Annotated in this window: 889 protein-coding genes, 19 tRNA genes, 6 rRNA genes, 2 other RNA genes, 23 pseudogenes and 3 riboswitches (2 of these 942 running past the window's edge); of the genes and pseudogenes, 471 read left to right on the top strand and 468 right to left on the bottom strand. The window is 49.8% G+C overall.

Features of this window, described 5'->3' with window-relative positions:
• Both msbA and glyS read left to right on the top strand, forming a co-directional pair.
• Positions 1-1094: the 3' portion of a lipid A export permease/ATP-binding protein MsbA gene (msbA, locus tag GJV52_RS07310; RefSeq protein ID WP_100564071.1), read on the top strand. It extends 757 nt beyond the left edge of the window; 1094 of the gene's 1851 nt are visible here — the last part of the coding sequence; its start codon lies off the left edge, out of view; it ends in the stop codon at positions 1092-1094.
• A gap of 166 nt (positions 1095-1260) precedes the next feature.
• Entirely contained in the window at positions 1261-3318 is a 2058-nt protein-coding gene (gene glyS, locus GJV52_RS07305; RefSeq protein WP_100564069.1) for a glycine--tRNA ligase subunit beta, read from the top strand.
• Positions 3319-3389: 71 nt separating this feature from the next.
• Here glyS and GJV52_RS07300 read toward each other — a convergent pair whose 3' ends face one another.
• Positions 3390-4115, bottom strand: a complete 726-nt coding sequence (locus tag GJV52_RS07300) for a 16S rRNA (uracil(1498)-N(3))-methyltransferase (protein ID WP_100564067.1) — start codon at positions 4113-4115, stop codon at positions 3390-3392.
• 144 nt (positions 4116-4259) lie between these two features.
• Here GJV52_RS07300 and GJV52_RS07295 point away from each other — a divergent pair, with 144 nt between their 5' ends.
• From GJV52_RS07295 to GJV52_RS07280, 4 genes are all read left to right on the top strand, one after another.
• The gene (locus tag GJV52_RS07295) at positions 4260-5051 is read left to right on the top strand and encodes an inositol monophosphatase family protein (protein ID WP_095502053.1); all 792 of its coding nucleotides are present in this window, start codon (positions 4260-4262) and stop codon (positions 5049-5051) included.
• A gap of 405 nt (positions 5052-5456) precedes the next feature.
• The gene (locus GJV52_RS07290) at positions 5457-5897 is read left to right on the top strand and encodes a universal stress protein (protein ID WP_095502054.1); all 441 of its coding nucleotides are present in this window, start codon (positions 5457-5459) and stop codon (positions 5895-5897) included.
• Positions 5898-6126: 229 nt separating this feature from the next.
• Positions 6127-6561, top strand: a complete 435-nt coding sequence (locus tag GJV52_RS07285) for a universal stress protein (RefSeq protein ID WP_095502055.1) — start codon at positions 6127-6129, stop codon at positions 6559-6561.
• A 174-nt stretch (positions 6562-6735) separates the two neighbouring features.
• Complete coding sequence (locus GJV52_RS07280; RefSeq protein WP_100564065.1) at positions 6736-8304, top strand: AbgT family transporter; 1569 nt, start codon at positions 6736-6738, stop codon at positions 8302-8304.
• A gap of 87 nt (positions 8305-8391) precedes the next feature.
• Here GJV52_RS07280 and GJV52_RS07275 read toward each other — a convergent pair whose 3' ends face one another.
• Positions 8392-9537 carry a 5-methyltetrahydropteroyltriglutamate--homocysteine S-methyltransferase gene (locus tag GJV52_RS07275; protein ID WP_095502057.1) on the bottom strand — a complete coding sequence of 382 codons (1146 nt, stop codon included), beginning with the start codon at positions 9535-9537 and terminating at the stop codon, positions 8392-8394.
• A gap of 269 nt (positions 9538-9806) precedes the next feature.
• Here GJV52_RS07275 and parC point away from each other — a divergent pair, with 269 nt between their 5' ends.
• From parC to GJV52_RS07255, 4 genes are all read left to right on the top strand, one after another.
• Positions 9807-12140: a DNA topoisomerase IV subunit A gene (parC, locus tag GJV52_RS07270; protein WP_100564063.1), complete on the top strand. Its 2334-nt coding sequence runs from the start codon at positions 9807-9809 to the stop codon at positions 12138-12140.
• A 174-nt stretch (positions 12141-12314) separates the two neighbouring features.
• Positions 12315-13895 (top strand): ATP-binding protein, encoded by a 1581-nt coding sequence (locus GJV52_RS07265; RefSeq protein ID WP_100564061.1) that lies wholly within the window; start codon positions 12315-12317, stop codon positions 13893-13895.
• Positions 13888-15519, top strand: coding sequence for a sigma-54-dependent transcriptional regulator (locus GJV52_RS07260; protein WP_100564059.1), 1632 nt, complete (start codon positions 13888-13890; stop codon positions 15517-15519). The genes GJV52_RS07265 and GJV52_RS07260 overlap by 8 nt, the downstream gene beginning before the upstream one ends.
• Before the next feature lie 100 nt (positions 15520-15619).
• The gene (locus tag GJV52_RS07255) at positions 15620-16372 is read left to right on the top strand and encodes a class I SAM-dependent methyltransferase (RefSeq protein ID WP_095502281.1); all 753 of its coding nucleotides are present in this window, start codon (positions 15620-15622) and stop codon (positions 16370-16372) included.
• Positions 16373-16411: 39 nt separating this feature from the next.
• Here the strand turns inward: GJV52_RS07255 and ptsP are convergent, their stop codons facing one another.
• The 4 genes from ptsP to GJV52_RS07235 form a co-directional block, all read right to left on the bottom strand.
• The gene (gene ptsP / locus GJV52_RS07250; protein ID WP_100564057.1) at positions 16412-18163 is read right to left on the bottom strand and encodes a phosphoenolpyruvate--protein phosphotransferase; all 1752 of its coding nucleotides are present in this window, start codon (positions 18161-18163) and stop codon (positions 16412-16414) included.
• Position 18164: 1 nt separating this feature from the next.
• Positions 18165-18434: an HPr family phosphocarrier protein gene (locus GJV52_RS07245; protein ID WP_095502279.1), complete on the bottom strand. Its 270-nt coding sequence runs from the start codon at positions 18432-18434 to the stop codon at positions 18165-18167.
• Between the two features lie 102 nt (positions 18435-18536).
• A complete protein-coding gene (locus GJV52_RS07240; protein WP_095502278.1) occupies positions 18537-18977 on the bottom strand; it encodes a PTS sugar transporter subunit IIA in 441 nt (146 codons plus the stop codon).
• A gap of 295 nt (positions 18978-19272) precedes the next feature.
• Complete coding sequence (locus GJV52_RS07235) at positions 19273-20415, bottom strand: RNA-guided endonuclease InsQ/TnpB family protein (RefSeq protein ID WP_095503172.1); 1143 nt, start codon at positions 20413-20415, stop codon at positions 19273-19275.
• Positions 20416-20459: 44 nt separating this feature from the next.
• On the opposite strand from GJV52_RS07235, the gene tnpA (GJV52_RS07230) reads away from it, so the two are divergent.
• Complete coding sequence (gene tnpA, locus GJV52_RS07230; RefSeq protein WP_095503171.1) at positions 20460-20876, top strand: IS200/IS605 family transposase; 417 nt, start codon at positions 20460-20462, stop codon at positions 20874-20876.
• A gap of 69 nt (positions 20877-20945) precedes the next feature.
• Here tnpA (GJV52_RS07230) and GJV52_RS07225 read toward each other — a convergent pair whose 3' ends face one another.
• On the bottom strand, positions 20946-21503 hold the full coding sequence (locus tag GJV52_RS07225) for a hypoxanthine-guanine phosphoribosyltransferase (protein ID WP_100564456.1): 558 nt from the start codon (positions 21501-21503) through the stop codon (positions 20946-20948).
• 309 nt (positions 21504-21812) lie between these two features.
• Between GJV52_RS07225 and GJV52_RS07220 the strand changes: the two genes are divergently transcribed.
• From GJV52_RS07220 to fabF, 3 genes are all read left to right on the top strand, one after another.
• A complete protein-coding gene (locus GJV52_RS07220; RefSeq protein ID WP_100564454.1) occupies positions 21813-23852 on the top strand; it encodes a prolyl oligopeptidase family serine peptidase in 2040 nt (679 codons plus the stop codon).
• 256 nt (positions 23853-24108) lie between these two features.
• Positions 24109-24345: an acyl carrier protein gene (acpP, locus tag GJV52_RS07215; protein ID WP_047759914.1), complete on the top strand. Its 237-nt coding sequence runs from the start codon at positions 24109-24111 to the stop codon at positions 24343-24345.
• 164 nt (positions 24346-24509) lie between these two features.
• Positions 24510-25757, top strand: coding sequence for a beta-ketoacyl-ACP synthase II (gene fabF / locus GJV52_RS07210; RefSeq protein ID WP_100564451.1), 1248 nt, complete (start codon positions 24510-24512; stop codon positions 25755-25757).
• A 98-nt stretch (positions 25758-25855) separates the two neighbouring features.
• On the opposite strand, the gene GJV52_RS07205 is transcribed toward fabF, so the two are convergent.
• The 5 genes from GJV52_RS07205 to GJV52_RS07185 all read right to left on the bottom strand — a co-directional run bounded on the left by GJV52_RS07205 (position 25856) and on the right by GJV52_RS07185 (position 30146).
• Positions 25856-26371 (bottom strand): DUF2478 domain-containing protein, encoded by a 516-nt coding sequence (locus GJV52_RS07205; protein ID WP_157798130.1) that lies wholly within the window; start codon positions 26369-26371, stop codon positions 25856-25858.
• A 322-nt stretch (positions 26372-26693) separates the two neighbouring features.
• Positions 26694-27044, bottom strand: a complete 351-nt coding sequence (locus GJV52_RS07200; protein ID WP_229437006.1) for a murein L,D-transpeptidase — start codon at positions 27042-27044, stop codon at positions 26694-26696.
• A gap of 89 nt (positions 27045-27133) precedes the next feature.
• Positions 27134-27646: an outer membrane protein assembly factor BamE gene (locus GJV52_RS07195; protein ID WP_095502270.1), complete on the bottom strand. Its 513-nt coding sequence runs from the start codon at positions 27644-27646 to the stop codon at positions 27134-27136.
• Between the two features lie 451 nt (positions 27647-28097).
• Complete coding sequence (locus tag GJV52_RS07190) at positions 28098-29366, bottom strand: OmpA family protein (protein WP_100564445.1); 1269 nt, start codon at positions 29364-29366, stop codon at positions 28098-28100.
• Between the two features lie 147 nt (positions 29367-29513).
• Positions 29514-30146, bottom strand: coding sequence for an MBL fold metallo-hydrolase (locus GJV52_RS07185; protein WP_100564443.1), 633 nt, complete (start codon positions 30144-30146; stop codon positions 29514-29516).
• A 100-nt stretch (positions 30147-30246) separates the two neighbouring features.
• Between GJV52_RS07185 and GJV52_RS07180 the strand changes: the two genes are divergently transcribed.
• A complete protein-coding gene (locus tag GJV52_RS07180) occupies positions 30247-31062 on the top strand; it encodes a DNA ligase (protein WP_100564441.1) in 816 nt (271 codons plus the stop codon).
• Positions 31063-31635: 573 nt separating this feature from the next.
• Here GJV52_RS07180 and GJV52_RS07175 read toward each other — a convergent pair.
• From GJV52_RS07175 to GJV52_RS07165, 3 genes are all read right to left on the bottom strand, one after another.
• Positions 31636-32010: a helix-turn-helix domain-containing protein gene (locus tag GJV52_RS07175; protein ID WP_154143250.1), complete on the bottom strand. Its 375-nt coding sequence runs from the start codon at positions 32008-32010 to the stop codon at positions 31636-31638.
• Positions 32007-32219, bottom strand: a complete 213-nt coding sequence (locus GJV52_RS07170) for a type II toxin-antitoxin system HigB family toxin (protein ID WP_154212931.1) — start codon at positions 32217-32219, stop codon at positions 32007-32009. The genes GJV52_RS07175 and GJV52_RS07170 overlap by 4 nt, the downstream gene beginning before the upstream one ends.
• 103 nt (positions 32220-32322) lie before the next feature.
• Positions 32323-33465: an RNA-guided endonuclease InsQ/TnpB family protein gene (locus tag GJV52_RS07165; RefSeq protein WP_095503172.1), complete on the bottom strand. Its 1143-nt coding sequence runs from the start codon at positions 33463-33465 to the stop codon at positions 32323-32325.
• A 44-nt stretch (positions 33466-33509) separates the two neighbouring features.
• Between GJV52_RS07165 and tnpA (GJV52_RS07160) the strand changes: the two genes are divergently transcribed.
• Positions 33510-33926, top strand: a complete 417-nt coding sequence (gene tnpA / locus GJV52_RS07160; protein ID WP_095503171.1) for an IS200/IS605 family transposase — start codon at positions 33510-33512, stop codon at positions 33924-33926.
• Between the two features lie 216 nt (positions 33927-34142).
• Here tnpA (GJV52_RS07160) and GJV52_RS07155 read toward each other — a convergent pair whose 3' ends face one another.
• The 9 genes from GJV52_RS07155 to tnpA (GJV52_RS07115) form a co-directional block, all read right to left on the bottom strand.
• On the bottom strand, positions 34143-35234 hold the full coding sequence (locus GJV52_RS07155) for a DUF7146 domain-containing protein (RefSeq protein WP_100564593.1): 1092 nt from the start codon (positions 35232-35234) through the stop codon (positions 34143-34145).
• Positions 35231-35413 carry a hypothetical protein gene (locus tag GJV52_RS07150; protein ID WP_095502264.1) on the bottom strand — a complete coding sequence of 61 codons (183 nt, stop codon included), beginning with the start codon at positions 35411-35413 and terminating at the stop codon, positions 35231-35233. The genes GJV52_RS07155 and GJV52_RS07150 overlap by 4 nt, the downstream gene beginning before the upstream one ends.
• 143 nt (positions 35414-35556) lie before the next feature.
• Positions 35557-35766 (bottom strand): hypothetical protein, encoded by a 210-nt coding sequence (locus GJV52_RS07145; RefSeq protein WP_100564595.1) that lies wholly within the window; start codon positions 35764-35766, stop codon positions 35557-35559.
• Between the two features lie 2 nt (positions 35767-35768).
• A complete protein-coding gene (locus tag GJV52_RS07140) occupies positions 35769-35978 on the bottom strand; it encodes a hypothetical protein (RefSeq protein ID WP_100564597.1) in 210 nt (69 codons plus the stop codon).
• A 669-nt stretch (positions 35979-36647) separates the two neighbouring features.
• The gene (locus tag GJV52_RS07135) at positions 36648-37214 is read right to left on the bottom strand and encodes a phage antirepressor N-terminal domain-containing protein (RefSeq protein ID WP_100564599.1); all 567 of its coding nucleotides are present in this window, start codon (positions 37212-37214) and stop codon (positions 36648-36650) included.
• Positions 37211-37519, bottom strand: a complete 309-nt coding sequence (locus GJV52_RS07130) for a helix-turn-helix domain-containing protein (RefSeq protein WP_100564602.1) — start codon at positions 37517-37519, stop codon at positions 37211-37213. The genes GJV52_RS07135 and GJV52_RS07130 overlap by 4 nt, the downstream gene beginning before the upstream one ends.
• Before the next feature lie 10 nt (positions 37520-37529).
• The gene (locus tag GJV52_RS07125) at positions 37530-37742 is read right to left on the bottom strand and encodes a helix-turn-helix transcriptional regulator (RefSeq protein ID WP_100564604.1); all 213 of its coding nucleotides are present in this window, start codon (positions 37740-37742) and stop codon (positions 37530-37532) included.
• Between the two features lie 145 nt (positions 37743-37887).
• Positions 37888-38313, bottom strand: a complete 426-nt coding sequence (locus GJV52_RS07120) for a hypothetical protein (RefSeq protein ID WP_100564606.1) — start codon at positions 38311-38313, stop codon at positions 37888-37890.
• Between the two features lie 54 nt (positions 38314-38367).
• Entirely contained in the window at positions 38368-38784 is a 417-nt protein-coding gene (tnpA, locus tag GJV52_RS07115; RefSeq protein WP_095503171.1) for an IS200/IS605 family transposase, read from the bottom strand.
• Between the two features lie 44 nt (positions 38785-38828).
• Here tnpA (GJV52_RS07115) and GJV52_RS07110 point away from each other — a divergent pair, with 44 nt between their 5' ends.
• A complete protein-coding gene (locus tag GJV52_RS07110) occupies positions 38829-39971 on the top strand; it encodes an RNA-guided endonuclease InsQ/TnpB family protein (RefSeq protein ID WP_095503172.1) in 1143 nt (380 codons plus the stop codon).
• Between the two features lie 139 nt (positions 39972-40110).
• Here GJV52_RS07110 and GJV52_RS07105 read toward each other — a convergent pair whose 3' ends face one another.
• The 7 genes from GJV52_RS07105 to tpiA form a co-directional block, all read right to left on the bottom strand.
• On the bottom strand, positions 40111-40722 hold the full coding sequence (locus GJV52_RS07105; RefSeq protein ID WP_100564488.1) for a hypothetical protein: 612 nt from the start codon (positions 40720-40722) through the stop codon (positions 40111-40113).
• 117 nt (positions 40723-40839) lie between these two features.
• On the bottom strand, positions 40840-41262 hold the full coding sequence (locus tag GJV52_RS07100; protein WP_095502258.1) for a type II toxin-antitoxin system VapC family toxin: 423 nt from the start codon (positions 41260-41262) through the stop codon (positions 40840-40842).
• Position 41263: 1 nt separating this feature from the next.
• Positions 41264-41533, bottom strand: a complete 270-nt coding sequence (locus tag GJV52_RS07095) for a type II toxin-antitoxin system Phd/YefM family antitoxin (protein WP_095502257.1) — start codon at positions 41531-41533, stop codon at positions 41264-41266.
• 816 nt (positions 41534-42349) lie between these two features.
• Positions 42350-43573 (bottom strand): tyrosine-type recombinase/integrase, encoded by a 1224-nt coding sequence (locus GJV52_RS07090; RefSeq protein WP_100564490.1) that lies wholly within the window; start codon positions 43571-43573, stop codon positions 42350-42352.
• A gap of 290 nt (positions 43574-43863) precedes the next feature.
• A tRNA-Leu gene (locus tag GJV52_RS07085) sits at positions 43864-43949 on the bottom strand.
• 20 nt (positions 43950-43969) lie between these two features.
• Entirely contained in the window at positions 43970-44338 is a 369-nt protein-coding gene (gene secG, locus GJV52_RS07080; RefSeq protein ID WP_095502255.1) for a preprotein translocase subunit SecG, read from the bottom strand.
• Between the two features lie 6 nt (positions 44339-44344).
• On the bottom strand, positions 44345-45118 hold the full coding sequence (gene tpiA, locus GJV52_RS07075) for a triose-phosphate isomerase (RefSeq protein ID WP_100564492.1): 774 nt from the start codon (positions 45116-45118) through the stop codon (positions 44345-44347).
• A 150-nt stretch (positions 45119-45268) separates the two neighbouring features.
• On the opposite strand from tpiA, the gene GJV52_RS07070 reads away from it, so the two are divergent.
• From GJV52_RS07070 to moaA, 4 genes are all read left to right on the top strand, one after another.
• A complete protein-coding gene (locus GJV52_RS07070) occupies positions 45269-45760 on the top strand; it encodes a GAF domain-containing protein (RefSeq protein WP_100564494.1) in 492 nt (163 codons plus the stop codon).
• 82 nt (positions 45761-45842) lie between these two features.
• Positions 45843-46499, top strand: coding sequence for a protein-L-isoaspartate O-methyltransferase family protein (locus GJV52_RS07065; protein ID WP_100564496.1), 657 nt, complete (start codon positions 45843-45845; stop codon positions 46497-46499).
• A 128-nt stretch (positions 46500-46627) separates the two neighbouring features.
• Positions 46628-46954, top strand: a complete 327-nt coding sequence (locus GJV52_RS07060) for a rhodanese-like domain-containing protein (protein WP_100564498.1) — start codon at positions 46628-46630, stop codon at positions 46952-46954.
• 134 nt (positions 46955-47088) lie between these two features.
• Positions 47089-48063, top strand: a complete 975-nt coding sequence (gene moaA, locus GJV52_RS07055) for a GTP 3',8-cyclase MoaA (RefSeq protein ID WP_100564500.1) — start codon at positions 47089-47091, stop codon at positions 48061-48063.
• A gap of 81 nt (positions 48064-48144) precedes the next feature.
• Here moaA and dnaJ read toward each other — a convergent pair whose 3' ends face one another.
• Positions 48145-49287 (bottom strand): molecular chaperone DnaJ, encoded by a 1143-nt coding sequence (dnaJ, locus tag GJV52_RS07050; protein WP_095502249.1) that lies wholly within the window; start codon positions 49285-49287, stop codon positions 48145-48147.
• A gap of 534 nt (positions 49288-49821) precedes the next feature.
• On the opposite strand from dnaJ, the gene GJV52_RS07045 reads away from it, so the two are divergent.
• The 8 genes from GJV52_RS07045 (at position 49822) to GJV52_RS07010 (ending at position 61229) form a co-directional block, all read left to right on the top strand.
• Positions 49822-50781, top strand: a complete 960-nt coding sequence (locus GJV52_RS07045; protein WP_154143172.1) for an IS30 family transposase — start codon at positions 49822-49824, stop codon at positions 50779-50781.
• A gap of 183 nt (positions 50782-50964) precedes the next feature.
• A complete protein-coding gene (leuS, locus tag GJV52_RS07040) occupies positions 50965-53595 on the top strand; it encodes a leucine--tRNA ligase (RefSeq protein ID WP_100564246.1) in 2631 nt (876 codons plus the stop codon).
• A 122-nt stretch (positions 53596-53717) separates the two neighbouring features.
• On the top strand, positions 53718-56027 hold the full coding sequence (locus GJV52_RS07035; RefSeq protein WP_100564245.1) for a Tex family protein: 2310 nt from the start codon (positions 53718-53720) through the stop codon (positions 56025-56027).
• Positions 56028-56128: 101 nt separating this feature from the next.
• Positions 56129-57145 carry a DNA cytosine methyltransferase gene (locus GJV52_RS07030; protein WP_229436928.1) on the top strand — a complete coding sequence of 339 codons (1017 nt, stop codon included), beginning with the start codon at positions 56129-56131 and terminating at the stop codon, positions 57143-57145.
• On the top strand, positions 57142-58584 hold the full coding sequence (locus GJV52_RS07025) for a protein NO VEIN domain-containing protein (protein WP_095502245.1): 1443 nt from the start codon (positions 57142-57144) through the stop codon (positions 58582-58584). The genes GJV52_RS07030 and GJV52_RS07025 overlap by 4 nt, the downstream gene beginning before the upstream one ends.
• A complete protein-coding gene (dcm, locus tag GJV52_RS07020; protein ID WP_198511413.1) occupies positions 58572-59525 on the top strand; it encodes a DNA cytosine methyltransferase in 954 nt (317 codons plus the stop codon). The genes GJV52_RS07025 and dcm (GJV52_RS07020) overlap by 13 nt, the downstream gene beginning before the upstream one ends.
• A 29-nt stretch (positions 59526-59554) precedes the next feature.
• Positions 59555-60571, top strand: a complete 1017-nt coding sequence (locus tag GJV52_RS07015; protein ID WP_095502243.1) for a virulence RhuM family protein — start codon at positions 59555-59557, stop codon at positions 60569-60571.
• A 55-nt stretch (positions 60572-60626) separates the two neighbouring features.
• Positions 60627-61229, top strand: a complete 603-nt coding sequence (locus tag GJV52_RS07010; RefSeq protein ID WP_095502242.1) for a uracil-DNA glycosylase family protein — start codon at positions 60627-60629, stop codon at positions 61227-61229.
• 76 nt (positions 61230-61305) lie between these two features.
• Here GJV52_RS07010 and GJV52_RS07005 read toward each other — a convergent pair whose 3' ends face one another.
• Genes GJV52_RS07005 through GJV52_RS06995 form a run of 3 tightly spaced genes read right to left on the bottom strand, consistent with a single transcriptional unit; the run spans position 61306 to position 64246 of the window.
• The gene (locus tag GJV52_RS07005; protein ID WP_229436926.1) at positions 61306-62313 is read right to left on the bottom strand and encodes an ArsA family ATPase; all 1008 of its coding nucleotides are present in this window, start codon (positions 62311-62313) and stop codon (positions 61306-61308) included.
• Positions 62313-62576: a cory-CC-star protein gene (locus tag GJV52_RS07000; protein WP_095502758.1), complete on the bottom strand. Its 264-nt coding sequence runs from the start codon at positions 62574-62576 to the stop codon at positions 62313-62315. Before GJV52_RS07000 ends, GJV52_RS07005 begins: the two co-directional genes overlap by 1 nt.
• A complete protein-coding gene (locus GJV52_RS06995) occupies positions 62576-64246 on the bottom strand; it encodes a carbon starvation CstA family protein (RefSeq protein WP_095502757.1) in 1671 nt (556 codons plus the stop codon). Before GJV52_RS06995 ends, GJV52_RS07000 begins: the two co-directional genes overlap by 1 nt.
• A gap of 434 nt (positions 64247-64680) precedes the next feature.
• Between GJV52_RS06995 and gltS the strand changes: the two genes are divergently transcribed.
• The gene (gltS, locus tag GJV52_RS06990) at positions 64681-65901 is read left to right on the top strand and encodes a sodium/glutamate symporter (RefSeq protein WP_095502756.1); all 1221 of its coding nucleotides are present in this window, start codon (positions 64681-64683) and stop codon (positions 65899-65901) included.
• A 134-nt stretch (positions 65902-66035) separates the two neighbouring features.
• Positions 66036-67070, top strand: coding sequence for a lysozyme inhibitor LprI family protein (locus GJV52_RS06985; RefSeq protein ID WP_095502755.1), 1035 nt, complete (start codon positions 66036-66038; stop codon positions 67068-67070).
• A 105-nt stretch (positions 67071-67175) separates the two neighbouring features.
• Here GJV52_RS06985 and GJV52_RS06980 read toward each other — a convergent pair whose 3' ends face one another.
• The 5 genes from GJV52_RS06980 to GJV52_RS06960 form a co-directional block, all read right to left on the bottom strand.
• On the bottom strand, positions 67176-67826 hold the full coding sequence (locus GJV52_RS06980) for an ABC transporter ATP-binding protein (protein WP_100564243.1): 651 nt from the start codon (positions 67824-67826) through the stop codon (positions 67176-67178).
• Entirely contained in the window at positions 67823-68620 is a 798-nt protein-coding gene (locus tag GJV52_RS06975) for an ABC transporter permease (RefSeq protein WP_100564242.1), read from the bottom strand. Before GJV52_RS06975 ends, GJV52_RS06980 begins: the two co-directional genes overlap by 4 nt.
• On the bottom strand, positions 68620-69783 hold the full coding sequence (ctrB, locus tag GJV52_RS06970) for a capsule polysaccharide export protein CtrB (RefSeq protein ID WP_095502495.1): 1164 nt from the start codon (positions 69781-69783) through the stop codon (positions 68620-68622). The genes GJV52_RS06975 and ctrB overlap by 1 nt, the downstream gene beginning before the upstream one ends.
• A 14-nt stretch (positions 69784-69797) precedes the next feature.
• Positions 69798-70973 (bottom strand): capsule polysaccharide export outer membrane protein CtrA, encoded by a 1176-nt coding sequence (ctrA, locus tag GJV52_RS06965; protein ID WP_100564241.1) that lies wholly within the window; start codon positions 70971-70973, stop codon positions 69798-69800.
• A gap of 92 nt (positions 70974-71065) precedes the next feature.
• Positions 71066-71817 (bottom strand): IS5 family transposase gene (locus GJV52_RS06960; protein ID WP_195690028.1). Its coding sequence is split into 2 segments (ribosomal slippage): positions 71066-71598 and positions 71598-71817, totalling 753 coding nucleotides; the frame shifts between segments, so codons are not numbered across the junction.
• Between the two features lie 127 nt (positions 71818-71944).
• On the opposite strand from GJV52_RS06960, the gene neuC reads away from it, so the two are divergent.
• The 4 genes from neuC to GJV52_RS06940 all read left to right on the top strand — a co-directional run bounded on the left by neuC (position 71945) and on the right by GJV52_RS06940 (position 76386).
• Entirely contained in the window at positions 71945-73078 is a 1134-nt protein-coding gene (gene neuC / locus GJV52_RS06955) for a UDP-N-acetylglucosamine 2-epimerase (RefSeq protein ID WP_100564579.1), read from the top strand.
• 3 nt (positions 73079-73081) lie between these two features.
• Complete coding sequence (neuA, locus tag GJV52_RS06950; protein ID WP_100564581.1) at positions 73082-73768, top strand: N-acylneuraminate cytidylyltransferase; 687 nt, start codon at positions 73082-73084, stop codon at positions 73766-73768.
• Positions 73769-74818 carry a polysialic acid capsule biosynthesis protein SiaC gene (siaC, locus tag GJV52_RS06945; protein WP_100564583.1) on the top strand — a complete coding sequence of 350 codons (1050 nt, stop codon included), beginning with the start codon at positions 73769-73771 and terminating at the stop codon, positions 74816-74818.
• Positions 74819-74898: 80 nt separating this feature from the next.
• Positions 74899-76386 (top strand): alpha-2,8-polysialyltransferase family protein, encoded by a 1488-nt coding sequence (locus tag GJV52_RS06940; protein ID WP_100564585.1) that lies wholly within the window; start codon positions 74899-74901, stop codon positions 76384-76386.
• A gap of 509 nt (positions 76387-76895) precedes the next feature.
• Here the strand turns inward: GJV52_RS06940 and GJV52_RS06935 are convergent.
• Complete coding sequence (locus GJV52_RS06935; RefSeq protein WP_229439399.1) at positions 76896-77213, bottom strand: hypothetical protein; 318 nt, start codon at positions 77211-77213, stop codon at positions 76896-76898.
• A 91-nt stretch (positions 77214-77304) separates the two neighbouring features.
• Positions 77305-78447 carry an RNA-guided endonuclease InsQ/TnpB family protein gene (locus tag GJV52_RS06930; protein ID WP_095503172.1) on the bottom strand — a complete coding sequence of 381 codons (1143 nt, stop codon included), beginning with the start codon at positions 78445-78447 and terminating at the stop codon, positions 77305-77307.
• A gap of 44 nt (positions 78448-78491) precedes the next feature.
• Here GJV52_RS06930 and tnpA (GJV52_RS06925) point away from each other — a divergent pair, with 44 nt between their 5' ends.
• Positions 78492-78908, top strand: coding sequence for an IS200/IS605 family transposase (gene tnpA, locus GJV52_RS06925; protein ID WP_095503171.1), 417 nt, complete (start codon positions 78492-78494; stop codon positions 78906-78908).
• Positions 78909-78977: 69 nt separating this feature from the next.
• On the opposite strand, the gene GJV52_RS06920 is transcribed toward tnpA (GJV52_RS06925), so the two are convergent.
• Entirely contained in the window at positions 78978-79886 is a 909-nt protein-coding gene (locus GJV52_RS06920) for a DUF6716 putative glycosyltransferase (RefSeq protein ID WP_324253478.1), read from the bottom strand.
• A gap of 176 nt (positions 79887-80062) precedes the next feature.
• Here GJV52_RS06920 and galE point away from each other — a divergent pair, with 176 nt between their 5' ends.
• The 6 genes from galE to GJV52_RS06890 all read left to right on the top strand — a co-directional run bounded on the left by galE (position 80063) and on the right by GJV52_RS06890 (position 87347).
• Positions 80063-81082 (top strand): UDP-glucose 4-epimerase GalE, encoded by a 1020-nt coding sequence (gene galE / locus GJV52_RS06915; RefSeq protein ID WP_100564088.1) that lies wholly within the window; start codon positions 80063-80065, stop codon positions 81080-81082.
• Positions 81083-81178: 96 nt separating this feature from the next.
• Positions 81179-82240, top strand: a complete 1062-nt coding sequence (rffG, locus tag GJV52_RS06910) for a dTDP-glucose 4,6-dehydratase (RefSeq protein ID WP_100564091.1) — start codon at positions 81179-81181, stop codon at positions 82238-82240.
• Positions 82241-82304: 64 nt separating this feature from the next.
• On the top strand, positions 82305-83180 hold the full coding sequence (gene rfbA / locus GJV52_RS06905) for a glucose-1-phosphate thymidylyltransferase RfbA (protein WP_100564093.1): 876 nt from the start codon (positions 82305-82307) through the stop codon (positions 83178-83180).
• A 55-nt stretch (positions 83181-83235) separates the two neighbouring features.
• Positions 83236-83775: a dTDP-4-dehydrorhamnose 3,5-epimerase gene (gene rfbC / locus GJV52_RS06900; protein ID WP_100564095.1), complete on the top strand. Its 540-nt coding sequence runs from the start codon at positions 83236-83238 to the stop codon at positions 83773-83775.
• A 124-nt stretch (positions 83776-83899) separates the two neighbouring features.
• On the top strand, positions 83900-85948 hold the full coding sequence (locus GJV52_RS06895; protein WP_100564097.1) for a capsular polysaccharide biosynthesis protein: 2049 nt from the start codon (positions 83900-83902) through the stop codon (positions 85946-85948).
• A gap of 169 nt (positions 85949-86117) precedes the next feature.
• Positions 86118-87347, top strand: coding sequence for a capsule biosynthesis protein (locus GJV52_RS06890; protein WP_100564099.1), 1230 nt, complete (start codon positions 86118-86120; stop codon positions 87345-87347).
• An 81-nt stretch (positions 87348-87428) separates the two neighbouring features.
• Here the strand turns inward: GJV52_RS06890 and GJV52_RS06885 are convergent, their stop codons facing one another.
• Positions 87429-88133 carry a fumarylacetoacetate hydrolase family protein gene (locus GJV52_RS06885; RefSeq protein ID WP_100564101.1) on the bottom strand — a complete coding sequence of 235 codons (705 nt, stop codon included), beginning with the start codon at positions 88131-88133 and terminating at the stop codon, positions 87429-87431.
• Positions 88134-88364: 231 nt separating this feature from the next.
• Between GJV52_RS06885 and GJV52_RS06880 the strand changes: the two genes are divergently transcribed.
• Complete coding sequence (locus GJV52_RS06880) at positions 88365-89369, top strand: quinone-dependent dihydroorotate dehydrogenase (RefSeq protein WP_100564103.1); 1005 nt, start codon at positions 88365-88367, stop codon at positions 89367-89369.
• 68 nt (positions 89370-89437) lie between these two features.
• Here GJV52_RS06880 and GJV52_RS06875 read toward each other — a convergent pair whose 3' ends face one another.
• A complete protein-coding gene (locus GJV52_RS06875; RefSeq protein WP_100564105.1) occupies positions 89438-89986 on the bottom strand; it encodes a carboxymuconolactone decarboxylase family protein in 549 nt (182 codons plus the stop codon).
• 346 nt (positions 89987-90332) lie between these two features.
• Between GJV52_RS06875 and polA the strand changes: the two genes are divergently transcribed.
• Together polA and GJV52_RS06865 are read left to right on the top strand one after the other, a co-directional pair.
• Positions 90333-93128: a DNA polymerase I gene (polA, locus tag GJV52_RS06870; RefSeq protein ID WP_100564107.1), complete on the top strand. Its 2796-nt coding sequence runs from the start codon at positions 90333-90335 to the stop codon at positions 93126-93128.
• A 179-nt stretch (positions 93129-93307) separates the two neighbouring features.
• The gene (locus GJV52_RS06865; protein WP_100564109.1) at positions 93308-93544 is read left to right on the top strand and encodes a cytochrome-c oxidase; all 237 of its coding nucleotides are present in this window, start codon (positions 93308-93310) and stop codon (positions 93542-93544) included.
• A gap of 104 nt (positions 93545-93648) precedes the next feature.
• On the opposite strand, the gene GJV52_RS06860 is transcribed toward GJV52_RS06865, so the two are convergent.
• Entirely contained in the window at positions 93649-94038 is a 390-nt protein-coding gene (locus tag GJV52_RS06860) for an MliC family protein (protein WP_100564111.1), read from the bottom strand.
• A gap of 313 nt (positions 94039-94351) precedes the next feature.
• On the opposite strand from GJV52_RS06860, the gene GJV52_RS06855 reads away from it, so the two are divergent.
• Positions 94352-95305 carry a bile acid:sodium symporter family protein gene (locus GJV52_RS06855; protein WP_095502510.1) on the top strand — a complete coding sequence of 318 codons (954 nt, stop codon included), beginning with the start codon at positions 94352-94354 and terminating at the stop codon, positions 95303-95305.
• A gap of 194 nt (positions 95306-95499) precedes the next feature.
• Here the strand turns inward: GJV52_RS06855 and GJV52_RS06850 are convergent, their stop codons facing one another.
• The 4 genes from GJV52_RS06850 to trpB form a co-directional block, all read right to left on the bottom strand.
• Entirely contained in the window at positions 95500-96774 is a 1275-nt protein-coding gene (locus tag GJV52_RS06850; RefSeq protein ID WP_095502511.1) for an O-acetylhomoserine aminocarboxypropyltransferase/cysteine synthase family protein, read from the bottom strand.
• A 91-nt stretch (positions 96775-96865) separates the two neighbouring features.
• Entirely contained in the window at positions 96866-97672 is an 807-nt protein-coding gene (locus GJV52_RS06845) for a hypothetical protein (RefSeq protein WP_095502512.1), read from the bottom strand.
• Between the two features lie 70 nt (positions 97673-97742).
• Positions 97743-98471: a dienelactone hydrolase family protein gene (locus GJV52_RS06840; RefSeq protein ID WP_100564113.1), complete on the bottom strand. Its 729-nt coding sequence runs from the start codon at positions 98469-98471 to the stop codon at positions 97743-97745.
• Between the two features lie 91 nt (positions 98472-98562).
• Positions 98563-99768 carry a tryptophan synthase subunit beta gene (gene trpB, locus GJV52_RS06835; protein ID WP_095502514.1) on the bottom strand — a complete coding sequence of 402 codons (1206 nt, stop codon included), beginning with the start codon at positions 99766-99768 and terminating at the stop codon, positions 98563-98565.
• 238 nt (positions 99769-100006) lie between these two features.
• Between trpB and aldA the strand changes: the two genes are divergently transcribed.
• The gene (aldA, locus tag GJV52_RS06830) at positions 100007-101449 is read left to right on the top strand and encodes an aldehyde dehydrogenase (protein ID WP_095502515.1); all 1443 of its coding nucleotides are present in this window, start codon (positions 100007-100009) and stop codon (positions 101447-101449) included.
• Positions 101450-101519: 70 nt separating this feature from the next.
• Here the strand turns inward: aldA and GJV52_RS06825 are convergent.
• Positions 101520-103687: pseudogene (locus GJV52_RS06825) on the bottom strand (TonB-dependent siderophore receptor).
• A 156-nt stretch (positions 103688-103843) separates the two neighbouring features.
• On the opposite strand from GJV52_RS06825, the pseudogene GJV52_RS06820 reads away from it, so the two are divergent.
• Positions 103844-104521 (top strand): annotated as a pseudogene (locus tag GJV52_RS06820) (IS1595-like element ISNme3 family transposase).
• A gap of 381 nt (positions 104522-104902) precedes the next feature.
• Here GJV52_RS06820 and GJV52_RS06815 read toward each other — a convergent pair.
• Positions 104903-107857, bottom strand: a complete 2955-nt coding sequence (locus GJV52_RS06815) for an Rne/Rng family ribonuclease (RefSeq protein ID WP_100563852.1) — start codon at positions 107855-107857, stop codon at positions 104903-104905.
• A gap of 641 nt (positions 107858-108498) precedes the next feature.
• Here GJV52_RS06815 and GJV52_RS06810 point away from each other — a divergent pair.
• The 14 genes from GJV52_RS06810 to GJV52_RS06745 all read left to right on the top strand — a co-directional run bounded on the left by GJV52_RS06810 (position 108499) and on the right by GJV52_RS06745 (position 117641).
• Positions 108499-109488 carry an RluA family pseudouridine synthase gene (locus GJV52_RS06810; RefSeq protein WP_095503022.1) on the top strand — a complete coding sequence of 330 codons (990 nt, stop codon included), beginning with the start codon at positions 108499-108501 and terminating at the stop codon, positions 109486-109488.
• 30 nt (positions 109489-109518) lie between these two features.
• The gene (locus tag GJV52_RS06805; RefSeq protein ID WP_095503021.1) at positions 109519-110082 is read left to right on the top strand and encodes a hypothetical protein; all 564 of its coding nucleotides are present in this window, start codon (positions 109519-109521) and stop codon (positions 110080-110082) included.
• Positions 110079-110285: a hypothetical protein gene (locus GJV52_RS06800; RefSeq protein ID WP_100563854.1), complete on the top strand. Its 207-nt coding sequence runs from the start codon at positions 110079-110081 to the stop codon at positions 110283-110285. Before GJV52_RS06805 ends, GJV52_RS06800 begins: the two co-directional genes overlap by 4 nt.
• Before the next feature lie 102 nt (positions 110286-110387).
• Positions 110388-111041 carry an HAD-IA family hydrolase gene (locus tag GJV52_RS06795; protein WP_195690083.1) on the top strand — a complete coding sequence of 218 codons (654 nt, stop codon included), beginning with the start codon at positions 110388-110390 and terminating at the stop codon, positions 111039-111041.
• Between the two features lie 437 nt (positions 111042-111478).
• Positions 111479-112282: an ABC transporter ATP-binding protein gene (locus GJV52_RS06790; RefSeq protein ID WP_100563856.1), complete on the top strand. Its 804-nt coding sequence runs from the start codon at positions 111479-111481 to the stop codon at positions 112280-112282.
• A gap of 61 nt (positions 112283-112343) precedes the next feature.
• Positions 112344-112865, top strand: coding sequence for an RDD family protein (locus GJV52_RS06785; protein ID WP_157798121.1), 522 nt, complete (start codon positions 112344-112346; stop codon positions 112863-112865).
• A 63-nt stretch (positions 112866-112928) separates the two neighbouring features.
• Positions 112929-113705: a lipid asymmetry maintenance ABC transporter permease subunit MlaE gene (gene mlaE / locus GJV52_RS06780; protein WP_095503016.1), complete on the top strand. Its 777-nt coding sequence runs from the start codon at positions 112929-112931 to the stop codon at positions 113703-113705.
• 5 nt (positions 113706-113710) lie between these two features.
• On the top strand, positions 113711-114220 hold the full coding sequence (mlaD, locus tag GJV52_RS06775; protein WP_100563860.1) for an outer membrane lipid asymmetry maintenance protein MlaD: 510 nt from the start codon (positions 113711-113713) through the stop codon (positions 114218-114220).
• A 36-nt stretch (positions 114221-114256) separates the two neighbouring features.
• Positions 114257-114847, top strand: a complete 591-nt coding sequence (locus GJV52_RS06770; RefSeq protein ID WP_095503014.1) for an MlaC/ttg2D family ABC transporter substrate-binding protein — start codon at positions 114257-114259, stop codon at positions 114845-114847.
• 61 nt (positions 114848-114908) lie between these two features.
• The gene (locus GJV52_RS06765; RefSeq protein ID WP_095503013.1) at positions 114909-115187 is read left to right on the top strand and encodes an STAS domain-containing protein; all 279 of its coding nucleotides are present in this window, start codon (positions 114909-114911) and stop codon (positions 115185-115187) included.
• The gene (locus tag GJV52_RS06760; protein WP_100563862.1) at positions 115184-116020 is read left to right on the top strand and encodes an MlaA family lipoprotein; all 837 of its coding nucleotides are present in this window, start codon (positions 115184-115186) and stop codon (positions 116018-116020) included. The genes GJV52_RS06765 and GJV52_RS06760 overlap by 4 nt, the downstream gene beginning before the upstream one ends.
• Before the next feature lie 317 nt (positions 116021-116337).
• The gene (locus GJV52_RS06755; protein ID WP_095503011.1) at positions 116338-116700 is read left to right on the top strand and encodes a VacJ; all 363 of its coding nucleotides are present in this window, start codon (positions 116338-116340) and stop codon (positions 116698-116700) included.
• A gap of 69 nt (positions 116701-116769) precedes the next feature.
• Positions 116770-117156, top strand: coding sequence for an acyl-CoA thioesterase (locus GJV52_RS06750; RefSeq protein ID WP_095503010.1), 387 nt, complete (start codon positions 116770-116772; stop codon positions 117154-117156).
• Positions 117153-117641, top strand: a complete 489-nt coding sequence (locus tag GJV52_RS06745) for a peroxiredoxin family protein (protein WP_095503009.1) — start codon at positions 117153-117155, stop codon at positions 117639-117641. The genes GJV52_RS06750 and GJV52_RS06745 overlap by 4 nt, the downstream gene beginning before the upstream one ends.
• 211 nt (positions 117642-117852) lie before the next feature.
• Here GJV52_RS06745 and sodA read toward each other — a convergent pair whose 3' ends face one another.
• Positions 117853-118473: a superoxide dismutase [Mn] gene (gene sodA, locus GJV52_RS06740; protein ID WP_100563864.1), complete on the bottom strand. Its 621-nt coding sequence runs from the start codon at positions 118471-118473 to the stop codon at positions 117853-117855.
• A 237-nt stretch (positions 118474-118710) separates the two neighbouring features.
• Between sodA and obgE the strand changes: the two genes are divergently transcribed.
• From obgE to GJV52_RS06695, 8 genes are all read left to right on the top strand, one after another.
• Positions 118711-119865 carry a GTPase ObgE gene (gene obgE / locus GJV52_RS06735; protein WP_095503007.1) on the top strand — a complete coding sequence of 385 codons (1155 nt, stop codon included), beginning with the start codon at positions 118711-118713 and terminating at the stop codon, positions 119863-119865.
• A gap of 58 nt (positions 119866-119923) precedes the next feature.
• On the top strand, positions 119924-120871 hold the full coding sequence (dcm, locus tag GJV52_RS06730; protein WP_095503006.1) for a DNA cytosine methyltransferase: 948 nt from the start codon (positions 119924-119926) through the stop codon (positions 120869-120871).
• A complete protein-coding gene (locus GJV52_RS06725) occupies positions 120868-121917 on the top strand; it encodes a HaeII family restriction endonuclease (RefSeq protein WP_229436924.1) in 1050 nt (349 codons plus the stop codon). Before dcm (GJV52_RS06730) ends, GJV52_RS06725 begins: the two co-directional genes overlap by 4 nt.
• Before the next feature lie 9 nt (positions 121918-121926).
• Positions 121927-123330 (top strand): cysteine--tRNA ligase, encoded by a 1404-nt coding sequence (cysS, locus tag GJV52_RS06720; RefSeq protein WP_095503004.1) that lies wholly within the window; start codon positions 121927-121929, stop codon positions 123328-123330.
• Between the two features lie 499 nt (positions 123331-123829).
• A complete protein-coding gene (locus GJV52_RS06710; RefSeq protein WP_154143248.1) occupies positions 123830-123979 on the top strand; it encodes a hypothetical protein in 150 nt (49 codons plus the stop codon).
• The gene (locus GJV52_RS06705; protein WP_154212879.1) at positions 123976-125592 is read left to right on the top strand and encodes a tripartite tricarboxylate transporter permease; all 1617 of its coding nucleotides are present in this window, start codon (positions 123976-123978) and stop codon (positions 125590-125592) included. The genes GJV52_RS06710 and GJV52_RS06705 overlap by 4 nt, the downstream gene beginning before the upstream one ends.
• Positions 125593-125709: 117 nt before the next feature.
• Positions 125710-126753 (top strand): AbrB family transcriptional regulator, encoded by a 1044-nt coding sequence (locus GJV52_RS06700; protein ID WP_100563866.1) that lies wholly within the window; start codon positions 125710-125712, stop codon positions 126751-126753.
• Positions 126754-126881: 128 nt separating this feature from the next.
• Positions 126882-127409, top strand: a complete 528-nt coding sequence (locus GJV52_RS06695; protein ID WP_095503002.1) for a superoxide dismutase family protein — start codon at positions 126882-126884, stop codon at positions 127407-127409.
• A gap of 69 nt (positions 127410-127478) precedes the next feature.
• Here the strand turns inward: GJV52_RS06695 and GJV52_RS06690 are convergent, their stop codons facing one another.
• Complete coding sequence (locus GJV52_RS06690) at positions 127479-127991, bottom strand: acyltransferase (protein WP_095503001.1); 513 nt, start codon at positions 127989-127991, stop codon at positions 127479-127481.
• A 222-nt stretch (positions 127992-128213) separates the two neighbouring features.
• Between GJV52_RS06690 and rpmE the strand changes: the two genes are divergently transcribed.
• From rpmE to GJV52_RS13385, 5 genes are all read left to right on the top strand, one after another.
• Positions 128214-128429 carry a 50S ribosomal protein L31 gene (rpmE, locus tag GJV52_RS06685; protein WP_095503000.1) on the top strand — a complete coding sequence of 72 codons (216 nt, stop codon included), beginning with the start codon at positions 128214-128216 and terminating at the stop codon, positions 128427-128429.
• A gap of 175 nt (positions 128430-128604) precedes the next feature.
• On the top strand, positions 128605-130266 hold the full coding sequence (locus tag GJV52_RS06680; RefSeq protein WP_100563868.1) for a hypothetical protein: 1662 nt from the start codon (positions 128605-128607) through the stop codon (positions 130264-130266).
• A gap of 324 nt (positions 130267-130590) precedes the next feature.
• The gene (gene mnmG, locus GJV52_RS06675; RefSeq protein WP_100563873.1) at positions 130591-132486 is read left to right on the top strand and encodes a tRNA uridine-5-carboxymethylaminomethyl(34) synthesis enzyme MnmG; all 1896 of its coding nucleotides are present in this window, start codon (positions 130591-130593) and stop codon (positions 132484-132486) included.
• Positions 132487-132736: 250 nt separating this feature from the next.
• Entirely contained in the window at positions 132737-134236 is a 1500-nt protein-coding gene (locus GJV52_RS06670) for a SulP family inorganic anion transporter (protein ID WP_100563876.1), read from the top strand.
• 92 nt (positions 134237-134328) lie between these two features.
• Positions 134329-134460 (top strand): hypothetical protein, encoded by a 132-nt coding sequence (locus GJV52_RS13385; protein WP_255408361.1) that lies wholly within the window; start codon positions 134329-134331, stop codon positions 134458-134460.
• Between the two features lie 69 nt (positions 134461-134529).
• Here GJV52_RS13385 and GJV52_RS06665 read toward each other — a convergent pair whose 3' ends face one another.
• Positions 134530-136326: a Na/Pi cotransporter family protein gene (locus GJV52_RS06665; protein WP_100563878.1), complete on the bottom strand. Its 1797-nt coding sequence runs from the start codon at positions 136324-136326 to the stop codon at positions 134530-134532.
• Between the two features lie 163 nt (positions 136327-136489).
• Here GJV52_RS06665 and GJV52_RS06660 point away from each other — a divergent pair, with 163 nt between their 5' ends.
• Positions 136490-137449 (top strand): IS30 family transposase, encoded by a 960-nt coding sequence (locus tag GJV52_RS06660; protein ID WP_154143176.1) that lies wholly within the window; start codon positions 136490-136492, stop codon positions 137447-137449.
• A 98-nt stretch (positions 137450-137547) separates the two neighbouring features.
• Here GJV52_RS06660 and GJV52_RS06655 read toward each other — a convergent pair whose 3' ends face one another.
• Complete coding sequence (locus GJV52_RS06655; RefSeq protein ID WP_095502992.1) at positions 137548-138087, bottom strand: DUF924 family protein; 540 nt, start codon at positions 138085-138087, stop codon at positions 137548-137550.
• A 138-nt stretch (positions 138088-138225) separates the two neighbouring features.
• Here GJV52_RS06655 and GJV52_RS06650 point away from each other — a divergent pair, with 138 nt between their 5' ends.
• The 4 genes from GJV52_RS06650 to GJV52_RS06635 all read left to right on the top strand — a co-directional run bounded on the left by GJV52_RS06650 (position 138226) and on the right by GJV52_RS06635 (position 141298).
• Positions 138226-138873, top strand: a complete 648-nt coding sequence (locus GJV52_RS06650; RefSeq protein ID WP_095502991.1) for a hypothetical protein — start codon at positions 138226-138228, stop codon at positions 138871-138873.
• Positions 138874-139037: 164 nt separating this feature from the next.
• Positions 139038-139661 carry a 16S rRNA (guanine(527)-N(7))-methyltransferase RsmG gene (gene rsmG / locus GJV52_RS06645; RefSeq protein ID WP_095502994.1) on the top strand — a complete coding sequence of 208 codons (624 nt, stop codon included), beginning with the start codon at positions 139038-139040 and terminating at the stop codon, positions 139659-139661.
• 139 nt (positions 139662-139800) lie between these two features.
• On the top strand, positions 139801-140571 hold the full coding sequence (locus GJV52_RS06640; protein ID WP_095502990.1) for a ParA family protein: 771 nt from the start codon (positions 139801-139803) through the stop codon (positions 140569-140571).
• A gap of 124 nt (positions 140572-140695) precedes the next feature.
• The gene (locus GJV52_RS06635; RefSeq protein ID WP_095502989.1) at positions 140696-141298 is read left to right on the top strand and encodes a class I SAM-dependent methyltransferase; all 603 of its coding nucleotides are present in this window, start codon (positions 140696-140698) and stop codon (positions 141296-141298) included.
• A gap of 97 nt (positions 141299-141395) precedes the next feature.
• Here the strand turns inward: GJV52_RS06635 and rnhB are convergent, their stop codons facing one another.
• From rnhB to hrpA, 4 genes are all read right to left on the bottom strand, one after another.
• The gene (gene rnhB, locus GJV52_RS06630) at positions 141396-141986 is read right to left on the bottom strand and encodes a ribonuclease HII (RefSeq protein WP_095502988.1); all 591 of its coding nucleotides are present in this window, start codon (positions 141984-141986) and stop codon (positions 141396-141398) included.
• A gap of 310 nt (positions 141987-142296) precedes the next feature.
• The gene (locus tag GJV52_RS06625; protein ID WP_157798115.1) at positions 142297-143745 is read right to left on the bottom strand and encodes an MFS transporter; all 1449 of its coding nucleotides are present in this window, start codon (positions 143743-143745) and stop codon (positions 142297-142299) included.
• 424 nt (positions 143746-144169) lie between these two features.
• Entirely contained in the window at positions 144170-149221 is a 5052-nt protein-coding gene (locus GJV52_RS06620) for an ESPR-type extended signal peptide-containing protein (RefSeq protein ID WP_100563642.1), read from the bottom strand.
• A 445-nt stretch (positions 149222-149666) separates the two neighbouring features.
• On the bottom strand, positions 149667-153908 hold the full coding sequence (gene hrpA / locus GJV52_RS06615) for an ATP-dependent RNA helicase HrpA (RefSeq protein ID WP_154212878.1): 4242 nt from the start codon (positions 153906-153908) through the stop codon (positions 149667-149669).
• A 211-nt stretch (positions 153909-154119) separates the two neighbouring features.
• On the opposite strand from hrpA, the gene GJV52_RS06610 reads away from it, so the two are divergent.
• Positions 154120-154196, top strand: a tRNA-Met gene (locus tag GJV52_RS06610).
• A 149-nt stretch (positions 154197-154345) separates the two neighbouring features.
• Here the strand turns inward: GJV52_RS06610 and GJV52_RS06605 are convergent.
• The 6 genes from GJV52_RS06605 to nadD all read right to left on the bottom strand — a co-directional run bounded on the left by GJV52_RS06605 (position 154346) and on the right by nadD (position 158443).
• Entirely contained in the window at positions 154346-155281 is a 936-nt protein-coding gene (locus GJV52_RS06605) for a porin (RefSeq protein WP_229439512.1), read from the bottom strand.
• The gene (locus tag GJV52_RS13240; RefSeq protein WP_229439494.1) at positions 155254-155457 is read right to left on the bottom strand and encodes a hypothetical protein; all 204 of its coding nucleotides are present in this window, start codon (positions 155455-155457) and stop codon (positions 155254-155256) included. The genes GJV52_RS06605 and GJV52_RS13240 overlap by 28 nt, the downstream gene beginning before the upstream one ends.
• A gap of 627 nt (positions 155458-156084) precedes the next feature.
• Positions 156085-156594 carry a c-type cytochrome gene (locus GJV52_RS06600; RefSeq protein ID WP_100563640.1) on the bottom strand — a complete coding sequence of 170 codons (510 nt, stop codon included), beginning with the start codon at positions 156592-156594 and terminating at the stop codon, positions 156085-156087.
• 168 nt (positions 156595-156762) lie between these two features.
• On the bottom strand, positions 156763-157233 hold the full coding sequence (gene rlmH / locus GJV52_RS06595; protein WP_100563638.1) for a 23S rRNA (pseudouridine(1915)-N(3))-methyltransferase RlmH: 471 nt from the start codon (positions 157231-157233) through the stop codon (positions 156763-156765).
• 88 nt (positions 157234-157321) lie between these two features.
• Complete coding sequence (gene rsfS / locus GJV52_RS06590; RefSeq protein WP_095502547.1) at positions 157322-157708, bottom strand: ribosome silencing factor; 387 nt, start codon at positions 157706-157708, stop codon at positions 157322-157324.
• Between the two features lie 126 nt (positions 157709-157834).
• The gene (nadD, locus tag GJV52_RS06585) at positions 157835-158443 is read right to left on the bottom strand and encodes a nicotinate-nucleotide adenylyltransferase (RefSeq protein WP_095502546.1); all 609 of its coding nucleotides are present in this window, start codon (positions 158441-158443) and stop codon (positions 157835-157837) included.
• Positions 158444-158635: 192 nt separating this feature from the next.
• Between nadD and GJV52_RS06580 the strand changes: the two genes are divergently transcribed.
• Positions 158636-159517, top strand: coding sequence for an NUDIX hydrolase (locus tag GJV52_RS06580; protein ID WP_095502545.1), 882 nt, complete (start codon positions 158636-158638; stop codon positions 159515-159517).
• A gap of 236 nt (positions 159518-159753) precedes the next feature.
• Here GJV52_RS06580 and rplQ read toward each other — a convergent pair whose 3' ends face one another.
• The 60 genes from rplQ to def all read right to left on the bottom strand — a co-directional run bounded on the left by rplQ (position 159754) and on the right by def (position 207863).
• Positions 159754-160128 (bottom strand): 50S ribosomal protein L17, encoded by a 375-nt coding sequence (gene rplQ / locus GJV52_RS06575; RefSeq protein ID WP_095502544.1) that lies wholly within the window; start codon positions 160126-160128, stop codon positions 159754-159756.
• A gap of 24 nt (positions 160129-160152) precedes the next feature.
• Entirely contained in the window at positions 160153-161139 is a 987-nt protein-coding gene (locus GJV52_RS06570) for a DNA-directed RNA polymerase subunit alpha (protein ID WP_100563637.1), read from the bottom strand.
• Positions 161140-161164: 25 nt separating this feature from the next.
• Complete coding sequence (gene rpsD / locus GJV52_RS06565; protein WP_095502542.1) at positions 161165-161785, bottom strand: 30S ribosomal protein S4; 621 nt, start codon at positions 161783-161785, stop codon at positions 161165-161167.
• Between the two features lie 19 nt (positions 161786-161804).
• The gene (gene rpsK, locus GJV52_RS06560; protein ID WP_002216249.1) at positions 161805-162200 is read right to left on the bottom strand and encodes a 30S ribosomal protein S11; all 396 of its coding nucleotides are present in this window, start codon (positions 162198-162200) and stop codon (positions 161805-161807) included.
• Between the two features lie 19 nt (positions 162201-162219).
• Complete coding sequence (gene rpsM, locus GJV52_RS06555) at positions 162220-162582, bottom strand: 30S ribosomal protein S13 (RefSeq protein ID WP_095502541.1); 363 nt, start codon at positions 162580-162582, stop codon at positions 162220-162222.
• A gap of 65 nt (positions 162583-162647) precedes the next feature.
• The gene (gene rpmJ / locus GJV52_RS06550) at positions 162648-162761 is read right to left on the bottom strand and encodes a 50S ribosomal protein L36 (protein ID WP_003697674.1); all 114 of its coding nucleotides are present in this window, start codon (positions 162759-162761) and stop codon (positions 162648-162650) included.
• 19 nt (positions 162762-162780) lie between these two features.
• Positions 162781-162999 (bottom strand): translation initiation factor IF-1, encoded by a 219-nt coding sequence (gene infA, locus GJV52_RS06545; protein WP_003684714.1) that lies wholly within the window; start codon positions 162997-162999, stop codon positions 162781-162783.
• Positions 163000-163003: 4 nt separating this feature from the next.
• Positions 163004-164314, bottom strand: a complete 1311-nt coding sequence (secY, locus tag GJV52_RS06540; RefSeq protein WP_095502540.1) for a preprotein translocase subunit SecY — start codon at positions 164312-164314, stop codon at positions 163004-163006.
• A 13-nt stretch (positions 164315-164327) separates the two neighbouring features.
• The gene (gene rplO, locus GJV52_RS06535; RefSeq protein WP_095502539.1) at positions 164328-164762 is read right to left on the bottom strand and encodes a 50S ribosomal protein L15; all 435 of its coding nucleotides are present in this window, start codon (positions 164760-164762) and stop codon (positions 164328-164330) included.
• Position 164763: 1 nt separating this feature from the next.
• Positions 164764-164949, bottom strand: a complete 186-nt coding sequence (gene rpmD, locus GJV52_RS06530) for a 50S ribosomal protein L30 (RefSeq protein ID WP_003684808.1) — start codon at positions 164947-164949, stop codon at positions 164764-164766.
• Positions 164942-165460 (bottom strand): 30S ribosomal protein S5, encoded by a 519-nt coding sequence (rpsE, locus tag GJV52_RS06525; RefSeq protein WP_095502538.1) that lies wholly within the window; start codon positions 165458-165460, stop codon positions 164942-164944. The genes rpmD and rpsE overlap by 8 nt, the downstream gene beginning before the upstream one ends.
• A 17-nt stretch (positions 165461-165477) precedes the next feature.
• Entirely contained in the window at positions 165478-165831 is a 354-nt protein-coding gene (gene rplR / locus GJV52_RS06520) for a 50S ribosomal protein L18 (protein ID WP_095502537.1), read from the bottom strand.
• A 13-nt stretch (positions 165832-165844) separates the two neighbouring features.
• A complete protein-coding gene (gene rplF, locus GJV52_RS06515) occupies positions 165845-166378 on the bottom strand; it encodes a 50S ribosomal protein L6 (RefSeq protein ID WP_095502536.1) in 534 nt (177 codons plus the stop codon).
• Between the two features lie 13 nt (positions 166379-166391).
• Positions 166392-166784 carry a 30S ribosomal protein S8 gene (rpsH, locus tag GJV52_RS06510; RefSeq protein ID WP_066077332.1) on the bottom strand — a complete coding sequence of 131 codons (393 nt, stop codon included), beginning with the start codon at positions 166782-166784 and terminating at the stop codon, positions 166392-166394.
• A gap of 14 nt (positions 166785-166798) precedes the next feature.
• Positions 166799-167104, bottom strand: coding sequence for a 30S ribosomal protein S14 (gene rpsN, locus GJV52_RS06505; protein WP_095502535.1), 306 nt, complete (start codon positions 167102-167104; stop codon positions 166799-166801).
• A 2-nt stretch (positions 167105-167106) separates the two neighbouring features.
• A complete protein-coding gene (rplE, locus tag GJV52_RS06500) occupies positions 167107-167646 on the bottom strand; it encodes a 50S ribosomal protein L5 (protein WP_095502534.1) in 540 nt (179 codons plus the stop codon).
• Between the two features lie 9 nt (positions 167647-167655).
• Positions 167656-167979, bottom strand: a complete 324-nt coding sequence (rplX, locus tag GJV52_RS06495; RefSeq protein ID WP_095502533.1) for a 50S ribosomal protein L24 — start codon at positions 167977-167979, stop codon at positions 167656-167658.
• A gap of 12 nt (positions 167980-167991) precedes the next feature.
• A complete protein-coding gene (rplN, locus tag GJV52_RS06490) occupies positions 167992-168360 on the bottom strand; it encodes a 50S ribosomal protein L14 (RefSeq protein ID WP_002215434.1) in 369 nt (122 codons plus the stop codon).
• 224 nt (positions 168361-168584) lie between these two features.
• On the bottom strand, positions 168585-168848 hold the full coding sequence (gene rpsQ, locus GJV52_RS06485; RefSeq protein WP_095502532.1) for a 30S ribosomal protein S17: 264 nt from the start codon (positions 168846-168848) through the stop codon (positions 168585-168587).
• Entirely contained in the window at positions 168848-169039 is a 192-nt protein-coding gene (rpmC, locus tag GJV52_RS06480; RefSeq protein WP_019272314.1) for a 50S ribosomal protein L29, read from the bottom strand. The genes rpsQ and rpmC overlap by 1 nt, the downstream gene beginning before the upstream one ends.
• Positions 169039-169455, bottom strand: coding sequence for a 50S ribosomal protein L16 (gene rplP / locus GJV52_RS06475; RefSeq protein ID WP_095502531.1), 417 nt, complete (start codon positions 169453-169455; stop codon positions 169039-169041). Before rplP ends, rpmC begins: the two co-directional genes overlap by 1 nt.
• Entirely contained in the window at positions 169439-170134 is a 696-nt protein-coding gene (gene rpsC / locus GJV52_RS06470) for a 30S ribosomal protein S3 (protein WP_095502530.1), read from the bottom strand. Before rpsC ends, rplP begins: the two co-directional genes overlap by 17 nt.
• Before the next feature lie 9 nt (positions 170135-170143).
• On the bottom strand, positions 170144-170473 hold the full coding sequence (gene rplV / locus GJV52_RS06465) for a 50S ribosomal protein L22 (protein ID WP_003675877.1): 330 nt from the start codon (positions 170471-170473) through the stop codon (positions 170144-170146).
• 8 nt (positions 170474-170481) lie between these two features.
• Positions 170482-170760, bottom strand: coding sequence for a 30S ribosomal protein S19 (rpsS, locus tag GJV52_RS06460; RefSeq protein WP_002215422.1), 279 nt, complete (start codon positions 170758-170760; stop codon positions 170482-170484).
• Positions 170761-170765: 5 nt separating this feature from the next.
• Positions 170766-171599, bottom strand: coding sequence for a 50S ribosomal protein L2 (rplB, locus tag GJV52_RS06455; RefSeq protein WP_095502529.1), 834 nt, complete (start codon positions 171597-171599; stop codon positions 170766-170768).
• Positions 171600-171611: 12 nt separating this feature from the next.
• Positions 171612-171920, bottom strand: coding sequence for a 50S ribosomal protein L23 (gene rplW / locus GJV52_RS06450; protein ID WP_195690073.1), 309 nt, complete (start codon positions 171918-171920; stop codon positions 171612-171614).
• Positions 171917-172537: a 50S ribosomal protein L4 gene (gene rplD / locus GJV52_RS06445; protein WP_100563636.1), complete on the bottom strand. Its 621-nt coding sequence runs from the start codon at positions 172535-172537 to the stop codon at positions 171917-171919. The genes rplW and rplD overlap by 4 nt, the downstream gene beginning before the upstream one ends.
• Positions 172537-173181, bottom strand: a complete 645-nt coding sequence (gene rplC / locus GJV52_RS06440; RefSeq protein WP_100563634.1) for a 50S ribosomal protein L3 — start codon at positions 173179-173181, stop codon at positions 172537-172539. Before rplC ends, rplD begins: the two co-directional genes overlap by 1 nt.
• A 250-nt stretch (positions 173182-173431) precedes the next feature.
• The gene (gene rpsJ, locus GJV52_RS06435) at positions 173432-173743 is read right to left on the bottom strand and encodes a 30S ribosomal protein S10 (RefSeq protein WP_002642322.1); all 312 of its coding nucleotides are present in this window, start codon (positions 173741-173743) and stop codon (positions 173432-173434) included.
• 16 nt (positions 173744-173759) lie between these two features.
• Entirely contained in the window at positions 173760-174944 is a 1185-nt protein-coding gene (tuf, locus tag GJV52_RS06430; protein WP_095502524.1) for an elongation factor Tu, read from the bottom strand.
• Between the two features lie 98 nt (positions 174945-175042).
• Positions 175043-177148, bottom strand: a complete 2106-nt coding sequence (gene fusA / locus GJV52_RS06425; protein WP_095502523.1) for an elongation factor G — start codon at positions 177146-177148, stop codon at positions 175043-175045.
• A gap of 18 nt (positions 177149-177166) precedes the next feature.
• The gene (gene rpsG, locus GJV52_RS06420; RefSeq protein ID WP_049249334.1) at positions 177167-177637 is read right to left on the bottom strand and encodes a 30S ribosomal protein S7; all 471 of its coding nucleotides are present in this window, start codon (positions 177635-177637) and stop codon (positions 177167-177169) included.
• Between the two features lie 118 nt (positions 177638-177755).
• Positions 177756-178127, bottom strand: coding sequence for a 30S ribosomal protein S12 (gene rpsL / locus GJV52_RS06415; protein ID WP_002218431.1), 372 nt, complete (start codon positions 178125-178127; stop codon positions 177756-177758).
• Between the two features lie 185 nt (positions 178128-178312).
• The gene (locus GJV52_RS06410; RefSeq protein WP_100564280.1) at positions 178313-179737 is read right to left on the bottom strand and encodes a surface lipoprotein assembly modifier; all 1425 of its coding nucleotides are present in this window, start codon (positions 179735-179737) and stop codon (positions 178313-178315) included.
• 76 nt (positions 179738-179813) lie between these two features.
• A complete protein-coding gene (locus GJV52_RS06405; protein WP_095503801.1) occupies positions 179814-180668 on the bottom strand; it encodes a factor H binding protein domain-containing protein in 855 nt (284 codons plus the stop codon).
• A 431-nt stretch (positions 180669-181099) separates the two neighbouring features.
• Positions 181100-185275 carry a DNA-directed RNA polymerase subunit beta' gene (gene rpoC, locus GJV52_RS06400; protein ID WP_100564282.1) on the bottom strand — a complete coding sequence of 1392 codons (4176 nt, stop codon included), beginning with the start codon at positions 185273-185275 and terminating at the stop codon, positions 181100-181102.
• A gap of 162 nt (positions 185276-185437) precedes the next feature.
• A complete protein-coding gene (gene rpoB, locus GJV52_RS06395; RefSeq protein WP_100564284.1) occupies positions 185438-189616 on the bottom strand; it encodes a DNA-directed RNA polymerase subunit beta in 4179 nt (1392 codons plus the stop codon).
• A 202-nt stretch (positions 189617-189818) separates the two neighbouring features.
• Positions 189819-190190 carry a 50S ribosomal protein L7/L12 gene (gene rplL, locus GJV52_RS06390; protein ID WP_003677916.1) on the bottom strand — a complete coding sequence of 124 codons (372 nt, stop codon included), beginning with the start codon at positions 190188-190190 and terminating at the stop codon, positions 189819-189821.
• A gap of 57 nt (positions 190191-190247) precedes the next feature.
• Positions 190248-190748: a 50S ribosomal protein L10 gene (gene rplJ / locus GJV52_RS06385; protein WP_095502975.1), complete on the bottom strand. Its 501-nt coding sequence runs from the start codon at positions 190746-190748 to the stop codon at positions 190248-190250.
• A gap of 221 nt (positions 190749-190969) precedes the next feature.
• Entirely contained in the window at positions 190970-191665 is a 696-nt protein-coding gene (rplA, locus tag GJV52_RS06375) for a 50S ribosomal protein L1 (RefSeq protein ID WP_095502977.1), read from the bottom strand.
• On the bottom strand, positions 191665-192096 hold the full coding sequence (gene rplK / locus GJV52_RS06370; protein ID WP_095502978.1) for a 50S ribosomal protein L11: 432 nt from the start codon (positions 192094-192096) through the stop codon (positions 191665-191667). The genes rplA and rplK overlap by 1 nt, the downstream gene beginning before the upstream one ends.
• Before the next feature lie 104 nt (positions 192097-192200).
• Positions 192201-192734: a transcription termination/antitermination protein NusG gene (gene nusG, locus GJV52_RS06365; protein ID WP_095502979.1), complete on the bottom strand. Its 534-nt coding sequence runs from the start codon at positions 192732-192734 to the stop codon at positions 192201-192203.
• Between the two features lie 2 nt (positions 192735-192736).
• Complete coding sequence (gene secE, locus GJV52_RS06360; protein ID WP_095502981.1) at positions 192737-193009, bottom strand: preprotein translocase subunit SecE; 273 nt, start codon at positions 193007-193009, stop codon at positions 192737-192739.
• 144 nt (positions 193010-193153) lie between these two features.
• Positions 193154-193229: transfer RNA gene (locus GJV52_RS06355), tRNA-Trp, on the bottom strand.
• An 8-nt stretch (positions 193230-193237) separates the two neighbouring features.
• Positions 193238-194422: an elongation factor Tu gene (gene tuf, locus GJV52_RS06350; protein WP_095502524.1), complete on the bottom strand. Its 1185-nt coding sequence runs from the start codon at positions 194420-194422 to the stop codon at positions 193238-193240.
• Positions 194423-194476: 54 nt separating this feature from the next.
• Positions 194477-194551: transfer RNA gene (locus GJV52_RS06345), tRNA-Thr, on the bottom strand.
• A gap of 12 nt (positions 194552-194563) precedes the next feature.
• Positions 194564-194637: transfer RNA gene (locus GJV52_RS06340), tRNA-Gly, on the bottom strand.
• Positions 194638-194667: 30 nt separating this feature from the next.
• Positions 194668-194751: transfer RNA gene (locus tag GJV52_RS06335), tRNA-Tyr, on the bottom strand.
• A gap of 98 nt (positions 194752-194849) precedes the next feature.
• Positions 194850-195101: a YfhL family 4Fe-4S dicluster ferredoxin gene (locus tag GJV52_RS06330; protein ID WP_095501954.1), complete on the bottom strand. Its 252-nt coding sequence runs from the start codon at positions 195099-195101 to the stop codon at positions 194850-194852.
• A gap of 119 nt (positions 195102-195220) precedes the next feature.
• Positions 195221-195796 (bottom strand): 16S rRNA (guanine(966)-N(2))-methyltransferase RsmD, encoded by a 576-nt coding sequence (gene rsmD, locus GJV52_RS06325; protein ID WP_095501955.1) that lies wholly within the window; start codon positions 195794-195796, stop codon positions 195221-195223.
• A 136-nt stretch (positions 195797-195932) separates the two neighbouring features.
• Positions 195933-198254: a type I DNA topoisomerase gene (gene topA / locus GJV52_RS06320; RefSeq protein ID WP_100564327.1), complete on the bottom strand. Its 2322-nt coding sequence runs from the start codon at positions 198252-198254 to the stop codon at positions 195933-195935.
• A 63-nt stretch (positions 198255-198317) separates the two neighbouring features.
• Positions 198318-198773 (bottom strand): DUF494 family protein, encoded by a 456-nt coding sequence (locus GJV52_RS06315; protein ID WP_100564325.1) that lies wholly within the window; start codon positions 198771-198773, stop codon positions 198318-198320.
• A 16-nt stretch (positions 198774-198789) separates the two neighbouring features.
• On the bottom strand, positions 198790-199986 hold the full coding sequence (dprA, locus tag GJV52_RS06310; RefSeq protein ID WP_095501951.1) for a DNA-processing protein DprA: 1197 nt from the start codon (positions 199984-199986) through the stop codon (positions 198790-198792).
• A 169-nt stretch (positions 199987-200155) separates the two neighbouring features.
• Positions 200156-201436 carry a sigma-54-dependent transcriptional regulator gene (locus GJV52_RS06305; protein ID WP_095501950.1) on the bottom strand — a complete coding sequence of 427 codons (1281 nt, stop codon included), beginning with the start codon at positions 201434-201436 and terminating at the stop codon, positions 200156-200158.
• Positions 201423-203552 carry a sensor histidine kinase gene (locus tag GJV52_RS06300; RefSeq protein WP_100564323.1) on the bottom strand — a complete coding sequence of 710 codons (2130 nt, stop codon included), beginning with the start codon at positions 203550-203552 and terminating at the stop codon, positions 201423-201425. Before GJV52_RS06300 ends, GJV52_RS06305 begins: the two co-directional genes overlap by 14 nt.
• 3 nt (positions 203553-203555) lie before the next feature.
• On the bottom strand, positions 203556-204149 hold the full coding sequence (locus GJV52_RS06295) for a DUF4390 domain-containing protein (RefSeq protein WP_100564321.1): 594 nt from the start codon (positions 204147-204149) through the stop codon (positions 203556-203558).
• A complete protein-coding gene (gene rsmB / locus GJV52_RS06290) occupies positions 204115-205374 on the bottom strand; it encodes a 16S rRNA (cytosine(967)-C(5))-methyltransferase RsmB (RefSeq protein ID WP_095501947.1) in 1260 nt (419 codons plus the stop codon). The genes GJV52_RS06295 and rsmB overlap by 35 nt, the downstream gene beginning before the upstream one ends.
• A 101-nt stretch (positions 205375-205475) precedes the next feature.
• Positions 205476-206174 (bottom strand): GNAT family N-acetyltransferase, encoded by a 699-nt coding sequence (locus GJV52_RS06285; protein WP_095501946.1) that lies wholly within the window; start codon positions 206172-206174, stop codon positions 205476-205478.
• 85 nt (positions 206175-206259) lie between these two features.
• Positions 206260-207186 (bottom strand): methionyl-tRNA formyltransferase, encoded by a 927-nt coding sequence (gene fmt / locus GJV52_RS06280; RefSeq protein WP_100564319.1) that lies wholly within the window; start codon positions 207184-207186, stop codon positions 206260-206262.
• A 173-nt stretch (positions 207187-207359) separates the two neighbouring features.
• Entirely contained in the window at positions 207360-207863 is a 504-nt protein-coding gene (gene def / locus GJV52_RS06275) for a peptide deformylase (protein WP_095501944.1), read from the bottom strand.
• Positions 207864-208137: 274 nt separating this feature from the next.
• Between def and GJV52_RS06270 the strand changes: the two genes are divergently transcribed.
• Positions 208138-209409 carry a LysM peptidoglycan-binding domain-containing protein gene (locus GJV52_RS06270; protein ID WP_100564317.1) on the top strand — a complete coding sequence of 424 codons (1272 nt, stop codon included), beginning with the start codon at positions 208138-208140 and terminating at the stop codon, positions 209407-209409.
• Between the two features lie 118 nt (positions 209410-209527).
• Positions 209528-210487 carry an IS30 family transposase gene (locus GJV52_RS06265; protein ID WP_154212855.1) on the top strand — a complete coding sequence of 320 codons (960 nt, stop codon included), beginning with the start codon at positions 209528-209530 and terminating at the stop codon, positions 210485-210487.
• A gap of 70 nt (positions 210488-210557) precedes the next feature.
• Here the strand turns inward: GJV52_RS06265 and GJV52_RS06260 are convergent, their stop codons facing one another.
• From GJV52_RS06260 to pyrB, 4 genes are all read right to left on the bottom strand, one after another.
• Positions 210558-210983 carry a hypothetical protein gene (locus tag GJV52_RS06260; RefSeq protein WP_100564459.1) on the bottom strand — a complete coding sequence of 142 codons (426 nt, stop codon included), beginning with the start codon at positions 210981-210983 and terminating at the stop codon, positions 210558-210560.
• Between the two features lie 128 nt (positions 210984-211111).
• On the bottom strand, positions 211112-211759 hold the full coding sequence (locus GJV52_RS06255; protein WP_100564461.1) for a hypothetical protein: 648 nt from the start codon (positions 211757-211759) through the stop codon (positions 211112-211114).
• A gap of 155 nt (positions 211760-211914) precedes the next feature.
• The gene (gene pyrI / locus GJV52_RS06250) at positions 211915-212373 is read right to left on the bottom strand and encodes an aspartate carbamoyltransferase regulatory subunit (RefSeq protein WP_095502330.1); all 459 of its coding nucleotides are present in this window, start codon (positions 212371-212373) and stop codon (positions 211915-211917) included.
• A 10-nt stretch (positions 212374-212383) separates the two neighbouring features.
• Positions 212384-213304, bottom strand: a complete 921-nt coding sequence (gene pyrB / locus GJV52_RS06245; protein ID WP_095502331.1) for an aspartate carbamoyltransferase — start codon at positions 213302-213304, stop codon at positions 212384-212386.
• A 346-nt stretch (positions 213305-213650) separates the two neighbouring features.
• Here pyrB and GJV52_RS06240 point away from each other — a divergent pair, with 346 nt between their 5' ends.
• Complete coding sequence (locus GJV52_RS06240; protein ID WP_100564463.1) at positions 213651-213980, top strand: hypothetical protein; 330 nt, start codon at positions 213651-213653, stop codon at positions 213978-213980.
• Between the two features lie 38 nt (positions 213981-214018).
• Here GJV52_RS06240 and GJV52_RS06235 read toward each other — a convergent pair whose 3' ends face one another.
• Both GJV52_RS06235 and GJV52_RS06230 read right to left on the bottom strand, forming a co-directional pair.
• Entirely contained in the window at positions 214019-215323 is a 1305-nt protein-coding gene (locus GJV52_RS06235; RefSeq protein ID WP_100564465.1) for an ammonium transporter, read from the bottom strand.
• A 62-nt stretch (positions 215324-215385) separates the two neighbouring features.
• Positions 215386-215724: a P-II family nitrogen regulator gene (locus GJV52_RS06230; RefSeq protein WP_095502334.1), complete on the bottom strand. Its 339-nt coding sequence runs from the start codon at positions 215722-215724 to the stop codon at positions 215386-215388.
• 380 nt (positions 215725-216104) lie between these two features.
• On the opposite strand from GJV52_RS06230, the gene GJV52_RS06225 reads away from it, so the two are divergent.
• Together GJV52_RS06225 and GJV52_RS13085 are read left to right on the top strand one after the other, a co-directional pair.
• Complete coding sequence (locus GJV52_RS06225; protein ID WP_100564467.1) at positions 216105-216935, top strand: GNAT family N-acetyltransferase; 831 nt, start codon at positions 216105-216107, stop codon at positions 216933-216935.
• A 69-nt stretch (positions 216936-217004) separates the two neighbouring features.
• Positions 217005-217142: a hypothetical protein gene (locus GJV52_RS13085; RefSeq protein WP_195690072.1), complete on the top strand. Its 138-nt coding sequence runs from the start codon at positions 217005-217007 to the stop codon at positions 217140-217142.
• Between the two features lie 119 nt (positions 217143-217261).
• Here GJV52_RS13085 and GJV52_RS06220 read toward each other — a convergent pair whose 3' ends face one another.
• The gene (locus GJV52_RS06220) at positions 217262-218701 is read right to left on the bottom strand and encodes an OmpP1/FadL family transporter (RefSeq protein ID WP_195690071.1); all 1440 of its coding nucleotides are present in this window, start codon (positions 218699-218701) and stop codon (positions 217262-217264) included.
• 201 nt (positions 218702-218902) lie between these two features.
• On the bottom strand, positions 218903-220375 hold the full coding sequence (pyk, locus tag GJV52_RS06215) for a pyruvate kinase (protein ID WP_095502337.1): 1473 nt from the start codon (positions 220373-220375) through the stop codon (positions 218903-218905).
• 297 nt (positions 220376-220672) lie between these two features.
• Between pyk and GJV52_RS06210 the strand changes: the two genes are divergently transcribed.
• Positions 220673-221161 carry a hypothetical protein gene (locus tag GJV52_RS06210; protein WP_095502338.1) on the top strand — a complete coding sequence of 163 codons (489 nt, stop codon included), beginning with the start codon at positions 220673-220675 and terminating at the stop codon, positions 221159-221161.
• Between the two features lie 264 nt (positions 221162-221425).
• Entirely contained in the window at positions 221426-222103 is a 678-nt protein-coding gene (locus GJV52_RS06205; protein ID WP_095503842.1) for an IS1595-like element ISNme3 family transposase, read from the top strand.
• 126 nt (positions 222104-222229) lie between these two features.
• Here the strand turns inward: GJV52_RS06205 and GJV52_RS06200 are convergent, their stop codons facing one another.
• The 11 genes from GJV52_RS06200 to GJV52_RS06150 form a co-directional block, all read right to left on the bottom strand.
• Positions 222230-222517 (bottom strand): ComEA family DNA-binding protein, encoded by a 288-nt coding sequence (locus tag GJV52_RS06200; protein ID WP_095503827.1) that lies wholly within the window; start codon positions 222515-222517, stop codon positions 222230-222232.
• Positions 222518-222703: 186 nt separating this feature from the next.
• A 5S ribosomal RNA gene (gene rrf / locus GJV52_RS06195) occupies positions 222704-222817 on the bottom strand.
• Positions 222818-222937: 120 nt separating this feature from the next.
• Positions 222938-225829, bottom strand: a 23S ribosomal RNA gene (locus GJV52_RS06190).
• A gap of 424 nt (positions 225830-226253) precedes the next feature.
• Positions 226254-226329: transfer RNA gene (locus GJV52_RS06185), tRNA-Ala, on the bottom strand.
• An 11-nt stretch (positions 226330-226340) separates the two neighbouring features.
• Positions 226341-226417 (bottom strand) — tRNA-Ile (locus tag GJV52_RS06180).
• Positions 226418-226544: 127 nt separating this feature from the next.
• Positions 226545-228085, bottom strand: a 16S ribosomal RNA gene (locus tag GJV52_RS06175).
• A 541-nt stretch (positions 228086-228626) separates the two neighbouring features.
• On the bottom strand, positions 228627-229631 hold the full coding sequence (locus tag GJV52_RS06170) for an IS5 family transposase (protein ID WP_195690070.1): 1005 nt from the start codon (positions 229629-229631) through the stop codon (positions 228627-228629).
• 176 nt (positions 229632-229807) lie between these two features.
• Complete coding sequence (gene dksA, locus GJV52_RS06165; protein ID WP_095501921.1) at positions 229808-230224, bottom strand: RNA polymerase-binding protein DksA; 417 nt, start codon at positions 230222-230224, stop codon at positions 229808-229810.
• A gap of 221 nt (positions 230225-230445) precedes the next feature.
• Complete coding sequence (locus tag GJV52_RS06160; RefSeq protein ID WP_095501922.1) at positions 230446-231003, bottom strand: YggT family protein; 558 nt, start codon at positions 231001-231003, stop codon at positions 230446-230448.
• A gap of 4 nt (positions 231004-231007) precedes the next feature.
• Positions 231008-231805, bottom strand: coding sequence for a pyrroline-5-carboxylate reductase (gene proC, locus GJV52_RS06155; RefSeq protein WP_095501923.1), 798 nt, complete (start codon positions 231803-231805; stop codon positions 231008-231010).
• Positions 231806-231886: 81 nt separating this feature from the next.
• Positions 231887-232582: a YggS family pyridoxal phosphate-dependent enzyme gene (locus tag GJV52_RS06150; RefSeq protein ID WP_100562809.1), complete on the bottom strand. Its 696-nt coding sequence runs from the start codon at positions 232580-232582 to the stop codon at positions 231887-231889.
• Positions 232583-232695: 113 nt separating this feature from the next.
• On the opposite strand from GJV52_RS06150, the gene GJV52_RS06145 reads away from it, so the two are divergent.
• From GJV52_RS06145 to GJV52_RS06125, 5 genes are all read left to right on the top strand, one after another.
• On the top strand, positions 232696-233739 hold the full coding sequence (locus GJV52_RS06145) for a type IV pilus twitching motility protein PilT (RefSeq protein ID WP_100562807.1): 1044 nt from the start codon (positions 232696-232698) through the stop codon (positions 233737-233739).
• Positions 233740-233798: 59 nt separating this feature from the next.
• Positions 233799-235028 carry a PilT/PilU family type 4a pilus ATPase gene (locus GJV52_RS06140; RefSeq protein WP_100562805.1) on the top strand — a complete coding sequence of 410 codons (1230 nt, stop codon included), beginning with the start codon at positions 233799-233801 and terminating at the stop codon, positions 235026-235028.
• A gap of 280 nt (positions 235029-235308) precedes the next feature.
• A complete protein-coding gene (gene yccS / locus GJV52_RS06135) occupies positions 235309-237483 on the top strand; it encodes a YccS family putative transporter (RefSeq protein ID WP_100562816.1) in 2175 nt (724 codons plus the stop codon).
• 137 nt (positions 237484-237620) lie between these two features.
• Positions 237621-238511, top strand: coding sequence for an ABC transporter ATP-binding protein (locus GJV52_RS06130; RefSeq protein WP_100562803.1), 891 nt, complete (start codon positions 237621-237623; stop codon positions 238509-238511).
• Between the two features lie 108 nt (positions 238512-238619).
• Complete coding sequence (locus GJV52_RS06125) at positions 238620-239108, top strand: dihydrofolate reductase (protein ID WP_095502709.1); 489 nt, start codon at positions 238620-238622, stop codon at positions 239106-239108.
• A 147-nt stretch (positions 239109-239255) separates the two neighbouring features.
• Here the strand turns inward: GJV52_RS06125 and GJV52_RS06120 are convergent, their stop codons facing one another.
• Positions 239256-239543, bottom strand: a complete 288-nt coding sequence (locus GJV52_RS06120; protein WP_157798099.1) for a hypothetical protein — start codon at positions 239541-239543, stop codon at positions 239256-239258.
• A gap of 5 nt (positions 239544-239548) precedes the next feature.
• Between GJV52_RS06120 and GJV52_RS06115 the strand changes: the two genes are divergently transcribed.
• Positions 239549-240118, top strand: a complete 570-nt coding sequence (locus GJV52_RS06115; RefSeq protein WP_100562801.1) for an outer membrane protein — start codon at positions 239549-239551, stop codon at positions 240116-240118.
• 290 nt (positions 240119-240408) lie between these two features.
• Here GJV52_RS06115 and glgA read toward each other — a convergent pair whose 3' ends face one another.
• The 4 genes from glgA to GJV52_RS06095 form a co-directional block, all read right to left on the bottom strand.
• Positions 240409-241827 (bottom strand): glycogen synthase GlgA, encoded by a 1419-nt coding sequence (glgA, locus tag GJV52_RS06110; RefSeq protein ID WP_100562799.1) that lies wholly within the window; start codon positions 241825-241827, stop codon positions 240409-240411.
• Positions 241828-241908: 81 nt separating this feature from the next.
• Entirely contained in the window at positions 241909-243243 is a 1335-nt protein-coding gene (glgC, locus tag GJV52_RS06105; RefSeq protein ID WP_095502712.1) for a glucose-1-phosphate adenylyltransferase, read from the bottom strand.
• A gap of 303 nt (positions 243244-243546) precedes the next feature.
• Positions 243547-244419 (bottom strand): mechanosensitive ion channel family protein, encoded by an 873-nt coding sequence (locus GJV52_RS06100; protein WP_100562797.1) that lies wholly within the window; start codon positions 244417-244419, stop codon positions 243547-243549.
• Positions 244420-244461: 42 nt separating this feature from the next.
• On the bottom strand, positions 244462-245217 hold the full coding sequence (locus GJV52_RS06095; RefSeq protein WP_100562795.1) for an ABC transporter permease: 756 nt from the start codon (positions 245215-245217) through the stop codon (positions 244462-244464).
• Between the two features lie 210 nt (positions 245218-245427).
• On the opposite strand from GJV52_RS06095, the gene GJV52_RS06090 reads away from it, so the two are divergent.
• From GJV52_RS06090 to GJV52_RS06040, 11 genes are all read left to right on the top strand, one after another.
• A complete protein-coding gene (locus tag GJV52_RS06090) occupies positions 245428-246087 on the top strand; it encodes a pyrimidine 5'-nucleotidase (protein WP_100562793.1) in 660 nt (219 codons plus the stop codon).
• Between the two features lie 72 nt (positions 246088-246159).
• Positions 246160-246435 carry a spore cortex protein gene (locus GJV52_RS06085; protein ID WP_100562791.1) on the top strand — a complete coding sequence of 92 codons (276 nt, stop codon included), beginning with the start codon at positions 246160-246162 and terminating at the stop codon, positions 246433-246435.
• Positions 246436-246517: 82 nt separating this feature from the next.
• A complete protein-coding gene (gene glmU, locus GJV52_RS06080; protein ID WP_095502717.1) occupies positions 246518-247888 on the top strand; it encodes a bifunctional UDP-N-acetylglucosamine diphosphorylase/glucosamine-1-phosphate N-acetyltransferase GlmU in 1371 nt (456 codons plus the stop codon).
• A gap of 297 nt (positions 247889-248185) precedes the next feature.
• Positions 248186-248353, top strand: coding sequence for a hypothetical protein (locus tag GJV52_RS06075; protein WP_154212876.1), 168 nt, complete (start codon positions 248186-248188; stop codon positions 248351-248353).
• Positions 248354-248378: 25 nt separating this feature from the next.
• Complete coding sequence (locus GJV52_RS06070; RefSeq protein WP_100562789.1) at positions 248379-248894, top strand: hypothetical protein; 516 nt, start codon at positions 248379-248381, stop codon at positions 248892-248894.
• 154 nt (positions 248895-249048) lie between these two features.
• Complete coding sequence (glmS, locus tag GJV52_RS06065) at positions 249049-250887, top strand: glutamine--fructose-6-phosphate transaminase (isomerizing) (RefSeq protein WP_095502720.1); 1839 nt, start codon at positions 249049-249051, stop codon at positions 250885-250887.
• 159 nt (positions 250888-251046) lie between these two features.
• Positions 251047-251868: a TnsA endonuclease N-terminal domain-containing protein gene (locus GJV52_RS06060; protein WP_001029679.1), complete on the top strand. Its 822-nt coding sequence runs from the start codon at positions 251047-251049 to the stop codon at positions 251866-251868.
• On the top strand, positions 251855-253963 hold the full coding sequence (locus GJV52_RS06055) for a DDE-type integrase/transposase/recombinase (protein WP_000267723.1): 2109 nt from the start codon (positions 251855-251857) through the stop codon (positions 253961-253963). Before GJV52_RS06060 ends, GJV52_RS06055 begins: the two co-directional genes overlap by 14 nt.
• Positions 253960-255627, top strand: a complete 1668-nt coding sequence (locus tag GJV52_RS06050; RefSeq protein WP_001276994.1) for an AAA family ATPase — start codon at positions 253960-253962, stop codon at positions 255625-255627. Before GJV52_RS06055 ends, GJV52_RS06050 begins: the two co-directional genes overlap by 4 nt.
• 2 nt (positions 255628-255629) lie before the next feature.
• Positions 255630-257156, top strand: a complete 1527-nt coding sequence (locus tag GJV52_RS06045; RefSeq protein WP_100562787.1) for a TnsD family Tn7-like transposition protein — start codon at positions 255630-255632, stop codon at positions 257154-257156.
• A 30-nt stretch (positions 257157-257186) separates the two neighbouring features.
• On the top strand, positions 257187-258773 hold the full coding sequence (locus GJV52_RS06040) for a Tn7-like element transposition protein TnsE (protein WP_456152476.1): 1587 nt from the start codon (positions 257187-257189) through the stop codon (positions 258771-258773).
• 55 nt (positions 258774-258828) lie between these two features.
• Here the strand turns inward: GJV52_RS06040 and GJV52_RS13080 are convergent.
• The 9 genes and pseudogenes from GJV52_RS13080 to sat2 form a co-directional block, all read right to left on the bottom strand.
• Positions 258829-258981: pseudogene (locus tag GJV52_RS13080) on the bottom strand (IS256 family transposase); the annotation flags it as partial.
• A 22-nt stretch (positions 258982-259003) separates the two neighbouring features.
• Positions 259004-259381, bottom strand: coding sequence for a hypothetical protein (locus GJV52_RS06035; protein ID WP_001271300.1), 378 nt, complete (start codon positions 259379-259381; stop codon positions 259004-259006).
• 841 nt (positions 259382-260222) lie between these two features.
• Positions 260223-260720, bottom strand: coding sequence for a hypothetical protein (locus tag GJV52_RS06025; RefSeq protein ID WP_001444089.1), 498 nt, complete (start codon positions 260718-260720; stop codon positions 260223-260225).
• Between the two features lie 75 nt (positions 260721-260795).
• Complete coding sequence (locus GJV52_RS06020; protein ID WP_100562814.1) at positions 260796-261584, bottom strand: AadA family aminoglycoside 3''-O-nucleotidyltransferase; 789 nt, start codon at positions 261582-261584, stop codon at positions 260796-260798.
• 117 nt (positions 261585-261701) lie between these two features.
• A complete protein-coding gene (locus tag GJV52_RS06015) occupies positions 261702-262568 on the bottom strand; it encodes a PSE family carbenicillin-hydrolyzing class A beta-lactamase CARB-2 (protein WP_001931474.1) in 867 nt (288 codons plus the stop codon).
• A gap of 133 nt (positions 262569-262701) precedes the next feature.
• Complete coding sequence (locus GJV52_RS06010) at positions 262702-263328, bottom strand: LysE family translocator (protein ID WP_100562782.1); 627 nt, start codon at positions 263326-263328, stop codon at positions 262702-262704.
• Positions 263329-263410: 82 nt separating this feature from the next.
• Entirely contained in the window at positions 263411-264043 is a 633-nt protein-coding gene (locus GJV52_RS06005; RefSeq protein WP_012477387.1) for a type B-2 chloramphenicol O-acetyltransferase CatB2, read from the bottom strand.
• A gap of 94 nt (positions 264044-264137) precedes the next feature.
• The gene (gene aadB / locus GJV52_RS06000) at positions 264138-264671 is read right to left on the bottom strand and encodes an aminoglycoside nucleotidyltransferase ANT(2'')-Ia (RefSeq protein ID WP_154212875.1); all 534 of its coding nucleotides are present in this window, start codon (positions 264669-264671) and stop codon (positions 264138-264140) included.
• Between the two features lie 57 nt (positions 264672-264728).
• Positions 264729-265253, bottom strand: a complete 525-nt coding sequence (gene sat2, locus GJV52_RS05995) for a streptothricin N-acetyltransferase Sat2 (RefSeq protein ID WP_000704156.1) — start codon at positions 265251-265253, stop codon at positions 264729-264731.
• A 323-nt stretch (positions 265254-265576) separates the two neighbouring features.
• Between sat2 and intI2 the strand changes: the two are divergent.
• A pseudogene (gene intI2, locus GJV52_RS05990) lies at positions 265577-266554 on the top strand (class 2 integron integrase IntI2).
• A gap of 187 nt (positions 266555-266741) precedes the next feature.
• On the opposite strand, the gene GJV52_RS05985 reads toward intI2, so the two are convergent.
• The 7 genes from GJV52_RS05985 to GJV52_RS05955 all read right to left on the bottom strand — a co-directional run bounded on the left by GJV52_RS05985 (position 266742) and on the right by GJV52_RS05955 (position 272494).
• Positions 266742-266981 (bottom strand): BrxA family protein, encoded by a 240-nt coding sequence (locus GJV52_RS05985; RefSeq protein ID WP_001353740.1) that lies wholly within the window; start codon positions 266979-266981, stop codon positions 266742-266744.
• Between the two features lie 716 nt (positions 266982-267697).
• Positions 267698-268177: a DUF819 family protein gene (locus GJV52_RS05980; protein WP_229436920.1), complete on the bottom strand. Its 480-nt coding sequence runs from the start codon at positions 268175-268177 to the stop codon at positions 267698-267700.
• On the bottom strand, positions 268161-268607 hold the full coding sequence (locus GJV52_RS05975; RefSeq protein ID WP_100562780.1) for a M15 family metallopeptidase domain-containing protein: 447 nt from the start codon (positions 268605-268607) through the stop codon (positions 268161-268163). The genes GJV52_RS05980 and GJV52_RS05975 overlap by 17 nt, the downstream gene beginning before the upstream one ends.
• Before the next feature lie 144 nt (positions 268608-268751).
• A complete protein-coding gene (gene rarD / locus GJV52_RS05970) occupies positions 268752-269657 on the bottom strand; it encodes an EamA family transporter RarD (RefSeq protein ID WP_095502722.1) in 906 nt (301 codons plus the stop codon).
• A 262-nt stretch (positions 269658-269919) separates the two neighbouring features.
• Positions 269920-270186 (bottom strand): DUF3079 domain-containing protein, encoded by a 267-nt coding sequence (locus GJV52_RS05965; protein WP_100562778.1) that lies wholly within the window; start codon positions 270184-270186, stop codon positions 269920-269922.
• 176 nt (positions 270187-270362) lie between these two features.
• A complete protein-coding gene (gene ftsY, locus GJV52_RS05960; RefSeq protein ID WP_369832052.1) occupies positions 270363-271754 on the bottom strand; it encodes a signal recognition particle-docking protein FtsY in 1392 nt (463 codons plus the stop codon).
• A 512-nt stretch (positions 271755-272266) separates the two neighbouring features.
• Positions 272267-272494 carry a hypothetical protein gene (locus GJV52_RS05955; protein WP_095502725.1) on the bottom strand — a complete coding sequence of 76 codons (228 nt, stop codon included), beginning with the start codon at positions 272492-272494 and terminating at the stop codon, positions 272267-272269.
• Between the two features lie 435 nt (positions 272495-272929).
• Here GJV52_RS05955 and mltA point away from each other — a divergent pair, with 435 nt between their 5' ends.
• The 19 genes and pseudogenes from mltA (at position 272930) to GJV52_RS05855 (ending at position 293800) form a co-directional block, all read left to right on the top strand.
• Positions 272930-274255, top strand: a complete 1326-nt coding sequence (gene mltA / locus GJV52_RS05950) for a murein transglycosylase A (protein ID WP_095502743.1) — start codon at positions 272930-272932, stop codon at positions 274253-274255.
• Between the two features lie 240 nt (positions 274256-274495).
• Complete coding sequence (locus GJV52_RS05945; protein ID WP_407670418.1) at positions 274496-275653, top strand: JmjC domain-containing protein; 1158 nt, start codon at positions 274496-274498, stop codon at positions 275651-275653.
• A 241-nt stretch (positions 275654-275894) separates the two neighbouring features.
• Positions 275895-276092, top strand: coding sequence for a hypothetical protein (locus GJV52_RS05940; RefSeq protein WP_100562774.1), 198 nt, complete (start codon positions 275895-275897; stop codon positions 276090-276092).
• Positions 276093-276610: 518 nt separating this feature from the next.
• Positions 276611-276892 (top strand): hypothetical protein, encoded by a 282-nt coding sequence (locus GJV52_RS05935; protein ID WP_154143243.1) that lies wholly within the window; start codon positions 276611-276613, stop codon positions 276890-276892.
• Between the two features lie 58 nt (positions 276893-276950).
• Entirely contained in the window at positions 276951-277145 is a 195-nt protein-coding gene (locus GJV52_RS05930; protein ID WP_095502729.1) for a hypothetical protein, read from the top strand.
• Positions 277146-277229: 84 nt separating this feature from the next.
• Positions 277230-277646, top strand: coding sequence for a winged helix domain-containing protein (locus GJV52_RS05925; protein ID WP_095502730.1), 417 nt, complete (start codon positions 277230-277232; stop codon positions 277644-277646).
• Between the two features lie 620 nt (positions 277647-278266).
• Positions 278267-278443 carry a hypothetical protein gene (locus tag GJV52_RS05920; RefSeq protein ID WP_154143242.1) on the top strand — a complete coding sequence of 59 codons (177 nt, stop codon included), beginning with the start codon at positions 278267-278269 and terminating at the stop codon, positions 278441-278443.
• 418 nt (positions 278444-278861) lie between these two features.
• On the top strand, positions 278862-279248 hold the full coding sequence (locus tag GJV52_RS05915) for a hypothetical protein (RefSeq protein ID WP_095502733.1): 387 nt from the start codon (positions 278862-278864) through the stop codon (positions 279246-279248).
• 379 nt (positions 279249-279627) lie between these two features.
• Entirely contained in the window at positions 279628-279942 is a 315-nt protein-coding gene (locus GJV52_RS05910) for a hypothetical protein (RefSeq protein WP_154143241.1), read from the top strand.
• A gap of 338 nt (positions 279943-280280) precedes the next feature.
• A complete protein-coding gene (locus tag GJV52_RS05905) occupies positions 280281-280628 on the top strand; it encodes a hypothetical protein (RefSeq protein WP_154143240.1) in 348 nt (115 codons plus the stop codon).
• 693 nt (positions 280629-281321) lie between these two features.
• Positions 281322-281660, top strand: a complete 339-nt coding sequence (locus GJV52_RS05900) for a hypothetical protein (protein ID WP_095502738.1) — start codon at positions 281322-281324, stop codon at positions 281658-281660.
• A 437-nt stretch (positions 281661-282097) separates the two neighbouring features.
• On the top strand, positions 282098-283369 hold the full coding sequence (locus GJV52_RS05895) for an HlyD family secretion protein (RefSeq protein ID WP_100562770.1): 1272 nt from the start codon (positions 282098-282100) through the stop codon (positions 283367-283369).
• 419 nt (positions 283370-283788) lie between these two features.
• Positions 283789-284103 (top strand): hypothetical protein, encoded by a 315-nt coding sequence (locus GJV52_RS05890; RefSeq protein WP_100562768.1) that lies wholly within the window; start codon positions 283789-283791, stop codon positions 284101-284103.
• A 285-nt stretch (positions 284104-284388) separates the two neighbouring features.
• On the top strand, positions 284389-284721 hold the full coding sequence (locus GJV52_RS05885; protein ID WP_100562766.1) for a hypothetical protein: 333 nt from the start codon (positions 284389-284391) through the stop codon (positions 284719-284721).
• A 416-nt stretch (positions 284722-285137) separates the two neighbouring features.
• Entirely contained in the window at positions 285138-285449 is a 312-nt protein-coding gene (locus GJV52_RS05875) for a hypothetical protein (protein WP_100562762.1), read from the top strand.
• A 321-nt stretch (positions 285450-285770) separates the two neighbouring features.
• Positions 285771-287858 (top strand): annotated as a pseudogene (locus tag GJV52_RS05870) (peptidase domain-containing ABC transporter).
• Between the two features lie 212 nt (positions 287859-288070).
• Positions 288071-289324 carry a UDP-N-acetylglucosamine 1-carboxyvinyltransferase gene (gene murA, locus GJV52_RS05865; protein ID WP_095502647.1) on the top strand — a complete coding sequence of 418 codons (1254 nt, stop codon included), beginning with the start codon at positions 288071-288073 and terminating at the stop codon, positions 289322-289324.
• 132 nt (positions 289325-289456) lie between these two features.
• Positions 289457-292030, top strand: a complete 2574-nt coding sequence (gene mutS, locus GJV52_RS05860) for a DNA mismatch repair protein MutS (RefSeq protein ID WP_100562758.1) — start codon at positions 289457-289459, stop codon at positions 292028-292030.
• A 93-nt stretch (positions 292031-292123) separates the two neighbouring features.
• Positions 292124-293800, top strand: coding sequence for a purine-cytosine permease family protein (locus GJV52_RS05855; protein ID WP_095502645.1), 1677 nt, complete (start codon positions 292124-292126; stop codon positions 293798-293800).
• A gap of 194 nt (positions 293801-293994) precedes the next feature.
• Here the strand turns inward: GJV52_RS05855 and GJV52_RS05850 are convergent, their stop codons facing one another.
• From GJV52_RS05850 to lldD, 3 genes are all read right to left on the bottom strand, one after another.
• Complete coding sequence (locus tag GJV52_RS05850; protein WP_095502643.1) at positions 293995-294912, bottom strand: c-type cytochrome; 918 nt, start codon at positions 294910-294912, stop codon at positions 293995-293997.
• Entirely contained in the window at positions 294905-296260 is a 1356-nt protein-coding gene (locus tag GJV52_RS05845; protein WP_100562757.1) for a c-type cytochrome, read from the bottom strand. The genes GJV52_RS05850 and GJV52_RS05845 overlap by 8 nt, the downstream gene beginning before the upstream one ends.
• A gap of 278 nt (positions 296261-296538) precedes the next feature.
• The gene (gene lldD / locus GJV52_RS05840) at positions 296539-297726 is read right to left on the bottom strand and encodes an FMN-dependent L-lactate dehydrogenase LldD (protein ID WP_100562755.1); all 1188 of its coding nucleotides are present in this window, start codon (positions 297724-297726) and stop codon (positions 296539-296541) included.
• A gap of 470 nt (positions 297727-298196) precedes the next feature.
• On the opposite strand from lldD, the gene GJV52_RS05835 reads away from it, so the two are divergent.
• The 3 genes from GJV52_RS05835 (at position 298197) to GJV52_RS05825 (ending at position 300109) form a co-directional block, all read left to right on the top strand.
• Positions 298197-298730, top strand: a complete 534-nt coding sequence (locus GJV52_RS05835; RefSeq protein ID WP_100562753.1) for a phosphatase PAP2 family protein — start codon at positions 298197-298199, stop codon at positions 298728-298730.
• Between the two features lie 4 nt (positions 298731-298734).
• A complete protein-coding gene (locus tag GJV52_RS05830) occupies positions 298735-299751 on the top strand; it encodes a glycosyltransferase family protein (RefSeq protein WP_100562751.1) in 1017 nt (338 codons plus the stop codon).
• A 109-nt stretch (positions 299752-299860) separates the two neighbouring features.
• A complete protein-coding gene (locus GJV52_RS05825) occupies positions 299861-300109 on the top strand; it encodes a BolA family protein (RefSeq protein ID WP_095502638.1) in 249 nt (82 codons plus the stop codon).
• A gap of 236 nt (positions 300110-300345) precedes the next feature.
• On the opposite strand, the gene GJV52_RS05820 is transcribed toward GJV52_RS05825, so the two are convergent.
• The 7 genes and pseudogenes from GJV52_RS05820 to GJV52_RS05790 form a co-directional block, all read right to left on the bottom strand.
• Positions 300346-301221 carry an ATP-grasp domain-containing protein gene (locus GJV52_RS05820; protein ID WP_100562750.1) on the bottom strand — a complete coding sequence of 292 codons (876 nt, stop codon included), beginning with the start codon at positions 301219-301221 and terminating at the stop codon, positions 300346-300348.
• 54 nt (positions 301222-301275) lie between these two features.
• The gene (locus tag GJV52_RS05815; RefSeq protein WP_100562748.1) at positions 301276-301707 is read right to left on the bottom strand and encodes a pseudoazurin; all 432 of its coding nucleotides are present in this window, start codon (positions 301705-301707) and stop codon (positions 301276-301278) included.
• Between the two features lie 30 nt (positions 301708-301737).
• A complete protein-coding gene (locus tag GJV52_RS05810; protein WP_095503558.1) occupies positions 301738-302532 on the bottom strand; it encodes an ABC transporter ATP-binding protein in 795 nt (264 codons plus the stop codon).
• Between the two features lie 11 nt (positions 302533-302543).
• Entirely contained in the window at positions 302544-303767 is a 1224-nt protein-coding gene (locus GJV52_RS05805; protein ID WP_095503557.1) for an ABC transporter substrate-binding protein, read from the bottom strand.
• 61 nt (positions 303768-303828) lie between these two features.
• Positions 303829-304863, bottom strand: coding sequence for a FecCD family ABC transporter permease (locus tag GJV52_RS05800; protein ID WP_100562746.1), 1035 nt, complete (start codon positions 304861-304863; stop codon positions 303829-303831).
• Positions 304864-305048: 185 nt separating this feature from the next.
• Positions 305049-305168: pseudogene (locus GJV52_RS05795) on the bottom strand (ABC transporter substrate-binding protein); the annotation flags it as partial.
• 161 nt (positions 305169-305329) lie between these two features.
• Positions 305330-306472, bottom strand: coding sequence for an RNA-guided endonuclease InsQ/TnpB family protein (locus GJV52_RS05790; RefSeq protein WP_095503172.1), 1143 nt, complete (start codon positions 306470-306472; stop codon positions 305330-305332).
• Between the two features lie 44 nt (positions 306473-306516).
• Here GJV52_RS05790 and tnpA (GJV52_RS05785) point away from each other — a divergent pair, with 44 nt between their 5' ends.
• The gene (gene tnpA, locus GJV52_RS05785) at positions 306517-306933 is read left to right on the top strand and encodes an IS200/IS605 family transposase (RefSeq protein ID WP_095503171.1); all 417 of its coding nucleotides are present in this window, start codon (positions 306517-306519) and stop codon (positions 306931-306933) included.
• 178 nt (positions 306934-307111) lie between these two features.
• On the opposite strand, the gene metG is transcribed toward tnpA (GJV52_RS05785), so the two are convergent.
• The 4 genes from metG to GJV52_RS05765 form a co-directional block, all read right to left on the bottom strand.
• Positions 307112-309169 carry a methionine--tRNA ligase gene (gene metG, locus GJV52_RS05780; RefSeq protein WP_100564053.1) on the bottom strand — a complete coding sequence of 686 codons (2058 nt, stop codon included), beginning with the start codon at positions 309167-309169 and terminating at the stop codon, positions 307112-307114.
• Positions 309170-309277: 108 nt separating this feature from the next.
• Positions 309278-309538 carry a Kazal-type serine protease inhibitor family protein gene (locus GJV52_RS05775; protein WP_100564051.1) on the bottom strand — a complete coding sequence of 87 codons (261 nt, stop codon included), beginning with the start codon at positions 309536-309538 and terminating at the stop codon, positions 309278-309280.
• Between the two features lie 68 nt (positions 309539-309606).
• A complete protein-coding gene (gene mnmE / locus GJV52_RS05770; RefSeq protein ID WP_100564049.1) occupies positions 309607-310971 on the bottom strand; it encodes a tRNA uridine-5-carboxymethylaminomethyl(34) synthesis GTPase MnmE in 1365 nt (454 codons plus the stop codon).
• A 128-nt stretch (positions 310972-311099) separates the two neighbouring features.
• Positions 311100-311375, bottom strand: a complete 276-nt coding sequence (locus tag GJV52_RS05765) for a hypothetical protein (RefSeq protein ID WP_095502234.1) — start codon at positions 311373-311375, stop codon at positions 311100-311102.
• 251 nt (positions 311376-311626) lie between these two features.
• Here GJV52_RS05765 and GJV52_RS05760 point away from each other — a divergent pair, with 251 nt between their 5' ends.
• Genes GJV52_RS05760 through GJV52_RS05750 form a run of 3 tightly spaced genes read left to right on the top strand, consistent with a single transcriptional unit; the run spans position 311627 to position 313294 of the window.
• Positions 311627-312052: a CopD family protein gene (locus tag GJV52_RS05760; protein ID WP_095502233.1), complete on the top strand. Its 426-nt coding sequence runs from the start codon at positions 311627-311629 to the stop codon at positions 312050-312052.
• Positions 312053-312067: 15 nt separating this feature from the next.
• Positions 312068-312538 carry a CYTH domain-containing protein gene (locus GJV52_RS05755; protein ID WP_095502232.1) on the top strand — a complete coding sequence of 157 codons (471 nt, stop codon included), beginning with the start codon at positions 312068-312070 and terminating at the stop codon, positions 312536-312538.
• Entirely contained in the window at positions 312539-313294 is a 756-nt protein-coding gene (locus GJV52_RS05750; protein ID WP_100564047.1) for a hypothetical protein, read from the top strand.
• A 45-nt stretch (positions 313295-313339) separates the two neighbouring features.
• Here the strand turns inward: GJV52_RS05750 and GJV52_RS05745 are convergent, their stop codons facing one another.
• The 3 genes from GJV52_RS05745 to GJV52_RS05735 form a co-directional block, all read right to left on the bottom strand.
• The gene (locus tag GJV52_RS05745) at positions 313340-315103 is read right to left on the bottom strand and encodes an SLC13 family permease (RefSeq protein ID WP_100564045.1); all 1764 of its coding nucleotides are present in this window, start codon (positions 315101-315103) and stop codon (positions 313340-313342) included.
• Positions 315104-315436: 333 nt separating this feature from the next.
• Positions 315437-316738, bottom strand: a complete 1302-nt coding sequence (locus GJV52_RS05740; RefSeq protein WP_100564043.1) for a M16 family metallopeptidase — start codon at positions 316736-316738, stop codon at positions 315437-315439.
• 49 nt (positions 316739-316787) lie between these two features.
• The gene (locus tag GJV52_RS05735; RefSeq protein ID WP_100564041.1) at positions 316788-318104 is read right to left on the bottom strand and encodes a M16 family metallopeptidase; all 1317 of its coding nucleotides are present in this window, start codon (positions 318102-318104) and stop codon (positions 316788-316790) included.
• A gap of 179 nt (positions 318105-318283) precedes the next feature.
• Between GJV52_RS05735 and GJV52_RS05730 the strand changes: the two genes are divergently transcribed.
• Positions 318284-319462 carry a phosphoglycerate kinase gene (locus GJV52_RS05730; RefSeq protein ID WP_095502227.1) on the top strand — a complete coding sequence of 393 codons (1179 nt, stop codon included), beginning with the start codon at positions 318284-318286 and terminating at the stop codon, positions 319460-319462.
• Positions 319463-319771: 309 nt separating this feature from the next.
• On the opposite strand, the gene GJV52_RS05725 is transcribed toward GJV52_RS05730, so the two are convergent.
• The 5 genes from GJV52_RS05725 to arsC all read right to left on the bottom strand — a co-directional run bounded on the left by GJV52_RS05725 (position 319772) and on the right by arsC (position 323334).
• Positions 319772-320233: a GNAT family N-acetyltransferase gene (locus GJV52_RS05725; protein WP_095502226.1), complete on the bottom strand. Its 462-nt coding sequence runs from the start codon at positions 320231-320233 to the stop codon at positions 319772-319774.
• An 86-nt stretch (positions 320234-320319) separates the two neighbouring features.
• Positions 320320-320658: a hypothetical protein gene (locus GJV52_RS05720; protein ID WP_100564039.1), complete on the bottom strand. Its 339-nt coding sequence runs from the start codon at positions 320656-320658 to the stop codon at positions 320320-320322.
• 118 nt (positions 320659-320776) lie between these two features.
• Positions 320777-322171, bottom strand: a complete 1395-nt coding sequence (gene gltX, locus GJV52_RS05715) for a glutamate--tRNA ligase (protein ID WP_095502224.1) — start codon at positions 322169-322171, stop codon at positions 320777-320779.
• A gap of 117 nt (positions 322172-322288) precedes the next feature.
• Positions 322289-322948 (bottom strand): YdcF family protein, encoded by a 660-nt coding sequence (locus tag GJV52_RS05710; protein ID WP_095502223.1) that lies wholly within the window; start codon positions 322946-322948, stop codon positions 322289-322291.
• A 26-nt stretch (positions 322949-322974) separates the two neighbouring features.
• A complete protein-coding gene (arsC, locus tag GJV52_RS05705; RefSeq protein WP_095502222.1) occupies positions 322975-323334 on the bottom strand; it encodes an arsenate reductase (glutaredoxin) in 360 nt (119 codons plus the stop codon).
• A 189-nt stretch (positions 323335-323523) separates the two neighbouring features.
• On the opposite strand from arsC, the gene GJV52_RS05700 reads away from it, so the two are divergent.
• The 5 genes from GJV52_RS05700 to GJV52_RS05680 all read left to right on the top strand — a co-directional run bounded on the left by GJV52_RS05700 (position 323524) and on the right by GJV52_RS05680 (position 327060).
• The gene (locus tag GJV52_RS05700) at positions 323524-324003 is read left to right on the top strand and encodes a TlpA disulfide reductase family protein (RefSeq protein WP_100564055.1); all 480 of its coding nucleotides are present in this window, start codon (positions 323524-323526) and stop codon (positions 324001-324003) included.
• Between the two features lie 98 nt (positions 324004-324101).
• Positions 324102-324548: a hemerythrin domain-containing protein gene (locus tag GJV52_RS05695; RefSeq protein WP_100564037.1), complete on the top strand. Its 447-nt coding sequence runs from the start codon at positions 324102-324104 to the stop codon at positions 324546-324548.
• 335 nt (positions 324549-324883) lie between these two features.
• Entirely contained in the window at positions 324884-325534 is a 651-nt protein-coding gene (ftsE, locus tag GJV52_RS05690) for a cell division ATP-binding protein FtsE (protein ID WP_095502219.1), read from the top strand.
• Complete coding sequence (gene ftsX / locus GJV52_RS05685; RefSeq protein ID WP_095502218.1) at positions 325531-326448, top strand: permease-like cell division protein FtsX; 918 nt, start codon at positions 325531-325533, stop codon at positions 326446-326448. The genes ftsE and ftsX overlap by 4 nt, the downstream gene beginning before the upstream one ends.
• A 138-nt stretch (positions 326449-326586) precedes the next feature.
• The gene (locus tag GJV52_RS05680; RefSeq protein ID WP_095502217.1) at positions 326587-327060 is read left to right on the top strand and encodes a CinA family protein; all 474 of its coding nucleotides are present in this window, start codon (positions 326587-326589) and stop codon (positions 327058-327060) included.
• Between the two features lie 84 nt (positions 327061-327144).
• On the opposite strand, the gene GJV52_RS05675 is transcribed toward GJV52_RS05680, so the two are convergent.
• The 3 genes and pseudogenes from GJV52_RS05675 to GJV52_RS13225 all read right to left on the bottom strand — a co-directional run bounded on the left by GJV52_RS05675 (position 327145) and on the right by GJV52_RS13225 (position 328185).
• Positions 327145-327351: a hypothetical protein gene (locus GJV52_RS05675; protein WP_095502216.1), complete on the bottom strand. Its 207-nt coding sequence runs from the start codon at positions 327349-327351 to the stop codon at positions 327145-327147.
• 231 nt (positions 327352-327582) lie between these two features.
• The gene (locus GJV52_RS13230; RefSeq protein ID WP_095502215.1) at positions 327583-327909 is read right to left on the bottom strand and encodes an FKBP-type peptidyl-prolyl cis-trans isomerase; all 327 of its coding nucleotides are present in this window, start codon (positions 327907-327909) and stop codon (positions 327583-327585) included.
• A 40-nt stretch (positions 327910-327949) separates the two neighbouring features.
• A pseudogene (locus GJV52_RS13225) lies at positions 327950-328185 on the bottom strand (DUF2061 domain-containing protein).
• Between the two features lie 147 nt (positions 328186-328332).
• On the opposite strand from GJV52_RS13225, the gene GJV52_RS05665 reads away from it, so the two are divergent.
• Positions 328333-329283, top strand: a complete 951-nt coding sequence (locus tag GJV52_RS05665; protein WP_100564033.1) for a D-2-hydroxyacid dehydrogenase — start codon at positions 328333-328335, stop codon at positions 329281-329283.
• Positions 329284-329613: 330 nt separating this feature from the next.
• On the opposite strand, the gene gnd is transcribed toward GJV52_RS05665, so the two are convergent.
• Positions 329614-331062, bottom strand: a complete 1449-nt coding sequence (gene gnd, locus GJV52_RS05660) for a decarboxylating NADP(+)-dependent phosphogluconate dehydrogenase (RefSeq protein WP_095502212.1) — start codon at positions 331060-331062, stop codon at positions 329614-329616.
• Between the two features lie 456 nt (positions 331063-331518).
• On the opposite strand from gnd, the gene ggt reads away from it, so the two are divergent.
• Entirely contained in the window at positions 331519-333276 is a 1758-nt protein-coding gene (gene ggt, locus GJV52_RS05655) for a gamma-glutamyltransferase (protein WP_100564031.1), read from the top strand.
• A gap of 426 nt (positions 333277-333702) precedes the next feature.
• On the top strand, positions 333703-334044 hold the full coding sequence (locus GJV52_RS05650) for a hypothetical protein (RefSeq protein WP_100564029.1): 342 nt from the start codon (positions 333703-333705) through the stop codon (positions 334042-334044).
• Between the two features lie 6 nt (positions 334045-334050).
• Here GJV52_RS05650 and GJV52_RS05645 read toward each other — a convergent pair whose 3' ends face one another.
• The 13 genes from GJV52_RS05645 to GJV52_RS05585 form a co-directional block, all read right to left on the bottom strand.
• Positions 334051-334821: a DNA adenine methylase gene (locus GJV52_RS05645; RefSeq protein WP_100564027.1), complete on the bottom strand. Its 771-nt coding sequence runs from the start codon at positions 334819-334821 to the stop codon at positions 334051-334053.
• A 49-nt stretch (positions 334822-334870) separates the two neighbouring features.
• A complete protein-coding gene (locus GJV52_RS05640; protein ID WP_123796416.1) occupies positions 334871-334978 on the bottom strand; it encodes a Com family DNA-binding transcriptional regulator in 108 nt (35 codons plus the stop codon).
• Positions 334979-335113: 135 nt separating this feature from the next.
• Positions 335114-335572, bottom strand: a complete 459-nt coding sequence (locus GJV52_RS05635) for a hypothetical protein (RefSeq protein ID WP_100564025.1) — start codon at positions 335570-335572, stop codon at positions 335114-335116.
• The gene (locus GJV52_RS05630) at positions 335572-336177 is read right to left on the bottom strand and encodes a hypothetical protein (protein ID WP_154212873.1); all 606 of its coding nucleotides are present in this window, start codon (positions 336175-336177) and stop codon (positions 335572-335574) included. Before GJV52_RS05630 ends, GJV52_RS05635 begins: the two co-directional genes overlap by 1 nt.
• Entirely contained in the window at positions 336178-338229 is a 2052-nt protein-coding gene (locus GJV52_RS05625) for a pyocin knob domain-containing protein (protein WP_154212872.1), read from the bottom strand.
• A gap of 2 nt (positions 338230-338231) precedes the next feature.
• Complete coding sequence (locus GJV52_RS05620) at positions 338232-338807, bottom strand: phage tail protein (RefSeq protein ID WP_100563542.1); 576 nt, start codon at positions 338805-338807, stop codon at positions 338232-338234.
• A 2-nt stretch (positions 338808-338809) separates the two neighbouring features.
• Positions 338810-339949 carry a baseplate assembly protein gene (locus GJV52_RS05615; protein WP_100563540.1) on the bottom strand — a complete coding sequence of 380 codons (1140 nt, stop codon included), beginning with the start codon at positions 339947-339949 and terminating at the stop codon, positions 338810-338812.
• Positions 339940-340317: a GPW/gp25 family protein gene (locus GJV52_RS05610; RefSeq protein ID WP_100563538.1), complete on the bottom strand. Its 378-nt coding sequence runs from the start codon at positions 340315-340317 to the stop codon at positions 339940-339942. Before GJV52_RS05610 ends, GJV52_RS05615 begins: the two co-directional genes overlap by 10 nt.
• A gap of 78 nt (positions 340318-340395) precedes the next feature.
• Entirely contained in the window at positions 340396-340974 is a 579-nt protein-coding gene (locus tag GJV52_RS05605; protein ID WP_100563536.1) for a phage baseplate assembly protein V, read from the bottom strand.
• On the bottom strand, positions 340958-342058 hold the full coding sequence (locus GJV52_RS05600) for a phage late control D family protein (RefSeq protein ID WP_100563534.1): 1101 nt from the start codon (positions 342056-342058) through the stop codon (positions 340958-340960). The genes GJV52_RS05605 and GJV52_RS05600 overlap by 17 nt, the downstream gene beginning before the upstream one ends.
• A gap of 10 nt (positions 342059-342068) precedes the next feature.
• Positions 342069-342287 (bottom strand): tail protein X, encoded by a 219-nt coding sequence (locus GJV52_RS05595; RefSeq protein WP_049332801.1) that lies wholly within the window; start codon positions 342285-342287, stop codon positions 342069-342071.
• Complete coding sequence (locus tag GJV52_RS05590; RefSeq protein ID WP_100563532.1) at positions 342284-343180, bottom strand: phage tail protein; 897 nt, start codon at positions 343178-343180, stop codon at positions 342284-342286. The genes GJV52_RS05595 and GJV52_RS05590 overlap by 4 nt, the downstream gene beginning before the upstream one ends.
• Complete coding sequence (locus tag GJV52_RS05585) at positions 343180-345825, bottom strand: phage tail tape measure protein (protein ID WP_100563530.1); 2646 nt, start codon at positions 345823-345825, stop codon at positions 343180-343182. The genes GJV52_RS05590 and GJV52_RS05585 overlap by 1 nt, the downstream gene beginning before the upstream one ends.
• 40 nt (positions 345826-345865) lie before the next feature.
• On the opposite strand from GJV52_RS05585, the gene GJV52_RS05580 reads away from it, so the two are divergent.
• Positions 345866-346045, top strand: a complete 180-nt coding sequence (locus GJV52_RS05580) for a hypothetical protein (protein ID WP_100563528.1) — start codon at positions 345866-345868, stop codon at positions 346043-346045.
• A 13-nt stretch (positions 346046-346058) separates the two neighbouring features.
• Here the strand turns inward: GJV52_RS05580 and GJV52_RS05575 are convergent, their stop codons facing one another.
• The 25 genes from GJV52_RS05575 to GJV52_RS05455 all read right to left on the bottom strand — a co-directional run bounded on the left by GJV52_RS05575 (position 346059) and on the right by GJV52_RS05455 (position 360675).
• Entirely contained in the window at positions 346059-346202 is a 144-nt protein-coding gene (locus tag GJV52_RS05575) for a GpE family phage tail protein (RefSeq protein WP_100563526.1), read from the bottom strand.
• Positions 346203-346230: 28 nt separating this feature from the next.
• Positions 346231-346524: a phage tail assembly protein gene (locus tag GJV52_RS05570; RefSeq protein ID WP_100563524.1), complete on the bottom strand. Its 294-nt coding sequence runs from the start codon at positions 346522-346524 to the stop codon at positions 346231-346233.
• Between the two features lie 112 nt (positions 346525-346636).
• Positions 346637-347152 carry a phage major tail tube protein gene (locus tag GJV52_RS05565; RefSeq protein WP_100563522.1) on the bottom strand — a complete coding sequence of 172 codons (516 nt, stop codon included), beginning with the start codon at positions 347150-347152 and terminating at the stop codon, positions 346637-346639.
• 10 nt (positions 347153-347162) lie between these two features.
• Positions 347163-348554, bottom strand: coding sequence for a phage tail sheath family protein (locus GJV52_RS05560; protein ID WP_100563520.1), 1392 nt, complete (start codon positions 348552-348554; stop codon positions 347163-347165).
• Positions 348554-349057, bottom strand: a complete 504-nt coding sequence (locus tag GJV52_RS05555; RefSeq protein WP_100563518.1) for a Gp37 family protein — start codon at positions 349055-349057, stop codon at positions 348554-348556. The genes GJV52_RS05560 and GJV52_RS05555 overlap by 1 nt, the downstream gene beginning before the upstream one ends.
• A 1-nt stretch (position 349058) precedes the next feature.
• Positions 349059-349487 carry a gp436 family protein gene (locus GJV52_RS05550; protein WP_100563516.1) on the bottom strand — a complete coding sequence of 143 codons (429 nt, stop codon included), beginning with the start codon at positions 349485-349487 and terminating at the stop codon, positions 349059-349061.
• Positions 349487-349744 (bottom strand): hypothetical protein, encoded by a 258-nt coding sequence (locus tag GJV52_RS05545; protein WP_100563514.1) that lies wholly within the window; start codon positions 349742-349744, stop codon positions 349487-349489. The genes GJV52_RS05550 and GJV52_RS05545 overlap by 1 nt, the downstream gene beginning before the upstream one ends.
• 2 nt (positions 349745-349746) lie before the next feature.
• A complete protein-coding gene (locus GJV52_RS05540; protein WP_100563512.1) occupies positions 349747-350079 on the bottom strand; it encodes a capsid cement protein in 333 nt (110 codons plus the stop codon).
• A 58-nt stretch (positions 350080-350137) separates the two neighbouring features.
• Entirely contained in the window at positions 350138-351073 is a 936-nt protein-coding gene (locus GJV52_RS05535; RefSeq protein WP_100563510.1) for a major capsid protein, read from the bottom strand.
• A 41-nt stretch (positions 351074-351114) separates the two neighbouring features.
• Positions 351115-352248: a 2-oxoacid:acceptor oxidoreductase gene (locus tag GJV52_RS05530; protein ID WP_100563508.1), complete on the bottom strand. Its 1134-nt coding sequence runs from the start codon at positions 352246-352248 to the stop codon at positions 351115-351117.
• 277 nt (positions 352249-352525) lie between these two features.
• Positions 352526-352864, bottom strand: a complete 339-nt coding sequence (locus GJV52_RS05525) for a Mor transcription activator family protein (protein WP_100563506.1) — start codon at positions 352862-352864, stop codon at positions 352526-352528.
• Positions 352857-353333 carry a gp16 family protein gene (locus GJV52_RS05520; protein WP_100563504.1) on the bottom strand — a complete coding sequence of 159 codons (477 nt, stop codon included), beginning with the start codon at positions 353331-353333 and terminating at the stop codon, positions 352857-352859. Before GJV52_RS05520 ends, GJV52_RS05525 begins: the two co-directional genes overlap by 8 nt.
• Positions 353334-353508: 175 nt before the next feature.
• On the bottom strand, positions 353509-353799 hold the full coding sequence (locus tag GJV52_RS05515) for an HU family DNA-binding protein (protein ID WP_100563502.1): 291 nt from the start codon (positions 353797-353799) through the stop codon (positions 353509-353511).
• Positions 353800-353852: 53 nt separating this feature from the next.
• Complete coding sequence (locus tag GJV52_RS05510) at positions 353853-354458, bottom strand: DUF3164 family protein (protein ID WP_100563500.1); 606 nt, start codon at positions 354456-354458, stop codon at positions 353853-353855.
• Positions 354455-354919 (bottom strand): hypothetical protein, encoded by a 465-nt coding sequence (locus tag GJV52_RS05505; RefSeq protein ID WP_100563498.1) that lies wholly within the window; start codon positions 354917-354919, stop codon positions 354455-354457. The genes GJV52_RS05510 and GJV52_RS05505 overlap by 4 nt, the downstream gene beginning before the upstream one ends.
• On the bottom strand, positions 354903-355412 hold the full coding sequence (locus tag GJV52_RS05500) for a hypothetical protein (protein WP_100563496.1): 510 nt from the start codon (positions 355410-355412) through the stop codon (positions 354903-354905). The genes GJV52_RS05505 and GJV52_RS05500 overlap by 17 nt, the downstream gene beginning before the upstream one ends.
• Complete coding sequence (locus GJV52_RS05495) at positions 355409-355657, bottom strand: hypothetical protein (RefSeq protein WP_100563494.1); 249 nt, start codon at positions 355655-355657, stop codon at positions 355409-355411. The genes GJV52_RS05500 and GJV52_RS05495 overlap by 4 nt, the downstream gene beginning before the upstream one ends.
• Before the next feature lies 1 nt (position 355658).
• Complete coding sequence (locus tag GJV52_RS05490; protein WP_100563492.1) at positions 355659-355871, bottom strand: hypothetical protein; 213 nt, start codon at positions 355869-355871, stop codon at positions 355659-355661.
• Entirely contained in the window at positions 355868-356071 is a 204-nt protein-coding gene (locus GJV52_RS05485; protein WP_100563490.1) for a hypothetical protein, read from the bottom strand. The genes GJV52_RS05490 and GJV52_RS05485 overlap by 4 nt, the downstream gene beginning before the upstream one ends.
• A complete protein-coding gene (locus tag GJV52_RS05480; RefSeq protein WP_100563488.1) occupies positions 356071-357213 on the bottom strand; it encodes an ExeA family protein in 1143 nt (380 codons plus the stop codon). Before GJV52_RS05480 ends, GJV52_RS05485 begins: the two co-directional genes overlap by 1 nt.
• 40 nt (positions 357214-357253) lie before the next feature.
• Entirely contained in the window at positions 357254-359032 is a 1779-nt protein-coding gene (locus GJV52_RS05475; protein WP_100563486.1) for a DDE-type integrase/transposase/recombinase, read from the bottom strand.
• A complete protein-coding gene (locus tag GJV52_RS05470; RefSeq protein WP_100563484.1) occupies positions 359029-359889 on the bottom strand; it encodes a DUF3102 domain-containing protein in 861 nt (286 codons plus the stop codon). Before GJV52_RS05470 ends, GJV52_RS05475 begins: the two co-directional genes overlap by 4 nt.
• 44 nt (positions 359890-359933) lie before the next feature.
• Positions 359934-360221, bottom strand: a complete 288-nt coding sequence (locus tag GJV52_RS05465) for a DNA-binding protein (protein ID WP_369832057.1) — start codon at positions 360219-360221, stop codon at positions 359934-359936.
• A 3-nt stretch (positions 360222-360224) separates the two neighbouring features.
• Positions 360225-360458 carry a hypothetical protein gene (locus GJV52_RS05460; RefSeq protein WP_100563480.1) on the bottom strand — a complete coding sequence of 78 codons (234 nt, stop codon included), beginning with the start codon at positions 360456-360458 and terminating at the stop codon, positions 360225-360227.
• Complete coding sequence (locus tag GJV52_RS05455; protein WP_100563478.1) at positions 360448-360675, bottom strand: DNA-binding protein; 228 nt, start codon at positions 360673-360675, stop codon at positions 360448-360450. The genes GJV52_RS05460 and GJV52_RS05455 overlap by 11 nt, the downstream gene beginning before the upstream one ends.
• Positions 360676-360736: 61 nt before the next feature.
• On the opposite strand from GJV52_RS05455, the gene GJV52_RS05450 reads away from it, so the two are divergent.
• The 20 genes from GJV52_RS05450 to GJV52_RS05355 all read left to right on the top strand — a co-directional run bounded on the left by GJV52_RS05450 (position 360737) and on the right by GJV52_RS05355 (position 371145).
• Positions 360737-361087, top strand: a complete 351-nt coding sequence (locus GJV52_RS05450) for a hypothetical protein (RefSeq protein ID WP_157798114.1) — start codon at positions 360737-360739, stop codon at positions 361085-361087.
• A gap of 103 nt (positions 361088-361190) precedes the next feature.
• A complete protein-coding gene (locus GJV52_RS05445) occupies positions 361191-361562 on the top strand; it encodes a helix-turn-helix domain-containing protein (RefSeq protein ID WP_154212870.1) in 372 nt (123 codons plus the stop codon).
• Positions 361562-361825 carry a phage protein Gp27 family protein gene (locus GJV52_RS05440; protein WP_100563474.1) on the top strand — a complete coding sequence of 88 codons (264 nt, stop codon included), beginning with the start codon at positions 361562-361564 and terminating at the stop codon, positions 361823-361825. Before GJV52_RS05445 ends, GJV52_RS05440 begins: the two co-directional genes overlap by 1 nt.
• An 83-nt stretch (positions 361826-361908) precedes the next feature.
• The gene (locus GJV52_RS05435) at positions 361909-362523 is read left to right on the top strand and encodes a hypothetical protein (protein WP_100563472.1); all 615 of its coding nucleotides are present in this window, start codon (positions 361909-361911) and stop codon (positions 362521-362523) included.
• Positions 362524-362724: 201 nt separating this feature from the next.
• Positions 362725-363189, top strand: a complete 465-nt coding sequence (locus GJV52_RS05430; protein ID WP_154212869.1) for a hypothetical protein — start codon at positions 362725-362727, stop codon at positions 363187-363189.
• A gap of 233 nt (positions 363190-363422) precedes the next feature.
• The gene (locus tag GJV52_RS05425) at positions 363423-363641 is read left to right on the top strand and encodes a hypothetical protein (RefSeq protein WP_100563468.1); all 219 of its coding nucleotides are present in this window, start codon (positions 363423-363425) and stop codon (positions 363639-363641) included.
• Positions 363638-363793: a hypothetical protein gene (locus GJV52_RS05420; protein ID WP_154212868.1), complete on the top strand. Its 156-nt coding sequence runs from the start codon at positions 363638-363640 to the stop codon at positions 363791-363793. Before GJV52_RS05425 ends, GJV52_RS05420 begins: the two co-directional genes overlap by 4 nt.
• Positions 363794-363879: 86 nt before the next feature.
• Positions 363880-364377 carry a glycoside hydrolase family 108 protein gene (locus tag GJV52_RS05415; protein WP_100563466.1) on the top strand — a complete coding sequence of 166 codons (498 nt, stop codon included), beginning with the start codon at positions 363880-363882 and terminating at the stop codon, positions 364375-364377.
• A 9-nt stretch (positions 364378-364386) separates the two neighbouring features.
• Complete coding sequence (locus GJV52_RS05410) at positions 364387-364569, top strand: hypothetical protein (protein ID WP_100563464.1); 183 nt, start codon at positions 364387-364389, stop codon at positions 364567-364569.
• Complete coding sequence (locus tag GJV52_RS05405) at positions 364569-364823, top strand: hypothetical protein (RefSeq protein ID WP_095501649.1); 255 nt, start codon at positions 364569-364571, stop codon at positions 364821-364823. Before GJV52_RS05410 ends, GJV52_RS05405 begins: the two co-directional genes overlap by 1 nt.
• Positions 364807-365202, top strand: a complete 396-nt coding sequence (locus GJV52_RS05400) for a hypothetical protein (protein WP_100563462.1) — start codon at positions 364807-364809, stop codon at positions 365200-365202. The genes GJV52_RS05405 and GJV52_RS05400 overlap by 17 nt, the downstream gene beginning before the upstream one ends.
• A gap of 19 nt (positions 365203-365221) precedes the next feature.
• Positions 365222-365401, top strand: a complete 180-nt coding sequence (locus tag GJV52_RS05395; protein ID WP_195690081.1) for a hypothetical protein — start codon at positions 365222-365224, stop codon at positions 365399-365401.
• Positions 365394-365606, top strand: a complete 213-nt coding sequence (locus GJV52_RS05390) for a TraR/DksA family transcriptional regulator (protein WP_100563460.1) — start codon at positions 365394-365396, stop codon at positions 365604-365606. Before GJV52_RS05395 ends, GJV52_RS05390 begins: the two co-directional genes overlap by 8 nt.
• 2 nt (positions 365607-365608) lie before the next feature.
• Complete coding sequence (locus GJV52_RS05385; protein WP_100563458.1) at positions 365609-365929, top strand: hypothetical protein; 321 nt, start codon at positions 365609-365611, stop codon at positions 365927-365929.
• Positions 365926-366243 (top strand): hypothetical protein, encoded by a 318-nt coding sequence (locus tag GJV52_RS05380; protein ID WP_095501641.1) that lies wholly within the window; start codon positions 365926-365928, stop codon positions 366241-366243. The genes GJV52_RS05385 and GJV52_RS05380 overlap by 4 nt, the downstream gene beginning before the upstream one ends.
• A 2-nt stretch (positions 366244-366245) precedes the next feature.
• Entirely contained in the window at positions 366246-366791 is a 546-nt protein-coding gene (locus tag GJV52_RS05375; RefSeq protein ID WP_095501642.1) for a DUF3486 family protein, read from the top strand.
• Positions 366788-368302, top strand: a complete 1515-nt coding sequence (locus GJV52_RS05370) for a terminase large subunit domain-containing protein (protein ID WP_100563456.1) — start codon at positions 366788-366790, stop codon at positions 368300-368302. Before GJV52_RS05375 ends, GJV52_RS05370 begins: the two co-directional genes overlap by 4 nt.
• A gap of 22 nt (positions 368303-368324) precedes the next feature.
• A complete protein-coding gene (locus GJV52_RS05365) occupies positions 368325-369797 on the top strand; it encodes a DUF935 domain-containing protein (protein ID WP_095501644.1) in 1473 nt (490 codons plus the stop codon).
• Positions 369797-370702, top strand: a complete 906-nt coding sequence (locus tag GJV52_RS05360) for a phage head morphogenesis protein (protein WP_100563454.1) — start codon at positions 369797-369799, stop codon at positions 370700-370702. Before GJV52_RS05365 ends, GJV52_RS05360 begins: the two co-directional genes overlap by 1 nt.
• A 2-nt stretch (positions 370703-370704) precedes the next feature.
• Positions 370705-371145, top strand: a complete 441-nt coding sequence (locus GJV52_RS05355; protein ID WP_100563452.1) for a phage virion morphogenesis protein — start codon at positions 370705-370707, stop codon at positions 371143-371145.
• 398 nt (positions 371146-371543) lie between these two features.
• On the opposite strand, the gene lpxC is transcribed toward GJV52_RS05355, so the two are convergent.
• On the bottom strand, positions 371544-372461 hold the full coding sequence (gene lpxC / locus GJV52_RS05350) for a UDP-3-O-acyl-N-acetylglucosamine deacetylase (RefSeq protein WP_100563450.1): 918 nt from the start codon (positions 372459-372461) through the stop codon (positions 371544-371546).
• Positions 372462-372973: 512 nt separating this feature from the next.
• Between lpxC and gap (GJV52_RS05345) the strand changes: the two genes are divergently transcribed.
• From gap (GJV52_RS05345) to GJV52_RS13520, 4 genes are all read left to right on the top strand, one after another.
• Positions 372974-373978 (top strand): type I glyceraldehyde-3-phosphate dehydrogenase, encoded by a 1005-nt coding sequence (gene gap / locus GJV52_RS05345; RefSeq protein WP_100563448.1) that lies wholly within the window; start codon positions 372974-372976, stop codon positions 373976-373978.
• Between the two features lie 96 nt (positions 373979-374074).
• Positions 374075-374431 carry a helix-turn-helix domain-containing protein gene (locus GJV52_RS05340; RefSeq protein ID WP_095503833.1) on the top strand — a complete coding sequence of 119 codons (357 nt, stop codon included), beginning with the start codon at positions 374075-374077 and terminating at the stop codon, positions 374429-374431.
• A complete protein-coding gene (locus GJV52_RS05335; RefSeq protein ID WP_154212867.1) occupies positions 374335-374961 on the top strand; it encodes an IS3 family transposase in 627 nt (208 codons plus the stop codon). The genes GJV52_RS05340 and GJV52_RS05335 overlap by 97 nt, the downstream gene beginning before the upstream one ends.
• A 48-nt stretch (positions 374962-375009) precedes the next feature.
• Positions 375010-375195 (top strand): IS3 family transposase, encoded by a 186-nt coding sequence (locus GJV52_RS13520; RefSeq protein ID WP_154212866.1) that lies wholly within the window; start codon positions 375010-375012, stop codon positions 375193-375195.
• Here the strand turns inward: GJV52_RS13520 and GJV52_RS05325 are convergent.
• The 3 genes from GJV52_RS05325 to tsaA form a co-directional block, all read right to left on the bottom strand.
• Positions 375177-375928, bottom strand: a protein-coding gene (locus tag GJV52_RS05325) for an IS5-like element IS1301 family transposase (protein WP_096121706.1) whose coding sequence is annotated in 2 segments (ribosomal slippage) — positions 375177-375709 and positions 375709-375928 — 753 coding nt in all. Because the reading frame shifts where the segments join, the coding sequence is not laid out codon by codon here. The two genes, GJV52_RS13520 and GJV52_RS05325, sit on opposite strands and share 19 nt — an antisense overlap.
• A gap of 154 nt (positions 375929-376082) precedes the next feature.
• Positions 376083-376346 (bottom strand): hypothetical protein, encoded by a 264-nt coding sequence (locus GJV52_RS05320; protein ID WP_157798116.1) that lies wholly within the window; start codon positions 376344-376346, stop codon positions 376083-376085.
• A 4-nt stretch (positions 376347-376350) separates the two neighbouring features.
• Positions 376351-377031 (bottom strand): tRNA (N6-threonylcarbamoyladenosine(37)-N6)-methyltransferase TrmO, encoded by a 681-nt coding sequence (tsaA, locus tag GJV52_RS05315; RefSeq protein WP_095503620.1) that lies wholly within the window; start codon positions 377029-377031, stop codon positions 376351-376353.
• Positions 377032-377240: 209 nt separating this feature from the next.
• On the opposite strand from tsaA, the gene waaC reads away from it, so the two are divergent.
• The 6 genes from waaC (at position 377241) to GJV52_RS05285 (ending at position 382774) form a co-directional block, all read left to right on the top strand.
• On the top strand, positions 377241-378221 hold the full coding sequence (waaC, locus tag GJV52_RS05310; protein WP_100563716.1) for a lipopolysaccharide heptosyltransferase I: 981 nt from the start codon (positions 377241-377243) through the stop codon (positions 378219-378221).
• Between the two features lie 84 nt (positions 378222-378305).
• The gene (locus tag GJV52_RS05305) at positions 378306-379055 is read left to right on the top strand and encodes an electron transfer flavoprotein subunit beta/FixA family protein (RefSeq protein ID WP_100563714.1); all 750 of its coding nucleotides are present in this window, start codon (positions 378306-378308) and stop codon (positions 379053-379055) included.
• A 12-nt stretch (positions 379056-379067) separates the two neighbouring features.
• Positions 379068-380003, top strand: coding sequence for an electron transfer flavoprotein subunit alpha/FixB family protein (locus tag GJV52_RS05300; protein ID WP_095503623.1), 936 nt, complete (start codon positions 379068-379070; stop codon positions 380001-380003).
• A gap of 71 nt (positions 380004-380074) precedes the next feature.
• Complete coding sequence (locus GJV52_RS05295; RefSeq protein WP_100563727.1) at positions 380075-380683, top strand: IMPACT family protein; 609 nt, start codon at positions 380075-380077, stop codon at positions 380681-380683.
• 175 nt (positions 380684-380858) lie between these two features.
• Entirely contained in the window at positions 380859-382130 is a 1272-nt protein-coding gene (purD, locus tag GJV52_RS05290) for a phosphoribosylamine--glycine ligase (protein WP_095503624.1), read from the top strand.
• Between the two features lie 71 nt (positions 382131-382201).
• The gene (locus GJV52_RS05285; protein ID WP_095503625.1) at positions 382202-382774 is read left to right on the top strand and encodes an L-threonylcarbamoyladenylate synthase; all 573 of its coding nucleotides are present in this window, start codon (positions 382202-382204) and stop codon (positions 382772-382774) included.
• A gap of 89 nt (positions 382775-382863) precedes the next feature.
• On the opposite strand, the gene GJV52_RS05280 is transcribed toward GJV52_RS05285, so the two are convergent.
• Positions 382864-383301: a surface-adhesin E family protein gene (locus GJV52_RS05280; protein ID WP_100563712.1), complete on the bottom strand. Its 438-nt coding sequence runs from the start codon at positions 383299-383301 to the stop codon at positions 382864-382866.
• A 168-nt stretch (positions 383302-383469) separates the two neighbouring features.
• On the opposite strand from GJV52_RS05280, the pseudogene recQ reads away from it, so the two are divergent.
• From recQ to GJV52_RS05220, 13 genes and pseudogenes are all read left to right on the top strand, one after another.
• Positions 383470-385261, top strand: a pseudogene (gene recQ / locus GJV52_RS05275) (DNA helicase RecQ); the annotation flags it as partial.
• Positions 385262-385275: 14 nt separating this feature from the next.
• Entirely contained in the window at positions 385276-385788 is a 513-nt protein-coding gene (locus GJV52_RS13515; RefSeq protein ID WP_369832063.1) for an HRDC domain-containing protein, read from the top strand.
• Between the two features lie 290 nt (positions 385789-386078).
• On the top strand, positions 386079-386498 hold the full coding sequence (locus GJV52_RS05270) for an HvfX family Cu-binding RiPP maturation protein (protein ID WP_100563708.1): 420 nt from the start codon (positions 386079-386081) through the stop codon (positions 386496-386498).
• A 101-nt stretch (positions 386499-386599) separates the two neighbouring features.
• The gene (locus tag GJV52_RS05265) at positions 386600-386878 is read left to right on the top strand and encodes an HvfA family oxazolone/thioamide-modified RiPP metallophore (RefSeq protein WP_195690080.1); all 279 of its coding nucleotides are present in this window, start codon (positions 386600-386602) and stop codon (positions 386876-386878) included.
• A 184-nt stretch (positions 386879-387062) separates the two neighbouring features.
• On the top strand, positions 387063-387902 hold the full coding sequence (locus GJV52_RS05260) for an HvfB family MNIO-type RiPP peptide maturase (RefSeq protein ID WP_100563704.1): 840 nt from the start codon (positions 387063-387065) through the stop codon (positions 387900-387902).
• Entirely contained in the window at positions 387895-388590 is a 696-nt protein-coding gene (locus tag GJV52_RS05255) for an HvfC family RiPP maturation protein (RefSeq protein WP_100563702.1), read from the top strand. Before GJV52_RS05260 ends, GJV52_RS05255 begins: the two co-directional genes overlap by 8 nt.
• A complete protein-coding gene (locus tag GJV52_RS05250; protein WP_100563700.1) occupies positions 388587-389165 on the top strand; it encodes a sigma-70 family RNA polymerase sigma factor in 579 nt (192 codons plus the stop codon). The genes GJV52_RS05255 and GJV52_RS05250 overlap by 4 nt, the downstream gene beginning before the upstream one ends.
• Positions 389166-389169: 4 nt before the next feature.
• Positions 389170-389358 carry an anti-sigma factor family protein gene (locus GJV52_RS05245; RefSeq protein ID WP_100563698.1) on the top strand — a complete coding sequence of 63 codons (189 nt, stop codon included), beginning with the start codon at positions 389170-389172 and terminating at the stop codon, positions 389356-389358.
• Positions 389359-389518: 160 nt separating this feature from the next.
• The gene (gene dinG / locus GJV52_RS05240; protein WP_100563696.1) at positions 389519-391678 is read left to right on the top strand and encodes an ATP-dependent DNA helicase DinG; all 2160 of its coding nucleotides are present in this window, start codon (positions 389519-389521) and stop codon (positions 391676-391678) included.
• Between the two features lie 92 nt (positions 391679-391770).
• Entirely contained in the window at positions 391771-391947 is a 177-nt protein-coding gene (locus GJV52_RS05235) for a hypothetical protein (protein ID WP_154212865.1), read from the top strand.
• On the top strand, positions 391932-394643 hold the full coding sequence (locus GJV52_RS05230; protein ID WP_154212864.1) for a class I SAM-dependent DNA methyltransferase: 2712 nt from the start codon (positions 391932-391934) through the stop codon (positions 394641-394643). The genes GJV52_RS05235 and GJV52_RS05230 overlap by 16 nt, the downstream gene beginning before the upstream one ends.
• Positions 394644-394724: 81 nt before the next feature.
• Positions 394725-396872 (top strand): DEAD/DEAH box helicase, encoded by a 2148-nt coding sequence (locus GJV52_RS05225; RefSeq protein ID WP_195690068.1) that lies wholly within the window; start codon positions 394725-394727, stop codon positions 396870-396872.
• Positions 396872-398119 carry a GIY-YIG nuclease family protein gene (locus GJV52_RS05220; protein ID WP_095501792.1) on the top strand — a complete coding sequence of 416 codons (1248 nt, stop codon included), beginning with the start codon at positions 396872-396874 and terminating at the stop codon, positions 398117-398119. Before GJV52_RS05225 ends, GJV52_RS05220 begins: the two co-directional genes overlap by 1 nt.
• A 64-nt stretch (positions 398120-398183) precedes the next feature.
• Here the strand turns inward: GJV52_RS05220 and GJV52_RS05215 are convergent, their stop codons facing one another.
• Both GJV52_RS05215 and bioH read right to left on the bottom strand, forming a co-directional pair.
• Complete coding sequence (locus GJV52_RS05215) at positions 398184-398972, bottom strand: class I SAM-dependent methyltransferase (RefSeq protein ID WP_100563692.1); 789 nt, start codon at positions 398970-398972, stop codon at positions 398184-398186.
• Position 398973: 1 nt separating this feature from the next.
• On the bottom strand, positions 398974-399717 hold the full coding sequence (gene bioH, locus GJV52_RS05210) for a pimeloyl-ACP methyl ester esterase BioH (RefSeq protein WP_095502826.1): 744 nt from the start codon (positions 399715-399717) through the stop codon (positions 398974-398976).
• Between bioH and GJV52_RS05205 the strand changes: the two genes are divergently transcribed.
• The 4 genes from GJV52_RS05205 to GJV52_RS05190 all read left to right on the top strand — a co-directional run bounded on the left by GJV52_RS05205 (position 399716) and on the right by GJV52_RS05190 (position 402349).
• Positions 399716-400441, top strand: coding sequence for a ComF family protein (locus tag GJV52_RS05205; protein WP_095502827.1), 726 nt, complete (start codon positions 399716-399718; stop codon positions 400439-400441). The two genes, bioH and GJV52_RS05205, sit on opposite strands and share 2 nt — an antisense overlap.
• A 64-nt stretch (positions 400442-400505) precedes the next feature.
• Positions 400506-400970, top strand: coding sequence for a tRNA (uridine(34)/cytosine(34)/5-carboxymethylaminomethyluridine(34)-2'-O)-methyltransferase TrmL (trmL, locus tag GJV52_RS05200; protein WP_095502828.1), 465 nt, complete (start codon positions 400506-400508; stop codon positions 400968-400970).
• A gap of 93 nt (positions 400971-401063) precedes the next feature.
• A complete protein-coding gene (locus GJV52_RS05195; protein WP_229436918.1) occupies positions 401064-401912 on the top strand; it encodes a septal ring lytic transglycosylase RlpA family protein in 849 nt (282 codons plus the stop codon).
• 50 nt (positions 401913-401962) lie between these two features.
• Entirely contained in the window at positions 401963-402349 is a 387-nt protein-coding gene (locus GJV52_RS05190) for a hypothetical protein (protein WP_095502830.1), read from the top strand.
• 76 nt (positions 402350-402425) lie between these two features.
• Here GJV52_RS05190 and GJV52_RS05185 read toward each other — a convergent pair whose 3' ends face one another.
• Positions 402426-403139: a hypothetical protein gene (locus GJV52_RS05185; protein ID WP_095502831.1), complete on the bottom strand. Its 714-nt coding sequence runs from the start codon at positions 403137-403139 to the stop codon at positions 402426-402428.
• A 403-nt stretch (positions 403140-403542) separates the two neighbouring features.
• Here GJV52_RS05185 and ruvA point away from each other — a divergent pair, with 403 nt between their 5' ends.
• From ruvA to purB, 7 genes are all read left to right on the top strand, one after another.
• Positions 403543-404127: a Holliday junction branch migration protein RuvA gene (gene ruvA, locus GJV52_RS05180; protein ID WP_095502832.1), complete on the top strand. Its 585-nt coding sequence runs from the start codon at positions 403543-403545 to the stop codon at positions 404125-404127.
• Between the two features lie 68 nt (positions 404128-404195).
• The gene (locus GJV52_RS05175; RefSeq protein ID WP_095502833.1) at positions 404196-404432 is read left to right on the top strand and encodes a methionine-binding protein; all 237 of its coding nucleotides are present in this window, start codon (positions 404196-404198) and stop codon (positions 404430-404432) included.
• A gap of 166 nt (positions 404433-404598) precedes the next feature.
• Positions 404599-406455, top strand: coding sequence for an ABC transporter ATP-binding protein (locus GJV52_RS05170; protein ID WP_100563722.1), 1857 nt, complete (start codon positions 404599-404601; stop codon positions 406453-406455).
• 127 nt (positions 406456-406582) lie between these two features.
• Complete coding sequence (locus GJV52_RS05165) at positions 406583-407491, top strand: patatin-like phospholipase family protein (protein ID WP_095502834.1); 909 nt, start codon at positions 406583-406585, stop codon at positions 407489-407491.
• 120 nt (positions 407492-407611) lie between these two features.
• A complete protein-coding gene (gene prfB / locus GJV52_RS05160; protein ID WP_100563690.1) occupies positions 407612-408715 on the top strand; it encodes a peptide chain release factor 2 in 1104 nt (367 codons plus the stop codon).
• 51 nt (positions 408716-408766) lie between these two features.
• Complete coding sequence (locus tag GJV52_RS05155; RefSeq protein ID WP_229439489.1) at positions 408767-409369, top strand: YdcF family protein; 603 nt, start codon at positions 408767-408769, stop codon at positions 409367-409369.
• 227 nt (positions 409370-409596) lie between these two features.
• Positions 409597-410967, top strand: coding sequence for an adenylosuccinate lyase (gene purB, locus GJV52_RS05150; protein WP_095502837.1), 1371 nt, complete (start codon positions 409597-409599; stop codon positions 410965-410967).
• A gap of 71 nt (positions 410968-411038) precedes the next feature.
• On the opposite strand, the gene GJV52_RS05145 is transcribed toward purB, so the two are convergent.
• Complete coding sequence (locus GJV52_RS05145) at positions 411039-412124, bottom strand: AOC03_06830 family ribosome hibernation factor (RefSeq protein ID WP_100563688.1); 1086 nt, start codon at positions 412122-412124, stop codon at positions 411039-411041.
• A gap of 245 nt (positions 412125-412369) precedes the next feature.
• Here GJV52_RS05145 and GJV52_RS05140 point away from each other — a divergent pair, with 245 nt between their 5' ends.
• The 5 genes from GJV52_RS05140 (at position 412370) to rnpB (ending at position 415929) form a co-directional block, all read left to right on the top strand.
• Positions 412370-413047 (top strand): IS1595-like element ISNme3 family transposase, encoded by a 678-nt coding sequence (locus tag GJV52_RS05140; RefSeq protein ID WP_095503842.1) that lies wholly within the window; start codon positions 412370-412372, stop codon positions 413045-413047.
• A gap of 273 nt (positions 413048-413320) precedes the next feature.
• Positions 413321-414187, top strand: a complete 867-nt coding sequence (gene rsgA, locus GJV52_RS05135; RefSeq protein ID WP_095502839.1) for a ribosome small subunit-dependent GTPase A — start codon at positions 413321-413323, stop codon at positions 414185-414187.
• Positions 414188-414290: 103 nt separating this feature from the next.
• The gene (locus tag GJV52_RS05130; RefSeq protein WP_095503528.1) at positions 414291-414518 is read left to right on the top strand and encodes an exodeoxyribonuclease VII small subunit; all 228 of its coding nucleotides are present in this window, start codon (positions 414291-414293) and stop codon (positions 414516-414518) included.
• Complete coding sequence (locus GJV52_RS05125) at positions 414502-415398, top strand: polyprenyl synthetase family protein (protein ID WP_100564423.1); 897 nt, start codon at positions 414502-414504, stop codon at positions 415396-415398. Before GJV52_RS05130 ends, GJV52_RS05125 begins: the two co-directional genes overlap by 17 nt.
• A gap of 86 nt (positions 415399-415484) precedes the next feature.
• Positions 415485-415929: RNase P RNA component class A (gene rnpB, locus GJV52_RS05120), an RNA gene on the top strand.
• A 74-nt stretch (positions 415930-416003) separates the two neighbouring features.
• On the opposite strand, the gene sstT is transcribed toward rnpB, so the two are convergent.
• Positions 416004-417224 carry a serine/threonine transporter SstT gene (gene sstT / locus GJV52_RS05115; protein WP_095503526.1) on the bottom strand — a complete coding sequence of 407 codons (1221 nt, stop codon included), beginning with the start codon at positions 417222-417224 and terminating at the stop codon, positions 416004-416006.
• A 349-nt stretch (positions 417225-417573) separates the two neighbouring features.
• Here sstT and GJV52_RS05110 point away from each other — a divergent pair, with 349 nt between their 5' ends.
• From GJV52_RS05110 to GJV52_RS05095, 4 genes are all read left to right on the top strand, one after another.
• Positions 417574-419424 carry an autotransporter assembly complex protein TamA gene (locus GJV52_RS05110; protein WP_095503525.1) on the top strand — a complete coding sequence of 617 codons (1851 nt, stop codon included), beginning with the start codon at positions 417574-417576 and terminating at the stop codon, positions 419422-419424.
• A 133-nt stretch (positions 419425-419557) separates the two neighbouring features.
• Entirely contained in the window at positions 419558-423736 is a 4179-nt protein-coding gene (locus GJV52_RS05105; protein WP_100564421.1) for a translocation/assembly module TamB domain-containing protein, read from the top strand.
• A 77-nt stretch (positions 423737-423813) separates the two neighbouring features.
• Positions 423814-424704, top strand: a complete 891-nt coding sequence (locus GJV52_RS05100; RefSeq protein ID WP_100564419.1) for a homocysteine S-methyltransferase family protein — start codon at positions 423814-423816, stop codon at positions 424702-424704.
• 68 nt (positions 424705-424772) lie between these two features.
• Positions 424773-424943: a hypothetical protein gene (locus GJV52_RS05095; protein ID WP_154143231.1), complete on the top strand. Its 171-nt coding sequence runs from the start codon at positions 424773-424775 to the stop codon at positions 424941-424943.
• Positions 424944-425264: 321 nt separating this feature from the next.
• On the opposite strand, the gene GJV52_RS05090 is transcribed toward GJV52_RS05095, so the two are convergent.
• The 3 genes from GJV52_RS05090 to GJV52_RS05080 all read right to left on the bottom strand — a co-directional run bounded on the left by GJV52_RS05090 (position 425265) and on the right by GJV52_RS05080 (position 427998).
• Positions 425265-426016 (bottom strand): IS5-like element IS1301 family transposase gene (locus GJV52_RS05090; RefSeq protein ID WP_096121706.1). Its coding sequence is split into 2 segments (ribosomal slippage): positions 425265-425797 and positions 425797-426016, totalling 753 coding nucleotides; the frame shifts between segments, so codons are not numbered across the junction.
• 157 nt (positions 426017-426173) lie between these two features.
• Complete coding sequence (locus GJV52_RS05085; RefSeq protein WP_195690065.1) at positions 426174-427178, bottom strand: IS5 family transposase; 1005 nt, start codon at positions 427176-427178, stop codon at positions 426174-426176.
• Between the two features lie 190 nt (positions 427179-427368).
• The gene (locus GJV52_RS05080) at positions 427369-427998 is read right to left on the bottom strand and encodes a tellurite resistance TerB family protein (RefSeq protein ID WP_100562876.1); all 630 of its coding nucleotides are present in this window, start codon (positions 427996-427998) and stop codon (positions 427369-427371) included.
• A 221-nt stretch (positions 427999-428219) separates the two neighbouring features.
• Here GJV52_RS05080 and GJV52_RS05075 point away from each other — a divergent pair, with 221 nt between their 5' ends.
• Positions 428220-429629, top strand: a complete 1410-nt coding sequence (locus GJV52_RS05075) for a basic amino acid/polyamine antiporter (RefSeq protein WP_100562874.1) — start codon at positions 428220-428222, stop codon at positions 429627-429629.
• 106 nt (positions 429630-429735) lie between these two features.
• On the opposite strand, the gene GJV52_RS05070 is transcribed toward GJV52_RS05075, so the two are convergent.
• Positions 429736-431598 (bottom strand): ribonuclease catalytic domain-containing protein, encoded by a 1863-nt coding sequence (locus tag GJV52_RS05070; RefSeq protein ID WP_100562872.1) that lies wholly within the window; start codon positions 431596-431598, stop codon positions 429736-429738.
• 160 nt (positions 431599-431758) lie between these two features.
• Between GJV52_RS05070 and GJV52_RS05065 the strand changes: the two genes are divergently transcribed.
• Both GJV52_RS05065 and GJV52_RS05060 read left to right on the top strand, forming a co-directional pair.
• The gene (locus tag GJV52_RS05065; protein ID WP_095503520.1) at positions 431759-432049 is read left to right on the top strand and encodes a nucleotidyltransferase family protein; all 291 of its coding nucleotides are present in this window, start codon (positions 431759-431761) and stop codon (positions 432047-432049) included.
• On the top strand, positions 432046-432414 hold the full coding sequence (locus GJV52_RS05060; protein WP_100562870.1) for a HepT-like ribonuclease domain-containing protein: 369 nt from the start codon (positions 432046-432048) through the stop codon (positions 432412-432414). Before GJV52_RS05065 ends, GJV52_RS05060 begins: the two co-directional genes overlap by 4 nt.
• A gap of 79 nt (positions 432415-432493) precedes the next feature.
• Here GJV52_RS05060 and truC read toward each other — a convergent pair whose 3' ends face one another.
• Positions 432494-433198 carry a tRNA pseudouridine(65) synthase TruC gene (truC, locus tag GJV52_RS05055; RefSeq protein ID WP_095503518.1) on the bottom strand — a complete coding sequence of 235 codons (705 nt, stop codon included), beginning with the start codon at positions 433196-433198 and terminating at the stop codon, positions 432494-432496.
• A gap of 129 nt (positions 433199-433327) precedes the next feature.
• Entirely contained in the window at positions 433328-433690 is a 363-nt protein-coding gene (locus GJV52_RS05050) for a PAS domain-containing protein (protein WP_095503517.1), read from the bottom strand.
• A gap of 190 nt (positions 433691-433880) precedes the next feature.
• Between GJV52_RS05050 and GJV52_RS05045 the strand changes: the two genes are divergently transcribed.
• Positions 433881-434612: an LOG family protein gene (locus tag GJV52_RS05045; protein ID WP_100562867.1), complete on the top strand. Its 732-nt coding sequence runs from the start codon at positions 433881-433883 to the stop codon at positions 434610-434612.
• A 246-nt stretch (positions 434613-434858) separates the two neighbouring features.
• Here GJV52_RS05045 and GJV52_RS05040 read toward each other — a convergent pair whose 3' ends face one another.
• Complete coding sequence (locus GJV52_RS05040; RefSeq protein ID WP_154143230.1) at positions 434859-435020, bottom strand: hypothetical protein; 162 nt, start codon at positions 435018-435020, stop codon at positions 434859-434861.
• A gap of 20 nt (positions 435021-435040) precedes the next feature.
• Here GJV52_RS05040 and GJV52_RS05035 point away from each other — a divergent pair, with 20 nt between their 5' ends.
• The 23 genes from GJV52_RS05035 (at position 435041) to waaA (ending at position 458283) form a co-directional block, all read left to right on the top strand.
• Complete coding sequence (locus GJV52_RS05035; protein ID WP_095503515.1) at positions 435041-435397, top strand: NADH-quinone oxidoreductase subunit A; 357 nt, start codon at positions 435041-435043, stop codon at positions 435395-435397.
• Positions 435388-435867, top strand: coding sequence for a NuoB/complex I 20 kDa subunit family protein (locus tag GJV52_RS05030; RefSeq protein ID WP_066075530.1), 480 nt, complete (start codon positions 435388-435390; stop codon positions 435865-435867). The genes GJV52_RS05035 and GJV52_RS05030 overlap by 10 nt, the downstream gene beginning before the upstream one ends.
• Positions 435868-435876: 9 nt before the next feature.
• Positions 435877-436467, top strand: a complete 591-nt coding sequence (locus tag GJV52_RS05025; RefSeq protein WP_100562865.1) for an NADH-quinone oxidoreductase subunit C — start codon at positions 435877-435879, stop codon at positions 436465-436467.
• Positions 436460-437719, top strand: a complete 1260-nt coding sequence (gene nuoD, locus GJV52_RS05020) for an NADH dehydrogenase (quinone) subunit D (RefSeq protein ID WP_095503513.1) — start codon at positions 436460-436462, stop codon at positions 437717-437719. The genes GJV52_RS05025 and nuoD overlap by 8 nt, the downstream gene beginning before the upstream one ends.
• Positions 437719-438195 (top strand): NADH-quinone oxidoreductase subunit NuoE, encoded by a 477-nt coding sequence (gene nuoE, locus GJV52_RS05015; RefSeq protein ID WP_100562863.1) that lies wholly within the window; start codon positions 437719-437721, stop codon positions 438193-438195. The genes nuoD and nuoE overlap by 1 nt, the downstream gene beginning before the upstream one ends.
• Before the next feature lie 79 nt (positions 438196-438274).
• Positions 438275-438844 (top strand): Nmad2 family putative nucleotide modification protein, encoded by a 570-nt coding sequence (locus tag GJV52_RS05010; protein WP_100562861.1) that lies wholly within the window; start codon positions 438275-438277, stop codon positions 438842-438844.
• A 148-nt stretch (positions 438845-438992) separates the two neighbouring features.
• On the top strand, positions 438993-440288 hold the full coding sequence (nuoF, locus tag GJV52_RS05005) for an NADH-quinone oxidoreductase subunit NuoF (protein ID WP_100562859.1): 1296 nt from the start codon (positions 438993-438995) through the stop codon (positions 440286-440288).
• Positions 440289-440592: 304 nt separating this feature from the next.
• Entirely contained in the window at positions 440593-442854 is a 2262-nt protein-coding gene (gene nuoG / locus GJV52_RS05000; protein WP_100562856.1) for an NADH-quinone oxidoreductase subunit NuoG, read from the top strand.
• Positions 442855-442856: 2 nt separating this feature from the next.
• Entirely contained in the window at positions 442857-443933 is a 1077-nt protein-coding gene (nuoH, locus tag GJV52_RS04995; RefSeq protein WP_095503509.1) for an NADH-quinone oxidoreductase subunit NuoH, read from the top strand.
• A 69-nt stretch (positions 443934-444002) separates the two neighbouring features.
• Positions 444003-444296, top strand: coding sequence for a YqcI/YcgG family protein (locus tag GJV52_RS13380; protein WP_100562854.1), 294 nt, complete (start codon positions 444003-444005; stop codon positions 444294-444296).
• The gene (locus tag GJV52_RS13375) at positions 444281-444757 is read left to right on the top strand and encodes a YqcI/YcgG family protein (protein WP_157798102.1); all 477 of its coding nucleotides are present in this window, start codon (positions 444281-444283) and stop codon (positions 444755-444757) included. Before GJV52_RS13380 ends, GJV52_RS13375 begins: the two co-directional genes overlap by 16 nt.
• 2 nt (positions 444758-444759) lie before the next feature.
• Entirely contained in the window at positions 444760-445374 is a 615-nt protein-coding gene (locus GJV52_RS04980; RefSeq protein ID WP_095503507.1) for a LysE family translocator, read from the top strand.
• Positions 445375-445431: 57 nt separating this feature from the next.
• On the top strand, positions 445432-445911 hold the full coding sequence (gene nuoI / locus GJV52_RS04975) for an NADH-quinone oxidoreductase subunit NuoI (RefSeq protein WP_095503506.1): 480 nt from the start codon (positions 445432-445434) through the stop codon (positions 445909-445911).
• Between the two features lie 11 nt (positions 445912-445922).
• Positions 445923-446588 carry an NADH-quinone oxidoreductase subunit J gene (locus GJV52_RS04970; protein WP_100562846.1) on the top strand — a complete coding sequence of 222 codons (666 nt, stop codon included), beginning with the start codon at positions 445923-445925 and terminating at the stop codon, positions 446586-446588.
• Entirely contained in the window at positions 446585-446890 is a 306-nt protein-coding gene (gene nuoK / locus GJV52_RS04965) for an NADH-quinone oxidoreductase subunit NuoK (RefSeq protein ID WP_095503504.1), read from the top strand. Before GJV52_RS04970 ends, nuoK begins: the two co-directional genes overlap by 4 nt.
• 107 nt (positions 446891-446997) lie before the next feature.
• Positions 446998-449022, top strand: a complete 2025-nt coding sequence (gene nuoL / locus GJV52_RS04960) for an NADH-quinone oxidoreductase subunit L (protein ID WP_100562844.1) — start codon at positions 446998-447000, stop codon at positions 449020-449022.
• Positions 449023-449092: 70 nt separating this feature from the next.
• Complete coding sequence (locus tag GJV52_RS04955) at positions 449093-450592, top strand: NADH-quinone oxidoreductase subunit M (protein WP_095503501.1); 1500 nt, start codon at positions 449093-449095, stop codon at positions 450590-450592.
• A 9-nt stretch (positions 450593-450601) separates the two neighbouring features.
• Positions 450602-452044: an NADH-quinone oxidoreductase subunit NuoN gene (gene nuoN / locus GJV52_RS04950; RefSeq protein ID WP_095503500.1), complete on the top strand. Its 1443-nt coding sequence runs from the start codon at positions 450602-450604 to the stop codon at positions 452042-452044.
• Positions 452045-452399: 355 nt separating this feature from the next.
• Positions 452400-452699, top strand: a complete 300-nt coding sequence (locus tag GJV52_RS04945; protein ID WP_095503499.1) for a DUF2818 family protein — start codon at positions 452400-452402, stop codon at positions 452697-452699.
• Between the two features lie 181 nt (positions 452700-452880).
• The gene (gene proB / locus GJV52_RS04940) at positions 452881-454005 is read left to right on the top strand and encodes a glutamate 5-kinase (RefSeq protein WP_100562842.1); all 1125 of its coding nucleotides are present in this window, start codon (positions 452881-452883) and stop codon (positions 454003-454005) included.
• Between the two features lie 135 nt (positions 454006-454140).
• Positions 454141-455427 carry an FAD-binding domain-containing protein gene (locus tag GJV52_RS04935; protein ID WP_095503079.1) on the top strand — a complete coding sequence of 429 codons (1287 nt, stop codon included), beginning with the start codon at positions 454141-454143 and terminating at the stop codon, positions 455425-455427.
• A gap of 180 nt (positions 455428-455607) precedes the next feature.
• Complete coding sequence (locus GJV52_RS04930; protein WP_100562880.1) at positions 455608-456750, top strand: FUSC family protein; 1143 nt, start codon at positions 455608-455610, stop codon at positions 456748-456750.
• Between the two features lie 207 nt (positions 456751-456957).
• Positions 456958-458283: a lipid IV(A) 3-deoxy-D-manno-octulosonic acid transferase gene (waaA, locus tag GJV52_RS04925; protein WP_095503078.1), complete on the top strand. Its 1326-nt coding sequence runs from the start codon at positions 456958-456960 to the stop codon at positions 458281-458283.
• 76 nt (positions 458284-458359) lie between these two features.
• Here the strand turns inward: waaA and GJV52_RS04920 are convergent.
• Positions 458360-458567: pseudogene (locus GJV52_RS04920) on the bottom strand (glycine zipper 2TM domain-containing protein).
• A gap of 190 nt (positions 458568-458757) precedes the next feature.
• On the opposite strand from GJV52_RS04920, the gene GJV52_RS04915 reads away from it, so the two are divergent.
• Positions 458758-459207: a CopD family copper resistance protein gene (locus GJV52_RS04915; RefSeq protein WP_095503076.1), complete on the top strand. Its 450-nt coding sequence runs from the start codon at positions 458758-458760 to the stop codon at positions 459205-459207.
• 211 nt (positions 459208-459418) lie between these two features.
• Here the strand turns inward: GJV52_RS04915 and GJV52_RS04910 are convergent, their stop codons facing one another.
• A complete protein-coding gene (locus GJV52_RS04910) occupies positions 459419-459742 on the bottom strand; it encodes a hypothetical protein (RefSeq protein ID WP_100562840.1) in 324 nt (107 codons plus the stop codon).
• Positions 459743-459907: 165 nt separating this feature from the next.
• Between GJV52_RS04910 and GJV52_RS04905 the strand changes: the two genes are divergently transcribed.
• From GJV52_RS04905 to GJV52_RS04895, 3 genes are all read left to right on the top strand, one after another.
• Positions 459908-459983: transfer RNA gene (locus GJV52_RS04905), tRNA-Lys, on the top strand.
• A gap of 181 nt (positions 459984-460164) precedes the next feature.
• Positions 460165-461676: a lysine--tRNA ligase gene (gene lysS, locus GJV52_RS04900; RefSeq protein ID WP_095503082.1), complete on the top strand. Its 1512-nt coding sequence runs from the start codon at positions 460165-460167 to the stop codon at positions 461674-461676.
• Between the two features lie 211 nt (positions 461677-461887).
• Entirely contained in the window at positions 461888-463303 is a 1416-nt protein-coding gene (locus GJV52_RS04895) for an alanine/glycine:cation symporter family protein (protein WP_095503073.1), read from the top strand.
• Between the two features lie 216 nt (positions 463304-463519).
• Here the strand turns inward: GJV52_RS04895 and GJV52_RS04890 are convergent, their stop codons facing one another.
• Genes GJV52_RS04890 through minC form a run of 4 tightly spaced genes read right to left on the bottom strand, consistent with a single transcriptional unit; the run spans position 463520 to position 466284 of the window.
• Positions 463520-464440, bottom strand: a complete 921-nt coding sequence (locus GJV52_RS04890; protein WP_095503072.1) for a hydrogen peroxide-inducible genes activator — start codon at positions 464438-464440, stop codon at positions 463520-463522.
• On the bottom strand, positions 464437-464712 hold the full coding sequence (gene minE, locus GJV52_RS04885; RefSeq protein WP_095503071.1) for a cell division topological specificity factor MinE: 276 nt from the start codon (positions 464710-464712) through the stop codon (positions 464437-464439). Before minE ends, GJV52_RS04890 begins: the two co-directional genes overlap by 4 nt.
• Positions 464713-464715: 3 nt before the next feature.
• Positions 464716-465531 carry a septum site-determining protein MinD gene (gene minD, locus GJV52_RS04880; protein WP_095503070.1) on the bottom strand — a complete coding sequence of 272 codons (816 nt, stop codon included), beginning with the start codon at positions 465529-465531 and terminating at the stop codon, positions 464716-464718.
• Between the two features lie 42 nt (positions 465532-465573).
• On the bottom strand, positions 465574-466284 hold the full coding sequence (gene minC, locus GJV52_RS04875) for a septum site-determining protein MinC (RefSeq protein WP_095503069.1): 711 nt from the start codon (positions 466282-466284) through the stop codon (positions 465574-465576).
• A gap of 81 nt (positions 466285-466365) precedes the next feature.
• Between minC and GJV52_RS04870 the strand changes: the two genes are divergently transcribed.
• The gene (locus GJV52_RS04870; RefSeq protein ID WP_100562838.1) at positions 466366-467223 is read left to right on the top strand and encodes a Rossmann-like and DUF2520 domain-containing protein; all 858 of its coding nucleotides are present in this window, start codon (positions 466366-466368) and stop codon (positions 467221-467223) included.
• A 111-nt stretch (positions 467224-467334) separates the two neighbouring features.
• On the opposite strand, the gene GJV52_RS04865 is transcribed toward GJV52_RS04870, so the two are convergent.
• The 3 genes from GJV52_RS04865 to GJV52_RS04855 form a co-directional block, all read right to left on the bottom strand.
• On the bottom strand, positions 467335-467958 hold the full coding sequence (locus tag GJV52_RS04865; RefSeq protein WP_100562836.1) for a Spy/CpxP family protein refolding chaperone: 624 nt from the start codon (positions 467956-467958) through the stop codon (positions 467335-467337).
• Between the two features lie 410 nt (positions 467959-468368).
• Positions 468369-469841 (bottom strand): malate:quinone oxidoreductase, encoded by a 1473-nt coding sequence (locus GJV52_RS04860; RefSeq protein WP_100562834.1) that lies wholly within the window; start codon positions 469839-469841, stop codon positions 468369-468371.
• 298 nt (positions 469842-470139) lie between these two features.
• A complete protein-coding gene (locus GJV52_RS04855; RefSeq protein WP_095503065.1) occupies positions 470140-470382 on the bottom strand; it encodes a TM2 domain-containing protein in 243 nt (80 codons plus the stop codon).
• A 217-nt stretch (positions 470383-470599) separates the two neighbouring features.
• On the opposite strand from GJV52_RS04855, the pseudogene GJV52_RS04850 reads away from it, so the two are divergent.
• A pseudogene (locus tag GJV52_RS04850) lies at positions 470600-471390 on the top strand (formate/nitrite transporter family protein).
• Positions 471391-471460: 70 nt separating this feature from the next.
• On the opposite strand, the gene GJV52_RS04845 reads toward GJV52_RS04850, so the two are convergent.
• On the bottom strand, positions 471461-472042 hold the full coding sequence (locus tag GJV52_RS04845) for a 5-formyltetrahydrofolate cyclo-ligase (protein ID WP_229439487.1): 582 nt from the start codon (positions 472040-472042) through the stop codon (positions 471461-471463).
• A 73-nt stretch (positions 472043-472115) separates the two neighbouring features.
• Between GJV52_RS04845 and GJV52_RS04840 the strand changes: the two genes are divergently transcribed.
• The 4 genes from GJV52_RS04840 (at position 472116) to pyrH (ending at position 475316) form a co-directional block, all read left to right on the top strand.
• Positions 472116-472361, top strand: a complete 246-nt coding sequence (locus tag GJV52_RS04840) for a hypothetical protein (RefSeq protein WP_095503063.1) — start codon at positions 472116-472118, stop codon at positions 472359-472361.
• A 219-nt stretch (positions 472362-472580) separates the two neighbouring features.
• Positions 472581-473306, top strand: coding sequence for a 30S ribosomal protein S2 (gene rpsB / locus GJV52_RS04835; protein ID WP_095503062.1), 726 nt, complete (start codon positions 472581-472583; stop codon positions 473304-473306).
• Between the two features lie 126 nt (positions 473307-473432).
• The gene (gene tsf, locus GJV52_RS04830) at positions 473433-474287 is read left to right on the top strand and encodes a translation elongation factor Ts (RefSeq protein ID WP_100562830.1); all 855 of its coding nucleotides are present in this window, start codon (positions 473433-473435) and stop codon (positions 474285-474287) included.
• Positions 474288-474596: 309 nt separating this feature from the next.
• Positions 474597-475316: a UMP kinase gene (gene pyrH, locus GJV52_RS04825; RefSeq protein ID WP_095503060.1), complete on the top strand. Its 720-nt coding sequence runs from the start codon at positions 474597-474599 to the stop codon at positions 475314-475316.
• An 83-nt stretch (positions 475317-475399) separates the two neighbouring features.
• Here the strand turns inward: pyrH and GJV52_RS04820 are convergent, their stop codons facing one another.
• Positions 475400-475879: a DUF2846 domain-containing protein gene (locus GJV52_RS04820; protein ID WP_095503059.1), complete on the bottom strand. Its 480-nt coding sequence runs from the start codon at positions 475877-475879 to the stop codon at positions 475400-475402.
• A gap of 334 nt (positions 475880-476213) precedes the next feature.
• On the opposite strand from GJV52_RS04820, the gene frr reads away from it, so the two are divergent.
• The 12 genes from frr (at position 476214) to lpxB (ending at position 488708) form a co-directional block, all read left to right on the top strand.
• Positions 476214-476771, top strand: a complete 558-nt coding sequence (gene frr, locus GJV52_RS04815) for a ribosome recycling factor (protein ID WP_095503058.1) — start codon at positions 476214-476216, stop codon at positions 476769-476771.
• 74 nt (positions 476772-476845) lie between these two features.
• A complete protein-coding gene (locus GJV52_RS04810) occupies positions 476846-477592 on the top strand; it encodes an isoprenyl transferase (RefSeq protein WP_095503057.1) in 747 nt (248 codons plus the stop codon).
• Positions 477593-477596: 4 nt separating this feature from the next.
• Positions 477597-478394, top strand: a complete 798-nt coding sequence (locus tag GJV52_RS04805) for a phosphatidate cytidylyltransferase (protein ID WP_095503056.1) — start codon at positions 477597-477599, stop codon at positions 478392-478394.
• A gap of 117 nt (positions 478395-478511) precedes the next feature.
• Complete coding sequence (gene ispC / locus GJV52_RS04800; protein ID WP_100562828.1) at positions 478512-479696, top strand: 1-deoxy-D-xylulose-5-phosphate reductoisomerase; 1185 nt, start codon at positions 478512-478514, stop codon at positions 479694-479696.
• Positions 479697-479760: 64 nt separating this feature from the next.
• Entirely contained in the window at positions 479761-481101 is a 1341-nt protein-coding gene (gene rseP, locus GJV52_RS04795) for an RIP metalloprotease RseP (RefSeq protein WP_100562826.1), read from the top strand.
• 4 nt (positions 481102-481105) lie between these two features.
• Entirely contained in the window at positions 481106-483481 is a 2376-nt protein-coding gene (gene bamA, locus GJV52_RS04790; RefSeq protein ID WP_095503053.1) for an outer membrane protein assembly factor BamA, read from the top strand.
• A gap of 70 nt (positions 483482-483551) precedes the next feature.
• Positions 483552-484064 carry an OmpH family outer membrane protein gene (locus GJV52_RS04785; RefSeq protein ID WP_095503052.1) on the top strand — a complete coding sequence of 171 codons (513 nt, stop codon included), beginning with the start codon at positions 483552-483554 and terminating at the stop codon, positions 484062-484064.
• A 163-nt stretch (positions 484065-484227) separates the two neighbouring features.
• Positions 484228-485286 carry a UDP-3-O-(3-hydroxymyristoyl)glucosamine N-acyltransferase gene (gene lpxD, locus GJV52_RS04780; RefSeq protein WP_095503051.1) on the top strand — a complete coding sequence of 353 codons (1059 nt, stop codon included), beginning with the start codon at positions 484228-484230 and terminating at the stop codon, positions 485284-485286.
• Between the two features lie 10 nt (positions 485287-485296).
• Positions 485297-485746 (top strand): 3-hydroxyacyl-ACP dehydratase FabZ, encoded by a 450-nt coding sequence (fabZ, locus tag GJV52_RS04775; RefSeq protein WP_095503050.1) that lies wholly within the window; start codon positions 485297-485299, stop codon positions 485744-485746.
• An 82-nt stretch (positions 485747-485828) separates the two neighbouring features.
• Positions 485829-486605, top strand: a complete 777-nt coding sequence (gene lpxA / locus GJV52_RS04770; protein WP_095503049.1) for an acyl-ACP--UDP-N-acetylglucosamine O-acyltransferase — start codon at positions 485829-485831, stop codon at positions 486603-486605.
• 59 nt (positions 486606-486664) lie between these two features.
• Positions 486665-487429, top strand: coding sequence for a DpnI domain-containing protein (locus tag GJV52_RS04765; RefSeq protein WP_095503048.1), 765 nt, complete (start codon positions 486665-486667; stop codon positions 487427-487429).
• Positions 487430-487556: 127 nt separating this feature from the next.
• On the top strand, positions 487557-488708 hold the full coding sequence (lpxB, locus tag GJV52_RS04760) for a lipid-A-disaccharide synthase (protein ID WP_100562824.1): 1152 nt from the start codon (positions 487557-487559) through the stop codon (positions 488706-488708).
• Between the two features lie 91 nt (positions 488709-488799).
• On the opposite strand, the gene GJV52_RS04755 is transcribed toward lpxB, so the two are convergent.
• The 10 genes from GJV52_RS04755 to pyrE all read right to left on the bottom strand — a co-directional run bounded on the left by GJV52_RS04755 (position 488800) and on the right by pyrE (position 497258).
• Complete coding sequence (locus tag GJV52_RS04755; RefSeq protein ID WP_095503046.1) at positions 488800-490479, bottom strand: cation acetate symporter; 1680 nt, start codon at positions 490477-490479, stop codon at positions 488800-488802.
• A complete protein-coding gene (locus tag GJV52_RS04750; RefSeq protein ID WP_095503045.1) occupies positions 490476-490895 on the bottom strand; it encodes a DUF485 domain-containing protein in 420 nt (139 codons plus the stop codon). The genes GJV52_RS04755 and GJV52_RS04750 overlap by 4 nt, the downstream gene beginning before the upstream one ends.
• A 450-nt stretch (positions 490896-491345) precedes the next feature.
• Complete coding sequence (coaD, locus tag GJV52_RS04745) at positions 491346-491858, bottom strand: pantetheine-phosphate adenylyltransferase (RefSeq protein WP_154143228.1); 513 nt, start codon at positions 491856-491858, stop codon at positions 491346-491348.
• Between the two features lie 164 nt (positions 491859-492022).
• Complete coding sequence (locus GJV52_RS04740; protein ID WP_095503043.1) at positions 492023-492712, bottom strand: Bax inhibitor-1 family protein; 690 nt, start codon at positions 492710-492712, stop codon at positions 492023-492025.
• A gap of 93 nt (positions 492713-492805) precedes the next feature.
• Positions 492806-493711, bottom strand: coding sequence for a 1,4-dihydroxy-2-naphthoate octaprenyltransferase (gene menA / locus GJV52_RS04735; protein ID WP_095503042.1), 906 nt, complete (start codon positions 493709-493711; stop codon positions 492806-492808).
• 77 nt (positions 493712-493788) lie between these two features.
• Positions 493789-494064, bottom strand: coding sequence for an oxidative damage protection protein (locus GJV52_RS04730; protein WP_095503041.1), 276 nt, complete (start codon positions 494062-494064; stop codon positions 493789-493791).
• Positions 494065-494200: 136 nt separating this feature from the next.
• The gene (locus GJV52_RS04725; RefSeq protein WP_095503040.1) at positions 494201-494443 is read right to left on the bottom strand and encodes a hypothetical protein; all 243 of its coding nucleotides are present in this window, start codon (positions 494441-494443) and stop codon (positions 494201-494203) included.
• 230 nt (positions 494444-494673) lie between these two features.
• A complete protein-coding gene (gene argA / locus GJV52_RS04720) occupies positions 494674-495978 on the bottom strand; it encodes an amino-acid N-acetyltransferase (protein ID WP_100562822.1) in 1305 nt (434 codons plus the stop codon).
• Between the two features lie 7 nt (positions 495979-495985).
• A complete protein-coding gene (locus GJV52_RS04715) occupies positions 495986-496390 on the bottom strand; it encodes an MJ0042-type zinc finger domain-containing protein (RefSeq protein WP_100562820.1) in 405 nt (134 codons plus the stop codon).
• A 226-nt stretch (positions 496391-496616) separates the two neighbouring features.
• Complete coding sequence (gene pyrE / locus GJV52_RS04710) at positions 496617-497258, bottom strand: orotate phosphoribosyltransferase (protein ID WP_095502915.1); 642 nt, start codon at positions 497256-497258, stop codon at positions 496617-496619.
• Positions 497259-497658: 400 nt separating this feature from the next.
• Between pyrE and GJV52_RS04705 the strand changes: the two genes are divergently transcribed.
• The 3 genes from GJV52_RS04705 (at position 497659) to GJV52_RS04695 (ending at position 501537) form a co-directional block, all read left to right on the top strand.
• The gene (locus tag GJV52_RS04705) at positions 497659-500028 is read left to right on the top strand and encodes a TonB-dependent receptor plug domain-containing protein (protein ID WP_157798100.1); all 2370 of its coding nucleotides are present in this window, start codon (positions 497659-497661) and stop codon (positions 500026-500028) included.
• Between the two features lie 176 nt (positions 500029-500204).
• A complete protein-coding gene (locus tag GJV52_RS04700; RefSeq protein WP_100562878.1) occupies positions 500205-500981 on the top strand; it encodes an exodeoxyribonuclease III in 777 nt (258 codons plus the stop codon).
• 25 nt (positions 500982-501006) lie between these two features.
• Positions 501007-501537 (top strand): alpha/beta hydrolase, encoded by a 531-nt coding sequence (locus tag GJV52_RS04695; protein WP_095502919.1) that lies wholly within the window; start codon positions 501007-501009, stop codon positions 501535-501537.
• Between the two features lie 271 nt (positions 501538-501808).
• On the opposite strand, the gene tnpA (GJV52_RS04690) is transcribed toward GJV52_RS04695, so the two are convergent.
• Positions 501809-502225, bottom strand: a complete 417-nt coding sequence (tnpA, locus tag GJV52_RS04690) for an IS200/IS605 family transposase (protein WP_095503171.1) — start codon at positions 502223-502225, stop codon at positions 501809-501811.
• A gap of 44 nt (positions 502226-502269) precedes the next feature.
• Between tnpA (GJV52_RS04690) and GJV52_RS04685 the strand changes: the two genes are divergently transcribed.
• Both GJV52_RS04685 and GJV52_RS04680 read left to right on the top strand, forming a co-directional pair.
• Positions 502270-503412 carry an RNA-guided endonuclease InsQ/TnpB family protein gene (locus tag GJV52_RS04685; protein ID WP_095503172.1) on the top strand — a complete coding sequence of 381 codons (1143 nt, stop codon included), beginning with the start codon at positions 502270-502272 and terminating at the stop codon, positions 503410-503412.
• A 237-nt stretch (positions 503413-503649) separates the two neighbouring features.
• Entirely contained in the window at positions 503650-504033 is a 384-nt protein-coding gene (locus GJV52_RS04680; RefSeq protein WP_100564640.1) for an ACP-like domain-containing protein, read from the top strand.
• A gap of 57 nt (positions 504034-504090) precedes the next feature.
• Here the strand turns inward: GJV52_RS04680 and GJV52_RS04675 are convergent, their stop codons facing one another.
• Positions 504091-505050, bottom strand: a complete 960-nt coding sequence (locus tag GJV52_RS04675; RefSeq protein ID WP_154143172.1) for an IS30 family transposase — start codon at positions 505048-505050, stop codon at positions 504091-504093.
• A 336-nt stretch (positions 505051-505386) separates the two neighbouring features.
• On the bottom strand, positions 505387-506469 hold the full coding sequence (locus tag GJV52_RS04670; RefSeq protein ID WP_100564632.1) for an endonuclease/exonuclease/phosphatase family protein: 1083 nt from the start codon (positions 506467-506469) through the stop codon (positions 505387-505389).
• A 398-nt stretch (positions 506470-506867) separates the two neighbouring features.
• On the opposite strand from GJV52_RS04670, the gene GJV52_RS04665 reads away from it, so the two are divergent.
• Positions 506868-507872 carry an IS5 family transposase gene (locus GJV52_RS04665; RefSeq protein ID WP_195690065.1) on the top strand — a complete coding sequence of 335 codons (1005 nt, stop codon included), beginning with the start codon at positions 506868-506870 and terminating at the stop codon, positions 507870-507872.
• Between the two features lie 182 nt (positions 507873-508054).
• Here GJV52_RS04665 and GJV52_RS04660 read toward each other — a convergent pair whose 3' ends face one another.
• Positions 508055-508969: a peptidylprolyl isomerase gene (locus tag GJV52_RS04660; protein ID WP_095502518.1), complete on the bottom strand. Its 915-nt coding sequence runs from the start codon at positions 508967-508969 to the stop codon at positions 508055-508057.
• Positions 508966-511443 carry an LPS-assembly protein LptD gene (locus GJV52_RS04655; protein ID WP_100563657.1) on the bottom strand — a complete coding sequence of 826 codons (2478 nt, stop codon included), beginning with the start codon at positions 511441-511443 and terminating at the stop codon, positions 508966-508968. Before GJV52_RS04655 ends, GJV52_RS04660 begins: the two co-directional genes overlap by 4 nt.
• 70 nt (positions 511444-511513) lie before the next feature.
• Here GJV52_RS04655 and amgK point away from each other — a divergent pair, with 70 nt between their 5' ends.
• The 3 genes from amgK (at position 511514) to GJV52_RS04640 (ending at position 516916) form a co-directional block, all read left to right on the top strand.
• Complete coding sequence (gene amgK / locus GJV52_RS04650) at positions 511514-512518, top strand: N-acetylmuramate/N-acetylglucosamine kinase AmgK (RefSeq protein ID WP_100563659.1); 1005 nt, start codon at positions 511514-511516, stop codon at positions 512516-512518.
• A 188-nt stretch (positions 512519-512706) separates the two neighbouring features.
• On the top strand, positions 512707-513678 hold the full coding sequence (locus tag GJV52_RS04645) for a glycosyltransferase (RefSeq protein WP_100563661.1): 972 nt from the start codon (positions 512707-512709) through the stop codon (positions 513676-513678).
• Between the two features lie 136 nt (positions 513679-513814).
• Positions 513815-516916: an efflux RND transporter permease subunit gene (locus GJV52_RS04640; protein WP_100563663.1), complete on the top strand. Its 3102-nt coding sequence runs from the start codon at positions 513815-513817 to the stop codon at positions 516914-516916.
• Between the two features lie 287 nt (positions 516917-517203).
• Here the strand turns inward: GJV52_RS04640 and GJV52_RS04635 are convergent, their stop codons facing one another.
• On the bottom strand, positions 517204-517911 hold the full coding sequence (locus tag GJV52_RS04635; protein WP_100563665.1) for a thiol:disulfide interchange protein DsbA/DsbL: 708 nt from the start codon (positions 517909-517911) through the stop codon (positions 517204-517206).
• 289 nt (positions 517912-518200) lie between these two features.
• Here GJV52_RS04635 and murJ point away from each other — a divergent pair, with 289 nt between their 5' ends.
• On the top strand, positions 518201-519739 hold the full coding sequence (gene murJ / locus GJV52_RS04630) for a murein biosynthesis integral membrane protein MurJ (RefSeq protein WP_095501737.1): 1539 nt from the start codon (positions 518201-518203) through the stop codon (positions 519737-519739).
• 281 nt (positions 519740-520020) lie between these two features.
• On the opposite strand, the gene GJV52_RS04625 is transcribed toward murJ, so the two are convergent.
• The 6 genes from GJV52_RS04625 to GJV52_RS04600 form a co-directional block, all read right to left on the bottom strand.
• On the bottom strand, positions 520021-520320 hold the full coding sequence (locus GJV52_RS04625; protein ID WP_095501734.1) for a monooxygenase: 300 nt from the start codon (positions 520318-520320) through the stop codon (positions 520021-520023).
• A gap of 65 nt (positions 520321-520385) precedes the next feature.
• Complete coding sequence (gene trpC / locus GJV52_RS04620) at positions 520386-521168, bottom strand: indole-3-glycerol phosphate synthase TrpC (RefSeq protein ID WP_100563667.1); 783 nt, start codon at positions 521166-521168, stop codon at positions 520386-520388.
• Between the two features lie 65 nt (positions 521169-521233).
• Positions 521234-521839 carry a trimeric intracellular cation channel family protein gene (locus GJV52_RS04615; protein ID WP_095501732.1) on the bottom strand — a complete coding sequence of 202 codons (606 nt, stop codon included), beginning with the start codon at positions 521837-521839 and terminating at the stop codon, positions 521234-521236.
• 198 nt (positions 521840-522037) lie between these two features.
• Complete coding sequence (locus tag GJV52_RS04610) at positions 522038-523027, bottom strand: YheT family hydrolase (RefSeq protein ID WP_095501731.1); 990 nt, start codon at positions 523025-523027, stop codon at positions 522038-522040.
• The gene (locus tag GJV52_RS04605; RefSeq protein WP_095501730.1) at positions 523024-523665 is read right to left on the bottom strand and encodes a phosphatase PAP2 family protein; all 642 of its coding nucleotides are present in this window, start codon (positions 523663-523665) and stop codon (positions 523024-523026) included. The genes GJV52_RS04610 and GJV52_RS04605 overlap by 4 nt, the downstream gene beginning before the upstream one ends.
• Before the next feature lie 492 nt (positions 523666-524157).
• The gene (locus GJV52_RS04600; protein WP_095501736.1) at positions 524158-524955 is read right to left on the bottom strand and encodes a competence/damage-inducible protein A; all 798 of its coding nucleotides are present in this window, start codon (positions 524953-524955) and stop codon (positions 524158-524160) included.
• 177 nt (positions 524956-525132) lie between these two features.
• Between GJV52_RS04600 and argG the strand changes: the two genes are divergently transcribed.
• The gene (argG, locus tag GJV52_RS04595) at positions 525133-526476 is read left to right on the top strand and encodes an argininosuccinate synthase (RefSeq protein WP_095501729.1); all 1344 of its coding nucleotides are present in this window, start codon (positions 525133-525135) and stop codon (positions 526474-526476) included.
• An 81-nt stretch (positions 526477-526557) separates the two neighbouring features.
• Here the strand turns inward: argG and rsmI are convergent, their stop codons facing one another.
• A complete protein-coding gene (gene rsmI, locus GJV52_RS04590; protein WP_100563669.1) occupies positions 526558-527436 on the bottom strand; it encodes a 16S rRNA (cytidine(1402)-2'-O)-methyltransferase in 879 nt (292 codons plus the stop codon).
• A 66-nt stretch (positions 527437-527502) separates the two neighbouring features.
• Here rsmI and GJV52_RS04585 point away from each other — a divergent pair, with 66 nt between their 5' ends.
• From GJV52_RS04585 to GJV52_RS04550, 8 genes and pseudogenes are all read left to right on the top strand, one after another.
• On the top strand, positions 527503-527850 hold the full coding sequence (locus GJV52_RS04585) for a YraN family protein (protein ID WP_100563671.1): 348 nt from the start codon (positions 527503-527505) through the stop codon (positions 527848-527850).
• An 8-nt stretch (positions 527851-527858) separates the two neighbouring features.
• Positions 527859-528452, top strand: a complete 594-nt coding sequence (locus tag GJV52_RS04580) for a phosphoheptose isomerase (RefSeq protein WP_100563673.1) — start codon at positions 527859-527861, stop codon at positions 528450-528452.
• Positions 528453-528522: 70 nt separating this feature from the next.
• The gene (locus tag GJV52_RS04575; protein WP_095501725.1) at positions 528523-529122 is read left to right on the top strand and encodes a BON domain-containing protein; all 600 of its coding nucleotides are present in this window, start codon (positions 528523-528525) and stop codon (positions 529120-529122) included.
• Positions 529123-529201: 79 nt separating this feature from the next.
• A complete protein-coding gene (locus GJV52_RS04570; protein ID WP_154212863.1) occupies positions 529202-529777 on the top strand; it encodes a hypothetical protein in 576 nt (191 codons plus the stop codon).
• A 107-nt stretch (positions 529778-529884) separates the two neighbouring features.
• Entirely contained in the window at positions 529885-530664 is a 780-nt protein-coding gene (map, locus tag GJV52_RS04565; protein WP_229437000.1) for a type I methionyl aminopeptidase, read from the top strand.
• Positions 530665-530964: 300 nt separating this feature from the next.
• Positions 530965-531258 (top strand): annotated as a pseudogene (locus GJV52_RS04560) (helix-turn-helix domain-containing protein).
• Positions 531259-531449: 191 nt separating this feature from the next.
• The gene (locus GJV52_RS04555; protein ID WP_100563677.1) at positions 531450-534281 is read left to right on the top strand and encodes a valine--tRNA ligase; all 2832 of its coding nucleotides are present in this window, start codon (positions 531450-531452) and stop codon (positions 534279-534281) included.
• A gap of 106 nt (positions 534282-534387) precedes the next feature.
• Positions 534388-534582, top strand: a complete 195-nt coding sequence (locus tag GJV52_RS04550) for a hypothetical protein (protein WP_095501720.1) — start codon at positions 534388-534390, stop codon at positions 534580-534582.
• A gap of 57 nt (positions 534583-534639) precedes the next feature.
• Here GJV52_RS04550 and GJV52_RS04545 read toward each other — a convergent pair whose 3' ends face one another.
• Together GJV52_RS04545 and zupT are read right to left on the bottom strand one after the other, a co-directional pair.
• Positions 534640-535989 carry an MFS transporter gene (locus GJV52_RS04545; protein ID WP_100563679.1) on the bottom strand — a complete coding sequence of 450 codons (1350 nt, stop codon included), beginning with the start codon at positions 535987-535989 and terminating at the stop codon, positions 534640-534642.
• 227 nt (positions 535990-536216) lie between these two features.
• A pseudogene (gene zupT / locus GJV52_RS04540) lies at positions 536217-537024 on the bottom strand (zinc transporter ZupT).
• A 251-nt stretch (positions 537025-537275) separates the two neighbouring features.
• On the opposite strand from zupT, the gene pdxA reads away from it, so the two are divergent.
• Together pdxA and GJV52_RS04530 are read left to right on the top strand one after the other, a co-directional pair.
• The gene (pdxA, locus tag GJV52_RS04535; protein WP_095501718.1) at positions 537276-538274 is read left to right on the top strand and encodes a 4-hydroxythreonine-4-phosphate dehydrogenase PdxA; all 999 of its coding nucleotides are present in this window, start codon (positions 537276-537278) and stop codon (positions 538272-538274) included.
• Between the two features lie 95 nt (positions 538275-538369).
• Entirely contained in the window at positions 538370-539371 is a 1002-nt protein-coding gene (locus GJV52_RS04530; RefSeq protein ID WP_154212862.1) for a S49 family peptidase, read from the top strand.
• A gap of 258 nt (positions 539372-539629) precedes the next feature.
• On the opposite strand, the gene GJV52_RS04525 is transcribed toward GJV52_RS04530, so the two are convergent.
• Positions 539630-540526 (bottom strand): LysR family transcriptional regulator, encoded by an 897-nt coding sequence (locus GJV52_RS04525; protein ID WP_100563681.1) that lies wholly within the window; start codon positions 540524-540526, stop codon positions 539630-539632.
• Positions 540527-540630: 104 nt separating this feature from the next.
• On the opposite strand from GJV52_RS04525, the gene GJV52_RS04520 reads away from it, so the two are divergent.
• Positions 540631-541029, top strand: a complete 399-nt coding sequence (locus GJV52_RS04520) for a DoxX family protein (RefSeq protein ID WP_095501715.1) — start codon at positions 540631-540633, stop codon at positions 541027-541029.
• A gap of 15 nt (positions 541030-541044) precedes the next feature.
• Complete coding sequence (locus GJV52_RS04515; protein WP_095501714.1) at positions 541045-541650, top strand: nitroreductase family protein; 606 nt, start codon at positions 541045-541047, stop codon at positions 541648-541650.
• 288 nt (positions 541651-541938) lie between these two features.
• Here GJV52_RS04515 and ffh read toward each other — a convergent pair whose 3' ends face one another.
• Positions 541939-543309: a signal recognition particle protein gene (gene ffh, locus GJV52_RS04510; RefSeq protein ID WP_100563686.1), complete on the bottom strand. Its 1371-nt coding sequence runs from the start codon at positions 543307-543309 to the stop codon at positions 541939-541941.
• A gap of 118 nt (positions 543310-543427) precedes the next feature.
• On the opposite strand from ffh, the gene GJV52_RS04505 reads away from it, so the two are divergent.
• The 9 genes from GJV52_RS04505 (at position 543428) to GJV52_RS04465 (ending at position 552618) form a co-directional block, all read left to right on the top strand.
• A complete protein-coding gene (locus GJV52_RS04505; protein ID WP_095501711.1) occupies positions 543428-544234 on the top strand; it encodes a cytochrome C assembly family protein in 807 nt (268 codons plus the stop codon).
• A gap of 693 nt (positions 544235-544927) precedes the next feature.
• Positions 544928-546468 (top strand): 16S ribosomal RNA (locus GJV52_RS04500).
• Positions 546469-546595: 127 nt separating this feature from the next.
• Positions 546596-546672, top strand: a tRNA-Ile gene (locus GJV52_RS04495).
• 11 nt (positions 546673-546683) lie between these two features.
• Positions 546684-546759 (top strand) — tRNA-Ala (locus GJV52_RS04490).
• A 424-nt stretch (positions 546760-547183) separates the two neighbouring features.
• A 23S ribosomal RNA gene (locus GJV52_RS04485) occupies positions 547184-550075 on the top strand.
• Between the two features lie 120 nt (positions 550076-550195).
• Positions 550196-550309 (top strand): 5S ribosomal RNA (gene rrf, locus GJV52_RS04480).
• Positions 550310-550661: 352 nt separating this feature from the next.
• Positions 550662-551234, top strand: coding sequence for a TMEM165/GDT1 family protein (locus GJV52_RS04475; protein ID WP_100564367.1), 573 nt, complete (start codon positions 550662-550664; stop codon positions 551232-551234).
• Positions 551235-551246: 12 nt separating this feature from the next.
• Positions 551247-551885: a TIGR01621 family pseudouridine synthase gene (locus GJV52_RS04470; RefSeq protein WP_100564365.1), complete on the top strand. Its 639-nt coding sequence runs from the start codon at positions 551247-551249 to the stop codon at positions 551883-551885.
• Between the two features lie 73 nt (positions 551886-551958).
• Positions 551959-552618 carry a hypothetical protein gene (locus GJV52_RS04465; RefSeq protein WP_095501761.1) on the top strand — a complete coding sequence of 220 codons (660 nt, stop codon included), beginning with the start codon at positions 551959-551961 and terminating at the stop codon, positions 552616-552618.
• Positions 552619-552681: 63 nt separating this feature from the next.
• On the opposite strand, the gene ubiG is transcribed toward GJV52_RS04465, so the two are convergent.
• The 6 genes and pseudogenes from ubiG to GJV52_RS04440 form a co-directional block, all read right to left on the bottom strand.
• Positions 552682-553398, bottom strand: coding sequence for a bifunctional 2-polyprenyl-6-hydroxyphenol methylase/3-demethylubiquinol 3-O-methyltransferase UbiG (gene ubiG, locus GJV52_RS04460; RefSeq protein WP_095501762.1), 717 nt, complete (start codon positions 553396-553398; stop codon positions 552682-552684).
• Positions 553399-553484: 86 nt separating this feature from the next.
• Complete coding sequence (locus GJV52_RS04455) at positions 553485-553766, bottom strand: GIY-YIG nuclease family protein (protein WP_100564363.1); 282 nt, start codon at positions 553764-553766, stop codon at positions 553485-553487.
• Between the two features lie 75 nt (positions 553767-553841).
• Positions 553842-554306 (bottom strand): PNPOx family protein, encoded by a 465-nt coding sequence (locus GJV52_RS04450; RefSeq protein WP_100564361.1) that lies wholly within the window; start codon positions 554304-554306, stop codon positions 553842-553844.
• 8 nt (positions 554307-554314) lie between these two features.
• Positions 554315-554443 carry a hypothetical protein gene (locus GJV52_RS13370; protein WP_255408778.1) on the bottom strand — a complete coding sequence of 43 codons (129 nt, stop codon included), beginning with the start codon at positions 554441-554443 and terminating at the stop codon, positions 554315-554317.
• A complete protein-coding gene (locus GJV52_RS04445; protein WP_100564359.1) occupies positions 554433-555155 on the bottom strand; it encodes a DUF554 domain-containing protein in 723 nt (240 codons plus the stop codon). Before GJV52_RS04445 ends, GJV52_RS13370 begins: the two co-directional genes overlap by 11 nt.
• 123 nt (positions 555156-555278) lie before the next feature.
• Positions 555279-555904 (bottom strand): annotated as a pseudogene (locus GJV52_RS04440) (UbiX family flavin prenyltransferase).
• Positions 555905-556002: 98 nt separating this feature from the next.
• Here GJV52_RS04440 and GJV52_RS04435 point away from each other — a divergent pair.
• The 10 genes from GJV52_RS04435 to GJV52_RS04390 all read left to right on the top strand — a co-directional run bounded on the left by GJV52_RS04435 (position 556003) and on the right by GJV52_RS04390 (position 564173).
• Positions 556003-556863, top strand: a complete 861-nt coding sequence (locus GJV52_RS04435; protein WP_100564355.1) for a ParB/RepB/Spo0J family partition protein — start codon at positions 556003-556005, stop codon at positions 556861-556863.
• A 379-nt stretch (positions 556864-557242) separates the two neighbouring features.
• Entirely contained in the window at positions 557243-557596 is a 354-nt protein-coding gene (locus GJV52_RS04430) for an ATP synthase subunit I (protein ID WP_095501767.1), read from the top strand.
• Positions 557586-558452: a F0F1 ATP synthase subunit A gene (gene atpB / locus GJV52_RS04425; RefSeq protein WP_095501768.1), complete on the top strand. Its 867-nt coding sequence runs from the start codon at positions 557586-557588 to the stop codon at positions 558450-558452. Before GJV52_RS04430 ends, atpB begins: the two co-directional genes overlap by 11 nt.
• Before the next feature lie 80 nt (positions 558453-558532).
• Positions 558533-558766, top strand: a complete 234-nt coding sequence (gene atpE / locus GJV52_RS04420) for a F0F1 ATP synthase subunit C (RefSeq protein WP_004284425.1) — start codon at positions 558533-558535, stop codon at positions 558764-558766.
• 70 nt (positions 558767-558836) lie between these two features.
• Positions 558837-559307 (top strand): F0F1 ATP synthase subunit B, encoded by a 471-nt coding sequence (locus GJV52_RS04415; protein ID WP_095501769.1) that lies wholly within the window; start codon positions 558837-558839, stop codon positions 559305-559307.
• 4 nt (positions 559308-559311) lie between these two features.
• Positions 559312-559845 carry a F0F1 ATP synthase subunit delta gene (locus tag GJV52_RS04410; protein ID WP_100564353.1) on the top strand — a complete coding sequence of 178 codons (534 nt, stop codon included), beginning with the start codon at positions 559312-559314 and terminating at the stop codon, positions 559843-559845.
• A 10-nt stretch (positions 559846-559855) separates the two neighbouring features.
• On the top strand, positions 559856-561403 hold the full coding sequence (gene atpA, locus GJV52_RS04405; RefSeq protein ID WP_100564351.1) for a F0F1 ATP synthase subunit alpha: 1548 nt from the start codon (positions 559856-559858) through the stop codon (positions 561401-561403).
• 25 nt (positions 561404-561428) lie between these two features.
• Positions 561429-562304: a F0F1 ATP synthase subunit gamma gene (atpG, locus tag GJV52_RS04400; protein WP_095501772.1), complete on the top strand. Its 876-nt coding sequence runs from the start codon at positions 561429-561431 to the stop codon at positions 562302-562304.
• Positions 562305-562339: 35 nt separating this feature from the next.
• The gene (atpD, locus tag GJV52_RS04395) at positions 562340-563737 is read left to right on the top strand and encodes a F0F1 ATP synthase subunit beta (RefSeq protein ID WP_095501773.1); all 1398 of its coding nucleotides are present in this window, start codon (positions 562340-562342) and stop codon (positions 563735-563737) included.
• A 10-nt stretch (positions 563738-563747) separates the two neighbouring features.
• Positions 563748-564173, top strand: coding sequence for a F0F1 ATP synthase subunit epsilon (locus GJV52_RS04390; protein WP_095501774.1), 426 nt, complete (start codon positions 563748-563750; stop codon positions 564171-564173).
• 335 nt (positions 564174-564508) lie between these two features.
• Here GJV52_RS04390 and GJV52_RS04385 read toward each other — a convergent pair whose 3' ends face one another.
• The 3 genes from GJV52_RS04385 to ppk1 form a co-directional block, all read right to left on the bottom strand.
• Positions 564509-565291 (bottom strand): IS3 family transposase, encoded by a 783-nt coding sequence (locus tag GJV52_RS04385; RefSeq protein WP_229439506.1) that lies wholly within the window; start codon positions 565289-565291, stop codon positions 564509-564511.
• Between the two features lie 14 nt (positions 565292-565305).
• Positions 565306-565662 (bottom strand): helix-turn-helix domain-containing protein, encoded by a 357-nt coding sequence (locus GJV52_RS04380; RefSeq protein WP_095503833.1) that lies wholly within the window; start codon positions 565660-565662, stop codon positions 565306-565308.
• A gap of 98 nt (positions 565663-565760) precedes the next feature.
• Positions 565761-567821, bottom strand: coding sequence for a polyphosphate kinase 1 (gene ppk1, locus GJV52_RS04375; RefSeq protein ID WP_100563784.1), 2061 nt, complete (start codon positions 567819-567821; stop codon positions 565761-565763).
• A 340-nt stretch (positions 567822-568161) separates the two neighbouring features.
• Between ppk1 and GJV52_RS04370 the strand changes: the two genes are divergently transcribed.
• The 3 genes from GJV52_RS04370 to mscL all read left to right on the top strand — a co-directional run bounded on the left by GJV52_RS04370 (position 568162) and on the right by mscL (position 570954).
• Positions 568162-569373, top strand: a complete 1212-nt coding sequence (locus GJV52_RS04370; protein ID WP_095501930.1) for an MFS transporter — start codon at positions 568162-568164, stop codon at positions 569371-569373.
• Between the two features lie 133 nt (positions 569374-569506).
• The gene (fabI, locus tag GJV52_RS04365) at positions 569507-570292 is read left to right on the top strand and encodes an enoyl-ACP reductase FabI (RefSeq protein ID WP_095501931.1); all 786 of its coding nucleotides are present in this window, start codon (positions 569507-569509) and stop codon (positions 570290-570292) included.
• A gap of 215 nt (positions 570293-570507) precedes the next feature.
• Complete coding sequence (gene mscL / locus GJV52_RS04360) at positions 570508-570954, top strand: large conductance mechanosensitive channel protein MscL (protein WP_100563785.1); 447 nt, start codon at positions 570508-570510, stop codon at positions 570952-570954.
• A 66-nt stretch (positions 570955-571020) separates the two neighbouring features.
• Here mscL and hslO read toward each other — a convergent pair whose 3' ends face one another.
• Complete coding sequence (hslO, locus tag GJV52_RS04355; protein WP_100563786.1) at positions 571021-571935, bottom strand: Hsp33 family molecular chaperone HslO; 915 nt, start codon at positions 571933-571935, stop codon at positions 571021-571023.
• Between the two features lie 110 nt (positions 571936-572045).
• Entirely contained in the window at positions 572046-573692 is a 1647-nt protein-coding gene (locus tag GJV52_RS04350) for an ABC1 kinase family protein (protein ID WP_100563804.1), read from the bottom strand.
• A 312-nt stretch (positions 573693-574004) separates the two neighbouring features.
• Between GJV52_RS04350 and GJV52_RS04345 the strand changes: the two genes are divergently transcribed.
• From GJV52_RS04345 to argJ, 6 genes and pseudogenes are all read left to right on the top strand, one after another.
• Positions 574005-574616: a C40 family peptidase gene (locus GJV52_RS04345; RefSeq protein ID WP_095501934.1), complete on the top strand. Its 612-nt coding sequence runs from the start codon at positions 574005-574007 to the stop codon at positions 574614-574616.
• Between the two features lie 19 nt (positions 574617-574635).
• The gene (locus GJV52_RS04340; protein WP_095501935.1) at positions 574636-574848 is read left to right on the top strand and encodes a hypothetical protein; all 213 of its coding nucleotides are present in this window, start codon (positions 574636-574638) and stop codon (positions 574846-574848) included.
• A gap of 87 nt (positions 574849-574935) precedes the next feature.
• Positions 574936-575082, top strand: a pseudogene (locus GJV52_RS13510) (lipoprotein signal peptidase).
• 250 nt (positions 575083-575332) lie between these two features.
• Positions 575333-575677 (top strand): CidA/LrgA family protein, encoded by a 345-nt coding sequence (locus GJV52_RS04335; RefSeq protein WP_095503029.1) that lies wholly within the window; start codon positions 575333-575335, stop codon positions 575675-575677.
• On the top strand, positions 575677-576369 hold the full coding sequence (locus GJV52_RS04330; protein ID WP_095503030.1) for an LrgB family protein: 693 nt from the start codon (positions 575677-575679) through the stop codon (positions 576367-576369). The genes GJV52_RS04335 and GJV52_RS04330 overlap by 1 nt, the downstream gene beginning before the upstream one ends.
• A 121-nt stretch (positions 576370-576490) precedes the next feature.
• The gene (argJ, locus tag GJV52_RS04325; protein ID WP_100563787.1) at positions 576491-577711 is read left to right on the top strand and encodes a bifunctional glutamate N-acetyltransferase/amino-acid acetyltransferase ArgJ; all 1221 of its coding nucleotides are present in this window, start codon (positions 576491-576493) and stop codon (positions 577709-577711) included.
• A 55-nt stretch (positions 577712-577766) separates the two neighbouring features.
• Here the strand turns inward: argJ and prfH are convergent, their stop codons facing one another.
• Together prfH and GJV52_RS04315 are read right to left on the bottom strand one after the other, a co-directional pair.
• Complete coding sequence (prfH, locus tag GJV52_RS04320) at positions 577767-578378, bottom strand: peptide chain release factor H (RefSeq protein ID WP_095503027.1); 612 nt, start codon at positions 578376-578378, stop codon at positions 577767-577769.
• 36 nt (positions 578379-578414) lie between these two features.
• The gene (locus GJV52_RS04315; protein ID WP_095503026.1) at positions 578415-579119 is read right to left on the bottom strand and encodes a hypothetical protein; all 705 of its coding nucleotides are present in this window, start codon (positions 579117-579119) and stop codon (positions 578415-578417) included.
• 75 nt (positions 579120-579194) lie between these two features.
• Here GJV52_RS04315 and GJV52_RS13205 point away from each other — a divergent pair, with 75 nt between their 5' ends.
• Positions 579195-579362: a hypothetical protein gene (locus GJV52_RS13205; protein ID WP_229436911.1), complete on the top strand. Its 168-nt coding sequence runs from the start codon at positions 579195-579197 to the stop codon at positions 579360-579362.
• A 396-nt stretch (positions 579363-579758) separates the two neighbouring features.
• Here the strand turns inward: GJV52_RS13205 and GJV52_RS04305 are convergent, their stop codons facing one another.
• Both GJV52_RS04305 and GJV52_RS04300 read right to left on the bottom strand, forming a co-directional pair.
• Positions 579759-580076, bottom strand: a complete 318-nt coding sequence (locus GJV52_RS04305) for a DMT family transporter (RefSeq protein ID WP_095503025.1) — start codon at positions 580074-580076, stop codon at positions 579759-579761.
• A gap of 2 nt (positions 580077-580078) precedes the next feature.
• The gene (locus GJV52_RS04300; RefSeq protein WP_100563788.1) at positions 580079-580504 is read right to left on the bottom strand and encodes a MarR family winged helix-turn-helix transcriptional regulator; all 426 of its coding nucleotides are present in this window, start codon (positions 580502-580504) and stop codon (positions 580079-580081) included.
• A 258-nt stretch (positions 580505-580762) separates the two neighbouring features.
• Between GJV52_RS04300 and GJV52_RS04295 the strand changes: the two genes are divergently transcribed.
• Positions 580763-582136 carry a chloride channel protein gene (locus GJV52_RS04295; RefSeq protein ID WP_100563789.1) on the top strand — a complete coding sequence of 458 codons (1374 nt, stop codon included), beginning with the start codon at positions 580763-580765 and terminating at the stop codon, positions 582134-582136.
• 461 nt (positions 582137-582597) lie between these two features.
• On the opposite strand, the gene GJV52_RS04290 is transcribed toward GJV52_RS04295, so the two are convergent.
• From GJV52_RS04290 to GJV52_RS04265, 6 genes are all read right to left on the bottom strand, one after another.
• On the bottom strand, positions 582598-583215 hold the full coding sequence (locus GJV52_RS04290) for an NAD(P)H-binding protein (protein ID WP_095501757.1): 618 nt from the start codon (positions 583213-583215) through the stop codon (positions 582598-582600).
• A 24-nt stretch (positions 583216-583239) separates the two neighbouring features.
• On the bottom strand, positions 583240-585054 hold the full coding sequence (gene hutW / locus GJV52_RS04285; RefSeq protein ID WP_100563790.1) for a heme anaerobic degradation radical SAM methyltransferase ChuW/HutW: 1815 nt from the start codon (positions 585052-585054) through the stop codon (positions 583240-583242).
• A gap of 239 nt (positions 585055-585293) precedes the next feature.
• Positions 585294-585506 (bottom strand): hypothetical protein, encoded by a 213-nt coding sequence (locus GJV52_RS04280; protein ID WP_095501755.1) that lies wholly within the window; start codon positions 585504-585506, stop codon positions 585294-585296.
• A gap of 56 nt (positions 585507-585562) precedes the next feature.
• The gene (locus GJV52_RS04275; RefSeq protein ID WP_195690067.1) at positions 585563-586837 is read right to left on the bottom strand and encodes an AmpG family muropeptide MFS transporter; all 1275 of its coding nucleotides are present in this window, start codon (positions 586835-586837) and stop codon (positions 585563-585565) included.
• A gap of 183 nt (positions 586838-587020) precedes the next feature.
• Positions 587021-587827: a 4-hydroxy-tetrahydrodipicolinate reductase gene (dapB, locus tag GJV52_RS04270; RefSeq protein ID WP_100563792.1), complete on the bottom strand. Its 807-nt coding sequence runs from the start codon at positions 587825-587827 to the stop codon at positions 587021-587023.
• 15 nt (positions 587828-587842) lie between these two features.
• A complete protein-coding gene (locus GJV52_RS04265; RefSeq protein WP_100563794.1) occupies positions 587843-588241 on the bottom strand; it encodes an outer membrane protein assembly factor BamE in 399 nt (132 codons plus the stop codon).
• A gap of 218 nt (positions 588242-588459) precedes the next feature.
• Here GJV52_RS04265 and fur point away from each other — a divergent pair, with 218 nt between their 5' ends.
• The 3 genes from fur to dapD all read left to right on the top strand — a co-directional run bounded on the left by fur (position 588460) and on the right by dapD (position 590827).
• Positions 588460-588903: a ferric iron uptake transcriptional regulator gene (gene fur, locus GJV52_RS04260; RefSeq protein ID WP_304528861.1), complete on the top strand. Its 444-nt coding sequence runs from the start codon at positions 588460-588462 to the stop codon at positions 588901-588903.
• A gap of 218 nt (positions 588904-589121) precedes the next feature.
• On the top strand, positions 589122-589844 hold the full coding sequence (gene aat / locus GJV52_RS04255; RefSeq protein WP_100563796.1) for a leucyl/phenylalanyl-tRNA--protein transferase: 723 nt from the start codon (positions 589122-589124) through the stop codon (positions 589842-589844).
• A 161-nt stretch (positions 589845-590005) separates the two neighbouring features.
• Positions 590006-590827, top strand: a complete 822-nt coding sequence (dapD, locus tag GJV52_RS04250; RefSeq protein ID WP_100563798.1) for a 2,3,4,5-tetrahydropyridine-2,6-dicarboxylate N-succinyltransferase — start codon at positions 590006-590008, stop codon at positions 590825-590827.
• A 287-nt stretch (positions 590828-591114) separates the two neighbouring features.
• On the opposite strand, the gene pgi is transcribed toward dapD, so the two are convergent.
• The gene (pgi, locus tag GJV52_RS04245; RefSeq protein WP_095501748.1) at positions 591115-592743 is read right to left on the bottom strand and encodes a glucose-6-phosphate isomerase; all 1629 of its coding nucleotides are present in this window, start codon (positions 592741-592743) and stop codon (positions 591115-591117) included.
• 419 nt (positions 592744-593162) lie between these two features.
• On the opposite strand from pgi, the gene GJV52_RS04240 reads away from it, so the two are divergent.
• Both GJV52_RS04240 and GJV52_RS04235 read left to right on the top strand, forming a co-directional pair.
• Positions 593163-594002 carry a LacI family DNA-binding transcriptional regulator gene (locus GJV52_RS04240; protein ID WP_229439485.1) on the top strand — a complete coding sequence of 280 codons (840 nt, stop codon included), beginning with the start codon at positions 593163-593165 and terminating at the stop codon, positions 594000-594002.
• Positions 593978-595069, top strand: a pseudogene (locus tag GJV52_RS04235) (MFS transporter); the annotation flags it as partial. The gene GJV52_RS04240 and the pseudogene GJV52_RS04235, both read left to right, overlap by 25 nt.
• 51 nt (positions 595070-595120) lie before the next feature.
• Here the strand turns inward: GJV52_RS04235 and GJV52_RS04230 are convergent.
• A complete protein-coding gene (locus tag GJV52_RS04230) occupies positions 595121-596923 on the bottom strand; it encodes a bifunctional chorismate-binding protein/class IV aminotransferase (protein WP_100563800.1) in 1803 nt (600 codons plus the stop codon).
• Positions 596924-597096: 173 nt separating this feature from the next.
• Between GJV52_RS04230 and ppk2 the strand changes: the two genes are divergently transcribed.
• On the top strand, positions 597097-598026 hold the full coding sequence (gene ppk2, locus GJV52_RS04225; protein WP_095501746.1) for a polyphosphate kinase 2: 930 nt from the start codon (positions 597097-597099) through the stop codon (positions 598024-598026).
• Between the two features lie 82 nt (positions 598027-598108).
• Here the strand turns inward: ppk2 and rmuC are convergent, their stop codons facing one another.
• Positions 598109-599593, bottom strand: a complete 1485-nt coding sequence (gene rmuC, locus GJV52_RS04220) for a DNA recombination protein RmuC (RefSeq protein WP_100563802.1) — start codon at positions 599591-599593, stop codon at positions 598109-598111.
• 246 nt (positions 599594-599839) lie between these two features.
• On the opposite strand from rmuC, the gene GJV52_RS04215 reads away from it, so the two are divergent.
• A protein-coding gene (locus GJV52_RS04215; protein WP_195690028.1) for an IS5 family transposase occupies positions 599840-600591 on the top strand; the annotation gives its coding sequence in 2 pieces (ribosomal slippage) (positions 599840-600059 and positions 600059-600591; 753 coding nt in all).
• A 47-nt stretch (positions 600592-600638) separates the two neighbouring features.
• Complete coding sequence (locus GJV52_RS04210) at positions 600639-601700, top strand: MBL fold metallo-hydrolase (protein ID WP_198511425.1); 1062 nt, start codon at positions 600639-600641, stop codon at positions 601698-601700.
• A 105-nt stretch (positions 601701-601805) separates the two neighbouring features.
• Here the strand turns inward: GJV52_RS04210 and GJV52_RS04205 are convergent, their stop codons facing one another.
• The 3 genes from GJV52_RS04205 to tsaB are packed head-to-tail and all read right to left on the bottom strand — an operon-like array spanning position 601806 to position 603743.
• Positions 601806-602600, bottom strand: a complete 795-nt coding sequence (locus tag GJV52_RS04205; protein ID WP_095502175.1) for a uracil-DNA glycosylase family protein — start codon at positions 602598-602600, stop codon at positions 601806-601808.
• A 28-nt stretch (positions 602601-602628) separates the two neighbouring features.
• Positions 602629-603069 carry a ribosomal protein S18-alanine N-acetyltransferase gene (gene rimI / locus GJV52_RS04200; protein ID WP_100564531.1) on the bottom strand — a complete coding sequence of 147 codons (441 nt, stop codon included), beginning with the start codon at positions 603067-603069 and terminating at the stop codon, positions 602629-602631.
• Positions 603066-603743, bottom strand: coding sequence for a tRNA (adenosine(37)-N6)-threonylcarbamoyltransferase complex dimerization subunit type 1 TsaB (gene tsaB / locus GJV52_RS04195; RefSeq protein ID WP_100564534.1), 678 nt, complete (start codon positions 603741-603743; stop codon positions 603066-603068). The genes rimI and tsaB overlap by 4 nt, the downstream gene beginning before the upstream one ends.
• 139 nt (positions 603744-603882) lie before the next feature.
• Here tsaB and gluQRS point away from each other — a divergent pair, with 139 nt between their 5' ends.
• The 5 genes and pseudogenes from gluQRS to GJV52_RS04170 all read left to right on the top strand — a co-directional run bounded on the left by gluQRS (position 603883) and on the right by GJV52_RS04170 (position 608330).
• Positions 603883-604770, top strand: a complete 888-nt coding sequence (gene gluQRS, locus GJV52_RS04190; RefSeq protein WP_100564537.1) for a tRNA glutamyl-Q(34) synthetase GluQRS — start codon at positions 603883-603885, stop codon at positions 604768-604770.
• Between the two features lie 274 nt (positions 604771-605044).
• Positions 605045-605365, top strand: coding sequence for a hypothetical protein (locus tag GJV52_RS04185; RefSeq protein ID WP_095502171.1), 321 nt, complete (start codon positions 605045-605047; stop codon positions 605363-605365).
• A 32-nt stretch (positions 605366-605397) separates the two neighbouring features.
• Positions 605398-606128, top strand: a pseudogene (locus GJV52_RS04180) (LytR/AlgR family response regulator transcription factor).
• A gap of 105 nt (positions 606129-606233) precedes the next feature.
• The gene (locus GJV52_RS04175; RefSeq protein WP_095502169.1) at positions 606234-606899 is read left to right on the top strand and encodes a histidine phosphatase family protein; all 666 of its coding nucleotides are present in this window, start codon (positions 606234-606236) and stop codon (positions 606897-606899) included.
• A gap of 477 nt (positions 606900-607376) precedes the next feature.
• Complete coding sequence (locus GJV52_RS04170) at positions 607377-608330, top strand: calcium-binding protein (RefSeq protein ID WP_100564540.1); 954 nt, start codon at positions 607377-607379, stop codon at positions 608328-608330.
• On the opposite strand, the gene GJV52_RS04165 is transcribed toward GJV52_RS04170, so the two are convergent.
• Positions 608312-609062 (bottom strand): IS5 family transposase gene (locus GJV52_RS04165; RefSeq protein ID WP_195690066.1). Its coding sequence is split into 2 segments (ribosomal slippage): positions 608312-608860 and positions 608862-609062, totalling 750 coding nucleotides; the frame shifts between segments, so codons are not numbered across the junction. The genes GJV52_RS04170 and GJV52_RS04165 overlap by 19 nt on opposite strands.
• A gap of 130 nt (positions 609063-609192) precedes the next feature.
• Between GJV52_RS04165 and GJV52_RS13200 the strand changes: the two genes are divergently transcribed.
• From GJV52_RS13200 to GJV52_RS04150, 3 genes are all read left to right on the top strand, one after another.
• The gene (locus tag GJV52_RS13200; RefSeq protein ID WP_229439481.1) at positions 609193-609678 is read left to right on the top strand and encodes a YadA C-terminal domain-containing protein; all 486 of its coding nucleotides are present in this window, start codon (positions 609193-609195) and stop codon (positions 609676-609678) included.
• A 55-nt stretch (positions 609679-609733) separates the two neighbouring features.
• On the top strand, positions 609734-610195 hold the full coding sequence (locus GJV52_RS04155) for an outer membrane protein assembly factor BamE (protein ID WP_100563349.1): 462 nt from the start codon (positions 609734-609736) through the stop codon (positions 610193-610195).
• 121 nt (positions 610196-610316) lie between these two features.
• Positions 610317-610392 (top strand) — tRNA-Lys (locus tag GJV52_RS04150).
• Positions 610393-610656: 264 nt separating this feature from the next.
• Here the strand turns inward: GJV52_RS04150 and apbC are convergent.
• Positions 610657-611736: an iron-sulfur cluster carrier protein ApbC gene (gene apbC, locus GJV52_RS04145; protein ID WP_100563347.1), complete on the bottom strand. Its 1080-nt coding sequence runs from the start codon at positions 611734-611736 to the stop codon at positions 610657-610659.
• Positions 611737-612134: 398 nt separating this feature from the next.
• On the opposite strand from apbC, the gene GJV52_RS04140 reads away from it, so the two are divergent.
• The gene (locus GJV52_RS04140; protein ID WP_095503741.1) at positions 612135-612293 is read left to right on the top strand and encodes a DUF1328 domain-containing protein; all 159 of its coding nucleotides are present in this window, start codon (positions 612135-612137) and stop codon (positions 612291-612293) included.
• Between the two features lie 124 nt (positions 612294-612417).
• On the opposite strand, the gene hpf is transcribed toward GJV52_RS04140, so the two are convergent.
• The 7 genes from hpf to GJV52_RS04105 all read right to left on the bottom strand — a co-directional run bounded on the left by hpf (position 612418) and on the right by GJV52_RS04105 (position 617842).
• Complete coding sequence (gene hpf / locus GJV52_RS04135) at positions 612418-612747, bottom strand: ribosome hibernation-promoting factor, HPF/YfiA family (RefSeq protein ID WP_100563345.1); 330 nt, start codon at positions 612745-612747, stop codon at positions 612418-612420.
• 57 nt (positions 612748-612804) lie between these two features.
• Positions 612805-614166, bottom strand: a complete 1362-nt coding sequence (rpoN, locus tag GJV52_RS04130) for an RNA polymerase factor sigma-54 (protein WP_100563343.1) — start codon at positions 614164-614166, stop codon at positions 612805-612807.
• A 174-nt stretch (positions 614167-614340) separates the two neighbouring features.
• Complete coding sequence (lptB, locus tag GJV52_RS04125) at positions 614341-615075, bottom strand: LPS export ABC transporter ATP-binding protein (protein WP_095502391.1); 735 nt, start codon at positions 615073-615075, stop codon at positions 614341-614343.
• Between the two features lie 82 nt (positions 615076-615157).
• Positions 615158-615682 carry a lipopolysaccharide transport periplasmic protein LptA gene (gene lptA / locus GJV52_RS04120; protein ID WP_095502392.1) on the bottom strand — a complete coding sequence of 175 codons (525 nt, stop codon included), beginning with the start codon at positions 615680-615682 and terminating at the stop codon, positions 615158-615160.
• Positions 615663-616244, bottom strand: a complete 582-nt coding sequence (gene lptC, locus GJV52_RS04115) for an LPS export ABC transporter periplasmic protein LptC (protein ID WP_095502393.1) — start codon at positions 616242-616244, stop codon at positions 615663-615665. The genes lptA and lptC overlap by 20 nt, the downstream gene beginning before the upstream one ends.
• A complete protein-coding gene (locus tag GJV52_RS04110) occupies positions 616241-616777 on the bottom strand; it encodes a KdsC family phosphatase (protein ID WP_095502394.1) in 537 nt (178 codons plus the stop codon). Before GJV52_RS04110 ends, lptC begins: the two co-directional genes overlap by 4 nt.
• A gap of 90 nt (positions 616778-616867) precedes the next feature.
• The gene (locus tag GJV52_RS04105; RefSeq protein ID WP_100563341.1) at positions 616868-617842 is read right to left on the bottom strand and encodes a KpsF/GutQ family sugar-phosphate isomerase; all 975 of its coding nucleotides are present in this window, start codon (positions 617840-617842) and stop codon (positions 616868-616870) included.
• A gap of 110 nt (positions 617843-617952) precedes the next feature.
• Between GJV52_RS04105 and tal the strand changes: the two genes are divergently transcribed.
• The gene (tal, locus tag GJV52_RS04100) at positions 617953-619008 is read left to right on the top strand and encodes a transaldolase (RefSeq protein ID WP_100563339.1); all 1056 of its coding nucleotides are present in this window, start codon (positions 617953-617955) and stop codon (positions 619006-619008) included.
• Between the two features lie 57 nt (positions 619009-619065).
• Here tal and GJV52_RS04095 read toward each other — a convergent pair whose 3' ends face one another.
• The 3 genes from GJV52_RS04095 to GJV52_RS04085 form a co-directional block, all read right to left on the bottom strand.
• Positions 619066-619779, bottom strand: coding sequence for a GntR family transcriptional regulator (locus GJV52_RS04095; RefSeq protein WP_095502397.1), 714 nt, complete (start codon positions 619777-619779; stop codon positions 619066-619068).
• A gap of 14 nt (positions 619780-619793) precedes the next feature.
• The gene (locus tag GJV52_RS04090; RefSeq protein ID WP_100563337.1) at positions 619794-620504 is read right to left on the bottom strand and encodes an alpha/beta fold hydrolase; all 711 of its coding nucleotides are present in this window, start codon (positions 620502-620504) and stop codon (positions 619794-619796) included.
• A 101-nt stretch (positions 620505-620605) separates the two neighbouring features.
• A complete protein-coding gene (locus GJV52_RS04085; RefSeq protein WP_324253500.1) occupies positions 620606-621916 on the bottom strand; it encodes an MFS transporter in 1311 nt (436 codons plus the stop codon).
• Positions 621917-622266: 350 nt separating this feature from the next.
• Here GJV52_RS04085 and GJV52_RS04080 point away from each other — a divergent pair, with 350 nt between their 5' ends.
• Positions 622267-623331 carry an aromatic ring-hydroxylating dioxygenase subunit alpha gene (locus GJV52_RS04080; protein WP_100563335.1) on the top strand — a complete coding sequence of 355 codons (1065 nt, stop codon included), beginning with the start codon at positions 622267-622269 and terminating at the stop codon, positions 623329-623331.
• Positions 623328-624275, top strand: coding sequence for a PDR/VanB family oxidoreductase (locus GJV52_RS04075; protein WP_095502401.1), 948 nt, complete (start codon positions 623328-623330; stop codon positions 624273-624275). Before GJV52_RS04080 ends, GJV52_RS04075 begins: the two co-directional genes overlap by 4 nt.
• Positions 624276-624506: 231 nt before the next feature.
• Here the strand turns inward: GJV52_RS04075 and GJV52_RS04070 are convergent, their stop codons facing one another.
• From GJV52_RS04070 to carA, 10 genes are all read right to left on the bottom strand, one after another.
• Positions 624507-628199 (bottom strand): DEAD/DEAH box helicase, encoded by a 3693-nt coding sequence (locus GJV52_RS04070; protein ID WP_100563334.1) that lies wholly within the window; start codon positions 628197-628199, stop codon positions 624507-624509.
• A gap of 111 nt (positions 628200-628310) precedes the next feature.
• Positions 628311-631445 carry a type I restriction endonuclease subunit R gene (locus GJV52_RS04065; protein WP_100563333.1) on the bottom strand — a complete coding sequence of 1045 codons (3135 nt, stop codon included), beginning with the start codon at positions 631443-631445 and terminating at the stop codon, positions 628311-628313.
• An 83-nt stretch (positions 631446-631528) separates the two neighbouring features.
• The gene (locus GJV52_RS04060; protein ID WP_229439479.1) at positions 631529-631948 is read right to left on the bottom strand and encodes a virulence RhuM family protein; all 420 of its coding nucleotides are present in this window, start codon (positions 631946-631948) and stop codon (positions 631529-631531) included.
• Between the two features lie 74 nt (positions 631949-632022).
• The gene (locus tag GJV52_RS04055) at positions 632023-633327 is read right to left on the bottom strand and encodes a restriction endonuclease subunit S (protein WP_100563332.1); all 1305 of its coding nucleotides are present in this window, start codon (positions 633325-633327) and stop codon (positions 632023-632025) included.
• Positions 633327-634328, bottom strand: coding sequence for a virulence RhuM family protein (locus tag GJV52_RS04050; RefSeq protein WP_100563331.1), 1002 nt, complete (start codon positions 634326-634328; stop codon positions 633327-633329). The genes GJV52_RS04055 and GJV52_RS04050 overlap by 1 nt, the downstream gene beginning before the upstream one ends.
• A 1-nt stretch (position 634329) precedes the next feature.
• Positions 634330-635874 carry a type I restriction-modification system subunit M gene (locus tag GJV52_RS04045; RefSeq protein ID WP_154143224.1) on the bottom strand — a complete coding sequence of 515 codons (1545 nt, stop codon included), beginning with the start codon at positions 635872-635874 and terminating at the stop codon, positions 634330-634332.
• Positions 635875-635994: 120 nt separating this feature from the next.
• On the bottom strand, positions 635995-639207 hold the full coding sequence (gene carB, locus GJV52_RS04040) for a carbamoyl-phosphate synthase large subunit (protein WP_100563330.1): 3213 nt from the start codon (positions 639205-639207) through the stop codon (positions 635995-635997).
• 163 nt (positions 639208-639370) lie between these two features.
• Positions 639371-639877 carry an isoprenylcysteine carboxyl methyltransferase family protein gene (locus GJV52_RS04035; RefSeq protein ID WP_095502409.1) on the bottom strand — a complete coding sequence of 169 codons (507 nt, stop codon included), beginning with the start codon at positions 639875-639877 and terminating at the stop codon, positions 639371-639373.
• Between the two features lie 102 nt (positions 639878-639979).
• Positions 639980-640993, bottom strand: coding sequence for a PTS transporter subunit IIC (locus tag GJV52_RS04030; protein ID WP_095502410.1), 1014 nt, complete (start codon positions 640991-640993; stop codon positions 639980-639982).
• Between the two features lie 167 nt (positions 640994-641160).
• Entirely contained in the window at positions 641161-642291 is a 1131-nt protein-coding gene (carA, locus tag GJV52_RS04025) for a glutamine-hydrolyzing carbamoyl-phosphate synthase small subunit (RefSeq protein WP_095502411.1), read from the bottom strand.
• A 362-nt stretch (positions 642292-642653) separates the two neighbouring features.
• On the opposite strand from carA, the gene pilC reads away from it, so the two are divergent.
• A complete protein-coding gene (gene pilC, locus GJV52_RS04020; RefSeq protein ID WP_100563329.1) occupies positions 642654-645914 on the top strand; it encodes a PilC family type IV pilus tip adhesin in 3261 nt (1086 codons plus the stop codon).
• Between the two features lie 105 nt (positions 645915-646019).
• Here pilC and folD read toward each other — a convergent pair whose 3' ends face one another.
• Positions 646020-646871: a bifunctional methylenetetrahydrofolate dehydrogenase/methenyltetrahydrofolate cyclohydrolase FolD gene (folD, locus tag GJV52_RS04015; protein WP_100563328.1), complete on the bottom strand. Its 852-nt coding sequence runs from the start codon at positions 646869-646871 to the stop codon at positions 646020-646022.
• 259 nt (positions 646872-647130) lie between these two features.
• Between folD and GJV52_RS04010 the strand changes: the two genes are divergently transcribed.
• From GJV52_RS04010 to tldD, 9 genes and pseudogenes are all read left to right on the top strand, one after another.
• Positions 647131-647208, top strand: a tRNA-Pro gene (locus GJV52_RS04010).
• A 28-nt stretch (positions 647209-647236) separates the two neighbouring features.
• A tRNA-Arg gene (locus tag GJV52_RS04005) sits at positions 647237-647313 on the top strand.
• A gap of 11 nt (positions 647314-647324) precedes the next feature.
• Positions 647325-647400, top strand: a tRNA-His gene (locus tag GJV52_RS04000).
• A 7-nt stretch (positions 647401-647407) separates the two neighbouring features.
• Positions 647408-647485, top strand: a tRNA-Pro gene (locus GJV52_RS03995).
• A 246-nt stretch (positions 647486-647731) separates the two neighbouring features.
• Positions 647732-648238, top strand: coding sequence for an adenylyltransferase/cytidyltransferase family protein (locus GJV52_RS03990; RefSeq protein ID WP_100563327.1), 507 nt, complete (start codon positions 647732-647734; stop codon positions 648236-648238).
• Positions 648235-649986 carry a bifunctional biotin--[acetyl-CoA-carboxylase] ligase/type III pantothenate kinase gene (locus GJV52_RS03985; protein ID WP_100563326.1) on the top strand — a complete coding sequence of 584 codons (1752 nt, stop codon included), beginning with the start codon at positions 648235-648237 and terminating at the stop codon, positions 649984-649986. The genes GJV52_RS03990 and GJV52_RS03985 overlap by 4 nt, the downstream gene beginning before the upstream one ends.
• Positions 649983-650864 (top strand): cell division protein, encoded by an 882-nt coding sequence (locus GJV52_RS03980; protein WP_095502062.1) that lies wholly within the window; start codon positions 649983-649985, stop codon positions 650862-650864. Before GJV52_RS03985 ends, GJV52_RS03980 begins: the two co-directional genes overlap by 4 nt.
• A 30-nt stretch (positions 650865-650894) precedes the next feature.
• Positions 650895-651017: pseudogene (locus tag GJV52_RS13505) on the top strand (signal peptidase); the annotation flags it as partial.
• 495 nt (positions 651018-651512) lie between these two features.
• Complete coding sequence (gene tldD, locus GJV52_RS03975; RefSeq protein ID WP_100563324.1) at positions 651513-652955, top strand: metalloprotease TldD; 1443 nt, start codon at positions 651513-651515, stop codon at positions 652953-652955.
• A 164-nt stretch (positions 652956-653119) separates the two neighbouring features.
• On the opposite strand, the gene GJV52_RS03970 is transcribed toward tldD, so the two are convergent.
• On the bottom strand, positions 653120-654124 hold the full coding sequence (locus tag GJV52_RS03970; protein ID WP_195690065.1) for an IS5 family transposase: 1005 nt from the start codon (positions 654122-654124) through the stop codon (positions 653120-653122).
• Positions 654125-654358: 234 nt separating this feature from the next.
• Here GJV52_RS03970 and GJV52_RS03965 point away from each other — a divergent pair, with 234 nt between their 5' ends.
• Positions 654359-654589 carry a hypothetical protein gene (locus GJV52_RS03965; RefSeq protein WP_095502060.1) on the top strand — a complete coding sequence of 77 codons (231 nt, stop codon included), beginning with the start codon at positions 654359-654361 and terminating at the stop codon, positions 654587-654589.
• A gap of 127 nt (positions 654590-654716) precedes the next feature.
• Here the strand turns inward: GJV52_RS03965 and GJV52_RS03960 are convergent, their stop codons facing one another.
• Positions 654717-655394: an IS1595-like element ISNme3 family transposase gene (locus GJV52_RS03960; protein ID WP_095503842.1), complete on the bottom strand. Its 678-nt coding sequence runs from the start codon at positions 655392-655394 to the stop codon at positions 654717-654719.
• Positions 655395-655569: 175 nt separating this feature from the next.
• On the opposite strand from GJV52_RS03960, the gene prmC reads away from it, so the two are divergent.
• The 4 genes from prmC to GJV52_RS03940 all read left to right on the top strand — a co-directional run bounded on the left by prmC (position 655570) and on the right by GJV52_RS03940 (position 658682).
• Positions 655570-656385, top strand: a complete 816-nt coding sequence (gene prmC / locus GJV52_RS03955; protein ID WP_095502423.1) for a peptide chain release factor N(5)-glutamine methyltransferase — start codon at positions 655570-655572, stop codon at positions 656383-656385.
• Between the two features lie 173 nt (positions 656386-656558).
• Complete coding sequence (locus tag GJV52_RS03950; protein WP_095502424.1) at positions 656559-656900, top strand: glycine zipper domain-containing protein; 342 nt, start codon at positions 656559-656561, stop codon at positions 656898-656900.
• Between the two features lie 181 nt (positions 656901-657081).
• On the top strand, positions 657082-658464 hold the full coding sequence (locus tag GJV52_RS03945) for a Na+/H+ antiporter family protein (protein ID WP_100564307.1): 1383 nt from the start codon (positions 657082-657084) through the stop codon (positions 658462-658464).
• Entirely contained in the window at positions 658464-658682 is a 219-nt protein-coding gene (locus GJV52_RS03940; protein ID WP_100564304.1) for a SlyX family protein, read from the top strand. Before GJV52_RS03945 ends, GJV52_RS03940 begins: the two co-directional genes overlap by 1 nt.
• Positions 658683-658767: 85 nt before the next feature.
• On the opposite strand, the gene lysA is transcribed toward GJV52_RS03940, so the two are convergent.
• The gene (gene lysA, locus GJV52_RS03935) at positions 658768-659988 is read right to left on the bottom strand and encodes a diaminopimelate decarboxylase (RefSeq protein ID WP_100564302.1); all 1221 of its coding nucleotides are present in this window, start codon (positions 659986-659988) and stop codon (positions 658768-658770) included.
• 6 nt (positions 659989-659994) lie between these two features.
• Positions 659995-660168, bottom strand: coding sequence for an LPS translocon maturation chaperone LptM (gene lptM, locus GJV52_RS03930; RefSeq protein WP_100564300.1), 174 nt, complete (start codon positions 660166-660168; stop codon positions 659995-659997).
• 70 nt (positions 660169-660238) lie between these two features.
• Here lptM and cyaY point away from each other — a divergent pair, with 70 nt between their 5' ends.
• Positions 660239-660562: an iron donor protein CyaY gene (gene cyaY, locus GJV52_RS03925; RefSeq protein ID WP_095502429.1), complete on the top strand. Its 324-nt coding sequence runs from the start codon at positions 660239-660241 to the stop codon at positions 660560-660562.
• 51 nt (positions 660563-660613) lie between these two features.
• Positions 660614-661120: an S-ribosylhomocysteine lyase gene (gene luxS, locus GJV52_RS03920; protein WP_095502430.1), complete on the top strand. Its 507-nt coding sequence runs from the start codon at positions 660614-660616 to the stop codon at positions 661118-661120.
• Positions 661121-661459: 339 nt separating this feature from the next.
• Here luxS and glnE read toward each other — a convergent pair whose 3' ends face one another.
• Positions 661460-664147, bottom strand: a complete 2688-nt coding sequence (glnE, locus tag GJV52_RS03915) for a bifunctional [glutamate--ammonia ligase]-adenylyl-L-tyrosine phosphorylase/[glutamate--ammonia-ligase] adenylyltransferase (protein WP_095502431.1) — start codon at positions 664145-664147, stop codon at positions 661460-661462.
• Between the two features lie 548 nt (positions 664148-664695).
• On the opposite strand from glnE, the gene GJV52_RS03910 reads away from it, so the two are divergent.
• The 4 genes from GJV52_RS03910 to GJV52_RS03895 are packed head-to-tail and all read left to right on the top strand — an operon-like array spanning position 664696 to position 667473.
• The gene (locus GJV52_RS03910; RefSeq protein ID WP_095502432.1) at positions 664696-665793 is read left to right on the top strand and encodes an FAD-dependent oxidoreductase; all 1098 of its coding nucleotides are present in this window, start codon (positions 664696-664698) and stop codon (positions 665791-665793) included.
• Positions 665794-665815: 22 nt separating this feature from the next.
• The gene (gene thiE / locus GJV52_RS03905; RefSeq protein ID WP_095502433.1) at positions 665816-666433 is read left to right on the top strand and encodes a thiamine phosphate synthase; all 618 of its coding nucleotides are present in this window, start codon (positions 665816-665818) and stop codon (positions 666431-666433) included.
• Between the two features lie 40 nt (positions 666434-666473).
• Positions 666474-666668 (top strand): sulfur carrier protein ThiS, encoded by a 195-nt coding sequence (thiS, locus tag GJV52_RS03900; protein WP_095502434.1) that lies wholly within the window; start codon positions 666474-666476, stop codon positions 666666-666668.
• 16 nt (positions 666669-666684) lie between these two features.
• Positions 666685-667473, top strand: a complete 789-nt coding sequence (locus GJV52_RS03895; RefSeq protein ID WP_100564298.1) for a thiazole synthase — start codon at positions 666685-666687, stop codon at positions 667471-667473.
• 269 nt (positions 667474-667742) lie between these two features.
• Here the strand turns inward: GJV52_RS03895 and GJV52_RS03890 are convergent, their stop codons facing one another.
• Positions 667743-668489, bottom strand: coding sequence for a HesA/MoeB/ThiF family protein (locus GJV52_RS03890; RefSeq protein WP_100564296.1), 747 nt, complete (start codon positions 668487-668489; stop codon positions 667743-667745).
• 119 nt (positions 668490-668608) lie between these two features.
• Complete coding sequence (gene moaC, locus GJV52_RS03885) at positions 668609-669109, bottom strand: cyclic pyranopterin monophosphate synthase MoaC (RefSeq protein WP_095502437.1); 501 nt, start codon at positions 669107-669109, stop codon at positions 668609-668611.
• 289 nt (positions 669110-669398) lie between these two features.
• On the opposite strand from moaC, the gene ppc reads away from it, so the two are divergent.
• Entirely contained in the window at positions 669399-672101 is a 2703-nt protein-coding gene (ppc, locus tag GJV52_RS03880; protein ID WP_100564294.1) for a phosphoenolpyruvate carboxylase, read from the top strand.
• Between the two features lie 126 nt (positions 672102-672227).
• Here the strand turns inward: ppc and GJV52_RS03875 are convergent, their stop codons facing one another.
• From GJV52_RS03875 to GJV52_RS03865, 3 genes are all read right to left on the bottom strand, one after another.
• Positions 672228-673187, bottom strand: coding sequence for an IS30 family transposase (locus GJV52_RS03875; RefSeq protein WP_154143172.1), 960 nt, complete (start codon positions 673185-673187; stop codon positions 672228-672230).
• A 96-nt stretch (positions 673188-673283) separates the two neighbouring features.
• A complete protein-coding gene (locus GJV52_RS03870) occupies positions 673284-675572 on the bottom strand; it encodes a TonB-dependent receptor (protein WP_100564624.1) in 2289 nt (762 codons plus the stop codon).
• Positions 675573-675661: 89 nt separating this feature from the next.
• Positions 675662-676468, bottom strand: coding sequence for an integrase core domain-containing protein (locus tag GJV52_RS03865; protein WP_154212858.1), 807 nt, complete (start codon positions 676466-676468; stop codon positions 675662-675664).
• Positions 676469-676521: 53 nt separating this feature from the next.
• Here GJV52_RS03865 and cls point away from each other — a divergent pair.
• Positions 676522-677556 (top strand): annotated as a pseudogene (cls, locus tag GJV52_RS03860) (cardiolipin synthase); the annotation flags it as partial.
• A 124-nt stretch (positions 677557-677680) separates the two neighbouring features.
• Here cls and GJV52_RS03855 read toward each other — a convergent pair.
• Positions 677681-679207, bottom strand: coding sequence for a surface lipoprotein assembly modifier (locus GJV52_RS03855; protein ID WP_100564529.1), 1527 nt, complete (start codon positions 679205-679207; stop codon positions 677681-677683).
• A gap of 154 nt (positions 679208-679361) precedes the next feature.
• On the opposite strand from GJV52_RS03855, the gene GJV52_RS03850 reads away from it, so the two are divergent.
• The 3 genes from GJV52_RS03850 to GJV52_RS03840 all read left to right on the top strand — a co-directional run bounded on the left by GJV52_RS03850 (position 679362) and on the right by GJV52_RS03840 (position 683526).
• Entirely contained in the window at positions 679362-680381 is a 1020-nt protein-coding gene (locus GJV52_RS03850; RefSeq protein WP_100564527.1) for a transferrin-binding protein-like solute binding protein, read from the top strand.
• 33 nt (positions 680382-680414) lie between these two features.
• Positions 680415-682832 carry a TonB-dependent hemoglobin/transferrin/lactoferrin family receptor gene (locus tag GJV52_RS03845; protein WP_100564525.1) on the top strand — a complete coding sequence of 806 codons (2418 nt, stop codon included), beginning with the start codon at positions 680415-680417 and terminating at the stop codon, positions 682830-682832.
• 76 nt (positions 682833-682908) lie between these two features.
• Entirely contained in the window at positions 682909-683526 is a 618-nt protein-coding gene (locus GJV52_RS03840) for a biliverdin-producing heme oxygenase (RefSeq protein WP_095502289.1), read from the top strand.
• A gap of 150 nt (positions 683527-683676) precedes the next feature.
• Here GJV52_RS03840 and GJV52_RS03835 read toward each other — a convergent pair.
• Together GJV52_RS03835 and tnpA (GJV52_RS03830) are read right to left on the bottom strand one after the other, a co-directional pair.
• Positions 683677-684240, bottom strand: a pseudogene (locus GJV52_RS03835) (transporter associated domain-containing protein); the annotation flags it as partial.
• A gap of 83 nt (positions 684241-684323) precedes the next feature.
• Positions 684324-684740 (bottom strand): IS200/IS605 family transposase, encoded by a 417-nt coding sequence (gene tnpA / locus GJV52_RS03830; protein ID WP_095503171.1) that lies wholly within the window; start codon positions 684738-684740, stop codon positions 684324-684326.
• Between the two features lie 44 nt (positions 684741-684784).
• Here tnpA (GJV52_RS03830) and GJV52_RS03825 point away from each other — a divergent pair, with 44 nt between their 5' ends.
• Positions 684785-685927 (top strand): RNA-guided endonuclease InsQ/TnpB family protein, encoded by a 1143-nt coding sequence (locus GJV52_RS03825; RefSeq protein WP_095503172.1) that lies wholly within the window; start codon positions 684785-684787, stop codon positions 685925-685927.
• Between the two features lie 161 nt (positions 685928-686088).
• Here GJV52_RS03825 and GJV52_RS03820 read toward each other — a convergent pair.
• The 3 genes and pseudogenes from GJV52_RS03820 to GJV52_RS03810 all read right to left on the bottom strand — a co-directional run.
• A pseudogene (locus tag GJV52_RS03820) lies at positions 686089-686820 on the bottom strand (CNNM domain-containing protein); the annotation flags it as partial.
• Between the two features lie 101 nt (positions 686821-686921).
• Positions 686922-687728: an integrase core domain-containing protein gene (locus GJV52_RS03815; RefSeq protein WP_154212829.1), complete on the bottom strand. Its 807-nt coding sequence runs from the start codon at positions 687726-687728 to the stop codon at positions 686922-686924.
• A gap of 183 nt (positions 687729-687911) precedes the next feature.
• Positions 687912-688220, bottom strand: coding sequence for a YfcZ/YiiS family protein (locus GJV52_RS03810; RefSeq protein WP_095502291.1), 309 nt, complete (start codon positions 688218-688220; stop codon positions 687912-687914).
• A gap of 305 nt (positions 688221-688525) precedes the next feature.
• Between GJV52_RS03810 and GJV52_RS03805 the strand changes: the two genes are divergently transcribed.
• Positions 688526-689209 carry a 2,3-diphosphoglycerate-dependent phosphoglycerate mutase gene (locus tag GJV52_RS03805; protein ID WP_095502292.1) on the top strand — a complete coding sequence of 228 codons (684 nt, stop codon included), beginning with the start codon at positions 688526-688528 and terminating at the stop codon, positions 689207-689209.
• 270 nt (positions 689210-689479) lie between these two features.
• Here GJV52_RS03805 and GJV52_RS03800 read toward each other — a convergent pair whose 3' ends face one another.
• The 4 genes from GJV52_RS03800 to GJV52_RS03785 all read right to left on the bottom strand — a co-directional run bounded on the left by GJV52_RS03800 (position 689480) and on the right by GJV52_RS03785 (position 694370).
• Positions 689480-690274, bottom strand: a complete 795-nt coding sequence (locus tag GJV52_RS03800) for a TIGR03915 family putative DNA repair protein (protein ID WP_095502293.1) — start codon at positions 690272-690274, stop codon at positions 689480-689482.
• A gap of 75 nt (positions 690275-690349) precedes the next feature.
• Positions 690350-691609: a putative DNA modification/repair radical SAM protein gene (locus tag GJV52_RS03795; RefSeq protein ID WP_100562592.1), complete on the bottom strand. Its 1260-nt coding sequence runs from the start codon at positions 691607-691609 to the stop codon at positions 690350-690352.
• A 134-nt stretch (positions 691610-691743) separates the two neighbouring features.
• Positions 691744-693201, bottom strand: coding sequence for a magnesium transporter (gene mgtE / locus GJV52_RS03790; RefSeq protein WP_100562590.1), 1458 nt, complete (start codon positions 693199-693201; stop codon positions 691744-691746).
• 239 nt (positions 693202-693440) lie between these two features.
• Entirely contained in the window at positions 693441-694370 is a 930-nt protein-coding gene (locus tag GJV52_RS03785; protein ID WP_095502296.1) for a LysR family transcriptional regulator, read from the bottom strand.
• A 186-nt stretch (positions 694371-694556) separates the two neighbouring features.
• Here GJV52_RS03785 and GJV52_RS03780 point away from each other — a divergent pair, with 186 nt between their 5' ends.
• The 6 genes from GJV52_RS03780 to GJV52_RS03755 all read left to right on the top strand — a co-directional run bounded on the left by GJV52_RS03780 (position 694557) and on the right by GJV52_RS03755 (position 699411).
• Positions 694557-695306 carry a Nif3-like dinuclear metal center hexameric protein gene (locus GJV52_RS03780; protein ID WP_095502297.1) on the top strand — a complete coding sequence of 250 codons (750 nt, stop codon included), beginning with the start codon at positions 694557-694559 and terminating at the stop codon, positions 695304-695306.
• A 124-nt stretch (positions 695307-695430) separates the two neighbouring features.
• Positions 695431-696012, top strand: a complete 582-nt coding sequence (gene petA, locus GJV52_RS03775) for a ubiquinol-cytochrome c reductase iron-sulfur subunit (RefSeq protein ID WP_095502298.1) — start codon at positions 695431-695433, stop codon at positions 696010-696012.
• Between the two features lie 18 nt (positions 696013-696030).
• Positions 696031-697380 carry a cytochrome b gene (locus tag GJV52_RS03770; RefSeq protein ID WP_095502299.1) on the top strand — a complete coding sequence of 450 codons (1350 nt, stop codon included), beginning with the start codon at positions 696031-696033 and terminating at the stop codon, positions 697378-697380.
• Positions 697381-697394: 14 nt separating this feature from the next.
• Positions 697395-698183 carry a cytochrome c1 gene (locus GJV52_RS03765; protein WP_195690064.1) on the top strand — a complete coding sequence of 263 codons (789 nt, stop codon included), beginning with the start codon at positions 697395-697397 and terminating at the stop codon, positions 698181-698183.
• Positions 698184-698375: 192 nt separating this feature from the next.
• Complete coding sequence (locus GJV52_RS03760) at positions 698376-698981, top strand: glutathione S-transferase N-terminal domain-containing protein (protein WP_100562588.1); 606 nt, start codon at positions 698376-698378, stop codon at positions 698979-698981.
• 22 nt (positions 698982-699003) lie between these two features.
• On the top strand, positions 699004-699411 hold the full coding sequence (locus GJV52_RS03755; protein ID WP_095502302.1) for a ClpXP protease specificity-enhancing factor: 408 nt from the start codon (positions 699004-699006) through the stop codon (positions 699409-699411).
• Between the two features lie 100 nt (positions 699412-699511).
• Here the strand turns inward: GJV52_RS03755 and asd are convergent, their stop codons facing one another.
• A complete protein-coding gene (gene asd, locus GJV52_RS03750; protein ID WP_100562586.1) occupies positions 699512-700624 on the bottom strand; it encodes an aspartate-semialdehyde dehydrogenase in 1113 nt (370 codons plus the stop codon).
• 151 nt (positions 700625-700775) lie between these two features.
• Between asd and GJV52_RS03745 the strand changes: the two genes are divergently transcribed.
• Positions 700776-701375 (top strand): RDD family protein, encoded by a 600-nt coding sequence (locus tag GJV52_RS03745; RefSeq protein WP_095502304.1) that lies wholly within the window; start codon positions 700776-700778, stop codon positions 701373-701375.
• A gap of 138 nt (positions 701376-701513) precedes the next feature.
• Here the strand turns inward: GJV52_RS03745 and GJV52_RS03740 are convergent.
• The 3 genes from GJV52_RS03740 to GJV52_RS03730 all read right to left on the bottom strand — a co-directional run bounded on the left by GJV52_RS03740 (position 701514) and on the right by GJV52_RS03730 (position 703021).
• Positions 701514-701589 (bottom strand) — tRNA-Ala (locus GJV52_RS03740).
• A gap of 42 nt (positions 701590-701631) precedes the next feature.
• Positions 701632-701708 (bottom strand) — tRNA-Met (locus GJV52_RS03735).
• Between the two features lie 161 nt (positions 701709-701869).
• Complete coding sequence (locus GJV52_RS03730) at positions 701870-703021, bottom strand: class I SAM-dependent methyltransferase (protein WP_100562584.1); 1152 nt, start codon at positions 703019-703021, stop codon at positions 701870-701872.
• A gap of 349 nt (positions 703022-703370) precedes the next feature.
• On the opposite strand from GJV52_RS03730, the gene mraZ reads away from it, so the two are divergent.
• The 18 genes from mraZ to ftsZ all read left to right on the top strand — a co-directional run bounded on the left by mraZ (position 703371) and on the right by ftsZ (position 722336).
• Positions 703371-703826, top strand: coding sequence for a division/cell wall cluster transcriptional repressor MraZ (gene mraZ / locus GJV52_RS03725; protein ID WP_095502306.1), 456 nt, complete (start codon positions 703371-703373; stop codon positions 703824-703826).
• Positions 703823-704782, top strand: coding sequence for a 16S rRNA (cytosine(1402)-N(4))-methyltransferase RsmH (gene rsmH, locus GJV52_RS03720; RefSeq protein ID WP_100562582.1), 960 nt, complete (start codon positions 703823-703825; stop codon positions 704780-704782). Before mraZ ends, rsmH begins: the two co-directional genes overlap by 4 nt.
• A gap of 53 nt (positions 704783-704835) precedes the next feature.
• Positions 704836-705099: a cell division protein FtsL gene (gene ftsL, locus GJV52_RS03715; RefSeq protein WP_095502308.1), complete on the top strand. Its 264-nt coding sequence runs from the start codon at positions 704836-704838 to the stop codon at positions 705097-705099.
• An 83-nt stretch (positions 705100-705182) separates the two neighbouring features.
• Complete coding sequence (locus GJV52_RS03710) at positions 705183-706934, top strand: peptidoglycan D,D-transpeptidase FtsI family protein (protein WP_100562579.1); 1752 nt, start codon at positions 705183-705185, stop codon at positions 706932-706934.
• 24 nt (positions 706935-706958) lie between these two features.
• The gene (locus GJV52_RS03705; protein WP_100562577.1) at positions 706959-708434 is read left to right on the top strand and encodes a UDP-N-acetylmuramoyl-L-alanyl-D-glutamate--2,6-diaminopimelate ligase; all 1476 of its coding nucleotides are present in this window, start codon (positions 706959-706961) and stop codon (positions 708432-708434) included.
• 17 nt (positions 708435-708451) lie between these two features.
• The gene (locus GJV52_RS03700) at positions 708452-708820 is read left to right on the top strand and encodes a beta/alpha barrel domain-containing protein (RefSeq protein WP_095502311.1); all 369 of its coding nucleotides are present in this window, start codon (positions 708452-708454) and stop codon (positions 708818-708820) included.
• Positions 708821-708869: 49 nt separating this feature from the next.
• On the top strand, positions 708870-709391 hold the full coding sequence (locus tag GJV52_RS03695; protein ID WP_100562575.1) for a M23 family metallopeptidase: 522 nt from the start codon (positions 708870-708872) through the stop codon (positions 709389-709391).
• A gap of 117 nt (positions 709392-709508) precedes the next feature.
• Positions 709509-710876 (top strand): UDP-N-acetylmuramoyl-tripeptide--D-alanyl-D-alanine ligase, encoded by a 1368-nt coding sequence (locus tag GJV52_RS03690; RefSeq protein ID WP_100562573.1) that lies wholly within the window; start codon positions 709509-709511, stop codon positions 710874-710876.
• A gap of 114 nt (positions 710877-710990) precedes the next feature.
• Positions 710991-712073 (top strand): phospho-N-acetylmuramoyl-pentapeptide-transferase, encoded by a 1083-nt coding sequence (mraY, locus tag GJV52_RS03685; RefSeq protein WP_100562571.1) that lies wholly within the window; start codon positions 710991-710993, stop codon positions 712071-712073.
• Positions 712074-712124: 51 nt separating this feature from the next.
• Positions 712125-712607: a group II truncated hemoglobin gene (locus tag GJV52_RS03680; protein WP_095502314.1), complete on the top strand. Its 483-nt coding sequence runs from the start codon at positions 712125-712127 to the stop codon at positions 712605-712607.
• Positions 712608-712642: 35 nt separating this feature from the next.
• Positions 712643-713980 (top strand): UDP-N-acetylmuramoyl-L-alanine--D-glutamate ligase, encoded by a 1338-nt coding sequence (gene murD / locus GJV52_RS03675; RefSeq protein WP_100562569.1) that lies wholly within the window; start codon positions 712643-712645, stop codon positions 713978-713980.
• A gap of 117 nt (positions 713981-714097) precedes the next feature.
• Positions 714098-715291: a putative lipid II flippase FtsW gene (gene ftsW, locus GJV52_RS03670; protein ID WP_095502328.1), complete on the top strand. Its 1194-nt coding sequence runs from the start codon at positions 714098-714100 to the stop codon at positions 715289-715291.
• Positions 715292-715296: 5 nt separating this feature from the next.
• Positions 715297-716364 carry an undecaprenyldiphospho-muramoylpentapeptide beta-N-acetylglucosaminyltransferase gene (murG, locus tag GJV52_RS03665; RefSeq protein WP_100562566.1) on the top strand — a complete coding sequence of 356 codons (1068 nt, stop codon included), beginning with the start codon at positions 715297-715299 and terminating at the stop codon, positions 716362-716364.
• A gap of 153 nt (positions 716365-716517) precedes the next feature.
• Entirely contained in the window at positions 716518-717924 is a 1407-nt protein-coding gene (gene murC, locus GJV52_RS03660) for a UDP-N-acetylmuramate--L-alanine ligase (protein ID WP_195690063.1), read from the top strand.
• 59 nt (positions 717925-717983) lie between these two features.
• Positions 717984-718895 (top strand): D-alanine--D-alanine ligase, encoded by a 912-nt coding sequence (locus GJV52_RS03655; RefSeq protein ID WP_100562562.1) that lies wholly within the window; start codon positions 717984-717986, stop codon positions 718893-718895.
• Positions 718885-719601 carry a cell division protein FtsQ/DivIB gene (locus GJV52_RS03650; RefSeq protein ID WP_100562560.1) on the top strand — a complete coding sequence of 239 codons (717 nt, stop codon included), beginning with the start codon at positions 718885-718887 and terminating at the stop codon, positions 719599-719601. Before GJV52_RS03655 ends, GJV52_RS03650 begins: the two co-directional genes overlap by 11 nt.
• A gap of 46 nt (positions 719602-719647) precedes the next feature.
• Positions 719648-720892 (top strand): cell division protein FtsA, encoded by a 1245-nt coding sequence (gene ftsA / locus GJV52_RS03645; protein WP_100562558.1) that lies wholly within the window; start codon positions 719648-719650, stop codon positions 720890-720892.
• 235 nt (positions 720893-721127) lie between these two features.
• Entirely contained in the window at positions 721128-722336 is a 1209-nt protein-coding gene (gene ftsZ, locus GJV52_RS03640) for a cell division protein FtsZ (protein ID WP_100562556.1), read from the top strand.
• 138 nt (positions 722337-722474) lie between these two features.
• Here ftsZ and murU read toward each other — a convergent pair whose 3' ends face one another.
• A complete protein-coding gene (gene murU, locus GJV52_RS03635; RefSeq protein WP_095502322.1) occupies positions 722475-723173 on the bottom strand; it encodes an N-acetylmuramate alpha-1-phosphate uridylyltransferase MurU in 699 nt (232 codons plus the stop codon).
• A gap of 218 nt (positions 723174-723391) precedes the next feature.
• Here murU and GJV52_RS03630 point away from each other — a divergent pair, with 218 nt between their 5' ends.
• Positions 723392-723871, top strand: coding sequence for an META domain-containing protein (locus tag GJV52_RS03630; RefSeq protein WP_095502323.1), 480 nt, complete (start codon positions 723392-723394; stop codon positions 723869-723871).
• Between the two features lie 51 nt (positions 723872-723922).
• On the opposite strand, the gene hpaC is transcribed toward GJV52_RS03630, so the two are convergent.
• The 10 genes from hpaC to GJV52_RS03580 form a co-directional block, all read right to left on the bottom strand.
• Entirely contained in the window at positions 723923-724423 is a 501-nt protein-coding gene (hpaC, locus tag GJV52_RS03625) for a 4-hydroxyphenylacetate 3-monooxygenase, reductase component (protein WP_095502324.1), read from the bottom strand.
• Between the two features lie 14 nt (positions 724424-724437).
• Complete coding sequence (gene hpaR, locus GJV52_RS03620) at positions 724438-724875, bottom strand: homoprotocatechuate degradation operon regulator HpaR (protein WP_095502325.1); 438 nt, start codon at positions 724873-724875, stop codon at positions 724438-724440.
• Between the two features lie 358 nt (positions 724876-725233).
• Positions 725234-725743 (bottom strand): protein disulfide oxidoreductase, encoded by a 510-nt coding sequence (locus tag GJV52_RS03615; RefSeq protein ID WP_095502329.1) that lies wholly within the window; start codon positions 725741-725743, stop codon positions 725234-725236.
• A gap of 71 nt (positions 725744-725814) precedes the next feature.
• Positions 725815-726060 carry a GlsB/YeaQ/YmgE family stress response membrane protein gene (locus GJV52_RS03610; protein ID WP_095502326.1) on the bottom strand — a complete coding sequence of 82 codons (246 nt, stop codon included), beginning with the start codon at positions 726058-726060 and terminating at the stop codon, positions 725815-725817.
• A 269-nt stretch (positions 726061-726329) separates the two neighbouring features.
• Complete coding sequence (gene rpsI, locus GJV52_RS03605; RefSeq protein ID WP_095502822.1) at positions 726330-726722, bottom strand: 30S ribosomal protein S9; 393 nt, start codon at positions 726720-726722, stop codon at positions 726330-726332.
• 9 nt (positions 726723-726731) lie between these two features.
• Complete coding sequence (gene rplM / locus GJV52_RS03600) at positions 726732-727163, bottom strand: 50S ribosomal protein L13 (RefSeq protein ID WP_095502821.1); 432 nt, start codon at positions 727161-727163, stop codon at positions 726732-726734.
• 196 nt (positions 727164-727359) lie between these two features.
• Positions 727360-727539: non-coding RNA, 6S RNA (ssrS, locus tag GJV52_RS03595), on the bottom strand.
• A gap of 5 nt (positions 727540-727544) precedes the next feature.
• The gene (locus GJV52_RS03590) at positions 727545-727847 is read right to left on the bottom strand and encodes a cell division protein ZapA (RefSeq protein ID WP_100562555.1); all 303 of its coding nucleotides are present in this window, start codon (positions 727845-727847) and stop codon (positions 727545-727547) included.
• Between the two features lie 9 nt (positions 727848-727856).
• Entirely contained in the window at positions 727857-728183 is a 327-nt protein-coding gene (locus GJV52_RS03585) for a hypothetical protein (protein WP_095502819.1), read from the bottom strand.
• 112 nt (positions 728184-728295) lie between these two features.
• A complete protein-coding gene (locus GJV52_RS03580) occupies positions 728296-729285 on the bottom strand; it encodes an NAD(P)H-dependent glycerol-3-phosphate dehydrogenase (RefSeq protein ID WP_100562553.1) in 990 nt (329 codons plus the stop codon).
• A gap of 337 nt (positions 729286-729622) precedes the next feature.
• Here GJV52_RS03580 and GJV52_RS03575 point away from each other — a divergent pair, with 337 nt between their 5' ends.
• A complete protein-coding gene (locus GJV52_RS03575; protein ID WP_095502817.1) occupies positions 729623-730804 on the top strand; it encodes a cytochrome-c peroxidase in 1182 nt (393 codons plus the stop codon).
• Between the two features lie 60 nt (positions 730805-730864).
• Here the strand turns inward: GJV52_RS03575 and GJV52_RS03570 are convergent, their stop codons facing one another.
• From GJV52_RS03570 to GJV52_RS03545, 6 genes are all read right to left on the bottom strand, one after another.
• Entirely contained in the window at positions 730865-731395 is a 531-nt protein-coding gene (locus GJV52_RS03570) for a lipocalin family protein (protein WP_157798097.1), read from the bottom strand.
• Between the two features lie 183 nt (positions 731396-731578).
• Entirely contained in the window at positions 731579-732274 is a 696-nt protein-coding gene (locus tag GJV52_RS03565; RefSeq protein ID WP_100562551.1) for a M48 family metallopeptidase, read from the bottom strand.
• 3 nt (positions 732275-732277) lie between these two features.
• Positions 732278-733012: a lysophospholipid acyltransferase family protein gene (locus tag GJV52_RS03560; protein WP_100562549.1), complete on the bottom strand. Its 735-nt coding sequence runs from the start codon at positions 733010-733012 to the stop codon at positions 732278-732280.
• A gap of 34 nt (positions 733013-733046) precedes the next feature.
• On the bottom strand, positions 733047-733622 hold the full coding sequence (gene gmhB / locus GJV52_RS03555) for a D-glycero-beta-D-manno-heptose 1,7-bisphosphate 7-phosphatase (protein ID WP_100562547.1): 576 nt from the start codon (positions 733620-733622) through the stop codon (positions 733047-733049).
• Positions 733623-733664: 42 nt separating this feature from the next.
• Positions 733665-734108 (bottom strand): DUF7832 domain-containing protein, encoded by a 444-nt coding sequence (locus GJV52_RS03550; protein WP_100562545.1) that lies wholly within the window; start codon positions 734106-734108, stop codon positions 733665-733667.
• Between the two features lie 123 nt (positions 734109-734231).
• On the bottom strand, positions 734232-735488 hold the full coding sequence (locus GJV52_RS03545; RefSeq protein ID WP_095502811.1) for a BaiN/RdsA family NAD(P)/FAD-dependent oxidoreductase: 1257 nt from the start codon (positions 735486-735488) through the stop codon (positions 734232-734234).
• 464 nt (positions 735489-735952) lie between these two features.
• On the opposite strand from GJV52_RS03545, the gene GJV52_RS03540 reads away from it, so the two are divergent.
• Positions 735953-737350 carry a TonB-dependent receptor gene (locus GJV52_RS03540; protein ID WP_100562543.1) on the top strand — a complete coding sequence of 466 codons (1398 nt, stop codon included), beginning with the start codon at positions 735953-735955 and terminating at the stop codon, positions 737348-737350.
• 137 nt (positions 737351-737487) lie between these two features.
• On the opposite strand, the gene GJV52_RS03535 is transcribed toward GJV52_RS03540, so the two are convergent.
• The 4 genes from GJV52_RS03535 to GJV52_RS03520 form a co-directional block, all read right to left on the bottom strand.
• Positions 737488-738729 carry an aromatic amino acid transporter gene (locus GJV52_RS03535; RefSeq protein ID WP_100562541.1) on the bottom strand — a complete coding sequence of 414 codons (1242 nt, stop codon included), beginning with the start codon at positions 738727-738729 and terminating at the stop codon, positions 737488-737490.
• Positions 738730-739035: 306 nt separating this feature from the next.
• Positions 739036-740103: an AI-2E family transporter gene (locus tag GJV52_RS03530; protein WP_198511384.1), complete on the bottom strand. Its 1068-nt coding sequence runs from the start codon at positions 740101-740103 to the stop codon at positions 739036-739038.
• Positions 740104-740229: 126 nt separating this feature from the next.
• Positions 740230-742281: a M3 family metallopeptidase gene (locus GJV52_RS03525; protein WP_100562539.1), complete on the bottom strand. Its 2052-nt coding sequence runs from the start codon at positions 742279-742281 to the stop codon at positions 740230-740232.
• Between the two features lie 321 nt (positions 742282-742602).
• Complete coding sequence (locus GJV52_RS03520) at positions 742603-743454, bottom strand: mechanosensitive ion channel family protein (protein ID WP_100562537.1); 852 nt, start codon at positions 743452-743454, stop codon at positions 742603-742605.
• Positions 743455-743677: 223 nt separating this feature from the next.
• On the opposite strand from GJV52_RS03520, the gene GJV52_RS03515 reads away from it, so the two are divergent.
• Complete coding sequence (locus GJV52_RS03515; RefSeq protein ID WP_095502823.1) at positions 743678-744013, top strand: hypothetical protein; 336 nt, start codon at positions 743678-743680, stop codon at positions 744011-744013.
• 120 nt (positions 744014-744133) lie between these two features.
• Here the strand turns inward: GJV52_RS03515 and GJV52_RS03510 are convergent, their stop codons facing one another.
• From GJV52_RS03510 to GJV52_RS03495, 4 genes are all read right to left on the bottom strand, one after another.
• The gene (locus tag GJV52_RS03510) at positions 744134-744541 is read right to left on the bottom strand and encodes an OsmC family protein (protein WP_100562535.1); all 408 of its coding nucleotides are present in this window, start codon (positions 744539-744541) and stop codon (positions 744134-744136) included.
• Between the two features lie 108 nt (positions 744542-744649).
• The gene (gene dcm / locus GJV52_RS03505; protein WP_095502189.1) at positions 744650-745906 is read right to left on the bottom strand and encodes a DNA (cytosine-5-)-methyltransferase; all 1257 of its coding nucleotides are present in this window, start codon (positions 745904-745906) and stop codon (positions 744650-744652) included.
• A gap of 74 nt (positions 745907-745980) precedes the next feature.
• Positions 745981-746709: a PmeII family type II restriction endonuclease gene (locus GJV52_RS03500; protein ID WP_100562533.1), complete on the bottom strand. Its 729-nt coding sequence runs from the start codon at positions 746707-746709 to the stop codon at positions 745981-745983.
• Positions 746710-746790: 81 nt separating this feature from the next.
• Positions 746791-748992, bottom strand: a complete 2202-nt coding sequence (locus GJV52_RS03495; RefSeq protein ID WP_095502182.1) for a UvrD-helicase domain-containing protein — start codon at positions 748990-748992, stop codon at positions 746791-746793.
• Between the two features lie 184 nt (positions 748993-749176).
• On the opposite strand from GJV52_RS03495, the gene GJV52_RS03490 reads away from it, so the two are divergent.
• The 3 genes and pseudogenes from GJV52_RS03490 to GJV52_RS03485 all read left to right on the top strand — a co-directional run bounded on the left by GJV52_RS03490 (position 749177) and on the right by GJV52_RS03485 (position 749628).
• The gene (locus tag GJV52_RS03490) at positions 749177-749365 is read left to right on the top strand and encodes a hypothetical protein (RefSeq protein WP_095502183.1); all 189 of its coding nucleotides are present in this window, start codon (positions 749177-749179) and stop codon (positions 749363-749365) included.
• Positions 749355-749420: pseudogene (locus GJV52_RS13500) on the top strand (hypothetical protein); the annotation flags it as partial. The gene GJV52_RS03490 and the pseudogene GJV52_RS13500, both read left to right, overlap by 11 nt.
• Before the next feature lie 19 nt (positions 749421-749439).
• Positions 749440-749628 (top strand): type II toxin-antitoxin system RelE/ParE family toxin, encoded by a 189-nt coding sequence (locus tag GJV52_RS03485; RefSeq protein WP_157798096.1) that lies wholly within the window; start codon positions 749440-749442, stop codon positions 749626-749628.
• A 59-nt stretch (positions 749629-749687) separates the two neighbouring features.
• On the opposite strand, the gene gap (GJV52_RS03480) is transcribed toward GJV52_RS03485, so the two are convergent.
• The 3 genes from gap (GJV52_RS03480) to GJV52_RS03470 form a co-directional block, all read right to left on the bottom strand.
• On the bottom strand, positions 749688-750719 hold the full coding sequence (gene gap / locus GJV52_RS03480; RefSeq protein WP_095502185.1) for a type I glyceraldehyde-3-phosphate dehydrogenase: 1032 nt from the start codon (positions 750717-750719) through the stop codon (positions 749688-749690).
• A gap of 366 nt (positions 750720-751085) precedes the next feature.
• Positions 751086-751415 (bottom strand): hypothetical protein, encoded by a 330-nt coding sequence (locus GJV52_RS03475; RefSeq protein WP_095502186.1) that lies wholly within the window; start codon positions 751413-751415, stop codon positions 751086-751088.
• Positions 751416-751478: 63 nt separating this feature from the next.
• Positions 751479-752366, bottom strand: a complete 888-nt coding sequence (locus GJV52_RS03470; protein WP_100562531.1) for an RnfABCDGE type electron transport complex subunit B — start codon at positions 752364-752366, stop codon at positions 751479-751481.
• 126 nt (positions 752367-752492) lie between these two features.
• Here GJV52_RS03470 and GJV52_RS03465 point away from each other — a divergent pair, with 126 nt between their 5' ends.
• Positions 752493-752957 (top strand): YchJ family protein, encoded by a 465-nt coding sequence (locus GJV52_RS03465; protein ID WP_095502188.1) that lies wholly within the window; start codon positions 752493-752495, stop codon positions 752955-752957.
• Between the two features lie 41 nt (positions 752958-752998).
• Here the strand turns inward: GJV52_RS03465 and GJV52_RS03460 are convergent, their stop codons facing one another.
• The 12 genes from GJV52_RS03460 to GJV52_RS03405 form a co-directional block, all read right to left on the bottom strand.
• The gene (locus GJV52_RS03460) at positions 752999-753268 is read right to left on the bottom strand and encodes a type II toxin-antitoxin system RelE family toxin (protein WP_100562529.1); all 270 of its coding nucleotides are present in this window, start codon (positions 753266-753268) and stop codon (positions 752999-753001) included.
• Positions 753258-753506 (bottom strand): type II toxin-antitoxin system Phd/YefM family antitoxin, encoded by a 249-nt coding sequence (locus GJV52_RS03455; protein WP_095501920.1) that lies wholly within the window; start codon positions 753504-753506, stop codon positions 753258-753260. The genes GJV52_RS03460 and GJV52_RS03455 overlap by 11 nt, the downstream gene beginning before the upstream one ends.
• 202 nt (positions 753507-753708) lie before the next feature.
• Positions 753709-754467 carry an iron ABC transporter ATP-binding protein gene (locus GJV52_RS03450; RefSeq protein ID WP_100562527.1) on the bottom strand — a complete coding sequence of 253 codons (759 nt, stop codon included), beginning with the start codon at positions 754465-754467 and terminating at the stop codon, positions 753709-753711.
• A 60-nt stretch (positions 754468-754527) separates the two neighbouring features.
• On the bottom strand, positions 754528-755502 hold the full coding sequence (locus GJV52_RS03445) for an iron chelate uptake ABC transporter family permease subunit (RefSeq protein ID WP_100562525.1): 975 nt from the start codon (positions 755500-755502) through the stop codon (positions 754528-754530).
• A 64-nt stretch (positions 755503-755566) separates the two neighbouring features.
• On the bottom strand, positions 755567-756208 hold the full coding sequence (gene bioD / locus GJV52_RS03440) for a dethiobiotin synthase (protein ID WP_195690078.1): 642 nt from the start codon (positions 756206-756208) through the stop codon (positions 755567-755569).
• A 65-nt stretch (positions 756209-756273) separates the two neighbouring features.
• Entirely contained in the window at positions 756274-757032 is a 759-nt protein-coding gene (bioC, locus tag GJV52_RS03435) for a malonyl-ACP O-methyltransferase BioC (RefSeq protein ID WP_095501916.1), read from the bottom strand.
• Complete coding sequence (locus GJV52_RS03430; RefSeq protein WP_095501915.1) at positions 757029-757673, bottom strand: DUF452 family protein; 645 nt, start codon at positions 757671-757673, stop codon at positions 757029-757031. The genes bioC and GJV52_RS03430 overlap by 4 nt, the downstream gene beginning before the upstream one ends.
• Positions 757674-757719: 46 nt before the next feature.
• Entirely contained in the window at positions 757720-758886 is a 1167-nt protein-coding gene (locus GJV52_RS03425) for an aminotransferase class I/II-fold pyridoxal phosphate-dependent enzyme (protein WP_095501914.1), read from the bottom strand.
• Positions 758873-760168: an adenosylmethionine--8-amino-7-oxononanoate transaminase gene (gene bioA / locus GJV52_RS03420; RefSeq protein WP_095501913.1), complete on the bottom strand. Its 1296-nt coding sequence runs from the start codon at positions 760166-760168 to the stop codon at positions 758873-758875. The genes GJV52_RS03425 and bioA overlap by 14 nt, the downstream gene beginning before the upstream one ends.
• Positions 760169-760203: 35 nt before the next feature.
• Positions 760204-761172: an ABC transporter permease gene (locus GJV52_RS03415; protein ID WP_100562523.1), complete on the bottom strand. Its 969-nt coding sequence runs from the start codon at positions 761170-761172 to the stop codon at positions 760204-760206.
• 162 nt (positions 761173-761334) lie between these two features.
• Entirely contained in the window at positions 761335-762333 is a 999-nt protein-coding gene (locus GJV52_RS03410) for a siderophore ABC transporter substrate-binding protein (protein WP_095501911.1), read from the bottom strand.
• Positions 762334-762539: 206 nt separating this feature from the next.
• Positions 762540-763244 carry a hypothetical protein gene (locus GJV52_RS03405; protein ID WP_095501910.1) on the bottom strand — a complete coding sequence of 235 codons (705 nt, stop codon included), beginning with the start codon at positions 763242-763244 and terminating at the stop codon, positions 762540-762542.
• 70 nt (positions 763245-763314) lie between these two features.
• On the opposite strand from GJV52_RS03405, the pseudogene GJV52_RS03400 reads away from it, so the two are divergent.
• Positions 763315-764655 (top strand): annotated as a pseudogene (locus GJV52_RS03400) (TonB-dependent receptor domain-containing protein); the annotation flags it as partial.
• A 95-nt stretch (positions 764656-764750) separates the two neighbouring features.
• Here the strand turns inward: GJV52_RS03400 and GJV52_RS03395 are convergent.
• Both GJV52_RS03395 and GJV52_RS03390 read right to left on the bottom strand, forming a co-directional pair.
• Positions 764751-765557: a siderophore-interacting protein gene (locus tag GJV52_RS03395; RefSeq protein ID WP_100562521.1), complete on the bottom strand. Its 807-nt coding sequence runs from the start codon at positions 765555-765557 to the stop codon at positions 764751-764753.
• A 66-nt stretch (positions 765558-765623) separates the two neighbouring features.
• Positions 765624-766562: an alpha/beta hydrolase gene (locus GJV52_RS03390; RefSeq protein WP_157798095.1), complete on the bottom strand. Its 939-nt coding sequence runs from the start codon at positions 766560-766562 to the stop codon at positions 765624-765626.
• A gap of 329 nt (positions 766563-766891) precedes the next feature.
• On the opposite strand from GJV52_RS03390, the gene groES reads away from it, so the two are divergent.
• Both groES and groL read left to right on the top strand, forming a co-directional pair.
• On the top strand, positions 766892-767179 hold the full coding sequence (gene groES / locus GJV52_RS03385) for a co-chaperone GroES (RefSeq protein WP_095501906.1): 288 nt from the start codon (positions 766892-766894) through the stop codon (positions 767177-767179).
• 72 nt (positions 767180-767251) lie between these two features.
• Complete coding sequence (gene groL / locus GJV52_RS03380) at positions 767252-768886, top strand: chaperonin GroEL (RefSeq protein WP_100562519.1); 1635 nt, start codon at positions 767252-767254, stop codon at positions 768884-768886.
• 125 nt (positions 768887-769011) lie between these two features.
• Here groL and GJV52_RS03375 read toward each other — a convergent pair whose 3' ends face one another.
• The gene (locus GJV52_RS03375; RefSeq protein WP_095501904.1) at positions 769012-769578 is read right to left on the bottom strand and encodes a hypothetical protein; all 567 of its coding nucleotides are present in this window, start codon (positions 769576-769578) and stop codon (positions 769012-769014) included.
• Between the two features lie 248 nt (positions 769579-769826).
• Here GJV52_RS03375 and GJV52_RS03370 point away from each other — a divergent pair.
• From GJV52_RS03370 to yacG, 6 genes are all read left to right on the top strand, one after another.
• Positions 769827-769902, top strand: a tRNA-Phe gene (locus tag GJV52_RS03370).
• A gap of 342 nt (positions 769903-770244) precedes the next feature.
• Positions 770245-771924 carry a type IV-A pilus assembly ATPase PilB gene (gene pilB / locus GJV52_RS03365; RefSeq protein WP_100562517.1) on the top strand — a complete coding sequence of 560 codons (1680 nt, stop codon included), beginning with the start codon at positions 770245-770247 and terminating at the stop codon, positions 771922-771924.
• Positions 771925-771998: 74 nt separating this feature from the next.
• On the top strand, positions 771999-773240 hold the full coding sequence (locus tag GJV52_RS03360; RefSeq protein ID WP_095501902.1) for a type II secretion system F family protein: 1242 nt from the start codon (positions 771999-772001) through the stop codon (positions 773238-773240).
• Position 773241: 1 nt separating this feature from the next.
• Positions 773242-774105 carry a prepilin peptidase gene (locus GJV52_RS03355; protein ID WP_095501901.1) on the top strand — a complete coding sequence of 288 codons (864 nt, stop codon included), beginning with the start codon at positions 773242-773244 and terminating at the stop codon, positions 774103-774105.
• A complete protein-coding gene (gene coaE, locus GJV52_RS03350; protein ID WP_100562515.1) occupies positions 774106-774714 on the top strand; it encodes a dephospho-CoA kinase in 609 nt (202 codons plus the stop codon). It abuts the gene before it with no gap.
• 2 nt (positions 774715-774716) lie between these two features.
• Complete coding sequence (yacG, locus tag GJV52_RS03345; RefSeq protein ID WP_095501899.1) at positions 774717-774902, top strand: DNA gyrase inhibitor YacG; 186 nt, start codon at positions 774717-774719, stop codon at positions 774900-774902.
• An 81-nt stretch (positions 774903-774983) separates the two neighbouring features.
• On the opposite strand, the gene ispH is transcribed toward yacG, so the two are convergent.
• The 6 genes from ispH to GJV52_RS03315 form a co-directional block, all read right to left on the bottom strand.
• Complete coding sequence (gene ispH, locus GJV52_RS03340) at positions 774984-775952, bottom strand: 4-hydroxy-3-methylbut-2-enyl diphosphate reductase (RefSeq protein WP_095501898.1); 969 nt, start codon at positions 775950-775952, stop codon at positions 774984-774986.
• 24 nt (positions 775953-775976) lie between these two features.
• Positions 775977-776477, bottom strand: a complete 501-nt coding sequence (gene lspA, locus GJV52_RS03335; RefSeq protein ID WP_095501897.1) for a signal peptidase II — start codon at positions 776475-776477, stop codon at positions 775977-775979.
• A 219-nt stretch (positions 776478-776696) separates the two neighbouring features.
• A complete protein-coding gene (gene ileS, locus GJV52_RS03330; protein WP_095501896.1) occupies positions 776697-779483 on the bottom strand; it encodes an isoleucine--tRNA ligase in 2787 nt (928 codons plus the stop codon).
• Positions 779484-780085: 602 nt separating this feature from the next.
• Positions 780086-781012, bottom strand: coding sequence for a bifunctional riboflavin kinase/FAD synthetase (ribF, locus tag GJV52_RS03325; RefSeq protein ID WP_100562513.1), 927 nt, complete (start codon positions 781010-781012; stop codon positions 780086-780088).
• A 168-nt stretch (positions 781013-781180) separates the two neighbouring features.
• Positions 781181-782098: a TraB/GumN family protein gene (locus GJV52_RS03320; RefSeq protein WP_100562511.1), complete on the bottom strand. Its 918-nt coding sequence runs from the start codon at positions 782096-782098 to the stop codon at positions 781181-781183.
• A gap of 236 nt (positions 782099-782334) precedes the next feature.
• Entirely contained in the window at positions 782335-782733 is a 399-nt protein-coding gene (locus GJV52_RS03315) for a hypothetical protein (protein WP_100562594.1), read from the bottom strand.
• A 177-nt stretch (positions 782734-782910) separates the two neighbouring features.
• On the opposite strand from GJV52_RS03315, the gene GJV52_RS03310 reads away from it, so the two are divergent.
• Both GJV52_RS03310 and GJV52_RS03305 read left to right on the top strand, forming a co-directional pair.
• Positions 782911-783798, top strand: coding sequence for a YoaK family protein (locus tag GJV52_RS03310; RefSeq protein WP_100562509.1), 888 nt, complete (start codon positions 782911-782913; stop codon positions 783796-783798).
• Positions 783799-784023: 225 nt separating this feature from the next.
• Positions 784024-784704 carry an OmpA family protein gene (locus tag GJV52_RS03305; RefSeq protein ID WP_095501855.1) on the top strand — a complete coding sequence of 227 codons (681 nt, stop codon included), beginning with the start codon at positions 784024-784026 and terminating at the stop codon, positions 784702-784704.
• A gap of 65 nt (positions 784705-784769) precedes the next feature.
• On the opposite strand, the gene GJV52_RS03300 is transcribed toward GJV52_RS03305, so the two are convergent.
• Positions 784770-785753 carry a hypothetical protein gene (locus GJV52_RS03300; RefSeq protein ID WP_100562507.1) on the bottom strand — a complete coding sequence of 328 codons (984 nt, stop codon included), beginning with the start codon at positions 785751-785753 and terminating at the stop codon, positions 784770-784772.
• A gap of 409 nt (positions 785754-786162) precedes the next feature.
• Here GJV52_RS03300 and GJV52_RS03295 point away from each other — a divergent pair, with 409 nt between their 5' ends.
• The 3 genes from GJV52_RS03295 (at position 786163) to rpmG (ending at position 788131) form a co-directional block, all read left to right on the top strand.
• Positions 786163-787410 (top strand): M23 family metallopeptidase, encoded by a 1248-nt coding sequence (locus GJV52_RS03295; RefSeq protein ID WP_095501867.1) that lies wholly within the window; start codon positions 786163-786165, stop codon positions 787408-787410.
• A gap of 299 nt (positions 787411-787709) precedes the next feature.
• A complete protein-coding gene (gene rpmB, locus GJV52_RS03290; protein ID WP_002216391.1) occupies positions 787710-787943 on the top strand; it encodes a 50S ribosomal protein L28 in 234 nt (77 codons plus the stop codon).
• Between the two features lie 32 nt (positions 787944-787975).
• Entirely contained in the window at positions 787976-788131 is a 156-nt protein-coding gene (gene rpmG, locus GJV52_RS03285; RefSeq protein WP_003684373.1) for a 50S ribosomal protein L33, read from the top strand.
• Between the two features lie 167 nt (positions 788132-788298).
• Here rpmG and GJV52_RS03280 read toward each other — a convergent pair whose 3' ends face one another.
• Positions 788299-789402 (bottom strand): anhydro-N-acetylmuramic acid kinase, encoded by a 1104-nt coding sequence (locus tag GJV52_RS03280; RefSeq protein ID WP_095501860.1) that lies wholly within the window; start codon positions 789400-789402, stop codon positions 788299-788301.
• 198 nt (positions 789403-789600) lie between these two features.
• Here GJV52_RS03280 and GJV52_RS03275 point away from each other — a divergent pair, with 198 nt between their 5' ends.
• Positions 789601-791175 (top strand): inorganic phosphate transporter, encoded by a 1575-nt coding sequence (locus GJV52_RS03275; RefSeq protein ID WP_100562505.1) that lies wholly within the window; start codon positions 789601-789603, stop codon positions 791173-791175.
• Positions 791176-791396: 221 nt separating this feature from the next.
• On the opposite strand, the gene GJV52_RS03270 is transcribed toward GJV52_RS03275, so the two are convergent.
• From GJV52_RS03270 to GJV52_RS03260, 3 genes are all read right to left on the bottom strand, one after another.
• Entirely contained in the window at positions 791397-792230 is an 834-nt protein-coding gene (locus GJV52_RS03270; protein WP_100562503.1) for a PHP domain-containing protein, read from the bottom strand.
• Between the two features lie 70 nt (positions 792231-792300).
• Positions 792301-792501: an oxidoreductase-like domain-containing protein gene (locus GJV52_RS03265; protein ID WP_100562501.1), complete on the bottom strand. Its 201-nt coding sequence runs from the start codon at positions 792499-792501 to the stop codon at positions 792301-792303.
• Positions 792479-792712: an RNA-binding S4 domain-containing protein gene (locus GJV52_RS03260; protein WP_095501864.1), complete on the bottom strand. Its 234-nt coding sequence runs from the start codon at positions 792710-792712 to the stop codon at positions 792479-792481. Before GJV52_RS03260 ends, GJV52_RS03265 begins: the two co-directional genes overlap by 23 nt.
• 135 nt (positions 792713-792847) lie before the next feature.
• Between GJV52_RS03260 and GJV52_RS03255 the strand changes: the two genes are divergently transcribed.
• The 8 genes from GJV52_RS03255 to GJV52_RS03220 all read left to right on the top strand — a co-directional run bounded on the left by GJV52_RS03255 (position 792848) and on the right by GJV52_RS03220 (position 799811).
• Positions 792848-793036 carry a YgaP family membrane protein gene (locus tag GJV52_RS03255; protein ID WP_100562499.1) on the top strand — a complete coding sequence of 63 codons (189 nt, stop codon included), beginning with the start codon at positions 792848-792850 and terminating at the stop codon, positions 793034-793036.
• Positions 793037-793066: 30 nt separating this feature from the next.
• Complete coding sequence (locus tag GJV52_RS03250; protein ID WP_095503757.1) at positions 793067-793603, top strand: rhodanese family protein; 537 nt, start codon at positions 793067-793069, stop codon at positions 793601-793603.
• Between the two features lie 54 nt (positions 793604-793657).
• The gene (locus tag GJV52_RS03245; protein WP_095503758.1) at positions 793658-793954 is read left to right on the top strand and encodes an ArsR/SmtB family transcription factor; all 297 of its coding nucleotides are present in this window, start codon (positions 793658-793660) and stop codon (positions 793952-793954) included.
• 104 nt (positions 793955-794058) lie between these two features.
• Complete coding sequence (dnaE, locus tag GJV52_RS03240) at positions 794059-797493, top strand: DNA polymerase III subunit alpha (protein ID WP_100562497.1); 3435 nt, start codon at positions 794059-794061, stop codon at positions 797491-797493.
• Positions 797494-797667: 174 nt separating this feature from the next.
• Positions 797668-798546 (top strand): transporter family protein, encoded by an 879-nt coding sequence (locus GJV52_RS03235; RefSeq protein ID WP_100562495.1) that lies wholly within the window; start codon positions 797668-797670, stop codon positions 798544-798546.
• Between the two features lie 40 nt (positions 798547-798586).
• Positions 798587-799090 carry a hypothetical protein gene (locus GJV52_RS03230; protein WP_095501598.1) on the top strand — a complete coding sequence of 168 codons (504 nt, stop codon included), beginning with the start codon at positions 798587-798589 and terminating at the stop codon, positions 799088-799090.
• Between the two features lie 58 nt (positions 799091-799148).
• Positions 799149-799427, top strand: coding sequence for a hypothetical protein (locus GJV52_RS03225; RefSeq protein ID WP_154143217.1), 279 nt, complete (start codon positions 799149-799151; stop codon positions 799425-799427).
• A 210-nt stretch (positions 799428-799637) separates the two neighbouring features.
• Positions 799638-799811, top strand: coding sequence for a hypothetical protein (locus GJV52_RS03220; protein ID WP_154143216.1), 174 nt, complete (start codon positions 799638-799640; stop codon positions 799809-799811).
• 89 nt (positions 799812-799900) lie between these two features.
• Here GJV52_RS03220 and tnpA (GJV52_RS03215) read toward each other — a convergent pair whose 3' ends face one another.
• Complete coding sequence (tnpA, locus tag GJV52_RS03215) at positions 799901-800317, bottom strand: IS200/IS605 family transposase (protein ID WP_095503171.1); 417 nt, start codon at positions 800315-800317, stop codon at positions 799901-799903.
• Between the two features lie 44 nt (positions 800318-800361).
• On the opposite strand from tnpA (GJV52_RS03215), the gene GJV52_RS03210 reads away from it, so the two are divergent.
• The 6 genes from GJV52_RS03210 to GJV52_RS03185 all read left to right on the top strand — a co-directional run bounded on the left by GJV52_RS03210 (position 800362) and on the right by GJV52_RS03185 (position 805517).
• Positions 800362-801504, top strand: coding sequence for an RNA-guided endonuclease InsQ/TnpB family protein (locus tag GJV52_RS03210; protein WP_095503172.1), 1143 nt, complete (start codon positions 800362-800364; stop codon positions 801502-801504).
• A gap of 95 nt (positions 801505-801599) precedes the next feature.
• Positions 801600-801950 carry a hypothetical protein gene (locus tag GJV52_RS03205; RefSeq protein WP_229439476.1) on the top strand — a complete coding sequence of 117 codons (351 nt, stop codon included), beginning with the start codon at positions 801600-801602 and terminating at the stop codon, positions 801948-801950.
• 166 nt (positions 801951-802116) lie between these two features.
• A complete protein-coding gene (locus tag GJV52_RS03200; protein WP_100563571.1) occupies positions 802117-802572 on the top strand; it encodes an RDD family protein in 456 nt (151 codons plus the stop codon).
• Positions 802573-802717: 145 nt separating this feature from the next.
• Complete coding sequence (locus tag GJV52_RS03195; RefSeq protein ID WP_095501603.1) at positions 802718-803356, top strand: C39 family peptidase; 639 nt, start codon at positions 802718-802720, stop codon at positions 803354-803356.
• A 237-nt stretch (positions 803357-803593) separates the two neighbouring features.
• Positions 803594-804979, top strand: a complete 1386-nt coding sequence (locus GJV52_RS03190; protein WP_100563570.1) for a GntP family permease — start codon at positions 803594-803596, stop codon at positions 804977-804979.
• 10 nt (positions 804980-804989) lie between these two features.
• On the top strand, positions 804990-805517 hold the full coding sequence (locus GJV52_RS03185) for a gluconokinase, GntK/IdnK-type (RefSeq protein ID WP_100563569.1): 528 nt from the start codon (positions 804990-804992) through the stop codon (positions 805515-805517).
• Between the two features lie 92 nt (positions 805518-805609).
• Here the strand turns inward: GJV52_RS03185 and dtd are convergent, their stop codons facing one another.
• The 5 genes from dtd to GJV52_RS03160 form a co-directional block, all read right to left on the bottom strand.
• Positions 805610-806071 carry a D-aminoacyl-tRNA deacylase gene (gene dtd, locus GJV52_RS03180; RefSeq protein WP_100563568.1) on the bottom strand — a complete coding sequence of 154 codons (462 nt, stop codon included), beginning with the start codon at positions 806069-806071 and terminating at the stop codon, positions 805610-805612.
• A 160-nt stretch (positions 806072-806231) separates the two neighbouring features.
• Positions 806232-806993, bottom strand: a complete 762-nt coding sequence (locus GJV52_RS03175) for a peptidyl-prolyl cis-trans isomerase (RefSeq protein WP_095501607.1) — start codon at positions 806991-806993, stop codon at positions 806232-806234.
• Between the two features lie 19 nt (positions 806994-807012).
• Positions 807013-807885 carry a peptidylprolyl isomerase gene (locus GJV52_RS03170; RefSeq protein WP_095501608.1) on the bottom strand — a complete coding sequence of 291 codons (873 nt, stop codon included), beginning with the start codon at positions 807883-807885 and terminating at the stop codon, positions 807013-807015.
• Positions 807886-807908: 23 nt separating this feature from the next.
• Positions 807909-808178, bottom strand: a complete 270-nt coding sequence (locus GJV52_RS03165) for a BolA family protein (protein ID WP_095501609.1) — start codon at positions 808176-808178, stop codon at positions 807909-807911.
• A gap of 2 nt (positions 808179-808180) precedes the next feature.
• On the bottom strand, positions 808181-808474 hold the full coding sequence (locus GJV52_RS03160) for a YciI family protein (protein ID WP_095501610.1): 294 nt from the start codon (positions 808472-808474) through the stop codon (positions 808181-808183).
• A 504-nt stretch (positions 808475-808978) separates the two neighbouring features.
• On the opposite strand from GJV52_RS03160, the gene GJV52_RS03155 reads away from it, so the two are divergent.
• The 3 genes from GJV52_RS03155 (at position 808979) to porB (ending at position 813743) form a co-directional block, all read left to right on the top strand.
• Complete coding sequence (locus GJV52_RS03155; protein WP_100563567.1) at positions 808979-811330, top strand: FimV/HubP family polar landmark protein; 2352 nt, start codon at positions 808979-808981, stop codon at positions 811328-811330.
• A gap of 104 nt (positions 811331-811434) precedes the next feature.
• The gene (gene truA, locus GJV52_RS03150; protein ID WP_100563566.1) at positions 811435-812235 is read left to right on the top strand and encodes a tRNA pseudouridine(38-40) synthase TruA; all 801 of its coding nucleotides are present in this window, start codon (positions 811435-811437) and stop codon (positions 812233-812235) included.
• Between the two features lie 365 nt (positions 812236-812600).
• Complete coding sequence (gene porB, locus GJV52_RS03145; RefSeq protein WP_100563565.1) at positions 812601-813743, top strand: trimeric porin PorB; 1143 nt, start codon at positions 812601-812603, stop codon at positions 813741-813743.
• Positions 813744-813886: 143 nt separating this feature from the next.
• Here the strand turns inward: porB and fba are convergent, their stop codons facing one another.
• Complete coding sequence (gene fba / locus GJV52_RS03140) at positions 813887-814951, bottom strand: class II fructose-bisphosphate aldolase (protein ID WP_095501614.1); 1065 nt, start codon at positions 814949-814951, stop codon at positions 813887-813889.
• A gap of 218 nt (positions 814952-815169) precedes the next feature.
• Here fba and GJV52_RS03135 point away from each other — a divergent pair, with 218 nt between their 5' ends.
• Both GJV52_RS03135 and xerC read left to right on the top strand, forming a co-directional pair.
• Positions 815170-815598 carry an acyl-CoA thioesterase gene (locus tag GJV52_RS03135; RefSeq protein WP_095501615.1) on the top strand — a complete coding sequence of 143 codons (429 nt, stop codon included), beginning with the start codon at positions 815170-815172 and terminating at the stop codon, positions 815596-815598.
• A gap of 2 nt (positions 815599-815600) precedes the next feature.
• Complete coding sequence (gene xerC, locus GJV52_RS03130; protein ID WP_100563564.1) at positions 815601-816503, top strand: tyrosine recombinase XerC; 903 nt, start codon at positions 815601-815603, stop codon at positions 816501-816503.
• 200 nt (positions 816504-816703) lie between these two features.
• On the opposite strand, the gene GJV52_RS03125 is transcribed toward xerC, so the two are convergent.
• A complete protein-coding gene (locus tag GJV52_RS03125; RefSeq protein WP_154212856.1) occupies positions 816704-817273 on the bottom strand; it encodes a hypothetical protein in 570 nt (189 codons plus the stop codon).
• 181 nt (positions 817274-817454) lie between these two features.
• On the opposite strand from GJV52_RS03125, the gene dxs reads away from it, so the two are divergent.
• On the top strand, positions 817455-819338 hold the full coding sequence (gene dxs, locus GJV52_RS03120; RefSeq protein WP_095501618.1) for a 1-deoxy-D-xylulose-5-phosphate synthase: 1884 nt from the start codon (positions 817455-817457) through the stop codon (positions 819336-819338).
• 301 nt (positions 819339-819639) lie between these two features.
• On the top strand, positions 819640-819774 hold the full coding sequence (locus GJV52_RS03115; RefSeq protein ID WP_095501619.1) for a DUF3149 domain-containing protein: 135 nt from the start codon (positions 819640-819642) through the stop codon (positions 819772-819774).
• An 83-nt stretch (positions 819775-819857) separates the two neighbouring features.
• Here the strand turns inward: GJV52_RS03115 and GJV52_RS03110 are convergent, their stop codons facing one another.
• Complete coding sequence (locus tag GJV52_RS03110) at positions 819858-820634, bottom strand: MOSC domain-containing protein (protein WP_095501620.1); 777 nt, start codon at positions 820632-820634, stop codon at positions 819858-819860.
• Positions 820635-820697: 63 nt separating this feature from the next.
• Positions 820698-822908, bottom strand: coding sequence for a RelA/SpoT family protein (locus GJV52_RS03105; RefSeq protein ID WP_095501621.1), 2211 nt, complete (start codon positions 822906-822908; stop codon positions 820698-820700).
• 182 nt (positions 822909-823090) lie between these two features.
• On the opposite strand from GJV52_RS03105, the gene GJV52_RS03100 reads away from it, so the two are divergent.
• The gene (locus GJV52_RS03100) at positions 823091-823741 is read left to right on the top strand and encodes a GrxB family glutaredoxin (RefSeq protein ID WP_095501622.1); all 651 of its coding nucleotides are present in this window, start codon (positions 823091-823093) and stop codon (positions 823739-823741) included.
• Between the two features lie 182 nt (positions 823742-823923).
• Here GJV52_RS03100 and GJV52_RS03095 read toward each other — a convergent pair whose 3' ends face one another.
• The gene (locus GJV52_RS03095; RefSeq protein ID WP_095501623.1) at positions 823924-824136 is read right to left on the bottom strand and encodes a hypothetical protein; all 213 of its coding nucleotides are present in this window, start codon (positions 824134-824136) and stop codon (positions 823924-823926) included.
• A 373-nt stretch (positions 824137-824509) separates the two neighbouring features.
• Here GJV52_RS03095 and GJV52_RS03090 point away from each other — a divergent pair, with 373 nt between their 5' ends.
• Positions 824510-825286: a FadR/GntR family transcriptional regulator gene (locus tag GJV52_RS03090; protein WP_095501624.1), complete on the top strand. Its 777-nt coding sequence runs from the start codon at positions 824510-824512 to the stop codon at positions 825284-825286.
• Positions 825287-825349: 63 nt separating this feature from the next.
• On the opposite strand, the gene GJV52_RS03085 is transcribed toward GJV52_RS03090, so the two are convergent.
• Positions 825350-825823 carry a YMGG-like glycine zipper-containing protein gene (locus tag GJV52_RS03085; RefSeq protein ID WP_095501625.1) on the bottom strand — a complete coding sequence of 158 codons (474 nt, stop codon included), beginning with the start codon at positions 825821-825823 and terminating at the stop codon, positions 825350-825352.
• A gap of 339 nt (positions 825824-826162) precedes the next feature.
• On the opposite strand from GJV52_RS03085, the gene GJV52_RS03080 reads away from it, so the two are divergent.
• A complete protein-coding gene (locus tag GJV52_RS03080; RefSeq protein WP_100563557.1) occupies positions 826163-827581 on the top strand; it encodes a DEAD/DEAH box helicase in 1419 nt (472 codons plus the stop codon).
• A gap of 304 nt (positions 827582-827885) precedes the next feature.
• Positions 827886-828803, top strand: a complete 918-nt coding sequence (locus GJV52_RS03075; protein WP_100563556.1) for a calcium-binding protein — start codon at positions 827886-827888, stop codon at positions 828801-828803.
• A 75-nt stretch (positions 828804-828878) separates the two neighbouring features.
• On the opposite strand, the gene GJV52_RS03070 is transcribed toward GJV52_RS03075, so the two are convergent.
• From GJV52_RS03070 to grpE, 3 genes are all read right to left on the bottom strand, one after another.
• Positions 828879-829169 (bottom strand): acid-shock protein, encoded by a 291-nt coding sequence (locus tag GJV52_RS03070; protein ID WP_100563555.1) that lies wholly within the window; start codon positions 829167-829169, stop codon positions 828879-828881.
• 311 nt (positions 829170-829480) lie between these two features.
• Positions 829481-831409 carry a molecular chaperone DnaK gene (gene dnaK, locus GJV52_RS03065; RefSeq protein WP_100563554.1) on the bottom strand — a complete coding sequence of 643 codons (1929 nt, stop codon included), beginning with the start codon at positions 831407-831409 and terminating at the stop codon, positions 829481-829483.
• A gap of 320 nt (positions 831410-831729) precedes the next feature.
• Positions 831730-832311 (bottom strand): nucleotide exchange factor GrpE, encoded by a 582-nt coding sequence (grpE, locus tag GJV52_RS03060; protein WP_100563552.1) that lies wholly within the window; start codon positions 832309-832311, stop codon positions 831730-831732.
• Positions 832312-832496: 185 nt separating this feature from the next.
• Here grpE and cysE point away from each other — a divergent pair, with 185 nt between their 5' ends.
• Positions 832497-833339: a serine O-acetyltransferase gene (gene cysE, locus GJV52_RS03055; RefSeq protein ID WP_100563550.1), complete on the top strand. Its 843-nt coding sequence runs from the start codon at positions 832497-832499 to the stop codon at positions 833337-833339.
• A gap of 60 nt (positions 833340-833399) precedes the next feature.
• On the opposite strand, the gene GJV52_RS03050 is transcribed toward cysE, so the two are convergent.
• Positions 833400-834278 carry a lysophospholipid acyltransferase family protein gene (locus GJV52_RS03050; protein ID WP_229436903.1) on the bottom strand — a complete coding sequence of 293 codons (879 nt, stop codon included), beginning with the start codon at positions 834276-834278 and terminating at the stop codon, positions 833400-833402.
• Between the two features lie 152 nt (positions 834279-834430).
• A riboswitch (SAM-I-IV-variant riboswitch) is annotated at positions 834431-834541 on the top strand.
• 171 nt (positions 834542-834712) lie between these two features.
• On the opposite strand from GJV52_RS03050, the gene metK reads away from it, so the two are divergent.
• From metK to GJV52_RS03015, 7 genes are all read left to right on the top strand, one after another.
• Positions 834713-835882: a methionine adenosyltransferase gene (metK, locus tag GJV52_RS03045; protein ID WP_095501632.1), complete on the top strand. Its 1170-nt coding sequence runs from the start codon at positions 834713-834715 to the stop codon at positions 835880-835882.
• A gap of 99 nt (positions 835883-835981) precedes the next feature.
• Positions 835982-836308, top strand: coding sequence for an accessory factor UbiK family protein (locus GJV52_RS03040; RefSeq protein ID WP_095501633.1), 327 nt, complete (start codon positions 835982-835984; stop codon positions 836306-836308).
• A 13-nt stretch (positions 836309-836321) separates the two neighbouring features.
• Complete coding sequence (locus tag GJV52_RS03035) at positions 836322-837818, top strand: YifB family Mg chelatase-like AAA ATPase (protein WP_095501634.1); 1497 nt, start codon at positions 836322-836324, stop codon at positions 837816-837818.
• A gap of 202 nt (positions 837819-838020) precedes the next feature.
• Positions 838021-839070, top strand: coding sequence for an SPOR domain-containing protein (locus GJV52_RS03030; protein ID WP_095501635.1), 1050 nt, complete (start codon positions 838021-838023; stop codon positions 839068-839070).
• A 3-nt stretch (positions 839071-839073) separates the two neighbouring features.
• Entirely contained in the window at positions 839074-839760 is a 687-nt protein-coding gene (locus tag GJV52_RS03025; protein WP_100563548.1) for a thiol:disulfide interchange protein DsbA/DsbL, read from the top strand.
• A gap of 158 nt (positions 839761-839918) precedes the next feature.
• Positions 839919-840878 carry an IS30 family transposase gene (locus GJV52_RS03020; protein ID WP_154212855.1) on the top strand — a complete coding sequence of 320 codons (960 nt, stop codon included), beginning with the start codon at positions 839919-839921 and terminating at the stop codon, positions 840876-840878.
• Between the two features lie 164 nt (positions 840879-841042).
• Positions 841043-841867: an undecaprenyl-diphosphate phosphatase gene (locus GJV52_RS03015; RefSeq protein WP_095501637.1), complete on the top strand. Its 825-nt coding sequence runs from the start codon at positions 841043-841045 to the stop codon at positions 841865-841867.
• Positions 841868-842029: 162 nt separating this feature from the next.
• On the opposite strand, the gene GJV52_RS03010 is transcribed toward GJV52_RS03015, so the two are convergent.
• From GJV52_RS03010 to ilvE, 4 genes are all read right to left on the bottom strand, one after another.
• Complete coding sequence (locus GJV52_RS03010; RefSeq protein ID WP_369832078.1) at positions 842030-842377, bottom strand: MliC family protein; 348 nt, start codon at positions 842375-842377, stop codon at positions 842030-842032.
• 12 nt (positions 842378-842389) lie between these two features.
• Entirely contained in the window at positions 842390-842587 is a 198-nt protein-coding gene (locus GJV52_RS03005) for a zinc-finger domain-containing protein (protein WP_095502199.1), read from the bottom strand.
• A 145-nt stretch (positions 842588-842732) separates the two neighbouring features.
• A complete protein-coding gene (locus GJV52_RS03000) occupies positions 842733-843692 on the bottom strand; it encodes an IS30 family transposase (protein WP_154143172.1) in 960 nt (319 codons plus the stop codon).
• A gap of 115 nt (positions 843693-843807) precedes the next feature.
• On the bottom strand, positions 843808-844806 hold the full coding sequence (gene ilvE / locus GJV52_RS02995) for a branched-chain-amino-acid transaminase (RefSeq protein WP_100564347.1): 999 nt from the start codon (positions 844804-844806) through the stop codon (positions 843808-843810).
• A 537-nt stretch (positions 844807-845343) separates the two neighbouring features.
• Here ilvE and GJV52_RS02990 point away from each other — a divergent pair.
• Complete coding sequence (locus GJV52_RS02990) at positions 845344-845679, top strand: LapA family protein (RefSeq protein WP_100564345.1); 336 nt, start codon at positions 845344-845346, stop codon at positions 845677-845679.
• Between the two features lie 8 nt (positions 845680-845687).
• The gene (lapB, locus tag GJV52_RS02985) at positions 845688-846857 is read left to right on the top strand and encodes a lipopolysaccharide assembly protein LapB (RefSeq protein WP_095503781.1); all 1170 of its coding nucleotides are present in this window, start codon (positions 845688-845690) and stop codon (positions 846855-846857) included.
• 63 nt (positions 846858-846920) lie between these two features.
• On the opposite strand, the gene GJV52_RS02980 is transcribed toward lapB, so the two are convergent.
• Complete coding sequence (locus GJV52_RS02980; RefSeq protein WP_100564343.1) at positions 846921-847715, bottom strand: thymidylate synthase; 795 nt, start codon at positions 847713-847715, stop codon at positions 846921-846923.
• A 419-nt stretch (positions 847716-848134) separates the two neighbouring features.
• Between GJV52_RS02980 and gdhA the strand changes: the two genes are divergently transcribed.
• The gene (gdhA, locus tag GJV52_RS02975) at positions 848135-849472 is read left to right on the top strand and encodes an NADP-specific glutamate dehydrogenase (RefSeq protein ID WP_100564349.1); all 1338 of its coding nucleotides are present in this window, start codon (positions 848135-848137) and stop codon (positions 849470-849472) included.
• A gap of 87 nt (positions 849473-849559) precedes the next feature.
• On the opposite strand, the gene GJV52_RS02970 is transcribed toward gdhA, so the two are convergent.
• Entirely contained in the window at positions 849560-850054 is a 495-nt protein-coding gene (locus GJV52_RS02970) for a DMP19 family protein (protein ID WP_095503783.1), read from the bottom strand.
• Between the two features lie 142 nt (positions 850055-850196).
• Between GJV52_RS02970 and GJV52_RS02965 the strand changes: the two genes are divergently transcribed.
• The gene (locus GJV52_RS02965; protein ID WP_100564341.1) at positions 850197-851666 is read left to right on the top strand and encodes a protein adenylyltransferase SelO; all 1470 of its coding nucleotides are present in this window, start codon (positions 850197-850199) and stop codon (positions 851664-851666) included.
• Positions 851667-851944: 278 nt separating this feature from the next.
• On the opposite strand, the gene smc is transcribed toward GJV52_RS02965, so the two are convergent.
• Positions 851945-855436 carry a chromosome segregation protein SMC gene (smc, locus tag GJV52_RS02960; RefSeq protein ID WP_100564339.1) on the bottom strand — a complete coding sequence of 1164 codons (3492 nt, stop codon included), beginning with the start codon at positions 855434-855436 and terminating at the stop codon, positions 851945-851947.
• 492 nt (positions 855437-855928) lie between these two features.
• Here smc and GJV52_RS02955 point away from each other — a divergent pair, with 492 nt between their 5' ends.
• Genes GJV52_RS02955 through GJV52_RS02945 form a run of 3 tightly spaced genes read left to right on the top strand, consistent with a single transcriptional unit; the run spans position 855929 to position 860183 of the window.
• Positions 855929-856825 carry an OmpA family protein gene (locus tag GJV52_RS02955; protein ID WP_095503786.1) on the top strand — a complete coding sequence of 299 codons (897 nt, stop codon included), beginning with the start codon at positions 855929-855931 and terminating at the stop codon, positions 856823-856825.
• A 22-nt stretch (positions 856826-856847) separates the two neighbouring features.
• Positions 856848-859331 carry an Ig-like domain-containing protein gene (locus GJV52_RS02950; protein WP_154212854.1) on the top strand — a complete coding sequence of 828 codons (2484 nt, stop codon included), beginning with the start codon at positions 856848-856850 and terminating at the stop codon, positions 859329-859331.
• A gap of 45 nt (positions 859332-859376) precedes the next feature.
• Positions 859377-860183, top strand: coding sequence for an integrase core domain-containing protein (locus GJV52_RS02945; RefSeq protein ID WP_154212853.1), 807 nt, complete (start codon positions 859377-859379; stop codon positions 860181-860183).
• A gap of 383 nt (positions 860184-860566) precedes the next feature.
• On the opposite strand, the gene GJV52_RS02940 is transcribed toward GJV52_RS02945, so the two are convergent.
• Positions 860567-861952 carry a PepSY-associated TM helix domain-containing protein gene (locus tag GJV52_RS02940; RefSeq protein ID WP_369832060.1) on the bottom strand — a complete coding sequence of 462 codons (1386 nt, stop codon included), beginning with the start codon at positions 861950-861952 and terminating at the stop codon, positions 860567-860569.
• A 311-nt stretch (positions 861953-862263) separates the two neighbouring features.
• Between GJV52_RS02940 and recC the strand changes: the two genes are divergently transcribed.
• The gene (gene recC / locus GJV52_RS02935; protein WP_154212852.1) at positions 862264-865491 is read left to right on the top strand and encodes an exodeoxyribonuclease V subunit gamma; all 3228 of its coding nucleotides are present in this window, start codon (positions 862264-862266) and stop codon (positions 865489-865491) included.
• A gap of 122 nt (positions 865492-865613) precedes the next feature.
• On the top strand, positions 865614-866612 hold the full coding sequence (gene dusB, locus GJV52_RS02930; protein WP_100564591.1) for a tRNA dihydrouridine synthase DusB: 999 nt from the start codon (positions 865614-865616) through the stop codon (positions 866610-866612).
• Between the two features lie 203 nt (positions 866613-866815).
• Here the strand turns inward: dusB and tnpA (GJV52_RS02925) are convergent, their stop codons facing one another.
• Positions 866816-867232, bottom strand: a complete 417-nt coding sequence (tnpA, locus tag GJV52_RS02925) for an IS200/IS605 family transposase (protein ID WP_095503171.1) — start codon at positions 867230-867232, stop codon at positions 866816-866818.
• A 44-nt stretch (positions 867233-867276) separates the two neighbouring features.
• On the opposite strand from tnpA (GJV52_RS02925), the gene GJV52_RS02920 reads away from it, so the two are divergent.
• From GJV52_RS02920 to purH, 5 genes are all read left to right on the top strand, one after another.
• The gene (locus GJV52_RS02920) at positions 867277-868419 is read left to right on the top strand and encodes an RNA-guided endonuclease InsQ/TnpB family protein (protein ID WP_095503172.1); all 1143 of its coding nucleotides are present in this window, start codon (positions 867277-867279) and stop codon (positions 868417-868419) included.
• A 355-nt stretch (positions 868420-868774) separates the two neighbouring features.
• On the top strand, positions 868775-869401 hold the full coding sequence (locus GJV52_RS02915) for a LysE family transporter (protein ID WP_100562383.1): 627 nt from the start codon (positions 868775-868777) through the stop codon (positions 869399-869401).
• A gap of 41 nt (positions 869402-869442) precedes the next feature.
• A complete protein-coding gene (locus GJV52_RS02910; protein ID WP_095501972.1) occupies positions 869443-869688 on the top strand; it encodes a Fis family transcriptional regulator in 246 nt (81 codons plus the stop codon).
• Between the two features lie 78 nt (positions 869689-869766).
• Positions 869767-870225 (top strand): GNAT family N-acetyltransferase, encoded by a 459-nt coding sequence (locus tag GJV52_RS02905; RefSeq protein WP_100562385.1) that lies wholly within the window; start codon positions 869767-869769, stop codon positions 870223-870225.
• Positions 870226-870427: 202 nt separating this feature from the next.
• Positions 870428-872008: a bifunctional phosphoribosylaminoimidazolecarboxamide formyltransferase/IMP cyclohydrolase gene (purH, locus tag GJV52_RS02900; protein WP_100562387.1), complete on the top strand. Its 1581-nt coding sequence runs from the start codon at positions 870428-870430 to the stop codon at positions 872006-872008.
• A 202-nt stretch (positions 872009-872210) separates the two neighbouring features.
• Here the strand turns inward: purH and GJV52_RS02895 are convergent, their stop codons facing one another.
• Positions 872211-873788, bottom strand: a complete 1578-nt coding sequence (locus GJV52_RS02895; protein ID WP_195690062.1) for an inorganic phosphate transporter — start codon at positions 873786-873788, stop codon at positions 872211-872213.
• A gap of 77 nt (positions 873789-873865) precedes the next feature.
• Here GJV52_RS02895 and GJV52_RS13075 point away from each other — a divergent pair, with 77 nt between their 5' ends.
• The 11 genes from GJV52_RS13075 (at position 873866) to pepN (ending at position 888896) form a co-directional block, all read left to right on the top strand.
• Entirely contained in the window at positions 873866-874081 is a 216-nt protein-coding gene (locus tag GJV52_RS13075; protein ID WP_100562389.1) for a hypothetical protein, read from the top strand.
• Positions 874082-874122: 41 nt separating this feature from the next.
• On the top strand, positions 874123-875388 hold the full coding sequence (locus GJV52_RS02885; RefSeq protein ID WP_095501978.1) for an Nramp family divalent metal transporter: 1266 nt from the start codon (positions 874123-874125) through the stop codon (positions 875386-875388).
• Positions 875389-875513: 125 nt separating this feature from the next.
• Complete coding sequence (locus tag GJV52_RS02880) at positions 875514-876305, top strand: acyl-CoA thioesterase (protein ID WP_095501968.1); 792 nt, start codon at positions 875514-875516, stop codon at positions 876303-876305.
• A gap of 312 nt (positions 876306-876617) precedes the next feature.
• Positions 876618-877445 (top strand): p-hydroxycinnamoyl CoA hydratase/lyase, encoded by an 828-nt coding sequence (locus tag GJV52_RS02875; RefSeq protein WP_095501967.1) that lies wholly within the window; start codon positions 876618-876620, stop codon positions 877443-877445.
• A gap of 218 nt (positions 877446-877663) precedes the next feature.
• Positions 877664-879112, top strand: a complete 1449-nt coding sequence (locus tag GJV52_RS02870) for an aldehyde dehydrogenase (RefSeq protein ID WP_100562392.1) — start codon at positions 877664-877666, stop codon at positions 879110-879112.
• An 83-nt stretch (positions 879113-879195) separates the two neighbouring features.
• On the top strand, positions 879196-881049 hold the full coding sequence (locus tag GJV52_RS02865) for a feruloyl-CoA synthase (protein WP_095503762.1): 1854 nt from the start codon (positions 879196-879198) through the stop codon (positions 881047-881049).
• Positions 881050-881140: 91 nt separating this feature from the next.
• Entirely contained in the window at positions 881141-882367 is a 1227-nt protein-coding gene (gene mhpT, locus GJV52_RS02860; RefSeq protein ID WP_100562394.1) for a 3-(3-hydroxy-phenyl)propionate transporter MhpT, read from the top strand.
• A 97-nt stretch (positions 882368-882464) separates the two neighbouring features.
• Positions 882465-882914 (top strand): MarR family winged helix-turn-helix transcriptional regulator, encoded by a 450-nt coding sequence (locus GJV52_RS02855; RefSeq protein WP_095503720.1) that lies wholly within the window; start codon positions 882465-882467, stop codon positions 882912-882914.
• A 78-nt stretch (positions 882915-882992) separates the two neighbouring features.
• Complete coding sequence (locus tag GJV52_RS02850) at positions 882993-885434, top strand: acyl-CoA dehydrogenase (RefSeq protein ID WP_100562396.1); 2442 nt, start codon at positions 882993-882995, stop codon at positions 885432-885434.
• A gap of 135 nt (positions 885435-885569) precedes the next feature.
• Entirely contained in the window at positions 885570-886025 is a 456-nt protein-coding gene (locus tag GJV52_RS02845; protein WP_095503718.1) for a chorismate--pyruvate lyase family protein, read from the top strand.
• A 180-nt stretch (positions 886026-886205) separates the two neighbouring features.
• Entirely contained in the window at positions 886206-888896 is a 2691-nt protein-coding gene (pepN, locus tag GJV52_RS02840; protein WP_100562398.1) for an aminopeptidase N, read from the top strand.
• Positions 888897-888956: 60 nt separating this feature from the next.
• On the opposite strand, the gene GJV52_RS02835 is transcribed toward pepN, so the two are convergent.
• The 3 genes from GJV52_RS02835 to GJV52_RS02825 are packed head-to-tail and all read right to left on the bottom strand — an operon-like array spanning position 888957 to position 890965.
• Entirely contained in the window at positions 888957-889541 is a 585-nt protein-coding gene (locus GJV52_RS02835; RefSeq protein WP_095503716.1) for an HD domain-containing protein, read from the bottom strand.
• Complete coding sequence (locus tag GJV52_RS02830) at positions 889525-890100, bottom strand: SIR2 family NAD-dependent protein deacylase (RefSeq protein ID WP_095503715.1); 576 nt, start codon at positions 890098-890100, stop codon at positions 889525-889527. The genes GJV52_RS02835 and GJV52_RS02830 overlap by 17 nt, the downstream gene beginning before the upstream one ends.
• Positions 890084-890965, bottom strand: coding sequence for an SIR2 family NAD-dependent protein deacylase (locus tag GJV52_RS02825; protein WP_100562400.1), 882 nt, complete (start codon positions 890963-890965; stop codon positions 890084-890086). Before GJV52_RS02825 ends, GJV52_RS02830 begins: the two co-directional genes overlap by 17 nt.
• 125 nt (positions 890966-891090) lie before the next feature.
• Here GJV52_RS02825 and GJV52_RS02820 point away from each other — a divergent pair, with 125 nt between their 5' ends.
• Positions 891091-891438, top strand: a complete 348-nt coding sequence (locus tag GJV52_RS02820) for a winged helix-turn-helix transcriptional regulator (protein ID WP_100562403.1) — start codon at positions 891091-891093, stop codon at positions 891436-891438.
• 82 nt (positions 891439-891520) lie between these two features.
• On the opposite strand, the gene GJV52_RS02815 is transcribed toward GJV52_RS02820, so the two are convergent.
• From GJV52_RS02815 to GJV52_RS02710, 22 genes are all read right to left on the bottom strand, one after another.
• Positions 891521-893539, bottom strand: a complete 2019-nt coding sequence (locus tag GJV52_RS02815) for a BCCT family transporter (protein ID WP_100562405.1) — start codon at positions 893537-893539, stop codon at positions 891521-891523.
• 404 nt (positions 893540-893943) lie between these two features.
• Entirely contained in the window at positions 893944-894309 is a 366-nt protein-coding gene (gene rplS / locus GJV52_RS02810) for a 50S ribosomal protein L19 (RefSeq protein WP_095503711.1), read from the bottom strand.
• A gap of 13 nt (positions 894310-894322) precedes the next feature.
• Positions 894323-895072, bottom strand: coding sequence for a tRNA (guanosine(37)-N1)-methyltransferase TrmD (trmD, locus tag GJV52_RS02805; protein WP_095503710.1), 750 nt, complete (start codon positions 895070-895072; stop codon positions 894323-894325).
• The gene (gene rimM / locus GJV52_RS02800) at positions 895072-895581 is read right to left on the bottom strand and encodes a ribosome maturation factor RimM (RefSeq protein ID WP_100562407.1); all 510 of its coding nucleotides are present in this window, start codon (positions 895579-895581) and stop codon (positions 895072-895074) included. Before rimM ends, trmD begins: the two co-directional genes overlap by 1 nt.
• Positions 895582-895597: 16 nt before the next feature.
• A complete protein-coding gene (gene rpsP / locus GJV52_RS02795) occupies positions 895598-895846 on the bottom strand; it encodes a 30S ribosomal protein S16 (protein WP_095503708.1) in 249 nt (82 codons plus the stop codon).
• A 77-nt stretch (positions 895847-895923) separates the two neighbouring features.
• Positions 895924-898359 carry a bifunctional acetate--CoA ligase family protein/GNAT family N-acetyltransferase gene (locus tag GJV52_RS02790; RefSeq protein ID WP_100562409.1) on the bottom strand — a complete coding sequence of 812 codons (2436 nt, stop codon included), beginning with the start codon at positions 898357-898359 and terminating at the stop codon, positions 895924-895926.
• An 83-nt stretch (positions 898360-898442) separates the two neighbouring features.
• Positions 898443-899855 carry a sensor histidine kinase gene (locus tag GJV52_RS02785; RefSeq protein ID WP_100562411.1) on the bottom strand — a complete coding sequence of 471 codons (1413 nt, stop codon included), beginning with the start codon at positions 899853-899855 and terminating at the stop codon, positions 898443-898445.
• A 12-nt stretch (positions 899856-899867) separates the two neighbouring features.
• On the bottom strand, positions 899868-900545 hold the full coding sequence (locus tag GJV52_RS02780; protein ID WP_100562413.1) for a response regulator transcription factor: 678 nt from the start codon (positions 900543-900545) through the stop codon (positions 899868-899870).
• Between the two features lie 213 nt (positions 900546-900758).
• The gene (locus GJV52_RS02775) at positions 900759-902594 is read right to left on the bottom strand and encodes a PglL family O-oligosaccharyltransferase (RefSeq protein ID WP_100562415.1); all 1836 of its coding nucleotides are present in this window, start codon (positions 902592-902594) and stop codon (positions 900759-900761) included.
• Positions 902594-902953 carry a DUF2069 domain-containing protein gene (locus tag GJV52_RS02770; RefSeq protein WP_095502886.1) on the bottom strand — a complete coding sequence of 120 codons (360 nt, stop codon included), beginning with the start codon at positions 902951-902953 and terminating at the stop codon, positions 902594-902596. Before GJV52_RS02770 ends, GJV52_RS02775 begins: the two co-directional genes overlap by 1 nt.
• Positions 902954-903269: 316 nt before the next feature.
• Positions 903270-904055 carry a twin-arginine translocase subunit TatC gene (tatC, locus tag GJV52_RS02765; protein ID WP_095502885.1) on the bottom strand — a complete coding sequence of 262 codons (786 nt, stop codon included), beginning with the start codon at positions 904053-904055 and terminating at the stop codon, positions 903270-903272.
• Between the two features lie 7 nt (positions 904056-904062).
• On the bottom strand, positions 904063-904746 hold the full coding sequence (gene tatB, locus GJV52_RS02760; RefSeq protein WP_095502884.1) for a Sec-independent protein translocase protein TatB: 684 nt from the start codon (positions 904744-904746) through the stop codon (positions 904063-904065).
• 3 nt (positions 904747-904749) lie between these two features.
• Positions 904750-904947, bottom strand: coding sequence for a Sec-independent protein translocase subunit TatA (gene tatA / locus GJV52_RS02755; protein ID WP_095502883.1), 198 nt, complete (start codon positions 904945-904947; stop codon positions 904750-904752).
• 49 nt (positions 904948-904996) lie between these two features.
• The gene (locus GJV52_RS02750) at positions 904997-905320 is read right to left on the bottom strand and encodes a histidine triad nucleotide-binding protein (RefSeq protein WP_100562417.1); all 324 of its coding nucleotides are present in this window, start codon (positions 905318-905320) and stop codon (positions 904997-904999) included.
• Between the two features lie 73 nt (positions 905321-905393).
• Positions 905394-905717 carry a phosphoribosyl-ATP diphosphatase gene (locus GJV52_RS02745; RefSeq protein ID WP_100562419.1) on the bottom strand — a complete coding sequence of 108 codons (324 nt, stop codon included), beginning with the start codon at positions 905715-905717 and terminating at the stop codon, positions 905394-905396.
• Between the two features lie 77 nt (positions 905718-905794).
• Positions 905795-906196: a phosphoribosyl-AMP cyclohydrolase gene (hisI, locus tag GJV52_RS02740; RefSeq protein ID WP_095502880.1), complete on the bottom strand. Its 402-nt coding sequence runs from the start codon at positions 906194-906196 to the stop codon at positions 905795-905797.
• Positions 906197-906268: 72 nt separating this feature from the next.
• Positions 906269-907033 carry a sulfite exporter TauE/SafE family protein gene (locus tag GJV52_RS02735; protein WP_154143211.1) on the bottom strand — a complete coding sequence of 255 codons (765 nt, stop codon included), beginning with the start codon at positions 907031-907033 and terminating at the stop codon, positions 906269-906271.
• Between the two features lie 108 nt (positions 907034-907141).
• The gene (gene hisF / locus GJV52_RS02730; protein WP_100562421.1) at positions 907142-907909 is read right to left on the bottom strand and encodes an imidazole glycerol phosphate synthase subunit HisF; all 768 of its coding nucleotides are present in this window, start codon (positions 907907-907909) and stop codon (positions 907142-907144) included.
• Between the two features lie 94 nt (positions 907910-908003).
• Positions 908004-908321 carry a multidrug transporter MatE gene (locus GJV52_RS02725; protein WP_095502878.1) on the bottom strand — a complete coding sequence of 106 codons (318 nt, stop codon included), beginning with the start codon at positions 908319-908321 and terminating at the stop codon, positions 908004-908006.
• Between the two features lie 127 nt (positions 908322-908448).
• A complete protein-coding gene (hisA, locus tag GJV52_RS02720; protein WP_100562423.1) occupies positions 908449-909186 on the bottom strand; it encodes a 1-(5-phosphoribosyl)-5-[(5-phosphoribosylamino)methylideneamino]imidazole-4-carboxamide isomerase in 738 nt (245 codons plus the stop codon).
• 143 nt (positions 909187-909329) lie between these two features.
• A complete protein-coding gene (hisH, locus tag GJV52_RS02715) occupies positions 909330-909974 on the bottom strand; it encodes an imidazole glycerol phosphate synthase subunit HisH (RefSeq protein ID WP_095502876.1) in 645 nt (214 codons plus the stop codon).
• Positions 909975-910227: 253 nt separating this feature from the next.
• Positions 910228-911121 (bottom strand): DMT family transporter, encoded by an 894-nt coding sequence (locus GJV52_RS02710; RefSeq protein WP_095502874.1) that lies wholly within the window; start codon positions 911119-911121, stop codon positions 910228-910230.
• A gap of 269 nt (positions 911122-911390) precedes the next feature.
• On the opposite strand from GJV52_RS02710, the gene GJV52_RS02705 reads away from it, so the two are divergent.
• A complete protein-coding gene (locus GJV52_RS02705; RefSeq protein WP_100562425.1) occupies positions 911391-912380 on the top strand; it encodes an LLM class flavin-dependent oxidoreductase in 990 nt (329 codons plus the stop codon).
• A gap of 68 nt (positions 912381-912448) precedes the next feature.
• Here the strand turns inward: GJV52_RS02705 and GJV52_RS02700 are convergent, their stop codons facing one another.
• The 4 genes from GJV52_RS02700 to GJV52_RS02685 all read right to left on the bottom strand — a co-directional run bounded on the left by GJV52_RS02700 (position 912449) and on the right by GJV52_RS02685 (position 915715).
• The gene (locus GJV52_RS02700) at positions 912449-913867 is read right to left on the bottom strand and encodes a sodium:proton antiporter (RefSeq protein ID WP_100562427.1); all 1419 of its coding nucleotides are present in this window, start codon (positions 913865-913867) and stop codon (positions 912449-912451) included.
• A 330-nt stretch (positions 913868-914197) separates the two neighbouring features.
• Positions 914198-914557, bottom strand: a complete 360-nt coding sequence (locus GJV52_RS02695) for a YbaN family protein (RefSeq protein ID WP_195690077.1) — start codon at positions 914555-914557, stop codon at positions 914198-914200.
• Entirely contained in the window at positions 914557-915138 is a 582-nt protein-coding gene (locus GJV52_RS02690) for a DUF1415 domain-containing protein (RefSeq protein WP_095502870.1), read from the bottom strand. Before GJV52_RS02690 ends, GJV52_RS02695 begins: the two co-directional genes overlap by 1 nt.
• Before the next feature lie 94 nt (positions 915139-915232).
• A complete protein-coding gene (locus tag GJV52_RS02685; protein WP_095502869.1) occupies positions 915233-915715 on the bottom strand; it encodes an Lrp/AsnC family transcriptional regulator in 483 nt (160 codons plus the stop codon).
• A 251-nt stretch (positions 915716-915966) separates the two neighbouring features.
• A riboswitch (glycine riboswitch) is annotated at positions 915967-916064 on the top strand.
• Positions 916065-916229: riboswitch (glycine riboswitch) on the top strand. It abuts the riboswitch before it with no gap.
• A 55-nt stretch (positions 916230-916284) separates the two neighbouring features.
• Between GJV52_RS02685 and gcvT the strand changes: the two genes are divergently transcribed.
• From gcvT to gcvP, 7 genes and pseudogenes are all read left to right on the top strand, one after another.
• Positions 916285-917385, top strand: a complete 1101-nt coding sequence (gene gcvT, locus GJV52_RS02680; RefSeq protein ID WP_095502868.1) for a glycine cleavage system aminomethyltransferase GcvT — start codon at positions 916285-916287, stop codon at positions 917383-917385.
• A 61-nt stretch (positions 917386-917446) separates the two neighbouring features.
• The gene (locus GJV52_RS13365; RefSeq protein WP_255408378.1) at positions 917447-917575 is read left to right on the top strand and encodes a hypothetical protein; all 129 of its coding nucleotides are present in this window, start codon (positions 917447-917449) and stop codon (positions 917573-917575) included.
• A gap of 39 nt (positions 917576-917614) precedes the next feature.
• Positions 917615-917998: a glycine cleavage system protein GcvH gene (gcvH, locus tag GJV52_RS02675; protein ID WP_100562429.1), complete on the top strand. Its 384-nt coding sequence runs from the start codon at positions 917615-917617 to the stop codon at positions 917996-917998.
• Positions 917999-918066: 68 nt separating this feature from the next.
• Positions 918067-918618 (top strand): DNA-3-methyladenine glycosylase I, encoded by a 552-nt coding sequence (locus GJV52_RS02670; protein WP_100562431.1) that lies wholly within the window; start codon positions 918067-918069, stop codon positions 918616-918618.
• Positions 918619-918759: 141 nt separating this feature from the next.
• A complete protein-coding gene (locus GJV52_RS02665; protein ID WP_198511382.1) occupies positions 918760-919932 on the top strand; it encodes an MFS transporter in 1173 nt (390 codons plus the stop codon).
• Positions 919933-919985: 53 nt separating this feature from the next.
• Positions 919986-921218, top strand: a pseudogene (locus GJV52_RS02660) (chloride channel protein).
• A gap of 96 nt (positions 921219-921314) precedes the next feature.
• Positions 921315-922746, top strand: partial view of an aminomethyl-transferring glycine dehydrogenase gene (gene gcvP / locus GJV52_RS02655; protein WP_100562433.1) — the 5' portion only. The gene runs 1418 nt beyond the window's last position; only the first 1432 of its 2850 coding nucleotides appear in the window; its start codon is at positions 921315-921317; its stop codon lies off the right edge, out of view.

Genomic DNA, 922746 nt, shown 5'->3' with positions numbered 1-922746 from the left:
TGTTCGGTGGCCAAAAACAGGCTTCAAGCCGCTTTGCTGATGTCAACCATACCATCGTACGCTTAGGCAAAAAAATCACCCAAGCTACTGCCGCCCGTTCGCCCTTTAGCGAACTCATTGCCTCATTTGCCCTAGCCGTGGTGATTTTCATCGCTTTATGGCAAAGCCAACAAGGCTACACCACCATCGGTGAATTTATGGCTTTTATTGTGGCTATGCTGCAAATGCTCTCGCCGATTAAAAACTTGGCCAACATCAGCATCCCCATGCAAACCATGTTTCTCGCCGCAGATAATGTCTGCCAGTTTTTAGATGAAAAACCCGAAAACGACACAGGCAAACACACCTTGTCTAATGTACAAGGCCGTCTGAAATTCGATCATATTGATGTACGCTACACCGAAGAAGGTCATAAAGCGCTTGACAATTTCAATCTTGACATCCACCCCGGTGAACGTGTTGCTTTCGTTGGCCGCTCCGGCAGCGGCAAGACGACTGCCATCAACCTACTACCACGTTTTGTCGAGCCAAGCTCAGGGGTAATCTATCTCGATGGCATCAATATTGCTGATGTGCAATTGACTAATCTGCGCAGCCAATTTGCACTTGTATCGCAAGATGTATTCCTGTTTGACGACACGCTATTGGAAAATGTTCGTTACAGCCGCCCCGAAGCCACAGAAGCGGAAGTCATGGCTGCACTCGAAGCCGCCAATCTGAAAGATTTGGTACACAACTCTCCACATGGCTTACATCAAACCATCGGCGCCAACGGCAGCCAACTTTCCGGCGGCCAACGACAACGCGTTTCCATCGCTCGCGCCATACTTAAAGATGCACCAATTCTGCTGCTGGACGAAGCCACCAGCGCATTGGATAACGAATCCGAACGCTTAGTACAACAAGCCTTAGAAAACCTGATGCACGGCCGAACCAGCATTATCGTTGCCCACCGCTTGAGCACGATTGAACAAGCCGACCGCATTATCGTCATGGATGACGGTAAAATTATTGAAGAAGGCAACCATGCGGAATTGTTGGCAAAACAAGGCTACTATGCCGCATTACAGCATATGCCACAAAATGCTGAATAACACTGCCCCTGTCCACTATGAAAACACAGAGTAAGCCATCGCCTTGCTCCGCTTAATTTCCCTTGTAACTTTGTGTATAATCAAGCCCATATTTTTACTGGGCAAACCCTATTTTCAGACGGTCTGTTTGAAGCGCCGTCGTTCAATTATTGATTGAAAGCATGCAATGACCCAAACCCTCTTAATCGAACTCTTAACCGAAGAATTGCCACCGAAAGCCCTGAATAATCTGGGCAACCATTTTGCCGCTTCCATTGCCGAAGGCTTGGAAAAAGCGCAACTGATTGACGGTGAAACCGCCGTAACCGCTTATGCTTCGCCGCGCCGTTTGGCTGTGCAGGTGAAAAACGTGAAGCCTGTTCAAGCTGATCAGCAGATTGTGAAAAAAGGCCCTGCCGTCACCAACGGCATGAAAGACGGTGCGCCGACCAAGGCTTTGGAAGGTTTTGCACGCGGTGCGGGGGCGAAAATTGAAGATTTGAAAGTGATTCACGACGGCAAGCAAGACGTGTTTGCCTATGAATTTACCCAAACCGGCCAGCCTTTGTCTTCCCTGCTCGACGACATCATCAATCAGGCGGTGAAAAAGCTGCCGATTCCGAAAGTGATGCGCTGGGGCAGCACCTTTACCTTTGTGCGTCCGGTGCACAGCCTGATTGTGCTACACGGTGCGGATGTAGTAAACGCAAGCGTTTTGGGCTTGCAAAGCAGCAACACCACTTTGGGCCACCGCTTCCTTTCAGACGGCGTGATCACCATTCAACAGGCCGACAGCTATGCCGAACAACTGCGTACCGAAGGCAAAGTGATTGCTTCGTTTGCCGAGCGTAAGGATGCAATTCAGACGGCATTGAACGAACAGGCAGGCCGTCTGAACGCCACCGTAGCGGCCGACGACAGCTTATTGGATGAAGTCACCGCATTGGTGGAATGGCCGGTGGTATTGGAAGCCGGTTTTGAAGAACATTTCTTGGCCGTGCCGCAGGAATGCTTGATTCTGACCATGCAGCAAAACCAAAAATACTTCCCACTGTTAGACGCTTCGGGCAAGCTGATGAACCGCTTCTTGTTGGTATCCAACCTTGAAGCTGCCGATCCGTCGCACATTATTTCCGGCAACGAGCGCGTATTGCGTGCGCGTTTGGCCGATGCCGAATTTTTCTATCAGCAAGACCAAAAAGCCACGCTGGAAAGCCGCCTGCCTAAGCTCTCGCAAGTGGTTTACCACAACAAACTGGGCAACCAAGCCGAGCGTATCGAGCGTTTAGCGGCCATCAGCCGCCACATCGCCGAAAGTTTGGGCACGGATGCTGCCGCTGCCGAACGCGCGACCCGCTTGTCGAAAGCCGACTTGGTTACCGAAATGGTGGGCGAGTTCCCTGAATTGCAAGGCACAATGGGCAAATACTATGCCCGCTTGGACGGCGAAAGCGAAGAAATCGCCAACGCCATCGAGCAACACTACCAGCCGCGTTTTGCCGGCGATGCGTTGCCGGAAGGCAAAGTCGCTACTGCCGCCGCATTAGCCAACAAGCTGGAAACTTTAGTTGGCATTTGGGGCATCGGCCTGATTCCGACCGGCGACAAAGACCCTTACGCCCTGCGCCGCTCGGCTTTAGGTATTTTGCGCATGGTGATGCAAAACGATTTGGACGTGAACGAGCTGGTTCAGACGGCCTTTGCCGTATTCCCGCAAGGTTTGCTCAATGCCGACACGCCGTCTGAAGTGGCCGAATTTATGCAGGCGCGTTTGGCGGTATTGTTGCAAAACGACTACCCGCAAGACATCGTGGCTGCCGTATTGGCGAAAAATCCAAGCCGCCTGAACGATGTGGAAGCCAAGCTGCAAGCGGTGGCCGCGTTTAAAGCGCTGCCGGAAGCTGCCGCGCTGGCCGCCGCCAACAAACGCGTACAAAATCTGCTGAAAAAAGCCGATGCCGAACTGGGCGCCGTCAACGAAAGCCTGTTGCAGCAAGACGAAGAAAAAGCCTTGTTTGCCGCTGCACGCGATTTGCAACCGAAAATTGCCGCCGCTGTTGCCCAAGGCGATTTTCAGACGGCCTTAACCGAATTAGCCGCCATCAAACCGCAAGTCGATGCCTTCTTCGACGGCGTGATGGTGATGGCCGACGATGCCGCTATCAAACAAAACCGCTTAAATCTGCTGAACCAATTGGCCGAACAAATGAATGCCGTGGCCGATATTGCTTTATTGAGCGAATAAGGTTTTAATGATTAAAACTAAAGGCCGTCTGAAACCATGAGTTTCAGACGGCCTTTTCTATTAATTCTCACCTACACAAAATCCCCCCACAGCGTCTGCATGGCTGCAATGGCCGCTAGAGAAGCGGTTTCGGTACGCAACACGCGTGGACCTAGGGTAACGGATTGAAAACCGGCGGCAAAGGCTTGCTCTTCTTCGGCAGCGCTCCAGCCGCCCTCAGGGCCGACCATAAAAATCAGGCCGTCTGAAGAGGGTTGGATTTGGTTTAGCTTTTGCGCGCGGTTTAAGCTTAATAATAATTTGGTTTTTTCAGACGGCATCTGCTGTAAAGCCTGACGATAAGAAATCAGTGGTAACACTTTTGGCACAATATTGCGGCCGCTTTGCTCGCAGGCGGAAATCACGATTTCCTGCCAGCGCTCAACTTTTTTATCGGCGCGCTCACCTTGTAGGCGCACGGTGGTGCGTTCGCTAATCACAGGTTGAATCTCGCTTACACCCAATTCCACGCTTTTTTGCAGGGTAAAATCCATGCGCTCGCCGCTGGAAACGGATTGGATTAAGGTAATATTGAGCGGCGATTCGTTGTCGGTATGTTCTTCACGCAAGACTTCGGCGCGGGCGCGGCGCTTTTCCAAATCAAGCAAGCGGGCAGGATAAGCATAACCGTTGCCGTTAAATAAAACAATCTCTTCTTCATGTTTCAAGCGCAACACATTCAGATGGCGCACAATATTATCAGGCAGGTCAAGGATTTGGCCTGAAGCAATCGAATCGGTAAGATAAAAACGGGGCATAGTTTTCAGGATTATTAACGTATATAATGTGTCAAACAGACCGAAGTGGCCAAGCTGCATTCGGGCAAACGCGATACCGGCATGGGTCACTTGGCCAACGCGGTACCGCTATTTTAAGCGACCTCTGCTATTTAAGGACAAAAATTGTTACACCGATTGCAAAAACTGGTTCGTCACGTCGCGCAAACGGAAGTGATGCCTCGTTTTCTCAACACGCCGGCCAGCCGAAAAGTTGACGGCTCCATGCTCAGCGAAGCCGATTTGGCAGCGCAAACCGCATTTGCTGCAGGCTTACCACTCATCATTGATTGCCCGATGATGGGCGAAGAAATGACCACTCAAGAGCAAATCCGTTTGTGGAAGGCGCACTCGGAAAGCGGCTTGTGGGTGGTCGATCCCATCGACGGCACCAATAATTTCATCAACGGCCTGCCGCATTTTGCCATTTCCGTGGCCTATATTCAAAACGGGCGCGCGCAATTGGGCGTGATTTATAATCCGGTTAGCGGAGAATGCTTTTATGCCGAACGCGGCAACGGTGCATTTTTAAACGGCACTCGTTTGCCCTTGCGCTTGGTAGAAAAAAACTTAAAAGAATCGATTGCCGGTGTGGAAATCAAATACCTGCGCTCGGGCAAACTCACCAGCCGCATGAGCACGCTCTCCCCAGTTGGCGCCAGCCGCAGCATGGGCTGCAGCACGATGGATTGGTGCTATCTGGCTTGCGGCCGCTATGATGTGTATGTGCACGGCGGGCAGAAATTGTGGGATTATGCTGCCGGTGCGCTGATTTTTGAAGAAGCAGGCGGCTGCTTGGATACTTTAGAAGGTGATGCGTTTTGGAGTGGCGAGCATGTATTCAAACGCTCGGTCATCGCCGCGCTTGAGCCAAATGTGTTCAATAAATGGCTAGCTTGGATACGCCAGAATCAATAAAGTCTTTTATCTAACTTTAATATTCGCTTAAATTAGACAATTTATTAAAATAATTTCACTTCTTAACAGTATTTAACACTCAGAATAGTAAAATTATTCGTGCTGACACACACTGCTCTTTTATCCCTTTTGGGCAGTGCAGCAAGTAAGACGTTTTCCCGCAATGTATTGGCCATTCATACTTCTCCCTTGGTATGAATGGTTTTTTTTGTCTGCTCTTTTTGCGCTGGCGTAGTCATCGTTCAAACTTGATGAAATTAAAATGATAAGTAATTGAAATCAATATAAACATGAAAATAAGTGTAAATACACTACGCCCCTATTGCTGCTCGGCACTATACTAAAAATGAAAACAGATAATAACAATGGCCCATAGTGTCTGACAACAAAAAAGGAGACAATATCATGTTACTCGAATACCGCAACGTTCTTGTCGCCATCGATGGTTCCCCACAAGCAGAAAAAGCCTTTCACAAAGCCGTGGCCATTGCCCTGCGTAACCATTCGCGCTTGGTAATTGCGCATATTCTCGATCAATCGCTGATGCAGCACACCACGCTGCTCACGCAAAACGTCTATGAGCAGCTTGAAACCGAAGCCAAAACCATGTTGAACGATTATGCCGAGCATGCACGTCAACAAGGTGTTGCCGAAGTGGATTTGGTTTTGCAAACCGGTAATCCAAAGCTGCTTTTATCGGAAGACATTCCACAGCGTGAAAACATCAACCTGATTGTTTTGGGCGCAACCGGCCTGAATGCTTTGGAGCGCATGTTGGTCGGCTCATCTTCTGAATATATTGTTCAAAATGCGCAAACCGATGTCTTGGTGGTGCGCACTGAATAATCCAAGCGATTATTCCGTTATCCGACTGCACCTGAATTCAGGTGTAGTTTGCATAATCAGCCGATGTTTTTCAGACGGCCTATCCAAAAAAACCGATTTTGCAGTAGAAATCGGCCGGAGTTTAGATTTAAATCAATGAGAGGCCGTCTGAATCTGATTATGATAAAAACAAGCTGAAGAAAAACACTTTGAGACATTTACCTTTTCACGTTTACCAAGGAGATGACGTATGAACGAATATAAAAACATTTTGGTCGGTATCGACGGTTCGCCACAAGCAGAAGCAGCCTTGAACAAAGCCACCGCCATCGCCCAACGCAACGGCGCACGCCTGACGATTGTTCACATCGTTGAAGAAATCAAATCCTACCGAGCGGCAGCATTTGACGACGGCACACAAATCAAGTTTCAGGATCAGGCGCAAGAATTGGTCAACGGCTGCGCCAAGCGCTGCGTGGAATCAGGCTGCACTGATGTGATTTGCATTGTTGAAAAAGGCAACCCGAAAGCCCTGCTCGCCGTTGATATTCCGGCGCGAGAGAAAGTGGACTTGATTGTGACCGGCGCCACCGGCTTGAACGCATTCGAGCGCTTGATGATTGGCTCGTGCGCCAGCTACATTATTGAACACGCCAAAGCCGATGTGTTGGTTGTACGCAATTAATTAATGGTCATATCAGGCCGTCTGAAACACTTACCGAATAAGCCCTTAGGTAAATGTGTTTCAGACGGCCTTTTCTTATGCCCGAAAAACGCGCATTAATAACTTCCTGATATTTAGCAATTTACGAAATTTCACATACAATAGCTGAAATATTGATTTCACAAAGGAGGATGTATGGCGCAAGCGAACAAACAAACGGGCATTAACCGTTTTCTCAACATCGTGGAGAGGCTGGGCAATATTCTGCCCAATCCGGTGGTGTTGTTTTTAGCCTTGATTATCGCGCTGCTGATTTTGTCGGCAGTGGGTGCGTATTTTGACGTGAGCGTGATTGACCCGCGCCCTGAAGGCACCAAAGGCCGCGCCGAAGACGGCATGATTCGTGTGATTAACCTGCTCAATGGCGAAGGCTTGGCCAAAATCGTCACCCATCTGGTGAGCAACTTCACCGGCTTCGCCCCTTTGGGCACGGCCTTGGTGGCCTTGCTCGGTGTGGGCGTAGCGGAAAAATCCGGCTTGATTTCCTCAGCCATGCGCGCCATCGTATTGAATGCGCCGAAACGCTTGGTGACCTTGGCAGTCGTGTTCGCGGGCGTGATGTCCAACATCGCAGCGGAACTGGGCTATGTGGTGATTATTCCTTTGGCTGCAATGGTGTTCTACTCGCTCGGCCGCCATCCTTTGGCCGGTATTGCCGCTGCATTTTCCGGCGTATCGGGCGGCTACAGCGCCAACTTGTTAATCGGCACGGTTGACCCAATTTTGTCGGGCATCACTCAATCTTCTGCGCAATTGATTGCACCGGATTATTTGGTCGGCGCGCAAGCCAACTGGTATTTTATGGCAGTCAGCACCTTCTTGGTGGCCGGTCTTGGTTTTCTGATTACCGATAAATTAATTGAGCCGCGCTTAGGCGCTTATGACAAATCCGAAGGTGACGGTAGTGCGGAAAGCATGAGCATTGAGCAACTGAACGCGCAAGAGAAAAAAGGTTTGTGGGCGGCTTTTGCCACGATTTTGGTGTTGCTCGGTTTGATTGCCGCCGCCAGTCTGCCCGAAGGCGCACCGCTGCGCAATCCGGAAACCGGTGATTTGATGAATTCGCCGTTGATGTCGGGCATTGTGGCGTTGATTTTCGTGTTCTTTGCCCTTTCCGGCTTGGCTTACGGCAAAGTCGCCGGCACCTTGAAAACCAGCTCCGACGTAGTGGACGGCATGGTCAGCTCCATGCGCTCGATGGCGATTTACCTGACCCTGATCTTCTTCGTGTCGCAATTCGTGGCTTATTTCGGCTGGAGCAACCTAGGCCCGATTCTGGCGGTGAAAGGCTCTGAATTCCTGAAAGAAATCGGCTTGGGCGGCGGCTTGCTGTTTGTCTTTTTCGTCATCATCTGCGGCATGATTAACCTGATGATTGCCTCGTCTTCGGCGCAATGGGCGGTCACCGCACCGATTTTCGTGCCGATGCTGATGTTGGCTGGCTACGCGCCGGAAATGATTCAGGCGGCCTACCGTATCGGCGACTCGGTGACCAACATTATCACGCCGATGATGCCTTTCTTCAGCCTGACCTTAGCCATCACCATCCGCTACAAAAAAGATGCGGGCGTGGGCACTTTGGTTTCGCTGATGCTGCCCTACTCGATTGTCTTTGCCATCGGCTGGATGATTTTGTTTTATGTATGGGTGTTCGTATTGGGCTGGCCGGTGGGTCCGGGCTCAGCAACGTATTACCAGCCTTAAGGTTTAGGTTTTTATAAGCAAGGCCGTCTGAACCCTTTACGTTCAGACGGCCTTTCCATATCTCAATCATCTTTCACGATACTAAGATTATTTGCTGCCCCACACTTCATCAACAATGCTGCGAATCAGTGCCAATTTTTTCCATTGGTCTTCTTCGGTCAATTCATTGCCTTCTTCGGTAGAAGCGAAACCGCATTGCGGGCTGAGGCACAATTGGTTGATGTCAACATATTGTGTGGCTTCCTTAATGCGCTCGATGATTTCTTCTTTGGCTTCCAGTTCGCCAGATTTTGAGGTAATCAAACCCAACACGACTTGCTGGTCTTTAATGAAGCGCAATGGTTTGAAATCGCCGGCGCGGTCGCTGTCGTATTCCAAGAAGAAGCCGTCAACGTTACAGCCGCCGAACAAGATTTCCGCTACCGGCTCATAACCGCCGCTGGAGAACCAAGTCGAACGGAAGTTACCACGGCAGATGTGCATGGTTACGGCCATGTCTTGCGGCAAAGCGGCGCGGATGTCGTTCAACACTTTCACATATTTACGCGCGATGTCGTCCAAATCCAAGCCTTGTGCTTCGTATTTGGCACGTTTTTCTTCCGAGCAGAATTCGCCCCAAGAAGTGTCGTCCAATTGCAAAATGCGGCAGCCTTCGGCATACAGCGCATTACCCGCATCGATGTAGGCTTGAGTGATGTCGGCAAACAACAATTCTTCGTTGTCTTGGTAACGCTCAATCAATTGCGGATTCGGCGTGCGCACGCAGGTAATCAGGTGCAGCATGCTTGGCGACGGAATGGTGAATTTCACCGGATAATCACCCGCTTCGGCTTTCAGGGCTTTGAAGTGGTTGATGAACGGATGCACTTTCGGGAATTCGATTTTGTCGGTGATTTTCAAGGTAATCGGGCGCATGTGCGCTTGAAATTGGGTGCTGTATTCTTCTGCTTCTACCAATTCCACGCCCAACAATTCAAACAGGAAATCCAAGTGCCACCATGTGCGGCGGAATTCGCCGTCGGTTACGTTTGGCAGGCCGACTGCTTTTTCTTTGGCCACCAATTGGCTCACTTCGGCGTGTTCCACTTGGTGTAATTCGTCGGTCGAACACTCGCCGCAGGCGCATTGGCTGCGGGCTTTTTTCAAGGCGTCAGGGCGTAAAAAGCTGCCGACGATGTCGAAACGGAAAGGGGCGCGGTCGCGTAAAGTCGCGTTTGGGAAAAGCGTGCTCATGATGATCCTTTTTAGGTAACGGTTTTATATCGTCGTTTAAAATAAAAATCATACTGCGTTGCCAGCGCCCTGATGTACTCGGTGTACACGGCGGTTGCTGTCGCCTTGTTTGATTTCTATTTTAAACGACTGTAATTAACGTTTGAGTATAACAGAATCTGCTAGGTTTCAGACGGCCTATCAAGTAAAGGCCTTTGCAAACTTCAGCAAGAAACACCGTTTTGCTTTACAATACGGCGCTTGAATTTCACTCTTATTTTAGCCGCACCATGAACGAGCAAATCCCTGTTTCCCCTATCCAATCCGACCATCTGATTCTCGGCCAATATGCCGAACGCGCGTATTTGGAATATGCCATGAGCGTGGTCAAAGGCCGCGCGCTGCCTGAAGTTTCAGACGGCCAGAAACCGGTGCAGCGTCGCATCCTTTATGCCATGCGCGACATGGGTCTGACCGCCGGCGCCAAACCGGTGAAATCGGCGCGTGTGGTCGGTGAGATTTTGGGTAAATACCACCCACACGGCGACAGTTCGGCGTATGGAGCGATGGTGCGCATGGCACAGGATTTCACGCTGCGTTATCCGTTGATTGACGGCATCGGCAACTTCGGCTCGCGCGACGGCGACGGTGCGGCGGCCATGCGTTACACCGAAGCGCGTTTGACGCCGATTGCGGAATTATTGTTAAGCGAAATCAATCAAGGCACGGTCGATTTCACTCCCAACTACGATGGCGCGTTTGACGAACCCATCCACCTGCCCGCCCGATTGCCGATGGTGTTGCTCAACGGTGCCAGCGGTATTGCCGTGGGCATGGCGACTGAAATTCCGTCGCACAATCTTACCGAAGTCACCAAAGCAGCGATTGCCCTGCTGAAGAAACCTTCGCTGGAAACCGCTGATTTGATGGATTACATCCCCGCACCCGACTTTGCCGGCGGCGGCCAAATCATCACCCCTGCCGCCGATTTACAGCAGATTTACGAAAGCGGCAAAGGCAGCGTACGCGTGCGTGCGCGTTATGAAATCGAAAAACTGGCGCGTGGCCAATGGCGGGCGATTGTGACCGAGTTGCCGCCCAATGCCAACGCCGCCAAAATTCTTGCCGAAATCGAAGAACAAACCAATCCGAAGCCGAAAGCCGGTAAAAAACAGCTCAACCAAGATCAGCTCAATACCAAAAAACTGATGCTGGATTTGATTGAAAAAGTGCGCGACGAATCCGACGGCGAGCATCCCGTGCGCTTGGTGTTCGAGCCGAAATCCAGCCGCATCGAGCCGGATGCGTTTATGAACACGCTGATGGCGCAAACTTCTTTGGAAGGCAATGTGTCGGTCAACTTGGTGATGATGGGCTTGGACAACCGCCCTGCACAAAAAAACCTGAAAACCATCTTGCAGGAATGGCTGAAATTCCGCGTAACAACCGTAACACGCCGTCTGAAATTCCGCCTGACCCAAGTGGAAAAGCGCCTGCACATTCTCGAAGGCCGTCTGAAAGTTTTCTTAAGCATTGACGAAGTGATTCGGGTGATTCGCGAATCAGACGAACCGAAAGCCGATTTGATGGCGGCATTTGATTTGAGCGAAATCCAAGCAGAAGACATTCTCGAAATCCGCCTGCGCCAACTTGCGCGCTTGGAAGGCTTCAAGCTGGAAAAAGAACTGGCCGAACTGCGCGAAGAAGAAGGCCGTCTGAAGAACCTGCTACTCGGCGATGAAAACGAAAAGAAAAAGCTCATCATTAAAGAGATGCAAGCTGATATGAAACAATTTGGCGACGAGCGACGCACCTTGGTCGAAGAAGCCGGCCGCGCCACGCTGACGCAAACCACCGCCGATGAGCCGGTGACGCTGATTTTGTCGAAAAAAGGCTGGATACGCAGCCGCGTCGGCCACAATTTGGATTTGGCGCAAACCACGTTCAAAGAAGGTGACGGTTTGAAGCAAACCTTGGAAAGCCGCACCGTATGGCCGGTAGTAGTGCTTGACTCACAAGGCCGTACCTACACCTTAGATGCCTCGGAAATCCCGGGCGGCCGCGGTGACGGTGTACCAGTGGCATCTTTGGTGGACGTGCAAAACGGCGCCGAAGTGGTCGCCATGCTCACCGGTTTGCCGGATCAGCATTATTTGTTGAGCAACAGCGGCGGCTACGGCTTTATTGCCAAACTCGGCGACATGGTCGGTCGTGTAAAAGCAGGCAAAGTGGTGATGAGCGTGGAATCGGCCGAAACGGTGTTGCCACCGGTATCGGTATATGCTTCGTCGCTGATTAATCCGGATTGCAAAGTGGTGGCGGTGGCCGAGTGCCAAACTTCGCTATGGGAAGAAAGCAAAGCGCTCGCCTTTACGCTCAACGAACTCAAAGTCATGGCCAAAGGCCGTGGCTTGCAGCTCATCAGCTTGGGCGAGAAAGAGCAATTGGCGCACATTGCCGTGGTTTCCGCGCCGGAAATCCACGCCGAGAGCGAAGGCAAACGCGGTGCTACCTATAAAGAACGCATTCAACTGGCCGACATCAGCGGCAAACGTGGCAAAAAAGGCAAGCCTCTGCCGCTTTCAGGCCGTCTGAAACAATTATTCGGTGCAGGTTCTTTATAATCCGAGCATGATTTAGCCGATGTCATCACACTTTATGCCAAATCGTGATATTCTTGGGTAATACGCGTTGTGCCTACAGGATTGGCACAGCAAGTTCGGCAGTCATACGACAGGCTGCCGAATCATTCATACTAATGATTAATAAAAATAACAGTATCTTAAGGTGTGCTGAACATGACAAAATTCAGTAATCAGGAATTAGACAACTTAAGCGAACGCCTCCCCGGGCTGATCAATGTGGCTCGGATTGTGATTGTGCTGTCGCTACTGGTTTTTCAAGTTTTGGGGACATACAGCGGCATCAATCTGGAAAACGTGGCATTCCCAACCATCGAATTTTACAGCTGGGCGGCGTTGTATTCTTTTTTGATTTTGCTGTCGGTATTCCGTCCGGATTGGCAATGGCAGTCGCTCGACTTACCGAATGCCAGCGCGGTGGTCGATATCTCCATGATGGTTATTTTGGTGTATATCGCCGGCGGAATTAATTCGGGTTTTGCCATTTTGGTGCTACCGTTTATTGCCACGTCTTGCTTGCTGAGTTATGGCCATTACCCCATGCTTTATGCCGGTTATGCCTCGCTTTTGTTTGTGATTTTGCTGTTTTTAGACGGTGGCATCCGCTTCTCACCGCTGGAATGGCAAAATCAAAGTGTCCTGAACTGTATCATATTGATTGGCGCCAGCTATCTGGTTGCCATGCTGACGGCGTTTGCCGCCAAATATCTTGAGCAGGCCACCGAATCGGCCAGCAAACACCAGCTTGCCTACCGCCGCATTAGCGGGCTGAACCGCTTGGTGTTAAACCGTGTGCAAGAAGCGGTAATTGTGATTGATGCCGGTCAGCGTGTTTGGCTGTTTAACAAACAAGCGAAAAATTATTTCCCGAGCCTGGCGGTGGATCAGCAGGAATTTGTGTTCGGCGAATTGGTATCGCGTTGGCAATACCAGCCCGACAAAGCCTTTGAAACCGACATTCACATTTTCCAACACGCCATGCACGTGCGCGCCGTGCCCCTGATTCAGGAGCAAACCGAATTGCTGATGCTGTATGCGCGCTCTTTGCGTGAAGTGGCGGCCGAAGCGATGTCGACCAAATTGACCTCATTGGGTCAGCTCACCGCCAATCTGGCGCACGAAATCCGCAACCCGATGTCGGCCATCCGCCATGCCAGCGATTTGCTGCAAGACAATGAAGACATCGATCCGGTGAAAGCCAAGCTCTACGGCATCATCGACAGCAACATCCAGCGCATCGACAAAATGCTGGAAGACATTTCCCTGCTCAACAAACGCGACAACATCAGCCGCGAGCCAATCCACCTGATGAAATTCTGGCTCGGCTTCAAGCAGGAATTTACCTTAAACAATCCCGCCGCCATCGGCTGCCTGCGCATGAACATGGAAGGTTCCAACTTAACTGTCTTGTCCGACCCCATGCATTTGCAGCAAATCATGTGGAACCTATGTAACAACGCTTGGCGCCACAGCCGTCAGGACGAAAACGCCATCACCGTGTTAATCCGTCCGAGCGGCCGCATGCACATTTCGATTGTGGTGGCAGACAACGGCAAAGGTGTCGCACCAGAAGTGCGCAACCATTTATTCGAGCCGTTTTACACCACTGAAAAACAAGGCACCGGTTTGGGTTTATACGTTGCCCGCGAATTGGCACATGCCAACTTGGGCCAACTGCACTATCACCCTGAAATGAACGGTTTTGAACTGATTTTACCGAAGGACAGCAATGAGTAAGCTGCAAGACCCCGTTTTAGTTGTCGATGACGAAGCCGACATCCGCGACCTGATGGAAATGACCCTGATGAAAATGGGGCTGCGTGTGGAGACCGCAGAAGGTGTCGAACAAGCCAAAGACAAACTCGACAACAACGATTATTCGCTGGTATTGACCGACATGCGTATGCCCGACGGTTCGGGTTTGGAAGTAGTGCAATACATCGACGAATTGATGCTTGACACGCCTGTGGCCGTGATTACCGCCTACGGAAATGCCGATCAGGCCGTTGAAGCCCTGAAAGCGGGTGCGTTCGATTATCTGCAAAAACCGATTACCCTGTCGCAACTGCGCTCGCTGGTGAAATCGGCGGTAACAGTGGCCGACAATGCCGAAGTACCGCCTGCACCGCAACCGGTTAAGCCTACCCCTGCACCAGTAACGGCCGCTTTAAACAAACCGTCGGCTGCCATGGTGGCACGCCAAACGCAACCTGCTGCCGCCAAACCGGCATCGCGCGATTTAAACAAACCGATTTCCGTGCCCGACAGTCTGCGTTCCATGAAAGAGCGCTTTTCCAGCGGCGAAACCACGCCATCGCAAGAAGCGCCGCAATTGGGTGGCGAAGCCGATATGCCACGCCTACTGGGTACCTCACCGCAAATGGTTGAAGTGCGCCATCTCATCCGCCGTCTCGCACGTAGTGAAGTGCCGGTGTACATTGCCGGTGAATCAGGCACCGGTAAAGAACAGGCCGCCCGCACCATCCACGAATTATCCGATCGTGCCGATAAGCCGTTTATCGCGGTGAACTGCGGTGCAATTCCGGAAAACCTGATGGAAAGCGAATTTTTCGGTTACAAAAAAGGCAGCTTTACCGGCGCCGAGCAAGACCGTTTGGGCTTTTTCCAACATGCCGACGGCGGCACGCTATTTCTCGACGAAGTGGCCGACCTGCCTTTGGCCATGCAGGTAAAACTCTTACGCGCCATTCAGGAAAAAGCCGTACGTCGCATTGGCGATGCCCGCGAAAGCTTTGTTGACGTGCGCATTGTTTGCGCCACCCACAAAAATCTTGAAGCGCTGGTCGAAAGCGGCGCGTTCCGCCAAGACTTGTATTACCGCTTAAACGTGGTGTCGCTGCACATGCCGCCATTGCGCGAAATGCGTGAAGACTTGGGCGCGCTGATTCTGTATTTGCTCTACAAACACCGCCACGGCAACCAAACCTACAAGCTCAGCGCCAAAGCGCAAGAAGCCCTGCTGCATTACAGCTACCCGGGCAATTTCCGCGAATTGGAAAACATTCTCGAGCGTGCCGTTGCCCTCACCGTCGGCACCGTCATCCAACTGGATGACCTGCAAATCCACAACACACCGGCCGATGATGAACCGCGCGGCCATCACAGTCTTTCTCTGCAAGACATCAGTGATTCTGTGTCGGAAGCGCCATTAAACCATGAACCCTTGCCGCCATTTGACCCGCGAACCATGCAGATTCAGGATTATCTTGACCAAATCGAGCGTGACATCATTCAAAAAGCTTTGGAGCAAACCCGCTACAACCGCACTCAAGCGGCCAAGCTATTGGGCATCAGCTTCCGTTCGATGCGCTACCGCATGGAGCGTTTGGACATCAACTAAATCATTCAGACGGCCTTGATGTTATAGGCCGTCTGAAATCTCTTCAGGCCGTCTGAAAAACATTCAGACGGCCTCTGTATGAAAAAGGCCGTCTGAACACATGACCTGCATTTACCTTGCCGAATCCGCCCAAACTTCCGCCAACGAGCTGGCACACACATTCGACCTGACCATTGCCTGCCAACTGCCCGACAGCAGCGAATACCTCTACGCCGATTCAGACGGCATCAGTCTTTGCCGCGCCGGAGAAAAAGGCCGCGTGCAAGTCGATTTTGTTGGTGGTGCCGCCCAATACCGCCGCACCAAAGGCGGTGGCGAACTCATCGCCAAAGCCGTCAACCACACCAGCAAACCCACCATCTGGGACGGCACTGGCGGCTTGGGGCGCGACAGCTTTGTGTTGGCTTCATTGGGCTTAACCGTACAGACCTTTGAACAACACCCCGCCGTTGCCTGCCTACTACACGACGGCCTCAACCGCGCCTTACAACACCCCGACACCGCAGAAATTGCCCGACGCATCACGCTGCATTTCGGCGATACAGCCACACTGATGCCACAATTAGCGCAACAAATCGGCCGCCCCGATGTGGTATATCTCGACCCGATGTATCCCGAGCGGCAAAAATCCGCAGCCGTTAAAAAAGAAATGGCCTACTTCCATGGCTTGGTCGGCACGGCGCAAGACGAAGCCGCCCTGCTCAACACCGCTCGCGCCATTGCTAAAAAACGCGTGGTGGTTAAACGCCCACGCTTAGGCGAGTTTCTCAACGGCGAAAAACCGGCTTATCAATATTCAGGCAAAAGCACGCGTTTTGATGCGTATGTGCCGAATTCTCCGACTCAAGAATAGTCATAAAACAGGCCGTCTGAAATTCAGACGGCCTGTTTTTTATTCCTCGTTCGGAATCTGATTCAATTTTTTCAACAACTTTTCCGACTTTTCCGGATCATCATTGCGCAGCAACTTGGCAATCGGATACTCAAGCTGATTGGTGTCGCTCTTCAAAATGATGTTTTTCACATCCAACAAATTATTGGTATTCATGGAAAAACGGCGCAAGCCCATGCCGAGCAGTACGCGGGTGAAAGTGGTGTCGCCGGCCATTTCGCCGCACACGGATACGCTTTTTTCCATGCGGTTGGCGGTGCGGATGACGTGCTGAATCATTTTCAACACCGCCGGATGGCTCGGCTGGTAAAGGTGGCTGACGGCATCATCACCCCGATCGACCGACAACACATATTGAATCAAGTCGTTGGTGCCGATGGAAATGAAATCGACCATTTTCAAAATGCTGCCGACAGTCATCGCAGCCGACGGGATTTCAATCATACAACCGATACCCACTTCGCCGAACGCTTCACCGCGCTCGGTCAATTGTTTCTGCGCAGTTTCCAAGTGAATCAGACATTGGCGCACTTCGGATAGCGAGGTCACCATCGGCCACATTATGCGCACGGGGCCGTGTTGGGCGGCGCGTAAGATGGCGCGCATTTGTGTACGGAACATCACCGGCTCAGCCAAACACAAGCGGATGCCGGTTAAGCCCAATGCGGGATTCAGGCTGCCGTTGGGCGTGGCGTTTTGTCCGAACCAGCGCGGATTTTTGTCCACACCCAAATCGACGGTGCGGATGGTTAAACTTTTACCTTTGAGCTTTTTCACAATCCCGCTGTACACTTCGTATTGCTCGTCTTCAGACGGCATATTTTCGCGGTTGAGATAGAGAAATTCGCTGCGGAACAAGCCCACGCCGTCGGCACCGATGTTGTGTAAGGCTCTGATGTCTTCGGCGGATTCAATATTGGCGAGCAATTCGATGTTGATGCCATCGGCGGTGGTGGCGGCGGTTTTCTTGAGTTTGTTCAGCTCGCGCTTGTGGCTGCGGTATTCGCGTTCCAAGCGGCGGTATTCGGCCAGCACCACATCATCGGGGTTAATCAGCAAAATACCGTTGATGCCGTCGACAATGACGATTTCGTTTTCGGTAATCAGCTTGCGGGCATTGTGCAGACCAATCACCGATGGAATATCCAAGCTTCGGCCTAAAATGGCGGTATGGCTGGTCGGACCGCCGGCATCGGTGACAAACGCGGTGATGTGTTGCTCTTTAAACAACACGGTATCGGCCGGCGACAAATCGTGCGCAATCAGAATGGTGTCTTCAAACGGATTATTGGCCAAATTCAATTCGTTGCTCTGGCCGACCAAATGATTGTGAATGCGCTGCACCACTTGCAGCATATCCTGCTTGCGCTCGCGCAGGTAGGCATCTTCGATTTCGTCAAACTGGGCGGCGAGTTTGTCGCTTTGCTGTTTCAACGCCCATTCGGCATTGATGTTTTGTGCGCGCAACAAATCGACCGGCTCGCGTGAAAGCGTCACGTCGGTGAGCAGCATCAAGTGCAGCGAGATGAACGCGCCCAACTCGGTCGGCGCGTTTTCAGGAATGGCGTTGCGCAGCTGTTCCAATTCTTTGCGCGTGGCTTTCACCGCCGCATCAAAACGCGCCACTTCGGCCTCGATGTTTTCCGGTTCGATATCATATTGCGGCACTTCGGTGCTGCCACGCGACACCAAGTGTGCATGGCCGATGGCGATGCCCTTGCCCGCCGCCACGCCGTATAGCACGATACTCATATCATTCGCCTTCGCCGAAGTAATCGTTAATCAACTCAACCAAGGCTTGCATGGCGGCGGCTTCGTCGCTACCGTCGACTTCGATTTCAATCACGCTGCCTTTAGCGGCGGCCAGCATCATTAAGCCCATGATGCTTTTGCCGTTGACGCGGCTGCCGTTTTTGCTGACCCAAACTTCGCTTTGAAAGCGTGATGCGGTTTGGGTGAATTTGCTCGACGCGCGCGCGTGTAAGCCCAATTTGTTGATGATTTCGATTTCTTGCTTGAGCATGGCTTTTCCTGTTTTTGTTTTTTATCTATACGCTTTCAGACGGCCTCAACCCATAGGCCGTCTGAAAAAATCTATTGATGCAGCGGGTCTGATGAATTCGTTTCAGACGGCCTCTGCCGCTTTTTTGCACATCAAATCATCCGGCGTGGCCGTAATCGCAAAAATACCGCGAATCGCCGCTTCTTTCACGGTTTCGGTAAACGCGGTCAGGTCGGTAGCAGCCGGTGCGTATTGCACGGCTTTAATCATCATCGGCGCATTCAGGCCGGTGAGAATTGCCGATTTGCCTTCGCGCACCATGCGGCGGGCGGCGTTGCACGGGGTGGCGCCAAAAATATCGGTCATAATCAACACGCCATCACAATCTTCCGGAAATTCCTGAATCATAGAAATGGCGCGGTTAATCACGTCGTCTTGGTCTTCGTTCGGCTCTGCGCCCAAAATATGCACGTTTTCAGGGCTGCCTTCGGGGAAAAAATGATGTGTCAGACCACGGTAGGCTTCGCCTATGGTTTCGTGGGTAATGATAAGTAAGCCAATCATTTGCGTTCCTGAAATAAGGTTTTTTATGGTGTCGAGATGGTTGCGAAAAATAGATAAACAAGACCGTCTGAACGTGTTTACAGTCGTTTTACCGCTTTTTTTCAGACGGCCTATTTATTAATCCTGCTTCAAAGCTTGACGTCCTTCCCTCCCTGAAGGGAGGGAATTCCTACGGCGATTTGTGAACGGCATTGAGCCATTCACAAATCGCTTCGGTGGGTTTCTGCTGCTGACCGCCTTACTGCACGGTTCACTTCACAGACGCTACGGGCACGTCCTGCCCTGAAACTTCATTTTACTTTTGCGCTGCCAAAATCTCTTGACCGCGCTTTAACACATTGATTGCACCCACAATATCCGCATTGTTTTGATAGCCACATTGCACACATTCAAAGTTTGCCTGTGTTTGACGGTTATCTTTGGCAGTATGTCCGCAAGCTGGGCAACAACGACTGGTATTTTGTGGCGGAACAGCCACCAAATGCCCACCGCGCCACAACAGCTTATAGTCCAACTGACGGCGAAACTCAAACCAAGACTGGTCTAAAATCGCACGGTTTAAGCTTGATTTGGCAGCAACGTTTTTTCCATGCTGCACGGCGTTGCCTTTAGCGGATTTGGACATATTCGCCACCTGCAAATCTTCCACATACACAATCGCGTGGTTTTGGCTGATTGCGCTGCTGATTTGGTGCAGGTAGTTTTTACGGATATTGCTGATTTTGTGGTGCAAACGGCTGATTTTTGCTTTCAGTTTCTGCCAGTTTTTGCTGAATTTGGTTTTGTGTTTGAACTGTTTTTGCAGTTTTGCTAGTTTGCCTTTCAACGTTTTGAATGCGTTGATTGGCTCAAAAAACTGACCATTGGACAATGTTGCAAATTTGGCAACACCCATATCAATCCCAGTTTCGCCACCGTTTGGCTGCGCGATTTCCTGCTCGGTTTCGGTTTGCATAGATACAAACCATTTACCGCATTTTTGCGATACGGTTACGTTTTTCAGGCTGCCTGAAACGTGTCGGCTGTTGCGATAGCGCACCCAACCGATTTTGGGCAAATAGATACGATTATTTTGCTGCTCCAATTTACAGCCTTGCGGAAAGCGGAAACTGTCTTTTTCGCCTTTGCGTTTGAATTTGGGGAAATCTGCGCGTTTGGCAAAGAAGTTTTTGAATGCGCTTTCCAAGTCTTTCAAACTTTGCTGCAAAACTTGGCTGTGGCAGTCTTTTAGCCAGTCTAATTCTCGTTTCCATTCAGGCAGCAAATTTGCGATTTTGGTGTAGCTAAATTTGAACGAATTATCTTGTTGATATTGTTCGTTTTGATACGCCAAAGCACGATTGAATACGAAACGCGAACAACCGCAAAATTGTTTCATTTTGCGGATTTGCTCGCCGTTTGGCATCAGTTCAAATTTGAATGTTTTGAGTATTAACATGATTTCATGGATAATGGAATTTTTAGCAATTTTACACTTGGTCTATGGAAAAAGAAACTGATTTAAGACGTGGTCGGCACGTTGTTTTTAATCTTCATGTACATTTGGTATTTGTCGCAAAATATCGCCGAAAAGTGTTCACAAAAGAAATTTTGGACGATATGCGCGGTATTTTTGAGAGCGTCTGCACCGATTTTGAAGCGCAACTGGTGGAATTTGACGGCGAAGATGACCATGTTCATTTACTTGTGAACTATCCGCCCAAAGTGTCTATTTCAAAACTGGTGAACAGCTTGAAAGGTGTATCTAGCCGCATGATTAGACAGAAAAATTATCCAAGCATCAAACAAAAATTATGGGGCGGTGCGTTGTGGTCGCCGTCTTATTTTGCAGGTAGCTGTGGTGGTGCGCCGATTACGATTATTCGGCAGTATATTGAACAGCAGAAAACGCCTGATTAACTGAATATCAACGGTTTTAGGACTGCTACGCAGTCCGCGCCTTATATCTCCGCCGTGAACGGCGAAGTTTTACGGCGCAGCCTGATAAATTTCGCCCAAATTGCGCCAGCAACCGGCCGCATCCATGCCGTAGCCGAACACATAGCGGTTGGGCACATCCAAACCGACGTAATCGCCTTGGGTCGGCTTTTCTTTGTCGATGAGTTTATTGGCAAACACCGCCGCACGACAACTTGCCGCACCCATTTCCAACAGCTTTTCCTGAATCGCGTGCATGGTGTGGCCTTCGTCGAGAATGTCGTCCAACACCACCACATGGCGGCCGCGGATTTGCTCGGCATCGGGCATGCGTTTCCAATTGAAATTACCGCCCTGCAATTTGTCGCCGTAGCGCGAAACGTGCACATAATCAAAATCCAGCGGAAAGCGCAGCAGCGGCAGCAATTGTCCGGTAAACACCACCGCCCCGCCCATTACAGGCAGCAGCAGCGGATATTTGTCGCCCAAATCACGGGTGATGTCGTCGGCCACTTTTTGCAGCGCGGCTTGGCATTCTTCTTGGCTGAACAACAATTCGGCGTTGTCGAGCATGGTTTGGGTTTGATGGCGTTTGGTTTCGAGATCCATTTGTCTGTACCGCTGAAAATCTAAAATTCAATTATAACAGCACGGTTACAACGGCGGCTAAAATATCGCAGTGCACCATCACAATCAGACTGAGACCTTTGCAAAACCCCAGATTTGAGTACAGTTCAAAGTTATAGCAGCGCAGAAAGCGAAGATATATCACTTAGATAGGCAAGCTTTCGAGCAGCGCATAACGAAGAAATGTGCCAAAGATGGGGAGTTTGCAAAGGTCTCAAGGCTGTCTGAAACTTTTCCCCAACCCTTTGCGCTATAATATGCCCCTTTCCTTTTTCAGACGGCCTATCCGCCATGACGCAGCATTCCGACCCGTTCCAACATTTTGAAAACCTCGATTCCCCTGCTACGCAAAGTTTCGCCAATGAAGCACACCGCGAAACCCAAGCGCGTTTTATGGCAAACGATGCCACGCGTGCGCTTTCAGACGGCATTTTGGCGCAAATGCAGGACACGCGCCAAATTCCGTTTTGCCAAGAGCATCGCGCGCGCATGTACCATTTCCATCAAGACGCGGAATACCCGAAAGGCGTGTACCGCGTGTGCACCGCCGCGACCTACCGCTCGGGCTATCCGGAATGGGAAATCCTGTTTTCGGTGGCCGATTTCGATGAAATTTTGGGCGACGATGTGTACCTCGGCGGCGTGTCTCACTTGGCGGGAAAACCGAATCTGGCCTTGCTGACCTTGAGCCGCGCCGGTGGCGATGTCGCCTATACTTTGGAAATGGATTTGGCTACAGGCTCGCTGGTGGACGGCGGCTTTCACTTTCCGGCGGGCAAAAACCACATTTCATGGCGCGATGAACACAGCGTGTGGGTGTGCCCCGCGTGGGACGAGCGCCAGCTCACGCAAGCGGGCTATCCGCGCGAAGTGTGGCTGGTCGAGCGCGGACAAAGTTTTGAAGAAGGCACGCCGGTGTTCCAAATCGGGCACGACGGCATGATGGTCAATGCTTGGCGCTATCTCGACCCGCAAGGTTCACCGATTGATTTAATCGAAGCCTCACAAGGGTTTTACACCAAAACCTATTTGCAGGTTTCCGCGCAAGGCGAAGCCAAACCTTTGAATCTGCCGGAAGATTGCGATGTGGTCGGCTATTTGTCCGGCCATTTGATGCTGACCTTGCGCAAAGACTGGCACCGCGCCAACCAAAGCTATCCGAGCGGTAGTCTGTTGGCAGTGAAATTAAACAAAGGCGAACTGGGCGCGGCGCAATTATTGTTCGCACCCAATGACACGCAAGCCTTGGAAAGTGTGGAAACGACCAAGCGTTTTGTGGTGGCCAGCACTTTGGAAAACGTACAAGGCTGTCTGAAAGCATGGCGTTTTGCCAATGGCGCATGGCAGGAAGTCGAATTACCGCACCTGCCGATGGGCGCATTGGAAATGACTGACCAGCCGTGGGGCGGCGATGTGGTGTATTTGGCCGCCAGCGATTTCACCACGCCGCTGACCTTGTATGCACTGGATTTAAATGTGATGGAACTCACCGTCATGCGTCGCCAGCCGCAGCAATTTGCCGCCGATGGTATTGAAGTAAAGCAGTTTTGGACAAGCTCGGCAGACGGCACGCAGATTCCTTATTACCATGTCGGCAAACATGTTTCAGACGGCCTCAAACCGCATACGCCGACTTTGGTATATGTGTACGGCGGTTTTGGTGTGCCGGAATTGCCGCATTATTTGGGCAGCATCGGCAAATATTGGCTGGAACAAGGCCATGCGTTTGTATTGGCCAACGTGCGCGGCGGCGGCGAATTCGGCCCGCATTGGCACCAAGCTGCACAAGGTTTGCACAAACACAAAAGCACCGACGACTTGCTTGCCATTGTTGACGATTTAAGCCGCCGCGGTTTGACTTCACCCGAACACATCGCCCTGCAAGGCGGCAGCAACGGTGGCTTGGTAGTGGCTTCTGCTTTTGTGCGCCAGCCGGAAAGTTTCGGCGCAATGGTGTGCGAAATGCCGCTGACCGACATGCTGCGCTATCCTTTGTTATCGGCCGGGTCAAGCTGGACCGACGAATACGGCAACACGCAAAAATACGACATCTGCCACGAATACTGGCTGCAGCATTCACCCTACCACAACATTTCAGACGGCCACCGCTATCCGCCGGCATTAATCACCACCAGCTTGAGCGACGACCGCGTCCATCCTGCCCATGCGCTGAAGTTTTACGCCAAACTGCGCAACCACAGCCCGCAATCGTGGCTGTATTGTCCCGACAACGGTGGCCACACCGGCAACGGCACGCAACAAGATTCCGCCGACGAATTGGCCTGTATCCTGACGTTTTTAAACAGTTTTTTAGTAAAAAAGGCCGCCTGAACGGCAAAATCCCCATTCAGACGGCCTGTAAGCGGCGTTCTCATGTAAAATTTACCCGCTTAACTCCTTGATCACAAACAAAAACAAAATGCTGCTTGTAGGATAAAAACAGCCTATGATAATATGCAGCGTAATGAAAACTTTCCCTGAAAATGCAGAAAGTGCATTTTTAGATGGAAAACTCTAAACGAATTCGGTAAAATACATCCGATTTATTTTTTCAAACCCGCCGCAAGGCATATAAGGAACGACTAACATGTCAAATATCGAACAACAAGTTAAAAAAATTGTTGCTGAACAACTGGGCGTGAATGAAGCCGAAGTGAAAAACGAATCATCTTTCCAAGACGATTTGGGCGCAGACTCATTGGACACCGTTGAATTGGTAATGGCTTTGGAAGAAGCTTTCGGTTGCGAAATCCCTGACGAAGAAGCCGAAAAAATCACCACCGTACAATTGGCTATCGACTACATCACTGCCCATAACGGCTAATCCGTAGTCTCTCCAACACATCGGCCTCTGCTGCGATTCCGCATACAGGGGCTTTTACCTTATTAGATATGCTTAAAATTAGAGAAAAACTCTAATTTTCAGACGGCCCCACAGGCATTTTGCCCTACCGTCAACCAATCCCGATTAACGACAGCGAGATTATCATGAGTCAACGAAGAGTAGTCATCACAGGCCTCGGCCAAGTATCACCGGTCGGCAACGACGTCGCCACCGCATGGAGCAACCTGCTCGCAGGCAAAAGCGGCATCGGCATGATTACCCGCCTTGACGCTTCCGAAATCAACAGCCAAATCGCCGGCGAAGTGCGCGATTTCGACATCGGCGAATACATCAGCGCCAAAGAAGCCCGCCGCATGGATGCCTTTATCCACTACGGTTTGGCCGCTGCCCTGCAAGCCATTCAAGACGCCGGTTTGGACGATACCCCTGATTTGGACAAAGACCGCGTTGGCGTGATCATCGGTTCGGGCATCGGCGGTATGCCGAGCATCGAAGCCACCGGCATTGCCGTGCAAGAAGGCGGCGCGCGCAAAATCAACCCGTTCTTTATTCCAGGTTCGCTGATTAACCTGATTGCCGGCCATGTGACTATTTTAAAAGGCTACCGTGGCCCTTCATACGGCATGGTTTCGGCATGTACCACCGGTGCGCACTCTATCGGCGATGCAGCTCGTTTGATTAAATACGGCGATGCCGACGTGATGGTAGCAGGCGGCGCCGAAGGCTCTATCAATTTATTGAGTGTTGGCGGCTTTGCGGCCATGAAGGCTTTGTCGACCCGCAACGACGATCCTACCGCCGCTTCCCGCCCATGGGACAAAGGCCGCGACGGTTTCGTGATTGCCGAAGGTGCCGGTATTTTGGTGCTGGAAGAATTGGAACACGCCAAAAAACGTGGTGCGAAAATCTACGCTGAAATCGTCGGCTTCGGCATGAGCTCTGATGCCTACCACATCACCGCACCAAACGAAGAAGGCCCTGCACTGGCCGTAACCCGCGCCTTGAAAGATGCCGGTTTGAACCCGACTGACGTAAATTACGTCAACGCACACGGTACCTCAACCCCATTGGGCGATGCCAACGAAACCAAAGCACTAAAACTGGCTTTGGGCGAACATGCGAAAAATGTAGTGGTAAACTCCACCAAATCCATGACCGGCCACTTACTGGGCGCGGCCGGTGGCGTGGAAGCCATATACAGCATCATGGCGATTCACGATCAAAAATCGCCACCAACCATCAACTTAGAAGATCAAGACATCGAAGCAGGCTGCGATTTGGACTACTGCGCCAACGAAGCGCGCGACTTGAACATCAATGTTGCCATTTCCAACTCTTTCGGCTTCGGCGGCACCAACGGTACGCTGGTATTCAAAAAGTTTGAAGGCTGATTGATTTAATTAAAAAGGCCGTCTGAACCAATATTGTTCAGACGGCCTTTTTGTATGATTAACGCCCAAGGTTATCCACTAACAAATATAAGCACTAATCAATCTGCTTTATGGCTTTGAACGTGATGTTCTCCCCAAGCCAAAACCTCTTCCACGCTAGATAATTCTTCCCCCATGCCATCGGTAAACGCGCGCCAATCCGACAAGTATTTATCCTGCAACAACGAAATCACCGGAATCCCCTGCCCAATGGCTTGCGCATATTCCTCAATCAAACCGCTGTTTTCACTTTCGGCATGGCCAAATTTGTTAAACACCAAAATATCCGGCGGTGTTTGCAAAGCTTCGCGGATAACTTCCGAGGATGCCGCCAAGCCACGCGGATCAAGCAGGCAAGCATCGATGGTGCAGCCTTGATCATACATGATGGTATATACCCTGCTATCTGTTAAAGACTGCACACGTTCGCGCAATTTTTGGCCGTTCTCATCCAACGGATTCAACAAGCCCGCTACCCTTAAGCCTTGCTGCTGCCAATACTTTACCGCCTGCCACAAGGCCTGTAATTCATCGTTTCCCTCACCTTGATACATCAACACGGCAATCGGTTTCATGGTTTTCATCTCCGGTTATCAACGGATAAAAGCTTATGCCAACTCTGCGAGTGTGGCAAGCTTTTCTCGAGACAACCTGAGACCTTTGCAAAACCCCAGATTTGAGTGCAGTTCGAAGTGAGAGCAGCACAGAAAGCGCAGATATATCACTTAGATAGGCAAGCTTTCGAGCAGCGCATAACGAAGAAATGCGCCAAAAATGGAGATTTTGCAAAGGCCTCAACCTAAATACTCTTTCTAATATTCAGCCCCCCCATTCTTCTATCCCAAAATAAAAAAAGGATGTCGGTTTCCCAACATCCTTTTCAAACGGCCTATTCGCTTAAATCACTTCTAAAGTGAAATAATGACGCAATTTTTCATACACGTTGTCCGTAACGTTGATGCAACCATTGGTCATGACGCGATCGGCCACCAATGGCGAAGCAATGCGTTCCATGCGTCGCTCGGAAGGTTTACCCAACCAAACGCGATGTAAGGCAAACAAGAAATCGCGCTCTTCTTTAAAACCGATTACCTCTCCACCATAGCCCGATTTTTTCGTGGCCATGATGGTCATCGGGAACGTACCCTTAGGCGTGGTTTTACCGATGAGCACGGGATGACATTGTTTATCATCGGCAAAGCACAATTCGGCCTTTGCGGTATCCACAATGACCTTCTTACGCTTCATGTAATCACTGACGGCATCGGCGCTGGCAAACGTGTTCAAGCCCAATAATAAGGCCGTAGTTAACCAAAATTTTTTCAAATTCTATCCCATTACTGACGGATGCGTTGCGGCGTGGTCACTACTTCGCGGATAATCACTTGCGGCTCTGCTTTAGGGGCAGGCGGCGGACAGGCTGCATCTTCAGGGAATACAGGATTCCAGTGGAAGCTGCGGGCAAATTTGTTTTTATCATAGATCACTTTGTATTGACAAGTAGTGATGCCTTCTACACCTGAAGTGTTGTCAGGATCCACGCCTACACCTGGGGTATAGAAGTGGAACAGGTAATCCCACTCGCGCACGCCAACCATGCCTTCATCGTAATGAGGGCGACCCAAGATTTTGTAGATGTCGTCTTTGGTCAAACCTGGGCGCATTTGGTCTAATTCATCCCAAGTTGGGAAAGTGCCGCGGTCGTTATTGAAAGTCAGTGAATAAGGCTTAGGGAACACCGGATTGTCGGTGGTGCCTTCCGGTGTAATGTTGCTCTTGGTGGCACATGCTGCCAACAAGCTGGTTGCCAATAACGACAAACCGATTTTAACGATTTGATTTGTTTTCATAAGATAATCCTTTTTGATTTCCCGAACCGCCTTTTTTCAGACGGCCTTAATTGATTCCGGCACTACGCTGCTGCCGCTTACTTAAAAAAATGACATACGGCATTTTTCAATTCTAAATGACCAAAGTGCCATATTTCCAATATCGTCAGAAACTGACATTTATTGTCACTTTGTAACAATTTCATTCAACAATAACCTAAAATGCCAATAAGATTGTCATGACAGTATAGATATGATTGATGACATATCTTACTATTAGGTCTTGTTTTATTTAGAATTTCACTAAATGATTGAAAAACACCTTATTTCTGCTTAATATACCATGCAATTTTCATGCCATATTTTAAATAAATATTAAATAAGCATGATGCGTTACTATAATAAAGAGGCCGTCTGAACAATTTGCGTCCAGACGGCCTTTATTTAATTCACCAAATCATCACTGATTCGATTAACCTTCAACTTTCACTTCAACACGACGGCCTTCTTGCTCATTACCGACTGCGCCGGTGGTGTTTTCAGGTTTACGCAACTCAATATTCGCTGCGTCCACGCCTTGTGCTTCAAAGAAGGCTTGAACAGCTTGAGCACGTTGTTTAGACAATTCTTCATTGGCTGCAGCGTCACCCGTGCTGTCGGCAAAGCCGCTGATGACCAGTTTTTTGCCTTCTTTACCGGCAGCAATCACTTCTGCAACGATGGCATCTGCACCTTCGGCAATGTCATTTTTACCGGTCGCAAAGTAGAATTTGGCTACGCCATCTTCCACCAATACACGAGCCGCTGAATCTGCTTCTTGAACCACAGGATCAGTTGCCGAAGCCACGGCAGGTGTTGTGTCAGAAGCTACAGGCGCTGCCACTTCAGAGGCCGCCATTGGCTCAGCTACTTCAACCGGAGCAGACGCTTCTTCTACTGGAACAGCTACATCAGATGCAGCAGGGGCGCTTGCTTCAACCGGTGCAGGAGCTGGAGCAGGTTCTTGTTTGTTGCCACAGCTCTTGAAGGCAAACAATGCGGCCAACGCAGCCAGACCCAAGACAATCCATTTACCTGCGCCACCTTTTTTGGCTACTACAGGTGCGGCCGCTGCTGCAGAGGTATTCGCGGTAGAAGCTGTTGCCGCTGCGCCAGTTGCACCCAAACCGCTGATCGCATTAGTCAGGCCGCCGAACAAACCACTCAAGCTGCCAATACCCAATGCCGATAACATGTTCGGGCTCAATACGCGTGACAACCAGCCTTGTTGTTGGCCTAACAAGCCCAGCAATTGACCGCCGCTCAAATTGTCGCTTTGTGCTTTACCACGCAAAACAGACAATACCAAAGGCAATGCCAATGCCAACAATGAACCTGAAGATGCTTTAGAAATACCGCTTTCTGCTGCAATTTGGTCGGCTACATTTGGCGCATTACCACCCAATAAGTTAGGCAGCAATTGTTTGCCCAAATCAATCAGGCTGCTCGCACCGTTACCGGTAGTCACGTCGGCAACCGCAGTATTCAAACGCGCACCACCTGCACCAGTAATCAAATCCAACAAACCTGAAGCGTTGGCAGTATTGCCGCTCACATGTTTTACCAAGCCGGCAATAATCGCAGGCACAGCCAAACCGGCTGCTTGCGTGCTGTTTTCAGCAGACTCGCCGTTGGCTGTTAAAAATTGACCCAACACATTACCCCCTTGGCTTTGCAACAAGTTACCTAAATCTAAAGACATATCCATTTCCTTTATGTTTGTTGTAGAAACTCCGCATATTCGCGAATTAATAACCATACTACATGAGGCACTATTATTTACAACAGCGAATTTCATTAAATTAATGAGTTTTTACAGAGTACATCATAAAACATACTAAAGTTAGAATTAAAGGAACGGATTATGTTGTTTTTCATGTGAAATAGTCGTTAATCTGCCGTGTCCGGGGATAACTTGCGTTTCAGGCGGCAATACTAAAAGCTTACTATGGATATGATTGATTAAATCTTCATGATTACCTCTCGGGAAGTCTGTGCGACCGATTGTCTCGTAAAATAACACATCACCCGCAATCAGCAGATTTTCCGCAGCACAATAAAACACCACATGCCCCGGCGTATGACCGGGAATATGCAATACCGTAAATTCGTATCGGCCAACCGTCAGCATCTCGCCCTCATTCAGCCAACGGGTCGGCACTACCGCAGGCGAAACCGGAAAACCGAATTGCGCCGTGGTTTGAGGTAAAGATTGCAGCAGGAAATCATCTTTCTTATGCGGTCCAATCACCGGCACAGGGCATTTCTTCACAAACTCATCTACTCCGCCCGCATGATCCAAATGCCCGTGCGTAAGCCAGATTTCTTTTACCGTCAGCTTTTTTTCTGCAACCTGCTGCAACAAAAACGGTACATCGCCACCCACATCCGTCAAAACCGCTTCATGCGTTTCATCATCCCATAATAAAGTGCAATTCTGACGAAACGGCGTAACCGCCATAATCTCAACCTGTAAAGCCATGATTTGATTCCTTCCCAGACGCCCTACCTATTTTCAGACGGCCTGTTAGTGTAATAAAATATAGTTTCTTAGATTATTATAATAAATAGAAACAAACGTCATGAAACTCATCATACCCATTTTCGCCGCGTTTTTCATCTCAAGCCGATTGTTTGCCACCGATTTACTGCTGGCACAAGAATACAAAAAACAAAACATTCAAGGCTGGGCGATGAGCGAAAAACTCGACGGCGTACGCGCCTATTGGAATGGCAAACAACTCATCAGCCGCCAAGGCTACGCGTTCATACCGCCTGCCGATTATACCCGCCACTTCCCACCCTATCCGCTCGATGGCGAACTATTCAGCAAACGCGGCCAATTCGAGCAAATTTCCGCTGCCGTGCGATCCGCTTCAGGTGATTGGCAGAACATCAAACTGCATGTGTTTGATGTTCCTAAAGCCAGCGGCAATCTCTATCAGCGGCTTGATGTTGCCAAACAATGGCTGCAACTGCGCCCCACCGCGCCTATTACCGTGATTGAACAAATCCCCGTACAAAATGCCCAACACGCCCAAGATTTTCTCAAGCATATTGAAGCCCAAGGCGGCGAAGGCGTGATGTTGCGCAATCCTGAACAAAGCTACACCAGCGGACGCAGCAGCCAGCTTTTAAAACTCAAAAGCCAGCACGATGCTGAATGCATCGTAACCCGCCATTATGAAGGCAAAGGCAAAAACCAAGGCAGGCTCGGTGCCATCGGCTGCCGCAATCAATACGGTGAATTTCGCATCGGCAGCGGATTCAAAGATGCCGAACGCGACAATCCACCACCCATCGGCGCAACCGTTACCTACCGCTATCGCGGTTTTACACAAAAAGGCACACCGCGCTTTGCCACTTTTGTGCGCATTCGCGATGATCAGTTGAAGTAAATAAAAGGCCGTCTGAAAGATGACTGATTGTTGATCAACAAGTTTTCAGACGGCCTATTGGCTATTATTATCTAAACGTAAAAAAACCGCCTGAATTGACATCGGGGCTTGAATTGAATATCTATATCATTGTTTATTAAATTAAATTTAAAACTCAAAAATCAAAGCACCAACAAAAGCACCAACATTTTTACTGTGTCATGCGTTTTTCAGGTCGTTTTTGTTGGTCTTATCCTACACCGGCGGCGGGGCGAAAAACAAGGCGGCCTGAATTTCGTAACATATTAGCGGCCTGAATTTTCCGATATATGGGTGGGTGAATTTTTTGAGTCCATAAAAAAGGGGCTACCCTTCCCCGCTCAAAAAAAAACGTTATATAGTGCAAAAATGCCTTGTTACGCTTGTTACCTTGTTGTGGCTCGCTGAAAGCCTTGCTTGATAAGGGTTTGGCCGTAACAAGCTATCTGCTGAATGCTTGTTGTGCTTGTTACGTTTGCTTGTTACGGGGCATTTTTTCGGGGTCTGGGCAATAAAAAACACCAGCGGCGGGGCTGGTGTAGGGGTTCAGGCGGCCTATAAGGTGCCGCCTATCAGTAAATCGGCAGGAATTTTCAAACCATGATGCAGCTTTTTAATCATGGTCAAACTCAAAGGCCGTTTGCCGTTTAATACTTCGCTTACTTTGCTGGGGCTGCCAAGGTAGGCGGTCATGTCTTTGGGGGTCAGGCCGTTTTGTTCCATGCGGAATTTAATAATATCCAGCGGGGTAACTTCGTCGGTGTCGATATGAAAATGTTTGCGCTCATACGCTTCAATCAATGCCGCCAAGGCCTGCAATTCTAAATCGTCGTCTGATTCAGGTGCAGGGTCTAAATCCATCAAAGCGGATAGACGCGCCATGGCTTCTTCATGATCTTGATGGGTCTTGATAATTTTGATTTGGTTCATTTTGTAAAATCCTTTTTGCTATATTCCGCGTGCGTGCCAATCCATTCTATTTTTACAATGCCATTGATATAACGAACCTTAACGACAAGGCGGTAATGATTACCTCTGATATTAAATATAACGCGGTTGTCTGCTAAAAAATCAGCCGTTTGTTGACGTCCTTCCCTCCCTGAAGGGAGGGAATTCCTACGGCGATTTGTGAACGGCATTGAGCCATTCACAAATCGCTTCGGTGGGTTTCTGCTGCTGACCGCCTTACTGCACGGTTCACTTCACAGACGCTACGGGCACGTCCTGCCCTGAAACTTCATTTTACTTTTGCGCTGCCAAAATCTCTTGACCGCGCTTTAACACATTGATTGCACCCACAATATCCGCATTGTTTTGATAGCCACATTGCACACATTCAAAGTTTGCCTGTGTTTGACGGTTATCTTTGGCAGTATGTCCGCAAGCTGGGCAACAACGACTGGTATTTTGTGGCGGAACAGCCACCAAATGCCCACCGCGCCACAACAGCTTATAGTCCAACTGACGGCGAAACTCAAACCAAGACTGGTCTAAAATCGCACGGTTTAAGCTTGATTTGGCAGCAACGTTTTTTCCATGCTGCACGGCGTTGCCTTTAGCGGATTTGGACATATTCGCCACCTGCAAATCTTCCACATACACAATCGCGTGGTTTTGGCTGATTGCGCTGCTGATTTGGTGCAGGTAGTTTTTACGGATATTGCTGATTTTGTGGTGCAAACGGCTGATTTTTGCTTTCAGTTTCTGCCAGTTTTTGCTGAATTTGGTTTTGTGTTTGAACTGTTTTTGCAGTTTTGCTAGTTTGCCTTTCAACGTTTTGAATGCGTTGATTGGCTCAAAAAACTGACCATTGGACAATGTTGCAAATTTGGCAACACCCATATCAATCCCAGTTTCGCCACCGTTTGGCTGCGCGATTTCCTGCTCGGTTTCGGTTTGCATAGATACAAACCATTTACCGCATTTTTGCGATACGGTTACGTTTTTCAGGCTGCCTGAAACGTGTCGGCTGTTGCGATAGCGCACCCAACCGATTTTGGGCAAATAGATACGATTATTTTGCTGCTCCAATTTACAGCCTTGCGGAAAGCGGAAACTGTCTTTTTCGCCTTTGCGTTTGAATTTGGGGAAATCTGCGCGTTTGGCAAAGAAGTTTTTGAATGCGCTTTCCAAGTCTTTCAAACTTTGCTGCAAAACTTGGCTGTGGCAGTCTTTTAGCCAGTCTAATTCTCGTTTCCATTCAGGCAGCAAATTTGCGATTTTGGTGTAGCTAAATTTGAACGAATTATCTTGTTGATATTGTTCGTTTTGATACGCCAAAGCACGATTGAATACGAAACGCGAACAACCGCAAAATTGTTTCATTTTGCGGATTTGCTCGCCGTTTGGCATCAGTTCAAATTTGAATGTTTTGAGTATTAACATGATTTCATGGATAATGGAATTTTTAGCAATTTTACACTTGGTCTATGGAAAAAGAAACTGATTTAAGACGTGGTCGGCACGTTGTTTTTAATCTTCATGTACATTTGGTATTTGTCGCAAAATATCGCCGAAAAGTGTTCACAAAAGAAATTTTGGACGATATGCGCGGTATTTTTGAGAGCGTCTGCACCGATTTTGAAGCGCAACTGGTGGAATTTGACGGCGAAGATGACCATGTTCATTTACTTGTGAACTATCCGCCCAAAGTGTCTATTTCAAAACTGGTGAACAGCTTGAAAGGTGTATCTAGCCGCATGATTAGACAGAAAAATTATCCAAGCATCAAACAAAAATTATGGGGCGGTGCGTTGTGGTCGCCGTCTTATTTTGCAGGTAGCTGTGGTGGTGCGCCGATTACGATTATTCGGCAGTATATTGAACAGCAGAAAACGCCTGATTAACTGAATATCAACGGTTTTAGGACTGCTACGCAGTCCGCGCCTTATATCTCCGCCGTGAACGGCGAAGTTTTACGGCGCAGCCTGATAAAATCGGGTTTGCTGCCGGTATCGGCCTGCTTGTCTTTCTCTGCTATGGTTGTCATAATTCAATCTCCGTTAAATGCTTTATCTGTGGGCAAAGGCCGTCTGAACATTCAGGCGGCTTTTTCTTTGCCGTCAATCGTTGATGCCGCCAGCCGCTTCCGCTGCTTGAATGGCGTTCAATTCGTCTAGGGCATCGGTGTTGGGGGTGTCGCTTTTCCAAGTAAACACGTCTAAGCCTGCCTGTATTGCCCGCCGTGCCAGCTTGTCGGCTGCTTCCAATCCTGCGGGGTCATGGTCGGCATAAATGCCCAATGCCTGCAATTCAGACGGCCATTTGAATGATTTCAGGCCGCTGGTGCTTAAACAGGCTGATACCGGCCAGCCGGTTAATTCATGCGCGGCTAAGGCGGTTTCTATGCCTTCACACACCATCAGGGCATTGTTTACCGGCTGAAACAGTCTCACGGCATGGCCTGATAACCAACTCATGCCCTCAAATCTCACTTGCATTTTTTTCGCCGGTAATTGCGCCCCCGTTTCAGGGTGATGCAGATTCAATTTAGTGTAGCTCTGCGTATGGCCGCCGCTGTCGCCCTGCGGTTTGGTGTAGCAGCGTTTCAGGTAGGTAATGTGTAAGCCTGCAAGTGTGCCGTCTGCTTCGGTAATGGCGGCAACCATGGCGGGGAAGCGGCCTATTTCTTTCCAGCCGTCTGAACATTCCGCCCAATACGGCAAGGCGGCGTGATAACGCAATGCTTCGGGGTATGGCTCGGCCATGGTTAAGCCCCTGCCTTGCAGATACTCGCTAACAGGGTCGCCATCACTTACCGGTGCAGCTTGCTCCCATATCGCGGCCAGTTTGTTCAGGCGGTCTTTGGGCGGTGTTTTAGGGGGCTGGGGCGGTGCCACACGCGGCGCGGCGGTCGGCGTTTGCGCGGTCATACCCAATACACCAGCAACGGCTAACGCTGCTTCATGGAATGAATAGCCGAAATAGTGCATCAGCAAATCAAAGCCATCGCCTGCGCCGCTTTTGTAGTGGGTGCAGATAAAGCCGCCATTGCCGCCTTTATCGTCAAACCGGTATCGGTCAGTGCCGCCGCAAGCGGGGCATGGCTGGTGTTTGTTGGTTAGGCTTTCAGACGGCAAACCAAGCGCGGTTAAAATGCCGTGCCAGTTACCGGCGGCGCGTTGTCGGATTTCGTGATAATCAAGGCGGCTCATTGTGCTGCTCCTTTCGGTATCGGCTCATAAACAACGGCGGCCATCGGGTCGGCGGTATAGACTTGCTCCCATGCGGTGGCCTGCTCTGCTGCCATTGGTTCAGCGGTCGCGGGCTTATTACAGGCATAGGCGGTCATGACAACAGCGGCGGCCAATGCGGTGCTGATAGCGTATTTCATGATATTTGCTCACTTTCCGGCGGTGCTTTGCTTTTGCCATGACTGATATAAATCAATCACTTACTGAAACACACGCCAAATTGAAGGTGTAGTTTCCCCCTGCTGTAACGCATATCGGCAATAGCAAGGGCGGTTATTGGGGCTTAGTTTGGCGTGTGGCCGTCTGAAAGCTGCCAGCCGTAACGGCCGCAAAACAAACGCGCGGCCAGTAATGCGCTCTCACGCGTATCAGCAACGGCAATACGCTGCCAGCTCTGATTGTCGGGGCGCATGATTTCAACGGTGTAGCTGGTGTGTGGTTGGTCGGTATCCCATGTGTCGCGGTAAACACGATAAGCGGCGGTGTGATTCATGGTTACACCTCGCCCGAAACGATACGGCAAACACACCAGCGGCGGCCGGTCTGAATGATGTTGAAACGGTAATTGAGTTTACAGCGTTGCAGGCGGTCGATATGGCGGCCTGCTTCTGCCAAAGTGTCAAAACTACGGATTTTTTGAGAAATAATCGGGCGCGTGAATGCGCTGCGGATAGGCTTTGCGGCCTGTGTTTGATGATTCTGCATTTGAATGCTCTCTTTCGTATTAGCTTAATCAAGCCGCTGCAACTTCTCACGGTTGCGGGGCGGCAAGCAAAGGGCAAAGGGTGAGAAACTGGCAATACGAACCAGCAAGGCATAGCCTTACTTTGCCCCCGCTTACCATTGAAAGAGATAATGCAAGGGGAAACGCAAGCGTAAAAAATCCGCTTCTATCCTGTGAAGATTTGGGCGGCTGCTTGCCGTATTGTTCAGCTTCTCACGGCTGAATCTGCTATTGAACAGATGGCCGTATTATTGCCTGATTGCTTTCAGCTTCGCAAGCGGTAAACGCCTGCCAAAATTTAAAAGGCTGATTAAGCGGTATTTTTTGTTGATGGATAGCCGTCTGAATTTTCCAACATATAGGGCAACCTTCTCGCGCGCGCGCGCGCGTACTGCTCCGAAAATTCGTATTGCCTTTTGTGAATTTTTAGAGTCCATAAAAAAGACTGCTTCGCGCACGCGCGTACTTGGCGGAAAATTCAAATCAATATGCTTCTTTCAGTCCATAAACACGATTAAACAGAAAACAATTAGCAGAAAATGCCAATTATACACTTAATCGCATGAAAATATTTTCGGTTAGCACACAATCTAAGCTGTCGAACCGGTTCGGGGGCTAAATCCGCTTGGATTTTTACTACCCCCCCGCCCTTAATGCCGTCTGAATGCGTTGCGTATCGGATCTGCCCCTTTCTCTGCAAAATCCCAAATAAAGGGCAATTCGTGCTGTAAGGCCGTTAATTGCGCCTGATTGCGCTGCTTTTCTAATCGGCGGATATACAGGCTTTTCCCTGCTTGGCTGCCCCGCTGGAATGATTCCCGCTCTTCTGCTTCCAGCTCTGCCATTTGTTGGCGGATTTCTTCTTTACGGGCAATGCCGGTTGTCCAGTATTGCCATAAAGCCGCTTCGCTCTCTGCTTGGTAACGTTCGATTGTGGGGCGGATTTCGGCTTTCACTTTGCGCGGATTAATAGTTAACAGCCAAGCGGTCAGTTTTTCTAATGGTAGGCAAAGCATTTCACGTTCTTTGCCGTCTTGTGCAACTGTGGCGATTATCGCCACGGTTGAACTAAAGCGATTCTGTAACTTGGCCTGTTGGCTTTTCCAGTTCAATCCCATGCATTCCACAATCGGGCGCATAGGCACAAAAGGCTTGCCGTCTGAATCAATCAGGTTTAACGGCTGGTCGTAAAAAGGGATAGTGATTAACGCATTCATACCCCTACCCCTTTCTCTGCTGCCAGCGTGAAAATGCCATGCTTCACGGTCTTGCCGTGCTTGTTAACGTGTGGCTGCATGGTGCAGATGATTGGATAACCGGCTGCCCGCAATTCGCTGATACGCGCCGGAAAGCCCATAATGCCCATTTGCGCCGCCTGATAGTGGGTAATGCTGCGGCCGTTCTGCAAGATAGCTAGGATTTCGCCGCATTGTGATGTAGGGGAAAAGCGGTTATCATGGCGGGCGTGGTTAAGGCCGTCTGAAATGCCCTGTGTGTTTCGGGCGGTTTTATTTTGTTCCATAGCGTTCCCCTTATACTCGATTGTTGGCGGCCAAATTGCCGATATAGTCGCTGATTTCACTTTCCAGCCAAGCGGTGCTGTTTTCCCCTACTTTAATCGGACGGGGCAAGTCGGCGCGGTGATGGCGGCTTTTTGGGTTGTTCCAGTTCCACCATGTGGAAACAGAAACGCCAAACAGGGCGGCGCATTCTTTAGCGCGGATAAGTTTGTTATTCGATTGCATAATGCTTAACCTCATCGGGTTGTTTACGATAGGTGCATTGTGTAAAAAGCAAACAAATAAAAAAACGGAATTAGGATTTCGCTTAACCTAATTCCGTTTACTAGAAGCCTTACAAATAAAGGCTGAAAAGGTAGATTACCTTTAATTAGTTCTGTGGTTTTCGCCCTGTTGCTGCCCATTCAGGGCGGATAACCTGCGCTATTCTATTCGCCATGGTCGGAGTAATTTTGTCGTTTGAGTGACTAACTACCCATGCGGCAATATCTGCATTATCAGGGTGGGTATCTCTCTCAAGTGGGTTAGCATTACCCCAAAACTTCGTATAAGCTTTGTTGGCTAATTTTAAAGGCATTGGCTTTTCATTAAGATTTTTTTCTACTTGGATATTCTCTTGTATTTCAATATCTCCTTGTGTTTTTTCTCTAAGCTTTTTCTCTAAGATTGCTAAATTACTTGACATAATTCGAAGCTTACCAATATCAATCTCTAAGCTCCAATCTGTTCCTTCTAAAAATCCACGATCCGGATAGTAGCCATTTATCAGGCTGCGCCGTAAAACTTCGCCGTTCACGGCGGAGATATAAGGCGCGGACTGCGTAGCAGTCCTAAAACCGTTGATATTCAGTTAATCAGGCGTTTTCTGCTGTTCAATATACTGCCGAATAATCGTAATCGGCGCACCACCACAGCTACCTGCAAAATAAGACGGCGACCACAACGCACCGCCCCATAATTTTTGTTTGATGCTTGGATAATTTTTCTGTCTAATCATGCGGCTAGATACACCTTTCAAGCTGTTCACCAGTTTTGAAATAGACACTTTGGGCGGATAGTTCACAAGTAAATGAACATGGTCATCTTCGCCGTCAAATTCCACCAGTTGCGCTTCAAAATCGGTGCAGACGCTCTCAAAAATACCGCGCATATCGTCCAAAATTTCTTTTGTGAACACTTTTCGGCGATATTTTGCGACAAATACCAAATGTACATGAAGATTAAAAACAACGTGCCGACCACGTCTTAAATCAGTTTCTTTTTCCATAGACCAAGTGTAAAATTGCTAAAAATTCCATTATCCATGAAATCATGTTAATACTCAAAACATTCAAATTTGAACTGATGCCAAACGGCGAGCAAATCCGCAAAATGAAACAATTTTGCGGTTGTTCGCGTTTCGTATTCAATCGTGCTTTGGCGTATCAAAACGAACAATATCAACAAGATAATTCGTTCAAATTTAGCTACACCAAAATCGCAAATTTGCTGCCTGAATGGAAACGAGAATTAGACTGGCTAAAAGACTGCCACAGCCAAGTTTTGCAGCAAAGTTTGAAAGACTTGGAAAGCGCATTCAAAAACTTCTTTGCCAAACGCGCAGATTTCCCCAAATTCAAACGCAAAGGCGAAAAAGACAGTTTCCGCTTTCCGCAAGGCTGTAAATTGGAGCAGCAAAATAATCGTATCTATTTGCCCAAAATCGGTTGGGTGCGCTATCGCAACAGCCGACACGTTTCAGGCAGCCTGAAAAACGTAACCGTATCGCAAAAATGCGGTAAATGGTTTGTATCTATGCAAACCGAAACCGAGCAGGAAATCGCGCAGCCAAACGGTGGCGAAACTGGGATTGATATGGGTGTTGCCAAATTTGCAACATTGTCCAATGGTCAGTTTTTTGAGCCAATCAACGCATTCAAAACGTTGAAAGGCAAACTAGCAAAACTGCAAAAACAGTTCAAACACAAAACCAAATTCAGCAAAAACTGGCAGAAACTGAAAGCAAAAATCAGCCGTTTGCACCACAAAATCAGCAATATCCGTAAAAACTACCTGCACCAAATCAGCAGCGCAATCAGCCAAAACCACGCGATTGTGTATGTGGAAGATTTGCAGGTGGCGAATATGTCCAAATCCGCTAAAGGCAACGCCGTGCAGCATGGAAAAAACGTTGCTGCCAAATCAAGCTTAAACCGTGCGATTTTAGACCAGTCTTGGTTTGAGTTTCGCCGTCAGTTGGACTATAAGCTGTTGTGGCGCGGTGGGCATTTGGTGGCTGTTCCGCCACAAAATACCAGTCGTTGTTGCCCAGCTTGCGGACATACTGCCAAAGATAACCGTCAAACACAGGCAAACTTTGAATGTGTGCAATGTGGCTATCAAAACAATGCGGATATTGTGGGTGCAATCAATGTGTTAAAGCGCGGTCAAGAGATTTTGGCAGCGCAAAAGTAAAATGAAGTTTCAGGGCAGGACGTGCCCGTAGCGTCTGTGAAGTGAACCGTGCAGTAAGGCGGTCAGCAGCAGAAACCCACCGAAGCGATTTGTGAATGGCTCAATGCCGTTCACAAATCGCCGTAGGAATTCCCTCCCTTCAGGGAGGGAAGGACGTCAAAAAATCATATATGGCCGTTTCAGGTATAAATTGGTAAAACCAGCCATCGTTTTTAAAATTTTTAATGCCAGATAGCACACCATCAATTTTTTTATGGTGTCTTTGTGCATCAATTACATCCTGCACGGAATTGCATTGAACGGTTCTAACTCCTACTCTTAATTTGCCATTAATACTTTGTCTTGGTATTTTTAGCTCAAAATTATTGAAGCTTTTATGAATACCAAGATCTTCCAAGCCAACTAAAGCGGCGGAAATTTCGCCACCTGAATAATCTATTAGATGAGGGCAGGCAGTCAATTTTGCGCTACCGTAAATCTCTATCTCTTGCATTAAAATATTAGGAATTGGTGCAAATGGGGCAGAATATAATACCTTTTGAATGATAAGCGGTCTCCTTGTGTTATCGGGCAAGTAATACAACTCGGCCAAACTTCTTTTAAAAAAACGTATATTAGGAACTGGTACGCAATATTCTACTATTCCCAAAGCTCCATAGTGCGTTAAGTCTGCAATGGTATATACTGCTTTCAATTTTTGACTTAATACATGTGCTGCTTCTTCTAGTGTGTAATACTCTCTCCAAACCATCTCTACGCTCCCCTGCGCTCTTTCCCCATCAAAATCAAAACCACACCAGCAAGGCTAGGGAATGCCCTGTTTTCGCCGTTGGTAGCTAATCGCGGGCTAGGTGTGGCGGTAAACGTTTCAGACGGCCTCAAACGGATTTAATAGCTTCACGCCGCTATGCTCAAAATCTTTAGTATTGCGTGTAATCAAAATCAAGCCATACTGCTTAGCAGTTGCAGCTATCCAAGCATCATTTTCAGGGCTGCGATCAGGTATGTGCAGCTTGGCGCAAATGGCCGCGGTGGTTTCGTCTATCGGCAATATCCGCCCTGCGAGCAGTATGGCAACCATGCTGTCGAACCATACCCGTAATGCGCGGCCTTGCTGCGGGTCTTTGCGCTCCATGCCCAATATGCCGCGTTCAAGTTCCATCATGACAACGGCACTCGTATAGAAACTGCTGCTATCCTGCTCTGCTAGCCATGCGGTCAAGTTATGGTCGGCTTTGCCACTTTTCACTTTCCGCATTTCGCTGATAATGTTGGTATCCAGTAAATACACGTCAGCCCTCCATGCTCAAATCAACAGGCTTTCTTTGCGCTCTACTGCGTGCCGGTACTTCAAAATCAATACCTGATACATCGGGGCAATCCAAAGACAATAAAACGTCTAACGCGCTCTGTTTTCTGCCTGCCAGCTTTTGATAATCGGCATACGTTAAAAATACAAAAACGGGCTTGCTGCGATTAGTTACGATAACGGGGGCGGCTTGCGCTTCTCTTTGCGCTCTCCCTACATGTTGGTTAAATTCGCGGCTTGTCATGGTTTTCATTCCATTACTCCTTGTATTTAAATATTGATTTAATGTTACTACATTCTACTGTATTACATGTCGTTGTACAACATACGCAACAAAAAACCCCGCCGCATTGCAAACGGTCGGGGCTGTATTGTTCAGGCTGCATTCAGTTTTATACAAAATTATACATAGCATGGCTAATTATACAAATGCTGTATAACGTGCAAAAAAAAACACCAGCGGCGCGGCTGGTGTTTGTGTTTTCAGACGGCCAAACGGGTGCCGGTGAGGGTGTTGAATGATGTTGAATTTACCTTTTGGCCAAACACCCAATGAAAGACGGCCTGAAAATCTACCCTGTCGTAAATGGCTCAAATTTGCGATTTAACGGCATTTATCCCAAAAGGTATGCAAAGGTATTGCCAAGCCAAGAAATGCGCCCTGTGATGAAATTTACCGCCCTGCTGTCGATTTTCTAAATATCCAGCCATCACACCGGCAATTTAATCAGCAACCAAAGCGAGAAAACTAAAAATGTTCCCGCTGTTTTTCTCGCGCACGTATGGTGTTTTTCTCAAGGCAATAAAAAAACACCAGCCGATTAAGCTGGTGTGTTTTCAGACGGCCTTTACGGGCGTAACAAGCCCACAACAAGGGCGTAACAAGCTGCGAAAAATACAGTTTCGATATAACTATATTGATTTTTAATGTATTTTTATTAAGCGTAACAACGTAACAAGCGTAACAAGGTATTTTTCTCGCGCGTATAGGTTTTTTATTTGGGGCGTAAAAAACACCAGCGCGGGGCTGGTGTCGGTGTTGCGGCGGCATATGGCTGAAAGCGTGTTTTCAGACGGCCTTTTGCCCTGCTTCAATCAGGGCTAGGGCTTGATGATAGTGGCCGCGCAAAAAGTCGCTATACCATTGCATCATTTCGGTGCGCTCGGCCATATAGTCTGCGCGGTTGTAGGCTGCTCTGATTCGGTTACTCTCTTCGTGGGCAAGCTGCCGCTCGATAGCATCGGGATTATAGCCCTGCTCGTTCAATACGCTGCTGGCAAGGCTTCTAAATCCGTGTGGTGTGGCTATGCCTTTGTAGCCTAGGCGTTCGATGATGCGGGTTAGGGTGGCATCGGATATAAAGCCTGCTGCTTTGGTTCGACTGGGGAATAAGTAGGCCGTGTGGCCTGTTTGGCCGTGTAGCTCGTGCAGTAATTCCATTGCCCAATCTGAAAGCGGCACGCTGTGCAGGCGGTTCATTTTCATGCGTTCCGCCGGTATGTACCACACCTGATTTTCAAAATCGATTTCATGCCATTGCCCGCCGCGCAATTCGGTGCTTCGTAAAAACACCAGCATGGTAAGCAGCATGGCTATGCGGTTTTTATGGTCTATATCGGCTTGCAGCAATTTTTGATAAAAGGCGGTTAATTCTTCTCTTGGTAGGGCAGGCATATGCACGGTTTCTTTTTTCTCAAAATGGCCGCGCAATGGTGTTGCTGGGTTTCGGTCGGTTAATTCCAGCTTGGCGGCATGGTTATATACCGCGCCTATCCATTGCCGTATCTTTTCCGCGCTCGCGCTTGCCCCGCGCTGGTGTATTTTTTCAATCACGGCTTTTACGTCTGCTACTTTGATTTCATCAATCGGCCTGTTTCCGATATGCGGGAAAACGTCTTTTTCCATATCGGCCATGATGCGGGCGGCGTGGTTCTCTTTCCAGCGGTGTAGGTTTTCGGCGTGCCATTGCCGCGCCAAGTGTTCAAAGGTATTCAGCAAGGCGGCTTTGCGCGCTTGTTTGGCCTGTTGCTTGGCTTGGCTGGGATTGATGCCGTTTGCCAAGTCATTGCGTGCCTGTCTGTGCCGCTCCCGTGCTTCGGTAAGTGAAATATCAGGATATTTGCCAAGCCGTAAGGTTTGCTGCTTGCCATTGAAACGGTAGTTGTAAATAAAATACTTGGTGCCGCCGCGTGCCATTGGATTGATAACCAAAGCAAGGCCGCCCCCATCTGAAAGTGTCTGCTTCTTGTCGGTTGGCTTGGCGCGTTTGATTTGAAGGTCGTTTAAAGGCATGGTGTTGGTGCTTTTTCATGTTGTAGGCAAACTGGTAAAAACGTTTCCCTGCTTTGGTTTTGACTGAAAATGTTGGTGCTTTTTCGGGCATTCTGCCACACACCAACAAAAGCACCAACATTTTTAGGTTAATTTCATTGGATTGAATTAGACGGGATTAGACGGTTAAGCCAGGCGTTTCAGTCATGTTAAACGCGCGCAAAGCCTTTATTTACAAGCCTTTCGGTTATAGCATTAGACGGCAATAGACGTAAAAAAACCGCCTGAATTTCAGACGGTTTTCCTTTTGATGGTGCCGACATCGAGACTTGAACTCGAACGATCTAGGATCACTACCCCCTCAAGATAGCGTGTCTACCAATTCCACCATGTCGGCCGGTAATTCTTATTTTCTATTTACTGCTGCGCGGATGAGGCCGGAGCGGGGGCAGCAGGTGTGGTATTTGTGTTGCTTGGCGCAGGTGCGGTTTGCGCCGGTTGGCTTTGTTGCACGGTGCTAAAGTCTAAACCGTGACGCGTGGTGTTGGAATGGATATACACCATCGCCATGCAGGTGGCGAAAAACACGGTGGCTGCAATAGCAGTCGAGCGGGTCAGGAAGTTGGCATTACCGCCCGAACCGAATACGCCTTGTGCACTACCGCTGCCTGAGCCGAAAGTGGCGCCGGCATCCGCACCTTTACCGTGTTGGAGCAATACCAACACAATCACGGCCAATGCGGAAATGATGTTCACAATCCAAATAACGGTTTTAAAGGCTTCCATAATTCTCTACGATGCTTGCGCGGCGTCGATGATGGCGGTAAACGAGTCATAAGACAAGGATGCGCCGCCGACTAATGCGCCGTCTACATGTGGCACGGCGAAAATGTCTGCTGCGTTTTCAGCTTTCACGCTTCCGCCGTAAAGAATGCGGATTTTAACATCGTCGCCACACAAAGACAAGATTTGTTTGTAGATAAACGCGTGCATGTCGGCGATTTGCTCGACGGTAGCGACTTTGCCGGTGCCGATTGCCCAAACCGGCTCGTAGGCGACGGCGATGTTTTTGGTGTCCAAGCCTTGCAACACGGATAATTGATGCGCAATCACTTCCTGCTCTTGGCCGGCTTCGCGCTCTTCCAAGCTTTCGCCGACACATAATAATGGAATCAGGCCGACGTTTAATACGTTTTCCATTTTACGGCGTTGGATTTCGTTTTTCTCACCGAAATACAAGCTGCGCTCGGAGTGGCCGATTAATACGATGTCGGTGCCGATGTCGGCCAGCATTTCGGCAGATACTTCGCCGGTGTACGCGCCGTTATTCGGGAAGCGGCTCACGTCTTGGGCGCAGGTTAATATGCGGTTGTTCAACACAATCTGCATGGCGTTGTGCAGCTGCAACAGATACACGGTCGGTGCGGCCAAGCCGATTAATACGCGCTCGGCGGTCGGCATGATGCGGAAGCGGTGCATGAGTGCGTTGTTGTTTTGCAGGCGGCCGTTCATTTTCCAGTTGCCGATGACCCATTTTTGATCCCACATACCGATTTCGTGTTGCATGTTGCTTGCTCCGTCAGATTAAATCACTGTAACGAAGTGTAGTTCATATCGACATGATTAGCAATATTTCCTGTTCAGACGGCCTAGTTTCCTACCGGATAGCCAATTGGTCTATAATTCGTTTTTATTTTTTTCAGACGGCCTTTTTTCATGCATTCGCTTCATCTTTCCCACACCGACAAAACCGCGCGTTATCAAGAATTGCTGCCGCAGATTGAGAGCGTGATCAGCGGTGAAACCAATCTGATTGCCAACTTGGCCAATACTACCGCTATCTTAAAAGAAGCATTCGGCTGGTTTTGGGTTGGTTTTTATTTGGTGGAACAAGAACGCCAAGAATTGGTGTTGGCGCCATTCCAAGGCCCGTTGGCCTGCACGCGGATTCCTTACGGGCGTGGCGTGTGCGGACGGGCTTGGGCACGCGGCGAAACCATTGTGGTCGAAGACGTGAACCAACACCCCGACCACATCGCCTGCTCATCCTTATCTCAATCGGAAATCGTGGTGCCGCTGTTTGATTCAGACGGCCGCTGCTATGGCGTGCTGGATGTGGATGACGACAAGCTGGCGCAGTTTGACGACACCGATGCCCGCTATTTAAATGCATTAGCCGACATACTCAGCCGCCACTCCACGAAATAGGCCGTCTGAAATATGGCAAGGCGGCCAATTCGATTCTATAATAATGGCTCTTTCCCGATAACACCCGCCACGGAGCACAATCATGGACTTTGACAAAGCGCGTTTCAATATGGTCGAACAACAAATCCGCCCTTGGGACGTGTTGGATTTTAATGTGCTCGATGCCTTGATGGAGATTCCTCGCGAACGTTTCGTTGCCGCAAATCAACAAGGTTTGGCGTATTCCGACACCGAATTGCCGCTGCCCAACGGCCACAAGATGCCGGAGCCGAAAGTCGTGGCACGCTTGGCACAGGGTTTGAAATTAAGCAAGCAAGACAAAGTATTGGAAATCGGCACCGGCTCGGGCTATGCCACCGCATTGCTGGCAGAATTGGCCGGCGAAGTGGTTTCAGACGACCTCGATATTGAGCAGCAAAACCGCGCCAAAGCCATCTTAGACGATTTGGGCTATCAAAACATTTACTACGCGCAAAACGACGGCTTGGCCGAACACACCGAAGGCGCGCCATTTGATGCGATTTACATTGGCGGCAGCGTGCATGACGTGCCGGAAACCTTAAAAGCGCAATTGAAAGACGGCGGCCGTATGGTAGTCGTGGTCGGCGACAAACCGGTGCAACGCGCCCTGCTCGTTACCCGCAACGGCAACGAATTCAGCCAAAGCGTGTTGTTCGATACCCTCATCGCCCACCTCAGCGACAAAACCAACCAACCTTTCGGCGACTTTGATTTTTAAAGATTGCCACCATATTTAAATTCAGAGACTGCCGAATGATTGATATCGGCTCCGCTCCAAGAAAGGCCGTCTGAAACATTTCCTTTCAGACGGCCTGTTTTACTTTTATAAAAAACAAAGGCCGAATAATGATGATTCCGCAACTTTCCGTGATTGAATTCAAAAAATGGCAAGATGAAGGCCGCCAATTTCATTTGCTCGACGTGCGCACCGATGATGAAGTCGAAATCTGCGCCCTGCCCAACGCCATTCATATCCCGATGAACCTGATTCCGTTGCGCCACAATGAATTGCCCGACGACGGCCTGCCGATTGTGGTGTATTGCCACCACGGCATCCGCAGCCTGCACACCGCGCTTTATTTGGCCGATATGGGCTTTGAACCATTGTATAACCTGCAAGGCGGCATAGATGAATGGGCGTTGCAAGTAGATGCGAATGTCGCTCGTTATTAAAAACCTAAAGCGCAAAAGGTTATTTTGTTTTGCCATTTCGCCAAACACACGATAAGATTAAGCCCATAATTTTAAAGATAAAATTTTATCTAAACACGATCAAATAACTAAACCGAAATAACTAGAAATCCATCATGCTGACCGACCCATTCGGCCGTACCGTCGACTACTTACGGATATCCGTGACCGACCGCTGCGACCTGCGCTGCACTTATTGTCTGCCCAAAGGCTTTAAAGGTTTTTCCATTCCCAAAGAATGGCTGACCATTGAAGAACTCGGCCGCGTAGCCGCCGCGTTCGCCCGCCTCGGCACCAAACGCTTCCGCCTAACCGGCGGCGAACCCCTATTGCGCAAAGGTTTGGCTGATTTGGCCGCCGAAATCAACCGCCAGCCCGGTGTGGAAGACATTTCACTCACCACCAACGGCACCCAACTCGACAAACACGCCCACGCCCTGCGCCAAGCCGGTGTACGCCGCTTAAACATCAGCCTCGACAGCCTTCGCCGCGACTGCGTGACCAGCATCACCGGCAGCGACTGTCTGCCGCAAGTGCTTGATGGCATCAAAGCTGCCAAAGAAGCCGGCTTCGAACGCATCAAAATCAACATGGTGCCGCTCAAAGGCGTTAACGACATGGATTTGGATGAAATGGTCGCTTTCTGCATGGAACACGGCTTTATCCTGAATCTTATCGAAGCCATGCCGATGGGTACCACCGGCCAAGCACACGCCAAAGTCAGCTTGCAACCGGTATTGGAAGAATTGCGCCAAAAATTCGACTTAAGCCCGTTTGAAGGCAAAATCGGCGGCGGCCCCGCGCGCTACTGGCAAAGCGAAAACAACGGCTTCACCCTCGGCCTGATTACCCCGATGAGCCAACACTTCTGCGCCACCTGCAACCGCGTGCGCCTCTCAGCCACCGGCAACATCCACCTCTGCCTTGGCCAAGAAGACAAAGCGCCATTACGCGACCTGCTACGCGACAACTGCAGCGATGCCGAGCTCGACCAAGCCATTCGCGATGCGATTGCGATGAAGCCGGAAAAACACGAATTTGTGGAAAATCCGAAGAAAATTATTCGGGTGATGGCGTTGACTGGGGGGTAAGCGCTGACTTTGTTTAATCGATAAAAAGGCCGTCTGAAAATCTATTTTTCAGACGGCCTTTTATCATTTATCACTCAACAATCAATCAAACAAATCGCCCAATTTATCTAAAAACGATTTTTTGCGCGGGGTTTGGCTGCGGTCGAGTCCGGTAGAAATGCTTTCAAATTCTTCCAGCAATTCTTTTTGGCGGTCGGTCAGGTTCACCGGTGTTTCCACCACCACATGGCAGTACAAATCGCCGGTCGCACTGGAACGCAGTGATTTAATGCCTTTGCCTTTCACGCGCATGCGGCGGCCGTTTTGGGTTTCTTTCGGGATATTGAGTTTCACCTTGCCATCCAAAGTCGGCACTTCCACATCACCGCCCAACGCGGCCACGGCGAAGCTGATTGGCAGTTCACAATGCAAATCCAAGCCGTTGCGCTCGAAGATTTTGTGTTCTTTAACATGCACGTTGACGTACAAATCGCCGGCCGGTGCGCCGTGTTGACCCGGTTCGCCTTCGCCGCTCAAGCGGATGCGTTGGCCGTCGTCGATGCCCGCCGGAATATTGACTTCAACGGTTTTACTGGTTTTGGTGCGGCCTTCGCCACGGCATTTCACACAAGGATCTTTGATTTCTTTACCTGTGCCGTGACAGGTCGGACAGGTTTGCTGCATTTGGAAAATGGCTTGGCGGATGTGTACCGTGCCCGAGCCGTGGCAGGTCGAACAGGTGCTGGCCGATGTGCCCGGTTTGGCACCGCTGCCGTGACACACATCGCATTCTTCATAAGTCGGAATATTGATGCGTTTTTTCAAACCTTTGGCCGCCTCTTCCAAGGTAATTTCTACGCCAACCTGCAAATCCGCGCCTTGATAATTTGGCTGACGGCCGCCACCTGCGGCACCGCCGAACATTTGGCTGAAAATATCGCTGAAGTCAAAGCCTTGTGCACCGCCAAAGCCGCCACCGAATCCGCCGCCAAAACCACCTGCGCCGCCGCCCATGCCTTGCTCGAAAGCGGCATGGCCGTATTGGTCGTACATGGTGCGTTTTTCTTTGTCGGAAAGGGTGTCGTAGGCTTTTTGGATTTCTTTAAATTTCTCTTCCGCTTCTTTATTGTCGGGATTGCGGTCGGGATGGTATTTCATCGCCAATTTACGGTAGGCTTTTTTGATGTCGTCTTCGCTCGCGCTGCGGGCAACGCCGAGGGTTTCGTAAAAGTCTTGATTGCTCATGTTCGTAGTGGAATAGATTAGGTGTTAAAACTGGTGTGCAGATATGGGCAGTGACGGGAATCTCAAGGGGAAAAAGCGAAATAAAAGGCCGTCTGAAAAAAAGAATATTTTTTCAAATAACCTTCTTCATGAAATAATTATTTTTAGAGAAACCTGCCCTATCCGCTGGGCGCAGCCGAACGAAGCAGGATCTTGGCAGAATAAAAGGCTCGGTGTTTGAGCCGCCCTAAGCGGCGAGTTCGAGCCTGCTGCCAAAATCCTGCATAGTGAGGGAAGTTCGCCCTTACGGGCGAACCTGCAACCGCGGTCGCCTTTCTTTTGCCTACTTTTCTTTGGCGAAGCAAAGAAAACGAAGTTTCTGCGAAGCTAAAAGTAGGTGGCCACGCGGCCATGAAGCGCACATATTGAGATTCAGAAAACCAAAATAATCTAACTCTAAAAACCCTTACATTCGCCTAACAAGTGCAATTTCCAATAACAGAAAAGGCCAGTATGCGGTAGTATACTGCCTTTCCTGACAAGAAAGATTGCAATATGGCCTACACACAACTGACCTCACACCAAAGATACTACATTTCCAGACATTACCGCAACCTACCCCTAAACCAAATCGCACAGAACATCGGTTGTCATCCCGCCACCGTCAGTCGGGAAATCAGACGGCATTCCGTCAACGGAACCTACTGTTACCGAAAAGCACAACAGCAAAGCGAAGTTAAAAAGAAAAACAAAAAGCCAACCAAACTGACTACTGCCGTCAAACAGACTGTTAACAAACTGATTACCCAAAAATACAGCCCCGAACAAGTCTGCGGCTACCTGCTGAAACATCAACACATCAAACTGCACCACAGCACCCTTTACCGCTATCTCGCCAAAGACCGTCAAAACGGCGGCGACCTGTACACCCATCTGCGTATCGTTTCCAAACCCTACCGCAGAAAATACGGCAGCGGTGCATGGACAAAAGGCAGCGTACCGGACAGAACCGACATTGAACACAGACCTGCCATTGTCGATCAAAAAGAGCGGGTCGGCGATTTCGAGATGGACACCATTGTCGGTAAAGATCAAAAAAGCGGACTGGTGGTTGCTGTTGAAAGAAAAACCAAATTTGTCGTTATCCGCAAAATCAGCAATTTCAAAGCAGAAGATGTAGCCCGGGTAGTGATTCGGGCATTGAAGCCGTTTAAAGATATCATTCAAACGATTACTTTGGATAACGGTAAAGAGTTTTACCGACATAAAACCTTTGCCAAAGCCCTGGGTGCGGAAACTTACTTCTGCCGTCCATACCATTCTTGGGAAAAAGGCTTGGTGGAGAATACCAACGGGCTGATCAGACAATACTTCCCAAAGGGGACGGATTTTAGGAAACTGGGTGCTAAAAAGATTAAAGCGGTTGAGGAGGCCCTTAACCGCCGACCGAGAAAGACATTGGACTATGAGACACCGGGTGATCTGTTTTCAGCAGCCCTTGCCAATGGCATTTGAGCGTTGCACTTGAAATGCGAATGTAAGACCATCTGAAAATATTCCCCAGAAAATTTTCAGACGGCCTATTCATAATATCTATTCCCCATTCAAACAAGTTCCGCAAATTGCCGACAATCTGCCAGTAAACTGCTATAATCCCATGCTAATTTTTCACTTTTTTCAGCGTAAAGCAGACGAATCATGCAAGAACAATACCAACCGTCCGCCATCGAACCGGCGGCGCAAGCAAAATGGGACGAAGCCCGCATTTTCAATGTATCGGAAGATACGTCCAAACCGAAATACTATTGCCTGTCGATGTTCCCCTATCCGAGCGGCAAGCTGCACATGGGGCACGTGCGCAACTACACCATCGGCGACGTATTGAGCCGTTTCAAATTGCTCAACGGTTTCAACGTGATGCAGCCGATGGGTTGGGACGCGTTCGGCATGCCGGCGGAAAATGCGGCGATGAAAAACAACGTCGCCCCTGCCGCATGGACGTATGACAACATCGAATACATGAAAACCCAGCTCAAAAGCTTGGGTTTTGCCATCGACTGGGATCGCGAACTGGCCACCTGCACGCCGGAATACTACCGCTGGGAGCAATGGCTGTTTACCAAATTGTTTGAAAAAGGCATTGTTTACCGCAAAAACGGCACGGTCAACTGGGATCCGGTCGATCAAACCGTATTGGCCAACGAGCAAGTAATTGATGGTCGCGGCTGGCGTTCGGGCGCGGTGATTGAAAAGCGCGAAATCCCGATGTATTACTTCAAAATCACCGATTACGCCGAAGAATTGCTGGCCGATTTGGACAAACTCGACCACTGGCCGGAACAAGTCAAAACCATGCAGCGCAACTGGATCGGCAAATCACGCGGCATGACCGTGCGCTTCCCGGTGGCCGACAACAGCAAACAAGGTTTGGAAGGCGATTACGCCGATTATCTGCAAGTCTACACCACCCGCCCAGACACCTTGATGGGTGCGACTTATGTGGCTGTGGCCGCCGAGCATCCGCTGGCGACTGCCGCCGCTGCCGATGTGCCGCAACTGCAAGAATTCATTGCCGAATGCAAAGCCGGCTCGGTTGCCGAAGCCGACATGGCGACCATGGAAAAACGCGGCATGCCGACCGGCCGCTACGTCATCAATCCACTCAACGGCGAAGAATTGGAAGTATGGATTGCCAATTATGTGCTGTGGGGCTATGGCGACGGTGCGGTGATGGCCGTGCCTGCGCATGACGAACGTGATTTCGAGTTTGCCAACAAATACAGCCTGCCGATTAAACAAGTGATTGCCGTGGGCGAAAATGCGTTTGACGATACGACATGGCAAGAATGGTATGCCGACAAAGAAAACGGCGTATTAGTCAACAGCGGCGAATTCGACGGCTTAGGCTTTCAGACGGCCTTCGACAAAATCGGCGAGAAACTGCAAAGCCTGCAACTGGGCGAACCGAAAACCCAATACCGCCTGCGCGACTGGGGCATTTCACGCCAACGCTACTGGGGCTGTCCGATTCCGATTGTGCATTGCGAAAGCTGTGGCGATGTGCCGGTGCCGGCCGACCGATTGCCGGTTGTGCTGCCGGAAAACGTCGTGCCAGATGGCATGGGTTCGCCTTTGGCCAAAATGCCCGAATTCTACGAAACCACCTGTCCGCATTGCGGCGGTGCGGCCAAACGCGAAACCGACACCATGGATACCTTCATGGAATCGAGCTGGTATTTCTTCCGCTACATGTCGCCGCAGTTTTCAGACGGCATGGTCAGCACCGAAGCCGCGCAATACTGGGGCGCGGTTGACCAATACATCGGCGGCATCGAACACGCCATCTTGCATCTTTTGTACGCGCGTTTCTTCACCAAACTGATGCGCGACGAGAGCTTAGTGAATGTTGACGAACCATTCGAGCGCTTGCTGACCCAAGGCATGGTCGTGTGCGAAACCTATTTCCGCGAAGGCGCCAGCGGCAGCAAAGAGTGGATTAATCCGGCCGATGTCGAAGTGCAAACCGACGAAAAAGGCCGCCCTGTTTCTGCTACGCTGAAAACTGACGGCCTGCCGGTGCAAATCGCCGGCGTGGAAAAAATGTCGAAATCGAAAAACAACGGCGTTGACCCGCAAGCCCTGATTGAAGCCTACGGCGCCGACACCGCCCGCCTGTTTATGATGTTTGCCGCCCCGCCGGAGCAATCTTTGGAATGGAGCGACAGCGGCGTAGAAGGCGCGCACCGCTTCTTGCGCCGCCTGTGGCGCACCGTGTTCGACTTCCGCAAACAAGGTGATGCCGTGGCCGCATTCTCGGGCAATCAAGAAAACTTGAGCAAAGAGCTGAAAGAATTGCGCCACAAGCTGCACAGCACCATTGCCAAAGTCAGCGACGATTACGGCCGCCGCCAGCAGTTCAACACCGCCATCGCCGCCGTGATGGAATTGCTCAACCAGTTTGACAAAACCGACACCGGCAGCGAACAAGGCCGCGCCGTGGCGCAGGAAGTGCTCGAAGCCGTCGTGCGCCTGTTGTGGCCGATTGTGCCGCACATCTGCGAAAGCTTGTGGGCAGAGCTCAACAACACCCAACTGTGGGATGCCGCTTGGCCGCAAGTCGATGAAGCCGCTTTGGTGAAATCGGAAATCGAGATTATGGTTCAGGTCAACGGCAAACTGCGCGGCAAAATCACAGTGGCAGCCGATGCCCCGAAAGAGCAAATCGAAGCCGCCGCACTCGCCAGCGAAGGCGCGGTGAAATTCATGGACGGCAAAGCACCGAAAAAAGTGATTGTGGTGCCGGGTCGTTTGGTGAATATCGTCGTGTAAACATCATGGGGTAAAACCCGAATCCAAGAAGGCCGTCTGAACGATTTCAGACGGCCTTGCCGCTTGATATCCGCTATAATCAATCTTTTTTTCAGACGGCCTTTTGCCCCGACTTTCCAACCATGAACATCACCCAAATTCTCGCTCAAGAACTTTCCGCAACCGCCGCCCAAATCACCGCCACCGTCGCCATGCTCGACGAAGGCGCGACCGTGCCGTTTATCGCACGTTACCGCAAAGAAGCCACCGGCGGCTTGGACGACACGCAATTACGCACGCTGGCCGAGCGTCTGCAATACCTGCGCGAACTCGAAGCGCGTAAAGAAACCGTGTTAAAAAGCATTGAAGAACAAGGCAAACTTTCAGACGGCCTGCGCGAGCAAATCGAAGCCTGCGACAACAAAACCGCGCTGGAAGATTTATACCTGCCCTACAAACCCAAACGCCGCACCAAGGCGCAAATCGCCCGCGAGCAAGGTTTGCAGCCGCTGGCCGATGTATTGTTGAGCGAGCAGCCGCAAGATGTGGAAGCCGCCGCCGCGCCGTTTGTCAAAGACGACATCGCCGACACCAAAGCCGCACTCGACGGCGCACGCGCGATTTTGATGGAGCAATTCGCGGAAGATGCCGAACTCATCGGCCGTTTGCGTGAGAAATTGTGGCATGAAGCCGAAATCCACGCGCAAGTGATGGACGGTAAAGAAAACGAAGGCGAAAAATTCAAAGATTATTTCGACCACCGCGAAGCCGTACGCATCATGCCAAGCCACCGCGCGCTGGCCGTTTTGCGTGGCCGCAACGAAGGCGTGTTATCCATCGCGCTGAAATACCAGCCCGATGACACACCGATTACCCAAGCCTCTGAATACGAAGCATTAATTGCCCAACATTTCCACATTTCAGACGGCCACAAATGGCTGCGCGACACCGTGCGCCTGACATGGCGCGCCAAAATCTTCCTGTCGCTCGAATTGGAAGCCTTAGGCCGTCTGAAAGAAAACGCCGACAGCGATGCGATTACCGTTTTCGCCCGCAATCTCAAAGACTTGCTGCTCGCCGCCCCAGCTGGCCGTCTGACCACGCTCGGCCTCGACCCCGGCTACCGCAACGGCGTGAAATGCGCAGTCGTGAGCGACACGGGCAAGCTGTTGGACACCGTGATTGTATATTTACACCAAGAAAACAATATGTTGGCTACGCTTGCCGGTTTGATTAAAAAACACGGCGTGAAGCTGATTGCCATCGGCAACGGCACCGCCAGCCGCGAAACCGACAAGCTGGCGGGCGAATTGATAAAAGCCATGCCGGAAATGGGTTTGCATAAAATTGTCGTCTCCGAAGCCGGCGCGTCCATCTATTCCGCCAGCGAATTGGCCGCGCGCGAGTTCCCCGAATTGGATGTGAGCCTGCGCGGCGCCGTCTCCATCGCCCGCCGCCTGCAAGACCCGCTGGCCGAATTGGTGAAAATCGACCCGAAATCCATCGGCGTCGGCCAATACCAGCATGATGTCAACCAAAGCCAACTGGCCAAATCGCTCGATGCCGTGGTGGAAGACTGCGTGAATGCCGTGGGCGTGGACGTGAACACCGCTTCCGCCCCGCTGCTCGCCCGCATTTCCGGCCTGAACCAAACGCTTGCGCAAAACATCGTCGCCTACCGCGACGAACACGGCGCGTTCGACAGCCGCAAAAAACTCTTGAAAGTGCCACGCTTGGGCGAAAAAACCTTCGAGCAAGCCGCCGGCTTTTTGCGCATCAACGGCGGCAAAGAACCGCTCGATGCCAGCGCCGTGCACCCCGAAGCCTATCCGATTGTCGCCAAAATGCTCGATGATTTGCACATCAAAGCCGGCGATTTAATCGGCAACCGCGACAAAATCAAACAAATCAAACCAGCCGCTTACACCACCGAACAATTCGGTTTGCCCACCGTGCTCGACATTCTCGCCGAACTGGAAAAACCCGGCCGAGACCCGCGCGGCCAATTTCAGACGGCCTCATTTGCCGAGGGCGTAAATGAAATCAAAGATTTGCAAGTAGGCATGATTTTAGAAGGCGTGGTTTCCAACGTCGCCAACTTCGGCGCTTTCGTCGACATCGGCGTCCACCAAGACGGCCTCGTCCACATCTCTGCGCTCGCTAACAAATACGTTAGCGACCCGCGAGAAGTGGTGAAAGCCGGTGATGTGGTGAAAGTGAAAGTGCTGGAAGTGGACGAAAAACGCAAACGCATCGCCTTAACCATGCGCTTGGATGATGACGGCAGCGCAAGCAACAAACGCAGCGACAGGCCGTACCACGGGCAGGCTTCGCACTCTGAAAACCTATCGGGTAGCGGCAAAGCACGCACAAGCGGTAATCAACGCAATCCGCGTGAGAAAACCATCGGCAATACCGCGATGGCGGATGCGTTTGCGAAGTTGAAACGGTAAAATTTCAGATGGTCTGAAATTATTTAAACTTTTATTTTCTTTTTTCAATTTAAAAAATTTTTTCCTTTAATGTTATGGATAATATATATCAACCTACTGTTATGGATTTATTTTGTGGCTGTGGTGGTTTGTCATTGGGGTTTATTCAGGCAGGTTTTGATGTCAAGCTCGGAATAGACTATTGGCAAGACGCAATTAGCACCTACACACATACGCATTCCAATTCACAAGGCATTGTGGCAGATTTGTTTTTGGTTACACCCGAACAAATCTGCCAACAAACGAATATCAAAAAAGTCGATGTCATTATTGGTGGACCACCTTGTCAGGGTTTCTCTATTGCAGGAAAGCGCATGATTGATGATGAGCGAAATCAGCTTTATAAAGCATTTGTGGATTTTGTGCGTTTTTATCAGCCCAAAGCATTTTTAATGGAAAATGTGCCAAATATGATGTCAATGGGTAAAGGTCTAATTAAAAAACAAATTACAGAAGATTTTGAAAAACTGGGCTATACAGTAAATAGCCAAATTTTGCTGGCATCGGATTTTGGTGTACCACAAAATCGCAAACGTGCGTTTTTTGTGGGATTTAAAAATGGTACGACATTTCCATTTCCAGCACCAACTGTTCAACAATACGTTACCGCAAGACAAGCCATTTCAGATTTACCCGATTATTCAGTAATAGATGGTGATGCTTACCCACTTTCAGGCAGCAGTCCGTATCAAAATTTAATGCGTGAACACTCCATTGGTTTATTCAATCATCAAATTACTCAACATAATGATAAAACAAAGGAAATCATTGCACTTGTGCCTGATGGTGGCAATTACAAAAGCCTGCCTGAACATTTACGCCAGACCCGAAATGTAAATATTGCTTGGACACGTTTAAATAGTCAAAAGCCCAGTTTTACCATTGATACAGGACACAGACATCATTTCCATTATGAGTTCAATCGTGTACCCACAGTCAGGGAAAGTGCGCGTATTCAATCATTTCCAGATGATTTTGTTTTTTTAGGAACAAAAACAAGCCAGTATAAACAAGTGGGTAATGCCGTTCCCCCTATGCTGGCAAAAGCCCTAGCCTTACAAATTAAGGAATTTTTATGAGCCAAATTTATCAAATTCCCGATGAATATTTTTTCCGTTTACATCACGTTCGCCCACGTTTTAAAAGTAATGTAGAAGAAGTTTTGTTGTATGTTGCCAATTCCATTTCAGATTTGGACAGGCAGCCTGAAAAAGAATTTAACCAAAAGTTAAACGAAGTATTGAGAAATTTTGGTAAAAATCAAACGGCTGAACTTAAAACTATCAATAACTGGCGCACAGAAATTGCAGCCTTATTTGCCTTTATTCAAGAAACTGATACAGGAGAGCTATATTCAAGCAAAATGGCAAAAAGGCTGGCTGAAAACCAATATCTTGATGAGTTTTTTAATTATTTTTTATATTCGTTTCAATATCCAGCAGGACACAATAAAAGCCATGCCATTATTGAGCAAATCAACAAAGGTATTCGGTTTCAACCATGTCAATTTATTTTACAAATTTTTCAAGCTGCCAAAGAGCTGAGTGATAAACCTTTTAGCATGACTGCGGAAGAATTAACTCAATGCGCTTATTTTGATTTGCGTGTTACAGCTCAACACAACAAAACAGCTTATGATGTTGCTAAACAAATTATTGAAAATAGAGAAAATAAAATTGAGTACAATCATAAATATGAGCAATTAAAAAGAAAAGAAGGTGATTATCCATCAAAAGGCGATGTTTATCGTTATGCAGGTGATATATTAGATTACATGGTTTTAGCCAATTTATTAAAAACAAAAGGTACGGGGTATTATTACTATCTCAATGATGAAAATCAGGATTTAATTAACAGACATATTGAAAATACAAATTTTTTTGATAAGTATGATGTCTTTTATGGATTGACAGAAGTTGAAAATGCTCAAATTTCAATATTAGAAAAAGATTGGTTTGATTATGTTAATCAATTTGAAAATATTGTTGAATTTGCACCATCTTTGAATGAAACAGAAAAAGAAGACATCGGTGCATTGGTTCAAGAATACTACTCAAAAATTAAGGGGCAAGCTGCCGTACCCAATAAAATCTTTGGCGATTATGGTGAAACTTTGATTTTGGCACACGAATATTTACGTACACAAAACCAATCCAATCGCCAACATTTAATTAACAAAATTCCTACGCCGTTAGGAGTGGGCTATGATTTACAAAGCATTGAAATTGAAAAACACAAACGCTACATTGAAGTAAAAAGTACACGTTCTAAAAAAGCGATTAATAGTAACCGATTTAAATTAACGCCAAATGAATGGGACAGCGCAGAAACATTGGGTGACCGCTATTTTGTTTATTATTTGGTTATTAATGATAATGGAAGAAATATTTTTATCATTCAAAATCCTGTCCAAAAATTTCATGATAATTTAATTAAAGTAGACAGTAACTTCATGGTTGAATTTTTGCCACAAGCAGGGGAATGGCAAGCATTATTGGAGGTTCCATGTTTCAAGTAGCGTCTTTATTTTGTGGTTGTGGTGGTATGGACAAGGGTATTTTGGGGGGGTTTACTTATTTAAATCAAGAGTATGAAAAATTACCTTTTGAAATAGTGTATGCAGCTGATAACGACCCGTATGCCATTAAAATTTACAATGATAATTTTGAACATCAAGCTGAATTGAAAGATGTTCGTGATATTGTTGCTTGTGAATTACCTGACCATGATATTTTATTGGGTGGTTTCCCATGTCAATCTTTTTCTATTGTGGCACAAAATCCTCCACGTTTAGGCTACAAAGATGAAAAAGGCAAATTATTCTTTGAAATGGTTAAAGTGCTAAAAGAAAAACAACCACGTTTTTTTATTGCTGAAAATGTTAAAGGTCTTTTGTCTGCCAATAACAAGCAGGCTTTTCCCATGATTTTGCGTGAATTTGAACAGGCAGGCTATCACATTCATTATCAATTGTTGAATGCGTCCGATTATGGTATCCCACAAAAACGAGAACGTGTTTTTATGGTGGGCTTTCGTGAATTTGACGATTATTTTAAGTTTCAATTTCCAATTATGCTGCCTGAAAAAGTTCCTCTTAAATTGGCACTAGATGAACAAGCTAATTTTGATGAAAAATGGTTTTTTAGTGAAAAAGCAGTTGCCGGTATGCTACGTGTGCGTGAAAAAATGAATAAAGGTCGGGTACAAGATGTTGAACAGCCCTGTAATACGATTAGTGCACATTTAGCAAAAGTGAGCTTGAATGGTACAGACCCTGTTTTAATGATAAATGAACGTTATCGCCGTTTTACGCCACAAGAGGCTGCCAATATTCAATCATTTCCACAGGACTTCCAATTTGATGGGGTTTCTGATAATCGGCAATATCGGGCAATTGGTAATGCTGTCCCACCTGTTTTAATGTGGCATATTGCTAATGCTTTGAGGCAAAGTATTTAAAATTTGTCAGAATTATTTAAGGGAGCTTGATGCAAGAAAACGATTTAATCCTCTACACCACTTCAGACGGCCAAGCCCAATTTGTCTTGCGCGAATTGGGCGGGCAATTGTGGCTGACGCAGGCGGAAATCGCGGAGCTCTATCAAACGACCGTTTCCAATATCAATAAGCATATCAAAGCGATATTGGCTGAGGCTGAATTGGATGAAAGAGCAACTATTGAGTATTACTCAATAGTTCAAAACGAAGGCGGACGTGAAGTCAGTCGCCAAATCGCGCATTATTCCCTGCCCATGATTATCGCCGTCGGCTACCGTGTCCGTTCCACGCGTGGCACGCAGTTCCGCCAATGGGCAACGCGCACGTTGGGCGAATATCTGCAAAAAGGTTTTGCGATTGACGATGAACGCCTGAAAAATCCGCCTGTCGGCACGGTGGCTGCGCCCGATTATTTTGATGAATTGCTGGAACGCATACGCGATATTCGTGCGAGTGAGCGGCGTATGTATTTGCGTGTTCAGGAAATTTTTGCTTTGGCGGCGGATTATCAGTCCAGTATCAAAGAAACCAATCTGTTTTTTTCGCAAATGCAGAATAAACTGCATTTTGCCGTGAGCGGCAAAACGGCGGCGGAATTGATTTACGAACGAGCCGATGCCGATTTGCCGCAAATGGGTTTAACCCACACAGCCACGCCGCAGCGTGTTTATCAAAAAGATGTGAAGGTGGCGAAAAATTACCTGAATGAGCAGGAAATCAAAGAATTGAACCGCATTGTTACGATGTGGCTGGATTTTGCCGAAGACCAAGCGGCGCGTAAAAAGCAGGTGTTTTTGCGCGATTGGACGGAAAAGCTGGATCAGTTTTTGCAGTTTAATGATCGCGAAGTGTTGCAAGGTGCAGGCAAAATCAGCAAAAAACAGGCCGAAGCAAAAGCGTTGGCGGAATACGAACGCTTTCAGACGGCCGTGCGGGAGATTCGGGAGCAGCAGGGGGCGCATGATATTGCTGAACTGTTGGGCTATGAAAAATCGGTTAGCAAGTGAGCTTGAGGCCGTCTGAAACGTTTGAACATCATTGATTGGAACAAAAGATCGAAATATGGCTGAGCCTGTTATCGAAACCCACCCCTTACCTCCATTCACGCCACCTAATGCCAAACTCTTAATGCTCGGCTCGTTCCCGCCGCCGCGTGCGCGTTGGAAAATGGATTTTTATTATCCGAATTTCCAAAACGATATGTGGCGGATTTTCGGGCTGGTGTTTTTCGGCGAAGCGGATTATTTTGTGGAAAACGATGGCAAAAACAAACGTTTCCGTGAAACAGAGATTCGCGCGTTTTTGGCAGAGAAGGGCATTGCGGTGTATGACACAGCATATAAAGTGCGGCGTTTGCAGGGCAATGCTTCGGATAAGTTTTTACAGGTAGTCGAGCCGGTAGATTTGGCGGCTTTACTGGAAAAGATGCCTTTGTGCGATACCATCATGACCACAGGCGAATTGGCGACGGATACTTTGTTGTCTTTGATGCCGTCTGAAACACCAAAGCCGAAAATCGGGGCGCATGTGGAAACGTGTCTTGCACAACGGGCGCTGCGGTTGTATCGTCTGCCTTCGTCTTCGCGGGCGTATCCCTTGGCTTTGGAAAAGAAAGCGGCGGCTTATCGGACATTTTTTGCGGAACTGGGTTTGCTGTCAGACTGAGCAGCAATCATATTGAATAAAGAAAAGGCCGTCTGAAACAATATTGTTTCAGACGGCCTTTCGATTTTAATCGGTTTTATAAACGCTCTTCACTCATGCGCCCATTGCTACCAAATGCAGATAAGGCTTCCAGCCCGCGAACATCGTTTGATTGCAAGGCGTAATGATGCAGGTTGACTTGGCTGAAATCGCGGCGGATTTGTTGCAAGATGTCTTGCTGCCGCTGGTAGCGTTGCTGCCAGAAATCATTGTCGGCTTGCGATTGCGGCATGATTTGGTTGACGATGATGTGGCTGCACGGCAATTTAAAATGATGCAGTTGCGCCAATGCGCGGTGGGTTTCGGCCAGTGGCAGCATTTCGGGAGTCATCACCAAAATGATGGACGTATAAGCAGGGTCGGCGAGCAACTGGCCGGCATCGGCAAACAATTGGCGGCGCTTTTCCAAGGTTTCGAGGGCTTTGTCCCAGCGTTGGTTGCGCGATTCGCTCAGTAGGGTGTTTTCCCGCTGAGTTTTCTGCCAAAACGGTAAAGCGGCATCGCGCAGTTTTTGCTGCCGCCCTTGTTGTGACAACAAAGCATCCGTCCACGCGGCCATCATTTGCGGCAATTCGAGCAGACGCAGAGTGTGGCCGGTAGGGGCGGTATCGAACACAACGTGTTCATAGCCCATGATTTTGTGATGGGTGATGTATTTGCACAAGGCTTCGAGAATCGCGGCTTCTTCCGCACCGGGCGAGCTTTTGGCGGCTTCAATATGTTGGCGCATTTTCTCAACCAGCTCGGGCTTGGTGTAGCCCGCCAACAATTCGCTGACTTGGGCATAATGCTTGTCGGCAATTTGGTGTGGGTTGAGTTCCAGCGCTGCCAAATTGTCGGTCAACGGGCGGATGGTGCCCGAGAGCGTGTATTGCAGCACATCGCCCAAGCTGTGCGCGGGATCCGTGGAAACCAGCAGCACTTTTTTGCCGCTTTCTGCCAAGCGTGTGGCCAAAGCAGCGGCATGGGTGGTTTTGCCAACCCCGCCCTTGCCGCCGACAAATAAAAGCGGCGTTGCCGCCGCTTGTTGCAATAATGTATCCATTAACAGCATCCGAATCGATCTAAAGGTGAATGCGGCATGCCCATGCGCAAGTGCCAATCGTGGAATTCTTCCAGCAGCAGGGGTTGCAGCTCGAGCGTGTAAAACGTCATCGGATTAGGAATGCCGAGGCTTTCTGCGAAAATCATCAGCATAAACAAATCCTGTTCGTCACGATACGCCCGAGTGAGCGTTTGCCGATAAGGTGCATGGTAAAACTCTTGCAACCCTTCGGCAAACGCCTGCCATTTTTCATGCCAGCCCATTACGCGCCTTTGCGTTTAGGCCATTCGCGTTTGAGCACGGAAACACACTCCAGCGACACCAAAATCGAACAAATCAGAATCACCACATCCAATACGACCAGCAGCCAGTTGGATTGATCGTAGAAGGTTTTCAGCTGCAATACCAAGGCCAAGATGCTCATAATCAGCAGGAAGACCATTGGAATCAGCGTAAACCATACTTTACGGCCGGCTTTCATCAACACCACAGTCACCACCAGCAAAGTCAAACCTGCCATCAATTGGTTAGTGGTACCGAACAACGGCCAAATCAGCATACCACCATCGCCTTTTAAACCACCCGCACCGAATGACAACAGCGCACAAGTGCCGACAGCCAATAATGTCGCTACCCAACCTTTGCGGAAGGATTGGATTTGGTAAATGTCGCCCCACTCTTGGAAAATATAGCGCTGCAAACGAACACCTGTATCCATGGTGGTACCGGCAAACAAGGCGGCCATTACGGTCAGCATGGTAGCTGACAATTCAGGCGACAGGCCGATGCCTTCGTGCATAATCGCGGCACCACCATCGATAAACGCACCAATACCGCCTGCACCAAATTTGGTGTACACCGCTTCCCAGTCACCCAAAGTGGCGAAACCGGCAGTGGCGGCCAAAATCGCAGCCAAGGCCAACATGCCTTCACCCATTGCACCGAAGTAGCCGACAAAACGCACATCCGGTTCACGGTTGATTTGTTTGGAAGTGGTACCGCTCGATACCAAACCGTGGAAGCCTGAAATCGCGCCACACGCAATGGTCACAAACAGAAGCGGCATGATTGGCGGCGTACCGGCCGGTACGTTTTCATTCACGGCAGGTGCTACGACATCCGGGCTTACCAAGAAAATCGCGGCATACATCACAAACAAGCCGACAAACAATTGCAGGCCGTTGATGTAGTCACGCGGTTGCAACAGCATCCATACCGGCAGCAACGAAGCAATCGCTGCGTAAACAAACAGGAAAATAATCCATACCGCATTGGCCGGCAAACCGAACATGGTTTCCGGCAACACAATCGGGAACATCGGGCCTAAGTAAATCAAGGTGTACAAAGCCACCACACCGATAATCGATACCCACAACAGGTTCATTTTAAAGCGGTAGATACATTGTCCGATCACAAATGCCACCACCAATGCGCCCCACACCGGCAACACAGAAGAAGGCGTTTTAATCATCATGCCCGCAATCACTACGGCAAACACGGCGTTCACCATCAGCAACAGCAGGAAAATCACAATCATAAACAGGCTGCGGGTACGCGCGTTTACGGCCGAACCAGCAATGGTGCCGATGGATTGGCCTTTATTGCGCACACTTGCCCACACCGCTGCCATATCATGCACACCGGCCATGAAGATGGTGCCCAACACCACCCACACAAACGCCGGCAGCCAGCCCCAAAACACGGCAATCGCAGGGCCTACAATCGGCGCCGCACCGGCTACCGATGTAAAGTGGTGCCCCCACAAAACGTATTTATTGGTCGGCACATAGTCCACACCATCGTTAATTTCATGCGCTGGGGTGACGAAGTTATCATCCAGTTTGAAGATCTTTTGTGAAATAAATTTCGAATAGAGAAAATAACCGCAGGCCATTAAAGCCAAGCCTATAATCAAGAGTAAAGATGCACTCATACGTTGCTCCTTATTGATTTTGTAATTTTATGTAACCCATAGACTATATATCACAAACCTTAATAGCCTGCATACATAAATTTACCTAACGGTGGTGGTTTTAGATGTTTTTAGGCATATGTGAAACACTTTTCCTCCTCATTAAAATCATAATAATATTTCACTGCAATCATTTTCATCTAAGAGCAATAATCATGCTAATTTATTCGGTTTTCGACACTACGCCATGGATATGTTATTTCTAAACTCATAAACCATTTATATTAAACAATGGCCTTATTCACCATTCTTTTTTCAGACGGCCTAAACTAATTAAGCTTCCACAATGTAAATATGCGATTAAAATGGGCTTTGTTCTTTGACAAAATTTAACAGCTCCCCTAATATCGTCAATTATCTTTCATAAACCCCTTTTTTTATAGAGAGAAACTATTATGGAATGGGAATTTAACAGTTACTACACCCTGATTGCGGCAACCTTGGTGCTGCTCTTGGGCAAATTTTTGGTGAAGAAAATCCGCATTCTTCGTGATTTCAACATCCCAGAGCCGGTTGCCGGCGGCTTGATTGCTGCTTTGGTGCTGTTTGTTTTGCACCAAATGTACGGTGTCAGCTTCAAATTTGAAAAGCCTTTGCAAGATGCCTTCATGCTGATTTTCTTTGCATCTATCGGCTTGAGTGCAGACTTCTCACGCTTGAAAGCCGGTGGTTTGCCATTGGTGATTTTCACCGTAGTGGTTGGCTTGTACATTGTGGTACAAAACGCAGTGGGTGTTGGCTTGGCGACTGTATTGGGCTTGGATCCGCTGATTGGCTTAATGACCGGCTCGGTAACCTTGACCGGTGGCCACGGTACCGCCGGTGCATGGGGGCCGACTTTTGAGAAAGAATATGGTGTCATGGGCGCGACGACCTTGGGTATGGCCGCGGCCACATTCGGCTTGGTATTCGGCGGTTTGATTGGTGGGCCGGTAGCTCGCCGTCTGATTAACCGCCAAGGCCGCAAGCCGATTTCTGCTGAAGAAATCACAAACGAAAACACCAACGACAACAATGATGACATCTTTGAAAAAGCACACCGCCAACGCCTGATTACCGCAGACAATGCAGTGGAAACTCTGGCCATGTTCGCCGCGTGTTTGGCATTTGCTGAAATCATGGACAGCTACGACAAGCAGTATCTGATTGATTTGCCGAAATTCGTATGGTGTTTGTTCTTCGGTGTAATTCTGCGTAACGTCTTGACCGGCGCATTCAAAGTCAACATGTTCGACCGCGCGATTGATGTATTCGGTAATGCTTCGCTGTCCTTATTCTTGGCCATGGCGCTGTTGAACTTGAAGCTGTGGGAATTGACCGGCATGGCCGGCCCGGTGGCCATTATTTTGGCGGTTCAAGTGGTGGTGATGATTCTGTATGCAACTTTCGTAACTTATGTGGTGATGGGTCGTGACTATGATGCTGCTGTGTTGTCTGCCGGCCACTGTGGCTTTGGTATGGGCGCAACGCCAACTGCGGTTGCCAATATGCAATCGATTACCCAAACTTTCGGTTCATCACACAAAGCGTTCTTGATTGTACCGATGGTGGGCGCATTCTTTGTCGATATCGTCAATGTGATTATTTTGTCGGGCTTCTTAAACTTCCTCAAATAATCAGTTAATCAACGAAAAAGCACTTGTAACATCTTACTTGTTACAAGTGCTTTTGTTATTATGCCGTCTGAAACATCAAAAATGCGTATGGCTGCCTTTAGCTAATCCGGTCCATACCCGTTAAGGAGAATATTATGTATCGAAAACTGCTGGCTTTAACGCTTGCCACCGGTTTATTGGCCGCTTGCGGCGACAAGCCCAACAAGCAGGACACCACCGCTGAATTGGCCTGTACCGACCCTGCCGTAGTGCAAAATATCCGCAACAATCTTCAAGACATCATCAAACAAGAAGCGCGCGCATTTGCCCGCAACGACAGCCGCCAATTTGTCGATGCCGATAAAATCATTGCAGCAGGCTCCCTTCTCGACATCAACTTAGAAGATGCCCAAACCATACGCGAAGGCAACAAAACCCTGTGTAGTGCCGGTTTACGCATCATCATACCAACCGATATTGCTAACAGCGCCGCCGCCAACAGCCCGTTGATTTACGGCAGCACGAGCGTAGGCGAAATCATCGAACAAAAAATCATGGGCAGCCATCTCAGCTACTCAGGCAACAGCTTCACCACCACCATCCGCTACACACCAAACCAAACCGACGGCGTGAACCTGGAAGACAATGTCGTGACCGCAACTGCGCAGACCTTATCTGCCGCCCTGCTGCCCTACGGCGTCAAAAGCATTGTGATGATTGACGGCCAAGCAGTCAGCAAAGAAGAAGCCATCCGCCTGAGCGCAACCCAAACTTTCGACGAACCGCCGGAAGCCGACCCTGAAGATATTTTGGAAAATAATGCCGCCAGCCAATACGATGGCATCCCACAAGATTTAATCGGCTTGGATTCACACACCGAAATCATCAGCCCGACGATTGACACGCCTGCTCAAGGCTCATCATTCTCCATGGATGATTTAGAAACCGCACGCGCACAAAACCGCCAAGCCGAAGCCGAAATCAACAGCCTTTGGAACAGCATGGAACGTGGGGTGCAACAAGGCATTCTGGATGAGCAGCGCAGCTGGATTCAAAGTAAATCTCAAAACTGCCTGCGCGCTGCCGCACCAGCCGATAATCCGGCACAAGCCGAGTATCTGCAACTGCAATGCGACACCCGTATGACCCGCGAGCGCACCCAATACCTGCGCGGCTTTACTATTCACTAAATTCTAAAATCAACATAGGGCTTCTCTTTTCAGAAGCCCTGTCTTTAAACTATCCGACAAAATTGAAGGCCGTCTGAAATTTCAGACGGCCTTCACCATATAACATCATACCGAAGCATTATAATACTGATAAGCTTCATCCATATTGTCAAATTGATATAACTTTCCGGCTTCCAACACCATGGCATTATCGCAATATTGCTTCATCGCGCTATGGCTGTGTGACACCAGAATAATCGAACGGTCTTTGCGTTTTTCAAACAGCTCATATTTACATTTAGCTGCAAAACGTGAGTCGCCCACCGCAATCACTTCGTCAATCAGGTAACAGTCAAACTCCACCGCCAGCGACAAGGCAAAAGCCAAACGCGCTTTCATACCTGAAGAATAGCGTTTCACCGGCTCATACAAATATTGCCCCAGCTCCGAAAATTCTTCCGTAAACGCTTTCACATAATCGATATCGACATTATAAATCCGGCAGATAAAACGCAGATTATCCATCCCGGTCAGGCTTCCTTGGAAGGCACCGGAAAACGCCAGCGGCCAAGAAATACTCATGGTTCGCTTGATTTCGCCCGAGGTAGGCGGCTCGACACCACTAATCAAACGGATCAACGTCGATTTACCTGCACCGTTTCGACCCAAAATACCAACTTTCTCACCCTTTTGCAGCGAAAAATTGATATCGTCTAACACCGTCCGCATACCGCCGCGCATTTGATACTGCTTGGAAACATGTTCAACCGAAATCATTGTGGCTCGACCCCTTTACTGAATTTGCTGACCATCGCTAAGCCAAGCAACAACAATACCAGATTGCACAAAACGATATACCAAGGATTTTCATAGGTAATCACATCGCTGCCAAAATATCCGGCACGGAACATTTCTGTGCCATGCACCATCGGGATCATCAATGCATACTCTTGCACTTTCGGAGGCAAATTATGTACAAAAAAGAATGCACCCGATAACGGCATCATCACAAAGCTTAATGTTCCCCAAATCTTGCCAAATGGCTCAAAATTAGAGGCAATCGAACAAATTACCAAACCCAAACCAATCGCAAAAAAAGCCATCAAAAGCCAAGCCATCAGCATATAGAAAATATCCGCAGGCATTTCAATCCAACGAATCGCAATCAATACCGCCATAATCACAATCTGCGCAATGGTTGCACCAGCAATTTCCAAAATCATGCGCGCCAAGATGGTATCCAAAACTCTTACATTGCGGTGATAAAGCAAGCTGGCATTTGAAGAAATCGACCCAACTGCCCGTTTTGAGGCATTACGCCACATCATCAACATCGGATAGCCAGTAATCGCAAATGCGACAATATTCAAAGTTGAATATCGGTCTGCCCTTAAAAATTTCCACATCAAGACGATAACGAATGTCATCAGCAACGGCTCAACAAACAGCCATAAAAAGCCAATATTATTGCGACCGTAACGGGTAATAATCTCACGCATCAAAAGCGCACCGATTACACGCCTTTGAATGGCCAAAGATTCCAAAAATGATGTTTTATGCAAGGCTTTCATCAGTTTTTATGCTCACGAATGCTGGCCGTCAATAAACTCAAAATACCATAAACCATCAAACCGATAATCAGAGTCGCCACGATGTTGTATAAGCGCTTAGGTTCATATGCCAAATCCGGCAGGCTCGGTTGCGAGATCACTTCCAAATAAAGCTGCTGACGGTCTGCTTCAACCTTGGCACTTTCCAAAGAAGTCATGGCGGCTGCCAACTGCTGCTCTGCCAACTGGTTTTCCAAATACACACGCTGATATTCGGCCGCCTGATTAGACAACGAAGAATGCCCACCGCCCGAAATGGCACGTAACTGTTGATCAATTTCTTTACGCAAGCTCTGCTCACGCGCCTGCAAACCCGGAATCTGCGGATTCTCCGGAGTGACTGCTTTCACCTGATCCAGCTGGGTTTGAATCACAATCAATTCATCTTGCAGCTTGGAAACCAACCCCATTTGCACTTCCGATTGCGCTTTCAAATCAAAAACGCCATTGGCAATACGGTAATCAGTCAGATTCTGAGAGGCTTCCTTTACCCGCTCTGCCGCCGTTTTCACTACTTCTTCCGCATAACGCACCGTATCAGCACGTGCACGATCGTTCAGCTGGTTAATCAATGCTTCACCTTGCTTTAACAAAGCCTCATTGATTTTCTTAGATTCCAGCGCATCAAAGGAAGTTACATTCAACGTGGAAATACCCGAAACCGTATCAAAATTGATCATCACCTGATTTTTATAGTATTGATAAAAAGCCTCTTCCTCGCCACGGAACCCAAACCCATTAAAGCGGCTGAACGCATCACCTTTGGTTTCATAAAACTCACGCACCGGCAAGATTTTACGCAGTTCATCCAAAGACGAGCGCGAACGCATATACTCCCCAACCGTGTAAATATCATCTTGCGCACGGGCAAAACCTGTGCCCTGCAAAATGGCACCCAGGCCATTGAGAGAAGATTGGCTTTTAGGCGAGCGCACCACAAAGCTCGATTGCGACGTAAAACGATCGGAAGCGAAGAAGCCGAAATACACCAACGAAATTACCGTAGGGATAATCACCGTTACCCAAAATAAAGGGCTTAGCTTTTTAATCCAACTTTTCTTTTTCGGCTTTTTACGCTCGGCTTTGGTTTCAGTGGCAACTGCCACAGGAAGTTGCTCAGACATCTTAATTACTCACATTAATTAGTTAAATTATTAATACTGTTCGCGCCACTGGTAACCGGCGAGAACACAAACGACAAGAATTTCTGCACTTCAGCCAACGGCGCATTCGACACATACAATACATCTTTATTCTTCACAGGAAAGCGCTGCATAGAAAATAGCGAATGCGCATCAGCCATATTCACACGATATACCGTTGGAATCTCTGCCTCACTGCCATAACCTTGAGCAATCCATTTATCCTGACGTTCTGCCGGCAATTCCACCAATGGCGTATAGCGGAACACAAACACACCACGCGCATCAGAACGGCGATCTTGCAAACCGCCCATACGGCCAATGGCTTCAGAAAGCGATAAGCCTCTGGCTGAAAAACCGATTTCTTGTGTTCTCCCCACCGCACCCATAGACGTAAAGGTATAGGGATTGGTAATCATGGTAACCACATCACCGCGACGCAGCAAAATATTTTGTCGCGGATTTGCAACTAAATCTTCCAAAGCCACCGTGCGCACCACATTGCCACGTGTCAGCTGCACATTCGTATCCTGCACATTCGCCGTCGAACCACCTACCGCAGCCACCGCATCCAACACACGCTCACCAGCTGCCGTCAACGGCATACGCACACTATTGCCTGCACGAATCACCGATACATTTGCCGCATTATTTTGCACCAAACGCACCATCACTTGCGGCTGATTGGCCATTTTCTTCAGACGGCCTTTGATAATTTCCTGAACCTGACCCGGCGTTTTACCGACCACCGAAATATCGCCAACAAACGGCACAGAAACCGTACCACGTGCCGTGACCAACTGCTCTGGCAACTTGGTTTGATGCGCACTACCCGAGCCCATCGAAGAAAGACCACCGCCAAACAAAACAGCAGGCGGCGCTTCCCAAATCATAATATCCAATACATCACCGACATTCAGCGTACCGGCAGAAGCATAACCATCACCAAACTGAGTAAACGACTGATTCACCTGAGCCTTATACAGCGACTGTGCCACGGCATGGTTGACATCAATCAACTCCACTTCAGGAATTTGAACTTCAGACTGTTGCCCTAATGAGACAACTTTTTTCGCACTTGGGCCTGATGAAGGAATAGCAGAACATCCCACGATTAAGCTTCCACACAGTAACAATACTGCGTGACGAAAATAAAATTTCACTTTAAACACAAGCTAAATCCTAATATACTTATAAATGGCCTAATTATAGCACTTAATCGAAATAAATTTATGAGTACGTAGAGTATAATTAGGGCGTGTCCTCAATTTAACTTAGCATGAATAATAGAGCAAGCCAAGTAAAGCATCGATTTAAAATTACGAGCTAATTTCTCATAGCGAGTAGCAATACTACGAAACTGCTTTAATCGTGCAAATGCATTCTCGACTAAGTGGCGTAATTTATAAAGGTAGCTATCAAAATCAGGGTTAGTTTTCTTGGCATTTTTACGCTTTGGTATAATAGCTTTCATACCGTGTTCTATCGCTTTATCTCTGATTTCTTGCGAGTCATACCCTTTGTCAGCGATAAAATACTGGGCTTCTTGTATGACTTCTATCAAGTCGTTTGCAACTTGACTGTCGTGCACGTTACCCCCAGTGACTTTAAAATCGAGCGGATTTCCATGCGAGTCCACACATAGGTGTATTTTTGTCGTGTTTCCGCCACGGCTTTGTCCAATTGCTCTATCGAAACCACGCCGAGCTCCACTTGCATGTTGATGACACCGTACATAACTTCCGTCGATGAATACCCATTCTTTGTCAATTTCTTTTCGTAGATCAAAAAAAAATTCTGCCACAAGCCTTTTTTAGACCATCGGTTAAAGCGGTTATAAGCGGTTTTCCATGACCCTAGCTCAATAGGTATGTCTCGCCATGGTGCACCTGTTCTTAGCTTCCATAGTATGGCTTCCATCACGGTACGGTCGTTCTTCCATTGATGACAGCCGTGCGCTTTCATGGTTGTTTGTAATTGTTCCCATATGTTGTCAGTTATTGCGGTTCTCGCCATTGTTTGTGTTTGCCTATATTTCGTTGGAATATAGGGTTAAAATAGGGCTCTTTTGGGCTTATTCAAATTAGGGACACGCCCTAGTATTCTTCTTTCCAACTTCCTTATACTTATAGATTCTAAAATCATGAAAAGAATTCTTTGCATTACAGGTACCAGAGCCGACTTCGGCAAGCTAAAACCTTTATTAGCCTATATTGAAAATCACCCAGACCTTGAATTGCATTTGATTGTAACTGGTATGCATATGATGAAAACATATGGCAGAACCTACAAGGAAGTAACTCGAGAAAACTATCAACATACATATCTGTTTTCAAATCAAATCCAAGGTGAACCAATGGGTGCCGTTTTAGGCAATACCATTACGTTTATCTCTCGTCTATCTGATGAAATTGAACCTGATATGGTCATGATTCACGGCGACCGTTTAGAAGCACTAGCAGGCGCAACTGTAGGTGCATTAAGCAGCCGTTTAGTTTGCCACATCGAAGGAGGTGAATTATCAGGCACAGTAGATGATTCCATTCGTCATTCTATTAGCAAACTTTCCCATATCCACTTAGTAGCAAACGAACAAGCCGTCACACGATTAGTACAAATGGGAGAAAAAAGAAAACATATCCATATTATTGGTTCTCCTGATTTAGATGTTATGTCATGTTCCACTCTCCCATCCTTAAAAGAAGTCAAAGAATATTACGGTTTACCATACGAAAACTATGGTATCTCTATGTTTCATCCAGTGACTACAGAAGCACATTTAATGCCACAATATGCAGCTCAATATTTCAAAGCATTAGAATTAAGTGGCCAAAATATTATTAGCATCTACCCTAATAATGACACTGGCACTGAAAGTATTCTGCAAGAATTATTAAAATATCAATCTGATAAATTTATTGCATTTCCTTCCATTCGATTTGAATATTTTTTAGTCTTATTGAAACATGCTAAATTTATGGTCGGCAACTCAAGTGCAGGTATTAGAGAAGCTCCTCTCTACGGTGTCCCTTCAATTGATGTTGGTACACGCCAAAGTAACCGCCATATGGGAAAATCTATTATTCATACAGATTATGAAACTAAAAATATCTTTGATGCGATTCAACAAGCATGCAGTTTAGGCAAATTTGAAGCGGATGATACCTTTAATGGTGGAGATACTCGCACCAGCACAGAAAGATTTGCTGAAGTAATCAACAATCCTGAAACGTGGAATGTTTCTGCTCAAAAACGTTTTATCGACTTGAGTCTTTAAATTATGAAAAAACAAAATATTGCAGTTATACTTGCACGCCAAAACTCCAAAGGATTGCCATTAAAAAATCTCCGAAAACTTAATGGTACATCATTACTTGGTCATACAATTAATGCTGCTATATCATCGAAGTGTTTTGAGCGCATAATTGTTTCGACTGATGGTGAGTTAATTGCAGAAGAAGCTAAAAATTTCGGCGTGGAAGTCGTCCTACGTCCTGCAGAGCTGGCCTCCGATACAGCCAGCTCTATTTCAGGTGTAATACATGTTTTGGAAACAATTGGCAGCAATTCCGGCACCGTAACCCTATTACAACCGACAAGTCCATTACGCACAGGGACTCACATTCGTGAAGCTTTTTCTCTATTTGATGAGAAAATCAAAGGATCCATTGTCTCTGCATGCCCAATGGAGCATCATCCACTAAAAACCCTGCTTCAAATCAATAATGGCGAATATGCTCCCATGCGCCATTTAAGCGATTTGGAGCAGCCTCGCCAACAATTACCTCAGGCATTTAGGCCTAATGGTGCAATTTACATTAATGATACTGCTTCACTAATTGCAAATAATTGTTTTTTTATCGCCCCAACCAAACTTTATATTATGTCTCATCAAGACTCTATCGATATAGATACCGAGCTTGATTTACAACAGGCAGAAAACATTCTTAATCACAAGGAAAGCTAAATGCAAAGCAACAACGAATTTAAAATTGGTAATCGTTCAGTAGGTTATAACCACGAACCATTGATTATCTGTGAAATCGGCATTAATCATGAAGGCTCTTTACAAACAGCTTTTGAAATGGTTGATGCTGCCTATAATGCAGGTGCCGAAGTTGTTAAACATCAAACACACATCGTTGAAGACGAAATGTCTGATGAGGCCAAACAAGTCATTCCAGGCAATGCAGATGTCTCTATTTATGAAATTATGGAACGTTGCGCCCTGAATGAAGAAGATGAGATTAAATTAAAAGAATACGTAGAGAGTAAGGGTATGATTTTTATCAGTACTCCTTTCTCTCGTGCAGCTGCTTTACGATTACAACGTATGGATATTCCAGCATATAAAATCGGCTCTGGCGAATGTAATAACTACCCATTAATTAAACTGGTGGCCTCTTTTGGTAAGCCTATTATTCTCTCTACCGGCATGAATTCTATTGAAAGCATCAAAAAGTCGGTAGAAATTATTCGAGAAGCAGGGGTACCTTATGCTTTGCTTCACTGTACCAACATCTACCCAACCCCTTACGAAGATGTTCGATTGGGTGGTATGAACGATTTATCTGAAGCCTTTCCAGACGCAATCATTGGCCTGTCTGACCATACCTTAGATAACTATGCTTGCTTAGGAGCAGTAGCTTTAGGCGGTTCGATTTTAGAGCGTCACTTTACTGACCGCATGGATCGCCCAGGTCCGGATATTGTATGCTCTATGAATCCGGATACTTTTAAAGAGCTCAAGCAAGGCGCTCATGCTTTAAAATTGGCACGCGGCGGCAAAAAAGACACGATTATCGCGGGAGAAAAGCCAACTAAAGATTTCGCCTTTGCATCTGTCGTAGCAGATAAAGACATTAAAAAAGGAGAACTGTTGTCCGGAGATAACCTATGGGTTAAACGCCCAGGCAATGGAGACTTCAGCGTCAACGAATATGAAACATTATTTGGTAAGGTCGCTGCTTGCAATATTCGCAAAGGTGCTCAAATCAAAAAAACTGATATTGAATAATGCTTATTAACTTAGTTACTTTATTAACAGAGGATTGGCTATTACATATAGCTAATTCTCATTAATTTTTGAGAGATACAATGCTAAAGAAAATAAAAAAAGCTCTTTTTCAGCCTAAAAAGTTTTTTCAAGATTCAATGTGGTTGACAACATCTCCATTTTATCTTATCCCCCCACGTAACAATTTATTTGTCATATCTAATTTAGGTCAGCTTAACCAAGTCCAAAGCCTAATTAAAATACAAAAATTAACCAATAATTTACTAGTAATTTTATATACTTCTAAAAACTTAAAAATGCCTAAGTTAGTTCATCAATCAGCTAACAAGAATCTATTTGAATCTATTTATCTATTTGAGCTTCCTAGAAGCCCTAATAATATAACTCCTAAAAAATTACTTTATATTTATAGAAGTTACAAAAAAATCCTTAATATTATACAGCCTGCTCATCTCTATATGCTGTCTTTTACAGGCCACTACTCCTATCTGATTAGTATTGCAAAAAAAAAGAATATTACGACTCATTTAATTGATGAAGGGACTGGAACATATGCTCCTTTATTAGAATCATTTTCATATCATCCAACAAAATTAGAACGTTATTTGATTGGAAATAATCTTAATATTAAAGGATATATAGATCATTTTGACATATTGCATGTCCCCTTTCCTGAATATGCTAAAAAAATATTTAATGCAAAAAAATATAACCGGTTTTTTGCGCATGCTGGAGGAATAAGCATTAATAATAACATTGCAAACTTACAGAAAAAATATCAAATATCTAAAAATGACTATATTTTTGTTAGTCAACGCTACCCCATTTCAGATGATTTGTATTATAAGAGTATAGTAGAAATCTTAAACAGCATAAGTTTACAAATTAAAGGAAAGATATTTATTAAACTACACCCAAAAGAGATGGGCAACAACTATGTAATGTCTTTATTTCTAAATATGGTAGAAATAAACCCTCGGCTGGTAGTTATTAATGAACCTCCTTTTCTAATTGAGCCCCTAATATACTTAACAAATCCTAAAGGAATTATAGGCCTGGCCTCTAGTTCTTTAATTTATACACCATTACTCTCACCCTCAACCCAATGTCTTTCTATTGGAGAGTTAATTATTAACTTAATTCAAAAATATTCAATGGTGGAAAACACTGAAATGATCCAAGAACACTTAGAGATTATTAAGAAATTTAATTTTATTAATATACTAAATGATTTAAATGGGGTAATAAGTAACCCTCTCTTTAAAACAGAAGAAACATTTGAAACACTTCTTAAATCTGCAGAATTCGCATATAAATCTAAAAACTACTTTCAGGCTATTTTTTACTGGCAACTTGCCAGCAAAAACAATATTACCTTATTAGGGCATAAAGCATTATGGTACTACAATGCACTTTATAATGTAAAACAAATTTATAAGATGGAATATTCAGATATTTTTTATATCGATAATATCTCCGTAGACTTTCATAGTAAAGATAAATTGACATGGGAAAAAATTAAACATTATTACTATTCCGCCGACAATAGAATTGGTAGAGATAGATAAAAATACTATGACTTCTGATCTCCATACGTATGCTTGTTTTCAAAAAGCAGCATTAAGATAGATAAGTGAAGCTTGATGAGAGCCATTTTTGTGGTCATCGCCAAGGTACACGCGGAGAGTAATCGACAACAGAGCTGCTGTATTCTGGCTTTTAAAGCCCAGTAGTAAAGTTTATAAGGCTGCATTTCTCAATGTAAAACGCGATATTTTCACCCATTATTAGGGATAAGTAGCCAGTGGTTTACACTGGCTACTTTCATAGTTATGAAGTACTGGGTCTGAGTGAATTCAATTATTTCCGTATAAAACACAGTAGACATTTTACTAATCGGCAAAATTATATTAGAAGAATTGAGAACTACTGAAGTCAGGTAAGATACCATTTTGCACAAATTTAACGGCATCCCTAAAAAGCATTTTGGGTGGTATTTAAAGGAGTACAAAATGGTTTTAACTACAGTATGCTTAGAAATCTATAGCCTTACGCGCTTTATATTAAATCACCTTTCTCAACCATTTAGAATCATAAAAAACTTTTTAGGATCCCTAATTAACTTTTTAAATTTTCTTAAAAAAATAGTTTTAGTTGATTCTATACTATTCACCGCAGATAAATATTCTTGGTAATCATGTTGCAATGGCACAACCTGCTTTAATAGCTTATTAAACTCATCAGTTGTAATCACCTTTTTAGTAGCATAGCAATCAAGCCAATCCGGATCTGCTATTTTTGGGGAAGTGAAATCTATTTGATCAAATTGACGTCCTTCCCTCCCTGAAGGGAGGGAATTCCTACGGCGATTTGTGAACGGCATTGAGCCATTCACAAATCGCTTCGGTGGGTTTCTGCTGCTGACCGCCTTACTGCACGGTTCACTTCACAGACGCTACGGGCACGTCCTGCCCTGAAACTTCATTTTACTTTTGCGCTGCCAAAATCTCTTGACCGCGCTTTAACACATTGATTGCACCCACAATATCCGCATTGTTTTGATAGCCACATTGCACACATTCAAAGTTTGCCTGTGTTTGACGGTTATCTTTGGCAGTATGTCCGCAAGCTGGGCAACAACGACTGGTATTTTGTGGCGGAACAGCCACCAAATGCCCACCGCGCCACAACAGCTTATAGTCCAACTGACGGCGAAACTCAAACCAAGACTGGTCTAAAATCGCACGGTTTAAGCTTGATTTGGCAGCAACGTTTTTTCCATGCTGCACGGCGTTGCCTTTAGCGGATTTGGACATATTCGCCACCTGCAAATCTTCCACATACACAATCGCGTGGTTTTGGCTGATTGCGCTGCTGATTTGGTGCAGGTAGTTTTTACGGATATTGCTGATTTTGTGGTGCAAACGGCTGATTTTTGCTTTCAGTTTCTGCCAGTTTTTGCTGAATTTGGTTTTGTGTTTGAACTGTTTTTGCAGTTTTGCTAGTTTGCCTTTCAACGTTTTGAATGCGTTGATTGGCTCAAAAAACTGACCATTGGACAATGTTGCAAATTTGGCAACACCCATATCAATCCCAGTTTCGCCACCGTTTGGCTGCGCGATTTCCTGCTCGGTTTCGGTTTGCATAGATACAAACCATTTACCGCATTTTTGCGATACGGTTACGTTTTTCAGGCTGCCTGAAACGTGTCGGCTGTTGCGATAGCGCACCCAACCGATTTTGGGCAAATAGATACGATTATTTTGCTGCTCCAATTTACAGCCTTGCGGAAAGCGGAAACTGTCTTTTTCGCCTTTGCGTTTGAATTTGGGGAAATCTGCGCGTTTGGCAAAGAAGTTTTTGAATGCGCTTTCCAAGTCTTTCAAACTTTGCTGCAAAACTTGGCTGTGGCAGTCTTTTAGCCAGTCTAATTCTCGTTTCCATTCAGGCAGCAAATTTGCGATTTTGGTGTAGCTAAATTTGAACGAATTATCTTGTTGATATTGTTCGTTTTGATACGCCAAAGCACGATTGAATACGAAACGCGAACAACCGCAAAATTGTTTCATTTTGCGGATTTGCTCGCCGTTTGGCATCAGTTCAAATTTGAATGTTTTGAGTATTAACATGATTTCATGGATAATGGAATTTTTAGCAATTTTACACTTGGTCTATGGAAAAAGAAACTGATTTAAGACGTGGTCGGCACGTTGTTTTTAATCTTCATGTACATTTGGTATTTGTCGCAAAATATCGCCGAAAAGTGTTCACAAAAGAAATTTTGGACGATATGCGCGGTATTTTTGAGAGCGTCTGCACCGATTTTGAAGCGCAACTGGTGGAATTTGACGGCGAAGATGACCATGTTCATTTACTTGTGAACTATCCGCCCAAAGTGTCTATTTCAAAACTGGTGAACAGCTTGAAAGGTGTATCTAGCCGCATGATTAGACAGAAAAATTATCCAAGCATCAAACAAAAATTATGGGGCGGTGCGTTGTGGTCGCCGTCTTATTTTGCAGGTAGCTGTGGTGGTGCGCCGATTACGATTATTCGGCAGTATATTGAACAGCAGAAAACGCCTGATTAACTGAATATCAACGGTTTTAGGACTGCTACGCAGTCCGCGCCTTATATCTCCGCCGTGAACGGCGAAGTTTTACGGCGCAGCCTGATAAACTAAAACCCCACTACCTAAAAAATGCTGATTTGCATAGGATTTAGAAAAGCCTAAGTCTGCAACAACACCAACAGGGATACCCTTACATTCAGCTTCAAAAAGCATAGTAGATGAATAAGATAAACAATACCCCATTTCTTGGAAGGCTTGCGCGGTACTTTTTCGCTCTATTGTCAAATTACTCGGCAACTGAAACTGCTTTGCCAGCTCTATATACGAATGTTTATCCTGATGCACAGTAATATCTTTATCTGCAACCCTTAGCAAAATAGTAAATTCTTTCTCAGGGTATTTTTCAGCCAAGGCAATCAATTTTTTTAATGTATAAATTCTTTCTTCTTTTTTAAATGGGATTTTAACTTGGTCAATAAAGTAAATTTTCTCTCCATGACGACCTTTTGATGCGTGGCGAAAAATTGGATAACCATAAAGTATATTTTGACAACTTAATTTATATTGTTTCTTATATTCCTCTGCAATTCTAAAATCATGCTTATTATTATATAAAACAATATCAGCCCCCATACGAGATAGAATACTTGCCTGATCACCGAATACTACACCTGGAAACAAGGTAATAATCAATGGCCTTGAAGCAATATCTAATTGCGCATTCTGCTTAAAGAACCTTTTTAACAACCCATTTCCAACCGATAAAATTACTGCGTCATAATATTGATGCATATTCTTAATAAAGTAATCATCAATATGAAAAAAAATTGCTTGGTCTTTATCTATCCCTGATTCTAATAACTGTCGATTTGAAAGAATGTTTTCTCGACTTTTGTGGATATAAATATCAATTTGAGCATCTTTTATCTCTTTTGCAACAGCATAGCCCGAGTTAAGGAACGAGTCATAACTGGCAATTAGTAATACTTTTTTCACTATTTTCCCTTAATTCTACACCATATGAATAAAATTATAGTATTTTACCTTAGATATCAAATATACTTAACCAAAAAAATCTGAAGAAATCTACTGCTACTTCAGGGATAATTATTTCATTAAGATTTTACAACCATTATTATCAATCTATCAAAGTATTTTTAGTATTTTATTCTATGAAAAAAATTCTCGTTACCGGCGGCACCGGTTTTATCGGCTCGCATACCGCTGTTTCTTTGCTGAAAAGCGGCCATCAAGTCGTGATTTTGGATAACCTATGCAATTCCAGCATCAATATCCTGCCACGCTTGAAAACGATTACCGGCCAAGAGATTCCGTTTTATCAAGGCGATATCCGCGATCGTGAGATTTTGCGCCGTATTTTTGCGGAAAATCGGATTGATTCGGTGATTCATTTTGCCGGCTTGAAAGCGGTGGGTGAAAGTGTGGCCGAGCCGATGAAATATTATGATAATAATGTTTCCGGCAGCTTGGTGTTGGCGGAAGAAATGGCGCGTGCGGGCGTGTTTAGCATTGTGTTCAGTTCTTCGGCGACGGTTTATGGCGATCCGGGCAAAGTGCCTTATACCGAGGATATGCCACCGGGCGACACCACCAGCCCTTATGGCACATCGAAATCGATGGTGGAGCGCATTCTCACCGATATTCAAAAAGCCGACCCGCGCTGGAGCGTGATTTTACTGCGTTATTTCAATCCGATTGGCGCGCATGAAAGCGGTTTGATTGGCGAGCAGCCAAATGGCATCCCGAATAATCTGTTGCCTTATATCTGCCAAGTAGCGGCAGGTAAATTACCGCAATTAGCGGTATTCGGTGATGACTACCCTACTCCTGATGGCACGGGTATGCGCGACTATATTCATGTGATGGACTTGGCTGAAGGCCATGTCGCCGCTATGCAGGCAAAAAGCAATGTAGCAGGCACACATTTGTTGAACTTAGGTTCCGGCCGCGCTTCTTCAGTATTGGAAATCATCCGCGCATTTGAAGCGGCTTCGGGTTTAACCATTCCATTTGAAATCAAACCGCGCCGTGCCGGTGATTTGGCGTGTTTCTATGCCGACCCTTCCTACACGAAGGCGCAAATCGGCTGGCAAACCCAGCGTGATTTAACCCAAATGATGGAAGACTCATGGCGCTGGGTGAGTAATAATCCGAATGGTTATGATGATTAAGCCATTCAATTGAGAGGCCGTCTGAAGTTTCAGACGGCCTTTTGTTTGCTATTTATAGTAAAATTTACCTTATCATTTTAGCGATCAATATTCATCATGAAAAAAATCCTTGTCACCGGCGGTGCCGGTTTTATCGGTTCGGCGGTTGTACGCCATATCATCAACGATACGCAAGATGCGGTGGTGAATGTGGATAAGCTCACGTATGCGGGCAATTTGGAATCGCTGGAATCTTTGGCCAATCATCCGCGCTATGCGTTTGAGCAAGTCGATATTTGCGACCGCGCGGCACTGGATCGTGTGTTTGCCGAACACCAGCCGGATGCGGTGATGCACTTGGCAGCAGAAAGCCATGTTGACCGCAGTATTGATGGCCCAGCGGCATTTATTGAAACCAATATTGTCGGTACTTACACGCTTTTGGAAGCGGCGCGCGCGTATTGGCATGATATGCCGTCTGAAAAAAAAGCGGCTTTCCGTTTCCATCATATTTCGACTGATGAAGTGTATGGCGATTTGCACGGCACGGATGATTTGTTTACCGAAACCACGCCTTACGCCCCTTCCAGTCCTTATTCGGCTTCCAAAGCCTCCAGCGACCATTTGGTGCGCGCATGGCTGCGTACTTACGGCCTGCCGACCATTGTGACCAATTGTTCTAATAACTACGGCCCTTATCATTTTCCTGAAAAACTGATTCCACTGATGATTCTGAATGCGCTTGATGGCAAAGCGCTGCCGGTATACGGCGACGGTTTGCAGATTCGCGATTGGCTGTTTGTTGAAGATCATGCGCGTGCGCTGTATCAAGTGGTCACAGAAGGCGAAATCGGCGAAACTTACAACATTGGTGGCCACAATGAAAAAGCCAATATTGAAGTGGTGCGCACGATTTGCGCCCTGCTGGAAGAATTGGTGCCGAACAAACCGCAAGGCGTGGCGCGTTATGAAGATTTGATTACCTATGTCAAAGACCGCCCCGGCCACGATGTGCGCTATGCGATTGATGCCGCAAAAATCGGCCGTGAGTTGGGTTGGCAGCCGCAAGAAACTTTTGAAAGCGGCATCCGCAAAACAGTGGAATGGTATTTAAACAATCAAACTTGGTGGTCGCGTGTGTTAGACGGGAGCTACAACCGTGAGCGTTTGGGCAATTAAACAATAAGAATACGTTCAGACGGCATGAAGGCCGTCTGAAAAACTACACAAGGAAAGCAAACTGATGAAAGGCATTATTCTCGCAGGCGGCAGCGGCACACGCCTTTATCCAATTACCCGCGGCGTATCAAAGCAATTACTGCCGGTGTACAACAAACCGATGATTTATTATCCCTTATCGGTGTTGATGTTGGCCGGTATCCGCGATGTGTTGGTGATTACCACGCCGGAAGATAACGATGCTTTCCGCCGCTTACTGGGTGATGGCAGCGATTTCGGTATTCAAATTTCCTACGCCATCCAACCCAGCCCCGATGGTTTGGCGCAAGCCTTTTTAATTGGTGAAGAATTTATCGGCGGTGATTCGGTGTGTTTGGTGTTGGGCGACAATATTTTCTATGGCCAGCATTTCAGCCAATCCCTGAAAGAAGCCGCCGCTTCCGTGAAGACCAAAGGTGCTACCGTATTCGGCTACCAAGTGAAAGATCCCGAACGTTTCGGTGTGATTGAGTTTGATGAGAATTTCAAAGCCCTGTCGATTGAAGAAAAGCCGAAACAACCTAAATCCGATTGGGCGGTCACCGGTCTCTATTTCTACGATAATCGCGTGGTGGAGTTTGCCAAGCAAGTAAGGCCGTCTGAACGCGGCGAATTGGAAATTACCACCTTGAATCAAATGTATTTGGACGATGGTTCGCTCAATGTCCAATTGCTCGGTCGCGGTTTCGCATGGCTTGATACCGGCACACACGCCAGCCTGTTGGAAGCAGCCTCGTTTGTCGAAACCATTGAAAACATTCAAAACCTACAAGTCGCCTGTTTGGAAGAAATCGCATGGCGTAATGGCTGGTTGAGCAGCGAAGAAATCAGAAACTTGGCAAAGCCAATGTGTAAAAATGAATATGGCCAATATTTATTGCGCTTGGTTGGCAGAGATTAAGAGGTTGCTTTTACCAATTTTGAGGCCGTCTGAAACGCTTTTTTAGGAAAACATGATGAATATCATCGACACCCGTATTCCCGATGTCAAATTGCTCGAATCCAAAGTCTTCGGTGACGAGCGCGGTTTTTTTATGGAAACCTTCCGTGATGAATGGTTCCGCCAAAATGTGGCCGAACGCACTTTTGTGCAGGAAAACCACAGTAAATCCAGCCAAGGCGTGTTACGCGGTTTACATTATCAAACCGAAAATACACAAGGCAAGCTGGTGCGTGTGGTATCAGGCGAAGTCTTTGATGTTGCCGTGGATATGCGTCGTGATAGTCCTACTTTCGGCCACTGGGTCGGTGAGGTTTTATCGGCAGACAACAAACGCCAATTATGGGTGCCCGAAGGGTTTGCCCATGGATTTTATGTATTGAGCGATGAAGCGGAATTTGTCTATAAGTGCACCGACTATTACAACCCGAATGCGGAACATTCCCTGATTTGGAATGATGCTACAGTCGGAATTGACTGGCCTTTATCAGGCGAACCAAGCCTATCGGCCAAAGATTTGGCAGGTAAGGCACTCGCCGAAGCGGTCACATTCTAAACAACAATACCATGAATCAAGGCAGGGATGACACCCGCCTTTGTTTTTTCGGTAAAATAAGTATTCCAACTATTTTGTGGCTGATGAAGCCGCCTGACCCTTTCCGCTCTCCCAAGAAAATCCCATGGCAAAAAACGCTTACATTCCATCCCGCAGCATCCGTAAGATTCCTAATCTTGCGGACTTTCTGCCTGAGTACACCATCCAAAAAAGCAGCCAACAGGCGGAAACGGTCATCGGCTGGGGCTTACGCCCAACCACCCACCAAGCACGCGCGTTTGCACAATCACATGGCTTGCCGTTTGTGGCATTGGAAGACGGCTTTTTGCGCTCACTGGGCTTAGGCGTGGCCGGTTATCCACCGTTTGCACTGGTTTACGACGATATCGGCATCTATTACGACACAACCCGCCCATCGCGTTTGGAGCAGTTAGTTTTAGCCGCCGATATGCCGTCTGAAATGCTTGACCAAGCGCAGCAGGCGATTGATTTGATTTTGACGCACCGTTTGTCTAAATATAACCATGCACCGGATTTTTCAGACGGCCTCGTTCCAGACGGCAAAAACATTGTTTTGGTGATTGATCAAACCTTCGGCGATATGGCGATTCAATATGGCGGCGCAGATGAAGCCACATTCCGCCAAATGTTTCAGACGGCCTTAGCCGAAAATCCTGATGCGGAAATCTGGGTCAAAACCCATCCCGATGTATTGAGCGGCAAGAAGCAAGGTTATCTCACTGATTTGGCACAGCAGCCGCGTGTGCGTTTATTGGCCGAAGACATTAATCCGATTTCACTGCTGCAAGCTGTAGACAAAGTGTATTGCGTGACCTCGCAAATGGGCTTTGAAGCCTTGTTGTGCGGCAAGCCTTTGGTGACGTTTGGTTTGCCGTGGTATGCCGGCTGGGGTGTGAGCGATGACCACCATCCCAATATTACCAAGCTGATGGATGAAGGCCGTCGTGCGCCGCGTTCGCTGTTGCAGCTGTTTGCTGCGGCCTACCTGCAATACAGCCGCTACCTGAATCCGAATACGGGCAAGGCCGGTACGCTGTTTGATGTGATTGATTATCTGGCCGCCGCCCGCCGCTTGAATGAAAAGCTGCGTGGCGAGTTGTATTGTGTGGGCATGTCGCTGTGGAAACAGGCGGTGATGAAGCCGTTTTTCAATGTGCCTTCATGCCGTCTGAAATTTGTGAAATCGGTCAAAAAGCTGGAAAACATTGATTTTACAGCTGATGCACGTGTGCTGGCTTGGGGAAACGGCAAGCAGGCCGTGATTGATTTTGCCCAAAGCCGCGGTTTGCCGTTGCTGCGGATGGAAGACGGTTTTATCCGCTCGGTAGGTTTGGGGTCGAACTTGGTGCCGGCATTGTCTTTGGTCACCGACGATATGGGGATTTATTTCAATGCCGAAACACCGTCACGCTTGGAATATATCCTGCAAAACCAAGCTTTCAGCGAACAGGATTTTCAGACGGCCTCCATGCTGCAACATACCCTGACTGAACACCACATCAGCAAATACAATGTCGGCAATCAGGTGTTTACCCCACCCAACACCAGCCAAACCGTGATTCTGGTGCCGGGTCAGGTGGAAGGCGATGCCTCCATCCGACATGGTTCGCCTGAAATTTACCGCAATCTGGATTTGCTCCGCGCCGTACGCGAGAGCAACCCTAAAGCCTATATTATTTACAAACCGCATCCCGATGTAGTCAGCGGCAACCGAGTCGGCCACATCAGCGCGCAAGACATGACATGCTACGCCGATCAAACCGCCCCCGAAGCCGATATTCTTACCTGCCTGCAATACGCCGCTGAAGTACACACCATGACCTCGCTGACCGGATTTGAAGCTTTGTTGCGCGGCAAAAAAGTGGTGTGCTACGGGCTGCCGTTTTACGCAGGCTGGGGCTTGACCGAAGACCGTTTACCCATTGCCCGCCGTACACGCCGTTTGAAACTGTGGGAGCTTATCGCCGGCACCTTAATCTACTATCCGGGCTATGTCCACCCGGATACCCGCCGTATGATTGATGCCGCTACCGCCATCGACGTATTGAAAACGCAAAAAGCATTGCAAAAAAACAACAGCCGACTACATAAAAGCTGGTTAAGCAAGCAAATCGGTAAAATCAAACAATTATATCGATCTTTAGTCGGGTAAATGCCAACAGCGGCCACAGGCTATGCCATGTTGTTAACAACGGCGTGCTTTACCTGGCTGCTGATGCATCGTATCCTTATCAATCAGCTGCATAGCCATAAACAAAATGGAAACCTTACAACAACTCAACATTCCATTTTTATCCAGTTTCTATGTGTACACGACCCTAATGAACCATTTATTTAAAAGCTATCTTCATGAACTGGTGGCAACTGCCGAACGCATTTTGCTGCTGCAGGGGCCTGTTGGGGCTTTTTTTCAGCATTTTGCAACGTGGCTGACAGATACCCATGGAAAAACTGTTCACAAATTCAACTTTAATGCCGGTGATGAATACTTCTACCCCGAGACCATCGAGCATACCCATGCCTATCTGGGAAACTATCACGATTTCCCGGCTTATCTTGAGGCTTACATCAAAGAATACCGCATTCAGGCGGTGGTCTGCTTCGGTGATACCCGCCCTTATCACCTGCAGGCACGTCAGGTAAGCGAACAATACGGTGTGAATTTTTGGGCTTTTGAAGAAGGCTATTTCCGCCCTTTCTTTATTACCTTAGAAAAATCAGGTGTCAATGCTTTTTCTCCGCTACCGCGTACTGCCGGTTTTTTTAATGCGCAATTTCCTCTATTGGCCACCCAGGAATATCAAGATCCTGCCCCTGTACCCGGTGGCTTTAAGCCCATGGCACAAAATGCGGCCCGATACTATATTGAAGCCAACCGCCGCCGTAAAAAATACCCATACTATATACACCATCGTGCCTTAAATTTGGATCATTACGCCAAGCTATGGTCATTATCCACATTTAAACGGCTGTACTACTGGATTGAAGATGCCAACTTTGCCAAACAAATCGAGGCAGGGAAATTCGGTAAGTTTTTTGTGGTGCCGCTACAGGTCTTCAACGACAGTCAGGTGCGTATCCATTGCGACTTTTCAACGGTACGCAGCTTTTTATTGCATGTTCTTGCTTCATTTTCCATGCATGCGCCTGATGATGTGACGCTGATCATCAAGCATCATCCGATGGATCGCGGCTTTATTGATTATGGCCGGGTGATTAAGTGTTTTATCAAAAAGCATCCTCGATTGAAAGGGCGGATTATTTATGTCCATGATGTGCCGTTACCGGTTTTCCTGCGCCACGGCATCGGCATGGTGACCATCAACAGCACCAGCGGTTTATCCGCCTTGATTCATAATATGCCGGTTAAGGTATTGGGCAGGGCACACTACGACATCGACGGCATGACTTATCAAGGTAAACTGGCTGATTTTTGGAAAAACCCGACACCACCGGACAGCAGCTTATTTCATGCATACCGCATGTTTCACATCAACATGACCCAAATCAACGGCAGCTTTTACAGCCGCGTTAATTTTCCGGACATCTGACACCCGCCGAACCGATGCCACATGACCAAGGCCATCTGAACAATCATCTTTCAGACGGCCTGTTTTATTAAAACCCTACACTTACTTAATGCACACTGTAATGCTGGTCAATCCTTCAACTTTCGCGCGAATGGTATCGCCTTTCACCACCGCGCCCACACCTTCGGGCGTACCGGTGAAAATCAAATCGCCCGGTTGCAGGGTAAACAATTCCGATAATTTGGCAATCGTTTCCGCCACGCTCCATGTCAGGTGATTGATGTTGCTGCTTTGCTTGGTTTCACCGTTGACACTCAATTCAATTGCCGCATCAGACAACGCACCGGTTTCGCTGATGCGGTGCAATTCACCAATCGGCGCTGAAAAATCAAACGCTTTGCCGATTTCCCACGGGCGGCCGATTTCGCGCATTTGCGCCTGCAAGTCGCGGCGGGTCATGTCCAAGCCGACGGCGTAGCCAAAAATATGGCTTTCCGCATCTTCCGCACGGATATTTTGGCCACCCTTGCCGATGGCCACCACCAATTCCACTTCATAATGATAGTTTGATGTCAAACTCGGATACGGCAAATCGACCATTTCATTGGCCGCCACCGGCACGATGGATTGGCAGTCGTTCGGTTTGCAAAAGAAAAACGGCGGCTCGCGGTCGGGATCAGAACCCATCTCGCGCGCATGATCGGCATAATTGCGGCCGACACAATACACGCGGCGCACGGAATATTGGTCGCTGCTGCCGGCCACCGGCAAAGCGGCCGTCTGAACCGGCTCGAAAACGTATGACATGATTTCTCCTTTGTTTTTTATCAAGACAATTTGGCCGACAGTTTAGCAGATTCATTTAAGCTGATGTGCGTTTTCGCTTAAGCGTGGATTCATCAGGTCGCAGCCTTTAAAAACCTCAGATTTGGATACAAGAAGCTTGACCATTATCAGCTTACAAACTGTTTCAGACGGCCTAAGCCATTTTTTCAGGTAAAATACCGCCATTGTTTCCACTATTGAGAAAGCCTGCCCATGTATGCCCTCGCCCGCTCCGCCTTATTCAAACTCGATGCTGAAAAGGCTCACCACCTCACCCTCACAAGCCTGAAAAACCTACACAAAATCGGCCTGATTCCCTTTGCCAACAACCAAGGTAAAGCCACCAAACTGATGGGGCTGCACCTGCCCAATCCGATCGGCTTGGCGGCAGGCTTGGATAAAAACGGCGAATGCATTGATGCGTTCGGCGCACTCGGTTTCGGCTTTCTTGAAGTCGGTACCGTCACCCCCAAACCACAACCCGGCAACCCACAACCGCGCCTTTTCCGCGTGCCCGAACACCAAGGCATCATCAACCGCATGGGCTTCAACAACCACGGCATCGATGCCATGATTCGCAACATCGAAGCCAGCAGCTACAAAGGCATTTTGGGCATCAATATCGGTAAGAACGCCGTGACCCCGATTGAACATGCCGCCGATGATTACCTGATTTGTTTGGAAAAAGCCTACGCCCACGCCGATTACATCACCGTGAACATTTCTTCGCCGAACACCAAAAACCTGCGCGCCTTACAAGGCGGCGACGAATTGAGCGCATTGCTGGAAACCTTAAAAAACAAACAAGCGCACTTACACGCAGCACACGGTAAATATGTACCGCTGGCGGTGAAAATCGCCCCTGATTTGGACGAAGCGCAAATCGAAGACATCGTCCACGTGGTTAAAAACGTGCAAATGGACGGCATCATCGCCACCAACACCACCATCGACAAATCGTCATTAGGCAACCACGTCTTAGCGCAAGAACAAGGCGGCTTGAGCGGCTTGCCGGTGCGTGAGAAAAGCAACCAAGTGCTGAAATTATTGGCTGAACACATCGACGGTGCATTGCCGATTATCGGTGTCGGCGGCATCACATCAGGCCAAGATGCCGCCGAAAAAATCCGCTTGGGCGCGACCGCCGTGCAAGTGTACAGTGGCTTAATCTACCAAGGCCCTGCACTGGTGAAAGACTGCATCGCTGCGATTCGCTAAACACAATCATCCATAAACAAAGGCCATCTGAACGTTTCAGACGGCCTTTGTTTATTTTAAACCAATCATTAAGCGTATGCTTGCAATTCAGGGTTGATGTCAGATTGCGCCAAATTGTTGACATAGTTACACAAGGTCGCCAAAGCCACACCCATCACCACTTCAACCGCTTGCTGCTGGTTGTAACCGGCATCGAAGAAAGCTTGCAATTCGGCATCGGCTACCGCGCCTTTTTTCGCCATCACCGCTTGGGTAAACGCCGCCAATGCAGACAATTTCTCATCGTCAAATGCACCCGCATCCAAAGCGCGCGCGGCTTGGATAGACTGCTCGGACATCAGCTTTTTCAAGGTCGCCAATTTGGTGTGGCCGGCCACGCAGAAGCCGCATTCGTTGGTTTTGGCAGCGATGATTTGCACCACCTCCACTTCACCGGCGGTCAGACTGTTGGCGGCATTCATCTTGCCGACTTCTTGATAAAACGCCAAGGCTTCAGGGGCATTCGACAAAACGCCGATTAAATTCGGGATAAAGCCGTTGTTTTTCAAAACCGCTTCCATGCGTGGTTTCGCAGCTTCAGGAACGGTATCCAAATTGTGTACAGTCAAACGTGCCATGATGATTTCCTTTATCCATCAAATAAAAATAAACAAACCATGCTAGCCGATTCGTACAGATAGTAAAAGCACTAAAAGTTATTTGCTTAAAACCAAAAGCTATATTAACAGCAGATATATGATTTTATTCAAAATTAAATTACTATCATCACATTAGCTTATTTATTAACACGCCATCTGACACTATTTTCCAACATGGCATTAATTTATGGCGGTTATTTCATATACCTGCCAAACCACAGCCGCAATATATAAAGAACGCTGTCTTTTCCTTTATAATGTACTTTATTTTCTTAGATTTCAGACGGCCTGTTTCATCACGCGCCGTTGTTGCAAAGGCTTTATCATGTCATCAAACCAAACCCTGCTGTTAGTCGACGGCTCATCTTATCTCTACCGCGCCTACCACGCGATGGCACCGCTCACCGCCCCCGACGGCACACCCACCGGCGCGGTGTACGGCGTGTTAAACATGCTGCGCCGTCTGCGTGCCGACCATGTGCACGATTATTGCGCAGTAGTGTTTGATGCCAAAGGCAAAAACTTCCGCCACGATATGTTTGCCGACTACAAAGCCACCCGCCCGCCTATGCCCGATGATTTGCGCCCGCAAGCGGAAATACTGCCGGAACTGGTGCGGCTGATGGGCTGGCCGGTGTTGGTGATTCCGGGCGTGGAAGCCGATGACGTGATTGGCACGCTGGCGCAACAAGGCGGCGATGCGGGCATGAACGTGATTGTGTCCACCGGCGACAAAGACATGGCGCAATTGGTCAACGAACAAGTCACTTTAGTCAACACCATGAGCGGCGAAACGCTCGACAGCGAAGGCGTGGCCGCCAAATTCGGCGTGCGCCCCGACCAAATCCGCGATTATCTGGCGCTGATGGGCGACAAAGTGGACAACGTACCGGGTGTGGAAAAATGTGGCCCGAAAACCGCCGTCAAATGGCTGGAGCAATACGGCTCACTCGAAGGCGTGATGGCCAACGCAGCTGAAATCAAAGGCAAAGTCGGCGAAAACCTGCAAGCCGCCCTGCCGCGCCTGCCTTTATCGTATGAATTGGTCACCATTAAAACCGATTTGGATTTGCACGGCGAGCTTTCAGACGGCCTCGACAGCCTGCGCCGCCAAACCCCGAAATGGTCTCAATTGGCAGTCGAATTCAAGCGCCTCAACTTCCGCACTTGGCTCAAAGAAGCGGAAGAGCGTCTGCGCGAAACGGCTCAAGGCGATGATTTGTTTGCCAATCTCGACATCGGCGAACAAGCCGCATTGGCCGCTGAAATGCCGTCTGAACACATCATCACCCAAGCCGAAAAACCGGCCAAGCTGGATTACCAAGCCATCACCACCGAAGCCCAGTTTGCCGACTTATTAAGCAAACTCGCCGCCGCGCACACCATCGGCCTCGACACCGAAACCACCTCACTCGATGCCATGAACGCGCAATTGGTCGGCATCAGCATCGCCTTTGCCGCCGGCGAAGCGGTGTATATTCCGGTCGGCCACACGCCGGCCGCCGCGCCCGACCAATTGGCTTTGGAAGACGTATTAGGCCGTCTGAAACCATTTTTAGAAAGCGAAACGCTGCACAAAATCGGCCAAAACCTGAAATACGACCAACACGTGTTCGCCAATTACGACATCGCGCTTCAAGGCATCAGCGGCGATGCCATGCTCGCTTCTTATATTGTAGAAAGCCATTTGGGACACGGCTTGGATGAGCTGGCCGAGCGTTGGCTGGGTTTGGAAACCGTGACCTACGAATCCTTGTGCGGCAAGGGGGCGAAAGCGATTTCGTTTGCCGATGTCGCCTTAGAACAAGTCACCGAATACGCCTGCCAAGATGCCGATTTCGCCCTGCGCATCGAAAACCATTTGGTCAAACAAATGGACGACAAGCAGCGCGATATTTATCAAAACATGGAATTGCCCGTAGCACAGGTGTTGTTTGAAATGGAACGCACCGGCGTGCAAATCGACAAAGCCGAATTGGCCGCCCAAAGCCACGAGCTCGGCCGCCGCTTGCTCGAATTGGAACAGCAAGCCTATGAAGCCGCCGGTCAGCCGTTTAACCTCAATTCGCCGAAACAGCTGCAAGAAATCCTGTTCGGCAAAATGGGCATTCCGACCAAAGGCCTGAAAAAAACCGCATCAGGCGGCGTATCGACCAACGAAGCCGTGTTAGAACAACTGGCCGCCGATTTTCCATTACCGAAAATCATCTTGGAAAACCGCGGCTTGACCAAACTCAAATCCACCTACACCGACAAGCTGCCGGAAATGGTCAACCCGCGCACCGGCCGCGTGCACACCACCTACGCCCAAGCCGTCGCCATCACCGGCCGCTTGGCGAGCAACAACCCCAACCTGCAAAACATACCCATCCGCACCGAAGAAGGCCGCAAAGTGCGCCGCGCCTTCAACGCACCAGTCGGCAGCGTGATTGTTTCTGCCGACTACTCGCAAATCGAATTGCGGATTATGGCGCACTTGAGCGGCGACAAAACCCTGCTTGAAGCGTTCCAAAACGGCGAAGACGTACACCGCCGCACCGCCGCCGAAGTGTTCGGCGTTGCCCCCGAAAACGTCAGCGCCGACCAACGCCGCTACGCCAAAACCATCAACTTCGGCCTGATTTACGGCATGGGTCAATACGGGCTTGCCAAATCACTTGGCATCGATGCCGTGTCGGCGAAAAACTTTATCGACCGCTACTTCGCCCGCTACCCGGGCGTGGCCGATTACATGCAACGCACCAAAGAACAAGCCGCGCAGCAAGGCTATGTCGAAACCCAATTCGGCCGTCGCCTCTACCTGCCCGACATCCACAGCAAAAACGGCAACGCCCGCGCCGGTGCCGAACGCGCCGCCATCAACGCCCCCATGCAAGGCACCGCGTCCGACCTCATCAAACGCGCCATGAAAGACGTGCGCCAATGGCTCGTTTCAGACGGCCTGCAAAGCAAACTGATTATGCAGGTGCATGACGAATTGGTGCTGGAAGTGGTGGAATCGGAATTGGATTTAGTCAAACAGAAACTGCCCGAGATTATGGCCGATGTCGCCAAAGGTGAATTAAATGTGCCGCTGGTGGCTGAAGTGGGCGTGGGGAAAAATTGGGACGAAGCGCATTGATGGTTAGGTAAACAAAGGCCGTCTCTTGTGCATAACTTTAGATTTTTAAAAAATCTCGCGACATGAACAGGCGCAAATTGAGTTTTGCACAGATCAGCCTTTACCCATCCTTACTTGCCACCCCACCCCTATTTGTTTACACTCAATCCATGCCCCACAATAACGCAAAGGAGCGAGATATGAGCATTTTTAAAGACGATGAAGTGGATTTGAGCAAAGTGAAGCCGCAGCCATATGAGAGCTTTGACGAGCGAGATCGCAAGCTTGAAGAAGCACGTGAGCGGGCGGCGACGGAAGTATATGAGCCGTTGACCGATGAGCAGCGCCAAATCGTGCGTGAGCAGTCGGGCATTAATCCTGTCGAACAGTTTGTGGAAGATGTAGTCAACGATGTGGCCGGCAATGATAAGGATTAATGGTTAAACTATACGAAAGGCCGTCTGAAAACATAAGTTTTAGACGGCCTTTTGTTTTAGGCAAACGTGTTTTTATTGCGATAACACGATTTCACACACCGAAATTATTTGCCGTGATAGCAGGCGGTTGCGCCTTTGGCACCGTGTAAGCCGGTGTATGCAAAGTGGGCTTCACTGCCTTTTTGGTGCCATTCCGCGCCGGTGCCCCACAGGCCGGTGGTGCCGGTGTAGAGTTCGCCCGAAGCGGCGGAAGTTTGGGTCAACACGGCGCTGCGGTTTTCTACGGTAAGTTTCACCTTGTCTTGGCCGGCTTTTTGAACATTTACCGTCATGCCGTTGTTGCATTCAAAGGTCATCGGTTTGCTCATGTCAACTTTATGATGATGGTGATGGCCATGGTCGTGATGATGATGGCTGTGGCTGTTGCCGCTTTGGGCGCAGGCAGCCAACAGGGTAATCGAAGCGGCCAATGTGGCGGCGGTGATGGTTTTCATAAAACACTCCTTTTCAGTTGCGGTATGCTTATGTATTACCAATAGTAAATTACATTCTACTACTTTTATCTGTAAAATGTATCAGGCCGTCTGAAAAATTAGCCTGTAAACACCAATTGTAAGGCCGTCTGAACCATTATGTTTCAGACGGCCTCATTTCGTTGATAGATTGATGAAATATTATGGTAATAAACAGTAGATTATGCGCACTTATTCGATAAATTGCCGCAGATTTTGGCCGTAACGTATTTGCTAAACACAGTAAAAATCTGTTAAAAACGCCTTACCGATTTTTCTCTATAAGGATAACCAAATGTCGATTTTTGCTGCCATCAGCCACCAACTGACGCGATTTACTGCACCGGTGATTATTTTGGCTTCCATCATCGCCTTTATCGAACCGGCTACCTTCGCTTGGGTAAAAGGCGACACGCAGATTTTGGTGTTGGGCATCATCATGCTTGGCATGGGCATGACTTTGGGCAAGGCCGACTACCGCATTTTGGCGCAACGCCCGTTTGATATTTTTGTCGGCTCGATTGCACAATACACCATTATGCCGCTGGTGGCACTGGCGATTGCCAAAGCCTTCAACCTGTCGCCCGGCCTGACTTTGGGCTTGGTCTTGGTTGGCACCTGCCCCGGCGGCGTGTCTTCCAACATCATGGCGTTTTTGGCCAAAGGTGACGTGGCGTTTTCTGTCGGCATGACCACGGTTTCGACTGTGTTGGCGCCGGTGATGACGCCTTTATGGATGATGTATTTGGTCGGCCAAACCGTCGAGATGGACGGCTGGGCGATGTTTAAATTCATGCTGCTGGTGACGCTGCTGCCGGTGGTGATCGGCTCGGTGTGTAATATGTTGTTTGAACGCCAAGCCTGGTTTGCCGAAGTGCGCGCGATTATGCCCGGCGTGGCGGTGTTGGCGTTTGCCTGCATTGTTGGCGGCGTGGCCGCGGTACATGGCCACCGCTTTATGGAATCGGCGTTTGTGATGGTGTTGGCGATTGCTGCGCACAATATTGTCGGCTATGTCTTGGGCTTTTACTCGGGCGCATTGTTCGGCATGAACACGGCGAAAAAGCGCACGCTGGCCATTGAAGTGGGCGTACAAAATGCCGGTTTAGCCACGGGCTTGAGCGCGAAATTCTTCCCAACCAACGCCGAATCCGCCGTCGCTACTGCCGTCGCCTGCGTGTGGCACTCGGTATCCGGCACAGTATTGGGCAACCTGTTTGCGTGGTGGGATAAGCGTAAAGCGCAATAGTAGGATATTAAATAAGCGATAGAAAGGCCGTCTGAAAGTTATGCTTTCAGACGGCCTTTTGATTTGGTAGGGTGGGTGTCAACCCACCTTTTTCCATTCCCTCTTTCAACCATTGCGGATTAAACATCATGGTGGGTTCACACCCACCCTACCCGTAATGGCTTTTCAGACGGCCTAACTATTTATTCAACGCATTACTTCGCCGCTTCCAACGCTTGCGACAAATCAGCCAACAAGTCATCGATATGCTCAATGCCCACGCTCAGGCGTACCATGTCGGCGCCAACTCCAGCGGCGGCAAGCTCTTCGTCGTTTAACTGGCGGTGGGTGGTGCTGGCCGGATGGGTGGCGAGTGATTTGGCGTCGCCGATGTTCACCAAGCGCAAGAAGAGTTGCAGCGCGTCGATGAATTTGGCACCGGCTTCGCGGCCGCCTTTGATGCCGAAGCTGAGCAAACCTGAAGCTTTACCGCCGTAGTCGCGGTCGATTAAGGCTTTATACGGGCTGTCGGCCAGCGCAGGATAGTTCACCCACGCCACTTGCGGATGATTTTGCAGGAATTCGGCCACTTTCACGGCGTTTTCACAATGGCGTTCCATACGCAGGGCGAGCGTTTCCAAGCCTTGCAGCAGTAAAAACGCGCTTTGCGGCGACAAAGCGGCACCGGTGTTACGCAGCGGCACCACGCGGGCGCGGGCGATGTAGGCTGCGGCACCGAAGTGTTCGGTGTAGTTCACGCCGTGGTAAGACGGGTCGGGTTGGTTGAAAATTTTGTCGAAACGCGGATTGCCGGCCCATTGGAATTGGCCACCGTCGATAATCGCGCCGCCGATGGTGGTGCCGTGGCCGCCGATGTATTTGGTCAGCGATTGCACCACGATATCGGCACCGTGTTCAATCGGGCGGAACAAAGCCGGAGACGGCACGGTATTGTCCACCATCAGCGGCAAACCTTGTGCGTGGGCGGCTTCGGCAAAGGCTTTAATGTCCACCACGTTAATCGCCGGATTGCCGATGGATTCGCAATACACCAGCTTGGTGCGCTCATCGGCCAGCGCGGCGATTTGCTCGGGCTTGTCGGCATCGATAAAGCGCACTTCAATGCCTTGGCGCGGCAGACTGTGGGCGAAGAAATTGTAGGTGCCACCGTAGAGTGTTTTGGTGGTGATGATGTTGTCGCCCGCTTCCACTAAGGTTTGCACGGCATAGGTAATCGCCGCCATGCCGCTGGCCACGGCCAATGCAGCGATGCCGCCTTCGAGCTTGGCCACACGCTCTTCCAACACGGCGGTGGTCGGGTTCATGATGCGGGTGTAGATGTTGCCCGGCACGGCCAAATTGAACAAATCGGCGCCGTGTTGGGTGTCGTCAAAGGTGTACGACGTGGTTTGGTAAATCGGCACGGCAGCAGCTTTGGTGGTCGGGTCGGAATGATAGCCTGCGTGCAGGGCGATGGTTTCTCGTTTCATGTTTTTCCTTTTTATTGAACTAGCATGGTTGCATGAATCTTTTTTTCAGACGGCCTGAGAATTTATTAGGCCGTCTGAAAGATATTCTCTATCAATATTCTTTGTCGCGCAAAGAATAGTTTTTCGGCTGGAGATATTGATTTTTCTTGGCATTAAACGGCAAAACATAAGCCTGATTGCGGTAGGTTTTGCGGCCTTCATAGCCGGATAATGTCAGCTGTAGCGGATAAAAGCCGTTGGTTGCGGGCAAATCGCGGCGGATTTTGATTTTGCTCTCAAGATCGCTCAATTTGGCGCGGCATTCACGCATGGCTTTGGCGCCTTCCTCACGATACATTTCACAATTATCGCCATACGCACCCAAATTGTTGTAGCTGGCGGTTAACCAGCTTTCGCTGATGCGCTTGCCGTTGTGGGCATAAACGACATAAGCGCTGCCGGCATGACCTTGGTGCATATCGCTATGCTCGGTTAAAAAGCCCCAACGGCCGGGGCCGAATTCGTGAAATGTCCACAAATCAGCGGAAGGTGCGTTGCCAAACGAGCCCACCGAAGCTTTGGGCTTGGCGGCCACCAATTCCCAATCGTTGCCCGATAAAAATTTCAGCACAAACATACCGGCCAACCCTAACTCGACATGGCTGCCGTCGGGTTTGCCGGTGGCAAAATTGAAGCGGTCGCCGGCAAACAGCAAATACATCAGCCGGCCGGAAGCCGTATCGCGCACTTCGGTTTTCACCTGCTTCATGCAGTAAAAAGCGTCATCTTTCTGCGCCACAAAACAGCTTTGCGCCCGATAAACTTTCGGATAAAAGCGATGCACGATTTCTACCGGTGTTTGCGCCCAAGCAGGCGCACTTAAGGTCAGCGCAAGCGCTGCCCATGTGATTTTGTTCATTTTGTTCTCCCTTTTGATATAAGGCCGCCTGATTTCAGACGGCCTGTTGATATTATAAATCAATATTACTTTATAACACGCGTTTGAACAAATCCAGCATATTTTGCCATGATTGCTCAGCCGCTTCTTGCTGATAACCTAAATCCACGCCGTTGCGCTCGCCGTTGTGGGTGGCTTTCGGGTTGGTGAAGCCGTGTTTCGCATTGAGGAACACATCAATGTAGAAACGGGCTTCGGCGGCTTCCATTTCGGCGCGGAAGGCTTCGACACTTTCCATGGTTACCAAAGTATCCAGCTCGCCGTGTTCAATCAGCAATTCGCCTTTAATCGCGCCTTTTTCCGCCGGTTTGGAAGGCGTCAGGTTGCCGTGGAAACTCACCACCGCTTTCAATGGCGCACCATTGCGAGCAGCTTCCAACACCACGCGGCCGCCGAAGCAGAAACCGATGGCCGCCAAACGCTCGCCGTCACTTTCGGCTTGCGCCACCAGCGCATCTAAAGCCAGCTGCGTGCGTTCGGCCAATAATTCGGGATTATTCACCAGCTTCATCATGTTTTCACCGGCCACGGCGGCATCTTCGGTGAGCATGGCATTGCCGTATAAATCGGTGGCCAGTGCAGCATAACCTTGTTCGGCCAAACGCTCGGCGCTGTTTTTAGCGTGTTCGCTCAAGCCCCACCATTCGGGGGCGACCAACACGGCGGCGGCTTTTTCGCCTTGTGCCGGATAGGCGAAATGACTTTGCAGGGTAGTGCCGGTGCTGTCGGTGTAGCTGACGGTGCGTGTGAGAATGCTCATGATCTTTCCTTTCTCTGATGGTTAGACTTGGGGGGATTTGGGTGAGATGAGGCCGTCTGAAAACATACTTTCAGACGGCCTATTTTTATCATTAAACTTCGATTTTACTCAACACATAATCAATGTCTTTGTCACCGCGGCCGGACAAATTCACCAGCAGTCGCTTGCTGCTGTCGAGTTCGGCGGCGCGGCGCAAGGCGTAGGCGATGGCGTGGGACGACTCCAGCGCCGGAATAATGCCCTCTTCGCGCGACAGGGTTAAAAACGCATCCAAACATTCTTGGTCGGTGGCGCATTCGTAGCGGCCGCGGCCATTGTCTTTCAGCAGGCAGTGTTGCGGCCCCACGCCCGGATAATCCAAACCGGATGCGATGGAATGCACGGCAGCGGGTGTGCCGTCTTCTTCTTGCAAATAATAGCAGTTGAAACCTTGAATGTTGCCAAACGTGCCTTTGGCCATGGTTGCGGCGTGGCGGCCGGGTTTGTCCAAGCCTTCACCGGCCGGCTCGACACCGACCAAGTTGACTGATTCATCGTCGATAAAGGCGTTGAACAAGCCGATGGCATTTGAGCCACCACCCACGCAGGCCACCACTTCATCGGGCAAGCCGCCATATTGTTGAGCAAATTGTTCGCGCGCTTCGTGGCCGACAATCGATTGGAAATACGCCACCATTTCCGGATAAGGCGCAGGCCCTACCACCGAACCGATGGCAAACATAGCCGTATCCATTTGCGACAAATACGATTCAAATGCCGAATCCACCGCCTCTTTCAGCGTGCCCGCACCGGCAGACACCGGCACGATTTTCGCGCCCAAAATCTTCATACGCGATACATTGGGATGCTCTTTGGCAATATCGACCACGCCCATGTGGATTTCACATTCCAAGCCGACCAAGGCCGAAGCGGTTGCCAGCGCCACGCCGTGTTGCCCCGCGCCGGTTTCGGCAATGACTTTGGTTTTGCCCATTTTTTTCGCCAACAACGCTTCACCGATGCAGTGGTTGATTTTGTGTGCGCCGGTGTGGTTTAAATCTTCGCGTTTCAGGAAAATTTGTGCGCCGCGTTGCGACAGGCTTTTGGCATGGTAAATCGGGCTTGGGCGGCCGACATAAGTTGCCTGTAGGCGTTTCATTTCGTTGATGAAATCTTCATCGCCGATGATGTTGTGAAACGCGGTGTTTAATTCTTCTAAAGCCTTGGCCAATTCGGGATGGCCGATTTTTCCGCCGTGTTTGCCGAAATTGCCGTCTGAATCCGGCAGAATCATGGGATTTAACTGCTCTTTTGCCATGTTGTGACTGTCCTCTATTATTCGTTTCATTCTGGCCGTCTGAAAATGTGATGACGGCGAATCCGTTTCTATTATAAACGATTTACCTGCGATTTGTTTTCAGACGGCCTCATCAAATTATTTGTTTAAAATCAAAATATTAATACTTACAGACACGCCGCCATCATTTTTTACTTGTTTCAGACGGCATTATTTTCTACACTTTAATTACATCCAACTACAACCTCAGGAGAAACGCATGAAACAATTAGCGATGTACATCAACGGCCGCTTTGAAAACGATTTTCAAGGCCAATGGCGCGATGTGTTGAACCCATCGACCGAAGAAGTGATTGCCAAAGAGCCGAAAGGCAGCGCGACCGATGTGGATCGTGCGGTTGCGGCGGCGCGTTTGGCGCAAACCGAATGGGAACGCACACCGGCGGTTGAGCGTGGTGCGTATCTGCGCAAAATCGCCGACGGCATTCGTGCGCGCGCTGATGAGCTGACCGACACCATCGTGGCTGAAGGTGGTAAAACCAAAGACTTGGCACGCGTGGAAGTAATGTTCACCGCCGATTATCTGGATTATCAGGCCGAATGGGCGCGCCGCTATGAAGGCGAGATTATCCAAAGCGACCGTCCGCGCGAAAATATTTTGCTGTTTAAGCGTCCGCTGGGTGTGATTGCCGGCATTTTGCCGTGGAATTTCCCGTTTTTCCTGATTGCCCGCAAAATGGGCCCGGCTTTGGTCACCGGTAACACCATCGTGATGAAACCAAGCAGCGTGACCCCGATTAACTGCCATATTTTCGCCGAAATCGTCGATTCAGTCGGCCTACCTGCCGGTGTATTCAACGTGGTGAACGGTGCAGGTGCCGAAATCGGTAATGCCTTGTCGGCGCATCCGCAAGTCGATATGGTGAGCCTGACCGGTTCGGTTGAAGCCGGCCGCCAAGTGATGGAAGCCGCATCGCAAAACATCACCAAAGTTTCGCTGGAATTAGGCGGCAAAGCACCTGCCATCGTGTTGAAAGATGCGGATTTAGATTTGGCAGTGAAATCGATTTTGGCCTCACGCGTGGGCAACACCGGCCAAATCTGCAACTGCGCCGAGCGCGTGTATGTGCACAACAGCGTGAAAGACGCGTTTACCGAAAAAATGATTGCCGCCATGCAGGGCGTGCGTTTCGGCAATCCGGCCGAAGCAGAAACCGGCGCGCTGGAAATGGGTCCGCTGATTGAAGAACGTGCGGTGAAATCGGTGGCCGAAAAAGTCGAACGTGCGGTTCAGCAAGGCGCAACTTTGGCCTGCGGCGGCAAACGTGCCGAAGGCAAAGGCTTCTTCTTCGAGCCGACGGTGTTGACCAATGTCGACAACAGCATGGACATCATGAAAGAAGAAACCTTCGGCCCAGTATTGCCGATTGCAACGTTTGAAACGCTGGACGAAGTCATCGGCCTGGCCAATGATTGCGAATTCGGCCTCACCAGCTCGGTGTACACCACCAATCTGAACGAAGCCTTCTACGTCACCCGCCGCCTGCAATTCGGTGAAACCTACATCAACCGCGAAAACTTCGAAGCCATGCAAGGCTTCCACGCCGGTTGGAAAAAATCGGGCATCGGCGGTGCCGACGGCAAACACGGTTTGGAAGAATACTTGCAAACCCAAGTGGTGTATCTGGAAACCGATATTTAAACCGTCTGAATTTATTGTTTAATCAAAAGGCCGTCTGAAATTTCAGACGGCCTTTGTTTATTTCAACACATTAAAAATCATAGCGCACATTCGCCATCACGCTGCGCTCCGCGCCCGGAATGTTAAACGTCGCGACCGTACCCACGCGGGTATAGTATTTGCGGTTGAAAATATTGTCGGCATTGACCTGAACCTTCAATTTAGGCGTCACTTGATACGCGGCCATCATGTCAAAGGTGGCATAGCCGCCGGTTTTCACGTTTTGGTTCGACTCAAACTTGCTCATCGCATTGACACCGCCGCCAACGGTAAATTTCGGCGTGAGTTTGTACGTTGTCCACAAATTCACCGTGTGTTTCGGCATAAACAGGAAGAACAAATCATCATTAGTAGATGCATAAGACGGCGTTTTGATTTTACTGTTTAAATAGCTGTAACCGGCGTGGATATTCCATTTCGGCGTAATCGCACCGCTGATTTCGGTTTCCACGCCCTGCATCACGCGCTTGGCCAGCGGCAAAGAATAGCTGTAACCGGCAACGCTGGCTGCTGCATTTTTATCCTGCAAACGATACAGCGATACACGCGTGTTTAAGCGGTCGTTCAGGTAGCTGCCTTTGTAGCCTACTTCCAATTGATTGCCTTCGCGCGGTTTCAGCGGTGTGCCGTCTTCACCGGTTTCCGATTGCGGGCGGAACAAGGTTGAGTAGCTGGCATACAGGCTGCCGGTGTCGGAGAAATCCCATACTGTGCCTAAGTAGCCGGTGAATTTGGTTTGACTGCCTTGGGAAGCTGAAGTTGATGTCGCCATTTGGCGGGTATTGCGGGAGAAGCTGCGGTTGTAACCTGAATTTTCCTGTTTGTAATGACCGACACGCCCGCCGGCAATCAGCGACCAATCGGTTATCGGGCGGAACACGACTTTGCCGTATGCGCCCAGTTCGCGGGTTTCGTTGTCTGAAATAATATGATTCAAATTGCCGTTGCTGCGTGCGGTCGCCAAAACATCTTCATAGGCAATAGACGACAGATCGCGGTAGTCGATGCCGCGGCGAAGCGGTGTGCCGTTGTGGTATTGGCCGCGCTCCGTTCTTGAATCGACGGTTTTGTAATCCATACCGACGACAAATTCATTGGCCGTCGCACCCAATGCAAACGGCTGGCTGTAGCTGGCATCAAAGGTAAACGCTTTTTGTTCGGCCTCCAAACCCAAACCGGTGGCATTAAACGTATTATTGGCAGGATTGACACCGCTCAGACCGAAGGCATAATTAGAATCCGATTTGCGGTCGGCATAACGCATGCCGATTTTGCCGTAGCCGCCGTTGTCGAAATAATGTTTCAAATCGGCAAACACATCATGGCTTTTCATGTTGAAATCGTTCCAATCCGCGCCGACAACACGTCATGCGTTACCGGCAGAGTGGTTTTGTCGGTATAGGTCGGCAGGCCGTTGTCGGGGGTGATTTGGCGCTGCTGATAAAGATAGCCCAAGCCAAACGTGGTGTTCGGGTTGATGTCCCAATCCAGCGCGGCGTAAACGGTTTCGTGATGGTTGTTGTCTTCTGCCGGTTTTGGTGAAGAGCCGAATGTTTGCGCCATGGCACGGCCGCGCACGCTGCCATCGGCGTTCAGACGGCCTGATACATCGCCTTCGAGTTTATATTGCTTTTTGGTGCCACCACCCGCACCAATATGGGCTTGGAAATCTTTGGTCGGACGCTTACGCACCAAGTTCACAATACCGCCCATTTCACCGCTGCTGTCGAACAAGCCGCTCGGGCCGCGCATCAGTTCCACGCGGTCGAAAGCAAACAGATTGGGCATGGTGCCGTAAATACTGGCCATCGGCGATGATAAACCGTCGACATTGTATTCGCTGTATTCATAACCACGCGCATACACGGAAGAGCGGCCATCGTCATTGGCCAACACGCGCATGCCCGGCGTTTGGCGCGCCAGTTGGTCGAAGGTATCGACATCGCGGTCTTTGATTTGCTGGTCGGTCAAAATGCTGATGGATTGCGGAATATCGCGCAAAGATGCTGGAATTTTGGTGCCGACGGTCACGGCCGATGAGCTGTATTCGTCGTCTTTTTCGGTTGCGATGGCATTATAAGAACGCTGGCCGGAAACATGCACGGTTTCCAAATCCACCGCTTGCTCGGTTTCGGCGGCAAAGGCAACAGATGATAATGCAGCCAACACGGCTGCAGCGGTTAAATTGTGGCGGAACATTTTTTCTCCCAAATATCAACTAATTTTAAATAAATGATAATAATTATATTCTACATTTACTCAATTTATCCTGACAACTGTTGACTGCGTGTTTACATCAAAAATGGCAAGGGGCTTAGGAAGCAAAATCATCAAAAAACCTGATAAGCTCCTAATATGAAACTAAAAAATAAGTATCAAAAGTTCAGCAAAATTTCAGAGCAAAAGTTTAGAGAAATAATCCGCTGTTTCGCTCTTGATTTGACCGCTTCCGATACTGCTAAAATGACCGGCATTAGTGTACGCAGTATCAATCCTATTTTCCTGAAAATCAGACACAGGATTGCTGCTCTGTGCGAACAAAGCTCACCACTGTCCGGTGTGGTCGAATTAGATGAATCTTACTTTGGTGCGCGACGTATCAGGGGTAAGCGCGGTCGCGGAGCGTCAGGTAAAACCATCGTATTTGGCATACTGAAACGCAATGGCGTGGTCTATACGGAAATCGTTCCCGACGCTTCGAAAGCCTCACTAATCAAGGTCATACGTGGTCACATATCTGCTGACAGTGAAATCAATACTGACGGCTGGAAAGCATATGACGGTCTTGTCGATATGGGCTATGAGAAGCATTACCGTATCCATCATGGTTCCAATGAGTTTGCTCGAGGAAAGTAACATATCAATGGTATTGAATCTTTTTGGAGTTATGCTAAGGGGCGTTTGGCTAAATTTCATGGTATTTCCAAAGAGATGTTTTATCTGCATCTCAAAGAAACGGAGTTTAGGTTTAACCACCGGCATGAAGATTTAGGTAAAATATTAATGAAGATGCTTCGAAATAACCCAATTTAATATTTTTGCTTCCTAAGCCCCATGGTAAAAATACGACATGCAAATTCGATATTGATTGTTTTATAAAGGTCAACAGGCCGTCTGAACACTTTCAGACGGCCTGTTGACCTTTATAAAACTCCTTTAAAAACTTGCACATACAAAACCAACGTCATTCCCGCGCAGGTGGGAATCCATCTCAGAATTTAATAAGCCTATTTTATTCAATAGTTTGTCATGTTCAAAAAAATGAATTCCCACCTGCGTGAGAATGACGGCAGTTTTGGTTTTTATTAATGATTCATCAGTTTTGCAAAAGTCTCGGCCTGTTCCTGCTATCTATAATAAAAATACAAAAAAAGCCCGATGTTTAACCATCGGGCTTTTGCCAAGATTGATTGCTTAATCTTTGCGTGTTTCCACCAAAATCATCTCAACTTCAACGTTTTCAGTTTCCACTTTCGGCACATCGGAGCGGCGCAAACCATACTCTTTTTCCGGTTGTGCTTGGGCAGCCAAGGCAGCAACGGCATCAGGATTAGTTTCGACAAACACCAAGCCACCCAATGCGGGCATGGCTTCGGCAGCTTTTACCGCTACGGCCTGCTCTTTCGCCACCACTTCTTGCACCGCCGTTTCAACTTCTCTCGAAGCTTTATCTGCAATCAGCTCGTCTTCCATGACTGCCACAGCTTGAGCTTCCTGATCAGCCGGCACGGCGGTCATCGACAGAAACTCATCGGCCGCTTCAATGGCAAACACGGAAGTCACGGCAGCGGTTACGTTGCCGACTGCGCTGTCGATCATGGCGCGTTCGTCATCGGTGCTTTCTTCCACACGGATGGCTTCCGCTTCAGGCGCTTCAGTTTCGATAGCAAAAGTTACGGCTTCGGCTTCAACCGGCTCCGGAATCACCACCACCAATGGTGCGTTTTCTTCCACTTCAGCCACCGGCTCGCTCGGCACGGCAACCGCTACCGGCGTTTGCGCCGCGGTTTCGCCAAACACATGCGCCACGGCAAAGCGTACTTTGTCCGCTGAATCGGCGATATTCAGATAATGCTCGATTTTCTCGGCAGACGGAATATTGCGTTTTTTGTTGTTGCTGCGGCGGTCACGCTGATTGCGGTTGTTGTTGCGGTCGCGTTGGTTGCGGTTGTTGCGCTCGCGCGGCTGTTTTTCAGTTGCCGGTGCGGTTTCTGCAGTCTCTACCACGTTTTCTACAGCAGCATTTTCAACCACGGCGTTTTCTGCTGCGGTTTCAACGGCTACGTTTTTGTTGGTGTTGCGATTGTTGCGGCTGCGTTTGTTGGCAGTCGGTGCGGCTTGCTCGGCAGTTTCAGACGGCATATCGGTCAGTGCGGCAACTGGTGCAGCGGTTTGGTTGCGTTCTTCTTTATTCGAACGATTGCGCTCGCGGCGGTTGCGGTTGTTGTCCTTGCCTTCTGCTTTGGCTTCGGCCTTGTTGTCGGCTTTGCTGTCAACAGCTTTGGCTTCTTTGGCTTCGGCGCTGACTTCTTGCACTTCTACCTTGCTGCCGTCGCGCTTGTTGCGGCGCGGGTTTTGGCGGCGGTTTTGCTGACGGCGGTTGTTGTTGCCGTTGCGGTTGCCATTGGCTTGGCGTTTTTCGGCTTTTTCTTCCGCCGGTTTTTCAGGCTCGGCAGGCGTTGTTGCGCCACCGAAGATTTTGCCCAACCACGCTTTGAAGTTGTCCCACCAAGTGGCCGGCTTTTGCTCGGCTACGGTCGGCGCAGGTTGAGTGTGCTGCACGCCTTTGACCGCAGGCTCAGGGCGGGCGGCTTTGGCGCGCTCGCTGCCAAACGGTTTGGCGTTTTCGTCTTCTGCTGGCTCGGCCACGCGTTTGTAGCTCGGCTCGCCGTCTTCTTCCACATCATCGGTGCGGATGCGGCTGATTTCGTAGTGCGGATTTTCCAGATGAATGTTTGGAATCAGTAATACAGATACATCCAAACGCTCTTCCAAGCCAAACAGCTCGGCGCGTTTTTCGTTCAGCAGGAAGGTCGCCACATCCACCGGCACTTGTGCATGCACTTCGCCGGTGTTGTCTTTCATGGCTTCTTCTTGAATGATACGCAACACGTGCAGCGCGGTCGATTCGATGCCGCGAATCACGCCGGTACCAGCACAACGCGGGCAAGCCACATGGCTGCTTTCGCCCAAAGCCGGTTTCAAACGCTGGCGGCTCAATTCAAGCAGACCAAAGCGCGACAATTTGCCCATTTGCACACGGGCGCGGTCTTTTTTCAGCGCGTCACGCAACACGTTTTCGACATCGCGTTGATGTTTCGGGTTTTCCATGTCGATGAAGTCGATGACCACCAAACCGCCCAAGTCGCGCAAACGCATTTGGCGTGCCACTTCTTCGGCCGCTTCCATATTGGTTTTGAAGGCTGTGTCTTCGATGTCGGCACCGCGTGTGGCGCGGGCGGAGTTGACATCAATCGACACCAGCGCTTCGGTGTGGTCAATCACAATCGCACCGCCGCTCGGCAGGCTGACGCTGCGTGAGAACGCGCTTTCGATTTGGTGTTCGATTTGGAAACGCGAGAACAAAGGCGTGTGGTCTTCGTAAAGTTTCAGACGGCCTACGTTGTTCGGCATCACATAGCTCATGAATTCAGACACTTGGTCGTGCACTTCTTGATTGTCGACCAAAATCTCGCCGATGTCGGGGCGGTAGTAATCGCGGATGGCACGAATCAGCAGCGAGCTTTCCATAAACAGCAAATACGGATCTTTATGCGCTTCGCCCGCTTCTTCAATGGCGCGCCACAGTTTCAGCAGGTAATCAAAGTCCCACTGCAATTCTTCCACGCTGCGGCCGATACCGGCGGTGCGCGCAATCAGGCTCATGCCACGCGGCACGTCCAATTCGGCCATAGCGGCTTTCAGTTCGGCGCGCTCTTCGCCTTCGATACGGCGCGATACACCGCCACCGCGCGGGTTATTCGGCATCAGCACCAAATAGCGTCCGGCCAAGCTGATGAACGTGGTCAGGGCTGCACCTTTGTTGCCGCGCTCGTCTTTTTCCACCTGCACGATGACTTCCATGCCCTCTTTGAGCACGTCTTGAATGCGGGCGCGACCGCCTTCGTAATCTTGGAAATACGAACGCGACACTTCTTTAAACGGCAAAAAGCCGTGTCGGTCGGTTCCGTAATCCACGAAACACGCTTCCAACGACGGCTCGATGCGGGTAATCACACCTTTGTAGATGTTGCCCTTACGCTGTTCTTTGCCCAGTGTTTCGATGTCCAAATCCAACAGATTTTGGCCATCGACAATCGCAACGCGCAGCTCTTCGGCTTGCGTTGCATTAAATAACATACGTTTCATGATAGTAACCTCGTTGGGCTGCACCGTCTTTTCAGACGGCCTCACGCAGCCGGCTGGCACTCACGAGGCGGGACACGCTGCTTATTTGAAAACTTGGTAAGCAGGTTGTTTGTCCTGATGTAATCAGTTTTTGAGTTGAATTTCCGCAAGGTTTCATGCCGTCTGAAGAAATACGGTCATGTGCGGTCGGGTTCGGATAAAGAAGGTCATAAAGAACAATTCGGTATCGCAAAATAAAAGATACCGCCGCCTGTATACCATCTTTTCAGTATGTCAGGCCTAAAATCAAGCGCGGGTTGAACATCATCAAGCCGCATAAATCAGGTAGCCGTCATCTTCTTCATCGTTTGCCTGTTGTTATTCTTCAGATTGCTGCGCGGCGGGGTAAAACCCTGAAAATCCGTTCGTCTTATGCTCTGTGAGATGGGCAAATCAATTCAAACTTAATTACGCTCTTCCGTTTACTGGCTGTGCATAAACAGAAGGAAATGCTTTGTAGAGTGCGTTTTTAATATAAAATCTATTTTTAACAGTAAATCCGTTTTCCGAAAGGGATTTTCCCTGCGGCAGCGTCGGCTGCAACTTCATGCCGCGCGCCCGTTTACAAAACGGTGAAAACGAATGTTTGGATTATAGAGAAAATGCACCCAATACGCAAAGATTCAGTCAGCCAAATCACCCTTACCGAACACGAAGCAGGCCAACGTCTTGATAACTATCTGATAAAAATTCTCAAGGGCGTGCCGAAAAGCCATATTCACCGCATTATCCGCGCCGGTGAAGTGCGGCTGGATAAAAAGCGCTGTAAACCCGACACCCGCATCGCAGCCGGCCAAATTTTGCGCATTCCACCCATCCGCATTGCCGAAAAACAAAGGCCGTCTGAAAACACAACCGCCGCCCCTGCGCGCGAATTTGAGATTGTGTATGAAGACGATGCCTTGTTGGTCATCAACAAACCCTCCGGCGTAGCAGTACACGGCGGCAGCGGCGTGAGCTTCGGCGTAATCGAACAAATCCGCCAAGCCCGCCCCGAAGCCAAATATCTGGAACTGGTGCACCGCCTTGATAAAGACACCAGCGGCCTGCTCATGATTGCCAAAAAACGCAGCGCCTTGGTGAAACTGCACGAAATGATCCGCAACGACCACCCGAAAAAAATCTATCTGGCGCTGGGTGTAGGCCGTCTGAACAACGACCGTTTCCATGTCAAACTGCCATTATTCAAATATACCGGCGCACAAGGCGAAAAAATGGTGCGCGTGAGTGACGACGGCCAATCGGCGCACACCATCTTCCGCGTGCTCAAACGCTATTCAGACGGCCTGCTGCACCAAGTCGGCCTGTCTGCGCTGACCTTGGTTGAAGCCACGCTCAAAACCGGCCGCACCCACCAAATCCGCGTGCACATGCAGTCGCAACACAGCCCCATCGCCGGTGACGAACGCTACGGCGACTACCAAGCCAACAAACGCCTGCAAAAGCTCGGTCTCAAGCGCATGTTTCTGCACGCTTCCGAGCTGCATTTAGACCATCCGCTCACGGGCGAAAAGCTGGTTTTAAAAGCCGAATTGCCGCAAGAATTGACGCAATTTATCGTGATGTTGGACAATCAGCATCAGGCCGTCTGAACAAAACAAACACGACAAAGGAGACGCATCATGAAAAAATCCACATTATCCAAGCTATCGGTCGCTGTATTGGCCACATTTGCCCTTTCCGGCTGCCACTTAACCAGCCGCGCATTGGACAACATCGACGCGGTGCCTGAAACCGTCATCACAGATGAAAACATCTATTCTTTCGGCTTCACCAAACCCGACAGCAAAAACCTGCCGCCCAATCGCTTGGTGATGCTCGCGAAAAAAAAGCCCTATGTGACCGACATTACGCCCGACAACGAGATGGTCAAAGTCTTACGGACAACAGAATTGAGCAAACAGTTTGAAGTGGTCAATCGCGAAAACCGCCCAAAAAAATTAGGGATATACTCATACATCTCAAACCCTGATACCTTTTCAGCCTATTCTGATCATGTTGATGGCAAGGAGCGTATCTGTCTGGCTTACCGTTTTGAACCGAACACCAATCCAGCATTGAAAAAACGCGAAACGGCAGTATTGACCCAATTAGGCTTCAAGCTTGCCACCACCCCTGCCACACAACAGCAAAAACTGCTTTACCTCGCTGCTATAACGGCACCCAAGGGAAAATATACGCCATGAAGACCCCTCTGCCTTCTGAATACCGTTTTGAAACGCCGGTAGTCGTCCGTGTTGAAAGCCAAAGAGGTGATTACGGGCTAACTGCTACAGGTCTTGCCTCGACAATTATTCTGACGCCATTTGCCATTGTCGGCGACCTGATTATGCTGCCGGTTATGCCGTTTGTTGGGCCGTTTATATGGCCGCGCGGTACCAAAATATAAGTAAATGGGATTGGTTTTTCAGACGGCCTTGAACATTCTGCACCATCCCTTAAATGCTTGTTGCCCATGATTTCATGGCCGTCTGAAAATAAAAAGGAACCGATTATGAAACCGAAACTCGTTATTTTCGACTGGGACGGCACGCTGGCCGACACCACCCTGCCGATTATCGCCACCGTGCAGGAAAGTTTTACCGTAAACGGCCATGCCGCGCCCGAAGCCGACCAGATTCGCCCGCTTATCGGATACAACCTGCCGACCATCGTGCGCCATCTTGCACCGGATTTGAACTTGCGCCAGCAGGAAGAAATCATGGAAACCTATGCCGCGCATCACTTAAACCCAAACAACCGCAACATGACCCTGTTCCCCGATGCCATCCCCTGCTTGGAAACATTGAAAGCACAAGACTATTGGCTGGCCGTAGCCACCGGCAAAGGCCGCACGGGCTTGGACAATTCCATCGCCCAAACCGGCACCGCCGACTTTTGGCTGGCCACCACCTGCGCCAGCGAACAGCCGTCGAAACCCGCGCCGGACATGGTGTTGAAATTATGTGACGAGCTCGGTTTGATGCCGTCTGAAACCGTGGTTATTGGTGACACCACCCATGATTTGGACATGGCCGCCAACGCAGGCGCGCCGGCAATTGCGGTCACCACCGGCGCGCATACGGAAGAAAAACTGCGCACCAGCCCGCATTTGACGATTTTGCCGGATTTGTCTGCTTTACCGGATTTTTTGGCGACTTTGTGATCTGAATTGCGGATAATAAAAGGCCGTCTGAACGTCAATATTTTCAGACGGCCTGAGACCTTTGCAAAACCCTAGATTTGAGTATACTTCAAAGTTGTAGCAGCGCAGAAAGCGCAGACATATCACAAAGATAGGCAAGCTTTCGAACAGCGCACAACGAAGAAATGTGCCAAAGATAGGGATTTTGGAAAGGTCTCAGCCTTTTGGTATTTACTTCATCGAAAAAAATACTGTTTACCCCCACCAAACCGACACACAATTACATACATTCATGTATGCTGTTGCGCGATTACCACCCGCTGAAATCCGCCAATGCCTTATCTTTTCACGCGTTTTAACAAATTATTAAAGCCCTTAAGGCCGTCTGAAATTGCCCTAAACCGGCATAGGCATTAAAATGCGGGTAATTAAAATACATCCAAACCTGCATTCTGTTTATGAACCCGACGCCCTTTATCGAAATGAAAGACGTGGCTTTTGCCTATGGCGACCGCCCGATTCTGAGCAACATCAATTTCACGATTGAGCAAGGGGCGTTTGCGGCCGTGATGGGTGGCTCGGGCAGCGGCAAAACCACGCTGATGCGCTTAATTACCGGCCAGATTCATCCGCAGCAGGGGCAGGTATTGATTGAAGGCCGCGATTTGGCCAAGTTTTCCGCCGCCGAATTACACGAACACCGCCGCCGTATGGGGGTTTTATTCCAACACGGCGCGCTGTTTACCGATTTGACCGTATTCGACAACGTGGCATTCCCCATGCGCGAATTAACCAAGCTGCCTGAAGCGGTGATTCGCGATTTGGTGTTGCTGAAACTCAATGCCGTCGGCCTGCGCGGCGTGGAAAAACTGATGCCGTCTGAACTTTCCGGCGGCATGGCGCGGCGTGTGGCTTTGGCGCGCACCATCGCGCTTGATCCCGAAATCATGCTGTATGACGAACCATTTACCGGTCTCGATCCGATTTCGTTGGGCGTGATTGCCCACTTAATCAGCCGCGCCAATACCGCGCTGCGTTCGACCAGCGTGATGGTGACGCACGATATTGAAAAATCGCTGCAAATCGTCGATCAAGTGATTTTTTTGGCACACGGCGAAATCATGTTCAGCGGCTCGCCTGCCGAAATGCGCGAACTCGATTCACCGTGGGTGCAGCAGTTTGTCGGTGGCTTGGCCGACGGGCCGGTGGCTTACCGTTATCCGGCACAAACCACTTTACAGCAGGATTTATTGGGCGGTTAAGAATACGCATTCAGACGGCCTGATGCATGATGAAGGCCGTCTGAAACATAAGGAGACGCCAATGCCTTCTACCCAATATAAAATTCGCCCCGGCACCACAGCCGTGGCCATCAACGAAGCCGCTGCCAAACTCGGCCTGAACTTGGCTTCCCCATGGAAACGCTTGGGCGCGGTGTTGATTAACCAATTTTTTGCAACGGTGTGTTTTATCGTGATGGTGGCCGTATTCAGTCTGACCGACCAATACACGCTCAATACAGATGCATTTTTGTTTATCAACTTGGGCACTTTTTTACTGTTGCTGCTGTTTTATCTCGGCGTGCAGCTGCATTTTATCCGCCGCCACGGCCAAACCGTCGGCAAGCGGCTGATGAAGATTCGGCCGGTGTTGGAAGCAACGGGCGAGCGACTAACAGCGGCGCAATATGTGTTCAAACGCGAACTGTTGATTTATGCCATCAACAGCTTGGTCGGCCTGCCCATTTTGATTAATGCTTTTTTGGTGCTTTCGCGCGGCTACAACCGCCGTTCACTGGAAGACATGTTGGCGAAAACCATTGTGGTGGATGCACCCGACCATTAAACCTTTTTCCGGTTTCAGACGGCCTAATAAATAGGCCGTCTGAAAGATAACTGTTTTAAAAATATGAATTTTATCCAATCCGTCGGCTCAAAAACCTTGGGCTTTATCCAATCTCTCGGCAGCGTGACCCTGTTTCTGCTGCAAATTCTGGCGAAATCGGCCACGGCGTTTACCCGCCCGCGTCTGAGTATCCGTCAGATTTATTTTGCCGGCGTGATGTCGGTCTTGATTATTGCCGTTTCGGGCTTATTTGTCGGCATGGTACTCGGTTTGCAAGGCTACACCCAATTGGCAAAATTCAAAGCCGCCGATGTATTGGGCTATATGGTGGCTGCTTCCCTGTTGCGTGAATTGGGGCCGGTATTGGCGGCGATTTTGTTTGCCAGCAGCGCAGGTGGTGCCATGACCAGCGAAATCGGCCTGATGAAAACCACCGAGCAGCTTGAAGCGATGAATGTGATGGCGGTCGATCCCGTTGCCCGCGTGGTGGCACCGCGCTTTTGGGCGGGCGTGTTTTCCATGCCGCTTTTGGCTTCGATTTTCAACGTGGCCGGCATTTTCGGCGGCTATCTGGTCGGCGTACAGTGGCTGGGCTTGGACAGCGGCATTTTCTGGTCGCAAATGCAAAGCAACATGACCATCAGCTACGATGTCATCAACGGCCTGATTAAATCAGTGACTTTCGGTATCGCCGTGACGCTGATTGCCGTGCACCAAGGTTTTCACTGCGTGCCGACTTCCGAAGGGATTTTACGCGCCAGCACGCGCACGGTGGTGTCTTCCGCCCTAACCATTTTGGCGATTGATTTTGTTTTAACCGCATGGATGTTTACTGAGTAACGACAATGAAAAAAAGTATTTTAGAATTTTGGGTCGGTTTGTTTGTTTTGTTGGGCGTGGTGGCCGTCGGCTTTCTGGCCTTCCGCGTAGCAGGCGGCTCTGGCATGGGCAGTGCGCAGCAAACCTACACCGTGTATGCCAATTTCAGCGACATCGGCGGTTTGAAATCAAATGCGCCGGTTAAATCGGCAGGGGTATTGGTCGGCCGAGTATCTGCCATCACCCTCGACCCGAAAAGCTACCAAGCACGCGTAACCCTGAATCTCGACAAGCAATACGAATTCAGCACAGACGTTTCCGCCCAAATCCTCACTTCCGGCCTGTTGGGTGAGCAATACATCGGCCTGATGCAAGGCGGCGATATGGACAATCTGGCCGAAGGCGACACCATCAGCGTCACCAGCTCGGCCATGGTATTGGAAAACTTAATCGGCAAATTCATGACCAGCTTTGCTGAAAAACAATCCGGCGACTCTGATGCAGCCACTTCAGCCAACGCAGATTCTGCCCCATAAACACAACAATATTTTTAATTTAGGAATACACAAATCATGAAAAAATCAGCATTCTTCAGCGCCTTGAGTATCGGTTTATTGAGCATCAGCTTAGCGGCTGCCGCTCCTGCCGATGCGGTCAACCAAATCCGCCAAAACGCGACTCAGGTTCTGACCATTTTGAAAAGCGGCGATGCCAACACCGCCCGCCGCAAAGCCGAAGCCTACGCCATGCCTTATTTCGATTTCCAACGCATGACCGCTCTGGCCGTGGGCAACCCTTGGCGCACCGCCACTGATGCGCAAAAACAGGCTTTGACCAAAGAATTCCAAACCCTGTTGATCCGCACCTACTCCGGCACCATGATGAAATTCAAAAATGCCAAAGTGAATGTGAAAGACAATCCGGTGGTTGCCCGCAACGGTAAAGAAATCACCGTGCGCGCTGAAGTGAGCGCCGCCGGCGAAAAACCGGTCAACATGGATTTCACCACCTACCAAAGCGGCAACCGCTACCGCGTGTACAACGTGGCCGTTGAAGGCGCGAGCTTGGTGACCGTTTACCGCAACCAATTCGGCGAAACCGTTAAAGCCAAAGGCATCGACGGCCTGATTGCCGACTTAAAAGCCAAAAACAGCGGCAAATAATCCTTAAGCGCACGGCTTTGGCCGTGCCTTTTTACGCCAAACTGCATAGACTCAAAACCTCATGAATTCAGAACTTCGCGACAACGTGCTGTATCTTAGCGGTGACATCACCGTCAAAACCGTCACCGATTCAGCCTACCGCCAATTCGAACAGCAATGCCGTCTGAACGAAACCAGCGCGCTTGATTTAAGCCATGTCAGCCGCGCCGATTCCGCCTGCGTGTCGCTGCTGCTGACCGCATTGCGTTTAAAAAACAAAGCCGTCGAACTGCGCCACATTCCCGAATCAGTGCGTGCGCTGACTGATTTGTACGAAATTAAAGACTGGGTGACCCCATGAGAAAAACTGCTGCTTCCCTGCTGCCCATCAGCTTATTCGCTGCCCAACCGGCCTTTGCCGAACGTAATCCGGCCGACCCTTACGAGCCCTACAACCGCGCCGTATCCAAGTTTAACGATAAAGCCGACCAATATGTCATGGCGCCTGTTGCCCGCGGCTACCGTAAAGTCACGCCACAGCCCGTGCGCACCGGCGTGAGCAATTTCTTCAACAACTTGCGTGACGTGGTCAGCTTCGGCAGCAACGTATTGCGTCTCGACATCAAACGCGCCAGCGAAGATTTGGTGCGTGTCGGCCTGAATACCACCTTCGGCTTGGGCGGTTTGATTGACGTGGCAGGCGCAGGCGGCGTGCCGAACAATAAAAACTCCTTGGGTGACACCATGGCTTCATGGGGCTGGAAAAACAGCAATTACTTTGTTGTGCCACTGATGGGGCCTTCTACTGTGCGCGACACCTTAGGCACCGCTGTGACCGTAGCCTATCCGGTAAAAAATGCCGTGTTTGAAACCAGCGCCGGCCGCTGGAGCACCACCGCACTCAACGCTGTCAACACCCGCGAAAGCCTGCTTGATTTGACCGACAGCTTGGAAGGTGCCGCTATCGACAAATACAGTTACACCCGTGATTTATACATGCGCGTGCGCAATCAGCAAACCGGCGGCCAAGCCGTGCAAAGTACCGACGAAGATATCGACATCGATGATTTGGTCGACAGCGGCAGCACCACACAAAACGCGCCTATCGAAGCAGCCGAACTCGACACCGCCGCCCCGACAGACGACTGGGAAAATCTCCAGCCGGCCGACAGCGGCATGATCCGCTTGGATTAATTTGTCGTAAGATTTACAGACCGAGACCTTTGTAAAACCCTAGATTTGAGTACAGTTCAACGTTGTAGCAGCGCACAACGAAGAAATGTGCCAAAGATAGGGATTTTGCAAAGGTCTCGAGCCGTCTGAAACCTATATTGCGTTCATACGGCCTCAATACTTTATAAACCCCGATGTGAGTGTCATTCAACATCACACCGCGCATCACGAAAAAATGTGCCGAGACCTTTGCATGACACCACCTTTGGGCTATTATTCCATTACGGTCAGCGCAAAAAGACCGGGTCAACCGCTCTACTCAACAAAAGGAAACCACCATGTACGAAGTCAACCGCAGCGTCTTTTTACTCGTGCCGCTCGATCCATTTTGGAACTGGCTGCAATCCCTGCCCGGCAACCATCTGGCCGATTTGACTTTGGAAGATTTACAGGCCGATGCCAATGCCTATCTCGTGCGCCCGTGCGAAACTTCCGACGAAGTGTGGGACGAAATCGAATCGCGCTTTGAAGACATTTTCGCCGCCGAGCTGGCCGACTGGTGCGAAGACGAAAGCGAGTGGCCGGATTTGCACGCCGATATTTTCAACGAATGGTTCGATATCCAGCTCTCCACCGTCATCACCGACTTGGAAGCCGAACCATTGGCGCGTGAAGCGTTTCAACCCTTGAATTTAAATTAATTTCTTTGATAGGCTGTCTGAAAACACATAGCCCGCATCGCCTATATTTTCAGACGGCCTCATAAACCCATGAATATCCGCGTCCGAAATTACCACATCGACAGCTACGGCCACGTCAACCACGCGCGCTATCTTGAGTTTCTCGAAGAAGCGCGCTGGACGTTTCTCGACCAACGCGGTTTACTATCGCTGCTGGACAACGTGCATTTGGTTGTCGCCCGTATCGACATCCGCTACCGCCGCCCCGCTGTTGACGGCAACGAATTGCGCGTACACAGCCACATCAAAGAATTAACCGCGCGCCACCTGCTGCTGACGCAAACCATCGAATTGATACACAGCGGCAAAAACACCATTGAAGCCGACATCACGCTGATGCCCGTCGATGCCGCCAGCGGCCGCAGCATCCGCTTTCCCGACAACCTGTTAACCTCACTCGAATCCTTTATCGCATGAAAAAACTGATTACCCTCGCCGCCGTGGCCATTGTCGGCGCATTGCTGGCCTTTATCCTGATTCCCGACAACAAATCCGCACCGCCATTCAGCCTGACCGATTTGCAAGGCCAAACGGTTAACAACGCCAGCCTGCAAGGTAAGGTAACCTTTATCAATTTCTGGTTCCCGTCCTGCCCCGGCTGCGTGAGCGAAATGCCGAAAGTCATCAAAATGGCCAACGATTATCAGGGCAAAGATTTCCAAGTGTTGGGCATTGCCGAGCCGATTGACCCGATTGAGAGCGTGCATCAATACGTCAAAGAATACGGTCTGCCGTTTACCGTGATGTATGACAACGACGGTATCGTCGGCAAAGCCTTCGGCACGCAGGTTTACCCCACTTCCGTGCTCATCAACAAAAAAGGCGAAATCCTCAAAACTTTCGTCGGCGAGCCGGATTTCAACAAGCTTTATCAAGAAATTGATCAAGAATTGGCGAAGTAAGCGACAATAAAAAGGCCGTCTGAAACCAAAAGTTTCAGACGGCCTGAGACCTTTGTAAAACCCCAGATTTGAGTACAGTTCAAAGTTATAGCAGCGCAGAAAGCGCAGACATATCACAAAGATAGGCAAGCTTTCGAGCAGCGCATAACGAAGAAATGTGCCAAAGATGGCGATTTTGCAAAGGTCTCGGCTTTTTTAAATCCATCAGCGATTAGGCTTTTTCTTCAAAACGCTTCGCCGCTTCGTCCCAGTTCACCACATTCCAAAACGCTTTGATGTAGTCCGGACGGCGGTTTTGGTATTGCAGATAATAAGCGTGTTCCCACACGTCCAAACCGATAATCGGGTAGCCTTTGCAGCCGGCCACGTCTTCGCCCATCAGCGGCGAATCCTGGTTGGCGGTTGACACCACTTTCAAGCGGTCGCCGTCTAACACCAGCCATGCCCAACCCGAACCGAAACGGCTGGCGGCGGCTTTTTCAAATTCGGCTTTGAATTCATCCACCGAACCAAAATCGCGCTCAATGGTTTCTTTCAGACGGCCTTGTAAGCTCGTGCCGGTTTTTAGATTTTTCCAAAAGAAAGAATGGTTGGCATGGCCACCGGCATTGTTGCGCAACACGGTTTGCTTGTCGGTCGGTAATTCTTTCAAGCGCGCAATCAGCTCTTCCGCCGGTAAATCGGCAAACTCCGGTAGCGATTCCAATGCCGCGTTGGCATTGTTGACATAAGCCTGATGGTGCTTGGTGTGGTGAATGTTCATCGTCATTTCATCGAAATGCGGCTCCAAGGCATCGTAGGCGTAGCCCAGTTCAGGTAAAGTGTAAGCCATGTGCGTTCCTTTCTCTGTGCAGTTGTGCGTGGTTAATTAAATGATATTGATATTAGTTTCCATTTACAAAATATGCAAGCCCAACCGCACGCTGAAGATAAGCACACAAGCCCTTGACTTATCCTTTATAATAACTCTCAACCCATTATTTTTTCAGACGGCCTGCTTTTTTATTTAAACAATCTCACCATAGGCCGTCTGAAACACCAAACAACTTTTAAAAATATTGAGAACCGAATGAAATTTATTGATGAAGCAAAAATCGAAGTGGTCGCCGGTAAAGGCGGCAACGGCGCGGCCAGTTTCCGCCGTGAAAAATTCGTGCCGCGCGGCGGCCCCGATGGCGGCGACGGCGGCAAAGGCGGCAGCGTGTGGGCTGAAGCCGATGAAAATTTAAATACCTTGGTTGAATACCGTTTTGTGAAACGCTACCAAGCCAAAAACGGCGAAAAAGGCCACGGTGCCGACCGTTACGGCGCTGGCGCGGACGACATCACCCTGCACATGCCCGTCGGCACCCTGATTCGCGACATCGATACCGACGAAATTGTCGCCGACCTCACTCACCACGGCCAGCGCGTTTGTTTGGCACGCGGCGGCAAAGGCGGTTTGGGCAACATCCATTTCAAATCATCGGTCAACCGCGCACCGAAGCAAGCCACACCGGGCGAAGAAGGCGAAGCGCGTTCGCTGCAATTGGAATTGAAAGTGTTGGCCGATGTTGGACTGCTCGGTATGCCGAATGCCGGCAAATCTACGCTGATTTCCGCTGTGTCCGCTGCTCGCCCGAAAGTGGCCGATTACCCGTTCACCACCTTACACCCCAACTTGGGCGTGGTGCGCATGGACGAAAACAACAGCTTCGTCATGGCCGACATTCCCGGCCTGATTGAAGGCGCGGCAGAGGGTGCCGGCTTGGGACACCGCTTTCTGAAACACCTCTCGCGTACCGGTTTATTACTGCATGTGGTTGATTTGGTGCCGTTTGATGAAACCGTCAACCCCGCCGAAGAAGCCTTGGCCATCATCAACGAATTGCGCAAATACGACGAAGAACTCCACGCCAAACCGCGCTGGCTGGTGCTGAACAAATTCGACATGCTCGATGACGAAGAAGCCGAGCGCCGCACCGCCGAGTTCCTCGAACAAATCGGCTGGGACTACCCCGCACCCGACGACCGCTTCGAATTCGACATGAACACCCCGCGCCTGTTTAAAATCAGCGCCCTGGCACACCAAGGCACACAAGACCTGGTGCGCCAAATCAGCATGTATTTGAACGAGAAAAAACGTTTGGACGCAGAAAAAGCCGCCGCAGAAAAAGCAGCAGCCGCGTTGGAGATTGCCGAGAATCAGCCGCAAACCGATACCAGCGTGTTTAAGGCAGAGTGATAAAGTTTCAGACGGCATCGGAGATTGATGCCATCTGAAAAAGTTTAAGGTTAATAAAATGTATCGCACTATAGATTTATTTTCAGGTATTGGTGGAATCCGCTTAGGATTTGAGAAGCAAGGATGTAGTAATGTTTTTTCATCTGAGTGGGATAAATATGCACAAAAGATGTACGAGGCTAATTTCGGTGAAATACCTTTTGGTGATATCAATGATATTCCCCCAGATAAAATTCCTGATCATGACATTTTATTGGCAGGTTTTCCTTGCCAGCCGTTCAGTATTGCCGGAAAAGGGTTAGGATTTGAAGACACAAGAGGCACTTTATTTTTCAACATTGCTGAAATTTTGAGAACTAAAAAACCTCGTGCATTTTTACTTGAAAATGTCAAACGATTGACTACTCATGACTCAGGCCGTACTTTTAATGTTATTTTAGCTACATTGAAACAGTTGGGTTATACGGTTTATTATCAAGTATTGAATACTTTAGATTTCGGACTACCTCAAAAGCGAGAACGGATTTATATTGTCGGATTTCGTGAAAATGTTTATTTTGAATTTCCTGAACCGGTTGGATTTTATCGACCGTTGAATGAAATTTTAGAAGAAGAAAGTACGGTCGATGCCAGTTATTTCTTATCTGAATCCTTAAGACAAAAGCGTTTTGCTGCTTTGAAGAAACCTGCTCCAATACCGTCAGTATGGCATGAAAATATCGGTGGGAACATTTCTCCTTTACCTTACTCATGCGCTTTGCGTGCAGGAGGAAGCTATAATTATTTGGTAGTTAACGGCGTACGAAGGTTAACTGGGAGAGAAATGTTAAGACTTCAAGGGTTTCCCGATAGTTTTAAAATCAATATTCCTTATTCTCAAGTCAGAAAAGTAGCAGGAAATTCTGTTTCTGTTCCTGTAATCGAAGCAATTGCAGAAAATATGATTCAAGCTTTATCAGGTAAATTTGAAAAGCGTGGGCAATTAGATTTATTAGAGGCAGTATGATGTCAGTTACCCAGCAAGAAGCAAAACAAGCCTTAGACAATATTATTAAAAAGTCCCGAGTCCATTTATACAAGCCTATTCAGATTGCAGAAATTCTTTATCATGACCGATGTATACAAAGATTGGATATATTGAATTTAGAAACATATCGCAATCAATCCAAACGTTGGCGTGATGAAATATGCAGGAAATTCTTAGGAAGAGTTTCAACATCATCAGCAAAATTCCAAGATAATCTCTTTGAAAATAATGCTATGCCTCCCGAAAAATTAGCTGTGTTGGCAGACCTAAATCGTGAAAAAGGAGACGTTGAGAGTTATATCTACCAATGTTTTTTGAATCGTTTTTCACAAATGAATCAAGCTGTTAAATATTGCAACATTCATGATAGTTCAAATTTTCAATTAGTTGATTTTTTGAATTTATTTTGGTTTGAGCCAGGGCTGAAAAGAAGCATCGATAAAATTTACGAAATTATTGTCTATGCATTATTTGATGCGTTGATTGCTGAATTAGGCGTAACGGTTACTGTTAGTTTCCCACAAGAAAAATTGCATTTATGGGAGGAATATCAGCAATTTGCCGAAAAAATCATACCGCTCAACCGAGAAAATTTGACAATTCCGGCTAAAATTTACCGGGTAGGCGTAACCAATGCAGCCGACCGAGGTTTGGACATGTGGTCAAACTTTGGCTCGGCTATTCAAGTCAAACACTTGTCTTTAGATGAAGAATTGGCAGAAGATATTGTAGGCTCAATTAGTGCGGATAAAATTGTGATTGTTTGTAAAAAAGCTGAACAGCCTGTGATTATGTCGCTACTTAGTCAAATCGGCTGGAGAAATAAAATCCAAAGTATTATTACTGAAGATGATTTAATTGAATGGTATGAAAGGGCTTTGCGCGGCATTCAACCGATTGCAAAAACGTTACTTGAAAATATCCGAAGCGAGATTAAACGAGAATTTCCTGCAGCCAATGAGCAAAATGAGTTTTCTGAATTCATTATTGACCGTGGTTATGATTTTTCCCGAATTACATTTTAATGACTTACCATGCTAACCATCTACAACACCCTAACCCGTCAAAAAGAACCTTTCACCCCCATCGATCCGGCCAACGTGCGCATGTACGTTTGCGGCATGACCGTGTACGACTATTGCCATCTCGGCCATGCGCGTGTGATGGTGGTGTTCGACATGATTGCGCGCTGGCTGCGTGAACGTGATTATCCGCTCACTTATGTGCGCAACATCACCGATATTGACGACAAAATCATTGTGCGTGCGGCGGAAAACGGCGAGACCATCGGCGAGTTGACGGCGCGTTTTATTGAAGCGATGAATGAAGATGCGGCGGCTTTGGGCGTATTGCGTCCGGATGTCGAGCCGAAAGCCACGGAAAATATTCCGCAGATGATTGCGATGATTGAGCGCTTGATTGCCAAGGGCAAGGCGTATGCGGCAGAGAATGGCGATGTGTATTACGCCGTGCGCGAGTTTGCCGCTTACGGCCAGCTGTCGGGCAAATCGCTGGATGATTTGCGCGCGGGCGAACGCGTGGAAGTGGATGGTTTCAAACGCGATCCGTTGGATTTTGTGTTGTGGAAAGCGGCCAAAGCGGGCGAGCCGGCTTGGGAAAGCCCTTGGGGTCAAGGCCGTCCGGGTTGGCATATTGAATGCTCGGCGATGAGTGAAAACCTCTTTGGCGATACGTTCGATATTCACGGCGGCGGCGCGGATTTGCAGTTTCCGCACCATGAAAACGAAATCGCCCAAAGCGTTGGTGCCCACGGTCATTCGTGCGGCCACAACCACGGCGGCAAAGCGATTGAAAGCCATGTGAAATATTGGTTGCACAATGGTTTTATCCGTGTCGACGGCGAAAAAATGTCGAAATCGCTGGGTAATTTCTTCACCATCCGCGATGTGTTGAAAGCCTATGATGCCGAAGTGGTGCGCTTCTTTATTTTGCGCGCGCATTACCGCAGCCCGCTGAATTACTCTGATGCGCATTTGGACGATGCCAAAGGCTCGTTGACGCGTTTGTACACCGCGCTGAAAAACACCATGCCGTCTGAAAGCTTTAATGCGGACAACGATTATGTGCGCCGCTTCCAAGCCGCGATGGATGATGATTTCGACACCGTGCAGGCCATGGCGGTGTTGTTTGAGCTGGCAAATGAAGTCAACAAAACGCAAAACGCCGACCTCGCCGCCTGCCTGAAACATTTGGGCGGCACCATCGGCCTGTTGCAACGCGACCCAACTGAGTTTTTACAAGGCGGCAGCGTTTCAGACGGCCTGTCTAACGAAGAAATCGAAGCGCTGATCGAAGCCCGCAAACAGGCGCGCGCCGATAAGAATTGGGCAGAATCCGACCGCATCCGTGATGTATTGGCGGCAGAAAACATTATTCTGGAAGACAAATCCGGCGTGACTACTTGGCGCCGTGGCTAAAACCTGACAGACCCCGATTCAATCGGTTGGTGAAAAGCTTCGTTTGGTCTGATATTTTTCAGGCCAAACGAAGCTTTTTTATGGTATTTTGCCAAATCTTCTGCTGAAATCATCAAAATATTAATATTTTGTGACCGGTAAACCATTAAAGACATCGATGTCTTTATCTCACCCATATAAACCAATGACAAACAACAACATAAAAAATCCACTCCATTCCCATTAAGTGCGACAACAGCAGCCTCAATCACACCAGCGCAGCCATCATTAAAATCATTAATTTTTATCTTAACAGGATTTAAAATATCCTAATCACTTGCTCATTTTCTAGCACGAAATTTTTATTTCCCTTTGAATTATATGGATTTAATGGTCTTAAAATTTTTAATCTCTTCTTGATAAAACTTGATGATTCTTTTAATTTCGCAAAGATTGTCAACAAAGAAGCCGCAACAAGATAACGCTGCCGAGCTTTTACCTCAATGTAAGGAGAGACTACATGTTCCGCAAATCCACTACCGCTGCAATCAGCTTGGCCGCTTTGGCTACTTTGGCCTTGAGCGGCTGTAACAAAGACACTGCTGAAGCGGGCGAACCAAAAAACCTGAATGTATCGCACCAGCCAAACCGGGCGGCGGTTTTGACTTGACTTGTAAGCTGGCACAAACCGGCTTGAAAGACACCGACCAACTGAAAAAACCAATGCGTGTAACCTATATGCCGGGCGGCGTGGGTGCAGTGGCCTACAATAAAATCGTGGCCAACGAGCCGGCCAACGGCGATGCGATTGTGGCCTTCTCGACCGGTTCGCTGTTGAACTTGGCACAAGGCAAATTCGGTCAATACACCGAAAACGACGTGCGCTGGTTGGCGGCTGTCGGCACCGACTACGGCATGGTGGCGGTAAATGCCGACTCGCCTTTGCAAAACTTGAACGATTTGGCCGAAGCGCTGAAAAAAGATCCTAAATCCATCAGCTTCGGTGCGGGTGGTAGCGTGGGCGGTCAAGATTGGCTGCAAACCGCGATGGTGGCCAAAGCTGCCGGCGTGAACCCGAAAGACATGACCCTAGCCAAACAGGGTAAAGCCGGCATTGCCTTGTCGCTCTCTGCTGTCAGCTCGTTTACCGGCAGCATCATCGCCACTTTGGGCGTGGTGTTGTTCGCACCGCTGTTGGCCAACTGGGCGATTGCGTTTGGTCCTGCCGAATATTTTGTGCTGATGGTGTTTGCCATTACCTGCTTGAGCGGCTTAGTGGGCGATCAGCCGATTAAAACTGCTGTGGCCGCCTTAATCGGTTTGGCTTTGGCCACCGTGGGTGTGGATGCCGTAACCGGCGTGTACCGCTTCACGTTTGACTCGGTCAACCTTTCAGACGGCATTCAGTTCACCACCATCGTGATCGGTTTCTTCAGCGTCAGCGAAATCCTGATTATGCTGGAACACACCGAACGCGGCCAAAAAGCGTTGGAACAAGGCAAACGCGCCCTGTTTAACGTGAAAGAATTTCTGTTTGCCTTCGGCACCATGGTACGCAGCGGCGTGGTTGGTTTTGTGGTCGGCATTTTACTGGGCGCGGGTGCCACCATTGCCAGCGCAATGACCTACACCAACGAGAAAAAACTTGCCGGTGCTTCGGGCAAATTTGGCGAAGGCGACTTGCGCGGTATCGCTGCGCCTGAAGCGGCCAACAATGCTTCGGCTTGCGGTTCGTTCATTCCGATGCTGACCTTGGGTGTACCCGGCTCCGGCACCACCGCCGTAATGATGGGGGCGTTGACTTTGTACAACATCACTCCGGGCCCGCAGCTCTTCAGCGAACAGCCTGATATTGTATGGGGCTTGATTGCGTCGCTGTTTATCGGTAACGTGATTTTGCTGTTGCTCAACATTCCGTTGGTCGGTTTCTTCGCCAAGCTGTTGAACATCCCTAACTACATCCTGATTCCGGCCATCGCCACCGTGAGCTTTGTCGGCGTGTACGCAATTCACAGCACCACGTTTGACTTGGTATTGATGGTGGGCTTGGGCGTATTGGGCTACCTCCTGCGCAAACTCAATTTCCCATTGTCTGCGCTGATTTTGGGCTATGTATTGGGCGAACTAATGGAATCCAGCCTGCGCCGCGCATTGTCGATTTCGCAAGGCGATTTGGGTGTGTTGTTCCACGGTCCGATTACCAAAGTATTGTGGGCATTGGCCTTGTTGATGGTGTTGCTGCCGGTTTTCCGCTGGTTGCGTCGCCGCAAACAAACTGCCTAACGCATGACAACAGCCGCCTGAATCCAGCGCGGCTGTTTTCTTGGTATCATGAAAACATTCAGGCCGCCTGAGAACTTTCAGACGGCCTATAAACCATAACAATTTCCCCCGCAAACCATGAACCGTTTTCTTCCCTATCTACCCGGTTTTGCCGCCGCGCTCACGGGCGCGCTGTTGGCCAATCTGCTCAACCTGCCGATTCCGTGGCTGCTCGGCTCTCTGCTCGCTTGTGCGACTTTATCCATCGGCGGTGTCAATATCCGCGCCCTACCCTCCGGCCGCAAAATCGGCTTGTGCATCATCGGTATGTCGTTGGGGCTGTATTTCACGCCGCAGATGGTTGGTATGATTGGCGCCAATGCGCTGTGGCTGGGCGCCGGTATGTTATTCACTTTAATCTTAAGCCTATGCGGCACGCTGTTTCTGCACCGTTTTGCCGGTGTCGATTTCAAAACCGCATGGTTTGCGGCAGCGGTCGGCGGCGCGAGTGAAATGGCGACTTTGGCCGAACAACACGGCACACGCGTGGATAAAGTGGTGGCTGCACACTCGCTGCGGGTGTTGATGGTGGTGACCATTGTGCCGTTTTTCTATCGCTTTATGGATTATCATGGCTTGGATACGTCCATTATCGACAAAGGCGGCGTGCATTACGGCGGCTTGGTGCTGCTGATTGCCTGCTGCGTCGGCATGGGCTGGCTGTTTCAAAAGCGCGGCTGGGCAAACCCGTGGACATTCGGCCCTTTGGCGGCAGCGGTGTTGCTGACCGTTTGCGGCGTGCATTTGTCGGCCATGCCGAAAGAATTGTCATGGGCAGGCCAGCTCTTAATCGGCTGGTCACTCGGCACCAAATTCCGCCCTGATTTTTTCCGTGCCGCACCGCGATTGTTGTCGGTTACCGCTGTGTTGGTGTGCATTAGTTTGTTGCTGACCGCCGGCGTCTCCCAACTGTTGGCCGCGTGGTCGGATATTCCGCTGCCCACTTTAGGGCTGGGACTCGCGCCCGGCGGCGTGGCGGAAATGACCATTACTGCCAAAGTGTTGCAACTGGGTGTGCCGCTGGTAACGGCGTTTCATGTGTTGCGTATGCTGGTGGTGGTCGGTTTGGCCGGTTGGCTGTATGGCGTGCTGGATCGGCGTTTTGGTGTGGGAACACGCTAAAAACGTTATCTCGTGAACAGGCCGTCTGAAAAATTTCAGACGGCCTGTTGGCTTGTTGACAGAATCCGTTATAATCAAATCAGTATATTGAACCAATATACGCATTCACAAAGATTAAGGAGAAACTGATGAAGACATTACTGACTGCCGTTTTATTGAGTATGACCGCTGCCGCCTATGCCGCGCCGGCGGATATTGTGGTGCCGATGTCGCTGCTGGACGCGCAAAACGGCGATAAAGTGGCGGGTGAAGTGCGCATCAGCCAGAGCAAATACGGTGCGGTGTTTACCCCGAAAATCGAAGGTTTGGCACAAGGCATTTACGGCTTCCACGTGCATGAAAACCCAAGCTGTGCGGCCAAAGAAAAAGACGGTAAGCTGGTAGAAGGTTTGGCAGCCGGCGGCCACTGGGATCCTAAGAAAACCGGCGCACACAAAGGCCCTTGGGATGACAGCGGCCACTTGGGCGATTTGCCTGCCTTAGCGGTGGATGCCAACGGCCATATCCAGCCGGTTGTGGCGCCGCGCATTAAGAAAATCAACTCGCTCAAAGGTCGCTCGCTGATGATTCACGCCGGTGGAGATAACTACAGCGACCACCCTGCTGCATTGGGTGGCGGTGGCGCACGCAAATACTGCGGCGTGGTTGCCAAGTAAGTTTGATAAATAAACAAAGGCCGTCTGAAAATATTAGGGTTCAGACGGCCTTTTGTATTGTCGTTGAATTTAATCCAATAAATTCTTCTTCACCACCGCCGGATTACCCGCAGCCAAAGAATACGGCGGCACGCTCTTGGTCACCACGGCACCGGCACCGATAATCGAACCTTTGCCGATGGTCACGCCGCCCATAATGATGGCGCGGCGGCCAATCCACACATCGTCTTCAATCACAATCGGATTGGTGTCGGTATAGCCGGAAAACTGTTTGGTTTCTTTATCGAATTTGTGGCTGTTGGAATAAAACAGGCATTCAGGCCCCATCATTACATTGTTGCCGATGGTCAAGCCGTAGCAGATTTCGCAGGCCACCCCGATGCCCGAATGATCGCCGACTACCGTGTCTCGCAACACATACGCCCCTTTTTCGATATTGATATTGCTGCCCAAATGCGGCGAAATTTGGCGGGCAAGCGCCGCGCGGATTTTCTTAGCTAATTTACCAAACGGCTTGCTGTACGATGCCGGCAGCCATTTGCCGAGTGTTCTCAACAATACCAAAAACAGCTTTGCTTTCATTGCATTTCCTTACAAAATCATCAATCCAAATTCAATTTCAGTTAGACACACAATACCACACAAGTTTCGCCCGCCATTCGATAATATTCGCACCGCCCTGTTGCAAAACCCACCCAATGCCGCAATATCTGCTTGACGAAGCAGCAAAAAATAGCAATAATCGCACCCTTGTCTTGAAGCATAGGTAAAACCCCTATGCCCGCTTAATCGAAAGGAAACAACATGCAACAAGGTATTCACCCTAACTACCACGAAATCACCGTGACCTGCTCTTGCGGCAGCAAATTTGTGACCAAATCTGCGATGGAAAAAGAAAACTTCAACATCGAAGTTTGCTCTTTGTGCCACCCATTCTACACCGGCCAACAAAAAATCGTTGACACCACCGGTCGCGTGGACAAATTCAACAACAAATTCGGCAACTTGTTCAAACGCTAATTGCCCGATGAAAAAAAAGACTGCTTTGGCAGTCTTTTTTGTATTCAGACGGCCTCATGCTCAAAAAGGCCGTCTGAAAGAAAGCATAGCCCAAACCGTTCCATTCAAGCATTCCCCGATTTGGCCGTAATTTGTTACACTAGCGCATCTTTTAGATTTTTGAAACCGCCGCACCATGCTGACCTACACGCCACCGGATTCCCGTAAACCTGCTAAAACCCACGAAAAACCTTGGCTCTTGCTACTGATGGTATTCGCTTGGTTGTGGCCGGGTGTGTTTTCGCATGATTTTGATTTGTGGAATCCAGACGAATCAGGTTTGTTCACCGCCACCGAAGCCCTGCTCAATGGCACCGCTTCGCCGTTGGTGGCGCATGTATTCGAGCAGCAGAATTTCCATATTTCGCCGGTGTATTTATGGGTAGCCGGCGCCTTTCAAGCGCTGCTCTCGCCTTGGGCAGCCGATGCGTATGCCGCCACGCGCTTTGCCAGCGTGTTTTTTACCGCCATCGGTTTACTGTTGTGCGGTTTTGCCGGTTTTAATTTTTTAGGCCGCCATCACGGCCGCAGCGTGGTGCTGATTTTAATCGGCAGCATCGGTTTATTGCAGATGGCGCACTTTATCAGCGACATATCGGCCGTGTTTGCCGCGCTGGGCATGGTGTTGTGTGGTTTTTCACTAGCACACAAGCGCGTGATCGTCGGTGCGCTGCTGTTGGGCGGCGGTTGGGCGCTGTTGTCGCTGACAGCCGGTTTCTTATTGCCTTTGGCCTTAATCGTGATGGCATTTGCCTTGGTGCTGCATCCGCAATGGCAGTTCAAGCGCTATTACCTGACCCTCATCGGTGCCTTTGCATTCGCCCTGCCACTGATGGTGGTGTATCCGCTGTTGCTGTTGTATTTGCAGCCGCAATGGTTTGAAACATGGCGTGATGCTTATCTGTTCGGCACCTACGGCGGACTGGTTGATTTTCAGACGGCCTTTAACCTGCCTTATTATCTGAAAAACCTGCTCTGGTTTGCCCTACCCGCTTGGCCGTTGGCGGTGTGGACGTTCAGCCGAACCAAAATGAACGCGCAAAGCTGGAGTGGTTTGTGTTTGGCATGGTTGATTTTGGCGACCGCGCTGTTAGCCTTTAATCCGCAACGTTTCCAAGACCATTTGATTTGGCTGATGCCGCCATTGGCGCTGCTCGGTGCGGCACAACTAGACGGCTTACGTCGTGGCGCGGCGGCATTTATCAACTGGTTCGGCATCATGGCCTTCGGCTTACTGGCCGCTTTTATGTGGGTCGGTTTTGCGGCCATGAATTACGGCTGGCCGGCAAAACTGGCCGAACGCGCAGCGTATTTCAGCCCGTATTACCTGCCTGAAATCAGCCCGTTCCCCATGGCGGTAGCAGCCTTGTTTACACCCTTGTGGCTGTGGGCGATCACCCGCAAACACATCCGCGGCCGCCAAGCCGTGACCAACTGGGCAGCCGGTGTCACGCTGACTTGGGCTTTGCTGATGACCTTATGGCTGCCGTGGCTGGATGCCGCCAAGAGTTACGCGCCAGTAGTCAAACAAATGGAATTATCGCTTTATCCTGAATTACGCCACCAATTCAGCGAAGGTCATGAGTGCATCAGCGTGGACAAACAAGACCACCGCAGCCGCATCGCTTGGGCGCAATACAGCAATTGGGATTTGCAACCCGACAACCCAAGCTGCCGCTACCGCTTGGTGCAGCAGCCGCAAAACACCGCCGCACCGCAAGGCTGGACGAAACTTTGGCAGGGCGCGCGCCCACGCAATAAAGTAGAAGGTTTTGCCTTGTTGCGCCGAGAAAGCTAAAACCCATTTCAAGACCGAGACCTTTGCAAAACTTCAGATTTGAGTATAGTTCGAAGTGAGAGCAGCGCAGAAAGCGCAGACATATCACTTAGATAGGCAAGCTTTCGAGCAGCGCATAACGAAGAAATGCGCCAAAGATGAAGATTTTGCAAAGGTTTCGGGCCGTCTGAAATTCTGTTTCAGATGGCCTTTAATCCGACTGAAAAACAGCGTACAATCACACGTTTATTTTAAATTCTATTACTTTTTCAGACGGCCTCACGCATAAGCAAACCCCAAACACACACCTTCATTCCATCAGGCCGTCTGAAACCTCAATCTACTATGTCCAACATGATTTACCCCAAAACTTACGACGTCATCGTCGTCGGCGGCGGCCACGCCGGTACGGAAGCCGCGCTTGCTGCCGCACGCATGGGCGCGCAAACGCTCCTGCTCACCCACAATATTGAAACACTCGGCCAAATGTCGTGCAACCCGTCTATCGGCGGCATCGGCAAAGGCCATTTGGTGCGCGAAGTCGATGCGCTCGGCGGCGCGATGGCCTTGGCGACCGATATGTCCGGCATTCAGTTCCGCCGTTTGAACGCCTCCAAAGGCGCTGCCGTGCGTGCCACCCGCGCACAGGCCGACCGCATTCTGTATAAAGCCGCCATCCGCGAAATGCTGGAAAACCAAGAAAACTTGGATTTGTTCCAACAAGCGGTGGAAGACATCACGCTCGACGGCGAACGTGCCAGCGGCGTGGTGACCGCCATGGGCGTGGAATTCAAAGCACGCGCGGTGGTGTTGACGGCGGGTACATTTCTGGCCGGTAAAATCCACATCGGTTTGGAAAACTATGCTGGCGGCCGTGCAGGCGATCCTGCTGCACAAGGTTTGTCAGGCCGTCTGAAAGAATTGAATCTGCCGCAAGGCCGTCTGAAAACCGGCACGCCGCCGCGTATCGACGGGCGCACGATTGATTTTTCCCAACTCACCGAGCAGCCGGGCGATACGCCTGTGCCGGTGATGTCGGTGCGCGGTTCGGCCGATTTGCATCCGCGCCAAGTGTCGTGCTGGATTACCCACACCAACCTTGAAACCCACGACATCATCCGCTCCGGCTTCGACCGCAGCCCGATGTTTACCGGCAAAATCGAAGGCGTGGGCCCGCGTTACTGCCCTTCTATCGAAGACAAAATCAACCGTTTTGCCGATAAAGACAGCCACCAGATTTTCTTGGAACCCGAAGGCCTGACCACGCACGAATACTACCCCAACGGCATTTCCACCAGCCTGCCTTTCGATATCCAGCTCTCTCTCGTGCGCTCGATGAAAGGCTTGGAAAATGCCCACATTCTGCGCCCCGGTTACGCCATCGAATACGACTACTTCGACCCGCGCAACCTCAAAGCCAGCTTGGAAACCAAAACCATTGCCGGCCTCTTCTTTGCCGGCCAAATCAACGGCACCACCGGCTATGAAGAAGCGGCGGCACAAGGCTTGCTGGCCGGTGCCAACGCCGTGCAGTATGTGCGCGAAAAAGATCCGCTGTTGCTGCGCCGCGAGCAAGCCTACTTGGGCGTATTGGTCGACGATTTGATTACCAAAGGCGTGAACGAGCCTTACCGCATGTTCACCAGCCGCGCCGAATACCGCCTGCAGCTTCGCGAAGACAACGCCGATATGCGCCTCACCGAAGACGGCCACAAAATCGGCTTGGTCACCGAAGCACAATGGCGTGCCTTCAACGAGAAACGCGATGCCATCGAGCAGGAAATCCAACGCCTGAAAACCACTTGGTACACGCCGCAAAAGCTGGCCGAAAGCGAACAAATCCGCGTGTTCGGCCAAAAGCTTTCGCGCGAAGCCAACCTGCACGACTTGTTGCGCCGCCCGAATGTCGATTACACCGCGCTGATGACGCTGGAAGGTGCCACGCCGTCTGAAACGTTAAACAACGATGTGGTGGAACAAGTCGAAATTCAAGTGAAATACCAAGGCTATATCGACCGCCAAAACGAAGAACTCGACAGCCGCCGCGATATTGAAACGCTGAAGCTGCCGAACGACATCGATTACAGCAAAGTCAAAGGCTTATCGGCGGAAGTGCAGCAAAAACTCAACGCCCACCGCCCTGAAACACTGGGGCAGGCAGGCCGCATTTCTGGTGTGACTCCCGCTGCTGTGGCTTTGTTGATGGTGCATTTGAAACGCGGTTTTAAAGACGCGAAATAAGGCTTTACCTCGGATAAAGGCCGTCTGAAAACAAGTATTTGCTTTTCAGACGGCCTTAGGTTTTGCCGGAAATCGGGTGAACTCATCCCTGATGAACAAACCATACCCATCAACGTATGGGGGGGTCAACCCACCTTTTCGCTTTACACAGCAGCATGATAAACCAACAAACCATCATGGTGGGTTCACCCCCCTACCGGCCTTTCAGACGATCTCACATATTCATTCAAATTATCAACAGGAAACACGCATGACCACACTTTCTTCATCCGTCCCCACTTGGCAGCAACAATGGTTCGGCAACGTCCGCGGAGACGTGCTGTCAGGCTTGGTGGTGGCGCTGGCTTTGATTCCCGAAGCCATTGCTTTTTCGATTATTGCCGGTGTCGATCCACAAGTCGGCCTGTATGCTTCGTTTTGTATTGCGGTAGTCATCAGCTTTGCCGGCGGCCGTCCGGCGATGATTTCGGCGGCCACTGGCGCGATGGCCTTGGTATTAGCCGGTTTGGTGAAAGAACACGGTTTGCAGTATATGCTGGCCGCGACTTTGCTCACCGGTGTGATTCAAATCATTGCCGGCTGGCTCAAGCTCGGCTCGCTGATGCGCTTTGTGGCACGGGCGGTGGTGGTCGGCTTTGTCAACGCGCTGGCGATTTTGATTTTCATGGCGCAACTGCCCGAGCTGCAAAACACTACTTGGCACACCTACGCGCTGGTGGCGGCCGGTTTGGCGGTGATTTATCTGTTTCCGCGTATTCCGACGCTGGGCAAAATCATTCCATCGCCGCTGGTAACCATTGTCGGCCTGACCATTTTAACCGTGTGGCTCGGCATTGATGTGCGCACCGTCGGCGACATGGGGCAGCTGCCCGACACGCTGCCGGTGTTCCTGTTGCCTGATGTGCCGCTCAATTTAGATACCTTATTGATTATCCTGCCTTATTCCTTGAGTTTGGCGGCAGTGGGCTTACTCGAATCGCTGATGACGGCGACGATTGTCGATGAAATGACCGAAACCGAAAGCGACAAAAACCGCGAGTGCAAAGGCCAAGGCGTGGCGAACATTGTGAGCGGTTTGTTCGGCGGCATGGCCGGTTGCGCGATGATTGGCCAATCGGTGATTAACGTCAAATCCGGCGGCCGCACGCGCTTATCCACGCTGCTGGCGGGTATTTACCTGCTGATTATGGTGGTGTTTTTGAGCGATATTCTGAAAGTGATTCCGATGCCGGCGCTGGTGGCGGTGATGATTATGGTGTCGATCGGCACGTTCAACTGGCAGTCGGTCAAAGAATTGAAAACCCACCCGATTGGCTTCAATGTGGTGATGTTGGCGACTGTCGGCATTGTGGTGTACAGCCACAATCTGGCTTTGGGCGTGTTTGCCGGCGTGCTGCTCTCGGTGCTGTTTTTCGCCAACAAAATCGGCCGCTACATGAGCATACGCGAATCGCGCGAAGGCCAAGCCTTACGTTATGACGTGGTTGGACAGGTGTTTTTCGCCTCATCCGATGATTTTAACGCCGCTTTCGATTTCAGCCGCAACGACATAAAAAACGTCACCATCGACCTGACCCACGCCCACTTCTGGGATGTGACCGCCGTGTCTGCCTTGGATAAAGTGGTGTTGCGTTACCGCAAAGCCGGTGCGGAAGTCGAAGTCATCGGCTTGAATGAAGCCAGCCGCACGCTGGTCGACCGTTTCGGCACACACGACAAATCAGAAGCGACCGACATTATCGGCCATTAAGTGTAAAGGCCGATAAGTGCGCTTGATAACTGCACTCATCGGCCTAATAATATGGCTAACTTGATTTTTAACACCCCATAAAGAGACCAACCATGAGCGAACAAGATTTTGATTTGGACAACTTAGACGATTTACTCGGCGACTTCGACGGCGTGGCAGTTGAAGGCGGTGTGGACGCGGAAAGCGAAGACGACAACTGCGTCGGCGGTGCGTGTAAGATTTAAGCGGTAAACAGATAACAACAGGCCGTCTGAAAAAGGTTTTTCAGACGGCTTGTTGTATTGTAAACAGATTTACCCAGCCAATTCTTCAGACGGCCTATCTGCCACGTTTTCTGCCGTGACCTGCGTATTTTGCAGGCTCAAAATTTCCAAAGCGCCGCGACCAATTCGGCGGGCATAGTTGATGTCATTCAGCAGCGAAGACGTTTGCCAGCCGTTCAACTCTTCATTTTTCAGCTTCACCATCACGCGGCCGCGGAAGGTTTCCAGCGTTTCGGTATGCACGTTTAATTGCTGCATCAAGTCATTGCGCTCTGCTCCCGCTTCCATGCCGCCAATGCGGCGGAATAAGCGCAAGGTTTTGAATACATGGCGGCGCAGGCGCAGATAATCGCGTTCGGCGGCCGAGCCTCCGGCAGTCAAGTACTGCTGCATGTTTTTCTGTAAGTGCTTGCTTTCTTTAACCATCTCAACCATCTGCCAAGCAGCGGCGAATGCATGGTTAAGTTGTTTCTGCTGTTCTTCCTCTTCCAAATCCATCTTGCCGGCAAAGTCCAAAATCGCGCTGTAAAGCGGTTTGATTTGTCGCTCGTAAACTTGTGTGGCATCCAGTTCGAGTGGTGCAGGCGGTGCAGACAAAGTTTTACCCTCATCGGACTCATCGCTGTAAAACGCCTCGTTGGGCACATAAATCGCATGACACATCGCTTCGATACTGGCGCGACCCAAATGGTAAACTTCTTTTTCAATCGCCACCAAAGCGGTATCGTCGGCGCGCAGCAGGTTTTCATGCAGGTAGCGCGGTGCCAACACGGCTTGGTTTTCCGGCAGCAACACGTCTTCCGCCGCTTTATCCGGTAACCAGCGTTGCAACAGCGCCGCAAAACGGCCTTGTAGTTTCCAAAATACGGCAATGCCGAGCAGGTTAAATAAGGTGTGGAACATCGCCAATTGCAGCAACGGACTCATGCCCCACCATTCGCCGGGCAACAATACCAAGCGCGTGAGCGGCCACCACAGCAGCAAACACAACGCCGCCGTCACCAAATTAAACACCACATGCGCCAAGGCCAAGCGCTGGCCGTTGCGGTCGCTGCCGAGCATGCCGACCAAAGCAGTGGTGGCGCTGCTGCCGACGTTGGAACCTACCGCAATGGCAAACGCCTGCATCAGACTGACCTGTCCGCCCGCCAAAGCCGCCAGCGTCAAAATCAGCGTGGCGTGCGATGATTGCAACACCACCGTCAGCAACAAGCCGACCACAAAGAAAATCAGCGGCTCAGCCATGCCACCGACTTGGCTTTTGCCGAAATCCATGCCTGCACCAAAGGCTTGGAAGCCTTCTTTAATCGCGTCCACGCCCAGAAAAATCAGCGCAATGCCGATTAACACGCGGCCGATGGCTTTGGTTTTGCTGTTGAAAAAACCAATCACAATGCCGAACACCAGCATCGGAATCGCCGCCGGACTCAAGCTCACGCTTTGACCGGCCAAAGCCAGCAGCCAAATACCACTGGTCGAGCCCAAATTGGTGCCCAAAATAATCGCGATACCGCCCGCCAACTGAATCATGCCGGTACTTAAAAACGCAATCGTCAGCAGCGACACCAAGGTGCTAGATTGCAGCACAAAGGTCGCACCCATGCCGAACAATGCGCCTTTCAGCGGCGTGGCGGTGGATTTTTCCATCCATTTGGCCAGTTTGCCGCCGGCAACATTATGCAAGCCTTCTTCAATGCACTGCATACCGAGCAGAAACAACGCCAAGCCGTAGCAAAGCTGCATCCACGACGGGCTGTACAGAAAACTCGCCGCCAAGCCCAATACCAGCAGGGCGATCAAAACATATTGCGATGCTTTTTTCTTCATCCATTAACTCCGAATTATTGTTATTTTTCTGCAACATACCATTTTTACAAAAAGATGACAATCGACAAAGGCCCTTACATTCGCCTAACAAGTGCAATTTCCAATAACAGAAAAGGCCAGTATGCGGTAGTATACTGCCTTTCCTGACAAGAAAGATTGCAATATGACCTACACACAACTGACCTCACACCAAAGATACTACATTTCCAGACATTACCGCAACCTACCCCTAAACCAAATCGCACAGAACATCGGTTGTCATCCCGCCACCGTCAGTCGGGAAATCAGACGGCATTCCGTCAACGGAACCTACTGTTACCGAAAAGCACAACAGCAAAGCGAAGTTAAAAAGAAAAACAAAAAGCCAACCAAACTGACTACTGCCGTCAAACAGACTGTTAACAAACTGATTACCCAAAAATACAGCCCCGAACAAGTCTGCGGCTACCTGCTGAAACATCAACACATCAAACTGCACCACAGCACCCTTTACCGCTATCTCGCCAAAGACCGTCAAAACGGCGGCGACCTGTACACCCATCTGCGTATCGTTTCCAAACCCTACCGCAGAAAATACGGCAGCGGTGCATGGACAAAAGGCAGCGTACCGGACAGAACCGACATTGAACACAGACCTGCCATTGTCGATCAAAAAGAGCGGGTCGGCGATTTCGAGATGGACACCATTGTCGGTAAAGATCAAAAAAGCGGACTGGTGGTTGCTGTTGAAAGAAAAACCAAATTTGTCGTTATCCGCAAAATCAGCAATTTCAAAGCAGAAGATGTAGCCCGGGTAGTGATTCGGGCATTGAAGCCGTTTAAAGATATCATTCAAACGATTACTTTGGATAACGGTAAAGAGTTTTACCGACATAAAACCTTTGCCAAAGCCCTGGGTGCGGAAACTTACTTCTGCCGTCCATACCATTCTTGGGAAAAAGGCTTGGTGGAGAATACCAACGGGCTGATCAGACAATACTTCCCAAAGGGGACGGATTTTAGGAAACTGGGTGCTAAAAAGATTAAAGCGGTTGAGGAGGCCCTTAACCGCCGACCGAGAAAGACATTGGACTATGAGACACCGGGTGATCTGTTTTCAGCAGCCCTTGCCAATGGCATTTGAGCGTTGCACTTGAAATGCGAATGTAAGGCCGTCTGAAACATTTCAAACGGCCTTTGGCATCTCTTAATTCATCCGCTTTCAGACGGCATAAAACCTTGCTAAAACGACGAGCCCGGCTGGGTTAAAAATTCTTTTTCTTCCGCCGTGCTGTCCCGCCCCAACACTTCATTTCGGTGCGGATAGCGGCCGAAGCGGGCGATGATGGCTTTGTGTCGCTGCTCAAAATCCAAGGTCACGGCATCGGCATGGCGTTCAAACAGCGGCAAGGCCTGCTCATGTACTGCTTGGCTTTCGCTGTGCATAAAAGGCATCAGCATAAAATTGCGCTCGGCCTGATTCAAATCGGCAAAATCGGCGTGTTGCACCGCTTCTTGCGCCAACACCAACGCCATATTGTCTTGGGCAAACGCATTCGCATGGTCGCGCCACAAATTGCGCGAAAACTGATCCAATACGATGATTTCGGCCAAGCGCCCGCGCAAAGTGGCGCGCCAAGCGGACAGTTCGCCACGCGCTGCCTGTTGCCATACACTCATAAATCGACGGCGGATTTCGGCATCAAAATCATCGCTTTTGGCAAACCAACACGCTTCGTTTGCCTCATCAAACCAAAAATCCAAAACAGTTTTCGCATTCATCATCTTTCCTTTTTCAGACGGCCTTTGAATATCTTAATCGAGTAAAACGCAAGTTTTGCATATCCTGTGTGTAATCTAACAAGCAGCGGGCTTAAAGTACAGCCTGACATCATCCGATTAATCTTTAGGACACTCAACATGATGACTAAAACTGTCAAACGCTTCGTCGGCATAGGCGTAATCGGCATCACTGCCGCTGTCGGCTTAAGTGGCTGCGTGGTTTCAGACGACCCCGCCGTGAATGCCATTGCCACCACCGCCACCGTCGGCACGGTCGCTTCTTTGCTGTATTACAGCCTCGACGACGGCTATTATTATGACAAGCGTTATAACCGCATGCCGCGCTCGTATCGTCCGGCCTACAATACCCACGTTCGCCGCATCGACAGCATGAGCGACTACCGCCGCCGCTATCCGCTGGAAGCACGCATGCATCAGCAAAACCGTGTGTTGTCCGACCGTGTTTACCGCCAACGCGAGCAAAACCGTATGCTGGAAAACCGCTTGGAACAACAACGCGTCCACAACCGCCAATTGCAACAGCGTGTCGAAGATTCGCGCAACCGCAGCATTTTGACGCGCGACCGCATGGAACAACAGCGTCGCAGCCAGCAAGTGCGTGAACATGTCCATCAGCAACGCACAGCCAATCAGCAACAGCGCATTTACCGCAGCAACGAATCGCGCTTGCTGAATCGACAATCGAATACGCAAAACCGCCAAATGCCGGTGCGTTCGCCACGTTCCAACAGCTTGCGCGCACCGTGGGAACAATACGGCTCGTAATTCAACCGCTTATTCCCTCACAGGCGAAATGCAGCGCCGATACTTTCATGTATCCACGCCTGCTTTTCGCCTGTTTTTTTGTGCCGAAAATGTTCAGACGGCCTCATTTTCCGTTACCATATCGTCTGGGCGGATGACCCGCCATGATTAACTCGGAAACCGCCATGAACCACACCCAGCAACTGCAAAACGGCCTCGCCGAAATGGGCTTGAACCTGACTGAAGCCCAACAACACAAGCTCATCGAATACGTCGAGCTGCTCAAAAAATGGAACAAAACCTACAACCTCACCGCCCTGCGCGATGAATCGCTGATGATCAGCCACCACCTGCTCGACAGCTTAACCCTGCTGCCTTATATCGAAGGTGCGCAAACCATGCTCGATGTCGGCTCCGGCGGCGGCCAGCCCGGCATCCCAACTGCCATCTGCCGCCCCGATTTGCAGATTACCCTACTCGATGCCAACACCAAAAAAACCTCGTTTTTGCAGCAAGCCGTGATTGAACTCGGCTTGAGTAATGTGCGCGTGGTCAGTGGCCGCGTTGAAGCGGTACAAGATTTTCAAGCCGATGTGATCACCAGCCGCGCCTTTGCCGAACTGGCCGATTTTGTTAACTGGACGGAGCAGCTGCTGAAAGACGGCGGCTACTGGGCGGCCATGAAAGGCGTGTTCCCGCAAGAAGAAATCGACCGCTTGCCGAATTTTGTGACCGTGGAAAAAGTGGAAGAAATGCATGTGCCGCAACTAAATGCCGAGCGACATATGGTGATTATGCGCAAGAAATAAATGCCGCATAAGGCCGAGACCCTTGCGAAGGTCTCAGGCCGTCTGAAAATCTATCACTTTCAGACGGCCTTGTGATACCCATTTGCCGCAAATAACGGTACAATTCCAGCCATCATACTCTTAACTATCGGCAAAGCACATGAGCGCAAAAATCATCGCCATCGCCAACCAAAAAGGCGGCGTCGGCAAAACCACCACCACCGTCAATCTGGCGGCTTCCTTGGCCAAGCGCGACCAGCGCGTCTTGGTGATCGACCTTGACCCGCAAGGCAACGCCACCACCGGCAGCGGCATTGACAAGGCCAGCTTGGAGCAAGGCGTGTATCAAGTGGTGTTGGGCGATGCCGACATTCAGACGGCCGTGGTAAAAAGCGAGAGCGGCGGCTATGATGTATTGGGTGCCAACCGCGCTTTGGCCGGTGCCGAAATCGAATTGGTGCAAGAAATCGCCCGCGAGCTGCGCCTGAAAAACGCCTTGCAAGTGGTGGAAAACGACTATGATTTTGTGCTGATTGATTGTCCGCCATCACTCACCCTGCTCACGCTCAACGGCTTGGTGGCGGCCAATGGTGTGATTGTGCCGATGTTATGCGAATACTACGCGCTGGAAGGCATTTCTGATTTGATTGCCACCGTGCGCAAAATCCGCCAAGCCATCAATCCTAATCTGAACGTAACCGGCATCGTGCGTACCATGTACGACGGCCGCAGCCGCTTAGTAGTAGAAGTAAGCAAACAATTGCAGCAGCATTTTGGCGATTTGATGTTTGAAACCACCATTCCACGCAATATTCGTTTGGCCGAAGCCCCGAGCCACGGTATGCCGGCGCTGGCTTATGATGCTGCGGCCAAAGGCGCACAAGCTTATTTGGCGTTAGCCGATGAATTGCTGGCGCGTGTGAAGGCATAAGCATTTGCCTACAAATTGAACACATTTGAATTTTATTATATGATAAGGCCGTCTGAAGCTATATTTTTCAGACGGCCTGTTGTTTTGATAGCTGTCTGAAAGCCAAACGAGAAAAGGAATCCGCATGAGCAGCCCTTGGGATCAGCGCTATCTTGGCGAAGAGTATGTATTCGGCACCGAGCCGAACGAATTTATCCGCCGCATCCGTCCATATTTGCCATCATCAGGTAATGCTTTGGATTTAGCCACCGGCGAAGGCCGCAATGCCGTGTTTTTGGCTGAATGCGGTTTAGACACCGAAGGCGTGGATTTATCCGCCGTCGGCCTTGAAAAAGCCGCCAAACTCGCTGCCGAACGCGGTGTAAATATCAGTTTACGCCAAGCCGATTTACTGGGCTTGGATTTGCCGCCGCAAAGCCATGATGTGATTACCAGCGTGTTCTGTCACTTTACCGAACCCGACCGCAGCCGCTTTTCGCAGCGCATCATCGCCGCGCTGAAACCCAACGGCTTGTTTGCCGGCGTGTTTTACCACCCCAACCAAATTGCCAACGGCACCGGCGGCCCGTCCGACCCCGCCATGCTCGGCACATTGGAAGAAATGCAGGCCGCGCTCGATGGCTTAGAATGGCTGATTGCCGAACACCGCGACCACGAATTAAACGAAGGCAACCGCCATGTCGGCATGAGCTCGGTGGTGTATTTATTGGGCAGAAAGGCCGTCTGAACGCTATGGGATAATTTTTGCAGTATTTCCATGCGGCCGATAAAAACCAAACCGTCTGAAACTTCTGTTTTCAGACGGCCTTGTTTTTACCAATTTCCTATTCAAACAACCTTCCCTGCGCCAACAATGCCCTCACCGGCGCAAAATCTTCGCGGTGTTCGGGCAACACGCCGAATTGTTGCAGAGCAGCCAAATGTTGCGCTGTGCCGTAGCCTTTGTGTTTATCAAAACCATATTGCGGATAGCGTTCGGCCAGCGCATACATTTCGGCATCACGCGCGGTTTTCGCCAGCACCGAAGCGGCCGAAATCGCCATGATTTTGCTGTCGCCTTTTACCACCGCCTCGGCCTCAATACCCAAGTCTTTCGGCACGCGGTTGCCGTCTATCCACACTTTTTCCGGCTGCACCGCCAAGCCCTGCACCGCCCGTGTCATCGCCAACATGGTCGCATGCAGAATATTAAGCTCATGAATCTCGCGTGGATTAGCGCTCGCCACACACCACGCCACGGCCTGCGCTTTAATCATTGCCGCCAACTCATCGCGCCGCTTTTCACTGAGTTTTTTCGAGTCGGTCAATTTGGGCAAATCATAATGCTCAGGTAAAATCACCGCCGCGGCAAATACGCTGCCGACCAACGGGCCGCGCCCGGCTTCATCGACACCGGCTGATAACAATAAGGTCATGGCATACTTTCTGTTTCAGTGCTCATCACCGAAAACTTGTGCAATCTGGAAAAGCGATATTGTAACCAATACATAGGCTGAGATCTTTGCAAAACCTCATAAATCACCAGTAAAACCCAAAAGGCCGTCATTCCCGCGCAGGCGGGAATCCATTTAAAAATCTAAGGAACCTATTTTATTCAATAGCTTGCCATACTCGAAAATGGATTCTCGCCTGCGCGGGAATGACGTCGATTTGATGTTCACCGGCTTTTGAAAGAGTTTTGCAAAGGTCTCATGCCGTCTGAAATATTTTCAGACGGCCTTTGGGTTAAAGCGGTTTGTCTTGGTTCTGTTTATCCGTTTCAAGTGTTTCCGAATTGGTTGACTCAAGCGGCGGCTCGGCAGTCGGTTGTTCTGCCTGCACCTGATTCGCTGATTCCGCTTCCATCATATCCGCTTTATCGGCAGGCTCGCTTTCAGACGGCATATCGATATTGTCCAAATTATCCACATGCGCCTGCGCCACCACTTCATCGAAATCATCGTCTTCTTCATTGTTGCGCGGATCCAAATCCGCCGCCATCGCGCCGGTATTGCCCGATACGTTCACAAACACGCTGCGCTCTTCTTCCGGCACCACATTCTGTTTCCATGCAAATATTGCCAAACCGCCCGCTGCCAAGACATACAGCGCGTAAAAGCCCAAGTGCGGTGCATAATCCATCACCACACCGATTAACAACGGTGCAGTCAGTGAACCCAATCCATAGCAAAACAGCAGGCTGCGGCTCACTTCTACTGTGTTCATATTATTCGGCAATTGGTCATTCGCCCGCGCAATGCTTAAGGCATACAAACCAAATAAACCACAACCGAACACAAACGCCACCGCGTTATGCAGCATAGGCGTGGCCAACTGCATCGCCATCGCTACCAAACCAGTTAAGGCCGCCACGCAAGCCAAAGCCGAACAGCCCAAAATCGCATTGCGGCGGCCGAATTTGTCCGACAAGCGAGCCAGCGGCAACTGCACCACAAAACCGCCCACCATCGCCGATGTTAAAAATGCAGAAATCTGTTGCAAACTAAATGCCTGCTGCAACAAAAACACCGAAGCCATGGTAAACAACCCGTTCACCAACACACCCGCCAAAAATGCAGTCACAAAAGCTAATGGTGCAATCGCCAACACGCGTGGCACATTAATCTTCTGACGCGGCGGCACCTGCGGTGCTTTCATCTTGGTCAGCGACACCGGCAACATCGCCGTCATCACCAGCAGCGTGCCCAGCACAAACACGTTGTCGCTCGACAAATTAAAGCTCAACAGCAAAATACCCAGCGTAAACGCAAAGTAATACACCAAATTATAAACTGCTAACACCCGCGCCCGCTTTTCCTGCGCGCTCTGCTCGGCAAACCAACTTTCCGCAATCATCAGCATACTGAAATAGCAAAAACCCAACACCACACGCAACACGCCCCACGCAGTCAGATTTTCCGTCATCAAGTGCGTGAGTGAGGCCATTGCGAACACCGCCCCAAACACACTAAAGCTGCGGATATGCCCCACCCCCGACACAATCCGATGCCCCGCCACCGCGCTCAATGATGCGCCGGCAAAAAATGCCGCATTCAGCGCACCGATGACGATATTATTCACCCCCATTTCCGCCAGCTTCACACCCGCCGAGTTCAGAAACAAACCGAAACCGGCAAATAGAAAAAACACCGACGCAAACAGCGAATAAAAGCGATTGGACAAAGCGGCAGACATAGAAACTTCCTTTGATGTGTGATTGAGATTGGGCGTGATTATTTTATAAGACGAATATGCGCATTTAAACATAGAAATGCAGGAAAATACAAAAATGCCGTCTGAAAAAATTTCAGACGGCATTTGAAATATGGAAAAGCCACAAGATGTTTGTTTTACGGCAAGCTCATCCTGAGACCTTTTCAAACTCCCCATCTTTGGCACATTTCTTCGTTATGCGCTGCTCGAAAGCTTGCCTATCTTTGTGATATGTCTGCGCTTTCTGCGCTGCTATAACTTCGAACTGCACTCAAATCTGGGGTTTTGCAAAGGTCTCATCCTATTTATACACGCAAAAAAAAGACGGCATAAAAGCCGTCTTTTTATATCAAACCGTTTTCAGACGGCCTAGCCTTCAGGCCGTCTGAAATGTTTGATTATCGGATTACCACTGATAACCTACAGCAGCAGTGGCACCGTAATTACCGCGAGAGTTGCCGGACGCCGTACCTTTCACGATCCAGTTACCGCCATCGGAAATGCTCGAGAAGCCGATTGCGTAACCAGTTTCGCCACGGTACACACCACCGCCGATGGCCATCATGCTCTTACCTGGCAAGTAAGCTTGCGGCAGGCCGGCAGTTGCCATGGCTTGCGCCACACCGGCATTGGCGTTGCTTTCCACGCCGTCAATGCGGTTGTGAACATTGGCATTTGAAGCTTTCAACTGGCTGACATTGACTGCGTCGGTATCATCCACACCAGGGGCAACGTTAGTGATGCGGTTGCCACCGTTATTCAGACCGTCTTTAGTCAAGGTCACCCGGTTGCCTGCTGCACCATTGTTGATGGTAATGCCTTTATTATCCATCACGGTATCACCGGCTGTAACTTTAGTGAACTCAACTTTGTCTTTGGTCGAATAAGTCACTTTACCGTCAGCTTCTTGCTTCACAGTTAAGTTCTTACCGGCAACCATTTCAACCGTTTTACCTGGGTTAATCACTTCCTCACCAGCTGAAGATTTATCTTTCTCACCACCTTCTACTGCTGATGTTTTTAACGTAAAGCCAGAGTTGTTGATTGCATCAGCAACGTTTTGCGCAGTAGCAACTTGGTTACCTGCCTTATTAACTACATTTTGTGCATCATCAACTGCTTTTTGAGCTGCTTGCTTATCTGCGTCTGAAGCATCTGCAGGTAAATCTGCTAATGCTTTCTTCGCATCTTCAAGTGCTTTCTTCGCATCTGCAGTCACAGGACCTGTTACAGAACCGTCTTCGTTGTTGGTGATGTTACCAGCGTCAACATTGAAGGTTACATCCGTTTTCTCGCCTTTAGCATCGGTTGTTACAACAGCTGTTGTGCCTTTGCCATCAACGAAGTTTACAGTGTCGTAAGGTTTAACGAAGTCTTTCGCTTCGCCGTTACCTTGGATGTTCCAACCAGCGTTCAACACATCACCTACAGTTGCTGCATTGTTATACATCTTCGCAACATCAGCTGGTTTAGGTGCTTCTTGTGACTTAGTCGGCTCTGTAGCAGCAGTCGTAGTTGGCTTGCCGTCTGTACCAATGGTCATGTCACCTGTGTTGTAAGTCGGTGCTAAGTTGCCTTTAACATTCGCCAAGTTGGTCGGTGCGGTTGTGCTGTTGCCGCCGTTGTTCATTGAGGCAATCACATCGGCCGGCTGAACAGTCTCGCCACTACCGCCTTGTTCAGTGTTAAATGTACCATCAGCTTGTTTGTAAACCTTAGTACCATCTGCTTTGGTGTAAACCACCGGCAATTGAGCATTCTCTACAACAGCTTGGTTGTTGACTTTGATGTCGTAAGCGAAGTTGTCGCCTTTACCGTCATTGGTGTCAACTACGCTGATGCTGTTGTCGCTAGATTTCACGGTCGTACGTGACGCTTTTAGCTGTTTAACATTAACTGCATCACCGTCTGCTTTACCATCACCAAGGTTAGTAATCTTGTCACCATTCATGTTGATGCCGTCACCGTTGATGGTAGGACCATTGTTAACAGCAATGCTGTCAATGTCTTTCAGGTCTTTTGCTAAGCCGATAGTAATACGACCATTACCTTTCTCATCAGACTCCACTTGAGTCATGATGTTTTGACCTTTGTCGAACTTATCCCAATTCGTATTAGCATCAGCACCTTTGATATCAACCAAAGAGTTTAGTTTAGCTTTGTGGTTATCACCAGCATTTGCACCAAACTTCAGACCATCATTCATGGTCGCAACTTCTTCTTTGCTACCATTTGGCTTGGTGTAAACAATGCGCGTTTGACCGTCAGCACCGTTTTGGCCGTCTTTACCGTCCAATGCAGGTGCAGCTTTTTCAAAGTTCATGCTGACTTTGCCAGCTTGACCGTCTTTGCCGTCAACACCGTTGAACACGATAGCATCAGGAGTCAGGGTCAGACCATCTTTACCATCAGTGCCTTTTAGACCGATAGAGCCGTCTTTGCCGTTGATTACAACACCAGAACCGTCTTTACCGTTTACAGCTAATGAGCCGTCAACACCTGGTTTTCCGTCTTCGCCGTTTTCACCTGGCTCACCTTTCTCACCTAATACCATTTGGTCTTTGGTTGAATAAGTCACTTTACCATTAGCTTCTTGCTTCACAGTTAAGTTCTTACCTGCAACCATTTCAACCACTTTACCTGGGTTAATCACTTCTTCATCAGTTGAAGATGCATCTTTGGTGCCGCCTTCTACTGCTGATGTTTTTAACGTAAAGCCTGAAGCATTGATCGCATCAGCAACGTTTTGTACTGTTGTAACCTTGTCTTCATCACCTGCTTTAGGTGCAACTTTACCTTTATCAACTGCCGAGGTGTTATTGGTATTGCTGTCATCACCGTCGTTGTACTGGATAGTACCAGTCTTCGCTGAAACTTGAGTTGTTACAGGAGTGTCAACTTTATTACCTTTACCATTTGGCTGGGTGTAATAGTTGCCATCAGTGTGTTTGTAAACGGTATCACCATTCTCTGTCACATATGTGTACTCTGTGGTCTTGTTGTCTACATTCACATTGAACGTAACATCTGTTTTCTTACCTTCAGCATCAGTTGTTACAACTGCTGTTGTACCTTCACCGTTAACGAAGTTTACTGTGTCATAAGGCTTAACAAAGTCTTTCGCTTCGCCATTACCTTGAACATTCCAACCAGCGTTCAACACATCATTTACTGTTGCTGCATTATTACCATTTGCATCAGCAGGCTTAGTCTGGTTAGTCGGTGAACCGTCAGTAGGCAGATTATCTTTCAGATTGGTAATCGAATCATTTTTCATGTCGATACCATTATTATTAATAGTAGGACCTTCATTCACAACGATACTATTAATATCTTTTAGATCTTTAGCCAATTTAACTGTCAAGGTATCAGAACCATTAGATTCAACAGCGATATTGCCGTCTGAAAGCTCACCAGTAGCACCGCCTTTAACGTTAACTGTCGTACCCAGTTTGCGATCAAAGTTGTCACCAGTATCGCCAGCAAAGGTCAATGGCTTAAATGCCTGTTCAGCTGTTTTGTTAATGGCTTCATTGATATTAGTTACAGGGCTGCCGTTAACAGTGATCTGATCACCATTTACGGTATTGCCACCCACGTTAACCGTGTTTGCGGTAACATTTTCAAAGACAACATCATCAGTCGTAGCAACAGTAACTTTACCATTAGCTTGAGTCAGCTTAATGTTCTTACCGGCATCGATGGTTACAGTATCGCCTGGATTCACCAGCTCTTCTGTTGTACCTTCAACTTCACCGGCAGACTTGCTGGTAGTCAGTTTAAAGCCAGACTTATTAATGGCATTGGCAACATCATCACCGGTAACAAAGCTATTCTTATTGCCTTCAGGATTGGTATTGTTCACTGTACCATCGCCTTTTGGCGTCAATGTCGCTTTTGCTACTGCAACATCGTAAACAGCATTACCGTCTTTATCATTCGTAACAGTGACAGATTTATCTTCAGACTGCACAACAGTTACGGTATCAACATTTGCCAATGCTTCTTGGACATTGTTATACGTATTGCCATTAACAGTAAAGTTAGCGGTTACGTTACCATCTTTATCTACATTAGAACTTTTTGGATTCAGTACATTAGCTACTGAGTTGGCAACATTATTGATAACACCTTGGGTAGCGTATAACTGTGAACCATTGATTGCGTCTGTCGAGACAGCAGAAACATTACCTGCTGCAACATTGATGATTTGACGCTCTGCACCTGCCTTACCAACAGATACCACACCATTTGCTGGAGAACCAACACCAGCAAAACCACTGTAAGTAATTTTACCTACAGTTGCTTGAGTTTCCGCAGTAGCAGCACGGTCGGCAGAGGCATTACCCAATACTACGCTATTGTTTTGAGTAGTAGTCACGCTGTTACCCAAAACATAAGTATTTGCATTGGCAACAGTATTTGAGCTACCTACTGCACCAGAGTTATCACCCTTAACCAAGTTACCAGTACCGATAGAGATAGAATCTACAGCAGTGGCTTGTGCGCTTTTACCGATAGCGATGGCATTAGTATTCGTAGCTTGTGAAGCAGCACCCAATGCAACAGAAGATACACCGGTCGATTTCGCACCGGCCGCTGCCGCAAATGAACCATCATTGGTTGCAGTAGAGCCCACGCCTAATGAAACAGAAGCAGTACCTGAAGCAACAGTACGGGTACCAAATGAAGTAGCCAAATCACCTGCTACTGCCTGCACGCCCACGGCTACGCCACCTTCTTTAGCATTCGTACCGACATAGCGCAAAGGCGCATCTGGAGTTTTTCTGCTATTTTCATTAGCGTTTTCATAGTGGACTAAAATATCACCGGTAATTTCGTTATATTTTCTTGCTGCTTCGGTATTATTGTGTGTCTTCGCTTGTTCTGCAGTAATGTTCTTTTCATCCCATTTAGGTTTAGTTGTAGAAGCAACAGCATCTAAGTCATCACCACCGATGGCAACTGACGAATTACCTTGAGATACTGTATTTGCACCTACAGCTACCGATTGGTCGCCGTGTGCTTTAGTAGAATAACCGATAGCTACAGACTGACCATTAACACCTGGTGTACCATCAGCTTTCAGGCTGGTGGCTTCATAGCCGATACTCACACCGCCATTTACTGCCTGTGATCCTGCACCAATAGCAACGTTTTGTCCATTAATCGTATCTTTCTCGTTTATCACGCCATGCGTTTTAGCATTCTTACCAATGGCAACGCTTAGATTACCCTCAGCCTTTGCGCCTGTCATAATTGCAATCGAGTCATCATGAGAGGTCTCGCCTCCCGACAAACCCTCAGCCATTGCAGGCGTAGCTGCTGTTAATGCTAAAGCAGCTGCTACGACCACAACAGAAGATTTAGACTTCTTCCCTTTTGATTTGGCAGTTTCGGCTACCGCACTCCATGTTCCGGTCACTTCATTAAAGACCACTTTATAAATTTTGTTCATTACTTAATCTCCGCTTTGAGCGTTTACATTACAGTAAAAAATATGACAGAATTTGTCAGATATCGCCAAATTTTATCACCTTGATATTTCTCTAAGATAATATTGCCAATTAGATTAATTGACCTATTATCAAGGTAAGCAGCCGCATATCTTGACTTTTAACTCCCAAGCATAAAGCTTAACAGCTACCTCTACCCATTACGCATGCAATTACTATGCCAAAATTTGAAATACATGAGTTTGGCTTGTTTTTTATTTCATCATGATTGATTTTGAACATTTAGATTTGAAGCTTTGCAAAAACTCTATGCTCTAGATTTAAGGCCGTCTGAAACATTCTCTGGTGAATATTTTGTTGAAATTATTGTTTTCATTCCTAGCACTTTCCTTCAACAACAAAAAAGCCGCTCCTAATCTCGGAGCGGCTTTAATCATGCCTTTGGTGTCAGGCCCATTGCGCCCATTCTTTCAACAGGCGTTTCACAGAAACGGGATGCGGCGTTTTCAATTCTTGTGCAAACAGCGACACCCGCAATTCTTCAATCATCCATTTAAACGCATCGATTTCAGACGACACGGGCAAGCCCTGTTTAATCAAGGTATCGACTTTATCCTGCCACATTTGCTCTAAGTCTTGAATCTCGGCTTCACGCGCTTGGTCGCGTGCGGGATTGCTGCCGTATTTGTCCATTCGCAAGGTCATGGCTTTGAGATAAATCGGCAGGCGCGGCCATTGCTGCCATGGGGTGCGGCTGGCGAAGCCTTCGGCCAGCAAGGCGTTGGTGCGTTGGCGCAGCAGATGGCTCAATGGATGTTTGCCCAGTTTGCTGTTGAGTTCGGCATAGGCAGCGGCCACTTCCTGCAGGTAGCGGCTGACGGCTTCTTTTACCGCAGGCAGGCGGCTGCGGGCGCGTTTGATTTGTTCTTTAAACGCTTTTTCATCGCGCGGCAAATCATCATCGCCGATAAAGGCACGGTCGCACACGGCTTGGGTGAGGTCTTCGCGCAAGGTATCGGCATTGATGTGGCGCAGCAGCATGGCGGCTTGGGTGAAGCTTGGTAAGCCTTTATTCAGGTCTTTCACATGCTCTTTTAATTGCAGCTTCATCAATTCAATCACGCCTTGGCGATGCGCTTGTTCGGCGGCTTCGGCGGTGTCGAACAGGCGCAGGGCGATGTTGCCGTTTTTCTCTTTTTGCAAACCGAGATAGCCGGTGAGCTGCTGCTTGCCGCGGGCGAATTTGATGGATTCGGGCAGCTTGCCGATGTCCCACGTTTTGACATCGTCGCGCTCGAATTCTTGGGTATTGTCGCGGAACGTTACCGCCGCCGCTTGGCCGAGTTGCTGTTGCAATTCGTGCAGCTTGCGGCCGTTGGCCAACTCTTGGCCGCCGTCATCCACCACGCGCAAGTTGAAATAATTGAAATCCGGCAACGCGTGTAATGCCCATTCGTCCAGATTGATTTGCTCGAGAATGCGCATATCGCCGGCGGTTTTGGCGATAAAGTGGGCAAGCTGCGGAATAATCGGCTCGCTGCGGTTTGGTTCGTTTTCTAAAAACTTGGTGACAAACTCCGGCACCGGCACGCACACGCGGCGGATTTGTTTCGGCAGGGCTTTAATCAGCAGCTGCAATTTTTCGCGCAACATACCCGGCACCAGCCATTCCAGTTCGGCTGCGTTAAGGCGGTTGAGCACGGTCAGTGGCACGGTCATGGTGACGCCGTCAAGCGGATGGTTCGGCTCGAAGCGGTATGCCAGCTTGAATTTGCCGTCGGCGGTTTTCCAGAATTTGGGGAACTGCTCTTCGGTAATATGTGCCGCGGCGTGCTGCATCAAGTCGTCGCGACTGAGAAACAGTAGCTTGGGTTCAGTGGCTTCAGCGGTTTTAAGCCATGCTTGGAAGGTGCGGATGTCTGCCAGCGGTTTAGGCTTTTCTGGCCGTGTAGGTCGGATACTCGTATCCGACTTGTTGGGCTTGTCTGAATTTTTGTCGGATACGAGTATCCGACCTACTTCTGATTTATTGGGTTCGCCTGTTTTTTTGTCGGATACAAGTATCCGGCCTACTTCTTTTTCAGACGGCCTTGGGTAGGGTGGGTGTGAACCCACCGTTGCCGCGTTTGGCAATGATGATTTTTCAGACGGCACATACATTTCAGGCAAACGCTGGTTGTAAAACTCAAACAACACTTCATCATCCACCAACACATCCTGCTTGCGCGATTTGTGTTCCAACTCGGTCACTTCGCGAATCAGTTTTTTGTTGTGAATGAAAAAATCCGCCTTTAAATCGGTCTCCTGCGCTACCAATGCGCCGCGAATAAAAATCTCACGCGCTTCTTCGGGGGCGACTTTGCCATAGGCAATCGGGCGGCGTGGCAAGACGGTCAGGCCATACAAGGTCACGCGTTCGCTGGCCACCACTTCGCCGCGCTTTTGCTCCCAATGCGGCTCGAAATAATGGTAGCGCACCAAATGCGGCGCTTCCTGTTCAATCCATTCCGGCTTGATTTCGGCCACATCGCGCGCATACAGACGTGTGGTTTCGGTTAGCTCGGCAGCCATCACCCATTTCGGTTTGCTTTTGAACAAAGCCGAAGCGGGGAACAGATGAAAATGGCTGCCGCGTGCGCCGGTGTAATCGTGGCCGTCGGGCGATTTCATGCCGACATTGGCAATCAGGCCGGTGAGCAAGGCGCGGTGGATTTGCTCGTAGCCGGCTTCTTTGGCCGCGCGGATTTTGGCGCGATGGTCTTTTTTGTCTAATTGTTTTTGTTTGAATTGCGCCGATAAATCTTGGTCAGCTTTGTTTTTCCCACGGGGACTTCCTTCGGTCGCATACGGCCTTAAATGCGTTTGTACAGGAGGCCGTCTGAACGCACGTTCTTTATCGGTTAGACCCATTTCAATGGCGATTTCGGCCAGTTGCTTGTGCAACTCACGCCACTCGCGCATACGCAGGTGCGACAGAAAATATTGGCGACACCATTGCACCAACTGCTTGTTGGATAAGCCTTTGTCGCGCTCGCGCTGGAAGCTGTCCCAAATATTCAGATACGCCAGAAAATCGGATTGCTTGTCGGTAAAACGCTCGTGCGCCTTGGCCGCCGCATCACGCGCTTCCAAAGGGCGTTCGCGCGGATCTTGAATCGACAAAGCCGACACAATCACCAGCATTTCCTGCACGCAATCGTGTTTTTTTGCCGCCAGCAACATGCGGCTGATTTTCGGGTCGATGGGCAGCCGCGCCATTTGTTCGCCAAGTTTGGTCAGCTCATTTTGCTCATTGACGGCACCCAGCTCCAGCAACACCTGAAAACCATCGTTGATATAGCGCTGATCCGGCGCTTCGAGAAACGGAAACGCGGCCACATCGCCCAGCTTCAACGCGGCCATGCGCAAAATCACCGCCGCCAGATTGCTACGGATGATTTCGGGGTCGGTAAACGCGGTGCGTTGGTTGAAGTCTTCTTCCGAATACAGGCGCACGGCCACACCAGCCGATACACGGCCGCATCGTCCGGAACGTTGGCGTGCCGCCGCTTGCGAGATTTTTTCCACATGCAGCTGCTCGACTTTGGCGCGCGCAGAATAGCGTTTCACCCGCGCCAAACCGGTATCGATGACATATTTAATGCCCGGCACGGTGAGCGAAGTTTCGGCCACGTTGGTTGCCAACACGATGCGGCGCTTGCTGCCCGACGGGTGAAAAATTTTGTGCTGCTCGGCGTTGGACAAACGCGCAAACAACGGCAGGATTTCGTCATTGCGGCGCAACGGTGATTTGCGCAAGGCTTCGGCGGCCTCGCGGATTTCGCGTTCACCCGGCAAAAACACCAAAATATCGCCTTCGCCGTATCGCGCCAATTCATCGGCGGCATCGACAATGGCCTCGGTCAGCTCGATTTCAGCTTCGTCTTCATCAGCTTGATGCAGCGGGCGATACAGAATTTCCACAGGAAACGTGCGGCCGCTTACTTCCAGCACCGGCGCGCCGTTGAAATGCTTAGAAAAACGCTCGGCATCAATCGTGGCCGAAGTGATGATGACTTTCAAATCAGGGCGGCGCGGCAACAGTTGCTTGAGATAGCCGAGCAGGAAATCAATGTTCAGACTGCGCTCGTGCGCTTCGTCGATGATGATGGTGTCGTAGGCGGTGAGAAAGCGGTCGGTTTGCGTTTCGGCCAGCAAAATACCGTCGGTCATCAGCTTCACATAGGCATCACGCGAAGTGTTGTCGTTGAAACGCACTTTGTAGCCGACGGTTTCGCCAATCGGGCTGCCCAATTCTTCAGCAATGCGCTCCGCCACCGAACGCGCAGCCAAACGGCGCGGCTGGGTATGGCCGATTAAGCCTGCCGTGCCGCGGCCGAGCTCCAAACAAATTTTAGGCAACTGCGTGGTTTTACCCGAACCGGTTTCGCCACAAATGATGGTGACCTGATGGTTTTGAATCGCGGTTTTGATGTCGTCCAAACGCTCATGCACCGGCAGATTGCCCGCATATTCAGGCTTCGGCAGCTTGGCTTGTCGCTTGAGAAAACGCTGGTGCGATTGTTGGTATTTTTGCTGCACCACCTCTTTACCGCCAAAACGCTTCGGGTTATTCAAGGCTTGGCGCAGGAAATGGCGGTCTTTAGAAAGGGTTTGAGACAAATCAGGTTGAAACGTGGCTTGAGACATGTAGCGTTCGGCTTATATCATAGAAAAATAAAGCCTAATTATAGCAAAGGCCGTCTGAAAAAGCAGAAAAGCGCCAACAAACCAAGTGACTTGCTTCAGCTTTTCAGACGGCCTGTTTAAAGAAAATCATGGCCACGAATAAGGCTTGAAATATTTTTTCGCAAAAACGCTTGACACCTATGCCCTATTCTCGTATAGTTACAACTTCAGACGCGGGATGGAGCAGCATGGTAGCTCGTCGGGCTCATAACCCGAAGGTCGTAGGTTCGAATCCTGCTCCCGCAACCAAATTTTAAAAAATCCCTTAGTGAAAGCTAAGGGATTTTTTGTTGCCTATATCAAACTGACTACCTTCTTGGAAACACCAGCAAAAGGCCGTCTGAAAATCTATATTCCCGATTTTCAGACGGCATTTTTTATAACATCATGAAAACCAATCAGAATTTATGGTGCAATGCGATTTGCGCACCGCCATGCTCGACTTTACCGGTAGTGGTCGCGTTCAAACGGGTTTTATCCCCCATCACCAGATAACCGGCTTGTCCGCGAATCGATGTGCGCTTGCTCATGTGGTAATCGCCGCCAATCACGACTTGGTCGTATTTATCCACCAAAATATCTTTGCTGTTGACGCCTTTTGCCGCCCAGCCATGCGCGTAAACCAATTGCGGCTGCCAGTTGCCTGCACGGTAGGTTAAGGCGATGGCGGCATCGGTCACTTTCACGGCTTCGGTTTTATCGGCAAACAAGCCTTGGCCGTCGAATGTTTTTTGATTACCGGTCAACAGGCTCAAGTATTTATTGCCGCTTTCATTGCCTTTGGCATGTTGCACACCGGCGCCGATTTCCAAATTACCCAAATACAGGCCGCCATCGATGCGGGCGATATAGCCGTCTTTCAACTTACCATTGCCGTCGGCATAGTTGTTTTTCTTATGGCTGTAGGCCGATTTGGCAAAGGCTTTATCGCTCTTGTATTTCAGGCCAAGCATCAACTCATCTTGTGCGGCTTCTTGGTGAGTGTAACGGTCGCCCGGATTTTTGTTGTCGCGCGGCGCATATTGCACGATGCCTTGGAAACCGTTAAACACCGGCGAGTCGTAGCGTGCGGATACCACACGTTTGCCTTCACGGTTGTAGCTGCTCAAGCCCAAGGCGCTGCCGCGGTTGAAAATCCATTTGTCCAAATCAACCATTTCATTGTATTGGTTGCTCAGGTAACCGGCGCGGATTTTACCGAAATCACCTTCCAAGCCGATAAACGAATCGCGCGTACCCCAGCCGTCGTATTGGCTGACGGTCGAAACGCGTTGCTCCATCTGCCAAATCAATTTGGTGTCTTCGCTCAGCTTCTCGCTGCCTTTGAAACCGATGCGGGATAAGTGGTCATTGATGGTGGTGCCGGTGCCTTTTCGGTCACGCCGTTGCTGCCTTTGATTTTAACGCTTTCAACAGAGATGCTGTTGCGGATTTCGCCGTATAAGGTGACATCGGCAGCGGCATGGCCGGCCAAACCCAACAAAGCGATGGTGATGATACTTTTTTTCATGGTGGCTCCTCTTAATTTCATTTTTTATTTTGTTTATCCAAAAGCTTGGATAATCAAGGATTATATAAAGCTAATTGATAAAATAAAACTTATTTTTACCTATTTAAATCATATAGATATAATTTAAAGGGCAATTTAAACGGCTTTATTCAAACACTAAAACCGATCGCCCTATTAAATTTCAAATGATTATAAATGAATTTCAAGCATAGAAAACCACCATAAATAATGAAATTTTTAACACTCAACAGCAAACCTAATTCATCAACATAGAAATCAAATCCAATCCCATTCAACCAGTTTTGCTTTAGATATTCAGATGGCCTTTAAAGTGATTAAAAATCATCATGATACACATATCTTTGATTAGCAGCGTCTTATTTTCATCATCATGATACACGATGCTGCACATACAAAAAGGCCGTCTGAAACAGCTTGATACTCTGTTTCAGACGGCCTTTTGAGACCTTTGCAAAATCCCTATCTTTGGCACATTTCTTCGTTGTGCGCTGCTCGAAAGCTTGCCTATCTTGATGATATGTCTGCGCTTTCTGCGCTGCTACAACTTTGAACTGTACTCAAATCTAGGGTTTTGCAAAGGTCTCCTTTTGTGTGGTTTTTAAGCGATTAGTCGTCTACACGGAAAGAATCGTGGCAAGATTTACAGCTTTGACCTACATCGCCAAACGGTCTTTTCACTGCATCCAAGTTGCCTTCGGCAGCAGCCGTTTTCAAAGCAGCAGCAGCCGCGATGAATTTGTCAGCCTCTTGCTTAAATTGATCCGGCTTGCTCCACACTTCAGGTTTGGCACCGGATTCTTCTTTCGCGCTCTCTTCGGTGTAGTGCACCCAAGGTTTATCGGCATTTTCCGCCAAAGTATCGGCAGCCGCTTGGAATGCCGCAGCATCGTAAGCGGTTTCGCCCTTAATCATTTTGCCCATGGTGCCGGCAGATTCTTTAAAGACATCCATCAGGCGCTCGCGCTCTTCAACCGCCGCTTTCGCACTGCCCGTAGGTGCTTCCGAAGTCGCGGCAGGTGCCGGTGCTGATTCAGCAGGTTTGGTGTCGTTTTGGCCGCCGCACGCGCTCAACAGCAATGCCGCCAGCGTGCCCATTGTCAATAAAGTTTTATTCATGATTGTGTTCCTTTTGGGTTTTATTTATTTGCTTTGTAATGGAAATGTATCAGAAATATTTTCAAAATCAAGCGATTGATATAGTTTTATATTTGTTAACACAATCTTCCAAATCAAAAGACCGTCTGAAATACAGACAGCCTGTGCTTTTGGCGCAAAAATCAGCCTTTATTCACGATGATAAGGATGATTATTTAAGATGGAAACGGCGCGGTAAAGCTGCTCGGTCAGCAATACGCGCACCATGCCGTGGGGCATGGTCAGGCTGGATAAACGCATCATCAAACGGGCTTGCTGCTTGAGATAATCGGTCATGCCGTCGGCCCCACCAATCACAAAGCAGACATGTTCACCGTTTTGCTGCCATGTTTTAAGGAGTTCCGCTAATTCAACCGAAGTTGGCGCCTTACCACGCTCATCCAATACCACCAGAAACGCGCCCTGCGGAATGGCTTCAAGTATGCGTTTTTCTTCCGCGGCCATTCCCTGCGCGGCATTGACGCCGGCGCCCCGTTTCTCGGGTTTGATTTCTTTTAAGGTGTAATTCACTTCACGGCCAAAGCGTTTGGCGTATTCATTCACGGCTTCATCGACCCATTTGGGCATTTTGGTGCCAACAGCTAAAACGGTAATGTTCATTTCGGTATCTATCTATATCTATAAGAAAACACAGGCCGTCTGAAAGCGTTTTCAGACGGCCTGATTCACCATTAAATTGGGTTAAAGCTTAATCGGCCGCATGCCAAGGTTTTTGCATACCGACTTCAAAAGCGGGTTTTTCACCGCCCCACAGGGTATCGATGTCGTAATAATCGCGCACTGCCGGCAGCATAACGTGTACCACCAGATCACCGGCATCTACCAACGTCCATTCGCCGGTATCGCCTTCTTGGCTCAAGATTTCGAAGCCGGCTTCTTTCAAATCAACCGCCACATTGTTGGCCAAGGCTTTGACTTGGCGGGTACTATCGCCGGTCGCCACAATCATGCGGGCAAACAGCGAGGTTTTTTCTTGGGTTTCCAACACGGAAATGTCTTTGGCTTTCACGTCTTCCAACGCGTTTACTGCGATTTCGACCATTTTTTGCAAGTCGAGTAATTCTTGTTCGTTCATTTTATTCCTAAGTTACGTTTTTCAGACGGCATTATAGCTTATCTGGCTGAATTTAAGCTATTTTTTGCAGTATTTTATCAAGGAATCTGTTCAGACGGCCTATGGGTTGAATCATGATATTTCTGATTAGCGGTATAAACCGTGTTGCTGGATATAACGCGCGACTGAGGATGGAATGAGGCCGTCTGAAAGGCTTTGATTTTCTAATGCCGTGCGAATTTGCGTGGAACTGATGTTGTACAAAGGCGCCTGCAAAATGCGCACGCTGCCGTTTTGCAAAGCTTCGCCCAACCATGCGTGTAGTTCCCGCGGTGCTTGGTTCAAGCTGTCGCCTTCGCGCATAGCCACTGCAATGTTGACCTGCTGCAACAAGGTTTGCCATTTTTTCCAAGTATGCAGTTTCATCAAACTGTCGCTGCCCAATAACCACCAAAGTTTCGCTGCTGGAAATTGCTGGCGGAAAATCTGTACGGTATCGAAGGTATAAGTCGCCCCTTCACGCACCATATCGCAATCACTCAGCGCAAAACGCGGCTCTTCGGCAAGGGCCAATTCTGTCATGATGAAACGGTGTTTGGCCGGCGTTTGCGTATTTTGCGGTTTGTGGTAAGGATCGCCTGCTGGTAAAAAAATGACGGTATCCAACCCGAGTTCTTCAGCAAATGCTTGCGCAATGTGCAGATGACCGTTGTGGATGGGATCAAACGTGCCGCCGAAAAGTCCGATGTTTTTCATGTGCTACCAAATGAAATCAAGTTAAAAGTATGCGGCCGATGATTAAATAGGCCGTCTGAATGTTGCCCCAATATTAACATGGTTTGCACCATTGCCGTGTATTGGCATAGAACACGATTGGGCATGCGGCAGTTGCAAATCGGGATAAACGCGTTACAATCTGAAACACAAATGATAATAAGGTGAAACAATATGTCTGCAGTTCCTCAATTTCCTCATATTTTAGATAAGACAATCCAAGATAAATTGTGGCAATGGGCGCAAGTGAATTATGGTTTGCATGGCTCATGGCAGACTTTATGGCTGAACGGTTTAGCCTTAGGCCGTCTGAATGCGCAATGGCAAGCGCAAATTGAAAAAGATTGGCAAGGCGAATGGGAAATGCGTTCAGACGGCCTGCACTTGCGTGCAGATAGTTGGCTGAGCTTGGGTGATGCACTTCAACACATGGCGCATGACTGGAAGCAACTGGGCATATTGCATGGCTGGCGTGATGAGCGTTTTGATGTTTGCCATCACGAAAATGTCTTATTCCCGCTGGAACGTGCCGCATTCCGCCCTCTAGGCCTGATGAGTAAAGCAGTGCATTTAAATGGTTTCACCTTTCAAGACGGCGAATGGCAACTATGGATTGGCCGCAGAAGTGAACATAAAGCGGTCGATCCGAACAAACTGGATAATTTGGTCGGCGGCGGGGTATCCTGTGGTGAAGACATTACAGCAACCATGCTGCGTGAGAGTGAAGAAGAAGCAGGATTATCGCCGCATCATCTACAACATCTCAGACTGCAGAATCAGTTACACAGTCTGCGCCCTGTTTCCCGCGGTCTACATAATGAAATTCTCTATATCTTCGACGCTGTATTATCCGGCAATGTAACTCCTGAAAATCAAGATGGCGAAGTGGCCGGATTTGAATTGATGAAGATTAATGAGATTATAGAAGCGATGCTGAGCGATGTGATGATGAGCGATGCGCAACTGGTGATTTTAGATGCGTTTGAGCGCCATGGTTTGCTTGACCCGCAACATGATTTATCAAAATGGCTTAAATCAATTAAAACCAGTGGGTAATGGCAGTATTATATACCAGAACCAGAGCGAGATTTTTTGTCAGTTCTATATCTCTGGCACATATTGTGGCATGCGATATTTGAAAACTTGCCTACCAACGATGCTAAAAGCGAGATGCGCTTAGGCCGTCTGAAAAATATTGCAAAGCAGATTCAGTATCAAATAGCTCAAACAGTATTTCAAAGAAAAACACCATCTATTGATTTAAATAGATGGTGTTTTCAATTTTATGTCGATTATTCAGCTGTTTCAGCTGCTTTATCAACCAACTCTACCAACGCCAAAGGCGCATTGTCACCTTTACGGAAACCGTATTTCAGTACACGAACATAGCCGCCATTACGAGCAGCGAAACGTGGACCCAATTCGTCAAACAATTTAACCACTACATCGCGATCGCGAGTGCGGTCAAATGCCAAACGACGGTTTGCCAAAGAAGGTTTTTTACCCAAAGTAATCAAGGGCTCTACCACGCGGCGTAATTCTTTTGCTTTAGGCAAAGTGGTCACGATAGTTTCGTGAGTCAACAAAGAATTTGCCATATTGCGCAGCATCGCAGCACGGTGGCTGCTGGTACGGTTTAATTTGCGGTTACCATTACGATGACGCATGTCATTATCCTTTAATCTTCAAACTTACGGCTTTTCTAAGCCTACAGGCGGCCAAGCTTCTAATTTTGAACCTAATGTCAGACCTTTAGAGGCCAACACCTCTTTGATTTCATTCAAAGATTTACGACCCAAATTCGGAGTTTTGAGAAGCTCGGTTTCAGTACGTTGAATCAAATCGCCAATATAATAAATATCTTCAGCTTTCAGACAATTAGCTGAACGTACAGTTAATTCCAAATCATCTACCGGGCGCAACAAGATAGGATCGATTGGAGGAGCTTTTTCTTCAACCTCTTCAACCGGCGTACCTTGCAAGTCAGCAAAGATAGACATTTGGTCAATTAAAATACGTGCGGCACTGCGTACGGCTTCTTCCGGATCAATAGAACCATCAGTTTCGATATCCAAAACCAATTTATCCAAGTCGGTACGTTGCTCTACGCGTGCAGGTTCAACTTCAAAGCTAACACGGCTGATGGGCGAAAAACTCGCATCCAACTGAATCGCACCAATCTGTTTGTTTTCATCACGAACAACGCGACGACCTGAAACAGATTGATAACCACGGCCTTGCTCGACTTTGATTTCCATTTCTACTTGACCGTTATTAGACAAGTGGCAAATCACGTGCTCTGGGTTCAAAATTTCCACATCGTGTGGTAATTCGATATCCCCGGCCAAAACTGCACCGGCACCTGATTTTTTCAAAGTCAACTGAACTTGGCTACGACCGTGCAACTTAAATACGATACCTTTGATGTTCAACAAAATGTCTACGACATCTTCTTGAACACCATCAACGGTAGAATATTCATGCAACACACCGGTAATAGCCACTTCAGTTGGTGCAAAACCATTCATGGATGACAGTAAGATACGACGCAAAGCATTACCTAAAGTGTGACCAAAACCACGTTCAAACGGCTGCATTGAAACTTTTGCACGTGTAGTAGACAAAGTATCTACATCAATTTGACGAGGTTTCAAAAATTCGGTTGTGCTATTTTGCATTTAACTGTCCCTCACTGAGCTAGCATTATTTAGAGTAGAACTCTACCACCAGCTGTTCATTAATATCGCCAGTCAATTCTGAGCGATCCGGCATATTTTTGAATACACCTTCCAATTTATCTGCATCAACTGAAACCCAGCTAGGCAAACCAATTTGAGTTGCCAAGCTCAAAGCTTCTTGGATACGTACTTGTTTTTTAGCTTTCTCGCGGATAGCTACAACATCACCGGCTTTAACTTGGAAAGAAGGGATATTCACAACTTGTCCGTTAACGGTAATCGCTTTGTGAGAAACCAATTGACGAGCTTCTGCACGGGTAGAGCCGAAGCCCATGCGATATACAACGTTGTCTAAACGAGATTCCAGCAATTGCAGTAACAATTCACCAGTAGAACCTTTACGGCGTGAAGCTTCTGCAAAATAACGACGGAATTGACGTTCTAATACGCCGTAAATACGACGGATTTTTTGTTTTTCACGCAATTGCAGACCATAGTCTGACAAACGTGGTTTTTTAGCACCGTGTTGACCTGGCGCAGAATCCATTTTACATTTTGACTCTAAAGAGCGACGTGCACTCTTCAAAAACAGATCTGTACCTTCACGGCGTGCTAATTTACATTTAGGGCCAATATAACGTGCCATGTTTCAAATCACTCCAATATTAAATACGACGTTTTTTAGGTGGACGGCAACCGTTATGAGGCAACGGGGTAACGTCAGTAATGCTGGTAATCTTGAAACCAAGAGCGTTGAGCGCACGTACAGAAGATTCGCGACCTGGACCCGGGCCTTTAATGCGAACTTCTAAATTTTTAACGCCATACTCTTGGGCAACTTTACCAGCTGCTTCTGCAGCTACTTGAGCTGCAAATGGTGTACTTTTACGTGAACCTTTAAAACCAGCGCCGCCAGAGGTAGCCCAAGACAATGCATTGCCTTGACGGTCAGTGATTGTAATGATGGTATTGTTAAAAGATGCATGAACATGCACAATACCTTCGCTTACGGTTTTACGTACTTTTTTACGTACACGCGAAGCTGTGTTTGCTTTAGCCATTAATCAATTTCCTTAAAAATTATTTCTTACCGGCAATCGCTTTGCGCGGACCTTTACGGGTACGTGCATTTGTGCGAGTGCGTTGACCGCGACAAGGTAAGCCACGACGATGACGGAAGCCGCGATAGCAGCCCATATCCATCAATCGTTTGATGCTCATCGTTACTTCACGGCGCAAGTCACCTTCAACTTCATATTTAGCAACTTGTTCACGCAAAGCGTCCAATTGAGCCTCGTCCAAATCTTTTGCTTTTACGGTAGGAGCAATATTTGCAGCCTCGCAAATCAATTTAGCACGAGTCGCACCAATACCGTAAATAGCTTGTAAGCCAATAACGATATGGGCATTATTAGGGATATTCACCCCTGCAATACGAGCCATATTTTTTTCCTTTTAGGGCAAAGTGTGTCACTATACCACAAAATCAAATTAAGAGAAATAAACTCTTAACCTTGACGTTGTTTGTGACGTGGATCAGTACAAATCACACGAACTACGCGATTACGACGAATAATTTTGCAGTTACGGCAAATTTTCTTTACAGAAGGTTGTACACGCATTTTTTTTCCTTTATACAGTCTATCTTGCTCTGAATACGATACGAGCACGGGTTAAATCATAAGGCGTTAACTCAACGGTTACTTTATCACCCGGAGAAATTCGGATGTAGTGCATACGCATTTTTCCAGAAATATGACCTAAAACCACATGGTCGTTCTCGAGTTTAACTTTGAATGTTGCATTCGGCAAAGTTTCAAGAATTTCGCCTTGCATTTGTATGGTATCTTCTTTAGCCATAGTCTTACTTACGTGATAATGATTTCATATCGGGACGATTCATTAGGCTTTCATATTGCTGGGTCATACGATAGGAATTAATTTGCGTACTAAAATCCATCGTTACCACAACTAAAATTAATAGCGAAGTACCGCCCAAATAGAAAGGTACATTTAATGCAGTCGTTAAGAATTCAGGAATCAAACAGATGATGGTAATGTATAAAGCACCAAAAAGGGTTAAATGCAATACTACCTTCTCTAAGTATCTAGAGGTTTGATCACCTGGGCGAATACCTGGTACAAAAGCCCCACTCTTTTTCAAATTCTCCGCCATTTCTTTCGGACTGAATACCAATGCCGTATAAAAATAACAGAAGAAAATAATCGTTGCTGCAAATATCAGAATATAAAGCGGTTGGCCATGTTGGAGCATGGCGGCAACTTTGTGCAACATACTGTCCGTATTGTTTGAACCAAACCAACTTAATAAGGTAGAAGGGAACAAAATAATACTGGAAGCAAAAATTGGCGGAATAACCCCAGCCATATTTAATTTGAAAGGCATGTGCGTATTTTGACCTTGTCCAACATGACCAAATTGTCTTTTGGCATAATGAACAGGAATTTTACGTTGTGCACTTTCAAAGTAAACCACAATATAAATCAGCAGTAGTGCACCGATTACAATAGACACTGCCATCAACATACTCATCGCACCTTGACTGGTTAATGTCCAGAGCTGGAGAAGCCCTGCCGGAATACCGGCGGCAATACCCGCAGTAATAATCAATGAAATACCATTGCCGATACCTCTTTCAGTAATTTGCTCACCCAACCACATTAAGAACATGGTACCGGTAACCAAACACACGACTGTTGAGATATAAAATTCTAACTGATTTGCAACGACAATACCTTGTTGAAAAACGAAGGTTGCTACACCAAAACTTTGCAGAATAGCCAGCAACACAGTGCCATACCGCGTGTATTTCGTAATGATTTTACGCCCAGCTTCTCCTTCTTTTTTCAACGCCTTCAAGGAAGGAAGAATTTCTGAAGCAAGCTGTACAATAATCGAAGCCGAAATATACGGCATAATACCGATTGCAAATATACTAAAGCGCTCTAACGAACCTCCTGAGAACATATTTAACATTCCCAGAATACCGTTTCCAGCGCTTTCGTATAACTTAGCTAATGCAACAGCATCTACACCCGGCACTGGAATATGAGCACCAATACGGAAAACGACCAATGCCCCGATTAAGAACAATAGACGCTTTTTCAAGTCTCCAAATTTAGATAAACCTGAGGAAGATTGTTGACTAGCCACTGTAATTTAAGCCTTATTCTTCAACTTTACCACCAGCAGCTTCAATTGCTGCTCGTGCGCCTTTAGTTGCTTTAATGCCTTTTAAAGTCACAGCTTTTGAAACTTCACCAGAAGCAATTACTTTTACATTAGTAGCATTTGCAGGAACCAGACCCGCTTGTTTCAATACCAACAAGTCAATTTCTGATACCGCAACCAAGGCCAACTCACTTAAACGTACTTCTGCATTTGCTGAAGCAGTCAAAGATTTAAAGCCGCGCTTAGGCAAACGACGTTGCAAAGGCATTTGACCGCCTTCAAAGCCTACTTTATGAAAGCCACCGGAGCGGCTTTTTTGGCCTTTATGGCCACGACCACCGGTTTTACCTAAACCACTACCAATACCGCGACCAACACGGCGTGCTGAATGGGTTGCACCTTCAGCTGGTTGGATAGTATTCAAAAACATATTAAGACTCCACTTTCAACAAGTAGCTGATTTTATTAATCATACCACGGTTTTCAGGGGTATCCAAAACCTCAACGGTATGCTCACGACGACGTAAGCCTAAGCCACGCGCACAAGCGCGGTGAGATTCAATAGTACCAATCAAACTTTTAACCAAAGTAACTTTGATTTTTTTCTGCTCAGTCATGACCAGCTCCTAAAATATCTTCTACTGTCAAACCACGTTTAGCAGCAATATCAGCAGGAGTGTACAATTTTGATAAGCCGTCTAATGTAGCGCGTACAATGTTGTAAGGGTTGGTAGAACCATGTACTTTAGCAGAGATGTTGTGAATGCCCATTGCATCGAATACTAAACGCATTGGACCACCAGCTTTTACACCACTACCTTCTTTTGCAGGTTGCATAAATACACGGGTAGCACCATGACGACCAATTACTTCATGATGAATAGTACCATTTTTCAAAGGTACTTTAATCATAGAGCGACGAGCTTGATCCATTGCTTTTTGAACGGCTACAGGCACTTCTTTAGATTTGCCTTTACCCATACCGATGCGACCATCGCCATCACCTACTACAGTCAGCGCAGAGAAAGCCATAATGCGGCCACCCTTAACGACTTTTGTTACACGGTTTACGGCAACCATTTTTTCGATTAAGCCGTCACCGCGTTCTTCAATTTCATGTTTTGCCATCTGAAAGTCTCCAAATATTAGAAGCTTAAACCATTTTCACGAGCAGCTTCAGCTAATGCTTTTACACGGCCGTGATATTGGAAACCAGAACGGTCAAAAGCAACTTTTTCTACACCTGCTGCTTTTGCTTTTTCTGCAATACGTTTGCCAATCAATGCAGCTGCTTCAACATTGCTGCCTGATTTTAAGCTACTACGTACCTCAGATTCCAAGGTAGAGGCTTGAGCCAATACTTTATCACCTTCAGCACTAATTACTTGAGCATAAATATGATTATTGGTGCGGAACACGCATAATCTTACCATTTTCAAGTCCGCGATACGGGCACGGGTTTTGCGTGCACGACGGAGTCGGGTTGCATGTTTATTCATTAGTGAACCTCAATTATTTTTTCTTGGCTTCTTTCATCACCACTACTTCACCTACATAACGTACACCTTTACCTTTGTAAGGCTCAGGGGAACGGAATGCGCGAATTTCAGCAGCAACTTGACCAACAGTTTGTTTATCCGCACCAGTCAGAACGATTTCAGTTTGACTAGGAGTTTGAACAGAAACACCTTCAGGCATTTCGTAAACGATTGGATGAGAAAAACCCAAAGACAAATTCAAAGTTTTGCCTTGAGCTTGAGCACGATAACCCACACCAATTAATTGAAGTTTTTTCTCAAAACCTTCAGAAACACCTTTAACCATGTTGTTAACCAAGGCACGAACAGTACCAGACATTGCATTTGCCTGTTTGGTATTGTTTGCTGCAGCAAAAGTTAACACACCGTCTTCTAATTTAATATCAACATCAGAATTCAAAGGAAATGACAATTCGCCATTTTTACCTTTAACAACCAATGCGTCTGTTCCAAATTTTACTTCTACACCAGCAGGAACAGTCACTGGATTTTTAGCTACGCGTGACATTTATAATTCTCCACTAGGCAACGATGCACAACAACTCACCACCCACACCCTCAGAGCGTGCTTTACGATCAGTCATTACACCTTTAGAAGTACTTACGATAGCAACACCCAAGCCATTCATGACACTTGGAATCTCGCTAGAAGCTTTATAAATACGCAAACCAGGACGTGAAACACGTTTAATTTGCTCAATAACAGGGCGACCTGCATAGTATTTCAGTTGAATTTCCAATACTGGTTTTGCATCAGCAGAAACTGCAAAGTCCTCGATATAACCTTCTTCTTTCAAAACTTTTGCAATTGCGCATTTTAATTTTGAAGAAGGCATGGCAACTGCTACTTTATTAGCACGTTGCGCATTGCGGATACGAGTCAACATATCGGAAATAGGATCATGCATACTCATTATTAATACTCCTATTACCAGCTAGCTTTTACAACACCCGGAATTTCGCCACGCATAGCGATTTCACGGATTTTAATACGACCCAAACCGAATTTACGGAAAGTGCCACGAGGACGACCTGTCAATGCACAACGGCGACGTTGGCGTACAGGTGCTGCATTGCGCGGAATTGCTTGGAATTTCAAACGAGCTTCAAAACGCTCTTCGTCAGTAGCATTTGAATCATTGATAACAGCAAAAATTTCTTCACGCTTAGCTGCATATTTTTTCGCTAGAGCTTGACGTTTCAGCTCGCGATTAATAAGTGCTTTCTTAGCCATGTTTAACCTTTGAACGGAAATTTAAATAAAGATAACAAAGCTTTCGCTTCTTCATCAGTTTTGGCAGTAGTCGTAATGGTAATATTCAAACCACGCAAAGCATCAATTTTATCGTATTCAATTTCCGGGAAAATGATTTGCTCACGTACACCCATATTGTAATTGCCGCGACCGTCAAAAGACTTTCCATTCACACCACGGAAGTCACGTACACGAGGCAATGCGATAGTAACCAAACGATCCAAGAATTCAAACATTTGATCGCGACGCAAAGTTACTTTACAACCTACAGGGTAGTTATCACGAATTTTAAAGCCTGCAATAGACTTACGTGCAACAGTTACTACCGGTTTTTGACCAGCAATTTTTTCCAAATCTGATACAGCGTGCTCCATTACTTTTTTGTCAGCAACAGCTTCGCCAACACCCATATTCAAGGTAATTTTCTCAATACGAGGAACTTCCATAATGGATTTGTAACCGAACTGTTTTACCAACTCAGGCACTACCGTATCTTTATAATACTCTCTCAAACGAGCCATGATATCTCCTTATGCTCCGATGATAGAGCCATTAGATTTAAAGAAACGAACGCGCTTAACTTTACCTTCGCTCTCAATCAATTTAATACCAACACGATCAGCTTTATTGGTTTCAGGATTTAAAATCGCAACATTTGAAATTGCCAGAGGCATTTCCTTAGCGATAATGCCACCTTCAACACCACGCATAGGATTTGGTTTTTGATGGCGTTTAACTACGTTTACACCTTCAACAACAATTTTATCACCCAAGATGCGAGCTACTTGACCTTGTTTACCTTTATCTTTACCAGCAATAACGACTACTTTATCGCCTTTAATAATTTTGTTCATCGCTTCTTTTCCTTATAAAACTTCAGGTGCCAATGAAACAATTTTCATGAAACGTTCAGTACGCAATTCACGAGTAACTGGACCAAAAATACGGGTACCTAGAGGCTCAAGTTTATTATTTAACAACACAGCTGCATTGTTATCAAACTTAATCAACGCGCCATCCGGACGACGAACACCTTTAGCAGTACGAACAACCACTGCATTGTATACATCACCTTTTTTAACACGGCCACGAGGTGCAGCATCTTTAACTGCAACTTTAATAATATCGCCAACCGAAGCATAGCGACGCTTAGATCCGCCCAATACTTTGATGCACATAACGCGACGTGCACCAGAGTTATCAGCCACATCTAAGATGGTCTGCATTTGAATCATGTTATTACCTTTAAATTAACCAACTTAATTTACCTTTTTCATCTGACTCATAACTTAGTGTTAAGTTACTATCACATGAAACCTTCGCGGTTCTAGTAAACCAGTCTTGGATCCCGACGGGAAGAAACTTTCAGAAGAAACTGAAAGATAAGAAACGAAGTTTACACGCAAATTAGATTTGCTGCAAGACTTCGTTTCTTATAAGTGCATTACTGTATCAAAAATTAAACAGTACGCGCCTTCTCAACCAGCTCTTTAACAACCCAAGATTTGGTTTTTGACAATGGACGAGATTCCGCGATTACCACGATGTCACCAATGCCATACTCATTGTTTTCATCATGAGCATGAACTTTGGAAGACAAACGAATAATCTTACCGTACAAAGGATGTTTCACTTTACGTTCAACCAATACGGTTACGGTTTTATCCATTTTGTCGCTTACCACTTTGCCTTGCAAAGTACGAACATTTTTTTCTACGCTCATTACTTAGCACCTTTTTCAGTTAAAATGGTTTTAATACGAGCAATATCGCGACGCACACGTTTTAATTCACTTGGTTTACCCAACTGACCAGTGGCATTTTGCATACGCAAACCAAATTGTGCTTTCAACAAGTCAAGCAAATCAGCATTCAATTGCTCAACAGATTTGTCTTTCAATTCATTTGCTTTCATTATTGACCTACCTGTCTTACTACAAAGGTTGTAGGAATAGGCAATTTTGCCGCAGCCAATTCAAAAGCTTCACGAGCTAATGCTTCTGGTACGCCATCCATTTCATACAAAACTTTGCCTGGTTTGATTTCAGCAACGTAATATTCAACATTACCTTTACCGCCACCCATACGAACTTGAATAGGTTTTTCAGTAATCGGTTTGTCAGGGAATACACGAATCCAAATACGACCGCCACGTTTAATGTGACGAGTCATCGTACGACGTGCAGCTTCGATTTGACGAGCAGTTAAACGGCCACGACCTACTGCTTTCAAACCAAATTCGCCGAAACTTACTTTGTTACCGCGAGTAGCGATACCGGTGTTACGGCCTTTGTGCTGTTTACGGTATTTCAGTCTAGTTGGCTGCAGCATGACGACCACCTGCCTTTCTTTGTTTCTTCTCTTGCTCAGGTTTTGCGGCAGCTTTATCGTTGCCTTCAGTGTAAACCCAAACTTTCAGACCTAACACGCCATAAGTAGTGTTGGCTTCACTAGTCGCATAATCAACGTTTGCACGCAAAGTATGCAAAGGCACACGGCCTTCACGGTACCATTCGCTACGTGCGATGTCTGCACCATTCAGACGGCCAGAAGTCATGATTTTGATGCCTTTAGCACCAGCACGCATCGCGTTTTGCATAGAACGTTTCATTGCACGGCGGAATTGAACACGTTTTTCCAATTGCTGAGCAATACTGTCTGCAATGATTTGTGCGTCCAATTCAGGTTTACGGATTTCTTCGATATTCACGTGAACAGGCACACCCATCAAGGCTTGCAAATCACGTTTCAAGATTTCGATGTCCTCACCTTTTTTACCGATTACCACACCTGGACGAGCCGAGTGAATGGTAATACGTGCAGATTTAGCAGGACGCTCAATAACTACGCGACCTACAGAGGCATTTGCCAAACGGGCACGCAGGTAATTACGAACATCGATATCTTGTTTCAGTACAGTCGCAAACTCGTTGCTTTTAGCAAACCATTTTGAAGACCAGTCTTTAGTTACCGCCAGGCGAAAGCCTGTAGGGTTAATCTTTTGTCCCATAGCTTTTCCTTAGTTGCCCACTGTCACATTAATATGACAAGTTTGTTTTTCAATGCGGTTACCGCGACCTTTTGCACGAGCTTGGAACCGTTTCAAGCTTGGGCCTTTGTCAACGAAGATGGTTACCACTTTCAGCTCATCAATGTCCGCACCATTATTGTGTTCGGCATTCGCAATAGCTGATTCCAAAACTTTTTTAATCAACTCCGCACCTTTTTTAGGGCTGAAAGTCAAGATATTCAAAGCTTGGGCAACGTCTTTACCACGGATCAAATCAGCTACCAAGCGAGCTTTTTGAGCTGAAATACGGGCATTTTTATGTTGTGCATTTACTCTCATGATTCACCTTATTTCTTTTTAGCCTTTTTATCAGCCAAATGGCCTTTAAAGGTACGGGTCAATGAGAACTCACCTAATTTGTGACCGACCATGTTATCGCTGATGAATACAGGCACGTGAGTACGGCCATTGTGTACAGCAATAGTCAAACCGATAAAATCAGGCAAAATGGTAGAACGGCGCGACCAAGTTTTAATTGGGCGCTTGTCGTTGCTTGCACGAGCAGCATCTACTTTTTTCAGCAAATGCAGGTCTACATATGGGCCTTTTTTCAATGAACGAGCCATATTAATTAACCTTTATTTGAGTAACGACGACGAACAATCATATTATCCGTGCGTTTGTTATTACGAGTACGGTAACCCTTGGCAGGAGTACCCCATGGGCTAACTGGTTCGCGCGCTTCACCAGTACGGCCTTCACCACCACCGTGAGGGTGATCAACAGGGTTCATCACAACACCGCGGACAGTAGGACGGATACCGCGCCAGCGATTGGCACCGGCTTTACCGATTTTTTTCAGGCTTTGCTCTTCGTTACCCACTTCGCCGATAGTAGCACGGCAGTCAACGTGGATTTTACGCACCTCACCTGAACGCAAACGTACTTGAGCGTATACACCTTCTTTTGCCAACAATACGGCAGAAGCGCCGGCAGAACGTGCAATTTGCGCACCTTTACCCGGCTTCATTTCGATACAGTGAATAGTGGTACCGACAGGGATGTTGCGGATTGGTAAAGTATTACCAATTTTAATCGCAGCTTCCGCACCAGAAACCAGTACCGCACCCGCTTGAATGCCGCGCGGAGCAATGATGTAACGACGCTCACCGTCTGCATAGCACAACAAAGCGATAAAAGCAGTACGGTTAGGATCGTACTCAATACGCTCTACTTTTGCAGGGATACCGTCTTTATTACGTTTAAAGTCAACTACACGGTAGTGTTGTTTATGGCCGCCACCTTTATGACGGGTGGTGATGTGACCATTGTGGTTACGACCGGCAGTAGAATGTTTCTTTTCCAACAAAGGCGCATAAGGCGCACCTTTGTGCAAGCCTTCTGCAACTACGCGAACCATGCCGCGACGACCTGCAGAAGTTGGCTTCATTTTAACGATTGCCATTTTCTATATTCCTTATTCTGCAGCTGCAGCAGCGGCGTCCAAATTCAACTCTTGACCAGCAGCCAAGCTTACGTAAGCTTTTTTAACATCGCTGCGACGGCCCAAAGCACGACCAAAACGTTTAGTTTTACCTTTAATGGTAACAGTAGTCACAGAAGCAACTTCCACACCAAACAGCAATTCAACAGCTGCTTTGATTTCAGGTTTGGTTGCATTTGCCAATACTTTAAACGTCATTTGATTACGTTTTTCAGCCAATACGTTGCTTTTTTCAGAAACGATAGGTGCCAAAATCACTTGAGTCAAACGTTGTTGATTCATACCCATTGCTCCTCTAATTGTGCAACCGCATCTTTAGTCATGATTACTTTTTTGTAACGCAACAAGCTGTAAGGATCTACTTGCTGAGCTTCCAAAACCAGCACATTCGGTAAGTTGCGTGAAGCCAAGTAAACATTCTCATCCAACTGTTTGGTTACAAACAGCACTTGCTCCAAACCCAAATTTTTCACTTGTTCAGCGAATTCTTTGGTTTTAGGCGTATTTGCATTCAATGCATCGATCGCAAACAAACGTTCGTCACGAGCCAATTGAGACAAAATAGTCGCCATACCGGCACGGTACATTTTACGGTTTACTTTTTGAGTGAAGTTTTCATCAGGTTTGTTCGGGAATGCACGACCGCCCTTACGCCACAATGGAGATGAAGTCATACCTGAACGGGCACGACCAGTGCCTTTTTGGCGCCATGGCTTTTTGGTTGAGTGTTTTACTTCAGCACGGGTCTTTTGCGAACGGTTGCCTGAGCGGGCATTTGCCAAAAACGCATTTACAAGCTGATGCACCAATGCTTCATTGTATTTGCGAGCAAACAAAGCGTCAGAAACAGCCAAGCTGCCTGAAACCTGTCCTTTAGCGTCAATAACTTTTAATTCCATTACGCACCTACTTTCACGCTTGGACGTACCACGACATCACTGTTAACCGAACCAGGAACCGCACCTTTAACCAACAGCAATTGGCGCTCAGCGTCTACACGCACAACTTCCAATTTTTGAACGGTTGATTTGGTATTACCGTATTGACCGGCCATGCGCTTACCTTTGAATACGCGACCAGGGTCTTGAGCCATACCGATAGAACCAGGAACACGGTGCGAACGCGAGTTACCGTGAGAGGTACGTTGAGAATCAAAGTTATGACGTTTGATGGTACCAGAGAAACCTTTACCTTTAGAGGTACCGGTTACATCAACCAATTGACCTACTTCAAACATTGCAACAGTGATTTCATCACCAGCTTTTAATTCAGCCAGCTTTTCTTCAGTCAAAGCAAATTCAATCAAACCGCGACCAGCTTCAACCCCTGCTTTTGCAAAGTGACCGGCTTCAGTTTTGTTGACACGATTCGCTTTTTTCTGACCAAAGGTAACTTGTACGGCAATGTAGCCGTCAGTATCTTTGGATTTTACTTGTGTAACGCGGTTAGCAGACATATCCAAAACGGTTACCGGAACAGAAATACCCTGTTCGTTAAACACGCGGGTCATACCAACTTTGCGCCCAACCAGACCTAAAGTCATGATTATTTTCCTTTTAGTAAAGGGACAAGCTACGATTGGCTTGTCTTCGGACAAAGATAAAAAACTTGGTACAGATGTACCAAGTCCGCTATTATAAACCGCTTTTCCAAAAAATATCAATAAAAACTTAGCGTTTTCATCAAAAAGGCCGTCTGAAAATTACGACAACCCTCTTTCAGACGGCATTATGCTATAAACACATATAGAATAAAACCGAATGGTTTTACCCATTCGGTTTTCAAAGCAATGATTATTGAACTTTGATTTCTACATCAACACCGGCCGGCAAGTCCAGCTTCATCAGTGCATCAGTCGTTTTGTCAGTCCAGTCCACGATGTCCATCAGACGCAAGTGGGTGCGGATTTCCAATTGCTCACGTGAAGTTTTGTTCACATGTGGAGAGCGCAAGATGTTAAAACGCTCAATTTTGGTTGGCAAAGGAATCGGACCTTTTACCACAGCACCAGTGCGTTTAGCAGTTTCAACGATTTCTTGGGCAGAACGGTCGATCAAGCTGTAATCATAAGCTTTCAAACGGATACGGATTTTTTGGTTTGCCATTTATCGATATCCTTTATTAAGCAATGATAGAAGAAACAACACCGGCACCTACGGTACGGCCACCTTCACGAATCGCAAAACGCAAACCTTCTTCCATCGCGATTGGCGCAATCAGTTCAACAGTGATGGCTACGTTTTCACCCGGCATTACCATTTCTACGCCTTCTTCCAAAGTTACCGCACCGGTAACGTCAGTCGTACGGAAGTAGAATTGTGGACGGTAGTTAGCGAAGAATGGAGTGTGACGACCACCTTCTTCTTTGCTCAATACGTATACTTCTGCTTTGAATTTGGTGTGCGGAGTGATTGAGCCTGGTTTAGCCAATACTTGACCACGTTCAACTTCTTCACGTTTGGTACCGCGCAACAATACGCCTACGTTGTCACCTGCTTGACCTTCGTCCAGCAATTTGCGGAACATTTCGACACCGGTACAAGTGGTTTTTGCAGTGTCTTTCAGACCAACGATTTCGATCTCGTCACCTACGTGGATGATACCGCGCTCTACGCGACCGGTTACTACAGTACCACGACCAGAGATTGAGAATACGTCTTCGATTGGCAACAGGAATGGTTTGTCAACGGCACGTTCTGGAGTTGGGATGTAGCTGTCCAATGCGTCAGCCAATTCAAAGATTTTAGCTTCGTAAGCAGCGTCGCCTTCCAGAGCTTTCAATGCAGAACCTTGGATGATTGGGCAGTCGTCGCCTGGGAAGTCGTAGCTTGACAACAAGTCACGGATTTCCATTTCAACCAATTCCAACAACTCTTCGTCGTCAACCATGTCGCATTTGTTCATGAACACCAAGATGTATGGTACACCTACTTGGCGACCCAACAAGATGTGCTCACGAGTTTGTGGCATAGGACCATCAGCAGCAGATACAACCAAAATCGCACCGTCCATTTGTGCAGCACCGGTAATCATGTTTTTCACATAGTCGGCGTGGCCTGGGCAGTCTACGTGTGCGTAGTGACGGGTTTCAGTTTCGTATTCTACGTGAGAAGTATTAATGGTAATACCGCGGGCTTTTTCTTCCGGCGCGTTGTCGATTTGGTCGTAAGCTTTAGCAGCACCACCGAATTTTTTAGACAAAATCGTAGTCAATGCAGCAGTCAGAGTGGTTTTACCATGGTCAACGTGACCGATGGTGCCAACGTTTACGTGCGGTTTGCTACGTTCAAATTTTTCCTTAGCCATGAGCTAATTCCTTTACATATAAAGATCGATTAAAGAACAATGGCCGTCTGAAAAAAATATTCAGAGTTTCAGACGGCCTATTTGCAAAGACTGATTAATTAGCCTTTGCGAGCTTCAGTTACAGCAGCAGCAACATTCGAAGGAGCTTCAGCGTATTTTTTGAATTCCATCGAGTAAGTTGCACGGCCTTGAGTGGCAGAACGCAAGTCGGTAGAGTAACCGAACATTTCAGCCAATGGCACTTCAGCGCGTACTTTCTTACCGCCGATACCATCATCATCCATGCCCAATACGATACCGCGACGACGGTTCAGGTCGCCCATTACGTCACCCATGTACTCTTCAGGCGTTTCAACTTCAACAGCCATGATTGGCTCCAACAATGCTGGAGAAGCGCGACGCATACCTTCTTTAAAGGCTTGAGAAGCGGCCAATTCAAATGCCAATTGAGATGAGTCGACATCATGCGAAGAACCGAATACCAAGCGTACACGGACATCCACCACAGGGAAGCCTGCTACCACACCGTTAGGCAAGGTATCACGAATACCTTTATCAACTGAAGGGATGAATTCGCGAGGAATCACACCACCTTTAATTTCGTCGATAAATTCGTAACCTTCACCACCTGGTTCCATAGGCTCCAATTTGATCACAACGTGACCATACTGACCTTTACCACCAGACTGTTTGGCGTGTTTGTATTCAGATTCCACTTCTTTACGGATGGTTTCACGGTAAGCTACTTGAGGCGCACCGATATTGGCATCCACGCTGAATTCACGTTTCATACGGTCAACAATAATTTCCAAGTGCAGCTCACCCATACCGGAAATAATGGTTTGACCTGATTCTTCATCTGTACGAACACGGAATGAAGGGTCTTCTTTAGCCAAACGGTTCAAAGCAATACCCATTTTCTCTTGGTCAGCTTTGGTTTTTGGCTCAACGGCAACGTGAATTACCGGCTCAGGGAATTCCATACGCTCCAAGATGATTGGCGCGTTTTCCGCACACAAGGTTTCACCTGTGGTCACGTCTTTCAAACCGATAGCAGCAGCGATGTCACCGGCACGTACTTCTTCGATTTCAGTACGGTCAGCAGCGGTCATTTGCACCAAACGGCCGATACGCTCACGTGTACCTTTAACAGAGTTCAATACGGTGTCACCAGATTTAACCACACCAGAGTAAACACGGATAAAGGTCAAGTTACCTACGTATTTGTCATTCAGCATTTTGAATGCCAAAGCAGAGAATGGCGCCTCATCGCTGGCTTCGCGCTGATCAGCGGCATCGCTAGATGGGTTCACACCTTGTACCGGTGGAATGTCGGTAGGTGCAGGCAGCAATTCAACTACGGCATCCAACATACGTTGAACACCTTTGTTTTTAAATGCAGAACCGCACAACATCGGTTGGATTTCACCGGCCAAAGTACGTTGACGCAACGCACCAACGATTTCTTCTTCAGTCAGGTCTTCACCACCCAAGTATTTGTCCATCAATTCTTCGCTGGCTTCTGCTGCGGCTTCAATCATGTTTTGACGCCATTCTTCAGCAGTATCTACCAAGTCAGCAGGGATATCACCGTATTCGAAAGTAACGCCTTTGTCTGCTTCATTCCACAGAATGGCTTTCATTTTCAACAGGTCAACCACGCCTTCGAAGTTGTCTTCCGCACCAACCGGAATCACGATTGGTACTGGATTGGCGCGCAAACGAGTTTTCATTTGCTCAACAACACGGAAGAAGTTGGCACCTTGACGGTCCATTTTGTTTACAAATGCCAAACGTGGCACTTTGTATTTGTTAGCTTGACGCCATACGGTTTCAGACTGAGGCTGTACACCGCCTACCGCGCAGTAAACCATTACCGCGCCGTCCAATACACGCATAGAACGCTCTACCTCTACGGTAAAGTCAACGTGTCCTGGGGTGTCAATGATGTTGAAACGGTGTTCTTTGAACTGTTTCGCCATACCTGACCAGTATGAAGTCACGGCAGCAGAAGTAATGGTAATACCACGCTCTTGTTCTTGATCCATGTAGTCGGTGGTTGCCGCACCGTCATGCACTTCACCCAGTTTGTGTGTCAAACCGGTGTAGAACAAAATACGTTCGGTTGTGGTGGTTTTACCCGCGTCAATATGGGCAGAAATACCGATATTGCGGTACAGGCTGATTGGGGTCTTACGAGCCATTTGATTAGCCTTTCTAAATTAGAAACGGAAGTGAGAGAATGCTTTGTTCGCTTCGGCCATACGGTGTACTTCTTCACGTTTTTTCAACGCGCCGCCGCGACCTTCAGAAGCATCAATCAATTCACCTGCCAAACGCAGATCCATTGATTTCTCACCACGCTTACGGGCCGCATCGCGAACCCAGCGCATTGCCAAAGCCAAGCGGCGTGAAGGACGAACTTCAACAGGAACTTGGTAGTTGGCACCACCTACACGACGGCTTTTTACCTCTACGATAGGCTTGGCGTTAGCAATGGCTTCGTTAAATACTTCGATTGCTGTTTTGCCGGTTTTTTTCTCGATTTGCTCCAAAGCACCGTAAACGATACGCTCTGCAACCGATTTTTTACCGTCAATCATCAATACGTTCATGAATTTAGTCAGCTCAACGCTGCCGAATTTTGGATCTGGCAGTACGTCGCGCTTCGGGACTTCTCTACGTCGTGGCATTTTAATTTCCTTAATATTCTATTCAGTTGGGTTGATTCCCATGAATACCCAAAGGAGTATTCACTTACTCGGCCGTTGTTCAGCTTAGGCGGCCGACGTGCCTATTTAGTCCCGCTTATTATTTAGGACGCTTAGCACCGTATTTAGAACGGGCTTGTTTACGGTCTTTAACACCCGCGGTATCCAAAGAACCACGTACGGTGTGGTAACGTACACCCGGCAAGTCTTTTACACGACCGCCACGGATCAATACCACGCTGTGCTCTTGCAAGTTATGGCCTTCACCGCCGATGTATGAAATCACTTCAAAACCGTTAGTCAGACGAACTTTACATACTTTACGCAATGCAGAGTTCGGTTTTTTAGGAGTGGTAGTGTATACACGGGTGCATACGCCGCGTTTTTGCGGGCAAGCTTCCAGTGCAGGCACTTTGTTTACGTACACAGGCTTTTGACGGCCTTTGCGTACCAATTGGTTAATAGTTGGCATATTTTCTCGTCCTGTTGAGTTAAATACTTGCCGACACCATGCCGACAAGAGCGAAATTATATTTTTTTTGCAAGCACTTAGTCAAGTATTACAGCAAATAAAACAGTATTTTTGTGTTTTCGGATAAACATTTAGCCACATTAGGCCGTCTGAAAACAGCATATTTGGCAAGATTATTTAGATTTTCAAAATGTTTTTTCCACACTCATAAACCACTCTTTGCTGTTTCTCGAATAAAAAGCGGGCATATTGCTATCAATTTTGACATAACGGAAATTCAACTGCGGCGTAAACCCCCGCCATGAAATCTTACGATGCCATAATGCCGCACCTGCCTGATATTCGTGATCACGACGGGTAAAGCGATAAACCAATTCTGCTGGTGCTTTAAACTCTCGCCTTATATAACCGGTATTCGCCCGCAATCCAATGCCGCTTTTGAACTGTTTGATACCGCCTAAATTGACACCATACCGCCACGAAGCCTGTTCGCGTTCTTTAGTGTCGTCATTTATGCCGTTCACCCCGCCAAAAATTAACGCGGTTGGCGAAATACGATAGCTCAACGTTGCGCCTGCTGCCGTAACTCTACTATTGTAGCGTTCGGCAATATCCTCATTCTGATAACGTTTTGTACTAAATTGGGCATATTGGCTCATGCGCCATTTTTCATTTAAACGACGATTGTAATCGAGCGCGATGCCTACATTGGATACATAACGGCTGTCGTCTAACCAGTTCTGTTCGACATATGGGGTTACGCCCCATTCTTGCCGGCTGTTTTGATGACGATAGCCGCTGTTTATACGCACGGTTTGTTCGCTATAATCCTGCGCATCCCAATAATGCACACCGCTTCCCATCACACCGAAACGGAAGAAGTGATTGCCGTTCAGGTTGAGGTTGCGTTCTGCTCCCAGCGTATAGCGGATACCATGAGCACTTTTTGGCAGGCTGTCTGCGGTTTTATGCCAAGTATTACCTTCCCATTCGACCTGACGGGCAGACGAAGCATTATTCACGTTGTCGGTTTGTTCGTAGTTGAGATTAAACACAGGCTGCCAGCTTTGTGCTTTTTTGGCAGCTTGGGCATATTGTTTGGCGAGCTCACTCATCGCGGGCGGCAAATCTGACTGTACTTTTTGCAAATGCTGTTCGGCTTCCCGATATTGCCTGTCTTCAAACAACATCACACCCAAGTCAAAACGGGGATAAATCAAATCGGGCTTTTCCGCCACGATTTCACGGTAAAGCGCCGCCGCCTCGCCATGACGGTCTTCTGCACGCCGCAAGGCACCCAAGGCATAACGGTACAGGGTTGTGTCATGCTGCGGCTGCATTGAATATTCTCTTAACAAGCCACCCAACTTCTGCCAATCTTTGCCGAGCAATGCTTGGTTAATCTGTTGCTCGGGTTCATCACCTTCCAGCAATTCGTTCCATTGCGGCATGGCCGGAAGTTCGTTTTCAGACGGCCTTTGCTCAAGCGGCAAAGCAATCGGCTTATCAAAGCTAACCGGCTCTTTCGGCACATCCAACACTTGGCTTTCATCTGCATACGTTGTTGCGGAAGAAAACAAGGCTGCAATCAGTAAGGTTTTCCGTATCATTTTTTTCTCAGTATCAGAAAGGCCGTCTGAATGTTTTCAGACGGCCTATAAATTCAAGGTTATGCCTTAAAGACGATTATTGTTTTTTGCCGCCGAAGCCGACATCTCCATAAGGCGAGGTTACAACGCCTGCCACTTCATCTGCATTCGGGCCGAAGAAGCCGAGTTTATAGCCGCCATTCAAGCCGCTGTTTGAACGTGCCGTTGACTCAATACCATAGCCGCTAATCGATGTTTTATCGGGATTATCATGGCTCATGCCGGCAATCTTACCTTCATGAAGCGTAATACCGCCAGCAATATTGCTAATCGAACCGCTGCCGGTTTTCGCTGCAAAGTCCACGGTGTAATTGAATTTACCGGTTTGATCTTGACTCAAAGCCTCGCCTGCATAGTTGAATTTACCGCTGCTCGGCAAGGTTTTGGTGGCATAGCCTTTAACGGTGCCGAAGTCTAATTCTTCTGAACCCAGATTTTCTTTTCTTCCCATAACAGTAACCGTACCGCCTTTGACTTCTGTACCTGCTACCACAGAGTAAGGCTGTTGATAAAGGTGCAGAACACCATTACGGATAACCGTGCCTTTTACGCTACCCGCTCTGATTTCAGCTTCCTCGGTAACGCCAATTCTTCTTACACCTTCCCCCAAAGCACTTAAATCAACATTGTCTGAAGTAATGCGCTTACCATCAATACTCACTTTATAATTTTCCAGAGTACCGCCATTTTCTGCAAACAATTGGCTAACATCTTGTCGTTGCTGTGCCAAAGAAAACATTTTGTTTGCTTTCGCTTCAGCCAATTCTTTTGTCGGCGTGCTGCTTGTTTGAGGCGACTGACTACCGCCACCACCACCGCCGCACGCTGTTAAAGCCAATGCCAAAAGTGTTGCTGATGTGATTTTACCGACGTTTTGATTGAATGCTTTCATATTTCATACCTTTTTTAGTAATGAGTGATGCCTAAAATTCATGTTAATTTTTGCTAAACTTCAGCAAAATGAATTTACCCCCCCCCACACTTTTGTAAATATTATTTTCTTTTCTTTACCATGTGTGATTACCGGCCTAATTAGGCCACAAGCACACCTAGACGAAAAAACCATCAATGTTCTAAAACGGTTGCTTTGTGCACACCATCTTTTAAAGGTGTTTTGCTCAGGTTTCAGGCCGTCTGAAACCTGAGCAAAATCTGAATTTAATCCGCCAATCTGTGGCCGTCATTGTCGGGCTGAGACCCGACAATGACGGATTTGAAGTTTTACAAGGGTCTCAGGCCGTCTGAAAATTTCAAGCAAATAAAAAACCGCAAGCTCAACACTTGCGGTTTTCTTTTCAGACGGCCTGCGGTGCAGGCGCATCTTTATTCAGCAGCAGATTGCTCGTCTACCTGGGCAGGCACTTCGTCGCGGCTTTCCTGACGGCGGCTGCGGTGATAGGTCAAGCCCGTACCGGCCGGAATCAGGCGGCCAACAATCACGTTTTCTTTCAAGCCGCGCAGTTCGTCCTGTTTACCCATAATCGCGGCCTCGGTGAGTACGCGGGTGGTTTCTTGGAACGATGCAGCTGAAATGAAGCTGTCGGTCGACAACGACGCTTTGGTAATACCCAATAACACGTTTTCGTAACGCGCCGGCTCTTTACCTTCGGCAATCATTTTCTCGTTTTCCAACATCACATCGCCACGCTCGACTTGCTCACCGGTAATGAAGCTGGTTTCGCCCGAGTCGGCAATATTCACACGACGCAGCATTTGGCGGATGATGACTTCGATGTGTTTATCGGAAATCTTCACACCTTGCAGGCGGTAAACTTCTTGCACTTCTTGAACAATATAGCGTGCCAATGCTTCGATACCTTGCAGACGCAGAATATCATGTGGATCAACGGCACCGTCAACGATGGTTTCACCGCGGTTCACCACTTGGCCGTCATGCACCAAGATTTGTTTCTCTTTGGAAATCAAGGTTTCGTAAGCCACGCCGTCAACATCGGTGATGATTAAGCGTTGTTTACCCTTGGTTTCTTTACCGAAGGAAACGGTACCGGTGATTTCAGCCAACATGCCGGCATCTTTCGGGATACGCGCTTCAAACAACTCAGCCACGCGCGGCAAACCACCGGTAATATCGCGGGTTTTAGACGACGCTTGCGGAATACGCGCCAACACGTCACCTTTACCGATTTCTTGACCTTCACGCACGGTAATCACCGCACCTACCGGGAAGGCCATCGATACCGGCGTTGAGGTACCCGGAATGCAGATTTCCAAACCGTTTTCGTCCAGCAGTTTCACGGTTGGGCGCAACAATTTAGAGGTACCGGCAGAGCGGCGTTTACCATCAATTACGACCAAGGTAGACAAACCGGTGACATCGTCGGTTTGTTTGGCAACGGTTACGCCTTCTTCCACGTTTTCAAATTTCACCAAACCGGCGTGCTCGGTAATCATTGGACGGGTATGAGGATCCCATGTTGCCAAGGTTTGGCCGGCTTTAATGGCCTCACCGTCTTGTACCAGCAAAATGGCACCGTAAGGCACTTTATGACGTTCGCGCTCACGGCCGATATCGTCGTGAATCACCACTTCGCAAGAACGACCAATCACCACCAATTCGCCTTTGTTGTTGGCAACATAACGCATTTGACTGCTGAAACGTGCGGTACCGTTAGATTTGGCTTCCACTTGGCTGGCAGCAGCTGCTCGGGAAGCGGCACCACCGATGTGGAAGGTACGCATGGTCAGCTGGGTACCCGGTTCACCGATCGATTGGGCGGCAATCACACCGACCGCTTCACCGGCATTTACCAGTTTACCGCGCGCCAAGTCACGGCCGTAACATTGGGCACACAAACCGTGGCGGGTTTTACAGGTAATCGGGGTGCGTACTTTCACTTCATCGACGCCGGATTGGTCGATCATGTCGACCAGTTTTTCGTTCAATAAAGTACCGGCTTCTACCAAGGTTTCGCCTGTGGATGGGTCAACCACATCAGAAGCAGTCACACGGCCCAAAATACGGTCGCGCAAGGCTTCAATCACGTCACCACCTTGTACCACGGCTTTCATGACAAAACCGTCAGTTGTGCCGCAATCGTCTTCTACTACCACCAAGTCTTGGGTTACGTCTACCAAACGGCGGGTCAGGTAACCGGAGTTTGCGGTTTTCAATGCGGTATCGGCCAGACCTTTACGCGCACCGTGGGTCGCAATAAAGTATTGCAATACGGTCAGGCCTTCGCGGAAGTTAGACGTAATCGGCGTTTCGATAATCGAGCCGTCCGGTTTGGCCATCAAACCACGCATGCCGGAAAGCTGTTTGATCTGTGCTGCCGAACCACGGGCACCGGAGTCGGCCATCATGTAGATAGAGTTGAACGACTCTTGATCCACTTCGTTGCCTTCGCGGTCGATGACTTTTTGGGTAGACAGGTTGTCCATCATCGCTTTGGCAATGCGGTCACCGGCACGACCCCAAATATCGACTACTTTGTTGTAACGTTCACCGTTGGTTACCAAACCTTGGCGGTATTGGTCTTCGATTTCCTTCACTTCGGCTTGTGCTTCAGCCAACAATACGGCTTTTTCTTTCGGAATTTCCATATCGTCAACGGCAATCGAGATACCGCCTTTGGCTGCATAAGCAAAACCGGTATACATCAAATGGTCGGCGAAAATCACGGTATCACGCAGGCCACACAAGCGGAACGATGCGTTAATCAGCTTAGAAATTTCTTTCTTCTTCAGCGCTTTGTTGATGTATTCAAACGGCAGGCCTTTAGGCAGAGTTTCGCTCAACAAGGCACGGCCTACGGTGGTTTCATAGCGGTTAACTACCGGCTCCAATTCGCCGTTTTCGTTTTTCACCCATTCACGCAGACGCACGGTGATTTTGGCACCCAGTTCCACTTGTTTGGTGTGATAAGCACGGTGTACTTCTTTCACGTCGGCAAACAAGCTGCCTTCACCTTTGGCGTTGATGCGGTCGCGGGTCATGTAGTACAGACCCAATACGATATCTTGAGACGGTACGATAATCGGTTCGCCGTTGGCCGGAGACAATACGTTGTTTGACGCCAGCATCAAAGTGCGTGCTTCCATTTGCGCTTCCAAGCTCAATGGTACGTGAACCGCCATTTGGTCACCGTCAAAGTCGGCGTTAAATGCGGCACACACCAATGGGTGCAACTGGATGGCTTTACCTTCAATCAGAATCGGTTCAAACGCTTGAATACCCAAACGGTGCAATGTCGGTGCACGGTTCAACATGATTGGGTGTTCGCGAATAACTTCTTCCAAGATGTCCCATACTTCCGGTACTTCTTGTTCAACCAATTTTTTGGCGGCTTTAACGGTGGTTGCCAAGCCTTGTTTTTCCAGCTTGTGGAAAATGAACGGTTTGAACAGCTCCAAAGCCATTTTTTTCGGCAGACCGCATTGGTGCAGACGCAGGTAAGGACCCACGGTAATCACCGAACGGCCTGAGTAGTCCACACGTTTACCCAACAGGTTTTGACGGAAGCGACCACCCTTACCTTTAATCATGTCGGCCAATGATTTCAATGGACGCTTGTTCGCGCCGGTCATGGCTTTACCGCGACGGCCGTTATCCAACAGGCTGTCGACTGCTTCTTGCAGCATACGTTTTTCGTTGCGCACAATGATGTCCGGTGCACTCAACTCCAACAAACGTTTCAGACGGTTGTTACGGTTAATCACACGACGGTATAAATCGTTCAAATCAGAAGTGGCAAAACGGCCGCCATCCAAAGGCACCAGCGGACGCAAATCAGGTGGCAATACTGGCAACACGTCCATAATCATCCACTCAAGTTTCATACCTGAGCGGTGGAACGCTTCCAATACTTTCAAACGTTTGGCGATTTTTTTGATTTTGGTATCAGAACCGGTTGATTCCAATTCTTGACGCAATACTTCGATTTCGCCTGCTACATCCAATGAACGCAACAATTCGCGGATACCTTCGGCACCCATTTTGGCATCGAAATCGTCGCCGTATTCGTCCAATTTGTTGTAGTAATCGTCTTCGGTCAGCAATTGGCGGCGTTGCAGCGGGGTCATGCCCGGATCGGTCACCACAAATGCTTCAAAGTACAATACACGTTCGATGTCGCGCAGGGTCATGTCCAATACCATGCCCAAGCGAGACGGCAGCGATTTCAAAAACCAGATATGGGCAACCGGCGCAGCCAATTCAATGTGACCCATGCGTTCGCGGCGTACTTTAGACAAAGTCACTTCCACGCCACATTTTTCACAGGTTACGCCTTTAAATTTCAAGCGTTTGTATTTACCGCACAAACATTCGTAGTCTTTTACCGGGCCGAAAATTTTGGCACAGAACAAACCGTCGCGTTCCGGTTTGAACGTACGGTAGTTGATGGTTTCCGGCTTTTTCACTTCACCGTAAGACCAAGAGCGGATGGTATCCGGAGAGGCAATGCCGATTTTGATGGCATCAAACTCTTCTTCCATGCCCGCTGTTTGTAACGGATTAAATAAGTTCAACAAATTCATTTTTGCTCCTTGAAGGAAGTATTTTTACCGCTTGGCGGATCAGGATTCGGATGGAATGACACAGTTTTTCAGACGGCCTTTAAACATTTTTGTGATGTCCGTTGAAAGCGCTGTGTTCTTTCAGACGGCCTATTGATATCAGAGGCCGTCTGAAAGCGTTGTTTAATAACGTTCCAAATCGATATCCAAGCCCAATGAGCGAATCTCTTTAACCAATACGTTGAAGGATTCAGGCATACCGGCGTCGATTTTGTGTTCGCCTTTAACAATGTTTTCATACATTTTGGTACGACCTGTCACGTCATCGGACTTCACGGTCAACATTTCTTGCAGGGTGTAAGCAGCACCGTAAGCTTCCAGCGCCCAAACTTCCATCTCACCGAAACGTTGGCCACCGAACTGCGCTTTACCGCCCAGAGGTTGTTGGGTCACCAAGCTGTAAGGACCGGTCGAACGGGCGTGCATTTTCTCATCAACCAAGTGATGCAGTTTCAAGTAGTGCATCACGCCTACGGTTACGCGGCGGTCGAAAGCTTCGCCTGAACGGCCATCGTAAAGGGTAATTTGGGTTTTGGTGTCGTTAAAGCCCAATTTTTCTACTTCAGGATCATCGCTTGGATAAGCCAAGTTCAGCATGTCGCGGATTTCAGATTCTTTCGCACCGTCGAATACCGGAGAAGCGAAAGAAGCACCTTTACGCAGGTTAGAAGCCAATTCGATGATTTCATCATCGCTCAAGCTGTCGAGATCTTCTTGCTTGCCGCTGTTGTTGTACAGCTTATTCAAGAATTCACGCAATTCGCTGGCTTTGCGCTGCTCTTTGAGCATACGGTCGATGCGTTCACCGATACCTTTTGCCGCCCAACCCAAGTGCACTTCCAAAATCTGACCGATATTCATACGCGATGGTACACCCAATGGGTTCAACACGATGTCAACTGGACGGCCGTCTGCCATATAAGGCATGTCTTCCACCGGCAGAATGCGTGATACCACACCTTTGTTACCGTGGCGGCCGGCCATTTTGTCACCGGCTTGCAGACGGCGTTTGATGGCGATGAATACTTTCACCATTTTTTGTACGCCCGGCTGCAATTCGTCGCCTTGGGTCAGCTTTTTCTTCTTCACTTCATACAACTCATCCGCTTCTTCGCGTTTTTGCTGCAGGCTCAGCTTAATCAGCTCTAATTGTTTGGCCAAATCTTCATCGGCCAAACGGATGTCGAACCAATCGTGTTTGCTGGCGGTAGAAGCCAAGTATTCAGCAGTGATTTCGCTACCTTTAGCCAACTTCATCGGGCCACCGTTGGCTTTTTGGCCAACAATCATGCGCTCGATACGATCAAACGCATCGTTATCGAAAATACGCAGCTGATCACTTAAGTCTTGACGGTAGCGTTTCAACTCAGAATCAATAATCGATTGGGCACGTTTGTCGCGCTGGATACCTTCGCGGGTAAACACTTGCACGTCAATCACGGTACCGCTCATGCCGGTCGGCATACGCAATGAAGTGTCTTTTACATCAGACGCTTTTTCACCGAAAATCGCACGCAACAGTTTTTCTTCAGGCGTCAATTGGGTTTCGCCTTTAGGGGTTACTTTACCCACCAACACGTCACCGGCTTCTACTTCAGCACCGATGTACACAATACCGGAATCGTCCAAACGGTTTTGCATGCGCTCAGACAAGTTCGGAATATCGCGGGTAATGTCTTCGGCACCCAACTTAGTGTCACGCGCCACAACGTTCAATTCTTCAATGTGAATCGAAGTGTAGCGGTCATCGGCAGCCACTTTTTCAGACAGCAAAATCGAGTCTTCGTAGTTGTAACCGTTCCAAGGCATGAAGGCGATGGTCATGTTTTGACCCAGCGCCAATTCGCCCAAGTCAGTCGAAGCACCGTCGGCTACCAAGTCGCCACGTTGCAACACATCGCCTGCTTTCACAGCCGGACGTTGGTTGATGTTGGTTGATTGGTTAGAGCGGGTAAATTTGACCAGATTGTAGATGTCCACACCCACTTCACCGGCAGTCGCTTCGTCATCGTGTACGCGAATCACCACACGGTTGGCATCAACATATTCAACCACGCCGCCACGACGGGCAACAATCGCCGTTGCCGAGTCAACGGCTACTGAGCGTTCGATACCGGTACCGACCATTGGTTTTTCAGGACGCAGACAAGGCACAGCTTGACGTTGCATGTTGGCACCCATCAAGGCACGGTTCGCGTCATCGTGTTCCAAGAACGGAATCAGGGAAGCCGCTACCGATACCACTTGGCCGGTTGCCACATCCATGTATTGAACGCGGTCAGGTGTGGCCATAATGGTTTCGCCTTTTTCACGACAGGTCACCAAATCACCGGTCAGATTGCCTTCTGCATCCAATTCGGCATTGGCCTGTGCAATCACATAGCGGCCTTCTTCGATGGCAGACAAGTAATCGATTTCCGTGGTTACTTTACCGTCAATTACACGGCGGTATGGGGTTTCCAAGAAACCATAATCATTGGTACGCGCATAAACAGACAGCGAGTTAATCAAACCAATGTTCGGACCTTCGGGTGTTTCAATCGGACATACGCGGCCATAGTGAGTCGGGTGTACGTCACGCACTTCAAAGCCAGCACGTTCACGGGTCAAACCGCCTGGACCCAAAGCAGAAACACGACGTTTGTTTGTCACTTCAGACAGTGGGTTGGTTTGATCCATAAATTGGCTCAATTGGCTTGAACCGAAGAATTCTTTAATGGCAGCAGAAACCGGTTTAGCATTGATCAAATCATGCGGCATCAGGTTTTCAGATTCTGCTTGGTTCAAACGCTCTTTCACTGCGCGCTCAACACGAGCCAAGCCACTGCGGAATTGGTTTTCAGTCAACTCACCAACCGAACGCACGCGACGGTTGCCCAAGTGGTCGATATCGTCCACTTCGCCGTGACCGTTACGCAATTCAACCAAAGTGGCAATCGAAGCGACAATGTCTTCAATGCTCAGTACATAGCCACCTTTTTCGGCTGCACCGGCAAAGGTTTCGTTCAATAAACGACCATACCAAGAGCCTTGTTGCGCTTCAGACAATTTTTGCTCGTAGGTGCGGGTATTGAATTTCATACGGCCTACACGAGACAAGTCGTAGCTGTCTTCACTGAAGAACAAGCGGTTGAAGAGCATTTCAACAGCTTCTTCGGTAGGCGGTTCGCCCGGACGCATCATGCGGTAAATCGCTACGCGGGCAGCTTGCTGGTCGGCAGTTTCATCCGTACGCAAGGTGCTGGAAATGTAACCACCTTGGTCCAATTCATTGATGTACAAAGTAGTAACTTGCTCAATACCGTGGATATCCAGTTTCGCCAACAATTCTTCGGTGATTTCATCATTGGCCACAGCCAATACTTCACCAGTGTCCGGCACGATCAAATCAGCAGCCAAGACTTTGCCCAATAAGGTTTCAGGATCAACGTCCAATCGGGTCAAACCGGCATTGGCAATATCACGGATATTTTTAGCAGTGATGCGTTTGCCTTTGGTCACCAAAACGTTGCCTTCAGCATCCACGATGTCGTTTTTAGCGGTTTCACCTTTCAGACGGCCTGGAATCAATTCAGTTTGCACACCACCTTTTGACAAGAAGAATGTTTCTTTGTCGTAGAAAGTGTCCAAAATCTGTTCATTGTTGTAACCCAAGGCTTTCAACAAAATGGTAACCGGCATTTTACGGCGACGGTCGATACGGAAATACAGTTGATCTTTTGGATCAAACTCAAAATCCAACCATGAACCACGGTAAGGAATAATGCGGGCAGAGAACAATAATTTGCCCGAAGAGTGCGTCTTACCACGGTCATGCTCAAAGAACACACCCGGAGAACGGTGCAACTGAGAAACGATCACACGCTCGGTACCATTGATGACAAAAGAGCCGCTTGGTGTCATCAATGGGATTTCACCCATGTACACTTCGTTTTCGCGTACTTCTTTTACAGTCGGTTTAGAAGCCTCTTTATCCAAAATCACCAAGCGGATGCGTGCACGCAAAGGAGCAGCGTAAGTAATACCGCGCAATTGACATTCAGGAATATCAAACAACGGATCACCCAAGGTGTAATGGACAAATTCCAAACGTGCATAGCCATTGTGGCTGACGATTGGGAAAATAGAATTGAATGCTGCTTGCAGACCATCATCAGTACGCTGGTCGAAAGCATTTTCTAATTGCAGAAATTTTGCATAAGAATCAATTTGAGTTGCCAGCAAAAAGGGAACTTCCAATACGTTCTCTCGTTTGGCAAAACTCTTACGGATACGTTTTTTCTCGGTAAACGAATAGTTCATATACACTCCGAAGGGTGGCTTTGAATAGAAATGCCGTCTGAAAAACTTTGAGACGACAATTTTGTGATGTTATTTACATTTATTTATATTTATTTCAAGATATAAATGCAAATAAATGTAAATAATTATTTTCTGTATGATTAAAACGCAAAATAAGGCTGGCAGATATCTGCCAGCCTTTACTGAAAGTATCAAATAATGATTATTTGATTTCGACTTTAGCGCCGGCTTCTTCCAGTTGTTTTTGGATGTCTTCAGCTTCAGCTTTAGAAACACCTTCTTTCAGTGTTTTAGGCGCGCCGTCAACGATGTCTTTAGCTTCTTTCAAGCCCAAACCAGTGATGGCACGAACCACTTTAATCACGCCAACTTTTTGATCACCGGCAGAAGCCAAAACAACGTCAAATTCAGTTTTTTCTTCAGCCGCAGCGGCACCAGCACCAGCAGGGCCGGCAACGGCAACGGCAGCAGCAGAAACGCCGAATTTTTCTTCAAAAGCTTTAACCAAGTCGTTCAATTCCATAACGGTCAAAGAACCAACGGCTTCCAAAATGTCTTCTTTAGTAATAGCCATGCTATTTAAACTCCAAATATTGTATTAAAAATTAATTATCAAATGAAACAAAATCTATTAAGCGGCTTCTTCGCCAGCTTTTTTCTCAGCCAATGCAGCCAAACCGCGTGCAAAGCCGGCAACAGGTGCCTGCATAACGTACAACAGTTTAGACAACAATTCTTCACGGCTAGGAATAGAAGCCAACTCGCTTACTTGAGCAGCATCCAGTACGTCGCCATTGTAAGAACCGGCTTTAACAACAATTTTGTCATCTTTTTTCGCGAATTGATGCAGCACTTTTGCAGCAGCTACAGCATCTTCAGAAGCAGCGTAAACCAGCGGACCCACCATGTGATCTGCCAAACCTGCAAATGAAGTGCCTTCTACTGCACGACGAGCCAAAGTATTTTTCAGAACGCGCAAATATACGCCTTCTTTACGTGCATTCGCACGCAGCTCGGTCATGCTGGCAACACTGATACCGCGATATTCTGCAACCACCAGAGTTTGAGCGTTAGCAATTGCTGCGCTAATCTCTTCAACGGCTACTTTCTTGGTTTCAATATTGAGACTCAAGGTCTACCTCCCACTGTTTATCAACAGAATACTTTCTCAGTATTCCACCAGCGCGGTAACCTAAAAAGACATCTTACAAGCTTTCTTGCAATTTGTTTCAGGACTACCGTCTGCGTAGGGCAATAACGATTAAATCTTACGATCCCTACGGTCTTGGACATCTACTTAATATTTTAAGTAGCCCAAATCCAGACAGCCTTAAAAAGGCCGTCTGAAAATTCTTAGTTGTTTACGCTAGAAGTATCTACGCGAACACCTAAACCCATTGTGCTTGAAACGGCAACTTTACGTAAGTATTGGCCTTTTGCAGCAGCAGGTTTTGCTTTAACGATAGCATCCAGCAATGCGTCAAAGTTTTCTTTCAAATCGGCTTCAGCAAATGAAGCGCGACCGATAGTGGCATGCACGATACCTGCTTTATCAGTACGGTATTGTACTTGACCGGCTTTAGCGTTTTTCACCGCTTCAGCAACATTAGGGGTTACAGTACCTACTTTAGGGTTAGGCATCAAACCACGTGGACCCAAGATAGTACCCAACTGACCGACAATACGCATTGCATCTGGAGAAGCAATCACAACGTCAAAGTTCAAGTTGCCACCTTTGATTTCAGCAGCCAAGTCGTCGAAACCAACGACATCAGCACCCGCTTCTTTAGCAGCATCAGCATTCGCGCCTTGCGCAAATACAGCAACACGAGTGGTTTTACCGGTACCTTTAGGCAATACAACTGAGCCACGAATTACTTGGTCAGATTTACGTGGATCTACACCCAAGTTGAATGACACGTCAACTGATTCATCAAATTTAGCAGTTGCGGCATTTTTTACCAAAGTAATTGCTTCATCAATTGCATATAATTTATTCGCTTCAACAGAAGAGCGCAAAGCTTTCAAGCGTTTAGAAACTTTAGCCATTATACACCCTCCACATCCAAGCCCATTGAACGGGCTGAACCAGCAATAGTACGTACCGCAGCATCCAAATCAGAAGCCGTTAAATCAGGCTCTTTGGTTTTCGCGATTTCTTCCAATTGAGCGCGAGTTACTTTACCCACTTTATTGGTCAATGGGTTGGCACTACCTTTTTGCAGACCCGCAGCTTTTTTCAACAAGATAGAAGCTGGAGGCGTTTTCATCACAAATGTGAATGATTTATCCGCAAATGCAGTGATCACAACAGGAATCGGCAAACCAGGCTCCATACCTTGGGTCGCAGCATTAAATGCTTTACAGAATTCCATAATATTCAAACCACGTTGACCCAATGCTGGACCAACTGGAGGAGATGGGTTGGCTTTACCTGCACCAATTTGCAGTTTAATGTAGCCTACAATTTTCTTTGCCACTTAAGGACTCCTAAAAGACGGGTATAACGCGGAACCATTCCGCTTCCCAAAACGAATTTTCGATTATAAAACTTAATGTATTTTAATTCAAGACATTAATTCAATTAAATCTTTTCAACCTGACCAAATTCCAACTCAACAGGCGTTTCACGGCCAAAAATCTGCACAGAAACACGCAGCTTATTGCGCTCGTAATTAACCTCATCCACCACGCCATTGAAGTCAGCAAAGGGACCGTCATTAACACGAACCGATTGACCCACTTCAAATTCAACTTTTGGTTTTGGTTTTTCAACACCACTACGAACCTGTTGCATAATTACATCAGCTTCACGTTGAGAAATAGGTAATGGTCGGTTAGCAGTACCGCCGATAAAGCCAGAGACGCGCGGGGTACTTTTTACCAAATGCCATGATTCATCGGTCATTTCCATTTCAACCAAGACATAGCCAGGGTAAAACTTACGCTCGCTGATGGTACGGCGGCCATTTTTAATATCAACCACCTCTTCGACCGGAACCAACACTTGGCCGAAATACTCTTCCATACCTTCGCGTGAAATACGCTCTTTCAATGTTTTTTGGACATTTTTTTCAAAGCCGGAATAAGCCTGCACAACATACCAACGTTTTGACATTTTTATCCCCTCTTCAATAACAAATCAAAAAATAACCATGAAACCGCTGTATCGACTGCATAAATAAACGCAGCCAAAATTGCTACAAAAATTACCACGAATACAGTCATCTTGACCGCATCATCACGAGCCGGCCAAACTACTTTCTTAAATTCAATCCATGAATTTCGAAAATAAGCGAACCCTTCACGCTGCGGCGTGGCATGCGCATTGTTGTCTGATTTGACAACCTGCCCCACTTTATCCGCTTTATCTTCAGGCATACGATCAGCCATTTTGAACTCACTTTCCATAGCATTGATACAGCATATGCAGCATATATCGATATACCGCTCACAACCATGCGATGGTTAAAACAAATAAATAGAAATAAAATAGCAAAAAAATTAACCGGCACTAAGGCCGGTTAATTTTTTATTTGGCAGGCCAGGAGGGTCTCGAACCCCCAACCCTCGGTTTTGGAGACCGATACTCTACCAATTGAGCTACTGGCCTTCTAAAACTTAAGCAATGATAGAAGATACAACACCGGCACCTACGGTACGGCCGCCTTCACGAATCGCAAAACGCAAACCTTCTTCCATCGCGATTGGCGCAATCAGTTCAACAGTGATGGCTACGTTTTCGCCCGGCATTACCATTTCTACGCCTTCTTCCAAAGTTACCGCACCGGTAACGTCAGTCGTACGGAAGTAGAATTGTGGACGGTAGTTAGCGAAGAATGGAGTGTGACGACCACCTTCTTCTTTGCTCAATACGTATACTTCTGCTTTGAATTTGGTGTGCGGAGTGATTGAGCCTGGTTTAGCCAATACTTGACCACGTTCAACTTCTTCACGTTTGGTACCGCGCAACAATACGCCTACGTTGTCACCTGCTTGACCTTCGTCCAGCAATTTGCGGAACATTTCGACACCGGTACAAGTGGTTTTTGCAGTGTCTTTCAGACCAACGATTTCGATCTCGTCACCTACGTGGATGATACCGCGCTCTACGCGACCGGTTACTACAGTACCACGACCAGAGATTGAGAATACGTCTTCGATTGGCAACAGGAATGGTTTGTCAACGGCACGTTCTGGAGTTGGGATGTAGCTGTCCAATGCGTCAGCCAATTCAAAGATTTTAGCTTCGTAAGCAGCGTCGCCTTCCAGAGCTTTCAATGCAGAACCTTGGATGATTGGGCAGTCGTCGCCTGGGAAGTCGTAGCTTGACAACAAGTCACGGATTTCCATTTCAACCAATTCCAACAACTCTTCGTCGTCAACCATGTCGCATTTGTTCATGAACACCAAGATGTATGGTACACCTACTTGGCGACCCAACAAGATGTGCTCACGAGTTTGTGGCATAGGACCATCAGCAGCAGATACAACCAAAATCGCACCGTCCATTTGTGCAGCACCGGTAATCATGTTTTTCACATAGTCGGCGTGGCCTGGGCAGTCTACGTGTGCGTAGTGACGGGTTTCAGTTTCGTATTCTACGTGAGAAGTATTAATGGTAATACCGCGGGCTTTTTCTTCCGGCGCATTGTCGATTTGGTCGTAAGCTTTAGCAGCACCACCGAATTTTTTAGACAAAATCGTAGTCAATGCAGCAGTCAGAGTGGTTTTACCATGGTCAACGTGACCGATGGTGCCAACGTTTACGTGCGGTTTGCTACGTTCAAATTTTTCCTTAGCCATGGCAATAAATCCTATCCTAAGTGTTCAATTAAAAATACGGGTAAATAAATGAGATGGTGCCCATGGGCAGATTTGAACTGCCGGCCTCTCCCTTACCAAGGGAGTGCTCTACCCCTGAGCTACATGGGCTAAATTGTCTATTGGAGCGGGTGAAGGGAATCGAACCCTCACCGTAAGCTTGGAAGGCTTCTGCTCTACCATTGAGCTACACCCGCATACAGTTACTTTGCTCCAAGTAAGAATTTTGGTGGAGGGAGAAGGATTCGAACCTTCGAAGCTCACGCAACAGATTTACAGTCTGCCCCCTTTGACCGCTCGGGAATCCCTCCAAAAGAGAACGCTAGTTTATTTATTTCTCTTTATCAAGTCAAGCAATATTTTTGATGTTTTTTTAAAAAAATCGCAACAACCTGATTATATAAAAAATTTACTTAAACTGAATAATTCTTTCATACTTTGCCATCAGCTCATCATGCGTTTCCGGATGTTCCTCATCAATCAAAATACAGTCCACTGGACATACTTGCTGACATTGCGGCTCATCATAGTGACCGACACATTGTGTACACAAGCTCGGATTGATTTCGTAAATTTCCTCACCTTGGGAAATGGCGTCATTCGGGCACTCAGGCTCACATACGTCACAGTTAATGCACTCATCCGTAATAAAGAGCGACATTTTCGTTTCCTTTTTTATTAAATTTCAAAACCGATGGGCGCGAATTATAGCATAATCTATTCAAAAAAGCGCATGTGCAAAGAATGTTTACACCCTGGTAATGATTATCAAATCCTATACTATTCAGCCACTTGCGCATAATGCAGCAATTGAAAGCGACTCATGCCAGATTTGCCTTCTCGATATTCAGCCAACCATTCCGGCTTGGACGGCAATGTTCCTGCTTCGATATAAACCATTGCATTGCTTGTCAAACGACCTTGCAACAAAGCAAATAAGTCGTCCCACTGCTGCCATGCAAACGGCGGATCCAAAAAAACTACGTCAAACTGCCTACTTTGATTTTTCAGAAAATTCAGGCCGTCTGAAAAAACGGTTTCCACTTGTGCCAAGCCCAATTCACGCGCGTTGCGTTGCAGAGATTGCAGCGTTTGGCGGTGATTATCCACCAACACCACCTGCTTAGCATGGCGTGATGCAGCCTCCAAACCCAGCGCACCACTGCCGCTGAACAAATCCAATACTGTTTTACCGGTTAAATCCTGCCCCAGCCAATTAAACAGCTTCTCACGTACCATATCAGGCGTGGGGCGCAAACCTTCTGCCGACGCAAAAGCCAGCTTACGGCCGCGACATTGCCCACCGATAATACGCACTTGGTTAGTGTGTTTCTGATTGTGTTTTGTCTTTGCCATAAAAACCATAGATTGAGGCCGTCTGAATGTTTCAGACGGCCTGATTAAACCGTAAATCTTATTATACAACAAGTTGATAGATAAAAGGCCGTCTGAAACTGTATTTCACATTTTCAGACAGCCTTTCTATTCAAACCTACTCTTCGTCAGCTTTACTACCCTTAGGCGCAGGCGGTTCAATTTGTTCTTTCCAGCCGCATTCTTTTTGCGGGCAAACCTTTTCCACGCCCCAGCGTTTGGTGGTTTTAATGGTCAAGACCGGCCATTGGCATTGTGGGCAGGTTTCGGCTACCGGTGGATTCCAAGTGGCGTAGTTACAGTCGGGATAGGTGCTGCAGCTATAAAACAGTTTGCCGTAGCGTGATTTACGCTCGACCAGATGACCTTTTTTACATTGCGGACATTCGACGCCGGTATCTTTCGGTTTTTCCAACGGTTCGATGTGTTTGCACTTCGGATAGTTGGTGCAACCGATAAACTTGCTGCCGGTGCGGCTGTATTTATACACCAATCCGCCGCCGCATTTCGGGCATTCGCGGCCGTCCAGCTCGGCTTGTTCGGCGGCTTCTTTGGCTTGGCGCTCGGCAGCTTCTTCAGCGGTTTCATTCACGTTGCGAGTGTAACCGCATTCGGGATAACCGGCGCAGGCCACAAAGCGACCATTGCGGCCGAATTTGATTTGCAGCTTGTGATTGCCGCATTTCGGGCAAGTTTCGTCCAATTCTTCGGTGGTGAATTTGGCGCGTTCGATGCCTTCTTTTTCTTCAACCTGCTTACTGAAGCCTTTCCAAAACGAATTCATCACCGGCACCCAGCGGCGTTTGCCGTTGGCGATTTCGTCAAGCTGGTCTTCGAGCTTGGCGGTGAAGTGGTAATCGACGTATTGGGCGAAATGTTCGGTCAGGAATTTGTTGACGATGTCGCCGGTATCGGTCGGCATAAAGCGTTTTTGTTCCAACGTCACGTATTCGCGGTCTTTTAGCGTGGAAATAATGCTGGCATAGGTCGATGGGCGGCCGATGCCGAATTCTTCCAAGGCTTTCACCAATGTTGCTTCGTTGAAACGCGGTGGCGGTGTGGTGAAATGCTGTTCACCGTAGAGATTATCCACCGGCAATTTGTCGCCTTCGGCCATTTCCGGTAGCTTTTTGTTTTCTTCGCTCTCGTCGTCGGTGCTTTCTTCGTACACGCTCAAGAAACCGGCAAAGGTTTGCACTTGACCGGTCACGCGGAATACGCCTTTGCCGACGCTGATGTCGACGGTGGTTTGGTCGAATTTAGCCGGCGACATCTGACAGGCAACGGTGCGCTGCCAAATCATTTGGTAAAGCTTGAATTGGTCGGCCGTCAGAAACGGTTTTACGCTTTCAGGCGTGCGGTAAACAGAAGTCGGGCGAATCGCTTCGTGCGCTTCTTGGGCGTTTTTCGACTTGGTTTTGTATTGTTTGGCAGACGACGGCAGATATTCTTTGCCGATTTTGTTTTCGATGTAGTGGCGGATTTCGACCACGGCTTCATCGGCCAAATTCAGGCTGTCGGTACGCATATAGGTAATCAGACCAATCGCACCTTGGCCAACATCGATACCTTCGTAAAGCTGCTGGGCGGTTCGCATGGTGCGGTCGGTGGTCATGCCGAGTTTGCGCACGGCATCTTGCTGCATGGTCGACGTGGTAAACGGCGCGGCCGGATTGCGGCTGCGTTTTTTCTTTTCCACGCCACTGACCACGGCATCTTTACCGGTGAGTTCGTTCAACACATCGGCTTGGGCGGCTTCATTCGGCAATGCGAATTGGTCGAGTTTCTCGCCGTTGTATTGCGCCAATTTGGCGGTGAATTTGCTGCGGCCTTTGTGGCTGTCGAGATGCACCGTCCAATACTCTTGCGCTTCAAATGCGCGGATTTCGTTTTCGCGCTCGCAAATCAAACGCAAAGCCGGGCTTTGTACGCGGCCGGCACTCAAGCCACGGCGGATTTTTTTCCACAGCAGCGGCGACAAGTTGAAACCGACCAAGTAATCCAAAGCACGGCGCGCTTGTTGGGCATCGACCAAGTTGATTTCCAATTCGCGCGGATGGGCGATGGCATCGAGCACCGCGTTTTTGGTGATTTCGTGAAACACCACGCGCTGCGGTTTGATGTTTTTCAGGCCGCGTTTGGATTTGAGGATTTCCTGCAAGTGCCACGAAATGGCTTCGCCTTCCCTATCCGGGTCAGTTGCCAGATAGATGTTTTCGGCTTCTTTGGCTTCGGCCACAATGGCATCAACGTGTTTGGCATTGCGTGAAACCAATTGGTATTTCATGGCGAAGTCGTTTTCCGGATCAACCGCGCCGTTTTTCGGCACGAGATCGCGCACATGGCCGTATGAAGCCAAAATTTCATAATCCCCGCCCAGATATTTTTTTAAGGTTTTGGCCTTAGACGGAGATTCGACGATTACAAGGTTTTTAGCCATCGTTACTCTCTTTTGTTATTGTAAATTTCAGACGGCCTTTTTTATCAAGGCCGTCTGAAAAAATTAATGCATCACAGCGTTGCCGTTTAAAGCCGCCATCAAATCATCGCCGATCAACACCGGCAATTCGCTCTTGTGCGCCCACAACACCAGCAAGGTCAGCACTTTGGCGATATCCACAGTGATCTCATCCGCCGGAATGTGCATCAGCGCATGTACCACGATTTCACGCTGCTCGTACGTAATCGCGCGCTCGGCAATCAGATAATGCAGCAAACCCATCACCTCTTGTGGCAACACATCGGCTTCTTCCACGCTGTACACGCGCAAGGCCGTGCCGTCGATCGGCTCAATGGCGAATTCGGAACTGTTGAGCAACACTTCCATCATCATCAGGGTATTGCCGATTTCCATCGCATCAAAACCGGCATCTTCGAGCAGTTGCCCCAAATCTTCCGGCGGCGGACAGGCATCAAAATCCTGAAAATGTTCGATTAAAAAAGCAATGACTTCGGCCATGCGTGTTCCTTAAATGTTATGTTTTAATCCGTTGGTAGCGTCCGCCGGCCAGCGGAGCGATCACGCCGTCGAGCTCGTATTCCAGCAATTGGGCGTACACATCAGCCGCCGGCCAATTCAGCAACTCGGCCAAGGTATCGGGATGAATGGCATCGTAACCCATGGCATTTAATAAAGTGTCGTCTGCCGTGTTTTGGGTTTCAGACGGCCTGATATCGGTTTCAACAAGCGGTTTGGCGCTTGTCTCGGGCTTGGCTTTCGACTCGGCGGCAAGTGTGTTTTGCGGACGCTTATATATAGAATATGATGGTAATGGGGTGTTTTGCAATAGCTGCGGACATTCTTGTACGATATCTTCCAAACTTTCCACCAGTTTGGCGCCCTCTTTAATCAGCTTGTGGCAGCCTTTGCTGTGCGGATTATCAATCGAACCGGGCACGGCCATCACTTCACGCCCCATCTCGGCCGCGAGCTTGGCGGTAATCAGCGAACCCGACTCTACCGCTGCTTCCACCACCAAGGTCAAACGCGATAATGCGGCAATCAGGCGGTTGCGGCGTGGAAAATTACCGGCATACGGGCGGGTATCTAATGGAAACTCACTGATAATCAGCCCGCGCTCGGCGATTTCGTAGGCAAGCTGTTTATTCGATGGCGGATAAATGCGGTCTATGCCCGTACCCCACACGGCGATGGTACCGCCGTCTGAAAGCAGCGCGCCTTGATGAGCAGCAGTATCAATACCGGCCGCCATACCGGAAACCACTGGAATGCCTTGTTCACTCAAAGCCATGCCGAAATCGCGGGCAATGCGCATCGCCTGCGGGGTGGCATGGCGACTGCCGACAATCGCGGCGGAAGGCTTGTGCAGCAAATCGCTATTGCCGCGTAAAAATAACAACGGCGGCGGCGTAATACCTTCGGTCAGCATATCGGGGAAATCATCGTCCTGCAACAGCAGCAAACGACAATGTTTCTGCTGCGCCCAATTTAACGCGGCTTCGGCAGCAGCCTTAGCGGCATCGCATTTATCGGCATGTTGCCATGCAGCCACGGCTTGTTTGTGCCTCACCAGTTTCGCGATGATTTCAGACGGCGCGGCCAATGCCGCTTCTGCGCTGCCGAAATGCTGCAGCAAAAGCAAAAAACTTTCCGCACCGATGTAAGGCGTCAGCGCGAGTTGTACCCATGCAAAGCGTTCGTTATCGTTCATGCCCGTACCCTTTTTCAGATGGCCTCAATATCATATTGAATGCCGCCAAAATAATCATTTAAGTAATATTTTTAATAGCAATGATTATACAGACATTGAACGAAATGCAAACAGATGAAGGCCGTCTGAAACATTTTTCACGTTCAGACGGCCTTAAAGCATGAGTTAATTAATCTTCGGTTTTATCGCTGTTGCGGCGGGAAACGCTGATACCGAGCTGCTTCAATTTACGGTATAAATGCGTGCGCTCCAAACCGACTTTTTGCGCCACACGGCTCATGTTTTGGCCTTCTTGCGCAATATGGTATTCAAAATAGCGACGTTCCAGTTCTTCGCGCAATTCACGCAACGGCATATTGAAATTAAAACCGCCGACCATTTCCGATGAAGCAGACGGCACATGCTGCCCCAAGGCCGCCGCAGCCGCTTGCTCTTGCACTTCTTCGCCATCGGCTTCTAAAGCCAAGTTTTTCACCACGGTGCGCAGTTGCTCAAAGTTGCCCGGCCATTCGTATTGGCGCAACACGGTCAGCGCGCCGTTACTGAATTTGGCCAGCGGAATTTTTTGCGTCTCGGCCAATTCAATCAAAATTTGGTTAACCAAGAAAACAATGTCATCCGGCTGGCTGCGCAAAGTCGGCACACCGACAATGATTTTGGATAATAAGCCCGGCAATTTGTTGTCTGCCGTGGCCGATTCGGCCAACTCTTCTGCCGATCGGCTGCTGGCTGCCACGATGCGCACATTGTAGCGGTCAGCTTTGCCCAATAAGAATACGATGCCGTTTTGAATATTTTTGCTGTATTGCGCGATGTCGCCGACATACAAAATACCGCCGCTGGCTTTTTGCAGCAATTCGAGCGGTGTATCGACAATATGCTCAACTTTACCCGGCTCCGCCCACGGTGTGCCGTTTTTATGGAAGTAGCGGGCTACCCATTCAAACGGAGAACCGGCTTCACCGGTCAGTAATACCGGCCCACTCTGTTTGGAAGCCAACTCTAATTTTTGATTCAATTCCTGAATCACCGGACTGTTGCCCAAACGGTCTAAAGACAAACCGGCTGCCGCCTGCATTTCGCCGTGTTTCAGGGCGCGATCAACGGTAGACAGCAACTTTTGCAGGGCAATCGGTTTTTCCAAGAAATCCAATGCACCGATTTTGGTGGCCTCGACCGCCGTGTCAATGCTGGCGTGACCACTCATCATCACCACCGGCATATTGAGTTGGCCGTTTTTCGCCCACTCTTTCAGCAAGGTAATTCCGTCGCAATCGGGCATCCAAATGTCCAGCAAAACCATGGCCGGACGGGTTTGGTGGCGCAATTGACGTGCTTCTTCAGCATTTTCTGCCAAAGTCACGGTATAACCTTCGTCTTGGAGGATTTCCGATAGTAAATCTCGGATACCCACCTCGTCATCTACAATTAAAATATCACTGCTGCGCATAAGTTTCTACCTGTTGGGGTAACGCTATTTTGACACATGCACCGCCGTCGGTCTGATTGCTCAAGCTGATACGGCCACCGTGCTCTTCAATAATTTTCTTGACCACAGGCAAGCCCAGCCCTGTACCTGTCGGTTTGTCGGTTACATAAGGCTCAAAGGCATTATGCAACATTTCTTTGCTGAAGCTTTTGCCGTTGTTGCAAACGGTCAAAATGGCCTGCCCATCGTCACTCAACGCGGTTTCGATGTTTACCTGTGGATTCGGGTCACTTTCTGCTGCTTCAGCCGCATTTTTAAATATATTGTGCAACACCTGCCGCATGGCGGTGGTATCCGCATGGATGAATAACCCTATATTACTGAATTTAGCAGTAAATGTACACGCGCTGCCCTCGTACAGCACCAATACTTCCTCTACTAAAGTATTCAAATTATGCTTTTCCAAACTCAACGACGGCGCGCGCGCATAATTGCGGAAGGCTTCCACCATTTCTTTCAGCGCGGCCACCTGCTTGACGATGGTATCGGTTGAGCGGGTCAAAATCTGGGCATGTTGCTCATCCAATTTATCATGCAATTTCCATGCCAATCTTTCGGCGGATAATTGAATCGGCGTCAGCGGATTGCGGATTTCATGTGCCAACCGTTTGGCCACTTCACCCCACGCCGCTTCTTTTTGTGCGCGCATGAGCAGGGTCACATCGTCAATCACCATCACCAAACCGCTGTCATTGTCTTCCGGCAAAAGCGTGGCCTTGCCGAGCAGAATCCGCGCATCGTCGGGCGCGGCATATTCCACCTGTACCGGTTTATTGGCATCAAACGTGGCTTCAATTGCGGCAAACACATCTGCCAGCAAAGTCTGCTGTGGCGACTGTCCGCGCCAATCGTGCCAATTACTGCCCCACAACGGCACCAGCGACACACCTAAAATGTGTTCGGCGGATTTATTGAAGGTTTTCAGACGGCCTTCTGCATCCAAAGTAATCACACCGGTAGTCAGGCTTTCCAACACGCATTCCAAATAATGGCGTGCGGCTTCTTGTTGCAAGCGGCTGCGTTCATCCACATCTTTGGCAATCGCCAATTGCTGGGTCATGTGGTTGAACAAATGCGTTAAGCGGCCGAATTCGTCGTTACGGTACACCGGGCGCTGCTGGCTAAAGTCGCCCTGCGCCACCGCCCGTGCACCTTCTGCCAACGACAAAATCGGCTCGACGAAGCGGCGGGCAAAATACAAAGCCATTACCAAAGCCAAGAAAATCGCCAGCAATGCCGCTACTAATAAAGTCACCAGAAAGAAGGTTTGCAAGCCTTGCTTGGCATAGCTTAATTCAGCATATTTTGCGCGCGCTGACTCAATCAGGGTCGCATCCTGCGCCACATTTTGCGGAATCGGCTGACGGAAGAAAAAGGCATATTCCTGATTGTTGTAGTTGCCAATCGACAACCAACCCTGCGCATACAACACATTGCCGATGTTTTCCAAGTTGCGCAGCGAACCGGCTTGCTGCAATTGCTCTTGGCCGGCCTTATCAATTTTCGGCTGGTTTAGGTTTTGCGGATTGATAACTTTTTCAAAACGGTCTTGGCTTAAGTTATACAAGGCCAATTGGGTGAAATCGTTGGCATTCGAAGCGGCAGCCAGCGCGTTGCCCAAATCATTATCCAAAGACGATGCGCTGATTAAATCAATTTGAATCGGCGTGGCATTGCTGACGGCATTGTCCACCGCCAAATCCAAGGCCGATTTGCTCAAGTTTAAGCTGCGCTCCAGTGCTTGTTCGGTGTCATTACCGAACCAAGAATTAATCGTGCCGTTAATAAACTGGGCGGAAATACCGAACAAAAATACGCTCGGCAACACCGCCACCAAGGTAAACATACCCGACAGGCGGCGGGCGATTTGCGAGCCGAACACGCCGTTTTTGCTGTCGCGCATGAGCAGCAGCACATAGCGCACCAATACTGCAGCCAACACCAGCATCAACAGGCCACACAGGACGATAATCCACCAAAAATAATCGGCAATCCTACTGCTGCTGCCCGTAGCAACCGTCAATCCGTAGAGCAGTGCCACGGCCAACAAAACGGCGATTAAGAGAAAGCGGCGCATGATTTATTCCTGCGTGACCGTCAAGCTTTTCCAGCCCGAATCCAAGCTCCAGCTTCGTGATGTCAGGGCATTGATTTGGAAAGGCTTCGGCAGCTTGGATGTGGATAATTGCAAACGGATTTGTGCTTTGATGTCTTTCGGCTCGCTGTTGCGCAAAGTGCCTTTACTCAATACTTTCCAGTTGGCAATCGCACCCACCGCACGCAAGGCAGCATTCAAGGTATCGTATTCGGTGGAAAACGTGCCCACGGTAACGCGATAGCGGTTGGTCAACGGATGAAACGATAATTTATAGTTGACCGTATTGCCGTCGTTTAAAAGATGTTCCAAGCGGAAACGGTAGGCCGCAATCGTCGGCTCCGACAATTGGTAAGACAAAGAAAAATTCAGCGGCACGCCTTGTTGCAAGGCTTGTTTGAGCTGGTCGGGCAACTCGGTTTTGAAACGGCTGCTGACCGACAATTGGCCGTTATCCATCAAGTCGGCCTCGGCACGGGTCGCACTGATGCCTTCCGCCGCCGCGTGCAACGACGCAGCCAGCAGAATCGGCAGCAGCATGAATTTACTGCTTTTGAATAAGCGCGTAATAAAAGCCATCTTGGTGTTTGTTCGGTAAAAGTACATGCGATTCCAGCAAGCGGGCATCGGCATGGCGGTTAAGGAATTTTTGCAGCTGCTGATCGTTTTCTTCGACAAAAATCGAACACGTCGCCAACAGCATCCTGCTGTTTTTTGTCAGAGTTTGCCATAAAGCGTCCAACAAGGCTTCCTGTTGGCGGGCGGTTTTCAGCGCATCATTGGGGCGGCGCAGCCATTTGATGTCGGGATTGCGGCGCGCCACACCCGAAGCGGTACACGGCACATCGGCCAATACCGCGTCAAACTGTTTGCCATCATACCATGCAGCCAAATCCTGCGCATCGGCGCAATGCAAAGTGGCCGTATGAAAGCCCAAGCGGTCGATATTGCTTTGTACGCGCGCCAAACGCGTCGCATCAATATCCAAAGCAGTCACATGACAATCGGCCAATTCCAGCAAATGCCCTGTTTTCCCACCCGGTGCAGCGCAGGCATCAAGAATGCGTTCACCGTTTTGTGGATTGAGCAGATACGCCGCTTTTTGCGCACCAAAGTCCTGTACCGACACCAGGCCGTCTGAAAAACCGGGCAAACGGCTTACCGGCACGGCTTCGGCCAAAGTCACCGCATATTCATCCAAAGCCTTCGCTTCAATGCCTTCCGCAGCCAATTTTTGCAGATAATCTTCCGCATTGCCGTGGCGGCGGTTAACACGCAAAGTCATCGGCGGATGCGATTGCAGCGCGGCGGTGATGTTGTGCCAATATTTCGGATAATGGTTTTGCAGATACGCCACCCACCATTGCGGCAGATTGTGTTTGGCCGTGTCATCGTATTTGCACGCTGCCGCCAGCTTGTCGCGCTCACGCAGGAAACGGCGCAAAATCGCATTGGCAAACGAGCGATACTGGCCGCGGCCGATTTTGGCAATGCTCTCCACCGCTTCATTCACCACCGCATGCGGCGCATTGCGCGTGTAATGCAGTTGGTACAACGCCGCCAACAGCAGGCTTTCCAGCTGCAAATTATCAATCGGCTTATTCAGCATTTTGCCAAGCATAAATTTCAGACTGCCCAGATAACGCTGGCAACCGTAAGCAATGTCTTGCAGCGCACCACTTTCCTGCGCGCTCAATTCAGGGTTGGCCGCACGAATGGTCGCCAATACGTCTTGCAGGTTCTGCCCCTGCGCCACCGCCGCAATACTGTCGGCGGCCAGCTTTTGTGCCAATGCCATACTCATGGGAACACTTTCATAATTGGTTTACTTTTCTTTTTTCAGACGGCCTTGATGATTTGAGGCCGTCTGAAACAAATTCATTGATTATCTTGTTAAACAAATATTTATATTTCGCTCAACGACACACGTTGATTCCCCTGCTCATCAAAATTGGTATCGTCCAACCACCGCTCGAAACGCGCTTTACTCTGCGACCATTCGCTGTCTATCATCGAAAACCAAGCCGTATCACGGCTACGGCCTTTATATACCGCAGCCTGTCGGAAAATGCCTTCAAATTGGAAACCCAAACGCAATGCCGCCTTACGCGACAGCTCGTTTAAGGCATCGCATTTCCATTCATAACGACGGTATTTCAGCGTTTCAAACACATATTTTGCCAACAGATACTGCGCTTCCGTGGCGATCCGCGTGCGTTTAAGCGCATCAGAATACACCACCCAGCCCACTTCAATCACACGATTGGCCGTATCAATCCGCATCAAGCTCAGCGAACCCACCGCCCGATTGCTTGCCGTATCGATGATGGCGAAAAAATACGGATCGGCCGAAGCTTCATAACCCGCCATCAACTCATCAAACTCAACATGATCGGCCATCGGAAAAATCGGCAAATACGTCCAATTGCGCATCGGGCTGTGTTCGACAGCATACACCTCATACAAATCCGCACCATGTTTGGCAGCAGAAAGCTTTTCCAAACGGCAAAACTTTCCTGACAACAGCGTTACTTCAGGATAACTGCCGGTTGTGTAATCAGGCAAAGATTTACCGATGGGTTGGTTGAATTGATTGATAGGCATGAGGCGTCTTTCTTTTTTAGATTTTTTCAGACGGCCTTGATGATTGAAGGCCGTCTGAACGTCTTGTCTAGAATTACCACGAGTCTTACAAAACCGTCCCCGCTTCAATCGTGCGCCCTGCGGCAAAAGCCTGAATGCTCATGCGTTTACTTCCGGCAGGTTGCAATTCGGTAATCTTCAGCGCATGTTCACCGCAGGCAACAATCAGGCCATCTGAATTACAGGCCAACACTTCGCCTGCTTTGCCGCTTTGGTTCACAGTTTCGGCAGCCCAAATTTTCATCGGTTTGCCGTCCCATTCCAACCATGCGGCCGGCACAGGGTTAAAGGCGCGGATTTTGCGGGCAACCACATCGGCGGATTCCTGCCAGTTGATTTTGGCTTCTTCTTTGGTGAGTTTTTGCGCGTAGGTCACGCCATCTTCAGGCTGCGGCGTGCTGTTCAGACGACCCTCTGCCTGCAAGCGTTGCAAATCGGCAACAATCGCATCAGCACCTATCGCCATCAGCGCATCGTGCACTTCATTGGCGGTATCGGTCGGGGCGATGGTGTAGCGGTGTTCGCTGACGACGTTACCAGTATCCAAGCCGATGTCCATCTGCATGATGCACACGCCGGTTTGGGCATCGCCGGCTTCAATGGCACGCTGAATCGGGGCAGCACCACGCCAACGCGGCAACAGCGAGGCATGAATATTCAGGCAACCGTGGCGCGGCGTGTCGAGCACATCTTGCGGCAGAATCAGGCCGTAGGCGGCCACGACCATTACATCGGCGGCCACGTCTTTAAGCATTTGCAAGGCTTCGGCGTTGTTGCGCAGTTTTTCCGGCTGCTCCACACGCAAACCCAATTCCAGCGCGGCCTGCTTCACCGGTGATGCGTGCAACTGCATGCCGCGGCCTTTGGGGCGGTCGGGCTGGGTCAACACCAGCGGAATGTCGAAACCGGCGGCAGCAATGGCTTTGAGTGCGGCGGCGGCAAAATCGGGCGTACCGGCAAAAATCACTTTCATGGTTGTCTTTCTTCAAGGGTTTCAGACGGCCTTTGAACAGATAGATTTGGCTAGTATTTCAGGCCGTCTGAACGTTTAATCTGATGATTTGACGCATATTATAGCAGCCAAATAAAGCATGCCGTCTGAAAACGGGAAATGTTTTCAGACGGCATGTTGAGATTACATCCTGATTACAGGTTGTGTTTTTGGCGTTTTTTCAGCTTGGTTTTGATGCGGTTTTGCTTCAGCTGCGACAAATGTTCGACAAACACTTTACCCATCAGGTGGTCGAGTTCGTGCTGAATACAAATTGCCAGCAGGCCGTCTGTTTCAAGGGTGAATTTTTCGCCTTTTTCGTCCAACGCTTCTACTTTGACGCGTTCGGCGCGGGTAACGGTGTCGTAAATGCCGGGCACCGACAGGCAGCCTTCTTCGTAAGTGGTTTCGCCTTCTTTTTCAATGATGACGGGATTGATGAACACGCGCGGTTCGCTTTTGTCTTCGGTCAAATCCATCACTACCACGCGCTCGTGCACGTCAACCTGCGTTGCCGCCAAGCCGATGCCGCGCGCTTCGTACATGGTTTCAAACATGTCTTTCACTAAAGTTTGGATGCGCTCATCAATTTCGGCTACCGGCTGGGCGACCGTGTGCAGGCGTTCATCTGGATATTGGAGGATGTTTAACAATGCCATTTTTTTATCTTCTCAATCGGAAACAGTAAATTTGTGTATGTACTTTGATACGCTTTATCGGGGCAACGCCATTATTTCTAGAATGACGGTAACATTCAATGATAAAATAGCGTTTTATGAATTTTGACTCAGTTTATCGCCGAATAAATATCAATAGGCAAATTCTAACACAGTAGCCTGCTTCACGCCCATTGTTATTTTTCACGCCACGATTGACGCATTCTTGATTCAGCTAAATTGATGACAAACCGCATTATTTTCAAGGGGAACGGTTATGCAAAAACGTATTATAACCCTGCTTTGCATGGCAGGCGTGGCAATTTCTGCCCAAGTTCATGCAGCGGCGTTGAAAGTGCGCCCGAATGCGCCGCAACGCTATGTAGTCAAACCGGGCGACACGTTATGGGGCATTTCAGGCAAATATCTCTACAGCCCATGGCAATGGAACCGCCTTTGGGGAGCCAACCGCAGCGAAATCCGCAATCCGCATTTGATTTATCCGGGTCAGGTGTTGGTGTTGCGCTACGTCAACGGCCAACCGCGCTTGGGTTTTGAAAGCTCAAGCATGGGTTCAGACGGCATTCCGACCATCAAACTCAGCCCGCGCATCCGCGAAACGTCAGGCTACGGCATTCCGACTGTGAACGTGAATTTCTACCGCTTGTTTATGAAGCATCCTCAAGTAATTGGCCAATTACAGACCCAAGATGCACCGAGATTGATTGAAGGTCCTGACAGCCGCTTGCTTTATACCAAAGGCAACCGCGTTTACGCTTACGGCATTACCGAACCCGGCCGTTATTTGGTTTACCGCGCTCTCAAAGATATTACCGACCCTGTAACCAAAAAATTCTTAGGTCAGGAAGTCGCTTTTAGCGGTATTGTCAGCACCCTACCTTACACCAATAGCGCACTTGAAGCCGCTTCTGATGAAGATACGTTTTATTTGAAAGAAGGCGAATACTTTACACGCAATCATCCGCTTCTTAAAGTGCCGACACAAACTGCTCAGCCGATGGTGGTTGAAGAAGCAATCTCCGAAATCCGTAAAGGCGATTTTCTGCTAAAACTTAATGGCGAGACGGACAGTTTCCACATGATGCCGCATGCACCGGAACAAGCTATTGATGGCAAAATCGTTTCTATCTTTGAAGGCGTAAGCGAAGCAGGTCAATTCCAAACCGTTACTATTAACAAAGGCGAAGCCGATGGTATTGATAAAGGCACTGTTGTCAGCCTTTACAAGCGTAGTCGCCAAACTCGGGTTGACCTAGAAAATAGTGAAAAAAGTCGTAAGAGCGTTGTGAAATATGTCTCTATTCCTGCGGAAGAAGTGGGTTTAGCCATGGTTTACCGTACCAGCCAAAACTTGTCTTCAGCAATTATTTTGGAGAGCCTAACCAATATTAATATTGGCGATACGGTTTCTAATCCAGGTCGCGACCTTGACAACATGGCAGATGATAAACCACATGTTCGCAATGAACCACAAGACTCACATGACACCGAATACAATCAATACAATATCCATAGCAACATCAAATAAACTGTAATGTTTAAATGAATCAAAGGCCCTTACATTCGCCTAACAAGTGCAATTTCCAATAACAGAAAAGGCCAGTATGCGGTAGTATACTGCCTTTCCTGACAAGAAAGATTGCAATATGACCTACACACAACTGACCTCACACCAAAGATACTACATTTCCAGACATTACCGCAACCTACCCCTAAACCAAATCGCACAGAACATCGGTTGTCATCCCGCCACCGTCAGTCGGGAAATCAGACGGCATTCCGTCAACGGAACCTACTGTTACCGAAAAGCACAACAGCAAAGCGAAGTTAAAAAGAAAAACAAAAAGCCAACCAAACTGACTACTGCCGTCAAACAGACTGTTAACAAACTGATTACCCAAAAATACAGCCCCGAACAAGTCTGCGGCTACCTGCTGAAACATCAACACATCAAACTGCACCACAGCACCCTTTACCGCTATCTCGCCAAAGACCGTCAAAACGGCGGCGACCTGTACACCCATCTGCGTATCGTTTCCAAACCCTACCGCAGACAATACGGCAGCGGTGCATGGACAAAAGGCAGCGTACCGGACAGAACCGACATTGAACACAGACCTGCCATTGTCGATCAAAAAGAGCGGGTCGGCGATTTCGAGATGGACACCATTGTCGGTAAAGATCAAAAAAGCGGACTGGTGGTTGCTGTTGAAAGAAAAACCAAATTTGTCGTTATCCGCAAAATCAGCAATTTCAAAGCAGAAGATGTAGCCCGGGTAGTGATTCGGGCATTGAAGCCGTTTAAAGATATCATTCAAACGATTACTTTGGATAACGGTAAAGAGTTTTACCGACATAAAACCTTTGCCAAAGCCCTGGGTGCGGAAACTTACTTCTGCCGTCCATACCATTCTTGGGAAAAAGGCTTGGTGGAGAATACCAACGGGCTGATCAGACAATACTTCCCAAAGGGGACGGATTTTAGGAAACTGGGTGCTAAAAAGATTAAAGCGGTTGAGGAGGCCCTTAACCGCCGACCGAGAAAGACATTGGACTATGAGACACCGGGTGATCTGTTTTCAGCAGCCCTTGCCAATGGCATTTGAGCGTTGCACTTGAAATGCGAATGTAAGGCCGTCTGAAATTTTTTCAGACGGCCTTTTCTTATGGCTTAATTTAATGCACTTTAAACGGCAAAAACGATAAATCCATAATATACGCTTTCGGGTTCGACCAATCAACTTTCACAGTGACCGTATCTTGCAGATAAGGCTCGGGATCGGTGGTCATCGGCGGACTGACAAATTGCTGCATTTTGCCGTTGTAGGGATTGGGTGCCAGCGCGATGATTTCGTATTTATCCCCCTGACTGTTGCGCATGCCGCTGTTCCAATGCCGCACTTCCTGCACCGCTGCCTGAATTTCCACACCTTGCGCTTGGGCTTGCTGGCCGCCTTCGTATTTTGGCCACAACACAAAATAAATCAGCGCACCAAACACCAGCACCATGATACCGGTAATCGGATTGGGGGCGACTAAGGTAATCACCAACAACACCGCGGTCACGGCTACCGCGATGATAATCGTCGTCAGACTTAACATTCAACTCTCCTAAAAATGATTCAGACGGCCTGACATCTTCACAGGAATCAGGCCGTCTGAAAGCAAACCGTTATCCAGCCGCAAGCTTAAATCATTTCTTTGTTAACTTGGCTGTGTAATCGGTTAAATCAATACAATAATTTTTTGCGCGGCTTGTCTTCCGTAAGGCCGCTGTTGAGCAGGCTTAAATCCAACACGGTTTCGGAAGAACAGGCATCGCCGAAGGTGTTTTCACACGTCACCGTCACGCGCACCACACCGCTGAATTCTTGGTTGGGCAAATCGGTGACCAACATACGGCTGTCGGCAAAAATACCGCCATAGGTTTCGCCCGAGGCTAAGTGGTCGATGCCTTCCGCTACGGCCGGAAGCTGTGCCATAGCTTGTGTAACGGCTTGGCTGCACGGCTGATCAGGCGTGGCTTCCACGCGCATTTTGACCTTTTCCGCCATGCCTTTGCCATAATTGCGCACGGCCAACACCAGCATTTCCGGCCGGTCTTCCACACGGTGAATCGCAGCATGCAACACCGGATGCACGCTTTCTTTCTGAATCAGGCTTTCACGATACAGCATTTCACGGCGCTGGTTGGCGCGCACAGAAACCACGGCATAAATCAGCCAAATAAAGGCTACGGCGGCAATAGCGATTAAGGTCAGCGGCAGATTGGCCAAATAATCTTGCGGATTGAACCACAAGCAGGCGGTAAAAAATCCGGCGAAGAAAATCAAGACATATAAAATCGGCGCAAAACGGCGTTGAAAAGATGAATTCATGGTTTTCCCGTGTGTGGTTAAAAGGCCGTCTGAACAGTCATACGATGTTTCAGACGGCCTTTATTCTAACAGACTATCTGTTTATGATTTAAGCATTTATGCCATGCGGTCGTTTTTTTAGAATAATTGCCGAGTATGGCTGAAAGCCGCTTGTCTTAGGCTTCGGCCACCGATTCGCGCGAGAAGGTTTTTTCGCAATAATGGCATTTCAAACGTGTTTGGCCATTGTGGGTGCGCACATAGAAACGGCTTTTTACCGGCTCGCCGTGGCTGGCGCAATTGGTGTTCGGGCAGCGGAACACTTCGCTGATTTCAGACGGCATGGTCAAGTGGCGTTTTGATACCACCTTAAAATCTTCAATCACATTCACCACCGCTTCGGGCGCAAACAAAGCCAAGCGGTTGGCGGCGGTGTCGTCCAGCCACACGCCGGTGATTTTGATGATGTCTTTACTGCCCTGTGTCTTACTCGGCAGGTTGAAGCCCACGGTGACCGCGCTGCCGTAATGCAGCAATTTAAACTGGCGCAAAATCGCCAAGCCTTTGCCGGCGGGAATGTGGTCGATAACCGTGCCGTTTTGAATCGCTTCGACGCTGTATTGTTTTTTTTCCATTGCGCGCTCCTTACACTTCTTCGTTCAATACCAGCGACAAAATCGCCATGCGTGCATACACGCCGTTGGTGGCCTGTTCAAAATAATAGGCATGCGGCGTGGCATCGACATTTGGGTGGATTTCATCCACACGCGGCAAAGGATGCAACACGCGCAAATTGGGTTTGGCGTTGGCCAGCATTGATGCGTCCAAATTGAATTTGCCTTGGATTTTGGCAAATTCCTGCTCGTCGAAACGCTCGCGCTGCACGCGGGTCATGTAGAGAATATCCGCCCACTCAACCGCTTCTTCCAAAGTGGCAAAAATCTGATGCGTGCAACCGGCTTCGTCCAATTCTTCGGTGATGTATTCCGGCATGGCCAAGCTCGGCGGCGACACAAACGCAAATTCACAGCCCCAACGCTTCAAGGCTTGGCACAAAGAATGCACGGTGCGGCCATATTTCAAATCGCCGCACATGGCCACTTTCAAGCCATTCAGACGGCCTTGTGTTTCAAAAATCGTTACCAAATCAAGCAAAGTTTGGCTTGGGTGTTGGTTGGTGCCATCGCCCGCATTAATCACCGGCACAGCGGAAAACTCGGCCAACACGCGCGCAGCACCGTCTTTTGGATGGCGTTGGATAATCGCATCGGTGTAGCTGGAAATAATGCGCGCCGTGTCCGCCAACGTTTCGCCTTTTTTCGCACTGGTATTGGCACCATCGGCAAAACCGATGACCTTCCCGCCCAAACGCTGTACGGCGGTTTCAAAAGACAAACGCGTGCGCGTGGACGGCTCGAAAAAGCACGACCCGATTAATTTGCCTTCCAGCAAATCGCTGCGCGGCTCGGCTTTGAGTTTCAAGGCGGTATTGAGCAGCAATTCCAGCTGCGGCGTGGTCAAATCGGCGATGGAAATGACGTTTTGACGATAAAGCGGATTGGGCATGGGGTTTCCTTTTTCCAATGTCAAGATGGCGCGGCACACGGTAATGAGCGGCTGAAATGTCCATAAAAAAACCCGCCGTGCGGGAAAATGGAAACAATCAGGCCGCCGCGAAAGCAGCAATCGCAAAGCAGTCAACTGAAAGCTGTGTGTTCATGGTGCGCCGTTACATGCGGAGGGTTCAGACGGCCTTATTATCGCATATCCCCAGCCTGTGTGCACAGATTCACCATGGCTTTTCAAGGTGTTTTTTCAGACGGCCTGATTCGCATCAAGCAGGCCGTCTGAAATGGCAAAAACCTGCGGTTTTACTCTATAATCGGTTTTTATGTTTCCCCAAGGAAAAACGATGCGTTTCCGTTTTCTGCTGCCATTGGCACTCGTCCTGACCCTCACCGCCTGCTCGCAAGAAGCGGCCAAATCCTACACCGACAACGAAGAATTTTACACCGGTTTTCGTGGAGGCTTTATCAAAAGCAGCACCCAATCCTGCTTGGATTCTGCCGGCGGCGACACAGCCGAAATCAAAGCCTTATGTGAATGCGCCAGCCTGAAGCTGGCCGATTCGATTACCCGCGAAGAAATAAAAAATGCGTCTATCGGCATACCGCTGCCAAATATCGAAGCCCGCACACAAGCCGCGGTGAATGCGTGTCGTGAAGTGAAACCTGTTCAATAATATAAAAGGCCGTCTGAATTTCAGACGGCCTTTCTTAATTATTCAACACGTTCACCGTGAATGGTCAAATCCAAGCCTTCGCGTTCGGTGTCTCTATCGACACGCAAGCCGCCACAGATTTTGCCGACGATTCTCAAAATCACCCAGCTCATCACGCCGCTGTACACAATGGTGGTCAAGGCATCTTTGGTTTGAATCCACACTTGCGAACCAATGGTCGCATCGCCGCCGAAGATTTGGTTGTCGAACACCAAGCCGGTTAAGATTGCGCCAACAATGCCGCCAAAACCGTGAATACCGAAGGCATCAAGCGAATCGTCATAGCCCAGTTTGCGCTTAATCACTGCTACAGCCACATAACACGCTATTGCCGTCACCACACCGATAATGATCGCACCGCCGGTTGCCACAAAACCTGCAGCCGGAGTAATGCCGACCAAACCGGCCACCGCGCCCGAAGCCAGACCCAGCGCGGAAGGTTTGTGTCCGGCCAGTTTTTCACAAATCAGCCAAGTGATGGCACCGAATGCGGTCGAAATTTGTGTCACCGCCATCGCCATGCCTGCCGAAGCATTGGCTGCCACCGCCGAACCGGCATTGAAACCAAACCAGCCAAACCACAACATCGCCGCGCCGATTAAGGTCAAAGCCATATTGTGCGGCGGCATGGCTTCGCGGCCATAGCCCACGCGTTTGCCCAACACCAACGCTGCTACCAAGCCGGCCACACCGGCATTGATGTGCACCACTGTGCCGCCCGCGTAATCAAACACGCCGCCTTCACTCATAAAGCCGCCGCCCCATACCCAATGCGCGGTCGGCACATACACCAGCAGAAACCATATGCCGGAAAACAGCATCATCGCCGAATATTTCATGCGCTCGGCAAACGCGCCGGTGATGATGGCAGTGGAAATGATGGCAAACGTCATTTGGAAAAACATAAACACCGTTTCCGGAATCGAGCCTGCATTTGGCGATACGGTCACCATCTCTTTGGCCATGTCCATGCTCATGCCGTTGAGAAACAACCGATCAAAGCCGCCGATAAAGGCATTGCCCGGCGTAAACGCCAACGAATAACCGGCCACCACCCACAATACGCTGATTAAAGCCGCGATGGAAAAACTGTGCATCATGGTAGAGAGCAGGTTTTTCTTGCGCACCATGCCGCCGTAAAACAAAGCCAAGCCGGGCAGCGTCATAAACAGCACCAAAGCCGCCGCCATCATCACCCAAGCCGTATCACCCGAATCGATGGCGCTGAACGGTTGCCACCAATCCAAATTGTGCGCCATCGCACCTGCGGGTAAAAAACCCGCCATCCATACCAATTTTTTCATGTTTTTGTCCTTTTCTTCTTCTCGATGATTTGCTGCAGACCGTCTGAACAATGCTTGCAGATTCAGACGGCCTCGTTGCCGGTTTCGCCTGTACGGATACGGATCACCTGCTCAACCGCTTCAACAAAAATCTTGCCGTCACCGACTTTACCCGTACGCGCTGTTTCCAAAATCATGTCGACGATTTGACCAACCCGTTCGTCTTCCGCCACGATTTCCACTTTCACCTTGGGCATGAAATCCACCGCATATTCCGCCCCGCGATACACTTCGGTATGCCCTTTTTGGCGGCCGAAGCCTTTCACCTCACTGACCGTCATGCCGTGTACACCGATGTTGCTGAGCGCTTCACGCATATCGTCCAATTTAAAAGGTTTGATCATTGCCGTAATTTTTTTCATCTCGCCTCCAAGATTGTCAACAATTTAACGTAATTAAACATTACACTCATTTAACCTAAGATGCAATATATTGTTGACAATTGTACAAATAAAATTATCCCCTCGCCCGTAAAATATAAGTTAAGAATTTGTTTTTATTTAAAATAAAAATAATAACAAGAAACGGGCTGCTAAAAAATAAAGAAAATTATGAAATTTATATGAAAAATAAAGCCATACTATGGTTTAAATTCCTTGATTTTTTTCTGCTCGCCGTCTGAAGTTTGATCCCACACAACCAAATCTTATTGATTTTGTAAAAATTTTTTACCGCAATGTTTTGAAGAAAAGCCGCTTAGTCAGTTATAATTCGTGAAGAACCAATCTTTCAGGAAGACACCATGTTAGTTTGCAATCCTTACGAAGTTGTCATTCATGGCACCACCAGCTCCGGCCGCGTTTTCCGCCCGAGCGACTGGTCGGAACGTTTGTGCGGTATTCTGTCTTCGTTCGACAAAGACAACCGCTTGTCTTACTCAAAATGGGTACGGCCGATTTTGGTGGATAAAGTACGCTGCGTGGCGGTGGATAAAGAACTGGAAACCATCAATCCGCCGATGTTCCGCTTTCTGATGGATTTCGCTTCCGATAACGATTTACGCATCATTGACTGCAAAGCCTTACTGGAAGAACAAGCCGCGCAAAACAACCCTGATGAAAAAGTGATGCTGACGCAGGCGATTGAAGAGAAACACGCCGCCGAATCCCAACGTGAAGCTACCGCTACCGACAACAGCGTGTTGCGCGAAATCATGCCGGATGAAACCGCCACTGCCTTTGCTGCCTTAAGCATGTTGCGCGCCAACCTGACCGACATCAACCGCTTTGTCGAACAAGTTAATCAGCAACAACGCCCAGCCGGTTACCGCCTGTTCGGTATTTTTGAAGAAGGCAAACACAATGCCGTGGCCGTGGTCGGTTTTCATGAAACCTACAATCTGGCCAGCGGCCATCATATTCACATCGACGACATCGTTACCATGCCGCAAAGCCGCCGCAAAGGTTATGCTTCACGCCTGTTGGATGAAGTGCGCAAAATCGGCGGCAAAGTCGGTGCAACCAAAATCCACCTAAATGTGCATGTCAGCCAAGACCGCGTGAATGCGCACCGCCTGTATTTCAAAAACGGTTTTGAAATCAGCGCCTATCATTTCCGCAGCGACGCCAAATAAACACAAAGGCCGTCTGAACTTTCAGACGGCCTTTTAGCTAAAATCACATTGAATCATAAAGGAAAAAACATGAAAACTTTTCTCACCATCGGCTTGGCTTTACTGCTCTCTGCCTGTGCCGGTGGCTTATCGGGCAACAGCAGCTCGGAAATGTATGGCGAAATCAAAACAGGCGTGGAAACTACACACACACGCATCGGCAATTAATCTTTTGCGTGTTTCCAGCAGATTTGAAATGAGATAACGATAAAACAAGCCGTCTGAAAAGAATTTTTCCTTTTCAGACGGCTTGTTTGTATTACCAGCACAATTAGTTTATTCCAATCTTAGCGGAATTTATAGCTGTATTGCACACCTAAAATATTGGCATAATTGTTGAATTTCGCCGTTGCCGCGCCTTTGCTGTCGACATTGTCACCAGTTGACGCTGCTGCATTAAAACTGGTGTCATTGATGTGGATATGGCTGTAGGCCACGTCGAAGACATGGTTTTTGCGGTATTGGTATTTGGCACCCACCGAATACCAAATGCGGTTGCCGTCAGGCAAGGTATTCAAGCGGCTTTCGGCACCACGTACCGGGCTTTGATCAAAGGCGATACCGGCACGCAGTTGTAAAGGCTCGCTGTATTGGTATGAACCGCCGATGGCCACTTTGTAGGTGTTGCGCCAGTTTGGGGTGATGATGGTGCGGTCGGATTTGTTGCCGCCGCCAATGTTTTTGGTGTTTTCAAAGACCAGTTCGGCTTTGTTGAAGCGGCTGTGGCGCGTCCAAGTCACATCACCAAACAGGTTCAGCTTATCGGTGGCTTTATACATGCCGTGCACCGACAAAGATTCAGGCGTCACGATTTTAACTGAGGCTTTTTCATGTGGCACATAGCCACGGCCCTCCAATGGCGTACCGGCATTGAGTGAAGTCGGCTGGCCAATAACCGCACCATAAAGCGATTGACCGCCCAATACAGGATTTGGCGTACTGACAGCCGCTCCATCAGCATACCAATCAGCCGTACCTTTAAGCGTATGGCTAACTTTCGAACGGTAATTCACACCGACACGAGTACGGTCATTCACATCCCACATCCACGCCAATTGGTAGCCAAAGCCCCAGTCTTTGCCTTTTACTTCAGCATGGCCATCGGCGTGGCCGGTAGCATCGAATCCTGCTTTCTCACTCACCCCTCCACTGGCATCCCAGTCAGCATATTTACGCAATTCCGCAGTCGAATATTGAGCAATCGCACCGACACCAATCGAATGTTGCGGATGGAATTGATAGGCCACCACCGGCTCAACGGCAATGGTGGTCAAGCCTAATTGGTTTAAATGATGGCGCAATACCGAATCTTTACTGTATTCGGTTGACGAGCCAAACGGCACATACATGCCCACACCGACGGTGACATCATCATTCACTTTATAAGCGCCGTAAACATGCGGGGCAATCACAATATCGTCGGTGATTTTGCCACCGGTTTCACCGTTTACCTTACCGCCACGGCGATAAGTCGCTTCGGCATCACTGTATTTGATGTGTGGCGCCACGGCATTGATGGTAGCGGTAATTTCATGGTTTTCCAGCTTAGTCAAACCGGCCGGATTGTAGAAAATGGTGGAGGCATCAGCCGCTTCGGCAGCGGCGGCATTGGCCGTGCTTTGGGCGGTTACCGATTGGGTACCGAAATGATAGCCGGAAGCTTGGGCGGCGGTGGCTGCAAATGCCAGGGCCACGCCCAAGCTGATTTTTTTCAAAGACTTTTCCATAATGAATATCGTATCGTAAAACATAAAAAAGGCCGTCTGAAACGACCGTGTACTTAAATTAGTGTATCTGCTCGATTTTATAATAGCTTATGCGCGAATAACAGTTTTTTCTACATTTTGTCTATCTATCGATTACATTGTGTTACTTTTATGCAAAACACAAAAAAAGCAGGCTGAAACAGCCTGCTTTCGGGCATAAAGTTACTTCACTTGCAACACTTCCAGCATATTGGTCGAACCAGATTCACGCATTTTCGAACCGCTGGTGATGATGTATTGATCACCAGATTTCAAAATATTGTGCTCGATTAAGGTGGCTTCCACTTCGTTCAGGGCGGTATTGTGGTCGGTGCTGGTTGCCAAAATCATCGGACGCACACCACGATACATGGCCATGCGGCGCTGTGCCGAAATGCTTGGGGTCAACGCAAAAATCGGCAATTGGATATTGTGACGGCTGATTTCAAAAGCAGTCGAACCGCTTTCGGTCAAAGCTACAATCGCTTTGGCATGCACAGCGCGCGCCACGCTGACCGCACCGGTGGCAATTGCCAAGTTGGTGCTGACGGCTTCTTTTTCTTCAATCACTTCAGAAACGCCGTTCAACGAATCTTGCTCTTTTTCCGCCGCGGCACAAATCATCGCCATTTGGGTCACGGTTTCAAACGGATACGCACCTACTGCGGTTTCTGCCGAACACATCACGGCATCAGTACCATCCAATACGGCATTGGCCACATCACTCACTTCGGCGCGGGTTGGTACCGGATTGGTGATCATGCTTTCCATCATTTGAGTAGCAGTAATGCTGAAACGGCGCAATTCACGCGCACGGCGAATCATGCGTTTTTGCAGTGCAGGCACCGCCGCATGGCCAACTTCTACCGCCAAATCACCACGTGCTACCATAATGCCATCTGAAGCGAGAATAATTTCATCCAAGTTTTCAATCGCTTCCACGCGTTCGATTTTTGATACCAAGCCCGGACGAACTGCATTGCTACCCTGCATTTCTTCTTCCACTTTGGCACGGGCAAGATGCAAATCTTCAGCCGATTTAACAAAGCTGATGGCTAAATAATCGCAACCAATGGCAATGGCGGTTTTCAAATCGCGGAAATCTTTTTCGGTTAACGCACCGGCCGACAAACCGCCACCCGGCTTATTGATGCCTTTGTTGCTTTTTAATACATGACTATTAGCCACAGTTGTAATAATTTTACTTCCTTCAACTGAATCCACGGTCAACGTCAATAAGCCATCATCCAACCACAATACATCACCCGGCTTCACATCATTCGGTAAATCACGGTAATCCAAACCCACCGCTTCACGCGTACCTTCTTCTTCCAGCGCCGCATCCAAAACCAGTTTTTCACCCTGATTCAACTGAATGCTGCCACCGGCAATTTTACCTACACGGATTTTAGGCCCTTGCAAGTCGGCTAAAATCGCAATTTCTTGTCCGGAACGTTTGGCTGCCTCACGCACAATGCGCGCATTTTCTTGATGAAATTCTGCGGTGCCATGGCTGAAATTAAAACGAACGACATTCAAGCCACCCACACGAATCATGTCTTCAAGCAATTGAACATCATTACTACCGGGGCCCAAGGTGGCCACAATTTTAGTATTGTGGCTGATACGGGTTAAGTCACGTTTGACGGTATTCATTGACATCCTTTCTGGTAAGCCTACTGTTATTAAGAAACAAATTGTAACCTGAAATTCTTTTATTTTGGTATAAAATTACAGAATTTGTGATTCAAACCAAACTTTTAGTAATCTTTTTCAATCTTGCCATCGCAAAGTAAAATTTATAGCCTGCTGCAACGGCATACTTTTATCAAATAGCACATAAACCATTATAGTTTGTCACTTAATACATATTTTTTACATGGGCAAATAGCCAAATTTGTACTGAATAATGTATTATATTTTTGTAATTTATACATTAATTTTTCATCAATAATGAACCGCTTACTTACCTCTCTCCCGATTTGGATTATTCTAGCAGACATGATTTACGGCCTCGGTTTAAATATTTCCCAAAGCATGAATCGTCAATCCAGCCAAGCACAAACCGACACCGTTACACCCGATATTGCTTTCAGCAGCCTGCAGGTTGTCTCCAATGGCGGGATGATTCTCATCATTGGCTTTGGCTTAATCGTTCTATTACAACTCAACCGAACCGTATTACAAAAAAAAATCTTACCCATCGGCATTTTCAGAACATTAGGGCTGATTGCCGTATTAGCGTTTAGTCTGCCCTCGCTATGGGAGTGGTTTTGGGCAATCACATCGCTTTTATCCGGCGATAATGTATTCAATTTTAACAATATCCGCTATTTAATCAGCGCCCTATGCTTACCGGCCATTGCTTTACTTTGCTTATATCGCTTATTTGGTTGGTATCGCTTACATAAAGCTTTACCTGCACCGAGCGCCCAAACCTAACATGAAGCGCAGAAGCTTAAAAAATCAGCATAAATATTTGTTCATAGAGACAGTGACTTGCTGAATAGTTTTTATGCAAAAAGCCGTCTGAAACAATGATTTCAGACGGCTTTTTGTATTGCTAAAATAATAATAGTGCGATAGTCATGATGATCACGTTATCTCTAACGATATTCTTTAAGTCAAACAAACCTATTTGAATATAAGCGATTAACGATGGGGCTTAGGAAGCAAAATCATCAAAAAACCTGATAAGCTCCTAATATGAAACTAAAAAATAAGTATCAAAAGTTCAGCAAAATTTCAGAGCAAAAGTTTAGAGAAATAATCCGCTGTTTCGCTCTTGATTTGACCGCTTCCGATACTGCTAAAATGACCGGCATTAGTGTACGCAGTATCAATCCTATTTTCCTGAAAATCAGACACAGGATTGCTGCTCTGTGCGAACAAAGCTCACCACTGTCCGGTGTGGTCGAATTAGATGAATCTTACTTTGGTGCGCGACGTATCAGGGGTAAGCGCGGTCGCGGAGCGTCAGGTAAAACCATCGTATTTGGCATACTGAAACGCAATGGCGTGGTCTATACGGAAATCGTTCCCGACGCTTCGAAAGCCTCACTAATCAAGGTCATACGTGGTCACATATCTGCTGACAGTGAAATCAATACTGACGGCTGGAAAGCATATGACGGTCTTGTCGATATGGGCTATGAGAAGCATTACCGTGTCCATCATGGTTCCAATGAGTTTGCTCGAGGAAAGCAACATATCAATGGTATTGAATCTTTTTGGAGTTATGCTAAGGGGCGTTTGGCTAAATTTCATGGTATTTCCAAAGAGATGTTTTATCTGCATCTCAAAGAAACGGAGTTTAGGTTTAACCACCGGCATGAAGATTTAGGTAAAATATTAATGAAGATGCTTCGAAATAACCCAATTTAATATTTTTGCTTCCTAAGCCCCTAACGATTTTTGTTTAAATAAACCTTTGCTCTCTCAAACAAAAAGCCGTCTGAACCCAATAAGTATTTCAGACGGCGTCCTTCTTTCTCATAAGCCAGCCTGCTGCTACTTCTTAACAGCAGGCTGAGCAGCTTTCTTAGCCGGCGCAGCGACAGTGGCTTCATTCTTTAATTTCGAGAAGATTCCTTCACCAATGCCTTTGACGTTTTTCAGTTCGTCCAAGGTCTTAAAGCTACCATGCTGTTTGCGATACTCTACAATCGCTTTGGCTTTGGCAGGGCCTACACCCGGCAGTGCCGTCAGTTCGCTTTCGGAGGCGGTGTTGACATTCACTGCGGCAGCAGAGACAGAAGCAACTAAAGTGGTCAGTGCGTAGAAGATGATTTTCTTCATCGGATTCATGCGTTTTCTCCTGAATGTGTTGATAGTATCGTAGATTATATTTACTCAATATTAATAATGCAAATATTATCTACTGATTATTTCATGACTGTTTCATCATGACCACGCTTTTACTTAGTTACAGTTGTATCAAACGTAAAGAAGCCTCTGACATTCATCAGAGGCTTCGGAATGGGTGTTTGGCAGTGACCTACTTTCACATGGAAGAACCACACTATCATCGGCGCTGAGTCGTTTCACGGTCCTGTTCGGGATGGGAAGGCGTGGGACCAACTCGCTATGGCCGCCAAACTTAAACTGTACAAATCGGTAAGCCGTTATGCAGTCTCCTGCACTTATTTATTCTTTAATCAACTGTTGGTGATGACTGAATCATCAGTAAGCTTTTATCTTTGAAGTTCTTCAAATGATAGAGTCAAGCCTCACGAGCAATTAGTATCGGTTAGCTTCACACATTACTGCGCTTCCACACCCGACCTATCAACGTCCTGGTCTCGAACGACTCTTTAGGAGGATTAAATCCTCAGGGAAGTCTCATCTTCAGGCGAGTTTCGCGCTTAGATGCTTTCAGCGCTTATCTCTTCCGAACTTAGCTACCCGGCTATGCCACTGGCGTGACAACCGGTACACCAGAGGTTCGTCCACTCCGGTCCTCTCGTACTAGGAGCAGCCCCCGTCAAACTTCCAACGCCCACTGCAGATAGGGACCAAACTGTCTCACGACGTTTTAAACCCAGCTCACGTACCACTTTAAATGGCGAACAGCCATACCCTTGGGACCGACTACAGCCCCAGGATGTGATGAGCCGACATCGAGGTGCCAAACTCCGCCGTCGATATGAACTCTTGGGCGGAATCAGCCTGTTATCCCCGGAGTACCTTTTATCCGTTGAGCGATGGCCCTTCCATACAGAACCACCGGATCACTATGTCCTGCTTTCGCACCTGCTCGACTTGTCGGTCTCGCAGTTAAGCTACCTTTTGCCATTGCACTATCAGTCCGATTTCCGACCGGACCTAGGTAACCTTCGAACTCCTCCGTTACTCTTTGGGAGGAGACCGCCCCAGTCAAACTGCCTACCATGCACGGTCCCCGACCCGGATTACGGGTCTGGGTTAGAACCTCAAAGTCACCAGGGTGGTATTTCAAGGACGGCTCCACAGAAACTAGCGTCTCTGCTTCTAAGCCTCCCACCTATCCTACACAAGTGACTTCAAAGTCCAATGCAAAGCTACAGTAAAGGTTCACGGGGTCTTTCCGTCTAGCAGCGGGTAGATTGCATCTTCACAACCACTTCAACTTCGCTGAGTCTCAGGAGGAGACAGTGTGGCCATCGTTACGCCATTCGTGCGGGTCGGAACTTACCCGACAAGGAATTTCGCTACCTTAGGACCGTTATAGTTACGGCCGCCGTTTACTGGGGCTTCGATCCGATGCTTGCACATCTTCAATTAACCTTCCAGCACCGGGCAGGCGTCACACCCTATACGTCCACTTTCGTGTTAGCAGAGTGCTGTGTTTTTAATAAACAGTCGCAGCCACCTATTCTCTGCGACCCTCCAATGCTTACAGAGCAAGTCTTTCACATCGAAGGGCATACCTTCTCCCGAAGTTACGGTATCAATTTGCCGAGTTCCTTCTCCTGAGTTCTCTCAAGCGCCTTAGAATTCTCATCCTGCCCACCTGTGTCGGTTTGCGGTACGGTTCTGATTCAACTGAAGCTTAGTGGCTTTTCCTGGAAGCGTGGTATCGGTTACTTCAGCACCTTGGTGCCTCGTCATCACTTCTCGGTGTTAAGAAGACCCGGATTTGCCTAAGTCTTCCACCTACCGGCTTAAACAAACTATTCCAACAGTTTGCTAACCTAACCTTCTCCGTCCCCACATCGCATTGAATCAAAGTACAGGAATATTAACCTGTTTCCCATCGACTACGCATTTCTGCCTCGCCTTAGGGGCCGACTCACCCTACGCCGATGAACGTTGCGTAGGAAACCTTGGGCTTTCGGCGAGCGGGCTTTTCACCCGCTTTATCGCTACTCATGTCAACATTCGCACTTCTGATACCTCCAGCACACTTCTCAATGCACCTTCTTCGGCCTACAGAACGCTCCCCTACCATACGTGTAAACACGTATCCGCAGCTTCGGTTATAGATTTGAGCCCCGTTACATCTTCCGCGCAGGACGACTCGACCAGTGAGCTATTACGCTTTCTTTAAATGATGGCTGCTTCTAAGCCAACATCCTGGCTGTCTGGGCCTTCCCACTTCGTTTACCACTTAATCTATCATTTGGGACCTTAGCTGGCGGTCTGGGTTGTTTCCCTCTTGACAACGGACGTTAGCACCCGCTGTCTGTCTCCCGAGGAGCAACTTGATGGTATTCTTAGTTTGCCATGGGTTGGTAAGTTGCAATAACCCCCTAGCCATAACAGTGCTTTACCCCCATCAGTCTCATACTCGAGGCACTACCTAAATAGTTTTCGGGGAGAACCAGCTATCTCCGAGTTTGTTTAGCCTTTCACCCCTATCCACAGCTCATCCCCGCATTTTGCAACATGCGTGGGTTCGGACCTCCAGTGCGTGTTACCGCACCTTCATCCTGGCCATGGATAGATCACTCGGTTTCGGGTCTACGCCCAGCAACTATTCGCCCTATTAAGACTCGGTTTCCCTACGCCTCCCCTATTCGGTTAAGCTCGCTACTGAACGTAAGTCGTTGACCCATTATACAAAAGGTACGCAGTCACGGAACATGTCCGCTCCCACTGTTTGTATGCATCAGGTTTCAGGTTCTATTTCACTCCCCTCCCGGGGTTCTTTTCGCCTTTCCCTCACGGTACTGGTTCACTATCGGTCGATGATGAGTATTTAGCCTTGGAGGATGGTCCCCCCATATTCAGACAGGATTTCACGTGTCCCGCCCTACTTGTCGTACGCTTAGTACCATTGATCAGATTTCGAATACGGGACTATCACCCACTATGGTCAAGCTTCCCAGCTTGTTCTTCTATCTCAACAATTATCACGTACAGGCTCCTCCGCGTTCGCTCGCCACTACTTGCGGAATCTCGGTTGATTTCTTTTCCTCCGGGTACTTAGATGGTTCAGTTCTCCGGGTTCGCTTCTCTAAGCCTATGTATTCAGCTTAGGATACTGCACAGTATGCAGTGGGTTTCCCCATTCGGACATCGCGGGATCAAAGCTTTATTGCCAGCTCCCCCACGCTTTTCGCAGGCTTACACGTCCTTCGTCGCCTATCATCGCCAAGGCATCCACCTGATGCACTTATTCACTTGACTCTATCATTTCAAGAACCTCTTTGACTTAATCCGCACTACCGTTGACAAGTAGTGGAACTAGATGTTTTTACTTTGATAAAGCTTACTGCTTTGTTGTGTCTTAACCCTGCCTTTTGTGTTTCAGGGTTAAGTCGATACAATCATCACCCAAATACTGTGATTTACTTCTTCACAACAATCAGCCATTTGCAAATAGCTAATTGTCAAAGTAAATCAACATTGTCTTTGTTTGTTGATTTCGGCTTTCCAATTTGTTAAAGATCGATGCTTTTCAATATTGCTATTGACTTCGCAAATCAAAATGAGCTGGCCATTATATCAGCCTTCTTTTTGCAGTCAAGCTTTTTCAGTCGTTAAACAAAAAATCAGCGCTAAGCGCTTTTTTATTTAACTTCTGCCAACTGACTTTGATTTGGGAAGTGTGTGGTGGAGGCAAACGGGATCGAACCGATGACCCCCTGCTTGCAAAGCAGGTGCTCTACCAACTGAGCTATGCCCCCAGTATGAGTTGTGGTGGGTCTGGGAGGACTTGAACCTCCGACCCCACGCTTATCAAGCGTGTGCTCTAACCAGCTGAGCTACAAACCCAAGGTCGTTATTTTGAAATCGTTTAAGTTCAGCTTTTAAACCGTTCTTTTTCAATCTCTCAATATCTTTTGCATCTTCTACAGTTTACCGATAAGTGTGAATGCGAGAAGCCTCTTCTTTTCTCTAGAAAGGAGGTGATCCAGCCGCAGGTTCCCCTACGGCTACCTTGTTACGACTTCACCCCAGTCATGAAGCATACCGTGGTAAACGGGCTCCTTACGGTTACCCTATCTACTTCTGGTATCCCCCACTCCCATGGTGTGACGGGCGGTGTGTACAAGACCCGGGAACGTATTCACCGCAGTATGCTGACCTGCGATTACTAGCGATTCCGACTTCATGCACTCGAGTTGCAGAGTGCAATCCGGACTACGATCGGTTTTGTGAGATTGGCTCCACCTCGCGGCTTGGCTACCCTCTGTACCGACCATTGTATGACGTGTGAAGCCCTGGTCATAAGGGCCATGAGGACTTGACGTCATCCCCACCTTCCTCCGGCTTGTCACCGGCAGTCTCATTAGAGTGCCCAACTGAATGATGGCAACTAATGACAAGGGTTGCGCTCGTTGCGGGACTTAACCCAACATCTCACGACACGAGCTGACGACAGCCATGCAGCACCTGTGTTACGGTTCCCGAAGGCACTCCTCCGTCTCTGGAGGATTCCGTACATGTCAAGACCAGGTAAGGTTCTTCGCGTTGCATCGAATTAATCCACATCATCCACCGCTTGTGCGGGTCCCCGTCAATTCCTTTGAGTTTTAATCTTGCGACCGTACTCCCCAGGCGGTCAATTTCACGCGTTAGCTACGCTACTAAGCAATCAAGTTGCCCAACAGCTAATTGACATCGTTTAGGGCGTGGACTACCAGGGTATCTAATCCTGTTTGCTACCCACGCTTTCGAGCATGAACGTCAGTGTTATCCCAGGGGGCTGCCTTCGCCATCGGTATTCCTCCACATCTCTACGCATTTCACTGCTACACGTGGAATTCTACCCCCCTCTGACACACTCTAGCTAGCCAGTTCAAAACGCAGTTCCCAGGTTGAGCCCGGGGATTTCACATCTTGCTTAACTAACCGTCTGCGCTCGCTTTACGCCCAGTAATTCCGATTAACGCTCGCACCCTACGTATTACCGCGGCTGCTGGCACGTAGTTAGCCGGTGCTTATTCTTCAGGTACCGTCATCACACAGTGATATTAGCACTATGCTTTTCTTCCCTGACAAAAGTACTTTACAACCCGAAGGCCTTCTTCATACACGCGGCATGGCTGGATCAGGCTTGCGCCCATTGTCCAAAATTCCCCACTGCTGCCTCCCGTAGGAGTCTGGGCCGTGTCTCAGTCCCAGTGTGGCGGATCATCCTCTCAGACCCGCTACTGATCGTCGCCTTGGTAGGCCTTTACCCCACCAACTAGCTAATCAGATATCGGCCGCTCAAATAGCGCTAGGCCCGAAGGTCCCCAGCTTTCCTCCTCAGAGAATATGCGGTATTAGCTAATCTTTCGATTAGTTATCCCCCACTACTCGGTACGTTCCGATATATTACTCACCCGTTCGCCACTCGCCACCCAAGAAGCAAGCTTCTCTGTGCTGCCGTCCGACTTGCATGTGTAAAGCATGCCGCCAGCGTTCAATCTGAGCCAGGATCAAACTCTTATGTTTAATCTCTAACTTATTTAACTTCTGGTCTGCTTCAAAGAAACTGACAAAGTATAGATAAATCTACATCTTGTCTGTTTTTGTCGCAGTGTGAGGCTTGTCGCACTCACACTTATCGGTAATCTGTTTGTTAAAGAGCAAGAACCGAATTATACATCACTCAAACTGCTTGTCAACTCTTTTTTCAAAATTTATCGAAAAATCAAATCAACCGTGCTATAATTATCAGCTCGTTTCGCCACTGCGTCAGCAGCGAAGAACCGAACTATACCCCTCTCCCCCAAAACCGTCAACTCCAACAAACAACAAATTTCTACAAAATCCAACAAATCGCTGTTTTACAATCAAATTTAATTTCAACTAATTTGCAAAAAAACTACTCCAACTACCCAAACTTATCAGCCTATATACAAAAGCCGAGACCTTTGCAAAACCCTACCTACCATCAAAAAAGCTTACCTAGGTTACTAAGTAAGCTTTTTTTCAACATAAAATCCCCAATCATTACCTAAAATTCCCTATTCTCGGGCACATTTCCCCCTTTTCACGCGGCAGCAGACACACGAAGCCTGTTGGCAGCTTTCAGCAGGTTGATACAAATCGCTTTCAAATGACTTTGCGCAGTCACTTTCAATAAGCCGAAATAAGCCGCACGGTGGTAGCGGAATTTACGGTGTAGCGTACCAAAGCTCTGTTCCACCACATAACGCGTTTTCGACAATTGCTTATTTCTTGCCTTATCTTCTTCAGTTAACGGATGACCCCGGTGCGCCTTACGCATAATGCCGTCTGAAAGTCCTTTTTGTTGCAGTAAGGCTCGATTGGCTTTACTGTCATATCCTTTGTCAGCATAAACCTTGGTGCCTTCGGCAATATCTTGCAGCAACGGTTCAAAGTGATTGCATTCGTGTTCGTTGGCCGGACTGATGTGCAGTTTCTCGATATAGCCTTCATGATCGGTACGGGTATGTTGTTTGTAGCCGAGTTTGAACTTACCGTCCTTCTTCACCCAGCGGGCATCTTGGTCTTTGCTGGGAGTGTTTTCTGAAACCACACCGTTTTCATCAGTTTCAATCGCCCGTCGCTGTTTGCCGCTGGCTGTTTGGATTATGGTGGCGTCAATAACGGCTGCTTTGGCATGTTGGATTTTTAAGCCTTTGTCGGTTAATTGGCGGTTAATCAAATCCAGTAATTCGGCAAGTAGATTGTTTTGTGCCAGCCAGTTGCGGTAACGGCACAGTGTGCTGTGGTCGGGGGTGTTGAGTTCGTCAAAACCGCAGAAGAGATAAAAGTCGATACGGGTAATGAGACTGTGTTCGAGTTCGGGGTCGGACAGGCTGTGCCATTGGCCGAGTAAGACGGCTTTAAACATGGACAATAATGAATAGGCGGGGCGGCCGCCGTGATGACGGGCATAGCGGCCTTTTTGTTGTTCGAGATAATCGGCAATGGGCTGCCAGTCGATAATGAGCTGAATTTTGAGCAAGGGAAAGCGGTCGGGGTCTTTACCAACGATAGTTTCGACGGTTTGTTTGAAGAAGCTGCTCATGAAGAAAATCCTCTAAATTCGGCTTAAAGGGAATTTAGAGGATTTTAGGGTGTTTGGGAAGTATTATGCCGCTTGGTAACTATAGTTACTTTACATGGGATTTAAGAGGGGTTTTGCAAAGGTCTCAGGCCGTCTGAAACGTTTCAGACGGCCTTTTGAATATACTTAACGATAACTTAATCGGCGAATTGTTTTTTCATTCGCTCACGACGCTCTTGCGCTTCAACAGACAATGTTGCGGTCGGGCGTGCCAGCAAACGTTTCAAACCGATTGGCTCACCAGTATCGGTACAGAAACCATAATCGCCTTCGTCAATGCTGCGGATGGTGGCTTGTACTTTGGCCAAGAGTTTGCGCTCGCGATCGCGTGTACGCAATTCTAAAGCGTATTCTTCTTCTTGCGTTGCACGGTCGGCAGGATCGGGAGCGGATTCGTGTTCTTGCAGATGGCTGGTGGTGACTGTTGCGTTTTGAATCAACTCATCTTGCATTTTGACGAGCAACTCTCGGAAGAATGCCAATTGGTCGGCATTCATGTAATCATCTTCCGGACCGTCCCATTTTAAAATGTCTTGTTCTGTCAGCTTTGCCATAATAATTTCTTTCTCTAATAATCGGAAACTTCTGTTTCTGCTCACAACCGCTTATTTTTTATTCATTTTTGAAAGGTTGTGCTTTCAAAAATTCCGTATCATAACATGTTTTTTTTCGGTGCGTTGCGCTCGGCTGCCCGCTTTGCACTTTTTTGCACTTAAATAACATGTTTTTGGCATAGTTGCGACATCATTCAATTTTTCATTCCAAAACACACTGATTAACGCAGCAGCCACAAATTCACACTGCTGACCAGTTTCGGCAAAAAATCCACCAACATAAACCACAAGACCAACGCCACCACACTACCGGAAAAGTCGTAGCGGCCAATGCGCAGGAATGCAAACGGGCGCGACACCGGTTCAAAAATACGCTGCAACACCACAACCAGCGGCGAATACGGATTCTGGAAACTGAGCAGCATACGGATAATTAGGCCAAACAGCAAAACATAGGCTACGGCTTTCAGCATGCCAATCAGCGCAAAAATAAAATTCGCTGCCATGATTTTGCCACTGATGCTGCCGGGCAACTCTACCCACGTCATCACCATATAGACAATGTAATACACCAGCAATCCGGCCAACAGGCAGGCCGTATCCCAACGGCCGGCAGCAGGTGCGACTTTGTGTAAGGGCTTAACCAGCCAATCGGTGGTTTGACGGCAAAAGGCGGCCAGCGGATGATTGGCATCCAATTTCGCCCAATGCAACAGGCACCGCGCTACCATCACAATCACCAAACCATCGGCCAGTAATAACAATAAATCGGCTTTCATGTTTTCAGACGGCCTCGAATTGTTGTGAAATTTCTTGCGAACGGACTACGCAGGCTTCTACCCCTTCTACTATCGATTCGGTGACACCACGTTTGTCAAACACATTGTAGGCTTCCATGGTGGTGCCACCTTTCGACATCACGCTCCGGCGCAAATCTTCAAACGATGCGCCGCTTTGTTCGGCCAATTCAACCGCGCCTTTGAATGTTGCCAAAGTCAGGCTGCGGGCTTGCTCAGCATCGAAACCTTGTGCCAGCGCGGCTTGTTGCAACGCATTCAGCAAATAAAACACATAGCCGCTGCCGCTGCCGCTGATGCCGGTGATGGCGTGCATTTGCGTTTCGTCATCGAGCCACACCGTTTGGCCGACGGCGCGCATGATGGCATCGGCGGTTTGCTTGTCTGCGTCACTCGCTTCTTCAGCCGCGTACATACCGGTAATCCCTAAACCGATTTGGCTGGGCACATTGGGCATGGTGCGAACAATACGGCGGTTGCCTTGCAGATAACGGCTTAAGGTTTCGATGCTCAAACCGGCTGCGACCGACAGCACCAATGCGCCGTTGGTTTGCACATATTCACACGCAGCCTGCATGTCTTGCGGCTTAACCGCCAACACCAGCACATCGTTTGCAGACAATGGCGGCAGTTTCTCCGATACGCTAACACCCAATTCCTTAGCCAAACGTTCGCGCTTTTCTGCGCCGCGGTTGGCGATATGCACCTGATACCCGCCCTGCTTCACCAAACCGCCGGCAATCGCCGCTGCCATGTGGCCGCCGCCTAAGAAGAATACGTTCATGTTGCTTGCCTTTCGTTACTCTCTCTATATATATTGTGGCCGTCTGAAAGTAGTGAATGGTTTTCAGACGGCCTGAGACCTTTATTTACTGTAATCGCGCTGGCCGAAAATCGCGCTGCCGATGCGTACATGGGTTGCCCCGCATTCTACCGCAATCCGCATATCGCCCGACATGCCCATCGACAACACATCTGCCTTCACACCTGCTGCGTTCACATCCGCCAATAATTGCTGCATGGTCGCAAACTGCTGGCGCAATTCGTCATCGCTGCTGTCGGCCTTCGCCACACACATCAAACCGCGCACTTCAATATTCGGCAACTTCGCCACTTCCACCGCCAAAGCCACCGCTTCTTCCGGCGGCACACCGTGCTTGGCTTCTTCAGCGGCGATGTTCACTTCAATACACACTTGCAGCGGCGGCATTTCAGACGGCCTTTGATTGCTGATGCGCTGCGCAGTTTTCAGACGACCTACCGTGTGCAGCCAATGCGCGCGCTCGGCAACGTATTTGGTTTTGTTTGATTGCACATCGCCGATGATGTGCCACACGATGTCGGGCAAATCGGCGAGCGTTTGCGTTTTGTCATACCATTCCTGAATGTAGTTTTCGCCGAAATCGCGCTGTCCTGCGGCATATACTTCGCGGATGTCTTCAGCCGGAAAGGTTTTGCTCACCGCCACCAGCTGCACCGATTCTTTCAGACGGCCTGCTGCTTCGGCTGCTTGGGCGATGTCGTTTAAAATGGCTTGATAATGTTGTTGCAATCCCGACATGATTCTTTCCTTTATCCGGCCATTTGCGGCCTTTTTACAAAATTTGCTTGGTTGAACGATATTATGTATTTAAAATAAACCGATTTACTATTCTAAACCAATAAGGCCACATTATGCAGATTACAGACTTACTGGCGTTCGGCGTGAAGAACAAAGCGTCCGACCTTCACTTAAGCTCGGCAATGTCCCCGATGATCCGCGTTCACGGCGACATCCGCCGCATCAACTTACCGGAAATGGATGCCGAAGAAGTCGGCACCATGGTCACTTCGGTCATGAACGACCACCAGCGCAAACTGTATCAGCAGGATTTAGAAGTCGATTTTTCGTTTGAATTACCTAATGTCGCGCGTTTCCGTGTGAACGCATTCACCACCGAGCGCGGCCCTGCAGCGGTGTTCCGTACCATTCCCAGCAGCGTATTGACCTTAGAAGAATTGCGCGCGCCGCGTATTTTCCAAAAAATCGCCGATAACCCGCGCGGCTTGGTGTTGGTGACCGGCCCGACCGGCTCGGGTAAATCGACCACTTTGGCGGCGATGATCAACTACATCAACGAAACCCAACCGGCGCACATTCTGACCATCGAAGACCCAATTGAGTTTGTGCATCAAAGCAAAAAAGCCCTGATTAACCAGCGCGAATTACACCAACACACCCACAGCTTTCACAACGCGCTGCGCTCTGCCCTGCGTGAAGACCCGGATGTGATTCTGATTGGTGAGATGCGCGACCCTGAAACCATCAGCTTGGCCTTGACCGCTGCCGAAACCGGTCACTTAGTATTTGGCACATTGCACACCACCGGCGCGGCCAAAACCATCGACCGTATTGTCGACGTATTCCCTGCAGGCGAAAAAGAAATGGTGCGCTCTATGCTTTCCGAATCGCTGCGTGCCGTGATCTCGCAAACCCTTTTGAAAACCCGCGACGGCAACGGCCGTGTGGCAGCGCATGAAATCCTGATTTCCACCCCTGCCGTGCGCAACCTGATTCGCGAAAACAAAATCGCGCAAATCCAATCTGCGCTGCAAACCGGCCAATCACACGGCATGCAAACGCTCGACCAAGCGCTGCAAAACCTGCTGCGTCAAGGCACCATCAGCCACGAAGCCGCCCGCAGCAAAGCGCAAAACAGCGACACAATGATTCTTTAATTTATGGTTTCAGACGGCCTTTTTATTTCAAGGCCGTCTGAAAAGACAATGGACAAACCATGAGCGACAATAATCCTTTACACGATCTGCTTTCCGAAATGGTGCAGGCGTATTCGCAAAAAAACCAAGCCCCGCATATCCCAACGCCGGCCGAAATCGGCACGCATTTGCATCCCCTGCTCGACCGCATGTGTGTCGAAGCAGAAAACCGCAAAGCCTCGGATATTTTCATCAGCGCCGGTTTCCCGCCATCAATGAAAGTGAGCGGCGTGTTGACCCCTGTGCCGCACAAAGCCTTAACCGGCGAAGAAACCGCGCAAATCGTCGAATCCACCATGAACCCCGAGCAGTTGGAAACTTTCAACCGCGAATGGGAGCTCAACTATTCCGTGCAATCGCGCAGCAACACGCGTTACCGTGTCAATGCCTATCACGAGCAAGGCCGTGTCGGCTTGGTGTTGCGCCGCATCAACCAAGAAATTCCCGAAATGGAAGTGTTGGGCTTGCCGGAAAAAACTAAAGATTTGGCGCTCGCCCCGCGCGGTTTGCTGATTTTGGCGGGTCCGACCGGCTCGGGTAAATCGACCACGATGGCCTCGATGCTCAACTACCGCAACAACAAAATCCCCGGCCACGTTGTGACCATCGAAGACCCGATTGAGTTTATCTACAAACCACGCCGCTGCATTTTCACCCAGCGCGAAATCGGCATCGACACGCCGGATTGGAAAACCGCCATCCAAAACGCCATGCGCCAAGCACCTGACGTGGTGTGTATCGGTGAGGTGCGCAGCGCGGAGAGCATGGAATACGCCATGCAGTTGGCACAAACCGGCCACTTGTGCGTGTTCACCATCCACGCCAACAGCGCATCGCAAACCATCGAGCGCATCATCAACTTCTATCCGGAAGAGCGCCAAAAACAAGTATTAATGGACTTGGCCTTAAACCTGACCGGCATCATCGGCCAGCGTTTGGCGATTAAGAAAAACCGCACCCAGCGCACCGCCGCGATCGATTTGCTGCTCAACACCCCTGCCATGCAGGATTTGATTTTCAAAGGCGAACTGATGGAAATCCGCGGCCTGATGGATCGCGCTTCCGGCGACGGCATGCAAACTTTCGACCAGCATTTGTTCAATCTCTACACCCAAGGCCACATCGAATACGACGAAGCCTTGCGCCAAGCCGATTCGGCCAACGATTTGCGTTTGCGCATTCAATTGCACGAAGAAGGCAACGAGCCGGAACGCTTGTTCGACCGCATCAGTGATTTGAATTTGATGTAAGCAACAGGCCGTCTAAAAGATTCAATCACTTTCAGACGGCCTGAAACCTTAATTGTTTCCTATTTGTTAACGCTGCATTTCTTCTAGTGAATTTATTCTAAAACCGATTTTGTCTACAATAACGCTTTCAAACACACACCTTTCAGTTGAACAACACAAGTCCTACTTGTTTGTTTTACCCTCCCGACTCATGTTCGGGATTTTTTTTTGCCCGCCGTTTCGGTGCGGCCTGCCGATTCCTGCTAAAATTCTGTTTATTTCACCTTATGCCCGCATCATCATGAGAACCCCGCCGCTCAAGCCGTTGATTATGACGTCGTTGCCCGTGTTTATCAGCGTGCTCATTGCCGCCACCAGCGTTTGGTATATCGACATGCCCGCGCTGGCGATGCCGTTTGTGTTGGGCATCATTGCCGGCGGTTTGGTCGATTTGGACAACCGCTTAACAGGCCGTCTGAAAAACATTGTGATTACGGTGATATTGTTTACCATCGCCTCTTTATCTGCGCAACTCACGCTCGGCACCGGCTGGCCGTTTATCGCTGCCATGACCGCGATGACGTTTTTCTTCACGCTGTTGGGCGCGGTCGGCCAACGCTACCGCACTTTTGCGTTCGGCTCGCTGGCGGTGGCGACTTACACCTCGCTGACCTACACGCCGGAAACCTTTTGGCTGACCAATCCGCTGATGATTCTATTGGGCACGGTGTTATACAGCACCTGCACGCTGGTTTTCCAAATGATGTTCCCGCATCGTCCGGTGCAGGAACGCGTGGCCGATGCTTATGAAAGCTTGGGCGATTATTTCGATGCCAAGGCCGACTTTTTCGACCCCGACGAAGCTGCATGGCTAGGCAACCGCCAAATCGACTTGGCCATGCGCAACACCGGCGTGATTGCTGCCTTCAACCAATGCCGCGCCGCGCTGTTTTACCGTATGCGCGGCCAGCACCGCCACCCGCGCACCGCCCGTATGCTGCGCTACTACTTCACCGCGCAAGACATTCATGAACGCATCAGCTCGGCACACGTCGATTACCGCGAGCTGGCCGACAAACTGAAAAACACCGACCTGATTTTCCGCATCCACCGCCTGCTGGAAATGCAGGGGCAGGCCTGCCGCAATGTGGCCGGAGCCTTACGCAGCGGCAAAGACTACCATTACAGCAAACGCCTCGGCCGCGCGATGGAAGGCTGCCGCCAATCCTTGCAATGGTTTTCAGACGGCCACCCCGACAGCCACGAAGTGCACAATATCCGCCAATTGCTCAACAATTTAAGCAGCGTCGATCACCAACTCAAGCAATTGGAACACAGCGACAACCACGCTGCGCTTGAAGGCGAATCTGACGTGACCCGCATCGCCGCCGTGGAAAGCCACAACGGTTTGAAACACGTTTGGCAAAGCGTGAAAAGCCAATTAAATTTGGAATCCACCGTGTTCCGCCATGCCGTGCGCCTGTCGCTGGTGGTGGCCGTGGCCTGCGCCGTGGTTGAAATCCTCAATCTCAATCTGGGCTACTGGATTTTGCTGACCGCGCTGTTTGTGTGCCAACCCAACTATTCCGCCACCAAAAACCGCGTATACCACCGCATCGCCGGCACAATTTTGGGCGTAGTAGTCGGCTCGTTGGTACCGTATTTCACGCCATCGTTGGAAACCAAGCTGTGGATTGTCATCGCCTGCACCACCCTGTTTTTCATGAGCCGCAGCTACAAATACAGCTTCTCGACCTTTTTCATCACCATCCAAGCCTTAACCAGTTTTTCCTTGGCCGGACTCGATGTGTACGCCGCCATGCCGTGGCGGATTATCGACACCATCATCGGCTCGGTGATGGCGTGGGCGGCGGTGTCGTATCTGTGGCCGGACTGGCGCTACCTCACGCTCGACCGCACAGCCGCGTTGGCCGTCTCCGGCAACGGTGCTTATCTGGATAAAATTCTCGAGCAACTGCAACACGGCGGCAGCGACGATGTCAGCTACCGCACCGTGCGCCGCCAAGCCCACGAGCGCATCACCGCCCTGAGCAGCACCTTGTCCGACATGAGCAGCGAGCCGGACAAATACGGCGAGCAACTTTCAGACGGCTTTAATCTGTTAAAAACCAATTACGCGCTGACTGGCTACATTTCCGCACTCGGCGCCTACCGCAACGAGATGGCACAAGAAACCGATCCGGCCTTTACCGCCGCGTTCTACCAAACTGCCCGCCAAATCGCCGCGCTGTTGAAACACATGCCGCAGCAAACCGCCGCCGATTTTCAGACGGCCTTAACCCAACTGCTGCACGACTTGGAAGCCTTGCGCAACCTTACCGCCGACCGCCAAAGGCATATTTTGTGGCAGCAACTGAGCCTGATTGCCCGCCAACTGCAACCCTGTTACCAAGCCTTGCATCATCAAACTGAGGCGGCCGAAGCGGAGCAAACTTCGGCCATGGCTGCGTCTTAAAAGTAAAGGCCGTCTGAAAACAAAACCCGAGACCCTTCAGACGGCCTTTATGTATCCAAACCACCTTCATGCCGACCACGCATAACGTTTCTGCTAAAATACGCCTTTAACAACCATCATCAGAAAACCACATACTCATGCACGCCATCGATATCCGCCATGCTGTCAAAACCTATGCCAACGGTTTCACCGCCCTGAACGACGTTTCTTTTACGGTCGAACAAGGCGAGTTTTTTGCGCTGTTGGGGCCGAACGGTGCGGGCAAAACCACGCTGATTTCTGCCATGGCCGGACTCAACCGCCTGACTTCGGGCAGCATCAGCGTGATGGGCTACGATGTGGTCAAAGAGCCGCAAGGCGCGCGCATGAGCTTGGGCGTGGTTCCGCAGGAATTGGTATTTGACGCGTTTTTCACCGTGCGCGAAGCGCTGCGTTTTCAATCGGGCTATTTCGGCATCCGCAACAATGATGCGTGGATAGACGAAATCATCGACAGCCTAGGTTTGAGCGACAAAGCCAACACCATCACCCGCAACCTTTCCGGCGGCATGAAGCGGCGCGTGATGGTGGCGCAAGCCTTGGTGCACCGTCCGCCGGTAATCGTGTTGGACGAGCCGACTGCCGGTGTCGATGTCGAGCTGCGCCAAAGCCTGTGGACATTCATCGAAAGTCTCAACCGCCAAGGCCACACCATCATTCTGACCACGCATTATCTGGAAGAGGCGCAAAACCTGTGCAACCGCATCGCCATGATGAAACAGGGGCGCTTGGTGGCTTTGGATTCGACCGAGCATTTATTGCATGCCGAACAAGGCGTGCGTGTGGTGCTGCAATTGTCCGCGCCGCTACCTGCTGCTTTATCGCCATGGTTGACGGGTGAGCAAGACGGCAATCTTTTGCTGAAATTAGACGATTACAACCGCCTCGGTGAAGTGTTGGCCACATTGAAAAGCGCGGGCATTGAAGTGTTGCACATGGCGCTGCCGGAAACGGATTTGGAAGATGTGTTTGTGAAGCTGACACGTTGAGCTTGTCTGCGCATAATAGAAATACATTATTGAAATTAAACGCATGTGACCGATACCAACACTTAAATATCGTCATGCTTCCTTCTATTCAACCCAAAGAGTACGTTTATGCAAAAAATTACCCTGATTGCCGCCTACGCCGACGCGCGCTGCATCGGCATCAACAACACCATGCCGTGGCATTTGCCGGAAGACTTTGCCTTTTTCAAACGCTACACCAGCGGCAAACCGGTGGTAATGGGGCGCAAAACATGGGAATCTTTGCCGAAAAAACCTTTGCCCGAGCGCCGCAACATCGTCATCAGCCGACAAACCGACTATGCAGCCGACGGGGCGGAAGTGGTCACCAATTTGAGCGATGCATTGGCCTTGTGTGCCGATGCGCCTGAAATCATCATCATGGGCGGCGCACAAATTTATGCCCAAGCCCTGCCCCTGGCCACCGATTTGCGCTTGACCGAAGTGGCTTTGCAGGTCGAAGGCGGCGATGCGTTTTTCCCTGAGTTTTCCACCGATGAATGGCAGGAAACCGCCCGCGAATCACACACCAGCGCCAAGGGCATAGATTATGCGTTTGTGCATTATCAACGTCGATAGCCCATTCACCCTATAAAAAATGCCGTCTGAAACCGATTTCAGACGGCATTTTTTATGTTTTGCTGAAACACACACAACCGTATGTACAATCAATTGTGCAATAAAGATACATATGCGAATGTAAATATAATTTCTAGAATGATTTCTCTAATTTTTCACTTTTGCCACCATACTGCTTTTTTCAGACGGCCTGACGGGTTTGAAAATCAGCTTGTTTTTCAGACGGCTAAACCAAATCACTACATTCTGAAAAATAATCACACCTTCAACATTATTTCCCAGCCCACCACAATTACAAACGTTAAACCGCCGCCAAGAAGCGTAATCCGATAGCAAAGCCGCTTGCAGGCCGTCTGAAACATCACGATACTGAACCCATCGAAAGCAACAGGCAACCGCCGCCGCTTTCCCCTTTTTCTTTGCTTGAAGGAGCAACTATCATGAAAAAAACTTTATTGACCACTTTGATTTTGACCGCCGCTGCTGCAGCTACTGCCGCCCCGTTCAACACCTACAACACCGGCACCTTTACCGGTACCGCTGTTGAAATTGGTGCAGGCGCAACCAAAAGCGATGTGAAAAACAGCAGCTTGGACGAAGAATACAAAGCCGATATGGCGATCCGCGGTAACCACAACGTGCAATTCGGCAACAGCAACTGGATCGGCGGCGCTGAAGTAGCCGTGAAACCATTGCACCGCACCGTGGGCAGCAGCGCAGCCGGTGACGTGAAACAAAAAGTCGATGCCAGCGTGTCTTATGTTCAAGGCTACCGCTTAACTGATGATGTGATGGCTTACGGTAAAGTCGGCTACCACTACGGTAAATTCGAAGATCCTTACGACACCAAGAAAAACATGAACGGCGTAGGCTACGGCGTGGGCGTGAAATATGCAGCGACCCCGAATATCGAAGTCGGCGCAGAGTGGGAACAAACCCGCTTTAAGAAAGACGATACAAAGATCAACAACAACGGTGTGATGGCCACTGCCGCCTACCGCTTCCGTTAATCTTGATATTTAAATCGGTTTAAATACAGTAGCTTAAAAGGCCGTCTGAAATGATTCAGACGGCCTTTTCTTTGATACAAAACACCTGTTTTAAACCTTCACATCAACCCATTAACAAGCAATCATTCTAAAGGCAGTCATTCCCGCTAAGGCGGGAATCCATTTTTAGTGGCCAGAAACTTGCCAATAAAACAAGCTTACTGAAACTTTAAGATGGATTCCCGCCTTAGCGGGAATGACGGTTGTCCTATGTGTGTTGGACGATAAAGGATTTTATAAAGGTCTTGATATTAATAATATTGGCGATACGATTGCGCTGCTTTCAGCCAACCAAAATCCTGCTGCATGGCGCGTGTGCGCATGTCTGCCCACACAGTCGGTTCCGACCACGCATACAGCGCGGCGTTGAACGCATTCGTCAGGCCATGCACATCAGGCGCGTCGAATACAAAACCGGTGGCCGCATCGCTTTCGCCAAAGCCCACCACAGTATCGGCCAAGCCGCCGGTGCGACGCACCAAAGGCAAGGTGCCGTATTTCAGGCCGTAAAGCTGGGTCAGGCCGCAGGGTTCGAAACGGCTCGGCACCAAAATTACGTCACCGCCGCCAATCAAACGGTGCGCCAAGCTTTCATCGTAGCCGATGTGTGCGCCCACACGCTCGGGATAGCGTTGCGCCAATTCGCTAAACGCCTGCTCCAAGGCCGGCGCGCCGCTGCCCAGCAAGGCAAACTGCATGGACGCATCTTCAGCAAGTTTGACATACAAAGCCTCCAGCAGAAAATCCGCACCCTTCTGCTCGGTCAGACGCGATACCATCACACACAACATGGCATCGGCATCATTTTTCAAACCGAAATGCTGCTGCAAAACGGCTTTGTTGGCGGCTTTGCCTTCTGCCACATTATCCAGGCCGTATGAAGTGGGCAAAGCCGGATCGTTGGCCGGATGCCAAATGCTTTCGTCCACACCGTTGAGTATGCCGCTCAATCGGCCTTGATCGCGCCGCTGTTGCAACAAGCCTTCCATGCCGTAAGCGGATACGGTGATTTCCTGCGCATAAGTCGGGCTGACGGTGGTGATGTGGTCGGCGTAATACAAACCGGCTTTGAGAAACGAAATTTGGCCGTTAAATTCCAAACCCTCGGGCTGATACATTTCCCACGGCAGCCACAAATCCGCCATGTGGCGCGCGTCAAACAAGCCTTGGTAGGCGATGTTGTGGATGGTGAACACGGTTTTCACCTCCCATGCGCCCCATGCTTTCAAATACGCCGCAGCCAAACCGGCCTGCCAGTCGTGTGCGTGCAGCACATCCACCTCGCTCCAAAACGGATCGGCACCGCATGCCACCGCCGCAGCTGCCCAACCGAGCAAGCCGAAACGCACGACATTATCGGGATAATCACGGTAATCGCCGTCGTGATAAGGGTTGCCGTCGCGGTCGTACAAATGCGGCGCATCAATCAGATAAAGCCCCAAGCCCTGGTACTCGGCAAAGCGAATCACTGCATAGCCGCCCGGGCTGTCGCAACGGAACACTTCAGATGTAAACGGAATCTGTTCGCGGATTCGGCGGTAGTAAGGCAGAATCACGCGCACATTGTCGCCGTTTTGCTGCTGCGCAAACGGCAGCGCGCCCAACACATCAGCCAGACCGCCGGTTTTCAATAAAGGATAAAGCTCAGACGCTGCATGCAGGATATTCATAATCTTCCTAAATCGATGATAAAAGTTCAGACGGCATGGTTGAGGCCGTCTGAAAATGGTTCAGACGGCCTCAAATTTTACTTAAATGCCCATACCATCGGCAAATTTATTCAAGGCTTTGGCACGTTTTTCCAACATATCCGGTGTGACCAACACCACGCTGCCACCCGAACTCACGCGGAAAAACTCGGCATCTTTGCCCGGATTGACACCGATTTGCATGCCGTCCGGAATCTCGCAGGCGCGCTCGATGATGCAATTGCGGATGATACAATTTTTGCCGATTTTCACCTGCGGCAGAATCACCGATTGCTCAATCACCGAACCTTCGTTGACGGTCACACGTTCAAACAAAACCGACGAGCTGATTTCGGCATCAGTAATCAAGCAGCCGCCGCTAATCATCGAATTGTCGATGGTGCGCTCGTGTTGATGCTTATAGAAAAATTTGCTCGGCATCGATTGCGACGGCAAACCGCGTATCGGCCATGAGCGGTCAAACAAATTCAGCTGCGAATATTCCGCCACCAAATCCATGTGCGCGCCCCAATAGCTGTCGAGCGTGCCGACATCGCGCCAGTAAATGCTGCCCTCGGCGTTGCGCCCCATGCATGAGCGCTCAAACGGGTGCGCATACAATACGCCGTCTTGCAGCGCTTTCGGGATAATGTCTTTGCCGAAGTCGTGGCTGGTATGATCGAGCTTAACTTCGCGCTCCAGCGTTTCGTAAAGATAATCGGCATCAAACACATAAATGCCCATCGAAGCCAGCGACGAATCCGGTTTCTCGCGCATGGCCGGCGGGTTTTCCGGTTTTTCCACAAACGCCTGCACTTTCAAATGCTCGTCCACCGCCATCACGCCGAATTCTTTGGCTTCGCTGCGTTTGACTTCAATCGAACCAATGGTGCATTTGGCACCGCGCGAAATATGGTCGCGGATCATCTGCATATAGTCCATCTTATAAATATGGTCGCCGGCCAAAATCAACACGTATTTCGGCTTGTAATGCTCTTTCATCAAAGCGACGTTTTGCCACACCGCATCGGCGGTACCGCGATACCACATGTTTTCATCGACTTGTTGGCGCGCAGGCAGCATATCCACGAAGTAACCGCGCTCACGTGGCATAAAAGACCATGCGTGCTGCAAATGGCGCAGCAGCGAATGGGCTTCGTATTGGGTAATCACGCCGATTTTGAACAAATTGGAATTGAAACAGTTGGAAAGCGTAAAGTCGATGATGCGCCAGTTGCCACCAAAATAAACGGCTGGTTTGGCGCGGCGGTCGGTCATTTCGCGCAAACGCGAACCGCGACCACCCGCCAAAATCAACACCAGCGTGTCATCAGCGATGGCGGCAGCAGTTAAAGGGCGTTCGAGACTATAAGCTTGCGGGATAGAGTCTTGTGCCATGATGGTTGTTTCTCCTGTGATTAAATCGGGTTATCAAATGGTAAATTTCTCTTAGTATTGCGATTGTTTGCCGATGAGCATAAGCGCATCGGCTGAAACGGCTTGTATTTATTATGGACGGCGACTGCTTCAGTTTTGTTACAACAAAAAGCGGCAGCGGGTCGGAATGTCATCAAATGATAATAATCTAAAACCCAAGCTGCCGCCTGTACAAAACGCAAATAAAATCTGATACTTATGTTAAATTAAGTAAAACAGGACGCTTATATTAAAGCCTTATACCTTGACGCATAGCCGATAAGTTTACGCAGTTTTCACATCATTGGCCGCCGGTTGCGACACGATATGCACATCGCGCTGCGGGAACGGGATATTAATCTTCACTTCGCGCAGGTTTTCTACCACCTGCTCATATAAATCGCATTGGAATCCCCACCAATCGGCTTCGGTTGTCCATGCCCACAAGGTGATTTCAATCGCATTGTCGCCCAAATTGGTTACCTGCACCGTGGCCGGTTTCTCGGTTTGAATACACTTAGGATGCTCGATCGCCGCACGCAACACCGCCGCTTTGGCCGCTTTCAAATCACAGGCATAATCCACGCCCACCAACACTTGCGCACGCCATTGCGGCAACGAAGATTTATTGGTGATGCTATTACTCATCACCACGCTGTTGGGCAAAATCACTTCTTCATTGGCATATGTGCGCAACGAAGTCTGCACCATTTTGATTTCGCGCACATAGCCTTCAAAGCCGTTGACTTTAATATAGTCGCCCACCTTAAACGGACGGAACAAAATAATCAGCGCACCGGCAGCAAAATTCGACAATTGATCTTTCAACGACAAGGCAATCGCCAAGCCTGCACCGCCGACCAAGGCTGTAACCGATGTGGTCGGCACGCCCAGTTTGCCCAGCGCGGCGATAATCACCATAATCAGCAGGCCGATGTTGGCAACGTTGCCCAAAAAGCTTACCAAGGTCAAATCCACTTTGGCGCGGGTCAACGCAGCTTTCATCAACTTCACGATATAGGTCGTCAACCAGCGACCAATAACAAAAATCGTCGCAGCAGCCAACAGGTTCAGGCCGAAATCCATGCCGTTTTCAGCCAAGCGCTCCCAGCTTTTCAGGCTGAAAAGCTGCTCAAAAGTGAAATTGTCAAAATTCATTGTCTATCCTTATTTGAATCAAATTTTTAGGTTTCAGACTGCCTAACGGCGCAACTTCCAACCCGAATGCAACACCGCCAACACCAGCGCCCCCAATGCCGCCACCACCGTGCCGACCACCGCCAACGACAGCCACGGCGATGTGTCACTCACGCCGAAAAAGCCGTAACGAAAGCCGTCAATCATGTAAAACACCGGATTGAAATGGCTGACCGTGCGCCAAAACTCAGGCAGGCTGTTGATGGAATAAAACACACCCGACAAAAACGTCAGTGGCATGATGAGAAAATTTTGGAACATGGCCAACTGGTCGAATTTTTCCGCCACAATGCCTGCCATCAGGCCGAGTATCGCCATCATGGCCGAACCCAGCAGCCCGAACACCACAATCCAGCCCAAATGATGCGGCATAGGTAAACCAAACGGCGCCGTCACCGCCACCACGCCCAAGCCGACCAGCAAACCGCGCACCACCGCCGCGCCGACATAGGCGCTAAAAAAGGAAAAGGTGGACAAAGGCGGCAGCAGAATAAACACCAAATTGCCCGACAAGCGCGATTGAATCAGGCTGCTGGAGGCATTGGCAAACGCATTTTGCGCCATGCTCATCATCGCCAAACCGGGGATCAGAAACGCGTTATACGCCACATCGGGCAAGGCTTCGACATGGCGGCCGATGGCGTGTGAGAAAATCAATTGGTACAAAAGCGCGGTGAGCATGGGCGCGCCTAAGGTTTGCAAGCCCACTTTCCAAAAGCGCAGGATTTCTTTTTTGAATAAGGTATAAAAACCGATCATGATGTGTGTTCGTGTGTAGATATAAAGTGGAAGGCCGTCTGAAAATGAAGGGCTTCAGACGGCCTGTGTGTTATCGGCAGCATTTTAACATATTAAACATCACCGCTTAAATGATTGTTTCATTTTGTTTTATGCCACACTACCGCCCAAATGCTTGCCCGAGCGCGTGCAAACTGCCATCATCTTGTTTTTTTCCACCGCGAGCCCGCCATGAATACGCCTGTTTGGCTTTTCGATCTCGACAACACCTTACACAACGCCGATGCCGGCATTTTTCTGCTCATCAATCACGCCATGACCGATTATCTGGCAGGCCGTCTGAACCTTTCCCATGACGAAGCGTCCGCCATCCGCGAAGACTATTGGCACCGCTACGGCGCAACTTTGGCCGGATTGCAAATCCATCATCCTGAAATCGACATTGTCGAATTTCTGACCCAAAGTCACCCCATGCCGCAGATTTTAGAAAAATTAACACCCATCGAACGAACTCAAACCCTTTTAGGCCGTCTGAAAGGGCGCAAGGCAGTGTTTTCCAACGGACCGTCGTTTTATGTGCGGGCGGTTATCGAAAATTTGGGCATCCGCTCATATTTTAATCTGCTGGCCGGCACCGACGATTTCGGCTTTCTGTATAAGCCCAACCGTCAAGCCTATCTGACCGTCTGTCAACTAATTGAAACAACACCGCAAAATTGTATTATGGTAGACGATAACGCGGATAACCTTTACGCCGCCAAACAACTGGGTATGCGCACCGCATGGTTTGGCCGCAAAGCCCACGAATTGCCCTTTGTCGATTGCGCCGCGCACGACATGGCCGCGCTGGAAAACTGGGCGGCGCAACAAGGCTGGCTCGAGGCCGTCTGAAGCGTGTAAAAGCCTATGATTCCTTATCTAAATTGATTACAATAAACCGATATTCTCAACAAGGAAAAAGACATGCGTTACCTAGCAATGATTTTGGCGTTGACCGCACTGGCCGGCTGCACATGGGAAACCTACCAAAAAGCCGACGGCAGCACCGCCCTTCGCCAAAAATACGAAAAAGGCACCCGCGTTTACTATCAGGACGGTTCTTACTCGCGCAACATGAATTACAACCAATACCGCCCCGAGCAACGCGCCGTGAAGCCTGAAATGCAACAACATCAAGATGTCCACGGCACCGAATGGGGCAGCCAAACCGGCGAAGCCGACTCTGCCGCCGCCGAATAATTCTCATGCCGTCCGAACATGACATCCATCGTTTCAGACGGCCTTCCACATTCAATCGTTCACCCCGAATGGAAAAACAACAATGAGCCAAACACCTTTACATATCGTGATTCTTGCTGCGGGCAAAGGCACCCGTATGTATTCCAAAATGCCGAAAGTGCTGCACGAAGTCGGCGGCAAGCCGATGGTTGCCCGCGTGATTGACGTCGCCGCTACGCTGAATCCGCAAAACATTTGCGTGGTCATCGGCCACGGCAAAGAACAGGTTTTGGAAAAAGTAAAACGCGATGTGGTGTGGGTGGAACAAACCGAACAGCTCGGCACCGGCCACGCCGTGAAAATGGCCTTACCGCACTTACCTGCCGAAGGCCGCACTTTGGTGCTGTATGGCGATGTGCCGCTGACTGATACCGCTACTTTAGAAGCGCTTTTGGCTGCTGCCGGTAACGAAGTCGGCCTGCTGACCGATGTGTTGAACAACCCGACCGGCTACGGCCGCATCATCCGCGAAGGCGAAAAAGTGGTGGCGATTGTGGAAGAAAAAGATGCTGATGCCGCGCAAAAAGCCGTCAAAGAAACCAATACCGGCATTTTGGTATTACCTAATGCCAAGCTCGAAGGCTGGCTCAACAGCTTGTCCAGCAACAACGCACAAGGCGAATATTACCTGACCGACCTGATTGCCTTGGCCAATTCAGACGGCATCGCCGTGCATCCGGTGCAAGTGCGCGCATCGCATTTGGCCGCCGGTGTCAACAACAAAGTGCAATTAGCCGAATTGGAACGCATTTTCCAAACCGAGCAAGCGCAAGAATTACTCAAAGCCGGCGTCACCCTGCGCGACCCTGCCCGCTTTGACTTACGAGGCCGTCTGAAACACGGTCAGGACGTGGTGATTGATGTCAACGTGGTGATTGAAGGCGATGTGGAAATCGGCGACAACGTAGAAATAGGCGCCAACTGCGTGATTAAAAACGCCAAAATCGCCGCCAACACCAAAATTGCTGCCTTCTCTTCATTGGAAGATTGTGAAGTCGGCGAAAACAACGTCATCGGCCCATACGCGCGTTTGCGTCCGCAAGCCAAATTGGCCAACGAAGTGCACATCGGCAACTTTGTCGAAGTGAAAAACTCCACCATTGGCGAGGGCACCAAAGCCAACCACCTGACCTACATCGGTGATGCCGAAGTCGGCCGCAAAACCAATTTCGGCGCAGGCACCATCATCGCCAACTACGACGGCGTGAACAAACACAAATCCGTCATCGGCGACGAAGTGCGCTTGGGTTCCAACAGCGTGGTGATTGCGCCGGTAACTTTGGGCAACAAAGTCACCACCGGTGCCGGCAGCGCGATTAACAAAAACGTCGCCGACGGCCAGCTCGCCATCGCCCGCGCCCGCCAAACCATTATTGAAGGCTGGGTGCGTCCGGAAAAAGGCGATAAAAAATAAGCTGCTCTTCAGGCTTCAGACGGCCTGAGACCTTTGTAAAACTTCAGATTTGAGTACAGTTCGAAGTTATAGCAGCGCAGAAAGCGCAGACATATCACTTAGATAGGCAAGCTTTCGAGCAGCGCATAACGAAGAAATGTGCCAAAGATGAAGATTTTGCAAAGGTCTCAACCTAACGATTAAAGGCCGTCTGAAACCCTGCTGCTCGGTTATTCATCATCATGAAGGGATGTATGAAATTCCATATCGGTTCCATCATTATTTTGATTTGCGGCCTGTGCGCCCTGATTCCCGGCCTTGATGGTTTTGGTCGGCATGGGTGGATGGGCGCATGAAGTGCTCGACCAGCCCATCGGCGGCATCGCTTTGTTCGCCATCGGCTTGTGCGGCGTATTGGCAGCGGTGTTCCCTTTGCTGGTGAAATTTTTGACCCAGCGCGAACACGACAACCGCCCCGAAAAATAACTGGTCAGCAAGCAAGGAAACAGGCATGAACATCCGCACTTTACTCGCGCTCTCGACTGCCGCCTTATTGTGGCAATCGTCATCCGCTGCGACCATCACCGAAACATACGATGACCCCGAACGCGGCCAAGTGGTGCGCACCACCACAACCGTGGACAAACCCGGCTTCAAAAGCCACACGGTCACCGAAAAATCGTCATCGCTGCAGCAACTCACGCCGCAACAGCAGGCCGAGTTTGCCGAAGCCATGACCCAATGGACCAGCGGCGTGCTGCAAAACGGTTTGCACTCCAGCCAACTTTTAAGTGAGCTGGCTAAAATCAACGGCGTGCCGTTTGACGATGAGGCGTTTCAAAAGCAAGCCGATGAAGCGGCGGCGTTTTTGAAATCAGGTGAAGGTCAGGCAGTGATGAAAAAGAATCTCGGTGCGATGATGAAAATGCTGCCGCAACTGGAAGCCGCATCACAACACATGATGCAGCAAATGGAGCAGCACAATCGCGCTTTACAGCAACAACTCGACAGCTTGTTTCAGGAATAAACAGGCCGAGACCATTTCCCACGGCCTGCCCAAAGCAGGCCAAACCGCCATGCCGTTAAAGCTCAAACGCGACCCTGAAGCAGGCTCAACATACTTGCTTCACCGCTGTGATACGGTGTGGTTTTATTTAAACTCTTGATACTAAGGAACTTATATGTGCGGTATCGTCGGCGCACTGCGCGCCAATCATAATGTAGTCGATTTTTTAACTGATGGCCTGAAACGCTTGGAATATCGTGGTTACGATTCTTCAGGCATTGCCGTTCACACCGGCGAACGAATCCGCCGCGTGCGTCGCGTTGGCCGCGTACAATTAATGGAAGATGCGGCTAAAGAAAAAGGCATCCATGGCCATTTGGGCATTGGCCACACCCGTTGGGCAACCCACGGCGGCGTGACCGAGCCAAACGCGCACCCCCACATTTCTGGCGGCATGATTGCCGTAGTACACAACGGCATTATCGAAAACTTCGAAGCCGAACGCGAACGCCTGCAAGGCTTGGGTTATGTGTTTAAATCACAAACCGACACCGAAGTGATTGCCCACAGCGTGAATCACGAATACAGCCAAAACGGCGGCAACTTATACGAAGCGGTTAAAGCGGCGACCCAAAATTTCCACGGTGCTTACGCCATTGCGGTGATTTCGCAAGAAAACGACAAAGAAATGGTTGTGGCACGCATGGGTTGCCCATTGCTGGTGGCCTTTGGCGACCAAGAAACCTTCATTGCATCCGACGTATCGGCTGTGATTGCCTTCACCCGTAAAATCTCTTACTTGGAAGATGGCGACATCGCCCTGCTCAACGCCGACGGTATCGTGAAATTAATCGACAAAACCGGCGCACCGGCCGACCGCCAAGTGAAAGTATCTGAATTGTCGCTGGCTTCTTTAGAGCTGGGCCCTTACAGCCACTTCATGCAAAAAGAAATCCACGAGCAGCCGCGCGCGATTGCCGACACGGCTGAAGTATTCTTGGATGGTGGTTTCGAACCAAGCAACTTCGGCGAAAAAGCACAAGAAGTGTTTGCCGACATCCACAGCATCAAAATCTTGGCCTGCGGTACCTCTTACTATTCCGCGCTGACCGCCAAATACTGGCTGGAAAGCATCGCCAAAATGCCGACCGACGTAGAAATCGCCAGCGAATACCGCTACCGCGATGTGATTGCTGATCCGAAACAATTGGTCATCACCATTTCCCAATCCGGTGAAACACTCGACACCATGGAAGCGCTGAAATACGCACAATCTTTGGGTCAACACCACAGCTTGTCGATTTGTAACGTGATGGAATCCGCCTTGCCGCGCGAAAGCGAATTGGTGCTCTACACCCGCGCTGGTGCCGAAATCGGTGTGGCCTCAACCAAAGCCTTCACCACTCAATTGGTGGTCTTGTTCGGTTTGGCCGTGACTTTGGGCAAACTGCGCGGCCACGTGACCGACGAGCAAGCACACGCTTATGCGGAAGAATTGCGCCAATTGCCGGGCAGCATCCAACACGTTTTGAACCTCGAGCCACAAATCGCTGCTTGGGCGCAAAAATTCGCCAAAAAAGACAGCGCCTTGTTCTTAGGTCGCGGCATTCACTACCCGATTGCTCTCGAAGGCGCGTTGAAGCTGAAAGAAATCACCTACATCCACGCCGAAGCCTACCCTGCCGGCGAATTGAAACACGGCCCGTTGGCATTGGTGGATGAAAACATGCCGGTAGTGGTGATTGCGCCAAACGACACCTTGTTGGACAAAGTCAAAGCCAACATGCAGGAAGTCGGCGCACGCGGCGGCGAATTGTTTGTATTCACCGACCTCGACAGCCAGTTCAACGAAGCCGAAGGCGTACACGTAATCCGCACCCCGCGCCACGTCGGCGTATTGTCACCGATTGTGCACACCATCCCGGTGCAATTGCTGTCTTACCACGCCGCCTTGGCACGTGGCACCGATGTGGACAAACCACGCAACTTGGCTAAATCGGTAACGGTAGAATAATGGTTGGGGTCGAGACCTTTGTAAATGTGGGCGGACAATAAAGTCTTAAACTGAACAAAATAGATCTAAACTATGACAATAAAGTCTTAAACTAGACAGAATAGTTGTAAACTGAAATCAGTCCAGTTATGCTGTGAAAAAGCATACTGGACTTTTGTTATGGCTAAAGCAAACTCTTCATTTTCTGAAGTGCAAATTGCCCGTCGTATTAAAGAGGGGCGTGGCCAAGGGCATGGTAAAGACTATATTCCATGGCTAACAGTACAAGAAGTTCCTTCTTCAGGTCGTTCCCACCGTATTTATTCTCATAAGACGGGACGAGTCCATCATTTGCTATCTGACTTAGAGCTTGCTGTTTTTCTCAGTCTTGAGTGGGAGAGCAGCGTGCTAGATATACGCGAGCAGTTCCCCTTATTACCTAGTGATACCAGGCAGATTGCAATAGATAGTGGTATTAAGCATCCTGTTATTCGTGGTGTAGATCAGGTTATGTCTACTGATTTTTTAGTGGACTGCAAAGATGGTCCTTTTGAGCAGTTTGCTATTCAAGTCAAACCTGCAGCAGCCTTACAAGACGAGCGTACCTTAGAAAAACTAGAACTAGAGCGTCGCTATTGGCAGCAAAAGCAAATTCCTTGGTTCATTTTTACTGATAAAGAAATAAATCCCGTAGTAAAAGAAAATATTGAATGGCTTTATTCAGTGAAAACAGAAGAAGTTTCTGCGGAGCTTTTAGCACAACTATCCCCATTGGCCCATATCCTGCAAGAAAAAGGAGATGAAAACATTATCAATGTCTGTAAGCAGGTTGATATTGCTTATGATTTGGAGTTAGGCAAAACATTGAGTGAGATACGAGCCTTAACCGCAAATGGTTTTATTAAGTTCAATATTTATAAGTCTTTCAGGGCAAATAAGTGTGCAGATCTCTGTATTAGCCAAGTAGTGAATATGGAGGAGTTGCGCTATGTGGCAAATTAATGAGGTTGTGCTATTTGATAATGATCCGTATCGCATTTTGGCTATAGAGGATGGCCAAGTTGTCTGGATGCAAATAAGCGCTGATAAAGGAGTTCCACAAGCTAGGGCTGAGTTGTTGCTAATGCAGTATTTAGATGAAGGCCGCTTAGTTAGAACTGATGACCCTTATGTACATCTTGATTTAGAAGAGCCGTCTGTAGATTCTGTCAGCTTCCAGAAGCGCGAGGAGGATTATCGAAAAATTCTTCCTATTATTAATAGTAAGGATCGTTTCGACCCTAAAGTCAGAAGCGAACTCGTTGAGCATGTGGTCCAAGAACATAAGGTTACTAAGGCTACAGTTTATAAGTTGTTACGCCGTTACTGGCAGCGTGGTCAAACGCCTAATGCATTAATTCCTGACTACAAAAACAGCGGTGCACCAGGGGAAAGACGTTCAGCGACAGGAACAGCAAAGATTGGCCGAGCCAGAGAATATGGTAAGGGTGAAGGAACCAAGGTAACGCCCGAGATTGAACGCCTTTTTAGGTTGACCATAGAAAAGCACCTGTTAAATCAAAAAGGTACAAAGACCACCGTTGCCTATAGACGATTTGTGGACTTGTTTGCTCAGTATTTTCCTCGCATTCCCCAAGAGGATTACCCAACACTACGTCAGTTTCGTTATTTTTATGATCGAGAATACCCTAAAGCTCAGCGCTTAAAGTCTAGAGTTAAAGCAGGGGTATATAAAAAAGACGTACGACCCTTAAGTAGTACAGCCACTTCTCAGGCGTTAGGCCCTGGGAGTCGTTATGAGATTGATGCCACGATTGCTGATATTTATTTAGTGGATCATCATGATCGCCAAAAAATCATAGGAAGACCAACGCTTTACATTGTGATTGATGTGTTTAGTCGGATGATCACGGGCTTTTATATCGGCTTTGAAAATCCGTCTTATGTGGTGGCGATGCAGGCTTTTGTAAATGCTTGCTCTGACAAAACGGCCATTTGTGCCCAGCATGATATTGAGATTAGTAGCTCAGACTGGCCGTGTGTAGGTTTGCCAGATGTGTTGCTAGCGGACCGTGGCGAATTAATGAGTCATCAGGTCGAAGCCTTAGTTTCTAGTTTTAATGTGCGAGTGGAAAGTGCTCCACCTAGACGTGGCGATGCTAAAGGCATAGTGGAAAGCACTTTTAGAACACTACAAGCCGAGTTTAAGTCCTTTGCACCTGGCATTGTAGAGGGCAGTCGGATCAAAAGCCATGGTGAAACAGACTATAGGTTAGATGCATCTCTGTCGGTATTTGAGTTCACACAAATTATTTTGCGTACGATCTTATTCAGAAATAACCATCTGGTGATGGATAAATACGATCGAGATGCTGATTTTCCTACAGATTTACCGTCTATTCCTGTCCAGCTATGGCAATGGGGTATGCAGCATCGTACAGGTAGTTTAAGGGCTGTGGAGCAAGAGCAGTTGCGAGTAGCGTTACTGCCTCGCCGAAAGGTCTCTATTTCTTCATTTGGCGTTAATTTGTGGGGTTTGTATTACTCGGGGTCAGAGATTCTGCGTGAGGGTTGGTTGCAGCGGAGCACTGATATAGCTAGACCTCAACATTTAGAAGCGGCTTATGACCCAGTGCTGGTTGATACGATTTATTTGTTTCCGCAAGTTGGCAGCCGTGTATTTTGGCGCTGTAATCTGACGGAACGTAGTCGGCAGTTTAAAGGTCTCTCATTTTGGGAGGTTTGGGATATACAAGCACAAGAAAAACACAATAAAGCCAATGCGAAGCAGGATGAGTTAACTAAACGCAGGGAGCTTGAGGCGTTTATTCAGCAAACCATTCAGAAAGCGAATAAGTTAACGCCCAGTACTACTGAGCCCAAATCAACACGCATTAAGCAGATTAAAACTAATAAAAAAGAAGCCGTGACCTCGGAGCGTAAAAAACGTGCGGAGCATTTGAAGCCAAGCTCTTCAGGTGATGAGGCTAAAGTTATTCCTTTCAACGCAGTGGAAGCGGATGATCAAGAAGATTACAGCCTACCCACATACGTGCCTGAATTATTTCAGGATCCACCAGAAAAGGATGAGTCATGAGTGCTACCCGGATTCAAGCAGTTTATCGTGATACGGGGGTAGAGGCTTATCGTGATAATCCTTTTATCGAGGCCTTACCACCATTACAAGAGTCAGTGAATAGTGCTGCATCACTGAAATCCTCTTTACAGCTTACTTCCTCTGACTTGCAAAAGTCCCGTGTTATCAGAGCTCATACCATTTGTCGTATTCCAGATGACTATTTTCAGCCATTAGGTACGCATTTGCTACTAAGTGAGCGTATTTCGGTCATGATTCGAGGTGGCTACGTAGGCAGAAATCCTAAAACAGGAGATTTACAAAAGCATTTACAAAATGGTTATGAGCGTGTTCAAACGGGAGAGTTGGAGACATTTCGCTTTGAGGAGGCACGATCTACGGCACAAAGCTTATTGTTAATTGGTTGTTCTGGTAGTGGGAAGACGACCTCTCTTCATCGTATTCTAGCCACGTATCCTCAGGTGATTTACCATCGTGAACTCAATGTAGAGCAGGTGGTGTATTTGAAAATAGACTGCTCGCATAATGGTTCGCTAAAAGAAATCTGCTTGAATTTTTTCAGAGCGTTGGATCGAGCCTTGGGCTCGAACTATGAGCGTCGTTATGGCTTAAAACGTCATGGTATAGAAACCATGTTGGCTTTGATGTCGCAAATAGCCAATGCACATGCTTTAGGGTTGTTGGTTATTGATGAAATTCAGCATTTAAGCCGCTCTCGTTCGGGTGGATCTCAAGAGATGCTGAACTTTTTTGTGACGATGGTGAATATTATTGGCGTACCAGTGATGTTGATTGGTACCCCTAAAGCACGAGAGATTTTTGAGGCTGATTTGCGGTCTGCACGTAGAGGGGCAGGGTTTGGAGCTATATTCTGGGATCCTATACAACAAACGCAACGTGGAAAGCCCAATCAAGAGTGGATCGCTTTTACGGATAATCTTTGGCAATTACAGCTTTTACAACGCAAAGATGCGCTGTTATCGGATGAGGTCCGTGATGTGTGGTATGAGCTAAGCCAAGGAGTGATGGACATTGTAGTAAAACTTTTTGTACTCGCTCAGCTCCGTGCGCTAGCTTTAGGCAATGAGCGTATTACCGCTGGTTTATTGCGGCAAGTGTATCAAGATGAGTTAAAGCCTGTGCACCCCATGCTAGAGGCATTACGCTCGGGTATCCCAGAACGCATTGCTCGTTATTCTGATCTAGTCGTTCCCGAGATTGATAAACGGTTAATCCAACTTCAGCTAGATATCGCAGCGATACAAGAACAAACACCAGAAGAAAAAGCCCTTCAAGAGTTAGATACCGAAGATCAGCGTCATTTATATCTGATGCTGAAAGAGGATTACGATTCAAGCCTGTTAATTCCCACTATTAAAAAAGCGTTTAGCCAGAATCCAACGATGACAAGACAAAAGTTACTGCCTCTTGTTTTGCAGTGGTTGATGGAAGGCGAAACGGTAGTGTCAGAACTAGAAAAGCCCTCCAAGAGTAAAAAGGTTTCGGCTATAAAGGTAGTCAAGCCCAGCGACTGGGATAGCTTGCCTGATACGGATTTACGTTATATCTATTCACAACGCCAACCTGAAAAAACCATGCATGAACGGTTAAAAGGGAAAGGGGTAATAGTGGATATGGCGAGCTTATTTAAACAAGCAGGTTAGCCATGAGAAACTTTCCTGTTCCGTACTCGAATGAGCTGATTTATAGCACTATTGCACGGGCAGGCGTTTATCAAGGGGTTGTTAGTCCTAAGCAGCTGTTGGATGAGGTGTATGGCAACCGCAAGGTGGTCGCTACCTTAGGTCTGCCCTCGCATTTAGGTGTGATAGCAAGACATCTACATCAAACAGGACGTTACGCTGTTCAGCAGCTTATTTATGAGCATACCTTATTCCCTTTATATGCTCCGTTTGTAGGCAAGGAGCGCCGAGACGAAGCTATTCGGTTAATGGAGTACCAAGCGCAAGGTGCGGTGCATTTAATGCTAGGAGTCGCTGCTTCTAGAGTTAAGAGCGATAACCGCTTTAGATACTGCCCTGATTGCGTTGCTCTTCAGCTAAATAGGTATGGGGAAGCCTTTTGGCAACGAGATTGGTATTTGCCCGCTTTGCCATATTGTCCAAAACACGGTGCTTTAGTCTTCTTTGATAGAGCTGTAGATGATCACCGACATCAATTTTGGGCTTTGGGTCATACTGAGCTGCTTTCAGACTACCCCAAAGACTCCCTATCTCAATTAACAGCACTAGCTGCTTATATAGCCCCTCTGTTAGATGCTCCACGAGCGCAAGAGCTTTCCCCAAGCCTTGAGCAGTGGACGCTGTTTTATCAGCGCTTAGCGCAGGATCTAGGGCTAACCAAAAGCAAGCACATTCGTCATGACTTGGTGGCGGAGAGAGTGAGGCAGACTTTTAGTGATGAGGCACTAGAGAAACTGGATTTAAAGTTGGCAGAGAACAAGGACACGTGTTGGCTGAAAAGTATATTCCGTAAGCATAGAAAAGCCTTTAGTTATTTACAGCATAGTATTGTGTGGCAAGCCTTATTGCCAAAACTAACGGTTATAGAAGCGCTACAGCAGGCAAGTGCTCTTACTGAGCACTCTATAACGACAAGACCTGTTAGCCAGTCTGTGCAACCTAACTCTGAAGATTTATCTGTTAAGCATAAAGACTGGCAGCAACTAGTGCATAAATACCAAGGAATTAAGGCGGCAAGACAGTCTTTAGAGGGTGGGGTGCTATACGCTTGGCTTTACCGACATGACAGGGATTGGCTAGTTCACTGGAATCAACAGCATCAACAAGAGCGTCTGGCACCCGCCCCTAGAGTTGATTGGAACCAAAGAGATCGAATTGCTGTACGACAACTATTAAGAATCATAAAGCGTCTAGATAGTAGCCTTGATCACCCAAGAGCGACATCGAGCTGGCTGTTAAAGCAAACTCCTAACGGAACCTCTCTTGCAAAAAATCTACAGAAACTGCCTTTGGTAGCGCTTTGCTTAAAGCGTTACTCAGAGAGTGTGGAAGATTATCAAATTAGACGGATTAGCCAAGCTTTTATTAAGCTTAAACAGGAAGATGTTGAGCTTAGGCGCTGGCGATTATTAAGAAGTGCAACGTTATCTAAAGAGCGGATAACTGAGGAAGCACAAAGATTCTTGGAAATGGTTTATGGGGAAGAGTGAGTGGTTAGGCTAGCTACATTTAATGACAATGTGCAGGTTGTACATATTGGTCATTTATTCCGTAACTCGGGTCATAAGGAGTGGCGTATTTTTGTTTGGTTTAATCCAATGCAAGAACGGAAATGGACTCGATTTACTCATTTGCCTTTATTAAGTCGAGCTAAGGTGGTTAACAGTACAACAAAGCAAATAAATAAGGCGGATCGTGTGATTGAGTTTGAAGCATCGGATCTTCAACGAGCCAAAATAATCGATTTTCCTAATCTCTCGTCCTTTGCTTCCGTACGCAACAAGGATGGAGCGCAGAGTTCATTTATTTACGAAGCTGAAACACCATATAGCAAGACTCGTTATCACATCCCACAGTTAGAGCTAGCTCGGTCATTATTTTTAATTAACTCCTATTTCTGTCGAAGCTGTTTGAGCAGTACCGCTTTACAGCAAGAGTTCGACGTTCAGTATGAGGTTGAGCGAGATGATTTAGAGATAAGGATCTTACCCAGTTCATCGTTTCCTAAAGGGGCGTTAGAGCAGTCGGCCGTAGTGCAGCTTTTGGTTTGGTTGTTTTCGGATCAAGATGTTATGGATTCGTATGAAAGTATTTTTAGGCACTATCAACAAAATAGAGAAATTAAGAACGGCGTTGAAAGCTGGTGCTTTAGCTTTGACCCTCCGCCCATGCAGGGTTGGAAATTACATGTAAAAGGACGTTCTTCTAACGAGGATAAGGATTATTTAGTTGAGGAAATAGTAGGTTTAGAAATCAACGCTATGCTTCCTAGCACAACAGCTATTAGCCATGCCTCTTTTCAGGAAAAGGAGGCAGGTGATGGTAGTACGCAGCACATAGCGGTTTCAACAGAGTCAGTTGTTGATGATGAGCATCTACAGTTGGACGATGAGGAAACAGCCAATATAGACACAGACACACGAGTCATAGAGGCTGAGCCGACATGGATAAGTTTTAGTAGACCTAGTCGAATTGAAAAATCTCGCAGGGCAAGAAAAAGTAGCCAAACTATTTTAGAAAAAGAAGAAGCAACAACAAGTGAAAATAGTAATTTGGTTAGTACTGATGAGCCACACTTAGGTGGTGTCCTAGCAGCGGCAGATGTGGGTGGGAAGCAGGATGCAACCAATTACAACTCTATTTTTGCTAATCGATTTGCTGCTTTTGATGAGCTACTTTCAATTCTAAAAACTAAATTTGCATGTCGGGTGCTTTTTGAAGAAACCTTGGTTTTGCCAAAAGTTGGGCGTAGCCGATTACATCTGTGTAAAGATGGCTCACCAAGAGTGATTAAAGCCGTTGGGGTGCAACGTAATGGCAGTGAATTTGTATTGCTAGAGGTGGATGCATCGGATGGGGTGAAAATGCTTTCTACCAAAGTGTTGAGTGGCGTTGATAGCGAAACATGGCGGAATGATTTTGAAAAGATACGGCGTGGAGTGGTGAAGAGCTCATTGAATTGGCCAAATAGTTTGTTTGATCAATTATATGGACAAGACGGGCATAGAGGGGTGAATCATCCAAAGGGGTTGGGGGAGCTGCAAGTATCGAGAGAGGATATGGAAGGGTGGGCTGAGAGAGTGGTTAGAGAGCAATTTACGCATTAAAGGAATGACTGAAAGAGCCTGTAAACCCTTTTGTGTAAGTGCTTTTGCCGGTCAGTTAAAGGTGGCCATTTAAACGGTCACCAAATTCGATCATAAAACGGTTCATGGCCGGCTTCCAGTTGCGGATCGGCATCGTCCATTTCTTGGTCGCCGCCTGGATAGCCAGGTACACCACCTTCATCGCTGATTCGTCCGTAGGGAACACCTTGAGTTCATATTAATGGAATTTTCTACAAATAGCCTCCGTGGTTTTGAGGGGGGATTACAGACGATCCATAGTAGTAATCCAATGAGTTCTTGAGCGCGGCGACATGTTTGGACGCCTTGGCAAAAATTAGAGCCTGCTTGAAGTGCAGGCGAGCACGTGCTTGGACGATTGATCCATTCGCGGTCAAAAACTCAATCTTGGATGACAGCGTGTCAGGAAATCCAATATCGAAGTCCCGCCCCGTGTCAAAGTAGGGCATTTCATGATCAAAGGACGAAGCTTCCCAGGCCACTTCCCTAATATTCCAGCCGCTAGAAACAAGATTTCGTACGACTTCATCAACTTTTTTGCTTTCCAACTTGTCACAAAGTGCATAGGCAAGAGCTTTGGCGGCAGACACGTGCGTTTCCTCTTAAACATAGGTCGAACGGATACCCGAGGCAAAGCGGAGCATTAGTCCCAAAGCATCTCCGGTAGATCCGGAGGCTCCATACTGAAGGCATGGCATCTTGGGCATTGATATTTGAAACTTCTCTCTAGATAGCAGGGATTTCTTGGCCTTGCCTCATGCTGATAGCTTGTAAATATCACACGATCCTTAGCCCCACAAAGTGAGCATACTCCGTAGCTTTCATTTATAGAAATCGTCGTTAGATTGTCGCAGCATGTGCACGTTCCGACTATTTGCTCAGGAAGCATCGCCATACCTTGGCCTAGGTAAAGAAGATCAGACTCGTAGCCACATCGGTGGCAACTGAGCTTGTACGCAATGCCCATCTGGTTGTCTCACCTGAATCGTAACGTCAGAGCTATTCATCCATCCATTCGGCATCAATGTATGCCACTAAGCCGACCAGCTGACCGTTTGGACTGAAGTATGTTGCCTGCACCCCACTTGACATCTCATCAATACCACCGCACTGCGCTAGGCGCCGGTCCCACTTGCCCACAGAAGCGTCAGGATCGGCTGAGTTCCCCAAGACCCTTGTGAGCCATGCCTCCTTTAACTCAACCTCTCGAATGATTGCGTCGGCCAGCTCCTCCGCGTTATCTAGTTCGACATAGTCTGGAATTCGGACGTACGTTCTGAACACAGCTGGATACTTACTTGGGCGATTGTCATACATGACATCAACAATGTACCCGTTTGTGTAACCGTCTCTTGGAGGTTCGTATGACACTAGTGGTTCCCCTCAGCTTGCGACTAGATGTTGAGGCCTAACATTTTATTAGAGAGCAGGCTAGTTGCTTAGATACATGATCTTCAGGCCGTTATCTGTCAGGGCAAGCGAAAATTGGCCATTTATGACGACCAATGCCCCGCAGAAGCTCCCATCTTTGCCGCCATAGACGCCGCGCCCCCCTTTTGGGGTGTAGAACATCCTTTTGCCAGATGTGGAAAAGAAGTTCGTTGTCCCATTGTTGGCAATGACGTAGTAGCCGGCGAAAGTGCGAGACCCATTTGCGCTATATATAAGCCTACGATTTCCGTTGCGACTATTGTCGTAATTGGATGAACTATTATCGTAGTTGCTCTCAGAGTTGTCGTAATTTGATGGACTATTGTCGTAATTGCTTATGGAGTTGTCGTAGTTGCTTGGAGAAATGTCGTAGTTGGATGGGGAGTAGTCATAGGGAAGACGAGCTTCATCCACTAAAACAATTGGCAGGTCAGCAAGTGCCTGCCCCGATGCCATCGCAAGTACGAGGCTTAGAACCACCTTCAACAGATCGCGCATAGTCTTCCCCAGCTCTCTAACGCTTGAGTTAAGCCGCGCCGCGAAGCGGCGTCGGCTTGAACGAATTGTTAGACATTATTTGCCGACTACCTTGGTGATCTCGCCTTTCACGTAGTGAACAAATTCTTCCAACTGATCTGCGCGCGAGGCCAAGCGATCTTCTTGTCCAAGATAAGCCTGCCTAGCTTCAAGTATGACGGGCTGATACCGGGCCGGCAGGCGCTCCATTGCCCAGTCGGCAGCGACATCCTTCGGCGCGATTTTGCCGGTTACTGCGCTGTACCAAATGCGGGACAACGTAAGCACTACATTTCGCTCATCGCCAGCCCAGTCGGGCGGCGAGTTCCATAGCGTTAAGGTTTCATTTAGCGCCTCAAATAGATCCTGTTCAGGAACCGGATCAAAGAGTTCCTCCGCCGCTGGACCTACCAAGGCAACGCTATGTTCTCTTGCTTTTGTCAGCAAGATAGCCAGATCAATGTCGATCGTGGCTGGCTCGAAGATACCTGCAAGAATGTCATTGCGCTGCCATTCTCCAAATTGCAGTTCGCGCTTAGCTGGATAACGCCACGGAATGATGTCGTCGTGCACAACAATGGTGACTTCTACAGCGCGGAGAATCTCGCTCTCTCCAGGGGAAGCCGAAGTTTCCAAAAGGTCGCTGATCAAAGCTCGCCGCGTTGTTTCATCAAGCCTTACGGTCACCGTAACCAGCAAATCAATATCACTGTGTGGCTTCAGGCCGCCATCCACTGCGGAGCCGTACAAATGTACGGCCAGCAACGTCGGTTCGAGATGGCGCTCGATGACGCCAACTACCTCTGATAGTTGAGTCGATACTTCGGCGATCACCGCTTCCCTCATGATGTTTAACGCCGCCATAAGTTGCGGCTTTGTAGTTGATTGTTTTGTGGTAGCGTAGCGTTAAGCCACAAAACAAGCGACGGAAAAGCCGTCAACTTGATGGCCTTGTTAGCCTTATCAGCGCGACTGTGATGTATAAACGTCAAAAATTGAATGACCAATTTTAACAATCGCATCATTTCGCTCTGCCATTGAAGCCTGTGTTTGAGCTAGATAGATGCTCACAATAATTGGGGCTTGATGCTCACTCCACACAACTGCTGTAATACTCCGAGCACCAAATCCGCCAGCACCTGAGCGATCCGCAATGTTCCATCCCGCCGGCAATACTGAACGTAGTAAATTACCAGTGACTTGATTGTTCACCATCCAAGACTCTAATTTTTTCTGGTTCATTTCAGATAGCGCGGAACCAAATAAAAATTTATTCAAAGTACTGGCTATTGCCTTAGGAGTTGTCGTATCCCTCAAATCACCGAGCTTACCTTCATTTAAATCAGGCTCAATACGGTCTAGACGAGTCTCTTTGTCCCCAATTTGTCTTAAAAAATCAGTAACGCCTTTGGGGCCACCTACAGCACTTAGGATGATATTTGCCGCAGTATTATCACTTGTAGTCATAGTTGCGAAGCACGCATCATCGAGTGTGATTGCCTGCCCTACTTGCTTTTCTATTACAGGGGAATAGGTCACAAGATCTGCTTTCTTAATCTCGACTGTACTATTGGGATTAACTTTTCCTTGCTCAGCATCATATAGTAATTTAGCGCAAGCTATTGTTTTAAAAGTACTTGTTAACGGGAAGCGCTGATTGCCATTGTAATCCCAATATTCTCCATTTTGAGTATCAAGAACGGAAACACCTATACGAGCAGAAAGAGAAACTTCAATTGCCTTAACGTCTTGTTCAACTTGCTGAAACTTTGAACTACTTGCAAAAACCACGGATGGTATTAAAAGCGAAAATGCCAATAAAAACTTCATGTAAGTAACCCCATAATTTTGATTGTCACACATTTTATATAAAAGCATGAGGCTCCATAATATGGCTAACGCCTAGCTCACAAGAAAAATGCGAGCGCAGCGAGTATTTTGTCCGGTGGAGCTATTTGTTAGGCTATTTCCCATATTCCAATGAAGCCATTTTGATGCCAGTTGATATCAGCGTGATACCTGCTGCCTTATTGATAAGTGTTGTGACCCACGATTGAAGTTGTTGCTTTGCTATGCGATCGCCTAACCGACTGAATACGCTATACACAACAATATCAGCTAATAAGCAAGACGCGCCCATAAGTAGCATTTGAAACAGCACAGGCTTCGACGGATCAATGAACTGTGGAAGTAGCGCTGTAAAATACATAAGCGCTTTCGGGTTAGCTAGCTGGACTACTAATCCTTGTGAGAAGAGTTTTTTTCGAGTGCTTTCTTTTCTTTCTGCCGAAAGCTTAATTACTCCCGATTTGCTGAATAGGGCCGAGATACCAAGATAGAGCAAGTAGGCCACACCGAACCATTTAATCACTGAGAACATTAGGTTGGAAGCAAGTATTAGCGAGGCGATACCTGTAGCCGACAAAGCGAAAAATAAGACATCGGCGCTTGCCACACCAAGCACACCAAAAAATGCTCGCTGAGAGTTATGCGAAGCCCCCTGGGCTGCGACTGTGATTGCAGCCGGACCGGGCACTAAAATTAGCATCACCGTAGTGACAAGAAATATTAAGTAAATGCTTATATCCACTTTTGTTCTCTTTTTAGCCTAACGCCACGCTCACCGGCAAATTAGGAGCGCAGCGAGTAATTTGTCCGTGTGTAGCGTATTGTTAGGCGCTTGTGCCTTGCCAGCGACGATACAGGCTGGCAATGCCAGACGAACAAAGAAAAGGCATTGCTTCCTTGATTTGTTCCAGCGGCCAATCCCACCAAGCCATATCTAAAAGCATAGAAATTTCTTCTTCAGAAAAGCGCTTCCTAATCGACTTTGCAGGGTTTCCCCCCACTATGGTGTAGGGTTCCACGTCTTTGGCAACCAAAGCGCGGCTACCTATCACCGCTCCATGCCCGATCTTGATCCCGGGCATGATCATGGCCTCCGAACCGATCCACACATCACTTCCTATAACTGTGTCGCCAGCCCGCTGGAATGCATCGACTGATTTTGCAAACGCGGGCTCCTCGTTCATGTAGAAGAAAGGGAAAGAAGAGACCCAATCATATCGGTGGCCTTGATTCCCAGCCATAATAAAAGCTGCGCCTGATCCGATGGAGCAGAAGCTGCCGATAATCAGCTGATCAACGTCATCACGGTCTGGTAGAAGGTAGCGAGCACAATCATCAAACGAGTGCCCATGGTAATAGCCGGAATAGTAGCTATACCGCCCTACCTTGATGTTCGGATTCTTCACCTGCTCAGTCAGAAGCTTCCCTTTGAAGGGACTCTCAAAATAATTCGTCATAAAATTTGTACCCGAAAATTCTAGAGCGACTCCACGCGTCGCCTAACACCTGAGTTAAGCCGCGCCGCGAAGCGGCGTCGGCTTGGACGAATTGTTAGGCCGCATATCGCGACCTGAAAGCGGCACGCAAGACCTCAACCTTTTCCGCCCCGAGTGAGGTGCATGCGAGCCTGTAGGACTCTATGTGCTTTGTAGGCCAGTCCACTAGTGGTACTTCATCGGCATAGTAAAAGTAATCCCAGATGATCGCCTCCCAGCTGTTACAACGGACTGGCCGCCCGGCGATGACGCCCTCAGCCGCCTCTGGGCACGAGCCCTGCGGAGCCTCCGCGATTTCATACGCTCCGTCTACCCACCAAGCAGGTTCGCAGTCAAGTAACTCATCCCCGATCTCCGCTAAGAATCCATAGTCCAACTCCTCCGTGACGCGCCCGCCGAGCATTTCAACCATTGCCTCGAGCTCGCCGCGCCTCTCGCCGGGAAACGTCAGATCAATATCATCGTGCTTGCGTGTTACACGCCCTAGCCGTGCATCGATCGCCCAGCCCCCACCGATCCAGAGCCGCAGATTTCGCTCATCTGCCGCAGCTAGAATTTGGTGTATCAATGTGACCTGCGTTGTGTCCATGCGGCCTAACTCCTGAATTAAGCCGCGCCGCGAAGCGGTGTCGGCTTGAATGAATTGTTAGGCGTCATCCTGTGCTCCCGAGAACCAGTACCAGTACATCGCTGTTTCGTTCGAGACTTGAGGTCTAGTTTTATACGTGAACAGGTCAATGCCGCCGAGAGTAAAGCCACATTTTGCGTACAAATTGCAGGCAGGTACATTGTTCGTTTGTGTCTCTAATCGTATGCCAAGGAGCTGTCTGCTTAGTGCCCACTTTTTCGCAAATTCGATGAGACTGTGCGCGACTCCTTTGCCTCGGTGCGTGTGCGACACAACAATGTGTTCGATAGAGGCTAGATCGTTCCATGTTGAGTTGAGTTCAATCTTCCCGACAAGCTCTTGGTCGATGAATGCGCCATAGCAAGCAGAGTCTTCATCAGAGTCATCATCCGAGATGTAATCCTTCCGGTAGGGGCTCACACTTCTGGTAGATAGTTCAAAGCCTTGGTCGGATAGGTGCACATCGAACACTTCACGAACAATGAAATGGTTCTCAGCATCCAATGTTTCCGCCACCTGCTCAGGGATCACCGAAATCTTCATATGACGCCTAACATTTTATTAGTAAGCATGCTCGTTTTGTCACCCGCTGATGCTTACCGTTAATTAATATAATCACTTGTATTATAATAGACTTTCTTTAAAAATACAAGACACTCTGTTATTACAAATCGTGCATGCCGTCTATCCTGCTTGCACGATGCACATTATCTCACCCAAAGAACTCATAACATTTTAATTTATTTAGCATTAAATTAAAACTCTACCGGTAAACAAGCATCTCTAGGCGTAAAAAACAGGCACTTTTTTAAATCCCAGCTAGAATAGGCTGTATAGGCAGACAGTTGCAAGACAAGGAGCGTTTTATGTCTAACAGTCCATTTTTAAATTCTATACGCACGGATATGCGACAAAAAGGTTATGCGCTGAAAACTGAAAAAACTTACCTGCACTGGATTAAGCGTTTTATTCTGTTTCACAAAAAACGTCATCCTCAGACCATGGGCAGTGAAGAGGTCAGGCTGTTTTTATCCAGCTTAGCAAACAGCAGACATGTAGCCATAAACACGCAGAAAATCGCTTTAAATGCCCTAGCTTTTTTGTACAACAGGTTTTTACAACAGCCGTTGGGCGATATTGATTATATCCCTGCAAGCAAGCCTAGACGGCTACCCTCTGTTATCTCTGCAAATGAAGTGCAACGCATTTTGCAGGTTATGGATACTCGCAACCAAGTTATTTTTACGCTGCTGTATGGTGCAGGTTTGCGCATTAATGAATGCTTGCGTTTGCGGGTTAAAGATTTTGATTTTGATAATGGCTGCATCACTGTGCATGACGGTAAGGGTGGGAAAAGCAGAAACAGCCTACTGCCCACGCGCCTAATCCCAGCAATAAAATAACTCATTGAGCAAGCGCGGCTTATTCAGCAAGACGACAACTTACAAGGCGTAGGGCCATCGCTGCCTTTTGCTTTAGATCACAAATACCCTTCTGCTTATCGACAAGCGGCGTGGATGTTTGTCTTTCCCTCCAGCACGCTCTGCAACCACCCGTATAACGGCAAATTATGCCGCCATCATCTGCATGACTCCGTTGCGCGAAAGGCATTGAAGGCAGCCGTACAAAAAGCAGGCATCGTTAGCAAGCGTGTCACTTGTCATACATTTCGTCACTCGTTTGCTACGCATCTATTACAAGCGGGGCGTGATATTCGCACTGTGCAAGAACTCTTAGGGCATAACGATGTTAAGACCACGCAAATCTATACGCATGTGTTGGGTCAGCATTTTGCCGGCACCACCAGTCCTGCGGATGGACTGATGCTACTTATCAATCAGTAAAAGTAGATAAATATCTTTATGTAGCCCTGAGTAGCCCCTGATACTTTTTATGGTGAAAAAGATAAACAATCATAGAGGGGATAAATATGAGCCAGTTCTACCATTGTTCAGATAAGTTTAAGCAAGATACTGTCAATCACAGTGACCATTCATGGTCATTACACTTCCTCCAGTTGCCAGACAATGCCTAACATAAAAACGCAAAAGCCCAAAAGTCAGAGCTTAGGTGTTCTAGGCGTTTTCTAAGCGCTGAAGAAATACGTCTTACCGTAGATTGCGTGCGTTTCTGAAGCACATTTTCCTTATACATGGCTTTATCCCAGGCAGCTTCATCAAGCTCTTGGAGTAACAAGCCAGTAATAATGCGACACTCTCGGGTTTGTAGCGAGCCGCTGGTGAGATCGGAGTTATAGCGGAAAGGGGTCATTTGTAATTATTTGTGGGTGGAGGATAGTTAACTTATTATTGTAGTTGGAAGAGGCTGCTTTCCAAACATTAGCACCTCGTAATGCTTGTTACTGTATATTAATTTATGCTCTTAGCGCATGTTAATGGGCTATTACAATGCATAATGTCCACATCAAGATAACTGTGGCTTAACACCTGTACAAGCGAAAAAAATCAATCACCTGTCCGGAAATACGGGATCACTGTAAAGTGTTGGTGAGGCAGTCTAGGAGGGGGATTTAATTTGGGATACTGATGAAAGGATTATGATCAGTTGGATATAGGATCGTACTAAGCTGAGCGGCAGGTTAGCTAGATTAGTTAACCAGATAAGTGAAATCTAGTTCCAAACTATTTTGTCATTTTTAATTTTCGTATTAGCTTACGACGCTACACCCAGTTCCCATCTATTTTGTCACTCTTCCCTAAATAATCCTTAAAAACTCCATTTCCACCCCTCCCAGTTCCCAACTATTTTGTCCGCCCACAGTAAAACCCCAGATTTGAGTACAGTTCAAAGTTATAGCAGCGCAGAAAGCGCAGACATATCATCAAGATAGGCAAGCTTTCGAGCAGCGCATAACGAAGAAATGTGCCAAAGATGGGGATTTTGCAAAGGTCTCGCCGTCTGAAAAGACACAAAAAAATGCCGTCTGAAAGAGTAAAGTCTTTCAGACGGCATTTTTTATGAATTGCCTACATAGAACTCAACACAGCATAAATCATCGAGCCGATGTAATTGCCGAAAATATAGCCCGCCGTACCAATCACCAAAATCGGGCCCACCAGCGCACGCCAGCCGCGGCCGATGGCCAAAGCTGCCGCCGTGGTGGGGCCACCGATATTGGCATTACAAGCCAACACCACTTCTTCGATGCTGAATTTGAAGAGTTTGCCCGCCGCCAGCGTTACCGCCAAATTGACTACTGCCACGGTTAAGGTAAACACAAACAGCAACGGTGCGTTTTGCAGAATCAGCGGAATCGAAGCCGGCACGCCAATCACCACGAAAAACAAGAAAATGCAGTAAGTGCCCAATTCTTGACTACCATCAAGCTTGGCCATGCTGCGCGGCATTAGCGCAATCACGGCAAAGGTCAGCGTGGTGAGAAGCAGGTATTTGTCGGTCACCAAGCTAATCAGCATTTCCGTGGCGATGTTACTGCCGCTGCCCAACAGTCACGTCCACCGAACCACCGGTCGAATGCGGCGGCGGCATGGTAGCGCGATAAGGGTCGGCCACAAAATCATCCAAAGCCGCTTGGATTTGCGCTTCGGTAAAATCGGGATGGTGCGCCACAATATTGGCACGAAAACTTTCACGCAAAGCCGCCTGCACCGCCAAAGGCCGCCAGCCGTCAAGCACTTCCAAACCATATTCCGCCGGCAAATGCGCCAATGCCTGATGCAGTTTTTCGATAAGGGATGCGCGTAACCACACCGTGTCCACCGCCCCCGCTACACCCATCTCGGCATACACCGGCCGCACACGCAGCCGCGCGGCAGGCCGCAGCATACAGAGCGGCTCGCCGTTGTCACCAATCGGCACAGCCGCAATGCGACACCAATCAAACGCTTGGTAAGGCGTTAAAGCAGTGTGAATCATGAGTTTGACCCCTATCGTAAAATCGTAGAGAACATGATGCGAATGTAAAATAAAAGCCCAACCGAATCAAGCACCCGCCCATGCAAAAGGCCGTCTGAAAAATTTGTAATCTTTCAGACGGCCTGTTCAATTTATGATGGAAACTCACTCAACCCGAGCCTTCTTCTTCGCCAGCACCACGCCAAACAAATACACCGCAATCCCCAGCCACACCCACGCGTAGCCGGTGAATTTTTGCAGGCTGAACGCTTCGCCGAACAAAGTCAGGCCCAAGAAAAACTGCATACTCGGCGACACATATTGAATCATGCCCAAATCACTCATGGAAATGCGCTTGGCTCCGGCGGCAAACAGCAGCAGCGGCAACACCGTCACCACGCCCGACCCAATCAACACCGCCAAGGGCAGCGGCGCCAAGCTGCCGAACACCAAATTGCCCTGCTGCGCCACCCACAACAAATAGCCCAGCGCAAACGGCACCAACACCAGCGTTTCCAAGGTCATGCCGGTGAGCGCATCCAGCGGCGCGAGTTTGCGCAACAGGCTGTACACACCAAAGCTGCCCGCCAACAGCAGCGACACCCACGGAATGTGTCCCGCCGGCACCGCCAGCCACAAAATGCCGACCACCGCCAAAGCAATTGCCAACAGCTGCGTTCGGTTGAGCTTTTCTTTGAAAAACAAAAAGCCGAACAACACATTTACCAACGGCGAAATAAAATAGCCCAAGCTGGCATCGAGAATATGGTTATTGGTAATCGCCCACAGGTAAACCAGCCAATTGAGCGAAATCGCAAACGCGGTACCGACAAAAGTCAGCAGCAATTTGCGGTTGTGCACCGCCTGCCACAGCGTACCGAGCTGTCCTTTGAACACCAGCACCCCCAGCGCAAACACCGCCGACCAGCAAATGCGTTGTGCCAAAATCTGATCTGCGCCGATGGCTGTGCCGGTGATGGGATACCAATAAAGCGGGAAAATGCCCCAAATCAGGTAGCAGCCCAGTGCGTACAACAGGCCTTTGCGGTATTCATCAGGTTGGGTATTCATGAGATGTGTGCGTGTTCAAAACCAAAGAAAACAGGCAGGCATTTTACGCCTACCTTTAAAGAAAAGTACAACAGGCTGAGACCTTTGCAAAATCCCCATCTTTGGTACATTTCTTCGTTATGCGCTGCTCGAAAGCTTGTCTATCTTCATGATATGTCTGCGCTTCCTGCGCTGCTATAACTTTGAACTGTACTCAAACCTGGGGCTTTACAAAGGCCTCAGGCCGTCTGAAAAAATATCTTTCAGACGGCCTTTCAATCTGTTAAACCGTTTTGTTTTTCAACGGCAGCTTGATGTGCGGTTTGGCCGCTTTCGGCGCTTCTTTCAAGCCCAGCTCGATTTGCTGCTCGTCGCTCAGAAGATTGCTCCAGTCGCCGGTTTTATACCAATCGCGACCGTCCAATTCAATCGGGTGCTGAATGCGCTCGCAGCCGTTGCCGCACTGCAAATCGTCTTCCCGACAATATTTGTCGCAGCCCCAGCAAATCCGCTCCGGCGCTTTGGGAAAAATCGGAAACTTCTTGGCCATGTTTGTGTATCCTTGATTGAAATTGTTGTTATGTTTATGAATCGGCATTATAAAGGATTTTCAACGCATATGGTTGTTTTATACGGCTTTTTACGTTTGGCTTTTAAGAAAAGTTAAGGCCGTCTGAACATGGTTTGCACCAAACCTGTTCAGACGGCCTCAATATCATTCAAACATCAATCCAACAATGCATCCACAAATGCCCGCGCGTCAAACGGGCGTAAATCGTCGATGCGTTCGCCCACGCCGATGTAGCGCACCGGAATCGGGCGGTTGCTGGCCAGCGCAGCGAGAATGCCGCCTTTGGCCGTGCCATCGAGCTTGGTCACAATCAGGCCGGTCAAGCCCAAAGCTTCATCGAAGGCTTTCACTTGGTTAACCGCGTTTTGGCCGATGTTGGCATCCAACACGACGATGATTTCGTGCGGCGCATCGGGCATGGCTTTTTGCAGCACGCGTTTTACTTTTTTGATTTCTTCCATCAGGTGCAACTGGGTCGGCAAGCGGCCGGCGGTATCGGCCAGCACAATATCAATACCGCGCGCTTTGGCGGCCTGCACCGCATCGAAACACACCGCCGCCGAATCGCCGGTGGATTGCGAAATCACGGTCACGTTGTTGCGCTCGCCCCATTCCTGCAACTGCTCACGCGCCGCAGCACGGAACGTATCGCCCGCCGCCAATAGCACCGATTTGCCCTGCGATTGGAAATATTTCGCCAGCTTGCCGATAGACGTGGTTTTGCCCGCGCCGTTGATGCCTGCCAACATAATCACAAACGGCTCTTTGCTTTCGGGCAACACCAACGGCTGCTCCAAAGGTTTAATCAAATCGTAAATGGCATCTTTCAACGCACCGCGCAATTCTTCACCGTCTTTCAAGCCTTTCAGGCTGACGCGGTCGCGTACGTCTTTCATCAGATAATTGGTCGCTTCCATGCCCATGTCGCTGGTAATCAGCACGGTTTCCAATTCTTCATACAAATCTTCGTCGATTTTGCCGCCGCCGAACACGCCCGCCAGCGATTTGGCCATTTTATCGCGCGATTTGGTCAAGCCTTGTTTCAGGCGCGAAGCCCAGCTTAATTTGGTTTGCGCTTGGTCTTCTTCTGTCGCAGTTTGCGCAGCTACGGCTGTCGCTGCCGCCACAGTGACCGCTATGCTTTCAGACGGCGTATCTTCAGGTGATTCATCTGCCTTAACTTCTTCAGTTTCAACATTTTCCTGCACCTGAACTGCTTCTGCAGGCTCGGCTTCCGCCGCTTGGTTCTGTGCCGTTTCTGCTTCGGGGAATGTGGTTTCCCAAGTTTGAATTTCCGCCGCTTCCGGCTGATCCGTTGATTCTGCTGATGGCGCGACTTCGATAGCTTCGCCCGCAGCTTCCTGCTCATCGGCAATGGCTTCTGCCTGCTCCGAAGGCACCGAAACCACTTCGGTGCCTTCCGGCACTTGCACATAATCAATCACCACTTTGCCATCGTCGGTTAAAACGATTTCTTCTGTATTCTCGTCTTCAATAGAAACATCATCCGCCACTTCAACTTGCGCCGCGATATGCTCAAATGGCATTTCTGCAGACGCTTCTGCTTCCACTTGAACATCATCAACCAGCGTTTCAGTTGGCGCTTGTTGCGCTAAAATTTCTTCTTCAAATGATTGATTTTCAATAGAATCGACAGCAATTTCTTCGACCGGCGGCGCGGCCTGCGCTTTCTCTGCTGCTTCTTTGGCAAACGCGTTTTCCAGCGCCGCCAGCATCTCTTCTACCGACTGGGTCGGCTCGGTAGCGGCGGTTTGTTCGGCGTGCTGGAGCTCGGGTTTGACCGCTTCTTCGGGAGCGGGGGTTTCCTGTTTTTTGCGGCGGAAGAAATCGAACATGGCGTTTCCTTAAAGTAAAATGCTTGAGAAATAAGGGCTATTGTAGCGTATTTTGTTGAGATGAACAGTATGGCCGCGCATAATCACGTCGGCAAAAATCTTTGCCCTTGTAAATGTTGTGTTCACAATCAAAAGGCCGTCTGAAACAAGCTTGATTCAGACGGCCTAAGCTATATTTTTTTCGCGGCAGAAAGCGTTTCACTTCAAGGCAGAGAAAAATGTTTCAGACGGCCTGTTTCCAACAGCGCCACCAACTCATTTCGGCGGCGGGCGATTTTTTTGCCCGGCAGCAAGCCGATAAATACGGCAATTGCCACGCTAATCCACAACGAAGCATTGGGCAAATCCAAGGCGCGTGCCAGCCATGAAATGCCGCCAAACAGCAGCGTGAAAAACAGCGCCCAACCAATAAAAAACACCAGCGATCTCATCTCGATTCCTCACCTTCAGACGGCCTATTTTATGTATAAAAGGCAATCTAAAAAAACATTCAAAAATTAAAATAATTAATTTAAAACAAATTATTAAATCTTAAAACAACAGGCGGAGGCGGGATAATTCTCAAGCTTCCGAACACCTTTCAGACGGCCTTTATCCCTTTATTTGCAACCCACTCAAGGCTCAACGCAAACGCAAAACATGCCATCATATATTCATTAGCGCGCGCCGTTTGCACGCTCTATTATACCCATCTTCCAGATAAGCGTTGCCAACTTTCAGGCGGCCTAATCCGCAGGTCAGCGGCGATTCTGTGCTAGAATCAAACCCCGCAGGCTCGTGGCTCTTTATGCTGCCATGCCGTTTCTTTGTTTTCCATGCCGTCTGAAACGCGTATTCAGACGGCCTTTAACGACTTGAAAAAAGCCATGAAGAAAACCCTGTTCCGCGCCGCTTTATTGGGCATCACTGCCGCCTTGCTGGCCGCTTGTCCGAGCAAGAGCGTCAAAAAATTACCGACCATAGACCAAACCGTCATCAGCGGCCCCGACCGCCCAACCGGCACACCGCACCCAGTCGGCACCACCTTCACACCGGGCGGCAATGCGTCTTATCTCGCCGTGCCACACAGCGCCATGCCGCAATGGAACGGCCAAGATTTCGTCAAAAGCCTGCAATCGTTCAAACTCGGTTGCGACAGACTGAAAAGCCGTCAAGGCTGGCAAGACGTGTGCGCCCAAGCCGCACAAACTCAGTTGAACCAAGCCGCCGCCAAATCGTTTTTCGAGCGCTATTTCACGCCGTGGCAAGTGAGCGGCAACGGCTCGCAAGCGGGCACCGTTACCGGCTATTATGAGCCAGTATTACACGGCGACATCGTACAGACCAACAAAGCACGTTTCCCGATTTACGGCATTCCGTATGATTTCGTTTCCGTGCCGCTGTCTTCTGCCCAGCGCAACAGCAAGGGCATCGTGCGCGTGCGCCAAACCGGCCAAAACAGCGGCGTGATTGCAGCCAACGGCACCCACACCGCCAACCTGTCGCAATTCCCGATTACCGCCCGCTCGACCTCGATTAAAGGGCGCTTTGTCGGCAACCAATTCATTCCGTATCACACCCGTGCGCAAATCAACGCCGGCGCACTCAACGGCAAAGCGCCGATTTTGGGTTACGCCGATGATCCGGTCGAACTCTTTTTCATGCACATTCAAGGTTCAGGCCGTCTGAAAACCCCGAAAGGCGAATACGTGCGCCTCGGTTTTGCCGATAAAAACGAATATTCTTATGTATCCATCGGCCGCTACATGGCCGACCGCGGCTACCTGACTTTGGGTCAAACCACCATGCAGGGCATCAAAGCCTACATGCAGCAAAACACCCACCGCTTGGCCGAAGTGTTGGGGCAAAACCCGAGCTACATTTTCTTCCGTAAATTGGAAGGCAGCAGCGACCAAGGTCCTGTCGGCGCATTGGGTACGCCACTGATGGGCGAATACGCCGGTGCGATTGACCGCCACTACATCACGCTGGGCGCGCCTTTGTTCGTGGCCACCGCCCACCCGATTACCAACAAAGCGCTCAACCGCCTGATTATGGCGCAAGACACCGGCAGCGCGATTAAAGGCGCGGTGCGCGTGGATTATTTCTGGGGCTACGGCGACGAAGCCGGTAATGTTGCGGGCAAGCAGAAAACCACCGGTTATGTTTGGCAGCTGCTGCCAAACGGCATGGCGCCGGAGTACCGTCCGTAAATCGATTGCAGTATAAAGTAGGCCGTCTGAAATTTCAGACGGCCTTTTATTTAAATATCATTCAAATTCAATTTCTTATAGACTTAACTTTTTGATAGCTTCTTTCAAAAAATTTACATTTACAAACATAAAATATCTTTTTTACCAAAACACATCAGTAATCAATTGACCAATAAAAAAAAACAATAATATACATACACTATAGAAAATAAATATAATCATAATCGAAAGGAATGCAAATTGAATATTGATTTTCAAATGCCGCAAGAAACTTTTTTTCGTGACTACCGTTACCAAAAGCCCTGTCTCTTCAAAAACGCGGTCAGACTGCCTGATAAGGCGGAGGTTTGGCGCGGCATCAACGAAATGTACCAGCGCGCCAACCCTGCCGACGAACTTTTCAAATTCCGCAAAGGCCCGCTGATTCCAAAAGAACATTATGTCGAAGCTTTTGAAGATACCGGACGTATCCGCCACCGCTTCAACAAAGCCGCCGTGTACGAATACCTGAAAGACGGCGCGACTTTGGTGTACAACCGCATCAATAACGAACCGTTTTCAGACGACATCACAAAGCAAGTCGCCCGTTTCGCCCAGGCGCATACCGTGGTCAGCGGCTACCTCGCTTTCGGTGGCGACCCATCCTACAAAAATCATTGGGACACCCGCGACGTATTCGCCGTGCAACTGGTCGGCAAAAAACATTGGAGCCTTTCCGCCCCCAATTTCGAGATGCCGCTCTACATGCAGCAAAGCAAAGACCTGCCGCATATTCCCGAACCCGAAACCACCGATATGGAAGTGGTATTGGAAGCCGGCGACATTCTCTATATCCCGCGCGGCTGGTGGCACAACCCCGTGCCTATGGGCTGCGAAACCTTCCACCTTGCCATCGGCACCTTTCCGCCCAACGGCCACAATTACATGGAATGGCTGATGAACAAAGTGCCCGATATCGTCGGCTTCCGCCACAACCTGCAAAGCTGGGCGCAAGACCAAGGCAGTCTGAAAGAAGCCGCCGAAGCATTCGCCGCCGAGATTACCGATCCCGACAATTACGAAGCCTTTATGCAGCACTTTCTCGGCAACCAGCGCACCGACAGCGGCTTTGCCTTTGAAATCCTCGGCAACCCCCATTCAGACGGCCTGCCTGAAGATGCTTTATTGAGCTTGAATACGGTAGACAATTCGACGATTGAGAAAGGGTATTTGATTGCCAATGGAGTGAAAATTGATCTGGATGACAAAGGGAAAGAGGTTTTCCTTCACCTTCGTTCGACCCAGAAGCCTGTTATGGTAAAACATTTATTAGCGCATAACCAACTAGGAAGAGAGGAGGAAATCAAGAAACTGTTAGAAAGTTTGTTAGCATTAGATATTCTGGAGGTTAGGATTTGAAGGAATAAATATGAAAAAAATTTCCAAGGTTTTAGAAATATTCATTGAATTTATTCAGATATATATATTTTTTGTTTTTGGATTTCTTTTTCTATGGTACATAAAATATGAAAAATTTATTCCGATAGATTCTGAATCTTTTCTTTTACTATCCATTCCGCCAATATTTTATATATTAATTAAACGTATTAGAGAGATTGTTGAATTAATTTCTTCTCGGTAAATTATTAAGGAGTTTAATATGCGAACGTTATCATTATCTGAGTTACATTTAGTTTCAGGTGGTAACTCTAATAGAAATGAGCTTATTAAAGATTGTAAAAACGATATTACCAATGGTATGGCCTTTGGTGCTCTTGTAGGCACAACCTCAGCTAAAGGAAATGTTTTAGCAGGTGGAGTTGGGCTCTTTTCGGTGGAGCCATTGCGGCCAAAATGAGTGATAGCTGTCAAGCCTTGACAGCAAAAGACCGCTCAGGAAACAACTACGGACATTAACTGTACCTATAGTTTTTTTCTTTCAGACGGCCTTGCTTTCGCATATCAAGTGCAACATGCGTAATATGCCTGACGAGGCTTACTATTTGGCTGTTTTCAGCATTGAAGACCAAACCACTGTTGCGGCTATATAGTCAAGAATGCCGACAGGCACAGCAAAGCGGCTTGTTCTTGACAATATAGCCGCAACAGCGCACAAACATTACTACTGAAACAAAATCCGCCGATGTTGCACTTGATATGCGAATCTGAGAGCCTTTTCTACTTTCAGGCCGTCTGAAAGAGTGTTTCTGCTAGTAAACCGTAATAACCATATTCCAACCCCCTTTTTTCCGCCGAAATCTGCGTAGGTACGGTTAGCCGCCCCAAGCGGCGTAACCGTACGTATGCTTTTGGATTTAAAGCGGCGTAGGTTGGATTGGTAAAACCAACAAAACTTTTTCTTGACTTAAAAAATCGTTGGGTCTCCCCGATCTACGCTTGCTAAAAATAAAAATGATCAATCCGGAAACAAAAATTATGACGGAGAAAATTCCTAAGTTAGCAAAATCCTTAATGACACTTTTCACCGCATTGGCTCTTTGGTGGTTAATCAAGCTGATGATTAAGGCCTGGCTTTATCCTTTATGGAATCTGCCTCCCGACTCTGATATAGGATCTGTTTTTGCGGTTACATTTTCCTCTATCGTCGCTTACCGTTTGGTTTACGGCAAACAAAAATCCGAAGATAAATCAGATTGATTGACGTAGCTGCAGAATTTTTTGTCTTATTGGAAAATAAATATACAGGAATCATGGCATGGAAACCCATATCTTTATCATTGCTTTAGGAATTTTCCTTGTTGTAGTGAGTGCGATACTGGCCAAATCGGGTGTAATAAAACAATCCAAGCCTAAAAGTAAAATTTTCTATATTGCTATTTTTGTTACTATTTTTTTTCGGTTTAATGACGATGATATCGTTTTGAATTCAAAGCGGCGTAGGTTGGGTTGATAAACCCAAAAAAACCTTTTCTTGACTTAAGAAATCGTTGGCTCTCGCTCCAAATCTACGTTTGCTTAAGTAATTTGTTGGGTCTTGACCCAACCTGCGCTGCTGAAAAAAGCCGCCGAAGCATTCGCCGCCGAGATTACCGATCCCGACAATTACGAAGCCTTTATGCAGCACTTTCTCGGCAACCAGCGCACCGACAGCGGCTTTGCCTTTGAAATCCTCGGCAACCCCCATTCAGACGGCCTGCCCGAAGATGCCTTGTTGAGCTTGAACACGGTGGACGATTCGACGCTGGAGAAAGGGTATTTGATTGCGAATGGGATTAAGCTGAATATAGATGATGCCAGTGCATCCATCCTGAACATGCTCAAACAAGAAGGCACAGTAAGTATGCAGCAGCTTATTGATACAGACGACAATCAAAAGAGGCTGAAAACCCTTGAAATGATTCGCCATTTGGCTCAATTGGATATTTTAGAAATTAAAGAGAGGGAGAAATGATTCAAGTTTTAAGGAAATACATTTTTAATCAAGATGTTTTTTTTAGTGCCCTAGGGTCATTTTTTATCATGGCTTTTTTGCAGAACCGAGTCAAACCTGATTTTTTCCATAGCAAATTTTATTTGAAAAATCAGTTGATTATGGATATTAGCCTGTATATGTTGTTTTTCATTATGGCTTTATTGATTAGCCTGTTTTTTAAGACCGAGAAAGGAAATGAAAATGCGTGAGTTAAGATGTTCGGGATTCGGAAAATATTGTTTGGGATGAATGATGAATACATTTAAAAACAGAAAGTTGAATATAGTATTTTTTTTTTGCTAAATCTTATCTACTTTTTACTTTTTTATTCATTCTATTATGGTTTGCAATGTACAAAGACATGATTCAAATTGACTTGGATACATTGTTACTTTTAGCAATCCCATCAACTACCTTGACAGTAATAAAATACTTTCGTGATATTATTGATTTTATTATATCTAAACAAAATTAATTAAATGAAAGGCTTAAACATGAAGACAATATCATTATCAGATTTGATTATAGTTACAGGTGAAAATTCATCAAGATAGGCGAACATTCAAGCTTGTAAGAGTGATATACAAAATGGAATGTCTATGGGAGCAGTTGTTGGCGCAACTATGTCCAAAGGAAATCCCGTCGCAGCAGGGATAGGTGCTCTCGTTGGTGGAGCTGTTGCAGCAAAAAACAGCAACAGTTGTCAAACCTTTACATCAAAAGATAAATCAGGTAACAACTATGGTGAACGATGTGGTAATAATTATGGTGACTAACCGTACCTACTCGGACTAGGCTAAATTATGAAAGAAAATAGATCTATACTTGCAGAAATATTTAAAATTATGTCCATTTATGTTCTATTCAATTTACCTCTAAATTTATTGAATTTTGAATGGCAAATTTTTAAATGGAATGAACTAAACTCCTTTACTATATGTATAATTTTATTATCTTTATATATAATATTTTTAGCCTACAACAAAGAAAAATCAAAAATCATTAAAACTCTTTCTAAAATAAAAAATTTTTTATTGATTTTTTATTACGCGCTATCTGTTTCTTATTTTATAAGGATAATTTTCTCAAATTATGCAAATACAAATATATATAAATACGGAAGTATTTTCTTAGTTGCAATCATTGTCTATATAAGTGTAAAACTTTATATGAAAATTGAAAAGGAATTATCAAATGAAAGAAATTAGTTTAAAAGATCTGGAATTAATTTATGGAGGTATGGCGATCATTAGGGAAGTGGGAAAGCAAGCAATAAAAATATCTTCAAAACCAGCCACCCAAGGCGCAGCAATTGGCGGTGTTACTCATATTGGGGAAAACTATATCAAACAACAGCTAAATACAGCACCAGGTATCATAGGCGCCATGGCTGGTGGAGCTGTAGGCGCTGGACTAGCTAAATCACCATTGGGAGGGCTAATTGGGGATTGGACAGGTGCTGCCGTAGAACAGACATTAGCAGGAAAAAGTCCTTTACGAAAAGAGTTTCATAATCAAAGTACGAATGATAAATCTGGTAATGATTATGGCGATAGATCAGGTAATAGTTATGGTGGATAGAAAGTAGCCCGCGTAGGTACGGTTAGCCGCCCCTGCGGCGTAACCGTACGAATGGCTAATATTATCAATCCATATCGGAAGATAACTTAAAACTGAAAATATGCGTACGGTTACGCCGCTTGTGGCGGCTAACCGTACCTACGCGTTGTTCTTGAAGGGATTTATTGGGTCTATATTTGCTGGGAAGCTATAGTATGGAGAATCATATCTTAATTGTTGTTTTAGGAGCTTGCCTCGTTGTAATGAGTGCAATGCTGGTCAAATCTGGCGTAATCAAACAATCCAAGCCTAAAAGTAAAATTTTCTATATTGCAATTTTTATTACCATTTTCACTGGATTGGTCACGATGATATTGTATTAATAAGGATTTTCAGGGTCTTGACCCACCCCATACTTGATTACCCAAAGCCGTCTGAAAGATCATTTTTCGGTTTCATACGGCCTTGTTCGTTAAAAAGCACGCATATGCAGCTAAACATAACCAATATATTAAAACATTGGAAGCTTTTGATGGTTTTAGGCATTGTTTGCCAAACGCTTGTAAGTATCCTGTTTTACTTTTTGGGCATCAATGAAGATATCCGAATCAATGAAAACATTGCTTTGAATACGACTTCTACCGCTATGGCATTAGGCGGGTTGATTGCTTATCTTATTTTTATCATCATTTTGAAAGGTAAAAAGCAAGCGTAGGTTGGGTTGCCAAATCCAACAACCCCGTTTTAACTTAAAGAACCCGTTGGGTCTTGACCCAACCCAAGCTGCTGTAAGACATTCTAGAGAAAAATATTTTATAAACTAATTACTTTTTAAAGGATAAAAAATGAAATTTCTAAAAAATTTTTCCTTAAAAGAAAGCCTGTGCGGATTCTTCCTTGTAATAGCTGTTGCTTTGTTTTCTAGGTTTTTTATAAAAGGTACTGTTTCTCAGAATGCCTATGAATTAATCAATATTTTTTTACTGCTTTGCTGTGTATTCATACATCCGTATTTATGCAAGATGATCAACAAAAAGTAATTGGAGGATGAAAATGAGAGAACTGCATATCAACGAATTAAAGTCTATTTATGGTGGAAAAGGAATAGCGGGTGCTGTAGAAGGTGTTGTCACCTATGTAGCAACCCAAAAAGTTACCCAAGAACCTATTACAAAAGAAGGAATTATCGGAGCAGGGGTAGGAGGGGCAGTAGGAGGAGGCCGAGTTGGGGCAGTAGCTGGAGCTATTACAACCCGAGCCGTAAAAGAATATGATAACTATGTTATTGTTCGTCCTGTATATGAAATAGAAAGTCCTCTAAACGGTTCTCAGATTAAAAACAATACAGATAAATCAGGTAACAATTATGGTGATAAATCTGGTAATAGTTATGGAGGATGAGGTCAAGCCCTTATAGGTACGGTTAGCCTTCCACAGCAAGCGTAGGTTGGATTGTTAAATCCAACAAACCTCTTTTAACTTAAGGAATCCGTTGGGTCTTGACCCAACCTACGCTGCTGCAAATTTATAAAAAGTAACAATGCCGTCTGAAATCCGTTTCCTTAAATTTTTCATAAAACTTGGCCTATTTCACAAGGTTTTGTACGGTTAAGCCACTTGGGGCGGCCAACCGTACATACGGGTTATATAATCTGTTTGTGGTGAAAAGAAGCAAAAGGAGTCAAAAAATGTTTCTACGTAAAACACATATTCTTTTAAATATATCATCTACATCTTGCGCTTTTCTTCACGTTTTTCTGATGCTTTTATATTTTACAGCACCGATACATTTAATTTATGAGGTAAAAATATTAGAGAAAATTACTATTTTTATATATTTAATATCCACCTTAATGCTGATACGGAGAATGAGGGAATATATTTTTAAATTTTATGAAGAACAAGCAGATAATAAGAGGATAAACTGGAAAAGCCTAGGCTTATCTTACTCAATATTGTCTCTGTATGCGTTTTTTTTATTGATTATGGGGACAAGAAAAGAAATTATATATAGCGGTATAATTCTTTCTGCAAGTATTATTTTTTTCTTGATATTCCATTTTTCATTAATTCTAAAATCAAAGGAGCTTAAAAATGTATGAATTATCTATGGTTGATTTACAGTTCGTTTCTGGAACTGGTCCCACAGCAGATGCTGCTGCAACAGGGGGCGTTATTGGTTCTACGGTAGGAGGATTTGCAGGACGTATGGGAGGAGGAGCTATAGGAGGACGTCTTGGTGCTGTTGCAGGCTTAGGGAGTGCGATTGTAGGTGTTGTGGTCGGGCAAAAGTATGGTGGTAAGGTAGGTTCAGCAGTGGGTACTGTCGGTGGTACCGTTATAGGAGGGGTTGTAGGGCGGGCTATTGAAAATTCTAGGGATAAATCCGGGAATAATTATGGTGATAAATCTGGTAATAGTTATGGGGGATGAGGTCAAGCCCTTATAGCAAGCGCAGGTTGGGTTGTCAAACCCGGCAAACTCTCTGACTTAATGAATTATATTTCATATAAATTGAAAAACAGGCTTGGTATTTTATGCATAATTGGAAACATTTTATATTTTTCATAGTACTGGTTACGGGCTTTTACCAAATTCTGTATTTGATATCAGATATTTTTTTGATTGATTATATAAATAAATATGGCTTGAGTTTGAATTTCATCTACGGCAGTTTGAATTTTCTTTCGGTATATCTGCCGTATTTTTTAGTAAAGCGCCTTTTTAAGAATCATCGTACGGAAAAGGAGTGCAAAAATGGTTGAAATTCAGCCGTAAGCAAACCGTACCTGCAATTGTTTTTCTTTCTGACGGCCTTTTGGCTTTCTGGCCGTCTGAAAAAGTTTTTCTGATAGTGAACCGTAATAACCATGTCCCAAACTCCTTTTTTCCGCCCTGAAGTGTTGGCTGCGCGTGAAAACCGCTGGACAGGCAGGATTATCCTGACACAGCCGTTTTCGTTTGCCTTTCTCACAGGTTGTGCCTGCCTGATTGCGACGGCAGTGGTTTTGTTTCTGATTTTCGGCAGCTATACCGAAAAAACGACGGTGGAAGGCCAGCTTTTACCGGATTCGGGGGTGGTGCGGGTGTATGCGCCGGATTCGGGGGTGATTACGGAAAAGTTTGTCAACGACGGGGCAAGGGTGAAGGCGGGCGACAAATTGTTTGCGCTTTCGACTTCGCGCTTCGGGGCACAGGGCAATATTCAGGAGCGGCTGGCTTCGGAAGCGGCTTTGAAAAAGACGTTGGCGGAACAGGAATTGGCGCGGCTGAAGCTGATTCATGACAATGAAAAGCGTTCGCTGGAGGGCACGCTCAACCGCTTGAAAAGCCAACACCGCCATATCGGCCAACGTATTGCCAGTCAAAAAAGCCGGGTAAGGCTGGCAGAGGAGATGTTGGGGAAATACCGTTATTTAAGTGCGAATGATGCGGTATCGAAGCAGGAATTGATGAATGTGGAAGCCGAAATGTTGGAGCAGAAATCACAGCTGGATGCCTACCGCAGTGAGGAGGCGGGCTTATTGCAGGATATTCAGGCGCAGAATCTGACATTGGCGAGCTTGCCTGAACGCCATAAAACCGAACAAAGCCAACTGGAACGTGCGATTGCGGATATTTCGCAGGAGGTGTTGGATTTTGAGATGCGTTCGGAACAGATTATCCGTGCGGGCAAAACGGGCTATGCGGCCACGCCGAATGTGGAAGTCGGCCAACAGGTCGACCCGACACGGCTTTTGATGAGTATCGTGCCGGAGCAGACCGAACTTTATGCCAGCCTTTATGTGCCGAGTAAGGCGGCGGGATTTGTGAAGCCTAAGGGAAAGGTGGTGCTGCGCTATCAGGCTTACCCATATCAGAAATTCGGTCATGCGGAAGGCGAAATCGTTTCCGTGGCGAAAACGGCTTTGGGCAAACAGGAGCTTTCGGGTTTGGGGCTGATTTTCTCCAACCCTGCTTTGGTCAATGAACCGGCCTATTTGGTCAAGGTTAAGCTGAAAAAGCAAACGGTGACGGCTTACGGCGAAGAAAAACCGCTGCAAATCGGTATGATTTTGGAAGCGGATATCCTGCACGGCAGCAAGAAGCTTTATGAATGGGTTTTGGATCCGATTTACAGTATTTCGGGGAAGTTAAATTAAGTCGTTAAAATATTAGGTTATTGGTAATAAGCATCTCTCCACAGCTGAAAAACTTTGATACGGTAAAAAAAATCGTCCCGATCGATATACGATATACGTTTTTGCACTATCTGCGCTTTGTTCGCGTTTTTTATCAAGCCGTATTGCAGAAGAAAAATTACTAGATGGCGAGTATAGGCTTTATTGTGCTTTCAACATTATTAATACTGCCTTTCGTTTTAAATCAAATTCTAAAGAAATTACCGTTTTAATCATACCGATATTACTGGGGTTACTGACACCTACAGCCGCAAACCTTTTTATATCGGGATATTTTGCCGATGGGGAAACTTACAGGATATTTGTTTATGTGATGACTTTTTCTGTTTTTGTTTCCTCATTATTTTTGTGTCAATCCTTTAAAAAGTAAGGAGAAAATAATGCGTGAGTTATCCATTCAAGATTTAACCTTGGTTCAAGGTGCTTTTGCCCTTCCAGGGGCTGTAGCAGGAGGAGCAGCCGGACTTTCTGCCTATTCAGGTTCGATTTCTACAAACGGTAAAAAATTTGATGCAGTTGATGCCGCATTAGCGACAGGAGCAGGAGCTTTTGCAGGTTTTTTTACCGGCCCAGTAGGAATCGGTACAGCGGTCAATACCATCGGTGCCTCGGCAGTAGGTGGAATTACAGTAGGTGGTATTTCCAGACTCCGATCCAATTCGACAGACAAATCCGGCTCAAATTACGGACATTAATGGATTTACAGCAATGGATTATCTATTACCGTTAATTTTCATATCCTCATTCCTCACTTTGCTGTTGTTTGGGAGGCTGATGAATTTTGATGTCGTTTTCTACAATAAATTCAATCAGAAAATTGAATTTTTATGGGCGGCCATAGCGGGAGTGCTGACCGCTTTTGTCTATATTACTTTCCCCCAATAGCTTTCAAACCAACCCATAAAGGCCGTCTGAAAGAAGGATGCTGCTTTCAGACGGCCTTTTTTACCAAAATAGTTGAACAAATGAAAGGAAATAATATGCGTGAATTAGCTATTCAAGATTTAGAATTGGTATTTGCCGGAAAAGGACACTATGAATCCGAAGGCAGAAAGATAGGTTCATCAGCCGGAAATTATATCGGAGGTGCTTTAGGTGGCTTTGCAGGTACATTTACAGGTGCCGCATTGGGAGCGTTGGCAACCGCCGGCAACCCCATAGGAATTATTGCAGGCGGTTCGGCAGGAGGTGTTGCAGGCAGTGAGATGGGTTCCAGACTCGGAGAAAAGGTAGGAGGAGATAGTGGGGCAGCTATTGGAAAAAGATTAGACAGCTCTCATCACAAAAACAAAGATGGAAATAATTATGGGTAAATCTAAAAATTTATTAAAGAAAATATTTTAGGAACTGCACCATTTTTTAGGAATACCTATATGCAGATAAACTTAAAAAACATGGCTAATCATTGGAAATTGCTGCTTATCCTAATCATCGTTTTCCAATTACTGTTTCATATCACCTTTAATTTTATGGATATCAAGGAGGTGAATCTAGGCGGTATGGTTACTTTGGGTGCGGCTTCCTTCGGTACCTTGTCTGCAAATATCGTGTTTTTTATCTTTATTCGACTTAAAAAACCGTAACTGTAAAACCCGTTCCCAAGGCCGTCTGAAAGACGGATGCTGCTTTCAGACGGCCTTTTTTATCAATGCAGTTTAACAAATAAAAGGAAATAATATGCATGAATTATCTATTCAAGATTTAAAAGTAGTTTGTGGTGGTAAAGGTAATGCCGGAAGCTCTGCGAGAGATACTGTCATTTAGTAATACTGCAAATAATCTTGGTGAAGGTAAAATGACTTGGGGAGATATTACAGGAACACTTGCTACTATTGCCGTTGGCACTTTTACGACAGCAAGGACAGGAAACGCACCGACAGGAATTGCCGCAGGTGGTTATACCGGGGGCTGGGTCAAAAAAGTAACAAATGACGCTGTTAATGCACTACCTTATGATGGGAGGCCTATTTTTGAAATAGAACACGGTTTAACCGAAATACCAAAAAGTAAAGACAAATCTGGAAATAATTATGGTGGATAACATCAGTTTTTTAAGGATGCATAATGAATAATTGGAAACAGTTTTTATTTTTTCTTGTGCTGTTTTTTGTTTTATTGAGATGCCAATATTTTCTGATTAATTATGTTTTGGAAATATTCAATATTCAAATCATGCACAACCATATCTCATGGATTGAGACAACTATATTGGCTATATCGGGATATTCATCCTATAAAGCCACTAGAAAAATCTCCACTAAATTTGCATGTTGGCAATAGCTCCGCTACCTGATAAAGCCGTCTGAAAACAGACTCTGTTTTCAGACGGCCTCTTTAAAACCACTTTACCTTATCAATCATGATGAATCCTTTAGACAATCTCTCTTTCGGCTTTAGCCGCAAACTGCCCGTGGTGTTGCAGACCGAAATCGCCGAATGCGGTTTGGCCTGTTTGGTATCGGTGTTGCGCTATCACGGTTTCTATACCGATTTGCGTACGCTGCGGCAGAAATACACGCTTTCGCTCAAGGGGGCGAATATGGCGGATATCGTGCGCTTCGGCGACGATATGAACCTTACTTCTCGTGCACTGCGTTTGGAGTTGGACGAATTGGCCAATCTGCGTCTGCCCTGTATCCTGCATTGGGATTTGAATCATTTTGTGGTGCTCAAATCGGTGTCTGCCGACCATATCACGGTAATGGATCCGGCAACGGGGTTACGCAAGGTGAAAATGGCGGAAGTATCGCGCAAGTTTACCGGCGTTGCTTTGGAAATGTGGCCGAACACGCAGTTTGAGGAAAAGAAAGAGGAACAGCGCGTCAAAATTCTGCCTATGCTCAAGGGGATTACGGGCTTGCGCCGTTCGCTGGTGCAGCTGTTGTTGTTGGCGGCGGCGATGGAAGTGTTTGCTTTGGTATCGCCTTTTTTCATGCAATGGGTTATCGACCATGTGATTGTGACGGCCGACCGCAACCTGTTGGTTACGCTGACCTTGGGATTCGGTATGTTGATGCTGGTGCAGCAGGCGGTGTCTTTGCTGCAATCTTGGGTGGGGATGCATTTTGCCACTACTTTGAGCATGCAGTGGAAATCGAATATTTTTAAGCGGCTGCTGGACTTGCCAACGGATTATTTCACCAAGCGGCACTTGGGCGACGTGGTGTCGCGCTTCGGCGCGGCCGACAGTATCCAAAGCACGCTGACATCTACTTTTTTCGTGTTGATTCTCAACAGCTTGATGGCGGTGTTTACGTTTACGCTGATGTTGGTATACAGCCCGAAGTTGACAGCGGTGGTGTTGGTGACGCTGCTGATTTATATTTTAATCCGCTGGGTTGCCTATTATCCGCTGCGCCGCGCCACGGAAGAGAATATTGTACATGCCACCAAACAGAGCACTTATTTTATGGAAACGATACGCGGTGTGCAGACGGTGAAACAGTTCGGCAAAAGCACTCAGCGCCACGGTACATGGATGGGTTTGTTTGTAGATACGGTCAATACGGGGCTGACGGCGCAAAAGCTGGGCATTTGATTCGGCTTTGCCAATACCCTTTTATTCGGTATGGCCAATATCCTGATTGTGTATTGGGGAGCATTGGATATTTTGGACGGTGTGTTTACCGTGGGCGTGTTTATGGCTTTTTTGGCTTACAAAAGCCAATTTGAAAGCCGCATCGGCTCGCTGATTAATCATTTTGTGGAAGTAAAAATGCTGTCGCTGCACGGTGAACGTTTGGCCGACATTGTACTGACGGAAACAGAAAGCGAACGCACACCCGATACCGGCATTCCCAATCTGGAAGGCGGTATCGAAATCCGTCTGGAAAATGTATCGTTCCGCTACGCCGAAAATGAACCTTATGTATTGAAAGATGTGAACTTAACGGTCAAAGCGGGAGAATCGCTGGCACTGACCGGTCGTTCGGGTTGCGGCAAATCGACGCTTTTGGATATTTTGTGTGGCAACCTCAAGCCCGAATCGGGTAAGGTGCTAGTCAACGGCCACGATATTTACCGCCTGCCACCGCGCTTTATCCGCAGCTTGGGTGCGGTGGTACGGCAAAACGATGTTTTATTTGCCGGTTCGATTGCAGACAACATCGGTTTTTTCGATGAAACACCCAATCGTGACAAAATCGAAAAATGCGCGCAAATGGCGATGATCCATGAAGAAATTATGGCCATGCCGATGGGCTATGAAACCCTAATCGGCGACATGGGCAGCGCACTTTCGGGCGGCCAGAAACAACGCATCGTATTGGCTCGCGCACTGTATCAAAACCCGAAGATTCTGTTTCTCGACGAAGCCACCAGCCATTTGGATATTGCCAATGAAAAAGCCGTGAACGAACATTTGAAAAACCTGCCGTTTACCAAAATCATGGCGGCGCATAGAAAAGAAACCGTAGAATCGGCCGACCGGGTTTTTGATTTGGCTACTTGAAATAATTTCACAAAAATAAAATTAAGCCGTCTGAACTTTTTTGCTGCAATATTAATGATTGTGCCTAAACCGTTCAGACGGCCTTTATTACGTTTGGAGAAAATTTTTACTGTCATACCCACAAGAGCGGTAAAAATCCTTATAATTCCAAGTTAAACCTCATTTTTTTACGCTCAAACACTGTGTTTCGGCGACTGATAAAGCGAATACTTATGGACAAACTCAAAATCTCTGCCAACGGCCCGTTAAACGGCGAAATCATTGTATCCGGCGCGAAAAATGCCGCGCTGCCGCTGATGTGTGCCGGTTTGCTGACTTCAGGCACGCTGCGCCTGAAAAACGTGCCGATGCTGGCCGATGTGAAAACCACGCAAAAACTCTTACAAGGCATGGGCGCGCGCGTGTTGACCGACAATGTGCACGAATTCGAAATCAACGGCGGCACGGTCAACAATACCTGCGCGCCATATGAATTGGTCAGCACCATGCGCGCATCGATTTTGGTATTGGGCCCGACTTTAGCGCGTTTCGGCGAAGCACAAGTGAGCCTGCCGGGCGGCTGCGCCATCGGTTCGCGTCCGGTTGACCAACACTTGAAAGGCTTGGAAACCATGGGTGCGGAAATCGTCATCGAGCATGGTTACGTCAAAGCCAAAGGCCGTCTGAAAGGCGCGCGCGTGTTAATGGACGTGGTTACCGTCGGCGGCACGGAAAATTTATTGATGGCCGCCACTTTGGCCGAAGGCACCACCGTATTGGAAAACTGCGCCATCGAGCCGGAAGTCGTGGACTTAGCTGAATGTTTGGTGAAAATGGGTGCGAAAATCAGCGGCATCGGCACCGCCACCATGACCATCGAAGGCGTGAAAGAATTGCACGGCTGCGAACACAGTGTCGTACCCGACCGCATCGAAGCCGGCACATTCTTGTGTGCCGTGGCGATGACCGGCGGCAAAGTGACTCTGCGCAACGCCGCACCGAAAACCATGGAAGTAGTGTTGGACAAACTGGTTGAAGCCGGTGCCGTCATCGAAGCGGGCGACGACTGGATCAGCATCGACATGCAGCAGCGCCCGAAAGCTGTCGATATCCGCACCGTCGTGCATCCGGGCTTCCCGACCGACATGCAGGCGCAATTTATGGCCATGAACGCAGTGGCCGAAGGCAGCTGCCGCGTGGTCGAAACCATTTTTGAAAACCGCTTTATGCACGTTCCTGAACTCAACCGCATGGGCGCGAACATCACCACCGAAGGCAACACCGCTTTCGTAACCGGCGTGGAATCCCTCTCCGGCGCGACGGTAATGGCCACCGACCTGCGCGCTTCCGCCAGCTTGGTGATGGCCGGTTTGATTGCCAGCGGCGAAACCATCGTGGACCGCATCTACCATCTCGACCGTGGTTATGAACACATCGAGAAAAAACTCGGCGGCGTGGGCGCAAAAATCGAACGCGTGCGCGGTTAAGTTTTAATCGTTTGAATCGAAAGGCCGTCTGAAAAGCATCTGTTGCTTTTCAGACGGCCTTTTTCCCGTAAAAACCCTGTTTTTTGTTACAATACGCCATTCCCTTAACCCACATTTCACAAGGCTTTTTCCATGAGCAAACCCACCGTTTCGCCGATGATGCAGCAATATCTCGGCATCAAATCGCAACATGCCGACAAATTGGTTTTCTACCGCATGGGCGATTTTTACGAGCTGTTTTTCGATGATGCGGTGGAAGCGGCCAAGCTGTTAGACATCACGCTCACCACGCGTGGGCAGATGGAAGGTGAGCCGATTAAAATGGCCGGTGTGCCGTTTCATGCTGCCGAGCAATATTTGGCGCGTTTGGTGAAAATGGGCAAAAGCGTGGCGATTTGCGAGCAGGTCGGCGAAGTGGGGGCAACAAAAGGGCCGGTGGAACGCAAAGTGGTACGCATTGTCACCCCCGGCACGCTCACCGATTCGGCCTTTTTGGAAGACAAAGAAACCAACCGCATTGTGGCGGTCAACCACAGCAAAAAACACATCGGCTTGGCGTGGGCATCGTTGCAAAGCGGCGAATTTAAAGTGAAGCAAGTCGATGCGGCGCAGTTGGCCGACGAATTGGCGCGCTTGCAGGCGGCGGAAATTCTGCTGGCCGACGGTCAAAACCTGCCGCCTTTGGAAAACGCCAACCTCACGCGCCTGAATGCGTGGCAGTTTGCGCCCGACACGGCGGTGAAGCTGTTGACCGATTATTTCGGCAGCCAAGATTTGCGCGGTTTCGGCTTGGAAACCGACGAACACGCCGCGGCGATTGGGGCGGCCGGTGCGCTCATCAACTATATCCGCCTCACGCAAAACCTGATGCCGCAACACCTTGACGGCTTATCCCTAGAAACCGACAGCCAGTTTATCGGCATGGACGCAGCCACCCGCCGCAATCTGGAAATCACCCAAACCTTAAACGGCAAAAAAGCGCCGACCTTGATGTCGACGCTCGACCGCTGCGCCACCCACATGGGCAGCCGTTTATTGGCGATGTGGCTGCACCACCCTTTGCGCAACCGCGACCACATCCGCGCGCGTCAACAGGCTGTGTCTGCCTTGGCCGAGCAGTTTGCCCCTATTCAAGGCCGTCTGAAAAACATTGCCGACATCGAACGCATCGCCGCGCGCGTGGCGGTGGGCAATGCCCGCCCGCGCGATTTGGCCGCGCTGCGCGACAGCTTGTTTGAATTGGCCAAACTGGAATTGACCACCGAAGGCAGCAGCCTGTTGGAAACGCTGCAAAACGTATTCCCCGCCACCCTGCCCATAGCCGAGCAATTACAGGCGGCGATTTTGCCCGAACCTGCGGTCTGGCTGCGCGACGGCGGCGTGATGAACCACGGTTTTCATGCCGAATTAGACGAATTGCGCCACATTCAAAACCACGGCGACGAATTTCTGCTGGCTTTGGAAACACGCGAACGCGAGCGCACGGGTTTGTCCACTTTAAAAGTCGAGTTCAACCGCGTGCACGGCTTTTACATCGAATTATCCAAAGTGCAGGCCGAACAAGCGCCTGCCGACTACCAACGCCGCCAAACGCTGAAAAATGCCGAGCGTTTCATCACGCCGGAATTGAAAGCGTTTGAAGACAAAGTCTTGACCGCGCAAGAGCAAGCGCTGGCTTTGGAAAAACAGCTCTTTGAAACCCTGCTCAAAGAGATTCAGACAGCCTTGTCGCAGCTGCAAAAAGCCGCCAAAGCCGCTGCCGCGCTCGATGTGTTGGCCACCTTTGCCGCACTCGCACACACACGCCGCTTTGTCTGCCCCGAATTTGCCGATTATCCGGTGTTGGAAATCGACGGCGGCCGCCACCCTGTAGTGGAAGAGCAGGTGCGCCACTTCACACCCAACCACACCCGTTTCGACCACAAACACCGCCTGATGCTGCTCACCGGCCCGAATATGGGCGGTAAATCGACCTATATGCGCCAAGTCGCGCTGATTACCCTGCTCGCCCACACCGGCTGCTTCGTGCCGGCTGAAGCGGCCAAAATAGGCCCCATCGACCGCATTTTCACGCGCATCGGCGCCAGCGACGATCTGGCTTCCAACCGCTCGACCTTTATGGTGGAAATGAGCGAAACCGCCTACATCCTGCACCACGCCACCGAGCAATCATTGGTGTTGATGGACGAAGTCGGCCGCGGCACCTCCACCTTCGACGGCCTCGCCCTTGCGCAAGCCATCGCCGAACATTTGCTGCAGAAAAACAAATCGTTCAGCCTGTTTGCCACCCATTATTTCGAACTCACCCGCCTGCCCGAAGTCCATGCCAGCGCGGTGAATATGCACCTTTCTGCGTTGGAGCAGGGGCAGGACATTGTGTTTTTACACGAAATCCAGCCCGGCCCCGCCAGTAAAAGCTACGGTATCGCCGTGGCCAAACTCGCCGGCCTGCCCACCCGAGCCCTCAAAGCCGCGCAAAAACATTTGTCCGATTTGGAAACACAAGCCGCTGCCCAGCAACCGCAAATGGATATTTTCCAAGCCATGCCGTCTGAAGCGGATGATGTTGAAACTGAGGCGTTCCTTACTGAAAGGCCGTCTGAAAACCCGAGCGAATTGCTGGCCGCTTTGGCCGAAATCAACCCTGACAACCTATCGCCGCGCGAAGCCTTGGATGCGCTTTACCGCTTGAAAGATTTGATTTAAGGTAATATAACAGGCCGTCTGAAAAACAGTTTTCAGACGGCCTGTAGCTTATAATCATCACCATAATTTAATGTCTGAACACACACCGCAAACATGATAAAAAATCAATCTACTCACACCCATGCTGCCGAACACGACGGCGAATTTTCCCATACCCGCGTGCCTGTCGACCGCTTGCTCGGGCGCAGCCATTTTGCCGCCGCCTACAGCAGCGAACACATCGCAGGCGGCGAATTTGTCGTCGGCGCGGCGTTTGCCGCTTGGGGTGCATCACCGGCGACAGTTGTATTAGGGCTGCTGATCGGCAATTTGGCGGCGGTGTTGAGCTGGGCATTGGTATGCGCGCCGGTGGCGGTGCGTTCGCGGCTGACGCTGTATCAATACTTGGAACGCGTGGCCGGCCGTCGCTTGGTGTTTTTCTACAATTTGATGAGCGGCTTGATTTTCGCCGTGATTGCCGGCGGCATGATGACGATTTCCGCCGCTGCTATCCGCGGCTTAACCGATGCGCCGCCGCAGGTGCTGTGGTATCCGACCAGCGGCGTATTTGTCGCGGCGGTATTGCTGATTGGTTTGGCGACGGTGTGGATTGCGTTGCGCGGTTTTGCACGCGTGACCAAGTTTGCCAAAATCTGCGCGCCGTGGCTGTTTGCCGTTTTTGCCGTGTGCGGATTGGCGGCTTGGCCTTATCTGACGGCCATCGGCAGCGCGCAGGGGTTGGACGGTTATGAAACGCTGCAACGCTATGTGTGGACAGGCAACACGCCCGACGGCAGCCCGTCGTTGACCATTTGGCAGATTGCCGCTTTCGCATGGGGGCTGAACCTGCCGCTGCATTTGGGCATGGGCGATTTGAGCACGCTGCGTTTCGCGCGCAAACCGGGCTACGGCGCATTTTCCGCCTTTGCCGCATACGGCGGCCATTTTGTCGCGTGGCTGACTGCCGGTATGCTCGGTGCGGCCAGCGCGGCTTTGCTGCAAACCGACATCGGCAAGCTCGACATCGGCGGCGTGGTCGTGCCGGTGCTGGGCATAGCGGGCACCGCAGCCGTGGTAGTGGCTTCGTTTACCACCGCCGCACCCAGCCTGTACCGCGCAGGCTTGGCCTTTCACGCCTTTTTGCCGCGTTGGTCGCTGGCGAAAACCACTGCCGTGGTCGGCGCCGTCACCACGCTGATTGCCTGTTTGCCGCTGATTTTCCTGAAATGGCTGGATTTGATGGCCTATTTCAATATTCTCACCGCGCCCGTGGGCGCGGTTATCGCCGCCGAACATTTTATCCTGCCCAAGCTCGGTATCGCCCCGTTTTGGCGCCACGGCCGCCGCGACCAAAACAACCGCGCCGCCTGGTCGGTGTGGGTGTGCGGCATGGCCTTGGCCGCGGTGTTGCTGGCTGCCGGTATGCACTTGTTTACCGTGTTCATCCCCTTATGGGCGGCGTGTTTGCTGCTGTACACCTTTTTGACCTACCAACAGGCACCGCAAAGCAACAGGCCGTCTGAACGCCTGTATCACGATGCCTACGGCAGTGATGATGTGCGGTTAACCACCCGCGCGCAACCGGCAAAAACCACAGCATCCCAACGCCGCCACCCACTGCTTTACGGTGCCGCCGCCAGCCTGCTGATGATGATGGCCAGCTGCGGCATGCTCTATCTGCCGTCATCACCGCAACAATACACCACCGCCTTCCAATGGCTTCTGGCCGTGTTCTCGGCAGCTTATTTCATTCAGACGGCCTTGTGGGTGAAAGTGTCGGGGAAACAATAAATAGTAAAAGGCCGTCTGAAAAATTATCTTTCAGACGGCCTAAGACCTTTGCAAAATCCCCATCTTTGGCACATTTCTTCGTTATGCGCTGCTCGAAAGCTTGCCTATCTAAGTGATATGTCTGCGCTTTCTGCGCTGCTATAACTTTGAACTGCACTCAAATCTAGGGTTTTGCAAAGGTCTCGGCCTAATCATCAATAACGTGCATCTTTCGGCTTACCGCCATTCGGCCAATCATTCACCTTGCCGGCAAAATCAGGACGCGGCTGATGGGTAAAATATTCGGCAATGTCCACCGCATCTTGGTCACTCAATACACCGCCCTCGCCCCACATGCCATGTGTTTGCACACCCATCGGCATAGCGGCTTTGATAAACGCGGCGGCTTTATAGGTTCGCGCCATGCCTGCGCCGATATTGAACGATTCGTCGCCCCACAGCGGCGGAAACGCATATTGCCCCAAACCGTCTTTTTTACCTTCGCCATTGCTGCCGTGGCAGGCGGCGCAATGTTGGGCGTAAAGCGTTTTGCCGCGCACAGGATCCGGCACCAGATTGGTGTCGATATCGACCGCGTTTTGAATATCCACACGCTGCCCTTTCGGCACGCCTTGCCCCATCCATTTGATATAGGCAATCATGGCCTGCATTTCTTCGCCGTCTTTAGGCAGCGGTTTGCCGTTCATCGAGCGTTGGAAACAGCCGTTAATCCGCCCGACCAAATCAATTTCTTTACCCGGGCGCGGCATCACGCGCGGATAAGAATTGTAGGTATTGATATACGGATTGCCGCCCGGCACTTTTCCTTGTGCGATATGGCAGCTGCTGCAGTTCATATGGCTGCCCACATGCTGCGGCAACAGGCGCTTGGTCTCATTCATTAAACGCTGACCATAGCGGATTTGCGCGGCATTGGGTTGTTTGTCGATATCGTCATCAGAAGGCACGGTGTATTCGCCCACTACTTTTTTATCCGCACCTTTACCGGTCACAATCGGATAGGTTTGCGCTTGGGTAGTGGCGCCGTTGTGCGCGGTTTCGGCAGCGGGTTGGCCGCATGCAGACAAAACCAATCCCGACAATACGGCAGCCCAAAGGATAGATTTATTCATGATGCGCTCCTTGTTGGTGATGGGCCGGCACGATATTCGGTGCCTTGCTGTTGACGAACCGGCGGATTTCCGCCACTTCTTTGCGGCTGATTTCCGGTGCTTGGTTGTGCCAACCGTTGCGCACGAAATTCACCAAATCCGCTACATCATCATCACTCAAATGCTTAAAGGCCGGCATACTGAAGGTCATGACATCATGTCGGGTATGCGGCGAACGGCCGCCTTCCAGCGTCACCTGAATCACCGACTGCGCTTGTTGCGAATACACGGCGCTGTTGCGGTTGAGTGCCGGGAAAATTCTGGCTACGCCGTTGCCGTCGGCGCGATGACAGGCCATGCAGTGTTCCGCATACAATAAGGCACCGCGGTTGGCGTATTGCCCGCTGCGCAGCATATCAGTCGTGGTATCCGGTTTGTCGGCCAGCTTGGTTTCCTGATTGGCGGCGGCAGGCAGCGTTTTCAAATATTCCGCCATTGATGCGATGTCTTCATCGTTCCAATATTGGGTGCTGTGTTCCACCACTTCGGCCATCGCGCCAAAAGCCGCGCTGCGGTCGGTGCGGCCGCTTTTGAAGAATTCGGCCAACTCTTCCGCGCTCCACGAAGCCAAACCACGGGCATCGCCGCGCAAGCTTTTTGCGCGCCAGCCGTCAATCACCGCGCCGCTTAAGAAATGCGTGCCGTCTTCGCTCAAGGCTTTTTCCTGATACGCTACACCACGCGGTGTATGGCAGGCGCCGCAATGCCCTGCGCCTTCCACCAGATATTTACCGCGGTTCACACGGGCATTGCTTTCGGGCAGGCTGACAAATTCACGCTTGGGCGCAAACACCGCCTGCCAATAAGCCAGCGGCCAGCGCCAATTCAACACCGGCGCAATCGTGCTGTCAGCATTGGCTTGTTTGACCGGGGAAACGCCTTTCATAAAATAGGCATACATGGCTTGAATCTCTTCATCCGACATCACCACATAAGACGTATAAGGCATGGCTGGATAAAGCGGTTTGCTGTTAGGCGCGATACCGTGTTGCACGGCCGCCTTAAAATCGGCATAACTGTAAGAACCGATACCCGTTTCAGGGTCGGGGGTGATGTTGGTGCTGTAAATCGCGCCAATCGGTGTATGCATGGCCAAACCGCCTGCAAACGGTTGCCCTTGCGGTGCGGTGTGGCAGGCATAGCAATCCGCCAGCCGCGCCACATATTCACCGCGGCGGATTTGCGTATCGCTAAAATCAATCTCGTGCTGCACACTTTCGGTACGGTACGCATTCAATGCAAAACTGCCGCCATACGCCACACCAAGCGCAGCAAGAGCAAACCCTACTAATTTGGTCAGTTTGTTCATAACCGATCCTTCGCTGGTTGGATTGTCAGGAAGAAGCGTGAATCCAAATTACATTATCTATTTTATATATGTTTTTATTCTTATATCTTAATTGATAAATTAATCGAAATTGTATGTTTTGACAAGCCTATAAGTTGTAAAAAATAAAATTTTTTGATTTGACTCAATTCTTTAATGTCACATAAATGATTAACCGGCATAACCTGCAGACAACACAAGGCCGTCTGAAAGACAAACTTTCAGACGGCCTTTTCCTTCTTCTCAAACTACTAATTCAATTACTCACCACCCAACACTTCACGCAAAGCATTCGGGTTTTTCAGCACATTTTCCGCCTGTACCAAGCAATCGGCGGTGATTTCGCTGATGTTGCGGCAGCTGGTCAAGGTCATGGCGACGCGCATTTCTTTTTCAAACAGATTCAGCAGGTTGGCGACACCGGCTTCGCCGTCGGTCGCCAGCGCGTAGATAAAGGCGCGACCAATCATGGTGCAGTCGACGCCAAGAGCAATCATGCGCACCACGTCGAGGCCGTTGCGGATGCCCGAGTCGGCTAAGATTTTGATGTCGCCTTTCACGGCATCGGCAATGGCGGGCATGGCGCGGGCGGACGACAACACACCATCGAGCTGGCGGCCGCCGTGGTTGGACACGACAATGCCGTCGGCGCCGAATTTCACCGCATCTCGTGCATCATCGGGGTCGAGAATGCCCTTGATGATCATCGGGCCTTCCCAGAAATCGCGAATCCATTGCAAATCTTTCCACGAAATCGACGGATCGAAGTTGGCGCCGAGATAACCCATGTAGTCTTCCAAGCCAACGGCTTTGCCCATGTATTTGGAAATATTGCCCAAATCATGCGGTTTGCCGTGGATGCCGACATCGTATGCCCATTGCGGATGCAACACGGCTTGCAGGTAGCGGCGCATGGCGGCGTTGGGGCCGCTCATGCCGGAATGGGCATCGCGGTAGCGTGCGCCGGGGGTGGGCATATCGACGGTAAACACCAGTGTCGAGCAGCCGGCGGCTTTGGCGCGTTCCAAGGCGTTGGTCATAAAGCCGCGGTCTTTTAACACATAAAGCTGAAACCACATCGGCCGCTGAATCTGCGGCACCACTTCTTCAATTGGGCACACGGATACGGTCGACAAGGTAAACGGAATGCCTTTTTTGTCGGCAGCGCGCGCAGCCTGTACTTCACCGCGGCGGGCGTACATACCGGTCAGACCGACGGGCGACAGGGCGACGGGCATGGTCAGTTTTTCACCGAATAATTCAATGCCCAAATCCAGCTCGGACATATCGCGCAACACGCGTTGGCGCAGGGCGATGTCGGCCAAGTCGGACACATTGCGCTCCAGCGTGCGTTCGGCATAGGCACCGCCATCGATGTAGTGGAACAAAAATGGCGGCAGACGGCGGCGCGCGCCTTCGCGGTAATCACTTGCGGATGAAATAATCATAAATCGGCTCCGAAAACAGGGTTAAATAAATTTGATTGTGATTTTTATTTATTAAGAAACTCATTGTAATCGTTTTTGAGCGAAATTTCATCTGATGAGATGATTTTTAAGTTATCTCAGGCCGAGACCTTTGTAAAACTCCTTCAAAAGCTTGCACACACAAAACCGCCATCATTCCCGCGTAGGCGGGAATCCATTTTTAAGAATAACAAGCTTTTGAATAAAATAGGTTTCTTAGAGGCTACGATGGATTCCCGCCTACGCGGGAATGACGGCCTTTAGGGTTTTTATTGGTGGTTCTTGAGATTGTGCAAAGGTCTCGCCGTCTGAAAGAATCATCTACCTTTCAGACGGCCTGTCTCGCTTTGCCCACGCTGCATCATCACTTTTCAGCCTTGTCATGCTGCTGACACAATCTTTTGCCCATAATAAGGCCATAAATCAATGAGAAACCAAAAAAGGAGCGCCCCATGAAAACGCCGTCTGCCTTATTGAAAATTCACGGAATCGACACCGAATTATTGTTTTGGCTCAACCGCCACAGCCGCATCCGCGCCATCGGGTTCATCAGCCGCCAAATCTCGCGTTTGGGCGACGGGCCTTTGTATGCGGCGGTCGGTTTGATGGTTTGGCTTTGGGGCGGCGCAGCAGGAGCTGCCTTTTTTTACGCCGGTTTGGCCGCTTATGCCTTGGAATTGCCGTTGTATTGGGTGCTGAAAAACAGCATCCGCCGCGACCGGCCGAAAAAAGGCGTGCGCGATTTGAATGCGCTGATTACGCCTTCGGACAAATTCAGTTTTCCATCGGGGCACACCGCCGCTGCGTTTGTGTTCGCCACACTGATTGCGGCCTTTTTCCCGATGTTTGCGCCGGTGGCTTATGTGCTGGCAGTATTCATCGGTTTATCGCGCATTATGCTGGGCGTGCATTATCCTTCCGACATTGCCGCCGGTGCTGCCTTGGGCGTATTATGCGGCGAGACGGCGCTTTATGTGATGGGTTGAAAAAATGAAGATTTTGTATGGCGTACAAGCCACCGGCAACGGCCACATTACCCGCGCCCGCGCCATGCTGCCCGCGTTGCAGGCGCGGGGGATTGAAGTGGATTTTGTGTTCAGCGGTCGCGATAAAAACGCCTATTTTGATATGGAATGCTTCGGCGATTACCGCACCTTTCGCGGCTTCACCTACCGCATGCAGGAAGGCCGCGTGCGCTATTTCGACACCTTGGCCGATGCCCGCCCTTACCGCTTTGTGCAGGATGTGTTGGCCTTGGACACGCGCGCTTACAATTTGGTGCTGACCGATTTCGAACCCGTGAGCGCATGGGCGGCGCGGCGGCAGGGTGTGCGCTCGGTCGGTTTGGCGCACCAATATGCGCTCTTGTATCCGCTGGCCGATGTGCCACCACCACCGCTGCTGCCCTACGGTTTGAACGCCTTTGCCCCTGCCGACGATTATTTGGGCGTACATTGGCAATCATTCGGCCAACCGATTCTGCCGCCGCTGATTCAGGCCAATCCGCATCCGATTGACGATAAAGGCTTTGTGCTGGTGTATCTGCCGTTTGAAGATTTGGCGCAAGTGCAAGCATGGCTGCGTAGCGCACCGCAGCAGCGTTTTCGGATTTACGCGGCTGTGGATAACATGATTTCAGACGGCCTGATTGAAGTGCATCCTTTCTCACGCACCGCTTTTCCGCGCGACACCGCCGAATGCAGCGGCGTGATTTGCAATGCCGGCTTCGGCTTGTGCAGCGAAGTGATGGCGCTGGGCAAAAAATTACTGGTGCGACCGCTGGATAATCAAGTAGAACAAGTATCTAACGCCAAAATATTGCAAACCATGGCCGCTGCCGATGTGATGCATCACTTCGATGCCGACACCTTGCACCAATGGCTGCAACGCCCCAACCCCGCACCGATGCACTTTCCCGACACCGCCGCCGCAGTGGCCAATTGGCTGGCCGATGGCTGCCGCGAGCCTGTGGATAAAATGGTGGAAAACGTGTGGGCGCGTGGTTGATAACAGGCCGTCTGAATGGCACATTGAATATTCAGACGGCCTTTTATCATTCATTTCAAAAGATTATTCTGTATAATGTGCAGCCATCATCTGAACAAAGGAACACGCCATGTTAACCCCCGAACAAGTCAAAGCCATGATTGAAGCCGTGGCGCCATGCCAACACGTTGAAGTGGAAGGCGACGGCCACCATTTCTTTGCCGTGATTGTGTCATCCGCATTCGAAGGCAAAGCCCGTTTGGCGCGCCACCGCTTGATTAAAGACGGTTTGAAAGAAAAATTGGCCAGCAATGAATTGCACGCCCTGTCGATTTCCGTAGCCGCAACCCCTGAAGAATGGGCAGCAAAACAGGGGTAATTTTTGTGCAGAACAAAGGCCGTCTGAAAGCGTTATGCGTTTTCAGACGGCCTTTTGTTTATGGGACTTTAAAGCAAAATCATTGCTCATCACCAAGCCACCCTCTCCCTAGTCCTCTCCCGCCAGACGGGAGAGGGGATCAGTTGCTGGGATAGGTAAAATTGCTTTGCCAAATCCAATGCGGTTATTTTCTACACATTCGGCTTGAGTCAAAATCTCTTTCAGCCGCCACAACTTCACATCCCACGCTGAATGGCTTCAATCCGCGCCGCCACGGCTTCGGCAAAACGTGCAGTCGCCGGCTCGCAAGTGTGTAAATACAGCGCCGGTTCGATCAATTCCAATTCATTGAGCAGAAAAGTATCGCCGATAAGGGTGCCGTCCACCCGCGCATACAGCGGCATTGTGGGCAAGGTGCGCAACACGGCTTCGGCATTGGCGACGGCAAAATCGGGCGGATTCACCGGCAAGATGGTCACGCCGTAAGCGGAATTGGCGCGCCATTCGCCTTGTGGCGGCTGGCGGCGCACGGCGTGGCTGAAGCGGCCGTTGATACACACCAGCGAAGTTTCGCCTGCTTGTTCGATGTCGCGGATATAGGGCTGCACCATCAGGCCGTCTGAAATGTCGCTGTCTGCCCATGCTTCGCCCAACGCTTCCCCTGCACGGATTTTGCACACGCCTTTGCCGCTTTGGCCGATGGCGGGTTTCACCACGGCTTCAGGCCATTGTTTGCTGGACAGAATATCTTGCAAGGCTTGCCTGTGCGCTTCGCCAAACTGCCCGTCACACGGCAGAAATTCGGTCGGAATCACATTGATGCCCTGCGCGGCCAAATCGGTGAGATAGCGCTTGTTCATGTTCCAGCGCATGAGTTCGGGCGGATTGAGAAAATGCTGGCCGTTGCCGACGGCAGCATCTATCCATTGGGCAAACGAAGCCGGTTGGTCGGCATAGTCCCATGCGCACAAGGGCAGGATAAACGGCGTTTGCGGCGCGTTTTGCCAAGTGTCGAAATGGGTATCGATGCCGCGTTGCTGCAGGGCTTGCGCCAAGGGGATTAAGTTCGGCGGTGGTTCGGAATAGCAGCGGCAAGTGGTAATGGTGAGCATGGTTGGGTCTTTTGATGGTTAACAATACAAAAAAGGCGGGAAACCCGCCTTTGATTATTTTACTTGTTCCAAATATTTTTTCAGACGGCCTTTATTCTGCATGGCGCGTTTTTCCATTTCGTCCACCGCCGCTTGCGCTTGGGCTTTGTTAACCGGCTTGCCGACTTGAATCACGCCGCTCATGTTCATCATGCGGTGCGGCGGGCAGGTGTACACATACACGCCTTCTTTGGTCAGCTTCAGGGTAAATTCTTGATCTTCTTCCGACAAAAAGTTTTCCACACCTTCCGGCACGGCTTTGCTTTGCACCCAATGGCCTTTGTGGGTTGGCTTGAAGGTGACGGTATCGCCGACAGCGGCTTTAACAAAACCCGGCTCAAACACCATGCCGCCATCGGCACCGTTGTTGAGCATTTTTACTTCGTGGTTGGCGGCAAACGCGCTGACAGAAGCAGTCAGCAACAGGGCAAACAGGGATTTTTTCATTTCAGTTTCCTTTTTATGGATTCAAACACATTAAGCGGTAAAGGTTTGGCTGCTTTCAGACGGCCTGTTTCGTAAAGGGCGGATCACCGGTGCGCCGAAGCGGTCATACAATAATTCGACATCAACTTGATACAGCTGGCTGATTAATTCGGGCTGCAACACGTCTTTCGGCGCACCTTCGGCATGCACTTTGCCACCGCCGATTAACACGATGCCGTCTGAAAACTGCGCGGCCAAACTCAAATCGTGCAACACCATCAGCGTGGTCAGGCCGTTGGCGTGGGTGTAGTTGACCACGCGCTCAAGCAGGTTGATTTGATGGTGCATGTCCAGCGCGGACACAGGCTCATCGAGCAGCAGGATTTCCGGCCGGTGCATCATCACTTGGGCAAACATCACCAATTGCCGCTGGCCGCCGCTCAAGTTCATCACATCATGATGCGCCAGATGGGCAATGCCGAGCGATTCCATGATGCCGGCCGCTTCGTGCAGCATCTCGTCGCCAACATGCAGCCCCAAGCCGTCCATGCGGCCGAGCAGCACCACTTCCAAGGCGGTCAACGCGGCTTCGGCAAAAGTGTTTTGCGGCATATAGCCTATGCGTTTGCGCCAGCTTTGCAGGGTGAGTTTGCTCAAATGCTCGTCTTTGTAGCGGATGCTGCCTTGGTGCGCCACTTCGCCGAACAGGGTTTTCAGCAGCGATGATTTGCCCGTGCCGTTGGGGCCGAGGATGGTGTACACCTTGCCCGGCTCAAAGGCCAGATTGATTTGGTCGGCCACCACGAAACTGCCGCGGCGGATGTGTACGTTTTCAAGTTGAATCATTTCAGACGGCCTTAAGCAAAGAGGGCGGCAAACCAGTTTTTAATACGCTGCCACAAGGATAATTCGGCAGCAGGCTCGGCTTGGGCAGGCGCAGCATCGGCAGCGGCTTGGTTTTTACAATCGTCCAAACCGTCGCAGCCCAAGTGGATAAAGAATGTGCCTTGCGGCTCAACCGGCAGATATTTGCGGTGAAACGCGCGGTAGGTTTCTTCCGGATTCACATCGGCAAAGGCTTCGGGATACAGCGCTTTGGCGATGAATTGGGCGGATGCCAAGTCCGACAGCGAACGCGATGCGGTGTGGTAAATGCCGAACACGCGGCCATTTTGAATGGCCGGAATGTCTGCCCAACCGGCGCGCTCGGTGAAGCCTTTCAGGCGTTTTTGCGCTTCGTCGGCGGCAATGTCAATGCCCATCGCCATAGAAGTGGGCTGCTTCAGGCCGACTTCGGTGCCGGAAATAATCACCACATCGGGCTTGGCGGCAAGAAACTGCTCGGGGTTAATCGGCCCCCAGTCTTGGATAAACGGCGCGGCAATATTGTCGCCGCCCACGGTATCGGCAATCGCGCCCCACATGTTTTTGCCGAAGGTGAAACTGTGTTCGGCCGGGCCTTTATCGCCGAACTCAATGTAGATTTTCGGCTTGGGCTTGCCCGCTCCGGCCACGCGTTTTTGAATGTCGGCCATGCCCTTCGCATATTCGTCGGCAGCTTCTTTGGCGCGTTCTGGCGTGCCAGCGATTTCACCGAAAAGCTTGGCACTGGCGGTGTGGCGTTCGACCGTTTGCGCGTTGAAATCCACCACCACCACCGGAATACCCGCTTTTTCAAAACGCGGCATTTCTTCTTTTAAGGTGTCATACTGCCAATCGGCCAACACCACCACATCGGGCTTCATCGCCAAGGTTTTTTCAAATGAAAATGTGCCGGTGTTCACATTGCCGATGTCGCCGATGTTTTGCAGCGACGGGATTTTAGCAGCATAAAGCGACCAACTGCCGGGGTTGAACTTTTCCCAAAATTCGCGCGAAATGCCGACCACGTTTTCAAACTTATCGGCACCGGTCACGGCGATGTAATCGGGATAATAAAAGCCCAGCACCACGCGCTTGGCCGGCACATCGACTTGCACTTCACGCCCGCGCACATCGGTGAGCGTTTTCACTTCGGCTTGCGCGGTGAGCGCGGCTAGGCTGAATACGGCGGCGGCTAAAATACGGTAAACAGGCTTCATTGGTTTATCTCTCTATGTCATTTCTTTCAGACGGCCTGATTAAAAATAAGTTGTCTGAGAATTATCGCTTGGTCAACACAATCCAAAAGAAAAACGGCACGCCGACAAACGAGGTCACAATCCCCACCGGGAACAGCGCGCCGGGAATAATCACTTTCGACAACACGCTCGCCACCGACAAAAACGCCGCGCCCGCCAGCATCGAGCCGGGCAGGAAAAAGCGCTGGTCTTCGCCGAGCAGAATGCGTGCCACATGCGGCGCGACCAAGCCGATAAAGCCGATTACGCCGACAAAACTAATCGCCGTGGCGGTCATAATCGCCACCAGCACCAAGGTTTGAATGCGCAGGCGTTGCAGGTTGATGCCCAAACCGGCGGCGCGCTCTTCACCCAAACGCAGGGCGGTGAGTTTCCATACATCTTTCACCAACAGGCTTACGCACACGGCGGTCACCACGGTAGTGACGATAACCGTTTCCCACGTTGCCTTAGTCAAACTGCCGAACAGCCAAAACAAAATCTGCTGCGAAATTTCCGGTGCAGCAATAAACTGAATCAGCGACAAAATCGACTGAAACAAAAACAACAAAGCAATCCCCACCAATACCAGCATGGCCGAATTGAAGCGGCGGATGGAAGCAAACGCAAACAACACCCCCGCCGCCAGCATGGTCATCACAAACGCGCCAATCGGCACGGCAAACGCATGCGGCAAACCGAAGTCGCCAAAGGCAATCACCAGCGACGCACCCAAACCGGCCGCCGCCGCCAAACCCAACGTGTAAGGGCTGGCCATCGGGTTATTTAGCAGGGTTTGGATTTCCGCACCGCCCACGCCCAAGGCCGCGCCGACCACCAAGGCCATCACCGCCATCGGCAGGCGCAAATCGTACACAATCACCTTGCTCATTTCGTCCGCACCCTGCATGTTCAGCAGCGATTTCACCACCTCGCTTACGGGCAACATAGAAGGGCCGGTCGCGATGTCAAACACAAAGCCAATCAGGCTGACGATTAAAAAAGAACAAACAACCAACCAGCGTTTGCGCTCCAAGGCGCGCTGGTTTTTGACAATATCGGCGGCGGTAGGGGTCATGATGAATTTTTTTAAAATGAATGGGATAAAGGTAAGAAACCGTTTTTTCAGACGGCCTTTTGATGAAGCCGTCTGAAAAAACGGACTCTGGCCACACAGGGCGAATCATACCATGCGCGGCATCAGGCCGTCTGAAAAGCGACAAGGCGGCAAGCGCATAGGCTTGCCGCTTTATCAATCATTCCTTATCGCGGATAAGTATAGAACGTACCGTTCGGCACCACCGGCAGGTTTTGACGATAGAAATCCAAATAGGTTTTTTCCGGATTCAGGTCTTTAAACAGCTGTGGATAAATCGCTTTGGCCTTGACGTCCTTCCCTCCCTGAAGGGAGGGAATTCCTACGGCGATTTGTGAACGGCATTGAGCCATTCACAAATCGCTTCGGTGGGTTTCTGCTGCTGACCGCCTTACTGCACGGTTCACTTCACAGACGCTACGGGCACGTCCTGCCCTGAAACTTCATTTTACTTTTGCGCTGCCAAAATCTCTTGACCGCGCTTTAACACATTGATTGCACCCACAATATCCGCATTGTTTTGATAGCCACATTGCACACATTCAAAGTTTGCCTGTGTTTGACGGTTATCTTTGGCAGTATGTCCGCAAGCTGGGCAACAACGACTGGTATTTTGTGGCGGAACAGCCACCAAATGCCCACCGCGCCACAACAGCTTATAGTCCAACTGACGGCGAAACTCAAACCAAGACTGGTCTAAAATCGCACGGTTTAAGCTTGATTTGGCAGCAACGTTTTTTCCATGCTGCACGGCGTTGCCTTTAGCGGATTTGGACATATTCGCCACCTGCAAATCTTCCACATACACAATCGCGTGGTTTTGGCTGATTGCGCTGCTGATTTGGTGCAGGTAGTTTTTACGGATATTGCTGATTTTGTGGTGCAAACGGCTGATTTTTGCTTTCAGTTTCTGCCAGTTTTTGCTGAATTTGGTTTTGTGTTTGAACTGTTTTTGCAGTTTTGCTAGTTTGCCTTTCAACGTTTTGAATGCGTTGATTGGCTCAAAAAACTGACCATTGGACAATGTTGCAAATTTGGCAACACCCATATCAATCCCAGTTTCGCCACCGTTTGGCTGCGCGATTTCCTGCTCGGTTTCGGTTTGCATAGATACAAACCATTTACCGCATTTTTGCGATACGGTTACGTTTTTCAGGCTGCCTGAAACGTGTCGGCTGTTGCGATAGCGCACCCAACCGATTTTGGGCAAATAGATACGATTATTTTGCTGCTCCAATTTACAGCCTTGCGGAAAGCGGAAACTGTCTTTTTCGCCTTTGCGTTTGAATTTGGGGAAATCTGCGCGTTTGGCAAAGAAGTTTTTGAATGCGCTTTCCAAGTCTTTCAAACTTTGCTGCAAAACTTGGCTGTGGCAGTCTTTTAGCCAGTCTAATTCTCGTTTCCATTCAGGCAGCAAATTTGCGATTTTGGTGTAGCTAAATTTGAACGAATTATCTTGTTGATATTGTTCGTTTTGATACGCCAAAGCACGATTGAATACGAAACGCGAACAACCGCAAAATTGTTTCATTTTGCGGATTTGCTCGCCGTTTGGCATCAGTTCAAATTTGAATGTTTTGAGTATTAACATGATTTCATGGATAATGGAATTTTTAGCAATTTTACACTTGGTCTATGGAAAAAGAAACTGATTTAAGACGTGGTCGGCACGTTGTTTTTAATCTTCATGTACATTTGGTATTTGTCGCAAAATATCGCCGAAAAGTGTTCACAAAAGAAATTTTGGACGATATGCGCGGTATTTTTGAGAGCGTCTGCACCGATTTTGAAGCGCAACTGGTGGAATTTGACGGCGAAGATGACCATGTTCATTTACTTGTGAACTATCCGCCCAAAGTGTCTATTTCAAAACTGGTGAACAGCTTGAAAGGTGTATCTAGCCGCATGATTAGACAGAAAAATTATCCAAGCATCAAACAAAAATTATGGGGCGGTGCGTTGTGGTCGCCGTCTTATTTTGCAGGTAGCTGTGGTGGTGCGCCGATTACGATTATTCGGCAGTATATTGAACAGCAGAAAACGCCTGATTAACTGAATATCAACGGTTTTAGGACTGCTACGCAGTCCGCGCCTTATATCTCCGCCGTGAACGGCGAAGTTTTACGGCGCAGCCTGATAAACGAAACAGGCCGTCTGAAGACTAAGTTTTCAGACGGCCTGTTTATTGCTTAAAAAGCGGCGACAATCTCCTAGCCGCTTTCAGACGGCCTTAGCCGACTTTATCGCCCGGTTTCGCACCGGCATCGACATCCAGCAATTTCAGTTTGCCTTCAGATGTGGCCGCGCTCAAGATCATGCCTTCGCTCATGCCGAATTTGGCCATTTTGCGCGGGGCAAAGTTGGCCACGGCAATCACCATGCGACCGTTGAGTTCGGCCGGATTTGGGTAAGAGGCGGCGATGCCGGAGAAAATCACGCGTTGCGCAAAGCCGAAATCCAAGTCGAATTTCAACAATTTGGTGCTGCCTTCTACCGCTTCGCAGTTCAGCACTTTGGCCACGCGCATGTCGATTTTCATAAAGTCATCAAAGCTGGCTTGCTCGGCCACCGGCGCGAATTTGCCCGCTTCGGCAGGCGCGGCTTCGACGGCGGCTTGGATGCTTTGTTTGTTGGCTTCGATTAAGTTGTCCACTTGTTGTTGCTCCACTCGTTGCATGAGGTGTTCGTATTTGTTGATGGCGTGTTCGCCCAAGGTTTGGCGGGTGTTTGCCCAGGTAATCGCGTCCAGATTCAGGAATTTGGCGGCGTTTTCGGCCACTTTCGGCAATACCGGTGCCAGGTAGGCGGTCAACACGGCAAAGGCGTTGATTAATTCGCTGCACACTTCATGCAGGCGCGCGTCTTGACCTTCTTGTTTGGCCAATTCCCAAGGTTTGTTGGCATCAACGTATTCGTTCACGATGTCAGCCAAAGCCATGATGTCGCGCAGGGCGCGGGCGTATTCGCGGTTTTCGTATTGCTCGGCAACGGCTTCGCTTTGGGCGGTGAGCTTGGCCAGCAATTCGCTATCGGATACGTCTTTCAGACGGCCTTCAAAACGTTTGGCGATGAAACCGGAAGCGCGGGCGGCAATGTTGACATATTTGCCGACCAAATCGCTATTCACGCGGCTGATAAAGTCGTTCAGGTTCAAATCGATGTCTTCGATTTTGCTGTTGAGCTTGGCGGCGATGTAGTAGCGCATCCATTCCGGATTCAGGCCTTGGTCCAAATAGGATTTGGCGGTGATAAACGTGCCGCGCGATTTGGACATTTTTTGGCCGTCCACAGTCAAAAATCCGTGGGCGAAAATGCCGCTCGGTGTGCGGTAGCCGGAAAATTTCAGCATCGCCGTCCAAAACAGCGCGTGGAAATACAAAATGTCTTTACCGATGAAGTGATACATTTCGGTTTGGCTGTCGGCTTTGAAAAATTCGTCGAAATCCAAGCCGATGCGGTCGCACAGGTTTTTAAACGAGGCCATGTAGCCCACCGGTGCGTCCAGCCACACATAAAAATATTTGCCCGGCGCATCGGGGATTTCAAAGCCGAAGTAAGGTGCGTCGCGGGAAATGTCCCAATCCGACAGCGAGGTTTCTTCGCCTTCGCCCAACCATTCTTTCATTTTGTTCAAGGCTTCGGGCTGCAAATGCGGTTTGCCCAAGGCGTTGGTACCGGAAGTCCACTCTTGCAGGAAATCGGCGCATTCGCCCAGCTTGAAGAAGAAGTGTTTCGATTCTTTCAACACCGGCGTGGCACCGGATACGGCGGAATACGGGTTAATCAATTCAGTCGGCGCGTAGGTAGTGCCGCAGGATTCGCAGTTGTCGCCGTATTGGTCTTTGGCGTGGCATTTCGGGCATTCGCCTTTGACGAAGCGGTCGGGCAGGAACATTTGTTTTTCAGGGTCGAAAAGCTGCTCGATGACGCGGCTTTCGATTTTGCCGTTGGCTTTTAAGGCGCGGTAGATTTCTTCGGAAAACGCTTTGTTTTCAGGCGAATGGGTGCTGTAGTAATTGTCGTAGCCGATACCGAAGCCGGTAAAGTCGGCCAAATGCTCTTCACGCACTTTGGCAATCATGTCTTCCGGCTGCAAACCTTGCTTTTGCGCCGCCAGCATCACCGGCGTGCCGTGGGTATCGTCGGCGCAGCAGTAGTAGCACTCGTGGCCGCGCAATTTTTGAAAACGCACCCAAATATCGGTTTGGATGTGTTCGACCATGTGGCCTAAGTGGATGCTGCCGTTGGCATACGGCAGGGCGGAAGTCACTAGAATTTTTCGTGTCATGGTTTATGCTTTGGAAACAATCAAATAAAGATGGGGAATTATACCGCAAAAGGCCGTCTGAAAATCATCTTTCAGACGGCCTGAGACCTTTGCCTTTTTCTGATGGGTTTAACGCAAACTACCACACGCGCCGCGGCTGACCTTGATAATCTTGCCGCTGTCGCTGCACACGCTGCACGGATTGCCGAACGACTGTTCTACCGTGCGCCCGCCCTGCTCGATGGTGGCGCATACGGGGTCGTATTCGCGGGTGCAGACGCGGCTGTGGCAGGATTTAGTGGTAAACGTGGTGTCCGGCTTGGCCGCTGGTGTGGGCTGTTGGCAGGCGCTGAGTATGAGCAGCGGCAATACCATCCATAAACTTTTCATGGCGACTATCCTTTGTGGTGAAAGAGTATTAAGGACGTCTGAATACTTATCTTTCAGACGGCCTGATGTTATTTACCAATACAAAAACGCGAAAAAATCACGCCCAATAAATCATCGGCAGTAAATTCGCCGGTGATTTCGCTGCACGCTACTTGTGCCAAGCGCAGGTGTTCGGCCAAGAGCTCGATTTGATGGTTGCCGCACAATGCCGCGTTTTCCAGCTCGGCTTCGGCAGCGTGCAAGGCAGTCAGGTGGCGGCTGCGGGCGAGAAACAGGCTTTCGCTTTCGCCCTGCCAGCCGATTTCCTGCAACAAGGCTTGTTTGAGCAAATCCAAGCCTTGGCCGGTTTTAGCGGAAAGTTTGATTAAGGTATCGGCACCGGTTGGCGTGAGGCCGTCTGAAATTTTTTCCACGGTGTCGCCGGTCAAATCGGCTTTGTTGTGGATTTCGATGCGCTTCAAGCCTTCGGGCAGGCCGTTGAGAATGGCTTGGGTTTTGGCGTTGATGCCTTCGCGCGGGTCAATCAGAATCAGCGCCACATCGGCTTCGTTGACGGCTTTTTGGCTGCGCTGGATGCCGATTTGCTCGACCACGTCGTCGGTTTCGCGCAGGCCGGCGGTGTCGATGATGTGCACCGGCACGCCATCGAGCGTGATTTGTTCGCGCACGGTATCGCGCGTGGTGCCGGCAATATCGGTGACAATGGCGATGTCGTCGCCGGCCAAAGCGTTGAGCAGGCTGGATTTGCCCACATTCGGCGCACCGACCAGCACCACATTCATGCCTTCGCGCAAAATCGCGCCTTGTTCGGCACTGGCCAACACAGTTTTCAGACGGCCTTGCAAACCGGCCAGCTTGCCGCGCGCATCGGCGGCTTCGAGAAAATCGATGTCTTCTTCGGGAAAATCCAGCGTGGCTTCGACCAGCATTCTGAGCGTAATCAAATCATCGACCAGCGCGTGAATATGCTGCGAGAACGCGCCTTTGAGCGAACGCAAAGCCATGCGGGCGGCGGATTTGCTCGAGGCATCAATTAAATCAGCCACGCTCTCGGCCTGCGCCAAGTCGAGCTTGTTGTTGAGAAAAGCGCGTTTGGTGAATTCACCCGGCTCGGCGGCTTTGGCACCGAGGGCGAAACAGCGCTGCAACAACATATCCATCACCACCGGCCCGCCGTGGCCTTGCAATTCAATCACGTCTTCGCCGGTAAAACTGGCGGGCGCGGCGAAATAGAGCATTAGGCCGTTGTCGATGGCTTGGCCGTCGGCATCGAGGAAATCGGTGTACAAAGCCACGCGCGGCTTGGGCGTTTTACCACCGCTCAATGCCTGTGCCAAAGGCAGCAAATCTTTGCCGGACAAACGAATCACGCCGACGCCGCCGCGGCCGGGCGCAGTGGCGATGGCGGCGATGGTGGGATTGGGTGCAGACATGGCCGTCTCTTTTCGGATAAATAAAGGGGATTATAACAAAGGCCGTCTGAAAAGGGTTTCAGACGGCCTTTGTTATAATTTGGGATAATTATTTTATGCTATCAAATGAATGTAGCAATACTGTCGGCTTAACGCTTTTTCTTCGCCGGTTTGGCTTTATCTGCCGCCGCCAAACGCATGGCAACGAATTCGACCATCAGGTCTTTTTTGTTCCAGAAAAAATCTTTCATTTTTTCCAACGAATAAATTTTGCGCACCATCATCGGCAAACCTTCGTGGATAATCGCGGCCACTTCGCCGTTGGTGGTTTGGTTGTCCATCGCGGTTTTCAAGTCGGTTTGCTTTGCCGCCAAATAGTCATTCAGGCGTTTTTTCACGCCGCTGTTGATTTCAAATTGTTTCATGCTTTATTTTTCCGTAATTGTGGGGTGATTATCTTAATCTGCATAATCACATGGTATATTTTCTTCATTTTATTTTAGCAAAATCTGTCATACATCTCCATCATACCGCAGCGAATCGCGGCCAAATTGTGCACTGCATTCTATAAAATTGTCGGAAATACGGGTTTGATGCGAAAAACAGCGCGGATTTTGGCGGCATGTGTGGATTTAAGGCTACAATAACGTTTATCTGATTAGGAGGCCGTCTGAAAATGTATTTATGGTTAAAACTGGCGCATATTTTCTTCATTATTTCTTGGTTTGCCGGGCTGTTTTACCTGCCGCGCATTTATGTGAATTTGGCGCAGGTCAATCCGCAAACCGAAGCCGCCGAATACGCGCGACTGCTCGGCATGGCGCAGCGGCTGTATAAATTTATGTCTCCTTTGGGGCTGTTGGCCGTGATTTGCGGCTTGGTGATTCCGTTTATCAACGGCTGGTGGTCTATGGGCTGGGTGCATGGCAAGGCCACTTTGGGCATTTTACTGATTGGCTACCAACACATCTGCCGCGCCCACCTGCGCCGATTCGAGCAGCATGCCTGCCGCCATTCGCATAAGTTTTATCGCGTGTTTAATGAAGTGCCGGTGTTGCTGATGCTTTTGGCGCTGTATTTGGTGGTGTTTAAACCGTTTTGAAAGGCCGTCTGAAAAATGTCTGTTGAAATCGAACGCCGTTTTTTATTGAAAAACGATGATTGGCGCGATATTGCATCGGCGCCGCAAACGCTGCAGCAAGGTTATCTGAGTGTAGAAAAAGAGCGCACCATCCGCGTGCGCATTATTGATGACCAAGCGTGGCTGACGCTGAAAGGCTATATTTCTGATGTGAGCCGCAGCGAATTTGAATATGACATCCCGCTGGCGCACGCGCAAACGATGATGGCAACGATGTGCCCGTTTAAGATGGAAAAACGCCGTTACCGCGTCGAATTTGAAGGTTTTCTCTACGAAATCGACGAATATTTTGGCGACAACGCACCATTGATTGTGGCGGAAATCGAATTGCCGTCTGAAGATGCCGTGTTTGCCCGCCCCGATTGGCTGGGCGAAGAAATCACGTCCGACGGCAAATTCACCAACGCTTATCTGAGCAAACACCCTTACGCCACTTGGGAGCATTAATTGCGCCTGCTGCTTGCTTTATCGCTCATCTGCGCCCTGCCCGCATGGGCTGCCGAACCCACCATCCACCGCCAAGTTTACCCCTTGAGCGCGGCGGATACGGTGCAGATTACGCGCTATTGCCACCCCGAAGCGGCGGGCGTGTATTTGTTTCACCCGCACGACAACGAATACACCGCCAAGCAGGTTGCGCTCGAAGCGGTGCGCCGCTATCCGGTGTGCCTGATTGCGTTGGAACACCGTGGCACGCGCCGCATTTCGTTTCGCAGCGGCGAATCATATGCCGATTTCGACCCCAACCGCATCTATTCGCCGCAAGGCCGCACCGTCACGCTTTCAGACGGCCTTGATGAAGCCGCCGCACATACCGCCGCTGCCTTTGCCGATGCGGTGTTAAGCGCCTTGCAACCGGCCAAATTCATCATCGCCATGCACAACAACACCGATGGCGCCACCAACATCGAAAGCTATGCGCTTGAGCCTTTGGCCGGAACCGATGCACCGGTGTTTATCCACCCGCAACACGACGAAGACGATTATTTTTACGTCAATGACCCACGCGCGTTTGCATTTTTCCAAAGCCGCGGCTTCAATGTGGTGCAGCAAACGGAAGACGTGGCCGATGACGGCTCGCTGTCGGTCTATGCGGCCAAACATGGCATTGGCTACATCAATATCGAAGCGGAATACGGCCATGAAGTTGAGCAGCGCGATATGCTGCAAGCAGCGTGGGCATATTGGCAAAGTCTGCGTTAGCTTTATTCAAACAAAGGCCGTCTGAAACTTTCAGACGGCATTTTTTTATCCTTCAAACGGCCAAAACATCGGGATCAACAATAAAGTCAGCTCCATCAAAATCACATTCAGCGGCAAACCGATTTTCACAAAATCACCGAAGCGGTAGCCGCCTGCGCCGTACACCATGGTATTGGTCTGATAACCGACCGGCGTCATCAGGCTGGCACCGGCAGCGAACATCACCGCAATCAGAAACGGCTCCGGACTCACGCCGAGCATTTTGGCCGTGGAAATGGCAATCGGCGCAAACAACACCGCCACGCCGGAATTGCTCATGAATTCGGTTAGCAGCTTGGTCACCAAATACAGTGCGCCCAATGCCAACAAGGGGCCGGAATCTTTCACCAAGCCGACAGTGTGATCGACCACATATTGCGCCGCGCCGGTTTCAGTCATGGCCAAGCCCAAAGGCAGCAAACCGGCCAACAGAATAATAATCCGCCAGTTAATCGCTTTATAGGCAGCTTCGGCACTCAAGCAGCCTGCAGCCACCATCGCCACCGCACCCATCATCGAAGTCATGCTGATGTGCGCCCATTCCAAGGCGGCCACAATCACCACCGCCAGCATCACCACAATGGAAAACGGCGCGCGCCAACTGTTCGGCATCGGTTTTTCACCTTCGGCCAACACGATAAAAGCCGAGTCGCGGCGGAAATCGTCGATGTCTTTGCGCGGCACCAGCAACAATAAAATATCGCCGACTTTGAATTTCAGACGGCCTAATTGTTTGCGCACAATGTTACCGCGCCGCTGCACGCCGATTACCTGCACGCTGCGACTCCAACCATCGTCTTGCAGCGTATCCAGCCGCTCTTGCGCCCAATCGGAACCGGGCGCAATCATGGCTTCAACCACCACCAAATCCTGCTCTTCCTGATGGCTGTTGTCCTGATTGTCGTGCAGCTCCAAACCAAATTGCTGCTGCAAGCCGAGCAGGTTTTCCGGTTCGGCGCGAATCAGCAACACATCGTCCACATGCACCATCTGATGCGCGGGCAGCGATAATTTTTCACCACGGCGGATTAAAGCCAGCGGAAAGGCATGAAATTCTTTGCGCATGGCCGAATCGCTGATGGTTTGGCCGATGAGCAGCGAATCTTGTTTCACTTGGAACTCAGCCACATAATGACCATTGGAACGGCTGTCGTTTTCCTGCATGCCGGTATCAGGCAGGAAGCGGTACACCAGCAATAAATACACGCAACCGGCGGCTAAAAGCAGCAAGCCGAACAGGGTAAAATCAAACACGCCAAAATCGGCCGCGCCCTGCTGCTCGGCAATGCCGTTGACCAGCAGGTTGCTTGATGTGCCAATCAGCGTGGTCAAACCGGCCATCTGCGCCACCAACGACAAAGGAAGCAAGGCTTTTGACGGCGCCATGCCGATTTTGTAGGCCGATGCCAGCACAATCGGGATAAACACCGCCACCACGGCGGTATTGCTGATGAACATCGACATCACCGTCGCCGAAACAAACATCACCAGCAAAAACATCAACGGCGATTTCACCCGCCCAAGCATTTGGCCTATGCGGTTGAGCGCACCGCTGTGTTGCAGGCCGGCGGCGAGAATAAACATCGCCGCCACGGTGATGGTTGATGAATTGCTAAAGCCGCTCAAGGCATCTTTGCCATCGATTAAGCCTGTTGCCGCCAGCGACACAATCAGCAATATCGCCACCGCGTCCATGCGCACTTTTTCAGTGGCAAACAGCACAATCGCCACCGCGGTAATGAATAAAGTTAAACCGATTTCTAATGTCATTGTTTTTCCTTACACTCGGTTTTTATAGTTGTTTGAAATAAAAATCATACAGCGTTGCCAGCGCCCTATGCTATTTGGGAATAAATGAGAATGATTCCCTTAGTTGAATTTTGCTATCTTACACAATTCTGTGTCACGAAAATGTAAAATTTTCATCAAAAAATATGGTGAAATCTTTGCAAAACCGTAGATTTAAGTACAACTCAACGTTGTAACATCACACAATGAAGAAATGCGCCAAAGACAGTGATGTTGCCAAGGTCTTGGGCTTGATGAAAAAAAAAACAGGCCGTCTGAAACCTTTCAGACGGCCTGTGGATCATCAAACCAAGTTTATTGCGCACCCACCACCACAACATGCAAATCGCTGAATTTCAGCCGACGCTGCCAGGCATCTTTGATTTGCGCGGTGGTGAGCTGTTCCACCGCTTTCGGGTAGTCTTGCAAATAGCTGCTTTCCAGATTATGTACACCAATCAGGCTTAAGTATTTCAGCAGCTTGGCATTGGAATCAAAGCGCAGCGGGAAGCTGCCGATGATGTTGGCTTTGGCCTGTTTCAACTCGGCTTCGGTCGGCCCTTCGGCTATGAATTGCTCCACCACCGCCTGCACATCGGCCAAAGAAGCGCGGGTGTTTTTCTTTTGTGTCGAATAACCAATGCTGAACACGCCTGCTTCGGTTAGCGGCATCAGGCTGCTGTACACACCGTAGGTATAGCCTTTTTGGTCGCGCAGGCGGTTCATCAAGCGGCTGTCGAAACCACCGCCGCCCAACACATAATTGCCTGCCACCAAAGCGTAATAATCGGGGTCGTGGCGTTTAATCAGCGGCATGCCCAAAATGATTTGCGCCTGCTCGCCGGCAAACGGAATGTCGCGGCGCTGGGCAGTTTGTGCTTGCACCGGCGCAATCTCGCTGCCTGCTTGGCTGGTGTTCGGCAAGCCTTTTAATGCGGTTTGCACCATTTTTTCGGCTTGGCGGCGGTTGACATCGCCAACAATCGCCACCACGGCGTTGTCTTTACCGTAATGGGTGCGGTGGAACGCGCGGATGTCGTCAAGCGTGACGGCTTTCAGGCTGTCCACCGTCACATACGCATCGCTGCCGTAAGGATGGTTCGGATACGCAAGCTTGGTAAACGCGCGCTCGGCGGTAAAATCGGGCGTGGTTTCCTGCTGCTGCAAGGCAGTAACCGCTTGCTTTTGGCGGCGAGCAAATACGGCCGGATCGAAGCGCGGCGCGGTTAAGGATTCGTTGATTAAGGCCAAAGTTTGGTTCAGGTTTTTGGCTTGACTCAAACTGCGGAAACCGATGGTGGCAGTTTCATGGCCGCTGCCACTGCCGATATTAGCGGCGATGTCGTTGGCTTTTTCGTTGAAGGCTTCTTCGTCCAGCGTTTTCGTGCCATCGGTCAGCAGCGCGGCGGTAAATTCGGCCACTTGGCTTTTGCCCGACGGATTGAACACGCCGCCTGCGCCTTTGAAGCTGATTTCCATATCAACAATCGGATTTTCTCTGCGCTCGACCAGCAGAATCTGCGTGCCTTCCGGTGTCGTCCAGCGCTGAATGTCGGCAGCGGCTTGGGCGGTCAGCGGCAGGGCGGCCAGCGCGAGCAGTAAAGTTTTAGAATACATGGTTAGCCTTTCGGTTGAGGCCGTCTGAATGTTTCAGACGGCCTGTGGATTATTTCGCTGCTGTTTGCGGTTTCACAACGACCACGCTGGAGCGCTTGTCGGTCAGCAATTTGGCGGCAGCCTGCACGTCGGCGGCGGTCACTTTTTGCAGGCGGCGGCGGATTTCGGCTTCATCGCTGTAACGGAAACCGCGTGTTTCCAAGCGCCCCATCAAGGAGGCTTGCGAAGTCATGGAATCGCGTGCGTAGATTTCGCTGCTCATCATGCGGGTTTTGACGCGTTTGAGTTCGTCCTTGCCCACGCCGTTGTCGGCGATGTCTTGGATTTCGGCGCGCATGGCGGCCAGCAAATCCTGTTCGCTCACGCCGTTGCTCGGCATGGCCACCACGTTAAACAGCGGCATTTCGCGGCTCAAAATATCGTAGTTCACGCCCACACTCAAAGCGATTTGCTTGCCGCGCACGAGATTTTTATCCAAGCGGCTGGACGAATTGCCCGACAAAATATCGCTCAACACATCCAGCGCGTAAGGCAGCGTGTCGCTGATGTTCTGCAAGGCAGGTACGCGGTAAGACAAAGCCACCAAAGGCTGGCGGGTCACGGCGGAAGTGGTCTCAGCAAACACCGGCTCGCGCTCAAAAGCTTCGCTCAAATCGTTGCGCGGCGGCAGGGTTTTGGCGGGAATGCTGCCGAATAATTGTGCGGCCGTCTGAATGGTTTGCTTGGCATCGACATCGCCGACAATCACCAAAGTGGCATTATTGGGCGCGTAAAACTGACGGTACCAATCGCGCAAATCGTCGGCTTTAAGCGTGTGCAAATCGTCCATGTAACCAATCACGCTGGCGCGCATCGACGGCTTGGTGAAACTATTAAGAAAAACGTGTTCCCACATTTTGCCGGCGGCGGTGTCTTCGGTGCGCTGGCGGCGTTCTTCCCGAATCACACTCATTTCATTGATAAAGTCTTTGTCGCTGAAATTGAGGTTCTGCATGCGGTCGGCTTCGAGTTTCAACACTTCCGGCAGGTTGGCGGCGGAAATGTTCTCGTAATACACGGTTTCGCTGCGGTTGGTGTAGGCGTTGAGTTCACCGCCCAAAGCCGAAATGCGGCGGTTGAATTCGCCCGCAGGCACCGACGGCGTGCCTTTAAACATCATATGCTCCAGCGCATGGCTCAGGCCGCTTTTTCCCGGTTTTTCATCGACGCTGCCGACCTTATACCAAAGCTGCGACACCGCCACCGGCGCGCGCTTGTCTTCTTTGACAATCACTTTCAACCCATTAGGCAGGGTTTGCGACAACGTTTGCGCCCACACAGGCACGGCAATGGCCAGCACGGCCAGCCAGACGGTTTTGCGTAACATGGTTTTCCTCATCGTTGCAATTGATGGAATGATAAACATTTCTATCAAAATGATAAAGCGCGTTTGCACGGTTTCACAGTAGCGTGTTCAGACGGCCCAAGCCCTTTACCCGATTTCCGTGATGGCGGATAATAGCCCTGATTTCATCCGCTTTTTTCCATTCATATAAAGGAAACATCATGGCATTTTTGAAACTGACCGACCAAAACGTCAACGGCAAAACCGTTCTGATCCGCGCCGACATGAACGTCCCGTTTAAAGACGGCCAAATCAGCGACGACACCCGCATCCGCGCCTCGCTCGAATCCATCCGCTACTGCTTGGACAACGGCGCAGCGGTAATCGTGATGACCCATCTCGGCCGCCCGACCGAAGGCGAATTCAAGCCGGAAGACGATGTTGCCCCTGTGGCCGCGCATTTGGGCAAACTCTTGGGCAAAGAAGTCAAGGTGTTGAACGACTGGCGTGACAACGCACCTAAACTGCAAGTCGGTGAAATTGCCATGCTGCAAAACGTGCGCATCAACAAAGGCGAAAAGAAAAACGATTTGGAATTGGGCAAAGCCTACGCCGCTTTGTGTGACGTGTTCGTCAACGACGCATTCGGCACCGCCCACCGCGCCCAAGCCTCAACCGAAGCCGTGGCACAAGCCGCACCGGTGGCCTGCGCAGGCGTATTGATGGCAGGCGAACTCGATGCCTTGGGCAAAGCCTTGAAAGAACCGGCGCGCCCGTTGGTGGCGATTGTGGCCGGCAGCAAAGTATCGACCAAGCTGACCATTTTGGAATCATTGGCCGACAAAGTGGATCAACTGATTGTCGGCGGCGGCATCGCCAACACCTTCCTGCTGGCAGAAGGCAAAGCCATCGGCAAATCATTAGCCGAAGCCGACTTGGTGGAAGAATCGAAAAAAATCTTGGCCAAAATGGCAGCCAAAGGCGGCTCTGTACCGCTGCCGAGTGATGTGGTGACCGCCAAAGAATTTGCCGAAACCGCCGCAGCCGAAACCAAATCGATTGACGATGTGGCCGCAGACGACATGATTTTGGACGTTGGCCCGCAATCGGCGCAAGCTTTGGCCGAAGTGTTGAAAAACGCAGGTACCATCGTGTGGAACGGCCCAGTCGGCGTGTTTGAATTCGACCCATTCGCCGGCGGCACCGAAGCCGTGGCCAAAGCCATTGCCGAGAGCCAAGCCTTCTCGATTGCCGGTGGCGGCGACACGTTGGCGGCGATTGCCAAATTCGGCATCACTGACCAAATCAGCTACATTTCCACCGGCGGTGGCGCGTTCTTGGAATTCTTGGAAGGCAAAGAATTGCCTGCCGTCGCAATTTTGGAAAAACGCGGCGCGTAATATCGCTTGATTGTGGATAAGTAAAGGCCGTCTGAAACATATGTTTTCAGACGGCCTTGTATCTTTGTAAGAATCCAGCAAATCGTAGGTCGGATACTTGTATCCGACATTCTTAAAGCTACAGCAAGGCACATAGCAATTTCCAGAGCCTAGCCGGTTTATCGCCGAAATACCATAGGAAGATTTGAAAATCCTAGGCTGCCAAGGTGGCGAACCGATTGTCAGTATGCCGTCTGAAAAGTTTTATCTTTCAGACGGCATTTTTAGAATGTCGGATACGAGTATCCGACCTACACTTGCTGAGATTTATCACAAATCCAATTTCATAATCGATACCGTTTCGCCGTTGTACCAATGTTGCGCGATTTCCTGCCAGCCGAATTTGGCATACACAGCCTGCATATCGGGTGTGTATAAATAGAGGCTTGGCAATTTCATCTCGCGGGCAGCGGTCAAGCAATGTTGCACCAATTGTTTGCCTACGCCTTCGCCGCGATATTCGGGCAACACAAACACATCGCCCAACCAATATTCATAATTGCTGAAAGCTTGAATGTCGTGGCGTTTGAGCGCGGCCGAACCTTTCAGACGGCCTTGTTCATCTACTGCGGCAAAAGCCACAGGCAGCGGCGCATCGTTTAGGCAGGTTTGGTAATACGCATGGATTTTCGCCACATCTGCCCACGGCGCAAAATCGTGCCATTCGGTATGCAAGGCTTGGGCAAGCGGGGCGATGTGTTCGGACAATAAGGGAATAATACGGCAATTCATGGAAATGTCATTGAGATGATACAGCTTTATGATATAACAGATTGAATAAAAAAGGGGAACTGTTTATCAGTTCCCTTTTCTCATGCCTATTGGTTAGCTTTGGTGCCGCCCGGGCCGTAAACCGCGTTCCAAGCCGAATCCAGCTGCTGGCCGGCTTGCTGCAACACCGTTGCTTGTTGGGTTTTCACCGCGGTTGCCGCTTGAATTTCGCTTTGCAAACGAGTGATGTCTTCCTGCGCTTGTTGGGCGCGTTTTTGCGCATCGGCTAAATTGGTTTGCAGGGTAATCAGTTTGCTGTCGTTGTCGTTTTGCGCTTTCAGGGCGCTGCGGTAAGCGGATTGCGCCGAGAGCAAGGCATCTTCGGCAGGACCGGCATAGGCGGCTGCGGATACCGCCAACACGGCGATAGTCAGAAATCTTTTCATGGGTGCGTCCTTTAAAGATGGGGCTTGCCGGATAATGTAGCATAATCGAGGCCGTCTGAACACTTTGCGTAAGGTTTCAGACGGCCTGTTATTGAATCAAACAAAAATCATCCACAACTTAGCTGCGGATACGGCGCAACACTTCTTCTTTGCCGATTAAGGCCAATACTTCGTCCACGCTCGGGGTTTTGGCGGTGCCGCACACGGCCAGACGCAGCGGCATGCCGAGTTTGCCCATTTTGATGTTTTCTTCGTCGCAGAACGGCTTGAACAAATCGTGAATCGACTCGGCATTCCATTCGGCCACGCCTTCGAGCTTGTCGGCAAAGCGCAGCATACGCGCGGCGGCTTCGTCGTCCCAATGTTTTTGCACATCGGTGTCACTAGGTGTTTGTTTTTGGTAGAAATACAAACACTCATCGGCCAGCGTGTTCAAATCTTGCACACGGTCTTTTACCAAGGCCAACACGTCTTCCAGCGGCGGCTGGCTGGTGTCGGTCAAGCCACGCACGGCCAGACGCTCTTGCAGCAATTCGGCCAACTGGTCATTCGGCGTGATTTTGATGTGTTCGCCGTTAATCCAATAGAGTTTCTTCAAATCCATACGGCTTGGCGATGGGGAAACGTCTTTCAAATCAAACCATTCGATGAATTGTTCCATGGTGAAAAATTCATCGTCGCCGTGCGCCCAGCCCAAGCGTGCCAAGTAGTTCAGCATGGCTTCAGGCAAAATGCCCATCGCGCCGAAATCGGTAATCGCCACGGTGTCGCCGCTGCGTTTGGAGATTTTTTTGCCTTGCTCGTTGAGAATCATCGGCAGGTGGGCGTATTCCGGCAAAGTGGCACCGATGGCTTTTAAGATGTTGATTTGTTTTGGGGTGTTGTTGACATGGTCGTCACCGCGAATCACATGGGTCACGCCCATGTCGTAATCGTCCACCACCACGCAGAAATTGTAAGTCGGTGTGCCATCGGCGCGGGCGATAATCAAATCGTCCAGCGCTTCGTTGGGAATGCTGATGTCGCCTTTCACCAAATCGTGCCACGCGGTCGCGCCTTCCAGCGGGGTTTTGAAACGCACCACCGGCTCTACGCCTTCGGGAATTTGCGGCAGGGTTTTGCCTGCTTCCGGACGCCAGCGACGGTCGTAAGTGGCGGTGCCTTCTTTCTCGGCCTGTTCGCGCATGGCTTCCAATTCTTCTTTGGAACAATAGCAATGATACGCGTGGCCGCTTTCTAAGAGCTGGGCGATGACTTCTTTATAGCGGTCGAAACGGCGGGTTTGGTACACGACATTATCGGCGTTATCGTAATGCAGGCCGACCCAATTCATGCCGTCTAAAATGATGTTGACTGATTCGGCGGTAGAACGCGCCAAATCTGTATCTTCAATGCGCAGCAGGAATTCGCCTTTGTGCTTGCGTGCATACGCCCATGAAAACAAGGCGGTGCGCACGCCGCCGATGTGGAGGTAGCCGGTCGGGCTCGGGGCAAAACGGGTTTTGACGGTCATGATGGTTTTCCTAATGCGGTGCTGATGAAAGAGGTTATTGTACTGTTTTCAGGCGGTTTGAACAATTCACAGGCCGTCTGAATGCGTGTTCAGACGGCCTGTGGATAAATGGACAACTCAATGGCGGCGGGTGAGGATATTCCAGATTTTGTCACTCCAGCTTTCAAATTGGTAGAGAAACAAGGCATAGCTTTCCTGCAGTAAGAATTTGTCGCGCTCTTTACCGGCATCGTAAAGCGTGGTCGGTGTGGCGGAAACGGCGGCATTCATGCCGAAATTTTTGGCAATCGCCTGCGCCCGTGCCAAATGGTAAGGATCGCTCACGATAACCAGCGTTTCAATGCCGTTGGGGCGCAATAAGGGCTGGATATTTTGCAGGTTTTCATAAGTGTTGCGCGAGGTGTTTTCAAACACAATATGCCGCGCCGGAATGCCTTGCTTGATGGCATAACGCCGCCCGACTTCGGCTTCGGTCATGAAGCCTTTTTTCGGTGTGCCGCCGGTGAAAATGATTTTATCCACACGCTGGCTTTGATACAGCGTAATCGCATGGTTGATGCGCTCGCGGAACACAGGTGACGGGCGTTTGTCCCACGCTGCCGCGCCCAATACCACCGCCGCATCGGCATGAAAATCTTTCGGCAGCGTCTGATTGCCCATGCGGTACACCTGCCAAACCGTCGCGGCAAACATCGCCAGCACCAGCAATACGCTGAGTGCCAGACCGCGCAACAAATAGAAGCGCAAGCCGGTTCGACTGTGGAACAAATGGGGCATGATTCAGACGGCCTCTCAATATCAGGTTATGCCAATAAGGCTTCGATGTTTTCCAATGGACGGCCAATCGCGGCGCGTTCGCGGCCGACCAAAATCGGGCGCTCCAACAAGGCAGGATGCTCAGCAATGGCAGCAAGCAGCGCGTCATTGTCGATATCGGGTGCGTTTAAACCCAATTCTTTGTATAAATCGTCTTTCACGCGCATCATGCCGCGCACATCGTCCAAACCGAGTTTGCGGAAAATCTCGGTTAAGGTCGCCAAATCCGGCGGCGTGGTCAAATAATGCACCGTTTCGGCTTCAATTGCGTGTGATTCCAATAAAGCCAAGGCCGCACGCGATTTGCTGCAGCGGTTGTTGTGATACAAAATCCATTCAGACGGCATGATGATCTTCCTATGGTGAATCGTCTTATTATCAACCCCATTGTGGCTTTACTCAACCATGTTGATGAGTCATTGGGAATAAATCTCATTTTTGTGCAAAAATCCAACACCTTGACTTGAACCAAAACATTGGCCGTCTGAAAGGTTTACAATAGGCATGTTATCAACCTCATGATTTGGGCCACGACCATGAAAACATTATCCGCCCTGATTTTCGCTTCCCTGACTTTCTTCTCTGCCAACGCATTCGCTGCCGATTTGCAAATGTGGAACAGCACCGCGCCGCAATCGTTGCAAAACCTGAAAGCGCCTGTGCGCGTGGTGAACCTGTGGGCAACGTGGTGCGGCCCGTGCCGTAAGGAAATGCCGGAAATGTCGGCATGGTATAAAGCGCAGAAAAAAGGCAGCGTCGATATGGTCGGCATTGCGCTGGATTCCACCGACAACATCGGCAAATTTTTGAAAACCACGCCGGTGAGCTATCCGATTTGGCGCTACAGCGGCACCAGTAGCCGCCAATTTATGAAATCGTTCGGCAACCAAGTCGGCGTGTTGCCGTTTACCGTGGTGGAAGCGCCCAAATGCGGTTACAAACAAACCATCACCGGCGAAGTCAACGCCAAAAGCCTGACCGCTGCCTTAAAAGCCGCCCAAGCCAAGTGCAAATAAGATTTGCCGCCGCTTCGGCGGTTTGGCATATCAGGTGTCACCGTTTTGTGTTATAAGTGGTTCATACAACAACAAACAAAGCAGAACAGGAGCCACAGATGGATATTTTTAACGCCTTAATCGAAAACCACGACGTGCAACGCAAGCTGTGCGGCGAATTGGCTGCAGCCAAGCAGTGGGAAACGAAAAAGAAAAAATACGAAGCCTTGCGCCTTGAATTGGTGGCGCATGCGGTAGCGGAAGAGCGCCATCTGTATCTGCCGCTGATGCAATACGATGACGGCATGGAAATCGCCCGCCACGCCATTGCCGAGCATCACGAAATGGACGAATTAATCGCCACCTTGAGCGACGGGCGCACCGGCGAGAGCCGCTGGCTGGAAACGGCGGAAGAATTAATCGAAACCGTTGAGCATCATTTGAAGGAAGAAGAAGACGAAATTTTCGTTGACGCGCGTAAAGTGTTGGATAAAGCCCAAATCGACCGCTTGGGCCCGCTTTATCAAACCGAATACGAAGAATTCAAAGCAGCCGAAAGCCAATAAACCCTATTGTTTCACCGGCTTGCCAAGCTGATAATAAGCTGTGGATAAATTCGGGATAAAAATGCCAAGCCTTATCCACCCTGCCGCTGCCGATAGTGCAGCGGTTTTGCCGTCTAATGGTAAGCGTGCCGAACAAATATTGTTCAAAACGGCGCAAAGCCTTTATAATCGGGCAAATCCGATTTTTTCAGACGGCCTGCAGCAGGGTTTGACCACTCAAATGAAACGCTGTTGTTGCATGCATATTAACATCGGCAAAACAGGGGAAAATTTGTGGATAATTTTTTGAATCCCTTTATTTTCAGGCCGTCTGAAACCATTTTTCAGGAAGAGTTATGATTCGTTTCGAACAAGTTTCCAAAACCTATCCCGGTGGTTTTGAAGCCTTAAAAAACGTCAGCTTTCAAATCAACAAAGGCGAGATGATTTTCATCGCCGGCCATTCAGGCTCGGGAAAATCAACCATTTTGAAGCTGATTTCGGGCATCACCAAGCCGACCGAAGGCAAAGTGTGGTTCAACAAGCAGGATTTGAGCGAACTGAGCGACAACCAAATCGGTTTTATGCGCCAACACATCGGCATTGTGTTCCAAGACCACAAAATTCTCTACGACCGCAACGTGCTGCAAAACGTGATTCTGCCCTTACGCATCATCGGCTACCAACCGGCCAAAGCAGAAGAGCGCGCGCGCATTGCGATTGAAAAAGTCGGTTTGAAAGGCCGCGAATTGGATATGCCGGTGTCGCTTTCCGGCGGTGAACAGCAGCGTTTGTGTATCGCCCGCGCGGTGGTACACCAGCCCAGCCTCTTGATTGCCGATGAACCTTCCGCCAGCCTCGACCGTGCCTACGCGCTCGACATCATGGAATTATTCAAAACCTTCCACGAAGCGGGCACCACCGTGATTGTGGCGGCACACGATGAAACGCTGATGGCCGATTACGGCCACCGCGTCATCCGCCTGCAGAAAGGACGTTTGGCATGAGTTTGATTCATTATGTTTCGCTGCACGTCGAATCGGCACGCACCGCGCTGAAGGATTTAATTCGCCAGCCTGTCGGCACTTTGCTGACCCTGCTGATGCTGGCGATTGCCATGACCCTGCCGCTGTTTCTCTATTTGGGTGTGCAAAGCGGCCAAAGCATTTTGGGCAAATTAAACGAATCTCCGCAGATTACCGTGTATATGGACACCGATGCGGCTAAAGCCGATACGGATACGGTGCAGAATCTGTTGCAACGCGATACGCGTTTGGATACGGTGCGCTTCATCAGCAAGCAAGACGGTTTGGAAGAATTGCAATCGAATCTGGATCAGAATTTGGTATCGATGCTGGATGAAAATCCGCTGCCGGATGTGTTTATCGTTACCCCCGATGCCAATTCTTCTCCGGCGCAAATGCAAGCGATTTATCAGGATTTGGTGAAGCTGCCGATGGTAGAATCGGCGACCATGGATACGGAATGGGTGCATACCCTGTATCAAATCAATGATTTTATCCACAAAATTTTGTGGTTTTTGGCGATTACCTTAGGCATGGCGTTTATTTTGGTGGCACACAACACCATCCGCCTGCAAATCTTAAGCCGCAAAGAAGAAATTGAAATCACCAAGCTGTTGGGTGCGCCGGCTTCATTTATCCGCCGCCCGTTTCTGTATCAAGCCGTGTGGCAGAGCTTATTCTCCGCCGCCGTGAGCTTGGGCTTGTGTGCATGGTTGTTGAATACCGTGCGCCCGATGGTCGATTCGATTTTCAAACCTTACGGCCTGAATATCGGCTGGCGCTTCTTCAATGGCAGCGAAATCGCGCTGGTATTGGGTTTTGTGATTGCGCTGGGCGTATTCGGCGCCTGGCTTGCCACCACGCAGCATTTGCTCGGGTTTAAAGCGAAAAAATAAATGGTTTCAGACGGCCTGTGGATAACACAGGCCGTTTTTATTTGGCCTAGTTTTTAAAACCGCGTACAATCTTTTTAGACGGCCTGAAGTCTTAGCCCTAGTTCGTTTTCCATCCTATCTATCCCGAAAGGAACCTTCATGACAGCACTTCAAACCATCGCCCAATATTTGTCCGACCACCGTCAAACTGTCACCAGCGCCGAATCCTGCACCGGCGGTTTATTGTCGGCCGCGTTTACCAGCATTTCCGGCAGCTCGCAGTGGTTTCACCAAAGCTTTGTCACCTACAGCAACCAAGCCAAACAAAATACCTTGGGCGTGATGCCTGAAACCTTGTTGCAACACGGCGCAGTCAGTCGCGAAACGGTGCATGAAATGGCACGCGGGGCAAAGGCGGTGGCGCAGGCGGATTATGCGCTGAGTATCTCCGGTATTGCAGGGCCCAACGGCGGCAGCAAAGACAAACCGGTCGGCACAGTTTGGTTCGGCTTGGCCACACCGGCGAAAAACATCGAATGCACGGCTTTATTTGAAGGCGACCGGGAAAGCGTGCGCCGCCAAGCGGTGGATTTTGCGCTGAATCTGTTGGCTGAACATTTAACTGCGAATTAAATTACCTTAGTGAGATAAACAAACATAGGCCGTCTGAAATAATTCAGACGGCCTGTTTATATTTAATCTGTCAAAAAATGACGATTATTGTGCCGCGCTTGCCGCACTCGCTGCGCTGGCAGCTGCATCAGAAGCAGCGGCGTTTTCAACCACTTCTTCAAAGGTCACAGGTGCAGAAGCTTGTTCAGTTTGAACTTCAACCGCAGCGGTTTCGGCTTCTTTTTCTGCCTGGGCAGCCAATACAGTGGCCGACAAAGCGGCAGCAGTCAATAATGCAGCAAATTTTTTCATGGGATTTCCTTCTTACTTTATGGTTTTCAAACACGGTATCAACAGCGATACGGTTTCTGTAAGAAAGTTTTGAGCAATAAAAGTTCACAATAAATTATAAATTTAACTTTTAAATTCAATACTCTAATATGTTTATGTCTTAATTTTATTCATCTGTAAACTAATAAAATGCCGTCTGAACAATACGCAAGCATATTTTTTCAGACGGCATCTTTTGAGATAAGCAATTATTTAGTCATGAACTTTTAACAGTTCTACTTCAAAAATCAACGTTGCATTTGGCGGAATCACGCCACCGGCACCGCGCGCGCCATAACCCATTTCGGCAGGGATGGTTAATTTACGTTTGCCGCCTTCTTTCATGCCACCGAAACCTTCGTCCCAGCCCTGAATCACTTGGCCGACACCCAAAATAATGGTCAAAGGCTGACCACGGTCGACGCTGGAATCGAATTTGGTGCCGTTTTCCAACCAACCGGTGTAATGTACGGTGATTTCTTTGCCTTTAACGGCTTCTTTACCGCTGCCGACTTCGATGTCTTCAATAATCAAGCTCATGCTGTTTCCTTCTTTGCGTTGGAGAGGAGAAAAGTTTAGCTTAACACATTTTCTGCGCATCGACACACTGATGCAGCGGCAGCAGCATTTCCTGCTTTTTGTTTTTTGGCGCTCGTAGCGGTTCCATGCTTTTTCATGGAAATAAAACACCACAGTGTTGACCATCGGCTCAATCAAGGCCACCGCGCTGGAAATGCCGATGCTGCCGGTCAAAATATAGGCCACGCTAAAGGCCACGCCGAAATGAAGCATTGCAAAGGTAATGGTTTTAATCATAATATTGTCCTCCAAGGCCGTCTGAAACTCGGCCTGTATCATTTAAGACAAATAATAACGATTCGCAAATCATGCGTACAGTTGGATATTTTTATTCAACCTTAGCTTAAAACAATCGTTATAAAATTTCTCATAAAGGAAAATTATATGAAACCGCTCAAAATCGTCATGCTCGACCGCGCCACGCTGCTGGAGCGCGACATTACCTTTGATTTTCCACATGAATTGATTTGCTACGATGCCACCGAGCCGCACGAAGCCTTAGATCGTATTAATGGCGCCGACATCGTGATGACCAACAAAGTGGTGGTCTCCGCCGAAGCGATTGCGCAAAATCCACAGCTTAAACTGATTGCCGTGGCGGCCACCGGCGTGAACAATGTCGATGTCGAAGCAGCCAAACAAGCCGGTGTGGCGGTGGCGAATGTGCGCGCTTACGGCAATGAATCGGTGGCGGAACACGCCTTTATGCTGATGATTGCCTTAAGCCGCAACCTGCCTGCCTATCAACGCGATGTTGCAGCCGGCTTGTGGGAACAATCGCCGTTTTTCTGCCATTACGGTGCGCCGATGCGTGATTTAAACGGCAAAACATTGGCAATTTTTGGACGCGGCAACATCGGCCAAACTTTGGCGCGCTATGCCGAAGCTTTCAATATGAAGGTGGTTTTCGGCGAACACAAACATGCCGAAACGGTGCGTGAAGGTTATGTGTCGTTTGATGAAGCCATTCAGACGGCCGATGTGATTTCGCTGCATTGTCCGCTGACCGAGCAAACCAGCAATATGATTGGTGAAACCGAATTGAAACAGATGAAACCCGGCGCGATTTTGATTAACTGCGGCCGCGGCGGTTTGGTTGATGAAACCGCCTTAGTCGCTGCCCTGAAATACGGTCAGATCGGCGGTGCAGGGTTTGATGTGTTGACCGAAGAGCCGCCGCGCAATGGTAATCCGTTGCTCAAAGCACGGTTACCCAACTTGATTATTACGCCGCACATGGCTTGGGCAAGCCACGAAGCCATCAACCGTTTGTTTGATATTTTGCTGGATAATGTGGATAAATTTGTCAAAGGCCAGCCGCAGAATTTGGTGTAAGGTTCAACAAACAATCCACAATCGAGTAGCCTTCATTTCATAAGGTTTCGATGAATCAAGGTGTATCCATGCCAAAATACTTCTTGAAAACTTGTGGATAATTTTGTGAACAATATTAAAATGCCGTCTAAAAGGTTCAGACGGCATTTTATTTTTTATTGCTAATTCAAAAAGATAGATGAATAGTTTTCTCTATTGACTTTGAAATCCAATGTGGAAAAACTTATCACGAATAAAATCAAGGCCGTCTGAAATACTTTCCGATTTCAGACGGCCTTGAATCAATCAGCCATTAAAGCAGATTTAGGCAAATCAGTTATCCACAATTGATTAAATATCGTAAGTGGTTGACGCGGTGTCGCCGCCGGTACCAGTCCAGTTGGTGTGGAAAAATTCACCACGCGAACGGTCGGTTCGCTCGTAAGTGTGTGCGCCGAAGTAATCACGTTGTGCCTGCAGCAGATTGGCCGGTAAACGTTCGGTGGTGTAGCCGTCCAAGAAGGTAATCGCTGACGCCATACACGGCATAGCAATGCCGCTTTCAATCGCTTTGGCCACCACTTTGCGCCATGCCGGCAAGCAGCTTTCTAATACGCCTTTAAAATACGGATCGGTACCCAAGAACACCAAATCCGGATTGGCTTCGTAAGCATCGCGGATGTTGCCCAAGAAAGCGCTGCGGATAATGCAGCCTTCACGCCACAGCAAAGCGGTGTTGCCGTAATTCAACGCCCAGTTGTTGGTTTCGCTGGCTTCGCGAATCAACATAAAGCCTTGGGCGTAAGAAATGATTTTTGACGCCAACAGCGCTTGGCGCAAAGCATCCACCCACTCGGCTTTGTCGCCGCTGATTGGGGTGATGGTTTTGCCGAACAGCTTGCCGGTTTGTACGCGTTGTTCTTTGAATGCCGATACGCAACGGGCGAACACAGCTTCGGAAATCAGCGTCAACGGAATGCCCAAATCCAAGGCGTTAATGCCAGTCCATTTGCCGGTGCCTTTTTGACCGGCGGTATCGAGAATTTTTTCAACCAGCGGCTCGCCGTTTTCGTCTTTGTAGCCCAAAATATCGGCTGTGATTTCAACCAGATAGGAATCCAACTCGGTTTGGTTCCACGCGTTGAAAATGTCGTGCATTTCATCGTAAGACAAGCCCAAGCCGTCTTTCATGAATTGGTAGGCTTCGCAAATCAGCTGCATGTCGCCGTATTCAATGCCGTTGTGCACCATTTTGACAAAGTGGCCGGCACCATCACGACCAACCCAATCACAGCAAGGCTCGCCTTCAGGCGTTTTCGCGGCGATGGCTTGGAAAATCGGTTTCACTTCCGGCCATGCGCTTTCGTCGCCGCCCGGCATAATCGAAGGACCATTGCGCGCACCTTCTTCGCCACCCGATACACCGGCACCGATAAAGCGGATGCCTTTGGCCGCCAGCTCGTGTGTGCGGCGGGTAGAGTCGGGATAATTGGCGTTACCGCCGTCAATGATGATGTCGCCTTGGTCCAATAAAGGCACCAATTGTTCGATAAAATCATCGACCACTGCACCTGCACGCACCATCATCATGATTTTGCGTGGTTTTTCTAATTTATCAACCAAGTCTTGCAGCGAATATGCGCCAATAATATTGGTGCCTTTGGCGGCACCATTTAAAAAATCGTCTACTTTACTGGTGGTACGGTTAAACGCCACTACTTTAAAACCGTGGTCGTTCATGTTCAAAATCAGGTTTTGACCCATGACGGCCAAACCAATGACACCGATGTCGCCTTTCATTGAAGGAAGCTCCGTTATTGTTAATTTATCGGGCATTACTCTACCCGATTTACAGTGTTTTAACAATCCTTAACTTTTTAATTTTTTGAAAAGTTAGCTTAAGGTTTTTATTTGGCTTGAAAAGCCGTAAACAGAATAATACTAAAATTTAAAATATAAAAAGATTATGATTATGAGCAGGCAATTTTTTTGTGTATAACTTTTATCCCGATTATTTTTCAAAAACTTATCTAAAAATAAACTGCAAGGATAAAGCGGCTTGTGGATTGTTTATGAATGTGGATAATTTAAAAACTTTCAAACGGCCTGTGTATAAATATCGGCTTACCGACAAGTTTATGCCAACTTATTCTTGGAAAATGCGAACGCTTTGGGCTATAGTCGGTCTGTTTAAAGTTATACATTCAGCTTAAGCTTATTCAGGCCGTCTGAAACATGAGAAAAGAGGAGTATCAAATGAAATCGACTTGGACATTAAGCATTCTAGCCACTTTGGTGCTGGCCGCTTGTGCACAATCTTCCGCGCCGAAACCGGCCGCGGTTTCCGCCGACAGCCACGCGCCGGAACAAGGCACGGGTTTGACCGAACAGAAATTGGTGCACGCCAAAGAATTTATGGCTGCTTCTGCCAATCCACTGGCCACCGAAGCTGGTTATGAAATTTTGAAACGCGGCGGCAGCGCGATTGATGCGATGATTGCCATGCAAATCACCCTAAGCCTGACTGAGCCGCAATCTTCCGGCTTGGGCGGAGGCGCGTTTTTGGTGTATTGGGACAACAAAGCCAAAAAGCTGACCACATTCGACGCACGCGAAACCGCACCGAAATCAGCCACGCCGCAATTATTCCTAGATGAAAACGGCAAACCGCTAGAATTCATGAAAGCCGTGGTCGGCGGCCGTTCGGTCGGCGTGCCGGGTATTCCGAAACTTTTGGAAGATACCCACAAGCGTTACGGCAAATTGCCGTGGCAAAGCCTGTTTGACAGGCCGATTCAATTGGCCGAGCAAGGTTTTGCCGTGTCGCCACGCATGTCGCAATCCATCGAGCAAAACAAAGAATCGCTGCAACGTTATCCACAGACTGCTGCCTATTTCCTGCCTAACGGCGCACCATTGGCCGCAGGTACGATGTTGAAAAACCCTGAATTTGCCCAATCGGTAAAACTGTTGTCCAAAGAGGGCAGCGCGCCGTTTTACCATGGCAAACCCGCGCAGAATATGGTGAACACCATCACTGGCGCGCCGGACAATCCGGGCAAAATCACGCTGGCTGATTTCAAAAACTACCGCGTGATTGAGCGCACGCCGGTGTGTTCGCCTTATCGTGAATACGAAGTGTGCGGCATGGGTGCGCCAAGCTCGGGTGGCATTGCCTTGAGCCAGATTTTGGGCATTTTGCAAACAAAGGACATGAAAAAACTGGGCGCGGAAAATATCCACAGCTGGCGCTGGATCGGCGACGCTTCACGCGTGGCCTTTGCCGACCGCGATTACTATGTGGCAGACCCAGATTTCGTAACCGTGCCGACCAAAGCCTTAATTAGTCAATCTTATTTGAATAGCCGCGCACAGGAAATCCGCGCCACTGACAAAGCCCTGCCGCAAATCAACGCCGGTAAATTGAGCAACCAATTTGCTGCCGGCAAACCGGCGGAGCTGCCTTCGACCAGCCACATCGTGGTTGTGGATAAAGAAGGCAACGTGGTTTCCATGACCACTTCGATTGAAAACGCGTTTGGCTCTACCCTGATGGCCAACGGCTATTTGTTGAACAACGAATTGACCGACTTCGCCTTTAATCCGGCCAATGCCGAAGGCAAAGTAGTGGCCAACAGCGTGGCCGGCGGCAAGCGCCCGCGCTCTTCCATGGCGCCGACTATTGTGATGAAAAACGGCAAGCCTTATATGGCGGTCGGCTCACCGGGCGGCAGCCGCATTATCGGTTATGTGGCCAAAACCTTAGTCGCGCACATCGACTGGGGCATGGACATTCAGACGGCCATTTCCCTGCCAAACATGCTCAACCGCGGCAGCAGCTATGAAATCGAGCAAAACACCGCCGCCACTGAGTATGCACCGCAATTGGAACAACTGGGCTATAAAGTGCAGGTGCGCGATTTGAATTCGGGTGTACAAGGCATTGTGATCGGTCAAGATGGTTTGCAAGGCGGTGCCGACCCGCGTCGCGAAGGCAAAGTGATGGGGGATTAATCAAACCTTTGCTTTGAATAAAATATGCCGTCTGAAATCTTTCAGACGGCATGTTTTATTTTATACTCCAATAACGAACATTGTGGATAAAAAGGACGAGCGATATTGGGGATTTTGATGTTGTTACTCTTTGGTAAGCTGCAAGATTATTTTATTGAAAGCAGCAGTGCATGGCATTGGGCGGCAGCGTTGGCAGTGTTGCAGGGGCTGATGGCTGGGTGAAGCCGCGCGCGATAAATCGGCGCGTTTTGTGAGATAAAGTGTTTTTTTATTTTATTTCACACTCTGCAACTTTGTTTCAAATCCTGCCAAACAAAGGCAGGATTTTTTATATTTGCGAAAACATCGCACTCGGATTGCTCGGCTCTTTGGTGTAGCTACGCTAACATGTGCTCACGTTAAATAAATACACCACAGGAGCACAATATGGATTACCCAAACATGGAACGAGATAGCTTGTTTTACAAAGAATTTGCCAACCACTTTGATTACCGCAATAAACCTTGGACGGCCTTTGTGAAAGCTGCCCGCAGAATCTCTCAACGTCTTGATGTAGATATTGAACGAGCAGTTGATTTTTTAAATAGTGACGATGGTGGTCTTTTTGTGATTGAAATGATTGAATTTGCCGAAGCCGGTAAAATAAAACAAGATATCGAATACCTGACCGATGGGGCAATTGCTACTTTCCGCGCGATGTCGGCCGCTCCTAAAATGTGGGCAGATTTGGAACAGCAAGCAAGGGGGCGAGAGGCCGCTCTTGCTTGAACATTTTTAATAGTTACAGATGACCAGCTCACCGCTGGTCTTTTGCGTTTTATCACGACCAACTGAATAGGCCAGCTCTAAACGCGTCATACGGAAGTCTTTAAACAGCTCCCTAATATCAGGGTGGTCATTAATTGAAAGCATGACCTTGCCTTTACACTCCGCCATCATTTTGGCCAACAGCTCATACTGCGCCCAGTCAAAGGCTCTGTCGTAGCCTGCAAGCTGCCAATACGGTGGGTCGGCATAGAAAAAAGTGTGTTCGCGGTCGTAACGTTTGAAACACTTTTCCCACGGCTCGTTCTCGATGTAGACTCCGTTCAGCCGTTGCTGCGCGGCTTTCAGACGGCCTGCGATGTCGGCGGCGGTAAAGCCGCGTCCAGTGGTGGCTGTGCCGAAATGCTGGTCGACCGTTTTACCGCCGAATGCAGTGTGTTGCAGATAAAAGAAGCGAGCTGCTCGCTGGATATCGGTCATCGCATCGGGCGGTGTAGATTGCAGACGGGCAAACACTTCGCGGCTGGTCAACGTCCACTCAAATTGGCGCACGAACTCGTCAAAATGATGCTGCACAACGCGGTAAAGGTTGATGAGCTGGCCGTTGATATCGTTGAGCACCTCGCACTTGGCCGGTTGCGGCCGCATGAAGAATAGCGCCGCACCACCGGCGAAGAGCTCAACGTAGCAGGTATGCTCGGGAAACATCGGAATCAGGTGTTTGGCCAAACGGCGTTTACCACCCATCCAGGGAACAATTGGCAGAGGCTTTTGAGTCATGATTACTCCTATATATAAGTATCGGTACTCAAAGGCACTCAGGATTGAATTATTGGGTTTTAAACTGATTGAGCAATTTGCAGCGCGGACACTTGATTTCAAAGCAGCCACGGCCAACAGCCAACAACTTAAAACAATTTTTGCAACGATGTTTCATTTTTCACAGATTCCTTGTCGTTAGTGATAAAATCACCGCACCTCGCGAGGTACGGTAAAAAAGGCTAACGCAGGTCAAGTCTGCTGAAGCTGGCGCGGAGAACGGTGGTAGGACACCGCCGCGCAGCCGTTTTCTTTACATTTCTGCCGTCATGCCCGCCAAATCATTAGGCGACAGCCGCCACGGCTCGGCTAAACCCAAGACATGGGCGCACCACTCCGAGCAAAACCACTTATCCGGCCGGTTGCCGACGCGCAAGACCACACCAAGCGAGCCGAGCACATCGTACGACTTGCCTTGTGTCATCAGCCAAATCATCTGCAATTGGGCAGTTAACACGTCCGCTGCCGGAAGCTCAACCAAATCCCACTTACTCTCAGGCAAGCGCATAACTTTACAGCGCACGCCGCCATCACGCAGGCTGGCGGAATAGCACTCAAACACGCCGCCACCCAAGGCCACGGCAATCTCGCAATGCGAGTAAATGCCGCGCGTGGCCTTGCGAATCACCCAATCCGCAAAGCGCATGGCCAATGCCTTAGGGCTGCGGCCTGATTTGCGGCCTTTATACAATGCTAAATAGACTTTTGCCATCAGACGGCCTCCGGCGCGGTGAACTCAATCTTGATTTTATCGAGCGCGGTAACCGTTTTAGCCGCCCCAATCTTGCTTTGCAAGGCTTGACGTTGCCCTGCCACATGGGCAGACAAGGCGGAATAGGCCAAGGCTTTGCGCAAGGCGGCGGCCTTGAGTTTGTCAGGCTCCATGCCACGCGCGGCGGCAATGCGGTCTAACACGGGCGTGGCGGCGGTGTTGTCGGCTGCCCACGCTTGCGCCTCGGCTGATTGCAGCGGCCATGTTTGCAGCTCAAAATCGGGGATGCTATCCAAATCGGCCGCCTGATTTACAAAGGCTTGCGCGGCTGCGTTAAGCTCAACCAGCTTGGCGGCTTTGGCTTGGGCAAGATTGATGGCGGGGCTGTTTTTGGCTTGCAAAATCAGCTCGCCGTTTTTATAAACGGCGGTTTGGTTGCCGCGGCCGCACCATTGCTGATATTGACTGATGCTTAATTCGGGCAGCTCGTCGATGTTGATATCGGGATACAGCTGCGCCAATGTGCGGTCGATTAAGTCAAATTCGCCGGCCTCGTTGTTGATGCGGACGCAATATCCGCTCAGTTGTGTATTAATATCAATCATTTAATAACCCTCTACTTTAATGACCATATCGATTAATTCATCACTGTCGCCAGCCCAGCGGCGCGAGTTAAACGAGACTTTATTTTTATTTGTGCCGCGAGGATTCCAGCTGTATTTATGCTCAGAGGCCTCATGTTGCCATCTTTGCGATATATTCGTATCGGTGGCGCGTACAAATTGGATTGAGGCATAACAGACTTTATTGGGCATAGCTGTCCATAAGTCGATATCTATTAATCTCCCCGCAGTAGTATTCCCATAACCGACGGCAGCCTCTTCGAAATCAAACCAAAAGACCCTAGCATTCTTGATGTTAAAATACTGCACAACGCTGCCATCGGGACTGATGACCGTCTCGCCTGTGACGCGCATGGTTTGTTCGGTACGACCGGATGCTGTGCCGTTAATGGTGCGGCTGTAGCTGCGGCGGGTTGCGGTGGCCGCCTTAACAGCTTTGTCGTAGGCGGTTTTGACGCCAGCAACACTTGCCGGTGTCGTTGAGCTGCTGCTGTTGACTGCATTGCTCAATGATGATTGCAACAAAATCGGGTCATTACTGTATGCGAGCGAGCCGTCGTTTTTGAGCTGCAAAAACTTTCTTGTCTGCGTATTTTCAATATACGTATCACTAGTATTTGAGCCCAATCGGCCGGTATTATCGCCATTCGAGCTGCTGAATGTGACGCCGCCGTTGTGATATGTGCGATGATTAAATGTTTTCTCGCCGTCGATTGTTTGACTGCCGCTTGTCATGACAGCATCGCGGCCGTCAACGCGCAGCCAGCTGCCCCACGACGAAGAGAATACGCGCACATACTCGTGACCATCGATTGTTGTGTAGCGCTGCATACTGCCGCCGCTGTATGACACGACTAGTACGCCGGCACGTGCCTCCGGATAGTTGTTACTTAGAGACGCGTTTGCCGTTTCCGCTTGATAATAAAAACCTTTTGCAGTGATGCTGTTTAGATTGTCGCTACTTGATAATGAGATGCCGCTTACAACCCAGTCTTCAATGCCGTATCCCGCCAATGTTGTTGATTTTGTGGCTTTTATTTCATTTAGTCGCTTCGCAACCGCTGCCGTTGCCGCTAAGTCCGTCGCTGTGCTTCCCAAGCCGTTATACAGTTGCACGACGCCGGCTGTTGTAGTGCTGGCTTTGTCAATCTCGTGCGTGTGCGACGTGCCGGAGACACTGTTGTTTGTCGACGCGGTGATTTTGCTCGGCGTGCCCAGCGCGATTGTGCGGTTTGCAGTCAAATTTCCGCCACCGCTTAAGCCGTTGCCTGCGGTGATGGTGATGCTGACGTTGGCTTTTCCGTCTTGCAGTTTTTTACCCATGGCCGCCGTCAACGCTTGGTTGGTTGCGCTGCTGCTTAAGGTATTGTTAAGCTGCACAATACCGGGCGTGGTTGTGCTGGCCTTGTCGATGGCATGGCTGTGTGAACTGGCCGCCACGGTATTGTCGCTGGTTGCGGTAATGGTTGACGGGGTGCCGAGGGCAATGGTGCGGTTGGCGGACAGATTGCCGCCGCCTGTGAGGCCGTTGCCTGCGGTGATGGTGATGCTGACGTTGGCTTTTTCGTCTTGCAGTTTTTTGCCCATCGCCGCCGTCAACGCTTGGTTGGTTGCGCTGCTGGTCAAGGTATTGTTAAGCTGCACAATACCGGCCGCTGTTGTGCTGGCTTTGTCGATGGCATGGCTGTGTGAACTGGCCGCCACGGTATTACCGCTGGTTGCGGTAATGGTTGACGGGGTGCCGAGGGTAATGGTGCGGTTGGCAGACAGATTGCCGCCGCCTGTGAGGCCGTTGCCTGCGGTGATGGTGGTAGTTTTGTCGGCTTTGGTGCCCAGCGCAATATCAGCGGCGGATTTGTTACTGCCAATGCTCTCAACAGCCTTGGCCAGCTCGGTTTTGAGCCATAAGGTGCGGTTAGCCAGTTGTCTGGTCGGCTTGTTGTCGATGCCGTTCTCACCGCCCATAACCGGGTCGGATGTTTCCCACTGATAGATACCGGCTTCCCAAGTTGCCGTTTCACGTAAATTTGCCATGTTTATGCAGTTCCTCGGTTAAATTGTCCGTTTCGTGTCGCGCGGCCGTTGTGCTGCAACGGCACAGCTTGATAGTCCAATGCAGCCAGCACACAACGCGCTGGTGCAAAAGCGGCAAGCGTACGCCGCAATAGATAAGCCTGATCGTTTGTAATCGGCGTGGCCAAAATGATGCGATAATGCGCCCATCGGTCGCTGTGTCCACGTGCGTATAAGCCGTTGCGTGTGATTTCGCCGTCATGCCGTTTGTTGCCCATGCCTTCTAAAATCGTTACTTCGCCAAAGCCAAGCCGCCGCACGATTTCCCGAATAGCCCACAGTGTGCCTTTATAGCGGTGCAATTCATACGCACCTTTAATCAATTTGCGCCGTGCGCTGTCGCTTTCGGCAAGCCAGTAGCCGTCTTCATTCAAAATAGACCGACTTTCGGCAAGCAATTCAAGGTGTTCGGGGGCGACCAAATCCACCAAGCGCGGCATCAGCTTGGGCGTATCCAATAAATCCAAGCGTAAGCCCAAATTTGCCAAAATGCGGTAACGTTGGTCGCGTTCAATGATTTGTGCATAAGTCAGTTTCATGCTTAACCGTCCTGTTGCGTGGTGGCAATGCTGATGCGTACTGATGTGCATCGCGCCCATTGATTGGGTTCAATCACGCGCAAGGTCGGGCTGTTTAACACCACGTTGTACACGCCTGCTACTTGCAATACGTTCATCACATCAAGCGGCACAATATCGCCCCCCAGTTTTTCACGTCTTGCACTCTCGTATTTTGCCCAAGCGGTTTCGGCGGCGGTTTTGACTGCCAGAGCGTTTGCACCTGTAAACAGCACCAATTCGGCATTCAGCGTGTAATCCACCGTTTCAGGCGCCTTCACGACCACCGTATCGCACAAGGGGCGTTTTTTTTCGCCCGACAATTCGGTGCGGACTTGGGCAATCAATTCGTCAGACGGTAAACCTGTTTTCGTCAAAACCGTTACCGCCACCGTGCCGCCAATCGCATTGCCTTTGCTGTCGTTGGCATTGCCAACATGGACATCGCAAATCGCTGGCGATACGGCGCGCGCCCAATATTGATACGCGCCCACGCTGCCAGCCACGCTAAAACTTTCAGGCGCAAGCAACACACGCTCGCGGTAGGCATCATCGCTTTCAGTTTCTACGCCGCCTGCGGGTATGCTGATGTTTTGCGCGGCAATTCGGTTTGCACCTGATAATGCCGTCTGAACGGCATTGATTTGCCCGACAGCCCAGCCGTTGCCGCGTGTGCCTGTTTGGGTACACTCGGCTTGCAAATCCATTTGCGGACGGTTTGCGCTTAATTGCCCCTGTTCAATCGTGGCAAATACCACATCGCCCACCGCCACTTGTGTCCCCATCGGGATATTGACTTCGCCCACAAAATCGCTTGCTGTAAAACGTAAAGTGCAACGCGCCGCGCTATCTTGCAAACGCGGTGTATTCACATCATCGCCACATAAATCCAGCATCAAACCTGTGGCAAAACGGACGTGCTGTTGGCGGTAGGCTTCGTTAACCTGCTGACGAGTCAATGATTCGCGATAGGCGTACACGTTAATCAGCAAACGCTCAATGTGCGCCGGTTGCAGTGCCTTGCCGCTGTCTTGTTCATACTTGGCAATAATCTCGGCCAAGATGGTCGACAAATCATCAGCCACAACCTTGACGTCTTCACGCTTTAAAGTGCTTAAATCCATGTTGCATGCTCCAAATTCAGCGTTGTGCCGTAGATTTCACCGGATACTTCATCAGCTACACGCCACCGAACAGTCATGATGATGTGTGGGGCAGAGCCGCTAAACGTTACGTCTTCAACAACAGCTCGCGTTTCCCATGTTTGAATGGCCAACACGACTTCGCGCACGGCATTCGGTATAAACACATCTTCTGGGGTATCAATGTAGTCAAAATGATTGCTGCCAAAGGCCGGACGGGTCACATCTGAGCCTTTGCGGGTGGACAAGATGTTGTGGATACACAAGTCGATATCGTCCACGCCCTGCGCTAAACCGCTGCCACTGGGGGCAAGCTGCCAGTGCTTGGAAATGGGCGTATCGAATTGCATAAAAAAATCCCTGTATCGTTTTGATACAGGGATTCTGCCTGAAACTGCATAAAGCTGATTTTAATGCGTTTTAAAACCTTATTTCGGTGTCGATGTTGTGCCACCCGAGTCACCGGTGTGGGTATGGCCAGGTAAGCTGATGCCTTTGGATGTGATGTCACCGGTAGCCTCAATTGCACCATCAATTTTGGCCGATGCACCGCTGCCACCTTTACCCGACATGCCGGCGGTATAAGTAAACAGACCTTCAACCGTCAAGGTTTTTTTCGCCACGGCATCGGCATCAATTGTCACCACGCCGTCGGTTTTGACCAGGACATCCCCTGATTTGCGGTCGTGTTCGATAATCGTGCCGTTTTTAAAGCGGCGTACCCATTTGTCTTTGCTGCTGGCCGGTGGCTTATCGGCTGCGCTGTAAATCGCGCCAATCACGCAGCCGTTTTCGCCACGCGCGTCCAGCAGGCAGACAACTTGCTCGCCCTCGTCGGGCAGGCTGTAAAACTGATTGCCACCGGCTGCCGGTGTGGCCATCGGCAGCCAGTCGGTTTGCATGTCTTCCAGCGCAGGGATTTTGACGCGCAGATTGTGGCCGGCTTCATCCACCGCCGATACCACGCCGAATTGCAGGGTTGCCCCGAAATCATGCGTTTGCTGCATCCTGCTGCTCCTCATCATCGATATACTCAATCATCTTAATTTCCAGCTCGGTGGTGTAGCCGCTGCTGCGGCGATACTCATGCCGCGCTTGCTTCACCAAATACTTACCGGAAAACTTACCCATGTCTTTCAGGCGCACGGTTTGACCGGCCACCAGCAGCGCATTACCAAACAATATGATGTTTCCGGCGCATTGGTCGTCTTGCGCGTCAGCTAAAGCCGCATCGGCGCGGGCATTGAGCTGCGTTTGGCTTTCGCCTTTATTCGGCACGATTTTCAAGGTGTCGCCGGTGTGGCCACGTTTGGATTTCGGGCGCAGCGACTTGGTTTTACGCGTGGCCGACACCGTTTTCTTGGTTTTCGGGTCGTAGCCGCGCATTTCCACTTGAGTCGGCACACCTTTAATCAAATCGCGCAGGCGGATTCGGGTCATGTCTTCAGGACTCAATATCACCACCGCTTCACGCTCTTTCAGCGTAGCGTTGTCGGCAAATACCAGCTTATTCCCGACAACCTTAAAGGTGTGGCCATACTCTTTGGCCAACCGGCTCAAAAACTCAATATCGCGCTCCTGATACTGGGTTACGCGCTTGATTTTGATGTCTTTCACTTGCCCTGCGGGCTGCAATTTCAGACGGCCTGCCACTTGTCGCACAATCTCGGCCAGCGTGGTATTTTCATACGCGCGGCCTTTTAAAGTGCGGCTGGCCTTGGTAATGCCTGCCGACAACGCCTTCAGGCTCACCGTTGATGGTGGGTGGTTGTATTCAATTTCAGCAATCTCAAAGCTGCCCAAATCCACCAAGCCGGTGAATTGGTCGCCCAAACTCAATGCCAGCGCATCGCCTTGCTCGGGATGCCAGCCGCGCAGCCAGCGGCCGTCGACATCTTCAAATTCGACCTGCAGCTCATCAGATTGCCCCTCGAGGTAATCTGTATAAACAAACGAAATCAGATAGGGCGCGATGTCGCCGGTGATGTCTTTGTTTTCGTAGCTCAGTGTGAAATCCGGCTTGGTTACCGGATGAGTGCCACCCGTACCGCCTTGAGCGGCCAAGCCGGACAAGAAACCTTTAATATCCATTTCAACCCTTTCAGCGCATCCAAGGCGGCAAATCGGCCTGACTGTTTTTCGGCTTGCTCTCCAACACCGGCACAAACACCGTCAAGCCGCTGACAAACTCTTCGGCCAACGGTAAATGTGGATTGGCCGCAATCAGGCCGTCAATCAGCAAAGCGTTGCCGTAGTGTTTATGGGCAATCAAATCCCAGCGGTCACCGTCTTTGGTGATATAGCGTAAAACCGCGCTCATCCATCACTCCTTATCGCCAGCCAACCGGTCAACTTTTCAGCGGCCGATGCACCATTGGTCACCGCTTCGGAGGCCGTAGTAATTGAGTCTCCAGCCGCATCCAGCCAGCCGCCGATAGTTCCGCTCTCGTAACCGGCACGCATACTCGCCACCGTGCTGCCGAGCGCATTTCCGGCTGCACCAAGCTGCGTGGCCATTTCAGCCGCGCCGGATAAGTCACCCAACAAAGCCGTTACTTCCGGTAAACCATTGAGTTTGCCCAATACATCACCGCCCACGCCGAGCGCGTCGCCGATTAAATTCAGCGCACCGGCGGGATCATTGCGCAACTCTTTAGCCGCCGCGATGATGCCTTGCATTTGCTCAATGCCGTTTTCTGCCGCACGATAAACTTTCACGCCGGTTTCAACCGCCTGCATCACATCTGCCGCTTGCGCCTGTACCGACTCGGGCAACAGCGAGAGCAACGGGTTTTGCTTGCCGCTGATAATTGCCGGAGTCGGCAGCGGATTATTCGGGTCGCCGATAAATTCCGTCAGCTCCACATCCAATTCACGCGCAGCAGTGCGGCCTTGCGCGTCGTGCACCAACGTGCGCTCGGTCAGGCTCTCAATGACAAACCAGCCGACAAAGCGGCCTGAGCCATAAACCAGCGACACCGCCTGCTGCGCTTCCAAAGCCGCCAGCAAACCCTTATAAGCCGTGTCGGGATTGCCCAACATCCAATGCAGTTTTAAGCCAAAGCGCAGCGTGGTCAGGTCGTTTTCCATCGCCTGTAGGCGTGGTCGGCCTTTTAACACTTCGTGCTTGGCAAACTTGGCCGAGTGCTGCGCTTCCAGACTGGCAAAGCTTTGCAAGGTCTCAAATCTCACATCGCCCAACATTGCATACATCAGTAAGCCCTCCGTTCTCGGTCAGCCATCATGCGCTGAAACAGCATTTCAAATTCGCGCAAACCCATTTGCAGGGCCGTCTGAATTTGGCCGGGGTCGCCGCCCGGGGCATGAATGGTCGGATTAAAATTTACGGTGATACCGCCTGCTTGCGACTGCGCCGCGCGTGCGGCGGCAAAGTCTGCACTGCTGCCGGAAATCCGCGCCGCCAAATCCGCACGCATACCGCCCACGCGACGGGAAAACCCGTCTTTCAGACGGCCTGCCCATGCACCCACAGCCTGCAACGGCCTGCCTGCCGTGCGCTTGATGCCCACGGCCAAACCCTCGGTCATGTAGCCGCCGTAGCCCGCGAACACGCGGCTCGGCGAGTGGATGCCCATACCTTTGCGGTCAGAGGTAAATGCCGACTTAACCGCCGATACTACGCCTTGCACCGCCGCCACCGCACGGCCGATACCCGCCTTGATGCCGTTGACCAAACCATCGATCATCATACTGCCGTAAGACATAAAGGTCGCGCCCAAGCCCGACAGCCAAGTCCACACCGCTTGGAAGGCGGTCATAAAGGCGGTTACCGGCGAGAAGGTCAGGATCAGGTTAAGCAGTGCAGCAATGCCGGCTGAGAAAAAGGCGATAATGTTTGCCCATGCTGTTGATGCAAATGTCACCAATGCTGCAATGGTTTGGCCAATCCACAGGCCGACAGACTGCCCAAAGTTACGAGCACCGCCCTCGGCTACTTGGCTCATGTTGAAAAAATCGCCAAACCAGTCAAGCAGCGGTTGTACCAATGGTTGAATGACAGACCAAATACTGCCCAGAACGGACATAATGACTTGACCGAAAGGAGCTATTACCGAAACCAGAGAATCAAACATCGGTTTAAGCGTAGCCAGTCCCTGTATTAAGCCATCCCATAATCCTGCAAAAAAGGCTTTCAGCGGCTGCCAATATTTATAAATCAAGAATGCAATAACAGCGACAGCCCCCGCCACCACCACAACGGGCCACATGGCAACCAATGAAGACAGGCCGAAACCCATCATAGCAGTGCGGGCTGCGGATAAGGCGCGGACAAATGCCCCTAAGCGGCCGGGTATGTCGGCGGGCAGGATACCGCCTTTCATAACCATAGAAACCAGTTGCGCCGTTACTTTGAATGATTGGAGTGCTCCTTTGGCAGTCAGAAATCCCGCCGTAATCCGATTGGCTGCTATTCTTACCAACCAACCACCGGCAACCATTGCAGCCAAAGCCATCGCTGTTTTGATAATATAGCCTGTTAATACCGGATGTGCATTCGCCCAGTCCGCAAGTTTATTGGCAATCTTGGTTATTGCACCCGCAAAATCATTGACCGCAGGCAGAATCACGCTGCCGACGTTGATACCCAACTCAACGAGACTGTTTTTCAGTAACTGGATTTGGTTAGCCGTTGTTGCCGAACGCGCGGCAAACTCCTTCTCCATGCTGCCCATAAATTCGGGCTTGCCGCCTTTGCCGGTTTTTTTCAGCTCTTCAATGGACTTTTTATAGGTATCCAAGCCGCCGACCAAAGCGGCTACATCATCCGCATACTCTTTCCCGAATAAGTCCACCAATACACCCATCTGCTGGTCTTTCGGTAGCTTCTCAACCTGTTTCAGGAAGTCCATCAAAGCCTGCTCACCGTTCTCTGCAATGGCTTTTTTCAACTTTTTAGAATCTGTTCCCATGCTGGCCAGCGCCGCTTGGAATTTTTTACCCTGTTTATCCGCAGTCATTAATTGAGTCAGCATGCCGTTAATGGCCGTACCGGCCACCTCAGGTGTTCTACCTAAAGCGATAAAGGCGTTACCTAGTGATGTCGTCTGAAGCTCAGTCAGCCCGAACTGCTTCGCCACACCGCCGACACGACCCAATACATTCACAATATCCGCGGCTTTCGCAGGGCTATTATTCGACAAATGATTGATGGCATCGCCTAGTTTGTCGATTTCGGCAATCGGGATTTTGTAGATATTGGCCAGCTTGGCCATACTGTCGCCCGCCTGTTCGGCAGACATATCGAAAGCGACCGACATTTTGGCGATGGTTTCGGTAAAAACAGGTATATCTTTACGCGCAATACCCAGCTGGCCGCCGGATGCCGAGATTTTGGCCAATTCCGTAGCCGCCATCGGAATGGTGCGGGTCATCTTTAAGATGTCCTGTTCCATCTCTTTAAACTGCTGTGGCGTATCGAAATCGACGACTTTGCGCACATCGGCCATCGACGATTCAAAATCAATAGCGAGTTTGACAGGCAAAGCGACTGTACCGGCAGCACCTACTGCAGTCTGCCATTGACCTTTCAAGCCTTGCCATTGCTGTGCATTCACCGCCTTGGCAGCCTGAATTTGCTGTAACTTGGCAGAACTGGCGGTCAGCTTTTTGATAGAACGGTCGATTTTGTCGTACTCTTGCCACAACTGCTTGGCAGCCTGCACACCCAAGCGGTCTTTATTCCGTTCCAGCACAGAAGCCAACTCATGTTGTCGGGCTTTAAGCGTACCTGTTGTCGTTTCCAGCGTTTTCATGGCTTTGCTGACGCTGGCCAAGCCCGATAAGGCACCGCCGACAGTAGCGGATACCGAAATCGAAACACCTAAATCAGAAGCCATGTGGTAATATCCTGTTTATGAATAACGAAAGGGAAAAAAGATGTTTGCCTTTGCCGTCTCAGCCTTGCTTCTCATCGTGATTGCCTCAGGTTTGGCTATGATTGCCGGACTTGCTTGGGGCTTACTGGAATGGGTATACGAAGCATGGTTCAAAAAAGAACCGGAACCAAACGGTTGGTGTACGCGTCTCGCTGAAGAAGTACGGGAAAAACGCTGTTAATCCGGCCATAACGTCAAATCATTCCGTTCCGAGCATAGCCCGCCTTAATTTGGCGGGCTGCTTCTTTCTGCCACTCCTCAAACTCATCCAGCGGCAGGTCGTAAACGGCCTGCACGCTCCAACCAAACCACCAAGCCAAATCGGCACAGGCGGCCAATAGTTCCTGATTGGCCTCGGCAGCTGATTTATGCGCCGCTTGCTTCGTCGGCGGTGCGAAAGGTGGCCTGAATAGCCTCTAAGTCTTTCAAATCCAGTTCGTCTAAGTCTTCCGGCACCAAACCGGTAACGCGCGACACCAGCAGCAAACCTTGCTCGGCCTCATTGGTAATGTGCATCACCGCGCGCAAATCGCCTACACGCGGGCGGCGCACAGTCACTTTTTCCAACATTTGGCCGGTAGCCAAACGCACCGGATATTTCAGCTTCACGGTTTGGGTTGCGCCCAAGTCTTCTTGCAGTTTCTGTGCTTCGTTGTTCATTGCTCAATCCTTTTCAAAAAACAATACAAATAAAAATAAAAAATCGCTGTATCTGCGGATACAGCGATTCTGCCAAAGGCCGTCTGAAACGGCTTTTAATGCCGTTTAAAACCTACGCACCGATGTTTTTGCGCATTTGAGACAACACATCCTGACCATCGACACGCAAGGTGTTGGTAAAGGCATTGTAGTAAAACAGCTCGCGGCCGTCGGCCACCTGACGCACTTCGGTCACATTGAACGTGCTGGAAAACTCGGCCTTTTCTTTGGGTTTAAAGCCACCCAAGGCATCTTTGCCGAATGTACCGGTCATGGTGGTGACCATGGCCACTTCTTTATCCAGTCCGGCCGCATCGAAAGTTTGCAGGTTGGAGCGGATCATCAGTTGCGTGGCTTTAAACGGGTTCTTGCTGTGCTTGGCCACTTCAGGATAAAAGCTGTTCCACGTGATTTCAGCTTCCATGGCTTCCATGCCGGTCGGCAGCTTAATGGTGCCGAATAAGCCCAAACCGGTCATTTCGTCCATCGAAAATTCGACTTCCGGCGCGGTGATTTCGGCGGCTTTGCCCAGCAGGTTGTTACCGTCGATATAGACGTTTGCGTTGTAGATTGCATTTAATTTAGGCATTTACAGCTCCTTAATTACCGCTGACCAAATTGGCCAAATATTTACGGGTCATCACCGACTTGTTACTGATGCGCTCGGCAGGCAGCTTCGGCGTGTATTCGTACACAATCGGCACCTGACCTTTGCTGAAGGCATCGACCAAGTCGTAGTCGTAATCCAAATCCAGCGAGAAGCCGACAATACTTGGCAGCGTAGACAAATAAGTGCGGATGGTCTCCAGCAGGCTGTCGAGCAAGGCATCGTCAATCGGACGGTCGATGTACTGCAGCTCAACGCGGCGGATGGATTCGTCAATCAAGTCGCCGGTGCGCTGCGCCACTTCGAAGTTTTTGATGTGCGAAACGGTCGGCCAACACGCCAAGCGGTTGCCCCACAAGCGGTAGCCGGTGCCGTAGCTGTTGAATACGGTGGTGATGCCTTTTTCGTTCAGGCGGTTGGTTTCGCTTTGCGGATCATCGGCACGGGCAGTCAGGCCGATTTCAAGGCCGGTCACGCCCAGCAATTCGCGGTTTGACTTGCTGACCCAATAGCCGTGCTCCACATCGGTTTTCATGCGCAGACCGGCGGCATGGGTGGCCAATGATTCCACACCAAGCGTGCCGATAACATGTGGGAAAAACAGCTCGGCGCGGTCGCTTGATGTTTGGAAATTAATCGTACCCAACGCACCACGGCCTTCCAACGCCTTGCTCAAGGTCGTGCCTGTCGGCGCGTTGATGTACGCAATCGCTTGCAGCTTGGCGGCCAAGGTAATCGCAGCGGCAGCAACTTTGGCCGTTTTATCATACTCCGGCACAATCACAATCTTGGCATCTGCACCGTAGCGGTTGTAGCCTTCGGTCAGCAACTCCAAACCGGTGCGCTTGCCCGTGGCCGCGACATAGCCGCCGATGATGTCTTCTTCGGTGACCTTGGTCGGGTCAGTGTAGGTGTAGCTGATTTTCGGCGCGGCAGGCTTAGCGGTAAACGTGATTTCGCCGCTCACCATATCCATGGTGTAGTTTTCGCCTTCGGCTAACGGAGAATCGCCGTCTGAAACGGTATAGCCGCTCTGCAATGCAGGATGTTTGGTCTTGGCCGTCAAGGTATCGGCATCAACCGCCAATACCTCATCGCTGACTTGCGATTTATGCTTGGCCGGGTCGCAGACGTTGACCACATACGCCACGCCGGACGCATAGCGTGTCCAAATATTGGCGGCATCCGGCAGGGTGAAACCGACATTCGTCAGCGCGGAAAATTGGGAAAAGTCTTTAATTGTCGAGCAAACGGTCAACTCATTGACCGCACCGATAGGTGCGGTGCCGACCATCGCAGTAATTGCACCGTCAACGGTATAGACGGCGTTGCTGCCGCCGTCGACACGCTGGGTTTCGGTGCCGTGATGAAATGCTGCTGCCATTATGGAGCCTCCTTCAGTTTCAAATCTTGTTCGTGCGGGTCGCCACTTTCGCGCGGCCGCGTTCGGGTAAATAACGGCTTATTTTCAGGCTGATACACCTGCACCTGCTGGGTTTCAGTCTGCACCGTCAATTCATACTGCCACGCGCCCGCGTCTTCGCTTAAAAAACGCTCGGCCAACAAGTGGCAGGGCAAGCAGTTGGTTGGGCGGAAGCCGACAATAGCCAAGCGCGTCTCGTCCAAAATCGCCAGCGTACCTTCATCTCCGTGCAGATTGCTGCCGATAATCGTCAGTACCAAAGTGATGTCGCGCTGCTGGGCAATACTGCCCAAATGCTCCAAAGCGGTGAACTTGCTGCCGCCGTAGCCCACCAAAATCGCGCCGGTCGGATGAATAAACTGATATTCAGACGGCCGCTCCGGAAACGCTTCAACGATGACCCACGGGATGGCCTGCTGCAAATGCTCAACCACCGAGTCAATAACCGGACGTGTGGCACTCATGTCAGTATCCCGTCATATCAATGCGTGAGCCGCCGCGCGTGTGATACGCGCCGGGTTCCGGCTGCGCCTGTTTGTCCAAAGTATCAACGCCGATATGGATTTTGCCGTCGCGGATGGCTTCCAACGTTTTCAAAGTCGCGTTGTAAGCGGTCTCCAACGTCTTCGGAAAATCTGCCCGATTGATGCGGCGCGAGTGCAAGAAATGGCGGGCAATGTTGATACACAACGGCGGCAACACCGTCGGCACCGACTTGAGCGGCAGCGGGTAGCGGCCACGCAAGTAGCCGTCAACCAAGTCGCAGGCATAGCGGATGGCTTCATCCACCACCGCCATGTCCGGCTCAGTCGCACGCGGCTCATCATTGGTCAACTGCACCAATTCGACCTTGCTCATCGCTTTCATCATGTTATCGGCGTTGATGTAATACATTACGCGTCTGCCTTTGTTTTGCGTTGCGTTTTGGTTTTGGACTCAGGCTCGGCAGCCGGGTCGGCTTCAGGCGGTGTTTGCTCGTCTTGCTGCGCTTCCAACTCTTCGCCGGTGGTCAATGTCGGGGTCACGTGTGCGGCCACCAATTCATATTGCGCCGGAGTCAGCTCGACTGCTTCTCCGGTTTCCACGCGGAATTCTTTGCCTTGGCCGTCTTGCAAAATCAACGGTGTGTTAGCGATATAGACTTTAGCCATGATTAACCTTTCAACAAAACACGGATGGTTTCACCTGCACCGGCCGCAGCCGTCAGGGCAGTACCGGCAATCTTGGCCGCACCGGTCACCGCGCAACCTTGCGCATCGGCACCGACTTCTGCACCAGTAGCAATTTCGCCACCGGCTTCAACCACCGCAATACCGACCACATCAACCGCCGCCGTATCGCCGTTGGCCACATCATACGGCGCAACACCCAATACCGCTTCACCGGCCTTAGCCTGTGCGCCTGCAAAATTGACAAAGCGGTCTTTCACAATCTCGCCCGTCGCTGTAATGGTGGCGACCAGCACCACGTTTTTTGTTTGAGACATATCTTTCTCCCAGGCCGTCTGAACATTTCAGACGGCCTTTAATAATTAACCCACTGCATTAATCCACGGCGTTTTCAAATAAGAAACCGCACGCACTGCCCACGACCGCCGCCTTGCGGATGTCGGTATAGCGGGTATATTCCACCTTGCCGCCAACTTCTTCGTAGCGGTCGACCAGCGGCATACCGCGACGGCGGAAGGTGTAGCCGAATGACGGCTCGCCCTCGTCATTGCCATCGGCAACCAAATGCGGGCGCACGATCAGGCTGGCAAATTTGCCCCATACGTCTTTCGTGGCTTTACCGCCTGCCGGAGTAGACACCGCTTCGCCGACGATGATGTCTTCCAGTTGGAGCAGGTTTTTCAACTGCTCAACGCTCAACAGGGTTTTTCGTTCGTTCGCACCCAATGACTTAATCAGATCAGGATGGCGTTTCAGCGCCGACAATACGCTGGCACCCACCACCAACACGCTTGGGCGCACGCCGCAAGCGGCACGCACGGTTTCACGCGCGGTTTCAATATCGGCCAACGGATTGGAGTCTTCGGCCGACCATTGTTTGGTCGCCGTCAAATCCTTGGTATGGCCGGATTGATAGGCCGATTTCGCCTGCAGCAAAGCAGCGGTTTCAATTTCTTGGCGCAGCTGCACACCCTTGGTGGCGCGGCGTGTCGCTTTGGCTTGCTCGTTAAAGAGCGATTCCGCTTGCTCGCGGTAGTCCACACCGGCCGCCAAATCGTGTTCTTCCAGCACCACCGGCAGATGGTTCGGCGAGTCCAAAGTAATCACGTTAGACGCTGCACCGACGGCACGTTGGGTGTCATACTCGACAAACGAGCCTTTGCCGAACACCGGCACTTGCACACCTTCTTTATCGGTCAATACCTGTGGAAAAATCTTTTCAGCGATAAACTCGGCATTTTTATAGCCGACCGCCAGATTGGTTAAAACGGGGTCGATTTGACCGCGTAATTTGCGCAAATGAACGCTCATGTTTCTTCCTTTTTAAATGCGACGACGTCGTCGCTTTTGGGTTAAACGGCGGTGCGGCGTGCCGCTTCTTCGTAGGGGATACCTTCCTTGGCTGCCAAGGCCACAGCGCGTTCGTGGTGGCTCAGCGCGTCAGGATTGGCCGCTTCGGCAAAATCGGCAGACAGGCCGCCGGTGGCTGCCGGTGCTGCACCTTTGGCATGATGGCCGCTTGGCAATACTTCGGGCAGGCCGCGCAAGAATTGGCGCAACGCTTCGCCGATGGTGCTGCCTTCGCCAAACTCCACGCTGGTCTGCTCAGGGTAGTCGGCAAAATCCAACACTTGCACCATTAATGCTTTGTCAGCCGGTTTCAGACGGCCTTCTTTCACCAAGGCTTCGGCAAATTCGGCATTCTGCTCATGCTTGCCTTCGCGCAGGTCGCGCTCCTGTTCGTCTTTCAGGCGTTTCAGCTCCGCTTCCGCAGCAGCGGCCTTGGCTTCGGCTTGTTCACGGGCAGCTTTTTCGGCTGCCAACTGTTCTTCGGGCGACATAGGGGTCTCCTTGTTTTCATGGGTTTCAGGGTCGGTTGGGGTTGCAGGGTCGGCAAAAGCCGGTTCTAAAATTGGATCTTTCCATTTGGCAGCTTCTTCAATCGAATCAATCTGCCAGTTCGGTACGGCTTTATCCGCTTCCTCAATGCCGAATTTCTCAATCAAAAACTCGCGTAATCGACGAAACAGGCCTGCTGAGTAACTGTGAGCGGCTTCAGAAAACTCGACATACACATCATCTTCGGCAAAATTAATGGCGGATAAGCCTTTCACCGCAGGCGGTTGTGCGCCAAGAAAGCCGACATGGCGCAAATACCAAGAGCCGGGTTTCGGATTACTCGGACTGTCGGGCGGGTAGAAGCTGGCCGACACCTTTTTGTAGCGGCCGCTTTGCACCAAGCCGACAAAGTCATCGTCCATCTGCGCGAAATCGGCAGACAACACGCCGCCATCGGCGTGCAAGCCGCCCACCCAGCCATAGGCCGGTGCATCAGTTTTCGGATGGCCGACAACCAGCGGGGCTTCATGCAGCTTGGGGTCATACGCCGCAGCCGCCTGCGCAACATCCGCATCGGTAATCGTCACCGTGCGGCCGTTGTTGTCGGTGCGCGTGCCGGATTTAAAAATTTCAAAAAACTTTTTCACAAAAAAAGCCTCATCGGATTGATGAGGCTATTTTGGCAAAGGCCGTCTGAATCGGCTTTTAATGCAGTTTAAAACTTGCTTTTCCAAAAAGGCGCAAAAACGGTATTTTTAGCGCGTTTCACACTTAGGGTAGGCAAACCCCCGACCGAGCCGAGAAACGCAATATAAAAGCGGTCAGGACAAAACCTGACCGCTATTCTGATTTAAGAGCTGACTGTGCAGCAGATATACCGCATTGTGTTTCAACACACAGCACTTTATCCGGGTGCTGAATGGGTCAAAACAAGGCAATTTGCCGTCTGGCTCGCTCCTTGTTGCCTACCTCTCGAATAATCCTATAAACCTGCTGCACCGTCAAATCGAAGCGGCGGCTCAATTCCGCATGGTTTTTCCCGTTAAACGCCCGATACAGCTCCATATCGCGCTCGCTGATTTTGCCGATATGGTTTTTCGGGATATAAATCAGCTGGCCGCCCCAGTTGTCGGTAATGTGCCGCGCCACTTTTTTGGCCACTTCCAGCGCACGGCTTTTTTCCATCGCCAACTCGGCAATCAAGCAGGCAGCGGTTTGGTCTTCCAGATCGGCCACCAGCTCAGGTACTCTTTCATCAGCCACTTGCCACCCCCCGTTTCCTCCATGCCCGTTTTTCCCACTCTTTCAAATGCTCAATGACCTTGCTGGCATTGTCACTGTCCAACCAGCCGTGGTAATCCACACCCGTCATGCGCTTCACAAACTTGGCCAAACTCAATTCCGACGGGCTGCGTACTTCGCCCAAATCATGCAGGGTCAACCACAGCGCACGAATTTTCTTGATTTGCGCATCCACAGCCATATGCGCAGGCCGCACCTTGATGTCCGGCTTGGCCGCGCTGTTTTGCTTGGTTGTGACCACAAAGCCCTTGGCCTTCATCGCGCGGATGGCCAATTCCAGCTCGGCAATGCTCAGCTTGGTGCTGCTGGTTTTGCCGCATGACACATTGGCCAGCAATACCCGATAATCGTCATTACTCATCATCAATTGCGTTTTCGCCACGTGGATCAGGCGGATTAAACGCTGTTTGGTCTGCTTGGCGGTTTCCATCCCAATCCTTTCTGTTTCACTCTGTGAAACGTTGTTTCATTTATAGCGTAAAATCAATAAATTAGCGTTTATTCTATCCGCTTGCCATGTCGTTGGCAAATAAAAAAAGGCCGCCTGAAACCAGCTGCCTACTTGACGTTGACGACTGATTTCAGACGGCCTTTATTTAAACCGCTTACGAATTGAGTGCTTTTTTCAAATTGCTGCCTGCTTTAAATTTCGGGGCTTTGCGTGCAGGGAGCATTAAAGCTTCGCCGGTTTTCGGATTGCGCCCCATGCGCTCGGTGGTTTGGGCAACATAAAAAGTGCCGAAGCCCGTCAATTGCACATCGTTACCGGCCACCAGCTCTGCTTCGATAACATCTTCAAATGCAGCCAGCACCTTAGACACGTCTTCTTTACGAATATAATCGCTGTTGGAATTAATTTTCTCAACGACCGCATTTACCAATTCAGTTTTATTCATGATTGACTCCAAAAGGTTAATAAGCGGCAGACCGTGCCGCGCGGTTTGATTGTTTAAATCTTCGCAATATCCAAGCTTACCAGCTGATACTCACCGGCATCATCGCGTTTGTATACACGCACAAACTGCTTACTGGTATGCACTTGCAGGCTGTCGCTCAAGGCTTCCATTGCACGTTGCCATTTCTCGTCTTTGATTTCCAAACGGCGCAGGCCGAGTACGCGGGCGGTGGAGATATTGCCTTCCTTGTCCACCTGAAACGCTGCATTAATCAGCGTTTTCAGCTCACTGCGGCTGCCTTCTGTCCATTCGTTGATACACTCGTCAATTAGGGCTTTGGCTGCCAGCAAGCCCTCGTCAAACACCAGCGTGTCCTGCATTGAGAGGTTGACGCGGTAGGCTCCGTCGAAGCTGTGCAGGCTGACGTTGCCTTTTTTACCGCCCACTGCCACGTCGTAGCGGTCGGCGGAAAGCTGCACGAAGGCGGCGATGTCGGCCATCGAATCAGCCTTGAACGCGGCCATCTGCTGTTGCACCGTCTGCGCTTTGCCGACGATTTCCATCACCAGCTCATCGCGCAGCAAGTCGATTTCTTTGATATTGGCCAATGGCACTAAATTGCCCTTGGCATCTTGGCGGTATTGGGTTAAATCAGTCATTTTTTCGTCTCTTTCTGCCTTGCGGCATAAATCCGTTTGCATTCATCCACCGTCCGGTGTCTCGGTCCGTGTATCCAGTCGCGGTTCATACACGGTGCGTTTTGGGTCCTCAGTTCGGCAAAATGCCGTTTCAAAATCTCTATCTGCGCCTTGCCGTATTCGGTGCGGACGTGTTTCTTTTCCAGCTTCGGCACCATCTTTACGGGTAAGGGCGACAGATACTTCGCAAAATCGGCCGGATTAGGCCATTCGGTCTGCGTGGCGGCGATGTTTTCAAATGCCGCCTGAAAACGCGGTATGTCGCGCTCAGGCTGCCATTGCTGCTTGGCCAGCAGGCCGTACCAAACTTCGGCCACCGCTGTTAGGTCTTTCGCCGCCGGACGGCCTTTGAGGTTCAAGGCCGAGAGCAGCATAAAGCCTTTGGCGATTTCTTTTTTCAGCCAGTCATTCTCCTTCCTCATTTGCCCACTCCATTAAGTCGCCTACACCGCCTCGCAGTTTGCTTTGCGGCTCAGGCGGATGGTAGTGGCCGACCGCCGCTATGCCGTCTGTTGCGGTTGACCGTACTGCCGTTTTCTCGGGTGTCCAAAACGTGATGTTTTCCAGTAGAAAACCGTGGCTGGTTAAGGGCGTTTTCAGACGGCCTGCATTGCGTGCTTCAACACATCTTTCCGCCGCCCAAACCCAAGCCTCGCGTGGCGCAGGATAGATTGTGCGGTTACGCGTAATCTCTCCGGCCTGTATCATCGGGATTAACTCACCCAAAAGCTTTGAAACCCTGTTAAAACTCAAATCTTTTTCAGACGGCCTGAATAAAGTCAGGTAGCGCAGCAGCGCAATCAGCGGCTCTTGGGAAACTTTGGCCAGCGAAATCAGGGCTTCACGCGCGTCTTGATGGGCAATCAGCACTTCCAAACTCATGGTCGCGCCGCAGGCAGGGCAACGTACTTTCATACCGCCTCCTCAAAGCTTTTAAATACCGCTTCCATCTCGGCAAATACTTCCGGATGGTGCTCTTTTAAAAACTGCTCGAACACCTGCTGCATACCCATCCATTCGAAGACGAAGCCCTGCGGATGGCTTTCCCAAATCAGCCGCCTGAAAGCCTCCGGCGGGAAATAAGCGCGGTTTTTATCGTCAAAATCCCAAACTGCTTTTTCAATCTTTCTTTGCAGTTGGATTAACTGTTTTACATCCATCTCACGCCGCCTTTCTGCCTGCTAAGGCCAAATCCTTATGGTTCAAACAAGTCAAGGCCGTCTGAACCAAATATGCCTCGTCTTCGCCTTTGTCTGCCGATACCATCAGCAGGATAAATTCATCATTCAGGCTGCTCAGTTCGCAGCATAAAAAGCCTGAGCGTTCGCGCCATACTTTGGCTTTGATGTTGCCGTAATCACGTTCCACTTTCATCGCACACCTCCCACCGGCTCCAATACCACCGCTTTGGCCAATTCCGTCTCACTCATGCCGCCGTACGCCGCTTCCCATGCTTGGTCGGCGGCTTGGGCATCGGCAGCATGTGCCGGTTGGTTTTGGCAGCTCTGCAACATGGCCGTCAGTGCCACCGCCAATAAAACTACATAAGCAATCATTAAACGTTTCGCACTCATCACACACCCCGCACCACATCGCCATCTACCACATCAAACCCCAGCTCTGCCGCCTGATTCATGGCCGCGCTCACCAGATTGTTCACTGCCAAGGGATAGAGCAGGCTGTGCTGTTCCGTGCCTTGCTTGGTGCGGCTTTTTACCGTCAACCGTTCGGCCACCGCATCAATCGCGCTGCCGTCCATCACTTTGGCCAAGTCCGCACCGGCGCGGGCAAACTTGTGTTTCAGATAGCCTTCCAGCTTGCCGTCGGTCAGTGGCATCAGCGTCACCACTTCGCAGCGTTGCACGACTTCGCGCACGCTTGGGTTGTTTTCCGAGAGCTTTTGCGCCAATTCGGTTTGGCCGATGAGCACAATCCCCAGCAGGCGTTCAAAACCCGATTTCAATTCAAAAAAGCGTTTCAGGTGTTTCAAAGTCGGTATCGGCAGGCCGTGCGCTTCTTCGATAATCAGCACATGTTTGTTACCGGCTTTGGCTGATTCGGTCAGGGCGCGGTGGATTTGGGCAAAACGCGCTTCAGGGCTGCGTTTGGGCGATACATTCGGCGCAACCGCTGCCAAAACCGCTTCGGCGATATGCACCGCTTTCAAGGTTTTGCCTTTTTGGTCGTTGTCTTCCATCGCCAGCACATAAGGCTCAATCATCACGATTTGACGGCCTTCGCGGTTAATGCGGTCTTGCAGGTCTTCGCGCAAAGTCGATTTGCCCGCGCCGCTTTCGCCGACCACCGCCACAAAACCGCCGTGGCAGGCCGTCTGAAACATCGCCTCGCGCACATAGCGCACATCAGGGGTCATGTACACATCGTCGGCAGACTGGATTTCATCGTTAAACGGGTCTTTAAAAATGCCGAAGTGTTGCTTGGCGGCTTGTGTCAGGGTTGCTTTTCGTAATAACATCTCTTTGTCCTCGCTTTCGTTAGGGTGGGCAGGTGCGGCTTCCGGCTCGTTTCTCAGGCCAGCGGGAATATCCGCACCATTTGTTTCAAAATACTGTTTCAGTTTCTCGCGCAGCTTGTCTGCGCCTTTTTTCGGCCATCGTCCGTGGTTGACCACCGCCACCAGCATGGGCTTGCTGCAGCCGATTTCGGCAGCGGCGGTGGCGTAGGATTTGCCGATTTTCTGAAAATCCTGCTTCATCGTTTCCTCCGCCAAATGCGACGACGCCGTCGCATTTGGTTTAACCGGTTTTGTGTAATTTCAGACGGCCTGCCGTTTTCAGACGGCCTTCCACTTCGTCAAGCTGGCTGGCCAGCACCCCGTCCGGATAATTCGCCTTGATGAATGCGACTGCCTGTTTCCAGTCGCCGCCTGCGGCTTCGATACGCGGCTTCAGCAGCTTGGCCATTTCCACCTTGCTCAACACCTGTTCGGCCACTTCCATGCGGTTGTATTCCATCTGTTGGCCGCTCTTCTCAATGTAGAGCGTATTGCGTGTGGCCAGCGTGTCTTCTTGGTGCTTGTAGGGGTCGATTTCGCCGCCGAATGGCACCGCCTTGCCTTTGCGCTTGGCTGCGGCTTCGTCCAAGGTTTCCGCGCCCATCGCCAGTTTGTCGAGTTCCTTTTTGTGTTGCTGCGCTGCCGTGTCGCCGTGGGCGTTGTATTCCGCCCCGATAACCGCCGCATCAGCGCGGAAACCCATCTCGTCAAACACCACTTCAGGCACGGCCACCCATGTTTCATGGCCGTCTGCATCAAATGTTGCCACGCGTGCGCCGTCGGTTTCCCAAGGGTTTTTGGCCACCAGCAGTTTCTGCCCGACCAACACGCCCTTGATGTCCTTCACGCTGTACACGCGGCCGCCGAAGCGGATTTCCAAATCGGGCGACACTTTCGCTTCTTTCGGTGCGCTCACCGCCAGCTCGCGGCAGTAATCGGCAGGGGGCGGCAGAATCAGTTGCTCGGCCTTGATTTTGTTCCACGCCTGATAGCGGGTCATGCCGTGGCGGCTGTGTTTCTGTGTGCCGTTGTAGTAGCGCATCCAATGCTCGGCCAAGCGGTTGAGCTGGTCGATGTCGTGGATTTCGGTAAAGCGCAGGCCGCTTTCAAAGGCCGTCTCCACGATGTCGTTGGCTTTTTCCACTTGCCCCTTGGCGCGTGAGTTGCCCGGCTTGTTAATCTGCACATGCACATCCAGCGACTTACACAGATTTTTAAACGCTGCCGAAGTATTCGCGCTGCCGGGGTCAAGCATCACCATCCGTGGCACACCGCGAAACGGGTCTTTCAGCGTGTCGGCTTTCGCCTGCATCATGTAGATAAAGAAATCACACAAGTTCGCGCTGGTCTCGCCACCGAAGTAATACTGCACAGCAATCGTGCCGCTGGCGTGATCCGTGCCGGTGTATCGCCATACGCGGTCTTGCTCAATCTTCACCACGTTTTTCGGCTTGTTTTTGTAAAACTCTTCCTCTTTCATCACCCGCAGCCCCGTGTCCTTGCCATGTCGCGGCAGGTAATACAACACACACAAGCTCGGATCGATTTGCCAGCAATGGTTCGGGTGTTCCGATTTCATGCGGCTGACAGGGTCGGGCTGCAAAAGCTGGTCGGGGTGCAGCTTGTATTCACGCAGGGCGCGGGTGATGGTGGATTCCGAAAGCGGCATCACTTCGCCGGTTTCCTCATCAATCCGAGCCGCTTCGATTTTGCCGTTGGCGCGAAGCATTTCCACCGCCTGCCGCACCGCCATCAGCCGCTTGCCGTTGCGCCGCATCGCCTCCATCAACACCGCCGAAATCAGCTTGGCTTCATCAAGGCTCAATTCCGATTTGCCCGCATCGCTGCGGCGTTTGCGGCTCGGCTTCACTGCCACCGCTTCCAGTTTTCGGTATAAAGTTGCCAGACTCATATTCAATTCTCCTGCCTGTTGTTTCAAATACGCGCTGCGTTCGCCCCATCCGAGCCGCGCAGCCTGTTGGCTGACTGCCGCCAGCCGTTCCAAAAGTGCCGCATTCATTCCGCCTCCTGCTGATCAGAGGGCAGCCATTCCGGCTCCACCGTTTCCGGAGCCTGCACCGGAAGATTGAAGTTTTCCCGCAAAATTTCGCAGTCCAAAATAATCTGATTGATCGTGCCGACCATCTTGGCACGGTGGTCGAAGCCATGCGCCGTTGCGTGCGCATTCATCTGCTCGAACAAATCTTTCAGCCGACTCACTTGGCTGCGGATACCCACTTCCAAACTCGTCAGCTGCATCATCAGCTCGCTGCCCACATCTTCCGCTTTCGGCTCTTTTACCGTCTTTTTGCTGCGCTCCAGCTTCTCGGCATACTCATCAATCTTCCTGCTTTTATCGGCAATCACCTTATCTTTCGCTTCCGCCGTTTCGCGGCTTTCGCGTAAGGCCACACGCAGCTCGCGCACCGTCATGCGGTCGACATCGTCCAGCGTCAGGCCGTTGACTTCTTCGCCTTCGGCCAAGCCCACCAGCGTGACGTCTTCTTCAACCAAGAGTTCCAGCAGTTTCGATTTGCCCAAATCCATCAGTTTCGGCGCGGCTTTTTGCATTTGTGGCGTGGCGAAACGTTGGGTAGCGGAGATCAGGCGAGCTGCTGTACTTTTATCAATGCCAAATTGGGTTTTGACAATTTCAGTAAAACGTCCATGCTCGGTATGCTCTTTCAACACAATCAGCGCACGCCCCAACTCAAACATGCCTTCCATGGTTTGTCGTACCGCCAAGCGGCCGCGCTCAATCCAGCGTTCTTCGCTGTAAATCTCGCCATTGCCCCATTGCTCCATTACCATCACGCTGTGCGCCGCTTGGTAGTTTTGCGCGACTGTGACATTCATTGCTTCAATTTCGTTACTCATTTTTCATCTCCAAAAGTTGCGACGTCGCAACTTTTCAAAATCCGTTAATACATCTGCGTGCGTCTCAGCACTTCCGCCAAGTGCCGCTCCAAATCTTCCTGCTGCCGTCTGAAACGCTCGGCGATTTGCAAAGTCTTTATGCTGTAGGCAAAATTGCCGTTATCCAGCCTGGTTACCAGTCCCTCGGCAATCAAATCCTCCAAATCGCGGCTCACATGCACCGGCGAAATACCGAGGCCGTCTGAAATCTCTTTGTTGCTGATGCCGATAATCGGGTGGGCTTCCAAAGCCTTAAATACTTTCAGCAGCCGCGTGCCTTTTTCACTCGCCATGATTTATTCCTCCGCATCTTTCAATTTCCAAACATGCTTGAAGCGGACTTCATCTCGGTATAAGTCATGCTCGATGATGATGTCGGTTTCGGCCACTTCCTTACCCTCATCGGTCAGGGCTTCCAAAACCTCAAGCCATTCACCCACACCTTCCAAAATCAGCCGGTGGTTTTTAGATAACCCCCGATAAGCATATAAAAAATTGCTTTCGGCTTCGTTGGGTTTATCAGCTTTCATCGCTTTGCTCCTTCAGCCCCAGCATCACCGCCGCTTCGTGGCTTTTGCCGAAATTGCCTTTCAGCTTGCCGCGCAAGAGATGCTCCACCGTGGTGCGCTCCAGATTGAAATATTTCGCCCAATGCGCCTTGCACACCCCGTTGCGCTTAAACCACTTGGCCGCGCTCTCGCGCGTTTGCGGATAGGGAATAGGCTTGAAATTCAAAGGTTTTTCCATATTGCTTATGCCTTTCGTGTGATATAATGTGTTCGTTTTCTACCTTATTCGGAGACCTGAAATGGCAGATATATCAGCCCTGTTCCATATGTCTCGCGAAGAGTGCGAAGCTCTTCGTCTGTTACCAGAACGCTGTCGCCTTTTAGAAGAGAACCTAAGCGGTCTTCGCCGTCAGGTATGGCAAAGTGAAGCCGAGTCGGCCGCGCTGCGCGAAGTGCTGCGCGCGCTTTTTGCAGTTCTGCCGCCTGAGCAGCGGCAAGCGCTGCTGCTTCGCTTGCAAGAGCGGCCGCTTGAGCCGCCTGTGTGGACACTGCCCGAATCTGAGCAGACAGACGCCGCAGCGTACGCCGGCCGGCAGAGCGAGGTGTTTCTGGAATGGATTGCGGCTTTGCAGCCGCCGGTTTCGGATTAGATTTGCCCATTTTTTTCGTCCTTTCGTGTGATTGGATTGGTTGTTTTGTGTTTCGATGTGGAAATTATAGGAAATTACTTTCACAATTTGCAAGGATTATTTTATGAAAGAAGTCTCTCTTTTTGCCAACCGATTGAAAGAAGAAAGAAAAAAGTTGGGATTGACACAGGCTCAAGCTGCTGAAAAATGTGGTATTTCAATGCGGATGTGGGGAGATTACGAACGTGGAAAGTACTTTCCTAGAAATGAGAATCTGATTGGAATAGAAAAAATTGGCATAGACATTCAATACGTCATGCACGGCAGGCGCGACGAAACGGCCGCCATGCCGTCTGAAAAACTGAGCAAAGAAGAACAGGAGCTGCTGGATTTGTTCCGCCAAGCCAGCGATTTAGGCCGAGCTGTCATCGTGAGTGCCGCTCGCGGAGCAGAGAAAAAAGCCGAAACTGCGGCTGATAAAGTGAGTAACGGGTAATGGGAAAGCGCAGCGCGATAGAAATGCTGCCCGATGATGTCCGCAGGCAGCTTGAGCATGAAATTAGGAAAAGCCGTTTCAGCAGATACAAGCAGCACAGCAAATGGCTGGAACAGCAAGGTTATGAAATCAGCCGATCTGCCGTCCACCGCTACGGCCAACGGCTTCAAAAACTGGCTGCCACTCCGGAAGAGCGGGATTTGCTGGATATTTTCAGAAAATTGGAAACAGCCGACCGCCACGCTTTTTTTAAAGCAGGTTAAACTTTTAAACACCACCCCGATATTCAGGTCATCGGCCAAGTGGTTCAAATCTCAAAAGACCTGACATAACAAAGGAAGACAAGATGAAAACACTCACTTTATTAATCGCCGCTGCTTTTGCTTTGTCTGCGTGTGGCGGCCAAGCTGAAGCAACTGCCGAGCAAGCAACAACACAGGCTACGTCGGCTCAATCAGCCGCGCCGGTGGCTACCTTAAATCTTGATTGGGATACCTTCCGCCAAAGGGTGGATGAAGATTTTGAATCAGCCGGTTTCGGTTTTGCCAAAATCCCTACCAGCATGAAACCCGAAGGCAATGCCAATGCCGCCCGATTGACAGTCATGCTGCCAATCAATGACAACTTAGTCGGCAATATCGCCTCCGACCCGGCCACCGGCAAATTGACCAGCATTACCGCCACCGTAGGTGCAAACGAGGATGCCGCCGAAAACCTGAAAAACTTCAGCGCGGCTGCCTTAATGCTGAGTGCGGCCGATGGCGATGACGGCAACAAAACCATCGGCGGCAAAATCATCAAAATGGCTGGGGATGCCGTCAACGAATTTGCCAAGCAAGCCGAAAAAGACAGCACCGCCAGCATGAATAAAAACTTTGTCGAAAATGGCGTGAAATATGGCATTCTCGTCAGCGGCAACATGCCGGTGATGATGTTTGCAGAGCCTGAAGAAAACAAATAACCAATAAAGGCCGTCTGAAATTCAGACGGCCTAATATGCAAAACTAAAATAAATAAAATGGAGTAATCGAAAAGTGAATGAAGAGCTTTTTTCTGTAAGCGAGTGGAAATTCAGCATTTCTTACGATGCGGATGACAATCAACTTTCAGAGCATCGGATAACAAAGAGCATGCAGAGCTTCATTTGTCGGACGGGGAGATTTTGGAACTACCAAAAGACGAGGCTCTTTTAGTTGCTTCTCCTCAGGTTAGGGCGCATATCAAAAACATTGTTTCATCTCCCTTGTATCATCGGGATAATCCTGTTTTTAAAATTAAAAACGAAGATGAAGAAATTGCATTGCAATTCAGCGAAGTGGATATTCAAGCAATCAAACAGGTAAAAACCAAATCCCTTCCGCCAAAAGTTGATAAAATTACCGTCACAGCAGCATTCAGCCAAGTCAACTTTGATAGCGATAAAGGGTGGAAAGTCCAATTGGATGAAGATACCATTGTAAGCGCACCATTATGCGATGAGACATTTTTACAGGCTATTTCCAAGAGAACGCAAAGTTTTAAAAAAGAAGATGCTTTTAAAATGGTTTTGGAAGTTACCACTTATACAAATGACTTGGGGCAGGAAAGCAAAAAATATAAGATTTTGCAAGTTTTGCCTACTAGTTAAACAGGAAAACCCATGTCGGCAGTAATAGAGTTTCTTTCCCAGAATATGGGAGTCATCGGGCTGATTTTAATCAGCCCGGCTCTATATCGTCTTGTATTTGGCTTTACTTTATAGACAATAAGAAGGATATTGTCATCAAGCATTTCCATAATGGCAAATTAATAAGTGAAACTACCATCAAGGCAGATGTTAACGAACCTCTATTCATAAAGCAGCAAAGAGAGGAATAGCATATGTCGGAAAAGAAAACCAATATCCTGCAAAATCCTTTTATCCTTTCTGCTGGTATCTCTGGAATATTAAGTGCAATAGCGAGTATTGGCTCTTTTGATGCTGATACAATGAAAATAGTTAATGTAGTTATTCCACCGTTAAGTCTTGGCCTAAGCTACGTGATGGCATGGATTACCGCTAAATTTTATTACAGGAACAACAAGTACTTTCAAAGTTGAAAGCAAGAGAAAAGCGTATTAGAAAAGAACTTAAAAAAGGTGGAATATCACAAACAATGCAGGAAAAACTAGAAAAAGAACTGGATGATATTGTTTGGGAAAAAAGCCAAATTGGGAAAGAAAATACTTTAATTGGAGAGGTGGAAAGCTGAGGCTTTTTTAGCAGAGTTTAAAAGTCCATTTCTTTAATACTACCTAAAATCCCTGTAACCAATTTCGTGTTACAGGGATTTTTTTCATGTCCGACAAATTCAACCAATTCATCGAACGCGTCCTATCCCATGAGGGCGGCTACGTCAACCATCCGAAAGACCCCGGCGGCGAGACCAACTGGGGGGTCACCAAGCGCACCGCTCAGGCCAACGGCTACACCGGTTCCATGCGTGCCATGACCCGCGCTCAGGCCATTGAGATTTACCGCAAGGCGTTTTGGCAACGCTATCACGCCGACAAAATGCCCGATGCCATTGCCTTCCAATTTTTCGATGCCTGTATCAATCATGGCTACGGCAATGCAGCGCGTATGCTGCAGCGTGCCGCAGGTGTGCCGGACGACGGCGTGATTGGCGCGGTGTCATTGGCCGCCATCAACCAGCTGCCGGAAAACGATTTGCTGCTGCGCTTTAATGCCGAGCGTTTGGTGTTTTATACCAAGCTGGGTACGTTTAACAGCTTCGGCAAAGGTTGGGTACGCCGCGTGGCGCAAAACTTAATCCATGCCGCAGGCGACAATTAAGGACAAATCATGAAGAAAACCTTGATGGCCTTAACGATGTCCATGATGGCCGATACCTTTCCCGCCGATCTCAAAATCAAACGTGCCTCGGTTGGCCAAATCCGCCAACACCCAAGTTTGCGTTATGGCAAATCGGGCGTGGCCGCAGCCAAACGTGCCGCGCGTAAAAAGAAAGGCCGTCTGAAAAAATGATGAAGTTTCTGAAATGGCTGAGCGGCTTGGTCACCAATCCGGCCACCGGCCACATCTCCCACACCAAGTTGTGGGCAAACGTGGCCGGTGCGGTGATGACCGTTAAATTCGCCCAAACAATGGATGCACCCGAGTGGCTGTGGTGGGCTTATGGTGCGATGGTCGGCGGCTACGCCTTAATTAAACGCGGTATTGCGGCGGTTCCGCAGGTAGCCGCAATCAATAAAGGGAAAGACGATGTGGAAAACGCTTAGCCCTGTGTGGCAGACCTTGATTTCAACTTTGCTGCTGGTAGCGGCGGTATTGGCTCTGTATTTCTGCGGCTATCAGGCCGCGGCAAAACAGGCGGAAACCGGCAAAGCCGAAATCATCGCCACCTATCAGGCTTCGGCCTTGGCCGCCGAACAGCTTTATACCGAAAAGCTCAAAGCCGCTGCCGATGAAAAGCAGAAGTGGATCGATTTCGCCCAAGCGCAAAGCCGCGATTTGGCAGCAGCCTATCAGCAAATCGACCGCCAAGCAGCGCAACTGGAGAAGCAGATTGATGAAACCGTACAAAAAGACGGCAGCCGTTTTAACGGCATTGGTGCTGACAGCGTGCAACTCTACAACCGCGCCATCGGCCACGATTAAAACCGTTACCGTGGCGGAAATTCCGCCTGTCTCTTCCGAACTGCTGCTCATTCATGAACGCCCCGAGCGTCTGAGTGGCGGCTCACCCGAACAACTCTTAAATCATGCCGTGGTCTATGGCGCGTATTGCCAAAAATTGGAAGCGCAGGTTTTCGGTTGGCAGGCATGGTATGAAAAAGGCCGTCTGAAACATGACTGATATTTGCGACAAAGCGTCTGAACTCGAAGCCTTGTATTTGGAAGAGGCACTCTATAAGCAGCAAGACAAAACCACGGCCACCGTCAGCAATTATTACTGCGACGACTGCGGCGAGCCGATTCCCGAAGCCCGTCGCCATGCCGTAATCGGCTGCACACGCTGCGTGGTTTGCCAAGAATATTTTGAGAAAGGTTTCCCCGGCTAGTTATGGAAAAAACATTTATCAAAATCGAATTTTGGCAGCTCGTCGGCTTTTTATTGAGCTTTCTCGGCGTGTGCTGGGGCTTCGGCAAAATGTTGCTGGCGCAATTTCAGGCGCAGCAGGACGAACGCCAAAAACAGCAGGAACGCCTGCAAGGCAAAGTCGAACTCATGGAAAAGCAGCTCGGCGAATTTAGTGCCAGTCTGCCGATGACCTATGTTTTGCGGGAAGACTACATCCGCAATCAGGTGGTATTGGAGGCCAAGCTCGACAACGTGGTCGACAAGCTCACCGAAATCTACAAAATGGAGCGTCAGCAAAAATGATCAGTCAAGAATTGATGGCCAAGCAACGCCGTGAAGGTATGCGCTGGAACATTCTCAACACCTTAAACAAAGCCCGTCCGCACACCACCAGCGAAGTGTTTTTATTGGACATCATGAATGCGATTTACCCGCAAACCACCGCGCTGGAATTGCGCCAGCAGCTCGACTATCTGGCCGACCGCAAGCTGGTGGAGCTCAACAAAACGCCACACGGCCTGTGGTTTGCCGATTTGACCAGCTTGGGCGTGGACATTGCCGAATACACGGTCGATTGCCGTGCCGGTATTGCCCGCCCTGAAAAAGTGTGGAGCTAGACATGGCGCAACGCAGCACGATTGAAAAACTACCCGAAGCCGTCCGCCACGAGTTTGAACGCAAACTCGTTGAAAACGGCTTTTCGGATTATCAGGCCATAGCCGAATGGCTGCAGGCGCAGGGCTACGAAATCAGCCGCTCGGCGGCGCACCGCTACGGCCAAAAAGTACAACGCCGCTTTGCCGCCATCAAATCCAGCACCGAAGCCGCACGCCTGATTGCCGAAGGTGCGTCCGATGAAGGCGACACCCGCAGCGAAGCCTTGATGGCCATGCTGCAAACCGAACTGTTCGATGCGTTGGTGCAAATCGGCGAAATGGACAACGAAGAGCTAAACGCGCTCGACCGTTTCGGCGTGATGGCCGAAGGTGCGAAGAAAATCAGCGGCTTGATTTCCGCCAGCACCCGCCTGAAAGAGTATCAGGCCAAGGTTAAGGCCAAAGTGCAGGCAGCAGCGGAAGACGTGGCCAAACAGGCCAAGAAAGGCGGCCTGTCTGAAGAATCGGTAGAGGCCATCCGCAAACATATTTTGGGGATTGCATCATGAGGCCGTCTGAAAGCAAAACACAAACCCAATCCGAAGACCGCACACCTGCGGTCTTGCTGCCGTATCAGCAGGCATGGTGCGCCGACCAGTCGCCCGTCAAGCTGTGCGAGAAATCGCGCCGTATCGGTTTGAGCTGGGGCGAAGCGGCAGATACCGCATTGCTGGCAGCGTCGGCCAAAGGCATGGACGCATGGTATATCGGCTATAACAAAGACATGGCTTTAGAGTTTATCCGCGACTGCGCGGGCTGGGCGAAGCACTACCAGCTGGCGGCAGGCGAGATTGAAGAAACCGAGGAAGTGTTTGTCGAAGGCGACGACCGCCAGTCGGTTTTGGCATTTGTTATCCGCTTTGCCTCGGGCTACCGCATTACCGCCTTATCCAGCCGTCCGTCCAACCTTCGCGGTAAACAAGGCCGTGTGATTATTGATGAGGCCGCCTTCCACGAGCAGCTTGGGGAGTTGCTTAAAGCGGCGATGGCCTTGCTGATGTGGGGCGGACAGGTACACATCATCTCCACCCACGATGGTGTGGATAATCCGTTCAATGAGCTGATTGAAGATGTCCGCGCCGGTAAAAAACCATACTCCGTCCACCGCATCCCGTTTGATGAAGCCGTTGAGCAAGGCTTGTATCAACGCATTTGCCTGCGTTTAGGCAAAGAATGGTCTGCCGACGGCGAAGCCGCGTGGTGTAAAGAAATTCGCGATTTTTACGGCGAAGATGCGTCCGAAGAGTTGGACTGCATCCCGAAAAACGGCGGCGGCAAATGGCTGAACCGTGCGCTGATTGAAAGCCGCATGACCCCATACGCGCCGGTTATCCGTTACGACCAAACCGACGATTTCGGCCTGTTACCCGAACCGCGCCGCGCCCGTGAAGTGGCCGACTGGATTGCCGATGAGCTGCAACCCTTGTTGGATGGCTTGGACAAAACCCGCGTTTCCTTTGTCGGCGAAGACTTTGCCCGAAGCGGTGACCGAACCGTGATCGTGCCGCTCTTGCAAAGCAAAGACCTGATTTTAAAACCGCCGTTTATCTTAGAGTTAGGCAATATGCCGTTTGCCCAGCAAGAGCAAATCATGAAGCACCTGCTGCACGGCTTGCCGAATTTACGCGGCGCGGCCTTGGACGCACGCGGCAACGGCCAATCGCTGGCCGAAGCCATGCGCGATGCCTTCGGTGCCGAAGTCGTGGAAGCTGTGATGCTGTCTGAAAACTGGTACCGCAGCCACACCGCGCCGTTCAAAGCCGCACTAGAAGACGGCACGCTCGACGGCTTGCCGCGCGATGAAGACATCTTGGCCGACCTGCGTGCGTTCGAATTGGTCAAAGGTGTGCCGCGCATTCCCGACACGCGAACCAAAGGGCAAGACGGCAGAAAACGCCACGGCGACGCGGCGATTGCCTTGGTGTTGGCGCATTACGCGAGTCGAGAGCTGAATGCCGGGCCAGTACGCGTGGCCAGCCGAAAAATCAAACGCCGCAGCCGAATCACGCAAGGCTTTTAAGGCCGTCTGAAAAGAGAATCACATGAAAAAATCGCATCTCAAACTCAAATTGAATGGTCAAAACATCACTTTCAAGCCCGAAGATTTGACCGGCCATATCGCTGTCTCCCGTCAGTTTTTAAACGGTTTCGGCGGCTGGCTGCCCAATCCCGACCCGATTTTGCGCAAGATGGGCAAGCAAATCTCGGTTTACCGCGAATTGTTGCGCGATGAGCTGGTCGGCAGCTTCGTGCGCCGACGAAAAGCCGCCGTTGCCCGCTTGGATTGGAAATTAAGTGGCGATGAAGTCGATGAGCGTGTATTGGATTTTGTCGAAAATTGGCTGGTTGCTGATGTTGATGTGTATAAATTTTGCAAAGACATCATGAATGCCGCTTTTTTCGGTTATCAACCGATTGAAATTATCTGGCAGAAAGGCAGTCAATGGCTGCCGTCTGAAATTGTGGCCAAGCCGCAAGAGTGGTTTGCTTTCAATGATGAGCGCGAATTGATTTTCACCGAAAACGGCTTGAGCCAAGAGCCGCTGCCGCCTTATAAATTCCTTTGCCCACGTCATGAAGACGACTATCTTAATCCCTACGGTTTGGGTGATTTGGGCTTGGTGTTTTGGCTGGTCACTTTCAAGCGCGGCGGCCTGAAATTCTGGGTGAGTTTCACCGAAAAATACGGCGCGCCATGGTTGATTGGTAAAGAGCCGCGCTCCAACACCCACAGCGACACCGAAAAGCTGCTTGACGCGTTGGAAGCCTTAATCAGCAATTCCGTCGGCACGATTCCGAACGATTCCAGCGTCGAAATCCACGAAGCCAGCGGCAAATCATCATCAGTAGATGCTTTCGAGAAACTGCTGAAAGAGTGCAAATCCGGCATCAACATCGCCTTGCTTGGCCAAGACCAAACCACCGACAAAGAAACCAACCATGCCAGTGCCAGCGCAGGCTTGGAAATCGCCGACGACATCCGCGACAGCGACCGCCGTATTGTCGAAGCGGCGTTTAACGAGCTGATTGAATGGGTGGTATCGCTGAATTTCGGCGATGTGGTTTGCCCAAAATTCGAGCTGTTTGAGAATGAAGAAGCAGGCACGAAAGAGCGTGCCGAGCGCGACAATATGTTGTCCGGCGCAGGGGTGAAATTCACTTCCCAATACTGGAAGCGCACCTATGGATTGGAAGACGGCGATATTGTTGAAGAAGATGCCATTACCCCGACCGCTGCTGACTTTGCCGAAGGTTGGGACGGCGCAGAAACCGATGCGGGCTTGATTTTAGACACGCTCGCGCCCAATGCAGGCCGTCTGAACCAACAAGGCCGCGACTTGACTGCCTTATTGGTGCAGGATTTGCAGCGCGGCGAAACCGAAGACAATATTCTCGACCGCTTGGCCGAGCAGTTCCCGAATATGGATGACACCGCCTTGCAAAACGAGCTGGCGCGTGTGATTTTCCTGTCCGGTTTGGTCGGCCGCATTGAAGCGGCGCAGGAGATGAGCTGATGAATCCGGAAGACATCAAGGCAATTTTCGGCCTAGAGCCGGAAGCAGCGGTCGAATACTTGAAGCAAAAAGGCGTGGCTGTGTCGTGGGACTGGCAGGATATGCTCGACGATGCCCACGCCACCGCGTTCACCGTGGCCAAAACCGCAGGCATGGACGTGGCCAATGATATTTATCGCGCCGTTGTCAACGCCGCCGAGACCGGCCAAACGCTGGAACAGTTCCAAAAAACACTCACACCGGTATTGCAAAGCAAAGGCTGGTGGGGGCGCACCCAAGCAACCAATCCGGATACCGGCGAAGCCCAAACCGTTCAGCTCGGCAGCCCGCATCGACTGAAAACCATCTACCTGACCAACATGCAGTCGGCCTACATGGCCGGACGCTATGCGGAGATGATGGACTCGGTCGATACGCATCCGTATTGGCAATATGTCGCCATCAACGACAGCCGCACCCGCGACAGTCACCGCCGCATGCACGGTCGCGTCTATGCCGCCACCGACCCGGTTTGGAATACCATGTATCCGCCACTCGATTTCCGCTGCCGCTGCCGCGTGCGCCCCTTGTCCCGCGCAGCAGGCGAAAGCCGCGCCTTGCCCAGCCCGACCCTCGAAACCCAAACAGTCGACATCGGCAGCAACGAATACACAGGCGAAGCCCGCTACGCCCAACGCACCGGCTTGCGTATCGACGGCAAATTTGTCGCACCGAGCGCAGGTTTCAATGCCAACCAAGGTCAAACCATGCTCTCACGCATGGCTTCGGTTGCCGTTCAAAAAGCCCACGCCGTCCACCCCGACATCGCCCGAATCGCGCTGAAAATCATGATGGGCAATGCCAAATTCAAAGCAGCTTTGTCTGCCGCCGATTTAGCATGGGTGCAAAAAATCCTGAAAGGCTGACCATGATTGAAATCAACCTAGACTCAAAATCAGTAGACCGCAGCTTGAGCCAGCTGTTAACCAATCTAGGCCACTCACGTAAAATGATGAGAGCCGTGGCCACCGAAATGACCTCACTCACGGAAGAAAACTTCGAGAATGAGAGTTTCGGCGGCGATAAATGGCCACAAAGCAAACGCGCAGCGCAAGGCGGCAAAACCCTGCAACTGACCGGCCAACTTGCCGCCAGTATTTCCACCCAAGTCGGCAACGACTTCACTCGTATCGGCAGCAACAAACCCTATGCCGCCATCCACCATCTCGGCGGCCAAGCCGGACGCGGCAGAAAAGTCACCATCCCAGCCAGACCATACCTCCCCATCAACGGCAGCGGCCAACTCCAAAACGGAGCCGATAAAAGAATCATCGATATCGCGCTCGAATCACTCAAAGCAGGTCTCTAAAAAAGCAAGGGGCTTAGGAAGCAAAAACGGGCAAAATCTGCCCGTTTATTTTCATTACACCCTGTGCAACACTATTTCACAAATCCAATCCCACCAAAACCCATTTCAGCCCGCCTCATCCCATTTATCTCACAGAGTCTATATATTTATCTCAATGGGTTTCAGCTGGGTTTGCTGGAGGCACTATATTTGGCACCCTGTTTGCGGCGGCTATTTTATTTGTGTATGCGTGGGCGTATTTTGCACTGCTGCGCTATGTGGCAGATAATTTGCTGTTGTGGTTAATCATTCTGTTTTTGGGTGCGTTGGCGCCTATCTTTGTTTCCTTTATGGGTGTGGCTTAAACAAAATGCCGTCTGAAATGTTCAGACGGCATTTTTGTGGATAAGTGTTCAGCGTTAAGCCGCGCTCGGCAATTCGTGAAACGCGCTTGGTAAATCGTCCTCGTGGCTGAATTCTACCCACTCATAATTGCTTTCATCGGCCAAAATCGCACGCAGTAAGGCGTTGTTGATGGCGTGGCCGGATTTGTAGCCTTCGAATGCGCCGATAATCGGGTGGCCGACGATGTATAAATCGCCGATGGCATCGAGAATTTTGTGGCGCACGAATTCATCGGGGTAGCGCAAACCTTCCGGATTCAAGATATCCACATCATCAATCACGATGGCGTTGGTCAGGTTGCCGCCCAAGCCGAGGTTGTGGGCGCGCATGAGCTCAACTTCCTGCATAAAGCCGAAAGTGCGGGCGCGGGCAATTTCGTCCACATATGATTTGCCGGCAAAATCGATTTCAAAAGTCGGCGCGCTGCGGTTGAACACGGGATGGTCGAATTCGATGGTCAAGGTCACTTTAAAGCCCTCGTAAGGGGTGAAGCGCACCCATTTGCCGGTTTCTTTGACTTCTACGGGCTTCAAAATTCGCAGGAAACGTTTTTGCGCTTTTTGATCAACAATGCCGGCATCCTGCAATAGATAGATAAACGGCAGGCTGGAGCCGTCCATAATCGGGATTTCCGGCGCGTTGAGCTCGATTAAGGCGTTATCCACACCGTAGGCGGATAAGGCAGACATAATGTGTTCGATGGTACCGACGCGCACGCCGTTTTCGGTCACCACGGTGGACGACAAGCGAGTATCGTTGATTAAGTAAGGCGTGAGTTTGATGATTTCGCCCTGCTCGCCGCTCAAATCGGTGCGGCGAAAGGAAATGCCGCTGTTTTCCGGTGCGGGATGCAAGGTCAGCGCAACGCGTTCGCCCGAATGCAGGCCGACGCCGGTGACGCTGATGGATTTGGCAAGCGTTCTTTGTAACATAATGGCTCTCCAATAATGAATAATTTGATAATACGATAAAAATGAATCAATCAGCCATCATTTTTAATAGTATTTACTTATGATTTCATTAAAACGCAATAGGCCGTCTGAAAAATAGTGGGTAATCGGTGGAGAAAGATGCACTTATCCACAGATTAAAAAAGAAGCAGATAGTTTATCCCATTTTGTGATGCAGTTTCAGCGAAGGTTAAACCCAGCATAATAGATAATCTATCATTTTGTTTTTACATTGATTTATTTACTTATCCACACTACAATCAAACTATCATCAAAATCATCTTTTTATTTTAATAAATTTTGAATTATAGTGGTGTATCCTCTTTTATGTTTTGTTTTACCAACAAGGTTTCTTTCAGACGGCCTTATTTGACTGTTTATTTATTTAAATCAAACATTTTTGAAGTAGTGAAATGTAATCGTAGGTAGTAGTTTTATTTCACGATACAATCAAGCCATCGAAAATTTTCCCCTTTTTATGTAGGAGTACACACATGAGCATTAAAGTTGCGATTAATGGTTTCGGCCGCATTGGCCGCTTGGCGTTACGTCAAATTGTGAAAGCCGAAGGTATTGAAGTTGTCGCGGTGAACGACTTGACCCCTGCCGATATGTTGTTGCACCTGTTCAAATACGACAGCACCCAAGGCCGTTTCCAAGGTACTGCCGAATTGAAAGACGATGCAATCGTGGTTAACGGCAAAGAAATTAAAGTATTTGCCAACCCGAATCCTGAAGAATTACCTTGGGGTGAATTGGGGGTAGATGTGGTATTGGAATGTACCGGTTTCTTCACCAGCAATGAAAAATGCCAAGCACACATCCGTGCCGGCGCACGTAAAGTGGTGATTTCTGCACCGGGCGGCAACGATGTGAAAACCGTGGTATTCGGTGTGAACGAATCTGTATTGGACGGCAGCGAAACCGTGATTTCTGCCGCTTCGTGCACCACCAACTGCTTGGCGCCGATGGCTGCCGTGTTGCAAAAAGAATTTGGTGTGGTAGAAGGTTTGATGACCACCATCCACGCGTACACCGGCGACCAAAATACTTTGGATGCACCGCACCGCAAAGGCGACAAACGCCGCGCCCGCGCCGCTGCCATCAACATCGTGCCAAACAGCACCGGCGCAGCCAAAGCCATCGGCTTGGTAATTCCGGAATTGAACGGTAAATTGGACGGTTCTGCCCAGCGCGTACCGGTAGCCACCGGCTCGCTGACTGAATTGGTCATCGTATTGGAACGCCAAGTGACCAAAGAAGAAGTCAACGCTGCCATGAAAGCTGCTGCAAGCGAGTCTTACGGTTACACTGAAGACGAAATCGTGTCTTCTGATGTGGTGGGCATTGAATTCGGCTCATTGTTTGACGCAACCCAAACCCGCGTGATGACCGTTGGCGACAAACAATTGGTGAAAACCGTGGCTTGGTACGACAATGAAATGTCTTATACCTGCCAATTGGTGCGCACTTTGGCATACTTTGCCGATAAGATCTGATTGATTTAAATTTATAAAAAGGCTGTCTGAAAACAAGTGAACTGCACCCCAAAAGTTGGACACTTTCCCCCAACTTTAAAAAGGTGCAGTTTTCTTATGTCCAAATATACACTAGACTTCAAATACCGAGCCGTACTCCATTACCATCAAGTGCACAGCCAACAGCGCACCGCAGACCATTTCAACGTCTCACGCACACATCTGCGCCGTTGGATTGCCGCCTACCGCCAAGGCGGTATAACCGCACTTCAACACCCACAGGCTACGCTTATGAAGACTATGCAGACCAAACGCAAGAATCCCTTTATCGTCGACAAACCCGACCATGAAAAAACTCAGGCAGAGCTGATTGAAGAATTACGCTACATGAGGGCGGAGAACGACTACCTAAAGCACATGAAAGCCCTCAACGAAAAGAACGCCGCCAACGCTGCGAAACCGTTCAAACGCTGAGGGCGAAGCACCCGCTGAAATACCTGTTGCACAGTGCCGGCATACCCAAAAGCAGTTTCTACTACCACATCGGCAGACCTGATCCCGATATAGAAGCCAAAGCAGCGGTGAGTGAAGTCTATCACCAACACAAAGGCCGCTACGGCCAACGGCGGATTGGTGCCGTATTGTCGTGGAATAAAAAGAAAGTGCAACGTATTATGAGACTATTGGGGCTAAAAGCCAAAGTGCGCAACAAAAAAGCCTATCGTCCACAGGTCATAGGCGAGACCTCGAAAAACATCCTTAAGCGTGCATTCACTGCCGATAAAGCAGGAGCTAAATGGTTGACCGATGTGACCGAGTTTAAATGCACCGACGGCAAACTGTACTTATCGCCGATATTGGATGTATTTAACCGTGAGATAGTGGCTTATGAGCTCAGTAGAAAGCCGGACAGCAAGATGGTCATGCAGATGCTGGATAAGGCATTCGGCCGTCTGAAAGGGCAGACCCCGCTGCTGCATTCCGACCAAGGTGTGCTTTACTGAACTCAGGCTTATCGGGAAAAGCTGGCCGAGAAGGGCATTGTGCAAAGCATGTCGCGCAAAGGGAATGGCTGGGATAACGCACCGATGGAGAGTTTCTTCGGGACATTAAAAGTGGAAAGCTTCTATCAGGAAGGTGTGTTATCGGTGGCAGAATTGACCAAAGTGATAGATGATTATATACATTACTATAATCATGAACGTATTAGGGCGTGTCCTCAATTTAACTTAGCATGAATAATAGAGCAAGCCAAGTAAAGCATCGATTTAAAATTACGAGCTAATTTCTCATAGCGAGTAGCAATACTACGAAACTGCTTTAATCGTGCAAATGCATTCTCGACTAAGTGGCGTAATTTATAAAGGTAGCTATCAAAATCAGGGTTAGGTTTCTTGGCATTTTTACGCTTTGGTATAATAGCTTTCATACCGTGTTCTATCGCTTTATCTCTGATTTCTTGCGAGTCATACCCTTTGTCAGCGATAAAATACTGGGCTTCTTGTATGACTTCTATCAAGTCGTTTGCAACTTGACTGTCGTGCACGTTACCCCCAGTGACTTTAAAATCGAGCGGATTTCCATGCGAGTCCACACATAGGTGTATTTTTGTCGTGTTTCCGCCACGGCTTTGTCCAATTGCTCTATCGAAACCACGCCGAGCTCCACTTGCATGTTGATGACACCGTACATAACTTCCGTCGATGAATACCCATTCTTTGTCAATTTCTTTTCGTAGATCAAAAAAAAATTCTGCCACAAGCCTTTTTTAGACCATCGGTTAAAGCGGTTATAAGCGGTTTTCCATGACCCTAGCTCAATAGGTATGTCTCGCCATGGTGCACCTGTTCTTAGCTTCCATAGTATGGCTTCCATCACGGTACGGTCGTTCTTCCATTGATGACAGCCGTGCGCTTTCATGGTTGTTTGTAATTGTTCCCATATGTTGTCAGTTATTGCGGTTCTCGCCATTGTTTGTGTTTGCCTATATTTCGTTGGAATATAGGGTTAAAATAGGGCTCTTTTGGGCTTATTCAAATTAGGGACACGCCCTAGTTTGAATTTAAAAAAGCTGAGTCCTGTGGCTTACAGAACCCAGCTTGAACAGGCTGTTTGAGAAAGATTATTAACTTGTCCAAGAATTGGGGGACAGTTCATAGTTTTCAGACGGCCTGAGACTTTTATAAAACCGCATAAACCACCAATAAAAACCAAAACCGCCGTCATTCCCGCGCAGGCGGGAATCCATTTTAGCATTTAAGAAACCTTTTCTATTCAATAGGTTGTCGTACTCAAGAATGGATTCCCGCCTGCGCGGGAATGACGGCGGTTTTGTGCCTTCCGGCATTTGAAGGAGTTTTGCAAAGGCCTCGGCTTTTTTGTTTATCACATAGTTATGCTTGATATAAGGCCACATCAATAATGGTGGCGGTTTGCGCTTGAATTTGAAATTTCACTTCGTAATCTAAAATGTTCATCACATACACGCGCTCGGGAATGTTTTGATAGGCCGGGCGCGGGTCTTGGGCAATACTTTGTGCAATCACATCACGCTCTTTAGTGGATAAAGTGGTTTGCAACGGTTCGTTTTGCCACACGACAGCCAACTCTTGCGGTTTGCCGGTGACAAAGCCGCTGGCCGCATCAGGTTTGGCTTCGACAAACGGAATATAGGGTTTGATGTCGATGACCGGTGTGCCGTCGAGCAAATCCGCGCCGCTGCAATAGAGTTTCACGGTTTTGTCGGTTTCAATGCGTTCGAGTTTGAGTAGCGACAAACCGAGATGATTGGGGCGGTGTGGGCTGCGTGTGGCAAATACGCCCATTTTCTGTTTGCCGCCCAAACGTGGCGGCCGTACCAACGGCGACCAACCTTCTCCTAACACGCCATGAAAAATAAAGCTGATCCAGATATAGCCGAAATCCTCCAAACCGCGCACGCTGTCGGCATTGAATTCAGGGTTTAACTCAATGCATACTTCCGCTGCCGGCACCAAGCCTGGCTGACGCGCCACGCCGAATTTTTGTTTGTAGGGAGAATGCACGCGGGCAATGGTTTCAATGGTGTAAGACATGGTCGGCAAGGAGAGAAAAACCGTATCATATCACAGCAATAAGCCCCAAATCGGGCATGGATTTGATATAATACTCGGGTTTATTTTGCCGCTAAACTGCATGTTAAATAGTGTTTCACATGTTTTAATATGGCAGCGATTTAGCTAAATAATAAATATTTATTTAAAATCAAATAGTTATAATTGTTTCACGTGAAACATCACCGCTTATGAAAATTCTGCTTGTCCGTTTGTCCAGTATGGGCGATTTGATTCACACCTTGCCTGCTGTACAAGATTTGGCGCAACAACGTCCGGATGTGGAATTGCATTGGTTGAGTGAAGCCGGTTTCGCCGATATTGCCCGATTGCACCCGTTTGTTAAAAAAGTGCATACCATGAAGTGGCGACAATGGCGTAAAAACCTGACCCAAGCAGAAACATGGCATGAAATAGGCCGTCTGAAAACGGCTTTGCAACAAGAACAATTTGATTTTGTGCTGGACAGCCAAGGGCTGATGAAAAGTGCTTTATTTGCCAAAATGGCGAAAGCGCCGATTTATGGTTTGGATCAGCACAGTGCGCGTGAAAGCTGGGCGGCGCACTTTTATCAGCAGAAGTTTGCGGTGGAAAAAGGCAGAAATGCGGTTTGGTGCAATCGCGCATTGTTTGCGCAAGTATTCGGCTATACCATGCCGGCGCAGCAATCTTTTGGGTTAGAAGTGCCTGAAGCAGGCCGTCTGAACAATTTAGAAACGCCTTATTATGTGGTGCTGCATGCCACCAGCCGTGACAGCAAATTGTGGCCGTCTGAAAACTGGGTAGCCTTATTGCAAAAATTACACGCCGAGCAAAATGCCAAAGTGTATCTGCCTTGGGGTAATGCCACCGAAAAAACACGCGCCGAACACATCGCTGCTGATCTGCCGTTTGCCATTGTGTGCGACAAAATGAATTTATTGCAGGCAGCGGATTTATTGGATAAGGCTGTTGGCGTGATAGGCGTGGATACCGGTTTATTGCACTTGTCCAATGCATTGGATAAGCCGGTGGTTGGTATTTATACCGATACCGATCCGTTGAAAACCGGTGTGCAAGTGTCGCTGTGGGCACAGAATTTGGGTAATGTGGCGCAAATCCCGGCGGTGGAAGAAGTTTACAATGCATTGATGGAATGCGTGGCTGCTAAAAATAATCATCAGGCCGTCTGAAACGTAATACTATCAAATCACTAAGCTGATGATTGAATCGGCTGAATCGAAATTATTTTTGAAATTCCTGTTTAGGAGTATGGAATGAAAGCATTGGTCGCAGTAAAACGCGTGGTCGATTACAACGTGAAAGTCCGTGTGAAGGCGGATGGTTCGGATGTGGATATCGGCAACGTGAAAATGTCGATGAACCCGTTTGATGAAATTGCCGTAGAAGAAGCCGTGCGCTTGAAAGAAGCCGGTAAGGTCAACGAGATTGTGGCTGTGTCTATCGGTGAAAAAAAAAGCGAAGACACATTACGCACGGCCTTGGCAATGGGCGCAGACCGAGCCATTCACATCGAAGCCGATACCAAACTCGAGCCTTTGGCTGTGGCCAAATTGCTGAAAGCCGTTGCCGATAAAGAAAACCCGAAAATTGTGTTGCTGGGTAAACAGGCGATTGACGACGATGCCAATCAAACCGCGCAAATGCTGGCTGCTTTGTTGAATGCGCCGCAAGCAACATTCGCTTCTAAAGTGGAATTAAATGACAACGAAGTCATTGTGACCCGCGAAATTGATGGCGGTGAAGAAGTGATTGCATTGAACCTGCCTGCAGTGATCAGCGCCGATTTACGTTTGAATGAGCCGCGCTTTGTGAAATTACCTAATATTATGGCGGCCAAGAAAAAGCCGCTGGAAAAAGTCGCTTTGGCCGATTTGGGTGTGGAGACTGCCGCGCGCGTGAATGTGGTGAAAGTATTAGAGCCTAAAGCACGTCAAGCCGGTGTCAAAGTTGCCAGTGTGGCCGAATTGGTCGAAAAATTGAAAAACGAAGCTAAAGTGATTTAAGGGAGCGGAACGATGAGCGTATTAGTGATTGCTGAACACAACAACCAGCATTTGAATCCCGCTACCCTGCACGCGGTTAAAGCAGCTGAAAAATTAGGCGAAGTTCACGTATTGGTGGCGGGTAACGGTGTTGCCGCAGTGGCCGAAGAAGCCAAGCAAGTAGCCGGTGTGGCTAAGGTATTGGTTGCCGAAGCCGCACATTATGCCGAAGGCTTGGCTGAAGAATTAACGCCATTGGTGGTGAAATTGGCTGCTGATTACCGCTATGTTGCTGCTACCGCCACCGCATTCGGTAAAAACCTGTTGCCACGTGTGGCTGCGGTTTTGGATGTGCCGCAAATTTCGGATTTGACGGAGATTGTGGATAACCAAACGTTTGTGCGCCCGATTTATGCCGGTAATGCTTTTGAAATGGTACAAACGCCGTCTGAAAAATTGGTGTTGACTTTCCGTGCTACGGCTTTTGAAGCTGCTGCTACTACCGGTGGTAATGCAGAAGTGGTGAAAGTTGCTGCGCTTGAAGCGCAAAACATCAGCCGCTTTGTGAAGCGCGACTTGGCACAATCCGATCGTCCTGATCTGACTCAAGCCAATGTGGTGGTGACCGGCGGTCGTGCATTGGGCAGCGCGGAAAACTTCAAACAAATTTTGACCCCATTGGCAGATGTATTGGGTGCAGCGATTGGTGCATCACGCTCTGCAGTTGAGGCCGAATATGCGCCGAATGATTTGCAAGTAGGCCAAACCGGTAAAGTGGTTGCGCCTCAGCTGTATATTGCGATTGGCGTATCCGGTGCGATTCAACACGTTGCCGGTATGCAAGACAGTAAAGTGATTGTGGCGATTAATAAAGATGCCGATGCGCCGATTTTTAATGTGGCGGATTATGGTATTGTCGGTGATTTGTTTGAAATCGTGCCGCAATTAACCGAAGCATTGAAAAACTAAAGCGTTTCACGTGAAACATTTTCAGACGGCCTGATAAAAAGGCCGTCTGAAATTTTTCCAGAGCGATCATGATTATCACCACTTATTCCACCATTGCCACACCTGTACAGGCTGAAATCAAAGACAAAGGCAGTCGGTTTATTGCCTATGCCTATCCGATACACAGCGTGGCGCAGGTTAAGCAATATGTCGACGCTTTGCGTGAAGAGCATCACAAAGCGCGGCATTGGTGTTACGCTTACCGCTTAGGTGTAGATGGTTTGCAGTTTCGTGCCAATGATGATGGCGAACCATCCGGCAGCGCAGGACGGCCGATTCTCGGTCAAATTGATTCAGCAGGCTTGACTGATGTTTTAGTGGTGGTGGTGCGCTATTTTGGCGGCACATTATTGGGCGTACCAGGCTTGATTCAGGCTTATAAAAATTCAACCGCCGAAGCCTTAGCCATTGCCGAAATCATTGAAAAAAACATCGAAAAAACGGTTTGGATTCGTTGCGAGTATCCAGTGTTGAATGATGCAATTCGGATTGCCAAGCAGCATCAGGGCGATATCGTCGAACAAGATTTGCAATTAGATTGTAAATTAACCGTTCGCCTGCCGTTGGCGAGTTACGAAGCCTGCGTGGCTGCATGGCAGCACACACGACAAATTGAAGTTAATTTAGAAGAAGCATTTTAACCCGCCGTCTGAAGATTTCAGACGGCCTATTTTATTTCAGACGGCCTATTTTGTTGAAATTTTACGTTTTAATTAAGTTTAAAACCATAGTGATTTAACGCTGTTTAAGTATGTGAATATAGGCTATAATTTCGCTTTAATCTGATTCAGAAATCAATGTTTTAAAGGAGAAAGCATGAAATTGCTGGTTATTGGCAGTGGTGGTCGCGAGCATGCATTGGCATGGAAGTTGGCGCAATCCGAGCGCGTAGAAACCGTATTTGTGGCACCCGGTAATGCAGGCACGGCGATTGAGCCGAAGCTGCAAAATATCGCTTTAACCGCGCATGCTGATCTGATTGATTTCTGTAATAAAGAAAACATTGCATTTACCGTGGTAGGCCCTGAAGCGCCATTGGCCGCAGGTGTAGTGAATGATTTTCGTGCCCAAGGCCTGAAAATTTTCGGCCCTACCCAATATTCGGCGCAATTGGAAAGCTCCAAAGACTTTGCCAAAGCATTCATGGCCAAATACGGCATTCCGACCGCACAATACCAAACCTTTGAAAACGCAGAAGCCGCGCATGATTACATTAATCAAAAAGGCGCGCCGATTGTGATTAAAGCTGATGGTTTGGCTGCCGGTAAAGGTGTAATTGTTGCCCTCACCTTAGACGAAGCGCATGCTGCCATTGATGATATGCTGCTCGGCAACAAAATGGGTAATGCCGGCGCGCGCGTGGTGATTGAAGATTTTCTGCAAGGCGAGGAAGCCAGCTTTATCGTGATGGTGGATGGTGAAAACGTCTTACCAATGGCCACCAGCCAAGACCACAAACGCTTGCTGGATAACGACCAAGGCCCGAATACCGGCGGGATGGGCGCATATAGTCCGGCACCGGTGGTCACTCAAGCCGTGTACGAACGCGCTATGAATGAAATTATTTTGCCGACTGTAAAAGGCATGCAGTCTGAAGGCCATCCGTTTAGCGGCTTTTTATACGCCGGTTTGATGATTGATGAAAACGGTGTACCTTATACCATTGAATTTAACTGCCGTTTTGGTGATCCGGAAACACAACCAATTATGAGCCGCTTGGATACTGATTTGGTTGGTTTGGTTGAAGCAGCGATTGATGGCAAATTAAATGAAGTCAGCGCCGAATGGAATCCACAAACTGCTGTCGGTGTGGTTTTGGCAGCAGAAAACTATCCGGAAACGCCGAAAAAAGGTGATGTGATTTCTGGTTTGGACGAAGCCAACCAAATCGGCAAAGTGTTCCATGCCGGTACATCGGTGAATGAACAAAACCAAGTCGTGACCAATGGCGGCCGTGTATTATGCGTGGTCGGTTTGGGTGACGATGTGGCGGCAGCCAAAGCCAAGGCTTACGCAGCTTTGGAAAAAGTCAGCTTCGACGGCATGCAATACCGCAAAGACATTGCGGATAAGGCAATTAACCGCTAATCTGTATTTTATTTTATAAAGGTCTCAGGCTGTCTGATTATTCAGACGGCCTGTATTCTTTAGAAAAGATCATGAAACCGTTCTCCCGAATCTTATCTGCCAGCCAACAAAGAAAACTCAACGCCCATTTGAAATCAGGCGGTGTGGTGGCGTATCCGACCGAATCTTGTTACGGTTTGGGCTGTTTACCACAGCATGCGCAAGGATTAAAACGGGTGATTCATCTGAAAAAAAGGCCGCAGCATAAAGGCATGATTGTGATTGGCAGCGATTTAGACCAATTGCAACTCTTGATTAAAAGGCCATCTGAACACATGCAAGCCTTATTGCAGCAAACTTGGCCGGCAGCGAAAACGTTTTTACTGCCGTCTGAAAAAAGCGTGTTGCCATTATTGCGCGGTAAAGGCAGGGAAAAATTGGCTGTGCGCGTGCCCGATCATGCCGGTGCACGTCGATTGTGCCATGCGTTGAATACAGCTTTGGTTTCCACATCGTGTAACCGTGCCGGAAAACGCGCCTGTAAAACCGAGCGTGAAGTTAGAAGACAATTTGGTCGCAAAGTGTGGATTATCGGCGGTTTAATCGGTCGTCAGAAAACACCCAGCCAAATTATTGATGGTGAAACGGGCAAACGTTTGCGCTGATACAGTTTAAAAATCAGCTAATTATGAAAAGGCCGTCTGAAAACATAATATTTTCAGACGGCCTTTTAATTTGTGGATAATTTTGTGGATTAAAGTTTTTTACCGCACACTAGTTCATATTGTTTTTCAGTAATCGAGCCGCTCATCACGCTCATCGGGCGTAAATTGGTGGCGGTGTAGCGTTGGTTGGTGACTGTTTGGCCACGGTCATTTAGCAATTGCAAAGCTGTCAGGCGGTAGGTTTTATTGCCACAATGCATTTCCCAATCGGCCAATGCGGTTTTATATGCTGGTGTGTTGACGAATTTTTCTTCGCTGAGTTTGGAAATCACTTTACGGTCGCGAAATGTCACCAGTTGGCCGTTTTTCTTGATGCTGCTTTTATCCACCGCGACTTTAATATTGCCATTGGACGTGGTGCCGATGTTTTGCCAATTACCACTGCTTGAGCCACCCGATGATGCACAAGCAGCCAAAATCAATGCCAAAGAAGCGGTCATACCCAAGCGATACCATTGCATATTCATGTTTATCCTCGTGTTTAAATCAATCATTGCTATTATGCGTGAAGAATCAAGGCGAAGTAAACCGGCTTTGCAAACCTTACCTTCAGACGGCCTAAAGTGTGGAAACTAAGCCATGCACACAGCGGATAAAACCGTTAAAATAAAGCTTTTCAGCCAAACGGATGCATCATGAGCCAGCCCACAGCCCGACAAATTTTGCACGAAGTATTCGGTTATCCCGAATTTCGCGGCAATCAGGAAGCAGTGGTCAATACCTTGGCTCAAGGTGAAAGCCTGATGGTGCTGATGCCTACCGGCGGCGGAAAATCGTTGTGCTACCAGATTCCGGCCTTGATGCGCGAAGGCGTGGCCATTGTGGTGTCGCCTTTGATTGCGCTGATGAACGACCAAGTAGCTAGCCTGCATGCGGCCGGTATTGAAGCGGCCAGCGTCAACAGTAGCACCAGTGGCGATGAAGCGCGTGAAATCGCCGATAAATTGGCGGCAGGCCGTCTGAAACTGCTATACGTTGCCCCTGAACGCTTGGTTACCGACCGTTTTCTGCGTTTTCTCGATCAACAAAAAATCAGCCTGTTTGCCATTGATGAAGCCCATTGCGTAAGCCAGTGGGGGCATGATTTCCGACCCGAATATCAGCAGCTCGGCATGTTGGCGCAACGTTATCCACAGGTGCCGCGTATCGCCTTAACCGCCACCGCCGATGCTGCTACGCGCGCCGATATTAAGCATTATCTTCAGCTCGAGCAATCGCCCGAATACATCGCCAGCTTCGACCGCCCGAATATCTATTACCAAGTCATCGAAAAAAACAACGGCAAAAAGCAGCTGCTTGATTTTATCCACAAGCAAATGAGCGGCCAAAGCGGCATTGTGTATTGCCTAAGCCGCAAAAAAGTCGAAGATGTGGCGCAGTTTTTGTGCGACAACGGTTTAGAAGCTATCCCCTATCATGCCGGATTAAGCATGCACGTGCGCGAAGCCAATCAACGCCGTTTTACTCGCGAAGATAATGTGATTGTGGTGGCGACGGTGGCTTTCGGCATGGGAATTGATAAGCCCGATGTGCGCTTTGTCGCCCATCTCGATATGCCGCAAAGCATTGAGCATTTTTACCAAGAATCCGGACGCGCGGGGCGGGATGGTCTGCCTGCCGCAAGTTGGTTGTGTTACGGCTTGAATGACTGGGTGTTGCTGCGCGAACGCATAGCTGAAGGCAACAGCGATGAAGCGCAAAAGCAAGTCGAAATGCAAAAGCTCGATGCCATGCTGTCGGTGTGCGAAACCACCGAGTGCCGCCGCATATTGCTGCTGCGGCATTTCGGCGAAACTTCGCAACCATGCGGCCATTGCGACAACTGCCTGCATCCGCCGATCCGTTTTGACGGCACGGTGTTGGTTCAAAAACTGTTAAGCTGCGTGTACCGTGTCGGCCAACGCTTTGCGGCCGGATACGTTACCAACGTGTTGCGCGGTAAAAGCGACGAATGGATTCAACGCAATCAGCATGATCAGTTATCCACATTCGGCATCGGCGACAATCTAACCGACAAAGAATGGCGCAGCGTCATCCGCCAATGCATCAGCTTGGGTTATCTCACCGTCAATACCCAGCAATTCCAATCTTTACAGCTCACCGACGATGCCCGCAAAGTATTAAAAGGCGAAGCCGAAGTATGGTTACGCCCGCTCAAACGCGACAAAGCCGCTACGCAGAAACCGAAAGAAGAATGGCTGCGTACCGAGCGCGAAGAACGCATCTGGCAGGCGCTGCGCAAATGGCGCATGGAAAAAGCCAAAGCGGCGGAAGTGCCGGCTTATGTTATCTGCGGTGACAAAACCCTGCGCGATGTCGTGGAAAAGCTGCCGCAAAATCTAACCGAATTACACGAAATCTACGGCTTGGGCGAAGCCAAAATTAACAGTTTCGGCTTGGAAATCTTGGAAGTCTGCCAAGCGGCCGTTAATGGGCAAGATATGCCGTCTGAAAGTGCAAGCGAAAACATTTCAGACGGCCTGACCAGCGAACGTGACAAAATCATGTGGCAAACCCTCACCGCATGGCGCAACAAACAAGCCCAAACCGAAGGCGTGGCCTTAAGCAAAATCTTAAGCGACGACACCCTGCTTGACCTGATCCGCCTCACCCCTGAAACCGATTTGGACTTACAAGGCATACACGGTTTAGGAGAAGTCAGAATCGGCCGCTACGCCACCGACATCTTATCGGCCTGTTATCCCTTCGCCGATTCGTTAGACGATGAGGCGGTCAGCACGCGCAAACTTATGCGCGAATTGCTCGAATGGTGCAATAAAACCGCCCGCGTTGAAGACATCGAGCCTCACCAAATTTTCAGCAAAGTGACCCTGCGTGCCATTGCCGCGAAACAACCGCAAACCATGGCAGATTTGGCAGAAATTCATGGGGTAAACGAAGAGAAGCTGGCGAAATATGGGGAAACGATATTAGAGATTGTGGGTGAGTTTTAAATCAATCAAACAGGATGATGACTTTGCAACATCCCCATCTTTGGCATATTTCTTCGTTATGCGCTGCTCTTACTTCGAACTGCACTCCAATCTGGGATTTTCAGCGGTCTCAGGCCGTCTGAAAACAAGCTCAGCTGGATTGCGATGAATCTAAAACCTTTAATTAAAAATTTTCTACTAAATTTAATTTAAAAACAATAAACTAAAATAATTTAGAAAAAATTTGTCAGTTTTATCATGCTGTTTCGTCTAAATCTTCACTAAACAAGTTAAAACGGAATGGATAATTCATGAAAGAAGTCACCTTTTGGCAGACCGGAATCAGTTTACTGGTGCTACGTCTGTTTGCCGCGTATGAATTTTTTGAAGCAGGTTTAGAAAAATGGCGTGGTGACAACTGGTTTGCCGAAATTGCCGAGAAATTTCCGCCACCCTTTTTATGGCTCTCACCGGAAATCAACTGGCAATTAGCAATGTTTGCCGAATTGATATTGCCTTTGCTTTTACTTATTGGTTTGGCGACTCGCTTTGCCGCAGCCGGATTAATGGTTTTGACACTAGTCGCTTGGGCGGCAGTACATGCCGGATTAGGCTACAACGTCGGTGAAGGCGGCTACAAAATGGCATTAATTTATCTAGTGGTGTTATTGCCATTGCTTTTCCAAGGGGCAGGCCGTTTTTCTTTGGATGCCTTAATTGACCGCCGATGATGTTTGAAAAGCAGCTTGCTTGGTTAGATTTATAGTCTCAAAACGGACTTAAAACGTTTTACTTCACATTTAATACATTCTTTTGGAAAGGAAAACACATGATTAATAAAAAAACTGCTGCTGCTTTGGCCAGCGCATTGTCTTTGTCTTTAGTGGCTTGTGCTCAGGCAACTGAAAAAACTTCAGCAAAACCGGCTGCTGCCGAAGCCTCTAAAACCAAGGCCGGTGAAGGTAAATGTGGCGAAGGCAAATGCGGTGCATCTGCTGCCCAAACCAAAGCTGGCGAAGGCAAGTGCGGCGAAGGCAAATGTGGTGCAAGCGCATCTCAAACCAAAGCTGCTGAAGGTAAATGTGGCGAAGGTAAATGCGGTTCTAAATAACGGCATTCGCTGTTTGAGGCCGTCTGAAAAGGCGGTCGCAACGGCATTTTTATGATGTAAGATGATAAAGATGCCGTTTAAAGCCGATTTAATTTAAGGCTGGGGCTTTGTTAGATAAAATAACAAATAAATGCAACGGGTTTACATTAAACCGGCCGTCTGAAAATAATAGGAACAACAAATCATGATTCAATACACAGGCTTAGGTTATCGCCGCGATTTGGCGGAAGATTTTCTCAATCTGCCTGATGATAGTCCCATTGCCTTTATCGAAGCTGCCCCTGAAAATTGGTTGAAAATGGGCGGCCATGCACGCAAACAATTTGACAGTGTGGCAGAAAAGCTGCCGCTCGCTTTGCATGGATTGTCGCTTTCTTTGGGTGGGCAAGACCCATTGGATATTGATTTGATTGCTGGTATCAAACAGATGATGCAGCAATACGACTGCCGTTTTTTCTCCGACCATTTGAGTTATTGCCATGATGGCGGCCATCTTTATGATTTACTGCCATTGCCATTTACCGAAGAAATGGTGCGTCACACTGCCGCCCGCGTAAAGCAGGTGCAAGATATGCTCGGATGCCGTATTGCGGTGGAAAACACTTCGTATTACCTGCATTCCCCTTTGGCTGAAATGAATGAAGTCGAATTTCTCAATGCCATAGCCGATGAAGCAGATTGCGGCATACATTTAGATGTGAATAATATTTACGTTAATGCGGTGAATCACGGTTTGCTTCAGCCTGCCGATTTCCTGGCCCAAGTCAACAAAAGCCGTGTTTGTTATCTCCATATTGCCGGCTATGACCAAGAAGCAGAAGATTTGTTGATTGATACCCACGGTGCACCTGTGTGCGGCAATGTATGGGATTTATTGGCGGATACTTATGCCGCATTGCCGCAAATTCCGCCCACTTTACTTGAGCGCGATTTTAATTTTCCGCCGTTTGAAGAATTAACGGCTGAAGTCGGCCGTATCCGCAGTTACCAGCAAAACGCACAAAAGGCTTACATTCATGTCTGAAACGTCCGCAGAATACCAACAACGCTTTGCCGCCGCTATTCGGGCGGGTGGGAATGGGAACGCGCAGGATTTTGACAGCCAACGTTTGGCTGTTTATGTGCGTTTGGTACACAACAATATCCACAGCTTTATCGACCGTTGCTATACCGAAACGCCGCAATATGGCGATGCTGAAAGCTGGCAGGCCGCTAAAATGCAGTTTATCCGCGAAGGGCAGGCGCAATCGCCTTATTTTCAGGAAATTGCCGGTGAATTTTTACAATACTGCCGCCAACACAACTTATTTTCAGACGGCATGTTGGCCTTGATGGATTTTGAGCATACCCAGCTTTTGACAGAAACCGCCATCATTGCACCTATGCGCCCGTATGATGCCGATGCGGTTTATACCTTGTCGGAGGCAGCATTTTTGCGCCATTATGATTATGCAGTGCATCAGGATTTGAGTGAACGCCAAACTGCAATGCTGGTGTGGCGTAATGCGCAAGATGTGGTTTGGTATCGTGAAGCCGATGATTTTACCGCGCTATTGCTGCAAACTTTATCGGAAAATCCGATGAATTTGGCTGATTTACAAGCGATGTTGGCCGAATGGATGCCGCCTGAAAATCCGCATTGGGCAGAAGAATTGGCGGCACGTTGGCAAACATGGCATACAGAAGGTATTTTGGCGGAGCAGCAGCCATGAGCCTGAGCAGCTTAAGCCAGCGTCAACTCGATGAAATCCGCCGTCATCTGGTGCGTTTTGCCTGTATTCAGTTGCCCGATCAAACCGACTTGGCTGAAGATTTGGTGCAGGAAACCTTTTTTTCAGCATATCGTGCCGAAGAAAGTTTTAAAGGCGAGGCACACGTCAAAAGCTGGCTGTTTGCCATTTTGAAAAACAAAATTATCGATAGCTTGCGCCAAAGTGGCCGTCAGCGCGCCGTGTTTATCAGCCACGAAGAAGAAATGCTTGATGAAGCCTTTGACAGCTTGTTCAACAGCCAAGGCCATTGGCAGGCGCATGGCCGCCCGAGTAGCTGGGGTTCGCCCGAACAAAGCCTGAATGAAAAACATTTCTACATCGTGTTGGAAGCATGTTTGTACGGATTGCCCGAAAACACCGCACGCGTGTTTATGATGAAAGAGATTCTCGGCTTAGACAGCGCCGAAATCCGTACCCAATGCAGCCTGTCTGCCGCCAATTACCACACCATCATGCACCGTGCCCGAGAAGGTTTGCGCCAATGCCTGCAAATCAAATGGTTCAATCAAGGATAACACCATGAGAAACTGCAAACAGATCACCCGCCTGCTCTCCCAGCAACACGATGAAACCCCGCTCTCTTTCAAGCAGCGATTGCGTGTACATATCCATTTGTCGATGTGCCGCGATTGCCGTGAATACCGCAAACAAATCGACACCATAGAACGGGGCTTGCGGCAGATGTTTGACGGTAAAAAAGCCGAATAGGCCGTCTGAAAAGTATTCTGCCCATTGTTTCGTTTTTACATTGATGAGGCCGTCTGAAAGCATAGAAATCTTTCAGACGGCCTCATCACTTATCCACAACCCTTGACTCGCAAAAATGCTAAAATAACACCTTATTTTCCAAAACTTTTCAGACGGCCTCATGCTCACCGATTTAGAAAAAAACGCTATTCGCGACCACTACCAAAACATCAGCAAAAGCCTACCGCATTTCCGTCCGCGCGCCTCGCAGCGGGAGATGATTGCGGCCATTGCCAATGCCTTTTCGCGCACGCAGACGCGTGAAGAGGGCGGTGAGGCACCGCAGCGCGAAGGCGAGAGCATTGCCGTGATTGAAGGGCCGACCGGCGTGGGCAAATCGCTGGCTTACCTGTTGGCCGGCGGCATCATGGCGCAAACGCGTGGCAAGCGGCTGATTGTGTCGAGCGCGACCGTAGCCTTGCAAGAACAACTGGTCGAGCGCGATTTGCCGTTTTTAGTGGAAAAAAGCGGTTTGGAGCTCAGCTTTGCCTTGGTCAAAGGGCGCGGTCGCTATCTTTGCCCCTACAAACTCTATCAACTCACCCAAGGCAACGCGCAGCAAAACCTGCTCGGCTTTGAAGCGCCCACCGTGTTGTGGGACAGCAAACCCAAGCCCGAAGAAATCCAGCTTTTGCGCGAAATGGCCGATGAATTCAGCGCGCGCCGCTTTAATGGCGACCGCGATACATGGCCGGAAAAAATCGATGACGTGATTTGGTTTAAAGTCACCAACGACCGCCACGGCTGTCTGAAAGCGGCCTGCCCCAACCGCGCCGAATGCCCGTTTTATCTGGCACGCGATACGCTGGAAACAGTCGATGTCGTCGTTGCCAACCATGATTTACTGCTGGCCGACATCAGCATGGGCGGCGGCGTGATTCTGCCTGCGCCGGAAAACAGTTTCTACTGCATCGACGAAGCACATCACCTGCCGAAAAAAGCCTTGAGCCAGTTTGCCGCCGAGCATTCGTGGAACACTGCCGTGTGGACTTTGGAAAAACTGCCGCAAATTACTAATAAAATCGCCGCCCTCACCGACAAAACCGAGCTGGCGAACTTAGCCGACGAAGCCGCCGTGTCGCTGCTCGACAGCCTGCACGAGTGGCAATTCCACCTTGCCGAAGAGCCCAAACTCGGCCTCAACGCCGGCGAATACGACAGCGATACCGGCCGCAAAAGCAGTGAACCGATGTGGCTGTGGGAAGACGGCAAAATCCCCGAAGATTTGGAATTGTTGGTGTCCAACACCGGCGTGGCCGCGCGCAGCCTGCTGAAACACGTTTACGGTCTCAACGACGCCCTATCCGCCAGTCGCCGTGACAAAGAGCAAGACGGCGCGCTCATCGACCGCCTAAGCAGCGAATTTGGCCTGTTTGTCGCCCGCATCGAACAAATCGGTGCCGTGTGGGATTTGTTTTCCACCGTGCCGAAAGAAAAAGAAGAGCCACTGGCCAAATGGATTACCCGCCGCGTGGACGACAAAAACGACTACATTTTCAACGCCAGCCCCATCAGCAGCGCCAGCCACCTTGCCAACAGCCTGTGGCGCCGCGCCGCCGGTGCGGTGTTGACTTCCGCCACCCTGCAATCTTTGGGCAATTTCAACCTGCTGCTGCGCCAAACCGGTCTAATTTGGTTCCCGCAAACCACCACCCTCGCGCTGCAAAGCCCGTTTGACTTTGAAGCACAGGGCGAGCTTTATATCCCGCCGATTTACGCCAGCCCGAAAGACCCCCATGCCCATACCGCCGCCATCGTCGAATGGCTGCCCAAGCTGATTGCCGCCGACCAAGCCATCGGCACGCTGGTATTGTTTTCCTCGCGCAAACAAATGCAAGACGTCGCCCTACGCCTGCCTGAAGAATACCTGCCCCTGCTGCTGATACAGGGCGAATTGCCCAAAACCGTGCTGCTGCAACGCCACTACCAAGCCTTGAGCGAAGGCAAAGCCAGCATCATCTTCGGCCTCGACAGTTTCGCCGAAGGCCTCGATTTACCCGGCGAAGCCTGCGTACAGGTCATCATCGCCAAACTGCCGTTTTCCATGCCCGACAACCCGATTGAAAAAACCCAAAACCGCTGGATCGAACAGCGCGGCGGCAACCCCTTCATCGAGATCACCGTGCCCGAAGCCAGCATCAAACTCGTCCAAGCCGTCGGCCGCCTGATCCGCACCGAACAAGACTACGGCCGCGTCACCATTCTCGACAACCGCGTGAAAACCCAACGATACGGCCAGCAACTCTTGGCTTGTTTGCCGCCGTTTAAGCGGATTGGGTAAGTGTTGAGTTGAAGAAAGGCCGTCTGAAAGGCTGGCGTTTTTAGACGGCCTAAGTAGAAAAAATGCAACAAATACAATAGGAAATCCAGAAAATGGCTGTAAATCTCACCAAATTATATGATCAGTTAATTAAAATAACTGCCGAGCCGAGCCGAGCCGAGCCGAGCCGAGCCGAGCCGAGCCGAGCCGAGCCGAGCCGAGCCGAGCCGAGCCGAGCCGAGCCGAGCCGAGCCGAGCCGAATCATCTAATTTCATTTACGAATTTCTAAGACTATTCGACACTCCTAAGGCAACCATAACCAGACTGCAAAACAATGGTGGTGTGAATGTTGCCGATATGCCGCTTTTGGGTGAAGTGGCCTTATCCCATAAAATCTATTTCAAGCCATTAGAAGCAGGCAGCGATGTATATGACGAGCTGCAAAAGCTTAAGTCATTGTCCTCTGCCGCAAAAAACAAAATCCGCTTTTTCATCACGACCGACTATCAAAACTTTGCCGCTTATGATACCAAGGTTGATGATACGCTCGAATGCGCTTTTGCCGATTTGGCACAAAACTACGGTTTTTTCTTACCCTTGGCCGGTTTGGAAAAAAGCGGAGACTTCATCGAAAATCCGGCCGATACCAAAGCCGCTGAAAAAATGGGGCGGCTCTTTGACCAAATCCGCCTCAATAACGCGCTGGAAAAGCCTGAAGATATTCATGCGCTTAATGTTTTTCTGACACGGCTTTTATTCTGTTTCTTTGCCGAAGACACCAAAATTTTCCCTAAAGACAGTTTCACCAAGCTTATCGAAAGCCACAGCCTTTCAGATGGCAGCAATATTGACGAAATCCTATCCGGTCTTTTTGCTGTTTTGAATATGCCATCTGAAAGTAGTAAGCGCAGCCATCTGCCCGCGCATTTGGCGGCCTTTCCTTATGTGAATGGCGGATTATTTGCCGCGGATGAACCGATTCCTGCCTTTACCGTCCGCACACGTCGTTTGCTGCTTGAATGCAGCAAGCTCGACTGGTCGGAAATCAATCCCGATATTTTCGGCTCCATGTTTCAAAGTGTGATTGACCCTACGCAGCGCAGCCGCTTGGGGCAGCATTACACATCCGTACCCAATATCATGAAAGCCATCCGGCCGCTGTTTCTCGACAGTTTTCAGACGGCCTTTGATGATATTTTCAAACGTTATTCCAGTGTAGAAGGCCGTCTGAAAGCCTTACACAGCCTTGCCATGCGCTTGGGTAAAGTCAAAATATTCGACCCTGCCTGCGGCTCGGGAAATTTTCTGATTATTGCTTATAAAGAATTGCGTAAGCTGGAAATCCAAATTTTCAAGATGATTAAGGATTTAGACAGTAATGCCATGTTTCACAGCCAAATCCGTCTTGACCAATTCTATGGTATCGAACTTGACGATTTCGCCCACGAAATAGCCATGCTTTCCCTGTGGCTGGCTGAACACCAAATGAATCTGCTTTACGAGCATGAATTGGGCAACAGCCTGCCTACGCTGCCTTTAAAAAGCGGTGGCAACATTAAAGCGGCCAATGCATTGCGTGAAGACTGGGAAAGCTTCTGCCCGCGCGCTAACAGGTCGGAAGACGAAGTTTATATCGTCGGCAATCCGCCGTTTGGTGGCAGCAACAGCCGCGATAAAGGCCAAAACGAAGACATGGATTTGGTGTTTGCAGGCTGGAAAAAATATGGCGTATTGGATTATGTAACCTGCTGGTTTTGGAAGGGCGCGCAATATATTCGAAACAGCCGTGCCAAGCTTGCATTGGTTTCGACCAACTCCATCAGCCAAGGGGAGCAAGTGGCAACATTGTGGCCGTCTGTTTTTGCCTTAGATGTACGTATCGGCTTTGCTTATCAAACGTTTCCGTGGGTCAATAATGCCAAAGCAAAAGCCGCTGTGCATGTGGTGATTATCGGTTTGGTGCCGGAACAACGCTCAGAGGAAGAAACAGGCCGTCTGAATGGCGATGGGCAAGATATGAAACTGTTTAAACTCGTTGATCAAGAATGGCGCGCGCAAAATGTGGCCAATATCAGCCCGTATCTGATTGCAGGCAGCAATCTGGCCGTGGCAGCACGGGAAACGCCTTTGGGCAAAGTTTCCCCAATGGTTTACGGAAACAAACCTGTTGAGGGCGGCAATCTGATTTTGAGCCCTGCCGAAAAAGAAGCCTTGCTTGCTGCTGAACCACAGGCAGAAAAATGGATTAAAAAACTGCTTGGTTCGGAAGAGTTTATCAATGGCCAAGAACGCTGGTGTATTTGGTTGCGCGATATGGATAAGGAAGAGTTGGAAGGCTTACCTGAAAAATATCCTGAAATTGCTAAGCGTGTAGAGAGAGTTCGATCTGTACGGCTGGCAAGTAAAAAAGCAGCAACAGTAAAGAAAGCAGCGACACCACATTTATTTGATGAAATCCGCCATCCAAAATCCGGTAACTACATCCTCGTCCCCCGTGTTTCATCGGAGCGCCGTGAATATGTACCGATGGATTTTTTCAACAGTGATGTGATTTCGACTGACCGTAATCAAATGATTCCCAACGCTACCCTTTATGAATTCGGTATTCTCAATTCAGCCATGCACAATGATTGGATGCGGGTAGTAACGGGTCGTTTGGAAAGTCGTTTTAACTATTCAGGAACTATTGTTTACAACACCTTCCCGTGGCCTGAAGTTTCTACCGCACAGCAGGCAAAAATCACCGAATTGGCCGAAGCAGTGTTGGAAGCACGCGATGATTTTCCTGCGCATACACTGGCGCAGCTGTACGACCCTGAAAAAATGCCCGATTCTTTACGCGCTGCACACCGTGCACTGGATGAAGCAGTCGACAGGCTTTACCGTCCGCAACCTTTTTCAGACGGCCTTGAACGAGTGAAATTTCTGTTTGGCCTGTATGAAAAGTTGATTGGGGCAGAAAAAACGGCCGCGAAAAAACACTGAAAAATCGGCCTTAATCTACCGTAATTCACACGATAGGAACAACGTGGCGGTTCGTCTCTGCCGACATAAAAGGAAAACAACATGACTGTCTCACTTCTAAACGTCCAATACGCGCAAACGGGCGCGAGTACGCAGCAAAATAATATGGGTATGCGCGAAATGCAGGCCAAAGCATTTGCCAAACGTGATGCGCAATATCTGTTGCTCAAAGCGCCGCCCGCATCGGGTAAATCGCGTGCGCTGATGTTTTTGGCTTTGGACAAACTCATCAATCAAGGCATCAAAAAAGCGATTATTGCCGTGCCTGAAATGTCTATCGGTGGCTCTTTTGCCGATACGGATTTAAGTGCACACGGTTTTTTGGCCGATTGGCGCGTCAAACCTGAAAACAATCTCTGCACCGGCGGCGGTGCGGAAAGCGATAAAGGCAAGGTGGATGCGTTCAAACGCTTTATGGCCGGAGACGATGATGTATTGGTTTGCACCCATGCTACGTTCCGTTTTGCTTTTGATGCCTTGAATGATGTAACAGCGTTTGATGATGTGTTGGTGGCGGTGGATGAATTCCATCATGTATCGGCGGAGGAAAGCAACCGTTTGGGCGCTGTGTTGGATAAATTGATGGCTGAATCGTCGGCGCATATTGTGGCGATGACCGGTTCTTATTTCCGTGGCGATACCGTGCCGATTCTTACTGAAGAGGCCGAGGCGAAATTTGAAAAAGTAACCTATACCTACTATGAACAGCTCAACGGCTATCAATATTTGAAATCATTGGGCTTAGGCTATCATTTCTATCAGGGGCGGTATATGGATGCCCTTAAGGAAGTGTTGGATTCTACGAAGAAAACGATTATCCATATTCCGAATGTGAATTCGGGCGAAGCTGCTGTGGATAAATATGAGGCGGTTGACCATATTATTAGCGTGCTGGGCGAATTTGTGGGCAAAGACCGCGATACCGGCATCATTACGGTACAAACTTCAGACGGCCGCTTGCTGAAATTAGCTGATTTGGTAGATGACCGCAAAATGTCTGACCGTGCTTTGATACAGGATTATCTGCGGCGTGCCAAAAATCGTGATGATGTGGATATTATCGTTGCTTTGGGCATGGCGAAAGAAGGTTTCGATTGGCCGTTTTGCGAGCACGTGTTGACCATCGGTTACCGCAGTTCGATGACGGAAGTGGTGCAAATTATCGGCCGTGCCACCCGTGATTGCGAAGGCAAAAGTCATGCACAATTTACCAACTTAATTGCCCAGCCCGATGCGGCCGATGAAGATGTGAAAGCATCGGTAAACAATCTTTTGAAAGCCATTACGCTTTCGTTGCTGATGGAGCAAGTGTTAGCGCCCAATATTACTTTCCGCCGCCGCTCCGATATGGTTGAAGGTGAAATTCTGCCGGTCGGTACGGTGATGGTGGATGATACTGCTGTATCGGTTTCCAAAAAGGTAGTGGATATTTTAAATAGTGACGGTACCGATATCATTGCCACGCTTACGCAAAATCCAGAGGCAGCCAAAAGTTATGTCAATCAAAATGCGCCTGCACAAACGGTAAATGAAGTGCTGCTGCCTCAAATTGTGGCTAAACGTTATCCTGATGCCACTGAAGAAGAGCAGGAACAGATTGTACAAGGTGTTTTGACCATTATGGTGGCCAATGGCAGCGGTGGTTTGGTAGCAGGCGACAGCTTGCCGGATGATGCACAAGTTGAAAATGAAGGCCGTTTTGTGCAAATCGGAAATCTGTTTGTGGATATGGAAACCTTAAGCGATGAAGAAAAAAGCCGTCTGAAACCGGAGGAAATCATTGCCGAGCGTAATCTTCCGGCAGGTGCACAAGTGCAAAATAAACATTCGGGTGAAATCAAAGCCCTGAATAATCAGTTTATTAAGCTTGGCGAAAAATTTGTGAATGTGGATAAGCTCAATATTGATTTGATTCGGGAAGTTAATCCTTTTCAGCAGGCATATGAAGTGCTTTCGAAAAATGTCGACAGTGAATTGCTGAAAGCTATTCAAAACCATGTGCAGGCCAGCCGTATCCAAATGAGCGAAGAGGAAGCAGTGATGTTGTGGCCGCGCATTCAAGAATTTGTGCAGACACATAATGGGCGGCATCCTTCATTGGAAGCGGAAGATGTGTTGGAAAAACGTATGGCTGAAGCTTTAGCTTATATCCGCAATAAAAAAGCACAACGATTGGCAGGAGGTGAGTGATGGAATTAAGCGGAATGCGCCTCCGCCATGCACCACGCAGCTTGAAGGATATTTTTGATAATGATGAATTGGGTTTGCTGAAGGATGTGAAAGCGGTACAAAAAGCGGCTACCAATCATCAGCTTTTGCATTCGCTTTATAGCGAAATTGCTGATTTTTTCAGACGGCATGGCAAACTTCCTGATACGCAGGGAGCACTTGATGAAAAACGTTTGGCCAGAAAATGGCAGGCAGCTTTGGATAATAAGGAACACAGGGAAATTCTACTGGCAGGAGATGAATTGAATTTAATCTCTGAGAAGCCATCTGATGAAACTGTGGTGCAGCAAGCAGCCATGCAAGTACAAAGTTTAGATGATATTTTCGCTAACGATACATTGGGTTTGCTCGATACCGGCAATACCGAAATTTTTCATATCCGCCACGTGCGTGATAACAGCAGTAAACCCTATGCAGGGGAAGAAACTGCTCAACGGCGGCCATGTAAAGATTTTTGGCGGTTTGAAGCATGGTTCAAACAAATACATGCTGCGCTTCAAAACGGCACGGCACACATGGAACGGCTGAAAACGGAAACCTTTTTGCAACCGGGTGATGCGTTTTTATTGGGTGGTGTGTTGTGTTATATCGCAGGTTATGCGGAGACAGAAGCACGACAAAGTCCGCGTACTAACCTGCGTTTAAGAGTGGTTTATGAAAATGGCACTGAAACCGATATTCTTACCCGTTCTCTGGCGCGTGCAGTGTATAAAGATGAAAACGGACGTAAAATCATATTGCATGAAACAATCGAATTTTCAGACGGCCTGGAATCATCATCTAAAGAAGATTTAATAACAGGCTATTTGTATGTATTGAAAGCTATTTCACCGAAACCTGAGCTTGCACGGTTTAAAAATTTGTACAAAATCGGTTTTACCACGGGTACGGTGGAAGATAGGATTGCAAATGCTGAAAACGACATTGCTTTTTTAGAAAGCCCAGTCCGACCGGTATTGAGTTTTGAGTGCCGTAATATCAATCCGCATACCTTTGAGCGGCTGATTCATGCATTTTTTGCCGGCCAAAGATTAAACCTTAAGCTGGTTGGAAAGGATGGCAAGCAATACACCCCTTCTGAATGGTTTGATGTCGATTTAGATGTGATTGAACAAGCGGCTGATTTAATTGTACGTGGTGAAATCAGCCGTTATCGTATGGATAATACGGTTGGAAAGATAGTGTTAAAAGAATCATCGATAGTTTGAAACAAGGCCGTCTGAAACAATATTGTTTCAGACGGCCTTTCCTTATCCAAAACCAATCAACAACCTACCCCTTAGAATAAAACTGCACCAAACTTTCCCCCTGCGGCAAAGCCAGTTTTTTCACCGCATGGCCGTACACCGTTTCCAGCGTGATGTTCAGATGGCCTTCTTCGGCAAAAATCCGGTTCACACAATCTTTGACGGCTTGCGGATGGGTAAATTGCAGCGCCTGCCAAATGCCTAAGGTGTCCATGTCCTGCCAAAAGGTGGCGGCTTGGCGATAGCTCAAATCGAGTTTGGCGGTGTCCATCACGGGGTCGTAGAAGCCGTTGTCGGCGAGCATATCGCCGATGTCGTGCATGTCCATAAAGATTGGCGCGGTGCAGGCAATGCCGGCGGCGTTCAGACGGCCTGTGAGTTCGGCTAAGGTGTCTCGGCCGAAGTGGGTGAAAAACAGCAAACCGTCGGTTTTCAAGGCGCTTGCCCAGTTTTGGAAGATGGCGGGCAGCGGTTCGGTGGCGGTGGGCAGGCTGAGATTGGCCCACAGCATATCGGCGGCGGCTTCGGGTAAGACTTGGCTTAGCGGTTGGCAATATTGCTCAATCTGTTTGCCGGTGAGTTTTTGCCAGAAGCCGCTTTTGCGCTCGGCAGCGGCCGTCTGAAGAAAGTCGGCGCGCGGGTCGTATTCGCTGAAGGTGGCTTTGGGATAACGCGCGGCCAGCAGGCTGCGGCTGATGTCGGCATCGGCACCGACCAGCAGGATGTGTTGCGGGATGTGGCGCACCAATGCCAAGCGTTCATCGGTTTGTTGGGCAAGGTGGCGGTGGATTTGCCAGCGTGGTTCTTGATTCATTTCAGACGGCCTCGATAAAGCGTTGATATACATCGGCAAACTCATCAGCATGGCTGAGAAACGGCGCGTGAGCAGCTTTTTCAATGAGATGCAGGCGGCTGTCGGGCAGATGGCGGTGTAAGTATTCGCCCATGCGCGGCGGGGTGATCGCGTCTTTTTGGCCGTAAACCAGCAACACAGGCTGCTGAATGTGCGCTAAAAAAGGTCGTGCATCGGCGCGGTTGACCGCATCTAAGGCGGCTTGTAGGGCTTGTGGTGCGCCGTGGCGGATTAAATCGGGCAATACTTTGTGCAAGATGGTGTCGGCATTTTGTGTGTGCAGTAATTGTAATTGTAGAAACTGTTTGATATGTTTGGCATAATCCTGCTGAAACGCGCCGACCATTTTCGCCAAAGCAGGATTGCTCAAGCCTTCGGGATAATCGGCTTCGGCGGTGAATTTGGCAAAGCTGGCGGTGAGACACAGCGATTTCACTTTGTCGGGGTGGCGTGCGGCCAGATAAAGCGCAACCAAGCCGCCGAGCGACCAGCCGAGAATGTGCGCCGGTGTGTCGATTTGTGCGGCGTAATGGTCGGCGATGGAGGCAATGTCGAAATCATCGGCAAAAGGCGCATCGCCGTGGCCGGGTAGGTTCAGCGCGTGCATTTCCCAATCGTGCGGCAAACGCGGTATGAAATCGTCGAAAACGTGGCGGTTGGCCGCCCAGCCGTGAATCAGATAAACTTTTTTCGCAGAGTGTGGCATGGATGTTCTTTCTTTTTGGCGCAGAATGAAACAACGCTCGTGGTGGCGCGCCCATCGCTGCGTATTATGCCACGATTCCGCTTCAGACGGCCTGTGTAGCGGCTGTTTGGCTGATTTGGCGGAACACTTTACTGATGCGGCCAACAGCTGTCCTTTGTGTTTCCGGCAGGTTATCGGTGGGGCGGTGTGCGGGCAATGCCAGAAAAAGCCGCCGAAATTTGAGCGGATGTGGGCTTCGGTGTATTATGAAGCGCCGGTCAGCGGCATGGTGCATCAGTTTAAGCATTTGAGCGACATGAGCATGCGGCGGCCGTTGGCGGATTTAATGCGCCGCCATGCGCCCGATTGGCTGGATACCGCTGAGATTGATTGCGTGCTGCCCATGCCGTTGAGCAAGGCTAGACGGCTTTATCGTGGCTTCAACCAAAGCGAAGAATTGGCCGAAAGTTTGGCGCGCGAATATGGCTGGCAAGTATTGCCCCGCCAAACCGTCGAACGCGCCCACAAACCGCCGCAAAGCACGCTCAAAAGCGATGAACGCCGCCGCAATGTACGTAACATCTTCAAGCTAAACAAGCCCTTGCCTAAAAATTGTAAGATATTGTTAATTGATGATGTGGTGACCACCGCTGCAACATTAAACGAATTGGCGAAAATGCTGAAAGCATCGGGCGCAAGCGCGGTTTATTGCTGGTGTTTGGCGCGTTCGCAATTGAAAAAATAACTAAAAATTTTGACACCGCCACGATGCTGTGGCATCTTGTCTGACTGCTAAGTGACTGATTTATATGTTTACTATTGTTTTGTATCAACCTGAAATCCCCCCGAATACGGGTAATATCATCCGATTGTGCGCCAATACCGGCGCGGAATTACACTTAGTCAAACCACTCGGATTCCCGCTCGATTCCACCAAAATGAAGCGCGCGGGTTTGGATTATCATGAGTTTGCAAAACTGACGGTACACGAAGATTTCGAAGCCTGCTTGAAAGCGCTTGAAGGCCGCCGCATTTTCGCGTTGACGACCAAAGGCAAAACCCGCCCCGACAAAGCCGAATTCCGGCCGGGCGATGTGTTTTTATTTGGCCCTGAAACGCGCGGTTTGCCGGCGGAAATCCTCGATACCCTGCCAGCCGAGCAAAAGCTTCGCTTGCCTATGCTGCCGGATAGTCGCAGCATGAATTTATCTAACACTGTTGCTGTGATGCTGTTTGAAGCATGGCGGCAAAACGATTATCAGGGCGGGATGTAATCAACAGGCCGTCTGAACAATCGTGATTTAAGTGTCGATGTTTTCTTGAAAACATCGGCGCTTTGCGTGATTAACTCAAGAATGGATTTTGTTTTGACTTTTAGCCACCATACTTTATTCGCCACGCTGACGGCAGTTGCCATCGGCGTTTTCTCAATCGGTAACGCATCGGCGCAAACCGCCAAAGGTGCATTGTTGGCCAAGCAGGCTAACGAAATCATCGTCACCCAGCAAGACACCATCGTGCGTGCTGAGAAACTGCACCCTTCTGCCAACCGCAGCTACAAAGTAGCAGGCAAACGTTACCAACCGATGACTAAAGTATCGTCGTTCAGCCAAAGCGGCAACGCTTCTTGGTATGGTGGCAAATTCCACGGCCGCAAAACTGCCAGCGGCGAGCGCTACAACATGCACGCCATGACTGCCGCCCACCGCACCCTGCCGATTCCGAGCTACGCCAAAGTGACCAACACCCGCAACGGCAAAAGCGTAATTGTGCGTGTGAATGACCGCGGCCCATTCCACGGCAACCGCGTGATGGATTTATCCAAAGCCGCCGCGCAGAAACTTGGTTTCATTAACCAAGGCACAGCTCATGTGAAAATCGAGCAAATTGTGCCGGGTGTGAAAACCCAACAAGCTGCCGCACCTAAAGCCGTTACTCCGAAAAACACTGCGCCGGCCGCTATTGCTGCCTTGTCACCGGTTCAAGAAATCTATGTGGATTTAAAAGCCTTCGGTACCGAGCGTGATGCACAAGCCTACATCAACCGCACAACCGAACAGCTGGCTTCTTCTTTGACCAGCCCGAAAATGGCGGTTGAAAAACGCAGCCATGAATACGTGGTGCGCATGGGTCCGTTTACCGCACAAGAGCGTGCGGATGAAGCCGAAACCCGTGTCCGCAGCTTGGCATACAGCAGCGTAGATTCAGCAATTTAATCGTTCAGACGGCCTGTTTTCATAGCAGGCCGTTTTTCATGGGATAACCGATGCTATCGTTTAGTATTTACCACCTGACCTTGGCTGAATTTGAAGCCGTAAACCAACAATTTCGCCGTCAGGAAATCAATCCGCTGTATTATCAAAATGAGCTGGCGCGGCACTTGGTGGTGTCCGGTTTCGACAGCGAGACGGCAGAATACATCGTTGAATTACAACAGCAAGGTAAAGCCGATACTGCTGCTACGCCGCAGAATACTTGGACCACGCATTTGGCGGTTAAAGCCGGTTTGCTGCACGATAAATTGACCCAGCGTGTGCAATATGTAGAGCGCGAATTTTTGCGTGATATCCGCCAAGTAAATAAAGCCTTGCCTAAGCAACTGGCCAGCGAACCGGAGCGGGAATTGACGGTGGTGTTGCTGGAAGAAAATTGATGATGAAATAGAAAAAAGGATTAGGCCGTCTGAAAAATATTGTTTTCAGACGGCCTTTTACGTCGTATTAAACCGATTACACGATGGCAGCATTTGCAGCGGCAATGGTGGCCGTGTCATCTTCGTAAGGGGTATTGAGTAGGTTCGCTCCGATGGCGCTGGAGCCGGTTTCCGTGGCCGCAGGTTGCGAAAATACACTGTCCGCGCCTGGCAGTTGCTCAGCTTCGCTATCCAAAATGGAATCGACATAAGCGTCTTTTTGCGGGCGCTCTAAGTTGGTCAGCATAAATTCACCGTAAACAGGATCGTAGATAAATGCCGGATAATCGCCAACCGTATTTTCGGCGCCATCAGGCCGCTCAACATTCACCGGCATAAAATCACCATAAGTCGGGTCGGGAACAAAAGGTTGGTCGTCGCTAAAATCAACTACCGGAATATCAGGCTGGCCGTGGTTTGCAGAGCCATCGGGCCGTTCAACATCTACCGGCATAAAATCGCCGTAAATCGGGTCGGGAACAAAAGGCTGGCCATCGCTAAAATCGAGAACTGGAATATCAGGTTGACCATGGTTTGCAGAGCCATCAGGCCGCTCAACATCTACAGGCATAAAATCGCCGTAGGTTGGATCGGGAACGAATGGTTGACCATCACTAAAATCAAGCACAGGAATATCGGGAATATTTCTGCCGGTTTCATTTTCAGCCGGAGCAGACGGATTTAATTTTGCAATGTCCACGCCGTACATATCAAAAATCATTTGCAGGCGGGTGCTGGTGTTTGCGGCCATAAATCATCCTTTCATTAAGGTACATATAGAAGTGAAGAATCCGACCAAAATCGAACTATCTTGAGTTCGATTGAATATTAAAGTAATAGTTCCAATTTAATATAAAACATGAATTTATAAATTTAAAACATAACTATTAGGCAATAAATTTTGCAGTTTTAAATTATTTGAATATAAATGGAAGGTATTTTTTCGCGACAAAAGGTGGTTTGTTGAGAAGATTATTTTTATCGGCAGCCGCTTTGATGAGGAACAGAGCAACGGCGTATCAGAAAATTTGATAAAATAAAAGATGTTTTCTGCCGGTCGGCCAACACGGCGGAAAAGTAAACTCCAATCAGTCGGTAGGCATATCCAACTTGCCGATTTCAGACGGCCTTTTCCACTTAACCCAGAGCTTTTTATGATCAGCAGACTCACCGGCAAACTCATCGAAAAACAGCCGCCGCAAATCGTCATTGATGTTAACGGCGTCGGCTATGAAGTCGATGTATCGATGCAAACTTTTTACAACCTGCCTGCGTTGAATGAAACCGTGCAGCTTTATACCCAATTGGTGGTGCGTGAAGATGCGCATTTGCTGTTTGGTTTTGCCACCGCAGCCGAGCGGGCGACTTTCCGGCAATTGGTGAAAGTGAGCGGCATCGGTGCCAAAACCGCTTTGGGCATTTTATCGGCCATGAATGCCGACGAATTGGCACAAGCCGTGGCCGAAGAAGACGTGAAACGTCTGTCTTCCGCGCCCGGTATCGGCAAGAAAACCGCCGAGCGCATGGTGTTGGAATTGCGCGGAAAATTGGTGTCGGAAAATATTTCAGACAGCCTGTTTGCCCCAGCTCCGAGCGCAGACGAAACCGACGATATTGTCAGCACGCTGCTGGCCTTGGGCTACAATGAGCGCGAAGCCAAAGCGGCGGTAAAAGGCATTCCGAAAGGCACCGACGTCGGCGAAGGCGTGCGTTTGGCCTTGAAGAATTTGCTGAAGTAATGGCAGGCCGTCTGAAAAATCGTTCTTCAGACGGCCTTTTTAATCTTTTCATTTTCGCTTAGAGCCAAATCATGAAACCGCATTTGTTCACCACACTCATTTTACTCAGCGGCTGCGTGTACCACGAAACGCCCTACGGCCGCACCGCCGTGCTTGATTTGCCGATGCGTTCGGAAACGGTGATTCACAAAACCGTTAACGTCAATGCGCCGCCGGGCACAACCGTGATCTATCAAGACAGCACGCCGGTGGGTTATCCGGCAGGCTATCCGGCTTATCCGCGCCGATATGAGCACTATGATTGATGTGTGGTTTCGGGTAAAACATTTGCCTTGGCCTTGTTTTTCCAGTAAAATTACCCATATCGTTTTCACAGACATGTTCTAAAACTTTTTCTCAAAATGTTTCAGACGGCCTGCTCTATTGCAAAGGCCGTCTGAAACATTTGATTTTCAAAAAACACATAACAAGATGATTAATAAAATATTTTCATGGTTTGAATCGCGTATCGATCCCTATCCGGCCGATGCGCCCACCACGCCGGAAAAGGGCTTGTGGCGTTTCATTTGGAGCAGCATCGACGGCGTGCGCAAATGGATAGTGGTGCTGGCGTTGGCGACGGCAGTGATCGGCGTGATGGAAGCCTTGCTGTTCCAATTTATGGGTAAGGTCGTTGATTGGCTCGGCCAATACACACCCGAAACGCTGTTTGCCGAAAAAGGCTGGGCGCTGGCGGGCATGGTGGCGATGATGCTGTTTTCGATGGTGTGGACGTTTTTTGCATCCAACCTGCGCCTGCAAACGCTGCAAGGCGTGTTCCCGATGCGTTTGCGCTGGAATTTCCACCGCCTGATGCTCAATCAAAGCTTGGGTTTTTACCAAGATGAATTTGCCGGACGCGTGTCGGCCAAGGTGATGCAAACCGCACTGGCCTTGCGTGATGCCGTGATGACCATTGCCGATATGGTGGTGTATGTGCTGGTGTATTTCATCACTTCCGGCGTGATTTTGGTGGCGCTCGATTCACGCTTGCTGCTGCCGTTTCTCGGTTGGATTATCGGCTTCTCGCTGGTGATGCGTTTCCTGATTCCCAAGCTGGGCAAAACCGCCGCCGCCCAAGCCGATGCCCGCAGCCTGATGACCGGCCGCATCACCGATGCCTATTCCAACATCACCACCGTCAAACTGTTTTCCCACGGCGCGCGTGAAGCGGCGTATGCCAAGCAGTCGATGCAGGAATTTATGGTGACGGTTCACGCGCAAATGCGTTTGACCACGTTGCTGCACACTTGCAGCTTCCTCGTGAACACCGCGCTGACGCTTTCCACTGCCGCTTTGGGTATTTGGTTGTGGCAGCAAGGCTCGGTCGGCGTGGGTGCGGTAGCCACTGCCACCGCCATGGCTCTGCGCGTCAACGGTTTGTCGCAATACATCATGTGGGAATCGGCGCGCCTGTTTGAAAACATCGGTACCGTCAACGACGGCATGTCGACCCTGACCAAGCCGCACACCATTCTCGACAAACCCAAAGCGCTGCCGCTTAAAGTCGATCATGGCCAGATTAAATTCGAGCATGTCGATTTCTCTTATGAAACCGGCAAACCGTTGCTCAATGGTTTTAACCTGACCATCAAGCCGGGTGAGAAAGTCGGTTTAATCGGCCGCAGCGGTGCGGGCAAATCGACCATCGTCAATCTGCTGTTGCGCTTTTACGAACCGCAAAGCGGCAGCATTTCGATTGACGGTCAGAATGTAAACGACGTCACCCAAGAAAGCCTGCGTGCGCAAATCGGCTTGGTAACACAAGACACATCGTTGCTGCACCGCTCCGTGCGCGACAACATCATCTACGGCCGCCCTGATGCCAGCGATGAAGAAATGTACCAAGCCGCCGAGCGTGCCGAAGCGGCCGACTTCATTCCCAATCTTTCCGATGCCAAAGGCCGCCGCGGCTACGATGCCCACGTCGGCGAGCGCGGTGTGAAACTTTCCGGCGGCCAACGCCAACGCATTGCTATCGCCCGCGTGATGCTGAAAGATGCGCCGATTCTGTTGCTTGATGAAGCCACCAGCGCGTTGGATTCTGAAGTGGAAGTGGCGATTCAGGAAAGCCTCGATAAAATGATGGAGAATAAAACCGTCATTGCCATTGCCCACCGCTTATCCACCATCGCCGCGATGGACCGCCTGATTGTGCTGGACAAAGGCCGCATCATCGAAGAAGGCTCACACGCCGAATTGCTGGCTAAAAATGGTTTGTATGCCAAATTATGGTCACACCAAAGCGGCGGTTTCTTGAGTGAAAACGTGGAATGGCACCAAAGCTAAAGTCTTTAAGCATCAAATAAAATGCCGTCTGAAAATTTAGATTAATTTTCAGACGGCATTTTCGTATTGTGCCATAATTTCATTTTCCACTACGACTGGATTATTCATCAAAAGGCCGTCTGAAATCATGAACCTGTTCCCTACCGCATTCCGTTATGTGTTGCTGTCTGCCGGCGCGCTGGCTTTAGCCGCCTGTACCACCGATTCGCCGAAAAACCAACCGGTGGCCACGCCGAAACCCGTTGTCAAAGCCAAACCCAAAGCCGTTATCGGTTTGGCACTCGGCGGCGGTGCATCGAAAGGCTTTGCCCACATCGGCATCATCAAAGTCTTGCAGGAAAACGGCATTCCCGTGCATGTCGTGAGCGGCACATCGGCAGGCTCGATTGTCGGCAGCCTGTACGCTTCGGGCATGTCGCCCGACCGCTTGGAATTGGAAGCCGAAATTTTAGGCAAAACCGATTTGGTGGATTTAACGCTCTCGACCAGCGGTTTCATCAAAGGCGAAAAACTGCAAAGCTACATCAATCAAAAAGTCGGCGACAAACCGATGGAACGCTTCCCACGCAAATTCGCCGCCGTGGCCACCGATTTTGAAAGCGGCAAAGCGGTGGAGTTCAGCCGTGGCAATGCCGGTCAAGCCGTGCGCGCCTCGGCTTCGATTCCGAACGTGTTCCAGCCTGTGGTTATCGGCGGCCGACGCTATGTTGACGGCGGTTTGTCGCAACCCGTGCCGGTAACCGCTGCCAAAAACCGCGGCGCAAATTTTGTGATTGCAGTGGATATTTCCGCTAAACCAGTGAAAAACGTCAGCCGCGATTTCTTCTCGTATCTCGACCAAACGCTCAACATCATGAGCACCACCTCGCTGCAAAACGAATTGGGCAAAGCCAGCGTGGTCATTAAGCCGCAGGTGTTGGAATTGGGTTCCATCGGCGGCTTTGACCAGAAAAAACGCGCCATCCAAATGGGCGAACAAGCCGCCCGCGCCGCTTTGCCGGAAATCAAACGCAAATTGTCGGCGTATCAGTATTGAGGTTTGAGGCCGTCTGAAAAACCATGTTTCAGACGGCCTGTTACCTGGTTTTGCCATATAGAAAAAACCACGCAAATCCAGTACAATACGCCCCTAAAATTTTGAAAGCACAAGAAAATCATGGAAGCTGAAGTTATTAATCAGTTGAACAACACCTTAGACGATTTGGAACAGCGCAGCGCCGACATCCGCGTGTATATGGATTACCAAGGCAAAAAAGACCGCTTGGAAGAAGTAATCGGTTTGTCGGAAGATCCCGAATTGTGGAACGACCCGAAAAAAGCTCAAGAAATCGGCAAAGAGCGCAAAATTCTCGAAGGCATCGTGTTGACGCTGGACAACATCGCCACCGGCATCGACGACAACCGCATGCTGATTGAAATGGCGGTTGAAGAAAACGACGAAGAAGGTTTTGCCGCCGTGCAGGAAGACGTGGTCGGTTTGGAAAAACAAATGGCCGACCTCGAATTCAAGCGGATGTTTAACCAGCCGGCCGACCCGAATAACTGCTTTATCGACATCACCGCCGGTGCGGGCGGTACCGAAGCAGAAGACTGGGCGGGCATGTTGCTGCGCATGTATTCGCGTTTTGCCGAACGCCGCGGCTTCAAAGTGGAAATCTTGGAAGAAGACGAGGGCGAAATCGCCGGCATCAACCGCGCTACCATCCGCTTGGAAGGCGAATACGCCTACGGCCTGTTGCGCACCGAAACCGGCGTGCACCGCTTGGTGCGCTACTCGCCGTTTGACTCGAACAACAAACGCCACACCTCGTTTTCATCGGTGTTTGTCTATCCTGAAATCGACGACAGCATCGAAGTAGAAATCAACCCAGCCGATTTGCGCATCGACACCTACCGCGCGTCCGGCGCCGGCGGTCAGCACATCAACAAAACCGACTCCGCCGTGCGCATTACCCACGAGCCGACCGGCATCGTGGTGCAATGCCAAAACGACCGTTCGCAACATGCCAACAAAGCCGCGGCGATGGATATGTTGAAAGCCAAGTTGTATGACTTGGAAATGCGCAAACGCAACGAAGAAAAACAAGCCTTGGAAGAAGGCAAATCCGATGTGGGTTGGGGCAGCCAAATCCGATCGTATGTGCTGGATTCGTCACGCATTAAAGACTTGCGCACCGGCTACGAAGTCGGCAATACCAAAGCCGTATTGGACGGCGATTTAGACGGCTTTATCGAAGCCAGTTTGAAACAGGGTGTGTAAGGCTTAATAATGTAAAGGTAGGCCGTCTGAAACGTTTCAGACGGCCTCTTCATGAAAACCTTAAAAATGATTGTTTATTTGCTGATTTTGGCCGGCCTGATCTTCTTTGCCGCGCTCTACGCCGTGTACCGCAGCGAACAACATGCCGTGCGCCAATCCGAGCAGCATCCGCCGCACAAAGCCGATGTGGCGCTGGTGTTGGGCAATATCGTCCACCGTCGCGGTAAGCCTAATCCGTGTTTGCGCAGCCGTGTCGAAGCGGGTGTGTGGCTGTATCGGGCGGGCAAAGTCGATTATCTGCTGATGAGTGGCGGCACCGATGCCGATGGCAGCAACCAAGCCGAAGCCATGCTCGAGATGGCGGTGAAGCTTGGCGTGCCGTCTGAAAACGTGTGGCTGGAAAACCAATCCGAAACCACCTATCAAAACATCAAATTCAGCACCTTGCTTCTCAAAGATCATCACGACATCATTATCGTCAGCGACGGCTTCCATTTACCACGTGGCTTGTGGCTGGCACGACACCAATGGCCGGAAAAAAATCTGCAAACCTTCGCTGGACGCAATTGCGGTGATTCGGCGGCGGTGATGTGGCGCAAACGCATTCGCGAAGTGTTGGCATGGGTAAAGGCGCTGGTGTTGGATCATGATTAACCAAAATCTCAGGCCGTCTGAATGTTCAGACGACCTTTATCGATTTCAAAACCACAGTCAAATCAACCGCAGCAAACACATTAAGTTACCCTATTATCAGGATTTTTACGCAAAATTCGCGTATAATTCTCACCAATTTCGTCGGCAGCCGTCTGAACCCGACCTCATCGCGTTTAAAGCTGCCGCTCTTCCTGATCCGAAATCCACCGTTCCCATAGGAAACCATCATGATTAACCCGATTGCCGCCCTTTCCCCGTTAGACGGCCGCTATGCCAAATCCGTTGAAGCCCTGCGCCCGATTTTTTCTGAATACGGTCTGATGAAAGCCCGTGTCAAAGTCGAGCTGGAATGGCTCAAAGCCTTGGCTGCCGAACCGAAAATCAGCGAAGTGGCTGCGTTCAGCGACTTTACTATTGCTGAAATCGACAAAGTGATTGCCGGTTTCTCGCTTGATGATGCGGCGGCGGTTAAAGCCATCGAAGCCACCACCAACCACGACGTGAAAGCCATCGAATACTGGCTGAAAGAGCGTTTTTCCGGTGTGCCAGAAGTGGCGGCGGCGAGCGAGTTTATCCACTTTGCCTGCACCAGCGAAGACATCAACAACCTGTCACACGCTCTGATGCTGCAAGAAGCGCGCGAAGCCGTGTTGCTGCCGAAATTGGACGAAATCATCGCCAAGCTCACCGAAATGGCGCACGAATTGGCATCTGTACCGATGATGAGCCGCACCCACGGCCAACCGGCTACCCCGACCACTGTCGGCAAAGAAATCGCCAACGTGGTGTACCGTCTGCAACGCCAAGCCAAGCATCTGCAAGCGCAGGAATTTTTGGGCAAAATCAACGGCGCAGTCGGCAACTACAACGCCCATATGGTCGCTTACCCCGATGTGGATTGGGAAACCCATTGCCGTCATTTCGTTGAAATCAGCCTCGGCCTGACCTTCAACCCATACACCATCCAAATCGAACCGCACGACTACATGGCCGAATTTTTCCAAGCCATCAGCCGCGTGAACACCATTTTGATCGATTTCAACCGCGACGTATGGGGCTATATTTCCCTGGGCTACTTCAAGCAAAAAGTCAAAGCCGGCGAAGTGGGCAGCTCGACCATGCCGCACAAAGTCAACCCGATTGACTTTGAAAATTCCGAAGGCAACCTCGGCATGGCCAACGCCGTGTTGGGCTTTTTGTCGGAAAAACTGCCGGTTTCCCGCTGGCAGCGCGACCTGACCGACAGCACCGTGTTGCGCAACATGGGCGTGGGCGTGGGCTATACCGTATTGGGTTTGGTTGCCCATTTGCGCGGCTTGAATAAACTCGAAGTCAATCCGGTTGCCTTGGCCGCTGATTTGGATGCCACTTGGGAACTCTTGGCCGAACCGATTCAAACCGTGATGCGCCGCTATGGTGTCGCCAATCCGTATGAAAAACTGAAAGACCTGACCCGTGGCAAAGATGGCATCACGCCGGAAGTGTTGAAAGTGTTTGTCGAATCGCTGGAGATTCCTGCCGATGCCAAAGCGCAATTGCTGGCTTTGACCCCTGCGCTGTATGTGGGTAAAGCGGAAGAATTGGCAAACCGTATTTAAGTTTGAAACATCATCAAGGCCGTCTGAAAACCAAGTTTTCAGACGGCCTTTTTAATCAATCATGATTGAAGTTAGTATCGCGTCACCACGGCCAAACCACGGTCGGCATGTTCGCCTAAGGCTTCACTATCGACAAAGCGCACACGGCCACCAGCTGCCAATACTTTTTCAATCATTTCATCGACAATGTCTTCATAAGCATGTTCGCCTTTGGCATCTTCGATGTTGATTTCAGTAAGCTTGCGACCGTCTTCGCTGACTTGAGCCGGAATGTGCAAATCTTCTTCCACCACCAGCAATTCAGCACGGCCGTCTGTCACCGCCTGCCATACTTCGTTCAGGCCGCCGACAAACAGTTTGTTGCCCTTAGCATTGTTCAATTCGTCGAACACTTTGCCACGTTCGGCTGTTAATGCTTCTTTGATTTCCGGCCAAAGGGCTTTGCCCAGTTCGTGCGGGTTGTCGCTGTTGTGGCCGCTGTGGATAGACAGCATCACGTCTTCGCTGATGCCTGCGCCGTCGTTAAAGTGGCCGATGTTGCGGTCAACGCCCACCACCACAATCGGGGCAGACAATTGCTTTCTAGCTTCCAACAAAGCTTGGCCGACTTCGCGCATTTTATCGGTGACGATTTGATCGCGCACATGGCTGATGTCTTGGCTCGGGTTGGCTTCGGCAACTTCATTTTCCACGCTGAACGGGAATCCGAAATCATGTACTTCATTCAAATGCTCTTTGCGGCCGACAAACAAGCGTGTGCTGTGTTCGCTCAAAACATTTAACAAATACAGCGGGCTGCGGTTCATGGCAAACACCAAATCGCGGGTCAGGAAGTTATCGGCAATGGTCACGCGCTCCGGCACACGGAAAGGCAAGCGGAACAATTCGGCATATTCTGCGCTGGCAAAAATCACCAAGCCGTCGAGGTTGTATTGGTTATCCACCGATTCGGCCAAGCGGTTGATTTCATCAACGATGTGCGCTGTTTCACGTTTGCCGAATTCTTCTTGCAAACGTGTTACCGCTTCCGATACCAAGTTTTTCAAACGGATAATGTCTTTTTCATTGTCGGGCGAGGTGCGGTAAGTCGGCAGCGTAATGGTCACGCTCGGGTAAGATTGCTTGGATTGGATGGTTTTAATGGTATTCAGATTCATCGCATGATCCTTTCGGTCGGATGGGGGGGAGACGTTTCCGGCAAAGTGCCCGGCAAACTGCGTAGGGCTGATGTGAACAAAATTTATTTATTCAACATCAAGTGATTAGGCCGAAGTTGAAAAGCGGTGTGTCGGTATCGACCTGATGGCTTTAAGTTAACATTCGACACGGTAAGCCGCAATTACACACAATTACATTGGGGCTTAGGAAGCAAAATCATCAAAAAACCTGATAAGCTCCTAATATGAAACTAAAAAATAAGTATCAAAAGTTCAGCAAAATTTCAGAGCAAAAGTTTAGAGAAATAATCCGCTGTTTTGCTCTTGATTTGACCGCTTCCGATACTGCTAAAATGACCGGCATTAGTGTACGCAGTATCAATCCTATTTTCCTGAAAATCAGACACAGGATTGCTGCTCTGTGCGAACAAAGCTCACCACTGTCCGGTGTGGTCGAATTAGATGAATCTTACTTTGGTGCGCGACGTATCAGGGGTAAGCGCGGTCGCGGAGCGTCAGGTAAAACCATCGTATTTGGCATACTGAAACGCAATGGCGTGGTCTATACGGAAATCGTTCCCGACGCTTCGAAAGCCTCACTAATCAAGGTCATACGTGGTCACATATCTGCTGACAGTGAAATCAATACTGACGGCTGGAAAGCATATGACGGTCTTGTCGATATGGGCTATGAGAAGCATTACCGTGTCCATCATGGTTCCAATGAGTTTGCTCGAGGAAAGCAACATATCAATGGTATTGAATCTTTTTGGAGTTATGCTAAGGGGCGTTTGGCTAAATTTCATGGTATTTCCAAAGAGATGTTTTATCTGCATCTCAAAGAAACGGAGTTTAGGTTTAACCACCGGCATGAAGATTTAGGTAAAATATTAATGAAGATGCTTCGAAATAACCCAATTTAATATTTTTGCTTCCTAAGCCCCTTACATTATCAAACGCTTAGCACTGTCATTTGCTTTAAAACAATTATTTTTGGTTTTAATTAATTGAAAATAAAAGATAAATACATTTCTTTTTCACAATGCTGACAAAGTTTGTTTGATTACTTTTATTTACGGAACTTAAAACGTTAAACCCTAAATCACCTCAAATCATCAGGCCGTCTGAACGCCAAGTTTTCAGACGGCCTGCCGCATATTCCTGTAAAATAAGCTTTTTTCCAAGCAAAACCATACATGAGCCACACCGCCCAAATCATCACCAGCTACGGCCGCCGTTACATTGTGCGCACGCCCGACGGGCAAACCTTTGATGCCACCACACGCAAAAAGCGCGTCGATTTTGCCTGTGGCGACCAAGTCGAAATCAGCCCGATTAATGCCGAGCAAGTGGTGATTGAAGATTTTCTGCCGCGCCAAAGCCTGCTTTACCGCCAAGATGCGTGGAAAACCAAGCTGATTGCCGCCAATGTCAGCCAATTGTTGATTGTTACCGCTGCCGTGCCCAGCCCGAGCGAAGCCCTGTTGCAACGCGCTTTATTGGCGGCGGAAGCGGCGGAGATTGAAGCAGTGATTGTGTTGAACAAGGCTGATTTGCCCGAAACCGCCCAATGGCGCGACAAACTCGCCTTTTACGAGACCTTGGGCTACCGCGTGCTGGAAACGCGCGCGTTGGAAGGGGCGGAAACCTTAAAGCCGATTTTGCAAGGCCACACCAATATCTTTTTGGGGCAAAGCGGCATGGGCAAATCGACGCTCACTAATGCGTTGTTGGGCAACCAAGCCGCGCGCACCGGCGATATTTCCACCGCGCTCGATTCCGGCAAACACACCACCACACACGCGCAATTGTATGATTTAAATGAGGAAACCCAGCTCATCGATTCGCCCGGCTTGCAGGAATTCGGTTTGCATCATTTGGAAGCGACTGATTTGCTGCACTATTTCCCCGATTTGCGCCATTTGGCCGGCCAATGCCGTTTCCACAACTGCACCCACCGCGCCGAACCCAGTTGCGCCGTGAAAGCCGCCGCCGAAGCCGGAGAAGTGAAAGTCGAGCGCGTGGAGTTTTTACAGCGCGTGACGGATGAGTTGCTGCGGTAAGCTTGTTCTGAAAACAAAGGCCGTCTGAAAACCATGCTTTCAGACGGCCTTTTCACGTTTAAAAATGCTACAATAAGCCTTTGATTTTTCCTACCCGATACCCATGAAAAAAGCCGCCCCAAAATCCTTTGAAGAAGCCCTGAAACGCTTGGAAACCTTAACCCAAGCCATGCAGAGCAGCGATATGCCGCTGGAAGACGCGCTTGCTGCCTATCAGGAAGGCAACGAATTGGTGCAATATTGCCAAGAAAAATTGGCCGAAGTCGAACAAAAATTGCAGGTTTTGGATGCCGGCGAACTGAAGGAGCTCAACCTTGACCCAAGCGAATGATTTAAAAGCATGGCAGCAAAAAGCCCAAGCGCAAACCGAATTGCTGCTGGAGCGTTTCTTGCCGTCTGAACACACCAAACCGGCCAAGCTGCACGAAGCCATGCGTTATGTCACGCTCGGCGGCGGTAAGCGGTTGCGCCCGCTGTTGGTGTTGGCCGCCTCCGAATTGGGCGAGGCTGACAATGTCGCGGTCGAACAAGCCATGGCCGCGATTGAGATGGTGCACGTTTATTCCTTGGTTCACGACGATATGCCGCCGATGGACAACGACAGTCTGCGCCGCGGCAAACCGACCTGCCATGTGCAATACGACGAAGCCACCGCGCTGTTGGTTGGCGATGCGCTGCAAACACAAGCATTTGATGTGTTGAGCCGCGCCACCGAATTGCCTGCCGCGCGCCAGTTGGCCATGTTGGCGACGCTCGCCAAAGCCAGCGGCAGCTTAGGGATGGCCGGCGGTCAGGCGATTGACTTGGCCAATATCGGTAAGGCGATGAACCAAGCCGAACTAGAAGAAATGCATGGCCTGAAAACCGGCGCGCTGATTCGTGCCGCCGTGGTATTGGGTGCGCTGGCCTGCCCCGATTTGAGCGACGAATGCATCGTCCGACTCGACCAATACGCCACCAAACTGGGCTTGGCTTTCCAAGTGATTGACGATGTGCTCGACTGCGAAGCCGACACCGCTACGCTCGGCAAAACCGCCGGTAAAGATGCCGATAACGACAAGCCGACTTATGTCAAACTGATGGGCTTGACCGAAGCGCGCGCCTACGCTGAAAAACTGGTTGCCGAAGCTGTGGCCTTGCTGCAGCCGTTTGGTGACAAAGCTGCCCACTTGCGCCAATTGGCGGAATTTGTGACGGCGCGTAAGCATTGAGTTTGCTGCTTTGATGTGAAACGAGGCCGTCTGAAACTGCTAACCCTAAGTTTCAGACGGCCTTGTGTTATAATCGCTTCCGCATACAGGCCAGACAGACAGTCGCCGCGTAACGCGTAAGGCTTACGGGGAGGAAAGTCCGGGCTCCAAAGAGCAGAATGCCGGCTAACGGCCGGGCGTGGTAACACGACGGAAAGTGGAACAGAGAGCAGAACCGCCGATGGCCATGATTCTCGCCAGCCTTTTGTATCATTGCAAAATGAAATGCCGCAGCCATGAGTATGGCAAGGCAAGCAGGGTGCAAAAGGCTGGCGGGAAGGCACAGGTAAGGGTGAAAAGGTGCGGTAAGAGCGCACCGTGCGGCTGGTAACAGTCCGCAGCAGGCTAAACCCCATTCGGAGCAAGACCAAACAGAACGCATTGACGCGACTCGCCGAGCGTTCGGGTAGGTTGCTGGAGCGCATCAGCAATGGTGCGACTAGAGGAATGACTGTCCAACGACAGAACCCGGCTTATCGTTTGACCTGTATGCACAGAATGAATCAAGGCCGTCTGAAAATCAACAGCAGATTTTTCAGACGGCCTTTTATGTACATCAACTATGTTTATTCGCGGTTGCGGCTCATATCCGCTGCGGCGGTAAACAATACGTCGGTGGACGAGTTCAGCGCGGTTTCGGCTGAGTCTTGCAACACGCCGATGATGAAGCCCACAGCCACCACTTGCATGGCCACATCGTTGGAAATGCCGAACAAGGCACACGCCATCGGAATCAGCAGCAACGAGCCGCCGGCTACACCGGAAGCGCCGCAAGCACCGGCCGTGGCTACCAAGCTCAACAGCAGCGCGGTGAAGAAGTCAACCTGAATGCCCAAAGTGTGCGCTGCTGCCAGTGACAATACGGTAATGGTAATTGCCGCGCCGCTCATGTTGATGGTGGCACCCAATGGAATCGAGATGGAGTAGGTGTCTTCGTGCAAACCGAGTTTCTTCGCCAAGGCCATGTTCACCGGAATATTGGCGGCAGAAGAGCGGGTGAAGAAGGCGGTCACACCGCTTTCACGCAGGCAGGTCAGCACCAACGGATACGGATTGCGACGGATTTTCCACCACACAATCAGCGGGTTCACCACCAATGCGATAAACAGCATACAGCCGAGCAATACGGCGAGCAGTTGGGCATAGCTGGCCAAAGCGCCGAAGCCGGTTTCGGCCACGGTCGAAGCCACCAAACCGAAAATACCCAAAGGTGCGAATTTAATCACCCATTTCACCACGGTAGAAATCGCATCAGCCAAATCAGCCACGACTTGACGGGTGGTGTCCGAACCGTGATTGCGGATGGCAAAGCCCAATACCAAACCCCAAGCCAAAATGCCGATGTAGTTGGCATTGGCGATGGCGTTCACCGGATTGGCAACCAAGTTCATCAATAAGGTTTTCAACACTTCGACAATGCCGGATGGCGGGGTAGTGGAAATATCGCTGGCGCTGGATAAAACGATATGGGTTGGGAACATCATACTGGCCAATACCGCAACCAAAGCAGAGGCGAATGTGCCGACGATATACAAGCCGATAATCGGTTTGATGTAGGCTTCGTTGCCTCTGCGGTGTTGGGAAATGGCTGCGACCACCAAGATAAACACCAAAACCGGTGCCACGGCTTTCAATGCGCCGACAAACAGGCTGCCGAGTAAGCCGACAGCCAGGCCTGCATTAGGTGCAATCCAGCCGACAACAATACCGATCACCAAGCCGATGGCGATTTGTTTCACCAGGCTGACGCTGTTGACTGCGTTGAGAAGAGGGTTTTCACTGGACATCATTCATCCTTGTGTTAAAAGTATGTTAAGAATAAATTACATTCTAAAATAAAACTTTACCTTCGGTGAAGATTTTGATCATAAATCAGATAATTTAGCATAAAATTCTTATATTTTTATAAATATAAGAATTTACAATCAATAATATATTAATTTTAATATTAAATTTTTTTGGTAAATTGCATAATATGTAGTATGGGTGAAAAATTGTTGACGACTTTTGCCCCCAATAAACATTTTCCGATTTTCAGACGGCCTAAAGCAATGTAAGCGCAGGATTCGGCTGTTAAAAGAAGGCATAAATAGTGTTAGAATCAGAAACCTCCGAATTCCCGTACTCTTTGGCAATATGAACAAGCTGACTCCGCCGATTCTCTTTACCACGCTGTCGCTGGCCTGTGCGCAGGCATTTGCGGCCGATGCGTTTGTGCCTCAGGCCGATGATTACGAGCCTGTGCCCGAATCGGAACGCACGCCGCCGCCGGGCATGAGCACGGAAACGGTCAAACTTGACCCAAAATATCCGGTTAAAGTTGAAACTGACAACAGCGAAGTCAAAGAAATGGTGGAAACCCATTTGCCGCTGATTACCCAGCAACAACAGGAAGAGCTGGATAAAGAGCAAGTCGGTTTTTTGGCGGAAGAGGCGCCGCAAAACGTGACAACCATGTTGCGCACCAAAGGCTATTTCAACAGCCAAACCAGTATTCGTGACGATCGCGCCACCGATGGTTATGTGGTCAACATTATTCCGGGCCCACGCACTAAAATCGATAATGTTAGCGTGGCGATTATTGGTGATGTGTTGTCTGAAGGCGATGTCGGTGATTATTACAAAAACGCCATGCAAAACTGGCAGCAGCCGGTGGGCGACAATTTCGACCAAGACCGCTGGAGCAGCAGCAAAACGTCTGTGCTCGCAGCGGTCACACGTAAAAAATACCCGTTGGCTAAAATCGCTAATTCACAGGCGACTATTGATCCCAATCGCAACATGGCCGACTTGGAAGTGATGGTGGAGAGCAACCGGCCGATTTATTTCGGTGATTTCCAAATTACCGGTACCAAACGCTATCCGGTGACCGTCGTCTCCGGCATGGCGCGTTTTGAACCGGGTGATCCTTACGACTTGGATAAACTGCTCGATTTTCAGCAGGCTTTGGAGCAAAACGGCCATTATTCCGGCGCTTCGGTGCAGGCCGATTTTGACAATCTGAACCAAGACCGTGTGCCGGTGAAGGTTAATGTGAGCGAAGTGAAGCTGCATAAATTGGAAACCGGTATCCGTTACGATTCGGAATACGGTTTGGGCGGCCGCATCGCTTACGATTACTACAATTTGTTCAACCGCGGCTACATCGGCTCGGTGGTGTGGGACATGGACAAATACGAAACCACCTTGGCTGCCGGTATCAGCCAGCCGCGTAAAAGCAACGGCAAATACTGGACCACCAATCTGGCCTACAACCGCTCCACCACACAAAATTTAGAAAAACACGCCCTCACCAGCGGTGTATGGTATGTGCGCGACCGCAATAATATCGATGCCCGTGTCGGTTTGGAATTTATTATTGAAGAGCGCAAAGTCCCCGATACCGATTACGATTTGGGCCGCAGCCATGCCACCATGCTCACTGCCTCATGGAAGCGCCAAGACATCGAGACCACGCTTCGCCCTGAAAACGGCTACTATCTCGATGGCAAAATCGGCGCCACTTTAGGCAAAGTGTTGTCGTCCACCATGATGGCGCGCGCCCATGCCCGAGCCGGCTATTTCTTTACGCCGGAAAACAAAAAAATCGGTACCTTCATCGTGCGCGGCCAAACCGGCTATGTGTATGCCAATGAAGGCGAAGAAGTGCCGTCGAGCTTATTATTCCGTACCGGTGGCGCCTCATCGATTCGTGGTTATGAGCTCGACAGCCTCGGGTTGGCCGGCCCGAATGATTCGGTATTGCCGGAACGCGCTTTATTGGTCGGCAGCTTTGAATATCAATATCCGGTGACCAAAAGTTTTTCTGCCGCCTTGTTCCACGATGTCGGCGATGCAGCACCAAACTTCAAAAAAATGACCATGAAACACGGCACCGGTTTGGGTGTGCGCTGGTTTAGCCCGGTGGCGCCATTTTCGTTCGACGTGGCTTACGGCCATCAAGACAAAAAACTGCGCTGGCACATCAGCTTAGGTACGCGTTTTTAATGTTTCAGACGGCCTTTGATGCCATCTGAAAGCGCCCTACCCTGCGGCAAAACACCATATGATGTTCAGACGGCCTATTGAATGATTTTAAATGCCGTCTGAAAAATAAACTTTATTTTCTTTTATCGTAACCATGACCACAGAACAAGCACCTACCGCTGCGGTGGACACGCCGCCAACTGATAACAGGCCGTCTGAAACGCCGCCTAAGCGCAAACGCCGCTGGCTGCGCGTGCTGGCGTGGCTGGTGTTGTGTGCGTTGGTGTGTCTGCTCGGTTTGGTGGGGTGGGTGGCCAGCACCGAATCCGGCTTGCGCTTCGGTCTCTATAAAATCCCGTCATGGTTCGGCGTGAACATCAGCTCCAAAACCTTACAAGGCACCTTGATTGACGGTGTGCGCGGTGATGAATGGCTGATTGAAACCAAAGGTGCCGACATCAAAATCAGCAAGCTCACGCTGCAATGGGTGCCGTCTGAATTGACCCGCCCGAGCCTGCACATCAAAGAATTAATTGCCGGTGACATCGCCATTGTCACCAAGCCGACCCCGCCAAAAGAAGACAAACCTTCAGACGGCCTGCCTGATAGCATTGATTTGCCGGTGACCGTGTTCGTCGATCATGCCGAAACCGGCAAAATCTCTGTCGGCAAAAGCTTCGATGAGCAGACAATCTACGTCGAAAAACTCAAAGCCGCCTATCATTACGACCGCAAAGAGCATCGCTTAAATTTGGCCGAAGCCAAAACGCCGTGGAGCGAATCGGCCGGCGCGGTGGTGTTGGGTTTGCAAAGCCCGTTTTCACTCAATACCGCGATTTACACCAAAGGCGAACTGGAAGGCGAAACCATCCACGGTACCACCCGCTTTTGGGGCAGCCTGCAAGACGTGAATATGCAAATCCTGCTTGATGGTGAAAATGTACATTTGCACGCCAATTCCATCTTGCATCCCTTTGCCAAGCAGCTGAATGATATTGTCGGCGAAGTGCATGTGAAGGGCATCAACATCAATCCGGTGGCGTTTATCCCATCGCTGCCCAAAGCCAACCTGACCTTTGATGCCATTCTTGTGCCATCGTTTACCGACGGTATTGCCTTAGATGGTGCGCTGGACTTGGGCAATACGCAAGCCGATTTTGCTGATAATAATGGTATTCCCGCGCGCGCCGCCTTGGCAGAATTTACTGTTGACGAACAAGGCATGGTCAAAATCAATGAAGCGGAATTTGAACTGCTGCAACAAGGCCGTCTGAAAGCAGCGGGCAGCATCGATACCGTCAAGCAGCAATTGGATTTGGCCATCGGTGTGGAAAATGTCGCTGCCGCCGATGCGGTGCAACAAAACATTGCAGGCCGTCTGAACGGCAATATCAACGTCAAAGGCGAGACCGCATCGCCGAACATTGATTGGTCGCTCGACAGCGGTTTTGCCCGCACCACCGGCCTGCTTTCCATCCTCACCGACAAGCTGCAAGGCCAGCGTACGCTCAAGCTTTCAGATGTGAAATTAACGCCACAGGACGGCGGAGAAATCACAGCCGGAGGCGAGCTTCAGCTCTTTAAAAATCAACTGCTTAAGCTCGATATTGTGAGTAAAAATTTCAATCCGAGCAAGATGGATAAGCAGCTTCCGGTAGGCAATATCAACGGCAATATCGCGCTGACAGGCGAATTGGGCAAGCAGAAATTCGGCGGCAAAATGCAGTTTGGCCCGAGTATGCTTAATGGTGTGTCATTGAGCGGTAAGGCCGATATTTTGTATGAAGACCAACACCTGCCGCGTGCGCTGACCGACCTTAAGCTCGGCACCAATGTTATCAATACCAGCGGCAGCTTCGGCAAAAAAGGCGACCGCCTGAATCTGAATATCAGCGCCCCCGATTTATCGCGCTTCGGTTTTGGTTTGAGCGGTTTGCTCAATGCCAAAGGCTATTTGGGCGGCGATCTTTCAGACGGCATCAAAACGCTGGAAACCGATTTATCCGGCGAAGCGCGCGCCCTGCGTGTGGGCGATTTGCTCAATGTGCGCGATTTGGATTTCAAACTCAAAGGCTCGCCTGATGTGACCAAGCCGGTGACAGCAGAAATCGTGGGCGACCGGATTGTGTTTGCAGGCAAAACGCCGACTGTGATTGATGCCATCAACCTGAGTATGAACGGTACCGGTCTCAACCACCGTATCCGCGGCACCGGTAATATGGTTTTGGACAGCAAGCCCTACAAGCTCGACCTTGATGCCAACGGCGGCCTGAATCAAGACCTCGACCAATGGAAAGGTGTGGTGAATGCGCTCGACATCAGCGGCGCGTTTAACCTTAAGCTGCAAAACCGCATGAATTTGGAAGCCGGCGCCGAACGTGTGGCGATGAGTCCGGCGCGATGGGCGGCGATGAGTGGCGTGTTGAATCTGCAAAGTTTCGTGTGGGATAAACGTACCGGCATCACCACCAAAGGCAGTGCGCAAAACCTGCACATGGCCGAGTTGCATAATTTCTATCAGCCGCCGGTGAGCCATAATCTGGTGTTGGGCGGCGATTGGGATATGTCGTATAGCGAAAATGCGCGCGGCTACCTGAATATCATGCGTCAGGGTGGCGATGTGATTCTGCCGCAAAACAACCAGCCTTTGGGCTTGAGCACTTTGTCTTTGCGCACCCGTTTCCAAAACAACCGCATTGATGCGCGGCTCGACGGCCACAGCCGATTCGGCCGCGTGGATGCCGATGTTGGCATCAACCAACAATTTGGCGGCAATTTGGCCAATGCGCCGCTCACCGGTCGCGTGAACGCCAATATTTCCGATTTAACCGCCTTACGCCCGCTCTTGCCGCCATCGGCACAAAGCTTAAGCGGCAGCTTCGTCGGCACCGCCGTGTTGGGTGGGCGCGTGGCCACACCGAGCATCGCGTCTAATCTAAAGCTCAACACCAATTACGGCAACGGCGACGGCATCATCAACATTGGTCAGGGCAACAGCTTGGATACTTCGCCTTTGAGTGGCCGCATTAACCTGAATGTTGCCAATTTAGAAGTGTTCCGCAATTTCATTCCGGTCGGCCAAACCATCAAAGGCCGTCTGATTGGCGCGGTGAATTTGGGTGGCAGCGTCGGCGATCCGCTGTTTAACGGCACACTCAACGGCGACAATCTGTATTACCGCAATCAGGCGCAAGGTTTGATTTTGGACAACGGCGTATTGCGCTCGCGTCTGCAAGGCCGCCATTGGATCATCGACAGCTTGAAATTTTATCGTGGCGGCACGGTCGAGCTGAAAGGCCGCGTCGAATTGGAAGACGTGAATCCCGATGTTGATGTCGATATCGTGTTCGACAAATACCGCACACTTTCCCGCTCGAACCGCCGTTTGGCGTTAAGCGGCAGGGCCAAAGTGCTGTATAACGTGCAGCGCGGTGTGTCTTTGGTGGGCGGATTGAAAGCCGACTTCGGCCAATTCGGTTTCCAAGAATCATCCATGCCGACTTTGGATGACGATGTGGTGGTATTGGGCGAGCCGCCGAAAGAGCAAGCCGCGACCACGCCGATTTTCATGGATTTAGATTTGGACTTGAACGACAGCGTGCGCTTTGTCGGTGAAGGCTTGAACGTGACCTTGGGTGGCACATTGAAGCTGACTGCCCGACCGGGTGAAAAGGTGCAGGGCATCGGAACGGTGAAGGTAGTCAAAGGCCGCTACAAAGCTTACGGTCAGGATTTGGACATTACCAAAGGCACGATTTCTTTCGTTGGCCCCTTGGGCGACCCGAATCTGAATATCCGTGCCGAGTGCCGCTTGTCGCCGGTGGGCGCGGGCGTGGAAGTGCTGGGTAATTTGAGCGATCCGCGCATTACCTTAGTGGCCGATGAAGTCATGAGCGAAAAAGACAAACTTTCGTGGCTGATTCTGAACCGTGCCAGCAGCGGCAGCGATGGCGATGAGGCGGTATTGTCCGCCGCCGCCGGTGCTTTGTTGGCAGGGCAGCTCAACGACCGCTTAGGTTTGGTGGACGATTTCGGCATGACCAGCAAACGCAGCCGCAACGCCCAAACCGGCGAACTCAATCCGGCCGAACAGGTGCTGACCGTGGGCAAACAATTGTCGCAAGAGCTGTATCTTGGTTATGAATACGGTTTAACCAGCGCCGAGCAGTCAGTCAAGCTGATTTACCAACTGACCCGCTCTATTCAAGCGATTGCCCGTGTCGGCAGCGAATCATCAGGCGGTGAATTGAAATACACCATCCGCTTTGACCGCTGGTTTAAAAAGGCAGATAAAGAAGCGGAAGCAACTATAGAACAAGAAAAACAACCTTAAAAAGCAGGCCGTCTGAAAAGTCATTTTTAGCTTTTCAGACGGCCTTTATGATGAAACCGCTTATCAGAAAGACAAACATGAAACCCATTATTTTAGATGGCGGGATGGGGCGCGAGCTGCACCGCCGTGGCGCACCGTTCCGCCAACCCGAATGGTCGGCACTGGTCCTGACCGAAGCACCTGATATCGTGCGTGATACCCATGTCGACTATATCCGCGCCGGTGCCGAAGTGATTACCGCCAACAGCTATGCGGTGGTGCCGTTTCACATTGGCGAGCAACGCTTTGCCCAAGAAGCCGAAAGCTTGGCCGCCACCGCCGGTCAACTTGCCCGAGAAGCCGTCGACCAAAGCGGCAAAGACGTGAAAGTGGCTGCTTCACTGCCGCCATTGTTTGGCTCATACCGACCTGATTTGTTCGACGCTTCGGCCGCGCCTGAGTTGGCCAAACCATTAATCAACGGCTTAAAAAACTATAACGATATTTGGCTGGCAGAAACACAAAGCAGCATTGCCGAAGCCGAATTTTGGCGCAGCTGTCTGCCGGATGACGGCAAACCGTTTTGGGTGTCGTTCACCTTGGAAGACACGCACGAACACGATGCACCGGTGTTGCGTTCGGGTGAGTCGGTGGCAGAGGCGGCGCAAGCCGTAGCCACTTTGGGGGCAGAGGCTTTACTGTTTAATTGCAGCCGTCCAGAGGTGATGCTGGCGGCAGTGGCATGCGCTAAATTAGCATTAGAAAAACAAGGTAAATCATTGAAAATAGGTGTTTATGCCAACGCCTTCGAACCGGTGGAAGACGAGATGAATGCCGCCAATAACGGCTTGGACGAAATCCGCCAAGACACCACGCCGCCGAACTATTTGCGCTGGGCGCAAGAATGGGTGGCGGTAGGCGCAGGTATTGTCGGCGGCTGCTGCGGCATCGGCCCTGAACATATTCAGGTATTAGCCGAACAATTATAAATCGCGTTTCAGACGGCCTCATTTTAGGTGAGGCCGTCTGAACATATGGATACTCAAAACGGATTAATATGCGCCCTACTCTTGTGATTAATATTATCGGCAACCTTATCGGCTGGGGGCTTTATTTTCTGTTGCTGCGCCGCTTGCCCCTGCCCGGTATCGTGCAAATTATCTTGGCGTTTGCGCTGTGTTTTGCTGGGATTAAAATCGCCGAAAAAATCTACCGACGTTTGAACTGAATCATCTTTTCGCTTTCTGGACAGACCTAAAAGAGCAGTCAATTCTCCTGCCTCCGAATAATTCCTTAGCTTAAAAAAGTGTAGATTGAAAACACTAAAATAAAAGATGAATGATGTTTAAATGACCGGCTGATAAGCAATAGATATATATGATGGATAGCCGGAGGCTCGACCGCCGATAAGCAGTGTATCGATGTGGATGTTACAATCATACCCAAGTTTTTGACGATTTCGTCTTGTCAGCCAATAGCAAAAGGCCGAGACCTTTGCAAAACCCTACCTACCATCAAAAAAGCTTACCTAGGTTACTAGGGCGTGTCCTCAATTTAACTTAGCATGAATAATAGAGCAAGCCAAGTAAAGCATCGATTTAAAATTACGAGCTAATTTCTCATAGCGAGTAGCAATACTACGAAACTGCTTTAATCGTGCAAATGCATTCTCGACTAAGTGGCGTAATTTATAAAGGTAGCTATCAAAATCAGGGTTAGGTTTCTTGGCATTTTTACGCTTTGGTATAATAGCTTTCATACCGTGTTCTATCGCTTTATCTCTGATTTCTTGCGAGTCATACCCTTTGTCAGCGATAAAATACTGGGCTTCTTGTATGACTTCTATCAAGTCGTTTGCAACTTGACTGTCGTGCACGTTACCCCCAGTGACTTTAAAATCGAGCGGATTTCCATGCGAGTCCACACATAGGTGTATTTTTGTCGTGTTTCCGCCACGGCTTTGTCCAATTGCTCTATCGAAACCACGCCGAGCTCCACTTGCATGTTGATGACACCGTACATAACTTCCGTCGATGAATACCCATTCTTTGTCAATTTCTTTTCGTAGATCAAAAAAAAATTCTGCCACAAGCCTTTTTTAGACCATCGGTTAAAGCGGTTATAAGCGGTTTTCCATGACCCTAGCTCAATAGGTATGTCTCGCCATGGTGCACCTGTTCTTAGCTTCCATAGTATGGCTTCCATCACGGTACGGTCGTTCTTCCATTGATGACAGCCGTGCGCTTTCATGGTTGTTTGTAATTGTTCCCATATGTTGTCAGTTATTGCGGTTCTCGCCATTGTTTGTGTTTGCCTATATTTCGTTGGAATATAGGGTTAAAATAGGGCTCTTTTGGGCTTATTCAAATTAGGGACACGCCCTAAGTAAGCTTTTTTTCAACATAAAATCCCCAATCATTACCTAAAATTCCCTATTCTCGGGCACATTTCCCCCTTTTCACGCGGCAGCAGACACACGAAGCCTGTTGGCAGCTTTCAGCAGGTTGATACAAATCGCTTTCAAATGACTTTGCGCAGTCACTTTCAATAAGCCGAAATAAGCCGCACGGTGGTAGCGGAATTTACGGTGTAGCGTACCAAAGCTCTGTTCCACCACATAACGCGTTTTCGACAATTGCTTATTTCTTGCTTTATCTTCTTCAGTTAACGGATGACCCCGGTGCGCCTTACGCATAATGCCGTCTGAAAGTCCTTTTTGTTGCAGTAAGGCTCGATTGGCTTTACTGTCATATCCTTTGTCAGCATAAACCTTGGTGCCTTCGGCAATATCTTGCAGCAACGGTTCAAAGTGATTGCATTCGTGTTCGTTGGCCGGACTGATGTGCAGTTTCTCGATATAGCCTTCATGATCGGTACGGGTATGCTGTTTATAGCCGAGTTTGAACTTACCGTCCTTCTTCACCCAGCGGGCATCTTGGTCTTTGCTGGGGGTGTTTTCTGAAACCACACCGTTTTCATCAGTTTCAATCGCCCGTCGCTGTTTGCCGCCGGCTGTTTGGATTATGGTGGCGTCAATAACGGCTGCTTTGGCATGTTGGATTTTTAAGCCTTTGTCAGTTAATTGACGGTTAATCAAATCCAGTAATTCGGCAAGTAGATTGTTTTGTGCCAGCCAGTTGCGGTAACGGCACAGTGTGCTGTGGTCGGGAGTGTTGAGTTCGTCAAAACCGCAGAAGAGATAAAAGTCGATACGGGTAATGAGACTGTGTTCGAGTTCGGGATCGGACAGGCTGTGCCATTGGCCGAGTAAGACGGCTTTAAACATGGACAATAATGAATAGGCGGGGCGGCCGCCGTGATGACGGGTATAGCGGCCTTTTTGTTGTTCGAGATAATCGGCAATGGGCTGCCAGTCGATAATGAGCTGAATTTTGAGCAAGGGAAAGCGGTCAGGGTCTTTACCAACGATAGTTTCGACGGTTTGTTTGAAGAAGCTGCTCATGAAGAAAATCCTCTAAATTCGGCTTAAAGGGAATTTAGAGGATTTTAGGGTGTTTGGGAAGTATTATGCCGCTTGGTAACTATAGTTACTTTACATGGGATTTAAGAGGGGTTTTGCAAAGGTCTCAGGCCGTCTGAAAAATGATTTTTCAGACGGCCTTTATCATGTGTAATCAGTAGCAATCAGTGGATTACAAACCTAATTGCTGCTCCAGTTTTTCTACCAATTCTTCGTCCAGATTCAGCGCTTCGGCCAATTGGGCGAGGAACACGATTTCTTTGCGTGACATATCATCACACACCACGCGGGCGGCAAGGTAGGCACCCGAAGCCAAAGCGCGGTCGTTGCCGACGGCTTGGGCGATATCGGCAATGCTGGCCGGATTGGCATATTCGGCAGCCAACCAACGCAAAGTAGCCGGATCGTCGCCGCTCTCGTTGCTGATGAGCTGTTTCTCGTTTTCATCGATCAGGCCGTCTGAAGCGGCGGCGGCAATCATGGTGCGCAATAACACGCGGCTTTGTTCTTCGGCTTTGCTTTCATTCGGCTCGAAATCGCTTTTTAAGGGCGCAGGCTTGGTCGGGTTGTTTTTCTGCCAACCTTGATAGGCTTGGTAAGCCAGCATGCCCAGCGCGGCCAATGAGCCGACTTTTGCCAGCGAACCGGTGTTTTTCTTTTTCAACAACATCGACACCAAGCTGGCCGCTACGGCGCTGCCGCCCAATGAACCGAGCAAACCGCCGTTGTTGGCACCTGCGGCAGGTGTGTTGTTTTTCTGAACGCTGTTCAAAACCAAATTCAATAAGCTGTTTAAGTTCATGGTCGGTCTTTCTTAATGAGTGAGTTGTGTTCTTAACATATCGGTTTTCCGTGCCATTGCCAAGCTTGGCGAAGGTTAAGTATTTGAAAAGCCTGTTTACATTAGTGGCCGTCTGAATACAATTTCTGCGCTAAGGGTATGTTTCAGACGGCCTTTTTAAGCAGGTTTTGTGTAAATCGGTTAAAATTGCCGCCCCCCACAAAAAATTCAGAAAGAGATTAATGTCTTCCAAATCCACAATCGGGCTGGCCGCGCTTACGGCGTTGGTGATCAGCTCCATGATTGGCTCGGGCATTTTTAGCCTGCCGCAAAACATGGCCTCGGTGGCCGGATCAAAAGCCTTGCTTATCGGCTGGCTGATTACCGGTGTCGGGATTATTTTCTTGGGCATTTCGTTTGCGGTGTTGGCACGCTTACGCCCCGATCTTGACGGCGGCATTTACACTTATGCACGCGAAGGCTTCGGCGACATGGTCGGTTTCTTCTCGGCTTGGGGGTATTGGTTGTGCACCACGGTCGGCATCGTCGGCTATTTGGTGGTGGCCTTTGAAGCGGTCGGCACGTTCACCGATATGCCCGATTTCGTATTATTCGGCAAGGGCAATACCTTTTGGGCGTTTCTCGGCGAATCGGCGGTGGCATGGTTGATTTATTGGCTGGTGGCGCGCGGCATTAAAGAAGCGGCAGGCGTGAACTTGGTGGCAACGTTTGTAAAAGTGTTTCCGCTGATTTTGTTTATCGGTTTGGCGGCTTATTTCTTCAAAAGTGATGTGTTTATGGCCGATTGGACAGGTGCGAGTTTGGCCACGCCGGAAAATCCCGATGCCGGCATCATGAGCCAAGTGAAAAACACCATGCTGATTACGCTGTGGGTGTTTACCGGTATTGAAGGTGCGGCGGTGTTGTCGAAACACGCCAGAAGCCGTGCCGATGTCGGCAAAGCGACCGTGTTGGGTGTGGTGTTGGTGCTGGCGATGTATGTAGCGATTACCGTGTTGGCGCAGGGTATTTTGCCGCGTGCCGAAATTGCCGAGATGGCCAATCCGTCGATGGCGGGTGTGTTGGCGCACATGGTCGGCCAATGGGGCAAAGTGTTGATTAGCGTGTGTTTGATTGTGTCGGTGTTGTCGTCGTATTTGAGTTGGACGCTGTATGCTACCGAAATTCCGCACTCGGGTGCGAAAAACGGCGCCTTCCCGCCATCGTTTGTGAAGCTCAACCAAAACAGCGTGGCGCACGGCTCGCTATTGTTTACCACGCTGACGGTGCAACTGTGTCTGTTTTTGGTTTGGCAGACCGGCAACAGCTATGAAACGCTGCTGCTGATTTCCACCTCGATGATTCTGATTCCGTATTTTCTCATCGGCGCGTTTTTGCTCAAACTTGCCTTCACACAGAATTTAAGCATCGGCATCAAACTTATCGGCCTGATTGCCACCATGTACGCGCTGTGGATTGTGTATGCGGCGGGCACGGAATATTTGTTGTTTTCTGTGTTGCTGTATCTTTATTCGCAATACAAACATCATGGCCGTCTGAAACTCAAGGGCTTTGAAAAAGCGATTCTGCTGGTGTTGGCGGTATTGGCCGTGCCGGCGGTGCAGCAGTTGGTGGCCAGCCTGTCGGCTTGATGCTAAATAAAAACCGCCTGCTTGTTAGGCAGATGGAAAACATTGATTTAATTATAATAAGGCCGTCTGAAAACGTTTTCAGACGGCCTTTGTATACTTTATTCAATCAAATCTGCGGCGCCACCGCTTTCACATAATTCAAACCGATAAACTGCTTTTCCGAATCCAATCCGGTAATGTTGAGTAACACTTGCGACTTGGGCAAGGTGTCAAACGGAATGCCCACCGCGCGGGTTACCAGCGGCAGCCCTTCGATGCGCACCAAGTCTTCTTTCAATACCGTGGCGGTGAGTTCTTTCGTGCCTTGCTGTTCCAAATACACCAAGCTCCAGTAGGCTTCCATTTGGCGTTGGAAATCGGCGTAGGCGGCATAGGCGGTGTCGAAATCGCGCAGCGCGGCGAAGAGTTCGGCATCGTTTTTGTGGAACAGGGCTTCGCTGTGTTCGTCAATCAGGCTGATGAGCTGTTTTTGGTTGATGTAGTCGGCGGCGCGGCGCAGCGGCGAGGTGAACCAGCCGTAATGTTGCACGCCCATGCCGATGTGCGGTTCGGATTGGGTGCTCATGCGCACTTTGCCGCTCGGCTGCACGCGGAACAAGCCCGGCAAATCGTTTTCATCGAGCATCTGCGCCCAAGTGCTGTTGGCCAGAATCATCATTTCGCTCACCAGCGTGTCGATGGGTGAACCGCGTTCGCGGCGGGTCACGGAGACGATGCCGTCTGAAGCCACTTCCACGCTGTAATCGTATTGTGGTGCGCGGTTTTCTTCGTATTTGCCGCGTGCTTTTTGGCGCGCGATGGCAAACTGATGAAACCAAATCAAATCCTGATGATGGTTGAACATGGCTTCACCGGCGGCATCCAAGCCGGTTTCGGCGTTGAAATGCGGCTCAATCGCTTGAATACGCAGGTTTTCGGCGATGTTGACCGCTTCGATTTTATTCACCGGCTCGCCGACCAAGTTGAATTCGGCATCGACATCGAAATAAATGCTCACCGCCGGACGATATGCGCCTTCATCCAAGCTGAACGCGGCAATCCAGTTTTCCGGTAACATGGTGATTTTGCCGTCGGGGAAATAGGCCGTGCTCAAGCGGTTCATCACCGTTTTTTCAATCGCGCTGCCCGATTCAATCGCCAACGATGGCGCGGCGATGTGGATGCCGACGCGTTTCAGGCCGTTGCCCAAATCAGTCAGGCTCAAGGCATCGTCCACTTCGGTGGTGGATTCGTCGTCAATCGAAAACGCCGCCACATCGGCTTGCGGCAATTCAGGCAGCGGCGCAACTTCCATATCCGCCAACGCCGCGCCTTGCGGATAATGCTTCATTTCAAACGCGTCGAGCAGGTATTGCGGCAGCGACGTCACCGCGCCGGTTTGCTTGGCCAAATCATAAGGCTGCAATTTCAACGCGTCCGCCGCCTTGATAAACGCCTTATAAGTCAAAGCCTGTTTGTCGGGTGCGTGTAAAATCGTTTTCAAATCCGCCGCGATTTCAGACGGCATTTCGCCCGCCTGCAAAGCCGCCGCCCACGCATCAATCTGCGCATCTTGCTGCTTTTTACGCTCAATCGCTGCCAAGGCTTGTTTCAAAGTTTCTTCCGGCGCGGCTTTAAACACGCCCTTGGCCTTTTTGTAGAAATACATCGGCGCGGCATACAGCGCAATCAAAGTCGCTGCCAATTCCGCTTGGCTCGGCGCGTGGCCGAAATATTCTTCCGCAATCGCTTCGGCGGAAAACTCGTCTTCCCCGCACACTTCCCACAGCAAATCCGTGTCAATCTCAGCCGCATCCGCCTGCGCTTTCTCCAGAAACGCCGCCATGTCGCCGCTAAACTCGGTAAACACATTATTCGCCTTCACCTTCGTACGCTTGCCGTGTTGGGTATCGACTTGGTACGTAGCATCGTTTTTCTGCACGATGGCAGCGACTTTAAACTGGCCGGATTCTTCGTAAAAAATATTCATTTGCTTGCGGTTAGGTAAATTTTTAAGGTGGGGATTTTAGCAGAAAGGCCGTCTGAAAGCAGGAAAAGTTTCAGACGGCATGGTGATGCATAATGGTGAAGTTGTTTTATCCTTGGGGTAAAGCTACAATCTTATCCATCAGATTAAAAAGGAGATTGCCATGAAGCCCTCTCTGATTATCAAAGAGCGCCGCCAAACCATTATGGCGATTTTGAGCCGCTACCGCATTGCCAATCCCCGCGTATTCGGTTCGATTTTGCATGGAAAGGATACGGATGACAGCGATCTCGATATTTTGGTGGATACGTTGCCGGAAACAACCTTATTTGACTTGGGTGGCTTGCAGGATGAGTTGGAAACCGAATTGGGCATTTCCGTGGACATCAAAACCCCGAAGGATTTACCGGTTTCCTTCCGCAACCAAGTGTTGATGGAGGCCAGACCCTTATGAGTAAAAGCAAGCGCAGTATGGATTATGTTCATCACATGATTCAGGCGGCAACCGATGCATTGGGCTATGTTGAAGGATTGAGCAAGGCAGATTTTGAGCAGGATAAGCGCACTCAGCAAGAAGTGGTGATGAATTTGCTGATTATTGGCGAAGCAGCAACTAAGCTGATGAATGATGCCCCTGATTGGGTGGCGCAACACAGTCATATCCCTTGGCGGAGTATGCGCGGTATGCGAAACCGTATTGCTCACGGCTATTTTGATATTGATATGGATGTGGTTGGGGAAACATTGGAAAGCGCGTTACCTGAATTGCTCACACAACTTGTGCCGATTGCTTCGGCTGATGACGAAGAGATTTCTTAAATCAAATTGAATTTTATAAATATCAGGCCGTCTGAAAGATAGCTTTTCAGACGGCCTTTTATATTCAATGATTATCTCATTACACAAACTTCCCCAACCAAACCGCCCACTGCTCATCAGTCGGCGCAGTAATCTGTACCGTTTCCCCGTTTTCCAAACTTTCAAACGACAATGCCCGCGCGTGCAGCATTAAGCGATTGGTGCCCAAGTGTTCGGCCACGGCGTGGTTTTGGCGCAGGTCGCCGTAATTGGTGTCGCCGACGATGGGATGGAAAATGTGTTTCATGTGGCGGCGCAGCTGGTGTTTGCGGCCGGTATGCGGAGTGAGTTCTGCCCATGAATAGCGTGATGTGGGATAGCGCAAGGCGGATTGGAAGGGCAATTCGGTTTGCGCCAAGCAGCGGTAATCGGTGACGGCATCTTGTAAGGTGGCTTCGGTGCGGCTTTCGGCGATTTGGTCGGGCTGGTATTTGAGCGGATAGTCGATGCGGTCGTGTTCGGGCAGGTGGCCGCGCACAATCGCCCAATAGGTTTTGGTGATGGTTTTGCGTTCAAATTGTTGTGTCAGTGTGCGTGCGGAATCGGGGTCGAGGGCAAACAGCAACACGCCGGAGGTCGGGCGGTCGAGACGGTGTACGGGGTAAACATGTTGGCCGATTTGGTCGCGCAGGGTCTGCATGACAAAGCGGGTTTCGTGGCGGTCGAGCCATGAGCGGTGAACGAGCATGCCGGCCGGTTTGTTGACGGCGATGCTGTGGGTGTCTTGGTGGAGGATTTCGAGCATGGGTGCGGCGGGGCGGTGGTTGAGTCGGACGGATTATACCGCGGATGGTACGAATCGTTTTCAGGCCGTCTGAAAAATCGTTTGCACGATTTCAGATGGCCTTGATATTGATTAAAAAGATAAGTCCGGTTATGCGGCGGCTGGTCGGGCGGATGAAAGCGAACCGACGGCTTGGCCGTGTTCGTCGAGAATCACGCAGAAGCTGACTTCGGCGTAGATGTAGCTGCCGTCTTTGCGTAGGGCTTTGGTGCGGGTGGCTTTGCCGCCGTTTTTGGTTTTTCCGGATGCGATGGCGGCATGAAAACCGCGCCAGTGCGGTTCGCGCAGCCGTTCGGGAATAATCAGGTCAAGGCTTTGACCGACGGCTTCGGCGCTGCTGAAGCCGAACATTTGCTCTGAGGCACGGTTCCAGCCGCGAATAATGCCTTGCCGGTCGGCAAAGATGATGGAGTCGGTCATTTGTTCGAACATGGCCGGATAGGGGAGGTTCATGCTTGCGTCCTTTCTTGGAAAGATGAATCGGGTCAGATGATTATACGGCCGTAAATGCGCGGTTGCATTGTCCGGATGGGGGAGGGCGTGTGCAGATATTGTCTTAAGCATCTGCGCTTGCCGGCATTGTGTTGTCAGGCAAATCGGTTACAATGGCTGCTCCACTTCAGTGAGAATAGGGAGAATAACGATGGGTCTGCATAAAAAATTGCCGATGCCGATGTTGACCGATGAAACGCGCCGTGAAATTCATGGCCGCGAGTCGTATCATGTGCTGAAGATTATTTCTGAGTTTGTTGAGTCAGGCGAGGAATTGCGGGCGATTCAGCCGGCGGTGAGTATCTACGGCAGCGCGCGCACGCCGGTGGATCATGCGGATTATCTGTTTACCGAACGTTTGTCGCGCAAGCTATCTGATGCCGGTTTCTCGGTGATTTCGGGCGGCGGGCCGGGCATTATGGAGGCGGCGAATAAAGGCGCGTTTGCCGGTGCCAGCCCTGCGGTGGGCTTGAATATTGTGTTGCCGCATGAGCAGCATGCCAATCCGTATCAGGATTTGTCGATTAAATTCCAACATTTTTTCCCGCGCAAAGTGATGTTTGTGAAACACGCGGTGGCCTATGTGGTGATGCCGGGTGGTTTTGGTACGCTGGATGAATTGTTTGAAAGCTTAACTTTGGTGCAAACGGGCAAAACGCCACACCGCCCGATTATTCTGGTCGGCAAAGCGTTTTGGGCGGGGCTGTTGGATTGGATTAAAGACCAACTATTGGGCAACCGTCTGATTTCGCCGGAAGACATGGATTTGATGCAACTGATTGACGATGAAGACGAAATCGTCGAATACATTTTCGCCCATTACGAAAACCGTTTGGAAGATTTGTCGGAGCAGGGCAACGATACTTGGTCGTTGGGTTTGTGATGAAACATTAATAAGTTATTAAAAAGGCCGTCTGAAAACGCATGAATGTGGTTTTCAGACGGCCTTTTGTTGGTTGGCACTTATAGGCTGTTCAATAGGTAAAACCCATCATTGCCCTAAAGGCTAGTATGTGGATAATCCTAAAGAATTAGGTTTGTATGTCGGAAAGTTTAAAATAAATACAAACAATAATCGTTATCAAAAAATGATTGAATTTATTGAGGTTTTTTTGTGCTTTTCACAATATTAATCTTTAAATGGCTTATAATTTTGGATAAAATAACCAATTATTTTTCGGTATTTTGTGTTATCGGCCAAAGCGGTGGCGGGGCGGATGGATGTGCCCTTGCGAGTTGTGTTGCGGCCGGCTGTTTGGGCGAACAAAATACCCTTGACCATGTTGCTCATCCACACACTCAGGTGCAAGCATGTTAGCCAGTTACTTTCCCGTTCTCATTTTTATCCTCGTCGGCCTGATTGCCGGCGTGGCCTTTCTCTTATTGGGCTCGATTCTGGGGCCGAAAAACCACTACCACGAAAAAGACACGCCGTTTGAATGCGGCTTTGAAGCCTTTGAAAACGCGCGCATGAAGTTTGACGTGCGCTACTATCTGGTGGCGATTCTGTTTATTTTGTTCGATTTGGAAGTGGCGTTTATGTTTCCGTGGGCGGTAGTGTTTAAAGAGCTGGGCGTTTACGGCTTCTGGTCGATGATGGTGTTTATCGTGTTGTTGACAGTCGGTTTTATTTACGAATGGAAAAAAGGGGCGCTGGAATGGGAATAGAAGGTGTGTTGAAAAAAGGTTTCGTCACCACCAGCGCGGACACGGTGTTGAATTATATGCGTACCGGCTCGCTGTGGCCGGTAACTTTCGGCTTGGCTTGCTGTGCGGTGGAAATGATGCACGCTGGCATGGCGCGTTACGACCTTGACCGTTTCGGCATTATTTTCCGCCCGTCGCCGCGCCAGTCGGATTTGATGATTGTGGCCGGTACGCTCACCAATAAAATGGCACCCGCCCTGCGCCGTGTGTACGACCAAATGGCCGAGCCGCGCTGGGTGTTGTCGATGGGTTCGTGCGCCAACGGCGGCGGCTATTACCACTATTCTTATTCGGTGGTGCGCGGCGCCGACCGCGTGGTGCCGGTGGATGTGTATGTGCCGGGCTGTCCGCCGACTGCGGAAGCCTTGATTTACGGCCTAATTCAGTTGCAGCAGAAAATCAAGCGCACTTCAACCATTGCGCGCGATTAAGGAGACCGCATGGCAACGTTAAATCATTTATACGAGCAGGCTGTCGGCGTGTTGGGCGACAAAGCGCTAAACGTGATTCAGGATTTGGGTGAGATTACCGTCGAGTGTCTGCCCGAGCATTATTTGGACGTGATGACCACCCTGCGCGACCACGAAGCCTTACGCTTTGAATTGCTGGTCGATTTGTGCGGCGTGGATTACAGCGCCTACCGTAACGACACGTGGCAGGGCAAACGCTTTGCCGTGGTCAGCCAGCTCTTGTCGGTGCAAAATAACCAGCGCATCCGCGTGCGCGTGTGGGCGCAAGATGATGATTTTCCGGTAGTGGAATCAGTGGTTGAGATTTACAACAGCGCCGATTGGTATGAGCGAGAAGCCTTTGATATGTATGGCATCTTGTTCAACAACCATCCTGATTTGCGCCGCATTTTGACCGATTACGGCTTTGTCGGCCATCCGTTCCGCAAAGATTTCCCGGTATCCGGCCATGTGGAAATGCGCTACGACGAAGCACAAAAGCGCGTGATTTACCAACCCGTTACCATCGAGCCGCGCGAAATTACGCCGCGTATCGTGCGCGAGGAGCATTACGGTGAGTGAAAACAAATTAAGAAACTACACCATCAACTTCGGCCCGCAACATCCGGCGGCGCACGGCGTGTTGCGCATGATTTTGGAATTGGAAGGCGAAACCATCGTCCGCGCCGACCCGCACATCGGCCTGCTGCATCGCGGCACCGAAAAGCTGGCCGAAACCAAAACCTACCTGCAAGCGCTGCCTTATATGGACCGTTTGGACTACGTTTCCATGATGGTCAACGAGCAGGCGTATTGCTTGGCGGTGGAAAAACTGGCCAATATTGATGTGCCGATTCGCGCACAATATATCCGCGTGATGTTTGCCGAAGTGACCCGCATTCTGAATCACCTGATGGGTGTCGGTTCGCACGCGCTCGACATCGGCGCCATGACTGCGATTCTGTATGCCTTCCGCGACCGCGAAGAGCTGATGGATTTATACGAAGCCGTGTCCGGCGCGCGCATGCACGCTGCCTATTTCCGCCCCGGCGGCGTGTACCGCGATTTGCCCGACTTCATGCCGAAATATGAATCGAGCAAATTCCGCAATGCCAAAGTATTGAAGCAGCTCAACGAAGCGCGCGAAGGTTCTATGCTCGATTTTATCGATGCTTTCTGTGAGCGTTTCCCGAAAAACATCGATACCCTCGAAACCCTGCTCACCGACAACCGCATCTGGAAACAGCGCACCGTCGGCATCGGTGTGGTGTCGCCCGAGCGCGCCATGCAAAAAGGCTTTACCGGCGTGATGCTGCGCGGCTCCGGCATTGCGTGGGACATGCGCAAAACCCAGCCGTATGAGGTGTATGACCTGATGGATTTCGACATCCCCGTCGGCGTCAACGGCGACTGCTACGACCGTTATCTCTGCCGCATGGCCGAAATGCGCCAATCCGTGCGCATCATCAAACAATGCGTTGACTGGCTGCGCGTCAATCCCGGCCCCGTGATTACCGAAAACCACAAATTCGCCCCGCCGAAACGTACCGACATGAAAACCGGCATGGAAGATTTGATTCACCATTTCAAACTTTTCACCGAAGGCATGCACGTTCCCGAGGGCGAAACCTACACCGCTGTCGAACACCCGAAAGGCGAGTTCGGCGTTTACATCATTTCAGACGGCGCCAACAAACCCTACCGCCTGAAAATCCGCGCACCGGGCTTCGCCCACCTGCAAGGCATGGACGAAATGGCCAAAGGCCACATGCTTGCCGACGTTGTGGCGATTATCGGTACGCAAGACATCGTATTCGGAGAGGTAGACCGATAATGTTATCCGCTGAATCTTTACGACAAATCGATACCGAGCTGGCCAAATATCCGGCCGAACAGCGCCGCAGCGCCGTGATGAGCACCCTGCGTATCGCCCAAAATGAAAAAGGCTGGCTCGCGCCCGAAACCATCGAATTTGTTGCCGACTACATCGGCATTCCACCCGCGCAAGCCTATGAAGTAGCCACGTTCTACAATATGTACAACCTTGAGCCGGTGGGCAAATACAAGCTCACCGTCTGCACCAACCTGCCCTGTGCCCTGCGCGGCGGCATCGATGCCGGCGAATACCTGAAACAAAAACTCGGCATCGGCTACGGTGAAACCACTTCAGACGGCCTCTATACCTTAGTCGAAGGCGAATGCATGGGCGCGTGCGGCGATGCACCGGTGATGCTGGTGAACAACCACAAAATGTGCAGCTTTATGGACGCGGAAGCGATTGAAGCGAAACTGGCGGAGTTGCAGCAATAGTAGGTTGGGTTGTAAACCCAACATTGCCGATAACAAAAGGCTGCCTGAAAAGGCCGTCTGAAAATATAAAGGAGTTGAGATGAGAATTATTAGTTATGTTGTGACACATGATTATGGATTTGCACCTAACCCTTATCATGATTTTTTGACACTAGCTACGTGTAAACCAAAAATTCGTGAGTATGCAAAAGTCGGTGATTTAGTTGTTGGCACGGGTTCTGTTGCTGGAATTGGCTTAAATAAATTAATTTATGCAGCTATTATTTCAGAGGTAGTTAGTACAGAGGAATATTCTACTAATCCGCGTTTTGAAATTAAAAAACCACATGATAATTTAGATGTAAAGATGAGACGTGGCGATAATATTTATTACAAAGATGGTAATGAATGGAAGCAACGACCAAATAATTTTCATGATAAAAATGAATTTGATCATGATTTGTCATCACAACGCATTTTGATTTGTGAACAGTTTTGGTATTTTGGAGATAAAGCTCCTAATATTCCTGAACAATTTTCAGATATTATTAAAGAAAAACAAGGTCATAAATATACTTCTGATGAAAGTATTATAAATGGATTTATGGTTTGGTTAAATGGTTTTGAAAAAGGCATACAAGGATCACCAAGTAGTTTAAAACATAAATAACTTACAGGTTGGATCTACCAACACAACCTACAGCTGAAACCACACCCACCCAACAAGAAACATTTTTTTCAAACGGCCTAAAATACAAAACACTGAAACAGGCCGTCTGAAAACAGAACCAACCCTAAAACCAAATAGGCAAACCCAAATGGCTATTTACCAAACTGGCGTGATTTTCGACCAAGTCGATACCCACCAACCCGATTGCTGGACACTCGACGCCTACGTCCAACGCGGCGGCTATCAAGCCCTGCGCCGTATTTTGACCCAGCCGATGACGCAAAACGAAATCATCGAAGAAGTCAAAACTTCCGCCCTGCGCGGCCGTGGTGGTGCGGGTTTCCCGACCGGTTTGAAGTGGAGCTTTATGCCGCGCTCGTTCCCCGGCGACAAATACGTTGTCTGCAACACCGACGAGGGCGAACCGGGCACCTTCAAAGACCGCGACATCATCATGTTCAACCCGCACGCGCTGATTGAAGGCATGATTATTGCCGGTTTCGCCATGGGCTGTCCGGCCGGTTACAACTACATTCACGGCGAGATTTTCGAAGGCTACCAACGCTTTGAACAAGCCTTGGCCGAAGCACGCGCCGCCGGTTTCTTGGGGCAAAACATCATGGGCACGGATTTTTCTTTCGAACTCTACGCCCACCACGGCTACGGCGCGTATATCTGCGGCGAAGAAACCGCCCTGCTCGAATCGCTCGAAGGCAAAAAAGGCCAACCGCGCTTCAAGCCGCCGTTCCCTGCTTCATACGGCCTGTATGGCAAACCGACCACCGTCAACAACACCGAAACCTTCGCCTCCGTGCCGTTTATCATTCGCGACGGCGGTAAAGCCTTTGCCGATAAAGGCGTTGCCGGTGCGGGCGGCACCAAATTATTCTGCATTTCTGGCCACATCGAACGGCCGGGCAATTACGAAGTGCCGCTGGGTACGCCGTTTGCCGACGTATTGGCGATGGCCGGCGGTATGCGCCACGGCAAAAAACTCAAAGCCGTGATCCCTGGCGGCTCGTCTGCCCCCGTGTTACCGGCCGACATCATGATGCAAACCAACTTGGATTACGACTCGATTGCCAAAGCAGGCTCCATGCTCGGTTCCGGCGCGATTATCGTGATGGACGAAGACGTGTGCATGGTCAAAGCCTTGGAGCGCTTGAGCTATTTCTACTTTGAAGAATCCTGCGGCCAATGCACCCCCTGCCGCGAAGGCACCGGCTGGCTCTACCGCGTGGTACACCGCATCGTGCAAGGTAAAGGCCGCATGGAAGATTTGGACTTGCTCGATTCCGTCGGCAACCAAATGGTCGGCCGCACCATCTGCGCCCTGGCCGATGCCGCCGTGTTCCCTGTGCGCAGTTTTACTAAGCATTTCCGCGATGAATTTGTGCATTATATTGAACACGGCAAACCGATGAAGCCGAATAAGTGGTGTTGAGTTTCAGACAGCTTTTGGGTCGGGTAGGCCGTATGAAAAAGTCAGGCCACTTTAAATGCCGTCATTCCCGCGCAGGTGGGAATCCATGGTTGAGATGAAGTAGCTTATGTTTATTAAAGTTGCTTAAGGTCTGAGATGGATTCCCGCCTGCGCGGGAATGACGGCGGAGAGGGTACTTGAGCTGTCTTAAAGAACCCAGATGTACTAAAAACAGTAAACATGCCGTTTGAAACCTAAAAGAAACTTTTCAGACGGCCTACCGAAAATATTTTTAATCAAAGAAAAAAGTAACTAGGAAACCACCATGTTACAAATCGAAATCGACGGCAAACACCTGACGGTGGAGCAGGGTACGACGGTGATTGAAGCCGCCAACCGGCTCGGAACGTATATTCCGCATTTTTGCTACCACAAGAAATTGTCCATCGCCGCCAACTGCCGCATGTGTCTGGTCGAAGTGGAAAAATCCAACAAGCCGCTGCCTGCCTGCGCCACGCCGGTAACTGACGGCATGGTGGTGCGCACGCATTCGCCTTTGGCCAAAACCGCGCAAGCCGGTGTGATGGAGTTTTTGCTGATCAACCACCCGCTGGATTGCCCGACGTGCGACCAAGGCGGCGAATGTCAGTTGCAGGATTTGGCCGTGGGCTACGGCAAACCGGCCAGCCGCTACACCGAAGAAAAACGCGCGGTGGTCGGCAAAGACATGGGCCCGTTGGTTTCCGCCGAAGAAATGAGCCGTTGCATCCATTGCACCCGCTGCGTGCGTTTCACCGAAGAAATCGCCGGTGTGCAGGAAATCGCCATGGCCGGCCGCGGTGAGCATTCGGAAATCATGCCGTTTATCGGTAAGGTAATTGAAACCGAATTATCGGGCAACGTGATTGATTTGTGTCCGGTCGGAGCGTTGACCAGCAAGCCGTTCCGCTTCGATTCACGCACGTGGGAGCTCAACCGCCGCAAATCGGTGTCGGCGCATGACGCGCTCGGCTCCAACCTGATTGTGCAAACCAAAGACCACACCGTGCGCCGCGTGCTGCCGTTGGAAAATGAAGCCATCAACGAATGCTGGCTGTCCGACCGCGACCGTTTCGCCTATGAGGGCCTGTATCACGAAAGCCGTCTGAACAACCCAAAAATCAAGCAGGGCGGCGAATGGGTGGATGTGGATTGGAAAACCGCGCTGGAGTATGTGCGCAATGCGGTGGATTGCATCGCCAAAGACGGCAATGCCGATCAAGTGGGCATTTGGGCGAACCCGATGAACACCGTCGAAGAATTGTATTTAACCAAAAAACTGGCCGAAGGCTTGGGCATCCGCCACATCGATACCCGCCTGCAACGCCAAGACAGCCGCGTTTCAGACGGCCTGTCGGGCGCGCAATGGTTGGGTCAGAGCATTCAATCGCTGGCGGAAAACGGCGCGGTGTTGGTGGTGGGGGCAAACCTGCGCCAAGAGCAGCCGCTGTTGACCGCGCGTTTGCGCCGTGCCACGCATGGCCGCATGAAATTGAGCGTGTTGGCCGGACGCAAAGAAACGCTGCACATGCCTTTGTTTGCCCAAGAAGCGGTGCATCCGAATGAATGGGCAGGCCGTCTGAACGAATGGGCGCAAGACTTGGATCAAGACGTGGCCGCCAGCCTGTCGAATGCCGAGCAGGCTGCGATTATTTTGGGTGCGGAAGCGCAAAACCATCCCGATTACCCTGCGATTTACGCCGCCGCGCAACGTTTGGCCGGAGCCACCGATGCCACTTTGGGCATCTTGCCGCAAGCTGCCAACAGCGTAGGTGCCGCTGCATTAAACATCAACCAAGGCGACAGCATTCAAGCCATGATTCGCCAGCCGAAGCAGGCCGTGTTGCTGATGAATGTTGAGCCTGAAATCGATGTGGCCAACGGCGCGCAAGCCGTAGCTGCCTTGAAACAGGCCAAGAGCGTGATGGCGTTTACGCCGTTTGTCAGCGAGACCTTGCTGGACGTGTGTGACGTGTTGCTGCCGATTGCGCCGTTTACCGAAACGTCGGGTAGCTTCGTCAATATGGAAGGCCGCTTGCAGTCGTTCCACGGCGTGGTGCAGGGCTTCGGCGATTCGCGCCCGTTGTGGAAAGTGTTGCGTGTGTTGGGCAATCTGTTTGACGTAAAAGGCTTTGATTACCACAGCAGCGAAGAGATTTTGCAAGACGCGCTCAATCAGGAAATCGTGTCGGTGCAACTGAATAACCGCTCAACCTTTAATGGCGAAGCCGTTCAGACGGCCTCGAATCAATTGGTGCGTATCGGCGGTGTGGGTTTGTATCACACTGATGCCATTGTGCGCCGCAGCGCGCCGTTGCAAGCGACCAGCCATGCTGCCGTGCCGGCCGCGCGTGTGCATCCGAATACCTTGGCGGCCTTGAATCTTTCAGACGGCCAGCAAGCCGTGGCCAAACATGACGGCGTGGGTGTCAATGTGGTGGTGGTGGCTGATGCGGCCTTGCCGGAATATGTGGTGCATCTGCCGTTGCACAGCGATAACGCGGCTTTGGGTGCGATGATGAATACGATTGAATTGGCGGGGGCGTAAACATGCAAGAATGGCTCCAATCCCTGTTTGCCGTGACCTTAGGTTGGGGCGACATCGGCCTGAGCGTCGGCTTGGTGGTATCGGTGATTTTGAAAATCGTGATTATCCTGATTCCGCTGATTCTCACCGTGGCCTATCTGACCTATTTCGAGCGTAAAGTCATCGGCTTTATGCAGCTTCGTGTCGGCCCCAACGTGACCGGCCCGTGGGGCTTGATTCAGCCGTTTGCCGACGTGTTCAAGCTGTTGTTTAAAGAAGTGACGCGCCCGAAGCTGTCGAATAAAGCCCTGTTTTACATCGGCCCTATGCTCTCGCTTGCGCCCGCTTTTGCGGCGTGGGCGGTGATTCCGTTTTCCGAAGAATGGGTGCTCACTCACGTCAACGCAGGCTTGCTGTTTATTTTGATGATTACCTCGCTGTCGGTGTATGGCGTGATTATTGCCGGTTGGGCGTCGAACTCGAAATACTCGTTTTTGGGCGCGATGCGTTCATCGGCGCAAACCATTTCCTACGAAATCGCCATGAGTGCCGCGCTGGTGTGTGTGGTGATGGTGTCGGGCAGCATGAATTTTGCCGACATCGTGGCGGCGCAGGCCACAGGCATCGCCGGTGGTTCGGTGTTGTCATGGAACTGGCTGGCTTTGTTTCCGGTGTTTATCGTCTATCTGATTTCCGCCGTGGCCGAAACCAACCGCGCGCCGTTTGACGTGGCCGAGGGCGAATCCGAAATCGTGGCCGGTTTCCACGTCGAATATTCGGGCTTCGCCTTTGCCTTGTTCTTCTTGGCCGAATACATTTTCATGATTCTGATTGCCGCCCTGACCGCGCTGATGTTCCTCGGTGGCTGGTTGTCGCCCTTCCCACAAAGCTGGGGCTGGATTGGCGCACCGAGCGCGTTTTGGATGTTTGCCAAAATGGCGTTTATTCTGTTTGGCTATTTGTGGATTCGTGCCACATTCCCACGTTACCGCTACGACCAAATCATGCGTTTGGGCTGGAAGGTATTGATTCCAGTTGGTTTTGTCTGCATTGTGGTGCTGGCAGCTTGGATGGCGTCGCCATTGAGTTTGTGGAAATAAAATGATGGAGCGTGGGTGGCTCGCCCACATTTCAGGTAGTCTAATTGTATTTTAAGATAAAGGATAGTTATGTTTAAGTTTAATTATTTTTTAAAACAATCAGAATTAGACTTATCTGTTTGTTCAAGTTGGCAAAGTCAAGCTGTTAATGAACTGGTACAAACAATACAAGATGAGAAATTTCCCTGTATTTTTGCAAGAAGGGCAAATGATTTAGGAAATCTATTATTTGTATTTGTTGATACAGCAAATCCAAAAGAGTATGCTGCCGATTATGAATTAAATAACTTACTGAAAGGATTGATAGAATATACAGAGTTTGTCAAAATATTCCTATTAAGGAGAGATTGTATTTTCCTTTAATTATTATTTTAAATTGGCAGTTAGATAGTTTGAAAGATAGTCAAAATAAAGCTTGGGAAATATTGAAAGAAATTTATTATTATGATTTAGAATTTTTTAATAAAGATATGTCAACATTAGGTTCTGATGATAAAGATTGGAAATTTAAATTTAATGGCGTAAATTTATTTTTTAATATTAATCATCCGCAACATAAATTACATCGCAGTAGAAAGGTAAATAGTTTTATAACTATGGTTGTCAATCCTTCTGAAAATTTCCAGATTGTTGCTCCATTAGTTAATGGCGAAAGAAAAGTTTCAAATATGATTAGAGATAGGGTAAAAGTTTATAATAATGGTATTGTTGCAGAGACATTAGGAATTAGTGATGAAACTAAACCTGATTGGAAACAATATCAACATGAGGAAAGTGATGCTGAAATTCCTAGTGTTTGTCCATTCCACATGGTGGAGAAATAGAGATGATGACCTCTGTATTATTAACTTATATTCTAACTGTATTTGTATTTTTATTAATGCCTGGACCTGTTAATTTGGTTGTAGTTAATGCTGCTGCTAAATATGGATTAAAGGGTGCATTTTTTGCAGTTGTTGGGACAAATACAGCATCATTAGTTTTAATTTTAGTTGCAGGTTTAATGATAGCTGGTTTAGGAAAACTTGATACTCAATTTCTAACATTACTATCTGGATTTGGGGGGGGGTATTTGATTTATTTTGGTTATAAACTTTGGTTGGAAAGTAAAAATATAACTCAAAAAGATAAGGTTAATGTGGAAGTTGTTGCTTTATCAAAGGTTGTAATAAACTCATTTATGATTGGTATTTCTAATCCAAAAGATATTATTTTTTTTATGACTTTTTTTCCGCCTTTTATTAACCAATTAGATATGGCTCTATTCCCAAGTTTATTTATTTTGACGTTAATTTGGTGTGTTTTAGATTATAGTATCTTATTAGCTTATGGCTTGGGTATTTCTAAGATAATGAATCCCAAACGTGAACAAATTATTAATAGAATTTGTTCATTATTATTTATTGTGATTGGTATATATGCTGTGTTTCAGGCTGTCTGAAACCTCATTTTATTAAATAAACAGAAAAACCACTACCAAAAGGGTAGGAACAACATTATGGCAAACTTAGTCAAAACCTTTTTATTGGGCGAACTCGTCAAAGGTATGGGCGTAACGCTCAAAAACTTCTTCGCCCGCAAAGACACGATTTACTTCCCCGAAGAGAAAACGCCGCAATCAGTGCGTTTCCGTGGGCTGCACGCGCAGCGCCGTTATCCCAACGGCGAGGAGCGATGCATTGCCTGTAAGCTGTGTGAAGCGGTGTGTCCGGCGATGGCCATCAACATCGAATCGGAAGAGCGCGCTGACGGCACGCGCCGCACCACGCGTTACGACATCGATTTGACTAAGTGCATTTTCTGCGGTTTCTGCGAAGAAGCCTGCCCGACCGATGCGATTGTCGAGACGCATATTTTCGAATACCACGGTGAGAAAAAAGGCGATTTGCACATGACCAAACCGATTTTGCTGGCCATCGGCGACAAATACGAAGCCGAAATCGCCAAACGCAAAGCCGCTGACGCACCGTATCGTTAAGGAGCGGACGAATGACTTTTTCTGCAATTCTGTTTTACATTCTGGCCGCAATCGTGCTTTACGGCGCCATCGGCACGGTTATCGCCAAAAACCCTGTGCATGCCGCGCTGCATTTGGTGCTGACCTTTTGCGTGAGTGCGATGATTTGGATGCTGATGCAGGCCGAATTTTTGGGCTTGACGCTGGTGGTGGTGTACGTCGGTGCGGTAATGGTGTTGTTCCTGTTTGTGGTGATGATGCTGAATATCGATGTCGAAGAAATGCGCAAAGGCTTTTGGCGGCATGCCCCGGTGGCCGGTGTGGTCGGCGTGTTGCTGGCGGTGGCCTTGATTCTGATTTTGATGAACCCGAAAACCGATTTGGCATCATTCGGCTTGATGCAAGATGTACCGGCTGATTACGACAACATCCGCGATTTGGGTCGTCAGATTTACACCACTTATCTGCTGCCGTTTGAATTGGCGGCGGTGTTGCTGCTGCTCGGCATGGTGGCGGCGATTGCCTTGGTGCACCGCAAAACCACTAATCCGAAATACATTGCACCGGGCGATCAGGTGAAAGTTACGGTCGATGAGAGCCGTATGCGTTTGGTGAAAATGGATGCGGTCAAACCGAGTCCGAAACCGGAAGAAACCGTTTCAGACGGCCAAACATCAGAAAGCGAGGGCAAAGCATGATTACCTTGACGCATTATTTGGTGCTCGGTGCGCTGCTCTTCGGCATCAGCGCGATGGGCATTTTCATGAACCGCAAAAATGTGCTGGTGTTGTTGATGTCGATTGAATTGATGCTGCTGGCGGTGAATTTCAACTTCATCGCGTTTTCACAGCATTTGGGCGACACCGCAGGGCAGATTTTCGTGTTTTTTGTGTTGACCGTGGCTGCCGCCGAATCCGCCATCGGCTTGGCGATTATGGTGCTGGTGTACCGCAACCGACAAACCATCAACGTGGCCGATTTGGATAAGCTGAAAGGCTGAGGTCGGATTCTTGAATCTGACAAACTGGTTTGTATCGACAATGTCGGATACCAAGTATCCGACCTACGAAAAGCTGAAACATTTTTTAAATTAAAAGGTTCATTTCTATGAACGACATGACTTTATATTTGATGATTGCCTTGTTGCCGCTGGCAGGCAGCCTGTTGGCCGGCTTGTTCGGCAACAAAATCGGCCGTGCCGGTGCGCATACGGTGACGATTCTCGGCGTGGCGGTGTCGGCGCTGTTGTCGGCCTATGTGTTGTGGGGCTTTATCAGCGGCACGCGTGCGAAGTTTGATGAGAATGTCTATACCTGGCTCACCATGGGCGGCTTGGATTTTTCGGTCGGCTTTTTGGTCGATTCGCTGACGGCGATGATGATGGTGGTGGTGACGTTTGTGTCGTTGATGGTGCATATCTACACCATCGGCTATATGCACGATGAAAAGGTCGGCTACCAACGCTTTTTCAGCTATATTTCGCTGTTTACTTTCAGCATGTTGATGCTGGTGATGTCGAACAACTTTATCCAGCTTTTCTTCGGTTGGGAAGCGGTGGGCTTGGTGTCTTACCTGCTGATTGGTTTCTATTTCAAACGCGATAGCGCGATTTTTGCCAACTTGAAAGCCTTTTTGGTCAACCGTGTCGGCGATTTCGGATTTTTGCTCGGCATCGGTTTGGTGTTGGCTTATTTTGGCGGCAGCTTGCGTTATCAAGATGTGTTTGCCTATCTGCCGCAGATTCAGACGGCCACGATTCAGCTTTTTCCCGGTGTGGAATGGAGCTTGCTGACGGTGACCTGTATTTTGCTGTTTGTCGGTGCGATGGGTAAATCGGCGCAGTTTCCGCTGCATGTGTGGCTGCCCGATTCGATGGAAGGCCCGACGCCGATTTCCGCGCTGATTCACGCGGCCACGATGGTGACGGCGGGCTTGTTTATGGTGTCGCGCATGTCGCCGATGTATGAATTGAGCACCATGGCCTTGAGCTTCATCATGGTGACCGGTGCAATTACGGCACTGTTTATGGGCTTTTTGGGCACGATTCAAAACGACATCAAGCGCGTGGTGGCGTATTCGACCTTGTCGCAACTGGGCTACATGACCGTGGCCTTGGGCGCGTCGGCCTATTCGGTGGCAATGTTCCATGTGATGACGCACGCGTTTTTCAAAGCCTTGTTGTTCTTGGCGGCGGGCAGCGCGATTATCGGCATGCACCACGACCAAGACATGCGCCACATGGGCAATCTGAAAAAATACATGCCGATTACTTGGATTACCATGTTGCTGGGCAACTTGGCCTTGATCGGCACGCCGTTTTTCTCCGGCTTCTATTCCAAAGATTCGATTATCGAAGCGGCCAAATACAGCACCATTCCGGGCAGCGGTTTTGCCTATTTTGCGGTACTGGCCAGCGTGTTTGTGACCGCGTTTTACGCGTTCCGCCAATATTTTATGGTGTTCCACGGCAAAGAAAAATGGCGTGAAATTGAACACCATCATTCAGACGGCCACGACGAACACCATCACGGTTTGGGCAAAAATGACAACCCACACGAAAGCCCGTGGGTGGTAACCTTGCCGCTGGTTTTGCTGGCAATTCCGTCGGTGGTGATTGGTTATATCGTGATTGAGCCTATGCTGTATGGCGATTTCTTCAAAGACGTGATTTACGTCAACCACGAAGCGCATCCGACCATGCAGGTGATGGGCGAACATTTCCACGGTGCATTGGGCATGGTGGCGCACAGCTTCCAAACGCCGGTGCTGTATCTGGCAATTGCAGGCGTGTTGGCGGCATGGTTTTTGTATGTCAAAGCGCCGCATTTGCCGGCCAAAATCGCCGCCACATTCAGTCCGATTTACAAACTGCTGGACAACAAATACTTCCTCGATACGATTTACTACAACGTGTTTGCCAAAGGCAGCCGCGCGCTTGGGGTGTTCTTCTGGAAAGTCGGCGACGTGGCGATTATCGACAACGGTATTGTCAACAATTCCGCCAAAGTGGTGGGTGCAGTCGCCGCCCAAGTGCGCAAAATGCAGACCGGCTTTATCTACAGCTATGCTGCTGCGATGGTGTTCGGCGTGTTGGTGCTGCTGGGGCTGACTTTCTGGCGTTTGTTTGTGTAGTAGGTTTCAGACGGCCTCAAGATAACAACCTTAACTGTTTAAATTAAACTAAAAACCACAGGAAAAAAACATGTTTTCCAACCACTTACTCAGCCTGGCCATATGGGTGCCGATTGCCGCGGGCTTGCTGGTATTGGCCACGGGCAAGGATAAGCGTGCGCCCTTGGCGCGTATCATCGCGTTTGTCGGTGCTTTGGCCGGCTTCTTGGTCACGCTGCCCTTGTTTACCGGATTCGACCGCTTGAGCGGCGGCTATCAGTTCACCGAGTTTTATCAGTGGATTCCGCTCTTGAAAGTGAATTACGCGCTGGGTGTGGACGGGATTTCGGTGCTGTTTGTCATTTTGAACGCGTTCATCACGCTGATGGTGGTCGTGGCCGGTTGGGAAGTGATTCAGAAGCGCACGGCGCAGTATATGGCGGCGTTTCTCATCATGAGCGGCCTGATTAACGGGGCGTTTGCGGCGCAGGATGCGTTGTTGTTTTATGTGTTTTTTGAAGGCATGCTGATTCCGCTGTATCTGATTATCGGCGTGTGGGGCGGCCCGCGCCGCGTGTATGCGTCGGTGAAGCTGTTTCTCTATACGCTGATGGGTTCGCTGCTGATGCTGGTGGCGCTGGTGTATTTGTCGTATCAGGCGGGCGGCAGCTTTTCGATTGTGGAATTGCAAAACATCAAACAGATTCCGCTGACGGTGCAGCAATTGCTGTTCGGCGCATTTTTCCTATCGTTTGCGGTGAAAGTGCCGATGTTTCCGGTGCATACTTGGTTGCCGGATGCCCACGTTGAGGCGCCGACCGGCGGTTCGATGGTGTTGGCGGCGATTACGCTGAAGCTGGGTGCGTATGGCTTTTTGCGCTTTGTTTTGCCGATTGTGCCCGATGCCGCGCGCTTTTTTGCGCCGGTGATGATTGTGTTGAGCCTGATTGCGGTGATTTACATCGGCATGGTGGCTTTGGTGCAGACCGACATGAAAAAGTTGGTGGCGTATTCTTCCATCAGCCACATGGGTTTCGTGACGCTGGGTATGTTTTTGTTTGTGGAAGGCAGTCTGAACGATTGGGCGCTGAAGGGTGCGATTATCCAGATGATTTCACACGGTTTCGTATCGGCGGCGATGTTTATGTGTATCGGCGTGATGTACGACCGCCTGCACACGCGCAATATTGCCGATTATGGCGGCGTGGTGAACGTGATGCCGAAATTTGCCGCGTTTATGATGCTGTTTGGCATGGCGAATGCGGGTTTGCCGGCCACTTCCGGCTTTGTCGGTGAATTTATGGTGATTATGGGCGCGGTGGAAACCAATTTCTGGATTGGCGCACTCGCTGCCTTGACGCTGATTTACGGTGCGTCTTACACCTTATGGATGTATAAACGCGTGATTTTCGGCGAGATTCACAATCCGCAAGTGGCCGAAATGAAAGACATCAACTGCCGCGAGTTTGCCGTATTGGCGGTGTTGGCGGTGGCCGTGTTGGGCATGGGTTTGTATCCGCAAGCCTTTATCGAAGTGGTGCATCAGGCGGCCAACGACCTGATTACGCAAGTCGCGCAAAGCAAGATTTGAGGTGTGTGAATGAACTGGACTGATTTGAATTTACTTCCTGCCATGCCTGAAATCGTTTTGCTGGCGGTGTTGTGCGTGGTGTTGCTGGCCGATTTGTGGATCAGTGACGACAAGCGTTTTCTGACCCACAGCATGAGCTTGATCGGCATTGTGATTGTGACGCTGGTGCAATTGGCGGTGTGGGAAAAGGGTAGCACGTCTTCTTTCCACGGCATGTATATCGCCGACGGTATGTCGCGTTTGGCCAAACTCACGCTCTATGGCTTGACGGCGGGGCTGTTTATTTACAGCAAACCTTACAATCAGGCGCGCGCGCTGTTTAAAGGCGAGTTTTACACGCTGTCGATGTTTGCCCTGTTGGGCATGAGCGTGATGATTAGCGCCGGTCATTTTCTGACGGCCTATATCGGTTTGGAACTGCTGTCGCTGTCGCTGTATGCCATGATTGCACTGCGCCGCGATTCGGCCGCTTCCGCCGAAGCCGCCTTGAAATATTTCGTGCTCGGCGCCTTGGCTTCGGGCTTGCTGCTGTATGGCATTTCCATGGTGTACGGCGCGACCGGCTCGCTGGAATTTGCCAGCGTATTGGCCACGGCGTTTAACGAAGAAGCCAACGATTGGCTGCTGAAATTAGGCTTGGTGTTTATCGTGGTGGCGATTGCGTTCAAACTCGGCGCCGTGCCGTTTCATATGTGGGTGCCGGACGTGTACCACGGCGCGCCGACTTCGGTCACTGCCTTTGTCGGCACCGCCCCGAAAATCGCCGCCGTGGTGTTTGCTTTCCGCATTTTGGTGACCGGTTTGGGCACCACATTTGAAGACTGGTCGCAAATGCTGGCGATTTTGGCAGTGGCATCGCTACTGGTCGGCAATTTGGCCGCCATCATGCAAACCAACATCAAACGCATGTTGGCTTATTCGACCATTTCGCACATGGGCTTTATCCTGCTGGCGTTTATGGCGGGCGCGGTCGGCTTTGCGGCAGGCTTGTATTACGCGATTACCTATGCCGTGATGAGCGCGGTCGGTTTCGGTGTGTTGATGGTGTTGTCGAATGAAACCATCGAATGCGAAGACATCAAAGACTTGGCCGGCCTGAACCAACGCCATGCGTGGTATTCGTTTTTAATGCTGCTGTGTATGTTCTCGATGGCCGGTATTCCGCCGCTGATGGGCTTTTACGCCAAATTTGCCGTGATTAAGGCGCTGTTGTCGCAAGGCTATGTCGGTCTGTCGGTATTTGCCGTGATCATGAGTCTGATTGGCGCGTTCTACTACCTGCGTGTGGTGAAAACCATTTACTTCGACGAAGCTGATCACGACCAACCTGTCGGCGGCAATTATGCGGTGAAATTCGTGCTGACCGTTAATGCCTTGCTGTTGCTGCTGTGGGGCATCATGCCGCAAACCGTCATCGACTGGTGCGCCGCGGCCTTGAATAATACCTTGTAAACGACGAAGAAAAGTAACGGCAACCTGCAAAAGGTTGCCGTTTTTTGTTAAGATAGCAGATGTGTTGTTCAGACGGCCTGAGACCTTTGCAAACGCCCCATCTTTGGTACATTTCTTCGTTATGCGCTGCTCGAAAGCTTGCCTATCTATGTGATATGTCTGCGCTTTCTGTGCTGCTCTAACTGCGAACTGTACTCAAATCTGAGGTTTTGCAAAGGTCTCGGCCTGATAATGTTTTAAGGCCGTCTGAAAAACGTTGGGCTTAAACCCAAGTGACAACACTCCGCATAAACCAAAAAGATTTTTTCAGACGGCCTCAAAATATCATAGGCCGTCTGAAACCCGAAAGACCAAAATGACCGTATCCATGTATATCCTGTTGCTGTTGGCGCTGATTTTTGCCAACGCACCTTTTTTAACCAATAAGCTCTTGGGCGTGATTCCCGTGGCCAAAAAGCATTTTGGCCATCACCTGCTGGAGCTCTTTATCGGCTTCGGCATCACCGCCGCGCTGGCTTATCTGCTCGAATCCCGCGCCGGTGCTGTACACCCACAGGAATGGGAGTTTTACGCCGTAACCGTGTGCCTGTATCTGATTTTCGCGTTCCCTTGTTTCGTGTGGCGTTATTTTTGGAACGCGCGCAACGTTCAATAATGTTTCAGACGGCCTGTTTACCATATTGTAAAAGGCCGTCTGAAACCGCCCCGCTCCTGCAACCTGTCCCCTCCCCATGAGGGGGAGGGCTAGGGAGAGGGGGAAAACTTAAACATACAGCCCCCGATATTTTTTCAGCCACCTAAACCCATTGCACAACTTAGCCTGAAGTGAACCCACCATGACCATCCAAAACCTGTCGCAAGCCAAACTCATTGTTGTCAAAGTCGGCTCCAGCCTTGTCACCGCTGAGGGTAAAGGCATCGACCAAATCGCACTCAACCGTTGGGCGACGCAGATTGCCGAATTGAGAGCCAAAGGCGTGCAGGTGATTTTTGTCTCCAGCGGTGCGATTGCCGAGGGCATCAAGCGTTTGGGTTGGGTGAAGCGGCCTACCGCCATTAACGAATTGCAAGCGGCGGCGGCGGTCGGGCAGATGGGTATTGCGCAGGCTTACGAATACGCCTTTGCCTACCACGGCATCCAAACCGCACAAATCTTGCTTACGCATGAAGACTTAAGCAACCGCACCCGCTATCTCAACGCCCGCAGCACCTTGCTGACCTTGGTTGAAAAAGGCATGGTGCCGATTATCAATGAAAACGACACCGTCACCACCCACGAAATCAAACTCGGCGACAACGACACCTTGGGCGCGCTGGTGACCAACTTGGTTGATGCCGATGCGCTGGTGATTCTCACCGACCAAAGCGGCTTATACGACAGCGACCCGCGCAAAAATCCGCACGCCAAGTTTATCCACCAAATCGAAGCCGACCATCCCGAACTTGAAGCCATGGCCGGCGGCGCAGGCAGCAGCGTCGGCACCGGCGGCATGTACACCAAAGTGACCGCCGCCAAACGCGCAGCCTTGAGCGGTGCAGCCACCGTGGTCGCCAGCGGCCGCGAGCCGAATGTGCTGGTGCGCCTGCAACAAGGCGAATCCATCGGCACGCTGTTCACCAGCACCCACAGCCGCGTTGCCGCCCGCAAACAATGGCTGCTCGGCCATATCCAAATCGCCGGTAGAATCACCGTCGACAGTGGCGCCGCGCGAGCCGTGGCCGAAAAACACGCCAGCCTGCTGCCGGTGGGTTGTATCGGTGTGGACGGCCATTTCCATCGTGGCGAACTGGTGGCCGTGGTCGATCAAAACGGCCAAGAAATCGCCCGCGGCTTAATCAATTACAGCAGCGATGAAACCGCCAGAATCCTGCAAACCGATTCGCATCATATCCATGACAAACTCGGTTACGCGCAGGAAGAAGAGTTGATTCACCGCGACAATATGGCTTTGCGCCGGTAGGAAATATTAAAGGCCGTCTGAAAGGTATAGATTGCGTGCCTTTCAGACGGCCTTTTATTTCGCTAAATCAATATATTATTCAATAAAACTGAATTCTGCTAAAATTAATTTTCTTGATTTCAGACGGCCTAAGCTATGCAAAAAATCACCTTGATTTGGTTTCGCCGCAATTTACGTCTGTCCGACAATGCCGTGCTGCAACACGCTGTGATGCGTGGCTTGCCGCTTACGGCGGCGTATGTTTTGCAGCGACCGTCTGAAAGTGTGAATCCGCGCCAAGCGGCGTTTCATCATCAGGCAGCAGCGGAATTGTCGGCGGCCTTGGCAGAAAAGGGTGTGCCGCTGTTTGCCGTGCAGGGCGATGTGGCGGAAGCCATGCTGGATTTGGCCACGCGGTTGAACGCGCAATATGTGTTGGTCGACGAAGCCTACACGCCGTCTGAAATTGAGCGCGACAACCGCATTTGGCGGCTGCTGGACGCACAAGGCATTGCCTTTGAGCGTTTTAACGACCGCACCGTCTTTGCCAAGGCCGACATCATGAGCGAACACGGCCGCCCGTATCTGGAATTTGCCCCGTATAAACAGGCGTGGTTGCACGCTTTTGCGCAGCAGTTTACGGAACAAAGGCCGTCTGAACAGCCCAAAATTCCGTTTCAGACGGCCTTTGCCGATTTGCCCCCGTTTCCAGAAATGGAACCGATCGCATTGATGCAGCAAGGCGGTGAACAGGCGGCGTGGCGGCAATGGCAGCAGTTTGCGCCGCAATTGGGCGTGTATCCTTTACTGAAAGATTTTCCTGCCAAAAAAGCCACGTCGCAATTGGGTGCGTATTTGTCCGCCGGTTGCATTTCGCCGCGTATGTTGGCCGTTGAAGCCGCTGCACGCGGTGCGCATGATTGGTTGGAAAACCTGATTCGGCGTGATTTTTACCAGCAATGGATGTTCCATCATCCCGAAGCGGCGCAGCAAATGGATGATGACATTGCCGTCAACGCCGATTTTTTCCGCCGTTGGACACAAGGCGAAACCGGTTTCCCGCTCATCGATGCCGCCATGCGTTGTTTGCAGCGCAGCGGCTGGTTGCCGCCGGTGTTGCGGCGGGTGGTGGCGCAGTTTTGGTGCGTGACCTTGCAGCAACCTTGGCAGCACGGCGCGCGTTGGTTTGCGCAAAATCAGTTGGACGATGATGCCGCCGTCAATCTCGGCAACTGGCAAACTGCCGCCGGATTATTGTCGCTGCACACACCGCGCGTGCCGCATCCGACTGTGGCCGCACAACAATTCGACCCCGACGGCACGTTTATCCGCCGCCATCTGCCCGAGCTTGCCCATCTTCCCAAAGACGTGATTCACGCGCCGTGGCTGGCGCGTGCTGATGTTGATCGGCATGGCTATCCGCTGCCGATGGTGGAGATTTGAAACGTATTGCCGACTAAGAAAGGCCGTCTGAAAATAAAAAGATCGAAAATCGATATTTTTCAGACGGCCTAGACGATTCTATTTTAACAACAATAAACCCTTTAAACCTCAACATTTATGCGCTCCTTCACATTCAAAAAACCGTCTTTCTTCAAAACTTCCGCCTTTTCTCGCCGCCGGATGCCCGAGCGTACGCACTTTGTTGAAAGCTGGCTCAATTCTTACGAACGCTACCGCTACCGCCGCCTGATTCATGCCGTGCGTTTGGGCTTGGCGGTGGTGTTTGCCACGCTGTTGGCGCGTCTGCCGCAGGTCGAGCACGGAGAATGGATCGGTATGACGGTGTTCATCGTGTTGGGTATGTTGCAGTTTCAGGGCGCGATTTATTCCAAGGCGGTGGAACGGATGCTCGGCACGGCCATCGGTTTGGGCGTGGGCTTGAGTGTGTTGTGGTTGAACCAGCATTATTTTCACGGCGGCATTTTGTTTTATGTGGCGGTGGGCGTGTTGAGCGCGTTGTCGGGCTGGGCGGCGGTCGGTAAAAACGGCTACATGCCGATGCTGGTCGGCTTGACCATGTGTATGCTGATTGGCGACAGCAGTATGGATTGGCTCGACAGCGGCGTGACCCGTGCGTTGAACGTGTTGATTGGCGCGCTGATTGCGATTGGTGCGGCTAAATTATTGCCTTTGCGCTCGACTTTGATGTGGCGTTTTATGCTGGCAGACAATTTAACCGAATGCAGCCGCATCATCGCTGAAGTGAGCAACGGCCAACGCATGACGCGCGAACGTTTGGCGCAAAACCGCGCCCAAATGAAGCAAATTAATGCGCTTTTGGTGAAAAGCCGCAGCCATCTCGATGCCATGTCGGGTGAGAGCCATATCAGCAAACCGATGATGGAGTCGATGCAGTTGGCGCACCGCAAAATCGTCAACAGCACCGAATTGCTGCTCACCACTTCGGCCAAGCTGCAGCAGCCGGAAATCAGCGAAGCGGAAGCCAAGCTCATCAGCCGCCAGTTTGCCCAATTGCAGCGCGAATTGCGTTTGACCGTGCGCCTGATTAAAGGCCACTACGCGCGCCGCATTCGTTTTGACAACGGCCCGAATCCCGAATTGGAAAAGCTGGCGCAGCATTTGCCGTTTGATTGGCAGGGTTTTTTATGGCTCGGTGCCAATACCCGCAACGAAGTTTCCGGCTTGGTGATTTTGTTGCAGCGCACCCGCCGCCGCTGGCTCGATGGCTATGAGTTGCAACGTTTGCGCACTTATTTGCTGGAGCGTAGGGCAGGCGAAGTTTCGGAAGAGCAGGCCGTCTGAAAATAAATTTGAGTTTGTCATCAAAAAACGGGTGCGCTATTGTAGGATGATGCACTTTCACTAAAACAATAATCTGTTAATGTCAGCTTATCCACAAGGCCGTCTGAAAGCCGATGATTCATGTTTTCAGACGGCTTTTGTTTTCCGTTTGCGATTAAATAAGCTAGAATATTGACTAAATAACGACAACCACAAAGTAGAAATAGCATGATAAACCGTTGGCTTTACACACAACTTTGGAAAACAGTGCCGCCGCTGATCCGCCGCTACCTAAAAAAACGTGCCGACAAATCGCCTGCTTATTTGGATAACTGGGACGAACGTTTCGGCGCGCCTTTGCACAATCCGGTGCAACAGCCGATTTGGATTCACGCCGTGTCGGTGGGTGAAACCCGCGCCGTGCAGCCCTTGATTACTGCCTTGCGCCGTTATTTTGCCGATGCGCCGCTGTTGCTGACGCAGATGACGCCGACCGGCCGCGCCGCCGCTGAAGAATTGTTCCCCGATGCGCAATGCCGTTATCTGCCTTATGACAAGCCGGAGTGGATTGAGCAATTTTTGCGCGAACACAAGCCGCGGTTCGGTGTGTTGATGGAAACCGAAATCTGGCCGAATTTGATTTACGGTTGTGCCGAAGAGGGCGTGCCGCTGTTTTTGGCGAACGCGCGCTTGTCGGAAAAATCGCAAAACGGCTATTTGAAAATCCGCCGCTTGGTCGCACCTGCCATGCAAACTTTGTGTGGCTGCTTTGCCCAAACCGCCGCCGATGCCGAGCGCCTGCATTTAATCGGCGCGTCGAATGTGCATGTCTGCGGCAACACCAAATACGATATCACCCCGCCGGAAGGCATGCGCTCGTTGGCGGCAGCATTTAAGGAACGCATCGGCAACCGGCCGGTGGTGTTGTGTGCCAGTACCCGTGCGCACAAAGGCACCGATGAAGCGGAGTTATTATTGAAAGCATGGCAGCGCTATCAAGGCGATGCTTTATTAGTGATTGTGCCGCGCCATCCCGAGCGTTTTCAGACGGCCTTTGATACTGCTGCCAGTTTAGGCTTTACGGTACAAAAACGCAGCGACAATGACTTGGTGTCGCCGCAAACGCAAGTGTGGATTGGTGACAGCATGGGCGAATTGTTTGCCTATTATTTGAGCGCAAATGTGGCGTTTGTCGGCGGCAGTTTGGTCGATACCGGCTGTCAAAACATCATCGAGCCGATTGCTTGCGGCGTGCCGACTTTGTTTGGTCCGTCCACTTATAATTTTGCTGCCGCGTGTGATTTGGCGGTTAAAGCCGGTGCGGCGCAACAGATTAAGAGTGCAGAAGAGTGGTTGCAAGCCGCTGAAACCTGTTTGAATGATGCAGAAGTGAGCAACCGGTTTAGCGGCAATGCCGAAGCGTTTGTGTCGGCACACCGCGGCGCGAGCGAGCGCATGGCTTATGAAATCGGCAAAATGATTTTGAAAAAAGAAGTGCTGCGCTTTAAGAAAGACGATGCACAAGAAACTACGCCGGTGATTGTGGGCAAATAAGTTTTTCCACATAAGAAAAGGCCGTCTGAAACCAACTGGAGTTAAGGTTTCAGACGGCCTTTATTGTTTGGCCGGATTAACGGTTTACTTGGCTGCCGATTACCCCCCCCCAAGGCTGCACCGCCCAAAGTAGAAGCTGTATCGCCGCCCAACAGGTTACCTGCTACACCGCCGACAACAGCGCCGGTTGCGGTATTGCGTTGAGAAGTTGACATGCCGGCACATGCGCTCAAAGAAGCGGCAACGGCAATCAGGGCAACGGTTTTGGTGATCATTGATTTCATAAAAGTCTCCAATCCAAAAGGATTCTTGTTGTTCGGTGTTGTTTGGCTAGTATGGCACAAACTTGGTTTAATAATATCTTATAAAAGTAAAGACTCTTTAAACTAAGAAAATTTTTTTATGCGTGGCACTTCTTTTACAGCGGGTGTACACTATGGCGGCAATTTTAGAAGAATGAATAGAGAATCAGCGATGAGTATTTATGCGGTGGCACACATTGTGCATTTATTTTGTGCGATTGCTTTTGTCGGCGGCGTTTTTTTTGAAATGCTGGTGTTGTCGGTTATGCACACCAAGCGCGTATCGCGCGAGGCGCGGCGCGAAGTGGAAAAAGCGATGTCGTATCGCGCCGTGCGGGTGATGCCGCCGGTGGTGATTGTGTTGTTTTTATCGGGCTTGGTGATGGTGTTTGAACGCTATGTGCCGGTGTTTCATCAGCCGTTTGCATCGTCTTTCGGTACGATGCTGTTTCTCAAGGTATTGCTGGCATTTAGCGTGTTGCTGCATTTTGCCATCGCCGTGGTCAAAATGGCGCGCGGCACCTTAACCGTGGGTTGGTCGAAATATATTCATGTTGTGGTGTTTACCCATATGCTGCTGATTGTGTTTTTTGCCAAAGCGATGTTTTATTGGGTGTGGTGACAACAAGATGAAAAAAAAGATGAGACCTTTGCAAAATCCCTATCTTTGGCACATTTCTTCGTTGTGCGCTGCTCGAAAGCTTGCCTATCTTGATGATATGTCTTCGCTTTCTGCGCTGCTGCAACTTTGAACTGTGCTCAAATCTAGGGTTTTACAAAGGTCTCAGGCCGTCTGAATATTCAGGCGGCCTTTTTGCGGCAGGATACTAAAATTATTTAGTGGCTGCGTCTTTGGCTTCTTGAGCCGCGTCTTTCGCTGCTTCAACGGCATTTTCAGCCGCATCTTTGGCATCAGCCGCTGCTTCTTTGGCTACGTCAGCCGCATCGTTTGCCGCATCTTTGGCATCGTTTTTGGCATCAGTCATGGCAGAAGCGGCGTTATCAGTGGCTTCTTTTACCGCAGCAGCTGCATCGTTTGCAGCACCTTTGGCATCAGAGGCTACGGCTTGAGCCGCTTCTTTAGATTCTTGTTTGGCTTCTTGTGAACAAGCGGCCAAACCGGCTACCATCATCGCAGCAATCAGAAATTTTTTCATATTTTGTCCTTTCATTATCAACGTATCGGTTTTGAGCCGATGGAAAATCATAGCACAGCGTATGCATTGCGACAGCTTTATTTCAATCAAAAATGCCTGAAATAAAAATTTTTTCAAAAAAGTGTTGACAGTAAAAAATCCGGTCTCTATAATACGCAGCTTATCGGGTCGTTAGCTCAGTCGGTAGAGCAGCGGACTTTTAATCCGTTGGTCGAAGGTTCGAATCCTTCACGACCCACCAGATAAAGAAAACCTGCTTAGCAATAAGCAGGTTTTTTTACGCTTGTTGCAAAAGGTTGTGTGCGATTTCAGACGGCCTTTACTAGATAAAACAAGCGGTTTCGCGTAAAATATGCGCAATTTTATTATCTTCTCAAAAGGCCGTCTGAATCTGCGGCCTGTCTTTATTTTTGGAAAACACCATGAGCGAACAGCACAATCCGTCTGTCGAGCCGCAACTTGACGAAAACCAAATCATGGCCTTGCGCCGCGAGAAACTCAACGACATCCGCAAAGTACGCAATGCCTATCCCAACGATTTCAAACGCGACAGCTTTGCCGCCGATTTGCACAACCAATACGATGCCTTGAGCAAAGAAGAGCTTGATCCGCAAGCCGTGCCGGTGAAAATTGCCGGCCGCATGATGCTCAAGCGCGCGATGGGTAAAGCCAGCTTTGCCACCATTCAAGATGCCAGTGGTCAAATCCAGCTGTATATCAACAATCAAGGCGTAGGCGAAGCGGCGCACGATGATTTCAAACATTGGGACATGGGCGACATTGTCGGCGCGGAAGGCACGTTGTTCAAAACCAACCACGGCGAATTGACCGTGCGCGTGTCGGCGATTCATTTACTGAGCAAATCGCTGCGTCCGCTGCCGGACAAACACAAAGGCTTGTCTGACCAAGAAACCAAATACCGCCAGCGTTATGTTGATTTGATTGCCAATGAAGAATCGCGCCAAACCTTCATCAAACGCAGCCAGATTATCCAATCAGTACGCAATTTCATGGTGGGCGAGCAGTATTTGGAAGTGGAAACGCCGATGATGCACCCGATTCCGGGCGGCGCCACGGCCAAACCGTTTGTGACCCATCACAATGCCTTGGATATTCCGCTGTATCTGCGTATCGCGCCGGAATTGTATCTGAAACGCTTGGTGGTTGGCGGTTTGGAGCGTGTGTTTGAAATTAACCGCAGCTTCCGTAACGAAGGTATGTCGGTGCGCCACAATCCTGAATTCACCATGATTGAGTTCTACGAAGCGTTTTCCGATTACGAACGCATGATGCAAATGGCGGAAGACATCATCCGCAGCGCATCGGTAACAGTTAACGGCACCGCCAAAATCAGCTACAACGGCAAAGAAGTCGATTTGGAAAGCCCGTTTGAGCGTTTGACAATTTTAGGTGCGATTAAAAAATACAACCCGCACTACACCGACGAGCAGTTGAACGATGCCGAATGGCTGAAAAAAGAAATTGTCAAACACGGCGAGAGCCTGCCGCCTTCACCGGGCATTGGCAGCCTGCAATTGGCGTTGTTTGAAGGTTGCGCCGAGAGCAAATTGTGGAACCCGACCTTCATCGTGGATTATCCGGTCGAAGTGTCGCCATTGGCACGCGCCTCCGACAGCAAACCGGGTTTGACCGAGCGTTTTGAATTGTTTGTGGTCGGCCGCGAATTGGCCAACGGCTATTCTGAGTTGAACGATCCGGAAGACCAAGCAAACCGCTTCAAATCGCAAGTGGCACAAAAAGATGCCGGCGACGATGAAGCCATGCATTACGATGCCGACTACATCCGCGCGATGGAATACGGTTTGCCGCCGACCGGTGGTTGCGGTATCGGCATCGACCGTTTGGTGATGCTGCTGACCGATGCACAAACCATCCGTGATGTGATTTTGTTCCCACAAATGCGTCCGGAATAAAACGTTATTTTCAAGGCCGTCTGAAACGTTCAGACGGCTTTTTCTTGTGAATGATGGTGTACGGCTGCAGTAAAGATGTTGGCATTTCTGAAAATACAACCATTTAAACAGGCGCTTACACAAATATCAACAATCTGCTACAATCGTTTACAATTCAGACGGCCTGATTGAACAGGCCGTCTGAAACCGTTTTTGATTTTGAAAGGTGACTATGACCGAATCTTTACACCAATGGGTGAATGCCATCAACGGCCCGCTGTGGAACGGCCTGATTTTCTTATTGCTGGGCGCGGGTTTGTTTTTTACCGTAGCGACCGGTTTTGTCCAATTCAGACTGTTTGGCCGCAGCGTAAAAGAAATGCTAGGCGGCCGCAAGCAAGGTAGCGATCCGCATGGGATTACGCCGTTTCAAGCGTTTGTGACCGGTTTGGCCAGCCGCGTGGGCGTGGGCAATATTGCCGGTGTGGCGATTGCCATCAGTGTCGGCGGTCCGGGCGCGGTATTTTGGATGTGGATAGTCGCCTTAATCGGCATGAGTTCGGCCTTTGCCGAATCGTCTTTGGCGCAGCTGTTTAAAATCCGCGATTACGACAACCATCATTTCCGCGGCGGTCCGGCATATTACATTACGCAGGGTTTGGGTCAGCGTTGGTTGGGCGTGTTGTTTGCCTTGAGCCTGATTTTCTGTTTCGGCTTCGTGTATGAAGCGGTGCAATCCAATACCATTGTGGCGGCGACCGAAGTGGCATGGGGTTGGAACAAACACGTGACCGGCGTGGCCTTGGTGATTCTCACCGCACCGGTGATTTTCGGTGGCATCCGCCGCGTGGCGAAGCTGGCTGAAGCAATTGTGCCGCTGATGGCGGTATTGTATCTGCTGCTGGCGCTGTATATCGTGTTTAGCAATCTGAACATGATTCCGCAAGTCTTCAGCATGATTTTTGCTGATGCGTTTAAAGTCGATGCGGCCGGTGGCGGTTTGCTCGGTGGCCTGATTTCGCAAACCATGATGATGGGTATCAAACGGGGACTGTATTCCAACGAAGCAGGTCAGGGTTCGGCACCGAATGCGGCCGCTGCGGCGGAAGTAAAACATCCGGTGTCGCAAGGCATGATTCAGATGCTGGGCGTGTTTGTTGATACCATTATCGTGTGTTCGTGCACTGCGTTTGTGGTGTTGGTGTCGGATGTGCATGGCGGCGATTTGAGCGGCGTGCAGCTCACCCAAGCGGCGATTGTGGCGCAAGTGGGCGACTGGGGCGCGGATTTCTTGGCCGTGATTCTGTTTATGTTTGCCTTTTCGACCATCATCGGCAACTACGCTTATGCCGAATCCAATGTGCAATTTATCAAGAGCAATTGGCTGATTATGGCTGTGTTCCGCATGGGCGTGCTGGGCATGGTGTATTTCGGCGCGGTGCAGAGTGTGCCGCTGGTGTGGGACATGGCCGATATGGCAATGGGCACAATGGCATGGATTAACTTGATTGCGATTTTGCTGTTGTCGCCGCTGGTGTTCCTGCTGTTGAAAGACTACACCGTCAAATTGAAAATGGGCAAAGAGCCTGAATTCAAGTTGTCGGAACATCCGGGTTTGAAACGCAAAGTTAAATCGGATATTTGGTAAGAAGAATAAGCAAAGGCCGTCTGAAACGTTTCAGACGGCCTTTGTGATAGGTTGTTGGGAAAGCTTAAGGCGAAGTCAGTCGTTTATTCTCATCAGTATCTGAGATAAAGCGATGCGCCGCCAAACATCCAATGTATAGTCGATTCAATCGGGAATGCGGTTGAAGATAATAAAAGGCCGTCTGAATTTCAGACGGCCTTTTATTAATCAACTCATTTAATCTTTCACAAACGACACACCGTTTAATTGCGAATTCAAAATCGCGGCGCGCAAAGCAGTTAATGCTTTTGGGCGCACGAAATTGCGACGGTAGGCCAATACCACGCGGCGGTTGGGTGCCGTGCCTTCAAACGGAATGATGCTGAACAATAAATGATCGTTTTCCGTCAGGGCAGTAGCTGGCATCACGCTGATGGCCAAGCCGCTGGCAACCATGTGGCGGATGGTGTTGATGGAGCTGCCTTGCAAGGTATTGGTCAAACCTTGGATTTTTTGCTTGGCAGCCAATTCCGAGCAGCTCGACAACACTTGGTCGCGCATACAGTTGCCTTCGGTTAAGAGTAAGACTTGTTCTTCGGCCAACATGCTCGGGGTGATGGCATCCAGTTCTTCAAACGGATGGCCTTTGGGCACAATCACGAAGAATGGTTCGTCATACAACGGCTCGGTCACAATGCCCGGCTCTTGGAAAGGTTCCGCCACCACGATGGCATCCAAATCGCCGCGTTTGAGCGATTCGGTCAGCGTGTAGGTGTAGTTTTCTTCGAGCATCAGCGGCATTTTCGGCGCGGTGTCGCGCAGTGAAACAATCAGCTTCGGCAACAAATAAGGGGCCACGGTGAAAATCAGGCCCAACTTGAATGCGCCTTCCAATTCGTTTTGCTCTTCGTTGGCCAAATGCTTGATTAAATCGGCTTCTTCCAACACGCGGCGGGCTTGGGCAACGATGCGTTCGCCCGCTTCGGTGGTGATGATGTCGTTGCTGCTGCGGTCAAACAGCGAAACCGACAACTCTTCTTCCAGCTTTTTAATCGCAATGGAAAGGGTAGGCTGGCTGACAAAGCAGCGTCGCGCTGCGCGGCCGAAATGGCGCTCTTGGGCAACGGCGACGATATAACGCAATTCGGTTAAAGTCATTCAGCGGCCTTTTTTTGTTCAGGCAGGGTGATGTTCAGTTCAAGAACGTCCAAGCCGTCTTGTTTCTCTTGGGAAATGCGGATATCGTCTAAAGATACGTTCACATACTTAGACAGCACTTCCAGCAGCTCTTTACGCAGCGTCGGCAGATAATCCGGCGCACTGTTACCGTTTTCATTGGCACGCTCTTGCGCAATGATGATTTGCAGACGGTCGCGTGCTACTTCGGCGGTTTTCGGCTTTCGGCCAAACAGGATATCTAACAAAGACATGGCTTAACCTCCGAACAAGCGTTTGAAGAAGCCTTTTTTCTCTGCTTCGAGGAAACGCATTTCGCGATTTTCACCCAGCAGACGGGCAATCACGTCTTTATAGGCTTCAGCAGCTGCCGCGCTGTTTTGGTGAATCACCGGTTCGCCGGCATTGGAAGCCTGTAGCACGTTTTGTGACTCAGGAATCACGCCTAACAACGGAATGCGCAAAATGTCGCAAATGTCTTGTACCGACAACATTTCGCCTTTTTCCACGCGCTCAGGTGAGTAGCGGGTAATCAGTAAATGCTCTTTGACTGTGTCACCTTGTTCGGCTTTACGTGATTTGCTTTGCAAGATACCCAAGATACGGTCAGAGTCGCGCACGCTTGATACTTCAGGGTTAGTGGTGATGATGGCTTCGTCGGCAAAATACAAGGCCATCAGTGCACCTTGTTCGATACCGGCAGGCGAGTCGCAGATGATGTATTCGAAGCCCATTTTTTTACCGGCCAATTCTTCCATCACTTTTGCTACGCCTTCGCGGCTTAGGGCATCTTTGTCGCGGGTTTGTGAAGCCGGCAGGATAAACAGGTTTTCGCAGTTTTTGTCTTTAATCAGGGCTTGGTTCAGTGTGGCTTCGCCTTGGATCACGTTGATCAAGTCGTACACAACGCGGCGTTCGCAGCCCATAATCAAGTCAAGGTTACGCAAGCCGACGTCGAAGTCGATGACGGCGGTTTTGTGGCCGCGTAAGGCCAGACCGGTTGCAATACTGGCGCTGGTGGTGGTTTTGCCCACGCCGCCTTTACCTGAAGTTACCACAATAATTTTTGCCACGATATTTCCTTTTCAGATACTCAAATTTAATATTTTAAAACATTATTCGGTGTCGATTGCGCTGATAACCAAGCGGTTGTCTTGCAATGAAACTTGCACCGCGCGTTTGTGCAGGTGTTCGGGTAAATCCTGCTCGAAATTGCGGTAAATGCCGGCCACGGAAACCAATTCGGCCTGCATGGAATGGATGAAAATGCGTGCATTGGTGTCACCTTTGGCACCGGCCAAGGCACGGCCGCGCATAGGGGCGTAAATGTGGATGTTGCCATCGGCAATCAGTTCCGCGCCTTGGCTGACGATGCCAGTGACGATTAAGTCGCCGTTTTCCGCATAAACTTGCTGACCCGTGCGCACAGGGGTGCTGATTAATACGGTCGGATTGCTGATGACGGTGGTGGACACAGCTTGAATGTCGGCCGGTTGCAATTGTGGCGGCTGCGGCGTATCCGATTTTTCGCCACGGCTGAACACCAAATGATAGCGTGCGGCATAGTCGGCCCATGCTTCATTGTCGTGGCGCAAACCCAAAATCTGCATGCCGTAGCGGGCAAAAAGCGAAATAACCTCAGCCAAATCTAATGATTCCGGGTGTTCGAAATCCTGCATATCCAAAACAAACGGTACAATTTCCAGACCTTGGTATTGGCCGGTACGCTGGCGTAGAAACTCTTCCAGTTCAGTCAAATCTGCGGTGTGCAGATGAATAGCCAACACATCCAATCGTGCCGACTTAACGTCAAACGCGGGTTTCATAGTGAGTAAACAATAAAAAAATTTAATGGTGTAAGTTTACCGTGTTAATCTAAGCTATTCAATCCGTTTAGGCCGTCTGAAATGAAAAAAATATTCCATATCGTAGGCGCAGGTCGCGTCGGACAAACTTTTGCCACTTTATTGAGCCGTCATCCCGAGTGGCAGCTTTCCCATATCGTCAGCCGCAGCCTGCCGTCGAATGCTTTTGGCGCAACGGTTTTGGCAGATATGGCCAATTTGCCGCCGGCGGACGTGGTGATCATCGCCACGCCGGACAATGCCATCGAAGCCACCGCCGAACGCCTTGCCTGCGAGGTGGAATTGACGCCGCAAACCGTGGTGCTGCACTTGAGCGGCGCCAAAACCATACAGGTTTTACAAGCGGTTACGACGCATGATGCGTTGGCGGGCAGCCTGCATCCGGTGTTTGCTTTTGCCGATGTCGAACACTCGGTAGCCAATCTGGCTGGAAATTTGTGCGCCATCGAAGCGGAGCAGGCGCAAGCTGTCGAGATTTTGCAACAATTGGCCGAGGCGTTGGGTTTAACTGCGTTTGCGCTGCCGTCTGAATATAAAGCACGTTACCATGCGGCTTTGTCGGCGGCTTCCAATTTCAGCGTCACCTTGGCCGCGTTTGCCCAAGACCTGCTTACGCCTTTAGCACTGCAGGAAACCTTATCACGCCGCTTGGTCGGCAACTTAATGCAGCAGAGTATTAATAATTTGGGCAAGCTGCCCCCATTGCAAGCCCTGACCGGCCCGATTGTACGCGGCGACGACAGCACGGTCGCGGCGCACTTGGCGGCAATGACACCAGAAGAGCAGGCGGCTTACCGCGTATGGGCGCAGGCGACCTTGAATTTGGCCGCAGCAAGGTTGGATAAACAATCGGTAGAAAAAGTTCAGACGGCCTTACATTCGGGAAGCGAATCTATTTGAGGCCGTCTGAACATACAGCCGTATTGGCTAATTTAAATGCAATCAAGGCCGTCTGAAACCTGATAAATGGTTTCAGACGGCCTTGATTGATTAGTTAACGCATCAAACAAATTAGTTTTGTGGCATTGGCGGCATATCAGGACGTGGTTCGCCTTGCATGTTTGGCTGACTCTGTTGACTGCGTTGGGCTTTGCGGTCGGCACGTTCTTGTTGGCGTTTTTGCTGGTTTTCCAGCAATTGTTTTTGCTGTTTGGCGGTCAACACTTGGAAAATATCATGGCGCTCTTTCAAGCGTTTTACTTCCATGTCGGCCATGCGTTGTTTGCGCTCAGCAGCGTGTTGTTCAAATTCAGCCTGACGCTCGTTAACCAAGCGGCGGGCAGCGGCTTCGTCGAAGTTTTTACCGGTAATCAAGGCTTGCTCGGCGGTGCGGCGTTGTTGCATTTTTTGTTGGAACTCAGCACGTTTGGCGGCATCAACGGTCGGACGCTTGTCGGCTTGTTGCGGACGGTTGGCTTCCATGATTTTTTGGATTTGCGCTTTTTGTTTGTTGCTCAAATTCAATTCTTGCAAATCTCGTGGCAGTTCGCCTTTTTGATGCATTTTTTGACCGTGTTTGTGCATGTGGCCCTGTTTGGCTGGGCGGCTGTTTTGCGATACGGCCTCAGCGGCGGTGGCCACACCGGCCAAACCGATTAAAGAAGCAGCGGCAACGGCAATATATTTTTTCATCATGAGGTTGGTCCTTCGAAAAGAGTTTTATGAAGTGTTTTGGGGGAGAAACAAGATGAAACGAATCATATCGCCCGCAGCGGTTAATGAGTGTGCGGCTTAGGTAAACCCTGTTTGCAGATGGGTTATGGATTGTGTAAAGAGCGCACGAAAACGTAAGCGGCTATATTTTGATTGCAATGGCCATCTTACATACATTTCTTCGCAGTAAGCTACTTGGATAACGGACTATCTTGATGAGATTTATTCGGTTTCTATACCGCGTTCACTGCGCATGACACATTAAATTCAGGTTTTATCCAACATTTAGGCCGTCTGAAAAAATCATCAATCAGTTAATTTTTTGGCATTCAAGTTAAATAAAAACAGCGCATCGCTTAGCGATGCGCTGTGTAGCCTATATTTGCTGCATATTAATGATGGATGTCCAACACTTTAGCGGTGTGGCTGATGATTTCTTCGGCAAATTCAGGGTTATCGTTCAGTTTCACGCCATAACCCGGAATCAGCTCTTTGATACGGCCTTGCCATGCCTCTTTGTGTTGCGGGAAGCATTGGTTAACCAAACGAATCATCAGCGGTACAGCAGTTGACGCACCCGGTGACGCACCCAAAAGGGCAGCCAAAGAGCCGTCTTCGTGCATCACCAATTCGGTACCGAATTGCAATACGCCGCCTTTTTTGTTGTCTTTCTTAATCACTTGCACACGTTGACCGGCGGTAATCAGTTCCCATTCGTCAGGATTGGCGTTCGGGTAGTATTCCATCAACGAAGCAATCCGCTCTTCTTTGGTTTTGCGCAATTCGCCCAGCAGATATTTGGTCAGCGGCAGGTTGTCCCAACCGGCGCGCAAAATCGGCAGCAGGTTGTCGCGGTGAATCGACATCGGCAAGTCCATCATCGAACCTTGCTTCAGGAAGTTGGGTTTGAAGCCGGCGTATGGGCCGAACATCAAATGACGTTTGCCGTCCACATGGCGGGTATCCAAGTGCGGTACCGACATCGGCGGCGCACCGACCGATGCCTGACCATATACTTTGGCGTTGTGGCGCTCGGATGTTGCTTCGTTGTTGTTGCGCAGGAACAAGCCGGATACTGGGAAACCGCCGTAGCCGCGGCCTTCCGGGATGCCGGATTTTTGCAGCAGCGACAATGCGCCGCCGCCCGCACCCAAGAAGACGAAACGGGTGCGCAGGGTGAGTTTTTGTGTATTGTCGCGTGTGTCGCAGGTTTTAATCGCCCAAGCGCCGTCGGCTTCACGGTTGATTTCTTCTACATGGCGGTTGCATAACAATTTCACGCCGCGACTGGTCAGGTTTTCAATCATTTGGCGGGTGATGTTGCCGAAATCGACGTCGGTGCCTTCTGCCGAATAGTTGGCGGCAACCGGTTGGCTTTCATTGCGGCCTTCAATGACCAATGGCGCCCATTCGTGTATTTTATTGCGGTCGGTCGAGAACTCCATTTTCTCGAACAATTTTTGTTTTTTAAACGCGTCAAAACGTTTCGGCAGGTAGGCGCAATGGTCGTCGGTCATCACAAACGACATATGCGGCACGCTGTTGATAAACGAATTGTCGGCCATTTTGCCTTCGCTGACCAAAGTCGCCCAGAATTGGCGGCTGATCATGAATTGTTCGGCAATATTCAACGAACGTTCAGGGTCGACAGTACCGTCGCTGCCCAGCGGGGCATAGTTTAATTCACATAGAGCCGAGTGGCCGGTGCCGGCATTGTTCCAAGGGTTGGATGATTCTTGCGCAATATCGTCAAGGCGTTCGACAATGGTGATTTCCCAAGAGGGTTCGAGTTCTTTGAGTAGAATACCCAAAGTGGCACTCATGATTCCTCCACCAACCAATACAACGTCAGTTGCTTCAGCCATGGTTATACTCCTAAAGGATAGGCAATGATTTGCCTTTATGATTATTCCGTATTGATGTCATCTGTGCATACACAGATTGTTAACAACGTATATCCTTAGAATTTAGTAGATTTCGCGCAGAAATGCAAAGATTTTATGAAAGGAATCAGTGGATTCGATGATACAAAGGCCGTCTGAAACATTCAGACGGCCTTGTTAGATAAGGGATTGATTGCTTATATATAAAAAATCATTAACATCGAAAAATTTTTAGATTTTCAAAAAAAGTCAAAATTAGTAAGCGTGTTTGCGTGCAAAATTACACGATAATCGCACCGAGTGAGTCGGTTGGTTTGAATGCCGCCAATACCCCTTCGATGATGCCGACAATGGTCGGAATGCCGGTCCAGCAGAATACCGCGTAAAACAAACCCATCCACACGCGGCCGGCGCAGAATTTGTGTACCCCAAACGAACCAAACAATAAAGCCATGGCAATATAAAGTGCTTTATTACAGGTGTGGGGATAAGATGCAGCATAAGAAAAAGACGGTTGTTGCATAATACCTTCCTTAATCGATTGTTCTTGTTTTCAACAATCAGTATATAGGGGATAAAGTGGCAGACTCAAGGCCGTCTGAAACAGGTTTACTTGAATTTATGCGTGTTTACGAAAAGATTTGAATCAAACTTAATTGAGAAATAAGTTTCACTTACATAACCAAAAATTATTTGGCCGCGAATAAAAATTCTTTTGTACGGCGGTAATAAACGGTTACATTGCGCGATTATTTGTTTTCCAACGGCATAACCATGAGCGACAACCGCGATTTTTTCCCCACGAAATTTTGCAAGATACGATTATCAAAAGCCAAAACAAATCCATGGCCAGCGTGAAAATGTTGAGTATTCTCAGCTTTTTGGGCGGTGGTTATGTCGGTTTCGGCTATTTGGCTTATTTGAAAGTGGTCAGCGGCATTCCGGCTGAATGGGAGGGCTTGGCGGCTTTGTTAGGCGCGGCGGTGAATTGGCCACCGGCAACATGATGTTGATGTCGCTCGGTTTCTTAACCAAAAAAGTATCGGTGAAATTATTGGCGCGCAACTGGCTGATTGTCAGCTTGGGCAACTTGGCCGGTGCGGTAGCGATGGCGTATTTCCTTGGCCACTACGTCGGCTTGTCGGAAGGGGCGGCGGCGGCCAAAACCATGGCGATTGCGCAAGCCAAAGTCGATATGGATTTCGGCCGTGCCTTTATTTCCGCCATCGCGTGTAACTGGATGGTATGTATGGGCATTTGGTTTTACTTCGGCTCAAAATTCACCTCTGGCCGTATTTTGGCGATGTGGTTCCCAGTGATGATTTTCGTGTTAATCGGTTTCCAACACTTTGTGGCCAATATGTTTATTATTCCTGCCGGTATTTGGGCGGGCGCTGATGTGACGTGGGGACAATTTTTCCTGAACATGATTCCTGTGTTTTTGGGTACCGTGGTTGGTGGTTCGTCATTTGTCGGCGCATCTTACCTGTATGCCTACAAGCATTTGTTGAAAGAAGATTTTTCGATTTAAGCGATACATGACAAACGGCGTTTGCCCTGAGTGGGTAAACGCCGTTTTGCTTTTGAGGCCGTCTGAAAATTTAAAACTTCAATTCGCCTCGTTCCGAAACAAAACCATCTAAAGCAATATCGTGCGGCTCAATCGGCAATTCATCAATCAATTGGCAGCCGAAGCCCACGCCTAGGGTTTGGGTGTGCAAACGGTATTTCATCTGCGCCAAAGACGCATCATAAAAACCGCCGGCTTGCCCCAAACGATAGCCGCGTTTATCAATGCCGACAATCGGCACCAGCAAGATATCCAAGCGATGTACGCGCCGTTTTTCGCCGGCAAACTGCGGAATCAACAATTTGGCTTGGCCGCGCTTGCGTTCGGGCTGCTGCGTTTTATTGGAGAGATAACGCGTAAACCACAAGCGGCGGCTGTTTGGTTCGATATAAGGCAGATAAAGTTTCGCGCCGCGTTTTAAGGCCGTCTGAATAAAATCGTCCAAACGCAATTCCTTGCCAATCGGCCAATACACGCCGATGTGGCGGCCTTTTTTGATGTGGCGCTTCAGTAGGCGGTTGATGGTTTGCGTGGCGGCCGCACGTTCGGTCGGGTGCATGTGCGCCCGTGCGCGGCGTAAGTGGCGGCGTAATTCGGTTTTATCAAGATTCATTAGGCTGCTCCGTTTGGGCGGATGGGACGGATTTGCGGTAAAATCCGCTTCTCTTGTCATGAGGAACACGATTATGTGGCATATCGTCATTATCGGCTATTTATTTGTGGCGGTGATGTTTTCCGCTGCCCAGCCCAGCATTGCGCGAGCTTTGATTTACCTGCTTTTTTGGGCGGTGTTGCCGATGATTTTTTTATCATGGGTGGTGGTCACACGCCGGCGCAACCGCTTGATAAAACAGGCCGACCGCGCCGAAACCGAAGCCTTAAAGCAGAAAAAACAAGCGGTAGAGCAGGCGCAACATCCCGATTCGGAATGATTCATCAGGCCGTCTGAAAAATCCGACAACGCGCAAAATAAAGCACGACATTTCCCTTTTCAGACGGCCTGTTATCCTATATAATTCTCGGGCTTTTGATTTTAAAAGCAAATTTCCATTTTTTAAACTATGCCCACTTTCGCCGAAGGGTGCTTGGCTGAAGCCAAGTTCTATGCGATTGAATGTGTGCTCTTAACCCTTTCAAATTTAAGGAATATTATGTCTCAAATTACCATGCGTCAGATGATTGAAGCCGGTGTTCACTTTGGTCACCAAACCCGTTTCTGGAACCCGAAAATGGAACAATACATTTTTGGCGCGCGCAACAAAATCCACATCGTAAACTTGGAAAAAACCTTGCCGATGTTCCAAGATGCGCAAGAAGCGGTTCGTCGTCTGGTTGCCAACAAAGGCACCGTATTGTTTGTCGGTACCAAACGCCAAGCACGCGAAATCATCCGTGAAGAAGCGACTCGTGCAGACATGCCTTTCGTTGACCACCGTTGGTTGGGTGGCATGTTGACCAACTACAAAACTGTAAAACAGTCTATCAAACGTCTGGAAGAAAAAACGGCTGCTCTGGAAAATGCTGCTGAAGCCGGTTACAGCAAAAAAGAAATTCTGGAAATGCAACGCGACGTTGAGAAGCTGGAACGCTCTTTGGGCGGTATCAAAAACATGAAAGGCTTGCCTGACGCCATTTTCGTGATTGACACCGGTTACCAAAAAGGTACTTTGGTTGAAGCTGAAAAATTGGGTATCCCTGTGATCGCCGTTGTTGATACCAACAACAGCCCTGACGGCGTGAAATACGTGATTCCAGGTAACGATGACTCTGCAAAAGCCATCCGTCTGTACTGCCGCGGTATCGCCGACGCCGTTTTGGAAGGCAAAAACCAAGCCTTGCAAGAAACCGTTGCCGCTGCCCAAGCTGCTGCTGAGTAATACAGCGACGAAAGAGGGGCTTTTAGCCCCTTTTTTCAGATAATCAAGCGCGGCTTAAGTGCCGCACTTACCGATTCCAAATAAAGCTGATTGGCTTTATTTTCCTAAAAATTCAAGGAGTTTAACATGGCAGATATTACTGCAAAAATGGTTGCCGACCTGCGCGCCGCTACCGGTCTGGGTATGATGGAATGCAAAAAAGCGTTGGTTGAAGCCGAAGGCAACATGGAAAAAGCCGAAGAGATCCTGCGCATCAAATCAGGCGCGAAAGCCGGTAAATTGGCTGGCCGTACTGCTGCCGAAGGCGTATTGGCTTATGCCATCGAAGGCAACGTGGGTGCTTTGGTTGAAGTAAACTGCGAAACCGACTTCGTTGCAAAAGATGCCGGCTTTGTGGCCTTTGCTAACTCAGTGGCCAAAACCGCTGTTGCGCAAAAACCTGCTTCAGTAGAAGCCTTGAGCGAAGCCGTTGAAGCCGAGCGTAAAGAAATCATCGCCAAATTGGGCGAAAACATGTCTGTACGCCGTTTCGAATTGATCGACACTGCAAACCAACTGACTGCCTACATCCACGGCGCATTGGCGACTGAAGGTGTATTGGTTGAGTTCAAAGGTTCTGAAGATGTTGCCCGCAAAATCGGTATGCACATCGTAGCCGCTAAACCAGTTTGCGTTTCAGAAGCTGAAGTCGATGCCGAAACCGTTGAAAAAGAACGCCGCATCTACACCCAACAAGCCATTGAGTCTGGCAAACCTGCCGACATCGCTGAAAAAATGGTTGAAGGCCGTATCCGCAAATTCTTGGCAGAAATCACTTTGAACGGCCAACCGTTCGTGATGAACCCAGATCAAACCGTGGCTCAATTCGCCAAAGAAAACAGCACCGAAATCATCAGCTTTGTACGTTACAAAGTAGGTGACGGTATCGAGAAAAAAGAAGTTGACTACGCTGCTGAAGTAGCTGCTGCTGCTAAAGTGTAATCAGCCATGAATAAGAAAGCACCTGGATTCATTCATATTGAATCAGGGTGCTTTTTTTTGAGAATTTTATTCAGACGGCCTGTTGATTTATCATTATATAGGCCGTCTGAAAGCTGAATGAGTTGAACATATATAAAACACATGCTTTGATTTATCTAAAGAAAAATACTAAAATTGCAGAAAATTCAAAGCGTTTACCCTTGTTGAACCACTCATTACGCATATCCCTATTTGTATCTTAAATGCCGTCTGAAAACTTAATCCAATGTTCAGACGGCCTCTGTAAACCCGTAAAGAAAAGGCATTCCCATGACCCAGCAAGTAAAATACAAACGCGTATTATTGAAACTCTCAGGCGAAGCCCTGATGGGCAAAGATGCGTTCGGCATCAATCGCGACACCATCATGCAAATTGTCGGCCAAGTCAAAGAAATTGTTGATTTGGGTGTACAAGTTGGCGTAGTGGTCGGTGGCGGCAATATTTTCCGCGGCGTATCCGCACAAGCCGGCAGCATGGATCGCGCCACCGCCGACTATATGGGCATGATGGCCACCGTGATGAACGCCTTGGCCTTGAAAGACGCTTTCGAATCATTGGGCTTGAAAGCCCGTGTGCAATCTGCTTTGAGCATGCAGCAAATCGCCGAAACCTATGCCCGTCCGAAAGCCATTCAGTATTTGGAAGAAGGCAAAGTATTGATTTTCGCCGCGGGTACCGGTAACCCGTTCTTCACCACCGATACCGCTGCTGCCTTGCGCGGTGCAGAAATGAACTGCGATGTGATGCTGAAAGCCACCAACGTGGATGGCGTGTATACTGCTGACCCGAAAAAAGACCCATCGGCCACCCGCTACGAAACCATCACTTTTGACGAAGCGCTGAACAAAAACCTGAAAGTCATGGACGCCACCGCATTTGCCTTGTGCCGTGAGCGCAAACTCAATATCGTTGTGTTCGGTATCGCCAAAGATGGCGCGCTGAGAAACGTGATTTTGGGTGAAGACGAAGGAACATTGGTGCATTGTTAAGCCGTGGTTGCATAGCTGAATGCTTTATGAAGAGAGGCCGTCTGAAAAAATTTCAGACGGCCTTTTTGAATCATTTCGTTTTATTATTTTGGTAGGACTTTATCACAGTTGCCAGGTGTAGCCATATTTAGACGAGAGATTGCGGCTTTCCCTGTTGCTTCATCTACTTGTTCCAAATTTGCACCACCAACAAAGGCTCCCATTTTGATATATTGACGAACGAAATAATTTTTACCGGCATCGGTATTAATTGTTAAGTGATTTTCTGAAAACTCTGATTCAGTAGATAATTTATGAGGTTGATTACCAGTAACTTCTCTATAAAAGAAGACTTTATCTGCAGATTGACCCAAGCATTCGCCATCTACCCAGATATCTTTTTTCAATGCTTTTCCAACAAAGCTGTCTCGATAAACATATAAACCTGCATTTCCTTCTGACGGTTTGTTAAATTCTTTGGCTTTATTAGAAGCAGTTGCATCTGCCATGCTTACAGATGCGCAGCCGCTTAGGATAGATAAAGTGAGACCTGCTGCAATCATGCTATTCAGTAAAATTTTCATACTATTTCCTTTTTTTGGGTGAAGATTTTTTAGGTTATTCTACACATTGAGTGGTAAATTGATAATATATGTAAAAAAATATTTTCCAAAATAAACATGATAGAAGGTTTAAATAGTGTACAGAAGATATTCAGATGAATAGACAAAGATGAACATCAAAACTTAATTGTTAAATATCGGTTAAAAAACAAGGTCGTCTGAACGGTTTGGCTTGTCGGAATGCCTTAATAACGGTACTATTCAACGTTATTAAGCCGATTTGTGTGCCCAAAAAGCGCGTTTCAGACGGCCTGAGTCCTTATCTGTTTGATTTTAATAATAAGTGAGCTAAGAAATGATTAGTGATATTCAAAAAACTGCTGAAAGCAAAATGCAGCGTTCATTGGAAGTGCTGAAGGAAAACCTGTCTAAAGTCCGCACCGGTCGTGCGCATACCGGCTTATTGGATCAAGTGGAAGTGGAATATTGGGGCAGCATGGTGCCGGTGAGCCAAGTAGCCAACGTGACTTTGATCGACTCGCGCACCATCGGCGTGAAACCGTTTGAAAGCAATATGGCGGCTAAAGTGGAAAAAGCAATTCGCGATTCTAATTTGGGTTTGAACCCTGCCGCAGTGGGCGATTTGATTCGCGTGCCGATGCCGATGTTGACCGAAGAGCGTCGTAAAGACCTGATTAAAGTGGTGCGCAGCGAAGCCGAGGAAGGCCGCGTGTCTATCCGCAATGTGCGCCGCGATGCCAACGACCACATCAAAAAATTGTTGAAAGACAAAGAAGTACCGGAAGATGATGCACGTCGTGGTGAAGAAGCGGTGCAAAAACTGACCGATAAATACATCGCCGAAGTAGATAAAACTTTGGCTGCCAAAGAAGAAGATTTGATGGCCATCTAAATCCAAACATTAGGATTTGAAACAGACAGGGCAGTTTGCCCTGTCTTTGCAGTCGTTCTTCCAATGAGGCAAACATGAACAGCAGTACGCAGACAATTTTGGCGTATACCGACGTGCCACGTCACATCGCCGTGATTATGGACGGCAACGGCCGTTGGGCGAAAAAACGCTTTCTGCCCCGCGTGATGGGGCACAAACGCGGCCTTGATGCGCTTGAGACCATGGTGAAGTACTGTGCCGAAATGGGCGTGCAATACTTGACCGTGTTTGCCTTTTCAACAGAAAACTGGCGCCGCCCCGAAGATGAGGTTTCTTTTCTGATGGGGCTGTTTTTGCAGGCTTTGCAAAAGCAGGTGAAGCGTTTGCACGAAAATAATATGCGCTTGAAAGTGATCGGCAGCCGCGAGCGGTTTCATGCCGATATTGTGGCGGGGATTGAGGCCGGTGAGGCGCTGACCGCCGACAATACAGGCTTAACCTTGAGTATTGCCGTTGATTACGGCGGCCGCTGGGATATTTTGCAGGCGGCCAACAAGGTGGTGGCCGAGGGCCATAGCGAAATCACCGAAGCGCTCATCAGCCGCTATTTGATGCTGGGCGATGCGCCCGAACCGGATTTGTTTATCCGTACCGGCGGTGAAACCCGCATCAGTAATTTCCTATTGTGGCAGATGGCTTATGCCGAGCTGTATTTTACCGATGTGCTGTGGCCGGATTTCGACGAAAAAGCCTTAAGCGCGGCCATTGCATCTTTCCAAAACCGCGAACGCCGTTTCGGACGCACTTCCGAGCAATTGCCGGTAGAGCAGCAAAGGGGTTGAAACGATGTTGAAACAACGAATCCTTACCGCGCTGGTGTTACTGCCCGTGATGTTGGGCATGCTGTTTTATGCACCTGACGGCCTGTGGGCAGCATTTAGCGGCCTGATTGCATTGGTCGCCCTGTGGGAATATGCCCGCATGAGCGGCTTAACCAAAATCCAAATCAACCATTTCATTGTCGCCAGCCTGATTTTCGGCATCATCGCCTATTTAGGCGATTGGAAGCTGCCGAATGTGGTGTGGTATGCCGTGTTGGTATTTTGGCTGCTGATTATGCCGCTGTGGCTGAAGTATAAATGGACGCTGAAAGGCGGTTGGCAAGCGTATGCCACCGGCTGGATGCTGATGCTACCGTTTTGGTATGCATTAGTCGATCTGCGCCCCAGCCCTGAAAGTGCCGTATCACTGTTAGCGATAATGGGTTTGGTGTGGGTGGCCGATATTTTTGCCTATTTCACTGGCAAAGCATTCGGCAAAAACAAAATTGCCCCCACCATCAGCCCGGGAAAAAGCTGGGAAGGCGCTGTCGGCGGCGCAATATGCGTGGCTTTATACATGACTTGGGTATGGTATGCGGATTGGCTGGCGTTTGAAACCAGTTGGCTGAATGTGCTGTTGATTGGTTTCGTCTTGACTGTGGTGAGTGTGTGCGGCGATTTGCTGGAAAGCTGGCTCAAACGTGCCGCCGGTATTAAAGACAGCAGCAACCTGTTGCCCGGACACGGCGGCGTGTTCGACCGCGTGGACAGCCTGATTGCGGTCTTGAGCGTGTATGCCGCAATGATGGCAATTTTGAATTAAAGGCCGTCTGAACTGAAAACTATCTCATGGTTTTCAGACGGCCTATCCCTTTAAAGCAGTAAACATTTTATTCTATGCCGTCTGAACGTTTCAGACGGCCTAAGCAGAAATCAAACCATGACCACACAAGTTCTCACCATTTTAGGCAGCACCGGCAGTATCGGCGTCAGCACCTTAGACGTGATTGCGCGCCACCCTGATAAATTTCGCGTTTTCGCGCTGGCAGGGCACAAGCAGGTTGAGAAATTGGCAGCGCAATGTGTGCAATTTGCGCCTGAATATGCGGTGGTGGCCGATGGCGAACACGCCGCGAAGTTGCAAAACTTGCTGCAAGCCAAGGGCTGCAAAACCCAAGTGCTTTATGGTGCGCAAGCTTTGATTGATGTGGCGAGCGATGAGCAAGTTAGCGGCGTAATGTGTGCGATTGTCGGCGCGGCCGGTTTACCTTCCGCTTTGGCGGCAGCGCAAAAAGGTAAAACCATTTATTTGGCGAACAAAGAAACCTTGGTCGTATCCGGTGCGTTGTTTATGGAAACCGCCAAAGCCAATGGCGCGACCGTGTTGCCGATCGACAGCGAACACAATGCCATTTTCCAAGTGTTGCCGCGTGATTATCAAGGCCGTCTGAACGAGCATGGCATCCAATCGATTATTTTGACCGCTTCAGGCGGCCCGTTTCTCGAAACTGATTTGGCCACATTCGACAGCATCACGCCGGCGCAAGCGGTGAAGCATCCGAATTGGAGCATGGGGCAGAAAATTTCGGTCGATTCCGCTTCGATGATGAATAAAGGCTTGGAGCTGATTGAAGCGCATTGGCTGTTTAACTGCCCACCCGAGAAGCTCGAAGTGGTGATTCACCCACAATCCGTGATTCACAGCATGGTGCGTTATCTTGATGGCTCGGTGTTGGCGCAAATGGGCAATCCCGATATGCGCACGCCGATTGCCTATTGCTTGGGCTTGCCCGAGCGCATTGAATCGGGCGTGGGCGCGTTGGATTTCGGCAGTTTGTCGGCTTTAACCTTTAAAGAGCCTGATTTCAACCGCTTTCCGTGTTTGAAGCTGGCCTACGAAGCCATGCATGCCGGTGGTGCCGCGCCTTGCGTGTTGAACGCCGCCAACGAAATCGCCGTGGCCGCGTTTTTGGACGGCAAAATCCGTTTTACCGACATTGCCAAAGTGGTGGCCGATTGTTTGGCGCATAATGTTTCAGACGGCCTGCACGATATTGAAAGCCTGCTGGCACAAGATGCACACACACGTATGCAAGCGCAAGCATGCATTAAGCGTTTAAAATAATGTTCAGACGGCATGTTTCATTCAGGCCGTCTGAACACACAACATCAAATCTTAGGGGACTTTTTTGCAAACCTTATTAGCATTTCTCGTGGCGATTCTGATTCTGGTCAGCCTGCACGAATTCGGCCATTATATTGTGGCGCGTTGGTGCGGCGTGAAAGTCTTGCGCTTTTCTGTCGGCTTCGGTAAGCCGTTTTTCACTAAAAAACGTGGCGACACCGAATGGTGTTTGGCGCCGATTCCGTTGGGCGGCTATGTGAAAATGGTCGATACGCGCGAAGGCAATGTGTCGGAACAAGACTTGCCTTATGCCTTCGATAAGCAGCATCCGGCCAAGAAAATTGCCATCGTCGCTGCCGGCCCGCTGACCAATCTGGCTTTGGCGGTGTTGCTGTATGGCTTGAGTTTTTCTTTCGGTGTGACCGAAATCCGCCCGTATGTCGGCATGGTCGAACCGGCCAGTATCGCCGCCAAAGCGGGTTTCCAGCCGGGCGATAAAATCCAGTCGGTCAATGGCACCGCTGTTGGCGAGTGGGGCGATGCGCAAACCGAAATTATTTTGAACGTGGAAGCAGGCAAGGTGGATGTGGCCGTTCAGACGGCTTCTGGGCAAGACGCAATGCGCGTGATTGACGCCGCCGGTACGCCGGAAGCGGGTAAAATTGCGAAAAATAACGGCAACATCGGCTTGTGGCCTTTTAAAATCACCAACCATGTCGGCTTCGTGCAGGAAGGCAGCCCGGCCGAGCAAGCCGGTTTGAAAACGGGCGATAAGCTGATCAGTGCCGATGGTCGCGAAATCGGCGAATGGGCGGCTTGGGCGGAATTGTTCCGCGACAGCCCAGGCAAGAAGCTGGAAGTGGTGTATGAGCGCGACGGCCAAATCTTTCAGACGGCCTTACGCCCCAATACCGTAGAATTGAAAGACGGCACCTTAGTCGGCCGTGTCGGCGTGGCTGCGCAGCGTGATGAAGCGTGGGATAAGCAAGTTCGCTTCCAATACACGCCGTCGGTCGGCGAAGCCTTTCAAATGGGCTGGGATAAAATGGTCGGCTATTCGGCCACTACCTTGAAATTTTTCGGTAAGCTGATTACCGGCAACGCTTCGGCCAGCCATGTTTCGGGGCCGTTGACGATTGCCGATGTGGCCGGTCGTTCGGCTTCATTGGGCTTGCAGAGTTATTTGGAATTTTTGGCCTTGGTCAGCATCAGTTTGGGTATTCTCAACTTGCTGCCGGTGCCTGTTTTAGACGGCGGTCACTTGGTGTATTATACCGCCGAATGGATACGCGGAAAGCCGTTGAGCGAGCGCATTCAGGCCATCGGTTTACGATTCGGTCTGGCTGCCATGCTGATGTTGATGGCGGTGGCGTTCTTTAATGATATTAATCGTTTGTTTGGATAATTGTATGAAATTAAAACAGATTGCTTCTGCTTTGATGATGTTGGGTTTGGCGCCTTTGGCATTGGCCGATTTCACCATTCAGGATATTCGTGTCGAAGGTTTGCAACGCACTGAGCCGAGCACCGTGTTCAACTACCTGCCGGTCAAAGTGGGCGACAACTTCAGCGATGAGCGCAGTGAAGAAATCATCCGCAACCTGTATGCTACGGGCTTCTTTGACGATGTGCGCGTGGAAACCTTGGGCAATCAAGTGCTGCTGACCGTGGTTGAGCGTCCGACCATCGCCACTTTGAACATCACTGGCGCGAAAATGCTGCAAAACGATGCCATCAAGAAAAACTTGGAAGCGTTCGGTTTGGCGCAATCGCAATATTTCAACCAAGCAACTTTGAATCAAGCCATTGCCGGCCTGAAACAAGAATACATGAGCCGCGGCAAACAGTCGGTAGAAATCAAGCCGACTGTGACTAAGTTGGCGCGTAACCGTGTTGCGATTGATATCGCGGTAGAAGAAGGTAAAACCACTAAAATCACTAACATTGAGTTTGAAGGCAACGAAAAATATTCTGACCGCAAGCTGATGAAACAAATGTCGTTGAGTGAAGGCGGCATGTGGACGTGGCTGACCAAAAGCAATCAATTCAACGAACAAAAATTCGCGCAAGACATGCAGCGCGTGAATGATTTCTATCAAAACAACGGCTATTTCGGCTTCCGCATTTTAGATACCGACATTCAAACCAACGAAGACAAAACCCAACAAACCATCAAAGTGGTGGTGGATGAAGGCGAGCGTTTCCGTTGGGGTAAAGTGCACATTGAAGGCGACACGCGCGAAGTGCCGAAAGAAGATTTGTACAAACTGCTGAAAATGAAAGAAGGCAAGTGGTACGAACGCCAGCAAATGGTGACTGCGCTGGAAGGCATTCAAAACCGCATGGGTAGCGCCGGTTATGCCTTTAGTGAAGTGAATGTACAGCCGCAACCGAATCCGGAAACCAAAGTGGTGGATTTTGTGTTGCACATCGAACCGGGTCGCAAAGTCTATGTAAACGAAATCAACATCACCGGCAACAACAAAACCCGTGATGAAGTGATTCGCCGCGAATTGCGCCAAATGGAAGCCGCACCTTACGATACGTCTAAGCTGCAACGCTCTAAAGAACGCGTGGAATTGTTGGGCTATTTTGACAACGTACAATTCGATGCCAAACCAGTGGCCGGCACGCCTGACCAAGTCGATTTGAACATGAGCCTGACTGAACGTTCGACCGGCTCGCTGGACTTGAGCGCAGGTTGGGTGCAGGATACCGGTATGGTGGTTTCCGCCGGTGTGGCGCAGGATAACTTGTTCGGTACCGGTAAATCCGCTTCTGCCCGTTTGTCGCGCAGTAAAACCACGCTCAATGGCTCGCTGTCGTTTACCGATCCATACTTTACACCGGATGGCGTGAGCTTGGGCTACGACATTTACGGCCGCAAATACGACCCGCGTAAAGCGTCTTCCAGCGCGAAACAATATCAAACCACTACCGTCGGCGGCGGTTTGCGCATGGGTGTGCCGATTACCGAATACGACCGTGTGAATTTCGGTTTGGCGGCTGAGCATTTGAAGGTGAACACCTATACCGGCGCGCCGAAGCGATATAAAGAGTTTATGCAAGACCATACCGGTAGTGAAATCGGCAGCTACAAAGGCTGGCTGTACAAAGGCACCATCGGCTGGGGGCGCAATAAAACCGATAATGCCTTGTGGCCGACCCGCGGCTACATGACCGGTATTAATGGTGAAGTGGCCTTGCCGGGCAGCGATTTGAAATACTACACTCTGACTCATAATCAGACTTGGTTCTTCCCACTGAGCAAAGATTTAACCCTGATGTTGGGTGGTGAAGTGGGCTATGGCAACAGCTACGGCAATACCAAAACCATGCCGTTCTTTGAAAACTTCTACGGTGGCGGTTTAGGCTCAGTACGCGGCTTTGAAAGCGGCACCTTAGGCCCGAAAGTATATGATGAATACGGCGACAAAATCAGCTATGGTGGTAACCGAAAAGCCAACGTATCGGCTGAATTGCTGTTCCCAATGCCAGGCATCAAAGATGCGCGCACCGTGCGTTTGAGCATGTTTGCCGATGCGGGCAGCGTGTGGGACGGTAAAACCTACGGTGATAAACAAAATGATAATGGCAACAATGTCTATGGCCTAGGTGTTAACCACAAATCGACCTTTAAAGAAGAGTTGCGTTACTCTGCCGGTGCGGCGGTGACTTGGCTCTCGCCTTTGGGTCCGATGAAATTCAGTTATGCTTATCCGATTAAGAAAAAAGAAGGCGATGAAATCCAACGCTTCCAATTCCAATTGGGTACTACATTCTGATTCAGGCAGGCCGTCTGAAAACATTCAGACGGCCTAGGTTTCTCGCCACAAGAATGTAAAGGAATTGATGATGAAAAAATTATCGACAATCATCCGTTTGGGCGGCGCTGCGGTCTTGGGCTTTGGCTTGATGGCGCAAGCAGTAGCGGCCGAAACTGTACAGAAACTCGGCTTTATCAATACCGAGCGCGTGTATCTTGAATCTAAACAAGCGCAAGGCATTCAGGCTAAGTTGGAAAAAGAATTTGCCGGTCGCCAAAAAACCTTGCAAAAGCTGCAAAAAGAAGGTGCAGAGTTGGAGAAAAAACTGGCCGATAAAAGCTTACAAGGCCAAGCGCGCGAGCATGTTGCCAAGCAATGGGGTGACATGGTGCAGCGTTTCCGCCGCGAGCAAGCCGAATTGGCGGAAGACTACAACTTGCGCCGCAATGAAGAATTTGCCGCTTTGCAGCAAAACGCCAACCGCGTGATTCTTGAATTGGCTAAAAAAGAAGGCTATGACGTGATTTTGCAGGACGTGATTTACGTCAACAGCAAATACGACATCACTGACAGCGTGATTAAAGCGATGAATGCCCGATAGGGTTTCTTCAGACGGCCTTAAAAAATGATATAGGCCGTCTGAAAACATGATACAGCGATTGTTTTGCCGATTCAGACGGTCTGTTGCGATTGGCCGCACATTATTTATTATTCGCCGCTGATGCCGATGATTTCCAGCGATCAGACGGCCTGAAAGTCCCATCATGACTTCACAAACCTACACCCTTTCCCAAATCGTGGCCGAATTTGGCGGCGAATGGCGCGGCGACGATATTGCCATTGAAGCCGTGCGCCCGTTGACCGAAGCGCAGGCCGGGCACATCAGCTTTTTGGCCAACCCGAAATACAAAGCCGATGTATACGACAGCCAAGCCGGCGCGGTGATTGTGTCGGCCAAATCTGCTGATGAATTCAGCGGCCGTAACCTGATTGTTGCCGCTGACCCTTATCTCTATTTTGCCAAAGTGGCGCGTTTGTTTTCACCCATCGTGAAAGCCACCGGTGGCGTGCATCCGACTGCCGTGATTGAGCCGAGCGCGACTGTGCCGGCCAGCTGCGAAATCGGTGCCAACGTCTATATAGGTGCCAATACCGTTTTGGGCGAAAACTGCCGCATTCTGGCCAATGCGGTGGTCGAACACGACTGCACATTGGGTGAAGAAACCGTGATTCATCCCAACGCCGTAATCTACTACGGCTGCACCTTGGGTAAGCGCGTGGAAATCCATTCCGGCGCGGTTATCGGTGCCGATGGTTTCGGCTTGGCTTTTGCTGGTGATTCATGGTTTAAAATCCCACAAACTGGCGGCGTAACCTTGGGCGATGATGTCGAAATCGGCTCGAATACCAATATCGACCGTGGTGCCATGAGCGACACCACCGTCGGCAACGGTACCAAAATCGACAACCAAATCCAAATCGGCCACAACTGCAAAATCGGTTCGCATACCGTGATTGCCGCCAAAACCGGCATTTCCGGCAGCGTGACCATCGGCAATTACTGCATCATCGGCGGCGGTGTCGGCACCGTCGGCCACATTGAAATTGCTGACAAAACCAACATCGGCGGCGGCACCAGCCTGACCCACAGCATCACCGAACCAGGGCAGCACATTGCCGGCATCTTCCCCGACATGCCGTATAAGGAATGGGTGCGCAACGGCGTACACATCCGCCATCTGAATGACATGCACAAGCGTCTCAAGCAGTTGGAAAAAACACTGAACACCGATAACCCAATCCACACTGATTCTGAAAAATAAAAGGAAAATCATGGACTTCACGTTACCGATTGAAGCAAAAGACATTCAAAAACTGATTCCGCACCGCTACCCGTTTTTACAGCTCGACCGCATTACCGCCTATGAGCCGATGAAATGCCTGACCGCGATTAAAAACGTCACCATGAATGAGCCGCAATTCCAAGGTCATTTCCCGGATTTGCCGGTGATGCCGGGCGTGCTGATTATCGAAGCCATGGCACAAGCCTGCGGCACGCTGGCCATCTTGAGCGAAGGCGGTCGCAAAGACAACGAATTTTTCTTCTTCGCCGGCATCGACAACGCCCGCTTCAAGCGCCAAGTCATTCCGGGCGACCAGTTGGTGTTTGAAGTCGAACTCATCACCAGCAAACGCGGCATCGGCAAATTCAACGCCGTGGCCAAAGTTGACGGCCAAGTGGCGGTGGAAGCCGAAATCATGTGTGCCAAACGCGTGGTATAAGCCTCAAGCGTTGCCATTTATGCAGCAGACAACAGGCCGTCTGAAGCTTTTCAGACGGCCTCATTGAAATAAGGAGCATCATATGTCTCTCATTCACCCAACCGCCATCATCGACCCGAAAGCAGAGCTCGATTCCAGCGTGAAAGTCGGCTCGTACACCGTAATCGGCCCGAACGTGCAAATCGGCGCCAATACCGAAATCGGTTCGCACGTTGTGATTAACGGCCACACCACCATCGGCGAAAACAACCGCATTTTCCAATTCGCCAGCTTGGGCGAAATCCCACAGGACAAAAAATACCGCGACGAGCCGACCCGCCTGATTATCGGCAACGGCAACACCATCCGCGAATTCACCACCTTCAATCTCGGCACCGTGACCGGCATCGGCGAAACCCGTATCGGCGACGACAACTGGATTATGGCCTACTGCCACTTGGCGCACGACTGCGTTGTCGGCAACCACACCATTTTCGCCAATAACGCGAGCTTGGCCGGACACGTCACCATCGGCGATTATGTGATTCTTGGTGGCTACACACTGGTGTTCCAATTCTGCCATATCGGTGACTACGCCATGACCGCATTCGCCGCCGGCGTGCATAAAGACGTGCCGCCGTATTTCATGGCCGCAGGCTACCGCGCCGAACCCGCCGGCCTGAACAGCGAAGGCATGCGCCGCAACGGTTTCACCACCGAACAAATCGCCAGCGTGAAAGACGTGTACAAAACCATCTACCACCGCGGCATTCCGTTTGAAGAAGCCAAAGCCGATATTCTGTCGCGTGCCGAAACCCAAAGCGAATTGGCCGTGTTTAAAGATTTCTTTGCAGAATCTACGCGTGGGATTATCCGTTGATAAGGTTATAGAAAATCGGGAAAAGGCCGTCTGAGTTTTTAGACGGCCTCTAATTTGCTATGAATCTCTATTTTGATTGTAAACTTGCCGAACAATATAACAGCCAGCGTCAAGTTGGTCGTATTTTAACCGAGCATTGGTTGGCGCAACACGGTTTTTGCCCAAATTGCGGCACCCAGCCCTTGAACCGAGCTAAACATAATCAGCCGGTATTGGATTTTTACTGCCTGAATTGTGGCGAACAGTTTGAACTAAAAAGCAAACAGAGCCGTTCTATTGGTAACAAAGTGCCTGATGGAGCGTATCACACCATGCTCGATCGGATACAGGCCGATAATAACCCCAACTTTTTCTTTATGAGCTATCGCAAAGCGGACTATTCAGTGCGGCAACTGATGTTGGTACCCAAGCATTTCATTACGACTGATATGATTACGCCGCGTAAGAAAACATTGCCGACACGACCGAATTATTTAATGTGTGACATTAATCTTAGTCCTTTGCCCCAAAGTGGAAAAATCCTACTGATAGACAACGGCCAAATTACGCCATTTGAAGAAGTGTGTCAGCAATGGCAACAACATTTATTCTTACGCAAACAGGCAAGGGAAACTAAAGGCTGGTTACTGGCAGTTTTATTGTGTATCGACAAGTTACCGAAACTGTTTACCCTGCAACAAATGTATGCTTTTGAGTCAAAGTTGTCATTACAATTTCCCAATAACCGCCATATTTCTGCCAAGATACGCCAACAGCTACAAATTTTGCGTGATCAGAAGATTATTGAATTTGTCGGGCGTGGGGTATATAGAAAGTTGCATTAAGTTGAATGTATCAAAAAGGGAGCTGGCTGAGATAGCGTCTTTTATGAAAAGAGCCGTCTGAAACTTTCAGACGGCCTTTTCGTATCAATCTGTTAAAATAACCGCAACTTATCTTTCCATTCCAATCATGAAAAAAAATCTAACCATCGCCATCTGTGTCGGCGAGGCTTCGGGTGATTTGCTCGGGGCGCATTTAGTCCGCGCGTTGAAACAGCGTTGCCCTGATGTAAAATTTATCGGCATCGGCGGCGAGCGCATGAAAGCGGAGGGCTTTGAGAGCCTGTATGACCAAGAAAAGCTGGCGGTGCGCGGTTTTGTCGAGGTGGTGAAGCGGCTGCCGGAAATTTTGAAAATCCGCAAAGGCATTGTGAACGATTTAATCCGTATCAAGCCTGATGTGTTTGTCGGCATTGATGCGCCGGATTTTAACCTTGGTGTGGCGGAGAAACTCAAGGCGGCAGGGATTCCGACCGTGCATTATGTCAGCCCGTCGGTGTGGGCGTGGCGGCGCGAGCGGGTGAATAAGATTGTGCATCAGGTAAACAAGGTGTTGTGTCTGTTCCCAATGGAGCCGCAACTTTATTTGGAAGCGGGTGGGCAGGCGGAATTTGTCGGCCATCCGATGGCGCAAGCCATGCCGTTGGAAACTGATCAACAAGCGGCGCGGGCGCATCTGGGTTTGCCGTCTGACATTCCGGTGTTTGCCTTAATGCCAGGCAGCCGCGTGAGTGAAATCGATTATATGGCGCCGATATTTTTTCAGACGGCCTTATTACTGCTGGAAAAATATCCGCAAGCGCAATTTATTTTGCCAGTGGCCACCGCCGCCACGCGCAGCCGCTTGACGGAAATATTGGCGCAAACCGAGTTTGCCCATCTGCCGCTGACTTTGGTGGACAAGCAATCCGATGTGGTGTGTACCGCCGCCGATGTGGTGCTGGTGACGAGCGGCACGGCCACGCTGGAAGTGGCTTTGTGCAAGCGGCCGATGGTGATTAGCTATAAGATTTCGCCGCTAACGTATGCGTATGTGAAGCGCAAAGTCAAAGTGCCGCATGTCGGCCTGCCAAATATTTTGTTGAACAAAGAAGCCGTGCCGGAATTGCTGCAACACGATGCCACGCCGGAGAAGCTGGCTGCTGCGGTGGCACATTGGTACGACCATCCTGCAGCGGTGGCGCAGTTGAAACAGGATTTCCATGCGCTACACGAGCTGCTGAAAAAAGATACCGCCGCGCTGGCTGCGAAAGCGGTGTTGGCGGAAGTGAAGGCTGTCTGAAAAAGATTTGGATTTTTTAAAACCAAAAGAAAGGCCGCCTGAAAGCAAAACGCTTTCAGACGGCCTTTAATGTCAAAACAAGGTTAAACCATTAGTGATCCGAAGCCTTCGCCGCGCCTACGCCTGTCATGGAGCGCATGTATTGTGCGGCAAAACCGGCTTTGTCTTTTGCGGCTTGTGCAGAGCTATCGGTAATCGATACCAGCCAAGCCACGATAAAGGCCAATGGAATGGTGAAGATGGCCGGGCTGCCGTATGGGAAAATTGGCGCTTCATTACCCAATACCGCCACCCAAATGCTCGGGCCTAAGATAATCAGCAGCAATGCACCAAACAATCCGGCCAAACCGCCAGCCACTACACCGCGAGTAGTCAAGCCTTTCCAGAACATGCTCAACATCAGCACGGGGAAGTTGGCCGAAGCGGCAACGGCGAACACCAAGCCCACCATAAAGGCTACGTTTTGGTTTTCAAAGGCCAAGCCTAAAACTACGGCCAACACACCCAAAACAACTGTTGCCACGCGCGAGATACGCATTTCTTCTTCTGCGGTCGCTTTGCCTTTGCGCACCACTGATGAATAAATGTCGTGGCTCACTGCAGACGCGCCGGACAGGGTCAAACCGGCCACTACCGCCAAAATGGTGGCGAAAGATACGGCAGAGATGAAGCCCAGCAACAGGTTGCCGCCCAAAGCACCGGATAAGTGGACTGCGGTCATGTTCACACCGCCGACCATTTCGTACACGGTTTTGCCGTCACGCAGCATTTGGGTGAAGAATTGCGGGTTGTCTTTGGTCAGGAAAATCATCGCGCCAAAGCCGATAATGCCGGTCAGCAAGAAGAAGTAGCCGACCAAACCAGTTGCCACCACCACTGATTTACGTGCTTCGCGGGCATCAGGTACGGTAAAGAAACGCATCAGAATGTGCGGCAAACCGGCAGTACCAAACATTAGTGCCAAACCGAGTGAGAGCGCATCAATCGGGTCTTTCACCATGCCGCCCGGCCCCATAATCGCTTCACCGTTTTCATGCGACTGCACGGCGGTAGCAAACATGGTTTCTAAGCTGAAGCCGGAGTTTTTCAACACGATAAACGAAATCAGTGTTGCGCCGCCCAGCAGCAATACAGCTTTAATCATTTGTACCCAAGTGGTGGCCAGCATACCGCCGAACAACACATACACCACCATCAGCGTGCCGACCAAAATCACCGCCGACAAGTAGTTCATGCCAAACAGCAATTGAATCAGTTTGCCCGCACCCACCACTTGCGCGATCAGATACAGAATCACGATCAAGAGTGTACTGATGGCGGCAAACATGCGCACCGGTTTTTGGTTGAAACGGTAAGCCGCTACGTCGGAGAAGGTAAATTTACCCAAGTTGCGCAGGCGTTCGGCCATCAGGAACAACACAATCGGCCAGCCCACCAAGAAGCCGACAGAGTAAATCAAACCATCATAACCACGGGTGAACACGATGGCCGATACACCCAAGAATGCCGCTGCCGACATATAGTCGCCCGCAATGGCCAAGCCGTTTTGCGTGCCGGAAATACCGCCACCGCCGGTGTAGAAATCTTGCGCCGATTTGTTTTGCTTGGCCGCCCATTTGGTGATGAACAAGGTGGCAAAGACGAAAATCAAGAACATGATAATCGCCGTCCAGTTGGTGGCCTGACGTTCTACTTCTCCGGTAATCGCATCCGCCGCCCACAGGCTGCCGGAAGCCAAAAGTGCTGCTAAGGGTAAGAATTTGTGCATCATCGTGCTGCTCCTTCGCCGATAGGTTTGCCGGTGTTCGGTTCCGTTTCAGACGGCTTGGCTGCCGCTGGGTCAGTGTCGTCGCCGAATACTTCGCGAATCACTTCTTGGGTCATGTTTTCAAATTTACCGTTGGCAATGTAGACATAAATTGCTGTGGAAATGAATGAAAACACAATCACAAACACGCCGATGTAAATGCCCCAAGTGGTCACACCGTCGGGGCTTACTTTGGTGGCGAAGAGCTGTGGATTGATGCCGATGGTCAGAATGAAAGCGACATACACGAAAAAGATAACGGCGGAAAAGGTCCAACCCAAAATCGATTTCTGCATGGCCATACGTTTGAATTTCGGATGAGCTAAGACTTGCTCAACCCGACGCTGCTCCTCAACAGCGTAGTGGTCGTGTTGACTCATGATTTTTTTCCTTCAAAGACTAAAAATAAACTGCTTCTTTTTTTCTTCAGCGGCTGCGCAAAGCTTCTGTTGGCTTTGTCGCGCCGATGTGCGCTTCTGACGAGGTAAAACAACATTACTGCAGTTAAATTTTTATTTCAATAGTCGATAAAATGTTAATTTTGATAAAAATTATATGGTTATGATATTAACTATCCGTTGTGGATAAAAAATAAAGCCCGATTGTATTGAAGAATCGGGTTTAGTTAGGATGGAAGCCGTCTGAAAGAAAAATATTTTATTTAATTTTGAAATGTGTCATTTGGCGCAGATTTTGCATATTTTTGTTAAGATATAACCATAAAAATCTTAAAAATTCAAAGAATTAGAAGAAAATTTCAACTAATTATCGTCAGACCGTCTGAACATTAAACAAGCGCCGGACAAATGTCGGCGCTTGTTTGAATGGTTTTATCCGTCTTGCTGATGATCGTTCAAGATTTTTTGATACACGTCTTCCGGCAGGTAGCGGCGAATCATTTCGCGCCAACCTTCAGGGCCGACCAAACCTTTGACCATGGTGGATGAGACTTCGGCGATTTCACGCGGCGGCATCAGGAATACGGTGGAAATTTCCGGCGCCAGATCGCTATTGATATAGCGCATCGAGCGTTCATATTCGTAGTCGCCGGCGGTGCGGATGCCGCGTACAATAAAGCGCGCATCGACTTCGCGGGCATAGTGCACCAGAAAGCGGTTTTCAAACACGGTGATTTTGACGTTGGGAAATTCGGCGGTCACCGCTTCCAGCATCGCCTGCCGCTCTTCGATGGTGTAAGTATTTTGTTTTTCGGGATTCACGCCGACGGCGACAATCAACTCGTCAAACAAAGCCTGCGCTTCGCGAATCATCCAAACATGACCGAGCGTAGGTGGGTCGAAACTGCCGGCATACACAGCGCGGCGGATGGGGGTGGTGTTCATAATAAGTTAAGGGGAAAGGGTTAAGGCGACAGAATAATGCGTGAAAGGCGGGGTGTCAAAGAAAAATCTAATAAAGCAACAGGCCGTCTGAAACTGCAAACGCTCCACAAAATGGAAGCTATTGCGTTTCAGACGGCCTGTTATGTCATCAACAGCTAAATTAATTAATCGTCGCCACCCAATGCCAACAACAGATGCAGCAGGCTGCTGAAAATGTTGTAGAGAGAAATAAAGATGGTCAACGCCGCGCTGATGTGGCTGTCTTCGCCGCCGTCAATCACTTGGCGCACTTGGAACATAATCAGCAGCGAGCTGAACAACACAAAGCCGGCAGAAATGGTCAGGCTCAAAGCCGGAATCTGCATAAACAGATTCGCCACTACCGCAATCATCAAAATCACCGCGCCGACGGTCAAGAAACGGCCGAGCGAACTCATGTTGATGTTGGTGCGGCGCGCCATGGCCGACATGGTGAAGAATACAGCGGCAGTCATTGCAGCGGCGATGCCGACGATTTGCGCGCCGTTAGACATGCCCAAAGCGTATTGCAACAGCGGGCTGATCAACACGCCCATGCCGAAAGTGAACACCATCAGCAGAGTCACGCCGGTGTTGCTGTAGCGGTTTTTCTCAATCATGAAGACCATGGCGTAGAAAAACACGAAAAAGGCGATGGTTGCCATCCAGCCGCCACCAAGGATGCTGTAGATGCTGAAGCCCATTTTGCTGCTGATAAAGGCACCGGCCATGGCTGGAATAAAAGACAAGCCCAGCAGGCGGTAGGTTTTTTGCAGCACGGTGTTTTTCTGTACCGCGCTGCCGGTAGAGGTGTAGTCGTAAACGTCGTTTTGCATGGCGTTTGCTCCTGAAGATAAGTGTGTAAAAATGAATGAAACCGGATTTTAACAGTAATTGTCTGACTTTGTGCGGAATTTATCGTGAGGCATTCAAATAAATAATGCCAACACCATCACCCACGCCAAAACCGTGATGCTCCATTGCGGCAGCAGTTTGTCCAGCTCAAGAGAAGATGGTGTATTGTTCAATAAATTCAAGTGAACAAACGTTGCCGCAAGCATAAAGACTTGTAAAACCAGCCACGAAAAGCCGTGAACATACCTTGCCAGCCACACGCTCCAGCAAACCGCGGCAATGGCAGCCAATGCACGATGGTAATGTTTGGCACGGGGCAAACCCAAACGTGCGGCCAAAGTACGTTTGCCGCTGATCCAATCATGTTCGATGTCGCGCATATTGTTCAGATTCAGCACCATGGTGCACCACAAACCCATCGCGCTGGCAGGCAGCCACGAATCCGCGTTCAGACGGCCTGTGTGCAGATATTCACTGCCCAACACCGCCAGCCAGCCAAAAAACACAAACACCGCCACATCACCGAAACCAATGTAGCCGTAAGGTTTGCGTCCGGCGGTGTAGCCATAGGCGGCCGCCAAAGCCGTGGCACCGAGCAGCAGCCAAACCAGCCAATCCGTGCCGCTGCTTTGTGCTAAAGTCGGCAAGGCAGTTGCCAAGAGCGCAAGGCCGAGCAGACAACACAATCCGGCGCTGATGACCAAGCCTTTTTGCATGGTGCGGCGGCTGATGCGGCCGGAAGCCACCATGCGCGGCGGACCTTGCCGTCCGGCGGAGTCAGCACCGTTTTGCGCATCGCCGTAGTCATTGGCCAGATTGCTGAAGATTTGCAAAGCCACCGCGGTAGCGATGGTGAGTAGTGCGGTCGGCCAATGCAATGCCTGTTGTAACGCCGCCAGCAGACAGCCGCACAGGGTAGCAGCAGCGGCCAAGGGCAGGGTGCGCAAACGGGCGGCGTGTATCCAAGCGTTGAGCGACATAGCGAAATAATGGGTTGAAAATAAAGAGAGAAATCAGTTAAAAGGCCGTCTGAAGGTTTCAGACGGCCTGTAAAGCATTAAGCCGGTTCTTGCGGCACATAACCTTGCACTTGGTCGGCACCGTCGCCGAAGAAGTATTGTTCCATCTGCTGCGCCAGATATTCGCGTGCGCGCGGGTCGGCGAGGCTCAAGCGGTTTTCGTTGATGAGCATGGTTTGATGGCGCGTCCAAGCCTGCCATGCTTCTTGTGATACGTTTTCAAAAATGCGTTTGCCCAATTCATTTGGCAGCGGCGGGAATTTCATGCCTTCGGCTTCGCGGCCGAGTTTGACACAATGTACCATGCGGGTCATGGCGGTTCCTTTAGTGGGTTTCAGACGGCCTTTATTTTAACGGATTGTCGCCGATTGCGAAAGGCGCATACTTTTGTGTGTGGGTACAAAAATGCCGCCTGAAACGGATTTCAGACGGCCTGTAGGCAATTGCAAATTAACGGCTGCCTTCGCGGGCAAGGCTTTGGTAGCTGTTGTCTTGGTAAGTGCCGGTGCTTGGTGCGGTGTATTCAATGCGGTCTTTTTTCTTGAAACGTTGGCCTTGTGGTTGCTCAACTTGTTGCAAGCCGGCAATCGGGCCTGAATCGTTGGCGTGATCCCAAGCCGGTTGAGGTGCGCCTTTGGCAGCGGCTAAAGTGGCGGCAGTGGCGATCAAAGTGGTGAATAAGATTGCTTTCATGGTAAATTCCTTAATGTTGTGAATGCGTTATGTTGTAAAGGTTGCTGTGTTCAACCAATGGGTGCATTCTAGGCCGATTGCAGTAGCGGATAAACAGCATTTTTTGCAATACAGCTTTTCCATTTTGGCAACATTCAGGCTTATGATGTTTTCAGACGGCCTAAAGTATTATTTATTCAAATAAAAAAGAGCGCATCAATTATTGCGCTCTTTTTATAACGACATTAACTTTACAAATCGTAAACAAAAACTTTGGAATTGCGGCCGCTGTCGATTAAATCCTGACGGCGCTCAGGTGGTAAATCTTGAGCTGAGGCCGTCTGAAAACCGCGTTCGATAAACCATTCGCCGGTGTGGGTGGATAGGGCGAATAATTTGCGGATGCCGGCTTGGCGCGCTTTGTGGAAAAGATGCGCCAGCAGCAGCTCGCCGTAGCCGCCATCTTGTGCATCGGGGGAGACCACCAAGCAGGCCAGTTCGCCCAAATGCGGTTCGACAAAGGTTTTCAAGGCCACGCAGCCGTAGATGTGTTGGTCGTGTTCCAACACGGAAAAGGTGTGGATTTGGTCTTCGAGGTATTCGCGGCTGCGGCGCAGCAAAATGCCTTTTTCTTCCAGCGGTCGGATAAGCGCCATAATGTTGGGGATGTCATCGCTGTGCGCGGCGCGGATGTTGACGAAGGAATCGCGGGCAATGGAGGTGCCGGCACCGTGACGGGTAAAGAGTTCGCGAATCAGGCTGCCGTCGTCGCGGCCGCTGAGAATTTGCGTGCGTGATACGCCGTGTTCGACGGCATTAAGCGCGGATTGAATCAGGCGTTGTTGCGGTGGTTGCTGCGCCATCAATTGACGCGCTTCTTGGGCGGAAAGGTTGGTAATTAACAGGCCGTCTGAATTTAAAATACCTTCTTCTTCAATCAGATAAATCAGCTTTTCCGCTTTGAGTGCAATGGCGGCGGCTTCGGCGATGTCGCCCATGCTGAGGTTGAAGGTTTTGCTGCTTAAAGAATGGCCGAGCGGGCTGATGAGTACCAAAGCACCGCTGTCAAGGCGGTTGATGATGGATTCGGTGTCGATTTTGCGCACCAAGCCGGTGTAGCCCATGTCGGTGCCGTCGATGATGCCCATCGGGCGGGCGGAAAGGAAGTTGCCGCACGCGATGCTTAAAGGTTTGTTGCGCTGCGGCGATTGCGAAATGCTGCTGCACAAGGCGGCTTCGATGTCGCTGCGCAATACGCCGTTGGCCTGTTTGGCCAGTTGCAGCGTGGCTTCGTCGGTGATGCGGCGCTCATTGTGGTAGGCCGGGGTACGGTTTTGCGCGGCAAGGGCGGCGGTAATCTGCACGCGCGAGCCGTGTACCAACACCAAACGCACGCCCAAGCTGGCGAGCAGGTTTAAATCGGCGGCCAAGCGTTTGAGCGGTTCGCCCTCCAACAGGCTGCTGGCCACGCCGATGACCAGCGTTTTGCCGCGCAGATAGTTGATGTAGGGCGCGGCTTCGCGAAAGTCGCCGACAAAACCAACGGATGTATTCATGTAAAAATTAAGCCAATAAAATCAGATAGAAAAGCTGCATGATTAACACGGTCAGCGCGATTAGCGAAGCCAGCGTCCAGTTGAAACCGTCTTTTTTCTTGTCCGCAACCGCCGCCGCTTTTGTGTCAGGCTTGGGCGCAAGCGTTACGCCGTCGAGCAAATCGGCGATTTCATTGCGCGAAAGCTGTTTGTGTTGGCGGACTTGCGCACCGATGTTGTGCACCAAACGCACATCGGTCACGGCATTGGGCAGCACTTCGGGTTGGAACTGCTCTTTCAGGTCAGCCGGATGGTCTTTGGCTTTGAATAAGCCCTCGCATTTTTGGCAGACCACAAAACCTTGCGCCACATTCAATTGAGCGTCTTTCACCCAAAGATGGGTGCGGCAGTGGGGGCAGGTGCAAGCTGGCATGGGTAAACTCGTTTCGTAATGTATGGGTTTAATTGTTATTACAGACCGAGACCTTTGCAAACTCCCCATCTTTGGCACATTTCTTCGTTATGCGCTGCTCGAAAGCTTGCCTATCTTTGTGATATGTCTGCGCTTTCTGCGCTGCTATAACTTTGAACTGTACTCAAATCCGGGGTTTTGCAAAGATCTCTGGCCGTCTGAAACGTTCAGACGGCCTCATTTATGATTAGGCCACGCCGTAACGTTCGCGGTAAGCCTTCACCGGTTCGAAAAAGCCGCCGAATTCAGTATTGTTTTGCAACAGCGTGAACAAATCGTTCAAATTGGCAATCGACACCACCGGCAAACCGTATTGCTGCTCGACTTCCTGCACCGCCGACAATTCGCCCGTGCCTTTTTCCATGCGGTCAAGCGCAATGGCGACGGCGGCCGGAGTGGCGCCTTCCGCTTCAATCAGTTTCACCGATTCGCGCACCGAAGTGCCGGCCGAAATCACGTCATCGATAATCAGCACGCGGCCTTTGATCGGCGCACCGACCAACACACCGCCTTCGCCGTGGTCTTTCGCTTCCTTGCGATTGTAGGCAAATGGTACGTTTACGCCTTTTTCCGCCAACATCATCGCCGTGGCCGCCGCCAAAATAATGCCTTTGTAGGCCGGGCCGAACAGCATGTCGAATTCCACTTTGCTGGCAATAATCGCTTCGGCGTAAAATTTCGCCAGCTGCAGGGTAGAAGCCCCGTCGTTAAACAGGCCGGCATTGAAAAAATACGGCGACTGGCGGCCGGCTTTGGTGGTGAACTCGCCGAATTTCAATACATTTTGAGACAAGGCGAATTTCAGGAAATCTTGGCGGAAGTCAGACATTTTTCGGTTCTTTCCAGTAGAAAAATAAAGCTGATTATAGTCGAAGCAGGCAAACGGTAACAGGCCGTCTGAAATAAAGTCGGGAGCATCGGCAGACATTGCTGTCGCACATTCGAGATTTAGGAAGAAGTTTTTGCAAAACAACTGCACAGCTTAATGCTTTAATTTTCTTTTCTTAATAACAGAAGTTTACGCATAAGTGTTATGATATAACATTTAATAAATTGAGGATCGGAAGATGAAAAAAACAAAAATAGCTTTGACAGTGTCGTTCATGTCCATTCCGTCGGTGTTGTCGGCAGAACCACTCCAAGATGAGAAAATACCTCTGGACACAGTTGTCGTGATAGATACGGTTGTCGTGAAAGGGAAGCGTTACACCGCCAAGTCAGAAGGGAATGTGTGGAATCAAAAAAGAATCGCCGACACACCCAAAGGCAACGGCACTATCAATGATTTGTTGCGCACCAACCCAGGCGTGCAGTTTTCCAATACCGAAGGCACTGCCGACAGTGCCGGAGAAATTGCGCCGCCGAATATTTCGTTTCACGGCGAGAAGTTTTACAACAACCGTTTTTCGATAGATGGCGTGAGCAATGACAGCAATCTCAACCCCGCGCACAACGGTTCCGATACGCAGTTGGATGCGGATACGGTAAATTCGCACACGGTAGGCGCGCTGCCTGCAGGCCATCCGCAGGCATTTTGGATCAGCCCTTCGCTGGTGGAAAACATCAAGGTGAAAGACAGCAATATTTCCGCCCGCTACGGCCGCTTTACCGGCGGCGTAGTGGATGCCGATTTAATCAAAGCAAACAGAGAAAAAGCATTCGGCAGCCTGTCGTACCGCACCACGCGCCATGCTTGGACGCATCATTATATTGACCCGCTGTATACCGACGAATACCGTGAGGCACAGTCGTCAGACACACAGCCGAAATTTACCAAGCATGAATCCACTCTCACGGTAAACCAACCTGTCGGCAAAGATTCGGCGGTGCTGTTTTCGTACAGCCGTCAGCGCTCTTCGATTCCTTTTTTCCATCAGCATCTGAAACAATCGACCAAGCAAAGGCGTTTGGCCGAAACCTTTTTGTTGCGGAGCACGCACCGTATCGACGACGATAACAATCTGTCGGCAACGGTAATATATTCGCCGCATTATGCCACTTACCATCCGGCCAACTATAAAGACGGCCGCTTTACCAACAGCGGCGGCGGCTGGCGTTTTGATTTGGATTGGGAACGCTACGCCGGTTTCGGCAGGATGCAGACCAAATTGAGCTACCGCAGCACCGAAGAAAAAACCGCCTACGATCAAGACAATTTATACCGTTACAACGACGACACGCCGTCGATAAACTGGACAACCCATCCCGAAGTGGACGAAGCGGCCGTGGGCGGTATCGGCACCAGCCGTTCGTTTGGCAAGCACATCAACCTGCAACAGCATTTCGAGTTTAACGAAGCGGATTGGCGCGGTTGGAAACACCGCTTTAACGCAGGTTGGGAGGCGGAATATGCCGATAAAGGCTTCGAGCGTAAGAAGCCCACCATTATTTACGGCGGCCCGCGCAAAACCGACCGCACCGACTGCACCGAGTGTATTCCGGGCGAACAGTTCTTTACCGGCTATGCCTACAACTATCCGGCCAACATCAAAGTAGGCACGCATCATCTCTCCCTTTATCTTGAAGACGATATCGAAAAAGGAAATCTGCGTTTGAAGCCGGGTATCCGCTTGGATTACAACGGCTTTCTGAAAAATACCGATATCGCGCCGCGGTTTGCATTCGATTACCGCCTGCCGTTGAAAGCGGCCAAACTGCATGTGTTCGGCGGAGCCAACCGTTATTACGGCAGCGAAATGCTGACCTACAAATTGCGCAGCGCCCATGTGTTCCAACGCAATTTCGACCGCTTCGAGATAGATGACCCGTGGACATCGCGCGAGTTGAAAGAACCGCGTTACGACGGCAGCGATTTGAAAACGCCGTACAGCAACGAATGGAATTTGGGTCTGCGCCAGCATATCGGCAACAGCGAATGGCAGTTGAAATGGGTGCGCCGCAACAGCCGCAACCAGTTTTTAACCAAAGAAAAAACCGATGAAAGCGGCCAAACCTACCGGGTATTGGCCAATACCGGCCGCTCCGATAACGACACCTTCAGCTTTTCCGCCGGTTTGAACGAGCCTTGGAAGCTCGGCGCGACCCTGCTCAGTTGGCGGGCGGGTGCCGATTACAACAAACGCCGTTCTAACCAAATCGGCACATTTCAACGCTACGACTGGAGCGAATGGGACGTGAAAAAAGTATTGGTGGACGGTAAGCTGAAAGATCCCGACAACCTGCCTGCAATGGATTTCAACCAGCCGTGGAACGCATTTGTCGAAACCGAATTATCTGTACCCAAATGGTATTTTACTTGGACGCAACGCTGGCGTTATTCGCCCGGCACGGTGGAATACACGCAGGAAAATATCCGCTGCACCCCCGAACGCGCGCGACTTTGCCAAGGTTATGTTGGTAACTTGAGCAAGTTCGACCAAATCAAATACAATTCCGCGCTGATTACAGACTGGCATTTCTCGTGGGCAAAACCACTGGCGGAAACGAAAAAGCTGGAAGTGAATTTGGACGTGTTGAACGTGTTTAACCGAAAAATCGTCGGCAAAAAAGTTTATACCCCCGAATGGCAGGAGAAAAAACGCGACGTGTCGTATAAAACCGGCCGCCAATTCTGGTTGGGGGCGAAATATTCCTGGTAACCGATAGCAACGTTTCACAGGCCGCTGTTGTGCCGTTCTTGCCGGAGTCCAAAAACTGGCAAAGGCGGCACATTTTTTGAGTGGTATACCGTTTCAACTGCTTTATGCAACACGGAGGCCGTCTGAAAAGCATTTCAGGTATAATGCGACTTTTCTTGACTTCATATTTAAAAATCATGCTGAAAATCATCTCTGCCAATGTCAACGGCATCCGTTCTGCTTACAAAAAAGGTTTTTATGAATACATCGCTGCTTCCGGTGCGGACATTGTCTGTGTGCAGGAATTGAAAGCGCAGGAGGCGGATTTGTCGGAGCAGATGAAGCAGCCGCATGGGATGCACGGGCATTGGCATTGCGCGGAAAAACGCGGTTACAGCGGCGTGGCGGTTTACAGCAGGCAAAAGCCGGATGCGGTGCAATACGGCATGGGTATTGAAGAATTCGACCGTGAAGGGCGTTTTGTGCGTTGTGATTTCGGCAATCTGACCGTGATTTCGCTGTATCTGCCCAGCGGCACCAGTGCGCCGGAGCGTCAGGAATTGAAATACCGTTTTTTGGATGCGTTTTATCCGATGCTCGAAGCGATGAAGGCGGAAGGACGCGATATTGTGGTGTGCGGCGACTGGAACATTGCCCATCAGAATATTGATTTGAAAAACTGGAAAGGCAACCAGAAAAATTCCGGTTTCTTGCCTGAAGAGCGCGAGTGGATCGGCAAAGTGATTGCGACTTTGGGTTGGACGGACATGTGGCGCACGCTTTATCCTGAAGTGCCGGGCTACACTTGGTGGAGCAACCGCGGGCAGGCCTATGCCAAAGACGTGGGTTGGCGGATTGACTATCAAATGGTCACGCCTGAATTGGCGGCCAAGGCAGTGTCGGCGCATGTTTATAAAGACGAAAAATTCTCCGACCACGCGCCTTTGGTGGTGGAATATGATTATGCGGTGTGAGGCCGTCTGAAACGGAAATGCTATGTTGAGCGCGTATGACCTTGAAGATTTGACGCTGTTGCTGGTACACGATACCGAAGCGCCGCCTGTGTGGATGGAGCGCTGGGCGGTGAGCTATCCGATTGTGTTGCAGGCGGAAGTGTCGCGTTCGCAAAGCATTCGGGAATGGCAGCAGGCGGTTCAGACGGCCTTTGCCATGCACCAGAGCCGTCATGTGGCGGTGGTGGCGTATGGTGCGGGCGTGTCGGCGGTGTTGGCGTGGCTGTATCAGGCAGATGTGAATGTGCAGAAAACGGTGTGTAATCTAATTTTGGTGTCGCCTTTGCCGGAAGCGTTTCCTGATGATGCCGAACACACCTTGCAACGCGCCCGCTGCCATTGCCGCGCGGCCTTGGTGATTGGACAAAGCGGCGATTGTCCGCTCGATTGGGCGCAGGAGCAAGCGCTGCGTTGGAATGCGCGTTTACTGGTGTCGCCACATGAAGGCCGTCTGAACGGTGCATTGGGTGGTTGGCAGTGGGGTATGAAGCTTATGCAGGAAATGTTATTGACGTGAATGAATTAGAATAATCTCACTAAAAAAGGCCGTCTGAAAAGTGTATAAAGGAAAGGTTTTGATTTCCATAAAACCTTCCAGACGGCCTTTTACAGATGGTTAAGCTGAATATTGGCGGCGTAACATTTTTTAAATTTTATATAAATAAACGATACATATTTTTTCAAATCCGTAGTTGAATGTTTATCAGGCTGCGCCGTAAAACTTCGCCGTTCACGGCGGAGATATAAGGCGCGGACTGCGTAGCAGTCCTAAAACCGTTGATATTCAGTTAATCAGGCGTTTTCTGCTGTTCAATATACTGCCGAATAATCGTAATCGGCGCACCACCACAGCTACCTGCAAAATAAGACGGCGACCACAACGCACCGCCCCATAATTTTTGTTTGATGCTTGGATAATTTTTCTGTCTAATCATGCGGCTAGATACACCTTTCAAGCTGTTCACCAGTTTTGAAATAGACACTTTGGGCGGATAGTTCACAAGTAAATGAACATGGTCATCTTCGCCGTCAAATTCCACCAGTTGCGCTTCAAAATCGGTGCAGACGCTCTCAAAAATACCGCGCATATCGTCCAAAATTTCTTTTGTGAACACTTTTCGGCGATATTTTGCGACAAATACCAAATGTACATGAAGATTAAAAACAACGTGCCGACCACGTCTTAAATCAGTTTCTTTTTCCATAGACCAAGTGTAAAATTGCTAAAAATTCCATTATCCATGAAATCATGTTAATACTCAAAACATTCAAATTTGAACTGATGCCAAACGGCGAGCAAATCCGCAAAATGAAACAATTTTGCGGTTGTTCGCGTTTCGTATTCAATCGTGCTTTGGCGTATCAAAACGAACAATATCAACAAGATAATTCGTTCAAATTTAGCTACACCAAAATCGCAAATTTGCTGCCTGAATGGAAACGAGAATTAGACTGGCTAAAAGACTGCCACAGCCAAGTTTTGCAGCAAAGTTTGAAAGACTTGGAAAGCGCATTCAAAAACTTCTTTGCCAAACGCGCAGATTTCCCCAAATTCAAACGCAAAGGCGAAAAAGACAGTTTCCGCTTTCCGCAAGGCTGTAAATTGGAGCAGCAAAATAATCGTATCTATTTGCCCAAAATCGGTTGGGTGCGCTATCGCAACAGCCGACACGTTTCAGGCAGCCTGAAAAACGTAACCGTATCGCAAAAATGCGGTAAATGGTTTGTATCTATGCAAACCGAAACCGAGCAGGAAATCGCGCAGCCAAACGGTGGCGAAACTGGGATTGATATGGGTGTTGCCAAATTTGCAACATTGTCCAATGGTCAGTTTTTTGAGCCAATCAACGCATTCAAAACGTTGAAAGGCAAACTAGCAAAACTGCAAAAACAGTTCAAACACAAAACCAAATTCAGCAAAAACTGGCAGAAACTGAAAGCAAAAATCAGCCGTTTGCACCACAAAATCAGCAATATCCGTAAAAACTACCTGCACCAAATCAGCAGCGCAATCAGCCAAAACCACGCGATTGTGTATGTGGAAGATTTGCAGGTGGCGAATATGTCCAAATCCGCTAAAGGCAACGCCGTGCAGCATGGAAAAAACGTTGCTGCCAAATCAAGCTTAAACCGTGCGATTTTAGACCAGTCTTGGTTTGAGTTTCGCCGTCAGTTGGACTATAAGCTGTTGTGGCGCGGTGGGCATTTGGTGGCTGTTCCGCCACAAAATACCAGTCGTTGTTGCCCAGCTTGCGGACATACTGCCAAAGATAACCGTCAAACACAGGCAAACTTTGAATGTGTGCAATGTGGCTATCAAAACAATGCGGATATTGTGGGTGCAATCAATGTGTTAAAGCGCGGTCAAGAGATTTTGGCAGCGCAAAAGTAAAATGAAGTTTCAGGGCAGGACGTGCCCGTAGCGTCTGTGAAGTGAACCGTGCAGTAAGGCGGTCAGCAGCAGAAACCCACCGAAGCGATTTGTGAATGGCTCAATGCCGTTCACAAATCGCCGTAGGAATTCCCTCCCTTCAGGGAGGGAAGGACGTCAAAATCATGGTTATATTATAACAACTCATTCGAGTGCGAGGCTCGGATGAATCGTGTGAAACAAACAAGGACAAGCAATATGAAAAAATGGTGTGTAATGGCTATGGTTGCTGTGATGGCAGCCAGCGGAGCGGCGCAAGCTGCTGGCAATAATCCGACGGTCAGCAAAAAATCGGTGTCTTACCGTTGCGACCAAGGCCGTACGTTGAAAGTAACCTATGGGTTCAACAAACAAGGCTTGCCGACCTATGCTTCGGCCGTGCTCAAAGGCAAAAAACGCGTGTTGCCGATTAACCTCGAGCATTCCAGCGTGGCCGGTACGATGTTCGGTAAAGAGGGTAGCTATATGATGGGTGCCGATTACATGGATAGCAAAAATTACCGCAAATCGGCGCTGATGGTGACTGCACCGGACAACAATATCCTTTATAAAAACTGTGAGCCGCGCCGTAGCCGCCGCTGATGTGTTTTTGTAACATTTAAACCAAAGGCCCTTGCATTCGCATTTCAAGTGCAACGCTCAAATGCCATTGGCAAGGGCTGCTGAAAACAGATCACCCGGTGTCTCATAGTCCAATGTCTTTCTCGGTCGGCGGTTAAGGGCCTCCTCAACCGCTTTAATCTTTTTAGCACCCAGTTTCCTAAAATCCGTCCCCTTTGGGAAGTATTGTCTGATCAGCCCGTTGGTATTCTCCACCAAGCCTTTTTCCCAAGAATGGTATGGACGGCAGAAGTAAGTTTCCGCACCCAGGGCTTTGGCAAAGGTTTTATGTCGGTAAAACTCTTTACCGTTATCCAAAGTAATCGTTTGAATGATATCTTTAAACGGCTTCAATGCCCGAATCACTACCCGGGCTACATCTTCTGCTTTGAAATTGCTGATTTTGCGGATAACGACAAATTTGGTTTTTCTTTCAACAGCAACCACCAGTCCGCTTTTTTGGTCTTTACCGACAATGGTGTCCATCTCGAAATCGCCGACCCGCTCTTTTTGATCGACAATGGCAGGTCTGTGTTCAATGTCGGTTCTGTCCGGTACGCTGCCTTTTGTCCATGCGCCGCTGCCGTATTTTCTGCGGTAGGGTTTGGAAACGATACGCAGATGGGTGTACAGGTCGCCGCCGTTTTGACGGTCTTTGGCGAGATAGCGGTAAAGGGTGCTGTGGTGCAGTTTGATGTGTTGATGTTTCAGCAGGTAGCCGCAGACTTGTTCGGGGCTGTATTTTTGGGTAATCAGTTTGTTAACAGTCTGTTTGACGGCAGTAGTCAGTTTGGTTGGCTTTTTGTTTTTCTTTTTAACTTCGCTTTGCTGTTGTGCTTTTCGGTAACAGTAGGTTCCGTTGACGGAATGCCGTCTGATTTCCCGACTGACGGTGGCGGGATGACAACCGATGTTCTGTGCGATTTGGTTTAGGGGTAGGTTGCGGTAATGTCTGGAAATGTAGTATCTTTGGTGTGAGGTCAGTTGTGTGTAGGCCATATTGCAATCTTTCTTGTCAGGAAAGGCAGTATACTACCGCATACTGGCCTTTTCTGTTATTGGAAATTGCACTTGTTAGGCGAATGTAAGGCCGTCTGAAAAGAATATTCTTTCAGACGGCCTTTGGCTTAAACATTGAGACGTTTGCAAAACCTTATAAGCTACCCATAAAAACCACCAAAGCCGTCATTCCCACGCAGGCGGGAATCCATTTCAGCTTCTAAGAAACCTATTTATTCAGTAATTTGCTATGCTCAAAAATGGATTCCCGTCTGCACGGGAATGACGTCGGTTTATGTGTGCTGGGTTTTAAAGATATTTTGTAAAGGTCTCACATTATTCATTCTGCAATTCCATCGCCGCATCGATTTTTTCTGCCGCTTCCTGTTTGTCGCCGTGGTCGGATTCTGGCGTTTCGTGGACGTGTTCTGTCGGCGGGTGGTATTGGAATTTGCCGTAAATCGGAAAATGGTCGGAGCCGATGTGTGGCAACACTTTCAAATCGGCCACCAAGAAATCGTTGCTGTGGAAAATATGGTCGAGCGGCCAGCGCAGCAGTTTCCAATCGGCATGAAAGGTGTTGTACAAACCACGGCCGATACGCGGATCGAGCAGGCCGCTGATGCGTTGGAACAGGCGCGATGTGTCTGACCAAGCGACATCGTTCAAATCACCAAACACCATGCAGCTTTCATCAGAGGCGGTGATTTCTTTGCCCACCAGCAAAAGCTCGCCGTCGCGTTCGGTTGAGGTTTCACTTTCGGTCGGGCTTGGCGGCATCGGATGCAGGCAGTAAATGCGGATCAGCTCGCCGCTGGGCAGCTCAACTTTGGCGGTAATCGACGGAATGTCATCGCGCACACGGTATTTCACTTCTGCGTCATGTAGCGGCAGGCGGCTGTATAGATGCATGCCGTAAAGATTGTCGAGCGGCACTTTGACGGTATAAGGGTGGTCGGTTTCCAATTCGGCCAGCGCGTTTTCCCACCATTGGTCGCTTTCCAAAGTGAGTACCACATCGGGGCGGTATTGGCGAATAAGCGACAGCAATTTATCGGCTTGGCGGTTGGTGGTGAGTACATTGCTGGCCAGAATGCTGACGGTGCGGTTGTTGTCCTCGCCCTGGTAACCCTTCACCTGCTTTTTTCTCAAGCGAGTGTAGGCACTGATTTGCCAAAACTGCCACACGGCGCAGGCAAAGTTCACCACTTCCATAAAGTCGAAAATGGCGTTGCTGCTTTGTTCCAGCCAATAATTGAGCAGCATACACAACACGCTCAAGGCGGCGATTTGCAGGCGCGGGAAATCGAATATCCGCATCACCCAGTGGTCGGATTTCAGCAGCGACAGCAAGGTAGCCACCACGGGCACGCACAGCAGCGCCAACAACAGCCAATCGCCTAAGGGTAAATCGGACATAATCGTTTCCTGATGAAATCTTGGTCGGTCAAACATGTTTGCGCCGCTGCCATCATTCATCACGGTGAAGCTAATCGGCATATTGGGCGACAGAGCCTAGGCCGATATGAAAAGGATGAAGCCGCTTAGGGCGTTGAAGTTTGATTGAGGAATGTTTCATTATCCATTTTAATGAATATTTTGTAAACGTGTCGGGATAATGCGGCAAAAGCCGTTGATGATTGGTGGATTTGAATAAAAGGCAAAGCTGTTTTGTTGTAAATATTCAGACTGAGACCTTTGCAAAACCCCTCTTAAATCCCATGTAAAGTAACTATAGTTACCAAGCGGCATAATACTTCCCAAACACCCTAAAATCCTCTAAATTCCCTTTAAGCCGAATTTAGAGGATTTTCTTCATGAGCAGCTTCTTCAAACAAACCGTCGAAACTATCGTTGGTAAAGACCCTGACCGCTTTCCCTTGCTCAAAATTCAGCTCATTATCGACTGGCAGCCCATTGCCGATTATCTCGAACAACAAAAAGGCCGCTATACCCGTCATCACGGCGGCCGCCCCGCCTATTCATTATTGTCCATGTTTAAAGCCGTCTTACTCGGCCAATGGCACAGCCTGTCCGATCCCGAACTCGAACACAGTCTCATTACCCGTATCGACTTTTATCTCTTCTGCGGTTTTGACGAACTCAACACTCCCGACCACAGCACACTGTGCCGTTACCGCAACTGGCTGGCACAAAACAATCTACTTGCCGAATTACTGGATTTGATTAACCGTCAATTAACTGACAAAGGCTTAAAAATCCAACATGCCAAAGCAGCCGTTATTGACGCCACCATAATCCAAACAGCCGGCGGCAAACAGCGACGGGCGATTGAAACTGATGAAAACGGTGTGGTTTCAGAAAACACCCCCAGCAAAGACCAAGATGCCCGCTGGGTGAAGAAGGACGGTAAGTTCAAACTCGGCTATAAACAGCATACCCGTACCGATCATGAAGGCTATATCGAGAAACTGCACATCAGTCCGGCCAACGAACACGAATGCAATCACTTTGAACCGTTGCTGCAAGATATTGCCGAAGGCACCAAGGTTTATGCTGACAAAGGATATGACAGTAAAGCCAATCGAGCCTTACTGCAACAAAAAGGACTTTCAGACGGCATTATGCGTAAGGCGCACCGGGGTCATCCGTTAACAGAAGAAGATAAAGCAAGAAATAAGCAATTGTCGAAAACGCGTTATGTGGTGGAACAGAGCTTTGGTACGCTACACCGTAAATTCCGCTACCACCGTGCGGCTTATTTCGGCTTATTGAAAGTGACTGCGCAAAGTCATTTGAAAGCGATTTGTATCAACCTGCTGAAAGCTGCCAACAGGCTTCGTGTGTCTGCTGCCGCGTGAAAAGGGGGAAATGTGCCCGAGAATAGGGAATTTTAGGTAATGATTGGGGATTTTATGTTGAAAAAAAGCTTACTTAGTAACCTAGGTAAGCTTTTTTGATGGTAGGTAGGGTTTTGCAAAGGTCTCAGGCCGTCTGAACGATTTTTTTCAGACGGCCTTGGTGATAGTACAAATTAAAGCATTTAGCGGATATCCACAAACGAGCTTGAATGTAATTCACGCAGCAAATTGGTGGTGGCTTGCTGGGCTTTTTGTTGCGAAATATATTGGCGCACGGCATTGCGTTGGCGCTCTTCCGGTGTACCGGCTTCGCGGATGTCGTTCAGCTTAATGATGTGCCAGCCGAATTGGGTGCGTACCGGCGCGCTGACTTGGCCGGGTTTGAGTTTGTGCACAGCATCTTCAAACGGCGTGACCATCATGCCGTCTGAAAACCAGCCCAAGTTACCGCCGTTGGCCGCGCTGCCGTCTTGCGAATATTGACGCGCCAAACCGGCAAAATCCGCACCGCTGCGGGCTTGGGCGTAGATTTTGCGGATGCTGCTTTCGGCTGCGGCCGCGGCGTTATCGGAATCGGCTTTAATCAGAATGTGTTGCGCATTGTATTGGCGCAATGGCTCGCCTTCCGGTAGGGCAACACCTTGCTGCTGTGCGCGGTTGATGAAGCTGGTCACTTCGCTGTCGCTGACACGGCTGTTTTCCATAATGGCTTGTTGGCGTACTTTTTCGACAATGATGCTGTCGCCGATTTCGCGGCGTACGCGTTTGTTGGCATTTTTCAAAGACGGATTTTGCGCAATCACGGCATCGATTTCGGCTTCGCTGGCTTGAATACCTCGGCGTTTGCCTGCTTGCACGATTAAGGATTGGTTGACCATTTGTGCCACGACTTGTTGGCGCAGTTCGGTATCGGTGACTTGCGTGCCTTTCGGCAGGTTGCGACGCGCATCGGCCAGCGCTTCGCTGACTTGGCGCTGGGTGATGATGTCGTTATCCACCACGGCGGCGATGCTGTCGGAAGCTTTGACATCGGCAGCATGCGCGGCATTCAGGTTCAGACCGAGTACCACGGCCAGCATTAAAGGTTTCACATTCATGGGTTCACTACCTCGTTGGTTTTGCTGTAGCCCGGAATGGCTAAGCGGAGTTGTTCAAATGGATTTTGGCCGACGTTGCTCAAATCTTTCAGCTGTAAGTTGAAGAAAACGGCGTTTTTCTTGCTGTTTTCACCGGTCACGTAGCGTTGTGCCACCACGCTGGCGCTCCAGCAGCCACAATCACTTTTGTATTCGACACCGGCCAGCATTTCCAGCGGTTTTTTCACGGTGATTTCGTAGTTGTAGCGGGCAACGGCATACAGGTTTTTACGCAGCGGCCATTGGGCGGCCAAATCGACTTGGTTTAATTTATCGTACAAATATTCGCCATCGTCTTGTAGGTAGATGCGGGCGTTGCGGTTGTGTTTGTAACGCGCACTCAACACCTTACCCGGCTCCGGATTGTAGCGGATGCCTGCCGCGTAGCTCTCGGCGCGGTTTTGGTTTTGATTGTAGTGGATGTCGAAATCAAAACGCACGCTGTCAGTCACATTGCCGTGGGCAAACGCCACCCAGTCGGAACGGTTACGCTCGTATTGGCCCACGCTGCCGTCGAGCAAGACAGTGTCGGTTTTGAAATAGAATTTCTGACCGATACCGGCACGGAACAATTCGGCACCGGTTTTCGGATTCAGGATACGGCTCTGCACTGCAGTTGACAGGCTGTTGGAGGCATTAATGCGGTCGTTGCCTGAAAACAGGTTTTCACGGAACAATTGCTCGTAGGTGAAGCTGTTTTCCGAAGTGTCGAAATTCGGTAAATCGTTTTGTGATTTGGTGGGCACATAATTGTAGAATAAACGCGGTTCCAGTGTTTGTAGATAATTGTTGCCCAAAAATTGTGTGTGGCGTTCAAACGTCATGCCGCTGTCGATGCTGGCCATTGGTAAAACACGGCTGACATGGCGGCCACTACTGCCATTGAAGCTGTCTAAATCATAATAGGTGGCGTGCACACCGACTTTCGGACGCACGTAACCCCAATTGTTGTGGAAATCCCATTTGACACTTGGGTTCAATACCACGCGGCTACCGCTTTGTTTGTCGTCATGTTCGAAGCGGGTGAATTGGCTGAATACATTAGCTTGCATATTGTCGAAGCTGCGCTGCCAGCGGCCGGACAAGCGCGGCATGATGGCGTAAGGTTCGTCTTTGTAGCCGTATTCGTTGGCCAAGGTTTGGTATTTTTGCGCCATCAGCGAGCCGTCGAAATTACCGCCCCAATAAGTGTCGTGGTAGTTTAACCAAGCTTGGCGGTTGAGGTTGACGTTGTCGGCGATGTCGTTGCGGCCGTAGAAGTCGCGATAGTAGTCGTTATCCGACACGCTGTTGAAATCCACGCCGCCACTGAGTTTGGCGGTGAATTGATGATTGTGGTTCCATTGGAATTGGTAGCGGTTGTTGTGGTCACTTTTTTTGTCGTTAGGCATCCAAGCACCGTTCACTTGCCCTCGGTATTGGGGCTCGAGATAGCGTATTTGTCCGCCCAAACGCACACCGCGGCTGGAAATGATGCCCGGGGTCACAGTGGCATCTAAATTCGGTGCCAAGTTCAAATAATAAGGCAGTGACAATTCGAGGCCGTCTGAACCGGTGGAGATATTTGGCACCAACAAGCCGCTTTTGCGGTCGCCGTTAAGCGGGAAATCGGCCCAAGGTGTGTACAAAACAGGCACACCGCCGAACACCAGTGAGGCGCCTTTGGCTACGCCGATGCCGGTTTCTTGGTTGGCATCAATGCTTTTGGCCTTGATGTACCAGCTGGCATCGCCGGGTGCGCAGGTGTTGAATTTGGTGTTGATGAGCTTGTAGCGCTCTTTGCTGTGCATTTCGGCTTTTTCGCTGACGCTTTGCAGGCGGCGGCCGTCGCGTTCGGTCGCCATGCGTACGTTTTCAGTGATGCCTGCGCCCGAATCCAAGTTGTAGTTGATGTGTTCGCCGCTGACAATGGAGCCGTTTTGATACAGCACAAACTGATTGCCGGCAGTCACGGTATTGCTGGCTTGATCGTAATGCGCCCAATCGGCGTTGAGTACCTCATCATTGCGCTCGATAATCACATCGCCTTTGGCCTGTACCTGCACATTGGTTTGGCCTTCGACGTAATCGGCGGTCACGCGGGTGTAATCGGTGGGCGAAGGCTCTTCGCCGCTGCGTTTGACCGAAGTTTCGTTTTGTTTTGCTTTGGCATGCTCGGCCAAGGTTTCTTCAGTGCAAAACAGACAGGTGCTGCCCAAAGACAATTCGTCTGCTTTTTCAGACGGCCTGTTGTCAGCAGCTTGGTTTTCTTCGGCAGTTTCGGCAACAGTTTGCTCGACCGCGGCAACCGGGTTGGCCGTGTCTTGGGCGGTTTCAATCGGCACATAATCGGCCGCCTCCGGCACAAACGCGCCGCCGGTCTGTGCCGCCGCCGCTGTGCTGAAGCCGACGCTTAATGCGATGACCAAAGGTTTGAGTGAAAATAAACGAGCCAAAGTTGCACCTTAAATCGGTTTTGCCAGTTAGAATAGCGTTTATTTTAACCTGAAAATCCAAGAAACTGCTATGCAACGACAAATTGAATTACAAAAATGGCTGGAAACCGTTTATCCGAATGAATCTTTTGAGTTGAGCTTTGCCGCGGCCGATGCCGATTTCCGCCGCTATTTCCGCGCCACTTTTTCAGACGGCCGCACGGTGGTGTGTATGGATGCGCCGCCGGAAAAAATGAGCGTGGCACCGTATTTGAAGGTGCAGAAATTATTCGACATGGTCAATGTGCCGCAAGTGTTGCATGTGGATGAAGCGCTGGGCTTTATGGTGTTGAACGATTTGGGCAACACCACGTTTTTGGCCGCCATGACGCAGGAAACATCCGAATCCGCCCACAAAGCCTTGCTACTCGAAGCGATTGACGAATTGATTGTGCTGCAAAAAGCCAGCCAACCTGACCAATTGCCACTGTATGACCGCGAAGTGTTGCTGCGCGAGATTAATTTGTTCCCAGAATGGTTTGTGGCCAAAGAATTGGGCAAAGAGCTTAATTTCAAGCAGCGCCAATTGTGGCAGCAAGTAATCGATATCTTGCTGCCGCCGCTGTTGGCGCAACCGCAAGTGTATGTGCACCGCGATTTCATCGTGCGTAATCTCATGCTGCAAGCCGGCCGCCCGGGTGTATTGGATTTCCAAGATGCGCTGTATGGTCCGATTTCCTATGATTTGGTGTCGCTGCTGCGCGATGCGTTTATCGAATGGGAAGAAGAATTTGTGTTGGACTTGGTCATCCGTTACTGGGAAAAAGCCCGTGCCGCCGGTTTGCCTGTGCCGGCCGATTTTGACGAATTCTACCGTTGGTTTGAATGGATGGGTGTGCAACGCCATCTGAAAGTGGCCGGCATTTTCGCCCGTCTGTACCACCGCGACGGTAAAGACAAATACCGTCCTGAAATCCCACGTTTCCTGAATTACCTGCGCCGCGCCAGCCGCCGCTATGTCGATTTGGCGCCGCTGTATGCGCTGTTGGTGGAATTGGTGGGCGATGAAGAGTTGGAGACAGGGTTTACGTTTTAAATAAAATTTAGGTTAAACCCAGCCGAATAGGGAATTAAACGGCGGATTGATGCTCTAATCCAGCGGTGCGCTTGCGGCATACCGCTAGATAAGTCAGTCAACCTTTAGGGCAGCCGCATTCAGCTGTTTGATAGTTTGTGCTTATTAATACCGCCGATTCATATTTTAACCTTCATGCATAACTGAAAATGACAACAAAACTTTCTTTAATTGTTCCTGTTTATAATGGCGGTAAGTTTATTGCCGGTCTGGGCGAGAATTTCTTAAACATCCATCAGGCTTTGGGCAATGTTGAATTCATTGTTATCAACGATGGCTCCCGCGATGACACGCTGGCGCAATTACAAGCATTGTTTGCTGAGCATTCTTATCTGCAACATCATTTGATTGATACGCCTAATGGCGGAGTCAGTCGCGCACGCAATTTGGCTTTGGAAAAAGCCAGCGGTGAATTTGTGATGTTTATGGATCACGACGATCAATTGAATCCGCAAGAATTAGGTCGTTTCTTGGAGGTGATGGATACGCAGTCTGCCGATTTGCTTCAGTTTGATGTGGAAGAGAAATTTCAATTGGGCGATGGGGTAAAAGTGATGGATTTGGCCAAATACATGAACGAATTGTCGTTTATGTCGGCAGTTTGGTCATATATTTACCGTCGTGATTTAATCGAATCGTTAAAATTGCGTTTTATTCCGGGCATGGCTTATTTGGAAGACGGCGTCTTTTTATTGGAATACATGCTGGCCTGCAAAAAAGTGGCCGCAACCCATCAAAAAGTTTATCTCTATGTAGATAATCCCGATTCTGTGATGCGCAAAAAACGTACTGCAGAGCAGACCCAGAAATATCTTGATGACATCGGTTTATCTGTTAAAGAATATACCCGTATCATGAAAGCGGATAAGCAGCCTGAAGTCAGCAAGCGTTTATTGGAAATTCGTGATTCTTTCCAGTTTATCTATATTACGTCGATGCTGAAAAACCGCATTTCAGCAGCGGAAATGTTCCGCCGCTTGCAGGATGTGTGCTACGATTACCAATTAAAAGGTTATCCGAGCCGGTTTAACCAACGTATGCGTACGCGTGTTTTGTGTGCGTTATTCCGCAGTAAAACCGCATTGCAGGTGCTGGCTGCCAGTAAGATTATGGCAAGATAGTTCGGCATTCAGCAAAGGCCGTCTGAAAATCCCACGCAGATTTTCAGACGGCCTTTTTACATCGGATACCTTGCCTAACTTGGGTAAATTGTTCACAATCAGGCCGTCTGAAAAATAATATATTCCTCATCAACTTATGGCTCACTTTTTTATCCACCGCCCCGTGTTTGCGTGGGTGTTGTCGATTTTCATCACGCTGGCCGGTGCGCTGTCGATTTTTGCGTTGCCGCTGGAGCAGTATCCTGATATTGCACCGCCGCAGGTTTCTGTGGTGGCGCGTTATACCGGTGCGTCGGCGGAGACGGTCAATGATTCCGTGTCGCAGGTGATCGAGCAGCAGCTGACCGGTTTGGATGGCTTGATGTACATGACTTCGACTGCCGATTCGTCCGGCCAGTCGCGCACAACCATTACTTTCGAGCCGGGTACCGACATCGATGTGGCGCAGGTTCAGGTGCAAAATGCCTTGCAACAGGTGATGTCGCGTCTGCCCGAAGCGGTGCGCAGCCGCGGCGTGTCGGTGACGCGCGGCGGGCAGGATAATTTGGTGTCGTGGATGTTTTATACCGATCAGCCGAACGTGCCGCGCGTGGCGATTACCGATTATTTGGCGAGCAATGTGGTGGACGTGTTGGGGCGTATCGACGGTGTGGCCGAAGTGCAGCTTTACGGCAGCAGCTACGCCATGCGTATTTGGCTGGATCCGAATAAATTGGAACAGTTCCAGCTGATGCCCTCGGACGTGCGCGCGGCTTTGGAAAGCCAGAATACGCAGGTTTCGGCGGGGCAGTTGGGGCAACTGCCTTCGGTTGACGGGCAAATGCTGAATGCGCCGATTCAGGCACGCAGCAAGCTGCAAACGGTGGAGCAATTTGAAAACGTGGTGCTGAAAAGCACGCCGAGCGGCGCGGTGGTGACGATTAAAGACGTGGCGCGGGTGGAATTGGGCGCGGAAAGTGCCGATGTGCAAACGCGGTTCAACGGCAAAAACGGCGGCGCGTTGGGCATTGTGCTTTCAGACGGCGCCAATGCCTTGGATACGGCTGCTGCGGTGGAAGCCAAAATCCGCGAGCTGGAGCCGGATTTCCCTTACGGCATGAAAGCGCAAACCAGCCAAGACAGCGTACCGTTTGTGAAAGCTTCGCTGAAAGAAGTGATGAAAACGCTGATTGAAGCGATTGTGTTGGTGGTGCTGGTGATGTTTGTGTTCCTGCAAAGCTGGCGCGCCACGCTGATTCCAGCTATTGCCGTGCCGGTGGTGCTGATGGGCACGCTGGGCATTTTAGCGGCCTTGGGCTATTCGATTAACATGCTGACCATGTTTGCGTTGGTGTTGGCCATCGGCTTGCTGGTGGACGATGCCATCGTGGTGGTAGAAAACGTCGAGCGCGTGATGCACGACGAAGGTTTGGACGCGAAAACCGCCACTGAAAAATCGATGAAAGAGATTTCTTCCGCGCTGGTGGGTGTGGGCATGGTGTTGTCGGCGGTGTTTGTGCCGATGGCGTTTTTCCCCGGCACCACGGGCGTGATTTACCGCCAGTTTGCCGTCACGCTGATTGCGGCGATGGGCTTTTCCGTGTTGGTGGCATTGACGCTTTCACCGGCCATGTGCGCCCAATTTCTGAAGCCCAAAGCGCACGACAAACCGAGCGGCGGCCTGTTCAGACGGCCTTTTGCTTGGTTCAACCGCAGTTTTGAGCGCTTATCGCAACGCTACGCCGGCTGGGTGGGCGGTACTTTCAAACGCGGCAAGTGGATGTTTGCCGGCTTTCTCGCCATCATCGCCGCTTGCGCCGCTTTGTTCCACTTTTTGCCGACATCATTTTTGCCGGAAGAAGACCAAGGTTATCTGCAAGTCAGCGTGACCATGCCGTCGGGCTCGACCGATGCGCGTTTGCGCGAAACCTTGGACGATTTGGAAGCCTTTTTCCAACAGCAGCCCGAAGTCGCCAACGTGATGGCACTTACCGGCATACGCGGTAATCAGGGTTTCGGTTTGCTCACCGTGCGCCTGAAACCGTGGGAAGAGCGCAGCGCCGAGCAAAGCGCGCGAGCATTGGAGCAACGCGCCTCACGCCTGTTCCGCCAGCGCAAAAACGCCAAAATTTTCGTCAACCTGCCGCCGGTGGTGCGCGGCTTGGGTTCGGCGGGTGGCTTGAATTTTGTGATTAAAGACAGCAACGGCCAAGGCTACGACAAACTGGTGGCCGCCGCCGAGCAATTCACCGCGCTGGCCGCACAAGATGCCCGCTTGCGCAGCGTGCGCGTCAACAACCAAGACCCACGCAGTCAGGTGGTGGTCGATGTGGACGACCGCAAAGCCTTAGCCTACAGCATTAATCTGAACGACATCAATGCCGTGTTAACCAACGCTTTGGGTGGCACATACGTCAACGACTTTATCCACAACGGCCGTGTCAAACGCGTGTATTTGCAAGCCGATGCGCCGTTCCGTATGCAGCCGCAAAATATCGGCGAATGGAAAGTGCGCAACCAAAACGGCGAAATGATTCCGCTCTCCGCCTTCAGTAGCGTGCGTTGGAATGTCGCGCCGCCTCAGCTTATCCGTTTCAGCGGCAGCTTGGCGATGGAAATGCAGGCATCGGCAGGCGAGGGCGTGAGTTCGGGCGATGCCATGGCGGCGGTGGAAGAAGTCATCAAACAATTGCCGCACGGCTACAACATTGAATGGACGGGCGCATCGTTGCAGGAAAAACGCGCCGGTGCGCTCGCGCCGCTGCTGTATGCCTTGTCGGTGTTGTTTGTGTTTTTATGCTTGGCGGCACTATACGAAAGCTGGAGCGTGCCGTTTGCTGTGATGCTCTCGGCGGTGTTGGGTGTGTTGGGCGCATTGTTGTTTACTTCAGCACGCGGTTTGGCGAACGATGTGTTTTTCCAAGTCGGTCTGCTGACCACCATCGGCTTGGCCGCGAAAAACGCCATTCTGATTGTTGAATTTGCGGTGCAACTGCAAGAACAAGGCAAAAGCATTTGGCAGGCCGCCACCGAGGCCGCCCGCCTGCGCTTGCGCCCGATTCTGATGACCTCGCTCGCCTTCGGCTTCGGCGTGATTCCGCTCGCGCTCGGCACCGGCGCCGGTGCCGGCAGCCGTGTGGCCATCGGCACGGCGGTATTGGGCGGCACGGTGTTTTCAACGGTATTGGGTTTGCTGTTTGTGCCGATCTTTTTTGTGTGGATTCGGGGTTGGGTGAACAAGCGGAACGTGCGTGTGTGAAGATAAAATGAGGCCGTCTGAAAGTGTGATTTTTTCAGACGGCTTTTTAGGTGGATAAACCAGAAATTTTTGGCATCACGGCAACCTGCCTCCCTTTCTGCTTGTTGGGAAAGGTGTTAGGAGAAGGGTGGATTCATGGGCTTGGGCTTATTTTCCATTTGCTGAACCCATAGAGCCCCCTCTCCCTAGCCCTCTCCCGCCAGACGGGAGAGGGGATGGGTTGCAGAAGTGTTAAAAAGGCCGTCTGAAAGTAGTTGCTTTCAGACGGCTTTTTATCATCAAAAACCTTATTGCGCAGGCGCGGCTTTTTGTTCTTCGCGGACTTTGTCCACCAGCAAATCAACGGTATTCATACCCGATTGCCAATCTTGAAACTTCACTTGGTATTTGCCGCCGACAATCACCACCGGCGTGCTGCTGATTTGGAAGGTGTTGGTCAGCTCTTCCATTTTATCAGCGCGGGCTTGGCTTTCAGGCGATTCGAATGCGGCCAAGACTTTTTTGCCGTCGAACGTGGTTTGTTCCGGCAGCCAGGTTTTCAACACATTCACATCGGCCAAGTTGATTTTGTCGTTGACGATGGCGTTGAAAATCGGCATATCGGCGGCTTTTTCACCGGCGATTTGCACGGCAGCGGCCAAGCGCGCCAAAGGTTTTACTTCAGGACCCCAAACCACGTGTTCTTTACGCAGGTAGGTATCTTCTTGGAATGATTTGGCGTGTTCGCTCAAGACTGGTTCCAAGTGGGCGCAATGTGGGCAGAAATAGCCGAAAAATTCGACCACTTCGACTTTGCCGGCTTGTAATTGCGGAATCGGATTGGCCAATACGGTGTAGTTTTGGCCTTCTACCAAGCCGACAGGGGCAACCGGTGCCGGTGCGGAAGCGGTGTTTTGCGCAGTGCCTTCAGCAGGTACGCTGGTTTCGGCTTGGCCGCCGCAAGCTGCCAAGGCCAGAGCCGTGAATGTGGTGAGGGTAATTTTTTTCAGGTTCATGATGTTACTTTCTCTAAAAACAGGCGTGATTTTAAAGCATTTTTGGCGGCGCGTGAATGGTTTGGTGTGAAAAAGACGGTTTCATGGCAAGAAACAATAGCGAAATCGTTCAGACGGCCTGACCATTGGTCGGAAAACATCACCCAAACTGTCTGCGCTGTCGTACAATAAACAGTTTTTCTCAAGGCCGTCTGAACATTTCAGCTTCGCGGAAACGATTCCTGAACGTGACGGTCGAATGCTGTTTTAGACGGCATTTTGTCTTAATTTTCAAACTGATGAAACGATTATGAATTTATTAGGTGCTTTGGCCAAAGTCGGCGGCCTGACCATGGTGTCGCGCATTCTCGGCTTTGTACGCGACACAATTATTGCCCGCGCGTTTGGCGCAGGCGTGGCGACAGATGCGTTTTTTGTCGCGTTCAAGCTGCCCAACCTGTTGCGACGGGTGTTTGCCGAGGGTGCGTTTGCGCAGGCATTCGTGCCGATTTTGGCCGAATACAAGCAAACCAAATCGGAAGAAGCCACACGTGAATTTGTGCGCCATGTGGCCGGTATGTTGAGCTTTGTGTTGGTGATTGTGACTGCCATCGGCATTTTGGCCGCGCCGTGGGTGATTTACGTTTCTGCGCCCGGTTTTGCCAAAAATCCGGATAAATTCCAGCTCTCGATTGATTTGCTGCGGATTACTTTTCCGTATATCTTATTGATTTCGTTGTCGTCTTTTGTCGGCTCGATTCTCAATTCTTACCACAAATTCAGCATTCCGGCCTTTACGCCGACTTTGCTGAACATTTCCTTTATCGTGTTCGCGCTGTTTTTTGCCCCGTATTTCGACCCGCCGGTGATGGCTTTGGCGTGGGCGGTGTTTGTCGGCGGTATTTTGCAGTTGGCGTTCCAATTGCCGTGGTTGGCTAAACTCGGCTTTTTGAAGCTGCCGAAACTCAGTTTTACCGACCCTGCCGTGACCCGCGTGATGAAACAAATGGCGCCGGCGATTCTCGGTGTAAGCGTGGCGCAGATTTCTTTAGTGATTAACACCATTTTTGCATCTTTTTTGCAATCGGGCAGCGTGTCGTGGATGTATTACGCTGACCGCCTGATGGAATTGCCCACCGGCGTACTCGGTGCGGCTTTGGGCACGATTTTGTTGCCGACTTTATCCAAACACGCTGCCAGCCAAGACAGCCAAGCCTTTTCCGGCCTGCTCGATTGGGGTTTGAGATTGTGTATGCTGCTGACCTTGCCGGCGGCGGTGGGCTTGGCGGTGTTGTCGTTCCCATTGGTGGCGACGCTGTTTATGTACCGCGAATTTACCCTGTTTGACGCGCAAATGACGCAACATGCGCTGATTGCCTATTCCTTCGGCCTGATTGGCTTGATTATGATTAAAGTGCTGGCGCCCGGTTTCTACGCGCGCCAAAACATTAAAACGCCGGTAAAAATCGCCATTTTCACGCTGGTGTGTACGCAGTTGATGAACTTGGCTTTTGTCGGCCCGCTCAAACACACCGGCCTTGCGCTCGCCATCGGCTTGGGTGCGTGTCTGAACGCCGGTTTGCTGTTTTACCTGCTGCGCAAACACGGCATTTACCAACCCGGCGCGGGCTGGGGCGCGTTTCTCGGCAAAATGCTGCTGGCGCTGGCGGTAATGGGCGGCGGCTTGTGGGCGGCGCAAACCTATTTGCCGTTTGCTTGGGTCGATGTCGGCGGCCTGCAAAAAGTGCTGCAATTGTGTGTGTTGCTGGCGATTGGCGGCGGCCTGTATTTCCTGACCTTGGGGCTGCTTGGTTTCCGCCCGCGGCATTTTAAGCGTTCGGAAAGTTAGGGATTTCAATATGAAAATGCCGGCTGAAAGTGTTTGCTTTCAGACGGCATTTTTTTGATATTACTGCAATCTGTTCCCTCTCCCGTCTGGCGGGAGAGGGCTAGGGAGAGGGTGCCTCTTTGTGTGTTCAGAAAATGTAAAATAATCCCAAACCCATAAAACCACCTTTCCTCTAACTCCTTCCTGCTGGGCAGGAAGGGGGATAGGTTTCTGTGGTTTTAAAGATTGCTTGTTTGCCGGTAGAAACATGCCGTTTGAAACTTTTCAGACGGCATGTTTATTTACAAAGGCGCATTGTCGATTTTCGATAAATCTGTGTTGATTGCAAAAATTTTACCGTTCACATGCGGCACACCGAAGCTTTTCAAACGTGCGGTGTGCATGGTCAGATAATTTTGTGCATCTTGCTCGGTAGCAAAATAATAAATGCCGCCGGCTTCTTGCGCCGCTTGGTTTTCCGTCCAAAATTTCCAAATCAAACCCGGCTCTTGGGCGATGGATTCGGCCAGCGTTTTCATTTCAGCAGCCATCTCTTCGCCCCATGGGCCTTGATAGGGGAAATCGACTTGTAAGATAAACATTTTTTGTCCTTTAGATAAGTGCAATACAGGCCGTCTGAAACTTTTCAGACGGCCTGTGTTCATGATTAAAACAATTTCTTCACTTCCGCTTCAATATCATCGGCACGCATAAAGGTTTCGCCGACGAGGAACGTGTGCACGCCGTGGCTGCGCATGAAATCGACGTCGTTTTTGTCGCGGATGCCGCTTTCGGTGATGACGGTTTTGCCGTTTAAATCAGGCAATAAATCCAGCGTTTGCTGCAAATCAACGTGGAAGGTGCGCAGGTTGCGGTTGTTCACGCCCCACAGTGGGGTGGTCATGTTGCGGCATTTTTCCAGTTCGGATGCGTCGTGTAATTCGAGCAATACCGACATGCCCAAGTCATGCGCCACTTGTTCGAAATGTTCTAATTGTTCCGCTTCCAAAGCGGCGGCAATCAGCAAAATGGCATCGGCACCCCATGCGCGGGCTTGGTAGATTTGGTATTCGTCGATGATGAAATCTTTGCGCAACACCGGCAAACTTACCGCCGCGCGTGCCTGTTTCAAATATTCGGGCGAACCTTGGAAATATGGCTCGTCGGTCAACACCGACAAACACGCCGCACCGGCCGCTTCGTAAGCTTTGGCGATGTCGACGGGGTTGAAATCGGCGCGGATCAAGCCTTTGCTCGGACTGGCTTTTTTCACTTCGGCAATAATGCCCGACAGGTTTTGCGCGTGTTTGGCATGCAGCGCATCGGCAAAACCGCGCACCGGCTCGGCGGCACGGGCTTTGGTTTTCATCTCTTCTAAAGAAACGGCGGCTTTTTGTGCGGCGACTTCTTCGGCTTTGGTGGCCAGAATTTTATTCAGAATGTCGGTCATGGTCGGCTTTCGGAAAAGTTTGGGAAATCGGTTGGGGTTTTATCGGGACAAGGTTTCAGACGGCCTTACAGTTTCGGCAGTGTCAGGCGGGTTTTATATGCCCACATCCGCAGCACATAGCCGCCAATCAGCAGGATATTGAGCGTCAGCGGGTTGACCCAGTTCCAGCGGTCGAGTAGGAACACGGCCAGCGCGACGATTACGGCGACGGTGCCGTAGAAATCCTGCCGCATAATCATTGGAATGTCGTTCACCAGCACATCGCGCACTATGCCGCCGCCGACGGCGGTAATGAAACCGAGCATGACCACGCCAAACACGTTTAAATCATACATCAGCCCAACTTGTGCGCCGGTGATGGTGAAAGCCACCAGCCCGAGCGAGTCTGCCCAGACGAAGGCTTCGGCTAATACGCGGCCTTGGTTGTTTTGCACTTTAAACAGCCACGCCGCCAGCACGGTTAGCGCGGTAATCGTCAAAGCGCCGTATTCGGTAAATACCAGTGGCATGCGCCCGACCAAAGCATCGCGAATCAGGCCGCCACCGATGGCGGTGAGTAGCGCGCAAATCCACACGCCGAGCATGTCCAGCCGTTTGCGCGCACCCACCAGATAGCCGGAAAGGGCAAAGGCAATCGTGCCGATAATGTGAATGACGTCGGTGGCGGTCATGGGTGGAGTGGTGTGGAAAAGTCAATGAAGCGAGATGATAGCATGAAGCGGTGGGAATGGGGTAAGGCCGTTCAGACGGCGTGAGACCTTTGCAAAATCCCCATCTTTGGCACATTTCTTCGTTATGCGCTGCTCGAAAGCTTGCCTATCTAAGTGATATGTCTGCGCTTTCTGCGCTGCTATAACTTCAAACTGTACTCAAATCTGGGGTTTTGCAAAGGTCTCGCTCTTTGATTCCCCTTCAAATTGTAAAAAATATTGCAGCAAAGTGCGTGGCAGCCATTGGATATTCAGACGGCCTTCATCTTGACTCACAAAACCGACATGACCGCCGTGGGGTGGTTGCAGCAGGGTCACGCTGTCGGACACATCGGCAGCGGTAGGCAAGACTTCCGGCGGCAGGAACGGGTCGTTAACGGCATTGAGCATCAGCAGCGGCGTGCGCACCGATTTGAGATAAGGCTTGCACGAGCTTTGGCTGTAGTAATCGATGCGGTCGGTGAAACCGTGCAGCGGTGCGGTGAACAAATCGTCGAAATCGCCCAGCGTTTTGCAGTTTTTTAACGGAGAGGCTGTCTGAAAACGTGTAAACGCTTCGGCTTTGGGAATCAGCGAATGGAGAAAATAGCGTGTGTAGAGCAGGCGGGTGACGCCTTTGTCAAAGCGCGTACCGGCAGCGACCAAGTCTAAAGGAGCGGATACAGCAGCCGCGGCTTTGGACAGCGCATCGCGGCCTTGCTCGCCCAAATATTTGACTAGCGCATTGCCGCCCAGCGAGACGCCGACGGCGTAAATTTTGGTATAACGTTGCGCCAAAGTGTTCAATACAAAACCGATTTCCGCCGAGTCACCCGAGTGGTAAAACACCGGCGCGGTGTTGTCGATACCGCCGCAACCGCGAAAATGCGCCACCACGCCATGCCAACCACACGCCTGCACGGCTTTCATCAATTCTACCGAATAATGGCTGTGGCTGCTGCCTTCCAGGCCGTGAAACAACACCAGCAAAGGCGCGTCGGGGTCGGCGGCATCGACAAAATCATAGGCAACCTGCGTTTGGCCGGTGCTGTCGGGCAGCAGTTCGCGACGGTAAAGCGGCGGTTTACCTTGCAGGGTTTTGGCGAAAATGGTTTCGGCGTTGCCGTTGCGCAGCCAAAACGGTGTATTCAGGGGCGGAAAATGCGTCATTGGGCAAAACGTTTTCGGAAAAAGAAATAATACAGCGCCAGCGTGGTGACCACGCCGTTGGTCCAGCCGACCCATACGTCAGTTGGGTAATGTACGCCCAGATACATGCGCGAATAGCCCATCAACAGCGCAAAGCAAATGCCTGCCAGCAAAATAATGCCGCGATGGCGCGAACGCATGCACAGCAAAAAAGTGATGGTTGCCAAAGCAGCGGAAAAAGTGCTGTGGCCGCTGGGGAACGAGCTGTTGGTCTCGGCGATGATGCGCGGCCAAAATTCAGGACGCGGGCGCGAAATAGAGAATTTGACCGCCAGCATAATCAGCGTCGGCAGCAGGGTGCTCAAGCCGATAAACAAGCCGTAATTGCGCCGGCCGGTGAAGAGCAGCCACACCACCAGCAAGGCAATCACCGGTACCGCCAGCGAAGTTTTGCCAACATAGTGCATCACGCCGGCAATCGGGGTAAACCATTTGCCGGTGTGGGTGTGAATCCACATCATGAGCGGTTCTTCAAAAGCGAAACGATGGCCGGTAATCACATGGGCAGCGATGATGCCTGCGATGACCAATAATGCGACACAGACAATCAGGATAAGCGTATGGCGGAAAGTGTGTGTGGGGGTTGTATGGAAAGTCATTGAAATGCTTGAAATCTTGATAATTCAGTAGGTTAATAAAACGAAAACTATAAAAATCCCGGTATTGATAGTCTATTGCATTAGTTTTTGATAATTATTGCTTTTTTCTCATTGGAAAAGCAGGTAAAAGCCCAAGCCTTGCGTGACAAAACTTGCTATTCTGTCATCAAAAGGGTAGCGCGCACAACGTTGCACCCGATCACACAAACCATTGTCGTGCAGTTCAGACGGCATATAACAAGGCGTCAATCGGTAAGGTAAAAAATCGCAAACGCCGTTTTCTAGTCGTTTCACATTTCTATTTGAAACGACTATACCCAACATACGGAGGTTATCATGTCAGTCTTCTTTTTAAACGTCATTATGGGCATCGGCTTCGCATCGCTGGCAACGCTGGCCGCGTTGTGGGTGAGTGAGCCGGATTTGTAACTCAGTTTTTAATTTCATTCAAAAGGCCGTCTGAAACGTTTGATTTCAGACGGCCTTTATTGTTCAAACCGTATCTTTCAATTCCGCCCCCAAGTCACGCAAGTGCTGCAACACATCCGCCCAAGCCGTATCCAGCAGCGCACAAGCCACGCCTTCCGCCTTAATGCCGAAATCAATATGTGAATGCACACGCTGGCCGTTGTCGTCGGTGCGCGCCACCGTCGGCAAGCTGTATGAGCGCACGCCGGGGTAGGTGTGCTCGATGTATTCCATCAACGGTGTCAGGCGTGATTCGGGCTGGCCGAACACATACACGCTGCGAAAATCGCTTTCTACCTGATTGAAACGTTCGGCGTAATACGTGTCCAATACCCATTCCGCCATCGGGTGCGCCATCACCGGAAAGCCGGGGAAGAAATAATGCTCGCGGATGGAAAAGGCGGCGATGTTGTTGAACGAATTGGGCACAATCTCTGCGCCTTCAGGAAAATCCGCCATGCGCAAACGGTTGGCGTGTTCCGCTGAATCGAGCGACTCGCCGCGGCCTAAGGTGACGCCGTCGATATTGGCCGCCGCTTCAGGATGGCGCACCACCGGCACGCCCAATGCCGCCGCTGCGGCCTGACGCGTGTAGTCATCCGGCGTGGCACCGATGCCGCCGGTCACAAAAGTTGGCAGGCCGTCTGAAAAACTGCGCTGCAACTGAGTGACCAATAAATCGAAATCATCGGGCAGATATTGCACCTGATTGAGCTTCAGGCCGCGCGATTCCAATAAAGATTTGAAAAAAGCAAAATGCTTGTCTACCCGCGTGCCGTGCAGGATTTCGTCGCCGATGATGATGAGGTTGAATCGATTCATGATAAGAGCTTTCATTTTGAGCAGGCCGTTGTAGGGAAAGAGAGGCTGTGCGGACACAAAATCCGCTTTTTCAGACGGCCTAAACTGGATTATCTGCCGTATTTATAAGATAATAAACCCAATTTAACGGATATGCGCCTGAGAAGCGTATTTATTTTTAGTCTGACAGGATTTTTTATGAGCCAAAATCATACCATTTTGCAGTCGCTGCCGACCGGCCAAAAAGTCGGCATCGCCTTTTCCGGCGGCTTGGATACTTCAGCCGCGTTGTTGTGGATGAAACTCAAAGGCGCGCTGCCTTATGCTTACACCGCCAACTTGGGTCAGCCTGACGAAGACGATTACAACGCCATTCCGAAAAAAGCGATGGAATACGGCGCAGAAGCCGCCCGCCTGATCGACTGCCGTGCACAATTGGCGCACGAAGGCATCGCCGCGATTCAGTGCGGCGCGTTCCACGTTTCCACCGGCGGCATCACTTATTTCAACACCACGCCGCTGGGTCGTGCGGTGACCGGTACCATGCTGGTGTCGGCGATGAAAGAAGACGATGTGAACATCTGGGGCGACGGTTCGACCTACAAAGGCAACGACATCGAGCGTTTCTACCGCTATGGTTTGCTGACCAATCCAGCCTTGCGTATCTACAAACCTTGGCTCGACCAACAATTCATCGATGAATTGGGCGGCCGCCATGAGATGAGTGAATTCTTAATCGCCAATGGTTTCAACTACAAAATGTCGGTAGAAAAAGCCTACTCGACCGACTCCAACATGCTGGGTGCCACCCATGAAGCCAAAGACTTGGAATTCTTGAACACCGGCATCAAAATCGTCAAACCGATTATGGGCGTGGCGTTCTGGGATGAAAGCGTCGAAGTGAAAGCGGAAGAAGTGAGCGTGCGCTTTGAAGAGGGTGTGCCGGTTGCTTTGAACGGCAAAGAATACGCTGATCCGGTGGAATTGTTCTTGGAAGCCAACCGCATCGGCGGCCGTCACGGCTTGGGCATGAGCGACCAAATCGAAAACCGCATCATCGAAGCCAAATCACGCGGCATCTACGAAGCCCCGGGCATGGCCTTGCTGCACATCGCCTACGAGCGTTTGGTAACCGGTATCCACAATGAAGACACCATCGAGCAATACCGCATCAACGGCTTGCGTTTGGGCCGCCTGCTGTACCAAGGTCGCTGGTTCGACAGCCAAGCCCTGATGTTGCGCGAAACCGCCCAACGCTGGGTAGCCAAAGCCATCACCGGCGAAGTGACCTTGGAATTGCGCCGCGGCAACGACTACTCAATTCTGAACACTGAATCGCCAAACCTGACCTACCAAGCAGAACGCTTGAGCATGGAAAAAGTGGAAGACGCTGCGTTCACCCCGCTCGACCGCATCGGCCAGTTGACCATGCGCAATCTCGACATCGTCGATACCCGCGCCAAACTGGGCATCTACTCGCAAAGCGGTTTGCTGCAATTGGGCGAAGGCTCGGTATTGCCGCAATTGGGCGAGAAAAAATAATTCAGTTGATTTGAACTGATTGAATAATCAAGGCCGTCTGAAACATTTGTTTTCAGATGGCCTTTTTTAAGATTGGTTGTTCTAACCCTGATTTTTCCACGTCAACGCCAAATCATACAATGCCTTTTTGCTCTCGCCGGTAATCTTCGCCGCCAAATCGGCAGCTTGTTTGGTCGGCAGCTCGGCAGCCAAGACTTTCATCACGTTTTGCGCATGGTCGGGCAAATCACTGCTTTTTTCTTTCACGGCAGGATGCAGAATCAACACCATTTCGCCGCGGGTTTGGTTGCTGTCTGCTTGTAAGGCCGTCTGAATCTCGCTGACTGTGCCGCTGAGGAAGGTTTCAAAAGTTTTGGTGATTTCGCGTGCCAACACCAATTGGCGTTCGGGAAACAGGGCGGCCATGTCGTCCAGCGTGGCTTCGATGCGGTGCGGTGTTTCAAACATCACAATCGGATAATCGGCTTCAGCCCATTTGGCGAACAGTTTCTGCCGTTCGCCCGATTTCGGCGGCAAAAAGCCGTTGAAATAGAAATTCGGCTCGCTCACGCCGGCGACGCTGAGTGCGCCCATCACCGCGCTGGCACCGACCACCGGCATCACTTTATAGCCGGCTTGGCGCACGCGTTCGGCCAGTTTCGCACCCGGGTCACACACGGCAGGGGTGCCGGCGTCGGAGACTTGCGCCACCATCAGGCCGTCTGAAAGGTATTGGATGATTTTGTCGGCCATGTGCTGCTCGTTGTGTTCACGCACGCTGACGAGTTTGCCCTGTATGCCGTAAGCGCTCAATAATTGGGCGGTCACGCGCGTGTCTTCGGCGCAGATGATGTCGGCGGTTTTCAACACGGCCAAGGCGCGCAGGGTGATGTCGGCCAAATTGCCGATGGGGGTGGCGACCACGTATAATGTTTGCGCGCTCAGGCTGTCGCAGGCTTTTTGATGGTGTTTTTGAATCATGATGTTTTACGGCATTGAGGCCGTCTGAAAGAAAGTGCGCTCATTATATATTAAGGGGAACAAGATATGCGTTTAAACCACAAACAGGGCGCGGCAGGCGAAGATGCGGCGCTGGTGTTTTTGCAGCAGCAGGGCTGCCGATTAGTGGCACGCAACTGGCATTGTCCGTATGGGGAAATCGACCTGATTGTCAAAAACGGTAACATGATTCTGTTTGTTGAAGTAAAATACCGCAAAAACCAGCAATTCGGCGAGGCGGCATACAGTATTTCTTCGTCCAAATTATTGAAATTGCAACGAAGTGTAGAGTATTATTTGCAACAACACGGCCTGAATCACGCGCCATGCCGCTTGGATGCGGTGCTGATTCAGGGAAGCCAACCGCCCGAATGGGTGCAAAACATCACAGGTTGATTGATTAGATGACGACATTACAAGAGCGCGTGGCGGCGCATTTTAGCGAAAGTATCGAAGCCAAGCAGCAGGCGGCGCAAGTGTTGGTTGAGCCGACCGCAGAAGCCGCGCAATTGCTGCTGCAATGCTTGATGAACGACGGCAAAATTTTGGTGTGCGGCAACGGCGGTTCAGCTGCCGATGCGCAACACTTTGCTGCCGAGATGACCGGCCGTTTTGAAAAAGAACGCATGGAATTGGCCGCAGTGGCGCTCACCACCGATACATCTGCGCTCACCGCCATCGGCAACGATTATGGTTTCGAGCATATTTTCAGCAAGCAGGTGCGCGCTTTAGGTCGTGCCGGTGATGTGTTGATTGGCATTTCCACCTCGGGCAATTCCGGCAACGTCATCGAAGCAATGAAAGCGGCGCACGAGCGTGATATGCACGTCATCGCCATGACCGGCCGTGACGGCGGCAAAATGGTGGCCATGCTGAAAGACAGCGATGTGTTGCTCAACGTGCCGCACCCGCGTACTGCCCGCATTCAGGAAAACCATATCCTGCTGATTCACGCGATGTGTGACTGCATCGATACCATGCTGCTCGAAGGCATGTGATTTCTGTTCAGACGGCCTTATTCAATCAAGGCCGTCTGAAACCTGTTTGACATCATCCGAAAGGACGTTTATGAACAAACCATTCCAAACCTTGCTGACGGCAGCTTTGTTGGCAGCAACTTTGAGCGGCTGCGTCAGCGCTGTGGTCGGCGGCGCGGCTGTGGGCACCAAATCTGCGGTTGACCGCCGCACCACCGGTGCGCAAACCGACGATAATGTGATGGCCTTGCGTGTCGAGCAAACCGCATTGTCTTATCTACGCCAAAACAATCAAACTGCTGATTACCAGCCCAAAATCAATGTGGTTAGCTACAACCGTCGTTTATTGCTGCTGGGTCAAGTGGCGACCGAAGGCGAAAAACGTTTTGTCGAACAAATCGCCCGTTCCGAGCAGGCTGCGGAAGGCATTTACAACTACATCACCGTAGCCACGCCAACCCGTACTTTCGGTAACGTCAGCGCCGATACTTGGGGCACTTCCAAAGTGCGCGCCACTTTGTTGGGCGTGAAACCGGCCACCCAAGCGCGCACTAAAATCGTGACGTATGACAACGTGACTTATGTGATGGGCATTCTCACGCCTGAAGAGCAGGCTTTGGTTACCCAAAAAGTCAGTACCACACTAGGTGTACAGAAAGTCGTGACCCTGTATCAAAACTATACCCCATAATGATAAGAATGCCGTCTGAAACCCTTCAGACGGCTTTACCGAATCTTTGATTCGCCACACCAACGGACAGTTTCTATTCATGGCAAAACAGAAATTCCAACTCAGACCGAAACACTTGATTACGACTATCTTAGCTGTCTGTGTTTTGGCCATTATTGCATTGATTATCGGCGTCGTCGGTACGTTTAAACCGCGTGACGAAGAGCGCCGTCAGGAAGAGCAGGTACAAAAACAGCAGCGCGAAGCCAATCGCGTTGAAGTATGGAAACCCAATGGCAGCAGCCAAGAAACCGTTATCTTGAATCCGGATGCCGTCAATACGGCGCGTACCCCCACAGGCGGACAAAATAAAGCCGATCGCGACCGGCAGGCCGCAGACAATCCGTTTATCAATTCTGAACCGTCTCACAGCCGCACTGAACCGCTTGCAACGCAAGAAGTGCCACGCCGCGCCCGTCCGCGCAGTGACGGCAACCGTATACGCCCGATAGAAACACCGCAGACTCAGCCGGCACCATCTTTCCCAAGCCCGGCGGTGACCCCGACTCCGCCAAGTCCGGCTGAACCAGCTACGCCTACCCAACCGCGCAGCGAAGCAAAGCCGGCACCGCAACCGAAACCGCAGCACAAAGATGTCATCGATAATTTATTCTGATGCGCGGGCGGTAGGCCACAGTTTTAAACCTTTCAGACGGCCTAGGGAATCATTCATCAGTTCCCATGACTAGGCCGTCTGAAAACATGAAGGAATGTATCAACATGATGGATGAAGTATCAATTAAAACCCCCGAAGAAATCGAGAAAATGCGTGAACTCGGCCGCTTGGTCGCCGAAGCGCTCGATTATATTACCCCGTTTGTGAAACCGGGCATCACCACCAATGAAATCGACAAGCTGGTGTATGACTACCATGTCAATGTACAAGGCGGCTATCCGGCGCCTTTGAATTACGGCAATCCACCGTATCCGAAATCATGCTGCACGTCTGTCAATCACGTTATCTGCCATGGTATTCCTGATGATAAGCCTTTGAAAGAAGGCGATATTTTGAATATCGACTTAACCATTAAAAAAGACGGTTTTCATGGCGACTCCAGCCGTATGTTTACCGTTGGCGAAGTGAAACCGTTTGCCCAACGTCTGATTGACGTGACTCACGAATCGATGATGGCCGGTATTGAAGCAGTCAAACCGGGTGCGACTTTGGGCGATGTCGGCTATGCTTGTCAGCAGGTTGCCGAAAATGCCGGCTATTCGGTGGTGCAGGAATTCTGTGGCCACGGCATCGGTCGCGGCTTCCACGAAGCGCCGCAAGTGTTACACTACGGCCAAAAAGGCCAAGGCTTGGTGCTCGAACCGGGCATGATTTTTACCGTTGAGCCAATGATTAACCAAGGCAAACGTCATTTGCGTATACTTCCCGACGGTTGGACAGTGGTTACGAAAGACCGCTCTTTGTCAGCCCAATGGGAGCACGAAGTTTTGGTGACCGAAACCGGTTATGAGATTCTGACCATCAGCCCGGCAAGCGGTAAACCGTAAACAAAAGTAGGTTTTTTGTAAAAAATAGACAAGAAGAGCGGTGTTTATCATTTTAAGTATTTTAAGTAATTGATTTTCTTTAAGAAAGTATCAATAATTGGCCGGCAACCGGGATTTATTCCGGTTGCCGGCCAAAATCATCACATTTCTCTTGAATGATGTGTCGGATATATCTGTATAATTAGGGAAAACGGTATAGAGTGGATGCTTTACTTTTCAACAGGCCGTTCTCGAGGCTTGACCAGTAAAATTTTTACCGTCCGTTTAGATGACAATATCAGACATTAAGAAGGAAATCTCATGAAGTCGTTTGAGAAAATTGACAATATCCGCGACATCCGCAAAAAACTCGGTTTAAATCAAATGGACTTTTGGAGCCGCATCGGTGTGACCCAGTCCGGTGGTTCACGTTACGAGTCCGGCCGCAACATGCCTAAGCCGGTACGTGAGCTGTTGTGACTGGTGCATATCGAACGTGTGGACTTGTCAAAAGTCAACCGCGATGATCTGGCCGTTGCTTCTTTGCTGAAAAACCGCGATCCAGAGCTGTACGCTTCTTTGAAAAAAGAAGCCAAGGCCGACAAAAATAAATAAGCTGTATTGTTTATGGCTGTCGCCAAGCAGATGTAAACCCGAGGCCGTCTGAAGCGCAAATCTCGTTTCAGACGGCCTTTTTGCGTTATAATCAAGGCTATCTTATTTTCGACATCCGCTGCACCTTTAAGTGCTAATCTTTTAAGGGCAGGGCGGATGTTTTGTCATATTTTTATTCAACAGAATCCATCATGCTAGACAAATACAATCCCGCCGAAATCGAAGGCAAACATTATCAAAACTGGGAAAAACAAGGCTATTTCCAACCCCACATGGATTTGGCCAAACCCGCATTCTCCATTCAATTGCCGCCGCCGAATGTAACCGGCACGCTGCACATGGGGCACGCGTTCAACCAAACCATCATGGACGGCCTGACCCGCTACTACCGCATGAAAGGCTGCAACACGGCCTGGATTCCGGGCACCGACCACGCCGGTATCGCCACGCAAATCGTGGTTGAGCGCCAACTGGCGGCAGAAAACATTTCACGCCATGATTTGGGTCGCGAAGCCTTCTTAGAAAAAATATGGGAATGGAAAAACATTTCCGGTGGCACGATTACCGAGCAAATGCGCCGTGTCGGCTGCTCGGCCGATTGGTCGCGCGAATACTTCACCATGGACGACGTGCGCGCCGAAACCGTGACCGAAGTGTTTGTGCGCCTGTTTGAACAAGGCCTGATTTACCGCGGCAAACGTTTGGTAAACTGGGATCCTGTGCTGGGCACTGCCGTGTCCGATTTGGAAGTGGAAAGCGTGGAAGAACAAGGCTCGATGTGGCACATCCGCTATCCGCTGGCCGACACGCCGTCTGAAAGCGTGATTGTCGCCACCACCCGCCCCGAAACCCTTTTGGGCGACGTGGCTGTGGCCGTGAACCCTGAAGACGAACGCTACGCCCACTTAATCGGCAAAGAATTACTGCTGCCGCTGACCGGCCGTAAAATCCCCGTGATTGCTGATGAATATGTAGAAAGAGATTTCGGTACCGGCTGCGTGAAAATCACCCCCGCACACGATTTCAACGACTACGAAGTCGGCAAGCGCCACGACACCGTGTTGGTGAACGTGTTCGACTTGGAAGCCAAAGTATTGAGCCAAGCCGAAGTGTTCAACTTCAAAGGCGAAGCGCAATCAGGCTTTGCCCTGCCGGAAAGCTATGCCGGACTCGACCGCTTTGCCGCACGCAAACAAATGCTGGCTGATTTGGAAGCGCAAGGCTTGCTGGCTGAAGTGAAACCGCATACGCTGATGACGCCGAAAGGCGACCGCACCGGCTCAGTGATTGAGCCTATGCTGACCAGCCAATGGTTTGTGGCGATGTCTGCTACGCCAAACGGTGTCGAGCCGGAGAGCGAGTTTAAAGGCATGAGCTTGGCGCAAAAAGCCAAACACGCGGTTGACAGCGGCGCGGTGAAATTCATCCCTGAAAACTGGGTCAACACCTACAACCAATGGATGAACAACATCCAAGATTGGTGTATTTCGCGCCAATTGTGGTGGGGTCATCAAATTCCGGCTTGGTATGACGAGCAAGGCAATGTATTTGTTGCCCGCAACCAAGAAGAAGCAGAAAAATTGGCCGGCCAAACCGGTTTGACCCGCGATGAAGACGTGTTAGACACATGGTTCTCATCGGCTTTAGTGCCGTTTTCAACCTTGGGCTGGCCGTCTGAAACCGATGAATTGAAAGCCTTTTTGCCAAGTAATGTGTTGGTGACCGGTTACGAAATCATCTTCTTCTGGGTGGCGCGCATGATTATGATGACCACCCACTTCACCGGCAAAGTACCGTTTAAAGACGTGTATATCCACGGCATCGTGCGCGACCACGAAGGCAAAAAAATGTCGAAATCCGAAGGCAACGTGATTGATCCGGTGGATTTGATTGACGGCATCGATTTAGAGCAGCTTTTGGTGAAACGCACCACCGGTCTGCGTCGCCCTGAAAAAACACCGCAAGTGATTGAAGCCACGAAGAAACTGTTCCCCGAAGGCATTCCCGTATTCGGCGCCGATGCCTTGCGCTTCACCATGGCTAGCTACGCCAGCCTTGGTCGCAGCGTAAACTTCGACTTCAAACGCGCCGAAGGCTACCGTAATTTCTGCAATAAATTGTGGAACGCGACCAATTTCGTGCTGATGAACGTGGAAGACAAAGACTGCGGCCAAAACGAAACCGATCCGCTGGCCTACACCTTCGTTGACCAATGGATTATCGGTCGCCTGCAGCAAACCGAAGCCGCCGTGACCGAAGCTTTCGATACCTACCGCTTCGACTTGGCCGCGCAAACGCTGTATGAATTCGTGTGGAACGATTTCTGCGACTGGTACATCGAGTTGGCCAAAGTGCAAATCCAAACCGGATGCCCGACCACCCAGCGCACCACCCGCCGTACGCTTGTGCGCGTATTGGAAGTGATTCTGCGCCTGCTGCATCCAATCATGCCGTACATTACCGAAGAATTATGGCAAACCGTCGCGCCGTTGGCCAACGCCAAGCAAGCCGACAGTATCATGATTGCCGCATGGCCGGTAGCCGATGAAGGCAAAATCGTTCAGACGGCCTTTGATAAAATGACTGCGCTGCAAGACCTGATTGGCGCCGTGCGTAACTTACGCGGCGAAATGGGCATTGCACCAAACGTTAAAGCGCCGCTGTTTATTGAAGGCAGCAGCGACATTGAAGATCTGCTGAAATACCTGCCGTCAATGACACGCCTGACCGAAGCCAAGCTGGTTGAAACCCTGCCGGAAGGTGACGATGCCCCAGTAGCCGTGTGCAACGGCGCTCGCCTGATGCTGAAAGTGGAAATCGACAAAGCTGCCGAAACCGCGCGTCTGACCAAAGAAGCCGAAAAACTGCAAAAAGCCTTGGACAAACTCAACGCCAAACTGAGCAAGCCCGGCTACACCGACAAAGCACCGGCGCATTTGGTGGAAAAAGACCGCACCGAATTGGCCGAGTTGGAAGACAAAATGGCTAAGGTGCAAAGCCAGTTGGCGAAATTGAAAGATTGATGATTGAGCTTAACTGCTTGAAATCATAAAAGGCCGTCTGAAAGTTTACCCTTTCAGATGGCCTTGTTTCTTTTATAATCATATTATTGCCCAAAAGGAGTTGGTTATGACCATACCTAAAACCATCATCAAAACTGAGCCGTTGCCAAAAAATGCCACCGATGAAACCAAGCTGGAAAAGTGGGCGGAAATTTCCGCCGAATATGGCTTGAGTGGCGAATGGGCAGTGGCTGCGCGTTTAGGCGAAACACAAACAAGTGATGAACAGGTTGAGATGATTGCGAATTTGTTTGGTCGGTAAAGAAAAGGCCGTCTGAAAACACATTATTTTCAGACGGCCTTTCAGTTCAACGCTATATTATTGTGAAACATTCAGTTTTTTCTGTTCCAACTTCATCACGCCGCGGTGGGTCATGTAGCAGCAGAAAATACACGCCACGACAGCAAACAGCAGCAGGTAAAAGCCTGCATCCCAGCCGTAGCGTTCAGCCAAAATGCCGAATAGGGCGGTGCCGGAGAAGCTGCCCAACACATAGCTCAACAGGCCGCGCAAGCCGGTGGCGGAACCGGCGGCGAATGACGGCACCAGTTCGATGGCTTGCAATGATGATAAGAACATCGGTACATAAATCAAGCAGCCGACAATGCCCGCGCCGATGGTGACGGTGGCCAAGTCTTGTCCGCCCCAGTAGGCGAAGATGGCCGCGCCCACGCCGAGTAAGGTGACGATGGCCAAGGGCATGCGTTTGCCTTTGAAGTATTTATCGGTCACATAACCGGCCAGCAGGGTTGACGGAATCGCCGCCCATTCGAAAATGGCAAATGCGGTGGCCATTTGGCCTTTGCTGAAGCCTTTGGTTTCCAAGAGATACAGCGGCAGCCAAGTCAATACGCCGAAGCGGATCATGTAGGTGAACACGTCGATAAAAGAAACGAACCAAACATTGATGTCTTTTAAGATGTATTGTTTGAAAATCTGCCAAGTGGTCAAATCGATGTCTTCGGTTTTGGTCACCACCAATTCTTCGTCGGCATTGTTCAGAATTTGGTTCATCGGCGGCAAACCTTCGTTGTAGGTACGGCCTTTACCAAAAATGTAGACGATTACTGCAATAATTGCTGCAATGGCTGTCGGCACGATGAAGTGTGCGGCCTGCCAATGTTCGGTACCGAGCCAAGCAATGGCGCCACCGGCAATCGGGGCCACCAAGCCGCCGCCGACGTTGTGGGAGATGTTGAAGAAGGCAGTAGTCACGCCGCGTGATTTACGCGGGAACCAGCTGGCCAATACTACATAAGCTGGACCTGCGCCCATGCCTTGAAAAATACCGTTGAGAATACACAAAAACAGGAAAATCCAAAACGAAGCGGAAAAACCCATCATCAGATTGACCACGCCCGACATTACCAAACCGAAAATCATAAAGTGTTTCGGGTTGGATTTGTCTGCCAGCGCCGACATTACGCCTTTACTGATGCCATACACCACCAACATGGTGCCGGAAATAAAGCCGATGTCTTTTTTAGTGAATCCGAATTCGCTGATGAGTTCAGGCGATGAGAGCAAGAAGTTGTTACGCAGGATATAGTAGGCGGCATAACCGATAAAAATGCCGAATAATGCCTGCCAACGCAAGCGGTTGTAGCGGTCGAGTATTTCCGCTTCGGGTACAGGGGTACCCGGTTTGGACTTCAGGAATGACAACATAAAACATCCTTAAATTTAAATGGAAAAAAATAAACCAAGCTGCGCAAAGCTTGGCAGCTTGACGGGGATAACAAAAATGAGAAATATTACAAAATTGTGACAATGGTAATGTAATTTTAAGTAGTTGACTATTCAATCATCTAGCAAGCTTGATGTATGGCAATAAAAAGGCCATCTGAAACCTATTCCGGTTTCAGACGGCCTTTATGCATCAATTTTTAAATCATTCAAAAATGAAACAATACCAAGCTCAAGGCAATCACCGCCATGCCGGAGGTGAGGCCGTACACGGTTTTGTGGCCGTCTGAATAGCGTTTGGCGGCGGGCAATAATTCGTCTAAGGCAAGGAACACCATCACGCCGGCGATGATGCCGAACACGCTGCCGAAAATGGCTGGAGAAAGAAACGGTTTGAGCAGGGTGTAGCCCAAAATTGCACCCAAAGGTTCGGCCAAACCGGAAGCGAGGCAGGCCAAGACAGTAAGTTTGCGGTTGCGCGTGGCAAAATAAACCGGCGCGGCAATCGAAATGCCTTCGGGAATGTTGTGGATGGCAATGGCAAAAGCCAGCGGCATACCGAGTGTCGGGCTTTCGAGTGTGGCGAAAAAAGTGGCCAAGCCTTCGGGGAAGTTGTGCGCGGTGATGGCAAACGCCGCCATCATGCCGATGCGGGCGACGTGTTGGCGGCGGCTTTCTTGAAATGCAGGGTCGTTGGCATCTAAGGTTTCATGCGGGTTGGGCACAAGGCGGTCGATCAGCGCAATGGCGGCCATGCCGATTAAAAAGGCAATCGTGGCGGCGGCAAAGCCATGCGATTCGCCGTGCGCTTGGGCGAATGCCTCTCTGGATTTGTCGAAAATTTCGGTGAGCGACATAAACCATCGCGCCGCCGGCAAAGGCCAAGCCAAACGATAAGGCGCGCGGATTGGGTGTTTTAGAAAACATCACCAAGCCACTGCCCAATACGGTAAACAAGCCCGCGGCCAGCGTGATGCCGAAAGCCGTCCAAAGATTAGATGAGCTGATTTCTAACATGATGTGTGTGATGACGTTATTTTATTAAAACGCAAATAGATTATCATAAAAAAGAATAATTATCATTAATATTTTGAGTAAGCAGATATGGAGCGACGCATTAATTTTGCTTTGCGGTGCAGCGATAAAATAATTGAACAATAAGCCCTGATGCAGGCAACGCGGTTTAGCCGCAAAAATTCGGTGCAAGGCTTGAAAAAACGTGGCGACTGGGGGAAACTGATGCCGATTTTCACTATAAAGGAACGACCATGTCCCAACCGATTTTAGCCGTTACCAGCGGCGAACCTGCCGGTATCGGCCCCGATATTTGCTTGGATTTGGCCTTTGCTGATTTGCCGTGCCGTCCAGTAGTGTTGGGCGACAAAACCTTATTGCAACAGCGTGCTGATATGCTGGGCAAAGCGGTGCAATTGGTTGATTTCAATGCGCAAAGGCCGTCTAAACAGCAAAACGGCGTATTGGAAGTGTGGCATGTGCCGTTGAATGAACCATGCGAGGCAGGCCGTCTGAATCCGAATAATGCTGCGTATGTGTTGCAATTATTGGATACGGCTTACCAAGGCATTTCAGACGGCCTGTTTGCCGGTATGGTCACCGCGCCGCTGCACAAAGGCGTGATTAACGACGGCCATGCCAGCGGACATTTTTTCAGCGGCCACACCGAATATCTGGCCGAAAAAAGCAACACCGAGCAAGTGGTGATGATGCTTGCCGGCGGCGGTTTACGCGTGGCTTTAGTCACCACGCATCTGCCGTTGAAAGACGTGGCCGCCGCGATTACGCAGCCATTGGTGGAATCGGTGGCGCAGATTCTGCACGCCGATTTGCGCGATAAATTCGGCATTGCCCAGCCGCGCATTTTGGTGACGGGCTTGAATCCGCACGCGGGCGAGGGCGGTCATTTGGGCTGGGAAGAAATCGAAGTGATTAACCCTGCGCTGAACAACTTACAAGCACAGGGCATCGATGTGCGCGGGCCTTATCCGGCCGATACCGTGTTTCAACCGTTTATGCTCAAAGATGCCGACGCGGTGTTGGCGATGTATCACGACCAAGGCTTGCCGACCTTGAAATATGCAAGTTTCGGGCAGGGCGTGAACGTGACCTTGGGGCTGCCGTTTATCCGCACATCGGTTGATCACGGCACGGCCTTGGATTTGGCCGGCAGCGGCAAGGCCGATTCGGGCAGCCTGATGGTGGCGGTGGCAACGGCATTGGAAATGGCGCGCAACGGGGCAAATCAATAAAGGCCGTCTGAATCAGTATGCCGTCTGAAAATCACATGTTTCAGACGGCTATTTGTTATACAATCACAGCTTGCGTTTAATCACAGAGAATCATCATGCAATACCGAATCCGCCGCCAAGGCGACCAAGTTCAAGAACATCCGGATCAGATGCCGTCTGAAAGCTGGGAGCGCCACACCTTGCGCGAAGTGTTGCTCGAAGCCTATAAAGACCGCCGCCGCGCACGCTTTTGGAAAAACTTTTGGCGTGTGATCGGTTTGCTGGTGTTTGTGTCATTTATTTTCAGCATGAGCCAAAGTGGTAAGAAAAGCAGCCCGATGGCGATGGGCACCGCCAAAGCCCACACCGCTGTGATTAATTTAAGCGGCACCATCGGCGGTGGTTACGACGACCAAGTGCAGATGCTGCGTGAGAGCATGGAAGCGGCGTATAAAAACGGCAACGCCAAAGCGATTGTGATTCGCGCCAACAGTCCGGGCGGTTCGCCGGTGGTGTCGAACATTGCCTTCAACGAAATCCGCCGTCTGAAAGCCTTGCATAAAGATGTGCCGGTGTATGTGGTGGCGGAAGATACCTGCGCTTCAGGCTGCTATTACATTGCCGCAGCCGCCGATAAAATTTATGCCGATCCGTCCAGCGTTGTGGGCAGTATTGGTGTGATTAGTGGAGGTTTTGATGCTTCGGAAATGATGGACAAACTCGGTGTCAAACGCCGTCTGAAAACATCAGGAAGCAACAAAGGCATGGGCGATCCGTTTACCCCTGAATCACCCGAGCAGGCCAGAATTTGGCAGCAAATGCTGGATCAAATCCACGGCGAATTTATTAAAGCTGTGCGCGAAGGGCGTGGCAATCGTTTGAAAGAAAAAGAAAATCCCGATATTTTTAGCGGCCGCGTCTATACCGGCCTGGAAGCGAAAAATGTCGGTTTGATTGATGATTTCGGCAGCATTTACAGCGTGGCGCGCGATGTGGTGAAAGCACCTGAGTTGGTGAATTACACGCCGGAAGACGATTTAACCAAATTGCTGAGCCGCCGTTTTGGTGCGGAAGTGAAAGCAAAAGTAGAAGAAACGTTGGCGGATATGCTACGTTGAGTGAGATTAATTGAAAAGGCCGTCTGAAAATCTATGCTGATTTTCAGACGGCCTGAAACTTTTGCAAAACTCCATTTAAACCAAGAAAACTATGCTCGTCATTCCCGCGTAGGCGGGAATCCAGACCTATAGACTTCAGGAATATTTAACTATTTCAGTAGTTTGATTTTCTGGATTCCCGCCTGCACGGGAATGACGGTTTAAAGGTTTCTGAAAATTGACGAGTTTTGTAAAAGTCTCGGCCTTTTTATGTGTGCATCAACCGTTCGTCTGCTGAATCTTCTCGTTAATAAAATCAATAAAGCTGCGCACCTTCGCGCTCAAAAACGCGCGGTCAACATAAGCGGCGTTGAGTTGCTCGTTTACCATGGTGTATTCGGGCAACAGGCGCACGAGCGTGCCATCTTCTAAATCTTTTTGCACCACCATCAGCGGCTGATAGCCGATGCCGCCACCGGTTTTCACCAGCTCGCGCACCATCAGCGTATTGTCGGTGAGCATCACCGGCTTCAGGCTGAGCATGGATTTTTCGCCGCTGGTGGTGTGGGTGATTTCGACAGTGCGCTGGTTGGTATAGGACGGCAGAATCGCTTGGTGCTGCATCACTTCTTCCAGCGTGGCCGGTTTTCCGTGTCGGCGGATGTATTCGGGTGAAGCGACCAAAACAAACTGAATTACCGCCAAAGGTTTCACAATCAGCGAAGGGCTGGGTGTTTTCGACACGCGCAAGGCCAAGTCGAAACCTTCGGCAATCAAATCGACGTGACGGTTGTCGAGCACCAAATCCAGCGTGACTTCGGGATAGCGTTCGCGGTATTCCACCAGCCAGCCGCTCAATAAGCTGTTGGCAAACCAAAGCGGCATGGTCACGCGCAGCATGCCTTGCGGTTTGTCGGTGCCGCCGGCGGCTTTTTGTGCGGCGGTGTCGAGGGTATCGAGCGCGTAGCTGCATTGGCGGTAGTATTCTTCGCCTGCTTCGGTTAAGTGCAGGTTGCGGCTGTTGCGGTGCAGCAGCTTGGCTTGTATGGTGTTTTCCAAATGGCTGACGTGTTTGCTGGCCATTGCGGTGGAAATATTGAGCTGCTCGGCGGCACGGGTGAAGCTGCCGTTTTGCACCACATGGCGGAAGACTTTTAAGCTGAATAAGGTATCCATGTTTTCTTATCTGGAAATAGTGTGTCAATGAAAAGAGTATATATTAACCAAAAAGAATTATCTATACTGCGTTCATTGATGCTTAACCAAGAAGAAAAAACAAAATGAATTTCTTAACTCACTTCCAACCTATGCTCTTGTCGATTCTGCGCATTGCTGCTGCGTATATGTTTATGCTGCACGGCTCGGCCAAGCTGTTTGCCCTGCCGCATATTGAAATGTTTGACGGTTTGCAGATTTTCTCTATTTACGGCTTGGCCGGTATTTTAGAATTTGTTGGCGGGATTTTACTGTTGCTGGGCTTGTTTACCCGTCCGGTAGCGTTTATCCTGTCTGGACAGATGGCGGTGGCCTATTTTATGGCACACACCGAACCCAACGCTTTATTGCCTTTGTTGAATGGTGGCGAAGCAGCTGCTTTGTTCAGCTTTATTTTCATCTACATTGCCGCAGCGGGCGGCGGCGCGTGGGCGTTGGACAACCAATTTAAAAAATCTCATTGATATAAAGGAATGAAAATGGCTTATCAAGATGTACAGCAAGCAGCAGAAACCCGTCGTTCGATTTACGCATTAAACAAAAACCTGCCAATCAGCAATGATGAAGTGAATCAAATCATCGAACATGCCGTGTTGCACACGCCGTCTTCGTTTAATTCGCAATCGACCCGCGTTGTGGTGGTGTTTGGTGCGGAACATGAAAAAGTATGGGGCTTTGTCGAAGATGCGTTGCGTCAAATTGTTCCGGCTGAAAAATTTGCACCAACCGAGCAAAAATTAAACGGCTTTAAAGCCGGTGCCGCGACGGTTTTGTTCTTTGAAGACCAAACCGTGGTAAAAGGCTTGCAAGCGCAATTCCCGTCTTATGCGGAAAACTTCCCGATTTGGGCGGAACACAGCAACGCCATGCATCAATATGCGATTTGGACGACTTTGGCTGCAGCCGGTGTCGGTGCCAACCTGCAACACTACAACCCGCTGCCGGATGAGGCGATTGCCAAGGAATACGACTTACCGGAAAGCTGGACTTTACGCGCGCAAATGGTTATCGGCGGCATTGAAGCACCAGCCGGTGATAAAGAATTTGCCCCGTTGGCAGAGCGTTTGAAAGTATTTGGTGCATAAGTATTTTAAGCACTAAAGTGTGAATAAAACATGCCGTCTGAAAGGTTTCAGACGGCATGTTTTTAATATAAAAGGCCGTCTGAAAAAATGATTCAGACGGCCTAAGACCTTTGTAAAACCCCAAATTTGAGTACAGCTCGGAGTTGTAGCAGCACAGAAAGCGCAGACATATCATAAAGATAGTCAAGCTTTCGAGCAGCGCACAACGAAGAAATGTGCCAAAGATGGGGATTTTGCAAAGGTCTCGGCCTTTATCTTTTATCTTTATATGCATTCAAGCAAACAACATTACGTGCCCGGGAACATCCCTTTCATGCCCTTCATGCCTTTAGCCATTTTCATCAGCTTCGACATGCCGTTGCCGCTAAACATTTTCATCATTTGCTGAGATTGCTCGAATTGCTTCAGCATTTTGTTCACTTCCTGCACATTGGTGCCGGCACCGGCTGCGATGCGGCGTTTGCGGCTGGCTTTGATTAAAGCAGGGTTGGCACGCTCTTTCGGAGTCATCGAGTTGATAATGGCCTCAACTTTGCCCATGGCTTTTTCGGCAGTGCCTTCAGGGATTTGTTTGGAAATCTGGCCAAGTTCGCCCGGCATTTTCGACATCAGGCTTTCTAAGCCACCCATGTTGCGCATTTGCTGGATTTGTTCTTTAAAATCATTCAGGTCGAAGCCTTTGCCTTTTTGGATTTTCTTCGCCATTTTGGCGGCAGCTTCTTCATCGATGCCGCGCTGAACGTCTTCAATCAGGCTTAATACATCGCCCATGCCCAAAATGCGGCTGGCGATGCGGTCTGGGTGGAACGGTTCCAAGCCGGTAACTTTCTCGCCGATACCGATAAATTTAATCGGTTTGCCGGTGACATGGCGCACAGACAAGGCCGCGCCACCACGCGCGTCACCATCCATTTTGGTCAGGATAACACCGGTAAGTGGCAAGGCTTCGTTAAAGGCTTGGGCAGTGTTTACCGCATCTTGACCCAGCATGGAGTCGATGACGAACAGCGTTTCCACGGGATTAACGGCCGCATGAAGCACTTTGATTTCGTTCATCATCTCTTCATCGATGGCCAAACGACCGGCAGTATCGACCATCAATACATCATAGAAATGCTTCTTGGCATAATCCACCGCGGCACGAGCGATATCAACCGGTTTTTGACTGATGTCGGAAGGGAAGAAATCCACACCGACTTGTTCGGCCAATAAACGCAATTGTTCAATCGCAGCAGGGCGGTACACGTCGGCAGACACCACCAGAATTTTTTTCTTTTGCTCGGTTTTCAGCAAGCGCGCCAATTTGCCGACAGTTGTGGTTTTACCCGCACCTTGCAAACCGGCCATCAATACCACAGCAGGCGGTGCAACGGATAAATCCAGCGATGTGTTTTCTTTGCCCATCAATTCAATCAGGGCATCGTTCACCACGCCGATAAAGGCTTGGTTGGGTGTCAGGCTGCCGGCGACTTCTTGGCCGAGTGCTTTTTCTTTGACATTGTTGATGAATTCTTTGACGACCGGTAAGGCTACGTCGGCTTCCAGCAAAGCCAGGCGGACTTCACGCAAAGCTTCTTTAATATTGTCTTCAGTTAATTTTGCATGGCTGCGGATGTTTTTCAAAACGCTGCTGAAGCGGTTGGTTAAGTTGTCTAACATGCTTATCCTTGATAATGAGAATAGCTGCCCACAAGAGAGCATTATTTGATAAAATAAAATCGGTTTTATTTTACACTATCGTACGCGGTTATGAATATGCGTACAGAGAAAGTTTGTTATGCCGATAATTTTGATTTGCCTGATGCTGGTGTACGCCGGATTGTCGGGCTTTGTGTGGATGCGCCATAAAAAACACCGCGATCAGGCGTATCCCATCCATGCCGAATTAATGGTATTGGGCGTGGCGTTGCTGGTACATGGCGCGGCTTTATTGCTGCCGGTCGTCAGAGATCAAGTGTTGATTACGGGATTCGGTTATTCCATCAGCCTGATTGTGTGGCTGATGCTGATGATGTATTGCTTAGGCAGCTTCTTTTATTGTTTGCGCGGATTGCAATTACTTTTATATCCGTGTGCGGCGCTGTCTTTATTATTAGGCATGATTTTCCCAGGCAAATTCATCGGTTATGAAATCAGCGATATCCCCTTTATGCTGCATGTGGGCACATCATTATTGGCATACGGCTTATTCGGAATTGTCACGCTGTTTGCCGTATTGATTTTGCTGTTAAACCGAAGTCTGCATAAGCGCAAAATGTCATCATTGGTCACATTTCTACCGCCACTATTGAGCTTAGAAAAATTGATGTTCCGCGGTATGTTGGTTGGCTTTGTGTTATTGACTTATTCTGTGGTCAGCGGAACATTCTTCGCCGAAAGCGTATTTGGCAAGCCGGTCACCTTTACTCATAAAACTGTATTCGGCATTTTATCGTGGTTGATTTACGGCGGCTTATTGCTGAAACACAGCATGATGGCATGGCGCGGTAAAAAAGCAGCGATTTGGACAATTATCGGTTTCAGCAGTTTGGTGTTGGCTTATGTCGGCAGTAAGTTTGTTTTGGAAATCATCTTGCCGCAATAAGCAAAATGGAAAAGAGCTGCTATATAAAGCAGCTCTTTTATTGGGATATTGCGTTGGTATTACCAGTCTCTTCTATTTTTATAACCTTTGCTATCTTGGCTTTTTCTAAGTCGGTTGAAAATGAATTCATCACGACCATGGCTTAAATGTAATAGATAGTTAACAAATGCGCAAGTATTATTTTGAATGATTTGCTACCACTAAAGTATTAAATAGAAATGCATTTTAGTTGTAGATTATGCAGAACAAAGGCCGTCTGAAAGTTTTCTTTCAGACGGCCTTTTGAATATAACGTTGATAAGTTTGGGTAGTTGGAGTAGTTTTTTTGCAAATTAGTTGAAATTAAATTTGATTGTAAAACAGCGATTTGTTGGACTTTGTAGAAATTTGTTGTTTGTTGGAGTTGACGGTTTTGGGGGAGAGGGGTATAGTTCGGTTCTTCGCTGCTGACGCAGTGGCGAAACGAGCTGATAATTATAGCACGGTTGATTTGATTTTTCGATAAATTTTGAAAAAAGAGTTGACAAGCAGTTTGAGTGATGTATAATTCGGTTCTTGCTCTTTAACAAACAGATTACCGATAAGTGTGAGTGCGACAAGCCTCACACTGCGACAAAAACAGACAAGATGTAGATTTATCTATACTTTGTCAGTTTCTTTGAAGCAGACCAGAAGTTAAATAAGTTAGAGATTAAACATAAGAGTTTGATCCTGGCTCAGATTGAACGCTGGCGGCATGCTTTACACATGCAAGTCGGACGGCAGCACAGAGAAGCTTGCTTCTTGGGTGGCGAGTGGCGAACGGGTGAGTAATATATCGGAACGTACCGAGTAGTGGGGGATAACTAATCGAAAGATTAGCTAATACCGCATATTCTCTGAGGAGGAAAGCTGGGGACCTTCGGGCCTAGCGCTATTTGAGCGGCCGATATCTGATTAGCTAGTTGGTGGGGTAAAGGCCTACCAAGGCGACGATCAGTAGCGGGTCTGAGAGGATGATCCGCCACACTGGGACTGAGACACGGCCCAGACTCCTACGGGAGGCAGCAGTGGGGAATTTTGGACAATGGGCGCAAGCCTGATCCAGCCATGCCGCGTGTATGAAGAAGGCCTTCGGGTTGTAAAGTACTTTTGTCAGGGAAGAAAAGCATAGTGCTAATATCACTGTGTGATGACGGTACCTGAAGAATAAGCACCGGCTAACTACGTGCCAGCAGCCGCGGTAATACGTAGGGTGCGAGCGTTAATCGGAATTACTGGGCGTAAAGCGAGCGCAGACGGTTAGTTAAGCAAGATGTGAAATCCCCGGGCTCAACCTGGGAACTGCGTTTTGAACTGGCTAGCTAGAGTGTGTCAGAGGGGGGTAGAATTCCACGTGTAGCAGTGAAATGCGTAGAGATGTGGAGGAATACCGATGGCGAAGGCAGCCCCCTGGGATAACACTGACGTTCATGCTCGAAAGCGTGGGTAGCAAACAGGATTAGATACCCTGGTAGTCCACGCCCTAAACGATGTCAATTAGCTGTTGGGCAACTTGATTGCTTAGTAGCGTAGCTAACGCGTGAAATTGACCGCCTGGGGAGTACGGTCGCAAGATTAAAACTCAAAGGAATTGACGGGGACCCGCACAAGCGGTGGATGATGTGGATTAATTCGATGCAACGCGAAGAACCTTACCTGGTCTTGACATGTACGGAATCCTCCAGAGACGGAGGAGTGCCTTCGGGAACCGTAACACAGGTGCTGCATGGCTGTCGTCAGCTCGTGTCGTGAGATGTTGGGTTAAGTCCCGCAACGAGCGCAACCCTTGTCATTAGTTGCCATCATTCAGTTGGGCACTCTAATGAGACTGCCGGTGACAAGCCGGAGGAAGGTGGGGATGACGTCAAGTCCTCATGGCCCTTATGACCAGGGCTTCACACGTCATACAATGGTCGGTACAGAGGGTAGCCAAGCCGCGAGGTGGAGCCAATCTCACAAAACCGATCGTAGTCCGGATTGCACTCTGCAACTCGAGTGCATGAAGTCGGAATCGCTAGTAATCGCAGGTCAGCATACTGCGGTGAATACGTTCCCGGGTCTTGTACACACCGCCCGTCACACCATGGGAGTGGGGGATACCAGAAGTAGATAGGGTAACCGTAAGGAGCCCGTTTACCACGGTATGCTTCATGACTGGGGTGAAGTCGTAACAAGGTAGCCGTAGGGGAACCTGCGGCTGGATCACCTCCTTTCTAGAGAAAAGAAGAGGCTTCTCGCATTCACACTTATCGGTAAACTGTAGAAGATGCAAAAGATATTGAGAGATTGAAAAAGAACGGTTTAAAAGCTGAACTTAAACGATTTCAAAATAACGACCTTGGGTTTGTAGCTCAGCTGGTTAGAGCACACGCTTGATAAGCGTGGGGTCGGAGGTTCAAGTCCTCCCAGACCCACCACAACTCATACTGGGGGCATAGCTCAGTTGGTAGAGCACCTGCTTTGCAAGCAGGGGGTCATCGGTTCGATCCCGTTTGCCTCCACCACACACTTCCCAAATCAAAGTCAGTTGGCAGAAGTTAAATAAAAAAGCGCTTAGCGCTGATTTTTTGTTTAACGACTGAAAAAGCTTGACTGCAAAAAGAAGGCTGATATAATGGCCAGCTCATTTTGATTTGCGAAGTCAATAGCAATATTGAAAAGCATCGATCTTTAACAAATTGGAAAGCCGAAATCAACAAACAAAGACAATGTTGATTTACTTTGACAATTAGCTATTTGCAAATGGCTGATTGTTGTGAAGAAGTAAATCACAGTATTTGGGTGATGATTGTATCGACTTAACCCTGAAACACAAAAGGCAGGGTTAAGACACAACAAAGCAGTAAGCTTTATCAAAGTAAAAACATCTAGTTCCACTACTTGTCAACGGTAGTGCGGATTAAGTCAAAGAGGTTCTTGAAATGATAGAGTCAAGTGAATAAGTGCATCAGGTGGATGCCTTGGCGATGATAGGCGACGAAGGACGTGTAAGCCTGCGAAAAGCGTGGGGGAGCTGGCAATAAAGCTTTGATCCCGCGATGTCCGAATGGGGAAACCCACTGCATACTGTGCAGTATCCTAAGCTGAATACATAGGCTTAGAGAAGCGAACCCGGAGAACTGAACCATCTAAGTACCCGGAGGAAAAGAAATCAACCGAGATTCCGCAAGTAGTGGCGAGCGAACGCGGAGGAGCCTGTACGTGATAATTGTTGAGATAGAAGAACAAGCTGGGAAGCTTGACCATAGTGGGTGATAGTCCCGTATTCGAAATCTGATCAATGGTACTAAGCGTACGACAAGTAGGGCGGGACACGTGAAATCCTGTCTGAATATGGGGGGACCATCCTCCAAGGCTAAATACTCATCATCGACCGATAGTGAACCAGTACCGTGAGGGAAAGGCGAAAAGAACCCCGGGAGGGGAGTGAAATAGAACCTGAAACCTGATGCATACAAACAGTGGGAGCGGACATGTTCCGTGACTGCGTACCTTTTGTATAATGGGTCAACGACTTACGTTCAGTAGCGAGCTTAACCGAATAGGGGAGGCGTAGGGAAACCGAGTCTTAATAGGGCGAATAGTTGCTGGGCGTAGACCCGAAACCGAGTGATCTATCCATGGCCAGGATGAAGGTGCGGTAACACGCACTGGAGGTCCGAACCCACGCATGTTGCAAAATGCGGGGATGAGCTGTGGATAGGGGTGAAAGGCTAAACAAACTCGGAGATAGCTGGTTCTCCCCGAAAACTATTTAGGTAGTGCCTCGAGTATGAGACTGATGGGGGTAAAGCACTGTTATGGCTAGGGGGTTATTGCAACTTACCAACCCATGGCAAACTAAGAATACCATCAAGTTGCTCCTCGGGAGACAGACAGCGGGTGCTAACGTCCGTTGTCAAGAGGGAAACAACCCAGACCGCCAGCTAAGGTCCCAAATGATAGATTAAGTGGTAAACGAAGTGGGAAGGCCCAGACAGCCAGGATGTTGGCTTAGAAGCAGCCATCATTTAAAGAAAGCGTAATAGCTCACTGGTCGAGTCGTCCTGCGCGGAAGATGTAACGGGGCTCAAATCTATAACCGAAGCTGCGGATACGTGTTTACACGTATGGTAGGGGAGCGTTCTGTAGGCCGAAGAAGGTGCATTGAGAAGTGTGCTGGAGGTATCAGAAGTGCGAATGTTGACATGAGTAGCGATAAAGCGGGTGAAAAGCCCGCTCGCCGAAAGCCCAAGGTTTCCTACGCAACGTTCATCGGCGTAGGGTGAGTCGGCCCCTAAGGCGAGGCAGAAATGCGTAGTCGATGGGAAACAGGTTAATATTCCTGTACTTTGATTCAATGCGATGTGGGGACGGAGAAGGTTAGGTTAGCAAACTGTTGGAATAGTTTGTTTAAGCCGGTAGGTGGAAGACTTAGGCAAATCCGGGTCTTCTTAACACCGAGAAGTGATGACGAGGCACCAAGGTGCTGAAGTAACCGATACCACGCTTCCAGGAAAAGCCACTAAGCTTCAGTTGAATCAGAACCGTACCGCAAACCGACACAGGTGGGCAGGATGAGAATTCTAAGGCGCTTGAGAGAACTCAGGAGAAGGAACTCGGCAAATTGATACCGTAACTTCGGGAGAAGGTATGCCCTTCGATGTGAAAGACTTGCTCTGTAAGCATTGGAGGGTCGCAGAGAATAGGTGGCTGCGACTGTTTATTAAAAACACAGCACTCTGCTAACACGAAAGTGGACGTATAGGGTGTGACGCCTGCCCGGTGCTGGAAGGTTAATTGAAGATGTGCAAGCATCGGATCGAAGCCCCAGTAAACGGCGGCCGTAACTATAACGGTCCTAAGGTAGCGAAATTCCTTGTCGGGTAAGTTCCGACCCGCACGAATGGCGTAACGATGGCCACACTGTCTCCTCCTGAGACTCAGCGAAGTTGAAGTGGTTGTGAAGATGCAATCTACCCGCTGCTAGACGGAAAGACCCCGTGAACCTTTACTGTAGCTTTGCATTGGACTTTGAAGTCACTTGTGTAGGATAGGTGGGAGGCTTAGAAGCAGAGACGCTAGTTTCTGTGGAGCCGTCCTTGAAATACCACCCTGGTGACTTTGAGGTTCTAACCCAGACCCGTAATCCGGGTCGGGGACCGTGCATGGTAGGCAGTTTGACTGGGGCGGTCTCCTCCCAAAGAGTAACGGAGGAGTTCGAAGGTTACCTAGGTCCGGTCGGAAATCGGACTGATAGTGCAATGGCAAAAGGTAGCTTAACTGCGAGACCGACAAGTCGAGCAGGTGCGAAAGCAGGACATAGTGATCCGGTGGTTCTGTATGGAAGGGCCATCGCTCAACGGATAAAAGGTACTCCGGGGATAACAGGCTGATTCCGCCCAAGAGTTCATATCGACGGCGGAGTTTGGCACCTCGATGTCGGCTCATCACATCCTGGGGCTGTAGTCGGTCCCAAGGGTATGGCTGTTCGCCATTTAAAGTGGTACGTGAGCTGGGTTTAAAACGTCGTGAGACAGTTTGGTCCCTATCTGCAGTGGGCGTTGGAAGTTTGACGGGGGCTGCTCCTAGTACGAGAGGACCGGAGTGGACGAACCTCTGGTGTACCGGTTGTCACGCCAGTGGCATAGCCGGGTAGCTAAGTTCGGAAGAGATAAGCGCTGAAAGCATCTAAGCGCGAAACTCGCCTGAAGATGAGACTTCCCTGAGGATTTAATCCTCCTAAAGAGTCGTTCGAGACCAGGACGTTGATAGGTCGGGTGTGGAAGCGCAGTAATGTGTGAAGCTAACCGATACTAATTGCTCGTGAGGCTTGACTCTATCATTTGAAGAACTTCAAAGATAAGAGCTTACTGATGATTCAGTCATCACCAACAGTTGATTAAAGAATAAATAAGTGCAGGAGACTGCATAACGGCTTACCGATTTGTACAGTTTAAGTTTGGCGGCCATAGCGAGTTGGTCCCACGCCTTCCCATCCCGAACAGGACCGTGAAACGACTCAGCGCCGATGATAGTGTGGTTCTTCCATGTGAAAGTAGGTCACTGCCAAACACCCATTCCGAAGCCTCTGATGAATGTCAGGGGCTTCTTTACGTTTGATACAACAGCGTGTGATACAACTGTAGTTGAATAAAAGCATTGTATTGTGTTCCTTTGATTGGATATTCCATTTCTTAAATCCTAAAAGAGGTTGTGTAGATAAGGCACAAGCATTATAATTTTGCTTCTCTTTACGGGAGTAGCCATCCGGATGATTCGGTTTCCGGAGCGGTTGTCAACATAATTGCTTCGGCATGGTAACCGCATCTTCGCTCAAACGAATGACAGGCAAGACGTAAAGCATGGTAATTCCAGTGGGCAATTGCTGTGCTTTTATGTTGCCCACGAAACGGTTGAGTATCTTATGGAAGCTTTTTTCTCTTCAACATTGAGTGTGATGATTGCCGAAATTGGCGATAAAACCCAACTACTCGCATTATTTTTAGCAACTCGATTTTCACAAAAGAACGCCATTGTTTTCGGTATTTTTGTGGCCACGCTGCTGAACCATGCGCTTTCTGCTGTCATTGGTGTGTGGCTGGCGCAATATATTTCGCCTGAACTGATGAAATGGATCGTCGGCTTGAGTTTTATTGCGGTAGGGCTGTGGTTGCTGTTGCCGGATAAAGATGAGAATCCGGATAGCCGATGGCTGAAATATGGTGCTTTTGGCGCAACGGTAGTGCTGTTTTTTATGGCAGAAATTGGTGATAAAACGCAAATTGCCACAGTATTGTTAGCAGCCAAATATCAAGAGATGTTTTGGGTGATATGTGGTAGCGTGTTGGGCTTGATGTTGGCAAATGTGCCGGTGGTTTATTTAGGGCAGATGCTAATGAAGAAGATTCCGGCTAAAGCGGTTCGCATTTCTGCGTGTATTTTATTTTGTGTGTTGGGTGCCATTACGCTAATGGGTCAAGGTATTGCATTGAATTAAGGCCGTCTGAACATGTGGGTGATTCTTTTTCAGAATCAAAACTTCGTTGCCATCAACAAACCTTGTCACATTGCGGTGCATCAGGAAGAAAACCAAATCAGCTTGACGCAAACGCTGGCAGCACAATTGGGTTTAGAAAGGGTATGGTTGCTGCATCGATTGGATAAAGCAACCAGCGGTGTATTGTTGTTAGCACTCAATGAGCAAACGGCTTCAGAATTGGCCCAACAATTTTCTGACAAAACCATGTGCAAAACTTATTTGGCACTGAGCGATACAAAGCCATCCAAAAAGCAGGGTTGGATTAAAGGTAGAATGGAAAAATCCCGCCGTGGGGCATGGAAGTTAACACGAGATATGGCCAATCCTGCCATTACTCAGTTTCATAGCCATGCGATAGCACCTAACCTACGCTTATTTGTGTTGCAACCGCACACGGGTAAAACGCATCAATTGCGTGTTGCCATGAAAAGCTTAGGCAGCCCGATTCTGGGTGATGAATTGTATGGCGGAATGCCCGCCGAACGAATGTATTTACACGCTTGGCAAATAGAATTCCAACATCGCGGTGAGCATTTTAAAATCACTGCACCCTTAGATACAATATGGCCGTCTGAATACATTTATGCCGTATTATCTCCATCGCTTTAACACAGCATTTACGCACTTTACAGACGGCATAGTATAATAGCCGCTCTCATATCTGAATGACTTTACAAACAGCATGAAACTTATTTTTCAAAAACTGATTCTGGCATTGAGCCTGAGCACTGCTGCCATGTCGGCGCAAGCCGTTACTTATATCTGTAAGGTAGATGGCGGGATTGTCTTTACCGAAAAGAAAATCGGCACGCAATGTGAGGAATCCCATACCAATGGCGCTGCTCAGGTCGCACCTGAAGAAGCGACCAAAGCCTTACCTGAGAAAGTGGATTTAAAAGAAGCCCCAGGTTCTGCTGCGCCGGATGTCAGCGATATTAAAATTTTGCCACAGGCCACCAGTGGTAGCGTAACCAATAGCGCCGAAGCGGCTAATCCCCGTATGAATATCAAGCTGCGCAATGGCAATGATACATCAGGCCGTAAAACCAGTGCCGGTGATTTGAAATCAGCCCAAGCACGAGCTGCCGAGCTGAACCGCAAGGCCAAAATCATTCATGCGCCGGTGATTAATGCACCGGTTGCCAAACCGAAGCCACAGCTTACCCGCAAGCAGATTCTGCAAAACGAAATCCGCAATGAGCAAGCTGCATTGGCGCGTGCTAAAGTGCAATTGAATGTGGCGCGCAAGAAAGGCGATCAAGCCAAAATCAGCCGTCTGAACCAAGCAGTACGCGATCGTGAAGCCAATATTCGTGCCATTCAGGGCGAAATGAAGCGTTAATTAATGAAGTTCAACAAAAGGCCGTCTGAAACATTATGTTTCAGACGGCCTTTTGTTGTGTGATTAAGCCGGACGACAGGCAATCATATAATTGGTGTCCGTCACATCACTGATGCTGTATTCTTTAGTTAACAGATTGTATTTCATGCCTTTTGTATCGACAACATCCAAACCGGCTTGGCGACACATCCGCGCCAATTCCGCAGGCGTAATGAATTTTTGCCAGTCGTGCGTACCTTTCGGTACAAAGTTTAATACATATTCTGCGCCGACAATCAAATGCAGATAAGATTTCGGATTGCGGTTGATGGTGGAGAAAAACACCATGCCATCAGGTTTCACCAATTGTGCGCAGGCTTTGATAATAGCGGCCGGATCGGGCACATGCTCGAGCATTTCCATGCAGGTGACCACATCAAAGCTATGTGGTTGCTCAGCAGCCAACTCTTCCACAGGTACGCAGCGGTAAGCAATATTATCGACGTTTTGTTCCGCCGCGTGCACTTCAGCTACTTTCAAAGACTTTTCGGCCATATCGATGCCGGTCACATGCGATGCACCGCGTTTGGCCATGCTTTCGGCGAGAATGCCGCCACCGCAACCGACATCCAAAACCTGCTTGCCGCTCAAATGACCTAAGCCATCGATGTAACCCAGGCGCAGCGGATTGATGTCGTGCAGCGGTTTGAATTCGCTGTTTTTATCCCACCATTTTTCAGCAATTTGGCTGAATTTGGCGATTTCGTTGTCGTCAACATTGCGTTGGATGTCGGTGGTCATGATCGGTTTCCTGAGTGAACAGAATAAGGATTTTATAACAAAGCAGGGTAGAGTGGTAGGCCGTCTGAAATCTCTGTTAGCTTCTTTCAGACGGCCTTGATTTCTTGTGCATTTGCCATTTCCAACCATAAAACGCGCTTTTGTGCGGCATTTAATTTCTTGGTGGCGATTTCTTGCTTGAGTGCGTCGCTTTTACTGAGGCCGTCTGAAAGTACGCGCATGGCGATGGGCTTGTGAATGCGGGTGTAGCGAGCGCCTTTACCGGTTTGGTGCGCTTGAAAACGCTCGTTCGGGCGGTTGGTAATGCCGCAATAAAGCGATTCGTTGGCACACAAAATCAAATACACGCACCAGTTTTCAGTGCTCATGGGGTTCATTCCGTAAATAGGCCATCTGAAATGTAGCGGCAAAGATTATAAGATGTTGAGTCATCATTGGTCTTTTTAGACGGCCTTATCGTTTGATTCATGCTTGTCTTCACGCGTCCAATGTGTTTTTTGGGCGAACACTAATTTGTTATCGGTAAATTTCACTTTATCCAGCCGCAATGCCCAGACATCGCTTTTCATTGCGCGTGCGACCGGATGGGCATGGTAAAAAAGGGCAACAGCGGCTTTGCGTTCGGCTTCGTCGGTTAAACATTTAGCTTGTGCTTGAAACTGAATGCCACTGATTTTGGTGATGCTGTCGGGCTGGCCGGAGATGGTGCCGGCAATGCGGGGCTGCGCCGCCATGTTGCTGCCGTGTTGCGTGGTTTGGGAAGTCAACACAATCAGTTGCGCATTGGCTTCATCGAATACATAAAAGCAGCAGGCGCTCCATAATTCGCCTGTGCTCGATTGAGTGGCGATGCTGACGACATGGTTACGTTGGAGAAATTTGGCCATATTGTGGGGGAGAGCGTTCATCAAGACTCCTATCGTTTCAGACGGCCTGAATCGGCCGTGGTTGAGTGAAGCGCAAACCATGATACGCCGATACGGCTGGAAATTAAACTATCTACCGCTTTGAATGCCCAATAGGCCGTCTGAACGCTACACCACATACGTTGCCCAAATATGCGACAGCGGCATCACCAAAATCAGGCTTGGCAGCATATTGGCCACCGGAAACGATTTGATTCCCATAATTCGCAAGCCTGTCATCAGCAGCATCAGGCCACCGGCAGCAGCAAAATCTGCACGCATATCGGGCGTGGTAAGTGGCACAATCAGCGCGGCCAAGAAAAACAGCAAGCATTGAAACAGCGTTTGCGGAATAGCGATAAAAGCCACAATCGCGCCAAGGCTGATGGCGAAAATCATCGCAGTGAACACGTCTAAAATCGCTTTAATATACAAAATCGACGGATCGCCGCTCATGCCTTCGTTCATCGTGCCGAAAATCCCCATGCCGCTGAAGCAGAACAAAATCACCAGCGACACATAGTTTTCCAAAAATTTTTCCGCACTTAAGTCGCCTTTTTTCGGTAGAATTTTATCCACAAGATTTTGGCTGGCAATTGCAAGCTGTTTAATCCATTTTTCAATGTCCACCCATTCGCCGATAACCAAACCCAGCACCAAAGCAACGCTGACTGCGGCAAAATATTTCACACCCGGAATGGTCATAATCCCCAAACCAATACACAACAAACCAAATAAAGTGGGCAGATTGGCGCGCACGCGTTCAGGCAGTGCGCCGCCAAGACTGAGGCCGATGATGGCGCCGCCGATAATTGCCGCGGCATTAACCAAAGGGCCGACAGGTAAATGCATGATGTTTCCTTTAATATCGGGAATGAGGATTTCCCATAAAACAGGCCGTCTGAACATTCAGACGGCACAGTCGTTTCAGTATCGTATTAGCAGAAAATCTTCATGATTTCCTGCTGATTTCATCTATTTTGATTCGCCTTCGCCCCAGTGCGGCAACTCAGGCACATCAATGTCAAACATTTCCAAGGCGCGGCCGACGCTGTGGGTGACGATATCATCCACCGATTGCGGCTGTTGGTAAAACGCAGGCACAGGCGGGAAGATGATGCCGCCCATTTCGGTGACGCGTTTCATGTTGTCCAAATGCGCCAAATTCAGCGGCGATTCGCGCACCATCAACACCAAGCGGCGGCGTTCTTTCAATACCACGTCTGCCGCTCGTGTGAGCAGGTTGTCGTTGTAGCCATGGGCAATGGCCGCCAGTGAACGCATGGAGCAGGGCGCCACCAACATACCGGCGGTGCGGAAAGAGCCGCTGGAGATCGCCGCGCCCAAATTGCCGATGGGGTGCACGACATCGGCCATCGCCATGATTTCTTCCTTAGAATAGGGCGTTTCCAGCGCACGCGTCATGTCGGCACCTTTGGAAACCACCAAATGCGTTTCGATGTCGGGCAAGTTTTGCAGAATTTGTAGGGCTTTGTAGCCGTATTGAAAACCGCTTGCGCCGCTGATGCCGATGATGAGCCGACGTGTCATGTATTGCCTTTCTGTGTCAGGCCGTCTGAAAGCGTTATTATAGAATACAAATTGTCTATCCGTAGCAATATCCGATAAAATAGCGCATGATTTGATAAGGCCGTCTGAAAAGCGCTGTTGTGGCGCCGTTAAAATAAAGGATAACAATATGGCAAAAATGAAAGGCGGTTTGGGCCGCGGTTTAGATTCCCTGATTTCCAATGGTGTGGACAACAGCACCAGCGACCGTCTGACTTCTGTCGCCATCAGCGATATCCAGCCCGGCCGCTATCAGGCGCGTGTGCAAATGGATGACGAAGCGTTACAAGAGTTGGCCGATTCGATTAAAGCGCAAGGCGTGATTCAGCCGGTGATTGTGCGCGAACACGGTTTGTCGCAATATGAATTGATTGCCGGTGAACGCCGCTGGCGCGCGTCGCAATTGGCCGGATTGACTGAAATTCCGGTGGTTATCAAAACCATCAGCGACGAAACCGCGCTGGCGATGGGCTTGATTGAAAACCTGCAACGTGAAAACCTGAATCCGATTGAAGAAGCACAAGGCTTGAAACGCTTGGTCGATGAATTCGGCCTAACGCATGAAACCGTGGCTAAGGCTGTCGGTAAAAGCCGCAGCGCGATTTCCAACAGTTTGCGTTTGTTGAGCTTGCCCGAACCGGTACAAGATATGCTTTACCAACGCCGCTTGGAAATGGGGCATGCGCGTGCGTTGTTGACGTTGCCGGTGGTCGAGCAATTGGAATTGGCGCAAAAGGCAGTGAAAAACGGTTGGTCGGTGCGTGAAGTCGAGCGCCGTAGTCAGTTGGCACATCAAAGCAAAGAGGTTGAGCCGAAGAAAACCATCAGTCCTGATGTGCAACGTTTGAATGACGCATTGACCGAGCGATTAGGTGTGAATGCCGAAATCAAAACCACCAATCAGAAAAAGGGCAAAATCGTGTTGCATTTCGACACGCCGGAAACCTTTGAATATCTGTTGAAACAATTGGGCATTCAATACGATGCATAGCCTTTAATTTTGGGCTAAATACCAAAAATTTTAAGTAAAACTGTTTCATTTGCACAAAAAAATGATGCTTCAGGCCGTCTGAAAATTTCAGACGGCCTTATTAAAATCTGATTGAAATCAAAGAGATTATGTGAAGTCAAAACAACGGAATATGTTGGGTGTTTATAAATTATTGTATTTCAAGATTAATAAGTATGTAACAGTGTGTAATTTGTGTTAAAATCCTCGCAAAATTGCAGTTGTCAAACAAAGAAATTTTCTGAAATTGCAGTATCCTCAAATAATAACGTTTCACAAAGCTTAACAATCGCTTGACGACATAGCACTTCTTGATTATAGTAGCCTCGCTTTGGTATTGTGGCTCAATCGCCTTAAAAATATGAAGCAGATTTTAATTTTACAAGTGATTGTCTTGTTTGCGGTTTCTGCCTTAAGCGCGATAATCGTAGGCAAAAGCGGTTTTTGGTCGGCATTAGCCGGCGGAATCACCTATCTCATCCCTTCATCTATTGCAGTTTTACTTTTAAAGCTTGTTAAAAATAATCCTTACCTGCAAAGCAGGATGTTTATTTTTGGAGAAGTTTTAAAAGTAGTGCTGTCGCTGGTGTTGATGCTGATTGTGTTTGCAATTTGGCATGAATCACTGGTTTTCCTTCCGTTTTTCTTCGGATTGCTCGGCGTCAGCCATTTGGTTTTTTTGTATTATTTGAGAGTTAAAGACTATGGCAGGTGAATCTATGACCGCTGCCGACTACATCAAGCACCACTTGCAAAGCTTGACCAGTTTGTCGGACGTAACCCAAGGCCAAGGCCTGAAAAATATCGCTGATTTCTCTTACATCAACTTGGACGCAATTTTCTTTGCGGTCGTGTTGGGGATTATCGGTAGCTTTATCCTATGGCGTGGTGCCAAAAAAGCAACCGCCGGCGTGCCCGGCCGCTTTCAAGCTGCGGTAGAAATCCTGTTTGAGTTTGTGGATGATATGTGTAAAAGCATTATCCATAACGAACAATCACGCAAAGCCGTTGCGCCATTAGGTTTGACCTTGTTTGTATGGATTTTCCTGATGAATGCCATGGACTTGCTGCCGGTTGATTTGTTGCCGCTGGCTTGGCAGGGCATTACTGGTGACCACTATGCATTATTGCGTGTCGTGCCGACCGCTGATTTGAATACCACGCTGGCATTGGCTATCGGTGTCTTGATTATTTGTATTTACTACAACGTGAAAATCAAAGGCTTCGGCGGTTGGATGCACGAGATGTTCAGTGCACCATTTGGTGCGAAATTGGCACCTGCCAACTTTTTGTTGAATATCGTGGAATTCTTGTCGAAAACCGTATCACACGGTATGCGGTTGTTCGGTAACATGTATGCCGGTGAGCTGGTATTCTTGCTGATTGCTTTGTTGGGTGGTGCATGGGCAGCTTCCGGCAGCATTGGCGTGATGGATCCGATTCTGTTCATGTTCCACATTTTGGCCGGTTTGGCTTGGGCGATTTTCCACATTTTGGTGATTACCCTGCAGGCATTTATCTTCATGGCGCTGGCGTTTGTTTACATTGGCCAAGCACATGATGCACACTAAGTTTAGTTGTTCTTTTTAAGTAGTTTTTCAATTTTTTCAACGTAGTTTTAACCTTTGTTTTCTTTTAAGGAGTTTTAAAAATGGGTTTGATTGCTATTGCATGTGGCTTGATCGTAGCTTTGGGCGCTTTGGGTGCTTCTATCGGTATCGCTATGGTAGGTTCTAAATACTTGGAATCTTCTGCTCGTCAGCCTGAATTGATTGGTCCATTGCAAACCAAACTGTTCTTGATCGCTGGTTTGATCGATGCCGCGTTCTTGATCGGTGTTGCTATTGCCTTGCTGTTCGCCTTCGTTAACCCGTTTGCAGGCTAATCCGAACACAAGTTCGTTACAAACGGTTTCATCGTTTGTTTGATTAACCCTAATACGAAGGTTAAGTAAAGTGAATATTAATGCAACCTTATTTGCGCAGATCATCGTCTTTTTCGGTTTGGTTTGGTTTACCATGAAATTTGTGTGGCCGCCAATCGCAAAAGCGTTGGACGAGCGCGCCGCCAAAATTGCTGAGGGTTTGGCTGCAGCCGAACGCGGTAAAAGCGATTTTGAGCAGGCAGAAAAGAAAGTTGCAGAACTCATGGCCGAAGGGCGTGGACAAGTTGCCGAAATGGTGGCTAACGCCGAAAAACGTGCTGCTGCAATTGTAGAAGAAGCCAAACAGCAAGCTTCTACAGAAGCCGCACGCATTACAGCACAAGCTAAAGCCGATGTTGAGCAGGAAATGAACCGCGCGCGCGAAGCGTTGCGCGAGCAAGTTGCTGCATTGGCTGTGAAAGGTGCAGAGTCTATCTTGCGTAGCGAAGTGGATGCTTCTAAACACGCAACCATGCTCAACACTTTGAAACAGGAGCTGTAATCCTATGGCAGAGTTCGCAACGATTGCCCGACCTTATGCAAAAGCATTATTTGGTTTGGCACAGGAAAAAAACCAAATTGAGTCTTGGTTGGGCGGACTGAAAGAATTGGCAGCAATGTTGCAGGATCAGAAAGTATTGTCTCTGGTCGAGCAGCCTGAAACCGCTGCTTCCGATAAAGCAAAAGCATTGACTGATTTGGTCGGTTTGAATGATGTAAGCCTTACAAATTTTGTAAGCGTTCTGGCCGAGCAAAAGCGTTTGAATGTTTTGCCGGAAGTGTACGCGCAATATCAAGACTTAGTCTTGGCACTCAACAATACCAAATCAGCCGTTATTTACAGCGCATACGAATTAACGTCTGAGCAGTTGGCTGATTTGACCGCTACTTTAAAAACACGTTTCAACACCGATTTGCAAGTGAGCACGAAAATTGATCCGGAATTAATCGGTGGTGTGAAAGTAGAAGTGGGTGACCAAGTCTTGGATCTGTCTGTGCAAGGTAAATTGAATGCCTTGTATACGACTATGACAAATTAGGAGAGTTTTCATGCAGCTTAATCCTGCTGAAATTAGCGATTTGATTAAAGCCAAAATCGAAAATCTGTCGGTTAACGCAGAAGTACGTACCCGCGGTACGGTGATTTCTGTGACTGACGGTATCGTACGTATTCACGGCTTATCAGACGCCATGCAAGGTGAGATGCTCGAATTCCCAGGCAACACTTTCGGCTTGGCCATGAACTTGGAGCGTGACTCCGTTGGTGCCGTAGTGTTGGGTGAATACGAACACATCAAAGAAGGCGATACCGTTACTTGTACCGGTCGCATTTTAGAAGTGCCGGTAGGCCGCGAGCTGGTAGGCCGTGTGGTAGATGCATTGGGTCGTCCGATTGACGGTAAAGGCCCGATTAATGCTTCCGGTTCTGCACCAATCGAAAAAATTGCACCAGGTGTAATTGCCCGTAAATCGGTTGACCAACCAATGCAAACCGGCTTGAAAGCCATTGACTCTATGGTTCCGGTAGGTCGTGGCCAACGTGAGTTGATCATTGGTGACCGTCAAACCGGTAAAACCGCCGTTGCTTTGGACGCGATTGTGAACCAAAAAGGCACCGGTGTGATTTGTATCTATGTTGCCGTAGGTCAAAAAGCATCTTCGATTGCCAACGTAGTGCGTAAATTGGAAGAGCATGGCGCAATGGAACACACCATTGTGGTGGCAGCAACTGCTTCTGAAGCAGCAGCATTGCAATACATTGCCCCTTACTCAGGTTGTACCATGGGTGAATTCTTCCGCGACCGCGGTGAAGATGCCTTGATCGTTTACGATGACTTGTCTAAACAAGCCGTTGCATATCGTCAAATTTCCCTGTTGCTGCGCCGTCCGCCAGGCCGCGAAGCCTATCCGGGTGACGTATTCTACTTGCACTCTCGTTTGTTGGAGCGCGCTGCTCGTATCAACGAAGATGAAGTGGAAAAACTGACCAATGGCGAAGTGAAAGGTAAAACCGGTTCATTGACCGCATTGCCGATTATCGAAACCCAAGCCGGTGACGTATCTGCATTCGTACCGACCAACGTAATTTCGATTACCGACGGCCAAATCTTCTTGGAAACCGACCTGTTTAACTCTGGTATCCGTCCTGCAATCAACGCCGGTATTTCTGTATCGCGCGTGGGTGGTGCAGCGCAAACCAAAGTCATCAAAAAACTGGGTGGCGGTATCCGTTTGGCATTGGCGCAATATCGTGAATTGGCTGCGTTCTCTCAGTTCGCATCTGATTTGGATGAAGCAACACGCAAACAATTGCAACACGGTGAAGTGGTGACTGAATTGATGAAACAAAAACAATTCAACACCTTGAACACCGCTGAAATGGCATTGACTTTGTTGGCGATTAACAATGGCTCGTATTCTGATGTTCCAGTTTCTAAAGCATTGGCTTTTGAAGCGGAATTCTTGAGCTATGTCCGTACCCAATTGCCGGATGTGCTGAATGCGATTAATGCTTCAGGCGCGATGTCTGATGAAGCGGAACAAGCATTGACCGAAGCCATGAAAACTTTCAAATCTTCTTACGCTTACCAAGCCTAAGAATAGCAGATGAAAGGAGTCTGAAATGGCAGTAGGAAAAGAGATTCTCACCAAAATTCGCAGTGTTCAGAATACCCAAAAGATCACTAAAGCGATGCAAATGGTGTCTACCTCTAAAATGCGGAAGACTCAGGAACGGATGCGCTTAGCGCGTCCGTACGCCGAAAAAGTACGTACGGTAATGAGCCATTTGGCACAAACCGAAACCGATCACGGCATTAAATTGTTAGAACCGCATCGCGAAGTACGCCGTGCCGGTTTCATCTTGATGACGACTGATAAAGGTTTGTGCGGTGGCTTGAATGCCAATGTATTGAAGAAATTTTTGGCGCAAGTTCAAGAGTATCAGGAGCAGGGCATTGAAGTTGATGTCGTGTGTCTGGGCAGTAAAGGTTTGGCAGCTTGCCAAAGTATCGGTTTAAACGTGATTGCCAGTGCAGTGAATTTGGGCGATACGCCTAAAATGGAATTGTTGCTGGGTCCGTTGACTGAAATTTTCCAACGCTACGAAAAACATGAATTAGATGTGATTCACTTGGTGTATTCTGGTTTTGTGAATACCATGCGCCAAGAGCCACGTATGGAAGTATTGCTGCCTATCGGTCAAAACGAGATTGAACAAGTCAATCCCGATTCTCAATATGGTTGGGAATACCGTTATGAGCCGAGTCCTGTTGCTGTATTGGAATATCTGGTTCGCCGCTATTTAGAATCTGTGGTTTATCAAGCATTGGCTGATAACATGGCATCTGAACAAGCCGCGCGTATGGTAGCGATGAAAGCCGCTACCGACAACGCAGGCAATGCCATTAAAGAGCTGCGCTTGGTGTACAACAAATCGCGTCAAGCTGCGATTACCACAGAATTGTCAGAAATTGTTGCAGGTGCAGCGGCTGTTTAGGCCGTCTGAAACTGTACAGAAAATAGGATACGATAATGAGCCAAGGCAAAATCGTACAAATTATTGGTGCCGTAGTTGACGTGGAATTTCCACGCGATGCTATCCCGCACGTTTACGATGCCCTGAAATTGGACGAAACCGGTCTGACCCTGGAAGTGCAACAACTTTTGGGCGACGGCGTGGTGCGTACCATTGCAATGGGTAGTTCAGACGGTTTGAAACGCGGTATGACCGTAAGCAATACCGGTTCTCCGATTGCCGTACCTGTGGGTCAGGCAACATTGGGCCGTATTATGGACGTATTGGGTAACCCGGTTGACGAAGCAGGCCCTGTGACTGCTGCTGAAACTCGCGCGATTCACCAGTCTGCACCTAAATTCGACGAGCTTTCAGCTGCAACCGAATTGTTGGAAACCGGTATTAAAGTAATTGACTTACTTTGTCCGTTTGCCAAAGGCGGTAAAGTAGGCTTGTTCGGTGGTGCCGGTGTGGGTAAAACCGTAAACATGATGGAATTGATCAACAACATCGCCAAAGCGCACAGCGGTTTGTCTGTGTTTGCCGGTGTAGGTGAGCGTACTCGTGAAGGTAACGACTTCTACCACGAGATGAAAGATTCCAACGTATTGGATAAAGTAGCCATGGTTTACGGTCAGATGAACGAACCTCCGGGCAACCGTTTGCGCGTTGCTTTGACCGGTTTGACTATGGCTGAGTACTTCCGTGACGAAAAAGACGAAAACGGCAAAGGCCGCGACGTATTGTTCTTCGTAGACAATATCTACCGCTACACTTTGGCCGGTACCGAAGTATCTGCATTGTTGGGTCGTATGCCGTCTGCAGTAGGTTATCAACCGACTTTGGCTGAAGAAATGGGTCGTTTGCAAGAGCGTATTACCTCTACGCAAACTGGTTCGATTACTTCTATCCAAGCCGTTTACGTACCTGCGGATGACTTGACTGACCCGTCTCCGGCAACAACCTTTGCCCACTTGGATGCAACCGTGGTATTGAGCCGTGATATTGCTTCTTTGGGTATTTACCCTGCCGTTGACCCGTTGGACTCTACTTCACGTCAGTTGGATCCGATGGTATTGGGCCAAGAGCACTATGATGTTGCACGCGGCGTTCAGTCTACTTTGCAAAAATACAAAGAATTGCGCGATATTATCGCCATTCTGGGTATGGACGAATTGTCTGACGAAGACAAACTGACTGTAATGCGTGCCCGTAAAATCCAACGCTTCTTGTCACAACCGTTCCACGTTGCTGAAGTATTTACCGGTTCTCCAGGTAAATATGTGGCATTGCGTGACACCATCGCCGGCTTTAAAGCCATCTTGAACGGTGAATACGACCACTTGCCAGAACAAGCGTTCTACATGGTGGGCGGCATCGAAGAAGCAGCCGAGAAAGCGAAAACCTTAAACTAAGGAGGCCGGCATGAGCATCATGCAAGTTGAAGTGGTCAGTAGCGAACAAAACATCTATTCAGGCGAAGCCAGCTTTGTGGTGGTTCCGACTGTACAAGGTGAGCTCGGTATTTACCCGCGACACGAGCCGATCATGAGTTTGGTACGTCCCGGTGCATTGCGTTTGACCGTGCCGGGTCAGGCTGAAGAAGTGTTGGTTGCTGTTTCCGGCGGTTTGTTGGAAGTGCAGCCTGAGAAAATTACCGTATTGGCGGACGTTGCCGTCCGCAGTGCGGAGATGGATCAGGAGCGTGCCGAGCAAGCTAAGAAAGCAGCGGAAGACCGTATTTCTAAGGCGCAAGACGATGAATCTTTGGCAAAAGCACATGCTGCTTTGGCCGCAGCCATCGCCCAGCTCAGAACCTTGGATTATCTTCGTTCGCAAAAAAACAAATAAGCATTTTTGCTTCAAAAAAGCACGGTGGAAACCGTGCTTTTTTATCGTCTAAAGGTTGTTGAAGCTCAGACCGAAAGCTTGAGACCTTTGCAAAACTTCTTCAAAAGCTTGCACACACAAAACCGCCGTCATTCCCGCGTAGGCGGGAATCCATTTTTAAGCATAGCAAGCTTCTGAATAAAATAGGTTTCATAGAGGTCACGATGGATTCCCGCCTACGCGGGAATGACGGCCTTTAGGGCTTTTATTGTTGGTTCTTGAGATTTTGCAAAAGTCTCAGGCCGTCTGAAAAGTATGAACTGTCCCCCAATTCTTGGACAAGTTAATAATCTTTCTCAAACAGCCTGTTCAAGCTGGGTTCTGTAAGCCACAGGACTCAGCTTTTTTAAATTCAAACTAATACGTTCATAATTGTAGTAACGTATGTAATCATCTATCACTTTGGTCAACTCTGTCACCGATAACACACCTTCCTGATAGAAGCTCTCCACCTTCAATGTCCCGAAGAAACTCTCCATCGGTGCGTTATCCCAGCAATTCCCTTTGCGCGACATGCTTTGCACAATGCCTTTCTCGGCCAGTTTCGCCCGATAAGCCTGAGTTCGGTAAAGCACACCTTGGTCGGAATGCAGCAGCGGCGTTTGTCCGTTCAGACGGCCGAATGCCTTATCCAGCATCTGCATCACCATCTTGCTGTCCGGCTTTCTACTGAGCTCATAAGCCACTATCTCACGATTGAATACATCCAGTATCGGTGATAAGTACAGTTTGCCGTCGGTGCATTTAAACTCGGTCACATCGGTCAACCATTTAGCTCCTGCTTTATCGGCAGTGAATGCACGCTTAAGGATGTTTTTCGAGGTCTCGCCTATGACCTGTGGACGATAGGCTTTTTTGTTGCGCACTTTGGCTTTTAGCCCCAATAGTCTCATAATACGTTGCACTTTCTTTTTATTCCACGACAATACGGCACCAATCCGCCGTTGGCCGTAGCGGCCTTTGTGTTGGTGATAGACTTCACTCACCGCTGCTTTGGCTTCTATATCGGGATCAGGTCTGCCGATGTGGTAGTAGAAACTGCTTTTGGGTATGCCGGCACTGTGCAACAGGTATTTCAGCGGGTGCTTCGCCCTCAGCGTTTGAACGGTTTCGCAGCGTTGGCGGCGTTCTTTTCGTTGAGGGCTTTCATGTGCTTTAGGTAGTCGTTCTCCGCCCTCATGTAGCGTAACTCTTCAATCAGCTCTGCCTGAGTTTTTTCATGGTCAGGTTTGTCGACGATAAAGGGATTCTTGCGTTTGGTCTGCATAGTCTTCATAAGCGTAGCCTGTGGGTGTTGAAGTGCGGTTATACCGCCTTGTCGGTAGGCGGCAATCCAACGGCGCAGATGTGTGCGTGAGACGTTGAAATGGTCTGCGGTGCGCTGTTGGCTGTGCACTTGATGGTAATGGAGTACGGCTCGGTATTTGAAGTCTAGTGTATATTTGGACATAAGAAAACTGCACCTTTTTAAGTTGGGGGGAAAGTGTCCAACTTTTGGGGTGCAGTTCACTTGTTTTCAGACGGCCTTTCTTATTAAACTAAGAAAGATTATTTACTGTACATCGCCCACAAATCTTCTTGCAGATTCACCAATGCGTCGCCTTCTGCAGCTTGAACACGGATATACGAGCCGTTAGGTTGCATTTCCCATGCTTTGGTATTGTCTTCCAATGCCATGGTTAAACCTTCGCGAATCACACGCGCTTTCAGCGTGGGGTCAAGAATCGGCGTGGCCACTTCGATACGGCGGAAGAAGTTGCGCCCCATCCAGTCGGCGCTGGAAATATAGGTGTCTTCTTTGCCGCTGTTGTAGAAGTAGAAAATGCGCGAGTGTTCGAGTTGGCGGCCGATGATGGAACGCACACGGATGTTGTCCGACAAGCCTTTCACGCCGGGGCGCAGGGTGCACATGCCGCGTACAATCAGGTCAATTTGCACACCGGCGGCGCTGGCTGCATACAAGGCTTCAATCACGCTTGGCTCAATCAAAGAATTCATCTTGGCAATGATTTTGGCCGGTTTACCGGCGCGAGCATTTTCCGTTTCCTGCTGAATGCGGCTGATGATCATCGGATGCAGCGTAAACGGGCTTTGATACAATTTGTTCAGACGGCCTGGCTTGCCTAAGCCGGTGATTTCCATAAATAAGGTGTTCACATCGGCGGTAATGGCGGCATCATCGATAATCAAACCAAAGTCGGTGTAAATGCGCGATGTGCCTTGGTGATAGTTGCCCGTGCCCAAGTGCGCATAGCTTTTCAGAAGGCCTTCTTCACGGCGGATAACCAAGGCCATTTTGGCGTGCACTTTGTAACCAAATACACCATACACCACGTGCGCACCGACATTTTCCAGTTGCTGTGCCCAGCTGACGTTGTTGGCTTCGTCAAAACGCGCCATCAATTCGACCACCACGGTGACTTGTTTGCCTGCCAATGCGGCACGCATCAGCGCTTTAACCAATTCGGAATTGCTGCCGGTGCGGTAAATAGTCATCTTGACGGCCAATACATCCGGATCGCTGGCCGCCTCGCGAATCATTTGAACCACCGGGTCAAACGACTGGTAAGGATGGTGCAGTAATATCGGACCTTGCCTGGCTAAGTCCAAAACAGAGCCGTTTTTGCCCAATTTTTTCAGACGGCCTACCGTTGCCGGTGGCGCAAATTTCAAATCGGGGCGGTCAACTAAATCAGGCACGGCATTCAAACGCACCAGATTGACCGGTCCCTTTACCTGATATACTTCGGATGGTTTCAATTTGAATTGGTTGAGCAGGAACTGGCAGATATGTTGCGGACAGGTATCGGCCACTTCCAAGCGCACGCCGTCGCCGTACTCGCGGTCGCGCAATTCGCTCTGAATGGCGGTGCGTAGGTTTTCCAAATCATCATCGTCAACGGTCAAATCACTGTCGCGCGTCAAACGGAATTGATGACAGCCTTTGACTTCCATGCCCAAAAACAGCTTATGCACATGCGCGTGCAAAATAGACGACAGGAACACGAAACCTTCATTGCCATCGCAAATTTCAGACGGCATTTTCACCACGCGCGGCAAAATGCGCGGCGCTTGCACAATCGCCATGCTGGACGGGCGGCCGAAGGCATCGGTGCCTTCCAATTCTACGGCAAAGTTAAGGGATTTGTTCAACACGCGCGGGAAGGGATGCGACGGATCAAGGCCGATGGGGGTCAAAATCGGCATCAATTCGTTGTCGAAATATTCGTTAATCCATTTTTGCTGCTCGGGCGTCCACGTGTGGCGGCGGTAGAAATGAATGCCTTGTTTGGCCAGTTCCGGTTGCAACACTTCATTAAACAGCGCGTATTGTTCTTCAATCAAGGCGTATGCTTGCACGGAAACATCTTCAAGCGTTTCAGACGGCGTTTTGCCGTTGTCGAGCACAACATGCGGACGGAGCTTTTGGTCGCGTTTCAACGAAGCGACGCGCACTTCAAAAAACTCATCTAAGTTAGACGACACGATACACAGAAAACGCAAACGTTCCAACAGCGGCACGCTTGGGTCTTGCGCTTGTGCCAACACACGGCGGTTGAATTCGAGCAGGCTTAGCTCGCGGCAGAGAATTCGGTTTTGATCAGGCATAATTTTTCCCCTATTTGGGCATAGGTATCTTGTTAAAATAAAGTCATTTATCGAATATCAGTATAGCGCGTTTTTAGGGCGGTGTAACCGTGGCCGGTTGAGTTTGAATGGGCGCTAAACGGCAACGGGCAAGCATAATCAAGCTGTGTGAATGTTTGATGACAGGCCGTCTGAATTTGACGCGTTCAGACGGCCTAAATAGGTAGGTAAAACGGCGGTTCGTGTCGGCCGGTAAATTCCTTTACAATGCTTGAAAAGATTTCTATTGCCAATGTTTTGCAAATTTTTCAGACGGCCTGATAGTGATAATAGGCCGTCTGAACGCAATAAGAGTAACCCGATGAATAAAAACCAAACGCGCCGATCTGCCGCTTTATCACTCGGCTTTTTATTGTTTGCCGTGGTCGTTTTGGCCGTCAATTTGCGCGCGCCTTTAGTGGCCTTGGGGCCGGTGGTCGGTTTTATCCGTGATGAACTTGGCGTATCCGGTTCATTTATGGGCATGGTCGCCGCCTTGCCCTTGCTGGCATTTGCCCTGTTCTCACCTTTGGCGGCACAGTTGGCCAAGCGTTTCGGCATGGAAAACGTGTTAATCGGCTCTATCGTGCTGATGATAGCAGGCATTGCGCTGCGCTCAGCATATCCTTCCGCTACGCTGCTGATGTGGGGCACGATTATTTTGTCTGCGGCGATTGCAATGGGCAATGTGCTGCTGCCGGCTTTGGCCAAACGCAATCTGCCGACGCGGGTAGGTTTGGTGGTGGGGACGCTATCTGCGGCGATGTCGGTATCGGCCACTTTGGCGGCCGCATGGGCGGTTCCGTTGGCGCAATGGCAGAATTGGCGCTGGTCGCTGGGCGTGTGGTGGCCGTTTGCTGCTTTTGCTTTGGTGATTTGGTGTTTGGCACGCAAAAACCTGCGCACCAATGCAGTCGAGACACCGCCGCAGCGTTCAGACGGCCTGAATGTGTGGCGCTCGCCAACGGCATGGTGCATCAGCGCGTTTATGGGTATTCAGTCGCTGATGTTTTATTCGGTGGTGAGCTTTCTGCCGTCGGTGTTGGTCGAGAAGGGCATGACTGCTTTGGCGGCGGGCGGACATAGTTCGCTGTTGCAAGTGGCTTCGTTGGTCGGAGCTTTGTCGATTACTGCCTTGTTGGGCAAAACATATAAAACGCAGCAAGTCATTTTGGCCGCGGCGTTGATTTTAACCGTCGGTATTGCCGGCATTTGGTTGGGCAATCAAGCGAGTATGTGGCTGTGGGTGGTGTGCACCGGATTTGGTGCTTCAGCCGTGTTTTCCGCCGCGTTGATGCTGTTTGCCATGCGCACGGATTCACCGCAGCAAGCCGCTTCTTTGTCGGGCATGGCGCAGGCGGTGGGCTATTTGATTGCGGTGGCTGGGCCTTTGGGTATGGGCGTGTTGTATGACGTGTTCGGCTCGTGGTCGGCATCGATGGGCGTGCTGACCGGCTTGATGGCAATTGAATGCCTGCTGGCTTGGTTTGCCGCTAATCCTAAAACACTGGCGCAAATGCAGCGGCATACTTAGGCCGTCTGAACGGCAGTGTATTGTTTTTATTCCAAAACAACGGCTTTTTGCTATAATGCTTCGTTTAACATCTTCGCTTTTCCATTGGGTGAAAGTGATTCACAGTGCAACACCACACTTTAAAGGATAAAAAATGGGTTTTTTGCAAGGTAAAAAAATTCTGATTACCGGTATGATTTCCGAGCGTTCGATTGCTTACGGCATCGCCAAAGCATGTCACGACCAAGGCGCAGAATTGGCGTTTACTTATGTTGTGGATAAATTAGAAGAGCGCGTGCGCAAAATGGCCGCCGAATTGGGCTCTGATTTGGTGTTCCGTTGCGATGTCAACAACGATGCCGAAGTAGAGCAAGTGTTCGCCGATTTGGGCAAAAGCTGGAACGGCTTAGACGGCTTGGTACACGCGATTGCTTTTGCACCAAAAGAAGCCTTGAACGGTGATTTCCTCGACAGCATCAGCCGCGAAGCCTTCAATACCGCGCATGAAACTTCTGCCTACAGCCTGCCGGCCTTGGCTAAAGCTGCCCGTCCAATGATGAAAGGCCGCAATTCTGCCATCGTAGCGCTGAGCTACTTGGGTGCCGTGCGTGCGATTCCGAACTACAACGTGATGGGTTTGGCCAAAGCCAGCTTGGAAGCCGCCATCCGCTTTACAGCTTCTGCTGTTGGCCGTGAAGGCATCCGTTGTAACGGTATTTCTGCCGGCCCAATCAAAACCTTGGCTGCTTCCGGCATTGCCGATTTCAGCAAATTGTTGAGCCATGTGGCTTCACAAAATCCGTTGGGTCGCAACGTGACCATTGAAGAAGTGGGCAATGCCGCCGCATTCTTGCTGTCGGACTTGGCTTCAGGCATCACCGGCGAAATCACTTATGTTGACGGTGGCTACAGCATCAATGCTTTGAGCGTAGAAGAGTAACAGCCAAAATAGGCCGTCTGAAAAGTGGTGTGAAAAAGTCACATCTTGGTTTCAGACGGCCTTTGTTTGATAAAAATGATATATTATTTGTGCTGTTTATAGGGTATATACAAAATTTAATCTTAATAAATAAATATTAACAAATAAAGCGTTATCATGCCTGCCTTCGATTTTAAATCAGAGATTGATTCACACAGTTTTCAGGAGTTTAAGTAATGTCTATTGCATCAGAGTTTAAAGAGTTTATTATGCGCGGCAACGTGATCGACTTGGCAGTCGGTATGGTTGTCGGCACAGCGTTCAGCGGTATCGTAAAGTCATTGGTTGACGACGTGATTATGCCGCCTATTGGTATTTTGATTGGTGGCGTGGATTTTTCCAACCTGTTCATCACTTTGAAGGAAGGTATACCGCCTGCAGGTGAAGCCGGTTATGCCACACTGGAAGCAGCAAAAGCGGCCGGTGCAGTCACTTTAAACATCGGCCTGTTTATCAATACCATCATCAGCTTCCTGATTATCGCGGCTGCGATTTTCTGTGTGGTAAAAGTATTAAATTCTATGAAACGTGCCGAAGAAGCACCTGCTGAAGAGGCACCGGCTGAGCCATCTGAAGAAGTATTGTTGTTGCGCGAAATCCGTGATTCTTTGAACAACAAATAATCATCGGTTTAAAGTGATGAAAAATGCCGTCTGAAATCGTTTTCAGACGGCATTTTTTAGTTCAGGTTACTGAATCCGTTGCGCTTCTTCACGAACGGCCGACACCACATTGGCACCGAATAAAGCGTTGACATCGGTTTCATCAAACACATATTTTTCATGGCAGAAATCGCAATCCACCGCAATGCTGCCTTGTTCGGCGACCACGCCGCCGACTTCTTCGCCACCCAGCATCAACAACATATCGCTGACTTTACCGCGTGAGCAGGTGCAGGCAAATTCGATGTTTTCCGGTTCAAATACACGTGGCGGGGTTTCGTGGAACAGGCGGTACAACACATGTTGTGCGTCTAAGTCAGTCAATTCGTCGGTGGTCACGGTTTGCGCCAAGGTGCTGACGTGGTTCCATGCTTCGTCATCGATTTCTTCTTCTGGGAGGCGTTGCACCAGTAAACCACCGACGCTGGTGTCTGAAGCGGCCAGCACGATATGCGTATCGAGCTGCTCGGAGCGTTTCATATAGTTCATCAACATTTGCGCAATGCTGTCGCCTTCCAGCGGCACCACGCCTTGCCACGGCTCGGCATCTTTGGGTTGCAGGGTCAGCACAAATACGCTGCTGTCGCCCAATAAATCGGTCAGGCTTTCATCATCGGTGATGTCGGCGTGTTCGTCCCAACGGGCGGTGGCGCGCACGGTTTGCTCGGAAGTTGCTTCCACCACCAACATTTTCAGACGGCCTTGACCTTGCACCTGCACAATCAGCGTGCCGTCGATTTTCAAATTGCTCGACAGCAATGCACCGGCAGCCAGCAATTCACCCAATGCACGGCGGATGGCGGCAGGGTAGTGTTTTTGTTTGACGATGTGCTGCCAAACATTTTCCAAGCGGACATGCAAACCGCGTACGGGCATATCGTCGAAGATAAAGCGTGTGCGGGTGTCGGCAGGGTAAGTAGCAGCAAGATTTTGTGTGGTCATAATATTTCTCTGTTTGGATAAGCAATTACCCGCTATATGGTTGCGCTTGTGGATAAATCAAGGCCGTCTGAACGCAAAATAGGTTCAGACGGCCTTTCATCATAACCGCGTTAATGCTTTCCCGAGCGCCAAATCGACCACATAATCCACAAGCTGTTGGCGAAGGCCAGCAGGTAGCCGAAGAAGCCGATAAATTTGGGGCCGGTGTCTATGCTCATGACGATGGACGAACCGATAATCAGCGCGGCGGTGACGATGCCCATGGTCAGGCGGTTGGTGGCACGATCAATTTGTTGGCTGAGCTGATCGAAGCGTTTGAAATCGAGCGTCACACCTATTTGTCCCTTTTGCAGGCGGCGGCTTAGGCGGAACAGGTTTTGCGGCAAATCATCAGCGGCTTGCAGCAGGGTTTGCATGTGCATTTTGCTTTTGCGCAAGAGATGCTCGGGCGAGGCGCGTTCTTTAAAAGCAGTGGTGACGATGGGTTTGGCGCGCTCGAGTAGCTCAATTTGACCATCGAGCCGTTTGACCACGCCCTCGAGTGTAATCAGCGTTTTAAACAGCATCACCAAGTCGCCCGGCAAGGTCAGGCCGTGGCGGCGCATGATTTGGGTGATGTCGTTGATGACTTGGCTGATGCGCAAATCGCGTACCGGCGTGTGTTCGTAGTTGAGCAGCATTTCCAACACATCGGCGCCGAGCAGGTTTTCATCAGGCAACTCTCCTTCCGCCCAGTTGCTCAATACATATTGCATGGTGAATTGGTCTTTGTGGGCGAGTGCGTTAATCAAATCGATGATTTCACGGCGGCGTGTGCTGCTTAAGTGGCCGACCAAGCCGAAATCGATAAAGGTGATGCGGCCGTCTGAATTGATGAAGATATTGCCCGGATGCGGGTCGGCATGGAAGAAACCTTGCTGTAGTATCATGGTAAACAAGGTATCGGTGATCTGCGTGGCCAAGCGGCTGCGCACTTCCGGTTCGAGGGTGTCGATGTCGATGTTTTTCAGCAAAGTATCGCTGATGTGTTCCTGCACTAAAATCAGGCGATTGGATAATTCGGGGTAAACTTTCGGCACATGCACCGATTCATGCTGCTCGAAGGTTTTGCCGAAACGCTGCATATAGCGCAGTTCGACCGATAAATCTGTTTCTTTGGCCAAGCTGCGGGCGAAATACTGCACCATCTGCACCGGTTGGTAGCGGCGCATTTCGGGAATCTCCGATTCAATCAGGCTGGCGATGTGGTTGAGAATGCGCAAATCGGCCTGAATCACGGGGTCGATGTCGGGGCGCTTGATTTTCACTGCTACGGTTTCGCCGTTGAGCAACACCGCCTGATGCACTTGGGCAATCGACGCGCTGCCGATGGGATGGGGCTGGATGGATTTGAAAATTTCCCTTGTCGGCCGCCCCAGCTGCGATTCGATCAGCTTGTGGATATTGGTGACCGGAATCGGCGCTACATTGCTTTGCAGTCGCTCAAATTCTTCAATCCATTCCACGCTGAAAATATCCACGCGTGTGGACAACACTTGGCCGAGCTTGATAAATGTCGGGCCGAGTTCTTCAAATGCCATGCGGAATCGGCGCGGTGTGCTCAAGTAATGGCTGTCGGGATCGGCTTTTTTGCGGTCGCTCTGATGGCCGAGCTTAATGCGCTGTACAAAGCCGCCCAAACCGTGTTTGGTCAGGATGGTAATAATCTCGCGCATACGCGAAAGGTCGCGCATCGCCAGCAGGGTGGGAATCATCATCATTTTTGGGATTTGTAAAATTTGTTTATAAACAAGATATTAACGCAATATAACCGTTACTCTTTTGCCAAGCGGGCGATTTTTTAATACAATCAAACAGATAACATTTAAGATACAGCATAACATAATCAAACAGACAGCATATAGGGCTTGTTGACGCTGCACGCTTCATCTGAAGAATACCGACTTTCTGCTGCACATGACTGCAAGCTTTTTAGCTTGCTGTTATTTTTTGCTGCATGTCGCGCATTTTGCAAGCGAGCAGGGCAACGACACTTTAAAAAGGCCGTCTGAAACACTTGGAAGTAAGGAATGAACCGTTTCGCAAAACTGACGGCGCTATTGGCTTCGGCCTGTATGCTGTTTTCCGCTATGAGCATAGCGCATGCCGATGATTTGGAAAATATGCTGAACAGCCGGCAGCAGGTTATTAATCTGTTTAATCAGGATGCCGGCAGTAATACGGCTACCCCGTTTATGCCTGCACGGGCGAATCCGCCGATAGCCGAACAATCATCAGGCAGCGCCGACGAATTAATTAAAAGTGCTATGGGTTTGCTTGGGGTGGCTTACCGCTACGGCGGCACTTCGGCGCGTACCGGCTTTGACTGCAGCGGCTTTATGCAGCATATTTTCCGCCGCACCCTGGGTCTGAACCTGCCCCGCACTTCTGCCGAGCAAGCCAAGATGGGTACGCACGTCAACCGCAGCGAGTTGCAGCCGGGTGATATGGTGTTTTTCCGCACCATGGGGCGCGGGCGTATTTCCCACGTCGGCCTATATATCGGCAACAACCGCTTTATCCACGCGCCGCGAACGGGTAAAAATATTGAAATCACCAGCCTAAGCAATAAATATTGGAATTCAAAATACGCTTTCGGCCGCCGTGTGAAGAAAAACGATCCATCACGCTTTTTAAATTAAACGAAGGAAATACCGCAGTATGAGTATGCCTGAAATGCCGAAATGGTACGGCGACGACGGTCAAATCGTGTCATGCACCGAAAAAGTGAAGGTGATGAATGAAAACATGAGCGAGCTGTATCAAATGGCGCAAGATGCGTTTGAAGATGCGCTGTTGATGGGGTGCGGCGAAGCGCAGTTGCGTGAATATCTGAAAACCTTGATGGAAGGTTTGGAAAACCCATACCGCTAATTTATATCATGGCAGTTAAAAACGGCATTCGTGAAGAGTGCCGTTTTGCGTTTCAGACGGCCTCAATATGAAAATAGGCCGAGACCTTTGCAAAATCCCCATCTTTGGCGCATTTCTTCGTTGTGCGCTGCTCGAAAGCTTGCCTATCTTGATGATATGTCTGCGCTTTCTGTGCTGCTACAACTTTGAACTGTACTCAAATCTGGGGTTTTGCAAAGGTCTCAGGCCGTCTGAAACATAAATTAAAGCCATTGCTTTTCAGACGGCATCACTCTTTAATTCAGCCTAAAAAGCCTATTTAAAACAAAAGCCGTAAAAAATACCGTGAAACGCCGTGATTCCCTTTTCAGACGGCCGCGCTCGCGTTATGATTAATGCCTTAATAAAATCAAATCAACAGGCTGCCTTCTGATTTCAAGCAGCATACGTTTTCCCAACTTCCCACACAGGCCGTCTGAAACATTGGGGCGGATAAAGGATCATCATGAACTTCATCGGCGCGTTGCTCATCATTTTAGGCTGTTTGGCCGTGGGTGAGGGCGTGGTATTGTTTTTCGGCATCAAGCTGCCGGGCAGTATTGTCGGCATGGGCGTTTTGTTTGGCCTGCTGAAGCTGGGCTGGGTTAAGGTGTCGTGGTTGAAGCAGCTTTCGGATACCCTGATGGCGAACCTGACCCTGTTTCTTGTGCCGCCCTGCGTGGCGATTATCAGCTATTTGGATTTGATTGCCGACGACTGGTTCCCGATTTTAACCGCCACGGTATTGAGCACGCTGTGTGTGCTGCTGGTGACGGGTAAAGTGCACGAATGGGCGCGGAGGTGGATGTAATGGAAATCTTCCATACGCCGAGCTTATTGCTGTTTTTAACGCTGGCGGTGTTCGGCTTGGCTAATATCATTCGTGTCCGCACCGGCAATGTGTTGTGTAATCCGGTGCTGATCAGCACGATAGTAATGATTGCGTATTTGAAACTGTTCCGCATCGATTACGATACCTACCACGATGCCGCGCAGTATATCGATTTTTGGCTCAAGCCCGCGGTGGTGGTGTTGGCGGTGCCGCTGTTTTTGAACTGGGAAAAAATCCGCAACCAATGGCTGCCGATTTTGTTGTCGCAACTGGCCGGCAGCGTTACCGGCATTGTGACCGGCGTGTATTTGGCCAAATGGTTTGGTGCGGGTAGGGAAGTGGCTTTGTCACTGGCGGCCAAATCGGTGACCAACCCGATTGCGATTGAAATTACCAAGTCTATCGGCGGCATTCCGGCGATTACCGCAGCTACTGTGATTATTGCCGGTTTGTTCGGGCAGATGGTTGGTTACAAAATGCTGCACGTCGGCACGGTGCACAAGCCTTCTTCAGTGGGGATGTCGCTGGGTACGGCTTCGCACGCGATGGGCATTGCCGTTTCGATGGAACACAGCCGCCGCATGGCCGCCTATGCCGGCTTGGGCTTGACGCTCAACGGGGTGTTGACCGCGCTGATTGTGCCGGTGTTGATGCCGTTTTTGGGCATTTGAATGCAAAAATGATGGTTCAGACGGCCTTTGAAACAGGCCGTCTGAAAAAATAATAGGCGCAGATGGACATATCGCGCCATTGATGAACGATTTTAAAATATTTCCTACAAGGAGCAAGAAAATGGCAGTGAATCTTTCCGAACGACACGAAGACGAATTGTTGCACATCGACGGCGTGCAGGTATTTGTCGGTCAGGCTGGTGTCAAAAAGCCGAATCATGATGATTTAACATTGATGGTATTGACCGGCAAAAATTCCGTCGGTGCCGTGTTCACGCAAAACCGCTTCTGCGCTGCGCCGGTGTACATCGCCAAATCGCATTTATTTGACGACGACGGCGTGCGTGCGCTGGTCATCAACACCGGCAACGCCAATGCCGGCACCGGTGCACAAGGCCGCGCCGATGCGGTGGAAGTTTGCGCCGCCGTTGCCCGCCAAATCGGCTGCAAAACCCCCCAAGTGCTGCCGTTTTCCACCGGCGTGATTTTAGAGCCGTTGCCTGCCGATAAAATCATCGAAGCCTTGCCGCGCGTCAAACCCGTGCATTGGAGCGAAGCCGCCCGTGCCATCATGACCACCGACACCATCCCCAAAGCCGCCAGCCGCGAAGGCAAAGTCGGTGAAAACCACACTGTGCGCGCCACCGGCATCGCCAAAGGCAGCGGCATGATTCATCCTAATATGGCCACCATGCTTGGCTTTATCGTCTGCGATGCCAACGTGTCGCAACCGATTTTGCAACTGATGACCAAAGAAATCGCCGATATGTCGTTCAACGCCATCACCGTTGACGGCGACACCAGCACCAACGACAGCTTCGTCATCATCGCCACCGCCAAAAACGGCCAAAGCCAAATCGACAATATCGCTGATCCGCGTTACGACCAGCTCAAAGATCTGCTCAGCGGCTTGGCTTTGCAACTGGCACAAGCCATCGTGCGCGATGGCGAAGGCGCAACCAAATTCATCACCATCGAAGTGGACAACGCCGCCGACCGCGACGAAGCGCGCAAAGTTGCCTATGCCATCGCCCATTCGCCCTTGGTGAAAACCGCCTTCTTCGCCAGCGACCCGAATCTCGGCCGTCTGCTTGCCGCCATTGGTTACGCCGGTATCGAAGATTTGGACACCGATAAAATCAAAATGTGGCTCGGTGATGTTTTGGTGGCCGAACAAGGCGGCCGTGCCGAAAGCTATACCGAAGAGCAAGGCCAAGCCGTGATGAACCAAGACGAAATCACTGTGCGCGTGAGCCTCAATCGCGGCCAAGTCAAAACCACCGTGTACACCTGCGACTTCTCGCATGATTATGTGACAATTAATGCGGATTACCGTTCGTAGGTTTCGGTTTGGCAATCACAGAGGCCGTCTGAAAATTTTCAGACGGCCTCATTCTTTATTTCTCTCTAAAATCCGTACCGCAAAACACCCGAACCGGGTTGCCGCGTTCCACTTGGTAGCGCTGCGAATGCGCATCGGCGGCGTGTTGTCCCAAGGCGGCGGAATGCCGTTCGGCCAGTTTTAGGGCGAGCAGTTCGCGGGCGCGTTTTTTGTTGTCGTGCTGGCTGCGTTCGCTTTCCACGCGCACGGAAATGCCGGTGGCCATGTGCTTGGCGCGCACCGCGCTGTCGGTTTTGTTGACGTGCTGGCCGCCTTTGCCGCCTGCGCGGCAGGTTTGGTATTCGATTTCGCTTTCAGACGGCACGTCGGGCAATTCGGGCAGTCTGAACAGGCCGATATACCAGTTTTTGCGCGGATGTTTCGGGCGCACGGGGCTGGCGCACGTCCATTGCAGCGTGCCGAGCCAGCGTTGCGCGAGTGCGTCGGCGTTCGCGCCGCTCAGGGTAAACGTGGCGGACAGCAGCCCGTGGCGGCTTTCGGTTTCATCCAATATTTCCGCCTGCACGCCTGCGGCGTGGGCTTCGCGCAGGATTTTCTGCAAGGCGCAACGGGCGAAGATTTGGCACTCGGCAGGGCCTTGTGCGGTGGAAAGTTGCAGGTAAATCATAGGGTTCCTTGTTTTTTGTTGCAGGCCGTCTGAAAACTATTTTTTCATTTTCGGGCGGAACGAGCGTTTGCCGTCGAAACCTTTGCTGGCGATTTTGTCGCCGTTGGTCATGGGCGGGCTGGTTTCGGCTTCGGTTTTCAGTTGCGACAGGTATTCGGTAATTTTCTGCCACACCAAATCCGCGTCCAGATAAATGCCGAGAGCCGACAGTTGGGGGTTGGCGTAGGCGTATATCGTCCGTGTGCGCAGGTCTGACGGTTCCTCAGTCAACAGCAGCAGCGGGGCGCGGCGGTATGCGCTGATGTCGCGGCCGTCGTATTCGCTGCCCCGTTTGCGGACGGCCTGAAAATCAGGCAAAGGGTCGTACCGATAGCGGCTTAATTGGGGAACGGTGCAGACGCTGCCGTCGTGGAAACGTATTTTTACGCGGTATTCCGCGCAGCGGTATCCTGTCCGGCTGTCGCGCACTTCGTCAAACTTGTCGGTAACTTCGGACACATCGTAAGACGTGTAAACCTTGTTGCCCGTGTTGAACAGAAACACATGCAAGTCGCCGACAAACAGCACCGAAACGGACACGCACGCGCCGTATCGCTGCTGCCATTCGGGCAGCGGTGCGGGCAGGCTGTGGAGCAGCGGCTCGTCCGCCTGTTTGCGGCGGTCGAATACGAGCAGCGGATCTTCGCCGTATTTGGCGATTTTATGGTCGTAGAAATCTTTGAATTTGCTGATAATTTTCATACTGTTTTCCAATAGGCCGTCTGAAACGGCGGTTGCGGTCGGGTTGCGGCGGAATGATTGGATAAAGCTGTTTTAATGCCTGAGTTTGTTTTCAGACGGCCTTCGGTTTTGACTTCAGGCCGTCTGAAAGCGTTGCAATCAATCCGCGCAGCCGCCGGCGGTTTTGTAGGTCAAAACGGGCTTCATCCGCGCCACGGGCTCAATCAGCCCGAAGTCGGACATGGAGACGATGATGCTGTTTAGGCCTTTGTAGGCTTGCGGGACTTCTTTGTAAATCAGGATTTGGTGTCATCATACGACCACGCTGCCGAATGAGATGAGGCGCAGACTGTCGGCGGAATATTTAGTCCGATAGCCGTTCTTTGCATTTACCGCACTGCCATTTGCGGCCTGCGCCGTGCACCAGTGGACACAGTGCGCCGGCGACGTGGCCGGTAAGCGGGAGACGATCGCTGTAATCGTCGCACGAATCGAGTATTGGCACCGAGCCGCAGGTTGACGGTTGTGTGTTTGGGGCAACCAGAGCGTTTTCCCTTTAATTTCAATTTGTACTAAAAAATTATGTTTAACATCAAGCGGTTGTAGTTGTTTGAAAACCGTTTTTCAGACGGCATTTTTACTTTAATCCGTTTTCTGGTCTCAAGACGTGAGTTTCATCACAATCACCCCCGAGATAATCAGCGCCGCGCCCAGCCAGCGGCCGAACGAAGCGGGGTCGCCGAAAAAGACTACGCCGACGGCAAATGCACCGACCGCACCGATGCCGGTCCACACCGCATAGGCGGTGCCCATCGGAATGGTTTTTTGCGCGAGAAAGAGTAAAAAGCCGCTCACGCCCATGAAAATGACCGCCAAGGCAAGACCTTGCCAACGCCAGCCGGGGTGTTGGGCGAGTTTCAAACCCAGCGGCCAGCCGATTTCCATCAAACCTGCGCTAATCAAATAAATCCATGCCATGTTTATTGTTCCTGTGTGTGTCGGGCAACGATTTGGGTAAAGCGTTGCAGTTCTTGAATAAAGTGTTCGGCTTGTGTTGCGCCGAAGTCTTGGATGATGCCTTGCTCGATATGCTGCAATTTTTCAATAACGGGCAGGGCGGCGGTTTGGCCTAGTTCGGTTAGGTGCAGCGTTTTGCCGCGTTTGTCGTTGGGATCAGGCGAAAAACTTAACCAGCCTTGTTCGGCCAATTGGCGGCAGGCGGAAAAGACGGTTTGCTTGGGCAGGTTCCAATGCGTGCAAATGGTTTTTTGCGTGCAGTCGGGATAACATACCACGCCGTATAACACCGCGAGCGTGTTGTAGCTGAAGCCGTATTGTTTTGCCCATTGCTCGTAAAGCTGGGTCGAGTGCGCCATCAGGCGGCCGATGTCGTCGATAAGGTTCATGATTTGGTCTGAAAAGTGACTAATTTGACGGGATTATAGTAACAATTCAGACTAATGGCAAGATTTTTGAGCAACATGATTTTTGATACCGTCTGAATAATAGGCCGTCTGAAAAAATAGCGCTGTGGATATTTTCAGACGGCCTAAAGCATTATTTTGAATGAAAAGGCCGTCTGAAACCCTGTTGACAATAATCCTTGCTATACTTTTATTTCTCAACGTAATGCTGTTTTCAACCCCGCAAAAATTGCCGAAATCATGCCGAAAAAGAAATCCCTTGGCTATCGAATCGCCCACAAACTCAAACAAACCGAGCGGCTCTCCCGCAAAACCATGTCATTCGTCTTCCTGCTGGTCGGCTCTGCGCTGGTGGCGCTGACGGCGCTGCTGTTTGCGCACATGGCCGAATACGCGCTGGAACTGAATGCGCATTTGGTGCAGGAATACACGTGGTTTGCGTGGGTGGCTTTGCCGCTGGGTTTGCCGCTGATTGTATGGCTGACACGCCGTTACGCGCCTTATACCGTCGGCAGCGGCATTCCGCAGGTGCTGGCGTCGTTGAGCCTGCCGCACGGTGCGCAAAAAACGCGGCTGATTTCGCTCGGGCAAACCTTGCTGAAAATCCCGCTGACTTTTCTCGGCATGCTGGCCGGTGCATCCATCGGTCGTGAAGGGCCGTCGGTGCAGGTCGGCGCGGCGGTGATGACGGCGTGGGGTTCATGGTGTAAGAAACACAATCTTGCCTTTAAAGGCATGCAGGAAAACGATTTGATGGCTGCCGGTGCGGCCGGTGGTTTGGCGGCGGCGTTTAACGCGCCTTTGGCCGGTGTGGTGTTTGCCATTGAAGAGCTCGGTCGTGGCGTGATTTTGCGCTGGGAACGACAAATTCTGCTGGGCGTATTGGCGGCGGGTTTTATTCAAGTGGCGATTCAAGGCAACAACCCACACTTTTCGGGCTTTCACGGCAGCGAATTGGACAATATGCTGACGTGGGTGCTGGCGGTGGGTTTGTTGTGTGGTGTCACCGGCGGCCTGTTCGCGCGCATGTTGTATAAAGGCGCGGCATCGTATGCACCGGAAAAAATCCGCGGCTGGATTCGTCGTCACCCACTGATGCTGGCCGCCATCATGGGCTTATTGCTGGCGGCTTTGGGTACGTTGTATCAAGGCCAAACCTACGGTACGGGCTATCACGAAGCCTCAGGCGCATTGCGCCGAATGTACGATGCGCCGGCGGGTGTGGCGGTGGCAAAATGGCTGGCGACGGTGTTTTCTTATTGGGCGGGTATTCCGGGTGGTATTTTCACGCCGTCGCTGACCATCGGTGCGATGTTGGGCGAACACATTGCCGCCATCGGCCAATTGGAAAGTGGTGTCAATGTGGTGGTGTTGCTGTGTATGGCCGGGTTCTTGGCCGGCGCGACTCAATCGCCGATTACTTCCAGCGTGGTGGTGATGGAAATGACCGGCGGGCAGAACCTTTTGTTTTGGCTGTTGATCGCCGCGATTTTCGCTTCGCAGGTATCGAGACAATTTTCACCGAAACCGTTTTACCATGCCGCCGGTGCAAGATTCAGACAGCGAGTAAAGGAAGAGTATCAGCAGCAACAAAGCAAAGCTTCGGAATCTTGATAAAAATTATTGTCTGATTTTTTAATTCATCATTATAGAATCAGCGCATCAGCGAAACGTACGCTTTCAATCCAAGGCCGTCTGAAAATCCTATCGGATTTTCAGACGGCCTTTTTTATCGGCATCTGTTTCTGTTGCGAGCAGCGAGGACAAACTTTGGCTGGAAATCATTTGCCGCTAAAAGCACAAATTTTTTGCCGGCAGTTTTGTTGCGGAAATGGAGAAAGCCAGCAATTTTATCTCAATATTCTGCCTGAAATACCGTCACCACTGATTTTTATAAACCCAAAGGCCGTCTGAAAACCGGAATCGATTTTCAGACGGCCTTTGCCAGGCCGACAAACGGATAGCGGCATTGGGTTTCCGCAACAAAGCGATTGTCCGTATCCGCAATGCGCAGGAGACGTTTGATTTCGCGGTGTTCAGGTTTGAACGGCTGTTTTGCGGCTTCAAATCCGGCCTTATTCGCTCATTACCGAATACACTTTGCCGCGGCGGACGTCGGGGGCGTCGATGATGTGTTGCAGCGCGGCGGCCAGGCCGTGGCGGCTCATGTAGCGGCTTGGCGGACCGGTGATGATTTCATGCAGGGCAAAATTGCTGTCTTCGCCGTTACTCAGGCCGCACGGACGGACGATGGTGTAGGCCAACCCGCTGTTTTTTAGTGCGTTTTCCGCTTCGGTTTTGGCCAGCACCGCTTCGCCGAGCACCTGTTTGAAGGTCTCGCTCATATGGTCGTATTGTTCGCCGCAACCCATGCTGGTGACCAATACAATGTGTGCGTCGGGGGCGTGTTGCTGCGCGGCTCGGATGATGTTGATGTTGCCCTCGGCATCGCTGCGCACGCCTTGTTCGTTTTTGCCGCCGACGAGGCTGACGATCAGTTGGGGACGGCTGTTGCGCACCGCTTCGGCGCAGTCGTTTGCGGACAGGGCGTCTGCATAGGCCGTCTGAACGCCGAGGGTGTCGAAAAAGCCGTCTTCGGGAGCTTTGCGCAATACGGCGGTGGTGTTTGCCGGGGCGAGCCGTTGCAGCAGTGCGCGGCCGGAAGCGCCGTTGGCGCCGAATACTAAAATCATGATGGCATCCTTTCGCGGCGGTGTTTAGGCAAACAGGGCGCGCATGGCGTCGATTTGTTTGGTTTTGAGTTCGCCGTTTTCGTCGCGGCCGACGTAGATTTTGAACATGGCGCCGCCCTGACGGTTGATGAAGTTGAGCGAAACGGTGGCTTTGCCCATAAACGGACGTTCGATCAGGTAGATGGCGGCGCAGTTTTCGTAATAAATGTGGCCGTGCACGCCGCCTTCTTCGGCATGTTCGAAATTGTAGAAGCCGCGGCCGATTTTGCCGCCTGGCAGTTTGGAGGTGACTTCGACGATGGCGTCCGGTGTGTGCGCGATAAAGGTCACGGCGTCATCCCATGCGGCGATGGCCTGTAAAATTTCGACGATGCGGCTGCCGTCGGTTTTTTTCACCAATTCCGGCGGCAGGCACTCGATGGCCTGCTCGAGCGAACATTGGTGCATGCCGGCCAGCATTTCCAGAATCTGACCAGGATTGTCGGCCAAGGTGTTGCGTAAAACGGTTTGCTGTTCGGCTGAAAGCGCTTGTGACATGGTGGTTTCCTTTTCATCGGTTTGCGGTAAGGCAAGCATGAGCTTGCGGGTGAGGGTGGGCGACCAGTAGCGGCCGCTGGTGTTCAGGCGGGCGATGCCGTCCGAACCTGTTTCAAGCAGCGAGGCGGCCTGCCATTGCTGCAATAATTTTCGGGCTTCGGCGTTGTCGGCAAACAGCGCGGTATTCAGACGGCCCAGTTCGATATCGTGTTGCACTTGCGCCAGAAGTTTTTTGTGGCGGCCGTTGCGGCTCACAAACGACAGGCTTTTGCTGCCTTCGGGCGTGGCCAGATAGCTGCGTAAGTCGCTCTGCACCTGATAGCTGAAGCCGCCGAAGTTGCCGCCTGCGCCCGAGCCGAACGCCAGGCACGGCATATCGGATTTGACCAGTTGGTTGTAGCGGTTGCGTTCGCCGCGTTCAGGGTAGGCAAAATGGTTGTTGCTGACCTGCTGCCAGCTCAATTCGTTCAGTCGGCCGACTGCATAAGCGTATTGCAATGACTGGCTGTCGAAGCCGGCCGGTTGGGCAAACGCGCCTTTTTCAATCATGCGGCTGATGGGCAGAAATGGATAAAGGTTGAATGCGTAAGTGTCCAAACCCGACAGCGGCAGTGCGGCGGCGGTTTCGATGTCTTGCTGCCAAATGTCGTCGGTTTGGCCCGGCAGACCGAAAATCAAGTCGGCCACGGTCACGGCATTCAAATCCGCCAGACGGCACAGGTATTCCGCTGCTTCTTCGCCGCCGTGTTTGCGTCCCAAACGTTTGCGGATGGCGGTGTTGAAGGTTTGCACGCCAATGGAGATGCGGTTGACGCCGGCTTCGACCGCCGCCCGCGCTTTGTCCAAATCAAAATGGCTCATGCGGCCTTCGAGCGTGAATTCGCAATCGTCGGCCAGTGGCAGATAGCGGTAGCAGGCTTCGACCAGACGCACCAAATCGGCTGTGTGCAGCGCCGTCGGGGTGCCGCCGCCGAAATATACCGCACGGATTTTGCCGCTGCCTTGGCGCACGGCCGATTCGCGTTGCAGTTCGCCGATGATTTTATCGGTGTAAACCGCGCTGTAACCGTCTTTCCACGCATTGCGGTAAAAGCCGCAAAATACGCAGTGGTTGGCGCAAAAGGGAATATGCAGATAAGCGAGGCCGTCTGAATCGAGCGCATGCGGCAGTGCTTGTTCGAATGTTTGCTGCCATTTCGGTTGCGGCAGCGGAATGCCGCCCCAAATCGGCATCAGCGCCTGACGTTCGGGAAAGGCTTTGGGTACGGCCTGTTTCGGTTGGAATTGTAGGGTTTGTAACATGATTTTTAAAATAAATAAGAATGATTGCTTTTATACCAAATTATCGGGAAAGAATTATTGATATAAGTCAATCGCCATGAAAACAATCATAAAATATGAATGTTAAACGCAGAAAATGCCCCGTTTGCCGTGTTTGGCAGCACAAGGCCGGTACGGTTGGCGTGTAGATTAGGACATAACGCTTGCATGTTGTTCAGGCTGATGATGGCCGCCTGAACAGCGGTTTGAAAGCGGGAAAATCAGTTGGGATTAAATATATAGAAGAGAATGGCAAAAGAGGTTTGGCGGCGGTGGGTGGCAGGACGGCGGTTTAAGTGCAGGCCGTCTGAAAACAGAGGCATGGTATTTTGCGCAGATTGCACAAAAGCTGCTTGTTGGTATTTGACTTCGGGATTGCCGCATTGCCAGTCGGACGCATTTGCCTTTGTTGCTGTTTTGACTAGACGCGCCAATCAAAACAGGCCGTCTGAAAACGCAGCTTTCAGACGGCCTGTTAACGGGAAGCGGCTTATGCGCGGATGCGTTCGCCGTTCCATGGCGCGACTTTAAACAGCAGCAGCATACCCGGTACGGCCAAGAAGAAACATAGCCAGAAGAAATTCACATAGCCCAGCCATTCGATGAGATAGCCGGTGGTGGCGTTGATAAACGTGCGTGGCACGGCGGCCAAGCTGGTGAACAGTGCCAATTGTGTGGCGGTAAACGCAGGGTTGGTTTCGCGCGCCATGTAGGCCACGAACGCGGCTGTGCCCAAGCCCACGCCGACGGCTTCTGCGCCAATCACACCGGCCAGCATAATGCGTTCGGTGGCGGTGACCACTTCAAATTTGCCGAATCCGGCCAGCCACACAAAGCCCAAAATCGTCACAATCTGCACCAAGCCAAACAGCCACAGGGCTTTGTTGATGCCCAGCTTCAGCATCCAAATGCCGCCGATGATGCCGAAAATCACCGCAGGCCACAGGCCGGCATTTTTGGCGATGATGCCGATGTCGGTTTTGCTGTAGCCCATGTCGAGATAAAACGGCGTGGCCAAGGCGGTGGCCATGCTGTCGCCGAGTTTATAAAGGAAAATAAACGCCAATACCAGCAGCGCCTGTTGCACGCCTTTACGCGTGAAAAATTCGCTGAAAGGTTCGACCACGGTTTGTTTGAAGGTGCGCGGCGCACTTGGCGGTAATTCCGGTTCGCGTGCTAAAAACAGCGTCATCAACAAGCCCGGAATCATAAACAGCGCGGTGATGATGAACACATTGTGCCACGGCATCATGTCGGCCAAAATCAGGCTGAGCGAGCCGGGCACTAAAGCGGCGATGCGGTAGGCGTTGACGTGAATGGCATTGCCCAAGCCCAATTCGCTGTCGGGCAGGATTTCGCGGCGAAAGGCATCCAACACAATATCCTGACTGGCCGAGAAAAACGCCACCACCACCGACAAACCCATGATAATCGCCATGTGCTGATGCGGATTCAAAAAGGCATAGGCCATCAAAGTCGCCAGCAAGCCGATTTGCGTCACCAGCATCCAGCCACGGCGGCGGCCGAGAAACGGCAGGCGCACGGCATCCATGATTGGCGACCAAATGAATTTCCAAGTAAACGGCAAACCGATTAAGGCAAACAGACCGATGGTTTTCAAATCGATGTGTTCGCTACGCAGCCATGCCGGAATCAGGTTGATGAGAAAATACAGCGGCAGGCCGGAGGTGAAACCGGTGAAAATACAGATCAGCATGCGACGCGAGAAAATCTGCTTGAGCGTGCTGTTTTGAGATGAAGTCATGACGGGATTCTAACGATTTAATTAAGGCGGTATTGTAACAAAATCAGCCATATTGCAGGCCGTCTGAATGCAAAGATTCGTTTTAATTGAGGTCTTCGCAAAGCCTCATCAATAGCCAATCCATACTAAAAGGCCGTCTGAAACCTTGATTCGCGTTTCAGACGGCCTCGAAAGATATGGCAATTAGTTGCGCAAGCCCAATACATCTTGCATGTCGAACAAACCTTTTTGGCTGCTGACCCACACGGCGGCGCGTACGGCACCGGCGGCGAAGGTCATGCGGCTGCTGGCTTTGTGGGTGATTTCCACACGCTCGCCGTCGGTGGCGAACAATGCGGTGTGGTCGCCGACGATGTCGCCCGCGCGCACGGTGGCAAAACCGATGGTTGATGGATCGCGTGGGCCGGTGTGGCCTTCGCGGCCGTACACGGCGCATTCTTTCAGATCGCGGCCGAGTGCATCGGCAATTACTTCACCCATACGCAAGGCCGTGCCGCTTGGGGCATCGACTTTGTGGCGGTGGTGGCCTTCGATGATTTCGATGTCGTAGCCTTCGTTCAATACACGTGCAACGGTGTCGAGAATGTGGAAAGTCAGGTTCACGCCCACGCTGAAGTTGGCGGCGAACACCACGCCGATTTTGTCACCGGCCGCTTTAATCGCTGCTTTGCCTACATCGTCAAAACCGGTGGTGCCGATGATGATGTTGACACCTTGTTCCACACATTTTTGCAGGTGTTTCAAGGTTGGCTCAGGGCGGGTGAAGTCGATTAACACATCGCTTTGCGCCAACACGGCATCTACATCGTCGGTGATGGTCACGCCGGTTTTCAAACCCAAAGCAAAGCCGGCATCCAAGCCCAAGGCTTCGGAAGCGGAATGCTCGATGGCGCCGGATAACACGGTATCAGGGTGGTTGTTTACCGCTTCAACCAATACTTTGCCCATGCGGCCGTTCACGCCGGCGATGGCCACTTTTAATGCAGTCATGAATATTCCTTAAAATTATTGTGCGGCCGGGGCGGCAGCTTCGGCTGCGGCTTTTTGCTTCGCCTGCAAGGCTTCAATGGATTTTTGGATGGCGTTGCCTTCCGCTTTCACCAAGGCATTGTTTTGAAAATGCAAGGTCAGGTTGGATTGGTCTTTAATCACGCCGTTGCGGCTGGTGTTGAAGGTGTAATCCCAGCGGTCGGCATGGAAAGCATCTTGCAACAAAGGCGTGCCCAACAGCAGCTGCACTTGGTCGCGGCTCATGCCCGGTTGCAAAGATACAACGGCACGCGGATCCAATTCGTTGCCTTGTACGACTTGTAATTTGTAAGAAGGGAAAAGGGATACGCGCTCGGCAGAACAAGCTGCCAAACCCAGCAGGGCGGCCAAGGCCAGACATAAGGTTTTATTCACGGTGTACCTTTCTATCGAAATCGGAATAAAGAAAATGCCATCATCGCTTGAATAAGTTTAAAAAGCAAACGATAATCATCTTCAGAGTGGAAATTTAGGAAGATTGCCCCCATATCGTATTGAGATAATGAAGATAGTTTATTGAAAACCTTTATAATCTCATAGTGGGCAAGTGGCCTAAAAGTGCGTATTATAACGGTTATTAGACCACAGGGGTATTGAATACTATGGAAAATTTCAGCAATATTGCGCAATTGAAAGACAGCGGTTTGAAAGTAACCGGTCCGCGCTTGAAAATCTTAGACTTGTTTGAAACGCATGCCGAAGAGCATTTGAGTGCCGAAGACGTGTACCGCATTTTGCTGGACGAAGGCATTGAAATCGGCGTGGCTACGATTTACCGCGTGTTGACCCAATTTGAGCAAGCGGGCATTTTGCAACGCCACCATTTTGAAACCGGCAAAGCGGTTTATGAATTGGATAAAGGCGACCACCATGACCACATCGTCTGCGTAAAATGCGGCGTGGTAACCGAATTCCACAATGCAGAAATCGAAGCCTTGCAAGACAAAATCGCCGAAGAAAACGGCTACCGCATTGTTGACCATGCTCTGTATATGTATGGCATCTGCGCGGATTGCCAAGCTAAAAACAAACGCTAATCGTCATATTAATATTCAGACGGCCTCATCATGATGTGAGGCCGTCTGAAATTTTTTAAACCTGAGACCTTTGCAAAACCCCAGGTTTGAGTGCAGTTCGAAGTTAGAGCAGCACAGAAAGCGCAGACATATCACAAAGATAGGCAAGCTTTCGAGCAGCGCATAACGAAGAAATGTGCCAAAGATGGGGATTTTGCAAAGGTCTCAGCCTAAGCAAAATGAACATTCCCTTTCTACCCCCACAAGATTACCGCTTTCCCAATCCCGATTACGCGTTGGCGCATTGCGACGGCTTGGTCGGCGTGAGCGCGGATTTGGACGAGGGGCGTTTGCTGTCGGCTTATCGCGGCGGCATTTTTCCGTGGTTTTCTGAAAATGGGTTGTTTTACTGGTTCGCTACCGCACCGCGCACGGTGTTGTTTCCCGAAAAAATCCACATCGGCAAATCCTTAGCCAAAACCTTGCGCAACAAGCCTTATGTGGTGAGCGTGAACCAAGATTTTGCCGCCGTAGTCGGCCATTGCGCCGCCGTGTCGCGACCGGAGCAAAGCGGCACATGGATTGCGCCCGAGTTTCAGACGGCCTATGCACGTTTGCACGACATTGGTCACGCGCATTCGTTTGAATGTTGGTATCCCGACGAACAAGGCCGTCTGAAACTGGCGGGCGGCTTTTACGGCGTGCAAATCGGGCGCGTGTTTTACGGCGAATCCATGTTTGCCTTGGCGCCTGATGCGTCCAAAATCGCCTTTGCCTGTGCCGTGCCTTATTTGGCGGAACGAGGCATTGCATTGATTGACTGCCAGCAAGACACCGCACACTTGGCGCGCTTTGGTTCGGAGCAAATCGAATTTCATGATTTTCAGACGGCCTTACACAGGCTAAACGCCATGCCGTTGCCGAAGCCCATTGGTTGTGAAGTGGTGCGGACGACGCTTTGAATGATGAGAACGCCACACACTTTTCAGACGGCCTAATCACGCTAATAGCTGACGAAAGCGCGTTTACATGGCAAAATAATGCGTTAGAACATTGCAACTGGCCGTCTGAAACCATGTTATGCGTTCAGACGGCCTCAACCCCCACTTAACAAGGAATCAACATGTCATTGCAAAACATCATCGAAACCGCGTTTGAAAACCGCGCCGACATCACCCCGACCAGAGTGACCCCTGAAGTCAAAGAAGCCGTATTGGAAACCCTGCGCCAATTGGATTCAGGCGAATTGCGCGTGGCCGAGCGCGAGAGCGTGGGCAAATGGAAAGTCAACGAATGGGCGAAAAAAGCCGTGTTGCTGTCTTTCCGCATCCAAGACAACGAAGTGTTGAATGACGGTGTGAACAAATATTTCGATAAAGTGCCGACCAAATTCGCCGACTGGTCTGAAGAAGAATTCCAAGCTGCCGGTTTCCGCGCGGTGCCGGGTGCCGTAGCGCGTCGCGGCAGCTTCGTGGGCAAAAATGTGGTGTTGATGCCATCATATGTAAACATCGGCGCGTATGTTGATGAAGGCGCGATGGTGGACACTTGGGCGACTGTCGGTTCTTGCGCGCAAATCGGTAAAAACGTGCACTTGTCAGGCGGCGTGGGCATTGGCGGCGTATTGGAGCCGTTGCAAGCCAATCCAACCATCATTGAAGACAACTGCTTCATCGGTGCGCGTTCTGAAATCGTTGAAGGCGTGATTGTAGAAGAAGGCAGCGTGATTTCTATGGGCGTGTTCATCGGTCAATCAACCAAAATCTTGGATCGTGAAACCGGCGAAATCTACCAAGGCCGCGTACCTGCCGGCTCAGTAGTGGTATCAGGCAGCATGCCTTCTGCCGACGGCAGCCACAGCCTGTATTGCGCCGTGATTGTGAAAAAAGTGGACGCGCAAACCCGCGCCAAAACCAGCGTGAACGAATTGTTGCGCGGTGTGTAATCAGCGTTGATTTGACACATGAATAAAAAGGCCGTCTGAAAGATTTTCTTTCAGACGGCCTTTTATATAGTTTGTGCTTAAACAACGAGAGAGCTTTGCAAAGTTCATTCGAATGCCAGAACACACATAAGTGTCGTCATTCCCGCGTAGGCGGGAATCCATTTTTGAGTGAAGCAATCTATTGAATAAAAAAGTTTCTTAAATATTAAGATGGATTCCCGCCTACGCGGGAATGACGGCAGCTTTGGTTGTTGTTGGCTATGGAGTTTTACAAAGGGCTCAAAGAATCAGCTTTGTTGACACTTGCGGTAAAAGCGAATCAAACCATTCGTCGAGCTGTCGTGCGCCAAATCATCGTTTTGCTTCAATTCAGGCTCGATGTTTTTTGCCAGCACTTTACCGTATTCCACGCCCCATTGGTCGAACGGGTTAATCCCCCAAATCACACCTTCGGCAAAGGTGCGGTGTTCGTAAGCGGCCATCAGCATGCCTAAGTTAAACGGTGTCAGGCGGTCAATCAAAAAGCTGTTGCTTGGGCGGTTGCCCGGGAATTCTTTGTGCGGCGCGAGTGCTTCGCGTTCGGCTTCGGGTAGGTCAGCCAATTCGGCGCGCGCTTCTTCCAGCGTTTTGCCCTTCATCAGCGCTTCGGCTTGGGCAAAAGCATTGGCAACGGTGAAGCGGTGTTGGCGGCCGACTTGGTGCGGCGTGGTCATCGGCACGATGAAATCAACCGGAATCAGGCGCGTGCCTTGGTGCAGCAGTTGGAAATAGGCATGCTGGCAGTTGACGCCTTCTTCGCCGAACACGATGCCGCCGGTTTTGTGGCCGACTTTTTCACCATCAATGGTGCGGCTTTTACCGCAGCTTTCCATGTCCAATTGGTTGAGCCATGCGGGGAAGCGGCGCATGTTGTGGCTGTACGGCACGGCGGTGTGGCCGTCTGAACCGTAAAAATTGTTGTACCAAACATGCAGCAAGGCCATCAATACGGGAATATTGTGGCGCAATGGGGCGTTGAAGAAATGTTCGTCCATGGCGTGGGCGCCGCTTAAAAATTCGCGGAAACGTGTTTCACCCACCGCCACCATCAAAGGCAGGCCGATGGTTGACCACACGGAATAGCGGCCGCCGACCCAGTCGAACATAGCAAATACGCGTTCGGCCGGAATGCCGAAGTTTTCAGCAGCGGCGACATCGCTTGAAATGGCGCAGAAATGGCGTGCAATGCCCGATTCAGGCAAGCCGGCGGCTTTATACCATTGGCGCGCGGCATGAGCGTTGAGCAGGGTTTCGGGGGTACCGAAGGATTTGCTGGCGATGCTGAAGACGGTGGTTTCGGGATTGAGTTGTTCCAGCTTTTGCGCGATGTCGGCATCGTCGGAATTGCTGATGAAATGTACGCGCACGTTTTTGCGGTAGTCATACAGCGATTGCGCGCACATTTGCGGGCCCAAATCCGAGCCGCCGATGCCGATGTGGACGAAATCGGTGATGCGTTTGCCGGTGATGCCGGTGTGGTTGCCGCTGATGATGCTCTCGGCAAAGGCCAAGGCGCGGTCAAGTTCGTGATGGAGCTTGGGGATGATGTTTTCACCGTCAACCATAATCGGCGCAGCGTTTTCAGACGACCTTAAGGCAGTGTGTAGGGCGGCGCGTTGTTCGCTGGTGTTGATTTTGTCGCCGCGCTGCATGGCCTGCATGGCTTCGGGCAGCTTGGCGGCTTCAGCCAGTTGACATAAAAGAACAAGTGTTTCGTCGTTAACGCGGTTTTTGCTGTAATCGAATAACAAGCCGTGTAAGGTTTCGTGCATGTTGTCAAAACGCTGCACATCTTCGGCAAATTGGTCGCGCATGTGGATGTTGGCGGTGGCCTGTTGATGCTCGGCAAGCTGTTGCCATGCTTCGGAGAACGTCATATTTTATCCTTCGGCTAAATAACGGCAGGGACAAATCTACTCAAACTTTAATCAATTCAGGCTAAAGCGATTTATTTAGCTCATTGAATTGCCGTCTGAAAATAAAATTATACTATGTTAACAAATCATAGGCGGGGATTGTTGCAAAATTGTGATAATCGGATTCATTTTGATGAAATCAGGTAAAAGCCTTTTTAAAACGCAATGATTGTGCGTGTGTAGTGGCTTGTAGTGTAACAAAATTTTAAAAGGTGGGTAACTTGGTCTTTTAAAAAGCAAAAATATTGAAACAACATGCGTAAAAATGGGGTTGTTGCTTGATTCCTGTCAATGTTTTGTTAAAGAGTGTTATGACATCGATGTCCGCTGTGCTATTCTGCGTAATATTATTGAAATAAATCAGGTTCGGAAGTCGTAAGATGGCTACAATTTACGATGTTGCCGTTCGGGCGGGGGTGTCGCCGAAGACGGTCAGCCGGGTGATTAACGGTGATGCGCCGGTCAGCGACAAAACGCGTGCCAAAGTGGAAACGGCCATTGCGGCCTTGGGTTACATCCCGTCATCAGCGGCCAGAGTGATGCGCTCCAGCCGTTCGGGGATTGTGGGGCTGATTACCGGCGCGATTTCGCGGGTGGGTGAGGCTAACCGCATTCATGGTTTGCCCGATGTGTTTTTGATGAAAGGCATTCAGCAAAGCATACGGGCACAAGGCAAAACCTTGATGATTGCTGACATCGACAACCGAGCCGATATTGAACCTTTAATCCGTACCTTTATGGAACACCGCGCCGAAGGCATTTTGTATGTGGCGCAATATCATCAGGAAGTGGTGCTGCCCGATGTCAGCCATGCCTGCCCGATTGTGTTGGTGAATTGCTTCGATAAAATCGGCACGCCGTCGGTTTTGCCTGATGATGAACAAGGACGATATGATTTGGTGCGCCAGATCATCCGCCACGGGCACAGCCGTATTGCGTATGTGACCTTGCAGCCGGGTATTGAAGCCACACCTTTGCGTGTGGCCGGCTACCGCCGCGCTTTGGCCGATGCCGGTATCGCGTTTGATGCCGATTTGGTGCAGACCGGCTATGCCGATTTTGATTATGACAGTGCGCCTTTGGTGGCGGCGATTGTGAAATTATTGGCGTTGCCGCAGCCGCCGACGGTGATTTGCTGCGGCAATGATGAAATGGCGGTGCGGGTGTACGGTATTCTGCGTACGCGCGGTTTGCGGGTCGCCGTCGTCCGTATTTCTTGATTGGCGCAATCGGTTGTAGCTTGTGTCTGTTTATTTATCCGCACGTGACCGCGTTGTGGGTGGCTGTTTTGCTGTTGTGGCTGTTGGACATTTCCAATAATACCGCGATGGAACCGTTCCGCGCCTTCATCGCCGATACCGTGCCGGAGCACCAACAAGCCAGCGGTTTCTTGATGCAATCTGTGTTTACCGGTTTGGGTATTACCTTGGCCAACGTGTCGCTGTATATCTTCCAGCAAATCGGCTGGTTACAGCAGACTTCTGAAGCTGGCATTCCTTACTGGGTATTCGGTTCGTTCTATATTGGTGCCGTGTGTTCGATTGGTTCGGTGCTGGTGACCGTGTTGTCTGCGCCTGAACACGAGCCTTCTGCCGAAGAAATGGCTGCCCTGCGTGCGAAAAAAGAGCAATCTGCCATCGCCGAAATCTTTATTGCGATTAAAGAAATGCCGTTTGCTTTGTGGCAATTGGCTTTGGTTTACTTGTTCCAATGGTATGCGCTGTTTATCTACTGGCAATACATTTCACACAGTATCGTGCAATCGGTGTGGAACTCGACTTCTGCCGACAAAGCCGCTTACGAACAAGCCGTGGCATGGACCGGTTTGGTCAACGGTTTTTACAACATCGTGACCTTCATTTCCGCTTTTGGCCTGATGTGGATGGCGAAAAAATACGCCGCCAAATACGTGCATGCGTTTGCCGTTATATTGGCTGCCTTGGCGTTGCTGGCCATTCCGCACATCGGCAACAAATATCTGATGTTCGCCCCGATGATCGGTTTCGGTATCGGTTGGGCGTCGATGATGGGTGTGCCGTTTATGATTGTGGTGCATGCGATTCCGAAAGAGCGTTACGGCGTGTATATGGGTATTGTGAACATGATGATCGTGATCCCAATGCTGATCGAAACCGTGACTTTCGGTTGGATTTACGACACCTTCTTGGGCTCAAATCCGGCCAACGCCATGACTTTTGCCGGCGTATTCTTGGCGATTGCCGCCTTCCTGACCTTGTTGATTAAAACCACCAACAAGCCTGCCGGTGTAGAAAATAATGCGGCGTAATTAAAAGCCGTTAAGAGCAAGGCCGTCTGAAATATTTCAGACGGCCTTGTGTTATGTTAAATCCACGTCAAACACACCACGTAAAGCATTGCTCAAGCAAATTCTTTCGGCGCGGTGCAGCATATCGCGCGTGATGTGGCTCTCAAGCACTTTGTCCGTGTGCAGATACTGCTGCGGATGGTCTAACACTTCCTGTCGCATCACGCCGTTGAGAATAGATAAATCCAAAGCAGGGGTATGCCACTCGCCGTCGATTTTGATAAACACATTGCTGCGGCCACCTTCGAGCAACAGGCCGTCTGAATTGAAAAACAGTGCATCAAATGCGCCTTGTTCGGCAGCGTGTTGCCATGCGTGGTCGAAACACTCGCGGCGGGTGGTTTTGAAGCGGCGCAGGGCATCGCGATTTGGTAAAACATCATCGCTGATGATGACCGACTGCCTGCCGGCCAGTTCGGCCAATGGCGCGTGCGTAAACACCAGTTCGCCCTTGTTTTCAGGCAGTAGCGCGATTTTCAAACGCTGCGTTTCAGACGGCATCTGCGCCAGATAATCATGGATTTGTGCGGCAAAATCCGCATTTAAAGGCAGATTCAAGGCTTGCGCCGATGCATTCAGACGGCCTAAATGCCGTGCCAATAAAGCGCATTGGTTTTGCTCGATGCGCAGTGTTTCAAAAATACCGAAATCCGGCCGCAAATCGGTGAGAAAACGCGCTTTCCAGCCGCATTCCGCCCATTCCGCTTCGGCTTGGCTGTCGATGACAATCCCCGAGCCGACACCGTATTCGGCGTGAAAATTAGCAGCGGATGTTTGATTTTCAGACGGCCTGAGTGTCAATGTGCGGATCACTACGTTCAACACGCCTTCAAAGCCCAAGCCGCTGCCGCAAGGATTGAGAAAACCGATGCTGCCGGTGTATAAGCCGCGTGGTGCGGTTTCAAGCTGATTGATGAGACTCATGCTCATGCGTTTGGGCGCACCGGTAATCGAGCCGCAGGGAAAGGCAGCGTGGAAAATATCGGCGGCGCGGGTGTGCGGCTGCGCTTGTGCTTCAATCGCGCTGGTCATCTGCCACACGCTGCCAAACTGCGATACCTTGAACGGCTCCGGTACACACACGGAGCCGGTTTGTGCGATTTTGCCCAAATCGTTGCGCAATAAATCGACAATCATGATGTTTTCAGCGCGGTTTTTTGGGTCGTTGCGTAATTCGGCGGCGCGTTGCGCATCGTGGCCGTCGTTTAAAATCGGCGCCGTGCCTTTCATCGGTTCGGTGGTGATGAGGCCGTCTGAAGCGATGTTGAGAAAAAGCTCGGGCGAAAAACACAAAGTCCACATATCGAGGCCGTCTGAATCGGGCAGGTGGCATAAGGCGGCATAAGGCACGGGCTGACGCAAGCGGCGGTATAAGTCAATCGGGTTGCCGTAGGTGTCGAAATGCAGGCGGGTGGTATAGTTGATTTGATAAGTGTCGCCACGGCGGATGGCTTCGTGAATCTCGCTGATGGCGTGCAGATAATCGGTTTTAGAAACATTATTTTGCGGCGTGCTGATGCCGCAGAATAGGCCGTCTGAATGCGTGTCGAGCCATGCTGGTGCATCTACCGCTTCGCAGTTGGCAAACCAATGCACGGCTAAGCAGCCGCTGTGTTCGGCAGGCAGGTTTAATAATGGCAAGCCGAAAGCGTAGTCTGCACACAACAGCGCAAACCAGCCGTTTTGCCAACCTTGCTGCAAAATATCATCCAGCGTATCGAGCTGGTGCGCGGATAAAAAATGGCTTTGTTGATGATTTTGATAGAGTTTTGCCCGACCGGAAACGGCATCGTCGAGAAGTGCGAAAAAAGACATGATGACAACAGATAAGTGAATTGATTATACACTAAATTTACATAAATTAGCAGAGGAAAACCGACGCTTCATAAATTTGTAAGATTATGTAGGCTGAAGGCGTGGAAACGCGTTAAAATAAGCGTGAAAAGAAATCATACCACTAAAAAACCTTTTCCATGATAGGAGTTAAGATGACAGAAACACAATTGCAACCTTTTGAAGAAGTCAAAACCGATGTAGCGGAAGATAAATTGGAAGTTTTTGAGAAAACCGTATTGGAATACGAAGGCCAAGTGACCTCAGAAGATTCCAATTCCGCGCCTTTGCCGGAAAGCTATCCTTACCGCCAACGCATGCGCCGTGCCGTGTATGAGCGCGAAAAGAAAAAGCTGCAAATCGAATTGCTGAAAGTGCAAAGCTGGGTCAAAGAATCCGGCCAGCGCATTGTCTGCCTGTTTGAAGGCCGTGATGCCGCAGGTAAGGGCGGCACCATCAAACGCTTTATGGAACACTTAAATCCGCGTGGCGCACGTGTGGTGGCTTTGGAAAAACCAACTACCACCGAACGCGGCCAATGGTATTTCCAGCGTTACATCACCAACCTGCCGACTGCCGGTGAAATTGTTTTTTTCGACCGCTCATGGTACAACCGCGCCGGTGTCGAGCGGGTGATGGGCTTTTGCGAGCCAAACGAATATCTGCTGTTTATGCGCCAAGCGCCTGAATTCGAGCGCATGCTGGTGGCCAGTGGGATCCATTTGTTTAAGTTTTGGTTCTCCGTGAGCCGCGAAGAACAATTGCGCCGCTTCATTTCCCGCCGCGATGACCCACTGAAACACTGGAAACTCTCACCGGTGGACATCCAATCGCTCGACCGTTGGGACGACTACACCGAAGCCAAAGACGCCATGTTCTTCCACACGCACACCGGTGATGCGCCATGGACGATTATCCGTTCCGACGACAAAAAACGCGCGCGTCTGAACTGTATCCGCCATTTCTTGCACAGCTTGGATTATCCGGGCAAAGATGAAAAAGCCATCGGCAAAGTTGACGACAAAATCATCTTGTCGCCTAATGTGCGCTACCAACAACAGCAAATTGAAATCGGTCACGATTAATCTGCGCTAAAGTAATGTTCAAGGCCGTCTGAAACCTGATTGGGTTTCAGACGGCCTTTCTTTATTCGGCGTTTTATATTCTTTACTCTCCCAGCAAATTATCCTGCGCATTGTCCACCAAGCGTTTATCCAACTGCTTGCCTGCTTTCACACCGAGCAGACGCAATTTCTCGGCGCGGTTGACCAAGTTGCCGCGGCCTTCGGTGAGCTGTTTGTAGGCCGTCTGAAATTGGTTTTTCGCTTGCTCGAGGTTTTTGCCCACACCGTCTAAAGTGGTAACAAAGCCGACAAATTTGTCATACAGCTTGCCGCCTTCTTCGGCAATCGCCAGCGCGTTTTGGTTTTGCTGTTCGTTGCGCCAGATATTGGCGACGGTGCGTAAGGTGGCGAGCAGGGTGCTGGGGCCGACCAGCATGATGCGTTTGTCGAAGCATTCTTGAAACAAATTACCATCATGTTGCAGCGCGAGCAGGTAGGCCGGTTCGACCGGGATAAACATAAACACAAAATCCAGCGTGTTCACGCCTTCCAAATCGGTGTAATCCTTGCGCGACAAGGCTTTGATGTGGGTGCGGATGCTGGCGGTGTGGGCGGCCAGTTCGCGTGCGGCTTCCTCGGGCTGCTGCGCCTGCACATAGCGCGTGTAGGCGGTGAGCGAGACTTTGGCGTCAATGACGATTTGTTTGTTGTCGGGCAGATTGATTAACACATCGGGCTGCAGGCGGCGGGTGCTGCCGTCTTCTTCTGTGCGTGTGGTGGCGGCTTGGATGATGTATTCGCGCCCTTTTTGCAGACCGGAATTTTCCAGCACCGTTTCCAAAATCATTTCGCCCCAGTTGCCCTGCGTTTTGTTTTGCGTTCCGGTGAGCGCGTCGGTCAGGGCTTTGGCATCGTGGTGAAGCTGGGCATTGAGGCTTTGCAAACGTTTAAGCTCGTTTTCCAGGGTCAGGCGCTCGCGAGCTTCTTTTTCGTAGGTGTTTTGCACCAGCTCGCTGAAGCCGTGGATGCGCTCATTAAGCGGGTGCAGCAGTTGGTCTAAATGCTCGCGGTTTTGCTCGGTAAAGCGGCGGCTTTTTTCTTCCAGAATTTGGTTGGCAAGGTTGTGAAACTGATCGCTCAGGCTTTGGCGCGCTTCGGTCAGCAGCAGAAGCTTGTCGTCGGCGGCTTGGCGTTCCTGCTCGATTTGGGTGTAGAGCCGCTCATTGCGGATTTGCAGGTTTTGCACGGTTTGCTGCAAATCCTGATAATCCTGCTTCAGACGGCCTGCTTCGTCTTCGCGCTGCTGCAAATATTCGATTTGCTGGCAGGCGGCGGCAAAGCGGCTGTGCAGCTCTTGGGTTTCAGTGTGCAAATCTTGAATTTCGCGGCGGCTGTCGGCCAGTTCGGCTTCGGTGTGGGTAAGCGCTTGCGTGGCAAACTCATGCTGCTGCGTGCGTTCGGCAAGCTGTTGGCGCAGCGCAAACTGCTGCGCTTGCGCGGCATGACGGGTAAAAAGCCATGCCATCAGCGCGCCTAGCAATAAAGCGGCCAGCGCGGTGGCAATCAGATAAAGGCTGAAATCGGACATATGAGGCCGTCTGAAAAAAGAATGATGAAACGCTGAACTATAGCATGTTTAAGGAAAGCTTTCAGACGGCCTGAGAATGCAAGTGGGAAACTTTTATCATGATGGAAACAAAACTGGTGTCTTGATGGGCGGGCGTCAGGGGAGGGGGTGATATTCTGGGTGCTAGGGCGTGTCCCTAATTTGAATAAGCCCAAAAGAGCCCTATTTTAACCCTATATTCCAACGAAATATAGGCAAACACAAACAATGGCGAGAACCGCAATAACTGACAACATATGGGAACAATTACAAACAACCATGAAAGCGCACGGCTGTCATCAATGGAAGAACGACCGTACCGTGATGGAAGCCATACTATGGAAGCTAAGAACAGGTGCACCATGGCGAGACATACCTATTGAGCTAGGGTCATGGAAAACCGCTTATAACCGCTTTAACCGATGGTCTAAAAAAGGCTTGTGGCAGAATTTTTTTTTGATCTACGAAAAGAAATTGACAAAGAATGGGTATTCATCGACGGAAGTTATGTACGGTGTCATCAACATGCAAGTGGAGCTCGGCGTGGTTTCGATAGAGCAATTGGACAAAGCCGTGGCGGAAACACGACAAAAATACACCTATGTGTGGACTCGCATGGAAATCCGCTCGATTTTAAAGTCACTGGGGGTAACGTGCACGACAGTCAAGTTGCAAACGACTTGATAGAAGTCATACAAGAAGCCCAGTATTTTATCGCTGACAAAGGGTATGACTCGCAAGAAATCAGAGATAAAGCGATAGAACACGGTATGAAAGCTATTATACCAAAGCGTAAAAATGCCAAGAAAACTAACCCTGATTTTGATAGCTACCTTTATAAATTACGCCACTTAGTCGAGAATGCATTTGCACGATTAAAGCAGTTTCGTAGTATTGCTACTCGCTATGAGAAATTAGCTCGTAATTTTAAATCGATGCTTTACTTGGCTTGCTCTATTATTCATGCTAAGTTAAATTGAGGACACGCCCTAGAAAAATTTTAAAATTTATTATTGCGATATTGCTGGTGCTGCTGTTGATTGCGGCCATTTTGGGCATCATGCTCTACCGCAACATCGGCGCATTGCCCGATGAGCGTCGTTTTACCGATTTGCCATATTATAAAAACGGTCAATTCGTGAACCTTTATACCGAAGATTTACCGTATTACCCCGAGCGAGCTACCGGGCAGGGTGGGTTTGTGCTCCATGATGGTTACACGCCGAAAGGGCGTTTGCCGATGGTGATGTTGGACAAAACCAGTTTCAGACGGCCTGAACAATTTGCTTATTATTGGCTGGGGCACGCTTCGGCAATTTTAGAATTGGACGGGCAGCGTTTCTTAATCGACCCTGTGTTGGATAATGCCAATCCGCTGAATGCGCCTTTGGTTGCGCCGCGTTTCCAAGAAGCGCCGATTCAGCGCAAGGATTTGCCTGAAATTGATGTGGTGCTGATTTCGCACGATCATTACGACCATTTGGAAGCGGCGACCATGCGTTATTTGGCGGACAAGGCCAAGCGCTTTGTGGCGCCGTTGGGCGTGGGCGCACGATTAGAATCTTGGGGTGTGCCGTCTGAAAAGATTACCGAATTGGGTTGGGGTGATGACACGATGGTCGGCGATATCAAGCTGATTGCCGAGCCGACTCAGCACTATTCTTCACGCTGGACGAATGACCGCAATAAAACCTTATGGGCATCGTTTGTCTTTGAGGGCAGCAGGCGGTTGTATTGGAGTGGGGATACAGGCTATGCGCAGCATTTTAGTGACATCGGCCAAAAATACGGCGGCTTCGACCTTGCGTTTATCGAAATCGATGCGGCCAATGCCGGCTGGCCGAAAACGCATATGTTCGCCCATGAGTCGGTGCAGGCGGCGTTGGATTTGAAGGCGAAAAAGATGGTGCCGATGCATTGGGGAGTGTTCAGCTTAGGGCGCAATCCGTGGTATGAATCGATTGATAATGCAGTGAAAAGTGCCAAAGAACATGGCTTGGCGTTGGATGTGCCGAAAATGGGCGAGCGCTATGCCGATGGTTTTGTCGGCGAAGAATGGTGGACGGATAAATCATTGCGCCGTGAATAGTTGATGTTTTGGCATGAAAAGGCTGTCTGAAAGTATTGCTTTCAGACAGCCTTTTCTGTTATTGGAAATTGCACTTGTTAGGCGAATGTAAGGGCCTTTTTATATTTAAGCGTGTAATAAGCGTTTGAGTTTTTTCAATTCCGCCCATGCCTGCGCTTTTAAATGGGTTTGGCGCAATAAGCGTGCCGGATGGGGGATCACAAAATAAGGCCGCTCGCCGCACACGGTTTGCATGAGCGTGCGTTGGTTCTCGTGTTCAAAAATTTGCCCCAAAAACAATACCGCTTTGGCTTGCGATTGCGCCAATTCCTTGGCCAATTCATCGGCCGCCGCTTCAATTTGCGCATCGCTTGGGTTGGCGTTGCTGATGGGGGCGGATTTTACCCAGCAGGTTTTGTGCGCCTGTTGCGGCTGCAAGTCAATCGCGGCCAGCATATTGTCGAGCAACACGCCCACGCTGCCGCTGAACAGTTGATTGGCGGCGCTGTCTTCCGTAGAAGGACAAATGCTGACAACCATGATTTCAGACGGCCTTACATCAATTTGTAAAGGCGGTAGGCCGTCTGAAACAAGGGTTTGGTTTTCTTGAGCCGTAGGGCTTTCGGCGGGATTTTCGACATTGGCACGCAGTTGTGCCGGTGTGGCAGCGGGTGGCGCTATCGGCGCATGTTTCTTTTCGTTCACCAAGGCCGCCGCAGCTAAGCGGGCGTGATGGGCGGCAGGTGAGAGCGAGCGCACGGCTTCCGCAATCGGTTGCGCAGCCGCTTGCGCTCGGGCATTCGGCAAAGAGCGCACGTTGCCGCCGGCCGTTTCAGACGGCCTGACGCGCGCTTGCTGATTGAGCCACATCGGCCCCAATCCCAGCGCTTCGTGCAAATGTAAATAGCGGCTGCTTAACATAGGAATCGTTTCAAAATATGCCGTCGTTTCAGACGGCCTTGTCCATCAACACCGCATCTTCGCGGCGGCCATCGGGCAGGGAATAATAATCTCGGCGGCGGCCGCATTCGGCAAAACCGTATTTGCGGTAAAGCGTTTGCGCCGCTTGGTTACTGTCGCGCACTTCCAAAAACAAACGCGTGATGTTTTGCGCAGAGGCCGTCTGAAACCATTGCGCTAATAAGGCGGCGGCAATGCCTTGGCGGCGGAATTCGGGCGCGGTGGCAATCAGGTGCAGTTCCGATTCGTCGCACACGCTTTGCCACACGATAAAGCCGCTGATGCAGCCGTCGGTTTCGCTCACCAAAACCGTTTCCGTGCGGCTTTCAATGGCCGATTCAAATTGTTTGGCCGACCATGGCGACGGATTGCTGAGTGCGTCAATTTTTACCAAAATAGCACAATCTGCCGAAGTTGCCGAGCGAATCATGCTTGGCCTTTTCGTTCGGCTTGTTCTTTCGCTGTTAGGGCGATTTTATTGCGTACATACAGCAATTCCGCCTGCGCCGCATCGGTGGCCGGATAGCGGCCGGTCGCGGCTAAGTTCAGGTAATCGGCGGCGGTCGGCATATCGGCTTCACCGTCAAACGGCGGTTGGTCGGTCAACGCAAACGCATTGCCGATGCCGTCTGAACACGTCATGCCGTCGGGTGCGGTGATTTCTGCGGCTTTGCCGACTTGATAGTCGCTCAAGCGGCGGTGGTTGGCGGTATCGAACCAAGCGTAAAACACTTCACCCATGCGCGCATCGGTGGCCGCCAACACGCAAGGGCGGTCGGGGCGCTGGTAGGCTACGGCATCTAAGCAAGGTACGCCGATTAAGGGCGTGGCAAACGGTGTCGCCAAACCTTGCGCCACGCCGGTGCCGATGCGCAAGCCGGTGAACGCGCCCGGGCCTTGTGCATACACAATCGCGCCCAAATCGGCGGCGCTGATGCTCGCTTCGGCAAACAACACGCCGATTTGCGGCAAAATCAGCTCGGATTGCTTGGTGCCGACCGCTTCATGATACACATGGGTTTGATCGCGGTGGCGTAGGGCGAGCGAGAGGTAGGAAGTGCTGGTGTCGATGGCCAACACAGGGCGGTTAAAATCGGCTTGCATGGTGGGTGCTTTACAGTTTTTTCAGACGGCATTATAGCATTGCTTGACTTATAATATCGCTTTTGAACATGCTTGAGGCCGTCTGAAAGATTCGGTATGCAAGCGGTTTGGTTAACCATCAGATGGAACGGTTTGCGCTATGTATGTAGGACGTTTTGCCCCCAGCCCGACGGGTTTGCTGCACATCGGCTCGCTGCTGACGGCGCTGGCTTCGTATGCCGATGTCCGTGCGCACGGCGGCAAGTGGTTGGTGCGCATGGAAGATTTGGATCCGCCGCGTGAGATGGCCGGTGCCGCCGACCATATTTTGCGCACGCTGGAAGCTTTTGGCTTTGAGTGGGACGGCGAAGTGGCCTACCAAAGCCGCCGCCATCATTTATATGAAGACGCTTTAGGCCGTCTGAAAGGCAAGGGCTTGGTGTATCCGTGTTATTGCAGCCGCAAGGATTGGCAAGCGGCGGCGAGTATGGGGGCGGATGGGTTCGTGTACAACGGCCGCTGCCGTGTGCCTGAACACAGGCCGTCTGAAAACGGTAAACCACCGGCGTGGCGCATTCGTGTGCCGGATGAAGTGATTGGTTTTGATGATGCGATTGTCGGCCATTATGCGCAGAATTTGGCCAGCGACATCGGCGATTTTGTGCTGCTGCGGGCAGACGGTTTTTGGGCGTATCAATTGGCGGTAGTGGTGGATGATGCCGAGCAGGGCATCACGCATATTGTGCGCGGGCAGGATTTGCTGGTGTCTACGCCGCGACAAATTTTTTTGCAATCTTCTCTTGGGTTTATGCAAACGAGCTATGTACATCTGCCGCTTTTGGTGAACCAATCGGGGCAAAAATGGTCTAAACAAACACTTGCGCCAGCGCTGGATGATTCGCAAGTCGAGTTATTGTTACGGCAGGTTTCGGCTTATCTGAATCTGCCGCCTGCGCCGCAAATTGACCGTCCGCGCGATTTGCTCGATTGGGCGGTGGCACATTGGCAAATCGGCCGTGTGCCGCAGCAAGCGATATGCACCGAATGAGTTGGTATAGATGCGACAATTTCGGCTTTTGGTTACTTCGTTTTTGTTAAAGTTTGTAAGTAAGTTGGCCAAGATATGTTTCTTAAACTGAAATCCTTTAATATAGTGGGTTAATCCAAACGGGGTTTGAATGGTGGGGGCTTGCGCCAAGCTATTCAATCATGGATTGTTATGAAAAAAGTGTATTTTTTCATGCCACACAGACTCAGATTCTTTCGGCTTGATTGCCAGGCCGTCTGAAATATCGTTAACCATTAAAATAATCGGAGTATATATGAAGTTAAAAGCTATTGCTACATTGGGCGCATTGGCGTTGTTATTACAAGCTTGTGCAACGCCACACGTGGTCCAAACCAAAAAAATTACAGACAACGAGCTGACCTGCAGTCAAATCAAGAGCGAAATTGCTGAAGCTGAGGAATTTGAGAAGAAAGCACGCGCCGAACGCAAAGTAACTGGCAAAAATGTTGCAGCAGCAGTATTTTTCTGGCCAGCCCTACTTGGCACATACTCAAATACCGAAGAAGCAATTACTGCCGCCAAAGAACGTCAAGCATTTTTGACAGATTTGTATTCTAAGAAAAACTGTCAATAATGCCAAATTAGACATTTAAAGAATGCCAGAATATGCCAAGTGCTATTATTGTAGAAGATGAAGTGCTAGCCGCTGAGCGCTTACGGGTTTTATTAGAAGAATGCAATGTTGTGCTGCTGAAAACATTTCATCATGCGCAGCCTGCATTGGATTGGTTGAGCGTGCATGAAGCGGACGTTGTGTTCGCCGATATCGGTTTGCCGGAAATCACCGGTTTGGAGCTGGTCGAACGCATCAAGCGCGTGGCCAAACGCCAGCCGGAAGTGATTTTCACCACCGCTTACGAAGAGCATGCTTTGCGTGCTTTTGAATTGGCTGCAGTAGATTACCTGCTCAAGCCAATTAAAATGTCACGCTTGCAAACCGCGTTAGAGCGCGTGAGCGAAAAATATCAGGAAAAAGCAGACGATTTCACCCATTTCAAAGTGTTAAACCGCAACCGTATGGTGGAAATCCCTTGGCAGCAGGTGCGCTATTTGTTGGCCGAACACAAAACCGTATTTTTGTTTACCGGAGACGGCCAAAGCTACGAGCTACCGAAAACTTTGGTGTATTGGGAAGAATTGCTGGGGGAAAAGTCATCCGTATTCACCGAAACGCCTTGGTGTTCCGCCATACCTTGGAGTGCCTGATTCGCTTAGACGATGAAGAAGACGAAAACAATGCGACATGGGGCGCCCGAGTGCTTGACGTAGAAAAACCGCTTGCCGTCAGCCGTCGCCAACTGGCCGCTATTCGAAAAATTTTGAAAAACGGCGCATAAACGATTTATCATAAAACCCTGCTTAACAAAGCAGGGTTTTTTATTTCAGACGGCATAAAGGTCTCAGGCCGTCTGAAAATCAACATTAGGCTGAAAGGATAAAACATGGCTTTAGAAGTATATTTGGTGCGCCACGGCAAAACTGTTTTCAATAAAGTCGGCCGCTTACAAGGCTGGAGCGATTCGCCCTTGCTGCCGGAAGGCAAAGAAGTTGCCCGCGCATTAGGACGGGCATTGCAAGGCAAGGTCGATTTCGATGCCGCGTTTTGCAGCGTCAGCCCACGTGCCGCGGATACCGCGAAAATTATTTTAGAAGCCAAAGACCAAGCCGATTTGCCTTTAGGCGTAATTGAAGAAGTGCGCGAATATTGTTTCGGCGGCTTTGAGGGCGACTTGGTGCAAAACGTGCATGGCCTGATCGCGCAGCATCGCGGTTTTCCATCGATAGAAACCTGGCTCGAAGCCTACCGAACCGGCAAGCATCATCTGCTGGCCGAAACTGTGAGCGAATTAGATCCGTTGGGTTTGGCTGAAAATGAAGCCCAATTTATGGGTCGTCTGAAAAAAGGCTTGGATATTTTGCGCCAACAGTCACCCATCGATGGCAAAGTTTTGCTGGTGTCGCATGGTATGGCGATTACAGGAATATTGAAATTGATTGATCCGCAGTCAACTTTATATAGAAGTGTCGAAAATGCAACAGTTTCACGGCTTTGGTTTGGAAATGAGGGATGGAAAATCGGATCGATTGGAGAGAGTTTATCCGAATAAAATAAAAGTTCAGATTAAATGAATGTATAAATTAAATAAATTTATCCAAAATCCAATCGTGATTTGCTTGAAATAAAATGTCTAGTTTATAATTTTATGTGAATTAATCTGTTAGATGTTAAAGATATTGTAGAATTTTTTTGAAATATAATTTGTAAAGCAGATATATGATGGCTTGTAAGAATTATTTCATAAATAATTAATAATTATTACATCTCAAGAATACCTGATTAAAAAATAAAATAAATTAAGCAGGCTTAGTCTATCTATAATAAATACTGAGTAATTATTAAGTTTCTGAAGAAATTACTTCGAAATAACTTAATTTTTATAGTGAATATACCCTTATATATTATGGCGTGAGTATTTTTATTATCGGTATCTATTTTAGATAAAAGGTTTTAGATTGTCAACGTCATATTGCAATAAATATTAGGGCATATTCTAAATATCAGTGTTTTTATCAGGGAGATAATTATGAAACACACAACGCAAATGACGACCAAAACATTAGTTGCTGCTTTATTGGCAGCCGGTATGTTTTCTTCAGTAGCCCATGCTACTGATCTTAATTACGTTAAAGTAAATGATAATGGTGAGTTGAACCGCTCAACTGAAGCAGCAACTCGTTATTCTGTTGCAGTAGGTATTCAAACGACTGCAGAAGGTTTGAGCTCAGTAGCGATTGGTTCCGATACTGCGGCCAATGGTGAAGCCGCAGTCGCATTGGGCGCATTGTCTGATGCTCAAGGCATTGCAGCTACTGCTTTAGGCCAAGGCACTCAAGCCACTGCAAATGCAGTTACTGCGGTAGGCCTTCAGGCTGCAGCCAGCGGTAACGGCAGCACAGCAGTTGGTTCTGTTTCAACTGCCAGCGCTTCAGCTGCAACAGCATTTGGTTCTGGCTCGGTGGCTTCTGCAAATAACGCCACTGCCTTGGGTCAAGGCGCCCAAGCCAGCGGCAGTAATGCTGTTGCAGTAGGCCAAAAAGCAGCTGCTTCTGAAGTGGCAACTACTGCGATTGGTTCAGGTGCAGTAGCAAGCGGTAAATACGCAACGGCAACAGGTACGGCAGCGACTGCTTCTGGTGTAGCCAGTGTTGCTTCAGGCCTGCAGTCAAAAGCTGAGGGTGGCTCATCAGTTGCTATTGGTCGTGGTGCGGTAGCGACTGAGAATTATTCTGTTGCTTTGGGTTCTGCTTCTAAAACTGAAGCAGCGGTAGGTACAACTCAAGCTACGGTAAACGGCGTAACCTACAGCGGATTTGCCGGTACAGCTCCTGTCGCGACTGTTAGCGTAGGTGCCGCAGATTTCGAGCGCACAATCACTAATGTTGCTGCGGGTCGTATTGAAGCAACCTCTACAGATGCCATCAATGGCTCTCAGTTGTATTTGGTTACTAGGGCGTGTCCTCAATTTAACTTAGCATGAATAATAGAGCAAGCCAAGTAAAGCATCGATTTAAAATTACGAGCTAATTTCTCATAGCGAGTAGCAATACTACGAAACTGCTTTAATCGTGCAAATGCATTCTCGACTAAGTGGCGTAATTTATAAAGGTAGCTATCAAAATCAGGGTTAGTTTTCTTGGCATTTTTACGCTTTGGTATAATAGCTTTCATACCGTGTTCTATCGCTTTATCTCTGATTTCTTGCGAGTCATACCCTTTGTCAGCGATAAAATACTGGGCTTCTTGTATGACTTCTATCAAGTCGTTTGCAACTTGACTGTCGTGCACGTTACCCCCAGTGACTTTAAAATCGAGCGGATTTCCATGCGAGTCCACACATAGGTGTATTTTTGTCGTGTTTCCGCCACGGCTTTGTCCAATTGCTCTATCGAAACCACGCCGAGCTCCACTTGCATGTTGATGACACCGTACATAACTTCCGTCGATGAATACCCATTCTTTGTCAATTTCTTTTCGTAGATCAAAAAAAATTCTGCCACAAGCCTTTTTTAGACCATCGGTTAAAGCGGTTATAAGCGGTTTTCCATGACCCTAGCTCAATAGGTATGTCTCGCCATGGTGCACCTGTTCTTAGCTTCCATAGTATGGCTTCCATCACGGTACGGTCGTTCTTCCATTGATGACAGCCGTGCGCTTTCATGGTTGTTTGTAATTGTTCCCATATGTTGTCAGTTATTGCGGTTCTCGCCATTGTTTGTGTTTGCCTATATTTCGTTGGAATATAGGGTTAAAATAGGGCTCTTTTGGGCTTATTCAAATTAGGGACACGCCCTAATCAGTTGAGTAATGCTATTAATACTCAGGTTGTTGCTGGTGAGAATGTGAGCGTTACACCATCGCTGGATGATGATACTGGAGCTACTAAGTTTACTGTTTCTGCCAACAGTTCTACCACTAAAGCAGGTTCTGATTACATTACTGTAACATCTGAAACTTTACCTTTGGATAAGAATGATCCAAACAGTGCCACCAACACCACTTACACCATCGACTTGGCACCAACCACCAAACAAGCGATTGACCGCAATGCGACTGCTATCAATGGTTTGAGCGACCGCATTGACGATATGGAAGATGACTTGCGTGCCGGTATTGCGGGTGCAAATGCGTTGGCATTCTTGCAACGTCCTAATGAGGCCGGTAAGAGCATGGTTTCTGCGGCAGTGGGCGGTTTCCGTGATCAGCAAGCATTGGCCATCGGTTATGCGCGTAATTCTGATAACAACAAATGGTCTATCAAAGCCGGTGTCGGTGTGAACACCCAGAAAGATGTGAACTGGGGCGGCAGCGTAGGCTATCAATGGTAAAACCTGAGGCCGTCGCTTCAGACGGCCTGTTAACAGAATACATAAAGGAAAAATCATGAAATTATCAGCAATTGCATTACCTGTAATCGCCGCGTTGGCCTTGGCTGCCTGCGGTAACTTGAGCAATGTGACTAAAGAAGGCACCACCGATAATCCGGTATGGCCTGATCCTGCGAAAACCACTTTCCGTCATAACGGTACTCAAGACGGCTCTTGGCCAAATTGGGACAATGTGCGTCAAATCGAAGCGGGCATGAACAAAGACCAAGTCTACAATCTGATTGGTCGTCCGCATCATCAAGAAGGTTTGTATGGCGTGCGTGAGTGGGATTACTTGTTCAACTACCGTGAAAACGGCGAACACAAAACCTGCCAATACAAAGTTTTGTTTGATAAAGACAAAAATGCACAATCATTCTTCTGGAATCCTGAAGGTTGTGGTCCTAAAGAAAAAGAGCCTGTACGCGAAGTGATTATCCGCGAAGTGGTGCAAACACCTGCCCGTATCCGTCAATAATCGGATAAGCAATCAAGGCCGTCTGAAGATTCAGACGGCCTTTTTGATGACGGATAATGTAAGAAAATGGTCACAAAGGCTTGACAGGCATAAATCCCACTACTATAATACACAGCTTATCGGGTCGTTAGCTCAGTCGGTAGAGCAGCGGACTTTTAATCCGTTGGTCGAAGGTTCGAATCCTTCACGACCCACCAGATAAATCAAAAAAGCCATCGTTTTCGATGGCTTTTTTGATTTATGTGCAAGTTAAAAGCGTGGGCTGGGACTGTTGCTAAACGCCTTTAAAAGCCAGTGCACATAAAAACTGCCGTCATTTCCACCTGTGTGGGAATGACGGCAGTTTTGGTTGTTATTAATGGTTCATCAGGTTTTGTAAAGGTCTCTGCTTTTTAAAATCTAATCCATCAAAAAAGCCGTCTGAAAACTGTTCAGACGGCTTTTGTTTAATTTGACTGGCTTTATTCCACCACAATTTTCGGGAAGCGGCTGCTGAAGTCTTTGCCTTTATCGGCAATAGACAAAGCCAGTTGGAACGCTGCGTCGGTGTAGATTTTTTCCACTTCGCCGTGGTTTTCCAATAATGCGGCGGCTTGGCCGTTATCCATTGCTTCGCGCACCGGCAGGCTGAGCGGCAGTTGGCCGAGCAATGGCACATTCAGACGGCCTGCCAAATCTTTGCCACCTTCAGTGCCGAAAATGGCTTCGCTGTGGCCGCAGTTGGAGCAGATGTGTACCGACATGTTTTCCAATACGCCAAAGATAGGGATGTTTACTTTCTTGAACATATCCACTGCTTTGCGCGCGTCAATCAGGGCGATATCTTGCGGCGTGGTCACAACCACAGCGCCGGTTACCGGAATTTTTTGCGACAGGGTTAATTGAATGTCGCCGGTGCCCGGTGGCAAGTCGATAAACAGGTAATCCACATCGTCCCATTTGCTTTGGAACAATAATTGCTGCAAGGCTTGGCTTAACAATGGGCCGCGCCAAATCACGGCTTGGTCGGTGTCCATCAGAAAACCGATCGACATCACTTGAATGCCGCTTTCGGTGGTAATCGGCACCAGTTTTTCGTTTTTGGTATCTGGTTTGCCGGCCGATACGCCCAGCATGGTTGGTTGGCTCGGGCCGTATAAATCGGCATCTAACACACCAACACGCGCGCCCATACGTGCCATGGCGGTGGCCAAGTTGGCGGTGGTGGTGGATTTGCCCACGCCGCCTTTGCCGGAGCCGACAGCGATGATGTTTTTTACGCCCTTGATGGTGGCCACACCCGGTTGCACTTTGTGTGTGCCGACCAGGGTGTCGATGCTCAAATGAATGCCGGTATCGCCGGTGAAGCCGATGATGGCTTCCTGAATGCGGTTGGCCAATTCATTGCCGATGTGCAAAACGGGATAGCCGAATTGCAAGGTAATGTGCAGGCCGTCTGAATCATGGTTGACGCTTTTGATGGCATTTTCACTGCCAAGCGTGCGTTGTGTGTGTGGAATGGCAACTGCTTGCAGGGCAGTCTGAATCTCTTGGATATTCATAAATCTCTCGGTATGAATGGAATGTGGTGGGGGTTACAATTGGGCTGATTACGCTAAATTCAAGCGCTTCATCGGCCTGTAATGGCTATCGCGTATTTTAACAGAGCAGATTTATTTGTGCTGGGCATCGAGATTCTTTCAGACGGCTTTTAACCTATATTTATGCGGCAAGAAGTCGGATGGTAAGAAAAGTTAAGATGACATTTGGGCTTATTTTCTCAATATTACATTAATGAATTGAAATGTAGTCTTGTGTAATATGCTTTGTAAAGCTATGAAATATAGGCTTTGGTGGTTGGATTATCGAAAACGATTGTGCTATTGTAGAGCCATGCATTCAGTTGACCCGAATCGGAATGCGACACTAATTCAATATAAACAAAGCAGAGGAGACTCCTATGTTACATTATGCAATCGTATTTTTCGTGATTTCGATTATTGCTGCGGTATTGGGCTTCGGTGGTATTGCTGGTAGTGCCGCGGGCATTGCAAAAATCTTATTTGTCGGTTTCTTGATTTTGGCGGTATTGTCGCTGATTTTCGGCCGCAAACGCTAAGATAAAATGATAAAAAAACCATTCTGTTGAATGGTTTTTTTATTTGCATTGGGGGAATGAAAGAATGTATCCAATCATCAAAAATGCCGTCTGAACAGTTTCAGACGGCATTTTTTATCAGGGTTTATTCTTGTTCGTCGCCAACCACATCGGCAGGGCGTGGGGCGCGGGCATCGTTGCTTTTCTCTTTATGCTTCAATACTGCGCGATCCAATTTATCCATCAGCACATCAATCGCGGCATACATGTCTTGTTCTACCGCTTCAACGTGCAAATCTTTGCCGGCCAAGTGCAAATCGGCTTCGGCTTTTTGATTCACTTTTTCAACCGAGAGGGTAATGGCCACAGAAATCACATTGGCGGCATGGCGGTTGATGCGTTCCAATTTTTCAGACACATAGTTTTTAATCGCTTCGGTAACATCAAAATTCAGACCGGTAATTTTCAGGTTCATAATACAACTCCTTCGGTGAGTAAATCCGCCAACGTGACGGACATGAAAATCTTGTGTTCAGCCGATAAGCTTGCGCTTGTGCGCAGGTGGAATATCGAGCGACTCCCTGTATTTGGCGACGGTGCGGCGGGCGAGTTCAACGCCTTGTTGTTTTAAGAGCTGCACCAAGGCTTCATCGGAATGCGGCTTGTGCGCGTTTTCGCTGTCGATCAATTGTTTGAGCATGGCTTTTACCGCGCCTTGGCTCACGCCTTCATTGTTGCTGTCGGTGCTGACTGCCTGTGTGAAGAAATAGCGTAACGCAAATAAACCGCGTGGGCAAGCTAAATATTTTTGGTTGGCGGCTCTTGAAATGGTGGATTCGGCCAGCTCCAATTCGGTGGCGGCATCTTTGAGCAGCATGGGCACGAGGCCGATTTCGCCGAAGATGAAAAAATCTTCTTGTCGCTCAACGATGTATTCTGCCAAGCGGATAACCGTGCTTTTGCGCAATTCCAAGCTGTCGATTTTTTGGCGTGCTTCGTTCAGCTTTTCTTTCCATTCAGGTGAGGCACTTTCGATTTCTTGTAGTAGCTCAGTATATTCGCGGTTGATTTGAATTTTTGGCCAAGCGGCTTCGTTGAGGCTGATTTTCCAGCCGTCTGCCGTTTCTTTAACCCACACATCGGGCTGGATGTAGGCAGTCGGTTCGGCAGAGGCAAAACCGTAAGCCGGATAAGGGTTGAGTGAAGCAATCAAATCCAAGGCCGTCTGAATGGTTCGCGGCGTGGATTCGGGATACATTTTTTGGAAACGCTGGATATTTTGCTGACGGTTTTTGCCCAGTTCGTCAAATGAGCTTTGTATCAGGTGGCCGGCTAGTTGGCGCTCGGGCGAGGCAGGCAGGCGCATGAGTTGCAACAGCAGGGATTCGGTAATGTCGGTGGCGGCCACGCCGGGTGGATCGAAAGTTTGCAGGATGTCGAGCGCGTTTTGCAAATCGTCTTCATCCAGCATCCATTCCAGCGGGGTGTGGTCGATCACTTCCGACAGGCTGTCGGTGAAGTAGCCTTGTTCGTCGAGAAAATCAATCAGAATGTGGACATGCGCGGCTTCGGTTTTGGAAAGTGGGTGTTCGCATACTTGCGCGTGCAGATAAGCGTTGAAATCTTCTTCTTCGGCAACATTGAGCCAAGCATCTTCGGCATCGTCGCCGCCGATTTGGTTGCTGCGCGGTAGGGCTGCGGAAAGGCTGTTGTTGAACTCGGCTTCGCTAAATTCATCGGATTCGGGGCGTTCGAGCAAGGGATTTTCCTGCAGCCAGTCTTCTATTTCGCGCTCAATGTCTTGATTCGACATCTGCAACACGCGCAAGGCTTGTTGCAGCCTTTGATTGAGCTGCTGGGTTTGCTTGAGTTTTAAGCCGAAATTGGGATTCATAGGATAAGTAAGTTACGTTTTGTTTTATTGTTTTGGCAGTCAGGCTTTATCCACCGTGTGTGCGCGGTGGAACAGAAAAGGCCGTCTGAAATAAGTTACCACAAAATGAGCGTGGTTACTATTTTTCAGACGGCCTCTTTTAATATTTATCAAACAAGGGGCGTTTTAAAGACATCAGTATTTGAAGTTTTCGCCCAAGTAAACCGCACGCACTTTTTCGTCGTTGACCAAGTCGTCCGGCTTGCCCGAGGCCAATACCGTGCCTTCGCTGATGATGTAGGCGCGGTCACAAATGCTCAAGGTTTCGCGCACGTTGTGGTCGGTAATCAACACACCGATGCCGCGTGATTTGAGAAAGGCGATGATTTTTTGAATATCGATAACGGCCAAGGGATCCACACCGGCGAAAGGTTCGTCCAGCAGAATAAAACGCGGTTTCATTGCCAAAACACGGGCGATTTCCACGCGGCGGCGCTCACCGCCCGATAAAGACGGTGCAGGGTTGTGGCGCAGGCGCTCGATGTTCAAATCGGCCAATAATTTGTCGATTTCGCCATCGATGCCGCTTTTGTCTTTCATGCTGATTTCTAAGATGGCTCGGATGTTTTGCTCGACCGTCATTTTGCGGAAAATCGACGCTTCTTGCGGCAGATAGCCCACGCCCAAGCGTGCGCGTTCGTGAATCGGTAGGTGGCGCAATTCTTGGCCGTCGAGCGTGACGCTGCCGCCATCGGCGGCAATCAGGCCGACAATCATGTAGAAGCTGGTGGTTTTGCCCGCGCCGTTGGGGCCGAGCAGGCCGACCACTTCGCCGCTTTCGATTTCAAGCGAGAAATCTTTCACGACTTGGCGTTTTTTGAAACTTTTTTGCAGGCCCTGGGCGACAAGGCGGCTGGCTTGTGCAGTCATAATCTGTTCTTTAAACGGAATCAAGGTAGGATAAGCCGTCTGAAAGCTTGGTTCAACCAATCATTCAGACGGCCTCAGCTTATTATTTGGTTGAAGTCGGTTGAATCACCACGCTCACGCGACCGGATTTGGCTGGTGATTTTACGCCGGCTTGTTTCGAGCCGCCGTGAATGGTATAGACTTCGGTGCGCATGTTGTAGGTAATCACCGCGCCTTGGGCGACATCGCCGCCGCGCTGCACTTTGGCATTGCCGGTGAGTTTCACTAAGCCGGTGGCCGAAGCGTATTCGACTTGGTTGCCTTGGCCGTTGACTGTACCTTTATTGCCGTCAAGCTGCTGGCTGAAGCGTACGGGCGAGCCGTTGGCTTTCATCAGCTGGTCGCCTTTGTCGTTGCGCGACACGGTCACGTTGGCGGCATTGATGTTCAGCGTGCCTTGTTTGATGATGACGTTGCCGCTGAAAGTGGTGGTTTGGTTGGCTTGGTCGAGCGAGCCTTGGTCGGCTTCGATTTGAATCGGTTGGCGGCTGTCGCTTTGCAACGCGAAAGCAGGCGCACTGATCATCAGAGCAGACAATGCGGCGGCTTTAAAGATTTTTGGCATCATAAATCGTGGCTTTCACTTTTGATGGGAAATTGAGTAAACCCTTGGTGTGGTCATAAGTCATGCCGACTGAGGAGCCGTGGGATTGACCGTAGGCAAATTCAACCGGATGCTCGGTTTGGGCAAACTGGGCTTGGGTGTCGACATGAATAAATTCGGTTTTGACCGTGCCGGCAGGGTGGGTGCCATCGGCCGGCTTGGTCAGCAATACTTCTTTTTGGAACACGGCGACGCGCGTATCGGTGTTATACAGGCCTTCTTTGCCTTCCACTTGATACGCTAGCTTGCCTTGCTGGTGTACATCTAATTTAGGTGATCGGAAGTGCACGTCTTTACTGTTGGGCAATTGGAACGCTTCAGTAGCGGTGAAATGTTCTTGCAAATTACCTTGCTCGTCAAAACGCTTGCCTTCCATGCCGCCCATCCAATATTGCGGCTCATCGGGATTGAGTTGCACTTCTTCCGTTTGAATCTCGCTGATGCGGCCGAGCCAAGCCGACAGGCCGCCGAGTGCGACGGCCAGAATCAAAGGAAAGGCCAAGCCGTATTGCCATCTTATTTTCATTTAATATACTCGTCCAAAGCAGGCTGCAAGGTGCCTTGTGCCTGCATAATCAAATCGCACACTTCGCGCACTGCGCCTTTACCGGCAGGGCGTTGGGTGATGTAGGCCGCGTGTTCGCGCGTGAACCAGTGCGCTTCAGGCACAGCCACCGGCAAACCACAGCGCACCATCACCGGCAAATCGACCACATCATCGCCGACAAACGCGCATTCGTGTTCCGCCATGCCCGCTTGCTCGCGCAATTGGGCATAGGCCGCACGCTTATCGTGGATGCCTTTGAAATAATAGGCAATGCCCAATTGCTGCACGCGAATGCCGACCGATGGCGCATCGCGGCCGGTAATAATGGCCGTCTGAACGCCGCTGGCTGCCAGCATTTTGATGCCGTGGCCGTCGAGCGTGTGGAAAGATTTGATTTCCTCGCCGGTGTCGCGGATGTAGATATGGCCGTCGGTTAATACGCCGTCCACGTCTAAAATCAACAATTTAATCGCGGCGGCGCGCTGTTGCAATTCGGGGGATAAGCTCTGCATGGCGGATTCCTTGTTCAGACGGCCTATTCTAGCATAAAGGCCGTCTGAAACGTTTTGGGTAGAATAAACGGTTGGTAAAGTTTTGCAGCCTTACACAATACGCGCCATCAGCAAATCGTGCATATTGAGCGCGCCGATTAACAGGCCGTCTGAATCGGTCACTAAAAGACCGTTCACATGATTGGCCTGCATATGTTTCAAGGCTTCGGTGGCGAGCTTGTCGGCGGCAATGGTTTTCGGTTTGGCGTGCATGATGTCGTTGACGGTTAATCCTTTGAAATCATCGCGCTGTTGGAACAGGCGGCGCAAATCGCCATCGGTGAACACGCCTTTCAGACGGCCTTCATCATCGGTCACGGCCAACATGCCCAAGCCTTTTTCGCTCATGCGCACAATCGCGTCTTTTAGCAAGGTGCCGCTCACCACCGCAGGCAGTTCGTCGCCGCCGTGCATGATGTCGGCCACGCGCAGCAGCAGACGTTTGCCCAAGCTGCCGGCAGGGTGGCTGAGCGCAAAATCATCAGGTGTGAACGCGCGCGCTTTCAGCAACACGATCGCCAAGGCATCGCCCAGTGCCATCACGGCGGTGGTGCTGGAAGTCGGTGCCAAACCGAGCGGGCAGGCTTCTTTGGAGACCGAAGCCATGATATGGATGTCGGCATGACGCGCCATGGTTGAAGTCGGGCGGGCGGTAATGCAGATTAAGGTCACGTTTTTACGTTTCAAGGCCGGAATAATTGCCGCAATTTCATCGCTTTCACCAGAATTTGACACCGCCATCACCACGTCGCCATCGACAATCATGCCCAAATCGCCGTGTGCTGCTTCGGCCGGATGCACGAAAAAAGCGGGGGTGCCGGTGGATGCCATGGTAGCGGCCATTTTGCGGGCGATGTGCCCCGATTTGCCCATGCCCATAATTACCACGCGGCCTTGGCAATGCAGCAAGGCTTCAGCAGCCTGAACAAAATGTTCGTCCAATTCATCGGCGATTTCGTGCAAGGCTTCCGCTTCGATATGCAACACATCGCGCGCCCAAGGTAAGTAAGATTCGGTCGTTGTCATCATTGTGTCCGTCAAAGGGTGATACTGTTCAAAGGCTGGAAATCAAGGTATAGTGAAAATCCATCGGTTTTGCTATAAATATAAACCCGCTCAACAAAAAGGATTCAGAGATGACTATTTTATCGGACGTTAAAGCATTAGGCCAACAAATCTGGTTGGACAACTTATCCCGCTCGCTGGTGCAAAGCGGCGAATTGGCCGAAATGGCCAAGCAAGGCGTGTGCGGCGTGACTTCCAATCCGGCGATTTTCCAAAAAGCCTTTGCCGGTGACGAATTGTATGCCGATGAAGTGGCCGCTTTGAAAGCGCAGGATTTGAGCCCGAAAGAGCGTTATGAAACCTTAGCGATTGCCGATGTGCAGGCGGCTTGTGATGTGTTGCTGGCCGAACACGAATCTACCGGCGGCAAAACCGGTTTCGTCAGCTTGGAAGTGGCGCCGGAATTGGCAAAAGACGCTGCCGGCACCGTGGCCGAAGCCAAACGCTTACACGATGCCATCGGCCGCAAAAACGTGATGATTAAAGTGCCGACCACCGATGCCGGTGTCGAAGCGTTGGAGCAATTGGTTTCAGACGGCCTGTCTATTAACCTGACCTTGCTGTTTTCGCGTGCGCAAACCCTGAAAGCTTACGCTGCTTACCAGCGCGGCATCGCCAAACGCGTGGCAGCCGGTTTGCCGGTTGACCACATTCAAGTGGTGGCCAGCTTCTTTATTTCGCGCGTGGATGCCGCTTTGGACGCAACCTTGCCGGAACATTTAAAAGGCAAGATCGCCATCGCCTTGGCCAAAGCCGCTTACCAAGATTGGGAACAATTCTTCAGCAGCGCCGAATTTACCGAATTGGCCGCCAAAGGTGCCAACCGCGTGCAATTATTGTGGGCATCAACCGGCGTGAAAAATCCAGACCATCCGGATACCTTATACGTTGACAGCCTGATTGGCGCGCACACAGTGAATACTGTGCCGGATGCCACGCTGAAAGCCTTTGTTGATCACGGCACGGCTAAAGCCACGCTGACCGACAACACCGACGAAGCCTTGGCACAACTGGCCGAAGCGGAAAAACTCGGCGTCGATTTGGAAGCCTTGGCTACCCGTTTGCAGGAAGACGGCTTGAAACAGTTTGAAGAAGCTTTTGAGAAACTGTTGGCACCGTTGGCTTAAAGTTTGATTGGAATACATAAGGCCGTCTGAAAGAATCATTTTCAGACGGCCTTATTGTTAATCGCTTTCCTGCACAATATGCAGCGATTCGGGGCGGTTTTCAAAACGGTTGAGCAAATCGGTAAACAACACCGGCGATTGCGCGTGTTCGCGCATCAAGGCTTCTGCCCGTGTGCTTTGGCGGCTGCAAAGTGCGCGCAAAATGGCATGGTGCTGCAAGTGGGCATAGAGCAGGCGTTTTTTCTCGCGTGGCATTTCGCGTCGGTCGATGACCAGCGATTGAATCGATGAAAACGGCAGGCTTTCGATTTTCGCCAAGGCCATGCGAATCACCGGATTTTGCGAAGCATCAATCACCGCATCGTGAAACAAGACATTGAATTTTTGATAAATTTCCACTTCTTCAATGCCGAATACGTCGCGCTCGAACACCATATCCAATTCGGCCAAACCTTGCTCGAGCAGGGCAATGCTTTCAGACGGCATACCCAATTCCGCCGCCTGACGCGCCGCCAAACCTTCCAATGCGCCACGCACTTCCAGCGCGTTGAGAAAATCCGCCGAAGTGATTTTGCGGGCGGTATAGCCGCGTTTGGGCAGGCGTTCGACCAAGCCTTCCTGCTCCAAAATCTGCAAAGCCATGCGCACCGGCAAGCGCGACACGCCAAGCTTTTCCGCGGTTGGAATCTCGGTGATGCGCTCGCCCGGTTTGAGTTCGCCATCGGCAATCATTTCACGCAAGCGCACCAAAACCTGATGGTTGTGTTCCATAGTATTTCCTTATTTCAGACGGCCTGACTATCCGGTAGCAGCCATTGCAGCAAACTTTCGCTGACGGTTTGCGGCGTTTCAAAAGGCGCCATATGACCGGCTTGTGGGAACACGACCAATTCGGCATGCGGTGCGATTTCCTGCATGGCGGTGTGTTGCGCGACCGGACTCCACGCATCCAATTCGCCAACGCCCAAGAGCAACGGGCAGCGAATCCCGCGCAACACCGCAGCCGCATCAGGGCGGTGAACCAGCGCGTGGATCTGCTTGGCAAGATCTTCAGGCGTAAAGCGCAACACCATCTCTGCCAGTGGCTGCACCATTTCCGGCTGCGTGCGGTGATGTTCGGCCAGCATCGGCAGCAGCCAATGCTCGATTAAGTGCAGCATACCGCTTTCTTCGGCAGCTCGAACCAAGGCAGCGCGCTTTTCAGTTTCGCCCGCTTTAAGCGGGTGAATACCGGTGTCGAGCAAAATCAGCTTCTCCACGCGCTGCGGTGCCAAGCGACAGATTTCCAAGGCCACGCGTGCACCCATGGAATGCCCGGCCAGAATAAAAGAATCCGAACCTTGCGCCAAAACGTGTTCTGCCATCGCCGTCAAACTGTCAAAACCCTGAAAGCTGAACGTTTCCACATCAAAATAGGGCGCAAGGGCGGCGGCTTGGTGTTGCCAAACCGTGGCATCACACAATAAACCGCACAATAAATAGATTTTTTTCTTCATGATGAGTATCCATTAAATAGGCCGTCTGAAAGGCCGAAACGAAACGGTGATAAAACGGTTTCGTCTGCTGTTTCAGACGGCCTGAACGATACGCGATTATATCAAACCGGCTTGAGTTTTCTCAGTTTTAATACTGCCAAAATCGCCAAGGCAAACACCACCGCATTCAGGTAGAACAAGCCCACCGGCTGCCAACCGGCATCGAGCAGGAAACCGATAATCATCGGCGATACAATGCTGCCGACGCGGCCGAGCGTAATGGCGGTACCGACGCCGCGGGCGCGGTTGGCGGATTCGTAAAGTGTCGGTGCCACAGCGTACAAACCGGCCACCGAGCCGTTGGCAAAGCTGCCGAGAAAAAACGCCAAAGCCATGGCCAAAGAGAGCTGCGACAAGCTTTGGGCAAAGGTAAGCGTCAGCAGCGCGGTGAGCAGCAGGAACACGGCATGTACAGTTTTAATATTGAAACGTGTGCCCAAGAAGCCGATTAACACCGCGCCGAACATCGAGCCGATATTCATCCAAATGCCGACGCTGATGCCTTGTTCTGCAGTCATACCGGCGCCGGTCAAGAGCTTCGGTGTCCAACTCAAAATGCAGTAAAACGCGAACATCACCAAGAAAAACGCCGCCCAAATCATCAGCGTCGGCATGGTTTTGCCCTCGCCAAACAGGCTGCAGAAGCCGGAAGGGGTTTGTTGGTTTAATTGTGGTTTGGGCGGCAGCACATCAAGGCGCGGCAAACTGAGTTTGGCGGTGAGCTTTTGCGCTTTGACTAAAGCGGCTTTGGGCTGTTGCGACAGTAGAAATTCCAATGATTCGGGCAGACGCAGTAACGCCACGAAAATGAAAGCGGTGGAAAGCAGACCGCCGAACAGGAAAACCGATTGCCAACCGTAGGCTTTAATCAGATACATCGACACCAAACCGCCACCGGTTGCGCCGATGCCGTAGCCCGCCGATTGCAGGCTGATGGTCAGGCTGCGCCATTTGGCGGATGAAAATTCACTGGTCAACACATTGCTGCTGGCCAAAATGCCGCTGATACCTAAGCCGGTGATAAAGCGCAAAACGCCCAGTTCCAAAGCGGAAGTGCTGAAGCTGCTTAAAATCATGCCGACCGACACAACCACCAGCGACAACAAAATTACCGGTTTGCGGCCGAATCTATCCGCTTGCGGTGCGAGTGTAAGCGAACCGGCCGCCATGCCGAACAGGCCGGCGCTTAACAACAGGCCGATTTCCGAGCCCGACAGCCCCCATTCTTTGGCCACCGCCGAGGCGGTAAACGCCATCACCAAGACATCAAAGCCGTCGATGACATTAAGACAGATACAGATGGCAACCACCGACCATTGAAAAGCATTCATGGGCTTTTGGTCGATTTGCTGCTTGAGTGTTGCGGCATTCATGGTTTCTCTCCTCAAGAAAATATTGTTTTTTTGTGTCGGATTCAAAGGCTTGCCGCCGATAAAGCCGATGAAAAAAACAATAGCGAAATTGGATACAAAAATCAATGATTGTTTCCGGGTATTGTTTTTGAAATTCTGATTACAAAATTAAGCATATGATTTAATTAAAATTAAAATTTATGATTTTTAATCAAATGGTAAATTTTAAAATTTTGGATACAATTTTGTTGACAGCACTTGCCCTTGTCGATTAAATTTTTCCCAAAGAGAAACAACAGGCCGTCTGAACATTTCAGACGGCCTGTCATAAACCAATAAAAACATAAAAATCAAAACACAAAGGAGCCATCATGACCACCACCCCTACCTTTATCCGCAATGCCTGGTATGTTGCCGCACGCAGCGAAGAAGTCGGCGATAAGCCGCTGGGCCGCACCATCTGCAATGAAAAAATCGTGTTGTTCCGCGGCAAAGACGGCATTGCTGCCGTGGAAGACTTTTGTCCGCATCGTGGCGCGCCATTGTCGTTGGGTTTTGTGCGCGACGGCAATTTGGTCTGCGGCTATCATGGTTTAGAGCTCGACTGCAAAGGCAAACCGCAAGCCATGCCTATGCAGCGCGTGCAAAGTTTCCCGTGTATCCGCCCGTATGCCGTGGTGGAAAAATACGGCTTTATCTGGTTTTGGGCGGGCGACAAAGAAAGCGCCGACGAATCATTGCTGCCTTATTTGGAATGGGCGGAAAGCGATGAATGGGCGTATGGCGGCGGCCTGTATCACATCAAAGCCGATTACCGCCTGATGATCGATAACCTGATGGATTTGACCCACGAAACCTATGTACACGCCAGCAGCATCGGTCAGAAAGAAATCGACGAAACCCCGCTGAAAACCACCGTAAAAGGCGATGTGGTGACGCTTGAGCGCAATATGGAAAACATTTACGCGCCGCCTTTCTGGCAATCGTGTATGCGTTCCAAAGGTTTGGACGAAACGCAATTGGTTGACCGCTGGCAGCGCTGCCATTTCCACTTACCGAGCAACGTGCACATCGAAGTGGGCGTAGCCGAAGCAGGGCACGGCGGTTATCACGCACCGGAAGAACACAAAGTATCCAGCATCGTGGTCGATTTCATCACACCGGAAACCGATACCTCGCATTGGTATTTCTGGGGCATGGCGCGCCATTTCAACGCGCAAGACGAAGAAACCACGCGCCAAATCCGTGAAGGCCAAGGCAAGATTTTCAGTGAAGACTTGGAAATGCTGGAAAAACAGCAGCAAAACCTGAGTGAGCAGCCCGAACGTCGCCTGTTGATGCTGAACATCGATTCTGGCGGCGTGCAAGCGCGTAAAATTATCGACAAAAAAATCCAAGCCGAACAAGCGGCCCAAACCACCGGAGCCGAATCATGAAAGCGCACGTGACCGAAGTCCGCAGCTGCGGCAGCAAAGTCAAGCTGATTACCCTGCAGCCCGAAGCAGGCAGCAGTTTGCCGGATTACACCGCTGGCGCACACATCGACCTGAATCTCGGCAACGGCCTCATCCGCCAGTATTCGCTCTGCCAATACCCGATGACGGACAACCAATATCGCATCGCTGTGTTGCGCGACGAAGCCTCACGCGGCGGCTCGCAGTATATCCATGAGCAGATTCAAGTCGGCGATACGCTTGAGATTAGCGAGCCGCGCAACCTGTTTCCCTTGGCCGAATACCAACAACGCGCTTTGCTGTTTGCCGGCGGCATCGGCATTACCCCGCTGATGGCCATGTTTGATGCCTTGTTGCAGCAGGGCATAGACGTGAAGCTGTATTACTTCTGCCGCGACGAAGCCGACGCCATTTTCGCCGAGCGCCTGCAACAAGTCGACGTGGCCGATAAAGTCGAGCTGGTGTGCCAAAGCCCGCGCACCTCGCCCGAACTATTGCAACGCATGGTCGAAGCGCCGGCAGAAGGCCTGCATCTTTACACCTGCGGCCCATTAGGTTTTATGGATGCCGTATTTCAGACGGCCTCAGAAAAAGGCTGGCCGTCTGAAAACCTGCACCGCGAACTGTTCCAAGCCGCCCCTTTGGACGAATCGGCAAACCGCCCGTTTCAAATCCAAATCGCCAGCGACGGCGCCGTGATTGACGTACCCGCCGACAAAAGCATTACTCAAGTGTTGGAAGAAGCAGGCTATTTCGTGCCCGTCTCCTGCGAAGAAGGCATCTGCGGCACCTGCCTGACCAACTTAATCGAAGGCGAAGCGCTGCACCGCGACCAGTTCCTCACCGAAGAAGAACACGCCGAAGGCAAAATCTTCACCCCGTGTTGCTCACGCGCGCGTTCGGAGCGGTTGGTTTTGGATTTGTGAACCTGAGACCTTTGCAAAACCCTAGATTTGAGTACAGTTCAAAGTTGTAGCAGCGCAGAAAGCGCAGACATATCATTGAGATAGGCAAGCTTTCGAGCAGCGCACAACGAAGAAATGTGCCAAAGATAGAGATTTTGCAAAGGTCTCAACCTATGTTTTAACGTGATGAATAGATGATGAAAAGGCCGTCTGAAAGAATTAACTTCAGACGGCCTGTTTGTTTTTTCCTGCCTATTCAAACAAGTTTTTCACTTCATCCAAATCAAACGATTTTTTCTCGTTGTCCACGCTGATTAGGCTGTCGGCAATGCCTTGTTTTTTCTGCTGTAAGGCGAGGATTTTTTCTTCGACGGTATCGCGGCAGATGAGGCGGTAGGCCATGACTTGTTTGGTTTGGCCGATGCGGTAGCAGCGGTCGATGGCTTGGTTTTCTACCGCCGGGTTCCACCACGGGTCGACGATGAACACGTAATCGGCTTCGGTGAGGTTCAGTCCGGTGCCGCCCGCTTTGGTGCTGATGAGGAATACGCGGATGTCGGCGTTGTTTTGGAAGCGGTCGACTTTTTGCTGACGGTTGCGTGTTTGGCCGTCGAGGTATTCGTAGGCGATGTTTTCTGCGTTCAGACGGCCTTCGATCAGGGCAAGCATTTTGACGAAGCTGGAGAACACGAGGATTTTGTGTTGTCCGGTTTTGTCTTTGATGTGTTCCACCAAGGTGTCGAGCTTGACCGATTCGCTGCCGTAATCGGCATCTGCTAAAAGCGCGGGGCTGTTGCAGATTTGGCGCAATTTGGTCAGGCCTTCGAGAATATACATTTGCGATTTGTTGATGCCGTCTGAACCGATTTTGTCCAGCAAATAAGTGCGGTATTGCTCTTTGACACGGTCGTACGCTTTGCGTTGCGCTTTGCCCATTTCGCAATAAATCACGCTTTCGGTTTTGGGCGGCAATTCGTGTGCCACCTGATTTTTGGTGCGGCGCAAGATGAAAGGATGCACCATTTTGGCCAGCAGGGCAGCGGCTTGTTGGTCTTGTTTTTTGTCGATGGCATCGGCAAAGCGGCTTTTGAAATGGCTTTGGCTGCCGAGCAGGCCGGGATTGAGGAAATTGAGCTGCGTGTATAAATCGAAAGTGTTGTTTTCGATGGGGGTGCCGCTCAGAATCAGGCGGTTGTCGGCCTGTATCAGGCGGGCGGCTTTGTAGCGTTGCGACAGCGGGTTTTTGATGGCTTGGCTTTCGTCGAGAATCAGGTAGCTGAAACGGTAGCCTTGCAGCAGTTCGATGTCCTGCAACAGCGTGCCGTAAGTGGTGAGCACGACATCGCAGCCGTCAAATGAAGCGCTATCTTTCAGACGGCCTGCGCCGGTGTAATCCAATACGCGCAAACCCGGGCAGAATTTTTTGATTTCGGCCAGCCAGTTGAAGGTGAGGCTGGTGGGGGCGACAATCAGGCTGGGTTTGTCCGGTGTGTGGGTGGTTTTGAGGTAATGCAAAAAGGCGATGGTTTGCAGTGTTTTGCCCAAACCCATGTCGTCGGCCAAGCAGCCGCCTAAACCGTTGGCATGCAGAAAAGCCAGCCAGTTCAAGCCGTGTTGCTGATAGGGGCGCAGGGTGGCGTTGAGGCCGTCTGAAAGTTGTACGTCGGGCTGGGCTGACAGGTTTTGCAGCCGTTGTCGGCGTTGGTATAAGGTGTGCAAAAATTCCGGCTTGTCGTCCAAACTTTCATAGAGCTGGTCGATGATGCCGAATTGGTAGGGCGACAGGCGGATGCTGTCTTTTTTCACTTCACCTGCCTGAAAATACGGCGCAAACTGTTCCAGCCAGCTTTCGGGCAGCATGCCGATGGTGCCGTCTGAAAGTGTGACGAAATTTTGCCGGTTGACAAAGGCTTTGTGTATGTCTTTCAGGTTGACGGTTTCTTCGCCGTAACGGATGGCTATGTTGAGGTCGAACCAATCCGTGCCCGATTCGGTGCGGATGCTGATTTGCGGTTTATTGAGGTTGTAACGCCACGATTTCAAATCCTTGGCACCCAAAAGCTCGATGCCTTGGTTTTTTAAGCTGTCGGCAAAGTCGATGAACCAAAAGTCTTGTGTCAGTTGTTCGGGCGTGAGCAGATATAGGCCGTCTGAAACTTGGGCAAAATCCGGATGTAAGGCTTCAAAAAAACGCAAAAATGCCTGCTCTTGCGCTTCATCGCGCTCAAGGCGGTGGAATTTGCCGTCTTGAATGTGCAGGCGCAAGGCATGGCTAGGTAGTTCGATCAATGTTTCGTCATATTGTGCGGCCGGTGAGAAGCGGATGAGGCCGTCTGAATCGCGGACGTAAACCTGTTTTTGAAAAGAGCAATCAGCACCGTTTGGCGTATTTGCCGTTTGTTTGCGCTTCGTTTTCGGAGGGGTGACAAAATCGCGGCTGGTGATGGGGTAATGTTTTGCCAAGGGTGCGATGATGTTTCGACGGAAGGTTTCGGCATGGCGTTTGAGTACGGCCAAGCTCGGATGCACCACACAGCGCATGATGTCGGCGGCAGTTTTGGCATCGGGATAGCGTGTGAGCGTATCGGCGCGATAAATGAAAAAAGGATTGACCGCTTTGCCCAACAAACTGGGGCGGACAGATTTGCCGCCGAGTATAATCCTGCCCTCAAGGCGGTATAGCGCGCCGTCCTCTTTAAAACGGTAGCTTAGGCCGGCAGGTTCGGTCGAAACGGTAATCGGGGAGAGGCGGTTGAGGCTGCCGGTGCGGGCATAGGACGGGCCTTGGGCGGCAAACAGCGGCAAATCGGGGAAGGTTTGCAAAAATCGGTTGAAGGCCGCCACTGTTTTCCCGAGCGCATCAACGTTTTGCTCTTCAGCAAACTCGAGATACTGCTCATTCATGGCTTGCAGGGTATACCAGATGTCTTTGGCTTCGTCAGGCAACATGCCGTTAAACAAGACGCTGCCGGCATTTACATCACTGATCTCTTTTAAATTGGCCGAGATTTCACCGTTTTTCTTAAGGTTGGCGTAATAGAGCACAAATTCTTGAAAAACACCTTCGTCAAAATTCAATGCCAACACCAAACCCGCTTTGGGCGGCAAAGCAGTTTTAGCGGAAATTTCAGACGGTATGGTGCGAGAAACCAACGAAAAGTGCAGCGGCATCAAGTCGGGCACTTTCGATTGGATCACAAAGCCTTCATCATCGATGGAAAAATCAAAAAACTCAGCGTAATCGTCTTGCGGCGTCATGCCGTAATCGCTGAGCACATCGGCAATAAAGCGTTCGCGGTAATCAGGCAGCAGACACTCCGCCCCCAGATTTTCCGCTGCCAGTCTGACCATTGCCGCCATATGGCTGCAATATTGTTTAGCGGTTTTGTGGGTGCAGTTGCAAGCAAGCCCGACTTCTTGTTCAGACAGCCTTGTTAACGTAGAACGGAATGTCCCTTGCCAATCACTGGCTTCAAACGTCCATTTGCCCGGCTCAAAATCCATAATGCGGCAGTCGGCGGTATAAAACGAAAAATTGGTGAAACGGCTAAAGTCAGCCCAAATGCTTTGAAAATCAACCAATCCCCCGTCCAAGAGCGGATAACGCAGCAGCGTTTCTTTCGGCTTGGCAGACCGAGTCGGCTTGGTTTTCTTTTCAGGCTGACCATTGTCACTCATCGCCGCCAATTGGCGCAAAGCCGCCACCGTATGTTTGCAGATGCCGCCGTTTTGATAAGGGCAGGAACATGAAACCTTAACCGGTTTGTTTTCATTAAATTCAACCATCTGCCGGTAGGTCTGCTTATACGAACCTTTGCATTGAAATGTCGCCCGATTGCCATCTATTTCCACCAATTCCGCCCGATAATCCCGCGCACGCTCAATACTGGCCGGCAGGGCTTTTTCATTGATAAAAGTTTCGATGGCATGGCGTGGTGGCAGCATGGAGTTATCTTTAAAGCGGTTGGATGTAGGAACGGCAATTATAGCAAAAAGGCCGTCTGAAAGATGAATCTTTCAGATGGCCTCTCTATTCTTAATCGATAGACCAGCTATCTACACTACACCACCAATACCTTTGAATTTCTCCACAAAATCAGCAATTTTTTGGAAAATGCTCTGCTTGGCGGTCAAATAGTTAGGGTTGAGTGGGCTCATTTTGGGTAATACACTATTCAAATCCGTGCCGTTTTCGCTGGCATATTCGCGTTTGAGTGAGATCATTAGGTAGCGCTTGGCTGCCTCGGTATTCAAGCCATTCTCTTCAATCAGCGCTTCTGCTTCCTGTTGCTGTTTTTCTTGGGCGAATTGATAGAATTCATCTAGAATAGACGGCTTGTCTTCAATGGCATCCAAATTGGTTTCATTGATGAAATCCACCACCAAAGTTTCTTTGGCGCGGTTGCCGATACTGGCGCGGATGGTGCGGCGGATTTCTTCCACCAAAGCGCTTTTGTCTTTGATTTTTTGATTGTGTTCAAAAATCAATTCCAAAATATAGTCCAAGTTGATTTCTTGTGACTTTAACAAATCCACTTCAAAAACCACATCATCCCAATCGATTTGGCTTTGGTTTTGTTTCTCTGATTCTTTTTGCTGGCGTAGCCAATCGCGGATGTCGTTATAGGTAGAACGATAATCCTGCACCACTCTTTCAGACGGCATCGGTACGCTCTGGATAGCGTTGAAATCATCATCGCTTAAATGGAACTTATCTTTAAATTCCGCCACCGCAGCTTTATCATCAAGATTAACCGTCTGTATTTCTTTGAGTGCGGTGAATTCATCGTAATTCTGTAAAACATTTTCCACGCGCAGGTATTCGCCGAATAGTTTGGCAAATTCTTTTTTGTCCTTCTCGGTGACGATGCTGTCAGGATCGGGGAAACGGGTGTTTAATTCCTGCACCACCTCCAGATAGCCGCGTCGTGCTTCACCGGTTTGCTGGTCGGTGTAGCCCTCCATATATTCTTCATAGCTTTTCTCTAGCACCACGTTTCTGGTGTTTTTGTTGCCGAATAGGGTGATGGCATCGATGGTCGCCTGCTCCAAGTCGCGGAAGGTCACGATATTGCCGAAAGACTTGGTAGCGTCATAAATGCGGTTGGTGCGTGAATAGGCCTGCATCAAGCCGTGATAACGCAGGTTTTTATCTACGAATAAGGTGTTTAGTGTCGGCGCATCGAAGCCGGTCAAGAACATCCCGACTACAATTAATAAATCCACTTCTTGATTTTTGACGCGTTTGGCCAAATCCCGATAATAATTTTGAAATTCGCGACTATTGGTGTTGTAGTTGCTTTTAAATAGAGCGTTGTAATCAGCAATCGCCGCGTTCAAGAATTCCTTGGCGCTACTGTTCATCGCATCAGGTTCAAAGCTCTCATCTTCAATGCTGCCAATAGCACCTTGCTCTTCATTGGCGGCGAACGAGAAGATGGTCGCGACTTTCAGCGGTTTTTCATGGTCTTTTTGTAGGTTTTTAAACGCTTCGTAATAGGCTTTGGCGGCATCCACACTACTCACGGCAAACATCGCATTAAAGCCCTTACCGCCTGCATGTAAGCGGTGGGTTTTGTGTTTAAAATTATCCAAAATATACTGCGTAATCTCGCGGATGCGCTCGGGGTGCAAAAGCGCTTGTTTGTTTTCCGCGGCAGATAATTTGTCCAAATCCTGCTCTGTCTCTAAAGATTTGAATTGTGGGCGGACATCATTGTAATCAACCTTGAACTTCAATACTTTCTCATCGCGAATCGCATCAGTAATCACATAAGAGTGCAACTGCCGACCGAATACACTCTGTGTGGTCTCTGTGCCCAAGGCATTACCTTTTCTAATTAGCTCGCCATTAACAATATCATCAGGGAAAATCGGCGTGCCGGTAAAGCCAAACTGGCAGAATTTTTCAAATTTCTTCTTCAGATTTTTCTGCGCTTCGCCAAATTGTGAGCGGTGGCATTCGTCAAAAATAAACACTACTTGCTTCTGATAAATCGGCAGATTGTCTTCCGATTTCATCAGGTTGTTCAGCTTTTGAATGGTGGTAACGATGATTTTATTGTCGTTTTTATCCAGATTTCGCTTCAAGCCGGCGGTGCTTTCCGAGCCGTTGACGCTATCAGGCGAAAAGCGTTGGTATTCCTTCATGGTTTGATAATCGAGGTCTTTTCTGTCCACCACAAAAAAGACTTTATCAATAAATTCCAATTCCGTTGCCAAACGTGCAGCCTTAAAGCTGGTCAACGTTTTGCCGCTGCCGGTGGTGTGCCAAATAAAGCCACCGCTCTCGGCCTTGCTCCAGTTCTTGGCTTGGGCGGAGCTTCTGATTTTCCACAGAATCCGTTCCGCTGCCGCGATTTGATAAGGGCGCATGATTAGCAGCGTGTTCGACACATCGAACACCGAATAGCGCAGCAGCACCGACAGCAGGGTGTTTTTCTGAAAGAACGTGGCGGTAAAGTCTTTTAAATCCTTAATCGGTGTATTGTCCGCACGCGCCCAGTTCATTGTAAAGTCAAAGCTGTTCTTGTCGCGGCGGGTGGTATTGGCGAAATAGCGCGTATCTGTGCCGTTGCTGATCACAAAAATCTGTAGAAACTTAAATAAAGAATTCTCGTGATTAAAGCTTTCTTTGGTGTAGCGGTGTACCTGATTGAACGCTTCACGAATCGCCATGCCGCGTTTTTTGAGCTCGATCTGTATCAAGGGCAGCCCATTCACCAAGACCGTCACGTCATAGCGGTTGGCGTGGCTGCCGGTTTGGGCGAATTGGTTGATCACCTGCAGGTGGTTGCGGGTGATGTTCTTCTTATCGACAAGGTAGATATTTTGGATGTGCCCATCATCAAACACAAAATCGCAGACATGATTGTCATGGATTTTGCGCGTTTTCTCGATCATGTTTTCAGACGGCCTATCAAGATATTCAAGCACGAAGCGCGCCCATTCGCCGTCTGAGAACACCATCGCATTGAGCCGCTGTAGCTGCTCGCGCACATTGGCCAGCAGCTTATCATGCGTGTTCAAATCGCGGCGGTATTCGTAGCCCTGTGCCTGTAAGTCAGCCACCAGCTCGCGCTCCAAATCGCTCTCGCTCTGATAGGCTGCGCCTGATTGGTCGATTTTGTCGTAGCTGTCTAGGACGATAAAATGATTGGTTTCGGCGATGGGGCGGGTGTCGGTGGTCATGATGGTTTCCTTTTCAGGCTGCCTGAAAGCTATAGATTGAATACAATTAAGGTTTTCTTTTTCCAAATCGGCTTGCAGATGCGTCAAAGCCTGCAAATCTTCGGCAAATGGTCCAGCCTGCCTTGCGGATTTTTCAAGCGGTCTTTATCCAGCAGAAAGCCCTTATCCAAAAAGGCGCGCAACTGCGTATTTGCCCAACGGCGAAACTGCACCCCGCGCGGACTGCGGACACGAAAACCCACGGCCAAAATCATCGCCAAGGCATAATGCTTGACCTGATAATGCTTGCCGTCTTGGGCAGTTATTAAATAATCCTTAATAACTGAATCTGCATCCAATTCATTGTCTTCTATGATGTTTTTGATGTGCGTGGCAATGTTGGGCACCGAGGTGTCAAAAAGTTCGGCAAGCTGGCTTTGCGTCAGCCAGGCTTCATCATCGGCAACCAATAAAGCCACTTGGACCTTGCCGTCATCGCTGTTGTAGATAATCAAATCATCCATCTGTTTTCCTGTTTCATATTGAGCGGAAACAATAGCTTATCTCTCATTTCTTATTTTTGGCTCGGTAAATCATTTCAGACGGCATCAAAGTTCAGCAAGCGTTCGCGGTAATATTCATACTGCTTTTGCCGCAATTCAATCTCACGCGGCAAGCCTTCGCTGATGGAGTGCGTGAGCGTGTCAAATTTATCCAGAATGGCGACAATTTGGGCTTGAGTTTCTAATGGGGGGATTGGGATTTTTATTTTTCTTAAGTCCGCCATAGCAATGCTTTGAACTGTTGAACCCATTGTGAGTGATTTAATTTTGTTTAAAATTGAGGTAGACTGAAATAATCTTAACAAAAACATTGGATAAATTATCTCACTGTTCACGGTTATTGCATAAACACCTTCTTTAATATTCCAATTCTCTGGTTTTTTATCAATAAAAGCAGTTCTGCCTATTGTTCCTGTTCCAGAAAAAAGAATATCGCCAACTTTCAAGTTAGAACGATTATTGATGATATGTAATGCTTCATCATTAACCTTATCTGTTTTTTCTGTTATCTCAACAGTTGTTCCTGCTAATTCCCTCACGGTTACATAAGAATTTCTTGCATCAGGTGTATTTAATTTAAAATTATTTCTTGGATTTAATCCTGTTCGCAAATGTAAAATAACCTCCCCCAAACTCTTCCATTCCACTTTCAGGCCGTCTGAAAAAGGGTTTCTTGATTGAAAAAGCCAATTACCCCCCCCTGTTGGATTATTAAAATCTAACAGTAGGTTGCGGTAATATTCATATTGTTTTTTTCGCGCTGTAAGCTCCGCTGTAAGCTCCGCTGTAAGCTCCGCTGTAAGCTCCGTAAAATTGTCCAATACTTGGACAATTTTACGTTGCGCTTCCAGTGGGGGAATGGGGATTTTCATTTCAAGAACATCAAACATGCTAGGATGTTTGATGCCTGAGCCACGATAAAAAGAGCTAATTAAATCAAGCCTGCTTAGCAAAAAGTAGTATAAAAATTTATTATCTAGTACATTTTTATCACTTGAAGTTGCAATACGATTGTCAGCTGTAATATATTTGCCTTTGTAGTACTGAACTATGGGATTTCCTCCCCCTGGAATTGCGATAATTTCACCTTCATTGATCTTATCACCCGCTAATTCTTCTGTTGTCCAAAGATCTGATATATTGGTTGTTAGTAGCTTTACATTACCATCTTGTACGGCTAATTTTTTTAAATCACTTGCCAGAAAGTAATAGTGCTTTTCAATTTTTGGTTGGTTTTCTTTTGGGACAGCATTAAATTTTTTATCCCAAATAGTTACCTCCCAAAGCTTTTTCCATTCCACTGACTGCCCATTTAAGAGATTTTTAATAAAGGTGTGCATTATTTTTTACTCGCTTTTTTGGCTGTCTTGTTTAAATGACTAATGACTTCAAGGTAGGACTTTTCTACATCGGACAAGGTTTTTGCCTTGTATTTTTTATATCCGCTTTTGGCTTTTGTTTCTGCTTGTGCGTGCGATATGCTACCAGCTCCCTGCAACACTTCTCGCCCTGTAGCATTTAATAATCTATCCAGCCCATTGATATAATCCTGCATAGTCATTGGTTTTTCTTCTATGGCGTTTAGTTCAGCAAAATCAAAATAAGCCGATACCAAATTATTTAAAACCTTTAATTCTTGTTCGGTAAGATAATTTTTGGCTATCATTGCTTCGGCTTGCGTGGGCTGTGTACCCTTAAAATTTTGCAATCCAGCAAACGGCTTATCGCTATCTACACGAAAATAAATAACCTCGCTGGCTGTATGACCGTGAGCGGCATAATGCAATTTATTTTGTACAGTCTTGAAAAACAAAATGCTTTCATCACTCTTTGCTGTATAGTCTATTGCTGTGGCATATAGATCCAATACCTGACGATACATCACTTTTTCACTAGAACGAATATCTCTAATACGGTCTAGCAATTCTTTAAAATATGAACCTCCCCCAACATTTTTTAGGCGTTCATCATCCATTGCAAAACCTTTGATAAGATATTCTTTTAGAATTTGAGTTGCCCAAATGCGAAATTGGGTTGCTTTGGCGGAATTAATGCGATAACCAACTGAAATAATTGCATCAAGATTATAAAAATCCACCAATCTTGCCACTTGTCTTGCACCCTCTGTCTGAACTATTTCCATTTTGGAAACAGTTGCCTCTCGTTGCAACTCTCCTTCATTAAAAATATTACTCAAATGTTTACTGATGGCTGGCGTATTTACATCAAACAGTTCCGCCATTGCTTTTTGCGTGAGCCATACCGTATCGCCCTCAACCCTAACATTGATGCCAATACCACCATCATCACGATTAAAAATAATAATTTGACTATCGCCCATCTTACACCTCAATCTCTTTTATAATCTCATCAATACTTTGGCGTAAAGTGCTAATTTTACTGACCGTTTGGCGGATTTCTTCGTTTAGGACGGCGATGTCAATCACTTCGCGCGTGTCTTCGGCTTCCACATAGCTGGAAACGGAAAGATTAAAATCGTTTTCGGCGATTTGGCTGTCTGCAACGTTAATGCTGAAATGCGCGGTTTCGCTTTTGTCGGCGAAAGTTTGTACGATTTGGGCGATGTGGTCATCAGTTAGGATGTTGTTGTTGGTTTCTTTTTTGAATAATTTGCTGGCATCGATAAATTGGACGTTGTGGTCTTTTTTGTTCTTTGCCAATACTAGGATATTCACGGCAATGCTCGTGCCAAAGAACAGATTGGGCGCAAGGGAGATGACGGTCTCGACGTAGTTATTTTCTACCAGATATTTGCGGATCTTCTGTTCTGCGCCGCCACGGTAAAAAATCCCCGGAAAGGTCACAATCGCCGCGCGACCGCGTGCCGACAGGTAATTCAGCGCGTGCAGGATGAAGGCAAAATCGGCCTTAGACTTGGGCGCGAGCACACCGGCAGGGGCGAAACGTTCGTCATTGATGAGTGTGGGGTCGTCCGAGCCGATCCAGTTAATCGAGTAGGGCGGATTGGAGACGATGGCGTCAAAGGGCTTGCCGTCGCCAAATTGCGGGCTGAGCAGGGTGTCGCCGAGCGCAATCTCGAACTTGTCGTAATTGATGTTATGCAGGAACATGTTCATCCGCGCAAGGTTGTAGGTGGTGTGGTTGATCTCCTGCCCGAAGAAGCCATCTTGGATGATGTGTTCGTCGAATTGCTTTTTGGCTTGTAATAGCAAGCTGCCCGAACCTGCGGCGGGGTCGTAGATTTTGTTGATGCTGCTCTGACCATGCATGGCAAGCTTGGCGATGAGCTTGGAGACGTGTTGCGGGGTGAAGAATTCGCCGCCTGATTTGCCTGCGTTGGCGGCGTAGTTTGAGATCAAGAATTCATAAGCATCGCCGAATAGGTCGATTTGGTTGTGCTCAAAGTTGCCAAAGTTCAGTTCTGCCACGCCTTTTAGGACGGCTGACAGGCGTTTGTTTTTGTCGGCGACGGTGTTGCCTAGGCGGTTGGACGTGGTATCAAAATCGGCAAACAAGCCTTTGATGTCGCGCTCAGAGTCGTAGCCGTTGGCAGATGATTCGATGGCATCAAAGATCGCCTTTAGGTCGGTGTTGAGCTGGTCGTTTTGATGGGCTTTGGCGGCGACGTTTTTGAACAGTTGGCTAGGGTAGATGAAGTAGCCTTTGGTCTTGATGGTGTCTTCTTTGATTTGTTCTAAAATTGGGCTGTCATCGGGGAAGCTGGCATAATCCACGCTGTCATCGCCCGCTTCGATATAGGCGGCGAAGTTCTCGCTGATGAAGCGGTAGAACAAGGTGCCCAGAACGTATTGCTTGAAATCCCAGCCGTCCACCGAGCCGCGTACTTCGTTGGCGATTTGCCAGATGCGGCGTTGTAGTTCGGCGCGTTGTTGGATGCCGGTCATGATGTTTCCTTAGGTATGATTTAGGTTTTGATATTAACTTGAATTATGCCGTATAAAAGGCCGTCTGAAAACGCAAGATGCGCTTTCAGACGGCCTTGGTTCATCTATGGAACGGTCTGATTATTTTTTTTTCAGACGGCCATGTAATTCTTGCACGCTGTACACGCCCAAGTGGTCGCGGCTTTTGGCACCTTCGCTCATGGCTTCGCCGCCGGCGATGGTGGTGTATTGTGGCACGCGTTGGGTCAGGGAGGTGCGGCGGATGCTGTGGCTGTCGGCAACCGATTGCGCATCGCTGGCGACGGTGTTCACCACTAAGGCGATTTCATCGTTTTTGATGGCGTCAACGATGTGCGGACGGCCTTCCAACACTTTGTTCACCACGCCGACTTCGATGCCTTGCTCTTTCAAGTAGGCTGCGGTGCCGCGTGTGGCGACGATTTCGTAGCCCAAGGCTTGGAAGTTTTTCGCGGTTTTGGTCAGTAGCGGTTTGTCTTCGTCGCGTACGGCTAAGAAGACTTTGCCGCTGGCCGGTAAGCGTTCGCCTGCGCCCAGTTGCGCTTTGTAGTAGGCTTCGCCGAAGCTGGCGCCTACGCCCATTACTTCGCCGGTTGAGCGCATTTCAGGGCCTAAAATGGTGTCCACGCCCGGGAATTTGATGAACGGGAACACGGCTTCTTTCACGGCGTAGAAATCCGGAATCACTTCTTTTTCAACGCCTTGCTCTTTCAGGCTGATGCCGGCCATGGCGCGTGCGCCGACTTTGGCCAACGGCACGGAAGTGGCTTTCGACACAAACGGCACGGTACGTGAAGCGCGTGGATTCACTTCCAATACGAACACAACATCGTCTTGCACGGCAAATTGCACGTTCATCAGGCCTTTTACGTCCAAGGCTTTGGCCATGGCGACGGTTTGGCGGCGGATTTCGTCTTGAATCTCTTGGCTCAGCGAGTATGGCGGTAATGAGCAGCCTGAGTCGCCCGAGTGGATACCGGCTTGTTCGACGTGTTGCATGATGCCGCCAATCACGACTTCGGTGCCGTCTGAAACGCAGTCGACATCGACTTCAATGGCGTTGTTCAAGAAGAAGTCGAGCAATACCGGGCTGTCTTCGGAAACCTGCACCGCTTCGCGCATATAGGTTTTCAATTGCTCTTGGGTATGCACTACCTGCATGGCGCGGCCGCCCAATACGTAAGACGGGCGAACCACTAGCGGATAGCCGATTTCTTCTGCCAACACAAGGGCTTCTTCTTCGTTGTGGGCAATGCGGTTAGGCGGTTGGCGCAAGCCTAAATCGTTGAGCACTTTTTGGAAGCGTTCGCGGTCTTCGGCGGCGTCAATGCTGTCGGCAGATGTGCCGATGATGTTCACGCCGTTTTCTACCAAGGCGTTGGCCAGTTTCAGCGGGGTTTGGCCGCCGTAATGCACAATCACGCCCCAAGGGTTTTCTTTGCGCACGATTTCCAATACGTCTTCCAAGGTCAGCGGCTCGAAATACAGGCGGTCGCTGGTGTCGAAGTCGGTCGAAACGGTTTCAGGGTTACAGTTGACCATGATGGTTTCAAAACCGGATTCGCGCAGCGACAGGGCAGCGTGTACGCAGCAGTAGTCAAACTCGATGCCTTGGCCGATGCGGTTCGGACCGCCGCCGAGAATCATCACTTTTTTGCGGTCGCTCGGGCGCGCTTCGCATTCTTCTTCGTAAGTCGAATACAGGTAAGCGGTGTCGGTGGCGAACTCAGCTGCGCAGGTGTCGACGCGTTTATAAACAGGATGCAGATTCAAGGCATAGCGGTGTTCGCGCACTTCTTTTTCGCTGATGTTCAGCAATTGCGCCAAGCGTTTGTCGGAGAAACCTTTGCGTTTCAGACGGCGTAAAGCCGCGTAGTCCAAATCAGCTAATTGGCCGTCTGAAACTTTTTGCTCTTCTTGCACCAAGTCTTCGATTTGTGCCAAGAACCAAGGGTCGATGGCGCAGATGTCGAACACTTCTTCTTTGCTGAAACCAGCACGGAAGGCATCGGCCACAAACAGCATACGCTCAGGGCCCGGGTTGGCCAATTCGCGGCGGATTTCTGATTTATCGGTCGAGCGCGGATTAAAGCCGCACAAGCCGGTTTCCAAGCCACGCAAGGCTTTTTGGAACGATTCTTGAATGGTGCGACCCATGGCCATCACTTCGCCCACCGATTTCATTTGCGTGGTCAGGCGGTCGTCGGCGGCCGGGAATTTTTCAAAGGCAAAGCGCGGGATTTTGGTAATCACATAGTCGATAGACGGCTCAAATGATGCGGGCGTGCGGCCGCCGGTGATGTCGTTTTGCAATTCGTCCAACGTAAAGCCCACGGCCAATTTGGCCGCTACTTTGGCAATCGGGAAGCCGGTGGCTTTAGAAGCCAATGCAGACGAACGCGATACGCGCGGGTTCATCTCAATCACGATCATTTCGCCGTTTTCAGGGTTGATGGCGAATTGAACGTTGGAGCCGCCGGTGTCCACACCGATTTCGCGCAACACCGCCAAAGAAGCATTACGCATGATTTGGTATTCTTTGTCGGTCAACGTTTGCGCAGGGGCAACGGTGATGGAGTCGCCGGTGTGCACGCCCATCGGGTCGAAGTTTTCAATCGAGCAGATGATGATGCAGTTGTCGTTTTTGTCGCGCACCACTTCCATTTCGTACTCTTTCCAGCCGAGTACCGATTGCTCAATCAGCAATTCATGGGTAGGGGACGCATCGAAACCGCGTTCGCAAATCGCCAAAAATTCATCGCGGTTATACGCAATACCGCCGCCCGAACCACCCATGGTAAACGAAGGACGAATCAGCGTTGGAAAGCCGACTTGCTCTTGCGCCGCCAAAGCTTCGTTCATGGTGTGGCAGACAAACGATTTCGGGCAATGCAAACCGATTTTCGCCATTGCTTCTTTAAAGCGGCCACGGTCTTCGGCTTTGTCGATGGCATCTTCAGTTGCGCCAATCAATTCGACATTGTATTTCGCCAACACACCGTTGCGCGCCAAATCCAACGCGCAGTTCAGCGCCGTTTGGCCGCCCATGGTCGGCAATACCGCATCAGGACGCTCTTTGGCGATGATTTTTTCCACTGTCTGCCAAGTAATCGGCTCGATGTAGGTCACATCGGCCATTTCCGGGTCGGTCATGATGGTGGCCGGATTCGAGTTTACCAGAATGACTTTATAGCCTTCTTCACGCAAGGCTTTACAGGCTTGAGCGCCCGAATAGTCAAATTCGCAGGCTTGGCCGATGACAATCGGGCCGGCGCCGATGATTAAGATGGATTTTAGGTCGGTACGTTTGGGCATGGTTTCACTCTTTATTCGCTGGGTTAATCTGAGTTTCAGACGGCTTGGGAGGCCGTCTGAAAACCAATTGTTGCATGTGTCAAAATTTCTTTGTACAGACGGCGGGCGTTTCAGACAGGTGTTGTCTGGCCGGGTTAGCTGCCTGTGTTCGTTCTGTGTTCGTTTATTTGCCCAGATGTTTCATCGCCTCGTGTTCCTGACGGATGCGGCAGGCGAGGATAACGGCGTAGACGGGCAGGCCGACGGTCATGGTGGTCCAGCCGTGGCAGAGCAGGCCGATGCCGATGAGTTCGGGCACGATGTTTAAAAAGTAGTTCGGGTGTTTGACGTGTCGGAACAACCACGAACGGTTTAATTGGTGGTTTGGTCGGATGTAGATTTTTACCGTCCAAATCGGGCCGAGCGCGCGGATAACGTAAAACAATACCGCCAGCGAGCAGCCGGTCAGTATCAGGCCGGCGGCGGAAACGGCGTCAAACACGGCCTGGCGCGCAAACGATTCGCCCAGTGCGGCGAAATAGTAGGCGATGTGCGCCAGCGACAGCAGTTTGGAGGTGCCGGCGCCGAATTGCTGCGCGCCCTCGGCAATCAGGTTTTTTTCGTTGCGGATGGAAATGCGCAAGGAAGCCAAACGGATCAGGAAAATCAGGATAAAAGCAAGTAAGATCATATTATTATCAAAAAATCAAAATTAAAAAACATTAACCCTTTTTTGTTTTCAGGCGGCCTTGGTTTGGTTGTTCGATGCCGTCTGAAAAGCTGACGTGTTCAATCAAATATCCAGTTTCAAATCCCCCTCTTTAATCCAACCTTTTTTACGCATCAACGCGGCAATCAGCAGCGTCAACACAGCCGGCAACACGAAATGCAGCAGGCCGATGGCCAGCCAGATATGCGTGTCGCCGCCCATGGCGTCGAGCGTGCCGACTTGGCCGACAAGGCCGCTGGTGCCCATGCCGGCACCCGACGGAATGTTGCTCATTTGAAACACCGTGGTCGCCAGCGGGCCGAGAATGGCGCTGCTGATAATCGGCGGCAGCCAAATCAACGGGTTTTTCACGATATTGGGCATTTGCAGCATGCTGGTGCCCAAACCTTGGCTCAAAACGCCTGCCCAGCGGTTTTCTTTGAAGCTCATGACGGCGAAACCGACCATCTGTGCGCAGCAGCCGACGGTGGCGGCGCCGGCCGCCAAGCCGCTGAGTGACAGGGCGATGGCGACAGCGGCGCTGGAAATGGGCAGGGTCAGAATCATGCCCATCAACACAGCAACAATGATGCCCATCAACACGGGTTGCAATTCGACTGCCCACATAATTAGCGCGCCGGTTTGGGTCATGGCGGTGGCGATAATGGGGCCGACAAACTGGGCGGCGGCCATGCCGCTGATTAAGGTAGCGGCAGGGGTGGCGATGATGTCAATCGGCGTGGTTTTGCTCACCAGTTTGCCGATTTCGGTGCCGATGGCAACTGCGATAAAGCAGCCGACAGGCCCGCCCAGTGCCGCACCGGCCAAGCCGATAATGGTGCTGGCAAACAAAACCAGCGGCGGGGCTTTCAGGGCATAGGCCACGCCCACGCCGATGGCTGCCCCCATACCGGCTTGCGCTTGGCCGCCGATTTCGACCAGCCAAGGCAGGTTTGTCCAGCCACCGACGGTTTTTAAAATCAGACCGATAATCAGCGAGCCGAACAGGCCGAGTGCCATAAAGTTCAGCGCATCAATGCCGTAACGGCGCAGGCTGAATTCAATGTCTTTTTTTGCGAGTAGGGCTTTGATGTTCATTTTTCCTCTTGATGAACATGCCGTCTGAAACAATCAAGGTTTTTCAGACGGCCTTTGAATACACGCGTGAAGCAGCCATCAGTTGGTTTTTATATTATTTTGAGGTGGGATGGTTATTGTTCAGACGGCCTTGTTTATCCCATAAGAGGCCGTCTGAATCTGCAGTATTATGCTTTTGCTGCTTTTAAGCTGTCGATAAATTTATCAAACAGGTAAGCCACATCGTGCGGGCCCGGGCTGGCTTCAGGGTGGCCTTGGAAGCTGAATGCCACTTGGTCGGTCAATTCAATGCCTTGCAAGGAGCCGTCAAACAATGAGCGGTGGGTTACTTTCACATTTTCAGGCAGCGTGTCTGCGTCCACTTCAAAACCGTGGTTTTGGCTGGTGATCATTACGCGGCCGTTTTCCAAGTTTTGCACTGGATGGTTGGCACCGTGGTGGCCGAACGGCATTTTGCGGGTTTTGCCGCCCACCGCCAAGCCCAATAATTGGTGGCCCAAGCAAATACCGAACACCGGTTTTTTGCTGGTCAAAATCTCTTGAATCGCTTTGATGGCGTAGTCGCAAGGCTCAGGGTCGCCCGGGCCGTTGGATAAGAACACGCCGTCCGGATTCATGGCCAACACATCTGCCGCAGGGGTTTGCGCCGGAACGACAGTCAAGCGGCAGCCGCGTTCGGCCAGCATGCGCAGGATATTGGTTTTCACGCCGAAATCGTAGGCAACCACATGGTAAGGCTGTTTTTCAGGGGTGACAAAACCTTGACCCAGCTTCCATTCGCCTTCCGTCCATTCGTAGGTTTCCGCGCAGGTCACTTCTTTGGCCAAATCCTTGCCCACCATGCTGCCGAACGCAGCAATCAATTCTTGTGCTTTTTCTTCGGTCGCGTCGGCACCGGTCAAAATCGCACCGGCTTGCGCACCTTTGTCACGCAAAATGCGGGTCAGACGGCGGGTGTCGATATCGGCAATGGCCACGGTTTTGTTGCGCACCAAATATTCTTGCAGGCTTTCATCGGCGCGGAAGTTGCTGTGTTGCAAAGGCAGGTCGCGGATAATCAGACCGGCCGCGTACACATTGCGGCTTTCCACGTCTTCGCCGTTGGTGCCGGTGTTGCCGATGTGCGGGTAAGTCAGCGTGACGATTTGTTTGCAGTATGACGGGTCGGTCAGAATTTCTTGATAGCCGGTCATGGAAGTGTTGAACACCACTTCGCCGGAAGTCGAGCCGTCAAAGCCGATTGAGGTGCCGTGAAACACGCTGCCGTCGGCGAGAACCAGAAGTGCTGGAGTTGTCATGATGAAGTCCTGTCTTGCTGAATGGAAATGTTTGATATGAGGCCGTCTGAAAAGGTAAGGTGTTTCAGACGGCCTTCAGAATATGGTTAAAAAAAAACACGCCACACAATCTTGGGAACATTGTGTTACGTGCTTTTTCAGGCATTTCTGTTTATGCCGTAGAAGCACTGCATTTTAAGCCAAAACGGGGTTTGGTTCAAGCCTAAAAACGGGCATATGGCAGAAAAAAGCGATAAATGGCTGTTTCATTTTTGTCATCAATTTGCCGTGTGACCGGCTAAATTGGTGCAAAGGCCACCTATTATGCAATAGAAATGATAAAATCAGGTTTCGTCAAACAATAACAAACGGTTTGTATTTCCATGAAATCTAAATCTAAAAAACATATTACTGGGAACCGCGCCGCGCGCCAAAACAGCGTTCGGCCGATTATTTTGAGCGTGGCATCGGCATTGTCGCTGGTGGCTGCTGTAAATGCACATGCCGCCGCGCAAAAATTTGCGCCTGTGCCGCTTTATTTGCAGAATGAATCGGTAACGGGTGAAGTGAAGATTAAGCCGAATGTGATGTTGTTTATTGATGATTCGGGAAGTATGGCGTGGGTGCCTGGGGCGGAGCGTAATCCTAGAGCCGGTGAACAGTCACGCATGCAAATCACGAAAAATGCGCTGACACAGGTGGTTAATCAATACCAAGATACCATTAACTGGAGCTTTCAGACGCTTCATAATAATGGTCGGGTCAATGTGCCAACTTATACCAATACTAATGGCCGAAACCATACTGATATTTTAGCGCGAATCAACTCGATGTTTGCTAATAAAGGTACACCTACGACCCGACGTTATTATGAAGTTTCACAAATTGTTCGCAATCAAACAGAATACCGTTGTCAGAAAAACTATATTGTTTTGATGTCGGATGGCGATGCAAATGGTAGTTATGAAGCTGACTGGGTGAATCAGAGGGATTATATGACATGGGGGTATAGGGTTGTGCCAGTTAATCAACGACGGGTATTTCCTTCTGGTACAAATGTCTTTTCTGATAGTTATTTTGGTACGCGCAATGGGGGAGGTTCAGATTGGAAAGTAACCGCTATAGCGACAGGCTGGAATGTTGATATATGGGATACTATTCTCGACCGTAATGATGGTTTGGGTTGGTTTAGTAAAACGCTGGCAACCAAAGATTTCAAAACCAGCGGTACCGATAAAGCAGGTAAAAGCTGGAATGGTGATGCTAATGACCCTAAAGATGCCAATGGTAAAAGTTTATATGAAAAGCAAGTAGCTGAAACCTATACTGTAGGCTTTGGTGAGAGCTTGTCTGAAGCAGGTCGTAACTATCTGCAACAGGGCGCAAGCAGTAGCAATAATTACTTCAATGCTTCTAAAGCCGAGGATTTGGTTGCGGCATTTAATTCCATTTTTGCCAGCATCGATGCTGCTAACGGCTCGATTCCGATTGTTGCCCCGGGTACGGTTGCGCCTGCTGCGACCAGTAGCAATGGTGTGCCTGATATGGCTGCGGCGGTTGAATTAGATAGCGGATCATGGAGCAGTCGCCTGAAGTTTTATAAACTGAATGCAGACGGTACGGTCAATAATAATGTGGTAACCGAGCCTTCATTCTCCAACCGAAAAACCATGATTAATAATGGTAAAACTGTGGCATGGGTAGAGAATATTGCCGATAACCAAATGTCTAACGCTGACTTTAATATCAGCGGTGGCACACCTGCCGATCAATTGGAATGGAAAAATGTGTTGCTGCCTTGGACTGCGCGTTTAAGCAACGATGCTACCTTGAATCAAACGGCGAAAACCCGTAAATACAGCCAAGTTTATCGCATTCGTGAAGAGGGTAAACGTGATTTGGGCGACATTTTGGATAGCTCGCTGAATACCGTTGGCGATAGCGTAGGCGGTCGTCAGGAATTCATGGTAACGGCGGCTAATGACGGTATGGTGCATATGTTCCAGCATACTGGTGGTGAGCATCCTTATGATTTGAAACTCAGCTATATTCCTGCAGCCATGGAGCGCGAGGATGATGCCGGTAATCCGTCTGTGATGGGCAAATTCTTGAAAGATGTGGCGCATGAGCAATATGGCTCGACCACTGTGCCACACCGTTATCTGGTAAATGGCGGCATGACCTTGCGCCGTACGCCAAATGCAGCGGAATCTAAAGGCCAGCAAGTGTTTATGTTTGGCGCCATGGGTCAAGGTGGCCGTGGTGCGTATGCATTAAATATCGGCGGCGTGAATCGTCATAGCGGTTCTGCATTGGCTTTAAATGCCGGTGAATCGAATTGGTTGTCGGATGTGCCGTTGTTTGAAACCGTAAAAGGCGAAAACAATAAGCTGGGCTACACCATTGGTACGCCGCAAATCGGCCGTATTTCTGTGCAGCGTGGCGTGGATAAAGTCAGCACCACTGAAAATGTGCGCTACGCTGGCTTCTTATCCAGCGGTTATCGCAATTTGGCTGATGCAGATGGTAATGATGCCAGCGAGACTGCGCTTTATGTTTATGAAATGCTGGGTCAAGAAGCCGGTAGCGGTGAGGCGAATGGTCCGGCTGCCGGTGCGGAAATCAGAAAAATCGAAGTGCCAGGTGGCGTAGGCGGTTTGTCGTCGCCTACTTTGGTGGATGCCGATTTTGATGGTATCGTTGATGTGGCTTACGCGGGTGATTATGGCGGTAATATGTACCGTTTCGATTTGCGAGGCACCACGCCGTCTGCTTGGACGGTGACCCGTATTTTCGCAGGCAATCCTAGTCAGCCGACTACTTCCGCACCGGCGATTTCCCGTCGCGGTAGCGGCAGCTATGTGGTGATTTTTGGTACCGGTAGCGACATTTACGAAAGCGATTTGGAAAACAAAAATCAGCAGGCAGTGTATGGCATTTTCGATAAATTGCCAGATGCGCCTGATACCAGTGCTGTACGGTCAGATGTTGCACAACAAGCTGATTTATTGCAACAAACCATGAGTGTGAATGAGAATGGCCAAGTATTTTTGACCAACAATCGAGTGGATGAAAAAACACAAAAAGGCTGGTTCTTTAATTTGGATGCCAATGGCGAGCGCGTGGTCGTGAAGCCGACCATGATTCTTCAGACGGCAGTATTGTCAACGCGCAGCTATAATAAGGTGACGATTACGACTGAGCCGCAAGGTGATATTTGTATTCCGGAAAAAACCGAAACCAAAACCGAAAGTGCCAGTAAGATTTTGGGTGTGAACGCGGAAAATGGTGGTGCACTAACCCAGCGTAGCGCACGTTTGAAATTCCATATTGACAACAATGTAGCATTCTCAAAATACGCTAACGGCATCAGCATGCAAGGCATTACCAGCTTTACTTATGTTGACCAAACTAAGCTGAACGATTCTCCGGTAACGCGCGATGGCGATAGCGGTGAGACCGGTACGGATCAACCATTAAAAGCAGCCAATAGTGAGATTCCAAACAACAAATGTTTCAGTCGCGAAGCCGTGCGCAAGCTCTTAATCTCCAACTCAACACCGGGTAGCCAGTTGAGAGATTTGGATATTGAAGGCCGAATCTGCGGTATCCGCCGCTTATCTTGGCGTGAAATCTTCTTCTAAATTAAGGCGGTAACAAATCAAAGGCCGTCTGAAAGGTTTACCAAAATCTTTCAGACGGCCTTTTCATATGCTGAACCGGTTATTGAAAATTGAGCGGTTCAATCTTTAATCATGCAATTGAGCGGCGTGTAAAGTGTTTTCCAAAAGCGTGGCAATGGTCATTGGGCCGACACCGCCGGGAACTGGGGTAATCATGGCTGCGCGTTCTTTGGCTACATCAAATTCCACATCGCCGCACAAGCTGCCGTCTTCCAAGCGGTTGATGCCGACATCGATGACTACGGCGCCCGGTTTTACCCATTCGCCTTTAACAAAATTCGGGATGCCGACCCCAACCACCAAAATATCGGCTTGAGCCACTTCTTCCGCCAAGTTTTCTGTGGCGCTGTGGCAGATGGTGACGGTGGCACGTGAGAGCAGTAATTCTAATGCTTGCGGGCGGCCAACAATATTGGACGCACCTACAATCACGGCTTTTTTGCCTTTAGGGTCAACGCCGTAGGCTTCGAGAAGTGTCATCACGCCTTTAGGTGTGCATGGGCGCATCAGTGGCATTTTGACAACCAAACGACCAACGTTGTAAGGGTGGAAGCCGTCCACGTCTTTATGTGGCAAAATGCGCTCCAATACGGCTTGGCTGTCGATGTGTTTCGGCAAAGGCAGTTGCACCAAAATGCCGTCCACTTCAGGATTGGCGTTTAATTCGTCCACCAGCTTCAGTAATTCGTCTTGCGTGGTTTCGGCAGGTAATTCGTAAGACAAAGACGCAATGCCTGATTTTTGGCAGGCGGTTTTTTTATTGCGCACATAAACCGCGCTGGCGGGGTCGTCACCAACCAAAACCACGGCCAAACAAGGCGTGCGTAAGCCGGCTGCTGTGCGTTGTTCGACTGCTTGGGCGACTGCCGCCAAGCGTTGTTGGGAGACTTCTTTACCGTTGATTAATTGAGCAGTCATGTTCACTCTCTAGTTGTCAGGGAAGGGGTAAAAATGGAAAATCGGGTAATTATCTCATTTTTAAGCCTTCTTTTGCATTATTTATCGTTAGCTTTGTCGAGATTATTTTTCAGACGGCCTGAATATTGATAGGGAATAAATAAGGTAGGTATGAATTAAATTCTGAATAAAAATAATCAGATAAATGCAATTTTAAAAAAATGTTAACCGTAAAGGTTGACGTGATTTTCGAAAATCAGTATAGTTCAGTTCTTCAAGTCGGGGCGTAGCGCAGCCTGGTTAGCGCATCTGCTTTGGGAGCAGAGGGTCGTGAGTTCGAATCCCACCGCCCCGACCACACCAGTTTTCAGCACGTAACGGCATGAGCGCCCGTAGCTCAACCGGATAGAGCACCGACCTTCTAAGTCGGGGGTTACAGGTTCGATTCCTGTCGGGCGTGCCAAAAAGTTTACGGTGGCTATAGCTCAGTTGGTAGAGCCCCGGATTGTGATTCCGGTTGTCGTGGGTTCGAGCCCCATTAGCCACCCCATCTATATCGGGGCGTAGCGCAGCCTGGTTAGCGCATCTGCTTTGGGAGCAGAGGGTCGTGAGTTCGAATCCCACCGCCCCGACCAAAATAAAAAAAACCTGCTTTTAATAAGCAGGTTTTTTTATAGCCGTTTAAAATGGAAATAAGACAAGGCGACAGCAACCGCCGTGTACGTTGGTACATAAGGGCGCTGGTAACGATATTTGTCACATTAAATTCACAAAATTACACGCAAAGGCCGTCTGAAATCTGTTCAGACGGCCTTTTGCTTTGCCTTTTGACGGGGCTTCGGTATCATAGCTTTAATCTGAATGAAACAATGGAACGCATTATGTCCAAATGGCCTTTACCCGATTTTGAACAAAAAATCTGCCCGCCCGAAGCACTTGCCGAACGCTTGACTGTATTGCCGCGTCCGCTGGTGTTTACCAACGGCTGCTTTGATATTTTGCATCGCGGCCATGTCACTTATTTGGCGCAGGCACGCGCGACCGGTGCGGCGATGATTTTGGCCTTGAACACTGATGCTTCCGTGCGCCGCCAAGGTAAGGGCGATGATCGCCCGATTAATCCTTTAGAAAACCGTGCGGCGGTGGTGGCAGCGCTGGCCAGCGTGGACGTGGTGACGTGGTTTGATGATGACACACCAGCGGCTTTGATTGAGTTGGTCAAACCGGATATTTTGGTCAAAGGCGGCGACTGGACAGTCGATAAAATTGTCGGTTCGCAAGAAACCTTGGCGCGCAGCGGCAAGGTGTATTCGATTCCGTTTTTACACCAAACATCCACCACGCAAACACTGGCGAAAATCCGCGCCGCAGAGGCGGCCGATAAATGAGCAGTATGAAGCCTCAGCATTGGCAGGTATTGGCGGCACTTTCAGACGGCCTGCCGCATCATGTGTCGCAACTGAGCCGTTTGGCCGGTGTGAAGCCACAGCAACTCAACGGATTCTGGCAGCAAATGCCGCCTCATATCCGCGGTTTGTTGCGTCAACACGATGGGCAATGGCGGCTGGTGCGGCGCTTGGCGGTGTTTGAATCCCAAGCCTTGCAGCGTTTGGCGCAAATGTATGGTTTTCAGACGGCCTTGAAAAATGAATGCGTTTCCAGCAATGATGAAATCTTGGCCTTGGCGCGCGAGTCGGCACAAAAAGCACACAAAGCCTTATGTGTGGCGCATGTTCAAAGCAAAGGGCGCGGACGGCAGGGGCGCAGTTGGCAGCACCGTTTGGGCGAATGTCTGATGTTCAGCTTCGGCTGGGCATTTGATAAGCCGCAGCACGAATTAAGCGCGTTGGCTTTGGTGGCAGCCTTGGCCTGTAATCGTGCGTTGGCGAAACTGGGTTTGAATACGCAAATCAAATGGCCGAATGATTTGGTGGTTGGGCGCGACAAGCTCGGCGGCATTTTGATTGAAACTGTACGCAACGGCGGCCAAACGGTGGCGGTGGTTGGCATCGGTGTGAATTTTGTGTTGCCCAAAGAAGTGGAAAACGCCGCTTCGGTACAGGCTTTGTTTCAGACGGCCTCACAACGTGGCGCAACCGTAAACCAATTAATGAGCGCATTGCTGGCTGAGTTAAACAGCGCGTTTGAAGCCTTTGCTAAAAGCGGTTTTGGTGCGATGTTGGGCGAATATCAGGCTGCCAACCGCGACCACAACCGTCCGGTGATGTTGTTGCAAGACGGTGTGGTGCTTCATGAGGGTACGGTATCAGGCGTGAATGAGCAGGGCGCGTTGCGTTTGGCGACTGCCGCAGGCGAGAAAACCATCGTCAGCGGCGAAATCAGTTTGCGCCCAAACGATAATCCCATACCGCAAATCATTGTGCGCAACGAGCGCTATTTGCTGCTTGACGGCGGCAACAGTCAGCTGAAATGGGCATGGGTAGAGAACGGTGCATTCAGCGAAGTGAGTCGAGCACCTTACCGCGATTTAAGCCGCCTGGGTGAAGAATGGCGCGAGCGTTCAGACGGCCTGGTGAAAGTAGTTGGCTGCGCCGTGTGTGGCGAAACCAAAAAAGCCTTGGTGGCGGAACAATTGTCCCAGCCGGTCGAATGGTTGCCGTCGATGGTGCAAGGTTTGGGCGTACGCAATCATTACCGCAATCCGGCGGAACATGGTTCCGACCGTTGGTTCAACGCCTTGGGCAGCCGCCGCTTCAGCCAAAATGCCTGCGTGGTGGTGAGTTGCGGTACCGCAGTGACCACCGATGCGCTGACCGATGATAACCACTATCTCGGTGGCACGATTATGCCCGGTTTTCATCTGATGAAAGAAGCGATGGCACTGAAAACCGCCAACCTGAATCGACCCATCGGCAAGGTATATCCGTTCCCGACGACCACGTCGAATGCTTTGGCCAGCGGCATGATGGACGCGGTATGTGGTGCGTTGATGATGATGCATGGCCGTCTGAAACAAAAAGTCGGCACGGAAAAGCAGGTTGACGTCATCATCACCGGTGGCGGGGCAGCCAAAGTGGTGCAGGCCCTGCCGGAAGCATTTGTTTTGGACAACACAGTCAAAATTGTAGATAATCTCGTCATTTACGGCTTACTCAACTGGATAGAACAAAAATGAAATGGTTATTCGCCGTGTTGGTTGCACTTAATATCATCGTATTCGGGGGAATGGTGGCGCACCGCATGACAGAAAAGCAGCCTGAAGCAGCCAATGCGCCGCTGGAAGGCGGAACACATGAATTGGCACGTCCGGCTTCTTTGGAGCCGCAATCTGCTGCGCCGTCTGAAAACAGCGCACCGGAGTGGATTAACGTGCCGGAAAACAACGCCGACATTCCGGAACCTGAATCGGAAGAAGCCATCGCCGCACGCAAACAAAAAGAGCGTGAAGAAAAGCTGGCTAAAGAGAAAAAAGCGCGCGAAGAAAAGGCCAAGCGAGAAAAAGAAGCGCAGCAAAAAGGTATGGATTTGCAGACGGGAACTCAGGCCAATATTGAGCAAGGCGATAACGCACCGCGTCAATGTGTTGCCACCGCCAGTGTTTCTATGGATGAAGACGATTACCACCGCATCAAAGGCCTGCTGACCCGTTGGCCGCATGCCGCCAGCCGCAGCGTGGAAAAACGTTCGGCTAAAAAAGGCGAAAATGCAGTGAACAAAACCTTCCGCGTGTTGTTGCCGTCTGACGGCGATGCCATGGCGCAGTTGGAAAACTTAAACAGCAAAGGCTTCACCGGCGTGGTGTACAACGGCGAAATCAGCATGGGCGTGACCCGCAGCCGCTCTTCGGCGCAAATCCTGATTTCACGCTTGGCCGGTGCCGGTTTCGGTGGCGCGCGTATTTTGGAGCAGGAGGAAAAAAGCAGCGCACCCGATGGCACTTTGAGCGTCTCGCGCATGACCGTGACCTTTATGGCTGTTGGCGAACGTGATGCGCAAGATATCCGCAATGTGGTGGGGCGCTACGGTAATTTGAATGTGCGTGCTTGTCGTTAATCATGATATTCGAGGCCGTCTGAAAAATGTATGTTTTCAGACGGCCTGAGACCTTTGCAAAATCCCTATCTTTGGCACATTTCTTCGTTGTGCGCTGCTCGAAAGCTTGCCTATCTTGATGATATGTCTTCGCTTTCTGCGCTACTACAACTTTGAACTGTACTCAAATCTAGGGTTTTGCAAAGGTCTCAGCCTTTTTATTTCAGACATTTATCAAACAGCAAACCCGTTGTCGAGACAACGGGTTTGCTGTTTTTCGGTTTTGAGTATCTGATAAAGGGAACAGTCAATATGTCGTATACGCACACTCCGATGAAGATGTCGGGCAATAGGGAGATTGGCCGACGAAGCAAAGTTTAAGGAAAAATTAAAAAGGGGTCATTCTGTTGTTTAATGGCTCGGTGCAGGACGCTGCCGAGTGAATTCATTATACGCTAATAATAACTATTATCAATAACAAAGTGAATTTATCGGGAAATTTTTTGATAAATAATTGAATTTGATAAAAATAAAATTTGCTCTCTCGGATATGCAAACACAAAAACCGGCATAGCAGCAAGCAATCAACATGCCCAAGCCTGTACAAATACCGTATAATTCCACACCACTCTTTTGATTACACTTTTTTGAAAAGGCCGTCTGAAAACAATGCAGCAAACCTATTCTCAAGTACAACGCGATTTGCTCGAAGCCAATCAACTCTCACCGGAATTATTGGCCAAAAGCCTGAGCCTGATTGGCGCGCATCATGTCGATTATGCCGATATCTACTGCCAGCGCACGGCCTATGAAAGCTGGCATTTGGAAGAAGGCATGGTGAAATCGGGCAGTTTTCAGATTGACCAAGGCGTCGGCGTGCGTGCCGTATCGGGCGACAAAACCGCTTTTGCCTATGCCGACAGCCTCAACATTGATTCGATTAACCGCTCCGCTCAAGCCGTGCGCGTGATTGGCACGGCGGGGCGCGAACAAAGCATTCAAGTACCTAGCGCGGTGTACGGCAAACCGGTGCATGCCGTGATTGACCCGATTGCCAGCTTGGATTCTGCTGCCAAAGTTGCCTTGTTAAACAAAGTCGAGGCCTTGGCCAAAGCCGCCGACCCGCGTATTGTACAAGTAATGGCCGGTTTGACCTGCGAACATGACATGATTTACCTCGCACGTTTGGATGGCAAATACGCCGCCGATATCCGCCCGATGGTGCGGCTGAATGTGAGCGTGATTGCCAAACAGGGCGACCGCCGCGAGCAGGGCAGTTCGGGCGGTGGCGGCCGTTATGATTTGGCTTATTTTGACGAACAATTGGTACAGAAATTTGTCGATTCCGCCGTGAAGCAAGCCCTAACCAATCTCGAATCGCGCCCTGCGCCTGCCGGTGAGATGACCGTGGTCTTGGGCAACGGCTGGCCGGGCGTATTGCTGCATGAAGCCGTGGGGCATGGTTTGGAAGGCGACTTCAACCGCAAAAAAACCAGCGTGTTTACCGGCCGCATCGGCGACCAAGTGGCTGCCAAAGGCGTGACTGTGGTCGATCAGGGCGACATCGCCGACCGCCGCGGCTCGCTCAATATCGACGACGAAGGCAACGAAACCCGCCGCACCGTGTTGATTGAAGACGGCATTTTGGTCGGCTACATGCAAGACGAAACCAACGCGCGCCTGATGGGCGTACCGGTGACCGGCAACGGCCGCCGCGAAAGCTACGCCTCCGCCCCTATGCCGCGCATGACCAACACTTTTATGGAAAACGGCGCCTACGACCCGCAAGAAATCATCGCTTCGGTGGATAAAGGCATTTACGCCGTCAACTTCGGCGGTGGCCAAGTCGACATCACCAGCGGCAAATTCGTGTTTTCCGCTTCAGAAGCATGGTGGATTGAAAATGGCAAACTGCAATATCCGGTCAAAGGCGGGACCATCATCGGCAGCGGCGCGGAAGTGTTGAAACACGTTTCCATGGCTGGCAACGACACCGCGCTCGACAGCGGCGTGGGCGTATGCGGCAAAGACGGCCAAAGCGTACCCGTCGGCGTAGGGCAACCGACCTTACGTATTGATGCGGGGCTGACCGTTGGGGGAAGTGAAATTTGAGTGATAGGCCGTCTGAAAGTAAATTTTCAGACGGCCTGAGACCTTTGCAAAACCCTGCCCACTATCAAAAAAAGCTTACTTAGGTTACTAAGTAAGCTTTTTTTCAACATAAAATCCCCAATCATTACCTAAAATTCCCTATTCTCGGGCACATTTCCCCCTTTTCACGCGGCAGCAGACACACGAAGCCTGTTGGCAGCCTTCAGCAGGTTGATACAAATCGCTTTCAAATGACTTTGCGCAGTCACTTTCAATAAGCCGAAGTAAGCCGCACGGTGGTAGCGGAATTTACGGTGTAGCGTACCAAAGCTCTGTTCCACCACATAACGCGTTTTCGACAATTGCTTATTTCTTGCCTTATCTTCTTCAGTTAACGGATGACCCCGGTGCGCCTTACGCATAATGCCGTCTGAAAGTCCTTTTTGTTGCAGTAAGGCTCGATTGGCTTTACTGTCATATCCTTTGTCAGCATAAACCTTGGTGCCTTCGGCAATATCTTGCAGCAACGGTTCAAAGTGATTGCATTCGTGTTCGTTGGCCGGACTGATGTGCAGTTTCTCGATATAGCCTTCATGGTCGGTACGAGTATGTTGTTTATAACCGAGTTTGAACTTACCGTCCTTCTTCACCCAGCGGGCATCTTGGTCTTTGCTGGGAGTGTTTTCTGAAACCACACCGTTTTCATCGGTTTCAATCGCCCGTCGCTGTTTGCCGCCGGCTGTTTGGATTATGGTGGCGTCAATAACGGCTGCTTTGGCATGTTGGATTTTTAAGCCTTTGTCGGTTAATTGGCGGTTAATCAAATCCAGTAATTCGGCAAGTAGATTGTTTTGTGCCAGCCAGTTGCGGTAACGGCACAGTGTGCTGTGGTCGGGGGTGTTGAGCTCGTCAAAACCGCAGAAGAGATAAAAGTCGATACGGGTAATGAGACTGTGTTCGAGTTCGGGATCGGACAGGCTGTGCCATTGGCCGAGTAAGACGGCTTTAAACATGGACAATAATGAATAGGCGGGGCGGCCGCCGTGATGACGGGTATAGCGGCCTTTTTGTTGTTCGAGATAATCGGCAATGGGCTGCCAGTCGATAATGAGCTGAATTTTGAGCAAGGGAAAGCGGTCGGGGTCTTTACCAACGATAGTTTCGACGGTTTGTTTGAAGAAGCTGCTCATGAAGAAAATCCTCTAAATTCGGCTTAAAGGGAATTTAGAGGATTTTAGGGTGTTTGGGAAGTATTATGCCGCTTGGTAACTATAGTTACTTTACATGGGATTTAAGAGGGGTTTTGCAAAGGTCTCGGCCTTTATATTTACCAAAAAATACATTTTCAGACGGCTGGTAACGGTTTTTCTGTTACGATGAAGACACGTTGTAAAAAATATGTTCATTCAAATAAGGAGAAAACCATGAGCACGAATACCCCAAACAACCAAGACAGCACTTTCGACGTCTCTTCTGCTGCCGAAATGGAAGCGCTGGAGCGTGAATTGGTGATTGAAGATTCGGTGGACAGCGTTGTGCGTTATGCCGAAGAGCCGTTGTCTGACGAAGAAATCGAAGCGCGCAAATTGGATGAAGAAGAGATTGTGCCGGATTCCGGTCCGATCGGCGGCTTGGAAACCAAAGTCGACGAGTAATCCAATGAATATACAGGCCGTCTGAAATTGTTTCAGACGGCCTTTTCTTTAGGCTTCGTGTTAAAATGCCGTCTGAATGAATAACCACTGAAGAAATAATAATGAAGGGGCTTAGGAAGCAAAAATATTAAATTGGGTTATTTCGAAGCATCTTCATTAATATTTTACCTAAATCTTCATGCCGGTGGTTAAACCTAAACTCCGTTTCTTTGAGATGCAGATAAAACATCTCTTTGGAAATACCATGAAATTTAGCCAAACGCCCCTTAGCATAACTCCAAAAAGATTCAATACCATTGATATGTTGCTTTCCTCGAGCAAACTCATTGGAACCATGATGGACACGGTAATGCTTCTCATAGCCCATATCGACAAGACCGTCATATGCTTTCCAGCCGTCAGTATTGATTTCACTGTCAGCAGATATGTGACCACGTATGACCTTGATTAGTGAGGCTTTCGAAGCGTCGGGAACGATTTCCGTATAGACCACGCCATTGCGTTTCAGTATGCCAAATACGATGGTTTTACCTGACGCTCCGCGACCGCGCTTACCCCTGATACGTCGCGCACCAAAGTAAGATTCATCTAATTCGACCACACCGGACAGTGGTGAGCTTTGTTCGCACAGAGCAGCAATCCTGTGTCTGATTTTCAGGAAAATAGGATTGATACTGCGTACACTAATGCCGGTCATTTTAGCAGTATCGGAAGCGGTCAAATCAAGAGCAAAACAGCGGATTATTTCTCTAAACTTTTGCTCTGAAATTTTGCTGAACTTTTGATACTTATTTTTTAGTTTCATATTAGGAGCTTATCAGGTTTTTTGATGATTTTGCTTCCTAAGCCCCAAAATTATTTTATGCCGACATTAAAACACGGTTTATTGCGCCAGTAAACCGAATATCTGCTATTTAATACCGTTTATCAAAGTTTAACGCTGATATAATGGCAGCAATTCAACGAAAAGGCCGTCTGAAATGACTTTAGAGCAATGGTTGCGCCAATCTGCGCTGCCGAAAAATGAAGCGCGGATGTTGCTGCAATACATCACCGGCTATTCGCGCGTGCAGTTGATTACGCAAGGCGATGCCGAAATGCCGTCTGAAACCGCAGTGAAATTGGACGCGGTGGCGCAACGCCGTCTGAACGGCGAGCCGATGGCCTATATTTTGGGTGAACGCGAATTTTACGGCCGCATGTTTGCGGTCAATCAGCATGTCTTGATCCCTCGCCCTGAAACCGAGCATTTGGTCGAAGCAGTGATGGCGCGTTTGCCGCAAGGCGGCAAGGTGTGGGACTTGGGCACCGGCAGCGGTGCGATTGCCGTTATCATTGCGCTGGAACGGCCGGATGCCAAGGTGCGCGCTTCCGACATCAGTAGCGGTGCGTTGCAAACCGCGCAAAGCAATGCGCAGGATTTGGGCGCGGCGGTAGAGTTTGCTTTAGGCTCATGGTTTGACGTGGATAGGCCGTCTGAACCGCATAGCTATGATGTGATTGTGTCGAATCCGCCTTATATCGAAGCAGAAGACGAGCATTTGCAACAAGGCGATTTGCGTTTCGAGCCGCCAACTGCGTTAACCGATTTTTCAGACGGCCTCAGCTGCATCCGCGAATTGGCTGCAGGTGCGCCGCAATATTTGAAGCAAGGCGGCTGGCTGCTGTTGGAACACGGCTACAATCAGGGCTTGGCGGCGCGGGAAATCTTGATGGAGAAAGGGTTTGCTGAAGTGAACACTTTGCAAGATTTGGCCGGACTCGACCGCATTACCTTAGGCCAATGGCCACAATAATTTTAGGCCGTCTGAAAGTCACATCAGGTGAATATTTCCGATTAATACGGTTTACCGAGGTTTACCTGCTTTTGCCGAATCCATAAGAACGAATCGGCTAGAAATGGTCATAATACGCATACATTCATTATCGTATGTATGATGAAAAATGGCCGAGCAGAAGGAGGCCGAATATGACTTCATACAAAAAATATTGTGCCGTGGCATTGATGTCGGCAGCGTTGGTGTTGCCAAGCACTGCCGTACACGCGCGAGGCACATCGAATCAAACCAAAGCCACGGTGGTTGGTGCAGTGGCCGGTGCAGCATTGACCGGTGCTTTGGGTGGCGATGGCCAAAGCATGTTGCTGGGTGCCGCAGCCGGTGGTTTGGCCGGTAATGCTTATGCCTACCACAACAAAAAAATGGATCAAAAAGAAAACCGTGGCTACCGCCATTACAAAGTATCCAACAAAAAGCATAAAAAACACAAAAAATATGCCAAACACCGCCGCCATCACCGCGATTGGGATTAATGGTTGGGCCACCTGATGAGTTGTTAAACACAAAGGCCGTCTGAAATTTCAGACGGCCTTTGTTTTGCTTGGCATTTTGTTGCCGTGTATGTTATGCCGATGTAAATTTATGTTATGATACCGTTTTCTTTTTGATGTTCCATCAAGAAGCTGTTTCTTTACAACAAAACGGAGAAAAGGCATGAATGCCGTTGTAATTGCAGTAGTGGTGATGCTGGCGTTGTCGCTGGCCAGGGTGCACGTGGTGCTGAGTTTGGTGATTGGCGCGTTTATCGGCGGTTTGATTGCCGGTATGCCGCTGGCCGATTTGAAAGATGCGGCTGGTGCGGTGTCGCAAGAGGGCATTATTACCGTGTTCCAAAACGGTTTGGCCGGCGGTGCGAAAATTGCGCTGTCGTATGCCATGTTGGGCGCATTTGCGATGGCGATTACCCATTCGGGCTTGCCGCAGCAATTGGCTGGTGCGGTGGTGCGCAAGCTGAATAACGGCGGCGTGCCGGATCAGGTCAACCGCAGTGGCAGCTCGGTTAAATGGATCTTGCTGATGGTGTTGCTGGTAATGGGCATCATGAGCCAAAACGTGGTGCCGATTCACATTGCCTTCATTCCGATGATTGTGCCGCCGCTGTTGCTGGTGTTTAACCGCTTGCAAGTCGACCGCCGTTTGGTGGCTTGTGTGATTACCTTTGGTTTGGTGACGACGTATATGTTCCTGCCGTATGGTTTCGGCGCGATTTTCTTGAACGAGATCTTGTTGAGCAATATTAAATCTGCCGGTTTGAACACCGATGGTTTGAGCGTGATTCAGGCGATGGCAATTCCGGCTTTGGGCATGGTCAGCGGCTTGGTGTTGGCGTTTATCCACTACCGCAAACCGCGCGTGTATCAAAACAGCCAAATCGATACCGACAACAACGATGCCAGCACCAAGCAGCCTGAGCCGTCGTCTTACCGCAGCTTGGTAGCAGCCGTGGCGATTGCCGTGTGTTTCGCCATTCAGTTGATTTACAACGATGCTTTGCTGCTGGGCGCGATGTTGGGCTTTGCCGTATTCATGACCTTGGGCGTGGTAAAACGCAGCGATGCCAATGATGTGTTCGGCGCGGGCATTAAAATGATGGCGATGATTGGTTTCGTGATGATTGCCGCACAAGGTTTTGCAGTCGTGATGAAAGCCACCGGCGACATTCAACCGCTGGTTGACGGCAGCATGGCCGCATTTGGCGGCAGCAAAGGCATGGCCGCGTTTGCCATGTTGGTGGTCGGCTTGCTGGTGACCATGGGCATTGGTTCATCGTTTTCGACCTTGCCGATTATTTCCGCGATTTATGTGCCGCTGTGCATGAGCTTGGGCTTCTCACCGCTGGCCACCATCGCCTTGATTGGTACCGCCGGTGCGCTGGGTGATGCCGGTTCGCCCGCATCCGATTCCACGCTTGGCCCGACCATGGGTTTGAACGTGGACGGCCAACACGACCATATCCGTGATTCTGTGGTGCCGACCTTTATCCACTACAACATCCCGCTGATGATTGCCGGCTGGATTGCCGCCATGGTGTTGTGATGGAAGATTTGGAAAACCGTATCACCGAGCTGGAAATTCAGACGGCCTTACAAGACGATCTGATTGCCAGCTTGAGCGATACCATCGCCAAAATGCAGCAAACGCTGGATTTGCAGCAAGCGCAAATGCGGGTGCTGTATCAGAAAATGCAGGACAAAGGTGCGGACGGCGAGCGCGAGGAATACAGTTTGCGCGATGAGATTCCGCCGCATTATTAAGTTGATGTTTTGAAGCTGATTAAAAGGCCGTCTGAAAGTGGAATGTCACTTTCAGACGGCCTGCTCGTTTGCAAACATTAAATTCTTACAAACACGCCAATTCGTTGGCCATTTGTTGCTCTAAGGTTTCGCGTTGGCGGATAAGTTTGGCTTCGCTGCCGTTGACCAGTACTTCCGCCGCGCGGTTGCGGGCGTTGTAGTTGCTGGCCATGCTCGCACCGTAGGCGCCTGCGCTGCGCACGGCCAACAAGTCACCGGCTTCGCAGGCGATTTGGCGGTTTTGGCCGAGGAAATCGCCGGTTTCGCAAATCGGGCCGACGATGTCGGCGGTAAACGGGGCGATGTCTTTTTGCTCGACGTTTTCAATGTGGTGATAAGCGTCGTACAGGGCGGGGCGCATGAGGTCGTTCATGGCGGCATCGACCATCACGAAGTTTTTCTCTTCTCCGGTTTTGACAAATTCCACGCGTGTGAGCAGGGTGCCGGCGTTGCCAACCAAGCTGCGGCCGGGTTCGAGAATCAGCTTCAAGTTGCGGCCGGCCAAGCGTTGGTGGACTTCGGCGGCATAGGCAGCCAAATCCGGCACGTTTTCGTCTTTATACACGATGCCCACGCCGCCGCCTAAGTCTAAGTGTTCCAACACAATGCCGTGTTCGGCCAAAGTATCGACCAGCAGCAAAATGCGCTCGCAGGCTTCAACCAGCGGGCTTAAATCGGTCAGTTGCGAACCGATGTGGCAATCGATGCCGACGATTTTCAGATTCGGCTGTTTGGCAGCGTGTTGATAGGCGGCCAAGGTGTCGGCGTAGGCGATGCCGAATTTGTTGGCTTTCAGGCCGGTGGAAATGTAGGGGTGGGTTTTGGGGTCAACATCGGGATTGACGCGCAATGAGACAGGCGCGGTGGTGTCGAGTTTGGCGGCCACTTTTTGAATACGGTCGATTTCGGGAATGCTTTCCATATTGAAGCATTTCACGCCGGCATTCAGGGCAAATTCGATTTCGGCTTCACTTTTGCCGACACCGGAAAAAATCACTTTCGAGGCATCGCCGCCGGCCGCCAACACGCGCGCCAGCTCGCCGCCGGAGACGATGTCGAAGCCGCTGCCAAGCGCGGCAAAGTGTTTGATGATGCTTAAATTACCGTTGGCTTTGACCGCATAGCAAATCAGCGGGTCGAGTGCGGCAAAGGCAGAAGTGTAGGCACCAAACGCTTCAGTCAGCGCGGCTTGGCTGTACACATACAGTGGGGTGCCGAATTCTTCGGCCAAATGAGTGTGGGGGACTTGTTCGCAATAAAGTGTCATAATCGTTTAATCTGGTGATTGGGTGGTTGGTTCTTTGGAGTTGCGGTTGAATTCGAGGCCGGTTTGAATCACGCCGAAACGCGCTTTGTCGCCTTCCTTGGGCAAATACAAATCGCCTTTGTGACCGCAGGCCGACAGCAAAACCGCTGCCGCAACCGATAAAAATACGCAGGATTTCATGGGAAAACTTTCGTGTTGAGCGTGAATGTGGCAAGATTGAGTATCTTAAACAAAAAACACACAAAAAGCCATGATGACCGAGAGTGAATTTATCCGCCACACGGAAGAATTGTTCAACCACATCGAAGACCAAATCGATGAAAACGGCTGGGATTTCGACTGCCAGTTTGCCGGAAACGTATTAACCATCGAAGCCGACGACGGCACGCAGATTATCGTCAACCGCCACACGCCCAATCAGGAATTGTGGATTGCGGCCAAAAGCGGCGGCTACCACTTCACCGAAAAAGACGGCCAATGGTTGTCCACCCGCGACAACAGCGAATTTTTCGCCGTGTTAAACGATGCCTTGAGCGCGGCTTCGGGCGAAGACGTTGCCGTGGCGGCCTTGTAAAACCGATTGCCTGATTCTATTATTTCAGATACCAACATTTAAGGAAAAACCATGCCTTTATTAGACAGCTTCAAAGTTGACCACACCCGCATGCACGCCCCTGCCGTGCGCGTGGCCAAAACCATGACCACTCCGAAAGGCGACACTATTACCGTGTTCGACCTGCGTTTCTGCATTCCGAATGAAGAAATTTTGCCGGAAAAAGGCATTCACACACTGGAGCATTTGTTTGCCGGTTTCATGCGCGACCATTTGAACAGCGATGATGTCGAAATCATCGATATTTCGCCGATGGGCTGCCGCACCGGTTTCTACATGAGCCTTATTGGCACGCCGTCTGAAAGCCAAGTGGCGGATGCATGGCTGGCCTCGATGAACGATGTGTTGAACGTGCAAGACCAAAGCAAAATTCCGGAATTGAACGAATACCAATGCGGCACTTACCAAATGCACTCGCTCACCGAAGCGCAAGGCATTGCCGAAAACGTGTTGGCGCGCAAAGTGGCTGTGAATAAGAATGAAGATTTGACTTTGGACGAAAGCTTGCTGAACGCGTAAGCGGGGTTGAAGTGATGATGAAAGGCCGTCTGAAAAGGTATTTTTCAGACGGCCTTTTATGGTTGGGAAGGCTTAGTTGAAACCAATAAGCCTTGAAACCTTTGCAAAACTTCGTGACTATCGATAAAAAACAAACCTGCCGTCATTCCCGCGTAGGCGGGAATCCATTGTAAAATCTAAGAAACCCATTTTATTCAACAGCTTGCCATGCTTGAAAATGGATTCCCGCCTGCGCGGGAATGACGGCGGTTATGTATATTCTGGTATTCGGACGGGTTTTGCAGAATCCTCAACCTAATGTTGTTTGTTAACGGGGAAATTAGCCCTTTCAGACGGCCTTTACCCCTGTTTCGCTTCTTCCTCAAACACTTCCAACCACAGCTTCCGAACACTTTCATAATGCCCCAGCAAAACATCATTCACTTCCACTTTGCCGACATCGCGCAGCTTGGTGTTGTGCTGCTGTTGGCGGTAGAAGCGGTAGGCGGTGCGGCTTTGTTCGGCCAGTTGTTTGTCTATTAAACCGCAGTCGGCGGCGATGTTTAATAGGGCGATGTTGCCGTAGTTGTCGAGCAATTCGGGGTGTTGGTGGGCGTGTGCCAAAATCAGGTATTGCACGATGAATTCGACATCGACCACGCCGCCGCGCGCGTATTTGACGTTGCTGTCGGCAGTCGGATGGGTGGGGAACATTTTTTCGCGCATGTCGATGATTTCGCCTGCCAGCTTGGCGGTGTCGCGTTCGGTGGTGAGTATATCGGCGCGGATGCGGTCAAAGGCCGTCTGAATCTCAGGCATGCCGCAGATAAAGCGGGCGCGGGTGAGGGATTGGTGTTCCCATGTCCAAGCGTTTTCGCGTTGGTATTTTTCAAACGCGGCCACACTTTGGGCGAGAAAACCACTGTCGCCGTTGGGGCGCAGGCGCACATCGACATCGTAGAGTGTGCCCGCGCCGGTGGGGGTGGAGAGCCAGTTGGTCAGGCGGCGGGCAAAGCGGATATACACGTCTTGCGCGTCGGGGTCGTTGTCGTCAAACAGATAGACCAAGTCTAAATCCGAGGTGTAGCCCAATTCTTTGCCGCCAAGTTTGCCATAGCTGATGACGGCAAATTGCGGTGTGTCGCGGTGTTTTTTCGGCATATCTGCCCAAACAAACGGCAGCGCGGCGGCAATCACGGTGTCGGCCAGCGCGGAGAGTTCGTCGGAGAGGGCTTCAATTGTCCACAATCCGGCCAAATCCTGCACCGCCAAACGGAATAGCTGGGCGTGTTGGAAATGGCGCAGAATGTCCATTTGCGCTTCGGTATCGTGTTTGCAGTTGTTGAGGCCGTCTGAAAGCTCGGTGGCCAGCTTAGTCCAGTCGAAATCGGTTTCGAGCAGTTGGGTGCTAATCAGCTCGTCGAGCAGAATCGGGTATTGCGTGAGATAGGCGGCCACCCACGAGCTTTGGCTCATGATTTCAGCCAGTTGCTGCAGAGTTTGCGGATGTTCGTTGAGAAAGGCGAGATAAGCCGAGCGGCGGCTGATGTTTTCTAAAAAATCCATCAGGCGCATAAAGGTATCTGTGGGGTTGGGTTGCGCGGCGGCGGCCTGCATAAAGGCGGGTACCATCGCATCGAAACGCGGCTGGGCCTGTGCCGACAAATGGCGGTATTTGTGGCTGCCGCGCAATTGGTCGAGGCGGGCGGCCACGCTGTCGGCATGGAAACCGTGTTCGTTTAGGCGTTGGGTGCGTTCGTCTTCATCGGGTGTTTCCTGCCAAGCCCACAGCCATTCGTGGTTGCTTTCGTCGATTTCGCTTTCGGAATCGCTCAAAATCTCGTTAAACAAAGCGTTCACGCGGCTGCGGTGTTGGTTGAGGCCGTCTGAAAAAGCGGCGTAATCGGCAAAACCCATGCTTTCGGCCAGCAATTGCTGTTGCTCGGGCGTGGTCGGCAGGGTTTGCGTTTGCTGGTCTTCCCAATATTGCAGGCGGTGTTCGACATCGCGCAAAAAGCGGTAGGCTTCCAGCAGCGTGGCAACTTGTTCGCTCGGGATAATGCCCAATTCTTCCAGCTTCAGCAGCGTTTCCTGCGTGCCTTTCAATTGCAGCGCGCGCATTTGACCGCCGCGTATCATTTGGAAAATCTGCGCGATAAATTCGACTTCACGGATGCCACCCGCGCCGAGTTTCACGTTATCCGCCAAGCCTTTTTTGCTCACTTCGTTGCGGATTTGGCGATGCAGGCTGCGCATGGCGCTGTAGGCGTTGTAGTCCAAATATTTGCGGAACACAAACGGGCGGATTAAACCTTTAATATCATTCGGATAAGGTGTAACCACACGGCCTTTGCACCACGCATAACGCTCCCATTCACGCCCCTGCTGAATCAAATATTGCTCCAAGGCGGTTTCGCTCAACACCAATGCGCCCGAATCGCCGTCCGGCCGCAAACGCATATCGACGCGGAACACCCAGCCGTCGGCGGTGACATCGTTCAACAGCGCAATCAGCTTCTTGCCCACGCGCGTGAAAAATTCCTGATTGTCGCGGTCGCGTTTGCCGTCGGTAGAGCCCGATTCCGGATACACGAAAATCAAATCAATGTCGGACGACACGTTCAACTCATAACCACCAGCCTTGCCCATTGCCACCACGCTCAAATGCTGCGGCTCACCCGTATAGCGGCCGATGGGCGTGCCATACATATCTTGATAATAGGCATAGGAAAAATCCAACGTCATATTGATGGCAAAATCGGCAAACAGCGTAATCGTGCGTGTGACTTCCTCTAAATCACTCAAACGGTTCACATCACGCACAATGATTTGCGATACCACATAGCGGCGCAATTCGCGCAACTGCTTGGCCAATTCTTCTTCATTTTCATCGGCGCGGATTTTGTCCCAATCGGCAAAGGCTTGGAAATCTTCCATGCTTAAAACTTTGTGCAGCATGGGCTGAAAAACGTCCGCGTTCAGACGGCCTGAATCCAAATTACGGGCGAGAAACGGAGAATAGCGGCGTGCGGTGTCGAGCAGGTTCATGATGGTGGGTGAGTGGGAAGGGGAAAGGGTTATCATAGCAAAGAAAACAGGCCGTCTGAAAGGGTTAGCAGGTTGAAATTTCTAGAATGCGGTAAGGGTGATTAATGCAGTATGTCAGATAATCAAATTTTGCTTGGCAGAAACTTCTAGAGCCTACAGTTAATCCGTTGGCGCAGCCGAACGGAGTAGGGTTTTGGCAGGATAAAAGGCTCGGTGTTTGAGCTGCCCAAAGGCAGCGAGTTCGAGCCTGCTGCCAAAATCCTGCGTAGTGAGGGAAGTTCGCCCCAAAGGGCGAACCTGCAACTGCGGTCGCCTTTCTTTTGCCTACTTTTCTTTGGCGAAGCAAAGAACAAGTAGGTGGCCGCGCGGCCATGAAGCGCAATCTTTAAAATAACATCAATCTTCAATCATAGCTCAATCAATCTTACAGATACTGTTTCCATAAATCCCTTGATACACTTCAAAATTCATTCAGACGGCCTTTATCCGCATCATTAAATTGTTTACAATGCCATATAGTCATTTTTCAATCCAATAAAGAGCAAAAGATGAAACACATCGCAGTATTGGGCGGCGGCTTGTGCGGCCGTTTCACCGCATGGGGTTTGGCGCAGCAAGGCTTTGAAGTGTCGCTGTTTGATAAGGGTACGCGCACGGGTGAGCAGGCGGCGGCTTATGTGGCGGCGGCTATGTTGGCGCCTTTGGCCGAATCGGTGGAAGCCACGCCGTTGGTGGTGTCGCTCGGGCGACAAAGCATGGATTTGTGGCGCGATATTACAGGCCGTCTGAAAACGCCGGTGTTCCATCAGGAAAACGGCAGCCTGATTGTGTGGCACGGGCAGGATAAGCCCTTGTCGCGCGATTTTCAGCAGCACTTAAGCCGTGCCAATCAAGGGGAAAACCCGACTGTGCGCTGGTCTGCTACCGATATTGCTGCCCATGAACCGCAACTGGCCGGCCGTTTTTCAGATGGCCTGTATTTGCCCGGAGAAGGTCAGTTGGACAACCGCCAAGTGCTGGTGTCGCTGGCGGATACGTTAGAAGACATCGGTGTGCACTGCCATTGGCAAGAAGCGCGTGAAGTGGCTGATTTGCAAGGCTTCGATGGCATTATCGATTGTCGCGGTTATGGTGCCAAAACACGTTGGAACAGGCCGTCTGAAGCCAGCCGTTTGCGCGGTGTGCGCGGAGAAGTGGCGCGCGTTTATGCGCCCGAAGTCAACCTGAACCGTCCGGTGCGCTTGCTGCATCCGCGTTACCCGCTCTATATTGCTCCGAAAGAAAACCATTTGTTTGTGATTGGTGCGACCCAATTGGAAAGCGAAAGCGATGCGCCGGCCAGCGTGCGTTCGGGCTTGGAATTATTGTCCGCGCTGTATGCCGTGCATCCGGCTTTTGGCGAAGCGGAAATCCGCGAAATTGCGGTTGGTCTGCGCCCGACTTTACACCACCACAATCCGGAAATCCGTTATCATGAGGCATCGCGTTTGATTGAAGTAAACGGCCTGTTCCGCCACGGCTTTATGATTTCGCCGGCGGTGGCCGGAGCGGCAGTGCGCTTGGCGGTGAATTTGTTCGGCGGTGGCGAGCTTGCCGAATCTGATGCCGAAACCGGCTTGGATTATGTTCGCTTGGCGGCCGTCTGAAAACCATATAAGGAAACCTGAAATGCAGTTCCCAAAATTAGTTAAACCATTGAAATTTTACGCAGTCGTTCCGACCGCCGACTGGGTCGAGCGCATGGTGAAAGCCGGTGCGGATACGGTGCAGTTGCGCAATAAAGATTTGAGCGGCGATGCCTTATATCGTGAAATCGAACGCTGCGTTGCGGCCTGTCAAGGCAGCGAAACCCAGCTTTTCATCAACGACCATTGGCAAATGGCGGTGAAAGCGGGCGCGTATGGCGTGCATTTAGGGCAGGAGGACATGGATACTGCCGATTTGGCTGCCATCGAAGCCGCCGGATTGCGTTTAGGTTTGAGCACGCATTCGGTGAGCGAACTTGACCGCGCTTTGTCGGTAAATCCGAGCTATGTGGCCAGCGGGGCGATTTTCCCGACGACGACTAAGCAAATGCCGACTGCGCCGCAAGGCTTGGATAATCTGCGCCAATATGTGCAGCAGGCGGGTGATACGCCGGTGGTGGCGATTGGCGGCATTGATTTGAATAACGCGCGTGAAGTGTTGGCAACAGGTGTAGCATCGCTGGCGGTGGTGCGCGCGGTCACTGAAGCGGCAGATCCTGAAGCAGTGGTAAAAGCGTTTCAGGCGTTGTGGAATGAATAGGCCGTCTGAAACGTTTCAGACGGCCTTAAGGAAAGTTGGCATGAACATTAAACTTAACGGCGAAAATTTTGAATTTTCAGGAAAAAACGTGGCCGATTTGGTAGCGGCGGTCGAGCCTGCGAAGCCGTTTGCCGTGGCGGTGAACACACAATTTGTGTCTAAAGGCGTGTATGCGCAAACGCTGTTAAATGAAAACGATGCGGTCGATATTGTGCGCCCCGTGGTCGGTGGCTGAAGCGGAAAGGAATATCATGTTGAATCTTTATGAAGAATCGTTTGCTTCGTGCCTGCTACTCGGCACCGCAGCTTATCCGACGCCTGAAGTGTTGCGCCAGTCGGTTGAAGCGGCCAAGCCCGGTATGATTACCGTGTCGCTACGCCGCGCCGGTTCGGCAGGGGAAGCGCACGGGCAGGGCTTTTGGGATTTGTTGCAGCAAATGAATGTGCCGGTGCTGCCCAATACCGCCGGTTGCCAAAGCGTGCAAGAAGCCGTGACCACGGCACAAATGGCGCGTGAAGTATTTGAAACCGATTGGATTAAATTGGAATTAATCGGCGATGATGATACTTTGCAGCCGGATGTGTTCCAATTGGTTGAGGCGGCTAAAATCCTGATTGACGATGGTTTTAAAGTGTTGCCGTATTGCACCGAAGATTTAATCGCCTGCCGCCGTTTGCTTGATGCCGGTTGTCAGGCTCTGATGCCATGGGCGGCGCCGATTGGCACCGGCTTGGGTGTGGTGCATGAATACGCGCTGAAAGTGTTGCGCGAACGCTTGCCCGATACGCCGCTGATTATCGATGCGGGCTTGGGTTTGCCGTCGCAAGCGGCGCAGGTGATGGAGTGGGGCTTTGACGGCGTGTTGCTGAATACCGCCGTGTCGCGTTCGGGCGATCCGGTCAACATGGCACGCGCGTTTGCACTCGCCACCCAAGCTGGACGTGTCGCATTTGAAGCCGAACCGGTACAAGCGCGTGAACAAGCGCGGGCAAGTACGCCGACCGTGGGGCAGCCGTTTTGGCATTCGGCTGAATATTGATTCATCGGTTGTTATAAAAAAGAGGCCGTCTGAAAAGCGTTGTTTCAACCTTTTTCAGACGGCCTGAGACTTTTGAAAAAATTAATTTGAACTAAGAAAACTATGTCCGTCATTCCCGCGTAGGCGGGAATCCAGAATGACAAATTACTGAAATAGTTAAATATTACTGAAGCTGATAGGTCTGGATTCCCGCCTACGCGGGAATGACGGTTTAAAGATTTCTAAAAAATTACGAGTTTTGCAAAGGGCTCGGCCTTTTTATATTTGCATCAATGTTTTCCACACACACGGCAATCAGGATTTTTTTCGAATTCAAATTTCTGCCAATCGCCCGATAAACCATCATACACACGCAGGCAGCCGTGTTGAGCGGTGCCACTGCCCATCAGGATTTTCAAGGCTTCGGCGGCTTGGCAGGTGCCGATGATGCCGACCAAAGGCGAGAACACGCCAAATAAAGCGCAAGCGCCGTCGCTGGCGGAATTGCCGTCAAACAGGCAGGCGTAGCAGGGCGAATCAGCCAAATCGGGGCGATACACGGCAAGCTGGCCTTCAAAGCGCACCGCCGCGCCGGAAACCAATGGCGTGCGCGTGGCGACGCTGGCGCGGTTGACGGCTTGGCGCGTGGCGAAATTGTCGCAGCAATCCAAGACGATGTCGGCGTGTTGCAATAATTCGGTTAAGCGTGTTTCATCGAGCGCTTCGGTGATGATGTTAATGTCAACCGCGCTGTTAATCGCGTTCAGACGGCCTGCCATCACTTCGGCTTTGCTGCGGTCGATGTCGGCTTCAGTGAACATGATTTGGCGTTGCAGGTTGCTGTCGTCGATGGTGTCGAAGTCGGCGATGGTCAGGCGGCCGATGCCGGCGGCGGCGAGATAAGGCAGCGCGGCGGCACCAAGTCCGCCGCAGCCGACCACCACGGCGTGGGATTGCAATAATTTTTCTTGGCCTTCAATGCCGATTTCGTCTAGCAGAATATGGCGGCTGAAGCGTAAGAGTTGGGCATCATTCATGGTATCGTTTGAGGCCGTCTGAAATGTTTCAGACGGCCTTTTTAAATAAAAAGCCTGCGCCGATTATAAAGCAATCGTGCAGACTTGGTGGAATAGGAAAACGGTAATTTTATCGCTGTTTAGTAGTCGATATTTTCAAAATCGTTGTTAAACAGGAAGTTGCCGCTTTTGCCGCCGGTTTTTTCTTCCAAATGGATTTGGGTGATGGTCATGCTTTTATCGACGGCTTTCATCATGTCGTAAATGGTCAAAAGCGCGATGTTGACACCGGTGAGCGCTTCCATTTCCACGCCGGTTTGGCCTTCGGTGGTGGCGGTAACGGTGGCTTTGACGCGTGCCAGTTCGACATCGACATTAAAATCCACGCGCACATGGGTCAGTGAAATCGGGTGGCACAACGGAATCAAAAAGCCGGTTTGCTTGGTGGCCTGAATCGCGGCTACACGCGCCACGCCCAAAACATCGCCTTTTTGCGCGGCATTGTCGGCCAAGATACCGATGGCTTGCGGACTCATATTAATCACGCCGCTGGCACGGGCGGTGCGGGCGGTGGAAGCCTTGCCGGAAATATCCACCATGTGGGCTTCGTTGTTTTCGTTTAAGTGGGTCAAGTCTAACATTGTCGTTTCCTGAAATGTGTCGGCCAAAGCCGGTTTTGTTTATCAATGCGTGAATGATGGCATTTTAAGCTATTTTTGGTTTAGGGAATAGGGTTTACGCGGATTGGGTAATCATGAGGCCATCTGAAAATCTGCATTCTATCGCGATATTAATAATGAAATAAAAATCGCCTTATGCGAAAAGAAACAGGCGCATGGCTTGAGATAAGCGGCATTATTATCATTGTAGCGGTTTTCCTAATCCTGCTATACAATGGAATCGTCTAAGCTTGAAATAAGAGAGAAAAATATGCAGCTCCATATTCTGAATAACCCGAAAGACGCGGCGCTGGCCGCTGATGCCGAGTTTTTGAAACAATGCTTGTTTAACTTGTTGCACCAAGAAGCATCGCCATTGGTGGTGGAAATTGTGAAGCAGTTATCCACATCTGACGATACCGGCGCGCTGATTGAGAAGGTTTTGCCGCAGCTTGATGAGCAGCAGGCACACGATTTGACCTTGGCTTGCGGTTTATTCGCCCAAATTTTGAACATTGCCGAAGACGTCCACCACGAGCGCCGCCGTCAAGTGCATGAAGATGCCGGCCACAACACCGCCGACGGCAGCTTGGCCGAAACCGTGCGCAAACTGCGTGCCAATAAGGTTGACGGCAAAACGGTGCAACAACAATTAAATGCAACCAATGTCACCGCCGTCTTGACCGCGCACCCGACCGAAGTGCAACGCCAATCGGTATTGCGTTTCAACCGCCGCATCCGCGCATTATTGCCGCAGCGTGAGCGTTGCACCAATGCCGAATCGTTGGCCGACTTGCGCCGCGACATCGAAACCATCTTGCTGGGCTTGTGGCAAACCAGCGAAACGCGCCAATACAAATTGAGCGTCAACGACGAAATCAACAACGGCGTCAACATTTTCCCGATGAGCTTTTTTGAAGCACTGCCGAAACTCTACCGCGGCATGGAACGTGATTTTCAGACGGCCTATCCTGATGTGGAAGTGCCGGATATTCTGAAAATCGGCGGCTGGATTGGCGGCGACCGCGACGGTAATCCGTTTGTGACTGCCGAGACCCTGCGCCACGCGTTTACCCGTCATGCCGATGCGGTGTTCCGTTGCTATCGCGGCGAATTGGATGGGTTGTATCACGAGCTGCCGTTGTCTACACGCCGCGTAAAAGTGAATGATGATGTGATGGCGATGTCGGATGAATCGCCAGATGAAGAAATCGCCCGTTTGGAAGAACCTTACCGCCGCGCGATTGCCTACATCATGGCACGCGTGATGGGTAAGGCTCGCTCATTGGGTTTGGGCATGGGCTGCCATTTTGGTTTTGGCGAACCGTATGCCAACGTGCAGGAATTTATTGCCGATTTGCAAAAGCTGCAACGCTCGTTGCGCGACAACGGCAGTGCCTTGATGGCCGAAGGCCGCTTGGCCGATTTAATCCGCCTCGCATCGGTATGCGGCTTCAATATGATGCCGTTGGATTTGCGCCAACACGCTGAAAAACATGGCGATGTGGTGGCGGAATTGTTCCAGCATGCCGGTTTGGAAGATTATGCGAATTTATCGGAAGAAGAAAAGCAAACCGTGTTGCTGCGCGAATTGCAACACCAACGTCCGTTGTACAGCCCGTTTGTGACGTACAGCGAACATGCCCGCCGCGAATTGGCGATTTTCTCCGAAGCGCGCAAAATCAAAGACGAATTTGGCGAGCAGGCGATTACCCAAAGCATCATTTCCAACTGCGAGCAGCCGAGCGATTTGCTGGCCTTGGCCTTGTTGCTGCAAGAATGCGGCTTGTTGCTGATTGAAAACGGCAAACCGAAAAGCCGCATGAACATCGTGCCGCTGTTCGAAACCATCGAAGCCTTGGAAAACGCCTGTCCGGTAATGGACAGAATGTTCGGTTTGGAATGGTATCGCGAATTGGTGATGAGCCGCGACAATATTCAAGAAATCATGTTGGGCTATTCCGATTCCAACAAAGACGGCGGCTATGTGACCAGCTCATGGTGTCTGTATCAAGCCGAATTGGGCTTGGTGGATTTGTTTAAGAAATACGATGTACGCATGCGCCTGTTCCACGGTCGTGGCGGCAGCGTCGGCCGCGGCGGTGGCCCTTCTTACCAAGCGATTTTGGCGCAGCCTGCCGGTTCGGTGGCCGGTCAAATCCGCATTACCGAGCAGGGCGAAGTGATTACTGCCAAATATGCCGACCCAAGCAATGCTCGCCGTAATCTAGAAACCTTGGTGGCGGCTACTTTGGAAGCGACTTTGCTGCCCGACCGCAAAGACCCGGATCCGAAACTCATGCAAGCCTTGTCGGACATTTCCTTCAAATATTACCGCGAGCTGATTACGCACGAAGATTTCATCGATTACTTCCTGCAAACCAGCCCGATTCAGGAAATTGCCACGCTGAACTTGGGCAGCCGCCCGGCCAGCCGCAAAACCTTGGCGCGGATTCAAGACTTGCGCGCGATTCCATGGGTGTTCTCATGGATGCAAAACCGCCTGATGCTGCCGGCTTGGTATGGCTTCGGCAGCGCGGTAGAGACTTTGTGTCAGCAAGATCCGTCGAGCATGGCGGTAATGCAAAATCACGCCAAACACAATCCGTTCTTCCAAGCCATGCTATCGAACATGGAGCAGGTGATGGCCAAAACCGACATTACCTTGGCGGAAGACTATGCCGAATTGAGCGAAACGCCGGAAAAAGCCGCGGCCATTTTCCAAATGATTAAAGCCGAATACCTGCGCAGCCGCAAAGCCCTGCTGGATATTCTGCAAACCACCGAGCTGTTGAGCGACAACCGCAGCTTGGCGCGCTCGCTGGCCTTGCGCATTCCGTATCTGAATGCCTTGAACGGCTTGCAAGTGGCGATGCTCAAACGTTTGCGTCAAGACCCGAACAACCGCCATGCGTTGTTGATGGTGCATTTGACCATCAACGGCGTGGCGCAAGGTTTGCGTAATACCGGTTAAGCTTGGGTGAAACAAGGCCGTCTGAAGATATATACTTTCAGACGGCCTTATATTTTGTATGAAAATGATTCATCCCAACATGCCGATTTTTCAGACGGCCTTACATTCGCATTTCAAGTGCAACGCTCAAATGCCATTGGCAAGGGCTGCTGAAAACAGATCACCCGGTGTCTCATAGTCCAATGTCTTTCTCGGTCGGCGGTTAAGGGCCTCCTCAACCGCTTTAATCTTTTTAGCACCCAGTTTCCTAAAATCCGTCCCCTTTGGGAAGTATTGTCTGATCAGCCCGTTGGTATTCTCCACCAAGCCTTTTTCCCAAGAATGGTATGGACGGCAGAAGTAAGTTTCCGCACCCAGGGCTTTGGCAAAGGTTTTATGTCGGTAAAACTCTTTACCGTTATCCAAAGTAATCGTTTGAATGATATCTTTAAACGGCTTCAATGCCCGAATCACTACCCGGGCTACATCTTCTGCTTTGAAATTGCTGATTTTGCGGATAACGACAAATTTGGTTTTTCTTTCAACAGCAACCACCAGTCCGCTTTTTTGATCTTTACCGACAATGGTGTCCATCTCGAAATCGCCGACCCGCTCTTTTTGATCGACAATGGCAGGTCTGTGTTCAATGTCGGTTCTGTCCGGTACGCTGCCTTTTGTCCATGCACCGCTGCCGTATTTTCTGCGGTAGGGTTTGGAAACGATACGCAGATGGGTGTACAGGTCGCCGCCGTTTTGACGGTCTTTGGCGAGATAGCGGTAAAGGGTGCTGTGGTGCAGTTTGATGTGTTGATGTTTCAGCAGGTAGCCGCAGACTTGTTCGGGGCTGTATTTTTGGGTAATCAGTTTGTTAACAGTCTGTTTGACGGCAGTAGTCAGTTTGGTTGGCTTTTTGTTTTTCTTTTTAACTTCGCTTTGCTGTTGTGCTTTTCGGTAACAGTAGGTTCCGTTGACGGAATGCCGTCTGATTTCCCGACTGACGGTGGCGGGATGACAACCGATGTTCTGTGCGATTTGGTTTAGGGGTAGGTTGCGGTAATGTCTGGAAATGTAGTATCTTTGGTGTGAGGTCAGTTGTGTGTAGGCCATATTGCAATCTTTCTTGTCAGGAAAGGCAGTATACTACCGCATACTGGCCTTTTCTGTTATTGGAAATTGCACTTATTAGGCGAATGTAAGTTCCGTTTAAAACTTCCAACCTGCGCCTATGCTGATGCTGCGTCCCATTTGCGGCGTGTGGGACAAAAAGCTGCTGTGGGCGTAAGCGGATTGGTTCAGCAGGTTGTCGGCGCGGATGAAGCCGTACCATTCGCCGTGTCGTGCCGGTTTTCGGTAATGGACGGCGGCGTTGAGCATGTGGTGGCCGGGGGTGGGGGTTTCGTAACGGGCGGTTCGGTTTTGGGTGAACAGGCGGTAGTAGTCCAGTGTGGCATTCAATTGTTCTGTGGGTTGGAACCGGAAATGTACGCCGACTCTGGCGGCCGGGACACGTGGGGCGTTTTGGTCGGCTTGGACGATGTGGCCTCTTTTGCCGTATGCGTCTTCCCTGCCGGGCAGTGTGGGCAGTTTTTTCAGACGGCCTTTGACGTAGTCGCCCGACAGTCCGATGCGCAAACGGGGATGGGCTTGGTAGTGGATTTCGCCTTCTGCGCCGTAAAAGTCTGCACCCGACTGGTTGTAGCGGATGAGTTTCATCTCGCTGTCGTCTTCTATGGATTTGGGGCCGCGGCCGTCGTTGAGGGTTTGGGCGTAGATGTAGTTTTGGAAGCGGTTGCGGTAGAGGCTGATGTTGTATTGCCAGCGGCTGCCTTCATAGCCCCATCCCAGCTCGAGGTTGTTGGAACGCTCTTTCTGCAGGTGTTTGTTGCCGACTTCAAAGGTGTTGGTGGCGACGTGTTTGCCGTGTGCGTAAAGTTCCTGCGTGGACGGCAGGCGTTCTTGGTGGGAGGCGGTCAGGCTGAATTTGTGGCCGGGGGCGAAATGCCAGTTGCCGGCAAGGGCAAACGAGCGTGCGGTTTGGCGGTGCGCGCCTAAGTCGGGAAGCGGTTGGTTGAAGTAGTTTTCCCGTTCGATCAAATCCAAATCGTAACGGATGGCGGCTTTTTGCTTTTCTACCCGCATCCCGGCTTCAAGTTGGAAGTCGTCCCAGTCGAGCTGTTCGATGCCGAAGAGGCTGTAACGTTTGGTTTGGTTGTCGATCAGCATGGGCTGGCGCAGGCTTTCGGGGACGGCGGACAAGGCACTGCTTTTCTGGGTCAGGTATTGTATGCCCCAACTGCCTTTCAGACGGCCTGTCGGGCGGTGGCGCAATTCAAGGCGGATGTTGGATGTTTGGTTGTTGAAGAAGTTTTCTGCGGTATCGCCGCTTTTTTCTTGATGGCGGTAGTCGGTGTGGCCGATGTTCAGTCGCAGGGTGTCGAAACCGGGCAGGGGCTGTTTCAGTTCGGCACGGATGTCGTAGCGTCTGCTTTTCAGGTCTATCCAAGGTCTGCCGTTGTGGGTGTGCGCATGGCCGTCGCCCTCTTCGTGAACACCGCAGCTCAAGCCGGGATTGTCGTAATCGACATCTTCTTCGGTCAGCAGGTGGGGATAAAGTTGCAGATAGCGTTTGTTAATCAGGCTTTTCTGCCAAATGATGTCGGCGTGGCAGTCGTCGTAGAGGTGGCTGTGTGCCGGCAGTCCGTATTGGTCTTTGCGGATGCTGTACGCGCCGCCGATAAAACCGCCTTCTCCCACCCAAGACAACCCGACGCTGCCGCTTTGCGAGTCGGCGCGGCTGTCGGGCAGTCTTTTCAGACGGCCTCGGGCATCGTGATAATGCGGCACGGCATAGTCGGACGATTTGCGCCACAAGCCTTCCGTGTGCAGCACTATATGTTTGCCCAAACCTATATCTGCCTGTCCAGCATACAGTTTTTCCAAACTGCCGCTGCCGAAACGTGCCGTCAACTCACCATCCACACCGCCGGCTTCGGGCATTTTTTCGGGAATTTTGTTGTCGGCAACATCCACCAGGCCTGCCACATTGCCCGAGCTGTACGCCAGCGTAACCGGCCCGCGCAGAATTTCTACCTGTTTGGACAATACGGTATCTACCGTCAAAGCATGGTCGGGCGAAAAATCGGCCATATCGCCGGTTTCGCCGTGATGGTGAAGCACTTTAATCCGTCTGCCGCCCTGTCCGCGTATCACCGGCGCAGACGCACCGCCGCCGTATTGATTGGCATGAATGCCCGGATTGCCATTGAGCGCGTCGCCCAGGTTTACCGCCTTCTGTTTGAACACGCTGCCGTCGATAATCCTGTCGGACACGCCCAAACCGTGCGTCAGTCCCGACGACACCCGCGCCCTGCTTTTGGCAACCACGTCCACCGTTTCCAATTCGACAGCATCGTTTCCACCATCTGCCCAAGCATGGTTCAAACCGATTAATAATAGTGAAAAAACAATGGGTTTTAAGGAATTTTGCATCATCTTCAGTTTCTCTTTTTATTGATATGAGGCGTTATTATATAACATTGCATTCGAAGATGATGTTTATTTGTAGGAAATCATCGCGTTGTTTACACCACAAGTTGAGAAAAATAAGCCTGCAAGACCTCAAACGGCGTATCGCCGTTCAAACTGCGGTGCGGCTTCACAGTGTTATAGAAATTAACAAAGCGGCACAACTCCTTTCGCCGGTGTTCCGGACTGTCAAACAACTGTTTCTCATGCCACATCTCCATCAGGGTGCGGATAACCCGTTCCGCCTTACCGTTGGTCTGCGGACGGGCAACCCGGGTAAACTTTTGACCAATCCCGTTCTCATAACAGGCTACACCGAAAGCATGGTTGGCTGAGCCTTTATATTCCGTACCGTTGTCGGAGTAAACGCACTCAATCAGGTATGGGCAAGGATCAATCAGGTGTTCGGTCAGAAACTTGGCAGCACTGTCTGCGGTTTTGTCCGGCAAAATGGCGGCGTATAGCTCCCTTGAGAAATCGTCAATGGCGACAAACAGGTAATCCCGCTTATCGGTGGCTTTCTGCCCTTTGAGCAGCGGCAGCCGTTTGGTATCGAGATGTACCAGCTCTCCGGGATAGGATTTATTGTAGCGTTTGGCCTGCCTTTTGAGTTTTTCCTGAATGCCGCGTTCTACCTTGGCCAGGCGTTTCATTCCGTACTTTGCCTGTTTGAAACGGTTGTTGGTACTGGTTTGGGGTTTGAGCAATCTGCCTCTTGCGGCTTTAAGTGCGCGGTAAATGGTGACGCGGCTGACTTGGTAGCGGCGTGCCAGGGAGGTGACGCTTTCCTTTTCCTGCGTGTAGGCCAGCCAAATGGCTTGGCGGTGGTGCGGGGTGAGACGGGTGTTTTTGTGCATGTTCATGTTTCAGTATTCTCCTGGAAATACTGTAAACAACGCTACTAGTTTCTACATTTATCGATCCGAAAGGTCGTATCGAGCATCTGCTCGAAGCGGTGGAACAGGCAGCCGCGCGCGGGGTCGATTGCGCTATTCTCGCAGATGACGTCGGCAGCAGCCGTTTTTTTAAAAGCGCGTGGTACAAGCGTTTGCGCCGTGCCGGCGTGCAAATCGACAAAGCGCTTCCCGTCGGCCTGCTGCGTACATTGTTTACGCGCACCGATTTGCGCAATCACCGCAAAATTATGGTGGTGGATGGCAAAATCGGTTATACCGGCAGCTTCAATCTGGTTGACCCGCGCCTGTTTAAGCGGCATTCGGGCGTCGGCGAATGGGTGGATGTGATGATGCGCTGCACGGGTTCGATGGTGTTGGAATTGTCGGCGGTGTTTTTTGCCGATCTGGCGGTGGAAGACGATGAAAACCTGCAAGGTATCCAGCAATATCTGACCGAACATCAAGACCGCATTCCGGCAATGCTGCCCGAAAAAATGAAACAGGGCAATATTGTGGCGCAAGTGATTCCCTCGGTGCCGGAACAGGGCGAGCATGTCATTTACGAAACCATCATCAGCGCCATTCATTCAGCCACGCGTCAAATCACCATTACCACACCTTATTTCGTGCCCGACGAACCGCTGCTGATGGCATTGACTGTTGCCGCCAAACGCGGTGTGGACGTGACGCTGATTGTGCCGGCCAAAGTCGATTCGCTGATGGTGCGTTACGCCTCGCGCGCATATTATCCGCTGCTGCTTTCCGCCGGCGTCAATCTGACGTTGTTTGACGGCGGCCTGCTGCATACCAAAACCATGACCATCGATGACGATTACGCCTTGTTTGGCACGGTCAATATGGATATGCGCAGTTTTTTCCTCAATCTGGAAATCAGTTTGGCGATTTACGATAAGGAAATGACCGCCAAAATTTATGCCTTGCAACAAAGCTATCTGGCTGACAGCCATTGCATTACGGTCAAGGGCTGGCAGCAGCGCTCCAAATGGTGGGTATTGGTAGAAAGCACTGTGCGGCTGATGAGCCCGTTGTTGTGATGCGATGATCATGGCAAAATAATTTGACGTATTGCCAATGGCAAACATGCCGTCTGAAAAGCTTGGACTTTCAGACGGCATGTTTTTTATGAACAAGATTTATATATTCAAATCTTTAGATTGTTCAGAACGATTTCTCCAATTCGACAAACAGGCGGCTTTGCTTTTGTTCGGCCCATTTGTGCGTGCTGCGGGTGCGGCTGTGTTCGAATGTCAGACGCGGCATGATGCCGTGGTAGCTGATTTTCGGGTGAGCCAGCGAAGCGCTGAAAAAGGTTTCTTTATTGCGTTGGCGCTCGGGCGTGAAATCGGTGTTGAAGACACGGCCTTTGTAACGGCGGTCGGTATAGCCGGCGCGCAGGCGGCTGGCCAATCCGCCCAGCGTCGGCCATGCGGCAAACCAGCCGGCGCTCAGGCTGTGGCGCGTGTGGGCGGTGTGGTTGGTGCGGCCGTCGATTTGCGTGTGTTTCGGGCGGAACGTGCCGTTGCCGTAACCGGCGAATACCAAATCGTTTGCGCCCAACTGATAGGCCAGCGAACCGAAAAGCTGCGCATGGCGGCCGTCGTAGTAAGTAGACTTTTGTTGCGGGCGGTAGCTTTGGCGGTAGAGCTCGCCGGAGGCATAAGCCTGCAGACGCGGCGTGATGCGGTGGCTCCATGCCGTCTGAACGCCGACAGCATGCGCAAACATATTCATATTCAAAGTGTGTTCGTCGGTCGGTTTGTCGGCAAATTCATTGCTGCCGGCCAGCTGCGCCTGATAAAACGGCAACACGCTCAGGCTGCTGCGCGCATTTTGATAGTACCAACCCAAATAGCTGCGGCCGAATGCATGGTCATATTGCGATTTTTTGTCCAAATAATAGCTGGTGCCGCTGATGCGGTTGCGAAACGTCAGGTTGTGATGGCCTTTGAGCGGCGTATTTTTTTCCAATTCGGCATGATAATGGATGCCGGTGGCGTTTTCAGCCTGTTCGGTCGTGCAGCCCAGATAAGTGCAATAAGCCGGTGCAGCATTATTGATATTGCGGTCGTAAGAAACGCTCAAGCCGCCGTTGAGCTGCCAATCATCGGCTTCATCGATTTGCGCCCGATAACGTCGGATATTGTCGGCTACGGCCTCGGGCAGATTTGCGGTTTGCGCGGTTTGGGCAAACAGACGGTCGGATTCCTGCCATTGCTTGTCTTCAAACAATAAAGCAGCATAATCCAATGCGATGCGGGCGTCTTGCGGATGTTGGCGGTTCAGACGGCCATAAGTTTCCAGCGCTTGCGGATAATCGCCCTGATTGCGCGCCACCATGCTTTCAGCTCTGGCCAGCAAAACTTTGTCGGCCTGCGGCTGACGTCGGTAAACGGCGGTCAGCGCTTCCAAAAGTGGCGGATGGTTGCTGTTGACCGCCTGTTGCAACATCTCTTCCAATAAAGCAGGATTGCGTGCCAATTCTTCATCATTGACTTGACGGACATTTACCGCTTCATTGGGTGCGGCAGATGCGGCCGAATCTTGTTGCAGCGTTTCCAGCCATTGGTGTTGCTGAACCGATTCCGCCGCTTGTTCGCTGCGACGGTCGCCGGCGGGCAGGTCGGCCGCAAAGCTATGGGCTGTAGCCGCCAGTAGTGGAAATGCAAGGATTTGTGAAATATTCATCGGGCAAGTGTTAAAAAGTTATAAAAATCATTTGCAATTATAACGGGTTTTTGGTATATTTGCTACATGTGAATAGAAATAGTTTCTATTCGAAACTTTCAAAGCCAACCATGTAATCAAATGTTGCCCGAAATACGTTTGGGCGGGAGAGTATATGACTATTTTATTTTTCAGACGGCCTGCAATTGCCTTGGCCGTAGCCGCTTCGCTGTCTGCTTGCGCCGGTGGCGGCAGTGTTTCAGAGCCTAAGGTTTTGGTGGAAATGCCGGTGTTGAAAAGCCTGGATACCAAGAGCGATAAAGTCAAAGCTCGCAAAGATGATGCTGAATTTGAAACTATTGCAACCAATGGTGGCTCGGTACATAAATACAATGTGACTGAAAAGGTCAAGTCAAGCCGGAGTGACAGCTATTATGATAAAACAGACGAAGTGGTTGTCTATACCACTGCTGATGGTAAATCCTATCAGTTTAATCAATTCAATACTGCCATGCGTCCGGATTACTCTTCTCCGAGCAAAACTTATCCGACCAAGCAAGTGATGCAGCCGACTGAAGACGGCGGCAAAATTTTTGCCTGCTGCACGAACTCGCGTGTTGACCAGCCGGCAACTTATGTGAAAAGCAGCTATTTTGGTGCTTGGATGGATAAAAATGGCGTTGTTAGTTTGTTTAGCGGAGGTATTTTAGCTGATAAAGACTATATGCAAGGTGGGGCTAAAGCTAAGGGTGTTAAAGGTGAGGCAACCTACGATGTTATTGGCTATCGTGTGAAAAACGGCGAAATTGTCAGCTCTTCTTATACGCCTAAAGATTCTTCTAAAGAACAAGTGTCACGGCTTACCGTGAACTTTAATACCGGTGAATTAGGCGGCACCATTATTGGCAATAGTGATTTTGGCGATAGTGTGACTTTTGATAAAGTAAGTGTTGAAGGTAATAAATTTCATGGTACTGCCAAGTCTGGTGAGGTATCTGGCAAAGTAAACGGTGCTTTCTATGGTAAGGTCTATAAGGGTTATTATGGTGACACAATCCGTGAATATGCAGGCAAAGAAATTGGTGGCACAGTTAATTTCGACAATAAAAATTTAGATACTGTTTTCGGCGGTTCGCGTACGAAGGTTGATACAACAACGGACAGTAAAGACTTGAGCCCGGTTGTAGGTAAATAACAAACAAAACATTAATTATTAAGAAGGGATTATATGACAGTTCCATTCAAAATGGGTGTGGTATCGTTGCTGGTGTTGAATGCGTTTCCGACGGTGGTTTATGCAGCCGACGATGCCGTGAATTTAAACGCAATCGAAGTTCACGGCCGTCGCACTCCGGCGCCGAAATTGGGCGAGGTGAAAACCCGCCGCAGCCAAATGGACGAGAATCTGGTGCAGGATATCCGTGATATGGTGCGCTATGATCCGGCGGTCAGTGTGGTTGAGGGCGGTCGCGGCAATACCAACGGTTTTGCCATCCGCGGCGTCGATAAAGACCGCGTGGCGATTAATGTCGACGGTTTGGCTCAGGCTGAAAGCCGTTCTTCGGAAGCATTCCAAGAATTATACGGTGCATACGGCAATTACAATGCCAACCGCAATGCCGCCGAGTTGGAGCATATTTCCGAAGTGGCCATCCGTAAAGGTGCGGATTCGCTGGCTTCAGGCAGCGGCGCATTGGGCGGCGCCATTGATTATAAAACCAAATCGCCGGGCGATGTGGTCAATGCCGACAATCCGTTTTATGCCGCGGTTAAAGGCGGTTACACCAGCCGCAATGCCGAATATTTGGGAACAACCGATTTGGCCGGTTATTTCAAAGGCTTTGATGCGCGCTTTGTGTTTACGCGCCGCCACGGTCATGAAACCAAAAACAAGACCAACGGCGAATCGTTTGAAATTAAAAACAAGGACGGTGTTTATAACCCGCAGTCAAATAATTTGAGCAACTACGGTTCGTTCGGTAAGGTACGTACCAGATCGGATCCGCAAGATTACGAATCGAAAAGCACGCTGCTCAAAGGCGGTTATCATTTCAATGAATACAACTATTTGAGCGCATTGTATGAAGATTACCGCATGGATCGCAAAACCGATGAGCTCTCCAATCTTTGGGCTGCCGACTGGAAGGGTAATCCAAGTGCGGAAAAGCGAAAACGCAATGATGTGACTTATCTCAAGCGCCGCGGTTTCCAATACGACAACCAGCTTGACAGTGAAAAAGCGCCTTGGGATAAGCTGACGGTCAACTACGATAAGCAAAGCATCCAAATGAGCACGATGACTTGGGATATTCCGACTGATTTTGCCACAAATGGCGTGAATTCGGATTTGTATTATGTGTTCCGCCGCATCAATCAGGATACCAACCAATGGCGTGTAAAAGCGGATAAAAGCTGGGCATTTGACAAGCTGCCGAATTTCGGCTGGGATATGAGCTACGGTTTCGGCTGGAGCAAATCGCAAAACACCAACGACAATTACAGCGTGTTTGTGCGTGCGTTTGATCCGAAATTTGAAACCAGTAACCGCAGTGACGGAGAGTTTTTGCTGGAAGCTGAAAGCCGTAAGAAAAACGTCTTCTGGAACAACAGCTTCCGCTTGGGCGATGCGTTCCGTATCGGTGCCGGCGTGCGTTATGACTGGGTGCGCAACAATACGCTTTCAAATGAGAAATTCATCAATGCGATGCGCCAAAAAGATTTGGAAGGCGCGACGGCCAAATTCAATTCGCCGAGCTACGGCTTGAGCTTCGATTGGAAATTTGTGCCGGGCTGGACGCTGCTGACCAAATACGCCACCGGTTTCCGCGCGCCGACAACTGATGAAATGTGGTTTACTTTCCCGCATCCGGATTTTTCGGTGAAAGCCAACAAAAATCTGCGCGAGGAAAAATCACACAACTACGAAATCGGTTTGGCCGGCCAGGGCGGTTGGGGCAATCTGTTGCTTTCCGGCTTCCATACGCGCTATAAAGATTTTATCGATTTCGCGTATTTGGGTCAGAAACAAAGCGAACGTTGGGATGAGAAAAACCAAAAATGGGTTGACCGCGGCTATCTTGCGCCGACTTGGCAAAACATCAACCGCGACAAGGCGACTGTCAGCGGCGTCGAGTTGAGCGGTCAATGGAATTTGGACAGCGTCGGTCTGCCGCGTGGTACGTTTATGACCTACACCGCCAGCTACATCAAAGGCAAAGCCACGCAGGAAGACGGCAGCAAAACGCCGATTAATGCCTTGGCGCCTTGGGGAGCCGTGGTCGGTTTGGGTTACAAACAGCCTGATGACCGCTGGAGTTTGAAAACCAATTTGAGTTATACTTCGCGCAAAAAAGAAAGCGACACGGTGCGTAGCTATGAGGATACGAAAAAGCCTTGGCCGTATGCCCGCCACAGCAAAGATTATTTCCTGGTGGATTTGATCGGTCATTACCGCTTCGGCAAAAACGTGACCCTGCGCGGCGGCGTGTTCAATATGTTTGACAAACAGTATTACACTTGGGACAGCCTGCGCAGCATCCGCGAATTCGGTACGGTCAACCGCGTCGATAATGCCACCCACAACGGCATCCAACGCTTTACCGCACCGGGCCGCAGCTATGCGCTGTCGCTTGAAGCCAAGTTCTAAAGCATTACTTTGCAGTCTTCAGACGGCCTCTTAATCGGGAGGCCGTCTGAAATAAATTGAAAACAAAAGGAAAATCATGACTACTGAAACCTTAACTTTTGCCCAGCGGCTGAAAGAGGAAAACCGAACCACCCACGACAGCGTGGACAATCTGGTGATGTCGGTTGAGCCGTTTATCAATAATGAAAACTATGCTAAGTTTTTGAAACTGCAATCTGTTTTTCATAAAATCGTTGATCCTATCTATAAAGACGAAGCTTTGAACCAAGCCATTCCCGAGTTGGAATACATGGCGCGTCACGAAGCCGTGTTGCAGGATTTGGCGGATTTGAACGATACGCCTTACGAGTTTGCCGGCGAATTGCCGCAACCGCAAGGCAACAAAGCCATCGGTTGGCTGTATTGCGCCGAAGGTTCGAATCTGGGGGCGGCATTTTTGTTTAAAGACGCACAAAAATTGTCGTTTGACGCCGAACACGGTGCCCGCCATTTGGCGCCACATCCGAGCGGCCGCGGCAAACACTGGCGCGCTTTTGTCGAGCATCTGAACAATTTGGGTTTGGATAAAGCAGCGCAAGACGAAGCCATTGCCGGTGCGAAAGAAGCGTTTGCTTTTTACAAAGTGATTCTGCGCCAGATTTTCGGTTTGCCGGAAGGTGCGGAAGCGGAAGTGAAGACACCGGTTCATCATTAAACCGCCAATCAATGGCAGATAAATGCTGAGCTGCCTTCAATCTTGAAGCAGCCAAAATAAAATTTGCCGGCCATAATATTGGCAGATAATGGCAGAGGCCGTCTGAAAATTTTCAGACGGCCTCTGCTTTGCCTTATTCATTGCAAGCACTTATATTTCGGATAAGTCTTGTTTGGATACCAAAAGTTGGTCGATTTTCAGATTTTCGGTATCGATGATTTCAAACTTATAGCCGCCGTAAATCAGAAAATCCGTACGTTTGGGGATTTTTCGCAGCGAATACATCATAAAGCCGGCGATGGTTTCATAGTTTTCCGAGTTGGGAAACTCTTCGATGCTCAGCGCACGCATAACGTCTTCCAGCGGTGTGGCGCCGTCGACCAGCCAAGTGTCTTCGGTGCGGCGGATGATTTGTGGTTCTTCTTCGGTGTTGACCAATTCTCCCATCACGATGTTCATCACGTCTTTGAGCGTGACCACGCCGACTACCAGCGCATATTCGTTGACCACCACGGCAAAGTCTTCTCCCGAAGTTTTGAAGGTTTCCAGAACATCGAAAAGCGACAGCGTATCGGGGATAAACAAGGCTTTGCGCAACACGCGTTTGTCGGTCAGACGGACGTCTTTTTCTTTTAAAAACAGCGTCAGAAGCGTATGCGATTCGATATAGCCGATGACGCGTTCCAAATCGCCGTCGCATACTAAAAATTTATCAGGCTGCGCCGTAAAACTTCGCCGTTCACGGCGGAGATATAAGGCGCGGACTGCGTAGCAGTCCTAAAACCGTTGATATTCAGTTAATCAGGCGTTTTCTGCTGTTCAATATACTGCCGAATAATCGTAATCGGCGCACCACCACAGCTACCTGCAAAATAAGACGGCGACCACAACGCACCGCCCCATAATTTTTGTTTGATGCTTGGATAATTTTTCTGTCTAATCATGCGGCTAGATACACCTTTCAAGCTGTTCACCAGTTTTGAAATAGACACTTTGGGCGGATAGTTCACAAGTAAATGAACATGGTCATCTTCGCCGTCAAATTCCACCAGTTGCGCTTCAAAATCGGTGCAGACGCTCTCAAAAATACCGCGCATATCGTCCAAAATTTCTTTTGTGAACACTTTTCGGCGATATTTTGCGACAAATACCAAATGTACATGAAGATTAAAAACAACGTGCCGACCACGTCTTAAATCAGTTTCTTTTTCCATAGACCAAGTGTAAAATTGCTAAAAATTCCATTATCCATGAAATCATGTTAATACTCAAAACATTCAAATTTGAACTGATGCCAAACGGCGAGCAAATCCGCAAAATGAAACAATTTTGCGGTTGTTCGCGTTTCGTATTCAATCGTGCTTTGGCGTATCAAAACGAACAATATCAACAAGATAATTCGTTCAAATTTAGCTACACCAAAATCGCAAATTTGCTGCCTGAATGGAAACGAGAATTAGACTGGCTAAAAGACTGCCACAGCCAAGTTTTGCAGCAAAGTTTGAAAGACTTGGAAAGCGCATTCAAAAACTTCTTTGCCAAACGCGCAGATTTCCCCAAATTCAAACGCAAAGGCGAAAAAGACAGTTTCCGCTTTCCGCAAGGCTGTAAATTGGAGCAGCAAAATAATCGTATCTATTTGCCCAAAATCGGTTGGGTGCGCTATCGCAACAGCCGACACGTTTCAGGCAGCCTGAAAAACGTAACCGTATCGCAAAAATGCGGTAAATGGTTTGTATCTATGCAAACCGAAACCGAGCAGGAAATCGCGCAGCCAAACGGTGGCGAAACTGGGATTGATATGGGTGTTGCCAAATTTGCAACATTGTCCAATGGTCAGTTTTTTGAGCCAATCAACGCATTCAAAACGTTGAAAGGCAAACTAGCAAAACTGCAAAAACAGTTCAAACACAAAACCAAATTCAGCAAAAACTGGCAGAAACTGAAAGCAAAAATCAGCCGTTTGCACCACAAAATCAGCAATATCCGTAAAAACTACCTGCACCAAATCAGCAGCGCAATCAGCCAAAACCACGCGATTGTGTATGTGGAAGATTTGCAGGTGGCGAATATGTCCAAATCCGCTAAAGGCAACGCCGTGCAGCATGGAAAAAACGTTGCTGCCAAATCAAGCTTAAACCGTGCGATTTTAGACCAGTCTTGGTTTGAGTTTCGCCGTCAGTTGGACTATAAGCTGTTGTGGCGCGGTGGGCATTTGGTGGCTGTTCCGCCACAAAATACCAGTCGTTGTTGCCCAGCTTGCGGACATACTGCCAAAGATAACCGTCAAACACAGGCAAACTTTGAATGTGTGCAATGTGGCTATCAAAACAATGCGGATATTGTGGGTGCAATCAATGTGTTAAAGCGCGGTCAAGAGATTTTGGCAGCGCAAAAGTAAAATGAAGTTTCAGGGCAGGACGTGCCCGTAGCGTCTGTGAAGTGAACCGTGCAGTAAGGCGGTCAGCAGCAGAAACCCACCGAAGCGATTTGTGAATGGCTCAATGCCGTTCACAAATCGCCGTAGGAATTCCCTCCCTTCAGGGAGGGAAGGACGTCAATGTGCGGCTTTTCCGACATGGCTTCGATAATGGTTTCACTGCTGTCGTTTTTGTCGAAATAGGCGATGTATTCGCGCGTATTCATGGTTGAAGTGACCGTGCGCTCCTGCATATCAAACACGTTTTCGATCAGATAATGTTCCTGCTGCTTCAAAACGCCTGCCTGAGCGCCGGCATCGACGACGGCGTAAATGTCTTCGGATGTGAGCTGCTCCTGCCGCACGGTGGAAATGTTCAATAATTTGAAAATGGCATTGGCCAAGCCGTCGAAAAACCACACAAACGGTTTCAAAATAAAAATCAAGAAAATCATCGGCCGCACCACGCGTACCGCCACCGCTTCGGGATTGGTCATGGCAAAACGCTTGGGCATCAGGTCAGCCAGCAAAATGAAACTGCCGGTCACCAGCATAAATGTCCACACCGATGCCAGCGTGCTGCCCCATGAACCGATGTGGGCAAACATGCGGTCGAAATACGGACGCATGGCCGCCTCGCCGACGATACCGGCTAAAATGGCGACGGCGTTCAGGCCGATTTGCACGATGGTGATAAAGCTGCCGGGCTGCTGCTGCATGTTCAAAACATCCAGCGCACGAACGTCGCCGCCGTCTTTGGCCATCACCTGCAATTTGATTTTGCGCGCGGATGCCAGCGCCAGCTCGGAGCAGGAAACAAAGGCGCTGATGACGATCAAAACAAACAGTAGCAACAAAGCTTCTAAAATATTCATAAACTTATCATTGATGTGTGACGGTCATTATTCTAGCATTATCGGCGCCGGAGCGGAAATGCCGTTTTGTCTATATTATGTGTAGGAAATCATCGCGTTGTTTACACCACAGGTTGAGAAAAATAAGCCTGCAAGACCTCAAACGGCGTATCGCCGTTCAAACTGCGGTGCGGCTTCACAGTGTTATAGAAATTAACAAAGCGGCACAACTCCTTTCGCCGGTGTTCCGGACTGTCAAACAACTGTTTCTCATGCCACATCTCCATCAGGGTGCGGATAACCCGTTCCGCCTTACCGTTGGTCTGCGGACGGGCAACCCGGGTAAACTTTTGACCAATCCCGTTCTCATAACAGGCTACACCGAAAGCATGGTTGGCTGAGCCTTTATATTCCGTACCGTTGTCGGAGTAAACGCACTCAATCAGGTATGGGCAAGGATCAATCAGGTGTTCGGTCAGAAACTTGGCAGCACTGTCTGCGGTTTTGTCCGGCAAAATGGCGGCGTATAGCTCCCTTGAGAAATCGTCAATGGCGACAAACAGGTAATCCCGCTTATCGGTGGCTTTCTGCCCTTTGAGCAGCGGCAGCCGTTTGGTATCGAGATGTACCAGCTCTCCGGGATAGGATTTATTGTAGCGTTTGGCCTGCCTTTTGAGTTTTTCCTGAATGCCGCGTTCTACCTTGGCCAGGCGTTTCATTCCGTACTTTGCCTGTTTGAAACGGTTGTTGGTACTGGTTTGGGGTTTGAGCAATCTGCCTCTTGCGGCTTTAAGTGCGCGGTAAATGGTGACGCGGCTGACTTGGTAGCGGCGTGCCAGGGAGGTGACGCTTTCCTTTTCCTGCGTGTAGGCCAGCCAAATGGCTTGGCGGTGGTGCGGGGTGAGACGGGTGTTTTTGTGCATGTTCATGTTTCAGTATTCTCCTGGAAATGCTGTAAACAACGCTACTAGTTTCTACATGTGTTATGATTTAGCGCGTTATTTTACCTGTGTTTTGCATTGCGGTGTCATGAAATAACAAGGCCGTCTGAAAACACTTTTGCGGTGAAAAGTTTTCAGACGGCCTTTGAGTATCACGAGTGAATCAATGGCTTAGCGTTGCTTCAGTTGGAAAATAACTTTTTCGCTTTCGCAACAGAAATTGAAGGTCATCATCAATTTGAAGCCTTCTTCCATGCCGCCGATGTCGCTGATGATTTCGCAGGCTTCGCTTTCTACCGAGCGCGCCAGTTCGGTGTAATAGCCTTCTGCTTCGCGGGCGAGCTGTTCGGTTTCGTAGATTTGGACGATTTCAAAGCTGCAATCGTTGTTGTCAAACACAGTGCCGACTTCGACAGAGCAATCCGGGCATTTGCCTACGCCATTTTCTTCGCTTTCAAAAGGTTTGGCTGATTTGTCCATGCTGATTCTCCTTTGTGGATTAGAAATTTCAGTATAAACCTGAAAAAGGCCATCTGAAAGCGCTTCAGACTGCCTTTTCACTTTATTAACATTTGACTGGAAGCTTGATTAAAATAGGCTAAGAAAACATAGGTCAAGCGGCCTTTATTAGATTTTAATGGGTTTGTTAAGGCCGGCTGAACAATGCGGGAATAATGAATTAGGCAGGGGAGGCCGTGATGTTTGCACACAAATCCGCAAAACAGGTGCAAATTATGTTATAAATAAACCTTTCAAAATCCCCCTAAACAAATGGAGCAATAACAATGGAATTGGTATTTATCCGTCACGGACAAAGCGAATGGAATGCGAAAAACCTGTTCACAGGCTGGCGCGACGTAAAATTGAGCGAGCAGGGTTTGGCCGAAGCCGCCGCCGCCGGTCAAAAGCTGAAAGAAAAAGGCTATGAGTTCGACATCGCCTTCACTTCTGTGCTGACCCGCGCCATCAAAACCTGCAACATCGTGTTGGAAGAAAGCGACCAACTGTTTGTTCCACAAATCAAAACCTGGCGTTTGAACGAGCGCCACTACGGCCAACTGCAAGGCTTGGACAAAAAACAAACCGCTGAAAAATACGGCGACGAGCAAGTGCACATCTGGCGCCGCAGCTACGACACCTTGCCACCATTGTTGGACAAAGACGACGAATTTTCCGCGCATAACGACCGCCGTTACGCCCATCTGCCTGCCGATGTCGTGCCGGACGGTGAAAACTTGAAAGTGACGCTGGAGCGCGTATTGCCATTCTGGGAAGATCAAATCGCACCGGCCATTTTGAGCGGCAAACGCGTATTGGTGGCGGCACACGGCAATTCATTGCGCGCCTTGGCCAAACACATCGAAGGCATTTCCGACGATGACATCATGGCTTTGGAAATCCCGACCGGTCAGCCGCTGGTGTATAAATTGGATGACAATTTAAAAGTGATTGAGAAATTCTACCTGTAAGGGTTTGGGTTTAATAGTTTGATGAAAAGACCGAGACCTTTGCAAAACTCCTTCAAAAGTTAGCATACCCTAAACCGCCGTCATTCCCGCGCAGGCAGGAATCAATTTTTGAGCATGGGAAACTGTTGAATAAATAGGTTTCTTAGGTTACGATGGATTCCCGCCTGCGCGGGAATGACGGCGGTTTTGATTTTTATTGGTAGGTCATGAAGTTTTACAAAGGTCTCAGGCCGTCTGAAAACGAAATAATCGTTTTCAGACGGCCTTTTTTCATGGCAACATCGGCCGCTTTTCCGTCAGGTAGCGCCAATAGCGCTGCGGCATCATTTGCCGGTGTTGGCGCAGGTTGATGCGAGACGTGATGGTGGCGCTTTTGAAATAACGTTGCCACAGCTTCTGATAATGCCGTTCGCGCTCGGATGGGGCGGCATATTCACCGGAAGTGTCCAAATCGCGGACTTGATGTACGGCGGTTTTGTCGAAATACACGCCGTAGCTGCGGCCGACGTCGAAAATCAGCCATTGCTGGTCGGCGTAGCGATTGCGGAAAAAACGCGTAATCAGCGGCAGAATATCAAACTGCGGCTCGATGCGGGCGATGTAAATCGGCTCGGCTTCGCCCTGAACATGATATTCTTCAAAGCGCACAAATGCTTCCATATGGTGCTTTTCGCGGCCGACGGTTTTTACCCATTGCGCCCACTGCATCACGTCGGGGTGACCGTAATCGCTGAGAATATTCGGACGGTCAGGCTGCGCCAAGGCTAAGCGGACAATGCGCAGGAAAGTGTCGGGCATGTCTTTATCGTTGATAAGAAAACCGTAAAGCAGCGTTTGAATGCCGCATCTGCCCAATTGCCGCTGCAAACGCTCAAGCACCCGTGCGGCATGGTCGGGGTTGCTGGTCACGGAGACGGTGTGGCCGAACAAATCGGCATCGTTGGGGGCGGCGGTGATGTGCACAAAATCGAGTGGATATTTGCCGGCATACACGGTAAACACCGCGCTGAGCAGGCCGTCGAAGCTGCCGTCGTAGATGAGTGTGTATTGGTCGGGTGTGGTCATGATTGTTTCGCACCGAAGGGGCCGTCTGAAAAGTCATGGTAAAGCAGTGCATGGCTTTCAGACGGCCTGTTGTGTTTAGCCGAACAAATCGCCTTGCACCGCATCGCTTTGCATGAATTTCGAGCGGGTTTGCTGCAACAACAGGCTGCGTAAATTCGGGCTGTCGATTAAGGCGGCGTAGCGGTTGGGTTCGGGCAGGGTGATGAAATAGCGCGCGCGGTTGAGGGCGATGCCCATTTTCACCAACTGCGCCCACGTCAACATACGGAAGCGGCGCGCCTGCACGATGCGTTTGGCCGATTTCACGCCAATGCCGGGCACGCGCAGAATCATTTCCAGCGGCGCGTGTTGCAAGGACACGGGAAAATAGGCTCGATGGCGCAGCGCCCAAGCCAGTTTGGGATCGAAATCCAAATCAAGAAACGGCTGCTCGCGGTCGAGAATTTCATGGTCGGCAAAACCGTAAAACCGCATCAGCCAATCGGCCTGATACAGGCGGTTTTCACGCCGCAGCGGCACTTGCGCCGATAAGGGCGGCAGGCGGCTGTCTTCCAACACCGGCACATAGCCCGAGTAATACACGCGCTTGAGACCGTAGTTTTGATAAAAGCGTCCGGCGGCGTGGATGATTTGGCGGTCGTTTTCACCGCTGGCGCCGATGATGAGCTGCGTGCTTTGTCCGGCCGGCGCGAATTTCGGCGTGGATTTGATGGTTTTGCGGCTGTCGGCGGTGGCGGCGATTTCGTTTTTGACAAACAGCATGGGCTGGGTGATGTCGGTGTGTTTTTTCTCGGGCGCGAGCCGCTCCAAGCCTGAAACGGTGGGGATTTCCATGTTGATGCTCAAGCGGTCGGCATAGCGTCCGGCTTCCTGCAGGATTTCATCCGAAGCTTTGGGAATGGCTTTGAGGTGGATATAGCCGTTGAAGCGGTGTTCGGTGCGCAGCTTTTTGGCGATGCGCACCAAGCGTTCCATGGTGTAGTCGGCGTTTTTGAAAATACCCGAGCTGAGAAACAGCCCTTCGATGTAGTTGCGCCGGTAAAAACTCATGGTCAAATCAACCACTTCTTCCACCGTGAACGCGGCGCGCGGCACGTCATTACTGCGGCGCGACACGCAATAGGCGCAATCGTAGATGCAATGATTGGTGAGCAGGATTTTGAGCAGCGACACGCAGCGGCCGTCTTCGGTGAAGCTGTGGCAAATGCCCGCACGGGAAGAGTTGCCCAAGCCGCCGTCGTTTTTGCGTGAGCCTCCGCTGGACGAGCAGGACACATCGTATTTGGCCGCGTCCGCCAAAATCGCCAGCTTGCGGTTGATTTTATCGTAATCCATAGTTAAAACTAAGAAAAATATTATTTATCGAATTATAAAACAATATTTTTATTTAGTCTTGTAAGATTTTGTTTATTAAAAAACGGGTGAAAAGGCCGTCTGAAACTTATGTTCAGACGGCCTCGATATGGATATTAAAGCAGGAAAATCGTTGCCAAGCCTAAGAAAATCAGGAAGCCGCCCGAGTCGGTGACGGCGGTAATCAGCACCGAGCTGCCTAATGCCGGGTCGCGGCCGGCTTTGTCGAGCACCACCGGAATCAACACACCTACGGTGGCGGCCAAGAGCAGGTTTAAGGTCATGGCGGCGACCATCACCAAGCCGATGCCCAAATTGTCGTACAACACCCATGAAATCAACCCCATCACGCTGCCCCATAACACGCCGTTGACCAAGGCCACGCCGACTTCTTTTTTTAGCAGTTTGCTCGCTTGAATGCCGGTAATCTGACCGACCGCCATCGCGCGCACAATCATGGTAATGGTTTGGTTGCCCGAGTTGCCGCCGATGCCGGCCACAATCGGCATTAAAGCAGCCAAGGCGACGATTTTTTCAATGCTGCCTTCAAACGCACCAATCACGCGGCTGGCGAGAAAGGCGGTACACAGGTTGATGGCGAGCCACATCCAGCGGTTTTTCACCGAATCCAAAATCGGCGCAAACAAGTCTTCTTCTTCCTGCAAACCGGCCATGTTCAACATGTCGGCTTCGGATTCTTCACGGATTACGTCGACAATTTCGTCAATGGTGATACGGCCGATGAGTTTTTTGTTTTCATCGATAACCGGTGCAGTCACCAAGTCATAGCGCTCAAACGCTTGCGCGGCTTCTTCGACATTATCGTCAGGGCGGAAACGCACCACATCGGTGGCCATCACGTTTTCCACCAATTCTTCGGGGTCGGCCACCAGCAGGCTGCGGATGGTCAACACGCCTTTGAGGATATCGTTTTCATCGACCACGAAAATTTTGTCGGTATGATCGGGCAGGCTTTCAAAACGGCGCAAGTAACGCAACACCACTTCACAAGCCACGTCGGCACGGATGCTCACCAGTTCGAAGTCCATAATCGCGCCGACTTGGTCGTCTTCATACGACATCGCCGCCTGAACCTGCGCGCGTTCTTCTTCGTCACGCGTTTGCAGGGCTTCGTAAACCACTTGGTGCGGCAGATCGTCGGCCAGTTCGGCCAATTCGTCGGCGTCTAAATCATCGATGGCGGCGAGCAGTTCGTCTTTGTCCATCGATTCAATCAGCGTTTCGCGGACAGAATCGGACACTTCCAGCAAGACTTCGCCGTCGTCTTCCGGTGCCACCAACAGCCAAACGATGTTACGTTCGCGCTGTGGCAGCGATTCGAGCACGTCGGCAACGTCGGCAGGGTGCAATTCGCTTAATAAGACGGTCAGCTCGGTGAACTTGAGGCGCAGGGCTTCGCCTTCGATCGGCGTGCCGGCTTCGATTTGCGGGAAAGCAGGTTCGAGAATTTCACACAGCGCGTGGATGTGGTCGAAATCGGCGGCAATGCGCTCAACATCGCTTTCACCGGCATCAGTGGCTTCGTGGATTTTGTGTTCTGTTTCGTGGCTCATAAATGCTCCGCCCGCCGTGCGGTAGAGCATTCGGCGGGATTAGTGAGGGGCGTTGCGGATGGTGTCTTCGGTCAATAAACTACTGGGAAGGTCCATGACGGGTCAGTCTGCGTGAGACAAGAGTGATAAACGGGGCGTATTCTACACTTTTTTGGGGCGGTTTACTATTCTTTACATCAAAGACCGTCTGAATCGTGCTGTCTGAATCGTTCAGACGGCCTTGTTAATGAAACATCAAATTATTTCATTTCCAATACGCTCAAGCCCGATAAATCGGCAAAGCTGCGGTCGCGTACAATTTGGCAGAAGTTATCAATATAGCTTTTGTTCACGTCTTCTGTGCGCATGGCGGCGTAAAGTTCGCTGCGCAGGCCGTCTGAAGTGATTTTGCATGAAGTAACGTAGCCTTTTTCCAAATACGGCATCACTGTCCAATAAGGCAGGGCGGCAATACCGCGGCGGCTGGCGACCAATTGGATAATGGCGATGGTCAATTCGCTGTGGCGGCGTGGCGGATTCACGCCTTTTGGCTTCAATACTTTTTTCACCAAATCCAACATGTCGTCGGGAACGGGGTAGGTAATCAGCGTTTCGTCGGCAAAGTCTTCCGCTTCCCAAATATTTTTATGCGCCAGCGGATGGTCTTTGGCACAAATGCCGACCATTTCATAAGAAAACAGCGGGAAATAGGTAATACCCGGTTGCGGCTCGGCTTCGGAAACAATCGCCACATCGGCACGGTGTTGCAGCAGCAAGCCGACCGGATCGACGTGGAAGCCGGAAACAATATCTAATTCCACTTGCGGCCATAACGGACGAAATTCCCCCATTGCTGGCATCAGCCAGTCGAAACAGGTATGGCATTCCACCGCCACGCGCAATTCACCCGCTTCTCCTTCAATAATCTGCGCCAAATCGCGCTCGGCAGTGGCCACCTGCGGCAACAAATCGCGTGCCAGTTGCAGCAGGCGTTCCCCTGCCGGTGTAAAGCGCAAGGGGGTGGATTTGCGCTCAAACAAGGGAGTGCCGTAATAGTTTTCCAAAGCCCGGATTTGATGCGACAAGGCCGATTGCGTCAGGAAAACGCGTTTGGCCGCCAAGGAAACGCTGCCGGTTTCTTCCAATGCCAGCAGGGTTTTTAAGTGTCGCAGTTCAATAATCGAATCCATGAGTTTTCCGTTCAGACGGCCTGTGTTTGTGAAGCGTGAATATTAAAATAATTCATGTTGACGTGTAAACGATTAATAATCAAATATATGAATAAGAACGGTTATTCCAGTGTAATGATTGAAAAGCGCAGGGGATTTTCAGATAAAATGCGCTACTTTAGAAGAATGTGAGCAAAGGAAGGCAATATGGCGACACGTCAGGAAATATTGGATTGGTGCCGAGAAAATTTGCAAGTGAATCTGTTTAAAGACTATGCGCCCAACGGCTTACAGGTTGAAGGGCGCGAAACAGTCAACAAAATCGCGACATCGGTAACCGCCAGTAAAGCAGCCATTGATTTTGCCGTCGAACAAGGCGCGGATATGCTGCTGGTGCATCACGGCATGTTTTGGAAAAGCGAGCCGTTGACCATTACCGGCTGGAAAAAACAACGTATCGAAACATTATTGCAACACCAAATCAATATGGTTGGCTATCACCTGCCTTTGGACGCGCATCCCGAGTGGGGCAATAATGCGCAATTGGCGGCTTTATTGGGTTGGGAATTGGATTACCAATGCGGTGATCAAAACCTATTAAATATAGGCCGTCTGAACACACCGCAAACCTTACAGCAGCTTTCAGACAGTATGGCTGACAAATTGCAGCGCCAGTCGGTGATCGTGGGTAACATGAATCGCGAAATCAAACGCATTGCGTGGTGTACCGGCGGGGCGCAAGGCTTTTTTCAGACGGCCATTGACGAAGGGGTGGATGCGTATGTGACCGGTGAAATTTCTGAAGCGCAATACCATTTGGCCAACGAATGTGGTGTGGCATTTATCAGCGCCGGCCATCATGCCACCGAACGTTACGGCGTGCAGGCGCTGGGCAAGGCAATTGAGGATGTCTTTAATGTCGAAATATGTCGCTTTGACGAACAAAATCCCGCCTAAATATTGAGAAATATCACAAAATCTTTACCTTATTTTAAATAATGCTTTGAGTATTACAACAAACTAGGTAGAATTACACTGTTTAATGGCTCGGTATTCCCAAAATTCTTAGGACGACTGAATAATGGATAATCAAGAAATCAATAACGGCCGCCGCCGTTTCCTGACGCTCGCAACCTGCGGCGCAGGCGGTGTGGCTGCCTTAGGTGTGGTAACGCCTTTCGTGGCAAGCTTCTTCCCTTCGGAAAAAGCCAAAGCCGCTGGTGCTGCCATCGAAGTAGATGTCAGCAAAATCGAAGCTGGCCAAATGATGACTGCCGAATGGCAGGGCAAACCGATTTGGATTGTTAATCGCACAGAGCAGCAGCTGAATGATCTGAAAACGCTGGATGGTCAAATGGCCGACCCGAATTCAGATGCGGAACAACAGCCTGAATACGCGAGAAACGCAACCCGTTCGATCAAGCCGAATATTTTGGTTGCCATCGGTATTTGTACCCACTTGGGTTGCTCTCCGACCTATCGCCCTGATATTGCACCGGCTGATTTGGGCGCAGATTGGAAAGGCGGTTTCTTTTGCCCTTGCCACGGTTCGAAATTCGATATTGCAGGCCGTGTGTACAAAGGTGTTCCTGCACCGACCAACTTGGTGGTACCGCCTTATAAATATTTGAGCGATACAACCGTCTTGGTAGGCGAAGACTAATAATAAGGAACTGAAACTATGGCAAACCAAACCAATGACAAAGCAAAAGCATTGTTAGGCTGGGTAGATGCTCGTTTTCCGCTGACTAAAATGTGGAATGAGCACTTGGCTCAGTATTATGCTCCTAAAAACTTCAACTTCTGGTATTACTTCGGTTCGTTGGCCTTGCTGGTGCTGGTGATTCAAATCGTCAGCGGCATTTTCCTGACCATGAACTACAAACCAGACGGCAACTTGAATGCCTACCATCTGCCTGCGGCCTTTACCGCGGTAGAATATATTATGCGCGACGTATCCGGCGGCTGGATTATCCGCTACATGCACTCTACCGGCGCATCATTCTTCTTCATCGTCGTTTACCTGCATATGTTCCGCGGCTTGGTGTACGGTTCGTACAAAAAACCACGCGAATTGGTTTGGGTATTCGGCTCACTGATTTTCTTGGCCTTGATGGCAGAAGCCTTTATGGGTTACCTGTTGCCTTGGGGGCAGATGTCGTTCTGGGGTGCGCAGGTAATTATTAATCTGTTTGCCGCCATTCCAGTAATCGGTCCAGACTTGTCTACTTGGATTCGTGGTGACTTTAACGTATCTGACGTAACCTTGAACCGCTTCTTCGCCTTGCACGTGATTGCCGTACCATTGGTATTGATCGGTTTGGTCGTGGCGCACGTGATTGCCTTGCACGAAGTGGGTTCGAACAACCCTGACGGTGTGGAAATCAAGAAACTGAAAGATGAAAACGGCGTACCTTTAGACGGCATTCCTTTCCATCCTTACTACACTGTAAAAGATATCTTGGGTGTCGTGGTATTCCTGATTGTATTCTGTGCCGTGATGTTCTTCGCACCTGAAGGCGGCGGTTACTTCCTGGAAAAACCAAACTTTGATGCAGCCAACCCGCTGAAAACACCGGCTCACATTGCACCGGTATGGTATTTCACACCGTTCTACGCGATTTTGCGTGCCGTACCTTCATTCTTGGGTACGCAAGTTTGGGGTGTGATTGCGATGGGTGCTGCCGTGGTATTGATTGCCCTGTTGCCTTGGCTGGATAAAGGTGAAGTAAAATCTATCCGCTACCGTGGTCCGTTGTTTAAGATTGCCGTAGTATTGTTTGTGATTTCGTTCATCGGCTTGGGTATTTTGGGTGCATTGGTAGCGACCGATACCCGTACTTTAGTAGCGCGTATCTTGTCGGTTGTTTATTTCGCCTTCTTCTTGGGTATGCCGTTCTACACCAAACTGGATAAAGACAAACCGGTTCCGGAACGTGTAACCATGAGCACGACCAAACAGAAAGTTATGTTCTTCGTTTACGTAGCGATTACCCTGATTGGCTCGTATCTGTTTGCAGTGAATATCTAATGAGGGCAGCGAAAATGAAACAAACACTTAAAAACTGGTTTGCTGCCTTATTGTTGGCAGTGCCGATGAGTGCAGCGATGGCTGCCGGCGATCATGCGGTTTACGAAAAAGTTGACATCGACTTGCGTGACCAAGTGAGCTTGCAACGCGGTGCGCAGATTTTCACCAACTATTGCTTGTCTTGTCACTCAGCGACCGGCATGCGTTTCAACCGTTTGAAAGACATTGGTTTGACTGATGATGAAATCAAGAAAAACCTGATGTTCACGACCGATAACGTGGGTGATGTAATGTTGTCAGCCATGCATCCGAAAGATGGTGAAAAATGGTTTGGCGCCGCGCCACCGGATTTGACGCTGATTGCCCGCTCGCGTGGCGCAGATTACCTGTATGCCTACATGCGCGGCTTCTACAAAGATCCGACCCGTCCTAACGGCTGGAACAACGCCGTATTCGACAAAGTCGGCATGCCTCATCCTTTGTGGGAACAACAAGGCGTAAAAGCGGTTGAGTTGGACGGCAAAGGCCAACCGATTTGGGTTGAAAACGAGCATGGCGTGAAAGAGCCGAAACTCTACTGGGAGTCAACCGGTTTGCATTCTCGCCGCTTGCCAAACGGTAAAGTCATCGAGAAAGAGTATGACGATTATGCCCGCGACTTGGTGAATTTCATGGTCTACATGGGTGAGCCGGCGCAATTGCAACGCCACCGTACCGGCTACATCGTGATGATTTTCTTGTTGGCAGTGATGTTGCCATTGGCGTACTTCCTGAAGAAAGAATTCTGGAAAGACGTTCACTAAGAAGTGCAGTAAAAAGCAAGCCTTCGGGCTTGCTTTTTTGTATTTGCAGAATAGAAATTTTGAAAAATAATCAGTAAAAATAAAGCATTAACTCGATTTTCTAGCTTTAAATCACGCAATCGTATATAATCAAGCCATTAACTTTATATATAGGCCGTCTGAAAGGCGGTACGCAATTAGGAGCCAAACGCTATGATGACTTTATATTCAGGCATTACTTGCCCGTTTAGTCAGCGCTGCCGTTTCGTGTTGTACGAAAAAGGCATGGATTTTGAAATCAAAGACGTCGATATTTTTAACAAGCCGGAAGATTTGGCGGTGATGAATCCGTATAACCAAGTGCCGGTATTGGTCGAGCGCGATTTGATTTTGTATGAATCAAACATCATCAACGAATACATTGACGAGCGTTTCCCGCATCCGCAATTGATGCCGGGTGATCCCGTAATGCGTGGTCGCGGCCGTTTGGTTTTGCACCGCATGGAAAAAGAATTATTCAGCTTGGTACAGATTTTGGAAAACGCTGAATCAACCAATAAAGAGCAAGCCAAAGCGCGTGAAGCGATTGGTAACGGTCTAACCTTGTTAGCGCCCGCATTCTCGAAAAACAAATACATATTAGGCGATGAATTTTCGATGATTGATGTTGCCTTGTCGCCATTGTTGTGGCGCTTGGATTATTACGACATCAAATTGGGCAAAACCGCTGCGCCATTGTTGAAATACGCCGAGCGTATTTTCCAACGCGAAGCCTTTATCGAAGCTTTGACGCCGGCTGAAAAAGCCATGCGCCGTTAATCGCTGATTTCTAGGAGGGCAGATGACTGCCAGTACCAAACCTTATTTAATCCGTGCCTTATATGAATGGTGTTTGGATAACAACCAAACGCCACATATCGTTGCGTGGGTAAACGAGCATACGCGCGTACCGATGCAGTATGTGCGTGAAAACGAGATTGTGTTAAACATCGGCCAAACTGCCAGCCATAATTTGAATATTGATAACGAATGGGTTAATTTCTCAGCCCGTTTCGGTGGTGTGGCGCACGATATTTGGATTCCGGTGGGACATATTGTCAGCATTTTTGGCAGAGAAAGTGGCGAAGGTATGGGCTTTGAAGTCGAACCTTATGCGCCTGATTCAGCCAATAAAGCAGCCGAGCAGAAGCCTGCTGCTGAAGCGGAAACAGAATCTAAACCGAAAAAAGGTTTGAAGCTGGTGAAATAAGCTTTCCTAAAAAAACAAAAAGGCCGTCTGAATATTTTCAGACGGCCTTTGAATCATAAAAAGAGCAACGTCTTGAATCGTTGCTCTTTTGTTTGTTAGCTTACAGATTGCCCAAAATAATGCGCAATACACGGCGCAAGGGTTCGGCTGCGCCCCACAACAGTTGGTCGCCAACGGTAAACGCGCTGATGTATTCGCCGCCCATACCCAACTTGCGGATGCGGCCGACCGGTACGGTTAGCGTGCCGGTTACCGCAGCGGGAGTCAGGTCGTTCATGCTGGCTTCTTTTTCATTTGGCACCACTTTCACCCAATCATTGGCTTCGGCCAAAATGTGTTCGATTTCTTCAACCGGCAAATCTTTTTTCAGCTTCAGCGTGATGGCTTGGCTGTGACAACGCATTGAGCCGATGCGCACGCACAAACCGTCAATCACGATTGGTTGCTCAGTGCCCAAAATCTTGTTGGTTTCCACGCCGCCTTTCCATTCTTCTTTGGATTGGCCGTTGCCTAAGTCGGCATCAATCCAAGGAATCAGGCTACCGGCTAAAGGTACGCCGAAATTGGCTTTTGGATAGTCTTCGCTGCGCAGGAAGTCGGAAACTTTGCGGTCAATGTCCAAAATAGCGCTGGAAGGATCGGCCAATTCATCGGCCGCTTGCGCTTTGATGGCGCCCATGCCTTCAATCAGTTCGCGCATGTTTTTCGCGCCGGCACCGGATGCGGCTTGATAGGTCATGCTGGTGGCCCATTCAACCAAATCGTTTTGGAATAAGCCGCCCAATGCCATCAGCATCAGGGATACGGTACAGTTGCCGCCGACGTAGTTTTTCACGCCGTTTTTCAGGCCGTCATCAATAACGTTGCGGTTAACCGGGTCTAAGACGATAATAGCGTCATCGGCCATGCGCAAAGAAGAGGCTGCATCGACCCAGTAGCCATTCCAGCCGCTGTCGCGCAGTGGTTGGAAAACCGCTTTGGTATAATCGCCGCCTTGACAGGTGACAATGATGTCCATTTTAGCTAATTCAGTCACATCATTGGCATCCAGCAGGGTTTTGGCTGCTTGGCCGAAATCAGGGGCGGTGCCGCCGGCGTTGGACGTGGTGAAGAAATACGCTTCAGGAATGTGGGCGAAATCGTTTTCTTCTTTCATGCGTTGCATCAATACTGAGCCGACCATGCCGCGCCAACCAACGAAACCTACTTTCATTCTGTGCTCCTTGAGGGAAAATTGTTAACAAAATTCTGAAATGAATAAAGTAAGTGTTTTAACGCCGTCTGAAAAAAATGTAAAGGTTTTTATTGAATTTTTTTGCAAATGCGCAAATATGCGTGTTTGAATCTCATCAAAAGGTGAACGTATGAATGATATGAATTCGATGCCGTCTGAAATGATGGAGCCGCAAATTGAAGTGGATTTGGCGCCGCCGATGAAGCGAATAGGGGCGGTCATCATCAATAGTATGTTGAATATTGCTGCTTATATTCCGTTGATTATTTCGGTGTTGACCGGAGAGAGTGGCTATTTGCAACGCGCCAGCGCGTCAAAAGAATTCACTTTGCCTGAAATCAACATGACTTGGGTGATGATTGGCATTGCTGTGTTGGTGATTTATGGTGTGGCGCAGATTTATTTTATGAGTAAAGACGGTCAATCATTGGGCAAAAAAATGCTGGGTATTCGGGTGTTGAAAACCGATGGTACCAATCCCGGCTTTTTCGGTACGGTGTTTATGCGCGAAGTAGCTTATTACTTCTTATTGGGCTTGGCCGCAGGAATTATTGCCTATGTCGCGCAATCGATTACCGATAATCCCGATATGTTTGATTTGTTGAGTAACTTTATCCAGCTTGCTGCTTATGTGGCGTGTGTGGTGATGTTGTTTAAAGTGAAAAGCGACCGCCGCACTTTGCAGGATTATTTGGCGAATACGGTTGTGGTGGAATTGCCGAAGCGTTAAGTAATGAGGCCGTCTGAATGTTTCGGACGGCCTTTTATGCTGCGAAGGGAAGGTAATATGTTGGGTGCGGCTATTGGTGATTCATAATTTGATAGCCAATAAAAAAGCTCTTGCATAAAGCAAGAGCTTTTTTAAATCTGGTGGAGGTAAGCGGGATCGAACCGCTGACCTCTTGCATGCCATGCAAGCGCTCTACCAACTGAGCTATACCCCCTTGGGAAAACGAGTTGAAATCAGATTTCAACTCGTTTAAATATGGTGGCGAATCAGGGATTCGAACCCCGGACACAAGGATTATGATTCCTCTGCTCTAACCGACTGAGCTAATTCGCCGTTTCGTGAAGTCGCTATTATATGTTTTTTTGAATCATTGGCAAGGGTTAATTGCTAAAAATTTTCTTGTTGATTGATTTTAAATGGTAAAAAATTTGTCAAATATCTAAAATCAGCTTTGTGGGCCGTCTGAAAAATGTTCAGGCGGCCTACAAACTTGTTCATAACTTATGGCTGATGTCGCCAAATTGAAAGCCTTGCCAATCGACATCAATGTGCTTGCCAAAGGCAATGACTTTGAACAGCTCGCCCATTTCGTGTTGGTTGAGCAATTTCTGTACTGCTGCCGCTTCGCGTAAATAGGCCGCAGAATCGACATCACCGGTTGCGGCCAGTAAGTCGGTAATGCCCAGATTGAGCAGAAAATTCGCTTGCGTGGTGTAGCCGATAAAGTCCAGCCCGGCAACGGTGGCGGCTTGGGCGATGTCGGTAAAATTGACGTGCGCGGTCAGGTCGGTCAGGCCGATGTGGAAAAACGGGTCGTGAATGGTGTGGTGGCGGTAATGGCCGATGAACGTGCCGTCGTTGCGCTGCGGGTGGTAATACTGTTGCGCATCAAAGCCGTAATCAATCCAAATCATTGCGCCGCGTGCTAATTTTTGCGAAAGCGTGGCGATAAACGCATATTGCGCGGGATGTAGTTCGCTAGTATAGCCTTCGATAAGGGGGAGGTAGGATTGTGCGGCTTGCATTAATGTTGGGGATAGCAAAGGTTTGGCGGTTTGTATGAATTGCTGGTTTTCTATGCTGACACCAACTTGATGAAATTCGCCTGCTTGGTAATGCACGCGCTCAACCGGCATGGCATCGAGCACTTCATTGCCTAAAATGATGCCGTCGAAGGTGTCGGGTAAAGCAGAAAGGTGGATGACTTTTTTGCTTAATTCAGGGCTTAGCTGCTGGTCTAGCCAAGTGCGTTGGCGTTGTGCCAATTCGGCTGATAACTCAATGATATAGTAGATTTTTAGGCCATCTGAAAGATGGTTTAGCAAATCTGCGACCAATCGGCCTGTGCCTGCGCCGAATTCGTAAATATTGCCGGCGGTTTGCGGTAAAAGGGCGTTGAGTTGGCGCGCCAATGTGCGAGCGAATAAAGGGGAAAGTGTCGGGGCGGTGATGAAATCGCCGGAAGCACCGATTTTATGGCTGCCGCCGGTGTAGTAGCCAAATTCGGGGTGATAAAGTGCGAGTTCCATGAAGCAAGAGAATGGCAGCCAGTTGTCGTGGGCAATAATTTCTTGGCGGATGTGTTGGCAAAGTTGCTGGCTTGATTGGCGGGCTTCGTCAGATGGCTGGGGAATATGTGGCTTCATGACTGTTAGATAATGTAAAAATTCAGAATTTGCCGCAACATTATAGCGTGAATGAATAAGTCTCGAAACAGCGGCTTTAAATACAATATTTTGTGTTTGTTTTATATTTTAAACACAAGATATTGTATTTTTTTATGGCTTATGCGTATGCGGAACGGATTGGTGTAATGCTGCTTTATATTTATATCATTGTATTTTAATAAGTTTTTCTGTAATGCGACTCTATTTTGGGGCTGGGGTTGATTTGACCGAAGTATGAAAATTTCTTATAGTGTAGGCTGGTGGGGTAAAGTGGGCGAAAGTGTCAGATGTCCCCAGATTTTGATTAACCAAGCTAGAGGGTAGAAACGTGTTTGGCGGTTCTCATGAATTGAGCATAGACAGCAAAGGGCGGTTGGCCATTCCGGCTAAATTCCGTGACCTTTTGTCGCGCCAATACACTCCTTCGCTGGTGGTGACGCTGGATTCGCGCCAAAAGCTGCTGCTTTATCCTGAAGCTGAGTGGGCGCGTGTTTCGGCGCAACTGCTGGGCATGAAGGTGGCAGGTAATCCCGTTTTGCAGCGTTATCAGAATTTACTGTTGCACAATGCGGAGACGCTGGAATGGGACGGTTCTGGCCGTATTCTGATTTCTGCCAATTTGCGCAAGCGTGTCGATTTCGACAAAGAAGTTACCTTAGTAGGCCGCGCCAACCGTTTGGAGCTGTGGGGTCGCCAACATTGGGAAGAAGAGATGAATCAGGCTTTGGATATCGATCCTGATGAGTTGGCCTTCCAATTGAGTCAAACGGATTTGCAACTGTGAGTAAAGCTGAAGATTATCAACATATTACCGTGATGCTGCATGAGGCAGTGGATGGTTTGAATATCCGTGAAGACGGCGTTTACGTTGACGGCACATTCGGTAGGGGAGGGCATTCTCGCCTGATTTTATCGAAGCTGGGTGAGGCAGGGCACTTGGTGGTGTTTGATAAAGACCCACAAGCAATTGCAGTAGCCAATCAATTGGCCGAGCAGGATAAACGGGTTAGCGTGGTGCATGACGGCTTTGCGACTTTTCAGACGGCCTTGAATCAATTGGGCATCGAAAAGATTGACGGTGCTTTGTTTGACTTGGGTATTTCATCGCCGCAGATTGATGAGGGCGAACGCGGTTTCAGCTTTCGTTTCGATGCGCCTTTAGACATGCGTATGGATCCGACTCGCGGCATGTCGGCAGCGGAATGGCTGGCCGTGGCGAGTGAGCAAGAATTACATGAGGTGATAAAAAATTATGGTGAAGAGCGGTTTAGTCGCCAGATTGCGCGCGCCATTGTTGCAACGCGCGAAGAAGCGCCCATCGATACAACCCGCAAGCTGGCGCAGCTCGTGGCGCAAAACGTCCGTACTCGTGAGCGCGGACAAGACCCTGCAACGCGCACCTTCCAAGCAGTTCGCATCTTTATTAACCGTGAGCTCGAAGAAGTAGAGGCCGTATTGCCGCAAGTGGTAGGCCGTCTGAACGAAGGCGGTCGGTTGGCAGTGATTGCATTTCATTCCTTAGAAGACCGTATTGTGAAGCAGTTTATGAAAAAGCATTCACAACATGCGCCATTGCCGCGCTGGGCGGCGGTAAAAGAATCTGATTTGCCGCAGCCGCCTTTGGTGTTGGTGGGGAAAGCCATCAAACCCAGCGAGGCGGAAACCTCGGCCAATCCGCGTGCCAGAAGCGCAGTATTGCGGGTGGCGGAACGCACATCAGGCAGCTTTACTGCCCAATAATCTCTCTACGGTTTGTCAGGCCGTCTGAAAGTCAGGCGGTCGGTTGAAGTGAAATGAATAAATTAAACGCATTATTATTAGTGGCTGTTTTTGCGACCGGTGTGGCGGTGGTGACTGTGCAAAACCAGTCGCGCTTACACTTTATCGCCTTAGATAAGGCACAAAAGCAGCAAATCAAACTGGATCAAGATTACGCCCGCTTGAAGCTGGAACAGGCGCGTTTGGCCAATCATAAATTGATTAAAGTGGCTGCGGAAAAGCAGAACCTGCAGCCGCCGACGTCGCGTAATACCGTAATGGTTGAGCGTCGTAAATAATAAACTCCTGCATTTTAAGAATAAAACGAGAGAAAGCGTCCATGCGGCCATGCCGCGCAGGTATTCACAACGAGAAGTTTACGATGTTAATTAAGAATGAATATAAGCCACAGATGATTCAAAAGCCGGTTAAAACCAAGAAACCCATCACCAGTGATGGGCGGATTTGTGTGGTTTTGGTGCTGATTGTCGCGGCATTTGTCGGTTTGTTGGGCCGCGGTTTTTATTTGCAGACCACGCAGCATGAATTTCTAAAGAATCAGGGAGATCAACGGTTTGTGCGCACCCTGACCTTGCCTGCATCGCGCGGTATGATTACCGATCGCAACGGTGCAACCTTGGCGTTGAGTGCGCCGACTGAATCTTTGTATGCGATGCCTTCAAGTATTGATGAAATGCCCAATGCCAGCCAAATGGCGCAATTGTCGGCTATTTTGGATATGCCGGTTGAAACCATTCATGAGCGCTTAAACCGCAAAGATCGCGATTTTGTTTATTTGAAACGCCAATTAAGCCAACAAACGGCAGACACCATCACTGCTTTGGGCATCAAAGGTTTGGGTTTCCAAAAAGAATTGAAACGCCATTATCCGATGGGTAATTTGTTTGCGCATGTCATCGGCTTTACCAATATTGATGGCAAAGGCCAAGAAGGTTTGGAATTGTCGCGCGAAGACAGCTTGCGCGGTGAGGCCGGTGCCAAAGTCGTATTGCGCGATAACAAGGGCAATATCGTTGACAGCTTGGATTCGCCACGCAACAGCGAGCCAAAAAATGGTCAGGATATGGTGTTGTCGCTGGATCAGCGTATTCAAACCTTGGCTTACGAGGAATTGAATAAAGCCGTGGATTACCATCAGGCTAAGGCAGGTACTGTGGTGGTGTTGGATGCGCAAACCGGCGAGATTTTGGCGTTGGTGAATAGCCCGGCTTACGACCCAAATACTCCAGGTAAAGCCAGCAGTGAGCAGCGCCGTAACCGAGCGGTAACCGACATGATTGAGCCGGGTTCGGCCATGAAGCCGTTTACCATTGCCAAAGCTTTGGATGCGGGCAAAACCACACCTCATGAAGTATTCGATACCATGCCGTATCGCATCGGTAATGCGACTGTGCGCGATACTCATGTTTATCCGAAATTAGATGTGCGCGGCATCATGCAGAAATCGTCTAACGTCGGCACCAGTAAGCTGTCGAAGATGTTCAAGCCGAAAGAAATGTATGATTTCTATCACGAATTGGGTGTAGGCGTGCGCATGCATTCGGGCTTCCCGGGTGAGACTGCCGGTTTGTTGCGTAGCTGGCGAAAATGGCAGCCGATTGAGCAGGCGACCATGTCTTTCGGTTATGGTTTGCAATTGAGCTTGTTGCAGTTGGCGCGCGCGTACACCACGTTGACCCACGATGGCATTTTGTTGCCGGTAAGCTTTGAAAAACAAGTTGTCGCGCCTAAAGGCAAGCGCGTTATCAAGGCTGAGACCGCGAGACAAGTACGTGAAATGATGGTATCGGTGACAGAAGAAGGCGGTACCGGTATGGCCGGTGCGGTGGATGGTTTCGATGTTGGTGCCAAAACCGGTACGGCGCGTAAATTGGTTGGCGGTCGCTATGTTGACAACAAGCACGTTGCCACCTTTATCGGCTTTGCCCCTGCCAAAAATCCGCGCGTGATTGTGGCAGTCACGGTGGACGAACCAACCAAAAACGGTTACTACGGCGGCGTGGTGGCAGGTCCGGTATTTAAAGAAGTGATGGGTGGCAGCTTGAATATTTTAGGTGTGTCGCCAACCAAACCACTGAGCGCACTGAAGCCGAAAGAAAAAGCATCCTCTTAATTTTTAAGCAATAAAGAGAATATTATGTTCAGCGAGTTAATTCCATTGGCTGAAACCGACTTACCTGCTCTGCTGTGTGAAAACGCAGCAGGGCGTTTGTTGCATTCAGACAGCCGCCAAATCAAGGCCGGTGATATTTTCGTTGCCTGCCAAGGCGAATACACCGATGGCCGCAGCTATATTCCGGCGGCGATTGCCAATGGCGCGGTATTTGTGTTTTGGGACGATGACGGCCGCTTTACTTGGAATCCAGAATGGAATGTGCCCAATCAAGGCATTAGAGATTTGAAACACCGTGCGGGTATTTTAGCGGCCGAAGTGTACGGCGATGTTTCAGACGGCCTCAAAGTATGGGGCGTAACCGGTACCAACGGCAAAACCTCCATCACCCAATGGCTGGCGCAAGCTGCTGATTTATTGGGTGAACCATGTGCCATTATCGGCACAGTCGGCAACGGCTTTTGGGGTAAACTGGAAGAAACCAGTCACACCACGCCCGACCCGGTCACCGTGCAAACCTTGCTGCATAAATTCAAACAACAAGGCGCTACTGTGGCAGCGATGGAAGTATCGAGCCACGGTTTAGACCAATTCCGTGTCAACGGTGTGCCGTTTCAGACGGCCATTTTCACCAACCTCACGCGCGACCATCTCGATTATCACGGCACCATGGAAGCGTACGGCGACATCAAAGCCCGTCTGTTTTACTGGCAGGGTTTGAAACACGCCGTGATTAATGTCGATGATGAATACGGCGCGGCTTTAGTAGGCCGTCTGAAACAAGATAAGCCTGAATTGGCGGTGTATGGCTATGGTTTTCATGCTGATGCGGATATCCGTATTGTTGAGTTTCAAGCATCTTCAGACGGCATGACCGTGGTGTTTGATACGCCATGGGGCAAAGGCGAATGCAACAGCGGTTTGCTGGGCCGATTCAACGCGCAGAATTTGGCCTCATGTGTCGGCTTGCTGTGTGCCAATGGTTATCCGCTGGATAAAGTATTGCAGGTTTTGGCGCAAATCCGACCGGCTACCGGTCGCATGGATTGCATCATGAATAGTGGCAAGCCTTTGGTGGTGGTCGATTACGCGCACACGCCGGATGCGTTGGAAAAAGCCTTGGCCACCTTGCAGGAAATCAAATCGAACGATGCCGCGCTGTGGTGTGTGTTTGGCTGCGGCGGCAATCGCGACCGCGGTAAACGCCCGCTGATGGGCGCGGCGGCAGTGGCTGGAGCGGATAAAGTGGTCGTGACCAGCGACAATCCACGCATGGAGCATCCGCAAGACATCATCAACGATATTCTGCCTGCAGTGCGCCAGCCTGAAAAAGTCGAAGCCGACCGTAAAGCGGCAATTGAATATGCCGTTGCCCATGCGGCGGCAAACGACATCATTTTAATTGCCGGAAAAGGCCACGAAACCTACCAAGACATGCAGGGCGTGAAGCATCATTTTTCCGACTTTGAAATTGCCAAAGCCGCGTTGGACGAGCGTTAATCCAGAAAGGCGACACCATGAAATACACCATCGGCCTGTGCATGGCTGCCATATTGGCATTGACTGCCTGCGGCGAAAAAGCAGTGGAGAAACCGGCTGCCCAAGCAGAAAATAGCAGCGGCGAAGTGTTTAAATTCAATAAAACCAGCCACAGCGTCAATCCACAATACACTTTATACGGCTTGCGCCATTTGGTGATGAACAACCGCACCTATGCCAAAAAATACGCCAAAAAACACCCTGACCAATGGGCGCTGGGCGAAGAACATTTCCGCCGTGCCGAAAATGCGTTCCAAACCGACCAAGTAGAAGCGGCCGATGAAGCCTTCCGTTCGGCCATGGAGCAATATCAGGTGATTTTGAAAGCAGAAAAAGTACAAGGTTGATTTCAGACGGCCTTGATGAAGCAGGCCGTCTGAACAAGAAAGAATATTCATGCCCCACACACTTCACCGTGCTTTTTTAATCGGAGTCACCTTCGTTTTATTGTTTGGTTGCAGTAGCGGAAAATTGCCGCGCCCCAATGCCGAAATCGCCCATTTGCGCGCGCAAACGCCACCAGCTGCCGGCAGCCTGATGAATCCGGTTAAAGGTCATCGTTTCAGCGATACATGGGAGGTTGCCCGCAGTCACGGCCGCCGGCATGAAGGTGTGGACATTTTCGCCAAGAAAAACACCAAAATCCGCAGCACCACCAATGGCGTGGTCACCAAAATCGGCAACAACAAACTTGGCGGCAAAGTCATCGGTATTCAAGGCCCCGGCGCATGGCATTATTATGCCCACTTGAATAAATTTGCCAACATCAAACTCAACCAGCGCGTGAAAGCCGGACAAACCATCGGTTATGTTGGCGACACGGGCAATGCCAAAGGCACGCGGCCGCATTTGCATTACGGCGTTTATCTGCCAAGCGGTGCGGTGAATCCTTATCCCTTGATTAATCAGAATAAGTAGGTAAAATTATCCGCCCTAAAAAATGCGCCGCCTAATTATTGGCGTACACAGCCATCTTTTCAGACGGCCTCAGCTTTTGATAGGCCGTCTGAAAAAAATAAACCAGCCAAAGAAACCATGAAACCTTTAGATTTACATTTCATCTGCCAAGCCCTCAACCTGTCTATGCCGTCTGAAAATCAGCCGGTGCAGCGCATTGTGACCGACAGCCGCGACATTCAAAGCGGCGATGTGTTTTTTGCGCTGGCAGGCGAACATTTCGACGCGCATGATTTTGTCGGCGATGTGTTGGAATGCGGTGCGGCGGCAGTAGTGGTATCGCGTGAAGATTGTGCGTGGCTGGAAGGTGCGTTGAAGGTAGAAGATACCTTGGCGGCCTTGCAAACTTTGGCCAAAGCGTGGCGGGATAATGTGGATCCGTTTGTGTTCGGCGTGACCGGCTCAAGCGGCAAAACCACGGTAAAAGGAATGCTGGCCGGTGTGTTGCGCCATCAGTTCGGCGATGAAGCCGTGTTGGCCACCGCCGGTAATTTCAACAACCACATCGGCTTGCCGCTGACCTTGTTGAAATTAAATGAGAAACACCGTTATGCCGTGATTGAAATGGGCATGAACCATTTCGGTGAATTGTCGCTGTTGACCCGCATCGCCCAGCCCGATGTGGCGCTGGTAAACAATGCCTTGCGCGCGCACGTCGGTTGCGGTTTTGACGGCGTGGGCGATATTGCCAAAGCCAAAAGCGAAATTTACGAAGGCTTGGCTTCAGACGGCCTCGCCTTGATTCCTTGTGAAGATGCCAATATCGACACTTTCAAAGCCGCCACAGGCCGTCTGAACGTGAAAACTTTCGGAGCGGAAAGTGGCGATGTGCACGCCGAAAATATCGTGTTGAAGCCTTTATCATGCGAATTTGATTTGGTGTGCGGCGGCGAACGTGCGGCGGTGGTGTTACCGGTGCCAGGTAAACACAATGTCAGCAATGCTTGTGCGGCAGCCGCTTTGGCGCACGCAGCGGGCTTGAACCTGCAACAGATTTCAGACGGCCTCAAACATTTCAGCAACATCAAAGGCCGCTTGCAAATCAAACAAGGCATTAAAGGCGCGACTCTGATTGATGATACCTATAATGCCAATCCTGATAGCATGAAAGCCGCGCTGGACGTATTGGCCGCCCTGCCTGCACCGCGCGTGTTTGTGATGGGCGATATGGGTGAGTTGGGCGAAGACGAAGCTGCCGCCATGCACGCCGAAGTCGGTGCATATGCGCGTGACAAAGGTATTGAGTTTGCCTATTTTGTCGGCGACGACAGCGTGGAAGCAGCGGAAACATTTGGTGCCGATGGCTTGTGGTTTGCGGCCAAAGACCCGCTGATTCAAGTGATGAGCCATGATTTGCCGCCAAACGCGCATGTGCTGGTGAAGGGTTCGCGCTTTATGAAAATGGAAGAAGTGGTCGAAGCATTGCTGAATGCAGAGGCAGTCTGAAATTATTGAATGCCGTCTGAACCAATTGGTTTTTCAGACGGCCTGTCATCATCATTTAACCCGGCAGGGCAGCGGTGTTGCCTTGCTGATCAAAAAGTAAAAAAGGAAGTTTGAATGTTTTTATGGCTTGCCCATTTCAGCGATTGGTTTTCTGCGCTGAACGTTTTCCAATACACCACATTCCGTGCGGTGATGGCGGCATTGACCGCGCTGGTGTTTTCGCTGCTGCTCGGTCCGTGGACAATTCGCAAGCTGACGGCGTTGAAAGTCGGTCAAGCGGTGCGTACCGATGGTCCGCAAACCCACTTGGTGAAAAACGGCACGCCAACCATGGGCGGCTCGCTGATTTTGACCGCGATTGCCGTATCGACTTTGCTGTGGGGTAATTGGGGCAATCCGTATATCTGGATTTTGCTGGCGGTGTTGCTGTCAACCGGCGCGCTGGGTTTCTACGACGACTGGCGCAAAGTGGTTTATAAAGACCCAAACGGCGTATCGGCCAAATTCAAAATGGTGTGGCAATCGACTGTGGCTTTGCTGGCCGGTATTTTCCTGTTTTACGCGGCCGAACTGCCTTCTAGCACCGAATTTATCGTGCCGTTTTTCAAGCAAATTGCTTATCCTTTGGGCGGCATCGGCTTTGTAGTGCTGACTTATCTGGTGATTGTCGGCACATCCAATGCGGTGAACCTGACCGACGGTTTGGACGGTTTGGCTGCGTTCCCTGTGGTGTTGGTAGCCGGCGGTTTGGCCATTTTTGCCTATGCCAGCGGCCACACCGAATTTGCCCGCTATCTGCAATTGCCTTATGTGGCCGGCGCCAATGAAGTGGTGATATTCTGCGCGGCGATGTGTGGGGCGTGTTTGGGCTTTTTGTGGTTTAACGCGTATCCGGCGCAAGTCTTTATGGGCGACGTGGGTGCATTGGCCTTGGGCGCGGCTTTGGGTACGGTGGCCGTGATTGTGCGTCAGGAAATCGTGTTGTTCATCATGGGCGGTTTGTTTGTGGTGGAAGCGATTTCGGTGATGTTGCAGGTCGGCTGGTATAAGCGCACCAAAAAACGCATTTTCCTGATGGCGCCGATTCATCACCATTACGAACAAAAAGGCTGGAAAGAAACGCAAGTGGTGGTGCGCTTTTGGATTATCACCATTGTGTTGGTGCTGATTGGTTTGAGCACCTTGAAAATTCGCTAATGAAAACAGGCCGTCTGAATGCTTTATCGTTCAGACGGCTTTGGAGCAGCTATGTATCACGCATTAGGCGGTGAGCAAGGTGTGCGTGCTTTGACTGACCGTTTTTACGACTTAATGGAACTCGAGCCAAAATATCAAGCCTTGCGCGAAATGCATGGCGACGATATGGCCTTGATTCGCGACAAGCTCTACGAATTTTTCAGCGGTTGGCTCGGTGGGCCGCCTTTGTTTGAACAAAAATACGGCCATCCACAACTTCGTGCGCGCCATATGCCGTTTGCCGTAAAAAGCCAAGTGCGCGACGAATGGGTGGCCTGTTTTGCCCAAGCCTTGAGTGAATTAGAAGTCGACAAAAAGCTGGCCGAACCTTTGCTGCTGCAAATCTATGCCATGGCCGATTGGATGCGCAATCAACATGAAGACGGTGTTGCGCCGCCGATGCCACCCGGCGCCAGCAGCCCGGAAGACAGACTGGCCGCGTTGCAGGAAATGCTGCCGCGTTATGATGTAAACGGATTTTTTCAGACGGCCTGAATATCCACAATAAAACCTATTGAATCGAACACAAAATGAATTGGCAAAATAAAAAAGTATTGGTCGCAGGTTTGGGCGGCTCGGGCATTTCGATGATTGCATTTCTGCGTCAAGCCGGTGCCGAAGTGGCGGCTTACGATGCGGCACTTAAGCCTGAGCGCGTGGCGCAAATCGGTAAAATGTTTGACGGCTTGAAGTTTTATACAGGCCGTCTGAAAGATGCGTTGGCAGAAGGTTTCGATACGCTGGCCATCAGTCCGGGCATCAGCGAGCGTCAGCCGGATATTGCCGAATTTCAAGCCAATGGCGGCCGCGTGTTGGGCGACATTGAAATATTGGCCGGTGTGTTGAACGAGCGCGGCGATAAAGTGATTGCCATCACAGGCAGCAACGGCAAAACCACCGTCACCAGTTTGGTCGGCTATTTGTGTATCAAATGCGGCTTGGATACCGTGATTGCGGGTAATATCGGTACGCCGGTGTTGGAAGCCGAATTGCAGCGTGAAGGCAAAAAAGCCGATGTGTGGGTGTTGGAATTGTCCAGCTTCCAATTGGAAAACACCGAAAACCTGCGCCCGAGCGCGGCGACGGTATTGAATATTTCCGAAGACCATCTCGACCGCTACGATGATTTGCTTGATTACGCCCATGCCAAAGACAAAATTTTCCGTGGCGAAGGCGTGCAGGTATTGAATGCGGACGATGTATTCTGCCGCGCCATGAAACGGGCCGAGTGCGAAGTAAAATGGTTTTCGATTGAACATACGGCCGATTATTGGCTGGAACGCGGAACAGGCCGTCTGAAACACGGTAGCGATAATTTGCTGGCCACAGCCGATATTCCGCTGCAAGGTCTGCACAATGCGGCCAATGTGCTGGCGGCAGTAGCCTTGTGTGAAGCCATTGGTTTGCCGCGCGAAGCTTTGTTGGAACACGTCAAAACCTTCCAAGGCCTGCCGCACCGCGTGGAAAAAATCGGTGAGAAAAACGGCGTGATTTTTATCGACGACAGCAAAGGCACCAATGTCGGTGCCACCGCTGCCGCAATTGCCGGTTTGCAAAATCCGCTGTGGGTAATTTTGGGCGGTGTGGGTAAAGGCCAAGATTTCTCGCCGCTGAAAAACGTGTTGGCAGGCAAGGCTAAAGGCGTGTTGCTGATTGGCGAAGACGCGCCGCTGATTCGCCGTGATTTAGCCGATTGCGGCGTGGCGATGACCGATTGCGCTACTCTGCAAGAAGCGGTTCATACGGCCTATGCCCAAGCTGAAGCGGGCGATGTGGTGTTGTTGAGTCCGTCTTGCGCCAGCTTTGATATGTTTACTGGTTATGCGCATCGGGCGGAAGTGTTTATCGAGGCATTTCGGGCTTTGTAGGCCGTCTGAACGCGCCACTGAAATAACCATTTAATTCATAAGAATAATCTCTGTTCAGACGGCCTGAATATGTCAGGCCGTCTGAACACTTTACTCAAGCTGCAATGCTTTTTTAACATGAATGTCCTAACTAAACTTTCTAATTATATATCCCGTCATGTATCCCGATTCTTAGACAGGCCTATTGTACGCAGCGGTCAAAAAATCGATGTTTCGTTGTTGTGGATGATTATTCTGCTGACGGCATTCAGTCTGCTGATGATTTATTCGGCTTCGATTGCGTATGCGGCCGCTGAAGGCGGTAATCAGTATTCTTTTTTGTATAAGCAGGCAATTTTTATCATTTTGGGTGTGGTTGTGTGCGGCATTATTTCTCTTTTCAAAATGACGTCTTGGAAAAAGTTTATGCCGTGGTATTTCGCCTTGTGCGGGATATTGTTGGTTGTGGTATTGGGCGTGGGGCGTGAGATTAACGGTGCGACGCGCTGGATTCACATCGGTCCGATTAACCTGCAGCCGACCGAAATGTTTAAATTGGCTGTGATTCTGTATTTAGCCAGTTTGTTTACACGCAAAGCGGAAGTGTTGCAGAGTGTGAAAAAAATCATCAAACCGGGCTCGCTGTTGGTGGTCGGCCTGATTTTGATTATGGCACAACCCGATTTCGGCTCGTTTGCGGTGATTATCGGCATCATTATGGGAATGCTGTATTTGGCCGGTTTCCCGCCGAAATATTTTGCCATGATGTCGATGATGGTGTTGATCGGTATGGGCGGCTTGATTGTGGCTGCGCCTTACCGTATGGCACGATTTGCTGGCTTTCTTGATCCATGGGCAGATCCATTGGGCAAGGGCTATCAGTTGACCCATTCCTTGATGGCGATTGCACGCGGCGAATGGTTGGGCGTGGGTTTAGGGGCGAGTTTGGAAAAACGCTTTTACCTGCCTGAAGCGCATACCGACTTTATTTTCGCCGTGATTGGCGAAGAATTCGGCTTTTTGGGCATGTGTGTGCTGGTGTTTTGTTATGGCTGGCTGGTGGTGCGAGCTTTTTCCATCGGCAAGCAGGCGCGGGATTTGGATTTGATTTTCAGCGCCTATGTAGCCAACGGTATCGGCATTTGGATTTGGATTCAGAGTTTCTTTAATATCGGTGTAAACATCGGTATTCTACCAACCAAGGGCTTACCCTTGCCGTTGATGTCGTACGGTGGTTCGGCTGTGGTGATTATGTTAATCTGCATGACATTGTTGTTGCGGATTGATTATGAAAACCGCCAAAAAATGCGCGGTTATCAGATAGAAGGATAGAATAAATGGGCGGTAAGACATTTATGTTGATGGCCGGCGGTACCGGCGGCCATATTTTTCCGGCATTGGCTGTGGCCGACTCCTTGCGTGCGCGCGGCCATCATGTGATTTGGCTGGGTAGCGAAGGCGCAATGGAAACACGTATCGTGCCGCAATACAATATTTTATTGGAAACCTTGGCGATTAAAGGTGTGCGCGGCAATGGTTTGAAACGCAAGCTGATGCTGCCGTTTACGCTGTTTAAAACCGTTCGCGCGGCACAGCGCATCATCAAAAAACACCGCGTGGCCTGCGTGATTGGTTTTGGTGGTTTTGTGACTTTTCCGGGCGGTGTGGCAGCCAAATTGTGCGGCGTGCCGATTGTGATTCACGAGCAAAATGCCGTGGCCGGTTTGTCCAACCGCCAATTGTCACGCTGGGCGAAACGCGTGCTGTATGCCTTCCCGAAAGCGTTTGAACACGAAAACGGTTTGGTCGGCAATCCCGTGCGCGCAGATATTGCCAATTTGCCGACACCGGCAGAACGCTTTGCCGGTAGAGCAGGCCGTCTGAAAATATTGGTGATGGGCGGCAGCTTGGGTGCAGATATTCTGAACCAAACCTTGCCGAAAGCGTTGGCTTTATTGCCTGAGAATGAGCGCCCGCAAATGTATCATCAATCCGGTCGCAACAAATTGGGCAGCCTACAGGCCGACTATGATGCCTTGGGCGTGGAAGCTGAGTGCGTGGAATTTATTACCGACATGGTATCGGCGTATCGCGATGCTGATTTGGTGATTTGCCGCGCCGGTGCGCTGACGATTGCTGAATTGACTGCTGCCGGTGTCGGCGCGTTGTTGGTGCCGTATCCGCATGCGGTGGATGACCACCAAACTGCCAATGCCCGTTTTATGGTGCGCGCGCAAGCCGGTTTGCTGTTGCCACAGCCGCAGTTGACGCCGGAAAAATTGGCCGAAGTGTTGAGCGGTTTAACGCGCGAACAATGTTTGCAATGGGCAGAACAAGCACGCACATTGGCCTTGCCGCACAGCGCGGATGATGTGGCACAAGCCGCGATTGATATAGTGGGTTGAGTCTTTTAAATAGGCCGTCTGAAAAGAGTAGGGCAGTTTTCAGACGGCCTGACATGCTATGTTAATTATCCTTTACAATAAAACAATGGCGCATAACGCAGCAGCCCTTTAGAATAACGCTTTTACGTAAAAATTGACTTCGGGACAGAAATCATGATGAAAAATCGAGTAACCAATATTCACTTTGTCGGCATCGGCGGCGTCGGCATGTGCGGCATTGCTGAAGTGTTGCACAATTTGGGTTTTAAGGTTTCCGGTTCCGACCAGTCGAAAAACGCCACCACCGAGCACTTATCGGCCTTGGGTATTCAAGTGTACCCCGGACATACCGCCGAACACGTGAATGGCGCCGATGTGGTGGTGACCTCTACCGCCGTAAAATCCGATAATCCTGAAGTGGTGGCGGCCAATGAGCAACATATTCCCGTGATTCCGCGCGCACTGATGCTGGCGGAACTGATGCGTTTCCGTGACGGCATCGCTATTGCCGGTACCCACGGTAAAACTACTACTACCAGCCTGACCGCTTCGATTTTGGCGGCCGCCGGGTTGGATCCCACTTTTGTGATTGGTGGCAAACTTACTGCCGCCGGTTCGAATGCCCGTTTGGGTCAGGGCGAATGCATCGTGGCCGAAGCCGATGAATCGGATGCGTCTTTTCTGCATTTGACGCCGATTATGTCGGTGGTGACCAACATCGATGAAGATCACATGGATACATACGGCCACAGCGTGGAAAAGCTGCATCAGGCCTTCATCGATTTTATTCACCGCATGCCGTTTTACGGTAAAGCATTTTTGTGTATCGACAGCGAATACGTGCGTGCGATTGTGCCAAAAGTGAGCAAACCGTTTGCCACTTATGGCTTGGACGATACTGCGGATATTTACGCCACCAATATTGAAAACGTCGGTGCGCAAATGAAATTTACCGTGCATGTCAACATGAAAGGCCACGAGCAAGCGCCGTTTGAAGTGGTGTTGAATATGCCGGGTCGCCATAATGTATTGAACGCTTTGGCCGCCATCGGTGTGGCCTTAGAAGTGGGCGCTTCGGTTGAAGCCATCCAACAAGGCTTGCTCGGCTTTGCCGGTGTTGGCCGCCGTTTCCAAAAATATGGTGAAGTGGCCTTGCCAAAAGGCGGTAAAGCTCTGTTGGTTGACGATTACGGCCACCATCCGGTGGAAATGGCCGCCACTGTGGCCGCCGCGCGTGGTGCGTATCCGGATAAGCGTTTGGTGTTGGCATTCCAACCACACCGCTACACGCGTACCCGCGATTTGTTTGAAGATTTCACCAAGGTATTGAATACCGTTGATTCGCTAGTGTTGACCGAAGTGTATGCCGCCGGTGAAGAACCGATTGCCGCCGCCGATTCGCGTGCCTTGGCGCGCGCCATTCGCGTATTGGGTAAACTAGAGCCGATTTACTGCGAAAACGTAGCCGAATTACCGGAAATGTTGCTGAATGTGTTGCAAGATGGCGATGTGGTGTTGACCATGGGTGCTGGCAGCATCAATAAAGTACCGCAAGCCATGTTGGATGCGAGCAAACAATAATAATGGGAAAGGCCGTCTGAATAAGTTTGGCCGTCTGAAAGATTAGAAAGACAAGCAGTATGCAGAATTTTGGCAAAGTGGCCGTGTTGATGGGCGGTTTCTCAACCGAACGCGACGTTTCCTTAGATAGCGGCGCCGCGATTTTGGCGGCTCTGAAAAGCAAAGGTGTTGATGCGCATGCGTTCGACCCGAAAGAAACCCCGTTAGGCGAATTGAAAACCCAAGGTTTTCAGACGGCCTTCAATATCTTACACGGCACTTACGGCGAAGATGGCGTGATTCAAGGCGCGTTGGAATTGATGAACATGCCTTACACCGGCAGCGGTGTGGCGGCTTCGGCCATTGGCATGGATAAATATCGTTGCAAACTGATTTGGCAGGCTTTGGGCTTGCCTGTGCCGGAATTTGCTGTTTTGCGTGACGACAGCGATTTCGATGCGGTTGAAAAAACCTTAGGTTTGCCGATGTTTGTCAAACCGGCGGCAGAGGGCAGCAGCGTCGGCGTGGTAAAAGTGAAAGAAGCAGGCCGTCTGAAAGCGGTTTACGAAGAATTAAAGCATTTACAGGGTGAGATTATCGCCGAACGTTTCATTGGCGGCGGTGAGTATTCTTGTCCGGTATTGGGCAACCACGGTTTGCCGAGCATCCACATTATTCCGCAAACCGAGTTCTACGACTGGGAAGCCAAATACCAGCGCGATGATACCGTTTACCAATGCCCGTCTGATTTGAGCGAGAGCGATGAAGCCTTGATGCGTGAGCTGGCGGTGCGCGGTGCGCAGGCGATTGGCGCGGAAGGTTGTGTGCGCGTTGACTTTCTGAAAGATACAGATGGTAAGCTGTATCTGTTGGAAATCAATACCTTGCCGGGTATGACCAGCCACAGTTTGGTACCAAAATCTGCCGCGCAAACCGGCTTGGATTTTGCCGATTTATGTCTTGAAATTTTGAAAACTGCTCATGTGGGATGATGCCGGCGCCTTGAGGCGGTTAACAAGATGGTTGAGTGTGTTGGTGGTGCTGTTGCTCATCGGCACAGGTGTGGCATGGGTGTATCATTCAGACCACTTTCCCATCAAACAGGTTGCCATTGAAGGCAAGCTGACCCATATTGATGGCAAAGAGCTGCAAACCATTGCGCAAAAACACTTGGTCGGCAATATTTTTCGTGCTGATATGAATGCCACGCAAGAGGCTTTTCAACAATTGCCTTGGGTGGATTCGGCTTTGGTGCGCCGCCGTTTGCCGGATACAGTTGAAATCCATCTGACTGAGCGCATAGCCATCGCCCAATGGAAAAAATCGGGTTTGGTTGATACCAAAGGCAATGTATTTCAAGCCACGTTGGAGCAGGATTTGCCGGTTTTCGAAGGACAGTCCGGCACAGGTAAAGACATGGTCAGACACTACAATGAATTTACCGGTGTTCTTGAAGCACGTGGTTTAAAAGTGAAAGAGCTGATCTACACGCCACGTTCGGCTTGGTCGGTGGTGTTGGACAACGGCATTACCGTGCGCTTAGGGCGCGAGCATGAAATCAAACGCTTGCAGTTTTTCGCCGAAATTTGGCCAAGCCTGCTGCAAAAACACCGTGACCGTTTATTATATGTCGATATGCGTTATAAAGACGGCTTTTCGGTGCGATACAAACAACCTTTGGATGGGCCGTCTGAATAACCAGGCTCAGTAAAAAATACAACATTAGCAAAATGAATGGGAATTTATGGAACAAGGCAAATACATCAGTGCATTGGACATCGGCACGTCAAAAGTGATTGCACTCATCGGAGAAGTGCAAGAAGACAATGAAATCCACATTGTCGGTTTGGGTCAAGCACCATCACGCGGCTTGAAAGCCGGTATGGTGACCAACATCGATGCGACTGCACAAGCTATCAAACAAGCGGTAAACGAAGCCGAATTAATGGCCGATACCAAAATTTCCCATGTCACCACGGGCATTGCCGGTAACCATATCCGCAGCCTGAATTCGCAAGGTGTGGTGAAAATCAAAGACGGTGAAGTGACGCAGGCCGACATTGACCGCGCCATCGAAACCGCCAAAGCCATCAATATCCCGCCTGACCACAATATTTTGCATACTGTGGTGCAGGAATACATCATCGACAATCAGCCGGGCGTAAAAGAGCCAATCGGCATGAGCGGCGTGCGTTTGGATACGCGCGTGCACATCATTACCGGCGCCAATACCGCTTTGCAAAACATCCAAAAATGCATTCAGCGTTGCGATTTGCAGATGGATCAAATCATGCTGCAACCTTTGGCCAGCGGCCAAGCCGTGTTGACTGAAGATGAAAAAGATTTGGGCGTGTGTGTGATCGATATCGGTGGTGGCACGACTGACATTGCGGTTTATACCAACGGCGCCATTCGCCATACCGCCGTCATTCCGGTAGCAGGCGACTTGATTACCAAAGATTTGGCGCAAGCTTTACGTACGCCGCACAGCGCCGCCGAATACATCAAAATCCATTACGGCGTGGCCATTCCAACCATGGAAGGCTTGGACGAAATGGTTGAAGTGCCAAGCGTGGGCGACCGTTTGCCGCGCCAAATTTCACGCCGTGTATTGGCTAGTGTGATTGGCCCGCGTGTGGAAGAAATTTTGGAATTGACCTTAAACGAGTTGCGCCGCTCAGGCTTCCCTGAAGAAGTGTTGACTTCCGGTATCGTGTTGACCGGTGGTGCATCTATGTTGACCGGTATTGTCGAGTTAACAGAAGAAATCTTCAATCTGCCGGCGCGTATCGGTGTACCGCAAGAAATGGGAGGCGTATCAGAGCGTATCCGTAATCCGCGCTATGCGACTGCCATCGGCTTATTACAAGTAGCACGCGGCGAAGAAGACGGTAGCCCGGTAACCGGCGCGGTACATGTTGGCGGTGATAGCGGTGAAAAACTCAGCTTGTGGGCGCGCTTCCAAAAATTCTTAAAAGATAATTTTTAATCCGTTAAAGTTGCTAATTTGTTATGGTAGATGTTCAGACGGCCTATTCGGTTGGTATCATTGTTTAGGCTGTCTGAAAGCAGACTGTATGTTTTTTGTTTAAAAAGCGCTGAGGAAAACGAACAGATATGGTTCATGGCAGAAGTATTTTGCAAGTGATCGGATACTTCTTATATAATATACAGTGAGAATTTATTTTTAACCGTCCTCACAGCAGGGCGCGGAGGAGTATTGAATGGAATTTGTTTACGACGTAGCGGAATCAGCCGCAAGCCCTGCAGTCATTAAAGTGATTGGTTTGGGTGGCGGTGGCTGCAATGCCATCAACAACATGATTGAAAACACCATTCAAGGTGTGGAATTCATCAGTGCCAATACAGATGCCCAATCATTGGGTAAAAACAATGCGGCCAAACGTATTCAATTGGGCACAAATCTGACCCGTGGTTTGGGTGCGGGTGCCAATCCTGAAATTGGACGTGCGGCTGCTCAAGAAGAGCGTGAAGCCATCGAAGATGCCATTCGTGGCGCCAATATGTTGTTCATTACCACCGGTATGGGTGGTGGTACCGGTACCGGTGCGGCACCTGTAGTGGCAGAAATCGCCAAAGAAATGGGTATTCTGACCGTTGCCGTGGTAACCCGTCCGAGCAATTTTGAAGGCAATAAACGTGGCCACATTGCTCAAAATGGTTTGGAGCAATTGAAAGGTCAAGTGGATTCATTAATCGTGATCCCGAATGACAAATTGTTCACCGTATTGGGTGAAGATGCCACCATGCGTGAAGCCTTCCGTGCGGCAGACGATGTATTGCGTAACGCCGTTGCCGGTATTTCTGAAGTGGTGACCAACCCTGGTTTCATCAACGTTGACTTTGCCGACGTGAAAAACGTGATGGGCATTAAAGGTATGGCCATGATGGGCTCGGGCTTTGCTCAAGGTATTGATCGTGCACGTTTGGCGACCGAACAAGCGATTTCCAGCCCATTGCTGGATGGCGTAACCTTGGATGGCGCACGCGGTGTATTGGTGAATGTGACCACTGCACCAGGTTGCCTGAAAATGTCTGAATACGGCGAAATTATGAAAGTGGTGAACAGCAATGCTCACCCTGATGCCGAATGTAAGTTTGGTACCGCTGAAGATGAAAACATGAGCGAAGATGCGATTCGAGTGACCATTATTGCCACCGGTTTGCAAGAACACGGCCATCAACAAGTCGCACCAGTACGCACTTCTTCACGCGTACAGCAAAGCTTGGGTGGTCGCGAAGAGTATGCACCACAACAAGCACAGCAATCGCACAACATCGATGGTTTGGTACGTTCAGGCCGTGGCACACGCGGTATGAACCTGACTGCTGCTGACTTCGGTAATCAATCGGTTTTGGATGATTTTGAAATTCCGGCTATTTTGCGTCGTCAAAATTCTTCTGATAATTGATTAGATGAACCTTTAAAAAGCCTGCTGAAATAGCAGGCTTTTTTGTTTTAGATAATTGAAATGAAAGGCCGTCTGAATGTTATGTTTCAGATGGCCTTCGTATGTTGTCGTTTGCTGAACCATCAGATAAAACGGGATTTACGCCCAGTTTTCAGCCAGGTGGTTGGCTTCTTCTAATCGTTCGATGGTGCCGACATCCAGCCAAAGCCCATTATGCTTTTGGCCGCTGATTTGTTGTTGATCCATTGCTGCTCGTAAAAGTGGCGCTAATTTGGCGGCTTGATGGGCAGGGGTGTGCTGAAATAAGTCAGGGTGATAAACACCCATGCCGCTAAATGTTAATCCTTGGCCGTTATGTGGATCGGAGGCAATCAGGCCGTCTGAAAGCAGGCCAAAATCGCCTTTTAGGTTGTGTGCCGGATTGTTAACCAGCCATAAATGCGCTAGTTGCTGTTTTTGCGTTAAGGTGTGCGCCACAGAAGCAGCTGCTTGAAAATCAATGTCGGTTAAAACGTCGCCATTGATGACCAAAAAGGGATCATTGCCCAATAAAGGCAAAGCGGTGGCGATGCCACCGGCAGTTTCCAGGCCGCCGGATAGCTCGGGTGAATAGGCAATATTGACGCCGTATTGTGCACCGTTGCCCAAAGTTTGTTCGATTTGTTCGCCCAGCCATGCGTAGTTGATGACAATTTCTGTGATTCCGGCTTGTTTCAGGCGGCGTAAATGCCAGCCGATCAGTGGCTCTTTACCAACTTTTAACAGCGGTTTGGGGCAGGTATCGGTCAGGGGGCGCATGCGCTCGCCACGGCCGGCAGCCAGAATCATTGCTTTCATGTGTGTGTCCAAAAAAATTATGAAATATTTGAAATTGTATAGCCGATAGCATACTTCGACAAGTTGGGGTATGAATGATTCATGCAGTTTATCGAGTTTAACTTCCGATAAGCATAAATTTCAGATGACCTTTTTATCATCTATTATAGTATCGGCATAAAAAAAGAAATAATGATTATGGGGTCTGCGTGATTTTAAACCATTCAGAAAAAATAAAGATGAAGAAAACTGCACTCCTCTTACCTTTGTTGTTGTCAGCCTGTTTCCCAGTGGTAATTCCGGTAGCGAATCCTTTGGATAAAGCACCGAATATTTATGGTGCTTGGCGCTTAAGCGATGTCGGCGGCTATTCACCGAATGATCCTAATGCGATTTTTACCATTAACAATAGTGATGATGGCTTTAGCGCGGTGTCGGAATGTATGAAGGTATCCGGCCGCTACAATGTGGGTGGTAACCATGCGCTGACGTTTAATCAAATTCAAGCGGATAATCAATGCACTGAAAATGTGGCCGAACGCTATTTGCCAAGTGAATTGCAAAATGTGCGTAGCTACCGCTTCAATTCGCGTCATTTGGAATTGTTGAATGAACAAGGCCGCGTAGTGTTGGTGGGTAAGCGTTTGCGTACTGAAAAAGCCACAGGTCAAGCGGATTCGGGTGAGACGCCTTATTTATTGGATGCACGCCGCAATTAAGTATGGATAAGAAAAGGCCGTCTGAAACTTTGTTGTTCAGACGGCCTTTTGCTATGCCAATGATTTAAATTGTCTGCGGAAATACAATAAAGCAGGCGAGATGGTGTCGGCCACTTTGATTTCATTGAGACGGACATAAAAAATATAGTGCGTGCCGATTTCATGCTGCTCGATAACTTGGCCATGCAGATGAGCCAACGCGCCTTCTACTTCGAGTTGACCGGTTTGGCCGCGATGCCAAATATGGTATTCAAAGCGCTCTTCCGGTGAGAGATTGGTCATGCCGGCAAAATGCTCGGCAATGTCTTGCTGGCTGTCTGAAAGCGTGTTGATACATAAATCACGGTTTTGCAGCAAAATCGGGATAATCGCCGCTTCACGGTTGATGCACAGCATAATGGTAGGCGGCTCGTCGGTTACAGATGTTACGGCGGTCATGGTAATGCCGTAACGCCCAGCAGCACCGTCTGTCGTAATGACATGTACACCTGCTGCTGCAGAAGCCATGGCATCACGAAACGGTTGCTTAAGTGTGTGTGTGGAATCAGTCATTCTGTGATAACTTTTTATTTTAAAGCCTGCTCGATTTCAGAGAGCTCGGCCAGCAATTTTTGTAGTGCGTCTAATTTTTCTTTGGTGTAAATGGCCTCAATGGCATCGTAGCGGTCGTCCACTTGCGCACCAATGGTCTGATAAAGCTTTTCGCCTTCTTGGGTCAGCTTCAGATACACGCGGCGCTGGTCGTTGGAAGGTTTCAGGCGTACGGCTAAGCCGGCTTTTTCCAAACGGGTCAGAATGCCGGTCAGGCTAGGACGCAAGATGCAGGCTTTGTTGGCTAAATCTTGGAAATCTAAGGTGCCGTTTTCGGCCAGTAGGCGGATAATACGCCACTGTTGGTCGGTCACGTTGGCTTGGTTCAAAATTGGGCGAAATTGCGTCATCAAGGCTTCTCGCGCTTGAATCAGGGCAATATTAATCGATGCGTGTTTAGATTGGTTAGGCATGAGAAGTTCTCCGTTGTAACTATGGTTCAAATCATGGAAGCGTGGCAGGGTAATAAGGGCTTACGCCTAAGGTTATGGGATGCCGTTGTACAAATTCAGATTGAAACAAATGGCATGCTGCTTGAGCTTTGATTGAATACGGTATTAATTTGTTTTGATGATAATAATGATAAGATTTTTGAGCTATCCTCTAAGCCTATATTAGTATATTTTAGAAATAATCTCAATAGAATCATTAAGTATTAATGTTAAGATAGTTTGTTTATTTTAAAAATAACGATGATTTACACAATAATACCGTTTAATTTTGACAAGCCGATTTTATGTTTAAAATAATCGGATTTCTTAGATACAAATATCAATACATTAGATTACTGATCAGCATACGCAGGCGCAAGCCCCAATAGCTGCTGATGCCGGTAGTGGCGTGGAGCATTTGGCCTTTTTTCACGAAAACAATGGTGGGTGTGACATTGATGTCCCATTGTTGGGCAATCAGGCCGTCTGAATCGTTGACGGTTGGGAAAGATAATTGATTTTGGTTGAGGTATTGTTGTAATGCTGTATCGTCACCTGATTTCAAGGCAATGCTAATCACAGGAATATGGTTTTGGTGAAGTTTCTCAACCGTCGGAGAGGTATATTTGCAGATCCCGCACCATGTTCCCCAGAAATACACAATTGCGACACGGTCTTGGCTAAGTTGATTTAGTGAAGTGTGGTTTTGATTAAGGGTAATTAGATTCTGTTCAGCAAAAGCAATAGGCTGGTTGGGTTTGCGCCACCAGTCAATAGCAATAGAAATCAGCGCAAAAATCAGCGCGGCTTGTAGAAAAGATTTGAGATAAGAGAGTAGTGTGCGTGACATAGTAAGAAGTTTCATCGCAAGAAAAACAGGCCATGCGCGGCCTGCTTTTGTTTTTGGCATCTAGTGAATCATTATTTTTTCACAATGCGCGTGTACACAGCCAAAATGATGATTGCGAAGATGGTGGAAGCAATCCAGCCTGCGCCTTCGCCGACTTGGTACCAACCTAACGCTTCACCAACCACGCCGGCCAATGCCGCGCCGGCAATACCCAAAAGCGTGGTCATGATGAAACCTAATTTATCGTTACCCGGATGTAAAAATTTAGCCAATACGCCAACGATAAAACCTACTAAAATTGTGCCTAACCAGCCCATAATATTCCTTTCATCATTAATATATTCTTGCCGCCTGTTTTGATGTAGTGCGGATGGTTTTATCATACCGAGACGGCGGGTTGAAGTCTTTTTTTATTGCATATCTTTTCAAAAATTAAGATATTTTGCAAGATTGGATCATCGAACTTTAGATGAAAGGGGCGTTAATGGGTGGGTAGGCCGTCTGAAAAATTCGGTAACGGGTGGCAAAGGTAATAAAAAAGCCCGGCAATAATTGCGGGCTTTTTTGGATAATATCTGAAAACGAATTAACGTTTTGAGAATTGTTTTGCGCGACGTGCTTTGCGCAAACCTGGTTTTTTACGTTCCACTTCACGGGCATCGCGGGTTACGAAGCCGGCAGCAGACAGAGCAGGTTTCAAAGCAGCATCGAAGTCGATCAGGGCGCGGGTGATGCCGTGACGGATAGCGCCAGATTGGCCGGTTTCGCCGCCGCCGATAACATTAACTTTAATGTCGAATGATTCTGCGTTTTCAGTCAGAACCAATGGCTGGCGAACAACCATGCGGCTGGTTTCGCGGGCGAAAAATTCGTCAACAGGGCGACCGTTAACGGTGATTTGACCGTTACCTTTGGTCAGAAATACACGAGCCACTGAACTTTTGCGGCGGCCTGTGCCGTAGTAGTATTTACCGTTCATGTCGTGTCCTTATTTCAATTCTAAAACTTTAGGTTGTTGTGCAGCATGGCCGTGCTCTTCGCCGGCATACACTTTCAGTTTTTTGATCATGGCGTAACCCAAAGGACCTTTTGGCAACATGCCTTTTACGGCTTGTTCCAAAGCGCGGCCTGGGAATTGCTCTTGCATTTGACGGAATGAACGCTCATAGATACCGCCAGGGAAGCCTGAGTGACGGTAGTATTTTTTGTCTTCGAATTTAGCACCGGTCACGCGCAATTTGTCTGCATTGATGACGATGATGTAGTCACCAGTGTCGACGTGAGGGGTGTATTCAGGTTTGTGTTTGCCACGCAGACGGTGTGCGACTTCGGCAGCAACGCGACCCAAAACTTTGTCTTGAGCGTCGATGACGAACCATTCGCGCTTCACCTCATGCGGTTTCGCTGAAAAGGTTTTCATAGTGGAAATCCAGATAGATATAGAAAGTTATGGATTTTAAAGACGCTACTGGCTTTTGTCAATCGTATTGAGGCCATCTGAAAGTAATTGTTTTAATAAAACGGCAATAAAAGTTTTTTCGATGGGAATTTGTTGTTTTTACGCGATTGAATGAGAGACTGAAAAAGCCATACCGCGAGGGTATGGCTTTATATAGGGAATCCCCGCACATGCCGTTTCGGCTGAATCCGCTTGAACCTTGTCTGACAAGGCGGTCACCTCGGGTAGTTTCGGGTTCATCTATAAAAGACGATCGCACCCACTACTGCTCCCGGCAACCTGAAGCGAACTTATTGGTTCAAAGGAATATATGCCTTCGCGTACACTGCAGGGAAAAGAAAATCAATTTTGCTCTAAGCGGGACAATGCTTTTTGGCAAGCGTTGTTCATGTCTGTTATTTTACGCTGAAATTCGCCGATTGCCAAATCATCTTTGAGGCTGACTTTTAATAAATCGTGTACAACATTTAAAGCGGCCATGACCACGATTTTGTCGGTGCCGACGATGCGGCCATTTTCTTTAATGGCTTCGCTTTTTTTATTCAGCATTTCAACGGCTTGAATCAGGGTGTCTTTTTCTTCGCTTGGTGTGTTGATGGTCAGGTTGACATTCATGATGTCGAGATTGACTTGTTCGATGCTCATGTGTTGTCCTTAATGTGAAGATTCTTCTTGCGGTAGGCGGGCGAGCAGACGGCTCACTTCTTCGGCACTTTGTTCTAAGGCGCTGCGGTATTGGTCTTTTTCGGCGGTGAGGCTGTCGATTTTGGTCTGCAAATCTTCTTTCAATTTGCCTACTTGCACCAGCAAGGCTTCGCTCAATTCGTCAACGGCGGTTTCGTGCTCGCGCTTTTGTTGCTCTTGCTCGAGTTTGAGGCGGTTGATTTCTTCGTGTAAACGGCGGTTTTCGCCAATCAGCGTTTCAAACTTTTGGGTGAGCTGGTAAACGTTGATTTCCAGTTGGTCAAGGGCTTGGTTCATGGGGAATCATTCGTAAGAAAGGTCGTAACAGTAAGCATAGTGATATGCTCGGCGGCTGTCAATGAAAGGCCGTCTGAAAAAATAGGGTTTCAGACGGCCTCCAAGTTTGGTGTTATTCGAAACGTGCGCTGCGTTCCATCAAACGCTCAACCACTTGCTGCGGCGTCATTTCCTGACGAATCAGTTGCAGCAGAGTTTGGGTGATTGGCATGTCGATTTGGTATTTGCAGGCGGTGTTGAACACTTCTTCGATGGTGCTCACGCCTTCGGAAACGTGGCCGATCTCTTTAAGTACTTGGTGCAGCTCTTTGCCTTCTGCTAAGCCCAAACCAACGCGGCGGTTGCGCGAAAGGGCGCCGGTACAGGTTAGAATCAAGTCGCCAATTCCTGCCAAGCCCATCATGGTTTTCGGCTGCGCGCCCATGGCAACGGCCAAACGGGTAATTTCGGCCAAACCGCGGGTTACTAAAGCGGCGCGGGCATTCAGGCCGTATTCGAGGCCGTCTGAAAGGCCGGTCGCAATGGCCATCACGTTTTTCACTGCGCCGCCGACGGCCACCCCAATCACATCGGTGCTGCCGTATAAGCGCATCACGTTGTTGTTTAATTGTTCAACCAGCGATTCAATCCATGCTTTGTTTTCGGAAGCCAATACCACGGCACAAGGCAATTGCTGCGCCAGCTCTTGTGCAAAGCTTGGGCCGGACAACACGCCGAGAGTTTTATTTTCCGGTAAGACTTCTTTCAAGACTTGGAAGGTTAATAAACCTGTGTCTTGCTCAAAGCCTTTGCATGCGGCTAAAACCGGAATATCGGCGGCACCGTTGGCTTTTAATAATTCTGCGCTGCTGCGCAAGCCGGCAACAGAGGTCACAATCAGCACCAATTCGGAGCCTTTTAAGGCATCGGCCAAATCAACGTGTGCGGTCAGGCTTTCGGGGAATGGGAAACCCAGTAGCGCGTGTTTGTTTTCACGGTCGTTTTGCAAGGTTTCGATGTGTTGGGCATTACGCGCCCACAGAGCGACTTCGTTGTCGTGTTGGGCAAAGTGAACAGCCAGTGCAGTGCCCCAAGAGCCTGCACCCATAACAGTAATTTTCATAGAAATCTTCCTAATAAGATTTGCGCCTAACTTTAAAACAATCGGCCATCGGGTGCAAGTAATACGATGTGATTTGCGCTTAAATACGGGCAACTCTTAGAAATGAATAAGAAAATAAAATTTCAGCTATCTGGTATATAGGGTTTGGCTATAGCGGTATCAAAATTGATTTATCGCAAAAAGCCGTTAGCCGAGTCTGATTATGCTCTATACATAAATTAACCAAAGCAATAACAAACAGCAGTAAACAAATGTAGGATTTTATCAAACCTAACCATAGGGTTCGGCTGCTTCAGGTGAGCAGTGTCTTCCCTTTTTATATATAAAGGAATACGCCATGAAATACCAAACTTTCGGCAAAATTACCCTTTCTCTGGCAGTGTTGGCGGCATTGGCTGCTTGTGGCGACAAGCCGGCCGAGCAAGCAGCTGCGCCTGCTGCTTCTGCACCAGCCACCGCGCCGGCGGCTTCTGAGCCTGCTGCGGCACCGGCTTCTCAAGCAGCTTATGACAACAGCGGCGCTTCGCAAGAAGACAAAGATTTGCTGCAACGTGCGCAAGGCATTTTCAAACCACTGCCGACTCCTGAAGAAATGCAAAAGCTGCGTCCTTTCACGCCTGAGCAAGTGGAGCTTGGCCAATCATTGTGGTATGAGCCACGTTTGTCGAAAGGCAATACTGTAAGCTGTAACTCTTGTCACAACTTGGCTTCTGCCGGTGTCGACAATATGCCGACCAGCCAAGGTCACAAAGGCAGCTTTGGTGGCCGTAACTCACCGACCGTGTTGAACGCGGCAACCTTAGACATGCAATTCTGGGACGGCCGCGCGGCTGACGTGGAAGAGCAAGCGGGCGGTCCGTTGCTGAATCCGGTAGAAATGGCAAACGACAGCGAAGAAGCCGTGGTGGCCAAAATCGTGAATATTCCGGAATACCAAGAAGCGTTTAAAACGGCTTTCCCTCAAGACGGCGCCATCAGTTTCAAAAACATCACCACCGCGATTGCCGCGTTTGAGCGTACTTTGCTGACGCCGACCAAATGGGACGAATACCTGAAAGGCAACATCAATGCCCTGAACGAACAAGAACGCAAAGGCGTGCGCTCGTTTATGGATAACGGCTGTATTGCCTGCCATACCGGCGTAAGCTTGGGCGGTAACTCATTCCAAAAATTTGGTTTGGTACAAGGACCTTACTGGAAATTTATTGAAGACCCGAACCAAGATAAAGGCCGTGCTGACGTGACCAAAAACGAAGCCGACCAATACTTCTTCCGCGTACCGGGATTGCGTAACGTAGCCAAAACTTATCCTTACTTCCACAACGGCAGCGTGTGGGAATTGGATAAAGCGGTGAAAATTATGGGTCAAGCGCAATTGGGTAAAGACTTGCCACAAGAAGATGTGGACAACATCGTTGCATTCTTACACACCTTGTCTGGCTCCGTTTCAGAAAAAGCGCGCACCATGCCTGAATTGCCGTTGTCTAGCCCGATGGAATCTCATCCTGACAACAAATAATATGCAGTCAAACAAAGGCCGTCTGAATGTTCAGACGGCCTTTTTTATAATGAACAATCTTTATTGTACGCTGCGTACCAATTTGGAAACATCGTAGCCTTGTTGTTTAGCGGTTTCGATGTAGCTTTGCAAAGTGGCTTCATCCAGCTTCGGTGAGCGTGACAATACCCACATATATTTGCGGTTTGGCGTACCAACCAAAGCGGTTTGGTAATTGTCGTCTAAGCGCAAAATCCAGTAAGACGAGCGGGCAATCGGCACCCAGTTGACGGCTTTGGGTAAGAATGAAATACGCAATTTGCTGCCGCTCTCATCCACTTTTTTCACTTCCGCATCGGCGCTCATCATGCTGCCGTCTTTTTTGCGGCAGGAATTAGTGATTTTCACCACTTGCTTGTCGGTCAAACGGTATTGGGCTTTGACATCCGATACGCAATCGTCTTGGAAACGCATAGGCAGGCGGACTTGTTCGTACCATGTGCCCATGTAGCGCGGAATATCCACTTTGGCCACGGTTTGCGGCTCGGCGGCTTGGGCGGTCGCGGCAAGGATACCTAAAGACAAGGCGGCAAGTTCGGCAGGAAAACGCATATTCATCCTTTCTTTGGAGAATCAGACAACCTGCTCGGAAATTGAGGCCGTCTGAAAGATAAAGTTGAGATCTTTGCAAAGCCCCAGATTTGAGTGCAGTTTGAAGTTAGAGCAACGCATAATGAAGAAATGTGCCAAAGATGGGGATTTTGCAAAGTGTCTCAAGCTAATGTACCGCATGATTCAGCCCAACACAAACAATTCCTGTCCATGCGCTTTTAGCCATGCTTTGGCGGCGGCGGTGTGCGGCGTATGATGATTGAGCAATGCCCAAAATTTGGCGCTGTGGTCGGGATGGGGCAGGTGGCAGAGTTCGTGGACGCACACATAATCAGCGACAAATTCCGGCGCACCAATCAGCCGCCAATTCAAGCGGATGCCGGTGCGGTGGCGGCACACGCCCCAAAAGGTTTTGGCGTTGCTCAAAGCAGTAGCGGCAGGGTGCATATTCATGGCAGCGGCGTGATCGGCCAAACGCGGCAACAGATATTCGGCGGCGCGTTCATGCAGGAAACGGCGCAAATGGGTTTGCTGTTGCGGCCAGTTTTTTTTCGGCAAACAAATTTCAGACGGCCTCAACGCGATGGTGGCTTGCGGCGCATCGGTTAAGGCCGTCTGAACGCCTTGATACCAAATCCATGCCGGTTTTTCCGAAGGGTTGGTAAGCGGACGGGCAGGCGTTTTGGCTAAAGTTTGGCGCAGTAAAGATTCGTTTTCCGACAGCCATTGTTGCAAACGCGCGGCGCTGAGAAACGGCGGAATATTGATGCTGACTGTTTGGTCGTCGATGGGGCGCAGGATGAGGTTTTTCTTGGCACTGCGTTTTAAATCGATGTCGATTTCAAGGCCGTCTGAAAAAGTGTGGGTGAAGCGCGGCATGTTTCAGACGGTCTTTTTGGGTGCGAACGGACCCTGACCGGTGATTTCGGCTTGACGTGCTTCAATCCAATTTTCGCATTTGGCCATCAGTTCGGCGTCGCTGCCACTGTCGTGCGCAATCGGTTTGCCGATGACGACGGTGACTTCGCCGGGGTATTTCATAAATGAATCTTTCGGCCAGAATTCGCCGCTGTTGAGCGCGACCGGCACGATGTCCATTTCAAACATTTTCGCCATGCGTGCGCCGCCGAGCTTGTATTTGCCGTGCGTGCCGGGCGGCAGGCGCGTGCCTTCGGGAAAAATGGAAATCCAATAGCCTTCGTTTTTGCGCGCCAAACCCTGTTTCATCAATTGGTCGTTGGCTTCGCGGCGGTTGCTGCGGTCGATGCCGATGGTTTTGACCAGTTTCAAACCCCAGCCGAAAAACGGGATTTTAAACAGTTCGCGTTTGGCAACATAAACCTGCGGCGGAAAAATTTCCTGCAAAGCCAAGGTTTCCCAGCCGCTTTGGTGTTTGGAACAGATAATCGACGGCTTGGAAGGGATGTTTTCCGCACCGATTAAGCGGTATTTCAGGCCGATGATGTTTTTCAGCGACCAATTCAAAATCGACACCCAAACTTGTGCCATTTTGTGTGCGCCGCCGAGAAAGGGCGCGGCCAACAGCATAAAGGGGAACAATACAATCAGGCTGACCGATAAAATCAGCCAGTAAATCAGGTTTTTAATCAACAGCATAGTCAGTTTCTTTAAATGTGGCTTTCAGACGGCCTTAAGCTTCATCTGGTTTCAATTCTTCTTGCGTGATGTATTGCGCAAAAGCCAGCAGATTGTCGAAGATTTGCGTGTTTTCCGGCAATTCTTCTTCTTTTTCCTGCAAGTTTTTTTTGCCTTTGCCGGTCAATACCAAAGCCGATTTACCGCCCACGGCATCGATGGCCTGTAAATCGCGTAAGCTGTCGCCGACCAGCCAAGTATCTGCGGCTTGGGCTTGGAAGCGGTCTAAAATATCTTGAATCATGCCGGGCTTAGGTTTGCGGCAGTTGCAGTTATCGTCGGCCAAGTGTGGGCAGAACCAAATGCCGTCAATTACGCCGCCGGCTTGTAGTGCCAAGCGGTGCATTTTGGCGTGCATTTCGGTAAGATCTTGCAGGGTGAAATATTTGCGGCCGATGCCCGATTGATTGGTGGCGACGGCGACGGTGTAGCCCGCTTCGGTGAGAAAGGCGATGGCGTCCATGCTGCCGTCAATCGGAATCCATTCGTCAACGGATTTGACGAAGTCGTCGCGGTCTTGGTTAATCACTCCATCGCGGTCGAGAATGATAAGTTTGTTGTGGGTGGGCATAGTGTGCCTTTCAGACGGCCTGTTGCAACATGGCCGTGTCGATTATTTTAAAGAATGTTTCCAACGCCCAAAGGCCGCCTGAAAAACGGGCGCGAGCAGGGCATAGTTTTGCGGTGTGTCGGCGACATGGTAAAAGCTCGGTAGCTGCGGTGTATCGAGCGTGGTGATGTAGTCTTCCATAAACGCGCCGTAACCTTCGTCTTCATCGTCGTAATAAAAATCGGTAAAGCGTTGACCCAGCTCGGTAAAATCTTCAGGCGTGAGCACGCTGTTCAAATGGTTGCGCACAAACGCCGCGCCGCTGAACGTGCCGTCTAACATGGCAGCGAAATCGGCGGCGGTTTCAGGGGCAGTCTGCCACACCGGGTTTACCAGCCCCTGACCGGCCGCCCATTGGAAATACATGCCCATGTGGGTGGCGGCATGGTCGGGCGACAAATCGGCGGGGTAGTCTTCTTCGATATGAAATTGAAAGTGATCGTACATGGTGGGCTTTCGTGTGTTGAGGCCGTCTGAACAACAAGGTTTCAGACGGCCTATTTTATCAGTAATCTGCTGTATTTCGCATCGTTAATCTGCAAACTCAGGCCGTCTGAACGCGGTTAATATTTACGCCGATTCGCGGCAAACCGCTGCTGCCGCGCACACGGCCGACGACCATGCCCATTGGAAATTATAGCCGCCGAGCCAGCCGGTGATGTCCATCACTTCGCCGATGAAATACAAGCCCGGTTGCAATTTGCTTTGCATGGTTTTCGGGTCGATTTCTTTTACATTTACCCCACCGCGCGTGGCTTCGGCTTTTTTGTGGCCGTCTGAACCGCTGGGTAGAAGCGTCCATTGGTTCAGGCTTTGGCCGAGTCGGGTTAAGACTGCATTCGGCACATCCGCCCATTTGTGCGCGGCATACGGCGCAAACTCCGCGCGGCCAAGCCATGTTTCCAGCAAACGTTCGGGCAGGGTCGGGCAGAGTGATTTCAAGGCGGTGTTGAGCTGGATTTTTTGGCCGTTTTTGCCTTCACACAATGCCGTGGCAAGGTCGGTGTCGGGCACCAGATCGATGGCGATGGTTTGACCGCTGTGCCAATAGCTGGAAATCTGCAAAATTGCCGGGCCGCTCAAGCCTTTGTGGCGAAACAATAAATCTTCATCAAACGATATCCGTGCTTTGCCGCTGCCCACGCTGATGCGCACGGGTAGGGCAATGCCGGAAAGCTGGTCGTAGCCGTGTTCCGCCCAATGCTCGAAACGCAACGGCACCAACGCCGCTTCAGGCGGCACGATACTGTGGCCGAATTGTTTGGCCAATTCATAACCAAACGGCGACGCGCCAATCGCAGGCACGGCCAAGCCGCCGGTGGCCACAATCAAATTGTGCGTCTGAAATTCGCCGTGGCTGGTGTGGAGTTGGAAGCGCGGCGCATCAGCAGAGGCCGTCTGAAACAGATTGACGGTTTCGACTGTGCAAGCCGTATGCCATGCCACGTTGCCTTGTTCGCATTCATTTTGCAGCATGGCGATGATTTCCTGCGCGCTGCCGTCGCAAAAAAGCTGGCCTTTGTGCTTTTCATGATAGGCAATGCCGTGTTTTTCCACCAAAGCAATAAAATCGGCGGCATGAAACTGCGCCAGAGCATGACGCACAAAGCGCGGCTGCTGCGACACATAATAAGCCGAACCGTCGTGGCCGTTGAGGTGGCGGTTCGTGAAATTGCAGCGGCCACCGCCGGAAATGCGGATTTTTTCCCCGATTTTGGTGGCGTGGTCAATCAGTGCAACACGGTGTCCGGCCTGACCGATACGCGCGGCGGCCAACATACCGGCTGCGCCGGCGCCGATGATGGCGGTGTGGAAAGTTTGGAGCATGGTGTGCTGAATAAAATTATCTAAAGAGATGGCTATTATCCGTGTTTTCAGACGGCATAGGGAAGATTTGTTGAGACCGTCTGAAAAATCAGCGTTTATTTAAAATTGAATGCTTATGTGATGGTCATAATCTGGAAGCATGAATATTGAAGCGTTTGCTGCGGATTGAGTTTAGAAGGTTTCAGGCGGCCTTAAATTTGAAAACATGGTTATTGCATATAAAAATGTTATGTTATAACATTTTATTTTTTAACAAGGGATAACGAAATGTTTACAGTGAAGCCTGCGGCTGCGGCCGTATTGTCTTTATTTGCTATGCAGACCGTATAGGCAGAAGTGGTTGATGGATCTGCGCACACTGCCGAGTTGCAAACGGTAGAAGTCAAAGGAAAACACCAAACGATGCAGAGTATGAAGAATTAGGCCCTAAATTCGACCATACCAAACCGGGGCCGTGGGTAGACATGAACACCCGCCGCGCCGATTTGCACGGTGAATGGAAAGAACCTTTGCCTAGTGTGGCCAAAATCAGTCTGCGTTTGTCGCACACCGATTACTACCACGACGAAAAAGATGCCGGCAAAGAAATCGATTTGAATCCCTACGATTCACACGGCACCGCCGATAATTACGGTCGAGCCAATAATATTTTCAAAAACAAAGGTTTTGGCAGCAGAATCGAAGTGCATCACAAACCATATCACGGCTTTACCGGCGTGTGGGGCGCACAATGGCAGCGCAATAAAAGCAGCACCCACCATTCCAAAATCCTATCGGGCGAGTTGAAAGAAAACTGGATGCTGGTAGAAAACACCAACAAACAATTCGGCCTGTTTGCCACCGGCCAATGGCGTTGGAAAGATTTAACGCTTGAATTTGGCGGCCGCACCGAGAAACAGGAAATCCCGATTGAATACGAGCGCGAAAAATTGATTATCCAACGCGGTTGCGACCCGAAAACAAGCTGGCTGTGCTGGCGGCCTAAGCCGACCGTATATGCCCCTGCGCCGGAAATATACAACAAACGCGCCAATTCTTATGCCGCTTCTATGAATTGGGATTTTCATCCCGATTACACCCTGTCGCTGATGTATTCGCACAACGAGCGTCATCCCAGCCCGATGGAGCTTTACTATACCGGCGAACACTTGGCCACCAATTCGTTTGAATACGGCAAAAAAGATTTGGATAAAGAGCAATCAGATAATGTTGAAATCGGCCTGCGTCATGCGTCTGACAAATGGGATTACAACATCAGCGCCTACCACAACCGCTTTGAAAACTATATTTACAAACAAACCATTTTCCAATACGGCACCTTGGCCACATACCGCTATGCCCAATCGCAAGCCCGTTTTCATGGTCTGGAAGGCAGCGTGAGCTACCGTCCGGACGACAAACACCAAATCACCCTGTGGGGCGATTATGTGCGTGGCAAACTGGTGAACCTACCTGATTATATCCGCTACGACACCATAGGCAGCGTCGATGAAGTGCATAAAAAGGCCGACCGCAATGCACCGCGCGTACCACCTGCCCGCATTGGCTTACGCATCAACAACAATTGGAACGAACGCTGGCAAACCAAAATCGACTACACGCGTGTGTTTACGCAAAACAAAGTGTCGTTTTTTGAGTCATTCAGCGATGAACGCCCTGATTTGGTAGAGCGTAAAACCAAAGGCTACCATCTGCTGAATTTAGGTGTTGCTTACCGCAACAAAGTCGGCTCGATGAAATACCGCATTTACGCCGATGCCAATAATGTGTTGAACAAGAAAATCTACACCCATACTTCGTTTTTACCGTATGTGCCGCAAATCGGCCGCAATTTTGTGTTCGGGGTGAACATGACGTTTTAATTGAGTCAAGATTATTGAGGCCGTCTGAAAAACGGTGGAGTGCAATAAAAAAACCTGAGTTCTGTGAGGAACTCAGGTTTTATGTTTAAAGTGAACAGCGTTGAATGATGGAAGATAACTGTTCAGACGGCCTGATATCAGCCTTTAAACACAGGCACAGCACCCATTTGGCTCAAAATTTGCGCGGCAATGTTGATGAGGCCGAAAGCGAATACCCACACCATCAGCCATACGCCGCCGCTGATGCGGTAGCCTTTGCCGAGGCCGAATTTTTGGCGTGATTTGTAGAGCAGCATGGCAGGGATTAATGCTGTCCACACCGTTGCGGCCAAGCCGACGTAGCCGATGGCGGTTACGAAACCGGTGGGGAACAGCAAACAGCAAACCAGCGGCGGCAGAAAGGTCACGGCGGCGGTTTTGCTGCGGTCGGCAGCGGATTCTTTCCATTTGAAAATATCAGCGATGTAGTCGAACAAGCCCAAAGTCACGCCCAAAAACGAGCTGGCAATCGCCATGTAGGCGAAGAACGACAACACTTTACCCATGCTGCCGGTGGGTACAAATTTGGATAAGGTTTCAATCAATACCGATACTTGGCCTTCCGCGGCAATCACGGGGGCAAACTCGCTTCGCGGCAGGTTGCCTTGAATCGCCAACTGCCACAACACATAAATCGCCAAGGCAATCAGCGTGCCGATTTTTAAGGCTTTGGCAACTTTAGGCGCGTCACCGTTGAAGTATTTCAGCAGGCTGGACACATTGCCGTGAAAGCCGAACGAGGCCAAACACACCGGTAACGCGGCCGCCACATAAATCCAATAGCTGGTGTGCGGCGCGGCTTGGGTGTCGAACAACACCGGTAGCTTCACCGTGGAAATCAGGCCTCCGGTCGCCCAGATAAAGGCGATGACCATGCCGCCGATTAAGATGGTGGTCAGGCGGTCAACCAAGCGGGTGGAAGCCCACACGCAAAACGCCAATACGCCGAAAAACACCAATTGGCCGACCGGCAAGGCCACTTCGCTGCCAGTCAGGCTGCCCAAGCCTTGCGCGGTCAAATCGCCGCCGACAAAAATATAGGCATAGGTTAAGAGATACAGCACAAACGCCACCGCCAAGCCGTTCACCATGTTCCAGCCTTTGCCGAGCAAGTCCTTCACCATGGTGTCGAAACTTGCACCATGCGGGTAATGCGTGTTTACTTCCAAAATCATCAGGCCGCTGGAAAGCATGGAAAACCATGTATAGAGCAGCACCAGCAGCGCGCCGGTGAACCAAATGCCCGAGGTGGCCGTGGGGTTGGCAAACATGCCGGCACCGATAATCGTACCGGCAATAATCATCGCGCCGCCCAAGAGCGACGGTTGTTTGGCAGACATAATTAACTTTCTGGGATGAGGTTTCAGACGGCATGGCAAAGGGGTAGGCCGTCTGAAAGTATTAATATTTGTAAAGCGGTTATTATGCCGTAAAGTGGTGGGAATGAAAATAAAAATGCCGAGACCTTTGCAAAATCCCCATTTTGGGCACATTTCTTCGTTGTGCACTGCTCGAAAGCTTGCCTATCTAAGTGATATGCCTGCGCTTTCTGTGCTGCTCTAACTTCGAACTGCACTCAAATCTGGGGTTTTGCAAAGGTCTCTCATGCCATCTGAAATAATTTTCAGACGGCCGTTAGTATGAGCTTAAATCAGCTTCTGCCACTTCATTTCGTTTTTCACATACGCATAATAAACCGGCGCGACCACAATGCCGCCGACGCCGAATATGCGCTCGAATACTATCATCGCCACCAGCAACTCCCACGCGCTGGCTTCAATTTCTGAGCCGATGATTTTGGCGTTTAAAAAATATTCCAATTTGTGAATCACCACCAAAAACACCAACGAAGCGATAGCGACATACAGCGAAATGCCCAAGCTCAAAATGATGATGATGGTGTTGGAAATCAGGTTGCCCGCTACCGGAATCAGCCCGACGATAAAGGCAATAATCAACACCGTCACCCGAAACGGCAGCTCGATATCAAAAAGCGGCAGAATCAGGTAAAGATACAGGCCGGTAAGGAAAGTATCGACCAAGGAGATTTTTGCCTGCGCGATAAACACGCGTTCAAAACTCAGCTCGAAATTGACAATGCGCTGCACCATTTCCCGCTTAAATGCCGGCATGTTGCGGCGTTGGCGGCGCATACGCAAACGGTGGTTGCTCAACATCACGCCGATGATGATGCCCAGTAAAATATGCACGAAAGACGCAATGCTGTGGGTGCTGATGCGGGTCAGCGCGGCGCTGTATTCTTCGATCAGCTTAATGCCGTATTGCTTGATTTGCTCCAAATTATCAGGCAGCAGATTCAGCACAAACTCGGGTAAATCATGACTGCTTTTGGTGTCGGCCAAAATCGCTGCCAGCTTATCCAGCATCACCGATATATTGCCGCCGTGTATCAGATGATAAATACCCATCGACAGTAAAAACAAAATCAGCGACACAATGCCGATGGTCAGCGTGGTTGAGAGCAGGTTGATGTTTTGCACGCTTAACGAGCGGTCGAGCAGCGTATTGCGTGACAGCAATCGGCGGCGCAGCCACAAAATGATGCCGTTGGTTTTGGTGATGAACACATAGGTCAGAATCACCGCAAACAACAACGGCAGCAAACGGAAATACAAAATGCCCCATAAGCTGACGGCCATCATCAGGTAAGTAGCGTTGCGGTAAAGCGTGGGCGAAGGTGGGTGTAGGCTCATGGTGTGCGCAGTTTTTAAGCGTAAAGTTAAGGCGTATTATGCCGTAAAAGTAGGCAGATGGTGGGATAAAGGCCGTCTGAACATACAGTTTCAGACGGCCTTTATCACCACTTAATCAACCTTCAATCAAGCCGCATTGACATCAAAGCCACTGTGGCGCAGCAGGGCATCGATTTGTGGTTCGCGGCCGCGGAAGGCTTTAAACGATTCGGCAGCAGGACGGGAGCCGCCAACAGCCAGAATTTCGCGCCAGAAGCGTTTGCCGGTGGCGCGCAAATCGTCGCTTTCTTCAAAGGCGGCGTAGGCATCCGCGCTCAATACTTCCGCCCATGCGTAGCTGTAATAGCCGGCCGAGTAGCCGCCGGCGAAGATGTGGCCGAAGCTCAAGGCGAAACGGTTGTATTGCGGCGGACGAATCACAGCGACTTCTTCGCGCACATCGTCCAGCACTTGCGCCCAGTTGTTCAGACGGCCTGCATCGGTTTCGCTGTGAATCAGCATGTCAAACAGGGCGAATTCCATTTGGCGTACCATAAACAGGCCGCGTTGGAAGTTTTTGGCGGCGACCATTTTGTCGAATAATTCGCGCGGCAGGGCAGCGCCGTTGTCTTCGTGGGCAGACATTTCCGCTAAGACATCGTATTCCCACACGAAATTTTCCATAAACTGGCTCGGCAGCTCGACCGCATCCCATTCCACGCCGTTGATGCCGCTCACGCCGAGTTCTTCCACTTGGCTCAATAAATGGTGCAGTCCATGGCCGGTTTCGTGGAACAGGGTCAGGATTTCATCGTGGCTCAAGCGTGGTTCTTTGCCGCCCACCGGCGGGGTGAAGTTGCACACCAAATACGCGGTCGGGGTTTGGATTTGACCGGCGCGGTCGCCATCCATAAAGCGGCGGCGGCCTTTGTAGTCGTTCATCCACGCACCGCCGCGCTTGCCTTCGCGGGCATACAAATCCATGTACACGCCGCCGATAATCGCGCCACCGTTTTCCAATTCAAAGTAGCGCACGTCAGGATGCCAAACCGGCACGCGTTTTTCGATGAAATTCACGCCGTATAAGCGGTTGATTTGGGCAAACAGGCCGTGCAGCACTTTGCTGACCGGAAAATATTTTTTCACTTCGGTTTCGCTGAAGGCATATTTGGCTTGGCGCAATTTCTCACCCGCGTAGGTCAAATCCCACGGCTGCGGGTCGGCCAAACCCAATTCTTCGGCGGCAAAGGCACGCACTTCGGCCAAGTCTTTTTCGGCAAACGGTTTGGCACGTTTGGCCAAATCGCGCAGAAAATCGGTGACTTGCGCCGGTGTGTCGGCCATTTTGGTGGCCAGCGACAATTCGGCATAGTTGGCAAAACCGAGCAGCTTGGCGGTTTGTAAGGCGATTTCCAAGGTGCGGTTGATGTTGGCAGTGTTGTCGAATTTACCGTCGTTGCTTAATTCACTGGCGCGGGTGACATAGGTGCGGTAGATTTGTTCGCGCAGTTCGCGGTTGTCGGCGTATTGCATCACGGCCAGATAATGTGGCATTTGCAGGCCGACTTTGTAGCCGCTTTTGCCTTCCGCTTCGGCTGCGGCGGCAAACATGGCTTGCGCATCTTCAGGAATACCGGCCAGCGGCGCGGCATCATCAAAATACAGCGCAAACGCATCGGTTGAGTCCAAAACGTTTTGCGAGAATTGGGCAGACAATTGCGCGCCTTCGGTTTGCAGCGCGGCCAGTCCGGCTTGTTGCTCGGCCGGTAATTCCGCACCGCTCAACACAAAATCACGCAAATCATGCGCGAGCTTGGTTTGTTGTGCTTCAGTCAGGCGGTCGAATTCGGCAGAGGCTTTAATCGCTTTGAAACGATCGTATAATTCAATATCTTGGCCAATTTCGGTAAAAAATACGGTGACTTCCGGCATCAATTCGTTATACACCGCGCGTAATTCAGGCGTATCGACCACCGAATTCAAATGCGCCACCACGCCCCAAATGCGGCCGACGCGCTCGGTGATGTCGGTGAGCGCTTCGACCGTGTTGCGCCAAGTGGTGTCGGGCTCTGCTTTGACCGCCACAATCTGTTCGCGCGCTTCGGCGATGGCGGTTTGCATGGCCGGTTTGATGAGTTCGGTTTGGATTTGGTCGAATTTCGGCTCGTCGCCAAGAGATAATAAAACGTTGTCGGTCATGGGGCTTTCCTTTGTGTTTTCAGACGGCCTTGTGATGTGAGGCCGTCTGAACGAAAAAACGATAAACAATATATAGAGCCAATTTGGTTGAACTCAAGTTCAACATTGAAAACAGTCAGGCCGAGACCTTTGCAAAATCCCTATCTTTGGCACATTTCTTCGTTGTGCGCTGCTCGAAAGCTTGCCTATCTTGCTGATATGTCTGCGCTTTCTGCGCTGCTACAACTTTGAACTGTACTCAAATCTAGGGTTTTGCAAAGGTCTCATGCCGTCTGAAAAAAATCAAACCACCCGATAGGGTGGTTTAAGCATCAGCGCGGATTATGAATCGGCATGCAATAATTGATGCTGCACCCGCAAAAATTCATCCAACACCGTTTGCTGAATTTCCAAACGCTTCGCCACCGGCGCGGCAAAACGCACGATAATGTTGTACACCTTGTCATCATGCGGCACACGGGTCACGCGCGGCTCGGCGGCAGGCGTGATAAACAGCTTTTCCACCTGCACCGCTTCCAGATACTTGGAAATATCGGCAATATAAGGCGCGCACAACGGCTCCAATACCGCCCTCAAACGCGGCACCACCGCATCCGAATCCAAATGAATCGGCACGGGAATTTGCACCGTGTGAATCACATAAGGCCCCAACACATTATCGCGGCGCACATTATGATTGAGCAGCAGGCTGTTGGGGAACGAAATCGTGTCGCCCGAAAGCTGGCCGACCAAAGCATTGGGGCCGATTTCCATCATCAAAGTGTTCAATAAATTAATATCGACCACCCGCCCGCGCAAGCCGTTGATTTCAATATAATCGCCCACCGAATACTGCTTGGTAATCGAGCGCAGGATGCTGCCCGACAAACACATAATCAATTCTTTGGTGGCCACCACAATCGCCGCCGCCACCGCAAACATCGACAAAGCCACCGTCTGAATTTGCGCCGCCCAAATCATCGCCAAACCGAGCAATACCAAAATCAGCGTGACATTGCGGCTCACCACCAACGCGCGGCGCTTGGCATCAATCGACAAATCCGGATGGCTGCGGAAATGCGCGCTCAAAAGCAGCGAGCGCACCGCCAAAATGCCGATAATCATCAGCACCGATTCAATGATTTCATAGCTGACCGGAATCTCTTGCAGCCAAAGTTTTACAGTATCCCACATATCGTGTTTTCCGTTTCAGACAGCATGTTATGATGAACACGCATTATAAAGGCCGTCTGAAAAAAATGCTTGTGCCGCTCATATGAGAATGCTATACCATAACTGATATAATATAACAAAACTGTTTAAAATCAAAAAGTTATTGACTAAATTTCGAGAAGAGAATAAGATAACACATACTAATTCTGCCTGAACAGGCGACCATCTTATGGAGGAAACCATCATGACCTGCAAAACACATCACGAACACAATCACGTTCACGGCCAAGGTTGCGGCCACACTGCCATCAAACACGATGACCACATCGACTACCTGCACGACGGTCATCTGCACCACGAACACGACGGCCACTACGACGAACACACCTTAGCCGTTAACGACACCAATCCAGACGGCTGCCATCCGGTCAGCGACTGCGGCGACCACGTTCACGGCGAAGGCTGTGGCCACGAAGCCGTGCCACACGGCGACCACGTTGACTACATCGTCAACGGCCGCCTGCACCACCAACACGGCGACCACTGCGATGACCATGGTCCGGTAGAAATCGTCAAATAAAACAGATTCAACGCTTCACTATTAAAAGGCCGTCTGAACAGGTTTGGAAATCGATTGATTTCGTTTAACCCGTTCAGACGGCCTTTTTATTTTTTCAAGCAAGCCAGTGCAGCAAAGCCATCAAACATAATGAAAATTAAACACCTGCACCAAATCCGCGCTCAAACTTTTCGCCACCGGACAAGTATGCGCCGCCGCTTCCAAAACCGTGCGGCTGCGTTCGTCTAAACTTTCGCTCAAATAAAAATCAACCGCCACCTTCGCCACACGGCGCGGATTGGCTGACATTTCCTTGCCCACTTCCGCTCGCGCACCGGCTAAGTCCACGCCCAAATCATCGGCTTTCATGCCCATAATCGTCAGCGCACACGCAGCCAGCGAAGTGGCCAGCAAGTCCGTAGGCGAAAACGCTTCGCCTTTACCGTTGTTGTCGGTCGGCGCATCGGTAGAAATCGTGTCGCCGCTTTGCAGGTGGGTTAAATCGTTATGCAGGTTGCAGGTGTAGCGGACGGTGGAGATGTGGGACATGGTGGGGCTCCTTTTGGCTGATTAAGTAAGGTTTAAAGATTAAAGCAAGACAGGCCGTCTGAAAATACAATATTTAAATATTTAAAAAGTGTTTCAGACGGCCTTTACTTATGCTGCTTCTGCTTCAATGGTGGTTTCAATATCATTTAATAAACGGATTAATGCTTTGCCGACTGCCAATGCTAAATTGACAGGGACAGCATTGCCGATCTGTTTGTATTGTGCAGTTAATGAGCCTTCAAATTGCCATTCATCGGGAAAAGTTTGAATACGAGCATACTCCCTTACGGTTAGAGGGCGAGTTTCTTCAGGATGGCAACGTTCTGTCTGCTTTTGTGCTGGTGCGCAGGTCAAAGTCAGGCTCGGTTCATCCCAAGCTAGTCGGCGAGCCATACCTGTTTTTCCTCCACCTAAAAAATAACTTTTTTGCATGTATTCACGCTGCAAATCATCAGGTAAATCTTTCCAATAACCGCCTGCAGGAACATGAGTCATAATTTCAGCTTTGCGTTTCGGATATTTTTGCCCCTCAGATTGAGGAACATCTGCGGTGTATAGTTCACCTGATTTAAACGCATCTTCCAAAGTCATAATCCGATGATAAGGTGAAGGCCAATGGAAGTTGACTTTTTTAGCTAAGTCTTTGCGGATGCCGATTAAAAACAAGCGTTCACGCTTTTGCGGTACTTTATAAAACACGGCTTTTAAAACTCTTGGCGGAACTAAATAATAGCCAAGCTCTTCAATGATACTGCTAATGGTCGCCAGCGTTTTACCGTCGTCATGAGCTAATAAACCCCGCACGTTTTCTGCTAAGAATACTTTGGGATTGGTTTCTTTAACCGCGCGTGCAAATTCAAAAAACAGCGTACCGCGCGTATCTTCAAAGCCTAATTTCTTACCTGCATAAGAAAAGGCTTGGCAAGGGAAACCACCTGAAAGAATATCGATTTGATTATAATAAGGGGTAAAATCCACCTTAGAAATATCTCCTTCTACTACATTCCATTCTGGGCGGTTTTTTCGAAGTGTCTTACAGGCGGCAGCATCCAATTCGTTTAATAAAACTGAATCAAAGCCTGCTTTTTCCATACCTACTGCTAAACCACCTGCACCTGCAAACAATTCAAGCAATTTATATCGGCGTAGTGGTTGGGTTTGAATTTCTTCATCCCAGTTACTGTTGAATAAAATCCGCGCTTCTTCAAAATGTTCTAATTGTTCTTTGGTATAAAGGCGGTAATTGTTGTCATACTGGCGTTGTGGAACAAGCGTTCCATTTTTATCCCAACGACGCAAAGTTTCTTTAGATACGCTGAGAATATCAGCAACTTGGGCAATGGTATATAAATCGGGGCTCTTCATAAAAAAATCAGGCAAACATTAGTCATGGTTATTCATGACGATAATGTAGCCTGATTTTTAGATAGCGTCAAACCTTATTCATGGTTACTTAATTTCTGGATTTCTTCTGTCTGCGCCAAAGTATAGATTACACGTTCGAAGTCTTTACTGAAGTCGGCTTCAATGGCAACTGAACCAATGGCCGCAATGAGTTCGTTGTAAAAATCCTCATCTCCGGTTAAGCGTAACCAAAATTCTTGCCCGATAATGACTTCATAGTCATATTGAGACGTGATACGTTTGTAGTGACTGCTTAAATTTTGTGGTTCGCCATATAAAACTCCGACAATCATGTCGTCGTTTGGAATACGCAAATTATTCGTTCGAGATAAATTGCGGACACTTCTAAAATGATTGGCAATGGTCTCAACATCATCCTTATTAATGGTGTTTGGCCCCGCTTTTAATTGACAGTATTTCTTCCTGCCGTCGAGCTGGTCGATAAACTCAATATCCATGCCGCTGGCTGTGCTGCCGACCGCATCTTGAATCACACTCATAAAACTCTGCATATTTTGACCAAAAGATGTATTAATGGATGTTCCCAATACACGCGGGAAAAGCAGAGCCTTAGCGATACTTTCAGGTTTGGAGTTACCGGTTAGAAAATTGGCAAGATAAACCGTTAAAAACGGATTGATATTGAATTCTGCTGGGTCAATCAGCTTTTCGGTATTTTTGATATGGTTTTGTGCTACACATTCTTTAAACCACGTTTTCGCTGTTGCTAGAATGGCTTGTTTTTGTTCTGTACTAAAAGCCATAAATTTCTCCTAAAAAATGATGATGTATTTTAGCTTAGATTTACGCTGTCTGAAAATTTTCAGACGGCCTTTCCATTTCAATCAAACCACTTCCAACTTCGCAAACTTCGTATCCAATTCCTTCACGCCTTCTTTGCCAAAGTTAATCGTCAGCCGCGCTGATTCGCCTTTATCGACGGCATCGATAATCACGCCGGTGCCGAATTTGGCGTGGCGTACGTTTTGGCCGATTCGGAAACCGGCGTATTCCTGCGGCAGTTTGTAGTCTTCGACGATTTTGTTACTGCGCGTGCGCGGGGCATCGGTGAAGCTGTTGAAGCTTTGTTTTTTGGCCGACAGGTAATGCAATACTTCGGGCGGGATTTCTTCGACGAAGCGGGACACGATGCCGAATTGGGTTTGGCCGTGCAGCATGCGTTGTTGCGCCATGGTGATGTAGAGGCGTTTGCGTGCACGGGTGATGGCGACGTACATCAGGCGGCGTTCTTCTTCGAGGCCGCCGCGTTCGGCGAGGCTGAGTTCGCTCGGGAAGCGGCCTTCTTCCATGCCGGTGAGGAAAACGGCGTTGAATTCCAAGCCTTTGGCGGCGTGGACGGTCATCAGTTGAATCGCGTCTTCACCTTTGCCGGCTTGGTTTTCGCCTGATTCCAGCGCGGCGTTGCTGAGGAACGCCAATACCGGAAAGGCAGGGTGTTCGGCAGCGTTTTCCGGCAGGATTTCAAAATTGCTTTCTTCCGGTTTGAACGCGACGGCGGCGTTGACCAATTCGTCTAAGTTGTCCAATCGGTCTTGGTGATCGCCTTTTTGTGTTTTGTAGAATTCGACCAAGCCGCTGTCTTGAATTACGCTGACCATGATTTCGGCCAGCGACAATTGGCCGATTTGGTTGCGCAGGTTTTCAATCAGTTGGACGAAGGCGGCGATTTTGGTGGCTTTGGCACCGGCATTGCAGGCGGCCTGCCACAGGGAAATGCCTTGTTCGCTTGAGGCCGTCTGAAGATTTTCAATCGTGCGCGCGCCAATGCCGCGGGTGGGCACGTTAATCACGCGCAACAGGGCGTTGTCGTCATCGGGGTTGACCGCCAAGCGCAGGTAAGCCAGCGCGTGTTTGATTTCTTGGCGCTCGTAAAAGCGCAGGCCGCCGTAGATTTTATACGGCACGCCGCTGCGGAACAGGGCTTGTTCGATAACGCGTGATTGGGCGTTGCTGCGGTAGAGCACGGCCATTTCCGACAGCGGCCAGCCTTCGCGTTGCAGTGATTTGGCTTCGTCGATGATGAACTGCGCTTCTTCAAAATCACTGGGCGCGGAAAGGTAGCGGATTTTGTCGCCCGACTCGGCATCGGTGCGCAGGTTTTTGCCCAAACGCTCGTCGTTGTTTTCAATCACGGCATTGGCGGCGGCAAGGATGTTGCCTACCGAGCGGTAGTTTTGCTCAAGTTTAATCGGCGCTTCGATGGCAAACTCTTTCATCAGCGCGGTCATGTTACCGACATTCGCACCACGGAAACGGTAAATGCTTTGGTCATCGTCGCCCACGGCAAACACCGCCGCCTGATTGCCCGCCATCAGCTTGAGCCACGCATATTGCAGCTTGTTGGTATCTTGAAATTCGTCCACCAAAATATGATTAAAACGGTTTTGATAATGCACGCGCAGCATTTCGTTGCTTTTGAGCATTTCATAGCTGCGCAACATGAGTTCGGCAAAATCGACCACGCCTTCACGTTGGCAAATGCGGTCGTATTCGGCATAGCATTCAATCATGCGCTGGGTGTGAGGATCGGGTGCTTGCAGGGCAGAGGCGCGCAGGCCGTTTTCCTTTTGCGCGTTGATAAAGCCTTGTAAGCTGCGCGGCGCAATGATTTCTTCGGCGATGTTGAGCTGCTTCAACATGCGTTTGATTAAGGCCAATTGGTCGCTGCTGTCGAGAATCTGAAAAGTGGCCGGCAGGTTGGCATCGCGATGGTGCAGGCGCAAAAAGCGGTGGCACAAACCATGAAATGTGCCCAGCCACATCGCGCGCACGTTCACCGGAATCATCGCCCCCAAGCGCGTCTGCATTTCTTTGGCGGCTTTGTTGGTAAACGTCACCGCCATAATGCTGTGCACACTGGCCTGACCGCTTTGCAACAGCCACGCAATGCGCGTCGTCAGCACACGCGTTTTGCCGCTGCCCGCACCGGCCAATACCAAAGCCGATTGCGGCGGCCAAGTCACCGCGGCAAGCTGCTCGGGATTCAAGCCGGTTAACAAAGAAGAAGGGGATTCGCTGGGAAACATGATGAGGCCGTCTGAAAAAGATTTTGGAATGCGGTATTTTAATATAAAACGATGAAGAAGGCCGTCTGAAAACGTGTTTGCAAGTGTGTTTTAATCTTCAGACGACCTGATGGTGTCTCTGCCTTGGATTGACAAATATGATAAAACAGGCACGATAGAACTCAGATTTTTCAGGAGAAAACAGATGAAAAAGCTTGATCCGATTCTGTCTCAATTCGATACTCAGCAGCAGGCCGATGATTATCATGCGTGGCTTTCCGATAAGGTGGAAAAAGGCTTGAGCAGTGAAACGTGGCATGAGCAGGAAGATGTGTTGGCACGCGCTGCGCAACGGCGTGCAGAATTGATGGCGATTCTGAAAAATGCAGGTTAAATGGTCGCAACAGGCGGAAGATGATTTAGACCAAATCGTCCGCTATATTTTTGAATTCAATCCGGTGGCCGCGTTTGAGCTGGAAGAGCAAATTTTCCAACACCACGCGCACCCTTGCACAATTTCCCGATTCCGGCCGCTTGGGGCAGGTGTTTGGTACGAGAGAATGGGTGGTGCATCCAAATTATATGATTGTGTATAAAATCACCGAAACCGCCGTTTTGATTGCTGCGATGGTGCATACCAAACAACGTTATCCATAAAAAATGCCGTCTGAAAAATCTTTTCAGACGGCATTTTTAATCAATCAAGCAAAACTCAATTATTCAAAGTCTTTCACTTCCAAATCAAACATACGCATAGCGGTGCGCAGCATTTGGCAGCTGAAGCCCCATTCGTTGTCGTACCAAGCGAATACTTTCACCATGCTGCCGTCAACGACTTTGGTCAGGGTGGCGTCGAAGTTGCTGCCTTGGGTGGTGTGGTTGAAGTCCATCGATACCAGTGGCAGGGTGTTATAGCCCAAAACGCCTTTCAGACGGCCTTGTTCCGAAGCGGCTTTCATCAATTCGTTGATTTCTTCCACGCTGGTTTCGCGGCCGGCTTGGAAGCTTAAGTCAACCAAGGAAACGTTAACGGTCGGCACGCGTATGGCCAAGCCGTCGAGTTTGCCTTTCAGGTCAGGCAATACCAAGCCCACGGCTTTGGCGGCGCCGGTTTTGGTTGGAATCATGTTTTCCACACCGCTGCGGGCGCGACGCAAGTCTTTGTGGCGCACGTCGGTAACGGTTTGGTCGTTGGTTAAGGCGTGGATGGTGGTCATCGCGCCTTTCACAATGCCAATGCTTTCGTTCAACACTTTGGCCACAGGTGCCAAGCAGTTGGTGGTGCAAGACGCGTTGGAAACGACGGTCATGTCGGCAGTCAATACATCATCGTTCACGCCGTAAACCACAGTGGCATCGACATCGGCTTCACCCGGTGCGGAAATCAATACTTTTTTCGCGCCGCTTTCCAAGTGGATATTGGCTTTGGATTTGCTGGTGAACGCGCCGGTGCATTCCATCACTAAATCCACACCCAAGTCTTTCCAAGGCAGCTCGGCCGGATTGCGGGTGGAGAAGTAAGGAATTTTGTGGCCGTTGATAATCAAATGGGTGGCATCGTGATCGACATCGGCGTTGAAGCGGCCGTGTACGGTATCGAATTTGGTCAGGTGGGCGTTGGTTTCCAAGCTACCGCTGGCGTTGACGGCGACGATTTCGAGCTGGTCTTGCAGATTGTAATCGTAGATGGCGCGTAATACTTGACGGCCGATGCGGCCATAACCGTTGATGGCGACTTTAATGCCCATAATTTGTCCTCTTTGTTGGGTGTCTGGGTTGGTGGGAAATGGTTGGGCAGGATTATAGCAGAATTTGTAGTGATATGTAATTAATATTTTATTGATTTTTGCGTAAATGAAACACTTTGATTGTTGACACTTAGTAAGCAGATTCTAAAATTTTATGGTGTAAATTGAATATTTAACGCGGAATATGCTTTTATTTTAGAATTAGCGCGACGATATTTTAAAAATATTAGCTTGAGACTGAAGATAGTGAATGTGAATGATGCTGTATGTTTATTTTAAAATGATTTTTAAGGGCAATAATCACTACATTGAAGAACAAAAGGCCGTCTGAAAGAGATTAATTACGTTCAGACGGCCTTTGAATATTTAACTGCGGCGCAATAAAGCGGCAATCACGCTTTGGTTGTTTAAGGTGCGTTGAAACATGGCTTTGAGCGGCATCACGTCTTTATTGGCAACGACCAGCACCATGCGCCCGCTGTCGGGGTTGCGCCAAGTATCAAACCATAAACCGCAGGCGTGTGCGGCCATTTGTACGACATGGACGGTAAATTTCGGCTCGAGTGCGCGTTGGAACAAAGCAGGATTGCGGATGAAATAATCGCTTAAGCGGTTTTTCGATAAGGCATAATCGGCGCGATCGCGGTCGATGGGGTAAACAGGCAGGGGAAGTTGGTTGACAAGGTTTGGGCGCATGGTGGGCTTCTTTCTTAAATCAATAAAGGCCGTCTGAAAACACAGTTTCAGACGGCCTAAGCATTAAGATTGCTGCGCGCGCATTTGTTTGGCTTTGCGTTTGGCGGATTTTTTTGCTTCCTGTTCGGCTTTGTATTGGCGCAAATAAACCAATGCGGCGGCTTTTTCTTCTTCGTTGCCGTATTTCATGTCGCGTTGGGCGCGGCGCAATACGGCGCGTTGTTTGGCTTCTTCGACTTGTTTGGCTTTGAAGTCTTCGTGGTTGTGGGCGGTGGCCAGTTGGGTTTGCTGCTCTTGCGCTCTGGCCATGGCTTTGGCGATTAAATCCATCGGGTTAAACGCTGCTTTGGCAGCCGCTTCAACCGGTTGCGCCGCTTCGGCTGCGGCTTGTAGCTTGGCTTTGGTTGCGGCTTCGCGTTCGGCCAACTTGGCTTTGCGCTCGGCTGAATCGCGGGCTTTGCGCGCTTCGTGCCACTCAAAACGGCTTTTGGCGTGTTCCGCGGCGGCAAAGCGCGCATCGCTTTCGTGTTCGGCGCGTGCCAAGGGTAGAAAATCGGTTTCAATCGGCTGCATATAAATGCAATCGACCGGACACGGGGTGACACACAAGCCGCAGCCGGTGCATTCGTCTTTAATCACGGTGTGCATCAATTTGTGCGCGCCCATAATCGCATCAACGGGGCAGGCGCGGATGCAGGCGGTGCAGCCGATACAGACGGCCTCATCAATCCATGCCAAGGCTTTGAGCTGAATTTTGGCCGGTGCCAGCGGCGATTTGCCGAGTAGGTTGGCAATGTCGAGCATGACTGTTTCGCCGCCCGGTGCGCATAAATTCACCGGCGCATCGTCGTGGGCAAGGGCTTCGGCATATGGCAGGCAGCCTTCATAGCCGCACTCGCGGCATTGGGTTTGCGGCAACAAACGATTTAGACCTTGTGCTGTGGCAGTCATGGTGTTCAAATATCAAATACAAAATCGAAAGGCGGTATTTTAGCAGAAAATCAGCCTGAAAAGCTTCTACATATTGATTTTGTTATATAATTTGAGTCATTCTCATTTGAAAGCCCATATCCTGATATGCAGATTTGTCCGTGCCAATCGCAGCGCGCTTATGCCGATTGCTGCCAACCCTTTCATGCGCAACAAAAATTGCCCGTTACGGCCGAAGAGCTGATGCGCTCGCGCTACAGCGCTTATACGCTGCAAAATATTGATTATATTGTGCAAACGACTGTGCCGTCGCAGCAAAAATTATTGGATACCGCCGATATGCTGGCGTGGAGCCGCGAAACCGATTGGCAGGGTTTGGACGTGTTAAAGCATATCCCCAACATCGGTAAAAACCATGCGCAGGTCGAATTTATCGCGCATTTTCAGGGTGCAGGCGAAGCGCAGCATCACCATGAATTGTCGGCTTTTGTGAAGATTGACGGGCGCTGGTATTTCATCGACCCGACCGTGCCGCTGCCGACCATGAAACAGCCGTGTATTTGCGGTTCGGATAAAAAATTTAAGGCTTGCTGCGGGCAGTTGTTTAAATAGAACAAGGCCGTCTGAAACAATATCGTTCAGACGGCCTTGATTTAATTTAAATAAATGGTATCACGCCTGCCCACTTCAATCACGATAATCACCAATTCGTCATCAATCACTTCGTAAACCAAACGATAGCCAACAGCACGCAATTCGATTTTATACATGTTGCGATAGTCTGATCCATGTAGTTTATTTTTCGGAATTGTAGGGTTTTCTAGAATTTTTTTAAGCTTTTTCTTGAATTGTTCTTTAACGGTACGATCAAGTTTATCAAATTCCCGTTTGGCACTGGCTTTGAATTTTAATTTATAAGTCATCTACAGATACCTCAATGGAGGGTTCGTTATCCCGTTCCATTGCGACACGCATTAGGTATTGGTCTTCTAAAATTTCGAAGATTTCATCATATAAATCGGCAGGAATGCAGTAAAAAGCAGGGGTATTGCGATTTAAAATGGCGACCACATCACCTTGTCCACTTTTTACGGTTTCCATAGGATTTTTTTTTAAGTCGCTAATGCTGGCAACAAAACGGCTGTGAATAGGTTTAGTCATGATATTGGTTTCCTTTAGTACACCATGGTGCCTTACTCAAGAATGGTTGTTTTAGTTTAGGCAAGATGGAAAAATAGGGCTTTTAAAGAAATCATTAATAGGTCTTTTATTAGGTCTTATTCTGCCGTATCAAAAATCAAAAGTCAATGAAAAGGCCGTCTGAAAAAATATCTTTCAGACGGCCTTGATTCAGTGATCCGCATTACACGTGATGCACCACCAATTTTTTCCCTTCGTAATCCAATACGTCCACATCCATATCAAATAAATCCAGAATATTTTCTTTGGTAAACACATCGTTCGGCGTGCCTTGCATAGCGACTTGGCCGTTTTTCATCGCCACCACATAATCCGCATAAGCCGCAGCTTGGTTGATGTCGTGCAACACCACAACGGTTGTGCGCTGGTGTTCGTGGGTTAGGTGTTGCAAAAGCTGCATCAGCGAGCGGGCGTGATACATATCGAGATTGTTCAGCGGCTCATCGAGTAATACATAATCCGTGCTTTGGCAGAACACCATCGCAATCATGGCGCGCTGGCGTTGGCCGCCGGAGAGTTCAGTTAGGTAGCGGTTGGCAAATGATTCCAGCTGAAAGCGGTGCAATGCTTTTTCCACAATCGCTTTACATTCTTCAGACGGCCTGCCTTGGTGATACGGATAACGCCCGAACATCAGCAAATCACGCACGGTAATGCGGCTCATGATGCTGTTTTCCTGCGTCAGAATCGACAGGGTTTTGGCCAGCTCGGCCGTTGGTGTGGTAGTGATGTCTTGGCCGTTGTAACTGATTTTACCCTGCGTCAGCGGCTGCAAACGCGCCATAAACGACAGCAGTGTCGATTTGCCCGCACCATTGGGGCCAATCAGCGCAGTAATGCCGCCTTGCGGAATATCGAGGGAGACGTCGTTTAAAATAAGGTTGTTGCCGATTTTGTGGCTGACATTTTGGATTTTAATCATGGATTCGGTTCGTCTGATGATTTTTTAAAATAGGATTGGGCGTTTGGTTATTCGATTAAATTAAGGCTTTTTCTTCAAAATCAAATATAAAAACACCAAGCCGCCGGCGAATTCGACTACCACGCTCAATACGGCCTGCATGCCCAAGAAATGCTCGAACAAGGTTTGGCCACCGACCAGTAAAATGCCGGCGGTGCAAAACGTCATCGGCAGGCGCACGGCGTGTTTCATGTTGGGGGCAAAATGATTGGCCAATGCTACGACCAACAGGCCGAAGAAGCTGACGGGGCCAACCACGGCGGTGGCGGTGGCGACCAGCGCGGCAATCCACAGCAGCAGCCACAGCGTGTTGCGCGAATAGTTGATGCCCAAATTAATCGCTTGATCGCGCCCGAGCATGTACACATCCAAACGGTGGCGTTCGCGCCAGATAAACACCACGCTGGCCAGCAGCACCACCGCGCCGATGGTAATCAGTTGCGGATTGACGCTGTTGAACGAGGCAAAGGTGTAGGCTTGCGCCACGGCAAATTCTTCGGGGTCAATCATGCGCTGCAACAGCGATGCCAAGCTGCGGAACAGAATGCCGAAAATCACACCGATCAAAATCATGCGCGCCAAATCGCGGCCGCCCTGTTTCATCAAAGTGGCAAACAGCAGCATTGAGCCGCCCATCATCAGCACCAATTCCAGCGAAAATTTGCCCAATATCGGCAGCGAAGTGAAGCCGACGCCGCCCAACACAAACACCAGTAAGGTTTGCAAAAACACATACAGCGCATCAAAGCCAAGTATCGAGGGCGTGAGAATCGGGTTGTTGGTCAGCGTTTGGAACAATAAGGTGGACACGCCGATGGCATACGCGACCAGCAGCAAGGCGGCCAGTTTGGTCAGGCGCAGGGGCAGGGCGAAATCCCAGTTGCCGTTGACGTTGTAGGTCAAAAACAGGGCGCAGCAGCCGATGAGCAGGGCAAAAGCCAGCCACAGCGGTTTGTTGCTGCTTGGTTGTGAAAGGGGAACAGTAGGCGCGTTCATCAAAATCGTCTAATTGGTGGGGTTAATCGTTAATATGGGTTGAGGCCGTCTGAAACGTTTCGGCCTACCATTCGGTAAACGCCAAATCCATCCATTTTGCTTGCGGAAAATGGGCGGCCAAATACGCGTGTAAATAGCGGCGTGTGTTTTCTTTAATCAGTTCGTCGCTGCATGGGTAATGGTTGTAAACCACGGTATCCAAGGTGATGCTGCGCATATGGCAGGCGGCCAAACTCAACAGCGTGTGGTTGATGCTGCCGAGCTTGGCGGAAGTCACCAATACCACCGGATAGCCTTGCCGGGCGATGTAATCCAGCGTGGTTGTATCGTCACGATAAGGCACGGCCAAACCGCCAGCGCCTTCGAGCAAGACATAATCATAATGTGCGGCCAATTGCTCGGTGGCGGCGGTGATGCGCTGGTCGTCAATTTCCGTTTGTTCCAAAGCGGCGGCCAAATGCGGCGAACACGGATGCGCGAACACATAAGGGCAGGTGGTGCCGTCGAGGTCTTCGGGCAGCCAATCTATGCCTTGAATGTGGCGGTGTGTCTGCAAATCGGCCGATAATCCTGTGCAGCCGGTTTGCACCATTTTTTGCGTAATCACGCGGTGGCCTTGTGCGGCCAATTGTTTGGCCAATACGCCGGTGGCCACGGTTTTGCCGACATCGGTGTCGATGCCGCTGATAAACAATACTTTTCCCATCATTTTCCTTTGCTCGCTGTGTGCCGCTGGTGTTTCAGACGGCCTTCTTGAATACGGCAGGCGGTTTATTTTTTGCGTGCGGTAATATAAAGCGGCGTGTAATCCAAGCCGACCCGACCATCCGCCAAGGCATGGTGCGCGCGGTATTGCGTTTCAAAGGTGTGCAGGCGCTGTTTCGTCCACACAAAGTCGGTATGGGTAGCGGTGACACCGGTGTATTGCAGGTGGCGCAAGGCATCGCGCGGGGTGTCAAAAGCCAGCGTAATTGTGCGCTGCTCAATCGCCAAAATGTCGTAGTCGCGTTGCAACCAATCTGCCCATTGTGCCGCCGTTGGGTAATGCAGGCCGCTGCCGGTCAGCGCGCGGATGGGGTGCAGATTGTCGGGCGTAAACGTGTTAAACAACAACAGGCCGTCTGAAACCAACATCTGCGCTGTGCGTCGGATAAACGCATCAGGTTGCGCCAGCCATTGCAGCGCGGAAGCGGAAGCAATGATGTCGTAGCCGCTGCCTAAATCGATGGCTTCGGCATCACCGAAACGGTATTCCGTTTCAGACGGCCTGTTGTCTGGCCAATCTGGTGCGCAAGCGGCATTCAAATCGTTTAACACCAGCTTTGCCTGCGGGAAACGTTGTGCCAACAGGCGGCTGAATAAGCCGGTGCCGCAGCCGATTTCCAGTATTTGGGCAACACGTTCGGGTGCATAAAGTGCCAACCATTTATCCAGCTCGCCATGAATGATTTTTTGCGCTTCGGCATGGCGGTCGTAATGCGGCGTGGCGGCGGCAAAACGCGCGGCGATGCGCTGTTTGTCGGGCATCATGTGGCCGCATCCCAACGCGGCCAATGCAGATGCGGATAATGGCCGCCGTCAAATTCGACGATGGGGCAGCGCGATTGCCAGTAGGCCGATTGGTTGGCCGCCGGAATAATGCGGTCGCGCGTACCTATCCATGCTTCGTGCCAAGTCAGCAAATTGGTGCGGCGGTCGGCTTGCACGGCCTGATGCAGAAACTGCAATTCTTCATGCAGGCTGTCGTGGCTGTGGTGGCCGTCAAGTTGGCGGTAGTGCGCCAAGCTGTCGGCATCGGCGCACATGCGCTGCTCGAATTTGGCGCGGTTGCGCTCATCGAAGCGGGCTAAGGTTTGGTCGAACACGGCGCAGGGAATGCCGAATTGGTCATTATAGGGCAAGCCCGTGCCGTTGACGGCGATCGCCCAATCCACGGTCACGCCCTGCATGGCACGCTCGGCAACCCAAACGCCCATCGACCATGCCAACACGCCGATGCGGCGGTAGCGGCTGAAGTCAAACGCTAAAGCGGTGTCGCGGTAATCACTGCACAACAAAATATCGGCATCGGCCGGTGCCAAGGCTTCCGCCACGCTGTCGGGCGTGCCCCAGCCGGCGAAATAAACCAAAAGCGTGTCCGCATTCGGGCGGGAAATCAATCGGGTGTGCATGGTGCTTGTGTTCTTTTCATAATGTTTCAGACGGCCTGTTATGATTTTAGGTGGTCGTTGTGTTTAGGGTTTGGATAAACCCGTTTAATTCATCGTCGCTGATGTCGGCCGTGAGCGACAGCCTCACGCGTGCGCTGCCTTGCGGCACGGTAGGCGGACGAATCGGCAGACAGTAATAGCCCTGCTGTTGCCATGTTCTCGCCTGCTTGACCGCCGCTTCATTGCTGCCGAGTACACACGGAATAATGTGGCTGTTTGCCTCTGCCAACATGGGCGACGGGTAATGCGTTGCCACCGCTTCACGCAGACGTTGGCTGAGTGCGGCCAAACGCTTCCTACGCGCTTTCATTTCGGGCAGCTGCTGGAAGATAAAATGCGTCCACGCCATATTGATTGGCGGTAGGGCGGTGGAAAAAATCAAAGTGCGCATGTGGTTGGTCAAGTATTCCTTAATTAAACCACTGCACACGGCAAACGCGCCCACCGAAGCCAACGCCTTGCCGAATGTGCCGGTTAAGATGTCGATGTCGGCCACGCAGCCCTGCATTTCTGCCAAGCCCAAGCCGGTTTCGCCATATGCGCCGACCGCATGGGCTTCATCGACATACAGCAATACATGGTCATACCGTTTTTTCAGGCGCACCAAATGTGGTAGATCGGCCGTGTCGCCATCCATGCTGAACAGGCTTTCGGTCACGATGATGACGCAGCGGTAATCGGCGGCGCGTTGTTCGAGCAGGTGTTCAAGCTGGGCGTAATCATTGTGGCGGTAGCGCAGATAATCGGCGCCGCTTAAGCGGATACCGTCAATCAGGCTGGCGTGTACCAATTTATCGGCCAAAATCAGCGTTTTTTTGTCGGCTAGCGCCGGCAGAATACCGACATTGGCATGATAGCCGCTGTTGAACAATAAAGCCGCTTCACGCTGATAACGCGTGGCCAACAGCGCTTCCAACTCCTGATAAATTGGAAAACCGCCGGTCAGCAGCCGTGATGAAGAGGACGACCACAGCTGCTCGCAGCAGGCATCGCTTGCTAAAAATTCATGCCGTAAGGCTTCATCGTGCGCCAACCCGAGATAATCATTAGACGATAAATTCAGCAACTTGAGGCCGTCTGAAACAATATAGCGGCCTTGCTGCGGTAAATCGGGCAGACGGCGCAAACGGTCTTGGGCTTTTAATTCGTCCAGCGCGTGTTTAAAGTGTTGCACCGTATTCCTCCGCCAAAGCAGCCAGCAGGCCGTCGGTTAATCGGGTCAATTCATCCGGCGTGATGATAAACGGCGGCATCAGATAAACCAGTTTGCCAAACGGCCGCACCCAAACACCATGCGCCACCAGCCGCGCTTGCAACGAAGCCATATTGACCGGTGCCTTCATTTCAATCACGCCGATGGCACCCAGCACGCGCACTTCAGCCACGCATGCCCATTCGGTGGCAACTGCCAAATCCTGCCGCAATTGCGCTTCAATGCGGGCAATGTGCTCTTGCCACGGGCTTTCCAGCAGCATGGCAACCGATTCGGCGGCCACGGCGCAGGCCAGCGGATTGGCCATAAAGGTTGGGCCGTGCATAAAGCAGCCAGCCGCGCCTGATGAGATGGTTTTAGCCACTTGGGTGGTGGTAATGGTGGCCGAAAGTGTGAGGTAGCCGCCCGTGAGTGCTTTGCCCAAGCAGACAATATCGGGCACGGTGTCGGCGTGTTCCATCGCAAACAGCTTACCGGTGCGGCCAAAGCCGGTGGCGATTTCATCAAACACCAGCAACACACCATGCGCCGAACACAATTCGCGCGCTTTTTGCAGGTAAACCGGCGAATAAAAATACATGCCGCCCGCGCCTTGTACAATCGGCTCCACAATCAGCGCGGCGATTTCGTGGCCGTGTGCCGCCAGCAGGTCGCGCAACGGCTCGATGGCTTCATCACGCCACGGTTCATTGAATTTGACGGCAGGTTGCGGCAGAAAATATTGCACCGGCAAGCTGCTACCAAACAAACCGTGCATACCGGTGACCGGATCGCAAACCGACATCGCATGCCAAGTGTCACCGTGATAGCCTGCTCGAATGGCGGCAAAACGGTTGCGCTCAGGTTGCCCGATGGCTTGCTGGTATTGCAGTGCCATTTTCATGGCCACTTCAACCGCCACCGAGCCGCTGTCGGCATAAAAAACCTTGTTCAACGAAGGCGGCAGAATGCGTAATAGTAATTCGGTCAGCTGCACCGCCGGTTCGTGGGTCAAACCGCCAAACATGATGTGGCTCATTTGTTCCAATTGCGAAGTGGCCGCCGCATTCAAACGCGGGTGATTATAGCCGTGCAGCGCCGCCCACCACGAAGACATGCCGTCAACCAAGCGGCGGCCGTCTGAAAGCGTGATCATCACGCCATCGGCACGCGCCACCGGATAGACCGGCAAGGGCTCGGTCATGGATGTGTAAGGGTGCCAGATGTGGTGTTTGTCGATATGAAGCAGGTGATCGGTGTGCATATTCGGTATTCTTTAGGTAGGCCGTCTGAAACGTTTCAGACGGCATGGGCAGGTTTTCTCAACAATAAACCTAAGAATAACACCGTACCGGCTACGCCGAAAATCACCGATACCGGAATTTCAAACGGAAACACCACCAAGCGGCCGATAATGTCGCACAGCAACACCAGCGATGCGCCCATCAAGGCCACCGCCGGCAGGCTTTGGCGCAGCTTGTCGCCCATCAGGCGGCTGATGATGTTGGGCACAACCAAGCCGATAAACGGAATATTGCCCACCGTCACCACCACCAGCGAGGTAATCAGCGCCACGATAATCAAACCCGCCCACAAAATGGTATTGCGGTTTAAGCCCAGGTTCACGCTGACCGTTTCGCCCAAGCCGATGATGGTGAGCTGGTCGGCAATCAGGTAGGCAAACACCGCCAATGCGCCGGTGAGCCACAGCAATTCATAACGCCCCAGCAACACCCCTGAAAAATCACCTTGCTGCCACACGGTCAGCATTTGCAGCATATCGGTTTCATATGCGATAAACACCGCCACCGATTCAATCACACCGCCGAAAATAATCCCCACCAGCGGCACCATCAATTGCGCGGTCGGCGGCAGTCGGCGGATGAGCGCCATAAACACCAGCATCCCCACCATCGCTGCTACTGCTGCCGCCGACATCTTCACCAATAGGGCGGCCGACGGTACAAACAATGCCATCAGCAGCAAACCCAAAGACGCGCTCTGGCTCGCGCCCACCATCGACGGTTCGACAAAACGGTTGCGCATCAAAATCTGCATAATCATGCCCGCCACCGCCATCGAAGCGCCGGTCAACACAATCGCAAACGTGCGCGGCAAGCGGCTCACCCACATCAGTTGCATACTGTCGGACATATCGAACAGATTGCGCCAATCGAAACTGGCCACGCCGACCGACAGGCTGATGAAAAACAGCACAATCAGAGCGAAAATGCTGGCTAGGTTTAAGGAAAGGGCGTTTTTGAACATGGGTTTTATTTATTCATTAAAGTGCATTTTATTTTCAGACGGCCTTGATGTATTTTTTAAAAGGCCGTCTGAAAATAAAACGTAAAGATAAAAAATACCGATACGCTAAACGCGTTCAGACGGCCTTTGCTTACCAAAGGCCGTCTGAACAATCAAATACGCTTATTTTGCGGCATTGAAAGCATCGGTCAGCTGTTTGCTGGCGTTGAGCAATTCTTGCGCGCCGCCGGCTGCCAGATAGGTTTCAGGCACCAAGTACACCACTTGGCCTTTTTTCCAAGCGTTGGTTTCGGCTACCAATGGATTATCCAACACGTCTTTCGCTGCTTGGCCTTGTTCGCCAATCGCTGCGCCGCGGTCTAACACAAACAACCAATCCGGATTTTTCTCTTTCAAGTATTCAAAGGTCACCGGCTGGCCGTGGCTGCCTTCTTTGATAGCTTCGTCTACCGCAGGTACACCGATGTCTTTATGAATCCAGCCGCCCAAGCGGGAAGTCGGGCCGAAGGCAGACATTTTGCCGCCGTTCACAATAATCACTAAGCCGGTGCCTTTACCTTCGGCTGCTTTTTTGGCTGCGTCAAAAGAGGCATCGATTTCGGCTTTCAGTGCGTCTGCTTCGGCTTGTTTACCGAAGATTTGACCGAAAGCATCAATGCGCTCTTTCGCGCTTTCTTTCAGGTTGGCAGTATCGGCGGTCATTTCGATGGTCGGCGCAATCGCGTTCAATTGGTCGAAGGCTTTGGCGGTGCGGCTGCCGATGATGATCAATTGCGGTTTGTAGCTGTTTAAGGCTTCAAAGTTCGGCTCAAACAAGGTGCCGGCAGGTTGGGTGTTTTTCAGGTAATCGCCCAAGTATGGCAACAGGTTTTTGGTGCTTTCAATCGACATACCGGCTTGCACGCCCAATTTCTGCAAGGTATCGGCCATGCCCAAATCGTACACGGCTACGCGCTCAGGATTTTGCGGCACTTGCACATCACCACGCGTGGTTTTCACGGTCAGGGTTGCGCCTTCAGTTTGTGCAGCAGGTGCCGCAGAAGCCGCAGCAGCAGAAGCGCCTGAAGCAGCAGGTGCAGCCGGTTGGGCGGCTTCTTGTTTCGGGGTACATGCGCTTAAGGCCAGCGCGCAGCATACGGCCAAAGAAGTTAAACGTAACATTAAAAATCTCCAAAAAATGAATGTGTGATACGGGCAAGAGCGCCTGATTAAGCCCATGATTTGAAACCGTATCAATGATGAGAATGGTTTTCTTTTATTTTCGCACAGATTTGATGAATTTCCAAGTTGGTTATGGGTAAGTCAGCAAACTGTTTTAATAGGCCGTCTGAAAGCCAATTTTGTTTTCAGACGGCCTGAAATAGACATTATTTCGCCAAGAAACGCTCATCCACCGCAAAACCGCGCGGATTATCCGGTTTGGCAACATCAAACTCGCGGAACGTGCTGTTGACTTTAGTGGCAACTGTTTTGCCATCAATCACGGCTGACGCTTCCAGCACCACACCGCCGCCGCTGCGTTCGCCCGTTTGCATATCAGGCAATTCCAAACGGCTTAATTTCAAAGACGTTTGGCCGATTTTGGCATCGTTGCCCGCAATTTGCTTGCCGCGCGGGCGGGTTTTGTCTTCTGCTTTGAAGGCTGCCGCATCCACGCTGGCATCATCAATCACCGCCATATCTAATAAACGCGCTTGGTTCAGCTGCATTTTGCCGTTTACCACCGGAATGCCGACCAATACCTTGGTGCCGCGGTGAATGGCGCGGTTGTCTCCCCAAACGGTTTGCTCGCCACGAGGCGGGCGGGCGGCGTGGTTCAGCGAATAAGCGCGGCTCATAAACATGATTTTGTAACCCGGCACGGCACGCGCGGTTTTGCCGTCGGTGATGTCGTCCAGTAATTGAGGCGCATTGCCTTGGGCGTTGCCGATAATACGGGCGGACGTATCCATCACGTTCACGGCACGACCATCAATCGAAACATCTTGCTGATGGCCGAAACCGGCAGCAACAGCGGAAACAGAAGCCGCGCCCAATGCGGCGGCGACGAATAAAGCAGTCATATTTTTCATGTTTTTCCTTTGTGTGAAAAAAGAGGTGTGCAAAATACTGATGGCAATGGTTTTAATATGAGGCCGTGAAGACCACCGTGTCGCTTTGAGTCACCGTCACGAACAACACAAAGGTGAGCGATTGGTTCGTGAAGAATTTGCGGTAGGCGGCCCACGTTTGTCTTTAGAACGCCAAGCACCAGCTATGCGTAAAATGACGGTTAACCATACCAACTTGGAATGGACAGGCAAAAACTTAGGTTTTGCCGAATCAGCCAACGCAAATATTTATCGCTTGGAGCAAGGTCGTTGGTCTGCTGATGACAGTGGTAACGGTTATGCCGGCGGTCGACAAAATACCGGTGCAACTAAAGCCAAACTTGATACCATTGGCGCAAACGTAAACTTTGATTCGCACGTACATGATAATGTAGTAGTGAAATACGGTGTGAACTACCGTAATCAAGAAGTGAAACCACATCAAATTTTCCGTGAAGGTGTTCGCAATCAGGAAAAACAAGATGTAGGCGTATATGGTGAAGCCATCGTTGATATCAACGATGTCACTTTGACTGCGGGCTTGCGTTACGACCACTTCAATTTCAAAGCCATGGATGGTAAGAAAATCAGTGATGGTGCGATTAATCCAAGCGTAGGTGTGATTTGGCAAGCTATGCCGAGCTTAAGCTTCAGTGCCAGCCATAACTATGCAACCCGTAGCCCACGTATGCATGATGCACTGATGTCTCACGGTGCGCGTGGTGTGGTATCGATTGCTGATGGTACCAAAGCTGAACAAGCCCGTAATACTGAAATCGGCTTTAACTACAATGATGGTACGTTTGGTTTCGAAGGCAGCTACTTCTGGCAAAATATTAAAGATGCCTTGGGTACCAACACCGGTCGTGATAACCACTTGTGTGATGGCACCAACCTGCAGTGTGCCTCTGAAATCATCAATGCTGGTCGCATTAAGAACAAAGGTTACGAGTTGGCCGCTTCTTATCGTTATGAAGGTTTGACAGCACGTTTGGGCGTTGCGCATGCCAAACCGCGTTTCTACGGTGAGCGCTTAAGCTCTAATCCGGAATACGCTTCTGCTATTGGCCGTACATGGACTGCTTCTTTGGCTTACCGCTTCAACAAGCCAAACTTGGAGGTGGCTGTACATCGTCGTCAGGTTGAGAAAGTTAAACCGGAAGATAACTTCTTCACCAGTAGTGCTCAAATTACTGCAGCTAATGGAACTGGTAAAGCTTCTTACGGCGTTACCGATATTTCGGCCAACTGGAAACCTTTGAACAACGATAAAATGAATGTGAATTTTGCGGTAAACAACATTACCAATAAGAATTACATTCCACACGCTCAGCGTAGTAACTTACCAGGTGCTGGTCGTGAATATCGTATCGGTATGAATTACACGTTCTAAAAGTAGTATGCAAAATGCCCGACTCTAAGTCGGGCATTTTTTACGAGATGGACGATTAAGTTGAATAAGGCCGTCTGAAAACAAGCAAACGTAGCTTATTCCACATCGCTGTCCATAAAATCATGGCGTTTTTGGTGGTATTTTTCTTCCGCTCCACCCAATCGCCAGTATGGCACGGCGTAGCATTGTTTGATGGAAAGCTGCCATCCTTTGCGTATCAAATCGCGCAACACGCCCACCATTGCGGCTTCACCGGCAATCCAGACATAGCAATCGTCGCTAGTTGGGCGGACTTGGCGCACTTGTTCGATAATATTCGAGTATTGCTCAGGCTCGGCATAAACGGTATGCACATTCACGCCTTGCGGGTGGCGGAAGGTGGAGGGCAGGGTTTCGTTTTCGGGTAGCAGCATAAATACATTGCCGCGCGCGCCGGCATCCATATCCAGCAGCATGGATTCGATGGCGGGCAGGGAGGTGAGGTCGCCCACCATCAGGTATTCGGCGGCAGGTTTAAGCATTTCATCGCGGCCGCGTGATGCGCTCACGCCGATGGTTTGGCCGGTTTGCACGCGTTCGGCAAAGGCGGAAGCGGGGCCGTTGTCGCCGTGCAGCACAAAATCAATCGTCAGCGTGTTGGCTTGGCGGTCGAAATCGCGCACGGTGTAGGTGCGCACAAACGGGCGTTGCACGCCTTCTGCCCATTTCGGGCCGGTCGGTGTCATTTCAGGAAAATTCGGCACGGTTTGGCCGTCGGCAGGCAGAAATACTTTCATCGGCGCACCGTTGAAAGCGTAAGGATAGTCGGCCAATTCTTCGCTGTGGAACACAATGCGGCGCAGATGCGGGCTGACATCCTGCCATGAGGCAACTTGTACAAGACGTGGGCGGTTGGGGTTCATTGTCTTTTCCTTTTTGGTGTGTGGGTTTCAGACGGCCTTTATTTTAAATAGGCCGTCTGAAAAATATTACGGCTCGCCGGCAATTTCCAAGGCGTGTAGAAACGAAACCGGCAAAATGCCGCCGTGATCCAATTCGGGATAGCCGGTAAACTCGGCACGGATGTCGTTTCGGGCGGACATTTGCTCGGTTAATTTTTTGCCTGCATCGCTGGGTAATTGTGCGGCGGATTGTTGTCGTGCGGCCAAATGGGCGGCTTGTTCGGGCGTGAGTTTGCTGGTGTCGCGCTCGCGTTTGCGCTGGCTTTGTTCGATGAATAACGTGCGGTTGCCAAAGACATCAGGCCGTCTGAACGCGGTTTGGTATTGCTGATATAAACTGCCTTGTTCAAACCACAAGGCGGGGTCGGCGGCGATGTAGTGGGTGAAACTTTGCGGCGAATTTAAAAGCGTATACAGCACAAACAAACCGCCGTAGGAATGCCCCCACAGCATTTGCCGCTCAGGATTGAGCTTTACGCGCGCTTCGATTTGCGGGCGGATGGCGGTGTTGATGAGTTGTAAAAAATCCGCCGCGCCGCCGTGGGTGCGTGTGGGGTCAACGGCATCGCTGAAGGTTTGATCTTGGTGATTCGGCGGCGTGTAATCGTGCGCACGGGCGGCGGTGTCGAAGCGCAAATCGGTGTCATAACCAATCAGCACCAACACCGGCGGCTGCTTGAGCGTGTTTAGGCGTGACGGGCTTAGGTTTTCGGTTAAAGCATTGCCGTCGAGCGCATACAATACACTGTGGCCTTGCTTTGGCACGGCGGTTTTCGGAATGCCTAAATATATGCGGTAGCGGCGTTTGCTGTCGGCAGATTGGAAATTCAGCGTTTCAAAACGATAATGGCTGTCGGGCGCGTAAAGTGGTGCGGTGTCTGATTTTTGGCTTAAATCAGGCGCGGCTCCGGCAATGCCTGTAGTAAAAAGCAGGCCGAAGGTGAGTAGGAATTTTTTGAGTAGCATAGGCATAACCAGCTTCAGAGGTAATGGAGGCCGTCTGAAACATTTCAGACGGCCTAATAAGAAATATGCTGGAGATTATAGTCTAATCGAAAATGATTATCAAAAATAATGCCGTCTGAAAAATTGGTATTGTGCAGAGTGCCATCTGTTTTCAGACGGCCTACTGCATATCATGAAACATAATCGGCCGCACCCCACAGAAAAATTTACGCTTCAGGGCTTGAATTTTGCGCCGATAACCTTATTTTTAGCTGCGTTGAAGCAGATATCTTTGTTTTATCTGTGAATTTTCAAAACAAACTTTATGCAACTTTTTTGGAGAATATTACATGACCATCCGTCCTTTACATGACCGCGTAGTGGTAAAACGCGTTGAAGCTGAAGAAAAAACCGCATCAGGCATCGTGTTGCCGGGTGCTGCAGCCGAAAAACCTGATATGGGTGAAGTGGTTGCCGTGGGTGCCGGCAAAGTAGGCCGCGACGGCCAACGCCGTGCTTTGGATGTGAAAGTCGGTGACAAAGTGATTTTCGGCAAATACAGCGGCCAAACTGTGAAAGCCGACGGCGAAGAGCTGTTGGTGATGCGCGAAGAAGACATTTTTGCGATTGTAGAATAATCTCAACCTAATATTTAGGCCGTCTGAAAAGGTTCGACGGCTGTAAACCAGATAATTTATTGGAGCATATCAATGGCAGCAAAAGACGTACAATTCGGTAGCGAAGTTCGCCAAAAAATGGTGAACGGTGTCAACACCTTGGCCAACGCCGTGCGCGTAACTTTAGGCCCTAAAGGCCGCAACGTGGTATTGGATCGCGCATTCGGCGGCCCACACATCACTAAAGACGGCGTGTCTGTGGCTAAAGAAATCGAATTGAAAGACAAATTCGAAAACATGGGCGCGCAAATGGTGAAAGAAGTCGCTTCTAAAACCAATGACGTGGCCGGTGACGGTACCACTACCGCAACTGTGTTGGCACAAGCCATCGTGGTGGAAGGCATGAAATATGTGACTGCCGGCATGAATCCGACCGATCTGAAACGCGGTATCGACAAAGCCGTGGCCGCTTTGGTTGACGAATTGAAAAACATCGCCAAACCTTGCGATACTTCCAAAGAAATCGCCCAAGTGGGTTCGATTTCGGCCAACTCTGACGAGCAGGTCGGCCAGATCATTGCCGAAGCGATGGAAAAAGTCGGCAAAGAAGGCGTGATTACCGTAGAAGACGGCAAATCTTTGGAAAACGAGTTGGATGTGGTAGAAGGCATGCAGTTCGACCGTGGCTACCTGTCGCCATACTTCATCAACGATGCCGAAAAACAAATCGCGGCCTTGGATAACCCGTTTGTCTTGTTGTTCGACAAAAAAATCAGCAACATCCGCGACCTGCTACCTGTTTTGGAACAAATCGCCAAAACCAGCCGTCCGCTGCTGATTATCGCTGAAGACGTGGAAGGCGAAGCCTTGGCGACTTTGGTGGTGAACAACATCCGCGGCATCCTGAAAACCGTGGCCGTGAAAGCACCGGGCTTCGGCGACCGCCGCAAAGCCATGTTGCAAGACATCGCCATTTTGACCGGTGGCCAAGTGATTTCGGAAGAAGTGGGCTTGTCTTTGGAAAAAGCCACTTTGGAAGATTTGGGTCAAGCCAAACGCATTGAAATCGGTAAAGAAAACACCACTATCATTGATGGCTTCGGTGATGCCGCTCAAATCGAAGGCCGTGTGGCGGAAATCCGTCAACAAATCGAAGTGGCCACCAGCGACTACGATCGTGAAAAACTGCAAGAGCGCGTGGCCAAATTGGCCGGCGGTGTAGCAGTGATTAAAGTCGGTGCCGCAACCGAAGTGGAAATGAAAGAGAAGAAAGACCGCGTGGAAGACGCGCTGCACGCCACCCGTGCCGCCGTTGAAGAAGGCGTGGTCGCAGGTGGTGGCGTGGCCTTGCTGCGTGCCCGTTCGGCTCTGGAAAACCTGCACACCGGTAATGCCGACCAAGATGCGGGCGTACAAATCGTATTGCGCGCGATTGAGTCTCCATTACGTCAAATCGTGGCCAATGCCGGCGGCGAGCCAAGCGTGGTGGTGAACAAAGTGTTGGAAGGCCAAGGCAACTACGGCTACAACGCAGGCAGCGGCGAATACGGCGACATGATTGAAATGGGCGTATTGGATCCGGCCAAAGTGACCCGTTCTGCATTGCAACACGCTGCTTCTATCGCCGGCTTGATGCTGACCACCGACTGCATGATTGCGGAAATCCCTGAAGACAAACCGGCTATGCCTGATATGGGCGGCATGGGTGGTATGGGCGGTATGATGTAATAGTCCGTCTGAACACTTCAGATTGTAAAAGAAAAATCCCACACGGTTTTGGCTGTGTGGGATTTTTTTGTATGTATTAATAAGGTTTGAGGCCGTCTGAAATCTTTCAGACGGCCTCTATATATTTAAGCTTCTTTAGCTTGCATAATCGCTTGCAATTGTTGGTTTAAGGTATCGGCATCCATCCAGCCGGCTTGGATAAACAAAATCAGCAAGACCGAACCAACGGCGAGTGTACCGAGAAAATACAACAGATAACCGAGCATGATTTTCCAGCCGGAAACATTGCCCATTTTCATAAAACCGATGGCTTGCGCCCAGAAACTCCACACTTGGTAAAACAGTGCCAATGTGGCCAATTGCGGCACATAAAATAAAGCCAACATAGGAATCGCTAAGGCTTCGGAAGCCAAGGTAAAGCCCCATAGCGGTAAGCGTGGTGTGCCGCCGTAATAATGAATCACTGCACGCATGGCGCGGCTCAATACCAACCATTTCACGATGGTGAGTAAAACCGCAAACACAATCGCGGCAGGTTCTTGGCCGAACAAAGGCGACATACTGGCCGCGTTAATCACGCCTAGCAGCAATAATACAGCGGCAATTACCGGCAGCGTGTAGAGATATTCCATCGGTGGGCGGTAGCGCAGGCGCAGAATATCCAGCATATCTTTTAAAAATTGATAAAGCATGTGTGTGTTTTTATCGAAAAGGGAAACAGATATTGTAGCTTAAAAACAGGATGAACGACCATGATTCTGTTTTCAGACGACCTGATAAAATAAATTCGCAGAAAATGCCGGAAATCCTGCCAAAATCATAAAATTTTAATTCAATATAAAACATGAGTTTAGTTATTTTATGAATATTTTTGTCAAATAAGGCTTGCGTGAAGGCGGTGTTTTTGGTTTAATACACATCTCGCAACGAAAGACGCGAAGGCCAGATAGCTCAGTTGGTAGAGCAACGGATTGAAAATCCGTGTGTCGGCGGTTCGATCCCGCCTCTGGCCACCACCAACCGCTTCAGCGGTTATTTTTTTATCTAAAAGATTTGAAAAGGCCGGAAATTATCCGGCCTTTTTGTACGTAGCGAGTCAGACATTATATCTGTTGTGAAATAGTTTCTAATTGTTGATACAATTTCAAAAGCAGGTTTGAGACTGGCTCAGCTTGTTTTATAATAACAAACGCATATTAAAAAGAACAATAAACATAATATTAAACGAAAATAAATGACCCGCCTCCGACTGGTAAAAGGGAAAATAAAAGGCCGTCGGAAATTTTAGGGTATTCAATTAAATTAAACACATAGCAAAGCTTAGGGATGTGGCTTTGCCAGAAACGGATCAGGTTAAAATGAGTGTCGGATTACTGCGCGTCTTGGCGCAAAGTCAAACCATTACGCCTACTCAGGCAGAACATTATCAAGCAGCAATCAAAGCGCATAAAGACATTATGCCTATGCTGTTTGATGATGGTGTGATTTCTCCCAAAGCCCTTGGTGAGCTGGTGGCGCGCGTGTTCAGCTATCCTTTGCTGGATTTGCACCATTATCCGCGTAGTCATGTCTTGACGGATGTGTTGACTGAAGAGCAGATGGTGCAAAACCGCTGTGTGCCGATTTTCCGTCGCGGCCGTAAGGTTTATTTGGCGGTTTCTGATCCGACTCAAATTCAAAATTTTCAAAAAATCGCCTTTTCTTCAGGTGTTTCTGTCGATTTGGTGGTGGTGCCGCATGACCAGTTGAGCTCTTTACTGGAATGGATTGGTCAACGTTCGACTACCATTTTGAAAGAAATCAGCCAAGAGCAGGAATCTTCTCAAACACCGCAAGCGTTGTATATCGACAATGAAGAAGCGGAAGATGGTCCGATTCCGCGTTTTATTCATAAAACATTGTCTGATGCCTTGAATGCCGGTGCCTCAGATATCCATTTTGAATTTTACGAGCAAATGGCGCGTGTGCGTTTCCGTGTCGATGGCCAATTGCGTGAAGTAGTGCAGCCGCCGGTTGCTGTGCGCGGTCAGTTGGCCTCACGTATTAAAGTGATGGCGCGCTTGGATATTTCTGAAAAACGCGTGCCGCAAGATGGTCGTATTCAGATTGCCTTCCATAAACATGGTCGCCCGATTGATTTCCGTGTGAGTACCTTGCCGACTTTGTTCGGTGAAAAAGTGGTGATGCGTATTCTGAATTCGGATGCCGCCACATTGAATATCGACCAATTGGGCTTTGAGCCATTCCAAAAAGAAATGCTGCTTGAAGCCATTCACCGTCCTTACGGTATGGTGCTGGTGACCGGCCCTACCGGCTCGGGTAAAACTGTTTCGCTGTATACCTGCCTGAATATTTTGAACACGGAAGACGTGAATATTTCCACCGCGGAAGACCCTGCCGAGATTAACTTGCCGGGAATTAATCAGGTTAACGTCAATGACAAACAAGGCCTGACCTTTGCGGCTGCGCTGAAATCTTTCCTGCGTCAGGATCCGGACATCATCATGGTCGGCGAGATTCGTGACTTGGAAACTGCCGATATTGCGATTAAAGCCGCGCAAACCGGTCATATGGTGTTTTCGACATTGCACACCAATAATGCACCGGCAACCTTGTCGCGTATGCTGAATATGGGCGTGGCGCCTTTTAATATTGCCAGTTCGGTAAGTTTGATTATGGCGCAGCGTTTGTTGCGTCGCCTGTGCCCAAGTTGTAAAAAACCGATTGAACGTCCGCCGGTTCCGGCATTGAAAAAAGCTGGGTTTACTGATGAAGATTTGGCCAATGATTGGCAAATGTACCGTCCGGTTGGTTGTGACAGTTGTCGCGGCAAAGGTTTTAAAGGCCGTGTCGGTGTGTATGAAGTGATGCCGATTACCGAAGAAATGCAACGTGTGATTATGGATAACGGCACGGAAGTCGATATCCAAAACATGGCTTACCAAGAAGGCATGGTGGATTTGCGTCGTGCTGGTTTATTGAAAGTCATGCAGGGGTTGACTTCGTTGGAAGAAGTAACGGCACACACCAATGACTGATTTTGAGAATGGGAAATGCAAGGGGAATTGCGTTTCTCATTCTTTCTCATATGAAATTAAGGGGTAATTGAATTATGGCTCAAGCAGAGCAAAAAAAGGGTTTGTTCACCCAAAAGAGCAAAGGTAAACGTTTTACATTCGAAGGTAAAAATACCCATACCGATCAAGTGGTTCACGGCGAAGTAGTGGCGAAAGACGAAGAAGAGGCGCGTAAAAAGCTTCAGCGTCGCGGTATCCGTCCGTTGCGTATCAGTAAGGTGAAAGCGGTGCGCAAACGCCGCATCACGCAAGAAGACATCACAGTCTTTACCCGACAATTGGCAACCATGATGAAAGCCGGTCTGCCTTTGATGCAGGCTTTTGAAATTGTGGCACGTGGCCACTCAAACCCTGCGATGACACAAATGCTGATGCAAATTCGTGCGGAAGTAGAGCAGGGTAGTGCATTAGGTAAATCGTTTGCCAAATACCCGAAATATTTCGACCGATTCTATTGCAACTTGGTTTCTGCCGGTGAAACCGGTGGTGTACTGGAAGGCTTGCTGGATAAGTTGGCGGTTTATAAAGAGAAAACGCAAGCCATTAAGAAAAAAGTGAAAACTGCGCTGACCTACCCGATTTCGATTGTGGTGGTGGCGGTGATCTTGATGTTTATCATGATGATGTTTGTGTTGCCGGCATTTAAAGAAGTATATAGCAACATGGGCGCCGAATTGCCTTGGTTGACTCAGGTAGTGATGAATATCTCTGATTTATTTGTCGAATATGGCTGGATTATGATTATCGGCCTAATTTTAATCGGCTTTGGGGTGTATAAGCTGCATCAAAATTCGCCGGCCTTTCAGAAACGCGTCGACGCCACGTTGCTTAAACTACCGGTTTTTGGCCCTATTGTAAAAAAAGCAACGATTGCACGCTGGTCACGCACAACTTCTACCTTGTTTGCGGCAGGCGTACCGTTGGTAGAAGTTTTAGATTCGGTGGCAGGTGCCTCCGGTAATATTTTGTATGAAGAGGCTACACAGGACATTCGCGCCAAAGTGACGCAAGGTTTGTCGCTGACTTCCAGTATGCAGGCTACTGAAATGTTCCCGAATATGGTGATTCAGATGGCCTCTATTGGTGAGGAATCTGGCTCTTTGGATGATATGTTGAATAAAGCTGCTGAATTTTATGAAGATGAAGTAGATAACTCTGTTGCGCAATTATCTTCGTTGATGGAGCCAATTATCATGGTGGTATTGGGTTCGTTAATCGGCGTGTTGCTGGTGGCGATGTACTTGCCGCTGTTTAACTTGGGCAACGTGGTGGGTTAAGATGCTGGAAACTTGGAATGCCTTAGCCCCGTTTGTTGTGCCATTGGCGGTGATTTTCGGTTTATTAATCGGCAGCTTTTTGAATGTGGTGATTTATCGCATTCCTGTGATGATGGAGCGCGGTTGGACGCAATTTGCCAAAGAGCATTTGAATGTGCCGCTTACGGCCGAAGAAGAAGTACCGTTTACATTGTCGAAACCGGATTCACGCTGCCCGAAATGTCATGCGCCGGTGAAGGCTTGGCAGAATATTCCGATGGTGAGTTATTTGCTGTTGGGTGGCAAATGTAGCTCATGTAAAACACCCATCAGCATCCGCTATCCTTTGGTGGAATTACTTACCGGCATCTTATTTGGTGTTGTGGCATGGCAATACGGCTGGTCGTGGCTGACATTTGGCGGCTTGATTTTTACCGCCATGCTGGTTGCGCTCACTTTTATCGACTACGATACCCAATACCTACCCGATTCCCTGACCTTGCCGCTGGTGTGGCTGGGTTTACTGTATAACTACAACGGCGCATTTACCACGCTTCAGTCGGCGGTATTGGGCGCGGTTTGCGGTTATATGAGTTTGTGGTTGCTGTGTTACGTCTATAAATTGTTAACCGGTAAAATCGGTATGGGCGGCGGCGACTTTAAATTATTGGCCGCACTGGGTGCATGGCTGGGTGTCGGCGTGTTGCCGGTATTGGTGTTTATGGCGGCCTTAATCGGCATTATCGGCGCGCTTGTGTCACGCGTCGGCAAAGGGCGGCAGTTTGCCTTTGGCCCAAGCTTGGCGGTGGCCGGATGGATTATTTTTATTGCCAATGAACCGATTAACCAATTGATTCAATGGTGGCTAACGAAATCAGGATTTTAAATGACGGTTTGGGTGGGGTTGACAGGCGGCATCGGCAGCGGAAAATCACAAGCTGCGGCGGAGTTCGTTGCGTTGGGTGTGCCGCATATTGATGCCGATACGCTCAGCCGTAGTCTGACGGCAGATAATGGCAAAGCTTTACCAGCCATTCGTGAAACCATTGGTGCGCATGTATTTGAAAGTGAAGGCCGTCTGAATCGTGCGGCGTTGCGCGAGGAAGTGTTCAGACGGCCTCAAACCAAAGCCATGCTTGAAGCCTTGATGTTTCCATTGATTTTGCAAGAAATTCGTCTGCAACAAGCGCAATATCAGGATGCTATTTATGGCATTATCGATGTGCCGCTGCTAGTGGAAAATCCACCATTTCTTGCTTTGGTGCAACGTGTGCTGGTGATTGATGTGGATGAAACCACGCAGATTGAGCGCGTCAAACAGCGCAATAGCTTGAGTGAAGATGAAATCCGCCGTATTATGGCCAGCCAAGCGTCACGCCGTGAGCGATTACTGCATGCTGATGATGTGATTAAAAACGACGGTAACTTGAATGAGTTAGCCGAAAAAATCCAACGCTTGCATCGCTATTATCTCCACACACTCAAGGCCGTCTGAATATGAATGAACACATCACCATCGTCAAATGCCCGACCTGCCAAACGCCAGTTATTTGGAGCAGTGAAAGCAAATACCGTCCGTTTTGCAGCCATCGTTGCAAGCTGATTGACTTGGGCGAGTGGGCGGAAGAGCGTTATAGCGTTGAAGCAGTTGAAGACGACAGTTTGTCGGATTTATTGAAATAAACGCATCAACAAAATACGGAATATAATCAAGGCCGTCTGAAAGATCATTTTTCAGACGGCCTTCATGATTCTGGGCGGAAATTAGCCCTTATTCAAAACCTGCTTATTCTCACCTTCTCGGCGCAATTCTTTCGGCAAGACAAATACAATACTTTCTTCCGCCCCTTCGCCTTCGCGCACAGTATCGTGTCCCCAAGATTGAATGGTCTCCAAGACTTCCTGCACCAACACTTCCGGTGCCGATGCGCCGGCTGTTACACCGACTTTGGTTTTGCCGTCGAACCATTCTTTTTCTAAATAGCTGGCGTTATCGACCATATACGCATCCACGCCGCGCACTGCTGCGACTTCACGCAAGCGGTTGCTGTTGGACGAATTGGGCGAACCGACCACAATCACAATATCGCATTCTGCCGCCAAATCTTTCACCGCTTTTTGGCGGTTGGTGGTGGCGTAGCAAATGTCTTCTTTGTGTGGGTTACGGATATTTGGGAAACGCGCATTTAGTGCTTCGATAATATCTTTCGTTTCGTCGACCGACAAAGTAGTCTGGCTCACATAAGCCAGCTTATCGTGATCGGCCACTTCCAATGCCGCTACGTCTTCCACCACCTCGACCAGTAACATTTTACCCGGCGGCAGTTGCCCCATTGTGCCTTCTACTTCGACATGGCCTTTGTGGCCGATCATAATGATTTGATAATCTTGCGCATCCAATCGAGCCACTTCTTTATGCACCTTGGTTACCAGCGGACAAGTCGCGTCAAACACGCGGAAGCCGCGCATTTTTGCTTCTTCCTGTACCGCCTTCGATACACCGTGCGCCGAATAAATCAGCGTAGCACCGGTCGGTACTTCCGACAATTCTTCAATAAAAATTGCACCTTTATCACGCAGATTATCCACTACAAATTTATTGTGCACGACTTCATGGCGCACATAAATCGGCGCGCCGTATTCTTCCAGCGCTCGCTCCACGATTGCAATAGCGCGGTCAACGCCGGCACAAAAGCCGCGTGGATTGGCCAGCATAATGGTTTTGTTTGTCATGTGTGTATTCCGAAAAATTCAGTTTCAGACGGCCTGATTCTCTGCCGCCACATTCTTTTTATGTTTGCTTGAAAAGCCATCTAATATCAACAATACTGCACCTACGCAGATAAAGCTGTCGGCGATATTGAAAGCAGGGTAATACCAATCTTGCCAATAAAATAATAAAAAATCAACTACATGTCCATAAGCGACACGGTCAATTGCATTGCCGATCGCGCCACCGATAATCATTGCCGCGCCGATTTTGCCCCAGCGCGCAAAGTCATTTTTCACAATGCCACGCCACAAATAGCCGCTAATGACCAAAGCCAGTGTCAAAAAGAAATACTTCTGCCAACCACCTTGGTCGGCCAAAAAACTAAACGCCGCACCAGGGTTAAATACCAGTGTCCAGTCAAAAAAATTCGGAATGATGTTTACGCGTTTTTGATATTGAAAATTCGCCAGCGTCCAGATTTTTGTGATTTGGTCGAGCGCAATTGCTGACAATGCCAGCAACAGATAAGAGATTTTAGAACTCATGTTTCAGACGGCCTGAAGTCAGTCAAAAGGGGTATTTTACCTGAAAGCAGGAATAAGGTGTTTGTGAAATATAGGTTGATGAATTTAAAAATAGTTTGGATAAGAAAAGTTAACCGGGTACTGGTAAAAATGGTAATCAATGAAGATAAAGGCCGTCTGAACAATATTGTTCAGACGACCTTTGGTCTACTTACCGGTTAAATGAATTGTCGGCAGGTATTAAGCGTAATGACGCTCTTCGCCTTTGCCATCGACATTATCGGCACAGCGTTTACATACGGTGGCATGACCTGCTACGCTGCCGATGTCATCGGTGTAGTGCCAGCAACGTTCGCATTTCTCGCCGGTGCTGGCTTTAGCGGTAACGCTCAACTCGTCGGCTTTGTGCACGTTGGCTTTGGAAACCAGCAGGGCAAAGCGCAATTCGTCGCCCAAGGCTTGCAGATAGCCTGCCAAGGCTTCAGGCGCGTGGATATCGACTTCGGCTTGCAGTGATGAGCCGACTGTTTTGTCGGTACGCAGCGGCTCAATCGCGGCGGTCACGGCTTCGCGCACTTCACGCACGGCTGCCCATTTTTTCACGATTTCGGCTTCGGCTTTTTCGTTAATCGGCGGGAATTCGTGCCATGTGTGGAACAGCACGCTGTCTTCTTCACCACCGCCGATGATGTCCCACGCTTCTTCACCGGTGAAACACAATACCGGCGCAATCAGCAGCACCAAGCTGCGGGTGATGTGATACAGGGCAGTTTGCGCGCTGCGGCGGGCGTGGCTGTCGGCTTGGGTGGTGTACAGGCGGTCTTTCAAAATATCCAAGTAGAACGCGCCCAAGTCTTCCGAGCAGAACGACACGATGTCTTTCACGGCAAAGTGGAAGGCATAGCGTGGGTAGTAATCACCGGCCACGCGTTCTTGCAGTTGGCGCGCCAAAATCAGCGCGTAGCGGTCAAGCTCGACCATTTGGTCTTGCGGCACGGTGTGTTCAAACGGGTTGAAATCCGACAGGTTGGCAAACAGGAAGCTCAAAGTATTGCGGATGCGGCGGTAGCTTTCGGTCACGCGTTTGAGAATTTCTTTGGAAATTGCCAGTTCGCCCGAATAGTCGGTTGAAGCTGCCCACAGGCGAAGAATATCGGCACCGAATTCGTTGTACACTTCTTGCGGCGCAACCACGTTGCCGATGGACTTCGACATTTTGCGGCCGTTTTGATCGACCACGAAACCGTGGGTCAGCAATTGCTTGTAAGGCGCGCGACCCATGGCGGCGCAGCCGGTGAGCATAGACGATTGGAACCAGCCACGGTGTTGGTCGCTGCCTTCCAGATACAAATCGGCCGGCCACGTCAATTCTTCGCGTTGTTTCAACACAGAATAGTGGGTTGAGCCTGAATCGAACCAAACGTCCATGGTGTCGGTGAGTTTGTCGTATTGCTCGCAATCTTCCGCGCTCAACAATTCGCTTTTATCCAGCGAGAACCAGGCTTCAATGCCTTTTTCTTCAATGCGTTGCGCCACTTGTTCCAGCAATTCGGCAGAATTCGGGTGCAATTCACCGCTTTCTTTGTGCACAAAAAAAGTCATCGGCGTGCCCCAGTAGCGTTGGCGTGACACTACCCAGTCCGGACGGCCTTCAATCATTGCTTGCAAACGCGCACGACCCCATGACGGGAAGAATTCGGTGTCGTCCACTGCTTTCATCGCATTGCCGCGCAAGGTTTTGCCGTCGGTGCCCGGTTTGTCCATACCGATAAACCATTGGCCGGTGGCACGGTAAATCAGCGGCGTTTTGTGGCGCCAGCAGTGGGCGTAGCTGTGTTCTAGCTTGGTGTTGCACAATAAGCGGTTGTTTTCTTGCAGCCATTCGATAATCACCGGATTGGCTTCCCACACGGTCAAACCGGCCACGCGCGGCACTTCGCTGATGTAACGGCCTTCGCCGTTAACCGGGTTGTAGAGCTCAATGCCGTATTGGTTGCAGACGGTGTAGTCTTCTAAACCGTGAGCAGGGGCGGTGTGCACCAAGCCGGTACCGGCATCGGTGGTGACGTGGTCGCCGTTGAGCATCACGATATCACGTTCGATAAACGGATGGTTCAAATGCAGGTTTTCCAAATGCGCGCCGGTGGTTTCGGCGACTACATTCATGCCGTCTGAAAGGCCGTAGCGTTTCAGCGCATCTTCTGCCAAATCTTTGGCCAAAACCAAATGGCCTTTGGCGGTGGCAATCAGTTGGTACACCACTTCCGCACCGGCAGAAATCGCTTGGCTGGCAGGGAGTGTCCAAGGTGTGGTGGTCCAAATCACGGCGAAGGCTTCGCCATCAATGCTGTTCACGCCGAAGGCTTTGGCTAATGCGGCGTTGTCTTGAAACAGATAAGCCACGTCGATGGCCGGAGAGATTTTGTCTTTGTATTCCACTTCGGCTTCGGCCAATGATGAGCCGCAATCCAAGCAGAATTGCACCGGCTTGGCACCGCGATACAGATAACCGGCTTTGTAGATTTTGCCCAAAGTGCGCACGGTGTCGGCTTCGGTTTGGAAATCCATGGTGAGGTAAGGGTTGTCCCAATCGCCCAATACGCCCAAGCGGATGAAATCTTTTTTCTGGCGGGCGATTTGTTCGGCGGCATATTCGCGGCACAATTCGCGGAAACGCGCTTTAGGCATGTCTTTGCCGTGCAGCTTTTCCACCATCACTTCAATCGGCAGGCCGTGGCAGTCCCAGCCAGGTACATAAGGCGCATCGAAACCGGCTTGGGTTTTGCTGCGGATGATGATGTCTTTCAGAATTTTGTTGACGGCATGACCGATGTGGATGTCGCCGTTGGCATACGGTGGGCCATCGTGCAAAACGAATTTCGGACGGCCTTTGGTTTTGTCGCGCAATTTTTGGTAGCGTTTTTGTTCGTACCAGCTTTTGAGCCATGCAGGTTCGCGCTTGGCCAGATTGCCGCGCATTGGGAACGGGCTTTCAAGCAGGTTGACGGTTTTGCTGTAATCGGTCATGTTTGTTCTCGGATTTAATGGTGTCACTGGGTTTCAGACGGCCTTTTGTTTGTTAGGCCGTCTGAAAAAAATCATAAAGGGGTATTGTAGCGGAATTGTGTTGTTTTTATAAGGGGTTTGGTGTGTGTTGGGGGAAATAATGGCCTGCTGGGATAAATTGTTTTCAGGTGGTGTTTATTGTTAAACCGAAAAAAATGGGCCTTCATTTGACACATTGAGGAAAAGAGAGTGAAAAGGAGTTTTGTTATTGGTTTATTTTCTCAATTGGAACGTTTGCGCTTCATGGCTGCGCGGCCACCTACTTTTAGCTTCGCAGAAACTTCGTTTTCTTTGCTTCGCCAAAGAAAAGTAGGCAAAAGAAAGGCGACCGCAATTGCAGGTTCGCCCTTTGGGGCGAACTTCCCTCACTACGCAGAATTTTGGCAGCAGGCTCGAATTCGCTGCTTTGGGGCAGCTCAAACACCGAGCCTTTTATCCTGCCAAAATCCTGCTTCGTTCGGCTGCATTCAGCGGGCTAAGCTAGTTTCTCTAAATCATAGCTGCTAAGCAACAGGCCGTCTGAAAAAACATTCCTGTTTTTCAGACGGCCTTTTTGATGACCATCACGGCTGCCAATTTTTCGCTGCTTCCATGTCTTTTAAAATTTGTGTTTTTAATGCGTCGATGTTGTCGAATTTTTGTTCGTCGCGCAGTTTGTGCAAAAAGCGCGCGTTTAAGCGTTGGCCGTATAAATCGCCTTGAAAGTCAAACAAATGCACTTCCAGCTTCTGCGTTTTTTTGTTGGACACGGTAGGATTGAAACCAAAGCTGGCCACACCGCGGCGGGTACCGAAGCTGCCGTCGGCTTCGACCACAAACACACCGCTTAGCGCGTAGTGATACGGCGGCAGTTGCACGTTGGCGGTGGGGGCGTTGATAGTGCGGCCGAGTTTTTTGCCATGTTTGATTTTGCCGCTCAACACGTAATCGTGCCCCAGTAATTTGCGCGCGTAGGCCAAGCGGCCGTCTGAAAGGGCTTGGCGCACGGCGGTGCTGCTGGTGCGGATGTCTTCAACGATGACGGAAGGGGTGCGCTCGGTTTGCATACCGCTTTGGGCTTGCAGCATTTCAAAGCCGCCTTCGCGTCCGGCGCCGAAGCGAAAATCGTCGCCGATGAGCAGGTAGCGGGTGTTGAGTTTGTCGCGCAGTAAATCATCGATAAAGGCTTGCGCAGGCATGTCGGCGAAGCTTTGGGTAAACGGCAGCACCCACACGATGTCAACACATTCTGTTTGGCGCAATAAATCCAGCTTGGTGCGTAAAGGGGAAATGCGGTAAGGCTGCGGCTTGTTGAATTTTTTGGCAAAAAACTCTTTCGGCTGCGGCTCGAAAATCACCACAACAACCGGCAGGCCGAGTGTGTCGGCTTGTTGTTTGAGGGTTTGCAGAATGTGTTTGTGGCCGAGATGCACGCCGTCGAAGTTGCCGATGGTCACTGCCGCGCCTTGTGGGCATTCGGGCGGGTGATGGCGGCCGAGGTGGATATTCATGGTGGTGGGTGTGTGTTTGAATCAGGCGCTATTGTAAACGCAATCGTGCTTGGGATAAATGCTTCGGAATAAATATGTGTGTCGGGTTGTTTTAGTTGAAAATATGAAAGATGTATATAAATGCTTTCGAGGCCGTCTGAAACGTTTCAGACGGCCTCGATAAAAAAATCAATGCACAGCCACTTTGACTTTCACCGGTTTAACCTGGTAGCCAACTTGGCGCAGGCGCACAATCAAGCCTTGTTCGCCAAACAAATGGGCAGCGCCCACGGCAATCAGGGTCGGTTTGTGTGGCAGGATTTCAATCAGCTTGGGCAGCCAGACTTGGTTGCGATGGGTGAGTAATGTGTCGTACATCAATTCGTGCCACAGCGGATGATCTCGGCGCGGCAGAAATCTCAATTGATACGCGGGATTGGCGATTTCCGCCCATGTTTTTTTAGCACGTTGGTGGCGGTAGTCGTCTTCTAAGCTGATGATGTCGTTTAGAAAGGCTTGGTGGTGTTTTTCCAAAGAATCAAACGAGCGGATGATGGCATCTTCGGGCAGGTGGACAAAATAGCTGAGTTGCTCCGCGCCTTCCAGCGCAATCACCGGCTTATTGAGCTTTTTCGCACGTTGAATCAATAAATTGTCGATGCCGTATTCATAAGAATAGCCCTTGGGATTGAAGGTGCTTTGGGTCAGCAGCCAAAACGCCCATGGTTTGATTTGGCTATCGGGTGAAAAGTCGGCAGGCTCTTGGCCGGTGGCCAACACGTTTTGCAATCGGCGCATGCGTGCGGAGCCCAAGCTTTGTTTTAAAGGGCGGTTGTCAGCCATCATGCGCAGCATGTGCAAGTTATCGGCGGCGCTCATGCTTGATTCGTCGGTTTCGACCACCAATTGCGACACGCGGTTGAGCGTGTAGCGGTAATCAGCGGGCAGGGTGGCCTTGAGTTTGCCGACGTGAATGGTGCCAAGCAGATAGGAAACCGGCCGTCCGGGTTTGCTGATTTCATAGAGAAACGTATCGGCTTCGGGCGCGCCTTTGGCCGAAGCGGCAGCGGCAAACAGCCACAATAATAAACAGAAGAAATAACGCATGGGATTCAGACGGCCTTTTTTAGAATCATAGATAAGGCCGTCTGAAAGGTGATGCGTTCAGACGGCCTGAGGCCTTTGCAAAATCCCCATCTTTGGCACATTTCTTCGTTATGCGCTGCTCGAAAGCTTGCCTATCTTTGTGACATGTCTGCGCTTTCTGCGCTGCTCTCACTTCGAACTGTACTCAAATCTGGGGTTTTGCAAAGGTCTCAACGTGGCTAATCGTTTAAATCAAATTACCACCAAAATGGATGGTAAAACGGTCGGTGCCAGCCCCAATCGTCGTAATAGTCGCGGTAATAGCGGGCTTCGCGCAATTTTTCTTGTGCGATGTGGTTTTGCCACGCCATTTTGTAGCAGGCTTGGAACATCGGATCGGCGACTTTATCGACGTATTTCAAGCGGAATTCCTGCTGCTCTTTGCTGGAAAGTGCCGTAGATTGTTCGGCTTGTTCAAACTGCTTTTGCATTAATAATGCGGTGTCTTTGTCGCACTGGGCGGCGAGCGCGACTTGCAGATTTTGTTCGTAACGTTTTTGCGCGGCGGCACGCTCGGCTTTTTGTTCGGGCGTGGTGGCGCAGGCAGCGAGTGTGGAAATCGCGCCAAGAATCAATAAGCTGCGTATATTTTTCATGTGTTGCCCCTGATTGAGTCGGTAAGGTTTAATGTACGCCATTTTATTGCGTTTTAGCAAGCGGTAATATTGTTGCTTCGGGTTTGGTTTATACGGCGGCGGGTCTGTTATGATTGTGTTTGCAAAATCAATATTCGGGGCGTGAGGCCGTCTGAAAAAACAAGGAAATAGATTGGCATGAGTGACCATCATCAAGCGACACCGCGCAGAAACAAGGTGCACAACAAGCGGCATGAGCGCCTGCATGCGCCACCTTTTTGGCAGGCGGATCGGCCGTATTTGCGCGAGCAGAATATTTCGGATGTGCGGTTTCGCCGATTGGGCTATGTGATGGCACTGCTGGCCGGTGCGATTAATGCCGGGGGCTTTTTCGCGTTTGCCCGCTACACCTCGCATGTCACCGGTTCGCTTTCTTTGGTGGCGGACATGGTTTATCTGCGCGAATGGGGTGTATTGCTGGTGGCGTTGATTAGCGTGATTTGTTTTGTGATGGGTGCGGCGCATTCGAGCTGGGTGATTTTGTGGACTCAGCAAAAGCGTTTTCGCGGCAGCTATGGCTTTTCTATGTGGCTGGAAGCGGTTTATCTGTTGATTTTTGGTTTGTTCGGCGCCACCGCTTTTCAGCTTGATTTCGGCTTTGGGCAGTTTGCTTTGCCGTCTTTGGCGTTGTTTTTGCTCTGCTTTATTATGGGTATGCACAATACGGTGATTACTTTGCTATCGGGCGGGGCGATTCGCTCAACACACATGACCGGTTCGGCCACCGACTTGGGCATTGAGTTATCCAAGGTGATGTATTATTCAAAACAACATCATCCGCGCCTGCCGTATATTCGCGTCAATAAGCCGAAAATGTGGTTGCTTTCAGGTTTGATGGCGACGTTTACTTTAGGCGGCATAATCGGTGCATTGGGCTATCAGGCCATCGGTCATCATTTTGCTTTGCCTGTGGCGGTGGTGTTGTTTGTATTGGGTGCGGGGTCGGTGGGTTATGATGTGAAAGTCAGATTGAAATTTATCTTGCTGCGCTGGTATCAGAAACATCGTGAAAATGTAAAGAAATAAGCGCAAAGCAACCATCAATCTGCTTGGAAAAGCGATAAACGGTAGTGTGTCATCACAAAATCGTTAGCGCATGAATAGCTTTGTAATATCGGGTTAAACGTGCTTTTAAGCATTTGAAATGTTGGTTATGATAACCATGTGTAAAAGTTGGCTTGGAGAGAAATAAGCCGGCAACCTATTTTCAGACGGCCTAGTAACAGGCACGTTTTTATCGAAAGGAAAACCATGAAATTCTTGAAACCTTTGACACTGGCCATCGTTGCCGCTCCTTTGGCTTTGGCAGGCTGTGTGACCAACCCGACTACCGGTCAGCAAACCGCCAGCAAAACCGCTGTTTACGGCTTGGGCAGCGCGGCTGTGTGCGGCATCGTGGGTGCATTGACCCACGGCAGCAAAGGTGCACGTAACTCAGCCTTGGCGTGTGGCGCAGTGGGCGCAGGTGTAGGCGGCTACATGGATTACCAAGAGAAAAAACTGCGTGAAAGCTTGGCCAATACCAACGTAGAAGTAGAGCGTCAAGGTAACCAAATTAAATTGGTTATGCCTGAAAACGTAACCTTCGCCACCGGTAGCGCCGCGTTGAGTACCAACGCACAAAACGCTTTGGCCGCTGCGGCACAAACTTTGGTTCAATACCCAGACACCACTTTGACCATCAACGGCCATACCGACAACACCGGTTCTGACGCCATCAACGAGCCATTGTCTCGCAACCGCGCACAATCTGTGGCTACTTACCTGCAATCACGCGGTGTGAGCGGTTCACGTTTGAGCACTGCCGGTTACGGTTCACGTCAACCAATCGCGTCTAACGCCACTGCCGAAGGCCGTGCGCAAAACCGTCGCGTGGAAGTGTTGATCAACCCTGATCAAAACGCCATCCGTGCTGCGCAACAACAAATGTAATCATTGTTGATTCATTGATTAAGCAGGCCGTCTGAAAGTTTCAGACGGCCTGTTTGTTTTCATTATCACCAAATGCCATTAAAACTTTTCTTCGCTTTCCAAAATGCCCATTTGGATGTTGGGGTTATCACCAATTCACCGCCGTTTTCGCCATCGGTTGCAATCGTCAGCTGTTTCAGGCGGCCTGATTGCAAGGCTTGCCATAAGGGCGCAAACCAGCGGTTTTCCCAACTTTGTAGGATTTCTTGATAGGCGAACACATCACCGGTTTGTTCGGTAACGACCAAATCATCCAAGAAAATCAGGCCGTCTGAAACGGATAAACCGGATTCTTTGGCCGCATTCAAATACACATCAAAATCATAAGGCGCATCGATGCGTTGGTGTGGGTAAAACTGCGCCCACGGGCTGTCGCTGGCGAGTAAACCCGTATGCGTGCTGCTGCCGTCAATATCTTGCCACAGCCACAAACCGTTGAGCGCAGGGGCTTGTTGGTTTTGGCGCTGCTGGTTGAGCGGATGATTATGCAGCCACATTTGTATTTCAGTTTGCTTGTTAAGCCATTGCACGGCATCGCGGCCTGCGGCTTGGTCGGTAGTGCCGATTTGTCCGCCGATGTCCCAGATTGGTGCGACTTGCCAATCGCTTTCAGACGGCATGGTGATGAGCCATAAGTCCGGTCGCAATAGATGAAACTGCCAACCGTCTTCCCGATAAAAATCGCTTAATCCTTGGCAAAGCTGTTCGGCTTCTTCGGTTTGAATATGTAAATGCTCGCCGCTGATGATGCTGACTTGGTGCATACCCATTTGCTGCCACAACGGGCTGGCGAACGCGGCGGCTTGGTCGGCCGGAATATTCAGTATACGTTTCGCCTGCGCCAATAAGCTGCCTTGCCACAAATGGTGGCGGTAAAATTCAGACGGCGTTTGCGGTATTTTGTTCAGACGGCCGTATCGCAAGATTTGGTTAAATGCGTCAAGTTTGAGCGGCGGCGGTGTCTCATCGTTGCGACGGTTGAGCGCGGGAATGGCGAGCGTGAGTTTCATAAGGCTGGCGTTAAGCGAAAACGCTTATTTTACGCCATATTGAACTTGATTCAATGAAGTGTGGACTAATATTAGTTAAGGGCGTTTCAGACGGCCTTTTTGGCGCGTCGGGTGGTTTTGTGCTACAATAGGCGCGCGTAAAATTCAGCAAAATCAAGTGTCAATCTATCACTTGGGTCGGATAATTCTGCCCTGAAGTCGATTTATCTTATCTGTTGCGGCCGGTTTTAGGCCGTCTGAAAGCGGCAGATAAGATAAATCAGATTTCAAAAATACAGCATTAACGATAAATCAAGCGGCTTCAACCGCGATAAAAATTAAGAAGGATTGGCGAGTGTCTGAACAAACGAAAAATTCTTTTTTCAGCCGGTTTTGGCGAAACAAGCCGGTGCGTTGGTCATTGTTGGGTATGTTGCTGCCGGTTTCTGGTGTGATGACGGCCTATGCGGTGACCGAGCCTATGCCCAAAGCGGGCGACTTTAAAGTTGAACGCGTATTGGAAGAATTACCGGCAGTTTATGTTGAAACCGGTAATTTTCAGTCCAGCTATTGGGCGCAAGAAGTGGTGCAGCAGGGCGATTCTCTGTCGGATGTTTTGACCCGCATGGGCGTGCCGCAAACCGACATCAAAGCCATCATGGCGAAAAATAATGCCACGCGTGACATGAAAAACCTGAAGGCCGATCAATCGGTCAATATCCGTGTGGATGCCACCGGCCAAGTGACCGATGTACAGTTTTTCATTGATGAAGAATTAGAGCGTAACTTGGTGGCCTTGGAAAAGGTCAACGGCAAATGGCAGGCTTCTAACGAAGAAATCGACATGAAAACCATGCCAACGTTGCGCTCGATTGCGATTCGCAGCTCGGCTATTGGCGATATGTTGCGTGCTGAAATTCCATCCGACGTTTATTTGCAGCTTCGTGAGATTTTTGCCGACACTGTTGACATGCAAACCTTAAAAGAGGGCGATGTGATCCGTTTGCTGTACAACAGCATGTATTTCCGCGGCCAACAAATGGGCGTAGGCGATATTTTGGCCGCTGAAATCGTGAAAAACGGCAAAACCTACCACGCTTACTACTACAGCCAAGGTAAAGATGACGAAGAGAGCGGCAGCTACTATGACCAAAACGGTAAATCGTTGCAGCAAAAAGAAGGTTTTAATATTCAGCCTGTTGAATATACACGCATTTCTTCGCCTTATGGCTACCGCGTGCATCCGGTTTTACACACCGTGCGTATGCATACCGGTATCGACTATGCTGCGCCAACCGGTACGCCGATTCGTGCTGCCGCAGATGGCATGATTACCTTTAAAGGTTGGAAAGGCGGCTATGGCCATACCGTGATGGTGGTGCATGCCAACGGCGTGGAAACATTGTACGGCCACATGAGCGCGTTTTCACAATTGACCGGCAGCGTGCGCGCCGGTGATATTATCGGCTATGTCGGCAGCAGCGGCCGCTCAACCGGCCCGCATTTGCACTATGAAGCACGTGTCAACGGCCAGCCGGTGAACCCGACAACCGTGGCCTTGCCGACCCCGAAACTGACGCCAAATAACATGAGCGCGTTCCGCAAACAGCAAAAAGCCGCCAATACCACATTGGCCGCCGTGCGCGGTTTGCCGGTTTCTGTGGCGCAATTGGATTAATGCCTCTGAAAGCAACAATCAAAAGCCCTGCATAAGCAGGGCTTTTTTGTGTTTATAGGAATATTCTTTATATTTTTCAGACGGCATTGGATTGTATTTTTGGCAGGCAACAGATGCGCGCCAGTCAAAAATCCGTTATAATTCATCTTTATCTCTTCGCGAAGCAAAGCGTTTCGCGAACGCAACAATTAGGCGGTTTTATCCCTGTAAATCACGTTTTTTCAGAAAGCGACTTGAACAAACGCTGCTTTTCATGGTATAAATCGCGTTTTACTATTTTAGAAGTTTGGAGACTAACCATGGCACGAGTTTGCAAAGTGACCGGTAAGCGCCCGATGTCTGGCAATAACGTATCACACGCCAACAACAAAACCAAACGTCGTTTTTTGCCTAACTTGCAATCACGTCGTTTCTGGGTAGAAAGTGAAAACCGCTGGGTTCGCTTGCGCGTTTCTAACGCTGCATTGCGCACCATCGATAAAGTAGGCATTGATGTCGTATTGGCTGATTTGCGTGCTCGCGGCGAAGCTTAATTAACGAACGCTTATAATTAAGGATTACTGCAATGCGCGATAAAATCAAATTGGAATCTAGTGCTGGTACTGGCCACTTTTACACCACTACCAAAAACAAACGCACTATGCCTGGCAAACTGGAAATCAAAAAATTTGACCCAGTAGCCCGTAAACACGTTATCTACAAAGAAACTAAATTGAAATAATTTACGTTGCTTGTAGAAATAAAAGCCCTTGTTCAAACAAGGGCTTTTTTATATGTGGTTTATCTGTGCAATTAAGGTGCTTGGTCTCACGTTCCAAACGTAAACCGCTCAAATTGTTTAGATATTGAGCGGTTTTTTAGCAAATTAAATTATATGTCCAACCAAGGTCAGGCGTAATGACCTGCCCCCAGAATACAAGGCTTATGTGCGCCGGTTGCGTGGTGTGGATTGCTTGGTATGCGGTTTATCCAGCAGGCCGCCAGCCAACCGAAGGCAGCCGCTTCGACCCATTGCGGATCGAGATTCAGCTTGGCGGTGCTGTGTAGGGCAATATTTTTACGGCGAGTTAAGGTTTCCAAAGCATCCATCAGGGCTTGGTTTTGCACGCCGCCGCCGCAAACATAAATGTTGCCAACATCAGGCGCTGCTTGGCGGATGGCGGTGAAAATGGTGCAGGCGGTGTATTGGAGCAGGGTTTGCAATACGTCTTCCGGCTGCTCGCCGCCTTTCAGACGGCCTCGTAGCCATTCCAGTGAAAACAATTCGCGACCGGTGCTTTTCGGATAAGGCTGGGAAAAATAAGGGTGGTTGAGCAGGGCGGTGAGTAATTCGGGCAATAATTTGCCCTGCGTTGCTTTTTCGCCGTTGCGGTCGTAAGGAAGCTGCCAGATATGTTGCATCCATGCGTCCATCAGCATATTGCCGGGGCCGGTATCGAAGCCGAATGCCGGTGCATCGGGCGGTAAAACGCTGATGTTGGAAATGCCGCCGATGTTCAGCACCACGCAGGTTTCTTCTTCATGGTAAAACAGCGCATGATGAAAGGCAGGTACCAATGGCGCGCCTTGTCCGCCGGCAGCCAAATCGCGGCTGCGGAAGTCACCAATGGTAAAAATGCCGGTGAGTTCGGCCAAGAGTGGCAAATTAGCCAATTGCACGCTGTAACCGTTTTCCGGTGCGTGGCGCACGGTTTGCCCGTGGCAGCCGATGGCGGTGATGTCTTCAGGTGTGAGATTTTGCTGGCGCAAGAGCTGGTTGACGGTATCGGCATACAGGCGGCTTAGGGTTTGCGAAAGCATAAAACTGCGGTGTAACTCGTTGCTGCCGGTATTTTGCAGCGCCAATAATTCTTGTCGCAGGCCGTCTGAAAAAGGGGTAAAGCTGTGATCGACGGCGGCTTGCCAGTTGGCGCCCTGCATGCGGATTAAAACGGCATCCGCACCGTCCATGCTGGTGCCGGACATGATGCCGATATAGTATTGGCTGCTCATGGGAATTCTATGGGAAAAACGGTTATTTTAACGCGATTTGGCCAAGTTGGCTGGTTCAATGGAAATTTAGCCGATAAAACGGAAATAAATCTGCAACAATTTCAGCAAAACGGTTACAATGCAAGCTTATGTTACAATATTGTAACCATACTGTAATACTAAACAGGCTCGCTTCAACTGTTTTAAAGGAATCCATCCATGGGTCAGGCTCAACCGAGTGCGAACTTAAAGCTGATTAATGCCTTATTTGCCGCTATGCTTGTGGGCATGGTCGGCTATTTTATTTATTGGGGTTTGGGTTACACCCATCACAACCATACCGCGCTGTTTCTTTTGGCAACTGTGTTCGGCGTGTTTATGGCGTTTAACGTCGGCGGTAATGACATTGCCAATTCGTTTGGTACCAGTGTTGGCTCCGGTACCTTAACCATTCCGCAAGCCTTGATTATTGCGGCGGTGTTTGAAGTCAGCGGTGCGGTGATTGCCGGCGGCCAAGTGACCGACACCATCCGCAAAGGCATTGTCGATTTGGGCGCGATGAGCCTCGAGCCTATGCAGTTTGTTTACATCATGATGTCGGCCTTGTTGGCAGCAGCATTGTGGCTATTGTTTGCTTCGCGCAAAGGCCTGCCGGTATCAACTACCCATGCGATTATCGGCGGTATTGTCGGCAGTTCGCTGTGTTTGGCGTTTATGTCGCATGTTGATGCCGGTGCCTTGATTAAATGGGGCAAACTGGGCGAAATCGCCATTTCTTGGGTACTCTCGCCGGTATTGGGCGGTTTGGTTTCTTATGTGGTATTCTCGCAAATCAAAAAATATGTGTTGGATTACAATGCTTGGGCAGACGAAACACTCAAAGCGATTAAGCAGGAAAAGAAAGCCTACAAAGAGCAATACCGCCTGTTTTTTGAAACCTTAGACGAAGCGGGTAAAGTGGACTACGCCACCAAAATTTCCCGCGATGCAGAAATTTACAACGATCCTGAATTTGATCCGGCCGAATTGCAATCCGATTATTACCGCGGCCTGTATGAAATCGACAACCGCAAAAACAGCGTCGATTCGTATAAAGCGCTGCATTCATGGGTACCGTTGATTGCTTCGGTCGGCGGTATGATCATATCGGCCATGCTGATTTTCAAAGGCTTGAAAAACCTGCATTTGGGCATGAGCAATGTCAACAGCTTCTTGACCATCTTTATGATTGGCGCAGCGATTTGGCTGGCGACGTTTGTGTTTGCCAAGAGTTTGAAGCGCAAAGATTTGGGCAAATCAACTTTCCAAATGTTTTCTTGGATGCAGGTGTTTACCGCCTGTGGTTTTGCCTTCAGTCACGGTGCCAACGATATTGCCAACGCCATTGGCCCATTTGCTGCGATTATGGATGTGTTGCGTACCGGTGACATCAACGCACAAAATCCCGTGCCGCCGATTGCAATGCTGACTTTCGGTATCGCCTTGATTGTTGGCTTGTGGTTTGTCGGTAAAGAAGTGATTAAAACCGTCGGCACCAGCTTGGCCGCCATGCATCCGGCTTCGGGCTTTGCTGCGGAATTGTCGGCCGCTTCAGTGGTGATGGCAGCTTCATTAATGGGTTTGCCGGTATCAAGTACGCATATTTTGGTTGGCGCGGTATTGGGCATCGGCTTAGTGAATCGCAATGCCAACTGGGCGCTGATGAAACCGATCGGCTTGGCTTGGGTGATTACCTTACCGGCTGCGGCTGCATTGTCGGTGGTGTGTTATCTGATTTTGCAAGCGGTGTTTTAAATAAAAAAATCAAAGGCCGTCTGAAAGGGAATGCTTTCAGACGGTCTTTTTGTATCAACTTATTTCAGACGGCTTGAGACCTTTGCAAAATCCCCATCTTTGGCACATTTCTTCGTTATGCGCTGCTCGAAAGCTTGCCTATCTTTGTGATATGTCTGCGCTTTCTGTGCTGCTCTCACTTCGAACTGTACTCAAATCTGGAGTTTTGCAAAGGTCTCGGCTTAATTTTTAAAATGTTGCCAAACCGGCCGACAGTTTTCCGGCAATTCGGGACAAGCGCCGAGTATGCCGCCGGAGAAATCGTTCAGGCGGTGAAAGTCGCTGCCTGAGCTGGCGAGTAAACCGTGGCGTTCGGCCAATAGGGCGTAGTTCAAACGGTCGTTTTTATTGCAATTGCCGCTGTGTACTTCTATGCCTGCGCCACCGAGCGATTTGAATTCGTCAAACAAATTGCGCTTGGCCGTGGCCGATAAATCATAACGCATCGGGTGTGCAATCACCGCCATACCGCCTGCGCCGTTGATGGCGGCCACGCATTCGCCCAAGTCCGCCCATTCGTGTTTGACCGAACACGGTTTGCCATCGCCCAAATATTTGCTAAACGCCTGCTGCTTGTTGCGCACATGGCCTTTGCTGATGAGAAACTCGGCGATGTGGGTGCGGCTGGCCATTTCCGGATTGGTTACTAAGGCCATCGCACCGTCAAACGCACCCTGTATGCCTTTTTTTGCCAATTTATCCGCAATCGCCTGCAAACGGTTCAGACGGCCTTGACGTACAGTAGCCAATAAGTTTTGCAGCGTTGTATTTTGCTTATCAAAATCCAAGCCGACAATGTGAATCGTGCGGCCGCGCCATGTGACTGATACTTCTACGCCGTTGATAAAATGCAGCCCCAGCGCATCCGCTTCGGCGCGCGCTTCGGCCAAGCCGCCGGTGTGGTCGTGGTCGGTCAGCGACAGCATCGTGCAGCCGTTGGCATGGGCAAGGCGCACCACTTCGGCAGGCGTTAAGCGGCCGTCTGAAACGGTGGAATGGCAATGAAGGTCTATCATGGTGTGTGTATATAGGGAAAAGAGAAAGGTTCAGACGGCTTATGACTAGGCCGTCTGAAAAAGAATCGGTTTATTTATCTTCTGATAAGTCTAGATTTTGCAGCTTTTTCTGCTGCGCATCGTAGCGTGCTTTTTCGTCCCAATAAATGGTTTGAATACACGCATCACCGCAATCGCTGCCGCAGCATTCCCAGCTTTCTGGGCGTACGGGTTCGTCGAGCAGCGGTTCGCCCAACAGCGCTTCGGCTTTAGTCTTCTGGGTCGTATCCATCGGCAATATCCAATACCGCACCGTTAAACTCAATCACTTCGCCGCCGCGGATTTTAGCGGTTTTGCGGGTTTCCACTTCGCCGTTGCGCAACACCGCACCTTCGGCGATGAAGGCTTTCGCTTGGCCGCCGCTTTCGGCCAATCCGGCTAATTTGAGCAGGTCGCATAAGGCGATGTATTCGTTGTCTTCGAGATAGACGGTGGCTTCCATGTTGCTGATCCTAAATTGAATGCGTTTATTGTATCACAGGCCGTCTGAAAATTTTTCAGACGGCCTTGACAAGTGTCACTCATCATATTATATTTTTAATACATTTAAAAAACTTAATATAAAAAGGAGTAAAAGATGAAACGCAATGTCGGCGGTATTGATCGCGCTATCCGTATTATTGTGGGCTTGGCCTTAATCATCGCAGCAGCCACTGGTACCATCGGCTGGTGGGGTTGGCTGGGCGTGTTGGTGTTGGCCAGCGGTGTCTTCTCATTCTGCGGCTTGTACACGTTGCTCGGCGTGAATACTTGTCCGCGCAAATAGGCTGTTTGCCCGTCTGAAAAAGGTAAAGTCATGAACATTCAAACCCTTTCCGCACAAGAAGTGCGGCAGAAATTAGCTTCCGGCGCGACATTGATTGATGTGCGCAGCGCAGCCGAATATGCACGCGAACATATTGATGGCGCGGTGAATGTGCCGCTGGATAAACTGGCGGCACATAGTTTGCTCAACGCCGATGTATTAGTGTTCCATTGCCAATCCGGTATGCGCACGGCACAAAATGCGGCGGCATTGCAACAAGCCGCGCAGGGCAAAACTGCCTATATTTTGGAACGCGGCATACAGGGCTGGAAGGCAGGTGGGTTTGAGACCGTGATTAACCGCAGCCAGCCGCTGGATTTGATGCGTCAAGTGCAAATCGGTGCAGGCTTGCTGGCGTTGTTGGGCGCGTTGGGTGGCTGGTTGGTATCGCCGTGGCTGTATTTATTGTGCGGCATGGTTGGTGCAGGGCTGTTGTTGGCAGGCTTGACCGGATTTTGCGGCATGGCGCGTTTGCTGATGCTTATGCCGTGGAACCAAAGTTTGCGCCAACAGGCAAAATCAAGCTGATACGCTCGGCATTGTGATAAAATATGGCGCAATGTCTTTTATCTAAGCAACATCATGAATCTTGAAAATCCCCCTTACGCCGAAGCGGCCGACTTTTTAAAATTATTGGCCAATCCCAACCGCTTGGCCGTGTTGTGCAACCTGCACGCGCAACGCCGCAACGTCACCGAGCTGGCGCAAATCACTGGTTTGCCGCAAGCTGCGATGTCGAGCCAATTGGCCTTGCTGCGTGAAGCCGGTTTGGTTGCCTGCGAAGTGAACCACCGTGAACGCCTTTACTACATTGCCGATGAACGCGTGGGTAAAATGATTGAATTGCTGTATTCGTTTTACTGCGCCGAATCCGAATAATCGGTTCAACCCAAAGGCCGTCTGAAAATATGTTTCAGACGGCCTTTGATGTTTCAAACCCTGCTACAATATCGCTTTAGTGTGACTTTTTTACCTGATTTTCTATGACTCAACCAACCTACATCCCCTTGCGCCTGCATACCGAGTTTTCGATTACCGACGGTATGGTGCGGATTAAAAAGCTGGTGTCCAAAGCGGCGGAATACGGTTTGCCGGCGCTGGGCGTGAGCGATTTGATGAACCAATTCGGCTTGGTGAAATTCTACAAAGCCTGCCGTGGTGCGGGTATTAAGCCGATTGGCGGGGCGGATGTGTGGATTGAAAACCCTGATGCGCCGGAAAAGCCGTTTCGTGCGATGTTGATTATCCGCAACGATGCCGGCTATCTGCGTTTGAGCGAACTCTTGACCGCCGCCTATGTTGGCAAAGACCGCAATGTCGATCATGCCGAATTGCGCCAAAGCTGGCTGGCCGAAGGCGACAACAGCGGCCTGATTTGCTTATCGGGCGCGCATTACGGCGAAGTGGGTGTAAACCTGTTAAACGGCCACCCCGAAGCGGCCAAAGCAGCAGCGCAAAAATATGCGGCATGGTTCCCCAATGCGTTTTATCTGGAATTGCAACGCCTACCGGAGCGCCCTGAATGGGAAGCCGCCGTATCAGGCAGCGTGACCTTGGCGGAAGAACTTGATTTGCCGGTGGTAGCCACGCACCCGACCCAATTCATGAGCCGCGATGACTTTAATGCCCACGAAGCACGCGTGTGCGTGGCGGGCGGCTGGGTGTTGAGTGATAAAAAACGCCCGCGCGAATTTTCGCCAAGCCAATATTTCATCGACCCGCAGGAAATGGCGGCGCGTTTTGCCGATTTGCCCGAAGCGCTGGAAAACACGGTGGAAATTGCCAAGCGTTGCAACCTGCACATCACGTTGGGCAAAAACTTCCTGCCCGATTTCCCAACACCGGAAGGCATGACCTTAGACGACTATTTGCGCGTGTTGTCCAATGAAGGTTTGCAAGAGCGCATGGTGCAGCTTTATCCCGATGAAGCCGAGCGGGCAGAAAAAATGCCGGAATATCAGGCGCGTTTGGATTTTGAGTTGAATATCATCATTCAGATGGGCTTTCCGGGCTATTTCCTGATCGTACAAGACTTCATCAACTGGGCGAAAAACAACGGCTGTCCGGTGGGGCCGGGTCGTGGTTCGGGCGCAGGTTCGTTGGTGGCGTATTCCTTGAAGATTACCGACCTTGATCCGCTGAAATATGCCTTGCTGTTCGAGCGTTTCTTGAATCCTGAACGCGTCTCCATGCCTGACTTCGACGTCGATTTCTGCCAAGCCAACCGTGGCCGCGTGATCGAATACGTGCGCGCAAAATATGGTGCGGAAGCGGTGAGCCAGATTGTGACTTTCGGTACCATGTCGTCCAAAGCGGTGATTCGCGATGTGGGGCGGGTGTTGGAATTGCCGTTTATGCTGTGCGACCGCCTGTCGAAACTGATTCCGCTGGAAGCCAACAAGCCGTTGAGCTTGGATAAGGCGATGGAAGCCGAGCCACAGATCGGCGAACTGATTGCGGCAGAAGAAGCGCAAGAATTGATTGAGCTGGCGAAAAAGCTGGAAGACTTAACGCGCGGCTTGGGTATGCACGCGGGTGGTGTGTTGATTGCACCGGGCAAAATTTCCGATTTCAGCCCCGTGTATCAGGCCGACGAATCGGCCTCGCCCGTGTCGATGTACGACAAAGGCGACGTGGAAGACGTGGGCTTGGTGAAGTTTGACTTCTTGGGCTTGCGCAACTTGACCATCATCGAAATGGCGCAAAACAACATCAAAAACACCAGCGGCGATATTGTCGATGTCGGCACCATTCCGCTGGATGACCAAGCCGCCTATCAGATTTTCCGCGATGCCAACACCACGGCCGTGTTCCAGTTTGAATCGACCGGCATGAAAAAAATGCTGAAAACGGCGCACACGACCAAGTTTGAAGAGTTGATTGCCTTCGTGTCGCTCTACCGCCCGGGCCCGATGGACAACATTCCCGACTTCGTTGCGCGCATGAAAGGCGAGCCGTTTGAATACATTCACCCGATGCTGGCCGAAATTCTCGAGCCGACCTACGGCATTATGGTGTATCAAGAACAGGTGATGCAGGCGGCGCAGATTATCGGTGGCTACTCGCTTGGCGGTGCCGACTTGTTGCGTCGTGCGATGGGTAAGAAAAAGCCGGAAGAAATGGTCAAACACCGCGAGATTTTTGCCGAAGGTGCGGCCAAACAAGGCATCTCACGCGAAAAATCCGACCAGATTTTCAACTACATGGAAAAATTCGCCGGCTACGGTTTCAACAAATCGCACGCCGCCGCCTACGCGCTGATTTCGTATCAAACCGCTTGGCTCAAAGCGCATTATCCGGCTGAATTTATGGCCGCAACCATGTCGTCTGAATTGGACAATACCGACCAGCTCAAGCATTTTTATGACGACAGCCGCGCCAACGGTTTGACCTTCCTGCCGCCCGACATCAACGAATCGGACTACCGCTTCACGCCGTATCCCGACCGCAAAATCCGCTATGCCTTGGGCGCGATTAAAGGCACCGGCGAAGCGGCGGTAGAATCGATTATTGCCGCGCGGGAAGCGGGCGGCAAATTTACCGGTTTGCTTGATTTCTGCGAGCGTGTCGGCAAAGAACACATGAACCGCCGCACACTCGAAGCCTTAATCCGCGGCGGCGCGTTCGACAGCATTGACCCCAACCGTGCTATGTTGTTGGCCAACATTGATTTGGCGATGGGCAATGCCGACCAAAAAGCGGCCAATGCCAATCAGGGTGGCTTGTTCGACATGATGGACGATGCCATCGAGCCGGTAAAATTGGTTGATGTGCCGATGTGGAGCGAATCGGAAAAGCTCGCCGAAGAAAAAACCGTGATTGGCTTCTACCTTTCCGGCCACCCCTTCGGGCCGTATGCCGAAGAAGTGCGCCAAATCGCCCCGACCAAATTAGGCCGTCTGAAACCGCAAGACAGCGTGCGCGTGGCCGGTTTTGCCACCGCGGTGCGCACCATGATGGGCAAACGCGGCAAAATCGCCTTTGTGACCCTCGAAGACCAAAGCGGCCAAGTCGAAATCATGATCAGCGGCCAGACGCTGGAAAACAGCCAGCCGATTTTGAAAGCCGACCAAGTGCTGATTATTGAATCCAAAGTCAGTCGCGACGATTACGGCGGCGGCGAAGGCCTACGCATCATGGCCAACCAAGTCATGACCCTGCAAATGGCGCGTGAAAACTACGCCCGCAGCCTCAGCCTGCACCTGCGCCCCGAACACGACATCGTCAAGCTCGCCGCCACGCTTGCCGCCGCGCGCCTGCCCGACACGCCGCATATCCCGCTTTCCCTGTCATACAGTAATGACCAAGCTTCAGGCCGTCTGAAAATTTCTTCTAGATGGGGCGTAACCGCTAGTGCCGTATTGTTTGAGGAATTGGAAAAGCAGTTGGGTAACCGTGCCGTGAGTGTGAATTGGTAGATTCAACCGCCGAAAACGATTTGAAAACCCCATCAAGGCCGTCTGAAAATTTGATATTTCAGACGGCCTTTTTCATGCTTTCAAATATCAATAAAGAAACGAATAAAAATAACTTGCAAAAAAAAAAATAACTGATGGTAAAATTACTTCATTGGAGAAAATTTAGCTAAGATTATGAAAAATATATACTTTATTCCATTTTGCATATTTCCTTTAGCTGCCTATGCCGACCTGCCCTTAAGTATCGAAGAAATTCTGACCGATAAAGGCAAGCTGAAGCTGGAAGCGTCTGTAGGCTATGTTAACAGCGAAAGCCGTAACACCGAACTGGCCGCGCCCGTTTATATCCAAACCGGCAGCGCATCGTTTATCCCTGTACCCACTGAAATACGGGAAAGCGGCCGCAACAGCGATATGCTCATCGGCACCCTCGGTCTGCGCTATGGCTTGACCGGCAATACTGACCTTTACGGTAATGCCAGCTATATTTGGCAGGAGGAGCGTGGCTTTGACGGCGAGGCCGCCCAAAGCAGCAAAAGCCGAGACAGCAAGCTTTCCGACGTATCGCTCGGTATCAGCCACACCTTTTTGAAAGACGACAAAAATCCTGCCCTGATCGGCTTTATCGAAGGCACGGCCTACGAAAAATCGCGCGGCAAAGCATCATCAGGCAAATCATGGCTTATTGGTGCAACGACCTACAAAGCCATCGATCCCGTTGTGTTTTCCTTAACCGCTGCCTACCGCTTCAACGGCAGCAAAACCCTTTCAGACGGCCTCAAATACCAAGCCGGCAACTACTGGCTGGTTAACCCCAACATCGCCTTTGCCGCCAACGACCGCATCAGCTTAACCGGCGGCATCCAATGGCTGGGCAAACGGCCTGACCGTTTGGACGGCCAAAAAGAATCCGCCAGAAACACATCCACCTACGCCCAATTGGGCGCAGGCTACGGCTTTTCCAAAGCCACGTCGTTAAACGCCTCCGCACGTTTCAACATTTCGGGACAAAGCAGCTCTGAGTTGAAATTGGGCGTGCAGCATACGTTTTGACGGGGCATTTTTTAAACGCTGTAAACAAAGGAGTTGTAAAATGAAAAAGCAGATTTCAGCTTTGATGATTTTGTCTGTGATGGCTGCACCTGTAATGGCGCAGGAGGCAAATAAGCAGCCATTGAAATTGAACACAGATGATAAAGTGCAAACGTTATTGACTGAAAATCCGATGAAGTTTGAACATCAGGTTTTTGATGTGAAGCAAGATAAGCCTATGCAATTGGCTGAACTTTCTCAAAAAGAAATGAAGGAAACGGAGGGGGCTTTGGCTCCTTGGGTAGCTGGTGGTGCCATAGGCGGTATTGTAGGAGGGGCAGGATATGCTTGGGGAGCCTATAAAGGAAACTATAAATGGGATAATGCTAAGTTTGCTGGTAATGTAGGTACTGGTGCAGTAATTGGGGCTTCATTTGGTACTGCAGGAGCTATTGCTAGTGGAGGAGCAAAATTTATCCCAAGCCTTACAAATGCCGGCGCAAATGTATGGCGGGCTAATAGTGCCATTGCGAATAATGGTGCTAATCGTGTTTGGCGCAGATAATCTAACTTTTTAAAGAGGTGACGACATTGTTCGTCACCTCTTAATTAGGAATACAATGATGTCTGATTTATTGGCAGCCATTTTAGGCCATCTGTCTGCAAAATATAGTCAAAAGAAAATAAGTAGATTTGCATTATCTTTTGCTGCCGCAGTTTTTTTCTTTTGCGGATACTTCGTTTTGGATATATTTAATGCCGTAAAAAATGGCAATGATATTGGCTTTGAATTTTTCACTATGTTGATAAGAGATTTGGTTTTATTTTCTGCCGCATTATTCCTGATTTGTTATGTTTTTTTATGGTGTGCCGAAAAAGTAGAGAAACAGATAAAAAAATAGCAAATGTTTGAAGTGCAGGAAAACAAGCCGTTGCAGTTGGCGGAATTGTCGAAGCAGGAGATGAGGGAAACCGAGGGGGCTTGGGCACCCTTTGTGCTAGATGCATTAATTGGGGGTAATATTAGTGCATGGGGCAATCACGGCGTAAGCTACTATCGTACTGGACAACCTGCTTCTACCCGTAGTACACTAGCAGCTGTATGAGGAGGTATGGTGGGTGGTGGATATACTAATGCTATGCTGCGCGGTGCAGGTATTTCAACCAAAACTTTTGCTAAGGAAGCATGGAGGAATGGAAATGCAGTGCCTAATACTGTCATTCGTGCCAATGCGTTTGGATTAAATCAATCTTCCAGTGCGGCATTGGGCAAGCATAAAAGATAATTTATCAGGCTGCGCCGTAAAACTTCGCCGTTCACGGCGGAGATATAAGGCGCGGACTGCGTAGCAGTCCTAAAACCGTTGATATTCAGTTAATCAGGCGTTTTCTGCTGTTCAATATACTGCCGAATAATCGTAATCGGCGCACCACCACAGCTACCTGCAAAATAAGACGGCGACCACAACGCACCGCCCCATAATTTTTGTTTGATGCTTGGATAATTTTTCTGTCTAATCATGCGGCTAGATACACCTTTCAAGCTGTTCACCAGTTTTGAAATAGACACTTTGGGCGGATAGTTCACAAGTAAATGAACATGGTCATCTTCGCCGTCAAATTCCACCAGTTGCGCTTCAAAATCGGTGCAGACGCTCTCAAAAATACCGCGCATATCGTCCAAAATTTCTTTTGTGAACACTTTTCGGCGATATTTTGCGACAAATACCAAATGTACATGAAGATTAAAAACAACGTGCCGACCACGTCTTAAATCAGTTTCTTTTTCCATAGACCAAGTGTAAAATTGCTAAAAATTCCATTATCCATGAAATCATGTTAATACTCAAAACATTCAAATTTGAACTGATGCCAAACGGCGAGCAAATCCGCAAAATGAAACAATTTTGCGGTTGTTCGCGTTTCGTATTCAATCGTGCTTTGGCGTATCAAAACGAACAATATCAACAAGATAATTCGTTCAAATTTAGCTACACCAAAATCGCAAATTTGCTGCCTGAATGGAAACGAGAATTAGACTGGCTAAAAGACTGCCACAGCCAAGTTTTGCAGCAAAGTTTGAAAGACTTGGAAAGCGCATTCAAAAACTTCTTTGCCAAACGCGCAGATTTCCCCAAATTCAAACGCAAAGGCGAAAAAGACAGTTTCCGCTTTCCGCAAGGCTGTAAATTGGAGCAGCAAAATAATCGTATCTATTTGCCCAAAATCGGTTGGGTGCGCTATCGCAACAGCCGACACGTTTCAGGCAGCCTGAAAAACGTAACCGTATCGCAAAAATGCGGTAAATGGTTTGTATCTATGCAAACCGAAACCGAGCAGGAAATCGCGCAGCCAAACGGTGGCGAAACTGGGATTGATATGGGTGTTGCCAAATTTGCAACATTGTCCAATGGTCAGTTTTTTGAGCCAATCAACGCATTCAAAACGTTGAAAGGCAAACTAGCAAAACTGCAAAAACAGTTCAAACACAAAACCAAATTCAGCAAAAACTGGCAGAAACTGAAAGCAAAAATCAGCCGTTTGCACCACAAAATCAGCAATATCCGTAAAAACTACCTGCACCAAATCAGCAGCGCAATCAGCCAAAACCACGCGATTGTGTATGTGGAAGATTTGCAGGTGGCGAATATGTCCAAATCCGCTAAAGGCAACGCCGTGCAGCATGGAAAAAACGTTGCTGCCAAATCAAGCTTAAACCGTGCGATTTTAGACCAGTCTTGGTTTGAGTTTCGCCGTCAGTTGGACTATAAGCTGTTGTGGCGCGGTGGGCATTTGGTGGCTGTTCCGCCACAAAATACCAGTCGTTGTTGCCCAGCTTGCGGACATACTGCCAAAGATAACCGTCAAACACAGGCAAACTTTGAATGTGTGCAATGTGGCTATCAAAACAATGCGGATATTGTGGGTGCAATCAATGTGTTAAAGCGCGGTCAAGAGATTTTGGCAGCGCAAAAGTAAAATGAAGTTTCAGGGCAGGACGTGCCCGTAGCGTCTGTGAAGTGAACCGTGCAGTAAGGCGGTCAGCAGCAGAAACCCACCGAAGCGATTTGTGAATGGCTCAATGCCGTTCACAAATCGCCGTAGGAATTCCCTCCCTTCAGGGAGGGAAGGACGTCAAGGAAGATAACCTTCTTATTTATTTATTATCAGGGATATTTGGTAGTGAGTTAGCCAAATATATTACTGAAAATAACCGAACGATAAAAGTTCCACCTATCTTGCTGTATGCCGTATGTTTTTCATTGGTCTACAGTATAGCTGTTGGTTTTTCGGCTATCGTATACTTATTAAAAGGATATGAGATTGCATGGAAAGGTATCGGTATTTTTAGTATGTCGGTCAGTTTTGTTATCAGTATTTGTATCTATTTTCTAGATAAGATTAGGGGTAGTAAAAGAGAATAATCTAAGGTTGTCATGTTAACTATAGCAAGCGTAGCAACTGTATTTTTGCCTGACGGGGTTAAAAATACAGTTGCTACGTCCGCTTAATGACAATATCCCTACCGCCCCGCCCGATTTTCAGATTCGGGGTTACGCTGTTTGAAGAATTATTAAGGAAAGGAAAGTGATGAACTATGCCGGTTTTTGGCTGCGCTGTGCGGCCAATTTGATTGATTGGCTTATTCTTATGCCCGTCATTCTGTTTGCGCTGTATCTGATTTACGGGGCGGAGTATTTTACCTATGTTCCCCAAGACGGCAGCCTGTTTTATTCACACGGTTTTGCCGATGTGTTTTTCAATTATGTTTTCCCCTTTTTATGTACGCTGTTTTTTTGGCTGAAATTCTCCGCCACGCCGGGTAAGATGTTGTTGGGCTTGAAAGTGGTGGGTGCGCAGACAGGGAAAAACATCGATTTTCGACAGTCGCTTATCCGCTATATCGGTTATATTGTGGCTATGATTCCGCTATTCTTGGGCTATTTTTGGGTTGCTTTCGACAAGCGCAAGCAGGGCTGGCACGACAAGATGGCGGGGACGGTAGTGGTGCGCGTAGGTAAGGTTGGCCGCCAAAAGGCGGAGTAACCGTACCTGCGTGTTCTAATCATTTGCGGTTTTTGTTGGGTTTGCACCCTGACTTACCTGCTGCCCTGCAATAGCTTGTATTCGGAAAAGGCCGTCTGAAAACATTGTTTGATTTTTCAGACGGCCTTTGTCAAAGGAAAATATTATGAAGCACTGTCTTTTAATCTGTTTATGCCTGCTGCCGTCCATTACCCATGCCGCGCTGCCGCACGATAATCCTTTGGCCTACGGCAAAATCAAGGTGCAGAGTTGGAAGACAAAACGTGATTTCAATATTGTGAAGCAGGATTTGGATTATTCTTGCGGCGCGGCTTCGGTGGCGACGCTGCTGAATAATTTCTACGGGCAGAAGCTGACGGAAGAAGAAGTGCTCGACAAAATGGACAAAACGCGCGAACGGGCTTCGTTTGAAGATATGCAGCGGATTCTGCCGGATTTCGGTTTTGAGGCGAAGGGTTATGCGCTGTCGTTCGAGCAGTTGGCGGCTTTGAAAATTCCGGTGATTGTGTATTTGAAATACCGTAAAGACGACCATTTTTCGGTGTTGCGCGGTATATCTAAGGATACGGTTTTGCTGGCCGACCCGTCGTTGGGGCATATTTCGATGGGTAAAGCGCAGTTTCTTGATGCATGGCAGACGCGGGAGGGAGATTTGTCGGGGAAGATTTTGGCTGTGTTGCCTAAGGGCATGGACATTCAAAGTAATGCTGCGTTTTTTACGCGGCAGCCGAAGCGGCAGACTGAGTTTGCGGTAACGCAAGTGAAAAGCCGCAGGGCAGATTAAATCAGGCCATATCAGGAAAAGGCCGTCTGAAAATGTAGTTTTTCAGACGGCCTTTTTCTTTTTGATTTACGTCATGAAATCAGTATTCAGTTGAAAAATTTCATTTTAATAAATATAACCTTATTGAAACAGAATATTTTGATCTCGGCATGGTTGCATGATTTGTGCTAAATTTATGGTGAAATTTTGCTGAAAATTTTCTTATCTGTTTACATTTTATCAATTGAAAGGTGACAAATGGACGGTTGGACTCAAACCCTCAGCGCGGGGACGCTGTTGGGGATTGCGGCAGCGGCGATTGCGCTGATTTTGGTCATGATTGTGAAATTCCGCATTCATGCTTTGGTAACGCTGGTGTTGGTCAGCTTGCTGACGGCAATTGCCACCGGCTTGCCAATGGGCAATATCGTCAATGACGTGTTGGTGAAAAACTTCGGCGGCACGCTCGGCGGCGTGGCCTTGTTGGTCGGCTTGGGCGCGATGCTCGGCCGTTTGGTGGAAACATCGGGCGGCGCGCAATCATTGGCCGATGCCCTGATCCGTATGTTCGGCGAGAAACGCGCCCCATTTGCCTTGGGCGTGGCTTCGCTGATTTTCGGTTTCCCGATTTTCTTTGATGCCGGCTTGATGGTGATGCTGCCGATTGTATTTGCCACCGCACGCCGTATGAAAGCGACTGTGTTGCCGTATGCGATGGCGTCGATTGGTGCATTTTCGGTGATGCACGTTTTTCTGCCGCCGCATCCGGGGCCGATTGCCGCTTCTGAATTTTATGGCGCCAACATCGGTCATGTGCTGCTGATTGGTTTGCCGATTGCGGTGATTACTTGGTATTTCAGTGGTTATTTGTGGGGTCAGATTTTAGGCCGTAAATTTAATGTGCCGGTGCCGGATTTCCTGAGTGGCGGTGCACAAGACAACGATACGCCGAAAGAGCCTGCTAAAGCGTCAACCATTATCGGCATTATGCTGATTCCGATGCTGCTGATTTTCTTGAATACCGGTTTGGCTACTTTAATCAGTGAAAAAGTGGTCAGCGTCGATGAAACTTGGGTACAAGCATTGCGCATGATTGGTTCGACACCAATTGCCCTTTTGATTTCCGTATTAGTAGCTTTGTATGTGTTGGGTCGCAAACGCGGTGAGAAAGCCACGGCTTTGGAAAAAACCATCGACGGCGCGTTGGGTCCGGTGTGTTCGGTGATTCTGATTACTGGCGCGGGCGGTATGTTTGGCGGCGTATTGCGTGCCTCCGGCATCGGTAAAGCGCTGGCCGACAGTATGGCCGATTTGGGTATTCCGGTGTTGCTCGGTTGCTTCTTGGTGGCTTTGGCATTGCGTATCGCGCAAGGTTCTGCTACGGTGGCCTTAACCACTGCCGCAGCCTTGATGGCGCCTGCGGTGATGGCGGCCGGTTTCAGCGATTGGCAATTGGCTTGCGTGGTATTGGCCACGGCAGCCGGTTCGGTGGGGTGCAGCCACTTTAACGATTCTGGTTTCTGGCTGGTTGGTCGCTTGTTGAATATGGACGTACCGACTACCCTGAAAACATGGACAGTCAACCAAACCCTGATTGCCCTGATTGGTTTTGCCTTGTCGGCATTGGCCTTTGCCATTGTTTAAGGAGAACAACATGACTGTACATTTTGTAATGATGGGCGTATGCGGCTGCGGTAAAACCACAGCAGCCTTGTCGCTGCAGAAAACCTTGGGCGAATGCGCCTATGCCGAAGGCGACGAATTTCACACCCAAGCCAACCGCGACAAAATGGGCGCTGGCATTCCGTTAACCGATGAAGACCGCTATCCGTGGCTGGGCAACCTGCGTGATTGGATGACAGAGCAGGCGCAAGCCGATGCGGTGTATTCGATTGTGACCTGTTCTGCGTTGAAAAAACAATACCGCGATATTTTGCGCGGTGCAGAAGGCAAAGTGGCCTTTATCCACCTAACCCCACCGCAAGCAGTGAACCTCGAGCGTATGATGTCGCGTAAAGGGCACTACATGAAGGCTGATATGCTGGATTCGCAATTGGAAATTCTGGAAGAGCTTGAAGCCGACGAATACGGCGTGAAAATCGATAATCCGGGTTCGCCGGATGCGGTAGAAGCCGATATCATCGCTTGGGTGAAAGCAGAAGGCTTGTTGCCGAACGTGTAATTCATCAATGCAAAGTCTCAGGCCGTCTGAAACATCGTGTTTCAGACGGCCTTTTTTATCGATTCATTTTATAGATTCATTAGAGCAACAGATTAAAACAGCTTTTGCGAATCCAACAGCAGCGTCACCGGCCCGTCATTGCACAGCGTCACCTGCATGTGTGTTTGAAAGCGGCCGGTTTCTACGGTCAAACCGTGTTCACGCAGATATTTTGCAGTAAGTTGATACAAAGCATCGGCTTGGGCAGCAGGGGCAGCATGCGAGAAAGAAGGGTGGCGGCCGCTGCGGGCATCGGCATATAAAGTAAATTGCGACACCAATAAAACCGAGCCGCCGACATCTTTAAGCGACAAATTCAGCTTGCCATTTTCGTCTTCAAAAATACGCAGATTGGCGGCTTTATCGGCAATGTAGCGGGCATCGGCTTCGGTGTCGTCGTGGGTCACGCCCAGTAAAATCATGAAGCCGTTGTCGATTTTGCCGCTGGTGTCGCGGCGGTTGTTTTCAACAATATCGACTTGGACACGGGTTACTTTTTGAATCACTGCGCGCATGATGTTCCTTTGTAAAGTTTTAGGGCCGTCTGAAAGCCAGTATGGGATAATCTTTTAATAAGTGCGAAAAACGCATCATAAAAGATAAAAAGAGTGTTGAATAGAAAAAGGCCGTCTGAAAAACTGAATTTCAGACGGCCTTTTTCAATGCCTTAATGCATCATTGTTGGTTGATGCCGTTGGCTTTCAGCAAGTCGTCAATCTGACGGCGTACTTTTTGCTGCTTAGCCTGTTGCGCCAATTGGTTGCGCACCAATTCAAACGGTTGCGCCTCAGGATTGCGCTCGACTGCGCTGAGTTTAAACAGATAAAACTGATCTTGTAGTTTCACCGGCTGATGCGTCACATCACCACGGCTCATCGGCTCAACAATTTCAGCCATGTACGGCGGCAATTGTTGCGGCATGATGAATTCGTTGAACGCTTGTTCCGGATTCGGATAACGCTTCATCAAATCATCAAACGACAAGCCTTTACGCAGCAATTCCAGTGCAGCGTGGGCTTCTTGCTCGCTCTTGAAGCTCACTTGCTGCAATTTAATCATGCGCGTTTGCTGATCGTAGATTTTATACAAATCGTTGTCGTCAACAGTGGTGTTGCGTTCCAAATATTGCGCGTATTGCGTGGCGTAAAACTGGGCTTCCATGGTTTGGAATTGGTTTTGCACTTCGGGGTCTTTATCCAATCCGACCTTGATAGCCTCGTTTTTCAACACTTCAAACGTTTGCAACTGACGCACCACATCCTTGCGGATGGCCGCGCCATCCGGCTTGGATGTTTGGTTGGGATGTTGGTCGGCCTGACGCAACACTTCTTTCACCATGCTGTCGATGCGTGCGGCAGGGATTTCCGGTGCTTTGGCAATTGCCAATCCGGCCACCGCTGCGGCCACAATGCCGGCAACCGCCGTTTGATACTTCATCGTTTACTCCGTTGCTGAATTATTTGGCCGGTTTGATGTCGGCTTTTTGCAGCAGCGATTGCACTGAAGCATCAATGCGGGCAGCTTGCAAATCGCGGCCGATGTCGTTTTTAGCCTGATCGTAAGTTGGCAGGGTGATGTTGCGGCGGTCGTTTACATAGAATACGCCGTAAAGATTGCCGTTTTGCAATGGCTTGGCAGTCACACCGCCTTTTTTCAGGTCTTTTACTGCGTCATACAAAGGTGGCGCAGATTGTTGCAAGTCTTTCAGCGGTACATACGCATTCGGAATGCTACCGCTTTGTTTGGCTTGCGGATCAATCGAGTATTGTTTCACTACGCTGCTGAAGCTTTTCTTAGCTTTCAAATCGGCGATGGCTTTTTCGGCATCGGCGCTGTTGTTGGTCACGATTTCGCCCAATTGCACTTCTTGCGTGCCTTTGTAGAATTTGCTGAAGTCGTCGTAAGCGGCTTTAACGTCTTTTTCCTGCACCGGATTTTGTTTGGCCACATGGGCGGCATAGGCTTGGCCTAACAATTCGCCTTCAAATACGGCCCATTCAGTTTTGAAGTTGGCTTTTTTGGCTGCGCCGCTTTTATTGGCCGCATCACGCGCTTGTTGCAAGGCTTGTTTGTATTCCGCGCTTTGGTCTAATTTCAAGCGTTTCGCTTCTTGGCCGACCACGGTGGAAATCACTTGGCGTTCGGTCAGGTTGCGGCGCAGAGCAGGGGTATCTTGCACTTGTTTGTTTTCAGCGCGAATCGCTTTCACTTGCGCATCAATCACGCTGCTGTCGATGGCTTGGCCGTTTACGGTCACTAAGGTTTGCGCCAACAGGTTGCCTGAGGCAAGGGCGAACAATACGGCCGAAGCAAAATAGGTTTTTTTCATAAGTTTCTCAATTTGTTGTTAAATCAGTTGAAATATTCATCAGGGGTAGCCGCTTTGATGCTCAAGGCATGAATCAGGCCGTCTGAAAATAAATCGTTTAATAAGGTTTTAACCATGCGCTGGCGGTTGAGACGACTGACATCGTGAAAGGCTTCGCTCACAATTAATATTGCATAATGCCCACCGCCTTTGTTGCCCGCGTGGCCGATGTGGAGATGGCTTTCGTCTTCAAACTCAAAAAGCTGGTAATCCAAGCTTTTCAGACGGCCTTCAATTTCTGTCTGCATATCCATGATTACAGGCCGAACACCGGTTTAAACGGTTTGATTAAAATTTCTTCATACACGCCGGCATCGACATAAGGATCTTTTTCTGCCCATTCCTGCGCCGCATCCAGCGATTCGAATTGCGCAATAATCAGGCTGCCGGAAACGCGTTCCGGATTATCCGGCAAAGGATTTGGGCCGGCGGTCAGCAAGCGGCCTTCGGATTTTAAGGCTTCCAAACGTTGCAAATGGTCAGGGCGCGCCGCCATGCGGGCTTCGTGTACGTCGTCGCCATCAGTGGCCAATAACATGAAATATTGCATAAATGTATCCTTTTGATGAATCGGTGTCGGCAAAACCCGATACCGCAGATTAGGCTTCAGACGGCATAAGAGAAAAGGCCGTCTGAAAGTATTTATCTTATCACAGCTCAAGCGCTTGTATGAAGATTCTCATTTTATTATTCTTAAGTAAGATAGCAATCAATTTTAATGAATAGCTATCGTTCATCATACAAACCTGCTTAGGCTTTTGCATCTTTTTCGTTATTGCTCGCATGCGGCTTTGCATTCGGATGCACGGTATTTGCACATTTTAAAGATTCAAGCATTTCAGACGGCCTGTTAGCTAATTAAGCAGGTGATTATTCCAATGTATTTGCAAAAAGGAAACGATAGTCGCTATAAAGTTGCAATTTTCCTGTCAATTTTTAACTTAATTTATCAGATGACTTGGCAGACAGGTACTTTAGAATATATCATCACGAGATACACAGTTTAAGCACGGATTATGCAGACGCGCTGCCATTTCAAACAGGGGATTAAGTTTTGAAAAACCACCATAAAATTAAATTAATCGTCGCTTCCGTGGCATTGATGACGTCATTTAGTGCCATGGCCGGATTGGGCGGGTTAAATGTTCATTCACATCTGGGCGAACCTTTCTCAGGCACCATCACCGTCACCGGAGATGAGGCTAAAGCCTTGCTCAACGGTGGTAAAGCTTCGATTTCCAACGGTAATCTGCGCGCCAGCATCCGCAAAAGCGGCGGCGACAAAGCCGTGGTTAATATCCGCTCGTCTAAGCCGATTCAAGATCCCGTATTGATTTTTCAGGTCAGCGTCGGCTCACAATCGCGCGAATACACCGCCATCATCGATCCGACAGGCTACAATTCTAAAACCGACAGCGCTGCCACCCGTGTACACAAAAACAATCAAGTTAACCGAGTAGAAGCTGCCCCGGCCGCTACGTCGGTTGACCGCCAAGCTGCCCGCGAACGCATTAATCGGGCCATTGGCAGCAATAATACACCGGCCGCCCGCAACGACAAGCCGGTACGCCGTGCTGCCAATGACACCAAAGCTGCCAAACCAAAACCACAACAACAATACAGCGGTATCGTTTACGGCAAACGCCACTTGGTACGTCAAGGCGAAACCTTAACCGGTATTGCCAGTCGTGTTCGTCCGCAAGGTATGACCTTGGCGCAAACAGTTCAAGCTTTGGTAAACGCCAACCCGGATGTATTCATTAATAATGATGCCGACCGCATGTTGGCCGGTAAAATATTGAGCATTCCGAATCGTGGTGAATTCCAAAACTATGCCAACCAAGCAGATCCAGCGGCCAAGCCGGTAGAAAACCAACCGGCAACTGCGACGCCAACCGAAGCGCCGGCAGAAACACCTGCGGCAACTACCACTACGCCAGCCACTACTGCCGAACCAACGGTACCAGCTGCCGATCAAGCTGCTTCTCAAGCAGAGCCTGCTGTAGCGGCTGCTTCTCAAGCGGTTGACAATGCAGCTGCTATCGCTGCATCAGAGCCGGCCGTAGCCTCAGAAGCCAGCGCAGTAGAGCCTGTTGCTCCGGCAGTAACCGAACCTGCCTCACCACAAGAAGAAGTCACCGACTCCAGCGATAACAGCTTATGGCGCTGGTTGTTGTTGGGAGGTGCAGCATTAATCGCTTTGTTCTTCTTGTCTAAATTATTGGGTAAACGCAAAGCCGAGCCTGCAGCAGAATCTGTGCAGCCGGTAGCCAAAGAAGAAACATTTACCCCTGAAGCCTACACGACCGCATACAAACCATTGCCTGAATCAGAGCAACCTGTTTCCAATGCGGCCAAAACCGCAGCGACTGTAGCCGGTGTCAGTGCAGCAGCCACAGCAGCGGCCGCCTATGTAGCTAAGAAACCGGATGACGAATTAGAAGTAGAAGACGATTTCGGCGACGATATCTTCTTTACTGAAGTGCAAGAAGCGCCGGTTGCCAAACAAGGTGATGTCGATGTGGACTTAAATACCATCGATACTGCTCAAGCTGCGATTGTATCCGGTGCAGTGACGCTTGATGAAGAAACCGAAAAACGCCGCAACGCCGATTGGGACAGCATCGAATCCACCGAAAGCGTTTACGAGCCAGAGCCTGAAAATCTGTATGCTTCCGCTGAAGCTGTTGTGATTGAAGAGCCTGCTGCGCCGGTTGCCGATGCTTTCGTCACAGAGCAGCCGTCTGAACGCGAATCTTGGGATTTTGAAGTAGAAGAAGCCAAGACTGAAGTTAAAGAAAAAGAATGGGATTTCTTTGCTGAAGATGCTAAGGTTGAAACCGAATCAACCGATAGTAACTTGGCTACCGTAGGTACCGCTGCTTTGGTTGCGGCCGGTGCGGCTGCAGGTGCAAAAGCGCTGGCAACGGAAGCTGATAAAGCTGATGATGAAGCACCTTTGGAATTCGTTCAGCCAGAAGTAGAGCCGGAGCCGGTGATTGATGCCACTTTTGAGCCAAGCCCTGAGTTGCGTGATGAAGCTGTCGAAATAGAAATGGCGGCCGAGCCTGAGTTATTTGATATTCAGCAAGCCGAAGCCTTGTCATTCCAAGATGCGGAAGAGTTTAATGTTGAAGTAGCGCAAGTGGCTGATGCTGATGAAGCCATCGAATGGGACAGCATTTCTTTGGCCGATACCGCCGACAGCAGCCGTCGTGAATCAGGCTTTATTTCAGAATCTGTTGGCATGACCGCACCATTGGAAGCCAAATACGAATTGGCGAAAATGTATGTCGAAATCGGCGACCCTGAAGCAGCTCGCGAAACCTTGCAAGAATTGCTGGAAGAGTCGGATGGCGCCATTTTAGCTAAAGCGAAAGCCATGCTGGAAGAATTGAACGCTTAAACGTGCACCAAAGTGTTAAATATAAAAAAGATGCTGTTTTTCAGACGGCATCTTTTTTCTTTATATAGAATATATAACCCACCAATCCAATCATCACATTCACTATGCTAGAAAATCCCAATAAGCAACGATGGGCATTAACCTTATCTTATGATGGCAGCCGCTTTTATGGCTGGCAAAAGCAGACAGGTGATGTGCCGACGGTTCAGATGGCCTTAGAACACGCCATTAGCCTGATTGCCGGTGAACCCATTTCCGTGATTGTTGCCGGGCGTACTGATACAGGCGTACATGCGACCGCGCAAGTCGTGCATTTTGATACCAGCGCACATCGGCCGCCGCAAGCATGGATAAGAGGCGTAAACGCCCATTTACCGCAGGGTGTCGCCGTATGGCATGCACAACAAGTAGCACCGCATTTTCATGCCCGCTTTGATGCCTATGGCCGACATTACCGCTATCTGTTGCAATCCGCCCCTGTTCGCTCGCCCTTGCTGGTCGGCAAGGTGGGGTGGACGCATTTGGATTTGGATATCGAATTAATGCAGCAGGCAGCGAAATTATTGGAAGGTGAAAAAGACTTTTCCAGCTTTCGCGCTTCCATGTGTCAGGCAAAATCTCCCATTAAAACACTGTATCGCGCCAATATTAGCGGCACACCCGAATTGCTCAAACTAGATTTACACGGCAATGCCTTCTTGCACCATATGGTGCGCAATATTATGGGCGCATTGGTCTATGTTGGTAATAAGAAACTCAGCGTTGACGATTTTGCCCGGTTAATTGAAGAAAAAAGCCGTCTGAAAGCCCCACCCACCTTTATGCCTGATGGGCTGTATTTAACCGGTGTTGATTATCCGGATGAATTTAAGATTATCAAAGCAGATATGCCGGTTTGGTTGTAAACATGAATTTCAGACGGCCTAATGATGTGATGGATGATTGATAAAAACAGTAAAGAAATGGCTTGTACGAGTAGAGCTGAAATCGTCTAAATCTTGCCTAAAAAGTAGGTGTTGTAAAAAAAGCACAATTGCTGAAATTTAATTTAGTCATTGATTGAAAAGGATTTTGTTTGTGAGTTTAGGTGTTTTTTTTAAGGGGACAGCAAAGCGCAGAAGGCGGGGCTAAGCGATAAAGTTTGTTTTTTTAAGAGAGAGCAATTATAGTAAGAGCCATGGAATCGCTGATTCCAGCGGTAAATGTAAGGCCTAAGCGGATTTATCCGGTCTGCTTAAGTTATTTTTCATGATAGAAAAGGAATACAGCAATGAAAAAATCTCTGATTGCTCTGACTTTGGCAGCTTTGCCTGTTGCAGCTATGGCTGATGTGACTTTGTACGGTCAAATCAAAGCAGGTGTTGAAGTTGGTCAAACCAAATTCAAAACTCCTGAAGGTACTCAAAAAGACCATACTACTAGCGAAATCGCTGACTTCGGTTCACGCATCGGTTTCAAAGGCCACGAGCACTTGGCTGACAATCTGAACGCCATCTGGCAGTTGGAACAAGAAGCTTCTGTCGCCGGTAACAAATCAGGCTGGGGTACTCGTGAATCATTCATCGGTTTGGAAGGTGGCTTCGGTAAAATCCGTGCCGGTAAATTGGATTCTTCTGTGAAAAACACCAGCGATGCAATCGACCCTTGGGAATACAGCAACCCAGCTTTGGGCTTGGGCATGTTTACCCGTGTTGACGAGCGTGCCGTATCTGTACGTTACGACACTCCGGTATTCGGCGGTTTCAGTGCAAACGTTCAATACACCCCACGTGACAACGGTGCTGCTGTTCGTGGTATTAACCCTACTGTTGGAATTGGTCCTACCAATCCAACTAATGGTCGTGATGCTGCTGCTGGTGATACTTCTACCTACTACGCTGGCCTGAACTATGAAAATGCCGGCTTCTTCGGTCAATATGCTTACGGTTACAAACACGCTGCTTACGTAGCACGTAAGTCTGGCGAAAGCAAATCAGGTCAAATCCACCGTGCGGTAGTGGGCTACGATGCCAACAACCTGTTGGCCGCTGTGGCTTACCAATACACCAATGGTTGGGATAGCAAAGACAGCTACATGGCTGCTTTGCGTGGTGATGGAGAACGAACTGATGATGAAATTGCTAGAGACATTTCAGTTGGCCTGAAACAACACGAAGCTGCTGCGACTGTTGGCTACCGCTTCGGCAACGTGACTCCACGTATTTCTTACGCTCACGGTTTCAAAGCTAAAGGCGCTGAATTGACTCAAGACCAGCGTAAAGCTACTGAATACAACCAAGTAATCGTTGGTGCTGACTACGACTTCTCTAAACGCACTAGCGCGTTGGTATCTGCAGGTTGGTTGAATGCCGGTAAAGGCAACTACAAAACCGAAACTACTGCCGGTATGGTTGGTCTGCGTCACAAATTCTAATCTAAATCGATTAGTCTAAAATAAAAGAGTCTGCTTCGGCAGGCTCTTTTTTATTGTTGGTAAGCTGAATGTATTTGTGTGTGCTCTCAATAGATAAAAGGCCGTCTGAAATATTTCAGACGGCCTATCAGCATATTAACGCATTATTTAATAATTTGGTTCAATTCGCCTTTGGCGTATTTTTCTGCCATTTTTTCCAAAGAAATCGGCTTGATTTTGTCGGCTTGGCCTTCGCAGCCGAATGCCAAGTAGCGGTCAATGCAGACTTGTTTCATGGCTTCAACGGTTTTGGCCAAGTATTTGCGTGGGTCAAATTCGGCTGGATTTTCGGCCATAAAGCGACGGATTGCGCCGGTTGAGGCTAGGCGCAAGTCGGTGTCGATGTTGACTTTGCGCACGCCGTATTTAATGCCTTGCACAATTTCTTCAACCGGTACGCCATAGGTTTCGCCGATGTTGCCGCCATGCTCGTTGATGACTTTCAGCCACTCTTGCGGTACAGAGCTTGAGCCGTGCATCACGATGTGGGTGTTGGGCAGGGCTTCGTGGATTTCTTTAATGCGGTCGATGCGCAATACGTCGCCGGTTGGCGGGCGGGTGAATTTGTATGCGCCGTGGCTGGTACCGACTGCAATCGCTAAAGCATCCACGCCGGTGTCGCGCACAAAGTTCACCGCATCTTCCACGCTGGTGAGCATTTGGTCGTGGGTCAGTTTGCCGACTGCGCCTACGCCGTCTTCTTCACCGGCTTCACCGGTTTCCAAGTTGCCCAATACGCCGATTTCGCCTTCAACCGATACGCCGCAAGCGTGGGCGAAGTTAACAACGGTGCGGGTGACGTCAACGTTGTATTCGTAAGTAGAAGGTGTTTTGCCGTCTTCCATCAATGAGCCGTCCATCATCACAGATGAGAAGCCCAATTGAATCGAGCGTTGGCAAACATCAGGCGATGCGCCGTGATCTTGGTGCATCACCACCGGAATATGTGGAAATTCTTCAACGGCGGCTAAAATCAAATGACGTAAAAAAGGTGCGCCGGCATATTTGCGCGCACCTGCACTGGCTTGCACGATGACCGGTGCATTCACTTGGTCGGCAGCTTCCATGATGGCGCGCATTTGTTCGAGGTTGTTGACGTTGAACGCAGGCAGGCCGTAGCTGTTTTCTGCTGCATGGTCCAGCAATTGGCGCATGGATACAAGAGCCATAAGAATCTCCTAAAGGTAGTGTGGGAATAAACGATAGCCAAATTATAATCGCTTTTTCCTTAAAAGACTACATAAGGCTACATGCATTTCATATATTAATAACATTCGTTTGAGATGAATTTGGCTTCATGCAAACCATCGGTAAATATTTGCGATTAGCGTAAGATAGTAGATAATAATGGTTCGATAAAGGCCGTCTGAAAAGACAAAGGAACCCTATGCCACGAATCATTGTAGCCACACCCGATGATATTTTGTTTACTACGCAGATGACTGTGCAAATCGGCGACATCAATTACGGCCGGCATTTGGCCAATGATGCTGTGCTTCGGCTTTGCCATGAAGCGCGTATGCGCTGGCTGAAGCAGCAGGGCTGGAGCGAGTTGGACGTGGGCGGTGCGGGGTTGATTATGGCCGATGCCGCGGTGCAGTATTTGGCGCAGGCGCATCATGGCGATGATTTTCGCATCGACATGGGCGCGGCGGATGTGGGTAAAAGTGGCTTTGCGTTGCTTTATCACTTGATTCGTGAGTCGGACAAAAAATCAATCGCCCGCGTGCAAACCGGCATGGTGTGTTTTGATTACGCCGCGCAACGCATCTGCCGCTTGCCTGAATCGCTAAAAGCAGCATTGGAGGCCGTCTGAATATGAAACAGGCGCAATTTTTCGCGCAGCAAGATGCCTATTTGGCGGATTTGCAGCAGCAAGGCAAGTCGGCGCATACGCTTACTGCCTATCGGCGCGATTTGGCGCAATTGCATGATTTGCTGGCAGCACGGCAGTCTGAAAACGGAGACATTACCCGTGCAGATATGGTGGCGGTATTAAAAAAATTGTCGCAGCAAAATTTGGGTGAACGCAGCTTGGCGCGTAAATTATCAGTTTGGCGGCAATATTGTGCGTGGCTGATGAAGCATGGTTTATTGGAAAAAGACCCGACCCACAATCTAAAAGCCCCTAAGCCGCCGCAACGCCTGCCCAAAGCCTTGCAGCAGGAGCCACTCAATCACTGGCTGGATAACGATGACGACGATTCCGATTTGGCCGTGCGTGACCGTGCGGTGTTTGAGTTACTCTACGGCAGCGGCCTGCGTTTGAGTGAAGTGCATGATTTGAATCTGGCCGATGTGTTGCTGGATGAAGGTTGGGTGAGCGTAACGGGTAAGGGCAACAAGCAGCGCCAAGTGCCGCTGGTGCAGAAAAGCCGTGAAGCGATTGCGGCTTATCTGCCTGTGCGTGTTGCGGTTGATGGCGAAACGGCGTTGTTTACCGGTAAAAACGGCAAACGCTTGGGGCAACGGCAGATTCAGAAGCGTTTGGCGCAATGGGCAGCCAAGCAGGTCAGCGGCCAACATTTGTCGCCGCACATGCTGCGTCACAGTTATGCCAGTCATTTGTTGCAAGCTTCGCGCGACATTCGGGCGGTGCAGGAATTGTTGGGACACAGCAATCTTTCCACCACGCAGATTTATACCAAGCTCGATTTTGACCATTTGGCGCAAGTGTATGATGAAGCGCATCCGCGTGCCAAACGGAAAACTGAAAAATAAAAGCAAAGGCCGTCTGAAAATGTGTTTCAGACGGCCTGAGACCTTTGCAAAATCCCTATCTTTGGCACATTTCTTCGTTGTGCGCTGCTCGAAAGCTTGCCTATCTTCATGATATGTCTGCGCTTTCTGTGCTGCTACAACTTTGAACTGTACTCAAATCTAGGGTTTTGCAAAGGTCTCGGCATTTGAGTCATTGGCAATTATTTGGCAGGCATGCAACCCTGTGCCAACAAGTGATCGACGATGCCTTCTTCACCGGCACCTTCAACCTTTTCATGGCGCACGAGAAAGCCGTCGCTTTCCTGATAAAAATCGGTTTGCACGAAATTACTGATGGTCCACGTTAATTCGCCATTGCTGAATGCGCTTAAATCTTCGTCGCTCAATTCAGGGCTGTAAGGTGCGCTGATGTTTACGCCTTGATGGCGGATTTGGGCAGTGGCGCCGGCATCGCTTTGATAATAGCGCACATCGATTTTTTGATTTTCTTCGCAAGTGTAGCTCTGCCATTTGGCTTGGCTTTGCACGCTTAACTCACCGCCCAAGTGTGGCGCCGGTGCAGAAGCGCTGATATCCGAGGCAGCCACATTCGAAGCGGCGACATCAGAAGCGGCGGAAGCCATTGAAGCGGCGGTGATTTCGGTGTATTCCACCGTTGACGCGGCCTTTGGTGTCGATGTCGCCGCCGGCGTGTTGGTCGGCTCGGAAGGCGAACAGGCTGCCAACGCCAGCAGCAGCGGCAGAGAGTAGAAAAATTTCATTGCTGACATATCAAACACTTATTCGGTAAACGTTGCCGACAGTCTAGCATGAAGCGGCAAAACTTTCACGACACAGGGGAAAAAGCGGCCGTTTTCCCTTTTTCCGACGGCCTGTAAAATTAGACTGATAAATCAGCTAAAGTCTTGCTATAATTCTTCATTACACCAATAAGTCACCCCAAAACACACCATGAGCCATACCCCATTATTAGACCTCATCGAACAGCCGCAACAATTGCGCGCGCTGGATAAAGACCAGTTGCCGCAAGTGGCCGACGAATTGCGTACTTTTTTGCTGGAATCGGTTGTCAGAACCGGTGGCCATTTCGCCAGCAATTTGGGGGCAGTCGAATTAACAGTTGCGCTGCATTATGTGTATCACACGCCCGATGACAAGCTGGTGTGGGATGTCGGCCATCAAAGCTATCCGCACAAAATCCTGACCGGCCGCCGAAACCGCATGCACACCATCCGCCAATACGGTGGCTTGGCCGGTTTCCCTAAGCGCAGCGAATCCGAATACGATACTTTCGGCGTGGGGCATTCATCGACTTCCATCGGCGCGGCACTCGGCATGGCGATTGCCGACAAGCTGCAAGGTTTGCCCAATCGCAGCGTAGCGATTATCGGTGACGGCGCGATGACGGCAGGTCAGGCGTTTGAAGCCTTAAACTGCGCCGGCGATATGGACGTGGATTTGCTGGTGATTCTCAACGACAATGAAATGTCGATTTCGCCGAATGTCGGCGCGTTGCCGAAATATTTGGCCAGCAACGTGGTGCGCGATATGCACGGTTTGCTCTCGACCATTAAGGCGCAATCAAGCAAGGTTTTAGACAAATTACCCGGCGCGATGGAAATTGCGCAAAAAGTCGAACACAAAATCAAAAGCATGGCCAGCGAAGCCGACCATGTAAAGCAGTCGCTTTCTTTATTTGAAAACTTCGGTTTTGAATATACGGGGCCGGTGGACGGTCATGACGTGGAAAAATTGGTGGACGTATTGCAGGATTTGCGCGGCAAAAAAGGCCCGCAATTGCTGCACGTGATTACCAAAAAAGGCAACGGCTACAAGCTGGCGGAAAACGATCCGGTGAAATACCACGCCGTATCTGCCAAGCCGCAAGCGCAAGTTACCGAAGCGAAACCGGCCGCCGCCAAGCCGACCTATACCGAAATTTTCGGTCAATGGATTTGCGACCAAGCAGCGGCCGATCAGCGTTTGGTGGCGATTACCCCGGCCATGCGCGAAGGCAGCGGCTTGGTGGAATTTGAGCAGCGTTTCCCTGAGCGTTATTTTGATGTCGGCATTGCAGAGCAGCACGCCGTGACCTTTGCCGGCGGCTTGGCTTGCGAAGGGGTGAAGCCGGTGGTGGCGATTTACTCTACTTTCCTGCAACGCGCTTACGACCAATTGGTGCACGATGTTGCCCTACAAAATCTGCCGGTGATGTTTGCCATCGACCGCGCCGGTGTGGTGGGCGCCGACGGGCCAACCCATGCCGGTTTGTATGATTTGAGCTTCTTGCGCTGCATTCCGAATATGGTGATTGCCGCGCCGAGCGATGAAAACGAATGCCGCTTGCTGCTCTCAACCTGTTATGCGTTGGATGCGCCGACCGCCGTGCGTTATCCGCGTGGCAGCGGTTGCGGTGCCGCCGTTTCAGACGGCCTTGAAACGGTGCCGGTAGGTAAAGGCGTGTTGCGCCGCGAAGGCAAACAAACCGCCATTATTGCTTTCGGCAGCATGGTGCAGCCTGCCTTAAAAGCTGCCGAAGCATTCGATGCCAGCGTGGCGGACATGCGCTTTGTGAAGCCGATTGACGAAGCCTTGATTCTTGGGTTGGCACAATCGCACGATTATTTGGTAACCGTAGAAGAAAACGCCGAACAAGGCGGTGCGGGCAGTCTGGTGCTGGAAGTATTGGCGAAACACAAAATCTGCAAGCCTGTGCTGGTGTTGGGCGTGGCCGATATGGTGACCGAACACGGTGATCCGGCCAAGCTGCTTGACGATTTGGGCTTGAGTGCCGTCGCGATGGAAAAGCGCATAGGCGAATGGTTGGCAGCATAATTTGCTGATCAGGAATAGTGTATAGTCGTTTCAAAATAGAAATAAGACAAGGCGACAGCGACCGCCGTGTACACTGAGTACATAAGGGAGCTGGCAACGCCGTATTATTTTTATTTTAAACGACTATATGAAAAAGGCCGTCTGAAAGATGATTTTTCAGACGGCCTTTTTGTATGTGATGATTGTATATAAGTTTCGCATAAGCTTTTTTAAATCAGTAATTTTGACTTTTATCAAAGCTAAATGGCATAGTCGGACTATAATGGTTCGCAACACTCCCCAACTCAGAAGGAATGAAAAAATGGAAGTCTTTGCGGAACTCTTTAAATCGCCTGTGGGCATTTTATCGTTAATCACCTTATTGTCGATTTGTGTGATTGCAGCGTTTTTATTTTTCTGGGTGAAAAAGCAAGCGGATAAATCTGCCAAGCTGTAATTGCAGCAAAAGGAACAAACCATTTATATCAAAGCAAAGGCCGTCTGAATGCGTTTCAGACGGCCTTTGTCGCATTTATGTGCTTACAACCACGACAACACTTCCACTTCATCATCCATATGCACGCGGCCTTGGTTGAGCGCCACCAGATTGATGCCGAAAATCGCTTTGCGGGCAACGGCAAGGGTGGAAAGCGGCTCTTGCTGCGGATGGCGGCAGCCTGAAACCAAATCTACCGTGGTCATCACGCAGCGGACACAGGGTTTGAAATGCTCGAATTCGACTTTGCCGATGCGGATGCGTTGCCATTGTTCTTCTTCAAACGCCTTGCCGCCATCTACTGTGAAATTCGGGCGGAAGCGCACCATTTCCACCGGTTCGTCAAGATAAGTATTCAGTTCCGCCAATGAAGCGGTATGGGTCAGCAGATAAGGCGCGCCGTCAGCAAAAGACAGCGGCGTTTGCGAATGCGCCAAGATGCGGCGGCTGTGTTTGCCCAGCCAATGCAGGCGCGCTTCGGTGCCGAGTTGTTCGCCCAGCCAAGCATTGATGGCGTGGTCAGTGGTGCATGCGGCAAAGCGGTCTTTCCATACCGTGACTTCGCTTTCCTGATTCATCTCTTGCACCGAAACCGTTTGGTGGCTGCCATCAGGCGCGGTAAGCGTGAGGCCGTCTGAATCGGCTGAAGTTTGCCACAGCAGCATGGCTGGGTGTTTGCGTGCGGTGAGCATATTGCCGTCGGGGGCGGTGACGAGCCATTCGCGGTCAAGTGGCAGGCCTTGCGGCGTGATGTCGGATTCGGTTAACGCATTGCCGCCCATGGACTTGACGGGGTAGCGGTGGAGGTCGATTAAACGCATGATGGGGATTTCCTAAATATCAGGCCGTCTGAAAGCATAATCTTTCAGACGGCCTGATTGTTTTTACAAGCGTGTCACGCTCAATACGCCTTTGACATCGGTCAGGCTGGCCAACACGCGCGGTAAGTCGTTGACTTGACGCACTTCCAGCGTGAAGCGCATGCTGGCTTCCAAGTCGCGGCTTTGTGTTTGCACGGCGGTGACGTTGAGTTTGTGGCGAGCCAAAGCATCGGACACATCGCGCAGCAGGCCGTTGCGGTCTTGCGCGCGGATTTCCACGTCCACCGCGAAGACTTGGCCTTCCTGTAAGGCTGCCCAGCTTGCGTTCAACACTTTATCCGGTGATTGTTCGGCCAAATGCTGGAAGGAAGGGCAGGTTTTGCGGTGTACCGAAATACCACGCTCGCGAGTAACAAAGCCGATGATGTCGTCGGGCGGGGCGGGTTTGCAGCACTTGGCTAATGTGGTGAGCAAGCCATCTTCGCCGTCGATAAGCACGCCGTTTTTGCCGCCTTTTTTGATTTTCGACTGCTTGACGATGGTGGTTTCGTCTACCGGCACCGGCGGCGGTTCGTTCAGCGTGCCGCAGGCTTTCTGAATCGCGCGCGGCGAGATTTCGCCCTGACCGATGGCGGTGTATAAATCATCGAGCTTTTTGAAGCCGAGTTTTTCCGACAAATCTTGCAGATTCGGCTTCGGATTGATTTTCACCAGCTGCTTGTCGAGCTGGGCGCGGCCGTCTTCTTTGATCGCATCGGCGTTTTGCTGACGGATAAACGAGCGGATTTTGCTGATGGCTTTGCTGGATTTCACCCAGCCTTCATACAGCCAGTTGACCGACGGATTGCCTTCTTTGGCGGTGATGATTTCCACGCGCTGGCCGTTTTCCAATGCGGTGGAAAGTGGCACGATTTGGCCGTCGACTTTCGCGCCGCGGCAACGGTCGCCGATGCTGCTGTGCAGGGCGTAGGCAAAGTCGATGGGGGTGGCGCCGGCCGGTAGCGACAACACTTTACCGTGTGGCGTCATCACATAAATGGTGTCTTGGAACAATTCGGTTTTGAAGGCGGAAGCCAAGTCTTCTTTACCGCTTTCGGCCATGTTTTCGCGCCAGTCGAGCAGTTGGCGCAGCCAAGCGATTTTTTGTTCGTAAGCCGAATCGCCTTTGCCGCCTTCTTTGTAGCGCCAGTGGGCGGCGACACCGAATTCGTTGAATTGGTGCATGTCGAAAGTGCGGATTTGCACTTCCACGCCTTTGTCTTCAGGGCCGACGATGACGGTGTGCAAACTCTTATAGCCGTTGCCTTTCGGGTTGGCGATGTAGTCGTCAAATTCGCCCGGAATCGGCTGCCACAAGCTGTGCACAATGCCTAGCGTGGTGTAACACTCGGGTACGGTATCGACCAAAATCCGCACGGCGCGAATGTCGTAAAGCCCATCGAAACTGAGCTTTTTCTTGACCATTTTTTTGTAAATGGAATAGATGTGTTTCGGGCGGCCGGCCACTTCGAAATGCACGTTGTATTTGGTGAGTTCGCCACTCAAAATATTCAGGAAATTTTCAATGTATTCCAGCCGTTCGGTGCGCTTTTCGTCTAAAAGCTGCGCGATTTCGCGGTATTTTTCCGGCTCTTGGTGGCGGAAGCCCAAATCTTCCAGCTGCCATTTGAGCTGCCACACGCCCAAGCGGTTGGCCAAAGGCGCGAAAATATCCAGTGTTTCTTTGGCTAATTCGCGTTTTTCCGGTGAATCTTCCTGCGAGCCGATGTATTGCATGGTGCGCGTGCGCATGGCGAGCTTAATCAACACCACGCGGATGTCGGTCACCATCGCCAGCAGCATTTTGCGCATGGTTTCAGCCTGTTGTGCACGCTCTTCCGGCGTGGCCAAGCTATCGACCTTGGCAAACTGGGTCAGCTTTTGCACTTCGTCGATGCCCTTAATCAGCTCGCACACAGTAGCATTACATTGCTCGGTGACGGTTTCTTGCCAATGGTCGCAATAGCTGGAAATGTCGGCCAAGATGGTGGCGGCCACGGCATCGGCGAGCAAATCCATTTCGTTGACCATCTTCGCCGCGCCCATCAGATTGCCCAACACAGGTTCGCCGCTGACGGTTAAGGCATCGTGCGGATAGTATTGCTCGGCCAGATTTAAGGCCGTCTGAAGCATTTTGGCATCGCGTTCTGATTGTTTGGCCAAATAGGGCGCAAACCAACTGCGGTATTGTTCGAGATTCGGCGCGATGTTGCTGGTGGTGGAGATTCCGTTCATGGCGTAGGGAATAATTCGGTTACGGAAACGTCATTGTAACAGGATTGGCGGATGTTAATAATAGCTATTGGTGCTATTGATATACTAAACTTTCGGCCGAATCAGGCCGTCTGAAAAGGTGGATGCTTGTTTCAGACGGCCTGAAGTGATAAGGTAATCATGTTAATTTTTGGAGCCTTATGATGAAACTTTATATTTACGATCATTGTCCGTTTTGCGTGCGCGCCCGCATGATTTTCGGTTTGCGCGGTTTGCCGTTGGAAACGGAAAATCTGATGAACGATGATGAAGCCACGCCCATCAGCATGATTGGTGCCAAACAAGTGCCGATTTTGCAGAAAGAAGACAGCTCATATATGGGCGAGAGCTTGGATATTGTGCGTTATGTGGATGAGCAGGCCGGTCAAGGCCGTCTGAAAGAAGACATCCGCCCTGAATTGCAGGCTTGGTTGGACAAAGTCGGCGAATACAACAACAAACTGGTGCAGCCGCGCACGGTGAAAATCGGTTTGCCGGAGTTTGCCACACCGGAAGCGGTGAAATATTTTGTTGATAAAAAAGAGCAGAATATCGGCAATTTTGAGACCAATCTCAACAAAACCGCGCAATATATTGAGCGCATCAATGCCGATTTGTTGGAGCTTGATGGCTTAATCAGCAACGAAGGCGTGGGTGTAAACGGCGAAGCGGCGATGGAAGATATTTTGCTGTTCCCGATTTTGCGCAACCTGACCGCGACACGCGGCATCGAATGGCCGCAAAATGTGATGGATTATCTGATGCGCATGAGCGAAGCGGGCGACGTGGATTTGTATTTTGACCGCGCACTGTAAGAGCTAAAATATCAAAGGCCGTCTGAATAAGTAAGGCAGCGAAATCATGGATTTCTGCCCGACCTGTTCAGACGGCCTTTGTTTTCAAGTTGCTCTTAACGGCGTTTCCAGGGAGTAAAAAAGCCGTTATCTTGATTTAATGCTGCTTATTGTGCAGCAGAAGCAGGTGCGTCAGCAGGAGCTTATTCACCGGCTTTGCGTTGGAAGCCTTTGTCTTTCATGCAGGCATCAAACGCGGCGCGGTCAGCATTTTCACCGGCAGCTTGTTGGCATTGGGCAATGGCTTCTTCCACGCTGATTTGCGGAGCCGGATTTGGTGCTTCAGCAGTTTTGCTGCTTGAACACGCGCTCAACAGCAGCGCAGCGGTCGCAACGGAGATAAATAAAGTTTTCATATTGTATATTCCTATATTATTGATGTTTACCGGAGTTTCCGGTAGCTGCAGAATCGAGTCTGCAAGGTGATTGAGTGGCAATGATGGGATTTAGTTTCATTTTGCGGTGTAAAGTTTGCACCATTCAAAAGACATAATCGTTAATGACAAAAATGAAATATCTATCCACTCAATAGCTTGCAGCGTTAAATTCTACAGTTATTATTACAGAATCATGGCAGCAAAAACAATTATTAAATAATAAAACACGCTACACACAATGGAAAAATCTGCGCCGAGATTGACGATGAGAATACCGCGTCAGTACAATCACGTTTCAAGATTGGTTTGACCAATTTTGCCGATTTGCACACACCACACATACAGAAAAATCATGACAAAATTAGTACGTCCGCAAAAGGTCAGCGACCAAATATTGGCGGTTTTGGAAGAGCGCATTGCCGCCGGTGAATATCCTGAAGGCCAGAAGATTCCGCCCGAGCGTAGTTTGGCTGAAGAGTTTAATGTTTCACGCCCATCGGTGCGCGTGGCCTTGAATGTGTTGATTGCCAAGAATGTTTTGGAAGCGCGGCAGGGCGATGGTTATTATGTTTCTGCCAAAACGCAGCAGGATTTTTTGGCCGATTGGCAGGCTTTGTTGGGCAAGCATTCCAATTGGGAACGCGATGTGTACGATTTCAGTTGCCACATCGAAGGCTGCATGGCGGCTTTGGCGGCCGAGCGGCGCACCGATACTGATTTGAAGCGCATAGAATTTTGGTTGGCCAATTTTGAAACCGCCTGTCGTGAGGGCAATCTCGATCATCAGGCTGAAGCGGATTATTCGTTTCACCAAACCATCGCCGATGCCGCGCACAATATTTTGTTCAGTCATTTATCCGCCAGTTTGCTGAAAATGCTTTACGAGCAAACCCGCAGCGCCATCATTCATGCCGATCATGAATGCAACCCGCGCCCGACCTTAATTGCCCATCACCGCGCCTTGTATGAAGCCATTAAAGCAGGTGAGGCGCAACAGGCTGCGGACATCGCGCGCCGACATTTGGATTTTGTGTCGGAACGGATTAGAGAAGGGCGCGAATATCAGAGCCGACGAGAGCATGCTGATACCTTGGCGCAGCATGATTGGGATAGAGTTAAAGGTTGGTGATTGAATAAAAAGGTTTCAGACGGCCTGATTGATTAGAAACTAAGCCTAATCTCGATAAACGAATTAATCGTCGTCATCATCACGGCTGTCGCGACGGCGGTTGGAGCGGCGATCGTCGTCATCTTCTTCGTAGTGGCTGTTGCGCTTGCGGTCGCGGCGGTCGTCATCTTCGTCTTCTTCGTAACGACGTTCGCGCTCATTGCGGCTCGAGCGGCGGCGGTCGCCGTCTTCATCGTCTTCATAGTGGCTGTTGCGGTCGCGGCCGTTGTAGTAGTCGTTGTCGCTGTAATCGGTGACATCGGCTTTGCGGTTGCGATGATAAGAATACGCCGCACCGGCCAAACCGCCTGCTGCTGCGCCGATTAACGCGCCTTTTTTGTTTTTACCGACCACACCGCCGACTACGGCACCGGCAGCCGCACCGATTGCGGTGGATTTTACCGTGCTGGTGCGCTTGGTTTGCTCGGCGTGGCTGATGGCCGGTGTCATCAAAGCGGTGCTGACCAAGGTGGCGAGCAACATGTTTTTCATGTTCATCTGAGTTCCTTTTAAAAGGGATTTTTCCCGAAAAAATAGTAGGTTAAAGGAAGTAGTACTTTAGCACGAAATTGCTTGTTCGGTGCAATAATCACGATAAAATCCGCTTATCGTGATTGGTTGCGATATGAATGACAGCGTGGCGTGTTCAGACGGCCTGTTTGTTGGCTTTTGTCGCTGATTCCGGTGGGAGCAGGGCGCGTTTTGTGGCATAATTCATTTTCTTATTCTTTATTTTCAGCCGCAGACATTTCGCGTTGCGGTTTCAATCTATTATCCTGATTCCTTTTTTCAGACGGCATTGCTTAAATAGGCCGTCTGAAACAGAAAGATACGTCTATGAATCCATTTGCAACTTTAGGCTTGGGCAATGAAATCGTTTCTGCCTTAAGCCAGCAAGGCTATGAAAACCCGACGCCGATTCAGGCGGCCGCCATTCCGAAAGCCTTGGCCGGACACGATTTGCTGGCCGCCGCGCAAACCGGCACCGGTAAAACCGCCGCGTTTATGCTGCCGAGCTTGGAGCGGCTCAAACGCTATGCCACCGCCAGCACATCGCCGGCCATGCATCCGGTGCGTATGCTGGTGTTGACGCCGACGCGTGAATTGGCCGACCAAATCGACCAAAATGTGACGGGCTATATCAAAAACCTGCCGCTGCGCCATACCGTTTTGTTCGGCGGCGTGAGCATGGACAAACAAACCGCCGAGCTGCGTGCCGGTTGCGAAATCGTGGTGGCCACCGTCGGCCGCTTGCTCGACCATGTGAAACAAAAAAACATCAACTTAAACAAAGTCGAAATTGTGGTGTTGGACGAAGCTGATCGTATGTTGGACATGGGCTTCATCGACGACATCCGCAAAATCATGCAGATGCTGCCGAAGCAGCGCCAAACTTTGCTGTTTTCCGCCACCTTCTCGCCGCCGATTCGCAAGTTGGCGCAAGATTTTATGAATGCGCCGGAATTGGTCGAAGTGGCTGCGCAAAACACCACCAATGCCAATGTCGAGCAGCACATCATCGCGGTGGACGGCATACAGAAGCGCAATCTGTTGGAGCGTTTGATTGTTGATTTGAACATGAATCAAGTGATTGTGTTCTGCAAAACCAAGCAAAGCGTCGATCAAGTGACCCGCGATTTGGTGCGCCGCAACATTGCCGCCCAGTCGATTCACGGCGACAAATCGCAGCAAACGCGTTTGGAAACGCTCAATGCCTTTAAAGAAGGCAGTCTGCGCGTGCTGGTGGCCACCGATGTGGCCGCGCGCGGCCTCGACATTGCCGAACTGCCGTTTGTGATTAACTACGAGTTGCCAAGCCAAGCAGAAGACTATGTGCATCGTATCGGCCGAACCGGTCGCGCCGGTGCCGATGGTGTGGCGATTTCCTTGATGGATAAAACCGAACAGAAAATGTTTGAATCCATCAAAACCTTAATCGGCAACGATTTGCCGGTAGAACGCATTGAAGGTTTTGAACCGGTATGGTGGGGTGGTGACGCTGCGGCAGAACCGCAACGCAGGCCGTCTGAAAGCCGCAGCCGTGATGATGAACGCAAAGAGCGCAGCCCGCGCGGTGAACGTTATCAACGCAATGACCGCAGCGAGCGTAATGAGCGCATCGAGCGACAAGACAAAGCGCGCACCGACCGCAATGACCCGGGTGTGGCTTGCGGTAAAATTGCCGGACGCAACCGCCGTCGCCGCGGCGAGCACCAACCTTGCGCCTTGCTGCAACCGAATTTCGGGGTAAATTAAATGGCGTGATGTGTCATTAAGTTAAACAATCAACAGGCCGTCTGAAATGTTTCTTGAGCAAACATTTCAGACGGCCTTTTTCATTCTGCTGGGAAAATAAGCTATCTATCTACCATTTAAATATCATATTAATTAGGCATATGATATTTAAATGGTAAATAATAACGATTATCGAAAAATTAAGCCGTATTTCGGAAGTCACAGAAGTTGTCAAAGAAGAAGAGTGCATTACACCAAAAAAATTACTTGGGAAAATATTTTGCTCCTTGATTATTTTAATTTAATTTAAACTGGGAGTGTAACAATGAACAAAACGCATGCAACTGTAAGCAAAATCTGGAACGGCTGGGGCTACAACATCACCGGCACCGCAGCGGCAGATTATTTGAAAGGCAGCATCCTGAACGACAAATTATACGGTCGCGATGGTGATGATACGCTGGAAGGTGGTGCGGGCAACGCTACGCTGAATGGCGGTAAAGGTGGTGCCGATAAAATGTTTGGCGGCAAGGGCAACGACACTTATTTTGTTGACGACACTTGTGATGAAGTGATTGAGTGCGCCGGCGAAGGCGTGGATACCGTGAAGACTTCTGTTGATTACACGCTTTCTGACCACGTTGAAAATATCACTGCTCTGGGTTGTGAAGACTTGTGCTTGACCGGCAATGCACAAAACAACGTATTAACCGGCAACAGCGGTAACAACCACTTAGACGGTGGTGCCGGTCACGATACTTTGTACGACGGTGACGGCAACGACCACATGTATGGCGGCAGCGGCAACGATGTGCTTTACGGCGGCAATGGCGACGATTGCCTGAACGGTGAAGATGGCTGCGATGTCATGGTTGGCGGTATTGGCAACGACACTTACACTTTCAGCGCAGGCCAAGATGTGATCAACAATTGCGATGATGGTTGCGGCACCGATGTTTTGTTCTTCTACGACGATGTTTGCTTGAGCGATGTGACCTTCAATCGCGTGTGTGAAGATTTGGTTGTGACCACTAAAGACGGCAACTCAACCACCATCAACGATTGGTTCTATGGTGCCAACAACCAATTGGATGCCTTCTTCTTCCAACAAGAAAATGGTTCGATTGATGCACAACAAATCAACCAAGCTTTGGGCAAATCGGCTTATGGTTGCATCAGCGCTGATTGCTTCAACGTCATCGACGATGCGGCAATTCAATGTCAGGTTCAATGCGTAGCTTAATCAGCTATTGAACAATTGAAAAAACGGGTTCTGTTTGACAGAACCCGTTTTTCTTTTGACTGATTGTGTGCCCGATTAGCGATGTGCGCGGTGTTGGGCGTGTTTTACTCGCTTCACGTTTTTCTTTGCCACTTTTTTAGGTGCCGCTTTTTTGGCTTTAACGGCTTTTTTAGGGGCGGCTTTTTTAGCGTGTACGACTTTTTTCGGCTGCGCGGCTTTTTTGTGTTTGACGGTTTTCTTAGCCTGTTTTTTAACTTGTTTGGTTTGTGCCGGTTTGTGATCATGCGGTGTGGCAGAAGCCAAAGGTGCAGCCATCAGGCTGGTAGAAACCATCAGTAAAGAAGCGATTTTAGTCAGGGTGTTCATAGAGAACCTTTCAAGTGTGGGGAAATAAGTAAGGGGGATAGGCTGTGAAATTTGCCGTATCGCGGAACGCATTATTCGCCTTTTCAGTGTTAAGAGGTGTCGGCGTTTGGCGAAATTGAAACAAAATGATTTGGCGATGGTGAACAAATGGCGGGGAAATGTGGTTTTATTAAGTTGTTAGGTTAAACAGCTGAAATGCCTTTAACCTATTTTGCAGTAGTCGTTTTTTCAGACGGCCTAAAATGACCATAAAAAACGCGAACCTCAAAAGGTTCGCGTTTGTATCACGATTGATTCGGTTTCAGACAGCCTTATTTCTTGTCGTCTTTCACTTCTTCAAAATCGGCGTCAACCACATCGTCGTCTTTTTTCGCTGCGCCGTCTTGTGCTGCGCCTTCACCTGCTTGGGCTTCGGCTTGTGCTTGGGCGTAAACCATTTCGCCCAGTTTTTGGCTGGCAGCACCCAAGGCTTCGGCTTTGGCGTCGATGTCGGCTTTGTCGTCGCCTTTTACGGCTTCTTCGGCAGCAGTCAACGCTTCTTCGATTTTTGCTTTTTCATCGGCATCCAGTTTGTCACCGTAGTCGGCCAAAGATTTTTTCACTGAGTGAATCAGGGCTTCGGCTTGGTTGCGTGAAGCGACCAATTCGGTCAGTTTTTTATCTTCTTCCGCGTTGGCTTCCGCGTCTTTCACCATGCGTTCGATTTCTTCTTCGCTCAAGCCTGAAGAACCTTGGATGGTGATGTTGGCAGCTTTGCCGGTGCCTTTGTCTTTGGCGGAAACGTGCAAGATACCGTTGGCGTCAATGTCGAAGGTTACTTCGATTTGCGGCATACCGCGTGGTGCCGGAGCGATGTCGCCCAAGTTGAACTGACCCAATGATTTATTGGCAGAAGCACGCTCACGTTCGCCTTGCAACACATGAATCGTTACAGCCGATTGGTTGTCTTCGGCGGTAGAGAAGGTTTGTGATGCTTTGGTCGGAATGGTGGTGTTTTTCTGAATCAGCTTGGTCATCACGCCGCCCATGGTTTCGATACCCAAAGACAACGGAGTCACGTCGAGCAGCAATACGTCGCTGCGGCCGCCGCCCAATACTTCACCTTGAATCGCCGCACCAACAGCCACGGCTTCGTCTGGGTTCACGTCTTTGCGTGGGGCTTTGCCGAAGAATTTTTCTACTTCTTCTTGCACTTTAGGCATACGGGTTTGACCGCCCACCAAAATCACGTCGTCAATTTGACCTGCGCTCAAGCCTGCGTCTTGCAAGGCGATGCGGCAAGGTTCGATAGAACGTTTAATCAAATCTTCAACCAAAGATTCGAATTTGGCACGGCTCAGTTTCAATACCAAGTGTTTCGGGCCGCTCGCATCCATGGTGATGTAAGGCAGGTTGATTTCGGTTTGCTGACCGCTCGACAATTCGATTTTGGCTTTTTCAGCAGCTTCTTTTACACGCTGCATGGCCATTGGATCACCTTTCAAATCAATGCCTTGTTCTTTTTTGAACTCGTCAATGATGAAGTCGATGATGCGTTGGTCGAAGTCCTCGCCGCCCAAGAAGGTGTCGCCGTTGGTAGCCAATACTTCAAACTGTTTGTCGCCATCCACATCGGCAATTTCGATGATGGAAATATCGAAAGTACCGCCGCCCAAGTCGTAAACCGCTACTTTGCGGTCACCGCCGGATACTTTGTCCATACCGAAAGCCAATGCGGCTGCGGTCGGCTCGTTGATGATGCGTTTTACATCCAAACCGGCAATGCGGCCGGCATCTTTGGTGGCTTGACGTTGGCTGTCGTTGAAGTAAGCCGGAACGGTAATCACCGCTTCAGTCACTTTCTCGCCCAAGTAGGCTTCAGCCGCTTCTTTCATTTTGCGCAATACTTCAGCCGAAACTTGCGGAGGCGACAATTCTTTGCCTTGCGCTTTCACCCAAGCATCGCCATTTGATGCTTTGATGATTTCAAACGGCATGGTTTCGATGTCGCGTTGTACTTCTTTATCTTCAAATTTGTGGCCGATTAAGCGTTTGGCCGCGTAGATGGTGTTTTTTGCATTGGTAACTGCTTGGCGTTTGGCCGGTGCGCCGACCAATACTTCGTTGCCGTCAAGGTAGGCAACCACAGACGGGGTGGTACGCGCGCCTTCGGCGTTTTCAATCACTTTGGTTTGACCATTTTCAGAGATGGATACGCATGAGTTGGTTGTACCCAAGTCAATACCGATTACTTTTGCCATAGTGTGATAGCTCCTGGTGAAAAATTTAAATTACTGATTAATGAATTGGTTTGAACTTGTCGTTCAGTTGGCTTGTAGATAAGGGTGTTCAATTTTTTTTTCAAGGCTTGGAGTGAAATTTTTTTATGATTTAATTCAAGTGCTTGATTTATTTATCCACAGGCTGTTTGGAATATTGGTTTGATTTTTCAGACGGCCTTGTTATCCGAATCGTGTTCCGATGGTTCGGAATGATTTTCTAAAAGCGGTGTGTTGGTTACCGGCATAGGATAAGGCCGTCTGAAAATTTTATGCTTGATAAACAGCATCAAGCGGTGCTTTCAATCTTCTTTTTTTGCCACCACGACCATGGCCGGACGCAACACGCGCTCAGACAATGAATAGCCTTTTTTCATCACATTGACGATGGTGTTTGGCTCTTGCTCGCTCACCACGGTTTGCACGGCTTGGTGTTGGTGCGGGTCGAGTTTGTCGCCTACAGCAGGGTTGATTTCTTTGATTTGGGTCGCGTCGAATGCTTTTTGCAATTCGTTCAGGGTCATTTGCACACCCATTTTCAAGGCTTCGAAATTGCCGCTTTGATCCAGCAAAGCCATTTCCAAATAGTCTTTCACCGGCAGCATTTCAGCAGCAAATTTTTGGCCGGCAAATTTATGGGTGGCGGCGATTTCTTCCTGATGACGGCGGCGCAGGTTTTGCTCGTTGGCCAAACCGCGCAATTGCTCATCTTTGAGCTGGCCTTCCAATTCTTCAATACGCGCCTGCAAATCTTCCATGGTCGGCTCAGGTGCGGCTTCGGCTTCAACGGCTTCGGTTGCGGCAGCAGCATCAGCGGCTTGCACTGCTTGAGTTTCTACTTTTTCTTCTTCGATGTTTGGGTTTTGTTCAGTCATGTCCGACATCCTTCGTTCAACAGGGAATGGTTTAATAAATCGCATATAAGGCCGTCTGAAAAAATTTCAAGCCAAATAACCTTTAAATCTGTAAGAGAACTTTTGGTTATAAATTTATCTGCGAATTGGCTATGATAAATTCAATGAAAACGGTAAGATAACGCTTTTACCAGTTTCAGACGGCCTGTTGTATCATGAAAAAAATCACGTCCGCCCCTCCGAAAAAAGACCATCTCAATACCCGCGATTTCGATTTGTGGAACGCGATTCTTGAAGAAACCACGGCTGCGGCGAGCGCCGAACCGATGTTGGCCAGTTTCCTGCATCAAACAGTATTGCGCCACGATTCGCTCGAGGCCGTGTTGGCGTTTCATTTATCCAGCAAACTCGGCAGCCCGATTATGGACGTGCGCGCGTTAAACGAAATCTGCCTGCAAGCGTTTGCCGATGATTGCTGCATTATCGACAGTATGAAACAAGATTTGCAGGCTATTTACGAGCGTGACCCCGCGTGTGACGAATATTCTCTGCCGCTGCTTTATTTCAAAGGTTTTCACGCCATTCAGGCACACCGCATCAACCATTGGCTGTATAACAACGGCCGCAAAACTTTGTCTTATTTCCTGCAAAACCGAATGTCGGAAGTGTTCGGCGTGGATATTCACCCTGCAGTACGTTTCGGCCACGGTCTGATGCTCGACCACGCCACCGGTTTTGTGGCCGGTGAAACCGCCGTGTTGGGCAACAATATTTCTATTTTGCATGGCGTGACTTTGGGCGGCTCGGGTAAGGAATGCGGCGACCGTCACCCGAAAGTTTCAGACGGCGTGATGATTGGCGCGAACGCTTCGATTTTGGGCAATATCCGAATCGGCGAGAACGCCAAAATCGGCGCGGGCAGTGTGGTGGTGGCCGATGTGCCCTCGTCGATTACCGTGGTCGGCGTACCGGCCAAACCGATTGGCCGTTCGTCTAAAGTGCCGTCGCAGGATATGAATCAGTATATTGAATTGTCGGGTGCGGATTTTGTGATTTGATGAATGGAATAGTAAAGGCCGTCTGAAAACAAGTTTTTCAGACGGCCTTTATCGTATGGTTTATTCCAGCGGCGATTGCGGCGCACCAGCCGGACGCTTATAACGGTTGTACATAAACAGATACTGCGTTGGGAAACGTTGAATCCAATATTCCACGTTTTGATTGATGATGCGAGCATCGTGGGCTTTGTCGCCGTTGAGTTCGCCTTGCAGCGGTTCGATGTGCAGCGCAAAGCCTTGGCCGTTGGGTAAGCGTTCGCCGACGAAAAACAGGGCTTTCACGCCTTTGACTTGGGCGAGTTTGCCCGCCAGCGTCATGGTGTAGGCAGGACGGCCGAAGAAATCGACCCACACGCCGTCACCGCCTTCTTCGGGCGCGGGCACGTGGTCGGGCAGTACGATGGTGGCTTCACCCGCGCGCAGGGCTTTGATGACCTGCTTCACGCCTTGGATATTGGTCGGCGCGGTTTTACCCTTGCCGCGCACGCGTCCGGCCTGCATCACGGCATCGACGGCTTTGAATTTCGGCGGTTTGTACATGGCGGTCAGCGGAAACGGCAATTGCTGGCTGATGTAGCGTCCGGCCAAATCATAGCTGCCGATGTGCGGCGTGATGAATAGTAAGCCCTGCTGATTGTCTAAGGCCGTCTGAACGTGTTCCCAGCCATTGACCTGTTGAAACAGCGTTTCAATCTCTTCAGGCCGTCTGAAAAAAGCCACGGGCAGTTCCAAACCGCCTTTGGCTGTTTCGCGGAACACGGTTTGAATCATCTTGTCATCGGGCTGCAAACCGGCTTGGCGCATATTGGCGCGCACGCGTTGGCGGTCTTTTTTGAGAAAATAAAACGCCATGCCGCCTAAAAAGTTGCCCAGCGCGTGCAGTAGCGGCAGCGGCAGGGCGGCAAAGGATTTGAAAAGTAGGGTAACCAAAGTGTGCATATATAGAGAAGCGTAAGAGTATTGGATTGATTGTAATGGAAATTGGGGCATACGCCTAATATCGAATGCTAAAACCATTAGGAGGCCGTCTGAAAGTATAGAGGCAAAACACTGCGCCGGCTTGTCATACAGGCGAAGATTTGCTATCATTCGCGCAGCATTAAGAGTTGGGAATTCCATGCCAACCTGCTTTTCATAGGAAAGGTAAGGTGGACGGTCGTTCAGACCGATGTGGCTCGCCAGAGCAATCCAAACCCGCTTAATGCGGGAATTTTTTTGTCTGTTGCAAATGAATTCCGTGCATTTAAATAAGAAAAATTCTTATTTGGATGGCAAGTTTGGGCAAAAACTGCTATGATTTTTGCGATTTGATGATGTCAGTAAATAGGCCGTCTGAAAACTTAACGGCTTATTTAAAAAAGAAAGAATGAGTAATGAGCGAATTTTTGTTTACTTCTGAATCTGTATCCGAAGGCCATCCTGATAAAGTGGCCGACCAAATTTCCGATGCGATTTTGGATGCGATTTTAGCGCAAGACCCGACCGGACGCGTAGCGGCGGAAACCTTGGTGGCGACTGATTTGTGCGTGTTGGCCGGTGAAATTACCACCAGCGCCAAAGTGGATTATGAGCAAGTGGCACGCGATACCGTGAAACGCATTGGCTACAACAATCCCGAGTGGGGCTTTGCGGCCGATACCTTTAAATTGGTGTTGAACTACGGCGAGCAATCGCCCGACATTGCCCAAGGTGTCAACGAAGGCGAGGGCATTGATTTGAACCAGGGTGCGGGTGACCAAGGTTTGATGTTTGGCTATGCCTGTGACGAAACCCCAACATTGATGCCGTTTGCCATCTACTACAGCCACCGCCTGATGCAACGCCAAAGCGAATTGCGCAAAGACGGCCGCCTGCCGTGGTTGCGCCCTGATGCCAAAGCCCAATTGACCTGCGTGTACGACAGCGAAACCGGCAAAGTGAAACGCATCGACACCGTGGTATTGTCCACCCAGCACGATCCGGAAATCAGCCACGAAGAATTGACCCAAGCCGTGATCGAGCACATCATCAAGCCGGTATTGCCGTCTGAAATGCTGACCGACGAAACCAAATACCTGATTAACCCGACCGGTAATTTCGTCATCGGCGGCCCGCAAGGCGACTGCGGTTTGACCGGCCGTAAAATCATCGTTGATACCTACGGTGGCGCAGCACCACACGGCGGCGGCGCGTTCTCCGGCAAAGACCCGTCTAAAGTTGACCGTTCTGCCGCTTACGCCAGCCGCTATGTGGCGAAAAATATTGTGGCCGCCGGTTTGGCGACCCAATGCCAAATTCAAGTGTCTTACGCCATCGGCGTGGCCGAGCCGACTTCGATTTCGATCGACACTTTCGGCACCGGCAAAATCAGCGAAGCCGATTTGATTAAATTGGTGCGCGAACATTTTGACCTGCGCCCGAAAGGCATTGTGCAAATGTTGGACTTGCTGCATCCGCGTTACAGCAAAACCGCTGCCTACGGCCACTTCGGTCGCGAAGAGCCTGAGTTTACTTGGGAGCGCACCGACAAGGCGCAAGCATTGAAAGCCGCTGCCGGTCTTTAATGATGAAATAAGCAAAGGCCGTCTGAAACTTATGTTTTCAGACGGCCTTTTCTCTTATACAATAGCTGCATTATTTTTCTATGAATAAAGGACACAGCCATGTTCGGTAAAAACCTGTTTGAAGAAGTGACCTCAAAATTGAGCGAAACCATCGCCAACAGCCCGGCCAAAGATGTTGAGAAAAATGTCAAAGCCATGTTGGGCAGCGCGTTTAACCGCATGGATTTGGTGACCCGTGAAGAATTCGATATCCAGCAGCAAGTGTTGATTAAAACCCGCACCAAATTGGTGGAGTTGGAAGCGCGTTTGGCCAAATTGGAAGCGGCGCAAAATCCTGCTGCAGCCGAAGACAGCGTAGTGGAAGAATCTGCCGCCAAAGTGGAAGCCGCCGTGGAATCAGTAACCAAAGCAGACAGCGCCGAATAAGGCCGTCTGAACCATGTCGCTCGCTTTGGTTTACAGCCGCGCTTTAAGCGGTATGAATGCACCGTTGGTCGAGGTGGAAGCCCATCTTGCCAACGGTTTGCCGCATTTCAATATTGTCGGGCTGCCCGATACCGAAGTAAAGGAAAGCCGTGACCGCGTGCGTGCGGCGATTATCCAAAGCGGCTTTGATTTTCCGGCGAAAAAAATCACCGTCAATCTGGCACCGGCCGATTTGCCCAAAGAATCCGGCCGGTTTGATTTGCCCATTGCCATCGGCATTTTGGCCGCTTCGGGGCAGATTTCGATGGAGAAACTGGCGCAATATGAATTTGCCGGCGAATTGGCTTTGTCGGGGATGTTGCGGCCTGTGCGCGGCGCATTGGCGATGGCGTGGCAGGGTATGCAGGCAGGGCGCGCTTTTGTGTTGCCGTCTGAAAACGCGCAACAAGCTGCTGTAATGAAAGGCATCACGGTTTACGGCGCGCAATCTTTAGGCGAAGTGGCGGCGCATTTAAACGCCATTGAGCCTTTGACGCAAACCGAATGCCCGAATCTCGACAGGCCGTCTGAAAGCGTAAACCTGCCGGATTTGAGTGATGTAAAAGGGCAACATACCGCACGTTTGGCTCTGGAAATTGCCGCTGCGGGCGGACACAGCTTATTGATGATGGGTCCGCCGGGTACGGGTAAATCGATGTTATCGCAGCGTTTGCCGGGCATTTTGCCGCCGTTGACCGAAGACGAATTGGTCGAAGTGTGGGCGTTGCGCTCATTGCTGCCTAATCATCAACAGGAACTCAGCCATGAGAGGCCGTTTCGTTCGCCCCATCACAGCGCCAGTTCGGCAGCAATGGTCGGCGGCGGCTCGGATCCAAGGCCGGGTGAGATTTCTTTAGCGCATCATGGTGTGTTGTTTCTCGATGAATTGCCCGAGTTTGACCGCAAAGTTTTAGAAGTGTTGCGCGAGCCGTTAGAAAACGGCGAAATCCATATTTCCCGCGCGGCGCGACAGGCGGTGTATCCGGCCAAATTCCAATTGGTGGCGGCGATGAATCCTTGTCCGTGCGGCTACCTTGGTCACCCGAACAAACCTTGCCGCTGCACGCCTGAGAGCGTGGCGCGTTACCGTAGCAAAATTTCAGGGCCGCTGCTTGACCGTATTGATTTAACCATTGAAGTGCCTAGCTTGCCTGCCGCAGAATTGATGCAGCAACAAGCAGGCGAATCCAGCGCCGATGTGTTGCAGCGGGTGTTGGCGGCGCGCGACAGACAATATGCGCGGCAGGGCAAAGTGAATGCCGCTTTGAGCGTGACCGAATTAGACAGCGTGGCCAATATCGAACAAGAAGCGTGCGATGCCTTGGGCGCGATGTTGGAAAAATTATCGCTCTCGGCGCGCAGTTTTCACCGCATCATGCGCGTGGCACGCACCTTGGCCGATTTGGCTGGAGACGATGCCGTTGACCGCAGCCATGTATTGAAAGCCATCAGCTTCCGCAGGGCGTTGTAAATCTGCACCAGCCAGAATAATAAACCCATAATGACCCATTTTTCAGACGGCCTGATAAATGGATACGCTCCCAAGCGGCCAGTGCATTATGCCGATATTTTGCCGAACATAAGAGATGTTGATAAAATGTCCTATCTGAATAGCGGACGGCGGTTCAGAGTGGTGGAAGACTTTGAGGCCGTCTGAAAAATAAAGGTACGTTATGAAAAAACAGACACAACATGGTAAAGGTATTGCCGGTTTTATTTCAGGGTTGCTGTTGGCAACTGCTGTGATTGTCGGCATTTTGTTTTTCTTAAACAAAGGCAATCAAAACCAATTTAAAGAGCTGGCGCAGCCGGAGCAAACTTTCGAGCCGGAAGTTTTGCAGCCGCAAACGCCGCCTAAACCGGTAGAAAAACCAGCTTCAGAAGAAGTACCTGTTACACCTGCCGAAACCGACAGCAAAGCCAGCGAAGCGGATACCGCTGCTTCAGAAGCGCAAGATACGCCGTCTGAAAGCGAAGCGCCTAAGGCTGATGAAAGCAAACCTGCTGCGCCTGCGGTAGTGCCTGTGCCGACACCGAAAGCGACTGTTGAGCCTAAAGTAACGGCTGATACCGAAGACGACCGTGACGCCGCCGAACGTGCCGCGCAAGAGCGTGAAGAACGTGCAGCTGCAGAGAAAAAAGCCGCTGAAGCCAAACGCAAAGCTGAGTTAGCACAAAAACGTGCGGAAAAAGCCAAAGCCGATAAAGCGGCCGCCGATAAAAAAGCCGCTGCTGAATTAACTGCCGAGCGAAAACTGGCTGAGAAAAAAGCTGCTGAGAAAAAAGCGGCTGAAAAGAAAGCCGCCGACAAGAAAGCAGCCGACAAGAAAGCAGCTGATAAAAAAGCCGCAGAGAAAAAAACGGCCAAGCCAACTCCTGAGCAAATCTTAAACAGCGGCAGCATTGAAAAAGCCCGCAAAGCCGCAGGTGAAGAAGCGAAGAAATCAAGCAAAGCGGCTGACAGTAAAGCGGCGACCAGCGCGAAATCTTCGGGTAAAAAAGTCATTGTGCAAATGGGTTCATACGGCGACCGCGCTTCTGCCGATGCGCAACGTGCCAAATTGGCGATGATGGGCGTACAGTCCAGCGTGGTGGAAGGTTCGGCCAACGGTAAGAAAGTGTACCGTCTGCAAAGCGGTGTGATGGCGCAAGATGCGGCTCAACGCGTGCAGCAAACGCTGAAGAAAAACGGCGTGAGCAGCTTTACCCGTTCGGCTCAATAAGGAATGATGATGAAAATGAAATTATTCTCGGCATTGATGGCCTTGTCTTTGGCCGGCATGGCGCAAGCCGCCACCGAAGGTAAGGATTACCAAGTGCTGGCTAAGCCGATTCCGCAGGTTCAGGCGGATAAGGTGGAAGTGTTGGAATTTTTCGGCTACTTCTGCGTGCATTGCTACCACTTGGATCCGGCGTTGTTGAAACACAGCCAATCGTTCGCCAAAGACACTTATTTGCGCACCGAGCATGTGGTGTGGCAGCCGGAAATGTTCGGCTTGGCGCGTGTCGCCGCTGCGGTAAACAGCTCCGGTTTAAAATACCAAGCCAATCCGGCGGTGTTTAAAGCGGTGTATGAGCAAAAAATAAATTTGGCCGACAGTGCTACGTTCAAACAATGGGCAGCGGCACAAAAAGGTTTTGACAGCAAAAAATTGGTGGCCGCTTATGATTCCGCCGCCAATCAAACCCAAGCCCAAAACATGCAGGATTTGACCGAAACCTACCGCATCGAAAGCACGCCGATGGTGATTGTTGGTGGTAAATATGAAGTGTTGTTCAACGGCGATTACCAAAACGGTATGAAAACCATTGATGCCTTGATTGCCAAAGTGCGCAGCGAGCGCGGTTTGAAGCAGGCAGGCAGCCGTGTGAAGAGCAAAGGCGCTGCTTTGGCCAAATCAGCCAATCATTGAGGCATCTACCGATTATCATCGATAACAAACAGGCAGTCTGAAAAGGCTGCCTGTATTTTTCAGGCCAACTTACATTCGCCTAACAAGTGCAATTTCCAATAACAGAAAAGGCCAGTATGCGGTAGTATACTGCCTTTCCTGACAAGAAAGATTGCAATATGACCTACACACAACTGACCTCACACCAAAGATACTACATTTCCAGACATTACCGCAACCTACCCCTAAACCAAATCGCACAGAACATCGGTTGTCATCCCGCCACCGTCAGTCGGGAAATCAGACGGCATTCCGTCAACGGAACCTACTGTTACCGAAAAGCACAACAGCAAAGCGAAGTTAAAAAGAAAAACAAAAAGCCAACCAAACTGACTACTGCCGTCAAACAGACTGTTAACAAACTGATTACCCAAAAATACAGCCCCGAACAAGTCTGCGGCTACCTGCTGAAACATCAACACATCAAACTGCACCACAGCACCCTTTACCGCTATCTCGCCAAAGACCGTCAAAACGGCGGCGACCTGTACACCCATCTGCGTATCGTTTCCAAACCCTACCGCAGACAATACGGCAGCGGTGCATGGACAAAAGGCAGCGTACCGGACAGAACCGACATTGAACACAGACCTGCCATTGTCGATCAAAAAGAGCGGGTCGGCGATTTCGAGATGGACACCATTGTCGGTAAAGATCAAAAAAGCGGACTGGTGGTTGCTGTTGAAAGAAAAACCAAATTTGTCGTTATCCGCAAAATCAGCAATTTCAAAGCAGAAGATGTAGCCCGGGTAGTGATTCGGGCATTGAAGCCGTTTAAAGATATCATTCAAACGATTACTTTGGATAACGGTAAAGAGTTTTACCGACATAAAACCTTTGCCAAAGCCCTGGGTGCGGAAACTTACTTCTGCCGTCCATACCATTCTTGGGAAAAAGGCTTGGTGGAGAATACCAACGGGCTGATCAGACAATACTTCCCAAAGGGGACGGATTTTAGGAAACTGGGTGCTAAAAAGATTAAAGCGGTTGAGGAGGCCCTTAACCGCCGACCGAGAAAGACATTGGACTATGAGACACCGGGTGATCTGTTTTCAGCAGCCCTTGCCAATGGCATTTGAGCGTTGCACTTGAAATGCGAATGTAAGCAAATTATAATGCTGGCTGAAAATGGTTTCAGACGGCATGAAACCATTTGACGTGAATATTGTCGTAAGCAATGTTTGATGAATGAAGCGGCTGAGTTTTCTTACTGATAGCAAATAGGCCGTCTGAAAGAGGTTTAATGGATATTATATTGTTGTTGAAGGCCCTGATTTTGGGCATTGTCGAAGGTTTGACCGAGTTTTTACCGATTTCGAGCACAGGGCACTTGATTGTGGTCGGCGATTTGCTGAATTTCCACAGCAATGGCAAAGTGTTTGAAATCGCGATTCAATTGGGCGCGGTGTTGGCGGTGATCTTTGAATACCGCCAACGTTTCAGCAAGATTATCCGCGGTATCGGCAAAGAGCGCACAGCGAATCGTTTTGTATTGAATCTGGCGGTGGCATTTGTGCCGGCGGCGGTGGTCGGTTTGCTGTTTAGCAAACAGATTAAGCTGTATTTGTTTAACCCGATTACCGTAGCAATGATGCTGGTGTTGGGCGGTTTCTTTATTTTGTGGGTGGAAAAGCGCCAACAAAGCCGTGCGCCGAAAGTGGTGAATGTCGATGATATGCGCCCGATTGATGCGTTTGTGGTCGGCTGTGCGCAGATTTGCGCTTTGGTGCCGGGCACATCGCGTTCGGGTAGTACCATCATGGGCGGCATGCTGTGGGGTTTGGAGCGCAAGGTAGCGACTGAGTTTTCATTCTTCTTGGCGGTGCCGATGATGATTGCGGCGACGTTTTACGATATTTTGAAACACTATAAGCTCTTCACCCTGCAAGACATCGGCTTGATTGCGGTTGGCTTTATCGCTGCGTTTTTTGCCGGTTTGCTGGCGGTAAAAGCCTTATTGAAATTCTTGGCAACCAAAAACTATGTGCCGTTTGCCTATTACCGAATTGTCTTTGGTGGCTTGATTCTGCTGACTTGGGCAATGGGCTGGGTGCAGTGGACTGAATAAATCAATAAGTTTATAGTCGTTTAAAATAAAAATCATACAGCGTTGTCAGCTCCCTTATGTACTGGGTGTACACGGCGGTCGCTGTCGCCTTGTCTGATTTCTATTTTAAAACGACTATAGAAAAGGCCGTCTGAATATTCAGACGGCCTTTTTTTATTGGAATCACTCAATAATTTCAGTAAATACAATCGGTTTGCCGCGACGGGTCAGTGTGGCGGACCCTTCCTGCACATGCCAGCGGGTGGAAAGGTTGCTGTATTCCACACCTTTTGCCCACGATTGGATTTGCTTCAGGCTCTCCACCGTGTTGCCCTGGCGTAGCTCTACCGTCATCGGGCTGTTGCTGTTGATGTAAACGGCGGTAATGCGCTGGCCGTTGGCGGCTTCGTAGTTCACGGAATAGGTTTCGGCTTCAGCCACAACCGGTATCGGTGCGGAAGGGCGCACGGCTTTATACGAACCGCAGGCGGTGCAAAGGGAAACCAATAAAAAAATGGCGGCGTGTCGAATCATGGCGTGCGTTTAGTAATGATGATGGGGGATTTCGCCGTCTAAATGATAGCGGATGCTGCAATACGGGCATTCAATGTCGCTGTTGGACTGAATCGGCAAAAACACGCGCGGGTGGCCGTTCCACGTTTCGTGTTTGGGGCCGGCGCAATGCAGCGGCAAATCTTGCGGCGTGATGTGGATAACGGGATTATCGGTAGTGTGTGACATGATGATTCCTTGGCAGTTTGCCGTTTATTGTACGCCAGAAGCGCAGGTTTGTGCATAAGCTTTGTCGATTTGAATACCACAAAAAAAGGCCGTCTGAAAGTATACGCTTTCAGACGGCCTTACATTCGCATTTCAAGTGCAACGCTCAAATGCCATTGGCAAGGGCTGCTGAAAACAGATCACCCGGTGTCTCATAGTCCAATGTCTTTCTCGGTCGGCGGTTAAGGGCCTCCTCAACCGCTTTAATCTTTTTAGCACCCAGTTTCCTAAAATCCGTCCCCTTTGGGAAGTATTGTCTGATCAGCCCGTTGGTATTCTCCACCAAGCCTTTTTCCCAAGAATGGTATGGACGGCAGAAGTAAGTTTCCGCACCCAGGGCTTTGGCAAAGGTTTTATGTCGGTAAAACTCTTTACCGTTATCCAAAGTAATCGTTTGAATGATATCTTTAAACGGCTTCAATGCCCGAATCACTACCCGGGCTACATCTTCTGCTTTGAAATTGCTGATTTTGCGGATAACGACAAATTTGGTTTTTCTTTCAACAGCAACCACCAGTCCGCTTTTTTGGTCTTTACCGACAATGGTGTCCATCTCGAAATCGCCGACCCGCTCTTTTTGATCGACAATGGCAGGTCTGTGTTCAATGTCGGTTCTGTCCGGTACGCTGCCTTTTGTCCATGCGCCGCTGCCGTATTTTCTGCGGTAGGGTTTGGAAACGATACGCAGATGGGTGTACAGGTCGCCGCCGTTTTGACGGTCTTTGGCGAGATAGCGGTAAAGGGTGCTGTGGTGCAGTTTGATGTGTTGATGTTTCAGCAGGTAGCCGCAGACTTGTTCGGGGCTGTATTTTTGGGTAATCAGTTTGTTAACAGTCTGTTTGACGGCAGTAGTCAGTTTGGTTGGCTTTTTGTTTTTCTTTTTAACTTCGCTTTGCTGTTGTGCTTTTCGGTAACAGTAGGTTCCGTTGACGGAATGCCGTCTGATTTCCCGACTGACGGTGGCGGGATGACAACCGATGTTCTGTGCGATTTGGTTTAGGGGTAGGTTGCGGTAATGTCTGGAAATGTAGTATCTTTGGTGTGAGGTCAGTTGTGTGTAGGCCATATTGCAATCTTTCTTGTCAGGAAAGGCAGTATACTACCGCATACTGGCCTTTTCTGTTATTGGAAATTGCACTTGTTAGGCGAATGTAAGGGCCTTTATATTTATCATTTAATAATTAGCACACTTCAACCAACCAGCCGTGTTTGTCTTCGGCCAAACCGTATTGGATGTCAGTGATGGCTTTGCGGATGGCGGTGCCGCGCGCTTGGCTTTGCACGTCGATTTCTTTGCCGTTAATCACGAATGAAGTCACCGGTGAGATCACGGCGGCGGTGCCGGTCAGGATGGCTTCGGCGCCGTTTTCAATCATGGTTTGCAATTCGTCAACGGTGAAGTTGCGCTCGGTCACTGTGTAGCCCAAGTCTTTGACTACGGTCAACACTGAATCGCGGGTCACGCCGTGCAGGAATTCGTCGGTCAGCGGTTTGGTCACCAATTCGTCGCCGTTGATGACGATGAAGTTGGAGGCGCCGGTTTCCTGTACGTCGCCGTTCGGGCAGAACAAAACTTGTGCCGCGCCGTGTTCTTCTTTCGCTTTCAACACCCAAGGCATGGCCGAAGCGTAGTTACCGCCGCATTTTACGCGACCCATGTGCGGGGCGCAGCGGATGTGTTCGGTTTCGACCAAAATTTTCACCGGCGAACCCATTTTGAAGTAGTCGCCCACCGGAGAAGCCAAGATATACAGCAGCGCGGTTTGCGATGGTGCACCGGCTTTGCCGATAATCGGGTCGGTGCCGATTAAGGTTGGGCGCAGGTATAAGGCGGCAGGTGCATCGGGGATTTCATCAGCGGCACGTTTTACCAATTCGATCAACGCATCCAAATAAGCTTCGGTTTCCGGTTTCGGCAAGTGCAGGATTTCTGCGCTTTGCTGCATGCGGGCGATGTTGGCAGTCGGGCGGAACATCACGATTTTCCCGTCAGCCTGACGGAAAGCTTTTAAACCTTCAAAACACTCGCTGCCATAGTGCAGGGCGTGCGCACCTGCCGGAATGGTCAAATCGCTTGAAGGCTGCCATTTGACTGGCTGCCATTGGTCGTCTGTAAATTCGATTACCGGCATTTCGGCGTGAAATACGCTGCCGAATACGGCTGGAACGGGTCTGCTCATGATAGTGCCTTTCTTATTCTTAAATGGTGTCAATTCGATAGATTAAAGGCTAAACAATACGCCTGTCGATATGGTTTTGGCAAGTGGAAAAAAGCGGATTTTTCATGCAAATTTTTGGCTGCCAAGATGGCAGAAGCCGAGCAGTCGGGCAATGTGTGGAAAACGGTTTGCTAAATTGTCAGCAATTAATGGTGAATAAAGGCCGAGACCTTTGCAAAATTTCGTGACTACCAATAAAAACCAAAGCCGTCGTCATTCCCGCGCAGGCGGGAATCCATCTTAGTGCTTAAGAAACCTTTTTATTCAATAGGTTTCTTGGATTGCAAATGGATTCCCGCCTGCGCGGGAATGACGGCGGTTATGTATGTTCTGGTATTCGGATGAGTTTTGCAAAAGTTGTAGGCCGTCTGTAAAGTACAGATGACGAACCTTTCTGCATGGTGCCGTTCTATCCTAAACCGAATAAATCGTTTAAACTTACACAGGATTATTTTCAGACGGCCTTATCCGCTTAGGCCGCATGAACGGAGACTTATCATGAAGATTGTTTACTTGATTATTAAAATTTTGATTTTGCTGGTGTTCTTACTATTGGCAGTGAGCAATACCCAAGTGGTGTCGTTTTTCTACCTGCCGGGGCAGAGCGTAGAAGTGCCGCTGATTGTGGTGTTGTTCGGCGCATTTGTGGTGGGCATTGTATTCGGTATGTTTGCGCTGTTTGGCCGTTTGCTCGGTTTGCGCAGCGAAGCCAACCGCCTGCGTGCCGAAGTGAAAAAACACGGCCGCATGACCGAGCAAGATATTCAGAAAGCCACGCCGACTGTGCCGGCGACCACAACCACACCGACCACAACTGACCTGATGCAGAAATAAGGATACGCATGGATAACGAATTATGGGTCATTTTGCTGCCGATTATCCTGTTGCCGGTGTTTTTTGCGATGGGCTGGTTTGCCGCGCGTGTGGACATGAAAACGGTGTTGAAACAGGCCAAAAGCATTCCGACCGGTTTCTATAGAAGCTTGGATGCGCTGGTTGACCGCAACAATGGCCGCGCTGCCCGAGAATTGGCTGAAGTGGTCGATCAGCAGCCGCAGTCTTACGATTTGAACCTGACCTTGGGCAAGCTTTACCGCCAGCGCGGTGAGAACGACAAGGCCATCACTATGCACCAAGCTTTGCTCGAATCACCTGATACGGTCAACGAAAAGCGCGAACGCGTGTTGTTTGAATTGGCACAAAACTACCAAAGCGCCGGTTTGGTTGACCGCGCCGAACAAATCTTCATCGGCTTGCTCGAAGGCGACATGGCGCGTGAAGCCCGCCACCATCTGATGAGCATTTACCAGCAAGACCGCGATTGGGCGAAAGCCATCGAAATGGCGCAATTGTTGAGCCATAACGAGCAGACTTATCAATTTGAGATTGCGCAGTTTTATTGCGAAATTGCCCACGGTGCGCTGTTTAAATCCAATTTTGACGTGGCGCGCTACAACGTGCAAAAAGCCTTGGAAGCGAATAAAAAATGTACCCGCGCGAATATGATTTTGGGTGACATCGAAGCCAAGCAGGGCAACTTTGCTGCTGCGGTGGAAGCCTACGGCGCGATTGAGCAGCAAAACCACTCATATTTGAGCATGGTCGGCGAGAAGATGTATGAAGCTTATGCCGCCCAAGGCCAGCAAGAAGAAGGTTTGAACCGCTTAATCGGCTACATGAAAACCTTCCCTGATTTAGACTTGATTAACGTCATCTACGAAAAAGCCTTATTGCTCAAAGGGGAAGCGGAAGCTGCCGCATTGGCCGTGGAATTGGTGCGCCAAAAACCGGATTTAAACGGCGTGTACCGTTTGCTCGGTTTAAAGCTGAGCGACATGCCGGCGGAATGGAAAGGCGATGCCGATATGATGCGCGCCGTGGTTGGCCGTCAATTACAAAAAAGCGTGATGTACCGCTGCCGCAATTGTCATTTCAAATCGCAGGTGTTTTTCTGGCATTGTCCGGCGTGTAACAAATGGGAAACCTTCACGCCGAATCGTATTGAAGTGTAAGTATTTAAATAATAAAGGCCGTCTGAAAAATATTTTTCAGACGGCCTTTTGATATGAAAGGCTTTACACGGCCACCGCCGCTTTAATATGCGGATGCGGATCGTAATCCACCAATTCAAAATCTTCAAAGGTGAATGCAAACAAATCTTTCACATCCGGATTGATTTTCATGGTCGGGAGCGGACGTGTATCACGGCTCAATTGCAGTTCGGCTTGTTCAAAGTGGTTGCTGTAAAGGTGGGCATCGCCGAAAGTATGGATAAATTCGCCTGCTTCCAAACCGCACACCTGTGCCACCATCATGGTCAGCAAGGCGTAGCTGGCAATGTTGAACGGCACGCCCAAGAAAATATCGGCGCTGCGTTGGTAGAGCTGGCAGGAAAGTTTGCCGTCGGCCACATAAAATTGAAACAGCGCATGGCAGGGTGGCAGAGCCATTTCATCAACCAAAGCCGGATTCCACGCCGAAACAATTAAGCGGCGGCTGTCGGGATTTTTTTTGATTTGTTCCACTACATTGGCGATTTGGTCGATGTGGCGGCCATCGGGTGCCGGCCAGCTGCGCCATTGATAGCCGTAAACCGGACCTAAGTCGCCGTTTTCATCGGCCCATTCGTCCCAAATCGATACATTATTGTCTTTCAGGTATTTGATGTTGGTGTCGCCTTTGAGAAACCACAGCAATTCATGAATGATGGAGCGCAGGTGCAGCTTTTTGGTGGTCAAAAGCGGAAAGCCTTGGCTTAAATCGAAGCGCATTTGGTGGCCGAACACAGAGCGCGTGCCAGTGCCGGTACGGTCGGATTTGTCGGTGCCCTGTTCGAGAACACGGCGCATGAGGTCGTGATAGGCTTTCATGGGGATTCCTTATGTTTGAATGGCTGTCATTTTAGCATTTCAGACGGCCTGATGCATGGAAATTGAATTGACTCGTTAAATAGCCGATTAAATAAGATTAAATTACAGCCAAAACTCATCAAATTGTTGACAAAATTTTGCTTTGTATCAATTTTGATGGAAATTTACACAATAAATTTTGGAAAAGTAGTTTTTTAATTACAGCTTATAATTTTATTTTTTATTTAAATTTTGAATAAATATTGCTAATATATTTTTATTTATTGATATAAAATTTTTGTAAACAAAAATTCATTTAAAATAATGTCAACAATTTTACAAAAAAATACTTGGCAGCGAAAAAAAATAAGGTTATATTTCATCCCACAAATTTCCTACTTTTGGATGAATTCCCATCCGATTATTTTTTGGAGCGTACCATGACCGATTTAAATGCCTTGTTCGATAAACTGAAAAAGAGCAACCCTAACCAAGAGCCGTTTCACCAAGCGGTAGAAGAAGTATTCGAAAGCTTGAAACCTTTCTTGAAAGACAACCCTAAATACACCCAGCAAAACCTGCTGGAGCGCATTGTTGAGCCTGAGCGTGTGGTGATGTTCCGCGTGACTTGGGTGGACGATAAAGGTGAAGTGCAAGTCAACCGCGGCTACCGCATTCAAATGAACTCTGCCATCGGCCCTTACAAAGGCGGTTTGCGCTTCCACCCGACTGTTGACTTGGGCGTGTTGAAATTCTTGGCTTTCGAACAAGTGTTCAAAAATGCCTTGACCACCTTGCCGATGGGCGGTGGTAAAGGTGGTTCGGATTTTGACCCTAAAGGTAAATCTGACGCTGAAGTGATGCGCTTCTGCCAAGCCTTCATGACCGAACTCTACCGCCACATCGGCCCGAACACCGACGTACCGGCCGGCGACATCGGCGTGGGCGGCCGCGAAATCGGTTTTTTGTATGGCCAATACAAAAAAATCCGCAACGAATTCGCTTCTGTGTTGACCGGTAAAGGTTTAACTTGGGGCGGCAGCTTGATTCGCCCGGAAGCCACCGGCTACGGCTGCGTGTATTTCGCACAATTCATGTTGGAAGCCAACAACGACAGCATGAAAGACAAAACCGTATTGATTTCCGGTTCAGGCAATGTTGCGCAATATGCGGCTGAAAAATCGATTCAATTGGGCGCGAAAGTGCTGACCGTTTCTGATTCCAACGGTTTCGTTCAATTTGCCGACAGTGGTATGACCGAAGCGCAATTGGCTGCCTTGATCGAATTGAAAGAAGTGCGCCGCGAGCGTTTGTCTGTGTACGCCAAAGAACAAGGCCTGCAATACTTCGAAGGTCAAAAACCTTGGGGCGTGGCTGCCGATGTGGCACTGCCTTGTGCGACTCAAAACGAATTGGATGAAGAAGCAGCCAAAACCTTGTTGGCCAACGGTTGTAAAGTGGTTGCCGAAGGCGCCAACATGCCGTCAACTTTGGGTGCAGTAAAACAATTCTTGGATGCGAAAATCCTGTACGCACCGGGCAAAGCATCGAACGCCGGTGGTGTAGCGACTTCTGGTTTGGAAATGAGCCAAAATGCCATCCGCCTGTGCTGGACGCGTGAAGAAGTGGATAAAAACCTGTTCAACATCATGAAAGACATCCACGAAAACTGTGTGAAATACGGCAAACGTGAAGACGGCAGCGTGAACTACGTTGACGGCGCAAACATTGCTGGTTTCGTGAAAGTGGCTGACGCGATGTTGGCACAAGGTATCTAATCGTTTTGTGATGTAAAGTCGTAAAATGAATCAAAGGCCGTCTGAAGTTTCAGACGGCCTTTGATTTTATTACCTTATTTTGATGGTTTAATCTTCGATAACGGCAAACTTGTCCCAATTGGCCTGCACGTAAGCCACAGCGGCGGCCATGTCTTCATCGGCGGTTTCGTAGTATTCGCCATCGAGTTCTTCAAAGTCGGTAAACTTGGCGCGGATATCGTCTAACGGCGTTTCCGCTTCGGCCAGTTGCTCGATTTCTTTGCCGTATTTTGCATACAGCGCTTTGGCTTTGTCTAATATTTTCGGTGTCGGTTTAATCCGCCAGCGGCGCAAGCTGTCGGCGACGGGATTGAGAAAAATGTATTCGCCGTAACCTGCCGCGATGAGTTGCACAAAGCCACCTTCCTGCACTTGGCTGTCGAGATAGCAATAGGCGGTTAAGGTGTGCTGCTCGTCGTTTAAAGAAGCCATGTCTTCATCACCGTTTTGCGCGGTGTGGTCGAGATAGGCTGCGCTTAAGGTGTAGAGAAACTCGGCGGGGTCGTTGGGATTGAGTTCGTCGCGTTGGAATAAAGTGGTCATGTCAGGCCGTCTGAAAAAATGGGAATGAGCACATTATAAGAAAACGGGCAGGGTTGGGGAATAGGGATAATGGTTCAGACGGCCTGATTTATTCGTCCTCTTAAATGTGTTATCGTGAGGCTATTATATAAAGGAAACCACCATGCACACACTTCCCCTGAAAGCAGCGCGTTTTGCCACGCTGCCCAACACGTTTTACAGCACGGTCAAACCCGAGCCGTTGAATCAGCCGTATTGGATTGCGGTAAACGAAACCTTGTTGAATGAATTAAACATGCCGTCTGAAAGTTTTCAGACGGCCTCAAACCTTGCTTATCTTGCCGGCAGCGCGGCGGAATATCAGCCGCAGCCCATTGCAACGGTGTACAGCGGCCATCAATTCGGCGGCTACACACCGCGTCTGGGTGACGGGCGCGCCTTGCTGCTGGGTGAATCTGTAGATGATAACGGCAATACATGGGAATGGCAGTTGAAAGGCGCGGGCAAAACGCCGTATTCACGCTTTGCCGACGGCAGGGCGGTATTGCGCTCGAGCGTGCGCGAATATTTGTGTTCCGAAGCCATGCACGGACTGAAGATTCCGACCACGCGCGCCTTGGCTTTGGTCGGCAGCGATGACGAAGTGTACCGCGAAACAGTAGAAACCGCCGCCGTGGTCACCCGCATTGCACCGAGCTTTATCCGTTTCGGCCACTTTGAATATTTTTTCTACACCGGTCGCGAAGCCGAGCTGAAAACGCTGGCTGATTTTGTGATAGACCATGATTACCCCGAATGCCGCGAAGCCGATAATCCTTATCTGGCCATGCTGCAAGCGGTGGCCGAAAGAACTGCCGAAACCGTTGCCGCGTGGCAGAGCGTTGGTTTTTGTCACGGCGTGATGAATACCGACAACATGTCGATACTCGGTCTGACCATCGATTACGGCCCGTTTGGCTTTATGGAAGGCTACGACCGCCGCCACGTCTGCAATCATTCCGACCACGAAGGCCGCTATGCCTACCATGCCCAGCCTTACATCGCGCATTGGAATCTGGCGGCGTTGGCTAATTGCTTTGAATCGTTGGTGCCGGAAAATGAACTCAACGATTTATTGGAACAATGGCCGGATACCTTTCAGACGGCCTATCTCAAACGCATGCGCCCGAAACTCGGTTTGCTGACCGAGCAGGCAGATGATGCGGAATTGATTGCCGATATGTTTGCCGCGCTGCAAGATAAAAAAGTCGATTTCACTTTGTTTTTCAGAAAGCTAAGTGAAGTTAGCAATGTGCATGATGACGCGTTGCCGTCTGAATTAATGGCCTTGTTTGGTGAGCAGAATCCGCAATTATTTATCCGCTGGGTCGGCCGCTACCGCCAACGCCTGCGTGCCGAAAACAACGACCATGCAGCCCGTAAATTGCGCATGGGTCAGGCTAATCCGCTGTATGTGTTGCGCAATTATCTGGCGCAACAAGCCATCGAGTTGGCCAAGCGTGGTGACTACCGCGAAATCGAACGCCTGCGCCGCTGCTTAGAAAATCCGTTTGACGAGCGGCTGGAGTTTGCCGATTTCGCCCAGCCTGCGCCGGAATGGGCGGAGGGGATTGCGGTGAGTTGCTCGAGTTAAAATAACAAGGCCGAGACCTTTGCAAAACTGATGAATCATTAATAAAAACCAAAACTGCCTTCATTCCCGCGCAGGCGGGAATCCATTTTTCAGCATGATAAGCTATTGGATAAAATAGGTTTCTTAAATTTTGAGATGGATTCCCGCCTGCGCGGGAATGACGTCGGTTTTGTATGTGCAAGCTTTTTAAAGGAGTTTTGCAAAGGTATCAGGCTTCATGTAAAAGGCCGTCTGAAACGAGTATTTGGTTTCAGACGGCCTTTTTATTCAATCATTTATCAAGCTGGTTCGGCCATTTGCAGCGCTTGTTGGATGTCTACCGACACAATCCGCGACACGCCTTTTTCCTGCATGGTCACGCCGACAAGTTGTTCGGCCATTTCCATGGTCAGGCGGTTGTGCGAGATGTAGAGGAACTGGGTTTGCGCCGACATTTCCTTCACCAGATTGCAGAAGCGCGAGGTGTTGGCATCATCGAGTGGCGCATCCACTTCGTCGAGCAGGCAGAACGGCGCGGGGTTGAGGCTGAACAGGGCAAACACCAAGCTCATGGCGGTAAGAGCCTTTTCGCCGCCGGAGAGCAGGTGGATGGTGCTGTTTTTCTTGCCGGGCGGGCGCGCCATGATTGACACGCCGGCAGTAAGCAGGTCGTCGCCAATCATTTTCAGCACCGCTTCGCCGCCGCCAAACAGGGTCGGGAAGAAGGTTTGCACTTTTTCGTTGACCGCATCGAAAGTTTCTTTGAAACGCGCTTTGGTTTTGTCGTCGATTTGGCCGATGGCTTCTTCAAGCAGGTCAATCGCGGCTTGTACGTCTTCACTTTGGCTGCGGTAATAATTGTCGCGTTCGCGTGCTTCTTCCAATTCTTGCAAGGCGGCGAGATTGACCGCGCCCAAGGCTTCGATTTGCTGCGCGAGGCTGCCGATTTGGTTGTTTAACACGTTCAGACGGCCTGCTTCTTTGGCCAAGGTTTCCAATTGTGCTAAATCGGCGTTGCGCTCGGTCAGGTTTTGGTGGAAACGTTTGGCGTTAATTAAGGCTTCCTGCTGCTGGAGTAAAGCGGTTTGCGTGGCGGCCTGAAGCTGAGGCAATTTGGCCTGCAAGGTTTGCTGGCGGGCATATTGCTCGCGACCTTGTGTTTGGGTTTGGTTCAAGGCTTCCTGCAACACGGCGTATTCTTCATCGAGCGTTTGCACGGCTTCGCTCAATTCTTCGAGCTTGATGTGCTGCTCGTCATCCTGCATTTCGCTTTCGTAGGCCAGCGCCAATTCTTGCTGGCGTTCCTGCAAATCCAAAGCTTGTTCGTCTAAGCGCGTAAGCTGCTGTTGCAGATTGTGTTTTTGCTGTTGTAGCTTGTGTGCGGCCACTTCGGCCAAACCGTAGCGGCGGTTGGCTTCAAGTAGGGCGAGTTGCGCCTGTTTCAGACGGCCTTGCTGGGTTTGGCGGTCGGTAGAAAGGCTGTGTTGCTGGTGTTCCAATTCGGCAACAGCTTCGAGCAGAGCGGCGATGTCGTCTTCAAGGCCGTCTGAAGACTGGCTCAGAATCATTTGCTCTTCTTCAAGTTGCGCCAATTCCTGCGTGATGTGCTCGCGGCGGATTTGGCCTTGGTTGGTGCGTGCCAACAATTCGGCGGCACGCTGCTGCGCTTGGTGGTATTGCTGGGTGTGTTGTTTTTGCTGTTGGGTCAGGTTTTTATGATGGTTTTCAGCGGCTTGCAACGCAGCTTGCGCTTGGTCACGGGTTTGTTCGACAGCGGCCAGTTGCGGTGCGGTTTGGGCGAGTTCGGTGGTGAGTTCGTCCAAACGGGCTTTCTGCGCAATCAGGTTTTCCTGCGCGGGTTTGGCGTAAAGCAACACGCTGACTTTATCGACCTGATGGCCTTCGGGCGTGAGCCAGATTTGCTGGCCGCTCAAATCGTTTTGATGGGCAAGGGCGTAATCCAAATTCGGGGCGCACAATATGCCATCGAGCCAATGATGCAAGGCCGTCTGAAAAGGTGGCTGGGCTTGGATTTGGTTCAACAAGGCTTGCGCAGGCAGTGATTTTTTCAAGCCACCGGTCAGTTTGTCGCTCAACCATGCGGCCTGACTGCTTGGCAAGGGTGAAGGCGGGTTGAAAGTATCGGGCACGGCGCGCGCGTGCAGGCGTTCGGCCAGTATCACGCTCAAGGCATGCTGCCAATCGGCCGGTGCGCTGATGTGTTGCCACAGTTGCGGCGCGTTGTCATGCGTGGTGTTTTGCCAAAAGTCAGCGGCTTCTTGCGTTTGCGCCAATAATTGCGATAAGGCCTGTTGTTGGGCTTGCAGGGTGATGTGTTGTTGCTGCAAGGTTTGGCAATGATTCGAGGCCGTCTGAAAACCATCGCGCAGGGTGATTAATTGTTCTTCGGCGGCAAGGATTTGTTCTTCGTAATGCTCTTGCTGGCTTTGTAATAAAGCGGCTTGCTCTTGCGCGGCGGTGGTTTCGCTGTCGTCGGGCAGGTTTAAGGCTTGGCTTTCCTGTTTTAGACGGCCTTTGCGTGTTTCATGCTGCTGAACGGTTTGTTTGGCGTGGGCAAGCTGTTGCTGCTTCAGAGCCAATTCGCGTTTGATGCGGCCGGTTTCGTCTTGCTGGGCTTGGTAGGCGGCATTGAGCGCGGCTTGGGCTTCTTCCAATTCGGGCAGTTGGGCTTCGTACTCGGCCACTTGCATGGCGAGTTCGGCCAGCTCGATTTGTTTTTCTTCGTTTTGAATGTCGGTGTCTTCAAGCTGGGCGCGGATTTGCTGCTGCTCTTGGTGAATGCGCTGCAATTGCGCTTGCGCGGCTTGGCGGTCGCGTTCGATGCGCTGGCTCAGGCTGCGTTGGTGGCGCATTTGTTCTTCCAAACGGGCAATCTGCTCGCGCAATACGCCGCGGCGGTTGCTCAAATCATGCACGCTTTGCTGCTGCGCTTGTTCGGCAGCCTGCAGGGCGTGTACTTCGTCCATCAGGGTTTGGATTTGCGCGGCGGTTTCGTCCTGTTGCGCTTGCAGCGATTGATGTTGCGCGGTAGCTTTGTCGGCGGTGGCCAGTGCTTGATGCCACTGGGTGTAGTCGAGCAAATCCTGCTGCTGGTTGAGTTGGGCGGTGAGGGCTTTGTAGCGCTCGGCGGTCTCGGCCTGTTTTTCCAGCTTTTCAACCTGACGCGCCAATTCGTTTTGTAAGTCGCTCAAGCGCTGCAAATGTTCGCGCGTGTCTTTCAGACGGCCTTCGGTTTCTTTGCGACGCTCTTTATATTTGGATACGCCCGCCGCTTCTTCTATATAAGCACGCAATTCTTCCGGTCGCGCTTCGATGATGCGTGAAATCATGCCTTGTTCAATCACAGCATATCCGCGCGCGCCCACGCCGGTGCCCAAAAATAAATCGGTAATGTCGCGGCGGCGCACCACTTGGTTATTGATGTAGTAAGTGGAATCGCCTTGACGGGTAAGCTGGCGCTTGATGCTGACTTCAGCATACTGCCCCCACGCGCCTTGCAGGGTGTGGTCACTGTTGTCAAACACCAATTCTACCGAAGCGCGAGGTGCAGGACGTCGGGTAGCTGCACCGTTAAAAATCACGTCCTGCATGCTTTCGCCGCGCAATTGTTTGGCGGAAGCCTCACCCAACACCCAGCGCACGGCATCAATCACATTCGATTTGCCGCAGCCGTTGGGGCCAATTACAGCAACCAGTTGGCCCGGTAGATGAATGGTGGTCGGGTCGGTAAAGGATTTGAAGCCGGAGAGTTTGATATGGGTCAGGCGCATGATTTTCTTAGAAAATGGGTGAAAACAAAGGCGGTATTTTAACGGAAATCAACTAAATTTTTGCGGGTTTTGAGAAATTAAATGCTCTAAAAGTAGAGTTTTGCCAGATTTTATATTTAATTGAAATGGTGTTGTTTAAACGCTGCAAATTAAATAATTAGAACAGAATGGTTACGCTTATAGATTATTTAGGATTTTAATAAATTTATATAAAACAAGTATTTATCAAATTAGTCGAAGTGTTAAATAATGTTGTCAAAATGATAATGCCAAGTTGGTATTTAATACCTGTCGTCTGATTAATTTACCGTTAATATTCAATAGAAATATTACTCACTTGAAGCGTATATCATATGGTTTGAGGGTTAATATCAGGCAAGTAGTAGATGTTTGTTATGACTAATAAATAATAATTTTGCGCGCTTTTATGGGTTAGTAGATTCGCGTTTTGAAAAATTTAAACCATTATAATCAAATAAATAGGAGCTTAAAATGCTAAAGTTTCGTAGCTTGTTATGGGGGTTGTTGCCAGTAACCATGTTGGTTGGTTGTGCGCATCAACAAAAAGAAACGTGGGTTGACACAACTGAAACCGTTTACAGTACCGATGTGCCGGAAGGTCGCTCTTCAGTGGTGTTCTACCGACAAGCCAATGCATTGGAAGGATCTACTGTGAATATTTACGTAAATGGTGAATATTCAGGATCTTTGCAGCCTAATGCTTACCGTCAAGAATTGATTTGTGCACAAAACCAAAAATTCTTTGCGGACTTTACTCGCCAAGACGCAGCATACTATAAAAAAGCCAATTCAGGTGATTACTACAATCTGCCTGAATCCACAGTTTCTTTCTTTAAAGTTGTCGATAATGGCCGCGGTCAACCTGTTCTACAAAGCGTGACACCTGAGCAAGCTGAAGCAGAAATGAAAGGTGTAAAACGTCAAAATCACACATTATCCCGTGTGGTCAGTCCTGCTAAATGTGCGCAAGTGTTGAAGAAATACAATTTGGAAGCTTCTGCATTATTTAAATTTGACCGTTCCGACTATAAAGACATGTTGGAAAAAGGTAAACAAGAAATCGCTGCCGTATCTGCAGATATTCGTGAAAACAAAGCCAAAGTAAACAGCATTGAAGTTATTGGTCATACCGATCCAGAAGGTAAACCAGCTTATAACCAAGGCTTGTCTGTTCGTCGTGCTGAGACTGTAAAACGTGCGTTGGGTGAAAGCGGTTTGGATACTAACCTGATTTCTGCTCAAGGCCGTGGCACTCAAGAATTGCTGATCAACGACTGCCGCAAACGTTTCCCTACAAACGCCAAGGCTCGTAAGGAATGTGACCAACCTAACCGTCGTGTAGAAATCATTCTACACGGTGAGAAATAATTAACTATAAAAGGTACTTAAAATGTCTAAAAACATTACGTTAAAAATCAATAACGCTAAAGAAACCGTCGAAACCGTTCAATTTCAGACGGCCTCTGGTGAAGTATTGCGCATTCCTGCTCAAGCCAAGGTGAACTACCAGTTTATCGATGAGGCGACTCAATTTGGTCCTGAAAATATCATGACCAAGCGTGTCGGTGATAACTTGGAAGTGGCTTTTGAAGGTTCTGATATCAGCAATCCTGACCTGATTATTGAAGGTTACTACTCAAGCGAAACCGATGCTTCTAAGAGCAGCCTATTAATCGGTCAACACGAAAACGGCGGTATGTATCCATACGTTCCAGAAAGTGCTGAACCTGCTGATGCCGTGACGATGTTGGCTGAAGAAGTTGAGGCAGGCCAAGCTTTGGGCGGTGAAATCATTAACAGCTTGTGGGCGCCAAATCCTTTGTGGTTGTTGGCATTGTTGCCACTGGGTGCAGCAGCTGCGGCACTCGCGAAAAATGATGACGATGATAAAGACAATAAAGCGTTTATTACCGTTGATGCGCCTAATGATCCTTCTAATGCCAAGCCTACCATTACTGGCACCGTTGATGATGTAGAGCCGGGTCAAGTAGTGACTTTGACCATTACCGATTCTAATGGTGATACTCAAATTGTGACCACTACTGTGCAAGAAGACAGCACTTATTCAGTTGAAGTGCCGAATGAATTGCCTGATGGTCCATATCGTGTTGACGCTGTTGTAGCGGATAAAGCTGGCAATGTTGCCAAAGCAAGCGACTCAAGCGTAATCGATGCAGTTGTATCGCTGACTGTAGATGCGCCGGATGAGGTTTCAACCGACAATACACCTGAAATTACTGGTACTTCTGATGCGATTGGTCAAATCGTTACTTTGACGATTACGGATTCTGAAGGTGTGACGCATACCTTGACTGTGCCGGTAAATGAAGAAGGCGAATATTTTATCCAGGTGCCTGATGAGTTGCCTGATGGTAAATACACTGTTGAAGCAACGGTATCTAATCCTGCTGGCAAAACGGCTACTGCAACAGATGAAGGCGAAATTGACACAACTGCGGTGATTACGGTTGACGCGCCAGATTTGACTAATGACAACACACCTTTGATTACCGGTACCACTACCGACGTAGAAGAAGGCCAAGTGGTGACATTGACCATTACCGACGCGAACGGCGAGACCCAAGTGGTGACCACGACTGTGAAAGCAGACGGCACGTACGAAGTTGAAGTACCGAACGAATTGCCGGACGGTAACTACACCGTTGATGCCAAAGTGACCGACAAAGCCGGTAACGAAGCCGAAGCCCGTGACGACAACGGTGGGAAAGGTAACGTCATCGATACGACTGCACCGGTGATCACCGTAGACGTACCAGAAACCGGTAACGACACCACACCGACCATTACCGGTACGACTGACGCACCGGAAGGTTCAATCGTGACCCTGACGGTGACTGATGCCAATGGTGAAACCCAAGTGGTGACCACCACTGTGAAAGCAGACGGCACATACGAAGTGGATGTACCGAACGAATTGCCGGAAGGCGAAGTGAGCGTTGTGGCTGAAGTTGAAGACGAAGCCGGCAACAAAGGCACTGCGGAAGACAAAGGCATTATCGATACGACTGCCCCAGTGATTACCGTAGACGTACCGGACAACAGCAACAACACGACTCCGACCATCACCGGTACCACCGATGAACCGGAAGGCACTGTAGTGACAGTGACGGTGACCGACGCGAACGGCGACACCCAAGTGGTGACCACCACCGTTAAAGACGACGGCACCTTCGAGGTAGAAGTACCGGAAGAATTGCCAGAAGGTCCAGTTAAAGTGACTGCCGAAGTAGAAGATCCTGCCGGCAACAAAGGTAAGGCTGACGACGAAGGCACCGTCGACACGACTGCACCGGCGATTACCGTAGATGCACCGGACAACAGCAACGACAACACCCCAACCATTACCGGTACAACTGACGCACCGGAAGGTTCAGTGGTGACCCTGACTGTGACCGACGCGGCTGGTGAAACCCAAGTGGTGACCACCACTGTGAAAGCAGACGGCACGTACGAAGCAGACGTACCGGCAGAATTGGCCGACGGCGACTACGAAGTAGTGGCTGAAGTGACCGATGAAGCAGGTAACAAAGCGACCGCGACCGACACCGGTTCAGTAGACACGACTGCAGCGATTACCGTAGAAGCACCGGATTTGAGCAATGACAACACACCTTTGATTACCGGTACCACTACCGACGTAGAAGAAGGCCAAGTGGTGACATTGACCATTACCGACGCGAACGGCGAGACCCAAGTGGTGACCACGACTGTGAAAGCAGACGGCACGTACGAAGTTGAAGTACCGAACGAATTGCCGGACGGTAACTACACCGTTGATGCCAAAGTGACCGACAAAGCCGGTAACGAAGCCGAAGCCCGTGACGACAACGGTGGGAAAGGTAACGTCATGTAGAAACTAGTAGCGTTGTTTACAGTATTTCCAGGAGAATACTGAAACATGAACATGCACAAAAACACCCGTCTCACCCCGCACCACCGCCAAGCCATTTGGCTGGCCTACACGCAGGAAAAGGAAAGCGTCACCTCCCTGGCACGCCGCTACCAAGTCAGCCGCGTCACCATTTACCGCGCACTTAAAGCCGCAAGAGGCAGATTGCTCAAACCCCAAACCAGTACCAACAACCGTTTCAAACAGGCAAAGTACGGAATGAAACGCCTGGCCAAGGTAGAACGCGGCATTCAGGAAAAACTCAAAAGGCAGGCCAAACGCTACAATAAATCCTATCCCGGAGAGCTGGTACATCTCGATACCAAACGGCTGCCGCTGCTCAAAGGGCAGAAAGCCACCGATAAGCGGGATTACCTGTTTGTCGCCATTGACGATTTCTCAAGGGAGCTATACGCCGCCATTTTGCCGGACAAAACCGCAGACAGTGCTGCCAAGTTTCTGACCGAACACCTGATTGATCCCTGCCCATACCTGATTGAGTGCGTTTACTCCGACAACGGTACGGAATATAAAGGCTCAGCCAACCATGCTTTCGGTGTAGCCTGTTATGAGAACGGGATTGGTCAAAAGTTTACCCGGGTTGCCCGTCCGCAGACCAACGGTAAGGCGGAACGGATTATCCGCACCCTGATGGAGATGTGGCATGAGAAACAGTTGTTTGACAGTCCGGAACACCGGCGAAAGGAGTTGTGCCGCTTTGTTAATTTCTATAACACTGTGAAGCCGCACCGCAGTTTGAACGGCGATACGCCGTTTGAGGTCTTGCAGGCTTATTTTTCTCAACTTGTGGTGTAAACAACGCGATGATTTCCTACATCTGGATGATTTTGAACATACAATAGAGATCACCAAAAGGCCGTCTGAAACCCTATTCATTTAAAAAAGATTTCAGACGGCCTGAAACCTTTATAAAACGCCAGACCCACCAATAAAAAACAAAAAACGCCGTCATTCCCGTGCAGGCAGGAATCCATCTCAACGTTTAAGAACCCTGTTTTATTCAATAGAGCTTGCTATGCTGAAAAATGGATTCCCGCCTGCACGGAAATGACGGCGTTTTTTTATTCGCGGACGTTTAAAGAGATTTTGCAAAGGCCTCAGCTTGTCTGCCGATAAAAGCTAACTAAAAGGCCGTCTGAAACCAAATTTGTTTCAGACGGCCTTTTATCTTATTTGCTTTATTTAAACCATTTAGCCAATGCCGGAATGCGTGACAACAGTACAAAATCTAGCACCGCAATCAGCAGAATGGCAATGATGGCGGTAGGGAAGAGCAGCGCCACCAGCAGAAGCGGCAATGCCATTGCCCAGCACACCGGTAATTCTGCTTTGCTTGATGGCGGATTCAAACCGACGGCGTGGCTCGGGCGACGCTTCCACCACATCACAAAACCGCTGATACACATCAAAATCACCGCCAAACAAAATGCCACATTGGCCGCGACACTCCACCAGCCCAGCGTGCCCATGTGCAGGGCGATGCTGACCGCCATGAATTTGCCGAATGCGTTGTAATCATCGTAGTGGATGTCGGCCAACTGCTTGCCGCTGTATTGGTCGAGATGCACGGTTCGGTCGATAAACGGGCTGTTGGCATCGTAGCTCATCGAATCTTGCGACAGCGTCCACACGCCTGTTTCGCCTTGTGGCAGATTCAATTGATAGCGGCCTTGAAAACCAATTTCGCGTGCGTAGCGGTCAACCGTTTCCAGTGTCATCGGTTCGTCGGGGTGAATGCCGTCTGTGCCTAGAGTGGTGCCCGATTGCGGCATGGGCGTCAGCTCCAGCACCCATGGCACTTCTTTGGTTTTACCGTCATTTAATAACTCGCCGTAAGTCACGACATCAGATTCGGGGTTGGGTGCCACGCCCCATTTACCTGCCGGAAACTGGCTCCAAGCCTGCACCGCCTTACCGCCCCAAATACCGGCCCACGCAATGCCCGATAAGCAGAACAACAATAAAATCAGCGAAATCCACGCGCCGACTGCGCCGTGAATATTACGCCAAGCGGAGCGGCCGGAAGTGAGTTTCGGCAACAGCATATTTTTCAGACTGCCTTGTTTGCGCCACCATAAATAAATGCCGGTGATAATCAGCAAAATGGTTAACGATGCCGCGGTTTCCAATAAATAATCGCCAAACGTGCCGAGCAGAATATCGCTGTGGATTTCATCCATCAAATGATACCAATCCTGATTGCGCGGAAACACTTTTACTGGCTGCGCTGTGTAAGGATCAATCGCCACCATCATGGCCTTGCCGTCGTCGTTGACCCGAAATACTGCCACCATATCGTCGGTGCGCGGGGCAATGTATTGCACCACCGACGCGGTTTCCGACTGCAAGGCGCTGCGCGCCGCTTCGGCTTGCACCGACAAAGGTTGCACCACAGCTTGCGGGGTAACATGAATCCGTTCGCCTTCGCGGCCGCTGATGTTGGCAAACAGCAGCATGGCCAAGCCGGTGGCAGCCAGTAAGATTAAAAAAGGCGCGACAAAAAAGCCGGCATAAAAATGCCAACGCCACACAGTGAGATAACGGCGGTTGGCTGGTTGCGCCATATCCGGCGCGGTAGGGGTGGGGGTCATGTGGTTTCCCGTTGCATTAAAAGCGGGCTATTATAGTGATGGCTTGGTTGGCGATGAATACAATTACCATAAAAATGCGAACAAATCTGATATAAGACAAATTTATTCGCTAATATGGCTATATTCTGCTGAATTTAGAATATATATTCTTATTTTCAAACAAGGTTTGTTTTATCATTGATATTTCATATTTTATCTATGAGGCCGTCTGAAAATAAACCGTCAATCAGGGTTCAGACGGCCTTATAATCCATTATCATCTTTTATCTACTTGAGCCCGTGCCATGTTTTACCTTTATCAATCCAACCGTCTCGAATCGCTCGCCGCTTTGTTTAGCCGCATTCAGCAGCTTCAGCCCTTGAAACACGCGTTGACGGCGGAAGAAATTATCGTGCAAAGCCAAGGCATGCGCCGTTATTTGAGCAGCTATTTGGCGAAAGAACTGGGCGTGGCAGCGAACCTGAAATTCAGTCTGCCGGCCGGTTTGACATGGCGCTTGATGCGCGAGCTGATTCCCGACGTGCCTGCGCTCAGCCCGTTTTCACCCGAAGTGATGCGCTGGCGGCTGTTGGCATTGTTCCGCAGCAAAGCGTTTCAGACGGCGCCAGAATTTGAAATTGTGCGTAACAAGCTGCAAAGCTATTTACGCAGTGGCGAATCGGCGGATTATCATTTGGCCGGACAATTAGCCGATATTTTCGACCAATATTTGGTGTACCGTCCGCAATGGATTGATGCATGGCAGGAAGGCAAGCTGCTGGATTTGGGCGAAGATGAAATCTGGCAGGCGCAATTGTGGCGTTTTCTGGACGACGGCAGACAAACCGCGCCGCACCGCGTGGCCTTGTGGGAAACCTTGCTGGCCAATTTGTCGCCGCAAAACCTGCCCGAACGCTTTTTCGTGTTCGGCATATCCACTATGGCGCCGATGTATTTGCAGCTTTTGCAAGCCATTTCAGAGCATTGTGATGTGTTTGTGTTCGCGCTCAATCCGAGCGAGCAGCATTGGGGCAATGTGATTGAAGCGGCGCAAATTTTGAAAAGCAGCGATGATGTCGATTTGAGCCAAACCGGCCATCCGCTGCTGGCTTCATTGGGCAAGCAGGGGCGTGATTTCTTTGATTTTCTGTCGGAAATCGAGATGGAAACGCCGGTGTACGAAACCGAAAGCAGCGGCGAAGCGACCTTGCTGCACCGTTTGCAAAACGACATTCAAACCTTATCGCTGCCGTCTGAAAACGAGGCAGAAAAGGGCGATGCGCTGCTTTCAGACGGCTCTGTCCGCGTGGTGTCGGCACACAGCCCCTTGCGTGAGCTGCAAATTTTGAAAGACCAACTGCTGCACATTTTGCACGAGCATCCCGATTGGCAGCCGCACGACATCGCCGTGCTGACCCCGAATATCGAGCCGTATAGCCCGTTTATCGAAGCCGTGTTCGGCCGCGCGGCAGACGGCACGCAAGCCTTGCCGTATTCCATTTCCGATGTGAAGCTCAGCCGCCGTCAGCCGCTTTTTTACGCGTTGGAACAAGTATTGGCCTTGCTGGAAAGCCGCTTTGAAGTGGATAAAGTGCTGCCGCTGCTCGACAGCCATTTGGTGCAAAACCGCTTTGAAATCAGCGAAGAAGATTTGCCGCTGCTGCACGACACCATCGCCGAACTCAACGTGCATTGGGGTTTGGATGGCAAGATGCGCGGCGCGGCGGATGATTTGTTTACTTGGCAGCAGGCTTTGTCGCGCTTGGTGCTGGGCTGGATGCTGCCCGCAGGCGGCGACGGCATGTGGCAAAACGTCAGCGCGTGGCACGGCGATGTCAACCAATTGGCCGTGTTCAGCCGCTTCACCGCTTTTATGCAGACCTTGGCTAACACCGCGCAAACATGGCAAACCGCCACCACAGTCGATGAATGGATTGAACGCATACGCCAATTGCGCGACGGCTTATTTGCCTTGGGCGACGACGACCAATACGCCGCGCAGCAATTCGAGCAAGCCTTGGTGAAATGGCAGGAAGAAGTGGCATTATCAGGGTTTTCAGACGGCCTGTTGCCGCAGCACACCGTTATCCGCCACATCAGCCGCTTTTTGAGCAGCGAGAGCCAAGCCGGTTTTTTGCGTGGCGGCATGACCTTTTGCAGCATGGTGCCGATGCGCAGCCTGCCGTTTAAAGTATTGTGTTTATTGGGTTTGAATGATGGCGATTTTCCGCGCAACACCAAGCCGACCGTGTTCGACTTGATTGCCAAACACCCGAAAAAAGGCGACCGCGCCCGCCGTGATGACGACCGCTATCTGTTTCTCGAAGCCATCATCAGCGCGCGCGAGATTCTGTATTTGTCGTATGTCGGCCGCAGCATTGTCAACGATGCCGAGCTGGCGCCATCGGCCTTATTGAGCGAACTCATCGACACCATCGCCGAAATGACCGGAAAACGCAGCAAAGATTTGCTGGCAAACTGGGTGTGCCAACATCCGTTGCAAGCCTTTTCCACGCGCTATTTCCAATTGCAAGATTCTGTCAAGCTTATCAGCACACGCAGCGATTACGCCCAAGCCCTGAACGAAGCGGCACACAGGCCGTCTGAAAAAATGGCACCGTTTTTCAAGCAACCTTTGGGCAATGAAGCCGAACCGCCTGCTATCGTCACGCAAAACGAATTTATCGGCTTTTGGAAAAATCCGGTCAAAGCATGGCTGCGCCAAACCTTGGGCTGGCGCGAGCCCTATCGCGATGAAGCATGGGAATCGGCTGAGCCGTTCGAGCCGGAGCAGGGCGAAAAAATTGCCGATGCGTATCTGGAAGCGCGCCGGCAGCGGCAGGATTTTGCCAGCGTTGAAACCAAGCTCAATGCCGAGAGCCTGTTGCCTACCGGTGAACTGGGCAGCTTGTGGCAGCAGCGTTTCCAAGCCGCCGCCAAACAGCTCGACCAAGATTTGCTCGAAAGCCCGAAAGTACCGCCGGTGGCTTACGAATTGGTATTCGATCAGCAAACCCTAAGCGGCAGCCTGAACCATGTGTATCAATGCGGCCAAATCATGTTCCGCAACAAAAAGCTTAACGCCCCCGAGCGCATTGCCTTGCTGCTGGAGCATGTGTTGTTCAATGCCGTGAGGCCGTCTGAAAGCGAAAGTGGCCAAAGCTATTTTGTATCGAACGACGAAACCGTGGTCTATCCCGAAATCGACCGCCACACCGCCCATGACATCCTGCAAACATGGCTCGAATACTACAACATCGGCCAACACCGCCCCTTGCCGTTTTTCGCCAAAACCAGCTTGGCTGCTGCCCAAGCCTACCTGAAAAAACAAGAATGGGAAGCCGCACAATCCGCTGCAGCGGGTGCGTATTTCGGCAACAAAATGAACCCGGGGCAGGGTAGCTATACCGAAGTGGCTTTGGTATTCGGCCACGATGATGAATCGCCGCTGGATACGCCCTTGTTTGAAAATCTGATTATTGAAATGTTGGTGCCGCTGCTGATTGCGGTTTCAACATCGAAAGAAGCATAAGTAGGCATGAGGCCGTCTGAAAGACGAAATCGGTTTTCAGACGGCCTTGTTTAATGTAAAAGTGTTTGGAAAAACTGCTTAAAAATTGTACAATCACAGCCCTTTCAAACACGGCGGCAACCATGCAAATCGGCGCATATTCCATTGACACCCCCATCGCACTTGCACCCATGGCAGGCATTACCGACAAGCCTTTCCGCCGTTTGTGCCGCGAGTTTGGCGCGGGTTGGGCGGTGTGCGAAATGGTCACCAGCGATCCCGAGTTGCGTCACACCAAAAAGACCTTACGCCGCAGCGATTTTTCCGATGAAAACGGCACGGTGGCGGTGCAGATTCTTGGCAATGTGCCTCAAGTGATGGCCGAAGCCGCGCGTTATAATGTTGAGCTTGGCGCACAAGTGATTGATATCAATATGGGTTGTCCCGCCAAGAAAGTGTGTAATGTATTGGCGGGCAGCGCTTTGTTGAAAGATGAAAAACTGGTGGCCGAGATTTTGCAGGCAGTGGTGCAGGCGGTGAATGTGCCGGTAACCTTGAAAACGCGTTTGGGCTGGCACGACGACCATCAAAACCTGCTCACCATCGCCCAAATCGCCGAAGATGCCGGTATTGCCGCATTGGCGGTGCATGGCCGCACGCGCACACAGATGTATCAAGGCGAGGCGCGTTACGAATTGATTGCCGAAGCCAAAAGCCGTCTGAACATACCGCTGTGGGTCAACGGCGACATCACTTCACCGCAAAAAGCCGCTGAAGTGTTGCGGCAAACCGGTGCCGACGGCGTGATGATTGGCCGTGGCGCACAAGGCCAGCCGTGGTTGTTTCGCGATTTGAAACATTTCGCCGAACACGGCACGCTGCCCGAAGCCTTGCCGCTGAAGCAATGCAGCGACACCGTGCTCGCCCATATCCGCGCCATGCACGAATTTTATGGCGAACAAAGCGGCTTAAGAATCGCGCGCAAACACATCGGCTGGTATCTCGACCCCATGCCCGAAGGCATGGAAACCCGCCGCGAAATCAACCGCTTGGATTCCGCTGCGGCGCAGTATGATGCGCTGGCGGCTTATTTGGATAAACTACCTGAAAAGACCGATGCTTGGGTGTGTGCTTATCGTTGATTCATACAAATAGCGAATAAGCAAAGTGCCACCCTCTTCCTAGCCCTCTTTCACCAGACGGGAGAGGGGACAGGTTACTGTTGATGGATAAACTGCTGTTTGGCCGTTTGAAATTTTATCAGGCTGCGCCGTAAAACTTCGCCGTTCACGGCGGAGATATAAGGCGCGGACTGCGTAGCAGTCCTAAAACCGTTGATATTCAGTTAATCAGGCGTTTTCTGCTGTTCAATATACTGCCGAATAATCGTAATCGGCGCACCACCACAGCTACCTGCAAAATAAGACGGCGACCACAACGCACCGCCCCATAATTTTTGTTTGATGCTTGGATAATTTTTCTGTCTAATCATGCGGCTAGATACACCTTTCAAGCTGTTCACCAGTTTTGAAATAGACACTTTGGGCGGATAGTTCACAAGTAAATGAACATGGTCATCTTCGCCGTCAAATTCCACCAGTTGCGCTTCAAAATCGGTGCAGACGCTCTCAAAAATACCGCGCATATCGTCCAAAATTTCTTTTGTGAACACTTTTCGGCGATATTTTGCGACAAATACCAAATGTACATGAAGATTAAAAACAACGTGCCGACCACGTCTTAAATCAGTTTCTTTTTCCATAGACCAAGTGTAAAATTGCTAAAAATTCCATTATCCATGAAATCATGTTAATACTCAAAACATTCAAATTTGAACTGATGCCAAACGGCGAGCAAATCCGCAAAATGAAACAATTTTGCGGTTGTTCGCGTTTCGTATTCAATCGTGCTTTGGCGTATCAAAACGAACAATATCAACAAGATAATTCGTTCAAATTTAGCTACACCAAAATCGCAAATTTGCTGCCTGAATGGAAACGAGAATTAGACTGGCTAAAAGACTGCCACAGCCAAGTTTTGCAGCAAAGTTTGAAAGACTTGGAAAGCGCATTCAAAAACTTCTTTGCCAAACGCGCAGATTTCCCCAAATTCAAACGCAAAGGCGAAAAAGACAGTTTCCGCTTTCCGCAAGGCTGTAAATTGGAGCAGCAAAATAATCGTATCTATTTGCCCAAAATCGGTTGGGTGCGCTATCGCAACAGCCGACACGTTTCAGGCAGCCTGAAAAACGTAACCGTATCGCAAAAATGCGGTAAATGGTTTGTATCTATGCAAACCGAAACCGAGCAGGAAATCGCGCAGCCAAACGGTGGCGAAACTGGGATTGATATGGGTGTTGCCAAATTTGCAACATTGTCCAATGGTCAGTTTTTTGAGCCAATCAACGCATTCAAAACGTTGAAAGGCAAACTAGCAAAACTGCAAAAACAGTTCAAACACAAAACCAAATTCAGCAAAAACTGGCAGAAACTGAAAGCAAAAATCAGCCGTTTGCACCACAAAATCAGCAATATCCGTAAAAACTACCTGCACCAAATCAGCAGCGCAATCAGCCAAAACCACGCGATTGTGTATGTGGAAGATTTGCAGGTGGCGAATATGTCCAAATCCGCTAAAGGCAACGCCGTGCAGCATGGAAAAAACGTTGCTGCCAAATCAAGCTTAAACCGTGCGATTTTAGACCAGTCTTGGTTTGAGTTTCGCCGTCAGTTGGACTATAAGCTGTTGTGGCGCGGTGGGCATTTGGTGGCTGTTCCGCCACAAAATACCAGTCGTTGTTGCCCAGCTTGCGGACATACTGCCAAAGATAACCGTCAAACACAGGCAAACTTTGAATGTGTGCAATGTGGCTATCAAAACAATGCGGATATTGTGGGTGCAATCAATGTGTTAAAGCGCGGTCAAGAGATTTTGGCAGCGCAAAAGTAAAATGAAGTTTCAGGGCAGGACGTGCCCGTAGCGTCTGTGAAGTGAACCGTGCAGTAAGGCGGTCAGCAGCAGAAACCCACCGAAGCGATTTGTGAATGGCTCAATGCCGTTCACAAATCGCCGTAGGAATTCCCTCCCTTCAGGGAGGGAAGGACGTCAATGAAACAGAATCTTTCAGACGGCCTCAATCAGATTGGTTACTTAATCGAGCTGTTCTTTGGCTCCGCTATCTCTGAAACTAGCGAATCCGTCCCCTCTCCCGTCTGGCGGAAGAGGGCTAGGGAGAGGGTGGTTCGATAAACAACGACACACCTTCAATGCCGTCTGAAACATCAAACACCCCATAAGGACAATCATGGATTTTTGGCAAGGTTTTTGGCTCATTACCGGCGTACATTTTTTGGCCTGCATGTCGCCCGGCCCTGATTTTGTGTTGGTGTCGCAGCAATCCTTAAGTCGTGGCCGTGCGGCAGGTTTGCTGACGGCGTTGGGCATTGCGCTGGGTTTTGGCGTGCACATCGTTTATTCGGTGTTGGGCTTGGTCACTGTGGTGGCGCAATCGGCGACTTTGCTGACCGTGATTAAAATCGTCGGCGGCCTGTATCTGATTTATATCGGCTACAAAGGGCTGACAGCCAAAGCAGCAGGCGAAGTGGCCGAAATCCGTGCCGAAAAAATGGTGGCCGAATCGGCTTGGAAAATCATTTGGCGCGACGTGTTGTGTAATGTGCTGAACCCGAAAGCGGTGGTGTATATGCTGTCGCTGTTTACCGTGGTGTTGTCGCCGACCACGCCGCTGTGGCAAATGGCGGCTTACGGCGCTTGGATGACGCTGATGCTGTTTGTCTGGTTTGGTTTGGTGGCCTTGATGTTGTCGGTGCCGGCAGTCAACCGCCGTTTCCAGCGTTTTGGCCATTGGATAGACCGCGTGTGTGGCGGCGCATTGGCATTATTGGGGATTAAAGTGATGGGCGGTAGCTAGTGAGGCCGTCTGAAAACAATGTGAAAAGAAAAGAGCAAACGATGAAAACGCAAACAGTCGATATCGCGCAATGTGTGGCGCAAAATTTAAAACAATATTTCAAAGATTTGGCCGGTGAAACGCCGGTGGGCGTGTACGATATGGTGCTGCACCAAGTGGAAAAACCCATGCTGCAATGCGTGATGGACGAATGCAACGGCAACCAATCCAAAGCCGCCGCCATGCTGGGCTTGAACCGCAATACCTTGCGCAAAAAATTATTACAGCACGGGTTGCTGGACGATTAAAACCAAAACAGGCCGTCTGAAAACGATTATTGCGTTTTCAGACGGCCTGTTGACCATCCAAATAAACAGGGAAACCAAATGAGCATCACCATCTGCCCCATGCAGGAGACAGACATCGAACAAGTGTGGCCGCTTATGCGCGATTTGGCCGTGTTTGAACACTATATCGACAGCTTTGCCATCACACCGCAAATCGTGAAAGAGCGCGGTTTTGACAAACAACCGCCCGATTTTCACTGCTTGGTTGCCGATTCAGACGGCCTGATTGGCGGCATGTTGGTGTATTACTTTTTAAACTACACCGCGCAAAACCAACCGGCGGTGTACATCAAAGAATTATACGTCTCTGAAAATTTCCGCAACCAAAAAATCGGCGAAAAGCTGATGCACGCTTTATATGCCGAAGCTAAGGCCAAAGGCTGCGGCCAAATCAAATGGACCGTCGCCGCATGGAATGATGCCGGACAACGTTTCTACCAACGCTTAGGCGCGGCAGAAGACAAAGAATGGCTGAATTATGCGTGGAAAGTCGAGTAATCAACAGGCCGTCTGAAAACAGATTTTCAGACGGCCTGTTGTGTATCGTTTGCAGCAAATTGTTTACAATTCCCACAAAAATAGCGCGGTCGATACTGCAAAAAAACGTAAAATAGGCGATAATACGGCCTGACCGATTTGCGCCGTCGCGCCCCTGTTTCAGACGGCCTCTTCAATTAACCCAACTCAAAAAGGAATCCGAATGGCAACCGTAAAACGTGCCCTGATCAGCCTGTCCGACAAAACCGGCGTGGTTGAATTTGCCCAAACTTTAACCCGACTGGGCGTGGAAATCTTATCCACCGGCGGTACTGCGAAATTATTGGCAGACGCCGGTGTTCCTGTTATTGAAGTGGCCGATTACACCGGCTTTCCCGAAATGCTCGACGGCCGCGTGAAAACGCTGCATCCGAAAATCCACGGCGGTATTTTGGGTCGCCGCGATTTGCCTGAGCATGTCGCCAAAATGGAAAAACACGGCATCGGCAACATCGATTTGGTGTGTGTGAACCTGTATCCGTTTGCCGCCACCATCGCCAAGCCGAATTGCACGCTGGAAGATGCGATTGAAAACATCGACATCGGCGGCCCGACCATGGTGCGTTCTGCCGCGAAAAACTGGAAACACGTTGCCATCGTCACCGATACCGCTGATTTTGCCGACATCGCTGCCGAATTGGAAAACAACGGCGGCGCATTGAGCGACAAAACCCGTTTCAACCTGTCGCGCAAAGCCTTCAGCCACACCGCGCAATACGACGGCATGATTTCCAACTACCTGACCGCCTTGGCCGACGACAAATTGAGCGGCGAGCCGGCAGCGGGCGATTTCCCGAGCCAGTTCAACCAAAGCTGGATTAAAGTGCAAGACATGCGCTATGGCGAAAATCCGCACCAAAAAGCTGCGTTTTACCGCGACCTGTATCCGGCAGCCGGCAGCTTGAGCGCCTACCGTCAATTGCAGGGCAAAGAATTGTCGTACAACAACATCGCCGATTCCGATGCCGCTTGGGAAGCCGTAAAATCCTTCGACCAACCGGCCTGCGTGATTGTGAAACACGCCAATCCGTGCGGCGTGGCCGTGGCTGCCAACACCTTGGATGCCTACCGTTTGGCCTATGCCACCGACACCACCAGCGCGTTTGGCGGCATCATCGCCTTCAACCGCGAAGTGGACGGCGCAACGGCGAAACAAATCACCGACAACCAATTTATGGAAGTGTTGATGGCGCCGGCGTTTACCGACGAAGCCTTGGAAATCGTTGCCGCCAAGAAAAATGTGCGCGTATTGGAAGTGCCGTTGGAAGAGGGCGCGAACCAATTTGAATTGAAACGCGTCGGCGGCGGCTTGTTGGTGCAAACGCCTGATATCCACAAACTCACCGCAGCCGATTTGAAAGTCGTGACCAAACGCCAGCCGACTGAACAAGAGCTCAATGATTTGCTGTTTGTGTGGAACGTGGCCAAGTTCGTGAAATCAAATGCCATCGTGTTCGGCAAAGGTGGCCAAACCTACGGCATCGGCGCCGGCCAAATGAGCCGCGTGGATTCTACCCGCATCGCTGCCCGCAAAGCGCAAGACGCAAATCTGGAATTAAACGGTGCGTGTGCCGCATCGGATGCTTTCTTCCCGTTCCGCGACGGTATTGATGTGATTGCCGAACAAGGCATCAAAGCGATTATCCAACCGGGCGGCTCTATGCGCGATGAAGAAGTGTTCGCCGCTGCCGACGAACACGGCATCGCAATGGTGATTACCGGTGTGCGCCATTTCCGCCATTAATGTGATGTGAAAGAAAGGCCGTCTGAAAACCATTAGGTTTCAGACGGCCTTGTTGTATGTAGGGCGGGTGTAAACCCGCCATTTTGAAATGTGAATCGTGATGAAAAAGCAGTTTTGAAAATGATGGGTTAACACCCATCCTACAAAATAAAAAAATGCCGTCTGAAAACCCTTTCAGACGGCATGGATTGTTTGTTCTGCCTTAGAACACGTTACGCAAAATCAGGAAGCAGACTACCGAGAGCATCGCGGCAGACGGCAGGGTGATGACCCAAGCCAAGCCGATTGGTTTCATCAATGCCCAGTTGGCGTTGCGGTTGACCAAGCCGATGCCCAATACCGCGCCGACCAGAATGTGTGTGCTCGATACCGGCAAGCCCAATAACGACGCACCCATCACCACCGAAGCGGCGGCCAATTCGGCGGTAAAGCCGGAAGCAGGGTGCATTTCGGCCAAGTTGGTACCGACGGTTTGAATCACTTCTTTACCGATAAACCACAGGCCGACAATCAGGGCGATACCGAATGTGAGCATCGCTACGGCAGGTACAGGCGATTCGGAACCGATTTCACCGGTGCGCAACACGTCCATAATCGCGGCGAACGGACCGATGGCGTTGGCGATGTCGTTGGCGCCGTGGCTGAAAGCGAAGCCGGCAGCGGTAAACACTTGCATCCATGAGAACATCAAAAATGTGGATTTGCCCAAGTCTTTGCGTTTCAAGGTTTTGGCGTAAATAAAGGTTGCCATCCACACCGCCGCCCCAATCATGCCGATCATCAGGAAGTTGCCCACTGTGCCGATGCCTAAGTGTAGGTTTTTCAAGCCTTTGAAAATCAGCATAGAAGCAATCATCATTGCGCCAACCGAAGCAATCAGTGGCACCCAAGATTGCAGCGCTTTGTAGGTATCGATGCTGTTTTTACGGCTGTCTATTTCATGCAAACCTTTGTAGTAGGCCGATTCCAGCTCTTTCGGGTCTAAATCCGGGTCTTCATAAATCTGTACGTCACGCGCCATGGCCGAGGCGGCTTCGATTTTGTCGTGTTCGCTCAAGCGCTCGAAAGCTTCGCGGTGTTGCTCTTTATACAGTTTTTTCTCGTGCTTGATTTGTTTCAAGCGCTCATCGGCAGCGGTGTTGTAATCCAGCACATATTTTTTGATTTGCGAAAACAACACATACGACACCAAACCGCCCAACACCGGCGACAACACCCAAGAAATCGCGATTTGCGCCAAGCGGTCCCACTGCAGCAGCGAGAAAGCATCCGAGCCGCTGCCCAAGAAACCCAAACACAAACCACTGCCGACGATACCGCCAATAATCGAGTGTGTGGTCGATACCGGCCAGCCTTTTTTAGTGGCAAACAGCAGCCACAAAGCGGAAGCAAGCAGGGCGGACATCATGATGTAGACAAACTGCATAGGCTCCAGATCCATCGCTTTTAAGTCGATGATGCCTTTGCGGATGGTGGACGTCACTTCGCCACCGGCAATCACCGCGCCGCTGACTTCAAAAATCGCCGCCACCAATAAGGCTTGCGTGATGGTCAGCGTACCGGCGCCGACCGATGTGCCGAACGAGTTGGCCACGTCGTTGCCGCCGATGTTAAACGCCATAAATACGCCGAACAAAGTCGCCAATAAGAACAGCATGGTGTGGTTGCCGTTGGTATAGCCCATGCCCCACACGATAAAGTAGCCGACCGCGCCGATGAGTAATGCGGCGAATATGGCATTGATTTTTTTAACACTTGCATCAGAAGGAGCCGTGCCCATGATTTTTCCTTATAATAAAATGGAAGCTGTTTGAAACCGCTGCTACTTTAGCGATGTTTTGTGACAGTTCTGTGACAATGTTAAATTTTGTTGATTGCTGTGGTTTTAAAGGTGTTGTATTTGGCGATAAATTAGAAAATTTGATGGAAATACAAATTATTATGAAAAAATTGATGATGATAACTGTGTTAACTTTTGTACTGGCCGGATGCAGCCATACCCACACCGGCGGTTTTTTTGGTGCGTCCAATGGTGGTGCAGCAGGCGGGGTGACGCAGTCTTTTCGTTGGTAATCAATCATTTTAAAGGCCGTCTGAAAAAGACGGGTAACAAAATGGCACAAAATCAAACACACACTTCAACATCCACTTGGCGCAGCCGCATGAGCGCGCTCGGGCCGGGTATTTTGATGGCTTCTGCGGCCATCGGCGGCTCGCATTTGATTGCGTCCACGCAGGCCGGTGCGCTGTATGGTTGGCAGCTGGCTTTAATCATCATCTTAACCAACTTGCTGAAATATCCGTTTTTCCGCTTCAGCGCGCACTACACCATGGATACCGGCAAGAGCTTGGTGCAGGGCTATGCCGAGAAAAGCCGCTTTTATTTATGGGTGTTTGCGCTGCTGTGTTTCGTTTCCGCAACCATCAGCACCGGCGCGGTAGCAGTGGTGACGGCGGCGATTATCAAAATGGCCTTGCCGAATCTTGGTTTGGAAACCGGCGTGATTGCTGCCTTGATTATGCTTTCCTGCCTGCTGATTTTGGTGAGCGGCCAATACCGCGCACTCGACCGCGTATCCAAAACCATTGTCGCCAGCTTGGCAGTGGCAACCGTGATTGCGGCCGGTATCGCCATGTCGCGCGGCATGCAGATGCAGCCTGATTTTATCGAGCCGACCCCGTGGACGCTCGCGGGCTTGGGCTTCATCATCGCCTTGATGGGCTGGATGCCGGCGCCGATTGAAATTTCCGCGATTAACTCTTTGTGGGTGACGGAAAAACAAAAGATCCAACCTTCCAGCTACCGCGACGGCATTTTCGACTTTAACGTCGGTTTCTATACCAGCGCGGTGTTGGCGGTGGTGTTTCTGGTGTTGGGCGCGTATGTGCAATACGGCAACGGCGAAGCCGTGCAAATGGCCGGCGGCAAATACATCGGCCAGTTGATCAATATGTATGCCGTAACTATAGGCGAATGGGCGCGCCCGCTGGTGGCGTTTATCGCATTTGCCTGTATGTACGGCACCACCATCACCGTGATTGACGGCTACGCTCGCGCCGTATCGGAATCCGTGCGCCTGATCCGCCATAAAGACAGCGTGCGCAAAGGCGAATTGTTCGGCTGGTATTTGTGGGTTGCCGGCACCGGCTTGGCGCTGATTTTGTGGTTCAACAGCGCGATGGCCGAATTGCTGAAATTTGCCATGATTTCCGCATTCTTGGCCGCACCGGTGTTCGCATGGTTGAACTACCGCTTAGTAAAAGCCGACAAAAAACACAAACTCTCCAAAGGCATGGAAGCCTTGGCGATTGTCGGTTTGATTTACTTGGTGGGTTTTGCCGTGCTGTTCCTGCTGAATTTGGGTGGGTTTTTAGGTTAAGTTGCCTGAAGCATACAAAGGCCGTCTGAATGTTTCAGACGGCCTTTTGTGTATTTTTTAATTGCCACCATATCAATCTGCTTTATATAATTTAAAAACAATAAGCACACAACAGGAGAAAGAATATGGATTTGAATCAAGCATTTGAAGCGTTGGGAACGCAAAACGACATCACCGTCGGCGCGGATTGGTTTCAAGGCCGTTCGCTGTTTGGCGGGGTAACGGCGGCTTTGATGCTGGTGAAGTTGCAGCATATTTTGGACAAACCGCGCCGCCTGCGTTCGTTGACGGTAAATTTTGTCGGCCCCATCAATGCCGCAGAAGCCGTGCATTTGGATGCACGCATATTGCGGGTGGGGAAATCGGTGGTACAGGGCGAAGTGCATTTGACACAGGGCGGTGAGGTGTTGGCGGTGTTGCTGGCCAGTTTTGGCGAAGCGCGTGAATCAAAAGCGGTTCAGACGGCATCAACGCCTGCGCCGACATGGCAGCCGCCGCAGGGTTTGCCGATCCAGCGTGATTTGGGCGGTTTGGAATTGGCGTTTCTTCATTATTTGGATTTGCGCTGGGCGCAAGGGGCGCAGGCGTTTAGCGGGGCGGAACGCGCTTCGTTTGGCGCTTATACGCGTTTTCAAAACCAACAGGGCGAGTTTACCTTGGCGCACTTGGTGGCATTGGCCGACGGTTTCCCACCTGCACCTGCCGTATTGATTGACGGCATCGCGCCGATGAGCAGCCTGACTTGGACGCTGGAATTGCTGCACGAGCCACAAGACATCACGCTGGATGATTTCTGGCAATACGAAGTGCATACCGATTATGCGGCGGAAGGCTACGGCCACACCGAAGCGCGGATGTGGGATAAAAACGGTGTGTTGACGCTCATCAGTCGCCAGACCGTCACCGTTTTCGCTTAAGATTTCAGGCCGTCTGAAAGGTTAAGTGACAATAATTTCATAAGTAATATGATTGGGAAAGAAGCCGTCTGGAATGTTTTCAGACGGCCTTTTTATATCAATTTACATGATAATAAAATGATGAAAAATAAAGCATATTTCAACCATTTCTGTAATTTTGTAAAAATTAAATCATTTAAAATCATAAATTTAAATTAATTTTTGGGCAGATTTGTGTAAATTCTATTTGCAAGGCTTGAAATGTCAATTTAGTTGATATTATACTCAAGCCATGTCCTAACAAACACCCGAATCATATAGAGGAGAGAAACCATGTCATACGAAAACCGCTGGCAGACAGTGAAAGTGGCCGTAGAAAACCAAATCGCGTGGGTATCGTTCAACCGCCCCGACAAACGCAATGCCATGAGCCCGACGCTCAACCGTGAAATGGGCGATGTGTTGGAAGTGTTGGAGCAGGATGCCGATGTCGGCGTGGTGGTGATTACCGGCGAAGGCAGCGCGTGGACGGCGGGCATGGATTTGAAAGAGTATTTCCGCGAAACCGACGGCCTGCCGGAAATTGCCCAAGAAAAAGCCCGCCGCGAAGCGTGCAAATGGCAATGGCAGATGCTGCGTTTTTACAATAAACCGACCATTGCGATGGTAAACGGCTGGTGTTTCGGCGGTGCGTTCTCGCCGCTGGTGGCTTGCGATTTGGCGATTGCTGCTGATGAAGCCGTGTTCGGTTTGTCGGAAATCAACTGGGGCATTCCGCCGGGCAATTTGGTGAGCAAGGCAATGGCAGATACCGTCGGCCACCGTCAATCGCTGTATTACATCATGACCGGCGAAACCTTCAACGGCAAACAAGCCGCCGAAATGGGCTTGGTCAATAAGAGCGTGCCACTGGCTGAATTGCGTGCCGAAGTGGAAAAATTGTGCCAAACGCTGCTAGAGAAAAATCCGGTGGTGCTGCGTTATGCGAAAAACGGTTTCAAACGCTGCCGCGAGCTGACTTGGGATCAAAACGAAGATTATTTGTACGCCAAGCTGGATCAGTGTCTGTTCCGCGATCCGGAAGGCGGCCGTGCGGAAGGTATGCGCCAGTTCTTGGATGAAAAATCCATCAAACCGGGCTTGCAGACTTATAAACGATAAGGTTGAATAAGCAGGCCGTCTGAAACTTTTTGTGATGAAGTGACGTAGCTTTGTGATGACAAGCCACTCTCTCCCTAACCCTCTCCCGCCGGCGGGAGAGGGGACAGATTGTGAAAGCGTTGCAGTTTCCTTAACATACAAAAAGATTCATTCAAAGCAATCTAAATATTGATGCCGTCTGAAACCTTTCAGACGGCCTGAGACAACAGGAGAATTTCATGAATCAAGTCAATTTGTTTATCAATGGTGAATCGCGTCCGGCAGCGGACGGCCAAACATTCGAGCGTTTCGGCCCTTTAAGCGGTCAAGCGGCGACGGTGGCGGCGGCCGGTAAGGCGGCGGATGCCAATGCGGCGGTGGAAGCGGCAGCAAAAGCGTTTCCGGCTTGGGCTGCATTGCCGCCGGGCGAAAAGCGCAACCGTTTGCTCAAAGCGGCGGATTTGTTGGCTTCGCGCGCGGAAGAGTTTGTCAAAATCGGTATCGACGAGATGGGCTCGAGCGGCGCGTGGTATGGTTTTAACGTGCATTTGGCGGCTAATATGCTGCGCGATGCGGCGGGTATGGTGACCCAGATTCAAGGCAATGTGATTCCGAGCGATGTGCCGGGTCGTATGGCCATGGGCATGCGTGTGCCGTGCGGCGTAGTGGTGGGCATGGCGCCTTGGAATGCGCCGGTGATTTTGGCGACCCGTGCGCTGGCAATGCCGTTGGCGTGCGGTAACACGGTGGTGTTGAAAGCATCGGAAAATTGTCCGGCCACGCATGAATTGCTGGTGCGCACCTTGAGCGAAGCCGGTTTGGGCGAAGGCGTGGTGAACTTGGTGACCCACAGCGCGGAAGATGCGCCGGAAGTGGTGTCGGCATTGATTGCCCATCCTGCGGTGAAACGCGTCAACTTCACCGGCTCGACCCATGTCGGCAAAATCATCGCCAAACAATGCGCCGAATATCTGAAACCGGTGGTGTTGGAATTGGGCGGTAAAGCACCGGTGATTGTGTGCGAAGACGCTGATTTGGACGAAGCGGCCAATGCGATTGCGTTTGGCGCGTTCTTCAACCAAGGCCAAATCTGCATGAGTACCGAGCGCGTGTTGGTGCATGAAAGCGTGGCCGACGACTTGATTGGCCGTCTGAAAGCGAAAATAGACGGTTTTGTCACCGGCGACCCGCGCCAACAAGTCCACATCGCTCATGTGGAAAGCAAACGTTCGGCCGACCGCATTTTGGCGATGGTGCGCGATGCGGAAGAAAAAGGTGCAAAAGCAATTACCGAATACCAAGTCAATGGCACCGCCATCAGCCCGATTCTGCTCGACGGCATTGCGCCGGGCATGCAGCTTTACACCGAGGAATCGTTCGGTCCGGTGTGTACGCTGGAGCGCGTGAAAGACGATGAAGAAGCGATTGCCAAAGCCAACGATTCCGTGTTCGGCTTGTCGGCTGCCGTGTTCAGCCGCGATTTGGGTCGTGCGATGGCGATTGCGCAGCGCATTGAAAGCGGCATCTGCCACATCAATTCGGCTACTGTTGACGATGAAGCACCGATGCCGTTTGGCGGCGTGAAAGACAGCGGTTACGGCCGCTTCGGCAGCAATGCGTCGATTAATGAATTTACCGAATTGCGTTGGATTACCGTACGGAGCACGCCGAAACATTATCCGATTTAAGCATCCATTCAGACGGCCTTGACAATAAAACCAGTGACAAACGCAACGAGGCCGTCTGAACATCAAAGCAGAGGAGAAACTGCATGAACACCACATCTTATCTCGATTATCCCATCCGTCCGGTCAAGCTGGGCGGCCATGAAGTGGGCGTGCGCGAAGAGGGCGGCACGTTTTACATCCATCCCAAAGAAACCTTAAAACCTTATCCTGAAGTCTTGTCGCAGCGTTTGTATGAAAACGCCGAAAAATATCCCGACCGCGTGTTTGTCGCCCGCCGAGGTGCAGACGGCCAATGGCAGAAATACACCTACGCGCAAACGCTGCAAGCCGTGCGCAACATTGCCCAAGCCTTGATGCCGTATCAATTGTGTGCCGAGCGGCCGCTGATGATTTTGTCGGAAAACGCCATCGAAACCTTCCTGCTTAATTTCGGCGCGATGGTAGCGGGCATGCCGCATGCCTATGTGGCACCGGCTTATTCGCTGGTGGCCAACAGCCCCGACAAGCTGCGCTATGTGATTGACACGCTCACGCCGGGTATGTTTTTTGCGGGCGACGGCAAAGGTTTCAGACGGCATCTGGAAGCCTGCGGCCAGCTCGACAAACCGATTATCACCACCACCGGCGATTTAGACGACCATGCCTGCCTGAAATTTGACGATTTTCTCAATACGCCGGCCACCGATGAAGTGGAGCAGCGTCACGCAAAGATTCAGGCCGACGATATTGCCAAATTCCTGTTTACTTCCGGTTCGACTTCGTTGCCAAAAGTGGTGCCGACCACACACAGAATGCTGTGCAGCAACCAGCAAATGCTGCGCCAAACCTTGGCCGTGATGGAAGACGAGCCGCCGGTATTGGTGGATTGGCTGAGCTGGCATCACACTTTTGGCGGCAGCCACAATTTAGGCATTGTGCTGTACAACGCCGGTACGTTCTACATCGACGACGGCCGCCCGACGCCTGAGCGTTTCCCCGAAACCATCCGCAACCTGAAAGAAATTTCGCCGACCATGTATCTGAATGTGCCGGTGGCGTGGGCGCAACTGGCCAATGCCTTGCAAGACGATGCCCAATTGCGCGACACCTTTTTCAGAAATGTGAAGCTGTTTTTCTTTGCCGGAGCGGCTTTGTCGCAAGATTTGTGGCAAAAACTTTCCGACATCAGCTATGCCCATTGCGGTGAACGCATCCGCATCATGGCCGGTTTGGGCATGACCGAAACCTCGCCTTCCTGCACCTTCACCACAGGGCCATCAAATTTGGAGGCCGGTTTTGTCGGTTTTCCTGCGCCGGGTTGCGAGGTGAAGCTGGTGCCGGCAGATGACAAACTCGAATTGCGTGTGCGCGGCCCGCATGTGATGCGCGGCTATTGGCGACACGAAACACCGCGCGGCAGCTTTGACGAAGAAGGTTTCTACTGCACCGGCGACGCCGTGCGCCTGCTCAATCCCGACAACATCGAAGACGGTTTGGTGTACGACGGCCGTATCGCCGAAGATTTCAAACTGATGACCGGTACATTCGTCAATGTGGGCGAATTACGCAACCGCATTCTGATTCACGGCAATGAGTTGATTGAAGACGTGGTGTTGGTGGGCGAGGGCAAAGACGAAATCGGCGTGTTGGCTTTCCCGAAACCGACCGTTACCCACCGCAAAAGCGGTTTGCCTGATGCCGATTGGCACGATGTTTTGTTGAGCGAACCGGTGCAGCAATGGTTTGCAGACTTTATGGCCAGAATCAACAAAGGCTACAGCGCCAGCTCGAAACGCATTGCGCGGCTGTATCTGATGGAAGAAGCCGCCGACAGCACCGTGGGCGAGAAAACCGATAAAGGCAATCTGAACCAGCGTTTGTTGCGTAACCGACGTGCGCAGGAAATCGAAGCCTTGTATGGCAGCGTGGAAGATCCGCTCCGCTTTGTGGCGCCGTGAATTTTTTCAGACGGCCTTGAGATTTGTCATAAGGCCGTCTGAAAAATCAAACCAAAAATAAATCAATAAATACATGAAATACAAGGAGAACATGATGTCAACTGAGGGAAGAACCATACAAAACAGTGCCAAAATCACGTTGGCACTGTGTTTTATTCTGGCGCTGATGGAAGGCTTCGACCTGCAATCGATGGGCGTGGCCGCACCGATGATGCGCGAAGCCTTCCAGCTTGATCCGAGGCAGTTGGGTTGGGCGTTTTCGGCGGCGACGTTGGGCACGCTGCCGGGCGCATTGCTGGCCGGTAAATTGGCCGATATGTATGGCCGTAAGCCGATTTTGATTGCCAACACGGTTTTGTTCGGCATCATGTCGGTGTTGACGGCGCATGCTTATTCTTTTCCGCTGCTGTTGGGCGCGCGTTTCTTAACCGGTTTGGGTTTGGGCGGTGCGCTGCCGATTCTGATTACCATGGCCACGGAAGCAGTGAATCCGAAATGGCGCGGCACGGCAGTAAGCATTATGTATTGCGGCGTGCCGGCCGGTGGCATCATTACGTCGCTGGTGGCGATTTCAATGGCCAAGCAATTCGGCTGGGAATCGATTTTCTACGTCGGCGGTTTCGCGCCGTTGTTGTTGGTGCCGATTATTTGGTTTTGGCTGCCGGAATCGAAAGCCTATCTGCAAAGCAAACTGGAAGCCGAGCAGCGCAGCTTTTCCATCGGCCATATTTTGTTCGGTGAAGGGCGTATTTTCGGCACGCTGCAATTGTGGGTAAGCTTTTTCTGCACGTTGATTGTGCTGTATGTGTTGCTCAACTGGCTGCCGACGTTGTTTGCTAACCAAAATTTCAGCCGCGAAGAAATTAACTATGTGCAAATCGGTTTTAATGTCGGCGGTGTGATCGGTACGCTGGTGTTGGGCTTGTTCTTGGACAAACTCAATATTAAAGCCGTGGTGGTGTTGATTTACGCCGGTATGTTGGCTGCGCTGTATGCGCTCTCGTCCGGTAGCGAATTGGGCAGCATCATCGCCGCGACTTTGGCTTGCGGTATGTTCATCATCGGCGGTCAGGGTACGCTCTACGCGTTGGCCGGTATGTTTTATCCGGCGGCCATCCGCGGCACGGGCGTGGGCACGGCGGTGGCAGTCGGTCGCGCCGGTTCGTTTGCCGGTCCGATTTTGGCAGGTTTGATTTTGGGCGCGGGGCAATCGAGCTCGGCCGTGATCAGCGCCGCCATTCCGGTGATTGCCGTGGCTTTTGTCAGCGCGTTTATCTTGGTGTTGCGCTTTAAGAAAACACAAGAAGCCAAAGCTTAATGCCCCGGCCTGTTTTCAGACGGCCTTCAGCATAGAAAGGCCGTCTGAAAAGCAGTAAGATACGGGCTTTGAAACACAGGATTACGGAGTGACGGCTATGAAACATGAATCATGGGAAGACACCGCCAACCAGCCGACCGTCAGCTACAACATCGGCCGCCTTGACCGCTTGGTCAACCAGCAGTTAAGCGAAGCCTTGAAACCATTGGGCGTGAGTCTGCCGCAATTTACCATGCTGTCGAATCTTCAGCGGCGCGGTGCCACGGCCAATGCCGCGTTGGCTGCCCGCTCTTTTATTTCGCCACAAGCCGCCAATCAGATTGTGAATACCATGGTGGAGCACAATTGGGTGACCAAACGCAACGACCCCAATCACGGCCGCATGGTGTTGATTGAATTGACCGACACCGGCCGCGAAGTGTTCGCCCGCTGCATGAAAGAAGCGGCGGCATTTGAAGCCAAAATGCTGCAAGGGCTGACGCCGGAAAGCGTGATTATGCTCAAAGCCACGGTGCAGCGGCTGTTGGATAATTTGCGCGACGATTAATACAGGCCGTCTGAAAGCTAAATTTATTTTCAGACGGCCTCGATAAAAAATACAGAGAAAATCAATAAAGGAGAAACGATGTTAGGCACAATCATCGCTATAGTTTGTTTGGCCTCATTGGCATTTTTCAGCGCACCGTTGTGGCTGTGGGTTGCTGTGGGCGTATTGGGTTTGCTCACGGGCGTATTCGCATGGTGGTTTGCATTGCTGTGGCTGGCGGTGTGTGCGCTGTTGGGCGTGGCATCGCTGCGGATGAGATTTGTCAGCCGTCCGGCATTTAAGCTGTTTAAAAACATTCTGCCGCCTTTGTCGGCTACCGAACAGGCCGCCATTGATGCGGGTACGGTGTGGTGGGATGCGGAAATTTTCAACGGCAAACCGGATTGGCGCAAATTATCCGGCTATCGCGACCCGAAATTAACCGAAGAAGAACAATCCTTTATCGATAACGAAACCGAAACCTTGTGCCAAATGCTCAATGATTGGCGCTTTACCCATCACGATAAGGATTTACCGCCTGAAGTGTGGCAGTATGTGAAGGATCAGGGCTTTATCGCCATGATTATCGACAAAAAATACGGCGGCAAACAATTCTCGCATTATGCACATGCCAAAGTGGCAACCAAAATCGCCAGCCGCAGCCCGGCCGCGGCGTACATGATTATGCTGCCCAACTCTTTGGGGCCTGCCGAATTGATTCAGCACTACGGCACCGACGAGCAAAAAGACTACTACCTGCCGCGCTTGGCGAAGGGTATTGATATGCCGTGTTTCGCGTTGACCAGCCCGTGGGCAGGCTCGGACGCGGGCGCGATTCCGGACACCGGTTTCGTGTGTTACGGCAGCTACACCGACCCGCGCGACGGCTCGCATCATGAAAACGTATTGGGCGTGCGCGTGAGCTTTGAAAAACGCTGGATTACCATGGCGCCGATTGCCACGGTGATTGGTTTGGCGTTCAAATTGCGCGATCCGGAAGGTTTGCTCGGCGGCAAGGAAGACATCGGCATCACCTGCGCCCTGCTGCCGACCGCGATGGAAGGTCTGTATCACCAACGCCGCCATTACCCGAACGAAACGCCGTTTTGGAACGGGCCGGTGTGGGGTAAAGACATTTTCTTCCCGCTGGAGTGGATTATCGGCGGCCGTGATTACGCCGGTCAGGGCTGGCGCATGTTGATGGAATGTTTGTCCATCGGCCGCTGCATTTCGCTGCCGTCGCAATCGGTGGGCAACGCCAAACACGCCGCATGGACGACTTCCGCATGGGTTGGCATCCGCCAGCAATTCGGTTTGCCGATCGGTAAATTCGAAGGCGTGGCCGACGCATTGGCGCGCATCGGCGGCCACACTTACCAAATGGAAGCCACGCAAGACTTGGCCTTGACCGGCTTGGATTTGGGTGAAAATCCATCGGTGATTTCGGCAATGGTGAAATTCAATAATACCGAACGCCTGCGCAAAGTGATGAACGATGCCATGGATATTCACGGCGGCCGCGCCGTGGTCGGCGGGCCGCGCAACTATCTGGCTTCGATGTACAACGCTGTACCAATCGGCATCACGGTGGAAGGTGCCAACATTTTGACCCGCTGCCTGATGATTTTCGGGCAGGGCGCATTTCGCTGCCATCATCATGTGCTGACCGAAATCAATGCGTTGCAAAAAGATGATGTGAACGCGTTTGACCAAGCCTTTCAGAAACACTTAGGCCAAAGCGCATCCAATGCCGCCCGCAGCTTTGTGTTTGGCCTCACCAACGGTGGCGGCTATGCACCGAGAAGCCCGCTGGCCTTTGCCTACAAACGGCTTAATCGTTTGAGCGCGGCGTTTGCCTTTGCGGCTGACGTGGCCATGTTGAGCTTGGGCGGTGATTTGAAACGCCGCGAAAGCCTGTCCGGCCGCTTGGCCGATGCGTTTTCCAACCTCTACATCGCGTCGGCCTGTCTGAAGCGGTTTGAACGCGAGGGCGCCCAAAAAGCGGATTTGCCGATTGCCGAATATGCCGTGCGTCTGGCTTTATACGAAACCGAAACCGCGTTGGCCGGTCTGATAGCCAACCTGCCCAACCGTTGGGCGGCCGCTTTGTTGCGCGTGGTGGTATTGCCGTTGGGCAAGCGCGAAAGTGCGCCCAAAGACAAATTGGTGCATCAGGTGGCTGCCGATATGCAGCAGCATGGTGAAACGCTGGATCGCCTGACCCGTTTCCGTTTCCATCCGCAGGCTGAAGTGGATAACGGAGATGAGCCGTTGGCGGTGTTGAAACCGGCCATGGAGGCTGTCCGACGTACCAACAAATTGGAACAGACTTTGCGCAAGGCTGAAGCCAAAGGACAATTGTCGGCAAACAAGCCGTCTGAAAAAATCAGCGAAGCAGTGGAAAAAGGCTTCATCAGCGCTGATGAAGCCGAACAGTTGCGTGAGGCAAGACGTCTGCTGAAAATAGCCATTACCGTGGACGATTTCGATATGGACTTGAACAAAGCGAATCCGCAACCGTTTGAACACCGTGTTTTTTAATAGGCTGAATTAGCGCAGGCCGTCTGAAAATGATTTCAGACGGCCTTTTCATGCCTTCCGATGTTGTTTGAATAAAAAAACACCCTATCCGTTTCGCTATATAATGTCGCTTTATCAGCAAGGGTTGGGTGGCGTATGGTGTTGGATTGGCGGGAAAATTGTCCGGTGGCGGGCGGTTTGGCAGATTTTGTTTGTGCGGATTCGTTGACGCGGTTTTTGTCGGCGCGCGGGCGGTTTGCGGTGGCGGTTGATGCGTTGGGGCTGACGCAGGATCCGCATCTGTTTGCCGATTATGCGTTGCCGCGGGTGGTTTTCCAGCGCCGCGTCACGTTGCTGCTGGACGGTGTGCCGCTGGTGCATGCGCAAAGTGTTTGTGCGCCGCAGTCGCTTTGGTGCGAACATCTCGACCGAGGGGCGGCTTCGCTGGGATTGCTGCTGTTTTCGAACCGGCTTGAGGGTTTGACGAGAAGCCCTTTGCAGTTTGCCGAGATCGCGCCGTATGCGCTGGCCAGGCGGTCGTGGTTTGAATGGCAGGGAGAGAAATTGTTTTTGTCGGAATGTTTTTTGCCGCAGGCGGCGGAATGTTTTTGAGTTTGGCGGATTGGGGTGGCCGTCTGAATATGCTTGGCTTTTCAGACGGCCTTTTGGTCGGCTGTGAATCCGTTGGTGATTGAAACCGGTGACAGGGAAATAAGTTTGCCGCACGGGCTTGAATTGAGGCCGTCTGAAACCCATATTTTAGGCCGGATTCATTATTAAAAGGCCAATGCCATGAGCAATACCGTTCATTATCTGAAAGATTATCAAACTCCGGCGCACGAAATCCGCAAAACGGATTTGCATTTCGATATTTTCGATACGCACACGCAAGTGAAGGCGCGTTTGCTGGTCGAACCCAAGCGTGCGGGTGCGCCGTTGGTTCTGGACGGTTCGGCGGAACTGGTGTCGCTGAAAATTGATGGCGAAACAGTGGATTATGTTTTAAACGGCGAGCAATTGACAGTGGCGGATGCGCCGTCTGAAGATTTTGTTTTGGAAGTGGAAACGCGCTTGCTGCCGTCTGAAAACAAGTCGCTGATGGGTTTGTATGAGAGCGGCGGCAATCTGTTTACCCAATGCGAACCGGAGGGCTTCCGCAAAATCACGTTTTATCCCGACCGCCCCGATGTGATGAGCAAATTCACCACCACGATTGTGGCCGACAAAAAACGCTATCCGGTGTTGTTGTCCAACGGTAACAAAATCGACGGCGGTGCGCTTTCAGACGGCCGTCACTGGGTTAAATGGCTGGATCCGTTTGCCAAGCCGAGCTATCTGTTTGCGCTGGTGGCGGGCGATTTGGCGCTGACGCAAGACACGTTTACCACGCAGACCGGCCGCGAGGTGGCCATTGAGTTTTACACTGCTGAGGCCGACAAGCCTAAAGTGCCGTTTGCGGTGGAATCGTTGAAACACGCGATGAAATGGGACGAAACGCGCTTCGGGCTGGCTTATGATTTGGATATTTACATGGTCGTGGCCGTCGGCGATTTTAATATGGGCGCGATGGAAAACAAAGGCCTCAATATTTTCAATACCAAATATGTGCTGGCCGACAGTCAAACTGCCACTGATGCGGATTTCGAGGGCATCGAATCGGTTATCGGCCATGAATATTTCCACAATTGGACGGGCAACCGCGTGACCTGCCGCGACTGGTTTCAGCTTTCATTGAAAGAAGGCCTGACTGTGTTCCGCGATCAGGAGTTTTCAGGCGACCGCGCCAGCCGTGCCGTGCGTCGGATTGACAACGTGCGTATGCTGCGCCAGCATCAGTTTCCCGAAGACGCCGGTCCGACCGCGCATCCAGTGCGCCCCGCCAGCTATGAAGAAATGAACAATTTCTACACCATGACCGTGTATGAAAAAGGCGCGGAAGTGGTGCGCATGTATCACACGCTGTTGGGCGAAGAAGGCTTCCAAAAAGGCATGAAGCTCTATTTCAAACGCCACGACGGTCAAGCGGCGACTTGCGATGATTTCCGCAACGCAATGGCCGATGCCAATGAAATCAACCTCGACCAATTTGCTTTATGGTACAGCCAAGCCGGTACGCCGACTTTAGACATCACAGGCCGTCTGAACAATAATGATTTTGTGTTGCACATCAAACAAAGCATTCCGAGCACGCCTGATATGCCGGCTGCGGAGAAAAAGCCGATGATGATGCCGGTGAAAGTCGGTCTGCTCAATCAGCGCGGCGAAGCGGTGGAATTTGACTATCAAGGCGAGCGTGTGAGCGAAGCGGTGTTGCTGTTGACCGAAGCGGAGCAGGAATTTGTGTTGGGCGGGGTCAACGAAGCGGTGGTGCCGTCATTGCTGCGCGGTTTTTCTGCGCCGGTGCATCTGAATTATCCGTATCGAGATGCCGATTTGGCCTTGTTGTTGGCGCATGATTCTGATGAATTCAGCCGTTGGGAAGCCGCGCAAACGCTGTATTCACGCGCGGTTGCTGCCAATCTGGCCGCGATTGAGGCGGGTGAAGATTTGCCGCAGCATACGGGCTTGATTGAGGCAGTGAAACAAGTGTTAAGCAATGCCGATTTAGATGCCGCGTTTAAAGCCGTATTATTGCAAGTGCCATCTGAAAGCGAATTGTGGGATGGTGCCGACAACATTAACCCGTTGCATTACCACCAAGCGCGCGAAGCTTTGCTCAATGCGCTGGCCGAAGCCTGCATCAACGAATTGGCTGAAACGCGCGAATGGGCATTGGCACAAGAAGCTGAAAGCGGCATTGACACGCCGTATGAATACCATCCGGAGCTGGCCGGTGTGCGTGCGCTGCTGGCGGCAGTACGCTTGTTGACGATTCGGGTTGAGCGTCACCAAACCATCCAAGTGGGCAATTACGAAGGCGAACAACGCGCAGATCACGAAGCATCTACCTGCACGCGTTTACAATATTACATTACACGCTATGAGCAACTTTCGCTAAATATGACCCATGAAATCAGCGTGTTGAATACGGTAAACCATTTGGAATACGAAGGCCGCAACACCTTGCTCGACCGTTTTGCCGAACGCTATGCCGATGATGCGCTGGTGATGGACAAATACTTTATCCTGATTGGTGCCAGTCACCGCAGCGACACATTGGCGCAAGTTCAGACGGCCTTAAACCACCCGAAATTCAGCTTGGAAAACCCGAACAAAGCACGTTCATTGCTGGGCAGCTTCAGCCGCAACGTGCCGCATTTCCACGCGGAAAACGGCAGCGGTTACGCATTTATAGCCGATAAGGTGATGGAAATCGACCGCTTCAATCCGCAAGTCGCCGCGCGTTTGGTACAGGCATTCAATATTTGCCGCAAACTCGAACCGCATCGTCGTGCTTTGATGACTGCGCAACTGCAACGCATTCAAGCGCAGGAAGGCTTGTCGAAAGATGTAGGCGAGATTGTGGGCAAGATTTTGGCTTGATAGATTGAAATAAAGAAAAGGCCGTCTGAAAGATAATCTTTCAGACGGCCTTTTGGTAGCTTAGATAGTTGTTTGTTGTACGCATTTTTCTGCCAATCCAATCATTGCTTTAGCTGCTTCTGTGCGTAAATATTTCGGGTCTAGTCCGTTGCTTCCTAACCGGAAACGGTCAAGGCCGTCTGAATCTTTGAAGGCTTGATACAGTAAAACAGCATCAGCTTGATTCGGCAGGTGTTTTTGAATTCGCTCAATGCCGAAATCATCATCTCGGTCGTGGTATTTCATCAATGCGGCGGCAATCGGGTCAAATGCTAAAGCGTGTTCGGCGCAATATTCACGATAGTACACCGAAGCCCGCCCGCCGTGGCCGGTATCGTAGCCGTCGTCTTGGCGGCGCGAATCATGAAACACCGCAGCGGTGCAGAGTATGTCGCGCTGTGTTTCGGTCAGATTCAGCCGTTCGCCTAAGATAACGGCGTAAAACAGCACGCGCGCGCAATGGGCGAAACCGTGCAAATCGCTGTGGATTTGAAACTTGATTTCGCGGTGAAGAAATTCATACCAATGCCGGTAACGTTGCCATGCCGTCTGAAAGCGTTCAGACGGCATTTCTTCACGCATAAAGGTTTCAAGCAAATTCAGCATTGAGTTGCTCCAGCCATTCCGTTAAGCCGTTGGCTACGCCGAGTGAGCGAGGGGCGATTTCTGGCGGAATATAGATTTCGCCTTTGTTGACAGTGATGTAAAACGCATTGTCGCGGGCATAGACTTGCTGCATAAATGGCAGCTTAATCAGTTGGTTGTGTGTGCCGACACCTTCAATTTCAAACAAGCGTTCTTCAGCAAAACCGGCTTGGCGGAAGTGGTTGTCGAAATTGCTGGTAACAACAAAATAATCTTTGTTTTTTAAGATATTGCGTAAATCGGCCATTACTTTTCCGGCCGGTTTTTGCACGTTCATATAATGGTAGAGTCGTGCAAAATACGCCCAGTAGCTTTCTTGGCTTGGGAACGGATAAAAGCAGCCGTGTATCATGCTGCGAAAGCCGTATTTTTGCGAAAAATCACCGAAATGGGCGTGAAAATCGGCGTTGTCGGCGAAAATATGGATACCTTCGGCGATGGATAAGCCATTGCTGGCGCCGACGACGATCTTTTCTGCTTGGCGGATTTTATCGGCAATCACATTAAGCGGCGGATTCATGGTTTTGCTCCTGTTGGTTTTTCAATGCCACTAAGTCGTGCAGGGTAGCAGCGATATCGTGGTCGAAAATTACAGCTTTGCCTTCTTTCATGGCAGGAAAGAAATCTTCTTTTTGGTTGATGCGGATAAGGAAAGCATTCGGCCACAGGTTGGCCATTTTAGAAAATGGATATTTGATGATGTTGGGCGTCATGCGGCCCACACCCATTTCGATAAATAAGATTTTCTTATTGTGGTTTTTCACCACGAAATCTTGGTAAATCGCCAGTTTTTCTGCCCAGAATGTGCCTTCCAAAAATTCGTATGAACGAATCCACGGTTCTAAATCGGCGCCGCAATTCGGGCAGGTTGGAATGGTGGCCGGATTGACAGCGCAATCTTCGATGCTCGCCGCCATTTTTCTGACGGCTTCTTCTGCCGGATACACCGCATCATGGCATGGTTTGCTACATTGCAACCAATGCGCATCGCCTTGCGAATAGGCAATTTTGTCTTCATCAAATACTTTGGAAAACTGCATGTCTTGGTTGGTGGTAATGACGAAATGAGGTTTGTCGCCTACCAGTTTCCGCAAATCGAGATAGGTTTGTCCTGCCGGCTCATCAAACATGGCGGTGGCGTGTTTGGATAGATATGCCCAACGGCTTTGACGGTTTGGATAGCGGTGATATAAGGCTTGGAAACAGCCGGTTACGCCGAATTTTTGTTCGAATTCGGTGAAGTGTTTTTTGAAATAATCGCTGTGATTGTAAAAGTCGTGACCATTGGCGGTGGATAAACCGGAAGCGCCGCCGATGATAATGACTTCAGCTTCACGGATTTTCTCAACAGCTTGTTTTAACTGGGTTTGGTAATCTTGATTCATGATTTCGCCTTGTGTGATAAAGAGGTTACGGCTATTATATTGGCGATATATTTCTTAAAACAAGTATGCACTTTTTGGATATATACTATCTAAAAGGATGGTTAAAGAATGAAAGAACAGAGCCGATGAAAGAATACAAAAGCAATATTATTTTCGATGAGGAAACCTTCTTCAGCTATACGCAATCGGTATTGAACGGTAAATGGAAATTGCAGATTATCTATGTTTTGTCGAAATACGAAGTGGTGCGCTACAACGAATTGCGGCGGCTATTGGGTGAGATTACTTTTAAAATGTTGAGCAATACCTTGAAGGAAATGGAAGCCGATGGTTTGATTCATCGTGAGGAGTATCCGCAGATTCCGCCAAAAGTAGAATACAGCCTGACGGAAAAAGGCCGTTCATTGTGGCCGATTATTCGCAGCATGTGTGACTGGGGCGAGAAAAACCGTGTGATGGCAGCGGAAGATTAACGCATAATTTAAACGTTTATCGATGAAATAGAAGAAGGCCGTCTGAAAGATTATCTTTCAGACGGCCTTCTGATTTTAAATGTTATTCAGCCAATTCGGTTTGCTCGTGCGACATGATTTCTTGTCCCACGTCTTCCATCAGGCTTAAGTAACGTTCGTAGTTTTTCAGCATGTCGGCAATCAATTCTTCACGGCTCATGTATTGCACGTCGTAGCCGGTGCGGCCGTCTGAAAAATAGGTGACCGGTGCGTAAGTGGTGTTGCTGCGGATATGCGGCAGGTTACTTTCCTGTACCAATTGCTCGGCGATGTCGTAACGCACGGATTTGATGCCGTATACGAAGTTACGCATGGTCGATTTTTCAATCACCAATTCAATCGACGGTTCTTCATCGTTCAACGCTTCGGTGTTGACTTGCACGGTCAGACCATAGCCTTTGTTCATTTCCATACTCAATTCACGCATGGCCGGCAGGGCGGTGTATTTCAGGAAACTGTGGATATCATGTTCCTGAGGTTGGTTGAGCATGGTTTGCAAACGCTCTCTCCAACGCTCGCCTGTCCAATAGCTGCTGGTTGGGGTCACTGCTGCTTTGAAGTATTTCTGGTCGGCTTCTAAGGCTTTCCATAAACTGAAGGCCATCAGAATCATCAAAAATGCAAACGGCAAAGCAGTAATCAGGGTCATAGTTTGCAATACACTCATGCCGCCGGAATTGAGCAGGGCAATAGCAATCGCCGACATCAAAATACCCCACATGATGGCCTGCCATTTTGGCGAGACCATGCTTTTATCACGTGACGCAATGCTGTTCAACACATAAATGCCGGAGTCGGCAGAGGTGATGAAGAACAAAGAAATGATGATCAGGGCGACAATGCTGCTCAATGTTGGCAACGGCAGGTAGTCTAAGAAGGCAAACAGCAATTTTTCTGGTGAAGAAGTCAGGCCAGCCAAGGCACCGTTAGCCACGTTGGCATCCAGCCAGATGGCGCTGTTACCGAAGATGGTAAACCACAACACGCAATACACGCTTGGAATCACCAATACACCAAAAATAAATTCACGAATGGTGCGGCCGCGTGAAATACGAGCGATAAACAGGCCGACAAATGGCGCCCATGAACACCACCATGCCCAGTAAAGCACGGTCCAACCGTTGAACCAAGCGGTATTGCTGGATTCGTACACATAGGTTTTGAAGCTCAGTTCGACCAAATTACTGATGTAATCGCCCAAGTTGTTGCTGAATGCACCCAGTAAGTGCAGGGTAGGACCAGTGCACAATACGAACAACATCAACAATACGGCCAATACCAAGTTGGTTTCACTCAGGATTTTTACGCCCTTACCCACGCCGGATACGGCTGAAGTCACGGCCAGTGTCATCACGGCAATAATCACGATAACTTGCATGCTGAAGCTGTTTTGCGATACCCAACCAATTTGCTGCAAGCCTGAGCCCAACTGCATGGCGCCAAAGCCCAAGGTAGTAATAATACCGAACAGCGTGGCAATCAGCGCCATGACTTCAATGGCATCACCCAAGCGGCCGTTGATTTTGTCTTTTAAAATCGGATAAAAACACGAACGCAAGGCCAGCGGTAATTTATAGCGGAAACCGAAATAGGCCAGCGCCAAAGCAATCACGCCATAAATCGCCCAAGCATGGATGCCCCAGTGGAAAAAGGTATGCAGCATAGCAGATTCTGCATCGCCGTTACTGATGGGGTCAGCATAGTGTGACAGCGGTTCAGCCACGCCAAAAAACATCAAACCTACGCCCATGCCCGCGGCAAACAGCATAGACAGCCACGACATGAATGAAAATTCAGGCTCTTCTTCATCGGTGCCCAATTTGATGCTGCCAAGATTACTGATGGCAAGGAAGATTAAGAAAAACAAGAAAATCGAAAAGGTTAAAATATAAAACCAGCTAAAATGCTGAAAAATACCTTCTTTCAGAAAGTTGAGCGTATTTTGCATGCCCACCGGAAAAGCGAGTGTGCCGACCAGTAATAGAACAACGAAAATTAATGTGGCGACAATCACAATTGGATTGAAAGAGGATTTATTTTGGATGAGCGAGTTAAGACTCATTAACTTCTCCATATTGGTATCGCGTCAGATAGCGATATAAATTTCAGACGGCCTTCTGTCATAAACAGAAAAAGCGAAGGTAAGAAACAATTTAATCAAAGCCGTTAAATTGCTTTTTTGAGAAAATAATCAATAATTATAACGAATTAACAAGTTTCTGTAAAATTGCCAACAATTAGCCGGAATTTTTAAGATATTTTATGTTTTTAGTTATTTGATTTTAAGTGAGAAAATTTTTTAAACAAGAAGGTTATGAAAAATAGGGAAATATGAATAGGGAAATATGAATTTTAATCTTCTGAATCAATGATGTGTGAAACTTGTGGGTGAACTTAGCGATGGAATAGGGAGGAGTGGGTAATAAAAAACCCGCTTTATTCAAAAGCGGGTTTAAATTAGGTAAATTAACCTTTACGAGCAGGCAATTTTTCTTTAATACGGGCTGCTTTACCAGTCAAGCCACGCAAGTAGTACAGTTTCGCACGGCGAACGTCACCACGGCGTTTTACTTCGATTTTTTCAACGTTTGGAGAGTACAGTTGGAAAGTACGCTCAACGCCTTCACCGCTAGAGATTTTGCGTACGATGAAGTTGCTGTTTAAGCCACGATTACGACGGGCGATGACCACGCCTTCGTAAGCTTGTAAACGGCTACGGGTACCCTCTACTACGCGTACAGACACGACTACGGTGTCACCTGGTGCAAATTCAGGGATTTCTTTGTTCAAACGAGCGATTTCTTCTTGCTCTAATTGTTGAATCAGGTTCATTGTTTTTCCTAGATTATGATTGGATTTCCCGTTGCTCTGCCAAGATTTCTTGTAAGAGGCGGGTTTCCTTTGGGATTAAACTGCGCTTTTCCAGAAGATCCGGTCTGCGCGCTAATGTGCGTTGCAGCGATTGTTTCAACCGCCACTCGGCAATCAATGCATGGTTGCCCGAACGCAAAACATCCGGCACGGCCATGCCTTGAAATTCTAAAGGTTTGGTGTAATGCGGACAGTCTAACAGGCCGTCTGAAAACGAATCCTGCTCGGCAGACTGAATATCGCCCAATACACCAGGTACAAATCTTAATACCGCGTCCATCAGCATCATCGCCGGCAATTCACCACCAGAAACGACAAAATCGCCCATGCTGATTTCTTCGTCAACGCTGTGTTGCAACAAGCGCTCGTCAATGCCTTCATAGCGGCCGCACAATAAAATCAGGCTGTCTGATTGCGCCAATTCAACCGCTTTTTGATGGTTGAACAATGCGCCTTGCGGGCTGAGGTAAATCACTTTGCTGTTGCTTGCGCTGTTTTTTTTCGCTTCATCGATTGCGGCTTGCAACGGAGGCGCTTGCATAATCATGCCCGGGCCGCCGCCGAAAGGGCGGTCATCGATGTAGCCGAGTTTGTTGTCGGCAAATCGGCGCGGATTAATGGCATGAAATTGCCATAAATTCTGCTTTCTTGCCCGACCGGTCACGCCGTATTCGGTAATGCTGTCAAACATTTCCGGAAACAAGGTAATGCTTTGAATCAACATCAGTAATCCAAGCCCCAGTCAACGGTGATGGTCTGTTTGTCGGCATCTACGTTTCCAACGTATTGCGACACAAACGGAATCAGCTTTTGACCATATTCGCCGTGAATTACCAAGACATCATTGGCACCGGTTTCCATTAGGTTTTTGACCGTACCTAAAGTCAAGCCTTCTTGGTTGACAACGGTCATGCCCACTAAATCTGCCCAGTAGAATTCATCTTCTTCAGTCGGGGCAAATTCGGAGCGGGGGATTTCGATGGTATAACCGCGCAGCAAAAATGCTTGGTTGCGGTCATCGATACCTTCGAATCTTACCTGTAATTCATCGCCGACGGCTTTACCGGCTTCGATGGTGACGGTCAGGATTTCGCCGTCTTTGCGTAACTGCCATTGCGGGTAGTCCAGCAGGCTGTCGGTGTATTCGGTGTTGGCAGCGATTTTAAGCCAGCCTTTGACGCCGAATACGCCTTTAATGTAGCCCATGGCTACCCATTGTTGCGTGTCTGTCATGGCAATGTGCGGTTAATTAAGCAGCAGCTTTTTGCTCTTTAACCAATTTGGCAACGGCTTCGCTCAATTGCGCGCCTTGACCGATCCAGTGGTTCAGGCGGTCAGTAGCCAAGCGTACGCGTTCTTGTTTTTCATTGGCAACTGGGTTGTAGAAGCCAACGCGCTCGATGAAGCGGCCGTCGCGACGGTTGCGTGAATCAGCAACCACGATGTTGTAGAAAGGGCGGTGTTTAGAGCCACTACGAGCCAAACGGATAACTACCATTTTTTGAGTCCTTTTGATAAATTCGGAGATATAGAAACTGTTTATTTTAGGTTAGTTTGTGGTGTTTAGGCAAGTATTTATTGCCTAAACTTCTCCTTGCCTTGCTCTTCGGTTGGTAAAAGGTTGAGTTTGGCTTGGTAAAGATTTTTGTCCTGCTCCGATTCCATCAGGCTAAAGCCTGATTTTTCGGCCAATTTCAGCATGGCGGTGTTTTCTTTTAGGATTTCCGCGCTCATGCTTTGGTAGCCTTGTTGTGTTGCTAATCGGATAATCAGTTGCATCATTTCGTGCGCCAAACCGCTGCCGCGCATGTCTTCGGAAACGGTAATGCCAAATTCGCATTCATCACGGGTTAGACGACTGAAGCGGCTGACGGCGACAATCAGGCCGTCTGAATTTTCGGCAATCCATGCGCCTTCGCTGTGGTAATCGAGCTTGCTGAATCGGGCAAGTGTCGGTTGTGGTAGCGCGTTGGTGCGGGTCATGAAGCGGGTGTAGCGCGATTGCGGTGACAGTCGGCGGATAAATTGCTGTTTGGCTTCGGCATCTTCGGGCTCAAACGGGCGAACCGATACGGTTTGCCCGTTTTTTAATTTAATTTCGCTTGGATAATCGGCCGGATAAGGGGCGAGCACGTTTTCTGCCGGTTTGGGTTTGTCGGTGTTGTTTTTTTGATGCCAAAATTCGGCAGCTGCTTCACTGGTGGTGCGGATAAATTCGCTGGCACGGGCATTGCTGTGACGCAGGAATTCGGCAGCAGCCTGCATGCGGTGGTTGAAGTCATCGGCAGTCGGCAGATTTGGTTTTTCGACAGTTTTTTCAGACGGCCTGTTATTTTTATGCGAAGCAGGCGCAGGTTGGGTAGGCCATCTGAAATCGCTGCTGATTTGGTTGCTGCTGATATTCAGGATAATTTCGCCGTTGAACAGCTCGGGATTTTGCACCAAGGCATTCATGCTGTGCACAAACTGCTCGATGGCATCTTGATAGCGGTTTAAGTCGGTAAAACGCAAAAGACGTGCCGTATCGAGCGTGGTAAACGGTGGCAACACGGCGATGGTACGGTTTAGGTCGGCTGCACTGATGATGGCGCCGTATTGGGGATGCCGTCTGAAAGTCAGTTTGACCAACGGATAAGTATTGTCATTTTGATAGGCAGGCAGATGCAGTACGGCCGCTAAGTTTTTAGCATGGTCTTTGGCCGCGGCAACAGCTTCGCCGTCAATGTTTTTCAGACGGCCTGATTTTGCCGGTGCGATTTCGTGCTGTATCTGTTGTAAACGATCGGCGACATTGCGTAAATACAAGGTTTGTAAGGCTTGTTCGGGGTTGGGGAAATGTAACAGGCCGTCTGAAACATGGCTGCTGATGAGCAAGGGTTTATCGGTTTGTTTGGCCAAATGATTCAGCATTTTACCGATGGCGGTTTCATTGTGCTCGGCGCTCGGTGCAATTACCGCGAGCAGGGCTTGGGTGTGATTTTGCTGCAATTGTTGCGCGGCCATGCTGCGGTAATGTGCGGCGGTAGGTATGCTGCCCAGATAGCCGTTTTGCAGATTGGGTTTTTCAGACGGCAGGGTTAATTGGATGCCCATTTCAGCGGCAATTGGTTGTAACCAGCCAATCGGCGTGTTGCCCAGCGCGGTGAGCTGGTTGCTTGGCTTGATTTCGGACAAACGGGCATGTAGAGCGGCAGCCAATTCGTTGTGGTTGAGTGTCAGCAGGAAATTGCAGTGGCGGCTTAGGCTTTCTAAAATAGCGCGTTCTGTATCGTCCACGGCATGGGTGCAGTACACGATAATTGGGGTGTGGCGGGCGAAGTGGCGGATGGCGCTGAACAGTTTGCGCTGGTTTTCGGCAGGGTTATGCTGCACCACGGCGATGCGGGTATGGCGGTTGTGGCCGAAGCGGTTGATCCAATCGGCAGCAGAAGTAGGGCTGAGGTCGTAATTCAGGCTGATGTGGCGTGAAACACCTTGCTGCATACGGCGCAACATGACATCGATTTCGCTGCTGACTGCTGCTTGTCCGGTCAATAGTGCAACATGACCGGCCGGAAAATCGGGCAACAGGCCGGTGTTTAGCCCTTGGGTGGGCAATTGAATGCCGGCAGGGCTGCACACGCTGATGTTTAATTCCTGCCCGTGATGCTTTTGAATCGCTTGGCGGGCAGTTTGCCAATCTTCTTCGCTAAGGCTTTCCCAGTCTTGAATCAAAATCAAGTGGTGAAGCTGCTTTTTACGGCAGGCTTTAAACAGCGTTTCGTAGCTGTCGGGTGGGGTGACGACAATCACCAAGTCGGCTTGGTCGTCGATTTTGTTTAAATTCGGGTATGAAGGCAAACCGGCCACGGTTTTGTGGCGTAAATTGACCGGCGTGATTTCACCTTGAAACGAAGAACCTAGAAGCGCGGTTAAGATGCGTTCGCCCAAAGTGTGCGGCCGTTCGCTCGCGCCAACCAAGATGATGTGTTGTGGCATGAAAAAATAGCCGGGCATGGGCTGTGTATTCATGAGGGTGCTTTCGTGTGAAATCGGTTGCGTTAATGAAAAAGGCCGTCTGAAAACAAAGGTATTTTCAGACGGCCTTGATGGGTTTATACCGCTGCAGCGTTTTTGCTTTTTTCACCGGAAGGTTTGGTTTTCGGGAAAATGAAACGCATATTCAAGCCGTTAGGTTTGACATTTTCGGCGATGATTTTACCGTTGTGCTGCTCGACAATGTGCTTGGTCAAAGCCAAGCCTAGGCCGGTGCCCGGTTTGCTGGCGCTGGAGTCGGCGCGGTAAAATGCAGTGAAAATGTGCGGCAATTGCATTTCATCTACTCCCGGACCGTTGTCGGTAATATTCACAATCCAGTTTTTACTGTCTTGGCCGATGTTGACTTTGATGTCGCTGCCTTCAGGGCTGTAATTCATGGCATTGCGAATCACATTGTCAAACGCGCGATATAAATAGCTCTCGTTGGCCGACACAGTGGCGGTTTCCGGAATTTTGCCTTGAATTTGTAAGGTGACGGACTGATGGTTTTGTTGCGCCACGCTTTGGCTGTCTTCCACTAAGTTGGTTAAGAAAGGAATCAGTTTCAGGTTTTCCTTTTCCTGCGGCATGTTGGACGTTTCCAAGCGCGACAGAGTCAGCAACTCGCCCACCAAGGTATCCATACGCGTTAATTCGTCTTCCAAGCGTTTCAGGTATTGATCCTGCTTTTGTGGCTGCGCTTGAATCAGGCCGACAATGGCCTGCATGCGTGCCAGCGGCGAGCGCATTTCGTGGGAAACGTGGTGCAGCAGGTGACGCTCTTTGGCGACCAGCTTTTGCAGTTTTTCCGCCATTTTGTCGAATTGCTGTGCCAAGTGCGACAATTCATCATCACGATCGTCAACTTGTTGCGAAATACGCGTTTCCAAATCGCCATTGGCCACGCGATTCATGCCTTTACCCAAAATACGGATGGGCTTGGTGATGTTGGCCGCCAAGATGTAGGCAGTCAGCAAGCCGACCAGAATGATGAAAGAAAGGATGATGAATTCGTGCCAAATCGGCGGCAGCGGTAAGCCGGGAATGAACAACGGGCTTGGCAAACGTTGCGCCTGTTGATTGTCCCAGCCGCGCACGAAGAAGAGATATTCTTCGCCGAAGCGGTCGTATTCGATGTGTGCCAAATCGGATTTTGGGTTGTTGATGGCAAAGGCGCGGGCGCGTTCAATCATTTTGGTGTCGATGTCGCGGTCAAGAATATCGCGCTTGTTGTCGCCGAGAATGACAAAAACACCGTTGGAGACGGGGCTGTCTTTCCATTCGAACAAAATCTCGCGCGCACCGGCATCGCCGCGTGATTTAAACGCGGAAACAATGCTGTTCATCAACGTCGTTTCGATGGTACGGCGTTGATTAAACTGGTTTTCGGCCAAGGTGTTTTGCATCAGCCAAAATGAAAAACTCGCCACAAAGATTGCGCAGATAATCACGGCGCAAAATGTGGCGAATATGCGTTGAAACAGTTTCATGGGGACTGAATCTTAGTTTTTAACAAACAAATAGCCCAAGCCGCGCACGGTTTGAATCAACGAAGCATCGCCCAATTTGTGGCGGATGCTGGAGATATGCACGTCGATGCTGCGGTCGAATTTGGCCAATTTGCGGTCTAAGGCTTCGACAGACAAGGTCTCTTTGCTCACGACTTGGCCGGCATGGCGCATCAATACTTCCAGCAGGTTGAATTCGGTGCTGGTCAATTCCAACGGGGAGTCTTTGATGGTGGCTTGGCGTTTGGCCGGATACAGCACCACATCGCTCACGGCAATGCTGTTTGGCGTATTGCTTTGCTCGGCATTATTTTGTGCGCGACGCAGAATCGCGTTGATACGCGCCAACAATTCGCGTGGGGTGCAAGGTTTTGGCACATAGTCGTCTGCGCCCATTTCCAAACCGATGATGCGGTCGATGTCGTCACCTTTGGCGGTCAACATAATCACCGGTACGGTGCTTTGGGTGCGGACGTTTTTCAAAACATCCAAGCCGTTCATTTTCGGCATCATGGAATCCAATACGACCACGTCGTATTGACCCGATAAGATTTCCTGCACGCCAGCTTCTCCGTCGGGAACGCTGTGTACGTTTAGGCCTTCGGCGGTCAGGTATTCGGTTAACAGTTCGGTCAATAAAGCGTCGTCATCTACCAATAGTACGCGGCTCATGAGAATTCCTTTTTGGTGGTTGTATGCGCTGTTTTTGTTTGGTTATTAACAAAAGCAGTGAATCAAGAATAGCACTTATCTTAACACGCATTGCATTATTGTTGATAGCTTCTTTTTCTATGCTTTTGCGCTTTTTTGCAATGAATGTAAAGGCCTTTACATTTCAGACGGCCTATTGGAAACAACAGGCCGTCTGAAAAGGGAATATGCCGATTATTTTGCTTTGCTGCAAGGTTTGGCCGTGCTGTGTTTTGGGTCTGCTTGGAAGGTTTGGCAGGCTGATAACAGTGTTGGCAATAACGGTTCGAATGCTTGGTGCGCACGGATTTTGCTTTCGTAAAACGACATCATATACGGAAAGTAATAATACATGGCCTGCATCCATTGTGCACCGGCTTGGGTTTCGCCTTTGCGGTAGCGGTAAAGGCCGACTTGATGTGCGTTGGCGTAAGGGCGGTAGGTGAGCGCATTCAGCGCGGCTTGTTCTGCCCAAGGTTGAATCATCGGATCGGTCGGGTCGGCACGGCGTGTGAGGCTCAATTCTGCGTAGTAAAGTAGCATGGGCTGCTGCTCGGCGATGCGTTTGAGCCCCTCGATTTTACGGCTGGCTTCAGTTGCGGCTTCGGTTTTAGGCCGGCGGCTGTAATCAACTAAATCGGTGTAGGCCCAGCCCAGATTCAAAATGCCGCCAATCAGTAAAATGGCTGCCAAGCCCCCGACATAATTGCGGCGTTTGGCTGCGACAGGGCCGTCTGAAATATCTTGATAGCGTGCAGGCGACAGCGAAACCATCAAGCCGAACGGCACCAGAAAATAAATATACCAAAGCGGGTATTCCAACATGCTGTGGCACAGGGATACCGTCATCAAAGCCAAGAGCAATAAGGAAGCAGCGTGATACGGACGTACCAGCATGCGCCAAACGGCTGCCAGTAGGCTCAATGCTACCAGTAGGGTGCCGACGATGCCGACTTCGGCCAAGAGTTGCAATACAATATTATGGGAATGGGTAAACAACACGCCGAGAATATTGTTGCTATAGTGTTTGAGTTCGGCATGTATTAAGAAGCCTTGTAAGGCATAGCCATTCCAGCCATGACCAAGCCATGGGGCGGATTGAAAGGCAATCCAAGCTTTATGCCATTCGGTTTCGCGGGCAGAGCCTTCAAAGCCGCTGTTGGCAGCACGTTTAACCGCGGTTTCGTAATTGGCATTGCCGAATAATTCGAGCAGCATGCCCATAGAAAATTGAAACACTACCACACAGGCGAGTGCAAACGCGATAATCCCAACCAAACGGTTGGCTTCACGACCGGCGGCGATGCGCCAAAATGGCAACAAGATGCCCACGCCGATCACGTAAGCGAGAATAGTGCGCGAGTTGACTAAGCCGAGAATGCCGGTCAGCAATATCACCAACACCATGCCCAGCCAGTTCGGTATTTTGCGCATTGCCCACAAATAAGCGGCGCACAACAGGCCCCACATCAGATAGTGGCCGAGATGGTTGCGCTGGCCGAGTTGGCCGCTGACATTGTTGCTGCCGCCATAGGCCAAAATGCCTTTGAATATTTCCGCGCCTGCCCAGCCTTTAAACTGCATAAAAGCGATGGTGGCCTGAATCAATGCACCGAACAAAAGCGACCATGCGAACACGGTAACAATGCGCTCTTGCCCGTATTCTGCCACCCAGCCGCGCACTGCCCATGCCATTAAGGCCAGAATCACAAACGTCCACACCACCATGTCGCTCATGCCAGGGTAGGTCAAATCCAATACACGCGCTTGCAGCCACCAAAAGGCGGCCAGTATCAAAAATGTCACGCCGGCGGTGGAAAGGCGTACGTTGAGCAAGCCGTAGCATGCCGTCGCCAACACAAATACCACCGCTCCCAGTAGCGAAGCGGCTTCCAGATAAAAACTGGATAAAGGGCCGATACGGTAAAGCGACAGAAACGGAGCAATGCCGATCCACAAAAAGGCCAGCCATACCGGCAGCAGGCGGGTATGCCATTCGCTATTGAGGCCGTCTGAAAAACGCTGATACATTAAGCCACCGCCTTTCGTTGTGCGTCTTTAATAAAAAACAGGCAGGCAATGAAAAATATCACGCAGCACACCGCCGCCAAGGCCGCGCATACACGGCTGGCCGGTACGGCATCAAACATCCGCATAAAGGCTTCGGCAAAATAAATCAAAATCAGCATGCAGCTGTATTGGTAGGTGTACACCTTGCCTTTTAAAATACCGGCCAGCGGGAGACACAAGGGCAGGGCTTTCAAGGCCAGCCACGAACCGCCCGGGCGCAGCGGCGCAATCCACAATTCCCAAGCCACGCAGATGATAATCAGCGCAATCAAGCTGGCAGAAGCGGCGTAATAAGACCAATGTTTGGCAGAATTTTTCATGTTTTTATCACTTTAAAGCGGCAGGTAATGTGTTATACAACCTGAGACCTTTGCAAAAATCGTCAATTTTTAGCAATCTTTAGATCGTCATTCCCGCGCAGGCGGGAATCCAGACCTATCAGCTTCAGGAATCTTTAACTAACTATTTCAGTAATTTGAAGTTCGAGATTCCCGCCTGCGCGGGAATGACGGACATAGTTTTCTTGGTTCAAATTGAGTTTTACAAAAGTCTCAACCTGCCATCAGACCGTAAAAGGCCGTCTGAAAGTTCCATGGTTTACTTTCAGACGGCCTATCAATAAATGGGAACGATGCCTCAAACTTGGGCAGGCGGTTGCGCTTCGTCGTCTGAGTTTTCGCGTTCAATCGGTTTGGTAAAGCGGCTGAACCAGATGCCTGCTTCATACAAAATAATCAGCGGCACGGCGAGCAGGATTTGCGAAATCACATCCGGCGGCGTGATGATGGCGGCAATCACAAACGCGCCGACAATCACATAAGGGCGCGCGAGCTTGAGTTGCGCCGTATCGACAATACCCATGCGCGCCAATAAGACCACCACCACCGGCACTTCAAAAGTGGTGCCGAACGCGACAAACATGCCTAAAATAAACGACAAATATTTGTCGATGTCGGTCGCCATGTTCACGCCGACAGGGGTCACGCTGGCCAAAAATTGGAAAATCACCGGAAAGACCAAATAATAAGCAAAGGCCATGCCGACGAAAAACAGGATAAAGCTCGACAGCACCAAAGGCGTAATCAAGCGTTTTTCATTTTGATACAGCGCCGGTGCAACAAATGCCCAAACCTGATACAGCGTATGCGGTAGCGACACCAAAAAAGCCGCCATCAAGGTGACTTTCACCGGTACGAAAAACGGCGCAATCACATCGGTGGCAATCATGCTGGTGTCTTTGGGCAGGCTGGCCATCAGCGGCTGCGCGACAAACGAATACAGGGTTTGCGAAAACGGCATCAGTGCTAAAAAGCAGATCAACAGGCCGATGATGATCCACATCAGGCGGCGGCGCAGCTCGAGCAGATGCTCGATTAAGGGCTGGGTCGTAGGTTCGGATGGTTGGATGGGCGTATCAGACACCGTTTACTCACTTTTTACGGACACGAAGTTTCGGTTTGGCGCGGAATTTCGGACGCATATCGCGTTTGCGTTGCATGGCTTGTTTGCGCAGGGTGGCGGTGTGCATGCCGAGAGAATAGGTAGGCGTGGTTTCCACATAGCTGACTTCCGGCGCTTGGTATGACGTGTTGGCCGAAGTCAGGTAATCGCGCCACAATTGATCGGCATCATGTGCTTCAGCGTCTTGCGTGGCTTCGGCAATATCGGGTGTCGGTGGCGCAATCGGTTGGCCGTTTTCGTCTAAAAATTCAATCGGTTCGGCGTTTGGATTGACCTTATCATCTTTGATTTCGGGCAGCAAAATGCCGTTTTCATCGACTTTGAAATCATCAGGCACACGTTGTTCAGGCAGTCGTTCCCAAGGCTTGAGGCCGTCTGAAATGCTATTCAGACTGCTTTGCGCTTCGTTGCTGACTTCCTTCATTTCATTGCGCAACTGATCCGCTGCCGATTCAAATTCCTGCTTGGCCTTGCGCAGCTCTTCCAGCTCAACTTGCACGCTGAGTTCCTGCTTCACGTTGCTGACCAAACGCTGCAGCTTGCCGACCAATTGGCCGGCAGTACGCGCAGCTTTGGGCAGACGCTCGGGCCCCAGCACAATCAGCGCAATCACGCCGAGCAGCAGGAGTTCGCTTAAACCGAAATCAAACATGGATTAGACTTTGTCTTCTTCTTTTTTGTGTTCGATGACTTCGTCTTTGTTGGCTTTTTCGTCGCCTTCGTTCAAACCTTTTTTAAAGTCGTGTACCGCGCCGCCCAAATCTTTGCCGACGTTGCGCAGTTTCTTAGTGCCAAACACCAAAACTACGATGACCAATACGATAATCCAGTGCCAGATAGAAAAGCTACCCATGGTAAATTCCTTTGATTTTTGAAATGGTTAAATTCGGTCGTGCCGATAATCAGGCTGGTGTACCCATGATGTGGATGTGCAGATGGAAAACTTCCTGTCCGCCGCCTTTGCCGGTGTTGATTAAGGTTTTGAAGCCGTTGGTCAAGCCCGCTTCTTGTGCGATTTGTGGCACTTTTAGCATCATTTTGCCCAACAATGTTTCATGCTCGGCTTGGGCATGTGCCAGCGAGTCGAAATGCACTTTGGGAATCAGCAGCAGATGCACGGGTGCAGCTGGGTTGATGTCTTTGAAGCACAACATATCGGCATCTTCATAGACGCTGGCGGAAGGGATTTGTTTATCCACGATTTTACAGAAAATGCAGTCGCTCACGGGTATCACTCCAATGCGGCCGTCTGAACTTTCAGACGGCATGAAATCGAATAGGGCTGATTGTAATACAGTTTCACTGGTCTGTGCGAGCGGCTTTTTCCACCAATCCCGATAAACCTTGACGGCGCGCAAGTTCGGCAATCACATCTTCGACGCGCAAACCGTGGTGCGCCAGCAAAACCATGCTGTGAAACCACAAATCGGCGGTTTCGTAAACCAAGTGTTCTGCTTCGCCGTCTTTCGATGCCATCAACACTTCGCCTGCTTCTTCGATGACTTTTTTCAGAATTTTGTCTTCGCCTTTGTAAAAAAGCTGGGCGACATAAGATTCTTCAGGATTATGACCCTTGCGCGAGTCAATCACGTTTTGAATTTCGCTTAATACATTGTTGCTCATAAAGATTCCGTTCGCTGGGTAGGCCGTCTGAAAATTTTCAGACGGCCTGAAAGGCTTTAAATGTCTGCGGGATGAGATTAAGAATGGCTGTGGCCGTAAATCTCGTTTTCATCTTTCAACACGGCATCGACGGTTTGCCATTGGCTGCCGTCCCATTTCTGGTAGAAGCAGCTCTCGCGGCCGGTATGGCAGGCAATGCCGCCGTGTTGCTCAATCAGCATCACAATCGCATCGCCATCGCAATCCAAGCGCAGCTCGTGTACTTTTTGTGTGTGGCCGGATTCTTCGCCTTTCATCCATTGCTTTTGGCGGCTGCGACTGTAATAGTGGGCAAAACCGGTTTCGGCGGTTTTGGCGACTGCTTCGGCGTTCATCCACGCCACCATCAACACGCGGCCGCTTTGCCAATCTTGCGCGATGGCGCACACTAAGCCTTTTTCATCGAATTTGACGGCGGAAAGTAGGGTGTCTGTGTTCATGTCGGAATATCCTGACAGGCCGTCTGAAAGGTAATCAAAAGTAGATAACAAGTTTTCAGACGGCCTAAAAAATTATTTCAAAAAGGCCAATACTACGGCAGCCAAAGTCATGGCAAATAAGATTTTGCGCAGGGTTTCGGGTTGCAGCTTGATGGCGGTTTTCACGCCCAAACGTGCGCCCAATGCGCTGGATAAAGCCAGCACCAAACCCACGTCCCACATCACTTGGCTACGCGCCACGAAAATCGCCAAGGCCACAGCAGTGAAGCCCAGCGTGCAGCAGACTTTCAGCGCATTGGCGCGCACTAAATCATATTTCAGCAAACCGGCCAAAGCGGGCAACAGCAAAAAGCCTGCCGCCGCTTGCACAAAGCCGCCGTACATGCCGACCAGAAACAAAGCGTAACGCGAATTAGGTTTGTCGGCAACCCGAATCGGCTGCGTCCCCGGCTCGTGCAGCAATAGATTTGGCTTGAATGCCACCACCGCTGCCACGCCGAGCATGGTCAGCAATAACAAGGGCTTCAAAATATCTACGGGCGCAAAAGAAGCAAACAAGGCGCCGGCCACGCCCCCGAACATCATCGGTACCATAATGCCGCGCAAATCTTCGGTTGGCAGCTTACCCGCCTTGTGAAAACCATGAGTGCCGGAGACAGATTGCAGCAACACGCCGACGCGGTTGGTGCCATTGGCAACATCGGCCGGTACGCCGAACATCATCAACACCGGCAAAATCAGGTTTGAGCCGCCGCCCGCCATCATGTTGATGATACCAGCGACGATGCCCAAAATGCCGATGAGCAAATATTGCCCTAAGGTGAAATCGATTTCCATAAGCGTGGTGTGTGTTAGGTTTCAGACGGCATGGTATTCAGGATGTTTGCTTGGGTAGAATGTATTCAGACGGCCTGTTGGCAATATACCGGCAGGCCGTCTGAAACTTTAGAGTCGCACTTCAATTCCTGCTGCTTGCATCGCCAATTTGGCTTCGTGAATGCTGACTTCGCCGAAGTGGAAGATACTCGCTGCCAACACCGCATCGGCTCTGCCTTCTTTCACGCCGTCGATTAAGTGCTGTACATTGCCCACGCCGCCGGAGGCAATCACCGGAATATCGACTGCTTCGGAAATGGCGCGGGTGAGCGGCAGGTTGAAGCCGATTTTGGTACCGTCCCTATCCATGCTGGTGAGCAGGATTTCGCCGGCACCGCGTTTTTGCATTTCCACCGCCCATTCTACTGCATCTAAGCCGGTCGGTTTGCGGCCGCCGTGGGTGAAAATTTCCCAGCGCGTGTTTTCAGGGTTGACCGCTTTGGCATCGATGGCCACCACAATCGCTTGCGAGCCGAAAAAGCCGCTGGCTTCGTTGACCAAATCAGGGTTGGTCACGGCTGCGGTGTTGATGCTGGCTTTATCCGCACCGGCATTGAGCAGACGGCGCACATCGGCCACCGAGCGTACGCCGCCACCGACGGTGAGTGGAATGAACACTTGCGATGCCACTTCTTCAATCACATGCAAAATCGTATCGCGGTTGTCGGAAGAGGCGGTGATGTCGAGAAAGGTCAGCTCGTCGGCGCCTTCATCGTTGTAGCGTTTGGCGACGTCAATCGGGTTGCCCGCATCGCGCAGGCCGAGAAAATTGACGCCTTTGACCACGCGGCCGTTATCGACGTCTAAGCAGGGGATAATGCGTTTTGCCAATGCCATTGAAAGGGTTCCCATCAAGAAAAAGCGGTTGCGGTGTGTGCAACAGGTTTGAGGCCGTCTGAAAGATTGATTCAGTCTTTCAGACGGCCTGTGTTTAACTTAGCCAGCCGTTGACCCAATCGGGCAGATATTGCAGCAATTGGAAATAACCAACGCCCGCGGCTGCCGCCATGAGCATGGTGGTCATAAAGCTGGTGCTGAAACGGTTGACGATCATGAAAACGACGGCGACATACGCCCATAATGCACCGTTGAGCGCCGCCCAATAGCCGTCAATTTCCGGTATGGCAAAAGCGGTCAGTTGGCGCATAATCACAGCCAAAATGGTGAACCACAGACTTTCTGTCAGCGGATAAATGTCGCGGTCGGCAGACCAAATCAACCAAAAGCCTAAGACGAATGCTTCCAGCATGTGTAACCCCTTAATGATTCAATAAACTGCTTTGCCTGTTGGTTTTATATCGTGGCAAAGCAATCAAGTGTGGCAGGGCGGCAGTGAAACACAGGCGCGCCCTGAATAAAATATGGTTGAAAACAGATTAAGCCAGCGAATCGGCCAGCTTTTGCGCTTCGGCAAAGTCAATGCTGCCTTCGTAAATCGCGCGGCCGGTAATCGCACCGGTCACGCCGCTTTGCTCGACCGCACACAAGGCACGGATGTCGTTCAAATCGGTCAGGCCGCCGGAGGCAATCACGGGAATCTTAATTGATTCGGCGAGCTTGACGGTGGCTTCAATGTTCACGCCGCTCATCATGCCGTCGCGGCCGATGTCGGTGTAGATGATGCTGTTGACGCCGTCGTCTTCAAATTGTTTGGCCAAATCAATCACATGGTGTTCAGTCACGGTCGCCCAGCCGTCAATCGCCACCATGCCTTCTTTGGCATCCAAACCGACGATGATTTGGCCGGGGAAGGCTTTGCAGGCTTCGCGTACGAACTCAGGATTTTTCACTGCAGCGGTGCCGATGATGACATCGGTCAAACCCAAATTCAGATATTTTTCGATGGTGGCCAAATCGCGGATGCCGCCGCCCAATTGCACGGGAATGTGTTGCGCCACGGCGGCCAAGATTTCTTTAATCGCCGGGAAGTTTTTCGGTTCGCCCGCAAACGCGCCGTTTAGATCCACCAAATGCAGACGGCGCGCGCCTTGTTTGAACCAATGTTCGGCAGTTTGCGCCGGTGTGTCAGAAAACACGGTTGCCTGATCCATCAAGCCTTGTTTCAGGCGTACGCATTGGCCGTCTTTTAAATCGATTGCAGGAATAAGTAACATAATTTTTCCAAAGTAGGTTTCAGATGGCCTGTGATAGAGGCCGTCTGAAAAATAGAATCATGATGTGCAAATCATTTTACACAATTTAGCGAATTTTAGCACACCTAAGCGGCCTGCGACACGCTTTGTTTCGCACAGAATCGTTACGGCTGCCAGTTTAAGAAATTGCGCAACAGCAGCAAGCCGCCGTCGTGGCTTTTTTCGGTGTGGAATTGGGTGGCGAAGACATTATCTTTGCCGACAATGCAGGCAAATTCCTGCGGATATTCGCTGGTGCCCAACACGATGTCGTTGTTTTGCGGTGCGAAATAATAGCTGTGCACAAAGTAAAAGCGCGTGTCTTGCGCGATGTCGGCAAACAAAGGATGGTTTTGAGTTTGGCGCACGGCATTCCAGCCCATGTGCGGCACTTTCAATTTGTCGCCGTTGGTATCGTGGCGGTTGGCGGCAAAGCGTTTCACGCCGCCGGCAAACCAGCCCAAACCGGCGGTGTCGCCTTCTTCGCTGTGGTCGAACAACAATTGCGCGCCGACGCAAATGCCGAAAAACGGTTTATTTTTCAGGCCGTCTGAAACCGCTTCGCCCAAGCCGCTTTGCTGTAACGCGCTCATGCAGTCGGGCATGGCACCTTGGCCGGGAAAAATGATTTTGTCGGCGGCAAAGACTTCATCCGGCTGGTCGGTCAGAAAAATATCGGCTTGCAAACCGGCTAATTTTTGCGCGGCCTGCACGGATTTCAGCACCGAGTGCAAATTGCCCATGCCGTAATCGACAACAGCTACTTTCATGTTGATCCTTTAATTATGCAAATCATCGTAGTGGGCGGTATTGTAACAAAAAATCAGCGTACTTTTGTTGACAATTTAAAACAAACTAACAAAAGGCCGTCTGAAAGGGGAAATGATTTCAGACGGCAAGAGACCTTGGCAAAACTCGTCAATTTTCAGAAGTTTTTAAACCGTCATTCCCGCCTACGCGGGAATGACGAGCATAGTTTTCTTGATTCAAATTGAGTTTTGCAAAATTCTTTGCTTGTTTTCATCATGCTTTCCGGTTGGATAACACCAGCCCGCAAGCAATCAGCGCAATGCCGATAAGATGGTAAGTGTGAAGCGTTTCGCTCAAAAATAGCACAGACAGCAACACGCCGAACACCGGAATCAAATGCACCGATAAACCAGTGCGCACCGGCCCGACTTTTTCTACCGCCATCGTGTAGAGCAGATAAGCCGCCACCGAAGGAAACAAGCCGACATAGGCCAAAGCGAGTAAGGCGGAAAGGCTGAACACAATTTCCGCACCTGAAGCCGTTTCCCACAGCCACAATGGCGTTAAAGCCATTAAGCCGATGATGATTTGCACCGCCATCAGGCCGATGCGGTTGATTTCGGCGGGCAGCATTTTCATCCACAAGGTATAAAGCGCCCAGCAAATCATCGCCGCAAACACAATCAAATCGCCCGAATTAAACTGCATGGCCAATAAGTTGCCCCATTTACCGTGCAGAATAATGCTCAACACGCCCAACATCGACAGCAGCAAGCCACCGATTTGCGCGGGCAGCAGTGTTTGGCGGTAAAACAGCACGCCGAAAAACATAATCAGCACGGGAATACAAGAATTAAGCAGCAGCGCATTGGTGGTGGTTGTGTGGTGCAAACCCATATAAACCAAAGTGTTGAACGACGCCACACCCGCCAGCGATACCGCCACGATTTTGGCCGGATATTGCTTGTATAAAGGCAGGTCGCGGCGCATATATTTCCACGCAAACGGCAGAATCACCACCAGCGCAATCACCCAGCGGCCAAACGACAAACTCAAGGGCGGAATATCGCCGCGCACCGCCCGTCCGACCACGAAATTACCCGCCCAAAACAGCGGCGGCAACACCAACAGCGGCAAAGTCGACCAGAAAGAAGCATTCGGTTTCATCACAAGCGGTCAAAGAAAAAGACAGGGGATTTTAACACAGGCCGTCTGAAAGATTCAGGCGGCCTTAGCACATATTTATGGCAGCCATGATTTTATTCAATCATGAAAAGATACACGCGTGAATGTTGATTTAGCAAGCGTTTGCGTTGTCCGCTTGCGTGACAAATACACTTTATTCATCAACGCTGTCTGAAAAAGCATTGATAATTTTTCAGACGGCCTTATTTGCTTATATATATTGAAACAACCACACCCAATCAGGAACGATTATGCTCAAACTCTCCATGCTCAACTTGGTGCCTTTACGCGAAGGCCAAACCCAAAAACAAGCCATCGAATCTATGGTGACGCTAGCGCAGACCGCCGAGCGTCTTGGCTACGAACGCTATTGGATTGCCGAACACCACAATATGCCCAATCTGCTCAGTTCCGCCACGCAATTGCTGGTCGGCCACACTTTGGCTAACACGCAAACCATCCGCGTCGGCACCGGCGGCGTGATGCTGCCCAACCACAGCCCGCTGGCCGTGGCCGAACAATACGGCACCTTGGCGACCATGTACGGCGATCGCATCGACTTAGGCGTCGGCCGCGCCCCAGGCACCGACCCACGCACCGCTTTGGCCTTGCGCCGCAACGCGCAAGACGTGTCAATGAATTTCCCGCACGACATCCAAACCATCCAACGCTATTTCGGCAGCACAGACGAGCAAGGCTACGTCAAAGCCTATTTGGCGATGGATAAAAACGTGCCGCTTTATATTCTCGGCTCCAGCACCGAAAGCGCCTATCTTGCCGCCGAACTCGGTATGCCGTATGTGTTTGCCAGCCACTTCGCCCCGCGCATGATGGAAATGGCGGTGCAAATTTACCGCAACGGTTTCAAACCATCAAAATATCTCGACAAGCCCGAAGTCATTATCTGTGTCAACATCATCGTTGCCGACACCGATGATGAAGCGCATTTGCTACATACCTCGCAACAACAGCAGTTTTTAGGCGTAGTCAGCGGCCAGATGAAGCCGCTGCAACCGCCGGTGGCCGATATGTCGACCGTGTGGAGCTACGACCAAGAATTCGCCGTGAAACAAATGCTGGACGAAGACATCGTCGGCAGCAAAGAGAGCGTGCGCGAACAACTGCTCAACCTGCAAGCGCGCGTTCAGGCAGACGAGATTATGGCCTTGAACTATATTTACGATGAAGCCAAACAGGCCAAATCATTTGAAATGCTGAAAGAAATTGCCGATACGCTGTAAACGGTTAGGTTATAAAAAAGGCCGTCTGAAAGAAAATCCTTTCAGACGGCCTTGATGATTGTTACGCCTTACAAAATCTCATACACGAAGAAAATCAGCGTGTGCAGGATAAACAATGGCGACAGGATACCAAACGACCATACCATATAGCCAAAGAAGCTCGGCATTTTCACGCCGCGTTGTTCGGCGATGGCTTTGACCATGAAGTTTGGCGCGTTACCGATGTAGGTAAGGGCACCCATGAATACCGAACCCATAGAGATAGCCAGAAGGGTGTGGAACAGCGGGCCGGTCATCAAAGATTGCGCGTCGCCGCCTGCCATGTTGAAGAACACGAGGTAGGTCGGGGCGTTGTCCAAAAAGCCGGATAACACGCCGGTCATCCAGAAATACATGGTGTTGAGCGGCTCGCCGGCAGCGTTGTGTACCATGGATACCACGCCGCGTAACGCACCGTTTTCACCGGCTTTCAAAATCGCCAATACCGGTGCGATGGTGATGAAGATACCGGCAAACAGTTTGCCCACTTCGGCAATCGGTTCCCAGTTGAATTCATTACCGGCACGCACTTGTTTCGGTGTGATGAGCAATGAAATCACCGCCAAAGACAGCAGAATCACATCGCGCACTAAGTTTGGCAATAAGTAATGGCTGCCGAAGATTTCAAAACCAGGGTGATCCGGTTTCCAAATGCCCGACATCAATACAGCACCGACCACGCCCAGCAGCAAAATGAAATTCACTTTACCGAAAATTTGCAGTTTGCTGTCCGGTGACGGATCATGTGGCACGATTTCGTCTTCTTTAGAATACAAGTGACGGTCGAGGAAGTAGAACACGGTCAACAGAATCACCACGCTGATGAGCACAGGTGGGAACATGTGTACTACGGTCCACATAAAGTCAACACCCTTTAAGAAGCCCAAGAATAAAGGTGGGTCACCCAATGGGGTCAGGCCGCCGCCGATATTGGCTACCAGGAAGATAAAGAATACGACCACGTGGACTTTATGTTTGCGGTTGTCATTGGCTTTTAACAGCGGGCGAATCAGCAACATGGCGGCACCGGTAGTACCCATAAGCGATGCCAATACAGTACCGATGGCAAGCAGGGTGGTGTTAAGCTTAGCCGAGCCTTGCAAGTTGCCCCATACCAAAATACCGCCTGAAATGGTGTACAGCGCAAACAGCAACAGGATAAACGGGATATATTCTTCCACCATGGCGTGTGCCACAACTTGAATACCTGCCGTAAAGCCGAAATAAAGCACGAAAGGAACCAGAAAGAGCACCGTCCAAAAGGCGGTGATTTTACCGAAATGATGATGCCAAATTTTCGGCATCATTAAAGGACCTAAGGCGATGGAGAGCAGAATGGCTGCAAAGGGTAAACCCCAAAGCAGACTCAGTGAGTCGCCGCTGAAGTTGGCGGCTTGAGCAAACGCCGGCATCATCAGCATAGGTAGGGAGAAAAGAGGTAGGCGCATATGTTTCCTTTTTCTTATCGTGGTAAAACTTCAGGCCGTCTGAACAGCACGACACTGCACGTTAAGCTTTAAGTAAGCTCGTCGCAAACGATTGTAAAGGAAAATAGTGCCAGAAACTAGACTAAAGTATTAGTCTGAATCAAACAAATCTGCTAAAAGATTTTTGTGACATTGCCCAATTCGGTTGGCATGGAGAGAAAAATTCTTTAAAACAGAGATTTAATGAAATGTTAACTAAATAATAAAATACTATCAAAAAAGATTGTTAAATTGCATTTAACACTTTTTTGCAAGAAGCCAGCATAAGGCCGTCTGAAAAACAGGCCGATTTTATGCTTCCGGCAAGCGAATCATCCAAATAGCCACGCAGGCGCAAAAGGTGGCGGAAATGGCGCCAATCCACCAACGTTCGGGGAATTGCCAGAATAAAAACAGGCAGGAAAAAGTCATCATGCTCACGGCCAATATTTTGGCCTTGCGCGGCACGGCGCGGTTGCGTTCCCAGTTTTGCACCATCGGGCCGAAGTAGCGATGCTGATGCAGCCATCGGTGAAAACGCGGCGAGGCTTTTGCCCAGCAAGCCGCCGCCAGCAACACAAAAGGCGTGGTCGGCAAAATGGGCAGAAAAATACCGAGCACGCCCAAAGCCAAGGCCAGCGCGCCGCAAAGCCAATAAATATAACGGATAATCATGAGTGTGATTCAGGTTGGTGAAACGGGCAGCGCGGGATATCCAATTGTTTCCAGCCTTTATGCCCCATGTCTTCCAATAAAGCGATATTGCGTTCGAAAATCGCCGCCGCATCGGGAAACGCTTCGGCTGCTTTGGCGATGCTGTCTTCACGAATCAAATGCAGCGTCGGGTAAGGTGAGCGGTTGGTGTAGTTGCTGATGTCGTCTGCTTCGGTGTCGGCAAACTGAAAATCAGGGTGAAACGGCGCAATCTGAATCACGCCTTCTAATTGATTGTCCGCCACCGCTTCATCGGCAATGTCGAGCATGTCGTTAAACAGCAAAAAATCGCCGAATAAGGTTGGGTGCACCAATAAAGTGGTTTCCAATTCTTCAGCAGAAGTATCGCCCAAACGCTGCAACTCACGGTCTAAATCTTCTAAAAAGCCATCTAAATGCTTGGCTTCGCTGACCGCAATGCGCACGCGGTCTTTGACATACGGCGCTTTGGCAAATGGGCAGAGGTTTAAACCAATCACGGCTTTTTCCAGCCATTGCTTGGTGTGGTCGATAACGGTTTCGGTGTTGGGCGTGTTCATTTAGACCATGCTTATATAAGAGTAATTCTCAATTATAGCAAATAATCAGGCCGTCTGAATGAGTTTCAGACGACCTGTTGTATGGGTGCAAAAATTAGTCTTGTTGCAAATGCGACAGCGGCAGGGCGGTGGTATTTTTGATTTCTTTCAACACAAAGCTCGATTGCGCATCTTGCACGCCGTGGTGTGACAATAAAGTATCCAAAACGAAATGAGAGAACGCGTTCATATCGGTGAAAAAGGCATGCAGCAGGTAATCGGTTTCACCGGTCAGCGCAAAGCAGCTCAACACTTCCGGCCAGTTTTGCACTGCTTGCGAAAAATCATCACGTGCATCAGCCGCTTTGCTGATGGAAACGCGGATAAATGCCTGCAAGCCTAATTCAACGGCAACCGGCGACAATAAAGCCGCATATTTGCGAATGATGCCGGCATCTTCTAATTGTTTCAGACGGCGTAAACACGGAGAAGGAGAGAGGGCAACACGTTCGGAAAGCTCGACATTGGTCAGGCGGCCGTTTTCCTGCAAAACCTGTAAAATTTTAAGGTCTGTTTTATCCAAAGTGATTTGAGCCATTTATTATCTCCCTTTATTCGTGTGGCCTGCGTGTTAAAAAAAATGAAGGATAACAGTTTTTTATAATCTTAAGCTAAATAAACTTAACATACAATAGTTCAATAAAAGAATCTTTACAAAAATAATCTGTGTTAAAAACCGCAAATCGGGCAAAATTAATTTAATCATGCTATTAATATTTTATTGTTAATAGGTTGCATAAAAATAATCCCAAAGAATGCTTGCCCCGAAAAAAGAATCACGCCATAATCAAAAAACGTGCAGGAGAGCGCTGCTGATTCAACTACCGGCAGCCACCGAAGGCGCAGATGCCCTTAAATCGCTCAGGTAAAAGGACTGCTCGTTGAAATAAAACATCTGGAGAGCGGCACGATATTGCATCATGCCCACCGAAGGGGAGAAGGCCGTCTGAACCACCATTCAGACACCCGTTGCCAAATGGCGCGCAATGAGCAGATTGCGGTCGAAACGACACGGCGCCGAAAATCTCAGGTTCAAGGACAGATAGGGTCATACGCGCAGATAAAAACAGCAACGTGCGATGGCGCTAATATACTGGAGAACTTGATATGACTGCCCCCAACATCACCCCTTTTCATCAAAACCATATCGAAGCAGGCGGCAAGCTGGTTGATTTTGCCGGCTGGGAATTGCCTGTGAATTATGGTTCGCAAATCGCCGAACACGAAGCCGTGCGCACCGATGCCGGTATGTTCGACGTATCCCATATGCTGGTTACCGATGTGGCCGGCGAGCAAGCGAAAGCCTTTTTCCGCAAATTATTGGCCAACGATGTCGATAAATTAGCCTTTGTCGGCAAAGCCTTATATTCTGCTTTGTTGAACGACAACGGCGGCGTTATCGATGACTTAATCGTTTACCGCATGAATGAAGCCGAAACGCAATACCGTATTGTGTCCAACGGCGCGACCCGCGAAAAAGACAGCGCCCAATTCCAAAAAATCGGCCAAGCCTTCGGCGTAAACTTAACGCCGCGCACCGATTTGGCGATGCTGGCGGTGCAAGGCCCGAAAGCGGTTGAGAAATTATTGACCGTCAAACCCGAATGGGCGGAGCAGGTAAACGCGCTCAAACCATTCCAAGGCCACAATTTCGGCGGTAATTGGTTTGTTGCCCGCACCGGCTATACCGGCGAAGACGGCGTGGAAGTGATTTTACCGGCAACCGAAGCATCTGAATTTTTCAAAGCCCTGCAAGCGGCAGGCGTGCAGCCTTGCGGTTTGGGTGCGCGCGACACCTTGCGCATGGAAGCAGGCATGAACCTGTACGGCAACGACATGGACGACGACACCAGCCCGCTCGAAGCCGGCATGAGCTGGACGGTGGATTTAAAAGACGAAGCCCGCGATTTTGTCGGCAAGGTCGCCGTGGTTGCGCTGAAAGAAAAAGGCGTGGCGGTGAAACAAGTTGGCCTGCTGCTGGATAAAGGCGGCGTGTTGCGCGCAGGCATGGAAGTGGTCACCGACAAAGGCAACGGCATCACTACCAGCGGCGTGTTTTCCCCAAGCCTGAAACAATCCATCGCCATCGCCCGCTTGCCGAAAGATTTTGACGGCGAAGCGGCTAAAGTGTTGATTCGCGGCAAGGAAGTGGATGTACGCGTATTGAAACTGCCGTTTGTACGCAATGGCCAAAAACAATTTGACTGATTAAGTTTCAGACGGCCTAATGATGAGTGAAGCCGTCTGAACAATGATGGAAGCACAATAAGTGAAACAAAATATCATTTTTTTACTGATTTTTTCGGTATGCTTGAATTTAGTCGGCTGCGATGCCAAAGACCGTTGTTTGGATCAGGGCGGCAGCTACAACGAAGCGACCGGAAAATGTGAAAAATAATGTCAGAGTTTAATCTAACCTACTTTTGGAGAACACAAAATGAGCAATATCCCAGCAGAATTGAAATACGTCGCCAGCCACGAATGGTTGCGCACCGAAGCCGACGGCACGGTAACGGTCGGCATCACCCATCACGCGCAAGAATTGTTGGGCGACATCGTGTTTATCGAGTTGCCTGAAGTCGGCGCCAACTTGGCGGCTGAAGAGCAAGCAGGTGTAGTGGAATCGGTGAAAGCCGCATCTGACGTGTACGCACCGATTGCCGGTGAAATTGTGGCTGTCAACGATGATTTGCCAAGCGCGCCGGAAACCGCCAACAGCGATCCATACGGCGAAGGCTGGTTCTTCAAAATCAAACCGGCTAATCCGGCTGATTTAGACGGCTTGCTGACTGCTGAGCAATACGCTAACGAAGTCAATTAATCCGCTGTAAAAGGCCGTCTGAAAACGAACTACTTTTTCAGACGGCCTTTGTGCATTAAAGAAACACCATGAATTATTGCGATTTCGCCAACAGCCTGCCGCCCGATACCGATGACCCAAACAAGCATTACCACGATCATCAATACGGGTTTCCCGTTGATGATGACAATGCGTTGTTTGGTCGATTGATTTTGGAAATCAACCAAGCCGGTTTGAATTGGACGCTGATGCTGAAGAAGCAGCACGCGTTTCAGACGGCCTATGCCGAATTTGACATTGCTAAAGTGGCGGTCTTTGATGAACACGATATTGAAAGATTGTTGAGCGATGCAGGGATTGTGCGCAACCGTTTGAAAATCAATGCGGCTATTGATAATGCTCGCGCGATTTTGCGTTTGCAGGCCGAATACGGTTCGTTTAAAAACTGGCTCGATGCCCATCATCCGCGCGAGAAAGCAGCGTGGGTGAAATTGTTTAAGCAGCATTTCAAATTTGTTGGCGGCGAAATTGTCGGTGAATTTTTGATGAGCACCGGTTATTTAAAAGGTGCGCATGACGAGCGTTGCCCGATTTATCGGCAAACTTTGGCGGCGGGCGCAAAATGGACTGAGGCCGTCTGAATAGGCCGGTGTTGATTTTCAGATGGCCTTTTTATCAAAAAATAGTCGGCTTCTACTTAGGTGGAGGTCAGATAAAAAATAAAACAATTCAAATAAATAGATTAAAATTCCAACGTAAAAACACACGCAAAGAACCCTATCATGAAACTGAACGGCCTTTTAAAAACCGCTATTTTGCTGACCGGTATGTCGGCATTCTTGCAGGTGTATTCTGTGCAGGCGGTGTTGCCCGTGTTGATGGCGGAGCTGAATGCCACGGCGGTGCAGGCGGGTTTGTCGGTGGGGGCGACGGTGTTGGGCGTGGCTTTGATGTCGCCGTTTATGGGCATGTTGTCGGATGCGTTCGGGCGCAAGCTGTTTGTGGTTGGGGCGCTGATTTATCTGGCTTTGCCAACCATGCTGCTGGCGTGGTCGCCGAATATTGAAATGTTTACGCTGTTGCGTTTTTTGCAGGGCTTGGCGGTGCCGGGGATTACGGTGGTGCTGATTGCCTATATCGGCGAAGAGTTTACTCAAAACGAAGTCGTGCAGCTGATGACGATGTATGTGTCGGGCACGGTATTGGGCGGGTTTCTTGGCCGTTTCCTGTTGGGCTATCTGACGGAGTGGTTTGACTGGCGCACGGCGTTTTATGTGATGGCAGTGTTGAGCTTGGCTTGCGCGGTGTTTGTGTGGAAGCAGTTGCCTAAATCGCAGAATTTTGTGCCGAAACCGAATTTTCAGACGGCTTTGAATACACTCAAATCGCATTTGCACAACCGTTATGTGTTTGCGGCGTGTTCGTTGGGCGGCTGCGTGTTGTTTTCCTTAGTGGGCTGCTTTACCTACATCAACCTGCATTTGGCCGATGCGCCTTATCGCTTGAGCAGTAGCGCGTTGGCAAATATTTTTGCCGTGTATCTGATTGGTATGGTGATTACGCCGTTGTCGGCCAGACTGATGACACATTTTGGCAGCGTGAAAACGATTTTGCTGGCGGTGGCTGTGTCGATGACAGGTGTGTTGCTGACTTTGGCGACTGATTTGCCGCTGATTATTGTCGGGCTGGTGTTGATGTCGTCGGGTGTGTTCATCACGCAGGCGGCGACCATCAATTATATTGCCGCCAATGTGAAAGAAGGCCGCTCGCTGGCATCGGGCTTGTATTACATGGCGTATTACAGCGGCGGCACGTTCGGCGCGTGGCTGTGCGGTTTGGCGTTTAAGGCTGCTGATTGGCGCGGCGTGGTCTGGGCGTTATTGGCGGTGCAGGTGCTGGCCATCGCCATTGTGTTCAAAGGCATGGTCAATAGGCCATCTGAAACTGTTGCTTAAATGAATCAAACGGATAGCGCGGTTGCTTATCTGTAAAAAACTGAATTAAAACAATGAATGTATTAAAACTCAACGTACGCTTCCTTTCTTCTTTGTTGGTCATCGGTGTGGTTGCCGGCTGCATCGGCGTGTTGTTTACCGTGTTGCTGCATACCATACAGCATTATGCGTTTGGCTATGGCTTTCTCGATGCGCATATGTCGTTTCGCGAAAGGGTGGAACAAGCTACGCCGGTGCGCCGTTTGTGGGTGTTGCTCGCTTGCGGCTTGGTGGCCGGTGTTGGCTGGGTGATGGTGCACCGCTATTGCAAGCCTTTGGTGGAAGTGAAAAACGCACTAAAAGGCGAAGCGATGCCGTTTCGCGCAACCACTTGGCATGCGTTGCTGCAAATCGTTACCGTGGGTATGGGTTCGCCTTTGGGGCGTGAAGTGGCTCCGCGCGAAATGAGCGTGGCGGTGGCGGAGAAATGGTCGGGCTATCGCGGCTTATCGGCCGAAAAACGCCGCGTGTTGCTGGCTTGCGCGTCGGGTGCGGGGTTGGCGGCGGTATATAACATGCCGTTTGCGGCGACGATTTTTATTTTGGAAACCTTGCTGTTGAGCTGGGAAACGCCGTTGGTGGTGGCGGCTTTGATGACCAGCGGCACGGCAGCGATGGTTACGCGCACGGTATTGGGCGATGTGGTGCAGTATGTGGTGCCACAAATTCCGTTTGAACATTCGCTGGTTGGCTGAGCATTGGTGGCGGGGCCGCTGATTGCGCTGGGCGTGTATGCGTTTGACCGCTGCGTATTAAAGCTGCCGAAGCTGCCGCGCAAAAGCCCGAAGATGATTGTGTTGTCGGTGGCGTGCTTCGGCCTGATTGGCGCGGTGTCGATGTATTACCCCGGCATATTGGGCAACGGCAAGGCGGGCAACCAATTGACCTTTGCCGCGTTGATCGACTGGGAATACGCCACGGGCTTGCTGGCGGCGAAATGGCTGGCGGTGATTTTGGCGATGTTGGCCGGTGCATACGGCGGCAGGCTGACGCCTTCGATGATGCTCGGTGGTTTGCTGGGTTTGCTGTTTGCCGTGGCGTGGAATGTGTATTTTCCGGTGGTGCCGTTGGGTGCGGCGGCGTTTGTCGGCGCGGCGGTGTTTTTGGGTTTGTCGCAAAAAATGGTACTGACCGCGCTGGTGTTTATGTTGGAAGTATCGCGCTTTTCGACAGCGTATTGGATGCCCTTGTGCGTGTGCATGGTGGGCGGTTTGTTTGTGTATCAAATGCTGCAAAGAAAAGCATAAAGATGAATGTTTTTTCAGACGGCCTTTATGAATAATCAGGCCGTCTGAACGCTGATTGATAGGCTAATGGCCTGCCTGTTTAAAAGGAGTAAATAGATGAAACTGAATGAATTATTTGATAAAAACGAATTTTCTGCGCGCCACATCAGCTTTCGCGACCAAGAAGCGTTGTTGGCTGCGCTCGGCGAAAAAAGCATGGCGGATTTTGTTGATCACACCGTGCCGCAATCGATCCGCATGCCGTCTGAACTCGATTTGCCTGAAGCGCTGACCGAAGCCGAAGCCTTGGCCAAAATCAAATCGATTGCGGCGAAAAACAAAATCAATAAATCCTATATTGGTTTGGGCTATTATCCGACCCGCCTGCCGAATGTGATTGTGCGCAATGTGTTGGAAAATCCGGGCTGGTACACCGCTTACACGCCGTATCAAGCGGAAATCGCGCAAGGGCGTTTGCAGGCTTTGTTGAATTTCCAGCAGGTGTGTATCGATTTGAGCGGTTTTGAAGTGGCCGGTGCCTCTTTGTTGGACGAAGCAACCGCTGCTGCCGAAGCAATGGCGATGGCCAAACGCGTGGGCAAGTCTAAATCGAACCGCTTTTTTGTCGATGAACGCGTCTATCCGCAAACGCTGGACGTGATGAAAACGCGCGCCAAATATTTTGATTTTGAATTGGTGGTGGGCGATTTTGCCAAAGCGGCTGAGGGCGAATATTTCGGTGCTTTGTTGCAATATGTCGGCAAAGACGGCGATGTAGTCGATTTGAGCGATGTGATTGGCCGTCTGAAAGAAACCGGCGCGATTGTGGCGGTGGCGGCTGATGTGATGAGCTTGGTGTTGCTGAAATCGCCCGCTGAAATGGGTGCCGACATTGCCTTGGGCAACACGCAGCGTTTTGGTGTGCCGATGGGTTTTGGTGGGCCACACGCCGCGTATTTTGCTTTTAAAGACGAATTCAAACGCTCGGCTCCCGGCCGCATCATCGGCGTATCGAAAGATGCTTCAGGCAAACCGGCCTTGCGCATGGCTTTATCGACCCGCGAGCAGCACATCCGCCGCGAAAAGGCCACGTCCAACATCTGCACCGCGCAAGCCTTGCTGGCAAATTTGGCCGGTATGTATGCGGTTTATCACGGCCCCGAAGGCGTGAAGCGCATCGCGCAACGCATTCATGCGCTGGCTTCCGCGTTTGCCGATGCCTTGGTTTCAGACGGCCTGAAAGTGGTGCATGAAACTTTCTTTGATACCGTTTTGGTTGAGTGCGGCGATAAAGCCGCTGACATTTATCAAAACGCTTTAAACGCAGGCTACAACCTGCGCCGAGTGGGTGAAACCCAAATCGCCGTGGCGTTTAGCGAAGAATCAACTGTGGGCGAATTGGCGGTATTGGTGACTTTGTTTACCGGCAAAACCGACATTGATTGCAGCGGCGAAATCACAGGCCGTCTGAAGCAAAACCTGTTGCGTCAAGACGAAATTCTTACGCATGAAGTGTTCAACCGCTACCACACCGAACACGAAATGCTGC

The sequence above is a fragment of the Neisseria brasiliensis genome (assembly GCF_009671065.1).
GTDB classification, from domain to species: Bacteria; Pseudomonadota; Gammaproteobacteria; order Burkholderiales; family Neisseriaceae; genus Neisseria; species Neisseria brasiliensis.
This window is presented reverse-complemented; position numbering and strand designations above follow the sequence as displayed.

Excerpts from the sequence above, each read along its gene's own strand:
- glyS (WP_100564069.1), top strand. The coding sequence starts at position 1,261 with ATGACCCAAACCCTCTTAATCGAACTCTTAACCGAAGAATTGCCACCG.
- GJV52_RS07300 (WP_100564067.1), bottom strand. The coding sequence starts at position 4,115 with ATGCCCCGTTTTTATCTTACCGATTCGATTGCTTCAGGCCAAATCCTT.
- GJV52_RS07290 (WP_095502054.1), top strand. The coding sequence starts at position 5,457 with ATGTTACTCGAATACCGCAACGTTCTTGTCGCCATCGATGGTTCCCCA.
- GJV52_RS07285 (WP_095502055.1), top strand. The coding sequence starts at position 6,127 with ATGAACGAATATAAAAACATTTTGGTCGGTATCGACGGTTCGCCACAA.
- GJV52_RS07280 (WP_100564065.1), top strand. The coding sequence starts at position 6,736 with ATGGCGCAAGCGAACAAACAAACGGGCATTAACCGTTTTCTCAACATC.
- GJV52_RS07275 (WP_095502057.1), bottom strand. The coding sequence starts at position 9,537 with ATGAGCACGCTTTTCCCAAACGCGACTTTACGCGACCGCGCCCCTTTC.
- parC (WP_100564063.1), top strand. The coding sequence starts at position 9,807 with ATGAACGAGCAAATCCCTGTTTCCCCTATCCAATCCGACCATCTGATT.
- GJV52_RS07265 (WP_100564061.1), top strand. The coding sequence starts at position 12,315 with ATGACAAAATTCAGTAATCAGGAATTAGACAACTTAAGCGAACGCCTC.
- GJV52_RS07260 (WP_100564059.1), top strand. The coding sequence starts at position 13,888 with ATGAGTAAGCTGCAAGACCCCGTTTTAGTTGTCGATGACGAAGCCGAC.
- GJV52_RS07255 (WP_095502281.1), top strand. The coding sequence starts at position 15,620 with ATGACCTGCATTTACCTTGCCGAATCCGCCCAAACTTCCGCCAACGAG.
- ptsP (WP_100564057.1), bottom strand. The coding sequence starts at position 18,163 with ATGAGTATCGTGCTATACGGCGTGGCGGCGGGCAAGGGCATCGCCATC.
- GJV52_RS07245 (WP_095502279.1), bottom strand. The coding sequence starts at position 18,434 with ATGCTCAAGCAAGAAATCGAAATCATCAACAAATTGGGCTTACACGCG.
- GJV52_RS07240 (WP_095502278.1), bottom strand. The coding sequence starts at position 18,977 with ATGATTGGCTTACTTATCATTACCCACGAAACCATAGGCGAAGCCTAC.
- GJV52_RS07235 (WP_095503172.1), bottom strand. The coding sequence starts at position 20,415 with ATGTTAATACTCAAAACATTCAAATTTGAACTGATGCCAAACGGCGAG.
- tnpA (WP_095503171.1), top strand. The coding sequence starts at position 20,460 with ATGGAAAAAGAAACTGATTTAAGACGTGGTCGGCACGTTGTTTTTAAT.
- GJV52_RS07225 (WP_100564456.1), bottom strand. The coding sequence starts at position 21,503 with ATGGATCTCGAAACCAAACGCCATCAAACCCAAACCATGCTCGACAAC.
- GJV52_RS07220 (WP_100564454.1), top strand. The coding sequence starts at position 21,813 with ATGACGCAGCATTCCGACCCGTTCCAACATTTTGAAAACCTCGATTCC.
- acpP (WP_047759914.1), top strand. The coding sequence starts at position 24,109 with ATGTCAAATATCGAACAACAAGTTAAAAAAATTGTTGCTGAACAACTG.
- fabF (WP_100564451.1), top strand. The coding sequence starts at position 24,510 with ATGAGTCAACGAAGAGTAGTCATCACAGGCCTCGGCCAAGTATCACCG.
- GJV52_RS07205 (WP_157798130.1), bottom strand. The coding sequence starts at position 26,371 with ATGAAACCGATTGCCGTGTTGATGTATCAAGGTGAGGGAAACGATGAA.
- GJV52_RS07200 (WP_229437006.1), bottom strand. The coding sequence starts at position 27,044 with ATGAAGCGTAAGAAGGTCATTGTGGATACCGCAAAGGCCGAATTGTGC.
- GJV52_RS07195 (WP_095502270.1), bottom strand. The coding sequence starts at position 27,646 with ATGAAAACAAATCAAATCGTTAAAATCGGTTTGTCGTTATTGGCAACC.
- GJV52_RS07190 (WP_100564445.1), bottom strand. The coding sequence starts at position 29,366 with ATGTCTTTAGATTTAGGTAACTTGTTGCAAAGCCAAGGGGGTAATGTG.
- GJV52_RS07185 (WP_100564443.1), bottom strand. The coding sequence starts at position 30,146 with ATGGCTTTACAGGTTGAGATTATGGCGGTTACGCCGTTTCGTCAGAAT.
- GJV52_RS07180 (WP_100564441.1), top strand. The coding sequence starts at position 30,247 with ATGAAACTCATCATACCCATTTTCGCCGCGTTTTTCATCTCAAGCCGA.
- GJV52_RS07175 (WP_154143250.1), bottom strand. The coding sequence starts at position 32,010 with ATGAACCAAATCAAAATTATCAAGACCCATCAAGATCATGAAGAAGCC.
- GJV52_RS07170 (WP_154212931.1), bottom strand. The coding sequence starts at position 32,219 with ATGCCGTTCACAAATCGCCGTAGGAATTCCCTCCCTTCAGGGAGGGAA.
- GJV52_RS07165 (WP_095503172.1), bottom strand. The coding sequence starts at position 33,465 with ATGTTAATACTCAAAACATTCAAATTTGAACTGATGCCAAACGGCGAG.
- tnpA (WP_095503171.1), top strand. The coding sequence starts at position 33,510 with ATGGAAAAAGAAACTGATTTAAGACGTGGTCGGCACGTTGTTTTTAAT.
- GJV52_RS07155 (WP_100564593.1), bottom strand. The coding sequence starts at position 35,234 with ATGAGCCGCCTTGATTATCACGAAATCCGACAACGCGCCGCCGGTAAC.
- GJV52_RS07150 (WP_095502264.1), bottom strand. The coding sequence starts at position 35,413 with ATGAAATACGCTATCAGCACCGCATTGGCCGCCGCTGTTGTCATGACC.
- GJV52_RS07145 (WP_100564595.1), bottom strand. The coding sequence starts at position 35,766 with ATGAATCACACCGCCGCTTATCGTGTTTACCGCGACACATGGGATACC.
- GJV52_RS07140 (WP_100564597.1), bottom strand. The coding sequence starts at position 35,978 with ATGCAGAATCATCAAACACAGGCCGCAAAGCCTATCCGCAGCGCATTC.
- GJV52_RS07135 (WP_100564599.1), bottom strand. The coding sequence starts at position 37,214 with ATGAATGCGTTAATCACTATCCCTTTTTACGACCAGCCGTTAAACCTG.
- GJV52_RS07130 (WP_100564602.1), bottom strand. The coding sequence starts at position 37,519 with ATGGAACAAAATAAAACCGCCCGAAACACACAGGGCATTTCAGACGGC.
- GJV52_RS07125 (WP_100564604.1), bottom strand. The coding sequence starts at position 37,742 with ATGCAATCGAATAACAAACTTATCCGCGCTAAAGAATGCGCCGCCCTG.
- tnpA (WP_095503171.1), bottom strand. The coding sequence starts at position 38,784 with ATGGAAAAAGAAACTGATTTAAGACGTGGTCGGCACGTTGTTTTTAAT.
- GJV52_RS07110 (WP_095503172.1), top strand. The coding sequence starts at position 38,829 with ATGTTAATACTCAAAACATTCAAATTTGAACTGATGCCAAACGGCGAG.
- GJV52_RS07105 (WP_100564488.1), bottom strand. The coding sequence starts at position 40,722 with ATGGTTTGGAGAGAGTATTACACACTAGAAGAAGCAGCACATGTATTA.
- GJV52_RS07095 (WP_095502257.1), bottom strand. The coding sequence starts at position 41,533 with ATGAAAACCATGACAAGCCGCGAATTTAACCAACATGTAGGGAGAGCG.
- GJV52_RS07090 (WP_100564490.1), bottom strand. The coding sequence starts at position 43,573 with ATGCCTTTAAACGACCTTCAAATCAAACGCGCCAAGCCAACCGACAAG.
- secG (WP_095502255.1), bottom strand. The coding sequence starts at position 44,338 with ATGGAAGCCTTTAAAACCGTTATTTGGATTGTGAACATCATTTCCGCA.
- tpiA (WP_100564492.1), bottom strand. The coding sequence starts at position 45,118 with ATGCAACACGAAATCGGTATGTGGGATCAAAAATGGGTCATCGGCAAC.
- GJV52_RS07070 (WP_100564494.1), top strand. The coding sequence starts at position 45,269 with ATGCATTCGCTTCATCTTTCCCACACCGACAAAACCGCGCGTTATCAA.
- GJV52_RS07065 (WP_100564496.1), top strand. The coding sequence starts at position 45,843 with ATGGACTTTGACAAAGCGCGTTTCAATATGGTCGAACAACAAATCCGC.
- GJV52_RS07060 (WP_100564498.1), top strand. The coding sequence starts at position 46,628 with ATGATGATTCCGCAACTTTCCGTGATTGAATTCAAAAAATGGCAAGAT.
- moaA (WP_100564500.1), top strand. The coding sequence starts at position 47,089 with ATGCTGACCGACCCATTCGGCCGTACCGTCGACTACTTACGGATATCC.
- dnaJ (WP_095502249.1), bottom strand. The coding sequence starts at position 49,287 with ATGAGCAATCAAGACTTTTACGAAACCCTCGGCGTTGCCCGCAGCGCG.
- GJV52_RS07045 (WP_154143172.1), top strand. The coding sequence starts at position 49,822 with ATGGCCTACACACAACTGACCTCACACCAAAGATACTACATTTCCAGA.
- leuS (WP_100564246.1), top strand. The coding sequence starts at position 50,965 with ATGCAAGAACAATACCAACCGTCCGCCATCGAACCGGCGGCGCAAGCA.
- GJV52_RS07035 (WP_100564245.1), top strand. The coding sequence starts at position 53,718 with ATGAACATCACCCAAATTCTCGCTCAAGAACTTTCCGCAACCGCCGCC.
- GJV52_RS07030 (WP_229436928.1), top strand. The coding sequence starts at position 56,129 with ATGGATTTATTTTGTGGCTGTGGTGGTTTGTCATTGGGGTTTATTCAG.
- GJV52_RS07025 (WP_095502245.1), top strand. The coding sequence starts at position 57,142 with ATGAGCCAAATTTATCAAATTCCCGATGAATATTTTTTCCGTTTACAT.
- dcm (WP_198511413.1), top strand. The coding sequence starts at position 58,572 with ATGTTTCAAGTAGCGTCTTTATTTTGTGGTTGTGGTGGTATGGACAAG.
- GJV52_RS07015 (WP_095502243.1), top strand. The coding sequence starts at position 59,555 with ATGCAAGAAAACGATTTAATCCTCTACACCACTTCAGACGGCCAAGCC.
- GJV52_RS07010 (WP_095502242.1), top strand. The coding sequence starts at position 60,627 with ATGGCTGAGCCTGTTATCGAAACCCACCCCTTACCTCCATTCACGCCA.
- GJV52_RS07005 (WP_229436926.1), bottom strand. The coding sequence starts at position 62,313 with ATGGATACATTATTGCAACAAGCGGCGGCAACGCCGCTTTTATTTGTC.
- GJV52_RS07000 (WP_095502758.1), bottom strand. The coding sequence starts at position 62,576 with ATGGGCTGGCATGAAAAATGGCAGGCGTTTGCCGAAGGGTTGCAAGAG.
- GJV52_RS06995 (WP_095502757.1), bottom strand. The coding sequence starts at position 64,246 with ATGAGTGCATCTTTACTCTTGATTATAGGCTTGGCTTTAATGGCCTGC.
- gltS (WP_095502756.1), top strand. The coding sequence starts at position 64,681 with ATGGAATGGGAATTTAACAGTTACTACACCCTGATTGCGGCAACCTTG.
- GJV52_RS06985 (WP_095502755.1), top strand. The coding sequence starts at position 66,036 with ATGTATCGAAAACTGCTGGCTTTAACGCTTGCCACCGGTTTATTGGCC.
- GJV52_RS06980 (WP_100564243.1), bottom strand. The coding sequence starts at position 67,826 with ATGATTTCGGTTGAACATGTTTCCAAGCAGTATCAAATGCGCGGCGGT.
- GJV52_RS06975 (WP_100564242.1), bottom strand. The coding sequence starts at position 68,620 with ATGAAAGCCTTGCATAAAACATCATTTTTGGAATCTTTGGCCATTCAA.
- ctrB (WP_095502495.1), bottom strand. The coding sequence starts at position 69,783 with ATGTCTGAGCAACTTCCTGTGGCAGTTGCCACTGAAACCAAAGCCGAG.
- neuC (WP_100564579.1), top strand. The coding sequence starts at position 71,945 with ATGAAAAGAATTCTTTGCATTACAGGTACCAGAGCCGACTTCGGCAAG.
- neuA (WP_100564581.1), top strand. The coding sequence starts at position 73,082 with ATGAAAAAACAAAATATTGCAGTTATACTTGCACGCCAAAACTCCAAA.
- siaC (WP_100564583.1), top strand. The coding sequence starts at position 73,769 with ATGCAAAGCAACAACGAATTTAAAATTGGTAATCGTTCAGTAGGTTAT.
- GJV52_RS06940 (WP_100564585.1), top strand. The coding sequence starts at position 74,899 with ATGCTAAAGAAAATAAAAAAAGCTCTTTTTCAGCCTAAAAAGTTTTTT.
- GJV52_RS06930 (WP_095503172.1), bottom strand. The coding sequence starts at position 78,447 with ATGTTAATACTCAAAACATTCAAATTTGAACTGATGCCAAACGGCGAG.
- tnpA (WP_095503171.1), top strand. The coding sequence starts at position 78,492 with ATGGAAAAAGAAACTGATTTAAGACGTGGTCGGCACGTTGTTTTTAAT.
- galE (WP_100564088.1), top strand. The coding sequence starts at position 80,063 with ATGAAAAAAATTCTCGTTACCGGCGGCACCGGTTTTATCGGCTCGCAT.
- rffG (WP_100564091.1), top strand. The coding sequence starts at position 81,179 with ATGAAAAAAATCCTTGTCACCGGCGGTGCCGGTTTTATCGGTTCGGCG.
- rfbA (WP_100564093.1), top strand. The coding sequence starts at position 82,305 with ATGAAAGGCATTATTCTCGCAGGCGGCAGCGGCACACGCCTTTATCCA.
- rfbC (WP_100564095.1), top strand. The coding sequence starts at position 83,236 with ATGAATATCATCGACACCCGTATTCCCGATGTCAAATTGCTCGAATCC.
- GJV52_RS06895 (WP_100564097.1), top strand. The coding sequence starts at position 83,900 with ATGGCAAAAAACGCTTACATTCCATCCCGCAGCATCCGTAAGATTCCT.
- GJV52_RS06890 (WP_100564099.1), top strand. The coding sequence starts at position 86,118 with ATGAACCATTTATTTAAAAGCTATCTTCATGAACTGGTGGCAACTGCC.
- GJV52_RS06885 (WP_100564101.1), bottom strand. The coding sequence starts at position 88,133 with ATGTCATACGTTTTCGAGCCGGTTCAGACGGCCGCTTTGCCGGTGGCC.
- GJV52_RS06880 (WP_100564103.1), top strand. The coding sequence starts at position 88,365 with ATGTATGCCCTCGCCCGCTCCGCCTTATTCAAACTCGATGCTGAAAAG.
- GJV52_RS06875 (WP_100564105.1), bottom strand. The coding sequence starts at position 89,986 with ATGGCACGTTTGACTGTACACAATTTGGATACCGTTCCTGAAGCTGCG.
- polA (WP_100564107.1), top strand. The coding sequence starts at position 90,333 with ATGTCATCAAACCAAACCCTGCTGTTAGTCGACGGCTCATCTTATCTC.
- GJV52_RS06865 (WP_100564109.1), top strand. The coding sequence starts at position 93,308 with ATGAGCATTTTTAAAGACGATGAAGTGGATTTGAGCAAAGTGAAGCCG.
- GJV52_RS06860 (WP_100564111.1), bottom strand. The coding sequence starts at position 94,038 with ATGAAAACCATCACCGCCGCCACATTGGCCGCTTCGATTACCCTGTTG.
- GJV52_RS06855 (WP_095502510.1), top strand. The coding sequence starts at position 94,352 with ATGTCGATTTTTGCTGCCATCAGCCACCAACTGACGCGATTTACTGCA.
- GJV52_RS06850 (WP_095502511.1), bottom strand. The coding sequence starts at position 96,774 with ATGAAACGAGAAACCATCGCCCTGCACGCAGGCTATCATTCCGACCCG.
- GJV52_RS06845 (WP_095502512.1), bottom strand. The coding sequence starts at position 97,672 with ATGAACAAAATCACATGGGCAGCGCTTGCGCTGACCTTAAGTGCGCCT.
- GJV52_RS06840 (WP_100564113.1), bottom strand. The coding sequence starts at position 98,471 with ATGAGCATTCTCACACGCACCGTCAGCTACACCGACAGCACCGGCACT.
- trpB (WP_095502514.1), bottom strand. The coding sequence starts at position 99,768 with ATGGCAAAAGAGCAGTTAAATCCCATGATTCTGCCGGATTCAGACGGC.
- aldA (WP_095502515.1), top strand. The coding sequence starts at position 100,007 with ATGAAACAATTAGCGATGTACATCAACGGCCGCTTTGAAAACGATTTT.
- GJV52_RS06815 (WP_100563852.1), bottom strand. The coding sequence starts at position 107,857 with ATGAAACGTATGTTATTTAATGCAACGCAAGCCGAAGAGCTGCGCGTT.
- GJV52_RS06810 (WP_095503022.1), top strand. The coding sequence starts at position 108,499 with ATGCACCCAATACGCAAAGATTCAGTCAGCCAAATCACCCTTACCGAA.
- GJV52_RS06805 (WP_095503021.1), top strand. The coding sequence starts at position 109,519 with ATGAAAAAATCCACATTATCCAAGCTATCGGTCGCTGTATTGGCCACA.
- GJV52_RS06800 (WP_100563854.1), top strand. The coding sequence starts at position 110,079 with ATGAAGACCCCTCTGCCTTCTGAATACCGTTTTGAAACGCCGGTAGTC.
- GJV52_RS06790 (WP_100563856.1), top strand. The coding sequence starts at position 111,479 with ATGAACCCGACGCCCTTTATCGAAATGAAAGACGTGGCTTTTGCCTAT.
- GJV52_RS06785 (WP_157798121.1), top strand. The coding sequence starts at position 112,344 with ATGCCTTCTACCCAATATAAAATTCGCCCCGGCACCACAGCCGTGGCC.
- mlaE (WP_095503016.1), top strand. The coding sequence starts at position 112,929 with ATGAATTTTATCCAATCCGTCGGCTCAAAAACCTTGGGCTTTATCCAA.
- mlaD (WP_100563860.1), top strand. The coding sequence starts at position 113,711 with ATGAAAAAAAGTATTTTAGAATTTTGGGTCGGTTTGTTTGTTTTGTTG.
- GJV52_RS06770 (WP_095503014.1), top strand. The coding sequence starts at position 114,257 with ATGAAAAAATCAGCATTCTTCAGCGCCTTGAGTATCGGTTTATTGAGC.
- GJV52_RS06765 (WP_095503013.1), top strand. The coding sequence starts at position 114,909 with ATGAATTCAGAACTTCGCGACAACGTGCTGTATCTTAGCGGTGACATC.
- GJV52_RS06760 (WP_100563862.1), top strand. The coding sequence starts at position 115,184 with ATGAGAAAAACTGCTGCTTCCCTGCTGCCCATCAGCTTATTCGCTGCC.
- GJV52_RS06755 (WP_095503011.1), top strand. The coding sequence starts at position 116,338 with ATGTACGAAGTCAACCGCAGCGTCTTTTTACTCGTGCCGCTCGATCCA.
- GJV52_RS06750 (WP_095503010.1), top strand. The coding sequence starts at position 116,770 with ATGAATATCCGCGTCCGAAATTACCACATCGACAGCTACGGCCACGTC.
- GJV52_RS06745 (WP_095503009.1), top strand. The coding sequence starts at position 117,153 with ATGAAAAAACTGATTACCCTCGCCGCCGTGGCCATTGTCGGCGCATTG.
- sodA (WP_100563864.1), bottom strand. The coding sequence starts at position 118,473 with ATGGCTTACACTTTACCTGAACTGGGCTACGCCTACGATGCCTTGGAG.
- obgE (WP_095503007.1), top strand. The coding sequence starts at position 118,711 with ATGAAATTTATTGATGAAGCAAAAATCGAAGTGGTCGCCGGTAAAGGC.
- dcm (WP_095503006.1), top strand. The coding sequence starts at position 119,924 with ATGTATCGCACTATAGATTTATTTTCAGGTATTGGTGGAATCCGCTTA.
- GJV52_RS06725 (WP_229436924.1), top strand. The coding sequence starts at position 120,868 with ATGATGTCAGTTACCCAGCAAGAAGCAAAACAAGCCTTAGACAATATT.
- cysS (WP_095503004.1), top strand. The coding sequence starts at position 121,927 with ATGCTAACCATCTACAACACCCTAACCCGTCAAAAAGAACCTTTCACC.
- GJV52_RS06710 (WP_154143248.1), top strand. The coding sequence starts at position 123,830 with ATGTTCCGCAAATCCACTACCGCTGCAATCAGCTTGGCCGCTTTGGCT.
- GJV52_RS06700 (WP_100563866.1), top strand. The coding sequence starts at position 125,710 with ATGAACCGTTTTCTTCCCTATCTACCCGGTTTTGCCGCCGCGCTCACG.
- GJV52_RS06695 (WP_095503002.1), top strand. The coding sequence starts at position 126,882 with ATGAAGACATTACTGACTGCCGTTTTATTGAGTATGACCGCTGCCGCC.
- GJV52_RS06690 (WP_095503001.1), bottom strand. The coding sequence starts at position 127,991 with ATGAAAGCAAAGCTGTTTTTGGTATTGTTGAGAACACTCGGCAAATGG.
- rpmE (WP_095503000.1), top strand. The coding sequence starts at position 128,214 with ATGCAACAAGGTATTCACCCTAACTACCACGAAATCACCGTGACCTGC.
- GJV52_RS06680 (WP_100563868.1), top strand. The coding sequence starts at position 128,605 with ATGCTGACCTACACGCCACCGGATTCCCGTAAACCTGCTAAAACCCAC.
- mnmG (WP_100563873.1), top strand. The coding sequence starts at position 130,591 with ATGTCCAACATGATTTACCCCAAAACTTACGACGTCATCGTCGTCGGC.
- GJV52_RS06670 (WP_100563876.1), top strand. The coding sequence starts at position 132,737 with ATGACCACACTTTCTTCATCCGTCCCCACTTGGCAGCAACAATGGTTC.
- GJV52_RS13385 (WP_255408361.1), top strand. The coding sequence starts at position 134,329 with ATGAGCGAACAAGATTTTGATTTGGACAACTTAGACGATTTACTCGGC.
- GJV52_RS06665 (WP_100563878.1), bottom strand. The coding sequence starts at position 136,326 with ATGAAGAAAAAAGCATCGCAATATGTTTTGATCGCCCTGCTGGTATTG.
- GJV52_RS06660 (WP_154143176.1), top strand. The coding sequence starts at position 136,490 with ATGACCTACACACAACTGACCTCACACCAAAGATACTACATTTCCAGA.
- GJV52_RS06655 (WP_095502992.1), bottom strand. The coding sequence starts at position 138,087 with ATGAATGCGAAAACTGTTTTGGATTTTTGGTTTGATGAGGCAAACGAA.
- GJV52_RS06650 (WP_095502991.1), top strand. The coding sequence starts at position 138,226 with ATGATGACTAAAACTGTCAAACGCTTCGTCGGCATAGGCGTAATCGGC.
- rsmG (WP_095502994.1), top strand. The coding sequence starts at position 139,038 with ATGAACCACACCCAGCAACTGCAAAACGGCCTCGCCGAAATGGGCTTG.
- GJV52_RS06640 (WP_095502990.1), top strand. The coding sequence starts at position 139,801 with ATGAGCGCAAAAATCATCGCCATCGCCAACCAAAAAGGCGGCGTCGGC.
- GJV52_RS06635 (WP_095502989.1), top strand. The coding sequence starts at position 140,696 with ATGAGCAGCCCTTGGGATCAGCGCTATCTTGGCGAAGAGTATGTATTC.
- rnhB (WP_095502988.1), bottom strand. The coding sequence starts at position 141,986 with ATGACCTTATTGTTATCAGCCGGTGTCGATGAAGCCGGGCGCGGCCCG.
- GJV52_RS06625 (WP_157798115.1), bottom strand. The coding sequence starts at position 143,745 with ATGTCTGCCGCTTTGTCCAATCGCTTTTATTCGCTGTTTGCGTCGGTG.
- GJV52_RS06620 (WP_100563642.1), bottom strand. The coding sequence starts at position 149,221 with ATGAACAAAATTTATAAAGTGGTCTTTAATGAAGTGACCGGAACATGG.
- hrpA (WP_154212878.1), bottom strand. The coding sequence starts at position 153,908 with ATGTCTCAAGCCACGTTTCAACCTGATTTGTCTCAAACCCTTTCTAAA.
- GJV52_RS13240 (WP_229439494.1), bottom strand. The coding sequence starts at position 155,457 with ATGAAAAAAAGTATCATCACCATCGCTTTGTTGGGTTTGGCCGGCCAT.
- GJV52_RS06600 (WP_100563640.1), bottom strand. The coding sequence starts at position 156,594 with ATGAATAAAACTTTATTGACAATGGGCACGCTGGCGGCATTGCTGTTG.
- rlmH (WP_100563638.1), bottom strand. The coding sequence starts at position 157,233 with ATGAACATTACCGTTTTAGCTGTTGGCACCAAAATGCCCAAATGGGTC.
- rsfS (WP_095502547.1), bottom strand. The coding sequence starts at position 157,708 with ATGAACGAACAAGAATTACTCGACTTGCAAAAAATGGTCGAAATCGCA.
- nadD (WP_095502546.1), bottom strand. The coding sequence starts at position 158,443 with ATGAAAAACATCGGACTTTTCGGCGGCACGTTTGATCCCATCCACAAC.
- GJV52_RS06580 (WP_095502545.1), top strand. The coding sequence starts at position 158,636 with ATGTCTGCAGTTCCTCAATTTCCTCATATTTTAGATAAGACAATCCAA.
- rplQ (WP_095502544.1), bottom strand. The coding sequence starts at position 160,128 with ATGCGTCATCGTAATGGTAACCGCAAATTAAACCGTACCAGCAGCCAC.
- GJV52_RS06570 (WP_100563637.1), bottom strand. The coding sequence starts at position 161,139 with ATGCAAAATAGCACAACCGAATTTTTGAAACCTCGTCAAATTGATGTA.
- rpsD (WP_095502542.1), bottom strand. The coding sequence starts at position 161,785 with ATGGCACGTTATATTGGCCCTAAATGTAAATTAGCACGCCGTGAAGGT.
- rpsK (WP_002216249.1), bottom strand. The coding sequence starts at position 162,200 with ATGGCTAAAGCAAACACAGCTTCGCGTGTACGTAAAAAAGTACGTAAA.
- rpsM (WP_095502541.1), bottom strand. The coding sequence starts at position 162,582 with ATGGCTCGTATTGCAGGGGTGAATATCCCTAATAATGCCCATATCGTT.
- rpmJ (WP_003697674.1), bottom strand. The coding sequence starts at position 162,761 with ATGCGTGTACAACCTTCTGTAAAGAAAATTTGCCGTAACTGCAAAATT.
- infA (WP_003684714.1), bottom strand. The coding sequence starts at position 162,999 with ATGGCTAAAGAAGATACCATACAAATGCAAGGCGAAATTCTTGAAACT.
- rplO (WP_095502539.1), bottom strand. The coding sequence starts at position 164,762 with ATGTTTTTGAATACTATCCAACCAGCTGAAGGTGCAACCCATTCAGCA.
- rpmD (WP_003684808.1), bottom strand. The coding sequence starts at position 164,949 with ATGACTGAGCAGAAAAAAATCAAAGTTACTTTGGTTAAAAGTTTGATT.
- rpsE (WP_095502538.1), bottom strand. The coding sequence starts at position 165,460 with ATGGCAAAACATGAAATTGAAGAACGCGGTGACGGCTTAATCGAAAAA.
- rplR (WP_095502537.1), bottom strand. The coding sequence starts at position 165,831 with ATGAATAAACATGCAACCCGACTCCGTCGTGCACGCAAAACCCGTGCC.
- rplF (WP_095502536.1), bottom strand. The coding sequence starts at position 166,378 with ATGTCACGCGTAGCTAAAAATCCAGTGACTGTTCCTGCTGGTGTAGAA.
- rpsH (WP_066077332.1), bottom strand. The coding sequence starts at position 166,784 with ATGAGTATGCATGATCCTATTTCCGATATGTTGACTCGTATCCGCAAT.
- rpsN (WP_095502535.1), bottom strand. The coding sequence starts at position 167,104 with ATGGCTAAGAAAGCACTTATTAATCGCGAGCTGAAACGTCAAGCTCTA.
- rplE (WP_095502534.1), bottom strand. The coding sequence starts at position 167,646 with ATGGCTCGTTTGAGAGAGTATTATAAAGATACGGTAGTGCCTGAGTTG.
- rplX (WP_095502533.1), bottom strand. The coding sequence starts at position 167,979 with ATGAACAAAATTATTAAAGGCGATAAAGTAGTCGTTATTGCTGGTAAA.
- rplN (WP_002215434.1), bottom strand. The coding sequence starts at position 168,360 with ATGATTCAAATGCAGACCATCTTAGATGTGGCTGATAACTCTGGTGCA.
- rpsQ (WP_095502532.1), bottom strand. The coding sequence starts at position 168,848 with ATGAGCGTAGAAAAAAATGTTCGTACTTTGCAAGGCAAAGTGGTAAGC.
- rpmC (WP_019272314.1), bottom strand. The coding sequence starts at position 169,039 with ATGAAAGCAAATGAATTGAAAGACAAATCTGTTGAGCAATTGAATGCT.
- rplP (WP_095502531.1), bottom strand. The coding sequence starts at position 169,455 with ATGCTGCAGCCAACTAGACTGAAATACCGTAAACAGCACAAAGGCCGT.
- rpsC (WP_095502530.1), bottom strand. The coding sequence starts at position 170,134 with ATGGGACAAAAGATTAACCCTACAGGCTTTCGCCTGGCGGTAACTAAA.
- rplV (WP_003675877.1), bottom strand. The coding sequence starts at position 170,473 with ATGAGAGTAAATGCACAACATAAAAATGCCCGTATTTCAGCTCAAAAA.
- rpsS (WP_002215422.1), bottom strand. The coding sequence starts at position 170,760 with ATGGCTCGTTCATTGAAAAAAGGCCCATATGTAGACCTGCATTTGCTG.
- rplB (WP_095502529.1), bottom strand. The coding sequence starts at position 171,599 with ATGGCAATCGTTAAAATGAAGCCAACTTCTGCAGGTCGTCGCGGCATG.
- rplW (WP_195690073.1), bottom strand. The coding sequence starts at position 171,920 with ATGAATCAACAACGTTTGACTCAAGTGATTTTGGCACCTATCGTTTCT.
- rplD (WP_100563636.1), bottom strand. The coding sequence starts at position 172,537 with ATGGAATTAAAAGTTATTGACGCTAAAGGACAGGTTTCAGGCAGCTTG.
- rplC (WP_100563634.1), bottom strand. The coding sequence starts at position 173,181 with ATGACTTTAGGTCTGGTTGGGCGCAAAGTTGGTATGACCCGCGTGTTT.
- rpsJ (WP_002642322.1), bottom strand. The coding sequence starts at position 173,743 with ATGGCAAACCAAAAAATCCGTATCCGTTTGAAAGCTTATGATTACAGC.
- tuf (WP_095502524.1), bottom strand. The coding sequence starts at position 174,944 with ATGGCTAAGGAAAAATTTGAACGTAGCAAACCGCACGTAAACGTTGGC.
- fusA (WP_095502523.1), bottom strand. The coding sequence starts at position 177,148 with ATGGCTCGTAAGACCCCAATCAGCCTGTACCGCAATATCGGTATTTCT.
- rpsG (WP_049249334.1), bottom strand. The coding sequence starts at position 177,637 with ATGCCACGACGTAGAGAAGTCCCGAAGCGCGACGTACTGCCAGATCCA.
- rpsL (WP_002218431.1), bottom strand. The coding sequence starts at position 178,127 with ATGCCAACTATTAACCAATTGGTACGCAAAGGCCGTCAAAAGCCTGTG.
- GJV52_RS06410 (WP_100564280.1), bottom strand. The coding sequence starts at position 179,737 with ATGATACGGAAAACCTTACTGATTGCAGCCTTGTTTTCTTCCGCAACA.
- GJV52_RS06405 (WP_095503801.1), bottom strand. The coding sequence starts at position 180,668 with ATGAAAGCATTCAATCAAAACGTCGGTAAAATCACATCAGCAACACTT.
- rpoC (WP_100564282.1), bottom strand. The coding sequence starts at position 185,275 with ATGAATTTGTTGAACTTATTTAATCCGTTACAAACAGCGGGCATGGAA.
- rpoB (WP_100564284.1), bottom strand. The coding sequence starts at position 189,616 with ATGAACTATTCGTTTACCGAGAAAAAACGTATCCGTAAGAGTTTTGCC.
- rplL (WP_003677916.1), bottom strand. The coding sequence starts at position 190,190 with ATGGCTATTACTAAAGAAGACATTTTGGAAGCCGTTGGTTCTTTGACC.
- rplA (WP_095502977.1), bottom strand. The coding sequence starts at position 191,665 with ATGGCTAAAGTTTCTAAACGCTTGAAAGCTTTGCGCTCTTCTGTTGAA.
- nusG (WP_095502979.1), bottom strand. The coding sequence starts at position 192,734 with ATGTCAAAACGTTGGTATGTTGTGCAGGCTTATTCCGGCTTTGAAAAA.
- secE (WP_095502981.1), bottom strand. The coding sequence starts at position 193,009 with ATGGCTGATCGTATGCCTGAAGATAAAGCGGATAAAGTGGGGCAGGTT.
- tuf (WP_095502524.1), bottom strand. The coding sequence starts at position 194,422 with ATGGCTAAGGAAAAATTTGAACGTAGCAAACCGCACGTAAACGTTGGC.
- GJV52_RS06330 (WP_095501954.1), bottom strand. The coding sequence starts at position 195,101 with ATGTCGCTCTTTATTACGGATGAGTGCATTAACTGTGACGTATGTGAG.
- rsmD (WP_095501955.1), bottom strand. The coding sequence starts at position 195,796 with ATGGCAAAGACAAAACACAATCAGAAACACACTAACCAAGTGCGTATT.
- topA (WP_100564327.1), bottom strand. The coding sequence starts at position 198,254 with ATGGCTAAAAACCTTGTAATCGTCGAATCTCCGTCTAAGGCCAAAACC.
- GJV52_RS06315 (WP_100564325.1), bottom strand. The coding sequence starts at position 198,773 with ATGGCCGAAGTCATTGCTTTTTTAATCGAACATTTTCAGGATTTTGAT.
- dprA (WP_095501951.1), bottom strand. The coding sequence starts at position 199,986 with ATGAACGATAACGAACGCTTTGCATGGGTACAACTCGCGCTGACGCCT.
- GJV52_RS06305 (WP_095501950.1), bottom strand. The coding sequence starts at position 201,436 with ATGCGCAGCAGTGATATTTTAATTGTAGATGACGAGGTGGGTATCCGA.
- GJV52_RS06300 (WP_100564323.1), bottom strand. The coding sequence starts at position 203,552 with ATGCGCCGCTTTCTCTTAATCGCCGTTTTGTTGGCCGTGGCACTGCTC.
- GJV52_RS06295 (WP_100564321.1), bottom strand. The coding sequence starts at position 204,149 with ATGGCTTTTATTACGCGCTTATTCAAAAGCAGTAAATTCATGCTGCTG.
- rsmB (WP_095501947.1), bottom strand. The coding sequence starts at position 205,374 with ATGAGTATGGCATTGGCACAAAAGCTGGCCGCCGACAGTATTGCGGCG.
- GJV52_RS06285 (WP_095501946.1), bottom strand. The coding sequence starts at position 206,174 with ATGCCTATCAATCAATTCAACCAACCCATCGGTAAATCTTTGCCTGAT.
- fmt (WP_100564319.1), bottom strand. The coding sequence starts at position 207,186 with ATGAAAGTGATTTTTGCCGGTACGCCCGATTTTGCCGCCGCCGCACTC.
- def (WP_095501944.1), bottom strand. The coding sequence starts at position 207,863 with ATGGCATTGTTAAACATCCTCCAATATCCAGATGAACGCCTGCACACG.
- GJV52_RS06270 (WP_100564317.1), top strand. The coding sequence starts at position 208,138 with ATGCAAAAACGTATTATAACCCTGCTTTGCATGGCAGGCGTGGCAATT.
- GJV52_RS06265 (WP_154212855.1), top strand. The coding sequence starts at position 209,528 with ATGACCTACACACAACTGACCTCACACCAAAGATACTACATTTCCAGA.
- GJV52_RS06260 (WP_100564459.1), bottom strand. The coding sequence starts at position 210,983 with ATGTTAAGTCTGACGACGATTATCATCGCGGTAGCCGTGACCGCGGTG.
- GJV52_RS06255 (WP_100564461.1), bottom strand. The coding sequence starts at position 211,759 with ATGAATTCATCTTTTCAACGCCGTTTTGCGCCGATTTTATATGTCTTG.
- pyrI (WP_095502330.1), bottom strand. The coding sequence starts at position 212,373 with ATGGAAAAAAAACAATACAGCGTCGAAGCGATTCAAAACGGCACGGTT.
- pyrB (WP_095502331.1), bottom strand. The coding sequence starts at position 213,304 with ATGCCCAATCCGCTTTATCGTCAAAACGTCATTTCCATCGCCGATTTG.
- GJV52_RS06240 (WP_100564463.1), top strand. The coding sequence starts at position 213,651 with ATGCGTTTCCGTTTTCTGCTGCCATTGGCACTCGTCCTGACCCTCACC.
- GJV52_RS06235 (WP_100564465.1), bottom strand. The coding sequence starts at position 215,323 with ATGAAAAAATTGGTATGGATGGCGGGTTTTTTACCCGCAGGTGCGATG.
- GJV52_RS06230 (WP_095502334.1), bottom strand. The coding sequence starts at position 215,724 with ATGAAAAAAATTACGGCAATGATCAAACCTTTTAAATTGGACGATATG.
- GJV52_RS06225 (WP_100564467.1), top strand. The coding sequence starts at position 216,105 with ATGTTAGTTTGCAATCCTTACGAAGTTGTCATTCATGGCACCACCAGC.
- GJV52_RS13085 (WP_195690072.1), top strand. The coding sequence starts at position 217,005 with ATGAAAACTTTTCTCACCATCGGCTTGGCTTTACTGCTCTCTGCCTGT.
- GJV52_RS06220 (WP_195690071.1), bottom strand. The coding sequence starts at position 218,701 with ATGGAAAAGTCTTTGAAAAAAATCAGCTTGGGCGTGGCCCTGGCATTT.
- pyk (WP_095502337.1), bottom strand. The coding sequence starts at position 220,375 with ATGAATACCGTCAAACGTGACTTAACCCGTATCAGCCACAATACTAAA.
- GJV52_RS06210 (WP_095502338.1), top strand. The coding sequence starts at position 220,673 with ATGAACCGCTTACTTACCTCTCTCCCGATTTGGATTATTCTAGCAGAC.
- GJV52_RS06205 (WP_095503842.1), top strand. The coding sequence starts at position 221,426 with ATGAAACTAAAAAATAAGTATCAAAAGTTCAGCAAAATTTCAGAGCAA.
- GJV52_RS06200 (WP_095503827.1), bottom strand. The coding sequence starts at position 222,517 with ATGAAGAAAATCATCTTCTACGCACTGACCACTTTAGTTGCTTCTGTC.
- GJV52_RS06170 (WP_195690070.1), bottom strand. The coding sequence starts at position 229,631 with ATGAGCAGCTTCTTCAAACAAACCGTCGAAACTATCGTTGGTAAAGAC.
- dksA (WP_095501921.1), bottom strand. The coding sequence starts at position 230,224 with ATGGCAAAGCTGACAGAACAAGACATTTTAAAATGGGACGGTCCGGAA.
- GJV52_RS06160 (WP_095501922.1), bottom strand. The coding sequence starts at position 231,003 with ATGAAAGCCGATTTATTGTTATTACTGGCCGATGGTTTGGTGATTGTG.
- proC (WP_095501923.1), bottom strand. The coding sequence starts at position 231,805 with ATGAACGTATTCTTCTTAGGCGGCGGCCACATGGCAGCGGCGATTGCC.
- GJV52_RS06150 (WP_100562809.1), bottom strand. The coding sequence starts at position 232,582 with ATGTCGGGATTGCAACAACATTATCAAGCCATTTTAAACGACATCGCC.
- GJV52_RS06145 (WP_100562807.1), top strand. The coding sequence starts at position 232,696 with ATGCAGATTACAGACTTACTGGCGTTCGGCGTGAAGAACAAAGCGTCC.
- GJV52_RS06140 (WP_100562805.1), top strand. The coding sequence starts at position 233,799 with ATGAGCGACAATAATCCTTTACACGATCTGCTTTCCGAAATGGTGCAG.
- yccS (WP_100562816.1), top strand. The coding sequence starts at position 235,309 with ATGAGAACCCCGCCGCTCAAGCCGTTGATTATGACGTCGTTGCCCGTG.
- GJV52_RS06130 (WP_100562803.1), top strand. The coding sequence starts at position 237,621 with ATGCACGCCATCGATATCCGCCATGCTGTCAAAACCTATGCCAACGGT.
- GJV52_RS06125 (WP_095502709.1), top strand. The coding sequence starts at position 238,620 with ATGCAAAAAATTACCCTGATTGCCGCCTACGCCGACGCGCGCTGCATC.
- GJV52_RS06115 (WP_100562801.1), top strand. The coding sequence starts at position 239,549 with ATGAAAAAAACTTTATTGACCACTTTGATTTTGACCGCCGCTGCTGCA.
- glgA (WP_100562799.1), bottom strand. The coding sequence starts at position 241,827 with ATGAATATCCTGCATGCAGCGTCTGAGCTTTATCCTTTATTGAAAACC.
- glgC (WP_095502712.1), bottom strand. The coding sequence starts at position 243,243 with ATGGCACAAGACTCTATCCCGCAAGCTTATAGTCTCGAACGCCCTTTA.
- GJV52_RS06100 (WP_100562797.1), bottom strand. The coding sequence starts at position 244,419 with ATGAATTTTGACAATTTCACTTTTGAGCAGCTTTTCAGCCTGAAAAGC.
- GJV52_RS06095 (WP_100562795.1), bottom strand. The coding sequence starts at position 245,217 with ATGATCGGTTTTTATACCTTATTCAAAAAAGAAATCCTGCGCTTTTGG.
- GJV52_RS06090 (WP_100562793.1), top strand. The coding sequence starts at position 245,428 with ATGAATACGCCTGTTTGGCTTTTCGATCTCGACAACACCTTACACAAC.
- GJV52_RS06085 (WP_100562791.1), top strand. The coding sequence starts at position 246,160 with ATGCGTTACCTAGCAATGATTTTGGCGTTGACCGCACTGGCCGGCTGC.
- glmU (WP_095502717.1), top strand. The coding sequence starts at position 246,518 with ATGAGCCAAACACCTTTACATATCGTGATTCTTGCTGCGGGCAAAGGC.
- GJV52_RS06070 (WP_100562789.1), top strand. The coding sequence starts at position 248,379 with ATGAACATCCGCACTTTACTCGCGCTCTCGACTGCCGCCTTATTGTGG.
- glmS (WP_095502720.1), top strand. The coding sequence starts at position 249,049 with ATGTGCGGTATCGTCGGCGCACTGCGCGCCAATCATAATGTAGTCGAT.
- GJV52_RS06060 (WP_001029679.1), top strand. The coding sequence starts at position 251,047 with ATGGCTAAAGCAAACTCTTCATTTTCTGAAGTGCAAATTGCCCGTCGT.
- GJV52_RS06055 (WP_000267723.1), top strand. The coding sequence starts at position 251,855 with ATGTGGCAAATTAATGAGGTTGTGCTATTTGATAATGATCCGTATCGC.
- GJV52_RS06050 (WP_001276994.1), top strand. The coding sequence starts at position 253,960 with ATGAGTGCTACCCGGATTCAAGCAGTTTATCGTGATACGGGGGTAGAG.
- GJV52_RS06045 (WP_100562787.1), top strand. The coding sequence starts at position 255,630 with ATGAGAAACTTTCCTGTTCCGTACTCGAATGAGCTGATTTATAGCACT.
- GJV52_RS06025 (WP_001444089.1), bottom strand. The coding sequence starts at position 260,720 with ATGCGCGATCTGTTGAAGGTGGTTCTAAGCCTCGTACTTGCGATGGCA.
- GJV52_RS06020 (WP_100562814.1), bottom strand. The coding sequence starts at position 261,584 with ATGAGGGAAGCGGTGATCGCCGAAGTATCGACTCAACTATCAGAGGTA.
- GJV52_RS06015 (WP_001931474.1), bottom strand. The coding sequence starts at position 262,568 with ATGAAGTTTTTATTGGCATTTTCGCTTTTAATACCATCCGTGGTTTTT.
- GJV52_RS06005 (WP_012477387.1), bottom strand. The coding sequence starts at position 264,043 with ATGACGAATTATTTTGAGAGTCCCTTCAAAGGGAAGCTTCTGACTGAG.
- aadB (WP_154212875.1), bottom strand. The coding sequence starts at position 264,671 with ATGGACACAACGCAGGTCACATTGATACACCAAATTCTAGCTGCGGCA.
- sat2 (WP_000704156.1), bottom strand. The coding sequence starts at position 265,253 with ATGAAGATTTCGGTGATCCCTGAGCAGGTGGCGGAAACATTGGATGCT.
- GJV52_RS05985 (WP_001353740.1), bottom strand. The coding sequence starts at position 266,981 with ATGACCCCTTTCCGCTATAACTCCGATCTCACCAGCGGCTCGCTACAA.
- GJV52_RS05975 (WP_100562780.1), bottom strand. The coding sequence starts at position 268,607 with ATGATTCACACTGCTTTAACGCCTTACCAAGCGTTTGATTGGTGTCGC.
- rarD (WP_095502722.1), bottom strand. The coding sequence starts at position 269,657 with ATGAATACCCAACCTGATGAATACCGCAAAGGCCTGTTGTACGCACTG.
- GJV52_RS05965 (WP_100562778.1), bottom strand. The coding sequence starts at position 270,186 with ATGGCCAAGAAGTTTCCGATTTTTCCCAAAGCGCCGGAGCGGATTTGC.
- ftsY (WP_369832052.1), bottom strand. The coding sequence starts at position 271,754 with ATGCCATTTGAGCATATCGCGGCGCAAGTTGAAGTGGCGGATGATGTT.
- GJV52_RS05955 (WP_095502725.1), bottom strand. The coding sequence starts at position 272,494 with ATGAGATCGCTGGTGTTTTTTATTGGTTGGGCGCTGTTTTTCACGCTG.
- mltA (WP_095502743.1), top strand. The coding sequence starts at position 272,930 with ATGAAGAAAACCCTGTTCCGCGCCGCTTTATTGGGCATCACTGCCGCC.
- GJV52_RS05940 (WP_100562774.1), top strand. The coding sequence starts at position 275,895 with ATGCGAACGTTATCATTATCTGAGTTACATTTAGTTTCAGGTGGTAAC.
- GJV52_RS05930 (WP_095502729.1), top strand. The coding sequence starts at position 276,951 with ATGGAAACCCATATCTTTATCATTGCTTTAGGAATTTTCCTTGTTGTA.
- GJV52_RS05920 (WP_154143242.1), top strand. The coding sequence starts at position 278,267 with ATGGGAGCAGTTGTTGGCGCAACTATGTCCAAAGGAAATCCCGTCGCA.
- GJV52_RS05915 (WP_095502733.1), top strand. The coding sequence starts at position 278,862 with ATGAAAGAAATTAGTTTAAAAGATCTGGAATTAATTTATGGAGGTATG.
- GJV52_RS05905 (WP_154143240.1), top strand. The coding sequence starts at position 280,281 with ATGAGAGAACTGCATATCAACGAATTAAAGTCTATTTATGGTGGAAAA.
- GJV52_RS05900 (WP_095502738.1), top strand. The coding sequence starts at position 281,322 with ATGTATGAATTATCTATGGTTGATTTACAGTTCGTTTCTGGAACTGGT.
- GJV52_RS05895 (WP_100562770.1), top strand. The coding sequence starts at position 282,098 with ATGTCCCAAACTCCTTTTTTCCGCCCTGAAGTGTTGGCTGCGCGTGAA.
- GJV52_RS05890 (WP_100562768.1), top strand. The coding sequence starts at position 283,789 with ATGCGTGAGTTATCCATTCAAGATTTAACCTTGGTTCAAGGTGCTTTT.
- GJV52_RS05885 (WP_100562766.1), top strand. The coding sequence starts at position 284,389 with ATGCGTGAATTAGCTATTCAAGATTTAGAATTGGTATTTGCCGGAAAA.
- GJV52_RS05875 (WP_100562762.1), top strand. The coding sequence starts at position 285,138 with ATGCCGGAAGCTCTGCGAGAGATACTGTCATTTAGTAATACTGCAAAT.
- murA (WP_095502647.1), top strand. The coding sequence starts at position 288,071 with ATGGACAAACTCAAAATCTCTGCCAACGGCCCGTTAAACGGCGAAATC.
- mutS (WP_100562758.1), top strand. The coding sequence starts at position 289,457 with ATGAGCAAACCCACCGTTTCGCCGATGATGCAGCAATATCTCGGCATC.
- GJV52_RS05855 (WP_095502645.1), top strand. The coding sequence starts at position 292,124 with ATGATAAAAAATCAATCTACTCACACCCATGCTGCCGAACACGACGGC.
- GJV52_RS05850 (WP_095502643.1), bottom strand. The coding sequence starts at position 294,912 with ATGAATAAATCTATCCTTTGGGCTGCCGTATTGTCGGGATTGGTTTTG.
- GJV52_RS05845 (WP_100562757.1), bottom strand. The coding sequence starts at position 296,260 with ATGAACAAACTGACCAAATTAGTAGGGTTTGCTCTTGCTGCGCTTGGT.
- lldD (WP_100562755.1), bottom strand. The coding sequence starts at position 297,726 with ATGATTATTTCATCCGCAAGTGATTACCGCGAAGGCGCGCGCCGCCGT.
- GJV52_RS05835 (WP_100562753.1), top strand. The coding sequence starts at position 298,197 with ATGAAAACGCCGTCTGCCTTATTGAAAATTCACGGAATCGACACCGAA.
- GJV52_RS05830 (WP_100562751.1), top strand. The coding sequence starts at position 298,735 with ATGAAGATTTTGTATGGCGTACAAGCCACCGGCAACGGCCACATTACC.
- GJV52_RS05825 (WP_095502638.1), top strand. The coding sequence starts at position 299,861 with ATGTTAACCCCCGAACAAGTCAAAGCCATGATTGAAGCCGTGGCGCCA.
- GJV52_RS05820 (WP_100562750.1), bottom strand. The coding sequence starts at position 301,221 with ATGCTCACCATTACCACTTGCCGCTGCTATTCCGAACCACCGCCGAAC.
- GJV52_RS05815 (WP_100562748.1), bottom strand. The coding sequence starts at position 301,707 with ATGAAAAAATCCCTGTTTGCCCTGTTGCTGACTGCTTCTGTCAGCGCG.
- GJV52_RS05810 (WP_095503558.1), bottom strand. The coding sequence starts at position 302,532 with ATGATTCAACTTGAAAACGTACACATCCGCCGCGGCAGTTTCGTGGTG.
- GJV52_RS05805 (WP_095503557.1), bottom strand. The coding sequence starts at position 303,767 with ATGAAGCCTGTTTACCGTATTTTAGCCGCCGCCGTATTCAGCCTAGCC.
- GJV52_RS05800 (WP_100562746.1), bottom strand. The coding sequence starts at position 304,863 with ATGACCCCTACCGCCGCCGATATTGTCAAAAACCAGCGCGCCTTGGAG.
- GJV52_RS05790 (WP_095503172.1), bottom strand. The coding sequence starts at position 306,472 with ATGTTAATACTCAAAACATTCAAATTTGAACTGATGCCAAACGGCGAG.
- tnpA (WP_095503171.1), top strand. The coding sequence starts at position 306,517 with ATGGAAAAAGAAACTGATTTAAGACGTGGTCGGCACGTTGTTTTTAAT.
- metG (WP_100564053.1), bottom strand. The coding sequence starts at position 309,169 with ATGACACGAAAAATTCTAGTGACTTCCGCCCTGCCGTATGCCAACGGC.
- GJV52_RS05775 (WP_100564051.1), bottom strand. The coding sequence starts at position 309,538 with ATGAAAAGTTTATGGATGGTATTGCCGCTGCTCATACTCAGCGCCTGC.
- mnmE (WP_100564049.1), bottom strand. The coding sequence starts at position 310,971 with ATGTCTGCACCCAATCCCACCATCGCCGCCATCGCCACTGCGCCCGGC.
- GJV52_RS05765 (WP_095502234.1), bottom strand. The coding sequence starts at position 311,375 with ATGAAACAATTTGAAATCAACAGCGGCGTGAAAAAACGCCTGAATGAC.
- GJV52_RS05760 (WP_095502233.1), top strand. The coding sequence starts at position 311,627 with ATGTATTTATGGTTAAAACTGGCGCATATTTTCTTCATTATTTCTTGG.
- GJV52_RS05755 (WP_095502232.1), top strand. The coding sequence starts at position 312,068 with ATGTCTGTTGAAATCGAACGCCGTTTTTTATTGAAAAACGATGATTGG.
- GJV52_RS05745 (WP_100564045.1), bottom strand. The coding sequence starts at position 315,103 with ATGACATTAGAAATCGGTTTAACTTTATTCATTACCGCGGTGGCGATT.
- GJV52_RS05740 (WP_100564043.1), bottom strand. The coding sequence starts at position 316,738 with ATGTATTCTAAAACTTTACTGCTCGCGCTGGCCGCCCTGCCGCTGACC.
- GJV52_RS05735 (WP_100564041.1), bottom strand. The coding sequence starts at position 318,104 with ATGTTACGCAAAACCGTCTGGCTGGCCGTGCTGGCCATTGCCGTGCCT.
- GJV52_RS05730 (WP_095502227.1), top strand. The coding sequence starts at position 318,284 with ATGGCATTTTTGAAACTGACCGACCAAAACGTCAACGGCAAAACCGTT.
- GJV52_RS05725 (WP_095502226.1), bottom strand. The coding sequence starts at position 320,233 with ATGAATTGCCGTATTATTCCCTTATTGTCCGAACACATCGCCCCGCTT.
- GJV52_RS05720 (WP_100564039.1), bottom strand. The coding sequence starts at position 320,658 with ATGAAAAGATTTCTGACTATCGCCGTGTTGGCGGTATCCGCAGCCGCC.
- gltX (WP_095502224.1), bottom strand. The coding sequence starts at position 322,171 with ATGACCGTCAAAACCCGTTTTGCCCCGAGCCCGACCGGCTACCTCCAC.
- GJV52_RS05710 (WP_095502223.1), bottom strand. The coding sequence starts at position 322,948 with ATGCCCCATTTGTTCCACAGTCGAACCGGCTTGCGCTTCTATTTGTTG.
- arsC (WP_095502222.1), bottom strand. The coding sequence starts at position 323,334 with ATGCCGTCTGAATGGATTTTGTATCACAACAACCGCTGCAGCAAATCG.
- GJV52_RS05700 (WP_100564055.1), top strand. The coding sequence starts at position 323,524 with ATGAAAACATTATCCGCCCTGATTTTCGCTTCCCTGACTTTCTTCTCT.
- GJV52_RS05695 (WP_100564037.1), top strand. The coding sequence starts at position 324,102 with ATGGATATTTTTAACGCCTTAATCGAAAACCACGACGTGCAACGCAAG.
- ftsE (WP_095502219.1), top strand. The coding sequence starts at position 324,884 with ATGATTCGTTTCGAACAAGTTTCCAAAACCTATCCCGGTGGTTTTGAA.
- ftsX (WP_095502218.1), top strand. The coding sequence starts at position 325,531 with ATGAGTTTGATTCATTATGTTTCGCTGCACGTCGAATCGGCACGCACC.
- GJV52_RS05680 (WP_095502217.1), top strand. The coding sequence starts at position 326,587 with ATGACAGCACTTCAAACCATCGCCCAATATTTGTCCGACCACCGTCAA.
- GJV52_RS05675 (WP_095502216.1), bottom strand. The coding sequence starts at position 327,351 with ATGAAAAAATTTGCTGCATTATTGACTGCTGCCGCTTTGTCGGCCACT.
- GJV52_RS13230 (WP_095502215.1), bottom strand. The coding sequence starts at position 327,909 with ATGAGCTTGATTATTGAAGACATCGAAGTCGGCAGCGGTAAAGAAGCC.
- GJV52_RS05665 (WP_100564033.1), top strand. The coding sequence starts at position 328,333 with ATGAAACCGCTCAAAATCGTCATGCTCGACCGCGCCACGCTGCTGGAG.
- gnd (WP_095502212.1), bottom strand. The coding sequence starts at position 331,062 with ATGAAAGGCGACATCGGTGTCATTGGTTTGGCCGTCATGGGTCAAAAC.
- ggt (WP_100564031.1), top strand. The coding sequence starts at position 331,519 with ATGAAATCGACTTGGACATTAAGCATTCTAGCCACTTTGGTGCTGGCC.
- GJV52_RS05650 (WP_100564029.1), top strand. The coding sequence starts at position 333,703 with ATGGATTACCCAAACATGGAACGAGATAGCTTGTTTTACAAAGAATTT.
- GJV52_RS05645 (WP_100564027.1), bottom strand. The coding sequence starts at position 334,821 with ATGACTCAAAAGCCTCTGCCAATTGTTCCCTGGATGGGTGGTAAACGC.
- GJV52_RS05640 (WP_123796416.1), bottom strand. The coding sequence starts at position 334,978 with ATGAAACATCGTTGCAAAAATTGTTTTAAGTTGTTGGCTGTTGGCCGT.
- GJV52_RS05635 (WP_100564025.1), bottom strand. The coding sequence starts at position 335,572 with ATGGCAAAAGTCTATTTAGCATTGTATAAAGGCCGCAAATCAGGCCGC.
- GJV52_RS05630 (WP_154212873.1), bottom strand. The coding sequence starts at position 336,177 with ATGATTGATATTAATACACAACTGAGCGGATATTGCGTCCGCATCAAC.
- GJV52_RS05625 (WP_154212872.1), bottom strand. The coding sequence starts at position 338,229 with ATGGCAAATTTACGTGAAACGGCAACTTGGGAAGCCGGTATCTATCAG.
- GJV52_RS05620 (WP_100563542.1), bottom strand. The coding sequence starts at position 338,807 with ATGAAACTGACTTATGCACAAATCATTGAACGCGACCAACGTTACCGC.
- GJV52_RS05615 (WP_100563540.1), bottom strand. The coding sequence starts at position 339,949 with ATGGATTTAAGCACTTTAAAGCGTGAAGACGTCAAGGTTGTGGCTGAT.
- GJV52_RS05610 (WP_100563538.1), bottom strand. The coding sequence starts at position 340,317 with ATGCAATTCGATACGCCCATTTCCAAGCACTGGCAGCTTGCCCCCAGT.
- GJV52_RS05605 (WP_100563536.1), bottom strand. The coding sequence starts at position 340,974 with ATGCAGCAAACGCATGATTTCGGGGCAACCCTGCAATTCGGCGTGGTA.
- GJV52_RS05600 (WP_100563534.1), bottom strand. The coding sequence starts at position 342,058 with ATGGATATTAAAGGTTTCTTGTCCGGCTTGGCCGCTCAAGGCGGTACG.
- GJV52_RS05595 (WP_049332801.1), bottom strand. The coding sequence starts at position 342,287 with ATGAGCGCGGTTTTACGCTATATCACCAAAGACGGTGACCGCTGGGAT.
- GJV52_RS05590 (WP_100563532.1), bottom strand. The coding sequence starts at position 343,180 with ATGTATGCAATGTTGGGCGATGTGAGATTTGAGACCTTGCAAAGCTTT.
- GJV52_RS05585 (WP_100563530.1), bottom strand. The coding sequence starts at position 345,825 with ATGGCTTCTGATTTAGGTGTTTCGATTTCGGTATCCGCTACTGTCGGC.
- GJV52_RS05580 (WP_100563528.1), top strand. The coding sequence starts at position 345,866 with ATGTTTGCCTTTGCCGTCTCAGCCTTGCTTCTCATCGTGATTGCCTCA.
- GJV52_RS05570 (WP_100563524.1), bottom strand. The coding sequence starts at position 346,524 with ATGAACAACGAAGCACAGAAACTGCAAGAAGACTTGGGCGCAACCCAA.
- GJV52_RS05565 (WP_100563522.1), bottom strand. The coding sequence starts at position 347,152 with ATGCCTAAATTAAATGCAATCTACAACGCAAACGTCTATATCGACGGT.
- GJV52_RS05560 (WP_100563520.1), bottom strand. The coding sequence starts at position 348,554 with ATGGCAGCAGCATTTCATCACGGCACCGAAACCCAGCGTGTCGACGGC.
- GJV52_RS05555 (WP_100563518.1), bottom strand. The coding sequence starts at position 349,057 with ATGAGTGCCACACGTCCGGTTATTGACTCGGTGGTTGAGCATTTGCAG.
- GJV52_RS05550 (WP_100563516.1), bottom strand. The coding sequence starts at position 349,487 with ATGTATTACATCAACGCCGATAACATGATGAAAGCGATGAGCAAGGTC.
- GJV52_RS05545 (WP_100563514.1), bottom strand. The coding sequence starts at position 349,744 with ATGGCTAAAGTCTATATCGCTAACACACCGTTGATTTTGCAAGACGGC.
- GJV52_RS05540 (WP_100563512.1), bottom strand. The coding sequence starts at position 350,079 with ATGTCTCAAACAAAAAACGTGGTGCTGGTCGCCACCATTACAGCGACG.
- GJV52_RS05535 (WP_100563510.1), bottom strand. The coding sequence starts at position 351,073 with ATGAGCGTTCATTTGCGCAAATTACGCGGTCAAATCGACCCCGTTTTA.
- GJV52_RS05520 (WP_100563504.1), bottom strand. The coding sequence starts at position 353,333 with ATGGAAACCGCCAAGCAGACCAAACAGCGTTTAATCCGCCTGATCCAC.
- GJV52_RS05515 (WP_100563502.1), bottom strand. The coding sequence starts at position 353,799 with ATGAATAAAACTGAATTGGTAAATGCGGTCGTTGAGAAAATTAATTCC.
- GJV52_RS05510 (WP_100563500.1), bottom strand. The coding sequence starts at position 354,458 with ATGACTGATTTAACCCAATACCGCCAAGATGCCAAGGGCAATTTAGTG.
- GJV52_RS05505 (WP_100563498.1), bottom strand. The coding sequence starts at position 354,919 with ATGAGGAAGGAGAATGACTGGCTGAAAAAAGAAATCGCCAAAGGCTTT.
- GJV52_RS05500 (WP_100563496.1), bottom strand. The coding sequence starts at position 355,412 with ATGAAAGTACGTTGCCCTGCCTGCGGCGCGACCATGAGTTTGGAAGTG.
- GJV52_RS05495 (WP_100563494.1), bottom strand. The coding sequence starts at position 355,657 with ATGGATGTAAAACAGTTAATCCAACTGCAAAGAAAGATTGAAAAAGCA.
- GJV52_RS05490 (WP_100563492.1), bottom strand. The coding sequence starts at position 355,871 with ATGAAAGTGGAACGTGATTACGGCAACATCAAAGCCAAAGTATGGCGC.
- GJV52_RS05485 (WP_100563490.1), bottom strand. The coding sequence starts at position 356,071 with ATGAGTGCGAAACGTTTAATGATTGCTTATGTAGTTTTATTGGCGGTG.
- GJV52_RS05480 (WP_100563488.1), bottom strand. The coding sequence starts at position 357,213 with ATGAAGCAGGATTTTCAGAAAATCGGCAAATCCTACGCCACCGCCGCT.
- GJV52_RS05475 (WP_100563486.1), bottom strand. The coding sequence starts at position 359,032 with ATGAATGCGGCACTTTTGGAACGGCTGGCGGCAGTCAGCCAACAGGCT.
- GJV52_RS05470 (WP_100563484.1), bottom strand. The coding sequence starts at position 359,889 with ATGAGTAACGAAATTGAAGCAATGAATGTCACAGTCGCGCAAAACTAC.
- GJV52_RS05465 (WP_369832057.1), bottom strand. The coding sequence starts at position 360,221 with ATGGCGAGTGAAAAAGGCACGCGGCTGCTGAAAGTATTTAAGGCTTTG.
- GJV52_RS05460 (WP_100563480.1), bottom strand. The coding sequence starts at position 360,458 with ATGAAAGCTGATAAACCCAACGAAGCCGAAAGCAATTTTTTATATGCT.
- GJV52_RS05455 (WP_100563478.1), bottom strand. The coding sequence starts at position 360,675 with ATGGAAAAACCTTTGAATTTCAAGCCTATTCCCTATCCGCAAACGCGC.
- GJV52_RS05450 (WP_157798114.1), top strand. The coding sequence starts at position 360,737 with ATGGCAGATATATCAGCCCTGTTCCATATGTCTCGCGAAGAGTGCGAA.
- GJV52_RS05445 (WP_154212870.1), top strand. The coding sequence starts at position 361,191 with ATGAAAGAAGTCTCTCTTTTTGCCAACCGATTGAAAGAAGAAAGAAAA.
- GJV52_RS05440 (WP_100563474.1), top strand. The coding sequence starts at position 361,562 with ATGGGAAAGCGCAGCGCGATAGAAATGCTGCCCGATGATGTCCGCAGG.
- GJV52_RS05435 (WP_100563472.1), top strand. The coding sequence starts at position 361,909 with ATGAAAACACTCACTTTATTAATCGCCGCTGCTTTTGCTTTGTCTGCG.
- GJV52_RS05425 (WP_100563468.1), top strand. The coding sequence starts at position 363,423 with ATGTCGGAAAAGAAAACCAATATCCTGCAAAATCCTTTTATCCTTTCT.
- GJV52_RS05415 (WP_100563466.1), top strand. The coding sequence starts at position 363,880 with ATGTCCGACAAATTCAACCAATTCATCGAACGCGTCCTATCCCATGAG.
- GJV52_RS05410 (WP_100563464.1), top strand. The coding sequence starts at position 364,387 with ATGAAGAAAACCTTGATGGCCTTAACGATGTCCATGATGGCCGATACC.
- GJV52_RS05405 (WP_095501649.1), top strand. The coding sequence starts at position 364,569 with ATGAAGTTTCTGAAATGGCTGAGCGGCTTGGTCACCAATCCGGCCACC.
- GJV52_RS05400 (WP_100563462.1), top strand. The coding sequence starts at position 364,807 with ATGTGGAAAACGCTTAGCCCTGTGTGGCAGACCTTGATTTCAACTTTG.
- GJV52_RS05390 (WP_100563460.1), top strand. The coding sequence starts at position 365,394 with ATGACTGATATTTGCGACAAAGCGTCTGAACTCGAAGCCTTGTATTTG.
- GJV52_RS05385 (WP_100563458.1), top strand. The coding sequence starts at position 365,609 with ATGGAAAAAACATTTATCAAAATCGAATTTTGGCAGCTCGTCGGCTTT.
- GJV52_RS05380 (WP_095501641.1), top strand. The coding sequence starts at position 365,926 with ATGATCAGTCAAGAATTGATGGCCAAGCAACGCCGTGAAGGTATGCGC.
- GJV52_RS05375 (WP_095501642.1), top strand. The coding sequence starts at position 366,246 with ATGGCGCAACGCAGCACGATTGAAAAACTACCCGAAGCCGTCCGCCAC.
- GJV52_RS05370 (WP_100563456.1), top strand. The coding sequence starts at position 366,788 with ATGAGGCCGTCTGAAAGCAAAACACAAACCCAATCCGAAGACCGCACA.
- GJV52_RS05365 (WP_095501644.1), top strand. The coding sequence starts at position 368,325 with ATGAAAAAATCGCATCTCAAACTCAAATTGAATGGTCAAAACATCACT.
- GJV52_RS05360 (WP_100563454.1), top strand. The coding sequence starts at position 369,797 with ATGAATCCGGAAGACATCAAGGCAATTTTCGGCCTAGAGCCGGAAGCA.
- GJV52_RS05355 (WP_100563452.1), top strand. The coding sequence starts at position 370,705 with ATGATTGAAATCAACCTAGACTCAAAATCAGTAGACCGCAGCTTGAGC.
- lpxC (WP_100563450.1), bottom strand. The coding sequence starts at position 372,461 with ATGTTACAAAGAACGCTTGCCAAATCCATCAGCGTCACCGGCGTCGGC.
- gap (WP_100563448.1), top strand. The coding sequence starts at position 372,974 with ATGAGCATTAAAGTTGCGATTAATGGTTTCGGCCGCATTGGCCGCTTG.
- GJV52_RS05340 (WP_095503833.1), top strand. The coding sequence starts at position 374,075 with ATGTCCAAATATACACTAGACTTCAAATACCGAGCCGTACTCCATTAC.
- GJV52_RS13520 (WP_154212866.1), top strand. The coding sequence starts at position 375,010 with ATGTCGCGCAAAGGGAATGGCTGGGATAACGCACCGATGGAGAGTTTC.
- tsaA (WP_095503620.1), bottom strand. The coding sequence starts at position 377,031 with ATGTCTTACACCATTGAAACCATTGCCCGCGTGCATTCTCCCTACAAA.
- waaC (WP_100563716.1), top strand. The coding sequence starts at position 377,241 with ATGAAAATTCTGCTTGTCCGTTTGTCCAGTATGGGCGATTTGATTCAC.
- GJV52_RS05305 (WP_100563714.1), top strand. The coding sequence starts at position 378,306 with ATGAAAGCATTGGTCGCAGTAAAACGCGTGGTCGATTACAACGTGAAA.
- GJV52_RS05300 (WP_095503623.1), top strand. The coding sequence starts at position 379,068 with ATGAGCGTATTAGTGATTGCTGAACACAACAACCAGCATTTGAATCCC.
- purD (WP_095503624.1), top strand. The coding sequence starts at position 380,859 with ATGAAATTGCTGGTTATTGGCAGTGGTGGTCGCGAGCATGCATTGGCA.
- GJV52_RS05285 (WP_095503625.1), top strand. The coding sequence starts at position 382,202 with ATGAAACCGTTCTCCCGAATCTTATCTGCCAGCCAACAAAGAAAACTC.
- GJV52_RS05280 (WP_100563712.1), bottom strand. The coding sequence starts at position 383,301 with ATGAATATGCAATGGTATCGCTTGGGTATGACCGCTTCTTTGGCATTG.
- GJV52_RS13515 (WP_369832063.1), top strand. The coding sequence starts at position 385,276 with ATGCCGTCTGAAAGTGCAAGCGAAAACATTTCAGACGGCCTGACCAGC.
- GJV52_RS05270 (WP_100563708.1), top strand. The coding sequence starts at position 386,079 with ATGAAAGAAGTCACCTTTTGGCAGACCGGAATCAGTTTACTGGTGCTA.
- GJV52_RS05260 (WP_100563704.1), top strand. The coding sequence starts at position 387,063 with ATGATTCAATACACAGGCTTAGGTTATCGCCGCGATTTGGCGGAAGAT.
- GJV52_RS05255 (WP_100563702.1), top strand. The coding sequence starts at position 387,895 with ATGTCTGAAACGTCCGCAGAATACCAACAACGCTTTGCCGCCGCTATT.
- GJV52_RS05250 (WP_100563700.1), top strand. The coding sequence starts at position 388,587 with ATGAGCCTGAGCAGCTTAAGCCAGCGTCAACTCGATGAAATCCGCCGT.
- GJV52_RS05245 (WP_100563698.1), top strand. The coding sequence starts at position 389,170 with ATGAGAAACTGCAAACAGATCACCCGCCTGCTCTCCCAGCAACACGAT.
- dinG (WP_100563696.1), top strand. The coding sequence starts at position 389,519 with ATGCTCACCGATTTAGAAAAAAACGCTATTCGCGACCACTACCAAAAC.
- GJV52_RS05235 (WP_154212865.1), top strand. The coding sequence starts at position 391,771 with ATGGCTGTAAATCTCACCAAATTATATGATCAGTTAATTAAAATAACT.
- GJV52_RS05225 (WP_195690068.1), top strand. The coding sequence starts at position 394,725 with ATGACTGTCTCACTTCTAAACGTCCAATACGCGCAAACGGGCGCGAGT.
- GJV52_RS05220 (WP_095501792.1), top strand. The coding sequence starts at position 396,872 with ATGGAATTAAGCGGAATGCGCCTCCGCCATGCACCACGCAGCTTGAAG.
- GJV52_RS05215 (WP_100563692.1), bottom strand. The coding sequence starts at position 398,972 with ATGAATCAAGAACCACGCTGGCAAATCCACCGCCACCTTGCCCAACAA.
- GJV52_RS05205 (WP_095502827.1), top strand. The coding sequence starts at position 399,716 with ATGGATGTTCTTTCTTTTTGGCGCAGAATGAAACAACGCTCGTGGTGG.
- bioH (WP_095502826.1), bottom strand. The coding sequence starts at position 399,717 with ATGCCACACTCTGCGAAAAAAGTTTATCTGATTCACGGCTGGGCGGCC.
- trmL (WP_095502828.1), top strand. The coding sequence starts at position 400,506 with ATGTTTACTATTGTTTTGTATCAACCTGAAATCCCCCCGAATACGGGT.
- GJV52_RS05190 (WP_095502830.1), top strand. The coding sequence starts at position 401,963 with ATGCTATCGTTTAGTATTTACCACCTGACCTTGGCTGAATTTGAAGCC.
- GJV52_RS05185 (WP_095502831.1), bottom strand. The coding sequence starts at position 403,139 with ATGGCCGCAAACACCAGCACCCGCCTGCAAATGATTTTTGATATGTAC.
- ruvA (WP_095502832.1), top strand. The coding sequence starts at position 403,543 with ATGATCAGCAGACTCACCGGCAAACTCATCGAAAAACAGCCGCCGCAA.
- GJV52_RS05170 (WP_100563722.1), top strand. The coding sequence starts at position 404,599 with ATGATTAATAAAATATTTTCATGGTTTGAATCGCGTATCGATCCCTAT.
- GJV52_RS05165 (WP_095502834.1), top strand. The coding sequence starts at position 406,583 with ATGAACCTGTTCCCTACCGCATTCCGTTATGTGTTGCTGTCTGCCGGC.
- prfB (WP_100563690.1), top strand. The coding sequence starts at position 407,612 with ATGGAAGCTGAAGTTATTAATCAGTTGAACAACACCTTAGACGATTTG.
- GJV52_RS05155 (WP_229439489.1), top strand. The coding sequence starts at position 408,767 with ATGAAAACCTTAAAAATGATTGTTTATTTGCTGATTTTGGCCGGCCTG.
- purB (WP_095502837.1), top strand. The coding sequence starts at position 409,597 with ATGATTAACCCGATTGCCGCCCTTTCCCCGTTAGACGGCCGCTATGCC.
- GJV52_RS05145 (WP_100563688.1), bottom strand. The coding sequence starts at position 412,124 with ATGAATCTGAATACCATTAAAACCATCCAATCCAAGCAATCTTACCCG.
- GJV52_RS05140 (WP_095503842.1), top strand. The coding sequence starts at position 412,370 with ATGAAACTAAAAAATAAGTATCAAAAGTTCAGCAAAATTTCAGAGCAA.
- rsgA (WP_095502839.1), top strand. The coding sequence starts at position 413,321 with ATGAGCCACACCGCCCAAATCATCACCAGCTACGGCCGCCGTTACATT.
- GJV52_RS05130 (WP_095503528.1), top strand. The coding sequence starts at position 414,291 with ATGAAAAAAGCCGCCCCAAAATCCTTTGAAGAAGCCCTGAAACGCTTG.
- sstT (WP_095503526.1), bottom strand. The coding sequence starts at position 417,224 with ATGTCCAGTGAAAACCCTCTTCTCAACGCAGTCAACAGCGTCAGCCTG.
- GJV52_RS05110 (WP_095503525.1), top strand. The coding sequence starts at position 417,574 with ATGAACAAGCTGACTCCGCCGATTCTCTTTACCACGCTGTCGCTGGCC.
- GJV52_RS05105 (WP_100564421.1), top strand. The coding sequence starts at position 419,558 with ATGACCACAGAACAAGCACCTACCGCTGCGGTGGACACGCCGCCAACT.
- GJV52_RS05100 (WP_100564419.1), top strand. The coding sequence starts at position 423,814 with ATGAAACCCATTATTTTAGATGGCGGGATGGGGCGCGAGCTGCACCGC.
- GJV52_RS05095 (WP_154143231.1), top strand. The coding sequence starts at position 424,773 with ATGCGCCCTACTCTTGTGATTAATATTATCGGCAACCTTATCGGCTGG.
- GJV52_RS05085 (WP_195690065.1), bottom strand. The coding sequence starts at position 427,178 with ATGAGCAGCTTCTTCAAACAAACCGTCGAAACTATCGTTGGTAAAGAC.
- GJV52_RS05080 (WP_100562876.1), bottom strand. The coding sequence starts at position 427,998 with ATGAACTTAAACAGCTTATTGAATTTGGTTTTGAACAGCGTTCAGAAA.
- GJV52_RS05075 (WP_100562874.1), top strand. The coding sequence starts at position 428,220 with ATGTCTTCCAAATCCACAATCGGGCTGGCCGCGCTTACGGCGTTGGTG.
- GJV52_RS05070 (WP_100562872.1), bottom strand. The coding sequence starts at position 431,598 with ATGAATATTTTTTACGAAGAATCCGGCCAGTTTAAAGTCGCTGCCATC.
- GJV52_RS05065 (WP_095503520.1), top strand. The coding sequence starts at position 431,759 with ATGAAGCCCTCTCTGATTATCAAAGAGCGCCGCCAAACCATTATGGCG.
- GJV52_RS05060 (WP_100562870.1), top strand. The coding sequence starts at position 432,046 with ATGAGTAAAAGCAAGCGCAGTATGGATTATGTTCATCACATGATTCAG.
- truC (WP_095503518.1), bottom strand. The coding sequence starts at position 433,198 with ATGCTCGAAATCCTCCACCAAGACACCCACAGCATCGCCGTCAACAAA.
- GJV52_RS05050 (WP_095503517.1), bottom strand. The coding sequence starts at position 433,690 with ATGAACCTCCCCTATCCGGCCATGTTCGAACAAATGACCGACTCCATC.
- GJV52_RS05045 (WP_100562867.1), top strand. The coding sequence starts at position 433,881 with ATGGGTCTGCATAAAAAATTGCCGATGCCGATGTTGACCGATGAAACG.
- GJV52_RS05040 (WP_154143230.1), bottom strand. The coding sequence starts at position 435,020 with ATGAGCAACATGGTCAAGGGTATTTTGTTCGCCCAAACAGCCGGCCGC.
- GJV52_RS05035 (WP_095503515.1), top strand. The coding sequence starts at position 435,041 with ATGTTAGCCAGTTACTTTCCCGTTCTCATTTTTATCCTCGTCGGCCTG.
- GJV52_RS05030 (WP_066075530.1), top strand. The coding sequence starts at position 435,388 with ATGGGAATAGAAGGTGTGTTGAAAAAAGGTTTCGTCACCACCAGCGCG.
- GJV52_RS05025 (WP_100562865.1), top strand. The coding sequence starts at position 435,877 with ATGGCAACGTTAAATCATTTATACGAGCAGGCTGTCGGCGTGTTGGGC.
- nuoE (WP_100562863.1), top strand. The coding sequence starts at position 437,719 with ATGTTATCCGCTGAATCTTTACGACAAATCGATACCGAGCTGGCCAAA.
- GJV52_RS05010 (WP_100562861.1), top strand. The coding sequence starts at position 438,275 with ATGAGAATTATTAGTTATGTTGTGACACATGATTATGGATTTGCACCT.
- nuoF (WP_100562859.1), top strand. The coding sequence starts at position 438,993 with ATGGCTATTTACCAAACTGGCGTGATTTTCGACCAAGTCGATACCCAC.
- nuoG (WP_100562856.1), top strand. The coding sequence starts at position 440,593 with ATGTTACAAATCGAAATCGACGGCAAACACCTGACGGTGGAGCAGGGT.
- nuoH (WP_095503509.1), top strand. The coding sequence starts at position 442,857 with ATGCAAGAATGGCTCCAATCCCTGTTTGCCGTGACCTTAGGTTGGGGC.
- GJV52_RS13380 (WP_100562854.1), top strand. The coding sequence starts at position 444,003 with ATGTTTAAGTTTAATTATTTTTTAAAACAATCAGAATTAGACTTATCT.
- GJV52_RS04980 (WP_095503507.1), top strand. The coding sequence starts at position 444,760 with ATGATGACCTCTGTATTATTAACTTATATTCTAACTGTATTTGTATTT.
- nuoI (WP_095503506.1), top strand. The coding sequence starts at position 445,432 with ATGGCAAACTTAGTCAAAACCTTTTTATTGGGCGAACTCGTCAAAGGT.
- GJV52_RS04970 (WP_100562846.1), top strand. The coding sequence starts at position 445,923 with ATGACTTTTTCTGCAATTCTGTTTTACATTCTGGCCGCAATCGTGCTT.
- nuoK (WP_095503504.1), top strand. The coding sequence starts at position 446,585 with ATGATTACCTTGACGCATTATTTGGTGCTCGGTGCGCTGCTCTTCGGC.
- nuoL (WP_100562844.1), top strand. The coding sequence starts at position 446,998 with ATGAACGACATGACTTTATATTTGATGATTGCCTTGTTGCCGCTGGCA.
- GJV52_RS04955 (WP_095503501.1), top strand. The coding sequence starts at position 449,093 with ATGTTTTCCAACCACTTACTCAGCCTGGCCATATGGGTGCCGATTGCC.
- nuoN (WP_095503500.1), top strand. The coding sequence starts at position 450,602 with ATGAACTGGACTGATTTGAATTTACTTCCTGCCATGCCTGAAATCGTT.
- GJV52_RS04945 (WP_095503499.1), top strand. The coding sequence starts at position 452,400 with ATGACCGTATCCATGTATATCCTGTTGCTGTTGGCGCTGATTTTTGCC.
- proB (WP_100562842.1), top strand. The coding sequence starts at position 452,881 with ATGACCATCCAAAACCTGTCGCAAGCCAAACTCATTGTTGTCAAAGTC.
- GJV52_RS04935 (WP_095503079.1), top strand. The coding sequence starts at position 454,141 with ATGCAAAAAATCACCTTGATTTGGTTTCGCCGCAATTTACGTCTGTCC.
- GJV52_RS04930 (WP_100562880.1), top strand. The coding sequence starts at position 455,608 with ATGCCCGAGCGTACGCACTTTGTTGAAAGCTGGCTCAATTCTTACGAA.
- waaA (WP_095503078.1), top strand. The coding sequence starts at position 456,958 with ATGATAAACCGTTGGCTTTACACACAACTTTGGAAAACAGTGCCGCCG.
- GJV52_RS04915 (WP_095503076.1), top strand. The coding sequence starts at position 458,758 with ATGAGTATTTATGCGGTGGCACACATTGTGCATTTATTTTGTGCGATT.
- GJV52_RS04910 (WP_100562840.1), bottom strand. The coding sequence starts at position 459,742 with ATGAAAAAATTTCTGATTGCTGCGATGATGGTAGCCGGTTTGGCCGCT.
- lysS (WP_095503082.1), top strand. The coding sequence starts at position 460,165 with ATGAGCGAACAGCACAATCCGTCTGTCGAGCCGCAACTTGACGAAAAC.
- GJV52_RS04895 (WP_095503073.1), top strand. The coding sequence starts at position 461,888 with ATGACCGAATCTTTACACCAATGGGTGAATGCCATCAACGGCCCGCTG.
- GJV52_RS04890 (WP_095503072.1), bottom strand. The coding sequence starts at position 464,440 with ATGACTTTAACCGAATTGCGTTATATCGTCGCCGTTGCCCAAGAGCGC.
- minE (WP_095503071.1), bottom strand. The coding sequence starts at position 464,712 with ATGTCTTTGTTAGATATCCTGTTTGGCCGAAAGCCGAAAACCGCCGAA.
- minC (WP_095503069.1), bottom strand. The coding sequence starts at position 466,284 with ATGAAACCCGCGTTTGACGTTAAGTCGGCACGATTGGATGTGTTGGCT.
- GJV52_RS04870 (WP_100562838.1), top strand. The coding sequence starts at position 466,366 with ATGAAAAAAATATTCCATATCGTAGGCGCAGGTCGCGTCGGACAAACT.
- GJV52_RS04865 (WP_100562836.1), bottom strand. The coding sequence starts at position 467,958 with ATGATGAAAAAATATATTGCCGTTGCCGCTGCTTCTTTAATCGGTTTG.
- GJV52_RS04860 (WP_100562834.1), bottom strand. The coding sequence starts at position 469,841 with ATGGCTGAAGCAACTGACGTTGTATTGGTTGGTGGAGGAATCATGAGT.
- GJV52_RS04855 (WP_095503065.1), bottom strand. The coding sequence starts at position 470,382 with ATGCAACAACCGTCTTTTTCTTATGCTGCATCTTATCCCCACACCTGT.
- GJV52_RS04845 (WP_229439487.1), bottom strand. The coding sequence starts at position 472,042 with ATGAATCTTGATAAAACCGAATTACGCCGCCACTTACGCCGCGCACGG.
- GJV52_RS04840 (WP_095503063.1), top strand. The coding sequence starts at position 472,116 with ATGTGGCATATCGTCATTATCGGCTATTTATTTGTGGCGGTGATGTTT.
- rpsB (WP_095503062.1), top strand. The coding sequence starts at position 472,581 with ATGTCTCAAATTACCATGCGTCAGATGATTGAAGCCGGTGTTCACTTT.
- tsf (WP_100562830.1), top strand. The coding sequence starts at position 473,433 with ATGGCAGATATTACTGCAAAAATGGTTGCCGACCTGCGCGCCGCTACC.
- pyrH (WP_095503060.1), top strand. The coding sequence starts at position 474,597 with ATGACCCAGCAAGTAAAATACAAACGCGTATTATTGAAACTCTCAGGC.
- GJV52_RS04820 (WP_095503059.1), bottom strand. The coding sequence starts at position 475,879 with ATGAAAATTTTACTGAATAGCATGATTGCAGCAGGTCTCACTTTATCT.
- frr (WP_095503058.1), top strand. The coding sequence starts at position 476,214 with ATGATTAGTGATATTCAAAAAACTGCTGAAAGCAAAATGCAGCGTTCA.
- GJV52_RS04810 (WP_095503057.1), top strand. The coding sequence starts at position 476,846 with ATGAACAGCAGTACGCAGACAATTTTGGCGTATACCGACGTGCCACGT.
- GJV52_RS04805 (WP_095503056.1), top strand. The coding sequence starts at position 477,597 with ATGTTGAAACAACGAATCCTTACCGCGCTGGTGTTACTGCCCGTGATG.
- ispC (WP_100562828.1), top strand. The coding sequence starts at position 478,512 with ATGACCACACAAGTTCTCACCATTTTAGGCAGCACCGGCAGTATCGGC.
- bamA (WP_095503053.1), top strand. The coding sequence starts at position 481,106 with ATGAAATTAAAACAGATTGCTTCTGCTTTGATGATGTTGGGTTTGGCG.
- GJV52_RS04785 (WP_095503052.1), top strand. The coding sequence starts at position 483,552 with ATGAAAAAATTATCGACAATCATCCGTTTGGGCGGCGCTGCGGTCTTG.
- lpxD (WP_095503051.1), top strand. The coding sequence starts at position 484,228 with ATGACTTCACAAACCTACACCCTTTCCCAAATCGTGGCCGAATTTGGC.
- fabZ (WP_095503050.1), top strand. The coding sequence starts at position 485,297 with ATGGACTTCACGTTACCGATTGAAGCAAAAGACATTCAAAAACTGATT.
- lpxA (WP_095503049.1), top strand. The coding sequence starts at position 485,829 with ATGTCTCTCATTCACCCAACCGCCATCATCGACCCGAAAGCAGAGCTC.
- GJV52_RS04765 (WP_095503048.1), top strand. The coding sequence starts at position 486,665 with ATGAATCTCTATTTTGATTGTAAACTTGCCGAACAATATAACAGCCAG.
- lpxB (WP_100562824.1), top strand. The coding sequence starts at position 487,557 with ATGAAAAAAAATCTAACCATCGCCATCTGTGTCGGCGAGGCTTCGGGT.
- GJV52_RS04755 (WP_095503046.1), bottom strand. The coding sequence starts at position 490,479 with ATGATGCACAAATTCTTACCCTTAGCAGCACTTTTGGCTTCCGGCAGC.
- GJV52_RS04750 (WP_095503045.1), bottom strand. The coding sequence starts at position 490,895 with ATGAGTCAACACGACCACTACGCTGTTGAGGAGCAGCGTCGGGTTGAG.
- coaD (WP_154143228.1), bottom strand. The coding sequence starts at position 491,858 with ATGAACACCACCCCCATCCGCCGCGCTGTGTATGCCGGCAGTTTCGAC.
- GJV52_RS04740 (WP_095503043.1), bottom strand. The coding sequence starts at position 492,712 with ATGCAAAACGACGTTTACGACTACACCTCTACCGGCAGCGCGGTACAG.
- menA (WP_095503042.1), bottom strand. The coding sequence starts at position 493,711 with ATGTCGCTCAACGCTTGGATACACGCCGCCCGTTTGCGCACCCTGCCC.
- GJV52_RS04730 (WP_095503041.1), bottom strand. The coding sequence starts at position 494,064 with ATGACCCGCATGGTACATTGTGTCAAACTCGGCCGCGAAGCCGAAGGC.
- GJV52_RS04725 (WP_095503040.1), bottom strand. The coding sequence starts at position 494,443 with ATGAAAGCAATCTTATTCACCACTTTGATCGCCACTGCCGCCACTTTA.
- argA (WP_100562822.1), bottom strand. The coding sequence starts at position 495,978 with ATGAATACATCCGTTGGTTTTGTCGGCGACTTTCGCGAAGCCGCGCCC.
- GJV52_RS04715 (WP_100562820.1), bottom strand. The coding sequence starts at position 496,390 with ATGCCAGCTTGCACCTGCCCCCACTGCCGCACCCATCTTTGGGTGAAA.
- pyrE (WP_095502915.1), bottom strand. The coding sequence starts at position 497,258 with ATGTCTGACTTCCGCCAAGATTTCCTGAAATTCGCCTTGTCTCAAAAT.
- GJV52_RS04700 (WP_100562878.1), top strand. The coding sequence starts at position 500,205 with ATGCTGAAAATCATCTCTGCCAATGTCAACGGCATCCGTTCTGCTTAC.
- tnpA (WP_095503171.1), bottom strand. The coding sequence starts at position 502,225 with ATGGAAAAAGAAACTGATTTAAGACGTGGTCGGCACGTTGTTTTTAAT.
- GJV52_RS04685 (WP_095503172.1), top strand. The coding sequence starts at position 502,270 with ATGTTAATACTCAAAACATTCAAATTTGAACTGATGCCAAACGGCGAG.
- GJV52_RS04680 (WP_100564640.1), top strand. The coding sequence starts at position 503,650 with ATGAAAAAATGGTGTGTAATGGCTATGGTTGCTGTGATGGCAGCCAGC.
- GJV52_RS04675 (WP_154143172.1), bottom strand. The coding sequence starts at position 505,050 with ATGGCCTACACACAACTGACCTCACACCAAAGATACTACATTTCCAGA.
- GJV52_RS04670 (WP_100564632.1), bottom strand. The coding sequence starts at position 506,469 with ATGTCCGATTTACCCTTAGGCGATTGGCTGTTGTTGGCGCTGCTGTGC.
- GJV52_RS04665 (WP_195690065.1), top strand. The coding sequence starts at position 506,868 with ATGAGCAGCTTCTTCAAACAAACCGTCGAAACTATCGTTGGTAAAGAC.
- GJV52_RS04660 (WP_095502518.1), bottom strand. The coding sequence starts at position 508,969 with ATGAATGTGAAACCTTTAATGCTGGCCGTGGTACTCGGTCTGAACCTG.
- amgK (WP_100563659.1), top strand. The coding sequence starts at position 511,514 with ATGCAACGACAAATTGAATTACAAAAATGGCTGGAAACCGTTTATCCG.
- GJV52_RS04645 (WP_100563661.1), top strand. The coding sequence starts at position 512,707 with ATGACAACAAAACTTTCTTTAATTGTTCCTGTTTATAATGGCGGTAAG.
- GJV52_RS04640 (WP_100563663.1), top strand. The coding sequence starts at position 513,815 with ATGGCTCACTTTTTTATCCACCGCCCCGTGTTTGCGTGGGTGTTGTCG.
- GJV52_RS04635 (WP_100563665.1), bottom strand. The coding sequence starts at position 517,911 with ATGAACCTGAAAAAAATTACCCTCACCACATTCACGGCTCTGGCCTTG.
- murJ (WP_095501737.1), top strand. The coding sequence starts at position 518,201 with ATGAATTTATTAGGTGCTTTGGCCAAAGTCGGCGGCCTGACCATGGTG.
- GJV52_RS04625 (WP_095501734.1), bottom strand. The coding sequence starts at position 520,320 with ATGTTTATCTTACAAGTCGATTTCCCCTATCAAGGCCCATGGGGCGAA.
- trpC (WP_100563667.1), bottom strand. The coding sequence starts at position 521,168 with ATGACCGACATTCTGAATAAAATTCTGGCCACCAAAGCCGAAGAAGTC.
- GJV52_RS04615 (WP_095501732.1), bottom strand. The coding sequence starts at position 521,839 with ATGACCGCCACCGACGTCATTCACATTATCGGCACGATTGCCTTTGCC.
- GJV52_RS04610 (WP_095501731.1), bottom strand. The coding sequence starts at position 523,027 with ATGACGCATTTTCCGCCCCTGAATACACCGTTTTGGCTGCGCAACGGC.
- GJV52_RS04605 (WP_095501730.1), bottom strand. The coding sequence starts at position 523,665 with ATGACTTTCCATACAACCCCCACACACACTTTCCGCCATACGCTTATC.
- GJV52_RS04600 (WP_095501736.1), bottom strand. The coding sequence starts at position 524,955 with ATGAATCGATTCAACCTCATCATCATCGGCGACGAAATCCTGCACGGC.
- argG (WP_095501729.1), top strand. The coding sequence starts at position 525,133 with ATGAGCCAAAATCATACCATTTTGCAGTCGCTGCCGACCGGCCAAAAA.
- rsmI (WP_100563669.1), bottom strand. The coding sequence starts at position 527,436 with ATGATTCAAAAACACCATCAAAAAGCCTGCGACAGCCTGAGCGCGCAA.
- GJV52_RS04585 (WP_100563671.1), top strand. The coding sequence starts at position 527,503 with ATGCGTTTAAACCACAAACAGGGCGCGGCAGGCGAAGATGCGGCGCTG.
- GJV52_RS04580 (WP_100563673.1), top strand. The coding sequence starts at position 527,859 with ATGACGACATTACAAGAGCGCGTGGCGGCGCATTTTAGCGAAAGTATC.
- GJV52_RS04575 (WP_095501725.1), top strand. The coding sequence starts at position 528,523 with ATGAACAAACCATTCCAAACCTTGCTGACGGCAGCTTTGTTGGCAGCA.
- GJV52_RS04570 (WP_154212863.1), top strand. The coding sequence starts at position 529,202 with ATGGCAAAACAGAAATTCCAACTCAGACCGAAACACTTGATTACGACT.
- map (WP_229437000.1), top strand. The coding sequence starts at position 529,885 with ATGGATGAAGTATCAATTAAAACCCCCGAAGAAATCGAGAAAATGCGT.
- GJV52_RS04555 (WP_100563677.1), top strand. The coding sequence starts at position 531,450 with ATGCTAGACAAATACAATCCCGCCGAAATCGAAGGCAAACATTATCAA.
- GJV52_RS04550 (WP_095501720.1), top strand. The coding sequence starts at position 534,388 with ATGACCATACCTAAAACCATCATCAAAACTGAGCCGTTGCCAAAAAAT.
- GJV52_RS04545 (WP_100563679.1), bottom strand. The coding sequence starts at position 535,989 with ATGTTGTCATTCCTGAAGTCCAAACCGGGTACCCCTGTACCCGAAGCG.
- pdxA (WP_095501718.1), top strand. The coding sequence starts at position 537,276 with ATGTCCCAACCGATTTTAGCCGTTACCAGCGGCGAACCTGCCGGTATC.
- GJV52_RS04530 (WP_154212862.1), top strand. The coding sequence starts at position 538,370 with ATGCAATACCGAATCCGCCGCCAAGGCGACCAAGTTCAAGAACATCCG.
- GJV52_RS04525 (WP_100563681.1), bottom strand. The coding sequence starts at position 540,526 with ATGGATACCTTATTCAGCTTAAAAGTCTTCCGCCATGTGGTGCAAAAC.
- GJV52_RS04520 (WP_095501715.1), top strand. The coding sequence starts at position 540,631 with ATGAATTTCTTAACTCACTTCCAACCTATGCTCTTGTCGATTCTGCGC.
- GJV52_RS04515 (WP_095501714.1), top strand. The coding sequence starts at position 541,045 with ATGGCTTATCAAGATGTACAGCAAGCAGCAGAAACCCGTCGTTCGATT.
- ffh (WP_100563686.1), bottom strand. The coding sequence starts at position 543,309 with ATGTTAGACAACTTAACCAACCGCTTCAGCAGCGTTTTGAAAAACATC.
- GJV52_RS04505 (WP_095501711.1), top strand. The coding sequence starts at position 543,428 with ATGCCGATAATTTTGATTTGCCTGATGCTGGTGTACGCCGGATTGTCG.
- GJV52_RS04475 (WP_100564367.1), top strand. The coding sequence starts at position 550,662 with ATGGAAGCTTTTTTCTCTTCAACATTGAGTGTGATGATTGCCGAAATT.
- GJV52_RS04470 (WP_100564365.1), top strand. The coding sequence starts at position 551,247 with ATGTGGGTGATTCTTTTTCAGAATCAAAACTTCGTTGCCATCAACAAA.
- GJV52_RS04465 (WP_095501761.1), top strand. The coding sequence starts at position 551,959 with ATGAAACTTATTTTTCAAAAACTGATTCTGGCATTGAGCCTGAGCACT.
- ubiG (WP_095501762.1), bottom strand. The coding sequence starts at position 553,398 with ATGACCACCGACATCCAACGCAATGTTGACGACAACGAAATCGCCAAA.
- GJV52_RS04455 (WP_100564363.1), bottom strand. The coding sequence starts at position 553,766 with ATGAGCACTGAAAACTGGTGCGTGTATTTGATTTTGTGTGCCAACGAA.
- GJV52_RS04450 (WP_100564361.1), bottom strand. The coding sequence starts at position 554,306 with ATGAACGCTCTCCCCCACAATATGGCCAAATTTCTCCAACGTAACCAT.
- GJV52_RS13370 (WP_255408778.1), bottom strand. The coding sequence starts at position 554,443 with ATGTGGTGTAGCGTTCAGACGGCCTATTGGGCATTCAAAGCGGTAGAT.
- GJV52_RS04445 (WP_100564359.1), bottom strand. The coding sequence starts at position 555,155 with ATGCATTTACCTGTCGGCCCTTTGGTTAATGCCGCGGCAATTATCGGC.
- GJV52_RS04435 (WP_100564355.1), top strand. The coding sequence starts at position 556,003 with ATGGCAAAAATGAAAGGCGGTTTGGGCCGCGGTTTAGATTCCCTGATT.
- GJV52_RS04430 (WP_095501767.1), top strand. The coding sequence starts at position 557,243 with ATGAAGCAGATTTTAATTTTACAAGTGATTGTCTTGTTTGCGGTTTCT.
- atpB (WP_095501768.1), top strand. The coding sequence starts at position 557,586 with ATGGCAGGTGAATCTATGACCGCTGCCGACTACATCAAGCACCACTTG.
- atpE (WP_004284425.1), top strand. The coding sequence starts at position 558,533 with ATGGGTTTGATTGCTATTGCATGTGGCTTGATCGTAGCTTTGGGCGCT.
- GJV52_RS04410 (WP_100564353.1), top strand. The coding sequence starts at position 559,312 with ATGGCAGAGTTCGCAACGATTGCCCGACCTTATGCAAAAGCATTATTT.
- atpA (WP_100564351.1), top strand. The coding sequence starts at position 559,856 with ATGCAGCTTAATCCTGCTGAAATTAGCGATTTGATTAAAGCCAAAATC.
- atpG (WP_095501772.1), top strand. The coding sequence starts at position 561,429 with ATGGCAGTAGGAAAAGAGATTCTCACCAAAATTCGCAGTGTTCAGAAT.
- atpD (WP_095501773.1), top strand. The coding sequence starts at position 562,340 with ATGAGCCAAGGCAAAATCGTACAAATTATTGGTGCCGTAGTTGACGTG.
- GJV52_RS04390 (WP_095501774.1), top strand. The coding sequence starts at position 563,748 with ATGAGCATCATGCAAGTTGAAGTGGTCAGTAGCGAACAAAACATCTAT.
- GJV52_RS04380 (WP_095503833.1), bottom strand. The coding sequence starts at position 565,662 with ATGTCCAAATATACACTAGACTTCAAATACCGAGCCGTACTCCATTAC.
- ppk1 (WP_100563784.1), bottom strand. The coding sequence starts at position 567,821 with ATGCCTGATCAAAACCGAATTCTCTGCCGCGAGCTAAGCCTGCTCGAA.
- GJV52_RS04370 (WP_095501930.1), top strand. The coding sequence starts at position 568,162 with ATGAATAAAAACCAAACGCGCCGATCTGCCGCTTTATCACTCGGCTTT.
- fabI (WP_095501931.1), top strand. The coding sequence starts at position 569,507 with ATGGGTTTTTTGCAAGGTAAAAAAATTCTGATTACCGGTATGATTTCC.
- mscL (WP_100563785.1), top strand. The coding sequence starts at position 570,508 with ATGTCTATTGCATCAGAGTTTAAAGAGTTTATTATGCGCGGCAACGTG.
- hslO (WP_100563786.1), bottom strand. The coding sequence starts at position 571,935 with ATGACCACACAAAATCTTGCTGCTACTTACCCTGCCGACACCCGCACA.
- GJV52_RS04350 (WP_100563804.1), bottom strand. The coding sequence starts at position 573,692 with ATGATGATTCCCACCCTGCTGGCGATGCGCGACCTTTCGCGTATGCGC.
- GJV52_RS04345 (WP_095501934.1), top strand. The coding sequence starts at position 574,005 with ATGAACCGTTTCGCAAAACTGACGGCGCTATTGGCTTCGGCCTGTATG.
- GJV52_RS04340 (WP_095501935.1), top strand. The coding sequence starts at position 574,636 with ATGAGTATGCCTGAAATGCCGAAATGGTACGGCGACGACGGTCAAATC.
- GJV52_RS04335 (WP_095503029.1), top strand. The coding sequence starts at position 575,333 with ATGAACTTCATCGGCGCGTTGCTCATCATTTTAGGCTGTTTGGCCGTG.
- GJV52_RS04330 (WP_095503030.1), top strand. The coding sequence starts at position 575,677 with ATGGAAATCTTCCATACGCCGAGCTTATTGCTGTTTTTAACGCTGGCG.
- argJ (WP_100563787.1), top strand. The coding sequence starts at position 576,491 with ATGGCAGTGAATCTTTCCGAACGACACGAAGACGAATTGTTGCACATC.
- prfH (WP_095503027.1), bottom strand. The coding sequence starts at position 578,378 with ATGATTTACCTGCAACTTTCCACCGCACAAGGCCCTGCCGAGTGCCAA.
- GJV52_RS04315 (WP_095503026.1), bottom strand. The coding sequence starts at position 579,119 with ATGAAAATTATCAGCAAATTCAAAGATTTCTACGACCATAAAATCGCC.
- GJV52_RS13205 (WP_229436911.1), top strand. The coding sequence starts at position 579,195 with ATGCCTGAGTTTGTTTTCAGACGGCCTTCGGTTTTGACTTCAGGCCGT.
- GJV52_RS04305 (WP_095503025.1), bottom strand. The coding sequence starts at position 580,076 with ATGGCATGGATTTATTTGATTAGCGCAGGTTTGATGGAAATCGGCTGG.
- GJV52_RS04300 (WP_100563788.1), bottom strand. The coding sequence starts at position 580,504 with ATGAACCTTATCGACGACATCGGCCGCCTGATGGCGCACTCGACCCAG.
- GJV52_RS04295 (WP_100563789.1), top strand. The coding sequence starts at position 580,763 with ATGCCGAAAAAGAAATCCCTTGGCTATCGAATCGCCCACAAACTCAAA.
- GJV52_RS04290 (WP_095501757.1), bottom strand. The coding sequence starts at position 583,215 with ATGATTTTAGTATTCGGCGCCAACGGCGCTTCCGGCCGCGCACTGCTG.
- hutW (WP_100563790.1), bottom strand. The coding sequence starts at position 585,054 with ATGTTACAAACCCTACAATTCCAACCGAAACAGGCCGTACCCAAAGCC.
- GJV52_RS04275 (WP_195690067.1), bottom strand. The coding sequence starts at position 586,837 with ATGACTTCATCTCAAAACAGCACGCTCAAGCAGATTTTCTCGCGTCGC.
- dapB (WP_100563792.1), bottom strand. The coding sequence starts at position 587,827 with ATGACTGCATTAAAAGTGGCCATCGCCGGCGTGAACGGCCGCATGGGC.
- aat (WP_100563796.1), top strand. The coding sequence starts at position 589,122 with ATGAACATTCCCTTTCTACCCCCACAAGATTACCGCTTTCCCAATCCC.
- dapD (WP_100563798.1), top strand. The coding sequence starts at position 590,006 with ATGTCATTGCAAAACATCATCGAAACCGCGTTTGAAAACCGCGCCGAC.
- pgi (WP_095501748.1), bottom strand. The coding sequence starts at position 592,743 with ATGACGTTCTCCGAAGCATGGCAACAGCTTGCCGAGCATCAACAGGCC.
- GJV52_RS04240 (WP_229439485.1), top strand. The coding sequence starts at position 593,163 with ATGGCTACAATTTACGATGTTGCCGTTCGGGCGGGGGTGTCGCCGAAG.
- GJV52_RS04230 (WP_100563800.1), bottom strand. The coding sequence starts at position 596,923 with ATGTCTTTTTTCGCACTTCTCGACGATGCCGTTTCCGGTCGGGCAAAA.
- ppk2 (WP_095501746.1), top strand. The coding sequence starts at position 597,097 with ATGACAGAAACACAATTGCAACCTTTTGAAGAAGTCAAAACCGATGTA.
- rmuC (WP_100563802.1), bottom strand. The coding sequence starts at position 599,593 with ATGTCCGATTTCAGCCTTTATCTGATTGCCACCGCGCTGGCCGCTTTA.
- GJV52_RS04205 (WP_095502175.1), bottom strand. The coding sequence starts at position 602,600 with ATGTTAAGCAGCCGCTATTTACATTTGCACGAAGCGCTGGGATTGGGG.
- rimI (WP_100564531.1), bottom strand. The coding sequence starts at position 603,069 with ATGATTCGCTCGGCAACTTCGGCAGATTGTGCTATTTTGGTAAAAATT.
- tsaB (WP_100564534.1), bottom strand. The coding sequence starts at position 603,743 with ATGCAAGCCGATTTTAACCGCCCTGTGTTGGCCATCGACACCAGCACT.
- gluQRS (WP_100564537.1), top strand. The coding sequence starts at position 603,883 with ATGTATGTAGGACGTTTTGCCCCCAGCCCGACGGGTTTGCTGCACATC.
- GJV52_RS04185 (WP_095502171.1), top strand. The coding sequence starts at position 605,045 with ATGAAGTTAAAAGCTATTGCTACATTGGGCGCATTGGCGTTGTTATTA.
- GJV52_RS04175 (WP_095502169.1), top strand. The coding sequence starts at position 606,234 with ATGGCTTTAGAAGTATATTTGGTGCGCCACGGCAAAACTGTTTTCAAT.
- GJV52_RS04170 (WP_100564540.1), top strand. The coding sequence starts at position 607,377 with ATGAAACACACAACGCAAATGACGACCAAAACATTAGTTGCTGCTTTA.
- GJV52_RS04155 (WP_100563349.1), top strand. The coding sequence starts at position 609,734 with ATGAAATTATCAGCAATTGCATTACCTGTAATCGCCGCGTTGGCCTTG.
- apbC (WP_100563347.1), bottom strand. The coding sequence starts at position 611,736 with ATGAATATCCAAGAGATTCAGACTGCCCTGCAAGCAGTTGCCATTCCA.
- GJV52_RS04140 (WP_095503741.1), top strand. The coding sequence starts at position 612,135 with ATGTTACATTATGCAATCGTATTTTTCGTGATTTCGATTATTGCTGCG.
- hpf (WP_100563345.1), bottom strand. The coding sequence starts at position 612,747 with ATGAACCTGAAAATTACCGGTCTGAATTTTGATGTTACCGAAGCGATT.
- rpoN (WP_100563343.1), bottom strand. The coding sequence starts at position 614,166 with ATGAATCCCAATTTCGGCTTAAAACTCAAGCAAACCCAGCAGCTCAAT.
- lptB (WP_095502391.1), bottom strand. The coding sequence starts at position 615,075 with ATGACTGCACAAGCCAGCCGCCTTGTCGCCCAGGGCCTGCAAAAAAGT.
- lptA (WP_095502392.1), bottom strand. The coding sequence starts at position 615,682 with ATGATGCCAAAAATCTTTAAAGCCGCCGCATTGTCTGCTCTGATGATC.
- lptC (WP_095502393.1), bottom strand. The coding sequence starts at position 616,244 with ATGAAAATAAGATGGCAATACGGCTTGGCCTTTCCTTTGATTCTGGCC.
- GJV52_RS04110 (WP_095502394.1), bottom strand. The coding sequence starts at position 616,777 with ATGCAGAGCTTATCCCCCGAATTGCAACAGCGCGCCGCCGCGATTAAA.
- GJV52_RS04105 (WP_100563341.1), bottom strand. The coding sequence starts at position 617,842 with ATGACAACGACCGAATCTTACTTACCTTGGGCGCGCGATGTGTTGCAT.
- tal (WP_100563339.1), top strand. The coding sequence starts at position 617,953 with ATGACTATTTTATCGGACGTTAAAGCATTAGGCCAACAAATCTGGTTG.
- GJV52_RS04095 (WP_095502397.1), bottom strand. The coding sequence starts at position 619,779 with ATGGAACACAACCATCAGGTTTTGGTGCGCTTGCGTGAAATGATTGCC.
- GJV52_RS04090 (WP_100563337.1), bottom strand. The coding sequence starts at position 620,504 with ATGAAGAAAAAAATCTATTTATTGTGCGGTTTATTGTGTGATGCCACG.
- GJV52_RS04085 (WP_324253500.1), bottom strand. The coding sequence starts at position 621,916 with ATGAATGCCGCAACACTCAAGCAGCAAATCGACCAAAAGCCCATGAAT.
- GJV52_RS04080 (WP_100563335.1), top strand. The coding sequence starts at position 622,267 with ATGACCACCACCCCTACCTTTATCCGCAATGCCTGGTATGTTGCCGCA.
- GJV52_RS04075 (WP_095502401.1), top strand. The coding sequence starts at position 623,328 with ATGAAAGCGCACGTGACCGAAGTCCGCAGCTGCGGCAGCAAAGTCAAG.
- GJV52_RS04070 (WP_100563334.1), bottom strand. The coding sequence starts at position 628,199 with ATGCTGCCACCACGCCATGCCATCGAAACTTTTATCAATGAAAAAGCC.
- GJV52_RS04065 (WP_100563333.1), bottom strand. The coding sequence starts at position 631,445 with ATGACCACCGACACCCGCCCCATCGCCGAAACCAATCATTTTATCGTC.
- GJV52_RS04060 (WP_229439479.1), bottom strand. The coding sequence starts at position 631,948 with ATGGATGATTTGATTATCTACAACAGCGATGACGGCAAGGTCCAAGTG.
- GJV52_RS04055 (WP_100563332.1), bottom strand. The coding sequence starts at position 633,327 with ATGCACACCTTTATTAAAAATCTCTTAAATGGGCAGTCAGTGGAATGG.
- GJV52_RS04050 (WP_100563331.1), bottom strand. The coding sequence starts at position 634,328 with ATGGGCGATAGTCAAATTATTATTTTTAATCGTGATGATGGTGGTATT.
- GJV52_RS04045 (WP_154143224.1), bottom strand. The coding sequence starts at position 635,874 with ATGACCGGCATCCAACAACGCGCCGAACTACAACGCCGCATCTGGCAA.
- carB (WP_100563330.1), bottom strand. The coding sequence starts at position 639,207 with ATGCCCAAACGTACCGACCTAAAATCCATCTTAATCATCGGCGCCGGC.
- GJV52_RS04035 (WP_095502409.1), bottom strand. The coding sequence starts at position 639,877 with ATGATCTTACTTGCTTTTATCCTGATTTTCCTGATCCGTTTGGCTTCC.
- GJV52_RS04030 (WP_095502410.1), bottom strand. The coding sequence starts at position 640,993 with ATGAACATCAAAGCCCTACTCGCAAAAAAAGACATTGAATTCAGCCTG.
- carA (WP_095502411.1), bottom strand. The coding sequence starts at position 642,291 with ATGACAACTCCAGCACTTCTGGTTCTCGCCGACGGCAGCGTGTTTCAC.
- pilC (WP_100563329.1), top strand. The coding sequence starts at position 642,654 with ATGAAATCTAAATCTAAAAAACATATTACTGGGAACCGCGCCGCGCGC.
- folD (WP_100563328.1), bottom strand. The coding sequence starts at position 646,871 with ATGACTGCTCAATTAATCAACGGTAAAGAAGTCTCCCAACAACGCTTG.
- GJV52_RS03990 (WP_100563327.1), top strand. The coding sequence starts at position 647,732 with ATGTCCAAATGGCCTTTACCCGATTTTGAACAAAAAATCTGCCCGCCC.
- GJV52_RS03985 (WP_100563326.1), top strand. The coding sequence starts at position 648,235 with ATGAGCAGTATGAAGCCTCAGCATTGGCAGGTATTGGCGGCACTTTCA.
- GJV52_RS03980 (WP_095502062.1), top strand. The coding sequence starts at position 649,983 with ATGAAATGGTTATTCGCCGTGTTGGTTGCACTTAATATCATCGTATTC.
- tldD (WP_100563324.1), top strand. The coding sequence starts at position 651,513 with ATGCAGCAAACCTATTCTCAAGTACAACGCGATTTGCTCGAAGCCAAT.
- GJV52_RS03970 (WP_195690065.1), bottom strand. The coding sequence starts at position 654,124 with ATGAGCAGCTTCTTCAAACAAACCGTCGAAACTATCGTTGGTAAAGAC.
- GJV52_RS03965 (WP_095502060.1), top strand. The coding sequence starts at position 654,359 with ATGAGCACGAATACCCCAAACAACCAAGACAGCACTTTCGACGTCTCT.
- GJV52_RS03960 (WP_095503842.1), bottom strand. The coding sequence starts at position 655,394 with ATGAAACTAAAAAATAAGTATCAAAAGTTCAGCAAAATTTCAGAGCAA.
- prmC (WP_095502423.1), top strand. The coding sequence starts at position 655,570 with ATGACTTTAGAGCAATGGTTGCGCCAATCTGCGCTGCCGAAAAATGAA.
- GJV52_RS03950 (WP_095502424.1), top strand. The coding sequence starts at position 656,559 with ATGACTTCATACAAAAAATATTGTGCCGTGGCATTGATGTCGGCAGCG.
- GJV52_RS03945 (WP_100564307.1), top strand. The coding sequence starts at position 657,082 with ATGAATGCCGTTGTAATTGCAGTAGTGGTGATGCTGGCGTTGTCGCTG.
- GJV52_RS03940 (WP_100564304.1), top strand. The coding sequence starts at position 658,464 with ATGGAAGATTTGGAAAACCGTATCACCGAGCTGGAAATTCAGACGGCC.
- lysA (WP_100564302.1), bottom strand. The coding sequence starts at position 659,988 with ATGACACTTTATTGCGAACAAGTCCCCCACACTCATTTGGCCGAAGAA.
- lptM (WP_100564300.1), bottom strand. The coding sequence starts at position 660,168 with ATGAAATCCTGCGTATTTTTATCGGTTGCGGCAGCGGTTTTGCTGTCG.
- cyaY (WP_095502429.1), top strand. The coding sequence starts at position 660,239 with ATGATGACCGAGAGTGAATTTATCCGCCACACGGAAGAATTGTTCAAC.
- luxS (WP_095502430.1), top strand. The coding sequence starts at position 660,614 with ATGCCTTTATTAGACAGCTTCAAAGTTGACCACACCCGCATGCACGCC.
- glnE (WP_095502431.1), bottom strand. The coding sequence starts at position 664,147 with ATGAACCTGCTCGACACCGCACGCCGCTATTCTCCGTTTCTCGCCCGT.
- GJV52_RS03910 (WP_095502432.1), top strand. The coding sequence starts at position 664,696 with ATGAAACACATCGCAGTATTGGGCGGCGGCTTGTGCGGCCGTTTCACC.
- thiE (WP_095502433.1), top strand. The coding sequence starts at position 665,816 with ATGCAGTTCCCAAAATTAGTTAAACCATTGAAATTTTACGCAGTCGTT.
- thiS (WP_095502434.1), top strand. The coding sequence starts at position 666,474 with ATGAACATTAAACTTAACGGCGAAAATTTTGAATTTTCAGGAAAAAAC.
- GJV52_RS03895 (WP_100564298.1), top strand. The coding sequence starts at position 666,685 with ATGTTGAATCTTTATGAAGAATCGTTTGCTTCGTGCCTGCTACTCGGC.
- GJV52_RS03890 (WP_100564296.1), bottom strand. The coding sequence starts at position 668,489 with ATGAATGATGCCCAACTCTTACGCTTCAGCCGCCATATTCTGCTAGAC.
- moaC (WP_095502437.1), bottom strand. The coding sequence starts at position 669,109 with ATGTTAGACTTGACCCACTTAAACGAAAACAACGAAGCCCACATGGTG.
- ppc (WP_100564294.1), top strand. The coding sequence starts at position 669,399 with ATGCAGCTCCATATTCTGAATAACCCGAAAGACGCGGCGCTGGCCGCT.
- GJV52_RS03875 (WP_154143172.1), bottom strand. The coding sequence starts at position 673,187 with ATGGCCTACACACAACTGACCTCACACCAAAGATACTACATTTCCAGA.
- GJV52_RS03870 (WP_100564624.1), bottom strand. The coding sequence starts at position 675,572 with ATGATGCAAAATTCCTTAAAACCCATTGTTTTTTCACTATTATTAATC.
- GJV52_RS03865 (WP_154212858.1), bottom strand. The coding sequence starts at position 676,468 with ATGAACATGCACAAAAACACCCGTCTCACCCCGCACCACCGCCAAGCC.
- GJV52_RS03855 (WP_100564529.1), bottom strand. The coding sequence starts at position 679,207 with ATGAATATTTCACAAATCCTTGCATTTCCACTACTGGCGGCTACAGCC.
- GJV52_RS03850 (WP_100564527.1), top strand. The coding sequence starts at position 679,362 with ATGACTATTTTATTTTTCAGACGGCCTGCAATTGCCTTGGCCGTAGCC.
- GJV52_RS03845 (WP_100564525.1), top strand. The coding sequence starts at position 680,415 with ATGACAGTTCCATTCAAAATGGGTGTGGTATCGTTGCTGGTGTTGAAT.
- GJV52_RS03840 (WP_095502289.1), top strand. The coding sequence starts at position 682,909 with ATGACTACTGAAACCTTAACTTTTGCCCAGCGGCTGAAAGAGGAAAAC.
- tnpA (WP_095503171.1), bottom strand. The coding sequence starts at position 684,740 with ATGGAAAAAGAAACTGATTTAAGACGTGGTCGGCACGTTGTTTTTAAT.
- GJV52_RS03825 (WP_095503172.1), top strand. The coding sequence starts at position 684,785 with ATGTTAATACTCAAAACATTCAAATTTGAACTGATGCCAAACGGCGAG.
- GJV52_RS03815 (WP_154212829.1), bottom strand. The coding sequence starts at position 687,728 with ATGAACATGCACAAAAACACCCGTCTCACCCCGCACCACCGCCAAGCC.
- GJV52_RS03810 (WP_095502291.1), bottom strand. The coding sequence starts at position 688,220 with ATGGACAAATCAGCCAAACCTTTTGAAAGCGAAGAAAATGGCGTAGGC.
- GJV52_RS03805 (WP_095502292.1), top strand. The coding sequence starts at position 688,526 with ATGGAATTGGTATTTATCCGTCACGGACAAAGCGAATGGAATGCGAAA.
- GJV52_RS03800 (WP_095502293.1), bottom strand. The coding sequence starts at position 690,274 with ATGACCACACCCGACCAATACACACTCATCTACGACGGCAGCTTCGAC.
- GJV52_RS03795 (WP_100562592.1), bottom strand. The coding sequence starts at position 691,609 with ATGGATTACGATAAAATCAACCGCAAGCTGGCGATTTTGGCGGACGCG.
- mgtE (WP_100562590.1), bottom strand. The coding sequence starts at position 693,201 with ATGAGCCACGAAACAGAACACAAAATCCACGAAGCCACTGATGCCGGT.
- GJV52_RS03785 (WP_095502296.1), bottom strand. The coding sequence starts at position 694,370 with ATGGATTCGATTATTGAACTGCGACACTTAAAAACCCTGCTGGCATTG.
- GJV52_RS03780 (WP_095502297.1), top strand. The coding sequence starts at position 694,557 with ATGGCGACACGTCAGGAAATATTGGATTGGTGCCGAGAAAATTTGCAA.
- petA (WP_095502298.1), top strand. The coding sequence starts at position 695,431 with ATGGATAATCAAGAAATCAATAACGGCCGCCGCCGTTTCCTGACGCTC.
- GJV52_RS03770 (WP_095502299.1), top strand. The coding sequence starts at position 696,031 with ATGGCAAACCAAACCAATGACAAAGCAAAAGCATTGTTAGGCTGGGTA.
- GJV52_RS03765 (WP_195690064.1), top strand. The coding sequence starts at position 697,395 with ATGAAACAAACACTTAAAAACTGGTTTGCTGCCTTATTGTTGGCAGTG.
- GJV52_RS03760 (WP_100562588.1), top strand. The coding sequence starts at position 698,376 with ATGATGACTTTATATTCAGGCATTACTTGCCCGTTTAGTCAGCGCTGC.
- GJV52_RS03755 (WP_095502302.1), top strand. The coding sequence starts at position 699,004 with ATGACTGCCAGTACCAAACCTTATTTAATCCGTGCCTTATATGAATGG.
- asd (WP_100562586.1), bottom strand. The coding sequence starts at position 700,624 with ATGAAAGTAGGTTTCGTTGGTTGGCGCGGCATGGTCGGCTCAGTATTG.
- GJV52_RS03745 (WP_095502304.1), top strand. The coding sequence starts at position 700,776 with ATGAATGATATGAATTCGATGCCGTCTGAAATGATGGAGCCGCAAATT.
- GJV52_RS03730 (WP_100562584.1), bottom strand. The coding sequence starts at position 703,021 with ATGAAGCCACATATTCCCCAGCCATCTGACGAAGCCCGCCAATCAAGC.
- ftsL (WP_095502308.1), top strand. The coding sequence starts at position 704,836 with ATGAATAAATTAAACGCATTATTATTAGTGGCTGTTTTTGCGACCGGT.
- GJV52_RS03710 (WP_100562579.1), top strand. The coding sequence starts at position 705,183 with ATGTTAATTAAGAATGAATATAAGCCACAGATGATTCAAAAGCCGGTT.
- GJV52_RS03705 (WP_100562577.1), top strand. The coding sequence starts at position 706,959 with ATGTTCAGCGAGTTAATTCCATTGGCTGAAACCGACTTACCTGCTCTG.
- GJV52_RS03700 (WP_095502311.1), top strand. The coding sequence starts at position 708,452 with ATGAAATACACCATCGGCCTGTGCATGGCTGCCATATTGGCATTGACT.
- GJV52_RS03695 (WP_100562575.1), top strand. The coding sequence starts at position 708,870 with ATGCCCCACACACTTCACCGTGCTTTTTTAATCGGAGTCACCTTCGTT.
- GJV52_RS03690 (WP_100562573.1), top strand. The coding sequence starts at position 709,509 with ATGAAACCTTTAGATTTACATTTCATCTGCCAAGCCCTCAACCTGTCT.
- mraY (WP_100562571.1), top strand. The coding sequence starts at position 710,991 with ATGTTTTTATGGCTTGCCCATTTCAGCGATTGGTTTTCTGCGCTGAAC.
- GJV52_RS03680 (WP_095502314.1), top strand. The coding sequence starts at position 712,125 with ATGTATCACGCATTAGGCGGTGAGCAAGGTGTGCGTGCTTTGACTGAC.
- murD (WP_100562569.1), top strand. The coding sequence starts at position 712,643 with ATGAATTGGCAAAATAAAAAAGTATTGGTCGCAGGTTTGGGCGGCTCG.
- ftsW (WP_095502328.1), top strand. The coding sequence starts at position 714,098 with ATGAATGTCCTAACTAAACTTTCTAATTATATATCCCGTCATGTATCC.
- murG (WP_100562566.1), top strand. The coding sequence starts at position 715,297 with ATGGGCGGTAAGACATTTATGTTGATGGCCGGCGGTACCGGCGGCCAT.
- murC (WP_195690063.1), top strand. The coding sequence starts at position 716,518 with ATGATGAAAAATCGAGTAACCAATATTCACTTTGTCGGCATCGGCGGC.
- GJV52_RS03655 (WP_100562562.1), top strand. The coding sequence starts at position 717,984 with ATGCAGAATTTTGGCAAAGTGGCCGTGTTGATGGGCGGTTTCTCAACC.
- GJV52_RS03650 (WP_100562560.1), top strand. The coding sequence starts at position 718,885 with ATGTGGGATGATGCCGGCGCCTTGAGGCGGTTAACAAGATGGTTGAGT.
- ftsA (WP_100562558.1), top strand. The coding sequence starts at position 719,648 with ATGGAACAAGGCAAATACATCAGTGCATTGGACATCGGCACGTCAAAA.
- ftsZ (WP_100562556.1), top strand. The coding sequence starts at position 721,128 with ATGGAATTTGTTTACGACGTAGCGGAATCAGCCGCAAGCCCTGCAGTC.
- murU (WP_095502322.1), bottom strand. The coding sequence starts at position 723,173 with ATGAAAGCAATGATTCTGGCTGCCGGCCGTGGCGAGCGCATGCGCCCC.
- GJV52_RS03630 (WP_095502323.1), top strand. The coding sequence starts at position 723,392 with ATGAAGAAAACTGCACTCCTCTTACCTTTGTTGTTGTCAGCCTGTTTC.
- hpaC (WP_095502324.1), bottom strand. The coding sequence starts at position 724,423 with ATGACTGATTCCACACACACACTTAAGCAACCGTTTCGTGATGCCATG.
- hpaR (WP_095502325.1), bottom strand. The coding sequence starts at position 724,875 with ATGCCTAACCAATCTAAACACGCATCGATTAATATTGCCCTGATTCAA.
- GJV52_RS03615 (WP_095502329.1), bottom strand. The coding sequence starts at position 725,743 with ATGTCACGCACACTACTCTCTTATCTCAAATCTTTTCTACAAGCCGCG.
- GJV52_RS03610 (WP_095502326.1), bottom strand. The coding sequence starts at position 726,060 with ATGGGCTGGTTAGGCACAATTTTAGTAGGTTTTATCGTTGGCGTATTG.
- rpsI (WP_095502822.1), bottom strand. The coding sequence starts at position 726,722 with ATGAACGGTAAATACTACTACGGCACAGGCCGCCGCAAAAGTTCAGTG.
- rplM (WP_095502821.1), bottom strand. The coding sequence starts at position 727,163 with ATGAAAACCTTTTCAGCGAAACCGCATGAGGTGAAGCGCGAATGGTTC.
- GJV52_RS03590 (WP_100562555.1), bottom strand. The coding sequence starts at position 727,847 with ATGAGCATCGAACAAGTCAATCTCGACATCATGAATGTCAACCTGACC.
- GJV52_RS03585 (WP_095502819.1), bottom strand. The coding sequence starts at position 728,183 with ATGAACCAAGCCCTTGACCAACTGGAAATCAACGTTTACCAGCTCACC.
- GJV52_RS03580 (WP_100562553.1), bottom strand. The coding sequence starts at position 729,285 with ATGAAAATTACTGTTATGGGTGCAGGCTCTTGGGGCACTGCACTGGCT.
- GJV52_RS03575 (WP_095502817.1), top strand. The coding sequence starts at position 729,623 with ATGAAATACCAAACTTTCGGCAAAATTACCCTTTCTCTGGCAGTGTTG.
- GJV52_RS03570 (WP_157798097.1), bottom strand. The coding sequence starts at position 731,395 with ATGCGTTTTCCTGCCGAACTTGCCGCCTTGTCTTTAGGTATCCTTGCC.
- GJV52_RS03565 (WP_100562551.1), bottom strand. The coding sequence starts at position 732,274 with ATGCCGCGCTTCACCCACACTTTTTCAGACGGCCTTGAAATCGACATC.
- GJV52_RS03560 (WP_100562549.1), bottom strand. The coding sequence starts at position 733,012 with ATGCTGTTGATTAAAAACCTGATTTACTGGCTGATTTTATCGGTCAGC.
- gmhB (WP_100562547.1), bottom strand. The coding sequence starts at position 733,622 with ATGCCCACCCACAACAAACTTATCATTCTCGACCGCGATGGAGTGATT.
- GJV52_RS03550 (WP_100562545.1), bottom strand. The coding sequence starts at position 734,108 with ATGTACGATCACTTTCAATTTCATATCGAAGAAGACTACCCCGCCGAT.
- GJV52_RS03545 (WP_095502811.1), bottom strand. The coding sequence starts at position 735,488 with ATGCTCCAAACTTTCCACACCGCCATCATCGGCGCCGGCGCAGCCGGT.
- GJV52_RS03540 (WP_100562543.1), top strand. The coding sequence starts at position 735,953 with ATGAACACCCGCCGCGCCGATTTGCACGGTGAATGGAAAGAACCTTTG.
- GJV52_RS03535 (WP_100562541.1), bottom strand. The coding sequence starts at position 738,729 with ATGTCTGCCAAACAACCGTCGCTCTTGGGCGGCGCGATGATTATTGCC.
- GJV52_RS03530 (WP_198511384.1), bottom strand. The coding sequence starts at position 740,103 with ATGAGCCTACACCCACCTTCGCCCACGCTTTACCGCAACGCTACTTAC.
- GJV52_RS03525 (WP_100562539.1), bottom strand. The coding sequence starts at position 742,281 with ATGACCGACAACGTTTTATTATCTCTTGGCGACGAGCCGAAATTCGAC.
- GJV52_RS03520 (WP_100562537.1), bottom strand. The coding sequence starts at position 743,454 with ATGTGGGATACTGTAAAACTTTGGCTGCAAGAGATTCCGGTCAGCTAT.
- GJV52_RS03515 (WP_095502823.1), top strand. The coding sequence starts at position 743,678 with ATGACCTGCAAAACACATCACGAACACAATCACGTTCACGGCCAAGGT.
- GJV52_RS03510 (WP_100562535.1), bottom strand. The coding sequence starts at position 744,541 with ATGTCCCACATCTCCACCGTCCGCTACACCTGCAACCTGCATAACGAT.
- dcm (WP_095502189.1), bottom strand. The coding sequence starts at position 745,906 with ATGAAGAGCCCCGATTTATATACCATTGCCCAAGTTGCTGATATTCTC.
- GJV52_RS03500 (WP_100562533.1), bottom strand. The coding sequence starts at position 746,709 with ATGGCTTTTAGTACAGAACAAAAACAAGCCATTCTAGCAACAGCGAAA.
- GJV52_RS03495 (WP_095502182.1), bottom strand. The coding sequence starts at position 748,992 with ATGTTTCCCAGCGAATCCCCTTCTTCTTTGTTAACCGGCTTGAATCCC.
- GJV52_RS03490 (WP_095502183.1), top strand. The coding sequence starts at position 749,177 with ATGAAAAAGCTTGATCCGATTCTGTCTCAATTCGATACTCAGCAGCAG.
- gap (WP_095502185.1), bottom strand. The coding sequence starts at position 750,719 with ATGGGCATTAAAGTCGCCATCAACGGTTATGGCCGCATCGGCCGTCAA.
- GJV52_RS03475 (WP_095502186.1), bottom strand. The coding sequence starts at position 751,415 with ATGCGCCCAAACCTTGTCAACCAACTTCCCCTGCCTGTTTACCCCATC.
- GJV52_RS03470 (WP_100562531.1), bottom strand. The coding sequence starts at position 752,366 with ATGACTGCCACAGCACAAGGTCTAAATCGTTTGTTGCCGCAAACCCAA.
- GJV52_RS03465 (WP_095502188.1), top strand. The coding sequence starts at position 752,493 with ATGCAGATTTGTCCGTGCCAATCGCAGCGCGCTTATGCCGATTGCTGC.
- GJV52_RS03460 (WP_100562529.1), bottom strand. The coding sequence starts at position 753,268 with ATGACTTATAAATTAAAATTCAAAGCCAGTGCCAAACGGGAATTTGAT.
- GJV52_RS03455 (WP_095501920.1), bottom strand. The coding sequence starts at position 753,506 with ATGACTAAACCTATTCACAGCCGTTTTGTTGCCAGCATTAGCGACTTA.
- GJV52_RS03450 (WP_100562527.1), bottom strand. The coding sequence starts at position 754,467 with ATGATTAAAATCCAAAATGTCAGCCACAAAATCGGCAACAACCTTATT.
- GJV52_RS03445 (WP_100562525.1), bottom strand. The coding sequence starts at position 755,502 with ATGAACGCGCCTACTGTTCCCCTTTCACAACCAAGCAGCAACAAACCG.
- bioD (WP_195690078.1), bottom strand. The coding sequence starts at position 756,208 with ATGGGAAAAGTATTGTTTATCAGCGGCATCGACACCGATGTCGGCAAA.
- bioC (WP_095501916.1), bottom strand. The coding sequence starts at position 757,032 with ATGATGCCCGACAAACAGCGCATCGCCGCGCGTTTTGCCGCCGCCACG.
- GJV52_RS03430 (WP_095501915.1), bottom strand. The coding sequence starts at position 757,673 with ATGCACACCCGATTGATTTCCCGCCCGAATGCGGACACGCTTTTGGTT.
- bioA (WP_095501913.1), bottom strand. The coding sequence starts at position 760,168 with ATGCACACCGATCACCTGCTTCATATCGACAAACACCACATCTGGCAC.
- GJV52_RS03415 (WP_100562523.1), bottom strand. The coding sequence starts at position 761,172 with ATGTTCAAAAACGCCCTTTCCTTAAACCTAGCCAGCATTTTCGCTCTG.
- GJV52_RS03410 (WP_095501911.1), bottom strand. The coding sequence starts at position 762,333 with ATGTTACGTTTAACTTCTTTGGCCGTATGCTGCGCGCTGGCCTTAAGC.
- GJV52_RS03405 (WP_095501910.1), bottom strand. The coding sequence starts at position 763,244 with ATGAAAAATATGACTGCTTTATTCGTCGCCGCCGCATTGGGCGCGGCT.
- GJV52_RS03395 (WP_100562521.1), bottom strand. The coding sequence starts at position 765,557 with ATGAACCCCAACCGCCCACGTCTTGTACAAGTTGCCTCATGGCAGGAT.
- GJV52_RS03390 (WP_157798095.1), bottom strand. The coding sequence starts at position 766,562 with ATGCTACTCAAAAAATTCCTACTCACCTTCGGCCTGCTTTTTACTACA.
- groES (WP_095501906.1), top strand. The coding sequence starts at position 766,892 with ATGACCATCCGTCCTTTACATGACCGCGTAGTGGTAAAACGCGTTGAA.
- groL (WP_100562519.1), top strand. The coding sequence starts at position 767,252 with ATGGCAGCAAAAGACGTACAATTCGGTAGCGAAGTTCGCCAAAAAATG.
- GJV52_RS03375 (WP_095501904.1), bottom strand. The coding sequence starts at position 769,578 with ATGCTTTATCAATTTTTAAAAGATATGCTGGATATTCTGCGCCTGCGC.
- pilB (WP_100562517.1), top strand. The coding sequence starts at position 770,245 with ATGAGTGTCGGATTACTGCGCGTCTTGGCGCAAAGTCAAACCATTACG.
- GJV52_RS03360 (WP_095501902.1), top strand. The coding sequence starts at position 771,999 with ATGGCTCAAGCAGAGCAAAAAAAGGGTTTGTTCACCCAAAAGAGCAAA.
- GJV52_RS03355 (WP_095501901.1), top strand. The coding sequence starts at position 773,242 with ATGCTGGAAACTTGGAATGCCTTAGCCCCGTTTGTTGTGCCATTGGCG.
- coaE (WP_100562515.1), top strand. The coding sequence starts at position 774,106 with ATGACGGTTTGGGTGGGGTTGACAGGCGGCATCGGCAGCGGAAAATCA.
- yacG (WP_095501899.1), top strand. The coding sequence starts at position 774,717 with ATGAATGAACACATCACCATCGTCAAATGCCCGACCTGCCAAACGCCA.
- ispH (WP_095501898.1), bottom strand. The coding sequence starts at position 775,952 with ATGACAAACAAAACCATTATGCTGGCCAATCCACGCGGCTTTTGTGCC.
- lspA (WP_095501897.1), bottom strand. The coding sequence starts at position 776,477 with ATGAGTTCTAAAATCTCTTATCTGTTGCTGGCATTGTCAGCAATTGCG.
- ileS (WP_095501896.1), bottom strand. The coding sequence starts at position 779,483 with ATGACCGATTACAGCAAAACCGTCAACCTGCTTGAAAGCCCGTTCCCA.
- ribF (WP_100562513.1), bottom strand. The coding sequence starts at position 781,012 with ATGAATATCCACCTCGGCCGCCATCACCCGCCCGAATGCCCACAAGGC.
- GJV52_RS03320 (WP_100562511.1), bottom strand. The coding sequence starts at position 782,098 with ATGCGTTATTTCTTCTGTTTATTATTGTGGCTGTTTGCCGCTGCCGCT.
- GJV52_RS03315 (WP_100562594.1), bottom strand. The coding sequence starts at position 782,733 with ATGAAAAATATACGCAGCTTATTGATTCTTGGCGCGATTTCCACACTC.
- GJV52_RS03310 (WP_100562509.1), top strand. The coding sequence starts at position 782,911 with ATGAGTGACCATCATCAAGCGACACCGCGCAGAAACAAGGTGCACAAC.
- GJV52_RS03305 (WP_095501855.1), top strand. The coding sequence starts at position 784,024 with ATGAAATTCTTGAAACCTTTGACACTGGCCATCGTTGCCGCTCCTTTG.
- GJV52_RS03300 (WP_100562507.1), bottom strand. The coding sequence starts at position 785,753 with ATGAAACTCACGCTCGCCATTCCCGCGCTCAACCGTCGCAACGATGAG.
- GJV52_RS03295 (WP_095501867.1), top strand. The coding sequence starts at position 786,163 with ATGTTGCTGCCGGTTTCTGGTGTGATGACGGCCTATGCGGTGACCGAG.
- rpmB (WP_002216391.1), top strand. The coding sequence starts at position 787,710 with ATGGCACGAGTTTGCAAAGTGACCGGTAAGCGCCCGATGTCTGGCAAT.
- rpmG (WP_003684373.1), top strand. The coding sequence starts at position 787,976 with ATGCGCGATAAAATCAAATTGGAATCTAGTGCTGGTACTGGCCACTTT.
- GJV52_RS03280 (WP_095501860.1), bottom strand. The coding sequence starts at position 789,402 with ATGAGCAGCCAATACTATATCGGCATCATGTCCGGCACCAGCATGGAC.
- GJV52_RS03275 (WP_100562505.1), top strand. The coding sequence starts at position 789,601 with ATGGGTCAGGCTCAACCGAGTGCGAACTTAAAGCTGATTAATGCCTTA.
- GJV52_RS03270 (WP_100562503.1), bottom strand. The coding sequence starts at position 792,230 with ATGATAGACCTTCATTGCCATTCCACCGTTTCAGACGGCCGCTTAACG.
- GJV52_RS03265 (WP_100562501.1), bottom strand. The coding sequence starts at position 792,501 with ATGGATACGACCCAGAAGACTAAAGCCGAAGCGCTGTTGGGCGAACCG.
- GJV52_RS03260 (WP_095501864.1), bottom strand. The coding sequence starts at position 792,712 with ATGGAAGCCACCGTCTATCTCGAAGACAACGAATACATCGCCTTATGC.
- GJV52_RS03255 (WP_100562499.1), top strand. The coding sequence starts at position 792,848 with ATGAAACGCAATGTCGGCGGTATTGATCGCGCTATCCGTATTATTGTG.
- GJV52_RS03250 (WP_095503757.1), top strand. The coding sequence starts at position 793,067 with ATGAACATTCAAACCCTTTCCGCACAAGAAGTGCGGCAGAAATTAGCT.
- GJV52_RS03245 (WP_095503758.1), top strand. The coding sequence starts at position 793,658 with ATGAATCTTGAAAATCCCCCTTACGCCGAAGCGGCCGACTTTTTAAAA.
- dnaE (WP_100562497.1), top strand. The coding sequence starts at position 794,059 with ATGACTCAACCAACCTACATCCCCTTGCGCCTGCATACCGAGTTTTCG.
- GJV52_RS03235 (WP_100562495.1), top strand. The coding sequence starts at position 797,668 with ATGAAAAATATATACTTTATTCCATTTTGCATATTTCCTTTAGCTGCC.
- GJV52_RS03230 (WP_095501598.1), top strand. The coding sequence starts at position 798,587 with ATGAAAAAGCAGATTTCAGCTTTGATGATTTTGTCTGTGATGGCTGCA.
- GJV52_RS03225 (WP_154143217.1), top strand. The coding sequence starts at position 799,149 with ATGTCTGATTTATTGGCAGCCATTTTAGGCCATCTGTCTGCAAAATAT.
- GJV52_RS03220 (WP_154143216.1), top strand. The coding sequence starts at position 799,638 with ATGGTGGGTGGTGGATATACTAATGCTATGCTGCGCGGTGCAGGTATT.
- tnpA (WP_095503171.1), bottom strand. The coding sequence starts at position 800,317 with ATGGAAAAAGAAACTGATTTAAGACGTGGTCGGCACGTTGTTTTTAAT.
- GJV52_RS03210 (WP_095503172.1), top strand. The coding sequence starts at position 800,362 with ATGTTAATACTCAAAACATTCAAATTTGAACTGATGCCAAACGGCGAG.
- GJV52_RS03205 (WP_229439476.1), top strand. The coding sequence starts at position 801,600 with ATGGCTCAATGCCGTTCACAAATCGCCGTAGGAATTCCCTCCCTTCAG.
- GJV52_RS03200 (WP_100563571.1), top strand. The coding sequence starts at position 802,117 with ATGAACTATGCCGGTTTTTGGCTGCGCTGTGCGGCCAATTTGATTGAT.
- GJV52_RS03195 (WP_095501603.1), top strand. The coding sequence starts at position 802,718 with ATGAAGCACTGTCTTTTAATCTGTTTATGCCTGCTGCCGTCCATTACC.
- GJV52_RS03190 (WP_100563570.1), top strand. The coding sequence starts at position 803,594 with ATGGACGGTTGGACTCAAACCCTCAGCGCGGGGACGCTGTTGGGGATT.
- GJV52_RS03185 (WP_100563569.1), top strand. The coding sequence starts at position 804,990 with ATGACTGTACATTTTGTAATGATGGGCGTATGCGGCTGCGGTAAAACC.
- dtd (WP_100563568.1), bottom strand. The coding sequence starts at position 806,071 with ATGCGCGCAGTGATTCAAAAAGTAACCCGTGTCCAAGTCGATATTGTT.
- GJV52_RS03175 (WP_095501607.1), bottom strand. The coding sequence starts at position 806,993 with ATGAAGTATCAAACGGCGGTTGCCGGCATTGTGGCCGCAGCGGTGGCC.
- GJV52_RS03170 (WP_095501608.1), bottom strand. The coding sequence starts at position 807,885 with ATGAAAAAAACCTATTTTGCTTCGGCCGTATTGTTCGCCCTTGCCTCA.
- GJV52_RS03165 (WP_095501609.1), bottom strand. The coding sequence starts at position 808,178 with ATGGATATGCAGACAGAAATTGAAGGCCGTCTGAAAAGCTTGGATTAC.
- GJV52_RS03160 (WP_095501610.1), bottom strand. The coding sequence starts at position 808,474 with ATGCAATATTTCATGTTATTGGCCACTGATGGCGACGACGTACACGAA.
- truA (WP_100563566.1), top strand. The coding sequence starts at position 811,435 with ATGCTAGAAAATCCCAATAAGCAACGATGGGCATTAACCTTATCTTAT.
- porB (WP_100563565.1), top strand. The coding sequence starts at position 812,601 with ATGAAAAAATCTCTGATTGCTCTGACTTTGGCAGCTTTGCCTGTTGCA.
- fba (WP_095501614.1), bottom strand. The coding sequence starts at position 814,951 with ATGGCTCTTGTATCCATGCGCCAATTGCTGGACCATGCAGCAGAAAAC.
- GJV52_RS03135 (WP_095501615.1), top strand. The coding sequence starts at position 815,170 with ATGCCACGAATCATTGTAGCCACACCCGATGATATTTTGTTTACTACG.
- xerC (WP_100563564.1), top strand. The coding sequence starts at position 815,601 with ATGAAACAGGCGCAATTTTTCGCGCAGCAAGATGCCTATTTGGCGGAT.
- GJV52_RS03125 (WP_154212856.1), bottom strand. The coding sequence starts at position 817,273 with ATGTCAGCAATGAAATTTTTCTACTCTCTGCCGCTGCTGCTGGCGTTG.
- dxs (WP_095501618.1), top strand. The coding sequence starts at position 817,455 with ATGAGCCATACCCCATTATTAGACCTCATCGAACAGCCGCAACAATTG.
- GJV52_RS03115 (WP_095501619.1), top strand. The coding sequence starts at position 819,640 with ATGGAAGTCTTTGCGGAACTCTTTAAATCGCCTGTGGGCATTTTATCG.
- GJV52_RS03110 (WP_095501620.1), bottom strand. The coding sequence starts at position 820,634 with ATGCGTTTAATCGACCTCCACCGCTACCCCGTCAAGTCCATGGGCGGC.
- GJV52_RS03105 (WP_095501621.1), bottom strand. The coding sequence starts at position 822,908 with ATGAACGGAATCTCCACCACCAGCAACATCGCGCCGAATCTCGAACAA.
- GJV52_RS03100 (WP_095501622.1), top strand. The coding sequence starts at position 823,091 with ATGAAACTTTATATTTACGATCATTGTCCGTTTTGCGTGCGCGCCCGC.
- GJV52_RS03095 (WP_095501623.1), bottom strand. The coding sequence starts at position 824,136 with ATGAAAACTTTATTTATCTCCGTTGCGACCGCTGCGCTGCTGTTGAGC.
- GJV52_RS03090 (WP_095501624.1), top strand. The coding sequence starts at position 824,510 with ATGACAAAATTAGTACGTCCGCAAAAGGTCAGCGACCAAATATTGGCG.
- GJV52_RS03085 (WP_095501625.1), bottom strand. The coding sequence starts at position 825,823 with ATGAACATGAAAAACATGTTGCTCGCCACCTTGGTCAGCACCGCTTTG.
- GJV52_RS03080 (WP_100563557.1), top strand. The coding sequence starts at position 826,163 with ATGAATCCATTTGCAACTTTAGGCTTGGGCAATGAAATCGTTTCTGCC.
- GJV52_RS03075 (WP_100563556.1), top strand. The coding sequence starts at position 827,886 with ATGAACAAAACGCATGCAACTGTAAGCAAAATCTGGAACGGCTGGGGC.
- GJV52_RS03070 (WP_100563555.1), bottom strand. The coding sequence starts at position 829,169 with ATGAACACCCTGACTAAAATCGCTTCTTTACTGATGGTTTCTACCAGC.
- dnaK (WP_100563554.1), bottom strand. The coding sequence starts at position 831,409 with ATGGCAAAAGTAATCGGTATTGACTTGGGTACAACCAACTCATGCGTA.
- grpE (WP_100563552.1), bottom strand. The coding sequence starts at position 832,311 with ATGTCGGACATGACTGAACAAAACCCAAACATCGAAGAAGAAAAAGTA.
- cysE (WP_100563550.1), top strand. The coding sequence starts at position 832,497 with ATGAAAAAAATCACGTCCGCCCCTCCGAAAAAAGACCATCTCAATACC.
- GJV52_RS03050 (WP_229436903.1), bottom strand. The coding sequence starts at position 834,278 with ATGCACACTTTGGTTACCCTACTTTTCAAATCCTTTGCCGCCCTGCCG.
- metK (WP_095501632.1), top strand. The coding sequence starts at position 834,713 with ATGAGCGAATTTTTGTTTACTTCTGAATCTGTATCCGAAGGCCATCCT.
- GJV52_RS03040 (WP_095501633.1), top strand. The coding sequence starts at position 835,982 with ATGTTCGGTAAAAACCTGTTTGAAGAAGTGACCTCAAAATTGAGCGAA.
- GJV52_RS03035 (WP_095501634.1), top strand. The coding sequence starts at position 836,322 with ATGTCGCTCGCTTTGGTTTACAGCCGCGCTTTAAGCGGTATGAATGCA.
- GJV52_RS03030 (WP_095501635.1), top strand. The coding sequence starts at position 838,021 with ATGAAAAAACAGACACAACATGGTAAAGGTATTGCCGGTTTTATTTCA.
- GJV52_RS03025 (WP_100563548.1), top strand. The coding sequence starts at position 839,074 with ATGATGATGAAAATGAAATTATTCTCGGCATTGATGGCCTTGTCTTTG.
- GJV52_RS03020 (WP_154212855.1), top strand. The coding sequence starts at position 839,919 with ATGACCTACACACAACTGACCTCACACCAAAGATACTACATTTCCAGA.
- GJV52_RS03015 (WP_095501637.1), top strand. The coding sequence starts at position 841,043 with ATGGATATTATATTGTTGTTGAAGGCCCTGATTTTGGGCATTGTCGAA.
- GJV52_RS03005 (WP_095502199.1), bottom strand. The coding sequence starts at position 842,587 with ATGTCACACACTACCGATAATCCCGTTATCCACATCACGCCGCAAGAT.
- GJV52_RS03000 (WP_154143172.1), bottom strand. The coding sequence starts at position 843,692 with ATGGCCTACACACAACTGACCTCACACCAAAGATACTACATTTCCAGA.
- ilvE (WP_100564347.1), bottom strand. The coding sequence starts at position 844,806 with ATGAGCAGACCCGTTCCAGCCGTATTCGGCAGCGTATTTCACGCCGAA.
- GJV52_RS02990 (WP_100564345.1), top strand. The coding sequence starts at position 845,344 with ATGAAGATTGTTTACTTGATTATTAAAATTTTGATTTTGCTGGTGTTC.
- lapB (WP_095503781.1), top strand. The coding sequence starts at position 845,688 with ATGGATAACGAATTATGGGTCATTTTGCTGCCGATTATCCTGTTGCCG.
- GJV52_RS02980 (WP_100564343.1), bottom strand. The coding sequence starts at position 847,715 with ATGAAAGCCTATCACGACCTCATGCGCCGTGTTCTCGAACAGGGCACC.
- gdhA (WP_100564349.1), top strand. The coding sequence starts at position 848,135 with ATGACCGATTTAAATGCCTTGTTCGATAAACTGAAAAAGAGCAACCCT.
- GJV52_RS02970 (WP_095503783.1), bottom strand. The coding sequence starts at position 850,054 with ATGACCACTTTATTCCAACGCGACGAACTCAATCCCAACGACCCCGCC.
- GJV52_RS02965 (WP_100564341.1), top strand. The coding sequence starts at position 850,197 with ATGCACACACTTCCCCTGAAAGCAGCGCGTTTTGCCACGCTGCCCAAC.
- smc (WP_100564339.1), bottom strand. The coding sequence starts at position 855,436 with ATGCGCCTGACCCATATCAAACTCTCCGGCTTCAAATCCTTTACCGAC.
- GJV52_RS02955 (WP_095503786.1), top strand. The coding sequence starts at position 855,929 with ATGCTAAAGTTTCGTAGCTTGTTATGGGGGTTGTTGCCAGTAACCATG.
- GJV52_RS02950 (WP_154212854.1), top strand. The coding sequence starts at position 856,848 with ATGTCTAAAAACATTACGTTAAAAATCAATAACGCTAAAGAAACCGTC.
- GJV52_RS02945 (WP_154212853.1), top strand. The coding sequence starts at position 859,377 with ATGAACATGCACAAAAACACCCGTCTCACCCCGCACCACCGCCAAGCC.
- GJV52_RS02940 (WP_369832060.1), bottom strand. The coding sequence starts at position 861,952 with ATGGCGCAACCAGCCAACCGCCGTTATCTCACTGTGTGGCGTTGGCAT.
- recC (WP_154212852.1), top strand. The coding sequence starts at position 862,264 with ATGTTTTACCTTTATCAATCCAACCGTCTCGAATCGCTCGCCGCTTTG.
- dusB (WP_100564591.1), top strand. The coding sequence starts at position 865,614 with ATGCAAATCGGCGCATATTCCATTGACACCCCCATCGCACTTGCACCC.
- tnpA (WP_095503171.1), bottom strand. The coding sequence starts at position 867,232 with ATGGAAAAAGAAACTGATTTAAGACGTGGTCGGCACGTTGTTTTTAAT.
- GJV52_RS02920 (WP_095503172.1), top strand. The coding sequence starts at position 867,277 with ATGTTAATACTCAAAACATTCAAATTTGAACTGATGCCAAACGGCGAG.
- GJV52_RS02915 (WP_100562383.1), top strand. The coding sequence starts at position 868,775 with ATGGATTTTTGGCAAGGTTTTTGGCTCATTACCGGCGTACATTTTTTG.
- GJV52_RS02910 (WP_095501972.1), top strand. The coding sequence starts at position 869,443 with ATGAAAACGCAAACAGTCGATATCGCGCAATGTGTGGCGCAAAATTTA.
- GJV52_RS02905 (WP_100562385.1), top strand. The coding sequence starts at position 869,767 with ATGAGCATCACCATCTGCCCCATGCAGGAGACAGACATCGAACAAGTG.
- purH (WP_100562387.1), top strand. The coding sequence starts at position 870,428 with ATGGCAACCGTAAAACGTGCCCTGATCAGCCTGTCCGACAAAACCGGC.
- GJV52_RS02895 (WP_195690062.1), bottom strand. The coding sequence starts at position 873,788 with ATGGGCACGGCTCCTTCTGATGCAAGTGTTAAAAAAATCAATGCCATA.
- GJV52_RS13075 (WP_100562389.1), top strand. The coding sequence starts at position 873,866 with ATGTTAAATTTTGTTGATTGCTGTGGTTTTAAAGGTGTTGTATTTGGC.
- GJV52_RS02885 (WP_095501978.1), top strand. The coding sequence starts at position 874,123 with ATGGCACAAAATCAAACACACACTTCAACATCCACTTGGCGCAGCCGC.
- GJV52_RS02880 (WP_095501968.1), top strand. The coding sequence starts at position 875,514 with ATGGATTTGAATCAAGCATTTGAAGCGTTGGGAACGCAAAACGACATC.
- GJV52_RS02875 (WP_095501967.1), top strand. The coding sequence starts at position 876,618 with ATGTCATACGAAAACCGCTGGCAGACAGTGAAAGTGGCCGTAGAAAAC.
- GJV52_RS02870 (WP_100562392.1), top strand. The coding sequence starts at position 877,664 with ATGAATCAAGTCAATTTGTTTATCAATGGTGAATCGCGTCCGGCAGCG.
- GJV52_RS02865 (WP_095503762.1), top strand. The coding sequence starts at position 879,196 with ATGAACACCACATCTTATCTCGATTATCCCATCCGTCCGGTCAAGCTG.
- mhpT (WP_100562394.1), top strand. The coding sequence starts at position 881,141 with ATGATGTCAACTGAGGGAAGAACCATACAAAACAGTGCCAAAATCACG.
- GJV52_RS02855 (WP_095503720.1), top strand. The coding sequence starts at position 882,465 with ATGAAACATGAATCATGGGAAGACACCGCCAACCAGCCGACCGTCAGC.
- GJV52_RS02850 (WP_100562396.1), top strand. The coding sequence starts at position 882,993 with ATGTTAGGCACAATCATCGCTATAGTTTGTTTGGCCTCATTGGCATTT.
- GJV52_RS02845 (WP_095503718.1), top strand. The coding sequence starts at position 885,570 with ATGGTGTTGGATTGGCGGGAAAATTGTCCGGTGGCGGGCGGTTTGGCA.
- pepN (WP_100562398.1), top strand. The coding sequence starts at position 886,206 with ATGAGCAATACCGTTCATTATCTGAAAGATTATCAAACTCCGGCGCAC.
- GJV52_RS02835 (WP_095503716.1), bottom strand. The coding sequence starts at position 889,541 with ATGCTGAATTTGCTTGAAACCTTTATGCGTGAAGAAATGCCGTCTGAA.
- GJV52_RS02830 (WP_095503715.1), bottom strand. The coding sequence starts at position 890,100 with ATGAATCCGCCGCTTAATGTGATTGCCGATAAAATCCGCCAAGCAGAA.
- GJV52_RS02825 (WP_100562400.1), bottom strand. The coding sequence starts at position 890,965 with ATGAATCAAGATTACCAAACCCAGTTAAAACAAGCTGTTGAGAAAATC.
- GJV52_RS02820 (WP_100562403.1), top strand. The coding sequence starts at position 891,091 with ATGAAAGAATACAAAAGCAATATTATTTTCGATGAGGAAACCTTCTTC.
- GJV52_RS02815 (WP_100562405.1), bottom strand. The coding sequence starts at position 893,539 with ATGAGTCTTAACTCGCTCATCCAAAATAAATCCTCTTTCAATCCAATT.
- rplS (WP_095503711.1), bottom strand. The coding sequence starts at position 894,309 with ATGAACCTGATTCAACAATTAGAGCAAGAAGAAATCGCTCGTTTGAAC.
- trmD (WP_095503710.1), bottom strand. The coding sequence starts at position 895,072 with ATGTTGATTCAAAGCATTACCTTGTTTCCGGAAATGTTTGACAGCATT.
- rimM (WP_100562407.1), bottom strand. The coding sequence starts at position 895,581 with ATGACAGACACGCAACAATGGGTAGCCATGGGCTACATTAAAGGCGTA.
- rpsP (WP_095503708.1), bottom strand. The coding sequence starts at position 895,846 with ATGGTAGTTATCCGTTTGGCTCGTAGTGGCTCTAAACACCGCCCTTTC.
- GJV52_RS02790 (WP_100562409.1), bottom strand. The coding sequence starts at position 898,359 with ATGAATACACAGCCCATGCCCGGCTATTTTTTCATGCCACAACACATC.
- GJV52_RS02785 (WP_100562411.1), bottom strand. The coding sequence starts at position 899,855 with ATGAAACTGTTTCAACGCATATTCGCCACATTTTGCGCCGTGATTATC.
- GJV52_RS02780 (WP_100562413.1), bottom strand. The coding sequence starts at position 900,545 with ATGAGCCGCGTACTATTGGTAGATGACGACGCTTTATTGACCGAACTG.
- GJV52_RS02775 (WP_100562415.1), bottom strand. The coding sequence starts at position 902,594 with ATGTATCAGCGTTTTTCAGACGGCCTCAATAGCGAATGGCATACCCGC.
- GJV52_RS02770 (WP_095502886.1), bottom strand. The coding sequence starts at position 902,953 with ATGAAAAATTCTGCCAAACATTGGTCTTATTACGCCGCTTCTGCCAGC.
- tatB (WP_095502884.1), bottom strand. The coding sequence starts at position 904,746 with ATGTTTGATTTCGGTTTAAGCGAACTCCTGCTGCTCGGCGTGATTGCG.
- tatA (WP_095502883.1), bottom strand. The coding sequence starts at position 904,947 with ATGGGTAGCTTTTCTATCTGGCACTGGATTATCGTATTGGTCATCGTA.
- GJV52_RS02745 (WP_100562419.1), bottom strand. The coding sequence starts at position 905,717 with ATGAGCAACAATGTATTAAGCGAAATTCAAAACGTGATTGACTCGCGC.
- hisI (WP_095502880.1), bottom strand. The coding sequence starts at position 906,196 with ATGAACACAGACACCCTACTTTCCGCCGTCAAATTCGATGAAAAAGGC.
- GJV52_RS02735 (WP_154143211.1), bottom strand. The coding sequence starts at position 907,033 with ATGGAAATCGATTTCACCTTAGGGCAATATTTGCTCATCGGCATTTTG.
- hisF (WP_100562421.1), bottom strand. The coding sequence starts at position 907,909 with ATGGCATTGGCAAAACGCATTATCCCCTGCTTAGACGTCGATAACGGC.
- GJV52_RS02725 (WP_095502878.1), bottom strand. The coding sequence starts at position 908,321 with ATGCTGGAAGCATTCGTCTTAGGCTTTTGGTTGATTTGGTCTGCCGAC.
- hisA (WP_100562423.1), bottom strand. The coding sequence starts at position 909,186 with ATGTTACTTATTCCTGCAATCGATTTAAAAGACGGCCAATGCGTACGC.
- hisH (WP_095502876.1), bottom strand. The coding sequence starts at position 909,974 with ATGAAAGTAGCTGTTGTCGATTACGGCATGGGCAATTTGCACTCGGTG.
- GJV52_RS02710 (WP_095502874.1), bottom strand. The coding sequence starts at position 911,121 with ATGAAACCGAATGCTTCTTTCTGGTCGACTTTGCCGCTGTTGGTGTTG.
- GJV52_RS02705 (WP_100562425.1), top strand. The coding sequence starts at position 911,391 with ATGCTCAAACTCTCCATGCTCAACTTGGTGCCTTTACGCGAAGGCCAA.
- GJV52_RS02700 (WP_100562427.1), bottom strand. The coding sequence starts at position 913,867 with ATGCGCCTACCTCTTTTCTCCCTACCTATGCTGATGATGCCGGCGTTT.
- GJV52_RS02690 (WP_095502870.1), bottom strand. The coding sequence starts at position 915,138 with ATGAACACGCCCAACACCGAAACCGTTATCGACCACACCAAGCAATGG.
- GJV52_RS02685 (WP_095502869.1), bottom strand. The coding sequence starts at position 915,715 with ATGGCTCAAATCACTTTGGATAAAACAGACCTTAAAATTTTACAGGTT.
- gcvT (WP_095502868.1), top strand. The coding sequence starts at position 916,285 with ATGACTGCCCCCAACATCACCCCTTTTCATCAAAACCATATCGAAGCA.
- gcvH (WP_100562429.1), top strand. The coding sequence starts at position 917,615 with ATGAGCAATATCCCAGCAGAATTGAAATACGTCGCCAGCCACGAATGG.
- GJV52_RS02670 (WP_100562431.1), top strand. The coding sequence starts at position 918,067 with ATGAATTATTGCGATTTCGCCAACAGCCTGCCGCCCGATACCGATGAC.
- GJV52_RS02665 (WP_198511382.1), top strand. The coding sequence starts at position 918,760 with ATGAAACTGAACGGCCTTTTAAAAACCGCTATTTTGCTGACCGGTATG.